Source organism: Diaphorobacter sp. JS3051 (genome assembly GCF_015832135.1).
Classification (GTDB): domain Bacteria; phylum Pseudomonadota; class Gammaproteobacteria; order Burkholderiales; family Burkholderiaceae_C; genus Diaphorobacter; species Diaphorobacter nitroreducens.
Map to the genome: position 1 here is coordinate 1180254 of NZ_CP065406.1, position 901294 is coordinate 2081547.

Sequence of the window (901294 nt, forward strand, 5' to 3'; positions counted from 1 at the left end):
TTGGCGGCCTGCATCAGAGTGGTGAAGCGGTCGAACAGGTAGGCAATGTCGTGCGGACCGGGTGACGCCTCGGGGTGCCCCTGGAAGCAGAAGGCCGGCTTGTCCTTGTGTTCCAGGCCCTGCAGAGTGCCGTCGAACAGGCTGATGTGCGTGGCGCGCAAGGTGGCCGGCAGCGATGCCATGTCCACCGCGAAACCGTGGTTCTGGCTGGTGATGCTTACCCGGCCGCTGTCCAAGTCCTTCACAGGGTGGTTTGCGCCATGGTGGCTGTTGTCCATCTTGAAAGTCCTGGCGCCACTGGCCAGCGCCATGATCTGGTGGCCCAGGCAGATGCCGAAGGTAGGTACGCCGCTGTCGATGATCTGCTTGACTGCCGTGATCGCGTAGTCGCAGGCCGCCGGGTCACCCGGGCCGTTGGACAGGAACACGCCATCGGGATTCATGGCCAGCACCTCTGCCGCCGGGGTCTGCGCGGGCACCACGGTGAGCCTGCAGCCGCGTTCGGCCAGCATGCGCAGGATGTTCAGCTTCACGCCATAGTCATAGGCCACGACGTGAAAGCGCGGGGCCGTCTGCGTGCCGTAGCCTTCGCCCAGCTTCCACTCAGTCTGGTCCCAGGCGTACGCGGCACGCGTGGTCACGACCTTGGCCAGATCCAGCCCGTTCATGTTGGGCGCCGCCTTCGCCGCGGCCACGGCTTCGTCGATGCGCGCCTGGGTCACGGCCTCGCCAGCCGCCAAGCCGACGATGGCGCCATTTTGCGCGCCCCGGGTGCGCAGCAGGCGGGTCAGTTTGCGGGTGTCGATGTTGGCGATGGCTACCGTCTTGGCACGCACGAGGTACTCGGGCAGCGTCTCGGTCATGCGGAAGTTGCTGGCCAGCAGCGGCAGGTCCTTGATGATGAGGCCTGCGGCGTGGACTTTTTCAGCCTCGATATCCTCTGCGTTGACGCCGTAGTTGCCGATGTGCGGATACGTCAGGGTGACGATCTGCTGGCAGTAGCTGGGGTCCGTGAGAATTTCCTGGTAGCCGGTGATGGCGGTATTGAAGACCACTTCGCCGACCGTGGTGCCGGCGGCACCGATCGAGTTACCGATAAAGACCGTGCCGTCTGCGAGCGCCAGGATGGCGGGCGGGAAGGTTCCCTTGAGAGACAAAAGCACTGGGTTCTCCGATGGTTTACGGGTCGCCCGGGAGCCGCAGGAACGGCGATGCTCCTGAAGGCTACTGCTTGTTGAAAATTGCTTTGGATGCGGCCGGGCGACTTGTTTGCGGGAAAGCCTCTCATTGTAGCGCGAGAGACGCATGCCCACTGCGCACAGGACATTGGTCCCGCCGAGGATCCAAACGCGCCAAAGAAGAAAGGGACCACCGTTAAAACGGTGGTCCCTTTGGCATAAATGGTCGGCGTGGCGGGATTCGAACTCGCGACCCCTTGCACCCCATGCAAGTGCGCTACCAGGCTGCGCTACACGCCGACAAGACTTGAATTCTATACCGAAAAATCAGGCCGTAAGAAGAAGTGCGCGAATTTCTTCCAATTCTTTTCGCAGGGTCGCCGCATTCAAAGGAACCGCCTGCGCGACGCTCATCCCCTCGTTCGCACCCTGTGCGGGTACAGCCGCTTCCAGGCCGTCCGCATGCGGCGCACCACCATCGCGCAGCGCCTTGTCCGCATGGGCCAGCTCTTGCAGCCGGTTGCGCGCACCGCTGATGGTGAAGCCTTGGTCATACAGCAGGTCGCGAATGCGGCGGATCATCAGCACCTCATGGTGCTGGTAATAGCGCCGGTTGCCGCGCCGCTTCATGGGGCGCAACTGCGTGAATTCCTGTTCCCAGTAGCGCAGGACATGGGGTTTGACGCCACAGAGCTCCGCCACTTCACCAATCGTGAAATAGCGCTTGGCCGGAATGGGTGGCAGCAAGGTGCTCATGGGAATGGCGCAAAAAACGGGCAGGACTGTGGAGCGTACTGCAGCCCCTTACCGGCGACCAGGATCTCTGGGCCAAAAACACCGGTTCGGGTCAACTACTTCAAGCCTTGTCCTGCCCCTGGATCTGTTCCTTGAGTTTGGTGCTGGCATGAAAGGTCACCACGCGTCGCGCCTTGATGGGGATGGCTTCCCCAGTGCGCGGGTTACGCCCCGGGCGCGGCGCCTTGGTGCGGATCTGGAAATTGCCAAACCCTGACAGCTTCACGTCCTGGCCGTCGACCAGGCTTTGCACGATCAGGTCGAAGAAGGCGTCCACCATGTCCTTGGACTCGCGCTTGTTCAGGCCGATGTGCTCGAACAGCAGATCCGCCAGCTGCGCTTTGGTCAGCGCAGGCGATTCCAGGCTTTCCACGGCGAACTCCACCGGTCCTGGCTCCATCCCCCGAGTCATCGCAACCTCGCTCCTGTGTGGGCACCCAGCGCCTGCAGCACCGATTGCACTGCGGCTTCGATCTCAGCGTCCGTCAACGCGGCGGCGTCGCTGCCCAGCGTCAGGCGAATGGCCAGGCTCTTCTCGCCCTGCGCCAGAGCACCCGCCGGCACGGCCTCGCCCGCACGCTGCGGCTGGGGCCGGAAAACATCGAACAGCACCGCGGAGCGCAGCAGATCGCCCGCCAGCGCACCGCCAATGGCACGCATCACCTCATCGTGCGAGACCCGCTCGGCCACAACCACGGCAATGTCCCGCTCCACCAACTGGCGCTTGGCCACGGGGCGAAAGCCCGGCACCTTGCGCTGCAGCACGGCGTCCAGCTCCAGTTCAAACATCATCGGCGCAGCCGGCAGGTCCCAGGACTGGCGCCATTGCGGATGCAATTCGCCCACAAAGCCGATGGGCTGGCCCTCCAGCAGCACGCGCGCGCAGCGGCCCGGGTGCAGTGCCGGATGCGCTGCTGGCTCGAACGTGGGGCGCAGCGGCGCGAGCAGCGCTTCCACATCACCCTTGGCATCGTAGAAGTCCACCGCCTTGTCCTTGCGGCCCCACTGCAGCGCATCGGCCGCACCATATGCCAGGCCCGCGACCCGCATCGGCTGCGCGAAGCCTTCCACCGTGCGGTCGGTGTTCTGCACGCTCGCATCACGCAGGAACACCCGCCCCAGCTCGAACACGCGCACGCGGCCGGCCTTGCGGTCCAGGTTGAACTTGAGCACCTGCAGCAAAGAGCCCAGCAGCGACGAGCGCATGACGCTCAGGTGGCTGGCGATGGGGTTGAGCAGCTTGATCGGCGCGGCGTTGCCGGCCAGTTCCTTTTCCCAATGCTCTTCGACAAAGCTGAAGTTGATGGTCTCCTGGTAGCCCAATGCCGCCAGTTCACGGCGCACCGCGAAGCTGCTGCGGCGCGATTCGGCGCGCAGCTTGGGCGTGATCGGCGCCAGCGGCGGGGTGGTGGGCAGGTTGTTGTAGCCCACCACGCGCGCCACCTCCTCGATCAGGTCTTCCTCCAGGCGCAGGTCGAAGCGGAACGACGGTGGCGTGACCGTCACGGCACCCTCTTCCTCCTGCAGCGGCAGGCCCAGGCGCCTCAGCGCATCCACGCACTGCGCCTGCGTGAGCGGCATGCCGATCACCTTGGCCGCACGCGCGATGCGCATGCGCACCGGTGTTTGCACGGGCATGTTGACGCGCTGATCATCAATGGGAGCGCATGCCGTCTCTGGCGTACCGCAAATGTCGACGATCAGCTGCGTGATGCGCTCGATGTGCTCCACGGTCAGCTCGGGATCCACGCCGCGCTCGAAGCGATGGCCGGCGTCGGTGGAGAAGTTGTAGCGGCGCGAGCGGCCGGCTACGGCCTCTGGCCACCAGAAGGCCGCCTCGACGTAGATGTTGCGCGTGTCATCCGACACAGCCGTGGCGTCACCACCCATGATGCCGGCGAGCGACTCCACCTCGCGCTCGTCGGCGATCACACCCACCTTCTCATCGACGGTGACGGTGTTGCCGTTGAGCAGCTTGAGTTGTTCGCCGGCCTTGCCCCAGCGCACTTCCAGGCCGCCATGGATCTTGTCCAGGTCGAAGATGTGCGACGGGCGGCCGAACTCGAACATCACGTAGTTGGAGATGTCCACCAGCGGCGAGACACTGCGCTGGCCGCAGCGCGCCAGGCGGTCCACCATCCACTGCGGTGTGGCGGCCTGGGTATTGACGTTGCGCACGACGCGGCCGGAGAAGCGCCCGCACAGGTCAGGCGCGCTCACGCGCACGGGCAAGCGGTCATCGATCGCGGTGGCCATGGTGGGGAACTGCGGCGCCTTCAGCGGCGCGCCCGTCAGCGCGGACACCTCGCGCGCGATGCCGTAGACACTCAGGCAATGCGCCAGGTTGGGTGTGAGCTTGAGCGTGAACAGCGTGTCGTCCAGGTTCAGGTACTGGCGGATGTTCTGGCCCAGCGGCGCGTCGGCCGGCAGTTCCAGCAGGCCGCCATGGTCCTCCGACAGTTTCAGCTCGCGCGCCGAGCACAGCATGCCAAAGCTCTCCACACCGCGCAGCTTGCCCACCTTGATGAGGAACGGCTTGCCATCCTCGCCGGGCGGCAGCTCCGCGCCCACCATGGCGCACGGCACCTTGATGCCCACGCGGGCATTGGGCGCGCCACAGACGATGGTCAGCGGCTCGCCCTGCCCCACATCCACCTGGCACACGCGCAGGCGGTCGGCATTGGGGTGCTGCTGGGCATCCTTGATCTCGCCGACGACGATCTTCGTGAACGGCGGCGCCACGGGCTGCAGCTCTTCGACCTCCAGCCCTGCCATCGTCAGGGTATCGGCCAGTTCTTGGGTGGTGAGCGGAGGGTTGCAGAACTCGCGCAACCAGGATTCGGGGAATTGCATAGTCAGACTTCTTTGGCGTGCTCTTGAAAAGAGAGCTGCTAGCGCTTGCTACCTATTGTTTTCCATATGAAAACATATTGAAGAGTAGGCTTAACAAGCGCTGGCAGCTCACTTTTTTGCATTACTGGAACTGCGACAGGAAACGGATGTCGCCGTCGAAGAACAGGCGCAGGTCGTTCACGCCGTAGCGCAGCATGGTCAGTCGGTCCGGCCCCATGCCGAAGGCAAAGCCGATGAAGCGCTCGGGGTCCAGCCCCATGTTGCGCACCACGTTGGGGTGCACCTGGCCGGAGCCCGCCACCTCCAGCCACTTGCCGGCCAACGGGCCCGACTGGAACTGGATATCGATCTCGGCGCTGGGCTCGGTGAAAGGGAAGAAGCTGGGGCGAAAGCGCAGCACCAGGTCGTCGCTTTCAAAGAAGGTCTTGCAGAAGTCCGTGAACACGACCTTCAGGTCCTTGAAGCTCACGTTCTCGCCGATCCACAGGCCTTCACATTGGTGGAACATGGGCGAGTGCGTGGCGTCGGAGTCCACGCGGTAGGTGCGGCCCGGAGCGATCACGCGGATCTCGGGCATGGCCTGGCCGGCGTCGATCAGGCCACGGTGTTTCTTCACATGCTGCACGGCGTAGCGCACCTGCATCGGGCTGGTGTGCGTGCGCAGCAGGTTGGGGGCTTCGGGTGTGCCGCCTTCCACGTAGAAGGTGTCGTGCATGGACCGGGCGGGGTGGTCCTCGGGCGTGTTCAGCGCCGTGAAGTTGAACCAGTCGGTCTCGATCTCGGGGCCGTCCGCCACCTCGAAGCCCATCGAACCGAAGATCCGCTCGATGCGCTCCAGCGTCAGCGACACGGGATGCAGGCCGCCGCGGCCGCGCTGGCGGCCCGGCAGCGTCACATCCAGCGCCTCGGCCTTGAGCTGTGCCTGCAGCTCGGCGTCCGCCAGCTCCTGGCGGCGTGCGGCGAGGGCTGCCTCCACGGCCTGCTTGGCCACGTTGATGGCGGCGCCGCGGGTTTTCTTCTCCTCGGGCGAGAGCTGCGCCATGCCCTTCATGAGCTCGGTCAGGCGGCCTGACTTGCCCAGGAACTGCGCCTTGGCGTTCTCCAGTTCGGCAGGGGTTGCGGAACGCGCGAACGACTCGCGCGCGCTCGTCACCAAGGAATCCAACTCGTTCATATCGACTCTTGAAAAAGAAACAAGGGCTAGTGCCTTTTCAAGCCCTAGCCCTTGTTGTTTGCGCGCTAGTAGCTATAGAATTTATAGCTACCAATCGTGAACTCAAGCAGCCAGCTTGGCCTTGACTTGCTCCACGATGCTGCCAAAGGCAGCCTTGTCATGCACCGCGAGGTCGGCCAGCATCTTGCGGTCGATCTCGATGGATGCCTTCTTCAGGCCGTTGGCGAACTGGCTGTAGGTCAGGCCCAGTTCACGGGCAGCGGCGTTGATACGGGCGATCCACAACTGGCGGAACACGCGCTTCTTGGTGCGGCGGTCACGGTAGGCATATTGCCCCGCCTTCATCACCGCCTGCTTGGCGATGCGGAAGACGTTACCGCGGCGACCACGGAAGCCCTTGGCAAGGGCGAGGACCTTCTTGTGACGGGCGCGGGCCGTTACACCACGTTTGACGCGAGGCATGTGTTTTCTCCTTGTTCGTCAGTTGATTACAGGCCAGCGGAGGGCAGCATCTTTGCGATGGAACCCATATCGCCTTCATGCACGTTCACAATGCCACGCAGGTGGCGCTTGTTCTTCGTGGTCTTCTTGGTCAGGATGTGGCGCTTGAAAGCTTGGCCACGCTTGACCGTACCGCCTGGACGAACGCGAAAACGCTTCTTCGCGCTGCTCTTGGTCTTCATCTTGGGCATGTGAATGCTCCTGTTGGTTGTGCTCGTGAGGCGTTTGCACACCGCTGTGCAACCTTGTTGGCCCCGAGCCACTTTTTCAAACGACGCGCCTTGCGGCTCGCCGTGCGGCGGCACTTGCATGCCGCCTATCGGCCGGCACCCTTTTTTAGAGGGCGCCCGCCAAATCTCCTTGCTTACGCAGCGTTGTCGCCAGCGGCGGGAGCGCTTTCGGCGGCAGGTTTACCTGCCGGCTTCTTGCGGGCCGGCGCGATCATCATGATCATTTGGCGACCTTCCAGCTTGGGAAACTGCTCCACCAAAATGGTGTCGCCCAGGTCATCCCTCAAGCGGTTGAGCAATGCCAGGCCCAGCTCCTGGTGCGTGATCTCGCGGCCACGGAAGCGCAGCGTGATCTTGCACTTATCGCCCTCCGCCAGAAAACGGCGGATGTTGCGCAGCTTGATGTTGTAGTCGCCATCGTCCGTACCAGGGCGGAACTTGACTTCCTTGATCTCGATGACCGTCTGCTTGGCCTTGGCCTCGGCCGCCTTCTTCTGCTCCTGATACTTGAACTTGCCATAGTCCATCAGGCGGCAGACCGGGGGATTAGCCGTGGCTGCAATTTCAACCAAGTCCACATCCAGCTCGCCCGCCATGCGCAGGGCCTCTTGCAGGCTGACGATGCCCAGGGGCTCGTTGTCCGGACCGGACAGGCGCACTTCAGGCGCCATGATTTCACGGTTCAGTCGATGCTTGCGCTCCTCGCGCTGGCGACGGTCACGAAATTCGGTAGCGATGGCTCTCACCTTCAATTAAAAAGCTACGAAAAGCGTAGCAGCTTACGCACCAGGGATGCGCCTCAAGCGATGATTCAGACTTTGGAGGCAATGTCCTGCGCGATCAGATCGACAAATGCGTCGAGGGACATCACGCCGAGGTCTTTGTTACCCCGGGCACGCACTGCCACAGCCCCTGCAGCCTTTTCCTTGTCGCCGGCGACGAGGATGTAGGGCAGCTTTTGCAGCGAATGCTCCCGTATTTTATACGTAATCTTCTCGTTACGCAGATCAGTCACCACCCTAAGGCCTTGATTCGGCAACGCTTTTTGCAGCTTTGCGGCGATTTCACGACAGTAATCCTGCTGCGCGTCGGTGATATTGAGCACTGCCACCTGTACGGGCGCAAGCCAAACGGGCAAGGCCCCAGCGTGTTCTTCGATCAGGATGCCGATGAAGCGCTCCAGGCTGCCCACGATGGCGCGGTGCAGCATCACCGGCCGATGGCGCCCGCCATCCTCGCCCACGTACTCTGCATCCAGCCGCTCGGGCATCGAGAAGTCCACCTGCATGGTGCCGCACTGCCACTGCCGTCCGATCGCGTCCTTGAGCGTGTACTCGATCTTCGGGCCATAGAAGGCGCCATCGCCGGGAGCGATCTCGAATTCGCAACCCGACGCGCGCAGGCTTTCCATCAGCGCATGCTCGGCCTTGTCCCAGCTCTCGTCGGAACCGATGCGTGCCTCGGGGCGCGTGGCCACCTTGTAGATGATGTTGTGGAAGCCGAAGTCCTTGTAGACCTTTTGCAGCAACGCTGTGTAAGCTGTGCATTCGGCCAGGATGTGGTCTTCCGTGCAGAAGATGTGACCATCGTCCTGCGTGAAACCGCGCACGCGCATGATGCCGTGCAGGCCACCCGTGGGCTCGTTGCGGTGGCACTGGCCGAACTCGCCGTAGCGCAGCGGCAGGTCGCGGTAGCTCTTGATGCCCTGCTTGAAGATCAGGATATGGCCCGGGCAGTTCATCGGCTTGAGAGCGTAGTCGCGCTTCTCACTCTCAGTGGTGAACATGTTGTCGCGGTACTTGTCCCAGTGTCCCGTTTTTTCCCACAGCGTCTTGTCCAGGATCTGCGGGCCCTTGACCTCCTGGTAGCCGTTGTCGCGGTATACGCGGCGCATGTACTGCTCCACCTCCTGCCACAGCGTCCAGCCCTTGGGGTGCCAGAACACGGTACCAGGCGAATGTTCGTCGATGTGGAACAGGTCAAGCTCACGGCCCAGCTTGCGATGGTCGCGCTTCTCGGCCTCTTCCAGCATGTGCAGGTACTGCTGCAGTTCTTCCTTCGTGGCCCATGCCGTGCCATAGATGCGCTGGAGCATCTCGTTGCGGTGGTCGCCGCGCCAATAGGCGCCCGCCACCTTCATGAGCTTGAAGAACTTGAGCTTGCCGGTGCTGGGTACGTGGGGGCCACGGCACAGGTCTTCAAAGCCGCCCTCGCGGTACAGGCTCACGTCCTCATTCGTCGGGATGCTGGCAATGATCTCGGCCTTGTAGTGTTCGCCCAGGCCCTTGAAGTACGCCACCGCCTCGTCCCGAGGCAATACACGGCGCACCACTGGTTCATCCTTCGCAGCCAGTTCCGCCATGCGCTTTTCAATGGCGGCCAAGTCTTCCGGCGTAAACGGACGCTTGTACGAGAAGTCGTAGTAGAAGCCGTTTTCGATCACCGGCCCGATGGTCACCTGCGCATCGGGAAACAGTTCCTTGACCGCATAGGCCAGCAGGTGGGCCGTGGAGTGGCGGATCACCTCCAGGCCGTCGGCATCCTTGGCCGTCACGATGGACAGCGGGCTGTCTTGCGTGATCTGGTAGCTGGTATCCACCACCTTGTCCCCGATCTTGCCGGCGAGCGCCGCTTTGGCCAGGCCCGAACCGATGGAGGCAGCCACCTCCGCCACAGTCACGGGACCAGCAAACTCTCGCTGGGAACCGTCGGGAAGCGTAATGTGAATCATGGAAATCCTTATCGAGTCTTTTTCGGTAGGTGAGCTGCGCTTGACTGGGGTTCAGAAAGCAAAAAGCGCGGTACAGGTCCGCGCTTGTAAGGGGGCGAGAGAAATCTCGTGCAGGCGCGAACGGCCAGCCTCAGCGGCTGGAACAGATCTCCGTCGTAGTTCGCGGTGTCATAACCAGACTGCCTTTCTCGCCCTTGTTGGTGAACAGATGTGGCATTTTACCCTGCAGCAATAGAAAAGCCCGAGGCGGGGGCCCCGGGCTTCTCGCATCAACCAAGAAGATCAGTGGAACTGCTCTTCTTCGGTGGAGCCGGTCAGCGCCTTCACGCTCGAAGAACCACCCTGGATCACGGTGGTCACGTCGTCGAAATAGCCTGCGCCCACCTCCTGCTGGTGCGACACGAAGGTGTAGCCCTGCTCACGTGCGGCGAACTCGGGCTCCTGCACCATGTTCACGTAGTGCTTCATGCCTTCGCCGCGGGCATAAGCATGGGCGAACTGGAACGTGTTGTACAGTCAGCCGATACCGTAAGTGCAAGATTTTTAACGGATTTTTGCGTTTTCCGGGTGTCTTTTCCTGGACCACCCACGCATGCCCCACTCGGTCACGGTATGCCTTTTCAAACTGACAAACCGTTGTGCGCTTTCCCTCGATTGAGATGTCCATTCACCCCCCACCATCCACCCAACCCACCGAAGTGGGCGTTGGATGGCGGGATGGGAGAGTTTTGGACCTGCTTAAATTTTAGTCAGGCTTGGGCTGCTCCGGGAGCCTGCCAGCTTGCGTCCACCACCCTGGCTGCTACATCCACCGCCGAGAACAAAGTTTCATCGGCCAAATGGCTGTAACGGGTGGTGGTCTTGATCTGAGAGTGTCCCAACAGCTTGCTGACCACATAGATGGACTGACCCGAGTTCACCAAGTTGCTGGCAAAGGTGTGGCGCAAGTCATGCATCCTCAAGTCATCCAGACCGACCTGCTTGCGAACCTTGTCCCAGGGGTGGTACAGATTGCCATAGGGCTTCTGTGTCTCCGGGTTCGGGATCACATACGGACATCCCTTCCAGCGTGGCAGGCTGTTCAACACCTCCAGGGCTCTGGCAGAAATGGGAATGTTGCGGGCCTTGCCATTCTTGGACATGGGGATGCGCCAGTTGCGCCGCTCCAGATCGAAGTGTTCCCACTGGGCATCCAGCAGCTCCCGCTTGCGGCATCCGAACATCAGCAACAGGGACACGATGTGCTTGAGCTGGGTGTTCTCGCTTTGGTCCAGGGCTTCATAAAGCCGTTGGGTTTCCGCAGCCGTGAGGTAACGTTCCTTGGCGTTGTTCGGGTGGAAAAGCACCACGCCATTGGCCGGGTTGGACTGAGATCCCGGAATCTCCTTCTTCTTGGCAAGGTTGAACATGATTTTGAACAGGACGGGCAGCTTATTCGCTTGGGCGAGCGCATAACCCTTGGCACGCAAATCGAGGTGGGCCTCGGTGAGCATGACGGTCGTGATTTCGTCCAAGTGCTTGGATCCGAAACGCGGCAGGATGTGATGGTTCAGAAAACTGATGGTCGATTGGAAATTCCTTCTGTGCAGGTGGATGTGGGGGATGTAGGTGTCGCGGACAAACTCGGCCAGGGTGGGCACCTGACGCAGAGCCTTGCGGTCTTCCTGGGGATTGCCGCCAAGTTCAACCTCGGATCGCAGGTACTGAGCCTTCTTTCGGGCCTTGTCGTGGCTGATGGCATCGGCGTCCCCAATCTTGTGTTGGCGCAGCTTGCCGTGGGCGTCCCGATAGCGAAGGTGAAATGTCTTGCCACCGGAGGGTCTGACCTCCAGGATGAAGCCTTTGATGGATGAGTCGTAGTAGTCCACCTTCCCTTTCTCGGGTGGACAGACCGCCTCTTTTACGAACTGGGCGCTGAGTGAGACAACGGGCATGTGAACCTCCTTGGGTGATGGTTGATGAACGTCCGGCGCACAAGGCGCAGGGCATGGATGGATGAAAGGCGCACGGATTCCAAACCTGTGGAGGTTTGGGTGTGCAGAAAAGCACGCGGGCAGCGGGCCTTTTGGGTAAGGCCATGCCCGGTATCGGAAAAGCCGCCCTACATGCAACGGCTTTGCAGGTCAGGGGACAAACAACTCAGAAATCCACGTCTGGAAATTCGTAGGGCACCGGGGCAGATCGGGCAATCGGCGTCGAACTGGCTTGAGCCACCGCAACCGCAGGGGCCGCAGGGGCCGCAGGGGCCGCAGGGGCCGCAGGGACGGTACCCTCCTTACGTGCATCCACTGATGCACTCGGAACGCCAAGGTAGCGCTTGAACACCTCCTCAAATTCGCGCACCTCATACCCCTTGGGTGTCGAAGCATCGCGCATACGAACCGTCTTGGAACGAATGCCATATGAACTGAGGTTCTTGGCCAATTGACGTGCGGTCAAAGGAAAACCCCGGTTGTAACTGTCCCACCCCATTTCGGAATCCTTGAACAGCAACTCAAGCAGCTTGGCCGAGGGGATGTACCGATCTCGATACGATGCCAACACTTCCCGTATGTCTGCCAACAGGTTATTGCTCATGGACTGCGGTTCTTCGGTTGATCCCTTAATGGACAAGGCCGCTTCACGCGCTTTCGCCAGCCAACGAGGCCCTGCACAACGGGCTACGGCAAACAAAGGCTCCCAGTTGTCTTGCTCCCGATCACTCAACTCGCTGGGCATGTCGGTGTGTCCCTCTCGCAAGCTTTGCTGCTGATCCGCAACAAAACGATGGATCTGTGAACGCAAGGTGGCAAACAGCCCTCGATCGGCAGAACGCAAGCGCTGCACAGTCTCACCTTGGACCTTTCGCCGCATTTGGACCCGAACACAGCGGCTCAATGTGGCATCTGCCAAGCGACGTTCCATGGCGATACCGGCAATGGCTTTGGGACCAAACACACGGTAAGGCACAGGCTGCAAGCGATCCCCAATCGTTTCCACCCGCACCACCACACCACGATGCTCATACCCCTTGTTCAAGATACCGGCCATTTCTGGATTGCTTTCCAGAAAGGTGTCAGCTTCATCGATCAGCACCGTGGGACCATACAGATGAATGATCCGAAACAGAGCCGCCACCGTGATGTTGGCCGTCTCAAATGAGCGATGCGCCAGGCGAGCAATCAATTCCAACGCCACTGACTTGCCACAGGCCCGCTCGGGAGCATTGATCAGCAACAGGGGCGAGTAATGAAATTGCCGAAAACTGTAGGTGTGGGTGATCCAAAGCACCATGGCCGTCACATAGCAATCATCAGCGATCACGTAAGTTCGTATGGTTTCATGCAGCGCATCCAACAACACTTCACCCGTTACAGGAGACATCCAGGGCGCTGGCGGGCTGAGATCGAGGAAATCTTCCAGATCATCGGAGGCAGATTTGGCCAAAGATTTTTTCGACATAACTATCCTTTCTGATTTTCAAAGAACGAGGAAGAGCAGGTTGGCCAACCTTGGTTTAGACGATTACGTTCGTCTAACCAGATTGAATTCTGCATATTCACCTCTCCCCAAGCAAATCCACCCGACGCAAAATTCATGATTCCTCGCCCTGCCGATTTTGTCCGCCGCACACATCCAATGAATATAAATATATAAAGCAGTAACCCAGGAAAATCCCTAGCCACAGCATTTAAATCAGTACCGCCGATTTCATCCAAGCCAAAGGCATTTAAACCTGTTCATTTTTCAGCGTGAACGAAAGCACTCACGCCTTATGCAGAAATTGCATCCAGGTTTATGTGCCATAACTCTGATGCCCGGAGCTTGAGGGTTGCTCCAAAAACCCAAAATCAAGAGCAAGATGCGTGACCGAAAATTTTTTTGATCATGTGTTGTAAATCTGCAAATCTCGGTCAAGAACCAGCCCGCCGCCGTCCGGCCCCACCCCCTCCCCGGGTGGCCGCAACATCCGCCACGTCTGCAACGGGGCCGCACCCCTCCGGGGCCTGCCTGCCCCTCCCCGGCCCTAGCCTCCGGGCCTGCCTGCGTGCCCCATGAATTCACCCAGCCGTTACCCCTTCATCACTGAAAGCCATCGCAAAAAAAGATGGGCCACCACCCCAACCATCCCCACTCACCTTCCGCAAACCATCAAGGATGGGTGCAGGAAAAGCTACTGGACATGGCCGGGGTTGGGTTCAGTGCAGGTGTGTGCAGCCCAAGGCATCGGAATCCAGGGCGCTGAGGTGAGCAGCTTCAGACACGATCACCAGGGGCAACAGGTCTTGAGGCAGGTCATCCCAGTCCAGGGCGCGTTGGGTGGCCAGAGAGAGGCTGTCTGTGTAGGTCATGGGAAATCCTTTCGGGTTTTGCGACGGTGGAGAAAGAAGAGCACCAGCAATCCCAGCAAGGCCAGGATCAGTGCGACGATGGGAAACAGGTAACAAAGCAAGGCGGTACAGGCCACACCCACCATGCGGGTGTTCGAGAACATCAGACCCAGCACGCCAGCAGCCATGAGGCCAGCAAGGATGTGGATGACCTGGGGTTTCAATCACGCCCTTTCGGCAAGGGACGTGGAAGCCGGGGCTTTCGGCCTGTGTGGGACTTGGAACCATGGGCGTCTGCTGTCGATGCCTTGCCGAATGCAGCCAAAGCCACTTGGGTGAAGTTCATGCCTTCCACATGCGCGTGATGGCGAGAGTTTTGGGGGTTCAGGCGGATCAGACCCAAGTCACGCAAGGCCGACATGACAAAACCCCCGGTGTTGATGGATTTGCCGGGGTGCAAGGCATGGAAGCTGCGGGATGTGAGTTCTTGACCACCAGCCACAAGGGCATCAATCCGAGCACCAGCAGCCCAATCCCCGCAGAACATGCCGCCGCCAGAGTTGGAGACGATGCGCAGGTGCAGGGATTGGTCCGGGTGACGACCTATGGCGTAGGTCAATGTGGATCGGCCCGATACGGAGGTGCATTCAGCCGTACAGAGGCATTCGATGATGGGCAGTGCTTCTTCCTGGGGTTCGGAGGTATCTAGGACTTCGGGCGTTTCCGTACTTTCGGATTCGGCCACTGCATTCACAGGATCAAGGGGTGTTGCAAGGTCAGACATGGGCGTCCTTTCAGGAGGGGTTGAACGGGATGGCAGGCTCAGGCTTGAGCCCTTTCACATAAGGTGCTGGGTTTTGCGCAATGGCAGTGGAGGGCCTTCACCGGTCAGATCCAGCAGGTCAAGGCTTCCTGGGGGTGAATGCGGACAACATCAAGCAAGGCCATGGCGTCGGCCAGATCCCGGCTTTGACCACCGTCGTACTAGCGGATGGCGGCCCTTTCCAGCCACAGCTCTTGCAGGTGTTCAGGCAGGCGCTTGACCATTGAGGCCACGACAGGATCAATGGGTGGGGTGCGGGTCAAATAGGTTTCCTTTCTGGACTTGGGTTGATCTGGGCAATAAAAAACCGCCTCAATGGGCGGTTTGCGGGGGTGCCACGGATGGCGGGTTTCGGGGTCTATGTGGCATGCGGCTTCTCCATGGCTGGGGCGGTGGTGACAGGGGTTTCTGCGAAGCGTTCACACAGGGCCAGCAAGGTGGCATCGGTGCAGGTTTTGGGCACATAGACCACCACGCCGAATCCATCGCTGGACAGCACAAAGGTGATCTCGTACCACTGGGCATGGGCTTCGCAGATTTCCCAACTGGGCACAAAAGCGGGATCGCTCAAATCAAGGCCATGTCCAGCTTCGTAATTCAGGCTTGGCAATGACAAAGCGATTTCCAAGCTTTGTGCTGTGTCTCCCGTTTCCATGACGATGACGTGCATCAGTTCAGATAAAGGGAACTCGTCCAGCAGATCGGACAAGGATTCGATCCTGGCTGACAGCAAATGCCGTAACTCAGCATCGGGGTGATGGGCGGCAGCGGTTTGGATGGATTCAGAGGTTTTGAAAATCTCCATAGGCAGAACTCCTTTCAGGTTGAAATGGGATGGGCAAAAGAAAAGCGCCCTGGGATTGCTCCGAGGGCGCCACTTTTCTGGAATATCAGGTTACTTCTCTTTTTTTGATAACTCTTCATTCAAACGATTCATGAGTCTTTTGCACTCATCAAATCCCATTTGATCGATTTCTGCAACAATCCACTCTCCATCTTTTTTAGCCAGCAGGGCTTGCTGATTTCCTGTGTAACCGCCCATGCTGTTCTTAGCATTGACAGTCATGCATGCAAATTTATCATCCAAGACAGCATGCTCGCCAAACTTGGCAGATTCGGGATCTTTGAGACTTCCTCTGACGGCCTTCTGAATCGCTGACTCTTGACCACAAGCCGTCAAAATCAAAGCTGTGGATAGGATTAGAAATTTTCCAGTAATTTTTCCCATCAATTCGCCTCAGTCGAACTTTTGTGAACAACGGACTGCATTTTCTCGTTTCTATCGAAAATGATGGAAACCCCCTTGCTCTTGACCTTTGTCAATCCTCCTTGCGAAGAAACCCAAATGACCGTCTTTCGTCCAAACGTATCTACGGATTCGCTGTACGGTTTACCCAGCTTTTCTTTTGCATCACTAAAAGTGGTGACACCCGGTTTAAATGCATCGACGTCAGACATATTGAAATCCTGACCCATTGATGCACAGCCAGCAATCAAAGCAGCTCCAGCCAACATACTGATGAAACGAACACTCATCGAATTACCTCCTTTAAAAATCAGTTGAAGAAATCAGGGCTTTTCCAATCGCTCAAGCAGCTTGTAAGCCAGCGCGACGGACAGAGAAACGTCATCCACAGGACGTGCTTTCTTGGCGGCCATCACGACCAGTAGCGCGCCGGGAAGCACCAAGGCTCCCACCGTGACCCAGGGGATGCCGAATACGAATGTGGAAATGGCTGTGGCAATACCGACGCCGGTTCCAGTGGCCACCAGGACGCCTGCAATGACCATCAAAGCACCCACACCACCCAGGCCAGTGGTGGACAGCAGTTCATAGATTTGCCGGAAGTTGCGTGAATCACCTGTCAGCAGGTCATTCATGGCTTTCAAGGTAGATGCGATGTCCTCCTTGTGGGTGTCGCCATGCAGATCAAGACACCGTTTGCCCCATACAGCCACCACACCCAGGGCTTGGTTCTTGAGGTCTTTACCTTTCACTCCCAACAGGGTCAGGCGGTCCAGATTGACGTTCAGTTCATCCCGTAAGACCTGTGCAGGGGGCAGGCCAGCGGCGTCCTGACGGATGTAATGCTGGGTACCCGCCTCATAGGTGAAGGCAGCCTTGGATGTGCCCACTACCTCGTTGACGGTGGCCAGAAAGTCCTTGCCGAATGCCTGCTTCAGGGCTTCTATGGCAGTGGCTCCGCTGGCCAGGGCTGTGGCGGCCTGTTCAAGGCGTTTGGATCCGTCTTTGCGGGTTCCCAATGCCTGGATCAACCTTTCGGCAGCGGGCTTGCCGAACAGGGTTGCCAGTGACAGTGCGAGTGACATGCTCCTCCCTTGAGTTGGTTTTCGAGTTCATGCAGATTCCTGAATGTCACGTTTAACGTGACGACAGATTATCGCCACGTCACGAGACTCGTGACATGGGGTTCGAGTCTGTCCAAGTCAACAACGTTGTCGGTCGCCGTATGCGCGCTCGACGCGAAGAGCTTGGGTGGTCTCAGGAGAAGGTGGGCGTGCTGATCGGCATTGATGAGTCGTCAAGCCGCGCGAGGATCAGCCGGTATGAGTTGGGCACGCATGAGCCACCAGTCAAGACTGCCAGACTGATTGCCGATGCCTTGAATGTGCCGCTGGCATACCTCTACTGTGAGGACGAAGACATTGCCACGCTGTTGCTGAAGCTCAGACAGCTACCCGAGGTTCTCAGGGGCCAGGTAGTTCGAGAATGGCAACTTCAACTTGTATAGACCCCGTTCGTCACCGCCATTACTCAGAAAACAAAAAGCCACCTGACACCGCAGCATCAGATGGCTTGATGGGAAAGCACCTTTTCAGGTGCTTTCAGAAGCAGATCAGTGGAACTGCTCTTCTTCGGTAGAGCCTGTCAGGGCCTTCACGCTCGAAGAACCACCCTGGATCACGGTGGTCACGTCGTCGAAATAGCCTGCGCCCACCTCCTGCTGGTGCGACACGAAGGTGTAGCCCTGCTCACGTGCGGCGAACTCGGGCTCCTGCACCATGTTCACGTAGTGCTTCATGCCTTCGCCGCGGGCATAAGCATGGGCGAACTGGAACGTGTTGTACCAGTTGATGTGGATGCCGGCCAGCGTGATGAACTGGTACTTGTAGCCGAGTGCCGACAGTTCGTCCTGGAACTTGGCGATGGTCTTCTCGTCCAGGTTTTTCTTCCAGTTGAAGGACGGCGAGCAGTTGTACGACAGCAGCTTGCCGGGGCACTTCGCATGCACGGCCTGGGCGAACTCGCGGGCAAAACCCAGGTCGGGCGTGCCGGTCTCGCACCACACCAGGTCGGCGTAGGGGGCGTAGGCCACACCGCGGCTGATGGCTTGCTCCAGACCATTCTTCACGCGATAGAAGCCTTCCTGCGTACGCTCGCCCGTCAAGAACGGCTTGTCGTTGGCGTCGTGGTCGCTGGTGATCAGGTTGGCGGCCTCGGCATCGGTGCGGGCCAGCACGATGGTGGGCACGCCCATCACGTCGGCAGCGAAGCGGGCAGCGATCAGCTTTTCGATGGCTTCCTGTGTAGGCACGAGGACCTTGCCGCCCATGTGCCCGCACTTCTTCACGGCAGCCAGTTGGTCTTCGAAGTGCACGCCGGCCGCGCCAGCGGCAATCATGTTCTTCATCAGTTCGAAGGCGTTCAGCACACCGCCGAAGCCGGCTTCGGCGTCGGCCACGATGGGCAGGAAGTAGTCGATGAATTCCTTGTCGCCGGGATTGATACCGCGGCCCCACTGGATCTCGTCGGCACGCTTGAAGGTGTTGTTGATGCGGCGCACCATCGTGGGCACCGAGTCATAGGCATACAGCGACTGGTCGGGGTACATGGTCTCGCTGGTGTTGCCGTCAGCGGCCACCTGCCAGCCCGACAGGTACACGGCTTCCAGGCCCGCCTTGGCTTGCTGCATGGCTTGGCCGGCGGTGATGGCACCGAAGGCATTCACATAGCCCTTCTTGGCGCCGCCATTGATCTTGTCCCACAGCTTCTCTGCGCCACGCTTGGCCAGCGTGTATTCGGGCTGGAGGCTGCCACGCAGACGCACCACGTCAGCTGCTGTGTAGCCGCGCTTCACGCTCTTCCAGCGGGGATTCTGGGCCCAGTCCTTTTCCAGGGCTGCGATTTGCTGCTCACGGCTCAGTTGTGCGTTCAGGGAATCTGGCATGTTGCTCTCCAAGAGATGAAGGAATGGGCGGGTACCGCTCCCGGGACCCTTGGACACAACTTTAAGTCTTCTATAAGACCACATCAATCTCTTATGTCTTATATAAGAGATAAATTTAAGCCATAAAAATCAATGGCTTATGCTCTATATATCTCTATATGAAAACTCATTTCTCGTATCGAGAAATTTTTCCGCAACGCAACAAACAAAATTTTCGCAATGAGAAATTAGACTTTCTCCATGCGAAATAGCAGGTCTGGTGAGTTCCTTTCCATGGGCTGCCCCGCGCTCATGCATGATGGAGCCTCCGTTCGGAATCTTCATCAGATGCCAAACCGCCCCACCGCATACCTTTGCCTGGCGCTCAGCATGATGCTGGTGGGTGCCTACGTGGCGCTCTCCAAGCCGCTGGCCGCGGCGTTCCCCGTGCTTTTGCTGGCGTGGTTGCGTTTCGGTATCGGCGCAATGGCCATGCTCGGATGGTTGAAGAAGCCGCACCAGGAGCCACCTCTGACGCGGCAGACCCAAGGCCTGCTTTTTCTGCAGTCGCTGCTGGGCAACTTTCTGTTCACCGTTTGCATGATCTACGGCGTGAGCCTGACCAGCGCCACCTCTGCCGGGGTGATCATGGCGACCATCCCCGCATGTGTGGCGGTCATGAGCTGGCTGTTCCTGCGTGAACAGGTGGCGACCCGCACCTGGGTGGCGGTGGCCTGCGCAGTGGCGGGTATTGTGCTGTTTGCGCTATCCAAACCAGAGCACTCCGCACACGCCAGCAATGCCCTACAGCCCGAAAATGCCCAAAACTTGCAATGGCTGGGCTATGCCCTGCTGCTGGCCGCATCGCTGTGCGAGGCCGCCTATTCCGTCATCGGCAAGAAGCTCACCGGCGCGCTGGGGCCACGGCGCATCACGGCGCTGATCAACCTGTGGGGCTTCATGCTCTCGATGCCTTTCGGGCTGTATTTCGCCCTGTACTTCGACTTCACGGCCGTACGCTGGCCCACTTGGTTGCTGCTGGTGTTCTACGCCATGGCAGCATGCATGTGGAGCGTGTGGCTGTGGATGACCGGCCTGAAGACCGTCCCCGCCGCGCAGAGCGGCGTATTCACCGTGCTGCTGCCGGTGAGCGCGGCGCTCGTGGGCGTGCTGGCGCTGGGCGAGCGCTTCACGACCATGCAGTTCATGGCCTTTGGCATCGCACTGGCCAGCGTCGTACTGGCCACGATGCCCGCACGGCTGCCGTGGCGCACCGGCCGCGATATGCGCGCCTGACCGGCGGCGTTACAGCGCGTGGTCGCTGATCACGATGCCGTCGGCATCCGCATACAGCCAGTCGCCCGGCCGCACCCACACGCCCTGTACCTGCACCGCCACGTCAGAAAGCCCTTCGCCCCGCTTTTCGGTGGGCAACGGCATGAGTGCGAGTGCGCGGATACCCACGCGCTCGGCATTCAGTTCTGCCACGTCGCGCACGCAACCATTCACGACGATACCGGCCCAGCCATTGCGCGCCGCGCTGGCTGCCAGATTGCCCCCCACCAGCGCGCGACGCAGCGAAGCTCCACCGTCCACCACCAGCACGCGCCCGTTGCCCGGCGAATCCACGGCCGCCTTGACCAGCGTGTTGTCCTCGAAGCATTTCACCGTGCTCACGGGACCGCTGAAAGCGGGGAGCGCTCCGTAGCTCTGGAACACGGGCGGCAGCACGCGGAACGCGCCACTGTCGTCACCCTTGTGGGCGTCGCAGAGATCGCAGGTGCTGATGGCCGGGGTCGGGTGTGCAGACATGGAAGGGAAGCCTTTCTGTGCATAAAGGGGGATGGTGCGCCGCAGCAAGCTGCGGTGGCGCATTCTCGCGCGTGACGGCGGTTGGCCGCCAGAGCAACAAATCGAGGCAAAAAAGAGGCAGCTCGCCTTGGAAACCGGTTTTTTTCCCAGTAGCATCACCGCTGCCAGTGGAGCTGCGGCGTTCGCTGGTGACATATTTCATTTCCAACAAGGAACAACCCAACATGGCAACTGCAAAGACCGCGTCCGCAGCACCCGCAAAGAAGCGCACCCCCAACGCCGCTTTCATGAAGCCCCTGACCCCCAGCCCCGCTCTGGCGGCCGTGGTCGGCGCCACCCCGCTGCCGCGCACGGAGATCATCAGCAAGCTGTGGGTGTACATCAAGGCGCACAACCTGCAGGACGCCTCCAACAAGCGCATGATCAACGCGGATGCCAAGCTCAAGGAAGTGTTCGGCAAGCCCCAGGTCTCGATGTTCGAAATGGCCGGGCTGATTGGCAAGCACGTCAAGTAATCTGCCCTGCCAGGCTCTCTGCGAGAGCCAGGCGAACAAAAACCGGCATGCGCATGCCGGTTTTTTTTCGCCTGCAAGGCACTCGGCAATGGTTTCTTACACGGCAGTGGGGTCAAGGACTGCAAATGCGATGAATTCGCATTTATAATCAGTTCATCGTCCATAGCCAGCCACGACTGCCTGCACCATGATCGTCTGTGTTTGCCACCGCGTTTCCGACCGGGAGATTGCACGCCACGCGCGCGCAGGTATGAGCTTCGATGAGATTCAGTTCGAGTTGGGCGTCGCCACCCAGTGCGGCCGCTGCGAAGACTGTGCCCGCGATGTCGTGGCGCAGTGCTGCGCATCGCAGCCGGTGGCCGCCCTGTACAAGGACACCGATCCCACAGCCGTCCAGCTTGCCACCCTCATCCCGGAAGGCAAGGCATGCAACTGTTCTACGCACTCGCAGGAAGTCTGATCATCGTCATATGCTCGGTCTGGTGGATCCTGCATAAATAGACCGCCTATTCAAGGCTTTTTGGCCTTTCGACCAAGCTGGACAAGCGCCAGCAGCTATCATTTTTATGTCCTCTGACCGATACGGCTCCCCCGGGGGCTTGAGCCGCAATGCCGTGATCGCAGGCTCCGTGGTGGTGCTGCACGTGGCCGGCCTGTGGGCCCTGCAATCGGGTCTGGTGCGCAAGACGGCAGAGATCATCATCCCTGCTGAGGTGTTGAGCGAATTCATCGCGCCTCCGGCCCCACCGGCCCCTCCCGCTCCGCCGCCGCCCAAACCAGCCCCGGCGCCGCCCAAACCCGTGGCGCCCAAGCCGCGCCCCGCTCCCATGCCCGTGGCGGTCCCCGACCCGACACCCGCCCCCGCCGCGCCCACGGGCGTCGTAGAGCCTCAGCCCCCGGCCCCGCCGGTTGCGGCCGCGCCCGTCGCCGCACCGGCGGCCCCCGCAGCTCCACCGGCGCCGGCCGCACCCAGCATCGAGTTGCCCTCCAGCGACGCGAGCTACCTGAACAACCCCAAGCCCGTCTACCCCGCCGTGAGCAAGCGGCTGGGAGAACAAGGCAAAGTGATGCTGCGCGTGCTCATCGGCACCGACGGACTGCCGCAGAAAGTGGAGGTCAAGCAGTCCAGCGGTTTCGAGCGCCTGGACCGCCAGGCCATCGACGCCGTCATGCGCTGGCGCTTCGTACCCGGCAAGCGCAACGGCGTGCCAGAAGCCATGTGGAATCTGGTCCCGATCAATTTCGTTCTCCAACAATAAGTCTCGCAGGAGTTTTCATGGAATCGCATTTCGGCATTGCCAATGTCTGGGTACAGGGCGACTTCGTCACCCGTGCCGTCGCTGTGCTGCTCATCGGCATGTCGCTGGCATCGTGGATCGTCATCATCATCAAGGCGCTGGACATCCTGAAGTTCAAGAAACACGCCCGCCAGGCACGCGACTTCTGGCACAGCGAAGACTTCGCCGCCGGCCTGACCAAGCTGGGCTCCGACCCGAGCAACCCCTTCCGCCACCTCGCCTTGGAAGGCCGCGAAGCCACGCAGCACCACCGCAACACGCAGGCCCATCTGCATGACAGCCTGGACGTGAGCGACTGGGTCACGCGCTGCCTGCGCAACTGCATCGACGAGTTCACGGCGCGCGTGCAATCGGGCCTGGCCATCCTGGCGTCCGTGGGCTCCACGGCGCCATTCATCGGCCTCTTCGGCACCGTGTGGGGTATCTACCATGCGCTGGTGGCCATTGGCGCCTCGGGCCAGTCGACCATCGACAAGGTGGCCGGCCCGATCGGCGAGGCGCTGATCATGACCGCGCTGGGCCTGGCCGTGGCCATTCCCGCCGTGCTGGGCTACAACGCCCTGGTGCGGGGCAACAAATCCATCCTGCACAGCCTCAACAGCTTTGCGCACGATCTGCACGCCTACTTCGTCACCGGCGCGCGCGTTTCGGTACACGGCGAGGCAGCCAAGGTGCTGCCCATCAAGAAAGGCTGATGCGCCATGGCTTTCGGAACCCAGGACGATGCCGACGAGGTGATGAACGAAATCAACATGACGCCGCTGGTGGACGTCATGCTGGTGCTGCTCATCATCTTCATCATCACCGTGCCGGTGATGAAGCACGCGGTGCCGGTAGACCTGCCGCGTGCGTCCAACGAGCGCGAAATCATCAAGCCCGAAACCATCCGCCTGTCGGTGACGGCCGACGGCAAGTACCACTGGAACGAGACCACGATCGGCGACGACGAGCTGGAGCCGCGCCTGCGGGCCGAGGCCCGCAAGGACCCGCAGCCGGACCTGCACATCCGCGGCGACAAGGACGTGCGCTACGAGCGCGTGGCGCAGGCGATGTCGGCGGCGCAACGCGCGGGCGTGCGCAAGATCGGCTTCGTGACCGACCCGGCGCCCTGACGCACCACGGCCGCGCCGGCGCGCCGGCCTTCACAGCAGCAGCCCCACGGGCGGCGCAGCAGCGTCGCCAGCGCCACCTGCGGGGGCTGCCTCTTGCATCTGGATACGAATCGACAGGAAATTTTCAGCCCCGGATGCTTGATCTTTAATTGAGAATGGTTATCATTTGACCACCGTAACGCACCGAGACTTCACCATGCATGCCAGCCTGACCGCACCGTCCGCACTGACCGCACCCCGCATGTTCGCGGTGCCCGCCGATTCCAGCCCGGCGTCCCACGCCGAAGGCGGCGCCGTCGACAGCAGCACCCTGCTGCGCGGCCAGAAGGCCGTGGCCATCGTGCACAACGGCGCCGTCTACCGGCTGCAGGCCACCAAGCTCGGCAAGCTGATCCTGACCAAATAAGTTTCATCGTGGGGCGACTCCAGGACCTCGGTCCGAAGGGTCGTATTGGCCAGCCAACGGGCATGCCCGCGTAGCCAGGCTTTTTTTCCCTGCACACCCATGAGAAAACCGGCCCACGCGCCGGTTTTTCTGTTGGAACCCAATATGTTTTTGGCCTCCAGCGCCCTTCCAACAAGCGCTAGCAGCTATCAAAACAATAGTAATCGCTCCCGATGAGCGCTTACAGCCCGATCGCCGCAATCCCCGCGCGCGCAATCTGCGCGTCCTCATGGGACTTCACGCCGCTCACACCCACGGCGCCCAGGCACTGGCCGTTCTTCATGATGGGTACGCCGCCTTCCAGCATGCCCTGCAGCGCAGGCGCGCTCAGGAAGGCCGTGCGGCCGCCGTTGATCACGTCTTCATAGCCCTTGCTCTCGCGGCGGCCCAAGGCGGCCGTGTGGGCCTTGGCCGGCGCGATGTGCGCGGACACCGCTGCGGCCCCGTCCAGGCGCTGCAGCCACAGCAGATGTCCGCCGTCGTCCACGATGGCGATGGTCACGGCCCACTGGTTCTTCAGGGCCTCGGCCTCGGCGGCGGCGGCGATCAGCTTGACGTCGGAGAGTTCAAGTTCGGGTTTGGTCTTCATGAGGCAGTCCTGCAGGAGGTGGGTGGATGCGCCCGGCCAGCCGGCAGGGCGCACAACGGAAAACGAAAAGCATAGTGCCAGCGGGCCCGCCCAGTGCCCCGCCGCAGGGCAAAAGAATGCAACCCATAAAGTACGGGATGGTGCGCGGGTATTGCATTCGGCGCCAAAAGCCACCACCTAGAATCATTCGGGTCTGCGCTGTGCAGGCCAATCAGGAGAGAAACCAGATGAACCCAGAAATCACCAGTGTCAGCTCCGCGGGCTATGGCATCTCGCAGGAGCAGCGCCACCGCGTACTGCGCAACACGTACTGGCTGCTGGCGCTCAGCCTGCTGCCCACCGTGCTGGGCGCCTGGATCGGCGTGGCCACGGGCATCACGCAGTCGCTGCGCGGCGGCCTGGGGCTGATCGTGTTCCTCGGCGGCGCCTTCGGCTTCATGTTCGCTATCGAGAAAACCAAGCGCTCGGCCGCGGGCGTGCCGGTGCTGCTGGCCTTCACCTTCTTCATGGGCCTGATGCTGTCGCGCCTGATCGGCATGGTGCTGGGCTTCAAGAACGGCACCGACCTCGTCATGACGGCCTTCGCCGGCACGGCGGGCGTGTTCTTCGTCATGGCCAGCCTGGCCAGCGTCATCAAGCGCGACCTGTCGGGCATGGGCAAGTGGCTGTTCGTGGGCGCGCTGGTGCTCATGGTGGGCGCCATCATCAACGTGTTCGTGGGCTCGTCGGCCGGCATGATGGCCATCTCGGTGGCAGCGATCGGCATCTTCAGTGCCTACATGCTGTACGACCTGAAGCAGATCCTGGACGGCGGCGAGACCAACTACATCAGCGCCACACTGGCGCTGTACCTGGACATCTTCAACGTGTTCCAGAGCCTGCTGGCCCTGCTGGGCATCATGGGCGGCGAGCGCGACTGAACGGCCTTCCCACCGCACAAGCGTCGCAAGGCCCCGATTTCCGGGGCCTTTTTCACGTCCGCCCTTGGCTGACAGCCTCAACTTGACGGCACGCCTGCCGATAACCCCTGTACATGCTGCCTCGCCACCACCCCCTCCTTGCCGCCGGCGCTCGCGCCGCCCTGATCGCTGCCGCGCTGCTGCCGCTGGCGGGTTGTGAGATTCCCGGCATGGGCCCGGACCCGCGCGTGGCCCAGCGTGAGGCCGAGGCCAAGGCCATCGGTGGCGCCTGCCGGCATGCGCTGCGCGGGCTGGAGGACTGCTTCACGCTGAACCCCAAGGCCCCCAAGGCCCAGGTGTTCGCGGGCTGGAAGGACATGGATCTGTACATGCGCGAGAACAAGATCGAGGGCACGGCCTCGGTACTCACGCAGTTGGAGAAAAAGCCCGCCAGTCGCCGCGCAAGCGACGAAGAGGCGGACCTGCAGACCGAGGACCGCACCTCCCGCAACCGCAGCTGATGCTATCCAAACGATAGCTGCTGGCGCTTGCTAGGCAAGCGCCCCTGGCCAAAAACGTCTTGAGCCACCGCGGGCGTCAGCCCCGCTCGAACACTGCCATGCTCTCCACATGGGCCGTGTGCGGAAACATGTTGACCACCCCCGCAGCCACACAGCGGTAGCCCGCCTGGTGCACCAGCAGGCCCGCGTCCCGCGCCAGCGTGGCCGGGTTGCAGCTCACGTAGACGATGCGCTGGGGGGGCTGCCAGCCTTCATGCCCAGCGGGCAGCGGCGGCGCGCCTTCGGCACCGATGCGCGCCTGGTGGATGTCCGCCAGCGCCTTGGACAATGCGAACGCCCCCTCGCGCGGCGGGTCCACCAGCCATTTGTCGGCGGCGCCATCGGCAATGAGCATCTCAGGCGTCATCTCGAACAGGTTGCGCGCTACAAAGCTGGTAGCTGCCAGCGCAGATCCATCCTGCCTTTGAGCCTGATTTGACTGATAATTCTCGCGCGAACGCGCCACCAGCGCCTCACTGCCCTCGATGCCCAGCACCTCGCGCGCCTGGGTGGCGATGGGCAGCGTGAAGTTGCCCAGGCCACAGAACCAGTCGATCACGCGCTCGTCCTTGCGCGCGTCCAGCAGGCGCAGCGCGCGCGTGACCAGCACGCGGTTGATGTGCGGGTTGACCTGCGTGAAGTCGGTGGGTTTGAAGGGCATGGTGATGCCGAAGTCGGGCAGCCCATAGGCAAGCGGCTCGCCGCCCTCGTCCAGCAGATGCACCGTGTCCGGCCCCTTGGGTTGCAGCCACCATTGCACGCCATGCACGGCGGCAAAGGCGCGCAACTTGTCTTTGTCCTCCGGGGACAGCGGCTCCAGGTGGCGCAGCACCAGCGCCGTGACCGTATCACCGCAGGCCAGCTCGATCTGCGGGCAGGTGTCGCGTGCGGCCATGCTGCCGATCAGGGCGCGCAGCGGCATCAGCATGGCGTCCACATGCGGCGGCAGGATCTTGCAGGTCTCCATGTCGGCGATGTAGCGGCTCTTGCGCTCGTGAAAGCCCACGAGCACCTTGTCCTTCTTGGGCACGTAGCGCACGGACAGGCGCGCGCGGTAGCGGTAGCCCCAGGCAGGGCCTTCAATGGGGCGCAGGATGGTCTCGGCCTTCACTTTCCCCAGGTGCCAGAGGTTGTCTTCCAGCACGCGCTGTTTCACGGCCACCTGTGCCGCCACGTGCAGATGCTGCATCTTGCAGCCGCCGCAGGCGCCCGCGTGCAGGCCGAAGTGCGGGCAGCCGGGCTGTACGCGCTGGCTGGACTGGCGGTGGACTTCCGTGAGGCTGGCCTGCTCCCAGTTGTTCTTCTTGCGGTGGGTGTTGGCGCTGACCAGCTCGGTGGGCAGTGCGCCGTCGATGAACACCACCTTGCCATCGGGCTTGCGCGCGACGCCTTGGGCGTCCATGTCCATGGCGGTGACTTCGAGCCAGCCGGGGGGAAGAACCGTGGAGGTGGGCGGTGGTGGGCTGAATTCTGTGGGGTCGCTCATGCCTCGATTGTCTCAGGCCAGCCCACCCCTGCCGCCGCGCGGGCGGCTTTCAGCTGCGGCTGGCGCGCGGCGCACGGGGCGCGGTGGGGGCGCCTGCAGCCGCATCCTTGCGGACCGCAGCCACATTGGAAGGCAGGCGGTTGACTTCCACCTCGCAGCCATAGTTGTCCAAGGAAAACACCAGCGTGCCGCCGGGCGCGACCAGGGGCAGGGTTTCGTGCAGGTTGCGCGACAGGTCCACAGGGGGGGTCTGCGAGCGGTAGATGACCTGCTGGTCTGCGCCATAGATCACGTAGCAAGTAGCCCACGCGCCCGGTGCAAACAGTCCGGCAATCATGGCGGCGGAGGCCGTGGCAAAGCGAATGGCTCGCATGAGGGTTCCCTTCCTTCTTGTGCTGTGAATGCGGCGCATTATTGCGGAGTTTGCGCCCGCCCCGGTAAGCGGCTGTTCCCGGCCCCGCCCCGTGTCGACGGTTTCATGGAACTTTTGCTGCGGCCCTGCGTTGAAAGAGGCAATGCGCCCCCTGAGCCACCTTGAAGAGAGCGACTGCATCGCCCGCGCCCAGCGCGGCGAGGTCGCGGCGTTCTCCGAACTGGTGGCCCGCTACCAGGACCGCATCTACCGTTTTTTGTTCCGCATGACGCGCTCGCAGGAGGATGCGCGCGAACTCGCCCAGGAGACTTTCTTGAACGCCTACCAGGCACTGCCCCGCTGGCAGCCGGACGCACAACTGTCCACCTGGCTGTTTCGCATCGCGCGCAACCAGGCGTTGGACCTGTTGCGCCGCGCGCAGCGTGTCGCGTTCGTGGAACTGGACGAGACCCTGTCCGAGCAGATGCCGGCGGACACCCCCACGCCCGAGGCTGCACTGCAGGCCCGCCAGCGCATCGAAGCGCTGGAAGGCGCGCTGCAGCGGCTCTCGGTGGAGCACCGCGAGATCCTGCTGCTGCGCGACATCGAAGACATGGCCTACGAGGACATCGCCGAGGTGCTGGGCATCAGCCTGGGCACCGTCAAATCCCGCATTGCCCGCGCACGCGCCGGGCTGCTGCAACTCATGCCACGCTGAACGCAAGGAGCCGCCATGAACTGCCCTCGCACCGAAGACCTTTCCGCTTTGATCGACCATGCGCTGCCCGCGCATGCGCAGGTCGCGCTGCAGCAGCACCTGCACGCCTGCCCCCTGTGCAGCCAGCACCTTGCCGCATTGCAGGCACAGCGCCAGCAATTGCTGGCCCTGCCCTCGCCCGCGCTGGGTTTCGACCTGGCGGCGCAATTGCAGGACCGCCTGGCGCAGGACCTGGCGCAACGCCCCACCCGGTCCCGGCGCACCGGCTGGAGCCTGCTGGGCTGGATGCCCACGGGCCTCGCCGCGGGGGCCGCGCTGGTGTCCGGCGTCTGGCTGGGGGGGCTGCTGCTGGGCACGGGCGCGGCCCTTCCGGCTGCCAGCCCTGCCATGGCGCGCGTGTTCGACCCTGTGCCGCCAGGCGGGCTGTGCGCCGCCGCCGAAATCTGCCGTTTGCCGAGAACCCTGCCATGAAAAACCCTGCCTGGATTCGCACCCTGCTGGCGATCTCGCTGGCGCTCAACCTGGGCGTGGTTGCCGCACTGGTGCTGCGCACTGCGCCGGACACGGTGCCCGAGGGCGGCGCGCCTCCCGTGGTCCACCTGCCCGAGTATCTGAAGCTCACCCCCGAACAGCGCGCGCGCTGGGAAGGAATGGAAACCCCCTTCCTCCATGACCTGTCGTCCAACTGGAGTGACATACGCCGCCACCGCGAAGCCCTGGTGCGCCACATCTTTGCTGACGCACCAGAGCGCACCGCCATTGACGCCGAGCAGGCCGCCATCGCCCGCCTGCAGGCCACGCAGCAACAGCGCGTGATTGACCAACTCTTGGCCGAGCGCGCCATGCTGAACGACGCCCAGCGCACGCGGCTGCTGCAATTGCTGCTGACCCGCTATGCAGAAGAAGCCACCGAGGAGGAAATGCTGCACCGCAAGTGAACGCCGAGATGAGAGAAGGAAAAAGGTGCAAATCAGATGGAACATTGAGGCACCCCCTTCGTTGAAGTAGGCAAGGCAGCCACACATTCCCTTGAGCGGCTGCCTTGATGGTTCAACTTTTCAACGGAGCATTCTCATGAACACCTTCACCGCACTGCTGCTGTCCGCCGCCCTGGCATCCCCGCTGGCCGTTTACGCCGCCGACGCACACAACCATGGCGGCAGTGCCGAAACCCACCAACTGCAGCTCAACGCCGGCAAGAAGTGGGAAACCGACGCGCCGCTACGCAAGGCCATGACGGCCGTGCGCGGATCGGTCACGCAGATCCTGCCCGCCGCCCACTCGGGCAAGGCCACTCCGGCCGATTACGACGCCTTCGCCAACACCGTCAACCAGCAGGTCGCCTACATGGTGGAGAACTGCAAGCTGCCGCCCGCCGCCGATGCACAGCTGCACATCATCGTGGCCGACCTGATGGCCGGTGCCGAGGCCGCGCAAGGCAAGCACGGCGAGGACAAGCGCGCCGAGGGCGTGGTCAAGGTGGCCCAGGCCTCCAATGCCTACGGCAAGTACTTCAGCCACAGCGGCTGGAAGGCCATCCCGCTGTCCCACTAAGGGGCAGACCGCAAGTACAGGAGGGGCGGCTGCACACCCCGGTGCATGCCAGCCCCCTTCCAAGCATTCATCTGCTGTGAGCGCCCCTTTGCGCCCCCCTGCGCAAGGGCGGGATATGCACGCTCCGGCAAACCAACACAGGATATTGAACATGACGGGTCGTCGACTTCCCCTTTTCTCCGTGATCGCAAGCGTGGCTGCCGTCGCAGCACTCGGTCTGCCAACGATGGCATCTGCCGGCTACTGGCACCCTGCCAACAACGAAGCGGGCGTGGTCGTTCACCCCGAGCACTTCAAGAGTGATCGGACCCGTGAGCAAGTCAGGGCAGAAACCGAGACCGCAGTGCGACAGGACCGCCTGTCCTATGGGGAAAGCAGCGTTCCGGAACCGGCACCCTCAACGACTTCGACCAGGACCCGCCAGCAGGTGATCGATGAGATGCGCAACGAAACATCGGCACAACACAGGCAACGCCCATCGCTGTACCCGGCGGGCTGATGGGAAACACAACGCCCGCACGACGCGGGCGTTGCGTCTTCCGTACCGAAGGGCTTCAACCCAGGTACAGGTGGTTGGAGTGCTTGACCTCTTCCATCACCGCGTAGGTGCGCGTCTCGCGCACGCCGGGCAACTGCCACAACACGGCGCCGGCGAACTGGCGGTAGGCATTCATATCGGCGCAGCGCGTCTTGAGCAGGTAGTCGAAACCGCCGGCCACCATGTGGCATTCCATGACCTCGGGATGCACCTGCACCGCGGCCTTGAACTGGTCGAACACGTTGGGCGTGGTGCGGTCCAGCAGCACCTCCACGAACACCAGCATGCCCGCGCCCAGCTTGAGGGGATTGAGCCGCGCCTCATACCCCAGGATGTAGCCTTCGCGCGTGAGCCGCTGCACCCGCGCGAGCACGGCAGTGGGCGACAGCGCCACGGTCTCTGCCAGCTTGAGGTTGGAGATGCGCCCATCGTCTTGCAGGATCTTCAATATCCTGCGATCGATGCGATCCAGATCAGTGGGAAATTGGCCGGTCATTGAGCAAAAATTCGGTGGTGCTTGCCGATTTTAGTGATTCATTCGCCATTCACCCAAGGATGATGCGACCCCATGACAAACGCCGCCCCCCACGCCGCCCACTTTTCCCCTCGCCCCCGCGACACCGACCCGCTGCGCCTGGCGGTCACCCAGGCTTGCCGTCCGCCCGAGCCTGAGGCACTGGCGCCGCTGCTGGCGCAGGCGCGCCTGCCCGCTGCCATGGCGCAGGACATCCAGGCGCGCGCCCTGCGCCTGGCGCAAGGGCTGCGCCAGCGCGAACATGCCAGCGGGCGGTCCGGCCTGGTACAGGGGCTGCTGCAGCAGTTCGCGCTGTCCTCGCAAGAAGGCGTGGCGCTGATGTGCCTGGCCGAAGCGCTGCTGCGCATTCCCGACGCGGCCACGCGCGACGCGCTGATCCGCGACAAGATCGGTACGGGCGACTGGGCCGCGCACCTGGGCAAGAGCCCGTCGCTGTTCGTCAATGCGGCCACCTGGGGCCTGCTGCTCACCGGACGGCTGGTGACCACGCACAGCGAAGGGGGCTTGAAGGATGCGCTACGCCGCATCACCGCACGCGGGGGAGAGCCGCTGATCCGCAAGGGCGTGGACGTCGCCATGCGCATGATGGGCGAGCAGTTCGTCACCGGCGAGACCATCGAACAGGCGCTGGGCAAGGCGCGCACCCTGGAGGCACGGGGCTTTCGCTATTCCTATGACATGCTGGGCGAGGCCGCGCTCACGGGGCACGACGCCGATCGCTACATGCAGTCCTATGTGGATGCCATCCACGCCATCGGCCGCGCCAGCGCGGGCCGCGGCGTGTACGAGGGGCCCGGCATTTCCATCAAGCTCAGCGCGCTGCACCCGCGCTACGCCCGCGCGCAGTGGCAGCGCGTGATGGACGAGCTGTACCCGCGCGTGCTGCAACTGGCGGAACTGGCGCGCGGCTACGACATCGGCCTGAACATCGACGCCGAAGAGGCCGACCGGCTGGAACTGTCGCTGGACCTGCTGGAGCGCCTGTGCCATGCGCCGTCCCTCGCGGGCTTCAAGGGCATCGGCTTCGTGATCCAGGCCTACCAAAAGCGCTGCCCGCGCGTGATCGACTACTGCATCGATCTGGCGCGCCGCAGCGGCCACCGCCTGATGATCCGGCTGGTCAAGGGCGCGTACTGGGACAGCGAGATCAAGCGCGCCCAGGTCGATGGCCTGGCGGACTACCCCGTGTACACGCGCAAGGCGCACACCGATATTTCCTACATCGCCTGCGCACGCAAGCTGCTGGGCGCACCCGACGCGGTGTACCCCCAGTTCGCCACGCACAACGCGCAGACGCTGGCCACCATCTATGAGCTGGCGGGCCCCGCGGACTATCGCCCCGGCCAGTACGAGTTCCAGTGCCTGCACGGCATGGGCGAGCCGCTGTACGAGCAGGTGGTGCCCGAGCGCCCCTGCCGCATCTACGCCCCGGTGGGTACGCATGAAACGCTGCTGGCGTACCTGGTGCGCCGCCTGCTGGAAAACGGCGCCAACACCTCGTTCGTGAACCGCGTGGCCGACGCCACGCTGCCGCTGGAGGCGCTGATCGACAACCCCGTGGACACGGTGGATGCCGAGGCCCGCGCCGAAGGCGGCGCCGGCCTGCCGCACCCGCGCATCGCGCTGCCCCCGCAGCTCTACGGCCCGGCGCGTGCCAATTCGCAGGGCCTGGACCTGGCGGCCGAGCCCACGCTGCAGTGCGTGGCCGACGCGCTGGCCGCCAGCGCCGCCACGCCGCTGGAAGCCACACCCCTCATCGCCGCCGGCGCTCCCGCCGGCCCGCGCGTCCCCGTGCGCAACCCTGCCGATGCCACCGATATGGTCGGGCAGGTGCAAGAAGCCACCACCGCCGATGTGGACGCCGCGCTGCGGGCTGCCGCCGCGGCGCAGCCCGCCTGGGCTGCCACGCCACCCGCAGAACGTGCACGGCTGCTGCGCGCCGCGGCCGATGGGCTGGAACGCGATATGCCTGCCCTGCTGGCCCTGCTGATGCGCGAAGCCGGCAAGACCTGCGCCAACGCCGTGGCCGAGGTGCGCGAGGCGGTGGACTTCCTGCGCTATTACGCGGCGCAGGTGGATGGGCACTTCGACAACGCCACCCACCCGCCGCTGGGGCCGGTCACCTGCATCAGCCCCTGGAACTTCCCGCTGGCCATCTTCATGGGGCAGGTGGCCGCCGCACTGGCCGCGGGCAACGTGGTGCTGGCCAAGCCGGCGGAGCAGACGCCCCTCATTGCCTGCCAGGCCGTGCGCCTGCTGCACCAGGCCGGCGTGCCCGCCGCCGCCGTGCAGCTGCTGCCCGGCCGCGGCGAGACGGTGGGCGCAGCGCTGGTGGGCGACGCGCGCGTGATGGGCGTGATGTTCACCGGCTCCACCGAGGTGGCGCGGCTGCTGCAGCGCAGCCTGGCCGCACGGCTGGACGCCAGCGGCCGGCCCATTCCGCTGATCGCAGAGACCGGTGGACAGAACGCATTGATCGTGGACTCCTCCGCCCTGCTGGAGCAGGTGGTCGCGGACGTGCTCACCTCGGCCTTCGACAGCGCGGGCCAGCGCTGCTCCGCCCTGCGCGTGCTGTGCGTGCAGCGCGACTGCGCGGACCGGCTGCTGGAGATGCTGCGCGGCGCCATGCAGGAACTGCGCATGGGCAACCCCACGCAACTGGCGGTGGACGTAGGCCCGGTGATCGACGAGGAGGCGCGCGCCACGATCGCGCGCCACATCGAGCGCCTGCGCGCCAGCGGCCGGCCGGTGTTCCAAAGCCATGCCGGTGGGCAGGGCACGGCGCATGGCACCTTCGTGCCGCCCACGCTGATCGAGCTGAACACCATCACCGAGCTGGAGCGCGAGGTCTTCGGCCCCGTGCTGCACGTGGTGCGCTACGAGCGCGGCGAGCTGGACGCGCTGCTCGCGCAGATCAGCGCCACGGGCTACGGCCTCACCCAGGGCCTGCACACCCGCATCGACGAAACCGTGGCCCAGGTGCTGGCCCACAGCACGGCCGGCAACGTCTATGTGAACCGCAACATGGTGGGCGCCGTGGTCGGCGTGCAACCTTTCGGCGGCGAGGGCCTGTCGGGCACGGGCCCCAAGGCAGGCGGCCCGCTGTATCTGTTGCGCCTGCTGTCGCGCCACCCGGCCAACGCCACGCACGGCGCGCTGGCGGCGACGGCCGTGCAGGTGCCCGACGCCAGCGCACAGCCCGCGCTGCTCGCTCCGCTGTCGGCGCTGGAGCACTGGGCCCAGGCGCAGGGCAACGCAGCGCTGGCACAGGCCTGCGCGGCCCAGGCGCAGGCCAGTTGCGCGGGCCTGGCCTGCACCCTGCCCGGCCCCACCGGCGAGCGCAACACCTATCGGCTGCTGCCGCGCGAACGCGTGCTGTGCCTGGCCGATACGGACGAGGCGCTGCTGCTGCAGTTGAGCGCGGTGCTGGCCGCGGGCGCGCTTGCGCTCTGGCCGCAGGACGCGCAGGCCCTGTGCGCCACGCTGCCGAGCGAGGTGCAGGCGCGCATCGCCCTGGTGTCCGACTGGCGCGGCGATGGCATGGGCTACGACGCCGTGCTGCACAGCGGCAGCCCGGAAACGCGCCGCGTGGAATGCCAGCGCGTGGCCCTGCGCCCCGGCCCCATCGTGGGCGTGACGGCGGTGGACGGCCCCGCCGACGCGCTGCAGGCAACCTTGCGCCTGTTGCTGGAGCGCGCGGTCAGCATCAACACCACGGCGGCAGGCGGCAATGCCAGCCTGATGACCATGGCGTGATGCCAGAGTAAATTGGCCTCTAGCGCCTATCCATCAAGCGCCAACAGCTATATAAACAATAGCAATCAATCCGCCAGCGGCCACTCGCCCAGCACCTCGTAAGGGCCGGGCGAGCCGCGCAGGTTGTGCAGCAGCACGAAGCGGCGCACCGTCCATTCCAGCGGCGGCACGGGTTGCTCAGGCACGGCCTGACGGCTGTAGCACAGCGTCATGTGCGGGGTGATGTGCGGTGCGTGGGGCACGCCGTCCAGCCCCCGCACCTGCGACCACAGCGCCGTGTGCAGCGCCTCATACAAGGCGATGAAACCCTGCTGCCCGTCGGCGGGGCCGCAGAGCACGCAGGGCCGCTTGGCCTGCGGCGCGCGGCGAAAGCTCAACACCCGATCGAACCGCAGCGAGAACGCCCTCGCCCGCACCTGCTGCGCCGCGTCGCGCGCCCACTGCAGATGCCGGGGCGACAGCGCAGGCTCCCACCCCAGCGACAGCAGCGTGGCGTGCAGGCGCTGCGCGCGCACCTGCGCCTGCAGGTCGTGCCGCGCAATCAGCGTCTGCGCCAGATCGGCCGCAGCCTGCGCCGCTCCGGGCTCGGGCAGCACGGCAAAGAAAAGATGGTGGTTGGGGCGTGGCGCATCGGGCTCCACGCCGGCGAGCGGCAGTTGGTGAGCGTCCATGCGCCCCACTGTAGCGCCGCCCCTGGCCCTTGTGGGTAACAGGCACTCCGCCGGCGCGGGCAATAACCGATATTTTTAATCGGAATGGCGGCAATTGAGGCATATCGCCTCACCGCCCATTCATCGGCAATTTTCGGATTTTGGTACCCAGGATGGCATTCGTATCCCCAAGCCCAGAAGGCTGACTTCCCGCGGGGCCCGGAACCCGCACGTATGGCCGTTTGCGGCCGCTCCACATTCCATACGCAATTGCTCGGGATTATTTAATATTTCATTAATTTTCAATTAATAAACTAAAAAAGTTTAACCAAAACAATCCAAGAAGAATATCAACAAAGTCATTTGACGTTAATCAAACAGATAATCAGGATGCGAGGAGAATAATGCATCTACGCAGTAAATATTCAAAGTATTTATGTCAAAAAGTCCCCCCTCCCCCACCGCCTGCGCCGCGCCGCAACCCGGCAAGCGCACCTTCCTGCAAGAACTCGTCGGCCTGGCCACCGCCTTTGGCCTGGCCGGCGCCAGCCAGGCCGCCACACCCTTCGCGCCGGGCCAGCCGCCGCGCCGCCCCGGCATGGAGGGCAAGCGCTTCGGCATGCTGGTGGATCTGCGCAAGTGCATCGGCTGCCAAGCCTGCACGGTGAGCTGCTCGGTGGAAAACCAGCCGCCCATCGGCCAGTTCCGCACCACGGTGCTGCAGTACGAGATCGACAAGGATGACGGCAGCGCGCCCGCCATGGTCAGCCTGCCGCGCCTGTGCAACCACTGCGACGAGCCGCCCTGCGTGCCCGTGTGCCCGGTGCAGGCCACCTTCCAGCGCACCGACGGCATCGTGCTGGTGGACAACGAGCGCTGCGTGGGCTGCGGCTACTGCGTGCAGGCCTGCCCGTACGACGCGCGCTTCATCAACCACGAGACGCAGACCGCCGACAAGTGCACCTTCTGCGAGCACCGCCTGGAGGCCGGCCTGCTGCCGGCCTGCGTGGAGAGCTGCGTGGGCGGCGCGCGCGTGATCGGCTCGCCTGGAGGCCGGCCTGCTGCCGGCCTGCGTGGAGAGCTGCGTGGGCGGCGCGCGCGTGATCGGCGACCTGAACGACCAGGGCAGCGAGATCAACCGCCGCATGGCTGAGCACAAGGAAGACCTCAAGGTGCTCAAGCCCGGCATGAACACCGCGCCGCGCGTGTACTACATCGGCCTGCCCGATGCGTTCGTCAACGGCGTGGACGGCCAGGCCAGCGTGCGCCTGCTGTCCGACCACTGAACCCCAAGGAGCGCACCATGCAAATCATCGAACTCCTGACCCCGCACTACGAGGCTGCCTGGCTGCCCTGGGCCGTGCAGTACTTCTTTCTGGTCGGCGTGGCCACCGGCGCCGCCATCCTGGCCGCGCTGTGCGCCTGGGGCAAAGACGGCGGCACGCTGCAGCGCCTGCTGCCCGCGGCCGTGCTGACGCTGGCCGTCAGCAGCATTGCGGCCCCCGTGTCGCTGCTGGCCGACCTGCACCAGCCCGCGCGCTTCTGGCACTTCTATGCGCACTTCACGCCCTGGTCGTGGATGTCGGTCGGCGCGCTGCTGCTGCCGGTGTTCGTCACGCTCAGCGTGGCCATGTGCGCCGCCTGGTGGCTGGGCAAGACCGGCTGGATGCGCCTGCTGGCGCCGCTGCTCGTGCTCTCGGCGCTCACCATTTCGGTCTATACCGGCGCCGAGATGATGGTGGTGCGCTCGCGCCCGCTGTGGAACACCCTGTGGGTGCCCGTCAACCTGGCACTGACAGGCTGGCTGGCCACCGTGGGCGCGGCCTTCGTGCTGGAGCGCTTCCTGCCCGCCGCGCTGCGCCCTGGCGCTGAAGCGCTGCAGACGCTGCGCGGCATGGGCCTGGCGCTGGCCGGCGCGCTGCTGGTGGTGGCGCTGGCCTGGGCCGCGAGCGGCTTGGGCGGCGACAGCCCCTCGTTCAACGCCGCGCTGCGTTTGTGGAACGACTTCCCCGTGTGGCGCCTGACGATGGTCGGCTCGGCCGTCGGTGGCGCCGCCGTGCTGGGGGCGCTGCTGCGCGGGCGCCACCGCCTGCATGCCAAGGGCTACACGCTGGTGCTGGGCCTGGGTCTGGCGGCCGCCGCCTGGGCTTTCCGCTGGGCGCTGTTCATGGGCGTGCAGGGCGTGCCCAAGTTCGGCGCCGGCCTGTACCTGTACCACATGCCTCTGGGCGGCGACGGGCTGCTGGGCATGGTGGGTGTGGCAGGCCTGTGCGTGGCACTGGTCGGGCTGGCGAGCTGGGCGCTGGAGCTGTTCCCGGCCCGCAAGGCACCCACGGCCACTGCCGCCTGAAATTCATAGACAAATCGGCCTTTAACGCAATATCAGCAAGCGCGAGCAGCTATCAATACTGAAGTGATACCCGCTGGCGCTGCCCTTGAAGGTACAGACCATGACTGACAAGAAACCGCATTCCTCTCCCGAGACCGAGGCCCACCCCGACGCCAACCGCCGCCGCCTGCTGCTGCGCGGCGGCGCGGTGGCCGGTGGCCTGGCGGCCTTTGCCGCCGGCTACGGCGAAACCGTGGCCAAGGGCGCCAAGGGGCTGGTGACCGGCACGTCCGGCACCGCCACCAAGAGCGCCACGCGCGGCAACTCGCTCACGCCCGAGTTCCGCATCGACCCCGTGACCGGCCAGCTCACCACCCAGCCGGGCCAGGTGGTCAGCCCCAGCAGCTGCCTGGGCTGCTGGACGCAGTGCGGCGTGCGCGTGCGCGTGGATACCGAGCACAACAAGATCATCCGCATCGCCGGCAACCCCTACCACCCGCTGGCCACCACGCACCACGCGCCCATGGAAACGCCCGTGCGCGAGGTGTACGCCCTGCTGGGCGGCGACAACGGCCTGGAAGGCCGCGCCACCAGCTGCGCACGTGGCTCTGCCATGCTGGAGCACCAGACCGCTGCCCACCGCGTGCTCACCCCGCTCAAGCGCGTGGGCCCGCGCGGCTCCGGCCAGTGGAAAAGCATCTCGCTGGAACAGCTGGTCAAGGAAATCTGCGAGGGCGGCGACCTGTTCGGCGAAGGCCACGTGGACGGCCTGGCCGCCATCCGCGACGTGCAAACGCTGATCGACCCCGAGAACCCCGAGTACGGCCCCAAGGCCAACCAGCTGCTGGTGACCGATGCCTCGAACGAAGGCCGCACGCCGCTCATCAACCGCTTTGCGCGCCAGTCCTTCGGCACGGTGAACGTGTCCAACCACGGCGCCTACTGCGGCCAGACCTACCGCGTGGGCACGGCGGCGGCCCTGGGCAACATCCCCGGCATGCCGCACGGCAAGCCGGATTGGAAGAACTCGCGCTTCGGCCTGTTCCTGGGCACGGCGCCGGCGCAGTCGGGCAACCCGTTCCAGCGCATGGGGCGCGAGCTGGCCGAGGCCCGCTCGCGCGACGACAACACCTACCGCTACGTGGTGGTGTCGCCCGTGCTGCCCATGTCGTCCAGCCACGCGGCCGGCGACAACAACCGCTGGCTGCCCATCAAGCCCGCCACCGACCTGGCGCTGGCCATGGCGCTGATCCGCTGGATCATCGACAACGAGCGCTACGACGCCAAGTACCTCACCCAGCCCGGCCCGGCCGCCATGGCCGCCGCGGGCGAGGCGAGCTGGAGCAACGCCACCCACCTGCTCATCAACGACCCCAAGCACCCGCGCTACGGCCAGTTCCTGCGCGGCGCCGACCTGGGCCTGCCCATGCCCGAGCCGGTGGACGAGAAAACCCCGGCCGAAGACGTGTACGTGGTGCAGGTGGCCGATGGCAAGGGCGGCTTCAAGCTGGTGCCCCACACCGTGGCCGAGCCGGCCGAGCTGGTGGTGGAGCGCGAATTCACGCCCCTGAAGGCCGCGGGCGCCACCGAGGAGCCCGCGCCGATCGCCGTGTGCACATCGTTCGTCAAGCTGCGCGAGGAAGCGCGCCGCAAGACGCTGCAGGAATACTCCGACCTGTGCGGCGTGCCGGTGAAAGAGATTGAAGACCTGGCGCGCGAATTCACCAGCCACGGCAAGCAGGCCGTGGCCAACTCGCACGGCGGCACCATGAGCGGCGCGGGCTTCTACACCGCCTACGCCATCGCCATGCTGAACAACCTGATCGGCAACCTGAACGTCAAGGGCGGCTGGGTGCTGGACGCTGGCCCGTTCGGCCCCTTCGGCCCCGGCCCGCGCTACAACTTCGCGCAGTTCGAGGGCGCGGTCAAAGCCACGGGCGTGGCGCTGTCGCGCACGCGCTTTCCGTACGAGAAGACCAGCGAGTTCAAGCGCAAGAAAGAAGCCGGCCAGAACCCCTACCCCGCCAAGGCACCGTGGTACCCGGCGCCCGGGGGCCTGAGTAGCGAAATGCTGGCCGCCGGCCTGCTGGGCTACCCCTACCCGGTGAAGGCGTGGATCAACCACATGAGCAACCCGGTGTATGCCATCTGCGGCTTTGAGAACACGCTGGTCAGCGCCCTCAAAGACCCGAAGAAGCTGCCGCTGTTCGTCTCGGTCGATCCGTTCATCAACGAGACCTCGGCCCTGGCCGACTACATCGTGCCCGACACCGTCACGTACGAAAGCTGGGGCATCGGCGCCCCCTGGGCCGATGTGATCGCCAAGAGCAGCACCGTGCGCTGGCCCACCGTGGAGGCCGCCACCGCCAAGACCGCCGACGGCAAGCCGGTGAGCTTTGAGAGCTTCGTCTTCGCCGTGGCCAAGCAGCTGCAGCTGCCCGGCTTTGGCAAGGGCGCGATGAGCACCAAGGACGGCGAGCCGCTCGACCTGGAAAGCGCCGAAGACTTCTACCTGCGCGGCATGTGCAACATCGCCTACCAGGCCGGCAAGCCCGTGCCCGAAGCCAGCGACGACGACATAGCCCTCACCGGCGTCACCCGCTGGATGCCCGAGGTGGAAAAGCGCCTCAAGCCCGAGGAAGTGCGCCGCGTGGCCATGGTGATGAGCCGCGGCGGGCGCTTCGACAAGATCGAAGACGCCTGGAAGGGCGAGCAGATCAAGGCCGCCTACAAGTTCCCCGTGCAGCTGTGGCACGAAGGCCTGGCCAAGATGCGCCACTCCATGACCGGCGAGCGCTACGTGGGCTGCCCCACCTGGTTCCCCACCCGCTTTGCCGACGGCAGCAGCATGCGCGAGCGCTTCACCGAGCAGGACTGGCCGCTGACCATGAGCAGCTACAAGTCCAACCTGATGAGCAGCATGTCGATTGCCGCCAGCCGTCTGCGCCAGGTGCACCCGCACAACCCCATCAGCCTGAACAAGGAGGATGCGGCCAAGCTCGGCATCGCCAACGGCGACCGCATCGAGGTCAGCACCCCCGGCGCCAAGCTGCAGGGCGTGGCCCTGGTGCGCAGCGGCATCGCCCAGGGCACCCTGGCCATCGAATACGGCTACGGCCACAAGCAGCTGGGCGCCGCAGTCCACACCGTGGACGGCAAGCCCATGCCCCACAACCCGCAGCACGGCAACGGCGTGAACCTGAACACGCTGGGCTTTGCCGACCCCACCCGGCCCGCCAAGGACAACGTGTGGGTCGACTGGGTGTCGGGGGCGGTGGTGCGGCAGGGGTTGCCGGTGAAGGTGCGGAAGGTGTGATGCCTGCCGGGTGCTGAGCACCGGGCGCTTGCGGGTGCGGGTGCGCTGAATGGAAAAGCCCATCGCAATTGCGATGGGTTTTTTTTTATCAGCGGCGGCTTTTGACCTATTGCAGACTTTCGCTTGGCCTCCATCGCACCGCTAAAGCAGTCGCTCAACGCTCAGGTTAAATGGCACCGGAGCTAGAGTCTAAGAGCATCCAAAATGGCCATAAAAATACCGAAGGCATGGTCAATTTTAGCGTCTGCGTTGAACCGAAAGTTAGCACTAGTGCCGTCTCTTGTTTCCCCTATGAAGTCGATGTTTTCCGCGCCGTTGTGGCTCAGCTTCGATTAATGTTGCAAACTTTTTCCCTACATCCAAAGCTTTGGCAATTCCGGGATTGATAATGAGAGAGCCTGTCGTTTTAACCTGAGGGGCGATGTTGTTTGCAGACCGCTCCCTGTAAGACCAATGGTAGTACGTTTCCCCGCTGCCTTCTACCGCCTCAGAATAGCCAATTACATTTACATCATAGAATAGCTGCAAAAGAGATTCGGCATCTCTTAGATATTCTGTTGCGTAAAATTTTTCGCCGTTAGCCCAACTCTTGAATTTTAGAAATGCTTCAGAGAATGCATCAAATTTAAAGCTTTGCTTACCGTTAAGGAACTGAAAAAATTTTAAATATTTTGGAAAATCCTCACTGTGCATGTAAAACGCAGTGTAGTTCCTAACCTCACCAAGTAAATAATCAGAAAACTCGCGACTAACGGCAGGGTCACCTGCTATTGACTCATGAAATTGAACTTGATCTTTAGATTTTCCGCGGCCTGAACTCTTTTTTGTGATCCTGATATATGTAAGTATATCCCGGGGCTTATGAAATGAAATTTTCAGCAGCCTTTTGAATATGTACCCCCGGTTTTGCGGAGTGAAGTAATAGTACTCCCAAGCTTCACTGGGCTCGACCTTAAATGATTGTTGCGCAGAAAAGTAGCGGCCACTCAGTTCAAATAGAGGGGATTCAGCATATTCCTTTTCTGTTGTGGCCCAATCAAGAAAAACGCAGTTATCTTGGAGGCGTGAGTTTGAGTTATAAAGGTTGAGGGCATGAAATACATCAGGTCGAATGAGCAGTACTATTTTAATTCTTCCCTTGCTATCCCGAATTCCGCTAAAAAATTCTGTGTTGAGTTGCCAAACCGCCTCACCCAGCCCCTTCACACATTCAATGTATTCTTGATATTGAATCGACTCGGGGCGGTAGTCAATTCCGTCAATGAATAGTATGTGATCATCAGATAATTTAAGGGACGAGAGTGCCTCTTTGAATGAATTTTCTGTTTCAAGCAGGTGATGCCTTAGGATAGATTTTTTTTCAGTTTTTTGATTTTTTAACCCCCCCGCAAATCCACCAACCTTCTCAGCTTCCAGTTTTGCATTAAGCGCCTCGCTGCTTACTGCCTCGAATGCGCTTTCAACCTCGGGATTGAGAGCATTCTTTGACCAGCGCTGTATCTCCTTCTCCACTTTACTGAATTTTCCGGTAAAAAAGTGAAGTGGGTTTTTCGATTTTTCGACTAGCATTCTCCCCACGACAAACAGCAGCATTGAGCGCCAAATGTTCGCATAGTCACTATATGCCAGCTTGCCCTGACGCTTTAACTCCACGAAACGCCGGTATTGCGTTTCCGTCATGGTTGTTAGTTTGCAACGATGATCGTTGGTCTTGTGGGTCTCTAGGTATGTGGCATATGCGGTTTTGCCTGATCCCTTTTCTCCCATAAGGAAAAATACTTGAGGCTCAAGTATTTTTGTTAGCGCATCGGTTTGTAGAAAAATTCTTTGAAAGAACTCTCGTTGCGTTCGACTGCGATAATTGACTGCGTCGTTATAAGGCTCGCGCAATTGAGAGAGTGGCAGCCAGTTCTTTTGTTGATTCATTAATGCTTCTCTTTTTAATGAAGACTAACGTATTGCAGGAAGATCGTTAACGATCCGCACACCTCGCCCACGACATCGCCAACGCCGGTAAACTGGAACCACCGTTGAACGGCCCCAGAATTGCCAAGCGGTCCTAAGCAGTCTTTAGATTCGACTTTTCATATGGCGTGGTGTCTTGGTCTTTGCACTTCGCGCCGAAGCCCTCAGCATGTGAGCCAGTGGCGTGCCTATCGGAATGATGTTTGCTGGTTTGGAGCGAGTATGGCGTACCCTGTAGAAGGAAATGATCCCAGTATTGGGGTACAGGCACTGGCGTTAACCCTGCATTGCACGAACGCCCGCCAGGGTCAACTCCATTTTCCCCAAGCGGGCTCTGGCAATGGACCGCTACTGGCCGCAAGCTGCCCCCACAGCCTTTGAAGCGCAGTCTTTGCTCAGTGCTTCCAGCGCATTTCACTGAAAAATCAGCCTTCCCTTCAAGCCGGCGCGGGGAATCAAATCCTCCGAATTTATCAGCTAAATTGGCCGCTACGGCGCTTTAGGCAAGCGCTAGCAGCTACCTCATTCATAGCATCCAGCGCGCTTCGGTATCACGGGCTCGCATGCTGCCCCCCATCCGAACCAAACCCCTCACCCCACCTGCCACCACTGTGGCAACAACGCGCGCACCTCTGCACGCTGAAAGCGGTCGTCCATCAGCACCACCACGCCCCGGTCCTGTTCGGTGCGGATCACGCGGCCGGCGGCCTGCACCACCTTGCGCAGGCCGGGGTACAGGTAGGTGCAGGCATAGCCCTGGCCGGGGCCCATCACCTCGTCCAGCGCACATTGCATGGCGTGGTTCACCGCGTTCACCTGCGGCAGGCCCAGCGTGGCGATGAAGGCGCCGATGAGGCGGGTGCCCGGCAGGTCCACGCCTTCGGCAAAGGCGCCGCCCAGCACGGCCAGGCCCACGCCCTGGCCGCCTTCGGTGAAGCGGGCGAGGAAGGCGGCGCGGCTGGCGTCGTCCATCTCGCGCGTTTGCTGCCATTGGGGCACCTGCGGGTGGCGCTGGGCGAGGGTGGCGGCCACGCGCTGCAGGTAGTCGAAGCTGCTGGCAAAGCACAGGTAGTTGCCGGGCTGGTGCGCGTACTGCGCGGCCACCAGATCGGCGATGGGGGCGAGCGAGGCCTCGCGGTCGCGCCAGCGGGTGGAGATGTGCGGGACCACGCGCACCTGCAGCTGGTGGGCGGCAAAGGGGGCGGCCACGTCCAGCCAGGCGGTGTCGGGCGGCAGGCCCAGCAGGTCGCGGTAGAACTGCGGCGGGCTGAGCGTGCCCGAGAACAGCACCGTGGCCTGCGCCGCCGCGTGGCGCGCGGCCAGGTGCGGTGCGGGCATGACGTTGCGGATGCACAGCGTGGTGGCGGGTGTGCGGGCCCGGCCGCTGCGGCTGCGGGGTGGCGTGGCGGTGTGCTGCAGGTCGAACAGCGCATGCGGGCCGAACTGCTCGGCCAGGGCCTGGAAGTGCAGCAGCGACCAATAGAACGCCAGCACCGCGTCGCCCGGCGGCAGGGGTTGGTCGGCCTGGGCCTCGGCCATGGCGCCCACGGCACGCTGCACCGCGCCCAGCAGCGCGGGCGGTACGGTGGCGTGGGCCTGGTAGGTGGGCGTGGCGGCGATGGGGCGCGCGGGTGCGGTGGCGCCGGTGTGCAGTACGCCGGGTGCGCCCGGCGTGTCAGCGTCTTCTACGCTCTGGCCCACGGTCTTGTTCAGCGCGTTCCACTGACGGTGCAGGGCGTCGAGCGCCTTCTTGACGGGACCGGTGGCGGCCTGCCGTGCGGCGGCCAGCTCGAAGGGCGAGAGCGGCGCGGTGTACATGCTGCGTGCGCGCTCCAGCAGGTTGTGGGCCTCGTCCACCAGCACGGCCACGCGCCAGCCCTGCTGCTGCGTGAGGGCGTAGAGCATGGCGGCGCTGTCGTAGTAGTAGTGGTAGTCGGCCACCACCACGTCGGCCCAGCGCACCAGCTCCTGCGACAGGTAGTAGGGGCAGATGCCGTGCTGCAGCGCCACGCCGCGCACGGCGGGCGCATCCCAAGGCGCGGGCTGCTGCACGGCGGCGGCGCGGGCGGCGGGCAGCCGGTCAAAGAAGCCGCGCGCCAGCGGGCAGGCATCGCCATGGCAGGCGCTGCCGGGGTGTTCGCAGGTCTTGTCGCGCGCGTGCAAATCCAGCACGCGCAGCGGCGTGCCGGGCGCGTGGGGTGCCAGCGCGCCCTGCAACTGGGCCAGCGCGTGCAGCGCCAAGCCGTGGCCCGTGCCCTTGGCGGTGAGGAAAAACAGCTTGTCCAGGCCGCTGGGCAAGCGTGGCGCGCTCTCTTTTTTGACGGTTTCAGTGTCCCCGTTGGGCACCGCATCGGCGGCGGCGCCGGATGCGGCAGCGGCCAGAGCCGGCCCGCCCTGCCCTGGCGTGGTGATCGCCGGGGGCACCGTGGCCGGGGGCGCCATAGCCGGGGGCGCCATAGCCTTGAGCAGCGGGAACAGCGTGCCCAGGGTCTTGCCGATGCCGGTGGGCGCCTGGGCCAGCAGGCAACGCCCGGCGGGGGCGCTGGCACCCTCTGCGTTGGGGTGTGCGGTGCGGTACACGGCCACGGCCAGCCCGCGCTGCCCGGCGCGAAACGCGGGCAGAGGAAAGCGCAGCCGCGCCAGGGCGGCGTTGCGCTGCTGGCGGTGCGCGGCCTCGCTGTGCGCCCAGGCCAGATAGCGCTGGCACTGCGTGGCAAAGAACGCCTGCAGCGCGGCGGCGGTGTGTTCCTGCACCAGCACGGTCTCGGCATGGGTGGTGGCGTGCACGTAGACCAGCGCGAGCTTGAGCCCCGCCAGCCCGCGCGCCTGGCACAGCAGGTGGCCGTACACCTGGGCCTGGGCCCAGTGCAGCGCGCGGTGGTGGGGGCGCACGCTGTCCAGCGTGCCGCGGTAGGTCTTGATTTCTTCGAGCTGCCCCAGCGCCGCGTTCCAGCCATCGGCACGGCCGCACACCGTCAGGTGGTCGTACGTGCCGGTCAGCGGCACCTCGGCCTCGTAGCCTGCGCCGCGGCGCTGCTGCACCGCGCGGTGGCCTTCCATGCCTTCGAGTGCGCTGGGGGCGGGGGTGAAGCGCAGGTCCAGGTCGCCCGTGCGGGCCGTGAACTCGCACAGCGCGCGCACGGCCACCACCTGGGGGCGCGGGGCGGCCGTCATGCCGGGTCGCACCACTGCACGTGGCACACCTGCACCGGAATGCCCTGCGCCACGCAGTACGCCAGCCAGCGGATCTGGTTGTCCTGCAGCTTGTCGCCGGGGGCCTTCACCTCCACCAGCGCATAGCGCTCGGCCCCGGGCGGGCGGCCAGGCCAGAAGCGCACCAGGTCGGGCAGGCCGGTGCGATTGGCCTGCACGTCGCACAGCAGCCGGGCAAACAGCCGCTCCAGGTGCGCGGGCGGAATGCAGTCCAGCGCCAGCGCCAGCAGTTCGGCGCTCAACGCGCCCCAGGCCACGAAGGGCGACTGGGTGCCGTGCTTCTCTTCAAAGCGCTGCAGGATGGTGGCGCGGTAGCGGCCGTCATGCAGCTCGGCCAGGCAGGCGTTGAACAAGGCCTGGCGGCGCGCCACGAAGTCGGGCGCGGCCAGGTCGGCCGGGCCACTCTGGAACGGGTGGAAGAACGCGCCCGGCAACGGCGCAAAGATGGCCGGCCAGCACAGCAGGCCGAACAGCGCGTTGACGAGCGTGTTCTCCACATAAAACACCGGCGCCTCGGCGCAATGCCAGCGCGCGCGCAGCGCGTGCTCCACCGACTGGGGCGGCGTGGGCGCGGGCAGTTCCACGTCCATGCGCAGCGCAGCCACGGCCGGGGCCAGTGCCGGCCGGCGCGGCCCGCCGCCCTGCCCCAGGCTGCGGCGCAGGCGCGGCAGCATGCGCGCCACGCGCTGGTGTTCTTCTTCACTTTCAGGAGCAGCCAGCGCTTGACTGGCAAGGGCTAGAGCCTGATCGGAGCATTGCATGCGCTCCAGCACGCGGATCTGGCGGTGGCGCGCACCGGGGGCGCGGCTGGCGGCGTAGGCCTGGGCGGCCAGCGGCCAGTCGCGCGCGCGCTCGCAGGCCTGGCCCACGCGCAGCAGGACCCGCGCGCGGCGCTGCTCCAGCCATGGCGTGGCGCTGTGCGCGGCGGCCAGTGCCTGCAGCAGCGCAGCGGCATCGGCGCCCTCCGCGTCCAGCGCCTGGCGGCAGGCGCTGAGGGCGAGGTAGGTGTCCACATCGGCCTGATGCTGGAAGGCGCGCGAGGCAGCGTCCAGCGGCACGGCCTCGTAGCGGAACACGCCCAGGTCGGCCAGCACGAACTCCGCCCAGCTCTGGTGCAGGTTGCCGAAGAACATGAGCCGCAGCCGCTCGCAGCGCGCGCCCACCGTCACCTGCCACACGGGCTCGTCGGCATGCGGGTGCCAGGCGGCGTAGGGCTGCCGCAGGTCAGCGCGGTCGGCCAGGGCCTGCAGCATCTCGGCCTTGCGCATGGTGGGGTGCAGCGCAGTGCCCTGCAAAATCTGTAGCAGCTCGCGCTTGGTGTGCAAGGCAAACAGCTCCAAAAGACCCAGGGGCGCATCGGCGCAAAGCCAGCCCCGCGACAGCAGCGGCGCGGCGGCGTCTCGCGTGTCAGGAATCTCGTCATAGGCCAGCTTGCTCGCGCGAAACCACGGCCCGCGCCGCATCACCATGCGCACCAGCAGGGCCTGTGCGGCCTGGGGCAGTTGCCGAAAGTCGGTGAGGAACTGCAGGTCGTCCACACCGAGCAGGTCGCCATAGCGCGTGTGCAGCCAGTCCAGCGCACGCTGGAAGTTGTGCAGGTAGTAAAAGCGGTGCGGTGCGGGCGCAGGGCCGGGCTGCGGCATACAAAAGACTGTGCGTTTATAAGGGGTATCTATTTAGCTCCAGTGACGTGAGAATAGCTGGATGGAAACCCAGATGCTAACGCCAACTCCTGGAGGGGACTACCCCCGCACCTGGAACGAATTTCTTGACTGGTTTGCCACCGAAGAGGCTTGCCAGGCGTTCCTGGAGAAGCTTCGGTGGCCCCAAGGCTTCGTCTGCCCGCGTTGCGGCAACGCTGGCGATGTGTACCGCGCCAGCCGCACCCGCCTGATGTGTCGGGCTTGCCAGTACCAGGGAACAGTGACCTCCGGGACCATCTTTGACAAGACCCGAACGCCACTGCGGGTGTGGTTGGCAGCTGCCTGGTATCTGACCAATCAGAAGCAAGGCGTGAGCGCTTTGGGGCTGCAGCGCGTTCTGGGCTTGGGCAGTTACCAGACAGCCTGGACCATGCTGCACCGGTTTCGACGCGCCATGGTTCGACCAGGCAGGGACAAGCTCAAGGGGCTTGTCGAGGTGGATGAAACCTACCTGTCCATCACGGACCGCAAAAAACCCATCACCCCTGTAGGGCGCAAGAGCAGCACCACCAAAGTGTTGGTGGCCATGGCAGTGGAGGTCGTGGAGCCCAAGGGGTTTGGACGCATCCGGCTGCGTCGCATAGCCCGAGACTCCGCCTCCTACGTCGTTCCCTTTGTTCAGGAGGTGGTCGAGCCCGGGGCCCATGTACGCACGGACGGCTCAGCAGCCTACCGCGCGCTGGAAGAGCTGGGATACACCCACCAGCGCACCGTCATGCTGGGTTCAGGTGTGCCAGCCCATGTGTCGATGGCGGGAGTGCATCGGGTGGCCTCGTTGGTGCAGCGCTGGGTGCTGGGGACGCATCACGGGTCCGTGCAGCCCGAGCACCTGGACGCCTATCTCGATGAATTCGTGTTCCGCTTTAACCGGCGAACCTCGAACTCGCGGGGGATGCTGTTTTATCGCTTGCTGCAGCAAGCGGTGGTCACGCCGCCGGTGACTTATGCGGATGTGGTGAGCAAGAAGACAGACGAGCGGGAGTCAGATACCATTGCTGGATAAAAACACAGCATCAGGGGTGACGCTGGAGCTAAGTGGATACCCCTTGCGTTTATACAGTCAATGATACCGGCGCAGCGGGTGCGCCGTTAATGTGGGGATAACGCGCCGTTCCTAGAATGCGGGCTTTTGCCAAGCGGGCCGCATGCACATCCTGATCGTCGAAGACAACGCGCTGGTGGCCAGCGGCATCCAGGCCGGGCTGGAGTTGCACGGCTTCACCAGCGACACCGCGGGCAGCGTGGCGCAGGCGCAGGCCCACATGACTAGTCGCCAGTTCGATGCCTGCGTGCTGGACTTAGGCCTGCCCGATGGCGACGGCATCAGCCTGCTGCGCCAGTGGCGCGGCAAGGGGTTGGCGCTGCCGGTGCTGATCCTTACCGCGCGCAGCACCATCGAGGACAAGGTGGCCGGCTTTCAGACCGGCACCGACGACTACCTGACCAAACCCTTCGACCTGCAGGAGCTGGTGCTGCGCCTGCGCGCCCTGCTGCGCCGCGCGGGCGGGCGCACCAGCGACCTGCTGGCGCTGGGCGACTGCCAGGTCAACATGGCCACCGGCGAAGTCACGCGCAACGGCGTGGCGATAGATATCTCGCGCCGCGAGTGGGCTTTGCTGCAGGCCCTGCTGCAGGCGCATGGGCGCGTGCTGAGCGCGGCGCAGCTGCATGACAGCCTGTACGGCCTGGACCAGGACGTGGGCAGCAACACCGTGAACGTGCATGTGCACCATCTGCGCAAGAAGCTGGGCGCCGATGTGATCGACACCGTGCGCGGCCTGGGCTTTCGGCTGGGCGCGCGCTACTGCGGCGGTGCGGCATGACGGCACGACCGGTGCAAAGCCTGCGGGTTCGGCTGGTGCTGGGCCTGAGCCTGACCATTTGCCTGGTCTGGAGCGGCGTGGCGATCTGGCAGTTCACCAACATGCAGCGCGAGCTGCGCACGCTGCTGGACGACCGTCTCATCGCATCGGCCCGGATGGTGGTGGGCATCGTGCAGCAGTTCCAGCAGGCCGAGCTGGCGGCAGCGCCGCGCGCCAGCAACGATGCGCTCCTGTCGGTCATTGGCCGCGATGGTGTGGCCTGCGAGGTGAGCCTGGTGCGCAGCGAAGTGGACATCCTGCCCATCGCGCGCACCAACAACATCCCGGACATGGCCTCTGCCGGCAACGCGGGCTTTGGCCAGATCACCAAGGGCGGCAAGCAGTGGCGCACCTATGTGCTGGAGGACAAGGGCGTGCGCGTGGCCACCGCCGACCGGCTGGATGTGCGTGACCAATTGGTGCAGACCTTCGTGCGCACGCTGGTGCTGCCCTTCGTGCTGGCGCTTGCCGTCATCCTGCTGCTGACCTGGTGGATGGGCACGCGCAGCCTGCGCCCGCTGCAGCGCCTGCGCGAGGAGCTGGTGCAGCGCCCACCCCACGACCCCACGCCCGTGCAGTCGGGCCGCGACGTCAAGGAACTGGCCCCGCTGGTGGACAGCCTGAACCAGTTGCTGGCGCGCATGGATGCCAGCATGGAACACGAGCGCCGCTGGACCGCCGACGCGGCGCATGAGCTGCGCACGCCGCTCACCGCCATCAAGACCCATGTGCAGGTGGCGCAGCTGACACTTGCCGCGGGCAACAACAACGCCAGCCCCGACAAGGCCGCCAACGCACTGCGCCAAGCGGGCGAAGGCATCGACCACATGCACGCCACGCTGGAGCAACTGCTGCAGCTTGCACGCGTGGAAAGCGCCAGCGCGGGAGAGGCGCGCGCCACCGTGGGCACCGGCATCGCGCAGGCCTTCCGCCTGGCCTGCAGCCAGTCCCTGCAGCGTGCCGAGAACGAGGGCATTCAGTTGCCCTCCCCACCGCTGGACGCGGCAGAAATACCCGCCGACCCGGCAGCCTGGCAGGCAATACAGCTACCGCTGCCCCCCGCGCTGCTGGCCTGCGCCATCACCAACCTGATCGACAACGCGCTGCGCCATCACCAGGGCCCCGCCCCTGTGAGTGCCACGCTGCGCTGGCAAGCCGATGATGCCGGCCCGGGCACGGTGGAAGTCTGTGTGCGCGACGAAGGCCCCGGCCTGACCCCTGCGGAGTGCGAGCAAGCGCTGCGGCGTTTCTGGCGCAAGTCCAGCACCTCGCCCGGCAGCGGCCTGGGCCTGACGATCGTGCGCCGCATCGCCGAAAGCGCCCATGGCACGCTGACGCTGGAACCGGCCGAGCCCGGCCTGCGGGCGCGGCTGTGCCTTCCGGCGCTGGCAGTGACCTCTTCGGCGGCAAGGGACTGACGCCGCCGTGGACCGCGTACTGCACCTGGGCCCACTGGTCCTGCCGTGGATGTTGCTGGTGCTCCTGGGCGCCTGGCAGTTGGGCACGATGGTGCATGAGCGACTGGCCGCACGGCGTGGCCTGACGGGCGGCCCGCATGGCTGGCGGCTGCCCCTGGTCGCACTGATCGCGGCGCGGCTGGGCTTTGTGCTGCGCTATGCGGATCTGTATGCCAGCGCGCCGGTGGCTGTGCTCGACATCCGCGACGGCGGGTGGTCGCCCTGGGCGGGCCTGGGCGCCGCGCTGCTCTATGTCGCGCTGCTGTGGCTGCGCCGCAGCCCATGGCGGCAGAGCGCCACGGCAGGGCTGGCCACATTCGCCGGAGTATGGCTGCTGGGTTGGGGCGTGCTGCAGGCTACGGCACCGCGCGAGCAGGCCGCCCTGCCCTCATGGCAAGGCGTGGCGCTGGATGCGCGCACGGTCGCCCTGCCAGAACTGAAGGGGCAGCCCGTGGTGGTGAACCTGTGGGCCAGTTGGTGCCCACCCTGCCGGCGCGAGATGCCCGTCATGCTGCAGGCGCGCGAGGCCCAGTCGCCCCAGTCACAGGTGCGTTTTCTGTGGGTGAACCAGGGGGAGCCTCCCGAGACAGTCGCCCGGTTTGCTGCGCAGCAGCGCCTGCCGGCCGCCGATGTGCTGCTGGACTCAGCGGGCCAGCTGGGTAGCGCGCTGGGCCACAAAGCCCTGCCCACCACCCTGTTCTATGACCGCCAGGGCCGTCTGGCCGCGGTGCGCGTGGGCGAGCTGTCGGCTGCCACGCTGGCCCAACACCTCGCGCTCATCAGCGGCCACTCCGCCCCTTAGCAACGCGGCCGCTGGCGCAAAGAGGTGCGCCGCCGGCATCACGACATGCCCTGCGGCGCGCCAGCCCCTTTCAGGAACGCATTGATGGGCAGCTGGATATAGGTACGCCCGTCGTCCTGCGCGGGCGGCAGCTTGCCGGCGCGCACATTGACCTGCACCGAAGGCAGGATGAGCGTGGGCATCGCCAGTGTGGCGTCCCGCGCGGTGCGCATCTGCACGAACGCGGCCTCGGTCACGCCCTCGTGCACATGGATGTTGCCGCTGCGTTGCTCTGCCACGGTGCTGACCCAGGCGGGTGCGCGGTTCTCGGGCGGATAGTCGTGGCACATGTGCAGTCGGGTGTGCGCGGGCAGCGCCAGCAGGCGCTGGATGGAGCGGTACAGCGTGGCGGCGTCACCGCCCGGGAAGTCCGCGCGGGCCGTACCCACGTCGGGCATGAACAGCGTGTCGCCCACGAACACGTCGTCGCCCACGCGGTAGGCCATGTCGGCAGGCGTGTGGCCCGGCACATGCAGCGCCGTCAGCTCCAGGCCGCCAACATGGAAGGTCTCGCCGACCTCGAACAGGTGGTCGAACTGGCTGCCGTCGGGCAGGAAGCTGCGCTCGAAATGGAACACGCTGCGAAAGAGCTGCTGCACCGCGCGGATGTGCGCGCCGATGGCGACCTTGCCGCCGAGGTGGTGGCGTATGTGCTGCGCGCCCGAGAGATGGTCGGCGTGTGCGTGGGTTTCCAGGATCCACTGCACCTGCCAGCCCTGGCGGCGCACGTATTCAATGATGCGGTCCGATGAGGCGCTGGTCAGCGTGCCGGACTTCGGCTCGAAATCCAGCACGGGGTCGATCACGGCCGCTTGGCCGGCGTCGGTGTCTGCGAGCACATAGCTCACGGTGCCCGTCACGGGGTCGAAGAAGGGCTCGATATGCATGGAGGCGTGGGGCATGAAGGTCCTTTCGCAATGAAGACGGAAGTGCCGAAGCAGCACCACCAGCCAACAACAATTTATTTTTTGATATATTATATGAAAACATATTGTTTTGCACCTCCATCATGATTGACGACGCCACGACCCTGGACCTGCCCGCCATGCGCGCCCATGCGGGCGAAGCCGTGACCATGCTCAAGCTGCTGGGCAACGAAGACCGGCTCATGCTGCTGTGCCAGCTGACCGAAGGCGAGCGCACCGTGGGCGAGCTGGAGCAGCTCACCGGCATCGGCCAGCCCACGCTGTCACAGCAGTTGGGCGTATTGCGCCGCGACGGGCTGGTGCAAACCCGCCGTGAAGGCAAATTCATCTGGTACCAACTGGCGGACGACCGCGCACTGCAGCTGATGCAGGCCATCCATCGCCTTTTCTGCAAGCAAGGAGCTTGATCCCATGACCATCCTCTGGAATTCGTTCACCCCCTGGTCATCGCTGGCCGGCGGCATGCTGATCGGCCTGGCCGCGGCGCTGCTGATCGTGCTGCTGGGGCGCATCGCCGGCATCAGCGGCATCGTGGGCGCGCTGCTGCAGCGCAGCAGCTGGGCCAGCGTTGCCAACTGGGGCTGGCGTGCGGCCTTCGTGATCGGCATGGTGGCGGCGCCATTGGTCTGGCAGCTCATCGCCCCCCTGCCCCCCATGGAGATGCCCAGCAACCCGCTGGTCATCGTGCTGGCCGGCCTGCTGGTCGGCTTTGGCACCCGGCTGGGATCGGGCTGTACCAGTGGGCACGGCGTGTGCGGACTTTCGCGCCTGTCGCTGCGCTCCCTGGCCGCCACCCTGACCTTCATCGGTGCCGGCGCCGCCACGGTGTTCGTGGTGCGTCACGTGCTGGCCTGACCCATCTCAAGGAGAAACACCATGGCTTCTGCCATCGCATCACTGATTGCCGGCCTGGTCTTCGGACTGGGCCTGATCCTGTCGGGCATGGGCAATCCCGCAAAAGTACAGAACTTCCTGGACTTCTTCGGCGCATGGGACCCTTCGCTCGCCTTCGTCATGGGGGGCGCCATTCTTGTGGGCCTGGTGGCGTTCACCTGGGCCCGCAAGCGCAAGACCTCGCTGCTGGGAGACCCCATGCAGCTGCCCTCCTCCACCGCGGTGGACAAACGCCTGCTGACCGGCGCGGCGCTGTTCGGCATTGGCTGGGGCCTGGCGGGGTTCTGCCCCGGCCCGGCCGTGATGAACCTGGGGACGCTGCGCGGCGAGGTCTGGCTGTTCGTGGCCGCCATGCTGGCGGGGATGCAGCTGCAACACTTCTGGGATCGCCGCACGCGCTCCTGAAAAAATAGCTGGCAGCGCTTGTCATTGGCTGAATTCATTGCAATAACGCATTGAAGACCAATACCAACAAGCGCTATAGGCTCCTTAATTCATAGCGATGCACGTGGACTCCCTGCTGTTTCTCCTCACCGCCGCACTGCCGTTGCTGTACCTTGTGCGGCACTCGGTGTGGGCACCTTCCGCCACACGCGCCCATACACGGTTGCGGCAGGAATGGTTTGCGGCCATTGCGCAGCACAAGGGCACCGAAGTGCTGGGGGTCCAGACGCTACGCAACTCGCTCATGTCCTGCACCATGACGGCGACCACCGCCACTCTGGCCTTCATGGGCGGGCTCACGCTCACCCAGGGCCACTGGCCGTCGCAGTGGTGGCACCACGGTTTTCCACCGTTGGGCACCGACCAGGGGTTGGCCTTCTGGAACGCGTTCGCCGTGCTGGTGCTGCTGGCACTGGCATTTCTGACCTCGATGCTGGCGGCGCGCAACTACCACCACGCTGGCTTCGTGGCGGGCATGCCGGTGGAGTCCGCGGCGCGCCGGTCATGGCAGTCCCTGGGCGAGCGCAGTCTGATGCGCGCGGGCCTGTACTACAGCCAGTCGCTGCGCCTCATGATCTGGGCGGTGCCGCTGGCGCTGTTCTACATCCACAGCCTGCTGGGCGCCGCCACTGCGGTGGCGCTGTTCGTGTCGATGTGGGGCTGGCTGGACGTGGACCGCTGATGCCCTATTTGCCGCCGCCCAGGCGGTCCATCAAGCCGCCGCGAGAGCTGTCGGGGTTGGCCACCTGGCCGCTGGCGGACTCCACGGCAGTGACAAAGTAGCTCATCGCCTCGACGGCCTTGCTGCGCTCCTCACCGCTGTTGAGCGTCTCATCCACGCTGCGCCCATCGGCGGTGTGAACCCGCACCCAGCTACGCGGCGTATAGGCGATCTGGTCCACCAGCCGCAAGGGCACATCGAACGCCGTGGCGGGGTAGCCCAGCGCAGCGGCCTCGGCGCGCGAACGCGACCGCACGCGCACCGCCTGCCCGCCCCCCAAATGGAAGTCCGCGCCCGTGACCTCCGCCGCCTGATGGGGCAGGCCCACGGTGAGCACCGCCTGCGCCGGCTTCGCCGCGCTCCACGCCGCCGCCAGCACGGGGCACTGGGGCCGGGAGCACGCGGCACTCGCGGGCGCCACCGTCACGGTCTTTTTCCCTTCAGATTCGCCTTGCTGAATCTGCGGCACCAGCGTTTGCTGGCTGGCACAGCCCGCCAACACCAACGCTCCAAACGCACCCGCCCGCCAGAATTTCATGGATTCACTCCCACATAGAAAACCGCATGGTGCCATGCCCGCGGGCGAGATGCGGCAACCCTCGGGATCCTTCATGGGCCCGCTCGCGGAATAAGGCATCCGTGCCGACCGGCTCCGGCGTCGCCATTGCACGCTCTGCACCAACGCGACGGCACGCGATGCGGCGCGCGGCTTTCACCGAGGCGCGCAGGAGGCGATCCGCCACCGCACTGCCGGGCATTACCGCCCCAGCAGGTCCGCCGACGGATTGCACGGCAGCCACCATGGCCGGGCTTACCACCAGTGCCCACCTTGCTGTCAGGGCCTGGATCGTTTGCTGGATAGCGCATCACCTGGCAGGCAACGCACTGAGGCCCGCCACCCCGCTCCGCGCATGGCCGCAAGCCGGCCGGCCAAGGAGTTGCGGGTCACGATGTGGGGGACGTCGCGTCCCTCATGGCTTTGGCGAGCCCATGGTTGCCGCGGGACTCCAGTCCTTGAATCGCGCCCTCGCGGTCTTGCTCGCCGTGGTGCTGGTTCAGCTTGCGCTTTCCTTCCAGTCGCCCGAGACGGATCTCGATGCCCACGATATGCCGCAGTTGCTCATCCAGGTAGTCTGTGGGCGCATCGCCCATCTTCCACGGCTGTGCCTGCCCCGCCTCATGCTGGCGCGTTAGCAAGGCGACCACCCTGCGAACGAATTTCACATCGTCGCGGACATGAATCGTTCCGTGGGCATGGACAACCTCGTAGTTCCAGGTAGGCACGCGCCGATGAGTCTCCTGTTTACCAGGATACCAGTTGGGAGAGATATAACCTTCGACGCCGCGGAAGACGACAAGCACTTGATCGCCGTCGCGTACCTCGCGCCAGATGGGATTGCCACGCGCCACATGCGCCAGCAGCATGTCGCCATCCAGAAAAAATGGAAGGTGGTTGGCCTCCAAACTGGCGGGAGTGTGTGTCACCAGCATGCCCAGCGCGTTCTCGCGGACGATGCGGTGAAGCTCCCCAATCCGGGACTCGGCGAATTGTGCAGGTAGGTACATAAAGCGCGTGGTGGAAAAAGTTGCCGGAAGCCTTTCAGCCAGGCGCCCGTTTGGCGCCTATCCAAACCCGCTGCGCAAAGGATGGACAGGCCCCCTAAGGCTAGCAGCCTCATCGTCAGCACTAACGTGATGGGCGCTTCAAATGTGCGAGCGCCTGTCCAAATCCAGCGACTACGGGGCTAGCTGCTCCCGCAAGGTTGCCAATATTTCTTCAGACAGCGCCGGGTCGCCTGCCGCCGTGGCGCGGGCGAGAACCAATGCCCCAACCATGCTGCTGAGGGTCGCGATAGTCCGGGCACGCTTGGCCCCGTCATTACCCGGGAGCACGCTCATAAAGCGCTGGATGTTGCGCTCCACCCCCTGCGCAAAAACCTTTGACATCTCAGGCCCCGCTCTTGCAGCATCCGCTGCCAATGCCGCAGCAGGGCAACCCTCTCCAGGGTGATCGCGGTGGTTCACAGAAAGGTAGCCATGCACCAGCGCACGGAGTCTGGTTTCAGGCGCACCTTCCGCCTCCCGAGGCTCCCATCCGTCTAGCGGCGTGATCGTCCACTCAAATGCACGCAGGCACGCCTCGCGCGCGAGCGCATCCTTGGACTCAAAGTGTCGGTACAGCCCGCCGTGCGTCAAGCCTGCATCGCGTGTGATCTCGGCCACGCCCACGCCATCCAGGCCCTTTTCCCGATAAAGGCGCGCAGCGGCTTCCACGATTCCTTCGCGATTCTCGGCGGCCTGTGCTTTGCTCACTTTCATGCATTAGATGATACCCATCATCAAAACTCACTTATGATGACAACGATCATCAATAAATCACGCTCAACGCTTCGCAGGAGCTGGATTTCACAGTGGAAGGTGCAGCATGGATCGTCGGGTCGTCATCACTGGCTTGGGCTTGGTATCTCCTTTGGGGTGCAATGTGGAAGTGGCCTGGCAACGCCTGCTGGCTGGCCAGTCTGGGATCCGCACCCTGGATGCAGCCGTGGGTGAAGGCACGGGTGTCTCCATCGCTGGACGGGTGCCAAGCCAGGAAGAGGATCCGCAAGCCGGGTGGAACGCCGAAGCTGTCGTCTCGGCGAAGGAGCTACGTCGCATGGACCGCTTCATCGCCTTTGCGTTGGGCGCGGCAGACCAAGCTCTGGCACACGCACGGTGGACCCATCCAAGCGTTGAGCAGCAAGAGCGTGCGGCGACCATCATCGGCTCCGGCGTGGGCGGCTTTAGCACCATCGCAGAAGCGGTGCGCACGACGGATGGCAAGGGGCCGCAGCGCTTGTCGCCTTTCACCGTACCCGCTTTCCTGGCCAATTTGGCGGCCGGACAGGTGTCGATCCGGCACCGGCTCAAGGGTCCGTTGGGTGCTCCGGTGACGGCCTGTGCGGCCAGCATTCAAGCCATTGGCGATGCAGCACGGCTGATCCGCAATGACGAAGCGGATATGGCGCTCTGCGGCGGCAGCGAAGCCACCATTGACCGGGTTGCGCTGGGCAGCTTTGCCGCCGCGAAAGCAGTAACGACCTACAGTGACGGCGATCCCGCAAAGGCTTCGCGCCCCTTTGACCTGGCTCGGAACGGCTTTGTCATGGCCGAGGGTGCGGGCCTGTTGGTGCTGGAGGTCCTGGATCATGCATTGGCGCGTGGTGCCACGCCGCTGGCCGAGATCGTGGGCTACGGCACCTCCGCTGATGCATACCATGTTACCTCCGGGCCGGAGGATGGCTCTGGCGCCGCACGATCAATGCGCGCCGCGTTGCGCCAGGCACAGCTGCAGCCTTGGGATATTCAACACCTGAATGCGCACGCGACCTCCACTCTCGTGGGCGACCGAGGCGAGTTGGCAGCCATTCGACAAGTGTTTGGAGCCTGCTCTGGCCCATCCATCACAGCCACCAAATCCGCCGTGGGTCACATGCTGGGAGCCGCTGGCGGCGCCGCTGCGATCTTTACCGTATTGGCATTGCGCGACCAAATGGCGCCATCTGTGCTCAACCTAGAACATCCAGATCCATTGGCCGACGGCCTGGATCTAATCGCTGGGAGTGCGCGTGCCCATGCCATAGAGCACGCCATGCTCAACGGATTTGGTTTTGGCGGTGTGAATGCGTCTCTGGTTCTGAAGAGATTTACAGCCTGACCCATATCTTGACCAGAAGCCTCAATAGACAACATCACACATGCCACGTCTATGAGGTTTTGCAGCACGTTGGGTAAGTGCCTCTCCGTCCCCGCGAGCAACGATTGCACTGAATCACCAAAGCCTGGGCTGGCACGCTGAACCCAGTGGCTTGAAGCGTTACCGGGCCGCTCTTCGCGGCCTTTTTTGCGCTTGCAGCGCGACAAGCGATCTGATGCACTGCCTGAGGACTCAAGGGCACGTCCCAAAGACTTCCCGCACATTGCGCAAAAAAAACCCGCGAGCATGCGCCGCCCTGCAGGCCCAGCGGTCCCTGTCCGAGGCCAAGGCGTGCGGATCTGGCTCAACCCACGCGATAGCCAGCCCTGGACGACGGGCGCCCAGATCCGCAAAACCTTCTGGCTGGCAGTCTGCACCCGCTCTGGCGTGGACTACCGCAAATCCGTACCAGGTACGGCACACCTACGCCTCCACCCTTCTGACGGACGGCCACAACCCCTGGTATGTTGCCGACCAACTTGGCCACGAGGACGTGGAGATGGTCTTTCGGACTTACGGGAAGTTCATCCGGGATGACTACCAGAAGCCCAAGCCGGAATTGCGCATTGTGGGAAGCAAATGATCCGTGCGATTTCGGTGCGAAATCGGTGCGAATTTCAGGACACCTCAGTACCCCAAAGGGCAAGAAAAAACCGCCACATCCTGGGTTCTCCAGAGTGTGGCGGTTTCTTGAGTGGTGGAGCTGGCGGGACTCAGAAGAGTGTCACACCAAATCCGCCAAAGTCCTTATAAATCAAGGACTTAGACGAAACACTACAAAGCTCCACTATGTCCGGTACACCGAGGGAGGTTGAAAAGTGTGCCCCCAGAGTGTGACCCGCAGTGTGACCCCTGTCAATCCACCTTGCCGGGGACAAAGTTGCGGACTCGGGTTCAATTCCGCATCCAGCCATACCACAGAATGCTAGACTAAAAATCCTAACGGAGCGAAACAATGATGCAAATTAGTTACCTGGACCCGAACTTCAATATATCAAGGAAAAGATATATTGGCACGATAATAGGGACATACCTAATAGCCTTGATTTTTATAGGCTTCATTTATTTCCTAATACAATTATATCCAGAATATTTAACGCCATTCAAGCTAGCTCCTATTTTTGCACTGATTGCAACAACAATATACATTCAAATTATTGCAGCAATTTCCAGAACCCGAGATATAGGCATATCACCGTTCTGGAATATTCTCTTCCTGCTGCCAATCGTCAATTTTTTATACGCCACTTTTCTAATTTTCAAAAAAGGCGTAACAGGTCATGCAAAATTAGATGAGAAAAAAGCATATGCACTAATTTCCGACGAAATTGATTCAGACACACGAAATAAAGGCCTTTGGTTAAAGGCCTATCAGCTATCAAAAGGAGACGATACAAAAACAAAAATAAAATATATTCAACTAAGAATGGAAGAGTTAAAAGAAATTGAGAATCAAAAAGCAGATGAAAAAAACAAATCTGAGAGTGCTAAAAAAATCACGGCAAACCTAATAACGGCACTCATAGTAATAGCTTTAATCTCAACTGCATTCATTGCAACGCTAACGCAAAGCATTGCTCAAAACGATGCTCATTCGGCAGACATCAATCCATTGCCGTTTTCATTTAAAAGCAGCTACGCAAAAATGGAATGCACTGGCACAGCATTTCCAAAAGAAGTAACCCTTGAAGACATTACCAATCGGATTAAAGAAAACAACAACATCAACGACCACGCACAGCTTGTTGAATACTATTTATATAGCGACAAGAAAGACTTCAAAAAAGCCCATGAAATCATGAATGACAGAATAGAAAAAAAGGCAAAGTGGCACTCATTCGATTTAAACCAAATGGGAAAGCTTTATGAATGCGGATACAGCGTCGAGAAAGACATAAATAAAGCAATTTCATATTACGAACAAGCAAAATCCTACATCAAAATATCCGAAATATATAGTTCAGGCAAAGACATACCAGCGAACGATGAAAAATCATTTGAGTATCTAAAAAAGCATAGTGAACTAATAAATGATGAAAGCATTTTAGCGGGACATTATTATTATGGGCTTGGTGTCGAGAAAAATCTCAGGAAATCATTTGAACTAGTAAAAAGAAAAATTGATGCCACCGAAGAGAAGAGCTCAACCGCACTAATAGACGACTACTTCAATATAGGGCTCATGTATTATTATGGATTTGGCACATTTAAAAATGACGCAAAAGCAGCCAAATATTTCAAAAAAGCCTCTCAAACGGTGAGCTCGGCAGATTATAGCGACTACATAAAAACGTCATCACAAGAATTTTTAAGGAAACTAGGGAAGTTCAATGAATGAAAAATCTGAACAAATGATTTTTCATGCTGACTCATTTTTTAACTCAGCACAAACTATACTACCTCTACCAATAAAAAATGGAATCCTTCCGCCATCAACTGTTCCATCTATAGTTTTAATATCATTTGCATGCGAAATTTATATTAAATCATTTCTACCATCAAAGACAAAATGGGGGAGAGATCATTCATTAGAAAAATATTTCAAAATGCTGGACGAAGCGCACCAGAAAGAAATCAAAGAAATACTTAGCGACGATACATTTGACAAAAAACTCTCAGATATAGCAAACGCCTTTAAAGATTGGAGGTATATCTATGAGCTTTCAGGAAATTTAAACACAATAAATTTAGGCTTTCTCTACAATTTCGCCGAAGCACTGAAACAAGCAGCACACAGAGCAATTCGATAAATATCAATCAAAGCAAATATCTTTACCCACCTCTGCAAATAGTCTTTCTTCTATCTGCTGCTCAGGCGTTATTGCTTGGCTCTGCCTAAATGCGTCATATTCATCGCAAAGCTTATTGACGATAGACCAGACCTTCTCAGCGTCTCCGCCCCTTGCCGCACGCAATATAAGCGCCAATCCAAACCTTGGATGGTCAATAGCGGTCGCCCTAAGGTGGTCACGAAGTGAATAGGTAATTTTTACCGGCTCGGGGGCGTTGGCGTTGTGCTCTATAAGCTCGCTTTGATGCTCTTCATCCTCCCATTCCGAACATGTAGGGATACCCAGCTTTGAAGCAATATCACCAGCATGGAAGCGCCTACGGCCTTGCAAGGCTTCAATAGCTCTGAGCCATTCGGCGGATGATTTTTTATCGCCTCGTGCTGCTCGGTCTAATAGCTGAACCAATGACAAACCCTTTTTGCGGGCTTGCTTGGTGTCGTGGCTTGACATTTCATGGGCTAAGTCATGCTTAGCCAAATAATCCGCCATAGCGTCTAATTTCAGGTCAAAGCCTCGTTCATTGCAATGCCCTCCTACCTGCTTGACGGCCCTCTCCCATTCCAGGCGAGCAGCCACTTCAAAGGCGGACATATCTACGCCTGAGGCATAGGTTAAAAGAACATGCAAATGCCCATGAATGCCGTTGTTTCCTATGGGTGCTTCCAGGCTTTTAAGTTTGCCTATGCTTCCTATTGCTTTATAGCGGCGTGACATATTTTTATCGAAGAGCTTATAGGCATCGTGCAGCCTATTGATTGATTCAGTCCAATCGCCCTCGTAGCTATGTGACATGGTAAAAGTCATCATGGCTGCGCTTAGGTGGTGGGCTTCTAAGGCAGGTATGAGTGCCGCTCTTATCCATGAACGTGCCTGGGCTACTCTATCGCGGGCGCAATGGTCACACGTCCACACATTCCTACATTTGAAATGGCCGTCCATCCTGGCGCCGTGCTCATCCACCTTGATTTCTGCGGTGGTTGAATCTCGTCCGTAGGCTTTCCACCTTCCGCACCCGATGACCGAAGAGCCTTTGAGATTCCGCTTATTTTGGTCGTAAAAGCCCGCCATGAGGCGTGATGCTATGGTTACGCGTATAGACCCACGGTTAGGGCTTTTAAGCGCCTTTAATTTAGCGTTTGACATTGTCGGCTTTCATGCCGACCTGTTGTTTACTTGACAATGAATGAATATTTAGTATCATTTGATTGTTGCCCCATATCGCAGCCCGGTCTGAAACAGATGCGATATAAAAGCCCGCCTTGTGCGGGCTTTTTCTTTGTGCAATCAAAATATCATCAGTTGCCCAATAAAGCAAGTTTAAGGCACCAATCTTAGACGCCTGATATCAGGTTGATACTTTTGTCGGAGTATTCCTATTCTTCCCAAGATTCTGTTTCTGGCCGTTATCAATCCCCACTGGCTACCACTGGTGTAGCATACGGCGAACAGTCAAAGGGTGGGGTCTTAGTAAGCCGTAATGTTTTAAACGCCAAGGATTAATTTCGTATTCAATTCCATAAAGGTCGGGGTTGAAGTCGCTTCGTTGCTCGTGATACTCCGTGTCAATCCATCCCTGTCGGGATTCAGAGAGCAGACGCTCCGAAAAGCGCGCAAGTTCTCCTAACCGATGGTCACGCAAATTGCGATTGGCTACTTTAATAGCATATTTAATGTGATTAGGGCAGGTAGGTGACCCAACATAAAGCCCCCGGCGCACAGGGTTCCCCTTGGCATTTTCTTCCCACCTAAAAGCAACGGGCCTACCCGACAAACGTATATTGAGGGAGGCCGCCTCTTTTGTGGTGAATAAGAAATCATAGTCATAACATAAATCAGAGTAGTGAAACTCCTTTAATCTAAGTATTGGCATTTTTTGCATCCTCAATATTTAACTTGATTATCTGTTTTATACCAAGGTGCCGCCATTTCTTTCGAGGAGTCGCGGGCAAACTTTTAATCAGTCTTCTTTAATATTAGTACGGCTTAGGTTCATCCGCTATGTAATATGGATGGTCTGAATAATCCAACTGTTGCTTATTTGCAACAATATTGTTACCTGGGTTAAATTTTGGAATCTGGGCAGTAGATTCAACAATTGCGTTTTTATACCTCTCATCCATCTGCCAGGCATAGAACATTTTCATATTCTCTTTGTCATTGGTAAGAGTTGCTAAGCGGTCTAGCTCTTTCTTTTTCTCGTGCCAGCTTTTGCTGAGACGCTGAATTTCATTCTTTCGCTCTGCAATTGTGTCAATAGGTGCAACGGAATTTAAGCCGAATTTAGATATCAAGTCGTGCATCTTGTGATAGACACTTTCGAAAATTGTCGGCTCCATTGCTCTGATGCTTTCAATTTCATTTTTAAGTGCATTCATATTCTTCTTAGTGGTCTCTGCGTCTTTACGGCTTTTGACAACTAGGTTATATCCATCGCGCACCCGATACGCCTCATTCAGAAAATTGAGCCTACGCTCAGCCGCTTCCGCCTTCTTCCGCTGGTCAAAGTCTTCTGGTTGCTCTTGCGAGACTCTGGACTTTGAAGTTTGAACAATGTGCGGCGGCAATTCTTGCGGGGCTGGTACATCAATTAATACCGCTGCATCCATCTCTGCTTTGACTTCTTTTAGTGCCGCTATCGCCTTTTGAACTGTCTCATATTCTTCCTGCATCTTTGAGACTTGGCTTCTTGCCTTTCTAATTTTTTCGTTATCGTCTTCTAAATCGTTTCGGTGTTCCTTGGATGCATTGATAGGAATATTTACAGTAGGGATATGATTTTCAATATGTTCGGCAAACGTTCCGCCCGTCACATAGAAGTCTGAACCATTTAACTTCGAATGCGTGTTAGTGATTTCTGCCACTCTCTCGCGTAGCTTTGAAATTTCCCCATTCTTCTTTCCTTCGTCTAGAACTCTTGTTTTGTTCAAAAATTCACCTGCGACAACCTCCCGAGTCGTAAAAAGAATGTGAACGTGATAGTTCCGCCCATCGTGCGGTTTGTGGATGGAATAGACACCCGCAACGCCATACGACTTTTTAAGCATGGCTATAAGGTCGTCACAATATTTCACGCGCTGTTCATCAGTCCACTCGAAATAAAGCGGAACCATAAGCTCTCTTGCCGTTCTTGAATTTTTCCGAGTGTCAGCAGCTTCCGCAGCGTTCCACAATTCTTCAATACTGAAATTGTGGTCACCGAATATCTTGGAAAGCACATGGCCACCTTTACGGGTGTAGTCATGCACCTTTTTATAAAGGGCATCGTGAAGTCTTGTACAAGCACGATAGGCCGCAGCGGCGACGGCGCTTTTACCGTCAGAGCGAGACAAAACGCTTAAAACGGGGGTGAACCATGTGGCAAGCGCAGCCATTAGACGCATCCCCCTGGTATATGTGAATCGTCGCCAGACGGTTCACGAAAGCTAAAAACTAATACACGCAAGGATGCGAAGCATCGGGGTGCAGGGGCGTAGCCCATGCCGAATGGGCAAACTTTAGTTTGCGTAAATGAGCCCTTGCAGGGGGCTATGCTATCTAACCATTCATATATACCAGTTTTACTCATAAATTCATATTATCAGAACTTTTCTAGAATTTGATAATATTTGATATTCAACTCTAAATCTGTATATTTGATATAAGGAGTTGAATTATGAGTATTAGTTACACTGAGCGTATAGAGAGACTTGAAAAGAGAGCAGAAGAAATCAAGGAGCAGGCTAAGGACCTGAAAAAACTCGCAGCAAAGCAAAACAGGAAGCTTATAGACAAGCGAAAGATTGTTATAGGCTCTCTACTTATTAGCCAGAGCAAAAAAGAAGTCTACGCAAGAAAGGCACTTATTAAGCTTGTCGAGTGCGCAGATGAAAAGGATAAAGAGCTGTTAAAGGTACTTCTAAATTTTGAAACGGAAGCACCTAAGGAACCGGAGGCTCTATGAAGAATGACAATGGACAATTGACAGGAAAATTTAATACGATACCAAAAGGCAAAAAGCCTCCGCTCTATTGCCAAGAATGCAATTGCTTCACCTACGGCAAAACCCATACAAAGGGGCATTTACTCATCGAAATCGTTCTATACCTATTTTTATTTTTCCCAGGGCTTATATATACAATATGGAGACACACAACACGCCAAAAGGTTTGCACCCAATGCAATGCCCCCGGATTATTGCCCTACACATCCACAAGAGCAAAGAAAGACTTAGGCATAGAGGATTACAACCAAAGCTTAGATGACTTTTTCAAGCGAAAGTAGAAAACACAAAGCCATATAACAAACCAAGGAAAACAAATGAAAGCAATTAAATATTTAATAGTCACACTCGCTTTATCAGCCACCGCCGCGATGGCGATTGACCAAAATCAGTATTGGAACATCACACGAGGAAAAGATGCATCAGAGGTCATGATGATTGCCGGAGCGCCAGACGTTCGTCATCGCCAGGAATACACAAGATGTAATAGTGGAAATGAGGGATGGCGAGAACTCTGGCAATATCGAGGGCATGGAAATTTAAGCGGAAAAACCATATCCGTAAAAATTTGCGGCGGCAAGGTTGAATCGGCAGATAAGAATTTTTGATTTGCCAAACAAAAAAGGGGCCTAAGCCCCTTTTTTAATTTTCGAACATCAACTGAGCGAGACACCCTCTTCTTGAAGTGCTTTAACCCAGTGTGGAGCCTTCTCCGGCTTACCGTTCCACTTTGTACCCTCGACCAAAAAATCTTTGTAAAGCTTCCCTTCTTGCTTCAACGCCACAAGCCATTTCGGAATCATTGGGCCTTTGCCATTCCACTCGGTACCGCTAGCAGGGTCGCGGAAAATAACGACGTTTACACGCGGCTTAGCGTCATCGTCTTTGGTTTTTTCTGGTGACTGCTTTTTAGGGGCACGTTCAAGAGCGGATTCAATTTCTTGCCTTGTAAATAGTTCGAGAGGAGACAGTCCAAAAAGCTTGATTTCTTCCTTTACCTTTACAACGCTAACGCTCTTAAATTCGTTCCGCGCCTCTTCAAGCTTCTGAGCAGCCTCGGCGGCTTTTTGTTCAAGCTTCTTAATCTCTTCAAACGTGTAAGCCATTATCCCCATCCTCTCATTAGTAAAAAATAAGCCCAATCGAATTGAGCGCCTTACTTCAACATAACTCGCCGTCTTTTGCCTGCCTCAATAGGCTGAAATTTAAAGAAGGTCACACCCTCGTAATTTAGCTTATCAATGACTCTTTTCATACTAGCGATTGAAAATTCTCCGGTGTAGGTGTCTGTATGGGCATCATATAGCCCTCGGCCTGCGGTGATGCTATGTGCAACTGAATGACCTACAATGCGCCTTAAAACCAATGCCTCTGGAATTCTCTCCTTGAGGACGGCATCCTCTGACAAACCAGAACCATCAATAATTGATTGTGCCAACGACGTAATAAATCTATGTCTGAATGAATGAAAAACGACTGACTTATCTTCGATGCCGATATATTTTCTTAGATATTTTTGATTGAACCACTCAGAAGGCACTTTCCCAAACTTATCGGCTTTTGCTTTATTGATATCAAAAAGGTTTGTCGCCTTAGCTTCCTTTTGAGATTTTATATAGTCAATAAAGCCCAGGTCAATCAGTTTTTGATGAACTGGAATGATGCGGCGGGATTCCTCATTCTTAATTGACTTGTCATCATCTTCATCAGAGGCTGTAATTTTGATAAACCAAATTCCATCCTTATCCTGGTCAACATCATCCGGGGTAAGTTGGGAAATTTCATTGACCCGTGCGCCTGTAAATGCGCCAAGGTGTGGCACCCAATATTGATAGGCACAGTTATAGGCAGCCTCCGAATAATAGGCGGACTCAAAGATTTTTTGCATTTCATCTTTGTTGAAGGCTCTGCGCTTGATGCCTTCCTTTGCCTTGCCCACTTTATTCGCAAACCCTTCCATTACGGTTGGGTTGATAGCAAATTGCTTTTTACAATACTCCAAGAAATTCGATACGGTCATCATATAGCCATCGACCGTTAAAGACGAAATCCGTTCGGCGGGTTGCCCTTTATTGTCCAAGAGAGTTTTGTTTTTTGACTTCTGAACAATCTGGTCAAAGGTCAATCCCGCTGCTGATGCAAGCTTATAGACGTTCTTGGGGTAGTAAACCAACATCTTGCGGTAGGCCTCAATGTCGGCAGGCGTCAGGCTCCCAATGTGGCGGGTGCCATAGGTATCAAGAAAGGGGCGCAGGCGTGTCCTAATCTGGGGAACCTTCTTGACCCCGATTTCTTGGTCAACCTCTCTTTGCTGTTCGTATTTCAAATACTCCGCAGCCATCCGGGTGACCCGCTTTTTTGCCACGGGCGCGAGCTTGCCGGGGTCGTTGATTTTTTCGTCGTGGGTCGTGTTCAACGCTATTTGAGATAGCGGCACTGAACGCGCTGCATGACGATCCATGGCTTCTAGGAAGTCGTCGATAGCGGGCACGTCCTCGGGTTTGACGTCTGTGAAGCGCCACTCCCCGTTGTCGTCTTTGTGCGCGTTAAAGGGGATGGGGAGCTGAGGCTTTCGGAAGGTCGTCATCTGAGCTTGTAAATATGCAACAAGTGATGACCGAGAGAGTACCCGAGAAGTCGCCCAGATTTGTTCTACCAGGACACGCAAAAGCCGCGAACGCGCTTTGGCGTCGCGTGGGTCTTTGGTAAGGGTTGAGACCCTGAATTCCCTGCTCTCAGAAGGGTTTCTAAGATGCTGAGGAACAACAAACCGGGCGTGATATACGCCGTTACGGGTCTGTACGAGGTAGGCGGATGAACGCACTATGAGGCTCCAAAGTGTGACCCTTGGTGTTACCCCATAGTGTGAGCGTTTCCCCTATCAAAAAGTCCTTAAGAATCAAGGACTTAGAAAAGTGGTGGAGCTGGCGGGAATTGAACCCGCGTCCGCAAGCCTTCTTCGGGCAGATCTACATGTTTAGTGCTCTGTTTTCATTCTTGCATCTCACGTCGCGCAGGCACACGCTACGCAAGATGCCAGCACCCTTGAATCTCGTGCCATGCCAAGGTGCCCGGCATGCCACCAGCTGATGTAAATTCCCTTGCAGCCGGGAGGCCTTGCGGCCCCCTTGCCCAGCCCATCAGCGTACTGTTGCAAGGCTCACCGGTATTTAAGCGGCGAGTGCGAAACGTTCGTCGTTTGCAGTTAGTTTAGTGAATGGAGATTTACGAGCGTCACTCAAGCTCGACATGCACCGCTCCGATTCCGAACCCACGTCGAAACCGGGACAGCCCCTTGGATGACTATTTTAGTCCAGGCCCATCAATTTCAAGAGGTCAAGGGGGGAATAAATCTCTGCATCCGCGCCCCACCTCTTCGGGGAGGCGCCCGAGCCAAGATAGCCGTACATGGCCACCACGGTTTTCATGCCTGCGGCTTGCCCTGCTTGAATATCTCTTTCGTCGTCACCGACGTAAATGCACTCGTGCGGCTCCAGCCCCAGGCGCCGTGCAGCCTCCCACAAAGGCTCTGGGTGAGGCTTGGAATACGCAGTGGTGTCTCCACTGACGATGGCCCCCGCGTTGGCGAAAAGCGCCACGCGCTGGGCGATGAGCGAGGTAAAACGCTCCACTTTATTGGTCACCACACCCCATTTCAACGGACGATGCTCAAGAGTAGCCACCAATTCCTGGATGCCAGGAAACAATGCCGTTTGATCGTGGATGCATTGCTCGTAGTTGGTGAAAAACTCTTCCCTCAAGCCGGGAAAGTCCGGATGGTCCGGCGTGATACCGAATGCCACCGACAACATACCCCTCGCGCCCGCGCCAGCCAGGGGGCGATAGGCCTCCAGCGGCAGCGAAGGGAGCCCGCGGACGGACCGCAACTGGTCCGCAGCAAAGCCCAGGTCAGGCGCACTGTCGATCAAGGTGCCATCTAGGTCGAACAACACCCCGCGCACCGCCGTGAAAGACAACTCGCTCATGCAGTGGGCCGCCTGGTAGCGAACAGGTAATTCACATCGGTGTCCCCGCTCAGCCAATAGCGGCCGGTTACGGGGTTGTACTGCATGCCGCGCGTATGCAACACATCAAGGCCCGCCTGGCGGCATGCGGATGCCAGCTCACTGGGGCGGATGAATTTGGCGTACTCGTGCGTTCCCTGGGGCAGCATCTTGAGCAGGTATTCCGCCCCCACGATCGCCAACGCAAAGGACTTCGCATTCCGGTTGATCGTAGAGAAGAACACCCATCCGCCTGGCTTGACTAGGCGCGCGCATGCGGCCACAACCGACTGGGGATCGGGCACATGCTCCAGCATCTCCATGCAGGTGACCGTGTCGAACGACCCAGGACACTCGTTTGCCAACTCTTCGACGCTGATCTCCCGGTACTGTACGCGCGGCGTTTCCGCCTCCAGGGCATGAAGCCGCGCCACGCGCAATGCCTTGGACGCCAGGTCGATCCCCGTGACCTCTGCCCCCTTGCGGGCCATGGAGTCCGACAGAATTCCCCCGCCGCAGCCCACGTCGAGAACCTTGCGCCCTTCCAGAGGCGAGAGTTGATTGATCCAATCCAGCCGCAACGGATTGATTTGGTGCAGCGGACGGAATTCGCTGTCGGGGTCCCACCAGCGATGGGCCAGTTCCGAAAACTTGGCCAACTCAGCGGGATCGGCGTTTACAGAAACAGTCATGTTTTCATTGTCCCATCTGCAACGAGCAAGGCATAAAAAAAGCCCCGTTGCCGGGGCTTTTTTGTGACCGATGGATCGATCAGTTGGCGCGGGTACCAACCACTTCGATTTCCACACGGCGGTTCTTGGCGCGACCTTCCTTGGTCTTGTTGTCCGCCACGGGCTGCTTTTCGCCCTTCCCTTCGGTGTAGACGCGGTTCTTTTCGATGCCCTTGGACACCAAGTAAGCCTTCACGGCTTCAGCGCGACGCACGGACAGCTTCTGGTTGTAGGCGTCGGTACCGATGGAGTCGGTGTGACCCACGGCAATGATCACTTCCAGGTTGATGCCCTTGACCTTGGAAACCAGGTCGTCCAACTTGGCCTTGCCTTCGGGCTTGAGGACGGACTTGTCGAAGTCGAAGAAAGCGTCGGCTGCATAGGTCACCTTGCTAGCGATAGCAGGTGCGGGGGCAGGAGCGGCAGGAGCTGCGGCTGCAGGAGCGGGTGCAGCTGCGGGAGCAGGAGCAGCAGCCTTCACCAGAGCGCCGTCGCAACCTTCAGCAGCGGTTGCGGGGGTCCAGTTGGCGTCGCGCCAGCACAGTTCATTCGTGCCGTTCTTCCAGACCAGCTCGCCCGAGCCGTTTTGCCAGTTATCGATGACCTTACCGCCGTCTGCCGCCTTCACTTGAGCAACAGCCGAGGTAGCAAGCACAGCAGAGGCCAACAACATCGCCACTTTGTTCAGTTTCTTCATGGTTCTCCTCTTGGGGAAAAAGCCGCAGCCGCGCTGCGAATCAGGGACGTCGTCAGTGACCATCACCAAAAACGTTGAAATGATTGTGCCATACGTAACAAGGCCGGGGCTGCTTTGACGAGGTGCAAACCGTAGGACAAAAGCGCAATCCCAGGGATGTGTTGCTCAGCTACTACAGGGCGTTGCACCTAAAATGGCCGCTTCCTGCCGCCACCCCTCCGTCGACATGACCCAGTTTGCCAAAGAAACCCTGCCCATCAGTCTCGAAGAGGAGATGCGGCGCAGTTACCTGGATTACGCGATGAGCGTGATCGTCGGGCGCGCCCTGCCCGACGCGCGGGATGGCCTGAAGCCTGTGCACCGGCGCGTGCTGTTTGCCATGCACGAGCTCAACAACGATTGGAACCGGCCTTATAAGAAGTCCGCCCGTATCGTCGGTGACGTGATCGGTAAGTACCACCCCCACGGCGACAGCGCGGTATACGACACGATCGTGCGCATGGCGCAAGACTTTTCTCTGCGCCACATGCTGGTGGACGGCCAGGGCAACTTCGGCTCGGTGGACGGCGACAGCGCCGCGGCAATGCGCTATACCGAAATCCGCCTGTCAAAAATAGCGCACGAGATGCTGGCGGACATCGACAAGGAAACGGTCGATTTCGGCCCGAACTACGACGGCAGCGAGAAGGAACCGCTGGTGCTGCCGAGCAAGCTGCCCAACCTGCTGGTCAACGGATCGGCCGGCATCGCGGTGGGTATGGCAACCAACATCCCGCCGCACAACCTCAATGAGGTGGTGGATGCCTGTTTGCACCTGCTGCGCCAGCCTGACGCGACGGTGGACGAACTCATGGAGATCATCCCCGCGCCCGACTTCCCCACGGCCGGCATCATCTACGGCATCAACGGGGTCAAGGAAGGCTACCGCACGGGCCGCGGCAAGGTGGTGATGCGCGCCAAGTGCCACTTCGAGGACATCGACAAGGGCCAGCGCCAGGCCATCATCGTTGACGAGCTGCCCTACCAGGTCAACAAGAAGACGCTACAGGAGCGCATGGCCGAGCTGGTGCACGAGAAGAAGCTCGAAGGCATCAGCCACATCCAGGACGAATCGGACAAGTCCGGCATGCGCCTGGTGATCGAACTCAAGCGCGGCGAAGTACCCGAGGTGGTGCTCAACAACCTGTACAAGCAGACCCAGCTGCAAGACACCTTTGGCATGAACATGGTGGCGCTGGTGGATGGCCAGCCCAAGCTGTGCAACCTGAAGGACCTGATCGAGGTCTTCCTGCAGCACCGCCGTGAAGTGGTCACGCGCCGCACGGTGTTCGAGCTGCGCAAGGCCCGCGAGCGCGGCCACGTGCTGGAAGGCCTGGCCGTGGCGCTGGCCAACATCGACGAGTTCATCCGCATCATCCGTGAGTCGCCCACGCCGCCCGTGGCCAAGGCCGAACTGATGGCGCGCTCCTGGGACAGCCAGTTGGTGCGCGAGATGCTCACGCGCACGCGTGCCGATGGCGGCGTGGTCAACGCGGATGACTACCGTCCCGAAGGGCTGGAACGCGAGTTCGGCATGCAGGAAGGCGGCCTGTACCGCCTGTCGGACACGCAGGCCCAGGAAATCCTGCAGATGCGCCTGCAGCGCCTGACGGGCCTGGAGCAGGACAAGATCGTGGCCGAGTACAAGGACGTCATGTCGGTCATCGAGGACCTGCTGGACATCCTGGCCAAGCCCGCGCGCGTGTCCACGATCATCGGCGAAGAGCTTTCCACGCTGCGCCAGGAGTTCGGCCAGTCCAAGGTGGGTGCGCGCCGCAGCACCATCGAGCACAGTGCCCAGGACCTGTCCACCGAGGACCTGATCACGCCCACCGACATGGTGGTCACGCTGTCGCACACCGGCTATATCAAGAGCCAGCCACTGTCCGAATACCGCGCGCAAAAGCGCGGCGGGCGCGGCAAGCAGGCGGCGGCGACCAAGGAAGACGACTGGATCGACCAGCTCTTCATTGCCAATACGCACGACTACATCTTGTGCTTCTCCAACCGCGGCCGGCTGTACTGGCTCAAGGTGTGGGAAGTGCCCTCCGGCTCGCGCAACTCGCGCGGGCGCCCCATCGTCAACATGTTCCCGCTGGCCGAGGGCGAAAAAATCAACGTCGTGCTGCCCCTGACGGGCGGCATGCGCACCTTCCCCGCCGACCACTATGTGTTCATGGCGACCAGCATGGGCACGGTGAAGAAGACCGCACTGGACGAGTTCAGCAACCCCCGCAAGGGCGGCATCATCGCGGTGAATCTGGATGATGGCGACTACCTGATCGGCGCGGCGCTGACCGACGGCCAGCACGACGTGATGCTGTTCTCCGACGGCGGCAAGGCCGTGCGCTTCGATGAGAACGACGTGCGTCCGCTGGGCCGCCAGGCGCGCGGCGTGCGCGGCATGATGCTGGAGGACGGCCAGAGCGTGATCGCCATGCTGGTGGCTGAGGATGAGAACCAGAGCGTGCTCACCGCCACCGAGAACGGCTACGGCAAGCGCACGAGCATCGTCGAGTACACCCGCCATGGGCGCGGCACCAAGGGCATGATCGCCATCCAGCAAAGCGAGCGCAACGGCAAGGTCGTGGCCGCCACGCTGGTGCATGCCGACGACGAGATCATGCTGATCACCGATACCGGCGTGCTGGTGCGCACCCGCGTGTCCGAGATCCGCGAACTGGGCCGCGCCACGCAGGGCGTGACGCTGATCTCGCTGGACGAAGGCGCCAAGCTCAGCGGACTGCAGCGCATCGTGGAGAACGACGCGAACGCCGCCGATCTCGATGCAGCCGACGCCCCGCCGCCTGCTGACGCCTGAAACCGCTTCCGAAACGATAGCTGCTAGCGCTTGACTGACAAGCGCTGGCAGCACATTTGACCCATGACCATGAATCGCCCTTACAACTTCTCGGCCGGTCCGGCCGCCATCCCTGAGGAAGTGCTGCAGCAGGCCGCCGCCGAGATGCTGGACTGGCACGGCAGCGGCATGGGCGTGATGGAGATGAGTCACCGCGGCAAGGAGTTCATCGCGATCTACGAGCAGGCCGAAGCCGACCTGCGCGAGCTGCTGGCGGTGCCACCAGAGTTCAAGATCCTGTTCATGCAGGGCGGTGGCCTGGCGGAGAACGCCATCGTGCCGCTGAACCTCTCGCGCGCAGCCACCGTGGACTTCGTGGTCACCGGCAGCTGGAGCCAGAAGTCGCGCAAGGAAGCGGCCAAATACGCCGCCGAGGTGCGCACCGCGGCCTCCGGCGAGGATGGCCAGTTCACCACCCTGCCCGACCCGGCCGGCTGGCAGCTGAGCCGCGGCGCCAGCTACGTGCACATCTGCAGCAACGAGACCATCCACGGCGTGGAATTCCAGGAGCTGCCCGACCTGCGCGCCCTGGGCAGCGATGCGCCACTGGTGATCGATTTCTCCTCTCACGTGGCGTCGCGCCCCGTCGACTGGAGCCGCGTGGGTCTGGCCTTCGGCGGCGCGCAGAAGAATCTGGGCCCGGCAGGCCTGACGCTGGTGGTGGTGCGCGAGGACCTGCTGGGCCACGCCCTGCCCGCCTGCCCCAGCGCCTTCGATTACAAGATCGTGGCCGAGAACCACTCCATGTTCAACACGCCCCCCACCTGGGGCATCTACATGGCCGGCCTCACCTTCCAGTGGCTCAAGCGTCAGCGCGAGGGCGCGGCCAGCGGCGTGGCCGCGATGGAGCAGCGCAACATCGCCAAGGCGCGGCTGCTGTACGACTTCATCGACCAGTCGCAGTTCTACGTGAACAAGGTGGCGGCCAACTGCCGCTCGCGCATGAACATCCCCTTCTTCCTGCGCGATGAGTCGCGCAACGACGCCTTCCTGGCCGGCGCCAAGGAGCGCGGCCTGCTGCAGCTCAAGGGCCACAAGTCCGTGGGCGGCATGCGCGCCAGCATCTACAACGCCATGCCTCTGGCGGGCGTGCAGGCGCTGGTGGACTATCTGCAGGACTTCGAACGCACCGCTGCCTGAAGCCACGGCACGGCCCTTTCATAAAAATGTGAGCTGTTCGCGCTTGATTTATCTGGGTTTGAGATAGTTTCTCCACTCAAACACAGAACAGACAAGCGCGGACAGCTATCAAATCCATGGCAGACAACGCTTCAAGCCCCACACCCCAGGCCAGCCCCGCGCTGGCCGATCTGCGCGTGCAGATCGATTCGCTGGACCACCAGCTGCTGCAGCTTCTCAACCAGCGCGCCCGCGTGGCCGAGCAGGTGGGCGAGCTGAAGAAGCGCGAGGGCACGCCCTACTTCCGCCCCGACCGCGTCGCCCAGGTAATCGAGAAGATCACCAACGCCAACCCCGGCCCGCTCAAGGGCGCACACGTGTCCGCCATCTGGCGCGAGATCATGTCGGCCTGCCTGGCGCTGGAATCGCCCCAGCGCGTGGCCGTGCTGGGCCCCGAGGGCACGTTCTGCGAGCAGGCAGCCATCGAGTACTTCGGCGGCGCGGCCGACCTGATGTACTGCAACAGCTTCGACGAGGTGTTTCACGCCACGGCCGCGGGCAGCGCGCAGTACGGCGTGGTGGGCGTGGAGAACTCCAACGAGGGCGTGGTCACGCGCTCGCTGGACATGTTCCTGCACACCCCCTGCCATGTGGTCGGCGAGGTCAGCCTGCTGGTGCGCCACAACCTGCTGCGCTCCACCAACAGCGCCGAGCACATCGAGGCCGTGTTGGCCCATCCCCAGGCGCTGGCACAGTGCCAGGGCTGGCTGTCCAAGCACCTGCCCCACGCCGAGCGCCGGCCCGTGTCCAGCAATGCCGAAGGCGCACGCCTGGCCGCCACCAACCCGGCGTGGGCCGGCATCTCCAGCGAGCGCGCCGCGCAGCAGTTCGGCCTGCATGTGGTGGCCCACGCCATCCAGGACGACGCCTACAACCGCACGCGCTTTGCCGTGATCTGCCTGCCGCACACGCTGGCCACGCCCGCGCCCACGGGGCGGGACTGCACCAGCCTCATCATCTCGGTGCCCAACCGCCCCGGCGCGGTGCACGACCTGCTGGTGCCCTTGAAGAAGCACGGCGTGTCCATGACGCGCTTTGAATCCCGCCCCGCGCGCACAGGACAGTGGGAGTACTACTTCTACATCGACATCGAAGGCCACCCCGCCCAGCCCAACGTGGCCGCCGCGCTGGCCGAGCTGCAGCAGCTGTGCGCCTTCTACAAGGTGCTGGGCACCTACCCCGTTCCGGCGTGAGGGGGCAGCATGTTTGAACAACTGGGACTGATCGGCTGCGGCCTCATGGGCGGCTCCTTCGCCCTGGCATTGAAGAAGGCGGGGCTGGTCAAGCGCGTCGTGGGCTACAGCAAGTCGCCCTCCACCACCGATCGGGCGCGCCAGCTCGGCGTGATCGACGTTGAGGCGCCCTCCGCGCTGCTGGCCGCCGCGGGTGCCGACATCGTGCTGCTGGCCGTTCCCGTGGCCGCGACCGAATCCACCCTGAAGGCCATCAAGCACCTGGTCACGCCGCAGATGCTGCTCATGGACGTGGGCTCCACCAAGGCCGACGTGGTGCAGGCCGCGCGCCGCGCGTTGCGTGACCAGATCGGCTCGTTCGTGCCGGCGCACCCGATCACGGGGCGCGAGGTGTCGGGCGTGGAACATGCCGACGTCGACCTGTACACCGGCCGCCAGGTGATCCTGACCCCCACCGAACGCACCCTCACCGCCCAGCTGCACCGCGCGGAGGAAGTGTGGCGCGCCCTGGGCTGCCACGTGAGCAGCATGTCACCCGAAGCACACGACGCCAGCTTCGCGGCCGTGAGCCATCTGCCGCACATGCTCGCGTTCGCCATGATCTCGGGCATCACCGCGCAGCCCAACGCGGACGAACTGCTCGCGCTGGCCGGACCCGGCTTTCGCGACTTCACCCGCATCGCCGCCAGCGATCCCAAGATGTGGCGTGACATCCTGCGCGCCAACCGCGACGAGGTGCTGGCCCAGTCGCGCGTGTTCAAGCAGGCACTGCAGACGCTGGAGGAGGCCATGCAGGCCGACAACGACCAGGCGCTGGAAGACCTCATCACGCTCGCCAGTCACACCCGCGCGCACTGGCGCATGGGCGCGCCCCGCAAGCACAAGGACCACTGATGTTCTCCACCGCGTTCCTCGACCTGCCGCCCCTGGCCAGCGTGCAGGGCAGCGTGCAGCTGCCGGGCTCCAAGAGCATCTCCAACCGCGTGCTGCTGCTGGCCGCGTTGAGCCAGGGCACGACCGAGGTGCGCGACCTGCTGGCCTCCGACGACACGCGCGTGATGCTGGATGCGTTGCGCCAGCTCGGCTGCACGGTCGACGAAGCCGGTGGCGGCACCGTGCGCATCACGGGTTTGGGATCGTCCACGCCGCCCTCGCCCACGCAGCTCTTCATGGGCAACGCCGGCACGGCCATGCGCCCGCTCACCGCGGCACTCGCGCTGCTGGGCGGCGAGTACGAACTGTCCGGCGTGCCGCGCATGCACGAGCGTCCCATTGGCGACCTGGTGGACGCCCTGCGCCAACTCGGCTGCCGCATCGACTACCTGGGCAACGAAGGCTTTCCACCGCTGCGCATCGCCCACGCGGGCGGCCTGCCGCCGCTGCAGCTGCAGGCGCCGATCCGCGTGCGCGGCGACGTGTCCAGCCAGTTCCTCACCGCGCTGCTGATGGCGCTGCCGCTGGTGGCCCGGCAGCAGGACGTGGTGATCGAAGTCGTGGGCGAGCTGATCTCCAAGCCCTACATCCACATCACGCTGGAGCTGCTGGCGCGCTTTGGCATCGCCGTGCGGCATGAGCAGTGGCAGCGCTTCACCATTCCCGCGGGCAGCCGCTACCAATCGCCGGGGCTGATCCATGTGGAGGCGGATGCATCATCTGCTAGCTATTTCATAGCTTCTGGCGCAATCGCCGCGGGCGCTAACGGCCAAAATGGCATCAAGATCCTGGGCGTCGGACTGGACTCGATCCAGGGCGACATCCGCTTCGTCGAGGCGGCGCAGGCCATGGGCGCACGCGTCACCGGCGGCCCCAATTGGCTGGAGGTGGCCCGCGACACATGGCCGCTCAAGTCGATCGACCTGGACTGCAATCACATCCCCGATGCAGCGATGACCCTCGCCGTCATGGCGCTGTATGCGCGGGGCACGACCGTATTGCGCAACATCGCAAGCTGGCGCGTCAAGGAAACCGACCGCATCGCCGCCATGACCTGCGAGCTGCGCAAGCTGGGCGCCACGGTGGAGGAAGGCGCGGACTACCTGTGCGTCACGCCACCCGCCCAGTCCGGCGACTGGCGCGCCGCCAGCATCCACACCTACGACGACCACCGCGTGGCCATGTGCTTTTCGCTGGCGGCCTTCAACCCGGCCGGGCTGCCCGTGCGCATCGAAGACCCCAAGTGCGTCGCCAAGACCTTCCCGGATTACTTCGAGGCCCTGTTCCAGGTGGCGCAGACCGACGCGGACCGCATCCCAGTGATCTGCATCGACGGCCCGACGGCCTCGGGCAAGGGCACGGTGGCCGCTGCCGTGGCGCGTGCGCTGGGCTACCACTTCCTGGATTCAGGGGCGCTGTACCGCGTCACCGCCCTCGCGGCGACCCGTGCGGGCCTGGAGATCAGCCCCGACAACGAGCCGCGCATCGCCGAACTGGCGCGGCAACTGCCCGTGCGCTTCGCGGGCGACCGCATCTGGCTGGGCGAGGAAGACGTTACCGACGCCATCCGCACCGAGCAGGCCGGCATGAACGCCTCGCGCGTGTCGGCGCTGCCGGCCGTGCGCGGCGCCCTGGTCGCGCTGCAGCATGGCTTTCGCCGCCTGCCGGGCCTGGTGGCCGACGGGCGCGACATGGGCACGGTGATCTTCCCGCAGGCACCGCTCAAGGTCTTCCTTACGGCCAGCGCCGCCTGCCGGGCCGAGCGCCGCTATAAGCAGTTGATTTCCAAGGGAATTTCGGCTAATATCGCCGACCTTCGCGCAGACTTGGAAGCGCGGGACGCGCGGGACGCAAACCGCAGTGCCTCGCCCCTGAAGCCCGCGCAGGACGCCCTGGTACTGGACAACTCCGAGCACACGATCGACGAGGCCGTGATGCAGGTGATTGACTGGTGGCAGGCTCGCCAGCCGTTCGGCGCGTAAGCGCTGGCGGCCGGTACATGGCCCACACGGCTCCCGCCGCGCCCTGACTGCGCACTGGCCGTGTGGTTCTTACAACCTCAACCCCGCGGTGTGATGCCGCACAACCTCCGCAGGCAGTCTTAGAAACGAAGGCAATGGTGCCGTCGGAAACCTGCATGCGGGCAAGGAACTACATGTCTGAATCTTTTGCCGCCCTTTTTGAAGAGTCGTTGACACGCACCGAAATGCGTCCCGGCGAAGTCATCACCGCTGAAGTCGTGCGCGTGGAGCACAACTTCGTCGTGGTGAACGCTGGCCTGAAGTCGGAAGCCTATGTGCCGATCGACGAATTCAAGAACGACCAGGGCGAGATCGAAGTCCAAGTGGGTGACTTCGTGTCCGTGGCCATCGGCTCGATCGAAAACGGCTACGGCGACACCATCCTGTCGCGCGACACCGCCAAGCGTCTGGCCTCCTGGCTGTCGCTGGAGAAGGCGCTGGAATCCGGCGAATTCGTGACCGGCACGACCTCCGGCAAGGTCAAGGGCGGCCTGACGGTGCTGGTCAACGGCATCCGCGCCTTCCTGCCCGGTTCGCTGATCGACACCCGTCCCGTCAAGGACCTGACTCCGTACGAAAACAAGACCCTGGAGTTCAAGGTCATCAAGCTGGACCGCAAGCGCAACAACGTGGTGCTGAGCCGCCGCGCCGTGGTGGAAGCATCCATGGGCGAAGAGCGCGCCAAGCTGATGGAAACCCTGAAGGAAGGCGCCATCGTCAACGGCGTGGTCAAGAACATCACCGAATACGGTGCGTTCGTGGACCTGGGCGGCATCGACGGCCTGCTGCACATCACCGACATGGCATGGCGCCGCGTGCGCCACCCCTCCGAGGTGGTCACCGCCGGCCAGGAAATCACGGCCAAGATCCTCAAGTTCGACACCGAGAAGAACCGCGTCTCGCTGGGCCTCAAGCAAATGGGCGACGACCCGTGGCTGGGCGTATCGCGCCGCTACCCCTCGGGCACGCGCCTGTTCGGCAAGGTCACGAACATCGCCGACTACGGTGCGTTCGTCGAGCTGGAGCCCGGCATCGAAGGCCTGGTGCACGTCTCCGAAATGGACTGGACCAACAAGAACGTGGCTCCTTCCAAGCTCGTGTCGCTGGGTGACGAAGTCGAAGTCATGGTCCTGGAGATCGACGAAGACAAGCGCCGCATCAGCCTGGGCATGAAGCAGTGCAAGGCCAACCCCTGGCAAGAATTCGCGCAGGACACCAAGCGCGGCGACCGCGTCAAGGGCCCGATCAAGTCGATCACCGACTTCGGCGTGTTCGTGGGCCTGGCTGCCGGCATCGACGGCCTGGTGCACCTGTCCGACCTGTCCTGGAACGAGCCCGGCGAATCCGCCGTGCGCAACTACAAGAAGGGCCAGGAAGTCGAGGCGATCGTGCTGGCCGTGGACGTGGACCGCGAGCGTATCTCCCTGGGCATCAAGCAGCTCGACGGCGACCCGTTCACCACCTTCGTGACGGTGAACGACAAGGGCCAGACGGTGACCGGCAAGGTCAAGACCGTGGACGCCCGTGGCGCCGAGATCGATCTGGGCGAAGACATCGTGGGCTACCTGCGCGCTTCGGAAATCTCCCGCGACCGCGTGGAAGATGCCCGCAACGTGCTGAAGGAAGGCGACGAGGTCACGGCCGTGGTGGTGAACGTGGATCGCAAGACCCGCAACATCCAGCTGTCCATCAAGCAAAAGGACATGGTTGACCAGCAGGAAGCCATGGCGCACCTGTCGGCCCAGTCCGCGAAGGAAAACGCCGGTACCACCAGCCTGGGCGCCCTGCTGCGCGCCAAGCTGGACAACTCCGACAAGTAATCCGTCGCGGCCTGCCCTGCAGGCGCCGGTGTGCCTCCACCTGCGGGTGGCGGCACACCACACACAGCGGGCGCTCTGGTAGCGCCCGCTGTCACATCAACCTCTGCCCGAATGCCGTCCCATGACCCGATCTGACCTCGTCGAAGAACTGGCTGCCCGCTTTGGGCAGCTCACCCAGCGCGACGCCGAATACGCCGTCAAGACCATTCTGGACGCCGTGAGCGATGCACTGGTGCGCGGGCACCGCATCGAGATCCGCGGCTTTGGCAGCTTCTCGGTCAACCGCCGCCCCCCGCGCATGGGCCGCAATCCGCGCAGCGGCGAGGCGGTGCATATCCCCGAAAAGCGCGTTCCCCACTTCAAGCCCGGCAAGGCCCTGCGCGAAACTGTGGACCAGCGCACCGCTGAACTGCAGGGCGTGCAGGCGCAATAAAACCATAGCTGTTCACGCTTGCTGGGCAGGCGCTAGAGCCGTTTTCGGCTTGAGGCCAACGGATGGCCTGCCGCTCAGGCCGCTACGCTGCCCGTAGAATCTCGCCACCACTGGGGAGATGCATGAAATACCTCCTGTGGCTGCTCAAGGCAGCCATTTTTTTTACCCTGTTCGCGTTCGCGCTGAACAACCAGCAGGACGCCACGGTGTACTTTTTCTTCGGCACGCAGTGGACGGCACCGGCCGTGCTGATCGTGCTGACGGCCTTCGCGCTTGGCGTGGCCGTAGGCGTGCTGGGCATGGTGCCGCGCTGGTGGCGCCACCGCAGCGCCGCGCGCCGCGCGCACCAGGCCTTGCCGCACCCCGCCGCGCCCGCCCCCGCGTCCTCTGCCGCATCTCCGGCGGCGGTCGACCCCGCCCTGCCGCAGCCACCCGTCCATGGAATTTGACCTGAGCTGGATCTTCCTGGGGCTGCCGCTGGCCTTCGGGCTGGGGTGGTTCGCCTCGCGTTTCGACCTGCGGCAGATGCGCGAGGAGAACCGCCGCGCACCCAAGGCTTACTTCAAGGGCCTGAACTACCTTCTCAACGAGCAGCAAGACCAGGCCATCGACGCCTTCATCGAGGCGGTGCAAAACGACCCCGACACCACCGAACTGCACTTCGCCCTGGGCAACCTGTTTCGCCGCCGCGGCGAGTACAACCGCGCCGTGCGGGTGCACGAGCACCTGCTGTCGCGCGGCGACCTGAGCCGCGCCGACCGCGAGCGCGCGCAGCATGCGCTGGCGCTGGACTTCCTCAAGGCAGGCCTGCTCGACCGCGCGGAAGACGCACTGCGCCGCCTGGAGGGCAGCGCCTTCGAGGGCCAGGCACGCATGGCCCTGCTGGCCATTTACGAGCGTTCGCGCGACTGGCCACAGGCGTCGGACATTGCACGGCGCATGCACGATGCGCAGCAGGGCGACTTCAGCACCCGGCTGGCGCACTACCTGTGCGAGCAGGCGCTGGCGCTGGCAGCCCATGGCAAACTGCCCGCCGCCCAGGCGCTGCTGGAGCAGGCCCTGGCCACGGCGCCCCAGGCGCCGCGCGCGCGCATCGAGCTGGCGCGGCTGCAGCAGCGCCAGGGCCAGCCCGAAGCGGCCTTCGACACCCTGCAAGCGCTCGCCCAGGCCGCACCCGCCGCGCTGCCGCTGGCCGCACCGCTGCTGGTGGAGACCGCCACCGCCACGGGACAAGCGCCGCAGGCCCAGGCGCTGCTGCAGCACCACTACGAGGACATGCCATCCCTGGATCTGCTGGAAGCCGTGGTGGCGCTGGAGGCTGCCAACGCGAACACTGCGGCCGTTGGGCGCGAGTGGTACGTGCGCCACCTGGAGCGCGAGCCCTCCCTGGTCGCCGCGACGAAGTGGCTGGCAGGCGAGACGCTGACCCATGAGCAGTTCCACCCGCAGATCCAGCGCGCGCTGGAGCAGGCGGCAAAGCCGCTCACGCGCTACCGCTGCGCAGCCTGCGGGTTCGAGGCACGCCAGCACTTCTGGCAATGCCCGGGCTGCCAGACCTGGGACAGTTATCCGGCACGGCGCGTCGAGGAGCTGTAGCCGTGCGCATGCCCCCGGCCCTGCGGCATGCGAGCGTAGCGCTCGTGCTGCTGCATGCCGCCGTCGCGCTGGCCGGCGTGGACGTGAACCACGCACGCGAAGCGGACCTGGATGGCGTCAGGGGCATTGGGCCGGCAATGTCGTCGCGCATCCTGGCAGAGCGGGCACGCGGGCCCTTCCAGGACTGGAGCGACCTGATCGCACGCGTGAAGGGCATCGGCCCCGCGGCCGCCGCCCGGCTGTCGGCGCAGGGGCTCACCGTCAATGGCGCCGCCTATCCAACCGTAGCAACGCCCGCGGGCGCGCCTGCAGCCTCCAGCGCGGGGGCCGGCGACAGCCCCTTCTCACGCTGACACACACCGGTAGCCGCGCGCCATAACGCGCTGGACGGCAGCGTAATCGCCGCCACTTGCTCGGGTTTTCATAGCACGCGGGAAAGGGCGACGCCCTAGAATCAGACGCAGATGCCTCTGACCCTCCTCATTCTTCTTCCCTTTGTGGGCAGCTTGCTGGCGGCCGTGCTGCCCGCAAATGCGCGCAATACCGAGTCCACGCTCGCGGGCCTGGTCGCGCTGTTTTGCACGGTGCAAACGGCGCTGTACTTCCCCCAGATCGCCGAAGCGGGCGTGTTGCGCGAGGAGATCACCTGGTTGCCTGCCCTGGGCCTGAACCTGGTCATCCGCATGGACGGGTTCGCCTGGATGTTCAGCATGCTGGTGTTCGGCATCGGTACGCTGGTGGTGCTGTATGCGCGCTACTACATGTCGCCGGCGGACCCGGTGCCGCGCTTTTTCTCGTTCTTTCTGGCTTTCATGGGCGCCATGGCCGGCGTGGTGCTGTCGGGCAACATCATCCAGCTGGTGTTCTTCTGGGAACTCACCAGCCTGTTCTCGTTCCTGCTCATCGGCTACTGGCACCACCGTGAAGACGCCCGCCGGGGCGCGCGCATGGCCCTCACCGTGACGGGCGCGGGCGGACTGTGCCTGCTGGCAGGCATGCTGGTGCTGGGCCACATCGTGGGCAGTTATGACCTGGACCGCGTGCTGGGCGCAGCCGAGCTGGTGCGCGACCACCCCATGTACCTCACGGCGCTGGTACTGGTGCTGCTGGGGGCGTTCACCAAGAGTGCGCAGTTTCCGTTCCACTTCTGGCTGCCCAACGCCATGGCTGCGCCCACGCCCGTGTCGTCGTACCTGCACTCGGCCACCATGGTGAAGGCGGGCGTCTTCCTGCTGGCACGGCTGTGGCCCGTCATGGGCGGCACCGAGCCGTGGTTCTGGCTGGTGGGCGGCGCGGGCCTGGCCACGCTGCTCATCGGCGGCTACGCGGCCATGTTTCAGAACGACCTCAAGGGCCTGCTGGCGTATTCCACGATCTCGCACCTGGGCCTGATCACGCTGCTGCTGGGCCTCAACAGCCCTCTGGCCGCCGTGGCCGCCGTGTTCCACATCATGAACCACGCCACGTTCAAGGCGTCGCTGTTCATGGCCGCGGGCATCATCGACCACGAAAGCGGCACGCGGGACATACGGCGCCTCTCGGGCCTGCGGCGCATGATGCCCGTCACCGCCACGCTGGCCACGGTCGCCAGCGCCGCCATGGCGGGCGTGCCGCTGCTCAACGGCTTCCTGTCCAAGGAGATGTTCTTCGCGGAGACGGTGTTCTTCGACGCTGCGCCGGCCGTGGCCCAGATACTGCCGATCGCGGCCACCGTCGCGGGCATGTTCAGCGTGGCCTATTCGCTGCGCTTCATCGTCGATGTGTTCTGGGGCCCCCCCGCCACCGATCTGCCGCATGAGCCCCATGAGCCGCCGCACTGGATGCGCGTGCCGGTGGAGCTGCTGGTCTGCGCCTGCCTGGTGGTGGGCGTGCTGCCCGCGTGGTCGATCGGCCAGTACCTGAATGCCGCGGCGCTGCCGGTGGTGGGGGGCGAACTGCCGGCCTTCAGCCTGGCGGTCTGGCACGGCTTCAACACGCCCTTCATGATGAGCCTGGTGGCACTGGTCGGCGGCACCGCCCTGTACATGGTGTTGCGCTGGGAGCGCAAGCAAGGCCGCATCAACGCCGCCCCACTGATGCACCGCGTCAGCGGACGCGGCGTGTTCGAGGCAGTGCTGGTGCAGATCACGCGCTGGGGGCACAGCGGGCGGCGCCTGCTGTCCACGCGCCGCCTGCAGTGGCAGATGCTGTGGCTGGTGCTCGTCACGCTCGTGGGCGCCGCCATGCCGCTGTACACGCGCGGCTTGCAGCTGGGAGACCGGGGCACGCTGCCGCTGTCGCCCGCTTTCGTGCTGATCTGGGCGTTGGGCATGGTCTGCGCCGTGGCCTCGGCCTGGCAGGCCAAGTACCACCGCCTGGCCGCGCTGACCCTCATGGGCGGTGCAGGGCTGTGCGTCTGCATCACCTTCCTGTGGTTCTCTGCGCCCGATCTCGCACTCACCCAGCTGGCCGTGGAACTGGTCACCACCATCCTGATCCTGCTGGGCCTGCGCTGGCTGCCCAAGCGCGACGAAAGCCTGCCCGCCTCGCCCGCCAGCGCCGCGCTGGCGCGCACGCGGCGCGTGCGCGACCTGTTGCTGGCCGTCGCCGCGGGCGGCGGCATGGCGTGGCTGGCATTTGCCATGATGAGCCGGCCCTTCGCGCAGAGCACCTCCACGTTCTTCCTGGAGCGCGCCCTCACCGAGGGCGGCGGCACCAACGTGGTCAACGTCATGCTGGTGGACTTCCGCGGGTTCGACACGTTCGGCGAGATCGTGGTGCTGGGCATCGTGGCGCTCACGGTGTATGCGCTGTTGCGGCGCTTTCGCCCCGCGGTGGAGACCATGGACCTGCCCGAGCAGCAGCGCTACCTGCCGGCCGATCTACAGACCGACCTGCTGAACCCGCGCAACGCCACCGACACGGCCGTCGGTTACCTGATGGTGCCCGCGGTGCTGGTGCGGCTGCTGCTGCCGTTCTCGGCCCTGGTGGCCTTCTACCTCTTCATGCGCGGGCACAACCAGCCGGGCGGCGGCTTCGTGGCGGGCCTGGTGTTCTCGGTGGGGCTGGTGCTGCAGTACATCATTTCGGGCACATCGTGGGTCGAGGCGCACCTGCCCCTGTATCCGCGGCGCTGGATTGCCTCCGGCCTGCTGCTGGCGCTGGGCACCGGACTGGGCGCCGTGGCGCTGGGCTATCCGTTCCTTACCAGCCACACCGCGCACCTGCACCTGCCGCTGATCGGGGACCTCCACGTGGCCAGCGCCATGTTCTTCGACATGGGCGTCTTCGCGCTCGTCGTCGGCTCCACGCTGCTCATCCTCACTGCCATCGCCCACCAGTCGGTGCGCAGCCACCGTTACCACGCCCGTCTCATGGAAGAAGAACAACAAGCGGCCAGCGAGCAAGCAGCCGTCCCGGCCACACAAGGAGTCGTCTGATGGAAATCGTGCTGGCTCTGTCCATCGGCGTGCTCACGGGCTCGGGCGTCTGGCTGCTGCTGCGCCCCCGCACCTTCCAGGTCATCATGGGCCTGTCGCTGCTGTCGTATGCCGTGAATCTGTTCATCTTCAGCATGGGTCGCCTGGGCCTGGCCGTGGGCAAGGAGCCCGTGCTCGTGCCCGGCGTGCCGCAGGATCTGCAGCATTACGCGGACCCCATGCCCCAGGCGCTGGTGCTCACCGCCATCGTGATCGGATTTGCCATGACCGCACTGTTCCTCGTCGTGCTGCTGGCTTCGCGGGGCATGTCGGGCACCGACCACGTGGACGGCTCGCACTCGCGTGAAACGCAGGAGATGCCATGAGCCGCATCGCGGAGCTGACCTCCCTGCTCATGCCGCACCTGATGCTGGCGCCCATCGGGCTGCCGATGCTCACGGCCGCTTTGCTGCTCACCATGAAGGAAGAGCAGCAGCGCCTGAAGCTGGGCCTGAACATCCTGTCCACCCTGCTCGGGCTGCTGGTGGCCTTGGCGCTGCTGCTGTGGTCGCACGAATCCGGAGCGCCCGCGACCATGGGTGTGTACCTGCCGGGCAACTGGCCGGCGCCGTTCGGCATCGTGCTGGTGCTGGACCGGCTCTCGGCCATGATGCTGCTGCTGACGGGCTTCGTGGCGCTGTGCTCCATTGTGTTCGCCGGTGCGCGCTGGCACCGCGCCGGCGTGCACTACCACACGCTGTTCCAGTTGCAGCTCATGGGGCTGGGGGGCGCCTTCCTCACGGGCGACCTGTTCAACCTGTTCGTCTTCTTCGAGATCCTGCTGGCAGCCTCGTACGGCCTGCTGCTGCACGGCGCCGGCCGCACGCGCGTGCAGGCCGGCCTGCACTACATCGCCATCAACCTGGCGGCGTCCTCGCTGTTCCTGATCGGCGCGTCCATGCTGTACGGCATCACGGGCACGCTCAACATGGCCGACCTGGCGCAGGCCATCCCGCAGGTGTCGGCCGCCGACCGGGGGTTGCTGCACTCGGCGGCCGCCATCCTGGCCACGGCGTTTCTCATCAAGGCGGCTGTGTGGCCTCTGAACTTCTGGCTGGTGCCGGCCTACAGCGCGGCCACGGCGCCCGTGGGTGCGCTGTTCGCCCTGATGACCAAGGTGGGCATCTACACGCTGCTGCGCCTGTGGACGCTGATGTTCAGCAGCGAGGCTGGTCCCTCCTCCCTGTTCGGCAGCCTGTGGCTGATCGGCGGTGGCATGGTCACCATGGCCTTCGGCGCCATCGGCATGATGGCCTCGCAGCGCCTCACCCACCTGGCCGGTCATGCGGCCGTGCTGTCGTCGGGCACGCTGCTGGCGGCAGCAGGCTTCGGGCAGAACGCGCTCACTGCCGGGCTGCTGTACTACCTGCCCAGCTCCACGCTGGCCGTGAGCGCGCTGTTCCTGCTGGCCGACCTGATCGACCGCTGGCGCAACGATGGCGCGTCGCTGGCGCCTTACGAACTGGACGACGTGGCCCCCTTCCTCACCCCCGAGCTGATGCCCACCACCGGCCTGAACCTGGACGAGGACGAGGAAGTGCTGGTCGGCCGCGTCATCCCCGCCGCGGCCGCGTTTCTGGGTCTGGCCTATATGGCCTGCACGCTGGTGATTGCGGGCCTACCGCCGCTGTCCGGCTTCATCGGCAAGTTCGCGATGCTGACGGCGCTGGTAAACCCGCTGGGGCTCGGCTCTTCGGCCGGCACACAGCCCGGCCTGCCGGGCTGGACGTTGATCGCGCTGATGATCGCCACGGGTCTGCTGGCGCTGTTGGCGCTCACGCGCTCGGGCATACGCCACTTCTGGGCCGCGCACGACCGCCCCACGCCCCAGTTGCGCGTGATGGAGGGGCTACCCATCGCCATACTGCTGGGGGCCTGCGTGGCGCTCACCCTGCAGGCCAACGGCGTGATGCGTTTCACCGAGGCAACGGCCAACGGGCTGCATGCGCCGGGCACGTATGTACGCGCCGTGATGACGGCCGCGCCCATTCCCGGCCCCACCACGACGCCGACGCCTGAGCGCGCGGAAAGCTCTGCCACCACGAAGGCCGCACCATGATGAAGAAGCTGCTGCCCGCCCCGCTGGTCTCCCTGGGTTTGTTTGTGATGTGGCTGCTGCTCAACCACACCACCAGCATCGGCCATGTCCTGCTGGCACTGGTACTCGCATGGGGCCTGCCGGTGCTGTTCAGCGAATTGCGCCCGCAGAAGGTGCGCGTGCGCCACCTCGGCACGATCATCCGGCTGTGCTTCACGGTGATGGTGGACACCACGCGGTCCAACCTTGCCGTGCTGCGCTTTCTGCTGCTGCCGTCACAGCGCCGCCACCCGCCGGACTTCGTCAAGATTCCGCTGGAACTGCGCGACCCCAACGCCCTCGCCGTACTGGCCATGATCGTGTGCATAACCCCTGGCACCTCCTGGGCCGAGCTGTCGTTGGACCGCAGCCTGCTGATGCTGCATGTGCTGGAGGTGGGCGATGCGCAGGCCATCATCGACCACGTCAAGGCGAGCTACGAGCGCCCGCTGATGGAGATTTTCGAATGACCGGTTCCGTACTGTCCTGGGCGCTGCCCATCGCCATGTTCCTGCTGGCCGCGGCCATGGTGCTGTGCCTGGTGCGCCTGCTCAAGGGCCCCGCCGCGCAGGACCGCGTGCTGGCGCTGGACTGCATGTACCTCAACGGCATGCTGCTCATGCTGGTACTGGGCATCTACTACGGCAGCACCAACTACTTCGAGGCCGCCATGCTGATCGCGCTGCTGGGCTTCGTCAGCTCCACGGCCATGGCCAAGTTCCTCTTGCGCGGCGAGGTGATCGAATGAGCGACGCACTGCCGCTGTGGCTGGACATCGTGCTGTCCGCGCTGGTGCTGTGCGGCGCGGCCATCGCGTTCATGGGGTCACTGGGGCTGCTGCGCCTGGCCACCTACTTCGAGCGCGTGCACGCACCGTCCATCATCGCCACCATGGGCTGCTGGTGCATCATGCATGCCACCCTGGTGTACTTCTCCGTGACGGGCAACGGCCTGGCGCTGCATGCGCTGCTGATTGCCCTGTTCATCGCCATCACCGTGCCCGTGACCAACATCTTCCTGATGCGCGCCGCGCTGTTTCGCGCGCGCCGCGCGGGCGAGAAGGTGCCGCCCAGCCTCAGCCGCGTGGCGGACAGCAGCACGCTCGACTCGTGATTTGCTATTGAAAATATAGCTACTAGCGCCTGACCAGAAAGCGCTAGAGCCTTATTTCACTCAAACCCACTCAGCGTCCACCAAAGCCACCACCGCCCGGCGTGTGGATCTCGAACACATCCCCCGCTTCCATTTGCGCCTGCCCGATGTGCTGCAGCGGCTCCGCCCGGCCGTCCGCACGCACGACGCGGTTGACGCCGGGCATGCCCGGCTGCCCACCCGCCATGCCGAAGGCGCCGTGCACCCGGCCGTTGGACAGAATGCTCGCGGTCATCGGCTCCAGGAAGCGGATGCGGCGCACGCCGCCGTCGCCGCCCTTCCAGCGGCCGCCGCCGCCCGAACCGGCGCGGATGGCGTAACTCTCCAGCCGCACGGGGAAGCGGAACTCCAGCACCTCCGGATCGGTCAGGCGTGAATTGGTCATGTGCGTTTGCACCACGCTCGTGCCATCAAAGCCCCCCACCAGCGCGCCCGCGTCGTCGAACTGGCCGCCCGCCCCGCTGCCGCCCGAGATGGTCTCGTAATACTGGTAGCGCGCGTTGCCGAAGGTGAAGTTGTTCATCGTGCACTGGCTGGCCGCCGACACGCCCAAGGCGCCCAGCAGCGCGTTGGTGATGCAGCTGGAGGTCTCCACGTTGCCCGCCACCACCGATGCCGGCGGGTTGGGGTTGAGCATGGAGCCCGGCGGAATGATGACCTGCAGGGGCTTGAGACACCCGGCGTTGAGCGGAATGTCGTCTTCAACCAGCGAGCGGAAGACGTAGAGCACCGCGGCCATGCACACCGCCGTGGGCGCATTGAAGTTGTTGGACTGCTGCGCACTGGTGCCGGTGAAGTCGATCACCGCACTGCGCGTGGCCGCGTCGATGCGCACGGCCACGGTGATCTGCGCGCCGTTGTCCAGCGGCAGGGTGAAATGCCCGTCCTGCACGCGCGCGGCCAACCGCGTGATGGCGCGGCGCACGGACTCCTCGGCGTTGTCCTGCACATGCTGCATATAGGCCTGCACCACGCTCAGGCCGAAGTGCTCCACCATGCGGCGCAGCTCCTGCACGCCCTTCTCGTTGGCGGCGATCTGCGCCTTCAGGTCGGCCAGGTTCTGCTGCGGGTTGCGGCTGGGGTACTCGCCACTCTCCAGCAGCGCAATCATCTCGGCCTCGCGCAGCACGCCGGCATCCACCAGCTTCACGTTGTCGATCTGCACGCCCTCTTCCTCGATGCGTGTGGAAAACGGCGGCATCGACCCCGGCGTGGTGCCCCCCACGTCCGCATGGTGGCCGCGGCTGCCCACGTAGAAGGTGGGCTCGGCCGCTTCACCGTGGTCGTCGCCGATGTAGACCGGCGTGATCACGGTGATGTCCGGCAGGTGCGTGCCGCCGTGGTATGGGTCGTTCAGCACGAACACGTCGCCGCGCCGCATGCGGCCACGGTTGCGCGCGATCACGGTGCGGATGCTCTCGCCCATGGATCCCAGGTGTACCGGCATGTGCGGCGCGTTGGCAATCAGCTGGCCCTCGGCGTCGAACAGCGCGCAGCTGAAGTCCAGCCGCTCCTTGATGTTCACCGAGTACGCGGTGTTCTGCAGCTGCAGCCCCATCTGCTCGGCAATGTTCATGAACAGGTTGTTGAACACCTCCAGCAGCACCGGGTCCACCTGCGTGCCCGCGGCATGGCGCTGGGCGCGCGGCAGGTGGCGGTGCAGCACCAGATGGTCCAGGGACGTGAGCCGTGCCTGCCAGCCCGGCTCTACCACCGTGGTAGCGTTCTTCTCGGCAATGATGGCCGGGCCCTGCAGCAGGTCGCCGGGGCGCATGTCTTCGCGCACCACCAGCGCGGCGTCGTGCCAGGCCGGTGTGCCGTCCGTGCCCACGGTGAACATGCGCACGGTGTCGCGCCGCGGCACTTCGCGCTCGGGCTGCAGGTCCTGCGCGTGCTCGACCGGCGCATCACCCGCCACCACGGCTTCCACCGACACCGCCTCCACCATCAGTGCCTTGCCCAGCATGAGGAAGGCAAACCGCTGGCGGTACGCGGCCTCGAAGCCCCGCGTGATCGCCTGCAGGTCGCCAAAGGGCACAGCCAGCGCTGAATCGGTACCCTCGTAGCGCACATGCACGCGCCGACGCACCACGATGTCGCCGCCCGAGAGGCGCTCTTGCGCCATCTCGGCCTCGGCGGCCTCGGCCAGTGCATCCAGCGTGGCGGTGATGCCGGGCAGCGCCTCGGGTGTGAGGCGTGCCTCCACTGCCTTCTCACGCATCACGTTCTGGTCGGCCAGCCCCATGCCGTAGGCCGACAGCACGCCCGCCAGCGGATGCACCAGCACCTGCTGCATGCCCAGCGCATCGGCCACCAGGCAGGCGTGCTGGCCGCCCGCGCCGCCAAAGCACTGCAGCGTGTAGCGCGTGACGTCGTAGCCGCGCGCCACGGAGATCTTCTTGATGGCGTTGGCCATCTGCTGCACCGCGATCTGGATGAAGCCATGCGCGCAGGCCTCGGGCGTCAGCGCGGCTGCGCCATCCGCCGCGCCTGCGGTCAGGCCCGCCAGCGCCGCAAAACGCTCACGCACCACGACCGCGTCCAGCGGCTCGTCGGCGCCATGGCCGAACACACGCGGGAAGTACGCGGGCTGGATCTTGCCCACCATCACGTTGGCATCGGTCACGGCCAGCGGGCCGCCGCGGCGGTAACTGGCGGGACCGGGGTTGGCGCCGGCGCTTTGGGGACCTACGCGGAAACGGGCGCCGTCGAACTCCAGGATGGAACCGCCGCCCGCGGCCACCGTGTGAATGCTCATCATGGGTGCACGCATGCGCACGCCCGCCACCTGGGTCTCGAACTCGCGCTCGAACTCACCCGCAAAATGGCTCACGTCGGTGGACGTGCCGCCCATGTCGAAACCGATCACGCGCACCGGCGGCTGCGTGGCGGCCGCACCGCCCCCTGGCGCTGCCTCGGCCTGCGCCGCAATCTGCGCCGTGCGCGCCATGCCCACGATGCCGCCGGCCGGCCCGGAGAGGATGGCGTCCTTGCCCTGGAAGCGGTGCGCATCCGTGAGCCCCCCCGAGGACTGCATGAAATACAGCGGCACGCCCGGCATCTCGGCCTCCACCTGCTGCACGTAGCGCCGCAGGATGGGCGACAGATACGCGTCCACCACGGTGGTGTCGCCCCGGCTCACGAACTTCATCAGCGGGCTGGTGCCGTGCGAAGTGCTGACCTGCGTGAACCCGGCAGCCAGCGCCAGGCGGGCGGCTGCTTCCTCATGCGCGGGATAGCGGTAGCCGTGCATGAACACGATGGCCACGCTGCGCAAGCCGGCGTCATAAGCGGCCCACAGGCGTTCCTTCAGGTGGTCTTCCTCCAGCGGCTGTACCACCTCGCCGTGCGCGCCCACGCGCTCCTGCGCCTCGATGACGCGGCTGTACAGCAGTTGCGGCAGCACGATGTGCCGGTCGAAGATGCGCGGGCGGTTCTGGTAGGCGATGCGCAGCGCGTCCTTGAAGCCACGCGTGGTAACCAGCAGCGTGGGTTCCCCCTTGCGCTCCAACAGCGCGTTGGTGGCCACGGTGGTGCCCATCTTCACGCACTCCACCAATTCAGGCGTCACGGCCTCGCCCGGCGCCAGCCCCAGCAGGTGGCGGATGCCCGCCACCGCCGCATCGCGGTACTGCTCGGGGTTCTCGGAGAGCAGCTTGTGCGTCACCAGGCTGCCGTCGGGGCGCCGGCCCACGATATCGGTGAACGTCCCCCCCCGATCCACCCAGAACTGCCAGAGTTTCTTTGCCATACCCGTTTCCTTTGTGTGCCGCGTGTGAAACATTGCGGAGAAAGAACCCACAATTTACCGATAATTTATCTGCAAGCCTGCATGATCCATACCGGATATTCACCACCCCGCCCACGCATATGACCCAACCGCCCGCCGCCACAGGTTCCCGGCTGCTTGACCTGCCACTGAAGCGCACGCTGCACGCCTGGGTACAGCGCTTTGGCGAGCCGCGCTGGCGCGGCTGCCACGTGGAAGGCTGGGTGTTCGAAAGCCAGGCCGCGCGCCTTGCTGCGGCGCAGCAGCTGGCAGCCGCAGGCGTGCATGCCCGCTTTCACAGTGCCTACAAGCCGCTGGTACAGCATTTCATGGACCACGTGGATTGCACCCAGGTGGTGCAGGCCCGCGTGCGCTACCCGCTGGCGGCGCACGGGCCTGCACAGCGCTTTCGGTTGGAGGCCTATCCGCTCGCCGCCCTGCTGGGGGGCGGCATCTTGCACATGGAGCCCCACGACGACGCCAGTGGCGGCTACCGCGTGGAACTGGAACTGCGCGACGGCACCCGCACCGTGCAGCACGTGCACGCACCCAACCGCGTACACACCGACATGACGGGCGCCACGGTGCTCTCGCCCACCGGCTGGCTGCGCGTGGGCACACAGGAAGGCGCTGCCGACCTGATCGACACCGCCGTATGCACCGACTACGAGCAGGCCTTCGCCGCGGCGGTGCAGGCGGTGCGCGGTCACGCGTGGCCGGACCATGAGCCGTACTTCGACCGCCTGCTGCTGCGCGTGGACCTGCCGGGCTACGAGCAGCCCGTGGGCGCCACCGGCGAGACCATAAGCACCCTGGAGGCGCTGCACGAGGACCTGTACTTCACGCTGCTGGAGTTCTTCCAACAGCACAGCGGCCGCCCCGTGGGCGACCGCCGGTTGCAGCCCGGGCAGATCGTGCCCGACGTGCGCGCGGGCGACGGCGCTCCGCACGTACAGGTGGACCTGCTGCCCTTCGCGGCGTGCGCCGACGACCTGCCAGCCCACCCAACGGCCCACGCCCCGGACAGTTTGGCGACGCTGGCCGAGTCCCCTGCCCCTGATCGCATCACCCAGACCCTGCACGCCTGGCCAGCGCAACGTTTCAGTGCCCGGTCACGTCAGGGACGCACCGTATGGGGGCAGTACCACGCGGGCACGCAGGCACCGGTGTTCATCAGTGCGGGCCAGCATGCCAACGAGACATCGGGCATCGTGGGCGCGCTGCGCGCCGCCGAAGTGCTGCAGGCGCAACCCGGCGCGCACTTCGCGCTGATCGCGCTGGAGAACCCCGACGGCTACGCTCTGCACCGCGCGCTGTGCGCCCGCCACCCGAGCCACATGCACCATGCCGCGCGCTACACCGCGCTGGGCGACGATGTGGAATACCGCGACCACGCGCCGCTCTACGAGCGCGAGGCCCGCCAGTCCGCGCTGGCGCTGTCGGGCGCGCAACTGCATGTGAACCTGCATGGCTACCCCGCGCATGAGTGGACGCGACCGCTGTCGGGCTATGTGCCGCGTGGATTCGAGCAGTGGATGCTGCCCAAGGGGTTCTTCCTCATCCTGCGCTACCACGCCGGCTGGCAGCAGCCCGCGCGTGCGCTGCTGGAGGCCGTGTGCGCGCGCCTGCGGCAAGTGCCGGGGCTGGCAGATTTCAACGCACGCCAGCGGGCCCTCTACGAGCACCACGCAGGCCCGCTGCCCTTCGAGGTGCTGGATGGCATCGCCTGCATGCAGTCGCAGACGTCACACGATGCGCCGGTGACGCTGATCACCGAGTTCCCCGACGAGACGGTGCACGGCGACGCCTTCCGCTTTGCGCACACGGTGCAGATGCACACCGCCCTGGCCGCCGTGCAGGCCTGGCAGGACATTGCCACGCATCTGCCATCGCCCGTCGGCACTTCAAGCCAAACAGGCCTCTAGCGCTTTACCGACAAGCGCTAACAGCTATCAAATAAATAGCATTTCTCACATGGACGCCGCGGCACGGGCCGCCTGGTCGTACATGCCGGACAGCACGCGCAGCAGGCGCGCCAGCTCGCCAATGTCGCGGTTCAGGCCGTCGTCGGCATTCAGCGCATCGATCAGGCAGCTCTCGCGGATCTCACGGTAGCGCTGCACATGGGCGCGCCCCGCCTCGGTGGCGGCGTAGGTCACGTCCTTGCCGTTCTTGCTGGAGGCCACCACGCCCAGCGCCAGCAGCTTCTTGAGCGAGTAGTTCACCACGTGCGTGTCTTCCACGTTCATGATGAAGCAGATGTCGGCCAGCCGCTTGTCGCGTGCGCGGTGCGTCACATGGTGCAGCACCACCACGTCCAGCGGCGTGAGGTCGCGCAGACCGGCCGCGGCCATGCAGTGCACCACCCAGCGGTGAAACGCATTGCCCGCGACGATGAGGCCGAACTCGAACTCGCTCATCTCCGCACTGCGGTCCGACACCAGATGCGCGGACGACACGATGGGCCCGCGCGCCTTGGCGGCCTTGCCCACCTTGGCAGTGGCAATGGCAGCGGGGGCTGGGGACTTGGGTCTGGCGGCTGCGGTCATGGTTTCACTCCGAGGACTGCGCCAAAAGCGACAGATGGCATTGGCATGGGATGTGCATGTCGATTGATTGTAGGGAGCAGCCCGATGATTTGCCGGCAATTTATCGACATTCAGGTGAATCACCTAGGCCGTTTCCCTGTGGCCCCCGCTACAGTGATCGCGCTGAGCCCCCTCTCTTCTCAACCCTTGCGGAGACCCCCGAGATGAAGCGTCGAAACCTTGCCGCCGTTGCACTGGCTGCCCTCACCGGCCTGTGCGCCCCCGCCCTGCATGCCCAGACCAAGTGGGACCTGGCCGCCGCCTACCCGGCCACCAATTTCCACACGGAGAACCTGGCGCAGTTCATCAGCGACGTGGACAAGGCGTCGGGAGGCAAGCTCAAGATCACGCTGCATGCCAACGCCGCACTGTTCAAGGCGCCCGAGATCAAGCGCGCCGTGCAGGGCGCGCAGGCGCAGCTCGGCGAGATCCTGCTCGCCAACTTCCAGAACGAATGGCAGATCTTCGGCGTGGACGGCCTGCCCTTCCTGGCCGACAGCTACGACGCGTCGATGAAGCTGTACAAGGCGCAAAAGCCGTTCCTGGAGAAGAAGCTGGCCGAGCAAGGCATGGTGCTGCTGTACGCCGTGGCCTGGCCGCCACAGGGCATCTACACCAAGAAGCCCGTGAACAACGCCGCCGATCTGAAGGGCATCAAGTGGCGCGCCTACAGCCCCGCCACCGCGCGCATCGCCGAGCTGGTGGGCGCGCAGCCGGTGACGGTGCAGGCCGCCGAGTTCTCGCAAGCGCTCGCCACCGGCGTGGTGGAGTCCACCATGACCTCGGGCGCGACGGGCGTGGACAGCAAGCTCTACGAGCACCTCAAGTATTACTACGACACCCAGGCCTGGCTGCCCAAGAACGCGCTCATCATGAACAAGAAGGCATTCGATGCGCTGGACAAGCCCGTGCAGGACGCCGTGCTCAAGGCCGCCGCCGACGCGGAGACCCGCGGCTGGGCCGCCAGCCGCCGCGTGAACGAGGACACGTTGGCCAAGCTCAAGGCCGAGGGCATGCAGGTAGTGCCGCCCAGCAGCCAGCTGAAGGCCGACATGGCCAAGGTGGGCGACACCATGCTCAAGGAATGGCTGGACAAGGCCGGGCCCGACGGCAAGGCGCTGATCGACGCCTACCGCAAGTAACACCTCCCCGCCCAGAGCCTCCACGCGCCAGACCACGATGCGACGCCTGTTGAACTTCCTCTATGACGGCGCCGCCGCGCTGGCGGCGCTGTGCATGGTGGCGCTTCTGTGCGCCGTGCTGCTGTCCATCGTGAGCCGGCAGCTCAGCTTCCATGTACCGGGCATCGACGCCTATGCGGGCTACCTCATGGCGGCTGCGGGCTTTCTGGCGCTGGCGCATACCCTCAAGCGCGGCGAGCACATCCGCGTGACGCTGGTGCTGAGCGCCCTCAAGGGGCGCGCGCACCAGGCGCTGGAGCTGTTCGCGCTGGCCCTGGGCACGCTGCTGGCCGTGCTGTTCGCGTACTACAGCGTGCGGCTGGCCTGGCAGTCGCATGCGTTCAACGACATCTCCACCAGCAGCGACGCCACGCCGCTGTGGCTGCCGCAGCTGTCCATGGGCGTAGGCGCGATGGTGATGGCGATAGCCTTCGTGGACGAACTGGTGCTGCAGCTCCTGGGCCGGCGGGCGGGCGCCACGCCGGGCGAAGCCCTGCGCAACGAATGACCGGAAGACGCCTTCATGAGTGACCTTGCCATCACCGGCCTGTTGATCCTGTCGCTGTTCCTGATCCTGGGCAGCGGCGTGTGGATCGGGCTCACGCTCTCGGGCGTGGCCTGGATCGGCATGCAATTGTTTTCCTCGCGCCCCGCGGGCGATGCCATGGCGGTGACCATCTGGGGCTCCTCGTCGAGCTGGACGCTCACCGCCCTGCCCCTCTTCATCTGGATGGGCGAGATCCTGTTTCGCACGCGGCTGTCGCAAGACATGTTCAAGGGCCTGGCCCCGTGGGTGCAGGGCCTGCCCGGGCGGCTGCTGCACACCAACGTGGTGGGCTGCACCATCTTTGCCGCCGTGTCGGGGTCCAGCGCCGCCACCTGCGCCACCATCGGCAAGATGACGCTGCCCGAGCTCACGCGCCGCGGCTACCCCGAGAAGATGGTCATCGGCACGCTGGCCGGCGCCAGCACGCTGGGCCTGCTGATCCCGCCCTCGATCATCATGATCGTCTACGGCGTGACGGCCGAGGTATCGATCTCCAAGCTGTTCATTGCCGGCATGCTGCCCGGGGTGCTGCTGGCCGCGCTGTTCTCGGGCTACATCATGTTCTGGGCATTGCGCCACCCCGACCAGGTCCCAGCGGCAGATCGGCAGATGGGCCTGCTGGACAAGCTGCGCGAATCGCGCGCGCTGATTCCCGTGGTGCTGCTCATCGCCGCGGTGCTGGGCTCCATCTACACGGGCATCGCCACCGCCACCGAGGCCGCCGCCGTGGGCGTGGTGGGCTCGCTGGCGCTGTCCGCGGCGCAGGGGTCGCTGAACTGGGCGAGCTTTCGCGACGCGCTCATGGGCGCCACGCGGCTGTACTGCATGATCGCGCTGATCCTCGCGGGCGCGGCCTTCCTCACGCTGGCCATGGGCTACATCGGCCTGCCGCGGCACTTGGCGGAATGGATCTCTTCGCTGGGGCTGAGCCAGGCGCAACTGGTGGTGGCGCTGGCCGTGTTTTACATCGTGCTGGGCTGCTTCCTGGACGGCATCTCCATGGTGGTGCTGACCATGGGCGTGCTGATGCCCACGGTGAGCGCAGCGGGCATCGACCCGATCTGGTTCGGCGTCTTCGTCGTGCTGGTGGTGGAGATGGCGCAGATCACCCCGCCCGTGGGCTTCAACCTGTTCGTGCTGCAGGGCATGACGGGCAAGCAGCTGCCGTGGATCGCCCGCGTGGCCGCTCCCATGTTCCTGCTGATGTGCGCGGCCGTCACGCTGATCTATGTGTTTCCGGGCATCGTGACCTGGCTCCCGCAGCAAATGACGGCGCGTTGACGAGGCCGCCGCCGCTCGGCAGCGCCTCCCTACAATGCGCCGATGTTCCACGTTCTTGCCATCTGCGCCGGTGCCTGCGCCGGCGCGCTCGCGCGCTGGCAGCTGGGCCTGTGGCTCAACACGCAGGGCGCGCTGCTGCCCTGGGGCACGCTCGCGGCCAACCTCATCGGCGGCTACCTCATCGGCCTGTGCCTGGCGCTGTTCCAGGCGCTGCCGCAGTTGGACCCGGTATGGCGCGCGCTGCTCATCACGGGCTTTTTGGGGGCGCTGACCACCTTCTCCACCTTCTCGGCCGAAGTGGTCGGGCTGCTGCAGCAGCAGCGCCTGTCCCAGGCCCTGGGCCTGTGTGCACTGCATGTGGCCGGCTCGCTGTGCATGACCTGGGCCGGGCTGCACAGCCTGCCCTGGCTATGGGCGGGCGCGCGGCAAGGCGTTTGATCACTATTAATTTAATAGCTGCTAGGGCTTGATACATAAGCGCTACAGGCCATTTTCATTAAAATCCCCTCGCTACACTGCGCACCCCGGCGACTGCCCCACAAACAGCCGCCTCCACTGAAAAATCATCCATGCAAGCCAATACCGATCTTCAAGACAGCCGCCTGGCGCATGCCTTGGCCGAGCTGCACAACTACGCCGTTGCCGGCAATCCACTGCACGCCGACGCCTACCGCCTCGCCTTCGCCGACCCCGAGTTCATGCTGCGCCGCGAGACGCGCGGCATCCGTTTTCAACTGGAACTGCTGAAGCCCGACCTGGGCCTGACGGCGCAGGGCATCGAGCACACCGTCGTGGTGTACGGCAGCGCACGCTTCATCTCGCCCGAAGCGGCCGAGCAGCAACTGGCCGATGCACGTGCCAGCGGCGATACCGAGCGCATTGCGCGCGCCGAGCGTGCGGTGAAGAACGCCTATTACTACGACCAGGCCCGCCAGTTCGCGCGCCTGGTGGCCGAGTACAGCGAGAGCCGCCCGCCCGCCGAGCGCCTGTACATCTGCACCGGCGGCGGCCCGGGCATCATGGAGGCGGCCAACCGCGGCGCGCACGACGCAGGGGCGCTCAACGTGGGCCTCAACATCTCGTTGCCGCACGAGCAAAGCGGCAACCGCTTCATCTCGCCCTCGCTGTCGTTCAAGTTCCACTATTTCGCTCTGCGCAAAATGCACTTCATGATGCGCGCCAAGGCCCTGGTGCTGTTCCCTGGCGGCTTCGGCACGCTGGACGAACTGTTCGAGGTGCTCACGCTGGTGCAGACCGGCAAGGCCAAGCCCGTGCCCATCGTGTTGTTCGGCGTGGCCTTCTGGAAGAAGCTGATCAACTTCGAGGCGCTCGTGGAGCAAGGCACGATCTCGCCCGAGGACCTCCAGCTGTTCCACTACACCGACGACCCAGCCGAGGCCTGGAGCATCATCCGCACGTTCTACGAACTCTGACCGCACACCAGCGGCGCACCGTGCGGACCGCCTTGCCTGTCCAGGCCTGTCAGGGATGCGGCGGAGGGGCCGGCGCCTCGCCGCGCAACCGCCAGGCCACGCGCGCACCCAGCCCCACAGTGGCGCCCACGGCCCAGAACAGGCCACTCAGCCCCACCAGCGCGCTCGCGGTGCCAAACAGCAGCGGCATCACCACGCTGGAGCCGTTGATCGCCATCAGCCGCAGACCCAGCGCCTCGCCATGGCGGTGCGCGGGCGTGAGTTGGTGCAGCATGCTCATGATCATGGGCTGCACCGAGCCCAGCGCGAACCCCAGCAGCACCGAGCACGCTCCCAGCGTCACGGCCGTCGGCAGCAGCGGATAGACCGCGAACAGCAGTGCCGTCGCCACCATGGCGCCGGTGACCACGGTGGATTCGCGCAGCCGGTCGGCCACCAGCGGCATGAGCACGCGGATCACCGCGGCGGCAATCGCGAACGCGCCGAGGATGGAGCCGATCACCGAGGCCGACAGCCCCCGCTCATGCCCCAGCAGCGGCACCACGAAGGTGTGCACGTCCCAGCACGACGACAGCAGCCAGTTCACGATGAGCAGCCGCCGAAAGCCGGGCTCGGCCAGCAGGTCCCAGGCCCGCGCGCGCGTGCCGTCCTCCGCGGCCACCACTGGCGGCATCTCCTGCGTGCCGCGCACCCAGAACCAGGTGGCCAACGGCAATACCGCCATGAGCGCGAAGGCCGCGCGAAAGCCCATGGTCGCGCCCGCCTGCGCACCCGCGTGATCGATCAGCAGCCCCGCGCAGAACGGGCCCAGGAAGTTGGACACCGCCGGCCCGATGGCCAGCCAGCTGAAGACCTGGCGCAGCTGCGTGCCGCCGTGCGCGGCGCGGCCCACGTGGCGTTGCAAGGCGATCGTGGCAGCCCCCGTGGCGCCACCGGTGAGCAGTGCCGCAACGCACAGCACCGCAAACGTCGGCCACACCAGCGCCGCGCCGGCACCCAGGACGGCCGCGACGACCGCGTGGCGCACCGGGCGCTTGAGCCCATGGCGGTCGGCATAGCGCCCCGCGGGCAGCGCCAGGAACACCTGCGTGAGCGCGAACAGCGCCAGCAACACGCCCACGGCCGCCGCGCTGTAGCCCTCGCGCAGCGCCAGCAGCGGCGCGGCCATGCGCATGCCCGCCATGCTGGCGTGGATGCAGATCTGGCCGGCGATCAGCCGCGCGAGCGCCAGGTTCAAGTCACTCGCCTTCGTCTTCGATCAGCAGGTCCGGCAAGGGTGCACCCTCTGCATCGCCCTGCCCCGCCGCCGGCTCCGGCGCGGGCAGCTCCTGCACGCCGCGCAGCTTGCGCTGGATGGCACGTGTGCGCACATCCACCTGCTCGAATTTCTTGGCCGCCGCGTCGATGGACTTGCGCGTGGCCTCCACCACGTCGCCGAACTTGGCGAACTCGGTCTTCACCTGGCCCAGCACGCTCCACACCTCGGACGAGCGCTTCTCGATGGCCAGCGTCTTGAAGCCCATCTGCAGGCTGCTGAGCATGGCCGCCAGATTGGCAGGCCCGGTGATCATCACGCGGCAGTCGTTCTGCACCGCCTCGACCAGCCCGGGGCGGCGCATGACTTCGGCAAACAGCCCTTCGGTGGGCAGGTAGAGCACCGCGAAGTCGGTGGTGTACGGAGGCGCCACGTATTTGCTGAAGATCTTCTTGGCTTCCAGGCGGATGGAGGATTCGAAGGCGTTGCCCGCCGCCGTGATCGCGAGCTTGTCCGCCGTGTCCTGCGCGTCCAGCAGGCGCTGGTAGTGCTCCACGGGGTACTTGGAGTCGATGGGCAGCCACACGGGCTGCTCGTCGCTCTTGCCCGGCAGGCGGATGGCAAACTCCACCAGATCGTCGCTGCCCGGCATGGTCTTGACGTTGCGGGCGAACTGCTCGGGCGTGAGCACGTTGTCGATGATCGCGCCCAGCTGCATTTCGCCCCAGGTGCCGCGCGTCTTCACGTTGGTCATCACGCGCTTCAGGTCGCCGACGCTGCCGGCCAGCGTCTGCATCTCGCCCAGGCCCTTGTGCACCTGCTCCAGCCGGTCGCTCACCAGCTTGAAGGACTCGCCCAGGCGCTGCTCCAGCGTGGCGTGCAGCTTTTCGTCCACGGTGCGGCGCATCTCCTCCAGCTTGGCCGCGTTGTCGCCCTGGATGGCGGCCAGGCGCTCGTTGAGCGCGCCGCGCAGGGCCTCGGCATTGTTCTGGCTGCTGGCGACCAGGCCGGACAGCTGCTGCCCCATGGACTCCTGCAGGGCCGAGAACTGGCTGCGCAACTGGTGCGTGGTGCCTTCGAGCTGGTCGCGCAGCGCGCCCGACATGGTGCCCAACTGGCCCTGGATGTCGCCCTTGAGCGAGTCCAGCGTGCCGCGCGTGGTGCCGCTCAGCGCCTCGAAGCGCTCCTGGATGCGCTGGCCGAAGAGCTGCGTGCTCTCGGCCATGGCGTCGCGCGACTTGAGGCTGTCGGCCGCCAGCGCCTGCGCCGTCTGGCTCAGCTCGGCACGAAAGGCGGCCAGCGCATCCGCCTGCTCCTTGCGGGCTACGGCCGCATCGGCGCGCCCCTGCGCCAGGTGTTGCTCCAGACGCGACTGCAGCGCGGCAAACGACGCCTGCAGCTCGCCGCGGCTGGTGCGCGACTCCTGCGCCGCCAGCGCCAGCCGCTCGTCCAGCAGGGCCTGCGTGGTCTGGGTGAACCCGCGCAGTTGCTGGGCCATGGCATCCAGCGCTCCGTCATTCTTGGCCACGGCCAGCTGCGTGGCCTGCACCGCAGATTCCAGCGACTGCAGGCGCGCCAGCCATTCGGGCGGCAGGTCCACGCGCGGGCGGCGCAGTAGCAGCACCGCCAGCAACACCACGGTGAGCACCAGCAACGCCAGTGCGGCGGTCATTTCGAATGTCATTCTTGAACTATCAAAACAATAGCTGTTAGCGCTTGTCCATCAAGCGCCAGAGGCCAATTTCATTCACACCTTGGCGGGCGTGTTCACGGGAGTGAGGGCACCGCGCCCGTCGAAGAACGCCACCAGGTTGTCCGCCGCCAGTTGCGCCATGGCGAGCCGCGTGGGCACGGTGGCGCTGGCGATGTGCGGGGTGAGCACCACGTTGGGCACCTCCAGCAACGCGGGGTGCACCGCGGGCTCGCCTTCGAACACGTCCAGCCCCGCGGCAGCGATGCGGCGCTCCTTGAGCGCCTGGGCCAGCGCCGCGTCATCAACGATGCCGCCGCGCGCGATGTTGATCAGCGTGGCCGTGGGCTTCATGCGCGCGATCTCGGCCGCGCCGATGGCGTGGTGCGACTCGGGCGTGTAGGGCAGCACCAGCACCAGGTGGTCGGCCTGGGCCAGCAGCTCGTCCTTGCCCACGTAACGCGCCTTGCATTCGGCCTCCAGCGCGGGCGACAGGCGCGAGCGGTTGTGGTAGATCACGTTCATGCCAAAGCCGTGCGCCCCACGCTTGGCAATGCCCTGTCCGATGCGGCCCATGCCCAGGATGCCCAGCGTGCTGCCATGCACCTCGCAGCCGGCGAACATGTCGTAGCTCCAGCGCGTCCACTGGCCGGCGCGCAGGTAATGCTCGCTCTCCGTGATGCGCCGCGCCGTGGCCATGAGCAGCGCAAAGCCGAAATCGGCCGTGGTCTCGGTCAGCACGTCGGGCGTGTTGGTGCCCTGCACGCCGGCGGCGGTCATCGCGGCGATGTCGAAGTTGTTGTAGCCCACCGTCATGTTGGCCGCTATGCGCAGCTGCGGGCAGGCGGCCAGCAGCTCGGCGTTCACCGGCTGGGTGCCGGTGAGCAATGCGCCGTCCTTGCCCTGCAGCCGCTCGATGAGCTCGGCCTGCGTCCACAGGTTGTCGTCCTGGTTGGCATACACCTCGAAATGCTGCGTCAGGCGCTCAATGACCTCGGGAAAGATCTTGCGCGCGACGAGGATGTGGGGCTTGGACATGGGAAGTGCTCCTTTCGGTCAGGTGTCGGCAGCCTGAACGCGGGGCCGTGCCGAGGCACCCCGCGGTTCAGGCCCGGGCTCATTGCAACCAGATGAAGGTCATCACGACGAACAGCGGCAACAGGATGCCGCACGACCACAGCATGTAGCCGAAGAAGCTGGGCATCTTCACGCCGCGGTCCTCCGCAATCGCCTTGACCATGAGGTTGGGCGCGTTGCCGATGTAGGTGTTGGCGCCCATGAACACGGCGCCCGCCGAGATGGCGGCCAGCGTGGCGGCATGCGTGGTCATCAGCGTGGCCGCTTCGCCGCCGGCCGTGTTGAAGAACACCAGGTAGGTGGGCGCGTTGTCCAGGAACGAGCTGAGCAGGCCGGTGGCCCAGAAGTACATCACCGGATCGGGCGAACCGTCGGGCCGCGTGACGGCGGAGACGATGGCGCCGAAAGGCCCATTCACGCCGGCCTTGAGCATGGCAATGACGGGAATGATGGTCAGGAAGATGCCCGCGAACAGCTTGGCCACCTCCTGCATCGGGCCCCAGCCGAACTGGTTGTCTGCATGCACTTGCCGCGGCGTCAGCGCCAGCGATGCCACGGTCACCGCGATCAGCCCCGCATCGCGCACCAGGCCGGGCAGGCCCAGCGGCGTGCCGGCGATCACCCATTCCACGGGCGACTTCCAAATGCCGCTGAGCAGCACCAGCCCCACCACGGCCAGCAGCAGCACGAAATTGATCTTGCCGTCAAAACCCAGCGCGGCCGGTGCCGAATCGGGGGTGGGGTCGGTGCGGCTGACTTCACCCGCCTGGCGGTAGTACCAGCTGTCCAGCGCATAGAACAGCACCAGCAGCACGCCAATCAGGAACAGCGTTTCCGGAAACACGTGCCGCGCCGTCCAGAAGAAATCCACGCCCTTGAGGAAGCCCAGGAACAGCGGCGGATCGCCCAGCGGCGTGAGCGAGCCGCCGGCGTTGGAGACGATGAAGATGAAGAACACCACCACGTGCGCCACATGCTTGCGGTTGTCGTTGGCGCGGATCAGCGGACGGATCAGCAGCATGGACGCGCCCGTGGTGCCCATGAAGCTGGCCAGCACCGCGCCCACGGCGAGAAAGCCGGCATTCAGGGCCGGGCTGCCGTGCAGATTGCCACGGATATAGATACCACCGGCCACGGTGAACAGCGCCGTGAGCAGGATCACGAAGGGCAGGTATTCCGCGACCAGCGCATGCGCGAAGCCCGCCGCCGCCACGCCGGGGCCAAAGACCACGGCAAACGGCACCAGAAACGCCAGCGCCCACGCAGCGGTGACCTTGCCGAAGTGGTGGTGCCAGAACAGCGGCGCCAGCAACGGCAGCAGCGCAATGCTCAACAGCACGCCGGCAAACGGGACACCCCACAGCACCGACAGCTGGCTGCCGTCGATCTCCGCCGCCCCCGCCAGCGCGGGTGCCAGGCACAGCAGCCCAAGGGCCAGGGTGCGGATGGGGTTCATGGACAGGTCTCCTCGGGTCATTCTTGGGAAAGTTGAAATGCCGCCGGCGGCGCCAGGCGCGCGCTCACTGCGGCGAGGGAATCTCGAACACCTGGCGCAGGTAAGCCAGGTATTTCTCGTCGTTGCACATGTTCTTGCCGGGTGCGTCCGACAGCTTGGCCACGGGCTGGCCGTTGCAGCGCGTCATCTTGATCACGATCTGCAGTGGCTCGTAGCCCAGGTCGTTGGTCAAGTTGGTGCCGATGCCGAACGCCAGCTCGCAGCGGCCATTGAAGCGCTGGTACAGCTCGATGATGCGCGGCACGGTCAGCGCGTCGCTGAAGATCAGCGTCTTGGTCAACGGGTCCACACGGTTGTCGCGGTAGTGCTGCAGCAGCCGCTCGCCCCATGCGAAGGGATCGCCGCTGTCGTGGCGCGCGCCATCGAACAGCTTGCAGAAGTACAGGTCGAAGTCGCGCAGGAAGGCGCTCATGCCGTACACGTCGGACAGCGCGATCCCCAGGTCGCCGCGGTATTCCTTGGCCCACATCTCGAAGCCGAACACCTGGCTGTCGCGCAGCCGCGGGCCGAGGGACTGGCAGGCCTGCAGGTATTCGTGCGCCATGGTGCCCAGCGGCGTCACGCCCAGCTTCATTGCGTACAACACGTTGCTCGTGCCCGCAAACTGCCCCGGCGCGCCGCGCCGGTCGTCAGAGCCCAGGCGCACGCACAGAACGCGCAGCACCTCCTCGTGCCAGGCGCGCGAAAAGCGCCGACGCGTGCCGTAGTCGGCAATCTTGAGACTGTCCAACCCCGGCTGCTGCAGCTGGCCGATCTTGGCTTCGAGCCGGCGGCGCCCCTCGGGAAAGTCGGGCACCTTCTGCGTGTTGCGGAAGTACACCTCGTTCACGATCGCCAGCACGGGGATCTCGAACAGGATGGTGTGCAGCCAGGGCCCGGTGATGGTGATGTCGATCTCGCCCGAGGGCAGCGCGCTCACGCGGATGTACTTCTCGTTGAGGCGAAACAGCCCCAGGAAGTCGACGAAATCGCTCTTGATGAAGCGCAGCGAGCGCAGGTAGGCCAGCTCCGCGTCCTGGAACTGCAGGCTGCACAACGCGCGGATCTCGTCGCGGATCTCGCTGACGAAGGGCGCCAGCTCCACACCCGGGTTGCGGCACTTGAAGCGGTACTCCACCTGCGCACCCGGAAACTGGTGCAGCACCACCTGCATCATGGTGAACTTGTACAGGTCGGTGTCGAGCAGGCTGGTGATGATCATGGATGCGCGCGGGGCAGACTGTCCCGCTACTGGACATGGCGATGGGGATCCGCCGCGCCGCCACACACGCGTGGCCGGGCCGGCGAGCCCCTGATTCTGGCATCAACCCACCCGGGCCGCCGCGAACCGGCGCGCAGCCCCGGCAGCCCTCAGGGAAAGCCGGCGCGCCGCGCCCGCGATCAACGCGCCACGCACAAGGGCTGCAGTGCCTGGCGCAGCCGATCGGGCAGCGCACGCGGACGGCGGTCGTCCCGTCCCACGTACACATGCACGAAGTGGCCGCAAGCCGCACTCATGGCCTCGCCCTGGGCGAACAGGCCGACCTCGTAGCGCACGCTCGTGTCACCCAGCCGCGCCACACGGATGCCGGCGTCGATGGTTTGCGGGAACGCCAGCGACGCGAAATAGTTGCACTGCGTCTCGATGACCAGCCCGATGGTGTCGCCGTGATGGATGTCCAGCGCGCCCTGCTCGATCAGGTAGGCGTTCACCGCGGTGTCGAACCAGCTGTAGTACACGACGTTGTTCACATGGCCATAGACGTCGTTGTCCATCCAGCGCGTACCGATGGAGCGAAACACCGCGTAGGCCTCGCGCGGCTGCGGCCGGGGCTGCGGGGCCGTGCCTGCAGCGCCTGCCGCACCTGAGGGAGAGAGGGACGTGTTCATGAGGCGCTGATTCTGCCAGCGGCCAGCGGCGGCCTCCCCTTGTCCCCTGTCTTCGTAATAGGCAGCGCGCAGTCCACCGCCGGTCCAGATGTAACCAACAGAACTTTGGGAGTTGCCCCTAAAAATGCTGCATTGCAACAAAAACGCTTGCACCTAACGACAGGATCCCTAAAATTCGGTTCATGCTGCACTGCAACATGACGCACAGGTCAGTCAGGGCAGATGTCTCAACCCGCCCATCCCGGGCATTCAATGGAGATATGACATGTCGCTGACCCCTGAGCAAATCCTCGCTTCCCACAAGGCCAACCTGGAGACCCTGTTCGGCCTGACGAACAAGGCCTTCGAGGGCGTGGAGAAGCTCGTCGAACTGAACGTGACCGCCTCGCGCGCCGCTCTGGCCGAAGCCGCCAGCCACACCCAGGCCGTGCTGTCCGCCAAGGACGCACAAGAGCTGCTCGCACTGCAAGCCAGCCTGTTCCAGCCCCTGGCCGAAAAGGCCGTGGCTTACAGCCGCCACCTGTACGACATCGCTTCCGGCACGGGCGCCGAATTCGGCAAGACCTTCGAAGCACAGGCCGCAGAAGTGCAGCGCAACTTCACCAACCTGGTGGACAGCGCCGCCAAGAACGCCCCCGCTGGTTCCGAGACCACCGTCGCCGTCTTCAAGAGCGCTGTGTCTGCCGCCAACAACGCCTTCGAGTCGGTGCAAAAGGCCGTGAAGCAGGCCAGCGATGTGGCCGAAGCCAACTTCAACGCCGTGGCCAGCTCTGCCGCCACCGCTGCCAAGACGGCGACCGCCGCAACCGTGGCTCCCCGCAAGCGTTGAGTGAATCGCTGCCACGTCGCTGGCAGATTTCAGGGTTTACCCCTATAATTCACCCACTGGCCCGGCGATCGGAATGAACGTCGCAGGGCCCTCCAGTTGTCTCCTTGGATCCTCTCGAAACTCTGGTTTCCTGGATCCCTTCAAGCCCAGTCCCTGACTGGGCTTTTTTTTGGGCGGATGACCGCCGCGGCCTACCGGCGCCTTCGGCAGCAGCCGAGGCCCCGGCAGCGCCCGTCAATCAGCGGCCTGGATGGCGCCCGCCTGCGTGAGGCGCTCGGCTACCAGCAGCTTGTGCATCTCCGCCTGGGTCATGATGCCCAGGTCCTCGGCCACCACGGCAATCGGCTTGCCCGTGGCAATGGCCGACTTGGCGATGGCGGCCGCCTTCTCGTAACCGATCAGCGGGTTGAGCGCGGTCACCAGCGTCACCGACGCGGCGATGCGTTCCGTCAGCAGCCCCTGGTTGGCCGCGATGCCCTCCACGCAGTTCACCTGCAGGGTGTGGCAGGCCCTGGCCAGGTGGTGCAGGCTCTTGTGCAGCGCCCAGCCCATCAGCGGCTCGAAGGCGTTGAGCTGCAGTTGGCCCGCTTCGGCAGCCATGGTGATGGCGGCGTCGTTGCCGATCACTTCGAAGCACACCTGGTTCATCACCTCGGGGATCACGGGGTTGACCTTGCCGGGCATGATGGACGAGCCCGCCTGGCGCGCGGGCAGCTGGATATCGCCCACGCCGGCCTGCGGGCCCGAGGACAGCAGGCGCAGGTCGTTGCTGATCTTGGAAAGCTTGGCGGCGATGCGCTTGAGCACGCCCGAGATGTCAACGAAGGCCCCCGTGTCCGACGTGGCGGCGATCAGGTTGGCCGCGGCCTTGACCGGCACGCCCGACAGCCGCGCCAGCTCAGGGATGACCACGTCCACGTAGCCGACGGGCGCGTTGATGCCGGTGCCGATGGCGGTGCCGCCCATGTTCACCTCGGTCATCAGGTAGGCAGACTCGCGCAGGCGGCGCTCATCGTCGGCAATCATGGCGGCGAAGGCGGCAAACTCCTGGCCCAGCGTCATGGGCACGGCATCCTGCAACTGGGTGCGGCCGATCTTCAGGATGCCCTTGAATTCCTCGGCCTTGGCCTCGAACGCGCCGCGCAGGGCCGACAGGGCCTTGAGCAGCGTCTCGATACCGAAATAGGTGGCGATCTTCAGCGCCGTGGGATAGGCATCGTTGGTGCTTTGCGATGCGTTGACGTGATCGTTCGGGTGGATCGTGTCATAGCGGCCTTTGGGCAATCCCAGGTGCTCCAGGGCACGGTTGGCGATCACCTCATTGGCGTTCATGTTCGTGGAGGTGCCGGCACCGCCCTGGATCACGTCCACGACGAACTGGTCGTGCAACTGTCCGGCGATCAGGTCGTCGCAGGCTTGGGCAATGGCGCGGGCTTGGGTTGCGTTGATCGCGCCCAGCTGCAGATTGGCGTGGGCGGCGGCCTTCTTGACGAAGGCAAAGGCCCGGATCAACTCGGGCATGTGGGCCACGGTGTGGCCGGTGATGGGAAAGTTTTCTACGGCACGAGCGGTGTGGACGCCCCAATACGCGTCCGGGGGAATGGTCTTGATACCGATGAAGTCATGTTCTTGACGCATGGTCGATCTGCTTTCTAGCGAAATGGAATAAACAAAAGGGGAACAAAGCCAGGCCCCAAGTGAAAACACCGCCTGAGGTGCAGGCGGTGCTTGGTGGGTGCAGCCGTGGAGCGCCCTGGAGCCGGGCGCGCACCTTGTGGGCGCAAGTGCCGTGCCAGACGTGGCAATGCCCCGGGCACCATGGCGCCCAGGGCATTGGGTGCGGATTATGGACCACTGCCTCGCACGCGCATGAGAACCTTAGCTTTGCGCATAACCATGCCCACGCGGCGGGCAGGCGCCGGCCACGAGCGCTCTACACTGCGGCCGTGCCATTTCCTTGCGACCCCACTTTTCCGCCCCTTTCCCCCTCAGGCGCACGGCGCCGCACGCTGCTGCAGGCGCTGGGCCTCGCCCTGGCGCCCGGCATGCCCGCGCTGGTCCGGGCGGGCACCGCCCAGCAATGGCCGCAGGCCCTGGCCGTGCCCGGGGGCGTGGCCCGGCTGTCGCTGGGCCCCGCGGCCGAGCGGCCGGTGGTGCACGCGGGCGACATCCCGGTGCTGGTGCTGGGCGATGCGATCGAGTGGACGGCCATCGTCGGCATCCCGCTGGCCGCGCCTACGGGCGAGGCCGAGGTGACGGTACAGGCCGCGCCGACCGCACCGGCGCGGCGCGTGGCTTACCGCGTGGCAGCCAAGCAGTACCGCGAGCAGCGCCTGACCGTGGCACCGCGCACGGTGGACCTGGCACCCGAAGACCTGGCCCGCCATGAGCGTGAGCGCGCGCACCAGCAGCACGTCATGGCCACCTTTTCAACGCCCCTGCCAGAGGGGCTGCAGATGCGCCAGCCCGTGCCGGGACGGCGCTCCAGCAGCTTCGGCCTGCGGCGCGTGTTCAACGGCCAGGCGCGCAATCCGCACAGCGGCATGGACATTGCCGCCGCCACGGGCACCCCTGTCGCCGCGCCGCTGGCGGGCCGGGTGATCGATGTGGGCGACTATTTCTTCAACGGCGGCACCGTGTGGCTGGACCATGGCGGCGGCCTGCTCAGCATGTACTGCCACCTCAGCCGCATGGACTGCCAGGTGGGTGACGTACTGCGCACGGGCGATGCGTTCTGCAGGGTAGGGGCCACCGGCCGCGTGACCGGCCCGCACCTGCACTGGGGCGTGATGCTCAACCGCACCATGGTGGACCCGGCCCTGTTCCTGCCCGCATGAGCACGCCCCCCGCCCCACAACCGCGCTTGGCGCTGCGCCGCCCCGCGGCCGCGGCCGCGCCGGCGCCCGCCCCCCAGCGCGCGGCGCGGCTGCTGCGCTTCAACAAGCCCTATGGCGTGCTGAGCCAATTCACGCCCGAGGGGCGCTGGCGCGGGCTCCAGGACTTCATCGACGTGCCCGGCGTCTATGTGGCGGGGCGGCTCGATGCCGACAGCGAGGGGCTGCTGCTACTCACCGACAACGGAGCGCTGCAGGCACGCATCAGCGATCCGCGCCACAAGATGGAGAAGACCTACTGGGTGCAGGTGGAGGGCATTCCTGACGAGGCCGCGCTGCAGGCCCTGCGCCAGGGCGTGCAGCTCGGCGACGGCCCCACCCTGCCCGCACGCGTGCGCCGGCTGGAGCCGCCCCCCGCCCTCTGGGAGCGCGATCCGCCCATCCGCGTGCGCCAGAACATTCCCGACTGCTGGATCGAACTCATCATCCGCGAAGGCCGCAACCGCCAGGTGCGCCGCATGACCGCCGCCGTGGGCCACCCCACGCTGCGGTTGGTGCGCGCGGCCATCGGCCCCTACGCCCTGGGCGGGCTGGAGCCGGGCTGCTGGCAGCCCGCCAGCCCGCCCTCGCCGGTGCCGCACCACCGCAAAAAGTAGAGCTACTGGCGCTTTCCTGCATTGGCTTTGCGCCGGGTTCTTCACCTACGCTCAGCACCCTCCACCCAGCAGCGACAATCGCGGCGGGAGGAACTGAACACCATGACCACAAACCCTGGCGACGGCCTGTCCCTCGCCCCGCTTGACCCCGCGCCCACGCAACCCGCGCCTGCTGCGGCCTCATCGCACGTCGCACGCACCTGCCCACGCTGCCACTACACGCGCCAGGCCAGCGACACCGCCCCCGCCTGGCAATGCCCGCGCTGCGCGGTGGTCTACGACAAGGCCACGCCGCGCCCACGCGCACGCGCGGGCCACGATGAAGAGGACGATACCCAGCCCGTCCCGCTGGACCCGCGCCGCGCCCGGGCCAGCGCGGGTCTGCCCTGGGCCTGGATCGCCCTGGGCAGCGCCGTGCTGGCCGGGGCCGCGCTGCTGGGCTGGAAGTGGAACGGCGAGCGCCAGCGCAGCGCCCAGCAGGAGCAACGCGCCGCCAGCGACAGCCGCGCCGCCGATGTCAGCCAGGCCCGCGCCGTGCAGGACGGGCGGGCGCGCATCGATGCACTGGAACACCAGTGGCGCATGGGCGAAGGCGCCCAGGCGCTGCCTGCCGTGCGCGCGCTGGCCGATGAGGGCGAGCCGCGGGCCATGGTGCTGCTGGGCTCCATGCTGCTGGGTGGCAGCAGCTACCGCAACGCCATCGGCCAGCTGCTGGACCCGGCCGAGGCGCTGCAATGGCTGGAGCGCGCCGCCCGCGCGGGCGATGCCACCGCCGCCGTGCGCCTGGGGGGTCTGTATGAGCGCGGGGAACATGTGCCGCGCCAGCCCTCACTGGCCGAGAACTGGTACCTGCGTGCCGCGCGCCAGGGCGACGGCGCGGGCCTGTACAGCCTGGGCATGCTCTACGCGCGGGGCGCCGATCCCGTAAGCCAACGCCCCGTCCCCGCGTGGATGCTGCTCACGCTGGCCGAACGCGCCTCGCGCGCCGCGCCGGTGCGCGACGCGCTGCTGACCGAGCAGCACTACCCGTCCAGCGCGCGTGCAGGCCTGGTCCGCCTCAAGGACAAGCTGCATCCCAGCGACATTGCCGAGGCCGAGCGTCTGGCCGACGCCTGGAAGCCCGGCCAGCCGCTGGGCTTCTAGCGCGGCACGCGCCCGCCAGCGCCACGGGCGGCCTGCACGGTGTGCAGTTGCGCCGCGCGGCGCTAGCGCTTGCGCCACCAGACGACCAGCGCGAGGAACACCACACCCGTGAGCAGCGGCACGGCGGACATGAGCAGCTCGACGAACGAGCTGCGCCGCATGCCGGACCACACCTCCACGCGCACGCCGTCCAGCCGCAGGTTGCTCGCGCCTGCGAACTCCAGCGCCGGCGCCACCTTGCGGTCCTCCTTGAAGCTCACCGGCCCGGCCGTGCCCGCCAGCTGCAGCACCTGGCCCGCGCGCGTGCCCGTCCCGAACGAAGCGCCCTGCACCATCGACAGGCGCGTGCCGTTGTCCGTGTCCCAGCCGGCCATCCAGCGCGTGAGGCCTTCGCCGTCGGCCTGGGCCACGCCTGCCACGTGCACCACCAGCGTGTAGGGGTTGCCGCTGGCGGGCAGGTCCAGCGCGCGCGGCGCCTTCCAGGCCACCGTTTCGGAGAAAAAGCCCGCGGGCTTGCTGCCGGCCGTCTTGTCCTGGTGGCGCGCCAGCCGCGCCAGGTCTTCGGGCGTCAATTCGAACGACTCCACCAGGCGCTTGCCCCAGGCGGTGGACGCGTCGCGCGCGCCCGCGGGCGTGGCGGGCAGCGCCAGCAGGCCAGCGGTGGCCAGGGCGAAGCACACGCCCGCCGCAGAAAAGGCGCGCAAACGCTGGCGCGGATGGGGCACGGTGGCGTGCATATAGGGGCTCCCTCGGGTGGCTGTGCGGCGCTGCGAATGGCACCGTTTGCATCGATTTTAATAGCTGCCAGCGCTTGATGGATGGGCGCTAGAGCGGCTTTTTGTCTTGAACCTGCACGGCCGGGCGGCGCAGGCGCAGTGCGCCGTCCAGCACCAGCAGCGCCACGGCGGCGAAGATGGGGCCATAGGTAGGCCACTGCGCCGCGCCGATGCTCTCGCCCAGCGCCAGCGCCACCAGCGCCAGCAGCACCGGCTCCACATAGCTCAAGAGACCAAACAACCCCAGCGGCAGCAGGCGGCTGGCGGCCATGTACAACGCCAGCGCCACGGCGCTGACCACGCCCAGGACGGGCACCATCGCCCACAGGTGCGCATGCTCCAGCACCAGCGGCAGGGACGACGGCGCGCGCACCACGAACCACAGCGCCGCGGGCACCAGCAGCAGCATGTCCAGCCAATGGCCGCCCAGGTGGTCGGTGCCCAGGCGCCGGCGCATCACGAAATACGCGGTGTAGCCCAGTGCGACCAGCCAAGTCTCCCACGACATGCCGCCGGCGCGCAGCACCTCGTGCAGCACACCCGCGCCCGCCAGTGCCGTGGCCAGCCACTGCAGGTGCGACAGCCGCTCGCGGTACAGCACCCGCCCGGCCAGCACCATCACCAACGGCAGCAGGAAGTAGCCCAGCGACACCGGCAGCGCCCGCCCGTGCAGCGGCGCCCATAAAAAAAGCCACAACTGCACGCCCAGCATGGCGGCGCTGGCCAGCAGCCCCAGCGCCAGCAGCGGCTGACGCCACGCGCGCGCGGCCAGCAGGCGCACGCGCGGCCACTGCCCGCGCGCCAGCAGCAGCGCCGTGGTGAACGGCAGCGTGCACAGCACGCGCCAGCCGAAGATCTGCTCGCCGTCCAGCGGCGCCAGCGCCGGTGCCAGGTAATACATGGCACCGAACAGAACGGACGCGACGAGGGACGCAACAAGACCTTGGATCACAACGGCAGCAGGTGGACAAGAAACGATGCGGGAAACCCGGCGACAACACGGGCTCGCCGCCGCGGGCAAGACACGACAGGCACGCATCCGGACGAGGACAGCAGGCAGGCGCCCGAACGAGGAAAGGGCAGGCCTTTGCCCGCGTGCGACCCGCGATTGTCGGCCATTGGCGCGCGCCCCGCCGCCGCACCACTTATGCCCACCGCCTGTGGGCGGCCCTGTGGACAACCGCCGGGACAACCCCGCGCAGGCCGCGCCGGCATTGGGCTGCAGCGCATCGCCCATTTTTTAGGCAATCGGCATGGGCAAGGCCGCGATGCCGCGCGGACCTGCAAGCGCGCATCCGACACGGTTATAGTGCGCGCCCTTGCGGCGTCACCGTGCGACAGCGGCGCGGCAGCAGTGGCCGCATGCCGACGCGCCACCGCCACCGCGCCGCGCTTTTATCCGCTCTTCACCTCTGCCCCACCCGTGTCCGCTGCCGCCCTCCTCTGCCTTGTGATTGCCATCAGCGATGGCGACACGCTCACCGTGCGTTGCGGCACGCCGGGGGCCTGGCGCCCGCAGCGCGTGCGCGTGGTGGCGATCGACGCGCCCGAGAGCCGCCAGGCCTTCGGCCAGCGCGCGCGCCAGAACCTGGCGCGCCTGTGCTTTCGCCAGCAGGCCGCCCTGCGCACGCTGGGCCGCGACGACTACGGCCGCACGCTGGCGCATGTGCGCTGCCAGGGGCAGGACGTGGGCACGGCCCAGGTGCGCGCCGGCCTGGCCTGGGTTTATGCACCGCAGGCCCAGCGCTACCCCCACCTGGTGGCGCTGCAGCGCCAGGCACGCGCCAGCCAGACTGGGCTGTGGTCGCAGCCGCGCCCGCAGGCGCCCTGGGACTACCGGCGCCGGCACCGGTAGGCGACTATCATTTCAATAGCTGTTCGCGCTTTTCCATCAAGCGCTACGGGCCATTTTGGCTAGGAACTCGCACCCGTTTCGTCGGCCTGGAACACACCTGACAGCAACTGCGCCAGCCGCTCGCCAGGCAGGCGAAAGCCGCAGGCCTGGGCATGGCCGCCACCGCCCATGCTCACGGCCAGGGGCGAGCAGTCGTAGCCGCGCTGCGAGCGCAGGCCCACCTTGACCTGCCCGTCCTTGCCCACCACCCACATCAGCGCGAAGGTGCCGCTCTGGCGCGACAGCAACTCGCCCACCAGGCTGTGGAAGGCGCCGGGCGCATTCACCATCAGTCCGGCCTCGCCGTTGAACACCAGCGGCTGTGCGCCGCCCGCCACGTCCTGCGCCAAATGGCGGAACTTCTCGTCCATGGCTTGCCCGCGTGCGACGAAGGCCGCCGTCTCGGCGGGCGTGAAGTCAGCGATCTGCTGCCAACGGGCGAAGTCGAACGGCTCCATGTCCAGCGCCGCCACATAGCCCGCGGTGTCGGGGTACTGCCAGGCCCACAGGTCGCGGTCTTCCACGTGGCGCACCAAGGCGGGCAGTGGTGCGTCACGGTGGAAAAACTCCCACGCCAGGCGCGCACCAGACTTGCCCATGTCGAAGTGCAGGCCACCGCAGCGGCAGGCAAAGCCCTCCAACTGCTCGGCCGCGCTCTTGTGGTGGTCCAGCAGCACCAGCCGGGCGGCACGCGCGTCGATGGCGGCGAGCAGGTCGGGCGCAAACGCAAAGTCCAGCACGTACACGGCCCGCCCTTGCAGCGGCGGCAGGTCGTCCACGGTGGCCACCTGCCCGTGGGTCAGCCCCAGGCATTCGACCTGACCGCCATAAAAGCGCCAGGCGGCCAACGCGGCGGCAAAACCGTCGGCGCAGCGGCCGTGGTACAGCACCAGCGGGTGCGGGTCGTCCCGCTGCGGCGCGGCCAGCAGCGACAGGGGCAGGAAGGTGGAGCGCGAAGACACAGTCATGGCGGGATTGTCGGTCAGCGCACGGCGCCGAACTGCCCACTTGTGAACGGGGCCTTTGTTGTACTGGCCTCCCCCACTGGCCACAATAACCCCGTCCGCCGCACCGTTTGCGCGGCGCAGCACCGGGAGCCAGTCACATGCCCATGGAACTTCTCCGTCAACTTGCGCAGCGGGACCAGTTTCCCGCCCCCGTCGTCGGTGAGGCAGAGGTGGACAAGTTGCGTGTCCTGCGCGCCGCGGGCATGGTGCAGGCTGAACTGCCCGGCGAAGGCGAATCCGTACGCTCCGCACGCGTCATCACCATCACCGGGCTGGGCCGGGCCACCCTGCGCGCCCAGGCGGCCCGCGAATTCATCGCCCGGCGCGACCGACTCCCCGGCACGCCCCTCTCCACCGCCAAGGCGTAGCGCGCCCGCGTCGCCTGCGGGGGCTCCTGGCCGCTGCAGCCCCCGCCACTGCTATCATGGCTGTACAAACATAAGGGGTATCTATTTAGCTCCAGTGACGTGAGAATAGCTGGATGGAAACCCAGATGCTAACGCCAACTCCTGGACGGGACTACCCCCGCACCTGGAACGAATTTCTTGACTGGTTTGCCACCGAAGAGGCTTGCCAGGCGTTCCTGGAGAAGCTTCGGTGGCCCCAAGGCTTCGTCTGCCCGCGTTGCGGCAACGCTGGCGATGTGTACCGCGCCAGCCGCACCCGCCTGATGTGCCGCTCATGCCAGTACCAAGGCACAGTGACATCTGGAACCATCTTTGACAAGACGCGCACACCGCTGCGTGTCTGGCTGGCTGCAGCTTGGTACCTGACCAATCAGAAACAAGGCGTGAGCGCCCTGGGGCTGCAGCGCGTATTGGGTTTGGGGAGCTACCAGACCGCCTGGACCATGCTGCACCGGTTTCGACGTGCCATGGTCCGCCCGGGCCGGGACAAGCTCAAGGGGCTTGTGGAGGTGGATGAAACGTACCTGTCCATCACGGATCGCAAGAATCCCGCCACCCCTGCAGGGCGCAAGAGCAGCACCACCAAAGTGTTGATGGTCATGGCGGTGGAGATCGTGGAGCCCAAGGGGTTTGGGCGCATCCGGTTACGCCGCATTGACCGAGACGCCGCCACCCACGTAATCCCCTTTGTGCAGGAGGTGGTCGAGCCTGGAGCCCAGGTACGCACGGATGGTTCGGCGGCATACCGCGCTCTGGGAGAACTGGGTTACACCCACCAGCGCACCGTCATGCTCGGCTCAGGCGTACCTGCCCATGTCTCCATGGCGGGAGTGCACCGGGTCGCCTCACTGGTACAGCGCTGGGTGCTGGGAACACATCATGGCTCTGTACAGCCAGACCACCTGGACGCCTATCTCGATGAATTCGTGTTCCGTTTCAACCGGCGCACATCCAGCTCACGCGGGATGCTGTTTTACCGCTTGCTGCAGCAAGCGGTGGTTACGCCGCCAGTGACGTATGGGGATGTCGTGAGCAAGAACACCGGGGAGAGCCAATCGGATACCATTGCTGGATGAAATCACAGTATCAATGGGGCTGCTGGAGCTAAATAGATACCCCTTACAAACATCCAGTTAACACCCTGCCACCACGCAACGGCCACATCACCATGGGACTTGACCAGATCGCCATCGCCCTGCTGGGTGCCACCGCCGCCTGGCTGTCGCAGGCGCGCAGAACGGCGCTGCGCCGCTGGGCCTGCATCTTCGGGCTGCTGGGGCAGCCGTTCTGGTTCTACGCCTCGTGGAAGGCCGAGCAGTGGGGCATCTTTGCCGTGTCCATCATCTACATGGGCGCGTGGCTGCGCGGCCTGTGGGTGTACTGGCTCACCTCGCAGCAGGACCCGCCCCATTCGGGCCTGAGCACCATCCAGCTCACCCCGGGGCGCAACCCCTGACGCCCGCGCACCCTCCGCTGCGCCTGCTGTGGCAGGACGCGCACATGGTGGCCGTTTTCAAGCCGGCGGGCTGGCTGGTGCACCGCACAGGACTGGATGCGGGCGAAACGCGCTTCGTGATGCAGGCGCTGCGCGACCAGATCGGCCAGCACGTCTACCCCGTGCACCGGCTGGACAAGGGCACCTGCGGCGTGCTCGTCATGGCCCTGCACCCCGCCGCCGCGCGGGCCCTGGCCGACGCCTTCGCCCGGCATGCCGTGCGCAAGCAATACTTGGCGCTGGTACGCGGCTGGGCGCCGGCGCAGGCCGAAGTGAACCACCCGCTGCGCCCCGACGACGCACCGCCCAATGCCCCCACCCAGCCCGCCCACACGCGCCTCACACGCCTGGCGCGGCTGGAGCTGCCCGAATGCAGCGACCCCCGCTTCGCCACCACGCGCGCATCGCTGGTGCGGGCCGAGCCGACCACGGGGCGCCGCCACCAGATCCGCCGCCACCTCAAGCATCTGGCCCACCCCATCCTGGGCGACGCCACCCACGGCAAGGGGCCGCTCAACCGTTGGTGGGCACAGCGCCTCGGCCTGCACCGCCTGTGGCTGCATGCGTGGCAGCTCAGCCTGCCCCACCCCGCAGACGGCCGCCTGGTCACGCTGCACAGTGGATTGCAGTGGCCCGCTGCCAGAACATCCACCACCGCCAGCGCACCCCCGCAGCCAAACGCGGACGCAGCGCCCGATTGGCAGCAACACATCTGGACCCTGCCCTGGCAGCAGGACATCGAAGACGCGCTACCAAAAGAGTAGCTTGTAGCGCTTACCTAGCAAGCGCTACCGGCCAATTTTTATCTAACGCCCTGCAGCTTTTCGGAGCATCCCGCCACCCGGCCGTGTCCTACCCGCAGGAGCGGCGGCCGCCGCTGCCCACCCCGGCCTGCGCGCTTCACACTGGCGGCCATGCACCGTGCAGCACCCCACGCTTTCCTCCCCGCTTTGCCCCTTTCTCGCCTGGTCTTCAGGCGTGGCACGCCATGACCGGCTGGTGGGCTGACGCGCTGGCCGTGGCCGCCCACGAGTTCTCGGACATTGGCGACCCCCAGCAAACCACGCGGGTGGTCTTGCGCATGGGCGTGGCCGCGCTGCTGGGCGGCCTGCTGGGGTGGGAGCGCGAGCAGGCCGGCAAGGCCGCGGGCATGCGCACCCATATGCTGGTGGCCATGGGCGCCGCGTTGTTCGTGCTCGTCGCGCAGCAGGCGGGCATTGCCCCGGCGGACAACAGCCGTGTGCTGCAAGGGGTGATCGCCGGCATCGGCTTCCTGGGCGCGGGCACCATCCTGAAGGGCGACGCGGAAGGCCAGGTCAAGGGCCTGACCACCGCGGCCGGCATCTGGCTCACGGCCGCCATCGGCGTGGCCGCGGGCCTGGGGCGTGAGAGCACGGCCATCCTGGGCACGCTGCTGGCAGTGGTGGTGCTGTGGGTGATTCCTCTGGCACAGCGCGCCGCACCGACGGACCCGGGCCAGCCTCCGGCTCGACGCAAACGCCTGCGGCGCAAAACGCGCGCTGGTCTGACAGCCGATACGCCGCAGGATGGCCTGTAATGCGGTAGGGGGCACCCGTCCCCCTTTTGACCGCAACGACCCAGGAGCACGCACATGCCCCAGCAAGCCACCATCCAAGGCCACGTCACCTACCGGGAAGGAGACGGCATGCCCATTGCCATTCCGGAAGGACCGGTGGAACTCACCTTCGCCACCGACAGCGTCACGCTGAGCTGGCGCGACGACAACAACACCGCAGGCCTCACCGCCCTGCCGCGCGACCAGTACGAGCTGTATGTCGCCGACGGCAAGATCGTGCTGTAGTCCCTCCCGCGTGCGGGCCCCGGTCGGCAAGGCCCCGCGCTGCCCGCCACAACGGCAGAACCCAGGCCCAGCCATGGCCCGTGGGGGCCCACGGGCCGCACATTGATGGCGCAGCGGTGTCGGCGCTACCATGCGCCACACAACCGTGCGCCTTTGCCATGCCCAGCCCCTCTTCATTCGTGCCTCCGCCTGCCAGCGCGGTCGAGCCGGCTCTGTCCGAAGAGCCCGGGCTGCCGGTGGACCACGGACTGTGCGCAGGCGATGCGATGGACGCGGCGCAACTGCGGCGGCTGCTCCAGGCGGCCCTGCCCGACAAGAGCCAGCACAAGGCAGCCGGCTGGTTCGGGCAGACGGACTTTCTGCTCACGCGCAGCCACGTGGATGAAGACCAGGACGCCTACCACGACGCCCTGTTCATCACTCTCTGGAAGCGCTGGGACTTCTGGCTCGCCCTGCCCCCGGCCGAGAGCGCACCTGCCCACGCGCTGGCGCAGGCCTGGGCGCGGTTGCGCTCTGGCATCCCGCCTCCGCCCCCCGGCGCGGACGGCCTGGTGCGCCAATACCGCGCCTACGACAGCGCCGGCCAGCCCGGCGCATGGCAGCCGCTCCCCGCACAGGCCGGGGCGGACGACGCAGCAGCCGGCGCGCTGGCCGCCTGCGGAGAGGGCTGGCGCGAGGTGCTGGCCTACTGGCGCCTGGCCGAGGGCCAGCGCCGCGCCGGCCGGCCGGTGCGCGAGCGGCTGCATGCCACGCTCACCCCCGCGCGCATCGAGGCGCTGACGCTGCTGCCCGTATTCACCACCCGCTACAACACATGGAGCGACCCCGAGCGCAACGGCTGGTGGGAGGGCGACGTGTGGATCGGCGCGCGCCAGCCCGGCCAGCAGGGGGGCCATTCATGGGGCCGGGCGCTCAAGTTCAGCTGGCGCAACGGCAGCGAGCGCGCTGGCGACCCCGAGGACGACGCACATGCCTGCTACCAGATCGACCTGACGCCCGGCGATGCCTTGCCGGAGGGCACGGCCCACCCGAACGGCCTGCGCATCACCTACAGCCAGCGCCAGAGCGATCCGCGCACGCCGCTGCCCAACCACGCCGTGCAGCACATGCAGCACCTGCTGGAGCTGTTCACCACGCTGGAGCAGCGCCTGCACGCCGCCCATGCACAAGAGCAACAGGCGCTGCACACCAGCGGCTTGTCCGGCGATGCCCCGCCTCTGCCCCGCCTGCCGCCCTTCGCGCCGCACGAGGCCGACCCCGAGGTGTTCGGGCCCGTCCTCATGGCGCTGTCGCACGACTGGCAGGCCCACGGCCGGGCCCACGCCGCCCGCGTGCGGGAGCACTGGCTGCGGCAGGCCGACGCCGCTGAGGCCGCGGCGGCCCTGGAGCACGGCACAGAACCCGCGGCGTCATCCGCTGAGGCGGCGGCCGCTGCCGTGGCGGCCGCTGCGGTAGGCGATGCTGTACCCGCCCATGGTGTGGCGCCCGGCGCCGCGGCAGCCGGCACGCCCCCGGTGACCGTACCGCCGCCCGCCCCTGTGCATTGCATGCCTGCGCAGCCCACCGACCCGCGTGGCCCCCAGGCTGGCGCCGTGCTGCAACTGGCACGCGCTGTACACGCGCTGGCCGACGGCGACCTGTCCGCACGCTTTCACCGGCGCTTTGCCTTCGCGCCCCATGTCTATGCCCACCACGCCGCACGCACCGGCCACGCCGTGGACGCCCTGCAGTGGCTGGAAGATGGCCGTCTGCTGGCCCGCACGGAGCCCGTGCATCCCACGCAAGCACCCGCGTGGTGGCGGGTCAGTGTCGGTGCGTGGGCGCTGAGCCCCACGGCCGCACCGCCAAACCTGCCTGCATCGTGCCCCGCCGCCACCGTCCATGGCCTGCGTGTGGAGGGCGACGCACAGGGCGATCTGCACGGCCTGGCCGAGGACGGTACGTCCCTCTGGCGCCACCACATCGGCGGCGCCATCCTGGCGATCGCCGCAGCGCCCGACGGCCACACCCTGGCCGTGGGCAGCGCCAGCGGCTACCTGGTGCTGCTGCGCAAGGGCAGCGGCACCGACCCGGCCCTGCTCAGCACGTCGCGCTATGCGGAGCTGCGGCGCTTCATCTTCTGGGCGGATGCATCCAGCCCGCTGGCCTGGTAGGGGCAGCGCGTGCATTGCTTCAATATCCATAGCTGCTCGCGCTTGACAGGCGGGCGCTAGAGGCATTTTTCATTCAAACAACCACCATGGCCACTTACCACGCCGAAATCACCTGGACGCGCGACGCCACGCCGCAGGACTTCCTCAAGAACCGCTACAGCCGCCGCCACCTGCTGCGCTTTGACGGTGGCGCGCAGTTGGCCGGCTCCTCGTCGCCCCACGTCGTGCCGCTGCCCTGGTCCGACGCGGCCGCCGTGGACCCGGAGGAAGCCTTCGTCGCCGCACTGTCGAGCTGCCACATGCTGTGGTTCCTCTCCATCGCCGCGCGGCAGGGTTTTTGCGTGGACGACTACCGCGACGCAGCCGAGGGCGTGATGGCCCGCAACGCCCAAGGCCGCATGGCCATGACCGTGGTCACGCTGCGCCCGGCGGTGCGCTTTGGCGGCGACCCGCAGCCCACGCACGAACAGTTGCACGCCCTGCACCATGAGGCGCATGAACAGTGCTTCATCGCCAACTCGGTCACCACCGAGGTGCGCTGCGATCCGGTGCTGGCCTAGGGCCTGTTCACACTATTTTTGCCAGTGCGAATGGCGTGAAAACCGCGCCAATCTAGGCGCGTGACGACGCCAAGGCCGGGGCCTTGGCTAGGAGGGCAACGACGAATGGCGCGGTTTTCACTCCGTTCCCTCCGGGTTGCGATCAAAAAGGGCCATTCGCGGCGTTGCCAAGCCTCGCTGGGGTAGCACCCCAGCTTCGTTTGGCGCCTTGCGCCTGGCCCTTTTTGATCGCAACGCATCTGGCAAAAATAGTGTGAACAGGCCCTAGTGTGGTGTCTCAAAAGTAATCATCAAATAATGGTACTCGCTGCCCGCGCCACAGATGCCAAGATGGTGTCCGCACTTTTATGCCACACGAACGGCTTGGGATCCTCGTTGTGACGATCAATGTATTCCCGTATGGATTGCTCCAGCTGAGCAACGCTGGTGTGGGCGCTGCGCTTGATCCACTGCTCGCTGATCTGGCTAAAGAAACGCTCGACCAGATTGAGCCAGGACGCTGAGGTGGGCGTGAAGTGAACGTGGTAGCGAGGATGGGCTGCTAGCCAGGCCCGCACTGCCTGCGTCTTGTGCGTGCCGTAGTTGTCCATGATCAGGTGGATGTCTTGTTCGCCAGGCACCGCTGCATCGATGGCTTTGAGGAACTGCAGGAATTCCACACTGCGGTGACGGCGCTTGAGCTGTCCTATGACTTTGCCAGTGGCCACATCCAGCGCTGCAAACAGCGACGTTGTGCCATGGCGCTTGTAATCGTGCGTGCGCGTGCTGGGTTTGCCAAACGTCAGTGGTAACCCTGGTTGGGTGCGATCCAGAGCCTGGATCTGGCTCTTCTCGTCCACGCACAGCACCAAGGCGCGATCGGGTGGTGCCATATACAGCCCCACCACATCCCGTACCTTGTCCACGAAATGGGGATCCGTCGATAGCTTGAAGGTTTCTTGCAGGTGCGGCTTCAGCCCAAAGGCATGCCAGATGCGCTGCACCGTCGCGGGCGATACGCCAGCGTGCCGACTCATCTGGCGCACGCTCCAGTGCGTGGCGTTGTCAGGCTTGCTCTGGCGAACCTTGTCCACAATGAGCTGAACCTGCTCGTCGCCCACACTGCGCGGGCGGCCAGCGCGCGGGGCATCGGTCAAACCCGCCAGACGATACGCCCGGTAGCGCCGCCGCCACTTGGAGACAGTTTGCACCGTCGTGCCCAAGCGTTGGGCAATCATGGTGCCCGACTCCCCATCTGCGCAGCCCAGCACGATTCGCATGCGCAGCTTCTCGTCCTCGGGCGCTTTGCGTACGCGCAGTCGCGCATGCAGCTCTGCGCGCTCGGCATCGGTGATCTGCAGCTTCGTGGCGGGGCGTCCAGGGTGGGCCATCAGCGTAGTCTCCTATAAGGAAGCTGATTCGACCAACACCGGTCAAAATAGTTCTATCTATTTTTGAGACACCACACTAGCAGGCCGTTGAAAAATCCCCCGCCGACGCCCGCGTTGGCCGCTACGATCTGAAGCCATCGGTGAACGACCCAGACGAGGACGATGAGAGGCAGTCAAGATTTCCAGGGGGCGATGTTCAGCTACATCAGCCTTGAAGAGCGCGTGCCGCAGGCACACCCGCTGCGCAAGTTGCGCGCGGTGGTTGATGCGCTGCTGGCAACCATGAACCGCGAGTTCGAAGCGGTGTACGCCCGCCGTGGCCGCCCATCGGTGCCACCGGAGATGCTGCTCAAGGCCTTGCTGCTGCAGATCCTGTTCTCCATCCGCAGCGAGCGCCAGTTGGTCGAAGCGATCAACTACAACCTGCTGTACCGCTGGTTCGTGGGCCTGAACATCGAAGACAAGGTCTGGGACCACTCCACTTTCAGCGCCAACCGCGAACGTCTGTTCAACGAAGACCTCGCCCGCGCCTTCTTCGAGCGCGTCAAGCTCAGTGCCCAGTGGGGCAAGCTCGCCAGCGACGAGCACTTCAGCGTGGACGGCACGCTCATTGACGCCTGGGCCTCGCACAAGAGCTTCAAGCGCAAAGACGACGACAGCGGCACGCCGCCTGGGCGCAACCCCGAGGTGGACTTCAAGGGGCAGGAGCGCTGCAACGACACCCACGAGAGCACCACGGACGCCGATGCCCGGCTGTTCAAGAAGAGCCAGGGCGACAAATCCCGCCTGTGCCACATGGGGCACATCCTCATGGAGAACCGCAACGGGCTGATCGTGGATGTCGAGATCACCCACGCCAGCGGCACGGCCGAGCGCGAGGCGGCGCTGGCCATGTTGGAGCGTCGGGGCAACAGGAACAAACGGGCCACGGTCGGTGCCGACAAGGGCTACGACAGCAAGGCCTTCATCAAAGGCTGCAGAAAGCTCAAAGTCACGCCCCACGTGGCGGCCAAGGACAAACACTCGGCGGTGGATGCGCGAGTGACACGGCACGAGGGCTACAAGACCAGCCTGAAGGTGCGCAAGCGCATCGAAGAGGCCTTTGGCTGGATCAAGACCGTCGGTGGTCTGGCAAAGACCAAGCTGATCGGTCAGGCCAAGCTCACGGGCCAGGCGCTGCTGTGCTTTGCCACCTACAACCTTGTGCGAATGGGCAGCATCGGCGGCTGGTGGGACGCGCATCATGCGTGAGCCCAGGGATACGTGCGCCCGAAATGGGCGGGAGGGCCTGCAAACCGGCCAGATGGGCCGTTGCAATCGCTGCGCAGACGCGTCTGGGCAGCTCGTGTCTTCGCACTCAGCGTCCCTGATGCGTTCGAAAAGCACTTTTTCAACGGCCTGCTAGTGTGGTGTCTCAAAAGTAATCATCAAATAATGGTACTCGCTGCCCGCGCCACAGATGCCAAGATGGTGTCCGCACTTTTATGCCACACGAACGGCTTGGGATCCTCGTTGTGACGATCAATGTATTCCCGTATGGATTGCTCCAGCTGAGCAACGCTGGTGTGGGCGCTGCGCTTGATCCACTGCTCGCTGATCTGGCTAAAGAAACGCTCGACCAGATTGAGCCAGGACGCTGAGGTGGGCGTGAAGTGAACGTGGTAGCGAGGATGGGCTGCTAGCCAGGCCCGCACTGCCTGCGTCTTGTGCGTGCCGTAGTTGTCCATGATCAGGTGGATGTCTTGTTCGCCAGGCACCGCTGCATCGATGGCTTTGAGGAACTGCAGGAATTCCACACTGCGGTGACGGCGCTTGAGCTGTCCTATGACTTTGCCAGTGGCCACATCCAGCGCTGCAAACAGCGACGTTGTGCCATGGCGCTTGTAATCGTGCGTGCGCGTGCTGGGTTTGCCAAACGTCAGTGGTAACCCTGGTTGGGTGCGATCCAGAGCCTGGATCTGGCTCTTCTCGTCCACGCACAGCACCAAGGCGCGATCGGGTGGTGCCATATACAGCCCCACCACATCCCGTACCTTGTCCACGAAATGGGGATCCGTCGATAGCTTGAAGGTTTCTTGCAGGTGCGGCTTCAGCCCAAAGGCATGCCAGATGCGCTGCACCGTCGCGGGCGATACGCCAGCGTGCCGACTCATCTGGCGCACGCTCCAGTGCGTGGCGTTGTCAGGCTTGCTCTGGCGAACCTTGTCCACAATGAGCTGAACCTGCTCGTCGCCCACACTGCGCGGGCGGCCAGCGCGCGGGGCATCGGTCAAACCCGCCAGACGATACGCCCGGTAGCGCCGCCGCCACTTGGAGACAGTTTGCACCGTCGTGCCCAAGCGTTGGGCAATCATGGTGCCCGACTCCCCATCTGCGCAGCCCAGCACGATTCGCATGCGCAGCTTCTCGTCCTCGGGCGCTTTGCGTACGCGCAGTCGCGCATGCAGCTCTGCGCGCTCGGCATCGGTGATCTGCAGCTTCGTGGCGGGGCGTCCAGGGTGGGCCATCAGCGTAGTCTCCTATAAGGAAGCTGATTCGACCAACACCGGTCAAAATAGTTCTATCTATTTTTGAGACACCACACTAGGGCCTGTGAACTGCGCAGATCCTGCGAGCAAACCTGGCCCTGATCAGTCCTCGTCCCGCGGGGCGTTGCGCGCGCGGCGCTCGTTGCGGCGCAGCTGCTCGGCCTTGCGCGCGGCGCGTTCCTTTTCCTGCACCTCGGCGGCGGCCAGCCAGGCCTCGAACTCGGCCGGCGTCTCCAGCGTCACACGGCCCAGCGCTGCGCTGCGCAGGTCGGTGAGCACGATCTCGGCGGCCTTTTGCAGGTTGAGGCGCCCGCCGCTCATCACCGCGCCGCGCTTCCTGGCAATCAGCTCCAGCAGCTCATCATCGTGCTTGGCGGCGATGGCCGCCGCGTCCAGCCCCAGCTTGTAGCGCGCGTCCAGCAGCGGTGCGTAGTGCTGCTTGAGGTAGGCCAACAGTTCCAGCGCCACTTCTTCCTCGTCGTACGCATTGCGGCCCACGGCGCCGCTGGCGGCGAGCTTGTAGCCGCTTTCGGGCACGGTGATGCGCGGCCACAGCATGCCGGGCGTGTCCCACAGGTAAAAGTCATCGTCCAGCACGATGCGTTGCTCCTGCTTGGTCACGCCGGCCTCGTCGCCCGTCTTGGCTTCGCGCTTGGCGGACAGGGTGTTGATCAGCGTGGACTTGCCCACATTGGGAATGCCGCAGATCAGTACCCGCATGGGCTTGGAGAGGCCGCGCCGGTTGGGCGCAAGCTGCCGGCACGCGTCGATGAGCCGACGCGCGGGCGCGGCGTCGGACGCATCCAGCGCAATCGCGCTCGTGCCGGGCCGCGCGTTGTACCAGGCCAGCCACGCCGGCGTGCGCGCCGGGTCGGCCACGTCCTGCTTGTTGAGCACCTTCAGCGCGGGCTTATGGCCCGTCAGCTCGGCCAGTAGCGGATTGCTGCTGGAGCCCGGCAAGCGCGCGTCTAGCAGCTCGATCACCACATCGATGTCCTTGATGCGCTCGCCGATCGCCTTGCGCGTCAGGTGCATGTGACCGGGAAACCACTGGATGGCCATGGACTGTGTACTTTCACGAATGGGGGCTTGCGAAGCCGCCAAGGATAATCGCCGCCATGCCCTCTTTCTCCCAGCGCAAACAAGATTCCGAGCTGCTGCTCAAGGGCGCGGTGTGCGCGCTCATTGGCGTGATCATCCTGCTGGCTCCCTACATTGCCCGCTCGCCCGACGTGCGCGAGATGATGGCCCAGGGCCACGTCGTGGGGTGGTTCGCGCTGGTGCTGGGCTGCGCCTTTCTGGCGCGCTACGGTTTGGTCCGTTGGCGCGGGCGCCGGTAAGGCCCCGCCACCTTCATGCTGCAAGCCACCCGCCAGCGCTTCGCCGCCCTGCAGGCGCAGGCCGCCCACGCCGGCGTAGCGCTGCGCCCACCGCCACCTGAGCCCACCACCTGCTGCGGAAGGGGGTGCAACGGGTGCGTGTGGGAGGGCTTTTATGCGGCGGCGCAGTGGTGGTGCGAAGATGCGCAGGGCGCGCTGGCGCAGCCCGGCGGGGGCCCCTCCTGACGCTGCACCGGGGCTGAACGTGTACCGCGGCCCGCGAGGCTCTTGCATGCCAGGAAGAGCCGCCTCTGCAGGTCAAGGCTCCAGCAGATCCCCCAGCGCCTTTGCGCCCACGGGCGGGGTCGCCGCCCAGGGAATCAGATAGAACCGGCCTTGCGCCAATGCTTGAACCCGCTCCATCTGCCGCCTCTCGCTGTTCAACCGGGCCTGAAGAAGGGGATCGCGGGTGTTGCTGGCCAACAGTGACTTGTTGACCACCCAGGCGAAGGTGCCGATCCGGGCCCGCTGCAGGTCCTCCTTCAGCGCGGCGGCCTGCGACACCGGAGTGGCCTCGGGCAACGTCACCAGAATGATCTTGGTGTAGTCAGGGTCCTGCAGCCGCATCAGGGGCGTGGTGATGCGCCCCGACGCCTTGCCTTCAAACTCCCGCACCATCTGGCGGTGGTAGGCGCCCGTGGCATCCATGAGCAGCAGCGAGTGGCCCGTGGGCGCGGTGTCGAGCACCACGAACGCACTGCGGGCCTGAGACACCACATGCGAGAACGCATGGAAGACCGCCACTTCCTCCGTGCATGGAGAACGCAGATCTTCCATCAACAGGTCCTTCTCCGCCGGGGTCATGCCGGCCGACTTGGCGGCAACGACCTTGTCCACGTATTTCTGAGTCTCTGCTTTGGGGTCAATGCGCCCGACGGTCAGGCCCGGGATCTCGCCGTCGAGCGTCACCGCCAGGTGGGCTGCGGGGTCCGTGGTGCTCAGGTGCACGGACTTGCCGAGCTTGACCAGTCCCAGGGCGATCGCCGCGGCAATGGTGGTCTTGCCCACGCCACCCTTGCCCATCACCATGATCAATCCACGCTCACCCCGCGCCAGCTCCGCCACCAGCGCGGACAGTTTCTGGTGCACGAAGTCTGGCGCGTCCAGGGCGGCCGCAGGCACCTCGGTCGGTGATGGCGACAGCAGCGCCCGCAGCGCCTGCAGCCCCACGGAATCGACGGGCCGCATGGGAATCACGTCGGCCGCCAGACGTTTCAGCGCCTGCGGCATCTCCCGCATGGCCTTCTGTCCCAGAGCCTCGATAGCCAGGGCGACGGCATCGCGAGGGTCTTGCGCCTTGAAAACCGCGTTGATCACCAGGCGCTGGTGGGAAAGGCCCAACTCACGCAGTTCGTCTGAAGACCTGGCGGCTTCGTTGAGCGCTCCCGCCTCAGCCCGCGCCACCAGAACAATGGTCGTGAGCGAAGCGTCGTTCAGGGATGCCAGCGCCCGGTTGAAAAGCTGCTCCTGCATCTTCAACCCCGAATGCGGCCCCAGGCAGGATGCTCCGCGGTCATTGCCCTTGAGGAACCCGCTCCATGCCTTGGGCAGGCTGAGAAGCCTCAAGGTATGGCCCGTGGGGGCGGTATCGAACACGACATGGTCGAAATCCCGCCCTCCTTCCGACAGAAGTTGAGAGAACTCATCGAAGGTGGCGATCTCGGTGGTGCAGGCACCCGAGAGTTGCTCGCGCACGAGGTCCACCTCCTCAGCCGTAGCCTGCGTGCCCATTTGTTCAATGACACGGGCACGGTAGTTCTGCGACGCGGCTTCCGGATCGATGTTCAGGACCATCAGGCCCGGAACCCCTGGCACAGGAACCGGATGGTTGCGCAGCGCAATGCCGAGCATTTCATCAAGGTTCGACGCCGCGTCGGTACTGACCAATAGAACTTTCTTGCCCGCGTCTGCCAAGGCGATGGAAACCGCTGTGGATACCGAGGTCTTGCCGACACCACCCTTGCCGGTGAAGAACAGGTACCTGGTGGGCGCGTCCAGAAGGGTGAAGTGAGATGGCATAAGCGTTCGTGGTCAATGCACCGAATGGTCGGGGATAAGGATTGCCTCAGGCATGCGCAATGTTGCACCGAAGAAATTTACAATAATTCCAATATCGTTGTATAGTTGTTTTATGCAAGAAATCGATGTCATCCGCTCCCTCGCAGCGTTGGCCCAAGAAGTACGCCTGCGGGTGTTTCGCGCACTGGTCGTGGCAGGCGCAGAGGGACTCACACCGGGCTCGTTGTGCGAGCAACTGGCGGTAGCACCCAACACCCTGTCCTTTCACCTCAAGGAGCTCGTGCACTCCGGCCTCGTCAGCCAGGAGCGTCAGGGGCGCAACCTGATCTACCGGGCCTCCTTCGACACGATGGACGATCTGCTCGGCTACCTCACGGAGAACTGCTGCCAGGGCGCGTCCTGCCTGGCGGAGACGGCAAAGAGCTGCGACTGCTGACCCACTTTTGAAGGAGAACCCCATGAAGCGATTCCATGTCCACCTGCATGTGGAAGACCTGGCCCAGAGCATCCGCTTTTACTCCCAGCTCTTCGCGGCTGAGCCCGCTCGCGTGGAGGCCGATTACGCGAAGTGGATGCTCGACGATCCGCGGGTCAACTTCGCGATCTCCACGCGGGGCACCTCCCCAGGCTTGGGTCACCTGGGCTTTCAGGTGGACGACGCCGCCGAACTGTCAGAACTGAAGGCCAGGGCCGCATCGGCCGACATGGCCCTGCTCGACGAAGGCGCCACCACCTGCTGCTATGCGCGCAGCGAGAAGCACTGGGTTACCGACCCGCAGGGCATCGCCTGGGAGCACTTTCACACGCTCGGCGACATTCCCATGTTCAACGAGTCCAGCCCAACGGCTGCCGCCGGCGCGTGCTGCGCGCCAAAGGCGCCTGCGGCCACGGCATCCAAGGCGCCCTGCTGCGGGCCCGCCACTTCCTCATCCACCTGCTGCTGATCCGCTGAAGGTTCTTCATGACAACGCCCTTGAACGTTCTTTTTCTCTGCACGCACAACTCCGCGCGCAGCATCCTGGCCGAGGCCTTGCTCAACGCCATGGCAGGCGGGCGCTTCAAGGCCTGGTCTGCCGGCAGCAGCCCGCGCGACAACCAGCAGCCGCATCCCCTGGGTCTGCAGGTCCTGCAAAAAGCAGGCGTCTCCACCGAGGGGTTGCGCAGCAAGAGCTGGGATGAGTTTGCCGCCCCAGGCGCTCCCACGATGGATCTGATCATCACCGTGTGCGACAACGCCGCGGGAGAGGTCTGCCCGATCTGGCCCGGGCACCCCGCAACGGCGCACTGGGGCTTCGCCGATCCTTCCGAAGGCGACGCGCCTGATTCAGAGAAGCTGGAAGCCTTCCGCCAGACGCTGCACCTGATCAAGCGCCGCCTGGACCTGCTGATCAACCTGCCCGCCGACAAGCTGGAGAAAGCGGTATTGCAGACCAGCGCCCGCGAACTCGCAGGGAAATGACATGAGTGCCCAGTGCGAAACCACCGCCCAACGCGCGGCAGGCGCTCCCATGAGCGTGTTCGAGCGCTATCTCACCGTGTGGGTGCTGCTGTGCATCGTGGTAGGCATCGGGCTGGGCCAGGCGTTTCCCGGTGCAGCGCGGACCATTGGGTCGTGGGAGGTGGCCCGCGTGAACCTGCCGGTGGGGCTGCTCATCTGGGTGATGATCATCCCGATGCTGCTCAAGGTGGACTTTTCCGCCCTGGGCGAGGTGCGGCACCACGTGCGCGGCATCGGGGTCACCCTGTTCGTGAACTGGCTGGTCAAGCCATTCTCCATGGCCTTTCTCGGGTGGCTGTTCATCCGCCAGTGGTTTGCCCCCTACCTGCCAGCGGACCAACTGGACAGCTACATCGCCGGCCTGATCCTGCTGGCCGCTGCCCCCTGCACGGCCATGGTGTTCGTGTGGAGCCGCCTGACCGGCGGCGACCCCCTGTTCACGCTGTCCCAGGTCGCGTTGAACGACAGCATCATGATCGTGGCGTTCGCGCCGCTGGTGGCTTTCCTGCTCGGCCTGTCGGCCATCACGGTGCCATGGGACACCCTGCTCACCTCGGTGGTGCTGTACATCGTCATTCCGGTGGTGCTGGCCCAGTGGTGGCGGCGCGCCTTGCTGGCACGGGGACAGGCCGCGTTCGATGCGGCACTCCAGCGCATCGGGCCGTGGTCCATTGCGGCGCTGCTGCTCACGCTGGTGCTGCTGTTCGCCTTCCAGGGCGAGGCCATCCTGCGCCAGCCCCTGGTCATCGCACTGCTGGCCGTGCCCATCCTGATCCAGGTGTTCTTCAACTCGGCGCTGGCCTACTGGCTCAACCGCGCGGCGGGTGAAAAGCACGCGGTCGCCTGCCCGTCCGCCCTGATTGGCGCATCCAACTTCTTTGAACTGGCCGTGGCCACCGCCATCAGCCTGTTTGGCTTCGAGTCGGGCGCGGCACTGGCCACGGTGGTGGGCGTGCTCATCGAAGTGCCGGTGATGCTGCTGGTCGTCAAAGTCGTGAATTCATCCAAGGGCTGGTACGACGCGGGTGCAAAGCGTGCAGCGTAGAACCACTACCACGCTGATGCTGGGCGTGGCCCAGACACTGGCGTGGGCGTCGTCGTACTACCTGCCGGCCGTGGTGGCCGAGCCGATGGGGCAAGACGTCGGCATGTCCTCGTCGGCGGTGTTTGGGGCGTTCTCGATGGCGCTGCTGGTTGCCGCAGCAACCGGCCCCTGGGCGGGGCGCGCCATTGACCGGGTCGGTGGGCGGCCGGTACTGGTCTTCAGCAACCTGGTGTTTGCCGCAGGGCTCGCGGCGCTCAGCCTGGCCTCACAGCCCGCCCATGTCTTTGCTGCCTGGGCCCTGATGGGCCTGGCCATGGGCAGCGGCCTCTACGAAGCCGCGTTCGCCACCGTGGTCCGCCTGCATGGCCAGGACGCCCGGCGGGCGATCACCGGCATCACCTTGCTGGCAGGCTTTGCAAGCACGATCGGCTGGCCATTGACGGCCTCCCTGGAGTCGGCGTTCGGCTGGCGGCAGGCCTGCCTGACATGGGCGGCGCTGCATCTGCTCATCGGCCTGCCGCTGAACGCGATGCTGCCCACGGCCGCGCCGGCCGCTTCGGCCGGTGCGCAGGCCGCTGCGGCAGGGAGTCCTCATCCACAGGCAGCGGCAAGCCCGGCACCGGCCCGGCGGCGTGCGGCCGTGCTCATGGCCTGCGTGTTTGCCATTGCGTGGTTCAACAGCACCGCAATGGCGGCGCATCTGCCGCAGGTCCTGCAGGCTTCGGGCGTGGCCTTGGCTGGCGCGATCGGCATTGCGGCGCTGGTGGGGCCGGCCCAGGTCGCGGGGCGATGGGTCGAATTCACCGTGCTCAAGCGGTCGCATCCGCTGTTGTCGGCGCGGCTGGCTACGCTGGCGCATCCGCTGGGCGTCGTACTGCTGATGCTGCTGGGCAGCTACGCGGCGCCCGCGTTCGCCGTGCTGCACGGGCTCGGCAACGGCATCCTGACCATTGCCATCGGCACCCTGCCGCTGCTGATCTTCGGCGCACAAGGCTATGGGCAGCGGCAGGGGTTCCTGATGGTGCCCGCGCGCATCGTGCAGGCCGGGGCGCCATTCCTGTTCGGGTTGGCCGTGGAGCGCTGGGGCGGCGCGGCGCTCTGGCTCTCCGCCACACTGGCGGTCCTGGCGTTCTTGGCACTGGCCGCCCTGGCCGCAGGCATGAACCGGTCCGGCGACGCTTGACCGCTATTGCCAGCGAAGGTGTCCGCCCGCAATGCGCACCATGCGCTCATCCACCAACGCGGCCCCGCTCCTGCTGGCCCGCCACCTCCCGCAGCCACGCCCTGATGGCCTTCACCCCCGCCGACTCTGCACGCGCCAGCGGCACCACGAGGTAGTACGCATCGCTGCTGGTCAGCACGCCACCGGGCAGCTCCACCAGCGCGCCGCTCGCCAATTCCTCCTCCATCAGAAACCGCGGCAGCAGGGCCACGCCCAGGCCGGAGATGGCGGCCTGGGCGATCATGGCGAACTGCTCGAAGCGCGGGCCGCGCAGGGCCTGGGGCGCGGGCACGCCCTCCTGCTCGAACCAGTCGGCCCACAGCATGGGGCGCGTGGTCTGGTGCAGCAGGGTCAGGCCGGCCACGTCGGCAGGGGTCTCGATGCGGTGACGGGTGCGCAGCGCGGGGCTGCACACCGGCACCACTTCTTCGTGCAGCAGGTAGTCGCACACGGCGCCGGCCCAGTGGGGCGCACCGTAGTGGATAGCGGCATCGAACGGTTCCTGGGCGAAGTCAAAAGGCTCGCCACGGGCAGAAAGATTCACCGTCAGCTCCGGGTGCAGCGCGGCAAACGCAGGCAGGCGCGGCACCAGCCAGCGCGCGCCCAACGTGGGCAGCACCGCCAGGTGCAGGAGTCCGCCGCCATCGGCCAGGGCCATGGCCTTCTGCGTGGCGGCACCGAGCTGCTGCAGCACGGCGCGTACGTCGGCGGCGTACAGGCGCCCCGCATCCGTCAACACCACGCGCTGGCGCACCCGGGTGAACAGGGCCTGACCGAGCTGTGCCTCCAGTTGGCGCACCTGGCGCGAGACGGCGCTTTGCGTGAGGTGCAGCTCCTCCGCCGCACGTGAGATGCTGGCGTGGCGCGCGGCGGCCTCAAAGGCGAGCAGGTCGGCCACGGGCGGCAGGAAAAGTTTGCGAAACATGGCGTTAATTCATGCAGTCAAAGAATGAACCCGACCAAGGCTTGTGGTAACGCATAAGGCGTCAGCGCTTGATCCATAAGCGCTGGCGGCAGGCAGGGCTGGGACGGGATATTGCCACTTGATGCGATTTAAGCAACAAGTCGTTCCGCTTTTTTGCTATGCAAGCGCGCATGGCTGGGCGATATTTGCAGCTTCGCCTTCTCTTGGACCTCCATGCCGCACACCGCTACCTCCACCGCCGCATCCCGCACGGGCGGGCAGATCCTCGTCCAGCAGCTCATCGTGCACGGCGTGCAGCAGCTCTTTTGCGTGCCGGGCGAGAGCTACCTGGCCGTGCTGGACGCCCTGCACGACGCCAATATCGCCGTCACCGTGTGCCGCCAGGAGGGCGGCGCGGCCATGATGGCCGAGGCGCAGGGCAAGCTGACCGGCCGCCCGGGCATCTGCTTCGTGACGCGCGGGCCGGGGGTCACCAACGCATCGGCGGGCATCCACATCGCGCACCAGGATTCGACGCCGTTGATCGTCTTCGTAGGCCAGGTGGCGCGCGGTGCGCTGGGGCGCGAGGCGTTCCAGGAGCTGGACTACGGCGCCGTGTTCGGCACCATGGCCAAGTGGGTGGTGCAGATCGACGATGCGCGGCGCGTGCCGGAGCTGGTCTCGCGCGCATTCCACGTCGCCACCTCGGGCCGCCCCGGCCCCGTGGTGGTGGCCCTGCCCGAGGACATGCTGACCGATGCCGTGCAGGTGGCCGATGCCCTGCCCTACTCCGTGCCCGAGACCTACCCCGGCGCGCCCGCACTGCAGGCACTGGCGGCGCGGCTGCAGGCGGCCGAGCGGCCGGTGGTCATCGTGGGCGGCAGCCGCTGGTCCGACCAGGCGGTGCGCGACATGCAGGCCTTTGCCAGCGCCTGGCGGCTGCCGGTGTATTGCTCGTTCCGCCGGCAGATGCTATTCCCGGCCAGCCACGCCAGCTACGCGGGCGACCTGGGCCTGGGCGTCAACCCCCAACTGCTGGCGCGCATCCGCGCGAGCGACCTGGTGCTGGTGCTGGGCGGGCGGCTGTCGGAGATCCCCTCGCAGGGCTACGAGCTGTTCGACATTCCCGTGCCGGCGCAGCCGCTGGTGCATGTGCATGCCGACGCCGACGAGCTCGGCCGGCTCTACCGCCCGGTGCAGGCCATCCACGCCACGCCGCAGGCCATGGCCGCCGCCCTGGCCGGCCTGCGCCCCGCGGCCGAGCCGCGCTGGACCGCGCACACCGAGGCTGCGCGCGCCGAGTACCTGGCCTGGAGCGACCCGGCGCCCATCCGCATCCCCGGCAAGCTGCAGATGGGCGAGGTGATGCAGCACCTGCGCGCGGTGCTGCCCGCCAACACCATCTTCTGCAACGGCGCGGGCAACTTCGCCACCTGGGTGCACCGCTTCTGGCCGTTCACCACCTATGCGAGCCAACTGGCCCCCACCAGCGGCTCGATGGGCTACGGCCTGCCGGCCGGCGTGGGCGCCAAGCGCCTGTGGCGCGAGCGCGAGGTGGTGGTGTTTGCGGGCGACGGCGACTTTCTGATGCACGGCCAGGAGTTCGCCACCGCCGTGCAGTACGGCCTGCCGCTGATAGTGGTGCTGTTGGACAACGCCATGTACGGCACCATCCGCATGCACCAGGAGCGCGAGTACCCTGGGCGCATTAGCGCCACACAGCTCAAGAACCCCGATTTCAAGGCCTATGCCCAGGCCTTCGGCGGGCACGGCGAGCGCGTGGAGCGCACCGAAGACTTCGCCCCGGCACTGGCACGCGCACGGGCGAGCGGGCTGCCCAGCGTGCTGCACTGCCTGATCGATCCGCAGGCGATCACACCCACGGGAACGCTGGATGGCATCCGGTCGGCGGCGATGGCGCGCAAGGGGTGATCTGAAGGGCTAGGGCCTGTTCACACTATTTTTGCCAGATGCGTTGCGATCAAAAAGGGCCAGGCGCAAGGCGCCAAACGAAGCTGGGGTGCTACCCCAGCGAGGCTTGGCAACGCCGCGAATGGCCCTTTTTGATCGCAACCCGGAGGGAACGGAGTGAAAACCGCGCCATTCGTCGTTGCCCTCCTAGCCAAGGCCCCGGCCTTGGCGTCGTCACGCGCCTAGATTGGCGCGGTTTTCACGCCATTCGCACTGGCAAAAATAGTGTGAACAGGCCCTAAATGGGGCTCTGCGCTTGTGGGGCAAGCGCGGACAGCTATCGTTTTTGAGTTTTTGCTGCCGAATGCTTGGGTGCCGACCGGGTTATGCGCCCCCGCGCAGCAACATCAAAAAGAATAGCTGGCGGCGCTTACGCCATAAGCGCCACCCTCAAAAAACTACCCCAACTGCTCGACCGCCATGAACCGCTCGCGCCACGCCTCGAACGGCAGGTCATCTGCCACTTCAATGGCCCGCTGCTCCTCCAGCGACCGCTCGGCCAGCGCCTGGTAGCGCGCCTGCTGCGACTCGCTCCAGGGCTGCCCCATCAGGATGTCCTGCGCCGACTGGGAATGCGCAAGTGCGAAGGCGATGAAGTCGTTGTCATGCTGCTGTTGCAGCTCGGCCAGCACGCGCGCGGACGGTGTGGAGTGCGGGGCCGCCAGTGTCGCCTGGGCCGCCGTCAGCGCGTGCGCATAAGCCTCGCCGCCGTGGGCGGCATCCAGCGTGGCGGCAATGGGCGCGCATTCGGCCAGTACCTCGGCGGCCCAATCGGTCAGCAGCACACGCTGGCCGCGGCGCATGAGCTGCAGGCCGGCCTCGCGCCCGCGCTCGGCCGCCAGGTGCTGGTTGTTCTTGAGTTCGGCGATCTCGGCCGGCGTGTCGGGCGGGCTGTCCGACAGCAGGCAGTGCAGCAGGAACACGTCCAGCAGGCGCATGGTGTCGGCGGTGATGCCCACGGGCACGAACGGGTCCAGGTCCATCAGGCGCACCTCGACATACTCCACGCCGCGCTCGCGCAGCGCGTGCAACGGGCGCTCGCCGCTGTGGACGGTGCGCTTGGGCCGGATGGTGCCGTAGAACTCGTTCTCGATCTGCAGCAGGCTGGTGCCCAGCTGGTTGTAGTCGCCGCCGGGGTTGCGCACGCCAATCGCCTCGTAGGCCGGATAAGGCCGCGTGAGCGCCTCGTGCAGCGAATCGGCATAGCCCTGCAAGCCGTTGTAGCTGACGGCCAGCGTGGCCTGGGCGTCGCTCTGGTAGCCCAGGCGCCCCATGCGCAGCGAGGTGGCATGCGGCAGGTACAGCGCGCGCTTGCCGTCGCCCAGCGGCTGCAGGCTGTGTTGTCGCCCTTCGACGAAGCACGGGCACAGCGCAGGCGATGCGCCAAACAGGTACAGAAGCACGAACGCGTGCCGGCGGAAGTTGCGGATCAGCGCAAAGTACTCGTCGCTGCCCACGCCGGGCAGCGACCAGTTGTAGTGAATGCCCGAGATGGTCTGCATGCGCCGGCCGTAGCGGTGGCCCAGGCCCATGCGGTACACGCTCTTGGCACGTCCCGGGTTGGACGAGCCGTAGCGCGCCAACGGAATGGTCTCGTCCGTAGGCAACATGCAGGGCATGCTGGACACCCAGAGCATCTCGCCGCCCGGCTGCTGCTGCAGCACGCGGTGCACGAACTGGTGGATCTCGGTCAGTTCATCCTGGCATTCCTGCACCGTGCGGTGGGCACCGGTGATGAGCTCGATCTGCGATTCGCTGTAGTCCGTGGTGATGCAGGGGTGCGTGAGGGCCGAGCCCAGCGCCACCGGATGGGGTGTGAGCGCCAGGGCGCCCGTGGGCAGCACGCGCAGCCCCTCCTTCTCGATGCCGCGGCGCATGCCTGCCAGCCGGTCGGCGGACAGGGCTGCGATTCGCTGTGGGAGTGTGCTCATGGTGGTGGTTGTTCCATCTTTTTTGAGGTGGGGCCGGAACTTAGCACGCCGCGCTGCGGCCTGCCCGCGCCCACGTCAAGCGCCGGCCTGACACCGGGGAATTGCCACCGCCCTCAGCACGGTCGCTCTTGGTACGGTAGCAGCGGGGCAGCACCGCCCCGGACAGGCCGTGTCAGCGGTGCGCAGCCAGGGCCTGCGCCACCTCGTTCGTCCCCTGTGCGGCGCCGCTTTGCGGTACCTGCTCACCCGCTCCGCGGGCCGTCACCTCGGCCAGGCGCGCGGCCAATTGCTCCGGCACATCGGCACCTTGTCCCAGGTGGATGCCCTGGGTGAGCGTAATGTGCGCGGCCTCGAATGTGCCCGCGCCTGCACACAGAATGGTGCGCGTGGGCGCGCTCTCATGCGCCAACACCAGCATGGCGGGTACCACCGCCTCGGGCTGGAGGGCAGCCAGCACGTCCTCGGGCATCAGGCCCTCGGTCATGCGGGTGGCGGCCGTGGGTGCCAAGGCGTTCACATGGATGCCGTACTTGGCCCCTTCGATCGCCAGCGTCTGCATCAACCCCACCTGCGCCAGCTTGGCCGCGCCGTAGTTGGCCTGGCCGAAGTTGCCGTACAGGCCCGTGGAGGACGTCGTCATCACGATGCGCCCATAGTTCTGCGCCTGCATGTGCGGCCACACCGCCTTGCAGCAATGGGCCGCGCCCATGAGGTGGACCTGGACCACGAGGGCAAAGTCCGCCATGTCCATCTTGGCAAACGACTTGTCGCGCAGGATGCCGGCGTTGTTGACCAGGATGTCCACGCGACCCCACGCGTCCATGGCCTGCTGCACCATGGCCTGTACAGCCGCGAAATCGGTCACCGACGCACCGTTGGCCAGCGCCTCGCCGCCTGCGGCGCGGATCTCATCCACCACGGCCTGCGCGGCGGACACCGAGCCGCCGCTGCCGTCCACGGCACCGCCAAGGTCATTGACCAGCACCTTGGCGCCACGCGCTGCCAGCGCCAAAGCATGCTGACGGCCCAGGCCGCCACCCGCACCCGTCACGATGGCCACACGGCCGTGGAAATCAAGGGACATGTTGAAGTCTTTGAACGAAGGATTGCCACCAGACACGCAGGCCCGCAACCACCGGTGGCCAGGCACGCGCGCAGCGAGAAGAAATAGCCCCGGCCGATGACCGGGGCGCTTCAAAGGATACAGGAAGCAACCAGGTTCAATGAGGGCCGCCTAGACCGCTTGTATGCCTTCCCCTCACCCTGAGTGCTTGCAGGGCACCAGGGCTATGCGTGGCGTTTTTCCCCAAGCGCCTTGATCGCCGGCCCGATGGACACGGCAGCCTCGTCATAGCCTGACCAGGGGCCGTTGCCGGTCTTCAAGCGCCGGTCCACGGTCTGCACCGTCCAGTGGGCGCCACCCGTGAGGGCGTCCAGTTCCTGCCAGGCGACGGGCACGGACACGCCCATGCCCGGCCGCGCGCGCGCCGTCCATGCACAGGCCGTGGTGGCGCCAAAGCCATTGCGCAGATAGTCCACAAAGATCTTTCCCACGCGGTTGCGGCGCCCGCTCTTGGCCACGAAACGCTGCGGCAGGGTGCGCGCCAGATGCTGCACCACGGCTTGACTGAAGTCTTTCACGGCATCCCAGCCGTGCAGTCGCTTGATGGGCACCACCACATGCAGTCCCTTGCCGCCGCTGGTCTTGAGGAACGATGGCAGGCCCAACTCGGTGAGCATCAAGCGCACGAGCGCTGCGCCCTCTTGCACGTGCGCCCACGGCACGCCCTCGCCCGGATCCAAGTCGAAGGTGATGCGGTTGGGCCGCTCGATCCGGTCCTTGCGAGCATTCCAGGTGTGAAACTCCACGGAGTTCATTTGCGCGGCCGACAGCAGGCCCTGCGCCGTGGCCACTTCCAGCAGCGGCGGGTGGCCAGGATCCAGGTCGGGTGACAGCGCACTCACCCCGTCCAATGCCCCCGTGTCCAGGTGCTTTTGAAAGAAAAGCTCGCCCTCCAGACCTTGCGGCGCCCGCAGCAGGGATACCGGCCGCCCCTGCAGGTGGGGCAGCATGAGGGGCGCTACCGTGGCGTAGTACCGCACCAGATCAAGCTTGGTGAACCCCGTGGAGGGATCCACCACGCGCGCCGGGCTTGTCACCTGCAGCCCCCCCACGCGCGCGGCGCGGCTGGGCGCAGCCCCCTGCAGGTGCGCAGGCTCCTCGTGGACGATGGCGGCGGCGGGCTTGTCGTCGCGCAACCCGCGGAACACGGCGTGGCGCACCTTGCCCTCTTTCGTCCATTCGGCGAAGGAAACCTCCGCCACCAGCGTGGGCCTCACCCAATGCACCTTGCGGGGGATGGAGCGCGGCTGGGCAAACGGGCTGTCCTGGGTGCGCAAAGCGCCCAGCCGCCGGGCCAGGTCCGCGAGGACGCGCTCGCTGAAACCCGTGCCCACATTGCCGGCATAGCGCAGGGCACCGCCCTCGTCATGCACGCCCAGCAGCAGTGAACCGATCCCTGTGCGTGAGCCCTGCGGGTCGGTGTATCCGCCGATGACGAACTCTTGCCGATGGCTGCACTTGAGCTTGATCCAGTCCGTGCTGCGGCGGGAGGCATACACGCTGTCCTTGCGCTTGCCGATCACCCCTTCAAATCCCAGCCGGCAGGCCGAGGCCACCAGGTCCGCCGGCCGGGCTTCGAACGATTCGCTGAACCGCACACGGTCTGAGGAGGCTGGCTGCAGCACGCTGCGCAGCAGCGCGCGCCGTTCAGTGAGGGGCATCTGCCTCAGATCGCGCCCGTGCGCATAAGGCAAGTCGAAGGCGTAAAAGACCAGCGCGTCGGTCGAACGCCCGTCAAACGCGTTCTGCAGCGCCTGGAAGTCGGGGACACCCTGGGCGTCCAGCACCAGCACCTCACCGTCGATCCATGCAGAGGACAGCGGCAAGGCGGCCAGCGCTTGCGCCAGGGCGGGCATCTTGGCGGTCCAGTCGTTGCCGTTACGGGTGTACAGCCGTGCCTTGTCGCGCTGAACCCGGGCCAGCATGCGATAACCGTCGAACTTGAGCTCCCACAGCCACTGCGAGAGGTCGGCCGGCGGTCCATCCACCAGCGTGGCGAGTTGCGGGGATAGCTGGTCAGGCAGCGGTGCCGTGGGTGCGGATGTCCACGGCACCGCCGCTGCCGTGGGAGGCTGAATCTGCGCGGGCCCAGCCCGCTGCGCGACTGCGCGCGTCGGTGGCGCAACGGGCGGCTGGTCTGCCACGGTGTCGGGCATCTCGTCGACCACGCTGAACTCCCCGGCCGCGCGCTCCAGCCCGTCGCGCTCCTTGATCAGCAGCCAGTGTGGCTGCTTATCGTCGTCTCGGCCATGCATACGCACCAGGGTCCAGTGGCCGTGCAACTTGTGTCCGTGGATCTCGAACTTGAGCTTCCCCTTGCGGTAGTCTTCGCGCGGATTGCCCTGCGGCACCCAATAGCCGCGGTCCCAGATGATGACCCGCCCCGCGCCGTATTGGCCCGGCGGGATCTGCCCTTCGAACTGGTTGTAGGAGATGGGGTGGTCTTCCACCTGCACGGCCATGCGTTTGTCCGCCGGGTCGTAACTGGGGCCCTTGGGTACGGCCCAGCTCTTCATGGTGCCGTCCAGTTCCAGGCGCAGGTCGTAGTGCAGGCGGCTGGCCCAGTGCTTCTGGATCACGTACTGCAGCGCCTGCGACTGCGCTCCGCCGTCCGCGGGCTCTGGCGTCACGGCAAAGTTGCGCTTATGCTTGTACGCCGCCAGCGGGTCTTTGCGGGGCATGGTCCGTCGCCTTGTCCGGCACCGCTATCCGTGCGCGCGGCGAGGCTTCTTGGCCGCAGCGGTCTTGGCAGGCGCCGCCTTGGCCGCCGTCTTGCGGGCCGGTGACTTTTTGGCGGCGGTGGATTTGGCCGCTGCCTTGCCCGACGGTGCAAGGCGTGTCACGGAGGCGGGCTTGTCCTTGCGCGGCGGGGTGGCCGAGGCGCCCTCCAGGCTGCGCTTGAGCAAGGCGGTGAGGTCCAGCACCTCCGCGCCCGCAGCCACCGCCGGTCCCTCGTCCGGCTGAGTGACATGGGCAATCTCTCCCGCGGAGGCCTTGGCCTCGACCAGCCTGTGGATCTCCTCAGAGAAAGAATTGCGGAAGCGGTCCGCGTTCCACTCCTGCGTCATGTCCTCGATGAGCTGCATGGCCATGGCCAGCTCCGCGTCCTTGATACCCGCGGCTTTCGCATCCAGCGGCGGCAGGGCCAGTTGCTCGAATGAGCGGATCTCCCCTCCCCAGCGCAGCAGGTTGAGGATCAGCGCTCGGCCGCACGGAATGAGCACGGCCAGGTGCTGCTTGGACTGGATCACCACTTTGGCCACGCCCACGCGGTTGCTCTGGCGCAGGGCCTCGCGCAGCAGCGCGTACACCTTTTCGCCACGCTTGAGAGGCGCCGTGTAATAGGGACGCTCCAGGTAGACAAAGGGGATCTCGTCGGCGTCAAGAAACGCCTCGATCTCGATCGTCTGCGTGACCTTGGGAAAGGCGGCCGCGATTTCCTCGGGCGTCAGAATGACGTAGCGGCCTTCTTCATACTCCACACCCTTGACGATATCGGCCGTGGCGATTTCCTTGCCCGTGATTTTGTTCACACGCTTGTACCCCACCGGCTCCATCGACCGACGGTCCAGCCAGTCAAAGTCGATGCCCGAGCTGACGGTCGCCGAGTACAAGCCCACGGGAATATGGACGAGGCCAAAGCTGATCGCCCCCTTCCAGAGGGTGCGCGTCGAGGTGGGGGCCTTGCCCTGCCCCTGCTTCGCGCCAGATGAGAGGGCGTCGCTCGCGGTGGGTTCCTTAGATCGCATGTGCAAACGCTATCCATGGCGCAGGGGCGCAGATGTAGGACGGCGGTTGCTTCTATCGTGGTGGAATCTCCGGTCATCCTGGGGCGTCGGACTATGTGCGGAGGCTTCTTGCCATCGGCCTGATGTGCGGACGCTGCCGCCCCCTCGCCGCGCCCCCGGTGCATCGCCCTGCACCGACAACTGCGCTGCCCGCACGCGGACCAGCGGCTCGCGCTGCTTGTTCAGGCAGCCTGGCAGGCACCAGCACTAAGCCACACGTTCACAGGCAGCCCCGTGTGCGCCCCGTTCGGCGCAATCCACGCCCTCTTCCCCAATGCAATCCATATTCACGCAAAAAGGCTGCAACCCCTACCTAGCAAGCACCAGAAGCTCCTATTTTTAGAGCAAAAAAACAACGCCCGGTGTTCAGACCGGGCGTTGTGCAAAAGTTGACGGGGTTACAGGAGCAGCACCTACTGCCTGCTAGACGCCGGTAAGCGTCACTCCCACTCGATGGTGGCAGGCGGCTTGCTCGACACGTCGTAGGTCACGCGGTTGATGCCGCGCACCTCATTGATGATGCGGCTGGAGACCTTCTTCAACAGCGCGTAGGGCAACTCCGCCCAGTCGGCTGTCATGAAGTCGCTGGTCTGCACCGCGCGCAGTGCCACCACATAGTCGTAGGTGCGGCCATCGCCCATCACGCCCACGCTCTTGACCGGCAGGAACACGGTGAAGGCCTGGCTGGTGAGGTCGTACCAGGTCTTGCCCGTGGCTTCGTCGGTGAAGTTGCGCAGCTCTTCGATGAAGATGGCATCGGCGCGGCGCAGCAGGTCGGCGTATTCCTTCTTCACCTCGCCCAGAATGCGCACGCCCAGGCCCGGGCCGGGGAACGGATGGCGGTAGACCATTTCGCGCGGCAGTCCCAGGGCCACGCCGAGCTCACGCACCTCGTCCTTGAACAGGTCGCGCAGCGGCTCCAGCAGTTTGAGGCCGAGTTGCTCGGGCAGCCCGCCCACGTTGTGGTGGCTCTTGATGGTGACGGCCTTCTTGCTCTTGGCACCGCCGGACTCGATCACGTCGGGGTAGATGGTGCCTTGCGCCAGGAAGGTCGCGCCCTTGTGGCCCTGGCCGCTGGCCTTGAGCTTTTCGGCTTCGGCCTTGAACACGTCCACGAACAGGCGGCCGATGATCTTGCGCTTTTGCTCGGGCTCGGACACACCGGCCAGCTCACCCAGGAACAGGTCCGAGGCATCCACGCGCACCACCTTCGCGTGCAGCTTGCCTGCGAACATGTCCATGACCATATCGCCTTCGTTGAGGCGCAGCAGGCCGTGGTCCACGAACACGCAGGTAAGCTGGTCGCCAATCGCACGGTGGATCAGGGCCGCAGCCACCGACGAATCCACACCGCCAGACAGGCCCAGGATCACTTCCTCGTCGCCCACCTGCTCGCGGATCTTCTGCACGGCTTCCTCGATGTGGTCGCGCATGATCCAGTCCGCCTGGGCGCCACAGATCTCGCGCACGAAGCGGTTGAGCAGCGCCGCGCCCTGCACCGTGTGCGTGACCTCGGGGTGGAATTGCACGGCGTAGAAGCGCCGCGTTTCGTCCGCCATGCCGGCGATGGGGCAGCTGCCGGTGGAGCACATCAGCTTGAAACCGGGAGGCAGCTCGGTGACCTTGTCGCCGTGGCTCATCCACACCTTCAGCATGCCGTGGCCCTCGGGCGTGGAGAAATCCTCGATGCCCTTGAGCAGCGCGGTATGGCCATGGGCGCGGACTTCGGCATAGCCGAACTCGCGGCTGTGCGAGCCCTCGACCTTGCCGCCCAGTTGCGCGGCCATGGTCTGCATGCCGTAGCAGATGCCCAACACGGGCACCCCCAACTCGAACACGGCGTCAGGGGCGCGGTCGTCCACTTCGTAGACGCTGGCGTGGCTGCCCGACAGGATCACACCCTTGAGCTCGCCGTCTGCGGCGAACTGGCGCACCCAGTCGCTGCTCACGTCGCAGGGGTGGACCTCGCAGTAGACATGCGTCTCGCGCACGCGGCGCGCGATGAGTTGGGTGACCTGGGAGCCGAAGTCGAGGATGAGGATCTTGTCGTGTTGCATGGAGAGCGACAGGGTCGGTAAAAGACAAAAGGCCCGAACACCTGGAGACGGGTTCGGGCCTGCGGAATGGCGAAGACTCAGTCCGCCCGGTAGTTGGGGGCTTCCTTGGTGATCTGCACATCGTGCACGTGCGACTCGCGGATGCCAGCCGCCGTGATCTCTACGAATTCGGCCTTGTTGTTCATCTCTTCGATGGTTGCGCAACCACAGTAGCCCATGGCCGCACGCACGCCGCCGGCCATCTGGAACACGATGGACACCATGGAGCCCTTGTAGGGCACGCGGCCTTCGATGCCTTCGGGCACCAGCTTGTCGGCGTTGGGATTGCCCGTGGTGGCTTCCTGGAAGTAGCGGTCGGCCGAGCCCTGCTGCATGGCGCCGATCGAGCCCATGCCACGGTAACTTTTGTAGGAGCGGCCCTGGTACAGGATCACTTCGCCCGGCGCTTCTTCGGTGCCAGCGAACATGCCGCCCATCATGATGGTCGACGCGCCCGCGGCCAGCGCCTTGGCAATATCCCCCGAGAAGCGGATGCCGCCATCGGCGATCAGCGGCACACCTGTGCCCTGAAGCGCGGTGGCGACGCTGTCGATGGCCATGATCTGGGGCACACCCACGCCAGCCACGATGCGTGTGGTGCAGATGGAGCCGGGACCGATGCCGACCTTGACCGCATCGGCGCCTGCCTCGGCCAGGGCCAGCGCGGCAGCGCCGGTGGCGATGTTGCCACCGATCACGTCCACCTGCGGGTAGTTCTGCTTGACCCAGCGCACGCGGTCGATCACACCTTTGCTGTGGCCGTGGGCTGTATCTACCACGATGGCATCCACACCGGCCTTGACCAGCAACGCCACGCGCTCTTCGGTGCCCGCGCCGACGCCCACGGCAGCGGCCACGCGCAGGCGGCCTGCCGCATCGCGCGCGGCGTTGGGGAACGTGGTCTGCTTGTTGATGTCCTTGACCGTGATGAGGCCCTTGAGCTCAAAGGCGTCGTTCACCACCAGCAGGCGCTCCAGCTTGTGGCGGTTGAGCAGTGCCTTGGCCTGGGCCGGAGTGGTGCCGTCTTTTTCGTTGACGGTGATCAGCTTCTCGCGCGGCGTCATGATCTCACGCACCTTGACGTCGTAGCGCGTCTCGAAGCGCACGTCGCGGCTGGTGACGATGCCCACCACCTTGCCACCATCACAGACCGGGAAGCCCGAGATGCCCAGGTTCTCGGACAGTTCCAGCACCTGCAGCACCGTGTGTTCGGGTGTGATGACCACGGGATCGTGCACCACGCCGGATTCATGCCGCTTGACCTTTGACACCTCGGCCGCCTGCTGCTCGGCCGTCATGTTCTTGTGAATGACGCCAATCCCCCCTTCTTGCGCGATGGCGATGGCCAGACGCGCTTCGGTCACGGTGTCCATGGCGGCGGACACGAGCGGGAGGTTCAGGGTGATGTTGCGCGTAAAGCGCGTGACGAGGGAGGTGTCCTTGGGCAGGACCTGGGAGTACGCCGGCACCAACAACACATCGTCGAAGGTGAGCGCTTTTCCAAGAAGGCGCATGTGAAAGCTCCAAAAAAAGGATTGTACCCGCCGCGCGACAAATCGCACACGTCCCGCGTGAACGCCCCTTGGTGGGTGCGGCCGCTCACCGCTACACTCGCCCGCATGAAACCGCACAAGCTTCTTCTGCTGGCGCTGGGCTGCTCCTGGGCCATGGGCGCATCGGCCCAATGGCAATGGGTGGACAAGGATGGGCGCAAGGTGTTCAGCGACCGCCCACCGCCACAGGACATTCCTGACAAGAGCATTCTCAAGCAACCGCAGCGCGCCCTGCCGCGTACCGCGATGGCAGCGCCCGCATCGCCAGCGTCGGCTCCCGCATCCGAAGCCGCCGCGCCTGCCAGCGGCAAGGACAAGCAGCTGGAGGAGAACAAGGCCAAGGCTGACGCCGCCGAAGCCGCCAAGAAGAAAGCGGAGGAAGACCGCGTGGCCAAGGCCCGTGCCGACAACTGCGCGCGCGCCAAACGCGCAAAGGAGCAGTTGGCGCCCGGCCAGTTGGTGAGCAATGTCAATGCCAAGGGGGAGCGGGGCTTCATGGACGACGCAACCCGCGCAGCAGAATTACGCCGAGCGGAAGCGACCATCGCTTCCGACTGCAAGTAGCAGCTACCCCATAAACGCGCCACCGGCCGCCCTTCTGCATGGATGAGGCGGCCGTTTTGTTTTCAGCGTATGCTGAGAAGCACTCTCAATAACCGGACTTAGCCCCCGGCCGGCGTTTGGCGAACAATCCCGCCGCACGAGCGCCCTGGCGCGCAAAGCGCTGGCGGCGCGCCAGCTTCGGGTCAACCCGCAAGGGGCGGCAGCCTTCCACGCGGTCACCATCGTGCAACAGGTCGTCCAGTCTGCCTTCCCTGCCCCAAATGCCCCAGACAAGCCCCTCAGCCTGTGCATCCAGTCCGCAGGCGCTCAGAGCATCGGCCACCGTAGCACCGGCCGGAAGCAGTAGCACCCACTCGTGCACATCGCCCGGTTGCCGCGAGATGGCCACCGCGATGCGCAGCCGCTCCGGCGGGGGCAAGGTTTCAGCCATAAACCTGCTCGGCCCGTTTGATGAAGGCATCGATGAACGTGGCGGCGATGCGGTCAAACACGGGGCCGACCAACGCCGCCAATGCCCGGTTGTCAAAGCCGTAGCTCAGCTGGAGTTCGACCTTGCATGCGCGCTGCGTACCGTCCCCCACAGGATGAAAGTGCCAGTCGCCGTCGAGCTGTGAAAAGGGGCCCTCCACCAGCTCCATCTTGACGCGGCGCCCGGGCTCATGCGTATTGCGCGTAACAAACGACTTGCGTATGCCGCCCAACGCAATGCCCACTTCCGCCTTCATGCCGTTTGCATGGGTTTCCAGGACGGTGGCGTGGTCGCACCACGGCAGGAACTGCGGATACTTGGCCACGTCCGTCACGAGGGCGAACATTTCTTCGGGGCTGTACCAGATGAGGACGGACTTGTTGACAGTTTTCATGCAGGCGAAGGCTGGATGGGCCTGGTGGCACAGCCGGCCTAGAATCGATGGTGCGAGACGACAACAATTGTAGGGAGACCCTTGATCTCCCGGTTTGCGCCGCATCTATTCACCATGGCCAAGAAACCTGACACATCGTCCCGCATCGCCGACAACAAGAAGGCGGCATACAACTATTTCTTTGAAGAGCGCTACGAGGCGGGGCTGGTGCTGCACGGCTGGGAGGTCAAGGCACTGCGCGAGGGCAAGGTGCAGCTTACCGACGGCTACGTGATCATCAAAGATGGTGAGCTGTTTCTCATCGGCTGCCAGATCAACCCGCTCAAGACCGCGTCCACGCACGTCAGCCCCGACGCGGCGCGCATCAAGAAGCTGCTGATGCACAAGGACGAGATCCGGCGCCTGATCGGCAAGGTCGAGCAAAAAGGCTACACCCTGGTGCCGCTGAATCTCCACTGGAAGGACGGCCGCGCCAAATGCGAGATTGCCTTGGCCAAGGGCAAGGCCGAGCACGACAAGCGCGACACCATCAAGGAGCGCGAAGGCAAGCGCGAGGTGGAACGCGTCATGAAGAGCCGCCACCGCTGATCTTTTTTTGGCGGAGGGTGGAATAAACGCACCGCCCCCGGTGTTCATGCCAGCGTCCGGCCACAATTCCTCTGGCCGGCACCCTTCCGGAGAACACCATGACCAAGCTCAGTTCCCTGCTCGCCGCGCTGGCACTCGCCGGCTGTTATTCCCTCGCGCCCGCGCAAGTCAGCACCCAGGACGGCGTGCTCGTCGGCCCGAACGGCATGACGCTCTACACCTTCGACAAGGACGTAGCGGGCGATGGCCAGTCGGCCTGCAACGGCGCCTGCGCCACCAACTGGCCACCCCTGACCGCCACCAGCGCCCCCGCGGGTGAAGGCTACAGTCTGATCCAGCGCGCCGACGGCAGCAAGCAGGTGGCCTACAAGGGCAAGCCGCTGTACTACTGGATCAAGGACGGCAAGCCCGGCGACAAGACGGGGGACGGCGTGAACAACCTGTGGCGCGCCGCCAAGCCATGAGCCCCACAATGCGTCCATGAACCGCGTCCAGATCGTGGAGCAACTGCCGGGGTTGCGCCGCTATGCGCGCGCGCTCACCGGCGACGCATGGGCAGCCGACGATCTGGTGCAGGACACGCTGGAGCGCGCCTGCCGCAAGTGGCTGCTGTGGCGCGGCGGCAGCAATCTGCGCGCCTGGCTTTTCACGCTGATGCACAACCTGTACCTCAACCAGCGCCGCGGCCTGGTGCCCGTGCAGGCGCTGGATGTGGATGCCCTGGCGGCCATCGCGGACGCGCCTGACGCCTCCCACGAAACAGCCATGGACCTGGACCGCTGCCTGCAACGCCTGCCCGTCGATCAACGGGCCGTGCTGCTCCTGGTGACACTGGAAGACATGGCCTATGCCGACGTGGCGCGTGTGCTGGGTATACCGGAAGGCACGGTGATGTCGCGGTTGTCCCGCGCTCGCGCACGCATGCGCGAATTGATGGAGCCCTCAGTCCACGCCCAGCCGTCATCCACCCCGACTGCCTTGCGCCGCATGAAATGAAGCGCCCTTTCCGCCCGTAGTGAGCCCGCCATGAAGCCCGACCCTTTCAGCCCTTCGGACGAGACGCATCTGCATGCTTTGGCGGACGACCGGCTGCCGCGCGCCCAGGCAGAGTCGCTGCACTCCCGCATGGACTCCTCGCAGAGGCAGCGTGCCGAAGCGTGGGCGCAACAGCGTGCGCAGCTGCAGACCCTGCACGCTGACTGGTTGCGGCAGCCTGTGCCCAATGTGCTGGTACAGGCGGCAGAGCGCCTGCAAGACGCACACGACACGCAACAGCACTGGGCCCGTTGGGGCGGCTTTGCCGCGGGCTGGGTGCTGGCGTTCGGGCTGGGCTGGAGCCTGCATGCGACGGACGGCAAACAAACCACACTGGCCACGGCCCCCCCGCAACGGTTCGTGCAGCAGGCGGCCGTGGCGCACGCGGTCTACCAACCCGAACAGCGCCATCCTGTGGAAGTGGCGGCCGCGCAGCAGGACCACCTGGTGCAGTGGCTGTCCAAGCGGCTGGCGCGCCCGCTCACCGTGCCGCGGCTGCAGGCCGAGGGGTTCGAATTGATGGGCGGGCGCCTGCTGCCCGGCGGCAGCGGGGCGCGCGCGCAATTCATGTACCAGAACGCCGCGGGCGCGCGAATCACGCTGTACCTGGGCGCACTCGACGGCCTACAGGCTGCGGCGGCACCGACCACCGCGTTCCAGTTCCACGACGAAGGGACCGTGTCCAGTTTCTACTGGGTGGACCAGGGTTTTGGCTACGCCCTCAGCGGCGAACTGCCGCGGCCCACGCTGCAGGCGCTGGCCACGGCGGTGTACCAGCAGATCAGCGCAGCGCCGCCAGCGGGTGCGCGTGCGCCGGCCAAGGGCTCTTGAAGAACGCTTGCACCAGCGCGGGCTCCACATCCTCCACGCGCGCGGGGTTCCAGCGCGGGCTGTGGTCCTTGTCCACCGCCAGGGCGCGAATGCCCTCCACCGTCTCGCTCTGGCCGGGACGCAGGTAGAAGCAGTGCCGAACCATGTCGCGCTCCATGCGCAAGTCGTCGGCCAGACCCATGCTGCGCGCACGGCGGACCTGCTCCAGCGCGACATGCAGCATCAGTGGAGAGCGCTTGCGCAACGTGGCAGCCGTGGCGCGTGCCCACTCGTCGTCAGACTGCTCCAGCGCAGCCACGATGGCCGCCGCATCATCCAACGCGAAGTAGTGATCAATTTGACCTCTAGCGCTTACAGCGCAAGCGCCAGCAGCTACAAATTTTGATGCAACCCACTGCTGAACGGCAGCGCCGTCGGCAAACGTCTGCAACGCCAGACCGTCCCACACCGCCGCTTGCTGGCCCGCCGGCAGGAAGCCGTCCGCCAGGCCGAAGTCAATGGCATCGGCTGCGCCGATGGCGTCGCCCGTCAGTGCCAGCCACTCGCCCACGCGGCCAGGGCAGCGCGAGAGGAAGTAGCCGCCGCCCACATCGGGGAACAGGCCGATCGCCGTCTCCGGCATGGCCATCTTGGTGCGCTCGGTCACGATGCGCAGCGTGCCGCCCTGGCTGATGCCCATGCCGCCCCCCATGACGATGCCGTCCATGAAGGCGATGTAGGGCTTGCCGAAGGTGTGGATCAGATGGTTGAGGGCGTATTCCTCGGTGAAGAAGTCCTCCAACTGCGGATTGCCCGTGCTGCCCGCGGCGTGCAAAAAGCGGATGTCGCCGCCCGCGCAGAAGGCGCCGAAGGGCCCTTCGCGGCCGTTGCCGCGGATCGCCACGGCCAGTACCTTGTCGTCATGCTGCCAGGCCAGCAGCGCCGCCATCAGGTCGCGCACCATGCCCAGCGACAAGGCATTCAGCGCCTTCGGGCGGTTCAGCGTGATGCAGCCGACCTGGCCGCGCACCTCGGTCACGACTTCCGCCGTCATCTCCGTCATTGTTGCTCCTTCCATCCAAGCAGTTCATTGAAAACGAGCGCGCCGATCACCAGCGCGCCTCCCATCAGCACGGCCGGGGCTGGGCGCTCTCCAGCGCCCACCCAGGCCAGCAGAATGCCAAAGATCACTTCCAGCAGGCCCAGCAGCGCAATCTCAGGCGCCTTGAGCACGCGCGCGCAGTACACCACCAGCACGCAGGGGATCGCCAATTGGACCAGACCCAGCAGGGCCAGAAGGGACAAATCACGCGCCGTGGCCTGGAACGGCCACGCAAGCGGCAGCGTGGCCAGGGCGGACAGCGCCGCCCCCAGCAGCACGGCGGGCACCAGGTCCACCGCATGGCCCTGGCGCTGCGAGTGCTGCACCACCACCCAGTTCACGGCCGCCGCGACCGGCACGCACAAGGCAACAAGCACGCCCACCACGGACAGGCCGGAGATGCCCGAGCCATACATCCACCCGATGCCTGCGCCCGCCAATGCAATCGCGCACCAGGTGCGCGGCGCGATGTGGTGGCCAATGAAGGCCCGCGCCAGCAATGCCGTGAGCAGCGGTCCGATGGCCATGGTGACCAATACGCTGGCCACGGGGATGAGCAATATGGCGATCATGAAGGCCGTGAACATCACGCTCCAGCACACGCCAGAGATCCACACCGCCCGCCCCCCGCGCCGCAGATTGGCCAGCAACGCCCTGCCCTGCAGCACCGGCAGGATCACGCACAGCGACAGCAGCATGAAGAAGCTGCGCCAGAAGGTCACTTCAAAGCTGCGCGCCTGGTCCAGATGGCGCGTGACGACGCCCGCGATGGACCACATGAAGGTGACGGCCACCATCAGCCAGACCGCCCGCGCGTGGCCGGGCAAGGCATTCGCGGTCATCGCTGTCTCCTCCCTGTGGATTTCTTGTGTCGTCGGCATGTGCTACCCACGCATGCCGTGAGGCCCGCATGTTAGCGGCTGGCGCCATACCGCGCTGCCTCAGATGCGCGAAGGGCGAACCCTCCTAGCGGATGGGCTCACCCTTCGTCGGCTCGCAGCGCCTTGGCTGCCGCAGCCAAGCCGGTTCAGGCAGAACAGGCCTTGCCGATCACGCGCCTTCGCGGCTGGCGCGCTTGCGCTCGTGCTCCTTAAGGTGGCGCTTGCGCAGGCGAATGCTCTTGGGCGTGATCTCCACCAGTTCATCGTCCTCGATGAACTCCACACCGTACTCCAGCGTGAGGTCGATCGGGGGCGTGATCTTGATCGCGTCTTCCTTGCCGCTCACGCGGAAGTTGGTGAGCTGCTTGGTACGCGTGGCGTTCACCACCAGGTCGTTGTCGCGGTTGTGCACGCCGACGATCATGCCTTCGTACACCGGGTCGCCTGCCTTCACGAACATGCGGCCACGGTCGTCGAGCTTGCCCAGGGCGTAGGTGAAAATTTCACCATCGTCCATGGAAATCAGAACGCCGTTCTTGCGGCCGCCAATGTCGCCCTTATGCGGCTCATAGCTGTCGAAGATGTTGCTGATGAGGCCCGAGCCGCGCGTCAGGTTCAGGAATTCGTTGGTGAAACCGATCAGGCCACGGGCCGGGATGCGGTACTCCAGGCGCACGCGGCCACGGCCGTCAGGCTCCATGTTCACCAGTTCACCCTTGCGCTCGCCGAGGGCCTGCATCACACCGCCTTGGTGCCCTTCCTCGATATCAGCGGTCACCAGTTCGATAGGCTCGCAGCGCTCGCCGTCGATGTCGCGGTACACCACACGCGGCTTGGAGACGGCCAACTCGTAGCCTTCACGGCGCATTTCTTCCAGCAGGATGGTCAGGTGCAGTTCGCCGCGGCCGGACACCTCGAAGATGCCGTCCTCGTCGGTTTCCTTGACGCGCAGGGCCACGTTGGAACGCAGCTCCTTCTGCAGACGGTCCCAGATCTGGCGGCTGGTCACGAACTTGCCTTCACGGCCCGCCAGCGGCGAGGTGTTCACGCAGAAGTTCATCGTCAGCGTGGGCTCGTCGATCTTCAGCATGGGCAGCGGCTGGGGGTTGGCGGGGTCGGTGAGGGTCTCGCCGATACCCACGTTCTCGATGCCGTTGATGAGCACGATCTCGCTGGGGCCGGCTTCGCTCACCTGCACGCGGTCCAGGCCCTGGAACTGGTGGATCTGGTTCACGCGGCCCTTGTAGCTGGCGCCATCGGGGCCAGCCATGACCAGCACGTCCTGCCCGGCCTTGAGCGTACCCTGGGTGATGCGACCCACGCCAATGCGGCCCACGAAGGTGGAATAGTCCAGCGCCGATACCTGCATCTGCAGGGGTGCCGTGGCGTCACCCTTCACGGACGGCACATGCTTGAGGATGGTCTCGAACAGCGCCGACATGTCGGGGCCCCATTGCTCGCCGGGGTTGCCCTGCTCCAGGGAGCTCCAGCCGTTGATGCCCGAGGCGTAGACCACGGGAAAGTCCAGTTGCTCGTCGGTGGCGCCCAGCTTGTCGAACAGATCGAAAGCGGCGTTCACCACGTAGTCGGGGCGCGCGCCGGGCTTGTCCACCTTGTTGACCACCACGATGGGCTTGAGGCCCAGCGCCAACGCCTTCTTGGTCACGAAGCGCGTCTGGGGCATGGGGCCTTCCTGCGCGTCGATCAGCAGCACCACGCCGTCCACCATCGACAGTGCACGCTCCACCTCGCCGCCGAAGTCCGCGTGGCCGGGCGTGTCCAGGATGTTGATGTGCGTGCCGTTCCAGCTCACGGCGCAGTTCTTCGCCAGGATGGTGATGCCGCGCTCGCGCTCGATGGCGTTGCTGTCCATCACGGTGTCCACGACCTTCTCGTGCTCGGCGAAGGTGCCGGACTGGCGCAGCAGTTGGTCCACCATCGTGGTCTTGCCATGGTCGACGTGGGCGATGATGGCGATGTTGCGGATTTGTTTGCTCATAGCGTAGTTGCTTCCAATGTGCCGCGTTCAGCCCGCGGCGAGCTCTCCAGAATCTGTTGAATTTCAAGGGGGCTGAGCAGCCGGTCTGGAATCAGCTCTCCTCCCCGCACATGCCCGACCCCCAGCAGCACGCGCGGGCGCGCCCCGAACACGGCCACGGCGGGCGCGTCGGGCCAGGGGCCGCGCCGGCGCATGCCCGAGAGGAAACGCCCGGCATTGTCATCGTCCAGCGTGACAGCCGTGTGCTGCGCCAGCAAGGTCTCCACCGGGTGCACACAGGCCATGCGCGCATCCTCGTCCATGGCCTGCAGTGCCTCCAGCGTCACGCAGCGCTCCACGCCGATACCGCCGGTGTCGGTACGGCGCAGGAACGTGAGATGCGCGCCGCAGCCCAGCGCCTGGCCGATATCTTCACCCAGGGTACGGATGTAGGTACCTTTGCTGCAGGTCACTACTATTTTAATAGCTGGTTGCGCTTGCTCCGTGTGCGTTAGCGCCAGTTTCAATGCATGAATCGTGACATCACGCGCCTCGCGCTCCACGGCAATGCCGGCACGCGCGTACTCGTACAGCGCCTTCCCGTCTTTCTTGAGCGCGCTGTGCATGGGCGGCACCTGGCGGATGGGGCCGGTGAACTGCGCCTGCACCGCCGCCAACCGCTCGGGCGTGAGCATGGCTGGATCGACCGCGCACTGCGCCAGCACCTGACCCTCGGCGTCACCGGTGGTTGTGGTGGTACCCAACAATGCGACGGCTTCATAGGTCTTGGGCGCTTCCAGCTGCAACTGGCTGAACTTGGTGGCGGCACCAAAGCACAGCGGCAGCACACCACTGGCCAGCGGGTCCAGCGTGCCCGTGTGGCCAGCCTTCTCGGCGCGCAGCAGCCACTTCACCTTCTGCAAGGCGTCATTGCTGGACAGGCCCAGGGGTTTGTCGAGCAGCAGCACTCCGTGCACCGGGCGCCGCTGCACCCGGATGCGGGGAGCGCGTTCGGTCATGCTGCGTCGTCGTCTTTGGAACGAGAGGCCACCGCGCGCGCGATCAGCGCATTCATGTCGGCCGCCTTCTCGGTGGTGCGGTCGTACACGAAGTGCAGCGTGGGCACGGTGTGGATGTGCAGGCGCTTGAACAGGCCGTTGCGTAGAAAGCCAGCCGCCTGGTTCAAGGCCTCCTCGGAGGCCTCACCATCACCGATGAGCACACTGAAGAACACCTTGGCGTGCGCATAGTCCGGCGTCACCTCGACCCCTTGCAGCGTCACCATGCCGATCCGCGGATCCTTGAGATCGCGGATCAGCTCGGTGAGGTCGCGCTGGATCTGATCCGCGACCTTGAAGCCGCGGTTGGGGGAAGAGGATTTCTTGGCAGCCATGTCGTGCGGACCTTACAGCGTGCGTGCGATTTCCTTGATCTCGAAGAACTCCAGCTGATCACCTTCCTTGATGTCGTTGTAGTTCTTGAGCTTGATACCGCACTCGAAGCCTTCCTTGACTTCCTTGACGTCATCCTTCATGCGGCGCACCGATTCCACATCGCCCGTGTAGATGACGATGTTGTCGCGCAGCAGGCGGAACTTGCAGTTGCGCGTGACCTGGCCCGACGTGATGTACGAACCCGCCACGGTACCGATCTTGGAGGCCACGAACACGGTACGGATCTCGGCCGTGCCGATGGCTTCCTCGCGCTGTTCGGGCGCCAGCATGCCGGACATCGCTGCCTTCACTTCATCCACGGCGTCGTAGATGATGTTGTAGTAGCGGATGTCCACGTCGTTGCCTTCGGCCGTCTTGCGGGCCTGCGCATCGGCGCGCACGTTGAAGCCAATGACGATGGCCTTGGAGGCGATCGCCAGGTTGACGTCCGACTCGCTGATGCCGCCCACGCCGGAGTACACGATCTGCACGCGGATCTCTTCGGTGGAGAGCTTGAGCAGCGAAGCCGCCAGCGCCTCCTGGGAGCCCTGCACGTCCGCCTTGATGATCAGCGGCAGGGTCTGCACCTCGCCCGCCCCCATCTCGGCAAACATGTTCTCCAGCTTGGCAGCTTGCTGCTTGGCCAGCTTGGTGTTGCGGAACTTGCCAGCGCGGTACGTCGCAATCTCGCGGGCGCGGCGTTCGTCCTGCAGCACCATGAAGTCGTCGCCCGCCTGGGGCACTTCGTTCAGGCCTTGGATCTCCACCGGGATCGACGGGCCGGCTTCCTTGGTTTGCTTGCCGTCTTCGTCCAGCATAGCGCGCACGCGGCCGAAAGTCTGGCCTGCCAGCACCACATCGCCCACCTTGAGCGTACCGGACTGCACCAGCACGGTGGCCACGGACCCGCGGCCCTTGTCCAACTGGGCCTCGATGACGATACCCTTGGCAGCCGCATCGACGGGAGCCTTGAGTTCCAGCACCTCGGCCTGGAGCAGCACCTGCTCCAGCAGAGCATCGATGCCCATGCCCGTCTTGGACGACACGGCCACGAATGGCGAATCGCCGCCGTATTCCTCAGGCACCACCTGCTCGCCCACCAGTTCCTGCTTGACGCGCTCGATGTTGGCCTCGGGCTTGTCTGCCTTGGTAAGCGCCACCACGATGGGAACACCAGCCGCCTTCGCGTGCTTGATGGCTTCCTTGGTCTGGGGCATCACGCCGTCGTCTGCCGCACACACCAGAATCACGATGTCGGTGGCCTGGGCGCCGCGTGCACGCATGGCCGTGAAAGCCTCGTGGCCCGGCGTGTCCAGGAACGTGACGATACCGCGTGGCGTCTCCACATGGTAGGCGCCGATGTGCTGGGTAATGCCGCCAGCTTCGCCAGAGGCTACCTTGCTGCGCCGGATGTAGTCCAGCAGCGAGGTCTTGCCGTGGTCCACGTGGCCCATCACCGTCACCACGGGGGCGCGGGACAGCTGTTCGGCATCCTGGCTGGACACTTCCTCGGCGGTGAAGGCTTCCGGATCATCCAGAGCGGCCACCTTCGCGGTGTGGCCCATTTCCTCCACCACGATCATGGCGGTGTCCTGGTCCAGCGGCTGGTTGATGGTGACCATCTGGCCCATCTTCATGAGCGACTTGATCACTTCGGAAGCCTTGATGGCCATCTTGTGCGCCAACTCGGCCACCGTGATGGTCTCGGGCACATAGACCTCGAGCACGCGGAACTCTGTGGCTGCCTGCTGCTGGCGCTGGTCGTCGCGGTCATTGCCGCGGCGGCCGCGGGGGCCGCCACGCCAGTTGTTGCGACCCACGCCGCCACTGCTGTCGCCGCGGGTCTTGATTTCCTTCTTCTTGGTCGTGTCGTTGGCCCAGCTGGACGACAGCTTGGCCGACTTGACCTCCTTGCCCGCCCCGCCTGGCGCCGATGGCGCAGCGGCGCGCGCGCCCGTGCCGGAACCGGTGGCGGGTTTGTGCAGCGTACCCTTCTTGGCATCCCCGGAAGCTCCCGCCTTGGCGGCAGGCTTGGGTTCCTCTGGCTTCTTCGCCACGAGCACCTTCTTGGGGGCAGCCATCATTGCGCGAATGGCCTCGGCCTCGGCAAGCGCCTTGCGGCGGCGCTCGTCCAGGTCGGCCGCACGCGCGGTTTCTTCCGCCGCGCGTGCCTTGGATTCTTCATCGGCCTTTGCCCGGGCATCGGCCTGCGCCTTCGCACGTTCTTCGGCCTCCACGGCAGCTTCGCGCTGCGCCTCGGCACGCTCCGCAGACTCCTGCGCCTTCTTTTCCGCCTGCTGGGCGGCATAGGCGGCAGCGCGTTCTTCGGCTTCGCGCTCGCGGCGCTCGCGCTCTTCACGCTCGCGGCGTGTCAAGGCCAACTCTTCCTCCTGGCGGCGAATCAGCTCTGCCTGACGGCGCGCCTCTTCCTCGCGGCGCACGAGCTCGAGATCCTCCGCCGAAGGAACGGATTCAGTCGCATCGGAAGGCGCGTCGACACTGTCGTCACGCTTGATGAAAGTACGCTTCTTACGCACTTCGACCTGGATCGTGCGTGCCTTGCCAGAAGCGTCGGCCTGCTTGATCTCGCTGGTGGACTTCTTGACCAGGGTGATCTTTTTGCGGTCACCCCCCGCAGTGCCATGACTGGCCTGCAGGTGGGCCAGCAGCTTTTGCTTGTCGGCTTCGTTTAGAACGTCCGACGGCGACGCCTTGACCACACCGGCGGACTTCAGCTGGTCCAGCAAGGTTTCAGGCGATTTCTTGAGCTCTGCAGCGAACTCAGCAACAGTGTTACTCGACATATTGTGTTCGAACCTCCCTGACCCTTACTCTTGCCCCGTGAACCAGTGCTCGCGCGCCTTCATGATCAAGGCGGTCGCATCTTCGGCAGACTGGCCGGTCAGCTCGGTCAGTTCGTCAATGGCCAAATCGGCCAGGTCGTCACGCGTATGCACGCCGCCTTCCGCCAACTTGGCGATCAGTTCGGGCGTTAAACCTTCGAGGTCACGCAGGTCTTGCGATACGCTTTCCACGCTTTCTTCACGAACGATTTCCATGGTGAGCAGCGCATCCTTGGCGCGTGCGCGCAGTTCGTTCACCGTGTCCTCGTCGAAGCTCTCGATCTCCAGCATTTCCTGCAGCGGCACATAGGCCACTTCCTCGAGGCTGGCAAAGCCCTCCTCGATCAGGATGTTGGCGATCTCCTCATCCACATCCAGCTTCTCCATGAACAGGCGACGCGCGGCATCGGTTTCATTGGCCTGCTTCTGCGCGGATTCGGCCGCATCCATGATGTTGATCTTCCAGCCCGTGAGGTCGGACGCCAGGCGCACGTTCTGGCCGCCGCGCCCGATGGCGATGGCGAGGTTTTCCTCATCCACCACGACGTCCATGGCATGCTTCTCTTCGTCGACCACGATGGAAGTCACGTTGGCCGGAGCAAGCGCGCCGATCACGAACTGCGCAGGGTCGTCGGACCACAGCACGATGTCCACGCGCTCCCCCGCCAGTTCGTTGGTCACGGCGTTCACACGCGTTCCGCGCACGCCCACGCAGGTGCCGATGGGGTCCACGCGCTTGTCATGGCTGAGCACAGCGATCTTCGCGCGGCTGCCGGGGTCACGGGCACAGCTTTTGATCTCCAGCAGGCCCTGCTCGATCTCGGGCACCTCGTTGCGGAACAACTCGATCATGAACTCCGGCGCGGAGCGCGAGAGGATGATGGGTGCTCCGCGCAGCGTGAGGTCCACATCCATGATCAGGGCGCGCACACGGTCTCCATTGCGCAGGTTTTCCTTCGGGATCATCTCGCCGCGACGCAGGCGCCCTTCCACCCGGCCGCTCTCGACGATGATGTCGCCCTTGTCCATGCGTTTCACCGTGCCGGTGAAAATTTTCTCGCCGCGTGACATGAAATCGTTGAGCAGCATCTCGCGTTCGACATCGCGGATCTTCTGCAGGATCACCTGCTTGGCCGCCATGGCCCCGATGCGGCCGATCGGCACCGACTCGACGGCTTCCTCGATGTACTCCCCCACCTCGATATCGGCCACCCGTTCGCGGGCATCCATCAGCAGCTCTTCGGCGTCGGGGTTCTGCAATCCGGCATCGTCGGGCACCACCAGCCAACGACGGAAAGTCTCGTATTCGCCGCTGTCGCGATCAATCGACACGCGGATGTCCACTTCACCCTGGTAGAGCTTCTTCGTGGCCTGTGCCAGAGCAGACTCCACAGCGCCCAGGACCACATCGCGCTCCACGTTCTTTTCGCGCGAAATGGCTTCTACCAACATCAACAACTCGCGATTCATGCGACGGCTCTCCTGTTTCTCAATTCCTGACGAACTGCCCGTTCAGAGGACAGTCCGGTTATGCAACCTTCAGCCCGGCTCTCCGGGCTTGATCCCTCGTCCTTTGAAATCCACGATCGGCGCAAGCCGCGCCTCGCGCAACTCATCCAAAGTGAAACCAAGGGCCTGCAAAGGCGCTGGCACGCGCTTCTTGCTGATGCGCTGCCCCGGCTTCACGGGCGGCTCATCGCTCCAGACAATCTGCCAACCGCCCGAATCGGCATGCTCGAGCGTTCCCCGGAATTTCTTGCGGTTGGCATGCACTTGCCCTCCCGCCGCAGCGCCCATGGGCTGCTTGAGGGTGATGTCGATCACCTCGCCCTCGAAACGCTTGAAGTCCGCCTCGTTGCGCAACAAGCGATCGATCCCAGGGGATGAGACTTCCAACCGCGTGTAGTCCACCCCCTCCACCTCCAGCGCGAACTGCAGCTGACGGGTGACCTTTTCACAATCCTCTACGGTAATGAATTGCTCGACGCCTACGGCAGCGGACACCTCATCCGTGGGCGGCACCCAAACCAGGTCAATGGTAATGCGCAGCAACCCTCCGGCGGAGCGCTCAATCTCCACCAGGTCATAACCCAGCCCGGCCACGGTTTGTTCAACGATTTGCTGCAATGCCACGTGCGTGCGCTCTATCCAATTCCAAGTGATGGCCCCGCCGGGGCCGGCAAGGCTGCAAAAACCAAAATCAAACGCCCAAAAAAAAAGGGCGGTAAGTACCCGCCCGTTTTGGTCGTGAAGCCAGTATTGTAGCCAATATGCGAGGCACCTGCAAAGATCAAAGGCACGTATCTTGCGTTCGGGCGGGAATCAACCCTGGCGGCTTGACCGTATTCTCTCAAAAAGGTCCTGCGCTGCGCTGTCCATCGTGGCTACTTGGGAAGCCTGCTGCATGCTTTGAAGCATGCGCCCCAACACTGTGGCCTGAGGCAATAGGGGTCCCAGAAACCGTGCAGCCCTGCCATCGGCAATCAAGACAGTAGGAAAAGTCTCTACATCCAGGTCGCCGACCACTTCTTCCTCATCCTCCACATCCACCCATTCAAAGCGCATTTGCGGCCAAGCGCGCGCAGTTTGGTCGAAGGCTTGACGGTATTCACGGCATACACCGCACCATTGTGCGCACAGGCACACAACCCACCACTGCGGCGTTGCGCTGGCATGTGAAGCAGCATCCGGCAAAAAGGCTTCGGAGTCCATGAGAAGTTCCTTAAGAATCACGCCCCTCACGGGTCCGATGGACATCGATCGTATCGACCCTGGAAGCCGCATTACCCCAGGCGTTACGAATATATGAAAGCACATCCGCCACTTCTGCGTCACTCAAACGCTGCAGGAATGGCGGCATGCCATGGGGTTGCGGATTACCGCCGGTGGCTGGCAGATACCCGCCCCGCAGCACCATATGCACCAGATTGACAGGATTTTCCAGCATCACCGCCCGATTGCCTGCCAGCGGAGGAAAGGCCTCAGGATCGCCCTGGCCCTCGCCTCCATGGCACTGCATGCATTGACGCTCGTACGTGGCCCGCCCACGCTGCATCGACGCAGGTGAAGGGGGCCGCCGAGGCGCGGCGACCTTGTCCGTTGGCGGCAGCGCTTGCAGATAGTCCGCCATCGCTTGCAGATCGGCATCGCTCAAATACTGAAGGCTGTGGTAGACCACCTCCGCCATGGGGCCGGATACCGCGGCCCGGGGTGAGCGCCCCGCCCCCAGAAGCATGACCACATCCTGCCTGGGCCATTCCGCCACACCTCCTTCATTCGAGGTGGTGAGCGCTGGGGCGTACCAGCCTGCCGCCATCCCCCCGCTCAAACGCCCGTCTGTAGATACCGCCCCCATCGCGTTGCGCGGCGAATGGCATGCAGCACAGTGCCCGAGCCCCTGCACGAGATAGGCGCCTCGATTCCATTCCGCAGAGCGGGACGGTACGGGCTCGAATACACCAGGCCGAAAATACAACGCTCGCCACACTGCCAATGCCGCTTGGGTATTGAACGGGAAGCGCATGCGCGACGGCACGCTGGGTTGCACCACCGGCGGCAAGCTTTGCAAGAAGGCAAAGATGGCATCCGAGTCTTCACGGGTGACGCGCGTATAGCTGGGATAAGGAAAGGCCGGCGAAAGCAGCCTGCCATCGCGCGAACGGCCATTGTGCAGGGCACGCCAGAATTCCGATGCAGACCACGCTCCGATACCCGTTTCCCGGTCGGGTGTCAGGTTGGGGGCGTAAATCACGCCAAAAGGCGTCTCTATCCCACGGCCCCCTGCGAATGCCACGCCTCCCTGCCGGGTGTGGCAGGCGAGGCAGTTACCAGCACGTGCCAAGTACCGGCCTCTGGCAATGTCGAGAGAGGCCGTGGTGGTCACGCGTTCGGCGTGCGGCAGCGGAGCCTCATCCAGCCGGTTCAATACCCAGATCCCTCCCGCAACCAACGCCACGGAAAGCCCCGCCGTCGCAAGCCTTTTGCGCCAAGCACTCATTGCACCTGCTCCGCGCCAGCCCGCAACGCCGGAGAATCCATGCCGCCACAGGGTATTGGCAGCGGCGCCTTGATTGCCGGCGCCGGTGTGAACCTTGAGGGAACAGGACGGGAGGACAGCCACGCCGCGATGGAACTTATATCGGCAGCGGTCAGTTTGCTGGCGATGCGCGCCATGCAATCTGGCGCATGGGCGCGCCGCAGACCGGTCTGCCAGGCCCCCAACTGGGCGCTCACATAATCGCGAGACAGCCCCAGCAACCCTGGAATGAAAGGCGCGACGCCCGCCAGAGCATCGCCATGGCACTGCACGCAGGCCGGCAATTGGCGGCTCGCATCCCCCCACCGCACAAGCCTCTCTCCCTGCGCCAGTGTGGCTGCTGATACAGCTGCAGCCACCGGTGGCGCATAGGGCAGGTCCAGTCTTGCGAAGTAGTCCGCCATCTCCCGTAGATAGTCGTCCGTCAGATGCTGCAGCAAGTACGCCATCTGCGGATAGCTGCGCCGGCCATCCCGGAAATTGAGCAGTTGGTTGTGCAGGTATCCCGCCGGTTTTCCCGCGATGCGAGGGAAATAACCGTCAGGAGTGGCACGCCCCTGCTTGCCGTGGCACGCGGTGCAGGCCTGCACACGCGGCGCCATATCCACGGCCGGCGCGGCGGCCACCGAGGCAGCGAGCAGCATGCACAGCGCCCCTACCGCGTGCAGCAAGGGGCGGATGAGTTTCTCAGCCACGCCCGACAAAAGGCATTTTGGTCGCCATGACGGTATGGAACAACACATTGGCCTCCAGCGGAAGATTGGCCATGTAAAGCACGGACTGCCCCACGATGTCCACGTCCATCAGAGGTTCGGCCGCAATCAGGCCATTGGCCTGTTGCACGCCCTGCGTCATGCGCTGGGCCAGCTCGGTCTGGGCGTTGCCGACATCGATTTGTCCCACCGCAATATCGTACTTGCGCCCATCGAGAGCCGCTGTCTTTGTCAGGCCCATCACCGCATGCTTGGTGGCGGTGTAGGCGATGGAGTTGGGCCGCGGGGCGTGCGCTGAAATCGAGCCGTTATTGATGATGCGCCCGCCCCGTGGCGACTGCGTCTTCATGACCCGAAAAGCGTTCTGCATGCAAAAGAACATGCCATTGAGGTTGACGTCGACCACCTGCCGCCACTGCTCCACCGCCAGATCCTCCAGCGGCACGGCGGGAGCACTCACGCCCGCATTGTTAAACAACAGATCCACGCGCCCGAACTGAAGCACAGCCCGGTCAAACAGCGTGCGCACCGCAGCGGGGTCGGATACATCGGTGGGAACGGCGAGCGCACGCACCCCACCCTCGGATTCGCCCACGACCTCCTGCAATAGCGACTCACGCCGCCCAGCGAGAACAACGCTCCATCCATCGCGCAGCAGCGCCAAAGCCGCCGCCTTGCCAATCCCTGACCCAGCCCCCGTAACGATGGCCACCTTCGATGCTTTAACCATATGCGACGCTTGTCTCCTGTCCTTCATACCCATCAATCTACTCAACCGCGGGATTTGCGGCCCTTAGCAGGCCGTTGAAAAAGTGCTTTTCGAACGCATCAGGGACGCTGAGTGCGAAGACACGAGCTGCCCAGACGCGTCTGCGCAGCGATTGCAACGGCCCATCTGGCCGGTTTGCAGGCCCTCCCGCCCATTTCGGGCGCACGTATCCCTGGGCTCACGCATGATGCGCGTCCCACCAGCCGCCGATGCTGCCCATTCGCACAAGGTTGTAGGTGGCAAAGCACAGCAGCGCCTGGCCCGTGAGCTTGGCCTGACCGATCAGCTTGGTCTTTGCCAGACCACCGACGGTCTTGATCCAGCCAAAGGCCTCTTCGATGCGCTTGCGCACCTTCAGGCTGGTCTTGTAGCCCTCGTGCCGTGTCACTCGCGCATCCACCGCCGAGTGTTTGTCCTTGGCCGCCACGTGGGGCGTGACTTTGAGCTTTCTGCAGCCTTTGATGAAGGCCTTGCTGTCGTAGCCCTTGTCGGCACCGACCGTGGCCCGTTTGTTCCTGTTGCCCCGACGCTCCAACATGGCCAGCGCCGCCTCGCGCTCGGCCGTGCCGCTGGCGTGGGTGATCTCGACATCCACGATCAGCCCGTTGCGGTTCTCCATGAGGATGTGCCCCATGTGGCACAGGCGGGATTTGTCGCCCTGGCTCTTCTTGAACAGCCGGGCATCGGCGTCCGTGGTGCTCTCGTGGGTGTCGTTGCAGCGCTCCTGCCCCTTGAAGTCCACCTCGGGGTTGCGCCCAGGCGGCGTGCCGCTGTCGTCGTCTTTGCGCTTGAAGCTCTTGTGCGAGGCCCAGGCGTCAATGAGCGTGCCGTCCACGCTGAAGTGCTCGTCGCTGGCGAGCTTGCCCCACTGGGCACTGAGCTTGACGCGCTCGAAGAAGGCGCGGGCGAGGTCTTCGTTGAACAGACGTTCGCGGTTGGCGCTGAAAGTGGAGTGGTCCCAGACCTTGTCTTCGATGTTCAGGCCCACGAACCAGCGGTACAGCAGGTTGTAGTTGATCGCTTCGACCAACTGGCGCTCGCTGCGGATGGAGAACAGGATCTGCAGCAGCAAGGCCTTGAGCAGCATCTCCGGTGGCACCGATGGGCGGCCACGGCGGGCGTACACCGCTTCGAACTCGCGGTTCATGGTTGCCAGCAGCGCATCAACCACCGCGCGCAACTTGCGCAGCGGGTGTGCCTGCGGCACGCGCTCTTCAAGGCTGATGTAGCTGAACATCGCCCCCTGGAAATCTTGACTGCCTCTCATCGTCCTCGTCTGGGTCGTTCACCGATGGCTTCAGATCGTAGCGGCCAACGCGGGCGTCGGCGGGGGATTTTTCAACGGCCTGTTAGAGGGGTTTTTGCCACCTGCCGCTTTTTTGCCGGCCAAGGGCTGCTTATGCGGGCGCCGCCGGCTCCCCTCCTCTCTGCTTTCCCGGGCCGCGGGCACCGAGGCGGATCGACCATCCATGGCCGCTGCCGAGGAACCGCGTTTCGCGCCATCCCTGGACTTAGGGCCTTTGGTGGAGAAACCGTCGCCGGCTTCGTGCACCAGCCGGAAGTCGATCTTGCGGCCATCGAGGTCGACGCGGCTGACCTGAACACGCACGCGTGCACCAATCGCATAGCGGATACCCGTGCGCTCCCCCCGCAGTTCTTGCCGCGCCTCATCGAACTTGAAGTACTCCCCACCCAGTTCCGTGATGTGCACCAACCCTTCCACATAGAGGGCATCAAGCGTCACGAAGATGCCGAAGCTCGTCACCGTGCTGACGACACCGCCGTACTCTTCACCCAGATGCTCACGCATGTACTGGCACTTGAGCCAGGCTTCCACGTCGCGACTGGCCTCGTCCGCACGGCGTTCGTTCGCACTGCAGTGCAGTCCCGCGGCCTCCCACGCCTGCGTCTCCCGGACGCTGATAACGCCACCCGTCTTGGAAGGGCGTGCAGAGGATTCACCCCCCTTGGAAGCCAGACGCTTGGCCAGCTTGAACTGAGCCTCCCCCGGCGTCGGCAGCGCGGGCAGCACATATTTGGTGCCGCTCAAGATGGACTTGATCACGCGATGCACCAGCAGATCCGGGTAGCGGCGAATAGGACTGGTGAAGTGTGTATAGGCTTCGAATGCCAAACCGAAGTGACCGCTGTTGACAGGCGTGTAGATCGCCTGCTGCATCGAACGCAGCAGCATGGTGTGGATCTGCTGCGCATCCACCCGGTCCTTGGTGGCCTCGGCAATCGCCTGGAATTCTGCCGGCCGCGGGTCGTCCCCGATCGACATGCCAACACCCATGGCTTTGAGATATGCACGCAGGATCTCTTGCTTCTCCGGCGTAGGCCCCTCATGAACGCGATACAGCCCCGCCCGGCCGGCATGACCGATGAAATCGGCGCTGCAGACGTTGGCGGCGAGCATCGCCTCCTCAATCAGGCGGTGCGCCTCGGTGCGTACACGCGGGACGATTTTCTCGATACGGCCATTGTCATCACAGACGATTTGCGTCTCGGTCGTCTCGAAGTCCACGGCGCCGCGCGCCTGCCGCGCCGCTAGCAATGCGCGGTAGACCTCGTAGAGGTTGAGCAGGTTGCCCACGCGCTCTTGATGCTTCAGCGCTTCCGGGCCGCGCGTATTGGCCAACACCGCAGCCACCTCGGTATAGGTAAGCCGCGCGTGGCTGAGCATGACCGCAGGATAGAACTGATAGGCGTGAATTTCACCTTTGGCGGTAACCATCATGTCGCACACCATGCACAGGCGCTCGACATGGGGGTTCAGCGAGCACAGCCCGTTGGAGAGCTTCTCTGGCAGCATGGGGATAACGCGCCGCGGGAAATAAACGCTGGTCGCCCGGTCATAGGCGTCAATATCGATGGCGTTGCCTGTCTCCACATAGTGGCTCACGTCCGCGATGGCCACGAGCAGGCGCCACCCCTTGGCGCGCCCGATCTTGGCGGGTTCGCAATACACCGCGTCGTCGAAGTCGCGCGCGTCTTCACCATCGATGGTGACCAGGGGGACATCTGTCAGATCAACGCGTCGACGCTTGTCCTGAGCGCGCACCTTGTCCGGCAGCGCCTTCGCCTGGTCAAGGCACGCTTCGGAGAATTCATGCGGAACCCCGTATTTGCGCACGGCAATTTCCACCTCCATCCCGGGGTCGTCTACCTCCCCCAGCACTTCGACCACCCGCCCCACGGGTTGCCCAAACAAAGCCGGCGGCTCGGTCAGCTCCACCACCACGACCTGTCCCGTCGCAGCAGCCCCCGTAGCACCCTTGGGAATCAGCACGTCCTGGCCGTACCGTTTGTCCTCAGGAGCGACCAGCCAGACACCGCTCTCCTGAAGAAGGCGCCCGATGATGGGTTGGGGCGGGCGCTCCAGAATCTCGACCACGCGGCCTTCAGGCCGGCCGCGCCGGTCCTGGCGCGCGATGCGCACGCGCACCCGGTCCTTGTGCAATACCGCCCGCATTTCATTGGCAGGAAGGTAGATGTCAGGCTGGCCGTCATCGCGCAGGACGAAGCCATGCCCGTCGCGGTGTCCCTGGACGGTGCCTTCGATCTCGTCCAGTGAAACTTTGGCGACGGATGATTCAGAGTGATTTTTTTTGATATACAATCTATGACTTTCCTGAAATGCCCAGGTGGCGGAATTGGTAGACGCACTAGTTTCAGGTACTAGCGAGTAACATCGTGGAGGTTCGAGTCCTCTCCTGGGCACCAAGTTTAACGAGAACCCGCCAGGGTTCTGACAGCAAAGGCCGCTTCATTTGAAGTGGCCTTTTTTGTTATCTGCGTCTCAACAATGTGGGCATGTTGGAGCAGCGCGAGGGATACATAAAATTTTTGGAAATGCCGTTCAGGCGATCAAAAAGGCTCCTATAATCTGAGCTTCCCTGAAATGCCCAGGTGGCGGAATTGGTAGACGCACTAGTTTCAGGTACTAGCGAGTAACATCGTGGAGGTTCGAGTCCTCTCCTGGGCACCAAAGACAAGCAAAAGCCGCTGATTTTTTCAGCGGCTTTTTTGTTTGTAACGCCCCTGCAGGCCCGAGATTCACTGCTGGCACAGCGAGCCGTACAAATAAACATTACCGGAGGAGAATCATGAAGCGACCCACTTTCGCCCTGCTGGGACTGATGCTCACACTGAGCGCTCCACATGCCCTGGCCCAAGATGCAGTGATCGGCCGGTATGGCCATCATGTGTATGTGATGGTGCCGACCGACAAGGCGGGCAACCGCGCCTATGTGCAGCGCGCCGCGGCGAATGCCTGCGAAGGCAAGAGCCTGTGCCATGCCTCCGTGTGGGCCGAGAGCCTGGACCGCCCCGAAGGCGCGCCGCCCCATCCGCGCTACGAAGAGAACAAGCTGGCGGCATTCCAACGCAACCGCAACGCCGGCGTGGAAGCAAGCCACTCAATCAATTGCCGGCTGTTCGCGCGCGACATCAATGTGCCCTGTCTCGCGGGCACTGAGTAGGCTCTCCCACCGATTCGCCCTACCGCCGGCGGACGTGCGGCCAGGGCCGTGAACGCCTCAGCCAGCCGAGTCGCGCGCCGCAGCGCTGGCATGGAGGCAGATGGCCGCGGCGGCCCCCACGTTGAGCGACTCCTCGCCCCCGGGCTGCGCAATGCGGATGTGGCGCCTCGCACGCTGCTGCAGGGCGGGCGAGACGCCCTGCCCTTCGTGGCCCATGATCCAGCCACACGGCCAGGGCAAGGCTGCGCGATGGAGGAAGTCGCCCTCGTGCGAGCTGGTTGCCAGCAACGGGACCTCCAGCCGGTCGATGTCTGCGGGCGCCAACCCCTCGACCAGCCGCAGGGCGAAATGGGCGCCCATGCCCGCGCGCAGCACCTTGCCACTCCAGAGCGCAGCGGTGCCTTTCAGCGCCGCCACTTGCGTGAACCCGAATGCCGATGCGCTGCGCAGGATGGAGCCCACGTTACCCGCATCCTGCAGGCGGTCGAGCACGACAGTCGGCATCCTGCCGTCCAACCCCTCCGCTTCAGGCAGCGGCAACACAAACCCCATGGGCGCCGGAGATTCCAGAGCGCTGATGTCACTCCAGAGCACATCAGCGATCACTACATTTTTCGTAGCTGCTCGCGCATATTCAGCGGGAGCTTGGGGCCAAAATGACTCCGAAAACACCGCTATCGCTGGCTTTTGTCCACGCGCCAGCGCGGCGCTGCACAGATGATCTCCCTCCAGCCACACACGGCCCTGCTTGCGGTATGCGGAACTGTCCTGCGACAGGCGGCGCAACTCCTTGAGCAGTGCGTTGTCGCGCGATTGGATGAAAGCAGGCGTGGCGTGCATAGGAAACGCAAAGGGGGATAGCGATCTGACTCAGGCGGCGACGGGCGCCTGCAAGGCGCGCGCCACCGGCGCGAACGAGCGCCGGTGCTGGGGACAGGCCCCATGCACTTCCAGCGCGGCCAGGTGCTCTGCCGTGCCGTAGCCCTTATGGCCGGCAAAGCCATACACCGGGTATTGCTGGTGCAATTGCGCGCACCAGCGGTCGCGCGTGACCTTGGCAAGGATGGAGGCGGCTGAGATCGACGCGACCAGCGCATCGCCCTTGACGATGGCCTCCGCCGGAACGTCCAGCGGCGGCAAGCGATTGCCATCCACCAACACCCGCACCGGCTTCAGCCGCAGCCCCAGCACCGCACGGCGCATGGCCAGCATCGTGGCTTGCAGGATGTTGTGTTGATCGATCTCCTCCACCGATGCTTCCGCAATGCTGCAGCACAGCGCCTTGGCGCGGATCTCGTCGTAGAGCTTCTCGCGCCGTGCGGCCGTAAGCACCTTGGAGTCGGCCAGGCCGGCGATGGGCTGCAGGTCGTCCAGGATCACCGCAGCCGCCACCACGGGGCCGGCCAAGGGCCCGCGCCCGGCCTCATCCACGCCGGCAACGAGGCCGGGCGGATGCCAGTCCAGGGCGGCCTGTTCAAGCAAGGAGGTTCTGGATCGCATGGGCAGCCAGTCGCGGGGTATCGCGCTGCAGATCGTCGTGCAATGCCGTGAAGCGCTGTTCCAGCCGTTGGATACGGCCCGGATCCTGCAACCGCGCGTCCAGCCAGTCCTGGACCGCGGTGGCCAGTGCGTCGGGCGTGGCGGCGTCCTGCAACAGCTCGGGCACCACGAACTCCCTGCACAGGATGTTGGGCAAGCCCACCCAGGGCTGCAACTGCTTGCGGCGCATGAGGCGCCAACTGATCGGATGCATGTGGTAGGAGATGACCATCGGCCGCTTGAACAGCGCGGCCTCCAGCGTGGCGGTGCCACTGGCAATCAGCGTCACGTCGCAGGCCGCGAGCACCGAGTGCGATTGGCCCGTGACGATGGTCAGCGCATCCAGCACCCCGCATTCGCGCGCGATCTGCTCGATACGAGCCCTCAGGGCAGGCACCGCGGGTACTACTATTTTTATAGCTGGTCGCGCTTTTTTGATAAGCGCTGCAGCCTGAAAGAACGGCTTGGCAATGTAGGCCACCTCCGCCGAGCGACTGCCCGGCAGGATGGCCAGCACTTCATCGTGTACCGCCAGGCCCAGCTGTGCGCGCGCAGCCGCCTTGTCGGGCACCCGGGGGATGACACTGGCCAATGGGTGGCCGACATAGGTGGCGGCGATGCCCTGGCGCGCGAGCAGTTCCGGTTCAAACGGAAAGATGCACAGGACATGGTCCGCGCTGGCACGAATCTTCTCGACCCGTTCGGCGCGCCACGCCCAGATCGAAGGGCAGACGAAGTGCACCGTCTTTATACCCGCGGCACGCAGATCCGCCTCCAATCCCAGGTTGAAATCGGGCGCATCCACGCCGATGAAGACGTCGGGCTTGTCCGCCAGCAATCTGGCACGCAGCTGCCAGCGGATCCGCAGAATGCCCAGCAGGCGCCGCACCAGCTCGACGCTGTAGCCGTGCACGGCCAGCCGTTCGCTGGGCCACCAGGCCTGAAAGCCCCGCTCCTGCATGCGCGGCCCGCCGATGCCCATACTGGCCACGGCGGGCCACCGCGCACGCAGGCCGTCCAGTAGCAGGCCGGCCAGCAGGTCGCCGGAGGTTTCGCCGGCCACCATTGCGACGCGGGGAGACTCAGCCACCATGGCGCCAGTGGCGTCTCAGCGCGCGATACCGCGCTGCGACGCGATCACGAAATCACGCAGCAGGGCGATATCGCCTTCCGCCTCGGGATGCGAATGCGGCACGTCGGCCATGGCCGACAGCGCGGCCTCCAGCGTGAGGCCCTGGCGGTACAGCAGGCGGTAGGCCTGCTTGATGCCCGCCATGCGCTGCGCGGAAAAACCCCTCCGGCGCAGCCCTTCCAGGTTCAGCCCGCGCACGGCCAGCGGATTGCCGTCCACCATCATGAAGGGCGGAACATCTTGCGAGATGCGGCTGGCAAAGCCCGCCATGACGTGGGCGCCGATGCGTGAAAACTGGTGCACTCCGGTCAAGCCGCCGATGATGGCCTGGTCACCCACCTGCACATGTCCGGCCAGCGTGGCGTTGTTGGCCAGGATGGTCTGGTTGCCCACCACGCAGTCGTGCGCGATGTGCACATAGGCCATGATCCAGTTGTCGTCCCCGATGGTGGTGACGCCCCGGTCCTGCACGGTGCCGACGTTGAAGGTGCAGAACTCCCGGATCGTATTGCGGTGGCCGATCTCCAAACGCGTGGGCTCGCCCGCGTATTTTTTGTCCTGCGGAGCTGCTCCCAGCGAACTGAACTGGAAGATGCGGTTGTCTTCGCCAATGCGCGTATGGCCCTCGATCACGCAGTGCGCGCCAATAGACGTGCGCGCGCCGATTTGCACGTGGGGGCCGATAACCGCATACGGCCCCACCGTAACAGTAGGGTCCAACTGCGCGGCCGCATCAACGAGGGCCGTGGAATGTATGTTGGGCGCCAAGCGAAATCCTCGGCCTGTCAGGCCACCGTGCGCATGGTGCACATGATCTCGGCCTCGCACGCGACGCTGTCGCCCACGCGCGCGACGCCCTTGAACTTGTAGATGCCGCCCTTGATGCGGTCCAGTTCCACGTCGAGGATGAGCTGATCGCCTGGCTCCACGGGGCGCTTGAAGCGCGCACCATCGATACCGACGAAGTAAAAGACCTTGTCGTCGCCCGGCGCCTCACCCATCATGTCGAACGACAGCAAGCCCGCCGCCTGCGCGAGTGCTTCGAGAATCAACACCCCCGGCATCACCGGGCGTGCGGGGAAGTGCCCCGTGAAAAACGGCTCGTTGATGGTCACGTTCTTGATGGCCAGGATGCGCTTGCCGCGTTCGAGCTCATTCACCCGATCCACCAGCAGGAACGGATAGCGGTGGGGCAGGAGTTTGAGAATTTGGTGGATATCCATCATTTTTCTGTGAGCGGCCTAGCCGTCTTTTCGTGTTTGTTCGAGAGCCTTGATGCGTTCACGCAGCCGGTACAGCTGCCGCAGCGTGGCCGCGTTCTTTTCCCACTTCGCATTGTCGTCCATGGGAAACACCCCGGTGTACTGCCCCGGTTGCGTGATCGAGTGCGTCACCACCGTGTTGGTGGAGATGTGCACATTGTCCGCCAACTGCAGGTGCCCCACGATGGACGCGGCCCCTGCAATCGTGCAGTGCGCGCCGATGCGGGTGCTGCCCGCCACCGCGGAACAGCCCGCCATGGCGGTGTGGCGGCCGATGTGCACGTTGTGCGCGATCTGGATCAGGTTGTCGAGCTTGACGCCGTCTTCGATGACCGTGTCGTCGAGCGCTCCGCGGTCGATGCAGGTGTTCGCACCGATCTCCACATCGTTGCCGATGCGCACCGCGCCCAGTTGCTCGATCTTGATCCATTCGCCGCGCTGCTGCGCAAAGCCGAAGCCGTCAGCCCCGATGACCACGCCAGGGTGCAGGATGCAGCGCTCGCCAACCGTGCAACGCTCGCCGACCGTCACCCGCGACTTGAGCACCGTGTGCGCTCCAATCACTGCGCCGCGCTCGACCACGCACAGGGGACCGATCGAGGCCGTCGGGGCCACCCGGGCTTGCGGATCGACTACGGCGCTGGGGTGGATGCCCGCAGGCGCACCTTGGCCATGCGCGCGCACCCACAGCTGCGTCACGTGTGCAAAGTACGTGTAGGGCTGCTCCACAACGATGCAAGCGCCGCGCTCCAAGGCTGCATTGCGCATCGCGGGGGCCACAATGACACAGGCCGCCTGGGAGGCGGCCAGTTGTGACTGGTAGCGCGGATTGCTCAGGAAGGACAGGTCACCCGGGCCGGAGGATTCCAGCGGGGCGATGCGGAGGATTTCGGTATCCCTGTCCCCTCCTTCCAGGCTGCCCCCAAGTGCATCGACGATCTGCCCGAGTCGCAAGCTCACGCGCTACTGCCTCGTGCCGGTGCTTTACTTGCCGCCGTTGGCAGCGTTCATCGCCTTGATCACCTTGTCGGTGATGTCGTGCTTGGGATTGATGTAGACGGCCTCCTGCAGGATCACGTCGTACTTCTCCTGCTCGGCCACCTGCTTGACGACGCGGTTCGCGCGCTCGAGCACCTGGCCCAGTTCCTCGTTCTTGCGCGCGCCCAGGTCCTCCTGGAATTCGCGGCGCTTGCGCTGGAATTCGCGGTCCTGGTCCACCAACTGGCGTTGCCGTGCGGTGCGCTGGCTCTCGGCCATCGTGGGCGCCTCACGCTCGAACTTCTCGGTGGCGGACTTGAGCGAATTGCCCATGTCCACCAGTTCTTTCTCCCGGCGGGAGAACTCCTGCTCCAGCTTGGCCTGCGCCGCCTTGGCGGTGTTGGCTTCGCGGAAGATGCGGTCGGTATTCACAAAGCCGGCCCTGAACTCCTGTGCCTGTGCAGGCACGGCGGCAGCCAGGGAGCCCAACAGGACGACCAGGGGAATGTGGCGGGAAAGGGATTTCATTAGAAAGACGTTCCGATCTGGAATTGCAGTTTCTGGATTTTATCGCCGGCGAACTTGCGCACCGGTTGCGCGATGGCGATACGTAGCGGGCCCAGCGGGGAAATCCAGCTCAGGCCCAGACCAGCCGAGACGCGCATGTCGCCCAGCTCCCAGCTCTCATCCTCGCCGTACACGTTGCCCGCGTCCACGAAAGTGAACCAGCGCAGCGTGCGGTCGTTGCCGGCGCCGGGGAACGGCGCGATGAGCTCGGCATTCAGCGTGATCTTCTTGGGGCCGCCCAGCGACGCACCGGTCACGTCCCGCGGACCCAGTGTGCCCTGGTCGAAGCCGCGCACCGAGCCCAGGCCGCCGGAGTAGAAATTCTTGAATACCGGGAAGGGACGGCCATTCATGCCCTTGCCTAAGCCCAACTCGCCGTTGAAGGCGATGGTGAACTGCTTGTTCAAGGGAATGTACTGCTGGTATTGGTAGTTGGCTCGCACATAGCGCGCATCGCCGGCCACGGACCATTCGGAGTTCAGGCGCTGGTACCGCCCGGAGTTCGGTGCCAACGCACTGTCACGGTCATCGCGCGACCAGCCAATGGTGAGCGGCACGGATAGGCTGGTTTCACCAAACTGCTGCGCATAGGCGAGGTAGGCGGCGGGGATATTGGTACCGGCCTTGATGCGCGTCTGCTCCACTCCCCCCCCGAAGAACACGGTGTCGGTCTCGCTGAAGGGTACGCCCAAGCGCACACTGGTGCCCGCGGTGACCAGCTCATAGTTGCCGCCCTGGTCTTCGTAGGGCTTGGCCGTGCGGTAGTACACGTCGAAGGTACGGGAGATGCCATCCTGCGTGAAGTACGGATCGGTGGTGGAGAACACCAGCGTGCGACGGTACTTGCTGGTGTTGACGTCCACGCCAAGGTAGTTGCCTGAACCGAAGACGTTCTCCTGCTTGATGGCAAACGACACCGAGACCTTCTCGGCGCTGGAAAAGCCCGCCCCCAGTTGCAGCGAGCCCGTAGGCTTCTCGGCCACGTTCACCACCAGGTCCACCTGGTCGGGCACGCCCGGCACCTCCTGGGTTTCCACATTCACCTCAGTGAAATAGCCCAGGCGGTCCACGCGGTCGCGCGACAGCTTGATCTTGTCGCCGTCGTACCAGGAGGCTTCAAACTGGCGGAATTCGCGGCGGATGACTTCGTCGCGGGTGCGGTTGTTGCCGCTCACGTTGATCCGGCGCACATAGGCGCGGCGCGAGGGCTCTGCACGCAGCACCAGGGCCACGCGGTTGTTCTCGCGGTCGATCTCGGGCACGGCCTCCACACGCGCGAAGGCGAAGCCGAAGTTCCCGAAGTGGTCAGTGAAAGCCTTGGTGGTTTCGGCCACCTTGTCGGCGTTGTAGGGCTCGCCAGGGCGGATGGTGATGAGCGACTTGAACTCGTCATCGCGGTCCAGGTAGTTGCCTTCCAACTTCACTCCTGAAACCACATAGCTCTGGCCTTCGTTCACGTTGACGGTGATCGAGATGTCCTGCTTGTCGGGCGAGATTGCCACCTGCGTGGACTCGATGCGGAACTCCAGGAAGCCGCGCGCCAGATAGTACGAGCGCAGCGTCTCCAGGTCTGCATTGAGCTTGGCGCGCGAATAGCGGTTGGATTTGGTGTACCAGCTCATCCAGCCGCCCGTGTCCTGGTCGAACAGCCCCTTGAGCGTGGATTCGCTGAAGGCCTTGTTGCCGACGATGCGGATTTCCTTGATCTTGGCGGGCTCGCCCTCGGTGACGGTGAAGGTGAGGTTGACGCGGTTGCGCTCGATCGGCGTGACGGTGGTCACCACCTCCGCGCCGTACAGGCTGCGGTTGATGTACTGGCGCTTGAGTTCCTGCTCGGCGCGGTCGGCCAGGGCCTTGTCGAAGGGGCGCCCCTCGGTCAAACCCACGTCGCGCATGGCCTTCTTGAGGGTGTCCTTGTCGAACTCCTTGGTGCCGGCGAAATCCACGTCGGCGATGGTCGGGCGCTCTTCCACCACCACCACCAGCACGTTGCCGGAAGCCTCCAGGCGCACGTCCTTGAACAGGCCAAGGGCAAACAGCGCGCGGATGGCTGCTGCACCCTTGTCGTCGTTGTACTCGTCACCCACGCGCAGCGGCAACGACGCGAAGATGGTGCCCGGCTCCACACGTTGCAGGCCTTCCACACGGATGTCCTGCACCTTGAACGGCGCCAGCGCCCATGCGGCTTGGGAGGCAAAAACCATGGCTGCGAGGGCGGATGCCGTACGCACGCCCAGGCGATTGATATGTTTTCTCATGGATGAAGCTGGAGCCGACAGTGCAGCGCAACGGCGGCGAAAAGGTTAGCCAAAAAGCCGGGTGAGGTCGTTGAACAGGGCGATGGACATCATGAGGAGAAGCACCGCGACGCCTGTGCGCTGCAGCCGCTCCATCCAGGCTTCGGACACGCCCCGTCCCGTCACCCCCTCCCAAAGATAATACATCAGGTGCCCCCCATCCAATACGGGCAGCGGAAGCAGGTTCAGCACTCCCAGGCTCACGCTGATGAGTGCGAGGAAGCTGAGGTACTGGGTCAGCCCCATGCTGGCGGAACGGCCTGCGTAATCGGCGATGGTCAGCGGCCCGCTGAGGTTCTTGAGCGAAGCCTCACCGATCACCATGCGGCCCATCATGCGCAGCGTGAGGACCGACACCTCCCATGTGCGCACCGTGCCTTTCCAGAGCCCTTCCAAGGGGCCGTAATGCACGTTCACCATCTCGGGCGGCGCGCCCACATAGGCGCCGACGCGTCCCACGGCGCCGCCCGCCTCCTGCGCCACTTCGGGCGTGACTTCCAGGTCGCGCGGCTGACCGTCGCGCTCGATGCGCCAGACCTGCGTGAGCGGCCGGCCCGCCTGCACGGACGCGCGTATCAGCTCGCGCAGTTGCACGCCATCCACCACCGCCGCATTGCCCAGGCGCAGAACCACATCGCCAGCGCGCAGCCCCGCACGCGCAGCCGCGCCGCCTGGCACGACCTCGCCCAGCACGGGACGCGTCCAGGGCGCGGTGATGCCGATGCGGCGATACAGCTGCACATCGGCCTCGCGCACGTCCAGCTGATCTATGCGCAACAGCACCTCGCGCGGCGTCGTTCCGCGCTCTGGCTGCAGCAGCAGCCGCACGTTCTGCCCGTCCAGCGCGCCGCGCGTGAGCGTCCAGCGCAGGTCTTCGAACGAGCGCACGGGCTCGAAATCGCCCTCGCCCAGCCCGGCGGACACCACCAGTTCGCCGCCGCGCAGGCCCGCCTGCTCGGCCACCGAGCCCGCTACAGGGCTGGCCAGGTAGGCCTTGGGCTCGTCCACGCCGCTCCAGTTGACGGCGGCATACAACAACACCGCCAGGAGCAGATTGGCCAGCGGCCCCGCGGCAACGATGGCGGCGCGCGAACGCAGGGGCTGGGTATTGAAGGCCAGGTGGCGTTCATGCGGCTCGACGGGCGCCTCGCGCTCGTCCAGCATGCGCACGTACCCTCCCAGCGGAAAGGCGCCGATGACGAATTCCGTGGGTGAGCCCTTGGGCTGCCAACGCAGCAAAGGCTTGCCAAAGCCGACCGAGAAGCGGAGGACCTTGACACCGCAGGCCACCGCCACGCGGTAATGGCCGTACTCGTGCACGGCGATCAGCACGCCCAACGCGACGATGAAGGCAACGACAGTCAACAGCATGCCTGGGGTTTCCTACAAAAATCAGAGCGCCTTGCGCTTATCCAGCAATGGTTTGAATATAAAACGCACCTGTAACCCTTGTGTGACAAGCGCAAAACGCTCACCTTTTAAGAGCATCCTCACAAGCGCGCCATCAACTCCGCGGACCGCGCACGCGTGCGCGCATCCAGCGCCAGCAGTGCGTCCAGCGAGTCCGGGTTGGACGGTTCGACGGCTTCCAAAGTTGCAAGGTTGAGCGCATGGATCTGGTCGAAACGTATGCGCTGCTCCAGGAAAGCCGCCACTGCCATCTCGTTGGCGGCATTGAGCACGGCCGTGGTGCCGGGCGCCGCGCGCAACGCCTGCCAGGACAGGTGCAGCCCGGGAAAGCGCGTGGCATCCGCTTCTTCGAAGGTCAGCGCCGCCAGTTGCGTGAAATCCAGGGGTGCCGCGCCGCTTTCCACCCGCTCGGGCCAGGCCAGGCCACAGGCGATGGGCACGCGCATATCGGGCGTGCCCAACTGGGCAATGATGGACGCGTCCACAAACTGCACCATGGAGTGGATGATCTGCTGCGGGTGGATGACCACCTTGATCTGCTCGGGCGCCAGGTTGAACAGCCAGCGCGCCTCGATCACCTCCAGCGCCTTGTTCATCATCGTGGCCGAGTCGATGGAAATCTTGCGGCCCATCGAGAAGTTGGGATGCGCGCAGGCCTGCGCCGGCGTCACGTCGCGCAGCGTGGCCGGGTCGCGCGTGCGAAACGGCCCGCCCGACGCGGTGAGCAGCACGTGGTCCACGCGCCGCGGCCAGGTGGCGGGGTCTTCGGGCAGGCTCTGGAAGATGGCGGAATGCTCGCTGTCGATGGGCAGCAGCGTGGCGCCGCCTTCGCGCACCGCGGCCATGAACACCTCGCCCCCGACGACCAGCGCCTCCTTGTTGGCCAGCAGCAGGCGCTTGCCCGCACGCGCGGCCGCCAGGCACGGCGCCAGGCCCGCCGCGCCCACGATGGCCGCCATGACCGCGTCCACCTCTTCGTGGGAGGCAATGGCTTGCAGCGCATCGGGTGTTTGCAGCACCTCGGTGGGCAAGCCACTCTGCTGCAGTTTGTCTGCCAGCTGGCGCGCATGCGCACTGCTGGCCATCACCGCATAGCGCGGACGGAACTGCGCGCACTGCGCCAGCATCAGGTCCACCTGCGTGGCCGCGCTCAGCGCAAAGACTTCGTAGCGATCGGGGTGGCGTGCCACCACGTCGAGGGTGCTGGTGCCGATGGATCCCGTGGAACCCAGCACCGTGAGACGTTGTTTCATGCGGATGCGAAATGAGAAAGCATCATGGCCAGGGGCAGCGTGGGCAGCAGCGCATCAATGCGGTCCAGTACGCCGCCGTGGCCGGGCAGCAGGCCGCTGCTGTCCTTGACACCGGCGCTGCGCTTGATGAGCGACTCCACCAGGTCGCCTACCACGCTCATGGCGGCCATGAACAATGCGCCAACGACCAGCAGCCATACGCCCTGGGCTGCCAGGCGTGAGTACAGGCTGGGCACGCTGGCCTGCCAGGCCCCATCGGCCGCGGTCCAGGCCGCGGCCAGCACCAGCACACCCAGCATGCCACCCCACACCCCTTCCCAGCTCTTGCCGGGGCTGATAGAGGGAGCCAGCTTGTTGCGCGTGAAGCGCAGGCCAAAAGCGCGGCCGGCAAAGTAGGCAAAGATGTCGGCCGCCCACACCAGGGTCAGAACCGACAGAAGGAAATTGACCCCCACCACGCGCGCCTGGGCTACGGCCAGCCAGGCCATCCACAGCGCCAGCACGCCGCCGGCCACGCGCAGCCCGCGCGGCAGCTGCGGCCAGCCGGCCACGCCCACGCGCAGCAAGGCGGCCCCACCCAGCACCCAGGCAGCGCCGCCCACCAGCCACAGCCAGGGCAGCGGCTGGTGCAGCCAGCCCGCGGCCCACCCGAGGCCGCACAGCACTACACACGCCGCCCCCAGGCCGATGCTGGCGCCGCCGCCGAGGCCGTTGAGCCGACCCCATTCCCACGCCGCCGCAGCCATCATGACCAGCGTCACCACGGCAAAGGGCACGAACGAGGGATAGAACAATGCCGGCAGCAGAATGGCCAGCAGGACCAACGCGGTGATGACACGTTGCTTGAGCATCCAGGCCCCTTCAGCGATGTGCGGTGGACGGAATCAGGCACGCAGCGAACCGGGCTGCTGCGCTTGTACCTGGTCGGAGGTTTGGCCAAAGCGGCGCTCGCGCGCCGCGAAGTCCGCGATGGCTTCATCCAGTGCGGCCTCGTCGAAATCGGGCCACAGGCGGTCACTGAAATACAGTTCGGTATAGGCGGCCTGCCACAGCAGGAAGTTGCTGATGCGCCGCTCGCCACCGGTTCGGATCAGCAGATCCGGATCGGGCACATGGGCCATGCCCATGGCGGCATGCAGGCTGGCCTCGGTGATGGGCTCGCCCCGCGCTGCAAGCGCAGCTGCGGCCTGCGTGATGTCCCAGCGGCCGCCGTAGTTGAAGCAGACATTGAGCACCAGGCGCTGGTTGCCTGCGGTGGCCGCCTCGGCACGCTGGAGCCCTTCGCGCACCTGCGCCGAAATGCCCGACTTTTCCCCCACGAAGTGCACCTGCACGCCATCCCGGGCCAGTTGCGGCACCTCACGTGTCAGCGCCTTGGCAAGCAGATCCATGAGACCGGACACCTCGTCCGCCGGACGGTTCCTGTTCTCGGAGGAAAACGCGAACACGGTAAGCACGCCCACGCCGCGTTGGACGCAGGCATGCACGCAGCGCCGCAGCGATTCCACGCCCTGCCGATGCCCCGCCAGGCGCGGCAGGAAGCGGCGCGTCGCCCAGCGGCCGTTGCCATCCATGACGATGGCAATGTGGTGGGGAATGGCTCCCTGCACGGTGGGCATGAATCCAGGATCGATCCGCAAAACCGGATCAGATCGCCATGATTTCCTGCTCCTTGGCCGCCACCAAGGCATCGATCTCTGCAATGTGCTTGTCGGTGGTTTTCTGCACATCGGCCTCGGCGCGCTTTTGGTCGTCCTCGGAGGCGAGCTTGTCCTTGACCAGCTTCTTGACGCCCTCATTGGCATCGCGGCGCAGGTTGCGGATGGCCACCTTGGCGCCCTCGCCTTCGCTGCGCGCCAGCTTGGTCATCTCCTTGCGGCGCTCTTCACTCATCGGCGGCATGGGCACGCGGATCAGGTCGCCCATGGAGGCCGGGTTCAGCCCCAGATCGCTTTCACGGATCGCCTTCTCGATCTTGGCACCCATGTTCTTTTCCCAGGGCTGCACACTGATGGTGCGCGCGTCGAGCAAGGCCACGTTGGCCACCTGGGACAACGGCACCATGGATCCGTAGTACTCGACATGGATCGTGTCAAGCAGCTGCGGGTTGGCGCGGCCGGTGCGGATCTTGGCCAGGTTGTTCTTGAAGGCGGTGATGGACTGGTCCATCTTCGCCTCGGTCGTCTTCTTGATGTCGGCAATCGTCATGTGTGGTTCCTCTGCAAGCGGGCAATCAGGCCAGGCGCGGCAAAGCCATCAAGCGTACACCAACGTGCCTTCGTCTTCGCCCATCACCACGCGCTTCAGCGCGCCATGTTTCACGATGGAGAACACGCGGATCGGCAGCTTCTGATCGCGGCACAGGGCAAAGGCCGTCGCGTCCAGGATGCCCAGGTTGCGGCTCATGGCCTCGTCGAACGTGAGCTTGGCATAGCGGGTGGCCGACGGGTCCTTCATCGGATCGGCCGTGTACACGCCGTCGACCTTGGTCGCCTTGAGCACCACCTCGGCGCCGATCTCGGCGCCGCGCAGCGCGGCGGCCGTGTCGGTGGTGAAGAAGGGGTTGCCGGTTCCGGCGGCGAACACCACCACTTTGCCCTCTTCGAGGTACTGCAGCGCCTTGGGACGCACGTAGGGCTCCACCACCTGCTCGATGCCAATGGCGGACATCACGCGGGCCGTCAGCCCCTGCTTGTCCATGGCGTCCGCCAGGGCCAGCGCGTTCATCACGGTGGCCAGCATGCCCATGTAGTCGGCCGTGGCGCGGTCCATGCCCACGGAACCGCCCGCCACACCGCGGAAGATGTTGCCCCCGCCGATCACCACCGCCACTTGCACGCCCAGGCGGGTGACCTCGGCGATCTCCTCGACCATGCGCACGATCGTGGCACGGTTGATGCCGAATGCGTCATCGCCCATCAGCGCCTCACCAGACAACTTGAGCAGGATGCGCTTGTGGGCTGGCGTGGCGGGGGTCATGGGCAATTCTCCGTAAGGCTGGACTGGGGGGATGAAGGGCGTGGGCGGCAGGCGCTATCAGGCGCCCGACTTGGCGGCAGCGACTTGCGCAGCCACCTCGGCGGCGAAATCGTCCACCTTCTTCTCGATGCCCTCGCCCACCACGTACAGGGTGAAGCCCTTCACCGTGGTGTTGGCGGCCTTGAGCATCTGGGCCACGGTCTGCTTGCCATCGGCGGCCTTCACGAAGACCTGGTCGGCCAGCGAGACTTCCTTGAGGTACTTCTGCACCGAGCCTTCGACCATCTTGGCGGCGATATCGGCCGGCTTGCCGGACTCGGCGGCCTTGCCCTCAGCCACGGCACGCTCCTTGGCGATCAGGTCGGCAGGCACGTCGGCGCTGGTCAGCGCCACGGGCTTCATGGCGGCCACATGCATGGCCACGTCCTTGGCGGCCACGGCATCGCCGTCGAACTCCACCACCACGCCGATGCGCGAGCCGTGCAGGTAGGCGGCCAGGTTGGAGCCGCTGAAACGCTTGAAACGACGGAAAGACATGTTCTCGCCGATCTTGCCGATCAGGCCCTTGCGCACATCTTCCAGGGTGGGGCCGAAGCCATCCTGCTCATAGGCCAATTGGCCCAGGGCTTCGATGTCCGCGGGGTTGTGCTCAGCGACCAGCTTGGCGGCGGCGTTGGCCATGGCGATGAAGCTGTCGTTCTTGGACACGAAGTCGGTTTCGCTGTTCACTTCGATCAGCGCACCCACGTTGCCGTTGATGAACGATGCCACCACGCCTTCGGCCGTCACGCGGGAAGCAGCCTTGCCGGCCTTGGTGCCCAGCTTGACGCGCAGCAGCTCTTCGGCCTTGGCCATATCGCCGTCGGCCTCGGTCAGGGCCTTCTTGCATTCCATCATGGGGGCATCGGTCTTGCCACGCAGTTCGGCAACCATGCTTGCGGTAATTGCAGCCATCGTGTTTCTCCAGTTTTTGAGTTCAGTTCGTTACAGGATCAGAAGCTAAAAAAAAGGGGGCTCACCAGGGGCCCCGCTTTTTTTGCGACGCATCGCGCGGCCCTTGACTTAGGCGGCGTTCTCGTCCACTTCCACGAATTCGTCGGAGCCTTCGGCAGCCACAGCCTTGGCCACTTCCGTCACGGCGTTGGCACGGCCGTCAAGGATAGCGTCGGCGATGCCGCGAGCGTACAGAGCCACAGCCTTGGCCGAGTCGTCGTTACCGGGGATCACGTAGTCAATGCCCTCGGGCGAGTGGTTGGAGTCCACCACGCCGATCAGCGGGATGCCCAGCTTCTTGGCTTCGGACACGGCGATCTTGTGGTAGCCCACGTCGATCACGAAGATGGCGTCGGGCAGCGCAGCCATGTCCTGAATGCCCCCGATGTCCTTCTCGAGCTTTTCCAACTCGCGCGAGAACATCAGCTGCTCCTTCTTGCTCATGGACTCCAGGCCGGCTTCCTGCTGTGCCTTCATGTCCTTCAGGCGCTTGATGGAGGTCTTGACGGTCTTGAAGTTGGTCAGCATGCCGCCCAGCCAGCGCTGGTCGACATAGGGCACGCCAGCGCGCTGGGCCTGCTCGGCCACCAGTTCGCGGGCCTGGCGCTTGGTGCCGACCATCAGGATCGTGCCGCGGTTGGCGGCCAACTGCTTGGCGAACTTCTGCGCCTCCTGGAACATCGGCAGCGACTTTTCCAGGTTGATGATGTGAATCTTGTTGCGATGGCCGAAGATGAAGGGGGCCATCTTGGGGTTCCAGAAGCGCGTTTGGTGGCCAAAGTGGACACCGGCTTCCAGCATTTCACGCATGGTGACGGACATGAGGTTTCTCCGAAGGTTGGGTCTAAAATCCAGCCTCAATACTTGCCCACTGAATCGCTCTTGCGTGGAACTTGCAGTCCCACGAGAGGGCAGAGGGCAACACCTTGAGAGGGCTGGTTTGCGATTAAGTTCTGCATGGTGCCTGGCAGCACGGCGGCGGCGCAGCTCTCAGCAAAACCCAAAGATTCTAGCATATCCCCATGTTGGCTGACCTCGTCTCCACCCGCAGCCACGTAGCTGCCGGGCACAGCAGCGCACGCGATGAAATCGAGCGCTGCATCGCCGCCGCCGAAGGGCCCACCTGCGCCCATGTGTTCCGCCAGACCAGCTACGGCCAGGCCCGCGCAGCAGCCGCGGTGCCCGGCGTGGAGCGTCTGCCGCTGGCGGGCCTTGCCGTCTCGGTCAAGGATCTGTTCGACATCCAGGGCATGACCACCGCCGCAGGCTCCACCGTGTTGCAGGATGCGCCGCCCGCGCCGGCCGACAGCCCGGCCGTGGCGCGCCTGCGCCGCGCGGGCGCAGCGTTCATCGGCCGCACGCACATGGTGGAGTTCGCCTTCTCCGGCGTAGGTGTGAATCCGCACTTCGGCACGCCCGCCGCATTTGACGCCCGCCACGGCGCGCTGCCCGGCCCCGCGCGGGTGTGCGGGGGCTCATCGTCGGGCGCCGGGGTGTCGGTGGCCACGGGCGCGGCCTTCATTGGCCTGGGCTCCGACACGGGCGGCTCGATCCGTATCCCGGCCGCGCTGAACGGCATCGTGGGCTTCAAGAACACCGCGCGCCTCGTGCCCACCGAAGGCGCTGTCCCCTTGTCCACCACGCTGGACACGGCCTGCGCACTCACCCGCACGGTGCGCGATGCCGTCGTGGCACACGAGATCCTGGCGGCACGGCGCGTCACGCGCAGCCCCGCACCGCTGTCGGCGTGGCGGCTGGCCGTACCCGCCACACTGTTCCTGGACGGACTGGACGCCACCGTGGTCCGCGCCTTCGACCGCACGCTGTCCCGCCTGCGCGCGGCCGGCGCGCAGATCACCGAGATTGCCCTGGCAGAAACCGCCCAGTTGGCCGATGTGAACGCCACCGGCGGGTTTTCCGCCGCCGAAAGCTACGCCTGGCACCGCACGCTGCTGGCACGGCACGGCAACGCCTACGATCCGCGCGTGAAGAGCCGCATCGAGCGCGGCGCTGGCATGTCCGCCGCCGACTACATCGATCTGCTGCACGCGCGGCGCGCCTGGATCGCACGCATGCAGACCGCCATGGCCGACTTCGACGCCCTGCTCTCGCCCACCGTCCCCATCGTGGCGCCCCCCATCGCATCGGTCGCGCCGGGCAGCGAGCGCGACGCGGAGTTCTTTCGCGTCAACGGATTGCTGCTGCGCAACACCAGCGTGGTCAACATGCTGGACGGCTGCGCCCTGTCCCTGCCCTGCCACGAAGCGGGCGAACTGCCCGTGGGCCTGATGGTGTGGCACGGCGCACTGCGCGACGACCCGGTGCTGAACATCGGCCTGCTGATCGAACAAGAACTACAAAAACAATAGCTACTAGCGCTTATCCTACGGGCGCTAGAGGCATATTTCGCTTCAATTTTCATGCACATCATCATCGTGGGCGCCGGCATCGTCGGCGCGGCCACTGCTTATGAACTGGCCGCGGACGGCCATCAGGTCACCGTGGTCGAGCAGCGCGGCGCCGCGGCAGAGGAGGCGAGCTTCGGCAGCTCCGGCCTGCTGGCGCCCTCGCTACTCATGCCGTGGGCGGCGCCGGGCCTGGGTGGGCCGCTCGGCCGCTGGCCTTGGAGCCGCGATGCCACGCTGCGCCTGGTACGCGGCGCCGGCATGGCAGGCCGGCGCTGGCGCTGGCGCTGGTCCCAGGCGGGTCGCCGGCCCGAGACGGCGGCGCGGCTGGCCGCGCTGGAAGGTCTGGGCCGCTACAGCCTGGCACGCACGCGCGAACTGATCCACCAATTGGACGTGGACCTGGAAACCAGCCGCGGCACTCTGGTGCTGCTGCGCCGCCCCGAAGATGTGGAGCGCCTGCAGCCCGCGCTGAAGGTGCTGCGCGACGCGGGCGTGGGTCTGCGCGATGTGGATGCCGACACCGCGCAGCTCATCGAGCCCGGCCTGTCCACCGACGTGCCGCTGGCGGGCGCCGTGCATGTACCGGATGGCGAGTCCGGCAACTGCCGGCTGTTTGCGCAGATCCTGCGCCACGCGGCGCAGGAGCGCGGCGCACAGTTCGTGTTCGGCGCGCATGTCCGCTCTCTCAGCGTATCGCCGCCCGGCGTCCACGTCGTAGGCGAAGCCGCCCCGCGTCAGGCCGACGCCGTGGTGCTGTGCGCCGGCGTGGCCAGCGCCGCGCTGCTGCGCCCGCTGGGGCGCCACCTGGCCCTGGAGGCCGTACATGGTTACACCGTCAGCGCGCCGGTGCGCGAGGACAGTCATGCACCCCAGGGCTCTGTGATCGATCCGCTGCACCGCATCACCATCACCCGCCAGGGTCAGCGCGTGCGTGTGTCCGGCGGCGCCGAGATCGGGCACAGCAACGGCAGCCACCACGCGCCCACGCTGCAGACGCTCTACCTCGCGCTGTCGGGCTGGTTCCCGGGCGGCGCGCTCACCTCGTCCCCGCAAGTGCAGGTCTGGCGCGGCGCGCGCCCCACGCTGACCGATGGCGCCCCCGCCATCGGCGCGAGCGGTGTGTCCGGCCTGTGGATCAACACCGGCCACGGCGCTTGCGGCTGGGCCCAGGCCTGTGGCAGTGCCCGCGCCCTGGCGGACCTGATCGCCCAGCGCACCCCCGCGATTGACCTGCAGCCCTTTGCGCCGCAGCGCTTCTAGCGCGCTTTGCACGGCCCCCACCCGGCGCCACAATGCCGGGCATGCAGCGCATCGCACCTGACCGGCCCCATCCCCTGTTCGACACCGCGGCCACGCGCCGCCTGGAGGCCTGCGCCGCCGCTGCCCTCGCGCCCCACACGCTGATGCAGCGCGCCGGCCAGGCCACGGCCCGGTTGGCGCTCGCGCTGGCTCCGCATGCGCGCACCTTCTGGTTCGCCTGCGGCGGCGGCAACAACGGCGGCGATGGGCTGGAGGCCGCCCTGCTGCTGCACCGCGGGGGCCACCCGGTCGTGGTGACCTGGCTGGGAACGCCCGAAACGGCGCCTGCCGACGCGCGCCAGTCCTGGCAGCGCGCACAAGAGGCCGGCGTGCCGTTCGCGGCTGAGCCGCCCTCCCTCGGTCCGCAGGACCTGTGCGTGGATGCGCTGCTGGGCATCGGCCTGCGCGCCGATCCTCGCCCCCGCAGGCCCGACGCGCGGCTGCTGCAATGGCTGGCCCGCATGCACGCCTGCGCGGCACCCACGCTGTGCGTGGACCTGCCCTCCGGCCTGGTAGCGGAATCAGGCCAGTACATCCCGGGGCTGGCGCCGGCCCATCCAGGTGCCACGGCGGCGCGCCACACGCTGAGCCTGCTCACGCTCAAGCCAGGCCTGTTCACCGGCCAGGGCCGCGACGCAGCGGGCAGCGTGTGGTTTGATGACCTGGGCGTGCCGGCATCAACCGAAACCCCTTGCGCCTGGCTCGCCGGCCCCCCCGCCCCGGCCGTACGCGCCCATGCCAGCCACAAGGGCAGCTACGGCGACGTGGCCGTCATCGGCGGCGAAGGCCTGCAGGCGCGCGGCATGGGCATGACGGGTGCGGCTCTTTTAGCCGCCAACGCGGCGTTGCACGCCGGCGCGGGCCGCGTGATGGTGGCGCTGCTGGACGCCGGCGCACTCCCCGCCCTGCCGCAGCAGCCTGAACTGATGCTGCGCCGTTGTGACGCGCTGACGCTGGACCACGCCACCGTGGTCTGCGGCTGTGGCGGCGGCGCAGCCGTGGCGGCCGTGCTGCCAGACGTCCTGCAGCAATCGACACGCCTGGTACTGGACGCGGACGCGCTGAACGCCGTGGCCGCCGACCCCCATCTGCAGCATCTGCTGCGCGAGCGTGGCCGGCAGGGCCGCCCCACCGTGCTGACTCCGCACCCCCTGGAGGCCGCGCGGCTGCTGGCCGGCACCACGGCCGCCGTGCAGGCCGACCGCCTGGCCGCCGCGCGCACGCTGGCCGATCAGTACGGCTGCACCGTGCTGCTCAAGGGCTCGGGCAGCGTGATTGCCGCACCGGGGCGCACGCCCCTCGTCAACCCCACGGGCAACGCACGCCTGGCCACGGGCGGCACCGGTGACGTGCTGGCCGGCCTGGTGGGGGCGCGCTTGGCCGCGGAGCCTGCACAGGCCGGTGCGGCATTTGCGGCGGCGGGCCGCGCCTGCTGGGAGCACGGCGCTACCGCCGACCGCTGGCCCACCGGGAGGTCCCTCACCGCGGGAGCGCTCGCACGCGCCCTGAACGCTGGGTGACCGCGCAGCATGCCGCGCGGTCCGGTCGCCGCACGATTGCATCCAACGGTAACGGTGGTTTCCAAGCTGCGCATATCTACCTTGTCTTACAGACGGTATGCGGACTGAAGCGCTTTAATCGCTCCATGTCCTGGTATGCATGCATACCGTGTGTTCCACCCACCTGAGGTACTGCCATGAAACGCCATTTCCGCCCCGGATCGCGCGCCTACGCGGCCTTTGTGGTCACCGTGGTCCTGGCCTTCGCGGCCAGCGTCATGACCCTGGTGCCCCACCAGACGACCCAGGTGGCCGACTCGCAGGTGCACAGCCAGCTGGAGCAACTCGTTCCCGCTGGCGTCTTCGACTGAGTAACCGTCTTCGAAGTCAAGCGCAATGAAGCGACTTGTCCCAAGGTTTTCCAGTGCGCACCATGGCGTTGAGCGTGGTGAGCAACTTGCGCATGCAAGCGACCAGGGCGACCTTGGGCAACTTGCCAGCGGCCTTCAGACGCTCGTAGAAGGCCTTGATGGCCGGGTTGTAGCGGGTGGCCGTGAGCGTTGCCATGTACAGCACGCGGCGGATCTCGAAGCGCCCGCCTTGTACGCGCCGCCTGCCCTTGCTGCCGCCGGAGTCATTGGCCATGGGCGCCACGCCCACCAATGCAGCGATCTCGCGCCGGTTCAGCCGGCCCAGCTCTGGCAGCTCGGCAATCATCGTGGCACTGGCCACCGGGCCGACTCCCGCAGCCGACTGCAGCAGCGTGTCTAGCTCCCCAAAGTGCTCGCGCACATGCGTGACCATCTGCTCTTCGATCTCATCGAGCTGCGCCTTGATCGCCGCCTCGATGGCCTCGATGCTGGCGTGCAGCTTCTTGGGCGTGATCTGCAGCCGTTGGCGCTCCGAATGGAGCATGGTCAGCAACTGGCGCCTGCGCGTGACCAGGGCCGCGAGCCACTGCTGGCGCTCATCGGCCAGGGGGCGCAAGAAGCGCTGCAGATCGTCGCGGCGCAGCAGCACCGCTGCCAGCTCGGCCAGCGTGCGCGCATCCACCGCGTCGGTCTTGGCCAGGCGTCCCATGGATTTGGCGAAGTCGCGCGCCTGGCGCGGGTTGATGACCGCCACGGGCAGGCCTGTGGCCTGCAGGGCACACGCTAACGCGGCCTCGTAGCCGCCGGTGGCCTCCATCACCACCAGACCCACGTCCAGGGGCTGCAGGGCAGCCGCCAGCGCCGAGTGGCCTTCGGCATCGTTGTCAAACCGCTGGGCGCTGCTCTTGGCACCCAGCACACAGACATCCACGTGCGCCTTGGCCACGTCGATGCCCACCGTCACTGAGGTAACAGACATGATCTTCAGATCCCTTGCTTGTGCATGCGCGCTCAATCAAGGCGCGCGTAACCGTTCGGGCTTCACGAAGACCAGCGCGGCGGCCATGCGTTCTGTACTCAGTCACGGGCTCTATCACCCCAGCGCCTACCAAACTGCACGGGCCGGTCTGGCCGCCTCAACGGCGTTCAGACTCTACCGCGCTGGTCTGGTTTAAAGATACAAGCTCCCTCTCACTCCCCCCCTCCAGCCGCCTTCGGGCGGCTTTTTTGCGGGCCGCCCGGGCCGGGCTTCAGGGCACGGCGCTGGCGGGTGCGCCGCCGCTTTCCACCACAGCGACGCGCCGCCGCAGCGCGGCCTCCAACGCGGTATCGCCCGCCGCACCCGCCCGTTCGGCGCGCAGCAGCAGCCAGGCCATCAACGGGCGGCGCCATCCCTGCGCCGAGGCGGTGTCGGTGGCCAGCACCATGACTTCCGGCGTAGCGCGCCCGGCGCGCACGGCCGCACCCGCTGCCACCAGGCGCGCCAAGGGGTCGGCAATCCCGGCAATGGACTGGGGGCTGGCTGCGGCGGCGCGTTGTGCCTCGGGCAGCAGCGCCGCCTGCGCGGGCGTGGCGCGGCCTGCGAGGTAGTCGGCATAGGCCTGCTCCGGCGGCGCCGCATCGGCGCGCAGCGGCTCGAAAGCCGTGCAAGGCTGCAGTTGCAGGCTGGCCACCTGCGCGGCGCAGCGCATCAGCTCCACGCGCGCCAGCAACTCGGGCCGGCCGGTGCGTGCCACCTCGGCGCGTGCACGGGTCCATTCCTGGTCGGCCACGCGGGTGTTGCCGGACAGGTAGGCCTCGGTCGCCCGCTCGGCCGCGCCGTGGGCATTCATCTGCCAGTCGGGCACCGGCGCCTTGCCGGCGCAGGCCGACAGCAACACGGCCAGCGCGGGTGCCAAGCCCCGCCACAAGAGAAGCTGCAGGGAGGTCATGGCAGTTTCAGCTCCGTTTCGCGGGCAAAGGGCCACTTGCGGTTGATCTCGTTCACCAGCGCATCCACCTTGCGCAGGCTGCCTTCCACCTCGGCGCGCAATGCGCCCAGGTCGGTCGTGGCCTCTCGCGCGTTGGCGCCCACGGCCTGGGCCTCGGCCAGCACGGCGTCCACCTTGGTGAGGCTCTGGCGCGCGTCGGCCAGCAAACCGTTGAGCTGCGCCACGGCGGCGCGTACCTCGGGCACCAGGCCGGGGTCGCCCTGTGCACCGAAGACCTGCCTGTCCGCCTTGGCGGCCATGCCGTCGATGCGCGCGAGCAACTGGTTGGTGCGCTCCAGCGTGGTGAGGATCTTCTTCGCGTCCGCCTCGTTGCCCATGAGCACGCCCAGGGCGCCGCCAGGCGCGTTGAGCCGCTCGGTGAGCGTGCGCACCTGGGCCATGGCGCCGCCCAGGGCGGACTCTGCGCCGGTCATGGCGTTCAGGTTGTCCAGCAGCTGGCGTGCCGATGACATGAGCTGCGGAATCTCCGCCGTGGCGTCGCCGCGCAGCACGGGTCGCTCGGCGCCGTCCTCCAGCGGCGGGTCGGCCAGCATGCCGCTGTAGGCCTTGATGGTGGTGCCGCCCACCAGCCCGCTGACCAGGGTGAACACGCTGGAGGTGCGCAGCCAGTGCGCGTCGCGCTGGGCCACGTCGATGAGGATACGCACGTTGCCGGTTTCGGCCAGTTCGATGCGCCGCACCCGGCCGATGGGAAAGCCCGAGAACGTCATGTCCATGCCCACGACCACACCCTCGGAATCTTCGGCCGTGAGCACCAGCCGCTGCGTGGGCTCGAACGCGCCGCGCGCGTACAGCAGGTACAGGCCGGCACCTAGCACGAGCACCAGCGTGAACAGCAGCAGCGCCGCGGCCTTGCGCTCCAGATGGGCCACGGGCCGCAGCAGCTCGACGGGCGCGTTCGCGGGCGGTTCGGACAGCGGGGGTTGGGGACGTTGCGGATCGGTCATCGCGTGGCCATGAAATCAGTAGTAATTGCCCATCAGCGAGATCACCTCGATGAGCAGCAGCACAGCGAACATGCGCGCCAAGCCGCCCAGCTCGGAGTCGGGCTGCTGGGCCTGGCGTGCGTCGCCGCTCTCGTAGAGCCCCGAAGCCATGGGAATCAGCGCCACGGCCAGGCTGAAGAACACGGTCTTGAGCACGAACACCAGCGTGATCTGCGGCGCGAACACATGGCCGAACATGCGCGTGTACACCGGCAGCCCCGCCGTGTTGAGCCCATACACGCCCAGGTAGGCCATGACCAGCGCCACTACGCACGACAGCGCCGCCAGCGTGATGCTGGCATACACGCCAGCCACCACGCGCGGCAGCAGCTCCATGCGCACGGGGTCGGCGCCGCGTTGGCGCAGAGCCTGAAGGTGGCCCGACTGGCGCATCAGCGCCAGCTGCGTGCCGTTGGGGATGGTGGCGCGCATCGCCACGAACAGCGCGGCGGTCAGCGGGATAAGCTCCAGCACCAGTACGCGGATCACCATCTCCAGCGCATAGCGCGACAGGCCGTAGCTGAGCGCCGTGACGACCACGATGCGCGTGATGACCAGACTGATGAGTGCCGCCAGCACCGTGAAGCCCAGCAGGATGGGCGCGGTGTCCTGGTACATGTGGCGCGCCAGCCGCCAGCGCGTGGCGCGGCCGTAGCTGGACGGCGAGAGCATCAGCACCATGACCACGGCGCCCAGGTAGATGATGCGCCACCACGCCACGGCCCAACGCCGCGCCTGGGCCCACAGGCGCCGGGGCACGATGGAAGGGTGCAGGCTGGCGTTCATGCGCGGATCATAGGCGAAGGCTGCATTCGATAAGTAACAAATTAGCCGCTAGCGCTTATGCAGCAAGCGCTAGCAGCTATTAACACCATAGCAACCTGTGCCATGGGCCTCATACATGCCTGCGGGCCGCCGGCCCTGCGGGCGGCACGGGATCGGCATCGGCGCGTGCGTGCAACGCCTCGATCACGTGGCACTGCCTTCCCGTGCCGTCGCAACGGCTGCGCAGCGACAGCAGTTCCTGCTCCAGCGTCGCCAGCTCGGCCATGCGCGTGCGCACGTGCGCCAGGTGCTCGTCCAGCGTGACGCAGGCGGCATGGCCGTCGGTGGTACTGCAGGCGTCCAATGCCAGCAGGCCGCGCACCTCCTGCAGCGACATGTCCATGGCGCGGCACAGCCGCACGAAGCGCATGCGGTGAACCTCCTCGTCGCTGTAGAGGCGGTAGCGGTTGTCCGCGCGGGTCTGCGCGGGCAGCAGGCCTTCCTTTTCGTAATAGCGGATGTTGGCCGGTGGCACGCCCGAGAGCCGGGCGGCATCACCGATACGGTGGCGGGGGCTTTGTCGCAGCATGGCTTGACCTTCGAGTGGCTTCAAGGTTTCCAATCATGGCATGAGCCAAAGCCATTCCTCCCATTCCGCGTCCCATTCCCATGGCCCGGGCGCGGCAAACCTGCCTCCTTCGCCTGCATCCGCATGCAGCGGCTGCGCCTGCAGCACATCGGCGGGCGACGGCCACGACCACGGCACCCTGCCCGGTTGGCCGCGCATCGCCGCGGCGCTGGCCCTGGCCACGGGCGCCGAGGTGGCGCACTGGATGCAGCAGGACTACGCCGGCATGGCCCTGGCCGTGGTGGCGATTGCACTGTCGGGCCTGGGCGTGTACCGGGTGGGCCTCAAAGACCTTGCGCGCCTGCGCCTGGGCATCCACGCGCTCATGGCCGTGGCGGTGACGGGCGCCTTCCTCATCGGCCAGTGGCCCGAGGCAGCGATGGTCATGGCGCTGTACGTGGCGGCCGAGCGCATCGAGGACGGCGCCATGGACCGCGCGCGCCATGCCATACGCCAGCTGCTGCAACTGGCGCCCGCCACGGCCGACGTGCTGCAGCCGAATGGCAGCACCCTGAGCCTGCCTGTGGACCAGGTGCCGCTGGGTGCCACCGTGCGCATCGCCCCGGGCGCGCATGTGCCGCTGGACGGCACCGTCACCCACGGCAGCAGCAGCGTGAACCAGGCCCCCATCACCGGCGAGAGCCAACTGGCCGACAAGGCCGCCGGCGACCCGCTGTACGCGGGCAGCGTGAACCAGCAGGGCGAGCTGCTGATGCAGGTGAACGCCCCGCCCGGCGACACGCTGATTGCGCGCATCGTGCGCGCGGTGGAGCAAGCGCAGGCCAGCAAGGCCCCCATCCAGCGCTTCGTGGACCGCTTTGCCGCCATCTACACGCCCGTCGTGTTCGCACTGGCCGTGCTGCTGGCGCTGCTGGCCCCCCCGCTGATGGGCTGGACCTGGACGCAGTCCACCTACCAGGCGCTGGCGCTGCTGGTCATCGCCTGCCCCTGCGCGCTGGTCATCTCCACGCCGGTCACGGTGGTCAGCGCGCTCACGGCCGCCGCGCGGCGCGGCATCCTCATCAAGGGCGGCAGCGCGCTGGAGGCCGCGCGCGGCCTGCGCGTGGTGGCGCTGGACAAGACCGGCACGCTGACCATCGGCAGCCCTGCCCTGGTGCAGTGGCGTGCCCTGAACGGCGCCGATGCCGACGCCGTGGCAGATGTGGCCTGGCAGCTGGCCAGCCGGTCTGAGCACCCGGTCTCGCGCGCCATCGCCGCCGGCCTGCCCGCGGCCACCCACAACGGCGTGCAGAACCTGCAGGCCCTGCCCGGTCGCGGCGTGCAGGCCGAGGTGGGCGGCCAGCGCTGGTGGCTGGGCAACCTGCGCCTGATGCGCGAACAAGGCCTGGCCGACGCTGCGCTCGAAGACGCCCTGGCCCAACAGGAGCGGCAGGGCCGCACCGTCACCTTGCTGGCCGACGCGCAAGCCGTGCGCGCGCTGTTCGCCGTGGCCGACCCGCTGCGCGGCCACGCGCGCCAGGCCATCGCCGAACTGCGCGCGCTGGGCGTGCACCCGGTGGTGTTGAGCGGCGACAACCCGGCCACCGCACAGGCCATCGCGGCCGAGGCGGGCATTACCGACGCGCAGGACGCGCTCGGCGGCCTGCTGCCGCAGGACAAGCTCGACACCCTGGCCGCGCTGCAGCGCACGCGCGGCCCCACCGCCATGGCGGGCGACGGCATCAACGATGCGCCCGCGCTGGCCCAGGCCGACGTGGGCTTCGCCATGGGCGGCGCACACAGCACCGGCATGGCCATGGAGACGGCCGACGTAGTACTCATGAACGACGACCTGCGCCGCATTCCCGACACCGTGCGGCTGGCACGCCGCGCACACGCCGTGCTGTGGCAGAACATCACCCTGGCGCTGGGCATCAAGGCCGCGTTCTTCACCCTGGCGCTGCTGGGCATGGCCAGCATGTGGATGGCCGTGGCAGCCGACATGGGCGTGAGCCTGCTGGTGGTGGCCAACGGGCTGCGCCTGCGCCGCGGTGCCTCTATCGCGGCGAAGGAGGCCGCATGACCATGACCCAATCACCACAAAGCCGCCAGCGCGCCGCCTACGACTACCTGCTGCAGCGCTGGCGCACCAGCGTGGATGCGCCCACCGAACAGCGTTGGCGCTACCTGGAGGCCGCCCATGTGGTGGGCCAGAACCGCCTCGGCCTGCACTGGCGCGCGCACTGGCAGATGCTGCGCTTTGCGCGCCAGTTGGGCGACGCGCCGGAGGCCCGGGGCCAATGGGCGCGGCTGGGCCTCACGCTGGTGGGCCACCTGGTGCGCCGGCTGCCGCAGGGCAACATCGGCCGTGCCAGCGTGCCCGCGCTGCGGCCCATGGTGCCCAGCGTGGCCGTGCGCGCATGCATCACCGAAGCCATGCAGGCCACCCAGCCCCCCGGCACGCCGGGCGCGCCAGAGATGAGTCAAATCGACCTCTAGCGCCCGCCTGATAAGCGCAAACAGCTCACTTTTTAGGAGCATCACACCACCCAGACACGGGAATTTGACCCAGCGCAAGACACAGCGACCGATGCCGTGGTGCAATCGCGCCCCCGCCGGTCACCACGGCGACTGCCGATCCCGCCCATGTCCACCACCACCGCCAACGCCGCTCCCGCCATGGTCCCGCACACCCGCACCGAAGACGCCGTGGCGATTGGCGTGGGCGTGACGCTGATCTCCGTGGGCGTGGCCTTCCTCGCCAGCGCCGGGCTGCTCACCGGCGGCATGGCGGGGCTGGCCTTCGTGCTGCACTACGCCACGGGCATCGGCTTCGGCAAGCTGTTCTTCGCGCTCAACCTGCCGTTCTACTGGCTGGCGCTGCGCAAGCTGGGCCTGGCCTTCACGCTCAAGACCTTCGCGGCCGTGGCGCTGCTGTCGGTGCTGTCGGAGCTGCAGTCGCAGTTCCTGCAGATCAGCGAACTGCAGCCGCTGTATGCGGCCATCACCGGCGGGCTGATCATGGGTATGGGCTTTTTGGTGCTGTTCCGCCACCGCTGCAGCCTGGGGGGCGTGGGCATCATGGCGCTGTACCTGCAGGACCGCTTCGGCTGGCGCGCCGGCAAGGTGCAGATGGCCGTGGACTGCTGCATCGTGCTGGCGGCGCTGGTCACAGTGGAGCCGCTGCGCGTGCTGTGGTCGGTCATCGGCGCCGTGGCGCTCAACCTGGTGCTGGCCATGAACCACCGGCCAGGGCGCTACATGGCGGTCTGACGGCACGCGGCCGGGCCATCGTCCGGCGCTCGCTCTGGCGGGAACTTCCTGCACCGCGCCGGTATCATTCGCTGCATGCGCCACGCCGTTGCCATGATCCTGGGTCTGCTGCTGGTCCTGCGGGGCCTGCTGGGCGACGCCATGGCCATGGGCGTTGCACCGGCCACGCCCGCGCAGCCAACCATCGCGGCAGCTGCTACCCACCACGCTATGGCAAGCGACACGCACGACCACGGTGGTCATGACGGCGACCATGCCAGCGCATCAGCACAGCCGCACTGCTGCGATACCGGCGGGGCGGTCCACGCGGAACACCCCGCCGGCTGTTCGGCCTGCGGCGCCTGCCATTCGGCCTTCTACGCGCCGGTCTGGGCGCCCGCCTTCCATGGACGGCACGACAGCACGTTGCGACCGCACCATGGCACCCACTTTGCCAGCGCCACGGCTGCGCAAGCCATCAAGCCACCCATCTCCTGAGCACTGACGCCCGAAGTGCGTCCGCAATCGGCGGCATGTCCCCCGACGGGGCCGCAGCCGAGTGTCGCGGACGCGGTTTTGTCATGTTTGACGGGAGACTCCCATGCGCTTCGCGCACCCCACCAGCCCTGCGGCCATGATGGCCCTGGCGGCCCTGGCCGGCATCGCACCGCCGACCTGGGCGCAGGTTGACAATGTTCCTGCCGCCCCATCGCAGACCGCCACCGCCGACTCGGCACAGGCCCCCAGTCTGCCCTTGCACCACCAGCCCCTGCCCCCCAGCGGCGACGTGGCTGAGGCCGACATCGGCTGGAAGGCCGCCAACACCGCCGTGGGCGCCTTTCCCGGTGGCCACTCCGACATCGTGCGCTGGGAAGCCGCGCAGGCACGCACCGCGCCGCCCAGCCCTGCCATGCCCACCCCGAAACACCACCACGGAGGCCGGCCATGAGGCGCCCTCCGCTTGCCCTGGCTGCGCTGGCCGCCGCACTGGTGTTGGCCGGCTGCGCCAACGTCGCCCCCGATGGGCTGCGCGGCGACGTGCAAAGCCATGTCCAGCCCCGCCTGCCCGACGGCGCGCAACTGCCCGCGCCCGATACGCAAAGCCGCAGCGACGCGCAGGCCCAGATCACCGAATGGCTGCGCCTTCCCGTGGATGCGGACACCGCCGTGCGCGTGGCGCTCTTGAACAGCCCCGCGCTGCAGGCCCGCCTGGCCAATCTGGCCGCGCAGGATGCGCAGCGCGCACAGGCGCTGACCCTGTTCAACCCCACGCTGACGCTGGGGCGATTCACCAGCGGGCATGAGCGCGAGATCGAGCGCCAGCTCGGCTTCAGCCTGGTCAACGTGATCACCCTGCCCTGGCGCACGCGCTGGCAAGGCTGGCAGATGGAGCAGGCCACGCTGGCCGCCGCACAGGACGTGCTGCGCCTGGCCGCAGACACACGCCGCGCCTGGCTGCGCGCCGTGGCCGCCCGGCAGGTGCTGGCCGCGCGCGAACGCATGTACGAGGCGGCCGAGGCCGGCGGCGAGTTGGCGCGGCGCATGGCGCGCGTGGGCAACTTCAGCCGTCTGCAGCAGGCACGCGAAATCGCCATCACACAGGACGCGGCAGCACAGCTGGCCCGCGCGCGGCTGAATGCCGCGCTGGAGCGCGAGCAACTGGCGCGGCTGATGGGGCTGTGGGGCGCGCAGGCCGACTTCACGCTGCCCGATGCGCTCCCCGCCTTGCCCGCGGCGGATGCACTGCGCAGCGGCGACGACGCCGAAGCCACGGCCCTGCGCGAGCGGCTGGACCTGCGCGCACTGCGCCGCGACCTGGACACCACCGCCGACCGCAGCGGCTGGGCCGGTGTTGGATCCGTGTTCGGCGACATCGGCCTGAGCTACAGCCGCAACACTGCCACCGAGCGCGCCTCCGGCCACCGCGAGACCACACGCGGCTGGGAGGTAGAGCTGCCTCTGCCGCTGTTCGACTGGGGCGGAGCTGCCACGGGCCGCGCGCGGGCCGAGTTGCAGCACAGCGCCGCGCAACTGCAGGATGCCGCCATCCGCGCGCGCAGCGAGGCACGCAGCCACTGGCTGCGCTACCGCACCGCCTGGGACCTGGCGCACCAGCAGCAGGCCGAGGCGCTGCCGCTGGCGCGCTTCATGCAGGACGAGGCCGTGCTGCGCTACAACGGCATGTTCATCAGCGTGTGGGAGCTGCTGGCCGAGGCGCGCCGCGCCAGCCAGGCCGTGGCTGCCGCCACCGAGGCGCAGCGCGACTTCTGGCTCGCCCAGACCGACCTGCAACTGGCTCTCACGGGCACATCGCCCGGCGCGCCCACCGGCCTGCCGTCCGCTCCCACCACCCCCAACGCCCCTTCGGAAGGCCACTGACATGCAGCGCCGCCATTTCTTCTCCGGCGCCGCCACGGCCGTGGTCGCAGCCTCCGCCGCATCGGTGAGCCGCGTGGCCTTGGCCGCACTGCCCGAGGCGCCCTCGCAATCCTCTGCCGACACGGCCGCGCCGCTAACCCCGTCCAGCGGCCGGCCCTACCAGCCCGTGGTCACGCTCAACGGCTGGACGCTGCCATGGCGCATGAACGCCGGCGTCAAGGAATTCCACCTGGTGGCCGAGCCGGTAGTGCGCGAGGTGGCGCCCGGCTTCATGGTCAACATGTGGGGCTACAACGGCCAGAGCCCGGGCCCGACCATCGAGGTGGTGGAAGGCGACCGCGTGCGCATCTTCGTCACCAACCGCCTGCCCGAGCACACCAGCGTGCACTGGCACGGCCAGCGCTTGCCGAGCGGCATGGACGGCGTGGCCGGGCTTACCCAGCCGCACATCCCCGCGGGCAAGACCTTTGTGTACGAGTTCACGGCGCGCCGCCCCGGCACCTTCATGTACCACCCGCATGCGGACGAAATGGTGCAGCTGGCCATGGGCATGATGGGCCTGTGGATCACGCACCCGAAGGCGCGCCACCCCCTGATCGCGGAGGTGCAACGTGACTACGCCTTCCTGCTCAGCGCCTACGACGTGGAGCCGGGCAGCCTCACGCCCAAGGTCAACACCATGACCGACTTCAACATCTGGACCTTCAACAGCCGGGTGTTCCCCGCCATCGACCCGCTGGTGGCACGACAGGGCGACCGCGTGCGCATTCGCGTGGGCAACCTGACCATGACCAACCACCCCATCCACATCCATGGGCATGAGTTCGAGATCACGGGCACCGACGGCGGGCCGACCCCGAAGGCCGCGCGCTGGCCCGAGGTGACCACCGACGTGGCCGTGGGCCAGATGCGGCAGCTGGAGTTCATCGCCGACGAGCCCGGCGACTGGGCGCTGCATTGCCACAAGAGCCACCACACCATGGGCGCCATGGGCCACGGCGTGCCCACCATGATCGGCGTGGACCATCGCGGCCTGGTCGGGAAGATCCAGAAGATCATTCCCGACTACATGGTCATGGGCGAGCGCGGCATGGCCGACATGGGCGCGATGGAAATGCCGCTGCCCGACAACACCTATCCCATGATGACCGGCACCGGCCCCTTCGGCCCGCTGGAGATGGGCGGCATGTTCACGACCCTGAAGGTCCGCCAGGGCCTGGCCGCCCAGGACTGGCGCGACCCGGGCTGGTACCAGCACCCGGCGGGCACGGTGGCGCACGAATGGGCCGGTGCGCCCTTGGACGCCACAGCCCCGCGCCAGATCCCGCCCGGCCGGGCCCCCGGCGCCCCCAGCGTGCGCAAGCCGGGTGCCAGCCACGAACACCATTGAACTCTCGGAGAAACCCATGAAATCTATCAAATTCATAGCTGCTTGCGCTTTATTGGCGGGCGCTACAGCCAGTTTTGGTCATGAGAACATGCACAACAGCCACCCTGCCGTCGCCCCGCAGCAGCAGGAATGGGGGATTGCGGGAGAGGCCAAGGGCGCAAAGCGCACCATCACCTTGCACATGACGGACGACATGCGCTTTACCCCGTCGCACTTCACCGTCAAACAGGGCGAGACCGTGCGCCTGCGCGTGGAGAACCAGGGCCAGGTCATGCATGAGGTGGTGCTGGGCACACAGGGCACGTTGGACCAGCATGCGGCCATGATGCGCCAGTACCCCGACATGGAGCATGCCGAACCCCACATGGCACACGTGGCCCCGCGCGCCAAGGAAGATCTGGTCTGGCACTTCAACCGGCCCGGCCGCTTCGACTTCGCCTGCCTGATCCCCGGCCACTACGAAGCAGGCATGCGCGGCACCTTCACCGTCACGCCCTGAACAACACCACCACCCGCATCATCAGGAGTCCACCATGCGAATCACGCAACCCACCCGCCGCCAATGGATGACGGCCCTCGCCGCCGGCTTGGCCGGCGCTGCCCTGCCCGCCCTGGCCCGTGCCGCCGCCCCGCAGACTGCCGTGGAGGTCTGGAAAGACCCCAACTGCGGCTGCTGCAAGGATTGGGTGAGCCACATGCAGGCCAACGGCTTCACGGTCACCGTGCACGAAATGGGCAACGCCGCCGTACGCGCCAAGCTCGGCCTGCCCACGCGCCTGGGCTCATGCCACACCGCGCTGGTGGGCGGCTACCTGCTCGAAGGCCATGTGCCCGCTGCCGACGTGCGCAAGCTGCTCAAGGACAAACCCAAGGCCCTGGGCCTCACCGTCCCGGGCATGCCGGTGGGCAGCCCCGGCATGGACGGGCCCGAGTACAACGGCCGCAAGGACCCGTACGACGTGCTGCTGGTCACCAAGAACCTGATGAACAGCGACGTCTCCACGCGCGTATTCACCAGCTACCGTTGATGCACACCATGAAAGGCCACGCCATGCCATCGCACACCCTGCCAGCGCGCGCGCCGCGCATCGCCCTCGCACCCGTGGCCGCTCTGGCACTGCTGGGCCTGCCCGGCAGCTGGGCACATGCCCAGGGCTCGGACCACGACGCCCATCACACCGAAACGCCCGCCGCGTCCGGCGACAGCACGCAGGATCTCAGCGAGGGCGAAGTCACGCGTTCGGATGCACGCAGCGGCAAGATCACGCTGCGCCACGGCGAGCTCAAGAACCTTGCCATGCCGCCCATGACCATGGTGTTCACGTTGCGCGACCCGGCACAGGCGGCCACCTTCAAGCCCGGCGACAAGGTGCGCTTTCGGGCCGAACGGGTGAAGAGCGTATTCGTCGTCACCCATATCGAACCATTGCGCTGACGCCCCACGGACCGGGCGGCAGTTGCCCGGCCCCTTGCCGCACCAAGGAGCCCTCATGCATTCCCACAGCACGCCGCCCGCAGCTGCCCCACACGGGCAGCACCGGCACCACAGCCCCCAAGTGCCCCGGCCATCGGCCGCTCCACCCGCCCCACCAACCGCCGACACGGTCTACACCTGCCCCATGCACCCGCAGGTGCGACAGAGCGGCCCCGGCCACTGCCCCAAGTGCGGCATGGCGCTGGAGCCGGTACTGCCCAGCCTGGACGCAGCCGATGACAACCCCGAACTGCGCGACTTCTCGCGCCGCTTCTGGTGGACGCTGCCGCTCACCATGGTCGTCACCACGCTGGCCATGGCCGGGCACCGGCTGGGTTGGGTCGGCATGGCCACGCAAAGCGGGGTGGAGCTGGTGCTGACGCTGCCCATCGTGCTGTGGGCCGGCGCACCGTTCTTCGTGCGCGGCTGGCAATCCGTGGTGCAGCGCAGCCCCAACATGTGGACTCTGATCAGTCTGGGCACGGGCGCGGCCTTCCTCTACAGCGTGGTGGCCACCGTGGCGCCGGGCGTGTTCCCGGCCTCGTTCCAGTCCATGGGCCGCGTGGGCGTGTACTTCGAGGCGGCCGCGGTCATCATTTCGCTGACGTTGCTGGGCCAGATGCTGGAGCTCAAGGCGCGCTCGCAGACCTCGGCCGCCATCCAGTCGCTGCTGGGCCTGGCGCCCAAGACCGCGCGCCGCATCGCCGCCGATGGCGGCGAGGAAGACGTGCCGCTAGCCCACGTGCATGTGGGCGACCTGCTGCGCGTGCGCCCCGGCGAGAAGGTGCCGGTGGACGGCGTGGTCGTCGAAGGCAGCAGCGCCGTGGACGAGTCCATGCTCACGGGCGAGCCGCTGCCAGTGAGCAAGCGCACGGGCGACAAGCTGATCGGCGCCACGCTCAACACCAGCGGGGCGCTGGTCATGCGCTCCGAACTCGTGGGTGCGGCCACGATGCTGTCGCAGATCGTGCAACTGGTGGCGCAGGCCCAGCGGTCGCGCGCGCCCATGCAGCGCATGGCCGACCGCGTTGCGGGCTGGTTCGTATTGGCCGTGGTCGGCGTGTCGGTGCTCACGCTGCTGGGCTGGGGACTGTTCGGGCCCGAGCCCAGGTGGGTCTACGGCCTGATCAACGCTGTGGCGGTTCTCATCATCGCCTGCCCCTGCGCGCTGGGCCTGGCTACGCCGATGTCCATCATGGTGGCCACAGGGCGCGGCGCCACGCAGGGCGTGCTGTTCCGCGATGCGGCCGCCATCGAGCATATGTGCCGCGTGGACACGTTGATCGTCGACAAGACCGGCACCCTGACCGAGGGCCGGCCACGCTTTGAGCGCACCGTGGCCGCGCCCGGCTGGCGCGAGGCAGAGGTGCTGCGCCTGGCCGCCAGCCTGGACCAGGGCAGCGAGCATCCGCTAGCGGCGGCCATCGTCGCTGCGGCACGCCAGCAGGGGCTGGCGCTGGACGCGGCCGAGCAGTTCGACTCGGCCTCGGGCATCGGCGTGCGCGGCCGGGTCGCGGGCCGCACCTTGGCGCTGGGTAACACGGTGCTGATGCAGCAGTCCAGCGTGAATACGGGACCGCTGGCGCAGGCCGCCGAGGCACTGCGCGGCGAAGGCGCCAGTGTGATGTTCCTGGCCGTGGATGGGCAACTGGCGGGCCTGCTGGCTGTCTCCGACCCCATCAAGGCCAGCACGCCCGACGCGCTGGCCGCCCTGCATGCGGCCGGCCTGCGCATCATCATGGCCACCGGCGATGGCCTGACCACGGCAGGTGCCGTGGGACGGCGCCTGGGCATCGACGAGGTGCACGGCGAGGTATTGCCCGCCGATAAGCTGGCCCTGGTCGAACGCCTGCAGGCCGAGGGACGCACCGTGGCCATGGCCGGCGACGGCATCAACGACGCGCCGGCACTGGCGCGCGCCGACGTGGGCATCGCCATGGGAACCGGGACGGACGTGGCCATGAACAGCGCCCAGCTCACCCTGGTCAAGGGCGACCTGCGCGGCATCGCCACGGCGCGCGCACTGTCGCAGGCCACGGTGGCCAACATGCGCCAAAACCTGGGCTTTGCCTTCGTCTACAACGCGCTGGGCGTGCCGCTGGCCGCCGGCCTGCTCTACCCGTTCACGGGCTGGCTGCTGTCGCCGATGATCGCGGCGCTGGCCATGAGCCTGAGCTCGGCCTCGGTGATCACGAATGCCCTGCGGCTGCGCCGCACCCGGCTTTGAGAGCACCCCGCAAGACGCGGGGACAGGTGCCGGCGCGGCACCATAATCGGCGCCCATGCAAGCTTGCTCCCTGCACAGCGCCTGCGGCGCCATCACCGACGTTGCCGGCATCGAGGTCGGCCACTTCACCGACCCACGCCGCCCCACCGGCTGCAGCGTGGTGATTGCGCGCGAGGGTGCCGTGGCAGGCGTGGATGTGCGCGGCGCCGCCCCCGGCACGCGCGAGACCGACCTGCTGGCCCCGGGCAACCTGGTGGAGCAGGTGCACGCCATCATGCTGGCGGGTGGCAGCGCCTGGGGGCTGGAGGCCGCCACGGGGGCCGTGCGCTGGCTGGAGGAGCACGGCGTAGGGCTGGACGTGGGCGTGGGCCGCCTGCCACTGGTGCCAGCGGCCGTGCTGTTCGACCTGCACGTGGGCGACATGAAGGTGCGGCCCGATGCGGCGGCCGGCTATGCGGCCTGCGCCGCCGCCACATGCGAGCCGCCAGCCGAGGGCAACGTAGGCGCCGGCGCTGGCGCCGTGGTGGGCAAGATGTTCGGCCTGCAGCACGCCATGAAGGGCGGCGTAGGCACAGCCTCGGTCACCGTCGCGGGCGTCACGGTGGGTGCGCTCATTGCCTGCAACGCCGTGGGCGACGTGGTCGACCCGGACACCGGGCGCCCACTGGCGGGCGCCCGCGCTGCCGACGGACTGACGCTGCGCGATACACGGCACGCGCTGCTGCGCGGCGAGCCCCCTCATCCCCTGCTGGCCGGCAGCAACACCACGATCGGCGTGATTGCCACCGACGCGCGGCTGACCAAGGTTCAGGCTCAGCGACTGGCCGTCGCCGGCCACGACGGCCTGGCCCGCAGCATCAACCCCGTGCACACCATGAGCGACGGAGACACGCTGTTCACGCTGGCGACGGGCCACGTGCCGCACCACCCCGGCATGATGGTGTTGGCCACGATGGCGGCCGAGGCGGTGGCCCGCGCCACCGTGCGCGCCGTGCTCGCCGCGCGCACCCTGCGCACGGCCGATGGCCTGGCACTTCCGTGCCATGCCGATCTATCTGCCGGGAGCTAACCATGGGACAGATGTCACGCCGCCTGCGCACGGCGCTGCTGTCGCTGCGCGACCTGTTGGTGTCTGCCGGGCCGCTGGCGCTACTGGGCGCGGGCCTGGTGCTCTTGGCCTATTGGTGGCTCAACCCCACGCCGCCGCGCACGGTGACGCTGGCCACCGGCCCCGCGCAGAGCGCCTACGAGGCCTTCGGCCAGCGCTATCGCGACGCACTGGCGGCAAGCGGGATCAACGTGGTCTTGCTGCCCAGCGATGGCTCGTCATCCAACCTGCAGTTGCTGCGCGATGGCCACGCCGACCTCGCCTTCGTGCAAGGTGGCACGGGTGAGTTGCGTCCCGAGGACAGTGATGAGCTGGTCTCGCTGGGCAGCCTCTTCGTGGAGCCCATCTGGCTGTTCTACCGCGGCGATGTGGCGCGCCGCATCCACCGATCGGCCCGGCTGGAGGGGCTGCACCAGCTGCGCGGGCTGCGCGTGAACGTCGGCTCGCCCGGCAGCGGCGTACCAACGCTCATGGAGCGCCTGCTGGACGCCAACCACATTCCGCTGGATGCCCTGACGCTCACCCGTCTGGAGCAGACGCCCGCCACGGTGGCGTTCCTGGCGGGGCGGTTGGACGCCCTGGTGTTTGCCTCCGCCCCCGAGTCATTGATGGTGCAGATGCTGCTGCAAACGCCCGGCGTGCAGCTCATGCACTTCCCGCAGAACGAGGCCTACAGCCGCCGTTTTCCGTTCCTCACGCCGGTAGTGCTGCCACGCGGCGTGGTGGACCTGGCGGCCAACGTACCTCCGCGCGACGTACGGTTGGTGGCATCCACCACATCCCTGCTGGCGCGTGAAGGTACCCACCCTGCCCTGCTGCAATTATTTGCCCAGAGCGCGCAGGGCATCCATGGCAATGCGGGCTGGTTCAACCGTGCGCGCGAATTCCCCAGCACCCGGCACGCGGAACTGCCCATTGCCAAGGAGGGCGAGCGCGCCATCAACGAACCGGCGCCGCTGATGCAGCGCTATCTGCCATTCTGGATCGCCAACCTCGTCGAGCGCATGTGGCTGGTACTGGGTATCTTGATTGCGGTCATGCTGCCGCTGTCGCGCGTGGTGCCGCCGCTGTACCAGTTCCGCGTGCGCTCGCGCGTGTTCCGCTGGTATGGGCATCTGCGCGACATCGAAGACGACATGGAACGAGGAGAGGCCACCCCCGACGCGCTGCGCGAACGGCTGGACCGCATGGAGGCGCAGGTGGAAAAAGTGAGCGTGCCACTGTCCTATGCCGACGAGCTCTACGCCCTGCGCAACCACATCCAACTGGTGCGCCGGCGCCTGCCACGCGCGGCAGGCTGAACGGCAGTCCCCGCGACCGGCGGAGCGCCCTAGCGCAGCTTGGCCGGCTTGGTGCGCACGGCGCGCAAAGCGCGGTCCACCACCGGCTGGTCGGAAATCAGGCGGAATGCCCCGTCGGAGGACAGTTTGTCGATCATGCGCCGCGTCATGGACTGCGTGCTCGCGTCGGCTCCGGTGAACAAAAAAAGTGTGTTGTGCGGGCTGCACCAGGTGAGCTGGGTTCGCACCGCACGCTGGTTGGTGATGATTTCCACCCACTGGCCGATGCGCAATGCGGGCTGAGCCACTGCTCCGGCCATCGACGGGTCCGCCGCGGCGGCCGTATCGGAGGACAGCACATCGTCAGCGCGGGTTTCAGGGCTGACCTCTTCCGCCGGCGTGTCGCCGAAGACGCTCGCCGCTGCGTAGTTCAGCGCTTCACCCTGAAGCTGCGCCAAGCGCTGCGTCACTTCGGCAATACGCTCGATCGGGTGGTCAATGCTCTCCAGCCCACGCACCAACACCGGCACCATGTCAGCAATGGCCTGGCCCAGGCGCTCCGGGTCCGAGCGCAACTGCTCCGGCTGCGCGCAGCACAGCAGCAGCGGCACCAACGCCAAATAGCCTCCGGGGTCTCCGCCGGTTTCCTGGGGCTGGCTGCTTTGCGCCTGCGCCACCACGTCCGCCCACGGGCCGGTCACGAAGGCCAGCAGGTCGGCCGGTACCTTGTCCGCATCGGGCAGGCGGCGGAAGTCGGCGGCAATCTTCTCGGCCAGCAATTCCCGCTGCTCCCGCTGGAGCAGTTCGCGCTGCTGCGCTTCATGGCGCTCAAGCTGGCGACGCTCCTGCGCGGTCCAGGCCTTTTCCAGCGCCTTGAGCACTTGGGCGAACGGTGCGGCATCCCGGATCTCAATGGAAGCCAGGTGGCCTACGGCTTCGTTCACCAGCCGCATGAAGCGGCTGAAGGCGGGCCCATCCTCGGCGTTGAATGCCAGGCTGCGCTGGGTCAACTCGTCCAGCAGGCGCCGGGCGGGGTGCTGCTCATCCGTGAAGAACCGCGTGTCGTGCTGCACCAACTCCTTCAGCGCGGGCTCCAGGCTTTGCACAGCACGCTGCATGGGGGGCAGCAGCCGCGAATCCTGCGCAATGTTGTCCATCATGCGGCTCACGACCTCATGCGCCGTCCGCGTGGGGGATGCCGCCACCGGCGCATGTGCAGAGGTGCCGTTCCAGCCCGTCACCGGGACCGCAGCCCCTCCCGACAGACGGCCCACGATGCGTTCCAGCTGCGCAATGTCTTCCATTGCTTCCGCCGCGGCCGGCGTGACGTACGCGTTGGCCGGAGTAGCTGCCGCATAGCCGCCGCGTGCATCGTAGGCGAAAGGGTCACCACCACCGGCCAGCATCTGGCGCAGGATACCCACCGTCAGCAGCGCTTCTTCGGCCTGCGGCGCCAAGGCCACGTTGCCCGATGCGCCTCCCCAGCCTGCCCCGTAACTTTGGCCATAGGCGCTCGCGGCACCATATTCGCTGGCCGGCGCACCATAGGCCGAGGGCGGCGCGTAGCCCACGCCCATCTGGGAACTGTGGGCATATCCACCACCATGACTGCTACGCACACCCGGGGCTCCCGCCACCGCGTAGCCCACGGGCTCGACGCCATGCTCGCGCAGGCTCTGGGCGGCGCGCTTATAGGCGCTTACCAGTTGCATGCCCAGCAGTTCGCGCATCTGGCTCATCCACAGCTGCCGCACTTCCCCACTTACACCGGTATCGCTCACCACTTGCTGCAGCGCGCGGATGTAGTTCTCAGGGCGAAAAGGGTTGCTCTCGGGTTGCACGCTGTGCAGGCCCTGCGCCGAACTGACGAGCGTGTTGAGTTCCGCCAGCGTTGCCTCTGTCGCCAGAGCGGCGATCTGCTGCGCCCGCGACAGCTCCACCTGGACCAGCACGTCGGCATCGTCCATGAGGGCGAGCTCGCCCAGGTCCATTCCGCCGGGCTGCCCGGCCCTCGTCTTCGCGGCCGAGGGGCCTTCGGCAAAAATCTCCAGCAAGGCCATGGGGTAGGCCTTGGGCAACGACGCCTCGTGCTGCTTGAGCAGGCGCAAGGCATCGCTGATCTGGGTACGCTTGTGAAGGTCGCGGGTGGAGGACTCCTGCGCCGTGAGCGCTTCGCGCGTACCAGTCACCAGCGCCTCCATCAGTGCCTCGCTGTCCCTGACGGCGTTGACAACGCAGGCGCGAAAAACCGTACGGGCGCGGGACGCGGAAAGGGACATGGTGGGGACGGACGAAGAATGGGCGGCGGTCCGCCCGATGCTACTACCTGTAAGTGCTTATTTGAGGGCCTTGTAGCGCATACGCTTCGGTTTCGCACCCTCTTCACCCAATCGTTTTTTCTTATCAGCTTCGTATTCTTGGTAATTGCCGTCAAAGAATACCCATTGGCTGTCGCCCTCGGCTGCCAGGATGTGCGTCGCGATACGGTCGAGGAACCAACGATCGTGGCTGATGACCAGCACGGTGCCAGCGTATTCCAGCAACGCGTCTTCCAGCGCACGCAGGGTTTCCACGTCCAGGTCGTTGGACGGTTCGTCCAGCAGCAGCACGTTGCCGCCCTGGATCAGCGTCTTGGCCAGGTGCAGGCGGCCGCGCTCGCCCCCGGACAGGTTGCCCACCTTCTTCTGCTGGTCCTGGCCGTTGAAGTTGAAGCGCCCGGCATAGGCGCGCGACGCCATTTGGAACTTGCCCACGTTGATGATGTCCAGCCCGCCGGAGATGTCCTCCCACACGGTCTTGTCATCGGCCAGTGCGTCGCGGTGCTGATCGACAAAGGCCATCTTCACGGTCTGACCGATTTCCACGGTACCGGAATCAGGTTGCTCCTTGCCCGCGATCAGCTTGAACAGGGTCGACTTGCCGGCACCGTTCGGGCCGATGATGCCGACGATGGCGCCGGCAGGGATGTTCATGCTCAGGTTGTCGATCAGCAGGCGGTCACCAAAGGCCTTGGAGACATTCTTGAATTCGATGACCTTAGAGCCCAGGCGATCCGCTACAGGAATGAAGATCTCCTGCGTTTCGTTGCGGCGCTGGTATTCGTAATCGCTCAGCTCTTCGAAGCGGGCAATACGTGCCTTGGACTTGGCCTGGCGGCCCTTGGCGTTCTGGCGCACCCACTCCAGTTCCTTCTTCAAAGCCTTGGCGCGAGCCTCCTCGCCTTTTTGCTCGGCTTCCAGACGGTTGCCCTTCTGGATCAGCCAGTCAGAGTAGTTGCCCTTGTAGGGGATGCCGTGGCCTCGGTCCAGTTCCAGAATCCACTCAGCGGCGTTGTCCAGGAAGTAGCGGTCGTGGGTGATCGCCACCACGGTACCGCTGAAGCGGTGCAGGAATTGCTCCAGCCAGTCCACGGATTCGGCGTCCAAGTGGTTGGTGGGTTCGTCCAGCAGCAGCATGTCGGGCTTGGACAGCAGCAGCTTGCACAGGGCCACGCGACGCTTTTCGCCACCCGATAGCTTGCCGATCACCGCATCCCACGCCGGCAGACGCAGCGCGTCGGCCGCAATTTCCAACTGGTGTTCGGAATCGGTACCGGCCGCGGCGATGATGGCCTCCAATTCACCCTGCTCTTTGGCCAGCGCGTCAAAGTCGGCATTCTCTTCCGCGTAAGCAGCGTATACCTCTTCCAGGCGGGCTTTGGCGTTGTTCACCTCGGCCATGGCTTCTTCCACAGCCTGGCGCACGGTGTGCTCGGGATTGAGTTGGGGCTCCTGGGGCAGGTAGCCGATCGACAGCCCGGGCATGGGCAGTGCCTCGCCTTCGAATTCCTTGTCCACGCCCGCCATGATCTTGAGCAGAGAGGACTTGCCGGAGCCGTTCAGGCCCAGCACGCCGATCTTGGCGCCCGGAAAGAAGCTAAGGGAAATGTCCTTCAAGATCTGCCGCTTGGGCGGCACGGTCTTGGTGACGTGGTTCATCGAGAAAACGTATTGGGCCATGGATTTATTCAGGAAACGGGCAGAAGAAGGCGCCAAAATTTTTTGCGCACAAACGCGGATTATCGGCGCATGCGACAATAGACCCCGTCTTGGGCTCCAGTTGCCCACGGCATCAGCCTAGACAAGCTGGGGACGAAGGAAGAATTTTCCGGGCTCCCACCCTTGCAATCATCTGCCTAACAAACTGGCTCGGCGGCCCGTAAAGTCGCCTGCGACAGGCCGATACCCAGCGCCCCGGATGGGCGCATCCAATTACATGACATTTGAAGAACTGAAGCTGGCGCCGGCCATTTTGCGGGCCGTGCAAGAACAAGGCTACGACAACCCGACCCCTATCCAGGCCCAGGCCATCCCAGCCGTCCTCGCTGGACACGACCTTCTCGCCGGCGCACAGACCGGCACCGGCAAGACCGCCGCGTTCACGCTGCCCATGCTGCACCGCCTGGCCGAAGGCCAAGCCCCACGCAGCCAGTTTGGCGGCAAGGGTGTGCGCGCCCTGGTGCTCACGCCCACGCGGGAGCTGGCAGCGCAGGTCGAAGAATCCGTGCGCGGCTACGGCAAATACCTGGATCTGAACTCCACTGTGATCTTCGGCGGCGTCGGTATGAACCCGCAGATCGAACGCATCAAGCGCGGCGTGGACGTGCTGGTGGCTACCCCTGGCCGCCTGCTGGACCTGCAGCAGCAAGGCTTCATGGACCTGTCCACCGTCGAGATCCTGGTGTTGGACGAAGCCGACCGCATGCTCGACATGGGCTTCATCCACGACGTGAAGAAGGTGCTGGCGCTGCTGCCCCAGTCCAAGCAAAGCCTGCTGTTCTCGGCCACGTTCAGCGACGACATCCGTGAACTGGCCAACTCACTGCTCAAGAACCCGCAGAGCATCCAGGTCACCCCGCGCAACACCACGGTGCAACGCATCAGCCAGGTGATCCACCCCGTGGGGCGCGGCAAGAAGAAGCAGGTGCTGCTGCACATCATCCAGGAGCACGACTGGAGCCAGGTGCTGGTGTTCACGCGCACCAAGTTCGGCGCCAACAACGTGGCCGAGTACCTGACCAAGAACGGCGTTTCGGCCATGGCGCTGCATGGCAACAAGAGCCAGAGCGCCCGCACCCAGGCGCTGGAGGGCTTCAAGACGGGCCAGATCCGTGCCCTGGTGGCTACCGACATCGCGGCACGCGGCATCGACATCGACGACCTGCCGCACGTCGTGAACTACGAAATCCCCAACGTGCCCGAGGACTATGTGCACCGCATCGGCCGCACGGGCCGCGCCGGCCGCGAGGGCCATGCCGTGAGCCTCGTCTGCATGGACGAGGAAGGTTTCATGATGGAGATCGAGCGCTTCACCAAGCAGGAAATCCCCGTGCAGGTGATCGACGGCTTTGGCCCGGACGAGGGAGAGAAGGCCGAGCCCATCGCCATGGGCCGCCAGACCATCTGGGGCGGCGCGGGCAAGCCGCCCAGCCGCGAAGTCATGCAGGCAGCGGCCAAGGCGGCACGCCAGGAGATGATGGAGCGCATCCGCACCAACAAGGCGGCCACTGGCGGCCAGCGCGGTTCGCGCCAAGGCGGTGGCCAGGGCGAAGGCCAGCAGCGCGCCGGGGGTCAGAACGGCAGCGGGGGCCGCGGCGGCAACGCAGGCAATGCAGGCCGTACTGCCGGTCCACGTGATCAGCAACGTCCGCAGAACACGGCCGGTGGCCGCCGCCGCGGCGGTCCCGCTGGTGCAGGCAATGGCGGGGGTAATGGCGGTAATGGCGGAAATCGCCGTTTCGACGACAGCCAGCCTCGCAGCGAGAACGCTCACCTGGGCACGCAGCTCGGCAACATTGGCATCGGCCCACGCCATGGCAGCGGCCGTGCCAGCCAGCCGGACCCCATGCGCACCAGCGTGGACAGCATGGCGGACCGCGGGCGTCGGGGCGGCTTCGGCCGTGGCAACGGCGGCGGCGGTGGTGGCCGCGGCCCACGCGGCGGCGGCTTCGGCCGCTGAGACCTTCACGACAACAGAAAGCCCGGCACAGCCGGGCTTTTTTCCATGGCCCCTGAGCCAACCACCCCGCCGCACGCGCAGGACATCAAAGCTGCCGGGTAACATCCGCCCCAGCACCACTTCCGCCACGCCCACCATGACGCCGAAGAATCTGCTCTCCCACACTTACGCGCTGCCAATCGCCGCAATCGCTGCACGGCACCGCGCTACCGCGCTGCTGGGCGCATTCCTGCTGTCCGCCTGCTCCAGCACGCCCCTGCCTCCGTGGCCCGCGCAGTCCTCCCCCCCCGCGCCCACTGGTCCGCAAACGTCCCGCGCCGTACCGCCGCCGCTGGGAACAGTGCAGCGTGGCGAAGTCGTGCCCAGCCCGGTCACGGTAACGCCCGTCGCCCCGGCCACCGAGCCGGCCTCCACCGCGCTCCCCTACAGCGCGGCTGTCGCGGCACGCTTTCCCGCGCCTTCCGTGCGGTACGAAACGCCGGGGCTCGCCGAGGGGCGCCAGGCTTTCACCACCAACGCCGAACTCACCCAATGGCTGCGTAATCTGGCCACGGCGCAGCGCGGCACGACCCGTGTGCAAATGCTGGACCTGGGGGTATCGCAGCGCGGCACACCCTTGCACGGCCTGGTGCTGACCCGCGCGGCTGGCACCAACGTGGCCGCGCTGGACGCCAGCCGCCGCCCCACGGTGCTGCTGCTTGGGCAGCAACATGGCGACGAACCCGCCGGCAGCGAGGCATTGCTCGTACTGGCGCGCGAACTGGCACAGGGTCTGCTGGAGCCCATGCTGGAGCGCATCAACGTGATCGTCGTTCCCCGCGCGAATCCCGACGGAGCCGAGGCCGGCACACGAGCCACGTCCAACGGCATCGACATGAACCGGGACCACCTGCTTTTGCAAACTCCGGAGGCCCAGGCACTCGCCAAACTGGTGCGCAACTATCGCCCGATCGCCATTTTCGATGCGCATGAATACACCGTCACCGGACGGTTCCTCGAGAAATTCCATGCCATCCAACGCTACGACGTGCTGCTGCAGCACGCAACGACGGCTAACCTGCCGGAATTCATGACCAAGGCAGCTCTGGAATGGTTCCACCACCCCATGATCAGGGCCCTGGAAGCGGAAGGCCTGAGCCAGGAGTGGTACTACACCACCTCGACCCGCGCCGAAGACCTTCGCCTGTCCATGGGAGGGACGCAACCCGATACCGGCCGCAACGTGAATGGTCTGAAGAACGCCGTCAGCATGCTCGTGGAAACGCGCGGCGTGGGCATTGGCCGCACCCACATCCAGCGGCGCGTGCACTCGCAGGTGACGGCCCTCACCAGTGCACTGCGCAGCACCGTGGACCGCGCCGCCGACTTGGAGCAGGTGCGCTCCTATGAAGCGCGGGACATTGCCTCCCAGGCATGCCGTGGCGAGATCGTGGTGGAAGCCACGCAAACCCCCGGCCAGCGCGACCTGGTCATGCTGGACCCACAGACCGGCGCAGACCGGACCCTGCGCGTGGATTGGAATTCCTCGCTGCAACTCAAGCCGGTCAAAAAACGCCACCGCCCCTGCGGCTATTGGTTGGCAAGCGGCGCAACGGATGCAGTGGAGCGCCTGAAGCTGCTGGGCATCCAGGTGATGCACGTCGCCGAGGCGGGCTCCGTACTGGCCGACATCTATGAGGAAACCAGCCGGGAGAGCTCCGAGCGAGAGGACGTGCGCGGAGCCATCCCTGGCGCCCGCCCGATCATCCGCGCCACCGTGACCCCCATGCGCAGCGCCATCGACGTGCCGGGAGGCAGCTACTACGTGTCTCTCAACCAGCCCTTGGCCAATCTGGCCGTGGCAGCGCTGGAGCCCGATACGCAGAACAGCTATTTCGCCAACCATGTCATCGGCCAGCTCGGCGATGTGGCACGGGTCATGGCACCTCCATCGCTGGTGTTTGAGGAGATGGACTGAAGAGCACGCCAGACTGCGGCCACTCTTTAAATGATAGCTGCTTGCGCTTGCTGGATAAGCGCTAAAGGCATATTTGGCATCATACACAGCACCCGCATGCCGTCTTCTATTTCATGGGCTGCGCAGGCTGGCGCGGAAGCGCTCCGGGCGCCTGTATGATCCTGCACTTCGAGCGCGCACATCACCGCTCGCACCGCATACCTGCATCATCTGCCCGTAGCTCAACCGGATAGAGCAATTGCCTTCTAAGCAATAGGTCGGGGGTTCGAGTCCCTCCGGGCAGGCCAAAACAGACCTCCACACAATCTCACGACCTTTTAGAGCCCGCATGCTTCCTAGCGTTGCGGGTTTTTTGTTGTCTCAAGCCGTTTCACCGCGTACCGTGACATACCAACAAAAAGTTGGTACTTTTGCCGGCATCTCCACATACTGTTGACCCAGCAGAAACTGCACAGGTCACAGGTCATGCCGCTAATGCGAATGCCTCAGCGGGGGTTCTCACGTTCAGCGCCTGGTGCGGGCGCCGGTGGTTGTAGAAATGGATCCAGTCCCCGATCAGGCGACTGGCATGCTGCAGCGAGTCGAAGCGATGCCGATGCACGCACTGCTCCTTGAGCATGCGGATCACCCGCTCGACCAGACCGTTCTGCTCAGGGCTGTGCCGCGTGATGAATTCTTGACGCAGTCCGCAGCTTCCCAGGGCCGTGAAGCTGCGGCTGGTGAAGACCAACCCATTGTCCGAACGCAGTAGGAACGGCTCGGGTACTCGGCCCAGCGTGGCGAAGCGCGCGATCAGGGCCTGCTCCAGCGCTGACTCGGCCGTCTTCGATTTCCCGCTGCGCGACAGGTGCGCAAGCTCTACTGGCCAGCCTGATCGAGAGGCTCTGCCGCAGGCGTTGCGGCCTGGAACGCAGTGACGGTGTCTGGCCGCGCCAACAAACCCTGCCCACCATGCCATATAGCCTGACGCCACGGCGAATCGTGCTGGGGAGGTGAGTTCACCAGATCGGTGGGATACCAACTGCCCGGCGTGCGCTGCAGCAGTTCCGGCACCACCGCTTGGCCTTCTTGCAGGCGCACCAGGTCAGGCGCCCTCAACTCCTTGCCCACCACCAGCACACCCGCCTGCTGCGCCACATGCACCACGGCCGCCAGGTTTTCCACACAGGGGGCATGGCCCATGGTCCATCCATCGGCCAACAGCCAGTAACGCGACCGCTCCATGCCGTCCAGCCCTGCGATGGTTTCCTCATAGACAAGACACAGTGGACCATCCGCACCCGGCCCTACCGGGGTCCCGTAGGCTTTCCAGACGGACAAATAGCGTTGCACGTCCGGCGCTTCCGCCTTGCGCGCCTGCAGCCAAGGTCCGTATCGGGAGGGGTGCTTGTAATGGTCTACAACCAAGTGCGGCGGCACATCCTCCCTGCCGTCCAACCAATCCCTGCGCAGATTCAAATAACCTGCCGCCCAATCCAGCAATGCCGGGGTCAGCTTGGGCTTGAGTTGCTCAGGCGACGAGCAATCGGCCATACCCAGCCCAGGCTTGGCCTGGGCGATAGCGGCGGGCACCAGGCGAATGATCTACTGCCGAGGCACGCCATGCGCCTCAAAGGCACGGATCAGGCGCTGAGCCGCGCGACGGGCCGGGTCGCGCCTGCCCCGCCACCAGTCCCAGCCCTTGCTGAGCACACCCCACAGGCCCGTGGCTTCGCCTACCCAAGACATGGTCAGGCGACCTCTTGCACCAGCGCCTCGGCCAGACGGGCCTGCACGGACTGACGTTCGGCCAAGCGCTGGCGCAGGTTGGCGCACAGGCGGCGCAGGGCGGTGACGCGGGTGACGATGCGGGATTGTTCGGCGAGTGGGGGAAGCGCAAGCACGTACCGATCAAGCGCCTGTCCAACAAAGTGCTTGATCGTGGCCCCTGTGAAGTGTTTGTCTAGGTTCCCAGCTCTTGAATCTGACTCCAAAGCAATTGCGATTAATTCCACCGCAATGCCACCTCGTGGACGGACCCGGTGCAGCGCCTTTTGAAAGTACATCTCGCGATCGGGGTCACGCCATATTGCACAGCGCCCAGGATACCCGCCTTCACAAATAAGCAAATCTCCTGGCATCAATCGATACTCAGCAAGCTCGCTGGCCTCCAGGCTGATCTCTTTGATGTCATCAAGATCGATGTGGTGCCACTGAACATTGGTGTTGCGCAGGTAGGGATAACGCCTTCCTGAGTTCTTCGCTTTGTCCAACATCTTGCCAAGTCGGCTGTCAGCGATATTTGCAAGTCGCACCCACTCCCACCCCACCGGCAACTCAAACGGCTTTTCCTCGTCAGTGATGGGGGGTAGGGGTTTGTCGCGCTTGATCTGGCCGGTGGCGATGAGGCGGTCTTTTTCGGTGCGGATTTTTTGCAGCAGGGTGCTGGCGGGTTCGTCGGTGGGGTCTTGGGGTACGAGCAGGCCGCGCACGGCCAGTTGCAGCAGGGTTTGCTCCAGGGCGTCGATGGCTTCGGGGCGGTCCAGCAGCAGGTCGAAGTGCTGGGCCACGCGCTGCCAGTTGGCGGCCAGCTCTTCGGGCGTGGTGCTGGCTGTGAGCGTGCCCAGCAGGGTGCTGACCAGTTGGGCGTGTTGCGCGGCCTCTAGTGTAGTGTTGCATTCTGTTTGGAACTTAATCGGCTATTGGCGCGGATGACCTTTTGCAGGATGTCGCGAGCGTTCTTGGTCCAGATGAACGGCTTGGGGTTGGTGTTGTGATGCGCGATGTACTCATCGATGGCCGAGACGAGTTCGGGCACGCTGGTGAACACCCCGCGGCGTAGCCGGTTCTCGGAGATGTCGCGAAAGAAGCGCTCGACCATGTTCAGCCACGATGCCGAGGTCGGCGTGAAGTGCATGTTGAATCTGGGGTGCTTGGCCAGCCACTCCTGCACAGCTGGATGCTTGTGCGTGGCGTAGTTGTCGGCGATCAGATGCAGCGTCTTGTCCTTGGGCGTCTCCCGATTGATTTGACGCAGGAACTTCAGCCACTCGATGTGGGTGTGGCGCTGCTGGCACTGGCCGATGACCTGACCGTTGAGCACGTTGAGCGCAGCGAACAAGGTGGTTGTGCCGTTGCGCTTGTAGTCGTGCGTCATGGTGGCCGCGCGCCCCTTCTTGAGCGGCAGCCCGGGCTGCGTTCGGTCCAGCGCCTGCACCTGGCTCTTTTCGTCGCAGCACAGCACCAGCGCATGCTCGGGCGGCGACATGTAAAGCCCCACGATGTCTTCGAGCTTTTGCACGAACTGCGGATCGCGCGAGACCTTGAAGCCGCGCACGATGTGAGGCTTGAGACCGTGGGCCTGCCAATGGCGCATCACGGTGCTGGCGCTGACGCCCAACTCAGCGGCCATCGTGCGCGTGCTCCAGTGCGTGGCCGCCTCGGGCTTGGTCTGTGTGGTTAGCTTCACAAGCTTGGCCACATCCACCTTCACCGGCGGTGCGCCGCGCGGCAAGTCGCGCTCGATACCTTGCAGCCCCAATTGCAGGTAGCGTTCACGCCAGCGCGCCACCTGCACGCGCCCAATGCCAAGCTGCTCGGCAATATCCTTGTTTTGCAGCCCCTGCGCGGCCAGCAGCACGATCTGGGCGCGCTGGGCCAATCTGACGCTGGTGCGCTTGGAGCGCGCCAGCCGGCTCAGCTCGCTTTCCTCTTCATCCGTCAACACAATCGTCGGGGCAACTCGCAATTTTTCACTCCAATGCAAACCGTAGTAGAGCATTGGAGCGTGGTTGCTCAATTAAGTTTCATTAAGAATCAAACACTACACTAGAAGCGCAGCGGAATGTCGGCAATGTCATCTAACATGTAGATTCAGACATTGCGGTGCGCGGGCACCCACGGAGCTTGCAGCATGGCAAACATCAAGCGCCTCATCGTCATGGTGCTGTTCGAGCACGTCTATCTGCTGGACGTGACCGGTCCGGCCGAGGTGTTCTCACTTCTTCAGCGCGAGATGGACGAGCCGACGGGCTACGAGGTGGTGTTGGCGGCTGCGACGCTTGCGCCCGTCATGACTTCGGCCGGTGTGCGTGTACTGCCCGATACGACATTCGCCGACCTCGCCCCCCGTAGGATCGACACCCTCGTGGTGCCGGGCGCGGTCGAGGTCGATGCGCAGCGACGCGTGCGCGCCGTCGTAGCGCCTTCGGTGGTGGTATCTGTGAGGGCGCTTGCAGGCCATACCCGACGCCTCGCGTCCGTGTGCGTGGGCGCGCATGTCCTGGCTGCGGCAGGCCTGCTCGAAGGCCGTCGTGTCACCACACATTGGTCCACCGCGCAACAACTCGCTGACGAGCACCCGGAGGTCAAGGTGGATGCCGACCCGATCTTCATCCGCGACCGTGATGTCTGGACCGGCGCCGGCCTGACCGCCTGTCTGGACCTGGCGTTGGCTTTGGTCGCCGATGACTTCGGCGAGCGGTTGGCGCTGCGCGTGGCGCGCCAACTGGTGATGTTCCTAAAGCGCCCGAGTGGGCAAAGCCAATTCAGTGCCTCGCTGGAACCGGCGTCCAAGACCCGGCGCATGGATGCGCTGCGCCACTACATCATGCGCTGCATCGGTAAGCCCATGAGCATCGCGGAACTGGCCGAACAGGCACATGTAAGCGATCGGCAACTGACCCGCATCTTCAAGACGGAATTGAACATGACGCCGGCCGCTTACATTGAATCGGTGCGCGTGGAGATGGCGCGCAATCGGTTGGAAACCACCGACGAACCGCTTGAACGGATTGCCACAACCTGCGGCTTCAATACCACTGACGCGCTCAACCGCGCATTCCGCAGGACCCTGGGCACCACGCCGGCCGAGTACCGCAGCCGGTTCAGGACAGTGTGCTGATCGCGCCCGCCTCGCCTGTCACTATCAGATCGTAACTGCAACCTGCAGCGCTCTGCGCTCGAACCGCTCGGTCGCCGGAGTGGCTTGTACGTAGGGCCGCTGGAGGTACGTCACGACCTCGTAGGGGCCGTCGGCGAGCGATCGCATACTGAGTCCCCATCCGTGAGCGCGCTCGATGCGCGATTGCGTAGAGATTCCCACGCCATAGCCTGCGGCGACCTTGAGCGCCAGCATCTCGAAGGAAGCCACGTACTGCGTGCTCTGCTGCCTCACCGCAGGAAGTGAAGACAACCGCTGATCCAGCAAAGGGCAACTCTCTGCCTGCCAGCGGAAGACAGGGTGATCCAGCAAATCGGCGATCGCGAGCTTGGCGTGATCCATCAAAGAGGATCGCAACGGCATAGCAACTGCCATGTGCTCGATCCACAAGGGTTGTGTATGGAGAGCCGAATCGGTCGCTCCTTGAAGCGACATCGCTGCGTCGTAATGGCCATCCTTCAGTCCCGCAAGAATCTCGTCACCTCTGACCTCAAGGAGCGCTATGGTGACCTCTGGCTCTTCGGCGCGTTGGAGCGCAAGCAGGTCCGAAAGCCTCGATGACGTTACGCCTGGCGCTATCGCAAGCCTGAGATGGGGAGGTTGGCTGATGACGGTGGGCATGTGAGCCTATAAAAGCGAAAAAGCAGATCAGGTTCAGCCAACATGAATTAATAGAGTGAAGTTTAACGTCTATAACTTTAACGTGGTTAATTTTTGCGGATTATTCGACGCTTCTGCTGATGCAGAAGCCCACTATTCAGCCAGGTCGTCCCGCTGGCACATCTACGTATGAGTCCGCTCCAGCAATGGCGTTTGGGCAGGCCGTACGCGCAGCGCGTGTCGCTCAAGCAATCGCTCAAGACGAGTTCGCAGCCCTGGCAGGGAGGGTGTGCAGAATTTTGTGTAAACGGACAATCCACCGCCGGCGTAAGCCGGCCTGTCCGTAAGCACAATGAACACCAAGAAACACGACGTACCCGAAGAACTGCTGTCTGGCCTGCTGGCCAACTACAAGAAGCCCGAAGACCTCATCGGCGAGAACGGTCTGCTCAAGCAACTTACCAAGCTGCTGGTCGAGCGAGCCCTGGACGCTGAGCTGACTGAGCACCTGGGCCATGAACGCAACGAGGCGGTGGCCAACCCCGCTGGCAACACCCGCAACGGCAAGAGCAAGAAGACCCTCAAGGGCGAGTTCGGCGAATTGCCCATCGAAGTGCCACGCGACCGCCATGGCAGCTTCGAGCCTCAGCTCATCCCCAAGCACCAGACCCGCTGGGCCGGCTTCGACGACAAAATCATCTCGCTGTACGCCCGTGGCATGACGGTGCGCGAGATACAGGCCCACCTCGAAGAGATGTACGGCACCGAGGTCTCACCCAGCCTGATTTCCTCGGTGACAGATGCCGTGGCCGACGAGGTCAAGGCCTGGCAGGCCCGACCGCTGGAGCCGATTTATCCCATCGTCTATCTGGACTGCATCCATGTGAAGGTGCGCGAGGGCGCGGTGCGGGTCAAGGCGGTGTACCTGGCCATCGGCATCACCATGACGGGCGACAAGGAGGTGCTGGGCCTGTGGCTGGCCCAGACCGAGGGCGCCAAGTTCTGGCTGCAGGTGGTCACCGAGTTGCGCAACCGGGGCGTGCAGGACATCTTCATCGCCTGCGTCGATGGGCTCAAGGGCTTCCCTGACGCCATTGAGGCCGTCTTTCCCAAGGCGGTGGTGCAACTATGCATCGTTCACATGGTGCGCCACAGCCTGAACTACGTCTCATGGAAGCGCCGCAAAGAGGTGGCTGCCGACCTGCGCCGCATCTACACGGCCGCCACCGCCGAGGAGGCCGAGCTGATGCTCGGGGAATTCGAGGAGCGCTGGGATGCCGAGTACCTGCCCATTGGCCAGTCCTGGCGCAGGAACTGGAGCCGACTCATCCCGTTCTTTGACTACCCGCCGGAAATCCGCAAGGTCATCTACACCACCAACGCCATCGAGTCGGTGAACATGGGCCTGAGGAAGCTGACCAAGAACCGGGGCTCATTCCCCAGCGATGAGGCGCTGAGCAAGCTGTTCTACCTGGCCCTGCGCAACATCAGCCAGAAGTGGACCATGCCCATCCGGGATTGGAAGGCTGCGCTGACCCGCTTTACCATTCAGTTCGGAGACCGCATCTCCGTCAACTGAAGTCCGAACCGTTTACACAAAAATTCGGACACGCCCCTGGCAGGCATTTCGCGCTCGCACATGGGCAAGATCGAGCGTGGCGAGCATGTACCCACGCTCCCCCTCATACTTAAAATTTCCATGGCGCTCAAGATCAGTGCGGCCGAATTGATCGCGGCAACGGAAAGCAATCTTCGCAATCCAACCGAGGCCTGAGATCGAGCGTTCCGAAGGGCAGCACCTTCCCTCAGTCACCCGAGTGTTCGCGCAGGCGCACGATAAATCGCTCCAGCGCCTCCGGCAAGTCGTCGCTATCGGGCCGAAGCAGATAGGTGGTGATCACCGCCGAATCAACGGCCAGGGGACGGACTACGACATCAGGACGCTGGCTGACTGCGATCCTGGCCGCGGTTGTGAAGCCGACACCATAGCCTGCGCCAACCAAGGTGAGCATCATGTCGAGCGAAGACACCTGCTCAGCGACGTTGGGTTCACGTTCCAGCGGCCGCAAGAGCCGGGCCAGTTCACGGCAGTAGCCTTCGCATACCTGTGGGTTGCACAGCACCAGAGGATGGCAGGCGAGTTCGTGCAGGGGAATCTTCTTGTGCGACAACAGCGGGTGCCTAGGAGGCATCGCGACCACCAATGGATCCTGCCAGATTGTTTCGGCCACGATGCCTTCGCCCACATCGGCAGCGTGCGCAAATCCGATGGTGAAGTCGCCTGATCGGAGTCCTCGCACTTGCTCGGCCAAGGGCACTTCGGACAGGCGAATCTCGATCTCCGGCTCTTCCTCGCGACAATGGGCCAGGAACGCCGACAGCCGAGGATCAATCGCGCCGTCGGATACGGCGATGCGCAGGCTCCCTTGTGAGCCCGCTGCTACCGCTTTGACGTTCTCCCGTGCTTGTTCCAATACGGTAAACAATCTGCGAACGTCCTGCAGAAAGGCGACGCCCGCGGAGGTCAGCAGAGTTCCACGTCGATTTCGATCGAAGAGCACCACTCCTAACTCATCCTCAAGTTCCTTGATGGCTCGGGACAGCGGGGGTTGCTCGATATGCAGGCGCTCCGCCGCTCGGGTGAAATGCAACTCTTCTGCTAGGGCTACAAAACAACGAAGGTGTCGCAATTCCATGGATCAGTGCCCCAAGATTGAATGCATGAATTGCTTAACCATTGTTCAGGTCACCCCTGACAGAGTGATGAGCAGATGATTATTTTCTTGTAAAGATCAATGCAATAGGAAGTCCTTGCCAGAGAGAAATGCTCCCGGCTTCTGCGCGGGCGGCTTGATCCCTCGCGTCCAGCAGGGCCTCGTCGTGAGGCCCTGCCGCGTTGCAACGTTAGCGTGGCTTACGCATCAGCAGGTAGGCAGCCGGAATCACGAACAGCGACAGCAACGGTGCGGTCACCATCCCGCCGAGCATCGGGGCTGCTATGCGGCTCATGACTTCAGAGCCCGTGCCGCTGCTCCAAACAATGGGTACCAGGCCCGCCAGGATGACCGCAACGGTCATCGCTTTTGGGCGCACGCGCAGCACCGCCCCTTCCCGGATCGCATCGAGCAGTTCTTCTCGCGTCGGTTCGCGTCCATCGGGGCAACGTTCCGCCAAGGCCTGCTTCAGATAGATGAGCATCACCACGCCGAACTCCGCCGCCACACCTGCCAGCGCGATGAATCCCACGCCGGTGGCGATGGACAGGTTGTAATTCAGCAGGTACAGGAACCAGATGCCCCCCGTGAGCGCGAAGGGCAAAGTCGCCATGATCAAGCCCGCTTCGTCCACACGCGCGAAGGTCAGGTACAACAGAACGAAGATGATCAACAGGGTGGCAGGCTCCACAACCTTCAGGCGTGCATTGGCCCGCTCCATGTATTCGAACTGCCCGGAGTAGGTGATGCTCACACCCGGCTCCAGCTTGACCTGCTGCCCGATGGCATCGCGCAGTTCATTGGCCACCGAGGCTAGATCACGGCCGCGCACATCGACATAGACCCAACCGGAGGGCCGTGCGTTCTCGCTCTTGAGCATGGGCGGCCCATCGGTGATCGCGATGCGTGCCACGGTCCCCAACGTAATCTGCTGACCCATCGGCGTGAAGATGGGGAGTTCTGCCAGCCGTTGTGGTGAATCACGCCATTCTCGCGCGTAGCGCAGATTGATCGGAAAGCGGGCAAGCCCCTCGACCGTCTCCGAGACGTTTTCGCCACCCACCGCGCCGGCGATGACCGCCTGGATATCGGCGATGTTCAGGCCGTAGCGACCGGCGGCTACGCGATCGATCTGAACATCCACGTAGCGCCCGCCCGTCAAGCGCTCCGCGAGTGATGACGTCACGCCGGGAATGCCCTTGGCGACCTGCTCGACCTCTGCAGCGATGCGATCGATCACGCCCAGGTCGTTGCCAGTCACCTTCACCCCGATCGGGCTCTTGATGCCGGTAGCCAGCATATCGATGCGATTGCGGATAGGGGGAATCCATATATTGGACAGGCCCGGGATCTTCACGGCACGATCCAGCTCTTCCACGAGCTTCTCGGGCGTCATGCCTGGACGCCATTGTTCCCTGGGCTTGAGCTTCACCGTGGTCTCGAACATCTCCAGGGGCGCCGGATCGGTCGCAGTTTCGGCCCGTCCTGCCTTGCCGAACACCTTGTCCACTTCAGGTACGGTCTTGATCATGCGGTTGCTCAGCTGCAGCAACTCCGTGGCGCGCTGCGCCGAGAGTCCCGGCAGGGCCGAGGGCATGTAGAGCAGGTCCCCTTCGTCCAACCTCGGCAGAAACTCACCGCCGAGCCGCGCCAAGGGCCAGGCCGTGGTCGCCAAGGCCAGCACGGCGATCAGCAGCGTCGCCTTGGGCCGGCGCAGTACCCACTCCAGTGCTGGCCGGTAGGCTGCAATCAGGATGCGGGTAATGGGGTTCTTCTGCTCATCTGGGATACGCCCGCGAATCCAGTAGCCCATGAGTACGGGAATCAGCGTCACCGACAGCCCTGCGGCCGCAGGCATCGCGTAGGTCTTGGTGAATGCCAGCGGGCCGAACAGCCGGCCTTCCTGCGCTTCTAGGGTGAAGACCGGGATGAACGAGAGCGTGATGATGAGCAGCGAGAAGAAGAGCGCAGGACCGACTTCCTCCGCGGCCTGTGTGATCACGTCCCACCGTTCCTTGCCCTGCAGTCGTTGATTCGGGTGCGCGTGCTGCCAAGCCTCCAGCTTCTTGTGGGCGTTCTCGATCATCACCACCGCTGCATCCACCATCGCCCCCACGGCGATGGCAATCCCCCCCAGCGACATGATGTTGGCGTTGATGCCCTGGTAGCGCATGACCAGGAACGCCGTCATCACGCCCAGAGGTAGCGAGATGATGGCCACCAGCGCAGAACGAAGATGCCAAAGGAACAGTGCGCAGACCAGCGCCACCACCAGAAACTCTTCGCCCAGCTTGGTCGTGAGATTGCGAATGGCCCGCTCGATCAGCGCGCTGCGGTCGTAGGTGGTGACGATCTCGACGCCCGGCGGCAGGCTGCCCTGCAGCTCCGCCAGCTTGGCCTTGACGGCAGCGATCGTCTCCTGGGCATTCTTGCCGGAGCGCAGCACCACCACGCCGCCGGCGACCTCGCCTTCTCCGTCGAGTTCCGCAATGCCACGCCGCATCTCCGGGCCTATCTGGAGCATCGCCACATCCCCCAGCCGCACCGGCACACCGCCGCGTGCCGTCAAGGGGATCTCCCGGAACTCGTCCAGGGTCTTGAGGTATCCGCTCGCGCGGACCATGTACTCCGCGCCTGACAATTCCAGGACGGAGCCGCCGGTCTCCTGGTTGGCCGCCATCAGGGCATCGCGGACTTGAGCCTGACTGAGGCCATAGGACGCCAACTTGATCGGGTCGAGCACGACCTGGTACTGCTTGACCATGCCCCCCACCGATGCCACCTCGGCCACGTTGGGCAGGCTCTTGAGTTCGAACTTCAGGAACCAGTCCTGCAACGCACGCAGTTGCGCCAGATCGTTCTTGCCCGTGCGATCCACGAGCGCGTACTGGAAGATCCAGCCGACGCCTGTGGCGTCCGGACCCAGGGCCGGCTTCGCCGTGGCGGGCAATCGGCCCTGGACCTGGTTCAGGTATTCCAGTACCCGTGAGCGGGCCCAGTACAGGTCGGTTCCGTCCTCGAACAAGACATAGACGAACGAGTCGCCAAAGAACGAGAAGCCGCGCACGGTCTTGGCCCCTGGCACCGACAGCATGGTGGTGGCCAACGGGTAGGTGACCTGGTTCTCGACGATCTGCGGCGCCTGTCCTGGGTAGTTGGTGCGAATGATGACCTGCACGTCTGACAAGTCCGGCAGCGCATCCACGGGCGTGCTGCGAACGCCCCACACGCCCCATGCCGTGAGCATGGCGGTGGCCAGCAGCACCAGGAAGCGATTGGCCACCGACCATCGAATCAGCTTGGCGATCATGGCTGCACCTTTTCGATGGCCGTGATCACGTAGTCCTCACCTTGCTTGGAGAAGGTGAATCGCACCTGCTGCCGAACCGAAAGACCCGCGGCGAGCTGCGGGCTGCTCAGCTTGAAGCCCATGGTCATGGCCGGCCATTGGAGGGCCGGCACGGCCTCGTGCGCCAGCGTCAGCTCGGTGGGCGACATCTCCTCGATTGTTAATTTCCACGCAAAACTGACCCGCCTCAAACCCGCTAGTGTAGTGTTTGATTCTTAATGAAACTTAATTGAGCAACCACGCTCCAATGCTCTACTACGGTTTGCATTGGAGTGAAAAATTGCGAGTTGCCCCGACGATTGTGTTGACGGATGAAGAGGAAAGCGAGCTGAGCCGGCTGGCGCGCTCCAAGCGCACCAGCGTCAGATTGGCCCAGCGCGCCCAGATCGTGCTGCTGGCCGCGCAGGGGCTGCAAAACAAGGATATTGCCGAGCAGCTTGGCATTGGGCGCGTGCAGGTGGCGCGCTGGCGTGAACGCTACCTGCAATTGGGGCTGCAAGGTATCGAGCGCGACTTGCCGCGCGGCGCACCGCCGGTGAAGGTGGATGTGGCCAAGCTTGTGAAGCTAACCACACAGACCAAGCCCGAGGCGGCCACGCACTGGAGCACGCGCACGATGGCCGCTGAGTTGGGCGTCAGCGCCAGCACCGTGATGCGCCATTGGCAGGCCCACGGTCTCAAGCCTCACATCGTGCGCGGCTTCAAGGTCTCGCGCGATCCGCAGTTCGTGCAAAAGCTCGAAGACATCGTGGGGCTTTACATGTCGCCGCCCGAGCATGCGCTGGTGCTGTGCTGCGACGAAAAGAGCCAGGTGCAGGCGCTGGACCGAACGCAGCCCGGGCTGCCGCTCAAGAAGGGGCGCGCGGCCACCATGACGCACGACTACAAGCGCAACGGCACAACCACCTTGTTCGCTGCGCTCAACGTGCTCAACGGTCAGGTCATCGGCCAGTGCCAGCAGCGCCACACCCACATCGAGTGGCTGAAGTTCCTGCGTCAAATCAATCGGGAGACGCCCAAGGACAAGACGCTGCATCTGATCGCCGACAACTACGCCACGCACAAGCATCCAGCTGTGCAGGAGTGGCTGGCCAAGCACCCCAGATTCAACATGCACTTCACGCCGACCTCGGCATCGTGGCTGAACATGGTCGAGCGCTTCTTTCGCGACATCTCCGAGAACCGGCTACGCCGCGGGGTGTTCACCAGCGTGCCCGAACTCGTCTCGGCCATCGATGAGTACATCGCGCATCACAACACCAACCCCAAGCCGTTCATCTGGACCAAGAACGCTCGCGACATCCTGCAAAAGGTCATCCGCGCCAATAGCCGATTAAGTTCCAAACAGAATGCAACACTACACTAGCAAAAACCTTCCGGCAGGGCCACCCCCGGTTACCCTGTTGCCAACGCCACACATCCCGTTAATCTTTGCGGCCTACGTCTCAGGCCCCCACCGGGGCCTGTTGATTTTTCAGACCGCTTTACCCAAAGTTGAAAGAGTCCTATGAGCATTCCGTTCCGCATGCACACCGTCGTTGCCGCACTGGGTCTGGCCGGTGCCGCTTTGTTCTCCACCGCGCATGCGCAAGTCAAGATCGCCATGGTGATGCCCACCACTGGCCCGCTGACGCAGTACGGTGACATGGTCAAGGAAGGCGTGACAACGGCCGTCGAGATGGCCAACGCCGCTGGCGGCGTGGGCGGCAAGAAGATCGAGCTGGTCTCCATCGACGATGCCTGCGAACCCAAGCAAGGCCCCGTGGCCGCCAACCGTGTGGTGAATGCCAAGATCGGCTACGTGATCGGCCCGGTGTGCTCGGGTGCCTCCATCGCTGCCGCTCCCATCTACAACAACGAGGGCGTGGTCGTCATCACCCCGTCGGCCACCTCCCCGGCGCTCACCGACGGCAAGAACTACCACTTCATCTTCCGCACCATCGGCCGTGACGACCAACAGGGCCCTGCCGCTGCCAAGTTCATCGCCGAAAAGGCCAAGCCCAAGAAGGTCGCCGTGCTGCACGACAAGCAGTCCTATGGCCAGGGCATCGCCTCCTCCGTGCGTGACGACCTGAAGAAGGCAGGCATCACCGTGGCGCTGTTCGAAGGCATCAACGCCGGCGACAGCGACTACTCCGCCGTCATCACCAAGCTCAAGAGCGCTGGCGTGGACTTCGTGTACTACGGCGGCTACCACCCCGAGATGGGCCTGCTGCTGCGCCAGGCCGGCGAGCAAGGCCTGAAGGTGCGCATGATGGGCCCCGAGGGCGTGGGCAACCCTGAGGTGAACGCCATTGCCGGTAACGCCGTGGAAGGCATGCTGGTGACGCTGCCGGCCGACTTCGCTGCCAACCCCAAGAACGCTGCCGTCGTGGCCGCCTTCAAGGACAAGAAGCGCAATGCGTCCGGCGCCTTCCAGCTGACCTCGTTCGCCGCCACCCAGGCACTGCTGGACAGCATCAAGGCCGTGGGTGACAACCCTGCCAAGGTGGCCGACCACCTGCACAAGAGCACCATCGAAACGGTGCTGGGCCCCGTGTCCTGGAACAAGCAGGGCGACCTGAACAGCTTCGACTTCCAGGTCTTCCAGTGGCACAAGGACGGCAGCAAGAGCCTGGCCGCCAAGTAAACCCACCTCCCCGTCCCAAGGGTGCGTTGCGCAAGCCACGCACCCTTGGTCCATTGCATTCGGCCCCTGGAGGGGCCTTTTCCTGTTGAGGGGTGGCATGCATGTCTGATCTCATACCCCAGCTGGTACAACAGCTGTTCAATGGTCTTTCGCTGGGCGCCATCTACGCGCTGATCGCGATCGGCTACACGATGGTCTACGGCATCATCGGAATGATCAACTTCGCCCATGGCGACATCTACATGATCGGCGCCTACATCGGCCTGGTCACGCTGTCGGCCGTCGGCGTGCAGAGTGGTCTGCCGGTGTGGGCGATCATCGCCCTGATGCTGGTGGTAGCGGTGGCCATCACGGGCGTCTACGGCTTCGTGGTGGAGCAGGTGGCCTATAAGCCGCTGCGCAGCAGCCCGCGCCTGGTGGCGCTGATCTCGGCCATCGGCATGTCCATCTTCCTGCAGAACTGGGTGGCGCTGGGCCAGGGCGCGCGCGACATGGCCGTGCCCTCGCTGATCCCCGGCGCGCTGCGCTTTGGCAGTGAAGGCGGCTTCGAGGTCTACGTGCCCTACTCGCGCATCCTCATCATCGCCGTGGCGGTGGTGCTGATGATTGCGCTCACGCTGTACATCCAGCACTCGCGCATGGGCCGCGCCTCGCGCGCCTGCTCGCAGGACATGCACATGGCCAACCTGCTGGGCATCGACACCAACCGCGTGATCTCGTTCACCTTCATCCTGGGCGCCATGCTGGCGGCCGTGGGCGGCGTGCTGATCGCACTCGCCGTGGGCAAGCTCAACCCCTTCATCGGGTTCATCGCAGGCATCAAGGCGTTCACGGCGGCCGTCCTCGGGGGCATCGGCTCCATTCCCGGCGCCATGCTGGGCGGGGTGATCCTGGGCGTGGCCGAGACCTTCGCCGCCGCCTACATCTCGTCGGAGTACAAGGACATCGTGGCCTTCGGCCTGCTGGTGCTCATCCTGCTGGTGCGCCCCACGGGCCTGCTGGGCAAGCCTGAAGTGGAGAAAGTCTGATGCACGCCACCGGTTTTTCTTCCCATCTCAAGAACGCGCTGATCGCCACCTTTCTGGCGGCCATCGTGGTACTGCCCATTTTCACGCTGCACCTGGAGCGCGCGGGCACGCGCACCATCATCGTGCCCGAGTGGCGCACGCTGCTGTGGGGGTGCCTCGCCGTGTTCGTGGTGCAGCTGCTGCGCCCGCTGCTGGGCGCGCGGCTGCCCAAGCTGTCGCTGCCCAGCCTGCCTCAGGCGGCGCCGGGCCAGCGCAAGGTGCTGATCTTCGTGGCGCTGATGATCGCGGCATCGTGGCCGTTCTTCGCCGGCCGCAACGCCGTGGACATCGCCACGCTGGCCATGATCTATGTGATGCTGGGCCTCGGCCTGAACATCGTGGTGGGCTTCGCCGGCCTGTTGGACCTGGGCTTCGTGGGCTTCTATGCCGTGGGTGCCTACACCTATGCGCTGCTGTTCCACTGGGCCGGCTGGAGCTTCTGGGAAGCCCTTCCCCTGGCCGGCGCGGCGGCGGCGCTGTTCGGCTTCGTGCTGGGCTTTCCAGTGCTGCGCCTGCGGGGTGACTATCTGGCCATCGTGACGCTGGGCTTTGGCGAAATCATCCGGCTGCTGCTGGTCAACCTGACCGACTGGACGGGCGGACCGGACGGCATCTCCAGCATTCCCAAGCCGTCCGTGCTGGGCCTGGAGATGACGCGCTCGCCCACCGTGGAGGGCGGCACCACCTTCCACCAGTTCTTCGGGATGGAGTTCAACTCCCTGCACATGGTGATCGCCCTGTACCTGATGGCGCTGCTGCTCGCGGTGGTCACGCTGTTCATCAGCAACCGCCTGATCCGCATGCCCATCGGCCGCGCCTGGGAGGCACTGCGCGAGGACGAGATCGCCTGCCGGTCGCTGGGCCTGAACCCCATGAAGATCAAGCTCTCGGCCTTCACGCTGGGCGCCATGTTCGCGGGCTTCGGCGGCGCGTTCTTCGCGGCGCGTCAGGGCATCGTGAACCCCGAGTCGTTCACCTTCATCGAGTCTGCGCTGATCCTGGCCATCGTGGTGCTGGGCGGCATGGGCTCGCAGCTGGGCGTGATCGTGGCGGCCATCATCCTTACCGTGTTGCCCGAACTGGCACGCGAATTCTCCGAGTACCGCATGCTGATCTTCGGCCTGGTCATGATTCTGATGATGGTGTGGCGCCCGCAGGGCCTGCTGCCCATGAAACGCCACCATGTGGAGGTGCCCGCATGAGCGCCCCCCTGCTTGAGGTCAAGGACCTGTGCATGCGCTTCGGCGGCCTGCTGGCGGTGGACCATGTGGCCTTCGACGTGAAACCGCAGGAGGTGTTTGCCATCATCGGCCCCAACGGTGCGGGCAAGACCACGGTGTTCAACTGCATCAGCGGCTTCTACCAGCCCAGCAGCGGCCAGATCGCGCTGCAGGGCCAGGCCATCGCGGGCTACACCAGCCACCAGGTCGCGCGTCAGGGCGTGGTGCGCACGTTCCAGAACGTGCGCCTGTTCAAGGGCATGACGGTGCTGGAGAACCTGCTGGTGGCCCAGCACCACCAGTCGCAGGCGCCGCTGCTGGCCGGCCTGTTCAACACCGCGCGCTACCGCCGGAGCGAGACCGAGAAGATCGATCAAGCCATGCACTGGCTGGACGTCATGGGCCTGCGCGAGTTCGTGAACCGCGAGGCCGGCAACCTGGCCTACGGGCACCAGCGCCGCCTGGAGATCGCGCGCTGCATGATCACCAAGCCGCGCCTGCTCATGCTGGACGAGCCCGCCGCGGGCCTGAACCCGCAGGAGAAGAAGGACCTGCAGGCGCTGATCGACCAATTGCGCCGCCAGTACGGCGTGACGGTGCTGCTCATCGAGCACGACATGGGGCTGGTGATGGGCGTTTCCGAGCGCATCCTGGTCATGGAATACGGCAAACCCATCGCCATGGGCACGCCCGACGCCATCCGCAACGACGAACGGGTCATCAAGGCCTATCTGGGGGAAGCGTGATGGCCCAGCCCATGCTGCAAGTAGAAAACCTGTCCACGCACTACGGCGCGATCTGCGCCGTGAATGGCGTGAGCCTGCACGTGAACCAGGGCGAAATCGTCTCGCTGATCGGCTCCAATGGCGCGGGCAAGACCTCGCTGCTCATGACCCTGTGCGGCACGCCGCGCGCCAGCGGCGGCACCGTGCGCTTCGAGGGCGAGGACATCACCCAGCAACCCACGCACCTCATCATGCGCAAGGGCATCGCCGTCTCGCCCGAGGGACGCCGCATCTTCTCGAACCTGACCGTGGTCGAGAACCTGAAGATGGGTGGCTTCTTCCAGGACGGCGCGGCCATTGAGGAGGGCATGGAACACGTGTTCAAGCTGTTTCCGCGCCTGAAGGACCGCGCAGCGCAGCGTGCCGGCACCATGTCGGGTGGCGAGCAGCAGATGCTGGCCATCGGCCGCGCGCTGATGAGCAAGCCCCGCCTGCTGCTGCTGGACGAGCCCACGCTGGGCCTGGCGCCGCTGATCATTGCGCAGATCTTCGAGATCATCCAGGCCATCCGTGCCGAGGGCGTGACCGTGTTTCTGGTGGAGCAGAACGCCAACCGCGCCCTGCAGATCGCCGACCGCGGCTACGTGCTGGAAAACGGCCGCGTGGTGCTGGAGGACACCGGCGCCGCCCTGCTCACCAATGCGGACGTGCGCAAGGCCTATCTGGGCGCTTGACGCAAAGCTGGTGCGACACGAAAGCGGCCTACAGGCCGCTTTTCTTTTGATAGCTGCTCGCGCTTACCCCATAACGCTTGGAATCATATTTCCTTCAGATTCCACCTGAACGACAAGCGCGCCCTGTTTTGCAACGCGTGCGGTGCTGAGGCCCCCCGCGTTTCCCGTGGCAAGTGCCGGGACTGCTCCACGTCGCAGCCCAAAGAATGGCCGCCGCAGTAGCGTGCCTCCTACCACGCAGGTAGGAAACCGCTGACCTGTTTCCCTGTACGCGACCATTTCAATGGATCTGCAGGCAATCCCGCCTGTCCACCTTTTTGGAGAACGACCATGGCACAGCAGGGCAACCAAACCCAGAATCAGCAACAACAAAACCAGCAAAACCAGCAAAACCAGCAAAACCAGCAAAACCAGCAAAACCAGCAGAACCAACAGAACCAACAGAACCAACAGAACCAACAGCAGGGCCAACAAGGCCAGCAGGATCCGACCCGGCAGCAGAACCTGAACCCGCAGGATCAGCGAGATCAGCAGAAATTGCAGAGCCAGCAGAGCCCCAACCAAATGGGCGGCAAGCAGAACCAGCAGGATCGCTGAACGTGATAATCCCAACGGTGCCTGGGCGCGCAAGCGCTTTCGGCACCTGCGGGCAGGCACCGCCGCTGCCGCCGTCTACCAATCTCCCGAACGGGTTTCCCGGCCCCAACAGCGTGGCCGACTACCGCCCGCCGCTGGCTTGGCACCCAGCGCACAGTTCCGCGGCACCCTCTTCATTCGCACCAAAGGCGCGGTGAGTGCGTTCAGGCACAACTGATGCGTGTGAACACCCTTCCCCATACAGCCATGCCGGCGCCCGCAGGGCGTGTCGTCCCCATGCGCGCTTGTCCGGCGCCTGCGCCGTGCGGCGGACTTCACGTAAGGGCATGGGCCGCTGCGGCGGCCCGCCGCCGTCAGGCCCTGACGGGGTAGCGGCTGGAGATGGCGATCCGGTTCCAGGCGTTGATGACCACCGCCAGCCATTCAACGGCGGCTATCTCCTCCTTGGACAAGACGCCTGCTGCTTGTGCGTAAACGGCATCGGGCACCTGCCCGTCCGCGACCAAGGTGACGGCTTCCACCCGTTCCAGAGCGGCGCGCTCCTTCGGGCTGAAGTAATCGGTCTCACGCCACGCGGGCAGCACCGCAATGCGGTCGCCGCTCTCCTGGCTGGCCAGCGCGTCCCGTGCGTGCAGCCTGACACAGAAGGCGCAACGGTTGAGCTGGGATGCCCGCAGGCGCAGGAGGTGCGTGAACCCCGTCGCGATGCCGGCCTGTGCCGCAGCCTCGGACGCCAACCGGTCCCACTCCACCACCGCCTGATACAGCGCGGGGGCGCTCTTTCCAAGATTCACCCGTTCACGCATACGGCTCCCGATGCCTGTCCGGCAGAAAAACCCGGCGCCAGCGATGGGCTACCGCGGGCTGGCCCGGCGTTCCGGCCAGCCCTGATCGTCGCAGATGCGCGGCAGAACACCCGGCCGACACGGTCGTAAGACCGCGTTGGCATGCAGGACAAAATGCGAATCGAATTTGTCTCTAAGCCTTGTGTATCAAGCGCAAGCAGCTCCTAAAAATGAAGCACAACCGGCATATCTACTCCCCCAGGCACACGTCGATCGCCCGCGCGATGGCGATCAGTTCATGGTCCAGCGGCACCTTGCGCTGGGTGTTGGCCACCTGGGCGATGGGGACACTGGCGATGCACCCGCCCTGTAGCGTGACCATGTGGCCGAACTGGCCATCGATCACCAGTTGCGCCGCCCGGTGACCGAAGCGCGTGGCCAGCACACGATCGAACGCGGTCGGGTCGCCCCCGCGCTGCACATGGCCCAGCACGGTGGTGCGCACCTCGCTTTGCAGGTGCGGCTGCAGCCGCTGCCGCAGCACATGGCCCACGCCACCCAGGCGCACGGGGTCGGGGCTGTGGGCCACCTGCTCGCGCACCGTGAGGCCGGCGCCGCGCTCCTTGGCGCCTTCGCCGATGCAGATGACGGTGTAACGCTGGCGCTGCTCGCGCCGACGGCAGCGCTCGATGATGGGCTGCAGGTCGTAGTCGATCTCGGGCAGCAGGATCACGTCGGCCGCGGCGGCAATGCCGCTTTCCAGGGCCAGCCAGCCCGCATGGCGGCCCATGGTCTCGACGATCATGACGCGGTGGTGGCTGTAAGCCGTGCTCTCGATGCGGCGCATCGCGTCGGTGGCCGTGGCCACGGCGGTGTCAAAGCCGAAGCTGCGCTCGCACAGCGCGATGTCGTTGTCGATGGTCTTGGGCACGCCCACGCATTGCAGCCCGATCCGCGCCAGGCCATGGGCCAGGCTCATGGTGCCGTCGCCGCCAATGGCCACCACCACGTCCAGGCCCAGCGCGCGCACGTTGCGCTCCACCTGGGCCAGCGTCGCTTCGTCCTTCAGCGGGTTGGCGCTGTTGCTCGTGCCCAGGATGGTGCCGCCCATGTGCACGATGCCCGAGACCTGGTCCCAGGTGAGCAGCCGCGCGCGCGACGCTTCGCCCCTCAGGCCCTCGAAGCCGTCTTCGATGCCCAGTACCTCGCAGTGTCCGTGGTGGATCAGCGACTTGGTGACCGCGCGGATCACCGCGTTCAGCCCCGGGCAGTCGCCCCCGCCGGTGAGTACGCCGACACGCATCGCCGCCACCCGTTTTAAGGCAGCAGGTCCAGCGCGTGCATGTACGCTGGCCGCACCATGAGGTCGTCCCACGGCTGGGGCAGTGTCTCGGGCAGCAGGGCCAGGCGGCGCGCCTCGCTCGCACCGCTGGCCTGCCAGCGGCCCGCGGCCTGCGCGGCGGCCAGGCCATCGATGAGTTCGTCCACCGCCGCGCCGCCGCCCAGGCTCTGGTTGCACAGCAGCACCAGGTCGCAGCCCGCATTGAGCGCGGCCACGCCGGCGTCGGTGTAGCTGACCACCTCGCCGTCCAGGCCGTTCAAACGACGGGCGCCCTCCATGCTCAGGTCGTCGCTGAAAACGGCGCCGTCAAAGCGCAGCCGTCCGCGCAGGATGTCCTGCAGCCACTTGGTGGAGAAGCCCGCCGGGCGGTTGTCCACCTTGGGGTAGATCACATGCGCGGGCATCACGCTGGTGAGCACCGTGGACAGCCACGGGTACGGGGCCGCGTCATCGGCCAGGATCGCCGTGAGACTGCGGCGGTCCACCGGAATCTCGGTGTGCGAGTCGGCCGCTACGAAGCCGTGGCCCGGGAAGTGCTTGCCGCAATTGGCCATGCCGGCCTGCAGCAGGCCCTGCATGAGCGCGCGCGCCAGCATGGCGACCACGCGCGGGTCGCGGGCAAAGGCCCGGTCGCCGATCACGCCGCTGGCGCCGTAGTCCAGGTCGAGCACCGGCGTGAAGGAGAAGTCCACGCCGCAGGCGCGCAGCTCGCTGCCCAGCACGTAGCCCGCCGCCGTGGCGGCGTCCATGGCGCGCAGGGCGCCGCTGCCTTCGCGGTGCTTGCTGCCCTTGCCGTCGTCCATCCACAGCTCGCCGAAGGCACGCATGGGCGGGATGTGCGTGAAGCCATCGGTCTTGAAGCGCTGCACGCGACCGCCCTCGTGGTCCACGCAGATCAGCAGGTCGCCCCGCACGGCCTTGATGGCGGCGGTGAGTTCCAGCAACTGCGCGCGGTGCTGCCAGTTGCGCGCGAACAGGATCACGCCGCCCACGAGCGGGTGGGCCAAGCGCTGGCGATCGGTGGCGGTGAGCTGCGTGCCGGCCACGTCGATGATGAGGGGTGCGTGTTCTGTCATGGGTTGCATGCTTTCATTTTGATAGCTACCAGCGCTTGCCACACAAGCGCTACGGGCTAATTTGGCTTCAATCTTTCTCGACCACGCAAAAGCTGGCGGCGTAGTCGCTCTCGTCGGTCACGCTCAGGTGGCAGCGCAGGCCGCGCGCGGCAAACCAGTCCTGCAGCGCGCCGTGCAGCACGATTGTGGGCTGGCCGCTGGGCAGGTTGGCCACCTCGCAGTGCCGCCAGGTCATGGGCATGTGCAGCCCCAAGCCGATGGCCTTGCTGAACGCCTCCTTGGCAGAAAAGCGCGTGGCCAGGTAGCGCACGCCGCGCTCGGGCCAGCGTGCCGAGCGCGCGCGCCAGGTGGCCAGCTCGCCATCGGCCAGCACCTTTTCGGCGAAGCGATCGCCATGGCGCGCCAGGCTGGCGCGGATGCGGCGCACGTCGCAGATGTCGGTACCGATGCCGTAGATCATGGGGTTACGATTCAAATAGGTCTCTAGCGCTTATCCAACAAGCGCCAGAAGCTATGGTTTCAGGAGTCCCCGCTCCGTCATGCCCTGGGCGATGCAGCGCTGGTAGGCGCGCACCGTGTCGCCGTAGCCCAACTCCAGCGCATCGGCGATCAGCGCATGGCCGATGGACACCTCCAGCACGCCAGGCACGTGGGCCAGGAAGTCCGCCAGGTTGTCGCGGCTGAGGTCGTGGCCCGCGTTCACCCCCAGGCCGACATCCAGCGCAGCCTGTGCGGCAGCACGGTAGCGCTCCAGTTGCGCTGCCTGCTGCGGCGTGCCCCAGGCGGCGGCGTAAGGCTCGGTGTACAGCTCCACGCGGTCGGCCCCCACGGCGCGCGCGGCGGCCATCTGCTCGGGCACGGGGTCCATGAACAGGCTCACGCGCACGCCCAACTGCCGGCATTCGGCAATCAGGGGCGCCAGGCGCTCGGCATCTTGCGGAAAGCTCCAGCCGTGGTCGCTGGTGAACTGGTCCTGGCTGTCGGGCACGAAGGTGGCCTGGTGCGGGCGCACCTGGCGGATGAACTCCATCAGGTTGTGCGTGGGGTTGCCCTCGATGTTGTACTCGGCCTGCGGCCATTGCTTGAGCAGCTCGGCCAGTTGGTACACATCGTGTGCACGAATGTGCCGCTCGTCGGGGCGCGGATGGACGGTGATGCCCTGCGCCCCCGCCTCCAGGCACAGCTGCGCGGCGCGCAGCACGCTGGGAATGCCCAGATGGCGCGTGTTGCGCACCAGCGCCACTTTGTTGACGTTCACGGAGAGGGCGGTGCGCGCGTGGGAGGTGGTCATGGGATGCGAAGCGGTGGCGTGAAGCTAGGCAATATAGCAATCTGCGACGGGGGCGGGGACGACGCTGCGCAAGGGCGCGGCGCGCGGCGGCGCGGGTTGCGGCCGCGCCGGGGCGCCTGCGCAACGCCGCCGGGCCACCTCAGTCCGTCTCGCGCACCGAGTAGCGCTCGCCGCCGATCACCAGGTCGTGCCAACGGGGCGGCTGGGTCTGGACGCCCTGCTCCACCCACTGCCCGGCCCGCGCGCCCTGCACATGCCGGAGGTTGCCCTGCAGACGCCCCACCGTCCGCCACTGCGCACCGTCCCGCGCGAACACCTGGCTCGCATAGCCGCTGAGCAGCACCTGCTCCGCCTGCCCGTCACCGTCCAGGTCGATGCGCAGCACGGGACAGGGCGCGGCCTCGGTGCAGGTCAGCGACAGCTGGTTCCCCCGCAGCTGGGTGAGCAGGAATTCAAGCCATGCGACATCGGGCGCCGCGTCGGCGGGAAACGGCTGCAACCGGGCGCGCAGGGTCTCGGCGGTCCAAACAGGCGTTCCACGGCCCCGCGCGTACCGGTGCGTGTCCTGCTGGGCCGCCTGGGCCTGCTCCCGGATCTGCGCGGCCTGGGGGTGGCTCTGCTCCTGCGCCAGCTGCTCCAACGCCGCGCGACCGGCCCGGCCCGCGTCCCAGCGCAGGTAGCGGAAGTCGAAGGCTTGCACGTCCACGCGCTGCGCCTGCAGGCGCGCCAGTTGGCTGGCGACAGCGATGCGCGCCGGGTCCAGCACGGGCGTACAGGTCAACAAGGCCAGCGCAACGGCCAGCCAGGCCGCCGCCACGTTCACCCGGCGCGCCAGCGCCATCCAGGGCGCACCGCCCCGCAGTGCGGCCACCGCATACCCGACGGCGTAGACCGCCATCAGGGCCACGGCCAGCGCGGCCCAGACGCGGTCCGCGCTCCAGCCGTACTGCGCCACCCGCAGTCCCAGCGCATAGGCGCACAGCGCGGCATACACGGGCATTGCCAGCAGGCCGGCCGCGCAAAAGCGCTGCAGCCCGGGGCCGAAGCGCTGGCTTTCCGCCCGGCCGTCGCTCCAGGCCACGTTGAACAGAAACACCAGCCACGCCATGAGCCCGAGCATGAGCGCCGTGGCGTGCCCGGTCTTCCACAGCGGTGCCAGGCCGCGCACCGGCAGCGCCACGAGGAACAGCACAGCGATCAGGCAGGCCAGCGGCAACAGCCAGCCCAGCACTTGGAGCATCGAACGCCAGAAACCCGCCAACGCTTCTTCCCGCGCCGCGTACAGCGACAACCCCATGCTGAACGCCATCGGGGTAGCCATGTAGACGAACGGGCGGCTGGTGAATGTGTCCATGAAGAGCGACACGCCCAGCACCTTGAACAGCCCGGCCAGCAGGAACAGCAGCGCCCAGAACAGCCCGGCGAACAGGCCCGCCAACAGCAACTGGAAGGCATGGCGCCAGGCCGTGGCGAAGAGCCGGGCGTAGTCGCGCGCCCAGGTGCCGCTGGCCAGGCGTTGCTCGGCAAAAGGCAGCAGCACGAACCAGCTGCAGGACAGCAGCACCCCCAGGGCCATGGCGGCGCGGCCGCGGTTCTCACCCAACGATGCATGGCCCGCATAAGCCGCGGCAGCGGCGAACACCATGGCCAGGGCCGCCGCGTGCACCCACAGCAGGCGGCGTGCACGGTGCGCGGCCAGCAGTTGCAGGGTCGGCGGCACCGCCAGCACCACGGCGTAGAGCGGCCAGAGCACAGCGGCGTCGCCCTTCGGCAGCAGCCCGTGCAACGCCCACAATGCGGCGCCCTGCGCGATCGCCCAGCCGATCATCCACCCTCTTGCCCTGCCATGCTCCATGCCCTGTTCCCTCCCGTCGTCTGTGTTTCAGAAGCTGCCCTCAAACCCATCGCGGAAGCGATTCTCGCGGACTGGCCCGTCTGCACGGCACATCGGGCGCCGACAGCGCGTGCCATTGGCAAGATATGTCACGGCGCCTGGGCACGGAGCTAAGACCACGCGCCGCGTGGAAAGCCTGAGGACAACTTCTCAGAGTTTCTGCAGATCCATCATCAGCTGGCGCGTGCGCAGCAAGGGGCTGCCGCAGTGGTATTGCAGCAGCGCACGCAACTGCGTCTTGAGATCGGCCGCCACCGGCGCCTCGGCTGTCGCGATGGCCCGCAGCGTGGCGGTGTAGCGCGCGGGCTCGTCCAGCGCGCCCTGCAGGGCCAGCCACTGGCCTCCCGAAAGCGCCGCCCGGTCGGCCGGCACGGCCGGGCGCAGGCCGGCTTCCGGCACGAGCGCGTAGCGGGCCGCCGCGTGCAGCGGGGCAAGCGTGGAGGTCTCCGCATCCAGGCCCGGCAGCAGGCCGATCTCGCGCAGCAGCAGCAGCTCGAAGCTGCGCAGCACGGGCTCCAGCGCATCGCCATGTTCCCCCTCGTGGTCCACGGTTGCCAGCACGCGCACCACGCCGGCATAGGTATCGAACAGCGGCGCGTGGGTGTCCTCACGCGCCAGCAGCCGCAGGAGCAGTTCGTTGAGGTACAGGCCCGATAGCAACGCATCGCCCGTCGGCATGACATGGCCACCCGCCCACTCCGCGCCCTTGAGCGCATGGATCTCGCCATGCCCCTCGCCGCCCAGCGTGTAGGTCACCCGCAGCGGCTGCAGCGGCAGCAGCACGGGCCGAAAGTTGGAGGTGGGCTTCTTCGCCCCTTTGGCGACCAGCGCCACGCGGCCGTAATGGCGCGTGAACGTCTCCAGGATCAGGCTGGATTCACTCCAGTCGTAGCTGTGGAGTACGTAGGCGGGCTCGTCGGCGATGCGGCGGGCGGCCATGAATTGCTATCTTTTAAATAGCGTCCAACGCTTGACAGATGGGCGCTGGAGGCTGATTTGCTTGAAAATCCGTGTGCAAGCATCCCCCGCGCCGCGTGACGTCGCCACTGCACCACCCGTCAGAGAGCAGCGAAACGGGCCACGCCAGAAGCCTGCGCGGAGCGAGCCTTGCCCAGCCACCGCGTCACCCCTGTGCCCGCGAAACGCAGCGCCGCGCGCAGGGGAAGACGGCACAGCCGTTCACGGGACGGTCCTATTCATAACCGAAGGAGCGCACGCGCGCTTCATCATCGGCCCAGCCGGAACGCACCTTGACCCAGACCTCCAGAAACACCTTGGCATCCATGAGCTTTTCAAGCTCCTGCCGTGCCTCGGTGCTGATGCGCTTCAGGCGCTCGCCCTTTTCGCCGATCACCATGGCCTTGTGGCCGTCGCGCTCCACCACGATGGTGGCCGCGATGCGGATGAAGCGCTTGTGCTGCTTGCTCTTTTCCTCATCGAACTTGTCGATGACCACCGTGGAGGTGTAGGGCAATTCGTCGCCCGTGAAGCGGAACAGCTTCTCGCGCACGGTTTCAGAGGCAAGGAATTTCTCGCTGCGGTCGGTCAACTCGTCCTCGGCATACCACCAGGGCTGCTCGGGCAGGTACTTTTCGCAGATGCCGTACAGGCGCTCGATATCGCCCTTGTTCTTGGCCGACATGGGCACGAACTCCGCGAACGGGTGGCGGCCCTGCATGTCCCGCAGCCACGGTGCGATCTCGGCGCGGCGATGCACGGTATCGAGCTTGTTGGCGATGAGCAGCGTGGGGATGCCCGGCTTGAACAGCGACAGCACCTTGGCGTCGGCCAGCGTGAAGCTGCCGGCCTCGACCACGAAGAGAATCAGGTCCACGTCGCCAATCGCGCCCATCACGGTCTTGTTGAGCGACTTGTTGAGCGCGGTGGAATGCCGGGTCTGAAAGCCCGGCGTGTCCACGAACACGAACTGCGTGGCGCCGCGCGTGCGGATGCCCGTGATACGGTGGCGCGTGGTCTGCGCCTTGCGACTGGTGATGGAAATCTTCTGCCCCACCAGCGCATTCATCAGCGTGGACTTGCCCACATTGGGTTTGCCCACGATGGCGATCAGCCCGCAGCGCTGCCCGCTGGCCTCGGCCGGGGCATCGCCGCCGGGGCGCGCGGCCGCCAGCATGGCTTCCAGGTCATTTTGGCCGCTAGCGCCCGAATCGTCTGCGCTACCAGCTACGGTTTCAGTAGCATTCATACGTTTTTCGCTTTCAACTGGGCCAGCATGGCGCTGGCGGCGGCCTGCTCAGCGGCGCGGCGCGATGCGCCGCTGCCGCGCTCCACGCGCTGCAACTCGACCACCTCGCACTCCACATGGAACACCTGGTTGTGCGCGGCGCCCGTGGTGGAGACGACCCGGTACTGAGGCAGATTCATTTTGCGGCCCTGCAGCCACTCCTGCAACGCGGTCTTGGCATCCTTCGCCGCCTCCTGCAAGCGCGGACTCAACTCCACGCCCTCGAACAGGCGGTGCACCAGCTGCTCGGCGCACTCATAGCCCGCATCCAGGTACACCGCACCGATGATCGCTTCCAATGCATCGGCCAGGATGGACGGGCGCAGCTTGCCGCCGGACTTGGCCTCGCCCTCCCCCAGGCGCAGCACCGGCGGCAACTGCAGCCGCACGGCGATCTGGTGCAGCGAGTCCTGCTTGACGAGCAGTGCACGCACGCGCGACAACTCCCCTTCGGGCAGGTCGCGCATGCGGCGAAACAGCAGGCTGGAGACCGCGAGGCTCAGCACCGAGTCGCCCAGGAATTCCAGCCGTTCGTTGTGGTCCGCGCTGAAGCTGCGGTGGGTGAGCGCGCGCTGCAGCAGCGACGCATCGGAGAACTGATGCTGCAGGCGTTGCTGCAATGTGGAGAGACTGGCCGGTTGCACTAAGACTAGTAATTCGGGGGTTGGATCGATTCCTGGAAGCGGTAGACCAGGAAGGCCGGTCCCGCCAGGGCAATTTCACGCGAATAGCTGAATGACACCACGATCTTGTCATTGTGCTTGGTGATTTCCAGGTCCTTGCCGGCAATGGAATGGATGTCGTCAATGGCTGCTGCCCGGTCGAACGCTGCGCGGATCTCGGGCACCGTCGAGCCGTCACGCGCCGCCTTCGCTGCGGCCTTCTTGATCGCGAAGTATTCCAGGAAGATGGGTACGGACTGCCCGCCGATCGCGAATGCGGCCACAGCGATCAGGCCCACGAAAATCACGCCGATGAACGACAGCCCCCGCTGACGCGAACGAGTGGTGGTGCGTTGTGCTCCCATGTCTGCTTCCCTCTCTGCCAATACTGGTTAGTTGAACGGTCCGATGCGCTTGAGATTACCGAAGTTCATCCACACGAAGAAGGCCTTGCCCACGATGTTCCCGTCCGGCACGAAACCCCAGTAGCGCGAATCGAGCGAATTATCGCGGTTGTCACCCATCATGAAGTAGTGCCCTTCAGGCACCTTGCAGGTCACGCCCTCGACGCTGTAGCGGCACTGATCGCGGAATTGGTAATTGCTCGCACCCTGCACGAACGCCGGAACTTCGGGGTTGTTGAGAAGACGGTGCGGGTGTGCCCCCAGGTGCTCCTCGAACTGCTTGAAATAGCGCATCGCATCCGGGTCGAAGAAGTCCGGTAGTGCCGTGGTGGGCACCGGCGTGCCATTCACCGTCAGGCGCTTGTTCAGGTAGGCCACCTCATCCCCTGGGATACCCACCACGCGCTTGATGTAGTCCATGTTGGGTTGCGGCGGGTAGCGGAACACCACCACGTCACCACGCTGCAGCGGATTGCCTTCAGTGATCTTGGTGTTGATCACGGGCAGGCGCAGGCCATAGGTGAACTTGTTCACCAGGATCAGGTCGCCCACGAGCAGCGTCGGGATCATCGAACCCGAGGGAATCTTGAAGGGCTCGAACAGGAACGAGCGCAGCAGAAAGACGATGGCGATCACGGGGAAGAGCCCCGCTGTCCAGTCCAGCCACCAGGGTTGCATGAGGATGCGCCCCTTGGCTTCCTGGAGGTCGTCCTGGTCCACCTTCTGGATGCCCATGCGATCCAACTCGGCGCGGCGCTGGGCCGCTGCAGCCTCCAGTGCCTGCGCGGCCTGGCGGCGCCGGGGCAGGAAGATGAAGCGCTCGGCCAGCCAGTACGCCCCAGTCACCACCGTGGCCAGGAACAGCAGCAGCGCGAAGTTGCCCTCAAGCGCGCCGAAATACCACGCGCCCACATAGCCCACGAATGCCGCGAGCACCGCGGCCGTGATGTATTGCATGACTTGCACAGCGATCAATCCTCAACCTGCAGGATCGCCAGGAAGGCCTCTTGCGGCACCTCCACCGACCCAATCTGCTTCATGCGTTTCTTGCCTGCCTTCTGCTTTTCCAGCAGCTTGCGCTTGCGGGTGATGTCGCCGCCGTAGCACTTGGCCAGCACGTTCTTGCGCAATGCCTTGATGGTCTCGCGCGCGATGATGTTGGCGCCGATGGCCGCCTGGATGGCCACGTCGAACATCTGGCGCGAGATGATCTCGCGCATCTTCGCCGCCACCGCGCGGCCGCGGTATTGCGACTGGCTGCGGTGGACGATGATGGACAGCGCGTCCACCTTTTCGCCGTTGAGCAGGATGTCCACCTTGACCACGTCGGAAGGGCGGTACTCCTTGAACTCATAGTCCATCGAGGCATAGCCGCGCGAGACGCTCTTGAGCTTGTCGAAGAAGTCCAGCACGATCTCGCCCAGCGGCAGTTCGTAGGTCAGCATGACCTGGCGGCCGTGGTACTGCATGTTCATCTGCACGCCGCGCTTCTGGTTGGCCAGCGTCATGACCGGGCCCACGTAGTCCTGCGGCATATACAGGTGCACGGTCACGATGGGCTCGCGGATCTCCTGAATCTTGCCCTGGTCGGGCATCTTGGACGGGTTCTCGACCATGATGACCTCGCCGTCGCCCTTGACCACCTCGTACACCACGCTGGGCGCGGTGGTGATCAGGTCCTGGTCGAATTCGCGCTCCAGGCGCTCCTGCACGATCTCCATGTGCAGCAGCCCCAGGAAGCCGCACCGGAAGCCGAAGCCCAGCGCCTGCGACACCTCGGGCTCGAAGTGCAGCGACGCATCGTTGAGCTGCAGCTTTTCCAGGGCGTCGCGCAGCGCGTCGTATTGGTTGGCTTCCGTCGGGTACAGGCCGGCAAACACCTGGGGCTGGATTTCCTTGAAGCCCGGCAGCGCCTCCGTGGCGGGGCCCAGGTTGTTGGGCAGCTTCTTTTCCAGCGTGATGGTGTCGCCCACCTTCGCTGCCTTCAGTTCCTTGATGCCGGCGATGATGTAGCCCACCTCGCCCGCCTCCAACGCATCGCGCGACTGCTGCGCGGGCGTGAACACACCGAGGTTGTTCGCCTCGTAGGCAGCGCCGCTGGCCATCATCTTGAAGCGTTCGCCCTTCTGCAGCCGGCCATCGACCACGCGCACCAGCATGACGACGCCCACGTAGGAGTCAAACCAACTGTCGATGATCATCGCGCGCAGCGGCGCGTCGGGCTTGCCGCGCGGTGCCGGCACCTTGGCGACGATCTGCTCGAGCACGTCGTCGATGCCCATGCCTGTCTTGGCCGAAATGGCAATGGCTTCGCTTGCGTCGATGCCAATCACATCCTCGATCTCGGCCTTGGCGGTGTCTGGATCGGCCTGGGGCAGATCCATCTTGTTGAGCACAGGCAGCACTTCCACACCCAGATCCAGCGCGGTGTAGCAGTTGGCCACGGTCTGCGCCTCGACGCCCTGCGATGCATCGACCACCAGCAATGCACCCTCACACGCCGAAAGCGAGCGCGACACCTCATATGAGAAGTCCACGTGGCCCGGCGTATCGATCAGGTTCAGGTTGTAGACCTTGCCATCACGCGCCTTGTATTGCAGTGCCGCGGTCTGCGCCTTGATGGTGATCCCGCGCTCCTTCTCGATGTCCATCGAGTCGAGCACCTGTGCTTCCATCTCCCGGTCGGCCAGTCCCCCGCAGCGTTGGATGATGCGGTCAGCAAGCGTGGACTTGCCGTGGTCAATGTGCGCAATGATCGAAAAATTTCTGATGTGGTTCATCAACGGGATACGACAAGTATTTGAACCGCAAGGCTCATGACAAGAAAAAAGGGCGCGTCAAACAAGCGACGCGCCCTGAACCAACAATCTTTGGCAACTGCGATAGTTGGAGCTTCATTGTAGGCAAAAAGGCCCCGACAAGGGGTGCGTCCTACAAGCGCCCGGGGTCGTTGCCGGGCTGCAACGAGGCACTTATCCACATCTTATTCAACCAACACATCTCAAATTGCTGAATAACAAGTGAACAAGCCATGGAAAACCTGTGCATGACTTAGCGCGTTTTCCGCATGGCGACGTTCAAGGTGGAGTTATATTGATTGGCGCCTTTGAAACACACTTATTCTATCAATAAGTACATAGCGCCCCGTTGATACCAACCCTGCGAAAGAGCGTTCCCCGCTACGGAATCGCAGGGCTCCAGCGAGCCCTGGCGACGCTGCCTAACGGCTGGGGCGGATCAGTGCATATTGCGCCCATTCGCCGCGACGGAAAAGCACGTTGATGGGTTTCCCCATGTCAGCCTTCGCTAGTACCGCTTCGAAATCCTTGAGGTTACGGACTTCGGTGTTAGCCAGCGCGATGATCACATCGTCTGCCCGCAGACCGGCACGCGCCGCCGCGTCGTTGGCAGAGACCACGCGCACCCCCCCCTTCACCTTCAGCTCTTTCGCCTGCGCAGCGGTCAGGTCGGCAACGACCAAGCCGATCTGCTGAGCCGCTGTCGAGGACTTGCCCTTGCCTTCTGCTTCGGCTGCCTTGGCTGCCACCTTTTCATCGGGCTCCACCTCGGCAATGGTGATCGACAGGTCGCGCAATGCGCCACGGCGGAACACCGTGATATGGGTCTTGGTTCCTGGCTTGGTGTTGCCCACCAGGCGGGGAAGGTCAGACACCTTCTCGACGGCCTTGCCGTCATAGCGCGTGATCACGTCGCCCGCCTCGATGCCAGCCTTCTCCGCGGGGGATCCAGTCTCCACGCCGCGCACCAGCGCGCCGTCGGTTTTGCCAAGCCCGATGGACTCCGCCACATCCTTGGGAACCGAGCCAATCTGAACACCAATGCGGCCACGGCTCACGCGACCGCTCACGCGCAGTTGCTCGCTCACGCGCATGGCCTCGTCAATGGGAATGGCGAACGAGATACCCATGAATCCGCCGGAGCGGGAGTAGATCTGGCTGTTGATGCCCACCACCTCGCCCCGCATGTTGATCAGAGGGCCGCCGGAGTTACCGGGGTTGATGGCCACGTCCGTCTGGATAAAGGGCAGATAGTCGCCCGTATCGCGCTGCTTGGCACTCACGATGCCGGCGGTCACGGTGTTTTCCAGGCCAAAGGGAGAGCCGATTGCCATGACCCATTCACCCGCCTTAAGACGGCCCACGTCACCCACCTTTACCGCGGGCAGTCCCGTGGCGTCGATCTTGACGACGGCAACGTCGGTGCGCTTGTCCGAGCCAATGATCTTGGCCTTGAACTCCCGCTTGTCCGTCAGCGTCACAATCACTTCGTCCGCCCCCTCCACCACGTGGGCGTTGGTCATGACATAGCCGTCAGGACTCAGAATGAACCCCGATCCCACGCCACGCGGCTGCTCTTCGGGCTGCGGACGCTGCGGCCCCTGCTGGCGTGGAATGTTGGGCACCGGGACACCAAAACGCCGGAAGAACTCCAGCATGTCTTCATCCATGCCCCCGATGGAGGGCCTCGCCGTCACCTTCTCGGTTGTGCGAATGTTCACCACGGACGGTCCCACCTGCTCGACCAGTTCGGTGAAGTCAGGCAGGCCACGCACCACGGCAGCAGGCTGGGCCTGCACCGAAGCGGGCGCCGCCACCAAGCCTGCGCCGCCCATTGCCAAGGCGATGGCCATAGCGCAGGGCCACCATGCGCGCTTTGCACGGAGTTTCGTCATCATCAGCCTTTCTTTTCCAGACAACCCGCAACAGCGGGAATAGCGGTTTGTGAGAAAGCCGCGCGCATTGGTTCCCGTACACCGGGAACGGCACGCATCACTCGTCCTTGCGTTGGACGGACTCGATGAACCGCTGGAGCGTGCGGGCAGGAACTTCCCCCACAGCGGTCACCCAGGCAGTTTTGTGCACCTGCCGGCCCACCACTTGTGTGGCGCCCATACTGGCACTGCGCACAGATGCAGCATGGCGTGCGGCATCGAACGGCTCCACGAAGACGGAAAGCGTGGCCAAGCCGTCTGAGTAAATGCACTGCAATAGCGGGCCGGACGCCATGGCCATCACGTCTTTGCGATAGCAGCCCTGGGAGACGAATCCGGCCACAGCCTTGCCCATGGTCCAGCCTTGCGCTTCGGCCGTCGTCCGCTGAAGAGGGACCTTCACGAGACGATACCCCTGCAAGTCCTCCATCATCTGTTCGATGCGCGACAGATCCGCCGGGACATCCAGATTCAGTTCCGAAAATGCCGCCTGCTCCAGGAGCCGACCTTCGCCGTCCAAGGTCTGCATCTTGACAACCAGTCCAGACACACGATCCACCCAGATCTGGTAGCCGAATCGCCAGGCATCACGGGGCTGGAATAAAAGCCGATCGGCATCCCTCCCGGCCACGCGCTCCTGCCCGAGGGCTCGCAGTGCGTAATGCTGCGAAGGATGGACACCCTTGGCATCGGCAACACGCGGAAAAGCACCGGGCACGTCGCGCAATTCGCTGCGTACCACACGGGCATGCGGAAGGAAGGTGCGGACCTCCTCTTCGCGCCGGAAGACCACCCGTGGTGTTCCGCTCAGCGCCTCGACCCGCTCAATTTGCCGCGCACCCTCGCAGGCATGCCAGATCCGGGAACTGACCATGGCCCCATTGGAAGAAAGAACCACGAACGTGCCACGGTAGCTGCGAAACAGCGAAGCATGGTGCATGCGCGCAACCCACTCCGCCACGTCGCGTGGTTCGCCAGGGGTCGTTGGTGCGGGGCCTGACATGCAGTTCGCCGCAGCCACGCCACAGAGCATCAAACCGCCACACACCAACCACCATGACCGCAACCTGCGGCAGCACTGCATTACTCGCCACCGAATCACGCGCCTGGACTCCCTAGCCTAGACATTCCAACGATGAGCCCGACCCTTTAGCGCGCAGGCGCTTCAAACGTGGCGTTCCGCAGGAAGCCTGCCGGCATCTGCAGTGCAGTCGTGCTGCCAAACTGCTTGTGCGCCGCGAGCAACTCATCCAGACGCGGATCACGCAACATGACCTGTTGCCCATCAGGGCCGGCGGCTGTGGCCAGCAGAGCGGGCGCCGGGGCCGTCATGGCTGGCTGGACCGCCGCCAACTGCGCGCCTGCCGCGCGGCCGTCACCTTCGGCGCCCAGATAAACACTCCATCCAACAGCCGCGACTGCGGCAAACGACGCGACCCCTGCCGCCACCTTCCAGCGGAACACTGCGGCGTTGGCTGCGTTGTCTTTCGTCCGCCCCGCCTTCATAGAGGCCACGTGACCTACTTCCACGGCCGCCAAGCGAGGCGCCGGTTCGCGCGCCAGTTGCGTGCGCAGGCGGTCTACGAGTTCAAGGTCTCCCATACCCGCTGCTTCAGAACTGCGCAGGGTGTCACCTATCAAATGGTAGAGCTGCCACGTCGCCCGCCCCTCGGCGTTCGCGGCATAGGTGAGCGCGTGCGCAAATTCTTCGCCCTGCAACTCCCCATCGGCCAAAGCCGACAGCTGTTCTCGCATCATCATGTCGTCGTTCATGGTGTTTACTCGCCAAACCGCGCCATTGCCATTCACACGCCTACCACCGCTTGCCGGAGCGCTTCTCCAGCAAAGGCTTGACCCGCGCGGAAATTGCCTCGCGCGCACGGAAGATCCGCGAGCGCACCGTACCGATGGGGCATTCCATGGCTACGGCAATTTCCTCGTAACTCAACCCCTCGATCTCCCGCAGAGTCACGGCCTGCCGCAAATCCTCGGGCAGTGCCTCCATGGCCGCATTGACAGCGGCAGCGATTTCCTGGGCCGCCAACACGGTTTCGGGGGTTTCGTCGCTGATTAGTTCACGATCCAGGAAGGAAGTTTCATCTTCGGAGTCGTTGCTGCCGCGAAGAGCGCTCTCCGTGACAACCGGATTGCGTTTCATGTCTACCAGCGCCTTCTTGGCGGTGTTCACGGCGATGCGGTAGAGCCAGGTATAGAACTGTGCCTCTCCACGGAACTGGTGCAAGGCTCGGTAGGCACGCAGAAAGGTTTCCTGCGTGATGTCGGCCACCAGATCGGTATCGCGCACCATACGCCCCACCAGGCGCTCAATGCGCCGCTGGTATTTGATGACCAGAAGTTCATAAGCGCGCTGGTCCCCCGCGACGGTGCGCTCGACCAATCGCAGATCACTGTCGGCGGGCTCTTGGGGCGCGGGCGGTGGGGTCGTCATGTCTTGTGGGATGCTCCGCCACCCTGCGGGGGTGGCATTCCGTCGGTTGTCTGCTTCGCGGGCGCGCCAGCGAGGGGGCCGCCACGGGCGCGCGAATATACCGCACGCCGCAGAGCCGGCCATTGGAGAGGGTCGCTCCTGCATTCCATCCACAGCCATTGCCGTGTGTGGGATGCCCCTTGCACGGAAAGCATCAGGATGGTCTGAAAGTCAAGATGCACCCTGAGAGACGGATCCACGGGCATACGCATGCCCGTTCGCCCAGTCTCCAACCACCACAGGCTGCCATCCCACACCAAAAAGCCTTCCGGCAGGCGGTGCCAGAAGCGCCAGGCCGCCGCCGCACCCAACACCCAGGCCACAGCACCAACCCAGGCGCGCATGGCCAGGTCGGGCTGACGTCCATGGGATAGCAACCAGACCGACAGACAGGCCATGCCGGCCAGCGCCAACACGACAAGGGTGCGGGCCACCACGAGCGAGCGGCCATAGAGGTAGCGAACGGCAGGAGCGTGCAAGGACTCACGCATGGTGGACGTTAGCCAAACACTGGGGAGGACGAGCCCGCCCGATGATCCAGAGACTCGCGGACGCGCCGGCCGCCGCGCCAGGCCCGATCAATCAGACGCGCCGAAACACCAGCGTTCCGTTGGTGCCACCAAAGCCAAAATTGTTCTTGACTGCGATGTCGATCTTCATGTCCCGCGCCGTGTTGGCACAGTAGTCCAGATCGCACTCCGGATCCTGCTCGAAGATATTCGTGGTAGGAGGCACCTTCTGCTGGTGCAAAGCGAGTACGGTGAACACACTCTCAATGCCTCCCGCTCCACCAAGCAAATGCCCGGTCATCGATTTGGTCGAACTCACCACCATCTTCTTGGCATGGTCACCCAGTGCCGCCTTGATGGCATTGGTTTCGTTGAGATCCCCCAGCGGCGTGGACGTGCCGTGCGCATTGAGGTAATCCACCTCGTCGGCATTCACGCCGGCATTGCGCAGTGCGGCAACCATGGCACGCCGCGGGCCATCCATATTGGGTGCCGTCATGTGCCCGGCGTCAGCGCTCATGCCATAGCCCAACACCTCGGCGTAGATGCGCGCGCCACGCGCCTTGGCGTGTTCGTACTCTTCCAGCACCAGAACCCCCGCGCCCTCGCCGAGAACGAAGCCATCGCGGTCCTTATCCCAGGGGCGTGACGCCGTCTGCGGATCATCGTTGCGCGTAGACAGGGCACGCATGGCTGCGAAGCCGCCCACACCCAGGGGCGAGACGGTGGACTCCGTACCGCCAGCGACGATCACGTCGGCGTCCCCGTATTCGATCTTGCGGGCCGCTTCGCCGATGCAGTGCAGGCCCGTGGTGCAGGCTGTGACCACCGACAGGTTCGGTCCCTTGAAGCCAAAGCGCATCGACACCTGGCCAGCCACCATGTTGATGATGGATGCAGGGACGAAAAACGGCGTGATGCGGCGCGGCCCCCGGTTGGTCAACTCCGCATGCGTGTTCTCGATCAGCGGCAGTCCGCCGATGCCGGAACCAATGATGCAGCCGATGCGGGTGGCCAATTCATCGTCCAGCGCCTCGCCCGTGGGCAGACCAGCGTCGCGCACTGCCTCTTCGGCCGCCGCGATACCGTAATGGATGAACGTATCCATCGTGCGCGCATCTTTGGCACTGATGAAGGAGTCCAGGTCAAAACCCTTGACCTCGCCAGCTATCTTGCAGGCAAAGTTCGTCGTATCGAACTTGGTGATGAGGTCTATGCCGGATTTCCCGGCGAGGATGTTGGCCCAGGCATCGGCCACCGTATTGCCAACGGGGGTGATGCAACCCAGGCCGGTCACGACAACGCGACGACGGCTCATGCGCTAAACCTTTGCTGATGGGATGCCGCGCCCCAGGGAGTGCGGGGCGGCAGCGCCTTAGGCCTTCTGGTGGGTATTGGCGTAGTCGATGGCGTTTTGCACCGTCGTGATCTTCTCTGCGTCTTCGTCAGGGATCTCGATGCCGAACTCGTCTTCCAACGCCATCACCAGTTCCACCGTGTCCAGCGAGTCGGCACCCAGATCTGCCACGAAGGCTTTTTCGTTGGTGACTTGGGATTCTTCCACGCCGAGTTGTTCGGCAATGATTTTTTTGACACGTGCTTCGATATCGCTCATGGTTTCCCTCAGGGGGTTGTGAATGAATCCGCGATTCTAGCCGCTCCGGGTAAAGCCCCGTAGCAGCCCGCCGTACGGACAAAACGGCGTCAACTGACTTTAATTACATGTACATGCCGCCATTGACATGCAACTCTTGTCCCGTCACATAACCTGCACCAGCCGATGCAAGGTAAGCCACGGCATGGGCGATGTCACTGGGCTGCCCCAATTCGCCCATGGCGATCTGGGATTTCAGCACTTTTTTCTGCTCTTCCGGCAGATCGGCAGTCATGTCGGTGGCAATGAAGCCCGGAGCCACGCAGTTCACCGTGATACCGCGGCTGCCCAGTTCACGCGCCAACGCGCGGGTCATACCAGCCACACCAGCCTTCGCGGCCGCGTAGTTGGCCTGTCCGGGGTTGCCCGATGCGCCCACCACGCTGGTGATACTGATGATGCGCCCAAAGCGCTGTTTCATCATGGGCCGAATAGCCGCACGACTAACGCGGAAAACGGCCTTGAGATTGGTGTCAAGCACGGCATCCCAGTCGTCGTCCTTCATGCGCATGGCCAGGGTGTCACGCGTGATGCCCGCGTTGTTCACCAGCACATGCAGGCCCCCATGCTCCTTGACGATGGCATCCACCAGCGCGTCCACGGCTGCGCCGTCGGTCACGTTCAGTTTGACGCCCTTGCCGCCGTAGGCCGCCAGGGCCTGGCCGATGCGCTGCGCGCCTTCATCCGTGGTGGCCGTACCAATCACGCGCAAGCCCCGCTGGCCGAGCTCGGCGGCAATGGCGGCTCCGATGCCGCGGGTGGCGCCGGTAACCAGCGCAATCTGGGGAGAGGCGGATTCACTCATGCCAGCAGTTCCTTGGTTTCGGCCAGCGTGGCCGGGTCAAACAGTGAGGCGCCGACCAGTTCGGGGTCGATGCGCTTGGTCATCCCGGCCAGCACCTTGCCGGGCCCGCATTCGATCACATGCGTCACGCCACGCGCCTTCAGCGCCTGCACACACTCCACCCAGCGCACCGGGCCGAAGGCCTGCCGATAGAGTGCATCGCGGATGGCATCTGCGTCTTGCTGCACCGCGACGTCCACATTGTTGACCACGGGAATGCGCGGAGCGCCCAATTCCAGTGCAGCGAGCGCGGCACGCAGTTTTTCTGCGGCGGGCTTCATCAGGCTGGAGTGGAAGGGCGCCGACACCGGCAGTGGCAGTGCGCGCTTTGCGCCCGCTGCCTTGAGCACTTCGCAGGCTTTCTCCACGCCCGCCCTGGTACCCGCAATCACGGTCTGAGCGGGATCGTTGAAATTCACGGCTTCCACCACATCGGTGGATCCAGCACCAAAGCTGGCCGTAGCCTCGGCGCAACCGGCGATCACCTTGGCTGACTCCAGCCCGAGGATGGCCGCCATGGCGCCAACCCCCACGGGCACGGCCTCCTGCATGGCAGCGGCACGCAGGCGCACCAGCGGGGCTGCCTGGGCCAGACTCAAAACACCCGAGGCCACCAACGCGGAGTATTCGCCCAGGGAGTGCCCGGCCACGGCAGCCGGCAGTGCCCCGCCCTCAGCGCACCACACGCGCCAAGCCGCAATCCCGGCCACCAGCATCACCGGCTGGGTGTTGGTGGTAAGGGCCAGCGCCTCCTTGGGCCCCGCATGAATCAACGCACCGACGTCTTCGCCGAGCGCCTCTGAAGCCTCGCGCAGCGTCTCGGCCACCACGGGATGGCCACCCCAAGCGTCCAGCATGCCCACCGACTGCGAGCCTTGGCCGGGGAACACAAATGCAAAAGTTTTCGACATGGTCAAACAGTTCAAGACAAAAAGCGGCTCCAGCGCTTGCACAGCAAGCGCCAGCAGCTACATTTTCAGGAGCACCGCACCCCAGGTGAAGCCGCCGCCCACCCCTTCCAGCAGCACCGTCTGGCCCGGCTGGACTTGGCCATTGCGCACGCCATGGTCCAGTGCCAAGGGAATGGAGGCGGCCGACGTATTGCCGTGCTGATCCACCGTGACCACCACCTTGTCCATGGACAGCTTCAGCTTACGCGCCGTGCTCTGCATGATGCGAATGTTGGCCTGGTGGGGAATCAGCCAGTCGATATCGGCGTCGGTCATGCCCGCCTTGTCCAGCGTGGCGCGCGCCGCTTTCTCCAGCACGCCGACGGCCAGCTTGAAGACGGCCTGGCCATCCATCTTGAGCAAAGGGTCGCCCAGAATCTGGCCGCCGTAGACGTTGCCCGGCACGCAGAGGATGCCGACATGGCTGCCATCGGCATGCAGGTCGCTCGCAAGGATGCCGGGCGCTTCCGAGGCCTCCAGCACCACTGCGCCGGCGCCGTCGCCGAACAGCACACAGGTGGTGCGGTCGTTGAAATCCAGAATGCGGCTGAAGACCTCGGACCCTACGACCAGCGCACGGCGCGCTCCTCCGGAGCGGATCATGGCGTCGGCCACCGTGAGTGCATAGACGAAGCCGCTGCATACGGCCTGCACGTCGAAGGCGGGGCAGCCATTGGCACCCAGCTTGTTTTGCAGAATGCAGGCGGTGGAGGGAAACACCATGTCCGGTGTGGACGTGGCGACGATGATCAGATCAAGATCTTGCGCCTGGCAACCGGCGGCCTCCAGCGCGCGGCGCGATGCCTCCAACGCCAGGTCGCTGCTGGTGACGTCCCGGTCGGCGAAATGGCGTGCGCGGATGCCCGTGCGCTCCACGATCCATTCATCGGAGGTCTCGATGCCCTGCTGCGCCAGCTGGGCCACCAGGTCATCATTGGTTACCCGGTGCGGCGGCAAATAGCTGCCGGTGCCGGTAATGCGTGAATAGCGTGTCATTGGGGGAGGCACGGCCGGTCAGGAAGCGGGCTGGGCGTCTGCGGCTGCCAGCAAAGGCGCCGCATGCGCAACCCGCGCGCGGACGCGGTCGAGCAGGTTGTTGCGGGCCGCATCATACGCCCGGATCAAAGCCTGCTCGAAAGCCAGCGCGTCGGCCGAACCGTGGCTCTTGAACACGAGCCCCCGCAGTCCGAGCAGGGCGGCTCCGTTGTAACGCCGGTGATCCATGCGCCTCATGATGGCAGATAACACTGGATAAGCGACGATGGCAGCCATTTTCGTGAAAAAGTTGCGCGAAAACTCCTGTTTGAGCGCTCCCGCAATCATCGATGCCACGCCCTCACTGGCCTTGAGTGCCACATTGCCAACGAAACCGTCACACACCACGATGTCCACAGTGCCCTTGAAGATGTCGTTACCTTCCACATTACCGTGAAAGTTCAGGTCGCCGGATTTGGCCGCAGAACGCAGCAGTTCACCGGCTTTTTTGATGACATCGTTGCCCTTGATGACCTCTTCGCCAATGTTCAGCAATCCTACGAGCGGTTCATCGCGGTCCTGCAGCACGGACACCAACGCAGATCCCATGACAGCGAATTGCAGCAAATGCTCGGCCGTGCAATCGACATTCGCCCCCAGGTCCAGCACGGTAGTGGCACCGCCTTGTGCATTGGGCATCTGGGTGGCGATGGCGGGGCGGTCGATGCCGTCCAGCGTCTTGAGCAGATAGCGCGCGATGGCCATCAGCGCGCCAGTGTTACCGGCGGAGATGGCCGCATGCGCCACGCCATCCTTGACTTGCTGGATGGCCACGCGCATGGAGGAGTCCTTCTTGCGACGCAGCGCGACCTCCACCGCATCGTCCATCGTGACCACCTCCGACGCCACGACATGCGTCACGCGCTCGTGTACCAGACCCTGCAGGCTATCCTGCCCACCCACTAGGATCAGGCGTGCGTCAGGGTGATGCTCCAAGAACTGTCGGCACGCGGGAAGCGTGACGCCGGGGCCATGATCGCCCCCCATGCAGTCAACAGCCAGTGTGATCATCGGCAAATCGTCAAGCCGTCAGGCGGCCGTTAAATAAAAGGGCCATTTTGGCGCATGCCAAAACGACAAAGGCCCGCGCTACTTTTTTCGTAGCAGCGGGCCCGGAGGGTGCGCAGCCTGGATCAGGCTTCGGATTTGTTCTTCAGTACCTGACGGCCGCGGTAGAAGCCGTTGGGGCTGATGTGGTGGCGCATATGGGTTTCGCCGGTCGTGGGCTCCACGGCGATGCCAGGCACCGTCAGGGCATTGTGCGAACGGTGCATGCCGCGCTTGGAGGGAGACTTCTTGTTTTGCTGAACAGCCATGATCGGCTCCTAGGGTCTTGAAAGGGTTGGTGAAAAACGCGATCAGCCCATTGAAGACACGAGGGGATTCGCGCGAAGCCCTCGATTATATCTCAAATGGTTTTTGATCGAAACCGCCGAACGGGCTGTTTCTCAGGCGTCCGGATTGTCCTTGCGAAGCCCTGCCAGGGCTGCGAACGGATTGGGCTTGTCGGCACTGGCCTGCTCGAAGTCCTCGTCGCTGGAGGCCAGCGTGACATCTGTCGGGCATTCCTCATGGCGCGGCACCACCGGCAGGGCCATGAGCAGTTCGTCTTCGATCAGCTCGCGCAAATCGAACTCGCGGCTCAATGCCAGCAGATCCTCATCGCTGTCGCCATCCAGTGCCTCAGCGGTGGCTTCATCGGCCACAAAGCGGAATTCGCGCTCCACCTCCAGGGGCACGTCCACGGAATGCAGGCAGCGCTGGCAGGTCATCGGCAAGGTGGCGCTGGCTTTCAGACGCAGCCAGACCTGGCCGCCTACGCCGTGCGTGGTGCGCACTTCGCCGTCCGCCGCCCAATCCACGCGCAGATCCGGGTGCAGCCCCTGCGCCTCCTCGGCCAGACGCTTGTATTTGAGCAGCGTGTCATGACCGGACAGGTGAGCGCCGGCCTGTGCAAAAGCCTTGACGTCCAGCCGGTCGGGGGAGTGTTCCTTGGTCATGCTGGGCAGTGTAAGAGAATCCAGGCATGCCGGATTTCTCCCCCCTGCCCCGCTCCCTGATATTGGCATCGACCTCGCGCTACCGGCGCGAACTCCTGGCCCGACTGGGCCTGCCCTTCGACGTGGCTGCCCCCGCGGTGGACGAGACACCGCGGCCGGACGAAGCCCCGCGCGCGCTGGCACTGCGCCTGGCGCTGGCCAAGGCGCGCGCCGTGGCCGGCCCGCATCCGCGGGCCATCGTGATCGGCTCCGACCAAGTGGCAGACCTGGACGGCGAGCCGCTGGGCAAGCCCGGCGACCACGAACGCGCCACCGTCCAGTTGCGCCGCATGCGCGGCAAGACCGTGGTGTTCCACACCGCCGTGGCGGTGGTCTGCCAGGACTGCGGCTTCGAGCAGGTGGACCTGGCGCCGGTGCGGGTGCGCTTTCGTGACCTTTCGGACGAGGAGATCGAGCGCTATCTGCGCGCCGAGCAGCCGTACGATTGCGCCGGAAGCGCCAAGAGCGAGGGCCTGGGCATCGCGTTACTCGACGCGATCGACAGCGACGACCCCACCGCCCTGATCGGGCTGCCCTTGATACGCACCTGCCGCATGCTGCGCGCCGCAGGGCTGGTGCTGCCATGAGCGAAAGCACTGCAACGGTTGGCCCGACCCCGGGTCGGGGCATCCTGTATCTGGTGCCCGCGCCGCTGGACTTCGGCTGCGAGAGCCAGGCACCCCTGACCGAAGCCCTACCGGAGGGCACGTTGCGCCAGGCCGCACGCCTCACCCATTGGATTTGCGAGAACGCCAAGAGCTGCCGCGCCTACCTCAAGCGTGTGGACGCGCTGCACCCGCTGGGGGCGCCGCTGCAGACGCAGCAGATCACCGAACTGCCACGCGAAGTGCACAAGAAGGGCGACCACGGCGCCCGGGGCCATGCATCGTTCGACGCACGTCCGCTGCTGGCGCCGGCATTGGCAGGGCACGACATGGGCCTGGTCAGCGAGGCGGGCATGCCCGCCGTCGCCGACCCCGGCAGCTCCGTGGTGCGCGCGGCGCATGACCTGGGGCTGCGCGTGGTACCGCTGGTGGGACCGGTGTCGCTATTGCTGGCACTGGCAGCCAGCGGACTCAACGGCCAGAACTTCGCCTTCGTGGGCTATCTGCCGCAGGACGCAGGCGAGCGCACCAAACGCCTGCGCGAGCTGGAAACTCTGGCCCACAAGCAGGGCCAGACACAGCTTTTCATCGAGACGCCTTACCGCAACGCCGCACTGTGGCAGGCGCTGCTGCAGGGGCTGCAGCCGCAGACCCGGCTGGCGCGCGCAAGCGGCCTGACGCTGGCCGATGCGCAAGTTGCCAGCCACACGGTGCGCGAATGGCGCCAACACACCGCCGGCACGCCGGACAACCGCGTACCCACGGTCTTCGCCATCGGTGCGTAGGCCGCACGTACGGCCCCGGTTGATTCAAAAATAATAGCTTGCAGCGCTTGATAGATAAGCGCTGGAGCCTGATTTAACCCAATATCAGCGCAGCTGCGGCAGCTGCAGCGCAGCCAGGCCCTTCACGGCGCCCATGCCTACCGCGGCGCCAAACTTCTTGGCCAGGCGCTCGGCCACGTTGTCACGGCGGGTGTAGTCGATCACGTCTTCGGCCTTGACCACCTCGCGCGCCACGTAGTCCAGGTTGCCCAGCTGGTCGGCCAGTCCCATCTCCACCGCCTGCTGGCCCGTCCAGAACAGGCCGCTGAAGGTTTCAGGCGTGACCTTGAGCCGGTCGCCCCGCCCCTGCTTCACCACGCCGATGAACTGCTGGTGGATCTGGTCGAGCATGGCCTGGGCGTATGCGCGCTGGGTTTCGGTCTGGGGGCTGAACGGATCGAGAAACCCCTTGTTCTCACCGGCGGTGAGCAGGCGGCGCTCCACCCCCAGCTTTTCCATGGCGCCGGTGAAGCCGAAGCCGTCCATCAGCACGCCGATGCTGCCCACGATGCTGGCCTTGTCCACGAAGATGCCGTCCGCCGCCGCGGCGATGTAGTAGGCCGCCGAGGCACAGGTTTCCTCGACCACGGCATAGACGGGCTTGTTGTACTTGGCCTTCAGCCGCACGATCTCGTCGTTGATGATGCCCGCCTGCACCGGACTGCCGCCCGGCGAGTTGATGAGCAGCACCACGGCCTGCGAACCCGCATCCTCGAATGCGCTGCGCATGGCGGCTACGACAAATTCGGCGCTGGCCTCGGCGCCCGCGGCGATCTCGCCCTTCACGTCCACCACGGCCGTATGCGGCGTGCTCTTGCTGGTGGCGGTCATTTCGCGCGAAAGCGCGGCCCAGATCACCGCGCCCGCCAACAGGACCCACGCCAGGCGCCAGAAGTTGCGCCAGCGGCGCGCCGCGCGCTGCTCGGCCAGGGTGCCGAGCACCAGCTTCTCCAGCGTCTCGCGCTCCCAGCCGGGGGCGGCTGCGGCCTTGCTCGCTTCATTTTTTGTGGCTTGTTGCGCCCACAGGTCGGGCGCTGCGGGCGGATTTCCCTCAAATCCCGTGGGTTCGGTGCGGTTGGGATCGGTCATGGAGTCAAAACTCTACGGTGTGCAGATGGAGGGCAGTATGCCAGCGCACCCGGCCCCCTTCCTCGGACAAGGAGATCTTCACCAGCCCGCCGCGGCACGGACCGCCAGCGCAGGCTCCCGTGTCGGGCTGGTAGGCCGCGCCATGCGTGGCACACAGCAGCCAGCGGCCGGTGTCGTCGAAAAACTGACCTTCCTGGTAGTCCATCTCCATCGGTACATGGGTACAGCGGTTCAGGTAGGCGTGCACGCGGCCCTGATAGCGGATGGCGAAAGCGCGGCAGATCTGGCCGCAGTAGCGCACGTCGAACGCCACGGCGCGGCCGCTATCCACCAGTGCCTCGCTGGGGCAGAGGTCGATGCGTTGCTCCACCGGAGTCGCCATTACGCGTGCTCCTGCAGCCAACGGTGCAGATCGGCCACGGACGAAGCCACGCACAGCGGCCCCAGTTCGGCAAAGCCCGCTGTGTCGTGCGCGCCATAGCCCACGCCCACGCTGGCACAGCCCGCGGCGCGGGCCATTGCGAGGTCGTGCGTGGTGTCGCCGATCATCAGCAGGCGCTCGGGCTCCACGCCGAACTCAGCCATCAGCTCCTGCAGCATCAGCGGGTGCGGTTTGCCGGCGGTTTCGTCCGCGGTGCGCGAACCGTCGAACATGCCACGCAACTGCACCTGGTGCAGCACCTGGTCCAGGCCGCGTCGGCTCTTGCCCGTGGCTACGGCCAGCAGGTGGCCGCGCGTGCGCAGGCCCTCCAGCATGGGCAGCACGCCGTCGAACAGGCTCAGGTCGTCCTGGTGCTGCAGGTAGTGGTAGCGGTAGCGGTTGCCCAACTCCGTATAGCGCTCGCGCGGCACGTCGGGGGCCGCATGGGCCAGGGCCTGCGGAAGCGCCATGCCGATCACCCAGGCGGCGGCTTCATCCGTAGGCACGGTGCCGCCCACATCGCGCACCGCATCCTGAATGCTGCGCACGATGATGGCGGTGGAGTCAAACAGCGTGCCATCCCAGTCGAAGGCAATGAGATCGAATCGGCGCGGGCGGAAATCATGCATGTGCGGGGTCGTCGGAAAGAAAAGCGGTCAGTTCGGGCGGCAATTCGGCGCGCAATTCCAGGCGCTCGCCGCTGGCCGGGTGGTCAAACTGTAGCCGCCATGCGTGAAGGAACATGCGCTTCAAGCCTTGCTTCTGCAGGCGCCGGTTCAGGTCGAAGTCCCCATACTTGTCGTCGCCCGCGATGGGGTGGCCCTGGGAGGACAGGTGCACGCGGATCTGGTGCGTGCGCCCGGTCTTGATGGTCACCTCCAGCAGGCTCATTGCCGGCAGGCCCTGCAAGGGGCGCGGCGCGAGCTGGCTGCGCACCTTGACCAGGGTGACGGAGCGCATGCCGTCCGGGTCGTCGGGCGTGGTCACGCGCACGCGGCGCTCGCCATCCTCCTGCAGGTATTTGTGCAGCGGCGTGTCGATGACCTTCTTGTTGGCGGGCCAGTGGCCGGTGACCAGCGCCAGATAGGTCTTGCCCGTCTCGCGCCCCCGGAACTGGTCCTGCAGATGTGTGAGCGCGGAGCGCTTCTTGGCCACCAGCAAAATGCCCGAGGTCTCCCGGTCCAGCCGGTGCACCAGTTCCAGGAAGCGCGCCTGCGGGCGCGCCTGGCGCAACTGTTCGATCACGCCAAAGCTCACGCCGCTGCCGCCGTGCACGGCCGTGCCGGCGGGCTTGTCGATGGCGATCAGGTGCTCGTCTTCCAGCAGGATGGGGAATTCGCGCGCGGGTGCGGGGCGCTCCGCCTTGTCCAGCACCTTGTCGGACACGCGCACGGGGGGCAGACGCACCAGGTCGCCCGGTGCCACGCGCGCGTCGGCGCTGGTGCGCCCCTTGTTCAGGCGAACCTCGCCGCTGCGGATGATGCGGTAGACGTGGGTCTTGGGCACGCCCTTCAGGTGGCGGATGAGGAAATTGTCGAGCCGCTGGCCCGCGGATTCGGCGTCGACCTCGACAATGCGGGCCGCCGGGGCTTCTGGCGGGGTGCGGCCTGCGGCCGGTTTGCCCCCTATAATGTGTTTCACCTGCGCGACGAATGTGTAAGTGGTTGATTTGTCTGGAGTTTAATGGACCCAGCCCGGCTCGGCGCGCAGCATGGTTGATGCCAACGGGCGTCATGCGCGCAGATTGCAGGCCGGTTGCCTGCGAAGGTCCGCATGCCGGCCGTGCAGGCTGACAAATCGAAACACTGAATCTACGGAATCCCAAGCTGGCCGCGCACCCCACCCGGGCACTGCGGCCAGCGGATCAAAGCGAAAATCATGTGGGTGTTGCTGGCATGGATGGTGTCATTGTGGCGAGGGCGTCAGCCTTTGCCACGTGCACGCAAATCGCCACCAACACCCGCCGGTCAAGCGCCAACGGCTACATTTTTAGTAGCACGCCTGCGCGCTGACCGGCTCGCCCCCATCCACGCGCCACCACCCCGCCTGCTGAGTTAGCCAACCCAGCAGTCGTGGTGCATCCCGGCAATTCCCTCGTTTCGATGCGTCAGTCCAGGCATTTCCGGCTCGTGTAGAGCCTGTTTGGTTTGGAACCGGCGGTACGCGCCGCTGCAGCCCTGAGAGAGCGCTGCGCGCGGGCCGCCACGACACAACGAAAAGGAATTGCATCATGAAGCGGATGCTCATCAATGCCACGCAGCCCGAGGAGCGGCGCCTGGCCATCGTGGACGGCCAGAAGCTGCTGGACTACGAGATCGAGATCGAAGGGCGCGAGCAGCGCAAGGGCAACATCTACAAAGCCGTCGTCACGCGCGTGGAACCGTCGCTGGAGGCCTGCTTCGTTGACTATGGCGAAGACCGCCACGGCTTCCTGCCGTTCAAGGAAATCTCCAAACAGTACTTCGCCGAGGGCGTATCACCCAGCCAGGCCAGGATCCAGGACGTGATCAAGGAAGGCCAGGAGCTGATCGTCCAGGTCGAGAAGGAAGAGCGCGGCAACAAGGGCGCGGCCCTGACCACCTTCATCAGCCTGGCCGGCCGCTATGTGGTACTGATGCCCAACAACCCGCGCGGCGGGGGCGTGTCGCGCCGCATTGAGGGCGAGGACCGCGCCGAGCTCAAGGAGGCGATGGACCAGCTGGAGTACCCCAAGGGCATGAGCATCATCGCGCGCACCGCCGGCATCGGCCGTTCCGCGCCCGAGTTGCAATGGGATCTGAACTACCTGCTCAAGCTGTGGACCGCCATCGACGGCGCCGCCAAGGCCGGCAAGGGCGCCTTCCTCATCTACCAGGAATCCAGCCTGGTGATCCGCGCCATCCGCGACTACTTCAACAGCGACATCGGTGACATCCTCATCGACACTGACGACATCTACGAGCAGGCGCACCAGTTCATGGCGCACGTCATGCCCGAGCATGCCGGCAAGGTCAAGCGCTACCGCGACGACGCACCGCTGTTCTCGCGCTTCCAGATCGAGCACCAGATCGAGTCCGCCTACGCGCGCACCGTGACCCTGCCCTCGGGCGGCGCCATCGTGATCGACCACACCGAAGCGCTGGTCAGCGTGGACGTGAACTCGGCCCGCGCCATCAAGGGCGGCGACATCGAGGAAACCGCCACGCGCACCAACTTGGAAGCCGCCGACGAAGTGGCCCGCCAGATGCGCCTGCGCGACCTGGGCGGCCTGATCGTGATCGACTTCATCGACATGGAGGAGAGCAAGAACCGCCGCGAAGTGGAAAACCGCCTGCGCGACGCACTGCGCCAGGACCGCGCCCGCGTGCAGTTCGGCACCATCAGCAAGTTCGGCCTCATGGAGATGAGCCGCCAGCGCCTGAAGCCGTCGCTGTCCGAAGGCGCGCACATCCGTTGCCCGCTGTGCGACGGCACCGGCCACGTGCGCGACACGGAAGGCTTCTCGCTGCAGATGCTGCGCATGATCCAGGAAGAGTCCATGAAGGACAGCACCGCCGCCGTGCACTGCCAGGTGCCGGTGGAGGTGGCCAGCTTCCTGCTCAACGAAAAGCGCACCGAGATCGCCAAGATCGAACTCAAGCAGCGCGTCTCCGTGGTGCTGATCCCCAACAAGTCGCTGGAAACGCCGCACTACAAGCTGGAGCGCCTCAAGCACGACGACCCGCGCCTGGAAAACCTGGACGCCAGCTACAAGCTGGCCGACGTGGAGGAAGACCAGACCAAGGTCACGCGCCGCTCGCAGGAGCCCACCAACAAGCAGACGCCCGTGATCAAGGGCGTGTTGCCCGACGCGCCGGCCCCTGTGGCCGAGCCGCGCCCCGAAGGCGCCGCCCGCGGCGCCACGCGCCCGCAGGGCCAGGGCCAGCAGCGCCCGGCAACGGCCCCCACGCCTGCGCCCCAGCGCCCGGCCGCCGCACCGGCGCCCGAGCAGGGCTTCTTCGCATGGATCAAGAGCCTGTTCGGCTTTGGCGCCGCACCCGCGCCCGCACCTGTGGCCGCCCCCGCGCAGACGCCCGCGGAACCCGGCGCACGCGGCGAAGGGCGTCGCGGTGAGCGCGGCGGTCGCCGTGGCGAACGCACTGGTGAACGCAGCGGCGAGCGTGGCGGTGAGCGCAACGGCAACCGCGAAGGCGGCGAAGGCCGCGGCCGCCGTGGCGAAGGCCGTGGCGGCGAGCGCAGCGCCGAGGGCCGCGAGAACCGCGAACCGCGTGAGCCACGCAATGGCCGCGACGGCGAACGCCGTGGCGATCGCGCGGAAGGCGAGAGCCGCCGCGAGCCGCGCGAAGGCCGTGGCGGCCGCGAGCGCGGTGAGCGCAACGCACAGCCGCCCGTGCAGTCTGCGGCCGACCTGGCCAACACCCCGGTCACGACCGATGCCGACGTGGCAGTGACCGAGGAGCGCACGGCACGCACCGGCGAGCGCGGTGAACGCCGCGAACGGGGTGAACGAGGCGAGCGCCGTGAGCGCGGTGGCGAACGCGGCGGCGAGCGCCGCGAACGCGGCCCGCGCACCATCGACGCCAACGCCCCCGCCGCTGGCGCCGACTTTGCCGACACTGCGCCCCTGGCCGCATTGCCGGACATGGACCTGTCCGGCGCTGAAGTCGGTACGTCCGGCGCCGAGGCCCCCGCCGGCGAGGAGCGCCGCGAGCGCCGTTCGCGCGACCGCTATGGACGCGACCGCCGCGAACGTGGCGAGCGCGGCCCGCGCAATGCCGAGGCCAGCGCCACCGGGCCCGATGCCGAAGCGCCTGCCGCGCCGCTGATGGACCTGGACCTCCCCGCTCCCGCTGCGGCGGCCGAGGAAGACTCCGCCCCCGCACGCCGCAGCTATTTCGCCTCCGCTCCGGCATCTGCCCCGGCGGCAGCGCCGCAAGCCGCGCCCGAAGCCACGGCCGCAGTGACGCCACCCCCGGCCGCCGTGCCAGTCCCCGCACCGGCGCCCGCGCCCGTTGCAGCGGCACCTGTGCCCGCACCGGCTCCGGCTGCCACCGCGGTAGCGCCGGCAACCGGCGGCATGCCGCGCGTGCAGGCATTCACGCTGCCCGTGGACACGCTGCAGCAGGTGGCGCAGGCTTCGGGCCTGCAATGGGTGAATTCCGACGCCCAGAAGATCGCCGCCGCGCAGGCCGCGATTGCGGCCGAGCCCAAGCCCGTCCACGTGCCGCGCGAGCGTGCGCCCGTGGTGGTGCTGGATGAAGGTCCGCTGGTGCTGGTGGAAACCCGCCGCGACCTGGGTGCGATGCAGCTGCCGTTCGACCAGGACAACGCGGCCGCCTAAGCCCGCGCCATGGCAGAACACCGGGGGCGTCATGCCCCCGGTGGCGTTTTACGCTATCGATAAATGAGCTGCTGGCGCTTGATGGATAAGCCTTAGAGGCATATTCAGCTGATAGCCACGGCAGCTCGCACATTGGGAGTAATGACCGTGCTGTTCCTGCTGTCGCCCGCCAAGTCGCTGGACTACGACACCCCCCTGCCCGCCGGCCTGCCGCACACGCTGCCCGCGTTCGTGCCCGACACACAGCGCCTGATCGCGGTGCTGCGCGAGAAGTCACCGCAGGAAGTGGCCGCGCTGATGTCGATCAGCGACCCGCTGGCCGCCCTCAACGTGGCGCGCTATGCGGCCTGGCAGCCGCGCTTCACGGCCACCAACGCGCGCCAGGCGGTGATGGCCTTCAACGGCGACGTGTACGAAGGGCTGCAGGCACAGTCGCTCTCCCTCGAAGACCTGCAGTGGGCGCAGCAGCATGTCGCCATCCTGAGCGGCCTGTACGGTGTGCTGCGGCCGCTGGACCGCATGCAGCCCTACCGCCTGGAGATGGGCACGCGCCTGGCGACCGATGCCGGCGCCAACCTCTACCAGTTCTGGGGCGCGCGCATCGCCGAACACCTGAACCAGCGCCTGGCCGCGGACGCCACGCCGGTGGTGGTGAACCTGGCTTCGCAGGAGTACTTCAAGTCCGTGGACCGCAAGGTGCTCAGGGCGCGCGTGATCGAATGCGTGTTCGAGGACCACAAGGCCGGCCAGTACAAGATCATCAGCTTCTACGCCAAGCGCGCGCGCGGCCTGATGGCGCGCTGGGCCATCCAGCAGCGCGCGGCCACCCCGCGGCGGCTGGAGGAATTCGACCTGGAAGGCTATGCTTTCCACCCGGCCTCGTCCCAGCCCGACCGGCTCGTGTTCCGCCGCCACGCCGCCGGCAGCTAGACGGGTTCCCCTCCTTTCCTGGACGCCCCCCATGAACCACGCCGTCAAAACCGCGCACTACCCCGCCACCCAAGCCGTCGACCAGCCCTTCGAGGCCACCGTGCGCGAAGGCTGGGGCGTGTGGATCACGTTCATGCGCGAAGAATTCCTGAAAGCCACCTTCACCCGGCGCGCCGATGCGGAGGCGTTTGCCGCCCAGCACACGCATGGCGGCCAGCGGGGCCAGGTGCGGCGCATGTGGCTGCTGGTGAACGAGACGGCCGGCGAGGCTTATGCGCTCGCGTCCGACGGCGTGCAGCCGCTGCAGGGTGTAGACCTGGACTTTCGCCACCACCAGCGCCTGCAGACGCTGCGCAGCGACGTGCTGTCGCGCTTGAGCGATGCCGAACTGCAGGTGCTGGGCCTCAAGCGCACCTGAAACCTTTGCCCCGACGAAAGCCCATGCCCGATCACAGCTTCGCCTCCTCCCAGTCCGTTACGCCCGAGCTGCGCCAGTGGATCCTCGACCAGTCCGGCGCCGGCATCGCCACGCCCGCACTGATCGAGGCCATGCGCAACGCGGGCTGGGCCGATAGCGTTGCCGTGCGCGCGGTGGAGGAGGTACTGCGTGCGCATCTGGACGGCGCGGTGCAGCCGCAAGGCCTGCCGCCCGCCGTGCCGGTGCCCGAGCCCGACATCGCCGACGCGCCGCTCTTCATCGACGTGGGCGACCGCCAGGTCGAGGTGCTGATGTCGATGGCCCACCCGCGCGTGGTGCTGTTCGGCAACCTGCTGTCGCCCGAGGAATGCCAGGCCATCATCGATGCCGCACGGCCGCGCATGGCGCGCTCGCTCACCGTGCAGACCACCACCGGCGGCGAAGAGGTGAACGCGGACCGCACCAGCGACGGCATGTTCTTTCAGCGCGGCGAGACGCCCGTGGTGCAGCGGCTGGAAGAGCGCATCGCCCGCCTGGTGCGCTGGCCCATCCAGAACGGCGAAGGCCTGCAGGTGCTGCACTACCGCCCCGGCGCGGAATACAAGCCGCACTACGACTACTTCGACCCCGACCAGCCCGGCACCTCCACCATCGTGCGCCGCGGCGGCCAGCGCGTGGCAACGCTGGTGATCTACCTGAACAACCCGCTCAAGGGCGGCGGCACCACCTTCCCCGACGTGCCCCTGGAGGTGGCGCCGCGCCAGGGCAATGCGGTGTTCTTCAGCTACGAACGGCCCCACCCCAGCTCGCGCACGCTGCACGGCGGCGCCTCGGTGATCGAGGGCGAGAAGTGGATCGCCACCAAATGGCTGCGCGAACGGGAATTCAAATGAAATGGGCCGCTAGCGCTTATTCGACAAGCGCCAGCAGCTATCCAATCCATAGCACACCATGAACACCCCGGAACACTCCCAGCTCGGCAAGGCCTCGGCCTATGCCGACCAGTACGACGCGTCGCTGCTGTTTCCCATCCCGCGCGCGGACAAGCGCGCCGAGATCGGCATCGACGGCAACGCCCCCTTCTTCGGCGCGGACCTGTGGACGGCGTTCGAGCTGTCCTGGCTCAACCTGCGCGGCAAGCCGCAGGTGGCCATCGCCCACATCACCGTTCCCTGCGAGACGCCCCACATCGTCGAGAGCAAGTCGTTCAAGCTGTACCTGAACAGCTTCAACAACACCCGCTTTGCCAGCGAGGCCGAAGTGCGTGCGCGCATCCGCGCCGACGTGAGCGAGGCCGTGTGGCGCGGCGCCGAGCATCCCGGCACCGTGGGCGTGACGCTGCTGCTGCCCGAGGCCTTCGACCGCGAGCCCATCCACGAGCTGGACGGCCTGCTGCTGGACCGCCTGGACGTGGAATGCACGCGCTACCAGCCCGCGCCCGAGCTGCTGGCCGCACACCATGACGAGGCCCCGGTGACCGAGACGCTGGTGAGCCACCTGCTCAAGAGCAACTGCCTGGTGACCGGCCAGCCCGACTGGGGCAGCGTGCAGATCACCTACAGCGGCGCGCAGATCGACCAGGCCGGCCTGTTGCAGTACCTGGTGAGCTTTCGCAACCACAACGAATTCCACGAGCAGTGCGTGGAGCGCATCTTCATGGACATCTGGACGCGCTGCCGCCCCATCAAGCTGGCCGTGTACGCGCGCTACACACGCCGCGGCGGGCTGGACATCAACCCCCTGCGCACCAGCCACCCGCAGCAGCTGCCACGCAACGTGCGCACCGCGCGGCAATAAAGCGGCCCTGGCAGGGCAGCAGCGCGCCCGTAGCAGCGCACGGCCCGGCACCGCCACGGCCCCCTGCAGCCGGTGGCCGCGCGTGCCTTTTCACCGAAAGCGCCACGCGCTGGACGGCCCGTCAGCCCAGGCGGAATACATCCACGCTGCGGCCCAACGAGGTCACGCCTGCGCGCAGCGCCTGGGCCGCGGCGGCCGACTCCTCCACCAACGCGGCGTTCTGCTGCGTCACGCTGTCGAGTTGGACGATGGCCTCGTTCACCTGGCCGATGCCTTCGGACTGCTCGCGCGTGGCGGTCGTGATCTCCCGCACCTGGGTGCTCACGCGCCGCACCGCATCCACCATCTCCTCAATGGTCCGGCCCGCCTGCGCCATGCGCCGGTTGCCATCGGCGATGCCGTCCACCGTCTGGCCGATCAGGCCGCTGATCTCCTTGGCGGCGGTGGCACTGCGCTGCGCCAGCGCGCGCACCTCGCCCGCCACCACGGCAAAGCCGCGGCCCTGCTCGCCCGCGCGCGCGGCTTCCACCGCGGCGTTGAGCGCCAGCAGGTTGGTCTGGAAGGCAATGCTCTCGATCACGCCGATGATCTCGCCCATGCGCGCCGACGAGCGGCGGATGTGCTCCATGGACTGCGCCACCTCGGCGATGGCGGCGCCGCCGCGGCTGGCCACGGCCATATTGCGCTCGCTCTCGCTCGCCATCTGCGCCGCCGCATCCGCCGTGTGGGCCACGGTGCTGGCCAGTTCCTCCATGGCGGCTGCAGTCTGCTGCAGGCTGCCGGCCTGCGCTTCGGTGCGCGCCGACAGTTCGCGTCCGCCCTGCGCCACCTGCGTGGCGGCGGCAGAAAAGCCCTGCACTTCGGTGCGCACATCGCCCACCACGGCGCGCAGGTTGATCTGGATCTGCACCAGACGGCGCATGAGCGCTCCCAGCGACGCCGAATAGTCGGTGCGCGCCGTGGTGGCCAGGTTGCAGCCCGCGATGTCGCCGGCAAACCGCTCGGCCTCCTCCAGCGCGGTCGAGAAGTGGCGGTGAAAGTAGTTCAGCATGACGCCCGCGCCCAGCCCCAGCGCGGCAGCCCGCCACGCCACGGCCGCCCAGCCCGCAAGGCCCAGCACGTCGGGCAACAGTACCGCGATGGACAGCACCGCCAACGTAAGGGCCATGCGGGCCGTAAGACCCAGGCGTACCAGACGCTCCACCCAGCCGCGTGCGCCGGCGTGCAGCAGCTCGCCCTCGCGCAGCACCAGCGTGACGCGGCCGGACTGTGCCTCGGCGCGCATGCGCGCATACAGAGCGTCGGCCGCGGCCACCTCGTCGGCCGATGGCTTCACCCGCACCGACATGTAGCCCACGGGCTTGCCGCGTTCCAGCACCGGCACCACGTTGGCGCGCACCCAGTAGTGGTCGCCGTTCTTGCGGCGGTTCTTGACCAGCCCCGTCCAGGGCTTGCCGCGGCCGATGGTGGACCACAGGTCCTTGAAGGCCGCCGGGGGCATGTCGGGATGGCGGACGAGGTTGTGCGGCTGGCCCATGAGTTCGTCATGGGAATAGCCGCTCACCCGCGCGAACGCGGGATTGCAGTGGGTGATTTCACCCCGGGTATTGGTGAGAGACACCAGCAACTCATCGGCGGGATAGTCATACCCGCGGCCCGTGACCGGGACGTTCAGACGCATGCAGAACCTCTGAAAGGACAAACGGCCCCTCTGCGGGGCTGTCAGGAATGTGAGTAAACGAGTGTAACTTTTATGAAATTCCCCCTAGATTTACGTCAAGCAAATTCGCACCAACATGGTGCGACATCCCGACCCCATCAGAACAACGGCGCGCTTTCGCCCCAACCCGCCGCCTGCTGGGCAACGGCTGCCTGGGGCAGCAGGTTGCCCACGCGCACGCCCAGCAGGCGCAGGCGCTTGGTCAAGGGCACGCGTTTGAGGCACAGGCCCGCCACGCGGCGGATGGTGGCCGCATCCTGGGTGAAGTCCGCCACTGTCTGATCGCGAGTGGCGATCTTGAAATCGTCGTAGCGCAGCTTGATGCCGATGGTGCGGCCGGCGTAGCCCTTAGCAATCAGGTCCCCCGCCACCTGCTCGCACAGTGCGGTGAAGATGCGGCCCAGTTCGGCGCGGTCGTGCACCGCGTGCAGGTCGCGCTCAAAGGTGGTTTCGCGGCTCATGGAGACGGGCTCGCTCTCGGTCACCACCGCGCGCTCGTCGCGCCCCCAGGCCGCGTCGTGCAGCCAGGCACCGTAGGAACGCCCGAACTGCTGCATCAGCCACGGCAGCGGCCGCTGGGCCAGTTCGCCAATGGTGCGGATGCCGTGGGCGAGCAGCCTGGCCTCGGCCTTGGGGCCCACGCCGTTGATCTTGCGGCAGTCCAGCGGCCAGATCAGGGGCTGCAGGTCGCCTGGCTGCACGATGGAGATGCCATTGGGCTTGTTGAACTCGCTCGCCATCTTGGCGATGAGCTTGTTGGGCGCCACGCCGATCGAGCAGGTCAGCCCCGTGGCGTCGAAGATGCTCTTCTGGATCAGCCGCGCCAGCACCCGCCCGCCGTCGCGCTGGCCGCCCGCTACTCGCGTAAAGTCGATGTACACCTCGTCCACGCCGCGGTCTTCCATGACCGGCGCGATGGAGAGGATTACCTCTTTGAAAAGCCTGGAGTAGCGACGGTAGGCAGCAAAGTCCACCGGCAGCAGCACGGCCTGCGGACACAGGCGCGCGGCCTTCATCAACCCCATGGCGGAGCCCACGCCGAACTGGCGCGCCGCATAGGTGGCGGTGGTGATCACACCGCGGCCCGCGTAGTCCTTCAGCAGCGCAAACGCCGCCACCGGAATATCCCCCGGCCGCCCGGCGTAGGCAGCGGCCAGCGCTTCGTCCTGCGGGCGGCGGCCGCCGCCGATCACCACGGGCAGCCCCTTGAGCTGCGGGTAGCGCAGCAGTTCGACGGATGCGTAGAACGCATCCATGTCGAGGTGGGCGATGCGGCGATCAGAGGCAGTAGCGGTCACGGCCGCAATTGTCGCGCGCTGCGCGAGTCGTGCCGCCTAGGAAACTGGCGCGCCCCCCGGCGTGGGCCACCGCGCAAGGGCCGCCCCGCCGCGCTGGTGGCGTCCCCCTGCCCGCATTGCGCGGCAATGCGAGAGCGGGGGGAAGGCGCGAAGCGACTCAGGGGATGTTTCTCTTCACACGCCCTGTAGGCAGGTCAGCACCAACCCCACCAGCATCAACGCCATGCCGATCTTCTCGGGCCGCGTGAAGGACTCGCTGAACAGGCGGCGCGATACCAGGTAGCTGAACACCACCTCCACCATGCCCAGCGTGCGCACGGCGCCCGTGGTCTGCATGGCGTAGGCGGTGAACCACGCCAGCGACGCGGCCGCACCCATGCTGCCCGCCACCAGCGACATGCGCCACGCCGGCCACAGCGGCGCCAGGCCCCGCTCGTTCTTGAGCGCCACCCAGGCGCCCAGGCCCAGCGTCTGCAGCGTCTGCGCGATCAGCACGCCCCAGGCGCCCGACAGCCACGGCGTCTCGGCCCCTAGCGCCAGCGCCCCGCCGCGAAAACCCACCGAGGCGATCGCAAAGCTGGCGCCGCAGGCCAGGCCATAGAGGGCCGGGCGGCTCAGCCAGGCCGCAGGCGACAGCAGCTGCCCGCGCGGGGGCAGCGACAGCAGCAGCACGCCCAGCGTGGCCACCACCATCGCCAGCAGCGCGAGCGGCGTGGGCAGTTCGTGCAGGAACACGCTGGCGAACAGCGCCACCTGCAGCACCTCGGTCTTGGACAGGGTCACGGCCACGGCGAAGTTGCGCTCGGCCATGGCCAGCAGCAGGAAGGCCGTGCCCGCGATCTGGAAGAACGCGCCCAGCGCGATCCAGCCCAGGTAGGCGGCGCTGAAATGCGGCACGGCCGGCGGCTGCGCGGGCCAGGCGTACAGCAACGCCAGCCACACGCCGGCAAACGGCAGGCCGTAGAGAAAGCGCACCAGCGTGGCGGGCAGCGTGCCCAGCTCGGCGGTCAGGGAGCGCTGCGCGGTGTTGCGCACGGTCTGCGCCAGCGCGGCAAACAGCACCACGGGCACCCAGAGCCAGGGTGCAACGGCGGTCAGGGAGGAGGTCATGCGCCGCCGAGCATAGCCAGCGCCATCGCCGCGCAGCCCCTGCGATTGGCGAGGGGCGCCTCAGCCCATGGCGATGGCCATCCTGAATACCCGACGCCAAATCGGCCGCCAGCGCTTATCTACCAAGCGCTAGCAGCTATTAAAACAATAGTACGCGTCAGCTCTGCGGCGCGGTGGGATAGGTGCCGGGCACGAGGATGGAGCGGTCCACGTTCTGGATGTTGGTGTGGCCGCAGAAGGCCATGGTCACGTCCAGCTCCTTGTGGATGATCTGCAGCGCCTTGGTCACGCCCGCCTCGCCGAATGCGCCCAGGCCGTACACCATGGCGCGGCCGATCATGGTGCCGCGCGCTCCCAGCGCCCAGGCCTTGAGCACGTCCTGGCCGCTGCGGATGCCGCCGTCCATCCACACTTCGGTCTGCGTGCCCACGGCATCCACGATGGCTGGCAGCGCATGGATGGCGGACGGCGCGCCGTCCAGCTGGCGCCCGCCGTGGTTGCTGACCACGATGGCGTCGGCGCCGTGCTGCACGGCCAGGCGCGCGTCCTCCTCGACCATGATGCCCTTGAGGATCAGCTTGCCGCCCCACTGCTCCTTCACCCAGGCCACGTCGGCCCAGGACAGGCGCGGGTCGAACTGCTCGTTGGTCCAGGCGGCCAGCGAACTCATGTCCGACACGCCCTTCACATGCCCCACCAGATTGCGGAAGGTGCGCCGGCGCGTGCCGGCCAGCCCCAAGCACCACTGGGGCTTGGTCATGAGGTTGATGATGTTGGCCAGCGTGGGCTTCGGCGGCGCGGTCAGGCCGTTCTTGATGTCCTTGTGGCGCTGGCCGATCACCTGCAGGTCCAATGTGAGCACCAGGGCACTGCACTTGGCGTCCTTGGCGCGCTGGATCATGCGGGCCATGGCATCGCGGTCGCGCATCATGTACAGCTGGAACCAGAACGGCGCGCTGGTGTTCTCGGCAATGTCCTCGATGGAGCAGATGCTCATCGTGGACAGCGTGAACGGAATGCCGAACTTCTCGGCCGCGCGCGCGGCGTGGATCTCGCCGTCGGCATGCTGCATGCCCGTGAGGCCCACGGGCGCGATGCACACGGGCATCTTGGCCTGCTGCCCCACCAGCGTGGTGGCCGTGGTACGCCCTTCCATGTTCACCGCCACGCGCTGGCGCAGCTTGATGGGGTGGAAGTCGTCTTCGTTGGCGCGGTAGGTGCTCTCGGTCCAGGAGCCCGAGTCGGCGTAGTCATAGAACATGCGCGGCACGCGGCGTTCAGCGACCACGCGCAGGTCTTCGATGCAGGTGATTTTGGACAGGTCGGCCACGGCAAATCCCTCGGGCTGTGCGAGCATGCCGCGCCTGGAGCGCCAGCGAATGGCCGGCGCCTTCCCAGTCCGGCAGGCTCTTGGTGAGTGCGTTGACGGAAAAGCGTGGATCGTAGTCCCAGCCCGGCGCCGCGTGCTTGAAGGATTTGAGCGCACTGTGAAAATTTTGCAGCGCGGGCGCGGGCGCCAGGCGCCGGGCTCGCACGTGCCGCTGCGTCAGCGCCGCGCGCGCACGCCCGCGCCGCGCACCTCGATCTGCACCTGGTCCAGTACCTTGCCCTGGGCGTCCACCAGCTCCACGCGGTGGCGGCCCGGCCAAGGCAGCCATGCCCACTGCGCGCCGCTGCCGGCCATCCGCCCGTCGATGCGCCAGCGCACCGCCGCGCGGCCCACACCGCCCGCCGTGAATTGCAGGCGCTGGTGCGCGGGCGGAATGTCCGGGTCCAGCGCCACCACGGTGCCCGACGCCGGCGCCAGGATGCGCGACGCTACCGCTTCAGGATTTGCATCATTTGTGCCTGTAGCGCCCGTCTCGCTTGCGCCACCAGCTTCGCTTTCGATAGCAAATAACGCTTGCTGCGTGCCGCCCATGAACCACTCCTGCCGCGCACTCTCCAGCGGCTGGCCGCCGTCGCCCGGCCCGAAGCGCACCGCCTGCCGCACCAGGCCCTGTGGCGGGCGCGGCGCGCGGCTGGGCGTGCTGCGGTGCAGCCAGCCCATGACCTCGGCCCAGATGGGCGCTGCGCCGCTGGTGCCGCTCACGTCATGCATGGCGGCGCCGCTGGCGTTGCCCACCCACACGCCCACGGTGTAGCGCTGCGACCAGCCCACGGCCCAGTTGTCGCGCATGTCCTTGCTGGTGCCGGTTTTCACCGCCGTCCAGAAGCGCGTGGCCAGCACGCTGTCGGTGCCGAAGGTGCGCACGCGCGCGTTGGCATCCGACAGGATGTCCCCCACGATGAAGGCCGCGCCGGCATCCAGCGCCGGCGTGAACACCGGGCGCTGCGCGGGCGCATAGGCCACGGGGCTCAGGCGCCCGCCGTTGGCCAGCGCACGGTAGGCATTGGTCAGGTGCAGCAGCGGCACCTCGCTGCTGCCCAGCGCCAGGCTGTAGCCGTAGTAGCCGCCCGACTCCGGCAGCGGCAGCCCCAGGCGCCGCAGTTGTTCGAAGAAGGCGTCGGGCGTCACCATCACCAGCGTGCGTACCGCCGGCACGTTCAGCGAGGCGGCCAGCGCGGTGCGCGCGGACACCCAGCCCTTGAACTGGCGGTCGTAGTTCTGCGGGATGTACAGCCCGCCGGCGGTGGCGATGTGCGCGGGCGAATCGTGCACCAGCGAGGCGGCCGTGAGCCGCCGCTGGGCAATCGCCTGCGCGTACAGGAAGGGCTTGAGCGTGGAGCCAGGCTGGCGCAGGGCCAGCACGCCATCCACCTCGGCCGCCTGGCTCAAGGGGCCGGACGAGCCCACCCAGGCCAGCACCTCGCCCGTGGCATTGTCCAGCACCACCAGCGCGGCGTCTTCCACGTTGCGCCCGCGCAGCTCGCGCAGGTGGCGCGTGAGCGTGTCCACCGCCATGCGCTGCAGCGGCGCGCTGAGCGTGGAGCGCACGCGCTGCTGCGCACTGCCCGACGGCATGCGCGCCCCCTGGCGCAGCAGCTGGCGCGCAAAGTGCGGCGCGATGCCCTGGCTGGCGTCGAACGCGCGGCGCTGCAACGCGGCGGTGTTGAACAGATCCAGCGCGTCGCAATCAGCCCCCTGCGTGCCGCTGCCACCCGCGCGGCGCATATCGCGCAGCACGCCGCAGGCGCGCCGGGCCACCAATGCGGGCCGCGCATTGGGCGCGCGCACCAGGGCCGCGGCCACGGCGGCCTCGCGCTCATCCAGGCCGTGCGCGGCCTTGCCGAACAGCGTGCGCGCCAGCGCGTCGATGCCCACGATCTCCCCGCGAAACGGCACCAGGTTCAGGTACGCCTCCAGGATCTGGTCCTTGCGCCAGCGTCGGTCCAGCACCTGTGCGGCCACGGCCTGCCCCAGCTTCTGCGGCACGCTGCGCCCACCGGGGCCCTGGCGCAAGAAATCGGCATCCGGGCCGTCGAGCAGCCCCGCCAGCTGCATGGTCAGCGTGCTGGCGCCGCGCGTGCGCTGGTTCCACAGGTTGCCCCAGGCGGCGGCCGACACCGCGGCCCAGTCCACGCCGCTGTGCTCGTAAAAGCGCCGGTCCTCGCTCAGCACCAGCGCCTGGCGCAGCGCGGGCGACACATCGGCCAGGCCCAGCCACTGGCCGCGGCGCACGGTGGCGTCGGTACGCAGGCGCTGCAGCACCTCGCCCTCGCGCGAAAGCACCAGGGTCTCGGACGAGCGGAAACTGGCGCGCACCTCATCGAACGTGGGCAGCGCCAGGCTGACGGTGCTGGCCAGCGCCAGACACGCCGCCGCGAGGGCGCGTCGCCACCTCACAGGCGCATCACCGCGTGGCGCGCAGTGCGGCCGCATCGCACCAGCGCTGCGCCACCTGCGGCGAGGTGGTGCATACCGCGTCGTGCGTGGCGGTGGTCACGGCGCGCTCCAGCAACTGGATGTCGGCCTCGTGCTGGCGCGCCACGTGCGGGTCCTCGAAGAAGATGGCGCGGTGGCAGCGCCGCTGCAGCACCCAGTCGGCAATCTGCGCGTCGCCGCCCAGCGGGCCGCTGTTGAAGCGCTGCACCCAGGGCGTATCGGCGGGCCAGCCGCGCGCCCAGGCCAGCTCGTTCAGGCGCTGGCCCGTGGTGCCCGTGGCCACGCGCTGGCGAAAGCGCGAGAGCAGCTCGAAGTTGCGCGCCGCAAAGTCCAGCATGGCGGACTTCATCGCATCGTGGGCGATCAGCGCCAGCGTCTGCGCGCTGTAGTCATGGAAGCGGTCGGCATTACGGTCGGCCGGCAGGCCGGCATGCATGCGCTCCATCTCCACCCAGTCGCGCGCGCTGGCCACGGTGGACAGGAACGGCTTGCCGTGGATCACGCACTGGCGCTTGAGCGCCAGCGCCTCCGGGAAGATGGACGACGGGTCCACCGGGTCGATGAGGTAGATGGCGCCGTCCAGCGTGCGGCCCGGCTCGGGCATGCCCACCACCTCGGCCACGAGCTTCATCAGCCCGCCCTCGCGCCCATAGGGGTAGCGCACCAGCGGCCGGTAGCCCTGCAGCATGCCGGCGGCGGCGATCGCATCATGGGTGCGGCCCACGGTGTGCAGGCCCAGCCGCAGTTCGCGTATGCCCGCCTCGCAGGCGCGCAGGAAGGCGAACAGCGCCCCGTCTTCGGTATGGTGGTGCAAACGGTTGGCGGCTAGACCCATCAGCATGTGCAAAGGCTTTCAGACGAAGAAGAGGGACAACTGCCGAGCATAGTCGCAGCCGCACACGCCACCGCTGCCGCGACCTTACCGACCACGCCACCAGGCGAAGAGCAGCACAGCCAGCAGCACCCACAGCATGATGATGATCGCCGCGGCCAGCCAGCTGCGCGGGCGCGCCAGCATGCGCGCGGCACGCTCGCGCGCGGCCAGCAGCACCGGCGGCGGCAGCAGGCGCAGCACCAGCGCCAGGCCCAGGGGCACGATGAGCAGGTCGTCCAGATAGCCCAGCATGGGAATGAAATCGGGCACCAGGTCAATGGGGCTCAGCGCATAGGCGGCCACGGCGAGCGCCAGCAGGCGCAGCGCCCAGGGGGTACGCGGGTCGCGCGCAGCCAGGTAGACGACGAGCACGTCGCGCTTGAGCGCACGCGCCCATTGCTTGGCGGTTTGCAGCAGTCCCATGGCGTGTTCAGGCGGGGTGATTCATCCAAAGGGCTGCATCGTACGAGCTGCCCCGCGCGGAAATGGCTTGATGTACATCAAAACCCTACCGGGGTCGGGTGACGACAGTGGCTGCTTCCCCTTGATAACTGCCCTGCCCCATGGCCAAGAAGTTTCCGCTGAACCCCGCACATCCCGAGCGCACGTGCTGGGGCTGCGACCGCTACTGCGCCGCCGATGCCATGCAGTGCGGCAACGGATCGGAACGCAGCCAGCATCCGGCGGAGCTGTTCGGCCCCGACTGGGCCGAGTGGGAGCCGCCTTCTGCCGGCGAGGCGCCTGCACAGCAGCAGCCCGCCGCATCACAGCCGGCCTGACCGCACGGTCACTCATTCCAGCACCAGCAGCACGGGCTGGTGGTCTGATGCCTGCGTCACGCCATCGACCCGCACCGCGCGCACCCGGCTCCTCAGCGAATCACTGACCCAGATGAAGTCGCAGGCCAGCGGCTGCGGCGCGTAGGTCTGGTCGAACACGCAGAAGGTGGGCGGCTGGGGCGTGCCGGGGTGCAGCAGTCGCCATGCGTCCCACAGCGGGGGTTGGCCCGCCTGACCCGCGGTCGCGCCCTCCTCGTCCGCCAGCGCAGCGGCCAGGGCGGCGTATTCGGGCTCGTGCGCCTGCAGGTTGAAGTCGCCGCACAGCACGGCATGGGGCGTGTGCGCCTTGGGCTGGAACGGCGATCCGTCGGCCAGACACTGCGGCGGCTGCGCAGCCTGCGCGCAGGCCTGCAGGTGCAGCGCACGCAGCGCCAGCGCCTGCGCCATGCGCTGGGGCTTGGAGTAGTACTCCAGGTGCGTGGTCATCACGCGCACCGGGCCCAGCGCGGGGTCCTGCACGGTGAGCACGCTGCACAGGCGCGGCATGCTGCGCACGCCGGCATCGGGCGGGTATGGCAACGGGTGGTGCTGCAGTTGCAGCACGGGCAGGCGCGTGGCGATCAGGTTGCCAAAGCGCTGGCGGCCCGCGGCGGTCCACTCATCCACCGCCGCGCCAAAGAACACCTGCCAGCCCGCCGGCAGCGCGGCCTGCACCTGGGCCACCTGATCGCCTGGCGCGCCCGCCAGGCCTGGATAGTTCACGGCGATTTCCTGCAGACACAGCACGTCCACATCACCCATGGCCAGTGCCTGTTGCACGATGCGCCGCGCATCCACGCGGCCATCCAGGCCGCAGTACCATTGGGTGTTCCAGCTGACGAGTTGCATGCCACGCTCCCACGCCGCCAGGAGCGGCAAAACATCAAAAACAATAGCTGCGTGCGATTTATGGCAGCGCCTTAGAACCTGTTCACGCTCTCCTGAGCAGCACGGCCAAAAAATGCTAAATGGATGAACTGCAAGTTGATATTGAGCCAGCGCTCGCAGTTCTTCCACAAGCGCCTATTCTTGTCCAACCAGGCAAAGCTGCGCTCAACAATCCAGCGCTTGGGCATGACCTTGAAGGTGTGCAGTTCGCTGCGCTTGGCGATTTACACATTCACATGCTTTCCTAGGATGTCCTGCACGCCCTGCGCAAAGGGCTGACCTGTGTAGCCGCTGTCGCATAGCAAGCTTTGCACTCGGCTCAGGTGGGACTTGCAGCGTGCCAACGCTTGAAGCGCTCCCTTGCAATCCGTCACCTCGGCCGTGGCCACGGCCACCGCGTGCGGCAGGCCTTGCGTGTCCACCGCGATGTGACGCTTGATGCCCGAGACTTTCTTGCCCGCGTCATGGCCCTTGAAACCCGCGGTGTCAGTGTTCTTGACGCTCTGTGCGTCCACGATCAAGAACGTGCTGCACGCGTTGCCGGCCTTGGGGTAGTGCGGCCCGATCACTTCGCACAGCGCCGCCCACGGCACGAAGGCATCCATCGTCTTGAGGAACTCCTCGCGCCGCGTGGACTTGCGGTATTGCCCGAATCCCGAATCCCGAGCCTCGGGTCCGATGCTGCTGCGAGTGTTCGCTGCTTCATGCCGCCCATCATCAGCCAGGGCTTTGGCTGTGAAAAGACGGATTTTTATGATGGGACTTGTTCAGCGTTGCCTTAGCGCGAGGGGCTATTGATGGCCTTGGGCACGTAGCCGATGGCGTCGATTTCCAGCGCGCAGTCAAACGGTGTCCTGCCTGCCTGGATCCGTGTGCGCGTGGGCATGGTCTCGTCGCTGCTGAAATAGCTGCGGTAGATTTTGTCGAACGCGCCCATCTGGTTCTGGTCCTTGAGCCACACCACGACTTTGAGCAGGCAGTCCATATTGGAGCCCGCCGCTTCCATCAGCCACTTGAGGTGATTCATCACGATGCAGATCTGGTCTTCCATTGGCAGGTCCGGCATCGCAGGGAGCGGTTGCCCGGTGCGCCGTGCTTCTCTCAGTTGCTGACAGAACTCCTCTTGGAAGGGCGGGAGGCCTGAGATGTAGATCATGTCCCTGTGGCGGATGGCCAGATTGAAGGGACCGCCGGTCTCTGGAACGAGGGGGCTGCGGATGATTTCTTTTTCCATGGGGTACTCCATTGGGGTTGCCGTTAATAAAAAAGGGGGTCAGTCGATCTTGGCGCCGGAGAATTTCACGATCTCTTCGTACTTCGTGTATTCCTTGTCCAGCCACTGGCCAAACTCCGCAGGTGTGCTGGCAATGATGCGCAGTCCCCTGCTGGAGAACTGCTGGCTGATCTTTGGCGAATGGAGGATGCCGGTCGTGAGTTCGTGGAGTCGGCGCACAATGGCTTCATCCGTGCCTGCCCGGACCATCAGCCCGTACCAGGAGTTGGATTCGAACCCCGGCACTCCGGACTCCTCCATGGTGGGCACCTGCGGAAGGCTGGGGTCGCGCGACGGCGCCGAAATGGCCAGGGCCTTGATCTTCTTGCTTTCGAGAAAGGGCAGCACATCGGGCAGGTTGGCGAACATCAAGTCCACTTCGCCCGCCATGAGCGCTTGTAGCGCGGGGGCCTGGCCTTTGTAAGGGATGTGCGTCAGATCGGCCTTGGAGATCTTTTTCAACGACTCGCCTGCAAGGTGTGGCGAAGTCCCATTGCCGATGGACGCGTAGTTGAGCCGGTCCTTGCGGGTGGTGGCCACTTGCAATGCCTCGGCGAGCGTATTGGCAGCAAGTTGCGGGCGGGCAATGAGTACATGCGGCGTGATGGTCAGGAGGGTGACGGGAACAAAGTCGCGCCGGCTCTCATAGGGCAGGCGGCTTTGCAGGCTGGGGTTGACGGTGAAGCTGTTCGCCATGATCAGCAGCGTATGGCCATCGGCAGGAGCAGAGGCAACGGCCGCCGTTCCGATCACCGTGCCGCCGCCAGGGCGGTTCTCCACGGTGAAGGCCTGGCCGGTGGCTGTCTGCAACTCGTTGGCCAATGCGCGGGCCACCAGGTCGATCCCTTGCCCGCCTGCGGGAAACGGCGCGATTATTTTGACCCCCCGGCTGGGATAGGACTGGGCTGAAGCGCCCGATGCAAAAACGATTGCGGTGGCTGCCAGCAGCAGTTGCCGTCTGACCTTAGTGACGTATTCCATGATTGCCTTTGTCTCCTGCTCGTTGAACTTTTTTTGGGTGAACTTCAGGGTGTTCAGGCCTCTTGGGTGATCGGGTTCGACAGTTGCCCGACTCCCTCAATCTCGATGTCGATCCGGTCGCCGGGCTGCATCCACACCGCGGGCGTGCGCGCATAGCCCACGCCCGCGGGGGTGCCCATGACGACGACATCGCCCGGCTCCAGGGTTAGAACCTCGGTGAGCAGCTGCAGCGCCTCGGCCACAGGAACGATCATGTTGGCGGTGTTGTCGCTCTGCATCACCTGCCCATTGAGCCGCGATTCGATCCGCAGTCCCCTGGCACCGTCGGGCAGCTCCGAGGCCGCGACCAGGTAGGGGCCGAAGGCGCCGGTGCCATCAAAGTTTTTGCCGATGGTCCACTGCGCCGTGCGGCGCTGATAGTCGCGCAAGGTGCCGTCGTTGAAGCAGGAGTAGCCCGCCACGGCAGTCAGCGCGTCCGCCGCCGTGAGGTGCCGCGCGCGGCGGCCAATGACCACGGCCAGCTCTGCCTCGAAGTCGAGCTTGTCGGACACTTTGGGCCGTACGAGAGGGGCCTGGTGGCCAATCAGCGAGGATGCCCCCCGCATGAAAAAGCTTGGGTACTCCGGTTGGCTGTTGCCCCCCTCCGCCGCATGTGCTGCATAGTTCAGCCCAAGGCAGATGATCTTGCCGGGCCTAGTGACGGGGGGGAGCCAGGTCACTGCCTCCGGATCCAGGCGCGGGGCCTCTTGCAGCATGCGGGCAGGGATCCCGTCGCGCACCAGGGACAGCAGGGCCTGGGGCTCGGCGCTTTCCGCTCCCGGCAGGTCTGGCAGGCCCAGCAATTCTTCACGATGGAGTGCGGCCCACTGGAGACGGCCTGACGTTACGATTCTGGCAATTTTGGTCATGATGTCGATATGGTTTGTTTGAAAGCTATTTTGTCGATAAAAAATTATCTTTTCTTTGTATGTCGATAAAAACAGGGTATACCCGCTGATGGATGCATTTCCGACCTTGACGCGCACAACCTATGACCGTTTGGGATGCCCTGAATAACTCGAATGCGTAAGTGCTACAAGGTCACCGGTTTCAGATAGTGCGATGGATGGCGTTTAGCCTGGGTCTTCGCACCACTTTCCACGCCCTTGCGGGCCATCTGCACCGCCTTTGCGGCCATTTGCCTGATTTCAGGGGCACTCATCCCTGCGCCTCCAGCAATTGATGGCGCACCATCCAAAGATTGGACAGCGCAAACAGCGTCTTGAGCTGCAACGTGTTCTTCTTCAATCCCCGGTAGCGCACCTTGGTGTATCCAAACTGTCGTTTGATCACCCTGAAGGGATGCTCCACCTTGGCACGGATGCTCGCCTTGATCTTCTCCACTTGGTCTATCAGCGCGTCAACGGGGTTGTTCTCTTTGTCCAGCGCTCTGCGTTTGCCTGGGCGCATCGCGATGTGCCACCGCACTGCCTCCTTGGCATCCGGGCGCTTGTCGATACCTTGGTAGCCCGCATCACCAAACCCGTCTGTCTCCTGCCCGTGCAGCAAGCTGTTGCCCTCTACAACGTCGGCCACGTTACCCGAGGTGCCTATGACGGTATGCACGAGTCCCGAGTCCGCATCCACGCCGATATGGGCCTTCATGCCAAAGTGCCATTCGTTGCCCTTTTGGCTCGAATGCATCTCTGGATCGCGCTTTCTGTCCTTGTTCTTGGTAGAGCTAGGCGCTGCGATCAGTGTGGCATCGACCGCAGTGCCTGCCTTGAGCAGCAAGCCCTGGGCTGCCAGAAGCTCGTTGACAGTGGCCAGAATCTGCTCGGCCAGCTTGTGTTTCTCCAGCCGATGACGAAACCTCAGGATGGTGCTCTCGTCAGGCACCCTCCCATGGGCATCAAGACTTGCAAACTCCCGGTAGATCGGGGTGTCAAAGAAGGCCTCTTCCATCGCCAGATCTGACAGGGTGAACCACTGCTGCATGCAGTGGATGCGCAGCATGGTCTCCAGGGCAAAGGGTGGGCGGCCGTTCTTGCCTTCGGGGTAATAGGGCGCAATGAGTTCGACCAGAGCAGCCCAGGGAACCACCAAATCCATCTGGATCAGCAGTTCTTGCTTGCGGGTCTTTTTGGTGCTCAGTTTCAGGTCAAGGCTGCTTTGCTTCATGGGCGGGGAGGATGCCATGACTTCCTGGCTTCTAGCAGACTGCGTTCGGGGTTTTGCAGGATTTCCTTTGCGCTCTGATTTGCTGTCTGGCGTGTGGGCGCCAGGCCGCAAGTTGCTGATGCATGAGTTGAGAGAGCGCTACCAGGTGGGGGCCAGTCCCTTGCGTGAGGCGTTGAACCGGCTGGCCAGCGAGGAGTGGGTCGTGCACAACGACCAGCGCGGCTTCTGTGTGGCACAGGTCAGTGCAGAGGGGTTGCGCGATCTGGTCCGTACGCGCATCGCGATGGAGTCCCTGGCACTGGAACAGGCGTTTGCCCTGCGGACGTCCGTCTGGGAAGAGGCGCTCGTTCTGGCATTTCATCGGCTCTCGCGCACGCCGCGGTCGGTGCAGCGCGACAGCTTTGAAGAAAATCCCGAGTGGGAACGCCATCACAGGGCGTTTCACTTCGCCGTGCTGAAGGGCTGTGAATCGCCCTTGCTACTGGGTTTCTGTGAGCAGCTTTACGACCAGGCCTATCGCTATCGCCAACTGGCCGCGCGCAAGGCCTATAAGCAGCGCAATGAACTCGATGAGCACCGGGTCATGTTCGATGCGGTGATGGACAACCGGCTGTCCGATGCACAGCGGCTGCTGGCGATGCACTATGAACGGACGGCGAGCATCTACACCGACGGCGCCTGAGCAGGAAAAGGCCCCCGAAAGGCGTGATGGCCTGCGCGGCAAGACTGCCTCGTGACGCTGGGGCCGCTTTCGCGCCCCCAGGCCGCATTGGTTGAGGCAAGCGGCCCCTTGCCAGCGGTGCCGCTGAGCCTGACCGGAAAACGGCACAGGCGCTGCAGCCCGATGGGGAGGCGGCCGTTGCCGGCCTTGGCGTAGTGCGGCTCTATCACTTCGCACAGCGCCGCCCACGGCACGATGGCATCCATCGTCTTGAGGAACTCCTCGCGCCGGGTGGACTTGCGATATTGCTGGAATCCCGAGCCTTGATCCGATGCTGCTGCGAGTGTTTGTTGTTTTATGCCGCCCATCATCAGCCGGAGCGCTGGCTGTGAAAAGACGGATTTTTACGACGGGACTTGCTCAGCATTGCCTTAGATGCCAATTCGAGCTCAAACCTCACTTGATGCCCGCACGCATGAAACTCTGCACGAACTGGCGCTGGAACAGGATGAAGCCGATGAGCAGCGGCGCCGTGGACATCAGCGTGGCCGCGGTGATGATGGACCATTCCACGCCCTGTTCCACCGACGAGAACACCTGCAGGCCCACGGTGAGCGGACGCGATTCCACGCTGTTGGTGATGATCAGCGGCCACAGGAAGTTGTTCCAGTGGAAGCTCACCGACACCAGCGCGAACGCGGTGTACACGGGCCGCGCCAGCGGCACATACACGCGCCACAGGATCTGCAGGGCGCTGGCCCCCTCCACGCGCGCGGCCTCGTCCAGTTCCTTGGGTATGCCCATGAAGGTCTGGCGCAGCAGGAAGATGGCGAAGGCCGACGCGAAGTACGGCAGCCCTATGGCCACGAGCGAGTCGACCAGGCCCAGGCGGCCCATGGTCTTGTAGTTCTCCACCAGCAGGATGTCCGGCATGATCATCAGCTGCACCAGCACCAGCGCGAAAGCCACGTTCCTGCCGCGAAACTCGTAGCGCGCGAACGCATAGGCCGCCAGCGTGGACAGCACCAGCTGCGCGGCCAGCACCATGGCCACCAGCAGCGTGGTGTTGAGGAAATAGCGCGCGAACGGCGCCGCCTCCCAGGCCTGGCGGAAGTTGGCCAGCGTCCACGGGGCCGACAGGTCGAAGCGCGTGGCGTACTCGCTGGGATGGAAGGCCGTCCAGAACGCATAGGCCAGCGGCAGTATCCACAGCAGGGCCAGCACCCAAGCGGCCAGCGTGTCGAGCCAGGTGGCGCCGTAGAGGTCGGGCCCGCGCGTGGCGGAGCGTTGCGATGCGGCTGCGAAGCCGGTCATTGGTAGTGCACCTTCTTGTCGAGCACGAAGAACTGCAGCAGCGCCACGCCGGCCAGCACCACCACCAGCACCACGGTGATGGCGGCGGCGTAGCCCGTGTCCCAGAACTTGAAGCCCACCTCGTACAGGTGGTACAGCAGCAGCGTGGTGGCGTTGTCGGGGCCGCCGCGCGTCAGGATGAAGATGTGGTCCACCAGGCGGAAGGCGTTGATGACGGCGTTGACCAGCACGAACAGCGTGGTGGGCATGAGCAGCGGCCACTGCACGCGGCGAAAGAAATACCAGCGCGAGGCGCCCTCGATCGCGGCCGCCTCCTTCAGGCTGGGATTCAGCGTCTGCAGCGCGGCCAGGTAGAAGATCATGAAGAAGCCGGCCTCCTTCCACACCGCCACCACGGTGACGCAGGCCAGCGCCGTGGCCGGGTCGCCCAGCCAGTTGCGTGACGGCAGGCCGAAAGCGCCGGTGATCTGCTCCAGCAGCCCGTACTGCGGCGTGTAGAAAAACAGCCAGATGTTGGCCACCGCGATCATCGGCAGCACGGTGGGCGTGAAGTACGCCATGCGCACCCACGTGCGCCCCGCCAGGCGTTCATTCACCCACAGCGCCATGACCAGTGCCAGGCCGATGGACAGCGGAATGGTCACCCCGGCAAACCACAGATTGTTGCGCACGGCCTGCCAGAAGACGGGGTCGTCCGCCATGGCCTCGTAGTTCTCCAGCCCCACCCACACGCCCGCCTGGCCGGCGCGGGGCGTGGAATGGAAGCTGTCGATCAGCGTGGCCAGCGTGGGCCAGTGCGTGAAGGCCACCAAAAGGACCAGGGCCGGAAGCAGCAGCAGCCAGGCGTGCATGGCACGCTGGCTGCTGCCCGCATCCGGCGTGCTGCGCATCACCGGCATGGGAGGCTCGCCCTTACTTGTAGCTGCGCAGGATGCGGTCGGCCTCGCGCTGGGCGTCCTTCATCGCTTGCGCCGAGGTCTTGGTGCCGTTCAGCGCGGCCTGGATGGCGTCGTTGAGCACCTTGGTCACGCGCTGGTTGTCGTGCGTGGAGAACTCGGCCACCGATACCGGCAGTTGGTCGCGCGCCACCAGCGCGGGCGGGAAGTCCTGGCCGTACTTCTTGAGTGCGGGTGTGTCATAGGCGGCCTGCGACACGGCCACGTAGCCGCTGTCCATGCTCCACTGCGCGGCGCGCTCGGGCTGGGTGATCCACTTGGCGAACTCGAACGCGGCCTGCTGCTGCTCTTGTGGCGCCTTCTTGAAGATGTAGAAGTTGCCGCCGCCCGTGGGCGAGCCCTTGCGCAGGTTGCCGGCAATCTGGGCCACGCCGAAGTCGAACTTGGCGTTGTTCTTCACGTTGGTCAGGTTGCCCGTGGTCGTGATGATGATCGCGGCCTTCTTCTCGAAGAAATCCTTGGGCGTCGTACCCCACTCCACCACGCCCTTGGGGTGCACGCCTTCCTTGGTCAGGTTGACCCAGAAGTCCAGCGCCTCGATGACCTTGGGGTGGTCGAAGGTGACCTGGGTGCCGGCCTCATTGGCCAGCAGCACGTCGTTGGGCGTGGTCAGCGTCTGCAGCATCCAGTAGGCAAAGCCGGTGGACGGGATCTGGATGCCGTACTGCGTCACGTTGCCGCTGGCATCCTTCTTGGTGAGCTTGTGCGCGGCTTCCTTCAGTTCCTTCCAGTTCTGGGGCGCCTTGTGGGGGTCCAGGCCGGCTTCCTTGAAGGCCTCCTTGTTGTAGTACATGACCACCGTGGAGCGCTGGAACGGCACGCCCCAGGTCTTGCCGCCCGTCTGGCTGTTGGCCATGAAGGCCGGGTAGAAGCCCTAGAGCCAGGCACGATCGGCGTCGGTCTTCACGAAGTCGTCGATGGGGGCGATGGCGTCCTCGTCGATCAGCGTGAACATGTCGGTGGACAGCAGCACCGAAGTGGCCGGCGCCTTGCCGGACTTGTGCGCGGTGAGCGCCTTGACGATGGTCTCCTGGTACGTGCCGGCATAGATGGGCACCACCTTGTACTGCGGATGCGCCTTGTTGAAGTCGGCCGCGTAGCCGTCGATCACCTTGGTGATGGGGCCGCCCACGGCCACGGGGTAGTAGAACGGCACTTCCACCGGGGCCTGCGCATGGGCGGTAACGGCACACAGCGCCATGGCCGCGAGGGCGGGCGCAGCCAAGGTCTTCAAAAACATCTTGCGTTGCATTGCGAAAGCTCCTGGGGTCTGGAAAGAGTGGGGAGAGGAAACGAAAGGCAGCGCCGTGCACGCGCATGCGGCGCAGGCTGCGTAAGAAGTGGCTCAAGCCGCCAGGCGCTGGCCCTGGGCGTCAAAGAAATGCTGGTCGTGCCCGCACCACCGCAGGCGCACACCCTGGCCGTCGGCTGCGGGGGCGTGCTGCCCCGGCGCGCGCACGGTGATGAATTCGGTGCCGATAGCGCAGCGCAGCACGGCATCCGCGCCCAGGTATTCCTGGCTGTGCACGGAGGCGGCCACGCCGCTCGACCCACCGCTGCCATCGTCCAGGGCCACGGCCTCGGGGCGCAGGCCGAGCCAGTGCGCCTGCGTGCGACCCACGGCGATGTCGGTGCCCGCGATGCGGCCCTGTTCCAGGCGCACCAGGTTCATGGCGGGCGTGCCGATGAAGCGCGCGGCAAAGGTGGAAGCGGGCGCGGCGTACACATCGCGCGGCGGCGCGCACTGCTCCACACGCCCCTGGTGCAGCAGCACCACCTGGTCGGCCATGCTCATGGCCTCGGCCTGGTCGTGCGTCACGTACACCACGGTAAGTCCCAGGCGCTGCTGCAGCTCGCGCAGCTCGGTGCGCATCTCCTGGCGCAATTGCGCATCCAGGTTGGACAGCGGCTCGTCCATCAGGCACACGCGGGCCTGGGCCACCAGGGCGCGGCCCAGCGCCACGCGCTGCTGCTGCCCGCCGGACAACTGTGCGGGCCGACGCTCCAGCAGCGGGGCCAGGCCGAGCAGCTCGGCGGCTTGCGCCACGCGCTGCGCGGCCTCGGCCTTGGGCACCTTGCGCACCGCCAGTCCAAAGCCGATATTCTGCGCCACGCTCAGGTGCGGAAACAGCGCATAGTTCTGAAACACCATCGCGATGCCGCGCCGCGCAGGCGGCAGCTGCGTGACGTCCTGCCCGTCGATGCGCACGCTGCCCGACGTGGGTGACTCCAGCCCGGCGATGATGCGCAGCGTGGTCGATTTGCCGCAGCCCGAGGGTCCCAGCAGCACGCAGAAAGAACCGGGCTCAATGCGCAGGTTCATGGACTGCAATGCCGTGGTGCTCCCCCAGGACTTGGCAACCGCATCAAGTTCGATCAGTGACATCGCGGCAGTGTAGGGACCGCTTGTGACGCTGGCGTTACGCACCCGCACGCCGCGGCGGGCCACCCGCCCACCCGCCACGGCCCGTCGATCGGTCCGACATCAAAACTGCCGCTAACGCCCGTCCATCAAGCGCCAGCAGCTATGCATTGAATAGTCACGGGCGCTGCACCACGTTCACCCGTGCATTGGGTGCCTCGCCGAACATCTCGGGCGCGTACAGTGCCTCGACGCGGCTGGGCGGCAGCGCAAAGTCGCCCGCATTGTTCAGGCGCACGGTGTACTGCATCGTCACCGTGCCCTTGGGCAGGTACTCGTAGTAGCTGCGGAAGGACTCGAAGCCGCGCTCCTCGAACGCGGGCCAGCCCCGGCCCTCGGTTTTTTCGCCCTGCGTGGCGATTTCGGAGTCGCGCCCCAGGCCGCTGCCCAGGATGGTCGCCCCTGCGGGGATGGGATCGGTGATCGCCACCCAGGTCATGTCGGCCGTACCGGTCACCTCCAGCGTCACGCGCAGCACGTCGCCGCGCGAGTAGCTGCCCGCGGGCAGTGCCTTGTCGGCCTGCTCAACCGGCGTGACCGTGCGCTTGAGGGTGTAGCCCGCGCTGAACGGCTGCTGGCGCGGCACGGCCGCCACCGACTGCAGCGTGAGCCACGGCTTGCCCGGCCCCTGGTGCGTGACCACGAGCGGCTGCGCCGCGCCAGCGCCCGTGCCCCACGGCAGGAACATGCCGTTGTTCTTGAGCATGCCGGGCGCCGCTGGCGCGCCGAACCAGCGGGTCTGGTGCGCAGCGCCCGTGGCGTCGCTGGCCTTGGCCGGCTCCACCTTGGCCCAGTCCACGCTGGCGCTGTGGCCGCCCAGCGTAGCGCGGGTGGTGCCGGCCACCGGCGTGGACTCGAAGCGGGCGCTGAACTTCTCCAGCGCCAGCCCGCCCCACAGGTTGGCCGTGGTGGTGTGCCATGCGCCGCCCTGCTGGCGCGCGATGAAGCCGCTGGCCAGGCGCCCCATGTCGTCCTTCCACGCGGGGTCGTCCAGCACGGCCAGCATCAGGCGCGCGGTGTTCACGTCGCCGTTCTGCATCAGCCACCACCAGTAGTCCTGCTGCTCGGTGCTGAACAGCAGCTTGGTGCCCTGGTAGGACAGGCGGCCCTTGAGGATCTGCGTCGCCTCGGCCAGGCGCTGCTCGCGCTGTGGCACGCCCTGCACCCGCTTGAGCACATTGATCCAGTCGATCACCGCATGCGTGGGCCACTGGTTGGGCGCGATGGTGATGCTCTCCAGCAGCCGCGCCGGGGCATGGCCCGTGCGCGACAGCGCCTCGATGGCCGCCAGCTTGCGCAGGTCCAGATCCTTGCGCGGACTCCAGAAGTCGCGCTGGATGCGTCCTTCCACGAAGGCCGTCAGCCCGCGCTCCATGGCCTCGCGCACTTCGACAGGCAGCGTGAACTCGGGGTACAGCGCGGCTGCTTCGTGCGTGGCGGCCAGCAGGTAGGCGGTGAGCGTGTCGCTGCCCCGGTTCGCGCTGCCTTCGCTCGGCGGAAAGTAGTAGGCCAGGCCATCGCCGTCCAGGTAGGTGGGCATCTGCGCGGCCACGCTGCGCCACAGTGCGGCATCGCGCAGGCCGATGGCCTTGCTGGCCTTTTGCTCCAGGCAGGCGAATGGGTAGTTGGCCCACCAGTCGCGCACGCCGGGCAGGCCCTCGGCCAGCCGGGGCTGCAGCGCCAGCTTGAGGCCGCCGCGCCCCTGCAGCGCATCGGCGGGCGGCGCCGCCTCCGTCTGGAAGCTGCCGTCCAGCTGTACCAGCGTGGCCTGCTGCACGGCCAGCGGCACGGCCGGCACCAGCCGCTGGGTCACCTTGAGCGCATCGCGCGCGCCGCTCACCGTATCGCGCGCCTCGATCTCCCACAGCAGCGCCTGGGCACGCGTCTGGGCCAGCTGCGCGGGCGCGGTGACGGACCACGCCACCTCGCGCGACTCGCCCGCGGGGATCTCCACGGTCTGCTGGTTCAGCTGCAGCAGCGTGGCACGCGGCGTGACCTCGACCTTCATCGCCGCCTTGGTGGTGTTGCGCAGCGTGAGCTGGGCGCGGAACTGGTCCTCCTCGCGCACCAGCGGTGGCAGGCCGCTGATGATCTGCAGGTCCTGCGTGGCGCGGATCTGCATGGCACCGGTGCCGAACAGGCCCGTTCCCGCATCCGCCACCGCTACCACCTTGAAGGTGGTGAGCGCGTCGTTGAGCGGCACGGTCACCTGCGCCCGGCCGTTCGCGTCCAGCTGAATGGCGGGCCGCCACAGCAGCAGCGTGTCCAGCAGCTCGCGCGTGGCCGTGTGGCCGCCGCCGCCGCCCGCAGGCACGGCCTTCTTGCCGTAGTGGCGCCGGCCGATGATCTCCATCTGCGCGGTGGAAGTCTCCACGCCCCACGCCCGGCGCTGCAGCATGGCCTCCAGCAGGTTCCAGCTGGTGTTGGGCATCAGTTCCAGCAGCGCCTGGTCCACGGCGGCCAGCGCCACCTCGGCGCCGGCAGCGGGCTTGCCGTCCGGCAGCGTGGCGGTGATGGTGACCTGCGCCTTGCCGCGCACCGGGTAGCTGTCCTTATCGGCCTTGACCTGCACCGCGATCTGGTGCGCGGCATGGCCCACACGCAGCTCGGCCACGCCCAGCCGGTAGGCGGGCTTGGACAGGTCCACCATGGCCGTGGGGGCGACGTACTCGCGGCCTTCGTACCAGAAGGCGTTCCACCATTCGCGCGGCGCCTTGAAGCCCCAGGTGAAGAAGCTGTACCAGGGCACCTCGCGCAGACGCCCGCGCAGCGCCAGCACGCTCACGTAGACGTTGGGGCTCCAGTCCTGCCCGATCTGGACCTGCACCGTGGGGTCCTGGCCATTGAGCTGCACCACGCGCGTGTCGATGATGCCCTCGCGTTCCACGCTGACCAGCGCAGTGGCATGGCGAAACGGCATGCGCACCTGCAGCCGCGCGGTCTCGCCGGGCTGGTAGCTCTTCTTCTCGGGCAGCACGTCGATGCGGTCATGGTCCTCGCCGCCAAACCACAGCTCGCCGCGCCGCGTAACCCAGACGGAGGACGCGGCCTGGGCCTCGTTGCCGTCCTTGTCGCGCGCGGTGACCACCAGCTCCACCTCGCCGGGCTCGTCCAGCTTGGCGTCGCACAGCAGCAGGCCGCGGCTGTCGCTTTTGCCGGTGCACACGGTGCCCAGGTCCTTGGTCTCGGTCTTGTTGTCGTAGCTGTAGAAGCCCCCCACCATGCGCTTGCGGCTGGTGGTGGTGACATGCGCGATGGCCTGCACGGCCAGTGGCACTCCGGCCTGGGGCTGGCCCTGCAGCGACAGCGCCAGCGCCTGGAAGCGCACGCGGCTCGCAGCCGATGCCCAGCCCTCGGTCTTCACGCCAGCCACCACGGCGGCCGGCCACAGCGTGTGCGTGCTGCGCACCGTCTGCACCTCGCCATTGGGGTCGGCATAGGTGGCCTCCAGCACCAGGTCCTGCGCCTGGCGGGCCGGGGGCAGTTCTTCGATGGTCACGCGACCCGCGCCGCTCTTGTCCAGCGTGAGCGCCAGCTTGTCGGCCACCACGCGCGCGTCCTGCCGCGCCGCGGGCTCCTCGTCGTCATCGCCCGCCTGCGCGCCGCGCTTGCGGGGCGGATGGAAGCTGAAGGCGTCGAAGTCGCCGAACTGCAGGAACTTGCCGCGCACCATGGCCGACACCCGCACCGGCAACTGGCCGGCAGGGCCGCCAGACACGTAGCCCACCCGCACGTCGGCCGGCACCGAGCGCACGCGCACCAGCGGCTTGCTGTCCGCGGGCGCGATACGCCCTTCCAGCACCGGCAGGCGGAACTCCTCCACGCGGAAGCTCCCGGACTCGAACGAGCGCTCGCCCCCATTGACGTCAGCGCCGCGCAGCTCCACCTGGTACAGGCCCAGCTTGGCCGCCGGCGGCACCGCGAACTCGCTGGTGGCCGACAGGCCGCCCGTGCGCGTCTTGCGCCACTGCAGCGGCTGGGTGAACTGCTGGCCGCTGCCGACGTGGGTGATCGCCAGTTCCGACGGCCGCTCCTGCGGCAGCGCAAAGCCCTGGCGGTTCTGCAGACGCAGCACGTGCTTCATGGACACGGTCTCGCCCGCGCGCAGCAGCGTGCGGTCGAAGATGGTGTGGGCCACGGTATCCGGGCGCGGGTCGCTGCTGGTGGGCAGGTTGAAGCGCCAGGGCTCGATGCCGCGCTGCCAGTCGCTCCAGGCAAAGGCCAGATCCTCCACCCCGTCCGCGCCGCGGTGGCGCGCGCTCACGAAGTAGGCCTGCGAGCCATCGCCGTAGTCGTCGTAGCCGTCTGCGTCGCCGCAGCGCGGCGGCTCGGGCGACAGTCCGTCAAAGCGCGCAATACCCTGCGCATCGGTCTGCGCCTGGGCCAGCAGGCGGCCCCGGCAATCGGACACGCGCACGCTCGCGCCCGGCACGGGCTGCCCCTTGTCCAGCGTGGTCACCCAGGCCAACGCGTTCTCGCGGCCCAGCTTGAAATGCACACCCAGGTTGGTCACCAGCGCCGCCGTGCGCACATACATGGTGCGGCCGGCGCCGTGGCGCTCGTCCAGCAACGCGCCGCCCAGCGCCTGCGACGCCACCTCCACCACATGGAAACCCGGCGCCAGCGGTATGCCCACGACCTCGAACGGCCGCGGGTCCGCTGCCGCGGCGCGGGGCAGCTCCAGCGCCTTGGCGCCGCTCTGGCCGGCCAGCAGCGACAGCATGCGGGTCTGCACGTACTCCTTGTTCTCCTGCCCCTGCAGCGGCTGGGGCAGGGTGCTCACGCCGTCCCTGCGGGCCTGCCCACGCTCCACCAGCGCGCCGTGGTAGCGGCGCACCTTGCGCATCCAGGCGATGATCTCCGCATCGCCGCCGGGCTGCAGCGTGCGCACCCGGCCTGCCGGCGCCTCGGGGGTGGACGCAGGTTGCAGGCCCTGCACGCGCAGCGCGGGTTCCACCTTGCGCAGCGTCACGGGCAGCAGCGCGGGCGGGTGGTCCTCGGCCGGGCCTTCGGCAAAGCGCTCGACGATGCCAAAAGGCGCCGCCGCAAACTTGGCCAGCGGCGGCATGCCGCCCGTGGCCACCTTGAGCGGGAAGCTCGCCGCATTGCGCGGCGCGCGCCCCGCGGCATCGCGAAAGTCCGCCGGCAGCTCCACCGTGAAGGACGTGCTCTCGGCCAGCGGCACGCCGAAGCGTACGGCGTTCACCAGCGTGTCGCCCGGCTGCGCGGCCGTGCCCTCCCCTTCGCCCTCAAAGCGCGGCAGCAGCGTCTCGTAGCTGGACTTCAGCCGTATGCCCGCCGCCATCTTGCGCGATACGGGTGCGTTGAACGACAGCACCATGGGGCGGATCGGCAGGCACGCGGCCTGGGCGTTCTCGCGCTCGCACTGGAACTCCACGGCAAAGGGCTCGCGCACCTGGAAGGCAAAGCGCCTTTCCACCGTGTTCGCCACGCCGCTGGGCGTGGCCACGCCCTTGCCGAAGACGAGCTGCATGCGCGTGCCCGAGGTCAGGCGGCGGTTGCATGCCAGCGTGGCGTATTGCAGCGGCGCCTGCGCGGCGCGCTTGTCCAGCCCCAGGGCCTTGAGGATGTCGCCGCGCTGCGCACCTTCGACCAGGCGCACAGGCACGCGCTCGCCCACGCCGTCCAGCGCGCACCAGGCATGGCTGCGCAGGCTGTCCTGCGTGGCCGCGCCGTTCAGCTGCAGCACGAACACCTGCTCCTCGTCGATGGACTGGTAGGTGCCGGGCAGGATGCGCTGGACAAACGGGCCGCCACTATTGAACTGATAGCTTTTCGCGCCCGACAGCTCTGCGCCAGAGGCCGATTTGAACCCCGACCTGGCGGTGGCCGTGCAGCGCACGCCCGGCGGCAGGTCGCGCGCGAAGTCGAACACCCATTCGCGCTCGCCCGTCCAGCGGCCCGTGCCCTTGGCCGCATCGGCGTCGCTGCACTGCACCGTGAAGGGAGCCGGCGCCTGTGGGTCGCCAAAGCGCACGGCAGCCGCGTCAAACCGCGCCACCACTTGGCGCACCTGCGCCACCTCGCCCTGGGGCGAAAAGCTGCTCACCTGCAGCGCCTGCGCGCCGCCCGCCAGCAGTGCGCCACCCGCGGCAACCCACCGTATCCATGTATTCAAGAGATCCCCCCCTGCAGTGCTTTGGCCGAGCGTATCAAAGCGCTCCATGCGCCACGCGGCTGTTGCATGCGCTTACAGGCTGGGCAGACCCCGTCCCGCGCGGTGGCGCATGACGACGCGCGAAGGGGCGCAAGTCCTACCCAGGCGCCGCAAAACCGCGCGAAACATGGCGGCTCGCCGCAGCGCGGCACCGTGCAACACCCACCGCCATTTCGCCCAAGGAGCGTCCATGCCACGCCCCCCCGCCACCAAGCAACCCCTACCCGCCCGCCAGGCCGCGGCCCATGCGGACAGCTACCGCGGCCATGCCGGAGAACTGCAGCAGCAGGCCGCCGGCCAGCACCCGGTGCTGACCACCCAGCAGGGCATTGCCGTGCCCGACAACCAGAACACCCTGCACCCCTCGCCGCATGGGCCAGCGCTGCTGGAAGACTTCATCCTGCGCGAGAAGATCACCCACTTCGACCACGAGCGCATTCCCGAGCGCGTGGTGCACGCGCGCGGCTCAGCGGCGCACGGTTTCTTCGAGCTCACGCACTCCCTCGCGGACTAGGGCCTGTTCACACTATTTTTGCCAGTGCGAATGGCGTGAAAACCGCGCCAATCTAGGCGCGTGACGACGCCAAGGCCGGGGCCTTGGCTAGGAGGGCAACGACGAATGGCGCGGTTTTCACTCCGTTCCCTCCGGGTTGCGATCAAAAAGGGCCATTCGCGGCGTTGCCAAGCCTCGCTGGGGTAGCACCCCAGCTTCGTTTGGCGCCTTGCGCCTGGCCCTTTTTGATCGCAACGCATCTGGCAAAAATAGTGTGAACAGGCCCTACACCACGGCACGGGTACTGACCGAAGTCGGCACGCGCACGCCCGTGTTCACGCGCTTTTCCACGGTGGCCGGTGGCGCCGGATCGGTGGACACGCCGCGCGACGTGCGGGGCTTTGCCGTGAAGTTCTACACGCCCGAGGGTAACTGGGACCTGGTGGGCAACAACATCCCGGTGTTCTTCATCCAGGACGCGATGAAGTTCCCCGACCTCGTGCACGCCGTGAAGATGGAGCCCGACCGCGCTTTCCCGCAGGCCGCCAGCGCGCACGACACGTTCTGGGACTTCATCTCGCTCATGCCCGAATCCATGCACATGGTGATGTGGATCATGAGCGACCGCACCATTCCGCGCAGCCTGCGCATGATCGAGGGCTTTGGCGTGCACAGCTTCCGGCTGGTGAATGCCGCGGGTGAGAGCACCTTCGTCAAGTTCCACTGGCGGCCCAAGCTGGGCATCCAGTCCACCGTGTGGGACGAGGCGATGAAGCTGCAGGCGGCGGACAACGACTTCCACCGCCGCGACCTGTTCGAGGCCATCGAGGCGGGCGACTACCCCGAGTGGGAGCTGTCCGTGCAGCTGTTCACCGAGGAAGAGGCCGGCTCGTTCCCCTTCGACCACCTGGACGCGACCAAGCTCATCCCCGAAGAGTTGGTGCCGCTGCGGCCCATCGGGCGCATGGTGCTCAACCGCTGGCCCGACAACTTCTTCGCCGAGACCGAGCAGGTCGCCTTCTGCCCGGCCAACCTGCCGCCGGGCATCGACTTCAGCAACGACCCGCTGCTGCAGGGGCGCCTGTTCAGCTACCTGGACACGCAACTGCTGCGCCTGGGCGGCCCCAACTTCGTGCAGATCCCCATCAACGCGCCCAAGTGCCCCTTCGCCCACAACCAGCGCGACGGCCACATGCAGATGCTCGTGCCGCAGGGCCGCGTGAACTACGAGCCCAGCAGCCTGCAGGCCGACTCGCCCCGCGCATCGCAGGCGGCAGGCTTTCGGCATGTGGCGCAGACCGACGAAGGCAGCGGCAAGGGGCGCATCCGCCCCGAGAGCTTTGCCGACCACTACAGCCAGGCGCGCATGTTCTACCGCAGCCAGAGCCCGCTGGAGCAGGCGCACCTGGCGTCGGCGCTGGTGTTCGAGCTGTCCAAGGTACAGACGCTGCACGTGCGCGAAGGCGTGGTGGGCCATCTGCTGCACATCGACCCGCAGCTGGCCCAGCGCGTGGCCGATGGCCTGGCGCTGCCGCAGCTGCCGCCCGCCCCCCCGCTGGCCGTGCCGGTGCAGGACCTGCCGCCCTCGCCCGCCCTGCGCATCATCGACCGCATGAAGCCCACGCTGCAGGGCCGCTGCGTGGGCATTCTGGTGGCAGACGGCTCCAACGGCACCACCGTGGCCAACCTGCGCAAGGCGCTGGAGAAGGCGGGCGCGCAGGTGAAGATCGTCGCGCCCAAGGTGGGTGGCGCGCTGCTCAAGGACGGCACGCAGTTGCCTGCCGACGGGCAGCTGGCGGGCACGCCCTCGGCGGTGTTCGACGCGGTGGCCTCGGTGCTGTCGCCGGAGATGGGCGCGCAGCTGGCGCGCGAGGCCGTGGCGGTGGACTGGTTCCGCGACGCCTTCGGCCACCTCAAGGCCATCGCTGCCTGCAAGGGCACGCAGGCCATCCTGCAGGCCGGCGGCATCGAACCCGACGCGGGCGTGGTGGACCCGGCCGACGCGCAGGGCTTCATCGCCGCCGCGCAGACGCGCCAGTGGGCGCGCGAGCCGCAGGTGCGCACGCTGGCGTGAACGCGGGCCTGCGCTGGCCTGCGGGGCAGGGGCCGGGGTGCGCCCCTACCGCGACCCTACCGCGCCCCTACCGCGCCCCTACCGCGCGGCTACTGCACGCCTACTGCGCCGTGAAGCCGCTGTTGCGGATGATGCGCGCCCAGGCTGCGGTGTAGGCCTTCTGGCGCGCGGCCAGTTGTGCGGGCGCCATGTGGCCCACGGTGAGGCCCAGGGTGGTGAGCTGCTCATGCACCGCGGGCTGCGCCAGCACCTGCGCCAGTGCGGCGGAGAACTGCGCGATGAAAGCGCCGGGCGTGCCGGCCGGCGCGTAGATGCCGTAGTACGGCAGGTCCTCGAAGCCCTTGAGGCCCAGTTCGTCGAACGTGGGCACATCGGGCAGCGCGGCCTGGCGCTGCGTGCCCAGCACGCCCACCACGCGCAGCTTGCCGCCGCGGTGGTGCTCGATGAAGTCCTGCACCGATCCCACGCCCGCCGCGATCTGGTTGCCCAGCATGTCGCCGATCATGGGCGCGCTGCCGCGGTAGGGCGCGGCCACCAGGTCCAGCCGGTACTTGCGGCCCAGCAGCTTGACCAGAAACTCCGGCGTGGACGCCGGCGCCGGCACGCCCACCGCGCCCTGGCCACCCCGCGCGGCCTGGAGCCACTGCACATACTCGTTGAACGAACGCGCGGGCGTGCCGCCCGAAACGGCGAACGCGTTCACGAAGGTGGCAAAGCCCGCCACGGGCACGAAGTCACTCACCGGGTCGAAGCCGGGGTTCTTCACCACCAGCGGCAGGATGGAGAGGGTGTGGTCGTGCGTGAGGAACAGCGTGGTCCCGTCGGCCGGCGCGGCCTTGAGCACCTGCGCCGCGATCTGCCCGCCCGCGCCGGGGCGGTTGTCCACCACCACGGGGACGCCCAGCACGTCCTTGAGCTTGTCGGCCAGCAGGCGGGCGATGGCATCCGAGCCGCCTCCGGGCGGAAAGCCCACCAGGATGCGCACCGGCTTGGTGCCGTCGGCCCAGGCGGGCAACGCCGGCAGCACGCTGGCGGCAAGGGCGCGGGCCAGCAGGTGGCGGCGGTGCAGGTTCATGGTGGCTCTCCTGGGGCGGCAGGGCGATACAAATTCAGGAGCTGTTCGCGCTTGCCAGCAAAGCGTTTCAGCATCAAAACATACTGAAAACCGCTTACATCAAGCGCTGCAAGCTCCTATTTTTGACGGGCAATCAGGCCGACAGCCGCGCACGGTGGCGCGCCAGCTGCGTGCACACCTGCGCGGGCGCGGTGCCGCCCAGGGTGTTGCGCGCGTTCAGCGAGCCCTGCAGGCTCAGGGCATCGAACACGTCCTTCTCGATCGCCGGGTGAAAGCCCTGCAGCACGGCCAGCGGCAGCTCCGACAGGTCCACGCTGTGCGACACCGCGGCCTTCACCGCGTGGGCCACGGTCTCGTGCGCGTCGCGGAACGGCAGGCCCTTCTTGACGAGGTAGTCAGCCAGGTCGGTCGCCGTGGCGTAGCCCTTGAGCGCCGCGGCGCGCATGGCCTCGGCGTTCACGGTGATGCCGCCGTCCTTGCAGCCGGTGGCGGGGTTCATCTGGCCGCCGATCATCTCGGCGAAGATGCGCAGCGTGTCTTTCAGCGTGTCCACCGTGTCGAACAGCGGCTCCTTGTCTTCCTGGTTGTCCTTGTTGTAGGCCAGGGGCTGGCCCTTCATCAGCGTGATCAGGCCCATCAGGTGGCCCACCACGCGGCCGGTCTTGCCGCGCGCCAGCTCCGGCACGTCGGGGTTCTTCTTCTGCGGCATGATCGACGAGCCGGTGGTGAAGCGGTCGGCGATGCGGATGAAGCCGAAGTTCTGGCTCATCCAGATGATGAGTTCTTCGGACAGGCGGCTCACGTGCACCATGCACAGGCTGGCGGCGGCCGTGAACTCGATGGCGAAGTCGCGGTCGCTCACGCCGTCCAGGCTGTTCTGGCACACGCCCTCCATGCCCAGCGTCTTGGCCACGCGCTCGCGGTCCAGCGGGTAGGTGGTGCCGGCCAGCGCGGCGGAGCCCAGCGGCAGCACGTTCACGCGGCGGCGCACGTCGCGCATGCGCTCGGCATCGCGTGCAAACATCTCCACGTAAGCCAGCAGGTGGTGCGCAAAGCTCACGGGCTGCGCCACCTGCAGGTGGGTGAAGCCGGGCAGGATCACCTCGACGTTCTGCTCGGCCACCTCGACCAGCGACAGCTGCAGCTCGCTCAGCAGGCCCTCGATCAGGTCGATCTCGCCGCGCAGCCACAGGCGCACGTCGGTGGCCACCTGGTCGTTGCGGCTGCGGCCGGTGTGCAGGCGCTTGCCGGCGTCGCCCACCAGCTGGGTCAGGCGCGCCTCGATGTTCAGGTGCACGTCCTCCAGGTCCAGCTTCCACTCGAACGCCCCGGACTCGATCTCCTGCGTGATCTGGGCCATGCCCTTCTGAATGTCGGCATGGTCCTGCGCGCTGATGATGCCTTGCGCGGCCAGCATCTCGGCATGGGCCAGGCTGCCCGCGATGTCGGCCTGCCACAGGCGCTTGTCGAAGAACACGCTCGACGTATAGCGCTTGACCAGATCGCTCATGGGCTCGGAGAACAAGGCCGACCAGGCCTGGGCCTTGGTGGCGAGCTGGTCGTGGGACGGTTGCGAGGCGGAAGAAGAGGACATGGGGGCAATAATCCGGGGGTTTCGACACCCGGAACGCCCGGATGCCGCAATGCAAGAGACGCAAATTTTATCGACCCGCCCCGCCGCCCTGCCCGAAGCCGCACCGCGCAGCGCGGTACGCGGCCGCGCGCTGGTGTTCGACGCCTGCCAGGTGGGCGTGGTGCTGCGCGCCGTGCTGTTCGTGGAACTGGTGCTGGGCGTGGGCGCCTTGTTCAGCGCGGGCAGCCTGGCCGAATGGCTGGCGCGCCTGGCGCTGCTCACGGGCGGCGCGCTGCCGGCCACCCTCGCCTGGCTGATCACGGCCTGCAGCCTCAAGACGGCGCTGCAGCGCCTGCAGGAGCCGTTGCAGTACGCCGCCGGCGTGCTGCTGGGCGCACTGGCCGGCCTGCTGGCCTGCGCCATGCTGGCCCTGGCCAGCGGCCCCGCGGGCGCCCCGCCGCCGTGGCTGGCCAGCGCCGCCAGCGGCGCGCTGCTGGCGGCGCTGCTGGTCACCGCGCTGAAAATGCGCGCACGCGCTCGCACGCCCGCCGCCACCACCGCGCGCCTGACCGAGTTGCAGGCGCGCATCCGCCCGCACTTCCTGTTCAACACGCTCAACAGCGCCATTGCCCTGGTGCGCGACGAACCCGCCAAGGCCGAGGCGCTGCTGGAAGACCTGAGCGACCTGTTCCGCCACGCCCTGGTGGAGCAGGGCGAGTCCGCCACGCTGGAGGAAGAGATCGTGCTGGCGCGCCGCTACCTGGACATCGAGCAGGTGCGCTTTGGCGAACGCATGCGCGTGCAATGGGTGCTGGATGCGCGCGCCAACGCCGCGCGCCTGCCGCCGCTCTTGCTGCAGCCGCTGGTGGAAAACGCGGTCAAGCACGGCGTGGAGCCCAGTGCGCGCGGGGGCAAGCTGCGCATCGCCACCGAGCGGCGCGGCGGCCGCGTGGTGCTGACCATCACCAACACCCTGCCCACCGATCGCCCCACGGCCGAGGACGCGCCGCGCGGCCACGGCATCGCCCAGGCAAACGTGCGCGACCGCCTGCGCCTGCTGCACGACGTGGACTGCGACTTCAGCGCCGGCGTACAGGGCGGCCTGTACCAGGTGCGCATCTCGCTGCCCGCGCCCTGAATCCCCGGGCCACGCCGCACGCCACATCCACTACAGTCGACGCCCCATGCACATCCTGATCGTGGACGACGAACTTCTGGCCCGCAGCCGCCTGCGCACGCTGCTGGCCGACTGCGACCCCCGCCACAGCGTGACGGAGGCCGCGCACGCCGCGGACGCACTGGCGCAGCTCGAGGCCAGCGGCGGCCGCGCGGTGGACGTGGTGCTGCTGGACATCCACATGCCCGGCCAGGACGGCCTGGGACTGGCGCACCACATCCAGCGCCTGCCGCACCCGCCGGCCATCGTGTTCGTGACCGCCCACGCGGACCATGCGCTGTCGGCCTTCGAACTGGATGCCGTGGACTACCTCACCAAGCCCGTACGCCTGCAGCGCCTGCAGCAGGCGCTGGCCAAGGCGCAGCGCGCCGCCGTCCCCAGCGCCGCTCCCACGCGCTCGCCGCTGCCGGCACCCAGCTGCGAGGTGCTGCTGATCCAGGAGCGCGGGCGCACCGAGCGCGTGCCGGTGGACGACGTGCTGTTCCTGCGCGCCGAGCAGAAATACGTGACGGTGCGCACCCTCACGCGCAGCTTCGTCATCGACAGCGCGCTGTCCGACCTGGAGGCGCGCCACGCGGGCCACTTTCTGCGCGTGCACCGCAGCACGCTGGTGGCCCGCCGCGCCATGCGCGCGCTGGAGCGCTATTACGACGCCGAGGAGGGCGAAGGCTGGGCCGTTCGCCTGCACGGGCTCACCGAACCCCTGCCGGTCTCGCGCCGCCAGGTGGCCGGGGTGCGCGAGGCGCTGGCCACGGGTTGATACGGCTGCGACGTTCACGGCGTTCCAGGCGCCCACACGCCCGCACCCTCTAAACGGCTGCACCCTCTGCGCGGCCGCCGGCCCTTGGACTGGCGCCGCGGTCCTCCCCGGGCAGGCAAGCGCGGTGCGCACACCAGCGAACGCCCTGCTGTGCTCAATGCGCGTGCGCCAGCCCGCTCACAAAGGTCACCACCGCGATGCCGGCCGCCAGCCAGGCGATCTGCGCCAGCGTCTGCGCGGCCGAGAGGCGTTTTTGCAGTTGCGGAATCAGGTCGGCCAGCGCCACGTACACGAAGCTGCTGGAGGCGATGGCCAGGAAATACGGCAGCCCGCCGTCCCACAGCCCCACCAGGTAGTAGCCCACCAGGCCGCCCAGCGCCGTCAGCGCGCCCGCCAGCGAGACCTTGAGCAGCGCCGCGTTGCGGTGGCGGATGCTGTGGCGCAGCACCACCAGGTCGCCAATGTGGTGCGGCACCTCGTGCGCCAGCACCGACAGCGCGGCCACCACGCCCAGCCGCATGTCCGCCATGAAGGCCGAGGCGATCAGCAAGCCGTCGCCAAAGCAGTGCACGCTGTCACCGGTCAGCAACGCCCAGCCGCCATGCCCGTGCTGGCCCGGGCCATGGTGGTGGTCGTGCGCGTGGTCAGGGTGGTGGTCGTGGTGGCCCTGGCCATGGATGTGCCGCTCGGACGGGCTGTGCTCATGGCCGTGGTGCCACAGCTCGGCCTTGTCCAGCAGGAAGAAGAACACCAGCCCCAGCAGCAGCGTGGCAAACAGGTCGTGCGCACTGGCCTGGCTCTCGAACGCCTCGGGCAGCAGATGCATGAAGGCGGTGGCCAGCAGCGCGCCCGCGGCCAGGCTCAGCAGATGCTGCGGCCCCACGCGCTGGCGCGTGCCCATGCCCAGGCGCAGCAGCGCCGCCGCCACCCACACACTGCCAATGCCCGCGGCCAACGTGGCCAGGATGATCGCTATCAATGTCATAGCTACTTGCGCTTTCTCTTATTGGCTCAGATGCCAATTTCATTCAAAACCAAACTCTCGCCGCGCCATCAAAAAAAGCCCCGAAGGGCTTGTGTGCGTGCTGGCTGCCGTGGCTCACGCCACGCCGTGCTGCTTGAACCAGGCCAGCGTGCGCTTCCAGCCGTCCTGCGCGGCTTCCTTGCGAAAGCTCGGGCGGTAGTCGGCATGGAAGGCATGCGGCGCGTCCGGGTAGACCACGAACCGCGAGGCTTTCGCTGCGGCAGACCCTTCTGACAGGGCGCTTTTCATCTTATCAATCGTGTCAAGAGGTATGCCGGCATCTTTTTCACCATACAGACCCAGCACGGGTGCCTTGAGGATGGGCGCCAGGTCCACGGGGTGCTTGGGATTCAGGGCGCTGGCCTGCCCCACCAGACGGCCATACCAGGCCACCCCGGCCTTCACCGGGCCATGCGCGGCGTAGAGCCAGGTGATGCGGCCGCCCCAGCAAAAGCCGGTGATGCCCACGCGCTGGAGGTCACCGCCATGGGCTCCGGCCCATTGCACGGCGCCATCCAGGTCGGCCATGACCTGGGCATCGGGCACCTTGGACACCAGCTCGCTCATGAGCTTGGCGACTTCACTGTAGGCGCGCGGGTCGCCCTGGCGCGCGAACAGGTCGGGGGCAACGGCAAGGTAGCCCTCGTGCGCCAAGCGGCGGCAAACGTCGGCAATGTACTCGTGCACGCCGAAGATCTCTGAAATCACCAGCACCACGGGCAGCCCCGTCTTGCCCTGCGGCGCCGCGCGGTAGGCCCGCACGTCAAAGCCGTTCACCGCAAAGTGCACCTCCCCCGCCGTGAGCCCGTCGGCCGGGGTGGAGACCGCTGTCTGCGCCATCACCGGCGCGGCCGCGGCGGCATAGCCGGCCCCCAGCATGACGCCCAGCGCGGTGCGGCGGCTGGCGCCCGCTGCCGTGCTACGGCCGGGGACGAGTGCATCGAAGTCGTTCTGGAGATCGCTGTGCATGACGGAGGCTCCTGGCAAGGGGTGGCAAGGGTTGGGGGACGGACGCCCCCCGGCGCTGGCCAGGAGGCATGGCGTGCCAATGTAGCGGCAATGGCCATTTTGCGCATGCGACCCGCCCGCGCCACCGGGCCAACGGGCTACAAGCGCTATCAGTGCGCCTTGTCCCAGTCGGGCCCTACGCCCACTTCGGCCAGCAGCGGTACCTGCAGCGCGGCCACGCCGGCCATCAGGCGCGGGATCTCACGGCGCAGCCAGTCCACCTCGCCCTCGGGCAGCTCGAACACCAGTTCGTCGTGCACCTGCATGATCATGAGCACCTCGGGCTTGCGCGCGTCCAGCTCGCCCTGCACGGCCACCATGGCCTTCTTGATGAGGTCGGCCGCCGTGCCCTGCATGGGCGCGTTGATGGCGGCGCGCTCGGCCGCGCCGCGGCGCGGGCCGTTGGGCGAGTTGATCTCCGGCAGGTACAGGCGCCGGCCGAACACGGTCTCCACGTAGCCGCGCGCCTTGGCCTGGGCCTTGGTCTCTTCCATGTACTGCTTCACGCCGGGGTAGCGCTGGAAGTAGCGGTCGATATAGGCGGCGGCGGCCTTGGTCTCGATGCCCAGGTTCTTGGCCAGGCCGAAACTGCTCATGCCGTAGATCAGGCCGAAGTTGATGACCTTGGCGTAGCGGCGCTGCTCGCTGCTCACCTGGTCCAGCGCCACGCCAAACACCTCGGCCGCCGTGGCGCGGTGCACGTCCAGGCCCTCGCGGAAGGCGTGCAGCAGCGCCTCGTCGCCGCTGATGTGCGCCATGATGCGCAGCTCGATCTGGCTGTAGTCGGCACTGGCAATCACGCGGCCCGCGGGTGCCACGAAGGCCTCGCGCACGCGCCGGCCCTCCGGCGTGCGAATGGGGATGTTCTGCAGGTTGGGCTCGTTGCTGGACAGCCGCCCGGTGACGGCCACGGCCTGCGCGTAGTGGGTGTGGACGCGGCCGGTGCGCGGGTCCGCCAGCGTGCTGAGTTTGTCGGTGTAGGTGCCCTTGAGCTTGCACAGGCTGCGGTGTTCCAGCAACTTGGCGGGCAGCGGGTAGTCCTCGGCCAGCTTCTCCAGCACCTCTTCGTCGGTGCTGCGCGCGCCGGTGGCGGTCTTCTTCACCACGGGCATGCCCAGCTTGTCGAAGAAGATTTCACCCAATTGCTTGGGCGAGCCCAGGTTGAAGGGCTGGCCGGCGATGGCGTACGCCTCCTGCTCCAGCTGCAGGATGCGCTGGCCCAGCGCGTGGCTCTGGGCGGCCAGCTTGCCCGCGTCGATCAGCACGCCATTGCGCTCGATGCGAAATAAGGTCTCGCTGCAGGCCATCTCCAGCTCGTAGATGCCGCGCAGCTTGTCGTCGGCCTGCAGCTGGGGCCATAGCACGCGGTGCACATCCAGCGTCTGGTCGGAGTCCTCGCACGAGTAGGCCGCAGCCTTGTCCACCGGGACCTGTGCAAACGGGATCTGCTTGGCCCCCTTGCCGCACAGGTCTTCGTAGCTGATGCCGGTGCGGCCCGTGTGGCGCTCGGCCAGGCTGGCCAGGCCATGGGGCTTGTGCACTTCCAGCACGTAGCTTTGCAGCATGGTGTCGTGCGCATAGCCGCGCACCTGGATGCCATGGTTGGCGAACACATGCCGGTCGTACTTCACGTGCTGGCCCAGCTTGGGGCAGGCCGGGTCTTCCAGCCAGGGGCGCAGGCGCTCCAGCACCTCGGCCAAGGGCAGCTGCGGCGGCGCGTCAGGGCCGTTGTGCGCCAGCGGGATGTAAGCGGCGGCTCCGGGCTCAACGCTGAAGGACACGCCCACGATCTCGGCGCGCAACTCGTCCAGCGACGTGGTCTCGGTGTCCAGCGCCGCCAGCGGCGCGGCCTTCAGGCGCGCGAGCCAGCCGTCGAGCTGCTCCCAGGTGAGGATGGTGTCGTAGGTCACCTCGCGCTGCTGCGCCTGCACGGCGACGGCGCTGGCGTCGGGCGTGGCGAAGAGGTCTCCGCTGGCGCCAGCATCCGGCACCACCGCGGACGGCAGCGCGCGTGCCAGGCTCTTGAAGCCATACTTTTGATAAAAATCGCGCAACGCGTCCGCCTGCTCAGCGCCAACAGCTATCGCATCGATAGCAGGCAGGCCATCGAGGTGGCCCGCCAGGTCGCAGTCGGTCTTGATGGTGACCAGCGTGCGCGCGGTGGGCAGCCAGTCCAGCGCCCCGCGCAGGTTCTCGCCGGCCACGCCCTTGATGGCGCCCGCGTTGGCCAGCAGCGCATCCAGCGAACCGTATTCCGTGAGCCATTTGGCGGCGGTCTTGGGGCCGACCTTGGGCACGCCGGGCACGTTGTCCACGGCATCGCCCACCAGGGCCTGGTAGTCCACCATGAGCGTCGGGGGCACGCCGAACTCGGCGGTCACGCCGGCTACGTCCCGCTTCTTGCCGTTCATGGTGTCGATGATGGTGATGTTTTCGTTCACCAGCTGGCTCAGGTCCTTGTCGCCGCTGGAGATCACCACCTGCATGCCCTGGCCGGCCGCGGTAGCAGCCAGCGTGCCGATCACGTCGTCGGCCTCCACGCCGGGGATACACAGCACCGGCCAGCCCAGCAGCCGCACCACCTCGTGGATGGGCTCGATCTGCGCACGCAGGTCATCGGGCATGGGCGCGCGGTGCTGCTTGTACTCGGGGTACAGCGCGTCGCGAAAAGTGGGGCCGCTGGCATCGAAAACGCAGGCGGCGTAGTCGGCCGGGACTTCTTTCTTGAGCGCCTGCAGCATGTTGATCATGCCGCGGATGGCCCCCGTGGGGGCGCTGGCGGGATCGCCCGGCACGGCGCGCAGGTCGGGCATGGCATGGAATGCGCGGTACAGGTAGCTGGAGCCATCCACCAGCACCAGGGTCTTGGGGCGTGTCATCGGTGAATTCTCCCACGCTCATCGGCCGTGGCCGCCATCGCAATCAGCACCCCGCGCACGGGCAGGCGCAGTGGAAAGCGGCACAATCCGTCGCCATGGCCCGGCGGTGCGCCGCGCCCTCCCCTCTCCCCAAGGCTGCCCCATGAAACACCACCTGCTCGCACTCGTCGCCTGCGCCACCACCACCCTGGCGTGGGCCAACCCGGACTTCAAGAACGTGCCGCCTTCGATGCAGAAGTCGCTGCACGGCATCAGTGCCGCACAGTTTGACGGCGGCGTGCTGCGCGCGCAGATGAACAAGCCCGAGGTCACCGAGCTGGTGTACAACACCTTCGTCTTCCACAACATCTGCGCGCAGCAGTGGCACGACCCTGCGCAGTTCGCGCGCCTGGGCCTCACGCGCGTGGAGCTGTTCAACGCCGCCGGCACGCAGGGCTTTGCCTTCGATGCGCGCGGCGATGTGTGCGAGGAGATGGGCAAGCTCGGCAAGAACTTCCGCACCTTCATCGGCAAGTACACGCAGGCCTGCAGCGCCAGCACCTGCCCGCCGCAGCGCTGAGCGCGCACGCCGGCGCACGGCGCCTACAATCGCGCCATGCGCGCTCTCCACTCCACCTTCCTGCTGCTGGCCCTGGCCAGTGCTCCCGCCCTGGCTCAGAATGCAAGCCAAAATGCCATTCAGCCCAGTACGGACGGGCGCGGCCAGCTATTGGAAAGAGAGCAGCAGGCTGAAGGGCGCCACAACCAGCGCGTAGAGCACATCGTGGTGGAGGACGCCGGCAGCCGCGTGCAAGAGCTGCGCGTGGGCGGGCAGACGCAGAGCATCACCGTGCAACCCAAGACCGGCACGCCGCTGCCCGCGTATGAAGTGCGCTCCAACGACGGAGCCCGCGCACGCCCCGGCAACTTCAACGAGTCGGACACCGTGACCGCACCGCGCGTGTGGAACTTGCGCAATTTCTGACCGCTGCCAACGCGGCATCCCTGGGCGGCCCGTATCGCCCGCTCCTTCCCCCGCTTTTTTCAGCACGCCGAGTGCACTGACGTACTGACCGATGGCCGTTTTCACCGAAGTCTCCACCAAAGAGGCGCGCGAATTGCTGCGCCGGCTGCAGCTGGGCAAGCTGCTCGAGCTGCGCGGCATCGAGGGCGGCATCGAGAACACCAACTACTTCGTCACCTGCGAGCAGGGCGAGTACGTACTCACGCTGTTCGAGCGCCTCACCGCAGAGCAGTTGCCTTTCTACCTGCACCTGATGAAGCATCTGGCGCACGCGGGCATCCCCGTGCCAGACCCGCAGGCCGACAAGCATGGCGAGATCCTGCACCAGGTGTGCGGCAAGCCCGCTGCGCTGGCCACCAAGCTGCGCGGCAAGAGCCAGCTCAGCCCCCAGGAAGCGCACTGCGCGGCCGTGGGCACCATGCTGGCGCGCATGCACCTGGCCGCAAGCGGCTATGAACGCCAGCAGCCCAACCTGCGCGGCCTGCCGTGGTGGAACGAGACCGTGCCGGTGGTACTGCCGCACATCGGCGCCGAGCCGGCGGCGCTGCTGCAGTCCGAACTGGCCTACCAGAACCATGTGGCGGCCTCCAGCGCCTACGCGGCGCTGCCGCGCGGCCCCATCCATGCCGATCTGTTCCGCGACAACGTGATGTTCGAAGGCGAGGAACTCACGGGCCTCTTCGACTTCTATTTCGCGGGCGTGGACCCCTTCCTCTTCGACCTGGCCGTGTGCCTGAACGACTGGTGCATCGACCTGCCCACCGGCGCGCACGCCGCACCGCGCGCCCAGGCCATGATCGACGCCTACCAGGCCGTGCGCCCGCTCACCGCGCATGAACGCGCCCTGCTGCCCGCCATGCTGCGCGCCGGGGCGCTGCGCTTCTGGATCTCGCGCCTGTGGGACTTCTACCTGCCGCGCGAGGCCGCCATGCTCAAGCCCCACGACCCCACACACTTTGAGCGCGTGCTGCGCCAGCGCGCGGCCCATCCGGTGACTCTGTAGCCACCATGGTGCGCCGCGCGCCGCGCAACAGCCACTCCACACATAACCGTTGGTTTCATCCACCGCTGCGGCCTGTGCAGCGGCAACTGGGGTAAATTCCTCCATGCGCCCGCACCGCTGCCGCGGCGCTCCACCTTCGATTTCCAATCCATGAAACTGCACATCGTCCCCGCGCGCGCGGGCCTGGAATGGGTACGCCTGGGCATTCGCGTGTTCTGGCGCCAGCCCATGGCGCTGGCCGCGCTGTTTTTCATGACCATGGCGGCGATGTCGCTGGCCACCATGCTGCCGCTGATCGGTCCCGCCGTGGCGCTGGGCCTGCTGCCCTCGGCCACGCTGGCCATGATGGTGGCCGCGGCCGAGGCCAGCCAGGACCGCGTGCCCACGCCCGCACTGCTGCTGGTGGCGTTTCGCACCGGCAAGCAGCGGCTGAACCACATGCTGACCCTGGGCGCGCTCTATGCCGTGGGCTTCCTCGGCCTGATGGGGCTGTCGGCCCTGGTGGACGGCGGGCAGTTCGCACGCGTGTACCTGGGCGGCGAGCCGCTGACGCGCGAGATGGCCGAGTCGGGCAGCTTCCAGGCGGCCATGTGGCTGTCGCTGCTGCTGTACGTGCCGCTGTCGCTGCTGTTCTGGCACGCGCCTGGCCTGGTGCACTGGCACAACGTGCCGCCCGTGAAGGCGCTGTTTTTCAGCATCGTCGCCTGCCTGCGCAACTTCGGGGCCTTCACGGTGTATGGGCTGTCGTGGATGGGCGTGTTCCTCGGCGCAGGCGTGGTCATCAGCCTGCTGGTCACGATGCTGAGCGCCATCGGCCTGGGCGCCGGCATGGCCGGCGGCATCATGGTGGCGACGGCGATGATGCTGGCCGCCATGTTCTTCTCGTCGGTGGTGTTCACGTTCCGCGACAGCTTCGACGCGCCCCACCACGACCACGGCGACTCACCCGCGGCAGCGTCACCCGAGCAGGATTCATAAAGCTGCGCCAGCGGAGTCGTCGGGGCGCTCCGCCCGGTCCCGTGCTTCCAGATAGTCCGACGGAGCGGGCCGAGTCCCCGCGCTTCGGCGCACCCGGGCGTGCCCCGAGCCAACCACTGCGCTTGGGGTGACTGCTCCTCAGCGAACAAGCTCCACCCGCGCCCTCGCCCTGAACAGGCAAGAAAAAACCCGCCAGAGGCGGGTTGGAAGTACCGCGGAGCCGTCCTGCGCGCAAGGCGAGAGACGGCTCCCGTGCAAGCCGGTTAGATACCGATCGTGCCGCCGTCCTTGCGCGTCACCACCACGGTGGCCGAGCGCGGACGCTTGAGGCCCTTGTGGCTGCTGGTGATCCCAGGCTGGTTGCCGGGCCAGTAGCTGGTGAAGGTGCTGGTGGCGAAGTTGGCCTTCTCAGCATCCTCGCCCGGGTGCTGCACGTTGAAGAACAGCGTCTTGCCGTCGGGCGTGACCACCACGCCCGTGATCTCGCAGTCGAACGGGCCGACCAGGAAGCGGCGCACCGTGGCCTCGGTAGGCTTGGAGCCCATGATCGTGGCCTGGCCCTCCTTGGTGGTGACCTTGCCGCCATCGCCGACCTTGCCGGGAATGGCGGCCAGCATCATGCAGTTGGTCACATCGGTGTAGGAACCGTCGTCGGTCTGGATCCACAGCAGGCCGCCGGCATTGGCGCTGCGCTGGTCGAAATGCAGGCCGTCGGGGCTGGAGAAATCGTTCACGGCGGTCAGGCCCGACAGGTTCTCGCTCTGCTTGTTGTCGCTGCGCGCACCGAACAGGTACACGTCCCACCGGAACTTGGTACCCGCCTGGCCGCCCTCTTCCTTCCAGCGGATGATGTGGCCATTGGTGTTGCCCACGCGCGGGTTGGCGGCGTTCAGCGTGGCGGCCGTGCGCTGCGAGTTGTTGGTCATGGTCATGTACACCTCGTTGTTCAACGGGTTCACGCCACCCCACTCGGGACGGTCCATCTTGGTCGCGCCGCGGGCGTCGGCCGCCAGGCGGCAGTGCATGACCACATCGGCCTGGTCGGCGAACGGGTACAGCGCGTTGGTGGCGTCGATGCCGTTCTTGCCGAACGTCAGTTCCAGCCACTCGCCGCTGCCATCGTTGTTGAACTTGGCGGCGTACAGCGTGCCCTTGTCCAGGTACTTGGCACCGGCAGCCACGCCGCCGTTGATGTCCTTCGGATCCCACTTGGCATCGGACACGAACTTGAACACGTACTCGTTGCGCGCATCGTCGCCAGAGTAGATGACGATCGGCTCGCCGGCCTTGGCGGGTGCTGGCCATGCCCCTTCATGGTTGAAGCGGCCCAGCGCCGTGCGCTTGACGGGCTTGCTGTCGGGGCGGAAGGGGTCGATCTCCACCACCCAGCCGAAGGTGTTGAAGATGTTGCGATAGTCCTCAGCGGCGCTGGCGGCGCTCACCTTGCTGTTCCAGCGCTGGTACTGCTCGCCCTCGGCGGTGTCCCAGAGGTAAGGGCTCTTGCGGTTCTCGGGCAAGCCATAGCGCTTCAGGGCCACGATTTCGGTGGCGGAGCGTTGGGCGTCGTCGCCGGCGGCACGGCCGATGACGTTCAGGAAGTTCTCCTCGCACGTCAGATAGGTGCCCCAGGGCGTATAGCCGTTGGCGCAGTTGTTGTTCATCCCGAAGGCTTGCTTGCCGTCCGGCGAGAGCTTGTTGAACAGCTTGGCGTTGCCGGCGGCGGGGCCGCCAAAGTCCATCGGCGTGGCCGAGGTGATGCGGCGGTTGTATTTGGAGCCGCGCACCATCTCCATCTCGTTGCTGCCGCTCTTGCGCTTGACTTCCACCACGCTGGCACCGTGGGCGCGGATTTCCTTGTCCACCTGCTCGGCCGGGCGCTTGCCGTCCACCGTGATGCGCCCCGTGGGATGCAGACCATAAGGCGCAACCACATACTCATGGTTCACGCACAACAGGCCGCGGTCGGAGCGGCTGGGGTCGAACTTGCCGTCGTCGGACATGCCGAAGTAGTACATGCCGTCGTGGCCGTCGCCGATGCGGCGGTCATAGGACTCGGCCGTCTCGGAGCCATCGTCCTTCCAGGACTCGTCGCCATAGTGGATCGGGTCGCCCAGGGCGTGCAGGATGCTGACCTGGTAGCCCTCGGGTACCGTTACCAGGTCGGCGTTGCTCTTGGCGACGGCATTGAAGTTGAGGCGGATCGGCTCGGGTGCGGGAGTTTCGTCATCGTCGCTGCCGCCGCCGCAGGCGCTCAGGCTCACGCCGCCCAGCAGAGCCGCAGTAGTGGCGCCGACACCGCCCTTGAGGGCGCTGCGACGGCTCAGGCGCGCGGCCAGGACGCTGTCGATGTGCTGGTTGGACGAATGGTTGACGATTTCATTGTCGTCGTACTCGGAAACGATCGTGGTGTTCATGGGTCGTTGGACTCGGTAGTGGCAATCAAGGTCCCGCGATCCTGGAGTACGTCTGTTGCGCCCGCATGACGTGTACATGACATCTTCAAGACATTGTTTCGCACGCCGGGCCCTCTGTGTACGCGCGAGGAACACACAGGCCCACAGCGCCTGAGCCACGCGCGGGCCCGGGTCCCATCCCCTACCGCACCGGCAATGCCCCGATCACGATCTGCACGCGCCGGTTGCGCTGGCGCCCATCAGGATCGTCCCGCCCATCCGGCGTGGTATTGGGCGCGACAGGCTGGCGTTTGCCCATGCCGCGCGTGGCGATCGGCCGCCCCGTGCGCGACTGCAGCGCGGCGGCAACGGCGGCGGCGCGGCGCTGCGACAAGGCGTCGTTGTAGGCATCGCCCCCCTTGCCGTCTGTGTGTCCCACCACGTCGATGGGCGCTTGGGGGTAGCTCTTGAGCAGCTCGGCCGCCTTGTCAAGCGAGCGCGCGGCATCGGCCCGCAACTCGGCCTTGTCAAAGTCAAACAACACATCGGCAGGCAGGTCGATGGAGATGGCCTGCTCGGGCGTGGGCTGGGCCTGCAGTTCCACCAGCAGCGCGCGGGTCTGCTCCAGCCGCTGCGGCGGCACCTCGGCCGCGCGCAGCAGCGTGGCCGGCCCTGCCGCCACCTGCAGCCGGGTTTCGGTCTCGCGCGGCACCAGGCCGCCGTGCGTCACGTGCGGCTGCAATTGGGTCAGCGGGGCAGCGTCCGCTGGTTGCAAATGGGTGGGCGTCGCCGCGAGCGACTGGCTGCTGCGCCGCACTTCCAATGGTTGCGCTGCTGAGGCCACAGCGGCGCAGCACGCGGCCCACAGGGCAGCCTGCCAGGCTGGCGAACACCGCACCGCCATCAGCCCGCCTGCAGCGGCAGGTCCATGGACAGCCCCGGCGCCACGATGTTGTCGCCATCGTTGCCGTCATTGAAGACCAGCTTGAGCGTGCGCGCGGTGGGCAGCACGCGGCCCAGGAAAACCAGTTGCCCATCCAGGGTCTGGCCTTCGCGGATGGTGATGTCCCGGTTGTGGTCCGGCCGCTTGACGTGCAGGCGCGCGCCGCTCTCGTCCTGCAGGTAGGTATCGGCCAGCGCCAGCATGGTGGAATCGGTGATGCGGTTGGCAAAGGAGATGCTCACATCCAGCACCGTGGCGTCCCCCCCGATCTGCACACTCTTGACGCGTACCGTCACCCCCGCCGGTGCCACGCCTTGCACGCCCAGCGGCAAGGTGCGTGGCGCGGCCGGAGCAGCACCAGGGGGAGCCGCAACCACCGCTGCTGCGGCAGGCGCCGCCGTGGTTGTTGCCGCCGGCGCCGCAGCCGTGGCGGAGGGTGGAGCCGTGGCCGGAGTCGGTGTGGAGGCCTGCACCGCCGCCGTGCCCGCCGGATCCTTGCAGCCCGCGAGCCACAACGTCGCCATGGCCACCGCCACCCAACCCAGGGTTCCTCTGTGTTCCATCCCCATCTCTACTCCTTGCGTGGTGTTTGACAGTGAACGCGCATCACAGGGGCGCTGGCGGCGTTCATTTCCAAGGAGCAATTTATTCGCGGCAATGCGTGCCAGCGGGGTTTCCTGTAATCAAAAGTTATCCTGAAAAATCGATGAGGGACATGCGCTGACCCCATACGTCTCAAGCCCCACGCGGCATTCCCTGGGCGTGAAGCCCGCGCTGCCTCCCGATGTCGGGGAAATTTCAAGTTACTTTTGAATAAGCAAGACAGAAGGCTGCGGTCTCTGGGCGAGCGCTTACTCGACGATGGTGAGCTTGGCCACCGACAGCGCCAGCCACTTGGTGCCGTGGCGCGGAAAGTGCACCTGCGCACGCGCGTCGGCGTCCACGCCTTCGATGGCCAGCACCTTGCCCTCGCCGAACTTGGTATGGAACACCACCAGCCCCACGCGCAAGCCATGCCCCGGCGCCGCCTTGACCGGGGGCACGGGGGGGCTGGCGAACACTTCGGCTTTGAAGCCAAATTGGCCTCTAGCGCCCGACTGGTAAGCGCGAGCAGCTCCTGAATCAGGAGCGAAAGATCCAAACCCTGCCTGGCGCGGTGTGATCCATTTGAGCGCCTCCTCGGGCAGCTCATCAAAGAAGCGGCTCTTGACGTTGTAGCGCGTCTGCCCGTGCAGCATGCGCGTCTGCGAATGGCTCAGGTACAGACGCTTGCGCGCGCGGGTGATGGCCACGTACATCAGGCGGCGTTCTTCCTCCAGGCCGTCGCGGTCGCTCATGGAGTTCTCATGCGGGAACAGCCCTTCCTCCATGCCGCCGATGAACACGCAGTCGAACTCCAACCCCTTGCTGGCATGCACGGTCATGAGCTGCACCGCATCCTGCCCCGCCTGGGCCTGGTTGTCACCCGCCTCCAATGCGGCGTGGGTCAGGAAGGCCGCCAGCGGCGACAGCGTTTCGCCGGTGTCGGCATCCACGTTGCCAGGGATATCCAGCATCGGCGCGTCGGGGTCCAGCCCCTGGCTGGCCGGGCTTTGCGTGAGGGCGTTGCCGTGCTCGTCCAGCGGCAGCGCGACCGCATCGCGGCCAAAGCCCTCCTGGGTGACGAAGCTCTCGGCCGCGTTGATGAGCTCGTCCAGGTTCTCCAGCCGGTCCGCGCCTTCCTTTTCGTGGCGGTAATGCTCCAGCAGGCCGCTGGATTCGAGCACCTGGCCGATGATGCCGCGCAGGTTCTGGCCCTGCGTCTGCTCGCGCAGCACTTGAACCAGGGCCACGAAGGCACCCAGGTTGGTGCCGGCCTTGCCAGGCACCGCGCTCACCGCGTCGTGCAGCGAGCAGCCACTGCTGCGCGCCGCATCCTGCAGCACCTCCAGCGTGCGCGCACCAATGCCGCGCGGCGGGAAGTTCACCACGCGCAGAAAGCTGGTGTCGTCGTGCGGGTTCTCCAGCAGGCGCAGGTAGGCCAGCGCATGCTTGATCTCGGCGCGCTCGAAAAAGCGCAGCCCGCCGTACACGCGGTAGGGCACGCTGGCGTTGAACAGGGCCGATTCGATCACGCGGCTCTGCGCATTGCTGCGGTAGAGCACAGCGATCTCCTTGCGCGGCATCTCGCCGTCCCGCACGAGCTGCTTGATCTCATCGACCATCCACTGCGCCTCGGCCAGGTCGCTGTTGGCCTCGTAGATGCGCACGGGCTCGCCCGGGCCCTGCGTGGTGCGCAGGTTTTTTCCCAAGCGCCGGCTGTTGTGGCTGATCAGCGCGTTGGCCGAGTCCAGGATGTTGCTGTAGCTGCGGTAGTTCTGCTCCAGCTTGATCTGGTGCTGCACGTCGAACTCGCGCACGAAGTCCTGCATGTTGCCCACGCGTGCCCCGCGAAAGGCGTAGATGCTCTGGTCGTCGTCACCCACGGCCAGCACGCTGCCCTGCGTGTGCAGGCGTCCGTCCACCACGTCGCCCGCCATCTGCTTGAGCCAGGCGTATTGCAGCTTGTTGGTGTCCTGGAACTCGTCCACCAAAATGTGCGCAAAGCGCCGCTGGTAATGCGCCCGCACGGGGTCGTTGTCGCGCAGCAGCTCAAAGCTGCGCAGCATCAGCTCGCCAAAGTCCACCACGCCCTCGCGCTGGCACTGCTCCTCGTACAACTGGTACAGCTCCACCTTCTTGCGCGTGTCGGCATCGTGCGCCGGCACGTCGCGCGGGCGCATGCCCTCTTCCTTGCAGCCTGCGATGAAGTAGGCCAGCTGCTTGGGTGGAAAGCGCTCCTCGTCCACATTGAACTGCTTGCACAGCCGCTTGATGGCCGAGAGCTGGTCCTGCGTGTCCAGGATCTGGAAGGCTTGCGGCAGGCCTGCCAGCTTGTGGTGCGCGCGCAGCAGGCGGTTGCACAGGCCGTGGAATGTGCCGATCCACATGCCCCGCACGTTGATGGGCAGCATGGCTGAGAGGCGCGTCAGCATCTCCTTGGCCGCCTTGTTGGTGAAGGTGACGGCCAGGATGCCGCCCGGAGTGGCCAGACCGTTCTGCAGCAGCCAGGCAATGCGCGTGGTAAGCACCCGGGTCTTGCCGGAGCCGGCGCCCGCCAGGATGAGCGCATGGCCGGCAGGCAGCGTCACGGCGGCCAGTTGCTCGGGGTTGAGGTTTTGCAGCAGCGGCTGCACCGCCTGGGACGAAACCCCGGTAGCGCCGGCACCATTGCCAGTGCCAAAAGGCGCTGGCGCGCCGGAAAACAGGTCGTGTGGGAGCATTCCGCCATTGTAGGAACGCGACCGGCGCATGCAGCCGCTCGGGCTTTGTGGAACCATGGCACCCATGCGCTATCCACTGCTCACCCTGCTTGCCTGTCTCGCCATGCCCCTGGCGATGGCGCAGCCGCGCGCCTCCTGCTCCAGCGACGCCCAGCCCAAGCCCACGGTGCTGGTGGAGCGCTTTCTCAACGCCGACTGCGCCAGCTGCTGGGCGGAGCCGCCGGCGGTCGCGGCTGCTGGCCGGGATGCGCTGGTACTCGACTGGATCGTGCCCGGCACGCAGGGCGAAGATGCCCCGCTGTCTGCCGCGACCACGCCCGATGCATTGGAACGCCTGCGGTCACTGGGACGCGAGGTGCCGCAGCGCAGCGACACCTTCGTGAGCAGCCTGCCCACGCTGCCCACCACCGCCCTGCTGCGCGTGGCCCACGGGCCCGCAGTGGCAGACTACTTGGGTGCGCATCTGCGCTTCATTCCCCCGCATGGCAAGACTCCGCGCCGCCTCCAGGTCACGCTGCTCATGCTGGAGGAAATACCCGCAGGCACCGAGGGCAGCCCGGTCACGCGCCACCTGGTGCGCAATGTCTTTCACGGCGTGTGGGACGCGCGCGGGCAGCGCCCCTCACAGGAGCGGGGCGGCTGGCTGGAGATACGCCCCATGCGCATACCCCACGGAGCGCAGCCCGAGCGCCTGCGCATGGCGGCCTGGGTGCAGGGCGATGGCGGCGACTGGGTAGGCGCCGCACACACCTACTGCGGCACGGGTCATTAACAGGCCGTTGAAAAAGTGCTTTTCGAACGCATCAGGGACGCTGAGTGCGAAGACACGAGCTGCCCAGACGCGTCTGCGCAGCGATTGCAACGGCCCATCTGGCCGGTTTGCAGGCCCTCCCGCCCATTTCGGGCGCACGTATCCCTGGGCTCACGCATGATGCGCGTCCCACCAGCCGCCGATGCTGCCCATTCGCACAAGGTTGTAGGTGGCAAAGCACAGCAGCGCCTGGCCCGTGAGCTTGGCCTGACCGATCAGCTTGGTCTTTGCCAGACCACCGACGGTCTTGATCCAGCCAAAGGCCTCTTCGATGCGCTTGCGCACCTTCAGGCTGGTCTTGTAGCCCTCGTGCCGTGTCACTCGCGCATCCACCGCCGAGTGTTTGTCCTTGGCCGCCACGTGGGGCGTGACTTTGAGCTTTCTGCAGCCTTTGATGAAGGCCTTGCTGTCGTAGCCCTTGTCGGCACCGACCGTGGCCCGTTTGTTCCTGTTGCCCCGACGCTCCAACATGGCCAGCGCCGCCTCGCGCTCGGCCGTGCCGCTGGCGTGGGTGATCTCGACATCCACGATCAGCCCGTTGCGGTTCTCCATGAGGATGTGCCCCATGTGGCACAGGCGGGATTTGTCGCCCTGGCTCTTCTTGAACAGCCGGGCATCGGCGTCCGTGGTGCTCTCGTGGGTGTCGTTGCAGCGCTCCTGCCCCTTGAAGTCCACCTCGGGGTTGCGCCCAGGCGGCGTGCCGCTGTCGTCGTCTTTGCGCTTGAAGCTCTTGTGCGAGGCCCAGGCGTCAATGAGCGTGCCGTCCACGCTGAAGTGCTCGTCGCTGGCGAGCTTGCCCCACTGGGCACTGAGCTTGACGCGCTCGAAGAAGGCGCGGGCGAGGTCTTCGTTGAACAGACGTTCGCGGTTGGCGCTGAAAGTGGAGTGGTCCCAGACCTTGTCTTCGATGTTCAGGCCCACGAACCAGCGGTACAGCAGGTTGTAGTTGATCGCTTCGACCAACTGGCGCTCGCTGCGGATGGAGAACAGGATCTGCAGCAGCAAGGCCTTGAGCAGCATCTCCGGTGGCACCGATGGGCGGCCACGGCGGGCGTACACCGCTTCGAACTCGCGGTTCATGGTTGCCAGCAGCGCATCAACCACCGCGCGCAACTTGCGCAGCGGGTGTGCCTGCGGCACGCGCTCTTCAAGGCTGATGTAGCTGAACATCGCCCCCTGGAAATCTTGACTGCCTCTCATCGTCCTCGTCTGGGTCGTTCACCGATGGCTTCAGATCGTAGCGGCCAACGCGGGCGTCGGCGGGGGATTTTTCAACGGCCTGTTAAAGCGAAGGCAGCGCGGCGGGTAGAATCAGTCACCGGGCCCAAGTTTCTTGCGCCCGGTTTTTTGTGCCTGCGCACTGCAGGGACCGGCCCGGCCACCACGCCTGCGGCCCGCAAAAGCCGGAAAGCAAGCCAAGCCGCCCCATCGCCCGCGAAATCCCTCGCGCGCGACCTCTACAGGAGCTTGGAACCTCATGGAAATCTTCGACTACGACAACATCCTGCTGCTGCCGCGCAAGTGCCGCGTGGAAAGCCGCTCGGAGTGCGACACCAGCGTGGAGCTGGGCGGGCGCCGCTTTCGCCTGCCCGTGGTGCCCGCCAACATGAAGACGGTGGTCGACGAGAAGATCTGCACCTGGCTGGCGCAGAACGGCTACTTCTACGTCATGCACCGCTTTGACCTGGACAACGTGCAATTCGTCAAGGACATGCATGCGCAAGGGTGCTTCGCATCGATCTCGCTCGGGGTGAAGCAGCCCGACTACGACACGGTGGACCGCTTTGTGGCCGAGGGCATCTGCCCCGAGTACATCACCATCGACATCGCGCACGGCCACGCCGACAGCGTGAAGAACATGATCACGTACCTGAAGGCCAAGATCCCCGCGGCCTTCGTGATCGCCGGCAACGTGGGCACGCCCGAGGCCGTGATCGACCTGGAGAACTGGGGCGCGGACGCGACCAAGGTAGGTATCGGCCCTGGCAAGGTGTGCATCACCAAGCTCAAGACCGGCTTCGGCACGGGCGGCTGGCAGTTGTCGGCGCTGAAGTGGTGCGCGCGCGTGGCCACCAAGCCCATCATTGCCGACGGCGGCATCCGCAGCCACGGCGATATTGCCAAAAGCGTGCGTTTTGGCGCCACGATGGTGATGGTGGGCTCGCTGTTCGCGGGCCACGAAGAATCGCCCGGCAAGACCGTGGAAGTGGACGGCGAGCTGTACAAGGAGTACTACGGCTCGGCATCCGACTTCAACAAGGGCGAGTACAAGCACGTCGAGGGCAAGCGCATCCTGGAGCCCATCAAGGGCAAGCTGGCGGACACCCTGACCGAGATGGAACAGGACATCCAGAGCTCCATCAGCTATTCGGGCGGAAAAAAGCTCATGGACATCCGCAAGGTGAATTACGTGATCCTGGGCGGCGACAACGCTGGCGAGCACCTGTTGATGTAAATTTTTCGGCCGACGTCGCAGCGAGGCGAAAAAAATGGTGCATAATCCATGGCTGTGCTGCAACGCGGCACCTCTGAAAAGAGAGGGCTCTTAGCTCAGTTGGTAGAGCAGCGGACTCTTAATCCGTTGGTCGAGTGTTCGAGTCACTCAGGGCCCACCAAAGACAGCCAAGCCGAATCCGCAGCGCGGATTCGGCTTTTTTCATGGCGATCTGGGCTCCACACCAGCCCGGCTCTCCCGCCCCTTCGCCCGCTTGATGCGGGCCTTCTCCTCCCCACCTATTCAGGCCCATCGCACCCCTGGCGCCCATCGCGGCCCCCGGGCGGCGCGGCGGACGCGCAACAGAGCGGCTTCAGAGAGGCGAGCAGCCTGTTGGGCGCGAACGCGCTGCTGCAGGGCTTGCCGGCGCCGGCATTGCAGGATCTGGCCCAGCATGCCCTCGCGCGCACGCACCCCGATGGGGAAACGCTGTTCCACGAAGGCGATGCCGCCTGCCACTGCCTGCTGGTGGCGCAAGGTGCCGTGGAAGTGCTGCGCTATGACGCCACGGGCGAGGAGCGCATGCTGCACTGTTTCACCCCCGGGCAGTGGGTGGCCGAGGCGGCCATGTTCATGCCGCACGGGCTCTATCCGATGACGGCGCGCGCGCAAGGCGCCACGCGGGTCTGGCGCATTCCCCGGCAGGCGTTGCGCACGGCGTGCGAGCGCCACCCGTCGCTGGCGCTGCGGCTGCTGGAATCGCTGAGCCTGCGCCTGTACCACTGCGTGAACGAGGTGGACTGGCTCACCAGCAGCAATGCGCAGCAGCGCCTGGCCGCCTACCTGGTGGCGCGGTGCAGCGAGGGCGGCGAGCCGGTCGAGCTGCCCACCAGCCAGCGGCACCTGGCGGCACGCCTGGGCATCCGCGCCGAGACGCTGAACCGCCTGCTTGCCCAGTGGCAGGCCAAAGGCTGGATCCGCGGCGAGCGGCGCACCTGGCGCCTGTGCGATGCACACCAGCTGCGTCAACTCGCCGCGCCCGGCACGCGCACGTTCTGACGCCCTGGCCACAGGGCCGCAACTTGGGTGGCTGGCGGCTGGCCGGCGCGCCCTCACCCACCGATAATGCGCCCACCATGCACATCCTGCGCAACGCCCGTCACCTGGCACGCCTGTTGTTGGCGTGCTTTGCCGTGTCGCTGGGCGTGGCGACGGCAGCGCCCTTCGTGCAGGCAGGCCATTTAGAGCGCGTCTGCACCGCCTCGGGCGAGGAGCGCTGGGTTGCCGCCGGCGGCAACAGCGCGGTGGGCACCAACGATGCCTCCCACCCAACGCATGCGCTGGACTGCGCCCTGTGCCTGCCGCCCCTGCTGCCCGCTCTGGATGCACCCCCGTGGCGCGGCCTGCAGCAGCTCTCGCATGTCCCATCTGCGGATGTGGTGCGCCAGACCCATGTACCGGCGCTCAGCCGCGCGCCTTTCCCTCCGCGCGCCCCGCCTGCGGCGCCACTCGCCCTCGCACCGTTTTGAAAACGGCGGGCACGGGCCCCCGTGCACCCGCACTCTTCTCGCATACCACGGCAGCGCTGACCGCCTGCCCCATCGTTTTTTCAAGGATTTTTCATGTTCTCCCAACCGCTCGTCTCCCGCATCGCCGTCGCCGCCACCCTGCTCGTGGCCGGCGCAGCCCACGCCCAGGTCACCGTGCAGGACGCCTGGGTGCGCGCCACGGTGCCGCAGCAGAAGGCCACCGGCGCCTTCATGCGCCTGACGGCCGCGCAGGATGCCCGCCTGGTCAGCGCCAGCAGCCCGGTGGCCGGCGTCACCGAAGTCCATGAAATGAAGCTCGTGGACAACGTGATGAAGATGCGCCCGCTGCCCGCGCTGGATCTGCCAGCCGGCCAGGCCGTGGAACTCAAGCCCGGCGGCTACCACATCATGCTGCTGGACCTGAAGCAGCCCGTCGCCCAAGGCTCGACCGTGCCCCTGACGCTGGTTTTCGAAGCCAAGGATGGCCAACGCACGACACAGGAGTTGCAGGCGCCCGTGCGCGCCGTCAGCGCCACGGCCGCGCCGGCCATGGGCCATGGCAAGCCGCACGGCGGCCATTGAGGCTCATCCAGTACGGCTGAAGGTTTTTTAGACCTCTAGCGCTTGCACAGCAAGCGCTGACAGCTATCAATAGCATAGCTTCCACACGCATCCATCGCGGGCGCGGACGAGGGGGTTGGCCGATAATGCGGCGCTTTGCACGGCGCCTGCGTTGCGCGCCCTCCCCCGATTTCCCACACCATGCACTCTGACGCGAAACACCTGTGGCGCGCGCCGCGCTGGGCACTGGCCATCCTGCTGGCTCTGCTGGGCATGGTGGGGCCGTTCGCCATCGACACGTACCTGCCCGCCTTCCCCGCCATCGCGGGCGCGCTGCAGGCCACACCGGTGCAGATGCAGCAGACGCTGTCGGCCTACCTGTTCGCGTTCGCCTTCATGACGTTGTTCCATGGCTCCCTGTCCGACAGCTTCGGGCGTCGGCCCGTGGTGCTGTGGGGCCTGGCCGTTTTCACGCTCGCTTCCCTGGGCTGCGCGCTGTCGCAGAGCATCGGACAGTTGGTAGCGTTCCGGGCGCTGCAGGGCCTGTCGGCCGGCGCGGGCATCGTGGTGTCGCGCGCCGTGATCCGCGACATGTTCCCGCCCACGCAGGCGCAGCGCGTCATGGCGCAGGTGACGATTTTCTTCGGCGTGGCGCCGGCCATCGCGCCCATCGTAGGGGGCTGGCTGTCGGTGCACCTGGGCTGGCACAGCGTGTTCTGGTTTTTGACGGGCGTGGGCGTGCTGCTGTGGGTGGCCAACTGGCGCCTGCTGCCCGAGTCGCTGCCCGTGTACAAGCGCCAGCCGATCCACATGGGCCACCTGCTGCGCGGCTACTGGGAACTGGGCACCAGCCCACGCTTCATCCTGCTGGCGCTGGCCAGTGGCGTGCCGTTCAACGGCATGTTCCTGTACGTGCTGTCGGCCCCGGCCTTCCTGGGCGAGCTGCTGGGCCTGGGGCCCACGGAGTTCTTCTGGTTCTTCGTGATCAACATCGCCGGCATCATGGGCGGCGCCTGGGCCAGCGGCCGGCTGGCCGGTCGCATCCCGCCCAAGCGCCAGATCCGCCACGGCTTCGTGATCATGCTGGCGATGGCGCTGCTCAACCTGGGCGCCAACCTGGCGCTGGCGCCGCATGTGTCGTGGGCGCTGTGGCCCATCGGCATTTTCTCGTTCGGCTGGGCCCTGATGGTGCCCGTGGTCACGCTGCTGGTGCTGGACCTGTACCCGCAGCGCCGGGGCATGGCCTCGTCGCTGCAGGCATTCGTGGGCGCCACGGCCAACGGCCTGGTGGCGGGCGTAGTGGCGCCGCTGGTCATGCATTCGGCCCTGGCGCTGGCGGCGGCCTCACTGCTGCTGATGCTGGTGGGGCTGGTGTCCTGGATCTACCTGCACCACCGCTGGCCGGACATCGGCCGCCACACCATGCACGTGGGCTGAGAGCGGCGCGCGGCCCCGTGTGCCGCGGCGACCGGCGCCCCTGGCGCCGCAGTCGTGCAGCTTCTGCGTCTACCTCCCCGGCCCTGGACCGGTGCACGGCCACGTCCAGCAACTCGTCCCTCAAGCCGCAATAGCCTGCCCTCCGAGAGTTCCACGGCCCCGGCCCGGACGAACGGGTTGTTGATCTCCTGCGAGGCCCCGGTGCGCTTCGCGGGGAGTTGGCGCGCAATAAAAAAGCCAGCCCTGGACGAGAGGGCTGGCTTGTCATGTGTTCCGCGCTGCCGGCTTAGCGGTCGTTGCGCGCCGGGCGCTTGCCGGCACCGTGGGGTACGAACGGCTTGCCCGCGCCCTGCGGCTTGGCAAACGCGGGCTTGCGGCCAAAGTCTGCGCGGGGTGCTGCAGCGTCACCGCGGCCACCACCATGGCGGCCGGCGTCACCAAACCGGGAGGCTTCGCCAAACCCGCTCTTGCGGCCATAGCCTTCACCGTCGCGGCGGCCGCCGAAGCTGTTGCCACGATCGCCACCGCGCGGTGCGCCATAGCCCTCGCCAGAGCGGGGGGCTGCGCCGCGCGGGCCGCGGTCGGCAAAGCCGCCACGGTCATTGAAGCCGCCACGGTCGCCGAAGCTGCCACGTGGGTCACGGTCGCCATAGCCACCACGATCACCAAAGCCGCGCTCGCTGCCGCCGCGGCCAAAGCGCTGCTCGCGCGGGCCACGGTGGCCATCACGCCCGCCACGACCGCCGAAGTCTGCGCGGCCGCCTTGCGGGAAGCGCTGGGTAGGCTCCAGGCCCGCGACCACCTCGGCCTTGAACTGCTGGCGGCTGTAGCCCTCGATGTCGAAGATCTTGCGGCGGTCGCGGAACTCGGCAAAGGTCACGGCCAAACCGTCGCGGCCGGCGCGGCCCGTACGGCCGATGCGGTGCGTGTAGTCCTCGGCCTTCATGGGCAGGCCGAAGTTGAAGACGTGGGTGATGGTCGGCACGTCGATGCCGCGCGCGGCCACGTCGGTCGCCACCAGGATCTGCACCTGGCCATTGCGCAGCGCCATCAGGCGGCGGTTGCGCAGGCCCTGGCTCAGGGCGCCGTGCAAAGCCACGGCACTGAAACCTTCCTGCTGCAGGTCATTGGCCAGACCATCGCACTCCACCTGGGTGCTGGCGAACACGATGGCCTGGTCGATGGAGGCATCGCGCAGCCAGTGGTCCAGCAGCTTGCGCTTGTGCTGCGCGTTGTCGGCCCAGTACAGCATCTGCTTGATGTTGGCGTGCTTTTCCTGCGGCGTGTCGATCTGGATCTTCTTCACCGACGCGCCGTTGTCGTGCATCACCCGCATGGCGAGCTGCTGGATGCGCGGCGCGAAGGTGGCGCTGAACATCATGGTCTGCTTGCGCTGGGCGGTGAGCTGGTTGATCTCGGCCAGGTCGTCGGAGAAGCCCAGATCCAGCATGCGGTCGGCCTCATCGACCACCAGGAACTGCACCTGGTCCAGCTTGATCTGCTGCGACCGCTGCAGGTCCAGCAGGCGGCCCGGCGTCGCCACCACCAGGTTGGCATTCTGCAGCTTGGCGATCTGCAACTGGTAGGGCATCCCACCCACCACGTTGGCGATGCGCAGGCCCTTGCAGTGCTTGACCAGATCGATGGCATCGTGCGCCACCTGTTGCGCCAGTTCGCGCGTGGGGCACAGCACCAGCGCACCGGGCGTCGCCGCCTTGAAGTTGCGCGCCTGCGTGGGGTTCTTGCGCTTGGGGCGCTTCGGGGGAGCCTCGCCACGCGCGGCCGCCTCGGCGGCGGCGCGCTCGAAGGCGGCGCGCTCGGCGACTTCGGCCTCGGCCTGTTGGCGGATCAGCGTGTGCAGCACGGGCAGCAGGAAGGCCGCAGTCTTGCCGCTGCCAGTCTGGCTGGAGACCATCAGATCGATGAAGCTCGCGTCATCGCCCGAGCCCATGGCCAAGGGAATCGCGCGAGTCTGCACCTGCGTGGGCTCGGTGTAGCCGAGGTCGGCCACAGCCTGCACCAGTTCGGGCGCAAGGCCCAGTTCGATGAAGCCGGCGGGCAGAGCGGGCGCGGCGGTGGTCGGAGAAACAGGCGCCTCAATCGAAGCGGCCATAGGGGATTGGGCAGGCGCGATCTCGCCCTGCACGTGCATGGTGTCTGTCATGTCGTATGTATGAAGCGCGCGGGTGCAACCCGCGGCGGCTTCGTCAGTGGTTCATCAAAACATCAACCATCCAACGAAACCTGCACCAGCAGTGAGAGCTGGGCGGGTGGGTCATTGACGCAGGCACTGGAACGCTGGAAACCGTTCAAGGCCCGCAACCCATTGTGAGAAGGGAGATGCGCAAGGGCTGCGCGATGCGGCCAAACCTTCAGTCGGGTTTGGGAGTCGTTTTCACGCAAGCCTGCAATTGTCGCACGATTCGGGTTTTCCCGCAAACGGGGATCAAACGGCCAGCAGATGCGTGCGGTAGTGCAGTAGTTCATCGATGGATTCGTGCACATCGGCCAGGGCCGTGTGGCGCTGCGCCTTCTTGAACGAGCTGTAGGCCTCGGGCTTCCAGCGCTTGGCCAGCTCCTTCAGCGTGCTCACGTCCACATTGCGGTAGTGGAAGAACGCCTCCAGCTTGGGCATGTACTTCACCAGGAAGCGCCGGTCCTGCCCAATGCTGTTGCCGCACATCGGCACCACGCCCTTGGGTACATAGCGCGACAGGAAGGCGAGCAGCTCGCGCTCGGCATCGGCCTCGGTGACCGTGGAGGCCCGCACCTTGTCGATGAGGCCGCTGCGGCCATGCGTGCCCTTGTTCCAGGCGTCCATGCCGTCCAGCACCGCGTCCGCCTGGTGGATGGCGAACACCGGCCCTTCGACGCGCAGCGTGAGGTCGGCACTGGTGACGACCACGGCGATCTCCAGCAGGCGTTCGGTTTCGGGGTTGAGGCCGCTCATTTCACAGTCCAGCCAGACGAGGTTCTGGTCGGACTTGGCAAGCGCGGGAACAGTAGGGTTGGCAGTGTCAGACATGCCGGGAATTGTCGCCGATGGCCTAAACTCGCGCGCAGATGCAGCCTCCTTCCGCCTCCCTCCTCTCGCCATCTCACCTGACCACACTGGTGTTCGCCGGACTGCTGCTCGCAGGCCTTGCCTTGCGCCTGTGGCTGGCCACACGCCAGATCCGCCACGTGGCGCAGCACCGCGGCGCCGTGCCCACGGCCTTCGCCCACCGCATTCCGCTCGCCGCGCACCAGAAGGCGGCCGACTACACCATTGCCAAGGCGCGCTTCGGCCTGCTGGAAATGGCGCTGGCTACCGCCGTGGTGCTGGGCTGGACGTTGCTGGGTGGGCTGGATGCGCTGAACCAGGCGCTGCTGTCCTGGCTGGGCGGTGGCATGCTGCAGCAGTTGGCGCTGCTGGCCTGCTTCGTGCTCATCGGGGGTGCCATCGACCTGCCCGTCGCGCTGTACCAGACCTTCGTGATCGAGCAGCGCTTCGGCTTCAACCAGATGACCCCGCGCCTGTGGCTGGCCGACCTGCTCAAGTCCACGCTGCTGGGCGCGGTGATCGGCCTGCCGATCGCGGCGCTGATCCTGTGGCTCATGGGTGCCGCCGGACCGCTGTGGTGGCTGTGGGCCTGGGGCACGTGGATGGGCTTCAATCTGCTGCTGATGGTGGTCTTCCCGCTGTTCATCGCGCCGCTGTTCAACAAGTTCCAGCCACTGGAGGACGAATCGCTCAAGGCGCGCGTCACCGCGCTGATGCAGCGCTGCGGCTTCGCAGCCAAGGGCCTGTTCGTGATGGACGGCAGCCGCCGCAGCGCGCACGCCAACGCCTATTTCACCGGTGTGGGCAAGGCCAAGCGCGTGGTGTTCTACGACACGCTGCTCAAACAGCTGTCGCCCGGCGAAGTGGAAGCCGTGCTCGCGCACGAACTCGGCCACTTCAAGCACAAGCACATCACGCGGCGCCTGGTCGGCATGTTCGCCATCAGCCTGGCGGGCTTTGCGCTGTTGGGCTGGCTGTCCACGCGCGCGTGGTTCTACACGGGCCTGGGCGTGCAACCCAACCTGATGCTGCCGGGCGTGCCCGGCGCCGCGCCCAACGACGCGCTGGCGCTGCTGCTGTTCCTGCTTGCAGCGCCCGTGTTCACGCTGTTCGTCACGCCCGTACTGGCACAGCTTTCGCGGCGCCATGAGTTCCAGGCCGACGCCTACGCCGCGGCCCAGAGCAGCGGCGACGACCTGGCGTCCGCACTGCTCAAGCTCTACGAAGACAACGCCTCCACGCTCACGCCCGATCCGGTGTTTGCGAAGTTCTACTACTCCCACCCTCCCGCCACGGAACGCCTGGCGCGTCTGCCCGTGGCCTTGCAGCCATGAATTCGATGTTCCCCAAGAAAGACTGGTCCACACAAACCAGGCGCGCGCTGAAAGCTACTGAAATAGTAGCAAAACTGGTCGATCTGCCGGGCTGGCAACTGTCCGGCGACGGCGCCGATGTCGCCATCGAGAAGACCTACCGCTTCGCCAATTACCATGAAACCATGGCCTTCGTGAATGCCGTGGCCTTCATTGCCCATGCGCAGGATCACCACCCCGATCTGTCGGTGCACTACGGCCGCTGCGTGGTGCGCCTGAATACGCATGATGTGGCCGGCATTTCGGCGACCGACATCGATTGCGCGACGCGCATCGATGCACTGCTCGCACCCTGAGCCCATGGCCCAAGCCCCTGCGCGCCTTGAAGGCCTGGTGGTCGCCAGCCACGGCCGCCATTGCGTGGTGGAGAGCGCAGGCGGCGAGCGCCGCATCTGCCATCCGCGCGGCAAGAAGAGCCAGGCCGTGGTGGGCGACCGCGTGCTGTGGCAGCCCGCCGCGCCCGGCCAGGGCCGCGGCCATGGCGACGAGGGCACCATCGAAAAGGTGCTGGAACGGCGCAACCTGCTGTACCGCCAGGACGAGGTGCGCACCAAGTCGTTCGCCGCCAATTTGGACCAGGTGCTGATCCTGATCGCGGCCGAGCCTGTGTTCTCCGAAAGCCAACTCGCGCGCGCCCTCATCGCCGCGGAAGCGGCGCACATCACGCCGCTGATCGCACTCAACAAGAGCGACCTGGTCGAGCCGTTCGCGCGCGCCTGGGAGCGCCTGTGGCCCTACCGCCATATGGGGGGCGAGCAGGACACGCAGCACCACTACCGCGTGCTGCCGCTGTCGCTCAGCGAATCGGGGGCGGTGGACCGCGACATGCTGATGCACCTGCTGGCCGGCAAGACCACGCTGGTGCTGGGCCCCTCGGGCGCCGGCAAGAGCACGCTGGTCAACCTGCTGGTGCCCGGCGCCTCGGCGCAGACGGGCGAGATCTCGCAGGCCCTCAATTCGGGCCGCCACACCACCACCACCACCACGCTGTACTGGATCGACCCGCAGCGCACTACGGCGCTCATCGATTCGCCCGGCTTTCAGGAATTTGGATTGCGCCACCTCGCGCCCACCGATCTGGCGCGCTACATGCCCGACATCGCAGCCCATGCCGAGGGTTGTCGCTTCTACAACTGCACCCACCTGCACGAGCCCGGGTGCGCGGTGCAGGCCCAGGTGCGTGACGAACAAGACGCGCAGGCCATCAGCCCCCAGCGCTACCGCATCTATGGCGAGTTGTTCGCGGAGTTGAGCGAGAGCCCCTACTGAGTTTGAAGCAAAAAATGGCTTTCGCGCTTATCCAGCATGCGCTGACAGCTATTAAATAAGGAGCATCACCCCAGCAGCCGCGCGAAGGTGAGCAAGGCCAGCAGCAGCATCCACACCACGACCGAGCGCCACACCAGCCCCACCACGCTGCGCAGGTGGCCTACCTCGGGCTCGCGGCCAGGAGTACTGTCGCTGTCGCCAATGTCGGCGTCCACCTCGAAGCCCGGCTGCACCTGCGCACCTGCGCGGCTGCGCAGCGCCTCGCCGCCCAGGCGCACATTGATGGCCCCGGCGGTTGCCGCCAGCACCACGCCATCGTTGTCGTTGGGGAAGCGCTGTGCGTGGAAGCGCCAGCCCTCGATGGCCTCCTCGAAGCTGCCCACCACGGCAAAAGACAACGCCGTCAGCCGTGCGGGAAGCCAGTCGATCACCGTCCATGCCTGGGCCGCGGCCTGCTGCAGCGACTCGCTGGGCGGCTGCGTCGCCTCGCGCGCACGCGCGCCCCAGTAGCGCGACACGAACTCCGCCAGGCGGTAGAGCACCGCCCCGGTCGGGCCCAACCCCAGCGCCGCAAGGATGGAGAACCACGCCAGCACGCCGAAAACATGGCGGTGCGCCGCAATCACCGAGTACTCGATCACGTGGCGCACGATCTCGCTGCGTGGCAGCTCGCTCACCTCCACCTGCTTCCACTGCGCCAGGCGCGCCCGCGCATCGACCGCGTCGCCCTCCTCCAGCGCGTCGCGCATCCCCGTGAAATGGTGGCTGAACTGGCGAAAACCCAGCGTCACGTAGAGCACGGCCACGTTCCAGACCAGGGCGAACGGCCACCCCAGCCAGTGCAGCAGCGCCAGGTGCACCGCCAACACCACCAGCGGCGGCACCAGCACGGCCAGTCCCCACGCCACCCATCCGTGGTGCGACTGCCCCGCGTCGAAGTTGCGGTTCACCGACACCGCCCAGGCACGCAGTCCTGCATGGATGGGATTGCTGCGCGCGAGCGGTCTCGCCTGCTCGATCAGCAATGCGAACAGGATGGCAAAGAAACTCATGCGGCAATCATACTGGCGCTTGTTACAAGGCCCAACACCGCGGGCGACAGCGCGGCAGCCTCGCTGCGGCGCCCCCCTTCAGGCCATCATGAAGCGGTAGAAGTTGCGCAGCATGCCAGCCGTGGCACCCCAGATGTAGCGCGTCGTCGCGCCGTCCTGGTAGGGCATGGCGAACCATTCGCGCTGCGCGCCTTGCCACTGCAGCCGATGGCGCTCGTGGTGCGCGGGGTTGAGCAGGAAGTCCAGCGGCACCTCGAACACGTCGGCCACCTCGTACGGGTTAGGCTGGAGCGCGAAGCCCGGCCGCACCAGCGCGACCACCGGCGTGACGAGGAACGAGGTGCCCGTCACATACATCGACAGGTTGCCCAGCACCTCGACCCAGTGCGGCTCCAGGCCCACCTCCTCCTGCGCCTCGCGCAGCGCGGTGGCGGCGGCATCGCGGTCTTCGGGATCGGTGCGCCCCCCCGGAAAGGCCACCTGGCCGGAATGCGTGGACAGGTGCGCCGTGCGCTCGGTGAGCAATACCGTGGGCCGCTCGCGCAGCACGATGGGCACGAGGACGGCGGCGTGCGCGGGCTCGCGTTCCGCGAACTTCTTCTCGCGCTGCACCTCAGGGGTCCAGGGCGGCGGCGCGGCAAAGCGCAGGCGCAGTGCCTCCGGCGTCTGTGCATGCGGGGGCACGGCGGGTAAATGGTCGTCCACCCCTACGAGCGGCACGGTGCGCGGATCGAAGTGAGGCAGCGAGGACAGCGAAGGCAGGGCCGCCGCAGAGGACGCGCCGACAGGACGATGAGAACTCACGGGGGTCAAAAAGAAAAAACCGCTACAGGCTTTCGCACTGTAGCGGTTTCGAGTCGCGCGGGAAGCGCAGCCGTATTTATGCGGCCACTGCAGCTGCCTTGACGCGCGAAGGCAGCTTTTCCTTGATACGCGCCGACTTGCCGCTGCGCTCGCGCAGGTAGTACAGCTTGGCGCGGCGCACGTCGCCGCGGCGCTTCACTTCGATGCTGGCGATCAGCGGGCTGTAGGTCTGGAACGTGCGCTCCACGCCTTCGCCGCTGGAGATCTTGCGCACGGTGAAGCCGCTGTTCAGGCCACGGTTGCGCTTGGCGATCACCACGCCTTCGTAGGCCTGCACGCGCTTGCGGGTGCCTTCCACCACGTTCACGTTCACGATGACGGTGTCGCCAGGCGCGAACGAGGGAATGGTCTTGTTCAAGCGGGCGATTTCTTCCTGCTCGAGGATCTGGATCAGGTTCATGGTTGGTTTCCGACGATCATGTCCGCGCCAGGATTGGCAGGGCGCCCCTATTGGCGCCTTTGTGGCTATGGTTCAGGCCCACAGCGGCCGGCCAGAGGATCGAGAACAGGCGATTATAGCAAGCTTGCGTTTTGCGCCAAGAGGGCCTCGTCCGCGCGCGTGAGCTGCCCGCGCTCGCGCGCGGCCTGCAGCAGGTCCGGGCGGTGGCGCGCGGTGATGAGCAGGCGCTGATCGCGCCGCCAGCGCTCGATTTGCGCATGGTGGCCGGACAGCAGCGGCGCGGGAACGGCGCGGCCGGCCCATTCCTCGGGGCGCGTGTAGTGCGGACAGTCCAGCAGCCCGTCCAGCGCGGGGTTGAAGCTGTCGAGCTGGTGGCTGCCCTCGTCGTGCAACACACCCGGCTGCAGGCGCGCCACGGCGTCCAGCAGCGCCATGGCCGCGATCTCCCCGCCCGAAAGCACGAAGTCGCCCAGGCTGATCTGCGCATCCACGTAGGCGTCGATGAAACGCTGGTCCACGCCCTCGTAGCGTCCGCACAGCAAGATGGCACCCGCGCCGGCGGACCAGTCCTGCACCGCGGCATGGTCCAGCCGGCGGCCAATGGGGGAGAACAGCACCAGGGGCGCCCGCGCCTGCTCGCCCTCGGCGCGATCGGCGCGTATGGCGGCCAGGCAGCGCGCCAGCGGCTCGGCCAGCATGACCATGCCGGGGCCGCCGCCAAAGGGCCGGTCATCCACGCGGCGGTAGTTGCCCTCCGCATGGTCGCGGGGGTTCCACAGCCGCACCTCTACCTGGCCCGATGCGTAGGCGCGCCGCGTCACGCCGCTGGCAAGAAACGGCTCGAACAGCTCGGGAAACAGGGTGATGACATCGAAACGCATGGCACGCGGACAACCGCCTCAATAGTCGGGTTGCCAGTCCACGGTGATGCAGCGCCCCGCCAGGTCCACTTTGTCCACATAGGCCGACACAAAGGGAATCATGCGCTCGTGCGGCTTGCCTTCGTGCTCGTAGGCTAGCACCAGCGTGGTCTGCGGCCCCGTGGGCAGCAGGTCGCGCACGGTGCCCAGCGCCACGCCCTCGCGGTTGACCACAGGCAGGCCGATCAGGTCCACCCAGTAGTACTCGTCATCGCCCGCCGCGGGGAAGTTGGCGCGGGGCACGAAGATGCGCGCGCCGCGCAGCGCCTCTGCTGCGTCACGGTCGTCCACACCCTGCGCCCAGGCGACCACGGAGTCCGAATGCGTGCGCGCCTGCCGGATGGGCAGCAGCACGGTGCCGGTGAAAAAACTCTTGGTTCCCTTTTCCGCCGGTTGCAACAGCCAGGACTTGGCGGCGAGCAGGGCCTCGGGGTTGCTGCTGTAGGGCAGCACCTTGAACCACCCTTTCACGCCCCAGGCATCGGTGATGCGGCCCACCTCCACAGCGTCGGAGGGCAGTTCGGCGGTTTCCAGGACAGGCAGCTGAGGCATGGCGGCGGGATGCGAGGGTGAGGCAAAGAAAAAAGGCGGGGTCCGTCAGTTGCACCAACGGAGCCCGCCCTTTTCGGGAGTGCGAACGATCAGGCGGCCTTCTGGGCGGCTTGCTTGATCAGACGGTCCACGGTGGGAGAGGGTTGTGCGCCCACGCCCTTCCAGTACGTCAGGCGGTCCTGGGCGATGCGCAGGCCTTCTTCGCCTTCCTTGGCGGAAGGGTTGTAGAAGCCCAGGCGCTCGATGAAGCGGCCGTCGCGGCGCACGCGCTTGTCGGCAACGACGATGTTGAAGAACGGACGGCCCTTGGAGCCGCCGCGGGAGAGTCGAATCACGACCATAATGAATCCTTCGGGTGGTTACACAGCAGTGGCTGCGCTCTGTTTTGCGGCGTTTGAGACACGCGACTTGGCCACCCGGCCAGCGACACGCTGCAAAGTCCGCGATTATATCCACAACACAGAAAAGATGCCCCTCATCCGCGCCAGCCGGGACGAAGACGTCGCCGCCATCACCGCCATCTACACCCACCACGTGCTGCACGGCACGGGCACCTTCGAGATCGACCCGCCCACGGCGCAGGACATGGCGGCGCGTCGCGCGGATGTGCTGGCCAAGGGCCTGCCCTACCTGGTGGCCGAAGAAGCAGGCCAGGTCCTGGGCTTTGCCTACTGCAACTGGTTCAAGCCCCGCCCTGCCTACCGTTTCTCGGCCGAGGATTCGATCTATGTCGCCGACGCGGCGCGCGGCCGGGGCCTGGGACGGCAGTTGCTGGAGGCCCTCGCCATGCAGGCCGAGGCCGCCGGCGTACGCAAGCTGCTGGCAGTGATCGGCGACTCGGCCAATGCGGGCTCCATCGGCGTGCACCGGGCCGCAGGTTTCACCGATGTGGGCGTGATGCGCTCCGTGGGCTGGAAGTTCGGCGCCTGGCGCGACATCGTGCTCATGGAAAAGCCCCTGGGCGCGGGCGATACCACCGCCCCCGAATGAAGGCGCGCCAATAATCGCGGCCATGAAGAACAAGACTGTTGCCGCGTGGCTGGCGTTCCTGGGCGGCCCGCTGGGGTTGCACCGCTTTTACCTGTACGGACTGGGCGACTGGATCGGCTGGCTGCTGCCGATCCCCACGGCCCTGGGCGTGTACGGCATCCAGCGCGTGCAGCAATGGGGGCAGGACGACCAACTGAGCTGGATGCTGATTCCGCTGCTGGGATTCACGATCGCAGGCTGCGCACTGCGCGCGATTCTCTACGGTCTGATGACGCCCGAGCGGTGGAACGCGCGCTTCAACCCCGCTGCGGCGCCCGACGCCGCGCCGGGGCGGACGCACTGGTTCACGGTGTTTGCCATTGCGACATCGCTGCTGGTGGGCACGGCCGTGCTGATGGCCAGCATTGCCTTCAGCTTCCAGCGCTACTTTGAATACCAGATCGAGGAAGCGCGCAAGATTTCACAATGAGATCAGGGTCCAGCGCTTGATGGACAAGCGCGAGCAGCTACTCAAACGATAGCAAAATCACTCCAGCCTGGCAGATCGCGGGCGCCGCGCACTGCGGCGCAAAGCTGGCGCCCACCGGCTCCGCCGCCCTGCCAGGGTCAATAGAGCTGCAGGCTCACCCAATAGGCGATCGCCGCCACGAAGGCGCTGGCGGGGATGGTCAGGATCCACGCCCAGACGATGTTGCCGGCCACACCCCAGCGCACGGCGCTGGCGCGCTGGGTGGAGCCCACGCCCACGATCGCGCCCGTGATGGTGTGGGTGGTGGACACGGGGATGCCCAGCGCAGTGGCGATGAACAGCGTCATCGCGCCGCCGGTCTCGGCGCAGAAGCCCCCCACGGGCTTGAGCTTGGTGATTTTCTGGCCCATGGTCTTCACGATGCGCCAGCCGCCGAACATGGTGCCCATGCCGATGGCCGCGTAGCACGAGATGATGACCCACATGGGGGGCGATGCATCGCCCGCCGAGGCGTAGCCCGTGGCGATCAGCAGCAGCCAGATGATGCCGATGGTCTTTTGCGCGTCGTTGCCGCCGTGGCCCAGGCTGTAGGCCCCGGCGGAGACGAGCTGCAGCCGGCGGAACCACTTGTCCACGCGGTTCGGACTGGTGCGACGGAAGACCCAGGCCACGATCAGCATCATCAACGAGCCCAGCAGGAAACCCAGCATGGGCGACACGAAGATAAAGGCCACGGTCTTGAAGATGCCGCTGGCCACCAGTGCGCCCGCGCCGGTCTTGGCGATCACCGCGCCCACGATGCCGCCGATCAGTGCATGCGATGAGCTGCTGGGGATGCCGTAGTACCAGGTGATGACGTTCCAGGTGATGGCCCCCACCAGCGCGCCGAAGATCACGTGGGTGTCCACCACGCTCGGGTCCACGATGCCCTTGCCGATGGTGGCCGCCACGCTCAGGTGGAACACGAAGATGGCGACGAAGTTGAAGAAGGCCGCGAAGACCACGGCCTGCGTGGGCTTGAGCACGCCCGTGGAGACCACGGTGGCGATGGAGTTGGCGGCGTCGTGGAACCCGTTCATGAAGTCGAACACGATGGCGAGCGCCACGAGCACGACCACGATCCACAGGGCGGTTTGTACTGTTTCCATGCTGGGAATGAGGGGGCGAGCCCTGCCAGGAATGCGAAGCGCAGGCCTGCGGCCGCGCCTCAGGAGTTCTCGAGGATGATGCCCTCGATGAGGTTGGCCACGTCTTCGCAGCGGTCGGTGATGGTCTCCAGCAGCTCGTAGATGGCCTTGAGCTTGATGACCTCGCGCACGTCCGGCTCCTCGCGGAACAGCTTGCTCATGGCGCTGCGCAGCACGCGGTCGGCGTCGCCCTCCAGGCGGTCGATTTCCTCGCAGGTCTTGAGCGCGGCCTCGGCCACGGCCGGATCGGCAATGCGCGACAGCAGCTTCACCGCGTCCTGCACGCGCTCGCAGCACTTGAGGCTGAGGTCCGTCAGGCGGCTGATCTCGTCCGTCATGTGGTGGATGTCGTACAGCGCCATGGTCTCGGCCGAGTCCTGGATCAGGTCGGCCACGTCGTCCATGGTGTTGATCAGCGAGTGGATCTGCTCACGGTCGATGGGCGTGATGAAGGTCTTGTGCAGCGTGCGGTTGACCTCGTGCGTCACGCGGTCGGCGGCGCGCTCGGCGTTGTCCACGTCCTGGTTGTACTGGTCGCGCAGGTGGGTGTCGCTGTAGTTCGCCACCAGTTGCGAGAACGCCCGCGCGGCCTCGACGATGCGGTCTGCATGCTGGTTGAACATCTCGAAAAAATTGCCCTCGCGGGGCAACAGCTTTCCAAACAACATGCCGACTCCTGATCGAACCTTCTGGCGGTATATGTGACGCAGAGATGACCAAGACGTGACAAATCTGCGAAAACCGCGAGTTTAACCGGCGCCAGACAGCCGCCCGGCGCACCAGGTCAAAGCGGATGCGCAGAGACCGGCGCCCCCCGGCAGGGCCTGCGCGGCTCGGCTCCTACGCGCTGCGGAAGATGAAATACACCGCCCCGACGAGGCACAGACCCGCCCAGAGGTAGTCCCATTTGAGCGGCTCGTTCAGGTAGAACACGGCGAAGGGCACGAACACCGTCAGCGTGATCACCTCCTGCATGATCTTGAGCTGCCCCACGCTGAACTGCGTATGCCCAATGCGGTTGGCCGGCACCTGCAACAGGTATTCGAACAGGGCGATGCCCCAGCTCACCAGCGCCGCCACGTACCACGGGGCGGTGGCCAGGTTCTTCAGGTGGCCGTACCAGGCCATGGTCATGAAGATGTTGCTGGCAACCAGCAGCAGGATGGTCTGGAGGGGGATGGGCAGGGATTGCAGGGCGTGCATGGCGCGGCGGATTTTACAAGCCAAATCACACTCTAGCGCATATCCATCAAGCGCTGGTAGCTATAAAAAACAAAGCACCGCCGCAGCGGTGCCTGCTCCAGCGGCCAGCGGCCGCCCTTTCACTCACCCAGGTAGGCGGCGCGCACGCGCGGATCGCTGAGCAGATCCCGTCCCCCGCCGGCCATGGTGATCAGGCCGGACTCCATCACGTAGCCGCGGTCGGCAATCGCCAGCGCGCGGCTGGCGTTCTGCTCCACCAGCACGATGGTCACGCCCAGGGCATACACGTCGCGCACCACCTCGAAGATCTTGTCCACCATGATGGGCGACAGGCCCATGGAGGGCTCATCCAGCAGCAGCACCTTGGGCTGGCTCATCAGCGCGCGGCCCATGGCCAGCATCTGCTGCTCGCCACCGGACATGGTGCCCGCCAGCTGGTCCTTGCGCTCGCGCAGGCGCGGGAAGATGGTGAACATCTTTTCGATGTCGGCGGCAATACCCGCCTTGTCGTCGCGCGTGTAGGCGCCCATGAGCAGGTTCTCGGTGATGGTCATGCGCGCGAACACGCCGCGCCCCTCGGGCACCATCACCAGCCCCTGCTTGACCAGGTCCCACGCGCCCTTGCCCTTGATGCTCTGGCCCAGGTACTCGATGTCGCCATTGTTCATGCCCAGTGTGCCGGTGATGGCCTTCATGGTGGTGGTCTTGCCCGCCCCGTTGGAGCCGATCAATGTGACCAGCTCGCCCTCGCGCACTTCGAAGTCCACCCCCTTGACGGCCTGGATGCCGCCGTAGGCCACCTTCAGGCCCTTGACCTGCAATAGAACTTTGTTGGATTTTTCGGCCATGTCTTGCGTCTTTCAGTGCCCGCCGGTGCCCAGGTAGGCCTCGATCACTTTTTCGTTCTTCTGCACGTCGGCAGGGGTTCCCTCGGCAATCTGCTTGCCGTAGTCCAGCACCGTGACACGGTCGCACAGGCCCATGACCAGCTTCACGTCGTGCTCGATGAGCAAGATGGTGCGGTTGTCGTTGCGGATGCGGTCGATCAGCTCGCGCAGTTGCACCTTCTCGGTGGCGTTCATGCCAGCGGCGGGTTCGTCCAGCGCGATCAGTTGCGGATCGGTGGCCAGGGCGCGCGCGATCTCCAGGCGGCGCTGGTCGCCGTACGACAGCGTGCGCGCCTTGAAATCGGCGTACTTGCCGATGCCCACGTAGTCCAGCAGCTCCTGCGCGCGCTTGGCGATGGCCGCCTCCTCCTCTTTGAAGCTCTTGGTGCGGAAGATGGCCCCGAAGAGCCCGGAATGCGTGCGGATGTGCCGCCCCACCATCACGTTCTCCAGCGCCGTCATGTCGGCGAACAGTCGGATGTTCTGGAAGGTGCGCGCAATGCCCGCCTTGGCCACCAGGTGCACGGCGCGGGGCTCGTAGGGCTGGCCCGCCAGTTCAAAACTGCCCGCATCGGGCGTGTACAGGCCGGTGATGACGTTGAAGAACGTCGTCTTGCCCGCGCCGTTGGGGCCGATCAGGCCATAGACCTGGCCGCGCTGGATGGTGATGCCCACGTCGGATAGCGCCTGCAGGCCGCCAAAACGCTTGGAGATGCCCGCGACCTTCAGCACCACTTCTTTCGATGTATCTGCCATGTTGTTGCTCTACCGGTGGTGTCAGGACTTCTGCGCAAGGCTCTTGCCATGCTCGGGCGCGGGCCACAGGCCCCGCGGGCGCAGCAGCATCACGATGATCATGGCCAAGGCGATCAACAGTTGGCGCAGGATGGACGAGTCCAGCCGCCCGTCGGTCATCGCCTGCAGCGGGCCGGCCACATAGCGCAGCACCTCGGGCAGCGCGGACAGCAGCACGGCACCCAGGATCACGCCGGGAATGTGGCCGATGCCGCCCAGCACCACCATGGCAACGATCATCACCGACTCCATCAGGCTGAACGACTCGGGCGAGACGAAGCCCTGGAACGCGCCGAACATGGCGCCGGCCACGCCGCCGAACGAAGCGCCCATGCCGAAGGCCAGCAGCTTCATGTTGCGCGTGTTGATACCCATCGCCTTGGCGGCGATCTCATCTTCGCGGATGGCCATCCACGCGCGCCCAATGCGCGAATCCTGCAGGCGATAGCACACCAAAATGGTGACCAGCACCAGGAACAGGAACAGGTAGTAGTACAGCGTGACGGAGTTGATGTCGTAGCCGAACAGCTCCAGCCGCTTGCCCAGGTCCAACCCGAAGATCTTCACCGAATCGATCTGCCCCAGGCCCTTGGGGCCGTTGGTGATGTTGACCGGGTGGTCCAGGTTGTTCATGAAGATGCGGATGATTTCGCCAAAGCCCAGCGTCACGATGGCCAGGTAGTCGCCGCGCAGCTTGAGCACCGGTATGCCCAGCAGCACGCCGGTGCATGCCGCCAGCACCAGGGCCAGCGGGATCACCATCCACAGCGACATGTGCAACCCGGTGGGGAATTGCGCGGCGAACCACGCGAAGTTGTCCGCCAGGTGCGGCGAGGCCAGCAGGCCGAACATGTAGGCGCCCACGGCATAGAAGGCCACGTACCCCAGGTCGAGCAGGCCGGCGTAACCCACCACGATGTTCAGGCCCAGCGCCAGCATCACGTACAGCAGGGCCAAATCAGCGATGCGCACCCAGGCGTTGCCGAAGTACTGCAGCACCAAAGGCAGAACCAGCAGCGCAATGCCGCCCAGGATCCATTGGATCTTGAGGTTTTTCATGGTCGTTGGCTCCTCAGGCGCGGTCGGCCACACGCTCACCCAGCAGGCCCGAGGGGCGCAGCGTCAGGATGATGATGAGCACGATAAAGGCGAAGATGTCGGTGTAGTGGCTGCCCAGCACGCCCCCGGTGAGGGTGCCGATGTAGCCGGAGCCGATGGCCTCGATGAGCCCCAGCAGAAGTCCTCCCACCACGGCGCCAGCCAGGTTGCCGATGCCGCCGAACACCGCCGCGGTGAACGCCTTCAGCCCCGGCAAGAAGCCCATGGTGTGCTGCGCCGTGCCGTAGTTGGAGGCCCACATGATGCCGGCGATGGCGGCCAGCACCGCGCCGATGATGAAGGTGGCCGAGATCACCATGTCGGGCTTCACGCCCATGAGCGCGGCCACGCGCGGGTTCTCCGCCGTGGCGCGCATGGCGCGGCCCAGCCGTGTGTAGTTGACCAGGTAGACCATGGAAGCCAGCGCCACCACCGTCACGCCCAGGATCAGCACCTGGGTGGTGGTGATCACCGCGCCGCCCACTTGGAACGGCTGGGTGGGCAGCAGCGTGGGGTACGGTTTGTAGTTAGGCTTCCAGATGATCATCGCCAGCGTCTGCAGCAGGATCGACATGCCGATGGCGGTGATCAAGGGGGCCAGGCGCGGGCTGTTGCGCAGCGGCCGGTAGGCGACTTTTTCGATGGTGAAATTGAGTACCGCCGCCACCACGCAGGCGATCAGCGTGGCCAGCAGCAGAATGAGCCAGCCGGGCGCGCCCGGCATGGCCTCCTGCATGAGGCCGATGCAGCTCCAACTGGTCAGCGCGCCGACCATGAGCACTTCCCCGTGCGCGAAGTTGATGAGCTGGATGATGCCGTACACCATGGTGTAGCCCAAGGCTATCAAGGCGTACATGCTGCCCAGAACCAGACCATTGATGATCTGCTGCAGCAAGATGTCCATATGTTGAGTCCTTTGTATCGACTATTGACGTGCACACCAGCCAAGCACCGCGAATCGATGCAGCCTTGTGGGCCCGTTCGCCATCTAGCAAAAAACCCGCCAGGCAAGGGTCTGCGCGGGTTTGTGAAGAAATTGTAGTCAGAGGAAACACGCCGTCCCTACCACGTTTGGACGGGGTTTTCCCTTGATTGGAGGGCCCATCAGGCGGGTGCCGCGCGCATTAGAAATATTGATGATTGCGACGCGATCAGGGAATGCGCTTATTCCCAACGGCCATGGATTGGGCTGAACAAAGCCGTGCAACGGGACCGTGGTCGGCCCGCCGCTAGCCCCTCACACAGCCACTCGAAGCCTAGGCGTCTGGGGGCATGGCGTCGGGGCCACCCTGCGCGGCCGCATTGCGCGCGCGCAGTTCATCGAGCTTCTGGCCGATCTTTATCTCCAGCCCGCGCGGCACCGGTGCGTAAAAGCCCGGCGGATCCATGCCATCGGGCAGGTAGTTCTCGCCCGCGGCAAAGCCGCCCTCTTCGTCGTGCGCGTAGCGATAGTCCTTGCCGTAGTCCAACTGCTTCATGAGTTGGGTGGGCGCATTGCGCAGGTGCAGCGGCACGGGGCGCGTGCCGTCTTGCTTCACGAAGGCGCGGGCCTTGTTGTAGGCCATGTAGCCCGCATTGCTCTTGGGCGCCACGGCGAGGTAGATGACGGCCTGCGCCAGCGCGAGCTCGCCCTCAGGGCTGCCCAGGCGTTCGTAGGTCTGCGCAGCGTCGTGCGCGATCTGCATGGCGCGCGGATCGGCCAGACCGATGTCCTCCCAGGCCATGCGCACGATGCGCCGCGCCATGTAGCGGGGGTCCGCCCCGCCGTCGAGCATGCGCACCAGCCAGTACAGCGCAGCATCGGGATCGGAGCCGCGCACCGACTTGTGCAGCGCGCTGATGGTGTCGTAGAACTGTTCGCCACCCTTGTCGTAGCGGCGCATGCGCTCGCCCAGCACCTGCAGCAGCCAGGCGTCTTCGATGCGCTCGATGCCCGCCTGGCTTGCGGTGACCTCCAGGGTTTCCAGCGTGTTGAGCAGGCGCCTCGCATCCCCGTCGGCATAGGCGATGAGACGCTCCAGTGCTGCATTTTCAATAGCTGGTAGCGCTTGCAGCGCCTGGGCCTTGGCCACAATTTGCTTCAAGTCGTCGCTGCCCAGAGGCTGCAGCACATAGACCGCGGCACGCGACAGCAGGGCCGAGTTGACCTCGAACGAAGGGTTCTCGGTCGTCGCCCCCACGAAAGTGAAAAGGCCGCTTTCCACATGCGGCAAGAACGCGTCCTGCTGGCTCTTGTTGAAGCGGTGCACCTCGTCCACGAAGACGATGGTGCGCTGCTGCATCAGCCCGTCGCGTGCGCTCTCGGCCAGCTGCACGGCATCGCGGATGTCCTTTACGCCGCCCAGCACGGCGCTGATGCTGATGAACTGCGCATCGAACGCCTCGGCCATCAGGCGCGCAATCGTGGTCTTGCCCACGCCGGGCGGCCCCCACAGGATGCAACTGTGCGGGCGGCCCGATTCAAACGCCAGCCGCAGCGGCATGCCCGGCCCCAGCACATGCTGCTGGCCAATGACCTCGGCCAGCGAACGCGGACGCAGGCGTTCGGCCAAGGGCTGGTGGGCCAGCGGGGAAGCGCGACTCATAGCGTATCGAGCGGGCTCAACACCCCGCGCCCGCCCTTGTTCAAGACATGGGTGTAGATCATGGTGGTACTCACATCCTTGTGACCCAGCAACTCCTGCACGGTGCGGATGTCGTAACCTGCCTGCAGCATGTGGGTGGCAAAAGAATGCCGCAGCACATGCGGTGTGCAGGGCTTGTCGATGCCCGCGCGGCGCGCTGCCAGCGCCACGGCCTTCTGCACCGACTGCTCCAGCAGGTGATGGCGCCGCTGCACGCCCGAGCGCGGATCCACCGAACGCACCGCGCTGGGGAATACGTACTGCCACCCCCAGGCCGTGGCTGCATTCGCGTACTTCACGGCCAACGCATCAGGCAACCATACGGCACCAAGACCCGCATCCAAGTCCTTGCGGTGCAGCGCACGGGCACGCTCCATCTGCTCGCGCAACGGTGTGATCAGATTCTCGGGCAGGACGGTCACACGATCCTTGTTCCCCTTGCCTTCGCGCACGATCAGTTCACGCCGTTCGAACTCCACATCCTTCACGCGCAGGCGCAGTGCCTCCAGAATGCGCATCCCCGTGCCGTACAGCAGCGAGGCAACCAGCCACTGCGTGCCCTGCAGGTGCATCAGCAGCTCGCGCACCTCGCGCTGTGTCAACACCACCGGCAGGCGGCGCGCCTTGCGGGCCGAAACAATCTCATCCAGCCAGGGCAAGTCGTGCTGCAGCACCTCTTTGTAGAGAAACAAAATGGCGGCCTTGGCTTGGTTCTGCGTAGAGGCGGACACATTGCGCTCAACAGCCAGGTGGGTCAGAAAAGCGGTGACCTCCGGTGCCCCCATCTCGCGCGGATGGCGCTTGTCATGGAACAAGATAAAACGGCGCGCCCAATCCACGTAAGCCTGCTCGGTGCGAATGGAATAGTGCAGCACCCGGATGCGCTCGCGCATCGACTCCAGCAGCCGGGGCGGCTGTCGCACGGCGGGTTGGCGTGAAACGGAATGCGCATCCATCCGTGAAATTTTAGGCGGTCTAAATTACCGCTGCCATGGGCGTTTATGGAGAGGCTTGACAGCCTGCTTGACTTAGGCCGCGGCGGGTCGATAGCATGCAGAGATCTAATTCTAGTTAGGCATTAATTGAGAGGCTCCCATGCTGAAGCAACTTCTTGATCGCGCATGGTCGGGCGGCACCAGTCCGCACGACTCCGAAATTTATGCCTTGATCCACAAAGAGCTTTCATCTGGAGGAATGGATGCCGGTCTGTGGACGAAAGCGATTGCCGTTTCTGATGGAAACAACGAAAAAGCAAAATCTCGTTATATCGAAATGCGAGCAAATGCTTTACGCAAAGCGCGCAAGCAAGTACAGGACTTTGCAAAACAGACTCAGCGCGAACAACGCGCGATTGAAAGGCAGAACGCGGAACAAGAGAGACTGCGCCAGGAGTTAAACTCTCTGAAACAAAGAGAAGCTTCTATTGACAGCAAATTGTGGCGTGAGTTTACATCTCCCGACGCAAAGAAAAGAAAACGAAAAAAACAACTTCGAAACACGGTGGTTTTTATCGCTTTGTCGTTGGGAATTTATTTCTTATCCACAGACGAAGGTCTCGCTATCGTTGCCATAACTTTCGCCTTCTTCTTCTGGATCTTAAGTCTCGCCACCTACGGAAAGTATGAATTAGAAAATGAACTAAAAAGCATCAGGTCTCGTATAGTCGGCCTTGGTGGGAATGCCTAACATTTCGTCGCAGCCGACCGGCTTCGCCGGCGGCTGAACTCAGGCGTTAGTACCACTGAAACCCATCTTTATTGCGCCCATGCTTTTTGAAATGGCATTCAATTTCTCAAGCGTTGTTCAGCGCTGGGTTTGCCGTTTCTCCGGGCTTCGCCTTCTGGCATTGCGTCGTTTTCCAGCCTTTTTGGCTTCTAGCCCTTGCGTAGCAAGCGCAAGCAGCTATCTTTTTTGCAGTGCTGTGCCGCCTCGGTGGCGCAGCGCTTTTTCGCAGTTAGCGCCCGTCGCCAAATCATGGCTACCCGTTTTGGCTTCTGGCTCTAACATTTCGGTCAAGCCGACCCGCATTCTGCGGTCGGCTTACCTCGCCCGTTAGTCCCTTCATATTCCGCTTTATGCAGGCCAGCATTTACTCCAGCGGTTCGCCTTTCTCACAGGTTTCTCCTTTGGGGTTTCGGCGCTGCGCCGGGCTTCGCCTGCATTCGCCGCGCAAGTTTCAAGCCTTTTTGGCCTCTAGCCCTTGTTCAGCAAGCGCTGCCAGCTATCATTCTTGCAGCGTTGCGCCGCTCCCGAGGCCCAGCGCTTTTTCCTGGGCCGCACCCGTCTTTAAGTTTGGGCGCTCCCTTCTGGCCTTCGGGTCTAACTATTCGTCGCAGCCGACCGCCTACGGCGGCGGCTGAACTCAGGGCGTTAGGCCCATCACCCGCTTTATGCAGGCCGCTATTTATTCCAGCGCTTCGCCTTTCTCAAAGGTTTCTCCTTTGGGGTTTAGGCCGTCCGCGGGGCTTCGCCTGCATGCGCTGCGCCAATTTGCAGCCTTTTTGGCCTCCAGCGCTTGCCAGTCAAGCGCTACCAGCTATCTTTATTGCAGCGCTGCGCCGCTTCCGTGGCGCAGCGCTTTTTCGTGGGCCGCGCCCTTCTTCAAGTCAGGGCGTTCCCTTTTGGCCTTCGGGTCTAACCCTGCGTTCAAGCCGACCCGCCTACGGCGGGCGGCTTACCTTGGCCGTTAGTCCCATCCCCCGCTTTATGCGCGCAGCCACTTGTTCCAGCGCTCGGCCCTGTTCCAAAGGCTTTCTAGCCTTTTTGGCCTCCAGCGCTTGCCAGCCAAGCGCCACCAGCTATCATTCTTGCAGCGCTGCGCCGCTTCCGTGGCCCAGCGCTTTTTCGTGGGCTGCGCCCTTGTTCAAGTCCGGGCGCTCCCTTTTGGCCTTCGGGTCTAACCCGGCGTTCAAGCCGACCCGCCTACGGCCGGCGGCTTACCTTGGGCGTTAGCTATCAGAGGCAAGATGAGAGATTTTTCAGAGTTCGGCGAATACCTTAGCGAAGAAGGGCACCAGTTTCTTTCCAAATGGGGCATCAAACTACTTGGCCTATATGAGGGAAGAATGGAACCAAGCCGCCCAAACGAACGGCAATTCGTCGATGCTTACAAAAGCGGTAAGCGCCCCGAAGGAACATCTGAAGTAATTTGGTTTAATATTATCGCCATCAACCAGCTAATAGAAAAGTGCGCATCCCTGGAGTCTCATCTTGAAAATGAAAAACTACGAATAAAAGGTCTTGTAGCGCGGATAAATAATCAAGAGAGCGAGATAGAGAAAAGAGTCGGCCCGCTTAATGTTGAAGTTGATAAATTAAAAGACAACCTTAAAACCTGCTGGGCCAAAATCGATCGATATGAAAAAGAACTAAATATTACAAAACCACAGCCCGTTTTAGATAGCAGAAAAATATGCCCAATCTGCCAAGGAACGGGAGCCATGGGCAACTGCTCACGGTGCGATGGGAATGGTTATATTTAGATTGCATGACATATCCATATTTCAATCTAACCATTCGTCGCAGCCGACCGCCTACGGCGGCGGCTGAACTTATTCGTTAGCCATTTCGACACGGAGCCACTATGAGCCGCACCATTGCACTCTTGATCGCTGTAGCCATCTCACAAACCGCGTGTACCAAGCCACCTGAACCAATTTGCCAGGAACTCGACACGACCATCGACAATAGCATTAGGCAGGTTGCGCTTACCCTTGCGGAGGGTGATGTGTTTGACAAAGGAGCGATGCAACAGGCCGCACGGTACATAGCCGCGAACAACCATCTTCAGGTTATACAGATTAGCCTGAATCTCCAGTCTCAACACAAGTGTCAAATTCGTAAGTCTGTGATTAACCCGCTGATATACAAGTCCGAAGCGCTCAAATGCCTCACTGCGACTATCGGCGAAAAGAAAGACAACGCAGCCGCACTGTGCGACATCAAAAACTGGAAGGGAGACTAAAGATGAGTGACACAAGCAACAGCACAGACAACGACAACAACAACCATCCGCCCTCGAAGAAGATCGAGAATTCAATCATTGGCGTCGCAATCGCCGGTGGTTCAGCCGCCTCGGCTGCGGGAGTTGTCGCAGCAGGTGCATCAGCGACTGGAACAATCAGCGCTGTTGGCGCTGCCATAGGCGGTGTCGCCGGGGGAGTTTTTGGTTCTGGTGTCGGCTTGGCAACCGGCGGCGTAGGTATGGCAGCCACAGTTCCATTCGCCACGGCTGGTGCAGCCATTGGTGGCTGGGCTGGCCCCGCGCTGGCAGTTCTGGGCATCGGTACAGCTCCAGCATGGGCGGTGCCCGCTGCAATTGGCGGTGGTGTAGTTGCGGCAGGCGGCATTGCCGTAGCTGCCTACAAGCTGGTCAAAGCTCGCGGAAAGAAAAATGGCTAACACTGCGCTCCAAGGGACGCGCCGCAAGCGGCGCGCCCCTGAGCTTGGACGTTAGCGCCTACTTCAACATTGGGAGGTATCACAGAAATGAAATTTCTAGCCATCACAACAATTCTCAGCTTGTCCGCGTTTTTGTCCGCATGCGCCACCTATCCACAAAGCCGCGAAGACCAAGCGACATACCATGCGAGCGAAGCAAGGTCAGCAATTTCGAAGGGTGACAGCACCAACGCAGCCAATCAAATCGATGTCGCCCTTACTCGACCAACAGGCGATGCAAAGATCAAGGAGTTGTTCGCCAGCTATCCAAAGGGTCGAGACTACTACTTGGCATATCTGGAAAAATCGATTGTTGAAGTTTCGAGCGCATATCAAGCGGCGGCTGCATTCGAAAAGCTATCAACTGTTAAATCCGCTGGAATTCTTCCCGAAGATCAAGTGCGCGAACTCTTTACAAAACTAATGAAAGTGGTCACCGACGGCAATACCACCGGCTCAGTGCCGTTTGATCTTGGTGACAAAATCGATCTTTTCCCGGAACTCAAATCCCCCGCGCACCAGCAGATCATAGTCAATCGATCAATCAAGAATCTTCAAGGCAATGGCTCTGGAAGTCGGCCAGTTTCAGCCTTGGTTGAGTACGTCCAGCGGATCGGAATAGATTCTGTGGAAGGGAAAAGAATTGAATCTCTACTACCCTCAATGAATATCCGACGCGATGAGCTTGATGCGGTAGCAAAAGTATTTCCAAAGTTTGCCGCAGCCAGAAAGGAAGAAATAACTGCGCGCGTCTTCTTACAAGTCAAGAATGGAGATCGCTTACTCAGTGAGGACCTTCTTCAGACATTGCGTAGCAGAGTTCGTGGAGTTGAATGGGTTCCGTCTGTCGGCCCTAAGATAACTACATTGGTTATCGAACGGTTGCGAAACGATGAGAAGACCTTGCCTGAACGATCACAAACCATCACCTATGCACAGCACGAGGTTAATCTTCTAAGCGCTGCACTCCTGATGCCGCGCAATGCTTCGTATCTCTATGAGGTCGTATCTGGGGGCGCAGAGATTGAGTACGGCTATGTGGTTTCTGCAGTCGCAGACGGCAAGACGATCTATGACGAAGTTATCCGCGGAAAGGTTGGCGGTGAATATCGCCGCTGCCAAAACGCGAGAATTCAAAATGTATTTGGTGGTGTCAGTTCAGCGGGCTTCGTCGCAAACGACGATATGCAACAGCGATGCGCCGGCCCCAGTTCGGCGTCAATAGATGAGCTTCGTAAAGAGATATTCTCAAAAGTGGTGGATGGTGTGTTGAAGGTTCCCCCAATCAAAGTTGCTCACGAGCTTAATTAGCCGACTTGTCTTGGCTCACGGCGCTAACAAATCATTCCACCGGACGCTGCGCGATAAAGCCGCGCAGCGCCGGTGAATTCAGACGTTAGCATGGAGGAAAAATGAGCGATCGACTGTTATTAACGGAAGATGAAAATTTTTTCTTTGTGATATCCCGATCCAGAGAGTTGGCTGCTCAATTCAACGAAACCGTAGATATTAAAAGAACAGATATGGGTTGGGCGATTTTCGTATCACTAAACGTCTACGAATCGATCAATTCTAATGAATATGACGAAAGTGATGATGACGCGTACTATGAAGATCCATATTCATACGAAGACCCCCACGAAGATGAGCGCAGGTTGCTGACAGAAGAACTAACAGAAGATCAAGAATCATGGGCAAGATCAGAAGAGGATGGATGGTACTATGAAGATTGACATGACCGATGAAGAACAACATAGAGAATATATGCAACTTATCGTAGATGCGGCAAATTGCAAGTTTGGCAAAAGCATTCATACGGAAGCCCAACTACAGGAGCGCCTAATCCAAATGATTAAAAACCATAATTCATACGCAAACCAAGCCATATCTCGATTTGTCAAATTAAACTCACCATCAAAATTCAAACGGAATACGATATGGGATGGACTCAATGACAACGACGTGGCGCAAGGGGTGGCCAAGCACTTCTGGGAAGTAGTTTCATAATTCGCTAACATGTCGTCGCAGCCGACCGCCTACGGCGGCGGCTGAACTCAGTGCGTTAGGCCCATCACCCGTTCTATGCGCGCAGCCACTTATTTCAGCGCTCGGCCCTGTTCCAAAGGCTTATCTGTCTTTTTGGCCTCCAGCGCTTGCCAGCCAAGCACCACCAGCTATCATTCCTGCAGTGCTGCGCCGCTTCCGTGGCCCAGCGGTTTTTCGTGGGCCGCGCCCTTCTTCAAGGCAGGGCGCTCCCTTTTGGCCTTCGGGTCTAACTCTGCGGTCAAGCGGACGGCTTCGCCGCCGCTTACCTTGGCTGTTAGGGGGCGCGAACATGCTTGTACGGTATTTACAGGAAACCCCAGGTAGTCACAAACAATCATGCTAATCGCGAACACGAAGTCAGATTCAGTTTTATCCCTTTTCTCGGGAGCCGGTGGCTTCTCTTATGGTTTTGCCAACGCAGGGCTACTGCCGATTTGCGGTGCAGAAATCAATAAGGATGCTTGCGCCACATACGAAGAAAATATCGGAAGCACTTGCCACAATGTTGATCTTTCGGCTGTTGAGCCAAATTTCTTCCGGGAACTCTTGGGTGCAAAGGAACCCTTCGCAGTGATTGGAGGCCCCCCATGCCAAGGATTTAGCACTGCTGGGGCGCGTGACGCACAAGACCCACGCAATCGATTGATCTTCAATTATCTTCGAATAGTCGCAGAAGTCCGCCCAAGGTGGTTTATTTTTGAGAATGTTGAGGGCCTACTCACTTCAGGTCATGGCGCGGATGTTTTTGCCTTAGTTCGTGAATTCTTGGCGCTTGGTTACTCGGTGCGAGTTCACAAGGCCAACCTTGCTGCCTATGGTGTTCCGCAGACGCGAAAGCGCGTGCTAATCATCGGCAATCGCTTGGGTGTGGATTTTAGCCTGCCCGACGAGACTTACTCGTACGACTCGGGCAAGTCTAAGAAACCGAGCACTAAGCCGTTCGCGCCCACACTTGATCAAGCGCTTGCAGGGCTTGGTGTCGCTGCACGATCACGCTCGGCGACAGTACCCTACTTAACTACAGATGCGGCTAATTCCTTCGACCAATTAATGCGTGCTGAAAACACCATCGGAAACGTCACAGAGCATTTTCATTCAACAGTCGCTAAAGATGAAGAACTGTACTCGTTGCTTAAACCAGGGCAGACCATGAAAGACTTGCCTGAAGAGTATCAACATGACAGCTTTAAGCGACGTGCGTTTCGTCGTGTCATGGATGGAACCCCTTCCGAGAAGCGAGGTGGCGCACCTTCAGGCATTAAGAGACTACATGGGAACTTACAGAGCCTCACTATCACTGGAGCGGCACCACGGGAATTTATTCACCCGCACGAACACAGACCTCTGACCATTCGTGAATGTGCGCGAATACAAACTTTTCCAGACCACTATCGATTCCATGGCAATGCTGCAAGTGTTACACAACAAATTGGAAATGCCGTGCCTCCTCTAGCGGCTACAGCAATTGCTAGGCATCTACAAGAAATTGATGGTGCATTTGGTTCCGGCATTCAAACACCATCTTGTAGATCAGAACCTCGTCTACTTGGTTTTGTGTTGACCGAAGCCACTGGCATGAGCGAAGCACTTCAGAAAACCGAACGCATGCTCAATAGCCTCCTGCAACAAGAACTGGACCTTGCATGAAAAATTCCCCTCCTAAACTCGATGCTGAGGAATCCAAACTCCTTACGAAGGTCATGACACTAGGAACTGCTACAAATCTTCCAGTGGTCATGACGCCAAGTGAATTGGTGAAATTAATTGGCGTTGTTTATCGCGACACTGGCAGGACTGAGCAACTTGATAAAGTATACCCAGGAACTTCCGCGAAAATCATGCCGCATCATGACTACTACTCAGTTCCAGATGATTGGTTCATAGAGCCTATTCAACTCGATGAGTTCGAGCATGTTGAACTTATGCGTCTTGGCGCTAAACAGATACCAGACTTCGTGACCTATCTTCGGTGTCTTTCGGAACTTCACAAGCGCCGACGCAAGTACGCAATGATCCTTTCTGCGCAGCCAATGCCGACGATGGTTCAAGTATCACCACGCGCACTGGTTGAGTATGGTCGTCTAAATACAGAGGCGCTCGCGTCATGGCTCACGTGGCGAAAATTCTTCTACGATCTTGATAATCGTTCTGCACAAGAAACTGGTTATCTTTTTGAACCCGTCCTTGCTGCTGCCATTGGCGGTGAGCCAAAGGGCGCTCGGGCCAAAGTTGTGAAGCGCACCGATGATCACAGTAAAGGGCGGCAGGTTGATTGTTGGAAAATCAGGCCTGACGGCAAACCACTTGCTTACGAATTCAAGCTTCGCGTGACTATTGCAGCAAGTGGGCAAGGCAGATTCGGTGAAGAACTTCAGTTTGCAGAGGACTGCGCTAACTCGGGAGCTATCCCTGTACTCGTTGTCCTTGATCCCACGCCAAACCCCAGACTTCGCGACCTGCAAGCTGAGTTCGAGGCAAAGGGTGGACATGCGTACATCGGCGATGCCGCATGGGCACATCTCGAAGAAGAAGCTGGCGGCATCATGGCAACATTCATCGAACGGTACGTTCGGACACCGATCTCTGCAATTTCTTCATTCGAAGTCGAGGTGGATGGAGACACAGATCGAAAGCGACTTAGGTTGCTTGACCTTGAGGCACGCATGGTTGAAGGCGATATCATCTTCAAAATCGGGGAGCACGAACGATTGATTGCGCGGGTTGAGGACGCAACTCTTTCGGATGATGGATCAACGCCGAATGACGAACAGTAGAGAATCGCACGCGTGTTTAATCGGTAAGCGCCCCCTAACAACGCGTTCAACGCGGACGCGCCAAAAGCGGCGCGCCGGTTAACGCGAACGTTAGTCATTACAGAAAGGAAAACATGGATACCAAAGCAGAAGCACCCAAGAAGAACAACGTCAACTCATTCCGTCCAAAAAAAGTTGCCGATCATGAAATTATTGATTCAGAAGGAAAAGTAGTCGGACATATCCGAGTGAAACCAAGCGGTGTACTTTGGTCACCGAAAAATGGCAAAGATTGGTTTGGTGTATCCCTTGCTGAGTTCGCGGCATTTCTTGAAAATAACGGGAAAAAGCAGAAAAAATAGGCTGTCTAACATTTCGGTCAAGCCGACCCGCCTACGGCGGTCGGCTTACCTCGCCCGTTAGGCATTAATTGAGAGGCTCCCATGCTGAAGCAACTTCTTGATCGCGCATGGTCGGGCGGCACCAGTCCGCACGACTCCGAAATTTATGCCTTGATCCACAAAGAGCTTTCATCTGGAGGAATGGATGCCGGTCTGTGGACGAAAGCGATTGCCGTTTCTGATGGAAACAACGAAAAAGCAAAATCTCGTTATATCGAAATGCGAGCAAATGCTTTACGCAAAGCGCGCAAGCAAGTACAGGACTTTGCAAAACAGACTCAGCGCGAACAACGCGCGATTGAAAGGCAGAACGCGGAACAAGAGAGACTGCGCCAGGAGTTAAACTCTCTGAAACAAAGAGAAGCTTCTATTGACAGCAAATTGTGGCGTGAGTTTACATCTCCCGACGCAAAGAAAAGAAAACGAAAAAAACAACTTCGAAACACGGTGGTTTTTATCGCTTTGTCGTTGGGAATTTATTTCTTATCCACAGACGAAGGTCTCGCTATCGTTGCCATAACTTTCGCCTTCTTCTTCTGGATCTTAAGTCTCGCCACCTACGGAAAGTATGAATTAGAAAATGAACTAAAAAGCATCAGGTCTCGTATAGTCGGCCTTGGTGGGAATGCCTAACATTTCGTCGCAGCCGACCGGCTTCGCCGGCGGCTGAACTCAGGCGTTAGCACCGAAGAAAAACAATTTATTTCGCCCATGCATCTGAGCTTTGATCAAGAGCCCGAATTACGAAACGCCTGGCTTTCCCGCTACGCAGCATTTACGACCTCTTCGGGCGTAGACCCTGCGAAGGCTCAGCTGGTGCGAGCAATAGGTGAGCGGCTGGAAATCCTGTCGCCGATGCAGGACGAAGAACTGATGCGCAAAGCCGGCTTCAAGCGCGTTTCCTTGTTCTACGCCGCTTTTACGTTCCGCGGGTGGGTAGCGTATGCCTAACAATTGGCATGGCTGGGGCTGCCTGACCAATTGGACAAGCCGACGCCGGCAAACTCCGCTTGCGGCTGCCCTCCGTGCTTCTCGATCCGGCGTGGCTTGCCGCGAGTGTTAGACGTTGGTTCGTGGCAGCAGTCGCGTGCATGCGCTACGCTAGCATGCGTTGCCGCCACTGTGCAGCGCGGCTGAGTTCAGGTGTTAGCTCTTCCTGTCGCCCGTATCTGTACCCACCATGCCCATCCGCATCGTCCGCCTCGGCACTCCCCGCGCACGCGATGAAGGCACGCGCATCGGCACCGTGCGCCGCCCGCCGCGCGGCGTGCCCAAGGAACAGTTCGCGGCGCAGGACTGGTATGACGTGTGGTACCCCAACCTCTCGCCCAGCCCCGAGACCGTCAAGCTCGCCCAGGCCGCGCAGACGCCCAAGGAATGGGCGGCCTTCACCCAGCAGTTCCGCCAGGAGATGGCCACGCCGGAGAACCGCCACACCATCGCGCTGCTGGCCGCGCTGTCGCAGCACAACAATTTCTCGGTGGGCTGTTACTGTGAGGACGAGGCGCGCTGCCACCGCTCGGTGTTGCGCGCGCTGCTGTCCGAAGCCGGCGCACGCATTGCGGACTGATGGCGAAGCCGCCGCGCAACGAATTGCCGGGTCATGCATTGCCACGCAACGGACTGCCGCGCGACGACACACGCCGCGACGAGCCGCTGGACGCGCTGCTGCGCCGCGTGCGCGCCTGCACGATCTGCGCCCCCTTCCTGCCGCTGGGCCCACACCCCGTGCTGCAGGCCGATGCACGCGCGCGCCTGCTGATCGTGGGGCAGGCACCGGGGCGCAAGGTGCATGCCTCGGGCATCCCCTTCGATGACGCGAGCGGCGAGCGCCTGCGCACGTGGCTGGGGCTGACACGCGAGACTTTCTATGACCCGGCGCGCGTGGCCATCGTGCCGATGGGCTTTTGCTATCCGGGCCGTGGCGCCTCGGGCGATGCACCGCCCCGTCCCGAATGCGCTCCCGCGTGGCGTGTGCCGCTGCTGGCGCGGCTGCCGAACATCGCGCTGACCGTGGCCGTGGGCCAATACGCGCTGGCCTGGCATCTGGCCGCGTGCCGCGGGCAGCCGCTGGGGGAAACCGTGCGCGGCACCTGCACCCTGCCGGATGCGCCCGTCCTGGCCCTGCCGCACCCCAGCCCGCGCAACAACGGTTGGCTCAAGCGCCACCCGTGGTTCGAGTCCGAGTTGCTGCCGCTGGTGCGGGCACGCGTGGCGACCGTGCTGGCGGTTTAGAGCAAAACAGGGCTCTAGCGCTTACCCTATAAGCGCTAGCAGCTATCGAAACAGAAGCATTTACTGCGAAAGCACATCCGCCCCCGCAGGCGGCTTGAACTGGAAGGTGCCTGCCGGCAGCGCCGGGTTGAGCTGCATGCCGGTGAAGCGGATCAGCGAGCGCTGCCCAAAGCTGTCCAGGATGTCCAGCGCCGCCAGTTGCTCCCCCGCGAAGCCCACGCGCACGCTCTTGAGCTGGCCGTCCTTGGCCTTGGGCGTAGCCAGCACCCACTGCAGGCCGTCCTGCTCGGGCGCCGACTCCAGCGCGAAGTCGGCGCGCAGCGCCGCCAGGTCGGGTGCGGACGCGAGCAGCGCCGCGGGGGTGCTGCCCAGCGCCTTGGATTGCGTGCGCTGGGTCACTTGGTTCAAGTCCGCGTCGTACAGCCACAGGGTCTGCCCATCGGCCACGATGAGCTGCTCGAACGGCTTGCGGTAATGGAATTTGAAGCGCCCTGGACGCTGGAACTCAAAACTGCCGCTGGAGGTCTTGGTGCGGCCCGCCTGGCCGTCCTTGGGCGGCGAGGTCACGGTCTGCGTGAACTCGGACCGGCCGCTCTGGGCGGTCTTCATGAAGGTTTCAAGGCTTTTCAGGCCGTCAGCCCAGGCGCAACCAGCGCCAGCAGCTATCAAAATCGCAGCAAATACTTTCTTCAACACCATTTCTCCATGCAAGCGGTTGCGTGGACAGCGGGCCAGGGAGCGTGCCCAGGCAGCTTTACTCGCTGCGCGCGGGCACCAGCACCTCGCGCTGGCCGCTGGCGGTGAGTGCGCTCACCAGGCCGGCCTTCTCCATGTCTTCGAGCAGGCGCGCGGAGCGGTTGTAGCCAATGCGCAGCTTGCGCTGCACGTAGGAGATGCTGGCCTTGCGGTCTTTCAGCACCACCTCCACGGCCTGGTCGTACATGGGGTCCTTCTCGCCGCCGCCTTCGCCGTCGCCCAGCCCGAAGCCGCTGTCGTCGCCCTCGACGGTACCGCCTTCCAACACCCCTTCGATGTAGTCCGGCTCCCCTTGTTCCTTCAAGTAGCTGACGACGCGGTGCACCTCGTCATCGGAGACGAAGGCGCCGTGCACGCGGATGGGCAGGCCCGTGCCGCTGGCCATGTAGAGCATGTCGCCCATGCCCAGCAAGGCCTCGGCGCCCATCTGGTCCAGGATGGTGCGGCTGTCGATCTTGCTGCTGACCTGGAAAGCGATACGCGTGGGGATGTTGGCCTTGATCAGGCCGGTGATCACGTCCACGCTGGGGCGCTGCGTGGCCAGAATCAAATGGATGCCGGCAGCGCGCGCCTTCTGCGCCAGGCGGGCGATGAGCTCCTCGATCTTCTTGCCCACGACCATCATCAGGTCGGCCAGCTCGTCGATCACCACCACGATGTGCGGCAGTCGCTCCAGCGGCTCCGGGCTCTCCGGTGTGAGGCTGAAGGGGTTGGGGATGTGCTCCTCGCGCGCCTTGGCGTCGTCTATTTTCGTGTTGTAGCCCGCGAGGTTGCGCACGCCCAGCTTGCTCATGAGCTTGTAGCGGCGCTCCATTTCGGCCACGCACCAGTTCAGCCCGTGGGCGGCCTGCTTCATGTCGGTGACCACCGGCGCGAGCAGGTGCGGAATGCCCTCGTAGACCGACATTTCCAGCATCTTGGGGTCGATCATCAGCAGGCGCACGTCGCGCGCCTCGGCCTTGTAGAGCAGCGAGAGGATCATGGCGTTGATCCCCACCGACTTGCCCGAGCCCGTCGTGCCCGCCACCAGCACGTGCGGCATCTTGGCCAGGTCCGCCACCACGGGCGCGCCCACGATGTCCTTGCCCAGGCCCATGGTCAGCAGGCTCTTGGCGTCGTGGTAGACCTGCGAGCCCAGGATCTCCGACAGGCGGATGGTCTGGCGTTTGGCGTTGGGCAGTTCCAGCGCCATGAAGTTCTTGCCAGGAATGGTCTCGATCACGCGGATGGACACCAGCGACAGCGAACGCGCCAGGTCCTTGGCCAGGTTCACGATCTGCGAGCCCTTCACGCCCGTGGCGGGCTCGATCTCGTAGCGCGTGATCACCGGGCCGGGCATGGCGGCCACCACGGTGACGTCCACGCCGAAGTCCTTGAGCTTCTTCTCGATCAGGCGGCTGGTCATCTCCAGCGTCTCGGGCGACACCGTCTCCTGGCGCGCCTGCGCGGCGTCCAGCAGGTCCACCTGCGGCAGGTTGCTGTCGGGCATCTCGCTGAACAGGGGTTTCTGGCGCTCCTTCACCACGCGGGTGCTCTGCACCACATCGGACAGCACGGGCTCGATGATGGTGACAGGCTGCGGGTGCTGCACCTCAATCTCGTGGCGCTCTTCCTGCACCACTTCCTCGCGCTCGCGCGCGGCGCGCCGTCCCACGGCCACGTCCTTGGCCTTCTCGCGCCGCGCCCGGCCGCGCTGCACCAGCGCATCGATGCGCCCACCCAGGCGCTCGGCCAGATGCCCCCAGGAGAAACGGAACACCAGCGCCGCGCCCAGCACGACCACCACCACGCCGGCCAGGCCCGAGCCCGTGAACCCGAGCCAGCGCACGGCCAGCGGCCCCGTCATATAGCCCAGCATGCCGCCCGCATGGCCGGGCAGCAGGGCTTCGAACCGGTACAGCCGCGACCATTCCAGTGCCGTGCTGGCGCACAGCAGCAGCGCCAGTCCGCCCCAGAATACGCCGCGGCGCTGCCACGGCGCGTGGCCTGCGGCGCCATCGCCGCGCATCCAGCGCGCCAGCGACGCAAACCAGGCGCGCACGCCCGCGGCGACGCACCACCAGACGGAAAAGCCCAGCACGAAGTAGCTGCCGTCGGCGAGCCACGCCCCGAGCCTGCCCACCCAATTGGACAGTGGCTGTCCATTGCCCGCACCCGATGTGGACCAGGCCGCATCCTGCGCGGAATAGCTCACGAGGGCCAGCAGCCAGAACACCAGGCCCAGCAGGCCCAGCACCAGGCCGATCTCATGGCCGAAGCGCGCCGCGCCGGTGCGTGGCGCCGACTTGCTGGAGGAAGAAGCGTTCAGGGTGTTGAGGGAGTACGTCATGGGATAAGAGCGCGCAAGCTTACCCCATGCCGACGACGCGTCTGTGCGCCGTGCGCTGCGTGCGGCAGCCCGCCCCAGGCCTGCCGGCTGCCCGCCTTTTTGTCACTGCGCTGCGCCAGCGCAAAGGCCGATACGCCCGCCCCGGCCGTGTTATTCATGGCTTCTTACAATGGCCGCGATTGAAAACCCGACCGCAGGCGCCCGCGCGGACCGGTTGATACTGGGGGGCCCGGCCCCAGGTTCTTACGGGGCACGCCGGTCGCCCGGCATAACAAAACCTTACTTTTCAGCCATGTCCACTACCCAACACGCCAAAGTCATGATCCTCGGCTCCGGCCCGGCGGGCTACACCGCCGCGGTGTACGCCGCGCGCGCCAACCTCAACCCCGTGCTCATCACGGGCCTGGCCCAGGGCGGCCAGCTCATGACCACGACCGAGGTGGACAACTGGCCCGCCGACGTGCACGGCGTGCAGGGCCCCGAGCTGATGCAGCGCTTCCAGGAACATGCCGAGCGCTTCAAGACGCAGATCGTGTTCGACCACATCAGCCAGGTGGACCTGTCCAAGCGCCCCTTCACCCTTACGGGCGACAGTGGCACCTACACCTGCGACTCCCTCATCATCGCCACGGGTGCATCGGCCAAGTACCTGGGCCTGCCCTCCGAGGAAGCCTTCATGGGCAAGGGCGTGTCCGCCTGCGCCACCTGCGACGGCTTCTTCTATCGCGAACAGGACGTGTGCGTGGTCGGCGGCGGCAACACCGCCGTGGAGGAAGCGCTGTACCTGTCCAACATCGCCCGCAAGGTGACGCTGGTACACCGCCGCGACAAGTTCCGCGCCGAGCCCATCCTGATCGACAAGCTCATGGAGAAGGTGGCGGCCGGCAAGATCGAGCTCAAGACCTTCTTCACGCTGGACGAGGTGCTGGGCGACGCCACCGGCGTGACCGGCATCCGCCTCAAGCACACCGAAGACGGCCACACCGAAGACATCGCGCTGCAAGGCTGCTTCATCGCCATCGGCCATGCGCCCAACACCGACATCTTCCAGGGCCAGCTGGCGATGGAAAACGGCTACATCGTGACCCAGGGCGGCCTCAAGGGCTTTGCCACGCAGACCAGCGTGCCGGGCGTGTTCGCCGCCGGCGACGTGCAGGACCATGTGTACCGCCAGGCCATCACCAGCGCCGGCACGGGCTGCATGGCCGCGCTGGACGCGCAGCGCTTCCTGGAACAACAGGAATAACGCACTAAGCCCTGCCCACCCGGCTCCTGCAGGTTTCGGCATGCAGGGGCTTTTTGATATTCGGGCTATAATGCGCGGCTTTGCCAAATCCTGCGCCTGCAAATTGCAGCGCAAAGGCTGCGGCGACCGGGTTACCGCCACCCGTTCAAACTGGCGAGGTGAGGCTGACCGGCACGCTCCTGCTCTCGCGGGACTTCAGCGCCGGCAGCCGTTGCAACTATCGGAGTGTCCTGATGGCACGCGTATGTGAAGTAACGGGCAAGAAGCCCATGGTGGGAAACAACGTCTCCCACGCCAACAACAAGACCAAGCGCCGTTTCCTGCCCAACCTGCAGTACCGCCGTTTCTGGGTGGAAAGCGAGAACCGTTGGGTGCGCCTGCGCGTGTCCAGCGCCGCTCTGCGCCTGATCGACAAGAACGGTATCGACTCCGTGCTCGCAGACATGCGTGCCCGTGGCCAAGCCTAATTTCCTCAAGGAGAACAACCATGGCTTCCAAAGGCGGACGCGAAAAGATCAAGCTGGTGTCCACGGCCGAAACCGGTCACTTCTACACCACCACCAAGAACAAGAAGACGATGCCTGAGAAGATGTCGATCATCAAGTTCGACCCCAAGGCTCGCAAGCACGTCGAGTACAAGGAAGCCAAGCTGAAGTAATTCGGCCCGGCTCCTGTCAAAAAGCCGCCCGGCGTTGCGCCCGGCGGCTTTTTTCATGTCCAGCGTGGGCATAAAAAACCGCGGCACCCTTTCGGGTCGCCGCGGTACTGCGGTCAGAAGAGCCAGCCGCCGCGTCGCTCAGGCGTGGGCCGCGCGCAGCTTCAGCGAAAACTCCTTGAGCGCCGCGATGCCGCTGGCCTCGGCCCGCTGGCACCAGGCTTGCAGGTCTGCGGTCAGCTGATCGCGCGACTGCGAGGTGTTGAGCCAGAGCTGGCGCAGCTCCTCGCGCATGGTGACCATCTTGTCGAGTACGGGGTGCGCCGCACGCACTTCGGCCAGCGTCGGCTGGGCCTGCGCAGGGACCTTCTCGGCGTCGCGGTGCAGCCAGCGCTTGGCGCGCTTGAGGGCCGACACGTCGGCCTTGCGCGCCTTGAGGGCAGCGATCTCGTCCTTGCAGGCCTGGCGCACGCCGCGTGCATAGCCAGCCATGACCTCGTAGCGGTTGGCGATGAGCGCCTCCAGCGTCTTTTCGTCGGCCACCGGCTTCACGGCACCCAGGCGCAGCTTGGGCGGCACCTTCTTGACCTTGGCCCAGCCCAGGCGCTGCAACGCGCTGATGTAGAGCCACCCCACGTCGAACTCGTACGGCTTGACCGAGAACTTCGCGGCCGTCGGATAGGTGTGGTGGTTGTTGTGCAGTTCTTCACCGCCGATCACAAGGCCCCAGGGCACGAGGTTGGTGGAGGCGTCCTGCGCCTCGAAGTTGCGGTAACCCCAATAGTGGCCCACGCCGTTGACCACGCCCGCGGCCCAGAACGGGATCCACGCCATCTGCACGGCCCACACGGCGGCGCCCACGGCGCCGAACAGCACCAGGTTGATGACCAGCATCAGCCCCACGCCCTGCCAGGTGAAGCGGCTGTAGACGTTGCGCTCCATCCAGTCGTCCGGCGTGCCATGGCCGAACTTCTTCAGCGTCTCGGCGTTGGCCGCCTCGGCACGGTACAGCTCGGCCCCGCGCCACATCACGGTGCGCAGGCCGCGCGTCTGCGGGCTGTGGGGGTCGTCGGGCGTCTCGCACTTGGCGTGGTGCTTGCGGTGGATGGCCACCCATTCCTTGGTGACCATGCCCGTGCCCAGCCACAGCCAGAAGCGGAAGAAATGCGCAGGCACAGGCCCCAGGTCCAGCGCACGGTGCGCCTGCGAGCGGTGCAGGAAGATCGTCACCGCCGCGATCGTGATGTGGGTGGTGGCCAGGGTGTAGAGCACGATCTGCCACCAGGCCAGGTCCCACACGCCATGCGCCAGCCAGTCGAGCGCGGTATTCCACGCGGCGCCATCAAACAACATACAAACCTCGATCCACTATCCAATACCGCCGCACAGCCGGCGGCGTTCCCCATTGTCGGGCGCCGTCCCCGCGGACCGGAACATGCCCGGCCGCCAGGATGGCTTCGCGTTGCGTGCCAGCGCGTAGGAAAGTTACGCGCGCCGGGTCCAGACGGCAGCGAAGAAACCGTCCGTCTGGTGCAGATGAGGCCACAGCCGCAGATATCCAGTACCGCTGGCGCCGCCATGGCACAGGCGTGCGGCATCGGGCACCTTCAGCTGCGTGAGCAGCGCGCCGGCGTCCTGCGGCTCGAAATCGGCATGCGCCGCGCCGAAGGCTTCGGCGATGGCCTCGTTTTCCTGCGGCAGCACACTGCACGTGGCATAGACCAGCCGCCCGCCAGGTTTGACCAGGCGCGCCGCGCTTTCCAGGATGGCGGTCTGCTTGCCGGCCAGCTCCCGCAGCGCCTCGGGCGATTGGCGCCACTTCAGGTCGGGGTTGCGGCGCAGCGTGCCCAGGCCCGAACAGGGGGCGTCCACCAGCACGCGGTCGATCTTGCCGGCCAGGCGTTTGACGCGCTCGTCGCGCTCGTGGGCGATGGCCGCGGGGTGCACGTTGGACAGGCCCGAGCGCGCCAGGCGGGGCTTGAGCGCCTCCAGCCGGTGGGCCGACACGTCGAAGGCGTACAGCCGCCCCGTGCTGCGCATGGCCGCGCCGATGGCCAGCGTCTTGCCGCCGGCACCGGCGCAGAAGTCCACCACCATCTCGCCGCGCTTGGCGTCCAGCAGCAGCGCGAGCAACTGCGAGCCCTCGTCCTGCACCTCGATGGCGCCGCGCGTGAACGCGTCCAGCTTGGTGAGCGCAGGCTTGCCGGCGATGCGCAGTCCCCAGGGAGAGTAAGGTGTCACTACCGATTTGATAGCTGCTTGCGCAAGCTCCTTCTGCACCTGGTCGCGTTTTTCCTTCAAGGCATTGACGCGCAGGTCCAATGGCGCCGGCTGCGCCAGGCTGTCGGCCAGGGCCCAGAAGCCGCTCTCGCCCAGCTGCTCCTTGAGCGGCGCCACCAGCCATTCGGGCAGGTTGTGGCGGTGCGGCGCCAGCAGGTCTTCAGGACGCACGGCGTCGCACTGGTCCAGCCAGGACTTTTCCTGCTCTGTCAGCGCGCTCTTGACGAAGTCGCGCGGGCCGTGAAAGCCCAGGATGGCCAGGCGCCGCTCCTTGGGGCCCGCGCCCGAGCGCGCGAGCTGCTCGAACAACAGCTTCTTGCGCAGGACGTTGTAGACGGTTTCGGCCAGCGTGGCGCGCTCACGCGGGCCCAGGCCGCGGTGCTCGCGGAAGTAGCGCGAGACCACGGCGTCGGCCGGGTGTTCAAAAGTAAGGACCAGCCTGACGAGTTCCGCGCAGGCGTCCACAAGGGCTTTGGGATGCATGGCGTGATTGTCCCATCTCGCGCCCGCATCATCCGCCGCCGCCTCAAGCCCCTCCGGGCCCGGCGTGCACGGGCTCAAACGCCTGGCGCTCGATGTCCTCCAGCGCCGCCGTGTCACCGGCCGCGAGCACCAGCAGCTGTCCCGGCAGTTCCAGCTCGCTCTCCAGACGGCGGCACAGGGCAAAGCGCGCCTGCGCATCCAGACCGCGCAATTGCACGAACAGCAGGTAGGTGCGCCGCTGGGGCATGGCGCGCAGTTGCTTGCACACCAGCCAGGCGCGCGCCACCGCGCGGTGCAGGGCCAATTCGGCCTGCAGCTCGCCGAGCTCGAACGCGCTCAGATCGTGGCGCGTCACGCGCTGGAAGAAGGGCGTGTCGTACAGCTCCTCCAGGGCGGCATCCTCCACCTCCTCCGCCTGGCGCACGCGCTCGCGCCAGCGCTTGAGGGCCTCGGCGTCATAGTCCCCACCGGCCTCGGTACGCTGCTCCAGCGCCTGCACCGCGCCCCGGGCCGCACCCCAGCGATGGGTGGGACTGCCGTCCCACAATGCCTCGCAACAGCGCAGGCGCGCCGCGGCGTCCTGTGGCGGCAGACTGTCGGCCAGCCCGAGCAGCGCGCCCACATGGGCGGGTTCGCGCGCCAGCACGCGCTCGTACAGCGGCTGCACGGCGGCCTGCGGGTCCAGCCGGCGCATCAACCGCGCCAGCTCCACGGTCTCGGTGGCGCTGTTGCCGGCCTGGGTGGACTGCAGGGTGCGCACGCGCTCCTGCGCCCGCTGCAGGCGGGCGTGGTGCTGCTTCCACACCGTGGCGTTGGCCTTGCACCACTGGTCATCGAAGTGCGCCATCCAGCCGCGCGCCTGCGCCCCCAGCAGCGACAGCGCCCCGCGCTGCGACCACGGCGGCAGCGTGGGGCGCCCACCTGTGAGCGCCTCCACCCGGTCGCGCAGCACGGGATGGGTGTCGTCCACGCCGCTCAGGCGCCGTACCGCTTCGCGCAGCGCCATCTGGGCGAAGGCCGGCTCCGGCGGCAGTGCCAGCAGGCGCTTCAGGGCGCCGTAGGGCCCGGCGGGCAGCGGTTGGGACAGCGCGCCCTGCCAGTGCTGGCGCCAGAACTGCTCGCCCAGCCAGGCGCCCTTGATCTCGACCTCGGTGAGCGCGGCGGCCACCTCATCCTGGCCCAGCAGGCGCGCGGCGATGCGGTCGGCCTCGTATTCGTCCTGGCGGGCCAGGGCGAAGGTCTTGGCGGCAAAGCGCGGCCAGTACCAGTCCAGAAACGCCCGCGTGGCCACGGCCGTGGGGCCGGCATCGTCCTGCATGCCCTCGTGCAGGCGGTGCCAGCTCAGGCGGGTGCGGTAGATCCAGGCCGCAAAGCGCCCGTGGTCGCCACGCAGGTGGCCGTACTCGTGGGCCAGCACCGCCAGCAGGCGCTTTTTGTCCAGCGCCATGAGCAGCGGCAGACCGACGGTGAGCTGATTGCGCGCACCGCCCAGCATGCCCCAGCGTGCCTCCTGGCGGATGCTGGCGTTGAAGTCGTCGTCCAGATACACCTCGTGGATGGGCGGCCCCTTGATCTTGCGGCGGATGCGCTCCAGCGCATCGAACAGCGCCGGCGCCTCACGCGCGGTGATCTGTACGCCCTGGGGCGGGCTGCGCGGCACCCACAGCGCACGCAGGCTCAGCCATAACAGGCCGCACGCGGCCATCACAATCCATACCCAGGCGAAGCGGAACTTGCCGTGGAGGAGTTGGGGCACCACCCACACCAGCATGCCCACGGCCAGCGCCAGGCAGCCCAGCACCCAGGCGTAGCCCAGCGCCGCAAAGGCGGCCACGCCGCGGCGGTAGGCACGGCTGTCGTCGGCGCTGGCCATCTCGCTCATGCGCACCATGTGTATGAAGTCCGCCTTCTCCATCAACCGCCCTCCCGTTGTGATGCGTATTTTTTCCACCGCGAATGCTATCCATGAACGATGAACTGCCACCCCTGGTTTGCACACCCCCCGGCCGCTATCGCCACTACAAAGGCGGGCTGTACGAGGTGCTCGGCACGGTACGCCACAGCGAGACGCTGGAGCCCATGACCCTGTACCGCGCGCTGTACGGCGAGCAGGGTCTGTGGGTGCGCCCGGCCGCCATGTTCAACGGGACGGTGGTGGTCGATGGCCGCGAGCAGCCGCGCTTCGCCGCGTGCGCGGGCACACCCGAGGATTGAAGACAAATACGGCCCTTGCGCTTGTCCATCAAGCGGCAGCAGCTCCTCTTTCAATAGCAAACACCACCTACTGGCTGCGCGCGCGGCCCGGCACCCCTGCCCTCCCTTGTCCTACGCCGGTGCCCAAAGGCGGGCACTACGGTGTAGTCAGGACGACAAGCGGCGGCGTGCGCAGGCGAGCCCCGTGCGCCGCGGAAAGGAGCCTTCCATGGACTATCTGCTGCAGGGAATGTTTGGCGAGCGGTCGCTGACCAAGGTGGCCGCCGTGTTCAACGACCGCGCCGACGCGCAGGCGATGGTGGCGCGGCTGCAAAGCCTGCCCGGTATGGCGCCCGGCCAGGTGCGCATGCTGGGGCCGGAGGATGCGCGGGAAGACCATGCCGAGCACTTCGGCCGCACGCTGGAGCCGGAGCAGCGCGGTATCTTCCGCACGATGATCCGCGCCCACGTGGTGACCGGTTTCGCGGGCGGCGTGGTCGGCCTGCTGCTGTACGCGTGGCTGCTGCGCTCGGGCACCCCGCTGATCGTCAGCAGCCCACTGCTGGCCTTCATCGCCGTGGTGGGCTTTTGCACCACCTTCGGCCTGTTGGCCGGCGGCCTCGTCACCATGCGCCCCGACCACGTGGGGCTGATCGCCGAGGTGCGCGAAGCCCTGGAGCAGGGCCGCTGGGCGGTGGTGGTGCACCCGACCGACACCGCGCAGACACGGCAGACGCGCGCGTTGCTGCAGGATGGCGGCGGCGCGCAGGTGGCGCGCACGCTGTGAGCGTGCCGCCCGGGCAGATTGCATTCAAATCATGCTCCAGCGCACGCCCCATCAGCGCTAACAGCTATCAATTTGCAAGCAAATGCGCCAGTACGGCGCGTGGATAGATCAGGTGTTCCTGCGTGAGCACGCGGGCGGCCAGCGCGTCGGCCGTGTCGCCCGGCAGCACGGGCACCACCGCCTGGTCCAGGATGGGGCCCACGTCCAGTTCTGCCGTGACCTCGTGCACCGTGCAGCCGGCGAACCTGCATCCGGCGTCGATGGCGCGCTGGTGCGTGTGCAGGCCCGTGAAGGCCGGCAGCAGCGAGGGGTGGATGTTGACCAGCCGGCCCGCGAAGTGGTCCACGAACCCCGGGGTGAGAATGCGCATGAAGCCAGCAAGCACCACCAGGGACGGCTCGTAAGCGTCGATGGCCTGGGCCAGCGCGGTGTCGAACGCCTCGCGCGAGGGATAGGCCTTGTGGTCCAGCACCTGGGTGGCAATGCCCTGCTCGCGCGCCAGCGCCAGGCCCTTGGCATCGGCCTTGTTGCTCAGCACTGCGGCCACACGGACGCCGTGGCGGCCCGCCCAGTCCTGCTGCTGCGCGGTGCGCACGATGGCCACCATGTTGGAGCCGCCGCCGGAGATCAAAATCACGATGTTCTTCATTTGCCGGAAATTATCCCCTGCCCATGCCCTTTGACGCCCGCACCCGCCCCCTGACCGCGCCGCAAGCGCGCGTGCTTGCCACGCTGCTGGAAAAGTCCCGCACCGTGCCCGACAGCTATCCCCTCACCCTCAACAGCCTGCTGGCCGGCTGCAACCAAAAGAGCAGCCGCGATCCGGTCATGCAACTCACCGAGAGCGAGGTGCAGCAGGCGCTGGATGAGCTGCGCCAGCAGACGCTGGTGCTGGAGATCGGCGGCGCGCGCGTGGCGCGCTGGGAGCACAACTTCACCCGCGGCGTGGGCGTGCCCGACCAGTCCGCCGCGCTGCTCGGCCTGCTGATGCTGCGCGGCCCGCAAACCGCGGGCGAGCTGCGCATCAACGCCGAGCGCTGGCACCGGTTTGCCGATATCTCCTCGGTCGAGGCCTTCCTGGACGAGCTGCAGTCGCGCTCCGATGACAAGGGCGGGCCGCTGGTCACGCTGCTGCCGCGCGCACCGGGCGCGCGCGAGCCGCGCTGGGCTCACCTGCTGTGCGGCCCTGTGGATGCCAGCCTCGTGCAGACAGCCAGCCTGCCCGCCACGCGCAATGAGGAAGACGGCGCACTGGCCCCGCGCGTACAGGCCCTGGAGGAAGAAGTCGCCACGCTGCGCGCCACGGTGCAGCGCCTGTGCGAGCAACTGGGCGTGGCCGAGCACTGACCTCGCCAAGACCCCGCCCCTGTCACGGTTCGGACAGGGTTGAAAAGCACGCCCGTGCTACAACGGCGGCTTCACAGGAGACAGCATATGGACCTTGCATTCACCCCCGAAGAGCAGGCATTCCGCGAGGAAATTCGCGCCTGGGTGCGCACCCACCTGCCCCAGGACATCGCACACAAGGTGCACAACGCCCTGCGCCTGTCCAAGGACGACATGCAGCGCTGGGCCAAGATCCTCGGCGCCAAGGGCTGGCTGGGCTACGGCTGGCCCCGGGAGTTCGGCGGACCCGGCTGGAACGCCGTGCAAAAGCACTTGTTCGAAGAGGAATGCGCCCTCGCCGGCGCGCCGCGCATCGTGCCCTTCGGGCCGGTGATGGTGGCGCCGGTGATCATGGCCTTTGGCAGCAAGGAGCAGCAGCAACGCTTCCTGCCCGGCATCGCCAGCGGCGAGGTGTGGTGGAGCCAGGGCTACAGCGAGCCGGGCTCGGGCTCGGACCTGGCCAGCCTCAAGACCCGCGCCGAGCGCGTGGGCGACAAGTACATCGTCAACGGCCAGAAGACCTGGACCACGCTCGGCCAGTACGGCGACTGGATGTTCAACCTGGTGCGCACCAGCACGGAAGGCAAGCCGCAGACGGGCATCAGCTTCCTGCTGCTGGACATGAAGTCGCCCGGCGTCACCGTGCGGCCCATCAAGCTGCTGGACGGCGAGTGCGAGGTCAACGAGGTGTTCTTCGACAACGTCGAGGTGCCTGCCGACCAGCTCATCGGCGAGGAGAACAAGGGCTGGACCTACGCCAAGCACCTGCTCAGCCATGAGCGCACCAACATCGCCGACGTGAACCGCGCCAAGCGCGAGCTCGAGCGCTTGAAGCGCATCGCCAAGGCCGAGGGCGTGTGGGACGACATGCGCTTTCGCGACCAGATCGCGCTGCTGGAGGTGGACATCGTCGCACTGGAGATGCTGGTGCTGCGCGTGCTGTCGATGGAAAAGAGCGGCAAGAACCCGCTGGACATCGCCGGCCTGCTGAAGATCCGCGGCAGCGAGATCCAGCAGCGCTATGCAGAGCTGATGATGCTGGCTGCCGGCCCGTTCGCCCTGCCCTTCATCGAGGAAGCCATGGAGGCCGGCTGGCAGGGCGACTTCCCTGGCGGCGTGGCCGCCAACGCCCCGCTCGCCTCCACCTACTTCAACCTGCGCAAGACCACCATCTACGGCGGCAGCAATGAAGTGCAACGCAATATCGTCGCTCAGACCGTGCTGGGTTAAGGAGACAAGACCATGGATTTCAACTTCTCCGACGACCAGCAGCAACTGCGCGACGCCGTACGCCGCTGGGTGGACAAGGGTTACGGTTTCGAGCGCCGCCGCGCCATCGTGGCCGCAGGTGGATTTGACCGCGCCGCTTACAACGAGTTGGCCGAGCTGGGCCTCACGGCCCTCACCGTGCCCGAGGCCCACAGCGGCTTGGGCCAGGGCGCCGTGGATGCCATGGTGGCCATGGAAGAGCTGGGCCGCGGCATCGTGATGGAACCGCTGGCGCATGCGTTCATTGCGGCCCGCGTGCTTAGCGAATGCGCCGACGACAACATGCAGTCCGCCTGGCTGCCGCGCATCGCCAGCGGCGAAGCCCTGGTGGTGCTGGCCCACCAGGAGCGCAAGGCCCGCTACCGCCTCGATGTTTGCGAGGCAAAAGCGGCTGCAGCGCCCGGTGGATATGCGCTCACAGCTATCAAAAGCGTAGTTCCGGCGGGCGACCAGGCGGACGCCTTCCTCGTGCCCGCACAGCTCGATGGCCGCATCGCGCTGTTCCTGGTGGAACGCAGCGCCGCCGGCGTGGCCACGCGCGGCTACCTCACGCAGGACGGCAGCCGCGCCGCCGAACTGTCGCTGACCCAGGCCCCCGCCACGCTGGCCACCGCCGACGGCCTGGCCGCGCTGGAGCTGGCCGTGGACACCGGCATTGCCGCCGCCTGCGCCTACGCCGTGGGCGCCATGGAGCAGACCCTGGCCATCACCGCCGACTACATGAACCAGCGCAAGCAGTTCGGCGTGCCCATCGCCAGCTTCCAGGCGCTGCGCCACCGCATCGCCGACATGAAGATGCAGCTGGAACTGGCGCGCTCCATGAGCTACTACGCCAGCCTGAAGCTGGGCGAGGAAGCCGGCGAGCGCCGCCGCGCCCTGGCCCGCGCCAAGGTGCAACTGGGCCAGTCCATGCGCTTCGTCGGCCAGCAGGCGGTGCAGTTGCACGGCGGCATCGGCGTGACGGACGAGTACATCATCAGCCACTACTTCAAGACGCTCACGCAGCTGGAGATGTCGTGGGGCGACACGCTGCACCACCTGGGCGAGGTGGGCGCGCGCATGCAGGACACGGCGGGGGTGTTTGCCTAAGGGCCCCAAGCAGCGCTTCTCGGAAGCATCTCCGCTGGCTTAGCGCTTGCGGGGATGCTGCTGTGTGCAGATGCTCTGCTTGCGCGCAGAGCGCTCTACGAACGCGTGCCTTGCACGGCACGAAGATCGCTGCCTTTCTGGACACCGCCGCCGAATCCAGTGCCTGGCGCGCAGTTTTTGGCTTGAACTAGGAAGCCGCACAGCGAATGGCCCACCTGCACTGCGCAGACGTGCAGGCGGCCGCATTCGCGTCGGCGAAACGCGCTTTACGCTCCGCCGCTGACGGGTTCCACGCTTCCCGGATAATGACGGGTTTTCCGTTTAGCGCCCTAACGCGCAGCACCTTTTTGCCATGAGCGCCACTGCCCCCCACGCTGACCCCATCCGCCAGTACCTCGAGACCGCCCGCACCCAGATCGCCAAAGGTGAACTCCGCCAGGCTGCCGAGACCCTGAACAAGGCCCAGAAGAAGTCGCCCAACGACGCGCGCGTCTTCATGCTGGCCGGCCTGATGGCGGAGAAGGCAGGCAACGTCAAGGGCGCCTTCGAAGCCCTGCGCAAGAGCGTCGCCCTGGCACCCACATGGGGCCCGGGCCTGCTGGAGCTGGCGCTGCTGCTGGCGCGACAGAACCAGTTCCAGGAAGCCGTGGAGACGGCCGAGAAGGTGGCCAAGCTGGAGCCCAAGAACCTGTTGGTGCTGGCCGGGGTGGTGGACATTGCGCACCGTGCGGGCCACGCTGAAATGGCCGTGCGCCATCTGCGCCGCGGTCTGGAGCTGGTGCCGGGCGACGTGCAGTTGCGCCGCCTCCTGGCCGCCGACCTGGAAGGCCTGGGGCAACACGCCGAAGCACTGGATGTATGGAACAGCTTGATCGCGCAGGATCCCAAGGACCAACAGGCGCTGCTGGGCCGCGTGAAGACCCTGCTGGCGGCAGGCAAGCCCGCCCAGGCCGCGGCCGATACCACCACGTTGCTTGAGTTGGCGCCCGGCGATTCCGTGTATGCCTATTACAGCGCGCTGGCCCATGGCGTTACCCCGCCGCACCAGCCTGTCGAGTTGAACCGCCATCTGTTTGATGGCCTGGCCGAGGTCTACGACCAGCACACGGTACGCGGTCTGCGGTACCAGTTGCCGAAAATCGTGGCCGACAAGATCCTGGCCCGCTACCCCGATAAGCACCTGAATGTGCTGGACCTGGGCTGCGGCACGGGGCTGCTGGGTGTGTGCCTGGGCCGCATCGACGGATTCCTGATCGGCGTGGATGTTTCCACCAAGATGATCGAGCAGGCCCATCGCCACCGCGTGTACGACCGGTTTCACACCGTCAACCTGCTGGATGCGCTGCGCGAGACGCCGGGCGACATCTATGAGGTAATCACGGCACTGGACGTCTTCATTTACACCGGCGAGCTGGAGGAAACCATTCCCAACGCGCACCGCATTCTGCTGCCGGCCGGGGACTTTTACTTCTCCTGCGAAGCCGCCCCGGAAGAAGGTACCGACCTCGTGCTGCAGTCCAATGGCCGCTATGCCCACAAGCGCAGCCATGTGCAGGCACTGTGCCGCCAAGCGGGCTTTGAATCGGTGGAGATCGAAGACCTGACGCTGCGCTACGAAGGCGGCGAGCCTGTGCAAGGCTTCCTGGTCAAGGCCCGCAAGGCGGCTGCTTAAGAAAGCCCAGCCGGCCTCATCAAAAAACGCGGCCTTGGCCGCGTTTTTTCTTACCCGCCAACGTCAGCTCAACAGCCGCGACGACTTGGGCACGTGGGCCATGAGGAACTCCATCTGGTCGGCCAGGATGCGCCGGTTGCGCAGGATGAAGTCTTCCCACAGGCTGGGTACGTAAGGCGTGTACAGCAGCGGCATATGCGCCTGCTCGGGCGTACGCGGGCCCTTGCGGTGGTTGCAGGGGCGGCACGAGGTGACCACGTTCATCCAGTGGTCCACGCCGTTCCTGGCAAACGGCACGATGTGCTCGCGGGTCAGGTCCTGTTCCTGGAAATGCCCTCCGCAGTAAGCGCACACGTTGCGGTCGCGTGCGAACAGCTTGGCGTTGGTGAGGCTGGGGTAGAGGTCGAAGGGGTTGATGTTCGGCACGCCACGCGTACCGATGATGCTGCTCACCGCGATCTGTGACTGCTCGCCGGTGATGGCGTTATGGCCACCGCGAAACAGCGCGACCTGCGCGCCGATCTCCCAGCGCACCTCGCCCGCGGCGTAATGGGTGACCGCCTGCTCCAGCGATATCCACGACTGCGGCAGCCCTTGGGCCGACAGCTTCAAGACCTTCACAACACGCCTCCTGCAATGCAACACAAGAATCGGAACGCTGATGTCTTCTCGCCGGTCGCACTGTGCAGCGCAGCCGGTAGCGCACAATATACTCTTTTTCATGACAAATTGGCGTCAAGCGCTTGATGGACTTGCGCCAGCCGCTATCAAAAGAAAAGCACTGCGATGAAGATCTTCCGCGGCTTCCATCACCCGGAGGTGGCACCGGCCTGCGCCCTCACCATCGGCAATTTCGACGGCGTGCACCGCGGCCACCAGGCCATGCTGGCCCTGCTGAACAGCGAGGCGCAGCACCGCGGCGTGCAAAGCTGCGTGCTGACCTTCGAGCCGCATCCGCGCGACTACTTCGCCGGGGTGCACAAGCGCCCGGATCTCGCGCCCGCGCGCATCGGCACGCTGCGCGACAAGCTGTCCGAGCTGGCGCGCTGCGGCGTGCAGCAGACCATCGTGCTGCCGTTCAACGAAAAGCTGGCACGCCAGGCACCCCAGGCCTTCATCGACGATGTGGTGGTGGGCGGCCTGGGTGCGCGCTACCTGCTGGTGGGCGACGATTTCCGCTTCGGCGCCCAGCGCGCGGGGGACTACGCCATGCTGGACACCGCCGGCCGCGAGCGCGGCTTCGAGGTGGCGCGCATGAACAGCTACGAGGTGCACGGGCTGCGTGTTTCCAGCTCCGCCGTGCGCGACGCCCTGGGCGCCGGCGACATGGAGGAAGCCACTCGCCTGCTGGGGCGCCCGTACGCGATCTCTGGCCACGTGGTGCATGGACGCAAGCTGGGCCGGTCGCTGGGCCGCTCAGCCGCCAGCGGGCCCCACCAGGACGGCTTTCGCACGCTGAACCTGCGCTTCGCGCACTGGAAACCCGCCGCCAGCGGCATCTTCGCGGTACTGGTGCACGGGCTGGACGCCGAGCCCCTGCCCGGTGTGGCCAACCTGGGCGTGCGCCCGTCGCTGGACCCGAGCGACGTGAACGGCGGGCGCGTGCTGCTGGAGACGCATTGCCTGCAGTGGCCCGCTCACCTGGGGGCCGAGGGGGCCTACGGTAAAATCGTGCGCGTGGAACTCCTGCACAAACTGCACGACGAGCTGAAGTACGACAGCCTGGGCGCCCTCACAACCGGCATCGCCAAGGACTGCGATGACGCCCGCGCGTACTTCGCATCCTCCCACGCAGAGACCCGTCGCCAGACCACCCGCGACCGAATTTGACGGGGCCGCCTTCGCCCCGCCAGCGCTTGGCGGGCCGCGCCAGCCCCGCCCTTGTCCTGCCCCCGTGTTTGCCTTTCGGGCCACGCCCGGAACGCCCTTGACCTGAAGGTTCCCATGTCCGACTCCAACCCCAAGAACGCCCCCGCCAGTGCCTACCGCGGCACGCTGAACATGCCCGACACGCCCTTCCCCATGCGCGGCGACCTGCCCAAGCGCGAGCCGGGCTGGGTCAAGGAATGGGACGACAAGGGCATCTACAAGAAGCTGCGCGACGCGCGAAGCGGCGCGCCGAAGTTCATCCTGCACGACGGCCCGCCGTACGCCAACGGCCAGCTGCACATCGGCCACGCGGTAAACAAGATCCTGAAGGACATGATCATCAAGGCGCGCCAGCTCGAGGGCTTTGACGCGATCTACGTGCCGGGCTGGGACTGCCACGGCCTGCCGATCGAGAACGCCATCGAAAAGCTGCACGGCCGCAACCTGCCGCGCGACGAGATGCAGGCCAAGGGCCGCGCGTTTGCCACCGAGCAGATCGCGCAGCAGATGGTGGACTTCAAGCGCCTGGGCGTGCTGGGCGACTGGGACAACCCGTACAAGACCATGAATTTTGCGAGCGAGGCCGGCGAGATCCGCGCGCTCAAGAAGGTCATGGAGCGCGGTTTCGTGTACCGTGGCTTGAAGCCCGTGTACTGGTGCTTCGACTGCGCCTCGTCGCTGGCGGAGTTCGAGATCGAATACCAGGACAAGAAGAGCCAGACGCTGGACGTGGCGTTCAAGGCACATGAGCCGGCCAAGCTGGCCGCTGCCTTCGGCCTGCCCGCCCTGTCCAAGGACGCCTTCGCGGTCATTTGGACCACCACCGCCTGGACCATTCCCGCCAACCAGGCACTGAACCTCAATCCCGAGCTGCCGTACGCACTGGTGGACACCGAGCGCGGCCTGTTCATCGTGGCCGAATCGCTGGTCGAGGCCTGCATGACGCGCTGGGGCCTCACGGGCCAGGTGCTGGCCGTGGTGCCCGGCGAAAAGCTCGCGGGCCTGGAGTTCGAGCATCCGCTGTACGACATGGACGCGGGCTACCGGCGTCTGTCGCCTGTGTACCTGGCCGACTACGCCACTGCCAGCGATGGCACGGGCCTGGTGCACTCCTCGCCCGCCTATGGCGTGGACGACTTCAACTCCTGCGTCGCCCACGGCATGGCCTACGACCAGATCCTGAACCCCGTGCAGGGCAACGGCACCTACGCGGCGGACTTTCCGCTGTTCGGCGGCCAGCACATCTGGAAGGCCGTGCCCGTCATCATCGACGCACTCAAGGTCGCCGGCCGTCTGCTGAACACCACCACCATCACCCACAGCTACCCGCACTGCTGGCGCCACAAGACGCCCGTGATCTACCGCGCCGCGGCGCAGTGGTTCGTGCGCATGGACGAGGGCGAGGGCGTATTCACCGACCCGGCGCAGAAACCCGCACAGACCCTGCGCCAGATCGCGCTGGAGGCCATCGAGCACACGGCCTTCTACCCGGACAACGGCAAGGCCCGCCTGCGCGACATGATTGCCGGACGGCCCGACTGGTGCATTTCGCGCCAGCGCAGCTGGGGCGTGCCGATCCCGTTCTTCCTGCACCAGGACTCGGGCGAGCTGCACCCGCGCACCATGGAGATCATCGACCAGGCCGCAGAGATCGTCGAGCAGGGCGGCATCGAAGCCTGGAGCCGTGTGACGGCCGAGGAGATCCTGGGCGCGGAGGACGCCAAGCACTACACCAAGAGCACCGACATCCTGGAAGTGTGGTTCGACTCCGGCTCCACCTTCTGGCATGTGATGCGCGGCACCCACCCCACCATGCACCATGACGAGGGTCCCGAGGCCGACCTGTACCTCGAAGGCCATGACCAGCACCGCGGCTGGTTCCACAGCTCGCTGCTGCTGGCCAGCGCCATCTTCGGGCGCGCACCCTACCGCGGCCTGCTCACGCACGGCTTCACGGTGGACGGCCAGGGCAAGAAGATGAGCAAGTCGCTGGGCAACACCGTCTCGCCGCAGGAGGTGAGCGGCAAGCTGGGCGCCGAAATCATCCGCCTGTGGTGTGCCGCCACCGACTACTCGGGCGACCTGGCGATCGACGACAAGATCCTGGCACGTGTGGTGGACGCCTACCGCCGCATCCGCAACACGCTGCGCTTCTTGCTCGCCAATGTGAGCGACTTCGACCCGGCCCAGGACGCCGTGCCGTTCGAGCAGCTGCTGGAGATCGACCGCTACGCCCTCTCGCGCGCGGCGCAGCTGCAGCAGGACATCCTGGCGCACTACAAGGTGTACGAGTTCCACCCCGTGGTCGCCAAGCTGCAGCTGTACTGCTCGGAAGACCTGGGGGGCTTTTACCTCGACGTGCTGAAGGACCGCCTGTACACCACGGCGCCCAAGAGCCTGGCGCGCCGCAGCGCGCAGACCGCCCTCTACCAGATCACCCACGCCATGCTGCGCTGGATGGCGCCGTTCCTGTCCTTCACGGCCGAAGAAGCGTGGAAGATGTTCGGCCAGTCCGAGACCATCTACCTGGAGACCTACCAGACCATTCCCACGGCCGACGAGGGCCTGGCCGCCAAGTGGGAACGCCTGCGTGAGATCCGCGACGCGGTGAACAAGGAGATCGAGACCGTGCGCGCTGCCGGAACCGTGGGCTCGTCGCTACAGGCTGTGGTCACGCTCACTGCCGCGCCCGAAGACCATGCGCTGCTGGCCAGCCTGGGCGACGACCTGAAGTTCGTGCTCATCGTTTCAGCTACACATTTGGTAGCTGGAAGCGCCCTGCAGATCAGCGTTGCGGCCAGTTCCGATGCCAAGTGCGAGCGCTGCTGGCACTACCGTGCCGACGTGGGCCAGAATCCCGAGCACCCCACGCTCTGCGGGCGCTGCGACAGCAACTTGCATGGCGCCGGTGAAAACCGGGTGCACGCCTGATGGCGCGCGCCGCCGTATCCCGCAGCGCCAGCCTGTGGCCCTGGTTGGCCTGGGCCGTGCTGCTCGTCATTGCCGACCAGTTCACCAAGACGCTGATCCTGGGCTACTACCGCCTGGGCGACGCGACCTACGTGACCAGCTTCTTCAACATCGTGCGGGCGCACAACACCGGGGCGGCGTTCTCCTTCCTGGCCGATGCCGGGGGATGGCAGCGCTGGCTGTTCACGGGCATTGCGCTGGCAACGGCGGTCTTCATCCTGTGGCAGCTGCGCGCCCACCCGGGGCAGAAGCTGTTCTGCTTCGCGTTGTCCAGCATCCTGGGCGGTGCCATCGGCAACGTGGTGGACCGCCTGCAGCATGGCTACGTCGTGGACTTCCTGGACTTTCACCTGCGCGGCTGGCACTTCCCCGCGTTCAACGTGGCCGACTGCGCCATCACCGTGGGCGCGGCCTGCCTGATCCTGGACGAGCTGCTGCGCGTGCGCCGCGAGCGCTGACATCCAATCCCCAGGGTTAACCCGGTCGGACCGCGTGTCATCGCGGCGTCATACTCGCGTGGTGCAATGAAATCGATTTCATCACCACGCCAATGCCCAAGGAACCCCTGAACATCCACAACGTCGCCACGCGCGCCGGCGTCTCGGCCGCGACCGTGTCCCGGGCGTTCAACTTTCCCGACAAGGTGGCGCCCGCCACGCGTGACCTGGTGGAGCGCGCAGCGCGCGAGCTCGGCTATCAGCCCAACGCCAGCGCCCGTACGCTGCGCACCCAGCGCAGCCGCGTGCTGGGTGTGGTGCTGCCCACCCTGCTCAACCCGGTCTTTGCCGAGTGCCTGCAGGGCATTTCCCAGGCGGCGGCGGCGAGCGGCTACGCCATCGTGCCCGTCATGACGAGCTACGAGGAAACGCAGGAGCAGCAGGCCGTCGCGCAGCTGCTGGCCGCCAACGTGGACGGCATGATCCTGGTCGTCTCCAGCCCGTCGGACTCGCGGGCGCTGGAGCGCCTGCGCGGCGCGGGCCTGCCGTACGTGCTGGCCTACAACGCCCACCCCGGCCATCCCTGCATTTCGGTGGACGGCGAGGCCGCATCGGCCGAGGCCGTGGCGCGGCTGGCGGCGCTGGGCCACCGGCGCATCGCCATGGTCAGCGGCACGCTGGCGGCCTCTGACCGTGCGCAGCAGCGCTACCGCGGCTACCTGCGCGGCATGGCCGCGGCGGGGCTGCAGGCGCCCCCCCTGGTGGAGGTGCCCTTCGTCGCCACCGCCGTCGAGGCGCTGTCGCGCTACCTGCAGACGCCCACGCGGCCCACCGCCCTGTTCTGCTCCAACGACCTGCTGGCCATCCGCAGCATGCGCGCCGCGCGCCTGACGGGGCTGTCCGTTCCGCAGGACCTGGCCGTCATGGGCTTCGACGGCATCGCCATCGGCCAGGACCTCACCCCGGCCCTGAGCACCATCGCCCAGCCCAACCACGACATCGGCCGCCATGGCGTGGAACTGCTCGTGCAGTCCATCGCCCGCGGCAACCCGCCCGGCGCCGGCGACAGCCTGTGCCTGCCTTACCGCTTCTGCGGCGGCGAGTCCTGCGCCGCCGCCGCGGGCCCCGCGGCTTGAAATCCCATCCACCCTCTGTCCAACCCAAGGAGAAACCCCATGACCTCGACCCTGCAACGCTTCGCCCGCATCGGCGTGCTGGCAGCCGCCGGCCTGGCAGCCACCGGCGCCTGGGCACAGACCGCCATCTGCTACAACTGCCCCACGGAATGGGCGGACTGGGGCACGCAGCTGCGCGCCATCAAGGCCAGAACCGGCATCACGGTGCCGGCCGACAACAAGAACTCGGGCCAGGCGCTGGCGCAGCTGGTGGCCGAGAAAGGCAGTCCGGTGGCCGACGTGACCTACCTGGGCGTCACCTTCGCCATCCAGGCGCAGAAGGACGGCGTGGTCGCCCCCTACCAGCCCGCGGGCTGGAAGGACATTCCCGACGGAATGAAGGACCCGGCCGGCAACTGGTTCAGCATCCACTCGGGCACGCTGGGCTTCATGGTCAACGTGGACGCGCTCAAGGGCAAGCCGGTGCCGAAGTCCTGGGCCGACCTGCTCAAGCCCGACTACAAGGGGCTGATCGGCTATCTCGACCCGGCCTCGGCCTTCGTCGGCTACGTGGGCGCGGTCGCAGTGAACGAGGCGCGCGGCGGCACGCTCGCCAACTTCGCGCCGGCCATCGACTACTTCAAGGCGCTGCAGAAGAACGAGCCCATCGTTCCCAAGCAGACCTCGTATGCGCGCGTGCTGTCGGGCGAGATCGCCATCCTGCTGGACTACGACTTCAACGCCTACCGCGCCAAGTACAAGGACCGCGCCAACGTGCAGTTCGTCATTCCCGCCGAAGGCACGGTGGTCGTGCCCTACGTGATGAGCCTGGTGAACAAAGCGCCCCATCCGGCCGAGGCCAGGAAGGTGCTGGACTTCGTGCTCTCCGACGAGGGCCAGGCCATCTGGGCCAAGGCCTATCTGCGCCCGGTGCGCGCCGGCGCCATGCCCAAGGAGGTGCAGGCCCAGTTCCTGCCGGCCTCGGAATACGCCCGCGCCAAGACCGTGGACTACGCCGGCATGGCCGCCGCGCAGCGCGACTTCTCCGACCGCTACCTGAAGGAAGTGCGTTGAGCCCGCGCCAGCGCCTGCTGCTCGCCGGCTGCGCGGCTCCGGCGAGCGCGTTCTTCCTGGCCTTCTGGCTGCTGCCGGTGCTGCGCCTGCTGGCGCTGCCGGCCGAGAAGGGCTGGGGCACCTATTTCGTGGTGCTGACCGACGGCCGCTACATGGAGAGCATGCTCAACACGGTGCTGCTGTCGGTAGCCGTGACGCTGGCCACCCTCGTGATCGGCGCCACGGTGGGCATCTACCTGGCGCGGCGCAGCTTCTTCGGCAAGCGCTTGCTGCTGGCGCTGCTGACGCTGCCGCTGTCGTTCCCCGGCGTGATCATCGGCTTCTTCGTGATCCTGCTGGGCGGGCGCCAGGGGCTGGTGGCGGACCTGTCCAGCCAGCTCTTCGGCGAGCGCATCACCTTCGCCTACGGGCTGCTGGGCCTGTTCCTGGCCTACCTGTACTTCTCGCTGCCGCGCGCCATCGCCACCTATGCGGCCGCGGCCGAGGCCATGGACCTGCAGCTCGAGGAGGCGGCGCGCTCGCTGGGCGCCTCGCGCCTGCGCATCGTGCGCGACGTGTGGCTGCCCGAGCTCGCACCCACCACCGTGGCCTGCGGCGCCATCCTGTTCGCCACGTCGATGGGCGCGTTCGGCACCGCCTTCACGCTGGCGAGCAAGTTCGAGGTGGTACCGATCACCATCTACAACGAGTTCACCAACTACGCCAATTTCGCGCTGGCCGCATCGCTGTCCATCGCCCTGGGGCTCGTCACCTGGCTGGCGCTGTTCCTGACGCGCCAGTTCGGCAGCGGCCAGGCCATGCGCTGAAAGCCGCACGAAAGGACCCCATCGCATGCGACAACCAACGCACAACCGCGCGCCGTTCCTGTTCGCGGTCACCGCGCTCACCAGCCTGTTCATGATCGCGCCCATGCTGCTGTCGGTACTGGCCGGGCTGGTGAACAACTACAGCGTGGGCATCAAGAGCGGCTTCACGCTACGCTGGCTGCAGGAGGTGTGGGACGTCTACGGCGGCACCGTCGGCTGGTCGCTGGGCATCGCCGCGGCCAGCGTGGCGGCCACGGCCGCCATCGGCGTGCCCTGCGCCTACGCGCTGGCGCGCAGCCGCTCGCGCCTGGCACGCGCCTTCGAGGAGCTGCTGACCCTGCCCGTGGCCGTGCCGGGCCTGGCGACGGCACTGGCGCTAATCCTGGCCTACGGCCAGATCGCGGCCTTCCGCCAGAGCTTTGCCTTCATCCTTGTGGGCCACATCGTCTTCACCCTGCCCTTCATGGTGCGCACCGTGGCCTCGGCCTTCCAGCGCAACGACCTGGTGGCGCTGGAAGAGGCCGCGCGCACGCTGGGCGCGAGCTTTCCCCAGCGCTTTCTCGGCGTGCTGGTGCCGGCCGTGTTCCCGGCCATCGTGGCGGGCGGCCTGATGGTGTTCACGCTCTCGGTCGGCGAGTTCAACCTGACCTGGATGCTGCACACGCCGCTCACCCGCACCCTGCCCGTGGGCCTGGCCGACAGCTATGCGTCCATGCGCATCGAGATCGGCTCGGCCTACACGCTGGTGTTCTTCATCGTCATTCTCCCGGTGCTGTGGGCCTTGCAGGCCCTGGCCCAGCTCATGCAAAAACGCTATGGAACTTGAACGCATCCCGGTCGAGATCGACCACTGCTCCAAAACCTACGCCGACGGCACGCGCGGCCTGCAGCCCACCAGCCTGCACGTCGAGCCCGGCGAGGTGCTCGCACTGCTGGGGCCCTCGGGCTGCGGCAAGACCACGCTGCTGCGCCTGATCGCCGGGCTGGAGACGCTGGACCCGGGCGGGCGCATCCTGTTCGGCGAGCAGGACGTGACCCACCGCCCCGTGGAGCAGCGCGGCGTGGGCATGGTGTTCCAGAGCTACGCACTGTTTCCGCAGATGAGCGTGGCCGCCAACATCGGCTACGGCCTGCGCATCCGCGGCGTATCGGCCGCCGAGGAGCGCCGCGCCGTGGGCGAGCTGGTCGAGCTCACGCGCCTCACCGGCCTCGAAGCCAAGCGCCCCGGCGAGCTCTCGGGCGGCCAGCGCCAGCGCGTGGCGCTGGCGCGCGCCGTGGCCGTGCGCCCGCGCGTTCTGCTGCTCGACGAGCCGCTCGCGGCCCTGGACGCCAAGCTCAAGGAGCAGTTGCGCGAGGAGCTGGCCGAGCTGCTGCGGCGGCTGCACATCACCGCCATCCACGTCACGCACGACCAGCAGGAAGCCATGGCCATCGCCGACCGGCTGGCCGTGATGCGCGCCGGCAGCATCGTGCAGGTGGGCCGCGGCGAGGACCTGTACCGCGCGCCCGCCCACCCCTTCGTGGCCGAGTTCCTCGGCCGGGTGAACCGCATCGAGCGCTCGCCCGAGTCGCTCGCACGTGGCGTGCTGACGATCGGCGGCGCGACGCTGACCTGCCCGCCGGCGCTCGACCAGAGCGCTCTGCTGGTGCGCCCGGAAGACATACAGATAGGCCCGCGCCAGGACGGCTGGGGCGTGGCGCGGGTCGAGCAGCGCAGCTTCCTCGGCGACCGGGTGCAGCTGCGCCTGAGCGCGGCCGGCGTGCCCGGCACGCTGCTGGCCGACGCGGCACGCGACACACCCTACCGCAGCGGCGACGAGGTGGGCATCCGCATCGATCCGCAACGCCTGATGAGTACCGCAGAGGCCAGCGCATGAACTCCACCCCCTACACCTTCCTGGTCCAGATCACAGACCTGCACATCCGCGAGCCCGGCCGCCTGGCCTACGGCCGCATCGACACCGCGCCCTACCTGCGGCGCACGGTGGACAGCGTGCTGGCCCTGCGCCAGAAGCCCGACGCGGTCGTCATCACCGGCGACCTGTCGGACTTCGGCCGCGAGGCCGAATACGCGCACCTGGCCGGGCTGCTGGCGCCGCTCGGCGATCTGCCCGTGTACCTGCTGCCCGGCAATCACGACGAGCGCGCGCAGCTGCGCCGCAGCTTCGCTCGGCACGCCTACCTGCAGGGCGGCGGCGAATTCGTGCAGTACAGCGTCCGCGTCGGTCCGCTGCGACTGATCGCGCTCGACACGGTGGAGCCCGGCCAGAGCCACGGCGCGCTGTGCGCCCAGCGCCTTGCGTGGCTGGAGCGCGAGCTCGCCGCCTGCCGGGACGAGCCCGTGGTCATCGCCATGCACCACCCGCCGTTTCGCACGCTCATCGGCCACATGGACAGGATCGGCCTGCTCGAAGGCGCCGCGCAGTTCGAGGCCATCGTGGCGCGCCACGCCAACGTGGAGCGCATCATCTGCGGACACCTGCACCGCGCCATCGACGTGCGCTTCGGCGGCACCATCGCCTCCACCTGCCCCGCGCCGGGGCACCAGGTGGCGCTGGACCTGCAGCCCGACGCGCCCTCGGCCTGGATGCTGGAGCCGCCTGCCTTTCGCGTCCATGCCTGGGACGGGCAGCGGCTGGTATCGCACCTTGCGGCTGCGGGAATCTTCGAAGGCCCCTATCCTTTCCATGAAAATGGCATGCTCATAGACTGATAGCACTGCACCACCGTCCTCCATGAAGCATCTGCTCAACCTGCTAGCCGCCATTGCCCTGCTCGTGTGGGGCACTCACCTCGTGCGGGTGGGCGTACTGCGGGTGTTCGGGGCCAACCTGCGCAGCCTGCTGGCGCGCAGCATGGGCAACCGCTTCACGGCGGCGCTGTCGGGTATCGGCGTGACGGCGTTGGTGCAGTCCAGCACCGCCACCTCGCTGATGACCGCCTCATTCGTCGGCCAGGGCCTGATCGCCCTGCCGGCCGCGCTGGCCGTGATGCGCGGCGCCGACATCGGCACCGCGCTCATGGCCGTGCTCTTCTCCACCGACCTGTCCTGGCTCTCGCCGCTGTTCATCTTCGTCGGCGTCGTCCTGTATCTGTCGCGGCAGGAGACCACCTCGGGCCGCGTGGGCCGGGTCCTCATCGGCCTGGGGCTGATGCTGCTGGCGCTCGAACGCGTCACCCAGGCCACCGAGCCGATGATGGCCTCCCCCATCACCCACGTGGTGCTGGAGTCGATGGGCTCGGACGTGTTCGCCGAGATCCTGATCGGCGCGGTGCTGGCCATCGTTTCCTACTCCAGCCTGGCCGTGGTGCTGCTCATCGCCGCCATGGCCGACACGAGCGTCGTGCCCCTGGACATGGCCCTCGGGATGGTGCTGGGCGCCAACCTGGGCAACGGCCTGACCGCCATGCTGACCATGGCCAAGTCCTCGGTGGAAGTGCGCCAGGTCACGGTGGGCAACATGGTGTTCAAGCTGATGGGCGTGGTGCTCATGGCGCCGTTCATCGACGGCTGGATCCGGTTCGTACAGCCCCACCTGCCCGCCACCTCGCACAGCGTCGTGCTGTTCCACCTGGCGTACAACATCATCATCAGCGTGGGCTTCATCGGCCTCACGCAATGGGTGGCGCACGTGATGACACGCCTGCTGCCTCCACTCGACCCGGCCAAGAACCCGCTGCGGCCGCACCACCTCGATCCCTCCGCGCTGGCCACGCCATCCCTGGCCATCTCCTGCGCCGCGCGCGAGGCGCTGCACCAGGCCGATCTGGTGGAGACCATGCTCAATGGCCTGAAGACCGTGTGGCAGACCGACGACCAGAAGCTGGGCCAGGAGCTGCGCGCCCTGGACGACCAGGTGGACAGCCTGTACTCGGCCATCAAGTACTACATGACCAAGATCTCGCGCTCCGAGCTGGACGAAGGCGAGGGGCGGCGCTGGACCGAAATCATCAGCTTCACCATCAACATGGAGCAGATCGGCGATCTGGTGGAGCGCGTGCTGCAGGACGTGGAGGACAAGAAGATCAAGAAGGGGCGCCAGTTCTCGCACGCCGGCCTGCAGGAAATCAATGAAATGCACGACCACTTGGTGGCCAACCTGCGCCTGGCCATGAGCGTGTTCCTGACCAGCAATGTGCGCGACGCGCAAAAGCTGCTGGAGGAAAAAAACCGTTTCCGCGAGCTGGAACTGGCCTACGCCGCAACCCACCTGAACCGGCTGGCGGAAAACACCATCCAGAGCATAGAAACCAGCTCGCTGCACATCGACATCATCAGCGACCTCAAGCGCATCAACTCGCTGCTGTGCTCGGTGGCCTATCCGGTGCTGGAAGCCAATGCCGCCATCCGCCCGCTGCATGCGAAGGCGGCAGGCGCCCCGGCGATGCCCGACGAGCGGCTGTAGTCAGGCGCGCCGGGCATAGCGCTGCGCCAGCACCGCGCACACCATGAGCTGCATCTGGTGGAACACCATCAGCGGCAGCACGATGGCGCCCGCGGCCTCTGAGGGGAACAGCACCTTGGCCATGGGTACGCCGCTCACCAAGCTCTTCTTGGAGCCGCAGAACACGATGGTGATCTCGTCCTCCTTGGAAAAACCCAGGCGCCGCGCCAGCCAGGTGGTGGCGGTGAGCGCCAGGCCCAAGATCACCGCGCACACCACCAGCAGGCCGGCCAGCGCGGGCAGCGGCAACTCGCGCCACAGGCCGCCCACCACGGCTGCGCTGAATGCGGTGTAGACCACCAGCAGCACCGAGCCCTGGTCCACGTACTTGAGCGTCGCCGCGTGGCGGCTGATGAAACCGCCGATCCACGGCCGCAGCAGGTGCCCCGCAACGAAGGGCAGCATCAGCTGCAGCATGATGCGACCGATGCTGCCCAGTACATCCTGCTGCACCGTGCCCGAGGCCTGCGGCAGCACCACGCCCACCAACAGCGGCGTGATCACAATACCCAGCAGGGTGGAGGCCGAGGCGCTGCAGATAGCCGCCGCCATGTTGCCGCGCGCCACTGCCGTGAACGCGATGGCCGACTGCACCGTGGCCGGCAGCACACACAGGAACAGCACGCCGGTGTACAGCTCTGGCGTCACCAGCGGCTGCAGCACCGGCCGCAGCACCAGGCCCAGCACCGGAAACAGCATGAAGGTGCTGGCCACCACCAGCAGGTGCAATCGCCAGTGGCCGATGCCTGCGATCACGGCCTCGCGCGACAGCTTGGCGCCGTGCATGAAGAACAGCAGCGCCACCACGCCCACGGTGGCCTTCTCGAAAAACGCGCCCACGGCGCCGGATGCGGGCAGCAGGCTGGCCAGCGTGACGGTGGCCACGAGGGCAAGGGTGAAGTTGTCGGGCAGCAGACGGGAACGGGCCATGGTGTGCGAGGAGCGGTGGAGAAAGCGTGCCGTAGTGCGGCGAGCCTGCCGGCGCAGGCATGAGGCCTGGATTGTCGGGCATGTGCCCCTATGGCGTCGGCGCGCCGCATGTTCTCCAGTCCGCTGCACAGGCAACCGCCGCGGCGGCGCTTCACTAACGAATGAAATCGCTGTCTAACGCCTGTCAATTATGCGGCGTCAGCTATTTTTTTAATAGCAAATCACCAACCGTAAAAACCGGCCAGCACCAGCGCCGCCTCCGGCGTGAACGCCCCTCGGGCCAGGCGGTCGTGCACCTCGCCATGGGTCAGGCATTCGAAGTGCGCCACTTCGCCATCCTGGTTCACCGGCACCACGCCCTCGGGCACGGTGGCGTGGAACCAGTCGATGCGCTCCACCATGTAGCCGGTGCCACCCGCCTCGCTGCTGGGCTGCGCAAACTGCACATGGCCGCCGGCTGCCAGGGCCTGCAGTTGCTCCAGGCGCAGCCCGGCCTCCTCCCATGTCTCGCGCGCCAGGGCTTCATGCAGGCTGTCGGCCGCGGACACCATGCCGCCCATCAGCGTGTCCCACTGGCCGGGGTTGTTGGGCTTGGTGAAGGAGCGCTGCTGCACCCACAGGGCGCCCCCCGCCGTGCAGCCCACCAGGTGCACGGCCTGCGTGGCCAAACCCAGCACGCGCACGGCCCCGCGCTCCACGGTCGCCAGGCGCCGGCCATCGGGCGCGCACACGGCCAGTTGCTCGTCGCGCCAGGGGCCGCAGCAGCCCGCCGCGCGCAGCGCATGGGCCAGCGCATTCAGCGCCGCCGTGGCCTCCTGCGCCGGCAGGGCCCAGGCGGGTTGCCCTTGATGCTCTATTTGTGATAGCTGCCAGCGCTTGTCCAGCAATCTCTGAATGCCAATCTGGTCAAAAACCGCGGCATCCACCGACCCCACGCACTCGCACCCCAACAGCAGTGGCACGCGCGGTGCGGCAGGCGGACACTGCGCCTGCCGGCGTGCGGCGGTCACCCAGGCGGGCGCCGGCTGGCTGGACGCCGTCATTCCAGCGTGAGGATGGTGGAGCCCGTGGTCTTGCGCGCCTCCAGGTCGCGGTGCGCCTGCTGCACGTCGCGCAGCGCATAGCGCTGGGCAATGTGGATCTTCACCTGGCCGCTGGCCACCACGGCGAACAGGTCGTCCGCCATGGCCTGCGTGGCCTCGCGCGTGGTGATGTGGCTGAACAGCGTCTGGCGCGTGACGTACAGCGAGCCCTTGGCGCCCAGCATGCCGGGTGCGAACGGCGCCACGGGGCCCGACGCGTTGCCGAAGCTGGCCATCAACCCGAAGGGACGCAGGCAATCCAGCGACTTGTCCCAGGTGTCCTTGCCCACGGAGTCGTACACCACCTTCACGCCGCGCCCGCCGGTGATCTCCTTGACCCGGGCGGCGAAGTCTTCCTTGGCATAGTTGATGGCATAGGCCGCGCCGTTGTCCAGCGCCAGCTGGCACTTGGCGTCCGATCCTGCGGTGCCGATGAGCTGCAGGCCCAGGGCCTTGGCCCACTGGCAGGCGATCAGGCCCACGCCCCCCGCGGCCGCGTGGAACAGCACGAAGTCGCCGGGCTCCAGCCCTTCGACGGGGCGGGTTTTCTTCAGCAGGTACTGGGCGGTCAGGCCCTTGAGCATCATGGCCGCACCGGTCTCGAAGCTGATCGCATCGGGCAGCTTGCACACGCACTTGGCGGGCATCACGCGCACTTCGCAGTAGCTGCCGGGCGGCTGGCTGGCGTAGGCCGCGCGGTCGCCAACACGCAGGTGCGTGACGCCCTCGCCCACCGCCTCGATCACACCCGCGCCCTCCATGCCGATGCTGGCCGGCATGTTCAAGGGGTACAGGCCGGTGCGGTGGTACACGTCGATGAAGTTCAGGCCCACCGCGCGGTGGCGGATGCGCACCTCGCCCGGGCCGGGCTCGCCGACCTGCACGTCAACGATCTGGAGTTCTTCGGGGCCACCGTGCTGGCGGATCTGAACGGCGAGGGTCATGGGAATGGGTCTCCTGGAATGATTGCAAGCGAACGCCGCAGATGCTGCCATGATTTGCCAGCCCTTGCCGTGCGCGGGACACACACGGGAGGACGCCGACTGTCACGTCTTTCGCTTACAGTTGCTGCCCCTATGACCCAACGACTCTCACCGGGCACGATTGCGATGCTCGTGGCCGCGCCGCTGCTATGGGCCGGCAATGCCGTGGTTGGCCGCGCGCTGAACACGCTGATCCCGCCCATCACCCTGAACTTCGTGCGCTGGCTGCTGGCGTTTGCGTTGCTGCTGCCGCTGGCCTGGCAGGTGCTGCGCCCCGGCAGCCCGCTGTGGCCGCACTGGCGCCGCTATGCGCTGCTGGGCCTGCTGGGCATCGGCAGCTACAACGCGCTGCAGTACCTGGCACTGCAGACCTCCACGCCGCTGAACGTGACGCTGGTGGGCTCGGGCATGCCGGTATGGATGCTCATCATCGGCGCGCTGTGCTTCGGCGTGCCGGCCTCGCGCAGGCAAATAGCGGGAGTGCTGCTGTCAGTGGCCGGCGTGGTGCTGGTGCTCAGCCGCGGCAGCTGGGAGCAGTTGCTGGCACTGCGCCTGGTGCCGGGCGACCTGTACATGGTGGCGGCCACCATCTCCTGGTCGTTCTACAGCTGGCTGCTGGTGCGCACCAGCGAGCCGCGCGAACTGCGCGGCGACTGGGCGGCCTTCCTCATGGCGCAGATGATCTTCGGACTGGGCTGGTCGGGCGCCTTTGCGGGCGTGGAATGGTCACTGGGCGCCACGCAGATCACCTGGGGCTGGCCGCTGGCTGCTGGCCTGGCCTTCATCGCCGTGGGCCCGGCCATCCTGGCCTATCGCTTTTGGGGCGTGGCGGCGCAACGCGCGGGGCCGGTGGTGGGGGGATTCTTCATCAACCTCACACCGCTGTTCGCGGCAGTGCTGTCCACGGTCTTCCTCGGAGAAGCGCCGCACCTGTACCACGCCCTGGCGTTCGCACTGATCGTCGGCGGCATCGTGGTGTCGTCGCGCAGGGCCTGATCGGCTAGGGCCGCGCACAGGCGTCAGTGCGCTGCTGCGGGCTGCGCCTGCGGCGCGTCGCCGAAGCGGGCCTGCAGCACCTCCACCGGCATGGGGTGCGCCAGCAAGTAGCCCTGGTACACGTCGCAGCCATGCAGCGCGAGAAAGCTGCGCTGCTCCTCTGTCTCTACCCCCTCGACCACCACTTCCAGCTCCAGGTTGCGCGCCATGCCCAGGATGGTCTGCACCACCACATCGTCGCTGCGACTCTCGCCCAGGTGGTGCACGAAAGTGCGGTCGATCTTCAGCCGATGCAATGGCAGCCGCGTGAGGTAGGCCAGTGAAGAGTAGCCCGTGCCGAAGTCGTCCACGGCGAAGCGCACGCCCTTGGTGCGCAACTGGTGCATCTTGGCGATGGAGTCCTCCACGTCCTCCAGCACCAGGGATTCGGTGAGCTCCAGCTCCAGCCGGTGGGCCGGTGCGCCGCTGTGCTGCAGGAGCTGCGCCAGCTGCTCCACGCAGTCGGGGCTGCGGAACTGGCGCGCGCTCACATTCACGCTCAGCGACAGCTCGCGCAGCCGCGGCGATGCCTGCCAGCGCGCCAGCAGCTCGCAGGCGCTGGCCAGCACCCAGCGGCCCAGGGGTACGATGAGCTCGCTGTCCTCCGCCACGCCGATGAAATCCGCCGGCAGCACCAGGCCGCGCTCCGGGTGCTGCCAGCGCAGCAGCGCCTCAACCCCCACCACGGCGCCGTCGCGCGTGAACTGGGGCTGCAGGTGCAGCAGGAACTGCCCTTCGCGCAGCGCAGCCTGCAGGTCCGACTCCAGCCGCGCACGCGCGCTCAGCGCCACCTGCATGCGAGGGTCGAAGAAGCACACCGCGTTGCCGCGCTGCGCCTTGACCTGGTACATGGCGATGTCCGCCTGCTTGAGTACTTCGGCCGCAGTCTGCAGTACGCTGCCGAACAGCGCGGCGCCCACGCTGCAGCTGCCGTGGTAGCTCTGTCCCGCGATCGGATAGGGCTGCGCCAGCAGTTGCACGACCTTCTCGGCCACAGCGCGCACCTGCTCGCGGGCGCGTTCCGCCTCGGTCGCCAGGCCGGCCAGCAGCACCACGAATTCGTCCCCGCCCAGGCGCGCCACGATGTCGCCCACGCGCACGCCGCTTTCCAGGCGGCGGGCCACCTGCTGCAACAGGTAGTCCCCGATCTCGTGGCCCAGGGTGTCGTTAACAGGCCGTTGAAAAATCCCCCGCCGACGCCCGCGTTGGCCGCTACGATCTGAAGCCATCGGTGAACGACCCAGACGAGGACGATGAGAGGCAGTCAAGATTTCCAGGGGGCGATGTTCAGCTACATCAGCCTTGAAGAGCGCGTGCCGCAGGCACACCCGCTGCGCAAGTTGCGCGCGGTGGTTGATGCGCTGCTGGCAACCATGAACCGCGAGTTCGAAGCGGTGTACGCCCGCCGTGGCCGCCCATCGGTGCCACCGGAGATGCTGCTCAAGGCCTTGCTGCTGCAGATCCTGTTCTCCATCCGCAGCGAGCGCCAGTTGGTCGAAGCGATCAACTACAACCTGCTGTACCGCTGGTTCGTGGGCCTGAACATCGAAGACAAGGTCTGGGACCACTCCACTTTCAGCGCCAACCGCGAACGTCTGTTCAACGAAGACCTCGCCCGCGCCTTCTTCGAGCGCGTCAAGCTCAGTGCCCAGTGGGGCAAGCTCGCCAGCGACGAGCACTTCAGCGTGGACGGCACGCTCATTGACGCCTGGGCCTCGCACAAGAGCTTCAAGCGCAAAGACGACGACAGCGGCACGCCGCCTGGGCGCAACCCCGAGGTGGACTTCAAGGGGCAGGAGCGCTGCAACGACACCCACGAGAGCACCACGGACGCCGATGCCCGGCTGTTCAAGAAGAGCCAGGGCGACAAATCCCGCCTGTGCCACATGGGGCACATCCTCATGGAGAACCGCAACGGGCTGATCGTGGATGTCGAGATCACCCACGCCAGCGGCACGGCCGAGCGCGAGGCGGCGCTGGCCATGTTGGAGCGTCGGGGCAACAGGAACAAACGGGCCACGGTCGGTGCCGACAAGGGCTACGACAGCAAGGCCTTCATCAAAGGCTGCAGAAAGCTCAAAGTCACGCCCCACGTGGCGGCCAAGGACAAACACTCGGCGGTGGATGCGCGAGTGACACGGCACGAGGGCTACAAGACCAGCCTGAAGGTGCGCAAGCGCATCGAAGAGGCCTTTGGCTGGATCAAGACCGTCGGTGGTCTGGCAAAGACCAAGCTGATCGGTCAGGCCAAGCTCACGGGCCAGGCGCTGCTGTGCTTTGCCACCTACAACCTTGTGCGAATGGGCAGCATCGGCGGCTGGTGGGACGCGCATCATGCGTGAGCCCAGGGATACGTGCGCCCGAAATGGGCGGGAGGGCCTGCAAACCGGCCAGATGGGCCGTTGCAATCGCTGCGCAGACGCGTCTGGGCAGCTCGTGTCTTCGCACTCAGCGTCCCTGATGCGTTCGAAAAGCACTTTTTCAACGGCCTGTTAAGGGTCTTGAAGTGGTCCAGGTCGATGAACAGCACCGCGCCATGCGTGCCCGTACGCACCGCCGATGCGCTGGCATCGCCCAGCTGATCCAGCAACAGGCGCCGGTTGGGCAGGCCGGTGAGCTGGTCGTAGAACGCCAGGTGTTCCACTTCGGCCGTGGCCAGCCGCAGGTCGGTCACGTCGTGGTAGATGATGACCACGCCGCCATCGGCCGTGGCGCGCTCGGTGATCTGCACGTAATGGCCATTGGGCAAAAGCTGCTCCACCCCGCCTCGCGGCGTGCACTGCTGCTGCAGGCGCTCCTCCACCCACGCGCGCTTTTCCTCCGCGCTCGCGCCGGGCAGGTGGTAGTGCACAGTCGTCTCCAGCACGCGGCGAAACGGCACGCCCTCCCCGATGGTGCTGACGAGCCAGGGGAACATCTCCTCGAAGCGCAGATTCCACTGCACCACGCAGCGCTGTGCGTCCAGCAACACGAAGCCGCTCACCATGGCTTCGAGCGCCTGGTCCAGCGTGGCCTTGGAGCGCGCCACCACCCGCCGCGCACTGTGCATGCGCCGCAGGTACAGGGCGACCACGCTTCCCGCGGCCACCACCGTGGCCGCAAACAGCAGCGCGCCGAACAGCACCGTCAGCGCCTCCTGCCGCCAGCCCGCCAGCGCCGCGTCGCGCGGCAGGCTGACGGTGGCCCACAGATCGGGGTAGATGAGCGGACGCGCCACCACCATGGCCGGTTTGCCCGACAGCCGCGCGCTGGCCTGCCATGCGTGCACGCCATCGTCCGCGCTGCCTTCCTGCAGGGCCGGCGCTGCGCGCTCCTGCCGCTCCACGGTCCCCTGTGGCGCCTCCACGCCCAGCAGCAGCACGCCTTGCGTGCGCTCCAGCGTCACTTCCATGTCGGGAACCTCCAGCCCCTGCATCAGCACCGCCACCAGTGCTTCCGTCGGCACCTGCGCGACGACCAGCAGCGGCGTGCCGTCGCCCATGCGCAACTGGCGCGCCATGTACAGCACCCGCTCGGAACTGGTAGGACTCACCACGGGTTGGCTGACGGACAGCGTGGCCACCGCGGGCGCGAGGGCGGCCGCCAGGAAGCCCTCGGGCAGCTCCACGCCGTCCAGTTCGCCGGTGGACGCCGAAGATGCCAGCACGGCGCCCCGCGCATCGAGCAGCGCCACGTAGCGCAGCAGGAGGTTCTGCCGCGCCACGCCGCGCAGCAGCGTGTCGGCCGCCGCCACGTCAAGGCCCGCACGGTCGCGTGCGCGCAGGGCCAGCAGCTCTTCCGTATGCGCCAACAGCACGTCGAAAGAGAGCAGCGTGCGGTTCATGCCCGCCTCCGCCCCCGCGGCAAAACGGGTGACGCGCGCCTCGGCAACGTCCAGCGCGTCCGCACGCGTATGCCACAGCAGCACGGCCACCGCCACCGCCAGCCCTGCGAGCAGCGCAGCCACCACCCCCCAGGTGATCAGGTGCAGGCGCCTGCCGGGCGTGGGCTTCATGGCTGCACCGGCGCACTCATGCGGCGCGCAGGACCGATGGTGCGATCCCAGATATCACGGCAGCGGGCTCCGCAGCGCCGGACCCAGCGCGGCAGCACCACGGTGTTGAAGATGGTCTCGCGCCGCGCCTCGTCCTGCGCGCGCACCGGCACCAGCGCCATGGCGCCCTGGCGCCCCGTGGTGCAGCTGGGGCTCCCGACATTGCAGGCCTGGCCCTGCTCGGTCTCGCCCTGGGCACTGAGCCACACGGCCGTCTCCAGCTTGGGCAGCTCGGCCTGCAGCAGCTGGCGCAGATCGGCGGGCAGCGCCTGCCAGGCCGCGCGATTGGCCGCAAACACCGCCATGCCCCAGCTGATGGGCATGGGGTAGAGATAGGCCGCATGTGCGTGCAGACCGAGGATGTTGCCCGACATGCTGGCGGTGACGGCGCATTCGCTGGCGCCCGTCTCCATGCTCTTGACCACTTGCGCGAAGGGCACGCGCTGGGGCTTGGCGCCCAGCGCCGCAAAAAAATCGCCCTGCGCGGCCGATGACACCCGCACATGCCGCCCGCGCAGGTCATCCAGGCCCAGCAGCGGGTCCTTGCAGAACAGCACCTGCGCCGGGTAAACGTAAACCGCCAGCAGCTCCACGCCATGCTCCTCGCGCAGGGCTTTCTCCAGGTACGGACGGAAGGCCGCGAGCGAAGCGCGCAGCGTCGCCAGGTCCGGATTCAGCCCCGGCAGGTCCACGGCGGTGTACTGGGGGTACTGTGCCGACAGGGAGCTCATGAGCACCGTGCCGAAGGGCACCACGCCCAGTTGCAAGAGGCGCAGCATCTCCATGCCCGGAACGCCGGCACGGTCGAAGGGCACGATATCGGCGCGGTAGCGGCCCTCGCTCAGGCGCGGCAAATCGCGCGTCCAGAAGGGCGCCTCCAGTTGCGTGTACTGCGTGACGCCGGCCAGCCCTCCCACCACGCGCAGGCGCAACGGCGCGGCATCGGCCGCGGGCGTGTCCGGCGCGCCGGCGTGCGCTGCCGCGTACAGCAGCGCCGCGCCCCACAAGGCCAGCCGCCCGCGCAGTGCGGGGCAGCGCATCCGTCGTCCCAGCAGTTGCATGCAACACCCTTTCGGCACCTGAGCCCTGCAGCCGCCCGCCCCCATCGCGGCGCGGGGCATGGCGGTCGGTCGGCGCGTTCTCGCCCGTTGTGGTCTGGCGCGTTCCTCAGAAGGTGCCGGGATAGGCACCGCCGTCGGCCAATACGTTCTGCCCCGTCATATAGCCCGCGTGCACGCTGCACAGGAAGGCGCAGATGGCGCCGAACTCCTGCGGCGTACCGAAACGGCGCGCCGGGATAGCGCCTTGCTGGGCGCGGCGCACTTCATCGAGGCTCTTGCCGGCCTTGCCGGCCGCGGCCTGGAGGGTGCCCGCGAGCCGGTCGGTATCGAACTTGCCCGGCAGCAGGTTGTTGATGGTGACGCCCTGCGCGGCAATGGCGCTGCGCGCCGCGCCGGCCACAAAGCCGGTCAAGCCGCTGCGCGCGCCATTGGACAGGCCCAGGATGTCGATGGGGGCCTTCACTGCGCTGGAGGTGATGTTGACGATGCGGCCAAAGCCCCGCTGCGCCATGCCGTCCACCGTGGCGCGGATCAGTTCGATGGGCGTGAGCATGTTGGCATCCACCGCGCGCATCCAGGCATCGCGGTCCCACTCGCGGAAATCGCCGGGCGGGGGGCCGCCGGCGTTGGTGACCACGATGTCGAAGTCCCGGCCCGGCCCGCCAGCTATGGAAAAAACGGCTGCGCGCCCCTCGGGCGTGGTGATGTCGGCCGCCACAGCCAGCACCTTGGGTTGGTTGCCATTTTGGCCTCTAACGCCCGACGTGTTTGCGCCAACAGCTATCAAATCAGAAGCGGTGCGCTGCAATTCGCCGGCATTGCGGGCGTTGATCACCACGTTCACGCCCTCGCGCACCAGCGCCTCGGCGCAGCCGCGGCCCAACCCCTTGCTGGCCCCGCAGACCAGCGCCCATTTACCCGCGATACCCAGATCCATACCTTGCTCCATCGCCGCCGGAGGCGGTTCCTGCAAAACAATTTGAAACGATCATAGTGGACACTGCCCACACCCGCATCAGGACCACCGCCCGCGTCGAACACCGCGCGGGGCACGAAAACCCGTCCTCCGTCCCAGGGAATGACCATCAACCGAACCGTCAGACGCGCGCGGCCATGACGGGTGTTGCATCGATCATGCTCCTGAGTGCCGCCATGCCAGGGCCCGTGTGCTGGAAGGCGATTCTCTGCGGTGCGCCTGAGCAGCGGCTGCAGCGCCGTCGGGTGCCGCCCAGGCAGCCGGCGCTGGCGTCCAGTACCTGCTCCTTCTGCGTTTTCACCCGATGCGTCGCCGCACCAGCCCGCCACTGTAGACGAGATACACCGCATCGCCCGCCAGGAAGACCGGCGACCGCGCCATCGCAGCGGGCGGCACCACGCGGCGGTTGTCGGCGCGACACGCGGCTGCGTAGCCGGCAGCCTCGTTGGAGGCAGGCCGGCATGCGCCCTCCCACCAAGCATCCCTCGCCCTTCCAGCGCTTGTCGTCCAAGCGCCACCAGCGCCCCTTTCAGGAGCATCTGCACCACTGCCCCGTTGCCGCCACGCATAAAAAAAGCGCCCCGGAAAGGGGCGCCTTGCGAGGGGTGCCCTGGCACATGCCAGGGCGGCCATCTGCGTCAGTCCTCGACGAACGCTTCCTCGCGCTTCTTGCTCACCGCGGGCAGCAGCACAATGACCAGCAGCAGGGCCGCGGCCGCCAGCAGGCCGGCAGAGATGGGGCGCGTGACGAACACGCTCCAGTCGCCACGCGACAGCAGCAGCGCACGGCGCAGGTTTTCTTCCATCATCGGGCCCAGGATGAAGCCCAGCAGCAAGGGAGCGGGTTCCACCCCCAGCTTGTAGAACAGGTAGCCGATGACACCGAATCCGCCCACCATCCACACGTCGAACGTGTTGTTGTTGGTGGAGTACACCCCCACCGCGCAGAACAGCACGATGGACGGGAACAGCCAGCGATAAGGCACGGAGAGCAGCTTGATCCACACGCCGATCAGCGGCAGGTTCAGGATCACCAGCATGGCGTTGCCGATCCACATCGAGGCGATCAGGCCCCAGAACAGCTCGGGGTTGCTGGTCATCACCTGCGGGCCGGGCTGGATGTTGTGGATGGTCATGGCACCCACCATCAGCGCCATCACGGCGTTGGGCGGAATGCCCAGCGTCAGCAGCGGGATGAAGGAGGTCTGCGAACCCGCGTTGTTGGCCGACTCGGGAGCCGCCACGCCGCGGATGTTGCCCTTGCCGAACGGAACCTCACCGGGATGGAGCTTGGTCTTCTTCTCGATCGTGTAGGCCGCAAAGGCCGACAGCAGCGCGCCGCCGCCGGGCAGGATGCCCAGGGACGACCCCAGGGCCGTGCCGCGCAGCATGGCGGGGAGCATGCGCTTGAAGTCCTGTGCCGTGGGGAACAGGCCGTGCACCTTGGCGGCAAACACTTCGCGCTCGTCGTCGGGCTTGGACAGGTTGGCGATGATTTCGCCGTAGCCGAACACGCCCATGGCGATCACGGTGAAACTGATGCCGTCGGTCAGCTCGGGGATGTCAAAGCTGTAGCGGGCCACGCCGGAGTTCACGTCCGTGCCCACCAGGCCCATCAACAGGCCCAGCACGATCATGGCGACGGCCTTGAGCAGCGAGCCCGAAGCCAGCACCACGGCACCGATCAGGCCCAGCACCATCAGCGAGAAGTACTCGGCGGGGCCGAACTTGAAGGCCACTTCCGTCAGCGGGGGCGCAAAGGCCGCCAGGATCAACGTACCCACGCAGCCCGCGAAGAACGAGCCAATGCCGGCAGCCGCCAGTGCCGGGCCTGCACGGCCCGCGCGCGCCATCTGGTAGCCGTCGATCACGGTCACCACGGAGGACGACTCGCCCGGCAGGTTCACCAGGATGGCGGTGGTGGAGCCGCCGTACTGCGCGCCGTAATAGATGCCAGCGAGCATGATCAGCGCGGCCACGGGCGGCAGCGCATAGGTGGCGGGCAGCAGCATGGCGATGGTGGCCACGGGGCCCACGCCGGGCAGCACGCCGATCAGCGTGCCCAGCAGACAGCCGATGAAGCAGTAGATCAGGTTCTGGAACGTAAACGCGACGCCAAAACCCATCGAGAGGTGTTCAAACAATTCCATGGTCTAGATCTCCGAATCAACCCACGATGAAGCTAGGCCAGACGGGGAACTGCAGAGCCAGCCCCCAGATGAATGCCACGTAGCTGCCCACGGCCAGGATGGTGGCCAGGATGAACACTTCCTTGAAGTGGAACTGGTTGCCCGCCAGGCTGGCCACGAAAGTCAGGCCGTAGATGGCAACGATCAGGCCCATGGCCGGCACGCCGAAGCTGGGCAGGCCCGCCAGCAGCACGCCGAACAACAGGTTGGCGGAAATGATGAAGAAGATCTGCTTCCACGCCCACTTGCCGATCTTGTCGCCGTCCACCGTCTCGACCACGGTGGCCTTGAACATGATGGCCGCGCCGATGATGCCCAGCAGAATGCCCAGCAGCAGGGGGAAGTAGCCCGGGCCCATGCGGGCGCCGGTTCCTACGCTGTAGGTGGTGGCGCCCCAGGCAAAACCACCGCCGACGACGAGGAACATGAGGCCGGAAAAGAAATCTTTCTGACTCTTGATTTTCACGAATGTCTCCCAAAAGGAACGCGACGGGCGATTGTGGAGTGTCGGGCAGCGTTTCTCGATGTGGATTCCACCTACCGGTAGATACAAGTTTTCCCTAGAGGCAACACCCCCGGAACTGCCCTTAGCACGGCACCGACCGCTGCGCGGCGTCGAAGGTGGCGCGAGGGCCCTGGTCAGGCCGGGCCTGCGCCGCAGGAGCGCGGACATACCGCCTTCCACCGCGTTGTGAAGGATGGGCGCGCGCCTGATGCATGCGGCGGAACGGCGCATCTGCTGCGCCGCGATGGCAGAGGTGTGGGTGCTACTCGAGCGGCGGGGTGGCGGCGATGACTTCCTCGAACGTGGTCACGCCTTCGGCCGCGCGCAGCGCGCCCGCCAGGCGCAGCGGGCGCATGCCGTCCTGCACGGCCTGGCGGCGCAGCGCGTCGATGGAGGGCGATTGGTTCACCTGGGTCTTGAGCGCCTCGCTCACGGTGAGCAGTTCATAAAGCCCCATGCGGCCGCGAAAGCCCGTCATGCGGCACTCCACGCACCCCACGGGCCTATAGGCGCGATAGCCCCCGTTGATCTTCCAGGGGCGGATCATGTCGGCCAGCGCCTCGGGGTCGGCCGCCTCGTCCACCTGCCGGCAGTGCCGGCACAGCGTGCGCACCAGGCGCTGCGCCAGCACCCCCAGCAGCGTGGCGTTGATGAGGTACGGCGGCACGCCCAGCTCCATGAGGCGCGTGACGGCGCTGGGCGCGTCGTTGGTGTGCAGGGTGGAGAACACCAGGTGGCCGGTGAGCGCGGCCTGCACGGCCATGTCGGCGGTGGCCAGGTCACGGATCTCGCCCACCATGATCACGTCCGGGTCCTGGCGCATGAGGGCACGCAGCCCTTCGGCGAAGGTGAAGTCCAGCTGCGGCTGCACCTGCGTCTGGTTGAAGCTGGGCTCGATCATCTCGATCGGGTCCTCCACCGTGCTCACGTTCACCTCCTCGGTGGCCACGCGCTTCAGGGTGGAGTACAGCGTGGTGGTCTTGCCCGAACCCGTGGGCCCGGTCACCAGGATGATGCCGTGCGGGCGCTTGACGAGCTGCTCCCAGCGCTGCGCATCGTGCGCGGTGAAACCCAGCGCGTCCAGGTCCTTCACGGCGTTGTCGGGGTCGAAGATGCGCATCACCATCTTCTCGCCGAAAGCGGTGGGCAGCGTGGACAGGCGCATTTCCACCTCGTCGCCACGCGGGTTGCGCGTCTTGATGCGGCCGTCCTGCGGGCGGCGCTTTTCCACCACGTCCATGCGGCCCAGCAGCTTCACGCGCGCCACCATGGCATTGAGCACGCCCATGGGCATCTGGTAGACGGCATGCAGCACGCCGTCGATGCGAAAGCGGATCACGCCCTGCTCGCGGCGCGGCTCCAGGTGGATGTCGCTCGCGCGCTGGTCGAAGGCGTACTGCCACAGCCAGTCCACCACGCGCACCACCCCCTGGTCGTTGGCGTCCAGTTGCTTGTTGGTCTTGCCCAGCTCCACGAGCTGCTCGAAGCTGCTGCCCGCGGCGCCGCCGCCGGCCTTCTGCGCCTCGCGCACCGACTTGGCCAGCGCGTAGAACTCCGCCGTGTAGCGCGTGATGTGCTGGGGGTTGGCCAGCACGCGCCGCACCGTGCGCCGGGACTGGCGCTCTACCTCGGCCACCCAGTCATGCAGGAAGGGCTCGGCCGTGGCCACCACCACCTCCTTGGAGGTCACCTGCACCGGCAGCACCTTGTGGCGCTCGGCGTAGCTGGCGCTCATGGCGTCGGCCACACGGCCCACGTCCACCTTCAGCGGGTCGATGCGCAGAAACGCCAGGCCGCAGCGCTGGGCCACGTATTCGGTGAGGATGTCCACGTCCAGCGGCTTGCCGTCGCTCGCGCGCAGCATGGCCACGTTGCCCAGCCGCACCAGCGGGTGCTGGCTGCTTTCGGCCTGCGAGCAGCGTGCGATGGTGCGCTGCGCCTGCTCGGCGGTGATCACGCCATCGGCACGCAGCCAATCGACGATGAGCCGCCACTGCAACGGGCCGGTGGGCCCGCCGGCGGCCGTGGGGGGGGATGCGGGCAATGCTTCGGCAGTCATGGTGCGAGTGGCGGCAGAGGTCAGGCGACCGGTTTGAATACGCGCAGCCACTTGGTGGCCGGCAGGTCCCAGCGGGCCTGCACGCTTTCGGCGCGGGCCAGCAGCTCGGCACGTTTAGGCCGCGTGGGCGTGCGCTGGGCCAGCACCACGGTATTGCCCTCGCGCGTGGGCTTGAAAGCCCAGAGCGCGTCGGCGCCAAAGGCCTCGGCGAGCTTGTCCAGGCTGCGCTCGTAGCTGGAGGCGCGGCCGAACAGGTTCACCGTGAGGCAGCCGTCCAGCGTCAGCAGCGCACGGCAGTCGGCATAGAACTCCGCGCTGTCCAGCACCGGCGCGGCGGCCTCATGGTCGTACAGGTCCACCGCCAGCGCGTCCACCGTGCCGTGCCATTCGGGCTTCTTGATTTCCTGGGCCGCGTCGGCCAGCACCACACGCTGCATGGGGCCGTCGGGCGGCAGCTTGAACCAGGCGCGGCAGACGGCCTCCACGCGCGGGTTCAGCTCGACCACGGTGCAGCACATGCGCAGCTTCTTGCGGCAGAACTTGGTGATGGCACCGGCCCCCAGGCCCAGTTGCATCGCGTGGCGCTTGGCCACGCTGGCGGGCTCCACGAACAGCAGCCAGGCCATCATGCGTTGCACGTATTCCAGTTCGATCTCGAACGGCTGCGCGATGCGCATGGAGCCCTGGATCCACGGCGTGCCCAGGTGCAGATGGCGCACTTCGCCATCGTCGGAGACGCTCACCTCGGGCAGTTCGGTGGCGGCGGTTTTCTTGCGGGTCAAATCGTTATACCAATCCAAAAGTCGCCAGGGCCTCGCCCCAGGCGTGCAGTTTTTTCTCGAAGCTCCACGACGCGTTGGCCGGGCTGGTGGATGGCAGGCGCAGCGATGGCATCGGCGCATCTGCCTTCAGCCCCAGGCTGGCGCGCACGGCCTTGGCGTGGCGGAAGCTTTCCCCGCCATTGTGGGCGATGGCGGCCAGCCCCGGCGCGCGGGCATGCAGGCCGGCGAAGTCGTTGACCTGCGCGTTGCGGATGCTGGTATCCAGGCTGCCCTCGCGCTCGCAGGCGGCATACACGTCCCACAGGCCCAGGCCGCGGGCCAGCAGCCAGTCGCAGCGCGCGGCGTACTGGTCGCGGCCCGGCAGCGGATGCTGCGGCCACAGCGCCGCCAGGATGCGCCAGAAGTGGTTCTGCGGATGGCCGTAATACTGCTGCGCGGCGAGCGACGCCACACCGGGGAAGCTGCCCAGCACCAGCACCCGCGTGCCGGAGCCCACCACGGGCGGCAGGCCGACCAGACGACCGGCAGACAGCACAACCGTTTTTTTCTGCGCAGCCACCGGCCCTCCATTACTATTGTTTGTATAGCTGCTAGCGCTTGCTGCATAAGCCTTTGAGCCCGAAAGCACTCAAACCTATGCCAACAGTTCAGCCAGCCGTGGCAACGCTGCGCAAGCGTTGGCGCGCGTGGCATGGGCCAGTTCTGTGCTGGAGATGCCGCGCAGCTGCGCCACCACCGCACCGATGCGCGGTAACTGTGCAGGCGTGTTGCGTGCGGGCGGGCGGCCAGCGGCGCGCTCGGCCGCGGTCACGTAGAGCCAGTGCGGCGGAATGTCGGGCGCATCGGTCTCCACCACCAGCGCGTCCAGCGGCAGTTCGGTGGCCAGGCGGCGCAACTGCAGCGCACGGTCGAAGGTGACCGCACCGCCAAAGCCCAGCTTGAAGCCCAGATCGATGAAGGCCTGCGCCTGCTGCAGGCTGCCATTGAAGGCATGGGCAATGCCGCCGCGCACCGGCAGCTCGCGCAGCGCCTTGAGCAACTGGTCCGCCGAGCGGCGCACATGCAGGATCACGGGCAGGTCGAACCGGCGCGCCAACTGCAGCTGCGCCCGGTAAAAGTGCTGCTGGCGTCCCAAATCCAGATGGGGCACGAAGAGGTCGAGCCCGATTTCGCCGACGGCCACCAGGCGCGGGTCATCCTGGTACTGCTCCAGCGCGCGCGCCAGGGCGGGCAAGTCTTCGTCGCCGGCGACGGGAGTGAACAGGGGATGGATGCCCAGCGCATAGCTGTCGCCGTGGCGGTGCGCCAGGTCCCGCACGGCCTGCAGATTGGCGAGTTCCACCGCGGGCAGCACGCAGTGGGCCACGCCGGCCTGCGCGGCGCGTGCACGCTCGGCATCTGCGAGCGCTGCGCCGCCGTGATCTGCAAATTCATCCAGGTGGCAATGGGTGTCGATCCAGACGTCCATGCGCCGGATCATGCCACCGCACGCCCCCAGCGCCGGTCCGCAGTGTCTCAGTGCGTTGCAGCGCCAATGTCCTGCGGATCGGTCGGCGGCGCATCGGCGCCGCCGGAGCTGCTGTGCCCCATCAGCCCTTCTTGCTCAGCGGGCAGGTGTTCATGCCCAGCAGCGAGTACGCAGGGCAGGTGCCCGCCAGGCCGGTCAGCAGTGGCACCACGCCCAGCCAGCCCCACCAGCCCACGGTGCCCGTGGCCGCCAGGCCGATGAGCACCAGACCCACCGCGATGCGCAGCCCGCGGTCCCAACCCCCAACGTTGTGTTTCATGACACTTCTCCTAGTTGACGAAAAAACGGTACCTCTGCGCAGCGACGCGGCCGCTCAGGGGCAGAAGATGTCCTTGAGCGCAGCCACGAGCTTTTCCGCCGCCGGGTCGGCAATGCGGTAGTACAGAGTCTGCGCGTCGCGGCGGAAGGTCACCAGCCCCTCATCGCGCATGCGCGCCAGGTGCTGCGACAGCGCGGACTGGCTCAGGCGCACCTGCTCCAGCAGCGTGCCCACGGAGGCCTCGCCCTGCTCGATCAGCAGGCACAGCACGAGCAACCGGTGCTCGTTGCCCACCGCGCGCAGCAGCGCAGCGGCGCGCGCGGCGCCCTGCTGCATGAATTCCAGGTCGGCGGTAGTGGCCACCTGCACTCCTTGTTGATAAATATCTAAATTAACGTATGCTAATTTAGTAGATACTAATAAACGTGTCAACAGCGCCGAGCTGGCGCATCCCTTTCACCACCAGGAGTTCCACCATGACCTCGTCCACCGACTACAAGGCCCTCACGCGCGAAATCTCTAGCAACGTCAGCGAGCTGCGCAACAGCGTTCCGCAGGTGATGCAAGGTTTCAACGCGCTGGGCAAGGCGGCTCTCGCGGGCGGCGCCATCGACGCCAAGACCAAGGAGCTGATCGCGCTGGGCATTGGCGTGGCTGCGCGCTGCGATGGTTGCATCGGCTTTCACACCCAGGCCCTGGCGCGCCTGGGCGCCACGCGCGCCGAGGTGCACGAGGTGCTGGGCATTGCGGTGTACATGGGCGGCGGCCCCGCGCTGATGTACGCAGCCAATGCCGTGGCCGCGTTCGACGAGTGCGCCCCCGCGCAAGCGCCCGCCGCGACGGCCTGATTTACTATTGAAAAGATAGCTGTCAGCGCTTACCCAACAAGCGCTGGAGGCCGTTTTAGCTCAAAACACCGGAGACCAAGCGCACGACGCGGTCGCACCGCGCGGCCAGCGATTCATCGTGCGTGACCATCACGAAGGCAGTGCCCTGCTCGCGCGCTAGCTGCAGCATGAGGGCGAACACGGCATCGGCGGTCGCGCGGTCCAGGTTGCCGGTGGGCTCGTCGGCCAGCACGCAGGCCGGCTGCGTGACCAGCGCCCGGGCAATGGCCACGCGCTGGCGCTCGCCACCCGACAGTTCCGCCGGGCGATGGTGCACACGCTCGCCCAGGCCCACGGCCTGGAGCATGCGCACCGCCCGCTCGATGCACTGCGCGTACGGCTCGCGGCGGATGCGCAGCGGCATGGCCACGTTGTCCTGGGCGCTGAACTCGGGCAACAGGTGGTGGAACTGGTAGATGAAGCCCAGGTGCGCATTGCGCAGGCGCCCCTGTTGCGCGGGCGATAGCGCCTGCAGCGCCTGCCCCTGGAGCGTGACGGTGCCGGCGCTGGGCGCGTCCAGCCCCCCCAGCAGATGCAGCAGCGTGCTCTTGCCCGAGCCCGACGCCCCAACGATGGCCAGCGTCTCGCCGGCGTGCACTGCCAGGTCCACGCCCTTGAGCACGGTGACGTCCAGCCGGCCCTCGGTAAAGCGCTTGGTCAGGCCTTGCGCCTGCAGCACCACTTGCCCATTACTCATAGCGCAGCGCCTCCGCGGGGTTCACGCGGCTGGCGCGCCAGCTCGGGTACAGGGTGGCCACGAAGGCCAGGATCAGGGAAATGACGGCAATGGGCGCGATGTCGCTGCTTTGCGGGTCGCTGGGCATCTTGCTGATGAGGTAGATGTCCTTGGGCAGGAAGCTGGCGTTCAGCGCCCGCTCGATGGCGGGCACGATCACGTCGATGTTGAAGGCCACGCCCAGGCCCAGCAGCAGGCCGGCCAACGTGCCGATCACGCCCACCATGGCGCCCTGCACCATGAACACGCCCATGATGCTGGCGGGGCTGGCGCCCAGCGTGCGCAGGATGGCGATGTCCGCGCGCTTGTCGGTCACGGTCATCACCAGCGTGGACACCAGGTTGAATGCCGCCACCGCAACGATCAGCGTGAGGATGATGAACATCATGCGCTTTTCCAGCTGCACGGCCGCGAACCAGGTGCGGTTCTGCTGCGTCCAGTCGCGGATCAACAGGTTGCCCGAGAGGCTGTGCGCCAGCTGCTGCGTGACTTCGGGTGCGTCGTGCAGGTTCTTGAGCTTCAGGCGCACGCCGGTCGGCCCTTCCAGGCGGAAGATGCGCTCGGCATCCTCGTGGTGCAGCATCACCAGCGCAGAGTCGTATTCATAGTGGCCCGAATTGAAGGTGCCCGCCACCGTCATCTGCTTGAGGCGCGGCACCACGCCCGCAGGCGTGACCTGGCCGGCCGGTGCGATCAGCGTGACCGCATCACCCGCGCGCACGCCCAGCTGGCGCGCCAGTTCGCTGCCCAGGATCACGCGGAACTCGCCCGGCACCAGGGCCTTCAGGCCCTCCAGATTCTCGGCGGCCAGGTCGGTCACCTCGGCCTCGTGCGCGGGGTCGATGCCGCGCACCAGCGCGCCCTTCATGTCCTCCCCACGCGCCAGCAGCGCCTGGGCGGCGACGAAGGGCGCGGCGCCCACCACGTTCGGATTGGCCCGCGCCTCGGCCAGCGTGCGCGGCATGTCGGGCAGCGCTGCACCGCCCGGCGCGAAGATCTCGATGTGCGAGACCACGCTGAGCATGCGGTCGCGCACCTCTTTCTGAAAGCCGTTCATCACGGACAGAACGATGATGAGTGCCGCCACCCCCAGCGAGATGCCCAGCATGGACACGCCCGAGATGAAGGAGATGAAGCCGTTGCGCCGCGTGGCCCGGCCTGCCCGGGTGTAGCGCCAGCCCAGGGCCAGTTCGTAGGGAATTTGCATGGAAGCGCGATTGTGTCATCGACCCGGGCCCGCGGCGCGGGCCCAGGGCAGCAACGCGCGGCGGCCTCAGCGCAAGCCGGGTGCCGCAGGGGCTGACGCGCCAAGGCCGCCTGCCCTGCGCGGCGCCGGCCCGCGGCTCAGCGGCCCGTTTCCGTCAGATAGGCCTTGCGCGCAGCCACCGCGGTGTCGGCGAAGTCGGAGAACACACCATCCACGCCCAGGCGGTAGAACTGCAGGTACTCGGCCTGGGGGTCGCCTTTGTAGTCGAAGGCCAGGCGGCGGTTTTCGTTGCGCATGGTCCAGGTGTGGACCATCAGGCCCAGCTTGTGTGCGTCGGCCACCAGGCTGGTGGGGGTGCTGCTGGAAGCGTCGGCGTAGTTGACCGCGCCATCCTTGTTCACGTCGACCATCTTGCCGTCGGCGCCAAAGGTGCCCTTGACCGGCACGATGTAGGGCTTCCAGGGACCCACGCCGTCGGCGTACTTGGCGATCTCGGCCAGGCCCGCCGGCGTGACCATGGAAGCGAACAGGTCCTTGCGGCCCGCGCGTGTCCAGTCGTAGGGACGGTCATATGGCGCCTCGAAGGTGACCGCGCCGGTCTTGAAGTCGTAGTCGTTGCCATCCACCAGCTGGATGAGGCGCACCTGCGTCTTGGTGCGCAGGTACTTGAGGTTGGCCGTCTCGAACGACTGCAGGATGACCGGCGAATCCTTCTTGGTGTAGCCGTACTCGGCCAGGATGGCCAGCAGGCGGTCTTCGAGCTTGAGGCCCGCATCTTCATGGTAGGTGGGGTGCTTGGTCTCGGGATAGACGCCGATCACGCGGCCCACCTTGCCGCCCTCGGTCTTGGCCAGGTCCAGCACCTCGCGCAGCGTGGGGATCTGGAACTTGCCGTTATAGGACTGGTCGCGCTCGGCCAGCGGCTGGATGGCGCGCAGGGTCTTCAGTTCCGCCAGCGTGAAGTCGGTGGCGAACCAGCCTTCTTCTTCCACGCCATCGACCATGCGCTTGGTCTTGCGGCTGGCGAACTCGGGGCGGCTGGCCACATCGGTGGTGCTGGTGATGTTGGGTTCATGGCGCGCCACCAGGTGGCCGTCCTTGGTGGCTACCAAATCGGGCTCGATGAAATCCGCCCCCATCTGGATGGCCAGTGCATAGCTCTCCAGCGTGTGGTCCGGGCGGTAGCCCGAGGCGCCGCGGTGCCCCACCACCAGCGGAGCCTGGCCGCTCAGCGTCGGCAGCGGTGCGGGGTCGTCGCCGCCGCCACAGGCGGTCGCCAGCAGGGAGGCACTCATCGCAATGATCAGGGGAAGACGGTGAGAAGACATGGGCATCCTTGGCCGTAAAAGTGAGCGATCCAGTCTCTGTTGCACTTGTGACGCTTGCATGACGCTGTGGGTTTTGCGCCCACCGTCATCGGGTGCATCCGGGACAATACACCCCTATGTCGGACATGCCCCATTTACTCATCCCGCTGGCCGCCAGCCCGGCCCAGGGATGCCAGCAGGCGCTTGAAGGCCTGGAACTGCCCCAGTTGGACCGGCTGTTGGCCCGCCTGTCCAGCACCGGCCTGGACGCCGGCGCCGAGACGGACTTCGCCCCGCCCCACGAACGCGCCCTGGCCCGCCACCACGGCCTGCCCGCCACCAGCGAGGGCACCACGCCCTGGGCCGCGTGGCACCAGCACCAGCAGGTCAGCGCTCCCCATGCGGCCACCAGCGCCTGGGCCTTCATCACCCCTTGCCACTGGCAGGTCGGTGCCGACCATGTCACGCTGGGCGACCCGGCGTGGCTGCAGCTGGACGAGGCCGCCTCGCGTGCGCTGCTGGCCATCGTGGCGCCCTGGTTTGCCGAGGACGGCATCACGCTCGCCTACGACCAGCCGACGCGCTGGGTCGCGCAAGGTGCAGTGTTCGACAACCTGCCCACCGCGTCGCTGGACCGCGTGATACAGCGCGACGTGCGCGCCTGGATGCCCGACCCCGCCCGCGCGCGCCTGCTGCACCGCCTGCACAGCGAGATGCAGATGCTGCTGTACACCCACCCCTTCAACGACACGCGCGCGACCCAGGGCCTGCCGCCGGTCAATGCCTTCTGGGTGCACGGCGCAGGCGCCCTGCCCCAGCCACCCGCCCCCGTGCCGGCGCCCGAGATGCCCACCACCCTGCTGGACGCTGCGCTGCGCGAGGACTGGCACGCCTGGCGCCAGGCCTGGGCCGCGCTGGACGCCGGCCCCGTGGCGCGCCTGGCCGCGCATGTGGCGGGCGGCGGCGCGGCGCGCCTCACGCTGTGCGGCGAACGCGGCGCACAGTCCTGGCATACGGCGCCGCGCAGCCTGGGCCAGCGCATTCAGAGTCTTTTCAAGCCCCAGCGCTTTTCCAGCGTGCGCGAGCAGCTATGAAAATAGTAGCAAGAGACATCCCACCGCGCGTGGTCTGGGCGCTGGAGCAGGCCGGCGTGCACCCGCTGCTGGCACGCCTGTACGCGGCGCGCGGCATCCGCGCCAAGGAGGAGCTGGACGACGCCCTCGCCCGCCTGCTGCCGCCGGACACCCTCATGGGCGTGCGGCAGGCCGCGGCGCTGCTGGCCGACGCCATCAGCCAGGACCGGCGCCTGCTCATCGTGGCCGACTACGACTGCGACGGCGCCACTGCGTGCGCAGTGGGGGTGCGCGGCCTGCGCCTGCTGGGCGCACGCCATGTTCAGTATTTGGTGCCCGACCGCGTGGTGGACGGCTACGGCCTCACCGCCTCCATCGCGCAGCGCGTGCACGAGCGCGGCGCCGACGTGCTCATCACCGTGGACAACGGCATCGCCAGCATCGAGGGCGTGGCGCGCGCCAAGGCGCTGGGGCTGACCGTGCTCATCACCGACCACCACCTGCCCGGCCCCGAACTTCCCGCGGCCGACGCCATCGTCAACCCCAACCAGCCGGGCTGCGGCTTCGAGAGCAAATCCATCGCCGGCGTGGGCGTGATGTTCTATGTACTGATGGCGCTGCGCGCCGAGCTGCGCGCGCGCGGCGTGTTCGACAAGGCCACGCAACCCAAGCTGGAGCCGCTGCTGCCGCTGGTGGCCCTGGGCACCGTGGCCGATGTGGTGCGCCTGGACAACAACAACCGACGCCTGGTGGCACAGGGCTTGAAACGCATCCGCGCCGGCCAGATGCAGCCCGGCATCCAGGCCCTGTTCGACGCCGCCGGGCGCAAGGCCCCCGCGGCCACCACCTTCGACTTCGGCTTTGCCCTTGGGCCCCGCATCAATGCCGCGGGGCGCCTGGCCGACATGACGCTGGGCATCGAATGCCTGCTGACCGACGACCCGGCGCGCGCCGCCGACCTGGCCCGGCAACTGGATGCCATCAACCGCGAGCGGCGCGAGCTGGAAGGGGGCATGCGCGAGCAGGCCCTGCTGCTGGCCGAGAGCCTGTTCGACGAAGGCGAGGAGCCGCCGCCCGCCATCAGCGTGTTCGACCCGGACTTTCACGAGGGCGTGGTGGGCATCGTGGCCTCGCGGCTCAAGGACAAGCTGCACCGCCCCACCTTCGTGTTCGCTGCCAGCAGCGCGCCGGGCAAGGAGCATGAGCTGAAGGGTTCGGGGCGGTCCATCCCCGGTTTTCACCTGCGCGACGCGCTGGACCTGGTAGCCAAGCGCCACCCCGGCGTGATCCTGAAGTTCGGCGGCCACGCCATGGCGGCCGGCTGCACCGTGGCCGAGGAGCATTTCGACCTCTTCGAGCAGGCCTTCGCCCAGGTCGCACAGGAATGGCTGGATGCCGCGACGCTCACGCGCCGGCTGGAAACCGACGGCCCGCTGGCCCCGGAATACTGTCGTGCGGAACTGGTGGACACGCTGCACCGGGAGGTCTGGGGCCAGGGCTTTGCGCCGCCTACCTTCAGCGAGGAAGTGCAGGTGCTGAGCCAGCGCCTGGTGGGCGAGGCGCGCAACCACCTGTCTATCAAGCTGCTGCACCAGGGCCAGCCCGTGGACGCCATCTGGTTCGGCCACACCGACCCGCTGCCCGAACGGGCGTTGCTGGCCTTCCGGCTGGACGTGAACGAGTGGCGGGGCGAGCGGCGGGTGCAGTTTCTGGTGGAGGGACTGGAGTCGCCTGCAATGTGAACGGGCGAGCAACTGTGGTCCGGGGAGGCAACAGCCTCGAGTGCAGAAAACAAGCGTTCAAGCGGTGGCTTGGTGGGCATGCTGGTGTCTGCGCTCATTGACCAGATTGTGGAAACCTTGTCAGACCGCAGCGTGCAGATCGCCGAGGTCGCAAACGGCCGACTGCTGTATGCCGGCCGTCCGGGAGGACTATTGCATGGGCCACGCTCTCCCAAGTACGGAGCAGACAGCAAGCCATGACCACGTAACGTCCTAAGCGGCGTTGGGATGGCCAAAGGCGCGGCACAGGCCGCGCTTTTTTTGTCCCGACTGGGGACGGGCCGTACCAATGACGCTATTTTTTAGAGCTTAGAAGCTCTCCCATTCGCCATCCGCATCCGATGCCGCAGGCGTCTTGGCCGGCGCGATCTGGGGGGCGGACACCTTGGCGGCAGCCTTTGTCGGTGTGGGCTTGGCCAGCGTCGCGCGCGCCGGCGTTGCGGCCGGTGTCTTGACCGGGGCGGGCGCTACCGCTGGCGGCGCCACGCGGGCCGGGCTGCGGGGCGCCGCGACGGCGCCATTGCCCACGTTGAACACGGCCACTACCTGCGCCAGGCGCTGCGCCTGTTCATGCATGGCGGCGGCGGCGGCGCTGGACTCTTCCACCAGCGCGGCATTTTGCTGCGTCATCTGGTCCAGGTTCGCCACGGCCTGGTTCACCTGGCCGATGCCGTCGCGCTGCTCGGTGGACGAAGCGGTGATCTCGCCGATCAGGTCGCTCACGCGGCGCACGCTGTGCACGATGTCCTGCATGCTCTGGCCGGCCTGCTCCACCTGGGCCGATCCCGATTGCACGTTGTCCACGCTGGTGGTGATGAGCTGCTTGATCTCCTTGGCGGCCTCGGCGCTGCGCTGCGCCAGGCTGCGCACTTCACCCGCCACCACGGCAAAGCCGCGGCCTTGTTCGCCCGCGCGTGCGGCTTCCACGGCGGCGTTCAGCGCCAGGATATTGGTCTGGAAGGCAATGCCATCGATCACGCCGATGATGTCGGCGATCTTGCGGCTGGATTCGGTGATCTGTTGCATGCTGGTGACCACCTGGCCCACCACTTCGCCGCCACGCTCTGCGGCCTGCGCGGCGTTGGCGGCGAGTTGGTTGGCCTGGCGCGCGGTGTCGGCCGACTGGGTGACGGTGGCGGTGAGCTCTTCCATGCTGGCGGCCGTCTCTTCGAGGTTGGCCGCGGTCTGCTCGGTTCGCGCAGACAGTTCGTGGTTGCCCGTGGCGATCTGGCTGGACGCCGCCGAGACCGATTCCACGCCCGAGCGCACTTCGCCCACCACGCCGCGCAGACGTGCTCCCATGGCCGACAGCGAGCGCAGCAGGTGGCCCAGTTCGTCACGACGGTCATCGTGCACGTCTTGCGTCAAGTCGCCACCGGCAATCGCGTTAGCCAGCCCCACGGCCCGCTCCAGGGGATGCGTGATGGAGCCCACGAGCAGATTCGCCAACACCAGGCCCAAGACCACCACCACCGCGGCGATGCCCGCGCCCATCCACATGGCGCGCTGGTGCAAGGCCTGGGCCTCTTGCTTGGCGGCGTCGCGCTGGCGTTCTTGCAGTTGGACATAGGCGTCCTGTTCGCCCACGTAGCGCTCCACGGCGGGCAGCAGTTTGCTGTCCACCAGGGTCTGCGTGCGGGCGAAGTCGCCTTCGGCCCGGGCCTTGGTGGCCTCCGCCAGCGCGTCCAGCATCACCTTGCGGGCGGCGGCCACGCGTTCCATCTGGGCCTTGTCCTCCGCAGAGAAGGCCACGGCCTCCACCTGTTTTTGCAGGGCATTGATGGCCTCGATCCCCTGCTTGGCTTTCTTCTGCAGGCCCGACGCCAGGGTCTCGTCGGCCGAGGCCAGCGCGCTCACGGACTGGTCCACGGCCAGCATGGTCAGCCCTTTCCAGCGCAGGGCCAGGCTGATGCGGTCTTCGTTGGCCTGCACGATGCGCGCCGCCTCATCATCGAGCTGGGCGGTGTAGGCCAACAGGCCCGCCAGCAAAAGCAGCATGGAGACCAGCAGCCCCAGGACGAGGCCCCACAGTTTGCGGGCGACGGGGAAATGGTTGAAGTTCATGTTCTACGCAATCAGGGGCGTCGTGGCGCCATAGCGGTGGAAGGAGGCACACGGAGGAGGCACACGGGCGCAACAACCCGGCAGCCTGGACAAAAAGAGGCTCATATTGTCGCATTTATGCGCATTTGATTACAAATATTCGTCGCTGCCTGCAGCCCGACCCGTTTGTCACTGTGTTGCAACCACCACGACAACATGCCCTGCGGGCTCCCCCTAAAATGAAATCGTGTCCATCCTCCTCAATGCCGACCTTCACTGCCACTCCGTGGTGTCTGACGGCACCCTCACCCCCGAAGCGCTGGCAGCCCGTGCGCATGCCAACGGTGTAGCGCTGTGGGCGCTGACGGATCATGACGAGATCGGCGGCCAGCACCGCGCCGCCGCCGCCGCGCACGCGCTGGGCATGGACTACCTCACGGGCACCGAGATCTCGGTCACCTTCGCCGACACCACGGTGCATATCGTGGGACTGGGGTTCGACCCGGACAATGCACAACTCGCCCAGGGCCTCGCGGCCACGCGCGGCGGGCGCGGCGAACGGGCACAGGAGATGGCGCAGCAACTGGCGCACGTGGGTATCCGCGGCGCATTCGAAGGGGCGTTGCGCTACGCGGGCAACCCTGAACTGGTCTCGCGCACGCACTTTGCCCGCTTCCTCGTGGAGACCGGCGTGTGCCATGACACCTCCGAAGTGTTCCGGCGCTTTCTCACCGAGGGCAACCCCGGCTACGTACCCCACCGCTGGGCCACGCTGGGCAATGCGGTGCGCTGGATCCGCGAGGCCGGCGGCATGGCCGTGATCGCCCATCCTGCACGCTACCGATTCACGGCGAATGAGGAATACGCCTTGTTTTCCGAGTTCAAGCAGCACGGCGGCCAGGGCGTGGAAGTGGTGACCGGCAGCCATACGCCATCCGAATATCCCGTGTACGCCGCCATGGCGCAGGAGTTCGGCATGGCCGCCTCGCGCGGCAGCGACTTCCACAGCCCGAACGAATCACACACCGATCTGGGCGCCCTGCCGGATTTGCCAGGCCAGCTCACCCCCGTGTGGGAGCTGTTGTCCGATCGCATCCTGCGCGCCCCCCGCACCACTGCCGGCTGACCGCCGCGCCCCTCCATGGCCCAATATTTCGAGATCTACGCCGACAACCCGCAGCCGCGCCTGCTCAAGCAGGCCGCCACGCTGCTGTCGAGCGGCGGCATCCTGGCCGTGCCCACCGACTCCAGCTACGCGCTGGTCTGCCGCCTGGACGACAAGGACGCCGTGGACCGGATTCGTCGTATTCGGCAGATCAACGACAAGCACCACCTCACCCTGCTGTGCCGCGACCTGTCGGAACTGGCCAATTACGCGCATGTGGACAACCGCCAATATCGCCTGCTGAAGTTGGCCACGCCGGGGCCTTACACCTTCATCCTGGACGCCACCAAGGAAGTGCCGCGCCGCGTGAGCCATCCGCAGCGCAAGACCATCGGTCTGCGCGTGCCCGACCGCAAGGGCCTGCAGATGCTGCTGGAGCTGCACGGCGCGCCGCTGCTGGCCACCACACTGATCCCAGCGGGCGAAAGCGAGCCGCTGAACGACCCGCAGGAGATCCGCGAGCGCTTTGAAAAGCAGCTCGATGGCATCCTCGATGCGGGCGGCTGCCCGCTGGAGCCCACTACGGTGCTGGACCTCACGCCCATGAATACCGGCGGCGACCCCATCGTGGTGCGCGAAGGTGGTGGCAGCCTGGCCAAGCTGGGGCTTTAAGGGCACGCGCCCGGGCTTGGTGCGTGCCACAGCGGCGCAATGCGCCGACGGAAGAATCAGAACGTTTCAGGCCTCTAGCGCCCATCCAGCAAGCGTCAATAGCTACCAAAACAGTAGCAATCAGTCACACCACCACCAGCCGGCGCAGCCATTGCAGCAGCACCTGCGGCAGTTCCTCGGGCCGCGGCAGCAGCGCGTAGTGATGGGCACCGAACACCATGGGCAGATAGCGGGCCGCCTGGCGATCGATGGTCAGGCAAAACGGCGCAATGCCTTGCAGCCGCGCCTCGGTCACGGCCTGGCGCATGTCCTCCAGTCCATAGCGGCCTTCATAGGCGTCGATGTCGTTGGGCTTGCCATCGGACAGCAGCAACAGCAGGCGGTGCGCGGCCGGCTGGCGCATCAGCGTGCTGGCGGCATGGCGCAGCGCGGCGCCGGCGCGCGTGTAGTGCTCGGGCTCCAGACCGGCGATGCGCAGCGCAGCGTCTCGCCCGTAGGGCTGGTCAAAACGCTTGACGTTGCGCACCACCACCCCCTGCGGCCCCTCACCGGAGAACGCCTGCACCGCAAACGGCGCGCCCATGCCGTCCAGCGCCATGCTCACCAGCAGCAGCGCCTCACGCGCTACGTCCACCACGCGCCGGCCCGGCGCCACCCAGGCGTCGGTGGAGCCGCTCACATCCATGAGCACCAGCACCGCCAGGTCGCGGTGCAGGCGGCGCTCGCTGCGGTACAGGCGCTGGGGCAGCGGCAGGCCCGCGGCAAAGTCTGCGCGCGCCTCGATGCAAGCCTCCAGATCGATCTCGTCGCCGTCGAGCTGGCGGCGCACGGCCACGCGGCGGCTGCGCAATAGCTCGAACCGCCTGCGCACGGCGTGCAGCATGGCCCGGCGCTCATGCAGCGTGGCTTCCAACCAATCGGGCGCGCCCGGGGCTGCGTCGTGCAACCACACGGCGGCGCCGGGGCGGCGGTAGCTGCCGCTGGCGCCGTCCCACTCGGGGTAGTACAGAACGTCGACGCCCGGCGCGGCGGCCGCACCACCGCCCGCCCGCGCCTGGCGCGCCAGATGCTCCGGCGGGTCATCGGACAGCAGCACCTCCTTCGGACGGCCGGGCGTGGCCACGAGGCGCGCCTCGGGCAGTTCGGACAGCGCATCGGCGAACTCCTCCGCCGCCGTGCTGGCGTCGCGGTCGCTCGGGCGCTGCATGCCCATGGGGTCCGCGGCCTGCTCGTGCGGCTGGGCGGTCTGCACCATCCATGCACCGGGACCGTTCGCGTCGTCCTCATCGGGAAGCGCCTGGCGCACCTGCGGACGGCGCGCCAGACGGGCAGCATGGGTCGTGCCAGAGGCATCCTCTGCGCCGTCCGCCGTGGCGTGCGCAGGCGCGGGGGTAGCCGGCGTGCGCAGCTCGCCCAGCCACGCGTCGACCATGCACCAGCGCTGCTGGCGCGCGGGGGCCGCGGCCGGGCGCAGGCGCGAAGCGAGGGCACGTGCATGCGCCAGCACCTGTGGCGCCGGGGCCGGCAGCGATGGCATCAGGCCGGGAGGCCCGGCGCCCGCGGGTGGGCCGGCCAGCAGGGCGTGCGCCAGCGACTCCAGCGGTTGCAGGTGCGGCGGCAGCGCTGCCACCGCCGGGCGCGCTGCCAGCATTGCCTGCCGTAGGCGCGCCAGTGGCGCGGCCATGCCCGGCAGGCGCAGGGCCAGCGCGTGATCGGCCGCGTGGGCTTCGAGCAGTGCGAACAAGGCCCGCTCGAAACCGTCCACTGCCTGGGCAGCGCATGCTGGCGCCCCCCGCATCGCACGCATGCCGTGCACCAGCGCGAGCGTGCGGTAGCGCTCGTCGGCGGGGAGCGCGCCTTCCTTCCCCGCTTGCGCGCCGGGTATGTCCGTCAGCGCGGGGGGCAGCCACAGGTTGGCGCCGTCGGTGGCGGGCACGGCGTCGCGCTGGCTGGGGGCCTCTGCACGCTGCATCCAGCGCGAGAGGAAGGTAGGCGGAGCAGGCGGTTGCGCCGCGCGCAGCTGCAGGCGGATGCCCAGCGCGGCGCTTACCAACAGGTCCAGGCGCGGCGCCACATCGGCCAGATGCAGCCGGGGTGGGCCGGCCGGCGGGGGGCGGTGGCGGCGCCACAGCGCCTGGGCATAGATCGTGGCATGTCGCGCCGCGTCGGTGATGACGTCCTCGGCCTCGGCCATGGTCAGACGAAGGTGGCGTCGACAAGGTCGCGCATGGCGCCCACCAGCGATGCCTCGTCCGACAACGGCGCCACGATGGCGTGCAGACAGGCGCGGCGCAGGTCCACGCCGCGCACCGCCAGCTGCGCGGCCGCCACCAGCAGCCGCGTGCTAGGCACCTCGGCCAAGCCACGGTCCTGCAGTGCGCGCAGCCGCGTGGCAAGCTGCACCAGCGCGCGCGCCTCGGGCTCGGCAATGCCGCTTTCCTGCGCGACGATGCGCGCCTCTGTCTCGGGCGCGGGAAAGCCGAAGTCCAGTGCCACGAAGCGCTGGCGCGTGCTGGGCTTCAGGTCCTTGAGCATGCGCTGGTAGCCGGGGTTGTATGACACGATGAGCCCGAAGCCGGGCGCGGCCTCGACCACCTCGCCCGTCTTGTCGATGGGCAGGATGCGCCGGTGGTCGGTGAGCGGGTGCAATACCACTACCGTGTCCTGCCGCGCCTCCACCACTTCGTCCAAGTAGCACAGCGCGCCCTCGCGCACGGCGCGGGTCAGCGGCCCGTCGTGCCACACGGTGCCGCTGCCCTGGATGAGGAAGCGGCCGATCAGGTCGCTGGCGCTCAGGTCGTCATGGCAGGCGATGGTGATGAGCGGGCGCTTCAGGCGCCAGGCCATGTGCTCTACGAAGCGCGTCTTGCCGCAACCTGTGGGTCCCTTGAGCATGACGGCCAGGCCCTGTGCGTGGCACTGCGCGAAGACCTCGATCTCGTCGCCGCTGGGCAGGTAATAGGGGGGCTCCGGCGCAGGGGACGTTGCCGGGCGGGCCATTCCCGCCCCGCCCTGTAGATCAAATCGCTGCAGCACGGTGCGTATCGAGGGGACGGTCCACCGGATCGCTGGCGTTGACCTCCAGCCGCAGCGGGTGGCGGAAGAAATCGATGATGAACAACGCAACGCCAATCGCGAAGATGGACGCAGTGATGACCAGCATGACAAAGTGCACCTGGATCTTGAGTTGCGCATCCAGGTAGCCCATGCCCATGATGCGCTCCAGGTACACCTGCCCAATGCCCGCGGTGGCGAACGACAGCGTCATGCCGAACATGCCCGCCAGCTGCATCCAGAACGACAGGTAGCCCATGGCGGTGCCTTCCTCGGGCCTGCGTGTGAGGGCCGGCTGCGCATAGCTGATCATGGCCATCACGATCATCGCGTAGGCTCCGTAGAACGCCGCGTGCCCGTGCATGGCGGTAATGAGGGTGCCGTGCGTCCACTTGTTCACGCTGGGGAAAGTGTGGGCCAGGCCCAGCAGGCCGGCACCGAACAGCGTGAACACGGCGCTGCCCACCGTCCAGTGCAGCGCCAGCTTGTTGGGGTGGGCCATGCCCGAGCGGCGCATGGCGAAGTAGGCATACATGGCCATGCCCACCAGGGCCACGGGCTCCAGTGCGCTGAAGAAGCCCCCGATGGGCAGCCAGTACTGCGGCACGCCCACCCAGTAATAGTGGTGCGCCGTACCCAGGATGCCGGCAATGAACACCAGCCCCACGATGACATAGAGCCACTTTTCCATCACCTCGCGGTCGGCGCCCGACAGGCGGATCAGCAGGTACGCGAGGAAGCCGCCCTGGATCATCTCCCACACGCCCTCCACCCACAGGTGAATGGTCCACCACCGGTAGAAGATGGCCACGGTGTAGTTGTGAAACTCCAGCAACGCCGGCAGGTACAGCACCGCCGCCAGGCCCAGGCCGCCCAGCAGCACACCCTCCGGTGTCGTGAAACGGCCGGACTTGCGGATCGTCATGCCGACGTTGTAGAGGAACATGAGCATCACGATCACGATCACGATCTTGGAGGGCAGCGGCTGCTCCAGCAGCTTGTTGCCCGTACCCCAGCGAAACAGGTAGCCCACTACCGTGGCCACGCCCATCACCGTCCACAGCACGAGCTGGATGTAGGCCAGCCGTGTGCTGTGCAGTTCGGTGCGCGACTCGTCGGGCACCATCCAGTACGTGGCCCCCATGAAGCCACACAACACCCAGACGATCAGGATGTTGGTATGGATCATCTTGGTCACGTCGAACGGCAGGATGTACAGCAACGGGTCCGGCCCCAGGTACTTGGTGGCCGACAGCAGGCCGAACACCAGCTGCAGCCCGAACAGGGCCACGGCCACGGCGAAGTACCAGTAGGCGACGGATTGGGACTTGTATCTCATGGCGGACTCCGGCGATGGCTGCGGGCGTGCTTACTTCATGGACATCAGGTAGGCCACGAGCTGGTCGATCTGCTCGGCCGTGAGGTCCTTGGCGTAGGTCGTGGGCATGAAAGAGGTCCCATCAGCCGAGTACATGGGCCCGGGCACCAGGTGCGCGCTGGGCGAAACGATGGACTCATGCAAGTAGGCCGCCACATCCTTGGCCTGGCCCTTGTAGTCGGCCGAGCCCAGCAGTGCCTCGGTGCGGCCCTTCACACCTGCGAGGGACGGCCCGGCCATGTTCACGCCGGGCGCGGTGGAGTGGCAGGCGGTGCAGGCGGGCGTGGCCGTGCGGAATACCCGCTCGCCCAGGGCAATCGGGTCCTCGTTGCCCGACAGCGGGCGCGCACCGGGGGGCGCAGCGATGCCGCCCCGTTCGATCTTCGCGTCGTCCGCCTGCTGCGCGGCGCTGCGGTCAGCCCCCGGCAGTGTGGAGCCCGTCACGAGGATGGGCCGCGGCGGCCATCCCTGGTTGTCCACGTTGCTGACCCAGTCGAAGAAGGCGATGAGCCCGGCAATGTCTTCGTCGCTCAGGTCTTGCTTGGGCATCAGGCGACGGTGGCGCTGCTCGTCGTAGAACTTGGAAGGATCCTTCAGGTAAGCCTTCAGATAAGCCTCGCCGCGCAGCTTGGTGATCTTGGTCAGATCGGGCGCGTAGTAGGCGCCTTCGCCAAAGATGGTGTGGCAGTTGATGCAGTTGTTCTTGTGCCAGACATCCTTGCCGTGCACGACCGCCGGAGTGATGGACTCGGCATTGGTCAGCGCATCGAACTTGCGGTGGCTGTCAAAAGTGAGGAGGAGGAACACCGCCGCCGAGATGCCCGTGGCGACGATGGCGAAAAGACGCGTCTGGCGCTTGTTCATGGGGCCCTCCCTTTCACACGCCGATGCCAGACCAGTACATGACGGCCATGGTGCCGGCGTAGGCCATGGCCACGACCATCAGCAGCACCACAACGAGCGCAAACACCTTCACAGGCAGATACCAGGCATGCATGGGGTGGCCTCCTCTAGCTTGTTGTTTGGCCGACGCGCCGTGGGAACGCGCGCCACTGCCGTGCATAGTGACCGCCTGTCCAGCATGCGAGTGTCGGACAACTGCCCGTGCGCTGTCAGACAGGAAGCCGCAGCGCGCATGGGCGACAATCGGCGGGTGCCCATGACCGACCTTATCCAGACCGTCCTCATCTACGCCCTGCCGGTGCTGTTTGCCATCACCGTGCACGAAGCCGCGCACGGCTATGCCGCCCGCCACTTTGGCGACAACACCGCGCTGATGATGGGCCGTATCACGCTCAACCCTCTCAAGCACATCGACCCGGTGGGCACCGTGCTCATGCCGCTGCTGCTGTATTTCGCCACCTCGGGGGCGTTTCTGTTTGGCTATGCCAAGCCCGTGCCGGTGAACTTCAGCCAATTGCGCCACCCCAAGCGCGACATGATCTGGGTGGCGCTGGCGGGTCCGGCATCCAACTTCATCCAGGCCATCGGCTGGGCGCTGCTGTTGGTCGCGCTGGTCGCCACCGGCACACAGGAGCGCTTCTTCCTGGAGATGGCGCGCGCCGGCATTGCCGTCAACCTCGTAATGTGGGCGTTCAACCTGTTTCCGCTGCCACCCCTGGACGGGGGGCGCATCCTCGTCGGCCTGCTGCCGTGGAAGCAAGCCCATTTTCTCTCGCGCATCGAACCCTACGGCTTCTTCATCGTGCTTGCACTGGTGGTGGCGGGCGTCGTGGGCGCGCTGTGGCTGCGCCCCCTGATGGCGCTGGGCTACAGCGCCATCAACCTCATGCTGTCGCCACTGGTCGCGCTGCTGCGCTGACCGGCTCCTTCTCTGATCCCCCTCATGCCAAAGACCATCCGCTTCCTCACCGGCATCACCCCCTCGGGCACGCCGCACCTGGGCAACTTCGTGGGCTCCATCCGCCCCTCCGTGGCCGCCAGCCGCAACGCAGGCGTAGAGAGCTTCTACTTCCTGGCCGACTACCACGCCCTCATCAAGTGCCAGGAGCCCGAGCGCGTGCACCGCTCCACGCTGGAAATCGCCGCCAGCTGGCTCGCCGCCGGACTGGACCCGCAGCAGGTCACCTTCTACCGTCAGTCCGACATCCCTGAAATTCCTGAGCTGCACTGGTTGCTGACCTGCGTGACCGGCAAGGGGTTGCTCAACCGCGCCCACGCCTACAAGGCCGCACAGGACAAGAACCAGGAAGCCGGCCGCGACCTGGACGACGGCGTGAGCGCAGGGCTGTTCATGTACCCCGTGCTGATGGCGGCCGACATCCTGATGTTCAACGCCCACAAGGTGCCCGTGGGCCGCGACCAGATCCAGCACATCGAAATGGCCCGCGACATGGGGGCCAGCTTCAACCACCTCTACGGCGAACACTTCACGCTGCCCGAGGCGGCCGTCGAGGACAACGTGGCGTTGCTGCTGGGCCTGGACGGGCGCAAGATGAGCAAGAGCTACGACAACACCATTCCGCTGTTCTCGACGGGCGAGCAGTTGAGGAAACTCATCGGCTCCATCGTCACCGACTCGCGCGCTCCTGGCGAGCCCAAGCAGGTGGAGGGCTCGGCTCTGTTCCAGATCTACCAGGCCTTCGCCACCCCCGAAGAGACCGCCGCCATGCGGCGCGCCTATGCGGACGGCATTGCCTGGGGCGACGCCAAGCAGATGCTGTTCGAGCGGATCGACCGCGAAATCGCGCCCATGCGCGCGCGCTATGACGACCTGATGGCCCATCCCGAGAAGGTGGAGGCTGCCCTGCAAATCGGCGCCAAGCGCGCCCGCGCCATCGCCGCCCCCTTCCTGCAGCGCCTGCGCGCCGCCGTAGGCCTGCGCAGCCTGAGCGCCGTCGCACACCCTGCACCGGCCACGCAGAAGACCAGCAAGGCCACCCTGCCCGCGTTCAAGCAATACCGCGAGGCCGACGGCAAGTTTTACTTCAAGCTGGTGGCTGCCGACGGCCGCTTGCTGCTGCAAAGCACGGGTTTCGACGCCCCGCGCGACGCCGGCCAGTCCATCGCTCGGCTGCAAAAGGAAGCCGGCGCACTGCAGGCCCTGGCCCCCCTGTTGACGCCGGTGGACGGCGTGCCAGCATCAGAGGTGGAGGCAGCGCTGCTGGCTCTGGCAGCTGCGCAGGAATGAATCCCGGCGCCCGTTGCTATTATTTAAATAGCTACTGGCGCTAGCTCAGCAAGGCCCCGGGGGCAAAATCGCTCGAAATTTGGTCACAAGAGCTGGCCCCAGAAGGGACGCACCAAGAAAAAAGCCTTGCAGGCGACTGGCTTGCAAGGCTTTTTAGTTTGGCGGAGAGGGTGTCACTGAATTTTTAGTCCGCCATTCTCCAAAACAGCTGCACATTCAATGAATTCAACGGGTTACGCCGAGGCGTTCGTCCGCCATTCTCCGCAGGATTCCGCGAGGTAGCAGCTGATTTTGATATGCGAGTTGATAGCTAAGGGGATTCATCAACCCTTCCTGACTCACAATTCCAGCATGGCTATCCACAAACTCACTGACCTCAAGATCAGAGCCAAGATCCGAGAGATCGAAGAACTCGCTTTCAGCACCCCCAAGAACGCACTGCTTGGCGATGGTCAGGGCCTAACCCTCGCGATTGCCAAGAATGGCAGCGCAAGTTGGCTTTTCAGGTACATGGATCATGGCAAGGCCAAGTCGGTAGGCCTCGGAGCCTACCCTGCAACTTCTCTCAAAACGGCCCGAGAGAAAGCCCAGGCCCTACGCGATGCCCGCGCGAACGGTACTGACCCAGCTGCAGCCAAGCGGCAGGAGGCCCGAGAGCAGCAACTTCAGCAAGCCAAGGCCAAGACATTTGAGACCTGCGCCACTGAGTTCATCGAGTTTTCCAGGCCTGCCTGGAAAAACGCCAAGCATGCCCAGCAGTGGACCAACACCCTGACGCAGTACGCCTACCCGGTGATCGGCCAGCGTGCCATCGGGGACGTGGACTCCGATCACATCGTTGAGATCCTCTCACCCATCTGGCAAAGCAAAACAGAAACTGCTACCCGGCTGCGCGGACGCATCGAGGCTGTACTCGACTGGGCAACAGTCAAAGGATGGCGCAAGGGCGACAACCCCGCGCGGCTCAAGGGCCACATGGAATATCTGTTGCCTAAGGTGCGTATCGGAACCAAGAACCACCACGCCTCGCTGCCCTATGAGGAACTACCGAGCTTCATGGAAAAGCTGCAAGGTGAGAGCGGCATGGCCCGCTACGCGCTGGAGTTCCTGATCTTGTGCGCCTCGCGGACCGGTGAAGTCGTCGGCGCGCGCTGGGATGAAATCGACTTCGCCAAAGCCATCTGGACCATCCCTGGCGAACGCATGAAGGCTGGCAAGGAACACCGGGTGCCGCTGGGCAAGCGCGCGCTGGAAATCCTCGCCACGGTCAAGCCCTTCTCAGGCAAACAGTTCATCTTCATCACCGGCAAAAAGGATGTGGCCATGTCTACCATGGCGATGTCGATGCTGCTGCGTCGGATGGACCATGGGGATGTCACGGTCCACGGCATGCGTTCGACATTCAGAACCTGGGCCGGCGAGCGTTCCGGCTATCCCTTCGAGGTGTGCGAGCACGCGCTGGCACATCGACTCTCTGATGCCGTCGCAGCGGCGTACCTGCGCTCGGACTTCTTCGCCAAGCGCACCCTGCTCATGGCCGATTGGGAGAAGTACTGCTTTTCTGCTTGCACGCAGGATTGACAGCTCTTGCGAGGCAGTAATTTGCCGCGCTAGAATCCAGCGACTTTCAAGAGGGCGCCGGTAGCAACTGGCGGGCACCGGCTGCGAGGCCGGAGTCGGTTCTGAGAAGGCATCAGCCTGATATTCCCCCAACTGTGCCTGTGACATGTCATGGGTTCACGGTGAGCCAAACGACTTCGTCGTTTGCCAGCAGAGCCCGGTCAATTTCCTGACCGTCTGACTGGTGCTAGCAGCGGCAGATGCTTGAGGTACGAGTACGAATTCAACGTTGCATGGAAGCCTGGCAAGGCTTCGATGCTTGTTCGCAGTTTCGTTTTTCGCACCCAAGGAGTCCCCTGTGAGAAATCTTCCTGAGGCAGAACGCCTCCAAGCCTATTTGCGCGCATTGCACCAGCCTTGCACGGTGCTGGTCAGCGCGTCGCACGCCAGCTTCTTCAAGCCCGCTCCCCGGGACGCACATGCCTACATCGTTCAAGATCCGGCACGGCCGTGGGTGCACCACTGGGTGCGGCACGATGGCACGCACGTCGTTCTGGACAAAAAGCAGTCGCAGCGTTGCCCTGGCTTCTCCGGCAAGGTCGCTGTGCACATCAAAGATCTGACCGGCAAGGCCAAGAAGAAGGCGCCACGCTATTCGACTTTGCTCACCGTGGGCGTTCCCATCGAACGCGAACCGGAGGATCCACCCGCCATTCGGCTTATCGGAATCGAGCGGGTCATGGCGATCGTGGGATTCCAGAAATCTTTCATCTACGCGCAGCTGGACTTCCCTGAGCCTGTGCGCTTGGGGTCTTCTCGTCGCTCAGCAGTCCGTTGGGTTGAAGCGGAGGTCCTGGCCTGGTGCGAAAAGCTCATTTCTCGCCGCAGTACAGCGGCTAAGCGTGTCCCCAGCCTATCGCAACTTTGATGAAAGAAATACAAATGACCTCGCCGAAAAATGAATGGAAGCAGATCTCCATGTACAACACCCACACTTGGGCCGAAGCGTCCAAATGGAAGCTTCGTGAGCGTCGATTCCTGATTCCTTACCTGATTCCGGAAGCTGAGACCATCTTGTTCTTGGCTGACCCTGACGTGGATGTGCAGACGTTTGCAAACCTGCTTGCGTTCAGAACCTCGCTGGGCTTGCCGGTGGAGCCGTTTACTTCGCCCAAGGCATCTCCTGTACTGGCCATTTATGGGCCCAGACAGGATCTTGAACAGGCAATGAAAACTCTGCACCGCATCGACAAGGCCTGTGCCTGCGCAAGCAGTGATGTATCCAACAAGGACGCGCTGGGGAACTTTCTTTTTTATCACGCAGAGGCAGAAGCAGACGAAGCAACTTACCTTGACACGTCTACCGGGCAGGCAGCGTTACTCGCATCCATCCCCAAGGGCTGCAAGCTCATCGTGATTACTGATCTCGCTACTTGCTTGTCACCGAACGTCAAGGACCGGGACAGCAGTCTGTCGGTACTGACAAAAAAGCTCAACAGTGCAGGAGTGGCCGTGGCCATCTTCGAGTCTGCTCTGCCTCGCACGAGCATCGGTGCTCAGTTTGTCACCAAGTCCAGTTGCATCGTTCGTCTCATGTATGACGAGGCGGCGCCGGCCGAGGTGGGCGGAGGTTTTCATCTCGTGCGTAAGAAATTCGACCCATACGACACCGCTGATGTGATCCCCACCCGGATTCAGTTCTGGTCGACCACTTTGGGTGGAAAACTCGAATGGGGTTGGACCTTCCGTGATGAGCAGAATCAGCAAAGCAGCAAGCAGGTGGCCATCATGGAGCGACGGATCAAGGTTGCAAACCTGCTGGCAGCCAAGAAGGAGCAGAAGGAAATCGCAGCTCTGTTGGATGTTCATGCGGCCACGATCTGCCGTGATGTTGCTGTAATTCAAGCCCAAGAGGGCACGTCGTTGGTGTCGCCTGTACCTGTTGAGGCACATCCAGTCGCAAATGATGGTGGCCTTTCAGCGTTGGAGGAGGAATGGGGCGCGCGCACTGGTCAGACGCTGGCCGTAGACCATGCGGGGCATGCCCCTTTGCCGGTTGAGAGAGAAGCTCCTCCGCTTCAGCGGCGTCAAACTAGACGAGGCGTTGGCATGGCGCCGATCAACCTCAAATGCGATGAAAGTATTGAGTCCGAGTTGACTGCGCGTGAGCATGACCAACCTCATCGGACGAGGGCAATTCAGCGTCCACGTCCTGCGCGGCTTGCCAATTCCGCACCGCCTTTTTTCGGAGCTAGGCCCTCGCGCCGTCGCCCGACCCGCGGCGTTGGCACAACTCCCATCAATCGCAATGGGGATGAGAGTTTGGACTCTGAATTGACATCGTCGGGTGCGCCGTTGCCCCAATCTGAAAGTCAGGTGCAAGGGGGAGAGGGCCATCAAACCTCCTCTAACGACTCTGAATAGAGAAGGGGAGATGCGTGCTTTGCAGGCCTGCAATTTTGCAATTCTGCAATCGGGGGTGAGGGCGCTGTTGGCTGGAGAGATGCCGGTTGCGGGGTGCACGAGTGAGGAGACCGTATAGCGCCTGTAAAGCTAGTCAGTCGCTATACGAGCCGACATTTGTTCGCAATTTGACAGCTCACCAATCAACCAGTCGCCCTGGACTGCTTTCACCATGAATCCCCAGCATCGCGTCAATACCATCATCCCATCAAAGAGCTTCGTAGCACAGAGCTTCAAACCGCCCACCTCCACATCGGAGGCTCAGGACCGCCCGCTTTGCAGCCCCCACTTTGATCGTATCGCCGTCTTCGGCGGACTGCATCACAAGCCAATTGGGGAACTGTTCTACAAGCTATATGAGGACGAGCCTGTTGCCGTGGGATCGGCTGCATTCAAGCCCAACCGCAGCCGCGCGCCGGATGACGTGTACATCCGTTCACGCGATATCGAGGGGCGCAGCAACCCCATGGCCAACAAGCTGGAGTTCAACTGTTGCCCACCGCAAATCCTTCAGGGGCACAACTTCTTCGGCCATAACTCACTGCAGGATTACGTGACGGCGATCTTCGAGCAGCAGGTCGACAAGTTCAACCTGCGCCCCAGCGCCGAGGAACGGCATCGCTGGCATTATGGTGATGTGGATCTCAGCCATGTGCACCTCTGCGCAAACTTCTGGTTTCCAGAAGGCTCGCAGCGCATGGCCATCGACGCGATAGATGCCAACAACGTCGAAGGCAAGCACCGGGACGACGAAACCTGCATCAGTCTGGGCTACAACGGTGATTCTCGCTCCGAGTACCGTTCCGTCACGGCGTATGACAAGCATGTTCTGCTGTCCAAGCTGTGGAAGAGGCCGGGGCACTACCAGTCCCGCATTTTGCGCACTTCCCGCCGCTCGTTTCGCGTCGAGATCAAGTTGTTTCGCCGCCTGCTCAAGGAACAGGGGCTTGCCAAGGTACGCGACTGGCGCAATCAGGACGTGTCCGCGCTGTACTTCAAGTATCTGGCGGCGTTCAATATTGCCAACTCGTTCCAGCCGCTGCTAACGCCAGATGAATGCACGGAGTTGAAGCGCGGGGCACTGCGGGCCTACACGCTCTGGCTCAACGGTGAAGACCTTTCGCGTCACTACGGGCGCACCACTGTTGCCAAGTACATCAAAGAAGTTCGGGGCACGATTGGCATTGACATGGCGGCCCATCGCCGACCCGAGAAGCTGCCGCCGCTGAACCTGGCTGAACTCCTGGTACCGGAGAACGTCGTGCCGGTGCCGCGTTGGGGCATAGAGAGTGGCCGTTACTGGTGGCCCGGTCGCGCCGAAGAGGAGTACGGCGCGCGCCTGTTGCTGCCTGACGAAGCTGCGCCCGAGCCACCACAAATCTGGACGCCCGACGCGGGGGACTTCGTGTACGACGAAGAGCTTGACCGGCTGGCACTCTGATCGCTTAGTCGCTGCTGAATCGGCACTGGATGACCTCCACGCAATTTGTTGATCGTCATTGGCTATCAACAACAAGGAGGTCCATCATGTCCGTTCGTCTATGTCGTTGGGGCAACTCAGTTGGCCTGCGGTTGCCCAAATCTTTGCTGCAAACGGCAGGGCTGGCCGCTGGGGGCTACGTCTCTTTGCGCGTCCTGGATAACGGGGATATTCGCGTGCGGTCGATGAACGGCAGTGTCCCAGCAGAGGCCATTGCTGAAACTCCCGCCCCGCAGGCGGCCGATGCTGGCGACGGCTGGGGTGACCAATGGTGAGGGTGTTGCTTCGCGTCTTCGACGAGCCCGGGGGCCGACTGTGGATCATCGGACAACCCGTCAACGTCGCCCTGCGTGACCTTGGGCATTTGCTTGTGCGGGCTACGTTGCTGTGTACCTGCGCAGCAATCGATTGACTATGGAGGACATACTGGATAATCCTCTATAGCGGCTACACAGGAGGAAGCGGAGTGGTGAAAATCGAGGGCCTTGATGAACTCACTCGTGATCTAGCGGATGCACAAAAGGCCTTGTCAGCCATAGACGGAGAGTTGGGCTCGGTTAGCTTCGATCCTCATGATCCTGGCAGCATCGATGCAGCCATTCAGGAGGTGGAGAGGCTTGTAGATGAGCAGTTGGGCGCCTATGCAGCCAACGCACTCGTTGGCCCTATTGCACAGAGCATGAAGGCGCAATATCGGCAAGCAATCATTGACCAGGCCGCAGCAGCACGAATTGGCGAGGACAAGTCAAGTGGGGATTGATTCCGGTATCTTCAAGCAGATCAACAATGCTGTGTTGGATCTTCAAGCATCAGATTTTCAATCTTACAAGCGGCCGATCAAAAACCTAGCGCGCCTACTTCGAGATCCATCACTTGCACAGATCAATGAGCAACTGACTACCGGGCTTGATCTAGCCCAGTTCATTGAGGATAGTGAAAAAACTCAAGGAAGCATGGTTGGCAGTGCTGACTTGCTCTGGCCTGATGAAGTGGAGCGCGTATTAGGACTGACATATCTGCTGATCTGCAGGTTCGGGGAAGATCCTGATTACCTATTCAACTTTGGGCACACCTTTTATTACGGTGGTTCGAAAGTGAACTCCAGCATTCAGAACGTCGTTCGGCAAATGATTATTCCGTTTGCCAGGGACTACAAGGATTACGTCATGAGCCACGGCGCCAGCCCTCAATCACACTTGCCCATGGCAACCACGAACAAAGTTTTCATTGTGCATGGGCACGATGGAGAGGCCCGAGAGGCTGTCGCGCGTTTTCTGGAGAAAATGGGGTTGCAGGCGATCATCCTGCATGAGCAGGCTAATCAGGGGCGCACTGTTATTGAGAAGGTCGAAGCGAACGGAGACGTTGGCTTTGCTGTGGTGCTGCTAACACCTGATGATGTTGGATGCACCAAAGGTGGTGAGCTGGGGCCTCGTGCTCGTCAAAACGTGCTCCTTGAACTGGGTTACTTCATCGGCCGCTTGGGACGCGCCAAAGTCTGCGCTCTCAAGCGTGGAACTCTTGAAATACCCAGTGACTTTGCCGGCGTTGTCTGGGAGAACATGGACGGTAGTGGCAGTTGGAAGCTGGCTCTGGCCCGTGAACTCAAAGCTGCAGGACATGACATTGATTTGAACAAAGCGTTCTGATCTCGGCTGAAACTTCAGCATCGCTGACTATCGACAAGTGCGTGTTATCGCTACGCAGCGATGTCAGTGACCAGTTAGGCAGCGCACAATTGCTGCACGTAAATACGGACCGACGAGTACCGGCAATGCAGCGGTTGGGGTCGACCAGGAAGTTGTTTGGAGCGTCCGCTCTTTGCCACAGGTCGAACCGTAAGCTCCCCCTCGGAGTCCCCAAGGAGCGTTCAACTCTCAATGTTTGATAACGTGAAATAAGGAGCCTCAACATCGAGGAAAGCCAGCAATCGAATAGGTTGCACTGACCAGAGCAAATACCGCCGGGCAAAGTCAGCGCTGTCCGATACGGGTGTCCCCAAAAAGGTGAGTCAACCCACGAGGCTGTGATCGCCAATAGGGTGGCGGAGCCTCAACTTCGGCGCCCAAGGTGGCCGCAGCGTGCCATGGCCAGCGAGGGTTGAACAAAATCGCTCTGGCCAATCCGACCAAATCTGCACGGCCTTCTGCGACGATATCTTCTGCCTGCTGAGCCTCCGTCACCAGTCCAACAGCGACGGTCGGCAAACCCGTGGCCTGGCGAATCCGTTCGGCCAGTCCAACTTGGTAATTAGGGCCGATAGGAATTTTCTGAAGCGGAGAAACCCCGCCGCTGGAGACATGCACAAACGCCACACCCCGCCGCTTCAGCTCGGAACAGAAGGCTACGCTCTGCTCGATGTCCCAACCACCGTCCACCCAATCGGTAGCGGAGATACGAACACCGACAGGTATAGAGGACGGTACTGCCGCTCGAACAGCTTCGAAAACGTCTAGCGGAAAACGCATTCGATTTTCCAGTTTCCCACCGTATTCATCTCGTCTGAAATTGGACAAAGGCGACAAGAATTGGTGCAACAGGTAACCGTGCGCGGCATGTACCTCGATGGCATTTATGCCAACACGGTACGCCCTTTCGGCGGCGTCTGCAAAGGCACAACGGATACGCTCCATGCCAGCCTTGTCCAGTTCGATGGGAGCTGGTTCCCCTTCGAGATGCGACACGGCAGAAGGCGCCAAGGGAGCCCAACCACCCTGATCTGTCGGTATCAGTTGCCCACCTTCCCAGGGGACATGACTTGAAGCCTTGCGGCCTGCATGCGACAACTGTATGGCAACAGGCATGGTTGAGAATTGGCGCGCTTTGGTGAGAGTTCGTTTCAACGAATCCTCATTAACTTCCGACCACAAGCCCAAATCCTGATGTGAGATACGACCCTCTCTCGTTACTGCTGTGGCCTCCAGAATCAACAAGCCAGCACCGGACAGCAACAGGTGCCCAAGGTGCACCAGATGCCAATCCCCAGCATTACCCTCGTGTGCGGAATACTGGCACATGGGGGCAATGACGATCCGGTTTTTGAGGCTTAGGGCCCCCAACGAATAAGGAGAGAACAGGTTGCTCATCGCATACCGCCTTCTTTAAATGATTCTCTTCAGGCTGTCCCTAAGCACAACCCGTGTCGACAACAGCGAATCCGACGCATCTGAAGATCCTTCGATCAAATTCACGATGCGGTGGGCTGCCAGTGATCCGATTTCGACCTTGGGCACATGCACAGTGGTCAGCTGTGGTTCAACTAAACTGGCCAACTCAATATCGTCGGAGCCTGTGATAGATAGATCTTCCGGTACATTGACCCCCTGATCTCTGCACTCAGCCATAGCGCCGATGGCGATCAAATCGTTGCCACAAATAAGGACTGTGGGCCTGACTTGAGTGGCCAAGACCAAACGCACTGCCTGCCGCCCCCCCTCAAAAGTAAAGGGCTGTTCAATGATTCGTTCCGGGCGCAGGGTCTGCCCCGCACCCTGCATCGCTGCCTGCGTGCCGGCAATACGGGCCCGGACCCGCTCATTGCGGTAGGACTGCCCGGGACAGATAGCAATTTCAGTATGACCGTGTTCCATCACTACCTGCGCCATCTTGAAAGCCGCGTCGTAGTAAGAGAAACCGACACATGGTCGGCGGTTGGCATCGTCCATCGACCATGTCAGTACATAAGGCAGCTTGTACTGACTCAATAACTCAAATACCGAGTCATCGTGATCGGTACCAACCAACACTACCGCATCCACCCCCCGCTCAACAAAGGATCGCAAAAGACCAAACTCCCGCTCAGGCTTGTATTCATGGCTGGCAACCAGGAGTTGGTAACCCAAGTCCCACAGTGTTTGCTGAAGGGACTGGATTGAAACAGCAAAGATGGGGTTATCAAGCGAAGGGTATATGGCCGCAATAGTACGGGTACGCCGAGAAGCCAAAGCCATTGCCGGACCATTGCGCACATACCCCAACTGATCAACTGCCCGACTCACACGTTCCAAGGTAGAAGGTTTTACCTGGTGGGGCACCGACAGCGCACGTGAGGCGCTGCCCAAGGAAACACCTGCAAGCCGAGCCACATCCTCTAGAGTGGGGCGAATACCAGTGATCATATGCTTCAGAAACGTAAATCAGTGGATATCAACGCCTACCCGGAGATTCCTGTAACGCCCTCAGGACAGGCGATCACCGAGAATCAAATCGGCGCCTTTTTCCGAGACCATTATGACGGCGCCCTGGATGTTGCCTGAGACCATCTTGGGCATCACTGAGGCGTCGACAATGCGCAGCCCATTCAGTCCCTTGACTTTCAGCCGAGGGTCGACAACCGCCCGGTCATCAGTGCCCATGCGACAGGTGCCTAACGGGTGGTAGATGGTCTGACCATCTTTGCGGGCAAACTCAAGCCAGTCAGCATCTGAGACAACCGAGGCACCTGGATTCATTTCATGCTCGATGAAATGTGCCATCGCGGGCTGCGACATGATGTGGCGCGCGAGTTTCATGCTGCTGACGATGCACTGTTGGTCCACCTCGCTGGCCAGGAAATTGGGCCGGATCGCTGGCTGATCAAACGGATCTGCGGACCGAACATGAATAGTGCCTTGGGACTCCGGGCGCAACTGCGTTACTCCTATCGTCATCCCCGGCGCACGGTCGAGGATACGCTCGGCGGCATTGGCGTAGCTCGCGTGCACCACGAAGTACTGTGCATCTGGCGAGGGCAGATCCGAGCGGGTTTTGACAAAGCCATGGACGAGGCCAGTTCCCAGAGTCAAGATACCTTTGCGTGTACTGAAATACTTGGCAACCTCGCGTACCAGGCGCCAACCTCGGGACATCTCGTTCAGGGTGACCGTGTTCTTAACGCGCCAGTTCATCCGCGTGGCGAAGTGGTCTATATAGTTCTCACCCACCCCAGGCAAAGCATGTCTCACCGGGATGCCAAGTGATTGCAACAACTCGGGACGACCAATGCCCGACAGCTCGAGAATCTGAGGGGTCTGAATAGCGCCTGCGGCCATGATGACCTCCGACGAGGCCGCCACCGTGAACTCGCGTCCCTCGCGACGGTAGGTCACTCCCGTGCATCGAGTGCCTTGCAGTTCAAGTCGCAGCACATGAGCCCCGGTTCGGATCACCAGATTCGACCGAGAACGCGCCGGCTTAAGGTAGGCGTCGTAGGCACTGCAGCGCTGTCCATTGAGCTGGTTGACCTGGTAGTAGCCAAAGCCTTCCTGGGTGGGCGAGTTGTAATCCTCGTTAAAGACTTGACCAGCTTGCTCCGCCGCCTTCAAGAATGCATCTGAGATGGGAAACCGTTCGCGTACCTGGTCCAACTGAAGTGGCCCCGACTTGCCACGCGTTTCACCGCCGAGCGAGTAGCTTTCCAGGCGCCGGAAATAGGGCTCTATGTCAGCGTAGCCCCAGCCGGTTGCTCCCGCAGCTGCCCAGGCGTCGTAATCGCCGGGCTGCCCACGCACATAAATCATGCCGTTGATCAGGCTGGATCCGCCCAGGCCCTTCCCACGTGGTACCGAGATGACCCGCCCATTGGTGTTTTCTTCAGGTGTGGTCTTGAACAGCCAGTTGTATTTTTTGTTTGTCAGCAGTTTGCTGAATCCGGCCGGGATGGCAATCCACGGGCTCGATGGCTCTCCTCCCGCTTCGATCAGCAGCACTCGGTGCTTGCCCGATGCGCTCAGGCGATCTGCGAGCACGCAGCCAGCCGTGCCACCTCCAACAATCACGTAATCGTAGGTTTCCATGTCCATTAGAACTTCATTAATGATTGATTCCACCGCGATCAACGGAGGGCGAGCACCTTGCCAGGGTTCAGGGTGTTCTGAGGATCGATGGCCTGCTTGATACGCCGTGCGATGTGCAATTCAAGCGGGGCTCGACACCGCACGAGTTCGTCTACCCGGTACTGACCGATGCCGTGTTCTGCCGAGATACTTCCGCCGAACTCGACCACGACGTCGTGCACCAGCCGGTTAAGTGCTGAGGCATCCAGCGACGCCGGGACAATCACGTTGTAGTGAAGGTTGCCGTCACCAGCATGACCGAACGTGTTGATGCGTGCTTCGGGAAAGGCGCACATTACCGCCTCATCGGCTGCCTTCAGAAAGTCCGGTATTGCCGAGATGGGCACGGATACGTCATGTTTGACCGAACGACCCTCTCGACCCTCAGCTTCCGTGATGGATTCGCGTAAGGCCCACAAATCCGCTTCCTGGCGCTCGGATTCCGCCACCACACCATCGGAGGCTATCTCTTGTTCGAGCACTTCGCCCAGGAAAGCCTCCGTGGCGTCCCGCAGCCCAGGCAAAGAGGAACTGGCCTCCAGAAGCACGTACCAAGCTGAATCGCCCAGAGGTACCTTGAGATGCTGGTGTCGGCTCACCCGCTCTAGAGATGCACCCGACATCAATTCAAACCCGGTCAGCGTCTCGCCTATCGCTGCCCGAGCGGCGCAGAGCACCCTCAAAGCATCGGCCGGAGACGGAACGGCCAGCAAAGCCGTAACACGGTAGCGCGGCTTGGGTGCCAGTTGCAACACAGCAGCAGTCACAATGCCCAGGGTACCTTCGGTGCCGATAAACCACTGTTTCCAGTCGTAGCCCGCGTTGTCTTTGCGCAAGCGTCGCAGTCCGTTGATCACCTGGCCGTCCGCGGTGACGACTTCCAGCCCCAGAATACGAGAACGCGCCATGCCGTAGCGCAGCACGTTCGTGCCACCCGCATTAGTCGAGACGATGCCACCGATGCGCGCCGAACCTTCTGCAGCAAGGGTAATAGGCAGCAATAGTCCCTTTTCATTCACAGCTTGCTGCGCCGTTTGGAGTACGCAACCGGCTTCGACTTCAATGGTCTCGCCTATCACATCAATGTCCCGAATGGCATTCATGCGGGCCAGCGACAGCACCACCTGTTGACCGCTGGCGTCGGGTGTTGCTCCACCCGACAAACCGGTATTTCCGCCGTACGGCACCACGGCCACACCGGCTTTCGAGCACAGGCGCACCACTTCCGCCACCTCCTGGGTTTTGCGCGGCAACACGGCACATAGTGGGCGCCCAACGAACATTTGTCGCCAGTCGTGACAAAAGGGGATCAGATCAGTCTCTTCGGTCACAACGCCACGCTCACCGACAACCTGACCCAGAGCTGCGAGTAAGGCGTCACTCTGCATGCTCTACTCCTTCGGTGTGCCCATGACGCATGAAGGCCGCCATCAGGGGAATCTGACTGGCGAGCATGGGCGCACCCATGTGAATGCGACACCCCCTGGCACGAGCTTCCTTGAGCAAGGCTGTTTCAGCGGGCTGCATGATGATTTCAGCCACTGTCTGTTCCGGGTGAAGGCGCGCAGTATCGAGCGGCAGGGCGTCATCACCGCGTAGGCCCAGCGACGTACCGTTCACTACCAGGTCGTGTCTGGAGGGATCGTCAGTCCCGACCAGCAACTCCACTCCAGGCGCCACCGTGCGGATACGCTCTATGAGCTGGCGTACTTTGTCGGTGGTGCGGTTGGCGATGGTCAGGCGGCTCACACCGGCACAGGCCAGGGCAAAAGCAATGGCGCTTGCGGCGCCGCCAGCCCCGGCCAGATAGGCACTTCGGCCCCTCGGCTCGATGCCTTCATGGCGCAGTCCCGCGACAAATCCCTCCCCGTCCAGCATGCTGCCGATCAGTCGCCCTTGTTCCGTCCGGTGGACCACGTTGACCGCCCCGATGAGCCGCGCATGGGCAGACACTTCGTCGCACAAATCGACCATGGCCGTCTTGTGAGGCACCGTGACCACAAAGCCGGCCAGGTTTTTCATGACCCGCAGCCCTTGCACAACTGCGGCCAGTTGATCCGTGCCGACATGGATGGGAACCATCACGCCATCGAAGCCCTCCGCCTCAAAGTGGCTGTTGATCCTCTGAGGTGTTTTGACGTGATGAATAGGGTCCGCGAGAATGCCAAAGACTTGGGTGTTTCCAGTGATGACTTGCATGGGTCAGGCCAGGGTGTAAGCAGTTTTGACTGAGGTGTAGAACTCGCGGGCATAAGTACCCTGTTCACGGGGACCATGGCTGGATCCTTTGCGGCCGCCAAACGGCGCGTGGTAGTCGACCCCGGCCGTCGGCACGTTGACCATCACCATGCCGGCGGTTGAGCGGCGTTTGAAATCCGTCGAGTGCTTCAGCGAAGTGGTGCAGATCCCAGAAGACAGACCGAAATCGGTGTCGTTGGCTGTTGCCACCGCCTCTTCGTAGTCCTTGACGCGGATGACGGACGCCACAGGACCGAAGACTTCTTCGCGGTTGATGCGCATGGTGTTCTGCGTCTCGGTGATCAGTGCTGGCGATAGGTAGAACCCCGGGGTCTCACGCACCAGCAGTTCTCCGCCGGCGACCAGGCGCCCACCTTCCTGACAGCCCAGTTCGATGTAGTGCATGTCCTGATCCAACTGGTCCTGGGAGGCGACTGGACCGATGTCTGTTCCTGGCTTGAGCGCGTGATTCACACTGAGTGCGGCCATCCGCTTTGCCATCGCGGCGATGAACGCATCGTGAATGCCATCTTCCACCACCAGCCGGCTGGAACCCGTACAGCGCTGCCCGGTGGAAAAGAACGACCCGTTGATCGCGACAGAAACAGCCTGTTCGAGATTCGCATCGTTGAGGATCACCAGCGGATTCTTGCCCCCCATTTCCAGCTGGACCTTGGCACCGCGCTCCATGCACGTCAAACCAATGGCGCGACCTGTCTGAACCGAGCCGGTGAAGGTGATGGCGCGTACCTTTCGGGAGGTTGCGAGCGTCTGCCCAACCTTGGAGCCCGGGCCCATCACAAGGTTGAAGACGCCGTCTGGCAACTTCCCGGCGCGGGCGATGATTTCAGACAGCGCCCAGGCACTACCTGGGACCAGATCGGCCGGCTTGAAGACCACGGCGTTGCCGTAGGCCAAGGCAGGCGCGATTTTCCAGGCTGGAATGGCGATAGGAAAGTTCCAAGGCGTGATGATGCCCACCACACCTTCGGGTTCTCGGCTGACCTCGACATCGACACCGGCGCGGATGGATGGCAGTTTTTCGCCGCCTAGACGCAAGGCTTCACCCGCAAAAAACTTGAATACGCGCCCCGCGCGCACCACTTCGCCCACCCCCTCAGCCAACGTCTTACCTTCTTCGCGCGACAACAAGGTGCCCAGTTCGTCCTGGCGGGCCAAGATTTCCGTCCCGATTCGGTCCAGCGCATCGGAACGCTGTTCTGCGGTGCAATTGGCCCATAGCTTTTGCGCTTCGTGGGCGGCATCGATGGCCTGTGCGGCCTGTGCGGCATCGGCGCGAGCGTATTCACCGATCACGTCGTTGGTGTCCGAAGGGTTAAGGTTCAAACCGACGGAGACTCCGTCGACCCACGCGCCAGCAATAAAGTTCTTGTGTAGCTTGGTACTCATAGTGTTTGTTCTGTTCAAAATGGGGGGTCAGGTCATGAGCCAGCCACCAGCCACATCGATAACCTGCCCGGTAATGAAGCTGGCGCGTTCGGAGGTCAGAAACAGGCAGGCATCAGCCACTTCCGTGGGTTTTCCAAGACGCCGCAGAGGCGTCACGTCGATCACCGCCTGATTGGCCTCAACAGGGGCGCCCGCGACCATGGGAGTGTCGATGCGTCCAGGTGCCAGAGCGTTGACGGTGATTCCGTGGGGACCCAGTTCGCCTGCGAGGTGCCGGGTCATACCGATCAGCGCCGCCTTTGTGGTGCTGTAGTGTGCGGCGACGATGTCCAGGTACGCCTTGCCCGCCACCGAGGACATGTTGACGATGCGGCCGAAGCGCCGCTCAACCATACCCGGAGCTAGCAAACGCGTGAAGTGAAAGACACTGTTCAAGTTGACGTCCATCACCTGGTGCCATTCCGCCGGATCCATCTGCCAGATGGGTGCAGGCAGGCCACCATGCTTGGGCGAAATTCCAGCATTGTTGATGACCGTATCGATTGGCCCCAACGCGGCTTCGATGCTGTGACACGCACGCTGACAGTCGTCAAACCGCCCCACGTCCGCGGCAACAACGTGGAGCCTGTGGCCTGCCGCCGTCAGCCGGGAGGCGAGGGCAACCGCTGCCTCGGCTGAGCGGTCAACAATGCCTACCGCGGCGCCTCGCAGAGCATATTGTTCGGCTATTGCCGAACCGATACCACCACCGCCACCGGTCACCAGGACCACCCGGCCTTGGTGTGTCTGTTCGTTGTCCATGTGATATTCCGTTTGAAGTGGTGGACTTCAATGACCCAGGTACGCGCGGCGTACGTGCGGGTTTTCCAGAAGCTCTTTCCCGGTGCCTGTCAGAGTGATAGCCCCGTTTTCAAGCACGTATCCCCGATCCGCGATCTGCAGCGTATGAAATACGTTCTGCTCCACGAGCAAGACGGTAGTGCCCTGCTCTGCAACGGTTCGAATCACGTTGAACATCTGGTCTACCAGCAGAGGAGAAAGTCCGAGTGACGGCTCATCAAAGATCAGTAGCCGCGGGTCGGCCATCATTCCGCGCGCAATGGCCACCATCTGCTGCTCGCCTCCCGACAACGAGCCGGCCAATTGCGCCAGACGCTCCTTGACGCGGGGAAAGATGGCCAGCACACGCTCCATGCGCTCTTGGTGGAACTTGCGGGCCGAAGGCTTGTAGGCCCCCATCAGCAGGTTGTCTTCCACGGTCAGGAACGGAAATAGCTGCCGCCCCTCGGGAATCATCGTGACCCCTAGCTCAACGATCTCATGAGGCGCATGAGAGGTCAGCTCAATGCCGTCGAACTCGATGCTGCCACTGCGTGCCTTTACGATGCCACAGAGCGTCTTGAGCGTGGTCGTCTTACCGGCGCCGTTTGCCCCGACAAGTGTGACCACCTCCCCAACCTGCACATCCAGCGACACACCTTGCAGCACCTCACTTTTGCCGTAGCCGGCCTTCACATCACGCAGTTTGAGCATGGGTGTATCCCTTTCCCAGATAGGCTTCGATGACAGCCGGGTCGTTGACCACATCGGCCGGTTTACCCTCACGCAGGACTTGCCCCACGTTGATGACCACTATTCGGTCGGACAACGCCATGGTGGCTTGCATCAAGTGCTCGATCATCAGCACCGATACACCTGCATCCCGTATGCGCCGGATCATGGTGATGGCCCGCGCCACATCGGACGGATTCAAACCAGCCAGCACCTCGTCAAGCAGCAGAATGCGTGGCCGGGTGGCTAGTGTAGTGTTTGATTCTTAATGAAACTTAATTGAGCAACCACGCTCCAATGCTCTACTACGGTTTGCATTGGAGTGAAAAATTGCGAGTTGCCCCGACGATTGTGTTGACGGATGAAGAGGAAAGCGAGCTGAGCCGGCTGGCGCGCTCCAAGCGCACCAGCGTCAGATTGGCCCAGCGCGCCCAGATCGTGCTGCTGGCCGCGCAGGGGCTGCAAAACAAGGATATTGCCGAGCAGCTTGGCATTGGGCGCGTGCAGGTGGCGCGCTGGCGTGAACGCTACCTGCAATTGGGGCTGCAAGGTATCGAGCGCGACTTGCCGCGCGGCGCACCGCCGGTGAAGGTGGATGTGGCCAAGCTTGTGAAGCTAACCACACAGACCAAGCCCGAGGCGGCCACGCACTGGAGCACGCGCACGATGGCCGCTGAGTTGGGCGTCAGCGCCAGCACCGTGATGCGCCATTGGCAGGCCCACGGTCTCAAGCCTCACATCGTGCGCGGCTTCAAGGTCTCGCGCGATCCGCAGTTCGTGCAAAAGCTCGAAGACATCGTGGGGCTTTACATGTCGCCGCCCGAGCATGCGCTGGTGCTGTGCTGCGACGAAAAGAGCCAGGTGCAGGCGCTGGACCGAACGCAGCCCGGGCTGCCGCTCAAGAAGGGGCGCGCGGCCACCATGACGCACGACTACAAGCGCAACGGCACAACCACCTTGTTCGCTGCGCTCAACGTGCTCAACGGTCAGGTCATCGGCCAGTGCCAGCAGCGCCACACCCACATCGAGTGGCTGAAGTTCCTGCGTCAAATCAATCGGGAGACGCCCAAGGACAAGACGCTGCATCTGATCGCCGACAACTACGCCACGCACAAGCATCCAGCTGTGCAGGAGTGGCTGGCCAAGCACCCCAGATTCAACATGCACTTCACGCCGACCTCGGCATCGTGGCTGAACATGGTCGAGCGCTTCTTTCGCGACATCTCCGAGAACCGGCTACGCCGCGGGGTGTTCACCAGCGTGCCCGAACTCGTCTCGGCCATCGATGAGTACATCGCGCATCACAACACCAACCCCAAGCCGTTCATCTGGACCAAGAACGCTCGCGACATCCTGCAAAAGGTCATCCGCGCCAATAGCCGATTAAGTTCCAAACAGAATGCAACACTACACTAGGGCCCGCGCTACTTCAAGGCGTTTCATGCCTCCCACGGTGAGGCTGCGGGCTTCGGTGTCCAGCAGTGGAGTCAGGTCGGTCAACTCGGCCACTTCCCGTGCAATGGCTTCGGCAGCGGCACGGTTGCGGGTGTGCATGAATGCACCCAGCATGATGTTTTCCATAACCGACAAACCGGCAAACGGCTGAACGATCTGGAACGTGCGACCAACACCTGCATGAGCAAACGTCTCGGGTGAACGTGGTGAGACCCAGCCGTTGTCTGTTAGCACACTCACAGTGCCTTGGTCGGGCCTGATGAAACCCGAGAGCTGGTTGAACACAGTGGTCTTGCCCGCACCGTTGGGACCAATCACACCCAGAATTTCACCTTGGTGCAATGTCAGCGAGACGTTATCAGTGGCCTTGAGACCGCCGAAGCGCTTATGCAGTCCCTCTGCACGCAAGATGGGTTGACCTTTGGTGGCTATCGGCGGCTTGATGGCAGCGGTGGGTAACACGACACTCCTGGCCTTGGCACCGTTGGGCAGGCGGTCGATCAGGCGCAGTACACGTTCGCTAAGGTGCCCCACCAGACCGCGCGGGAAGAACAACACGACAAAAATCAACAGCAGGCCGTACACGAACCCATGCGTTCCGTTCCCGAAGGCGCTCAACCATCCACGGGCCAACTCTGCCACTGGCAAGACCAACACGGTACCGATCACCGGGCCCGCCACGGTACCCAAGCCGCCGATCAAGGCGAACATTGCGATCTGGATTGACATCTCCAACGAGAAGGCTGACGACGGTTCCAGGAATGTCAGGTACATGCCATGAAAGCTGCCGATCAGGCTAGTGAGCACTGCAGAGATCACCGCCGCTGCAATCTTGGCCCGTACAGCGTTCACGCCAACGGCCCTGGCTGCGTCTTCGCGTTCGCGCACAGCAATCAGATAGAAGCCGAATCGCGATCGGCGGATCAGCCAGCTCACCAAGAGTGCGAGCAGGAAGAATCCAAACGCCACCAGAAGGTACGCCCACTTTTCCCGAAAGATCATCCAGGGCAGCCCAACCTGCAACGGCACGTTTAGCCCGGCAGAACCGCCGGTCCACCCCTCCTGGTGTACCGCCAGCAGACGGACGACTTCGAGAAAAGCGATCGTAGCCAGTGAAAAGAAAGGGCCACGAAGACGCAGCGTTGGGTACGCGATCATCAGCGCAACGACCGAGGAAATCGCAGCACCGGCAAACATACCAATCCAGGGAGATATCCCGAACATAGCGACAAGCAGGCCTGCCGAGTAGCTACCGATGCCGTAGAAGACGGCGTGGCCGAGAGACAGTTGCCCAGCAAAGCCGCCGACTATGTTCCAGGCAGTTGCCAGCCCGGCGAAGACACACACCTGAATAGCCAGGTGATATACAAATGGCGACTTGACTGCGAGAGGCACCAGAAGTATGGACAACAAGGCCAGCAGGCCAACGTAAACCCTGGGGTGCAAGATGGGGGGCATCATGGTGATGTCCTTTACTCAGATCCACGACCCAGACCAAACAGGCCGGTTGGTCGAACAATAAGGATGGCCAGGAACAGCAGGAAGTACACGACCTCCTTCAGCGCGGGGCCTACGTAATAGCCCGCCAGACTGTCGATCAGGCCGATGAGCAGCGATCCGATAACGGCTCCAGGCAAACTCCCCATACCACCCAGGACGACGATCACAAACGCCGTCAGCACGAAGTACTGCCCCACAGTTGGGAAGGCCGGATACTGCACGGCCAGCAAACCGGCCGCCAAGCCAACGAGGCCAGCCCCGATGCCAAATGCGAGCACGTAGGCTTTGTTTACGTCCACCCCCATGAGCGCCGCGGACATTCGGTTTTGAGCGAGAGCGCGAAAGGCGCGCCCCGTGTAGGTGTGCTTCAGGAACAGGTGCATACCCCCTGCGACGATCACCGCAAGCACGAATGTGATGATCTGACCGCTGACGAACGTGAAACTTCCCAGCGACATCGGCTCGGTGCCATACGAGACTTCCGCTTTGCGGATGTCTGCCCCAAACACCATCAGTGCCAGGTTCAGGAGGACCGTCGAAACACCCACCGTGGCAAAAATCTGGATATGGGCATCTGCCGACAGAAGCGGCTGAATAACAGTCCGCTGCATAAGTGCACCGATGCCAAAGAGCAGCACAGCCACCAACCCGGCCGAAGCGTACGGATGCAGACCGAGGTACTGAGCCAGTAACCACACGGCATACATGCCCACCATCAGAAACTCGCCGTGTGCGAAGTTGACCACGCGAACGACGCCGAAAATAAGTGTCAGGCCGATACTGATGATGGCGTAAGCACCACCCAGCAGCAGGCCATTGACCAGAAGTTGTATGAGAATGGACACAGCAGCCCCTCACACCATGCAAGGCTATGCCTTGCATGGCGCTAATGGATAAAGGGAAAGTCGCCTGACCGTTTATTTGGCAGCGATCGGCTTGGCAATCGCGACGGCGTCTGGATACACGGTGACAAGCTTGCCGCCTTGCCACTGCATCAGATTGGTCGATGCCAACTGGTTTTGTCCGTTGTCCGCAAACTGGAAGCCCCAGCCGGCAGCGTTGCCGCCCAACGGTTTGCGATAGGCTAAAACAGCTTCACGAATCTTGTCCTTGTCAGTGGACTTCGCTTGGGCAAGCGCATCCAGGAAGCCTTTCGCACCCACGTAGTTCACCAGGCTGTGGCCAGAGCGTGGCTGTATGCCATAGCGCTTTTCGTACGCAGTCACGAACTCTTTGAGACCTGGGGCCCCGGAGTCCTTCATGGTAATTTGAGGGAAATCGACGTTAAACACACCCTCAACCGCAGAGCCCAATGCCTGCGCTGTTTCCTGAAGGGAATAGCCACCGCCCGCGCCGATCACGGCCTTCGGCTTGTAGCCGGCGCTGGCGGACTGGCGGAAGAAAAGCAGTGTGTCGTTCTGGTACGAGGTCTGGAGTACCACGTCTGCGTTGGCCCCCTTGAGACGTAACACCAGAGATGACAGATCAACACTCTTCGCCGAGTAAGGCTGGCTTTCCACCACGTTCAGTCCCAGCCGTTTGGCTTCTTCCTTTTGGAAGTTGCCCACCAGGGTGCCGTACGAACCATCTTCGTGGATGATCGCGATCTTCAAGGACGCCGGATCCACCTTCAGCATGGGTGCGATCACCTTGACTACAGACTCAACACTGCGTTCCGCAAAGCTCTTGGCAGTAGCGTTGCTGCGGAAAACGTATTTGAAGCCGCGCGTGGTGATCGTATCGGCTACGGCCCCCAGTTCGAAGTAGGGCACGCCGGCCAGTTCGGTGACCTGCGTCGCAGCGGCAGAAATGCCTGAGGCGTAACTGCCGAAGATTGCAGAGACGCCCTCAACCGAGGTCAACCGGCGCGCCTCACCGACGGCCTGGTTCGCATCGACTGCGTCTGCCTTGACGAGAACAATCTTCTTGCCGTTGATACCTCCAGCTGCGTTACGTTCGTCAACCGCCATCTGGGTTCCGCGATAGCTCTCATCACCCAGTAGGGCTAGGCCACCACTAAATGGGTACAAAGCACCAAGCTTTATATCTTGCGCATACGCGGGCGCAGCGGCAATGACACACACGCAAGCCAACGCTTGAACGCAGTTTTTCAGACTCTTGATCACCAGCGGTCTCCTTGGTTGTTTCGAAAAATGAAGCGCTTCATATTTGAAGCATATAAATGCGCATCAAAACGCATCTCCCCGTGCAAGTCTAATATGAAGCGCTTCAAAGTTTGTTCAAAGGCAAAGACTTTTTATTGGTATTTACCCCACCCCGACAGATCAACTAGACCTTATCGGCCTGTCATCCTGGTGATAGTGCGAGCCACCAGACGGATCACGTCTAACGTGCAGCGCTGACAAGGTTGATCAACTCACCGATAGATCGCTTGTGGCGTGACCGCCCTCTTTGCATGGAGTCATGATCCATGCCTGATTGCACTGGACCTACGGGCACTCGTCATGCAGCAGCCTGTTAAGGCAAAAAAGCGGAGTGTGTAATTCTCTCAAGACATACGGCGAGCACACCTCGCCGCTGCGTTGAAGAAACCGGGATCCAGATGGATGTACCGCAGCCTGCACAAGGTGAACAACAAAGTGTCGCGCGCGCAAAGGACTCCTGCCGGACGCTCAACTGACTTACACGCTGGCATGCGACGAAGGACAGGTTTTTTACTCTGACGCCGAAACGACGATGGAACGTGGATGGTGGCTTTCAGCCTGTTTCGGCCAGTCCGTATGGAGGGTCGAGAGATATTTATGGCTGAGTAGTCAAAGCAAACTTGGCGTCCTCCTGCGCGCCAACGGTCTGATGTACTTCGCCAGGGTCGCGCTGGAGCGGTGCCCCGTTTGCTCCATGATGACGTGAGTGGTGACACCAATGCTGGCTGCCTCCGTGCAGTAACCTGCTCGCAAGCTGTGCCCAGCTACTGACTTCGCAGCCTCCTCGCTCTTGGCATGACGAGTCGCCCCCTTCAGCACCAGGGCCACTGATTGCGGCGTCAAGGCCTCGGTACCGACGATTCGGTCATGTCGGTTGATAGGCCGGAACAACGGCCCTTGCTCGATACCGCTGAGCGCCAACCATTTTTCCAGTGCCTTGACCGGACAGCGCGAGGACTTGGCGTAGGGAATGAACACCGTGTGCCCTTTCTCCTGCTGGGTCTTGGTGCGTCGGATGTGAATCTCGATGCCATGGTCGAAAGCAGTGATGTCCTCCTTGCGAATGCTGACCAACTCCGAGCGCCGAAAGGCCCCCGCGAAGCCCACCAGGATCAGCGCCGCATCGCGCGCCGCCTTCATCGGTTTCTGCTTCTCCGCCGTCAGAACCAGCTCGATGATGTCGTCCTTGACCAGCGCCTTGACACGCCGTTGGGCCGTGCCCTTCGTTCGCCGGATGCCCTGCATGGTGCGCTTGACCAGGGAGTCCATGGCGGGTGATGTGTGCCCAGCCTCCAAGTGCGCCCGGTGGATGGCGATCAGCCGGTGCTGCAAGGTGGCCACGGCCAAGGTATCCGCAAAGCTGGCGAGGTATTCGGCCAGTTTGATTGCCGTTGTAGGAATAGTGCCACCATGGGCGCGGAAGTGCGCCAGATCGGCCTTGTAGCTGCGGTGTGTGTTGTCGGCCAGTGCCGCCTGGGTGTAGTGGTTGACCTGGGCCGAGGGTGCTACACGTTCAGCCATGGCGCGCTCCGGTGAAGTCCACCGTCGCATGTCGACAGGGCGCCGCCAGCTCAACGCAAGCCGCTGCCGTATCCCCGAGTTCGGCCAGCAGCCACCCCAGGGCTTCAACCGTATCCTGGGCCAGTTCCCCGGTTTCCACCTGCACCGAGGCATGGGCCAGCAACTGCCCGATGGCAGAGATACCCAGTTGAAGAATACGTTGGAGTAGTTCGGCCGCCTCCGCAAGCTGCACCAGCACCGTGGCATCGCTGGCGTCGAAATCGGGTTCGTGCTGGGCACTGACTGCCAGCCGAGGCAGCAGCGTCATCAACACCCGCATGGGCCGTGGAGTATTGGGCGCCAACATTTCAATACTCCGAAGGCAGCAAGATGCAAGTGCTGTCCCGCCGCTCCGAGCCATCGTTCACAGCCTCGGTCATGACATACAGCCGAATGCCGTCCACGCGATAGACCGACAGCAAGCGGCCACCCGTCAACAAGGCGTGGTCATTGGCGGCCTTGTCCGCAGTGCAGAGCTCGCCGGGATCGCACCAGTCACCATGCTGATGGCGCTGCAATAGCTGCACCGGATGGCATTGGGCCGTGGTGAGGATGTTCAACGCGCCGGGTGTGGCAACCACGCGCCCCAGCCCAAACAGAGGCTTGCGGGCCTGTCTGCGAAGGTCAACGTCGCGGGGGCTGGAATAGGTGGGGGGATAGTCATGCATCGGGAGTTCTCCACAAAGAAGGAAAAAACTCCGGCGCACGCAGCCGCCAACGCTCGGGGCCAGTATGCAGCCCGATGTGGTCGGTGAAGGGGAAGAGAAGGAAGAAGCGATGGCGTGCGGCGGCACGCCGGAGAGAAGGGATGACGGGATGTGAGGTCTATCCCGTCATAGTCGCCGTGAACTGGCGGTGCAATGATTGTGTTGGCGTCCTATCGGCGACGGCAAGCCGCCGATAACTTTGCCGTCCCGTACCAGTGCGCGACGCTCAATTCACCGGAGCCTTGATCCAGCTAGCAATCTGGTCAACCGCTTCGCTCTCCATGCCGATGAAGCCATGCCAGTGCTGGCCCGCGCATACATCGCCGCTGGGGTTGGCACCTCCATCAACCAGCATCAGCTTTTTGATCGGAGCGTTGCTCAGTCCTTTGATGATGAAAGGTGTTTCGCTGGCTTGGCAGTGCTTGCAGGCATCTTTGGCATGGTGGTAGACCAGTACCGGAATCTTGATAGCCTTCAGGTCCTGGCGCGGGACAGCACCTGGAGTGGCGAAGCGAACCACGCTAGACGTCAGCACCAGCCCTGCGATGGCCGGATCATGGACGTTGATTGCCGTAGCGGTCGCGGAGACAGTGCCGCGACTGGTGCCAATGATCCACACGGGCAGATTGCTCTTTTGTTTCACGAACTCCAGCACCTTGGCAACGTCGGTCATGTGCTTGGGTTCAGTCCGCTCCGTCCAACCCAGCTCTTCCATATCGTTGGGGCGTCCGAAGATCGCGACGTTGAAGCCATTGACCAGGAAGTACGGCGCGGAGCGCACCAGGAAGTTGCCCCCGGTGACTTTGCCGTCCTCGAACTTACCGAAGCCACCGCCGCCTCCGGGGAACAGGAACACGGTAGCCTTGGCGTCGGGCGCTACCTCCCAGAACAGCGTTGTAGTGACGCCCTCACGAGTGGGCACTCGGAATAACGCGCCTTCCGCCTGGGCAGTGATGGCCGCTGCAACCAGCGCCAGCCCTGCAAGGATTCTGCGCCAGCGGATCATTTCAATTCCGCCAGTCTCTGCTGGTACGCCGTGGTCACGCATTCCGGTGTCGTACAAACATCGCGGACGGCACGCCGCCACTGGGCCTGATGCTGCTTGATCCCCTCTGGATTGCTGGACGCCGACAACGCCGCCTTGTAAGCCGCTACCGTCCGGGCATCGGCAGCCGCCAATTCCGGGCTGGAGCAGATCATCTTTTCGACGGACGTGGATGCCTTCGCGCAATCGAAGCTGGGGCCTGTGGGTGCGATGGCCTCCGCGCTTGAGGCCATTCCGCTACGTCCAGACACCTCCATGGGAACGGGATTCGTTGTGGCGGCAGGCGCTGCTGGCACGGCAAAGCGTGGGTAGGTCGCTGGTGCCGTCACGATTTCCACCGTGTTGAACGCAGGCATACCCGTAAAGTGCCACCCGCTCTCGGCCTTGCCCATACGGCCCGTGCCGCGGACTTTGATTGAGACAGGGGCTGCGTTCTGCCCCGCCTTGACGGCCTCATCGGCCTTGGCGCGCATGACCTGCAAGCGGGTCACGGCTTCCAGCGTCTCGCAGGGCATGATCTGAACCAGCCGAGCGTCCATCGCATTGAGCTGTTGCTCGGCCTGGGTGATGGCCGCGACATTTCCCGTGGCCTGGGCCTGTTCCAGTGCCATCTTGGCGGGCAGTTGCTGGCCTGCCAGATGCGACCATTCGGCGAACAGCTTTGCCGCAGCCTCTGCGCCACCCTTGATGCTCATCGTGTGGGTGAACGTCACGTCGTAGGACTTGCCGTTGGCGGCGCCATCGACCTTCTTCACCTCCGACAGTTCCAGGATGGGGCAGGCATAGGCTTCGGCCAGATCCTTTTGAATGTCGGCCGTCTCCGGCTGGGAAGAGCACCCAGCCAGGGCCACGGTGGTGGCCAGCACGGCAATCCGAAGGCTGAGGTATTTACGTGCAGTGCTAGGGCAAGTAGTACCAAGATTGAAATCAGCGGTCGCCATTCTGAATATCCAAGATAAACACTATCCGTTTGGTTAGTTTGTCAGTTTGCCATAAACAAACGGATAGTTTGTGGACTGATAAGGGGTGAGAAAACAGACTACCCGGCATGGTCCGGGTGCTCGTCAACAAGCCGCAACCGCTCGAAGCACGCTTCGTGCAGGAGCGCGACCGGGTGCAGGCTGTATTCGGCAGCAGGCTGCGGGAGTTCCGGATCGAGCGGCAGATGACGCTGGAAATGCTGGCCGAGAAGGCTGACCTGCACGCCAACTACGTCGGCGCTGTGGAACGGGGCGAGCGCAATCTGACCCTGTACAACATCTGGCGGATTGCTCAGGGGCTCGGCCTGACAGCGGACGAGCTGATGCAGGAACTGCCGACGCGCAAGGGCAAGCGTTAGCCAGCCCAATCCGCCTCTGCTGGCACGAGCTGCAGGCGGTTGTATTTAGCGATGCGGGACAGCCGCAGCCGCCTTCTGCCCGTGAACCGGAAATCCAATCGCCAATCGGCCGCGTCTTCGGTTTTGACCATTTGCGGCGCTTCGGCCAGAACCTCGCCCACCGGGCATGGCGCTGATACAACGTGGTGCGACCAATGCGCTCCCGCTGTGATCGGCAGCCAGTCCTCCAAGTCTTCTACTTCGCACAGGATGGCCCGAAATGGCAGGGCGGCGGTGATGTCGCCCCATTGGCCGAAGCTGCTGCCGTGGGGGTAGAGCAAGTACCGCACAGGGCAATAGCACAACAGGGCGTGGCGCTCGCATTGCAGGACGATGGCTCCGAAGTGCGTAGGCTTTGCCGAAGGGTTTGCAGCGGGATCGCATACGCGCAGGGCCGTGACCGTCTGGCCTTGCAGCGCGGGGAACAGGTACGGCCCACGCATAGTTCACTTCCCTGCGGTCTTCGCCATCTGCATGACACCGATGAACCAAGAGGGAGGCAGTCCATTCAATTCGGCGGTGCCTATACGCAGGTGCAGTTTGCTATCCGCATGCGGGTAGGGGTCAACCACGTAGGGCTGCGCTGTCTTGCCATCGCTGGAGGTGCCCCGGTGGTACAGCACGCAGCGCCCAACCTCCCAGTCGGCGTCGTAGTCCACCATCACGATGGCTACCTCTGGTAAGTCCTTGTAGCTGGAGCATTCTTTCCAGACCGTGGCGACGAGGCCGTTTCCTGCCAGCAACTTGGCGATCATGTCGCCATCGATCCATACATGAAAGGGGCCTATCTTCGGTAGGCCCAAACCCTCTGCCTGGCGGAAGATCGCATCCGTGGTCTTGCCGGTCAGCATGGAAATCACCGCAAAGGTGTCATCATGCCGACCTTGCTGGGCCACACGTCGAAAAGTGGGCTGGAACGAGTTTGGGTTCGGGGTTGTTGCCATATGGCGTGCTCCTGTGCAGAAATGAAAAGTGCACAGCAGTGCCGGCCTCTGCAGCGGGGGCCGCTTAGAGACTTGGCAATCAGCGAGGGGAATGGGGAAATAGCCCTGTCGACGAGGAGGCTGCTGTGCGAGTAGATGCCGTGCGCTACGCAATGACTTGGAGTGACGGCTTTTTAACCGTACCACGGGGCTCATTCACGGATCGAGCACTGAAAAACTTCGCAGCCCTGCACAGGCTGCGATGGCTCGCCGTCATGGCACTTGGAGCGCACCTGGAAAGACAAAAGCCGCAACGATTACTCGCTGCGGCTTTTGATATTTGCTTTGATAAATGCTGCCTGCTAAAATTTTAAATTCCCTTAGCAATCAAGCACTTACAAGCTTTGTATGGCGGAGAGGGTGGGATTCGAACCCACGGTAGTGTTGCCACTACGCCTGATTTCGAGTCAGGTACATTCGACCACTCTGCCACCTCTCCTGTGTGTCGAAGCCCGCGATTCTAGCAGGAAATTTCAGACCGGCAGCGTGGCTTGGCCGCCCATGTAGGGGCGCAGCACCTCGGGAATGGTCACGCTGCCGTCCTCGTTCTGGTAGTTCTCCAGCACCGCCACCAGCGTGCGGCCCACGGCCAGGCCAGACCCGTTGAGGGTGTGCACCAGCTCGTTCTTGCCCTGCGCGTTCTTGAAGCGCGCCTGCAGGCGGCGGGCCTGGAAGGCTTCGCAGTTGCTCACCGAACTGATCTCACGGTAGGTGTTCTGGGCGGGCAGCCACACTTCCAGGTCGTAGGTCTTGGCGGCGCCAAAGCCCATGTCGCCCGTACACAGGCTCATCACACGGTAGGGCAGGCCCAGCTTCTGCAGTACAGCCTCAGCATGGCGGGTCATTTCCTCCAGCGCCTCGTAGCTCTTGTCGGGATGCACGATCTGCACCATCTCGACCTTGTCGAACTGGTGCTGGCGGATCATGCCGCGCGTGTCACGGCCGTAGCTGCCGGCTTCCGACCGAAAGCAGGGCGTATGGGCCGTGAGCTTGAGCGGCAGCTGGGCCTCGGCCAAGACTTCGTCGCGCACGAAGTTGGTCAGGGGCACCTCGCTCGTGGGGATGAGGTACAGCTGCGCGTTGTCGGGTACGGGCTCAGCATCCTGACCGCCCTTCTGGGCCGCGAAGAGGTCGCCCTCGAACTTGGGCAATTGGCCCGTGCCCTTGAGCGAGTCTGCATTGACGACGTAGGGCACGTAGCACTCGGTGTAGCCGTGCTCCTGGGTCTGCACGTCCAGCATGAACTGCGCCAGGGCCCGGTGCAGGCGCGCGATGCCCCCCTTCATCACCGTGAAGCGCGATCCCGAGAGCTTCACGCCCATGTCGAAGTCCAGGCCCAGCGGCTCGCCCAGGTCCACATGGTCCTTGGGGGTGAAGCCCAGGCTGCGCGGCTGTTGGCCATCGGGGCTCCAGCGGCGCACCTCCACGTTGGCGCTCTCGTCCGAGCCCACGGGCACGCTCTCGTGCGGCAGATTCGGGACGGCGGCCAGCATCGTTTGCAGTTCGCCCTGGATCTGATCCAGCCGGGTGGCAGAACCGTCCAGTTCCGCCTTGATCGCGGCCACCTGGGCTTTCGCAGCCTCGGCGGCGTCCTTCTCACCCTTGCCCATGAGCATGCCGATCTGCTTGGACAGCTGGTTGCGCTGCGACTGCAACTCCTCGGTGCGCATCTGGATGGTCTTGCGCTCGGACTCCAGGGCCTGGAACGCCTCCACATTCAGGAAGGCCTGGGGCTTCTTGCGGGTTTCCAGCCGTGCGACGGCCGATGCGAGGTCTTTGCGAAGGAGGAGGATGTCTAGCATAGGCGGCGATTTTAGTGGCGCAGCCCGGCATGCTAAGAGCGTACTGGGGCGAAAGCCGCGGCGTTTCGCGCCGATAACATGGCAATGCACCATCAATGCGGGTGCATTGGCCAGGGGTCAGGAGGCAAAACCATGTTTTTCGTGTTCGGCCCTTCGGGGCAAATCTACCGGGGTGGACCGGACAAGCTGGCGCAGGTGGCGCCGGTGCGGCGCGTGCACCGCCCCCAGGCCCTGCGCACGCGCGCCCTGGACAGCGACGCGGCACCTGTTGCGACCGCAGCCCCTCCCGCCACGGCGCAGACGGCGACGCCCAAGCCCATGCGCCTGCTGGAGGCCGTATCGGCCTATGTACAGACCGAGCAGGGCCCCGCCCAGCCGCGTCAGCCGCTGTCGCGCGTGGGCGACGTGATGACCACGGGCGCGCTCACGGTGGCCCCCGATCAGCGCGTGAACGATGCGTGGCAGACGCTGGCCGAGCACGAAATCGCACAGGCCCCCGTGGTGAATGATCAGGGCCAAGTGGTGGGCCTGCTGCTGCGCGCCGACATGGCGCCCCTGGACCTGCTGCCCGAGCCCGGCGCGGTCAAGCAGGCCATTGAGCTCGCGCGCCGGCCGGTCTCCGAAGTGATGGTGAGTCCCGTGCCCACGGTGGCTGCGGACACGGAACTGCGCCGCGTGGCGGGCGTGCTGCTGGACACCGGCCTGCCCGGCCTGCCGGTGACGGATGAGCGCGGGTTGCTCGCGGGTTTCATCTCGCGCACCGACATCCTGCGCGCGGTGGCGGCGGACCCGCCGCTGGACCTGTGGAGTTGAGCCTCAGTCGCCGCTCGCGGGATCGGCGCTGGCCTCCTCATCGGGCAGGCGCGAGGCCAGCACCTTGTCGATGGTCTTGCCATCCATGTCCACCACCTCGAAGCGCCAGCGCTCCCATTGCACCGTGTCGGTGACCTTGGGCAGCTTGCCGGTCAGCAACATGACCATGCCGCTCAGGGTCTGGTAGCGGCCGCGGTCCTCTTCGGGAACGGTGGACAGTTGCAGGCGGTCCTTGAGTTCGGGCACGGGAATGTGGCCATCCAGCAGCCAGCTGCCGTCCTCGCGCTCCACGGCCCAAGAGGTTTCAGGGTCGCGCGGCTGGAACTCGCCCGTGATGGCCTCGATGATGTCCTGCACGGTCACGATGCCCTGCACCTCGCCGTACTCGTCAATGACGAAGGCCATCTGTACGTCGGACTGCCGGAAGTTGTCCAGCAGTTCCATGGCATTGATGGTCTCGGGCACGTACAGCGCCGTCTGCAGCGGCTGGGTCGTCAGGTCGCGCGCCTGGGCGTCGCGCACCGTGCGCGACAGCCACTGGCGCGCGTTGAGCACGCCCAGGATGTTCTCCATGCCGCCGCGCACCACCGGAAAGCGTGCATGGTCGGACTCCTCGATGCGCCGCAGGTTCTCCTCGAAGGGCTCCTCCACATCGAGGAACACCACGTCCGCGCGCGGCACCATGAGCGAGCCGATCTGCCGGTCGTCCAGGCGGAACACGTTGCGCACCATCTGGTGCTCGTGGGACTCGATCACGCCGGCACTCGTGCCCTCGGCCAGCACGGCGTGGATCTCGTCCTCCGTCACGGCACTGGCGGAATACTCCTTCACCCCCAGGGCGCGCAGCAGCCCCTCGGTGGAGATCGACAGCAGGCGCACGAAGGGCTTGGTGGCGAGCGCCAGCCAGTTGATGGGGCGCGCCACGACGCGCGCCACCGTCTCGGGGTAGCTCTGGCCCAGCCGCTTGGGTACCAGCTCGCCCACAACGATCGAGAAGTAGGTGATCAGCACCACCACCAGGCCCGTGGCCAGGTAGCCGGCCAGTTGCGGCTCCACCCCCAGGCCCAGCAGCCACTCGCGCAGCGGCTTGGCCAGGGCCGCCTCGCCCACGATGCCGTTGAGCACGCCGATCGAAGTGATGCCGATCTGGATGGTGGAGAGAAAGCGCGTGGGGTTCTCGCCCAGCTTGGCCGCGGCGATCGCCCCGCTATCGCCCTCATCGATCAGCTTCTGCAGGCGCGTCTTGCGCGCGGAGACCAAAGCCAGCTCGGACATGGCGAACACGCCATTGAGCAGGATGAGGGCGAACAGTATTGCTATTTCCATATGCAGGGGGCCCAGCGTGCCCCCACGGTGTGAAGAAGCGGAAATTGTAAAGAGGCCCACATTCTGCGGGGGATTGGCCATCCGGTGCCACATGCCCCACCCACGCCCAGGCATTGCAATATAGATGCCAAATATGCCCTTAGCGCTTATCCATCAAGCGCGAGCAGCTATCAATAATGAAGCAAAGCTGTCGCAGACAGGGTTTGTGCAGCCCCGCGACGCCCGGCTTTAGCGGGCGAAGAAGTGCGTTCAGTGTCCGCCCGGTCCGGTTTCGGGCGGGCGCTCGGTGATCTCCAGGCCCGTCGCAGTGTCCAGCTTCAGGCCCTTGGGCAGCGGGAATTTCACGGTTTCCTCGATGCCGTCCAGCTTGCGCACGGCCACCGCGCCCAGTTCCTTGATCCGCGTGATCACGGCCTGCACCAGCACCTCGGGTGCCGACGCACCGGCCGTGAGGCCCACGCGGGAGATGCCGTCAAACCACTCGTGGCGCAGCTCGTCCACGCTGTCGATCATGTAGGCCGGCGTGCCCAGGCGCGCTGCCAGCTCGCGCAGGCGGTTGCTGTTGGAGCTGGTGGGGCTGCCCACCACGACCACCAGGTCCACCTGCGGGCTGAGCAGCTTCACCGCGTCCTGGCGGTTCTGCGTGGCGTAGCAGATGTCCTGCTGCTTGGGCTCGCGGATGGAGGGAAAGCGCGCGCGCACGGCGGCGGTGATTTCGGCCGCGTCGTCCACGCTGAGCGTGGTCTGCGTGACCACGGCCAGCTTCTCGGTCTGCGCGGGCTGCACACGGGCCACGTCGGCCACGTCTTCCACCAGGTGGATGCCATGGTCCAACTGGCCCATGGTGCCCTCGACCTCGGGGTGCCCCTTGTGGCCGATCATGATGAACTCGTAGCCTTCCTTGGCCAGCTTGGCCACCTCGACATGCACCTTGGTCACCAGCGGACAGGTGGCGTCGAAGATGGTGAAACCCCGCGCGCGCGCCTCGTCCTGAACAGCGCGGCTCACGCCGTGGGCCGAGAAGATCAGCGTGGCGCCGGGTGGCACCTCGTCCAGGTCCTCGATGAAGATCGCGCCCTTGGCCTTCAGGTCGTTCACCACGTAGGTGTTGTGCACGATCTCGTGGCGCACGTAGATGGGCGCGCCGAACTTGGCGATGGCGCGCTCGACGATCTCGATGGCCCGGTCCACCCCCGCGCAAAAGCCGCGCGGCTCGGCCAGAACGATTTCCTGGGGTTTTTGCATGGCGGCGTCCCGTTCAGAGCACGCCGATGAGCAGCACTTCGAAGGTGACGGGCACGCCCGCCAGCGGGTGGTTGAAGTCAAAGCGCACGGCGCCGTCTTCGCGCACCTCCAGCACCACGCCGGCGTACTGGCCCGTGCCGTCGGGCGTGGGGAACTGCACCACGTCGCCCACGGTGTATTCCTCGTGGGGGTCGCCCAGCTCGTTCAGCAGCTTCTTGGCCACCCATTGCTGCATGTCGGGGTTGCGCTCGCCGAAAGCCTCGCCCGCGGCCAGCTCGAACGTGGCGCGCGCGCCCTCGGGCAGGTCGATCAGGCGCTGCTCCAGCGCGGGCGAAAGCTCGCCCGTGCCGACCGACAGCGTGGCGGGCTTGTCCTCGAAGGTATTGATCACGTCACCCGCCGGGCCGGCCAGGCGGTAGTGCAGCGTGAGGAACGAGCCCTGTTGCACTGTGGGCACGGAGGACGAGGATGCGAAGGCGTCTGCGGTCATGAAAGCTCTCGATAAACTGCCGGCATTGTAGAAAACCGGGCAAGCCCCCACGGCCGTATGCCGGGGCGGCGCCCACCGCGCCATGCCCCTCAAAGACCTGCCGCTGGATGCCCAGCCCCGCGAAAAGCTGCTCGCACGCGGCCCCGCAGCACTGTCCGACGCCGAACTGCTGGCCATCCTGCTGCGCACGGGCCTGGCGGGCAAGGGCGTGCTGCAGCTGGCCCAGGAGCTGCTGGATGATCCCGTGCGCGACCCCGCCACGGGCCGCAGCGCCGGCGGCGGCTTTGGCGGCATGGCCGGGCTGCTGCACGCCAGCAGCCAGGACCTGCAGCGCATCAAGGGCCTGGGCCCCGCCAAGCGCGCCGAGCTGATGGCCGTGCTGGAACTCGCCCGCCGCGCCCTGGCCCAGCAGCTGCGCGAGCGCGAGGTGTTCGACTCGCCGCAGGCCGTCCAGCACTACCTGCAGCTGCACCTGGCGGGGCGCACGCACGAGGTGTTCGCCGTGCTGTTCCTGGACAGCGGCAACCGCCTGATCGCCATGGAAGAGCTGTTCCGGGGCACGCTCACGCAGACCTCGGTCTACCCCCGTGAAGTGGTGCTGCGCGCCCTGCACCACCATGCCGCCGCCGTGGTGCTGGCGCACAACCACCCCAGCGGCAGCGTGCAGCCCAGCCGCGCCGACGAGGCGCTGACCCAGACCTTGAAGGCCGCGCTGGCGCTGGTGGACGTGCGCGTGCTCGACCATGTGATCGTGGCGCCAGGCGCGGCCCTGTCCATGGCCGAGCAAGGGCTGGTGTGAGCGCACCGGGGCGCGCGCGGCGCGTACTGGCCCAGGCGCTGCTGCTGGCCATGGCGGGCTGCGCCCCGCTGGCCACACGCCTGCCGCCCCCGCAGCCGCCGGCCCAGGCCCCGCTGCTGCGGCTCATCGGCACTGCCACCGTGCCGCCGCTCACCCGCTATGGCGGCACCACGGTGGGCGGCCTCTCCGGCATCGACTACAACGCCGCGCAAGACACCTACCTGCTCATCAGCGACGACCGCTCCAGCCATGACCCGGCGCGTATCTACACCGCCCGGCTGCGCTACGACGCCACCGCCCTCGCCCCGCCCGAATTCACCGGCGTGCATACGCTGCTGCATGCCGGCGGCCGGCCCTATGCGCCGTGGCTGAGGGCGCACCCCGGCATGGACGTGCCCGACGCGGAAGCCGTGCGCTGGCTGCCTGGCGGCGCGCAGTTCGTGTGGACCAGCGAGGGCGACTTCAGCCGCGGCTTCGGCCCGCAACTGCGCGTAAGCCGCGCCGACGGCGCGGCCGTGCGCGATGTCGCCCTGCCCGCCCGCTTCACGCCCCAGGCCAGCAGCGGACCGCGCAGCAACGGCACGCTGGAGGGCCTCGCCCTGGCGACCGATGGCCGCACCGCATGGCTGTCCATGGAACTGCCCTGGCGCCAGGACGGCCCCCCTGCTACGCTCGCATCGGGCGGTGCACCAGTGCGCATCACGGCCATCGACCTGGTCAGCGGCCAAGCGCTGCGCCAGATCGCCTACCCGCCCGACGCCGTGCCGCAGGCCCGCCGCCTGCCCTGGGGACCGCAGATGAACGGCGTGAGCGAGATCCTGGCCGACGGTGCGCACCACCTGCTGGTGCTGGAGCGCGCCTACAGCGCCGGCGCCGGGTTTGCCGCGCGGCTGTACCGCATCGACACACGCGCGGGCAGCGACACGCTGGCGCTGGATGCGCTCACCCCCGCCAACCACCACAGCCCCCCCAAGACCCTGGTGGCCGACTTCGCCGCCCTGGGCCTGGATGTGGACAACCTGGAGGGCATGACCTGGGGCCCGTCCCTGCCCGGCGGTGGCGCAGGCGGCAGCACGGCGGGCAGCTGCGTGCTGGTCTTCGTGAGCGACGACAACTTCAACCCCGCGCAGGTCACGCAGTTCATTGCCGCCGAATACCTGGACCCCCAGGGCGGACATGGACGATGCGGTACAACCACCGCCAGCCCATGAACGCCGCCCTCACCGCCCGTTCCTTCGCCGACCTCAAGCCCCTGCGCCGTGCACTGCAGGAGGCCGCGCAGCAGCGGGCCGAGCGCGAGCGCCTGCGCCGCGAGGCCGAGCGGCACGCGCGCGCCGAGCGCCACCTGTTCGCCGACGCAGTGGGCCCCGTGCAGCCGCTCAAGCGGGGACACGAGCGGCGCTGGTCCACGCCCGAGCCGCTGCCCGTGCAGCGCGCGCTGGACGAAGAGCGCGTGCTGCGCGAGTCGCTGAGCGACGAGTTCGACGTGACCACGCTGCTGGACGTGGACGACCAGCTCAGCTTTCGCCGCCCGGGCATCGGGCTGGACGTGACGCGCAAGCTGCGCGGAGGGCACTGGAGCATCCAGCGCCAGTTGGACCTGCACGGCCTGCGCACCGATGAGGCGCGCGAGGCGCTGGGCGATTTCATCCGCCTGGCGCACCGCACGGGCCTGCGCTGCGTGCGCGTGGTGCATGGCAAGGGGTTGGGGTCGCCGGGCCGCACACCGGTGCTCAAGGGCCGGGTGCAACGCTGGCTGGTGCAAAAGAAAGAGGTGCTGGCCTTCGTGCAGGCGCGGCCGCTGGACGGCGGCGCGGGCGCGCTGGTGGTGCTGCTGCAGCCCGGGCGGCGCAGGCCGGGCGGCTGACGACCAGCACTTCAAGCCAAAACAGCCTTCTGCGCTTATCCATCAAGCGCCAGCAGCTATTGTTTTAGAAGCAAAAGGCCCACGGGGGCGTGCACCACCGTGGGCCCGCCCCCGTGCGAGGGGACGCGCAGCGCTTACTTGGACAGGTCGATCTTGTACTTGGCCATGCCCTTGCCCGAGCCGTCATCGGCCGCGAGCAGCGACACGCCGGCCAGCCCCGCGGCCTGGGCCACGGGCAGCGCGTCCGCGCCGGAGCTGAACACCACGTCGCCCGCGGTCGTCACCTGGGTGAAGCGCCAGCTCTTGGCCGCTCCGTTGGCCACGCGCGTGACCTGCGGGTTCTTGCGCACGTACTCGATGACCACATCGCGGTTGGCATCCGGCGAGGCCCAGATGGTGGCCGAGCCGTCCAGCTTCGGGATGAAGCTCTTGCCGCTGGTGGCGCGGTAGTTGTTGGTGGCGATCACGAACTCCTGCGCCGGGTCGATGGGCTGGCCCTTGTAGGTCAGGCCCTTGATGCGGCTGCCCACGGGCTGCGTCACGTCGATCTCGTACTGCACGTCCGCGGTGGTGAACATGTCGAAGTTGTAGCCGGGGAAGGTGCTGATGAGCGCCTGCTCGCCGGCCTTGGCGGGGTCGATCTGGTTGAAGCGCTTGGCGGCGGCCTCCAGCCAGTCCTTGACGTCGGCGCCGTTCACCTTCACCGCGTACACGGTGTTGGGGTACAGGTACAGGTCGGCCGCGTTGTAGATGGCCAGCGGGCCGGCCGCGACGTCGGTGAAGTCCTTGCCGCCCTGGAAGCCCGACTTGAACGGCGCGCTCACCGACAGCACGGGCAGCTGCGCGTACTGCGGCAGGTTGGCCTGGATGTAGGCCGCCACGTAGGCCTGCTGCGCCTGGTTGACGATCTGGATCGCGCCGGGGTCGCCCACGTCGGCAAACAGCGTGCTCATGCGGAAGTCGGTGTTGCCGATCGGCGTCTTCACGTAGTTGATGGCGGCCTGGTGCTGGCTCTCGATCAGCGGTGCCACGGCGGGGTCGGCGGCCACGAATACGTTGGCGCCTGCGGCGTCCTTGGTCTGGATGTTGCGCAGCTCGCTCTTGCTGGCCGCCTTGTCCACGCTCCAGGCCTTGCCGTCCCACTTCAGCGCAAGCTGGATCACGCCCAGCGACTTGCCCCAGGAGCTGGCCATCACAGCAGGCACGCCATTGATGGTGCCGGCCTTGTTGTCCACGCCAGCCTGCGTGAAGGCGGGCTTGGCCGACAGGTCCGGGAACACGCTGTGCTGGTGGCCCATGACCATGGCGTCGATGCCCGGCACCTTGGACAGGTGCAGGCCCGGGTTCTCCATGGTGGGCGAATAGCTGCTGGCGTCCAGGCCGCCGTGCAGCAGCGCGACGACCAGCTGGGCACCCTTGGCACGCAGCTCGGGCACGTACTTTTGCGCGGCCTCGACGGCGCCTTCGGTGTAGACCTTGCCCTCCAGGAAGCGCTTGTCCCAGTTCATGATGCCCGGCGTGGTGAAACCGATCACGCCGATCTTGATGGGCAGCTGGACCTCCTTGCCGTCGCTGGACTTGGCCACCAGCGTGCGCTCCAGCACCGTGTAGGGCTGCACCAGGGGCTTCTTGGTCTTGCTGCTGTACACGTTGGCCAGCACGGCGGGATAGCCGTTGCCGGCACATTTCTTGGTGGCGTCCACGCCGTCCACCTCCAGGCCGCCGCCCAGCACCTGGTTCAGGAACGGCAGGCCGTAGTTGAACTCATGGTTGCCCAGCGTGCCCGCGTCAAAGCCTAAAGCGCCCATGGCCTTGTACATGGACAGCTGCTGCGTGCAGGGGGTGGGGCTGACCGTGGCCTCGTAGTCGGCCAGGGCCGTGCCCTGGATGGTGTCGCCGTTGTCCACCAGCAGGGTGTTGGCGAATTCCTTGCGCGCGGCGCGCACCAGCGTGGCCGTACGCTCGAAGCCGTAGGTCTTGTCCTCAGCCAGCTTGAAGTAGTCGAAGCTGCGCACGTTGAAGTGCAGATCGGTGGTTTCCAACACGGCCAGCGTGGCCGTGGCGGGCGTGGCGGCGGAGCTGTCGCCGTCGTCGTCGTTGCCGCCGCAGGCGGCCAGCAGCGCGGCACAGGCCAGCGCGCCCAGCGCATGGCGACGGGGGAAAACAAAGGCAAGGCGCACGGCAAATGGCTGGCCGCGCAAGAAAGTGTCCTGCATGGAAGACCCTGGTGGTGGATAAAACGCCAGAGTCTGTAGGGCGGGTTTGACAGGCATGTGACGCCGCGGTCCCACATGTCGCATCCGTCTTCATCGCGCTTGCCACAAGCGCCAATAGCTATTGAATCAATAGCTATTTCATCCGCCGCGGTTGCGCATCCAGTCGGCCGTGCCCATGAAGCTCTCGTTCAGGCGCGCGCGCAGGTCGTCGGGCACACCCACCTCGCCCATGGCCTGGTCCATGCAGGCGACCCACTGGTCCCGCTCCAGGATGCCGATGGAAAACGGCATGTGGCGCGCGCGCAGGCGCGGGTGGCCGAAGCGGCTCTGGTAATGGTCGGGCCCGCCCAGCCAACCGCAGAGGAACCAGAACAGCTTGTCGCGCGCGTCATCCAGCGTAGTGCCGTGGCTGGCACGCAGCTCGGCGTAGCCGGGCTCCAGGTCCATGAGGTCGTAGAAACGGTCCACCAGTTGGCGGATGCGCGGCTCGCCGCCGATCCGCTCGAACGGTGTGGCAGGCGTGGGGGCGGACGGCGCGGAATCAGGTGCTGACATACGCGCCATTGTAGAAAGCGGGCCGGCGCCGGCGCCGCTTCCTCAGGGCTGTCAACGCTCGCCGCGCGCCTCGGCCTTGGACTGGCAGGCAATGCAGCGCGCCGCCGCGGGCTGCGCCAGCAGGCGGGCCACGCCCACGGGCTGGCCGCAGTCGGTGCACTCGCCATAGCTGCCGTCGGCCAGGCGTGCGAGCGCAGCGCGCACCGCCACCAGCTCGTCGTGGTCGCGCGTGGCCTCGGCGTCGCGCACGGTGGCTTGCGCCATGCGGTCGGCCTGGTCCTTGCGGTCGTCCAGCCGCTCGGCATCGGCGCGGTTGGTGGCCACGGCCAGCGTGTCGCGCTGGGCCTCGCCCAGTTCGGCCAGCAATTGCTGCTTGCGCTGCTCCAGCGCGCCGCGCAGCTGTTCGCGTTGTGAATCGGAGAGAGGGGTGGTGTTCATGGTTTCAGCATGCCACTGGCGATACGGGGCATGTTGACACACATCAAGCACCACCCTCCGCGCCACGGCCCGCCGCCTGCCAATGGCGCCACAGCGCCACCGCATCCCATGCCCGGTCGGTGGCCACGTCCAGCACCTGTGCCTGCTCGTCGGGCGCCAGTGGCTCGGCGCTGTCCTGCTGGCGCGCGAGCACGGCCAAGCTAGCCTCCGACGGGTCGGTGCCGGCCGCGCTGCGGCGCAGCACGCGCTCGCGCAGTTGCTGTGGGTCCGCATGGCAATGCAGGATGGTGAACGGAACACCCAATTCGCTTGCCAGCGCGCGAAAGGCGTCGCGCTCGCGCCGGTGCAGGAAGGCCGCGTCCACGATCACCGGGTAGCCTGCCTGCAGCACGGCGCGCGCCTGCTGGCGCAGGTGCGCGAAGGTGCGCCGCGAGGCCTCGGGGGTATAGATGTCCACACCCCGCGCGGCGGAGCTGTCCAGCGCCGCCAGGCCATACAGGCGCTTGCGCTCTACATCCGAGCGCAGGCGCACGGCGCCTTGCTCCAGCAGCGCGGCGGCGACGGTGGACTTGCCAGACCCCGACAGTCCATAGGTGATCAGCAGGCAGGGGGCCAGCGGTGCGGCCAGGCGTTCAGCGCAAGCCAGATAGTCCGGCCCCGATGTCCCCGCCAGACCCTGCGCGGCACGCAGACGCGCGGCCATGGCCCGCACCAGCGCGCGGTAGATCTCGTAGGGGCGCAGCACGGCCAGGCCGGCATAGTCGCCCGTGACCGCCAGGTAGCCGTCCAGGAAGCGCCAGGCCAGGTCCGACCGGCCATGGGCATGCAGGTCCATGCTGAAGAAACCCGCGTCGGCCAGCGTGTCGATCCAGCGCAGCGGCGGGCTGAACTCGATGCAGTCGAAGGCGGTGAGCGCACCCGCCAGCAGCACCACGTTGCCCAGGTGCAGGTCCCCATGGCCTTCGCGCACATGGCCCGTGGCGTGGCGCACGGCCCAGCACTGGGCCAGCGTGGGCTGGCGCGCGCTGAACCACGTGCGCAGCGCCGCCAGCCGCGCGCGCTCGGCTTCGCCGAGCAGCGGCGCCAGCGTGTCCAGCACGCCGGTGATGGCCTGCTCCACCTGCACGGCCGTGCCCCAGCCGCCATCCGGCGGCGCCACCGGCGCGCCGACGTGAAAGCGCGCGAGATGCACGGCAAACGCGTCCACCTGCGCGGGCAGCAGCGCGCCGGCGCGCACCAGGGCGTCGGCCTCGCTGCCCTTGGGAAAGCGGCGCATGCGCAGCACCCAGTCGATAGCGTTGCCGGCCTCCCCCACGCTCCCCAGGCGCGGCGCCTTGGCGCTGCCCACCACCGGCAGTATGTCCCGGTAGAGCATGGGCGCCAGGCGCTGGTTCAGCCGCAGTTCCTCGCCGCAGAAATGGCGCCGCGCCTGCAGCGTGCGGAAATCGGCAAAGGGCAGGTGCAGCGGCTTTTTGAGCTTGTAGGCATGCGTAGGGGTCAGCAGCAGATGCGACAGGTGCGTCTGCACATGCTCCACCGGCCCCCCCTCGGCCACGCCCAGGGCCCGACACAGCGCGGCAGCCAGATCGGCACTCTCGTCTGCGTCAATAAGCAAATTGGCCTCCAGCGCAATACCAGCAAGCGCTGGCAGCTATCAAAATCATTGTTGACGATGGCGCAGCGAGGCGTCCCAGGCCGGGTTGGGCAGGCCCTGGCCGGCGTACTGCTGGTTGCGCGAGTTGGAGCGCCACACGCCGCCGCCCACGCCCACCTGCGGCTGCGTGCGGTACCAGTACCAGCGCCCGTCTTCGTCCTGCGCCAGCCAATCCCAGCCCTCGGGCGCCTGCGACCAGTCGGGTTCCCAATGCGGCGTGTCGTGTTGCGGCATGGCCCCTCCTCACTCCTGCGCTGCGCTGCGCAACGTCTGTACCACGGGGCGGCGCAGCACCTCGCGCAAACCCCACCAACCCGCCGCCAGCGCCAGCAGCGCACCCGCCAGCGCACCGGCGATCGGCACCCAGAACTGGGCCGTCCAGCTGAAGTCGAACACATAGCGCGCCAGCGCCCAGCCCACGGCCACGGCCACACAGCTGGCCAGGAAGCCCGCCAGCAGGCCCACGCCGGCCAATTCGGCACGCTGCACCTGTCGCAGCAGGCTGGCACGCGCGCCCACGGCACGCATGATGGCGAATTCGCGTGCGCGCTCCTCGCGCGTGGCGGTGACGGCCGCGAACAGCACCACCAGCCCAGCCGCCAGCGTGAAGGCAAACAGAAACTCCACCGCGCGGATCACCTGCGCCAGCACCCCTTGCACCTGGGCCAGCGTGGCGCTCATGTCCACGTTGGTGATGTTGGGGAAGGCATGCACCAGCGCGTTGTCAAAGCCCGGCTGCTGCGGTGCGCGGTAGGCGGCCAGGTAGGTGTAGGGCACGTCGGGCATCTGCGCCACCGGGTACATCACGAAGAAATTGGCACGCATGGAACTCCAGTCCACCTGGCGCAGGCTGGTGATGCGCGCCTCGCTCTGCACGCCGGCGATGTCAAAGCGCAGTCGATCGCCCAGCTTGAGGCCCAGCGTCTTGGCGATACCCTCCTCCACGCTCACGGCGCCGTGCTCGTCGGGGGTCCAGCGCCCGCCCACGATGGGGTTGTGCTCCGGCGCGTCGTGGGCGTTGGAGAGGTTGAACTCACGGTCCACGAGGCGCTTGGCGCGGTCGTCCTCATAGTCGTCCATGCCCACCGGGCGGTCGTTGATGGCCACCAGCCTGCCGCGGAACATGGGGTACCAGTCGTACTGCGCCACGCCAGCCCGCTGCAGCATCTGGCGAAAGGCCTCGGCCTGGTCCGGCAGGATGTTGATCACGAAACGGTTGGGCGCCGTGGCCGGCGTGGCACGCTGCCAGCTGGCGATGAGGTCCGTGCGCAGCAGCACCAGCAGCACCAGCGCCAGCAGCCCCACCGCCAGACTGCTGACCTGCACCACGGCATAGGCGGGGCGCGCGGCGATCTGGCGCGTGGCCAGCACCAGCCAGCGCGGCGCCGTGGTCTCGCGCACACTCTTGCGCAGCAGCCCCACGGCCGCCCAGGCCAGCGCGGCAAACAGCAGCGCGGCTGCGGCAAAACCACCCACGGCGATCGCGCCCAGCTTCCAGTCGCGGCTGACCACCAGCAGCAACGCCGCAAACCCCGCCACGCCCAAGCCCAGCACAGCCAGGGACGTGGGCCGCACATTCCCCAGGTCACGCCGGATCACGCGCAGCGGCGGCACCTGCGCCAGCTGCAGCACCGGCGGCAGGCCGAAGGCGCACATCAGCGTGAGGCCCACGCCCACGCCGAAGGCCACGGGCCAGAGGCTGGCCGCAGGCAGTGCCGATTCCACCAGCCCCGCAAGCAGCAGCACGAACACATGGTGCACCGCAAAGCCCAGCAGCACACCCAGCGCGCTGGCGAACAGGCCGACCAGCGCAAACTCCATCACGTAGGCGCCGGCGATCGTGCGCTGGCTCTGGCCCAGCACGCGCAGCAGCGCGGCGGCGTCCAGATGCTCGTTGGCGAAGCCGCGGGCGGCCAGCGCCACGGCCACGGCCGAGAGCAACGCCGCCAGCAACGCCACGAGGTTGAGGAACTTCTGCGCGCGGTCCAGCGTCTGGCGCATCTCAGGCCTGCCGCTGTCCAGCGACTCCACACGCACGCCGCGCATGCCCGGCTCGGCCGCCGCCGCACTGGCCCAGGCGGTGAAGCGCTTGACGGCGTCCGGTGTGCCGGCCACCGCAAAGCGGTAAGTGATGCGGCTGGCGGGCTGCACCAGCCCGGTAGCGGGCAGATCCATCGCATTGAGCATCACGCGCGGGGCAAAGTTCATGAAGCCCGCCCCGCGGTCGGGCTCCAGCGTGATGATGCGCGTGATGCGCAGTTGTGTGTCCCCCAGCAGCAGGAAGTCACCCAACTGGAGCGCCAACGACTCCAATAGCGGAGCGTCTACCCAGACCTCGCCCTGCGCCGGAATGCTCTGTGTGGGAATGCCGGGGCGCTGCGGGGCGTCCGCCACCTGCAGGCGGCCGCGCAACGGGTAGCCCGGCTCCACGCTCTTGAGCGCCACCAGCCGGCTGGCGCCGCCCTGCAGATCGGGCGCGCGCCCCATGGTGGGAAAGCTCAGGGTGGTCACGCCCGTCAAACCCAGCGCCCGTGCCTGCTCCACAAACGCGACGGGCGTGGGGTTGTCGCTGGCCACCACTGCGTCGCCTCCCAGCAGTTGCAGTGCGTCGCGCGCCAGGCCACCCTGAAGTCGATCCGCAAAGAAACCCACCGAGGTGAGCGCTGCCACGGCCAGCGTCACAGCGACCATAAGCAGGCGCAACTCGCCCGCGCGCAGATCACGCCAGAGCGTGCGCCAGCCCAGGCGAGCCCATGGCACAGCGATGCGGCCGGTTGGCGAGTCTTGCGAAGATGCGGAGGCGGGGGATGCGGGCATGGCGTGCATCATGCCACCGGCACTATGTGTGCCTCCGTGCCCGCCATTGGCCACATAGGGCCCCTTGCGCCGCTACGCAGCGGGTACAGGCGGCGCCTGTGCCAGCTCTGGCTGCAGCACCAGCCGATCCGCCCCGCTGTAGCACAGAAAGCGCCGATTGGTCGCACGTCCGATGGCGCACAGCCCCAGCTGGCTGGCCACGGCATGCCCCATTTGCGTCATGCCGCTGCGCGACACCACGATGGGCACCCCCATCTGGGCGGATTTGATGACCATCTCGCTCGTGAGGCGACCCGTGGTGTAGAACACTTTGTCGCTGCCCTGCATGGCCTCGGCAGGCTGCTGCATCCACATCCAGCCCGCAATGGTGTCAATGGCATTGTGGCGTCCCACGTCCTCCACAAAGACGAGCATCTGCGGCCCCTGGAACAGGGCGCAGCCGTGCACCGAGCCAGCGGACTTGTAGGTGGATTCCTGAAGTCGGATGGCGTTGACGATACCGTACAGCTCGGCCTGCGTCAGTTGCGCGGGAGGCAGGTGTATGCCGGCCACCTCGTCCATCAAGCCGCCGAACACGCTGCCCTGGCCACAGCCGGTGGTGACGACCTTGCGCGCGGTGCGCTCTTCGATGCGTGCGATGCCGCGGCGCGTGGCGACGGCGGCGGCGTTGACCTCCCAGTCCACGGTGATGGACTCGATCTCCTCCACGGAATCCACCAACCGCTGGTTGCGCAGGTATCCCAACACCAGCAGCTCGGGGTGTGCGCCCAGCGTCATCAGCGTGACCAGTTCGCGCCGATCCACGTACACCGTGAGCGGGCGTTCGGCGGGAATGTGCAGCTCTTCGCGCTCGCCTCTTTCGTTGATGGCTTGCACCGCATGGGTGAGCGGCGCAACCGCCTGCGTGAGCCGCGGCACACTGGCATGGCGAGAGAGGGTCTGTGGTTGGGACGTTGGCGTCATGGGTGCAGCGTACACGTAACGACGCCCCGGCGCGCAGAGCGCGGCGGGGCGTGCAGGACAGAGGCCACGGTCACCGGCCCACGGGCCTCCAGGCACCGCGGACTGGCGGCTCGGTCAGCTCTTGGGGGCCGACGCGGCGGCGGCCGGCACGGCCGTGTTGGGGGGGCTAGTGGCAGTGCCCGCAGGCGAGTGAGCACCCGCGGCCTCAAGCGGCTTGGCCTCCGGCGGCGTGTAGCTGAAAGGACCCGGATCAAGGCACGCGGGGGCAGGAACCGCAGGCGCGGGGTTCGGCGCGGTGCGGCGGTAGTGCGCCACCACGCGGTCCTGTGCCTGACACAGCTTATAGGCGTCCATCTTGCCGGACCATGCGGCCTTGGCGGCGGTCTCTGCCGCCTTGGCCTGTGCCTCGGGCGACAGGGGTGGTAGCTTGGCGGCTGCCACGCCGGCCAACGACGCCAGCGCCAGACCCGCTGTGCAGCGGCGCACGAGAGTTGCTGCAAAAATCATGAGGTTCCTCCTACGGCGGGGTGGGAAGGCGTGGTTTGCGCGGCGGTAGCCGCACCACTGCGCTGTGCGGGAATCTTGCCGCTGCGGACATCGTCGGCCCACAGCTCATGGTGCTCGCGCGCCCAGGCCTCGCTCACGTAACCGGTCTTCATGGCCTTGTAGGCCCCGCGCATGCCGATCGTGCCCATGTAGATGTGGCCCAGCAGCAGCGCCATCATCCAGAGGGCCAGCGTGGCGTGCACCATGTGGGCGATCTGCATCTCTCCGCGCAGCAGGCCCCAGCCGGGGATCAACTTGTCAAGCACCAGGCCCGACAGCACAACAAACACGCCGGGAATAGTGATGCCCCACCAGAACATGCCCTTCTCGCCTGCGTTGAAGCGGTGCGACGGCACTTCCTTGTTGGTGAACATGCCACCTGCCTTGGACAGCCAGACGAAGTCCGCGCGGTTGGCGATGTTGTCCTTGATGAAAGTGACGATGATCACCGTGAGCGACACGGCGAACAGCGGGCCCATGAAGTTGTGCACGTTCTTCGCCGCGTACGCCAGCCAGCCGAAGAGCTGTGCGCCCAGCACGGGCAGCAGGAAGAACTTGCCGAACGCCATCAGGATGCCCGTGATGGCCAGCGTGACGAACGCAATCGCATTGGACCAGTGCGCCGCGCGCTCGAAGGGCGTGAAGCGCTCGATCCGGCGACCGCCAGCCTCGGCATCCGCGTGGCCCAGGGTGCCCTTGGTCACAAAGAAGATGGCCAGCGCCAGCACGGTGATGCCCAGCAAGGCCGCGCCGTAGGGAATGATCCAGTTATTGCGCACCTCGCGCCACGCCTGGCCTGCCGTGGTGTAGCGCGAGCCGGGGTATTGCGCGAACGGCTGGATCAGGTTGCCGGCCTCAGGGGCCTGGCTCGCCGGCAGGCTGCTGTAGCCCGTCACCCCATCTCGCACCTGCCGCCACATGGGCGCGTTGTTGCCCGGCTGAACCTTGGCACGCTCACCGTTGGTCTGCTGGGCGTAGCCCGGCTCCTCACTGGCATCGGGCTTCACGTCGAAGATGTTCTGGCTTTTGACGGCACCAACCGCCGCCGGCACAGGGGCAGCGTCTGCCGCCGCGGGCGCTGCCGCGTCGCTGGCGGGCGCCGCCGGGGCCTGCGCCCACGCGGCACCGCTGGCAAGCAGCAATGCACACAAGAGGTGTTTCATGGCAGACCTCGCATCACCGCACGCGGTTGTATTCGTTTTGGCCGTATTGCATGCGGGCCTTGAGCTTTTGCTCCCAGCTGCCCGCATCGCCCGCCTTCCAGTCGGGAGAAGTGAAGTTGCTGCCCGTGCCTGCGTAGGGCGGTGCGTCGTACTTCACACCGCCGCCGGTCTGCGGTTTTTCGCCGCAGGCCGTCAGGGCCACGGCTGCGCCCAGGGCGCCCAGAACATGCCATGCACGCGTCTTCATGACTTTGCTCCCGCCGGCGGCTGGCCGGCCTGCTTGGAACCATAGGCCGTGCCCCAGCCCCAGACCTCGGCGCCCTTGCCGCGCTGGACCACGCGGGTGCGGAAGATGTCGGCGACCACGTCGCCGTCACCGGCCAGCAGCGCCTTGGTGGAGCACATTTCGGCACAGGCGGGCAGCTTGCCCTCGGCCAGGCGGTTGCGTCCGTACTTCTCGAACTCGGCCTGGCTGCCGTGCTCCTCGGGACCACCGGCACAGAAGGTGCACTTGTCCATCTTGCCGCGCACACCAAAAGTGCCCTGCGAGGGGAACTGCGGCGCACCGAACGGGCATGCATAGCTGCAATAGCCACAGCCGATGCAGACATCCTTATCGTGCAGCACCACACCTTCTTCGGTGCGGTAGAAGCAGTTCACGGGGCACACCGCCATGCAAGGCGCATCGCTGCAGTGCATGCAGGCGACCGAGATGGACTTTTCACCGGGCACGCCGTCATTCAGGGTCACCACGCGGCGGCGGTTCACACCCCAGGGCACTTCATGCTCGTTCTTGCACGCTGTCACGCAGCTGTTGCATTCGATGCAGCGCTCTGCATCACAGATAAATTTCATGCGGGCCATTGCGGTCTCCTCACGCAGCTTCCACGTTGCAGATCGTGGTCTTGGATTCTTGCATCATGGTCACGCTGTCGTAGCCATACGTTGTCGCGGTGTTCACGGCCTCGCCACGCACCAAAGGCGCTGCCCCCTTGGGGTAGTACGCCAGCATGTCAGCGCCTTGCCAGCGGCCGGAGAAGTGGAATGGCATCCACACGGTGTCGGGCGCTACGCGCTCGGTGACCAGGGCCTGCACATTCAGGCGTGCGCCGGTGGGCGAGCTGAGCCACACGCGGCTGCCGTTGCGAATGCCACGGTCGGCAGCGGTCTTGGGGTTGATTTCCACGAACGCTTCCTGCTGCAACTCGGCCAGCCAGGGGTTGGAGCGGGTTTCTTCACCACCGCCTTCGTACTCGACCAGGCGGCCCGACGTCAGGATGAGCGGGAACTTCTCGTACACCTTGTCGGCCACATTCTTGTCCTGCAGGCTCTTGTAGAGCGTGGGCAGGCGCCAGAAAGCCTTCTTGTCCTCGTGCGTGGGGTACTTGGCCACCAGATCGGGACGCGTGCCATAGATGGGCTCGCGGTGCTGGGGAATCGCATCGGGGAAGTTCCACACCACGGCCCGCGCCTTGGCGTTGCCAAAGGGATGGCAACCATGGTTCTTCATGACCACGCGGATGATGCCACCCGAGGGGTCGGTCTTCCAGTTCTTGCCTTCGGCCGCCGTCTTCTCGGCGTCGGTCAACTCGTCCCACCAGCCCAGCTTCTTGAGCAGCACGTGGTCAAACTCGGGGTAGCCGGTGGTGATGTCTGCGCCCAGTGAGTGCGATCCATCCTCGGCCAGCAGGTTCTCGCCATTGCGCTCCACGCCGAAGTTGGCGCGGAAGTTACCGCCACCGTCCATGACGTGCTTGGATGTGTCGTACAGGTTGGCCGTGCCTGGGTGCTTGAGCTCGGGCGTGCCATAGCAGGGCCACGGCAGACCAAAGTAGTCGCCAGCGAAGTCGTAACCGGTTTCCTTGTCCTTGCCACCCTTGGCCTTGAGGGTCTTCACGTCGAACACGTGCATGTTCTTCATGTGGGCCTTCAGGCGCTCAGGGCTTTGGCCCGTGTAGCCAATGGTCCAGACCGAGCGGTTGATTTCGCGCAGGATGTCTTCGACCATGGGTTCATCCATGCCCTTGACCTTCTGCATCTTGTAGTTCTTGACCAGTTCCTTGTCAAAGCCCAGCTTTTGCGCCAGCTGGTACATGATCATGTGGTCGGAACGGCTTTCCCACAGAGGCTCGATGACCTTCTCGCGCCACTGCAGCGAGCGGTTGGAAGCCGTGCAGGAACCGCTGGTTTCAAACTGCGTGGCTGCAGGCAGCAGGTACACCGCGCGGTTGGGGTTCAGGTCTTCGGGCTTGCCGGGCATGGCGGCCATGGCAGCGGTGGCCGATGGGTAGGGGTCCACCACCACCAGCAGGTCCAGCTTGTCCATGGCGCGCTTCATTTCGAGGCCACGGGTCTGCGAATTGGGGGCATGGCCCCAATAGAACACACCGCGCAGGTTGCTGTCCTGGTCGATCAGCTCGTTGTTCTCCAGCACGCCGTCAATCCAGCGCGAGACGGTGATGCCGTTCTTGGTCATCATCGCGGGCGTGGCGTACTGCTTCTTGATCCACTCGAAGTCCACACCCCACACGTTGGCAAAGTGCTTCCACGCGCCTTCGGCCAGGCCGTAGTAGCCGGGCAGCGAGTCAGGGTTGGGGCCAACGTCAGTCGCGCCTTGCACGTTGTCGTGGCCGCGGAAGATGTTGGTGCCGCCACCGCTCTTGCCCACGTTGCCCAGGGCCAGCTGCAAGATGCAGGAGGCACGCACCATAGCGTTGCCGATGGAGTGCTGCGTCTGGCCCATGCACCATACGATGGTGCCAGGGCGGCTGTCGGCCAGCATCTTGGCAACCTTGAACATCTGTTCTTCTTTGACGCCGCAGGCCTCTTCCACCTTGTCGGGTGTCCACTTGGCCATGACCTCGTCACGCACCTTTTCCATGCCGTAGACACGGTCGTGGATGTACTTCTTGTCTTCCCAGCCGTTCTTGAAGATGTGATAGACCAGACCGAACAGGAAGGGAATGTCGGTGCCCGAGCGGATGCGCACGTACTCGTCGGCCTTGGCAGCGGTGCGGGTGAAGCGTGGGTCTACCACGATCATCTTGCAGCCGGTTTCCTTGGCATGCAGCATGTGCAACATGCTCACGGGGTGGGCTTCAGCCGCGTTGGAGCCGATGTACAGAGCGACCTTGCTATTTTGCATGTCGTTGTACGAATTGGTCATGGCGCCGTAGCCCCAGGTGTTGGCCACACCCGCCACGGTGGTCGAGTGGCAAATGCGCGCCTGGTGATCGCAGTTGTTGGTGCCCCAGAAGCTCACGAACTTGCGCAGCAGGTAGGCCTGTTCGTTGCTGTGCTTGGAAGAGCCGATGAAGTACACGCTGTCAGGGCCACTGGCCTTGCGCAGTTCCAGCATCTTGGCGGAGATTTCGGTCAGGGCCGTATCCCAGCTGATGCGCTCGTACTTGCCGTTGACCAGCTTCATGGGGTAGCGTAGGCGGTACTCGCCGTGGCCGTGCTCGCGCACTGACGCCCCCTTGGCGCAGTGGGCGCCCAGGTTGATGGGCGAGTCAAACACCGGTTCCTGGCGCACCCAGATGCCGTTCTCGACCACGGCATCCACAGCACAGCCCACCGAGCAATGGGTGCACACGGTGCGGCGCACTTCGATCTTGCTGTCGCCCAGGCCCACCTTGGCGCCTTCAGCCGCTTGCGACTTCTTGACCAGGGTAAGTTGCGAGGCTGCAATGCCAACCCCCACCCCCAGGCCCGAGCGGCGCAGGAACGCGCGGCGGTCCATGGTGGGCAGCGCCTGCGAGAGTCCGCGCCGCAAGCTGTGCACGAAAGGGGAAGAGGCCTGTGCACCTTGCAGCGCATGGGAAGATTTTTTAGTCAGCAACATGGCGAACCCCGCTGTGCCGCATCAGATGCGGGTGGTGTTGTAGTAGTGGCGGACATGGTCCGACTCGTGGTAGCCGCCGCCCCGCTCGGGGGTAGGGCGCGGGGCCTGTTCCACCACAGCCTGCGGGGTGGTCACCATGCGCGCAAGCACGGCCACGGAAGCAGCTGCGGCACCGACGGTGGCAGCACCTGCAAAGAAACGACGACGGGAAGGGGTGGGCTGGCGGTCCTGCATTTTTGTCTCCAGGAATGCTGGCAAGAAAACGGAAAAAATCGCGGCGTATGAAGCCGCATTCATACAGTCTATGACATTGGTCACAATGCGGCAACGTCACCCGAGGACCGGGCTCGCCTTTGGCGATGGGCCTGCTGCACCGTTGCACGTTCCGCGCTAGGTGCGGCGCCGCTTACTCGAGCATGTCGAAGCCCTGCGCCTCCACAGCCACGAAGGCGCGCGTGAACCGCGCCAGGACGGCGTAAAAGCGCGCCCGCGGCTGTTGCTCCAGCACATCACACAACTGCAGCACCCAGGGCTGGATATGCGCGGCAAAGAAGGTGCGCTGCGACTCCAGGTGGCACACGCCCCCATCGTCACCAGCGATCAGGTAGCGCATCACCTCGCACAGGTAGGCGATGTGGTCCTCGGTATCGGGCATGTCCTCCGGGGCGGCCAGGCCCAGGCGCTGCAGGTCGGTGCGCAGCCGCGCCAGGGGCTTTTCGTTCAGAAAGCCGCTCAGGTAGTGCGAGCCGTACAGGAATACCTCGGGCTTGCCCACGCCACCAAAGAGCGCGTCGTACTCGTCGGCCACCGCGCCGTCCGTCAGCTCACGCGCCACGGCAACGAGCTGCTGCCAAGGCTCCTGCAGAAAGGCGCCGCTGGCGGGCGCCTCGGTCACGGCGACGCGCAACGCATCCAGCAGCGCCGGATCGGGCGAGGCGTAGTACAGCTGGGCCAACAGGCCGTACAACTCTGCGCGCGCGGTTTCCTCATCCAGCGCGGAGGTGGTGGCCGGGGCGGAGAGGTGGGCTGTGGTGGGACTGCTCACAGGTCGGTCACTTTCGCTTCGTTCTGGGCGGAGTACAGGTCAATCACGCGGCAGTCGCCGCACATCTTGAGGCGTTCCAGCGCCTCGCCCTGGAACATCGGGTGGTCGGCCAGCCTGCCCAGCATGGCCTCGATGGCCTGCAGCGTGCCGAAAGGCTTGCCGCAGCGGATGCAGCCATAGGGCTGGGTCTCGTTCAGCACGCGCGGCTGGCCGCGCTCCAGCGTGAGCAGCATGCGCGGCTGCAGCGCGATGGCGGTTTCGGGGCAAGTGCGCTCGCACAGGCCGCATTGCACGCAATTCTGCTCAGTGAAGCGCAGCTGCGGTGCCTGCGGATTGTCCTGCAGCGCGCCGGCGGGGCAGGCGCTCACGCAGCTCAGGCACAACGTACAGCGGTCCTTGTCCACGACCACCGTACCCCACGGAGATGGCCCTTTGGGTAGCGCAATGGCCTCGGGCAACTCGCGCGCGGGGGCATTGGTCACCAGATGATCCAGCGCCAGCTCCAGCGTGGCGCGCTTGTCATTGGTCGGCGTGAAGCGGGCGGCCTGCGCCGGTACGCTGCCACACGCGCCGCCGATCGCGCGCAGCCCCGCATCCAGATCGGTCGCGGAGCGCGCATGCACGCAATGCAGATGCGTGCCCGTATAGCCCAGGCCGTGCAACAACGCCTGCGCCACCGCCATCTGCGACTGCAGGCCTTCCACGTACTGCGGTGCCTCGTCCCCCGTGAACAGCACCGCCACCTGTGTCGCCCCCTGCGCGATGGCACTGAGCCACAGATCGATACCGACACTGGCTGTATGCCACAGCGCCACGGGGATCATGTGCGCGGGCACGCCCTGGGCCACGCCCAGTTGGGCCGCGCGCCCCAGTTCATGCACGAGCTGCTGCCCGCTCTCCTGGCTGTGCAGCAGCAGGCTGGGCTGGCGGCCGCCGGCCTGGGCATAAGTGGACAGCAGGGTACGGATGCGCGTGCCCATGTCCTGCGCGGACGGGTAGGCATAGCCCATGGCGCCCGTGGGGCAGACCGTGGTGCAGGCGCCGCAGCCCACGCACAGGTGTGGATTGACCACCACCTGCTGGCGCACGGGGTCGCTGCTGATGGCCTCGGCCGAGCAGATGTCCACGCAGGCATTGCAGCCCACCCCACGGTTGCGGCTGTGGGCGCAGAGCTTCTGGCGGTAGCTGAAAAACTTGGGCTTCTCGAATTCACCCACCAGGTCGCGCAGGCGCAGCAGCGCCTGCAGGTCCTGCCCGTCCCAGCGGAAGTACCCCTGCGGCAGCGCGTGCTGCAAAAAGGTGGGCCCGGCGCCGGCAGGGCGCAGGTCCAGCACCAGATCAAAGTCCTGCGACTGCACCTCGGCCTCGCGCTCGAAGCGGATGGCACCCGCCACCGCGCAGGCCTTCACGCAATCGCGGTGGCCGGTACAGGCCGTCATGTCGATCTGGTAATCGAGCCCGATGGCGTTCTCGGGGCAGGCGGTCACGCAGGCATTGCAGCGCGTGCACAGGTCCAGGTCGATGGGGTTGTCCGCCGTCCATTGCAGCGCAAATCGCCCCAGCCAACCCTTGAGTGACACAACGCGCCCGCCCAGCACGGGAAAGCGCCGCTCTTGCCGGCCACCGGCATCACCGGGGCCTTGCGCGAACAGCGTCACGTCCAGCACGTCGGCCAGCAGCGTGGCCGCACGCTCGGCGGCATCCAGCGCGCCGATGATCAGCAGACGTCCACCACTGCGAAAGCTCACGGTGGGCACAGGCTCGGGCTCTGGCAGATGGGCCGCCGCCAGCAACGCAGCGATCTTGGGGCCGGCCTGGCGCGCATCGCGGCTCCAGCCGCCGGTCTCGCGAATGTTGACGAAGCGCAGGGGCGAAGTGGCCCCTTCAGTCTGCTCGGCCAGTTCGGTGAACAGGCGTTGTTCCTGGGTGCAGGCGACAAGCACCGTCTCGCCGCTGCGCACGGCCTGCTGGAAGGCGCCGGCCTCGCGGCGGCACAGGGTGGAGTGGAGCGTCAGCTCCTCATGCAGAGCCGTTCCCAGTGCCCTGGGGTCCAGAGGCATGGTCCGGTTGCAATCGCATATCAGCGTCTTGGGCATCGGGTAGGTGGCTGGCGGGCGCGGTCTGCTGCGGTGCAGCATCCGGCGCCTGCGGGCTAGGAATGGCGTTGCATACGCCGGACTGTGCCACATCGAGGTCGCCGGCGGCCTGCGGCGCCGCGATCACCCCAGCACCCTGGCCGGCCTTTGCCGTGCTGGAGCGCTCCTGCGGCGCGTCCTCCTGCACCAGCCCCAGCACCTTGGCGCTGGCGAGCTGGCGCAGCGTGCTCAGCGGCAGCGGCGTGGGCTGGGTGTAGTCGTCGATATAGACATCCAGCCCATCCATCACATTGAAGTGCGGGTCGCTGAACAGCTTCTTCATGGCGGCGTTGCGAACCTCCGGCGCCACGCCGCGCGTCACGAAACTGGAGAAGTCGGACTCTGGCGTGAGCGCCTGCACGTCCTGCAGCGTGGGCAACGGCCGCGCTGCGGCTGCCGGTTGCGCTGCTGGCTGCGCGGTGAGTTGCTGCGCGGGTGCCACAGGTGCTTCACGCTGCGGCGGCAGATCGGGCGCCGCAGCAACCTCCACCTCGGTCTGGGAAGCGGTTTCGGGGTCTCGCGCCTCCTGCTTGCGCCGCGACCAGCGGCCCAGGAAGCCCTCAGCCATGACCGCCCTCGCCTTCTGCCGGCGCACCACCGCCACCGCCGCCTCCGCGCGTCTTGCCCGTGGAGATGGAAGCGGGGTTGCCGAACCGGTCGGTCAGTGGGCGGAAGCTCTCGGGCCGGCGGCGGCGCTTGGGCTCGGGCTGGTAGTGCTCCGTCACGAAGGCCTGAAGCCATTCGCGCACCGGGCCGGGCGCGGGCACCTGGTCCACGTTTTCCTGCGCATCCAGCCATCGGCCCGCATCGTGGTAGCTCAGGCTCACATCGACCGGGCGCGCCAGCTGGTGCCCGTCCGCGCCGGGCTCCTCGTCCATGCGCCAGTGCACGAACCAACAGGGCTCGGGCGCGCTCAGATTGAGGTGGTAGCCCTCGACATCGTCGCGGAACAGCTCCACGGCGAAGCCGGGGAACAGCCAGTGCTCCTCGGTTTCGCTCTGGCGCAACAGGCGGGGCACGGAGCCAAACACGTCTTCATGCGGCACGACCTCGCCCAGGGACCAGCGCCAGGGCTGCCAGCGGTTGTTCAGGTGCTCTCGGCGCATGACCACAGCAACGGAGATAAAGGGGCGAGACGACATGCGCGCCACTGTACGCCGGAGTCAGCCGCCCTGCCCCTGCGGCGGCGCAATGCCCCGCACGGCCACGGCGCAATACTTGAACTCGGGGATCTTCCCGAACGGGTCCAGCGCCGCATTGGTGAGCAGGTTGGCCGCCGCTTCCACATAGGCAAACGGCATGAACACCGCACCGCGCGGCGTGCCGTCGTCGCGGCGCACACGCACCTGTACGGCACCGCGGCGCGAGCGGATCGCCGCCCAGTCGCCCGGCGCCAGCCCTAGGCGCGCCAGTTCGTCGCCGTGCAGCGAGGCCGTGGCGTGCGGCTCGATGGCGTCCAGCACGGCCGATCGCCGCGTCATGCTGCCCGTGTGCCAGTGCTCCAGCTGGCGGCCCGTGATGAGCACCAGCGGGTAGTCGGCATCGGGCCGCTCGTCGGCCGGGATGATGTCGGCCGGCACCAGCGTCACACGGCCCATGGGGGTGGGAAAGCGCTCGGTGAATACGATGGGCTGGCCCGGATCCTCGGCCGAGAGGCAGGGGTAGGTCACGCTGGACTCGCGCTCCAGCCGGTCCCAACTGATACCCGCGATGGCGCCGGCCATGGCCTGGCGCATTTCCTCGTAGACGGCAGCCACGCCAGCTTCTGCGCCCTCGTAGTCCCAGGCCAGGCCCATGCCCTTCGCCATCTGCTGCACGATCCACAGGTCGGGCCGCGCCTCACCCGGTGGCGTGAGCGCGCGCCGGCCCAGCTGCACCATGCGGTCGGTGTTGCTCACGCTGCCGGTCTTCTCGGGCCAGGCGCTGGCGGGCAGCACCACGTCGGCCAGCCAGGCGGTTTCGGTCAGGAAGATGTCCTGCACCACGAGGTGCGACAGGCGCGCGAGCGCCTGGCGCGCATGGTTCAGGTCAGGGTCGCTCATGGCCGGGTTCTCGCCCATGATGTACATGCCGCGCACTTTGTGCGGGTCGGCCTCATCGGCCAGGGCCTTGTGCATGATCTCGACCACGGTGTAACCCGGCGCGTCGTCCAGCGGCAAGCCCCAGAACTGCTCGAACCACGCGCGCGCCTCGGCGTTGTCCACGCGCTGGTAGTTGGGGAACATCATCGGGATCAGGCCCGCGTCGCTTGCGCCCTGCACGTTGTTCTGGCCGCGCAGCGGATGCAAGCCCGTGCCGGGCCGGCCGATTTGCCCGGTGACGGTGGCGAGGGCAATCAGGCAGCGCACGTTGTCGGTGCCATGCACATGCTGGCTCACGCCCATGCCCCAGAGGATCATCGAAGCCTTGGCCGTGGCGAACGCGCGCGCCACCTCACGCAGCGTGTCCGCGGGAATGCCGCAGAGCGGCGCCATGGCCTCAGGGCTGTAGGCGCGCACGTTCTCTCGCAGGGCCTCGTAGTTGAGCGCACGGTCACGGATGAAGGCCTCGTCGGCCAGGCCCTCCTCGATCACCGTGTGAATCAGCGCGTTGAGCACGGCCACATCGGTGTCGGGCCGGAACTGCAGCACGCGCCAGGCGTGGCGCCCGATGTCGGTCACGCGCGGGTCGGCCAGCACGATCTTTGCACCCCGCCGGGCGGCATTCTTCATCCATGTGGCGGCCACGGGGTGGTTGGATGTGGGGTTGGAGCCGATCACCAGAATGACCTCGGCATGCGCCACGTCGCTCACCGGGTTGCTCACCGCGCCCGAGCCCACGCCCTCCAGCAGCGCCGCCACGCTGGAGGCGTGGCACAGGCGCGTGCAATGGTCCACGTTGTTGCTGCCAAAGCCGGTGCGCACCAGCTTCTGGAACAGGTAGGCCTCTTCGTTGCTGCCCTTGGCCGAGCCAAACCCCGCCAGCGCCTTGGGGCCGTGCGCATCGCGCAGCGCACGCAGTCCGCCTGTGGCGCGCTGCAGTGCCTCGTCCCAGGTCGCCTCGCGGAAGACCTCGCGCCAGTCCTCGGGCCTCACCGCGCCCTGCCAGTCCTTGGGGACGCCAGGTTTGCGCACCAGCGGCACCGTGAGGCGCTGCGGGTGGTGCGCGTAGTCAAAGCCAAAGCGCCCCTTCACGCACAGGCGGCCCCGGTTGGCCGGGCCGTCACGGCCGTCCACGCGCACGATTTTTTCGTCCTTCACGTGGTAGGTGACGAGGCAGCCCACGCCGCAGAACGGGCAGACCGAGTCCACCGTGCGGTCCACCTTCTGCGGGCCGATGTGGGTCTTGGGACTCAGCGCGCCCGTGGGGCAGGCCTGCACGCATTCGCCGCAGGCCACACAGGTGCTGGCGCCCATGGGGTCGTCCAGGTCGAAGACGATCTTGCTGTCGGCTCCGCGCAGCGCATAGCCGATCACGTCGTTGACCTGTTCCTCGCGGCAGGCGCGCACGCAGCGGTTGCACTGGATGCACGCGTCCAGGTGCACGGCCATGGCCGGGTGGCTCAGGTCGGGCGCGGGCTGCGCGCGGCGCAGTGCGGCCAGTGCGGGGCGCACGGCCACGCCCAGCGCATCGGCCCAGGCGCTCAACTCGCCATGCTGCCCCGGGGGCGTTGGTACTTGGTCAAATTGTGCTCCAGCGCTCTCCTGGCAAGCGCTATCAGCTATTGTTTTTGCAGCGTCGTTCCACTTGTAGCCGGTCTCTGGCATGTCGGACAGCAGCAGTTCCAGCACCATCTGCTGGCTCTTGAGCGCGCGGGGGCTCTGGGCGTGCACGCGCATGCCGGGCGTGGGCGCGCGGCAGCAGCTGGGCGCCAGCGTGCGCTCGCCTTCGATCTCCACCACGCAGGCGCGGCAGTTACCGTCGGGCCGCAGGCCATCGGTGTGGCACAGGTGGGGGATCTGCACGCCGTGGCGGCGCGCGGCCTGCCACAGGGTTTCGCCCGGAAGGGCCTGCAAGAGTTCGCCGTCGAGCTCGAACGGCACGGCGCCTGCGCCGGTGTGCGGTGCGGCGCTCATGGGCGATCCTCCGGCACTGCGGCGGGCGGGATGCGCTCGGTGCGCACGCCGCCGCGCGGCAGCGGCAGGTCGCCGGGCCAGGGGCCCTCGCCCACCTCATGCGCAAAGTACTTGTGGATGCAGCGGATCGGGTTGGGTGCCGCCTGCCCCAGCCCGCAGATGGAAGCGTCGGCCATCACCTGCGCCAGGTCGTCCAGCGTGTCCTCGTCCCACAGCGGCGCCTGCATGAGCTGCGCCGCCTTGGCCGTGCCCACGCGGCACGGCGTGCACTGGCCGCAGCTCTCGTGCGCAAAAAAACGCATCATGTTCAGCGCCGCATCGCGCGCGCGGTCGTGCTGGCTGAGCACGATCACGGCCGCCGATCCGATGAAGCAGCCGTGCGGCTGCAGCGTGTCGAAGTCCAGCGGCACATCGGCCAGCCGCGCCGGCAGGATGCCGCCCGACGCGCCACCGGGCAGGTAGGCATACAGCACGTGCCCGTCGGCCATGCCGCCGCAGTATTCATCCACCAGTTCACGCAGCGTGATGCCCGCGGGCGCCAGCTTCACGCCGGGTTCCTTCACCCGCCCGCTCACGCTGAAGCTGCGCAGCCCCCTGCGTCCATGGCGGCCGAAGCTGGCAAACCACTGGGGGCCCTTTTCCACGATGTCGCGCACCCAGTACAGCGTCTCGAAGTTGTGCTCCAGCGTGGGCCGGCCGAACAACCCCACCTGGGCGATATAGGGCGGGCGCATGCGCGGCTCGCCGCGTTTGCCTTCGATGCTCTCGATCATCGCGGACTCCTCGCCGCAGATGTAGGCGCCTGCCCCGCGGCGCAGCTTGATGCGCGGCAAGGCGCACGGCGGGTCGGCCTGCAGTTCGGTAATCGCTGTCTGCAGGAGGGCGCGGCAGCCGTGGTATTCGTCGCGCAGGTAGATGTACACCTCTGCGGTGCCCACCACCTGTGCAGCCACCAGCACACCCTCCAGGAAGCGGTGCGGGTCGCGCTCCAGGTAAGTGCGGTCCTTGAACGTGCCGGGCTCACCCTCGTCGATGTTCACCGCCATGAGGGCCACGCCCCCACGCTCCCCGGCTTCGCGTGGTCCGCTGCCCGCCGAGGGGGCCGCTGCCTCGCTCGGGGCGGCCTGGCGCCCGGCAAGGGCCGCCTGCTCGCGCACGATGCGCCACTTGCGCCCCGCCGGGAAACCCGCACCGCCCAGGCCGCGCAGGCCTGAGTTCTCCATGGCCGCAAGCACGCCGTCGGCTGGCACGTGCCCCTGCGCCAGGCCGGCGGCCAACGCATAGCCGCCGCGCGCCCGATAGGCGGCCAATCCCACCCACGGCGGCGCGACCGCCTCCGGCCCGCGCGTGATCGCCGTTTGCGGCAGCGCTTCAAAAACAGGAGCTGTCGGCGCTTGAGGGTGCTGGGCCTGAGCCCGATCCGGCATCAAATCGACCTGCTCCAGCACCGCCCCCAGCGTGGCACGCGGCACCGGGCACTGGTGCACCACGGCCACAGGCGCCTGCTCACAGCGGCCCACGCACGGCGCGGCCTGCACACGCACGTCGCCATGGCCCGCGGCGCTCAGCCGCCCGGGCAGTTCGGCCAGCAACGCGTCGGCCCCCGCCATGCAGCAGGACAGCCCGTTGCACACGCGCAGCACCAGGCGCGGCGGCCCGGCGGCGTCGCGCAGCACCTCGAAGTGGTGGTAGAAGCTTGCCACCTCGTACACCTCGGCCATGGGCAGGTTCATCAGGCGCGCCAGCGCCACCAGGTGCCGCTCGTACAGCGCGCCGTGGCGATCGTTGATCAGGTGCAGGTGCTCGATAAGCCGGTCGCGCGCATAGCCCTCGGGCGGGCGCGCGCCGATCAGCGCCTGCACCTCGGCCAGGGCAGAGGCCTCGGGCTGGCGGCCCTTGAGGTGGGCCTTGCGGCGCAGGCGCTCGCGCAGATCGTCTGCCGTGGCCACGGGCACGGCGGTGAATTCGGGTCGGGAGATCATGGAATCGCGGGGAAAAGGAAGCGCAGGCAGTGTGCGCCGCCCCCCCCGCGGCGTCAATGCACGCCGTCCCACCTGGCAGGACTGAGGCGGGGCCCTGCTGTCCGGCACACCGCCCGCCCTCGCTTGCAGGCACTTCGCATGCCCTTGGCACCTTGGCCCCATACCGCTCCCGCTGCATGGCATTTCATCCAGCCGTCCTGCCTCCTTGCAAAGGCCGGTAAGATTCGCGCCCTTCAAAGCCGCGCTCCGCTCCTGGCTCCCGCCCGGCCCTGAAGGCCCCCGCCGCCGCACCCCTGGATTGCGGCGCATGCGGGCCCTGCCCTACCACTCTTTCCGACGCTTTCTCGCTATGCAAACGACTTTCCGATCGCGTATCGCGCTGATCGCCGCCCCCGCGCTGGTCAGCCTCGGCCTGGCCGCACCCGCACTGGCCCAAGACATCACCCTGCGTGGCGCGGGCGCATCCTTTCCTGCCAAGGTGTATGCCCAGTGGGCCAGCCACTATGCGCAGGAGCGCGGCACCAAGGTCCAGTACGCAGCCGTCGGCTCTACCCAAGGCGTGCAGCAGATCAAGGCGCAGCAGGTCGACTTCGGCGCCACCGACATTCCCCTGTCGCAGCAGGAACTGGCCCAGCATCACCTGATCCAGTTCCCCACGCTGGTGGGCGGTGTGGTGCCAGTCGTGAACCTGCCGGGCGTAGCCAGCGGGCGGCTGCGCCTGGATGCGCACGTGCTGGCCGCCATCTTCGCCGCACGCATCGACCACTGGAACGACAAGGCGATTGCCGCGCTGAACCCTGAATTGAAGCTGCCCAACCTGCCGATCACGCGCGTCGTGCGGGCCGACGGCTCGGGCACCACGCAAGTGCTGCTCGCCTACCTGCGGCTGGCCGCGGCCGCGGACGACAGCGCCATCCCCCTCAAGGACGGACGTGCGAATTGGCCCGCCGGCGGCGCGATCCAGGCCGTGGAGGGTTCCAGCAAGATGGTGGCGGCGGTGCAGGCCACCGCCGGTGCCCTGGGCTACGTGTCATCGGACTATGTGGTGGGCGACGGTCCCGCCGCCGTCGCGCTGCGCAACCGGCGCGGCGAATGGGTGACCCCTTCGCTGGCGAGTTACCGCGCCGCCGTGCGCGGCGCCAACCTGTTTCGTGACGGCCTGAACGCGCCGCCGCTGGTGGACGTGGACAGCCCCATGGCCTGGCCCATCGTGTCGGCCACCTACATCGTGATCAACAGCAAGCCCGCCGCGCCCGAGCGCACGGCACGCGCGCTCAACTTCTTCTATCGCTCGTTCCTGATGGGCGACCGCGCGGTGGCCGGCACCGGCTTTGCGCCACTGCCCGCCGAGACGCAGGCCCGCGTGGTGGCGCTGCTGAGCACGGTGCGCGCACCGGACGGCAAGCCGCTGCCCGTGATGGGCGGAGCAGAGGAAGGCGCGGGCGCGCGGCTCGCGCTGCGCTGAGCCGCAACGCGCCCTGGCAGATCAGGTGTTCTTGCTGATCGAGATGGTGGGGAACTTGCTGGAGAAGTCCTTGGCCTGCTGCGCGATCTTCACGGCCACATCGCGCGCCACCTTCTTGTAGATCTGCGCGACCTCGCCGTCAGGGTCGGCCACCACGCTGGGCTTGCCGCTGTCGGCCTGCAGGCGGATGTGCATGTCCAGCGGCAGCGCGCCCAGGTAGTCCATGCCATAGTCGGCGGCCATCTTCTTGCCGCCGTCGGCGCCGAAGATGTGCTCCACATGGCCGCAGTTGCTGCACACGTGCACGGCCATGTTCTCCACGATGCCCAGGATGGGCACGCCCACCTTCTCGAACATCTTGATGCCCTTCTTGGCGTCCAGCAGCGCAATGTCCTGCGGCGTGGTGACGATCACCGCGCCGGTCATGGGCACGCGCTGGGAGAGCGTGAGCTGGATGTCGCCCGTACCCGGCGGCATGTCGATGATGAGGTAATCCAGGTCTTTCCAGTTGGTCTGGCGCAGCAGCTGCTCCAGCGCCTGCGTAGCCATGGGGCCGCGCCAGATCATGGCCTCGTCCTGGTCCACCAGGAAGCCGATGGACATGACCTGCACGCCGTAGTTCTCGAGCGGCTCCATGGTCTTGCCGTCCTCGCTCTCCGGGCGGCGGCTGATGCCCAGCATCATGGGCTGGCTGGGACCGTAGATGTCGGCATCCAGCACGCCCACGCGGGCGCCTTCAGCGGCCAGCGCCAGGGCCAGGTTGGCGGCCGTGGTGCTCTTGCCCACGCCGCCCTTGCCCGAGGCCACGGCGATGATGTTCTTCACCTGCGGTAGCAGCTGTACGCCCCGCTGCACCGCGTGCGCGATCACCTTGGTGTTGATGTTGACCGACACGTTCTCCACGCCCGCCACTGCCTTGGCAGCGGCGATGAACTGGCGGCGCAACTCGGGCACCAGGCTCTTGGCGGGGTAGCCCAGCTCCACGTCGAAGGCGACATCGCCGCCGTTGATCTGCACATTGCGCACCGCGCGCGTGCTCACGAAGTCCTTGCCCGTGTGCGGATCCTGGACGCCGGCGATCGCCGCCAACAATGCCTGTTCTGTGAGTGCCATGGTTGTGTGGTTTGCTGAAGAGAAAGCCGGAGTCTAGCCAAGCGGCCTTGGCACTGGCGCGCCTGTGCCTTTGTTTGCCTACAGCCCACGCAGCTGGCGCGCCACGCATGCGCAGCATGCCGATGAACGCCAGCAGCCAGGCCAGCAGCGCCACGGCAAAGAACAGCCGGGGCAGCGCATCCAGAAAGCCAAAGGCCATGGCCTGGTCCATCTGCCAGGTGCAGGCCGCGTACATGCCCAGCGGAAACACCGCGCCCCAGTACAGCGGGTCGTAGCGCAGCGGAAAGCGGCGCACGCCGTGGCGCCAGATGCCCAGCAGCACCAGCATGGGAATCCACCAGGTGCCCGCGGCCCAGTAGAACACCGTGAAGCCCTTGAGGAACGGCAGCAGCGACACCAGGAACGGCGCCTGCGGCGCGTTCAGGATCAGCAGCGAGCCGGCCAGCGTGGAAATGGCCATGGCCCCCATGTTGATCCAGTACGGCGGCGACAAGTCGCCCGGTGAGAAGGGAAAGAACAGGTAGCGGTAGAAGATCAGCGCCATCATCCAGATGTAGAGCATGCCGCCCCACAGCCACATGGACAGCGCCAGCAGGTTGAGTTCCAGCCGCAGCGGCTGGCCGATGCGCGCGGCCAGCAGGGCGCTGGACACGGCCAGCGCCTGCGTGGACACCACGGCCAGCAGCCAGGCACCGCTGATGCCCCGGTCCAGCGGGGGCTTGTCCCGGCGGATGGTGAAGGCCGTGAAGATGGTGTAGGTCAACACCAGCCACAGCAGCGCCGCCAGCGCCCATAGCGCGAAGCCCAGCGGCACATGGCCCAGCAGCACGATGCACTGGCTGGCCAGGATGCCCGTGGCAGCCACCATGGTGAAGTAGCCGGTCCCGCGCGCGTGGTCCACCATGTCGCCAAAGAAACGCCGGGGATAGCGCCAGGCCCGCAGTACATACAAGACCCACAGCACCACGTACTGCACGGCATTCAGGACCAGCAACGCGCGCGCCAGCAGGGGATGGCCCAGCATGTCCGCAGCCAGTGAAACGATGCCTGTGGCCATGACCAGGCCGAAGTAGGCCGGCGACAGCTCGCGCAATCCCCCCTGCCCCGCCGGAGTAGCCAGCTGCGGCGGCGACCCCGGCGGCGTGTTCAACGCAGCTCCAGCCGTGCCGGCCCCGCCTGCACGCTGCCGATCACCGCCGCCTGCGCGAAGCCCTCGCGCGCGAACACCGCGAGCACGTCCTGCACGCTGTCCGGCGCGCAGGCCACCAGCAGGCCACCCGAGGTCTGCGGGTCCGTCACCAGCGCCTGTGCGGTGGCTGGCAGGCCGGCGGACAGCGCCACGCCGTCGCCATAGCCGGCCCAGTTGCGGCCGCTGGCGCCGGTCACGAAGCCCGCCGCGGCCAGGTCCGCCACGCCGGGCAGCAGCGGCACGCGCGCCCAGTCGATCTGCACCGTAACGCCCGCGCCGCGCGCCACCTCCAGCGCATGGCCAGCCAGGCCGAAGCCCGTCACGTCGGTGATGGCGTGCACGCCGGGCAGCTCGGCCAGCAGCGGGCCGGGGGTGTTCAGGCGCGTGGTGGCGGCAATCATCTCGCGGTAGTGGGCGTCGGCCAGTTGCTCCTTCTTCAGCGCGGCCGAATACACGCCCACGCCCAGCGGTTTGCCTAGCACCAGCACGTCGCCCGGCTGGGCGCCGGCGTTGCGGCGCACCCGGTCCGGGTGCACCAGGCCCATGGCCACCAGGCCGTAGATGGGCTCGACCGAGTCGATGGTGTGGCCGCCCGCGATCGGGATGCCCGCCGCGCGGCACACGTCCTGCCCGCCGCGCACGATGGCGCCGATCACGTCCAGCGGCAGCGTGTTCACCGGCATGGCCACCAGCGCCAGCGCCATGATGGGCTTGCCCCCCATGGCGTACACGTCGGACAGTGCGTTGGTGGCAGCGATGCGGCCGAACTCGTATGGGTCGTCCACGATGGGCATGAAGAAGTCCGTGGTAGCCACCAGCGCCTGGCTCTCGTTCAGGCGGTACACGGCCGCGTCGTCCGAGGTCTCGATGCCCACCATCAACTCGGGCGGCATGACGGCGCCCGCGCCGCTTTGCTGCAGGATCTGCGACAGCACGCCCGGCGCGATCTTGCAGCCGCAGCCGCCGCCATGCGACAGCGAGGTCAGGCGCGGATGGGAAGGGGCGGCGGTGGGGGCGGAAGCATTCATGGCAAACAGGGAAAAAGCGCGGTGACGGACAATGGCGCCTGCCCCGACGCAAAAAAGTGTGCCGCGGGCGCGCCGCGCGCATCATCCCAGATTCGCACCTGCCCGGCTTTGTTCAGCACTGCATTCCCGTGTCCCACCACCGCCCCATCCGTCCCGAAGACCGCCACCAGTTCGACGCCCTCATCGACGCGCGCTCGCCCGCCGAATACGCCGAGGACCACATCCCCGGCGCGATCAACTGCCCGGTGCTGAACGACGAGGAGCGCGCCATCGTCGGCACCATCTACGTGCAGCAAAGCGCCTTCGAGGCGCGCCGCGTGGGCGGGGCCATGGTGGCGGCCAACCTGGCGCACCACCTGCGCACGCATTTCGCCGACAAGCCTGCGCACTGGCGCCCGCTGGTCTACTGCTGGCGCGGCGGCATGCGCAGCGGCTCCATGGTGCAGTGGATGCGCCTGGTGGGCTGGGACGCGCAGCAGCTCGCCGGCGGCTACAAGTCCTTTCGCCGCCATGTGATGACGCAGATCGAGACCCTGGTGCCGCAGCTGGAGCTGCGCGTGCTGGTGGGCGCCACCGGCAGCGCCAAGACGCGCGTGCTGCAGCAACTGGCCAGTATGGGCGCGCAGGTGCTGGACCTGGAGCACTGCGCCCGCCACAAGGGCTCACTGCTCGGCGCGCTGCCGGGCGTGCCCCAGCCGTCGCAAAAGAATTTCGAGACACAGATCGCCACCGCACTGGAGGCGCTGGACCTGTCCCGCCCCGTGTATGTGGAGGGTGAGAGCGCGCGCATCGGCCGCCTCACGGTACCCGTGCCGCTGGTGCAACGCCTGCGCGCCGCCGCGTGCATCGAGATCGAAGCCACGCCCGAAGAGCGCCTGGCCTACCTGCTGCGCGACTACGCTTACCTGGGCGACGACCCCGATGCACTGGCCAAGCGCCTGGGCACGCTCACCGAGCTGCAGGGCAAGGAAGTCGTGCAGCGCTGGCAGGCCTGGGCCCGGGCGGGGGAGCTGTCCGCGCTGTTCGCCGAGCTGATGCTGCTGCACTACGACCCGCACTACGGACGCTCGCAGGCGCGCAACTTCATGCACTGGGAGACACGCCAGCGCGTGGGCGCGCCGGACCTGTCGCCCGAGGGCATCGCCAGCGTGGCGCAGGCCGTACTGGCGCTGGAATAGTTTGGCATCAAATCAGGCTGCAGCGCTTTATGGATAAGCGCAAGCAGCTATCATTTTTGAAACCCTCTCGCGCACATGAAATCCCGGCGATTCGTACGGGAACACGCCGCCTTCGGCTAGGCTCAAACCCACCTCATTCCTCAAGGACTCCTTTGTGAAATTGAAGATGGCCCCGAACTCGGGCTTCGCAATCCTGCTGCGCTCGCCCTGGTGGGTGAGCTTTGCCATCGCCGCCGCCATCGTGCTCGTCTGCGGCGCACTGCTGCCGAGGGACATCGCCCCGTTCGCCGCCATGGGCGCGCTGCCGATCGCCGTGATCGGCTGCATCGCCGCGTGGCGCCAGTGGCGTGCCCCCAGCGCCGCGCGCGTTCAGGGCGCCCTGCAGGCCGCTGCCGCCATGCCGTGGAAGGATTTCGCCAACACGCTGGAGCGCGCATGGCGCACCGAGGGGCACGAGGTGCAGCGCCTGGCCGGCCTGCACGCGGACCTGCGCATCACGCAGGGTGACCGCGCGGTGCTGGTGGCCGCACGCCGCTGGAAGGCCGCCACGCATGGCGTGGAACCCCTGCGTGAACTGCACGCCCAAGCGCAGCAGCAAGGCGCGCAGGCCGTGTACGTGGCGCTGACCGGCACCGTGAGCGAGACCGCACGCAGCTTTGCGCGCGAGCATGGCGTGGTGCTGCTGGAGGGCGATGCCCTGGCTGCCCTGCTGCTCAAGGCCACGCCCGCAGGTTAAAAAAAGCGCAACCCAAGCCGCGTGGCTCCATGACCCACTCCCCTGCCCCTGCGCACACCGGCCTGGTGCTGATGGGCGGCGGCGCGCGTGCCGCCTACCAGGTGGGCGTGCTGCAGGCGATTGCCGACCTGCGGCTGGCTTGCGGCGAGCGGCGTGGGCCGGGGCCATTCGGCATCCTCACCGGCACCTCGGCCGGCGCCATCAACGCGGCGGCCATGGCCTGTGGCGCGGACCAGTTCGACCGCACGGTGCGGCGCCTGGCGCGCGTGTGGACCCAGTTCCATGCCCGACAGGTGTACCGCGCCGACTCCCTGAGCGTGATGCGCAGCGGCGCACGCTGGCTCACGCTGCTGTCGCTGGGCTGGGCCCTCACCCGCTGGAGCCGCATGCGCCCGCACTCGCTGCTGGACAACGCGCCGCTCGCGCAACTGCTGGACCAGTTGGTGCCACTGGCGCGCGTGCCGCGGCTGATCCGCGCGGGCCACCTGCGCGCCCTGGCGGTGACCGCGTCCAGCTACAGCTCGGGCCAGCACGTGGCGTTCTTTGACGCCGGAGACGCCCAGGAGCCCTGGGTACGCTCATTGCGCAAATCCGCGCGCGGCCCCATCACGCGCAACCACCTGCTGGCCTCGTCGGCCATTCCGTTCATGTTCCCGGCAGCGCCACTGGCCATCGACGGGCACACCGAATACTTCGGCGACGGCTCCATGCGCCAGACCGCGCCGCTGGCGCCCGCCATCCACCTGGGTGCGCGGCGCCTGCTGGTGGTGGGCACCAGCCGCACCTATGAGCCGCCGCGCCCCTGCATGGCTGGCACGCAGCAGCCCTACCCGGCGCTGGCCCAGGTGGCGGGCCACACGCTGTCCAACATCTTTCTGGATGCGCTGTCGGTGGATATCGAGCGCGCCCAGCGCATCAACCAGACGCTGGCGCTGATTCCGCCCGAGGCGCGCAGCCACAGCCCGCTGCGGCCGCTGGAGCTGCTGGTGTTCGCCCCCTCGCGCAACCTGGACGAGATGGCGGCGCGGCATGTGTGCGACCTGCCGGGGACCATCCGCACCCTGCTCAGCGCGCTGGGCGTGCGCGCCGACCGGCCTGACGCGGGCACCGGCGCGCTGGCCAGCTATTTGCTGTTCGAGCGGGGTTACACGCAAGAGCTCATGGCACTGGGCCACGGGGACGCGATGGCGCGGCGCAGCGAGATCTGCGCCTTCTTCGGCTGGCAGGACCACGGCAATCCCGTGCGGGCGCCGCGGAACTGACACGCCCTAAAATCGAGGGTTGCGCCTCGAAACCCGAGGCGACTGGAGAGCCGCCCCCGATGACCGCACGCAAGATCTTCGTCACCACCGCCCTGCCGTATGCCAACGGCAATTTCCACATCGGCCACATCATGGAGTACATCCAGGCCGACACCTGGGTGCGCGCGCAGCGCATGCAGGGCAACGCGGTCAATTTCGTCGGCGCGGACGACGCCCATGGCGCGCCCATCATGATTGCCGCCGAGAAGGCGGGCAAGACGCCCCAGCAGTTCGTGGCCGACATCGCCGCCGGGCGCAAGCAATACCTGGATGGCTTTCACATCGCCTTCGACAACTGGAGCAACACCGACAGCCCGGAGAACCACGAGCTGTCCCAGCAGATCTACCTGGACCTGAAGGCCGCCGGCTTCATCGAGACGCGCACCATCGAGCAGTTCTTCGACCCCGAGAAGAACATGTTCCTGCCCGACCGCTTCATCAAGGGCGAGTGCCCGCGCTGCCATGCCAAGGACCAGTACGGCGACAACTGCGAGGTCTGCAGCTCGGTCTACGCGCCCACCGACCTGATCAACCCCTACTCGGCGCTGTCGGGCGCCAAGCCGGTGCTCAAGACCTCCGAGCACTTCTTCTTCAAGCTCTCCGACCCGCGCGCGGTGGAGTTCCTGACCGAGTGGACGCAGAACGGCCAGCATGTGCAGCCCGAGGTGGCCGCCAAGATCAAGGAATGGTTCGGCACGCGCACCAATCCCGACGGCACGACCAGCGAAGGTCTGGACGACTGGGACATCTCCCGCGACGCCCCCTATTTCGGCATCGAGATCCCCGATGCGCCGGGCAAGTACTTCTACGTGTGGCTGGACGCCCCCGTGGGCTACCTGGCCTCGCTCAAGAACCTCTTGAACAAGCGCGGCGAGGACTACGACGCCTACATGGCCGACCCGCAGCTGGAGCAGTACCACTTCATCGGCAAGGACATCATCACCTTCCACACGCTGTTCTGGCCCGCCATGCTGAAGTTCAGCGGCCGCAAGACGCCCACGAAGATCTGCGTGCACGGCTTCATGACCGTGAACAACGGCGAGAAGATGAGCAAAAGCCGCGGCACGGGGCTGGACCCGCTCAAATACCTGGCCCTGGGCATGAACCCCGAGTGGCTGCGCTACTACCTGGGCGCCAAGCTCAACGGCAAGAACGAAGACATCGACTTCAACCCCGAAGACTTCATGGCCCGCGTGAATGCCGACCTGATCGGCAAGTACGTGAACATCGCCAGCCGTGCCGCGGGCTTCATCTTCAAGCGCTTCGGCGGCAAGCTGGGCGAAGTCAGCGCCGATGGCCAGGCGCTGCTGGCGCAGCTGCGCGAACAGGCCGGCCCCATCGTTGCGGCCTACGAGGCGCGCGACACGGCCCGCGCCGTGCGCGAGACCATGCTGCTGTGCGACCGCGTGAACAGCTACGTGGACGCCAACAAGCCCTGGGAGCTGGCCAAGCAGGAGGGCATGGAGGCGCGCCTGCAGGACGTCTGCACCACCTGCATCGAGGCCTTCCGCATCCTGACGATCTACCTCAAGCCCATCCTGCCGCAGGTGGCGGCCGAGGTGGCCCGCTTTCTCATCGTGCCGCCCGAGCAGTTTGCCGAAGTGGCCCAGCCCCTGGGCGCCGGCCACCAGATCGGCCAGTACCAGCACCTGATGCAGCGCGTGACGCAGGAGCAACTGGACGCGCTGTTCGAGCCGCCGGCTCCCGCAGTCGAAAAGGTCATCCCCGGCGGAGAGGAAATCGCCCCGACGATCACCATCGACGACTTTGCCAAGGTGGATCTGCGCATCGCGAAAATCGTGAAATGCGAGGCCGTGGAAGGCTCCACCAAGCTGCTGCGCCTGACACTGGATGTGGGCGAAGGGCAGACACGCAACGTCTTCAGCGGCATCGCCAGCATGTACAAGCCCGAGGACCTGCAGGGCAAGCTCACGGTGATGGTGGCCAATCTGGCGCCGCGCAAGATGAAGTTCGGCCTGAGCGAGGGCATGGTGCTGGCCGCCAGCCACGCCGACGAGAAGTCGCACCCCGGCATCTTCGTACTGGAGCCCTTCCCCGGTGCGCAGCCGGGCATGCGCATCCACTGATGCCCCAGCCTCGGCGATCGCGCCAGCCCCTGCGCCTTGCGGCTGCAGGGGTTTTTTTGTGCGCCTTGCTTTCGGGGTGCACGGTGGTGGCGGTGGGTGCAGCCGCCGTCAGTGTCACGGCGACCGCCGTGGGGCTGGCGGCCGACGCCGCCGTGGGCACGGCCAAGGTTGTCGGTAAAGGCGTGGGCAAGGCCTATGACGCGATGACCGAAGACGAAGAAGACCACAGCGGCATCACCATCCGCTACCGCGAAGGCGGCGCACCGCAGCCGCTGCCGGATGCCCCGCCGCAGGAGCAGGCGGCACCCACGCCTGAGGCGCTGCCGTAGCCGCTGCGCGCGTAGCCTGGCGGCACCCGCCACAGGACGGACACACGGTCACGCCGAGGGCTCGCCCGGTGGCCGCGCGGCCTGCCGCCACAGCCCCGGTGTGCAGCCTGTCCAGCGGCGAAAGGCCCGGTTGAACACGCTGGGCTCCGCGAACCCCAGCGACTGGCTGATCTCGCCCAGCGGGCGGTCCGCCTGCGCCAGCGCGTGCAGTGCGGCCTGGTGCCGCGCCGCGTCCAGTACGGCGGTGTAGCTCAAGCCCAGCGCCTGCATGCGTCGCGCCAGGGTGCGCTCGCTCAGTCCCAGCGCTGCCGCGGCCTGGGCGCGCTCGGGGGCCTTGCCGTGCAGCGGCGCTTGCAATTGATCGGCCATCCATGCGTGCAGCGCCTGTGCAAGGTCGGCCGGCGCTGACAGTGCCGCCAGCCGTGTCGTCGCATGTTCGCGGTGCAGGCGCGCGAGCTGCTCGTCGGCCTGGGGCAGCGGCGCGTCCAGCAGCGCGTTGTCCAGCAGCACGCCGCTGAAGGCCTGCTCGAATTCCACGGCGCAGCCGAAGGCCTCGCGGTAACCCGCCAGCGGCCCGATGCGTGCCTGGCTGAACTGCACCTGCCGCGGACGCACCACCTGTCCCGTGACCCACCGCGCAAACGCCACGACCGCGGCCAGCACCGCCTCGATCTGGTGCGGGCTGAATGCCAGCGCGCCCTGGCGCGGGTGGTACACCACCCAGCTGGCGGTTTCGCCCGCGATCATCTGGAAACGCCCGCCGTCGCTGATGAGGCGCTGGTACTGCTGCACCGCGGCAATGGCCGCGCGCAGGCTGGACGCGGACTGCAGCAGGTAGCTCACCACATTGAAACTGCCCGGCCCCACCTGTGCCCCCACCTTGAGGCCAAAACCCGAATCCTGCGTGCAGTGCACGGCTGCGCGCCACAGCCGCGTGATGTGGTCAATGGGCCAGCGCTCGTGCGCCAGCTCGGCCGGCACGATGCCCGCCTGCGCCAGCAGGCGCTCGCGCGCCACGCCCGCGCGCTCGGCGGCGGCCAGCACGGTGTTCACCCAACTCATCGAAACGCTGGCCTGCAAGGTCAATTTCTGTGGCCTCCAAAGTCTATGCCGCGCCATGATATGCCGCTATCTTGGCCGGCAGTGCGCCACACAGAGCGCGCAAGGAGACAGCCGCATGGCAACCCAACATTCCGACACCGTCGTCATTGGCGGCGGTCTGGCCGGCATCGTGGCCGCGCTGGAGCTGCTGCGCGCGGGCCAGCGCGTCACGCTGGTGGACCGCGACACGCCCGAACGCTTCGGCGGCCTGGCGCTGTGGGCCTTTGGCGGCATGGCCCTGGTGGGCACGCCGCTGCAGGCGAAGATGAAGATCCCCGACACGCCCGAGCGTGCGCTGGCCGACTGGCTGCGCTTTGGCGAGCTGGACGCTGACGACCACTGGCCCCGCGCCTGGGCGCGCCACTACGTGGAGCATTCGCGCGCGCAGGTGCACGACTGGCTGCTGCAGGAGGGCGTGAAGTTCATGCCCGCGGTGAACTGGGTGGAGCGTGGATTGAACGGCGAGGGCAACAGCCTGCCGCGTTACCACATCGTCTGGGGCACCTCGCGCGAACTCACGCGGTGCCTGATCGCGGCGCTGCGGCGTGCGGGTGAAGGCAGCAGGCTCACACTGCTGCACGGCCGCCGCGCCACGGCACTGGACCACCAGGACGGACGGATCGCCGGCGCCGTGGCGGTGAACGAAGCCACGGGCGAGGAAGTACGCCTGCACGCCCCGGTGGTGGTGCTGGCCATGGGCGGCATCAACGGCGGGCACGAGGAGACCCGTGCCAACTGGCCCCAAGGCCGGCCGCGCCCCGCCGCCATGCTCAACGGTGCGCACCCCTTCGCCGATGGCAAATTGCACCGCCACGCCGCCCGCCTGGGCGCGCAGATCACGCACGCGGGCGAGATGTGGAACTACGCGGCGGGCTTTCCACACCCGTTCCCGCATTTCGACGGGCACGGCCTGTCGGCCATTCCGTGCAAGTCGGCGCTGTGGCTGAACCACCGGGGCGAGCGCATCGGCCCCGCGCCGCTGGTCACCGGCTTCGACACGCACTGGCTGTGCCAGCGTGTGGCCGCGCAGGAAAAGCCCTGGACCTGGCACCTGCTCAACTGGCGCATCGCGGCCAAGGAGTTCGCCATCTCCGGCGCCGAGCACAACCAGCGCATCCGCGACAGGCAATTCCCGCAGTTCCTCAAGGAAACGCTGCTGGGCAACCACCGCCTAGTGCGCCAGATGCAGCGGCAAAGCCCGCATTTCCTGGTGGACGACACGCTGGCCGGGCTGGCCGCGAAGATGAACGCGCTGACCGCCTCGCTCGACGTGCGCCCGGATGTGCTGCAGGCCACGGCCGACGCGTTCGACGCCAACTTCGCCCACGGCGCCAAGCTGCACAACGACGACCAGATCCGCCGCATCCTGCACGCGCGCCAGTGGGGCCCCGACCGGCTGCGCACCTGCGCACCCGCGCCGCTGCAACAACCCGGCGCGGGGCCGTTCATCGCCATCCAGATGCAGCTCATTACGCGCAAAAGCCTGGGCGGGCTGCAAACGGACCTGCACAGCCGCGTTCTCGACGGCGCAGGCCAGCCCATCGACGGCCTGTACTGCGTGGGCGAGGCGGCAGGTTTTGGCGGCGGCGGTGCGAACGGCAAGCGCTCGCTGGAAGGCACCTTTTTGCCCGGCTGCATCCTCACCGCACGCGCAGCGGCGCGCGCCATCACCGGGAGGGCCGGCGCATGAGGGGCTACCCCGCATCGGTCGCCGACTGGCGCCGCCTCGCAGCGCAGCGCCTGCCGCGCTTTCTGTTCGACTACATCGACGGCGGCGCCAGCGGCGAGCGCACGCTGGCCGCCAACGTGCAGGACTTCGCCGCCCTGCGCCTGCGCCAGCGCGTGCTGGTGGACGTGGCCCAGGTGGACACCCGCGCCACCCTGGCCGGCCAGCCCTGCGCGCTGCCGCTGGCGCTGGCACCCATCGGCCTGGCGGGCATGGCCGCGCGCCGGGGCGAAGCGCAGGCCGCGCGCGCGGCACACGCGGCGGGCGTGCCATTCACGCTCTCCACCGTGGGCATCTGCCCCATCTCCGAGGTGGCGGCCGCAGCCGGCGCGCCGCCCTGGTTCCAGCTCTACATGCTGCGCGACCGCGGCGCCGTGCGCGCGCTGCTGGACGGTGCCTGGGCCGCCGGCTGCCGCACGCTGGTCTTCACCGTCGACCTACCCCTGCCCGGCATGCGGCTGCGCGACATCCGCCACGGCATGGCCGCGAGTGGCGCGCGCCCTGCGCTCATCCGCGCCGCACAGGTGCTGGCGCGCCCCGGCTGGGTGCGGGACGTCGCGCTGCGCGGCCAGCCGCTGCGCTTTGGCAACCTGACGGCGCAGGTGCCCGGCGCGCGCGACCTGGGCGCCTTCAAGGCCTGGGTGGACGCGCAGTTCGACCCCAGCGTGACGTGGCAGGACATCGACTGGCTGCGCGGCCAATGGAAGGGCCGCCTGCTGCTCAAGGGCATTCTGGACGTGCAGGACGCCCAGACCGCCGTGCAGGTGGGCGCGGACGGCATCGTCGTCTCCAACCACGGCGGGCGCCAGCTCGACAGCGTGGCCTCCACCGCCGCCAAGCTGCCCGCCATCGCCCAGGCCGTGGGCGCGCAGACTGAGGTGCTGGTGGACGGCGGCGTGCGCAGCGGCGTGGATGTGTTCAAGGCCCTGGCCCTGGGGGCGCGCGGTGTGCTCATCGGCCGCCCCTGGGTGTGGGCGCTGGCCGCGCAGGGCGAGGCGGGCGTGCGCACCCTGCTGGCCCAGTGGCAGCGCGAGCTGCTGCTGGCAATGACGCTGGCGGGCGTGACGCGCGTGGCCGACATCGGCCCCCAGCACCTCGACACGGATTGATGACAAAAAAACGGCTCCAGCGCTTACCCATCAAGCGCAAGCAGCTATGAATAAAGAAGCAAGGAGATTCCCATGAACGGCGCACAAGCCCTGCTGAAAACTCTGGCCGATGCCGGCATAGAGGTCTGCTTCACCAACCCTGGCACGAGCGAGATGCACTTCGTCGCCGCGCTGGACAGCGAGCCGCGCATGCGCGCCGTGCTGGCGCTGTTCGAGGGCGTGGCCACCGGCGCGGCCGATGGCTACGCGCGCATGGCCGGCAAGCCCGCCGCCACGCTCTTGCACCTGGGCTGCGGCCTGGGCAACGGCCTGGCCAACCTGCACAACGCACGCAAGGGCAAGGTGCCGGTGGTCAACATCGTGGGCGACCACGCCACGTACCACACGCAGTACGACGCGCAGCTGCAGTCGGACGTCGAGACCGTGGCGCGCAACGTCTCGCCCGGCTTCGTGCGCACAGCGCAAAGCACTGCGGCCCTGTGCCAGGACGCGGCAGACGCCATTGCTGCCGCGCGCGGCCTGCCGGGCCAGGTGGCCACGCTGGTCCTGCCCGCCGACGTGTCGTGGGGCGAGGGCGGCCAGCCCTGCCCGCCCCCGGCGTTGCCCGCGCCCGTCGCCGCCAGCGACGAGGCGGTGCAGGCCCTGGCTCAGACCCTCATGCAGGCCATCCGCGCGGGTGAGAAGACCGTGCTGCTGCTGGGCGGCCACGCGCTGCGCGAGGGGGCGCTGCGCAGCGCCGCGCGCATTGCGGCCCACAGCGGCGTGCAGTTGCTCGCCGAGGTGTTTCCCACCCGCATGGAGCGCGGCGCGGGCCTGCCCGCCGTAGAGCGCGTGGCCTACCTGGCCGAGCTGGCCGGCGTGCAACTGGCGGGCGCGCGGCACCTGGTGCTGGTCGATGCGAAGTCGCCCGTCTCGTTCTTCGCCTACCCCGGCAAGGCCAGCGACCTGGTGCCCACGGGCTGCACGGTGCACACCCTGTGCAGCCCGGCGCAGGACGCAGCGGCGAGCCTGGACAAGCTGGCCGCCGCGCTGGGCGCCAGCGCCACGCAGCCGCCCCTGGCCCTGGCGCAGCGCCCCGGCCGCCCGCGCGGGCCGCTCACCGCGCCCAAAGTGTGCAAGGCCGTGGGCCACCTGCTGCCCGAGAACGCCATCCTCATCGACGAGGCCATCACCTCCGGCCTGATGCTGGGCGTGATGACGGCGGGCTGCCCGCGCCACGACCTGATCACGCTGACCGGCGGCGCCATCGGCCAGGGCCTGCCCAATGCCGTGGGCGCGGCCATCGCCTGCCCCAACCGCCCGGTGATCGCACTGATCGGCGACGGCACGGCGATGTACACCCTCCAGGCGCTGTGGAGCATGGCGCGTGAGAACCTGCATGTGGTGTCGGTCATCTTCAACAACGCCAGCTACTCGGTGCTGAACGTGGAGCTGGAGCGCGTGGGCGCTGAGCAAGCGGGCCCCAAGGCCAAGTCGCAGCTCGATCTGAAGGGCCCGGTACTCAACTTCGCCCAGCTCGCGCAGGGCATGGGCGTGCATGCGGTGCGCGCCAGCACGGCCGAGGACTTCTGCCAGGCGCTGGAATACGCGCTGGCGCACCCCGGGCCGCACCTGATCGAAGCACTGGTGCCCGAGTCGCTCGCCGGCCCGAAGCGCAAGGTGCTGCCCTGGCTGCTGCGCGCCCTGCCCAGCCTGCCGCCGCAGGTGGCGCGCGCGCTCAAGCGCAAGATCGCGCCGTGAGGCGGCCGAGCCCCCACGCAAGAAAGCCCTGCACCGCAGGGCTTTCTTTATATGAATGATTTCGGACTCTAGCGCTTGCCAGACAAGCGCGAGCAGCTCACTTTTTCATATCAACGGCATCAACCGCCCTGGTAGCGTCCCGGCCGGTGGCTGACCCACAGGAACACGCACATCACCACCGTGGCGAGCACCGACCAGGCCACGCGCTGCCACGGCACCACGCACAGCGCCAGCAGCACCACGCAGCAGTCGATGCCCAACTGCACCTTGCCCGCGCGTATGCCGTGGCGCTGCTGCGCGTAAAGCGACACGATGGTCGCGCCGCCCAGGCTGGACTGGTGGCGCGCCAGGAACAGCACGCCCGTGCCCATCAGCAACCCTCCGGCCACCGCGGCAAACGCCGGGTGCAGGTAGTCGATGTGGAACACGTTCGGCGCCAGCACCATCACCAGCGACAGCATGGCCACGCAGACGAAGGTCTTGAGCGTGAAGGCGCGCCCCAGGTGGCGCCAGGCAAACCAGTAAAACGGCAGGTTGATGAGGAAGTACACCGCGCCGAACGACCAGCCCGTGGCGTAGTGCAGCACGAACGCCAGCCCCGCCGTGCTGCCCGTGAGCAGCCCGGCCTGGGCGTACATGAGCATGGCCAGCCCGACGAACAGCGAGCCGGCGAACAGCGCCTGGGCGTCCTCGAACGGGCCGTGGCGCAGGGTGGCGTTGGAAGAGGGAACGTGCGCCGCGCCAGCGGGCGCGAGTGCGGAAAGAGACGATTGGGCGTGCAAAGTGTGTGCGGTGCGGCTGGCCATGGTGTGGTTCCTGAGCATCCTGCGGGCGGCGCTGGTGGCGCCGGGGCGCAATCATCTCATGGAAAACCCTAGGTCTGCTGGGCGCCCGCGCCCGTCCCTCCCCGCTCGCGCATTTCAGGGCGGCTCCAAGGAGGCGGCCCAGGATCGGCTCAAGGACCGTCGTGCAGCTTCTCGGTGCTGGCCGCACGCAGCACGCGCCCGTCGGCGCCGAACACCACGGTGAACAGCTTCTCCTGCGCGGGGGCGTCGGTCCAGTGCCAGTCCCACTCGGTCTCCTGCTTGAGCTCATAGGTCACCTGCTTGCCGGGCTTGCCCAGCAGGCGGCGCACCTGCTCCTGCGTCATGCCGGGCTGCACCTTGGCGAAGTGGTGCGGCGCCAGCACCTGGCGCAGCGCGCTCATCTTGCCGTCGGTGCCGATGGTGATCATGTAGTTGCGCCGCCCGGCCGGCTGGCGGTTGTATTCCAGGGTGCGCGAGCCGTCGGCCTCCTGCCAGACCTGCTCGGGCTCGCCAAAGCGCGCACGCACGTCCTGCTCGGTGGAGACGCCTTCTTCCAGTTCGCGGATGCGCTGCTCGTCGCAGCCCGCCAGCAGGGTGAGCACGGCCAGCAGGGAGGCGCCCGCGCCCTTGAGCCAGTGGTGTAAAGCCATCGGTAGGTCCATCCTCATGGTGATCGGCCGCCCGGTCGCGGCGCACAGGCTGCACTGTAGAGCGTCCGCGGGCCTGCCGCACGGGCCGTCGCCCAGGGGCCGGGGCTAAAATGCGCGGTTACCAAGAGGCTCACGCACCGCACCATGTCCTTCTTTCGCCGCCCCGACTACGAATCCGACACCACCCAGTTCATCAAGCAGCTCAAGGCCCAGAAGCCCGAGCTGGATGCCCAGCAGCAGGCCGGCCGCGCCCTGCTGTGGGACAAGCAGGTGGACCACGATGCCTGGCAGGACTACAACGCCGGGCGCATCCCCCAGCAGCCCTACGTGTACCAGTCGCGCTCCTGAGCGCGCTACACATCAAATCAGGCTCCAGCGCCCATGCAGCAAGCGCTGGAAGCTATTGAATAAATAGTAAGCTCCATGGCCGCCCCGCGTTTCACCGCGACTGCCGCCGACGGTGCGCCGCCGGCCTCTGGCGACGGCCTGCCGCAGGTGGTGGACCAGGTGGCGCTGGCGCGCCTGTATGGCGAGCCCCTGTTCGCGCTGCCGCAGGACCTGTACATCCCCCCCGACGCGCTGGAGGTGTTCCTGGAGGCCTTCGAAGGCCCGCTGGATCTGCTGCTGTACCTGATCCGCAAGCAGAACTTCAACATCCTGGACATCCCCATGCTGGATGTCACGCGCCAGTACCTCGGCTACGTGGAGGAGATCCGCAGCCGCAACCTGGAGCTGGCGGCCGAGTACCTGCTGATGGCGGCGATGCTCATCGAGATCAAGTCGCGCATGCTGCTGCCGCCCAAGAAGCAGGAAGGCAGCGCCGAGCCCGAGGACCCGCGCGCCGAACTGGTACGCCGCCTGCTGGAGTACGAGCAGATCAAGCTGGCCGCCATGCGCCTGAACCAGGTGCCGCAGTACGGCCGCGACTTCCTCCGCGCGCAGGTCACCATCGAGCAGAGCCTGCAGCCGCGCTTTCCGGACGTGAGCCTGACCGACCTGCAGGAAGCCTGGCGCGACATCTTGAAGCGCGCCAAGCTGGTGCAGCACCACAAGATCACGCGCGAGGAACTCTCGGTGCGCGAATACATGAGCCATGTGCTCAAGGCGCTGCAGGGCCGGCGCTTCGTGGAATTCGAGGAACTGTTCCAGCCCGAGAAGGGCGGCACCGTGCTCGTGGTGACCTTCATCGCGCTGCTGGAGCTGGCCAAGGAAACCCTCATCGAGATCACCCAGGCCGAGGCGTTCGCACCCATCTACGTGCGCCTGGCCTATACGCCTGTCTGATCGCCCCCATCCCCCTCGCCACGGCCGGGTGGCTGCGGCGCACATTGCCATGACCTCACACGACTTCGACGTACTCATCGTAGGCAGCGGCCTCGCAGGGCTGACCGCCGCGCTAAAGCTGGCGCCCACCCACCGCGTGGCCGTCCTCACCAAGCGCCAGCTGGCCGACGGCGCCAGCGGCTGGGCCCAGGGCGGCATCGCCGCCGTGCTGGCGGAGGGCGACAGCTTCGAGTCGCACGTGCAGGACACGCTGGTGGCCGGCGCAGGCCTGTGCGACCTGGCGGCCACGCGCTTCGTGGTGGAGAACGCGCCGCAGGCCATCCGCTGGCTGCAGGGCCTGGGCGTGCCGTTCTCGCAGGAAGACGGCGCCCTGCACCTCACGCGCGAAGGCGGCCACAGCGCGCGGCGCATCGTGCACGCCACCGACGCCACGGGCGCGGCCGTGCAGCGCACGCTGATCGACGTGGTGCGCGCCACGCCCGGCATCACGCTGTTCGAACACCACACCCTGGTGGACCTGATCACCAGCGCCAAGCTGGGACTGGCTGGCGCGCAGCGCTGCCTGGGCCTGTACGCGCTGGACGAGGCCACCGACGAGGTGCTCACCTTTCGCGCACCGCACACCATCCTGGCCACGGGGGGCGCGGGCAAGGTGTACCTGTACACCACCAACCCCGACACGGCCACGGGCGACGGCATTGCCGCGGCCTGGCGCGCGGGCTGCCGCGTGTCCAACCTGGAGTTCATCCAGTTCCACCCCACGTGCCTGTACCACCCGCACGTCAAGAGCTTCCTCATCACCGAGGCCGTGCGTGGCGAGGGCGGGCAACTCAAGCTGCCGCCGCAGGCCGGCGGCACGCGCTTCATGCCCCAGCACGACGCGCGCGCCGAACTGGCGCCGCGCGACATCGTGGCGCGCGCCATCGACTTCGAGATGAAAAAGCACGGCCTGGACTGCGTGCACCTGGACATCTCGCACCAAAGCCCCGCGTTCCTGCAGGCGCACTTTCCCAACATCCTCGCGCGCTGCGCGGAGCTGGGCATCGACATCACGCGCGAGCCCATCCCCGTGGTGCCCGCCGCGCACTACACCTGCGGCGGCGTGCTGACCGACCTGGCGGGCCGCACCGACCTGCACGGCCTCTTCGCCATTGGCGAGACCGCCTGCACCGGCCTGCACGGCGCCAACCGCCTGGCCAGCAACTCGCTGCTGGAATGCATGGTGTTCGCGCGCGCCGCGGCCGCCCACATCCAGCAGGCGCAGCGCGCGGATCTGCCTCCGTTGCCCGCGTGGGACGACAGCCGCGTGACCGACGCCGACGAGTGCGTGGTCATCTCGCACAACTGGGACGAGCTGCGCCGCTTCATGTGGGACTACGTGGGCATCGTGCGCACGGACAAGCGCCTGGAGCGCGCGGCGCACCGCATCGCGCTGCTGCAGGGCGAGATCCAGGAGTTCTATGCCAACTTCCACGTCACGCGCGACCTGCTGGAACTGCGCAACCTGGTGCAGGTGGCCGACCTGATCGTGAAAAGCGCGCAGATGCGCCATGAAAGCCGCGGCCTGCACTTCAGCCGCGACTGGCCCGACATGGCCGCCCCCGCCGCGCCCACCATCCTGGTGCCGCCCGCACGCTGACCCCTTTTCACAATCCAAGGAGATTCCATGTACCGCACCCTGCTCAAATCCAAGATCCATCGCGTCAAGACCACGCACTGCGAGCTGCACTACGAGGGCTCGTGCGCCATCGACGAAGACCTGCTGGATGCCGCCAACATCTGCGAGAACGAGCAGGTGCACATCTGGAACGTGGACAACGGCGAGCGCTTCGTCACCTACGCCATCAAGGGCCAGCGCGGCAGCGGCATGGTCTCGGTGAACGGCTCGGCCGCGCGCCGCGCCGCCGTGGGCGACCTGCTCATCATCGCGGCCTTCGCCCAGGTGCACGAGGAACACGTGGCCGCGCACCAGCCGCAACTCGTGTTCGTGGACGAGCGCAACCGCCAGGTGGCGCTGCGCCACCACGTGCCCACGCAGTCGCTCTGAGCCCGCCCCATGACCGACACCCTCGCCGCGCGCAGCCTCGCCAGCGTCTGGCACCCCTGCACGCAGATGAAGCGCCACGAGGCCGAGCCGCCCGTGGCCATCGCGCGCGCCCAGGGGCCGTGGCTCCACGGCGCCGACGGCCGCCGGTACCTCGACGGCATCAGCTCCTGGTGGGTCAACCTGTTCGGCCACGGCCACCCGCACATCCAGGCGGCGCTCACCGACCAGCTCGCGCGGCTCGACCACGTGATGCTCGCGGGCTTCACGCACGCGCCCGTGGTGGAGCTGTCCGAGCGCCTGGCCGCGCTCACGGGCCTGGGCCATGCCTTCTACGGCAGCGACGGTGCCTCCGCCACCGAGATCGCGCTCAAGATGAGCGCGCACTACTGGCGCAACCAGGGCCGCCCGGCCAAGAGCCGCTTCGTGGGCCTGGCCGGCGGCTACCACGGCGAGACCGTGGGCGCGCTGGCCGTGACCGACATCGCCCTCTTCCGCGAGGCCTACGCGCCCCTCGTGCGCCTGGCCGCCACCGTGCAGAGCCCCGACGCGCGCAATGCGCGGCCCGGCGAATCAGCCCGCGATATGGCCCTGCGCGCCGCCGCCGCGCTCGAAGCCTGGCTGGCCGAGCACCATGCCACCACGGCCGCGCTGATCCTCGAACCCCTGGTGCAGTGCGCCGCCGGCATGGCCATGCACGACGCCGAATACCTGCGCCAGGCGCGCGCGCTGTGCGACCGCTACGAGGTGCATCTGGTCGCCGACGAAATCGCCGTGGGCTTCGGCCGCACGGGCAGCATGTTCGCGCACCAGCAGGCGGGCATCCGGCCCGACTTCCTCTGCCTGTCCAAGGGCCTCACGGGCGGCACGCTGCCGCTGTCGGCCGTGCTGACCACGGATGCGGTCTACGCCGCCTTCTACGACGACGACGTGGCACGCGGCTTCCTGCACTCGCACTCCTACACCGGCAACCCTCTGGCCTGCCGCGCGGCGCTGGCCACGCTGGAGCTGTTCGAGCAGACCGATGCGCTCGCGCGCAATGGGCAGCTCGCTCAAGCCATCGATGCGGCCTGCGCGCCGCTCACGACGCACCCACGCGTGCGCCACGCGCGCCGCCAGGGCATGGTCTGGGCCTGGGACGTGGAAACCACCCTGCCCGACTTCGCACGCCGCTACCACCGCCACGCCATGGCGCGCGGCCTGCTGCTGCGCCCCATCGGCACCACCGTCTACGCCATGCCGCCCTACGTGCTCGACGCCGAGGCGGTGCAGCACCTCGCAGTCAACGCCCTGTCCGCGCTCGACGCCACGCTGGCCGAGGAAGCCGGCACGCCCACCTCCACGGAGGAACGCCTGCCATGACCCTGGGCGTATTCGTCACCGGCACCGACACGGGCGTGGGCAAGAGCCTCGCCTCGGCCGCGCTCCTGCACGCGCTCGCGCGCCACCATGCTCGCGTGGTGGGCATGAAGCCCGTGGCCGCAGGCGCCGAATGGCACGGCGGCCAGTTGGCCAACGAGGATGCCGTCGCGCTGCGCGCCGCCTCCACCGTGGCCGTGCCTCCCGAACTCGACAACCCCGTGCTGCTGCCCGACCCGCTCTCGCCGCACATCGCAGCCGCGCGCGCCGGGGTACGCATTCACATCCCCGCCATCGTGCAAAGCTACCGCCAGCTCGCCGAGCGCGCCGATGCCGTGGTGGTCGAGGGCGCGGGCGGCTTCCACGTGCCGCTGTCCGACACCGAGACCGGCGCCGACCTGGCCCAGGCCCTGGCCCTGCCCGTGGTGCTGGTGGTGGGCCTGCGCCTGGGCTGCCTGAACCACGCCGCGCTCACGGCCGAGGCGATCCGCGCGCGCGGCCTCACGCTCGCGGGCTGGGTCGCCAACCGCGTGGACCCGCAAATGCTGGCCCCCGCAGACAACATCGCCTGGCTGCGCCAGCACCTGGGCGTGCCGCTGCTGGCCACGCTGCCGCACCAGCCCCGGCCCGATGCGCGCGCCCTCGCCGCGCTCTACCAATTGCCCCCTGACTGGACATGACCTCCTGGATCGACGAATTCCCCGCGCGCATCGCCGCGCTGGACGATGCCCACCTGCGCCGCAGGCGCCGCGCCGTGGCGCCCGCCGAGGGCGCCCACCTGCGGGTGGACGGCACCCCCATGCTGGCCTTCTGCAGCAACGACTACCTGGGCCTCGCAGCCCACCCTGCCCTGGCCGAAGCCGCCTGCGCGGGTACGCGCGAGTTCGGCGTGGGCTCGGGCGGCTCTCCCCTGGTCAGCGGCCACAGCGAGGCCAACGCCGCGCTGGAGCAAGACCTCGCGCACTTCGTGCAGCTGCCGCGCGCGCTCTACTTCTATGCGGGCTACGCCACCAACATCGGCATCGTGCCCGCGCTCGTGGGCGCGGGCGATGCGCTGTTCTCCGACGCGCTCAACCACGCCTGCCTGATCGACGGCGCGCGCCTGTCTCGCGCCACGGTGCACCGCTACCCGCATGCGGACCTCGCCGCGCTCGACGCCCTGCTCGCGGCCAGCCCCGCACGGCGCAAGCTCGTGATCAGCGATGCCGTGTTCAGCATGGACGGCGACGTGGCCGATGTGCGCGCGCTGCACGCGCTGTGCGAGCGGCATGACGCGCTGCTGCTGATCGACGACGCGCACGGCTTCGGCGTGCTCGGCCCCGAGGGGCGCGGCACGCTGGCCGAGGCGGGCCTCGTCGGCGCCCATGCCTCGCCGCGCGTGCTCTACATGGCCACGCTGGGCAAGGCTGCGGGCGTGGCGGGCGCCTTCGTCGCAGGGCCCGACGCGCTCGTCGAATGGCTGGTGCAGAAGACGCGCAGCTACATCTTCGCCACGGCCGCGCCCGCGCTGCTGGCACGCGCGCTGCAGGCCAGCCTGCGCGTGATCGCCGCCGAAGGCTGGCGGCGCGAGCACCTGGCGCAGCGCATCGCCCAGCTGCGCGACGGCCTGGCGCCGCTGCTGCAGGGCACGCACTGGCAGCTGGGCGACTCGCGCACGGCCGTGCAGGCTCTGGTGATCGGCGCCAACGACGAGGCCCTGGCCGTGATGGAAGGCCTGCGCGCGCGCGGCCTGTGGGTGCCCGCGATCCGCCCGCCCACGGTGCCCGAAGGCACGGCGCGGCTGCGCATCGCGCTGTCGGCCGCCCACACCGAGGCCGATGTGGCCCAATTGCTGGGCGCGCTGGCCGAACTCGCGCCGCGCACGGGGAAGGCCGTATGAGCGCCGCGCCGGGCCGCCCCAAGCAAGCTCGCACCGCAGTGCGCAGCACGGAGGTTATCCCATGAGCTACAGCGTCAAGGAAATCTTCTACACCCTGCAGGGCGAGGGCGGCCAGGCCGGCATGCCCGCCGTGTTCTGCCGCTTCGCGGGCTGCAACCTCTGGAGCGGCCGCGAGCAGGACCGCGCGAGTGCCATCTGCCGCTTCTGCGACACCGACTTCGTGGGCACCGACGGCACGCTGGGCGGCAAGTTCGCCGACGCGGGCGCACTGGCACACCAGATCGCGGCGCAATGGCCCGCGCAGGATCGCGCCCACCGCCTCGTGGTGCTCACGGGCGGCGAGCCGCTGCTGCAGGTCGACGCGCCGCTGATCGACGCGCTGCATGCCGAGGGCTTTCGCATCGCCGTGGAGAGCAACGGCACCATCGCGGCGCCGCCCGGCATCGACTGGCTGTGCATCAGCCCCAAGGCCGGTGCCGAGTGGGTGCAGCGCGAGGGCCAAGAGCTCAAGCTGGTCTGGCCCCAAAGCGGCCTGGACCTCGACGCGCTCGAAACCACGGGCCGTTTCACCCACCGTTTCCTGCAGCCCATGGACGGCCCCGACCAGGCGGCCCACATCGCGCTGTGCATCGATCTCTGCATGCAGCGCCCGGCGTGGCGCCTGAGCCTGCAGACCCACAAGCTCACCGGCATCCGCTGACGATGCCCCACCCCGCCATGCCGCAGCAATACACCGTCCACCAGCGCATCTTCTTCGACGCGGCCCACACCCTGCGCCGCGAGATCGAGGCCGAGGGCAGCCGCCGCATCCACGGCCACACGTACCACGCCGAGGTTTCGCTCACCGGGCCGCTCGACCCCGCCACGGGCATGGTCCAGGACCTGGGCTACCTGCGCCAGCGCCTGGCCGTGCTGCGCGAGCGGCTCGACCACCACCTGCTCGACGAGGTGCCGGGCCTGGGCATCCCCACGCTCGAGAACCTCTGCCGTTTCATCGCCGAGGCCCTGTCCGACATGCAGCCCCCGCCCAGCCGCGTGCGCGTGTGGCGCGACGCGCTCGGCGACGGCTGCACGCTCGACCTGTCCTGAACCCCTTTCCCCGAACCACCGAGACCTGCCATGCCCCACCTGATCGTTGAATACTCCCGCAACCTCGCCGGCTTCCCCGAGGCCCAGGCGCTCGCCGAACTCAACGCCGCCGTCTGCGCGAGCCCCGAGGTGGCCGACGAGGCCGACCTCAAGAGCCGCATCGCGCCCGTGCCGCAGTTCGAGATCGGTACCGCGCCCGCGAACCGCGGCTTCGTGCACGCGCAGCTGCGCCTGCTCTCAGGCCGCACGCCAGAGGCCAAGAAAGACCTCTCGGAGCGCGTGGCCGGCGTGCTGCGCCGCCTCACACCCCACCCCGCAGGCGTGATGGTGCAGCTCAGCGTGGAGATCGTGGACATGGACCGGCCGTCCTATGTGAAGGAACGGCTCTAACGTCGTTTTCAAGAAAATGGCCCGCAGCGTGCTTGCATAAAGCGCCTGCAGCTATTTTTCCGAGAGCGCGCCCGGTTCGCCGAGCCTGGCCTGCAGCCAGCCGCGCAGGCTGTTGACGAAGGCCCAGGCCTGCACGCGCGGCAGGTCCTGCACGCGCAGCAGCCCCTCCTGCACGCGGCCTTCGCGCAGGGCCACGGCACGGCCCACGCCGGGCAGCAGGCCGCAGGCGAGCGGCGGCGTGATCCAGCGGCCGTCGAGCAGCGCCGCGATGTTGCCGCGCGTGCATTCGGTGATCTCGCCCGCCTCGTTCCACAGCAGGGTGTCGAACACGCCGGGCTCCGTGGGCTCGAAGGCCGCGTAGTGCGCGCGCCGCGTGGTCTTGTGGCGCACGAATTCACTGTGCGCCTGCATGAACGCGCGCTGCGCCAGCACCAGGCGCACGGGCTCGGCCGTGGGCGCGAGCGCGAAGGCCTCGGCCCGGGGCAGGCCCGCCGCATCGAGCAGCAGGCGCACGCGCCACAGGCCCGCAGGGTGGGCGGCGCACAGGGCATCGAGGCAGGCCTGCATGCGCGCAGCGTCCCAGGGCACGCCGAAATGCGCGGCCCCGGCCGCCATGCGCGCCAGGTGCTCGGCGCGGTGGCGCAGCGCGCCCTCGTCGAGCGCCAGGGTTTCGAGCAGCTCGAACGGCGCGCTCGCGCGCTCCACGAAGGCGCGCTTGGCGCCCCACTCGCGCCACTCGGCCCCGGCCTCCGATCCCCAGGTGATGCCGCTGCCGATGCCGCATACGGCCTGCGTGCCGCGCAGCGCCACGGTACGGATCGGCACGTTGAAGGTGGCGGCCACGCCCCCCGCGCCGTCGGGCCGCACCACGCCCACGGCGCCGCAGTACACGCCACGCGGCGCGGCCTCCAGTTCCTGGATGAGCTGCATGGCGCGCACCTTGGGCGCGCCCGTAACCGAGCCGCAGGGGAACAGCGCACCGAATACGTCGGCCAGACGCGTGCCCGCACGCGTGCGCGCCACCACGTCGGAAGTCATCTGCCACACGGTGGGCAGCTGCTCGGTATGGAACAGGCGCGGCACGCGCACGCTGTGCGGCTCGGCCACGCGCGAAAGGTCGTTGCGCAGCAGGTCCACGATCATCACGTTCTCGGCCCGCTCCTTGGGGCTGGCGCGCAGCTGCGCGGCCTGGGCCGCGTCGTCCTCGGGCGTGGCGCCGCGCGGGGCCGTGCCCTTCATGGGCCGCGCGAGCAGGCTGCCGCCGCGCCAGTCGAAGAACAGCTCGGGCGAGACGGAGAGCGTCTTCTCATTGCCCATGTCGAGGAAGGCGCCATAGCCGCCCGGCTGCGCGCGGCGCAGCGCCGCGAACAGGGCCAGCGCATCGCCCTGCCAGTTCCCCGCGAGCGGTGCCGTGAAGTTGACCTGGTAGCACTCGCCCGCGCCGATGGCGCCACGGATGCGCGCAATGGCCGCATCGAACGCGGGCCGCGCGATCTCGCCCTGCCATGGCACCCGGGCCTCGCCAGGCGCCAGATTGCCATCCCAGGGCTGCGGCGCATCGAACACCGCGAACCAGGCCAGCGGGCCGTCGGCCGCGTGCGTGCGCAGGGCCTTGTCGAAGGCGGACGCCGCCTCGTAGCGCAACTGGCCCACCACCCAGGCGCCCGCGCGCGCGGCGTCCTCCACGGCGTCGAGCACGCCGCGCACCTCGTGCGGGGCCTGGGCCACGAGCGTGGCGCGCGGCACGCCAAAGGCATGGCGCAAGCGCGGCCCGGCGCTCGCGCGCGGGTCGGCGAAGTCGATCAGGGCGGTCAGAGTCAAATCGGCCTCCAGCGCTTATCCATCCAGCGCCAACAGCTATCAAAACAAAAGCGCTATGCCGCCCCGAAATGCGGCACCAGCGCACCGGCCGGCTGCCCGCTCTTGAGTGCGGCGGTGAAGGCGAGCATGCGGTCGATGGGCTGGCGTGCGCGCGGTATCAGCGCGGGCTCCACGTGGATGGCGTTCGCGCCTGTCTCCAGCACGCGGGCCACGTCGGCCAGGCCGTTCATGGCCATCCAGGGGCAGTGCGCGCAGCTCTTGCAGGTGGCGCTGTTGCCGGCCGTGGGGGCTTCATAGAAGGTCTTGCCGGGGTTCAGCGTGCGCAGCTTGTGCATCATGCCGTTGTCGGTGGCCACGATGAATTCGCGGGCATCCATCTCGCGCGCGGCCTTGAGGATGGCGCTGGTCGAGCCCACAGCGTCGGCCAGGGCCACGACCTCGGTCGGGCTCTCGGGGTGCACGAGGATCTTGGCCTCGGGGTGCTCCTTCTTGAGCAGCTCCAGCTCCAGCGCCTTGAATTCGTCGTGCACGATGCAGGCGCCGTTCCAGAACACCATGTCGGCGCCCGTCTCGCGCTCGATGTAGGCGCCCAGGTGCCGGTCGGGGGCCCACAGGATCTTGTGGCCCGCATCCTTGAGCGCACGCACGATGTCCAGCGCGCAGCTGGACGTGACCAGCCAGTCGGCACGCGCCTTCACGGCGGCGCTGGTGTTGGCGTAGACCACCACCGTGCGGTCGGGGTGCTGGTCGCAGAAAGCACTGAACTCGTCGATGGGGCAGCCCAGGTCCAGCGAGCAGGTCGCGTCCAGGTCGGGCATGAGCACGGTCTTCTCGGGACTGAGGATCTTGGCCGTCTCGCCCATAAAGCGCACGCCGCTCACCACCAGTGTCTGCGCCGCGTGGTCGCGGCCGAAGCGCGCCATCTCCAGCGAATCGCTGACGATGCCGCCGGTTTCCTCGGCCAGGTCCTGCAGGTCCGGGTGCACGTAGTAGTGCGACACCATCACCGCGTTCTTCTCTTTCAGCAGGCGGCGGATCCTGTCCTTGAGCGCCGCACGCTCGGCGGGCGATAACTCGGGCGGCACACGCGCCCAGGCGTGCTTGGTGGAGCAGGTGGCGCCGTCCGCGCCCGCGAGGGGCTGTTCGTACTCGACGTCCTTGATGGCGGTCGTATTCATGGCAATGCTCTCGCCGCCGGGACGCGACGGCTTCACGAGGGGGAATCGATTGTCGCGTCTTGGAAGACGCTACGCCATGTCAGGCCAAATCCTGCAGGCGCATGGAGAAATCCGTGGCCTTCACATCCTTGGTCAGCGTGCCGATGGAGATGCGGTCCACGCCCGTCTCGGCCAGCGCACGCAGGCCTTCCAGCGTGACGCCGCCCGAGATCTCCAGGATGGCGCCCCCGCCCGCATGCGCCGCGTTGATGCGCACGGCCTCGCGCAGTTGTGCCAGCGGCATGTTGTCCAGCAGCACCATCGTCGCGCCCGCATCGAGCGCCTCCTGCAGCTGCGCCAGCGTTTCCACCTCGATCTCGATGAATGCAGCCTGCGCAGCCACCGCCTGGGCGGCCCGCAGCACCGCCGTCACGCCGCCGGCGGCAGCGATGTGGTTTTCCTTGATGAGCACGGCATCGTGCAGGCCGATGCGATGGTTGGTGCCACCGCCCGTGCGCACGGCGTACTTCTGCGCCAGGCGCAGGCCCGGCAGCGTCTTGCGCGTGTCCACGATGTGGGCGCGGGTGCCGGCCACGGCATCCACATAGGTGCGCGTCTTGGTGGCCACGGCCGACAGCAGCTGCAGGAAGTTGAGCGCCGTGCGCTCGGCGCTCAGCAGCGCGCGCGCCTGGCCTTCGATCTCCAATACCACCTGGTCGGTAGCGCAGCGCGCGCCCTCGGCCACATGCCAGGTCAGCTTCACACCGGGGTCCAGCGCACGCAGCGCGGCCTCGACCCAAGGAGCGCCGCAGATCACGGCGGCTTCGCGCGCCAGGATGCGCGCACGCACGCGGCGCGCGGGGTCGATCAGGCCGGCCGTCAGGTCGCCGCTGCCCACGTCTTCCTGCAGGGCGCGGTCCACATCGGCACGGGCCAGCGCCGCGAGTGCGTCGGCGCCAAACAAGTCTCTCGTCGTCATGGGGCGAGCATAGCCGCATCGCATAGACTCGCCGCACTTTTGCAACCCGACGGATCCCAAGCGCCATGACCGACTCCCCCACCGCCGGCACGCCCTATGGCACGCTGCCGCCCGCGTCGCCGCTGCCCCAGAGACGCCCCGTGAGCCTGCCCCGCCTGGCGCAGATGCGCGAGGCGGGCGAGAAGATCACCATGCTCACCGCTTACGACGCCACCTTCGCAGCCGTGGCTGATGCGGCGGGTGTGGAGTGCATCCTGGTGGGCGATTCGCTGGGCATGGTCTGCCAGGGCCTGCCCAGCACCGTGGGCGTGACGCTGGAGCACATGGCCTACCACACGGCCAGCGTGGCACGCGGCCTGCACCGCGTACAGGGCACGGCCTGGCTGATCGCCGACCTGCCCTACGGCAGCTATGCCGAGAGCCGCGAGCAAGCGCTGCGCAGTGCCTGCCAGCTCATGCAGGCGGGCGCCCACATGGTCAAGCTCGAAGGCGGCGGCTGGACCGCGCCCACGGTGCAGTTCCTTGTGGAGCGCGGCGTGCCAGTGTGCGCCCACCTGGGCCTCACCCCTCAGACGGTGCACGCCCTGGGCGGCTACCGTGTGCAGGGCAAGGGCGACCAGGCCGCCCAGCAGCTGCGCCGCCAGGCACTGGAGCTGCAGGACGCCGGCGCCGCCATGCTGGTGCTGGAGATGGTGCCGACTCCCCTGGCACGCGACCTCACGCAGGCCCTGCCACGCTGCCACACCATCGGCATCGGCGCGGGCAGCGGCACGGCCGGCCAGGTGCTGGTGATGCACGACATGCTGGGCATCAACCTGGGCAAGAACCCGAAGTTCGTGCACGACTTCATGCGGGATGCGGGCAGCGTGCGCGGCGCCATCGAGGCTTATGTGCAGGCCGTCAAGCAAGGGCGCTTTCCCGACGACGCACTGCACGCCTGGAACTGACCAAACACCTTCACCCATGATCACCGTCCGCACCATTCCCGAACTGCGCGCCGCCATCGCCGCGCATCCCGGCGCAGGCCGCCCCGGCAAGCGCCCCGCCTTCGTGCCCACCATGGGCAATCTGCACGACGGCCACATCGCCCTGGTGCGCCAGGCCCGGCCGCTGGGCGACGTGCTGGTCGCCAGCATTTTTGTGAACCGCCTGCAATTCCTCCCGCACGAGGACTTCGACAGCTACCCCCGCACCTGGGAGGCCGATTGCGCCAAGCTGGAGGCCGCGGGCTGCGACATCGTCTTCGCGCCGCGCGAGAGCGATCTCTACCCCGAGCCCCAGACCTTCAAGCTGCAGCCCGACCCGCAACTGGCCGACATCCTGGAAGGGCATTTCCGCCCAGGCTTCTTCACGGGCGTGTGCACCGTGGTCATGAAGCTGTTTTCCGCAGTGTTCTTCGCCAGCGGCGGCGGCACGGCCGTGTTCGGCAAGAAGGACTACCAGCAGCTCATGGTGATCCGCCGCATGGTGCAGCAGTTCGCGCTGCCCGTAGAGGTGGTGGCAGGCGAGACGGCCCGCGCCGACGATGGGTTGGCCCTGAGCTCACGCAACGGCTACCTGAGCACCGCCGAGCGCGTCCAGGCCGTGCAACTGTCCGCGGCGCTGCGCGCGCTGGCCCAGGCGGCGCAGGCACCCGGCGCCCCCCCGCTGGCCGCCCTGGAACAACAGGCCCTGCAGACCCTGGCGCAGCAAGGGTGGGCGCCCGACTACCTCACCGTGCGCCAGCGCCACGATCTTCAGCCCCCCGCTGCAGGCGCAGCCGCCGGTACGCTGGTGGCGCTGGGCGCGGCACGCCTGGGCAGCACGCGGCTGATCGACAACCTGGAGTTCTGAGACCGCGCGCGGCGGCAGTCCGTGCGTAGGCGTAGGCGCACTCGCACAAGCACAGGACCGCGATGACCTACGCGGCGTGGCAGCCTGGACGGACATCGGGGCGTCTGGCCCATCGCTAAGGTGAAGGCATGTTTCAACCATCCCTATAGGAGGCGTACATGCCGATCATTCTTTGGCTTCTGGGTGTCCCGCTGAGTATCGTTTTGCTGCTGATGCTGTTCGGTGTCGTGTGACCCACGCACCCTGAACCGCGCACGACAAAAAGCGGCCTGCGGGCCGCTTTTTGCTGTTCACGGGAGATGTGTGCGCATCAATGGCGCTCGACGGTAGGCTCGCGCTCCATGAGCCGGGCCACCGCCTCGGCAGCGCGCAGTTCACCGTCGAGCAGCGCGACGACGCACTCCGCAATGGGCATCTCAACGCCCACCGCGCGCGCGCGCTGTACCACGGTGCGGGCGCTGTACACCCCCTCAGCCACATGGCCCAGCGACTCCACCGCCTGTGCCAAGGTCCGCCCCTCGGCCAGCAACAACCCCACACGGCGGTTGCGCGACAGGTCGCCCGTAGCAGTCAACACCAGATCCCCCAGGCCCGACAGGCCCATGAAGGTCTCGGGCCGCGCGCCCAGGGCAAGGCCTAAGCGGGTCATTTCCGCCAAACCGCGGGTAATCAATGCCGCACGCGCATTCAGCCCCAGTTGCAGCCCGTCGCACAGGCCGGTGGCAATCGCCAATACGTTCTTGACCGCACCGCCGACTTCCACGCCTACGATGTCCTCGCTGGCGTATACGCGCAATGCGGGCCCGTGGAAGGCCAGCACCAGCGCATCGCGCACCGTGGCACGGGGGCTGGCGGCCACCATGGCCGTGGGCTGGGCGGTGGCGACCTCCTGGGCGAAGCTGGGGCCGCTGAACACACCACTGTGCAGCCGCGGTGCGACCTGCGCGCACACTTCATGCGCCATCAGCCCCGTGCCGGCCTCGAAGCCCTTGCACAGCCACGCGATGGGCGCCGCGCAGCCGTCCAGCCGTTTCAGCATGCCGCGCAGCGCCGCCATGGGCGTGCCGACGACGACGAGGTCGGCGTCCGCGGCCAGCGCGCCCATGTCACCCGACGCCACGTGCAGGCCGGGCGGGAACGCAAGGCCGGGCAGGTAGCGCTGGTTCTGCCGCTTCGCCTGCATGGCCTGCGCCTGCTGTGCGTCACGGGCCCACAGCGTCACCTCATGGCAGGCTGCGTGCGCAGCCGCGCTCATGGCCAGGGCAGTGCCCCAGGCGCCTGCGCCAAGGACTACTATTTTCATAGCTACTCGCGCTTATCAGGCGGGCGCTAGAGCCTGAAACAGCTCTACCACCCGTTACGACCAAGAAGCCGTTTACTGGGCCGTGCTGGTGGCAGCCTCGGCGGCTGCGGCCTGTTGCTGCTCGTACATGGCCTGGAAGTTGATCTCGGCCAGGTGCACGGGCGGAAAGCCCGCACGCGTCACGGTGTCGGCCACGTTGCCGCGCAGGTAGGGGTAGATGATCTGGGGGCAGGCAATGCCGATGATGGCGCCCATCTGGTCCTCGGGCACGTTGCGGATCTCGAAGATGCCGGCCTGCTTGGCCTCCACCAGGAACACAGTCTTGTCCTTGATCTTGGTCTGCACGGTGGCGGTCACGGCCACTTCAAAGATGCCTTCGACCACGGGTGTGGCCTCGACCCCCAACTGGATGTCCACGCTGGGCTGCTCCTGCTCCAGCAGGATCGCGGGCGAATTGGGCTGCTCCAGCGACAGGTCCTTCAGGTACACGCGCTGAATCTGGAACACGGGGGTTTCTTCGGCCATGGTGGTCTCGGTCTTTCGGTCAAAACAAAGCCCGCCCGGGAGAGGCTCCCGCAGCGGGCAACATGGGGCGCATTATGCAACGCGCCAATGGCGGCAAAGGCTCAGGCGCCCAGCAGCGGCACCAGGCCGCCACGGCTGTCCAGGGCCACGAGGTCGTCGTGTCCACCGACGTGGGTGTCACCAATGAAGATCTGCGGCACGGTGCGCCGGCCGGTGATCTCCATCATGTGCTGGCGGGCGGCGGGGTCGGTGTCCACGCGGATTTCCTCGATCTGATCCACACCCTTCAGCTTCAGCAACTGCTTGGCGCGGATGCAGTAGGGGCACACGGCGGTGGTGTACATCTTCACGGCTTGCATGGACGGCGACCTTTCTGCGTAACGAACAATGCTGGTAGATGCGGGCGCCTCAGGCCTTTTCAACCGGCAGGTTGGCCTCGCGCCAAGCGGCCAGGCCGCCGGCCAGCGCCTGCGCCTTCTCGTAGCCCAGGCCCTTGGCGATGCCTGCAGCCCGCGAGGCGCGGGCGCCCTTGGCACAGACGAGGATGATGGGCACGGCCTTGTTCTTGACCACCTGCGGCAGGCGCTCCTGCAACTGCCCCAACGGGATGTTCTTGGCGCCACCCACGTGGCCCGCGGCGAACTCCTCAGGCTCGCACACGTCGATCACCACCGCCTTCTCACGGTTGATGAGCTGTACGGCCTGCGCCGTGCCCAGGGTACCGGCCCCGGCCCCCTTGAGGGCCGGCAGCAGCAGCATGACGCCCGAGGCCAGCGCGAGGAAGATCAAATACCAATTGTCGAGAACGAAATTCACGGGGTTCCTTGGGGTATGCAAACCGCGCAATTCTAGAATGTCGGGTTTTTGACCTGAAGCCCCAAGGGACACCATGCACAAACTCGTTCTGATCCGCCACGGCGAATCCACGTGGAATCTGGAAAACCGCTTCACCGGCTGGACCGATGTGGATCTGACCCCCACGGGCATCGAGCAGGCCAAGAATGCCGGCCGCCTGCTCAAGGCCGAGGGCTACGATTTTGACCTGGCCTACACCAGTGTGCTCAAGCGCGCCACGCGCACGCTGTGGCACTGCCTGGACGAGATGGACCGCACCTGGCTGCCCGTGGAGCACAGCTGGCGCCTGAACGAGCGCCACTACGGCGCTCTGCAGGGCCTGAACAAGGCCGACATGGCCAAGCAGTACGGCGACGCGCAGGTGCTGGTGTGGCGCCGCAGCTACGACACGCCGCCGCCGGCCCTGGAGCCCACCGACCCGCGCTGCGAGCGCGGCGACATCCGCTACGCGGGCCTGGCGCCCGAGCAGGTGCCGCTGACCGAGTGCCTCAAGGACACGGTGGCGCGCGTGCTGCCCTACTGGAACGAAGCCATCGCGCCAACGATCCGCTCGGGCAAGCGTGTGCTGATCGCCGCGCACGGCAACTCCATCCGCGCGCTGGTCAAGTACCTGGACAACATTTCCGACCAAGACATCGTGGGCCTGAACATTCCCAACGGCATTCCGCTGGTGTACGAGCTGGACGCGGAACTCAAGCCCCTGCGCAGCTACTACCTGGGCGACGCCGAGGCCGCCGCCAAGGCCGCCGCCGCCGTGGCCGCGCAGGGCAAGGCCTGAGCCGCCGCTTCTGGAAAGCGTAGCGCGGTCTTGCTTGAAAAATAGGCAGATCCTGAAGGAACTGCCCAGGCCGCAGCCCTTCCAAGGTGTATATTGAATCGGTAGAGGTGTTCTATGGGCCACAAACTCAAAATTGCTGGATGGATATCGGTGGGCGTGGTGGCCGGAGCGCTCACGACCGTCTCGCTGCAGACCGTGGCACGCGGCGCCATGACCCCGCTGCCACTGGAGGAAATCCAGCAGCTCTCGGCCGTGTTCGGCCTGATCAAGACCGACTATGTAGAGCCGGTCGATGACCGCAAGCTCATCACCGATGCCATCGGTGGCATGGTCGCCAGCCTCGACCCGCATTCGCAGTACTTCGACAAGAAGTCGTTCAAGGAATTCCGCGAAGGCACCACCGGCCGCTTCGTGGGCGTGGGCATCGAAATCACCCAGGAAGACGGCCTGATCAAGATCGTCTCGCCCATCGAGGGCTCCCCCGCCGACCGCGCGGGGCTCAAGACCAACGACCTCATCACGAAAATCGACGATACGGCCGTGAAGGGCCTGTCCCTCAACGACGCGGTCAAGCGCATGCGCGGCGAGCCGAACACGCAGGTGACGCTGACCATCCTGCGCCGCGACGAGAGCCGCAGCTTTCCCGTCACGATCACGCGCGAGGAGATCAAGACCCAATCGGTCAAGGGCAAGATCATCGAGCCGGGCTACGCCTGGATTCGCCTGTCGCAGTTCCAGGAACGCACGGTGGACGACTTCGTGCGCAAGGTCGAAGAGGTCTACAAGCAGGATCCCCGCCTCAAGGGGCTGGTGCTGGATCTGCGCAACGACCCCGGCGGCCTGCTGGATGCGGCCGTGGCCGTGTCGGCTGCCTTCCTGCCGGAGAACGTGACGGTGGTCTCCACCAACGGCCAGCTGGCCGAGAGCAAGGCCACCTTCAAGGCCTCGCCCGAGTTCTATCTGCGCCGCGGCAGCGGCGACCCGCTCAAGCGCCTGCCCGCCGCCATCAAGACCGTGCCCCTGGTGGTGCTGGTCAACGAAGGCTCGGCTTCGGCCAGCGAGATCGTCGCGGGGGCGCTGCAAGACCACAAGCGCGCTACCATCATGGGCAGCCAGACCTTCGGCAAGGGCTCGGTGCAAACCGTGCGGCCGCTGGGCCCCGACACGGGCATCAAGCTCACGACGGCGCGCTACTACACGCCGTCGGGCAAATCGATCCAGGCCAAGGGGATCGTGCCAGACGTCATGCTCGACGAGACCGCCGAGGGCGACATCTACGCATCGCTGCGCATGCGCGAAGCCGACCTGGAAAAGCACCTGACCAGCGGCCAGGGCGAGGAAGCGAAGGATGCCGGCCGCGAGAAGGCGCGCGAGGAGGCCCGCAAGCGCCTCGAGGAAGAGGCCAAGAAGCCCGTGTCCGAGCGCAAGCTGCCCGAGTACGGTTCGGACAAGGACTTCCAGCTCAGCCAGGCACTCAACCAGCTCAAGGGCCGCACCGTGCTGGCCAGCAAGACCCTCACGGAACGCAAGGAAGAGAAGAAGGACAACTGACGCTGTCTTTCTTGGCAACCAGGCCGGGACTCCCGCGGAGCCCGGCCTTTTTCACGCCCACCACCCCATGAACGACGATCAACTGCTGCGCTATTCCCGCCACATCCTGCTCGACGAGATCGGTATCGAGGGGCAGGAACGCATCCTGGCAGCCCACGTACTCGTCATCGGTGCCGGCGGTCTGGGCTCGCCGGCCGCGCTGTTTCTCGGCTCCGCAGGCGTGGGGACCCTGACGCTGGTGGACGACGACATGGTGGACCTCACGAACCTGCAGCGCCAGATCGCCCATACCACGGCGCGCGTCGGCACGCCCAAGGTCGACTCCGCGGCCCAGGCCGTGCAGACCATCAACCCCCTGGTTTCAGTGCGCACCGTGCGCCAGCGTGTGGACGCCGCCGCGCTGGATGGGCTGGTCAGCGCCGCAGACGTGGTGCTCGACTGCACGGACAACTACCAGACGCGCCAGGCCATCAACGCCGCGTGCGTACGCCAACGCAAGCCCCTGGTGGCAGGCGCGGCCATCCGCTTCGACGGGCAGATTTCCGTGTACGACCCCCGCCGGGATGACACGCCCTGCTATGCCTGCCTGTTCTCGCCCACCGCCGGTTTTGAGGAGGTGCAGTGCGCCACCATGGGCGTGTTCGCGCCCATGGTCGGCATCATCGGCACCATGCAGGCGGCCGAGGCGCTCAAGCTGCTTGTGGGGGTCGGAAGCTCGCTCGCAGGCCGGCTGCTGATGCTGGACGGGCGCGACATGCAGTGGACCGAAGTGCGCACCGAGCGCGACCCGGCCTGCCCCGTGTGCGGATCCCTGCACGCGCCAGCCGGGTAGGAATGCACCTACGGGCACTGCACCCGGCTGCTGGCAGAACCCGCCAGCCTGTTTTCATACAGTAGCGCCGATGCCCTATTTTTCGTTCCCGGCCGAACAGGAAGCACCGTGAAACTGCGCACGTACATCGTCGAAGACAACGCCACCATCCGCGAAAACCTGATCGGAACGCTCGAAGAACTGGCGGAGGTGGAAGCCGTCGGCATCGCCGAGACGGAGGACGAGGGCAAGGAGTGGCTTACCTCGCACACCTCCCAGTGGGACCTGGCGATCGTGGACCTGTTCCTGCGCCAAGGCAGCGGGCTGGGCGTGCTGGCTGCCTGCCGCAACCGCCTTTCAGCGCAGAAGATGGTGGTGCTGAGCAACTACGCAACACCCGACGTGCGCATGCGCTGTGCGCAGCTGGGGGTGGACGCCGTGTTTGACAAATCCAACGAGATCGAGGCGCTGGTGGACTATTGCATCGAACACAGCAACAGCACGCATCGGGCAGCCTCCAGCTCCGCAGCCACCAATTGAAGGAGGCGCTGCGCGGGCCCATCTGCACTTTGACACGCGCCCATCCTTACTCTCAAACCTCTGCACAAAGCACAAGGGCCAGTCAGTGACTGGCCCTTGTGCTTTGTGCGCTTTGCGTTCAATCGATGAGCTTGTTCTTGAGCGCGTAGTACGTCAGATCGCTGTTGGAGGACAGCCCCATCTTTTCCATGAGCCGCGTGCGGTAGGTGCTCACGGTTTTCACGCTCAGCGACAGCGACTTGGCGATGTCACCCGCCGTCTCGCCCTTGGCCAGCTTGAGGAACACCTGGAACTCGCGCTCCGACAGCTGCTCGTGGGGCGGCGCATCGTCCTTGCGGTTGAGCTGCTGGGCCAGCAGGTCGGCCACGGACGGGGTCAGGTAGCGGCGCCCCAGGGCGATGGTGCGGATGGCCTCGACGATCTCCTTGGGTTCGCATTCCTTGTTCAGATAGCCGCTCGCACCCTGGCGGATCAGATTGATCGCATAGTGCTCCTCGGGGTAGCCGCTGAGGATCAGGATGCCCATATCGGGTGCCTTGGCGCGCAGCATGGCCAACGCATCCAAGCCGCTCTGGCCGGGCATGGACAGGTCCATCACCAGCACGTCGATCTCGTGAACGCGCACCAGATCGATGGCTTCCCTGCCGTTGCTTGCCTCGCCAACGACCCGCAGGTCCACATGTTCCGAGAGAAATTGGCGCAGCCCGGCACGGACTATCGCATGGTCATCCACAATGCCAATCTTGATCATTGAGCCTTCTTTCAAGAGGAGAGCGCCTTGCTCCCCGGTAAGGTATGGTCTGAAGATCTGCCCATCTGCTCTGCATTGCACTAGCATGGCAGCGCAGGCCGATGATATGCATTTTCAACCGTGCCCTGCCAGTCCCCGTGGAGAAGCCCAAGCATGAGTTGGTCCCGTTTGCGCAAGATCGCCGTCAGTCTGCCGCTGGCATTGCTGGCTGTGGCCCTGCTGGTCGGCATCAACGAAACCGGGTACATGCGCTCGCACGCGGCCGTGGGCGACCTGGCCCGCTCGCACGCCACGCGCGCTGCGCTCGACCGGCTTCTGCAGAACATGCTCAACGCCGAGACAGGGCTGCGCGGCTACCTGCTCACCGGCGACGAGCGCTATCTGCAGCCCTACGAGCAGGCGGTCGCCACCATCAATACCAACCTTGATGAGCTGCGCCAGACCTACCGGCACGCACCGCAGGACCTGGACGACTTTTCCCAGCTGTCGCAGCAGATCACGCGCAAGCTTTCCGAACTCGACCTCAGCCTCAAGCTGCGCCGCCAGGACAACGACGACGCCTGGAAGTTCGTGCTCTCCACCGACGTGGGCAAGGAGAACATGGATGCCATCCGGGCGATCGCAGCGCGACTGGTGGCGCGCAGCGCCCAGCAAACGGAACACAGCACGCAGGAGATCCTGCATTCGCTGATGCTCTCGCGCATCGGCATCGCCGCCGTGGCGGTGGTGGGGCTGCTGGCGTTCTACCTGTACCTGCGCCAGACCAGCGCCTTGCAGGCTGCGCATGCGCGCGAGCAGGAGGTGTTGGCGCGCGAACGCGACCGACTGGAGCAGTTGGTACGTGAACGCACTGCCGCGCTCTCCGAGTTGGCCAGCCATCTGCAGCAAGTACGCGAGGAAGAGCGCGCACACCTGGCGCGCGAGCTGCACGACGAGCTGGGTGCTTTGCTCACGGCAGCCAAGCTGGACGTGGCGCGCCTGAAGTCGCGCATCGATTTGCACACCCCCGAGAACGCCGAGCGCGTGCAGCACCTCACCGAGACGCTCAACAGCGGCATCGCGCTCAAGCGGCGCATCATCGAGGACCTGCGCCCTTCGTCGCTCTCCAATCTCGGGCTCACCACGTCGCTGGAAATCCTCACGCGCGACTTCGCGCAGCGCAGCAACCTGCAGATAGACACCAGCCTGGAGTCCGCCAAGCTGTCCGACGCAGCGCAGCTCACCGTCTACCGGCTGGTGCAGGAGTCGCTGACCAACATCAGCAAGTACGCCAACGCGCGCAAGGTGCTGGTGTCGGTGCACAGCTATCCCAACCATGTATCGGTACAGGTGCGGGATGACGGCGACGGGTTCGACATCTCAAGCATCGCCCCCGACGCGCATGGTCTGTTCGGCATGCGCCACCGTGTCGAGGCGGCGGGCGGCAAGCTCACGGTCACGTCCACGCCCGGCGAGGGCACCCTGGTCAGCGCCGTGCTGCCGCACACGCTGACCTGACGCGTTCGCAGCCCTGCGTCCGGGCTGCTCATCTGATCGGTGGCGTCCTACAGCGGGGTGCGCCAGCCACCGGCACTCATGCAACGCCAGCCTCCCTACAGTCAAGCCATGTGCTCAGGCGCATTCGCAACCACCCGGCGCACCGCGCCGAAAACAAGGAGCTGGTTATGTTGCATTACGCAGTGGTATTCCTGGTCATCGCGTTGGTGGCCGCCCTGTTCGGATTTGGCGGCATCGCCGCCGGTGCCGTGGGCATCGCGAAGATCCTGTTCTTCGTGTTCGTGATCATGGCGGTTGTGACCTTCGTGCTCAGCTTGTTGAAGAGGGGCTGACGCCCCATCAACCTGGCCCGCCAGGCAGATGCCACCACAGAAAGGAAATCCCCCAATGACGATCCAAACCACCACCCAGAAGGCGGCAGAGACGGCGCACAACGTGGCCGAAGGCGTGTTCGACAAGGCGTCCGAAACACTGCAGTCCACCCGCCGGATGACCAATGAATCCATCGACAAGGCCGAGACCCGCATGCAGCGCATGCAAGAGGGCGTGGACCCGATGATCGACGACCTGGCCGCCAAGGCGCAGGACCTGGCCACGCGCGGCATTTCGTACTGCGCGCACACCGGCGAACGCGCGCGGCGCCAGTTCCACCAGGCTGCGGACGCCACGAACCGCTACGTCGCGGAACAACCCGGCAAGTCCCTGCTGATCGCCGCAGCCGCGGGCGCCGCCTTTGCCACTGCGTTGATGTGGACACGCCACCGCAGCGAGCGTTATTGAGACCACCGCAGGAACCGACCCGATGATGCACAGCGATACCCACGCCAGCGCGCTTCAGCTTGACGAAGCCGCGCTGCGCCAGGCAGCCACCGCGGATCTGGACGAAGGCGCCGTGACGCCCGCGTACGGCCCACACCGCGATGCCATCATTGCCCTGCTCAACGACGCTCTGGCGACCGAGTTGGTCTGCGTGCTGCGCTACAAGCGGCACTATTTCACGGCGGACGGCCGCGAGTCGCCGGCGATCGCGGCAGAGTTCCTGGTGCACGCCAACGAGGAGGCAGCCCATGCCGATCTGCTCGCCCAACGCATCGTGCAGTTGGGCGGATCGCCGGACTTCTCCCCTTCTACGCTGCTGTCGCGCAGCCATGCGCAATACGATGAGTCGTCCGATTTGCAAGACATGGTGCGCGCCAACCTGGTGGCGGAGCGCATCGCGGTGGAGGCCTATCGCCAGATGATCCAGCTGATCGGCGACAAGGATCCCACCACGCGGCGCATGCTCGAAGGCATCCTGGCCGACGAGGAGGAGCATGCGGATGAACTGAAGGACTGGCTGCACCGCTAGCCTCCCTTTCCCAACCGTTGAGGCCACCGGAGGGTGCAACAGGCCGCAGCGGGGTTATCCCAGCACCCGTGTTTTCAACCATAACCCAAGGACACAACCATGAAATACGCACGTGCCATCGCCTTTTCCCTGCTTGCAGGCGCCACCATCGTTTCCACCGGCTGCTCGGTAGCACGCAACCAGCAAACCGTGGGCTCCTACATGGACGACGCAGGTATCACCACCGCCGTGAAAGCCAAGATGGCAGAGGACAAGAGCGTCTCTGCCACCGCCATCAGCGTGGAGACGCTGAACGGCACCGTCCAGCTCTCGGGCTTTGCCAAGACCCAGGCCGAGAAGGACCGCGCCGAAGCCATCGCGCGCAACACCAAGCATGTGCGCGAGGTGCGCAACAGCATCGTCGTGCGCCCGTGACGCACACGACTGCGCAGGAACGCCGCCCTCTGGGCGGCGTTTTTTTTCACTGGCAGGTGACGCGCACTACCTGCGTCAGAATCCCTACGCATGCGACTGTTCCACTGCGGCCAATGCGGCTCCCTCGTGTTCTTCGAGAGCGTGCAATGCGTGCACTGCGGCTGCACGCTGGCGTTCTCTCCCGAAGACATGGCCATGTTGGCGCTCGCGCCTGCGGACGACGGCGACCACGCCCTGTCGCGCACCTGGCAGCGCGTTCCTACACGCGGCAGCGACGGTGCTGCGCCGCCGGCCCAGTACCAGCTATGCACCAACCGCACCACCTATGGCGCCTGCACCTTTGCGCTACCGGCCGCAGATGCCCAGGCGCATGGCGGGCTGTGCGCCGCCTGCCGCCGGACGCGCGTGCTACCGGACCTGTCCCTGCCCGACAACCTGCGCCGCTGGTCGCAGATAGAGAGCGCCAAGCGGCACCTGTTCTACACGCTGGCGCGCCTGGGACTGTTGAGCACGCAGCAGCCCGGGCCGGTGTATGAATTCCTGGCGGACGTGGCGGGCGCGCCGCCCGTGATGACGGGGCATGCCCAGGGTGTCGTGACCCTCAACGTGGCCGAGGCCGATGACGACGAGCGCGCGCGCCGGCGCCAGGCCATGCATGAGCCCTACCGCACGCTGCTGGGTCACCTGCGGCATGAATCCGGCCACTACTACTGGGAAGAGTTGGTGCTGCGCGCCGGGCATGTGGACGCCTTCCGCGCACTCTTCGGCGACGAGCGGCGCGACTACGCCCAGGCGCTGCAGGCGCACTACCAGCGTGCCCCCCTGCCCGCTGCGCAATGGCAGCCGCAGCACGTCAGCGCCTATGCCGCCGCGCACCCCTGGGAGGACTGGGCCGAGACGTGGGCGCATTACCTGCACCTGGTCGATCTGCTGGAGACGGCCGCCAGCTTTCAGACCCGCATGGCCATTCCCGGCACGACACCCGATCACGCGCAGCACTACGCCATGCCCGACCCGTTTGCACAGCCGGCGCCCGGTTTTGATGCCATGGTCTCGGCGTGGATGCCGCTGACGCTGCTACTCAACAGCCTGAACCGCAGCATGGGCCAGCGCGATGCCTATCCGTTTGCCCTGTCCACGGGCGCGCTGCGCAAGCTGCGCTTCGTGCACGACACCGTGGCGCGGCGCTGATCACGCCGCGGCGGTGCGGCCCAGCTTGTGCAAGAGGCGCTCGTGCACGCCGGGCGAGACAAACTGCGCCACGTCGCCGCCCAGCGTGCCGATCTCGCGCACCAGCGTGCTGCTGATGAACTGGCACTGGCTCGCGGGTGTGAGAAACACCGTCTCGACACCGGGCACCAGCGCGCGGTTCATGCCGGCAAGCTGGAACTCGTAGTCGAAGTCCGTGCCCGAGCGCAGCCCGCGCACCATGGCCGTGCCGCCGCGCGCGGCAGTGAACTCCGTCACCAGCCCCTCGAAGGACTCGACCTGCACCTGCGGACAGTCGGCAAGCGCCTGGCGCGCCATCTCCATGCGCTCGTCCAGGCTGAACAGGGTTTTCTTGTGGTGGGCAATGGCCACGGCCACGATCACGCGGTCGAACAGTCTTGCCGCGCGGCGCACCAGATCCTCATGCCCCAGCGTGATGGGGTCGAAGGTTCCGGGATAAACGGCGAGCACATGCGCCATGGCGTGGGGTCTCCTTGCAGTGGCGGAGCCCGCACGGGCTCCGTGGGGCGGATTATGCAGCGCACGCCTGTCCATGGGCCATTGAAGCCAAATCAGCCTCCAGCGCCCTACCAACAAGCGCGAGCAGCTCCTATATCAATAGCAATCAGGCTTTGTGGAGCAGGTGCGCATGCACGGCCCCGGCCTTCAGGTGCCGGTGCAGCGCCAGCCCCAGCGGGCCGAGCTGATCCTGCGTCCAGGCTGCGGGCGCCTCCAGGTAGATGAAGCCGTCGGGCGCCACGGCCTGTGCGGCGGCCTGCAGCGCAGGGGCGAACAGCTCGCCGCCAAACGGTGGGTCGATGAGCAGCAGGTGCATGCTGGCCGGCGCGCACTGGCGCAGCGCGGCCACGCCGTCGCCACGCTGTACGCGCACGGCGCTCGTCTGCAGGCGCTGGCGCAGCGTCTCCAGCTGCGCGGCCAGTGCGGCGTCGCCCTCCACCAGCAGCACGCTGGCCGCGCCGCGCGATGCGGCCTCGAAACCCAAGGCGCCGGTGCCGGCGAAGGCATCCAGGCAGCGCCAGCCCGTCAGGTCCTGGCCCAGCCAGTTGAAAAGTGTCTCGCGCACGCGATCGGGCGTGGGACGCAGGCCGGGCTTGTCCAGCACCGGCAGGCGCGTGCGTTTCCACTGCCCGCCGATGATGCGCACCTCGCCGGCGCCCTTGGCGGGCGCACGCACTGCAGTACGTGTGGCTATGCGCGGGGCGGCTGGCGCCGCGGCGCGCCCGTTCATGGCCGGGCCTTTGCCGTGGCGGCCGGCTGCGCGCCCACGATAACGGTCACCATGCGCTCGGGCTGCAGCTTGCGCTGCAGGGCGGCGCGGATGTCGGCCACGGTGAGGGCCTCCACGCGGTCGGTCCAGTGCTCCAGGTAGTCCAGCGGCAGGTCATTCCAGGCGATGTTGACCACGTTGGCCAGCAGCTTGCGGTTGCTGTCGATGCGCAGTGCAAAGCCACCGACAAGGTTGTCCTTGGCGGCGCGCAGCTCGGCCTCGGTGGGCCCTTCGGCCACAAAGCGGGCGAGCACGTCGCGCGTGACCTGCACGGCCTGGGCGGCCTGATCGGGCCGGGTCTGCAGGCCGACGACGAAGGCCCCGGCGTTCAAGCCAGGCGAGAAGCTGCTGCCCACGCTGTAGGAAAGGCCGCGCTTCTCGCGCACCTCATTGGTCAGGCGCGAGGTGAAGCCACTGCCACCCAGGATGTGGTTGCCCACCAGCAACGCGAGGAAGTCCGGATCCCGGCGCACAAAGCCCGGCTGGCCGATGAGCACATGGGCCTGTGCCGAAGCGAAGGGCACATCCACCTGCACGGCGCGTGCCAGCGGCTGCACCTCGGCCACGGCTGGCAACGGCGCGCAGGCCCCGGCCTGGGGCGCAGGCAGGCGCGACAGCAGCGTCTGCACCAACGTTTGCGCCTGGGAACGCGTGAGGGCTCCCACGATGCTCACCCGCGCACGGCAGGCCTGCAGGTACTGGGCATGGAAAGCCTGCAGATCGGCCGGCTGGATGTTGTTCAGTGTCTCGGCCGTGGCGCGCTGGCCGTAAGGGTGGCCGCCGAACACTGCGGCGTTGAAGGCCTTGCTGGCCACGGTGCCGGGGCGTGTGTCGGCCTCCTTGATGGCGGCGCTCCAGCGCGCCCGCTCGCGCTGCCACACGTCCGGTGCATAGCTGGGCTGGCCCAGCTGGCGCGCGGCCAGGCGCGCGGCACGGTCCAGCAAGTCGGGCTCGGTCAGCGATCGCAGCGAGAACGCCAGGCCGTCGCGCTCGGCGCCAGCCTCGAAGCTGGCGCCCAGGTCGGCCCAAGCCTCGCCCAGTTCGTTCTCGTCCATCGGGGGCTCGTTCGGCCCGCCCGCAGTCACGCCCTTGGAACTCATCAGGGCCGCCGCCGCAGCCAGGCCCGCCTGCGGCGCGGGATCACGGCGCGCGCCGGCATCGAAGTCGACCTGCACGTCCACCATCGGAATGGCCGGGCTTTCCACCAGCCACACGCGCGCGCCGCTGGGCTCGGTCCAGTGCTGGATGGGCAGCAGCGCCCACGCGGATTGGGTATAAAAAATGGCTCCAGCGCTTATCAGAAAGGCGCGAGCAGCTATCGTTTTAAGAGTTTTGTACATCGCTGACACCTTGGCTCAATGCACGCGGCCACCGGCAGCGTCGGGTGCTGGGGCGGCACGCTTGGTGCCTGCCGCCACGGGCTGGGGCAGCAGCGTGGCAACGGTGAGCTGATCGTCGCCGAAGTAACGCGCCGCCACGGATTGCACCTGCTGCGGCGTGACCGCGCGCAGCAGCTTGAGCATGCGCTCGTCGGCGTCCAGCGGCAGGCCCTGCACCCAGTTGCTGCCCAGATCGCTGGCCTGGCTGTAAAGCGAATCGCGCGCGTAGATGGTGGAGGCCGCCCACTGCGTCTTTACGCGCGAGAGCTCGGCCTCGCTCACGCCCTCGCGCGCCACGCGGGCCACCTCGGCGCGCAGCGCCTCCTCGACCTGGGCCGAAGTCTTGCCCGCGGCGGGCACGCCGGTCATGAGAAACAGCGCCGGTCCGCGCCCGAGGATGGACGCCTGGCTGTCCGCGCCGTCGGCCACACGGTCCGCACCCTGCGTGAGGGCTCGCTCCAGGCGCGCGCCGTCGTAGCCGCTGAGCACGGCCGACAGCACCAGCAGCGCCAGGCCGTCACGGTCGGCATCGGTCATGTCCTCCAGGCGCGTGACACCCGGCACGCGGAAGGCCAGCGCCACGTAGGCCTGCTCGGCCGGCGCCTTGAAGGCGATGCGGCGCAGGCCCTGCTGCGCCGGCTCGGTGCGCGGCTTGCGCGCCGGCAGGGCACGTGCGGGAATGGTGCCGTAGGTCTTCTCCGCCAGGGCCAGCACCTGCGCCGGGTCCACGTCACCCGCCACCACCACGGCGGCATTGCCGGGCACGTACCAGTCGCGGTAAAAGCGGCGCACGTCGTCGGGGGTCATGGAGTCCAGGTCGCTCATCCAGCCCACCACCGGGCGGCGGTAGGGCGAAGCGATGAAGGTGGAGGCGAACAGCTGCTCGATGAGCGCGGCGCGCGGCTGGTCCTCGGTACGCATGCGGCGCTCTTCCTTGACGACCTCGATCTCCTTGGTGAACTCCGCGTCGGGCCACTGGTTGTGGGCGAAGCGGTCGGATTCGAGCTGCATCACGTCGGCCAGCCGCCCGGCCGGGATCTGCTGGTAGTAGCCGGTGTAGTCGCGGCTGGTGAAGGCGTTCTCCTGCCCGCCCAGCGCCGCCACGCGGCGCGAGAACTCGCCCGGCGGCACGGCCTTCGAGCCCTTGAACATCATGTGCTCCAGCACATGCGCCACGCCCGAGGTGCCGTCCACCTCGTCCATGGCGCCTACGCGCAACCAGACCATGTGCACCGCCGTGGGCGCGCGCCGGTCGGGCTGCACGATGAGCTGCATGCCGTTCTTCAGGGTGAATTGCTGCGCACCGCTGGCCGTGGTGGCCTGGGCGTGCGCCGCCGCGGCAGACGCAGCAGGTGGGGATTCATGCGCTGGGTTTTGCGCCCAGGCGTGCAGACAGGCCAGCAGGCCCACAAGGGTGATAGCGCGTTTCATAGAATGGCTGCGATTCTAAGAACCCGCCAATGTTCAGTTTTTTCAAGAAGAAATCGCCCGCCCCCGCCGAACCCGCCCTTGCACCCGAGGACGTGGCCAGCCCTGCGGCGCCGCCCGCGGCCGACGCCCCCGCCAGTGGCGGAGCATTCGGCTGGCTGCGCAAGCCCTTTGGCGCAGGCGCCACCAGCGTGGCGGAGCCGGCTGCCCCTTCGGCCGGCGCCCCCGCAGCCATCGACGTGCCCCTTGCCGTCCCCGAGCCCACCCCGAAGCCCGGGGGCGCACGCCAGGGCTGGATGGACCGGCTGAAATCCGGCCTGCGCAAGACCGGCAGCAGCATCGCCACCGTCTTCACGGGCACGCAGATCAACGACGCGCTGTACGACGAGCTGGAGGAAGCCCTGCTCATGGCCGACACCGGGGTGAAAGCCACGCAGCACCTGCTGGAGGACCTCAAGCGCCGCGTGAAAGAAACCAAGACCACCGAGCCTGCTGCCGTAAAGGGACTGCTGGCCGATGCGCTGGCCGACCTGCTGCGGCCGCTGGAAAAGCCGCTGGTGATCGGCGAGCACACACCCACCGTGATCATGGTGGCCGGCGTGAACGGCGCGGGCAAGACCACCTCCATCGGCAAGCTCACCAAGCACCTGGCCGACCATGGCGAGAGCGTGCTGCTGGCCGCCGCCGATACCTTCCGCGCCGCGGCGCGCGAGCAGTTGGGTGTCTGGGCCACGCGCAACACGGTGGAGATCGTCAGCCAGGAAGGGGGCGACCCTGCCGCCGTGAGCTTTGACGCCGTTACCGCCGGCCGCGCGCGCGGCAAAGATGTGGTGCTGGTGGACACCGCCGGCCGCCTGCCTACGCAGCTGCACCTGATGGAAGAGCTGAAGAAGATCCGCCGCGTGGTCACCAAGGCCGATGCCAGCGCCCCGCACGAGGTGCTGCTGGTGATCGACGGCAACACCGGCCAGAACGCCCTGGCGCAGGTGCGCGCGTTCGACGACGCGCTTCAACTCACCGGCCTGATCGTCACCAAACTGGACGGCACGGCCAAGGGCGGCGTGCTGGCCGCCATCGCGCAGGAGCGGCCCGTGCCCGTGTACTTCATTGGCGTGGGCGAGAAGGTGGAAGACCTGGAGACCTTCAGCGCACGCGAATTCGCCCAGGCCCTGCTGACCTGAGATAGTTACCCCCTGTGGGCGGATGCAGGCGGCATCCGCCAGCCATTGCTTCAACGCGGCGCTTGACCAGGCCCGGCTATCGAGGCCGGGTCCACCTGCTGCGCCACCCACAGCACATAGTCCTGCTCTGCCTGCACGGCGTGGGTGAGCAGTTGCGGCACTTCGTAGGGGTGCTGGGCACGCAGCCAGTCCCGCAAGGCGGGCGCGGCAGACAACAGCGTCTTGCACACCAGCCGCCACTCTGCTTCCGCCTGCTGCACCCCCTGCCAGACATAGTGCGAGGTGATGGCCTCCACCTGCACGCAGGCGGCCAGGCGCGCCTGGACAGCGCCCCTGGCCAGTCGGTGTGCGGCGGCGGCGTCGCCCACGGTGGTGGTCACAACGGCGATCTGGGCGTCTGGGGAAGATGTCATGATTGAAGTCTGGCACAAGGCGTAACTGCACAACGGCCCTTGACGCGCGGGGAAGCAGCCGCACCTGCTGTCGATATGCGCTGAGTGTTGTACTGCCGAACTCGAGAAATCAACGACTTGGAACAACACCAAGGGCCTACCTTTGTACTTTTTATTCCTTCAGTGTTGTACTTTCCCGGGCGTTTCTCACTGAGTCTTGTATTTTTTCCAGTCGGGCCGTTCGGTACGCAGTCAGCTCGGGATCTTTCTACTCGGCGCCGCGCCTAAACGCTTGACGCGAAGGGCAGCGATTGGCCATGCGGCGGCTTCAGGCTGAATGCTGTCGGCCAACTCAGCATGGTCAATGACTGCTCCCACCCAAAGCTGTCATTGAATGGAGTCTTCCTTGCAGGTCCGCTCTACACCTCAAAGCTGTCACTGCAGGCTTACTCAAGCCGAGTGACTGCTTTTGCACGTGTTGAGGTGGCGCTGCCGACCCATTGCAGTCACCCAGCTACGGTTTGCGACATTCACTGCACTGGATTGGAGAAGGACCAGCCGAAGACGCGGGGCGTGCCTGAGATCGTAGTTGATGTGTGGGGCTCCAAGAAGGCCGCTTAGGTTCCCGGGCGAACCAAGACCTAAGGCGGGTTGCCAGTAGCTACCACCTGCTCAATTGCTGCGACGAGTTGCTCGATCCAGTCGACGTCTGCCGAAACTTCAGCTTGACCGACATCGTTGTACTGCAGCTTCTGCGGACGTGACGAGCGCTTGATGTCTCCCTCGTGAACGATCTGATTCCTCCGATGCACGAGTTGATTCAACCGCGTTTTAATGTCGCCCTGCTTTATGCCTAGAGCGTTGGCGGTTTTGGACCATCCTTTTTCGATTCCTGCAAGGGAAAGTGCAGTCCCGACTTGGTCATAGGATTGAAACGTCTCTGTCAGCAAACGTCGCTGAACGGCGTTCTTGACCTGTACCCAGGGACGCAGGTTGTGATCCTCTTGACGTGCCCTGAGTGTGGCATCTGCTAGAGATGCAAAGTCGGAGAACGGGATGTCGAGCTTTGCCAACACCTTGGGCAAATCCCCTTCACGCCGCACTGCAGAGATGCGACGATAGACCAGCCAGTGCATATAAGAGTCCACTGCGGTAACTGCGAGGACCAGCGCCGACCTACGCAGGTCCCCCCTGATCTGTGGATCGGGTAATTGGTTCTCGGCGAACGCCAGAAGCCTGCGAGCACGATGAACGCAAGCATTCGCGGCGTTTATGGGATGAAATGGCATGTCCCCTTTCTGTTCGCGCTAAGTTTGCGCAAAGTTGGTCGCTCAGTGCGTGACGCGTCCTTCTTGCAGCGCCTAGAACTTCTGCGCCTCTGCAGCACGTCTTGCACGCTGTGTCGCCAACTCGGCTTCCATGATCGCGTTGTCGGAAATCACAACGTAGGATTCATCGACCTTGCTCATGCGCTCATACATGTAGATCGAAAGTTTTTTGCCCTTCCAGCTCACGTCTGCAGCATTGAACTCCGCGCCAGCGTTCGTCTTGACCGTGTTGCTTTCGACGACGCTTGGGAGGCCGTAGCGGTCTTTGAACGCGGTTAGCAAGACGCTGAAGGCGGACTGATTCAAGTCGATCGTTATCTTGCTCACCACACCGCCGTTCGTGTGAACACTGGCCGCGTAGCCGATACCCAAAGACGGAAGGTTGTCGAGTTTGAAGGTGCCATTTTCGGGTTTTTGATACTTGTTTCGGGGGTCTGTGGCGTCCACGCAAACACCCTCAACGGACTTCATAGCCTCGTGGTCTAGAAACTCTGTCTTCACGTATTGCCCAACCGTCCTAGACGGGCATTTTTGAACGTTAAGAGGCTCATTGAACTTGATGCCCAGGAAAGCCTCCGGCTCCTTGTCCCAAACGTGTGCGGGGGGCTCAGGCGCAACAACTGGCGCTGCAGCCGCGGAGCGTGCGGCGGGCTTTTTGGTAGCTGTTTGTGCGCTGACAGTGCAGGCCGCGACGGCAGTAAGCGCGACGATAAAAGAACGCATAACACCTCCTTTGGATGCGTTCGATATTATCCGATTGGTTGCAAATCGTTACGGTGCACCGACAGCAAGCGACGAGACAGCAAGGGACGAGACGGTACTGGATTCAGGGGGCTATCTCCAAGATAGTCGGACGTCAGCTCCTGGCCGAGATGTTGAGTTCATGGCTATGCCAGGAAGCTGACAGTCATAGGGCTGTAGCAGCCGAGCATCACTAGTCGCTCTGGCGAGTCGAAGCCAGCGCATCCTGTGTGCCCCTCAACTCGATGGGAGACCATCATGGCATCCACAGGTAATACCGCTCATCGCGAGCCGTGGAACAAGGGCGAGATCGTCGGGCAGAAGGCTCCGTTCAAGCTGAAGGATATCTGGGCGCTGCGCGTAAGGCTTCAGATGGAAGGCCGGGTGCGCGAGCTTGCTCTCTTCAACTTGGGCATCGATAGCAAGCTGCGAGGATGCGACCTCGTCGCCCTCAAGGTTCGGGATGTATGCCACGGCGACCAGGTGGCATCGCGCGCGGTTGTCATGCAGCACAAGACTCAGCGTCCAGTGCAGTTCGAGATCACGCAGGCTGCCCGTGACGCCTTGCAAGCCTGGATCAAGCTGGCTGGGCTGAAATCAGAGGACTTCCTGTTTCCAAGCAGGCTGCACGAATCGCCACATCTGGGAACACGGCAGTACGCCCGAATCCTCGGTCACTGGGTTGACGAGCTAGGCCTGGACCGCATGGAGTACGGGACGCACTCGATGCGCAGGACAAAGGCGACACTGATCTACCGCCGCACAAAGAACCTGCGCGCTGTCCAGTTGTTGCTCGGCCACTCGAAGTTGGAGTCAACAGTGAGGTACCTGGGTATCGAAGTAGACGATGCCCTTGAGATCTCAGAACAGACGGAGATTTGAAGTTGTCGCTGGCGGCCACCCTGGAAGCTGCGGCAGGGTGGCCGTCCTCAACGGCCGCAATGTGGCGCTGGGCCAAACTGATACTTTCGGCCAGGAACTGTCGGTGGCTCCTAGTGTGGTGTCTCAAAAATAGATAGAACTATTTTGACCGGTGTTGGTCGAATCAGCTTCCTTATAGGAGACTACGCTGATGGCCCACCCTGGACGCCCCGCCACGAAGCTGCAGATCACCGATGCCGAGCGCGCAGAGCTGCATGCGCGACTGCGCGTACGCAAAGCGCCCGAGGACGAGAAGCTGCGCATGCGAATCGTGCTGGGCTGCGCAGATGGGGAGTCGGGCACCATGATTGCCCAACGCTTGGGCACGACGGTGCAAACTGTCTCCAAGTGGCGGCGGCGCTACCGGGCGTATCGTCTGGCGGGTTTGACCGATGCCCCGCGCGCTGGCCGCCCGCGCAGTGTGGGCGACGAGCAGGTTCAGCTCATTGTGGACAAGGTTCGCCAGAGCAAGCCTGACAACGCCACGCACTGGAGCGTGCGCCAGATGAGTCGGCACGCTGGCGTATCGCCCGCGACGGTGCAGCGCATCTGGCATGCCTTTGGGCTGAAGCCGCACCTGCAAGAAACCTTCAAGCTATCGACGGATCCCCATTTCGTGGACAAGGTACGGGATGTGGTGGGGCTGTATATGGCACCACCCGATCGCGCCTTGGTGCTGTGCGTGGACGAGAAGAGCCAGATCCAGGCTCTGGATCGGTAAGTGTCCGCCCAACCCCGTACTTGCTGACCGGCTCGCGGCCAGGCATCGTCACCTCCTGAATGGACAGGGGGTTTTTCGATGCAGACAGGGCTACCTTGGCACCGGCCGCCGCTCCGGCGCCCGTGGTCACACGTCCACGACGTGACGCAGCAGCGCGAAGGAAACTTTCCACAGCCCACCGTCGCCCGTGTCGATGCTGGCGGTGCGCTGGTTGATCCGGGTGATGACCCCGACTTGAGCGCGCAGGTGCTTATCTTCAAAGGACACCTTCTGCCCGCGCTGGAAGTCGTCGCGACTTGGCTTGGGCGCGGCCGGCGGCGGCATGGTCGCCGTGGCGCCTTGCGTGATGTCGGTCTCTGCGCAGGCGGGCGGTTCCACCGCCGCATAGGCCAGTCGCCAATGCCGCAGCGTGGCCTGGTCTTGCACCAGGATCTCCTTGTCCTTCATCTCGACCACCCGCGCCGGCCGCATCTGCCCGCTCTCCAGCTCGAAGTAGCGCACCGTCTGCCCCAGGTGAAGTTGTCGGCGGATCTCGATCACCCGTTTCGGATCGGTGATCATCCGCTGCAGGATGGCCTGCAGGCGGTACAGCTGCAGGCTGCTGGCCTGCCCGAGAGCATCGAGCAGCCGACGCTCCTGGTCCTCGATCATCATGCCGGCTTCCAGTGCATCGGCAGCAGTTGTTCCAGCTGGCTGAGGCGGCAGTCGTTGATGCGGCTGAACACGTCCTTCAGGTACGCGTACGGCTCCACGCCATTGAGTTTGGCCGTCTCGATCAGGCTGAGGGCCACCGCCGCGGCGTGGCCGCCGCGTTCGCTGCCCGCGAAGAGCCAGTTCTTTCGCGACAGGGCGATCGGCCGCATCGCCCGCTCGCTGGCATTGTTGTCCACCGCCAGCATCCCCTCATCGAGGAACGCCGTCAGCGCGGGCCAGTTGCTCAGGGTGTAGGCCACCGCCTTGCCAAGCGCCGATTGCGGCAGCAATGCTGCGACGTGCCCCAGCAGCCACTGGTGGAAGTCGGCCAGCAGCGGGCGACTGCGACGCTGACGCTGCAACCGCTTCTGATCAGGGTCGGATTCGGCGATCTCCCGCTCGATGTGATACATCTCCCCGATGAAGCGCAGGGCCTCATGGGCCACGCCAGGCGGCGCGCCGGGCGGTGCGGTCTTGACCACCTCCATGTACCGTCTGCGGGCATGGGCCCAGCATGCCGAGTGGATGACGTCGCCACCTTTGAAGAGGCTGTGATACCCGGCGTAGTCGTCGGCCTGCAGCCACCCCTTCCAGCCGGCGAGCATGCGCCGAGGGTGCGCGCCGGAGCGGTCGGTGGTGAAGTCGTACAGCGCCGCTGGCGCCACCGGCTGCCACTGGCCTGCTGCATCGCGTTTGTGCCCGCCGGCCAGGTAGCACCACAGCCGCGCCGTGATGGTCTTGCCGGCGCCGCTGCCGCGTGCGGCCTGCATCGCCAGGGTGGTGTCGTCCGTGAGGATCACCGGGCTGGCCAGCACGTGTGCCTTTAGCGGCGGCATCAGGCGGGCCAGCAATTCGCAGCCGTCCAGCGTCCAGTCGCACAGCGTCTGCCGCGGGGCGGCAAAGCCCAGGCGCGCAAAGCCACGCTCCTGGCGCGCCAGCGGGTTGTGATCGAGGTACTTGGCCACCAGCACGTGTGCCAGCAGGCCCGGCCCGGCATTGCTGCGGGGCAGCGGCGAGGTGATGGCGCTGGCGGTGCGCACGGTGCTGCTGCCCTGGTCGTCCTCGCAGCGGTACTTCAGCCGCGCGTGCTGCAGCACCAGCAGCTTGGCTGGCGTGTATTCGATCGTCTCGCTGACCTCCTCGCCGATGCGCTGGACCCGGGTGAACTGGGCCTTCTCCTGCTCGCTCAGATCGTGCTCGACGCGCACCCGCGGCAGGCTCGGATCGATCGCGGGGCGTCCACGGCGGCGGCGATGGTGCTCGCCCACGCGCTCGCGCGTCTCGGGCGGCACGGGCAGTTCGACCGTGTCGACCCACAGTTCGGTCTGGCCCACATGCAGCACCTCGCTGCTGCGGCCGAACATCCGGTGGCGCAAGGCAGCGAGCTGCTGGGCGAGATTGGCCATCTGGGCATCGGCCTGCTCGCGCACCGCCTGCAGCTGCTGCGCGAGCTGCACCACCAGGTCCTTCAAAGGCTCCACCGCGTCGGGCAACTGGGCGCGATCGAGGTAGGCGGTGGACATGGGTAATGATCTTCCCATGCACTTCGCGGCATGGCCATTCGGAGAATCGAGAATTGCTAGACACCATCGCGCTCGATCTACTATGCAACCATCGATGCTGTGACCGCCGGCAGGCGCTTCACGCGACTGAGGTCGATGCCGTCGAGCCAGGCCACCAGCTCGCTCATGGCGATGCCGTTGCCCGCCAAGCGCGCCGGATCGGCGAAGCGGCCGCGCTCCAGGCGCTTGTACAGAACCCAGAATCCGTGACGGTCCCACACCAGCAGCTTGGCCTTGTCGCGCCGGCGCGCGATGAACACGAACACGTGTCCCGACAACGGGTTCAAGCCCATGCTCATCGCGACGATCTGGCCGAGCGCATCGATCGACTTGCGCATGTCCACGGCTTCGGCGTAGACGTAGGCGCGGATCGCCGAGGACAGGATCACGCCAGTCGCTCCAGCACCCGGGCAAGCACACGCTCGGCGCTCGCACCCGCCAGACGCAGCGTGATGCCCCCGCACAGAGCGATCTCCACGTCGCTTGCAATCGACGGCACGCTTTGCGAGCCGATCGCGATGAAGGAGGCGGAGCCCTTCGCGGCCTCGGCCGCGGCCGGCATGGTGCCGATGGAGCGGCGATGCTTGGCCAGGCGATAGCGGTAGGTGGACAGAGCCAGGGCGTTGTCGTGGCAATACTGCCGCACGCTCATGCCTTGACTGAGACGGCGATCCTCGTGTGCGAGCCAGAAGGCGTCGTCGCGCTCGGCGCCGTCGCGAACCTGGCCGGATTCGACAGCGTCGCCGCGGGGCGAGTCACCAGCTGCCGGAAGATCTTGCTGCATCGTCGTTCTCCTGTTGGATGGAAGGCTCGACGATGCCTGGTGGCTACGAGTTCAGCAAGAACGGGGAAGAGCGGACAGATACCTGGATCGCACCCAACCAGGGTTACCACTGACGTTTGGCAAACCCAGCACGCGCACGCACGATTACAAGCGCCATGGCACAACGTCGCTGTTTGCAGCGCTGGATGTGGCCACTGGCAAAGTCATAGGACAGCTCAAGCGCCGTCACCGCAGTGTGGAATTCCTGCAGTTCCTCAAAGCCATCGATGCAGCGGTGCCTGGCGAACAAGACATCCACCTGATCATGGACAACTACGGCACGCACAAGACGCAGGCAGTGCGGGCCTGGCTAGCAGCCCATCCTCGCTACCACGTTCACTTCACGCCCACCTCAGCGTCCTGGCTCAATCTGGTCGAGCGTTTCTTTAGCCAGATCAGCGAGCAGTGGATCAAGCGCAGCGCCCACACCAGCGTTGCTCAGCTGGAGCAATCCATACGGGAATACATTGATCGTCACAACGAGGATCCCAAGCCGTTCGTGTGGCATAAAAGTGCGGACACCATCTTGGCATCTGTGGCGCGGGCAGCGAGTACCATTATTTGATGATTACTTTTGAGACACCACACTAGTGAAAACAGACGCTGGGATGCATTGCGACTGGGCCTCGCCTCGGCTAAGGGTCACGCCACGTCCGGAGGGGCGTCCCAATCTTGAATCGCCCCGGGTTTTGAGGAGGCTCAACACTCTGAGAGGATTGAGCCATGAGCAAGTCGAACAAGTTCTCACCCGAGGTGCGTGAGCGGGCGGTGAGGATGGTGCAGGAACACCGGGGGGAGTACCCGTCGCTGTGGGCGGCCATCGAGTCCATCGCGCCGAAGATTGGATGCGTGCCGCAGACGCTGTACGAATGGGTCAAACGCGTCGAGGTCGACACTGGCGTGCGTGAAGGCATCACGACCAGTGAGGCCCAGCGGATGAAGGAGCTGGAGCGCGAGGTCAAGGAGCTGCGCCGGGCCAACGAGATATTGAAGCTGGCCAGCGCGTTTTTCGCCCAGGCGGAGCTCGACCGCCGGCTCAAATCCTGAAGGATTTCATCGACAAGCATCGCGATGCCTTCGGGGTCGAGCCGCTCTGCAAGGTCTTGCAGGTCGCCCCGTCGGCATATCGAAGGCATGCGGCGCTGCTGCGTGAGCCTCACAAACGCTGCATCCGGGCTCAGCGCGATGATGTGCTGGTCCCGGAGATTCAGCGCGTCTGGCAGGCCAACATGCAGGTCTACGGCGCCGACAAGGTGTGGCGGCAACTGACTCGCGAAGGCGTGACCGTGGCCCGCTGCACGGTCGAGCGATTGATGCGCCGCCTGGGCCTGCGCGGCGTGATGCGCGGCAAGGTCGTGCGCACCACGATTGGCGATGCCAGGGCGCCATGTCCGCTGGACCGAGTGAATCGGCAGTTCCGTGCCGAGCGGCCGAACCAGTTGTGGGTCAGCGATTTCACGTACGTCTCGACCTGGCAGGGCTGGCTGTACGTGGCCTTCGTCATCGATGTGTTTGCCAGGCGCATCGTCGGCTGGCGAGTGAGCAGTTCGATGCGAACGGACTTCGTACTCGACGCGCTGGAGCAGGCTTTATATGCCCGGCAGCCGGAGCGCGATGGAAGCCTTGTTTGTCATTCGGACAGAGGGTCGCAGTACGTCAGCATTCGCTACACCGAACGACTGGCAGAAGCCGGCATCGAGCCGTCTGTGGGCAGCAAGGGCGACAGCTATGACAACGCCCTAGCCGAGACCATCAACGGCCTGTACAAGGCCGAGCTGATTCACCGCCGAGCGCCATGGAAAACCAAGGAGGCCGTGGAGTTCGCAACGCTCGAATGGGTGTCGTGGTTCAACCACCATCGCCTGCTCGAACCCATCGGGTATATCCCACCTGCAGAGGCTGAGGCAAACTACTACCGGCAACTCGCCAGTCAGAACACCGAGGTGGTGGCCTGACTTAAACCAAACAGCCTCCGCGAATCCCGGGGCGATTCATCTTGATCTGGCCTGAGAAGTTTCATCTCTTTGGCGATTGGAATCCACTTCTCACCGAGAAGGTCAGCAAATGCACCAACTAGGGCGCCGCACAGTTCGATTGACTGAGTCAGGTACTGGAAATCTGGAGTCAGTCGGGTACCTGGCAACGGTACTTGATCCAATCTTGCTTCTTTAACCTTTCGAAGGTAGACGTCATTGACGAGCCAATCATTGTGAACACCAAGATCGCGTCGCGCCTTTAGTTCGACGAAATTGGGCCAATGAATTTCGAGGGGCTGCCTCTCAATCGACAAAATTTTGCACAGCCCCACAAGGTAATCTAGGGGCTTTTCGTACATCAGTTCGTGCATAGTTGCAGTTGCTGCTCGGTCTACGAGCTCGTCAGTAGATGAGACAGCCAATATCTCTGTAAGCCGAAACGTATGGCTACCCATCTTTCCGGGGTAGAGACGCAGGGCGGCTGACACTGTGTTGGCGAAGAAATGCTCGACCTCAGAAACCAGAGCAATGTATCTGTCCGCTCTTCCCCGTTCTTGCTGAACTCGTAGCCACCAGGCATCGTCGAGCCTTCCATCCAACAGGAGAACGACGATGCAGCAAGATCTTCCGGCAGCTGGTGACTCGCCCCGCGGCGACGCTGTCGAATCCGGCCAGGTTCGCGACGGCGCCGAGCGCGACGACGCCTTCTGGCTCGCACACGAGGATCGCCGTCTCAGTCAAGGCATGAGCGTGCGGCAGTATTGCCACGACAACGCCCTGGCTCTGTCCACCTACCGCTATCGCCTGGCCAAGCATCGCCGCTCCATCGGCACCATGCCGGCCGCGGCCGAGGCCGCGAAGGGCTCCGCCTCCTTCATCGCGATCGGCTCGCAAAGCGTGCCGTCGATTGCAAGCGACGTGGAGATCGCTCTGTGCGGGGGCATCACGCTGCGTCTGGCGGGTGCGAGCGCCGAGCGTGTGCTTGCCCGGGTGCTGGAGCGACTGGCGTGATCCTGTCCTCGGCGATCCGCGCCTACGTCTACGCCGAAGCCGTGGACATGCGCAAGTCGATCGATGCGCTCGGCCAGATCGTCGCGATGAGCATGGGCTTGAACCCGTTGTCGGGACACGTGTTCGTGTTCATCGCGCGCCGGCGCGACAAGGCCAAGCTGCTGGTGTGGGACCGTCACGGATTCTGGGTTCTGTACAAGCGCCTGGAGCGCGGCCGCTTCGCCGATCCGGCGCGCTTGGCGGGCAACGGCATCGCCATGAGCGAGCTGGTGGCCTGGCTCGACGGCATCGACCTCAGTCGCGTGAAGCGCCTGCCGGCGGTCACAGCATCGATGGTTGCATAGTAGATCGAGCGCGATGGTGTCTAGCAATTCTCGATTCTCCGAATGGCCATGCCGCGAAGTGCATGGGAAGATCATTGCCCATGTCCACCGCCTACCTCGATCGCGCCCAGTTGCCCGACGCGGTGGAGCCTTTGAAGGACCTGGTGGTGCAGCTCGCGCAGCAGCTGCAGGCGGTGCGCGAGCAGGCCGATGCCCAGATGGCCAATCTCGCCCAGCAGCTCGCTGCCTTGCGCCACCGGATGTTCGGCCGCAGCAGCGAGGTGCTGCATGTGGGCCAGACCGAACTGTGGGTCGACACGGTCGAACTGCCCGTGCCGCCCGAGACGCGCGAGCGCGTGGGCGAGCACCATCGCCGCCGCCGTGGACGCCCCGCGATCGATCCGAGCCTGCCGCGGGTGCGCGTCGAGCACGATCTGAGCGAGCAGGAGAAGGCCCAGTTCACCCGGGTCCAGCGCATCGGCGAGGAGGTCAGCGAGACGATCGAATACACGCCAGCCAAGCTGCTGGTGCTGCAGCACGCGCGGCTGAAGTACCGCTGCGAGGACGACCAGGGCAGCAGCACCGTGCGCACCGCCAGCGCCATCACCTCGCCGCTGCCCCGCAGCAATGCCGGGCCGGGCCTGCTGGCACACGTGCTGGTGGCCAAGTACCTCGATCACAACCCGCTGGCGCGCCAGGAGCGTGGCTTTGCGCGCCTGGGCTTTGCCGCCCCGCGGCAGACGCTGTGCGACTGGACGCTGGACGGCTGCGAATTGCTGGCCCGCCTGATGCCGCCGCTAAAGGCACACGTGCTGGCCAGCCCGGTGATCCTCACGGACGACACCACCCTGGCGATGCAGGCCGCACGCGGCAGCGGCGCCGGCAAGACCATCACGGCGCGGCTGTGGTGCTACCTGGCCGGCGGGCACAAACGCGATGCAGCAGGCCAGTGGCAGCCGGTGGCGCCAGCGGCGCTGTACGACTTCACCACCGACCGCTCCGGCGCGCACCCTCGGCGCATGCTCGCCGGCTGGAAGGGGTGGCTGCAGGCCGACGACTACGCCGGGTATCACAGCCTCTTCAAAGGTGGCGACGTCATCCACTCGGCATGCTGGGCCCATGCCCGCAGACGGTACATGGAGGTGGTCAAGACCGCACCGCCCGGCGCGCCGCCTGGCGTGGCCCATGAGGCCCTGCGCTTCATCGGGGAGATGTATCACATCGAGCGGGAGATCGCCGAATCCGACCCTGATCAGAAGCGGTTGCAGCGTCAGCGTCGCAGTCGCCCGCTGCTGGCCGACTTCCACCAGTGGCTGCTGGGGCACGTCGCAGCATTGCTGCCGCAATCGGCGCTTGGCAAGGCGGTGGCCTACACCCTGAGCAACTGGCCCGCGCTGACGGCGTTCCTCGATGAGGGGATGCTGGCGGTGGACAACAATGCCAGCGAGCGGGCGATGCGGCCGATCGCCCTGTCGCGAAAGAACTGGCTCTTCGCGGGCAGCGAACGCGGCGGCCACGCCGCGGCGGTGGCCCTCAGCCTGATCGAGACGGCCAAACTCAATGGCGTGGAGCCGTACGCGTACCTGAAGGACGTGTTCAGCCGCATCAACGACTGCCGCCTCAGCCAGCTGGAACAACTGCTGCCGATGCACTGGAAGCCGGCATGATGATCGAGGACCAGGAGCGTCGGCTGCTCGATGCTCTCGGGCAGGCCAGCAGCCTGCAGCTGTACCGCCTGCAGGCCATCCTGCAGCGGATGATCACCGATCCGAAACGGGTGATCGAGATCCGCCGACAACTTCACCTGGGGCAGACGGTGCGCTACTTCGAGCTGGAGAGCGGGCAGATGCGGCCGGCGCGGGTGGTCGAGATGAAGGACAAGGAGATCCTGGTGCAAGACCAGGCCACGCTGCGGCATTGGCGACTGGCCTATGCGGCGGTGGAACCGCCCGCCTGCGCAGAGACCGACATCACGCAAGGCGCCACGGCGACCATGCCGCCGCCGGCCGCGCCCAAGCCAAGTCGCGACGACTTCCAGCGCGGGCAGAAGGTGTCCTTTGAAGATAAGCACCTGCGCGCTCAAGTCGGGGTCATCACCCGGATCAACCAGCGCACCGCCAGCATCGACACGGGCGACGGTGGGCTGTGGAAAGTTTCCTTCGCGCTGCTGCGTCACGTCGTGGACGTGTGACCACGGGCGCCGGAGCGGCGGCCGGTGCCAAGGTAGCCCTGTCTGCATCGAAAAACCCCCTGTCCATTCAGGAGGTGACGATGCCTGGCCGCGAGCCGGTCAGCAAGTACGGGGTTGGGCGGACACTTACCCGCCATCGGGGCGGGTGAGCACCGAGCACGTCATCAACGTGCTCGGCCGCCTGCAAGCGCAGCCCCTGCCCGAGACGGTTGCGACCAACCTGCAAGTGAGCCAGACACCCCTGGCCGACACGGCGCGCTATGACAGCCTGCGCGCTGGCAGCGACATGCAGGAGGCCGATCATGCGTGAGCTGGACAAGGAGTTCAAAGAGCTGCGCCTGTACGGCATGGCCGGGGCCTGGGAGGACCTGGTCAAGCAAGGCGGCCACGCCACGCTGGAGAGCTCGCGCTGGCTGCTGGAGCACCTGCTGCAAGCGGAAGTCACGGACAGGGCCATGCGCTCAGTGAGCTACCAGATGCACACGGCGAAGTTCCCCGTGCACCGCGACCTGGCGGGCTTCGACTTCGAATGCTCGCCCGTGGACAAAAAGCTCATCGAGCAGTTGGCCAGCATGGCGTTCACCGAGCAGGCGCACAACGTGGTGCTGGTGGGTGGCCCCGGCACGGGCAAGACGCATCTGGCCACGGCCATCGGCGTGGCGGGCATCACGCGCCATGGCTCACGCGTGCGGTTTTACTCCACGGTGGACCTGGTCAACGCACTGGAGCAGGAGAAGGGGTCTCCTCGTTTTCAGTGCAATAAGTGACGGTACGAAAAGCTAGCACTGGCGCGGAGGTGGTGTTGGTAGATCGTTGATTTCATTGACTTTCCTGTTCACTTTCAAATCTGCGATTCGTGGCGTCAAACCGTGGTCGGTTTCATCCATTGGTGCCAGTTATCGATGCATTTGGCCGCGAAGGCAGGATTTGGTCAGCATAGCGGTCAACCGGGAAGCGAAACACACCCCGCAAGTTGATGCTCTCCAGCCTGGTGGGCGCAATCTTCCCGATCAGTTCCGGTGGAATGACCTGGCGGCGGTTCGACCAGCGATCCAGGACCGCCTGCATCTGGTATCTGTCCGCTCTTCCCCGTTCTTGCTGAACTCGTAGCCACCAGGCATCGTCGAGCCTTCCATCCAACAGGAGAACGACGATGCAGCAAGATCTTCCGGCAGCTGGTGACTCGCCCCGCGGCGACGCTGTCGAATCCGGCCAGGTTCGCGACGGCGCCGAGCGCGACGACGCCTTCTGGCTCGCACACGAGGATCGCCGTCTCAGTCAAGGCATGAGCGTGCGGCAGTATTGCCACGACAACGCCCTGGCTCTGTCCACCTACCGCTATCGCCTGGCCAAGCATCGCCGCTCCATCGGCACCATGCCGGCCGCGGCCGAGGCCGCGAAGGGCTCCGCCTCCTTCATCGCGATCGGCTCGCAAAGCGTGCCGTCGATTGCAAGCGACGTGGAGATCGCTCTGTGCGGGGGCATCACGCTGCGTCTGGCGGGTGCGAGCGCCGAGCGTGTGCTTGCCCGGGTGCTGGAGCGACTGGCGTGATCCTGTCCTCGGCGATCCGCGCCTACGTCTACGCCGAAGCCGTGGACATGCGCAAGTCGATCGATGCGCTCGGCCAGATCGTCGCGATGAGCATGGGCTTGAACCCGTTGTCGGGACACGTGTTCGTGTTCATCGCGCGCCGGCGCGACAAGGCCAAGCTGCTGGTGTGGGACCGTCACGGATTCTGGGTTCTGTACAAGCGCCTGGAGCGCGGCCGCTTCGCCGATCCGGCGCGCTTGGCGGGCAACGGCATCGCCATGAGCGAGCTGGTGGCCTGGCTCGACGGCATCGACCTCAGTCGCGTGAAGCGCCTGCCGGCGGTCACAGCATCGATGGTTGCATAGTAGATCGAGCGCGATGGTGTCTAGCAATTCTCGATTCTCCGAATGGCCATGCCGCGAAGTGCATGGGAAGATCATTGCCCATGTCCACCGCCTACCTCGATCGCGCCCAGTTGCCCGACGCGGTGGAGCCTTTGAAGGACCTGGTGGTGCAGCTCGCGCAGCAGCTGCAGGCGGTGCGCGAGCAGGCCGATGCCCAGATGGCCAATCTCGCCCAGCAGCTCGCTGCCTTGCGCCACCGGATGTTCGGCCGCAGCAGCGAGGTGCTGCATGTGGGCCAGACCGAACTGTGGGTCGACACGGTCGAACTGCCCGTGCCGCCCGAGACGCGCGAGCGCGTGGGCGAGCACCATCGCCGCCGCCGTGGACGCCCCGCGATCGATCCGAGCCTGCCGCGGGTGCGCGTCGAGCACGATCTGAGCGAGCAGGAGAAGGCCCAGTTCACCCGGGTCCAGCGCATCGGCGAGGAGGTCAGCGAGACGATCGAATACACGCCAGCCAAGCTGCTGGTGCTGCAGCACGCGCGGCTGAAGTACCGCTGCGAGGACGACCAGGGCAGCAGCACCGTGCGCACCGCCAGCGCCATCACCTCGCCGCTGCCCCGCAGCAATGCCGGGCCGGGCCTGCTGGCACACGTGCTGGTGGCCAAGTACCTCGATCACAACCCGCTGGCGCGCCAGGAGCGTGGCTTTGCGCGCCTGGGCTTTGCCGCCCCGCGGCAGACGCTGTGCGACTGGACGCTGGACGGCTGCGAATTGCTGGCCCGCCTGATGCCGCCGCTAAAGGCACACGTGCTGGCCAGCCCGGTGATCCTCACGGACGACACCACCCTGGCGATGCAGGCCGCACGCGGCAGCGGCGCCGGCAAGACCATCACGGCGCGGCTGTGGTGCTACCTGGCCGGCGGGCACAAACGCGATGCAGCAGGCCAGTGGCAGCCGGTGGCGCCAGCGGCGCTGTACGACTTCACCACCGACCGCTCCGGCGCGCACCCTCGGCGCATGCTCGCCGGCTGGAAGGGGTGGCTGCAGGCCGACGACTACGCCGGGTATCACAGCCTCTTCAAAGGTGGCGACGTCATCCACTCGGCATGCTGGGCCCATGCCCGCAGACGGTACATGGAGGTGGTCAAGACCGCACCGCCCGGCGCGCCGCCTGGCGTGGCCCATGAGGCCCTGCGCTTCATCGGGGAGATGTATCACATCGAGCGGGAGATCGCCGAATCCGACCCTGATCAGAAGCGGTTGCAGCGTCAGCGTCGCAGTCGCCCGCTGCTGGCCGACTTCCACCAGTGGCTGCTGGGGCACGTCGCAGCATTGCTGCCGCAATCGGCGCTTGGCAAGGCGGTGGCCTACACCCTGAGCAACTGGCCCGCGCTGACGGCGTTCCTCGATGAGGGGATGCTGGCGGTGGACAACAATGCCAGCGAGCGGGCGATGCGGCCGATCGCCCTGTCGCGAAAGAACTGGCTCTTCGCGGGCAGCGAACGCGGCGGCCACGCCGCGGCGGTGGCCCTCAGCCTGATCGAGACGGCCAAACTCAATGGCGTGGAGCCGTACGCGTACCTGAAGGACGTGTTCAGCCGCATCAACGACTGCCGCCTCAGCCAGCTGGAACAACTGCTGCCGATGCACTGGAAGCCGGCATGATGATCGAGGACCAGGAGCGTCGGCTGCTCGATGCTCTCGGGCAGGCCAGCAGCCTGCAGCTGTACCGCCTGCAGGCCATCCTGCAGCGGATGATCACCGATCCGAAACGGGTGATCGAGATCCGCCGACAACTTCACCTGGGGCAGACGGTGCGCTACTTCGAGCTGGAGAGCGGGCAGATGCGGCCGGCGCGGGTGGTCGAGATGAAGGACAAGGAGATCCTGGTGCAAGACCAGGCCACGCTGCGGCATTGGCGACTGGCCTATGCGGCGGTGGAACCGCCCGCCTGCGCAGAGACCGACATCACGCAAGGCGCCACGGCGACCATGCCGCCGCCGGCCGCGCCCAAGCCAAGTCGCGACGACTTCCAGCGCGGGCAGAAGGTGTCCTTTGAAGATAAGCACCTGCGCGCTCAAGTCGGGGTCATCACCCGGATCAACCAGCGCACCGCCAGCATCGACACGGGCGACGGTGGGCTGTGGAAAGTTTCCTTCGCGCTGCTGCGTCACGTCGTGGACGTGTGACCACGGGCGCCGGAGCGGCGGCCGGTGCCAAGGTAGCCCTGTCTGCATCGAAAAACCCCCTGTCCATTCAGGAGGTGACGATGCCTGGCCGCGAGCCGGTCAGCAAGTACGGGGTTGGGCGGACACTTACTGCATCTGTGAGGTATTCCACGCCATCACGATGTTGGCCATCAGGCTCAACGCATCGGCCACAGCCTGCATTTCATCGACACGTTTGGCCTGCGCCGGGCTGATCCGGCCGGTATAAATGGCGCGCTTGAGGGCGTTAACAGCCTCGCCCCGATTGAGCACCCGGCGCAACTCGTTCCTGAAAGCGTCCTTGACAAAGTAGTCAGCCAAAAACGCCGTACGCAGCAACCGCCCCAATTGCACGCCAGCCTCATAGATTGGATCGCCCTGGGCGGCAGAACCGAACCGCGCAAGAGCTGCCACCGCACTGGCATGTCCGCTCATGACCGAGGCTGCCAGGTGCACCAGACTATCCCAATGCTTTTCGATCAAAGCGACGTCGACATTGGCTTCGCACACCGCAGCGATTTCTGCGGGCACTTTGGTGCCGCGTGGCACAAAGAGGTGGCGCTGTTTGAGTTCCTTCAACCGCGGGCAAAGATCAAAACCAAGCAAACGGGCATGTGACATGGCAAAGTCGGTGTAGCCATGGGTATCCACAGCAAGCTGGCTGGTCTCCAGCTTTTCTTGGCGGATGACACCTTCAATGGCCACGCCCGCCTGGCGCTCATTGAGCACAAAGGGCTGCGCATGGAAGATGCCCCACCGGTCTTTTACATGGGAGTAGATTCCAATGGAAGGTGTGTTGCGCCGAGGATCAAGCCGGGCTTGCCACACCCGTTTGGTGGTCTCCATGGTCATCATGTCAGAAGATGCCAAATCGGACCGCCCCCAGGTGGCGGCAATCGGGTGTCGCTGCATGAATTCCAGCACAGCCTGGCAGGCCTGGCTCAGACGCCGTTCGTCCCGCGCCCAGCGCATGGCCTGGCGAATGCTGGTGGCAGACAATTGCGGAATCATGCGCGCGCATTCGACCGCAGTCAGACTGGTGCCGTGGGCCATGATGCCGGCATAGACCATCAGCAGCTCGTCGGTAGAGCGCGGCTCACGTCCGAGCATGATCCAGCTAAAGCGCACCTGGGCGTCAACGGCCAGAATCACTTCCGGCAATTGAACCTCACCGATGCGGTGACCCAAAGCCGCGCGCAGCTTGGTCACTTCTGGGTCTTCGTCCTCTGCGGGCAATGGCGACAAATGGAGTTCATCATCCACGCGCAGTACGCCACTGCGGGCTGCAGCGGCCACCGCATCGACACCGGCAGTTACTCTGGCCAGCAAAGGCTTCAAGAAAGTGGCAGCCTTGCTGGGTAACGATAGACGGGCATAGTGTTTCTTGGACTCTGCCTGCCAACGCTCGTCCGTGAAGAACAAGCGCGCACGACCCCGAAAGCTCAGGCTGTGCTCAATCCAGACCGAGCCATTGCGCACCGCGCGGCGCAGGGCAAACAGGGTGGCCACCTCCAACGCCTGAAACGCCCGTTCCCGGTCTGGGCTGGAGATCGAAACCTGCCAGATCATTCCCAGACTTGGTGCCACCACTTCAACTGGCAGCTTTCTGGATCCTTTGAGATATAAAGCTTGCAGCTTGGCAAGGTACTCGATGGCAGGATGCTCGCCGGTGGCCTGCCAGGGCAGCTTTGCAATGGCGACGAGCAACGACCGCACGGGGCGAATTCCATCAATCAATCCCTCGCGGACCAGGGAGGCCCTGCTCGGTGGTTTGCGTTTCTGGGTTTCGGTGATCAAGGCTTCAAGACGGGCACGCAACTCAGCATCTGGCACCGCACCTTGCGCGCTCAAGGCAACAAGTTCGCCGAGCAGCGTTTTGTACATTGCGGCCCAATTGACGGTAGCGGGGACATCGGCGGCAGCCTGACGCCACAGATCGGCGATCCGGCGCTGCACCATAAGGATCAACTGGTCTGTGGTGGTGAACAGGCAATACCGAAGAAAGCATGCGACCTCCACGGTGCGCGCTGGCTCTTTGATCTTGGCTCCGGCTGAGGGCGGCCTGGAGACAAGTCGGCGCGCGTAGCGGCGCAAGATGAGATCGGGGATGTCTGCCAGGTGCTTATGAACGTCCAGCGTGTAAAGCAGGTCGATGCGCTCCAGTACCTCGCTGATTTGGCGGGTTGAGTGTTTCGCCGGTGCAGCCCATAGCCAACTCTGCTGGGTTTGTCCATCTGGGCGCAGCTCTGAAACTGAGGCTCGCCAGCGATCAAGTGTTGCTGGATCAACGCTGGCGGCGATGGCGGTGCCTGTTTCAACTTCAAGCTGGGCAAGTGCCGCCGCAATCAGTGTCCGAATTGCCCGCTCGTGCACGATCACCAGCTTGTTCTTGTACAGCCATTGACGCGCCCGCACGAGTAGCTGATCGCGGTCGGCGCAGCGCGCCACTTCGTCGCGCAGTTCACGTACCAGTGAGCGGCGCTGGTGCTCGCTCATCCACTGGAATCCAAGGACCGTGCAGGCTACTTGTTGGTGATCGAATAGCGTGCGCCCGCGTTCATACATGGCTCTCAGCGAGGCGACTTCTGGTGCTGCAATGCCAAGCTCGTTGCCAAGGTGGCGCCACAAGGCTACTGGAATTACCCGAAAGGCACCGAGCAAACGCCCACTCATGCGCAGGAAACCAATATGGAGCGCCAGACCAAGCTTGTGGGAATCACCTCGGCGTGCATTGATTGCGTCGCGCTCGGCACCATCGAAGGTGAAAAATGCCTTCATCTCGAAGTCGCTGATATCGCGGGGGAGCCCACGCATCCCCAAAAACGTTGTGTGCCAACCCTGCATCGTGAACCTCAAAAGTGGGAGGCCACCATACCCGTTTACAAAGCGAACAGGAAAGTCAATGAAATCAACGGTCTACCCAGACCACCCCCGCGCCAGTGCTAGCTTTGCGTACCGTCACTTATTGCACTGAAAACGAGGAGACCCCGACATACCGGCCGTCGCCACGCCGTAGCGCTCGGCATGCACTGACGCTGCGATATCGCAGTCAGGAGAGAGCGCAACACCGGCGCTGCGCCGTCTGGTGCGGTGACTCTCCGAAGCGTTGCCGGTAGTAGGCGGCGAATCGGCCGAGGTGGCCGAATCCGTAGAACAGGGCTGTCTCGGTGATGTTGGCACTCGGGTGCTCGGATAGCCACGCATGGACAGCATCCAGGCGCATGTCTCGTAGCAACTCCATGGGGCTCATCTGCCGGTGACGTTGACAGGTCTGCTGCAGGACCCGGGCGCTGACGCCGGCCGCACCTGATAGGTCTGCCAGTCCGATAGGCGCCCCAAGGCGCTCACGCATATAGTCTTCCATGGCCTGAAGCCGGGCGATGGGGTCGCGCGCAACGAAGTTCCGATCGCTCGACTCGCGCGGCAAACTACAGGAACTGGCCGCGCGCAGCAGCGAAGCCAAGCCCTGCTCGATATGCTCCACCCACGCGGCGGGCTCTCCCGCGCAGGTCGGTGCGGACGACGCGCCCAGCAACACCTGGACCAGCAGCAGCCACTGCGTATCCAGCCCTACTGGCAAAGTCGCAAGTGGTGCCATCGGTGCGATACCACCCGCCTCGATCATGTCGCGCGGAATTTTCAGGATGAGTTGCTCACACCCCGCCTCCCAGCGCATGCGCCAATTTCGCCGTGGGGCCATCCAGCCGGTGCGCCCTTGGGGCAATACCATATGCTGGCCGTCAACGCTCAATTCTGCGGCGCCTCTGATCGAATGATGCACCACGATGAACTCCTCGCTCGGTCTTGGTGCAATTTCGACCTCTGCACCATAGCGAAAGGAGAACAGGGTTAGGCGCCGCGCGCGTGCCTTGTACAAAGCCGCATCGACGTTGCCCGAACGCCATGTCAGGCTATGGTCGGCCAACTCTCGCGCTGCCGCGTCATGCATGCGCACGGCCTGATGGGACTGGAATACACGTTGTCGGTAAAGGGCGTCGAAATTCCTCGGAGGAGAGTAGGACAGATGCGCCATCGCAACCTCGTGGTGGTGGTGGTGTTGTTGTGTTCACTCCGCCCGGCTGTGCGGCTGGAGTGGCCAACGCCTGGGGCGTCAACTTGTATCAAAAGAAAATTCCATGCCAACCTCCTCAAGCGGAAGGCGGGCGTCCGTGGTACGCATCGCGCAGCAATGCAAGCAATGCGTCTCGATCCAGTTCCCGCGGATTGGGATAGCGGTCCTGCAATGCCAGGTCGCCAACATGCTCAATATCCTCCTCGCGCATTCCGAGATCGCGCAAGGCCACGGGTGCGCCATTGTCGCGAGCCAATTCGTACAAGGCCGTGGGTGGATCGTCATGCCCCAGGGCAATGCGCAGCACACGCATTGCGTCTGGCACCGCGCGCGCGTTATAGGCCAGCGCGTGGGGCAGCACGACCGTATGGGTCTGGGCATGAGGGAGATCGAGCGTTCCTCCCAGCGTGTGGCACAGCTTGTGGTGCAATGCCATACTGACGTTGCCAAGCACGCTCGCGCAGAGCCAAGCGCCATAAAGCGCGTCGCCGCGAGCCTGAAGATCTCTTGGTGATTGATACATTCTGGAAATCGCGCGTACCGTCGCTGCGATTCCTTCCTGGGCCATGATGGTAAGCAGCGGCGTGGCATCTGGCGCATACAGGCCTTCAACTGCATGGGCTATTGCATTGATCGCGCTGGTCACGCTGATGCTAAGGGGTAGCTCTAGGGTCAGCCGGGGCTCGTAGATAACTGCACGGGGCATGACACGCGCGTCGCGGCCGGTTTTCTTGACGCCACCCTCTGTGATACCGAAGATGGACGTCATCTCGCTACCTGCATATGTCGTGGGCACAGCGACGATGGGCAACTCTGTACGGAGCGCCACGATCTTAGCGAGTCCGATAGTAGATCCCCCACCAATCGCAATGACGCCATTAGCCTCACTCGTGCGCGCAATCTTGCAGGCCTCCTCAGCCACCAAAGCGGGTACATGCATGGTCGCACCATCGTAGAAGGCTGCCACGTGGCCGATGACCGGCTCGGCTACTTGCCGTCCCAGGGGCGCCTGCTCAGGCGTGGTCAACACGAGCGCCCGGTCAATGCCGAGACGTTCCAGTTCCTGCGGCAATCGGGCGAGGCTGTCGGGTCCAAAAATCACCCGCGGGGAACGATAGTCGTGAATGAAATTCATGGCTTCTTGCTCTGCAAGGGCGCCAGGAAATCCAGTGTACGTTCGTTGGCCAACGCCGCGGCACTCGCCACATAGCCCGAACTGCTCGTCCTGGCGAACGAGTGTCCGGCCTCTTCGTACCAGTGCACTTGCAGCAATGGATTGGCACCGAAGCCTTCAGTAATCAGCTGGCGGCTTGGCGCGGGCACGAAGTGGTCTTGGCCGCCCATGTGAAACAACGCCGGATGCTTGACTTCCGGGACCTTGTTGAGCTGCTTCTCCAGTCCAACACCGTAGTAGCCTACGGCGCGATCCACGTATCCTTTGGCGGCCACTAGAAAGGCAAGCGCACCGCCCAGGCAATACCCCACCAATCCCACCTTGCCGTTGCTGTAGGGTTGGTGTCGCGCATAGCGGATAGCAGCCTCCAGATCGCCCACGCCGGCCTCCATGTCGAAGGCCTGCCAGAGCTTGTAGGCTTGCTCTCTCTGCGCCTCATCCTGCGGATCGAGTGCTGTACCTGGCGCCTGGCGCGCGTACAGATCAGGGCAAACTGCCGCATACCCCTGGTCGACCAGCCATGACACCGTTTCTCGCATGAACGCGTTCACACCAAATATTTCTTGAGCGATCACAATCACGGGAGCGGGCGCTTTGGCCGGCGAGCCCACGAGCGCGCCGAATGTATGCCCGTCATACGATTGAATCGATATCCCTTCAGTCAACATCTTCATCTCTCCGATTACAGTTCATTGGGTGTTGAGTCGATGGTGGACGATCAACTGGCCCCATCGGTCGATCTCGTTGTCCCATAAGACGCCCAGAGCTTGCGATGTTCCCCCCTGCGCTGAAGCGCCGATATCCGCCAGCGCCTTTTGTACCTCCGGGGTCTTCAGTGCTTCATTCATTGCTGTGTTGAGCACCTTGACGATGTCCGGCGAGGTACGTGACGGCACAAATAAGCCATACCATGACAGGACCTCGAACTTCGGTTGGTCGGCTGCTTGCGCCAGGGGAGGAATCCCAGGCAATGAGGGCGCGGGTTGCAAGCTGGTGACACCCAGCGCACGCACCCGTCCAGATTTGATAAACTTCTGCTGTGCGGCGATCGAATCGACCATCATGGAGACTCGCCCCGCGATCAGGTCGGCGGCAGCTGGCGTGCCCCCTTTGTAGGGCACGTGGAGCAGGTCAACCCCGGCCTGAGCGGCCAGCAGAGCGGCCGCCAGATGGATCGACGTCCCCATGCCTGCAGAGGCGAATGACACCTTACCGGGGTTGGCCTTTGCGTACGCTAGTAGGCTCCTGGCATCCTTGTATGGGGAATCAGCCGGCACCACTAGAACGCTGGGGATAGTTGCCAACAGCGCCACGGGGGCAAATGCTTTCCGAGCATCGTAGGCGACGTTCGGATAAAATCACTTGTCCACTGCCAGCCCTGTCGAGTTCACCAGCAGCGTATAACCGTCAGCCGGGGAGCGCGCGACCTCCGCGCTGCCGATGATCCCGCCCGAGCCCGGACGATTCTCCACTGTCACCGGCTGCCCCAGCGTTTGCGACACGCGCTGGGCCAAGACACGAGAAACCATGTCGATTGCACCGCCCGGCGGGAATGGAACGATCCATCGAATGGGCTTGCTCGGGTAGTCTGCAGCACTCGCCGTTACTGCCAGCAAGCTCAAGCCTACGCAGCCTAGCCAGACGACCAAACGAATTGATAAACGAGACAACATGGTGATTTTCCCCTAACTGACTTCAATCAACCCGCGCGGGTGAAGTGGCGCAGCTTGTCCGGATCGATATCAACACCCAACCCAGGACCCGAGGGCAACCGAATCTCGAAGTCCTTGATCTCGAGTTGGGTCTGCGTAAGCGTGTCGGCTAACACCCAGGGCCCTAGCAGTTCACATCCGAAGGGCATCGTCGGCAATGTGGCATACACATGGAGAGCAGCAGCGGTGCCGATTGATGAATCCAACATGGTGCCCCCATAGGACGCAATGCCCGAGGCTTCCGCGATCGCAGCGACCTTGAGGGTATTTGCCACCCCGCCCATGTTGCACAGCTTCAGCGAGAAGGCGTCGACGCAATGATGGCGCGCCAGTTCGAAGGCGGACGCCAGCGAGCTCAGGCTTTCATCGGCCAGGATGGCCACCCCGTTGTCGGCCGACAGGCGCCGAAGCGCATCGAAGTTGCTGCGTGCCACCGGCTGTTCGACCAGTTCGACACCGGCCGCCTCCAGGCGCGGAATCCACACCGATGCCGTGTTCTCATCCCAGGCCTGGTTGATATCGACCCGCACCGCAGCACGGTCACCGACGCGCTCGATAATCTTCTCGATATGGCGCAAATCATCTGCCGGGGAGCGCACGCCAAGCTTGATCTTGAACCGGTTGTGCCGGCGCCGCTCGATCATTTCCTCGGCGATTGCGATGTCCCGCTGCGTGTCGCCGCTCGCCAGGGTCCAGGCAATGGGGATGCCCTGCTGGATCGCGCCGCCGATCAAATCGCTCAGCGGCAGGTTCAGAGAGCGTGCCTTCAGATCATGCAGCGCAACGTCGATGGCCGCCTTGGCCGAATAGTTTCCGGTTACGGCGCGCTCCATTAAGTGCTGGAGCTCTCGCAGATTTGTCGCGTCCTTGCCGATCAGGAGCGGCGCCAAGTACGTTTCGATGATGACCTTGATGGTTTCAGCGCATTCGGAACTCCAAGTCGGCCCACCTACGCTGCTGCCCTCGCCGATGCCGACAAGCCCGCCCGCACGGATCTGCACGATCGCATAGCTCTGCTTCTGCACCGTGGTAAACGACATCTGGATGGGACGCGAAGCTGGGACGTCCACCAGCGTCACATCGATCGCTTCGATCTTCATGCCACTGTCTCCGTAGCCGACTTGCGTTGCTCGGCCTGCTCACGCTCGATTACGAAGTCCAGGGTCATGACCCGCACCCCGTCCTCGATCGTCTCGGGCGTAATCAGGTCGGGGGTGACGCCGTGACAGCAGTCATCGTCCACCCATTTGCCCCCTTCGAAGTAGTATTGCGTGGTCAACGGTTCGAAACCGTCCTTGCGCACCTTGAAGTGCACGTGCGCCGGACGCCAGGTATGGCTGCCCAGGTGGCCCAGCAGACGCCCAGTCGGCCCCTCGTAGGGGATCTGGTATGGCACTGGCATCGTGGTGCGCACGCGAAAGTTGCCCTGGGAATCCGTCACGAGTTTTCCGCGGTAGTAGTCCATGGGGATGTTGTCGTGGATCCCGCTGTACAAGCCATCAGGCGTCGAGTGCCACACGTCGATGACAGCGCCAGCGAGCAACTCGCCCGTGTCCGAGCGCACCGTACCGCGAATGATCAGCGGTTTGTGGTCGTCGGTATCGTAGGTCTTGAGGACGCCTTCAACTACAGGAGCACCTTCCAGGAAGTACGGCCCCTGCATCCCAGGCGCAGAGGTCCGCGAGCGCTGCGCCTTGCCTTCGATGATGGTGCTGTTCAGGAAAGCGTCCAGAAGCACCGCGGTTTCCCGCGTCTGTGCGACCTCGGTGAGATAGTCGACACCCGCGCGGTATTCGGCTTCCGTGACGCGCTTGTCCAGCAAAATTTTGCGTACTGCCTCGACGATCGCGCCTGCGACCTCGGCAACTCGTTTATCCATGACTCGTCTCCTTTCAAGATCTGATGGTTGAAACACCGATGAGTTGGTGCTTCAAACATGAATGCTAAGATTCGCGTGTCATGCGGTCCAATACCTTTTTTTAGCCTTTGCAATACGGGATCGGTATGGCTTAGCGGTGTCCACCCCTAGGGAAAACCAGAGGTCTTAAATGGAATTTCGGCAGCTTCGCTATTTCATCGCGGTCGCAGAAGAGGGAAATATCGGTGCTGCGGCAAGACGCCTGCATATTTCCCAGCCGCCCATTACCCGCCAAATACAGGCCCTGGAACAGGATCTCGGCGTGGTGCTGTTTGAACGCACGCACCGCGGCGTCGAATTGACGGCAGCGGGTACAACATTTTTAGAGGATGCCAGGCGCCTACTGCACGTTACCGAGATCTCAAGGGTGAGATCACGTGCAGCATCGCGCGGTGAAATCGGGGAATTGCGCGTCGCCTATTTCGGAACCGTCGTTTTGCATACGCTACCGCTACTGCTGCGGCAACTCTTGTCGGTTGCTCCCTCGGCAACTGTGTCCTTGACGCAGATGAGCAAGAACCGCCAGATTGAAGCGCTGGACGCTGGCACCATCGATATCGGGTTCGGGCGTTTCTACCCCTATCAGGAGGGTGTAGTTGTCCGAAACGTAACCAATGAGAGGCTATTTCTGGGTGCGCAAAAGTCGCGCGCTCGCTCGTTTGGTGAGCAAGTTCATTGCAGCGCGCTTCGTAACGAGCCCTTGATCCTGTTCCCGCGAGAAGGACGCCCCAGTTTCGCAGACGAAGTCATCGGCGTATTCAAAAACGCGCGAGTGGAGCCAAAGGTTGTCGCCATAGTTGAAGACGTCAATGCAGCCATGGCTCTGGCGTTGGCCGGCGTCGGCGTGACAATTGTTCCCGAGACAGTAGCCATGATTTCGTGGCCTGACTTCGGCTTCACTGAACTCGTGGGCTCCAAGGCCACTGTACCGGTCAGTTGTATCTACCGTCACGATCACATTGCGCCGATTCTGAAAACATTCTTGAACTTGCTACCTATTCGAGAATCGCAATAGATGCCAATCGTTAGGTTGTCGAGCCCGCAATTCGGCATAACACTGGCCGTAAAGCGGGCATCAATCGCTGTACTCCAACTCTTACTGCGACATGGCTCACGCTAAAAGGAAGGCACGCGCAGCGAGGGCAATGCCCGACGCAATCAGCGCCGGGCCACCGCTATCAGTACTCCGAAGCCGACCAGCCGCCCGCCGAAGGCACGGTCGATCCAATGGCGGAAAGCCAGCAGACGATCGCGCACGGCACCGGCAGAGAAGCATAAGGCCACCAGGCTAAACCAGCCCATGTGCGCCGCAGCGATGAAAGCGCCATAGCCAATCTGCACTGCCAGCGGAGTGTCGGGCCGCACCACCTGCATAAACAGGCTGACGATGAATACCGTGGCTTTGGGGTTCAGCGTATTGGTCAGGAAACCGGTACGCAGCGCAGCGCCATCCGAGAGCGGCGCCATACGCTTTTCGGTCAGTGCGCCGCCAGCTTTCGTGCACAGCATTTTTATGCCGAGATAAATTAGATAGGCAGCACCGACCAGTTGATGGTGTTAAACAACCAAAGCGATTGCTGGATTAGCAGGCCCACGCCGATCAACGTATAGGTGATATGTACCAGTATGCCTAAGCCTATGCCCAATGCGGTCAGCACGCCCGCGCGGCGCGACAGCATCAAGCTATTGCGCGTAACCGTTGCAAAGTCCGGCCCAGGGCTGATGACGGCCAGCAAGGTGATTGTGACGACAGCTATTAATTCGGTCATTGGCGTATCCGGTCGGAAACAATGAAATTAAGGCAGATGATATTCAAAATCAACGTGAAGGAATATCGATCTTTCCGGCCAATAATGGAGAACTGAATTCGACATCTTCCGGTACGCGTCAGCCTTCCTAGCGGGTGCTACGCTGTTTCGAGGCTGCCGCCCACTTGGAGAATTCAGCCGTGCGATGGTCGAGTCGCATCTAACCCACGGCGCAGTCAACCGCGTGGCACGTTCACTCGAAAACGCATCGCGGTAGCGTGAGCAGCGTAGCCGGCGCGTATTCCTGACCAATCCAGTCCTCAAGAGCGCGTCCACTATGCAGCACTCGCCCTTGCGACCTGCAACGCTCTTCGCTCGAATCGCTCCACAACGGAACTGGTTGGCTCCTGGGGCCGCTGCAGGTGTGTCACGATCTCGTAGGGGCCATCGATGAGCGGCCGCATCGTGATCCCCCATCTGTGAGCGTGCTCGATGCGCGATTGCGCGGACACCCCGACGCCGTAGCCGGCCGCGACCCACGTGGCCAACAGGCCAAACGAAGTGACGTACCGGATGTTCTGTCGACCTGTCGGCAGGGGCGTGGAAAGCCGCTCATCCAACTTGGAACAGATTTCCGCCTGCCAGCGATACAGGGCGAAGTCCAGCAGATCGGCGATCGTGAGTGTCGCCTGATCAAGCAATGGAAATCGTAGCGGCATGGCGACGGCCATGCACTCGGCCCACAACGGCTGCGCTTTAAGCGCCGCGTCGCTCGATACCTGAATTGAAACCCCCGCGTCGTAACGGCCGTCATGTAGTCCCGCATGCAGATCGCGACCTGAAACCTCAAAGAAGGCGAGAGCGACATCGGGCTCTTCCGCGCGTTGCAGCGCCAGCAGTGCCGACAACTGTGGCGACGGCGCGCCTGGCGCTATGGCGAGCCTGAGACGGGGGGACTGGCCGGTAGCGTTGTGCATAAGGGCACCGCAGAGGCGGCTAATCAGGTCAAGGAGGAGCCCATATGATAAGCAAGAGTGAACTTTAACGTCTATAAATTTAACGTGGTTAATTTCAGAGGTTTGTCCGACGCTTCTGCAAATGCAGAAGCCCACTATTCAGCCAGGCCGCCCCGCTGGCACATCGACGTATGAATCCGAACCAGCGTTGGCCTTCGGACAGGCCGTGCGCGTTGCGCGCGTCGCTCAAGGTATTGCTCAAGACGAATTTGCATCCCGGGCAGGCATCTCGCGCTCGCACATGGGCAAGATCGAGCGCGGGGAGCACGTGCCCACGCTTCCTGTCATATTGAAAATTGCCATGGCGCTCAGAATAAGCGCCGCTGACCTGATGGCTGCAACGGAGCACTACCTTGGCATCGGCGCCCGGACCGATTCTTGAAGCTGAACGTCCGTGGTTGGCTCTGTCAGCCACCTAGATTCTCACGTAGGCGGACGAGATCACGCAGACGAACGATGAAGGTATCTGTCCGCTCTTCCCCGTTCTTGCTGAACTCGTAGCCACCAGGCATCGTCGAGCCTTCCATCCAACAGGAGAACGACGATGCAGCAAGATCTTCCGGCAGCTGGTGACTCGCCCCGCGGCGACGCTGTCGAATCCGGCCAGGTTCGCGACGGCGCCGAGCGCGACGACGCCTTCTGGCTCGCACACGAGGATCGCCGTCTCAGTCAAGGCATGAGCGTGCGGCAGTATTGCCACGACAACGCCCTGGCTCTGTCCACCTACCGCTATCGCCTGGCCAAGCATCGCCGCTCCATCGGCACCATGCCGGCCGCGGCCGAGGCCGCGAAGGGCTCCGCCTCCTTCATCGCGATCGGCTCGCAAAGCGTGCCGTCGATTGCAAGCGACGTGGAGATCGCTCTGTGCGGGGGCATCACGCTGCGTCTGGCGGGTGCGAGCGCCGAGCGTGTGCTTGCCCGGGTGCTGGAGCGACTGGCGTGATCCTGTCCTCGGCGATCCGCGCCTACGTCTACGCCGAAGCCGTGGACATGCGCAAGTCGATCGATGCGCTCGGCCAGATCGTCGCGATGAGCATGGGCTTGAACCCGTTGTCGGGACACGTGTTCGTGTTCATCGCGCGCCGGCGCGACAAGGCCAAGCTGCTGGTGTGGGACCGTCACGGATTCTGGGTTCTGTACAAGCGCCTGGAGCGCGGCCGCTTCGCCGATCCGGCGCGCTTGGCGGGCAACGGCATCGCCATGAGCGAGCTGGTGGCCTGGCTCGACGGCATCGACCTCAGTCGCGTGAAGCGCCTGCCGGCGGTCACAGCATCGATGGTTGCATAGTAGATCGAGCGCGATGGTGTCTAGCAATTCTCGATTCTCCGAATGGCCATGCCGCGAAGTGCATGGGAAGATCATTGCCCATGTCCACCGCCTACCTCGATCGCGCCCAGTTGCCCGACGCGGTGGAGCCTTTGAAGGACCTGGTGGTGCAGCTCGCGCAGCAGCTGCAGGCGGTGCGCGAGCAGGCCGATGCCCAGATGGCCAATCTCGCCCAGCAGCTCGCTGCCTTGCGCCACCGGATGTTCGGCCGCAGCAGCGAGGTGCTGCATGTGGGCCAGACCGAACTGTGGGTCGACACGGTCGAACTGCCCGTGCCGCCCGAGACGCGCGAGCGCGTGGGCGAGCACCATCGCCGCCGCCGTGGACGCCCCGCGATCGATCCGAGCCTGCCGCGGGTGCGCGTCGAGCACGATCTGAGCGAGCAGGAGAAGGCCCAGTTCACCCGGGTCCAGCGCATCGGCGAGGAGGTCAGCGAGACGATCGAATACACGCCAGCCAAGCTGCTGGTGCTGCAGCACGCGCGGCTGAAGTACCGCTGCGAGGACGACCAGGGCAGCAGCACCGTGCGCACCGCCAGCGCCATCACCTCGCCGCTGCCCCGCAGCAATGCCGGGCCGGGCCTGCTGGCACACGTGCTGGTGGCCAAGTACCTCGATCACAACCCGCTGGCGCGCCAGGAGCGTGGCTTTGCGCGCCTGGGCTTTGCCGCCCCGCGGCAGACGCTGTGCGACTGGACGCTGGACGGCTGCGAATTGCTGGCCCGCCTGATGCCGCCGCTAAAGGCACACGTGCTGGCCAGCCCGGTGATCCTCACGGACGACACCACCCTGGCGATGCAGGCCGCACGCGGCAGCGGCGCCGGCAAGACCATCACGGCGCGGCTGTGGTGCTACCTGGCCGGCGGGCACAAACGCGATGCAGCAGGCCAGTGGCAGCCGGTGGCGCCAGCGGCGCTGTACGACTTCACCACCGACCGCTCCGGCGCGCACCCTCGGCGCATGCTCGCCGGCTGGAAGGGGTGGCTGCAGGCCGACGACTACGCCGGGTATCACAGCCTCTTCAAAGGTGGCGACGTCATCCACTCGGCATGCTGGGCCCATGCCCGCAGACGGTACATGGAGGTGGTCAAGACCGCACCGCCCGGCGCGCCGCCTGGCGTGGCCCATGAGGCCCTGCGCTTCATCGGGGAGATGTATCACATCGAGCGGGAGATCGCCGAATCCGACCCTGATCAGAAGCGGTTGCAGCGTCAGCGTCGCAGTCGCCCGCTGCTGGCCGACTTCCACCAGTGGCTGCTGGGGCACGTCGCAGCATTGCTGCCGCAATCGGCGCTTGGCAAGGCGGTGGCCTACACCCTGAGCAACTGGCCCGCGCTGACGGCGTTCCTCGATGAGGGGATGCTGGCGGTGGACAACAATGCCAGCGAGCGGGCGATGCGGCCGATCGCCCTGTCGCGAAAGAACTGGCTCTTCGCGGGCAGCGAACGCGGCGGCCACGCCGCGGCGGTGGCCCTCAGCCTGATCGAGACGGCCAAACTCAATGGCGTGGAGCCGTACGCGTACCTGAAGGACGTGTTCAGCCGCATCAACGACTGCCGCCTCAGCCAGCTGGAACAACTGCTGCCGATGCACTGGAAGCCGGCATGATGATCGAGGACCAGGAGCGTCGGCTGCTCGATGCTCTCGGGCAGGCCAGCAGCCTGCAGCTGTACCGCCTGCAGGCCATCCTGCAGCGGATGATCACCGATCCGAAACGGGTGATCGAGATCCGCCGACAACTTCACCTGGGGCAGACGGTGCGCTACTTCGAGCTGGAGAGCGGGCAGATGCGGCCGGCGCGGGTGGTCGAGATGAAGGACAAGGAGATCCTGGTGCAAGACCAGGCCACGCTGCGGCATTGGCGACTGGCCTATGCGGCGGTGGAACCGCCCGCCTGCGCAGAGACCGACATCACGCAAGGCGCCACGGCGACCATGCCGCCGCCGGCCGCGCCCAAGCCAAGTCGCGACGACTTCCAGCGCGGGCAGAAGGTGTCCTTTGAAGATAAGCACCTGCGCGCTCAAGTCGGGGTCATCACCCGGATCAACCAGCGCACCGCCAGCATCGACACGGGCGACGGTGGGCTGTGGAAAGTTTCCTTCGCGCTGCTGCGTCACGTCGTGGACGTGTGACCACGGGCGCCGGAGCGGCGGCCGGTGCCAAGGTAGCCCTGTCTGCATCGAAAAACCCCCTGTCCATTCAGGAGGTGACGATGCCTGGCCGCGAGCCGGTCAGCAAGTACGGGGTTGGGCGGACACTTACAGAGCAATCACATGCGTTGAAGCAAAGAACGTCTCAAAGTACAAACCTGCTTGTTTGGCCTCTTTGGACAAGTTCATGCCTTCAAGAATAGGCTGTAGGCGAGGGTTGCCAGCAAGCGCTTCACGCTGCGCCACAACAAGAAAGTTCAACGCTCGGCGTAATGAGACCTGCCCCTGCAGGAACCGTATGTATGGTGGAACAACGATCGCCAAAGGGGTGCCGCGAAAGATGTTGGCCCAATACTTCGGATCAGATTGAAGATCCTTATCTGACGAGGCGCCTTTTGGGTCTTCAGAGGTATGCATAGCGGGGATGTTTGATGGCATAACACTTTGCTAGCTGACAAAGTATGCACAAGTCTGGAGGGTACCAGCGCAGACCATCAAAATCGCGAGCCACCAACTTCACGCGCAACTCTCCCGAGACAATTGTCAAACTGCCAACCTGCCGGCCGTTACCCAGCGGCTCCTTTGAGGAAAGGCGCCTACCGTCGGCTTCGGGTCGCAAGCTCCTGTTCACACTACCTGACAGCAGACATCCAGTGACCTATCTGCCTGCACTTGATGGTCGCTGTCCGCTGCACACCTGAAACCCGTCATTGGGCTGTCCCCCGCGTCAATGCTCGGATGGCCGGTATGGGACGGTGACCGTTAGGCAGCGTTGCGGCTACGAGCAGCGGCAATCGCTGCAGAGCCGACCTCGAGCATGGGAGCTCCCCCACTCTTAGGCCCTTGCCACCGGAACATCCTCCCACCGCGTCGTGTACTGCGGCGTGCGCCTCTCCTGCTTCATCCCCCAGTCCTTGCCCCTGTTGGTGCCGCCCGTGGCACCTGAATGCACAGTGCCCTTGCCGTAGCGCTGGTTGAGCGCATCCAAAGCCACCATCAGCTGGGTGCGATCCCGGCGGTCTTCATCCTCCAGATCCAGCTCACCCTGCAGCACGTTGCCCGGCACTAGGTCCAGCAGCATCACCCCGGCCTTGGCCATCTTGTAGCCAGGCTCGTACATCCGGCGCATGCCCGCTGTGGCCGCCCACACCAGCTTGCCGGTGTCGGCCGTAGGCCGGCGCAGGGGCACCACCACCGACTTGTTGAAGCGCGGGCCGGGGCGGAACGGCGAGGTGTGGCAGAACACCAGCAACTGGCTGGCCAGACTGCCTTGCTTGCGTAGCTTCTCGGCCGCGCGGCTGGCGAACTCGCTCACGGCCTCCACCAGCGGCGGCAGCTCGGTCACCGCCTGACCGAATGACCGGGTGCAGGCGATCTCTCTCTTGGGCTCTGGTGCGTCATCCAGCTCAATACACTGCATCCCCTGCAGCTCCCGCACGGTGCGCTCCAGCACCACGCTCCAGCGCCTGCGCACCATGGCTGGGTCCAGCCGGGCCAGGTCCAGGACCGTATGCACTCCGCACTGATGCAGCTGCGCGCCGATCTTGCGGCCCACGCCCCAGACTTCCTCTACCAGCGTGCTGGCCAACACATCGTCCAGGTCCTGGGCCGGCAAGGTGGTCAGGTTGCACACCTGGGCCAGCTCGGCCGGGTAGCTCCCCGGTTTGCGCTCGGCCGTCTTGGCGATGTGGTTGGCCAGCTTTGCCAGTGTCTTCGTATGACCGATCCCGATGCCACAGGGGATGCCCACCCACTGGTGGATGCGCGCACGGATGGCGTGGCTGCGTGTGATCAGATCGCCCCGCAGCCCCTGCAGGCTGATGAACGACTCATCGATGCTGTAGATCTCCTGCGAGGGGCCCAGGCCCGCCGCCAGGCTCATCATCCGGTTGCTCATGTCACCGTACAGGGTGAAGTTGGCGCTCAAGGCCACCAGGCCGTGGGTCTCTTCCATGTGCCGGATCTGGAACCACGGCGCCCCCATCTTGATGCCCAGGGCCTTGGCCTCATTGCTGCGGGCAATCGCGCAGCCATCGTTGTTGCTCAACACCACCACCGGGCGGCCGTTCAGGCTGGGGCGGAACACCCGCTCGCAGCTCACGTAAAAGTTGTTGCCATCCACCAGCGCATACATGCTGGCCTCCGTCCATCAGATCAGGTGAGAAACAGCTTCACGCACCCACTCACCACGCCCCAGACCTCAATGGTCAGGCTGTCGCGGGGGATGATGTCGGGATAGGTGGGATTGGCCGCGCGCAGCTTGATCCGGCCGGCACGCTGGTGCAGATACTTCACGGTGCATTCGCCGTCCACAATGGCCACGACGATGCTGTTGTGCTTGGGCTTGATCGCCCGGTCCACCGCGATGATGCTGCCGTCCTCAATGCCAGCGTCCCTCATCGAGTCGCCCCGCACGCGCCAGAAGTAGGTGGCCTGGGGGTGCTTCACCAGCAGCTTCATGATGTCCAGTCGCTCCACCACGAAGTCGTCAGCTGGCGATGGAAACCCCGCGCACACGCTCACCCCACACAGGGGCAAGGCCAGCGACTGCGCCGCTGTGTCGTACGGCACCGGTAGCGGGGAGTTCCAAAAACTGTACATATTTAAGGGGTATCCATTTAGCTCCAGCAATGTCAGAATAACTGGATGGAAACCCAGATAATAGCGCCCACTCCCGGCCAGGACTACCCCCGCACCTGGAACGAATTTCTTGACTGGTTTGCCACCGAAGAAGCCTGCCTGACCTTCCTGGAGAAGCTGCGCTGGCCCCATGGCTTCATCTGTCCGCGCTGTGGCAATGTGGGGGATGTGTACCGAGCCAGCCGCACCCGCTTGATGTGTCGGGCTTGCCAGTACCAGGGAACAGTGACCTCCGGGACCATCTTTGACAAGACCCGAACGCCACTGCGGGTGTGGTTGGCAGCTGCCTGGTATCTGACCAATCAGAAGCAAGGCGTGAGCGCTTTGGGGCTGCAGCGCGTTCTGGGCTTGGGCAGTTACCAGACAGCCTGGACCATGCTGCACCGGTTTCGACGCGCCATGGTTCGACCAGGCAGGGACAAGCTCAAGGGGCTTGTCGAGGTGGATGAAACCTACCTGTCCATCACGGACCGCAAAAAACCCATCACCCCTGTAGGGCGCAAGAGCAGCACCACCAAAGTGTTGGTGGCCATGGCAGTGGAGGTCGTGGAGCCCAAGGGGTTTGGACGCATCCGGCTGCGTCGCATAGCCCGAGACTCCGCCTCCTACGTCGTTCCCTTTGTTCAGGAGGTGGTCGAGCCCGGGGCCCATGTACGCACGGACGGCTCAGCAGCCTACCGCGCGCTGGAAGAGCTGGGATACACCCACCAGCGCACCGTCATGCTGGGTTCAGGTGTGCCAGCCCATGTGTCGATGGCGGGAGTGCATCGGGTGGCCTCGTTGGTGCAGCGCTGGGTGCTGGGGACGCATCACGGGTCCGTGCAGCCCGAGCACCTGGACGCCTATCTCGATGAATTCGTGTTCCGCTTTAACCGGCGAACCTCGAACTCGCGGGGGATGCTGTTTTATCGCTTGCTGCAGCAAGCGGTGGTCACGCCGCCGGTGACTTATGCGGATGTGGTGAGCAAGAAGACAGACGAGCGGGAGTCAGATACCATTGCTGGATAAAAACACAGCATCAGGGGTGACGCTGGAGCTAAGTGGATACCCCTTACATATTTACAGTATAGCTCCCTGCTGCCAGAATGTTGCCATGTGTACCTACTACGAGGTCCCGGGCCGTGAGCAGCTGGTGCTGCACTTCGATGACGTGCCCGAGGAAGAGTGGCGCGACAAGATGAGCCCGCTGTACCGGGGGCCGTTCCTGCGGGCCAAGGGCGAACCCGGGCGCGAGCTGGTGGTGGGCCAGTGGGGCATGATCGCCGCCGCACTCCAAGACACACATCCCTACAGGCAAGGATGGCAAACGCCTGAGCACCGTCAACGCCCGGCGCGAAGGCATGGCTAAGTCATGGACCTACGGCGGCCCCTGGCGCAAGGGGCAGCGCTGCATCATCCCGGCGCAGTTGTACGTCGAACCCTACTGGGGCACTGGCAAGCACATACCCTGGCAGTTCGAGCGCGCCGACGGCCAGGGTTTGGCGAAATTCGAAGACGTTCACGGCAGTTCCATGCAAAATTGGCTCGATAGCGCAACCAAATGTTGCATTTATCGTAGCTTGGAACTATCCCACAAAAATACGCGCGCGCAGTCACCGTGAACTCATGGTGCCCTCGTCAGAAAAACGCCGGTGTTTGGGCTCTACAAGGGCTACGAAGCCTCAATAGAGATCAGCCCCCCTGTGCTTCCAGCCCTTGCGCACGTGGGGCAGGAGCATCGTTTGCACGCAACATAGCCGTGGACACCATGCTCAAAGCCCCTCAGACACCGCGCTATGCGCAGCGGCGTACCCACCGCACCTACCCCGCAATACAAGGCCGAGTGGTGGCTGTCACCATAACCCACTGCATGGTAAAGCGGCTGATGCTCAGCATGGGGCTGCCCTCTTTGCGAGCCCAGCGTCGTGAGCAGTTGCTGCCGAGGGTGCCGGAACGTGGTGCACGCGAACGTCGTGTTGACCCGGATGTATTCGCCATGAGATTTTTGAATATCCCATGTCTCGTTTCTGGGGCCGGTCGTTCATGGGGGCCCCCTGAAGTTCGTGGTCGAAGAGCGGGCACTCAAGGCGCCTCGTCGTACCAGGCGTCCCGCAGTGGGCCGACCTTGATCTCGGCGAGATCCGGCCATCGCCCGAGCCAGCTCTCGAAGGCGGCGCGATCAGCGTCCGTGACGCTCCCGCGACGCGCGGCCACGAAGCCGCAATTGACCCCTCCGCCTAGACTCAGCGCTCGGGGCGCGACGAGGTTCTCGAGTAACTGATCGATGAACTGATCCTGCACATCGATCGACGGTGCCACCCGCCAAGTCAGCTCGTAGTCGAATCCCAGCACTTGGAACTCGCCGATGTGCAGCTTCTTGCGAAGGCGCCGGGAGCGAGATCGTTTAGGTGGTGGCAGCACGAGTAGGTCAGTCACGGGTATTTCATGTGGGGGGTGGGATAGGCCGTACGTTGTGGCGGGATGTCGCACGACAGGTATAGCCCGGGCTCAATCATCCGAAAGGAAATCGGACACTTCTCCTTGGCGATTTCAGACGGTATCGGGTTGGTCGGATTGCAGGGTGCCATCACCCACTGTCCACTGCAGCTCATCCACCGCCCTGCGCATGATCCACACACACTGCGCATCGGTGCACCATCGCTTGGCCACCAAGCCTTTCAACGTAGCCTTGACAGTCGCGTCTTGATTACCTTCGTAGGTCGCCAGCTTTCTCTGGCAGTACGGGACCATCTGCGACACCAGGTCGTCACACATCTGGAAGGCCGCCAGAACCTCGCCCGGCGACGTGCCCGGTGCATAGAACCTGCCACCTTCCTCGACCAGGTTCATCTTGGGCTGGGCGCCAGAAACAGCTGACACGGTTGCTATCACAGGGAAGTCTTCTGGCACCCCTGGATAGTTGGTTCGGCCCATCGTCATATCGGCTCCATATTGACTGTTGCACCCTCTAAGATCCCAATGCCCACGTCGAGCTGCTGCAGGGCATACTCTCTTCAGGGGACTGTTGGCCCTTTGGGGCGGCGCCAGCCGATTGGTTTGTGCCCCCTGGCCAATGGCGCAAAGCCGTTGCGCCGCACTCGCCCCGAGAACAGCCGCCCCTTCCACACGGGCCCCGGCGTCTTGCTGACGACGACCCCTTTTGGCTTGCCTCGGGCGGCGACACTCTTGATGAGGGAGAAGTACACCCGGGTTCCGACCTTCCTATGACGGTCGTTCCACTGGGACCACAACGGCGTTTGACAGCTTTTTGATTCAGAGGCATATCTGTCCTTGTGCGATTTTTCCGAATGGTTCGTCAGCACGATGGAGCGGAAAGCATGGGTAGTCTCATGTGGAGATTACCCAGGGGTGGTTGGGGTTGAATGGCTGCGCAGCAGCTGTTCTTTGAGCTCCCGCTGGATACTGGGATCGGACAGACCCTTCGTGCCGTCGCAGGCGATCAGGTGGTGCCGATACGCCGCTGGCCAGCCTTCGAGGTCGTCATCGAGCGCGATCCAGTGGCGCGGCTTTCTGCGCTGGGCATCCTGCTGGATTTGTACCCCCCGGGGTGTCCCACGAAACATGGCTTGATTCCAGGGATCTACGCCATGCACCCGCTTGTGGTACGTCCCGCCTATGAAGCGCGAGCGCAAGGATGTCGGTAGGCGTTTGAGTGTGGCGCTGTACCCGGGGCGGATACACCAAGTGCTGCTGAGCACCAGGGCCACCGCCGGGTAGGGTTCCAGGGCCTGTTCCAGGATGGGAAGCCATTCGAACAAGGTGCGCCCTGCGGCTTCGTAAGGGCTCATGTAGATGCCCTTGCGGGGATGCCAGAGCACTTTCTCGTGGTGGACCACGCCATCGAGGTCCAGGTAGAGGATCACGTCGGCACTGCGGGGCGTAGATGCCGGAACGTAGATTGGGTGGTGCTCGGAGGGCATGACTGGTTCGCCGAATGAAAAAGTGCCAGCGCTTACGAGAATGTGCCGGACTGAGCCTGCAAGAGCAGGCCGCGCGGCAAGTCCAGGTCGACGCCCAGCCTCACTTTCACTAGCGGCGACGGAACGGCTCTCCTGGTGATGAGTTGTGACGCTCATCGGCGATCTCAAATAGGCACTGCATATAAGGCTGCACTTCCGCCCAGAGCGCTCTGTCATCATAGAGTTGGGACAGCATCCGCGTGGCTTCTACGGCATCGGGCCATTTCTCAGCAACGCTCACGTGGGTCATCGCTTCGCGGCTATCTTGGTCGTCATGCAGGTGACCGTCCTGAGCTCCGTAGGTGTGAAATTCCACGATGCGCCGGGGCCGAGGCCACGCGGCGTCTTGGCAAGTACCGCCGGGTGGCGAGGCCTCGCGGGTAGCATGGGCTGCCGCGAAGGAGTCTTGGACGGTATGCAAGACCGAGCCAAAAGCAACATGGTGCAGGTAAGGCAGCAGCTTGTCCTGTCGTCCAAGGATGTAGAGATCTGAGACACGCCACTGTGTGCAGCCAAAGTGCTCCTGGAGCGTTGGGTTGTCCAGATCGCGCAGGAAGGTATCGGGTTTAATTTCTCTCGACGCAACCTTCCATGCGAACTCCAACCAATCCAATACCTTGGCACGGGTGGCACCGGGATGTACGCCCTCCTCGCTGGCCATGGCATGCAAAAACTGCAGATCACCAAAATGCGAGCGGGTCATCAAGTTACCGCGCTGGGTGCCAGCAACTTTTCTGCAGCCCACGATGGGCTTGGTCTGGGCTTTCTTTTCTGCATCCTTGAAGAGACAGTACCAGCACAGGGGTTGTGTCGAGAAGCGGATGGTTTCTGACACCTTGCAGGACTTGCCGAGATAGGTGCAATTGCCTTCCTCAGGGGCCAGCTTGAAGGGCGGCAAGTCGTTCCATCGGACCCCGTAGATAACATAGGGTGTTGCGAATGGAAGATCACGAGCGCTACAGACAGGGTCTTGAGCGAGGCCAGCCGGCTCCACCGGGCAACCCATGGCAATCTGGGTGATCTCCTCGTGCACACGCCCTTTGATCAGGACTCCCAAACGACCTGCGACCGTAGCTAGCGAGTCTTCAGTCTCGTTGGTGAGTTTGGATTCAAATGCTGAGCCCATGGGGGCGATTTGAAAAGCGGCGGCTGCACTGCAGAGGGTCAAGATACCTGCGCCCAAAGCCAATGCGCGAACGCCATTGAATGCCAGCTGCAGTGAAGACTGGCGATGGCGAATTTTGGTGTGGTCTGTGCCTTGCATGTCTCTCCTCCCGAACCATAACTTTAGGCAGATCTAGGATTTGGGCAAGAAATATAGGAACAGGAGGAAAGCACCCCACGTGCAACACTGTTGTGGGCAATGTGCGGAGCATGGCACTCATGTCGGGTCTCGGCTTTAGGCTGGGTGCCGTCATCCAGAATTCGCGACCGAACGTCCGCAACTGGCGGCACCGGTCATCGCACGGTTCGCGGGCTGAGCGACTGCTGGACCACCAGGACCGGCCATTCGCCGACGCGAGCTCTTGGGTCGACCATACCCGGCGCACTGGGCGGGTATGCGCTGCACCGAATCGGGTGATCTGTCCGTCATGACGCGCATAGGCTCGAATGCCCCGCACCAATCGCATGGAGATTGACCGGAGCCATCAGAGTCGTCGTCTACATGCTCCCTCCATCAGGTAACAGATGAGAGAAGCCTCAAGTATTTGACGGAATTAGGCCACCACGCTTTTTAGTTTCCATTGTTTGACCAGGCCGTAGATCGCCGGAATCACCGCCAGCGTGAGCACGGTCGAAGAAATCATCCCGCCCACCATCGGGGCAGCGATACGACTCATCACTTCCGAGCCGGTGCCGGTCCCCCACAGGATGGGCAGCAGGCCCGCCATGATGGCGACCACGGTCATCATCTTGGGGCGCACCCGCTCGACCGCGCCTTCCATGATGGCTTCGTAGAGATCGGCCACGCCAGGCTCCTTGTTTTCCGATCGGCGCCGGGCCTGAATCTCTTCCCAGGCATGGTCGAGGTAGATCAGCATGATGACGCCCGTCTCTGCTGCCACCCCGGCCAGTGCGATGAAGCCCACCGCGACAGCCACCGACATGTTGTAGCCCAGCCACCACATAAGCCAGATGCCCCCCACAAGGGCAAACGGCACCGACAGCATGACGATCAAGGTTTCGGTCAGGCGCTTGAAGTTCAGGTACAGCAGCAGGAAGATGATGAGCAAGGTGACCGGGATGACGACCTTCATCTTCTGCACCGCGCGCTCCATGGATTCGAACTGGCCGCTCCAGGTGGCGTAGTAGCCGGGCGGGAACTGAACTTGCTCGTTCACGGCCTTGCGCGCGTCGGCCACATAACCGCCGATGTCGCGGTCCCGGATGTCGACAAAGATATAGGCCGACAGCAGCGCGTTTTCGGTACGGATGCCGGGTGCCCCCTTGGCGACTTCCACGCGCGCCACCTGTCCCAGCGGGACCATGGCGCCGTCCATGGTGGGCACCAGCACTTCACGGGCGATCTGCTGCGGGTCGGCGCGCAGCTCGCGCGGGTAGCGCACCGTCACGCCAAAGCGCTCGCGGCCTTCCACCGTGGTGGTCACCATTTCGCCGCCCAAGGCCGTGCCAATGACGTCCTGCAGCTCTCCTACCCCCAGGCCGTAGCGTGCCAGCTGCGCCCGGTCGGGTTCAATATTGAGGTAAAAGCCCCCTGTGATGCGTTCCGCGAACGCCGAGGTCGTTCCGGGCACCTGCTTGACCACGGTCTCGATCTCGCGCGCCAGGCGCTCCATCTCGCCCAGGTCCTTGCCGAAGACCTTGATCCCGATGGGCGTGCGGATGCCGGTGGAAAGCATGTCGATGCGGGCCTTGATGGGCATGGTCCAGGCGTTGGACACGCCAGGAAACTGCAGTGCCTGGTCCAACTCCGCGATCAGCTTGTCGATCGTCATGCCCGTGCGCCACTCGGACTCCGGCTTGAGGTTGATGACGGTTTCGAACATCTCGGTCGGTGCCGGGTCCGTGGCCGTGTTGGCGCGCCCGGCTTTGCCGTACACCGACGCCACCTCGGGGAAGCTCTTGATGATCTTGTTCTGCGTCTGCATCAGCTCGGCCGCCTTGGTGATGGACATCCCGGGCAGCGACGCGGGCATGTACAGCAGCGTGCCTTCGTTGAGCGTGGGCATGAACTCCGAGCCGAGCTGGCTGGCGGGGTAGAACGACACGCCCAGCACGATGATCGACGTGGCAATCGTCAGTTTCTTCCACCGCATCACGGCGGCGATGATGGGACGGTAGATCCAGATGAGGAACCGGTTCACCGGGTTGCGTGCCTCCGGCATGATGCGCCCACGGATGAACAGCATCATCAGCACGGGCACCAGCGTCACCGACAGTAGCGCGGCACCGGCCATGGCAAAGGTTTTGGTATAGGCCAGTGGCGAGAACAGGCGGCCTTCCTGCGACTCCAGCGTGAACACCGGCAGGAAGGACACGGTGATGATGAGCAGCGAGAAGAACAAAGCCGGGCCCACCTCCTTGCAGGCGGCAATCATGGCTTCCACGCGATCGGTGTTGGTGTGCTCCTCGGACAGGCGCTCCAGGTGCTTGTGGGCGTTCTCGATCATGACGATGGCCGCGTCCACCATGGCACCGATGGCAATGGCGATGCCCCCCAGGCTCATCAGGTTGGAGTTCATGCCCAACAGGCGCATGGAAATGAAGGCGATCAGCACCCCCACCGGGAGCATCAGGATCGCCACCAAGGCTGAGCGCACATGCATCAGGAAGACCACGCAGACCAGCGCGACGATCAGGCTTTCTTCGATCAGTGTGCGCTTGAGCGTTTCAATCGCGCGGTGAATCAGGTCGGAGCGGTCGTACACCGCCTCGATGGTGACGCCCTGCGGCAGGCCGGTCGACACCTCGGCGATCTTCTCCTTCAGGTTGTGAATCACTTCCAGCGCGTTCTGGCCGTAGCGCGCCATGGCAATGCCCGAGACCACCTCGCCCTCGCCATTGAGTTCCGTCAGACCCCGGCGCTCGTCGGGCGCCAACTCCACGCGGGCGATGTCACGGATGAGAACCGGCGTGCCCTTGTCGGCCTTGACCACCAGGTTCTCGATGTCGCCAACGCCCCGCAGGTAGCCCTTGCCGCGCACCATGTACTCGGTCTCGGCCATCTCCACCACGCGGCCACCCACGTCGCGGTTGGAGTCGCGCACCACCTGCGACACCTTGGCCAAGGGAATACCGTAGGCGCGCAGCTTCACCGGATCGACGGTGATCTGGTAGGTCTGCACGAAGCCGCCGATGGATGCCACCTCGGCCACGCCATGGGCCTTGGTGAGCTGGTAGCGCAGGTACCAATCCTGCAGCGTGCGCAGCTCGGCCAGGGTCTTGTCCTTGGCCAGCAGCGCATACTGGTAGACCCAGCCCACGCCGGTGGCGTCTGGCCCGATCTGCGGCGTCACGCCCTTGGGCATGCGCCCGGCGGCGAAGTTGAGGTATTCGAGCACACGCGAGCGGGCCCAGTAGATGTCGGTGCCGTCCTCGAAGATGATGTAGACGAACGAGGCGCCGAAGAAGGAGAAGCCGCGCACCACCTTGGACTTGGGGACCGACAGCATGGAGGTGGTCAGCGGGTACGTGACCTGGTCCTCGACCACCTGCGGGGCCTGGCCCGGGTATTCGGTGTAGACAATAACCTGTACGTCCGACAGGTCCGGCAGAGCGTCCAGCGGCGTCTTGAGCACGGCATAGACCCCACCCACGACGACGAACAGGGTCGCCAGCAGCACCAGGAAACGGTTTCTCCCAGACCAGTCAATGATCTTCGCAAGCATGGTGTCTCCCAAGGATCAGTTGTGGCCGGCGTGCGGATTGGCCGTGGTTTTGCCCCGGGGCTTGGCGGCGGTGATCACCCACTCGCCCTGGCCGCGTTCGACGAATTCGAACGCCACCGCCGCGCCCGGTTGGAGATCCTTCAGCAAGGCACTGTTCGCCACCTTGAACTCCATGGACATGGCCGGCCATTTGAGGCTGGCCACCGGGCCATGCGCCAGGGTGACCGTGGAGGTTTTGGTGTCAACCTCCTCCACCGTGCCTTCGGCTTGGTGGCCCACGCCGGTGACGGCCTTGGTATTGGTGGAACCCTCCGTGGGGATTTGCGCACCGTGTCCTGCATGTCCCAGGCTCCCGACGGCAGCCTTGAGATTGCTTTCCGCATCAATGAGGAAGTTGGCGGCCACCACCACCATCTCGCCATCCCGCACGCCCTCGATGATTTCGATGCGGTCCTCGCTGCGGGCACCGACCTTCACGTCACGGGGCTCGAAACGGCCCTCCTGGAGTTGCACCAGCACGATCTGGCGCGTGCCGCTGTCGATGACGGCCGACGTCGGCACCGTCAGGACGGCCCCCTTCGAGGTGGCGGGCAGTTCCACCTGGGCAAACATGCCCGGCTTCAGCAGTCCGCCTGGATTGGCCAATTCAACCCGCACGGGCACGGTGCGGGTTTCCGCCGTGAGCGTGGGATAGACGTAGGTGATGGAGCCGGTGAACACCTTGTCGGGGTAGGCATTGATGCGAACCGATGCCTTCGTGCCGGGCTTGACCAGGCCGATGTCCTGTTCGAACACATCGGCGATCACCCACACGGACGATAGATTGGTGACCTGGTAGAGCGCGTCGCCCGGCATGAAGCGCATGCCTTGCACGGCCTTCTTTTCGGTCACGATACCCGCCACCGGCGAGCGGAACGTGAGCGTGCGGCGCGCCGCGCTCGACTGGGCCAGCGCCTTCACCTGTTCGTCCGAAATATCCCAGTTGCGCAGGCGCGCCAGGCTGGATTCGGCGAGCTGGCGCATGCCGTTCTGCGTTTCCTCGCTGGCGCCTTTCAAGGCATCGACCCCCTGGGCGGCGATGACGTATTCGCGCTGCGCCGACACCAGCTCCGGGCTGTAGACCTCGAACAAGGGCTGACCCTTGCCCACGGCCTGTCCGGTGGCATTGACATGCAGGCGTTCGACGTAGCCTTCGAACTTGGGCGTGATGGCGTAGGTCAGGCGCTCGTCGGGCTCCACGCGGCCTGCGGCGCGCAGCATCTTGTCCAGGGAGCGCAAACTGGCGGCCTCGACACGAACCCCGAGCTTCTGGACCTTGTCGGTGCTGATCTTGATCTGATTGGTGCTCCCAGCATCCGGCTCTTGCTCGCCTTCGTAGACCGCGATGTAGTCCATCCCCATCGGGTCCTTCTTGGGCGTGGGTGAGGTATCGGGCAACCCCATCGGATTGCGGTAATACAGAACCTTGCGCTCCTTTTTGTCGCTTGCCGAACCCACTGTCGAAACCGCTTGCGCCGACCCTTGCGCGGCGGATTGCCGCTGACCGTACCAGTAGCCACCGCCCGCAGCCAGTGCCGTGGCCGCCAGCACGAGCGCGCCTACCTTGAGATTTGTTGTCATAGTTCTTCTCCAACGATGCGCTCGATGTCTGCCAGCCGCGTTTGCGCGGCCACACCTGCCTTGACCTGGTTGAGCTTGGCCTGGCGGATTTGCCTCTGGGCATCCAGCAGCGTGGCGAAGTCCACCTTGCCGGATTCATAGCCTGCCAACGCGGACCGGTAGGTCAGTTCCGACTGGGGCAGCAGGCTCTCCGTGGTCAATGCCAGCGTGCGGCGCGCTGCCTCCAGGCCAGCGACGTTTTCATATAGATCGGCGAGCACCTGGTTGGTGGCGATTTCGCGGCGCGAGCGCGCGGCCTCCAGCATGGCCTGCGCCTCCCGCTCCTGCGCGCGCCGGGTATCCTGCTGCAGCGGAATGGTGACCTCGACCATCAATTCCCATTCCCGGACCGACTTGCCGTACTGAATGGGCGACACCCCCACCGCGAAGTCCGGATAGCGGTTCTTGTAGGTGAGTTCGCGGTTTTTTTCCGCCGCCCGGATCTGTGATTCCTCGGTTCTCAACAGCGGATTGCTGGCCCGCGCGCGCTGCTCCAGGACATCAAAGCGCATGCTCTCGGATGCAGGAAGCGTGCGAATGCGCTCCGGCGTGGCCAACGCCTCGCTGGCGGGACGCCCCACGAGCGCTTTCAACCGCGCCTGCAGCTGGCTACGTTCCGCTTCGAGGGCAATCAATTCATTGCGCATGCTGGTCTGCTCCAACTGCGCGCGGATCACGTCCTGCTGCGCCGCCAGTCCGCTGGCATAGCGCACCTGGGCCACCTTCTCCAGGCGTGCCATCAGATCCAGGATCTCCCGGGTGAGCCGTTCATTCTGGTCAAGGTAGTAAAGCTGAGCGTAGGCCGTCTTGATCTTGGCGGCCAATTCGCTCCAGGTACCCGCCACCCGTCCCCGCGCTGCCTCTGCCTGCAGTTCAGCGGCTTCACGCTTGAGACCCCGTTTCCCAAACCATGGCAGCTCCTGCGTGAAGATGTAGCGTGTGCTGCCGACCCGCCCTGGCAGCAGCGTCGGATTGCGCTCGCCCATCCGGGTGATGTCGCGCAGCTCCATGCTGAACTTTGGGTCGGGCAAGGCCCCGGCGGGCAGCACCCGCTCTGCGGCGGCATCGGCTTCGAACTGCATGCTGGCGAATTCTGGATTGCCCTCCCGCGCCGCAACCAACAGCCCTTCCAGATGGGCGCCAAGTCGCCCCTCCTGACTGAAACTGGTCTGGCTGAAAACGAGTGCCAGCACAGCGGCGCCGACGGATAGTCTCAAGCGGATCGCGGGCATCACTTACCTTCCGATCCACGCAAGGCAGTGTTCAATTGGTCAACGACCTCCGCCCAATCCGCATCCAGCAATATTTCATCCCGCAGCAGGGACGATTGCGCTTCGCTCCAGAAAGGGGCGTTTTCCAGCCGGATGGATGGGTGGAGTGGGCTGTGGCGCGCCAGGAATTCCTGGATGCTCCGGGTGTCAGAGGCCAGCCCCAGTTGTTGAAATAGCTCGGTGAACCGATGGTAGGTCGAATCCATGGTGTTGATTCCCTCAGTGTTCTTGCCGGCGCGTCGGATCAGGAGCGCCATCCCATGCGGCCATTCTCGACAGGCGGGCCTGATAGAAGGATGAGCCTCAGATTACTTTTCTGTTATCTGCGGCTGGCGGCTAACTGCAGCAACTGCGCTGCAGCTGTACCGGCGGGCAAGGCATGGATCCGAACGAGCAAAACACGCAGCAATCCCCCGGGCGAGGTCGCAGAAGTGCCTTGCACTGGCGGCATTCGTAGAAATACTGGCAGGCATTCGTGGGCATCGATTCCTGCCGTGCGAAGCCGCAGTGCGGGCAGGTCAGCACGGATTCGAGAAGAGCGGCATTCATGGTTTTTGCGGGGAGGTGCCTACACCATCAATGGCCACGGCGCAGTCGCAGAGCATTGAAAATCACCGACGCCGAACTGAGGCTCATCGCCAATGCCGCGATCAGAGGGGACAGAAGCCACCCGGTGAACGGATACAGCACGCCAGCGGCAATCGGCACGCCGATGCCGTTGTAGACAAAAGCGAAGAGCAGGTTCTGGCGCATGTTCCGGACGGTGTCGACGGAAATGTCCCGTGCTGCCGTGATACCGCGCAAGTCGCCCTTGACCAGCGTGATCTGGCCGCTGTTCATGGCCACGTCGGTGCCGGTGCCCATGGCCACGCCGACGTCGGCCTTGGCCAACGCGGGGGCATCGTTGATGCCATCGCCGGCCATGGCGACGATATGGCCGCCTCTCTGAAGCTTGTCCACAAGCGCCAGCTTGTCGACTGGCTTGACCTCTCCATGCACTTCGTCGATGCCGAGCCTCGCGCCCACGGCCTTGGCCGTGGTCAGGCCGTCGCCGGTCGCCATCACGATGCGCAGGCCGCTGGCATGGAGCGTCCGGATCGCATCCGGTGTGGTGGACTTGATGGGGTCGGTCACGGCCAGAATGCCGGCCAGCTGTGTCTGGCCTGAATTGGGAGGTGGCGGACTTTCAGGAACTGGCGAAGATTGTGGCCGTTATAGCAGTCGGTCAGGTCGTACATGCCGCGCGGATCCTGGATCAGCTTGAGAAAAATGCACCAGCGATTTCGATTCCGCAATTAAACGAGGCTGCGTGTGAACAACTAACCATCAAGTCGGGCCTGAATCCAGAGCAAGAAAAAGCGGCGCGCGCCCACCGTGACGGTTTTCTCTTCGAGTGCATTTCTTGGATCGCAACACGCCAAGGAGCAAACGACCGAATCTTCCAGAAAGATCCCCTCATAAGTGCTACTTCGCAAGGTCTCGACGGATTGGTAGTTGAGCTTGAACCGATGAAGGCACAAATCAAGACGGTGACGATCTGCGAAGACAAGTGCACGGACTACCCACGGAATAAATTTCGGGACGAGGTGATGCCTACATTCACGGAGCACCACGGAAACCAGGTGCGTGGACGCGAGTTGCTCGCGACGGCGGTGGACATCATCAAGTCCAAGTTCACCAACGACACGGAGGCATTGATTGCAGCCCAAAGAGTAATGGAGCTAGGCCGCCGCCGCTACCGTGCAGCCTTGACAGTGGACGCCACCATCGTTACCCCGGCAAAGCGGGCCAAGCTGTTTAAGGACTACAACGGACTGGCAGGTATCGAGCAGTCTCAGCGAATAGGTGCCACCTTCGTAATGAGCGGGGACCGACGAAACCCTCAAGAAGATTGCCCATGAGCTGACCGAGAACCTGCGCCAGAACCTGACGGTGGATTGGTCAGAACGTGAGAGCGTCAGGGCCAAGCTGCGACTGATGGTCAAGCGGGTCTTGCGCAAGTACAAGTACCCGCCAGTCTTGCAGGAAGAGGCGGTGGACTTGGTGCTGCGGCAGGCGCAGGTGTTTGGGGAGAGCTGGGGCGGCGGTTAGCCTGACTCCGGGGCGATGGGATTCAGCCTGGTGCCGTGGAAGCCGGTGATTGAGCAGCGGCTGGGACAGCAGATCGCCGCGACGGTGCGCGGCGGTGGGGTGTCATGGGAAATTGGACGGCGGCCTGGGCTGTCCCGAGGTTAGTCAGGCCGACGCCAGCGATCCCACAGAATGGATTCAACGTGCTCTGCTGGAGCACCAACTGGGGGCTATCAACCCCGGGAGTAGAGACGCAGACGCGCGGAGCGTTCGGCAGGTGACTCGCTCAGCAGTTCGTTGATTACTTGCTCACGCGTCTTGCCAGAACTTACATCAGGTGTGCGGATGGGGTAGTTGCTCTCACCATAAGAAAGGCGGCCTTGCCGCATCGCAGCCTCGGTCTCCGCCTTGACTTGGGCGCGGGTTTTCTCGCTCTTGAAGTGTTCCGGGTGAACGATTACGCCCTTTTCATTGTTGGCAGGATGCTCGTAGGCTGCCGAAGCCATCCCTGGAAGGCCCAGAGCAACCACTGCGGTTGCGGCTGCGATCATGGAAGAAAGGGAGAGGCGTTGTTGGGTCATGGTTGAAGCTCCTAAGGAAGGTGGATGAAACTTGCATCTCTCATGCCTTGGTCGGGCGTTGAGGAGATGTGTTCATCGTAGGGAGCGCACCCCAACAGAATCCGGACAGCCAGATGAGATTGTTGTCAGCTTGATGGCTGTGAGCCACGGTGAGGAAACATCAAGGTGAAGCAGGTTCGCCCGTCGCCCGACGTCGCCGTGACGCTACCGCCGTGGGCCTCAGCGATGGCACGTGTGATGGCCAGGCCCAGCCCGGAGCCATCGGAGTCCGGATGGGCCCTGGAAGCATCGGCTCGGTAGAAGCGGTCGAACAGCCGGGGCAGGATCTTGGCATCGATGTCGGTTCCAGTGTTCTCCACGGCCACTGTCGTCGTTTGTGCCGTGCTGGTGATACGGATGGTGATGTCGCCGGCCTCGGGCGTGTAACGCAGGGCATTGGACAGCAGGTTGCTCACCGCACGGCGGAACATCAGGCGATCGCCTTCGACCTCGCCGTCTCCTTTCAACTGGAGCCGGATGCGTTTTTCCTCGGCCACGGCCTCGTAGAACTCCAGCAGCGCCAGCGCGTCCTGGCGGGCGGAAAACCGCTCCTTGTGCGGCAGATCCACGCCGCGCTCGGTCTTGGCTAGGAACAGCATGTCGGACACCATGCGTGCCAAACGCTGAAATTCCTCGGCATTGGAGGCCAGGATGTCGCGGTACGTCGCGGCATCGCGCTTGGTCGTCAGCGCCACCTGCGTCTGCGTCAGCAGGTTGCTGATGGGGGTGCGCAGCTCGTGCGCGAGGTCCGACGCGAAATCGGTAAGGCGCTGGAAGTCCTCCTGCAGGCGGTCCAGCATGCGGTTCAGCTCTTGCGCCAGATCGGCCATTTCCACCGGCACGGCCTCAACTGGCATGCGCTCGGACAATTTCTGACCTGTGACCACGGCTGCGCGTGACTTCATTTCACGCAGAGGCGCCAGTCCTTGACGCGCCGCGAGCCACGACAGTAGCCCACACACGATGATGGCCGCGATCACGTAGAACGCCAGACTGCTGCGCAGCTCAGTGAGGAATTGGGTGTGGTGTTTTGTATCCGCTGCGATCAACACCTGCAACGCTGATGCGGAGTAAGCCGGGGCAGTTCCAAAGCTCAATGTGTGGAACTCGGTATCGTGGTGACGCCAAACCCCGAAAACACTCGTCTCCTCGGTACTCAGGGCATCGCCGCTTTGCACATTGAGGTTGGATGTTGACGATTGAAAAATGCGCTCTCCCTGGGGGTTCTGCACCAGGACATAGAGATCATGGTGATAGTTCAAAGCTTCGCTCAAGCGCAAGCTTGCGTCGTCCACTGAATTGGCATTGCCAAGAATTTCCTCGATCAAATGCCGCTTTTCCTGCAGAGCCATCCGGTCCAGTTCGACGAAATGCTGCTCAATTTCCACCAGAAAAAGACCTCCCAACCCAAGCACCACAGCAGCTGCCACCACGGTGAAGAACAGGGTGAGGCGACGGGTCAGCGAAAGCTTGCCCAAACGCAGTTTCGACTCCACCTATTCTTCCTCTGGCACGTCCAGCACATAGCCCATACCGCGCACGGTCTGGATGAGCTTGAGGGGTTGGCCTTCATCGATCTTCATGCGCAGGCGGCGCATCGCCACTTCGATGACGTTGGTGTCGCTGTCAAAGTTCATGTCCCACACCTGCGAGGCGATCAGGGACCGTGGCAGCACTTCACCGTGTCGGCGCATCAGTAGCTCCAGCAGGCCGAATTCCTTGGCCGTCAGATCGATACGCTTGCCGTTGCGGGATACCCTGCGGCGCAGCAAATCCAGTTCCAGGTCTGCCACTCGCAGCGTGGTGCTCTCGTTGCCTGCATGGCCGCGCCGCAGGATGATGCGTACCCGGGCCAGTAACTCGGCAAACGAGAACGGCTTGACAAGGTAGTCGTCGGCCCCGAGTTCCAGTCCTTTGACACGATCTTCCACTTGATCGCGGGCAGTCAGGAACAGGACGGGCATTCCGATCCCCCGGTCACGCAGGGCTTGCAGCACTTGCCAGCCATTCAGGCCAGGCAGCATGACATCCAGGATCAGCAGGTCATATTCGCCCTGCAGGGCCATATGCAGGCCATCCGCGCCGTTGGGCACGAGGTCGGAAATGTATCCAGCTTCTGTCAAACCCTGACGCAGGTACTCACCCGTTTTGGGCTCGTCTTCGACGATCAATATTTTCACGTGTGCGCTTCCGTTCAATGCTTTGGCGAGAGTTTGCCAAGTTTGAGGCGTTCTGACAGGTAGATAACAACAATGTAATTTTCAGGACATCTGAATGAAAGGGTGGTCTCTCCAGAATCTCCACATCATGAGATCAAAGATTCTTTTAGAGGAGACCATGCTCACTTCCAGTTACCTGCCGCCCTTCAGGGCTCTGTTGCCTTCGACACTGGTGTTGTTTGCGGGGGCAGCTTTCGCACAAGCTCCAGCAGATACCGAGACTCCCAAGCCTGCACCGCTGGCAACGTTGCAATACGCTTCCCCTATCGGGGCTTATCAGGGCTATGCGGATCAACCGGTGCAATCCTGGCGCGAAGCCAATGATCGTGTGGGCCAGATTGGCGGCTGGCGCGCCTATGCTAAGGAAATCAAGTCGGGCGAGCCCGCGTCCGCCAAGGATGCTGCTCCTGCTAGCGATCCCCACACGGGCCATCACGGGGGAGGAAAACCATGATGCCTTTGCGTGCCACTCATGCCAAATTGGCTCTGTCCGCACTCGGATTGGCAGTGCTGACGGGATGTGCCAGCGTCAGCCTGGATCAGAACATCAATCGCGTCAACGACGAAGCTGGCAGTTTTACCGGGGGCAAGCTCGCGTTGGCTCGTACCCTGGATGAACGCGACCAGCGTGCGCAGGCCGCTCAAGCCTTGCTGGCGCAGCCTTTGGAGCAGAAAGATGCTGTCCAGTTGGCCTTGGTGAACAGCCCATCCCTGCAGACCCTTCTGGCGCAGGGTTGGGCAGAGTCTGCGGATGCCGCGCAGGCCGGGCGGATTGCCAACCCCATTTTCAGTTTTGAGCGCATGGTCGCAGGCGATGAGCTGGAGTTTGGGCGCGCTTTGTCCTTCGGCTTGCTGGATCTTTTGACGCTTCCCGCACGGCACGGCGGCGCTACCCGGCGCATTGAGCAAGCGCAATTGCGTCTGACCAGTGATGTGGTGGATCAGATCACCCGTGTGCGCCAGTCCTGGGTGCGGGCCGTGGCCGCGCAACAAACGCTCAAATATGCCAAGCAGGTCTATGACAGCGCGGAAGCAGGAGCGGAACTGGCCAAGCGCATGCAGGCGGCGGGCAACTTCAACCGGATTACCCGTGCACGGGAGCAAGCTTTCTACGCCGATGCCGCCACCCGGCTGAGCGCAGCGCAGCACCAGGCTACGGCCAGCCGCGAAGAACTGGTGCGACTGCTGGGGCTAGATGAGGCGCAGGAACAAACGCTTAAGCTGCCGGAGCGATTGCCGGAGCTACCTAAACAGCCAATGGAGCCGCAGACGGTCGCCTTGCAAGCAACCCAGGCGCGTCTGGATATCCGCTTGGCCCAATCCGCGCTCAATGAGGCCGTCAAGGCCCAGGGTCTGAACATGGTGACCAGCTTCACCGATATCGAACTCACCGGGCGTCGCAACACGACCTTTGACAACGCTGAGGGCACTCGTTCTACTGCGCGCGGCTGGGAAATCGCCGTACGCCTTCCGATCTTCGATTGGGGCGGGATACAGCGTGATGCGATGAACGCACGGACCTTGGCCGCAGCCAACCAGCTCGAAGCCACCGTGCGCGCAGCAGGCTCCAGCCTGCGGGAAAGCTACTCGGCCTACCGCACGGCCTACGACGTGGCCCGTCACCACCGCGATGAAGTCGTGCCGCTGCGCAAGGTGATCTCGGAGGAAAACCAGCTTCGCTACAACGGCATGCTGATCAGCGTTTTCGAGCTGCTGGCCGATGCGCGCGATCAGGTCAGCGCCGTCTCCGCTGCCATCGACGCACAGCAGCAGTTCTGGCTGGCCGACGCCGCCATGCAGGCGTCCGTGATCGGACGCCCCACGAGCACCAGCCTGTCCGTCGCATCCAGTGCACCCGGCGGCGGCGACGCCGGCCATTGAAGCAAAGAACATCATCATGACATCCAGACGAGATTTTTTTAAGTTTGCCGGCATCGCAGGTGGCGCTGTTGCGGCGAGCTCGGTCAGCCGTGTGGCCATGGCGGCATTGCCCGAGCCGGTGATCCAGACCAGCCCGAACACCATGGCGCCGCTGGTGCCCAACTCGGGGCGGCCCTACAACCCGGTGGTCACACTTAACGGCTGGACACTGCCGTGGCGGATGAATCAGGGCGTCAAGGAGTTTCACCTGGTCGCCGAGCCTGTGGTGCGCGAGATGGCGCCTGGCTTCAAGGCCCATTTGTGGGGCTACAACGGCCAGAGTCCCGGGCCCACCATCGAAGTGGTGGAAGGCGATCGCGTTCGCATTTTTGTGACCAACAAGCTGCCCGAGCACACCAGCATCCACTGGCATGGACAGCGTTTGCCCAATGGCATGGACGGTGTGGCGGGATTGAACCAGCCCGCAATCCAGTCGGGCAAGACCTTCGTCTACGAGTTCGTCGCACGCCGGCCAGGCACGTTCATGTACCACCCGCATGCGGACGAGATGGTGCAGATGGCCATGGGCATGATGGGCTTCTGGGTCACGCACCCGAAGGACAAGCATCCCTTGATCGACGTGGTGCAGAGAGACTTCTGCTTCCTGCTGAGCGCCTACGACATCGAGCCTGGCGCTGCGACCCCCAAGGTTGCAGAGATGACGAACTTCAATCTGTGGACATGGAACAGCCGTGTCTTTCCTGGCATCGACTCCTTGAACGTCCGGCTCAACGACAAGGTGCGTATTCGCATCGGCAACCTCACCATGACCAACCACCCGATGCACTTGCACGGTCACGAGTTTTTGGTCACCGGCACGGATGGTGGTCCTACACCCAAGAGCACCCGTCTCTATGAAGTGACCACCGACGTGGCCGTGGGCCAGATGCGCCAGATCGAGTTCCTCGCGGACGAAGAAGGTGACTGGGCATTCCACTGCCACAAAAGCCACCACACCATGAACGCAATGGGTCACGACATTCCCACCATGATTGGCGTAGACCACCGGGGCGTGGCCAAGAAGATCAACAACCTGATTCCCGACTACATGGTCATGGGCGAACGGGGCATGGCGGACATGACCGAGATGGAGATGCCCATTCCGGACAACACCGTCCCCATGATGACCGGGGAAGGCCCCTTCGGCTCGGTGGAGATGGGTGGCATGTTCAGTGTCCTGAAGGTGCGCCGCGACCAGAAGCCAGGCGACTACAAGAACCCGGGTTGGTACAAAAACCCGGAGGGCACGGTGGCGTATGAGTACACCGGTCCGATGGCGGAGCCCGCGCGATTCAGCGCAGAGGGCGGCCAGTCCATGCCGCGCGTTCGCAAGCCTGCAACGCCGACCGAAGTCAAGGTGCGCAAGCCTACATCGCATGGCGCGCATTGATTTTTTCCTTCAATTTTCAACCTGAGACCATCCATGAAATTCACGCGCTCCACTATTTCTCAACTCTTCGCCATGGCTGCACTGGCCGCATCGGGGGCAGCCTTCGCTGCCGGCAACCATGCAGGTGGCCACGGTGACGAGGGTGAGACAGCCATTGGCAAACCCGGCGTCGCCGCCAAGGCCCGTCGCACCATCACCATCGAAATGAGCGACAACATGCGCTACACGCCGTCGAACATTCAGGTCAAACAGGGCGAAACCGTGCGCTTCGTTGTCAAGAACGTCGGACAGGTCAAGCACGAACTCAGCCTGGGCACCGAGAAGGAGCTACTGGAGCACCTGGAACAGATGAAGAAGTTCCCGGACATGGAGCACGACGAACCCGGCAAGGTGACGCTGCAGCCTGGCAAGCAAGGCGAAATCGTCTGGCAGTTCACCAAGGCCGGAGTCGTGAACTTTGCCTGTCTGATGCCTGGCCACTACGAGGCCGGCATGAAGGGCACTGTCCAGGTTGGCAAGAAGTAATACGCCACCGTAGAGCCTGGAACAAGAAGTCCGCGTCATGTTCAAGAAAAAGCCCCGAGCGCTGGGACTGGCAGTGCCCGCCATGCCGATGGGCTTACCGGGCACGAATGGGCCGGCTTACAGCGGTCGGCGCACCCCCTTCAAGCGCTGCTGATTCAGAAAGATGGATTAGCAGAAATTTTCAACATGTATTCGTAAGGTCATCATGAACACCATCAAACAAATTCTTGCCATTTCCGCCGTGGCCGTGGGTATAGCGCTGCCCATGAGCAGCTTTGCCCAGGCAAGCATGGAGCCTGGCAAGACAGAAGCGGCACAGTCGGCGTCCCTGACCGATGGCGAGATCAAGAAAGTTGATCTGGACAACGGCAAGGTCACCATCAAGCACGGTGAAATCAAGCACATGGACATGCCCGGTATGACCATGGTATTCACCGCGAAGGACAAGAGCCTGTTGTCCAACGTGAAGCCTGGCGACAAGGTCAAGTTCATGGTCGTCAACGAGGGCGGGAAGATGGTTGTCACAGACATTCAGCCCGCTCAGTGAGAACAAGCTGCTTTAGCGTGCTGTGTCGTCGCGGATGGATTTATTGATTGCTGACTGCGACGGTTTTGTAATCTGGAGAAGGAGAGCACTATGTCAAAAATTCACCATACCCTGATCGGGGTCTGTGTCGCTGCGGCCTCACTGAGCGTGATGGCGCAAGCCGCCGATGAGCACAAGGCCCATCACCCTGCAGGTAGCACGCAGCCCGCGTCCACCCAAATGAAGACTTCCGCAAAGCCAATGGGTACGGGGCCGATGGCTGGAATGGCCAAGATGGACGAGCATATGAAGTCCATGCAAGCGATGCACGAAAAGATGATGGCGGCCAAAACGCCGGAGGAGCGGCAGGCACTCATGGACGAGCACATGAAGCTCATGCAGGACGGCATGGGGATGATGCAGCAGATGGGCGCAGGCATGCAGGGCATGGGTGGCATGCAAGGTGGAAAGGGCATGTCCTCCAACATGGCCGAGCGTCATCAGATGATGGAAAAGCGCATGGAAATGATGCAGTCCATGATGCAAATGATGATGGACCGCCTGCCTGCCACGCCGACCAAGTAACGCACCCACCTGATTGCGAGTCACCATGAGCCATCAACACGACGGACACGAGTCGCCCCCCAGTTTCTGGAGTTCTCGATACGCCATCGGCTACGTGGCGATTGGTGCCGTGGCGGCGTATTTTTTGTTGACAGAACACCTCGCGCATGTCGTCGGGGCGCTACCTTTTCTCCTGCTCCTCGCCTGCCCGCTGATGCATGTTTTCATGCACGGCAGCCACGGTGGGCATGGTCACCATGGCCAGAGCAAGCCTGATGTGTCGAAGACTGCCGAATCGCGCAAAGAAGGAGATCCCCAGTGAACCACACCGAATCTGCTTATGGCCTGTGGTCGTTGGTCATCATCAATTCAGCGATCTTCATCATGTTTGCGTTCAGCTTTTTCAAGCCTGCAACGGCCCGTGACTGGAGGACGTTTGGCGCATTCGCAGCCTTCATAGTTGCCTTGTTCGTAGAGATGTATGGCTTCCCGCTGACGATTTATCTGATATCGGGCTGGCTTCAAACCAAGTTCCCTAATCTGGATCTGCTCTCCCACACCTCGGGTCACTTGTGGTCCACCCTGTTGGGCGAAAAGGGCGACCCGCATTTCGGCGTACTGCACATCGCCAGCTACGTTTTTCTGGGCTTTGGTTTCTACCTGTTGTCCACAGCGTGGAATGTGCTCTACCACGCTCAGCGTGGCCAATCGCTTGCAACAACAGGCCCCTACGCGCGCATTCGCCATCCGCAGTACGTGGCTTTTGTGATGATTCTGCTGGGCTTCCTGCTGCAGTGGCCCACCTTGCTGACCTTGGCCATGTTCCCTGTCTTGCTCCTGATGTACGGACGTCTGGCAATCACCGAAGAGAACGAAATGCACAAACAGTTCGGTGCAACTTACGACACATACGCCCAGCGCACACCCCGGTTTATCCCTCGCATGGGCAAGGCCCAGTCGACGACTGACTCGGTGTCAAAAAGATGATCTGGAATATTTCCCCGGCGGTATACGTTTCAATTTTTAGGAGTTTGATATATGAAAACGATTGATCTGCAAGTCGAGGGCATGAGCTGCGGCTCATGCGTCAAGCACGTCACGCACGCATTGCAACCGCTGCCGGGTGTCAGTGGGGTGGAGGTCGATCTCCAGTCTGGGCATGTCCGGGTGAGCGGGGAACTGGCGCAGGGCAGCGCCCCATTGTTGATGGCATTGACGGATGCGGGTTACCCCGCAAAGCTGGCCACAGACGCGCCCATTCCCGCTGCGACCTCGCAGCCTAACAGGCCGTTGAAAAATCCCCCGCCGACGCCCGCGTTGGCCGCTACGATCTGAAGCCATCGGTGAACGACCCAGACGAGGACGATGAGAGGCAGTCAAGATTTCCAGGGGGCGATGTTCAGCTACATCAGCCTTGAAGAGCGCGTGCCGCAGGCACACCCGCTGCGCAAGTTGCGCGCGGTGGTTGATGCGCTGCTGGCAACCATGAACCGCGAGTTCGAAGCGGTGTACGCCCGCCGTGGCCGCCCATCGGTGCCACCGGAGATGCTGCTCAAGGCCTTGCTGCTGCAGATCCTGTTCTCCATCCGCAGCGAGCGCCAGTTGGTCGAAGCGATCAACTACAACCTGCTGTACCGCTGGTTCGTGGGCCTGAACATCGAAGACAAGGTCTGGGACCACTCCACTTTCAGCGCCAACCGCGAACGTCTGTTCAACGAAGACCTCGCCCGCGCCTTCTTCGAGCGCGTCAAGCTCAGTGCCCAGTGGGGCAAGCTCGCCAGCGACGAGCACTTCAGCGTGGACGGCACGCTCATTGACGCCTGGGCCTCGCACAAGAGCTTCAAGCGCAAAGACGACGACAGCGGCACGCCGCCTGGGCGCAACCCCGAGGTGGACTTCAAGGGGCAGGAGCGCTGCAACGACACCCACGAGAGCACCACGGACGCCGATGCCCGGCTGTTCAAGAAGAGCCAGGGCGACAAATCCCGCCTGTGCCACATGGGGCACATCCTCATGGAGAACCGCAACGGGCTGATCGTGGATGTCGAGATCACCCACGCCAGCGGCACGGCCGAGCGCGAGGCGGCGCTGGCCATGTTGGAGCGTCGGGGCAACAGGAACAAACGGGCCACGGTCGGTGCCGACAAGGGCTACGACAGCAAGGCCTTCATCAAAGGCTGCAGAAAGCTCAAAGTCACGCCCCACGTGGCGGCCAAGGACAAACACTCGGCGGTGGATGCGCGAGTGACACGGCACGAGGGCTACAAGACCAGCCTGAAGGTGCGCAAGCGCATCGAAGAGGCCTTTGGCTGGATCAAGACCGTCGGTGGTCTGGCAAAGACCAAGCTGATCGGTCAGGCCAAGCTCACGGGCCAGGCGCTGCTGTGCTTTGCCACCTACAACCTTGTGCGAATGGGCAGCATCGGCGGCTGGTGGGACGCGCATCATGCGTGAGCCCAGGGATACGTGCGCCCGAAATGGGCGGGAGGGCCTGCAAACCGGCCAGATGGGCCGTTGCAATCGCTGCGCAGACGCGTCTGGGCAGCTCGTGTCTTCGCACTCAGCGTCCCTGATGCGTTCGAAAAGCACTTTTTCAACGGCCTGCTAAAGCCTCGGGCTGCCACAGCGGCGGTGCGGGGGGCTGTGGTTGCCGATGACGGCCACGGTATTTGATTCAGGGTCGACCGGCTGGGCGCGTCCGCGCCCGCACCTTTTGCTGGCAACTTTGAAGGAGCAACGCCATGGATCAGCCTGACAACGACTCCCATGCGCCATCGTTCTGGCGCCGCCCAGCCGGCATGGCGCTGGCAACGGCTGCCGTGATCGCTGGTTTTTATCTGCTGCGAGAGCACTGGGGCCATGTTCTGGGTTATTGGCCCTACCTGCTGCTGCTCGCCTGTCCGCTAATGCACCTGATGCACGGCCACGGCGGCCATGGTGGGCACGGCAACCATGCGCAGACGCCCCGGCGCACCAACAACGACAAGGAATAAGCAATGGACATGCATGCACACCACCATCACGGCAGTCACCCCCCTGCCGAGCCAGCCTCGCCAAAGGATCTAAAGGATCCGGTGTGCGGCATGACCGTTACGGAGCAGTCTGAACACAAATTGACGCACGAAGGGCGGCCCTACTATTTCTGTAGCGCCAAGTGCCAAGGCAAGTTCGCAGCGAACCCACTGCAATACCTTGTATCTACTGCACCCGAGGACACCGCGCCAGAGCCGGCCGGCACCATCTACACCTGCCCTATGCACCCCGAGGTGCGGCAGGATCATCCTGGAGTCTGTCCCAAGTGCGGCATGACATTGGAGCCCATCATTCCACTGGACGAGGAAGACAACCATGAGTTGAAGGATTTTCAGCATCGCTTCTGGTGGACGCTGCCATTCACAGTCATTGTCACCGTTCTTGCAATGTTCGGCCATCGTCTTGGATGGTTTGACATGAAGGTGCAAACCTGGGTTGAGCTGGTGCTTTCCTTACCCGTCGTGTTGTGGACGGGGTGGCCCTTCTTCGTACGCGGCTGGCAGTCTCTCGTCCTCCGCAGCCCCAACATGTGGACCTTGATCGGTTTGGGTACGGGCGCGGCCTTTCTCTACAGCCTCGTGGCTACCGTGGCGCCGGGCGTGTTCCCGGATTCATTCATTTCCATGGGGCGCGTGGCGGTCTACTACGAGGCGGCAGTGGTCATCATCTCGCTGACCATGCTGGGCCAGATCATCGAGTTGAAGGCCCGTTCGCAAACTTCTGCGGCCATCAAGGCGCTGCTCGGTTTGGCACCCAAGACGGCACGTCGGATCAATGCGGATGGCAACGAAGAAGACGTACCGCTGAACCATGTTCACGTCGGTGACCTGTTGCGCATCCGCCCCGGCGAGAAAGTGCCGGTCGACGGCGTTGTGACTGAAGGCAGCAGTGCGGTCGATGAATCCATGCTGACCGGTGAGCCTGTGCCGGTGACCAAACGCCTTGGTGACAAGGTGATTGGCGCCACGATGAACACCAGTGGCGCCCTGGTAATGCGCGCCGAGAAGGTCGGTGCGGCCACCATGCTGTCGCAGATTGTTCAGATGGTGGCCAATGCCCAGCGCTCGAAGGCGCCCATGCAGCGCATGGCGGACGTGGTCGCAGGCCAATTCGTGGTCGTGGTGGTGCTCATCGCCATTGCCACCTTCTTTGTCTGGGGTTGGTTCGGTCCGGAACCTAGCTGGGTGTTTGGCTTGATTAACGCAGTGGCCGTCCTGATCATCGCTTGCCCCTGTGCGCTGGGGCTGGCCACGCCGATGTCGGTGATGGTGGCCACAGGGCGTGCCGCGACACAGGGGGTGCTGTTCCGTGATGCTGGCGCCATCGAAAAAATGCGCGAGGTCGACACGCTGATTGTGGACAAGACAGGAACACTGACCGAAGGTAAACCCGCTTTCGACACCGCAGTTGCCGCACCTGGCTATACAGCGGACGAAGTTCTGCGCCTTGCTGCCAGTTTAGACCAAGGCAGCGAGCATCCTTTGGCAGAGGCCATCGTCAGTGCAGCACGCGCCAAGGGCCTGGAACTGATCAAACCGCTAGATTTCGAATCTGGCAGCGGTATTGGCGTGCGCGGCATGGTCGATGGGAAGCATCTGGTGCTGGGCAACACCGCATTGATGCAGCAGGAGGGCGTGGCCACTGATGCGCTCAAGATCGATGGCGAGCGTCTGCGCAGTGAAGGCGCCAGCGTGATGCATCTGGCCGTGGACAGACAACTGGCTGGCATCCTGGCTGTGACCGATCCCATCAAGGCCACCACGCTGGAAGCCATTAGGACTTTGCACGCCAGCGGCTTGCGCATCGTGATGGCAACTGGCGATGGTCTGACCACCGCCAAGGCAGTGGGTGCAAAACTTGGCATCGACGAGGTGCATGGCGAAGTCAAGCCCGCAGACAAGCTGGCGCTCGTGGAACGGCTCCAGAAAGAGGGCCACATTGTCGCGATGGCCGGCGATGGTATCAACGATGCGCCTGCGTTGGCCAAGGCCGATGTCGGCGTGGCCATGGGCACGGGAACCGATGTGGCTATGAACAGTGGGCAGGTCACGCTAGTCAAAGGCGACTTGCGCGGAATCACTGCGGCGCGTGATATCTCCACTGACACTGTCCGAAACATGCGCCAGAACCTCCTGTTCGCATTCGTTTACAACGGCATTGGGGTGCCGATTGCGGCAGGCGTGCTGTACCCGTTCACTGGGTGGTTGTTGTCCCCGCTGATCGCGGCACTGGCCATGAGCCTGAGCTCGGCCTCGGTGATATTCAATGCGCTGCGTTTGCGGCGCGGAAAAAGATGACCCCGTAGTTCGGAGGAATGATGAAAACCCCCACGTCACCACAAAAACCTCGGACCTCTCAACGCACCACGGCGGGGGGTAAGGAAGCAGCGGTGCAAGGGACGCACCGCCAGGCAGAGGATCTACCACCGACCGTCTTGGATCATTCCGAGGAGTTGTTGAAGCCTGCGCCACAGGATGCGTCTAGTGGCATGAAAAGAGCAGCTGAAGCACCTTCGGCGCAGGACTATTTCGATTACCAGCGCGACTTCTTCGAACGCACCATTCTGTTCTGGGACACGCTTCGCCAGCGCGCGAACAACATGCTGGAGCACGAGCGAGCCGGATTGCCGCCGCTTCTGGACTTCAAGTATGAAACGCTGTTGGACGCGCGCAGCTTCGAACGGTCCGTCAACTATGCACTGCTGCGCATCACGGAAATCGACGGGCATTGCTGGGACGACTGCGTCGATCCTGACAAACCTCCGGTCATTGTTGTCGATCCACGCGCCGGCCATGGCCCTGGGATCGGCGGCTTCAAGCGCGACTCTGAAGTCGGAATGGCGATGCGCGAGGGCCATCCGGTTTATTTCGTGATCTTCTTTCCCGAGCCGACTCTGGGGCAGACCCTGGCAGACGTGTTGCATGTGCTGCGGCGTTTCGCCGAAGAAGTTGCGCAACGCCATCCTGGCAATCCTCCTGTGCTTTATGGCAACTGCCAGGCCGGGTGGGCGCTGACGCTGCTGTCCGCAGACTGCGCCGGTCTGATCGGACCGGTGGTGCTCAATGGCTCACCCTTGTCATATTGGGCTGGCGAGTCCGGTGTCAATCCGATGCGTCTTTCCGGAGGGCTCCTTGGCGGCAGCTGGTTGGCGCATCTGACGGCCGACCTGGGCAATGGCCGCTTCGATGGAGCCTGGCTGGCGCAGAATTTCGAGAACCTCAAGCCCGAAAAGGCTGTTTGGGAGAAGTACGCCCAACTCTTCACCAACGTCGACAGTGAGCAGGCGCGTTTTCTGGAGTTCGAGCGTTGGTGGAACGGTTTTTATTTCCTGAGTCGGGAAGAGATCCTTGCGATTGTTGAAAACCTGTTCATCGGCAACCAGCTTGAACAGGGTCTTTTCCAGATTTGCCAGGGTTGCACTGCTGACCTCAGGCGGATCAGGAATCCAATCGTCATCTTTGCGTCCTACGGCGACAACATTACGCCACCACACCAGGCGCTCGGATGGATTCCGGCAGTCTACAAAGACACCGAGGATCTCAAGCAGGCCGGACAGCGCATCGTCTACCTCACGAACCCGCACGTCGGCCATCTCGGCATTTTTGTCTCCGCCGGGGTGGCGCGTCTGGAGCACCGGGCGATCCTGGAGAGCCTGGCTGAGATTGAGGCGCTGGCCCCGGGCCTCTATGAAATGAAGATCGACAACCCGTCGGGTGACCCGGACTGCCATAAGCCCACCTACAGCATCCGCTTTGAACCCCGTCAGGTTGAAGACCTGAAAACGGATTACCCGCAGGAAGCTTTTGAGCGGGTGAAACAGGTCTCGACATTCAACGAGGCGCTTTACCGGGCATTCGTCAGTCCTTGGGCGCAAGCGCTGTCCACACCCTGGACAGCCCAAATGCTCAAGTGGCTCCATCCGATGCGCACCAGTCGGTATTTGCTCTCGGAAACGTTCAGTCCGTGGATGCGCGGCGTTGCCTTGCTGGCCGAGCCGCTTGGCAAGAACCGCCAGCCGCTTGCGCCGCATCACCCGTTGATCGAGCGTGAGCGTGAAGCTGCAGGGGAAGTGACCCATGCGCTGGGAAGGCTGCGCGAAGGCCGAGACGCTGCGAGCGAGCAGGCGTTTCGCCTGATGTTTCAAAACCCTGTCTTGTTCGCAGGCGTCCTGGGGATGGTGGGTAAAGAGGGTGGCAACGGTAATTCAGTGCGCCCCAACGCCGACTGAGCCCTGATAGAAGTTTTATTTTCCAACCAAGAGAGATCATGATGACAAGAAAAAACAACTGGCTTTTGACAGCGGTGCAGATGGGCCTATTGGCCTGGTCCGGCGCCACCTTGGCCGCCGACAAGGTGTATGTGGCCAACGAGGGGGCTGACACGGTGAGCGTGCTCGATGCTGCGTCGTTCAAGACACTGGCAAGCGTGCGCGTCGGCAAGGCACCGCACAACGTGCAGGTATCGCCCGACGGCAAGGTCGTATGGGTGACCAATAACGGGGAGCCTGCTCAAACGGCCGACGCGTCGGAGCACAAGGAGATGGCCCAAGGCAGCCACGATGCGATGGGAAAGCCCGGCGCGGTTTGGGCCATCGATACCGCGACTAACGCAGTCGTCGCCAAGGTGCCGGTTGGCATGCACCCGGCCCATGTGGTGGTGTCGCCCGACGGCCGCTTCGCCTACATCACCAACGGCGGCGACAACACGGTCAGTGTGATCGACACAGCGGCGCGGAGCCTCGTGGCGACGATTCCGGTCGGCAAGTTTCCCCACGGTCTTCGCATCAGTCCGGACGGCAAGCAGGCCTACGTCGCCAACCTCAAGGGCGGAACGGTGTCGGTCATCGATACCGCCAGCCAGAAGGAGATCGCGCAAGTTCCTGCAGGCAAGGGGCCGGCTCAAGTGGGCTTCACGCCGGACGGGAGTCTTGTCTTGGTGTCGCTGTCGGAGGAAAACGCGGTCGCCGTGATCGACCCGGCTACGCGCAAGGTGATTCGCAAGGTTGCCGTCGGAACAGTCCCCATCCAGCTGTATGTCACGCCGGATTCGCGCACGCTGCTGGTGGCCAATCAGGGCACGCCCAAGAAGCCTGGCAAAACCGTCAGCCTGATTGAGCTGGAGAGTTTCAAGGTTGCCAAGACCGTCGTGACCGGCGCCGGTGCTCATGGCGTGGTTGTCGACCGTGAAGGCCGGTACGCCTACGTTACCAACATGTACGCCAATTCGGTTTCCGTGCTTGATGTGAAGGATCGCAAGGTTGTGAAGACCGTTCCGGTAGGCAAGACTCCCAACGGCATCAGCATTACGCCTTGACGGTTTGTCCGTCGCTTGCAGCTGTCCGGCAAGGTGCAAAAAAAGTAAAACAAGACAACCTGGGCGTTTACAGAAATGACGGTCATCGATATTCGCATTCAACGAATCACGCAGCTTTACGATTCATTGGACCCTTCGCCGCTCCATGAGAAAACACTGAGCCGTGCTGTGGAAAACTATATCGTTGACTGTGCGGGCGAGTATGGTTTAGATGAATCGCTTCGTCTCATTGTTCATGTCCCGACGTCGATCAGAGAGTACGAGGTGGAAATTGCAGGAGCGATCCATGCGCACTTTCAAGCGCAATATGCGCAGTGCAGGCGCCGGTATCGACGAAGGATGCGACAGGGCACTTCCTGTTAAGGATGCCCTGAATAACTCGAATGCGTAAGTGCTACAAGGTCACCGGTTTCAGATAGTGCGATGGATGGCGTTTAGCCTGGGTCTTCGCACCACTTTCCACGCCCTTGCGGGCCATCTGCACCGCCTTTGCGGCCATTTGCCTGATTTCAGGGGCACTCATCCCTGCGCCTCCAGCAATTGATGGCGCACCATCCAAAGATTGGACAGCGCAAACAGCGTCTTGAGCTGCAACGTGTTCTTCTTCAATCCCCGGTAGCGCACCTTGGTGTATCCAAACTGTCGTTTGATCACCCTGAAGGGATGCTCCACCTTGGCACGGATGCTCGCCTTGATCTTCTCCACTTGGTCTATCAGCGCGTCAACGGGGTTGTTCTCTTTGTCCAGCGCTCTGCGTTTGCCTGGGCGCATCGCGATGTGCCACCGCACTGCCTCCTTGGCATCCGGGCGCTTGTCGATACCTTGGTAGCCCGCATCACCAAACCCGTCTGTCTCCTGCCCGTGCAGCAAGCTGTTGCCCTCTACAACGTCGGCCACGTTACCCGAGGTGCCTATGACGGTATGCACGAGTCCCGAGTCCGCATCCACGCCGATATGGGCCTTCATGCCAAAGTGCCATTCGTTGCCCTTTTGGCTCGAATGCATCTCTGGATCGCGCTTTCTGTCCTTGTTCTTGGTAGAGCTAGGCGCTGCGATCAGTGTGGCATCGACCGCAGTGCCTGCCTTGAGCAGCAAGCCCTGGGCTGCCAGAAGCTCGTTGACAGTGGCCAGAATCTGCTCGGCCAGCTTGTGTTTCTCCAGCCGATGACGAAACCTCAGGATGGTGCTCTCGTCAGGCACCCTCCCATGGGCATCAAGACTTGCAAACTCCCGGTAGATCGGGGTGTCAAAGAAGGCCTCTTCCATCGCCAGATCTGACAGGGTGAACCACTGCTGCATGCAGTGGATGCGCAGCATGGTCTCCAGGGCAAAGGGTGGGCGGCCGTTCTTGCCTTCGGGGTAATAGGGCGCAATGAGTTCGACCAGAGCAGCCCAGGGAACCACCAAATCCATCTGGATCAGCAGTTCTTGCTTGCGGGTCTTTTTGGTGCTCAGTTTCAGGTCAAGGCTGCTTTGCTTCATGGGCGGGGAGGATGCCATGACTTCCTGGCTTCTAGCAGACTGCGTTCGGGGTTTTGCAGGATTTCCTTAACGGGACTCGCCGTTCTGGGTACGACGCTGCTTGTACGGGCCTTATTGGGTAATGCTGGCAACAGCCAGGTGCTTACGGCCATCAGCAAAGGGCTGTTGATTGTTGGCTGGGTGGCGATGTGGCGCCCGATCGAAGTACTCTTGTTTGAATGTGTGGAAAATCACCAAAACATGGCGCTTTTTGATCGTCTTTCCCACATCGAAGTGGGGTTCGCCCTAGAGGAGACCGAGTTTGACCATGATGCAAAAAGTGGGCAGATAGGGGATCTGCGGGCACTCAGCGATTCGCCTGCGCGGAGCCCGAATGCGCGCGACGAATCTTTTTTTACGATAGCGCGTGCGCCATTCTATCGGTCGATGACCGCAGGCGTGGCGTCGGAGAATTTGAAATGAAATTGAGACCACTTGTCCTTGGCGTGGGAGGGGGATTGGTCTTGCTCGTGGTGGCTGGAATCCTCTATTTCTTCTTGAGTGCCGGTGGCAGGCGGGAGGCAGCGTTGACGCATACCTTGCGTCCTGATGATCCTCAGGTCTTGCAAGTAGGCGCTCGCATATACGCTCAGAACTGGGCGTGTCCGAATTTTTGTGTAAACGGTTCGGACTTCAGTTGACGGAGATGCGGTCTCCGAACTGAATGGTAAAGCGGGTCAGCGCAGCCTTCCAATCCCGGATGGGCATGGTCCACTTCTGGCTGATGTTGCGCAGGGCCAGGTAGAACAGCTTGCTCAGCGCCTCATCGCTGGGGAATGAGCCCCGGTTCTTGGTCAGCTTCCTCAGGCCCATGTTCACCGACTCGATGGCATTGGTGGTGTAGATGACCTTGCGGATTTCCGGCGGGTAGTCAAAGAACGGGGTCAAGCGGCTCCAGTTCCTGCGCCAGGACTGGCCGATGGGCAGGTACTCGGCATCCCATCGGGCCTCGAACTCTGCGAGCATCAGTTCGGCCTCCTCGGCGGTGGCGGCCGTGTAGATACGGCGCAGGTCGGCCGCCACTTCCTTGCGGCGCTTCCATGAGACGTAGTTCAGGCTGTGACGCACCATGTGAACGATGCACAGTTGCACCACCGCCTTGGGGAAGACTGCCTCGATGGCGTCAGGGAAGCCCTTGAGCCCATCGACGCAGGCGATGAAGATGTCCTGCACGCCCCGGTTGCGCAACTCGGTGACCACCTGCAGCCAGAACTTGGCGCCCTCGGTCTGGGCCAGCCACAGGCCCAGCACCTCCTTGTCGCCCGTCATGGTGATGCCGATGGCCAGGTACACCGCCTTGACCCGCACCGCGCCCTCGCGCACCTTCACATGGATGCAGTCCAGATAGACGATGGGATAAATCGGCTCCAGCGGTCGGGCCTGCCAGGCCTTGACCTCGTCGGCCACGGCATCTGTCACCGAGGAAATCAGGCTGGGTGAGACCTCGGTGCCGTACATCTCTTCGAGGTGGGCCTGTATCTCGCGCACCGTCATGCCACGGGCGTACAGCGAGATGATTTTGTCGTCGAAGCCGGCCCAGCGGGTCTGGTGCTTGGGGATGAGCTGAGGCTCGAAGCTGCCATGGCGGTCGCGTGGCACTTCGATGGGCAATTCGCCGAACTCGCCCTTGAGGGTCTTCTTGCTCTTGCCGTTGCGGGTGTTGCCAGCGGGGTTGGCCACTGAACCGCCCCGGCTTTCGAGGAGGCCGATTGGTTTAAGTTGACACTTCTGTCGAGGTGTCGCTGGCGGCGAGTTGCCTCCAGTAGTTTGCCTCAGCTTCTGCCGGAGGGATGCCCCCAATCGGCGTGAGCAGTCGGACGTGGTTGAACCAGTGCACCCATTGCAGGGTGGCCAGTTCCACGGATTCCCTGGTCTTCCAAGGTCCCCGGCGGTGAATCAACTCGGCCTTGTACAGACCGTTGATGGTCTCGGCCAGCGCGTTGTCATAGCTGTCTCCCCTGCTGCCCACCGAAGGTTGTATGCCCGCCTGGTCCAAGCGTTCGGTGTAGCGGATGCTGACGTACTGACTGCCCCTGTCGGAATGGTGCGTCAAGACATGGGCCGCTGGCTGGCGTTCGTACAGAGCCTGCTCCAGGGCATCGAGCACGAAGTCCGTCTGCATGCTGCGACTGACGCGCCAGCCCACGATGCGCCGAGCGTACACATCCACCACAAAGGCCACATACAACCAGCCTTGCCAGGTGGAGACATAGGTGAAGTCCGACACCCATAGCTCGTTGGGACGGCTGGCATGGAAGTGCCGGTTGACGTGGTCCAGCGGGCACGGGGCCGAGGTATCCGGCGTGGTGGTGCGCACCGCCCTGCCACGGCGTGCCCCTTGCAAGCCCATGGCACGCATCAGACGCTCGACCGTGCAGCGCGCCACCACGATGCCCTCGCGGTTCATCTGCAGCCAGACCTTGTCGGCTCCGTAGACCTGCCAGTTGGCGTGCCACACGCGCTGAATGTCGGCCTTCAAACCCTCGTCACGCTGGGCGCGTGCACTGCGCAGTTGCGCGTTGCGTTGCCGGGCTGCGTGGCGCCAGTAACACGACGGGGCCATCTGCAGCGCCCGGCAGATGGGCTCGACCCCGTAGTCATCACGGTGGCGGTCGATGTAGGCCTTCACGACTTGAGTCGGCGGTCGAGCTCCGCCTGCGCGAAAAACGCGCTGGCCGTCTTCAGGATGTCGTTGGCCCGGCGCAATTCTTTGACCTCACGCTCCAGTTCCTTGATGCGCTGCGCATCCGAGGTGGTGGTGCCGGGGCGCTGGCCGCTGTCGACCTCGGCCTTCTTGACCCAGTCGTTCAAGGTCTGTGGCACGCAGCCAATCTTGGGGGCAATCGATTCAATCGCTGCCCACAGCGACGGGTAGTCGGCTCGGTGCTCCTGCACCATGCGCACGGCGCGCTCGCGCACTTCCGGGGAGAACTTCGGTGACTTGTTCATAGCTCCATCTTCTCAAGTGTTGGAGCCTCCTCAAAACCCGGGGCGGTTCAGCAGCGGGCGCACCGAACAAGCCGCTCTTGCGCAAGTGGTCGAAATGCGTGGCCGGGTTCGGCACGTAGGTGAGCCCCCACAGGTCCATGACCCAGCGGTATCGGTTCATCACGAACCATGGCTGCCCCGCTTTCTCCTGCACCGCGATATAGGAGCCGAAGGTCTCGTCCTGACCTGCAATGGGCGGTTCGCACTGATGACCACGCAGCGGGCATGTTGCCCAGCCCGGAAAAGCCGGAGGGCTGTCGCTGGTGTAGAAATGCTTGGGACTCGACTTGAAGAAGCTGGGTGACTTGATGCCCAGCTGACCGAGCTTGCGATGTTGCCTGCGGTAACGAGGCATGCGCCGCAACAGTTCCCAGGCCAGTCGCAGGTAGTCGTCGCGCGTGTAGCTGTCCAGCGGCTTGAGCGCCGGATACTGGTCCTGCTTGCGCCAGTTGGCGCCGGGTGCAAACAGCTCGTGCGACTCTTCATCACCCGCCTCGAAGCGCAGCCACTTGGGGCGGTCTGCGGGGCTTGAAGGCGTGCGGGGCATGGGTCCAATTGTCTTATGAATGGTAGGCCGTGTTGGACTTGAACCAACGACCAAAGGATTCAGGTTTGCATGAGTTTCCTCATTCCCTGGACTATCTCACCACCCTCGCCGCGAACTGCTTCGCGCGTTAGGGTGCCGGGCGCTCTTGGGGTGCTTATCGGATTGGCTCCTCACACCCTAGTCTCTGCACCTTCTCGCCTACCGGTCCTTCGACCTGCCTTCGGCGAGCTTGGCTCAGGATTGCCGGGCCATTGACTGGCTGACGGTTTCCCTGAGTTCACCCGGTTTTTCCATTGCCGCTTTCACGGCAAGGTCACCATTTCGATGAGTCCTCTGCTCTAACCAACTGAGCTAACGGCCCATTCATAAAACAACTTCAACTCTCCGCGTTTTCAGCGACCCCAAAGGCCGCCGAAAAACGCCATTTCTCCCTCAGTAGCAAGAACGTAGCAAGCGCCTACCCGCCAACTTCCTCGGTAGCAATCCGGCGAAATCGCCAGACCGCTGTAAGTGCTTGATTTCAAAGTGTTGGAATCAAGCAACCAGTCCGAAAAAAATGACGGTTAATCGCTCTGGCCTCTTGATTATGAGTCCTCTGCTCTAACCAACTGAGCTAACGTCCCAGGGTGCACTGCCCTGCCTCGTAGGCGGCGCAGCGGCGCGTATTGTAGGGGCTACTTCCGGTGACTCAGGGCGTTGGAGACCAGCTTGGAGGTGATGTCCACGATCTGGATCATGCGGTCATAGGACATGCGCGTGGGGCCGATCACGCCCAGGGTGCCCACCACCTGACCGTCGACCTCATAGGGTGCACTCACCACGGACAGCTCTTCAAATGGCACCACCTGGCTCTCTCCACCAATGAAGATGCGCACCCCTTCTGCCCGGCTGGAAATGTCCAGCAGGCGCAGAATCTGGGTCTTTTGCTCGAACAGGTCGAACGCACGGCGCAAGTGGCTCATGTCGCTGGAAAAATCGCTCACGGACAGCAGGTTGCGCTCGCCCGAGAACACCACCTCGTCCTGCGACCCGGACATGGCCTCCGAGCCCACGCTCACCGCGGCCTGCATCAGCGCCGCGATTTCTCCGCGCAGCTTGTCCACCTCCAGCTTCAGGCGCTCGCGCACCTGCTCCATGGTGAGGCCCGCGTAGTTGGCGTTGAGGAAGTTGGCGGCCTCCACCAGTTGCGACTGGGAGTAATCGACCTCGGTAAAGGTCACGCGGTTCTGCACATCACCGTCGGGCGAGACGATGATCACCAAAAAACGCTTCTCGGACAGCCGCAGGAATTCAATGTGGCGAAACACCGAGGCGCGCCGCGGCGCCATCACCACACCCACGAACTGCGACAGGCTCGACAACAGGTGGGCGGCGTTGGCGATCACCTTCTGCGGCTGCTCGGGCATGAGCTGGACTGTCGGCAACTGCTCCTGCTGCACGGTGAGCATGGTGTCGACGAACAGGCGATAGCCCTTGGCGGTGGGCACACGGCCCGCGGAGGTGTGGGGGCTGGCAATAAGCCCCAGGTCCTCCAGGTCTGCCATCACATTGCGTATGGTGGCGGGCGACAATTCAAGCCCTGATGCCCGCGACAAGGTTCTGGAGCCGACTGGCTGCCCCTCGGCTATGTAGCGTTCCACCAAGGCCTTGAGTAACAACTTGGAGCGGTCATCAAGCATTGAATCATTTTAATGATGTAATTTCTGCATGAAGCCCATCTTCCGCCGCGTTGCAGTCATAGGCAAATACCCGGGGCCTGGCGCCGTTTCAGCGTCCGACAGCGCACGGCAGATCATCGAGAGCATTGCCCAGTTCGTCACCCAGCAGGACTGCGAGTTGACGCTGGAGGCCGAAACCGCCGCCCACACGGGCCTCACGCAATACCACACGCTGGATGTGGAGGGGATCGGCCGGCAATGCGACCTGTGCCTGGTCGTAGGCGGCGACGGCACCATGCTGGGCGTGGGCAGGCGGCTGGCCGGCTACGGCACGCCGCTGGTGGGCATCAACCAGGGGCGGCTGGGCTTCATTACCGACATTCCGCTGGAGGGCTACCAGGACGCGCTCACGCCCATCCTGCACGGAGACTACGAAGAAGACGTGCGCCCGTTGATGCAGGCCTGCGTGATGCGCGGTGGCGAGTGCGTGTTCGAGGCGCTGGCCCTCAACGACGTGGTGGTCAACCGCGGCTCCACCTCCGGCATGGTGGAGCTGCGCGTGGAGGTGGACGGCGTATTCGTTTCCAACCAGCGCGCCGACGGCCTGATCGTCGCGTCGCCCACCGGCTCCACGGCGTATGCCCTGTCTGCAGGCGGCCCGATGCTGCACCCATCGATCCCCGGCTGGGTGCTGGTGCCGATCGCGCCGCACACCCTGTCCAACCGGCCGATCGTGCTTTCCGACGCGACCGAGGTGGCCATTGAGGTGGCCGGCGGGCGCGACATCAGCGCCAACTTCGACATGCAGTCGCTCGCATCGCTGCAACATGGCGACCGCATACTGGTGCGCCGTTCCGCGCACCGGGTGTGCTTTCTGCACCCGCGCGGCTGGAGTTACTTTGCCACCCTGCGCAAGAAGCTGGGCTGGTACGAGGGAGGTTCCTGACCATGGCCCTGAGGCGGATCGCCCTGAGCGATTTCGTGATCGTGCGATCGCTCGAGCTGGACCTGCATGCCGGCTTCACCGTGCTCACCGGTGAAACCGGTGCCGGCAAGTCCATCCTGATCGACGCGTTGCAACTGGTGCTGGGCGCGCGTGCCGACTCCGGTGTGATCCGCGAAGGCGCGCAGCGCACCGACGTCTGCGCCGAATTCGACGGTGGCACCGTCGCGCTGGCAGCCTGGCTGGACGAGGCGGGTTTTCCGCGCGACGACACGCTGCTGCTGCGCCGCACCGTCGATGTGCAAGGCAAGAGCCGCGCCTGGATCAACGGCATCCCCGCCACGGCAGCGCAGATGCGTGCCGTGGGCGAGCATCTGCTGGACATTCATGGGCAGCACGCCTGGCAGCGCCTGACGCGGCCCGACGCCGTGCGCGGCCTGCTGGACGCCTATGCCGGCGTGCAGGTGCAACCCTTGGCCGCGCTGTGGACGAGTTGGCGCGACGCGCAGCAGGCGCTGACCCACGCCCGCGCTGCCCAAGACACGCTGCAACAGGAACGCGAGCGCCTGCAGTGGCAGATCGGCGAAGTGGACAAGCTGGCGCCGCGCGATGGCGAATGGGAGGAGCTCAATGCCGAGCATGCGCGACTGTCCAACGCCCAGTCGCTGCTGGACAACGCCCAGGCCGCCCTGACTGTGCTGGAGGACGAAGACGCAGGCGGCGCGCTGCGGGCCCTGGCGCAGGCACAGCACCTGCTGCAGGACTACGAGCATGTGGACCCGTCGTTTCGCACCATGAATGAGGTGCTGACCTCCTGCATCGCCCAGGCGGGCGATGTGGCGCACTCTCTGCAAAGCTACCTGCGCCACGCGGAGCCCGACCCGGATCGGCTGCAGCAGCTGGACGCCCGCGTATCGCAGTGGATGCAGCTCGCGCGCCGCTACAAGCGCACCCCACCCGAACTACCCGCGCTGCTGCAAGACTGGAAGGACACGCTGCACCGTTTGGACAGCGCCACTGACCTGGCCGCATTGCAGGCTGCCGAGCAAGCCCATGGCGCCGCTTACCAGAAGGCCGCACGCGCCCTGTCGCAAAAGCGCGCCAAGGCTGCGCCGCTACTGGCGCAGGCCATCACCCGCGCCATGCAGGGCCTGGGCATGGCGGGCGGGCGCTTCGAGGTGCAACTGGACAAGGCCGAGCCTGGGCCGCACGGCATCGACCAAGTGGCTTTCCTGGTCAGCAGCCACCCGGGCATGACGCCGCGGCCCATCGGCAAGGTGGCGTCGGGGGGCGAGCTGTCGCGCATGGCGCTGGCGATCTCGGTCACCACCAGCGAGCTGGGCGAGGCGCCCACGCTGATCTTTGACGAGGTGGACTCGGGCGTGGGCGGCGCCGTGGCGCAGACCGTGGGCCGTCTGATGCAGCAGCTCGGGACGGCCCGGCAGGTACTGGCCGTCACCCACCTGCCCCAGGTGGCCGCGTGCGCGGACCATCACCTTGTGGTGGCCAAACACAAGCACGCCGAGGGCACCACCAGCAGCGTGGCCGCCGCCAACGAGGAGGCGCGCGTGGCCGAGATTGCGCGCATGCTGGGCGGCGAGCGTCTGTCCCCTACCACCCTGGCGCATGCACGCGAGATGCTGCAGGGCGCCGCCAAACCCACACCCTGAGCCATGGATCTGGAAGTCGTCGTCATCACCGGTATGTCCGGCTCGGGCAAGTCCGTCGCGCTGCATGCGCTCGAAGACGCGGGCTACTACTGCGTGGACAACCTGCCGCCGGAACTTTTGACCTCCTTCGTGGAGCTGGAGCACGCACACCACGGCCACCGCGTTGCCGTGGCCATGGACGTGCGCAGCGCCACCGCCCTGCCCCTGGTGCCGCAGCAGTTGGCCGGCCTGCGCGAGCAGGGCGTGCAGGTGCGCCAACTGTTCCTGGACGCCACCGACGACGTGCTGGTGCGGCGTTTTTCAGAAACCCGGCGCCGCCACCCTCTGTCCCAGGCCGAGATGCGCGAAGGTCCGCGCCCGCTTTTGCACACCATGCGGTTGGAGCGCGAGCTACTGGCCCCGCTGCGCGAGCAGGCACACGTCATCGACACCAGCACCCTGCGGTCCGCGCAATTGCTGAGCTATGTGAAGGACCTGCTGTCGGTGCCGCCGAGTCGGCTGACCCTGGTGTTCCAGTCGTTTGCGTTCAAGCGCGGCATCTCCATGGATGCCGACTATGTGTTCGACGTGCGCATGCTGCCCAATCCCCACTACGAGCCGCTCTTGCGCGCCCTCACGGGCAAGGACGCGCCGGTCATCGACTACCTGCGTCAGCAGCCCGAAGTAGCGCTGATGCTGGCGCACATTGGCGACTTCCTGGACCACTGGCTGGACGCGCTGGCCCACAACCACCGCAGCTACGTGACCGTGGCCATCGGTTGCACGGGAGGACAGCACCGCTCCGTCTACCTGGTGGAGCAGCTGGCGGCGCGCTTCGAGGGCCGCTGGAATACGCTGCGCCGCCACCGCGAGCTCGACGGCATCTAGCATGCACCGCTAGGTGACAGCTATTGTTTTAGTAGCTGCTAGCGCTTGCTATTGAACGACTTGCAATAGTTTTCTACCGGAAGTCGCCTATCTACGGTCGCTGCCAGCTCTCATTTTTGACAGCCGTCCCCAAGGGAGGCGAGCAGCTTGCGCACGGGCGCGGGCAGCCCCAGCGCCGGCCATTGCGCCGGAGCGAACCACCCCGACTGCTGCTCAGCGCAATGCGCGTTCGGCTGCGGCGTTGCATCTCGCGCCAGCACCGGATGCAGGTGCAGGTCGCGGTGCGTCAGCACGTGGGTGAAGGCCGGCAGATCCTGCGCATCGCAGCTGGCGTGCAGCTGCAGCGCCTCGTCCAGCGCCGCGCGGCTGTCATAGACCGGCGGACAGTACAGCCCCGCCCAGATGCCGGTGGGCGGACGCCGCTCCAGCCACAGCCGGCCCGCACCATCCTGGCGCAGCAGCAGCCACCAGGCCTGCGCGCTGCGCTTGAGCTTGCGCGTGCGCACCGGGTAGTCCTGCGGGTTGCCGTCGCGGCGCGCCACGCAGGCCTCTTGCAAGGGGCACAGCAGGCAGTTGGGGTTGCGGGGCAGGCAGATGCCGGCACCCAGGTCCATCAGGCCCTGCGTGTAGCGCGGCATGGCATGGGACAGGTCCTGCCGTGGCAGCAGCGCCTCGGCCTGCTGCCATAGCGCGCGCTCGTTCTTCGCCTCGGCCAGGTCGGCGCCGAACCCCAGCACCCGCGTGAGCACGCGTCGCACGTTGGCATCCAGGATCGGCGCCCGTACGCCGAAGCAGAAAGCGGCTATCGCCCCTGCCGTGGAGCGGCCGATGCCCGGCAGGGCCGCCAGCTCATCCACCGTGCGGGGGAATTCCCCGCCGTGCTGGTGCACGACGATCTGGGCGCAGCGGTGCAGGTTGCGCGCGCGGCTGTAGTAACCCAGGCCGCTCCACAACGCCAGTACCTCGTCCTGTGGCGCAGCAGCCAGTTCGCGCACGTCGGGAAAGCGCGCCAGAAAGCGCGTGTAGTACTCCAGCACCGTGGCCACCTGGGTCTGCTGCAGCATGATCTCCGACAGCCACACGCGGTATGCATCGCGCGTGTTCTGCCAAGGCAGGTGGTTGCGCCCATGCGCTTCCTGCCAGCGCACCACCTGGGCCGCCAGCTCTGCGGACGGACCGCTCATGACGCCGCGAGCGGCTGGGGTTCGGTAAGGGGTATGTCGATGTCCACGCCCTCAGGCGCTTGCGGCTGCCGCACGAGGTCGGAGGTCAGCTCCGTCAGCCGCTGCTCCAGTTCGGCGAGGTGCTGCTCGGCCTCTTCGATCTCGGCGATGCGGTCCACCAGCCCGTTGGCGGCCTGCTGGATGCGGTTCACCGCCTCGATACGCCGCGAGAAGCTGCGTTTGCGCTCACGCAGTTGCGCGTCCAACTGCGCCGTGGCCGTCTTGCTCCACAGCTCCAGCTCGTTGGCCGCGGACTCGAACACGGTGCGCAGGCGCAGGCCCATGGCCCGTAACAAGCGCTGCGCGAACTCTGGCTGCGCCAGGCGCAGCGTGTTGCCCATGCCCACGTATTGCAGGTGCCGCTGCTCGATGGCCACGATCTCCTGCACATAGTTACCCAATTGGGGCGCCGCAGGTACTTGCAACGAGAAGCCGAACTCCGTGTTGAGCTGACGGAAGGTGCCGCCCAGCATGGCCTGGATCTCGATGCCCGTGGACTGCGCGGCCTCCATGATGGTGCGCACCTTGGCGAAGGTGTCGCCGTATACCTTGCGCACGCCCAGCTTGAGCCCTTTGGGCTGCAGCGCCTCGGTGAGCTCCACCAGTTGCGCCTTGAGCGAACGCGGCCCAAGCTGGTGGAACACCTCGCGCAGCATCTTCAGATGCACTGCTCGCACGGCCTGGATCTTGGCCGTGCTGGCTTCAAACTCTTGCTGCTCCTGCTCGATGCGCCCGCGCATGGCGTCGATCACCGAGGCATTCTTGCCGCGCAGGCTGCGCAACTCCAGCATCTGATCATCCAGATCGCGCCGGCGGATGTTGATCACCCGCCGCGTCTCGGACTGCAGGCTTGCCACGCCGCTGGCCACCGTGGCCCGCAGGATGGCCTGGCGCCGGCCCATGATGCCCTCGGCCAGCGCTTCCTCCAGCAGCGGCAGCCCACTGGACTCCAGCAGGATGTCGTCACAGTTGATCTTGGCCACCAGGCCCTTCTGGGCCGACACGGGCACGACATGGCTGAGCGGCACGCCCAGCAATTCGGCCGATGTCTGGCGCTGGCGCTCCAGCTGTGCTTGCACTTGCGACGGGGAACTGAGCGTGTCCCACAGCGTGTCGATCTTGTTGAGCACCACCAGCCGCGCATCGGTCGCGTCTTCAGCCGTGCCCAGGTGGTCGCGCCAGATGGTCAGGTCCGAGCGCGTCACGCCCGTGTCCGCGCCCAGGATGAACACCACGGCGTGGGCCTGCGGGATGAGGTTGATGGTGAGCTCGGGCTCCGCGCCCACGGCGTTCAGGCCCGGCGTATCCAGTATCACGAGCCCCTGCTTGAGCAGCGGATGCGGAATGTTGATGACCGCGTGCCGCCACATTGGCACCTCGACCATGCCCGCAGCGTCCAGCACGGGGTTCTCGTCGGCGGCCTCATCGCTCCAGAAACCCAGCGCACGCGCCTCATCCACGGACACGCGGCGCACTTCCGATACTTTTTCAAGCGCCTGGGCGAGTTGGGCCGGGTCGTCCATGTCCAGCGGCACCTTCACCCAGCGGTCTGCCTTCAGGCGCCACTCGGCCAGCCCCAGGGACTGCATGCGCGTGTCGATAGGCAGCAGGCGCAGGCTGGGGGCGGTGCCGTTTTCATAGCCCAGCTCGGTCGGACACATGGTGGTGCGCCCCGCACTGGCCGGCATGATGCGCCGGCCATAGCCGGCGAAGAAGATCGCATTGATGAGCTCGGACTTGCCGCGCGAAAACTCCGCCACAAAAGCGACAGTCACCTTGTCGCTGCGCACCTGCTCTTCCAGCCGCTGCAGACGCTCCTCCACAGCCGCGTCCATGAGGTCGTGCGAACCCATCCATTGCCCCAGGCGCTTGAGTTGCTGGGCGAAAGCACGCCTCCATGCGCCGTGCTGGTCAAACTGTTCGTTGAATGAAGGTCCCACTTTGCTCCCGGATATCAATGCAAGCGCCCGCGTGGGCGGGAGATGGCGCAATATAGCATCGCCATTGCGCCGGTCCGCCGCCACGCAGCCCGGTCAGGCGCGCTGGCAGTGCGGACAGAAATAGGTGCTGCGCTGCCCCTGGCGCAACAGACGCACGGGCGTGCCGCACTGGCGACACGGCAGGCCCGCGCGGCCATAGACATTGGCCTCCAATTGGAAATGCCCGGCGCTGCCGTCGGCGCTGGAGAAATCACGCAGCGTGCTGCCGCCCCGCTCCACCGCGCGCGCCAGCACCTCGCGGATTGCGCCGTGCAGGCGCCGGGCTCGCTGGGGTCCGATCGCGCAAGCGCGGGTGGTTGGCCGGATGCCTGCGAGAAACAGCACTTCGCAGGCATAGATATTGCCCACGCCCACGACCACCGTGCCCGCGAGCAGCAGTTGCTTGATGGGCGAGCGTTTGGCGCGCAGCCCCGCGTGGAAGGACTCGAAGGCGAAGTCCTCGCCCAGCGGCTCCAATCCCCACCCATCGAGCAGCTTGCGTGCACGGGGATCGGACTCACCCGCCGCCCAGACCACGGCGCCGAAGCGCCGCGGGTCGTGCAGCCGCAGCGTGCCCTGGTCCGTTATCAGTTCGAAATGGTCGTGGGCGCCGCGCGCGGGCAGATCGCGTGCAAAGCGCAAGCTGCCCGACATGCCCAGGTGAATGAGCAGCAGCCCTTCATCCAGATCCAGCAACAGGTATTTGCCGCGCCGGCGCACACCGCACACCCGCCGTCCGACCAATACTGCGGGCTCCGTGCCCAGCGGCCAGCGCAAGGGCTTGCCCACCGCAATGCCGCGGACAGTTGCGCCCTCGATCGCGCCCGCGAAGCTGCGCCTCGTGACTTCCACCTCCGGCAGCTCAGGCATCGCAATACTCGTCAAGAAGTTCAAGAGCCATGGATTATTATGGGCCGATGGTGCAATCTCTTCGTTTCAGGGCCGTCGCACTGGCATGTTGGGCTGCGGCGAGCATGCTGCCGGCCATGGCCCAGACGCCTGCCCAGTCCACCGTCCCCGCCCCCCCAGCCGAGCTGGAAGATACCGATGCGGCTGCCAGCGACGATGCAGCCGCCTTGAATGCCGAGCTGTTCTACGAATTGCTGCTGGGCGAGATGACCACCAGCCGGGGCGACCCCGGCACCGGTTATGCCCTGATGCTGGACGCTGCACGTCGCAGCGGCGACCCACAGTTGTACCGCCGCGCCACCGAGATCGCCCTGCAGTCGCGCTCGGGCGAATACGCCTTGATGGCCGCGCGAGCGTGGAAGGAGGCCCTGCCGCAGTCGCGCGATGCCAATCGCTACATGTTGCGCATCCTGGTCGCCCTCAATCGCATCGGCGATAGCGCCGACCCCTTGAAGCAGGAACTGAGCACCGCGCCGACGCGCGACAAGATATCCACCATCCGCGCGCTGCCTCAGCTCTACGGCCGTGCCAGCGACAAGGCACTGGCCGCGCAGGTGGTGCGCCAGGCCCTGCAGGCAGAACTGAACCACCCGGCCATCGGTCCCATTGCATGGACCACCGTGGGGCGCATGGACCTGGCAGCCAGCGACAAGGCGGGCGCCCTGGAGGCGGCGAGCCAGGCCCATGCACAAGACCCCGCCGACGATGGCGCCGCCATGCTGGCGCTCGAGTTGCTCGCAGAGGGCGTCACGCAGGCGGAGCCGCTGCTCGCGGGTTACCTGGCCGGCAAGCCCCTGCCCGAAGTCCGCATGGCCTACGCACGCCTGCTGCTGGAGTCTCAGCGCCTGGCCGACGCACAGTTCCAGCTGGATGCAGTCAATCGCGAACAGGCCGACATGCCCGAAGCCTGGTTGTTGCAGGCGTCGCTACACCTGCAAGGCGGACGGCTGGAGCAGGCGGAGGAAGCACTGCGGCGTTTTACCGGCTTGCTCGAAGACCTGCCCGCCACGCCCCAACGCAAGCGCGCGCTCACCCAGGCATATCTGATGCACGCGCAAGTAGCGGAGAAGCGTGGCGACTACGCCGGGGCCGAGGGTTGGCTTTCGCGCATTGAAGATGCCGCCGAACTGCTCACGGCTCAAAGCCGCCGCGCTGCACTGCTCGCACGCCAGGGCAAATTGGAAGAGGCGCGTGCATTGATCCGCGCCGTGCCCGCAAGCACCCCGGATCAGGAACGCCTCAAGTTGCAGGCCGAAGCCCAGTTGCTGCGCGAAGCAAAACAATATGCACAGGCCTACACGGTCCTCGGCAAGGCCGTAGCGCTGGCGCCCGCGGACAACGACCTCGCCTACGACCAAGCCATGCTGGCGGAAAAGGCGGGCCGCCTCGACGACATGGAACGCCTCTTGCGCGCCATCATCGCCCGCCAACCCGACTACCACCACGCACTCAATGCCCTGGGTTTTTCCCTCGCAGAGCGGGGCGTACGTCTGGAAGAAGCCAAGGCGCTCATCGTCAAAGCGCTGGAGTTTGCACCGAACGATCCGTTCATCACCGACAGTCTGGGCTGGGTGGAATTCCGCCTGGGCAACCGCCAGGAAGCGCTGACCATCCTGAAACGCGCTTACGAAACACAACCGGACGCAGAGATAGCGGCCCACATCGGGGAAGTTCTGTGGTCTCTGGGAGAACATGATCGCGCGCGTGACATTTGGCGCGAGGGCCTGCGTATCAACAAAGACAACGACACACTCAAGGGCACGCTCGACCGGCTGGGAGTGCGTCTGTGAGCCAACCGCAACTGGCGGCTGACCCCCGCCCTCTGCGCGGCCGGCTGGTGCTCGGGATCGTCGCAGCTGCAACCCTGGTCGCCTGCGCGCAGCCGCCACGCCCTGCGGATGCCAGCCCGGACCACTGGTCGGGCCGGCTGGCCGTTCAGGTGGAAGACGATGCAGGCCAATCCTTCAGTGCCGGTTTTGAATTGAAGGGCCACCCCTCTGCGGGAGAGCTCACTCTCATCAACCCGCTGGGCAACATCATCGCGCGTGTGGAATGGACTCCGCATCGCGCCGTGCTGGTCCAGGGGCAGGAGCGCAGGGAGGCTGCCTCGCTGCAGACCCTGGTACATGACCTGACCGGCAGCGACCTACCCATTTACGCGCTTTTCAGCTGGCTGAAGGGCGAAGCCCTCCAGGTCGCCGGCTGGCGCACCAACCTCGATGCCCTGCAGCAGGGGCGCTTGTCGGCCACGCGCGAGCAGCCGCTGCCTCGCACTACGCTGCGCATTGTCTTGAGCCTCTGACCGCTTTCCATGCAAGCCCTGTACGACGTGCCGGCGCCGGCCAAACTGAACCTGTTTCTGCATGTCACGGGTCGCAGGCCCGATGGCTATCACCTGCTGCAGTCGGTCTTCATGTTGATCGATTGGTGCGATGTTTTGCATTTCGAGGTGCGCGGCACTGGGACCGTCACACGTGAAGACCTTACCAGCGCCCTGCCTGCGGACGATCTGGTCGTGCGCGCCGCACGTGCGCTGCAAAAGGCCACCGGTTGCCCGCAAGGGGTACATATCGGCGTCTCTAAACACATCCCCGCACAAGCCGGCTTGGGTGGCGGATCTTCGGACGCGGCCAGCACACTGCTGGCGCTCAACCGCTTGTGGAAGTTGAAACTGTCTCGGCAGCAGTTGCACTCGATCGCCCTGACGCTGGGCGCCGATGTTCCGTTTTTTTTGTGCGGCGCAAGCGCCTGGGTCGAGGGAATTGGTGACATAATTCGCCCTCTTGAGTTGGAGCACCAACTTCCGCCTGCGGCTTTCGCGGTGGTCAAGCCCGAAGCGGGGCTGGATACGAGAATGATTTTTTCGCATCCCTCCCTTAAACGTGATTCGAGTTGTGCTACAATTTCAGGCTTTGCTGCAACACACTACCAATTTGGAAGTAATGACCTGCAGCCAGTCGCACAAGCCTTGTGCCCCGAGATCACGCAAGCCATCAATTGGCTTGAATCAAAAGGGTTGCGAGGACGCATGACAGGCTCTGGAAGTGCGGTGTTTGCACAAATCACACACGCTGTCGATCTGCACGATGCACCCGCTGCTTGGCATGTCAAAGTGTGTGAAAATCTAAAGTCTCATCCGCTAGCGGATTGGGTTTTTGGATGAAAAAATACTGGGTGAGCTGACGCAAGACAGCTGACCTGCGTAGGGGAGTCGCCAAGTTGGTTAAGGCACCGGATTTTGATTCCGGCATGCGAGGGTTCGAGTCCTTCCTCCCCTGCCAAAGATTATTTCCCACACGGGATTTAAATTCAGACGGCTGAGTCGCTCATGCAAACCAATCCCCCCGACTTCGTGGTTTTCACGGGCAATGCCAACCCTGGATTGGCTGCCGAGATCGCTCAAAATCTTGGCACCACTCTCGGCGCCATTGATGTGGGCCGGTTCTCCGACGGCGAAGTCACCGTCGAAATCAAGCAAAACGTCCGCGCCCGCGATGTATTCGTGGTGCAGTCGACCTGCGCGCCGACCAACGAGAACCTGATGGAACTGCTGATCATGGTCGACGCGCTCAAGCGCGCCTCGGCCGAACGCATCAGCGCCGTGATTCCCTACTTTGGTTACGCTCGCCAGGACCGCCGTCCGCGTTCCACACGCGTTCCGATCTCCGCCAAGGTGGTGGCTAACATGCTGCAGGCAGTGGGCGTCGCCCGCGTGCTGACCATGGACCTGCATGCCGATCAGATCCAAGGTTTCTTCGACATTCCGGTGGACAACATCTACGCGTCGCCGGTGCTGCTGGGTGACCTGAACCAGAAGAAGTACGAGAACCTGATCGTGGTGAGCCCGGACGTGGGCGGCGTGGTGCGTGCACGCGCCCTGGCCAAGCAGCTCGGCACCGATCTGGCCATCATCGACAAGCGCCGCCCCAAGGCGAACGTGTCGGAAGTCATGCACGTGATCGGCGACATCGAAGGCCGCAACTGCGTGATCATGGACGACATGATCGACACCGCCGGCACGCTGGTGAAGGCCGCCGAAGTGCTCAAGGAACGCGGCGCCAAGAACGTTTACGCCTATTGCACGCATCCCATTTTCTCGGGCCCGGCCATCGAGCGCATCGCGCAAGGCACGGCCCTCGATGAAGTGGTGGTGACCAACACGATCCCCCTGAGCGATGCCGCCAAGGGGTGTTCCAAGATTCGCCAGCTCTCCGTGGCGCCGCTGATCGCCGAAACGATCCAGCGCATTGCCAAGGGTGAGTCGGTGATGAGCCTGTTCTCCGACCAGGCTTGATGATCGCTCCGCCGCTGGCGGAGGTGTCACAGCCCCAAGCCTCCTTCGGGAGGCTTGCTTGTTCGGAGACAGCGCGGGCCCATGCCATGGTGGCGTGCGGTCTTTATCAACAGGGCCAGGCTGGTCGCGGCCGGCCCCTTCAGGAGTTCAAACATGCAATTCGTCGCTTTTGAGCGCGCCAAGCAAGGTACGGGTGCGAGCCGCCGTCTGCGCATTTCGGGCAAGGCCCCCGGCATCGTCTATGGCGGCTCCGCCGAGCCCCAGCTGATCGAGATCGATCACAACGCCCTGTGGCACGCCCTCAAGAAGGAAGCGTTCCACTCCAGCATCCTGGACATGGAGCTGAACGGCCAAGTCACCAAGGTGCTGCTGCGTGACGTGCAGTACCACCCCTTCAAGCAGCAAGTGCTGCACGTGGACTTCCAACGCGTGGACGAGAAGACCCGCGTGCACCTGAAGGTGCCGCTGCACTTCGAAGGCGTCGAAGGCTCGCAGGCCGTAAAGGTGGAAGGTTGCACGGTGACCCCGCTGATCCATGAACTGGACGTGATGTGCATGCCCGCGCAACTGCCCGAGTTCATCAAGGTGGACCTGAGCGGCCTGACCTCCAAGTCCACCATGGGCCTGCAGTCCGTGAAGCTGCCCCATGGCGTGAAGGCCGTGGTGCGTGGTTCCAACAAGAACCCCGCCCTGGTGTCGATCAAGCTGCCCGAAGTGGTGGCCGACGCGACCGCAGCCGCAGCACCCGCAGCCGCACCCGCCAAGAAGGGCAAGAAGTAAGCACTTCTGCCGGGCCGTCGCCCTCAGGGGCGGCCTCTTGCGTCTCAACGGCCCACCTCGCGTGGGCCGTTGGCGTTTTGTGGCCCCCTGCAAGCGCACGTCGCGCCGCTTCAGGCGCGCCGGATAATCGCAACATGATCAAACTGTTTGTGGGCCTGGGCAACCCCGGCCCGGAGTACGAGGCCACACGCCACAACGCGGGGTTCTGGTGGATCGACGCGCTGGCGCGCGAACTCAAGGTCACCCTGCTCCCCGAGCGCAGCTACCACGGCCTGGTCGCGCGCGCCAGCGTTGCCGGCCATAGCGTCTGGCTGCTGCAGCCGCAGACCTTCATGAACCTCTCAGGCAAGTCGGTGGCGGCCCTTGCGCGCTTCTTCAAGATTCCGCCGGAGGAAATCCTCGTCGCACACGACGAATTGGACATTCCGCCCGGACAGGCCAAGCTCAAGCGCGGCGGCAGCCACGCAGGCCACAACGGGCTGCGTGACATCCACGCGCAACTGGGCACCAGCGACTACTGGCGGCTGCGCATCGGCATCGGCCACCCCGGCGTAAAGGCGGAGGTGGTGAACTGGGTGCTCAAGAAGCCCGCGCCCGACCAGCGCACGCTGATCGAGGACAGCATCCTGCATTCGCTCAAGGCCTACCCCGCCCTGCTGGCCGGTGACATGGACAAGGCCACGCTTCTCGTGCACACCACCAAGCCGCCCCGCCCAAAGCCCACACGCCCCGCCCAGGCGCAGGCCGCACCACAAGCGGGTCCAGATTAACTATTATTTTGATAGCTGGTAGCGCTTACCAGATAAGCACTAGCGGCCCAAAAGCCTCCACATTCAAGCCACTTTCGGTGGCTTCAGGCGCTGGAACTTCTGCCACAGCGTCTCGCGGCTTTCCTGGTGGGCCGGGTGGACCGGAATGCAGGCCACGGGACAGATGGCCACGCACTGGGGCTCATCGAAATGGCCCACGCATTCGGTGCACTTGGAGGGTTCGATCTCGTAATGCTCCTGGCCCAGGAAGATGGCCTCGTTGGGGCATTCGGGCTCGCACACGTCGCAGTTGATGCACTCGTCCGTGATCATCAACGCCATGGCGCAACTCCCTTGCTGCACATGGCGCAATGCGGTGACAGGCGGGCGGTGAACAGCATCCTGCAATTATCCGCCCACCCCTGTGCCCCCGTGGGGATGGCCGCCATGCGCCCGCGGTTTTTGTCCTATGCTCGGTCCACCACCGCCCCGGCCGCGCGCCGCGGCCTTCACTCCCATGGCCCTGTTCTTCCTCCAACGCCTCGCCACTTTGATCGCCACGCTGCTGGGCGCGTCGGCCGTGGTGTTCGTGGTGCTGGAGGTCCTGCCGGGCAACGCGGCCGAAGTGCTGCTGGGGCCTGACGCCGCACCCGAGGCCGTGGCCGAGCTCGCCGCCCGGCTGGGCCTGGACCAACCCGCGCTCGTGCGTTATGGGCAGTGGCTGGGTGGACTGCTCACGGGCCAGTTAGGGGACAGCCATGCCTACAGCGCGCCCGTGGCCGACCTGATCGGCGAGCGCCTGGCGCTGACCATTCCGCTGGCCCTGCTGGCCATGCTGCTGACCACCGCGCTGGCGCTGGCCGCTGGCGTGTATGCGGCATCGCGCCACAACCGCCTGGGCGACTGGGGAGTGATGGGGCTGGCGCAACTGGGCATTGCCATTCCCAACTTCTGGTTTGCCATCCTGCTGATCCTGCTGTTTTCGGTACAGCTGCAATGGTTCTCGGCCGGGGGCTTTCCCGGCTGGAGCGCCGAAGCCGGCGGCGGCGTGCTGCCCGCGCTGCAGGCCCTGCTGCTGCCCGCCGTGGCCCTGGCCGTGGTGCAGGCCGCCATCCTGGCGCGCATCACGCGCTCCGCCGTGCTGGACGTGCTGCGCGAAGACTTCGTGCGCACGGCGCGCGCCAAGGGGCTTTCGCAACGCGCGGCGCTGTGGGGCCATGTGCTGCGCAACGCCATGATCCCCGTGGTGACGGTGATGGGCCTGCAGTTCGCCAACCTGCTGGCCGGCACCATCGTGGTGGAGAACGTGTTCTACCTGCCCGGGCTGGGCCGGCTGATCTTCCAGTCCATCGCCAACCGCGACCTGGTGGTGGTGCGCAACTGCGTGATGCTGCTGGCGGCCATGGTGGTGGTGGTGAACTTCGTGGTGGACCTGCTGTACGCGGCCATCGACCCGCGCGTAAAGGCCCGCGGCCTATGAGCGCGCTGCCGACCTTCCCCGCGCCCAGCCCCCACACGCCGGCGTTCTGGCGCCGCGCGCTGCGCCACCCCAGCTGCGCGATCGGTGCCGTACTCACGCTGGCGCTGGTGCTCTCCGCCCTGCTCTCCTTCGTCTGGACGCCATGGCCGCCTTATGAGATGGCGATGGATGCCGCCCTGCAGCCCCCCGGCGCGCAGCACTGGCTGGGCACCGACGCCTACGGGCGCGACGTGGCCTCGCAACTGCTCGTGGGCGCGCGCGCGTCCATCGCGGTGGGCGTGATCGCCGTGGGCATCGGCCTGGCGCTGGGCGCCGCGCTCGGGCTGCTGGCAGCGGCGCGCGGCGGCTGGGTGGAGGAAGCCGTCATGCGCCTGGCGGACTTCACCTTCGCGTTCCCCGCGCTGCTGCTGGCCATCATGCTCACGGCCGTGTTCGGCCCCGGCATGGTGAACGCCATCATCGCCATCGGCATCTTCTACATACCGACCTTTGCCCGTGTCACGCGCGCATCGGCCAAGGCGGTGTGGGCGCGTGAATACATCCTGGCAGCGCGCGCCTGCGGCAAGGGCCCATGGCGCATCACCTTCGAGCATGTGTTGCCCAACATCGCTTCCGTGCTCATCGTGCAGGCCACGATCCAGTTCGCGCTGGCGATCCTCGCCGAGGCCGCGCTTTCGTACCTGGGCCTGGGCACGCAGCCCCCGCAACCGTCGTGGGGACGCATGCTGGCCGAGGCCCAGACCCTCATGTTCCAGGCGCCGCTGCTGGCCGTGTGGCCGGGCGTGGCGATTGCGCTGGCGGTGCTGGGCCTGAACCTGCTGGGCGACGGGCTGCGCGACCTGCTGGACCCCCGACTGTCCCGCCAGCGATGACACCAGCGCATGCACCTCCCTCCCCTGCGCCATTGCTGGACGTGCAGCAACTGGCCATCACGCTGCGCACGCCGCGCGGCCCGGTGCGCGCCGTGCATGACGTGGACTTCGCCCTGCAGCCCGGCGCCACGCTGGGGCTGATCGGCGAATCGGGCTGCGGCAAGTCCCTTACCGCGCTCGCGCTCATGGGCCTGCTGCCTGAAGGCGCGCGCGTGCAGGGCCGCATCCGCCTGGACGGGCAGGAACTGCTGCCGATGACCGAGCCCCAGTGGTGCCGGCTGCGCGGCGACCGCATCGGCATGGTGTTCCAGGAACCCATGACCGCGCTCAACCCCGTGCACACCATCGGGCGGCAGGTGGCCGAGCCGCTGCGCCTGCACCGCGGCCTGTCCGCCCGGCAGGCGCGCGCCGAGGCCGTTGCGTTGCTGGAACGTGTGGGCATCGCACAGGCCGCGCAGCGGCTGGACGCCTACCCGCACCAGTTCTCGGGCGGGCAGCGCCAGCGCATCACCATCGCCATGGCGCTGGCCTGCGGGCCGCAGCTCCTGATTGCCGACGAGCCCACCACGGCGCTGGACGTGACGCTGCAACGCCAGATCCTGGAGTTGATCCAGGGTCTGGTGGCCGAGCGCGGCATGGCGCTGATCCTCATCTCGCACGACCTGGGCGTGATCGCGCAGAACGTGCAGCGCACGCTGGTGATGTATGGCGGCACGGTGGTCGAGGCCGGCCCCACGCGCGAAGTCTTCCGCACGCAGGCCCATCCCTACACCCGCGGCCTGTTCGCCGCACGCCCGCAGTGGGGCTCCGCACGCGTGCCCGGTGCACGCCTGCCCACGATCGCTGGCACCGTGCCCGACCTGGCCGATCTGCCGCCGGGTTGCCCCTTCGCCGGACGCTGCCCGCTCACCGTGCCCGACTGCCACGCCGCCCTGCCGCCCACCACGGCGCTGGGCCCGGACCACATGGCGCGCTGCATACGGCTGGGGGAGAGCGCGTGAACACTATCAATTCAATAGCTGCTAGCGCTTTCCCTACAAGCGCTACAGGCCATTTCGACCCAAATGCACCCCTTTTGCGCGTACGCGGCCTGCAGCGGGACTATCCGCTGCCCCGCACACGGCCGTGGGGGCCGCGCGCGCAGGTGCAGGCGCTGCGGGGTGTGGACCTGGACATCACCACCGGCCGCAGCCTGGGCGTGGTGGGCGAATCGGGCTCGGGCAAGTCCACGCTGGCGCGCCTGGTGATGGCGCTGGACACGCCCAGCGCCGGCAGCGTGCACCTGCTGGGGCGCGACCTGCACCGGTTGCCCGCGCACGCGCTGCGCGCCGCACGGCGCGACTTCCAGATGGTGTTCCAGGACCCCTACGGCTCGCTGGACCCGCGCCAGACGGTGGAGCGCATCGTCACCGAGCCGCTGCAGGCCCTGGGAAGCGCCACACGCGCCGAACTGCGCGAGCAGGCCGCCGCCGTGCTGCAGCAGGTGGGCCTGCGCGCGGGCGATGCCCACAAGTACCCGCACGAATTCTCGGGCGGCCAGCGCCAGCGCATCGCCATCGCGCGCGCGCTCATCACGCGGCCGCGCCTCATCGTGGCCGACGAGCCCGTGAGCGCGCTGGACGTGTCCGTGCAGGCCCAGGTGCTGAACCTGCTGCAGGACCTGCAGGAGCGCCTGGGCGTCACCTACCTGCTCATCAGCCACGACCTGGCCGTGGTGCAGCACCTGTGCGACGAGGTGCTGGTGCTGTACGAGGGGCGCGTGGTGGAGCGCGGTGCGCCGCACACGCTGTTCAGCACGCCGCAACACCCCTACACGCAGGCGCTGGTGGCCGCGGTGCCGCGCATCGCGCTCTAGCCGCACGGCGCCCGCGCGCCACGCCCGGCCGCGCCCTGTAGTAAAAAGCAGAGCACAGCCCGCCGCACGCATTCCACCCGTCCAAGGAGATCCCGCCCATGTTCACCCGCCGCACCGCCCTCGCCTCCGGCGCCCTGGCCACCGCCGCGCTGGCCACGCCGCTGCACGCGCTGGCGCAGGGCAAGAAGGACGCCGTGACCCTGGCCCTCGCCCTGGAGCCGCCGGGGCTGGACCCCACGGCCGGCGCGGCGTCCTCGATTGCCGAGGTCACGCTCTACAACATTTACGAGACGCTCACCAAGATCAACCCGGACGGCAGCGTCTCGCCGCTGCTGGCCGAGAGCTGGGAGGTCTCGCCCGACCTCAAGACCTACACCTTCCGCCTGCGCAAGGGCGTCACGTTTCACAACGGCGAGCCGCTCAATGCCGCGGCCGTGAAGTTCTCCTTCGACCGCGCGGGCGGCGACAAGAGCACCAACAAGGACAAGCGCAGCTTTGCCAACCTGAGCACGCAGGCGGTGGACGAGTACACCGTGGTGGTGCTCAACAAGGACATCGACCCCGACCTGCTGTTCGTGCTGGGCCAGGCCACGGCCATCATCGTGGAACCCAAGAGCGCCGCCACCAACGCCACCAAGCCTGTGGGCACGGGGCCCTACAAGCTCGCCGGCTGGAGCCGCGGCGCCTCCATCACGCTGGCCGCATGGCCGGGGTGGCGCCAGCCGTCCAGCATCCGCATCCGCCGCGCCACGTTCCGCTTCATTCCCGATGCGGCGGCGCAGGTGGCCGCGCTGCTGGCGGGCGACGTGGACGCCTTCCCGCGCGTCACGCCGCGCAGCATGGCGCAGTTCAAGAACAACCCGCGCTTTCAGGTCATCGTGAGCGGCTCGCGCGCCAAGACCATCCTCGCGATCAACAACGCGCGCAAGCCCTTGAACGACGTGCGCGTGCGCCGCGCCATCGCCGCAGCGATCGACCGCAAGGCCATCATCCAGGGCGCGGCCGACGGCCTGGGTGTGCCCATCGGCAGCCACTACGTGCCCGGCGCCTTCGGCTACGTGGACACCACGGGCATCAACCCGCATGACGTGGAGAAGGCCAAGCGCCTGCTGGCCGAGGCCGGCGTGAAGACACCCCTCACCCTCACCATGACGCTGCCGCCGGCGCCCTACGCACGCCAGGGCGGCGAGCTGATTGCCTCACAGCTCGCCAAGGTGGGCATCGTTGCCAAGCTGCAGAACGTAGAGTGGGCCCAATGGCTCAGCGGCACCTACGGCAACAAGAACTACGACCTGACGCTGATCTCACACGTGGAGCCGTTCGACCTGGGCAATTTCGCCAAGCCGGACTACTACTGGGGCTACCACTCGGAAAAATTCGACCAGCTGTACGAGCAGATCAAGACCGCCACCCGCCCGGCCGACCGCGCCCGCCTTCTGGGCGACGCGCAGCGCCTGCTGGCCGAGGACGCGGTGCACGCCTTCCTGTACCAGCCGCAATGGGTCACCGTGGCCCACAAGCAATTGCGCGGTCTGTGGAAGGACATGCCGGTGTTCGTCAACGACCTGTCGGCATTGCACTGGGCATAAGGAGCTGGCGCGTGGTAGCGCCAGCCCCTCGGCACGGCCACTTCCGCCCGGGTGGAACAGCCGTTCTCTCCACACCGCCTCCGCGATGACACAAGGATCGCCATGACGCAATTGCACGAGCTGTCCGCCAGCGAACTGCTCGCCGGCTACCGCAGCCGCCAGATCTCTCCGGTGGACGCGTTGCTCGACGTGCTCAGCCATGTCGCGCGGTGGGAGCCCCACCTGCAGGCCACCTACCTGCTGCGCCCCGAGGCTGCGCTGGCCCAGGCCCGCCAGAGCGAGGCCCGCTGGCTGCGCGGCGCCCCCTGCGGCCCGCTGGACGGCGTGCCGGTCACCCTCAAGGACAACATCGCCACGCAGGGCGATCCCACACCGCTGGGCACCGCGGCGCTGCCGCTGGTGCCCGCCGCGGCCGACGCACCGCCTGCGGCCCGTCTGCGCGAGGCGGGCGCCGTACTGCTGGCCAAGACCACCATGCCCGACTACGGCATGCTGTCCTCGGGGCTGTCGAGCTTCCATGCGCTGGCGCGCAACCCCTGGGACCTGTCCAAGGGCCCGGGCGGCTCCAGCGCCGGTGCGGGCGCGGCGGCGGCGGCGGGCTACGGGCCGCTGCACGTGGGCACGGACATCGGCGGCTCGCTGCGCCTGCCGGCCAGCTGGTGCGGCATCTTCACGCTCAAGCCCAGCCTGGGCCGCATTCCCATCGATCCGCCCTACACCGGCCGCGCGGCCGGCCCCATGACGCGCGGCGTGGAGGACGCCGCGCTGATGATGCAGGTGCTGTCGCAGCCCGACGCGCGCGACAGCATGAGCCTGCCAGCACAGCCCATCGACTGGCTGCGGCTCGCGCCCGGCACGCAGCGCCTGCGCGGCCTGCGCCTGGGGCTGCTGCTGGACGCGGGCTGCGGCCTGGCTACCGATCCCGAGGTGCGCGCCGCCGTGCAGGCCGCCGCGCAGCGCCTGGCCGACGCGGGCGCCATCGTCGAGCCCATGGAGCCGTTCCTCACGCGCGCCATGCTGGACGGCATGGACCACTTCTGGCGCATGCGCTCGCACATGGACATGCGCACGCTCACCGTCGAGCAGCGGGGCAAGGTGCTGCCCTACATCCGCGCCTGGGCGGATAGCGCCGCCACGCTCAGCGCGGCCCAGGTGTACGAGGCCAGCCAGCAGTTCCATGCCACGCGCGTAGCCACGGTGCGCGCCTGCGCGGGGTACGACTACGTGCTTTCGCCCGTGGCGCCCATCACCGCCTTCGCGGCCGAGCTTCCCTCGCCCACCGACGACCCGCTGCGGCCGCTGGAGCACATTGCCTTCACCGTGCCGTTCAACATGTCGGAGCAGCCGGCCGCGTCGGTCAACTGCGGCTACAGCGCCAGCGGCCTGCCCATCGGGCTGCAGATTGCCGGACAGCGCTTTGACGACCTGGGCGTACTGCAACTGGCCCACGCCTTCGAGCAGTTGCGCGGCGCGCAGCGGCCCTGGCCCGCGCCGCCCGCGCCTTGAAGGCACAAGCCAAAATGGCCTCCAGCGCTTGATAGACAAGCGCTAGCAGCTATAAAAAGTGGAGTATCAGCGCTCGGCTGTGGCCAGCCGCACGGCCAGGCCCAGGAACACCAGGCCCGCCACGCGGTTGAGCATGCGCTGCGCGCGCGCCGAGCGCTGCAGCAGCGCGCCGAACGCCCCGCTGAAGCATGCGATGACCCCGAACACCAGGAACGTGGCCAGCATGAACACCACCCCCAGCACCAGGATCTGCCGCGCCATGCCGCCGCGCGCGGGGTCGGCAAACTGCGGCAGGAAGGCCAGGAAGAAGATCAGCACCTTGGGGTTGGTCAGGTTCATCACCACACCGCGCCCCACCATGCGCAGTGCACCACCGGGCACGCGGGCGCCCGGCGCCATCGCCGCGCCCGTGGCGGGCGCCTCCTCGGGCACGCTGGCCGGCGCCCGCAACGCCCCCCAGGCCAGATAGGCCAAATAGGCGGCGCCGCAGAACTTGAGCACCGTGAACGCCACGGCCGACGCGGCAAACACGGCCGCCAGTCCCAGCGCCACGGCCGTGGTGTGCCCCACCAGCCCCAGGCACAGCCCCAGCACCACGCACATGCCCGCGCGCCAGCCGCGCTGAGCCGACTGCAGCAGCACGAAGAGGTTGTCGGGCCCTGGCGTAAGCGCCAGCAGCACGGAAACACCAAAGAACGCGACAAGGGTTTCGATCGAGGGCATGGGACGGTCTGAGGGTGGGACAGAGAACCGCCGGAGCGGCGGCGCACCATTCTGCACCGCGCACACGGCCGCCGCGTCCGCAGGCACGACAATCGACGGTTTCGCCCGCTTTTCACGGACTTGTCTGCCATGGACCTTTTATTCGTGGTGGCCCTCGCGGCCACCGGCGCCTACATGCTCAACACCCAGCAGCAGCGCCGGCGCATCGTGCTGCTGGCGCAGCATCTGCAGCCCTACCAGATCGAACGGCTCATGGAGACACTGACCCAGGGCTACCTGCGCGCCATGGGCGAGCAGGACCCCGAGCGCCGCCAGCAGGTGCTGAACCTGCTGGCCAGCAGTGAGGCACAGTTGAGCGAACAGTTTGAACGCTTTGCCGCCGACTTCCGCCGCGTGCCCGCACCGCTGGCGCGCGCGAGCCGCCTGGCGCTGGGCCTGCCGTTTGCCACGCAGTTGCTGCCCGCCGCCACCTTCGACATGCGCGAGGCCATTGACGTGCACGCGCGCGGCATCGCCCGCGTGGCGCGCAACGACGCCGGCCTGTCGCCGCGCGACAAGGCCTTCACCATGACGGCCGAGCTGCTGCTGATGCAGCACACCTGCCACTGGTTCTGCAAGTCCAAGACCGTGGCATCGGCCCGCACGCTGGCGCGCCACCAGACGCCGCACGCCCAGTTGGTGGCTGCGGTTTCGCCGGAAACGCGCGCCGCCTACCTCGCCCTGACCGGCCCAGTGCGCTGAAGCGCGGCGGCGCGGCAACTCGCGCCCCCGTCCTACCCTGCCGGCGCCGGCGCCCGGTTCCAATCAGCCAGCCCATGAATACCCTCCCCACCGACAACGATCCCGTCCAGGCCTGGATGGCGCTGGGCGTGCAAAGCGCCATCCTTGCGCGCACCATGCCCGCCGTGCGGCACGACCTGGCGGGGCCGCTGTCGGCCATGCGCATGGCGGCCACCGTGCTCAAACGCCGGCTCGGCACGGGCGAGTTACCGGCCGCACAGGCAGTGGAGCGGGTGGAGCAGTTCGAAGGCCACCTGACCCGCCTGGCCGACAGTGCCAAGCGCCTGCGCCATTGGGACCTGCCCGCGCAGGACAGCGCTCAGCCCCTGGCGGCCGTGGCCGCCCAGGCGGTTCAGCTGGCCCGGCCAATGCTGGCCATGCGCGGCTCCGACCTGCAAGCGCCCGGCCCGTTGCCCGAAACGCCCGTCGCAGCACACACCACCCTGTGCCTGCTGCTGGGCGCCCTCTATCACCTGGCGGAAACGGGCTCCCCGCCTCCCGCACGCATCACGCTGCAGGCCGTGCAAGGCCGCAGCGGCCTGCGGGTGCAGGCGGACGGACAGGCGGACGCCGGCCTGGCGGCATTCGCGTCCCAGCCAGTCCCGCCCCTGGATGCCGCTGCGCTGCTCTGCCTGGCACGGCATGGCGGCGCGCATGTGCAATGCGGCGCAGGCTGGGTGGAGCTGGACGCGGCACCTGCACGACCAGACGTTACGCCGTGACGATCCAGCCCTCCAGCGGGTCCATGTCGGGCGGCAGGCCGTAGCGCAGGTCGCCCTGCTGCCGGCAGCGCCATGCCCATGCGGCCTGCAGCAGGCACAGCACCGCATCCAGGCGGTCGCCGCTGCCGTCGTCCAGCAGTGCCGCGCGCTGCGCGGCATCCACTGTCAGGCGCAGGCCCAGGCGGGTGTCGCCGCACTCCAGGCGGCGCAGCAGCTCCGTGCGCGCCGCGTGCCGGTCGGCCGTCTGGCGCGCACGCGCGTCGCTCTTGTAGCTGCGCCGCCCGATCAGCTCGCGCGCCAGCAGGCCGGGGTAGGCCTCCAGCGCCACGCGCCGCGGGTCCCCGGCATGCAGGCCAGGCAGGTGCACGCCGGCCTCCAGCAGCAGCGGCACGCCCGCGTGCAGCATGTAGGCCACGGGTGGGTTCACCCATTTCATCGACGGGCTGGAGCCCGCGGGACGGTCCGTGGCGCGGTGGGCCAGCTTGGCGCCGGCAGGGCGCGCGGCGCAGAACGCGGCAAAGGTTTCACGCACTTGCGCGCGCGTGAGGCCGCGGTAGTGCGCGATGCTGCTCGCCCATTCGAGCGGCCAGCCGAGTCCGGTGAGGAGTTCGCGGGGCAGGCCGAAGGGCAGATCGAAGCCGCCCACCCACGCGCGCGGCGCGGCCAGCCATCGGCCGAAGGCGGCGAGCGTATCCAGCGGCTGCAGGTCTTGCAGCACCACGCTGCCGCCCTGCAGCGCGCCCAGCGCCAGCACGATGGGCTTGCGCCGGCTGGGACTGCTGGAAAAATCGCACCCTACCAGCAGCATTGCAGCCAGAGCCTGTTCACACTGTTTTTGCCAGTGCGAAGGGCGTGAAAACCGCGCCAATCTAGGCGCGTGACGACGCCAAGGCCGGGGCCTTGGCTAGGAGGGCAAGGACGCGTGGCGCGGTTCTCACTCCGGTCCCTTCGGGTTGCGATCAAAACGGGACATTCGCGGCGTTGCCAAGCCGCGCTGGGGTCACACCCCAGCTTCGTTTGGCGCCTTGCGCCTGGCCCCTTTTGATCGCAACGCATCTGGCAAAAACAGTGTGAACAGTCCCTAGCCCAGCGCCAGCGCCACCACGCCGGCGGCAATCAGCAGCGCCCCCGCCAGGCGCGCGGCGCGGTCGCCCTCGTCCAGCAGGTGCCCGCCGATGAGCGCCGCGAACAGCATGGAGACCTCGCGCGCCGGCGCCACGTGGGCCATGGGCGCCTCCTGCATGGCAAACAGCACCAGCACGTAGGCGATCGGGCTCACCACGGCCACCAGCAGCGCAAAGCGCCACTGCCCGGCCCACAGGCGCGCCGTCTCGGCGCGGTTGCGCAGGGCCACGGGGGCGAGCACTGCCACGCGCACGAAGTTGCCCATGTAGGGCCTGTTCACACTATTTTTGCCAGTGCGAATGGCGTGAAAACCGCGCCAATCTAGGCGCGTGACGACGCCAAGGCCGGGGCCTTGGCTAGGAGGGCAACGACGAATGGCGCGGTTTTCACTCCGTTCCCTCCGGGTTGCGATCAAAAAGGGCCATTCGCGGCGTTGCCAAGCCTCGCTGGGGTAGCACCCCAGCTTCGTTTGGCGCCTTGCGCCTGGCCCTTTTTGATCGCAACGCATCTGGCAAAAATAGTGTGAACAGGCCCTAGTCCACCAGCACGGGCGACAGCAGCATGGCCTTGACGGCGTAGCCGTCCACCACGGTATAGCTGGCGATGAAGATGCCGGTCAGCACGCCGTAGCGCAGGCCCGCGCGCACACGCAGGCGCGCCTGGGGGTCGTGCGCCGCGCGCAACAGCCCGGGGCCGCCCGCAATCAGAAAAACGCCGCCCACCACCGCCACGATGCCCAGCACGCCCCAGGCGGACAGCCGCTCGCCCAGCAGCGTGACGGCCACCAGCGCGGTCAGCAGCGGCCCCGTGCCCCGCGCCAGGGGGTAGACCACGGTGAGGTCGGCCTTGCGGTAGCCGCGCAGCAGGATCACGTAGTACAGCACGTGCAGCACGCCGCTCAGGGCCACGATGGCCCACTCGCGCGCGCCCCACAGCGGCACGGCGTCGCGCCCAAGCCACCAGCCCAGCGGTGCCCACACCAGCATCATGAGCACCGAGGTGAAGAAGGCGAAACGCGCATCGCCGCCGGCCTTCTTGGCGGCGATGTTCCAGCCGGCGTGGATCAGGCCGGCGAGGAGGATGAGTGCGAAGGCGTTGAGCGACATGAAGGGCCCGCCGCCGCAGCGCCTCGCGGCCGGCTGCGGCGTTCAGGAGGTGGTCGGCGGCATCAGTGCGCCACGGCGGCACCGGCATGCGCCAGACGGGAGCCGCCCAGCAAGTGCCTGGACCGGCCCCACCGCCCCGCCATACTGACGGCGCCCCCGTCCCGCACGTCGCGCGGGAGTCGGGGACAGCGGCGCAAGCCGCTCAGGGGGCGGCCCACCCTCAGGCCCGGCCGATGATGCTGGCCGTGGCCATGAGTTCTTCGAGCAGCGCGAACGACACCTTGCCCGAGGCTGCATAGGGGTCGAACTCGGGCCGCTCGGAATACTTGAGCACGATGGAGTGGTTGAGCTTGGTCAGGTTGACCTGGCCATGGTCCAGCCGCCAAAGCGGCGCTCGGTGATTTCCTCGAAGGCCAGCAATTCCACGTCCTTGTGGCGCGGGTCGCGCTGGATGTGGCCGTACAGGTCGCTGACGGCCGAGCGGCCGCCTTCGATGGCCTGCAGGAAGATGCCGCCGCCGTAGCACAGCACGCCCGTGATGCCACTGGCGGGGTTGTGCTGGCGCGACTGGGTGAGGATGGCCTCGATGGCCTCGGGCGAGGTATCGACGGCACGGCTGACGTAGAGAAGACGGACCAGCATGGGTCAGCTCCTTCGGGGAATGAGGGCCAGGAATTCGCGGCGCAGCGTGGGGTTGGTGAGGAACACCCCGCGCATCACCGAGTTGATCATCTTGCTGTCCATCTCGCGCACACCGCGCCAGGACATGCAGAAGTGGCTGGCCTCCATGACGATGGCCAGCCCGTCGGGCTGGGTCTTTTCCATGATGAGGTCGGCCAGCTGCACCACGGCCTCCTCCTGGATCTGGGGACGCCCCATGACCCAGTCCACGAGGCGCGCGTACTTGGACAGACCGATCACGTTGGTGTGCTCGTTGGGCAGCACGCCGATCCAGATCTTGCCGATCACCGGGCAGAAGTGGTGGCTGCAGGCGCTGCGCACGGTGACGGGGCCGACGATCATCAGCTCGTTCAGGTGCTCGGCGTTGGGAAACTCGGTGATCGCCGGCGGCTGCACGTAGCGGCCCTTGAAGACCTCGTTGAGGTACATCTTGGCCACCCGGCGCGCCGTGGCCTGCGTGTTGTGGTCGCCCGCTGTGTCGATCACCATGCTGTCGAGGACGCCCTGCATCTTGGCCTCGACCTCGTCCAGCAGGCGCTCCAGCTCGCCGGGCTGGATGAACTCCGCGATGTTGTCGTTGGCATGGAAGCGCCGGCGCGCCGCGTTCAGCCGTTCGCGAATCTTGACGGAGACGGGCGTGCCCTCGTCGGGCGCGGCGCCGCTCAGGGGTGCTGGGGGTTCTGAAGACATGGCGGCATGGTACCAGCGAATGCCGATCCAGGCTTTATAAGCCTTTTATGCCTCTAGCGCTTATGGGGCAAGCGCGAGCAGCTATCCAAACAATAGCAATATTTTCCCACCGGCAGGGGCGCGGCATTCAGTAGCGGTTGCCCGTCACCCACAGGGCCGCGCGCATGATGCCGAAGGCGATGCGGTCCAGCGCGCGCTCGCGCCAGGGGCGTTCGGCGTAGCGCTGCGGGTCAAGCCGGCGGCCCTCGTGGGCCATGGCGTGGCGCAGCCGCTCGCGCAGGTCCTGGGCAAAGGGGGCGTCGCGCACGATCACATTGGCCTCGCGCGCCAGCAGCAGCGACAGCGGGTCCAGGTTGGACGAGCCCACCGTGGCCCAGGCGCGGCGGCTGTCCGCGTCGATCACCGCCACCTTGGCGTGCAGGAAGCTGGGCGCGTATTCATGAATCTCCACGCCCGCCGCCAGCAGCGTGCCGTACACCGGCCGCGCTGCGTGGTATTGCATGAAGTATTCGTACCGCCCCTGCAGCAGCAGCTGTACGCGCACGCCGCGCCGCGCCGCCAGCACCAGCGCGCGGCGCAGCTTGCCACCGGGCACGAAGTAGGCGTTGGCGATGATGACCTCATGCCGCGCGCGGGCAATGGCGCGCAGGTAGGCGCGCTCGATGCGTGCACGGTTGCGCACGTTGTCGCGCAGCACCAGCTCGGCGCGCATGCCCCGCGCACGGCTCTCGGCGCGCCGCGCCGCCAGGCGTGCGGCGCTGGCGGCGCGCAGGTCGGCCAGCGCCAGCGACAGGCGGCGCTGGCGTACGTCGCGCACCGCGCGCATGCGCCACCACAGTTGCTCCATGGTCTCGCTGGCCTGCTGCACCAGGCTGCCCTCGGCGCGCACGGCAAAGTCAAAGCGCGGCGCGGTGAGCGCGCCGTGGTTGGGGTCGTGGAAGTCGTCCAGCACGTTGATGCCGCCGCAGAACAGCACGCAGCCATCCACCACGCACAGCTTGCGGTGCAGCCGGCGCCAGCGCATCGGCAGCAGCAGGCCCAGCGGGCCGAGCGGCGAATACACCTGCACGTGCACGCCGGCCTGCACCATGCGGGTGCGCCAGGGCTCGGGCAGCCGCCCCGTGCCCACGCCGTCCAGCGCCAGGTGCACGCGCACGCCGCGCCGGGCTGCGCGCATCAGCGCCTCGGCCACGTCGGCGCCCGCGCCGGTGCAGTCAAAGATGTAGGTCTCGAACTGGATATCGGACAGCGCCGCATCCATCTCGGCGATCAGCGCCGGGAACAACTCCTGCGTGCCCTGCAGCAGCTGGATCTGGTGGTCTCGGCCGGTAGCGTGCGCGCGCGTGGGGGCGACCATGGAGTCAGAGCTTGAACTCTGCGATCAGCGGCAAATGGTCCGACATGCGCCACCAGATCCGCCCACGTGGCACCTGCAGCCCCAGCGGGGTGAGGCCCCGCACGTACACATGGTCCAGCTGCACCATGGGCAGGCGGGCGGGGTAGGTGAAGGCCTGGGGCGCATCGTCGTACTCGAAGAGCCCGAAGCCCGCAAGCATGCGCTTGATCTGCAGCCCCCAGTCGTTGAAGTCGCCCGCAACGACCAGCGGGGCATCCTCGGGCACCTCGCGCGCGATGAAGCGCTGCAGCTGCGCCACCTGGCGGATGCGGCTGCCGGGCACCAGGCCCAGGTGCACCACGATGGCATGCACCCGGCGGCCCTGTATCTCCACCTCCACATGCAGCAGGCCGCGCTGCTCGAAGCGATGGTCGGAGATGTCCTCGTGCTGGTGGCCGATCACCGGCCAGCGCGTGAGCAGCGCGTTGCCGTGCTCTCCGTGGCGCGTGAAGGCATTGGTGCGGTAGATGGCTTCGTAACCTTCGGGGGCCAGGTACTCGGCCTGCGGCACATGGGGCCAACGCTCGAAGTAGCTGGCCTCCTTGCGGTTCATCCTGCGCACCTCCTGCAGGCAGACGATGTCTGCATCGAGCTGCTCGACCGCCAGGCCCAGATTGTGGATCTCCAGCCGGCGCGCGGGGCCCAGCCCCTGCACACCCTTGTGGATGTTGTAGGTCGCTACGCGCAGGATGCCGGAATGCTCGGCAGGCAGTTCGATCGGTGTTGCGGTCATCGTCCAGCGAATCGTGGCAGCCAGAGTATGGCCTCGGCATTGGAAGGCGAGTAGCAGCGGTCCGCGGCTTCGCGCCAGCCCATCCAAGCATATGCCGTGTGTTCACGCGGATTCAAGGCCACTGACGTTTGCGCCGGCACGCACAGGCCGAAGACACGCTCGGTATTCAGGCAAACACCCGGCGCGTAGCGGTGCCGCCACTGCGGGTAGATGGTGTAGATGTTCTCCATGCCCCAGTCGCGCAGCGCGCAGCCCGCAGCGGCCGCCTGGATGCCGGTTTCCTCCGCCACCTCGCGCGCGGCGGTGACGGCCCAGTCCTCGCCCGCAAAATCCTTGCTGCCGGTGACCGATTGCCAGAAATCTTCGGCCGAGTCGGCACGGCGCAGCAGCAGCACGTCCAGCGCAAGCGTGTGCACCACCACCAGCACGGATTCGGGAATTTTGTACATGGCGCCGTCCCTGTGCACGCGCGCTGCGCTAGCGGCTCGGCACCGGCGGCGGCAGGGGCTTGGCTTGCAGCGCCCGCACCTGCTCCACCAGGGCGTTGTGCGTATCCAGGAAGGCGGCGGCAACCACCTTGGCTTCGTTGGTGTTGCTCCAACCTGCCCCGGATGCACCCCCCAGCCGCCCGATCATGATGCCGCCGATGCCCAGATCGGTGGTGCGGGCCGCGCCCGTGGCGGCAGCCACCTGTTCGGTGGTTTCGTTATCCGACAGCAGTAGCGCCGTCTGCGCCTCCTTGAACTTCACCTGCTCGGCCAGGCCGATCAGGCCGGCCAGGTCGCGCAGCACCGGAATCATGCCCATGATGCCCGCCAGGCCGCGCCCGGCATCGCTTTCGCTGAAGGTCAGGCTGGGAGTGAGCGTGTACTGCGCCTCATAGCCGCGCCCCTTGGCCACGGTCGAGTTGGGGCGCAGCACGCCCGATTCACGCAATTCGCTCTCCTGTACCGTACCACGCAGCCCCGCGCCACGATCCATCACGCGAAAGCAGCCGCTTTGTTGCACCATGAGCTTGATCAGGGGCACGGGCGAGGTGGGCAGGTTGTAACCACCCGTGGCATAGCCGTGGGGACTCTCGGCCAGCGCCACGGTGGCCACGGGGCTGTCGCAGCGCAGCAGCTCGCGCGCGGCGTTGCGCGGGCCCTGGGGCCCGGCCGAGCCAGCGACCACCGAACCGCCTTCGCCCAGCTCGGTTTTCTTCTCGCCGCAAGCCGATACCCCCAGCGCCACGCACAGCAGCAAACCGGTATGGGACAGCCGTCGAAACAGCATGCGCATGGTCTCCCTCCAAGAGCCTGTGGACACGTTATGGCAAACAAAAACGGCAGGCACGTGAACGCGCCTGCCGCTTAGGTGTCGGAGCCCGCGCGCTCCTCAGTGGGCTGCAGGCAGCGGGTTGCGCAGGCGGATGTGCAGTTCGCGCAGCTGCTTTTCGTCCACAGGCGAAGGGGCCTGGGTCAGCAGATCCTGGGCGCGCTGGGTCTTGGGGAAGGCGATCACGTCGCGGATGGACTCGGCTCCCGTCATCAGCGTGATCAGGCGGTCCAGGCCGAAGGCCAGGCCGCCGTGCGGAGGCGCGCCGTACTGCAACGCGTCCAGCAGGTAGCCGAACTTGGCGCGCTGGTCTTCCGGGCCGATATTGAGCGCCGCAAACACCTTGGCCTGCACATCAGCGCGGTGGATACGCACCGAGCCGCCGCCCAGCTCCCAGCCGTTCAGCACCATGTCGTAGGCCTTCGCAATGCACTTGCCGGGGTCGGTGTCCATGAGGTTCTCATGGCCGTCCTTCGGCGACGTGAAGGGGTGGTGCACGGCCACCCAGCGGTCTTCTTCCTCGTCATGCTCGAACATGGGAAAGTCCACCACCCACAGCGGCGCCCAGCGGTTCTCGAACAGACCATTCTTCTTGCCGAATTCGCTGTGGCCGACCTTCAGGCGCAGTGCGCCGATGGCGTCGTTGACGATCTTTTCCTTGTCGGCGCCAAAGAACAGCAGGTCGCCGTCCTGCGCGCCCGTGCGCTGGAGCACTTCGGCCAGTGCGGCGTCATGGATGTTCTTGACGATGGGCGACTGCAGGCCGTCACGGCCCTTGGCCTTGTCGTTGACCTTGATGTAAGCCAGACCCTTGGCGCCGTAGATCTTCACGAACTCGGTATAGCCGTCGATCTCGCCGCGCGACAGGCCGCCCTCTTCACGGGCGCCACCGGGCACGCGCAGGGCCACCACACGGCCGCCCTTCATGTTGGCGGCGCCGGAGAAGACCTTGAAGTCCACGTCCTTCATGACATCGGTCAGCTCGGTGAATTCGAGCTTCACGCGCAGGTCAGGCTTGTCGGAGCCGAAACGGTGCGCTGCTTCCTGGTAGGTCATGGTGGGGAATTCGCCCAGGTCCACGCCCAATTGCTGCTGGAACACTTCCTTGATCATGCGCTGGAAGATGGCGCGGATCTCTTCCTCATTCAGGAACGAGGTCTCGCAGTCGATCTGCGTGAACTCGGGCTGGCGGTCGGCGCGCAGATCCTCGTCGCGGAAGCACTTGGTGATCTGGTAGTAGCGGTCGTAGCCGGCCACCATCAGCATCTGCTTGTAGAGCTGGGGCGACTGCGGCAGCGCGAAGAACTGACCGTCGTGCACGCGGCTGGGCACGAGGTAGTCGCGCGCTCCCTCGGGCGTGCTCTTGCCCAGCATGGGTGTTTCGATGTCGATGAAGCCTTCCTTGTCCAGGAAGTTACGCACCTGGATGGCCGTCTTGTAGCGCAGCATCATGTTGCGCTGCATGTACGGGCGGCGCAGGTCCATCACGCGGTGCGTGAGGCGCGTGGTTTCCGACAGGTTGTCGTCGTCCATCTGGAAGGGCGGCGTCACGGACGGGTTCAGGACGTTGAGCTCCTGGCACAACACCTCGATCTTGCCGCTCTTGAGGCTGTCGTTGGTCGTGCCTTCGGGACGCGCGCGCACCAACCCCTTGACCTGCACGCAGAACTCGTTGCGGACGTCCTCGGCCACCTTGAACATCTCGGGACGATCAGGGTCGCAGACCACCTGCACATAGCCTTCGCGGTCGCGCAGGTCGATGAAGATCACGCCGCCATGGTCGCGGCGACGGTTCACCCAGCCCGACAGGGTGACGGTTTGGCCCAGGAGGGCTTCGGTCACAAGACCGCAGTAGTGGGAGCGCATGGCCATGGATCAGTCTTCCTGCGTCCTCGTGGGACGCGACGATGGTTGTTCTTTCCACCCACTCGGCGCACAGGCACGGGCGGGCGACGACGGTTTTCTTATGGAGCGGGTTCCGTGGCAACGGGGTCGGGTGGCGACACCACCCCCATCGACACAATGTACTTGAGGGCCGCATCGATGCTCATGTCCAGCTCGATGCAGTCGCTCCTGCGCATGAGCACGAAGTACCCGCCCGTGGGATTGGGCGTGGTGGGCACGTAAACGCTCACATACTCGTCACGCAGGTAAGCCGCCACCTCGCCGCTGGGCGCGCCGGTGATGAAGGCCACCGTCCACACCCCCTCGCGCGGCCACTGCACCAGCACGGCGGTGCGAAAGGCGTTGCCGCTTTCAGAGAACAGCGTGTCGGAAACCTGCTTGACACTGGAGTAGATCGAACGCACCACGGGAATGCGGCTGACCAGACGGTCGCCCCACTCCACCAGCTTGCGCCCCGCAAAGTTGCTCGCCAAGGCCCCCACTACCAGCAGGATGCTGAGCGTGAGCAACACCCCGAAGCCCGGGATGTGAAAGCCCAGCAGTTTGTCCGGCTGCCAGGAGCCCGGCAGGATGGCGAGGGTCTGATCCAGGGTGCTCACGATCCAGCTCAACACCCATGCGGTGATGACGCCGGGCACGATGACCAGCAGACCCGTGAACAGCCACTTGCGCAAGGCAGCCATGCGAGTTATCCGAGGTTAAAAGTCAGAAGTGGCCGCAGCGCTTGCTGGAGCAGCGCTGGCAGCTTCTGTTTTAGGAGCGTCCGATGCCGCAGCAGGCGCACTGGCACGGCCGCTGAAATCGGTGGCATACCAGCCCGTGCCCTTGAGTTGAAAGCCCGCGGCCGTCAGCTGCTTGGAAAAAGCCGGCGCACCGCAGGACGGGCAGACGGTGAGCGGCGCGTCGGAGATTTTTTGCAGCACGTCCTTGGCCTGGCCGCAGGAACCGCATCGATAGGCGTAAATAGGCATTACGAAGAAGTGCGAAGAATGTGCAAAACCTTCAATTATAGGCATGCACCCCAGGCCGCACCGCGCGCCCGTGCGTCACTCCACCCCCACCACCCGGTGGTGCGGCGCATGCGAATTGCGCACCACCTGCGGTGCAAGCGAACCGGCCACCATGCCGACCATGGCGGCCAGCAGGCCGGCGAGTTGCTGGGGGAACGCCTCATGCAGCGCGGGGGTGACCATGAACACCAGCCACACGCCAATGCCCAGCGCCACCGCGCACAGCGCGCCTTGCGTGTTGGCACGCTTCCAATACAGGCCGAATACCAGCGGCACGAACGCCCCCACCAGCGGCACTTGGTAGGCGCTGGACACCAGCTCGTAAATGGGCGTGCCTTCCATCTTGATGGAATAGGCCAGCACACCCACCGCGAACACCAGCACACTGATGCGCATGGCCAGCAGGTTCTCGCGGTCGCTGATCTTTTCAGGGCGGAACTGCCGCCAGATGTTCTCGGTGAACGTGACGCTGGGCGCCAGCAGTGTGGCCGAGGCGCAGGACTTGATGGCCGACAAGAGCGCGCCAAAGAACAGCACCTGCATGACCATGGGCATCTTGTCCATCACCAGCGTGGGCAGCACCTTCTGGGGATCGTCCTTGAGCAGCTCCGCGGTCTCCTGCGGCATGATGAGCAGCGCGCTCGCCACTAGGAACATGGGAACGAAGGCAAAGAGGATATAGGCCGTTCCGCCAATCACCGTGCCATGCGTGGCTGCACGCTCGGAATTGGCGGACATCACACGCTGGAAAACGTCCTGCTGCGGGATGGAGCCCAGCATCATGGTGATGGCCGCACCGAAGAAGAAAATGATTTCGTGCCAGGTCGGTTCCGGCCAGAACTGGAACAGATCGCGGCTCGTCGCCAGTTCGATCACCTTGCCCGCGCCCCCCGCCATGTCGCTGGCAAACCAGGCCAGCACCACCAGGCCGACCACCAGAATGATCATCTGGATGAAATCGGTCACCGCCACCGACCACATGCCACCCCACAGCGTGTAGACCAGGATGGACAGCACGCCGATGGCCATGCCCATGGGGATGCTCACCGCACCGCCGGACAGCAGGTTGAACACCAGCCCCAGCGCCGTGACCTGCGCCGACACCCAGCCCAGGTAGCTGAGCATGATGATGAGCGAGCAGATCACCTCCACTGCGCGGCCGTAGCGCTCGCGGTAGTAGTCGCTGATGGTCAGCAGTGTCATGCGGTAGAGCTTGGCCGCGAAGAACAACCCCACCAGAATCAAGCACATGCCGGCGCCAAACGGGTCTTCCACCACGGCCTTGAGCCCCCCTTCGATGAACTTGGCGGGCACGCCCAGCACGATCTCGGAGCCGAACCACGTGGCGAACGTGGTGGTGATGATCATGTACATGGGCAGGTGGCGCCCGGCAATCGCGAAATCAGCCGTGTTCTTCACCCGTTGGGCAGCCCACAAGCCAATGCCGATGGTGACAAACAGGTAGGCAATCACCATGAAGAGCAACACGCTGGTACTCCTGAGGAATGAGAGAGGGAAGGAAGTTAGAAGATGCGCACGCGCACGAAGAGCTGCATGACCAGCAGCCCCAGCACGAAGCCCAGGCCGCCATAGATGATGCTTTGCAGCAGCCGGTTGGTGCGCTTCTGGGTGGCCAGCAGTTCCTGCAGATCGCCCCGGTTGTCATGGGGCCGCTGGCGCAGGAAGTCGTGGAGCAGGCGTGGCAGGTCGGGCAGGATCTTGGCGTAGTGCGGCGCCTCGGCACGCAGCTCGCGCCACAGGCGTTGGGGACCCAGCTGATCGAGCATCCACTTCTCCAGGAAGGGCTTGGCCGTGCTCCACAGGTCCAGGTCGGGGTCCAACTGCCGGCCCAACCCTTCGATGTTGAGCAAGGTTTTTTGCAGCAGCACCAGCTGCGGCTGGATCTCCACCTGGAAGCGCCGCGAGGTCTGGAACAGCCGCAGCAGCACCATGCCCAAAGAGATTTCCTTGAGCGGCCGGTCGAAATACGGCTCGCACACGGTGCGGATAGCGGCTTCCAGTTCGTTCACGCGGGTATGGGCGGGAACCCAACCGCTTTCGATGTGCAGTTCGGCCACGCGCTTGTAGTCGCGCCTGAAAAAAGCCGTGAAGTTCTGCGCAAGGTATTCCTTGTCGAACTCGGTCAGCGTCCCGACGATGCCAAAGTCCAGCGAGATGTAGCGGCCGAAGGTCTCGGGCGCCAGGCTCACCTGGATGTTGCCGGGATGCATGTCGGCATGAAAGAACCCGTCGCGGAACACCTGGGTGAAGAAGATGGTCACGCCGTCGCGGGCCAGCTTGGGAATGTCCACACCCGCGCTGCGCAGGCGCTCCACCTGGTTGATGGGCACGCCCTTCATGCGCTCCATCACCAACACTTCGGCATGGCAGAAATCCCAGAACACCTCCGGGATGAGCACCAGATCCAGCCCCTGCATGTTGCGGCGCAGCTGCGCCGCGTTGGCCGCCTCGCGCACCAGGTCGAGTTCGTCGTGCAGGTAGTTGTCGAACTCGGCCACGACCTCGCGGGGCTTGAGGCGCTTGCCGTCGGCGGACAGGCTTTCCACCCACCCGGCCATCATGCGCATGAGCGCCAAATCCTTGTCGATCACCGGCAGCATCCCGGGGCGCAGCACCTTCACGGCGACTTCACGCGCGTGCCCTTGGCGGTCACGGATCACCGCGAAGTGCACCTGCGCGATGGACGCGCTGGCCACGGGCTGCCGGTCGAACGAGACGAACACCTCGCCGATCGGGCGGCGAAATGCGCGCTCGATGGTGGCGATCGCCACATCAGGGTCGAACGGCGGCACACGATCCTGCAGCAGCGCCAGCTCGTCCGCAATGTCCGGCGGCATGAGGTCGCGGCGCGTGGACAGGACCTGCCCGAACTTCACGAAAATCGGACCCAGGCTCTCCAAGGCCTCGCGCAGCCGCTGGCCGCGCGGCGCGTCCAGCTTGCGGCCGAAGGTGATGACCCGCGTGACGGCGCGCAGCCACGGCTGCCGGAAGGTCGACAGCACCAGTTCGTCGAGTCCATAGCGCAGCACCACCCAGACGATGGTGATGCCGCGGGCAAAGCGGCTCATGGCGGGGAGCGATCCGGCAACTCGCCCGCTGCGGGCGCGGGCGCCTGGCCGCCGGGCACGCGTGCGCCCACGAAGCTGCGCAACGCCTGCACGGCGCGTCCCACGACGGATGCCACAGCGCGGGCCGGGGCATCGCCGATCACGCGCGCCATGTCTTCCTCGACATCCCAGCGCACATGGTCCACCAGCCAATTGATCTCGGCCGCGAACTGCACGTCGCCTTCGATGCGGATGGTGGGCTTGTCGCCGCGCAGCGCACTGCCGGCCAGCGACAGCGGGGAGGTCTCGGACACTTCCAGCCGGAGGTCGGCCACGGCCTCTGCAGGCGCGAGATCGAACAGCCCGGCGGGCGTCACCTGCAGCGCCATCGAGAAGATGCGCCACTGCACGCGCGCGACGCGGCCGCGCTGGCGTGCCAGACGGTCCATGGCTTCCCGCTCCTGCATCAGCACATGGTTGAGGAACAGCACCGTGCGGTGCTGCACCTCATGCACCAGCCACGCGGGCGGCAGGGGGCCAGACATGACGCGTTCGAAGAGCCCGTCCAGGAAAGAAAAAGGGGACCGTGTTGCCATAGTCCCCGATTATTCCCCGAACTGGGCGCAGCGCAGCAGGCTTTTTCGCCGTGCGCCGCCCGGTTCCAGCGGCGCCATGCTTACTGCAGCGCCTGCACGCCCGCAACCAGCCAGCCGCTGGCGCCGTTCTTGGGCTTGGTCATGTTCCAGACCTCGCGGAACGGGCTCGGGCCGGCGGAAGGCTCCTCGCGGATCATGCCGGAGAACTCCACGCTGGCCATGTAGCCGTCGCCCAGGTCCTCGATGCCCAGCAGTTGCGCCTCGAGCATGATCACATCGGTCTGGTTGGGCTGCTGGTCGCCGCGGTGCGATTCGCGCTCGTTGAGCTGCGTGCGGACCTCGTCAACCATGCTGTCGGTCATCATGGAGCGCAGCGTGGCGACGTCCGAGCGGTCCCAGGCGGCCTGCAGCGTGGTGAAGTTGCGCTTGGCGGCCGACAGGAAGCCTTCGGTGTCGAAGCCGGCCGGCACGCCCCAGTTCTGCGAACCCGACAGCGCCGAGCCGATGATCCCGCCGGTAGCGGCAGCGGCCGGCGCCTGGAAGGCCATGCCGCCGCGCTCCCACGGGCGGGCGGACGCGTCGTTACCCACCTTGTCCGGGCTGTACTGGCGCGGCATGCGCGCATCTGCAGCGGGCGCGGAACCCGCGCCCTGGAAGGCGAAGGGCGAGGCGTTCACCGGTGCGCCCGCGGATTTGCGCGCACGCATGACCATGCCGACCACCACCATGACCACCAGTGCCAGCAGGGCGATCAGCAGGAACTGGCCGAACTCTGCGCCCAGGCCCAGCGAACTGGCCAGCCAGGCCAGGCCCAGGCCCGCGGCCAGGCCGCCCAGCATGGCGCCCCAGGGCTTCCTGGGGGCAGCTGCGGCGGTATTGGGCGCCGCGGCGGGCTTGGCCGCAGCGGTACTCGTCGTCGCATTCTGCGTGGGTGCAGCAGGAGCGGCGGGGGGCGTCGCAGCGTCGCGCTGGGTCACGTTGCTGGACTGCTTGCCGATGGATTTGCCGCCCCCGAGACGGCGCGCATCCGCATCCAGATGCACGACCGCCAACATGGCGACCAAGACCACTGACCACAGTTTCATCATGGCTTCTCCGAAATATCGATAGTTTTCAATGAACTCTTTCAGCACTTGATTCCAACATGCAAGGCGACGATGCCGCCAGTCATGTTGTGATAGTCCACATGCCCAAAGCCACTTTGCTGCATGAGGGATTTGAGCTCTTCCTGGCCCGGGTGCATGCGGATGGACTCGGCCAGGTAGCGGTAGCTCGAATCGTCGCCCGCCACCAGCTTGCCCAGCCGCGGCAACACCTGGAACGAATACCAGTCATAGGCCTTTTCCAGCGGCTTGGCCACGCGGGAAAACTCCAGCACCAGCAGCCGGCCGCGCGGCTTGAGCACGCGGCACATCTCGCGCAGCGCAGCGTCCTTGTGCGTCATGTTGCGCAGGCCGAAGGCCACGCTCACCAGGTCGAAGTGGTTGTCAGGAAACGGCAGGTGCTCGGCATCGCACACCGTCGTGGGCAGCACCACGCCTTCGTTGATCAACCGGTCGCGTCCCACGCGCAGCATGGCCTCATTGATGTCGGTATGCACGACGCGGCCCGTGGCGCCCACTTTCTTGGAAAAGGCCAGCGACAGATCGCCCGTGCCGCCCGCGATGTCCAGCACCTGGTCGCCCTCGCGCAGGTTGGCCACCATGACGGTGTAGGCCTTCCAGGCGCGGTGCAACCCGGCCGACATCAGGTCGTTCATCAGGTCGTACTTGGGCGCGACAGAATCGAACACGCCGCGCACGTGGCGCGCCTTGTCCTCTTCCTGAACCGACTGGAATCCGAAATGCGTGGTACTCATACCACGATGCTAAGCGCCCACTGACCATGCGTACAGCGGCAACCCCGCATGCGCCTAGGTCATCTGTCGCTATTTAGGCTAAAGCGTGGCGCGGCGCGGCCGCGCGGGCGGGCCGTGCTGCGCCTCAATGCCCGCCGCAGCCGTGGCCGCCGGCCTTGGGCGCCATGGGTGCATCACGGTCCACGCCGGCGGCGGCCAGCCGCTCGGCATAGTCTGCCCACAGCGCCTGCTCGTCGCGGCCCAGTTCGTACAGGTAATCCCACGAGAAGATGCCGCTGTCGTGCCCGTCGGAGAAGGTGGGCTGCACGGCGTAGTTGCCTACCGGCTCCAGCCGCGTCAACGTGACGTCGCGTTTGCCGGTCTGCAGCACCTGCTGGTCCGGCCCATGGCCCTGCACTTCGGCCGAGGGGGAATACACGCGCATCAGCTCGAACGGGATGCGAAAGTGTGCGCCGTCGGAAAACGTCACCTCCAGCACGCGCGACTGCTCGTGCACCGTGATGGATTGGGGCATGGGCGCGCCCGCCGTCAGACCTGCCATGGATTTCACCTGCGCAATGAAAAGGAATGAACACCGGCGGCGGAGACCGCGCACCGCCGCCCTGCCGCTATTGTCCGCCGCCGGAGCCAAGGCGGCGCGATGCGAGCCAAATCAGCCTCCAGCGCCCAAGGGTAAAGCGCTGGCAGCTATCAATTAATGAGCATTACTCTGCAGCCCGATCGGCCCAGCGCTCCAGGCGCTCGCGCATCAGCGCGTGCAGTGCGGGCAAGCGCTCGGCCACCAGCGTCTCGCGCGCGGTGTCGCACTCGCGCTGGGGGTGCGCCCAGACGGGTGCAGGGAAGTGGCTGTCCCACTCGTAGCGCGCGATCACGTGCCAGTGCAGGTGCGGCACCACGTTGCCCAGGCTGGCCAGGTTGATCTTGGCCGGCGCCAGTTGCTCGCGCAGCGCCTGCTCCACCAGCGTCACGGCCTCCATGCAGTGCTGGCGGTCGGCGGGGGAGAGGTCGGAGAACTCCGCCACATGGTCCGCCCAGATCACGCGGTAGAAGGCCGGAAAGCCGGCCTCCTGCGCATGGATCACGCGCAGCTTGGCGCCGCGCCAGACCAACGCACCCGCGTCGGAGTCACACAGGGGGCACGCGCCAGCACCACCCGTGGAAGGCGCGGACATGCCGGGCATGGCGGCCTGGCTCATACCAGCACCCGCTCGATGCCGCCGGCGTTGGCGCGTTGCACGTACTCGGGCAGCCAGTTCTCGCCCAGGATCTGCTTGGCCATCTCGATGACGATGTAATCGGCTTCCAGCAGGCCGGTGGACAGGTCGTCCTGGTAGCGCGAGATGCCCTGCAGGCAGCTGGGGCAGCTGGTCAGGATCTTGATGTTGTCCTGCGCGCCCACCGCGCCGCTGGAACGCAAGGCCGCCTCGCCCTTGCGGATTTCCTCGGTCTTGCGAAAGCGCACCTGGGTGGAAACATCGGGGCGCGTCACGCCCAGCGTGCCCGACTCGCCGCAGCAGCGGTCGCTCTTGAGCACCTTGTCGCCTACCAGGGCGCGCACGGTCTTCATCGAGTCGCCCTGCTTCATGGGGTTGTGGCAGGGCTCGTGGTACAGGTAGCCGCCCTGCCCCGCGGGCAGGGTTATGCCCTTTTCCAGCAGGTATTCGTGGATGTCGATGATGCGGCTGCCGGGGAAGATCTTGTCGAACTGGTAGCCCTGCAGCTGGTCGTAGCAGGTGCCGCACGAGACCACCACCGTCTTGATGTCCAGGTAGTTCAGCGTGGTGGCCACGCGGTGGAACAGCACCCGGTTGTCGGTGATCATCTTCTCGGCCTTGTCGAACTGGCCGCTGCCGCGCTGCGGATAGCCGCAGCACAGGTAGCCCGGCGGCAGCACGGTCTGCACGCCGGCGTGCCAGAGCATGGCCTGCGTGGCCAGCCCCACCTGGCTGAACAGACGTTCCGACCCGCAGCCGGGGAAGTAGAACACCGCCTCCGTGTCGGCCGACGTGGCGGCCGGGTTACGGATGATGGGCACGTAGTCCTTGTCCTCGATGTCCAGCAGCGCGCGCGCCGTCTTGGTGGGCAGGCCACCGGGCAGCTTCTTGTTCACGAAGTGGATCACCTGCTCCTTGACCGGCGCCGTGCCCACGGTGGCGGGCGGGTGCGCGGTCTGCTTGCGGCTCACGCTGCGCAGCACGTCCACGGCCATGCGCTGGGCCTTGAAGCCTACGTTGACCATGCCCGCGCGCAGCAGCTTGATGGTGTCGGGGTTGGTGGCGTTGAGCATCGCCATGGCCATCTTGTTGCCGGGGCGGAAGCTTTTCTTGCCCATCTTGCGCAGCAGGTTGCGCATGTTCATGGTCACGTCGCCAAAGTCGATCTTGACCGGGCACGGCGAGTAGCACTTGTGGCACACGGTGCAGTGGTCGGCCACGTCCTCGAATTCCTGCCAGTGGCGGATGGACACGCCGCGGCGCGTCTGCTCTTCGTACAGGAACGCCTCTGCCAGCAGCGAGGTGGCCAGGATCTTGTTGCGCGGGCTGTACAGCAGGTTGGCACGCGGCACGTGCGTGGAGCACACGGGCTTGCACTTGCCGCAGCGCAGGCAGTCCTTCACGCTGGCAACGATGTCGCCGATGTCGCTCTGCTGCATGATCAGCGACTCGTGCCCCATCAGCCCGAAGCTGGGCGTGTAGGCGTTGGTCAGGTCCGCGAACATCAGCGAGGTGCGCGAGCCTTTATGCGCCAGATGGGCCTGCAGTGCTTGCCCGTCCTGCGCGAGCAGCTCCTGATTGCGTAGCAGCTTGCCGCGGTTGAAGCGGCCTTGCGGGTCCACCTTGCGCTTGTACTCGGCGAACGGCGCCAGTTCCTCGTCGGTCAAAAACTCCAGCTTGGTGATGCCAATGCCGTGCTCGCCCGAGATCACGCCACCCAGGCTGCGCGCCAGCACCATGATGCGCGCCACCGCCTCGTGTGCGGTCTGCAGCATGGCGTAGTTGTCGCTGTGCACGGGGATGTTGGTGTGCACGTTGCCGTCGCCGGCGTGCATGTGCAGCGCCACCCACACCCGGCCCTTGAGCACGCGCTTTTGCACATCGCCCAGCGCCTGCATCAGCGGCTCGAAGTCGCTGCCGGTGAAGATGTTGCGCAGCGGATCGCGGATCTGCGCCTTCCAGCTGGCGCGCAGGCGGTGGTCCTGCAGCTGGGGGAACAGTTCTTCCACGCGCTGCAGCCAGTCCTGCCAGAGCGCGCGCGTCTCGCGCACCAGGGCCAGGGCCAGGGCCAGCTTTTCCTCCAGCAGCTCGGGCGAAGGCGGCTCGCCGCCCGCCTCGGGCTTGCCCAGCGGCAGGTTGCCGCGCGCGAGGAACTCCTCCAGCGCGTCGGCCAGCTCGATCTTGTTGCGCAGGCTGAGTTCGATGTTGATGCGCTCGATGCCGTCGGTGTACTCGGCCATGCGCGGCAGCGGGATCACCACGTCTTCGTTGATCTTGAAGGCGTTGGTGTGGCGGCTGATGGCGGCCGTCTTCTTGCGGTCGGCCCAGAACTTCTTGCGGGCCTCGGCGCTCACCGCCGTGAAGCCCTCGCCGCTGCGGCTGTTGGCGATGCGCACCACCTCGGCGGTGGCGCGGGCCACGGCATCAGGGTCGTCGCCCACGATGTCGCCCACCAGCAGCATCTTGGGCAGGCCGCCGCGCTTGGACTTGGTGGTGTAGCCCACGGCGCGCAGGTAGCGGTCGTCCAGGTGCTCCAGGCCCGCCAGCAGCACGCCGCTGCGCTTTTGCTCGGCGAACATGAAGTCCTTGATCTCCACGATGCTGGGCACGGCGTCCTTGGCGTTGCCAAAGAACTCCAGGCACACGGTGCGCGTGTGCTCGGGCATACGGTGCACGATCCAGCGCGCGCTGGTGATCAGGCCGTCGGTGCCTTCCTTTTGCACACCGGGCAGGCCGCTGAGGAACTTGTCCGTCACGTCCTTGCCCAGGCCCTCCTTGCGGAAGGTCTTGCCCGGGATGTCCAGGCGCTCGGTGCGGATCGGCGTCTTGCCGTCGGCCTGGAAGTACTGCAGCTCGAAGCTGGCCACGTCGGCGTCGTGGATCTTGCCCAGGTTGTGCCCCACGCGGGTGACCTCCAGCCACTGCCCTTCAGGCGTCACCATGCGCCAGCTGGCCAGGTTGTCCAGCGCCGTGCCCCACAGCACGGCCTTCTTGCCGCCCGCGTTCATGGCGATGTTGCCGCCGACGCACGAAGCCTCGGCGCTGGTCGGGTCCACGGCGAACACGAAACCGGCGGCCTCGGCCGCGTCGGCCACGCGCTGGGTGACCACGCCGGCCTCGGTCCAGATGGTGGCCACCTCGGCGTCCAGGCCCGGCAGGCGGCGCATCTGCACCTCGGTCATGGCCTCGAGCTTTTCGGTGTTGATGACGGCGCTGCGCCAGGTAAGCGGGATCGCGCCCCCCGTGTAGCCGGTGCCGCCCCCACGCGGGATGATGGTCAGCTCCAGCTCGATGCAGGCCTTGACCAGCGCGGCCATCTCGGCCTCGGTGTCGGGCGTGAGCACCACGAACGGGTATTCCACGCGCCAGTCGGTCGCATCGGTCACGTGCGACACGCGCGACAGGCCGTCGAACTTGATGTTGTCCTTGGCGGTGTGGCGTCCCAGGCGGCGCGCCACCTTCTTGCGCAGGTCGCTGGCCTCGACCAGCGTGGCGTCGAACTCGTCGATGGCGCGGCGCGCTGCGTCCACCAACACGCCCACGCGGCGGTCGCGCTCGGCGTCTTCCTGCGGCAGGCGGCGCTTTTCGATCTCGGCCATGCGGTGCTGCAGCGCATCCACCAGCAGCTTGCGCCGGGCGGGGTTGTGCAGCAGGTCGTCTTGCAGGTAGGGGTTGCGCTGCACGGCCCAGATGTCGCCCAGCACTTCGTACAGCATGCGGGCGGATCGGCCCGTGCGGCGCTCGCGGCGCAACTGGTCCAGCACATCCCAGGCGGAGGCGCCCAGCAGGCGGATCACGATTTCCCGGTCGGAAAACGAGGTGTAGTTGTACGGAATTTCGCGCAAACGGGCAGGCTCGGCGCCTTGCGTCTGCAGGGCGGCCAGCGCAATCGGAACATTCATGGGATCAACCTGGGTTGGGCGTGCAGGGCGCCCTCGTGCCTCGGGGTCGGGATTTTAAGCCAGTGCCCGTTACCGCACTGTCCTGCCCGCAGAGCCCCGCCGCTGGCGCGGGGCGGCCAAGGACGGGCAATAGCCAAATCAGGCTCCAGCGCCCGTCCATTCAGCGCAAGCAGCTATTAAAACAATAGCTATTTAATACAGCACGCGGCTGCGGATGGTGCCGGGCACCTGGGCCAGCTTCTCCAGCGCCAGGTCGGACGAGCGCGCGTCGAGGTCGATCACCACATAGCCAATCTTCTCGTTGGTCTGCAGGTACTGCGCCGCGATGTTGATGTGGTTGTCCGACAGGATGCTGTTGATCTGCGAGAGCACGCCCGGCACGTTGTGGTGCACGTGCAGCAGGCGGTGCTTGCCCGCATGCTCGGGCAGCGCCACCTCGGGGAAGTTGACCGACGAAGTGCTGGTGCCGTTGTCGCTGTACCTGACGAGCTTTTCCGCCACCTCCAGGCCGATGTTGGCCTGCGCCTCCATGGTGGAGCCGCCGATGTGGGGCGTGAGGAGGGCGTTGTCCAGCCCGCGCAGCGGCGAGACGAACTCGTCCTTGTTGCTCTTGGGCTCCACCGGGAACACGTCCACGGCCGCGCCCAGCAAGTTGCCGCCCTTCAGCGCCTGGGCCAGGGGGTCGATCTCCACCACCGTGCCGCGCGAGGCGTTGATGAGGATGCCGCCCGGCTTCATGGCCGCGATCTCGGCGGCGCCAATCATCCACTGGGTGGAAGGCAGCTCAGGCACGTGCAGGGTCACGATGTCGGCCTGGCCCAGCAGCTCGTGCAGCGAACCCACCTGGCGCGCATTGCCCAGCGGCAGCTTGTGCACCACGTCGTGGAAGATCACGTGCATGCCCAGCGCCTCGGCCAGCACCGACAGCTGGGTGCCGATGGAGCCGTAGCCCACGATGCCCAGCGTCTTGCCGCGGATCTCGTAGGCGTTCGTGGCGCTCTTGAGCCAGCCGCCGCGGTGGGCCGCAGCGTTCTTCTCGGGCACGCCGCGCAGCAGCAGGATGGCCTCGGCCAGCACCAGCTCGGCCACGGAGCGGGTGTTGGAATACGGCGCATTGAACACGGCGATGCCGCGCTCGCGCGCAGCGTTCAGGTCTACCTGGTTGGTGCCGATGCAAAAGCACCCCACGGCCACGAGCTTGTGCGCATGCGCGAACACGTCCGCCGTGAGCTGCGTGCGCGAGCGGATGCCAATGAAGTGCACGTCGGCGATCTTGCGGCGCAGTTCCTCGCCCTCCAGCGCCCCGGCCAGCACCTCGACCTGCGTATACCCCGCGGACCGCAACACTTCCACCGCAGAGGGATGGATGCCCTCCAGCAACAGGAACTTGATCTTGCTTTTATCCAGGGAAGTCTTGGCCATGGCGTGCAAATTGAGAGGAGATGAAAACACCCAGGCGGCGCGCGCCGCTGGACAGGAGAGGGGATCATTGTGCAATGCACAAATCCCTGTCGGCTTCCATGCGATTGCCCGCGGCGGCCCATGCATGCCCCCAGCGCGGCCGGATGTTTGTCACAACACCGTCATGCCAGTGACACAATTCGTCACCCAAGCGCCGCGGGGTTTACCCCGTTGCTGCGCTTTTTGCAGTGTGCGAGAACGACACATTCCTGTCACGGAACGCGACCACCATCGCCGCTTTCCTGCCTATCGTCTATCAACGAGGAGTATTCATGCAGATCAAACACTTGGCGCTGGCCGCCGCAGTGGCCGCCACCAGCCTGGCCGCACAAGCTCAAACAGAGATCCAGTGGTGGCACTCCATGACGGCTGTCAACAACGAGTGGGTCAATGACCTGGCCAAGCAGTTCAACGAGAGCCAGAAGGAGTACAAGGTCATCCCTACCTTCAAGGGGACGTATGACGAAAGCATGACGGCCGCGATCGCCGCGTTCCGCTCGGGCAATGCACCGCACGTCCTGCAGGTGTTCGAGGTGGGTACGGCCACGATGATGGCCAGCAAGGGCGCCACGGTACCCGTGGGCAAGGTGATGAAGGACGCGGGCGCTGCCTTCGACCCCAGCGCCTACATCCCCGCCGTGGCTGCGTACTACACCGACCCAACGGCCAGATGCTGAGCTTCCCGTTCAACAGCTCCACCACCATCTTCTATTACAACAAGGACGCCTTCAAGAAGGCCGGCCTGAACCCCGACAAGGCTCCCGCCACCTGGCCCGAAGTGTTCGAGGCTGCCAAGAAGCTCAAGGCCAGCGGCCACAGCTGCCCCATGACGCTGGCCTGGATGGGCTGGACGCAGCTCGAATCGTTCTCCGCCTGGCACAACGTGGAGTTCGCCACCGAGAAGAACGGCCTGTCGCCCAACGGCTACAAGGCCCGCATGAAGATCAATTCGCCGCTGCACGTGCGCCACATCGACAACCTGTCGCAGGCCGCCAAGGCGGGCGAGTTCGTCTACAAGGGCCGCGGCTCGGCGGCCCAGGCGTCGTTCACCTCGGGTGAGTGCGCCATGATCCAGACGTCGTCGGGCTTCTACGGCGATGTGGCCAAGAACGCCAAGTTCGCCTACGGCCTGGCGCCCCTGCCCTACTACCCCGACGTGAAGGGTGCACCGCAGAACACCGTGATCGGCGGCGCATCGCTGTGGGTCATGGCCGGCAAGAAGCCCGCCGAATACAAGGGCGTGGCCAAGTTCTTCGAGTTCCTGTCCGACACCAAGGTGCAGGCCGCCAGCCACCAGCGCACGGGCTACCTGCCCATCACCATGGGCGCGTATGAGCTGACCGAAAAGTCCGGTTTCTACGCCAAGCACCCCGGCACCGACACGGCCGTGAACCAGATGGTGCGCAAGGTGACCGACAACTCGCGCGGCATCCGCCTGGGCAACTACGTGCAGATCCGCACCATCGAGGACGAAGAACTCGAACAGGTGTGGGCCGGCAAGAAGACGGCCAAGGAAGCCCTGGACTCCATCGTGAGCCGCGGCAACGAACTGCTGGCGCGCTTCGAGCGCTCGTACAAGAAGTAAGCCCTGTCATCCGTGACGGGCGAGGCGTTCCCATGAACGCCCCTTCGGTCAGCGGCCCCTGCCTGGGGGCCGCTTTTCCTTTTCCCGCTGGTGCAGCCTTGCGCCAGCGGTTTTCTCGTTTGTGAACGTCATGGAAAAACGCGTACTTTTCCGCTCGGCGTGGCTGCCCTGGGTGTTGATCGCCCCGCAGTTGCTCATCATCGGCATCTTCTTCTTCCTGCCCGCGGGCCAGGCCATCCTGCAGTCCTTCCAGATGGAAGACGCGTTTGGCATGAGCACCGAGTGGGTGGGGCTGGACAATTTCAAGCAGCTTTTCGACGATCCGTCCTATCTGGAATCCTTCCAGCGCACGGCGTTGTTCTCGGTGCTGGTGGCGGGCATCGGCATCGTGGTGTCGCTGGCGCTGGCCATCTTCGCGGACCGCATCGTGCGCTTTGCCATGGTCTACAAGACCCTGCTCATCGTGCCCTATGCCGTGGCCCCGGTGATCGCGGGCGTGCTGTGGGTGTTCCTGTTCTCGCCCTCCATCGGCGTGGTGACCTACTACCTGGGTGAGCTGGGCTACGGCTGGAACCACATGATGAACGACAACCAGGCCATGACGCTGATCGTCATCGCCTCGGTGTGGAAGCAGATCTCCTACAACTTCCTGTTCTTCCTGGCGGGCCTGCAGTCGATTCCGAAGGCGCTGATCGAGGCGGCCTCCATCGACGGCGCGGGTGCATGGCGGCGCTTCTGGAACATCCAGCTGCCGCTCTTGTCGCCCACCACGTTCTTCCTGCTGGTGATCAACATCGTGTACGCCTTCTTTGACACCTTCGGCATCATCGACGCGGCCACGCAGGGCGGGCCGGGGCAGTCCACGTCCATCCTCGTCTACAAGGTGTACCAGGACGGCTTCAAGGCGCTGGACCTCGGCGGCTCGGCGGCGCAGTCCGTGATCCTGATGCTGATCGTCATCGCGCTCACCGTGGTGCAGTTCCGCTACGTCGAGAAGAAAGTGCAGTACTGACCATGATCGACCGTAACCCCTGGCTCAATTTCATTTCGCACGCCGTGCTGGTCCTCGGCGTGGCCATCGTGGCCTTCCCGCTGTACCTGGCGCTGGTGGCCTCCACCCACACGGCGGATGCCATCGTGCAGTCGCCCATGCCGCTGCTGCCGGGCAGCCATCTGTGGGAGAACTACCAGGCCGCGCTGTTCGGCTCGGGCAAGCTGGGCTCCAACACCAACGTGGTGCACATGATGTGGGTGAGCTTCGTGGTGGCCATGGTCATCACCGTGGGCAAGATCGCCATCTCGCTGCTGTCGGCGTTCGCCATCGTGTACTTCCGCTTCCCGTTCAAGATGCTGTGCTTCTGGGCCATCTTCGTGACGCTGATGCTGCCGGTGGAAGTGCGCATCCTGCCCACCTACAAGGTGGTGGCAGACCTGGGCCTGCTCAACAGCTACGCCGGCCTCACGCTGCCGCTGATCGCCTCGGCCACCGCCACGTTCCTGTTCCGCCAGTTCTTCCTGACGGTGCCCGACGAACTGGTGGAGGCCGCGCGCATCGACGGCGCCGGGCCCATGCGCTTTTTCAAGGACGTGCTGGTGCCGCTGTCACGCACCTCGATCGCTGCGCTGTTCGTGATCCAGTTCATCTACGGCTGGAACCAGTACCTGTGGCCGCTGCTGATGACCACGTCCGAAGACATGTACCCGGTGGTGATCGGCATCAAGCGCATGCTGGCCGGCGGCGAGGCCGCCGTGGACTGGAACATCGTGATGGCCACCGCCATCGTCGCCATGCTGCCGCCCACGGCCGTGGTGATCCTGATGCAGAAGTGGTTCGTCAAGGGCCTGGTCGACACCGAGAAATAAACATCAAAACCGGCTGTAGCGCCCACCCATCAAGCGCAAACAGCTATTGATTAAATAGCACATATGGCATCCCTTACCCTCACCAACGTCGTCAAGCACTACGGCAGCGGCAAGCAGATCGTGCCCGTGATCCACGGCGTCAACGCCGAGATCCGGGACGGCGAGTTCATCGTCATCGTCGGCCCCTCGGGCTGCGGCAAATCCACCCTGCTGCGCATGGTGGCCGGCCTGGAGGAAATCACCGGCGGCACCATCGCCATCGGCGAGCGCGTGGTCAACAACCTGGAGCCCGCCAGGCGCGACATCGCCATGGTGTTCCAGAACTACGCCCTGTACCCGCACATGAGCGTGTTCGACAACATGGCCTACGGCCTGAAGATCGCCAAGGTGGCCAAGGACGAGATCAAGGCGCGCGTGGACAAGGCCGCCAATATCCTGGAACTGGGTCATCTGCTGGAGCGCAAGCCGCGCCAGCTCTCGGGCGGCCAGCGCCAGCGCGTGGCCATGGGCCGCGCCATCGTGCGCCAGCCGCAGGTATTTTTGTTCGACGAGCCACTGTCCAACCTGGACGCCAAGCTGCGCGCGCAAACCCGTATCGAAATCCAGAAGCTGCACCGCGAACTGGGCATCACCAGCCTGTTCGTGACCCATGACCAGGTGGAGGCCATGACGCTCGCGCAGCGCATGATCGTCATGAACGCCGGCAACATGGAGCAGTTCGGCACGCCCGAGGAGGTCTACCACACACCGGCCTCCACCTTCGTGGCCAGCTTCATCGGCTCGCCGCCGATGAACCTGCTCAACCACGCGCCGGGCGCCCAGCCCGGCACCACGTTGGGCATCCGCCCCGAGCACCTGGACATCACCGCCGACGGCGGCTGGGCCGTGCAGGTAGAGACGGTGGAGCTGCTGGGCGCCGAGCGCCTGGTGTATGGCCGCGTGGGCGACGAGCAGCTCATCGTGCGCATCGAGGAAGGCGCCCCCGCGCCACAGCCGGGCGACACCATCCACGTCACGCCGCGCGCCCACCGCCTGCACACCTTCGATGCCGGCACCGGCAAGCGCCTGTAGCACCCGACCGCCTGGAGCACCGCGCATGACGACACCTTCCGCCTGGCCCTACCCCCGCTGGATCGCCCACCGCGGCGCCGGCAAGCTGGCGCCCGAGAACACGCTGGCCGCCTTCCGCCTGGGCGCGCAGCACGGCTACCGCATGTTCGAATGCGACGCCAAGCTGAGCAGCGACGGCGTGGCCTTCCTGCTGCACGACGCCACGCTGGAGCGCACCACCAACGGCCACGGCACCGCTGGCGATCAGCCCTGGGGCACGCTGGCCCAGCTGGACGCCGGCGCTTGGCATTCGCGCACGTACGCGGGCGAGCCGCTGCCCACGCTGGAGCACCTGGCGCGCTGGTGCATCGCCAACGGCCATTTCCTCAACATCGAGATCAAGCCCACGCCCGACACCGAAGCCGAAACCGGCCGCGCCGTGGCCGTGCTGGCGGCACGCCTGTGGCACGGCCAGAGCGTGCCACCGCTGCTCACCTCGTTCAAACCGCAGGCGCTGGCCGGCGCGCGCGAGACCGCGCCGCATCTGCCCCGCGGCCTGCTGCTGGACCAACTGCATGACGGCTGGCTGGACACCGCGCGCCAGTGGGGCTGCGTGGCCGTGGTCTGCAACCATGCGCTGTGGAGCGCCGCCACCGTGGCCGAGGTACACCTGGCCGGCATGCGCGCCCTGAGCTACACCGTGAACGACGACTGGGCCGCCCAGCGGCTGCTGGCGCTGCACACCGACGGCATCATCACCGACCGCGTGGACCTGTTCAGCCCCGCCGGGGCCTGACGCGGCGCCACCCGTCCACGCCGGCGGGGCGTGCCGGGCACGCCGCTCGCGCTGCCGTCTGGCAAGGCCAGGGCCGCTCGACAGCGGACAATGCGCGCATGCATCGCCTTTCCCGCACCGGCGCGCGCCCGCTGCGCCGCCGTCTCCCCCCGCAGAGCGCACGCCACCTTTGGCAGTGGTTGGTACTGGCCTGCTGCCTGTGGCTGGGCGGCACGCCCGCCCTTGCCCAGACCCGGCCCGCTGCGGCCCCCGCCTCCGCCGCGGCCAGCGCGGTGGACACGCTAGGTGAGGACAACGCCCCCCTGCCCTCGGTGGATGAACTGCGCAAGCAGCTCGACGCCATTCCCGCAAAGCTCGGCGAGGAGGACGACGGCCGCAAGCTGCTGACCGAGCTGGCCGCCATCGGCACCGCGGCCGAGCGCGTGGTCGCCCAGCGCACCAGAGACCTGGCGGACCTGGACCGCCGCCTGGAAGGCCTGGGCCCCACGCCCGAAAAGGGCGCACCCGCGGATGCGCCCGACGTGGCCGAGCAGCGCACCGCGCTGAACAAGCAGCGCGGCGTGATCGATGCGGAACTCAAGCTCGCCCGCCTGGTGGCCGTGGATGCCGAGCAGCGCAGCGCGGAGATCGGGCGCCAGCGGCGAGCGCTATTCCAGGCGGCCCTCACAACGCGCGTCGATTCGCCACTGGCCCCCGCCTTCTGGCGCAGCCTGCGCTACGCCGCGCCCGGCGACAGTGCGCGGCTGCAGGCGCTGGGCGCCAACCTGCGCCGCGCCGTGCAGGCCACGCTGGACTCGCCGCGCCGCGGCACCTTCCTGGGTTACCTGGCCCTGGCCGTCGCCCTGGCCGTGGGGGGCACCTGGCTGGCGGAGCGTGTGCTGGTGCGCGCGCTGCCCGCGCGGCTGCCGGCCACCCGGCTGCGGCGCACGCTGCTGGCGGCGGCGGCGGTGGTGGCGAACGTGCTGATCGTCAGCGCTGCGCTGCAACTCGCGTGGAGCGGGGTCAAGCTCGGCGGCGTGCTGGACGAGGACGTGCGCGCCGTGCAGCAGGCCAGCCTGCGTGCCGCGGCCTACGCCACCTTCGTTATCACGCTGGGGCACGCACTGCTGTCGCGCCGGCGCAGTTCCTGGCGGCTGCTGCCCATCTCCGACGCGCTCGCCCGCCGGCTCAGCCCCTTCCCGTGGTGGATCGCGGCACTGTCGGCGCTGGGCGGACTGGTCACGCAGGTCAACGCCATCGTGGGCGCCAGCCTGGCGGCCGAAGTGCTGGTGCACGCCGTGTCCGCGGTGTTGCTGTCGGTGACGGTGGCCGTCGCGCTGGGCCGGCTGCGGGCAACGCCCCAGGCAGCGGACGCGGCCGATAGCGCCACCGACGCGGCGCCCGCGGAGAAGGCGGGCCGCCCCCTCTGGGTGGGGCTGATCCTGGCCAGCGCGGGCCTTGCCGCGGCCGCGGCCGCGCTGGCCGTGGTGCTGGGCTTCGTGGCGCTGGGCGGCACGCTGGCGCGGCAGATGGTGTGGTCGGGCGTGGTGTTTGCCACCACCTATCTGCTGATGCAGTTGGTGGACGACCTGTGCGACGCGTTGCTCTCCTCCCACGGCGGCCTGGGCGCGCGCATCCACGCCGCGTTGGCCATCGACGCCCAGTTGCTGGACCAGGCCGCGGTGCTGCTGGCCGGCGTGCTGCGTGTGGCGCTGTTCTTCTACATGGCGATCGCGCTGATGGCGCCGCTGGGCACCAACCCGGACGAGCTGTTCCGCCGCGGCAGCAAGCTGGACCACAGCCTGCAGATCGGCGACTTCACGCTGGCGCCCCAGGCACTGCTCACGGCGCTGGCGGTGATCTGCGCGGGCTTCCTGGCGATACGCATCGTCAAGCGCTGGCTCAGCGACCGCTACTTCCCCCACACATCGCTGGAGCCGGGCATGCGCAGCTCCATCGTCACGCTGCTGGGCTACGTGGGCGGCGTGGTGGTGATCGCCGTGGCGCTGGCGGGCTTAGCAGGCCGTTGAAAAATCCCCCGCCGACGCCCGCGTTGGCCGCTACGATCTGAAGCCATCGGTGAACGACCCAGACGAGGACGATGAGAGGCAGTCAAGATTTCCAGGGGGCGATGTTCAGCTACATCAGCCTTGAAGAGCGCGTGCCGCAGGCACACCCGCTGCGCAAGTTGCGCGCGGTGGTTGATGCGCTGCTGGCAACCATGAACCGCGAGTTCGAAGCGGTGTACGCCCGCCGTGGCCGCCCATCGGTGCCACCGGAGATGCTGCTCAAGGCCTTGCTGCTGCAGATCCTGTTCTCCATCCGCAGCGAGCGCCAGTTGGTCGAAGCGATCAACTACAACCTGCTGTACCGCTGGTTCGTGGGCCTGAACATCGAAGACAAGGTCTGGGACCACTCCACTTTCAGCGCCAACCGCGAACGTCTGTTCAACGAAGACCTCGCCCGCGCCTTCTTCGAGCGCGTCAAGCTCAGTGCCCAGTGGGGCAAGCTCGCCAGCGACGAGCACTTCAGCGTGGACGGCACGCTCATTGACGCCTGGGCCTCGCACAAGAGCTTCAAGCGCAAAGACGACGACAGCGGCACGCCGCCTGGGCGCAACCCCGAGGTGGACTTCAAGGGGCAGGAGCGCTGCAACGACACCCACGAGAGCACCACGGACGCCGATGCCCGGCTGTTCAAGAAGAGCCAGGGCGACAAATCCCGCCTGTGCCACATGGGGCACATCCTCATGGAGAACCGCAACGGGCTGATCGTGGATGTCGAGATCACCCACGCCAGCGGCACGGCCGAGCGCGAGGCGGCGCTGGCCATGTTGGAGCGTCGGGGCAACAGGAACAAACGGGCCACGGTCGGTGCCGACAAGGGCTACGACAGCAAGGCCTTCATCAAAGGCTGCAGAAAGCTCAAAGTCACGCCCCACGTGGCGGCCAAGGACAAACACTCGGCGGTGGATGCGCGAGTGACACGGCACGAGGGCTACAAGACCAGCCTGAAGGTGCGCAAGCGCATCGAAGAGGCCTTTGGCTGGATCAAGACCGTCGGTGGTCTGGCAAAGACCAAGCTGATCGGTCAGGCCAAGCTCACGGGCCAGGCGCTGCTGTGCTTTGCCACCTACAACCTTGTGCGAATGGGCAGCATCGGCGGCTGGTGGGACGCGCATCATGCGTGAGCCCAGGGATACGTGCGCCCGAAATGGGCGGGAGGGCCTGCAAACCGGCCAGATGGGCCGTTGCAATCGCTGCGCAGACGCGTCTGGGCAGCTCGTGTCTTCGCACTCAGCGTCCCTGATGCGTTCGAAAAGCACTTTTTCAACGGCCTGTTAGGGATAAGCGTGGAGCGCATCGCCTGGGTGGCGAGCGCGCTGTCGGTGGGGATCGGCTTCGGCCTGCAGGCCATCGTGCAGAACTTCATCTCGGGCCTGATCCTGCTGGCCGAACGGCCGGTGAAGGTGGGCGACTGGGTGGTGCTGGGCGACACCGAGGGCGACGTGCGCCGCGTGAACGTGCGCGCCACCGAGATCCAGCTGGGCGACCGCTCCACGGTGATCGTGCCCAACTCGGAATTCATCACCAAGACCGTGCGCAACATGACGCTGGGCAGCGCCCAGGGCCGGGTGCTGCTGCGCCTGCCCGCACCGCTGGACACCGACGCGCGGCGCATGCGCGAGCTGATCCTGCAGGCCTTTCATGCGCACGAGGACATCCTGGAGAGCCCCGCGCCATCGGTGACGCTGGAAGGCATCCAGAGCGGCACGCTCACCTTCCTGGCGATCGGCTACGTGAGCAGCCCGCGCAACGCGGGAGGCGTGCGCAGCGACGTGCTGTTCGCCATCCTGGAGGCGCTGCGCGATGCGGGCCTGTCGCTGTCGCCTCCAGCCACCACCTCGGTGGCGCAGGCGCCGCGCGACGCCGCCCAGGAAGCGCCGCCGCTGTCGGAGCGCGTCTGAACGGAGCCCGATTCGCTCCTGTTTCAATAGCTGCTAGCGCTTATCAGACAAGCGCTACAGGCCAATTTTGCTTCAAACCGACAGCTGCGACCGCACATAGCCCGCCACCACTCCCAGCAACTGGTCCAGGTGCTGCTGCAGCGGTGCAAAGCCGGCGTTGGGCGCACGCGTGTCCTCGTCCATGTACACCGGGCGGCGGATCTCGATCTGCAGGCTGTGGCGCCCCAGGTGCGGCTGGCCGATGCGGCCGATCAGCTCCACGCCCTTGTAGGGCTCGTTCAGCGCCACGCTGTAGCCGAAGCCGCGCAGCTGCTCGGCGATCAGGTGCACAAAGTCGCTTGCGCAGGTGGTGCCATCGCGGTCGCCCAGCACAAAGTCAGCCAGCGGCGGCGCGTCTGTGCGGGCCAGGCGCCGGTACACGTCATTGGGCATCGAATGCAAATTCAGGTGCCACACGCGGCCAAAGCGCTGCACGCTCGCGTCGATCGCCTGCTGCAGCTGCGCATGGTAGGGGCGCCAGTAGCCCTCGATGCGCCGCTGCACCTCGGCCACCGTGCGCGCACGCGCATACAGCGGCGTGGCCACGCCGTCCTTGCTGATCTGCTGCCAGACCAGGCCCAGGCCCTGGCGCGTCTTGGGGCCGGGGGCGAGCGGCACGGGCCACGCGCCGTCGATCTGCGCGGGGTCCAGGTCCGTGTCGGCCCGGTTCACGTCGATGTAGGTGCGCGGGAAGGTCGCGGCGATCAGCGTGGCACCGTGCGCGGGCGCGGTATGCCAGAGGCGGTGCACGTGCGTGTCCTCGCCGCGGCGCAGCAGCGCCAGCGGCACGGCGTGGCCGAAATCGTCGGGGTAGGCCGTGCCGCTGTGGGGCGAGTCGCACACCAGCGGCAGCGGCTGCCCCGTGGGGTGCCAGACCTCGACCGGGCGGTCCGGCCGAGGGCTCAGGTCGTCATGCAACGCTGTCAAAGGCGCACCATCAATCGAGCTTGATGTTGGCGCGCTTGGCCACGGCGGTGTAGCGCGCAATGGCAGCGTCGATCTGCTTGGCAAACTGCTCGGGCGTGTTGGCCATGGATTCGCCGGAGATGCTCTTTTGCTTCTCCAGGTAGTCGGGCTGGGCCATGGCCTTGTGCGCGGCGGCGTTCAGCTTGGCGATGATCTCCTTGGGCGTGCCCGCGGGCGCCACCAGGCCGAACCATCCGCCGTCACCCATGCCGGCGTAGCCCAGCTCGGTGTAGGTGGGCACGTCGGGCAGCACGGGGCTGCGCTTCAGGGCCAGCACGGCCAGCGGGCGCAGCTTGCCCGACTGGATGTTGGCCAGCGTGGAGGGTAGGTTGTCCGTCATCGCGTTGACCTGGCCGGCCAGTGCATCGGTCGCGGCCTGGCCCGCGCCCTTGTAGGGGATGTGCAGCAGGTCGATGCCCGCCAGGTTCATGAAGTTCTCGATGTTGGCATGCCCCAGCGAGCCCGTGCCTGGCGAGGCGAAGGTGTACTTGCCGGGGTTGGCCTTGGCCAGCGCCACGAACTCCTGCATGGTCTTGGCGGGCACGCTGGGGTGCACCACGAAGACGCTGGGCACGCTCATCACGTTGGTGATGGGGGCGAAGTCCTTCACCGCGTCATACGGCAGCTTGGCGTAGATGGCGGGGTTGGCGCCGTGGGTGCTCACCGTGGCCATGCCGATGGTGTAGCCGTCCGGTGCCGCCTTGGCGATGGCGTCTGCGCCGATGGAGCCGCCGGCTCCGCCCTTGTTGTCCACCACCACGGCCTTGCCCAGGATGGGGCCCATTTTGTCGGCCAGCAGGCGGGCCACCATGTCGGTGGAGCCGCCGGGCGCGAACGGCACGATCAGCTTGATGGGGCGGTTGGGGTAGTCGCCCGCCTGGGCGTGCGCCAGGGGTGCGAAGGCCGCAGCGGCGGCGCAGGCGGCCAGGGTGGACAGCAGGGTACGGCGCAGTGCCATGGGGATCTCCTCGGTATTTGAATGAATGGGGGCAGGCCCATTCTTGAGCGCCCCCGCGTTGACGAAAAGCGACAAAATGGCGGCAATCCATTACCAACACTCATCCATCAGCCATCCATGCGCATCCACTCGCCGTCGCTGCCCGAACTGCACGCCTTTGCCGTCGCGGCGCGGCTGGGCAGCTTCTCGCAGGCGGCCGATGAACTCAGCGTGACCCAGGGCGCCATCAGCCGCGCCATCGCCCGGCTGGAGGAGCACCTGGGCGTGGCGCTGTTCGCGCGCGAGGGCCGGCGCAGCGTGCTCACGCGCGCGGGGGCCGACTACCTGCAGGCCGTGGGCCCGTCGATCGCCACCATCGAATCCGCCACGCTGGCCGTGCGCACGCGGCGCAACCCGCGCCAGTTGCGCCTGTCGGTGGCGCCCACGCTGTTCAGCCACTGGCTGATCCCGCGTCTGCCCGATTTCCACGCGCGCCACCCCGGCATCGCACTGTCGTTCGCACCCTACCGGCGCGACGACCCTCTGAGCGCACCTGAGATCGATGCCTGGATCCGTGTGGGCCGCGCCGACTGGCCTGCGGGCATCGCGGCCGACTACCTGGTGGGGCGCGAGCTGGTACCCATCTGCCGCCCGGCCGATCTGCAGGGGCCCCAGGCCATCCGCGCACCGGCCGACCTGCTCGCGCGGCCGCTGCTGTTCCACACGAACTACCCGGACAACTGGGCGCACTGGTTCGCCGGTGTGGGCTGTGTCCACGGGCCGCTCACGCCGGCGGCGGACTTCGAGTTGGTGTCGCTGCTGGTGCAGGCGGTGATCGCCGGCCTGGGCGTGGCGGTGGTGCAGCGCGCGCTGGTGGAGCCGGAGCTGGCCGCCGGGCGCATCGCCATCGCCATCGACCACCCCGTGCTGCTGGACCGCGGCTACCACCTGTGCATTCCGACGGGGCGCGCGCCCAATCCGGCCCTGGACGACCTGCGCGGCTGGCTGCTGGCGCAGGCGTGCGGACAGGGCGGGAGTTGAATCAGCCGCGCCAGGCGCGCAGCAGCAACCACTGACTGGTGGCGCAGGCCGCCGCCAAGCCGGCGTAGGTGGCCATGCGGCCGTCGCGCCCCAGCAGCACCAACCCCGCCACGAGGACGCAACACCCCACTACAAAGTTGATAGCTATTGGCGCAATCCAGCCGTGCGCTCTGGCCAGTTTTCGCATAAAGACGTGGCTGCATGCCACCAGCAGCACGGCGACCGCCAGCGCGGGTGCGGTGAAGTTCAGCAGATGGTTGAGGGCGAGCAGCAGGTCCATGGAGTCATGATGCAGATCAAGCCATTGGCGCGGTGGCCTGCCTGAGTGCGCGGCGGATTTTATAATCCCACCCCATGGCAGTCTGGGCCCTCGGCATCAACCACCACACCGCTCCGCTCGATCTGCGGGGCCGGTTCGCGTTCGCCCTGGACCAGATCGCGCCCACGCTGCACGGGCTGCGCGATTCGCTGTCCAGCGCCTCGGGCCGCCACCCGGGCGTGGAGACAGCCATCATCTCCACCTGCAATCGCACCGAGATCTACTGCGCAGCCGAGGCCCCGGCGCTGGACCACACGCTGGACTGGCTGGCCCACAGCGGCGGCGTGAGCCCCGCACTGCTGCGTTCGCACTCCTACAGCCTGGAAAACAGCCTCGTCGCCCGCCACGCCTTCCGCGTGGCCAGCGGGCTTGATTCCATGGTGCTGGGCGAGGCTCAGATCCTCGGCCAGATGAAGGACGCCGTGCGCGCCGCTGAAGGCGCAGGAGCGCTCGGCACCACGCTCAACCAGCTCTTTCAGCGCAGCTTTGCCGTGGCCAAGGAGGTGCGTACCAGCACCGACATCGGCGCACACAGCATCAGCATGGCCGCCGCGGCCGTGCGGCTGGCCGGCCAGTTGTTCGAAGACCTGACGAAGATCCGCGTGCTGTTCGTGGGCGCGGGCGAGATGATCGAGCTGTGCACCACGCACTTCGCGGCCAAGACGCCCCAGCAGATCACGATCGCCAACCGCACGCTGGAGCGCGGAGAAAAGCTCGCCACGCGCTTTGGCGGCGAGGTCATGCGCCTGGCCGACCTGCCCGACCACCTGCACGAGTTCGACGCGGTCATCAGCTGCACCGCGAGCACGCTGCCCATCATTGGCCTGGGCGCCGTGGAGCGCGCGCTGAAAAAGCGCCGCCACCGCCCCATCTTCATGGTGGACCTGGCCGTGCCGCGCGACATCGAGCCCGAGGTCAAGCAGCTCGAAGACGTGTACCTGTACACCGTGGACGACCTGGCCAGCGTGGTACAGACGGCACAGGCGCATCGCCAGGCCGCCGTGGCGCAGGCCGAGGCCATCATCGACGCGGGCGTGCAGAGCTTCGTGCACTGGATGGAGCTGCGCAGCCCCGCCACGCAGAACGGCGGCGTGGTGCCGCTGATCCAGCAACTCAACTCCCAGGCCGACGAATGGCGCGCCCTGGAGATCGCCCGCGCCAAGAAGCGCCTGGCCAAGGGCGAGGACATCGAGACCGTGCTTGAGGCGCTGTCGCGCGGCCTCACGCAAAAGATGCTGCACGGCACCATGGCCGAGCTGCGCGCGGGCGATGCCGAAGCGCGCGCCCAGACCGCACAGGCCGTCTCGCGCCTGTTCCTGCGCTCGCACAGCAAAAACGGGCTGTAGCGGCGCTCGCCGCGCACCCCTGATTTCATAAGCCCCATCGGCCTACCGCGCTTACCAGACAAGCGCAAGCAGCTACCAGACTGGTAGCAAAACCCTTCTTTCACACCCCTTGATGAAACCCTTTCTCCGCAGCCAGCTGGAACGCTACGCGCAACGCCTGCAGGAACTCGACTTCCTGCTCTCGCGCGAAGACATCATGGCGGACATGCAGCAGTACCGCAGCATCTCGCGCGAGCACGCCGAGGTCACCCAGGTCGCGGGCCGCTACGCCCGCTACCAGCAGCGCGAGGCCGACCTGGCCGGCGCGCGCGAGATGCTCGAAGACCCCGACATGGCCGAGATGGCGCAGGAGGAAATCCACGCCGCAGAGACCGAACTCGTGCAGTTGGAGGACGAGCTGCAGCGCCTGCTGCTGCCCAAAGACCCCGACGACGAGCGCAACGCCTTCATCGAAATCCGCGCCGGCACGGGCGGCGACGAATCCGCCCTGTTCGCGGGCGACCTGGCGCGCATGTACACGCGCTACGCCGCCACCGTGGGCTGGAAGGTCGAGGTCATGAGCGCCAACGAGAGCGAGATCGGCGGCTACAAGGAAGTGGTGCTGCGCATCGAGGGCCAGCCCGGGACGGGCCCCTCCGGTAGCGGTGTGTACGGCGCGCTCAAGTTCGAATCCGGAGGCCACCGCGTGCAGCGCGTGCCCGCCACCGAGACGCAGGGCCGCATCCACACCAGCGCCTGCACCGTGGCGGTGATGCCCGAGCCCGACGAGCAGCAGGCCATCACGCTGAACCCGGCGGACCTGCGCATCGACACCTTCCGCGCCAGCGGCGCGGGCGGCCAGCACATCAACAAGACCGACTCGGCCGTGCGCGTGGTGCACTTGCCCACCGGCATCGTGGCCGAGTGCCAGGACGGGCGCAGCCAGCACAGCAACAAGGCCAAGGCGCTGCAGGTGCTGCAGGCGCGCATCCAGGAAAAGGAACGCAGCGAGCGCGCCGCCAAGGAGGCCGCGCTGCGCAAGGGGCTGATCGGCAGCGGCGACCGCAGCGACCGCATCCGTACCTACAACTTTCCGCAGGGGCGCCTCACCGACCACCGCATCAACCTCACGCTGTACAAGCTGCTGGCCATCATGGAAGGTGACCTGGGCGAGGTGCTGCAGGCCCTGCAGCATGCGCGCGAGGCCGAGCTGCTGGCCGAACTGGGTTTGGAGTGATTTTGGCCTCTAGCGCCCACGCAGCAAGCGCCAACAGCTATCCATAGAGAAGCACCCATGCCTTCACCCACGCTGGCCCAGGCGTTGACCCAGGCCCAAGCCGAAGGGCTGGGGCGCATCGACGCGCAGATGCTGCTGCTGCATGTGCTGGGGCGCGCGCCGGCCGACCGCGCCTGGCTGCTGGCGCACGACGGCGACACGCTGCCCGCGGCGGCCATGGAACAGTACGCCGCGCTGTGCGCGCGCCGGGCCAAGGGAGAACCCGTGGCCTACCTCCTTGGGCGCAAAGAGTTCTGGGGCCTGCCGCTGTCCGTGGACGCGCGCGTGCTGGACCCGCGCCCGGACACCGAGACACTGGTGGCCTGGGCGCTGGACGTGCTGGCCACGCGCGCCGCGCCGCGCGTGGCCGATCTGGGCACGGGCAGCGGGGCCATCGCCCTGGCCCTGCAGCATGAGCGCCCCGATGCCCAGGTGCTGGCCGTGGACGCCAGCGCCGGCGCGCTGGCCGTCGCCCGCGCCAATGCCGGGCAGTTGGGCCTGCCCGTGCGCTTCATCCAAGGCAACTGGCTGCACGGGGTGGACGGTCCGTTCGACGCCATCGTCAGCAACCCGCCCTACATCCCCGCGCAGGACCCGCACCTGGCCGCGCTCACCCATGAGCCGCTGTCCGCGCTGGCCAGCGGCGCCGACGGCCTGGAGGACATCCGCACCATCGTGGCGCAGGCGCCCGCGCGGCTGGCACCTGGCGGCTGGCTGCTGCTGGAGCATGGCTGGGACCAGGCCGAGGCCGTGCAAGCACTGCTGCGCGACGCAGGCTTTGACCAGGTGCAAAGCCGCAACGATCTGGCCGGCATAGCCCGATGCTCCGGCGGGTCAATGCCCGGCGGCGCCCCGCAGTGAAATAATCCCCCCATCGCCGCCCTGCCCCAGGGCGCCCCCCTTCAGGAGAACCCCATGAGCGACGTCCAGCAACGCATCGACCAACTGGTCAAGACCAACGACATCCTGCTGTTCATGAAAGGCAACGCCAGCTTTCCGATGTGCGGCTTCTCGGGCCGCGCCGTGCAGATCCTCAAGGCCTGCGGCGTGGACCCCAAGAACATCGCCACCGTGAACGTGCTGGACGACCAGGAGATCCGCCAGGGCATCAAGGACTACAGCCACTGGCCCACCATCCCCCAGCTCTACGTGAAGGGCGAGTTCATCGGTGGCTCGGACATCATGATGGAGATGTACGAGTCCGGCGAACTGCAGCAGGTGCTGGGCACCGGCGACGCCGCCTGAAGCGCCGCGTCCTGCCGCCAATGGACCAACCGCCCTCTTCGGGCGGTTTTTTGTCCGCCGGCGCGCAGCGCCCCGCCACGCGGGCCCGCTACACTTGGCGGCACCTGTGGCCCCGTGTCTGCGTGCTTGGCACACCCCGCTGCACGACAGGCGCGCGGCATTGCATCCTCGCTCCATGCCTTTGTCCGAAAGCCTGATCGTCATCACCGCCCTCATCGGGGCCAGTGCCTTCTTCTCGCTGGCCGAGATTTCCCTTGCGGCATCGCGCCGCCTGCGGCTGCGCCAGCTGGCCGACGAGGGGGACCACCGCGCCGACCGCGTGCTGCGGCTGCAGGAAAACCCGGGCGACTATTTCACCGCCGTGCAGATCGGTCAGAACGCCGTGGCCGTGCTGGGCGGCATCGTGGGCGAAGGCACCTTGAGCCCGCACTTCTCCGGCTTCTTCGGTATGTGGCTGGGCGCATCGCATGCGCAGACGGCGGGTTTCCTGCTGTCATTCACCGTCATCACGTCGCTGTTCATCCTGTTTGCCGACCTGTTCCCCAAGCGCATGGGCATGGCGGAGCCCGAGCGCCTGGCGCTGCGCGTGGTGGCGCCCATGCAGGCCACCATGGCGCTGTTGCGGCCCGTGGTATGGCTGTACAGCCGCTGCGCGGACCTGCTGTTCCGCGTGCTGGGCATGAACGCGCTGCGCGACGACCGCGTCACCTCCGATGACATCCTGGCCATGATGGAAGCTGGCGCACGCGCCGGTGTGCTGGCCGCGCGCGAGCAGCAGGTGATCGAGAATGTGTTCGAGCTGGACACGCGCAGTGTGGCGAGCAGCATGTCGCCGCGCGACCGCGTGGCTTATTTCCTGCGCGACGATCCCGACACGGTGATCCGCGCGCGCATTGCGGCCGAGCCGTTTTCCACCTACCCCGTGTGCGAAGGCGACATCGACCACGTGGTCGGCTACGTGGACGCCAAGGACCTGTTCCAGCGCGTGCTGAACAACCAGCCCATCTCGCTGGCCGACGAAGGCCTGGTACGCAAGGTGCTCATCGTGCCGGACCGGCTGTCGCTGGCCGAAGTGCTGGAGCAGTTCCGCCAGGTGCATGAGGACTTCGCCGTCATCGTCAACGAATACAGCCTGGTCGTGGGCGTGGTCACACTCAACGATGTGATGAGCACGGTGATGGGTGACCTGGTGGGCCCGGCAGACGAGGAGCAGATCGTGCGCCGCGACGAGAATTCCTGGCTCATCGACGGCACCACGCCCGTGTCCGACGTGCTGCACGCCCTGGGCCTGGACGAGCTGCCGCACGCCGATGAGTACGAGACCCTGGCGGGCTTTCTGATGGTGATGCTGCGCCGGGTGCCGCGCCGCACCGACAGCGTGACCTTCGGGGGCTACAAGTTCGAAGTGCTGGACGTGGACAGCTATCGCATCGACCAGGTGATGGTGTCAAGGCTGGAAGGCGCGTCCAAACCAGTGCTGCCCGTTGAATAAGGGGCGGCGCTGCTGACAAGGGCAGCACCTGCCGGCGTGTGTGGCCATCCGCAAGACGCGGTATGGCCCCGCTGGTCGACGGTAGATCAGGCGTCCGAAGTACGCTCCTGGAAGAACCAGTTGCGCTGCGCTGCGAACACGGCGCTCGGATACGGCGCCTTGCCCCGGCTGCCGTTGTAGCGGCCCAGCGCCATGTACAGGTCGCCCCGCTCGCGGTCGAGGTAGTGGCGCAGGATCACGCAGCCAAAGCGCAGGTTGGTCTGCATGTGGAACAGCTTGCCCGGGTCGCCATCACCGATCACGCGGGTCCAGAATGGCATCACCTGCATATAGCCGCGCGCACCCACCGGAGAGACGGCGAACTTGCGGAACGCGCTCTCCACCTGGATCAGGCCCATGACCAGCGACACATCCAGCCCCGAGCGCTTGGACTCGTACCACACCGTCTGCAGGAAGTCGCGGCGCACTTCCCATTCGGGCTTGCGCCGGCGCAGGCGGTCGCTCATGGTGCCAAGCCAGCGCAGATACAGCAGGCGTGCCTCGGTGGAGGCAAACAGCGGCTCGGGCGGTGCCAGGTCTGCCACGGCGGAGCTGAGCGCGGTGCGCACGGAATCGATCAACGGCTCCTCCAGCTGGCTCCCCGCATGCGCAGGTGCAGCCACGCCCAGCCATGCAGCCGGCCCCGCCGCCAGCGAAGCCAGGCAGGCGCGGCGCGACAGCCGGCCCTGCCGTTCGTCGGTCATTGGACCACCTCCCGCCGCGTTCATGCTGCCAGCCGTTCCTTCACATGCGCCAGGATGTCCGCCACGCCCACTTTGGTGGCAGATGCATCGCGGCGGTGCTGGTATTCGACCTGCCCTTCCTTGAGGCTCTTGTCGCCAATGGTCACGCGATGGGGCACGCCGATCAGTTCCCAATCGGCAAACATGGCGCCCGGGCGCTCGCCACGGTCGTCCAGGATCACGTCAACCCCGGCGGCTAGCAGGTCGGCGTACAGCGACTCGGCCTGTGCCTTGACGGCTTCGCTGCGGTCCATGCCCACGGGGCAGATGACCACGGTGAACGGGGCGATGGCGTCGGGCCAGATGATGCCGCGCTCGTCATGGTTCTGCTCAATGGCTGCTGCCGGCAGGCGCGTGACGCCAATGCCGTAGCAGCCCATCTCGAAGAAGGCGGGCTTGCCGTCTTCGCCGAGGAAGGTGGCATTCATGGCTTTGGAATACTTGGTGCCGAGGTAGAACACGTGGCCGACTTCGATGCCGCGCTCGATGGCAAGTTCCCCCTGGCCGTCCGGCGACAGGTCGCCAGCCACCACATTGCGCAGGTCGGCCACCATGTCGGGCTCCGGCAGGTCGCGGCCCCAGTTCACGCCGGTGAGGTGGTGACCTTCCTGGTTGGCTCCGCAGATCCAGTCGGCCATCACGGCCACGTCGCGGTCCACCACCAGCTTCACCGGCTTCTGCAGGTTCAGCGGGCCCAGGTAGCCCGGCTTGCAGCCAAAGTGGTCCACGATCTCGGCCACGGTGGCAAAGCGGAAACCCGCGTCCAGGCCCGGCACCTTGGCCACCTTGATCTCGTTCATGTCGTGGTCGCCGCGCAGCAGCAGCAGCCAGACCTGGCTGCGGATGATCTCGCCCGCCGCGTCGGTTTCGTCCGTGGCCAGCACCAGCGACTTCACCGTGGTGCTCAGCGGCACGCTCAGCAGTTCGGCCACGTCCGCGCAGGTGCTCTTGCCGGGCGTGGGTGTCACCGTCAGCGGCTGCTTGGCCGCGGGACGCGCGCCCGCGGGGGCCAGCGCTTCGGCTTTTTCCATGTTGGCCGCGTAATCGCTGGCGGGGCAGTAGACGATCGCGTCCTCACCCGTGGCGGCGATCACCTGGAACTCTTCGCTCAAGTCGCCGCCGATGGCGCCCGAATCCGCCGCCACGGCGCGGTAGCGCAGGCCGAAGCGGTCGAAGATGCGGCGATAGGCCTGGGCCATCACCTGGTAGCTCGCCTTGGCGCCGGCCTGGTCCCGGTCGAAGCTGTAGGCGTCCTTCATGATGAATTCGCGCCCGCGCATCAGTCCGAAGCGCGGGCGGCGTTCATCGCGGAACTTGGTCTGGATCTGGTAGAGGTTCTTGGGCAGCTGCTTGTAGCTGCGCAGCTCCTGGCGTGCGATGTCAGTGACCACTTCCTCGCTGGTGGGCTGGATCACGAAGTCACGCCCATGGCGGTCGTGAATACGCAGCAACTCGGGGCCCATCTTGTCGAAGCGCCCAGTCTCCTGCCACAGCTCGGCGGGCTGCACCACGGGCATGGTGCATTCCACGGCACCTGCGCGGTTCATCTCCTCGCGCACGATGGCTTCCACCTTGCGGATCACGCGCAGGCCCATGGGCATGTAGTTGTAAATCCCGGCACCCAACTTCTTGATGAGGCCTGCGCGCATCATGAGTTGGTGACTGACAACCTCGGCGTCGGCAGGCGCCTCTTTCAAGGTGGAAATGAAAAATTGGGAAGCTTTCATCGAACGGGCTTGACAACTGGGGCGGGTGCGCTTGCCGCACGCGAGGTAGCGTGCATAATGACCGCAGTTTTAAAAATTTGGGGTTAGATTATGCTCGACCGGGACGGATTCCGCCCAAATGTCGGCATCATCCTGCTCAACCAGAGAAACCAGGTATTCTGGGGCAAGCGCATACGCACCCATAGCTGGCAGTTCCCTCAAGGCGGCATCGACCGCGGAGAAACCCCCGAGCAGGCCATGTTCCGGGAACTGCACGAAGAGGTAGGACTGCTGCCGCCCCAGGTGCGTGTGATTGCCCGTACGCGGGACTGGTTGCGCTACGAGGTGCCAGACCGGTTCATCCGCCGCGATGCACGCGGACACTACAAGGGTCAGAAACAGATCTGGTACCTGCTGCAATTGCTGGGGCACGATTGGGACCTGAACCTGCGCGCCACCAACCATCCAGAGTTCGATGCCTGGCGCTGGAACGACTACTGGGTTCCGCTGGACGTGGTGGTCGAGTTCAAGCGAGGCGTATATGAGATGGCGCTGACTGAACTGGCGCGTTTTCTGCCGCGCCATGAACAGCGCAACCGCTATTTGCGCAGCGGCATGCGTACGCGCGAGCACGAGAGCAGCGGCCAAGCCTCGCTGCCCCGTACCAGTTCACTGTTGGTCAAGCCCGGTATGGAACTGCCTCCGGGCGCCAGCTTCGACCCTGACCCGCAAAACAGCGTGCCAGCGCCGTTGGAGGCGCTGCCTACCCTGCCCGTCCCCAAGAAACCACTGGACGCCTAGCGTGTGTAAGAAGGCACGCGTCCGCAAGACGCACCCTTCTTAAGCGTCATCGCGCGCCGAGCACCACCATGTTGTCGCGGTGAACCATCTCCGGTTCGGCCGCGTACCCCAGCAGGCGCTCAAACTCTGCGGAAGGCTTGCGGCACAGCAGGCGCGCCTCGGCGCTCGCATAGTTGGCGAGACCGCGGGCAATCTCTGTGCCGCCGGCGTCGCGCACCGCGATCACATCGCCGCGCACGAAGTCGCCCTCCACCGCCACCATGCCGATCGGCAGCAGGCTCTTGCCGTCTTCGCGCAGCTTGGCCGCCGCGCCGGCATCCACCGTCACGGAGCCGCGCAGTTGCAGGTGGTCCACCATCCACTGCTTGCGCGCCTGGTTCTTCTGCGTCTGCGCCACGAGCAACGTGCCGATCGATTCGCCCCGGGCCAGCCGCAGCAGCACGTCCGGCTCCCGCCCCCATGCGATGACGGTGGAAGCACCCGAGCCCGCCGCACGTTTGGCCGCGAGAATCTTGGTGATCATCCCGCCCTTGCCGATGCTGGAGCCCGCGCCGCCGGCCATCGCCTCCAGCGCCGCATCGCCAGCCTGTGCCTCGTGGACGAACTGCGCCTGCGGGTCGCGCCGCGGATCGGCGGTGTACAGCCCCTTCTGGTCGGTCAGGATCACCAGCGCGTCGGCTTCGACGAGGTTGGCGACGAGAGCCCCCAGAGTATCGTTGTCACCAAACTTGATCTCATCGGTGACTACGGTGTCGTTCTCATTGATCACCGGCACCACGCCCAGGCGCAGCAGCGTCAGCAGGGTGGAGCGGGCATTCAGGTAGCGCTCGCGGTCCGCCAAGTCGGCATGGGTCAGCAGCACCTGCGCACTGCCCATGGATTGCTCGCGCAGCTTGGTCTCGTACATCTGCGCCAGCCCCATCTGTCCCACGGCGGCAGCGGCCTGCAGTTCGTGGATCTCGCCGGGGCGGCTGCTCCAGCCCAGGCGCTTCATGCCTTCGGCGATCGCTCCGCTGGAGACCATGATGACCTCGCGCGGCTCGCCCCCCTGCCCCCGCACCAGCGCTGCCAGTTGGCGGCACCACTCCCCAATGGCCACCTCGTCCAGCCCCCGTCCCTCATTCGTGACGAGACTGGACCCTACCTTGACCACGATGCGACGCGCGTCGCGCAATACACTGGACACCATTTTTATAAGAAATTAGGCCCTAGCGCTTGTCAGGCAAGCGCCAACAGCTATAAATTAAATAGCAATCCTCGCATCACCCACGCGGTGGCTCACCTGCGAAGCGCGGGTCCACCTCAGCCGGCGCATTCTGCGCCAGCTGCTGGGCGTGCACGTGCTGGAAGATGGACTGCACCAGGGGCTCGCAGCCTTCGCGCGTCAGCGCGGAGATTTCGAACACGGGGCCCTTCCATTTGAAGCGCTTCACGAAGTCCTTCACCCGCGCAGCGCGCTCTTCGGATGGCACCATGTCCAGCTTGTTGAGGACCAGCCAGCGGGGCTTCTCGTACAGCTGGGTGTCGTATTTCTTGAGCTCGGCCACGATGGCCTTGGCCTGCGCCACGGGATCGACGGATTCGTCGAACGGCGCCATGTCCACCACGTGCAGCAGCAGCCGCGTGCGCTGCAGGTGGCGCAGGAACTGGTGGCCCAGGCCCGCGCCCTCGGATGCGCCCTCGATCAGGCCGGGGATGTCGGCCACCACGAAGCTCTGCTCCGGCCCCACGCGCACCACGCCCAGGTTGGGGTGCAGCGTGGTGAACGGATAGTCGGCGATTTTCGGGCGCGCGTTGGAGACCGCGGCGATGAAGGTGGATTTGCCGGCATTGGGCATGCCCAGCAGCCCCACGTCCGCCAGCACCTTGAGCTCCAGCTTCAGGCTCTTGCGCTCCCCGGGCCAGCCCGGCGTCTTCTGGCGCGGCGCGCGGTTGATGGCGCTCTTGAAGCGCAGGTTGCCGAAGCCGCCGTCCCCGCCCTTGGCGATCGTGACCACCTCGCCCGGCGTGAGCAGCTCGTACAGCAGCTCGCCGGTATCCGCGTCGCTGATGATGGTGCCCACGGGCATCTTGAGCGTGATGTCGGCGCCTGCCGCGCCGAACATGTCGGAGCCCATGCCGTGCTCGCCACGCTTGGCCTCGTGCCGGCGTGAATAGCGGAAGTCGACCAGGGTGTTGAGATTGGGGTCGGCCACGGCGAACACGTGGCCGCCACGCCCGCCGTCGCCGCCGTTGGGCCCCCCGAACTCCTTGTACTTCTCGTGCCTGAACGAGACACAGCCGTTGCCGCCGTCACCTGCGGCAACGTCGATAAAGGCTTCGTCGACGAACTTCATGGGTATCCAGTTTACAAAAAGCGCACCTGGGCGCTGGAGGGTGCGCAAAAGGGTGCCATCACGCATGCGCGCGGCTGCGCCAGGCGCTGAAAACAACAAAGCCCCGACGGGTCGGGGCTTTGTTGTCGCTTCAGCGGCGAAGGGCCTTAAGCAGGCGTCACGCTGACCGTATGCTTGGACAACGCGCCCTTCGTGCCGAAGGAAACATGGCCATCCACCAGGGCGAACAGCGTGTGGTCCTTGCCCACGCCGACGTTCACGCCGGGGTGGATGCGCGTGCCGCGCTGGCGCACGATGATGGAGCCGGCGCTGATCAGCTCACCACCGTAAGCCTTCACGCCCAGCATCTTGGGCTTGGAATCGCGCCCGTTTCGCGTAGAGCCGCCGCCTTTTTTCTGTGCCATGAGATCAGCTCCCTGATTTAAGCGGCGATCGCCTGGATCTGCAGCTCGGTGAACTGCTGGCGATGGCCTTGACGTTTCTGATAGTGCTTGCGACGGCGCAGCTTGAAGATGCGCACCTTGTCGTGCTTGCCGTGGGCCACGACCGTAGCCTTCACCGTTGCGCCGGACACCAGGGGCGTGCCGACCTTGAGTTCAGCGCCGTTGCCGACTGCCAGAACCTGGTCGATCACGATCTCCTGGCCTACTTCCGCAGCAATCTGTTCTACCTTGATTTTTTCGCCAGCGGCAACGCGATACTGCTTGCCGCCGGTTTTTATGACCGCGTACATGTAAACCTCGAATCTGAAATTGGAGTTCTGCGGACGGATTTCCACAGAACCGAAGATTCTATCACAAGCACCCGAAACCGATCCAGGCAACGCGACACAGCGCCCCAGGGGTCCCCAGGCCCCCTGGGGCGCTTCCTATAATTGCCGCTTCACTTCACCACCACCGATCACCTTGGCCGCCAACTCCCCCAGCACCGCCGCCACCCTCGCCCTGATTGCCGACGACATGCGGGAGGTGGACAAGGTCATTGCAGCGCGGCTGCAATCGTCCGTCCCGCTTGTGGGCAGCGTGGCCCAGTACATCATCTCGGCGGGCGGCAAGCGCCTGCGCCCGGCGCTGCTGCTGCTGACCTGCGGCGCGCTCGAATACAAGGGGGAGCAGCGATTCAACCTCGCGGCGGTAGTGGAATTCATCCACACGGCCACCCTGCTGCACGACGACGTGGTGGACGAATCCACCCTGCGCCGCGGCCGGCCCACCGCCAACGAGACCTTCGGCAACCCGGCGAGCGTGCTGGTGGGCGACTTCCTGCACACACGCTCCTTCCAGATGATGGTGGAGGCAGGCAGCATGCGCATCCTGCAAGTGCTGGCCGACGCGACCAACGTGATCGCCGAGGGGGAAGTCCAACAGCTCATGAACACCCATGACGCGTCCCTGGACGAGGCCGGATACCTCCACGTCATCCGCTCCAAGACCGCCAAGCTGTTCGAGGCCAGCGCCCGGCTCGCCGCCATCCTGGCCGGCAGCACGCCCGACATCGAACAGGCCTGCGCCGACTACGGCCAGGCGCTGGGCACGGCCTTCCAGGTCATCGACGACGTGCTGGACTACGACGGCGACGCGCAGGAGATGGGCAAGAACCTCGGCGACGATCTGCGCGAGGGCAAGGTCACGCTCCCCCTCATCATCGCCATGCAGCGCGGCAGCCAGGCGCAGCGCGAGTTGCTGCGCAACGTCATCGAAACAGGCAGCGCCGACGAACTCCAGCCCGTCATCGCCATCATCCGCGAGACAGGCGCCCTGACCGCCACCCGCGACGCGGCCGCCGCTCAGGCCCGGCTGGCGATGGATGCCGCCGCCAAGCTTCCCGCCAATCCATACACCAAAGGTTTGCTACAATTAGCGGCTCAGCTACTTGAACGCCGGACTTGAATTCCGGGCGGTTCGGGGACGCGATCGGGGTGTAGCTTAGCCTGGTAGAGCGCTACGTTCGGGACGTAGAGGCCGGAGGTTCGAATCCTCTCACCCCGACCAGGAAACCACAGAAAAAGCCCATGTGAATCAATCACTTGGGCTTTTTGCTTTGAATCGTCATTCATGCCGATTGAGAGTAAATTTGTCCCATCGTTGTCCCAAATTTGTCCCAATGCTCTCCATGCTTGCGACACCGACGGGCGTTCTCGACGTGAAAGATACTTGACGACCACGCGGGTGTGCCCTTACCGTACTGTCATTCATAGTCATTGACAGCAGCATCTACGTGAAGCTCTACCGCAAGCAGCCTCCCGCGATCGAGATCGCCGCATTTTGGGTGATTGCGGTGTCCTGTGCGGTTGGTCTGCTGGGCCATTGCGCTGTTTTTTCGGCCGAGCATATTCAAGCGCTATCTTGGCTCGGCCCAATCGCTGGCAAGTTGATGATGCTTGCATTGGTCTGCGCGCTGCTAATCTTGGCAGGGGCGCCTTTCTATGCGTTTCCTTGGCTCACGCTACGAATTGTCTTGCAGGGTGAGCGGCATCTCCCGTCGCCGCCTTCGCACAATCTGATCGATTTCAAGCCGAGCACCGACACGCCTCCTCCTCGGCCTCACCTTCACTGACCCCAGGTGCCGCGCGCATAGCGCGTGGCGTTCGGCGGCCACGCCGCTGACGACCAGTGAAGAGTGATAAATGTTCGAAGCATCTCATGCAGCTGCAGAAGGCCAGCTGCCCAAAATACTTTTCGTCGAGCAGCTGTCAGCGCTGCTCGGAAAGACAACAAACACGATCCGTACATGCGCGACCAATCGCAAGTACGCTCATTTGATCCCAAGGCCATTCAAGTTGCCGCACAGCCGACGGCTCTGCTGGTACGAGCATGAAGTTTTGGAATGGATTGAGTCCAATCGTCCAGCACTCCCCCCTCCAACCAAAAGGTCACGAGGGCGGCCAACCAAGATTGAGCAACTTTCGCGAGCGCGCTGGGAGCAGCGAAACGCACCGATCCGAAATCGTGCAGGGGGTCAAAAGTGAAGGCCCACACATCGCACGACAAACTGCTTGCGAGCAGCGAACTGATCCGTGCCACCCCACCCGTTGGCGATGACCTAGCCTTCCACTATTCGCTGTTGTGCTCGCTTGGATTTCCTCGACGCCACGTCCCAAGTCGCGAATTTCTGCGACAAGCCGGGGAAGGATGGCTGCACGTGCAGGCAGGAGTCCTTGACGTAGGCGATGGCCCGGTTCTACAGCCTGTACCTTACGGAAGCATGCCGCGTCTTGCGCTCATCTGGATTTCTACTATCGCTAGACGCTCCAACTCCCGCGAAATATTCCTCGGCCGTAGCGCAGCTGAATTTTTGGGAATGCTCGGCTTCGACCAGCAAGGGCGCCGGTACTGCACACTGCGACAGCAGCTGCACGCGCTGGCTGCTTGCAGGATACAGCTGGGCTTTCGTGGACGCACAATCAACGAATCGGTGATCAAACGCATCGATGCTTGGCTCCCGTCTGCCCACAACCAACGCGCGACATGGCCGGGCACTCTCGTGCTCGAAACCGAGTTCTTTGACGAGCTTGTGCAGCATTCAGTCCCCTTGGATGCGCGCGCATTGCACGTCCTGCGCGGATCAGCGTTGGCGATTGATGTGTATGCCTGGTTGGCACATCGTCTTTACCGGCTCAACCATCGGCCACTGTGGCTGCCGTGGCATACGCTCAAAGACCAGTTCGGTCACGAATACGTCGGTAAGCATGGCCTCGGGGACTTCTGCACCAGCTTCAAGACTGCCCTGGACAAGGTGTTGATGGTTTATCCCACTGCAAGGGCCTGCATTCAACGCGGTGGCATCGAACTGCGCCAGTCACCACCACCCGTCCCCACCAGGACCTGGCTGCCGATGAAAGCTACTTCACCAATCACAAAGGAAGCGGCATGAACGATCTGCTCAAAAAACTGCAGGAATTGGAAAAACGCTGCCGAGCGATCCTGGATGCCATGTTCTCACGAGATGCGCGGGAGCCCCGAAGTGCCTCGCCCAAAACCGAGATGGAGTATGAGCGACAAGCTCAGCAGCTCCTTCGGCGTGCCCGACACGTCGAAGGCGGCCTGTTCTATGTGGTTCAGTCAACAACTAGTGTTGCGACATTTCGAAAGCGCCTGGCGGCTCTACAGCATTTCCTTTGCACGCAGCAGCAACAGCTGACGCAGCAGTTGAATGCGCCGGTGGTAAAAGCGGCAGAAATCTTGCACATAAGGCTGCTTTTGCAACTGAAGAACCTGCAAACGCTGCAACGCTTGCGACAGGAAGGCATGACAGGCCAACGCGCCAAACGTCGCAGCAAACGCCAGGCCCTGGCTGGACTGCCGACCAACTGGCGCACCACCCTGTGCAAGCAAGCAGCAGGCGGTCGGTATCTGTTTCCCCTCATCCTGCTGAGCTTGACGGGATGCCGTCCGAGTGAGCTGGTGAATGGCATTCACGTTTGGCGTACCAAGGAGGCAGCCAGTGGCAGATCGCTGATCCATTTCAGCATTGCGGGAGCAAAAGTCAAAGCCTCGCAGGGCCAGCCGGTTCGGACAATCACCTACGACGCGAAAGACCCTCACCCCTTCATCGTTGTCGTCAACGGACTGCTGGATGCTCAGCCAGAGCCACAGGTTTTCGCTCAGATCAGCAGCGCTGTCAATTTGACTGTGGAGATACGCCGTCTGGCCCGTAGTCTGTGGCCCAAACACAAGCAGCCGATTACGGCCTACTGCTTCCGCCACCAATTTGCCGCAGACATGAAGGCCAATGGTGACGACGAGGCTACAAGCCGCAGCTTGGGACACATCAGCGCCGAAACCCGGCGTGCGTACGGCACTGCTGGTCAAGCCAGCAAAGGAGAGCGCGTTCGTCCTGCGCGCATTGACTCACAGCGCCCAGTGAAACCACGTCGTCGAGGGCCATGCACAAAGCGGCGTGGCGACCTGGCACCGTAAGACCTGACTACCCGCCTGGGCGGCGCGTCGCGCCGCAGACGAAGGATCGTCGCTTATCGGGGTAATTTCCACGAAAATTCCCTCGATTTTCGGTACTATTACCTCAATTCATCGTATCCAAATGCTTCTGCATGCACTCGCTCTCGCCCGAATACATCGCCAAGCTGCGCTTCAATGCACGGCAACTGGCGATGCTGCGCACCCTGGGTGAGCAGCGAGGCAGGCAACCGCTCCATATAGCTCAGTTGCCCGAGGTCTTGAATGACGTGCGTCGCGTGGCCATCGCCGACTCCATCGAATCGTCCACCCGACTCAATGGTGTCACTGTGGCCGGGCACCGACTCAAGTCCCTCGCACTGGAAAAGGTGACGCCGCAGAATCGTGCAGAGCAAGAAATAGCGGGCTATCGCGATGCCCTGAAATTGATATGTGACGGCGGTGATCGGATGCCTCTTTCAGAGAGTATCGTCCTCCAACTCCATGCCACTTTGCACCGCTACATGCGACAGCCAGGCGGGCAGTGGAGGACTGCCGACAGCGACATCATCGAGGGCCTCTCCGGCTACAGTTTTCACCCGGTCGCTGCACACCTCACGCCCGTGACAATGGAAAGCTTGGTAGCACGCTACCGTACGGCGCTCGATCAGCAACTGGCCGACCCGTTGGTACTGGTCCCACTGGTCATCTTCGACTTCCTCTGTATCCATCCATTCCCGGACAACAACTGCCGCATGGCCAGGCTACTGAGCTTGCAGTTGCTTTGCCACTTCGACTATGCCGTGGGCCGCTTCATCAGCCTGGAACGCATTTTCGAGAACTCTAAAGAGGACTACTGCACAGCGGTAGGTGCCAGTTTGCAAGGCTGGCATGAGGGTATCCACAACATTACCCCCTGGTTCGATTACTTCTGGGGAACATTAGTGTGGTGTCTCAAAAATAGATAGAACTATTTTGACCGGTGTTGGTCGAATCAGCTTCCTTATAGGAGACTACGCTGATGGCCCACCCTGGACGCCCCGCCACGAAGCTGCAGATCACCGATGCCGAGCGCGCAGAGCTGCATGCGCGACTGCGCGTACGCAAAGCGCCCGAGGACGAGAAGCTGCGCATGCGAATCGTGCTGGGCTGCGCAGATGGGGAGTCGGGCACCATGATTGCCCAACGCTTGGGCACGACGGTGCAAACTGTCTCCAAGTGGCGGCGGCGCTACCGGGCGTATCGTCTGGCGGGTTTGACCGATGCCCCGCGCGCTGGCCGCCCGCGCAGTGTGGGCGACGAGCAGGTTCAGCTCATTGTGGACAAGGTTCGCCAGAGCAAGCCTGACAACGCCACGCACTGGAGCGTGCGCCAGATGAGTCGGCACGCTGGCGTATCGCCCGCGACGGTGCAGCGCATCTGGCATGCCTTTGGGCTGAAGCCGCACCTGCAAGAAACCTTCAAGCTATCGACGGATCCCCATTTCGTGGACAAGGTACGGGATGTGGTGGGGCTGTATATGGCACCACCCGATCGCGCCTTGGTGCTGTGCGTGGACGAGAAGAGCCAGATCCAGGCTCTGGATCGCACCCAACCAGGGTTACCACTGACGTTTGGCAAACCCAGCACGCGCACGCACGATTACAAGCGCCATGGCACAACGTCGCTGTTTGCAGCGCTGGATGTGGCCACTGGCAAAGTCATAGGACAGCTCAAGCGCCGTCACCGCAGTGTGGAATTCCTGCAGTTCCTCAAAGCCATCGATGCAGCGGTGCCTGGCGAACAAGACATCCACCTGATCATGGACAACTACGGCACGCACAAGACGCAGGCAGTGCGGGCCTGGCTAGCAGCCCATCCTCGCTACCACGTTCACTTCACGCCCACCTCAGCGTCCTGGCTCAATCTGGTCGAGCGTTTCTTTAGCCAGATCAGCGAGCAGTGGATCAAGCGCAGCGCCCACACCAGCGTTGCTCAGCTGGAGCAATCCATACGGGAATACATTGATCGTCACAACGAGGATCCCAAGCCGTTCGTGTGGCATAAAAGTGCGGACACCATCTTGGCATCTGTGGCGCGGGCAGCGAGTACCATTATTTGATGATTACTTTTGAGACACCACATTAGCGCGCGCCTACGAGGAATTCGAGGATCGGATAGGCACTATCGAACGAGGGCGCGGCGCCAAAGGCGACCGAGTGCGCACAGAGATCCTGAAACACCGATTGCCTTTTTCCATCTCGGAGATCGAGAAGGCTTGTCCCGGCGTAAGCCGCGACATGGTGCGTTTGACTTTGCGCACCATGAAAGCCGAGGGACTGATAGAGCCGACAGGCAAAGGCAGAAATGCCAAGTGGCAGCACACGCAGAACAGGTAAGAAAGGGTTGCACCGTGGATGACGTTTTTCAGTTTCGCAATCAATTAGTCGAGCGCTACAGCAACTTCTCACGCAGCTTTGTCCGCATTGCCGCTCCCGACATTCAACGAGAAGTCGAGAGCCAGTACCAAGATGGCCGCTACTGGCCAGAGCCTCTCGTACAGATCAACCCCAACTACCAACGCAAAGGCACGGTGCAAACGCTGGCAACCGAGGGCGTGCTTCATCCCGTTTGCGCCGACGTATTCCAGGCTGGCAAGCCGGAGGGAAACCCGCAACCCCTGCACCTCTATGCCCATCAGTTGCAGGCACTCGCCAAAGGCCAGTCAGGGCAAAGCTATGTCGTGACCACCGGGACCGGCTCCGGCAAATCGCTGTCATTCTTCATTCCGATCATCGACCGAATCATCAAGGCCAAGGCAGAAGGCGGTAAACAACGCACCCGAGCCATCGTCATCTACCCGATGAACGCCTTGGCCAACAGCCAGCTGGAAGAGCTGGACAAATTCCTGCACGGCTATGCCCCCGATCAGCGGCCCTTCACCGTCGCCCGCTACACCGGGCAAGAAAGCAACCCTGAGCGCGATGCCATAGCCGACAACCCGCCGGACATTCTGCTCACCAACTTCATGATGCTGGAGTACATACTCACCCGCTTTGACGATGTGGATCGCAAGGTGGTGGACCATTGCGAAGGGCTGGAGTTTCTGGTGCTCGACGAGCTCCACACCTACCGAGGCCGCCAGGGGGCGGATGTGGCCTTGCTCGTACGCCGCCTGCGTGAGCGGCTCAAGGCCGACAAGCTGGTGTGCATTGGCACCTCAGCCACCATGTCCAGCGCAGGCACCGAGGCGGATCGCAATCGCACCGTCGCAGAAGTTGCCTCCAAACTCTTTGGCGCATGCATCAGCGAGCATGACGTGATTGGGGAGACCCTTGAGCGCGTCACCGACCCGCTCAAGGACGTTTCAGCCATCGCAGCCGAACTGCCTGCCGCCATCGCACGAGAAACCCACCAATGGCCTGACTTCCAAACCTTCCAGCGCGACCCTCTGGCCATCTGGGTGGAACTCAACCTGGGCATCGAGCTACCCGACGACGAACCACCGCGCCGCGCCAAGCCAAAAACCATCCAGACCGCCAGCGAAGATTTGGCACGAGATGCCCAATGCTCTGTCTCTCAGGCCCGCATGGCCCTGCAGCGTTTTCTGGTGGCCGCGCATGACGTTCGCACACCCCAAGGTCGTCCGCCTTTCGCCTTCAAGCTACACCAGTTCATCAGCGGCCCCGGCAAGGTGCTCACCACGCTGGAGCCGACGGGCCAGCGCCACATCACCCTGGATGCGCAGCGCTTTGCCCCAGGGCGTCAGGCCGAGGGCGTGCACCTCTACCCCGCCCACTTTTGCCGAGACTGTGGGCAGGAGTACCTGCCAATTTGGCAGTCTGGGCAGCATCCCACCATCTACTTGCCGCGAGAAATCGACGACGTCAGTGCCGACGACAGTGAGGATGCCAGCTACGGTTTTCTGTGCCCAGTCAACCCAAAGCAGCCATACACCGGGCAGCTTGAAGACCTGCCTGAGACTTGGCTGGATCTGAGTCGCAATGAGCCCAAGATCAAACCCGCTTACAAAAAGGCGATCCCTTACCATGTGGCCGTTGATCCCCAGGGGCACGAAGGTGCCGGAGAAGCCTTCTGGTTTATCCCCGGCAAATTCCGCTTTTGCTTGAGTTGCGGCACGGTGCATGAGGCACACGGCAAAGACGCCAACCGTCTGTCCAGCCTCTCTGGAGAGGGTCGATCATCGGCCACAACGATGATCGCGCTCAGTGCCCTGCAGCAGCTCTTTGCACTACCCAATCCCGCACATGGCCAACCCGATCCCCGCAAGTTGCTGGGTTTCACGGATAACAGACAGGATGCCGCCCTGCAAGCCGGTCACTTCAACGACTTCATTTTTCTACTCACTCTGCGTGCGGGCCTCATCGGCGCATTGCAGGACAACTCTGGCGTACTCGATGAAGAACAATTGGCCGAAGCCGTTTTCAAGGCGCTAGGCTTTGGCCAAGTCGATCAGGGCACGCTGGTCGAATACCTCCGATCACCCAAGCTCATGGGACCGGCACGACAGCAGGCGCAGCGCACACTACGCTTCATCATCGCCTATCGATTGCTGCGCGACCTGCGCCGTGGCTGGCGCTACAACAACCCGAATCTTGACCAGTTGGGGCTGTTGTCCATTCGCTATCGTGGCCTGGACGAATTCTGCGCAGACACTGGTGCATTCGCAAAAAACAAAGTGCTTGCCAAGCTCAAACCGGCTGACCGTGCCCGCTTGTGCAACCTGCTTTTTGACCACCTGCGCAGCCACCTGTGCCTCGAAACCCGTTATCTCGATCCCGTCGAGCACGACAAAGCCCGTACCAGCGGCCACACCTACCTCACCGAACGCTGGGCATTTGCTCCTGATGAAAAACTGGAAACGGGCCGCTATCTCATCCTTGGCAAGCGCCCTGAATACAAAGGTAAACCGCGTGCTGACTTGGTCACCGGAGGCCCTCGCTCACGCCTTCTGCGCCTCGTCAAAACATCCAGCCTTTGGCAAGACTCGGTCTTCGCCACCGAAACCAAACACTGGAAAGATACCGAGTGGGTAGAACTGGTCCAAGACTTGCTGCACGCTGCGAGTAACTGCTATGTGCAAAAGTACGCCATCGATACGGACCTCGCCGGCTGGCGCCTCAACGCCGCCGCATTGGATTGGTGCCTGACGGCAGAACAGCCCCAGGACGAAAACAGCCGGATCAACACGTTCTTCCGTGAGCTCTACCTCAGCATCGCTGACCTGCTGCGCTTGCCATCGCACCCCCTGTTCGAGTTCGAAGCACAGGAACATACCGCGCAAGTGGATGCGCCGCGCAGACAACTACTGGAACAGCGCTTTCGCTACACCGACAAAGACCGCAACGACTGGGCACAAAACCCAGCACACGAAGCACCGCTGGAGCGCCTGCCCGTAATGTTCTGCTCGCCCACCATGGAACTGGGCGTGGACATTTCCGCGCTCAACACCGTGTACCTGCGCAACATGCCGCCCACCCCCGCCAACTACGCGCAGCGCAGCGGGCGTGCCGGGCGCTCAGGCCAGCAAGCCCTGGTGGTGACCTATTGCGCGGCACTCAGCCCGCACGACCAATGGTTCTTCCACCACGCCAACGACATGGTGCATGGCGTGGTGCGTGCGCCGACCCTGGACTTGGCCAATCGCGACCTCGTGGAAAGCCACCTGCAGGCGGTCTGGCTGGCCAGCACCCAGATGAAGTTGGACCCCAGCATTGCCCCCATGCTCGATCTCGATCAGGAAGGCAAACCACTGAAGCCGGCGTACCTGGACGCCTTCACGACTCCCGACGTGCGGGCCCGTGCACTGTCCAGCGCCCACGGCGTGATTGAACAACTACAGGCAGAACTCAACGACAGCCACTGGTATACACCCGAGTACGTGCAACAGGTCATTGACCGCGCTCCCCAGCAATTCTCGGGAGCCCTGGAGCGCTGGCGCGTGCTATTTGACGCGACCCGCCAACAAATGGACATGGCCGACCACATCGTCAAAAGCCATACCGCCTCGCACGCCGAGCGCCAAAACGCCCAACGCCGCTATGGCGATGCTGCGCGCCAATATGCGGTGCTGCTTAAGTCAGGCAATGGCCAGAACACCGACTTCTACACCTACCGCTACCTCGCCAGCCAGGGTTTTCTGCCCGGCTACAACTTCCCCCGCCTGCCCCTCATGGCCTGGATTCCCGCGCGCGGCGGGCAAACCACCAGTGGCAAGGACGACGAAGGCAGCATGGTCAGCCGCCCGCGCTTTTTGGCACTCTCCGAATTCGGCCCACGCAGCCTCATCTACCACCAGGGTCGAATGTACCGCGTGGTGCGCGCCAAGCTCAACGTCGGCAATGCCGACCACATCTCCGGCAACAGCCAGCTATCCACCATCACATCCCTGGTGTGCAGCCAATGCGGCTACGGCCACCTGGGAGAGCAGGGTGGCAGCCAACCCTTGGTCAACCGCTGTGAAAACTGCGACGCCCTGCTGACCGAAACCGACTGGGTGCGCGATCTCTATCGCATCGAAACCGTGGAAACCGTGCCGGTCGAGCGCATCTCCATCAACGACGAAGAGCGCCAGCGCCAAGGCTTCGAGCTGCAAACCACCTACCGCTTCCTGCCCGGGCCCGATGGACAGATTCAAAAACAGAAAGCCGATGTGCTGCAGGCAGAGCAGATCCTCGCCGAACTCACCTACGCGCCCGCCGCACGCATCTGGCGCATCAACCGGGGTTGGCGCCGCCGCAAAGACAAGGAACAACTGGGCTTCTACATCAACCCCATCACCGGCACCTGGAGCAAGCAGGACGCCCCCGATGCGAGCGACGACACAAGCAACGACGACGCACTCTTGGACAAAGTGCCCAACCAGCGCATCGTGCCCTTCGTGGAAGACCATCGCAATTTGTTGATCCTTGCCCCGGTGCATGCACTCCCGCTGGAGGCCATGGCCACGCTACAAGCCGCCCTCAAGCGCGGCATCGAGATGTCCTTCCAGATCGAAGAGTCCGAGCTGGTGGCCGAGCCCTTGCCCAAGCAGGCGGAGCGCCGCGCATTGCTGTTCTACGAAGCCGCCGAAGGCGGTGCGGGCGTACTCACCCGCCTGGCCAATGACCCCGCCAGCCTTGCTCAAGTGGCCAGCAACGCCCTGCAACTCATCCATTACCGCCCCCCTGCCGACGGCACCTGGCGACTGGAAGACTTGCCCTCCCAAGAAGCCACCGACGCCCTGGGCAACCACATTTGCGAAGCAGGCTGCTACCAATGCCTGCTGTCGTATTTCAACCAGCCAGACCACGAACACATCAACCGCCGCAACCCCGAGGCGCTCGCTCTGTTGGTGGCACTGGCCAACGCCCAGGTGAAGCCCCGCCTCCTTGAAGATGGTGAGCAGGCGGCCGCCAATGGCACCCAGGCAGCCATAGCTGGCGACTCACTGGAATCACGCTGGTTAGCAGCCCTGAACCAGGCGGGCCTCGCCCCACCCGATGCACTGAATCTTCCCGTCAACCAGGGCACAGCCACCGCCGCAGCCCAGTACAAGGCAGCCCGCGCACTGGTTTTTCTCACTCCGGTCGATGCAGGTATCACAGCAACCTTGCAGGACAAAGGCTGGCAGGTGCTGGACTTTTCCGAGCCCGAGCATTGGGCCGCGCGCTTTGCTGAACACCATGCCGTGTTTGGCGCCACCTGCTGACGTACCTCCATCACGCATTCCATGACCACACTTGCCCACGACTTCCTGCCTGGCAACCTGGTTCGCGCCCGAGGCCGCGAATGGGTTGTGCAGACCGAATCGCGCCGCGACTGGCTGCGCCTGCGGCCCCTCGGAGGTGTGGAGGACGAGACCATCGCCCTCATACCAGAACTCGAACTGCTGCCCGTAGAGCACGCTACCTTCGAAGCACCCGATCCCGCACGCGCCGGCAACCATGCCGCCGCCCTCCTGCTGCGCGATGCCCTGCGCCTGACCCTGCGCGCCGGTGCGGGCCCCTTCCGTTCATTCGGCAACATCGCCGTAGAGCCGCGCGGCTACCAGTTGGTGCCTCTGCTAATGGCGCTGCGCCTGTCCACCGTGCGCCTTCTGATCGCCGACGACGTGGGCATTGGCAAAACCATCGAGGCCGGCCTCATTGCCCGTGAATTGATGGACCGAGGCGAAGTCACCCGCCTGGCCGTGCTTTGCCCGCCGCACCTGGTGGAGCAATGGCAATCCGAGTTGGAAGAACGCTTCAACCTGCACGCCGTGGCCCTCACCGCCGCCTCGGCCGCGCGGGTGGAGCGCGAACTGCCCCACGGCGTACCCCTGTTCGACCACCACCCCGTCGTGGTGGTGAGCCTGGACTACATCAAGAGCGAGCGTCACCGCGAGCAATTCATCGCCACCGCGCCCGAATGCATCATCGTGGACGAAGCCCACACCTGCGCCAGCAGCGGCGCGGGCAAGCAACTGCGCTTCGAGCTGTTGCAACGCTTGGCCAGCAACGCGCACCGCCACCTCATCCTGCTCACCGCCACGCCCCACTCGGGCGATGAAGCAGCGTTCTACAACCTGCTGTCCCTGCTGGACACACGCTTTGCGGCCCTGCAAGGCCGCATGTCCGCCAGCGACTCGCTACGCCAGGAACTGGCCCGCCACTTCGTACAGCGCCGCCGCAAGGACATTGCCGAATGGCAGGCCGAAACAGAAGACGGTCGCGGCTTCGCCCGGCGCATGAAAACCGAGCTGACCTACCAACTCAGCGGCGACTGGGGCAACTTCTTCGACGCCGTGCAGGACTACTGCCGCGAACTCGCAGAAACCGCCGAACGCCAAGGCACCGCAGGCGGCACCAGCCTGATGTGGTACGCCACCCTGGCCCTGCTGCGCTGCGTGGCCTCGTCCCCGGCGGCGGCCGTCAAGGCACTCACCACCCGACTGGAAGGCAGCGAGACCGCAGAAGACCTGTTGACCGACGAACGCCTGCACGATGGTGAAGCCGACGACCTCTCCAGCAGCGACCTGGAACCCCCCGCACAGGTACAAGACGCATCCCGCCTGCAAGCGCTGATTGCCTCGGCCCAACGCCTCTCGGGCCAGAAGGGCGACCCCAAGCTCACCGCACTCATCCAGCACGTAGACCAGTTGCTCAAGGACGGATACCACCCCGTCGTGTTCTGCCGCTACATCGCCACGGCGCACTACGTGGCCGAACACCTCAAAACCGCATTTCCTCAGGCCACCATCGACGCCATCACCGGCGAGCTCACACCCGAAGAGCGCCGCGAGCGAGTCGAAGACATGGCCGAAGCCGACAGCCGCATCCTGGTGGCCACCGATTGCCTTTCTGAAGGCATCAACCTCCAGCACCTTTTCACCGCCGTCGTCCACTACGACCTGGCCTGGAACCCCACGCGCCACGAACAGCGCGAAGGCCGGGTGGATCGCTTCGGCCAGCAGGCCCCCGAGGTGCGCTGCACCATGCTCTACGGCCAGGACAACCCCATCGACGGCTTCGTGCTCAAAGTCATCCTGCGCAAGGGCGAGGCTATCCAGAAAGAGCTGGGCGTGATGGTGCCCCTGCCCGAAGACGACGCCCGCATCAACCAGGCCCTGGTCAAGGCCGCATTGATGCGCCGCGAACACCGGGCTCAAGCCCCCATGCGGCAAGAATCCTTCGACTTTGGCGAACCCGAGCGCCTGCTCGCCCCCCTGCAGGCTCAATGGCAAGACGCCCTCGAAAAAGCCAAAGCCAACCGCACCGTCTTCGCGCAGCGCCGCATCCGCCCCAACGAAGTACTGCCCGAATGGCACAAACAGCAGCAGGCCCTGGGCACCCTGGCAGACGTGCAGCGCTTTCTGCAAAGCGCCTGCGTGCGCCTGGGCGCGCCGCTGGAGGGCACACGCCGCCCCCACCAGATGCGCCTGCTGCCCCAGCACATGCCCGAAGCCTTGCGCCTGCGCCTGTCCGACGAAGGGCTGGCCGCGCCTCAACTGATTGACTGGAGCGAACTGCACCGCAGCCACCCCCTCGTCGGCCTCTTCGCTCAGCACCTGCTGGAAGACGCCCTGGGCGCGGCGCACCCCCTGGCTGCCCGCTGCGCCGCCACACTCACCAACGACGTGGACGTGGCCACCACGCTGTACCTACTGCGTCTGCGCCACCAGCTCAGCTACGTGCGCCGGCGCGAGCCCTTCCAGATGATGGCCGAGGAAACCGTGGCCCTGGCCGTGCGCGGCCGCACCCAGCCCGAATGGCTGGTGAATGACCAGGCCACCCGCCTGCTCGAATGCACGCCCAGCGGCAACCTGCCCCCGGACGCCGTGCAGCGCGAAGTACGCCAGGCCATCGCCTTCCTGGCCGCGCACCCCGAGCAATTGCAGGCACTGGCCCAACGGCGCGCCGACAACTTGCTGGCCGACCACCATCGCGTGCGCGAGGCCGCGCGCGACGTGGGCCAATACAGCGTCAGCCCCTGCCTGCCTGTGGACGTGATGGGCGTGTACGTGCTGCTGCCGGATGCGTTGTGATGAACGCCCCCAGCGCCATGGAAACCGAAACCAGGGAGTTCAAAAAATCCCTGGCGGAACTCAAACAGGGCCTGGTCTCGCTGGCCGCCATGCTCAACAAGCACGGCCAGGCCGAGCTGTGGTTCGGCATCGCGCCCAATGGCAAGGCCGTGGGCCTGGACGTGAACGAGAAAACCCTGCGCGACGTCTCTCAAGCCATTGCCGCGCACATCGAACCGGCCATCTACCCGCACATCAGCCGCCAGGTGGTGGACGGCAAGCCCTGCCTGAAAGTCGAGACCGAAGGCTGGCAGTCACCGTATTTCGCTTACGGACGCGCTTACATCCGCGTGGCCGATGAAGACAAGAAACTCAGCGCCAGCGAACTCCAAAGCCTCATCCTGGAACGCAACCGCGACGCGCTGCGCTGGGAAAACGAACCCAGCGGCCTGACGCTGGAACAACTGGCACCCGAAAAAATCAGCCACTTCCTCACCTTGGCCAACCTGCCAGAAAGCGCCCCAGCCAGCGCCCTGGAAAAACTCGATCTGTTACGCCAAGGCACACCCGTCAACGCAGCCAAGCTGTTCTTTGCCCGCGCCCCCGTCCAATTGCGCTGCGCCGTATTTGCCACCCACACCAGCTCCACCATCATCGATCGTCATGATTTCGACGGCGACATCCTCGAACTGATCGAGGAGGCCGAGAAGTACATCCTGAAAAACATCCACATCGGCATGAGGCTGGAAGGCTTGCGCCGCGTGGACGTACCCGAAATCTCCCTCAAGGCCATCCGCGAATCGCTGGTCAATGCCTTCTGCCACCGCGACTGGCGCGACCCGGATTTCGTGCAGGTCGCCGTGTTCAAGGATCGGCTGGAAATCCGCAGCCCTGGCAGCCTCTACGGCAACCTGACCTTTGACGAAATACGCCAGGGCAACGTCTCCCGCCGCCGCAACCCGAAAATCGCCGAACTGCTGCGCCGCATTCATCTGGTGGAAGCCTGGGGCCGGGGGGTGCCGCTGATTCTGGAAAACGCACCGGATGCCAGCTTCATCGAAATCGGCGGCCTGTTCATCACCCGCTTCAAGCGACCATCGGCGCTGGAGGCCGTGGCGCAAGCCGACGCAAAGAAGACTCACCCAAACACTGGGACAGAAACACCGGCCACCACCCCAAAGACTGGCCTAAAGACTGGACCAAAAACCAGCCCAAAGACTGGCCTGGAACACTCGGACAACGCCAAAGAAACACCAAGAAAACACCAGCAAACCCTGCTTCAACTCCTGCGGCAGCGCCCTACGGCCAGCGTGCCTGAGCTGATGCAGACCACTGGTCTGAGCACCAACGGCGTCAAGTACCACCTGAACCAGCTCAAGCGCACCGGCAAGCTGCGCCGCCATGGCCCCACCAAGGGCGGCCATTGGGAAGTCATCGACGAGGCCACCGAATAAGCATGAAACGCATCCGCCACCACCGGCAGCAAGCCACGCTCAACCTGCCTACCCTGCAGCTTGAAGGCAGCCTCTTCCTGCCCGACCAGCTCGAAAAAGCCGCCCAGGGCCGCGCGCAAGACCAAGCAGACACCGACTACGGCATCCCCAAAGGCGTCAAGCTCAAGGACGAATACAGCCGCGCCTTCCAGATCGCCTGCGCCCAGTGGCAGCACTTTGCCGCCCAAAGCGAGCGCGCCGACGTGGACGACCACGCGCTCACCCAAAGCTATGTGGCCGAACTGCTGCGCGATGCCCTGGGCTACGCCGCCGCGCAGTCCACGGCCACGGTGCAGGCCGGGGCCTTCGCCTACCCCGTCAGCTTCATGGCCGGGCCAGCCACCGCCAGCGTGCCCGTGCTGGTGGCCCCCCACTCCCTCGCGCTGGACGAAGCCGACCCGCGCTTTGCCGTGGCTGGCAGCGGCAGCCGTAAAAAGTCGGCCTTCCAGGCCATGCAGGAGCTGCTCAACGCCAGCCCTGACCACACCTGGGGCATTGTCAGCAACGGCCGCCAACTGCGCCTGCTGCGCGACGCCGCAAGCCTCACCCGCCCCGCCTACCTCGAATGCGACCTGGCCGACCTGCTGGGCGGCCAGCGTTATGCCGAGTTCGCCAACATCTGGCGCCTGTTGCACGCCAGCCGCGCGCCGCACACCGGCGGCGCGTGCATTTGGGAGCGCTGGCGCGAAGCTGGCAAGGCCGAGGGCACCCGCGTGCGCGACGGCCTGCGCCACGGCGTGGAACAGGCCCTGCTCACCTTCGGCGAAGGCTTCTTGCAGCACCCCGCCAACGACGCGCTGCGCGCCGCACTGCACGAAGGGCAGCTCAGCCAGGACGCCTACTTCCAGCAACTGCTGCGCCTCATCTACCGCCTCATCTTCGTCTTCACCGTCGAAGAACGCGGTGTGCTGCACCCGCAGGACGACAGTGCCGATGCCCTGGCCGCCCGCAAAGCCTACGCCGAAGGCTATGCCCTGGCCCGCCTGCGCCAGCTCTGCCTCAAGCGCCGCGCCCGCAACCGCTTCGACGACCACTGGCAGGCCATTCGCATCGTCTGGCGCGGCCTGGCCCAGGGCGAGCCCCGCCTGGCCCTGCCCGCGCTGGGCGGCCTGTTCGTGCCCAGCCAGTGCCCGCACCTGGACGCGGCCAGCCTGCACAACACCCACCTGCTGGCCGCCTTGCAGCACCTGCGCTGGGCCGTCACCACCCAGGGCAAAGCCAGCAGCCTCACCCCCATCGACTACCGCAACATGGGGCCGGAAGAGCTGGGCAGCGTGTACGAAAGCCTGCTCGAACTCGTGCCCACCATCGACCTGCCCGCGCGCCGCTTCGGCTTCGTCGGCCTGACTGAAGAAGGCAGCACCGCCGGCAACGCGCGCAAGCTCACCGGCAGCTACTACACCCCCGACAGCCTGGTGCAGCAGCTCATCCACAGCGCGCTCGACCCAGTGATCGCGCAGCGCCTGGCCGCCAACCCCGCCCAGCCGGTGGAAGCGCTGCTCTCCATCCGCGTCATCGACCCCGCCTGCGGCAGCGGCCACTTTCTGCTGGCCGCCGCGCGCCGCCTGGCTGAAAAGCTGGCCCAACTGCGCGCGCCCGAGGGCGCCGTGACGCCCCAGGCCTACCGCCACGCCCTGCGCGAAGTGGTGGGCCGCTGCATCTTTGGTGTGGACCGCAACCCCATGGCCATCGAACTGGCCCGCATGGCGCTGTGGCTGGAAGGCTTTGAAGAAGGTCGCCCCCTGGGCTTTCTGGACCACCACCTGCAATGCGGCGACGCCCTGCTGGGCCTGACCAACCTGGAGGCCCTCAAACAAGGCATTGCCAAGGACGCCTTCAAACCCCTGAGCGGCGACGACAAAGAGGTGTGCAAACAGCTTGCCAAACGCAACAGCGCAGGCCTCAAGCAACTGGCCAAAGACGTGCAGAGCGGCCAGCACCTGCTGGCCTTTGCCGCCGATACCGGCCTGCAGGCCCTGCAGGCGCTCGAAGCCCTGGGCGCCGACACTGCTGAAGACGTGGCCGCGCAAGAACGTGCGTACTATCAAATTTGTGAGCAGCTAGCACACAGCCCGCTTGCGCTGGCGGCCGATTTGGCTATCAGTGCCTACCTGCTACCCAAAACGCCAGACACCGCTGCACAGGTGCCCACCAGCGAAACCCTGCACACCGCCCTCACGGCCCCGCAGCTTCTGGCCGACCCTGGCTCAGACCAGGCCGCCACCGTAGCCGCCGCCCGGGCTGCTTGCCAGCAGGCCCGTGTGTTGCACTGGCCGCTGGCCTTTCCGCAGGTCTATGCCGCGGGCGGGTTTGACTGTGTGCTGGGCAACCCGCCGTGGGAGCGCATCAAGCTGCAAGAAGAAGAATTCTTTGCCACACGCCACCCCGCCGTGGCCGCCGCGCAAAACAAGGCCGAGCGCACCCGCTACATCAACGCACTCAGCCAAGGCCAGTTGGCGCATCTGCTGGCCAGCGCAGGCACCGGCACGCCCCTGCCCGAAGGCGGTAGCGCCGCTGAAAAGCGCCTGTACGCCGAATTCATCGCCGCCCGCCGCGTGGCCGAAGCCACCAGCGTCTTCATGCACGTGGATGGCAGCGATGGCGGGCGCTACCCGCTGACCGGCGTGGGCGATGTGAACACCTACGCCCTGTTCGCCGAAACCATCCTGCAAATCACCGCACCCACGGGCCGGGCAGGGTTCATCGTCCCCACGGGCATTGCTACCGACGACAGCACCAAAGCCTACTTTGGTCACATCAGCCAAACGGGGCGGCTGGTCAGCTTGCTTGACATTGAGAATCGCTCCAAGCTTTTCGCTGCGGTGGACAGCCGCATGAAGTTCTGCCTCATCACACTGGGCCAAGCCGAGGCTGCAGAGTTTGTGTGCTTTGCGGAGCAAGTCGAGCAACTGGCCGACCCGCGCCGCCGCTTCACCCTCACGCCCGACGAATTCCGCCTCATCAACCCCAACACGCTCACCTGCCCGGTGTTCCGCAGCAGCGCCGACGCCGCGCTTACCAAAAAGATCTACCGCGCCGCCCCCGTGCTCATCCGCGAAGCCGTGTGGGCCGGTGAAGGCAAGCAGGCCAAGCTGGTGGAACCCGAGGCCAACCCTTGGGGGATTTCGTTCTCGACCATGTTCCACATGTCGAACGACAGCGGCCTTTTCCTGAACGCCCCCGCCGAGGGCCGCCTGCCCCTGTACGAAGCCAAGCTCATCCACCAGTTCGACCACCGCTGGGCCACCTACACCCCCGATGGCGACAGCCGCGACCTGCTGCTTGCCGAAAAGCAAGACCCAGCCACCACCGTCACCCCACGCTACTGGGTGCAGGCGCGCGAAGTCTGGCTGCGCGTGGCCCGCCTGCCCCAGGACCTGCACAAGGCCCTGAAAGACGGCAACCCAGACGCCACTGTGCTGTGCGCCACCCAACTGCTGTTCGGCTGGTGGCTGCAGGAGGCCCGCCGCCGCGACCCCGCCGTGGGCACCTACACCACTTGGCAGGCCTTTGTGAGCCAGCACCCCTACGCCCGCGAAGTGGCACCCGTCAGCCTGGGCCTGTGCGGCAACAACCCGGCCAGCATCCAGCCCTTGAACGACAACTACCTGCCTGCCGAGGGCACGGTGGAGGTCTTCATGTCCAACGAGCGCCACGGCACTGCCTGGTACGCCGTGGATGCGCAGGCCGAGCAAACCGTGCTCGACTTCACTGCCGACCACCGCCACCTTCCCGCACCCAGCGGCCCCTTGCACGACCGCGACGCCGTGCTGGCCCTGGCCGAGCGCTGGTTGCAAGCGGCTTGCCCGCAGTGGTTGATGGGGTGGCGAGACATTTGCCGAGCGACTGACGAGCGCACGGTGATTGCGTCGGTAGTGCCGCTGGCTGGGGTGGGGCACACCATGCCGCTGTTTTTCACGTCGCAGACGGCCGCACACAACGCCGCCTTGCTGGGCAATCTGGGGGCTTTGGTGCTGGACTTCTGCGCACGGGTCAAAGTGGGCGGCACCCACTTGACCTATGGGTATCTCAAGCAGTTTCCCGTGCTACCTCCTGACCGCTACACCGAAGCCGATCTGGCCTATATCGTCCCGCGCGTACTTGAACTGACCTACACCGCACACGACCTGGCTGGCTGGGCCAAAGACCTGGGCTACAACGGACCACCTTTTGCCTTCAATCCTGAGCGCCGTGCCGCCCTGCGCGCTGAACTCGACACCTACTACGCCCGCCTTTACGGCCTTACCAACGACGAGCAGCGCTACATCCTCGACCCTGCTGCTGTCATGGGTGAGGACTATCCCAGCGAAACCTTCCGTGTGCTCAAGAACAAGGAGCTGCGCGAGTTTGGCGAGTACCGCACACAAAGGCTGGTGTTAGCGGCGTGGGATGCGCTGCAGGCACAACCCGCTGTCGCCATTCCTGCACCCCAACCAGCACGGCGCACCGCGCCGCTTCCCATCTATGCGCAAGGCGGCACACCGGCTTCCGCAGCCGAGGATTGGCTGGCGGGCCTGGTGTGCGATGTACTCCTGCAGGTCGGCCCGTGCGACGACAACCGCCTGCGGCGCATCCTCTTGGCCCCGTTACCTGAAAGCACTCCTTCCATCGAGGCGCTGCCTTCTTGGCTGGCACCCGTGAACACGGAGCGCTGGGCGCATATCCGTGGCTGGCTGCACGGCCTGCTGGGCGTTCCCGTGACGGCACCACTGTCCATCCGCAATCCGGAGGCGCTGGCCGACGTGATCGGAGATCACCGCACCCAATCACTGGCTGCCGCATTGATCCAGGCCCACGATCAACAGGAGGCGGCGCTGAAAGAAGTACTGGCCGGTGCTGCATCGGTCGTGCAGTCCAACGAATTACGCAAACAAGGGTAATCCGATGAGCGACGTCAGCATCTCCGCACCCAACCCCGTCCTCCAGCCCCGTTTGTGGGTGGAAACGCTGTGGCTGCTGGATTCGCTCACGGCCACCCAACCCCTGCGCGAAATCCCCTTGCAACGCGGGCTAAACCTGATCGTGTCGCCGCCGGGTACGGGCAGCTCTGGGCACGGCGTGGGCAAAACCGCGTTCTGTCAGTTGCTGCGCTTTGCGCTGGATGATCCGCTCTGGTCCGATGGCTCCACCTTGCGCGACGAACTGCTGCACAGCCGTGAGTTGAAAGAGGGCGCCGTCGCCGCGCGCGTGCACGTGGGTGGTGAAACCTGGACAGTGCTGAAGCCCTGGCTGCACCAGAAGCAATACCGTGCATCGCGCACGGCGGACTGGAAGCAACTGGCAGCCAACGAGGCTGAGAATGAATTCGCCGCCTACCAGGCCGCGCTGCGGCGGCATCTGGTGGAGATACTGCCCGTGCAAAAGCTGCCGGGGTCCGAGCAGTCCATCGAATGGCATCAGATTCTGGCCTGGTGCTCGCGCGACCAGAATGCCCGATACCACAACTACTACCAGTGGCGTGCGGACGGCTCAGGCTTCAGTTGGCCCGCCAAATCACCTGCCGCGCTGATGCAGATCGTGCTGGGCCTGCTGCCCGATGGCACCACCTTGCGCGAGCTGGACGGCACGGCCAAAGCGCTGGAGAAGCACAAAGCGGATTTGCAAGCGCTGCGCGAGGAGCCCGCCCGCTTGCTGAAACACGTGCGCCGCCAACTGGCCCGCCACCTGAACGTCTCCACCAAAACACCGTTCCGGCAAGATGGCTTGCTTGAACACCCCAACCTGATCGGTTTTGCCAAGCAACGGCATGAGGCCTATCAACAGGAACTGGTGGCCATCAATGCCGAACGGCAAGAGCTGGCAGCACAGCGCCAAGCATGGATGGAAAAGCGTGCGCCGCTGAAAGCGGGCATCGATCTTCTGACCAACCGAATCCAGCAAAACGAAGCACTTGCCGCTGGTGATATGCAGGCGGTCAAGCGGCTGCAAAACGAAGCCTCGTCGTTGCAGCAGTTGCTGCCCACGCGCTGCGATGCAGGAAGCCGCTTGCTCAAGGAATGCGATCACGTGATGGAACGAATCGAGCAGACGCAGATTGACCGAAGGCAGCGCATTACACAGCACCAGCGCTCCAAAGAAACGCTTGAAAACGAACTGCTGCCCCTGCGCCGCCGACTGGCCGAGCTGGAGGCCGAAACGGCTCCCATGAATGAGCAACTGACAGCCATTGATCAGCAGGATGCCGCGCTGACGACAAGGCATGCACAGTCCCTGTCCGCCGACCAGCTTCTCAGCGATGCCATAGAGGACTATGAACTGTATGAAGACATTGCCACAGGCAAGTCAACCTCACCGGAGATCGGGAAGCTGGAGCGTCAACTGGAATCGACCCAGCGCCGCCATGGTCAGCTTCAAATCCAGCTCGTCAAAGAGCGCGATGCAGTGGCGGGGCGCCGCCAGGTCATCAGTGCCACGATGCAGTCTGTCGCCAAGTCACTACCCTCATTTCACTGGGGCGTGCTCAGCGATGACGACAAGTACCGCAACCGCCCGTTCCAGATGGGGCCCAGGCACTCGACGACCTTCAAGGTGCTCGAAATTCTGGCCGGAGACATTGCTTGCCTGATGGACAGCACCTCTCCTGAAAGCTTTCATCCAGGCTTTCTTCTGCATGACTCGCCCCGAGAGGCGGAGATGAGCGAATCCATGCTGTGGGCACTGCTGGGCCACGTGGCGTCGAGCGAAAGCGATGCATTTCAGTACATCGTCACCACCTCAACAGAGCCAGCAGAAGCGTTCAAGCGCTTTGAGCGTCTCAAACTTTCTTCGGACAGTGAAGATGGCCTTCTGCTACGTCGCCGCGTGGGTGCGGAGCAGAGGCCATTAGCGTGAAGAATGAGGGCATGGACAGATTCACACAGATATTGATGACGTGCGATAAATAGAAATCCGGAGAATTGCCTCAATGCTTACCCACCTGCACATCAAAAATTTCAAGGCTTGGAAAGATACCGGGCCTATTCGCTTGGCTCCGCTCACCGTGCTCTTTGGCGCCAATAGCGCGGGTAAGAGCAGCCTAGGCCACCTGCTGCTGGCATTGCAGCAAACTGCACGCTCCACCGATCGCAAGCGCGCGCTGCATCTGGGTGACACCTCATCGCTGATCGATCTGGGCACGTTCACCGATTGCCTCCATGGGCACGATTTGACGCAATCACTTTCCTTTGAACTGGGTTGGACTCTGCCCAAAGCAATGGATGTGCGTGACCCGCTGCAAACCGAAGCCCGCTATCAGGGCAATCACATGCGACTGGATGTGGCACTCGCCGCCAACAAGGCACAGCAACCGGAAGTTCAGACGTTGCGATATGGCTTATTTACAGGTGAGAAAGAGGTGCTTGATGTTGTGCTTGAGCGCGACGAGAAGCGCAAGCTCCATCTGACATCTGAGCTCTACGGCTTCAAGATGGCCGATGGACGCAAGTGGCCGTTGGAAGAGCCCGAGAAGTTTTACCGTCTCTCGGACACCAGCATGGCTCGATACAAGAACGCAGGCTTTCTGGCGGACTTCGCCCTGGCCACCGAAAGCATGCTGGAGCGTATCTCCTACCTGGGGCCCCTGCGCAGTCATCCTCAGCGTATTTACCAATGGTCGGGCGATACACCTGCCAGCGTCGGGCAGATGGGCGAGTACACCATCGCTGCCATTCTGGCGGCGCAAGGCGAAGGCCGACGGCTCAATCGGCAGGTCGGGCACCACACCAAGGGTTTTGCCGAGTTCATTGCTGCGTGGCTCAAAGACTTGGGTGTCATTCACGACTTTGCGGTGCGCCCCGTGGCCGCAGGGCGTAAGGAATACGAAGTGCTGGTGAAAACACACGCCAAGGCACCAGAAGTCAAGATTACCGATGTTGGCTTCGGAATTTCTCAGGTGCTGCCGGCGTTGGTGCAAGCGTTTTACTGCCCACCGCATTCCACCATATGGATGGAACAACCCGAGATTCATCTGCACCCGCAAGTTCAGGCCGAGTTGGCCGATGTCTTCATTTCCGCGACTCAGGCCCGCGAGGGCGGGAGGCCTCGTGACGTGCAGTTGATTGTGGAGAGCCACTCCGAGCATTTCTTGAACCGCTTGCAGCGCCGGGTTGCAGAGGGCGTTGTCAAGCCTGAAGACGTGGCGGTGTACTTTTGCCGTCGCGCGGATTCAGCCACGGAGTTGGAGCCATTGAAGCTCAACATGTTTGGTGAAATCGAGAACTGGCCACCGAATTTTTTCGGTGACGAGATGGCCGACATTGCGGGGCGTACCTTAGCGGCCATGAGGCGGAAAAAGGAGATCAACCAACAAGGTGGTGCGCTGTGAAGGCAGTGATTGATACCAATGTGCTACTGGTCGCTAACGGTCAGCATGCGGATGTTTCGGAGGATTGTGTGATCGCATGTGTGACTCGCCTGCAGTCAATCCAACAATCAGGCGTTGTGGTCATTGATGATGGCTACCGGCTTGTGGGTGAGTACCACCACAAAACCAGCCTGACACCTCCAAAGGGTGTCGGAGACAAGTTCCTGAAATGGATCCTGCAACACACCGGAACGTCAAGGGTAGAGCAAGTCAATCTAAACGAAACCGTTCCAGACTGTTTCATCGAATTCCCCGATCCAGCGCTCGAACCACTATTCGACGCGCCAGATCGCAAATTTGCTGCTGTGGCCCATGCCCACCCGGACAAACCCAAGATCTTGCAAGCGGCAGATTGCAAATGGCTGGACTGGTGGCCAGCGCTCCGCGCCAAAGGTGTCGAAGTCGATTTCCTATGCCCAGCTGATGCCTGCTCGTTCTACAACAAGAAATTTCCGAAATACCCCGCCCCCCAGCTGCCGGATTGAACGCCATGGGTAAGGATTTCTTCCGTTTCCCCACCACTTCGCACCTCGCCTGGCTGGCCAAGGACGGCATGCCACGTGACGACAAGGTGTTGTCGCCCGCCGAAGCGCAGGCGCTGCTGTCTGGCAACGTAGTGGTGGAAGAAAAGCTTGACGGTGCGAACCTGGGTCTTTCTCTGTCGCCAGATAGCGCACTACGCGCCCAAAATCGTGGCCAGTATCTGAGCGATCCCCATACGGGGCAGTTCGCGCGCCTGCCCGCTTGGCTGACGCAACATGAACCCGGCTTGCGTACCGTACTCCGCCCGGAGTTAATGCTGTTTGGCGAATGGTGTGCCGCTCGCCATTCACTGGGCTACGACGCGCTGCCCGACTGGTTCTTGCTGTTCGATGTATATGACCGCAGCATTGGACGTTTCTGGAGCACTTCCCGGCGCAACGCGCTGGCCGCAGAGGCCGGGCTGTCCACGGTGCCGCTGGTATCGAGTGGCCTCACCACCCTGGCAGCGCTGAAGCAGTTGCTAGTGGATACGCCTAGCCGCTATCGCGCCGGGCTGCCGCTGGAAGGCGTGGTGGTGCGGCGCGAATCGGGCGAGTGGTGCGAAGCACGTGCCAAGCTGGTGCGACCCGATTTCACCCAGGCCATCGACACCCATTGGCGCAAGCGCACCATCGACTGGAACCGGGTGGATTGGACTCGCGTAGAGACGCATTGACATGGTGTTGTCCATTTCTAAGTGCGATTTCCCCACCGTTGATGTCAGCAGCGACCAACCCTCTCCTGAACTGGCCGGGGCGTCGTTTCGAGGCGTATCGGATCAAATCGGATGAATTCGGATGTCCCATCCAATATCACAGCGTCGCCCATGAACCCGCTGCAACGCGCGCTCGTTGAAAAAACCGGCCACGACCATGGTTTTGAGCATGTGCTGACCAGTGACCTGGAAGGCGTGACGCTGGCCTCGGCACTGCATGCGGCACGCGCGTCGGTCTCGGTGCTACCCGAGGGCGGCTACCTGCTGCGACTGCAAGCAACCACCCCAGCGTTGTTGCCCGAGATGCTGCGCTCGTTTGCCCAGGTGCTGCGTGCTGACGGTTTTGCGGCCAGCAGTGAAGCTGCGCTGGCAGCGCTTCTGGGCCGCAGCGCCAGTTTGGCACGGGCCTTGCCCAGCCAAGCGGCACAGGACTTTGAGGCTGCCGTGTCCAGCCAGTTGGCCCAGTTGCCTGCTGGGCTGGGCGGCACCGAGGTGGAGCGCTTGGTACGTCAGCGGGTCGGCCAGCAAAAGTTCCGCGAGGCTATGCTGGACTACTGGGGCGGCACCTGCACTGTAACCGGCGTGACCCTGTCCGAAGTTTTGCGAGCGAGCCACGCCAAGCCCTGGGCAGAGTGTGCAAACGATGCCGAGCGGTTGGACGTGTTCAACGGTTTCTTGCTGGTCGCCAATCTGGACGCGCTGTTCGACCGTTTTTTAATTAGCTTTGACAACACGGGGCGGTTGTTGGTGTCTTCCGCCCTGCACGTTGATGATCAGCATCGCTTGGGGTTGCAACCGGGCATGAAACTGCGCTGGCTCGGTGAAGCCCATCGGGGCTATCTGGCTTGGCATCGAAAGCAGTGGGAAGAAGGGACCGGGTACTGGCGATAGGCAAAGACCGGGCAATCAACCATCGCAGCCCCATTGCAGCCCTTGGCAGCATGCATCCGGCACCGTAGCAGCACACATCCGACGCTTGGCAGCACGAAGTTGGCTCGCTGATGGCGCGCCCATGGCACACACGGGGGTCAAGTAACAATCTTCGCCAGTTGCCTTCTTGGCACCATGGCGGCATGCAATGAGCACCCGCATGGCTCCATGACAACACGTATGACCGCATCTGCGGCACCAATCGCATAGGCGGCACCTCCATGGAGCCAATGCGGTACGCTGGCTACACGCTGGCGGCTCCATCGTGACGTCTTCGCAGCACGCTCATTGGACGCAGCTAACCCAAAGAGCCCCTGTCCCCAGTGCAAAAAACCCATTCTTTGTGCTATGGCATGCAGCACAAAGAATGGGGCCGCTGGGTCAGATTTTGGAAGAAATCAGACACGGCGGCATCCTGGGGACAAAGCCACCCACTCCTGCGTCCAAACCAACGCCTCCATTTGCGGCCATTTGCCGCGTTGCCGCCACTCGCGGTCTTGGTGCCTAAAGCGACGGTGTTTCCTTGGTGCCGGCCATCCGCCTCAGCAGTTTCGACCTTGTAGGCGCAGGGCAAGTCATGCGCTCCTTTACCGCCGGCGCCCTGCACGTGCGTGGTCAAACGTCCCCGGCCGAATGCAGCTGCCGTTCATATCGGTCACCCCGCAAAACCCCACGCCAAAGGCCGCAAACCCCAGCCGCGCCCGATCACGGCTGTAGTCCAGACAGTCATGGTGGTGGCCGTGGAACGCCTTGCCCACCCGCAGGCTGCGCGCCAATTCGTCAATGGCCTCAAAGCCATGCGGATGGGCGCTGGGTGCCTCGTGTGTCACCAGAATGTCGGCGTGCTGTGAAACCAGGCAAAAGTAATCCTCCGGAAAGATGGAACTGCGGTGCTTGCGCGGCAGCCCATCGCGCCAGCGATTACCCCTGCCGCAGCGCGCAGTGAACTCCTTGGAGCTCTCGTACAGCCAATCCACCGGCGGCGTCCATACCTGCCCACGAAACACACCGCCCAGCCCTGCAATGCGCACTCCATCGACCAGGGCAACGCGCCCATGCAAGTTCCTGTCTGCCAAGGCCGAGCCAAACAGGTGGTCGTAGTCGGCATCGGAATCCGTGTCATGGTTGCCATGGATGAACCAGACTTCGGTCATTCCCAGGATGGATTCCAACTCGGCATCCAACGGGCGCTGTGCCTGCAAGTCGCCCAGGAAGACGATGGCTGCCGGGCGATCTCTGGAGACGATCTCCAGCACATGCCGGAAGTGGCCGTGGGTGTCGCCAAAGAAGTAAATCATTGCGCACCCCTTGGCGGGGCAACGTCTAAGTTGACCAGCACTTCTTGCCAGGTCAATGCCCGAGGCAGAGCCTGGCCCGCGTGCAGCAGCAGAGCGGCGATTTCCCCCGATGGCCAGTCCAAATTCCCCCACCTGTGGCCACCCCAAATTCCCCAGGCAAGACCGGTTGGATTATGACGACTCAGTGCCGATGGCGATGCGTGCGGCGGCCTCTTTGAGCCGGTAGCTCTTGCCCTCGAATTCCAGCATCGTGCAGCGGTGCATGAGGCGGTCCAGGATGGTGGTCGCCATTGTGGCGTCGCCCAGATAGCGACCCCAGTCCTGCACCACGCGGTTGGAGGTCACCACGATGGCGCGGCGCAGCTTGTAGCGCTGATGCACGATGGCCTGCAGGACCTCGGCGGCGTGCTCGCTGATACGCCTGGCCAGGAACAGATCGTCCAAGATGATCAGGTCAGGCTCCACCCACTCCTTGAGCAGGCCGATGCGCTCGGTGGCACTTGCCAGCGCGTAGCGGGCGAATTCGGCGTCGGCCTCGAGGTAACGCACATCGTGGCCGCCCAGCGTGGCCTGGTAGGCGATGGCCTTGGCAATGTGAGACTTGCCGGTGCCGGGTTTACCGACGATGAGCGCGTTGGAACCCTCGGCGATGAACTTCAGGGTGTGCAGCTCAAAGCAGGCCGCGCGGGGCAGCTTGGGGTTGAAACGCCAGTCGAAGTCGGCCAGGCTGACCTTCTCGTCCAGACCCGAGCGCTTGTAGCGGCGCTCTGTCAGGCGCGATCGGCGCCGGTCGAGCTCATCCTGAAGCATGGCGGCGAAGGTCTGCAGAAATGGCTCCTGGGCGACCTGGGCCTGCATCACGCGGGTCGACAGGGTCTCGGCAATACCCGACAGGCGCAGCTGGCGCAGCGCGCGCTCGATCTCGACCATGTTCATGGCTGGCTCCCAACTGCGGCGGTGGCCGCAGCGTGGGCAAACAGGTCACCGTATTCATCGGCATCGCGGATCAGCTCGTGCTGCTGGGTCAGGGTCGCCGTGGTGGGCGTTACATGCTCGCCACCGGCCTGGGTCTCGATGGCTTCAAGCGCATCGGCAAAGAGCGCCTCTGTCAATGCCTGGACGCGCTTGAAGCTGTAGATGCCCTGCTCCAGAGCCTGGGCGCAAGCGGCGTTGACACAATGCGCCGGATATCGGCGCACCAGGCCGACGATGCCCCAGAGCTTGCGCTGGCCCACCCGGCCCTCGATGGCAAAGAGCAACTGGCACAGCCGGGCGGCGTGTTCGCCAATCTGGCCGGCCTGGCGCAGGATCAGGCGGGTCTCACGCGAGGGGTTGAACACCCGCTCATCCTGGGGCAGCACCACGGTGCCGGGGCGTTCAGCCTTGGGGTGACTGCGCAGCAAGGTGCCGGTTTGCAGATCAAAGATCTGGATGCGCTGGGCGAAGATGCGCACCCGCACCTTCGATCCGATGACCGCCGGGCGCGCGGCGTAGCTGCTGTGCTCCACCCGCACACAGCTGTCGTCGCACACCGTGCGCTGGACCTCTTCGAAATACTGCATGCCCAGCAGTGGCAAAGCTTTGAGGTGGGGGCGTTCTTCCGCGAACATGGCCTGCACCTGGCGCCGCTCGGTGCCGTGGATGCGCTTGGCTGCCCAATTCTTCTCCCATTGCGCCAGGAAGGTGTTCTGCTCTTCGATGGACTCAAAGCGCCGGCCCTTCAAGGCCGTGGCCTGGGTGTGGCCGATGGCGTGCTCTACCGTACCCTTGCGGTTGGGGTCACGCACCCGGGCCGGGTCGGCCACCACGCCGTAGTGCGCCAGGGTGGCGGCATAGACCGGGTTGAGTTCGGGCTCATACAGGTCGGGTTTGATGACGCCCTCTTTGAGGTTGTCCAGCACCACGTACTGCGGGCAGCCACCGAAGTGGCGAAACGCGCGCTCGTGCAGCTCGGCCCAGACCTGCTGGCTGGACTTCCAGACCACGTGCCGAAAGCTGGCCCGCGAGTAGCGCAGCGTGGCCACGAACAGGCGCGGTTTGCGGTACCGGTTGCTGCCCGGCACCCGGGTGGGTGCACCCTCACCGTAGTCCACCTGCATCTCCTCTGCGGGCAGGAAGGACAGGCGGTCGAATTGTTCGGGCTCCTTGTGACGCAGCCGGGCCACGAAGCGTTTGACCGAGTTGTACTGGCCGGCAAAGCCGTGGACATCGACCAGGTCCTGGTAGATGGCCGTGGCGTTGCGCTTGAGACGCAGTTGGGCCTCGATGAAGTCGCGGTACGGCTCGCATAGGGAGGCGGCCACTGACGTGGGAGCCGGTGGCCAGGGTGGGGGAATTTGCGCGGCCACGTGAGCGGCCATGGCATCAGGGCCGGTGGCCACCCCGGGGGAATTTGACTGCTCGGCCTGCCGGCGACGTTGGTAACTCCTGACGGTCTTGCGGTCGATTCCGGTGATGCGCGCGATCTCGCGCTGGGTGCTGCCACGCTCGAGCAGCGTGTAGACGGTGGCCCGTTGGTTGGGTTTCAAGACATTCACTCCTTGGCCTCCCCTCGGGGAAGACCAGAACTACTGTCCTGCCAACAGGTGCCAGCGGCGCCGGCGTTTACCCCCTGTCCCCGATCAACTCAGGTGGGGGAGTTTGAGGTGGCCATCAGTGGGGGAGTTTGGGTGGCCGCCGGGGGCGATTTCATCCTGGCGCGCCATCTTCTGTGCGGGCGACCATTGGCTGGCATAGCCCATCTTGAGCAGCAGCGCCCACTCCTCACACAGGGCGTCTGCCTGCCTTTGGCTCATCGGCTGGGCATCGTTGGCTGTCATGTTGATCTCCGGCCAGGGATTGTTGTCACAAGCACGAGCTTGCATGGAGCGGCAATTTCATGGATAGTTAGTTTAACTAGTGTTGTTAATTAAACAAGCATGGCACGTCCACGAACCGGCAGGCGGTCGTCCGCCGAATACCAACGTCGCTACCGCGAGCGCAAGAAGGCCCAGGGTGCCATGGCGCAAACCAACTGGATGCTGGACGTGCGCCTGACGGATGCGATCCGGCACGAGGCCAAAGCTCGGGGCCTGCGCGAATCTGAACTCGCCACGGAAATCCTGGGCGAGTGGTACGAGGCCCGGTTTGGCGGCCGATTACCACCGGCGCAGGCCGTTCCGCCCCAAGACACCGCTGCGCCTCCCCCACCACCGACGCCCATCAACGCCACGGTCGAACTGTTGCTGGGCAAGCTGGAGGAGCTGGGTTTCGTCATTCCGCTGCAGGGCATGGCTACGCAGTGCCTGCATGGGGACGAACGCAATGGCCTGTGGGCCACGGTCTCCCTCAACGGGCTGGATGCCATCGAGTTCGGCCTGGTCGAGCGCACCGACAGCGTGGCGCAGAACATCCTGCATTGCGTAGTGGACACGGTGACACGCCATGCCTGGCTGACTAGTGACGTCTATGGCGAGCTGAACCAGGACAGGGACATCGGCACCAAGATCAACACAAAAGGCCTACAGGCGCTCGACGATGCATTTATGCAACTACGCGAGTTCATCATGGCCAAGCGCAAGCCACTGCACTATGAAGAAACGCTGGCCGCTCTGCCGGGCTATCTGGACCAGGAGCCGTCACGCTCGCTGCTGGCTCTGGCATTTCAGCGGGTGGGTCTGGAGCTGGTGCATGTGCCCTCTACCGATCTGGTGATTTCTGCGGCAGAGCCGCCGCAGAACATTGCGCTGCATGACCTGGAAGCACTGGCGCAGTACGTGCGGCAGGAGTTTTTGTGCATGGGGCGAACGATCTACACCGTCCCCCTCTGGGATGGCGGAGAACTCATCGCCTACGCACCCGAGGCCCGCGCCACCGTGTATGCAGGACTACGGATGCTCCCCTGATGCAGAGAAAGGACAGCCATGAACACCACCGAGGCCGCTGATCTGGCTGCCGAGCTGCGCAAAGCAGCGCAAGACCTGCTGCTGTGTGTCAACGCCATCGTGGGGCAGGAGCAATCCCTGGCCACTGATTTGCTGAGGCATTTTCCGGGACGATTGGAGTTGTTGGCCTTGCGTATCGCGCCACGCCCACAGGCCGATATGCCACCTGATTGGCCACAGTGGAATGCATCCGGTGAAGACCATTTTCAGGCCCTGCTGGAGCGCCAGCGGTGGCGGTTGCAATGTCGTTCGGAAAGGCGCGCTCTGTGAATCGGAATCTTCGCACCCTGCGCCACTGGATTGCTTGCGGCCTGGCCTTGTCTGGCGTTGGCCTCGCGTGTGCACAAATGCCCGTGCCGCTGCTCGATACCGCTGCCGCACCAGCCACAGTGCAGCAGCTCGAAGCCTTGCTTCAATGCAAGGCCGGAACGGTGTTGACGACCGATGAAGTGGAATCCAAGCTCCGCGCCATCGGCCTCATCAAAGGGGCGGATGGCTTCTTGATGCCTTCACAGAAAGGCCCTCTGCCATCGCTGTTCGGAGACGAGGTGGTGGCAGCGCTGGTCACAGCCGCTGACGGTGAAAACAGGGCAACCGTCTATCTGAAACGCCTGGCAGGCAAGCAGCTGGCCAAGCGGCTGGGCGTCAGCCAGATCGACGAACAGGCGGACACTAACGAGCCGTCGTACTTCAAGCAAACCAGCAAAAAGACGACCTTGCTGGTCGGCGCGGCATCTGAGGTTTTTGTGGGCATCGACGGCGTCGGGTACCAATCGGCGGTGGCTTGTCAGCAGGTCCGATGAACATCAACACGCACATATTGGATGCATAGACACTTCGGATTCCTCGCTCATTGGCTTAGTTTGCTAAAACGCAGATCAGGATCGACAGCCAGGGTCTTTCTGGATACCGAATTCACCGGGCTCGACTGGCGCTATCCACGTCGCCTGATTTCGATCGGACTGGTGGCCAGCGAGGAGAGTCTGGGCGAATGGTATGCAGAGGTCGATGGCTGGTCAGTGGAGGATGGCCCTGCCCGAAGTCTTGCGCGCGAGCCACGCCAAACCCTGGGCAGAGTGCGCCAACGATGCCGAGCGGCTGGACGTGTTCAACGGCTTCTTGCTGGTCGCCAATCTGGATGCGCTGTTCGACCGTTTTTTGATCAACTTTGACGACACGGGTCGGTTGGACGGCTTTCAAGAAGCCACCGTGAAACTGGCGCTGCAGCTCCGGCAAATGGGCAGATCTTTCCGCGAATACCTCAAGGGCCTGGTGTTGTAACACTGCGGCACCCTGCCGCGACACAGTCTGTCGCGGCTCACCAGACAATCCCCTCATTCAGCCCAAACAGGCTCTTGCGCGTGCCCCAAAAAGCGCAAGCAGCTATCAAGAGAGGAGTATTCATGCCCACAGGCGCGTTGCCCGACCCGCTATACCACCTGGCACGCCAGCACTTGCTATTCTCGGGAGACACCCGCATCTCGTCTTTACAGCGGTGGCTGCGCATAGGATACGAACACGCCCGTGCCCTACGTGAGGCTCTGCGAGGCGACGCATTGGACTACCACGCAGACACCGACACCTGGCATATCCATCCCAACGCCGACCGACAGACCGACTATCTGTTGGCCGACAAACTCCAACGCGCCGCACACTTGCTGCAAGGCTCCAGCGCGCTGATGATCGCTACCGGCGAGGGCATGGCTGCCGACAGCGGCCTGCCAGACTTGCGCGACGCAGCCACCTTTTCGCACACCTGGCCAGCGCTTGCCAGACAGGGGCTCGGCTTTGAAAAAATGACCTCGCCTCAAGCCTTCGATGAACACCCCGCCACGGCGTGGGGCATGTATGGCCAGCGGCTGAACCTGTGTCGCACCACAGAGCCCCACGCCGGATACACCCTGCTGCGCCAGTGGGGTCAGCGCATGCCGCACGGCTGCTTCGTGTTCACCAGCAACGCCGACGGGCACTTTCACAAAGCCGGTTTCCCGGCCGCCCGCATCTACGAATGCCTCGGCTCTATCCACCGGCTGCAATGCACAACGGCCTGCGGTGCCCACCCATGGCAGACCGGCCGCCTGCACCCACAGGTGGACAGCGCCACCTTGGAGTGGCAAGGCGATTTGCCTCACTGCCCCCGCTGCGGCGCTCTGGCACGGCCCAACCTGTTGATGATCGATGACGGGCAATGGAACCCCATCCGCAGCACCCAGCAACGGATGCTGCTGGACATGTGGCTCGACAGCACCCCCTCCCCGCTGGTGTTGGAGATAGGTGCCAGCCGTGCCGTTGCCACCGTACGCAACTTCACCCGGCGCATGCAGCGGCGCGGCAGCCCTCTGATTCGCATCAACCTGCACGAGGCGAACATCCACAACCCCGGCGACATCGAGCTGGCGCTGGAGGCCAAGGAGGCACTGGAAGCGATTGCGACGCACCTTCCTCAGGGCGGCTGAGCATGCCCCCAGACATTTTTCTGCAAAGCGTTCGGGCATTCACTCGGGCAGAACCGCCACCGATTCCTGCACCGGCCGTCACCACGATTCGATACGCTGCTGGATCAGCATCACATCCGTCCAAATTTTTCCAATGCCCAAGAGCGCGCCCCAGTCGTAGCCCAGAACATGATCGCAAAGGTCATGGAAAAGCCAGCAGTGGTATTCACCCTGCAAGGGGAGGCCATCCCATTGCGGGTATTCGTTCCAGTTGCGCCGGGGGTTGCCTTCGTCCAGGCAAGTCACCCACGAAAAGCGACACATTTTGTCGCAGCCACGCCGGATGATGCAGCCATACAAGGAGTTGAACCATGCCCCAACTGTTCCACACCATCGACCACATCGCCCGCACCTAACAGCGTAGCGTGCTGATGCTCTCGTTCCACGACCGCGCACTCAAGGAGCGCCATCCGCCAGCTAATCATCAGCTGGCTGAACGCCAAGGGCATTGCCTGGCAGCCCTGCGCGCCTTTCATGTCAAGCGGGGTGATGATGTGCGGCTACATGGGGGATATTTACCTTGACATTCCTTACGACAAGGATTTACCGCTATACCAAGAGTTGGAAGCATATTTGCAATACTCGGACGACCGCATGCGCTTCGACAATGTGATGTTCCGCTACATACCTCTGGAACTGGCAATGGAAAACGCCGAGCAGGATGAACCAGGCTTCCTTGACAATATGTGAAAGAAAGAAAAATGAGAAACCCCGAACGAATTCCTGCAATCCTTCATACGCTCCGAGAATTTTGGGAGAAACATCCTGACTGGCGGCTTGGCCAACTACTGGTCAACATCGCAAAACCCTCTGAGCCATGCCCTCAGATTTTCTACCTTGAGGATGACGTCTTCTTGGAGCGGCTCCAAGAAATGTCAAAATCTGATGACAGCAAATCCAAACTTTGAGACATGGGCCACATCCTATTCGGGCTGCGACGGCGGGGACATTGGCAATCCTGAACGGCGCGCCATATGGCTATGCGGCATCGAGTGGGGCGGTGCCTGCACCGCCGAGCAACTCCAGAACGAAATGCGGCGCGGCGAGCCCTGTCCGCCCAGAGGCTATGGCGATGCCTCGGAAAACCTGACTTACATTTTCAACCGGCAAGCCATGAAGATACTCGCTGCCATTCATGGCCGCCCCGTGTCTGAATACCGCGATTTTTGCCAACAGGCCAAACCATTTACCCAAGGTTCATCGGGTTACTTCAAGATTAATCTCTACCCCATCGCCTTTAAGGACACGAACCAGGCCCGGTGGCATTCCAATTTTGCAGAAGCGACCGGCTTGGAGAACAAATCCGACTATCTCGATTGGTGCAGAAAGCACCGTTTCCCACGCATGCGCCAGTGGGCTGCAACGGCACGGCCCAAGCTTATCCTGTGCCTTGGCAAGAGCTACCGAGATGACTTTCAAAAGGCGTTCCATGACAAAAACTCAACTTTCACTCACGAACCACCCATCGACGGTCGCGACCTGTGGTGGGGCGTCAATGCCGAGAGCACCCTGGTCGCTGTCATTCCTTTCATGGTCAACCGCTATGGGCTGACCCGCAACGACAGCATCCAAAAATTCGGCTACCGGATTGCACAACTGATGCAGCAGCATGGCTGCCGACAGGCGCAAATACCTGAACTCAATACATCAACGATCCTATGACCCCAGCACTTGACGCGCTTCTGTGCCAGCGGTACCCGCAGCTATTCCAGCACCGTCACGCCGAGCCGCAGACCTGCGCCATGAGCTGGGGCCTGCAATGCGGTGATGGCTGGTTCGACCTGATCGACATCCTGTGTGAAAGCCTGCAACAGGAAACCGAGCACGGCGACGCACCACAAGCGGTCGCCATGCAGGTCAAGCAAAAATGGGGACGGCTGCGCTTTTCCGTGGAATCCGCCTCCGAACGCCAGCAAGCCATGATCGACCTGGCCGAAGCGCTGTCCGCACGCCTGTGCGAGCAGTGCGGCAAGCCCGGCAAGATGCAATCCATCAAAGGTTTCCGCACTGTGCGCTGCGAAGAACATGCGTCGACTCAACCATGACGGGCGGGAGCTCACCCACTCGAGGGACCAATTGCAATCGTTCCCATGTATGAGCGTGATGGCCGACTGCTCCACGTTAGTCTTGAGGACGTTCCCCAGCCGGAGCTGTATCAGTTTTGGACGGCGCTGCGCGATCGCAGCGCAGTAGATGATGAGCCCATCACCACACCAGCCACACAATCTGCCATGCGCGTGCTGTCCAAATCCAAGCTATTGGCTTTTCGCCAATGCCCCAAGCGCCTGTGGCTCGAAATCCACCAGCCTGAGCGGCGCAAGGACTCCGGCGCCGCCTGGCCAGCTACGCCACGGGCCACCAGGTGGGGGACATTGCACGGCGGCTGTACAACCCGTTCGAGCAGGGTCAGTTAATCGACCCGCAGGCCGAAGGCTTCGATGCAGCTTTTGCCCGCACTCAGGTACTGCTGCGGTTCGCACAGCCCATCTTCGAGGCAGGTTTTCGTGCCGAAGGCGCACTGGCCTTTGCCGATGTGCTGCTGCCCACCGCCAAGGGCTGGCGCATGGTGGAGGTCAAGTCCAGCGCGAGCGTGAAGGACTACCACCGCGACGATGCCGCCGCGCAGTCCTTCCTGGCCCGTGCCAGTGGAGTGCCGCTCCAATCCATCGCTGTCGCACATATCGACAGCGGCTGGAGCTACCCTGGCGGCGGCGACTACCGGGGCCTGCTGATGGAGGTGGATGTGACTGCAGATGCGTTGGGCCGCGACCATGAAGTGCGCAGCTGGATCGCCAGCGCACAGGCCTTAATGGCTCTCGAGCAAGCCCCACCCATCGCCACCGGCGGCCAGTGCCATGCGCCCTATGAATGCGGTTTCATCACTCACTGCCAAAGCCAGGAGCCATTGGCAGAACACCCCATCCACTGGCTGCCGCGCCCCAGCAACACGCTCAAGACATACGTCGCGGAGCACGGCATCCGCGAACTGCGCGATGTGCCCGACGGCCTGCTCAACCCCACGCAGCAACGCGTGAAGGCTGCTTCCTTGTCGGGCCAGGCGTATTTCGATCGGGGCGCTGCCGCGCAGGCACTGGCGACACACAGACTGCCGGGTTATTTCATCGACTTCGAGACCATCCAGTTCTCTGTGCCGATCTGGGAAGGCACCAGGCCCTACCAGCAAATCCCCTTTCAGTTCAGCGTCCATCGCCTGGGGCGCACGGGACGGGCCACGCACCATGCGTTCCTCGACCTCTCTGGCGGCAACCCCGGACGTGCTTTTTCCCAAGCCCTCATCACCGCCTGCGGCGAATGCGGCCCTGTGTTCGTCTACAACGCCGCGTTCGAAACCACCCGCATCCGCGAACTGGCCGACCGCTACCCAAGCCTGGCCCCTGCCCTGCACGCCATCAACGACCGCGTGGTCGATCTGCTGCCCGTGGCACGCCAGCACTACTACCATCCCAGCCAGCAGGGCAGCTGGAGCATCAAGGCCGTTCTGCCCGCCCTATGCCCTGATCTGGGTTACGACCAACTCGATGGCGTGCAGGACGGCGGCATGGCCCAGCAGGCCTACCTAGAGGCTATCGCTCCGGCCACCAGCGCGGGGCGCAAGGCCGAGCTGGAGCGCCAGTTGCTCGCCTACTGCTGCCTCGACACATGGGCCATGGTGCGCCTGTGGGCAGCCTTCACCAACATCCACTTGAAAGGCTGACACCCTCCATGGCCAAGCGACCCGACACCCTGGACACCGCACTGCTCATGGTGGAGCTACTGCGCCGCATACCGCGCGGGCGCAAGATCACCACGGGAGAGCTGCACCAGCAGTTGCAGAGCGCAGGTTTTGAGCGCGACCTGCGCACCATCCAGCGCCAGGTCGAAACCCTGAGCGAGCATTTTGACATCGAGCGCGACGACCGCAGCAAACCCTACGGTTACCGCTGGCGCGAGCGCGCCCAGGGCCTGGCCGTGCCCCAACTGACTCCCCAGGAATCGCTGCTGCTGCAACTGGCCGAAGAACACCTCAAACATCTGCTGCCAGCGCGGCTGATGCAGTCCATGGACGGCTTTTTCAGCCAGGCCCGGCGCAACCTGGGTGACAGCCACAACCAGCGCAGCGACACAGCGGCTCTGGAGCGTGAATGGCCACGCAAGGTGCGGGTTGTGGCCACAAGCCAGCCGCTGCTGCCGCCGGCCATCGCCCCTGGCGTGCTGGAAGCCGTGAGCGATGCGCTGTACGCCAACCGCTGGCTGCATATCGACTATCAAAACGCTGCAGGCAAGCACCGCCAGGCAAAGGTCATGCCCCTGGGCCTGGCCCAACAAGGCCCGCGCCTGTATTTGGTGTGCCGCTACGAGGGTTTTGCCAACGAGCGCAGCCTTGCACTTCACCGCATTAACCAGGCCGAGGCATCCACTCTGGCTTTCGAGCGCCCTGCGGAATTTGATCTACAGAAGTACGACGAGGATGGGCGATTCGGCTTTGGCGAGGGGCAGAGGGTGCGGCTCACGTTCTGCATTGATAACGACGCCGGTTTCCATCTGCGGGAAACACCGCTGTCAAAAGACCAGCAGGTGCATGACCAGGAGGATGGCTGGATGAAAATTACCGCGACGGTGGTGGACAGTGCGATGCTGGACTGGTGGCTGCGCGGGTTTGGGCAAGCATTACGCGACGTGCAGAAAACGCCATTGACGACCAAGGAACAATGACCCGATGAGCTACAAACTCGAATACCGAACCATCTGCTTTGGTGTTGATTCAGCAAGCCGCCTGCCCACCCAGGGCATAGAGGGAACCTTCTTCATCCCCTCCTACCAACGCGGCTATCGCTGGACTGCGGACGAAGTCACCAAGCTGCTGGACGACATCTGGGAGAGCGCAGGCCAGCGCTACAGCCTGCAGCCCATCGTCGTGAAAAGCCTGGGCACCGGCGCATGGGAGCTGATCGACGGCCAGCAGCGCCTGACGACCCTGTGGCTGCTGCTGCGCTTCATGAACAAGGGCGAGCCCCGCTATCACCTGGAATACCAGACCAGGGCGGGCAGCCAGGCGTACCTGAGAGAACTTGATGCCGCGCAAGCTGAAGAGAACATCGACTACCACCACATGCACCAGGCCTATGCAACGATTGCTGGCTGGTTCGCAAACAAGATGGGGCTGCAGTACCAGCAATTTTTGATCGATGAGATGTTCCGTTTTCTCTCGACCTCGGTGCGCGTCATCTGGTACGAAGTCCCCGCAAGCGAAGAGCCTATCCCTTTGTTCACCCGCTTGAACCAGGGCCGCATTCCGTTGACCGATGCGGAGCTGCTCAAGGCGGTCCTGCTGTCGAAAGTGCAGGAAAAGCACCCTGGCCGCGAGACCGAGATCGCCGCGCAGTGGGACGGGATTGAGCGTGATTTGCAACGGCCGGATGTCTGGGCCTTCGTCACAGGCCAGGCAGCTGCACAGGGCCGCGTCACCCTGCAGCACGGCACGCGCATCGACCTGTTGTTCGATACCCTGGCAAAGAAGCCCGCCACGGGCGCGCCGGCGTATCACACCTTTGACCAATTGCGCCCTCAGGCCGAGGGCGATTCACTGGCCTTCTGGGCGAAAGTGGAAGCACTGCACGCGCAAATCCTGGGTTGGTTCGAAGAGCCGCTCTGGCACAACAAAATCGGTTTCCTGGTGACCTGTGGATTGTCCCTGCAGGCCATTTTCGACCTGGCCCAGGGGCAAGGCAAGAAGGCCTTCGACAATGCCCTTACCTCACGCATCAAGGCCACACTGAATACCCGCGCCGACGATCTCGACGGCACCCTGCACTACGAGAACAGCAGCCATAAAGTCACATTGCAGCGTCTGCTGCTATTGTTCAACATCGAGGTCCGCCGTGACCGCTTTCCATTCAAGGAGCACGTCGGCGCCACATGGTCCCTGGAGCATATCCATGCGCAGAACGCCCAGGACTTGATCCGCGCAGAGCAATGGGAGACGTGGCTTGCAGAGCATCGCCAGGCCTTGAGCGACATCCGGGCAACAGGCAACATGGCCGCTATTGACCCGTTGCTGGCCGACATCAACGCAGCTACTCCGCACCTGCATACCAAGCAGTTTGGTCTGGAAGAATTCAAGGCGCTGGCAGGGAGGGTTCTCGTGGAACTCAATGACGGCGTGGAAGAAGAGGCGGACCACAGCATTGCCAACCTGGCATTGCTATCCCTCGGCGCCAACGCCGCGCTGAGCAATGCAGTTTTTGAAGTCAAACGCAGCAAAGTGCTGGCGATGGACAGGCGCGGCGACTACATCCCGGCCGCCACGCGCAACGTGTTCCTGAAGTACTACGCGCCTGCAGACCGGCTGCAACCTCATTTCTGGGGAGACGCCGACAAAGACGCCTATCTCCGAGAAATCAAGAAAAAACTGGCCGCATACCTGCAATGACCGATACCCCCATGACCACACCGCCAGCACAAGGCGACGGCACCCTTACCAGTCTGGCACAACTGTTTTCCCGGCCCATCAATGGCACGCAAGTGCAAGCCATCGAGATCCCACTGTTCCAGCGCGACTACGCCCAAGGCCGCAAGAACGAGCAGGCACGCCAAGTGCGCGAACGCTTCATTGCCGACCTGTGTGCCGCGCTGGACAGCGATGGCAAGAGCCTTCACCTCGACTTCGTCTTTGGCGACGTAGTGAACAAGGAGGTCGGCGGCAAGCAAATACCTACGCTGTACCCGCTGGACGGCCAGCAGCGCCTGACGACCCTCTTTCTGCTGCACTGCTATCTGGCCTGGCACCAGCCACAGAGCAGCGCAAGCGCGCAGCCGTGGCACGCATTCCAATACGCCACGCGCCCCGGCGCGCGGGCGTTCTGCCAGTTCCTGACCCAATGCAGGCCCCGCATGGATGCTCAGCCGGTTTCAGCATGGCTGTGCGACCAGGCCAACTACCTGCCCACCTGGAAGCACGACCCCACCATCCAGGGCATGCTGGTGGTGCTGGATGCTCTGCACCGGCACTACCAAGATCAACCCAGCGAACTCCTGCATGCCGCCTGGCTACGGCTGACCGACCCTGTAAACCCGGCGATCCGCTTCCTGCTGCTGCCCGTGGCCGCGCAAAAGCTCGACAACACGTTGTACGTGAAGATGAATTCACGCGGCAGGCCCTTGACCGGGTTCGAGAACTTCAAGGCCGACCTGGAAGCCCTGCTGCACAAGAACCCGGCACTGCTGGAAGCGGACGGCGCAGCCGTGAAGGCGTTCTCGCACAAGATCGACACAGACTGGGCCGACCTGTTCTGGCCCTACCGGGGCGACAACCACCTGATCGACGAAGAATGCGTGCGCTACCTGCGCTTTCTCTTCGAGGTGCGGGCGTGGAAACAAGGCCTGTCCGTGCAGACGAGCCTGGGCGACCTCAGCGCCCTTTCAGTTCTTTCGAAAGCTCTGCTGGGCAACCAGGCGTCAGCAGCCCACGACAACCTCGATTGGATTGCACGCGCACTCGATGTCTGGCTCACCGTGCAATCCGCTGGGTTGTCTGGCCCCCAAGCCATTGCCCCGCTGTTTACCAGCCTTTTTACCCGAGATACCGAGAGCATCGCTTCAACGCCCCTGCGCATCTTCAACTTCCGCGACTTCGGGGACGCCCCGGTGGGCGTGAACATGTTCCATGCCTGCTGCCGCCTGTATGGCACGCGCCCCTGGTCGCTGGCGCACACCGTGCTGCTGTATGGCGTGCTGCACGGCCTGATGCAGGGCACGCCGCTGGCAGACATGCACCACCGGTTGCGCATTCTGCGTAACCTGATCGAAGCCTCGCGCAGCGAAATCCGCGCCGACTCCACCCGCAACAATATGCCCGCTTTGCTCGCGGAGGTGGAAACCATCATGGCGGGCGGGCCGCTACATGCCGTGGAAACCTTCAATCAGGTTCAGGTTCGCAACGAGCAGGCCAAGCAAGCCCTGGTAGGGGCCCACCCCACGCTGCACGAATCCGTGTGCCAGCTCGAAGACCATGAACTGCTGCGCGGGGGATTGACAGTGTTCGACCTCAGCCCCGCACAGGATCCTCGCGCCTTTGCCAGCCGCGCAAGGCAGTTTTTCACGTTGTTCAAGCACCCTTACCACCAGGTCAGCGCCGCCCTTCTGGCCAAGGGCCATACAGGCAGAAGCCGCCAGCGCAGCTCGGGCCATCGCCTGACCTATATCGGAGCCCCGCGGCAGCGGCAGGCAGGGCTGTGGGAAAACCACTGGCGTATTCGCTACAACGAAGCCATCCACCCCAGCGCCGCTGCCCTGCAAGGCCTGCTGGACGACCTGGCCTTCGGACAAACACCGCAAGCCGTCATCGACACGTTCGTGCAAGCCCCTTCCACGCCAAAAGACTGGCGCTACTACATCGCCAAATACGAGGTAATGCGCGGTGCGAGCCTGGATTTCGCTGGCAACTACGTTCTGGGGCCCGGCCCAGGCTACGCCATCTGTATGCCCTTGAGCGACTCCTGCGACAACCGCAGCAACCACCATGACGCCTATTTGCTGGCTCTGGCCAACGAAGCGGGACTGCCCACATCAGACATTGGCAACCACGGTTGGCCGCGTTGCTTTCCAGGCCACGAAACCAATGAACGCCATCTAATACTACGACGCAGCGGGCTCAAGATCCGCTGTGTGGAAAACGGCTGGGCACTGAGCGATATCCCCAGCGAACCGGCACTGCGCAACGCCTTCGATACCGTGGCAAGCAAGTACGCCATTCAGGATGGCTTATTTGCCGTGCCGCAAACCCAGGGCATAGACATTGAAGACCGCATCATCCTAGGCGCGCAGTTACTGCATGAGTTGATCGAAGCCGGACTTTGAGACTTGGCTTGCGCCCGAGAATACCCACCGACATGGCAAGCGCTACCAGCAAAAATTAAAGGAATGCTATAGGAACACCCTATGTATGCGCGCGGCGAACCCATCTTGCGCATGACCGGTGTTGATGGTCAGCACGCCAGCGCAGGGTTTGCGCTGCCATAGACTCTCGGTGAGCCGCCCCTGTCAGGCGGTCAAGATTTGTACCGACGATGAGTTCCAAGCAGACCATTCTGGATCGCGAGTTGTTCACGCAGGCACTTCGCCACATGGGTGAGGAAGACCTGCTCTACCTCAACCGGATGGTGGTCGAGCGTTTGAACCTGCTGGCCCAGGCCAGGAGCACGGTGGAGCTGGCACAGTTCGCCGAGGGTGACCTGGTCCACTTCACGGCCACCGATGGCAGCGTCAAGCACGGCGTTGTGCTGCGCCTGAACAAGAAGACCGCCAGCGTGCGCACCGACGAAGGCCAGAACTGGAAGGTCTCCCCGGGCCTGCTGCGCAAGACGGCCACCCGATGAACAAGCGCCAAGCGCGCAGTGTCTGGGTCAGACAGCCGGCTGCCAGCGGTGCGGCAAGAGCTCCTCGATGCGGCTGGCCTTGTGCGTGGGCAGCCGGATGAGCACGTCCTTGAGGTAGGCATACGGGTCGTGCCCGTTCATGCGCGCTGACTGGATCAGGCTCATGACGGCCGCCGCTCGCTGACCCGCGCGCAGGCTGCCGGCGAACAACCAGTTCGAGCGCCCCAGGGCAATGGGCCTGATTCGATTCTCGATCCAGTTGTTGTCAGGCGGCAATTGCGGGTCATCGACGAAGCGCGTGAGCGCGGTCCATCTCTTGAGACTGTAGTCCAGGGCCTTGGCCGTGGCCGAGTTGCCCGCCACCTGCTGGCGTTGCAGCACCATCCACTGGTGCAAGGCGTCCAGTATCGGGCGGCTGTGCTGCTGGCGCACCTGCAGCCGTTGCGGTGCCGTCAGGGCTTGGACTTCCCGTTCGATCTCATAGACCCGGGCGAACTGTGCCAGGGCGAACTCGGCGATCTGGCTCTTGTTGGCCGCGTGCAGGTCGAAGAACTTGCGCCGGGCGTGTGCCAGGCAGCCGGCTTCTGTCACGCCCTGGCTGAAGCTGGCTTTGTACCCGGCGTAGTCGTCGCAAATCAGACTGCCGCGCCAGTCGCCCAGGAAGGCGCGGGCGTGCTCGCCGGCGCGGGACTCGCAGAAGTCGTACACCACGGCGCGCGTGGCTTCAAATGCCCCTGGGGCATAAGCCCACAGATAGGCCCGGTGCGTCTTGCCGTTGCCCGGCTTGAGCATGGCCACCGGCGTCTCATCACCGTGCAACACCCGGTGCCTGAGGATCTCGGTCTTGAGGGCATCGACCAGCGGCTGCAAACGCGCGCCGCAGGTACCCACCCATTGCGCCAGGGTCGAGCGAGGGATCGCCAGACCGGCGCGACCAAAGATGTTCTCCTGGCGGTACAAGGGCTGGTGATCGGCGTACTTGGCCACCAGCACCTGTGCCAGCAGGCCCGCTGTCGGGATGCCTTTGTCGATGACGTGGGCGGCCACCGGTGCTTGTGTGAGGGTCTGGCACTTCGCGCAGGCCCACTTGCCCCGGATGTGGCGCTCCACTGTGAAGACGCCGGGCACGTAGTCCAGCTTCTCGGCCACATCCTCGCCAATGCGCTTGAGTTGGCAACCGCACTGGCATGTCGTGGACGTGGGTTCGTGGCGGATCTCGTGTCGTGGCAGATTGGCCGGCAGCGGCGTGCGCTTGGGCTGCTGCTTGTCGGTGACCGGTTGCGTCGGGCGCAGTTGCTCAATCTCGTGCTCAACGGCCGCCAGATCGCTGTCGAGTTCTTCTTCCAGCAGGTTGCGCTGCTCGGCGCTGTGGCGCTCGGATTTGGCCGCGAACTTCAGCCGCTTGAGCAGTGCGCATTCATAGGCGAGCTTCTCGTTCAGAGCCCGCTGGTGACGCAGTTCGGCCAGCAGGCGCTGGCTGACCTGGCGCAGTTGCTCTGCATCCAGTTCGCTCAGGGCTTGCTCGTCGATCACCATGGACAGCAGTGTGCCCGCGCGTGCCGTGCAAGGCCATTGGCACATCTCCCAATTGCAGCGACGACTCCCTCACAGGGAAGATTCAGATCACGGTGATGGCGCCTTGCGAGCCCATGCGCTGCCAGGGCAGACCCAGCACCAGCGCGTTGAGCTGGGTGTGTTCCAACGCCACGTTCGGACTGCCCGGCGGCGCCCAGACGAACTTACCCTGGTGCAACCGGCGCGCAGCCAGCCACAGACCCACGCCGTCGTGCACCAGGATCTTCAGACGGTTGGCGCGCTGGTTGGCAAAGACGTAGGCATGGTGCGGGTGGGCAGCGCCAAAGGTGGCGATCACCCGGGCCAGGGCGGTGTCGGTACCCGCGCGCATGTCCAGCGGAGCGGTGGCCAGCCAGGCCGCATCGATACGGATCACCGCAACAGCTCGCGCAGCATCTGGGCGCACTGCGCCGCGGCCGACACTGGCCATTGCATCGTGACGGTCGCTCCAGCGCGCTGGATCTCCACCCGGATGAGGTCCTGGCTGGGGCTGGCCTGCGTGGGCGCGGGTGTGACCGGGGATGCGACCGGCCCCGGTGCCACGGTAGGCGCCAATGGCAACGCCACGAAGGCTGGTGTTCTCAGCGAATCCTGTTCACGACTCAGGCTCTGCTCCCGCAGCCAGCGATGCACCATGTTCGGATGCAGGCCATGGCTCAAGGCCACGCCAGCCACTGAGGCCCCTGGCTCACGGGTTCGTGCCAGAACCGACGCCTTGAAAGCGGCGCTGTACTCGCGCCGCAGCCGGCGCTCTCCATCGATCAATCGTTCCATCGTCTCCACGATCTCCTTCGTGGGGACGATCCTCGATTACTGCCCTCGATTCAAGATGGGTTCTCCGGACGCATACCACCCTATAGGTATAGAGAAGGGGTAATCTAACGAACCGACAAGGGGCGATCTAACGAACCCCGCCCCAGCACGCAATCAGGGGCGATGTATCGAACCATCAAGGGGCGATGTAACGAGGACAACCCGAGCAGAACACAGCCTTGTCCACAGCCCAAGCAGCCGATCTACCCCAGCTTTTTCGCCAGGTCTTCGGCACGGGGATGGTAGTAACGCTTGAGCATGCGCAAATCCTTGTGACCTGTCACGGCAGACAACTCCAAGACGTTGCTCAGCTTTTCCGACAAACGAGACGCGGCTTCGTGGCGAGTGTCATGGAAATGGACATCCTCCAGAAAGCCGCGAACAGGCCGCTTTCCGGCTGCTCGGCAATCTTCCTTGTACTGCTGCTGGGCGCGTTCCAAAGCACGCTTGAATCCTTTGCGCAAAGCCATGGCCGTCGTGGGAAACACCGGCCCTTCAAGAACATCGCCTACACCAGCCAAAGTTTGCAGCTCCTGCAGGATAGCCACCGCCTTGCGTGACAAAGGCACCATGCGCGAATCGCCATTCTTGGTGTCTGGCAAAAAAGCTGTCTGCCGAGCCAGATTCACACACTCCCAGCGCAAGGCCAACAGCTCCCCCCGGCGCATCGCCGTCTCCACGGCTAATTCGACCAGGGGTTGCAACCATGGGTTGCGCGCCCCCTTGCTGAACGTGCCATCGGCCAGGCGCTCACCGCCCGTCAAGGCTGCGAGCAAATACACCATCTCCTCATCCGTAAAGCGCCTGTCCCTGGCTTTGGCCTTCTCCGGGCGGCGCACCAGGGGTACGGGGTTCTCGATATGGATGCCCCACTCACGCCGCGCGTGGTTGATTGCCGCCGACAGAACGTCGATTTCGCGGTTGACCGTCGCCCCACTGACCTGCTTGAGGCGACGGTCACGCCAAGCAGCGACAATCGAGCTGTTCAAAGCCGAAATCTTGATCTGGGTTAGAGCGGCATCCTTGAGCAAGACCTTGATCTTGGTGGACTCGATCACGGCTGACTTTTTCTGCGGCGTGACTTCCTGCTGGTACCGCAAGAGGATGTCGGCCAATGTGTTGCGTTCGGCCTCCCGACGGTCGATGAAGCCGGTTGTCTCCAGCTCTCGCTCCATCGCGCGAACCCAGCGTTCGGCATCCTCCTTGTAGGAGAAGGTTCTTGACTGAGCAGGGAAGCCACGGCGCCTGACCTTGGCTTGCCACTGCAGTTCTCCGCGTTTTGTGATCGTACCCACCGGCCCGTGTCCCCGAAGTGTCCCAAATAATGGATTTCATCATACAACCCATTGATTTCATTGGCAACGCAAAGGCGTTCGGGACGTAGAGGCCGGAGGTTCGAATCCTCTCACCCCGACCAGTTATTTTCATGCCCAAGCCCTGCATCGCGGGGCTTTTTTGCATCTGGACGCCGTCCGGGTGCCAAGGAACCGCAAATCTTTAATGCGGTTGCCCTCGCACAGCCCATGCTGCCCTTGAGCCGCCGGCTGGGGCAAATGTCACTCACACAACGCTTGCGCCATTAAGCCTGTACACACCTTGGGCGATCGGCGATGATTGAAGAGTTTCCCTTCCTTCCATAAGAATCCGCTAGTTACATGGCTGCTATCGACACACAGAAAGAAGCTCAACCCATTGCCTTACCCGGACTGGCGCGCGCGTTGATGTCTGTGGGCAAATTGGATCAAAAAGCGGCGGAAGAGATTTACAAAAAGTCACAAAATAGCCGCAGTAGCTTTATTGCAGAGCTCACGGAATCGAAAATCATCACGCCAAGTGATCTAGCCCATACGGTATCCACCGTATTTGGTGCCCCCTTGCTAGATGTCGATGCGATCGACCGGCAGCGCATCCCCAAAGATCTGTTGGACGTCAAACTGTGCCAGTCCTACAAAGTCATCGCTCTCAGTAAGCGCAATAACCGGCTCATAGTCGCCACCGCGGATCCGACATTTCAAGAGGCCGCAGAAAAGATCAAGTTCACCACACAAATGGGGGTGGACTGGATCATCGCGGAATATGACAAACTGCTCCGCTTGATTGAGGCGAGCACAAAGAGCGGTACAGAAACGCTCGACGGCATTAACAGTAGTAATGATTTTGAGTTCGGCGACATTCCCGTTGATGAAGCTCCGGACGAGGATGCCGACAATCCCGCGGAAGTCGAGGATGCTCCCGTTGTCAAATTTCTGCACAAGATGCTGCTGGATGCCTTCAATATGCGTGCATCCGATCTGCATTTTGAGCCCTACGAGCACCATTACCGTGTCCGCTTCCGCATAGATGGCGAATTGCGCGAAATCGCATCGCCGCCAATTGCCATCAAGGAGAAGCTGGCCTCGCGCATCAAGGTGATCTCCCGCCTGGATATTTCGGAAAAACGCGTGCCCCAGGATGGCCGCATGAAGCTCAAGGTTGGGCCGGACCGGGTTATCGATTTCCGCGTCAGCACCCTGCCTACGCTCTTTGGCGAGAAGATCGTGATCCGTATTCTCGATCCGAGCAGCGCCAAGCTGGGTATTGACGCACTGGGATATGAGCCCGAGGAAAAGGAGCGTTTGCTGCAGGCCATCAACCGCCCTTATGGAATGATCCTGGTGACCGGACCCACGGGCTCCGGGAAGACCGTGTCGCTCTACACATGTCTCAATTTGTTGAACAAGCCCGGCGTCAATATTGCGACCGCTGAGGATCCCTCGGAAATCAACCTCCCGGGTGTGAACCAAGTCAACGTCAACGAAAAAGCCGGCCTCACGTTTGCCGTCGCGCTCAAGTCATTCCTTCGCCAAGATCCGGACATCATCATGGTGGGTGAAATCCGGGATCTGGAAACGGCAGACATTTCGATCAAAGCCGCGCAGACGGGTCACTTGGTGCTGTCCACCCTGCACACCAATGACGCCCCCACGACATTGACGCGCATGCGCAATATGGGTATCGCGCCCTTCAATATCGCATCCAGCGTGATTCTTATTACGGCGCAGCGACTGGCGCGTCGCTTGTGCCCCAATTGCAAGGCGCCCGTGGACATTCCACATGAGACGCTGCTGGAGGCCGGCTACCGGGACGAGGAGATCGACGGCTCATGGGTCACCTACCGACCGGTGGGCTGCTCCGCCTGCAATAACGGATACAAGGGGCGCGTGGGCATTTACCAGGTCATGCCGGTGTCCGAAGAAATCCAGCGCATCATCCTGCGCGATGGAAGCGCACTGGAAATCGCCGAACAGGCACGCCTGGAAGGCGTCCGTTCTCTGCGTGAATCCGGGCTTCACAAGGCAAAAATGGGATTGACCTCCTTGGAAGAGGTCTTGGCTGTCACCAACGAATAAACAATCGAGAGAGAAAACAATGGCGACCGTTGCATCGAGGGGCATCAAGGACTTTGTCTTCGAGTGGGAGGGCAAGGATCGTAGCGGCAAGATCGTACGCGGCGAAGTACGCGCCGCGGGAGAGAATCAGGTCAAGGCGACGCTGCGGCGGCAGGGCGTTCTGCCAACGAAGATCAAGAAGCGCCGGATGAGCGCGGGCAAAAAGATCAAGCCCAAAGACATCGCGCTGTTCACGCGCCAGATGGCCACGATGATGAAGGCCGGCGTTCCACTGCTTCAGGCATTTGATATCGTGGGCCGGGGTAATACCAATCCCAGTGTGACCAAGCTGCTCAACGATATCCGCGGCGATGTGGAGACAGGAACGTCCCTGAATGCCGCGTTCCGTAAATATCCGATGTACTTCGACAGCCTCTACTGCAACCTCGTAGAGGCCGGCGAAGCCGCCGGTATTCTGGAAGCGTTGCTCGACCGGCTGGCCCTGTACATGGAGAAGACCGAGGCCATCAAATCCAAGATCCGGTCGGCGCTGATGTATCCGATCTCAGTGATCATCGTTGCGTTTGTCGTGGTGACGATCATCATGATTTTCGTGATTCCCGCGTTCAAAGAGGTTTTCACCTCGTTCGGAGCCGACCTGCCCGCCCCTACCCTGTTCGTGATGGCCATCAGCGAATTCTTCGTGGCTTACTGGTGGCTGATATTCGGCGTCATCGGCGGGGGGTTCTACTTCTTCATGCAGGCCTGGAAGCGCAGCGAAAAAATGCAGCGTTTCATGGACCGTTTCCTGCTGAAAATGCCCATCTTCGGTGCATTGATCGACAAGTCCTGTGTTGCCCGTTGGACCCGCACCCTGTCGACCATGTTCGCTGCCGGTGTGCCATTGGTGGAGGCACTGGACTCGGTGGGCGGTGCATCGGGCAACTCGGTCTACGCCATCGCGACGGAGAAGATTCAGCAGGAAGTCTCCACAGGTACCAGCCTGACGGCCGCCATGGGGAATGCCAACGTATTCCCCTCCATGGTGCTGCAGATGTGTGCGATCGGCGAGGAATCCGGCTCCATCGACCACATGCTGGGCAAAGCCGCCGATTTTTACGAAGCCGAAGTGGATGAAATGGTGGCCGGCCTGTCCAGCCTGATGGAGCCCATCATCATCGTGTTCCTGGGCACGCTGATCGGTGGCATCGTGGTGTCGATGTACCTTCCGATCTTCAAGCTCGGGCAAGTGGTTTGATGACAGGCTCGCTAGCAGTGGACGCCGTGCTGGTGGGCGTCCTGGGGATGCTGATCGGAAGCTTTCTCAACGTCGTGATCCATCGCCTTCCGCGCATGATGGAACGGCAATGGGCCGCAGAATGCCGGCAGTACGGGCAGGATGTAGGGCTGCTTTCCTCGGCAGCGCCTCCTGAGACCGACAACGAGCCCCTCAGCCTGTCCAAGCCGCGTTCACGCTGCCCCTCCTGCGGCCACGCGATCCGCTGGTACGAGAACATTCCGGTCCTGAGCTATTTAGCCCTGCGAGGCCGGTGCGCGGGTTGCGGCACGCGCATCAGCCCCCGGTATCCGCTGGTAGAGCTGGCGACGGGTGCCTTGTTCTATGCATGCGCGCTCCGCTGGGGCTGGAGCCTCACGACCGCCGCGTGGTGCGGTTTCTCGGCCGCGCTGGTCACGCTGGCATGCATCGACTGGGACACCACGCTTCTACCCGACGACATCACGTTGCCGTTGCTGTGGGCGGGCCTGCTTGCGGCCGTCTTGCGCTGGATTGAAGTGCAGCCCGTGGATGCCGTCATCGGCGCCGCGGCGGGCTACCTGTCCCTCTGGTCCGTGTACTGGGGGTTCAAGCTGGCCACAGGCAAGGAAGGCATGGGCTATGGCGACTTCAAACTGTTTGCCGCGCTGGGCGCCTGGTTTGGCTGGCAGGCGCTCGTGCCGATCATTCTGCTGGCCTCGGTCATCGGCGCCATCGTCGGTATCGCCATGAAGCTGGCCAGCACCCTGCGCGAAGGCAAGTACGTCCCCTTCGGCCCGTTCCTGGTGGGAGGAGGCATGGCCGCCATGCTGTGGGGCCCCGGGCGCATCATGCAGGCCGTCTTTTCCGTGCTGGGGCTCTAAGGTGGGCTCTCGGCAGGCCGGTCCCCGCTCGGTGAAACTGGGCGTGACGGGCGGCATCGGCAGCGGCAAAAGCACGGTGGCCGGCATGCTGCGACAGAACGGCGCGGCACTGATCGACGCCGATGCCATCGCCCGCTCGGTGACCGAGGCGGAAGGCGCCGCCATCGCGGCCCTGCGCGAAGAGTTCGGGCCCGACTACATCACCGACGGCGCGCTGGACCGGGCACGCATGCGCACCCTCGTTTTCAGCGATCCCACGGCGAAGCAGCGCCTGGAAGCCATCGTTCACCCCTTCGTGGGACGCGAGATCGCACACGCTGCAGCACAGGCGCACCGCGCGGGCCACGCACTCATCGTGTTCGACATTCCGCTGCTGACGGAGTCGCCCCGTTGGGCCCGGCAGCTGGACACCGTCCTGGTCGTGGACTGCCGGGAGGAGACGCAGATCCAGCGTGTGCAGATGCGCAGCGGTCTGACCGCCGATGCCGTGCGCGCCATCATGGCCACACAGAGCCCACGCGCCACGCGCCGCGCGGCCGCCGACCTGGTGATCTACAACGACGGGTTGGCGCTGTCAGATTTGCAAACAAAGGCACGCGAGATCGCCGTATTCTTCGGGCTATGATGTGTTCGCACCGGCGTGGTGTGCAATGGTCTGCCGCAGCGCAGCGCTCGCACCCCGCCCCACACCGTGCGCACTCAGGAACCCCGTAGCGTGATCCTTTACGAATACCCTTTCAACGAACGCCTGAGAACCTATCTGCGGCTTGAGCAGCTGTTTCGCCGGCTGGGCGAGCTCATCGCGCGCCCGCATCCCCTGGACCATCACTATGCCCTCGTGACCATGTTCGAGGTCATGGACGTGGCGGCCCGGGCCGACCTCAAAGCCGACGTGCTCAAGGATCTGGAAAAGCACAAGCACCAGCTGGATGCCTATCGCGGCAACCCCTCCATCTCCGAGGAAGCCCTGGACGGCGTGATCGCCCAGCTCGACCAGTGCTTTGCCGCACTCAACGCGCAAAACGGCAAGGCCGGCCAGGCGTTGACCGAGAACGATTGGCTCATGAGCATTCGCAGCCGCGTGGGCATCCCCGGGGGCACCTGCGGCTTTGATCTGCCCGCCTACTACGCGTGGCAGCACCGTCCGCCCCAGGACCGCCAGCACGACCTGCACCACTGGGCCGCCACGCTGGGGCCGTTGGCAGAGTCCGTCTACGTGCTGCTGCGCCTGCTGCGTGATTCGGGGCTGCCGCAGAAAGTGGCGGCCGAGCGCGGGCAGTTCCAGCAGAACCTGCCCCAGGGCCGCACCTTCCAGCTGCTGCGCTTGGCAATCGACCCTGCACTGCAACTCATCCCGGAGATCAGCGGCAACCGCCTCATCGTTTCGGTGCGGCTGATGCGCCAGGAAGAAGGCGGCCGCCTGGTTCCCAGCACCGAGGACGCGGCATTTGAACTGACCCTGTGCGCCTGACACGACATGACCGGCACACCCTCCCGCTCCGACACACCTGCGCCCCAAGGCAAGCGAGTGCCTTGCCCGACCTGCGGCGGCCCGAGCCTGTACAGCCCGGCCAACCGCTTCCGCCCGTTTTGCAGCGAACGCTGCAAGCAGATCGATCTGGGGGCCTGGGCAGCCGAAGATTTCCGCATGCCGGCCGAGGCGCCGCCGGAGGATGCGGAGTTCGGCGATCCCAAGCGCCAGCCGTGATATTTGAAGAAAAGGCTGCTAACGCTTATCCAGCAAGCGCAAGCAGCTATGTATTTTGAAGCAACATCTCACGCCAGCAGCGAAGCGTCGAACACCTCGCCACGCTCCTCGGCCAGCCACTGCAGCACGGGGTAGGCGCCCGGCAGCACCGGCTTGACCTGCAGCGGCCAGTGCTGCCAGGCCATGGTCTGGCCCTCGCGCATTTCGAACGCACCGCTCCATTCGCGCACCTTGCACCAGTGCAGGCGCACGAGGGCATGCGGGTAGTCATGCTCGGTCACCTTCCAGGCCTCCACCGGGCCGATGGTCACGCCCAGTTCCTCGATGAGTTCGCGGCGCAGCGCCTGCTCCACGGTTTCCCCGGCTTCGATCTTGCCGCCCGGGAACTCCCAGTAGCCCGCATAGGGCTTGCCCGGGGGGCGAGTGGACAGCAGCATCGCCCCGTCCTCCCGCAGCAGAATGCCCACGGCGACCTCGGTGTGCTTGCGCTGTGGCGTGCTGGTCGATTCGCTCATGCGCCCTCGCCCTCCCGCCCTGCGAAATCCCGGGCAAATTGATAGGCCACGCGGCCGCTGCGCGAGCCGCGCTCGAGCGCCCACACCAGCGCCTGCGGGCGCGCGGCCTCGATGGCTTGGGCGGGTACGCCCAGCGCAGCCAGCCACTGCGCCACGATGGCCAGGTACTCGTCCTGGCTGAACGGGTAGAAGCTCACCCACAGGCCGAAGCGCTCGGACAGGGAGATTTTTTCCTCCACCGCCTCGCCCGGATGGACCTCGCCATCGTCGGTGTGGGTGTAGCCCAGGTTCTCCTTCATGTATTCCGGGAGCAGGTGGCGCCGGTTGCTGGTGGCATACACCAGTACATTGGGCGTGGCCGCGGCGACCGAGCCGTCCAGGATCGACTTGAGGGCCTTGTACCCGGCCTCTCCATCCTCAAAGCTCAAGTCATCGCAGTAAACGATGAACTTCTCGGGCCGGCCGGAGACCACGTCCACAATGTCGGGCAGATCCGTCAGGTCCGCCTTGTCCACCTCGATCAGACGCAGGCCCTGGGGTGCATAGCTGTTCAGGCACGCCTTGATGAGCGAGGACTTGCCCGTGCCGCGCGCACCGGTCAGCAGCACGTTGTTGGCGGGCTTGCCTTCGACGAACTGCTGGGTGTTGCGCTGGATCTTTTCTTTCTGCGCATCGATCTCCTTGAGATCGGACAGCTGCATGGCGGCCACATGGCGCACCGGCTCCAGCACACCATGGCCGCCGCTGCGTTTGCGGTAACGCCAGGCGATGGAGGCCGCCCAGTCCGGCGCCGACAATGGCTGCGGCAAGACCGCCTCGATACGGGAGATGAGCTGCTCCGCACGCGCGATCAGCTGGTCAAATTTATCAGTCATTTTCGGCTCTAGCGCTTATCTAGCAAGCGCTGACAGCTATCAAAAGGAAAGCATTCAAGAGCGGTAATCCGCGTTGATGGTCACGTAGTCGTGGCTCAGGTCGCAGGTCCACACCGTGTCCACCGCCGCACCGCGGCCCAGCACCACGCGCACGGTGATCTCGCTTTGCTTCATCACGCGCTGGCCGTCTTCCTCGCGGTAGGCCGGATTGCGCCCGCCCTGCACGGCCACATGCACGTCGTCCAGAAACAGGTCGATCTTGGTCTGGTCCAGGTCCGCAATGCCTGCGTAGCCCACGGCTGCCAGGATGCGGCCCAGGTTCGGGTCGCTGGCAAAGAAGGCCGTCTTGACCAGCGGCGAATGCGCGATGGCATAGGCCACCTGCCGGCACTCTTCGCCCGTCTGGCCGCCCTCCACGCGCACCGTGATGAACTTGGTCGCGCCCTCTCCATCGCGCACGATGGCCTGTGCCAGCTTTTGCGCCACTTCCAGCAACGCGGCCTTGAGCACACGGCCCTCGGCGCTGTCGAGCGAGGTGATGGGTGCGTGCCGCGCCTTGTGCGTGGCCATCAGCACGAACGAGTCGTTGGTGCTGGTGTCGCCGTCAATGGTCACGCGGTTGAAGGACTGGTCCGCCAGCTCGCGCACGAGCGGGCGCAGCAACTCGGGCGCGATGCAGGCATCCGTGGCCAGGAAGCCCAACATGGTCGCCATGTTGGGGCGGATCATGCCCGCGCCCTTGGAGATGCCGGTAATGGTCACTGTTGCACCGCCCAACTGCACCTGCGTGCTGAACGCCTTGGGCAGCGTGTCGGTGGTCATGATGCCTTCGGCCGCGCGCGCCCAGTGGCCGGGCTGTGCATCGGCCAGCGCGGCGGGCAGCGCGGCTGCAATGCGCTCGTGCGGCAGCGGCTCCATGATGACGCCGGTGGAAAACGGCAGCACCTGGCTGGCCGCCAGACCCAGGTGGCCGGCCAGTGCCTCGCAGGTGGCGCGCGCACGCGCGAGGCCGTCCGCGCCCGTACCGGCGTTGGCGTTGCCCGTGTTCACCACCATGGCGCGAATCGCCTGGCCGCCGTCCAGGTGCTCACGGCACACCTGTACCGGCGCGGCGCAGAAACGGTTCTGCGTGAACACGCCCGCGACGGTGGTGCCTTCGTCCAGCAGGAACACGGTCAGGTCTTTGCGCTGCGCCTTGCGCACACCGGCTTCGGTCACGCCGATGCGCACACCGGCCACGGGGTGCAAATCCGATGCAAGAGGAGCGGAGAGATTCACGGGCATGCGTCGTATTCCTTCAGAAAGAGACGTCGGGGAAACAGGAGAAAAGGCACTGCCAAAGTGCGAACACGGGCCGCAGCCCGTGTTCTTCATTGTGCCGGCATCACGCCAGCTTGCCGTGGCACTGCTTGTACTTTTTGCCGCTGCCGCAGGGGCAGGGGTCGTTGCGGCCCACGCGCACGCCGGCGGCGGCAGGCTGCGCGGCGGTGGCGGCATCGGCCACCGTCTCCACTTCGCCGGTCTCGGTGGGCGAGCTGTAGGTAACGTTGCTGATGCCCTCACCCCGGTCTTCCATGGCCTGCGTGGCCTCGTCCAGCTGGGCGCTGGATTGCACCTGCACGGTCATCATGAGGCGCGTGACTTCGTTCTTGACCTGGTCGATCAGCTGGCGGAAGAGCTCGAACGCCTCGCGCTTGTATTCCTGCTTGGGCTGCTTCTGCGCATAGCCGCGCAGGTGGATGCCCTGGCGCAAATAATCCAGCGCGGAGAGGTGATCGCGCCAGTTGGTGTCGAAGCTCTGCAGCAGCACCATGCGCTCGAACTGCGTGAAGTTCTCCGCACCCACCTGCCCCACCTTGGCCTGGAAGGCCTCGCGGGCGGCCTGCTGCACCTTCTCCAGAATCTCTTCGTCGGTGATGGCGTCCGAGCCTTCCACCTCTTTCTGCAGCGCCAACGACACTTGCCAGTCGCTGGCCAGCGCCTTTTCCAGGCCTGCGAGGTCCCACTGTTCTTCCACGGACTCGGCAGGCACGTACTGGCGCACCACGTCGGCCATGCAATCGTCGCGCATGGCGTCGATCAACACGCCCAGGTCGGGGGCGTCCAGGATCTCGTTGCGCTGCTGGTAGATCACCTTGCGCTGGTCGTTGGCGACGTCGTCGTACTCCAGCAGCTGTTTGCGGATGTCGAAGTTGCGCGCCTCAACCTTGCGCTGCGCCGACTCGATGCTGCGCGTGACGATACCCGCCTCGATCGCTTCGCCGTCGGGCATCTTCAACCGGTCCATGATGGCCTTGACGCGGTCGCCCGCGAAGATGCGCATCAATTGGTCATCCAGACTCAGATAGAAGCGCGAAGAGCCCGGATCGCCCTGACGGCCCGAGCGGCCGCGCAGCTGGTTGTCGATACGGCGGGATTCATGGCGCTCGGTCGCGATGATGCGCAGGCCGCCGAGTGCCGTCACCTTCTCGTGGTCGAGCTTCCACTGCGCGCGCAGTTCCTGCACACGCGCGGCTCGCTCGGCTTCTGACAGCGACTCATCGGCCTCCAGCGCGGCGATCGCCTTTTCCACGTTGCCGCCCAGAACGATGTCGGTACCGCGGCCCGCCATATTGGTGGCGATGGTGATCATGCCGGGGCGTCCCGCCTGGGCCACGATATCGGCCTCGCGCGCGTGCTGCTTGGCGTTGAGTACCTGGTGCGGCAGGCCTGCCTTGTTCAGCAACTCGGCGATGATTTCCGAGTTCTCGATGGAAGTGGTACCCACCAGCACCGGCTGGCCACGCTCGTGGCATTCGCGGATGTCGGCAATCGCGGCCTCGTACTTCTCGCGCGTCGTCTTGTACACGCGGTCGAGCTGGTCGTCGCGCTTGCTGGGCCGGTTGGGCGGGATCACCACGGTTTCCAGGCCGTAGATTTCCTGGAACTCATAGGCCTCGGTATCGGCCGTACCGGTCATGCCCGAGAGCTTGTTATAGAGGCGGAAGTAGTTCTGGAAGGTGATGGAGGCCAGCGTCTGGTTCTCGGCCTGGATGTTCACGCCTTCCTTGGCTTCGACGGCCTGGTGCAGGCCTTCGCTCCAGCGGCGGCCGGCCATCAGGCGGCCCGTGAACTCGTCCACGATCACGATCTCGCCGTTCTGCACGACGTAGTGCTGGTCGCGGTGGTAGAGATGGTTGGCGCGCAGCGCCGCGTACAAATGATGCACCAGCGTGATGTTGGCCGGATCGTAGAGCGACGCCCCTTCCGGAATCAGACCCTGGCTGGCCAGGATGCGCTCTGCATTCTCGTGGCCCTGCTCCGTCAGGAACACCTGGTGCGTCTTTTCGTCGAGGGTGAAATCCCCCGGTTTGGTCACGCCCTCGCCCGTACGCGGGTCGGCCTCACCCTCCTGGCGCACCAGCAGGGGCACCACCTTGTTCATGGCCACATACAGCGCCGTGTGGTCCTCTGCCTGGCCGCTGATGATCAGGGGGGTACGCGCCTCATCGATCAGGATGGAGTCCACCTCATCGACGATGGCGTAGTTGAGGCCGCGCTGCACGCGCTCGCGCGCGTCGTACACCATGTTGTCGCGCAGGTAGTCGAACCCGTACTCGTTGTTCGTTCCGTAGGTGATGTCCGCCTGGTAGGCGGCCTGCTTTTCTTCGCGGGGCATTTGAGGCAGGTTGATACCCACCGTGAGGCCCAGGAAGTTGTACAGCCGCCCCATCCATTGCGCGTCACGGCCCGCAAGATAGTCGTTCACTGTCACCACGTGCACGCCCTGGCCCGACAAGGCATTCAGGTAAACGGGCAGCGTCGCCGTCAGCGTCTTGCCCTCGCCCGTGCGCATCTCGGCGATCTTGCCGTAATGCAGCGCCATGCCACCCACCAGCTGCACGTCGAAGTGGCGCATTTTCATGATGCGCTTGGAACCCTCGCGCACCACGGCAAAGGCTTCGGGTAGCAGAGCGTCCAACGATTCGCCCTGTGCAATGCGATCCTTGAATTCCTGCGTCTTGCCCCGCAGCGCCTCGTCACTCAGCTTCTCATAGTCGGGCTCCATCGCATTGATGCGAGCAACCGTCTTGCGATACTGCTTGAGCAGGCGGTCATTGCGACTGCCGAATATTTTGGTGAGGAAGTTGGTGGCCATGCGAACACGACCGCACTACACGCCAACGAGCGGCAGAGCGACCGGAATCCCTGTGATGATGTGAATCCAGATGGAGACCCCCGTCCACCATTGCAAGTGCCTGCAATCCGAGGTGGCGGGCCTGATCGAAAGATTCTACCTGTGCGCCAGGTGCCCCATGGCAGCGCGCCCCGTGGGGGCGTGTGGCATCGGTGCGGGCTCTCCCGCGAAGAGGAATTTCTGCGGATCCTGCGGCACGCCTTGCACCCACACTTCGAAATGCAAATGCGGCCCCGTGGAGCGGCCCGTACTCCCCACTTCCGCGATTTTCTGTCCCCGGCGCACGATGTCTCCCGCCTTCACCAGGGTTTTGAAGGCGTGGGCGTAGCGGGTGACGAGTTGGCTTCCGTGGTCTATCTCCACCATGTTGCCATAGGCGGGGTGGCACTCCTGGGCGATCACCACGCCGCCGGCCGCGGCCACGATGGGCGTGCCGGTTCCGGCCGAGAAGTCCAGCCCGGTATGCAACGCGGACTGGCCGGTAAAAGGATCAATGCGCCAGCCGAACGGCGAACCAACAGCCGTGTCGCGCACGGGAACCTGGGTCGGGACCAAGTGCTTGCGGATGTGCTGGTCAAAGAGGCGTGACTCTGCCACCGTCATCAAATCCGTCCGCCGGCCGGTGATGGCGACCAGGTCGTCCAAGGCCGCATTCAGTTCGTCGAGCCCCAGCGAGCGCCCAGCCACCAGCATGCCTCCACGGCCCGGCAGGCTCTGCACCTCGGAAGCAGGCAGCCCGGCCAGGCCTCGCACACGCTCACCCAGCGATTCCAGTTGGAGTACACGGGCTTGCATGTCTCCCAGCTTGCGCGCCATCGCATCGATGTTGGCGCGCATGAACCGCTCGCGCTGGGCTTGCTCATCCTGCACAGCCAGTCGTGCCATGGAGCCCACTACGGGCCAGCCCTCGCGCACGCCATGCATCAGCACCCAGTGGTACGCCATCACGGTCATGAACAGCAGTGCCAAGAAAATCCCAGCTAGAGCGCAGATCAGTTGCACACCACTGAGGTGTATGGCGCGGCTTCGCGCGAGCCACGCATCCGTAATAATCACCTGCACGTTTTTCCCTCGTCGCTGGTTGGACCAGTCTCTGTATGAATCGTCGTCACCACGCCATCTCACTCCAGCAAGCCACGCAGGAGTCGCCGACGTTGGCGAAGCTGACCGCGCTCACCCAGGAGTCCAGTGCCCGGCTGAAAGCCATCGAGGGCTTGATACCCCCGATGCTGCGCCCCGCCATTCAGGCAGGGCCGATTGAAGGCGCTTGTTGGTGCCTGCTGGTCCGCAGCAATGCCGCCGCCGCAAAAGTCCGGCAATTGCTGCCCGCATTCGAGGCACATCTGCGCAGTCGGGGATGGGAGGTTAACTCCATACGCCTGAAAGTTCAAACCTGAGCACTCAGGCGAAAGACGCCAGCTATGCCGCAGGCATGGCGTCGTAAAGAAAAGGCCGCACGCAAAAGAAAAGCCGCATGTCCCTGCGAACATGCGGCCTGTGCAATGGTGCCGATTGTCGGATTCGAACTGACGACCTACCGCTTACAAGGCGGGTGCTCTACCAACTGAGCTAAATCGGCGAACTCCAGATTCTAGCGTTCAAAACGCACGGCTCAAATTGATGCACCTTGAAAGATGCCTCATTTGATGCGCTTGAGCGAAGGACGCCCTGCGCCTCCTGTGGGCGGAGGCGGTCGCGGCGCCTCCTCGTGCGCATCGCTCAAAGAGCCGTCAACCGATTGCAACTGAACAGGTCCACGCTCGGAAACCGCGGAGCCAGGGACACCCGGTCCAGCGTCCAAGTCCTCGGATGACACTACAGCAGCGGCCGGCGGCACGGACACTTCTTCTTCCAACGGGAAGGCCATACCCTGTCCGTTTTCACGGGCGTAGATGGCGACGACCCGGCGCACCGGGACCATGATGTCGTGCGGCCTGCCGCCGAAGCGTGCCTTGAACTCGATGAAATCGTTGCCCAGTTGCAGCCCGCTCGTCGCGTCGTAGCTTGCGTTCAGGACAATCTCGCCGTTGTTGACGTACTCACGCGGTACCTGAACGGATTCGTTCACACGCACCACCAGATAGGGCGTGAAGCCGTTGTCCGTGCACCACTCATACAGAGCACGAATGAGATAGGGGCGCGTGGAGGGAAATTCCTGGGGCTTCATCGTACGCAAGCAAAAGAAAAAGGCGCAGCAGCTTATTTGCGCATGACTTTCTCGGAAGGCGTCAGCGCCTCGATATATGCCGGGCGGGAGAAAATGCGCTCGGCATATTTGAGCAATGGTGCAGCGTTCTTGCTCAACTCGATGCCGTAATAGTCCAGGCGCCACAACAAGGGTGCAATGGCCACATCAAGCATGGAAAAACCCTCGCCCAACATGTATTTGTTCTTCAAGAACACCGGAGCGAGCTGCGTCAGCCGGTCGCGGATGTGCGTGCGCGCCTTCTCCAATGCCTTTTCATTCCCCTTCGTGGCGCGCGACTCCAGCGCGTTCACGTGAACGAACAATTCCTTCTCGAAGTTCAGCAGGAACAGGCGCACGCGTGCGCGGTCCACCGGATCACCCGGCATCAGTTGCGGGTGGGGGAAGCGCTCATCAATGTACTCGTTGATGATGTTGGACTCGTACAGGATCAAGTCGCGCTCGACCAGGATGGGAACCTGACCATAGGGATTCATCACGCTGATGTCTTCGGGCTTGTTGTACAGGTCCACATCGCGGATCTCGAAATCCATGCCTTTTTCGAAGAGGACGAAACGGCAGCGATGGGAAAAGGGGCAGGTCGTACCCGAATAAAGCACCATCATGGTGAGCAGCTCCTAAAAATCAAAAGAGTGGGTGCCAGGGCACCCACTCTGTACATGCTCGGCAGCGCAGAAATGCGCGGCAAAGAACCTAGCGTTTACTTAACGTCTTTCCAGAAGGCGGCGTTGAGCCTCCATGCGATGAACGTGAACACGCCGAGGAAGATCAACACCCATACGCCAATGCGAACACGTGTATTTTGCGCTGGCTCGCCCATCCACTGCAGATAATTCACGAGATCACCTACAGCTTGGTCGTATTGCAACGGCGTCATGCTGCCTGCAGTAACCTGCTCCCAGCCCTTGAGCACATGCTCGGTCTTGCCGTGGCTTTCACGCTCTTCGAAGATCGGGCGGCGCTCGCCTTGCAGTTGCCACAAGGCATGGGGCATGCCCACATTGGGGAACGCGAGATTATTCCAGCCCGTGGCCTTGGTGTCGTCCCGATAGAAGGTGCGCAGGAAGGTGTAGAGATAGTCGGCGCCCGTTCCGCCAGCGCCTGCACGCGAACGTGCAATCACCGTGAGATCAGGCGGGTTGGCGCCGAACCACACCTTGGCCTGCTTGGGATCGATGGCGGACTTCATGGTCTCGCCCACCTTATCGGTCGTGAACAGCAGGTTGTCCTTGATCTGCTGGTCCGTGAGACCGATGTCCTTCAAGCGATTGAAACGCATGAAGGCAGCCGAGTGGCAGTTGAGGCAATAGTTGACGAAGAGCTTCGCACCGTTCTGCAAGGACGCCGTGTCGCTGGTATTGACAGGCGCCTTGTCCCAGGCCATGCCACCACCGGCGGCATGCGCCCCAGCCACCAGACCCAGAGCTGCAACCAACGTGAGGATGAGTTTTTTCATTGTTGTCGTCTCCAGCTCAGTGCGCAGCAAAAGTCACGCGGTCCGGCACAGGCTTGGGTGTACCCAAGCGGCTCCACCAGGGCATGAGCAGGAAGAAACCAAAGTAGAACAGCGTACCCACTTGCGAAACCCGCTCGCCGATGGGCGATGGCGGTTGCACGCCCAGGTAGGCCAGGATGACGAACACAACCACGAATACTGCGTACAGGTACTTGTGCCAGGTCGGGCGATAGCGGATCGAGCGTGCAGGGCTCTGGTCCAGCCAGGGCAGGAAGAACAGAATGATCACGGCACCACCCATCACCACCACGCCCCAAAACTTGGCATCAATAGCCAGCATGAGGGCGATGGCGACGGCGGCTGCCAGCGCTACGCCACCCTTGATGAGCGCAGGCAAACGGGCCTTGAATACACCGAAGCCCGCACCCAGCACCACACATGCGATCAACACGTACATCATCTCGGTGGTGATGGCGCGCAGCATGGAATAGAAGGGCGTGAAGTACCACACCGGGGCGATGTGGGCAGGCGTCTGCAGCGGATCGGCCGGGATGAAGTTGTTGTACTCCAGGAAGTAGCCACCCAGTTCCGGAGCAAAGAACACCACCGCCGAGAAGATGAACAGGAACACGCCCACGCCCAGGATGTCGTGCACCGTGTAGTAAGGGTGGAAAGGTACGCCGTCCAGCGGGTGGCCATGCTCATCCACCGGCTTGCCGGGGCCCTTGATTTCGATGCCATCAGGGTTGTTGGAGCCCACGTCATGCAGCGCCAGCAAGTGCGCAACCACCAGGCCCAGCAGCACCAGCGGCACAGCGATCACGTGGAAGCTGAAGAAGCGGTTCAGCGTCGCATCGCTCACCACATAGTCGCCACGGATCAGCAGCGCCAGATCGGGGCCGATGAAGGGAATGGCGGAGAACAGGTTCACGATCACCTGTGCGCCCCAGTAGGACATCTGGCCCCAGGGCAGCAGATAGCCCATGAACGCCTCGGCCATCAGCGCCAGGAAGATCGCGCATCCGAAGATCCACACCAGTTCGCGTGGCTTGCGGTAGGAGCCGTACAGCAGGCCGCGGAACATGTGCAGGTACACGACCACGAAGAAAGCCGACGCACCGGTCGAGTGCATGTAGCGGATCAGCCAGCCCCACGGCACATCGCGCATGATGTACTCGACAGACTCGAACGCCTTGGCAGCGTCGGGCTTGTAGTGCATCACGAGGAAGATGCCGGTGACGATCTGGATCACCAGTACCAGCAGCGCCAGCGAGCCGAAGATGTACCAGAAGTTGAAGTTCTTCGGAGCGTAGTACTCCGACATGTGCACCTTGTAGGCATCGAAAGCCGTGGGGAAACGGTTTTCCAGCCAGTTGGTGACCTTCACGCGCGCGGACGCGTTGGGCGAGACTTCCTTGAATTCGCGATAAGCAGCCATTTGTCAGTGCCTCCCTCAGGCCTTCTTGTCTTCACCGATCAGGAGCTTGGTCTCCGACAGGTACATGTGCGGCGGCACTTCGAGATTGTCAGGCGCAGGCTTGTTCTTGAACACACGGCCCGCCATGTCGAATGTGGAGCCATGGCAAGGGCACAGGAAACCGCCCTTCCAGTCGTCAGGCAGGGAAGGCTGCGGACCCGGCGCGAACTTCTCCGTGGGAGAGCAGCCAAGGTGGGAGCAGATACCCACGGCCACGAACACCTCGGGTTTGATGGAGCGCCATTCGTTGCGCGCATATTCCGGCGTGAGCTCCGCAGGGTTGCGCGCCGATTTGGGATCGGCAAGCTGCGCATCCAGCTTGGGCAGCTCGGCAAGCTGCTCGGGCGTGCGCTTGACAATCCAAACAGGCTTTCCACGCCATTCCACGGTGATTTTTTCGCCGGGCTTGAGACCCGAGATATCCACCTCGACGGCAGCACCTGCTGCCTTGGCCTTTTCAGACGGTTGGAAAGTGCTCACAAAAGGAACGGCAGTCGCCACGCCGCCCACCGCACCAGCGCAGCCGGACGCAATCAGCCACGTCCGCTTGCTGGAGTCGATCGGAGTTTCACTCATGGGGATCCTCGGTATGCTTCGCTAAGGGGTCAACCGCAAATTGTAGCGGAGTGAAAATGGTTATTCCAACGCTGCTGTTGGACTTAAGCTAGGCAATAGTTCAGTGTTTTCATCTATATCAAAGGATCAAAGGAGAAACGAAATGGGCATTGCCAAAGAGTTTCGGGAGTTTGCCGTTAAGGGCAACGTCATTGACCTCGCGGTCGGCGTGATCATCGGTGGTGCCTTCGGCAAGATCGTCGACTCCGTCGTCAGCGACCTCATCATGCCGGTCGTGGGCTTGGTGTTCGGCAAGCTGGACTTCTCCAACCTGTTCATCGTGCTGGGCAGCGTGCCGGAGGGCACGCCCTATACGCTGGAGGCGATTCGCAAAGCGGGCGTGCCGGTACTGGCTTACGGCAATTTCATCACCGTCGCGGTCAATTTCGTGATCCTCGCGTTCATCATCTTCGTGATGGTCAAACAGATCAACCGGCTCAAGCGTGAGACACCCGTCGAGCCGCCAGCCCCGCCCGCCACTCCCGAGGACATCCAGCTGCTGCGCGAGATCCGCGACAGCCTCAAGCGCTGACAGCACGCAGAGGGCGCGTAAAAAGGCCCACCGCCCTTCCCGGGGCGGCGGGCCTTTGCATTTCAGGGAGACGTTCAGGGCCGCGCCAACTGCCGCGCCATGCGCACGGCTTCGATCAGGCTCTCCGCATCCGCCGTCCCCTGCCCCGCGATGTCGAAGGCCGTGCCGTGGTCGGGGCTGGTGCGCACGAGCGGCAACCCGAGCGTGACGTTCACCCCCTTGTCCACGCCCAAGTACTTCACCGGGATCAGGCCCTGGTCGTGGTACATGGCCAGCACCACGTCAAACTCGCCGGCGCGCTGCGGCGTGGAGCGGGCGCGCATAAAAATGGTGTCGGGTGCAAACGGGCCGTGGGCATCGATCCCCTCACTGCGCGCCTGCGTCACGGCCGGCGCGATGATTTCGAGCTCCTCGCGGCCGAACAAGCCCCCCTCGCCCGCATGCGGATTGAGCCCCGCCACGCCAATGCGCGGAGCGCGCCCCAGGCTGCGCGAGAGCGCAGCATGGGTGATCCGCAGCGTCTGCAGCACGCTGTCCTGCGTCACCGCGGTAATGGCATCGCGCAGCGCGACGTGGATGCTGACGAGCACGGTGCGCAGCTCGTCATTCGCGAGCATCATGCGCACGGGCATCTGCTGCAAGGACACGCCCGCATGGAGCGCTGCCTCGGCTTGCAGCAGTTCCGTGTGACCGGGATGGTGCACGCCCGCGGCCGCGAGCGCCTCCTTGTGCAAAGGCGCCGTCACCAGCGCCGCAACCTCGCCACGCAATGCAGCACGCGCAGCCCACACCACGCACGCCGCCGCGGCACGCCCGGCTTCGGCGCTCACCCGCCCCCAGGGCGCAGGGGCCACGCCCTCCAATTCCGGCAGTTGCCATACGGGCAGGCAGCGCGGCGGAATGTCGGCCAGGTCGACCGGCGCACGGTGCGCATCCAGCCGCGCCACGGGCAAACTGGGCTGGCCCGGCCGCATGATGCAGGACGCCGCGCGGCGCATGGTCGGCAGGTCTCCCACCACGAAGCAGCCGCGCAGCACCTGTGGCGCATCGCGAAACGCCTTGGCCACGATTTCCGGACCGATGCCTGCGGGATCCCCCTGGGTGATGGCAAGCGCGGGAAGTGCATTCATGAATAAGCCTATAGATCAAATAGGGCTCTAGCGCTCTACCATAAAGCGCAAGCAGCTATATTTTTAATAGCAAAAACTCAAGCAGGATTGTCGATATCGATGAAACGGTGCTCCAACCCCAACCGCTGCGCGACATGGGCCGCGAGCGCCGGCGCACCGTAGCGTTCGGTGGCATGGTGGCCGGCTGCGATGAAGGCCACGCCCGTCTCGCGCGCGAGGTGGGTCTGCTGTTCGGAGATCTCGCCGGTGATGAAGGCATCCGCCCCCGCGGCGATGGCGGACTCGAAGAACCCTTGCGCGCCGCCCGTGCACCACGCCACGCGGCGGATGTGGCGTACCTGCTCCGGCACCACCACCGTGGCCGCACGGCCCAGCGCCGCTTGCACGTGCGCGGCCAGCGCACCCACATCTGCGAAGTCCGCCGGCGCGGCAAAGCCCAGGTCCTGCTCGCCAAAACGCTGGTCGGGCTGCCAGCCCAGCACGCGCCCCAGTTGTGCGTTGTTACCCCACTGCGCATGCGCGTCCAGTGGCAAGTGGTAGGCAAACAGATTGATGTCGTGTGCCAGCAGGCGCTGCAGGCGCTGCTTCATCCAGCCGGTCACGCGGCCGTCCATGCCCCGCCAGAACAAGCCGTGGTGCACGAAGATGGCGTCGGCCCGCGCGGCAATGGCGGCATCGATCAGCGCGCGGCTGGCCGTGACTCCGCTGACGATGCGCGCGATCTCGCGCCTGCCTTCCACCTGCAGCCCATTGGGCCCGTAATCCTTGAAGCGTTCGGGCTGCAGTTCGGCATCAAAGGCCGCCAGCAGCGCGTCCCGGTCGGTATGCGAAGGATGAGACATGCGGCAATTGTCCGCGATGTGCCCCTGCGCTGACCCACATCAAACGTGTTTACCCATGCTTCACACTGCTTAAAAAATCCCGCGCAAACGCGCTCCTAGACTGCCTGGCAAACCACCATGACAACCAACAGGGAACTGGGATGAAACGCATCACGTGGGCCTTCTGGGCCTTCTTGCTCGGCCTCACCGCGCTGTGGCTGATGGCCGACACGCTATGGCCCGCGCAGCCGGGCTACTTCGCGCTGCGCACCGTCTGGGTGCAATACAGCGGCGTGCTGGTGATGGGCGCGATGTCGCTCGCCATGCTGCTGGCCGTGCGCCCCGTGTGGCTGGAGCGGCATTTGGACGGGCTGGACAAGATGTACCGTCTGCACAAGTGGCTGGGCATCGCCGCGCTGGCGATCGGCACTGTGCACTGGCTCTGGGCCAAGGGCACCAAATGGGCCGTGGGATGGGGTTGGCTCACCCGGCCGCCGCGCGGGCCGCGCCCGCCTGCCGAGAGCCTGGGCCTTGCAGAGGCCACGCTGCGCGATTGGCGCGGCCTCGCCGAAGGCGTGGGCGAGTGGGCGTTCTACGCAGCGGTACTGCTCATCGTGCTGGCGCTGGTCAAGCGCTTTCCGTACCGGCTGTTCGCCAAGACGCACCAGTTGCTGGCCGTGGCTTACCTGGCGCTGGTCTTCCACACCGTGGTGCTGGTGCAGTGGAGCTACTGGTCGCAGCCGATCGGCTGGCTGCTGGCCCTGCTGGTGGCCGCCGGCACGGTATCAGCCGTGCTGGTACTGACCCGCCGCGTGGGCGGGCGCCGCACCGTTCAGGGTCGCATCGTTTCATTGCAGCCGTATCCCGCGCTGCGCGTGCTGGAAACGCGCATCCGTCTCGACGGCCTCTGGCCGGGGCACCGCGCGGGGCAATTCGCCTTCGTCACCTCCGACCCCAAGGAAGGCGCGCACCCCTACACCATCGCATCGGCGTGGATGCCACAAGACCCGTGCGTCACTTTCATCACCAAGGCCCTCGGCGACCACACCAGCCGCCTGCCCGACCGCCTGCGCGTGGGCGACCACGTGACGGTGGAGGGGCCGTACGGCTGCTTCACATTCGACGACGCGCGTCCACGCCAGATCTGGATCGGCGCCGGCATCGGCATTACGCCGTTCGTCGCACGCATGAAACAACTCGCGCACGGGGGCTCCCACTCCGCCCGGCCCATCGACCTGTTCCACACCACCGCCGACCACGACCCGGTGGCGCTGGACAAGCTGCGTGTCGATGCGCAGGCCGCCGGCGTGCGCCTGCACCTGTTCGTGGATGCACAGGACGGGCGCCTGGACGGCGAGCGTCTGCGAGCGCTGGTGCCCGAATGGCGAAACGCCAGCGTCTGGTTCTGCGGCCCGATACCGTTCGCCTCTGCCCTGCGGGCAGACCTGGCCGCGCACGGCCTGCCCACGCAGGCCTTCCACCAGGAACTGTTCCAGATGCGCTGATGCGACGCGAGGCAGGCCCCTCGCAACGCCAGGCCCGCCACTGCGTCTGCGGGGACTCGCCCCGCGCCGTCCCACGCCCCAAAACCGGGGCACACGCCTACAATTTGCGCTCGCCTTCCAACCGCATCACGCCCCATGAAACGCCTCTGGCTCCTGCTCTCCCAATCCGTCACCGTGCTGCTGGCTGCGTACTTCGTGGTGGCCACCCTGCAGCCCGACTGGCTGCAGCGCGGCGCCACACGCAGCGGCGCTGGCATATCGCTCATCCAGGCGCCCTCCTCCACGTCCGCCCAGCCCGCGGCGGGCAGCTTCAGTGGGGCGGCGCGCAAGGCGGCGCCAGCGGTGGTCAGCATCAACACCAGCAAGGCCGTGCGCCACCCGCGCAGCAACGACCCGTGGTTCCAGTTCTTCTTTGGAGACCAGGGCACCCAGGCGCAAACCGGCCTGGGCAGCGGCGTGATCATCAGCCCCGACGGCTACATCCTCACCAATAACCACGTGGTCGAGAGCGCTGACGAGATCGAGGTCACGCTCACGGACAGCCGGCGCGCACGCGCCACCGTGATCGGCACCGACCCTGAAACCGACCTGGCCGTGCTGAAGGTGGATCTCGACAAGCTGCCCGTCATCGTGCTGGGCGATTCCGACCAGCTCGCCGTGGGCGATCAGGTGCTGGCCATCGGCAACCCCTTTGGCGTGGGCCAGACGGTCACCAGCGGCATCGTGTCGGCCCTGGGTCGCAGCCAACTGGGCATCAACACTTTCGAGAACTTCATTCAGACCGACGCGGCCATCAACCCCGGCAACTCCGGCGGCGCGCTGGTGGACGTGAATGGCAACCTGATGGGCATCAACAACGCCATCTACTCCCGCTCAGGCGGCAGCATGGGCATCGGCTTTGCCATTCCCGTGTCGACGGCCAAGCTGGTGCTGGACGGTATCGTGCGCGACGGGCAGGTCACGCGCGGCTGGATCGGCGTGGAGCCCAACGAACTGTCCCCGGAACTGGCGCAGACCTTTGGCGTGAAGGCCACGGAGGGCGTGATCATCACCGGCGTGCTGCAGGGCGGTCCCGCGGCAGTGGCGGGGGTGCGGCCGGGCGACGTGATCCTGAGCGTGGAGGACAAAGCCACCAACAATGTGTCGCAACTGCTCACGGCGGTGGCGTCCCTCAAGCCCGGCTCCGCGGCCAGCTTTGCGCTGCAGCGCGGCGACGCGCGGCTGGAGGTATCGGTCGTGCCGGGCACGCGGCCCCGCGTGCAGCAGCGCCGCTGAACGGTATTACTATCAAAAAAATAGCTTCCCGCGGTTGTCTACAAAGCGCGGGAAGCTATTTTTGTTTCCACTCCTGAACGGTGCACCACCGGGCGCCGGCGGCCCCCCGCAGCGCGGCGGTGGCTCAGTGCACGCTCACGGCGCGGATTCCTGCGGATCTTCGGGTGCCTTGGTATGGCGGATGAACAGCTGCGCCGCCCAGATGCCCAACTCGTAGAGCAGGCACATGGGAATCGCCAGCGCCAGTTGCGACACCACGTCCGGCGGCGTAACGATGGCGGCGATCACGAACGCGACCACGATGAAGTAGCCGCGGAAGCTCTTGAGCTTTTCCACGCTCACGACGTTCAGGCGCGCCAGCACCACCACGGCGATCGGCACCTCGAAGGCCAGGCCGAAGGCGAGGAACATGGTCATCACGAAGCCCAGGTAGGCCTCGATGTCCGGCGCGGCGGTGATGCTCTTGGGGGCAAAACCCTGGATGAAGCTGAACACCTGCCCAAACACGAAGAAGTAGCAGAACGCCACGCCGATGAAGAACAGCACCGTGCTGGAAACCACCAGCGGCAGCACCAGGCGCTTCTCGTGCGAATACAGCCCCGGTGCCACGAAGGCCCACACCTGCCACAGCACGAAAGGCAGCGCCACAAGGAACGCCGACATCAGCAGGATCTTGAGCGGCACCATGAAGGGCGAGATCACCGAGGTGGCAATCATGGTCGCCCCCTGCGGCAAGTGGGCCACCAAGGGCGCGGCCAGGAAGTCGTACAGCTGGCCGGGACCGGGGTAGAAGAACAGGGCGGCCGCGACGACCCCCACCGCGATCATGGCCTTCACGAGGCGGTCGCGCAGCTCCATCAGGTGCTGCACGAAAGGCTGCTCGGTACCGGCGAGCTCGTCTTCTTGGTTCGGTGTTTCGGACATGGTGGGGGTGGGGGCGGGATCATGGCCCGCGCGGGCTGCGCAGGGCGCAGCCCATCAGGGGATCAATGGAATTTCTGGGGGCGGAACCGTGCCACGCGCGCCGCGCCTGACTGCACCCGCGTGCGCACGCCCGCGCGCGCCTTGTACCACTGGGGCATGGCACCGCGCTTGAGGCGCCAGTTCTTGGCTGGGTGCTTGTACGCCGGGACCACGGTGGACAGGCCTTGGTCCACCCCGTAGGTGCTGCCGGAAGCAGAGGCGTCGCCCAGGCTGTGCTCCATGTCCTTCTGGAAATCGCTGGCGCTGGTGTGGATGGTCTGCTCCACGTCGCGCGCCGCGTTCTCCACGGTGTCTTTCATCTTGCGCAGCTCGTCCAGCTCCATGGAGCGGTTAACCTCCGCCTTGACGTCGGCCACGTAACGCTGCGCCTTGCCCAGCAAGGTGCCCACCGTGCGCGCGACGCGCGGCAGCTTCTCGGGGCCGATGACGATGAGGGCCACGGCGCCAATCAGCGCCATCTTGGACAGGCCAATGTCGATCATGAGGAACGCTCAGGCAGGAAAGGCGTGGGCGTTCAGCTCTTGTGCTTGGCTTCGACGTCGATGGTGGTCTTGTCGGCAGCCGTGCTGTTGTTGGTCACCTGGCCCGCGGGCGCGCTGGTGGTGGCCGAGTCATCGGTGCTGGCGCCATCCTTCATGCCGTCCTTAAAACCCTTGACCGCGCCGCCCAGGTCGGAGCCGATGTTCTTGAGCTTCTTGGTGCCGAACACCATCACGACGATCAGCAGCACGATGAGCCAGTGCCAAATGGAAAACGAACCCATGAAAATCTCCTAACGAATACGGCCCATTCTAGACGGCGGATATGTCGGGCCCCTCATATCCCTAGCAACTTCACGGCGGCTGCAGGCGTGCCGACTTACCCCTTGAGCCAGGGACGGGGACCGCCGATCACGTGCATGTGCAGGTGGTGGATCTCCTGGCCGCCCTCGGAACCGGTATTTACCACGATGCGGAATCCTCCGTCCGGATAAGGGTTGCAGCCCTGCTCCTGCGCCAGCTTGGGCGCCAGCGTCATCATGTGCCCCAGCAGGTCCGCGTGCTCGGGCGTGACCGCCGCCATGGAGTGCAGATGGACCTTGGGCACCACGAGAAAATGCACCGGCGCCCAGGGGTGGATGTCATGGAAGGCAAACACCCGCTCGTCCTCGTACACCTTCTTCGAGGGGATCTGGCCGGCGATGATCTTGCAGAAGAGGCAGTTCGGGTCGTGCTGCATGGCGGAGGGCGAAAAGGCGGTCAACAGGCAGTGGAAAGGTCACGCATTGTCGGCGATGTTGACCGTGGTGCGCACGCCCACGTCCGCCCGGTGGGCCTGCAGCCAATCCTGGCCGGCCGCCCTGCCCAGGTCGAACAAGCGGCGCACGAAGGCCAGGTCCGCCCGCAGCTTGCTGGCAGCTCCGAACGGCTCGAGCACCGCGCCACCATCGATGCGGTGCATGCGCACGCTCTTGTAGCGGCGCGCGTCCAGCTTGCCTTCGGCCAGCAGCCGCCGCACGAACTCGATGGCGCGCAGCTCGGACAGCAGGGCGGCGTTGAACGTGATCTCGTTCATGCGCTCCATGATCTCGCTGGCACTGTCGGGCACGCCCTGGTGCTCGATGGGGTTGATCTGCACCAGCAGCACATCGGCACAGTCGGTCTTGTAGATCAGCGGGTGCAGCGCGGGGTTGCCGGAATAGCCACCGTCCCAGTAATGCTCGCCGTCAATCTCCACCGCCTTGAACAGCAGCGGCAGGCAGGCCGAAGCCATGACGGCATCGGCGCTGAGCCGCTTGGCGGTGAAAATCTCCCCGCGCCCGGTGCGCACATTGGTCGCGCACACGAACACCTGCGGCACAGTGGTGGACTGCGGCACACGCGCAGAAGCCAGGGCCTCGAAGTCCACCTCGCGCTCCAGCACCCTCCGCAGGGGGTTGATGTCCAGCGGATTGGTCTGGTAGGGCGACAGCCAGTGGGACATCATGCCCAGCAGCGGCCCGGCCCCGGGCAAGGGGATGCCCCAGGTCAGGCTGCCGAGTGTGCCCACGCCTTCCCACAGCCGCGCCAGCGTGGCGCGCGCCAGTTCGCAGCCGGCGCGGTGCGCCTCCAGCGGGTCTTTGTGTTCCCGCGCGGCCTGGGCGAATCCGTGGGCCAGCGCAACGGCATTCATGGCACCGGCGCTGGTGCCGCTCACGCCGTCGATGAGGAACTGGCCGTCTTCGAGCAACGCATCCAGCACGCCCCAGGTCAGCGCGCCATGCGAGCCGCCGCCCTGCAGCGCGAGGTTGAGCCGCCGCGGCGCGCCCTGCTCAGGCATCGATGGCCTGCCCCTTGTTCATGGCCACCATGCCGCGCACGATGCGGTAGAGGAACCAGATGGAGATCAGGCCCCAGGCGACCCAACCCGGGAAAAAGAAAACCAGCCACAGCGGCGCAGTGACCGCGTACAGCACGCCGGCCCAGATCACGGTGCGCACGCGCCAGGAGAAATGGCTGGCCTGCCAGGTACCCGCGGCATCGCTTTTCTTCACCAGGTCGATCACCAGCGCGACGATGAGGAGTGCGGCGCTAGGCTGCGCGCCCGGCAGCACCGCCGCCACGGCCACGATCAGGTGCAGGATGTAGCTGACCCATCCGACCGTCTTGAGGGATTCGGCCCGCTCGCTGGGCTCCACGTCGACGATATCGTTGTTCATCACGCACCTCCTTCTTCGCTGCTGCGGGCTGCGGCCTTGCGCAGGGCCTTTTCCTCGATGCCGCTGATGCCCTCGCGGCGCTCCAGCTCGGCAATCACGTCGGCGGGGGCAAGCCCGTAATGCGCCAGCGCGATCATCGAGTGGAACCACAGGTCGGCCACCTCGTACACCAGCTTGGCCTTGTCGGCGCCATGGTCCAAGTCCTTGGCCGCCATGACCACCTCGGTCGCCTCCTCGCCCACCTTCTTGAGGAAGGCGTCAGGCCCCTTGTGCAGCAGCCGCGCGACGTAGCTCTTGTCAGGGTCGCCGCCGTTGGCGGGCTTGCGGCTTTCGATGACGCCGGCCAGCCGCGCAAGCGCGTCCTGCGACAGAGGGGCATGGGTATCGGTGCGGGTCATGGCTTCTTATTTGTAGATGGATTCGGGGTCTTTCAAGACCGGATCGACAGCCTGCCACGCGCCATTCTGGAGGGCGTTGAAGAAGCAGCTGTGACGACCCGTGTGGCAGGCAATGCCGGGCTCGTGGCCCAGCTGCGTCACCTTCAGCAGCACCACGTCGCTGTCGCAGTCCAGGCGAATGTCGTGCACCTGCTGCACATGGCCCGACTCCTCGCCCTTGAACCACAGCTTGCCGCGCGAGCGGCTGTAGTACACGGCGCGGCCCAGCTCGGCGGTCTTGGCCAGCGCCTCGCGGTTCATCCAGGCAAACATCAGCACGTCGCCCGTGGCGGCCTCCTGCGCAATCACGGGCACCAGGCCCTGCGCATCCCATTTCACTTGATCAAGCCAGTTCATGGTGTCCATTGTCGGTCATCGGCAGCTACAACGCCGATGTATGCTGCTTTTTTTATAGCTTATAGCGCTTGCTGGAAGCGCGCTACAGGCCTTATCGGCATCCATTCGCGGCATCAGAGCCGCACGGGGATGCCGCGCTCGCGCATGCGCTCCTTGGCCTGGCGCACGGTGAACTCGCCGTAGTGGAAGATGCTGGCCGCCAGCACCGCATCCGCGCCGCCCTGCTGCACGCCATCGGCCAGATGGTCCAGGTTGCCCACGCCGCCCGAGGCGATCACGGGCACGCCCACGGCGTCGCTCACCGCACGGGTGAGTTGCAGATCAAACCCGCTCTTGGTGCCGTCGCGGTCCATGCTGGTCAGCAGGATCTCGCCCGCACCGCGGCGCGCCATCTCCACGGCCCACTGCACGGCGTCCAGGCCGGTGTTCTTGCGCCCGCCATGGCTGTAGACATCCCAGCCCTCGCCACGCTCGGCCACTTCCGCGCCCTGGCGGCGCTTGGCATCGATGGCCACGACGATGCACTGCGCGCCGTACTTGGCCGAGGCCTGGCTGATGACGTCGGGGTTGGCGATCGCGGCGGAGTTGAAGCTGGTCTTGTCCGCGCCCGCATTGAGCAGGCGGCGCACGTCTTCCACGGTGCGCACGCCGCCGCCTACGGTCAGGGGGATGAAAACCTGGCTGGCCACGGCCTCGATGATGGGCAGGATCAGGTCGCGCTCGTCGCTGGTGGCGGTGATGTCCAGGAAGGTGAGCTCGTCGGCGCCCTGCGCGTTGTAGCGCGCGGCGATCTCCACCGGATCGCCCGCGTCGCGCAGCTCGACAAAGTTGACACCCTTGACGACACGGCCACCGGTCACGTCAAGGCAGGGAATGATGCGTTTGGCAAGCATGCGCCAGCACTCCGGCTTTTGAAGAAGAAGGGCCGCAAGATACCATGGGCGGCGCCGTGCTCAGCTATTGAATCAATAGCTTTTCGCGCCCGTCGGATTTGGTTTCCAAACCATTTCCCCCATCAATTCGTTGACTGACAAGCGCGACCAGCTATCAATCAAGGAGCATCACCCAGTCGGCGCGCCTCACCGTCCTGCCAGCGCCAGGCATCCCGGCACATGGCCTGCAGGTCGCGCCGCGCGCGCCAGCCCAGCAGGCGCTCGGCCAGGGCTGGGTCGGCCCAGCAGGCGGCCACATCGCCGGGGCGGCGCGCCACCACCTGGTAGGGCACGGCACGGCCGCTGGCCTGCTCGAAGCCGCGCACCATCTCCAGCACCGACACCGGCCGTCCCGTGCCGAGGTTCACCGTGAGCAGCCCCGGATGCGCGCGCAGGTAGCGCAGCGCGGCCACGTGGCCCTCGGCCAGATCGCACACGTGGATGTAGTCGCGCACGCCCGTGCCGTCGGGCGTGGGGTAGTCGCCGCCGTACACGCTCAGCACCTCGCGCTGGCCGCAGGCCACCTGCGCCACGTAGGGCATGAGGTTGTTGGGCACGCCCTGCGGGTCCTCGCCGATCAGGCCGCTCTCGTGCGCGCCCACGGGGTTGAAGTAGCGCAGCCGCGCGATGCGCCACTGGCCGGGCTCGGCGTGGTCCACGTCGGCCAGCACCTGCTCCATCATCAGCTTGCTCCAGCCGTAAGGGTTGGTGGCCGACAGCGGAAAGTCCTCGCGGATGGGCAGGCTCGCCGGATCGCCATACACCGTGGCCGAGGAGGAAAACACCAGCGTGCGCACGCCGGCCGCCTGCATGGCGCGCAGCAGGCTCACCGTCCCCGCCACGTTGTTTTCGTAGTAGCGCAGCGGCTCGCGCACCGATTCGCCCACGGCCTTGAGCGCGGCGAAGTGGATCACGCCCTCGATGGGGTGGGACGCAAACAGTTGCCGCAGCAACTGCGCGTCGCGCACGTCGCCCTCGACGCACGCCACCGGCTTGCCGGTGATGCGCGCCAGGCGGTCCAGCACGCTGCGGCGGCTGTTGCTGAAGTTGTCGAGCAGCAAGGTGGGAATGCCTGCATCGGCAAGGGCCGCGCAGGTGTGGGTGCCGATGAAACCCGCGCCCCCGGTTACAAGAATCATGTCCTCTCGCCCTCGAAAATACGCAAAGGCATGAATGTACCGCCGGGCTTCATTCAACCGCGCGAGGCCGGGGCGCGTTGTAATCGGGTAAACTTGGCTTGCGCCCCACATGGCCGCCGGCGCTCTTCCCGCAGGGCGGGCGCGCGCGGATGGGCGTGGGTTATTGGCCGCTATCCACCCTCTTTTTGCTGATCAACCGCCTGTGCCGACGGCGCGCGGTGCGTTCCGTTCCGAATGACTGTATCGCCCTCTTCCGCCACGCCCCCCGCCGAATCCATGGTCGTGCTGCGGCCCTCGGGACAACCGGTTCCGGCACAGCCCCAGGCCCAGGTCTTCGATTCCTGGGACGCCTTCACGCGGTCGTCCGTGCAGCCCCTCGGCTTTTACCTGGAGGAGTGGGATGCTCCCGCCGCGGACGATCTGATTCTCCAGTTGCGCCGCAGCCCCTGGTGGGACCGCCTGGCCGTGGTGGCCCCCGGCGAGGGCAAGGCCTCCGTGCTGGCCGACACCGCCGCACCCTATGCCGACGCGGTGGCCCGCGCGGAGCGCAGCCTGGCCGTACGCCGCAGCCTGCGCCTGGCCCTGACGGACATGCGCCTGGAAGAGCGCGTGCTGTACTTCCTGTACGTGCGCGACGCGATGGAGCTGGCGCCGCAGTGCACGCTCACGCACCCCATGCTCTACCACTATCCCGTGGTGGACGCCCTGGCGCAGCGGGGCGAGGATCCCGGTGCCTGCCTCGCGACCCTGGTGCGCCGCAAGCTCTTGGAGCCCGCCCAGCTGGTGGACCGCACGCGCCACTGCCGCACCTGCGGCAGCGCTCACATCCACTACATCGATGTCTGCCCGCACTGCTCCAGCCTGCAGATCCGCAAGGAAGCCTCGCTGCACTGCTTCTCCTGCGGGCATGTGGCGCCCGAGAGCGACTTCCACCACGACGGCGGTCTCTCCTGCCCCCAGTGCAGCGCGGCGCTGCGCCACATTGGTGTGGACTATGACCGCCCGCTGACGCAGTACGCCTGCGGCAGCTGCCATCACGTGTTCGTGGAGACCACGACGCAGGCACGCTGCCTGGCCTGCCGCACCAGCTGCGCGCCCAGTGCCCTGGATGTACGCGAAGTCGCCAGCCTGCGCCTGGGCGCACACGGCCGCACCGCGCTGCGCGCAGGGCAGATCCAGGAGTCGTTTGCGGCGCTCGACACCGCCAACTACGTTGAGGCGCCCCATTTCCGGCGCATGCTCGACTGGGCACTGGCCGTGACCACGCGCCATCCGGAGATGCGGTTCGGGCTCATGCTGATCGAGTTCACCAACGCCACGGAACTCATCGAGGAGCTGGGGGCCGCGCGCGTCTTCCTGCTGCTGGACGAGTTCGCGCGCCGCCTGCACGAATTGCTGCGCACGTCAGACATCACCACCCGCACGCAGGAGGACAAGCTCTGGCTGTTCCTGCCGTTCTCCGACCCCGCAGGCCTGTCCGCGCGACTGCAGCGCGCGCTGTCCGACCAGACGGTGGCGGCTGCCCCATCGGCGCTGCAGGCGCGCATCCGCCATCTTCAGATGCCGCAGGACCTGCGTGCCGGAGACAGCGCAGCGGCGCTGATGGAACGGCTGCTCGACCAGGCCTGACGCCGCATGTGGGACACCGCCGTCTTTGCCTTCGCGACGCTGTTCGCCAGCTCCAGCCAGCAGAACTGGGTGGAGCTGGCGCTCAAGTTCTTTCCGTTCGTCGTGTTCCTGGAGGCGCCCTTCTTCCTGCTGGTCACCGCAGGCATGGTGAAGTACGGATTGCGTGAGCACCGCCCGCTGCGCCAGCGCGAAGCCTATCCGCGCGTGTCGTGCGTCATCACCTGCTATTCCGAGGGGGAGGACGTGGGCAAGACCATCGGGTCGCTGGCGCAACAGCTGTACCCCGGCTTCATCGAGATCATCGCCGTGATCGACGGCGCGCTGCAAAACGGCCCCACGCTGCGCGCCGCGCGGCGCGCGCAGTCGCTGCTGGCAGGCACCCAGCGCCGCAGCCTGGTGGTGCTGCCCAAGTGGCAGCGCGGGGGACGCGTGTCGTCGCTGAACGCGGGCCTGTCCATTGCCACGGGCGAGGTGGTGATGGCACTGGACGGCGACACCTCTTTCGATAACGACATGGTGCGCAACGCCACGCGCCACTTCGATGACCCAGGCGTCGTGGGCGTGGCGGGTAACCTGCGCGTGCGCAACGCCAAGCGCTCGCTGGTCACGCGGCTGCAGGCACTGGAATACATGCTCTCCATCGGAGCGGGCAAGACCGGACTGTCGGAGTTCAACATCGTCAACAACATCTCCGGCGCGTTCGGCGTCTTCCGCACCCGGTTCCTGCGCAACCTGGGCGGGTGGGACGCCGGCACCGCCGAAGACCTGGACATGACGATGCGCATCAAGCAGTACTTCGGCCGGCACCCGGACCTGCGCATCGTGTTCGACCCGCACGCCGTCGGGCACACGGACGCCCCGGACACCTGGCGTGTCTTCTTTCGCCAGCGCCTGCGCTGGGATGGAGACATGTTCTACATCTTCATCCGCAAGTTCCGCTTCAACCTGCGCCCGCGCCTGCTGGGCTGGCGCAACTTCCTGTTCGTCATCGTGAACGGCCTGCTGATGCAACTCGTGCTGCCGTTCCTGATCGTGGCGTACACCGGCACCATGCTCTTCACCATGCCCTTGGGGGTGGTGATGGGCGTGCTGGCCTTCATCTACCTCGCCTACCTGGCCGCGCTGCTGTTTTACTTCCTGCTGTACGTCGTGGCCGTGTCCGAACGACCGCGGGACGACGTGTGGTACCTGGGCTTCCTGCCGCTGTTTCCCCTCTTTGCCTTCGTCAACCGCATCCACTGCTCGTTCTCCATCATGGCCGAGATGTTCATGAAGTCCCACCTGGACTCGTCCATGGCGCCCTGGTGGGTGCTGCGCAAGACCAAGTTCTGACATGTTCCAGCGCAGCCCCCGTCACACCCTGATCGCTCTGCTGGCCTGCATCTGCGCGGGCCCGCAGGGCGCCGCGGCCCACGCCAGCCCGCCGGTCTCCCTCACGCAGCTGGAGGACCGCGCCCGCGCCTTCGCCCCATCGGCCCGGCTGGCGCAGGCGGACGTTACCGTGGCCGAGCAGCGCAGCGCCGCCCTGCAGGCGGGCAGTGGTGCCCAGCTGTTTGGCGGCGCGGGCGTGGACAACGCGCGCGAGGCGGTGACCGATACCCTCAGCCGCGACTACCAGCGCACCCAGATGCACCTGGGGGTGCGCTGGCCCCTGCTGGGCACGCGCGCGGCGCAGCAACGCACGGTGGACGATGCCCAGCATGCCGTGGAGCAAAGCCGACTGCGCCGCCTGCAGATGGAAAACGAGGCCGTGCTTGCCGTGCGCCGCGCCTATGTGCGCCACCTGCGCAGTGTGGAGCGCATCCGCCTGGCGGACGCCTTCCTGCGGGTGCGCGCCGAGGCGCAGGAGCAATTGGCGAGCCGCCACGCCGCTGGCGTGCTGCTGGAGGCCGACCGGCTGGACCTCGGCGGCCTGTTCAACATCGTGCAGGCGACGCATGACAGCCAGAGTGCCGCGCGGGATCTGGCCCGCGCCGAGATCGAGCGCCTGACGGGACAGCCCGCCGCAGCGGTGCAGACGCAGGAACCCGCCTGGCCCCAGACCTGCCTGGCCCCCAGCGCAGCGGCACAGGACCGATCCCCTGCCGTCACGCTGGCACAACAGGAAGTGGACGCAGCCCTGCAGCGCCAGCAGCATGCGCGCCTGGAAGGGGTGCAAGCCAGTGTCTCGCTGGCGCAGTCGTTCAGCCGTGACATCGGCGGCCCCACGGGCCACAGCACGCGCGTGGGCGTGGACTTCTCTCTGCCGCTGCAGTGGCGCAGCCAGCGCGACGCGGCCCTGGCCCAGGCGCAGGGCGAGATCGACCGCGCCCAGGCGCTGCTGGCCTTGCGCCGCAGCGAACTGGAGGCCGCGGCCCAGCAGGCCCTGGCCGCCTATCGGCTGCGCGACAAGGAAATGGCAGGCCACCGGCACCGCCAGCAGGCCGCGGCCGAGGCGCTTCGGATCGCGCAGTTGCGCCTGAACGCCTTCGACGGCGACGGCTATTCCAAGCTGCTCACCACGCGCTATGCGCTGTACCAGGCCGCCGTGCAGGTGGTGGACGGCGCCGAGCGGCGCGACCTGGCCGCCCTGGACGTGCTGGCCCTGGGCGATGGATGCACGCTGGCCTGGCACGACGCCCCCGCGGCACCCGATCCCTGGGCAGCGACGGTCGCCGCGCTGGCCGGGGGCACGGCACCGGCCTCCGCCAAGGCGGCGCCCGGCGAGACCGGCCTGGGCTGGTATGTGTGGCAGGGGCAAGCCCTGCTGGACCAGCCCGCGCAACTGGACGAACTGCCCCCTCGCAGCCGCCGCCTGCTGCTGTCGTTCACGGCGGCGCAGTTGCAGGCCCTGGCACGGCCCGACGGCCGGGCGCAGTGGATGGCCCTGCGCGCGCAGGCGCAGGCACGACAGTTGACGCTCGAACTGCTGCTGGGTGAGCCCACCTGGGTGTTGCCCCACGAGCGCGCGCGACTGCTGGCCCTGGTGGAGTCCTTGCGCGACCTGCCCGCCGACGCGCTGCACCTGGACCTGGAGCGCAGCCAGCTCCCCGCCGCCCAGCAGCGCGACTGGAGCCGCCACCTCATCGACACGCTGCAGGCGGTGCGCGCCGCGGCTCCCTGGCCCCTGGCCCTGACGACACACTACCGTGAACTGCAGCAACCCGGTTTTGCCGCACGCGTACACGCAGCCGGGGTCAGCGAAGTGGTGGCGATGCTCTACGTGAACAACCCCGAGCGCACCGCCACCCTCGCCCGGCCGTTGTTGTCAGCAGCGCCAGCGGGGTTGCGCATCGCGGTCGCGCAAAGCATCGAATCCGCGCTGCCGGCGCAAGAGAGCAGCTTCGCGTTGGGCAAGGCCCGGTCCCTGCAGCGCTGGGATGCGCTGGCACACCAATTGGCCGGCCTGCCGGGCTTTGGGGGCGTCGTGGTGCAGTCGTGGGAAGACTATAGGGAGGCTCGGCCTTGAAGATCAATTTTGACGCGCCGCCCACCTCGGCGCAGGAAACCAACGGCCTGGAAGTGCGCTATGCAGCCGCCAAGCGCCGCGTGCCGCGCTGGCACTGGTATTTGCTGCTCGCCATGGTGCTGGTGGCCCCCGCCTACCTGCTGGTCCGCTTCGGCATCGCCTACTGGTGGGAGAGTACGCCGGCCCAGGTCGTGCTGGAGCAGGCCACCCTGCGCGCACCGGCCGCCGGCCGCGTGGCATTCGTGGCGGCGCCCGGCGCACCGCTGGAACCCGGCCAGCCCGTGATGGCGCTGGAGCGCACGCCGACGGACACCCCCGCACCGCCTGCCGCCACGCCAAGCCCCACGCCGCATGCGCAGGAACCCGCCCAGGCGCAGGCCCACACCGCCAGGCTGGCGCTGCTGACCGAGGCCGAGCGCCTGGCCAGCCGCCGGCTGGCGATCCAGCAGGAGAGGCTGCAGACCATGCAGGGCTTGCGCGAGCAGGGGGCCGCCACACGCCAGGAAGTGGACAACCTGCGCTTTCAGGTCCTGCAGGCCGAGGCGGACCTCAGCCGCGCCCGCGCCGATGTGCGCGAGCAGCGCATGCTGGTGGCGCGCGCGCCAACTATCGTGCCGGCCCCGGCGGCGCCTGCAACGCCATCGGCCCCCGCGGAAGAAGCTGCGCCCGCGCAGCCCGGCACCGCCCTTGCGCCCTTTGCCGCCACCGCGGTGCAGGCCCTGGTGCGCCCGGGGGACTGGGTAGCCCAGGGCACGGAGGTCGCCGTACTGCAGCGGCGCGGGGAACCGCTGGTGCATGCCTACCTGCCGCCCGACAAGGCGCGCTACGCGCAAGTCGGCCGCATGGCCACGCTGCATTTCATGGACGGGGGCAAGGTGCGCGCGAAAGTGGTGGGGCTCATGATGGAGGCGCAAAGCCCGCCGGCCGACCGCGTGTCGCCGCTGACCCCGCGCACGCCGTCCATCGTGGTGAAACTCCAGGCGCTGGAGCCGTTGCCCGCGCCCTACCACATCCACCAATTGCCGCTGGATGTGCGTTTCGACTGGGTGGCCAGCCGCTGGTTCTGACCCGGCCGCATACGCCGCCGGGTGAAAGCACCGGGGCCGCCCGGTCTCAGGCCAGGCTCAGCTCGTCGGCGCGATGCTGCGCGGCTGTGAAATCCAGGTCGCCGGAATAGATCGCGCGCCCGCAGATGACGCCTTCCACGCCTTCGCTTTCGACTTCGCAGAGCTTCTCGATGTCCGCGATGCCGGCCAGGCCGCCCGAGGCGATCACGGGGATGGTGAGGGCCTGGGCCAGCTTCACCGTAGCCTCGATATTGATGCCCGAGAGCATGCCGTCGCGGCCGATGTCGGTGTAGATGATGGATTCCACGCCCCAGTCCTGGAACTTGCGCGCCAGATCGACCACCTCGTGGCCGGTGAGCTTGCTCCAGCCGTCGGTGGCCACCTTGCCGTCCTTGGCGTCCAGGCCCACGATGATGTGGCCGCCGAACGCGCTGCACGCATCCTTGAGAAAGCCGGGGTTCTTCACCGCGGCCGTGCCGATGATGACGTACCGCAGCCCGGCGTCGATGTAGCGCTCGATGGTGTCCAGGTCGCGGATGCCGCCGCCCAGCTGCACCGGAATGTCGGCGCCCACCTCGGCCAGGATGGCCTTGATGGCCGCCTTGTTCTTGGGCTGGCCGGCAAACGCGCCGTTCAGGTCCACCAGGTGCAGGCGGCGCGCGCCCGCATCCGCCCACTTGCGGGCCATGGCGGCGGGATCTTCGCCAAAGGTGGTCGATTGGTCCATGTCACCTTGCTTGAGGCGTACGCAGTGGCCGTCCTTGAGGTCGATGGCGGGGATGAGCAGCATGATGGTGAGCGGGGAATGGGGCGAGCCGCACAAGGCCCGGCCCTGCCGGGTTGAAGAATCAGGGCTTCCAGTGCAAGAAGTTGCGGTACAGCGCCAGGCCGTGCTCGGCGCTTTTCTCCGGGTGGAACTGGGTAGCAAAAATATTATCGCGTGCGATGGCCGCAGCAAAGGGGCCGCCGTAGTCAGCCTCGCCGGCGCAGTGCAGCGGGTTGGCCGGGCGCGCGTAGAAGCTGTGCACAAAGTAGAAGTAGCTGTCGTCGGGCACGCCCGCCCATACCGGGTGCGCCACGCCGCCGTGGCGTGCCTGGCGCACGCGGTTCCAGCCCATCTGGGGGACCTTGTAGCGGCTGCCGTCGGGCTGGGTGCGCCCGGTCAGGTCGAACTTGAGCACCTCGCCCGGGATCAGGCCCAGCCCGGGGGTGTCGCCCTCGGCGCTGTGGTCCAGCAGCATCTGCATGCCCACACATACGCCAAACAGCGGCTTGGACGCGGCAGCCTCCAGCACGGATTCGAGCAGACCCGACTCCCGCAACTCGCGCATGCAGTCCGGCATGGCGCCCTGGCCGGGCAACACCACACGGTCGGCCGCGCGCACCTCATCGGGGTGCGCGGTGACCATTACCCGGAAACCGCTGCCCTGCGCCGCGACCTGCACGGCCTGCGAGACGGAGCGCAGGTTGCCCATGCCGTAGTCCACGACCGCGACGGTTTTTGCTTCACTATTCATAGCTGCTTGCGCTTGATGGATAAGCGTTACAGGCCAATTTGGCTTGAATTTTACAGGGAACCCTTGGTGGACGGGATCACGCCTGCGGCGCGCGGGTCGCGCTCCAGCGCGGCGCGCAGCGCGCGCGCGAAGGCCTTGAACACCGTCTCGCACTGGTGGTGGGCGTTGATGCCCTTCAGGTTGTCGATGTGCAGCGTCACGCCCGCATGGTTCACGAAGCCCTGGAAGAATTCGTAGGTGAGCTGCGTGTCGAAACCGCCAATGCTCCCGGCGGTGAACGGAATGTGCAGGTGCAGCCCCGGGCGGCCCGAGAAATCCACCACCACCCGTGACAGGGCTTCATCGAGCGGCACGTAGGCATGGCCGTAGCGGCGGATGCCCTTCTTGTCGCCCACGGCCCGCGCGAAAGCCTGGCCCAGCGTGATGCCCACATCTTCCACCGTGTGGTGGCCGTCGATGTGCAGGTCGCCGTCGCAGTCGATCTGCAGGTCGATCAGCCCATGGCGCGCGATCTGGTCGAGCATGTGGTCGAAGAAGCCGATGCCGGTGTGCAGGCTGGCCGCGCCGGTGCCGTCGAGATTCACGCGCACGGTGATGCGCGTCTCGGCCGTCGTGCGGCTGACCTCGGCCGTGCGGTCGGGGCAGAGTTCTGCGGAAGAAGGAACGAGTGCGGAGGAAGTCATAGGGATGCCTGGAGCGCTGTGAGCATCTGGGCGTTGTCGGCACTGCTGCCCACCGTCAGACGCAGGCAGCCTGCCAGCAATGGATGCATTGTAGAAACGTTCTTGACGAGCACCTTGCGGGCCTTCATGCCCTCATAGGCGCGGGCGGCATCGGGCACACGCACCAGCACCATGTTGGCCTGGCTGTCCCACACGCGCTCAATGCCGGGCATGGCGCGCAGCGCGGCCAGCAGCTCGGTGCGCGCGGCACGCAGCTCGTCGGCCTGGGCGGCGAACACGTCGGCATGTTCCAGCGCGAACAGGGCGGCCTCGGTGTTCAGCACACTCACGTTGTAGGGCGGGCGCACCTTGTCGACCTCGGCCACCAGCGCGGCGGGGCCGATCATGTAGCCCAGGCGCACGCCGGCCAGGCCGAACTTGGAGAGCGTGCGCATCAGCAGCACATGGCCGTTGCGCTCTGGCTGCGCGCGCATGCGCTCGATCCAGCTGCGGCTGGCAAAGGGCTGGTAGGCCTCGTCCATGACCACGATGCCGCCCTGCGCACCGGCGGCGTCGATGATGTGCTGCACCACGGCCTCGTCCCACAGCGTGGCCGTGGGGTTGTTGGGATAGGCCAGGAAGGTGATGGCCGGCCGGTGCTGGGCGATCGCGGCCAGCATCGCGGCCTCGTCCAGCTCGAAGTCCGCCGTCAACGGCACGCCCACGAAGCCCAAGCCCTGCAGCTGCGCGCTCATCGCATACATCACGAAGCCCGGCACGGGCGCCAGCACGGTCGCCTGCGCACGCGCGCAGGCCAGCGCCACGAGGGAAATGAGCTCGTCGGAACCATTGCCCAGCAGCACGGCCGAGCCTGCCGGCGCCCCGGCGTAGGCTGCCAGCGCAGCCTTCAGGTCGTTCTGGCGCGTACCGGGGTAGCGGTTGAGCGCGAGTTGCCCCAGGCGCTGCCCCAGCGCGGCCTGCAGCGCGGGCGGCAGGCCGAAGGGGTTCTCCATCGCGTCCATCTTCAGGTAGCCGGTCGCATCGGCCACGACGTAGGCCTGCATGGCGCGCACGTCGTCGCGGATGCGCGCCAGCGCGGGCAGTTCGGCAGAGGGGGTTGTCATGCGTTCTTCACTCCATTCGATCGGGCGGCGCCGCCACATCAAGGGACAGCCAACGCGCAATGCAGCGGGTGCAGCACCTCCACACCGCCATACTGCGCGCCCTGCGGCAGACTCAGCGACAACAGACTCGCGCAGCCGCTGTGCTGCGCGGCGGCCAGCGCCAGGCAGTCGCCCCAGGCCAGTTGGTGCCGCGCCTCCAGCGCCCAGGCGGTCTCCAGCGTGGCAGCATCGATCTGCCAGGGCGTCCAGCTGTGGTAGCGGCGGATGGCCGCGCGTGCATCGCCGTGCGGCATGGGCGCGCTGGCGGCGCGCGTCACGGTGTCGTAGAACTCGGCCAGCACCTGGCTGCTGACACGCCCCAGGCGCTCGCGCCACAGCAAGTCCAGACAGGCCAGCACCGGGGCTTGCAGGGCGGCATCGGCGCCGTCCTCGGCGGCGACCAGCACGGCCGTGTCCACAAACACGGGTTGCGCCAGGCTGCGCTGCAGCGGCTGCGGCGCCTCACCCACGTGGGCAGGACTGCGCTCGAAGCCGTGGATACGCCGCGCCGCGGCGCCCGCGCGCCAGGTGCGCTCGTCCGTGCGCCAGGCGAGGTAGGCACGCTCGTAGGCATCCTCGCGGCGCTGCATTTCGCCTAGAAAGTCCCCCACCATGCGCGACACGCTGGTGCCGCGCCGCGCCGCCTCGATCCGGGCCCATTCGAGCACCGGATCGTCCACGGTGATGGTGACGTTCTTCATGCGTTCATCGTACACGAATTTCGTGTCACACGAAATTCGTGTACATCCAGTTTTATGTGTTTTTCGCTTCTAAGGCTTGTTCATTCAGCGCCAAGCGCTCTCATTTTTGAAAAGACAAAGCCACCTCGCAAGGTGGCTTGGTAGGCGTACAGGCTGTCGGAGTGGTCAGGACTTGAGCCGCATCTCCGCCGCCCGTGCATGCCCCTGCAGCCCCTCGCCATGCGCCAGCACGCTGGCGATGCGGCCCAGGCTCTGCGCGCCCTGCTCGCTCACCTCGATGATGCTGCTGCGCTTTTGAAAGTCGTACACGCCCAGCGGCGACGAAAAGCGTGCCGTGCCGCTGGTGGGCAGCACGTGGTTGGGCCCGGCGCAATAGTCGCCCAGCGATTCGCTGGTGTAGGCGCCCAGGAAGATCGCGCCCGCGTGGCGCAGCAGCGGCTCCCAGCGGTGCGGCTCGCGGCTGCTCACCTCCAGGTGCTCGGGAGCGATACGGTTGCTGATCTCACACGCCTCTTCCATGCTGCGCGTGTGGATGAGCGCGCCGCGCCCGGTGAGGCTCTTGGCGATGATCTCGGCGCGCGGCATCTGGGGCAGCAGGCGGTCGATGGCGGACTGGACCTGGTCGATGTAGGCCGCATCGGGGCACAGCAGGATGGACTGCGCCAGCTCGTCGTGCTCGGCCTGCGAGAAGAGATCCATCGCCACCCATTCCGCCGGCGTGCTGCCGTCGGCCAGCACCAGAATCTCGCTGGGGCCGGCGATCATGTCGATGCCCACGGCGCCGAACACATGCTTCTTGGCGCTGGCCACGTAGGCGTTGCCGGGGCCGGTGATCTTGTCCACCTTGGGAATAGTCTGCGTGCCATAGGCCAGCGCCGCCACGGCCTGCGCGCCGCCGATGGTGAAGGCGCGCGTGACGCCCGCCACATGCGCCGCGGCCAGCACCAGCGGGTTTTTGGTGCCCTGGGGCGTGGGCACGACCATGATGATGTCCTGCACGCCCGCCACGTGCGCGGGAATGGCGTTCATGAGCACGCTGCTCGGGTACGCGGCCTTGCCGCCCGGCACGTAGATGCCCACGCGGTCCAGCGGCGTGACTTTCTGGCCCAGCAGGGTGCCGTCGTCGTCGCGGTAGCTCCAGCTTTCGCCATTGGCCTTTTTCTGCGCCTCGTGGTAGCGGCGCACGCGGGCAGCGGCGGCCGTCAGCGCGTCGCGCTGCGCCGCGGGCAGGCCGTCGAAGGCGGCTTGCAGTTCGCTGGCCTTGAGCTCCAGCGACGGCAAGCCCTGCGCATGCAGGCCATCGAAGCGCTGCGTGTACTCCAGCACTGCGGCGTCGCCGCGCTCGCGCACGTCGGCCAGGATGCCCGCCACGCGCTGCTCGATGGCCGCATCCGTGTCCGCCGACCAGTGCAGGCGTGCGGAAAACTCCACCTCGAAAGTGTCGTCAGCGGTGGACAGGCGGACGGGAGCAGCTACGAATTGCATAGTGGACCTACTCAGAATGTACGAAAGGAATCGGCGCGCCGTTGCGGTAGCCGAGGGGTGCCCGGCCACGATGTTCTCACCATAACGCGGGCTACGGCGCGCGGTTGCAACGCCGGGCGATGGACGCGGAACCAAAGCGGCGCAGACGCAGCCCTGCGCACCCCTCAGCCCTGCGGCACGGCGGAGGCGAATGCGTCGATGATGCGGCGCAGCGGCGCCTGCTTCAGCTTCAGCGCGGCCTGGTTCACCACCAGGTGCGAACTGATGTCCATGATCTGCTCGACCTCCACCAGGTTGTTGGCCTTGAGCGTGTTGCCAGTGGAGACCAAGTCCACGATGGCATCGGCCAGGCCGGTGAGCGGCGCCAGTTCCATGCTGCCGTAGAGCTTGATGAGGTCCACGTGCACGCCCTTGCTGGCGAAGAAATCGCGCGCGATGCTGGTGTATTTGGTGGCCACCTTCAGGCGCGAGCCCTGGGTGACGGCCTCGCGGTAGTCGAAATCGGCGCGCACGGCCACGCTCACGCGGCACTTGGCAATCTTCAGATCCAGCGGGCGGAACAGCCCCTGGCCGCCGTGCTCGATGAGCGAGTCCTTGCCGGCCACACCCAGATCGGCGCCGCCGTATTGCACGTAGGTCGGCACGTCGGTGGCACGCACCAGCACCACGCGCACCTCGGGGCGGCTGGTGGGCAGGATGAGCTTGCGCGACTTCTCCGGGTCTTCCAGCACCTCGATGCCGGCAGCGGCCAGCAGAGGCAGGGTTTCTTCGAAGATGCGGCCCTTGGACAGGGCGAGTGTGATCTGCTGCGTCATTGAATTCTCTCGATGTCGGCCCCCAGGCCGCGCAGTTTGGCTTCCATGCAGTCGTAGCCGCGGTCCAGATGGTAGATGCGGTCCACCAGCGTTTCCCCGTCGGCCACCAGCCCTGCGATCACCAGGCTGGCCGAGGCGCGCAGGTCGGTGGCCATGACGGTGGCGCCCGATAGCCGCGCGCCCGCAGGCGCCGCGCCGCCCAGCCCCTCGATCACCGCTACGCGGCCATCCGTGGTCTGGATTTTCGCGCCAAGGCGCAGCAGTTCGTTGACGTGCATGAAACGGTTCTCGAAGATCGTCTCGGCCACCGTGGCGGTGCCCTGGGCCACCACGTTCAGCGCCATGAACTGCGCCTGCATGTCGGTGGGAAAGCCCGGGTACTCAGTGGTGCGAAAGCCCTGCGCCTTGAGCTGCGCCGCGCCAGGGCTGCGCACGCGGATGCCACCCTCTTCCGGTGCCACCTGCACGCCCGCGTCGCGCAGTTTGTCGATCACGGCGTCCAGGTGGTCGGCACGCCCGTGGCGCAGCAGCGCATCGCCGCCCGTGGCGGCCACGGCGCACAGGAAGGTGCCGGCCTCGATGCGGTCGGCCACGACGGCGTGCTCGCAGCCGTGCAGCCGCTCGACACCCTGGATGCGAATGCGGCTGGTGCCATGGCCCTGGATACGCGCGCCCATCTTGATGAGCATCTCGGCCAGGTCCGCCACCTCGGGTTCCTGCGCGGCGTTCTCCAGCACGGTCTCCCCCTCAGCCAGCGTGGCGGCCATGAGCAGATTCTCGGTGCCGGTCACCGTGACCATGTCGGTGGTGATGCGCGCCCCCTTGAGTCGCGTGCACCCCTGCGGCAGCCTGGCGATCATGTAGCCGTGCTCGACCACGATCTGCGCGCCCATGGCCTGCAGCCCCTTGATGTGCTGGTCCACCGGACGCGATCCGATGGCGCAGCCGCCCGGCAGCGACACCGTGGCCTCGCCGAAACGCGCCATCAGCGGCCCCAGCGCCAGTACCGAGGCGCGCATGGTCTTGACCAGATCGTAGGGCGCCTCGGGCGTGGACAGGCCGCCCGCGTCCAGGCGCACTATGCCGGCCGCATCGGCCACGGAGCAGTCGGGGTTGGCGATGCGGTCCACCTGCACGCCCATGTTCCGGATGAGCCGCAGCATGGTGGCTACGTCCTGCAGGCGCGGCACATTGTGCAGGGTGACCGGGTCGGCCGTGAGCAGCGCGGCGCACAGCTCGGGCAGCGCGGCGTTCTTGGCGCCGGAAATCGGCACCTCGCCCACCAGGGGGCGGCCACCGCGAATCAGGAGTTTGTCCATGGGTTTGCCGGTTGCTGCATTCAGTGCCAAAAATGGCTCCAGCGCTTATCCATCAAGCGGTAGCAGCTATTAAAAGAATAGTGCGCGACTTCTTTGGGGGAACGCCGCGCGACGGTGTATGCGCCCATCCACCGCCAAGGACCGGGGCATGACGCCCATGCCGCCCCCGCGCCGGGGCACGGTCCCGGCCGCACGGCCATCTTGCGAAGGACGGGGCCGTATCAGTCGCCCGCCTGGGCCTGCGCCCACTCGGCGGGGGTGAAGGTCTTCATGGACAACGCATGCACCTCGTCCGACTGCATGCGTGCGCCCAGTGTGGCGTAGACACGCTGGTGGCGCTGGATGGAGCGCTTGCCCTCGAACTCGGACGACACGATGGTGGCGTACCAGTGGCGGCCGTCGCCCTCCAGCGTGATGTGGTCGCAGGCCATGCCCGCGCTGATGATGTCCTTGAGTTGGTCTGCAGTCATGTCAGTTCCTGATTTTGTAGCCCGTGCGCAGCAGGTGCAGCGCCAACAAGCTGACCAGCGCCCATGCCAGGCCGACGACGCCCAGGCTGAGCCAGGGGGAGACGTCGCTCACGCCGAAGAAGCCGTAGCGGAAGCCGTCGATCATGTAGAAGAACGGGTTCAGGTGGCTTGCGCCCTGCCAGAACGGCGGCAGCGATTGCACCGAATAGAACACGCCCGACAGGAAGGTCATGGGCACGATGATGAAGTTCTGGAATGCCGCCATCTGGTCGAACTTGTCGGCCCACAGTCCCGCGATGACCCCCAGCGTGGCCAGCAGCGCCGCGCCCAGCAGTGCGAACGCAAGAATCCACAGCGGCGCGGCGAACTGCGGCGTGGCGAACGCCAGCGTGACGATGAACACACCCAGGCCCACCACCAGGCCGCGCACCATGGACGAGCCCACGTAGGCCGCGAACCAGGCACGGTGCGACAGCGGCGTGAGCAGCACGAACACCAGACTGCCCATGATCTTGCTCTGGATCAGGCTGGACGAGCTGTTGGCAAAGGCGTTCTGCAGCACGCTCATCATCACCAGGCCGGGCACCAGGAAGGCGGTGTAGCTCAGCCGGTCATAGACCTTGACATGGTCTTCGAGCACATGGCCGAAGATCAGCAGGTACAGCACCGCCGTGAGCACCGGCGCCGCCACGGTCTGGAAGCCCACCTTCCAAAAGCGCAGCACTTCCTTGTAGAACAGGGTCTGCCAGCCGATCATGCGTGCTCCTCCTGCTCGGCCGCCATGACGTTGAGGAACACATCCTCCAGGTCGGCCTTGCGGATCTCCACATCCTCCACGCGCACGCCGGCGGCGCGCAGCCGGGCCAGCAACTGCTCGATCTCCTGCGCGTCCTGCGCGGGCAACTGGGCCACGCGGCCGGTCACGCGCGCCAGCGCTGCCAGGTCGGCCGGCAGCGTATCGTCGGTCTTGAACCGCAGGACGTTGGTGGAGGCCGCCTGCAGCAGCTCGGACGTGCGCGCCAAGGCCACGACGCGCCCGCGCTTGAGCATGGCCAGCCGCGTGCACAGCGCCTCGGCCTCTTCAAGGTAATGGGTGGTCAGCAGCACCGTGTGGCCCTGCTTGTTGAGGCGCGCCACAAACTGCCACAGCGTCTGGCGCAGTTCCACGTCCACACCGGCCGTAGGCTCGTCCAGCACGATGATGGGCGGTTTGTGCACCAGCGCCTGGGCCACGAGCACGCGGCGCTTCATGCCGCCCGAGAGCTGGCGCATGTTGGCCGTGGCCTTGTCGGCCAGCCCCAGGTTTTCCAGCAGCTCATCGATCCAGGCGTCGTTGTTCTTCACACCGAAGTAGCCGGACTGGATGCGCAACGTCTCGCGCACGTTGAAGAACGGGTCGAACACCAGTTCCTGCGGCACCACGCCCAGCAGCCTGCGCGCGTCGGCAAACTGGGTTTGCACGTCATGGCCCAGCACGTTGACGCGGCCGCTGGTGGCGCGCGCCAGCCCGGCGAGGATGCTGATCAGCGTGGTCTTGCCGGCGCCGTTGGGGCCCAGCAGGCCGAAGAACTCGCCCTCCTCGATGTCCAGACTGACATCCTGCAGCGCCTGGAAAGGCCCTCGGGGAGTGGAAAAGCTCTTGAAAATGGATTGGAAGGAGACGGCGGGCATGGAAGAGCGGCATTCTAAAGGGGGGCTCTTGCGCGCGTGTCCGCAGGGGTTTGGCCGGCAGGCAACCCGCAGGTGTGGGCAGCCCCCAGGCCGCCGCTACAGGGCGGGCAGCAGTTCCTGCACCCCGTACAGCCCCGCCAGGCTGGACAGCGCCGGCGGCAGGGCCTTGACCACGAAACCCCGGTTCTCGAACACCGCTGCGCGGCGGCACTCCAGCAGCACCGCGAGTGCGGAGGAGTCGAAGGCCGTCAGCGCACCGGCATCCACCACCACCAGCGATTCGTCCTGGGCCTTGAGCCCTTGCAGCAGCATGCGCAGGGTGGCGCCAGCGTGGCGGTGGGTGAGTTCAGCGGGCAGCACCAGCATGCACAGGCCTTTCGGTTCTTTCTGTTCTGGTTACTTGGCGCTGGAGGCGGCGTTGGCCTTGTTGCGCGCCACCAGCGCGTCGATCAGGCCATCCACGCCCTTGGCGTTGATCTCCTGCGCGAACTGGCTGCGGTAGGTTTCCACCAGCCACACACCCATAACGTTGAGGTTGTAGATTTTCCAGCCCGCACCCTCGCCCGGCGTCTTCTCCAGGCGGTAGTCCAGTTGTATCGGGTCGCCCCGGCCGCGGATTTCGGTGCGCACGAGCACGTCCTTGTCTTCGGCGGCTGCGCGCAGCGGCTTCACAACGATGCTCTGGTCCGTGACCTGGCTGAGCGCGCCCGCGTAAGTGCGCACCAGCAGTGTCTTGAACTCGTCCTGCAGGCGCGCCTGCTGCTCCGGCGTAGCCTTGCGCCAGCCCGGCCCGACGGACGCTGCCGTCATGCGGCGGAAGTTCACGTGGGGCAGGATGGTCTTGTCCACCAGTGCCATGATGCGGTCCACGTCGCCGGCCTTGATGGATTTGTCTTTGCGCAGCGTCTCCAGCACATCGACCGAGAGGCGCTTGACGAGGGCATCCGGCGCCTCGTCGGCCGCCAGCGCGGCCTGGGGCACGGCCACCCACGTGGCCACCGCCATCGCGGCGGCGGCATGGATCAGGGTACGGCGGTTCATCATGGTGAGGCTCCTTGCGTGCAGCGCCACGCCGTGCGCTGCCATGTCTGGTTTCGTTGGGTAGATTGTGGAGGGCGCCCCGCGCTGCACATGCGTCGCCCCCGTGCAGGGATGCAAGCAACTGCAACCGCGCCTGTCAGCCAGGGGCCCGAGTGCTTGTCAGGCCGGCCTTTGCGGGTTTTCAGTACTCGTCGTCAGGCAGCTTGCCCCCGTTTTCCTCATAGGCGCCCTCGTCGCGTGCGCCTGACACGCCACTACGCACCTTGAGGTACACGTCGCGCGTGAAGCTGTAGGGGTCCAGGGCCGCCGTATCCAGCACCGAGCCCGCGCGCAGCAAGCTAGCGCGCTTATCGACAAGGCGCAGGCCGTACAGGGAATTGCGGACCTCCACCGGGTCGAGCTGGCCCAGCGGGTTGCCCCAACTGTCTACCGGCAAAGCGGCCGTGTCGCGCACGGTGGACGGCCCCAGCAGCGGCAGCACGAGATACGGCCCCGTGGGCACGCCCCAGCGGCCCAGCGTCAGGCCAAAGTCCTGCTTGTGCCGCTCGATGCCTGCCTCGCTGGCAATGTCCAGTACGCCGCCCAGCCCGAAGAAGGTGTTGGTGGTGAAGCGCACGAGGCTCTCGTAAGCCTCCAGCCCGCGGAACTGCAGCAGGTTGTTGACGAACGACCAGGCATCGCCCAGGTTGCCAAAGAAGTTGCTCACGCCCGTACGCACCGGCTGCGGCGTCACGTCGCGGTAAACGGTGGCGACGGGTTTGAGCACCGCCTTGTCCACACTGTCGTTGAACGAATGCACGCCGCGGTTGAAGGGTTCGAACGGATCTGCGGGGTTGGCGTTGGGGCCCGTGGCGCAGCCGCTCATGAGGGCCGCGCCGAGCAACAGCGCCGCCCAGCGGGCAGTCCAGCCCGTGAAGCGAGGTTGATTTGTCATTTCTTGGTACCTCCATTGGACGAAGCACCTTCTTCGGCCTTGCCATACAGGAACTGGCCGATCAGGTTTTCCAGCACTACCGCGGATTGGGTGGCGGTCACCATGTCGCCCTCGGCCAGGTTGTTCTCGTCGGCACCCGGCTCGATGCCGATGTACTGGTCGCCCAACAGGCCGCTGGTCAGGATCTTGAGCGAACTGTCCTTGGGGAACACATAGCGCTTTTCCAGCTCCAGTGTCACGCGCGCCTGGTAGGTCGTGACGTCGAAGCCAATGGACTGCACGCGCCCCACCACCACGCCGGCGCTGCGCACCGCGGCCTTGGGCTTGAGCCCGCCGATGTTGTCGAAACGCGCCGTCACGGTATAGCCCGAGCGGAAGTTCAGGTTCAACAGGTTGGCCGACTGCAGGGCCAGGAAGACCAGCGCCGCGCCGCCCAGCAGGACGAACAGCCCCACCCAGAAATCGTTTTTGGAATGCTGCATGGTGAATTTCCTCAAGACAGACGCATGGTCGCCGTCAGATACTGAACATCAAGGCGGTGAGGACGAAGTCCAGCCCCAGCACGGACAGCGACGCCATCACCACCGTGCGCGTGGTGGCGCGCGAGACGCCTTCCGGCGTCGGCTTGGCCACGAAGCCCTGCAGCACCGCGATGAAGGTGACGGCCACGCCGAACGCGAGGCTCTTGACGATGCCGTTGCCCACGTCCTTCCAGACGTCGACACCGCTTTGCATCTGGCCCCAGAACGCCCCGCCGTCCACGCCGATGAGCACCACGCCGACCAGCCAGCCACCGATCACACCCACCGCGTTGAACACCAGTGCCAGCAGCGGCATGGCGATCACGCCGCCCCAAAAGCGCGGCGCCAGGATGCGGCGCACCGGGTCCACGGCCATCATTTCCATGGCCGACAGCTGTTCGCCGGCGCGCATCAAACCGATCTCGGCCGTGAGCGACGTGCCCGCGCGTCCGGCAAACAGCAACGCCGTGACCACCGGCCCCAGCTCGCGCACCAGGCCCAACGTGACCACCAGGCCCAGTGAGTTGGCCGAGCCATAGAGCTGCAGCACGTTGTAGCCCTGCAGCGCAAGCACGAAGCCCACAAACAGGCCCGACATGGCGATGATGGACAGCGAATAGTTGCCCAGGAAGTGCACCTGGTCACGCACCAGGCCAGGGCGGCGCATCACATCGCCGAACAGCCCCAGCAGCCGCGCGAACAGGCGCGCGCCCATGCCCACATCGGCCAGCTTCGTGCGCACGGCGTAGCCTACGTGCGTGGGACGCCACCAGCTCATGGGGTACCTCCGCTGGCGTGGGCGTCCACGCTGGGCGAGCGCAAGGGGCCGAAATCGTCGGCCACGCTGGGGCCGGGGTAGTGGAACGGCACCGGCCCGGTAGGCAGCGCGTGCACGAACTGGTGCACCAGCGGATCCGTGCTGGCGCGCACCTCTTCGGGCGTGCCCTGGGCGGCCACCGTGCCGGGCCCCAGGATGATGACGTGGTCCGCCAGGCGGAAGGTCTCTTCCAGATCGTGCGAGACGACGATGGTGGTCAGCCCCATGGCATCGTTGAGTTGGCGAATGAGTTGCGCAGCAGTACCCAGCGAGATCGGGTCAAGCCCGGCGAACGGCTCGTCGTACATGATGAGCTCGGGGTCCAGGGCAATGGCCCGTGCCAGGGCAACCCGCCGCGCCATGCCGCCGGAGATCTGGCTGGGCATCAAGTCCCGCGCGCCACGCAAGCCCACGGCATGCAGCTTCATGAGCACGATGTCGCGGATCAGGTCCTCGGGCAGATCGGTGTGCTCGCGCAGCGGAAAGGCCACGTTCTCGTACACGCTCATGTCGGTGAACAATGCGCCGAATTGGAACAGCATGCCCATGCGTCGGCGCGCGGCATACAACTGTGCGGTATCCATGCGCCCTACGTCCTGGCCGCCCACCAGCACCTCGCCCTGCTGGGCGCGCTGCTGGCCGCCAATGAGGCGCAGCACCGTCGTCTTGCCCCCGCCCGAAGCACCCATCAGCGCCGTGACCTTGCCACGCGGCACGGCCAGCGACAGGTCGCGCAGGATCATCCGCTCGCCGTACCCGAAGGTGACGTTGCGCAGTTCCACGAGGGCGTCGCCCGGCGATGAAAGTGGGGAGGACATGGTGTATGCAGATACGCCCAGCTCTACGACAGAGCGCGAGGCGAACCCGACATTATAGGGGAAACCCCTCTGCTCGGCTGCGCCTCTCATTAAAACCTGTGGTTTGCATATGACGTTTGGCTATACTTGCCGGTTCTTAAGAAATGTCCCGCCCGACCCTCCGGGCGGATTGCTTGTCAGCGTTGCTGCATGGGCGTCATCGACGCACAACGGAACGAAGGCGCGGCAATGTGCCTGCGACATTCCCTTTTCTTCCGTTGCGCGTCTGCCTCCCGGCAGCGTGCTGGTCGGTACCCGGCGGACGGCGTCCGACCGCGGCGCCGTTTCCTGCCACCCCCGCAGAAAGAGAAAAGGCTCCAGATAATGAAGAATCTCCAGTCCGTCGTTCCCATCCCGGCTCCTGTCCCCCAGCGCCAGGCCACGGGCCTGCACCTGATCGGCGACCTGTATGGCTGTCTCTGCGACAGCCGCCTGATGTTGGACGCCGCGCACCTGGAATCGTTCTGCAGGGAGCGCGTGGCCGCCGCCGGGCTGACCACCGTGGGCAGCCTGTTCCACAGCTTTGGCGAAGGCGGCGGCGTCACCGGCGTGGTGGTGTTGGCCGAGTCGCACCTGTCCATCCACACCTGGCCCGAGGCGGGCTACGTCACGCTGGACGTGTACGTGTGCAACTACACCGAGAACAACCGCCCCAAGGCGCAGAAGCTCTTCGACGACCTGCAGGCCGCCTTCAACCCGGCCGATCCGCACCTGCACCGCGTCGACCGCGCCTGATGAGCGGCGCCCCCACCGCGCAGGCCACGCGCTACGTGGCCGAGCGCCTGAACGCCGACTTCGGCTTTTACCTCAGCGACCGCCGCCTACTGGCCGAACGCCAGTCGGCCTGGCAGCACATCGAGGTCTTCGACAACCCGCAGTTCGGCCGCGTGATGCGCATCGACGGCTGCTTCATGACCAGCGAGCGCGACGAATTCTTCTACCACGAGCCGATGGTGCACCTGCCGGCCATCGCCCACCCCGGCGTGCGCCGTGCGCTGGTCGTGGGCGGGGGGGACGGCGGCGCCGCCGAGGAGTTGCTGAAGCTGCCCGGCATCGAGCAGGTGGTGCTGGCCGAGCTGGATGGCGAGGTGATTGCCATGGCCCGCGATTGGCTGGGCCAGATCCACCGTGGCGCCTTTGACGACCCGCGCCTGGAGGTGCGCCTGGGCGACGCGCGCGCCTTCATCGGCCAGACCGAGGAGCGCTTCGACCAGATCGTCCTGGACCTGACCGACCCCTTCGGCCCCGCCGTGGAGCTGTACACCGTGGAGTTCTACGCCGCCTGCCGCCGCGCGCTGAACCCGGGCGGCGTGCTTTCGCTGCACCTGGGCTCGCCCGTGCACCTGCCCGAGAGCCTGGGGCGCATCGCCGCCTCGGTGCGCGCGGTGTTTCCCATCTTCCGCCCCTATCTGCAGTACGTGCCGCTGTACGGCACGTTGTGGTGCATGGGCATGGCATCGGACAGCACCGACCCCGCCCGGCTCAGCGCCGACGAGGTGGACGCACGCATCGCCGCGCGCGGCCTGGGCGATCTGCAGCTGTACAACGGGGCCGTGCACCATGCGCTACTGGCACAGCCGAACTTCGTGCGTGCGCTACTGGATCGGCCTGCGCTGCCGCTGCACAGCGGGGATGTGCTGGAAGAAGTGCGGGACCCAGCAGAGTTGCCGGAGGTGGTGGTGTCCGCTGCCGCGTAATGTCTAGCACAATCGCCGCCTAGCGCTTGCTGGGCGAGCGCTGGCAGCTATCTTTTTTAAGCCCCTGCGCAGGGTTGGATGTCGCTGGCCGAGGCCGTCCCCGCCAGTGACACAGAACCCCATTAGCTACCAAAAGCATAGCTCCCAGCGCTTATCCCATAACCGCTAGAGCCCAATTCGGCGCTAGACCTTCAAAGCATGTGCTGCAGGAACGCCCGCGCCCGCTCATGCCCGGGATCGGCAAAGAACTCCCCGGCCGGACGCGCCGCGATGAGTTCACCCTGGTCCATGAAGGCCACGGTATTCGCCACCTCGCGCGCAAAACCCATCTCGTGCGTGACGACCAGCATGGTCATGCGCTCCTCGGCCAGCTCGCGCATGGTGCGCAGCACCTCGCCCGTGAGTTCGGGGTCCAGCGCCGAGGTGGGCTCGTCGAACAGCATGATGTCGGGCTCCATGCACAGCGCACGCGCGATCGCCACGCGTTGCTTCTGGCCGCCCGACAGGCGCGAGGGATAGTTGTCCCGCTTCTGCGCCAAGCCCACCTTGTCCAGCAGGGCCTCGGCGCGGGCGATGGCCGCGTCGCGCGCCAGGCCCTGCACCACCATGGGCGCCTCGATCAGGTTCTCCAGCACCGTGAGGTGCGGGAACAGGTTGAAATGCTGGAACACCATGCCGGTCTTGGCGCCGATGCGGCGCACCTCGGCATCGGACACGTAGGCGCAGCGCCCCTGCGCGTCGGTCGTGGCCAGGGTTTCGCCTTCGATGGCGATGTGGCCGCTGTCGATGGTTTCCAGGTGGTTCAGGCAGCGCAGAAAGGTGCTCTTGCCGGAGCCCGAGGGACCGATCACCGCCACCACCTCGCCACGGTGCACCGACAGCGACACGCCGCGCAACACCTGCACATGGCCGAAGGCCTTGCGCACGTCGCGCGCCTCAATCATCTGCGTGGCGTCACTGGTCAAACTTGGCATAGCGTTTCTCCAGGCGCTGGAAGCCCCAGGTGAGCACCAGGGTCATGACGAGATAGAAGGCGGCGGCGACGATGAAGGGCGTGGTCGTGAAGTCGCGCTGCACGATGCCGCGCGCGGCGCGCAGCAGGTCGTTCAGGGCCAGCACGTAGATGAGGGACGTGTCCTTGACCAGGGTGATGGTCTCATTGCTCATGGGCGGCAGGATGCTGCGCACCATCTGCGGCAGCACGATGCGGCGCATGGTCTGGCCATAGCTCATGCCCAGCACCTTGGCGGCCTCGTACTGGCCACGGTCCACCGACTGGATGCCGGCGCGGAAGATCTCGGCGAAATAGGCCGCGTAGTTCAGCGCGAAGGCTGCCACGGCCGCGGGGAAGTCCGGCAGGCGCACGCCGATCACCGGCACGAAGGGCAGCGCGAAGTAGATGAACAGCATCTGCAGCATGAGCGGCGTGCCGCGCATGAGCCAGATGTAGCCGTTCACCGCGCCCGACAGGGCCTTCCAGCGCGACAGCCGCATGAGCGCCAGCGCCAGGCCCAGCGGCACGGCCAGCACCAGCGTGATGAAGAACAGCTTCAGGGTGACGGTGGCGCCCTGCGCCAGCGGCCCCAGGAGGGAGAGTAGGTAGTCCATGGGGTCACGAGAATTCAGTGCCTTGCACAGCACGCAACCGTCGAAACTGGCGCGCCCCAGGCCAGCGGACGCCGCGCAAGGGCCGCCCCGCCGCGCTGGCGTCGTCCCCCTTCCCGAATTGCGCAGCAATTCGAGAGAAGGGGGAAGGAGCGAAGCGACACAGGGGGTTGTTCGCTATTACTTGATGATGTTCTTGCCGAACCACTGCTCGGCAATCTTGGCGGCGCTGCCGTCCTGCTTCATGTCGGCCAGCGCCTTGTCCAGCTTGCCGTGCAGTTCGGTGTCGTCCTTGCGCACGCCCACGCCGTACTCTTCGGTGCCGAAGTTGTCGTCCAGCACGGCGTACTGGTCAGGCTTCTTGGCCACGTAGTAGCGGCCCACCACTTCGTCCACCACCACGGCTTCCAGGCGGCCGGTGGTGAGATCCATCAGGGCGGTCACGTTGTCGCCGAAGGTCTTGAGTTCCTTGAACGACTTGAAGACAGCCTCTTCCTTCTTGATGGCGTCCACGGCGCTGGAGCCTTCCTGCGCACCGACGACCTTGCCGGCCAGATCGGCCTTGGCCTTGATGGCGGAGCCTGCGGGCACCACGATGATCTGGTGGTTCTCCATGTAGGGCGCGGTGAACAGGATGTTCTGCTTGCGCTCCTCGGTGATGGTCAGGCCGTTCCACAGCGCATCCACGCGCTTGCCGGACAGCTCGGCTTCCTTGGCGCTCCAGTCGATGGGCTTGAACTCCACCTCCACGCCCAGGCGCTTGGCGGCTTCCTTGGCCATGTCGATGTCAAAGCCCACCAGCTCGTTCTTCTCGTCGCGGAAGCCCATGGGCGGGAAGTTGTCGTCCAGGCCCACGACGATCTTCGTGACGGCGGCCGGGGCGGGTGCAGGCGCGGCTGCGGGGGCGGCGGGTTCCTGCTTGGAGCAACCCACCAGCACGGCGCCCAGGGTCAGCAGGGCAACGGCGGCAAACTTCTTCATGGTGTAGCGATTCTTGAAAAGAACAGTCGGAACGAACAAACGGCCCGGGCACGCCGCTCGACCAGGAAGGTCGCGCAGCAAGCCCATGACCGGGCAAACCCTGAATTGTCCCACCGATGCGGAGACTGCGCCCACTCGCAGCGCTGGAACGGGGGATTTGATGCCAACAACTGCCGCAGCGCCCGTCCAGCAAGCGCGAGCAGCTATCAAAAAATAAGCACAACGGCGCCCAGGGCGCCGTTGTGCGGGTAGACGGGTAAGCAGACTGCGGCTGCGACCGCCTTCTGTAATTGGCCGATACCGAGGGATTCCCGCCTCAGCGCGGCAGACTGCTTTCCCCCATCAGGAATTCATCCACCGCACGCGCGGCCTGGCGGCCTTCGCGGATGGCCCAGACCACCAGCGACTGGCCGCGGCGCATGTCGCCGGCGGCGAACACCTTGGGCGCGCTGGTCGCATAGCCGCCGGTGAAGTCCGTCGTGGCCTGGGCATTGCCCCGCGCATCCTTGTCCACTCCGAAGGCGTCCAGCACGGCAGCCACCGGGCTCACGAAACCCATGGCCAGCAGCACCAGGTCGGCCTGGTATTCCTTCTCGGTGCCGGGGACCTCGATGAACTTGCCATCCTTGAACTCCACCTGCACGGTTTTGAGGCCCGTGACCTTCTTGCCGTCGCCGATGAACTCCTTGGTGGCGATGGCGAACGCGCGCTCGCAGCCCTCCTCGTGGCTGGAGCTGGTACGCAGCTTGTACGGCCAATAGGGCCACACCAGGGGCTTGTTCTCTTGGCTTGGCGGCATGGGCATCAGCTCGAACTGCGTGACGCTGGCCGCGCCATGGCGGTTGCTGGTGCCCACACAGTCGCTGCCCGTGTCGCCGCCGCCGATGACGATGACGTGCTTGCCGTCCGCGCGGATCTGGCCCTTGAGCTTGTCGCCCGCGTTGACCTTGTTCTGCTGCGGCAGGAACTCCATCGCGAAGTGAATGCCGTCCAGTTCGCGCCCCGGCACGGGCAGGTCGCGCGACTGCTCGGCGCCACCCGTCAGCAGCACGGCGTCGAAGTCCTTGCGCAGCTGCTCGGGCGTGATGGTTTCCTTGGACCAGTTGGTGACCTTGCTGCCTTTGCCCAGACCGTCCTTGGCCGCGCCGATGAAGACGCCGGTACGGATCGTCACGCCCTCGGCCACCAGTTGCTCCACGCGGCGGTCGATGTGCCACTTCTCCAGCTTGAAGTCGGGAATGCCGTAGCGCAGCAGGCCGCCCACGCGGTCGTTCTTCTCGAACAGGGTCACGTCATGGCCCGCGCGGGCGAGCTGCTGCGACGCGGCCAGACCGGCGGGGCCGGAGCCCACCACGGCGACCTTCTTGCCGGTCTTGTGCTTGGCCGGCAGAGGCTGCACCCAGCCGTGCTCCCAGGCGCGATCGATGATCGCGTGCTCGATGCTCTTGATGCCCACCGCGTCGTCGTTGATGTTCAGCGTGCAGGCGGCCTCGCAGGGTGCGGGGCAGATGCGGCCGGTGAACTCGGGGAAGTTGTTGGTGCTGTGCAGCACCGCGATCGCGCTCTTCCAGTCCTGGTGGTAAACGAGGTCGTTGAAGTCCGGGATGATGTTGTTCACCGGGCAGCCGTTGTTGCAGAACGGCGTGCCGCAATCCATGCATCGGGCGCCCTGCAGCTTGGCCTGGGCGTCATCAAGGCCGATGACGAATTCCTTGTAGTGCTTGAGGCGCTCGCCAACGGGCTTGTAGCCCTCCTCGATGCGCTCGTATTCCATGAAACCTGTGGTCTTGCCCATGATCGTGGTGTCCTGTCTTTGTGCATGCTGCCGCAGCGGGGCCCCAGGCCCCGCCCGCGCGGGTTACTTGGCGGCTACCGCTTCCGTTTTAGGAGCTGCTACCGCAGGTGTAGCCTGCTCTTCCAGCACTTTTCTTTCATAGATTTCCGACAGGGCACGCTTGTACTCGGTCGGGAAGACCTTGACGAACTTGCTGCGCGACGCGGCCCAGTTGTCCAGGATCTCCCGCGCACGCTGGCTGCCGGTCCAACGGCTGTGGTCCTCCAGCAGCTTCTTGAGCTGGGCCTCATCGGTCTGGCCGTTGTGCCAAGTCGCTGGACTGACCGTGGCCGCCTGCTCGCCCGAGGGCAGGATGCGCTCGAGCGTCACCATCGACAGGTTGCAACGCGAGTCGAAGCGTCCGTCCTCGTCATACACGTAGGCCACGCCGCCGCTCATGCCAGCGGCGAAATTGCGGCCCGTCTTGCCGAGCACGACCACCGTGCCGCCCGTCATGTACTCGCAGCCGTGGTCGCCCACGCCCTCGACCACCGCAGTGGCGCCCGACAGGCGCACCGCGAAGCGCTCGCCAGCCACGCCGGCGAAGAACGCCTCGCCGCTTGTGGCGCCGAACATCACCGTGTTGCCGACGATGGTGTTGGATGCGGACTCGCCGCGGAACTCGTGGCTCGGGCGCACGATCACGCGGCCGCCCGACAGGCCCTTGCCCGTGTAGTCGTTGGCCTCGCCGGTCAGGTTCAGCGTGATGCCCTTGCACAGGAACGCGCCGAACGACTGCCCACCCGTGCCCTCGAAGTGGATGCGGATCGTGTCATCCGGCAGCCCTTCGGGATGCACCTTGGTCACGGCACCCGAGAGCATGGCGCCCACGGAGCGGTTGACGTTCTTGGCCACTTCCATGATGCGCACGCTCTCGCCGCGCTCGATGGCGGGGCGGCAGCGCTCGATGAGCTTCACATCCAGCGCCTTGTCCAGCTTGTGGTCCTGCGTTTCCACGTGGTAGCGCGGCACATCGGCAGGCACTTGCGGCTGGGCGAACAGGCGCGAGAAGTCGAGACCCTGAGCCTTCCAGTGCGCGATGCCCTTACGGGTGTCGAGCAGGTCCGTGCGGCCGATCAGCTCGTCGAACTTGCGGATGCCCAGCTGGGCCATGATCTGGCGCACTTCCTCGGCGACGAAGAAGAAGTAGTTCACCACGTGCTCGGGCTTGCCGGTGAACTTCTTGCGCAGCTCCGGGTCCTGCGTGGCCACGCCCACGGGGCAGGTGTTGAGGTGGCACTTGCGCATCATCACGCAGCCTTCCACCACCAGCGGTGCGGTGGCGAAGCCGAATTCGTCGGCGCCCAGCAGCGCACCGATGACCACGTCGCGGCCGGTCTTCATCTGGCCGTCGGCCTGCACGCGGATGCGGCCGCGCAGGCGGTTGAGCACCAGGGTCTGCTGGGTCTCGGCCAGGCCGATTTCCCAGGGCGAGCCGGCATGCTTGATGGACGACCAGGGCGAGGCGCCCGTGCCGCCGTCGTGCCCGGCGATCACCACGTGGTCGCTCTTGCACTTGGCCACGCCGGCCGCGATGGTGCCCACGCCGACTTCGGACACCAGCTTGACCGAGATGTCGGCATGCGGCGCCACGTTCTTCAGGTCGTGGATGAGCTGCGCCAGGTCTTCGATGGAGTAGATGTCGTGGTGCGGCGGCGGGCTGATGAGGCCCACGCCGGGCACGCTGTGGCGCAGCGCGCCGATGTAGTCGGACACCTTGCCGCCCGGCAGCTGGCCACCCTCGCCGGGCTTGGCGCCCTGGGCCATCTTGATCTGGATCTGGTCGGACGAGGCCAGGTACTCCGCCGTCACGCCGAAGCGGCCCGATGCCACCTGCTTGATCTTGGAGCGCAGCGAGTCGCCATTGAGCAGAGGGATGTCGGCCTGCACCTTGTCGCTGCCGATGATGGACGACAGCGTCTCGCCCTGCTGGATCGGAATGCCCTTGAGCTCGTTGCGGTAGCGCTTGGGGTCCTCGCCGCCCTCGCCAGTGTTGCTCTTGCCGCCAATGCGGTTCATGGCAACGGCCAGCGTGGCATGCGCCTCGGTGGAGATGGAGCCCAGCGACATGGCACCGGTGGCGAAGCGCTTGACGATGTCCTTGGCGGGTTCGACCTCTTCCACCGGGATCGCCTTGGCCGGATCGAACTTGAACTCGAACAGGCCGCGCAGCGTCATGTGGCGCTTGGCCTGGTCATTGATGATCTGCGCGTATTCCTTGTACGTGCTGAAGTTGTTCGCACGCGTGGAGTGCTGCAGCTTGGCGATGGCGTCGGGCGTCCACATGTGCTCCTCGCCGCGCGCACGCCAGGCATATTCGCCGCCGGCGTCCAGCATGGTCTCCAGCACCGGGTCGTCGCTGAACGCGGCCAGGTGGGTGCGGATGGCTTCCTCGGCGATCTCGAACACGCCGATGCCTTCCACGCGGCTGGCCGTGCCCGTGAAGTACTTCTGCACCGTGTCGCTGTTCAGGCCCACGGCTTCGAACAGCTGCGCGCCGCAGTAGCTCATGTAGGTGGACACGCCCATCTTGGACATGATCTTGGACAGACCTTTGCCCACCGCCTTGACGTAGTTGTAGATGGCCTTGTCGGCAGACAGATCGCCGCTGAGTTCCTGGTGCATGTCCACCAGCGTCTCCAGCGCCAGGTAGGGGTGCACGGCCTCGGCGCCATAGCCCGCGAGCACGGCGAAGTGGTGCACTTCGCGCGCCGTGCCGGTCTCCACCACCAGGCCGGCCGTGGTGCGCAGGCCCTCGCGCACCAGGTGCTGGTGGATGGCCGACAGCGCCAGCAGCGCAGGGATCGCCACCTGCGTAGCGCTCAGGTTGCGGTCGCTGATGATGAGGATGTTGGCGCCGCCCTTGATCTCATCGACGGCCTGCGCGCACAGCGAGGCCAGCTTGGCCTCCACGCCCTGCTTGCCCCAGGCCAGCGGGTAGGTGATGTCGATGGTGGCGCTCTTGAACTTGCCGTGCGTGTGCTGCTCGATCTGGCGCAGCTTGGCCATGCCCTCGAAGTCGAGGATGGGCTGGTGCAGCTCCAGGCGCATCGGCGGGTTCACCTGGTTGATGTCCAGCAGGTTGGGCTTGGGGCCTACGAAGGACACCAGGCTCATCACGATGGCCTCGCGGATCGGATCGATCGGCGGGTTGGTCACCTGCGCGAACATCTGGCGGAAGTAGTTGTACAGCGGCTTGTTCTTGTCCGAGAGCACGGCCAGCGGGCTGTCGTTGCCCATGGAGCCCACGCCCTCCTCGCCGTTCTTGGCCATGGGCGCCAGCAGGAACTTGATGTCCTCCTGCGTGAAACCAAACGCCTGCTGGCGGTCCAGCAGCGGCAGCGCGGACGCGGCCGGATGCACGGCCGATTCGCCCACCTTCACGTCATCGAGCTTGATGCGCAGGTTCTCGATCCACTGCTTGTAGGGCTTGGTGTTGACGATGTTGGCCTTGAGCTCGTCGTCCTCGATCAGGCGGCCCTGCTCCAGGTCGATCAGCAACATCTTGCCGGGCTGGAGGCGCCACTTGCGCACGATCTTGCCGTCCGGCACGGGCAGCACGCCGGCTTCGGAGGCCAGGATCACCAGATCGTCGTCGGTCACCACGTAGCGCGAGGGGCGCAGGCCGTTGCGGTCCAGCGTGGCGCCGATCTGGCGGCCGTCGGTGAACACGATGGAGGCCGGGCCGTCCCAGGGCTCCATCATCGCGGCGTGGTACTCGTAGAAGGCGCGGCGGCGCTCGTCCATGGACTCGTGCTGCTCCCAGGGCTCGGGAATCATCATCATCACGGCCTGGCTGATGGGATAGCCGGCCATGGTCAGCAGTTCCAGGCAGTTGTCGAAGGTGGCGGTGTCGGACTGGCCGGCGAAGCTGATGGGGTACAGCTTCTTCAGGTCTTCGCCCAGCACGGGCGAGGCCATCACGCCTTCGCGCGCCAGCATCCAGTTGTAGTTGCCGCGCACGGTGTTGATCTCGCCGTTGTGCGCCACATAGCGATAGGGGTGGGCCAGCGGCCACTCGGGGAAGGTGTTGGTGGAAAAGCGCTGGTGCACCAGGCCGATGGCCGAGACGCAGCGCTCGTCGGCCAGGTCCTTGTAGTACACGCCCACCTGATCGGCCAGCAGCAGGCCCTTGTAGACCACGGTGCGGCTGCTCATGCTAGGCACGTAATATTCTTTGCTGTGCTTGAGCTTCAGGCCCTGGATGGCGGCGCTGGCCGTCTTGCGGATCACGTAGAGCTTGCGCTCCAGCGCGTCCTGCACGATCACGTCGGAGCCGCGGCCGATGAATACCTGGCGCAGGATGGGCTCCTTCTCGCGCACGGTGGGCGACATCGGCATGTCCAGATTCACCGGAACATCGCGCCAGCCCAGCAGCACCTGGCCCTCGGCCTTGATGGCGCGCTCCATCTCCTGCTCGCAGGCCAGGCGGCTGGCGTGCTCCTTGGGCAGGAAGATCATGCCCACGCCGTATTCACCGGCGGGGGGCAACTCCACGCCCTGACGCGCCATTTCCTCGCGGTAGAGCTGGTCGGGAATCTGGATCAGGATGCCCGCGCCGTCGCCCATGAGCTTGTCGGCCCCCACGGCGCCGCGGTGGTCCAGGTTCTCCAGAATCTTGAGCGCGCCGGTCACGATGTCGTGCCGCTTCACGCCCTTGATATGGGCCACGAAGCCCAGGCCACAGGCGTCGTGTTCATTGCTGGATGCATACAGGCCGTGCTGTTGCAGATGCTGGATTTCGGCAGCCTTGGTCATGGCGCGCTTCCTCAAAGATTCGCAGGGAACGCAAGCGTAGTGCAACGCAACATGGCCACGCAAGCATTTTAATTGGGGTCAGATACCAAAAAGTTGACGCACTTTATTGGTGCATTTTTATTAGGGACATATCAAGTTCAGGAGCAGAAAACCCAGTCATTACAAAGGAAGTGCAGGCCAATTACGGTTTGGGTGGAACCACGGAAGCGGGACGCCCCGCGCGTGCTCGGGTGAGCCGACGGGGGGTCAGCTGTTGCAGAGCCTGCACAAACCCGTCATCCCCCAGGGCCCAACCGTTCAGGCCCGACTGCGTCAGTGCCGCCTGTTCGCTGGCGGAAATCCCCGCCTGCACGAGTGCGGCATAGGCCGCTTCGCGGGCAAAGGGGGTGTTGCCCAAGGCCCAGTAGAGGGCATGCGGCGTGATGAGACGATCACTGCGCAGGCCGATGTAGTGGCCGTGGCTGGACCACCGGAAGTCCGCCGCCGCTACGCACAGGCCCGCGCGCACGGGGTTGAGATCCAGATATGCCATGCAGGGCAGCAGATAGCGCTCGGCCTGCAATACGGCGCTGCGGTAGCGCCCTTCCCATAGCGTGCCCGAACGCCCATGGCGCTGGTTGAAGCGCCGCACATAGCTGCGCCCCACGGCTTGCATCATCAGAGGCAGCGATTTGCCCTCCTGCGGCGTGGCCAGCAGGTGGAAATGGTTGTCCATGAGCACATAGGCGTGCACCGCCACCTGCTGCTGCCGCGCATGCTCGACCAGCAACGACCACATGAGCTCCCGGTCCGCGGCATCCAGGAAAATCGGCTGGCGGTTGTTGCCGCGCTGGATGATGTGGTGCGGGTAGCCAGCGAGGGCGAGGCGGGGAAGGCGGGCCATGAAACCGTCTTGGGACCGTTCAATTGCTCTTAAATCTATAGCTTCTAGCGCTTTATTGGCGGGCGCTAGAGGCTTAAATTGCTCATACCGCCACCGACCCGGCGTCATCCAGACCGAAGCGCGACCCCAGGGCTTGCGCCAACCCGAACTCTTCGAGTATGGCCGCCAGCCGCTCACGCGCGCTGCGCTTCTTTTGGCCGGTGTAGCGCGCCAGGATCAGCTCGTTCTTCATGCTGTGCTCCCAGCCCACCAACTCCGTCACCGTGACCTGGTAGCCGCTGGCTTCCAGATGCAGGCACCGCAACACATTGGTGATCTGGCTGCCCATCTCGCGCGTGTGGATCGGGTGGCGCCACAACTCGGCCAGCGGCGTGCGCGACAGGCTCAGCGCCTTGGTGCCGCGCAGGCAGGCCGCCACCTCGGCTTGGCAACAAGGCACCAGCACCATGGCACGCGCCTGCTTGCGCAGGCCGAAGGCAATCGCATCATCAGTCGCCGTGTCGCAGGCATGCAGCGCAGTCACGATGTCAAAGCGCTCGGGCAGCTCTGCCGCGCCCGCAGCATCCGCCACCGCCATGTCCAGGAAGTGCATGCGTGCGAACCCCAAGCGCTGCGCCAATTCACGTGAACGCTGCACCAATTCCGCGCGCCACTCGATACCGTAAATCTCGCCACGGCCGAGCTGCTTGAAGAACAGGTCGTAGAGAATGAAACCCAGGTAGGACTTGCCCGCGCCATGGTCGGCCAGCAGTGGCGCGTGGCCGTCGGCGGACAGCTCGGCGAGCAGTGGCTCGATGAACTGGTAGAGGTGATAGACCTGCTTGAGCTTGCGGCGCGAGTCCTGGTTGAGCCGTCCCTCGCGCGTGAGGATGTGCAGTTCCTTGAGCAACTCCACGGATTGGCCTGGCCGCAGTTCGGCCAGCACCGCAGCGTCGGCGGCGCCCGTCTGCTGCGTGCCCGACTTGGCACGCGCACTGCGGTGCGGTTGCCCGGTGGTGGTGGAGCGGCTCATACTTGCGGAGCACCCTTCGCAGCCGCGCCCTCTGGCCAGTGGGGCCCCACGTCCAGATCGGCCCATCCGGCCGCGCCCAGGCGCTCCAGCAATTCAATGTTGCGCTCGAAGATCTCTTGCGCCTCGGGAAACACTTCCACCGCGCGGTCGATGCTTTCCTCGCGCAGCAAATGCAGCGTGGGATAAGGCGCGCGGTTGGTGCAGTTGGTCACATCGTCAGCGAGGGTGCCCTCGAACTGGAAGTGCGGGTGGAACGACGCAACCTGCAGGATGCCCGCCAGGTCCATGGATTCGACGAGCTCGTCGGCCAACTCCAGGAAGTCGTTGAAATCCAGAAAGTCCGGCATGGCCAGCGGCGCGATAAGCAGCGTGGTGTCCCGCTTTTCGGGAGAGGCTTCGGCCAGCGCCTCCAACTCGGCAGCCAGGTCTTGCAACAGTTCACGCGCATCCGTGGCATGGCTCACCACGTAGTGGATCTGGTCCTTCACATGCACGCTTTTGGCGAACGGGCACAGGTTGAGTCCGATGACGGCACGCTCGAGCCAGCGCACCATGTCCGCCACCACCACGTTGTCATCGCAGGCGGCTGCATCCTCGCGGGGCTGGTCGGGCATAGGGCTAGTGGTCATGGCAGGCGTGGTCTGAAGAGGGCTCGCATTGTATGTCTCTGCCCTGGCGCACAGGCGGACCGGGGCTGGCGCGTCAGGCCAGCAAGCGCTGACCGGTCAAGCGTTCGTGCTCTCGGGCGGCGAACCGGTCGGTCATGCCTGCGATGAAATCCGCCACCGTGCGCGCACGGCGTGCATCGTCGCCATCCAACGCCCAGCCGGCCTGCGCCGGTGGCATTTGCCGCGGGTCCGCCTGGTAGATGGCGAACAGGTCGCGCACCACCTGGCGGGCACGGTCCGTGGTCTGCATGACCTGGTGATGGCGGTACAGCGACTGGAACAGGAACCGTTTGAGCACCTGCGACTGCGCGCGCATGGCCTGCGAGAAGCCGACCAGGGCCGGCTGCCGGCGCACCGCTTCCACGTCAGAGGGCGCATGCTCTGCCAGCGCTGCGCGCGTGGCATCGATCACGTCGTACACCTGCTCGCTGAGCATGCGGCGGATGGCCTCGCTCAGCAATCGGCGCCGCCCTTCGGACTGCGCGAGATGCGGGTAGTCGTTCTGCGCTTGCGCGCGGTAGCGGTCGAACAGCGGTACGTCGCGCAACTGCTCCAGCGTAATCAGGCCCGAGCGCACACCATCGTCGATGTCGTGGGCGTTGTAGGCAATCTCATCGGCCAGGTTGCACAGCTGCGCCTCCAGACTCGGCTGCTGGCCGAGGAGGAAACGCCGCCCCACACCGCCGGGTTCGCGCGCCTCCAATTGCTCGGCGTTGCGCCGCGAGCAGTGCTTGAGGATGCCCTCGCGCGTCTCGTAGGTCAGGTTGATGCCATCGTAGGCGGGGTAGCGGTCTTCCAGCGTGTCCACCACACGCAGGCTCTGCAGGTTGTGCTCGAAGCCTCCATGGTCCGCCATGCACTCGTTGAGCGCATCCTGCCCTGCATGGCCGAAGGGCGTATGTCCCAGGTCATGCGCCAGGCAAATGGCCTCGACAAGGTCTTCGTTCAGCCTCAGCGACCGCGCGATGGAGCGCCCCAACTGCGCAACCTCCAGCGAATGCGTGAGCCGCGTACGGAACAGATCGCCCTCATGGTTGAGGAATACCTGGGTCTTGTAGACCAGCCGCCGGAACGCGGTGGAATGCACGATGCGGTCGCGGTCCCGCTGGTATTCCGTACGCGTAGGCGCCGGCGCCTCGGGATGGCGCCTGCCCTGGGTGCGCGCCGAGTGACAGGCATACGACGCCAAATGCGTCTCAAGCACCAAACAGCCCCATAACGCCCACCAGACAAGCGCAATAAGCTATTATTTTTACAGCAAACATTAGGACGCACAGCACTGGTCGACGACTTCGCGCACCAGCACATCCGGCGCGGCGCGCATGACGGCTTTGCCGGGTCCGTCGATCAGCACGAAGCGGATCTCACCGCCTTCTGCCTTCTTGTCCACGCGCATGAGTTCCAGATAGCGCCCCGCATTGTCCTGCGCGTCAAGCACCGGCCCCCGTGTGGGCAGACCGGCGCGCTCGATCAGGCGCGTCAGGCGTTCAACGAAAGAGCCGTCCACCAAACCCAGCCGCTGCGATAGATGCGCGGCCATCACCATGCCTGCGGCAACCCCTTCGCCATGCAGCCACACGCCGTAGCCCATGCCCGCCTCGATGGCATGGCCAAAGGTATGGCCGAAATTCAAAATGGCACGCAGCCCGGCTTCGCGTTCATCCGCGCCTACCACCGCCGCCTTGATCTCGCAGCTGCGCTTGACCACATGGGCCAGCGCGCCGCGCTCCCGCGCGACGAGCGCGTCCATGTGGGCCTCGAGCCAGGCAAACAACTCCATGTCTGCGATTGGCCCGTACTTGATCACCTCGGCCAGGCCCGCCGCCAACTCGCGCGCCGGCAAAGTGTCCAACGTGTCCAGATCACATACCACCAACTGAGGCTGATAGAACGCGCCGATCATGTTCTTACCCAGCGGATGGTTGATGGCAGTCTTGCCGCCCACCGACGAATCCACTTGCGCCAGCAATGTGGTGGGCACTTGCACGAAGGGCACGCCGCGCATATAGCACGCCGCAGCGAAACCGGTCATGTCACCGATGACGCCGCCGCCCAGCGCGAATAAAACCGTCCTACGGTCGCAGCCGTGCTTCAGCAGACCGTCAAAGATCAGATTCAGCGTATGCCAATCCTTGTGTGATTCGCCATCTGGCAAGACAACTTCGTGCAGCTGCGCATATTGCATCCGCAGGGCATTCCGCAATCTCTGCGCATACAACGGTGCAACCGAGGTATTGCTGACAATGAGCGCGGCGTACGCTGCGGGCAAGCCCTTGTAGGTGCCTGCATTCTCCAGCAGACCGTTGCCGATATAGATGGCGTAGCCCCGATCCCCTAGTTCGATCTGTACCGTAGCCATCTTTGCCATACATGCCACTCCATCTACCCAATAAAAACAGGGGGTGAACCACCCCCTGTCGAACCAACTGAACACGTGCCTCAGCGTACCGGCCCGCGATCTGTGATGACCTTCGGAGTAATAAACACCAGCATCTCCCGCTTGGTGGACTCCTTCGTTCTATTTTTGAATAGATTCCCGACCACGGGAACGTCACCCAAGACAGGTATTTTGTTCTCTTGGTTGGTCTCTTCCATCTCAAAAATACCCCCGATCACGACGGTGCCGCCGTTCTCGATCAACACTTGGGTCTTGACGTGCTTAGTATCGATGGCCACCCCCTGCGTGGTGGTCTCTCCTCGACTGTCCTTGTTGACGTCCAGATCAAGAATGATGTTGCCCTCAGGGGTGATCTGAGGCGTCACTTCCAGTTTCAATACGGCTTTCTTGAAGGCGATGGTTGTCGCACCGTTCGGAGCGGTAACCGAATAAGGATATTCCGTCCCCTGTTCGATAAGCGCCTTGGTCTGATCAGCCGTAATTAAACGCGGACTGGAAACGATCTTGCCCTGTCCATCCGCTTCCATCGCAGATAACTCCAGAGAGAGGAAGCGACTGGCGTTGGAATTGAAGATCGACAATGCGAATGATCCAACAGTGGAGACCCCTGATAAAGATGCAGGCAGGCTAACGAACGGTGACATGCCACTCCCCCCGGTGGGGCCGGCCACATTATCGTAGGTACCGCCAACTGCACTTCCGCCCGTGCGCGACCCTCCTCCCAGTCGCACCCCCAAGGAACGACCAAACGTATCCCGCGCTTCCACGATACGCGCCTCGATCATCACCTGCCGCACCGGTACATCAAGCGTCGCCAACAACTGGCGAACTTCTTCAAGTTTGGCCGAAGTATCCGTAACAAATAGCTGATTGGTGCGCGGCTCCGAGATTGCACTCCCGCGATCCGACAGGAATCGATTGGAGTAACCGCTCGTGGACGATCCACCCTGACTGCTCATGGTCAGTTGGGTGACCATGTCGGCGGCTTTTGCATAATTCAATTGGAAAGCCTGGGTTCGCAAAGGCTCCAGTTTCTGAATCGCTAAAGCGGCTTCGTAATCCTTCTTCGTGCGCTCGTCTATTTCGTCTTTGGGCGCGATCCACAGTACCGTGCCAGACTTGCGCATACCAAGCCCCTTTGCGTCCATGATGATCTGGAGAGCCTGATCCCAGGGAACATCCTTCAGCCGCAAGGTCAAAGCACCAGTAACAGTGTCCGATGTGACAATATTGAAATTAGTAAAATCCGCAATCACTTGCAGCAACGAACGAACTTCAATATTTTGAAAATTCAGAGAGAGTTTCTCTCCAGAATATGCAGGACCTTGTGTCAATTTAGTCAAATCAACCTTCTTCGGCCGCACCTCGACTACAAACTGATTATCACTTTGATAAGCGCTATGCTCCCATTCACCAACAGGGTCAATTGTCAGACGCACACGCTCACCCTGTTGTGATGCAGTAATGGTTTGCACGGGTGTACCGAAGTCAGAAACGTCCAATTTGCGGCGCAGGCCTTCGGGCAATGATGAACGCAGGAAATCAACAATCAGCCCCTTACCCTGCTGCTGCAAATCGACGCCCACCTGATTGTTAGGCAACCCAACAACAATACGACCGGCCCCATCTGCTCCACGTCGAAAATCAAGATCCTTCAGCGGCAAATTGTCAATATTTTGACTTTCTGCGAATGTCGTCACCTGAGGAGGAGGCATCTTTACAGCCGAGGACGCAGCATCCAACAGCACCAGGACTGTCTTGCCTTGCAACTCTGCGCGGTAAGAAGTGGGCTGCTTGAGATTCAAAACTACACGTGCCCGCGCTCCTGCTTGCACAATGTTGGCAGACTTGATATTCCCCTGATTGATATCTATTGATGAGCGCCCGGTCCCATTGCTCACTCCAGGAAAGTCCAGTGCAATGCGCGCAGGGTTTTGGATAGAAAACCCAGTGGGCAATTCTGCTTGCGGCTCAGAAAATTCAATCCGCAGAACTTCGGCACCACCTTGCAAAAAAACAGAGATGGAATCAATAGATCCGCGAGCTTGCGCCACAGACACCGTCAGCGCAGCCACAACTGCGGCTCCCAACATCCGCCAGTACGCGTGTAAACGAAGCTTCTCTTGAATCATTTCTTCACCTCATTCCCCTCTTGCAGATCCAGTGTTGTCATACGCTCTACCCAATCGCCCGTCGGATCTTGGACAATCTCTCGCAGGCGCATATTGGTCTCGGTAATACCGACGATTTTCCCGTAGTTTTGTCCTAGATAGTTACCCGCCCGGACTTGATACAGCAACTTATCGACACTGATCAATGCGGTAGGTATACCTGCCTTATTCATGCTCCCCACCATCCGGATTGCATCGAGCGGATATGCCTCCAACGGCTCCTTCCGCCTTGCCATCTCCGGGGCAATCAGGGAAGCATTAGCCGCTGATTCCGCCGAGTCCCGCCGCAAAGCCAATGTCAGTTTCATTGAATTGAACGGATCAATACCACTATCCGAAACATAATCTTGAGGAAAGAATTGCTTAGGCTCTTTCAGCGGGGTAATACGCGGCTTGGTTGTTGCGCGCAATTCCGACATCCACTGACGAAGCTCTTCTTCCCCGCTGGGTCCGCATCCCGCCAGCGCAAAGACAGCACTCAAGGCAATCAGGGCAGTAATCCGCTTCATTTCTTACCCCCCTTAGCCGCCTTCTGCGCCTGTATTTCCTCAGGATCCAGATAACGGAACGTTCTTGCTGTCGCCTCAAGCGTCAAATTGCCGGCTGCATCCTTTGAAATAGGAGTAATTGCCAAATTGTTCAAAGTAACAATGCGGGATAAGTTGGCCACATCTGAGGCAAAAGCACCCATGTCGTGGTACTTCCCTGCCACGCGAATAGCAATAGGCAGCTCAGCGTAATAGTCCTTGACCACTATTTGCCCGGGCCTAAACAATTCAAATTGCAGACTCCGCCCAAGCCCCGCCTGGTTGATATCAGAGAGCAGAGCAGACATTTCCGCCTTGCTAGGCAGTTGCTTTTCCAATTGAATCACATACTGCTGAATCTGTTCTCGTTGTTTTTTTAACGCTTCCAGACTGACCGCCTTAACCAGTTTTTTCTGGTAATCCTCCCGAAGCGTCTGCTCAGTATTCCGCTCGGCCGTCAGTTCTTGCTCATACTCAGTCAACTTAAAGAACCAAAGAAAGGTGGCGACGCCCGCAGCGATGAGTGCACAAAGCAATGCACGGGGCAACACTGGCCATAAAGAAGGATCTTTAGGATCTAAGTTGTGAAACTGCCGTTGCAGATCACCCTGCAGCTTTGCGAAATCAAGTTTTGGCTTATTCTTTTTTGCCATGTTACTTCCTCGCAGCCACGGCACTGGCGGCCTCCATCGCCTTCTGCGCTTCGGCGCTTCGCACCAGCCGGAAACGCAGATTAAAAGAGGCAACCCGACGCTGGTCCTTTGGAGTTAAGGCAACATTTGCTGCGACGATTTCCACCAATTCAGGCTTCGAAAACCATGGGGTATTGTTGGCAAGATTGCGCAGCATTTCAGAGACGCGCTCATTAGACTGAGCCATACCCTGCATAGTTACAGTTTGATCTATTTGCTTCAAACTGGTGATATAGACACCATCAGGTAATTGCGCCACCAATTCATTGAGGAGGTGCACAGGCAAATTTCGATCAGATTGCAAGTCCTCTACTGCTTTCTGCCGCGCTTGTAGAGCTGCAATTTCTTCTTCAATAGTCGCGATTTCCTTGATTTGTCCCTCAAGGACTCCGATTTCGCTTCGAAGAAAATTATTACGATCCTGCTGATCGGTAATCATCGCTTGAAACCACCAATAAATAGCCGCAGCAATGGCAAGCCCCACCAATGCAGAAGCGAGCATGACGGCTTGAAACGCCTCCCGCCTGCGTTTACGAGCAGCCTCCCGATGCGGGAGTAGGTTGATAAGAATCACTGCAGGAACCTCCGCATTGCCAGCCCACAGGAGGTCAAGTAAGACGGGGCCTCGCGCACCATCTTTTTGAGGCGGACACCCCTACCTACTTCCATGCCATCAAAGGGGTTGATGACGCTGCACGCAAACCCCGTGTTCTGAATGACAGACTCCGTCAAGCCGGGCAGAGGGGCAGATCCGCCTGCGAGCATGATGTGATCCACGCGGTTGTATGGTGTACTCGTAAAGAAGAACTGCAGCGCGCGGCTGATTTCCTGAGCGAGACTGTCCACGAAGGGGCGCAGGACAGCAGATTGATAGTCTTCAGGCAAGTCGCCATTGCGCTTCTTGCCCTCTGCTTCTTCTTGTGAAAACCCATATTGGCGCACGATCAACTGGGTCAACTGCGCACCACCAAAAGCTTGGTCGCGTTCATACAAGACATCGTCATTCCGAATGACCTGCATGCTCGTCGTCATTGCCCCCACCTCAAAGAGGGCAACGACCGCATCGACGCCCCGATTGGGCAACCCTTCAATCAGCCGCCCTGCTGCCAAGCGTGCCGCATGCGACTCAATGTCGACGACCACGGGCTTCAGTCCAGCCGCCTCCGCGAGGCCTTGACGATCTTGCACCTTCTCTTTGCGCGAGGCCGCAATCAGCACGTCGACATCGCCTGGCGCGCTCTTGCTGGGGCCCACCACGCAGAAGTCGAGGCTCACCTCGTCCAGCGAAAAAGGAATGTACTGGTTGGCTTCGGATTCCACCTGCACTTCCAGTTCCTGCTCGGACATCCCGCCGGGCAGCGTGATGCGCTTGGTGATCACAGCAGAGGATGGCAATGCAAGGGCGACATTCTTGGTTTTGGTCCCGCTCTTCTTCACAACGCGACGCAACGCCTCGGCGACTTCATCGAACTTTTCGATGTTGCCATCCGTGATCCACCCACGCTCCAGTTGCTCGATTGCACAGCACTCGAGAACCAGCGCCCCTCCCTTATCTCGTCCCAACTCCACCAGCTTGACGCTGGAAGAGCTGATGTCCACACCCAGCAATGGGGCAGACTGACGACTGAACAACGACCCCATTGAGATCAAGGTGCCCCTCCGCTACTTATATCTATATGACGCAACAAAACTTAACACTTCACATGAATGCTATCAGTAAGGTTCTTCACCAGCCAAGAGTTTTACCTTTCTCACACAAAAGCGGCGTTGTCAAAAGCAGACGATTTTCAGGTGCTATCGCTGAATCGTCGGTCCTATTTTTCGCGCGGTGACCAAGGCAAGGCGTCCCAGCCAAGCCGAAACGCCAAGATTTTTATAATGACGGGTTGCCTCGTATCGAGACCCTATGCCACAGCCTCCCGACAGAACATCTTCCCCGCCCACATCCTCAATGCCACGCGCCGTGCGCTGGCTTCTGCTGGGGTTCACGTGGATCCTTGGCCTGGGCGTCGCCGCAACGTTGACCGGTGCTCTCGCCATCGGACTGGGCCTTGCGGTGGCATATCCCAATCTGCCTGATGTGTCCGATCTGGCGGACTACCGCCCTAAGCTACCCCTGCGGGTGTACTCCGCAGAAGGCGCATTGCTGGGAGAGTTCGGTGAGGAGCGGCGCAACTTGACGCCCATCCAGGACATCCCCCCTGTGATGACCAATGCAGTGTTGGCGATCGAAGACGCACGCTTCTTCCAGCACGGTGGCGTGGACTACAAAGGGGTGTTGCGCGCTGCGCTGGCCAATCTAGGACGCGTAAAAAGCCAGGGTGCTTCCACTATTACCATGCAAGTGGCGCGAAATGTTTATCTTTCCTCCGAAAAAACATTTACCAGAAAAATTTACGAAATATTACTCACATTTAAGCTCGAGCATCTGTTAACAAAAAACCAGATTCTCGAGATCTACATGAACCAAATTTATTTGGGGAATCGCGCCTATGGATTTGCAGCAGCCGCAGAAACCTATTTTGGCAAGCCGCTGAAGTCCATATCCATTGCCGAAGCAGCCATGCTTGCTGGCCTTCCGAAGGCCCCGTCCGCTTACAACCCCATCTCCAACCCCAAGCGCGCAAGGATCCGGCAGCTGTACATCATTGATCGCATGCTGGAAAACGGCTTCATCACTGCCGAGGAAGCCACTGCTGCAAAGCAAGAAGATCTCAAGCTGCGCTCGTCGACGGACTCGACCCGCATCCATGCGGAGTACGTGGCCGAGATGGCGCGTCAACTCATCTACGCGCAGTACGGCCCCGAGGCATACACGCGCGGATTGAATGTGTACACCACGCTGAATGCCGGCGAGCAGGAGACAGCCTACACCGCGTTGCGCAAGGGCATCATGGACTACGAGCGCCGACAGCATTACCGCGGGCCTGAGCGGTTTGTCAGCCTACCCTCCGCGTCTGAGGAGACCGAAGACGCCATCGACGACGCTCTGGCCAACCACCCGGATAACGGCAATGTGCTCGCCGCGGTCGTGCTGGAGGTCAACGCCAAGAGGATTCTGGCGGCCCGCGCCGATGGCGAACAGATCGAGATCACGGGCGAAGGCCTCAAGCCCGCGCAGTCCGGACTCAGCGAGAAAGCCCCGCCCAACATCAAACTGCGCCGGGGCGCGGTCATCAGGGTCGTACAAACACCCAAGAAGACTTGGGAAATCACCCAGCTTCCTGAGGTGGAAGGTGCTTTCGTGGCCATCGATCCGCGTTCCGGTGCCATCCGTGCCCTGGTGGGCGGCTTTGACTTCGACAAGAACAAGTTCAACCATGTCACCCAGGCCTGGCGCCAGCCAGGTTCGGCGTTCAAGCCGTTCATCTACTCCGCCGCTCTGGAAAAGGGCTTCACACCTGCCACGGTGATCAACGACGCTCCCCTGTTCTTCAGTGCGGGCGTGACAGGCGGGCAACCCTGGGAGCCCAAGAACTACGATGGCAAGTACGACGGTCCCATGACCATGCGCGCAGGGCTTGCCCGCTCCAAGAACGTCGTTTCCATTCGCATCCTGCAGGCTGTCGGCCCCAAGAACGGGCAGGACTGGGTGACCCGTTTCGGATTCGAAGCCGACAAGCATCCCCCCTATCTGACGATGGCGCTGGGCGCAGGCTCTGTCACCCCGATGCAGCTTGCTTCGGCCTACGCGGTGTTTGCCAACGGCGGCTACCGCATCAACCCCTATCTCATCACCCGTGTCACGGACCACAAGGGACGCATCCTGTCGGATTTCCAACCTCCCGCCGTCACAGACAACCCCCGCGCCATTGAGCCACGCAACGCGTTCATCATGAACAGCATGCTTCAGGAAGTCGCGCGCTCCGGCACGGCGGCACGTGCACAGGCCACGCTCAAACGCCCCGATATCTATGGCAAGACAGGAACGACCAATGACGCAGTCGATGCGTGGTTTGCGGGCTTCCAGCCCACGCTGGCGGCTGTGACGTGGATCGGTTACGACACGCCGCGCAACCTCGGAAGCCGTGAGACCGGTGGCGGACTCAGTCTGCCGGTCTGGATCAGCTTCATGGAAAAAGCGCTTAAGGGCGTCCCTGTGGCAGAGCCCACCGTGCCCGCTGGCGTCGTGAACGTGAGTGGCGAATGGTTCTACGAAGAATATGCACGCAACGCGGGCGTCGCCAGTGTGGGTATGGAGAGCGCCACTCCCACCGACGGTGCGCCGGCTCCGGGAACACCGCCTCCACCCGAAGAGCGCAACCGCATCCTCGACCTATTCCGTAATTAATGAAGAGGCGGGCCTGTGCGCCCGCGCAATCATTTGCGCAGCCCTTCGCTTGTGGATCGAGCCGCGCTGTCGCCGCTAATCGGTGAACTGGAGCGCTTCCCCCGATTGCAAAGTGGCGTTGTGGCTGAGCGCTGCAAAGAACTCACCGGCACCCTTGGTATCCATCCACGACGTCCCGTCATGGCGGAAGTGATATCCGCCGGATTGCGCCGCCATCCATATCTCGTGCAGCGGCTTTTGAAGGTTGATCACGATCTGGCTGCGGTTGCGGAAAGTGATGGTCACCATGCCCCCCGTACGCTGGCCATCCAGATCAGCGTCGGTGGTGTCGTTGATACGGTCGCAGCTTTGTTCCACCGCCAGCAGCAGCTTTTCTGCACGGTCCATGAATTCGAGGTCGGTCATTACAATTTGCGTATGTTCAGAGCTCGTCAAATTCTAGTCAGGACGATTGTCCTTGCTGTGAGCACGGCAGCCTTCGCGGCCTGTGGCCAACGGGGTCCGCTTTACCTGCCCACGGACCCGGCTGCCGCGCAGCGCGCCACACTGCCTGAAACCCTCAACCCCGCCGCCTCGCGGGCTCCCGCCTCGTCGCCAGTCGATTCCGCTTCCACCACCCGTCCATGACCCATCCCGTTCTGCCCGGCCACCCCCACTTGCACTACCACGACCAAGCGCTTCAGTTGGAGGGCCTTCGCCTTGCCGACCTGGCCCGGGAGTTCGGCACGCCCCTCTACGTCTATTCCCAGGCAGCCATGCTGGACGCCCTGGGGGCCTACCAGCGCGGGTTCGCTGGGCGCAAGGTGCAGATCTGCTATGCCATGAAAGCGAACTCGTCGCTCGCTGTCCTGCAGCTTTTCGCACGCCATGGCTGCGGCTTCGACATCGTTTCTGCCGGCGAACTGCAACGCGTGATTGCAGCCGGCGGCGACCCGGCGAAGGTGATCTTTTCCGGCGTAGGCAAGACGCGCGCAGAAATGCGCCAGGCGCTGGAGGTCGGCATTGGCTGCTTCAACGTGGAGAGCGAGGCAGAACTCGACGTGCTGAGCGAAGTGGCCCAATCCATGGGATTGCGCGCGCCGATCAGCATTCGTGTCAATCCCAACGTGGACGCCAAGACGCACCCCTACATTTCCACGGGCCTCAAGGGCAACAAGTTCGGTATCGCCCATGAACGCACGGTCGCCACCTACCAGCGCGCAGCCGCCCTGCCCGGCTTGCGCGTGGTGGGCATCGATTGCCACATCGGCTCCCAGATCACGGAAGAGAGCCCGTATCTGGACGCCATGGATCGCATGCTGGACCTCGTGCAAGCCATCGAGGCCGCAGGCATCGCGATCCACCACATCGATTTTGGCGGTGGTCTGGGCATCGATTACAACGGCGACACGCCACCACGGGCCGACGCGCTGTGGGCCAAGCTGTTGGCCAAGCTGGACGCGCGCGGCTACGGCGACCGCCAATTGATGATCGAGCCCGGTCGCTCCTTGGTGGGCAACGCCGGTGTTTGCCTGACGGAGGTGCTCTACCTCAAGCCCGGCGAGCAAAAGAACTTCTGCGTCGTCGATGCGGCCATGAACGATTTGCCGCGGCCGGCGATGTACCAGGCCTACCACGCCATCGTGCCCCTGCAGGCGGCCACCCCGACGGCCGTGTCGCACGTGTATGACGTCGTCGGACCGATCTGCGAAAGCGGGGACTGGATCGGCCGTGACCGCAACCTGGCGGTGGCAGCGGGCGATATGCTGGCGGTGCTGTCCGCCGGGGCGTACTGCAGTTCCATGGGGAGCACCTACAACACCCGCCCCCGCCCCGCCGAGGTGCTGGTGGACGGAGCGCAAGCCCACCTCATCCGCACGCGCGAAAGCGTGAACGACATCTTCCGCAGCGAAAAGCTGGTACCGCAGGGCAAACCTTGATAACTATCAAGGAATAACCATTTCGCTCTGAGTACTATTGCACTTTCATTGCGGAGTCACGTGCATGCCTCAGGAACCTCTTGAACTCTACCGGGACAAGAACCACACTTGTCTGATGTTCTCGGACCTTGTCGAGGAGGATGGGCAGGCGGTTCAGGCCAACCAGTTCCTGATCGTGGACGACGACACGGGCGCCATCATCGACCCGGGCGGCAATCTGGCGTTCAACGAGTTGTTCATGGGCATGTCCAAGCACTTTCCGCCCCACAAGCTGTCCTATCTGATTGCGTCGCACGCCGACCCCGACATCATCGCCTCGCTGGACCGCTGGTTGAGCAGCACCAAGGCGACGCTGGTCATCTCACGCATCTGGGAGCGCTTCGCGCCGCACTTCACCAAGCTCGGCAAAACCGAGAACCGCATCATCGGGGTGCCCGACAGCGGCGGCCGCCTGCCGCTGGGCCGGCACGAACTGGTGCTGCTGCCGGCGCATTTCATGCATTCCGAAGGCAACTTCCACTTCTACGACCCGGTCAGCCGCATCCTGTTCACGGGCGACCTGGGCGTGTCCATGACCTCGGGCGCCGACGCACGCGTGCCGGTGACCCATCTGGCACCGCACATTCCACGCATGGAAGGCTTTCACCGCCGCTACATGGTCTCCAACAAGATCCTGCGCCTGTGGACGCGCATGGCGCGGCAACTCGACATCGCCATGGTGGTTCCGCAGCACGGCGCGCCCATCATGGGCAAGCCGGCCATCGACGACTTCTTCCAATGGCTCGACAGCCTGATGTGTGGCATCGACCTGTTTGATGACCGCGCCTACCAGATCCCCACGGGTCACATCGATCCCGTCACCCGCCAGGTGCGCCCTGCGCTGCAGGCCGTGCGCGCCTGAAGGTTTGATAGAAAATCGGCTCTAGCGCTTACCCAGAAAGCGCTAGCAGCTATCTAAATAATAGCAATCAGTCCGCACGGCGGCGCCGGCGCAACCAAGGCCGAGCGAGCAGCAACGCCGCCAGGATGGCGGCATAGACCGCCACCTCGACAAAGTCGTTCTTGCCCGACCGCATCCAGAAAAAGTGCAGGATCGCCAGCCCCGCGGCCAGGTACACGCCGCGGTGCAGTTGCTGCCAGCGCCGCCCGCCCATCCAGCGCATGGCCCGGTTGAACGACGTGGCCGCCAGCGCCAGGAGCACCGCAAAGCAGCCCATGCCCACCAGGATGAAGGGGCGCTGGAGCACGTCACGAAGGATTTCCGGCACATCCAGCCCCATGTCGAACCAGCCGTAGCACAGCAAGTGGAGTGCCGCGTAGGCGAAGGTGTACAGCCCCAGCATGCGCCGAAAGCGTGCCAGCGGCGGCTGGGCCAGCGCCAGCCTCAGGGGTGTGACTGCCAGGGTGAGGCACAGCATGCGCAGCGTCCAGTCGCCCGTGGAGCGGATCAGGGCTTCGGCAGGGTTGGCGCCCAGGCGATCCGCGGCCGCCCCATGCACCAGCCAGGCCAGTGGTAGCAGGCACAGCACAAACAGCACCGGCTTGGCTGCCGGGTGCAACAACACGCGCGCGCGCCAGCCGCGACCCGCCAGCGCGGGAGTACTGCCCGAAAGGCGTGCATGCACCATCAGTAGAACTTGCGCAGATCCATGCCCGCGTAGAGCTGCCCCACCTGGGCCTCGTAGCCATTGAAAAGCAGGGTCTTGCGCTTCTTGGCGAACAGTCCGCCCTCGCCGATACGCCGTTCGGTGGCCTGGCTCCAGCGCGGGTGGTCCACATCTGGATTCACATTGGAATAGAAGCCGTACTCCCGCCGTGCAGCCTTGTTCCACGCGGTACCAGGCTCCTTCTCGACGAAGCGGATCTTGACAATGCTCTTGGCGCTCTTGAAGCCATACTTCCACGGCACGACGATGCGCACCGGTGCGCCATTCTGATTGGGCAGCACCTCGCCATACATGCCGAAGGCGAGCAGCGTGAGCGGATGCATGGCCTCGTCCAAGCGCAGGCCTTCGGTGTAAGGCCAGTCCAGCACACGCGAGCCCACATAAGGCATGGTGGCTTTGTCCGCCAGCGTGACGAACTCGACGTACCTGGCACTGCCCTGCGGCTCCACCCGCTTGATCAACTCTGCCAACGAGTACCCCACCCAGGGGATCACCATGGACCAGCCCTCGACGCAGCGCAGGCGGTAGATGCGCTCCTCCTGCGCGCTGAGCTTGAGCAGCTCGTCGATATCGAAGCGCCGTGGCTTGTTGACCAAGCCTTCCACTTCCACGGTCCAGGGGTGGGTTTTCAGGGTATGGGCATTGCGCGCGGGGTCGCTCTTGTCCGTGCCGAATTCGTAGAAATTGTTGTACGTGGTGGCATCTTGGTACTCGGTGACCTTCTCCATGGTCACCGCGCCCGGCACGGCGGACGGCGCACCCGGCAGGGGTGCGAGCCGCCCCGGGCGGCGGACTTGGTCAGCGAGGGCGACACGCCCTGCCCAGCCGGCCATCGCCGCGCCACCCGCACCCGCTGCCAGCAGGCGGAGCATGGCGCGTCGCTGCTCATAGACGGCGCGCGGCGTGATCTCGCCGGCGCAAGGGGGGATATAACCGTTGTCTCGGGTAGGAATCAACATGGGGGTCCTTCTGGCAGCCGCATCTGCCACAGTCTGCATGGGACACAGACTGCCCGCAGGGCCCGCAGGTTCCCCCCTTGGACGCCGAGGGTTACAAGGTTCCGTAGCTGTGCAGCCCGCTCAGGAACATGTTCACGCCCAGAAAGGCGAAGGTGGTCACCGCCAGGCCCACCAGCGCCCACCACGCCGACATGGTGCCGCGCAAACCCTTCATCAGCCGCATGTGCAGCCATGCCGCGTAGTTGAGCCACACGATCAGCGCCCAGGTTTCCTTGGGGTCCCAGCTCCAGTAACCGCCCCAGGCCTCCGCGGCCCACAGCGCTCCCAGGACCGTGGCGATGGTAAAGAACGCAAAGCCCACGGCGATGGACTTGTACATCACATCGTCCAGGATCTCGAAGGACGGCAACCGCTCGGCAATGCGCCGGCGCGCCAGCAAGATGCCCGCCACGATCAGCGCAGAAACGCCGAAATACACCATCCAGTAGCCACCGCCGTTGTCGGCCGCGCCCTGGCGAAAGACGATGGGCTCAAAGCACAGCACCACGCCCAACAGCCACAGCGGTGCCAGTTTCCACCAGCGCGTTTCGCTCGCCTGCTGTTTGATCAGGTAAGCAAAGGCCACCATGGCTGACAGCGCGAAGGTGCCGTAGCCGATGAAGTTGGCCGGCACATGCAGCTTCATCCACCAGCTCTTGAGCGCGGGCACCAGCGGCTGGATCTCATGCGCCTCGCGCACGACCGTGTACCACAGCAGAAAGCCCACGGCGGCGCTCACCACCAGCATCACGAAGCCGCCCAGCGCGCGGGTTTCGTACTGCTCCTCGTAGTACAGGTAGAACACGGCCGTCATCCAGCAGAACATGACGAACACCTCGTAGAGGTTGCTCACCGGGATGTGGCCGATATCCGGGCCGATCTGGTAGCTTTCGTACCAGCGCACCATGGTGCCGATCAATGCCAGCGCCACGGCCACCCACGCAATGCGCGAGCCGATGCGCATCATCGTCTGCCCTTGACCGCGCGAGAGCATGCCCACCCAATAGAACGCGGTGCTCATGAAGAACAGCATGCTCATCCACAGGATGGCCGACTGGCTCGACAGAAAGTACTTGAGTCCGAAGACCGTGTCCGCGCGCGCCAGGTCGCCCGCGCCATTGTTCTGGTACAGCCCGATGGCCAGCAGCGAGCACGCGGCCACCATCAGCATCAGTGTGCTCAGCGGGCGCCAGAACCAGCCCAGCCAGATCACGCTGGGAATGGAGCCCAGCAAAATGGCCTTCTCATACACATCCATGTACGCCGCATAGCGCTGCAGCGCGAACACGCCCCCCGCGACCACCAACAACGCAAACAGCCAGTCCCACCAGCTGCGGCGTGCGAAATACCCTTCGCTCAACGTGAGCGTGGTCGTGGCTGTATTCATGAGGCACCTCCGTGCGGGGATGTTCCGATCAATTGGGTGGTGAGCTGCGCGAATTCACGATCCGCATCCAGCGTCTTGCGGTTGGTGGACAGCGCCATCGTCGCGCGAGCGCCAGTCTCATGGGGTGCCAGCCATACCCATACGCGGCGTTCACGCACGTAGAGCATGGCAAACACGCCGATGATCAGCAGCGCGCAGCCCAGGTACACCACGTTCTTGCCCGGCGCGCGCGCCACCTGGAACACGCTGGCCTGCACCTGCTTGAAGTCACGCAGCTCGAACGCCAGGGGCACCGGATAGGCCTGTGCATCGCTCAGGCTCAACACCGCCTGCGTCATGAACGCCTGCGTTGCGCCATTCTGTGGCAAGGGGGCAAGGCCTGCACGTTCGCGGGTGATCTGTGCCAGTTCGAACAAGGCGCCGTTGAGGATGCGCACCAACACCTCGCTGGCGCGGTTGCGCTCGTCTTCGGGCACATTGGCCTCCATGAAGTCCGAGATCGCCTGCAGCCCGCCACGCGGCCGGCCGGCCGCCGCCGCAGGCTCGTCGATCGCACCGGCGAACAGCGCGAGCGCGCGCCCCGCCGACTGCGCGAGTTGCTCGGCCAGCTCGGGGCGCGCCCCATCCACGGCCGCTGCCGCGTAGCGACGCACCGCCAGCTCGCGCATCTGCGGATCGGCCAGTGCCAGGCGCATGCGCAAGAAGCCGTCCATGCCACCCTCGGCATCCACCGGCACGCGCAGATAGCGGAAGGGCTCCGCGGGGGTCTCACGCACACCCAGCAAATACATGGGCTGACCGTCGCCCGTGTCCACGGGCAGCATGAAATTGTGGAACTCCCGCGCCTGGCCCGCTGCATCGCGCAGCTTGTAGGTGATGCTGGGGCCTACGTTGCGCAGTTCGCGCTTGCTCACGGTTTTGTTGCCGGCACCCAGGCGCGATTCGATCGATTCGCGCAGATCCACCTTGCGCACGTCAGCGCCCGAACCGCTGGCGCCGGTATCGCCGAAGTTCTCCACATTGAGCACCCGCAGCCCCGTGAACTCCAGCGTCATGCCTTCGCCCGAGCCCGAGTGCGTGAGGCGCGTGGAGCCGCCGATCACGCCTTGCACATCGAAGGGCTCCGCGCCCGGCGCCATGGGACGCGCACGCAGGTGCACTTCGGAGCCGCCATCGTCAAAGCTGGATTGGTAGATTTCGATGCCCCGGTAGCTCACGGGATGGTTGACCTCCACGCGCGCCGGCGTGGCCTCGCCCGTGGCGCGGTCGTGGATCACGATCTCGCTGGCGAACAGCTTGGGCATACCGGTGGAGTAATGCTCCACGATGAACTTCTTGAGCTCGACGGCAAACGGCAGCTCCTGCAGCAGTACGCCGTCGGACTGGCTCAGGATGGCGGTGCCGGACTGCGTGCCCTCGGCCACCACAAGATTGCCGCGGAACGTGGGATTGCGCTCGGACAGCCGGTGTTCGGGCTTGACCTCGGAGATCAGGCCAGAGCCCGCATAGGGCGTCTTGCCACCAAACCACATCTGTGCCCGCACGACGAGATCGCCGTCGAGCAGGCCGCCCAGGCACACCAGCACGATGGCGCTGTGCGCGGCGATATAGCCCAGCTTGTTGGCGGCACCGGCCTTGGCGGCCACCATCCAGCCGTCACCTGCCGGGGTCTGGCGCTGCTGCAGGCGCACCTTCCAGCCTTTGGCAACCAGTTGCTGGCCCACGCGGCGCGCGGCCGCCTCGGGCGTTTCGGCCGCCAGCTCCGCGCTGGCCTTGTGGTGGAACGCCTGCAGGCTCTTCTCGCGGATGTCTTCCTTGTAGGTACGCAGATCCGCCAGATACTTGGGCGCATGCCGGGCAATGCACAGCGAGGTGCTGACCACCAGAAAGCCCAGGATCACGAGGAACCACCAGGCGCTGTAGACCGCGTTCAGCTTGAGCGCCAGGAACACCTCCGCCCAGAACGGGCCGAACTGGTTCACATAGTTGACGGCCGGCTCGTGCTGCTTGAGCACCGTGCCGATCACCGAGGCAATGCAGATCACGGTCAGCAACGCGATCGCGAAGCGCATGGACGCCAGCAGCTCGGTCATCGACCGCATGGCGTGCGTCCGGGGGGCGCTGCTAGGACCGAAAGTGGTGTCAGACATGAAAGACGCGAAGGCCGGGAGGAATCCACCTACGCCAGTCAACCCTGCGTGCGTAGGCCCATGAGAAAGGGCGGGCCATCCGTTCAGATGAGCCCGCCCGTCTTGGGTGCGATTATCGGCGGTAGGTTCCAAAGGCGCATCGGAGCACCCCTGGAAATTTGACGTGAATCAACGCAAACCGGCAATGTAGTCAGCCACGGCCTTGATCTCGCGGTCGTTGAGCTTGGCGGCCACGTCGCGCATCTGCACGTTGTTGCCACGCTTGCCGTCGCGGAAGTCCACCAGCTGCTTGACCGTGTAGTCGGCATGCTGGCCCGACAGGCGCGGGTACTGGGCAGGAATGCCGGAACCGTTGGGGCTGTGGCAGCCGGCGCAGGCGGCAATGTTGCGGTCCTGGATGCCGCCGCGGTAGATGCGTTCGCCCATGACGACCAGATCCTTGTCCTTGGCAAAGCCTTCCTTGGCTTGCTTGGAGGCCAGCCACCACGACACGTTGCGCATGTCGTCCTCGGAGAGGATGGCGGCCATGCCTTGCATGATGGGGTCAGCGCGCTTGCCGGCCTTGAACTCCTGCAGCTGCTTGACCAGGTATTCCGGGTGCTGCTGCGCCAGCTTGGGGTTGGCTGCGATGGTGGAATTGCCGTCGGCGGCGTGGCAGGCGGCGCACACGGCGGCGTAGCTGGCCTCGCCCTTCACGAGATCAGGCTTCGCTGCCTTTTGCGGCGCCGGGGTTTCGCCTGCGGCAAGGGCCGAGGCAGCGGGGACTGCCAGTGCGGCAGCCATCAGCAGGGAGGCGAGCAACTTCATATCGGGGGATCTTGTGTTATGAGCGCAAAACCCCGCGATTCTACAATGCCCCCTGTTTCGCCCTATCCCTTGGAAAACCCATATATGCCGACCACATCACATGCGCCAGTTGCTGGCTCCCTCCCGCCAGCGCCGGACGCCAAGGTCGCCATGGGGTGGATGCACACCGCGCGCTTCCTGACGACGGCCGCGCAGTTGCACCATTTGCCCGCCATCGAGGTGCCCGAGATCGCCTTCGTGGGCCGCTCCAACGCAGGCAAATCCACCTGCATCAACACCCTCACCCAGCAGGGCCAACTGGCGTTTGCATCCAAGAAGCCCGGGCGCACCCAGCACATCAACCTGTTCGCGCTGGGCAAGCAGGGCGCAACGGACGCGGTGCTGGCCGACCTGCCGGGCTACGGCTACGCGGCCGTGTCGCGCTCGGACAAGCTGCGCTGGCAGCAAGTGATGCTGAGCTACCTGGTGAGCCGCGAAAGTCTCACCGCCATCGTGCTGCTGTGCGACCCGCGCCTGGGCCTGACCGAGCTGGACGAGGCGCTGCTGAACGCCGTGCGGCCGCGCGTGGAGGCAGGGCTCAAGTTCCTGGTGCTGCTCACCAAGGCCGACAAGCTCACGCGCGCCGAGCAGGCCAAGGCACTGTCCATCACGCGACTGCAGGCCGGCGGCGGTGAGGTCAGGATGTTCTCCGCGCTCAAGAAGCAGGGCGTGGACGAAGTGGCGCAACTGCTGTGGCAGTGGGCCCACCCCGTCCAAAAAGAGGATGCGGCCGTGGAAGCCCTGCCGCCATCTGAAGACCAAAACTGACGCCAGCGCCCGTCCATCAAGCGCTGGCAGCTATGAAAGGCGTAGCGTATGGCGGAGACGATCACCCACACACTGCCGCACGGCATCACGCTGCACTGCCGCGTGGCCGGCATGCCGGGGCGCCCGGTGCTGCTGTTCCTGCACGGCTTTCCCGAAGGCGCGTTCATCTGGGATGCGCTGCTGGGCCATTTCGCCGATCCGGCACACGGCGGCTACCGCTGCGTGGCGCCCTGGCTGCGCGGCTATGCACCTTCCAGCGCGCCGGCTGCAATAGAGGCCTACCGCCCCAAACATCTGGTGCAGGACATCGCCGCGCTGATCGCCCAGGAAGCCGGTGCCGGCACGCCGCTGGCGGCGCTGGTGGCACACGACTGGGGCGGGGCCGTGGCCTGGAACCTGGCCAACCAGCATCCTGGACTGCTCAAGCGCCTGATGGTTATCAACGCGCCTCACCCTGGCGCCTTCTTGCGCGAACTGCAGAGTAGTGCCGCGCAGCAGGAGGCCAGTGCGTACATGCACTTCCTGTGCCGCCCGGACGCCGAGTCGCTGCTGGCCGAGAACGATTTCGCGCGCCTGTTCGGCTTCTTTCGCCGCGCCGATGGCAGCGCGCCCGGCTGGCTCACCCCTGCACTGCGCGCGCACTACCGCGCGCAGTGGGCTGCGGGGCTTGCCGGGCCTTGCAACTACTACCGTGCCAGTCCGCTGCGGCCGCCGCTGCCCTCGTCTTCCCAGGACGACGGAACGCCGGACATCCGCTCCCTCACGCTGCCCGCCGACATGCTGGAGGTGCCCGTACCCACGCAAGTGCTGTGGGGCATGGACGACCCCGCGTTGCTGCCCGGTCTGCTGCAGGGGCTCCAAGCCTGGGTGCCACGCCTGCAGGTGCAGCAGGTGCCGGGCGCCACGCACTGGGTGGTGCACGAGCAGCCGGGGCTGGTGCGCGACAACCTGGCGGATCTTCTTCGCCAGGCACTATGATTTTCGTAGCTGCTAGCGCCTACCAGATAAGCGCCAGAGCCATTTTTACTGATACACCGAATCCTGCCCCTCCGGGCGGGTCTTGAAGCGCTTGTGCACCCAGTAGTACTGCGCGGGCATGGTGCGGATGGCGGCTTCCAGCTCGCGGTTCATGCGCGCCGTGTCGGCCACATGGTCCTCGGTGGGAAAGTGGTCCCAGGCGGGGGTCAGCTCGGCCACGTAGCCCTCGGGCGTCATGCGGCTGTACAGCGCCACCACCTTGGCGCGCCCCAGGCGCGCAAAGCGCGACAGTGACGGGATGGTGGCCGCGTCCGGCATGGCGAAGAAGGGCACGAACACCGAGTCGTTCCTGCCGTAGTCCATGTCGGGCAGCAGGTACAGCAGCCCGCCCTTGCGCAGGCACGAGATGATGGGTTTCACGCCGTCGGCGCGGTTGAGCATGCGCACATTGCCAAAGCGCTGGCGGCCCGCCATGAACCATGCGTCCAGCACCGGGTCGGGGTTGGTGGCGAAGATCGAGGTGAACTCGCGCCGTGTGTTCAGCGGCAAGGCGAGGCCGCCTGCGTCCATGCTGTAGAAGTGCGGCGCGAAGACGATGGTTGGCGTGTCGCCTTCCAGCTCGTGCAGCGCGCCCACCAGCTTCACGCGACTGCGCACCAGCGCCTCGGAGCCCGACCACAACCAGCCGCGGTCCAGGAAGGTCTGGCAGAACACCACGAAGGACTCGCGCGCCCACGCGCGGCGCTGCGACTCGGGCACCTCCGGGAAGCACAGGGCCAGGTTGCGCAGCGCCACCCTGCGCCGCGGCACGGCCAGCACGAACAGCACCCGGCCGATGAACCGCCCCAGCGCACGCAGCGCCGGCAGCGGCAGGCGACCCAGCAAATTCAGCAGCGCGATGCCCGCGCGCGCCATCATGCGCGGCCCTCCGGCGGTGCATCGGCCCCGGCAGAGGTATGCATCTCCGCGCGGGGCTGCTTGTAGCGGGCGTAGCCCCACAGGTATTGGTCGGGGCTTTGGCGGATGAGGTATTCCATGGCTTGGTTGAGCTGCAGCACGGCCGCGTCGAGTGTAGGCGCCAGCGGCTGGGACAAATCCTCCAGGTGCAGCACATAGCCGCGCCCGCGTGGCAGGCGCTCGCACCGCGCCAGGATCACCGCCGCACCGGTCTGCTGCACCAGGCGCGCAGCCAGCGTCATGGTGTAGGCCGGGCGGCCGAAGAACGGCGACCACACCCCCAGCCCCTGCGGCGGCACCTGGTCAGGCAGCAGGCCCACCGCCTCGCCGCGCCGCAGCGCCTTGATCATCTGGCGCACGCCCTGCAACGTGGTGGGCACGGCCTGGATGCCGGGGCGGTTGCGCGCGGTCTGCATCACCTCGGCCAGCCAGCGCTGGCGCGCGGGCCGGTACAGGATGGTGATGGGGCCGTGCTCCGGCGACCAGCGCCGCGCCGCCGCCTGCACCGACAACTCGAAACAGCCAATGTGCGGCGTGAGGAACACGATGCCGCGGCCTTGGCCCCAGGCCCGTTGCACGCATTCGGCCCCGCGTATCTCGCAGGCCGGCGGCTCGGGTCGCAGCCACAGACGCGGCGCCTCAGCCACCATGCGCCCTGCGTGCGCTATGGCCGCACGCACGTCACGCAAGGCATAACCCGCGCGCGCGGCGTTGTCGATGAAGCGGCGGCGGTAGGTGGGCGATGCGCAAAACGCCACCCAGCCAAGCGCCGCGCCAATGACATGCAGCAACCACAAGGGCAGCGCGGAAACGAGCCGAAAGAGGGATGACATTACAATGACGGTCGTCGCCGAGTTAAATGAGCAACTTGCAGGGCGACGTTAAACACAACTGCTAAGGAAATCCTGCAAAACCCCGAACGCAGTCTGCTAGAAGCCAGGAAGTCATGGCATCCTCCCCGCCCATGAAGCAAAGCAGCCTTGACCTGAAACTGAGCACCAAAAAGACCCGCAAGCAAGAACTGCTGATCCAGATGGATTTGGTGGTTCCCTGGGCTGCTCTGGTCGAACTCATTGCGCCCTATTACCCCGAAGGCAAGAACGGCCGCCCACCCTTTGCCCTGGAGACCATGCTGCGCATCCACTGCATGCAGCAGTGGTTCACCCTGTCAGATCTGGCGATGGAAGAGGCCTTCTTTGACACCCCGATCTACCGGGAGTTTGCAGGTCTTGATGTCCATGGGAGGGTGCCTGACGAGAGCACCATCCTGAGGTTTCGTCATCGGCTGGAGAAACACAAGCTGGCCGAGCAGATTCTGGCCACTGTCAACGAGCTTCTGGCAGCCCAGGGCTTGCTGCTCAAGGCAGGCACTGCGGTCGATGCCACACTGATCGCAGCGCCTAGCTCTACCAAGAACAAGGACAGAAAGCGCGATCCAGAGATGCATTCGAGCCAAAAGGGCAACGAATGGCACTTTGGCATGAAGGCCCATATCGGCGTGGATGCGGACTCGGGACTCGTGCATACCGTCATAGGCACCTCGGGTAACGTGGCCGACGTTGTAGAGGGCAACAGCTTGCTGCACGGGCAGGAGACAGACGGGTTTGGTGATGCGGGCTACCAAGGTATCGACAAGCGCCCGGATGCCAAGGAGGCAGTGCGGTGGCACATCGCGATGCGCCCAGGCAAACGCAGAGCGCTGGACAAAGAGAACAACCCCGTTGACGCGCTGATAGACCAAGTGGAGAAGATCAAGGCGAGCATCCGTGCCAAGGTGGAGCATCCCTTCAGGGTGATCAAACGACAGTTTGGATACACCAAGGTGCGCTACCGGGGATTGAAGAAGAACACGTTGCAGCTCAAGACGCTGTTTGCGCTGTCCAATCTTTGGATGGTGCGCCATCAATTGCTGGAGGCGCAGGGATGAGTGCCCCTGAAATCAGGCAAATGGCCGCAAAGGCGGTGCAGATGGCCCGCAAGGGCGTGGAAAGTGGTGCGAAGACCCAGGCTAAACGCCATCCATCGCACTATCTGAAACCGGTGACCTTGTAGCACTTACGCATTCGAGTTATTCAGGGCATCCCTAAAGCGTTCGCCGAGGCTCCATGAGGCTCTGGGCAACGCCCAGATGCTGACAACACGGAGTTTATTCAAATGGCGAACGATTTCCTCTTCACGTCCGAATCGGTCTCTGAGGGCCACCCCGACAAGGTGGCGGACCAGATCTCCGACGCCATCCTGGACGCGATCTTCACGCAAGACCCCCGCAGCCGCGTGGCAGCCGAGACGCTGACCAACACCGGCCTGGTGGTACTGGCCGGCGAGATCACCACCAACGCACACGTGGACTACATCCAGGTGGCGCGCGACACCATCCAGCGCATCGGCTACGACAACACCGAGTACGGCATCGACTACAAGGGCTGCGCAGTGCTCGTGGCCTACGACAAGCAGTCCAACGACATCGCCCAGGGCGTGGACCACGCCAGCGACGACCACCTGAATACCGGCGCGGGCGACCAGGGCTTGATGTTCGGCTACGCCTGTGACGAAACGCCCGAGCTGATGCCCGCGCCCATCTACTACGCGCACCGCCTGGTCGAGCGCCAGGCCCAGTTGCGCAAGGACGGCCGCCTGCCCTTCCTGCGCCCGGACGCCAAGAGCCAGGTGACCATGCGCTACGTGGACGGCAAGCCCCACAGCATCGACACCGTGGTGCTCTCCACCCAGCACAGCCCCGACCAGAGCGAGACGGCTACCAAGATGAAGGCCAGCTTCACTGAGGCCATCATCGAGGAGATCATCAAGCCGGTGCTGCCCAAGGAATGGCTGCAGGACACCAAGTACCTCATCAACCCCACGGGCCGCTTCGTCATCGGCGGGCCGCAGGGCGACTGCGGCCTGACGGGCCGCAAGATCATCGTGGACACCTACGGCGGCGCCTGCCCGCACGGCGGCGGTGCGTTCAGCGGCAAGGATCCGACGAAGGTGGACCGCAGCGCCGCCTACGCTGCGCGCTACGTGGCCAAGAACATCGTGGCCGCCGGCCTGGCGCGCCAGTGCCAGATCCAGGTGGCTTATGCCATCGGCGTGGCGCGCCCGATGAACATCACCGTGTACACCGAGGGCACCGGCGTGATCCCCGACGACCAGGTCGCCCAGCTGGTGCAGGAGCACTTCGACCTGCGCCCCAAGGGCATCATCCAGATGCTGGACTTGCTGCGCCCCATCTACGCGAAGACCGCCGCCTACGGCCACTTTGGCCGCGAGGAACCCGAGTTCACCTGGGAGAGGACGGACAAGGCTGCCGCGCTGCGTGCATCGGCCGGGCTGTAAGGCACGGCGACCCCCACCAGCGGGTGCGGCAGCCTTGCGGCACAAAGCCCAGGCGCTGCGCGCAGCGGCGGGGCTATGAACCCCACGTCTGCGTCCAGGCAATCACTGAGCTTGGGGGCAGAGTTCATATCGCGCCGCGTTGCGAACGCAGACCAGTACGCCGCCGCGTGGCGCTAAGCGGCCGGCTTGTAATCCTGTGCAGGCGCGCGTGTCAACGCCGCGCGCGCTGCTGGCCGCTGGAGGCGCGCCGGCCACGGTGGCGCAGGAACTGGGCTTTTAGGACCAGCGCCACTTCCACAACGCGTTGCGCGAAGGCGTGGCTACTGCGCCGGGAGATTCTCGGCGCTAAGGGCGGCGGCCTGCTGCAGGGCCGCAGCGATGCCCTGCTGGGCAAGGCCGCGCATGTATGCCCTTGCAGACGCCATTTTTTCCAATACACCCCCGGCCCCCGCGTCCAGGCTGCCTGAGAATGCGCTGTTCACGCCCACCTGTTCCTGCTGCTGGCGGGCACACCGCGTGTGCTGCAGCGGCTGTACAGCGCCTGGACGGTTGCCGTCATGCTGGGATGGGTTCTGCGGATGGCCGCCACAGAACGCACGTGCGCCGTGCTGCTGCCGATCGCCGGCGGCGTGGCGCTGCATGCGCTGCGATAACCGGCAGCACTGTCAACACCCTCCTACACGCTGCGGTTTCGCCAGATGACGGAGCGCCTGCGCCAGCGCCTCTACTCTGGTGCCCAGCCGCCGCACCCGCCGGCGGCCCATCCCAAGGAGGCCTATCCCCATGCTCAAGTACGCGATCATCTTCGCCATCATTTCGCTCATTGCCGGCGCGCTCGGGTTCACCGGCGTGGCCGCTGGCTCGGCCGCCATCGCCAAGGTGCTGTTCGTGGTGTTCCTGGTATTGGCCGTGCTGTTCGTGGTGCTCGCGCTGCTGGGTATCGGGGCCGCGCGCAAAGCCATCAAATAGCGGTGCCGGCCGGATGCGGCCCCGCAGTTGCCTACACTGCAGGCCCTGCACGCTCGCATCCGCGCCATGACCCGCACCGTCCACCTGCTCGCCATTGATCCTCAGAACGACTTCTGCGATCTGCCCGCCGCGTGGCACTCGCGCGATCCCCATAGCGGCGCGGTAACCGCCCCGGCGCTGCCCGTTCCCGGCGCGCATGCGGACATGCAGCGCCTGGCAGCGTTCATCCGCGCGCAGGGGGCAGGTATCGACCACATCACTGTCACCCTCGACTCGCACCAGCGGTACGACGTGGCGCACCCTGCCTACTGGCAGCGCAGCGACGGGGGCGCGGTGGCGCCCTTCACCGCCATCACCGCTGCGCAGGTCCGCGCGGGTGCGTTTGCGCCGCGTGACCCTGCCGCGCTGGCGCGCACACTGGACTACCTGGACACGTTGGAAACCCAGGGCCGTTACACCCTCATGGTCTGGCCCGTGCATTGCGAAATCGGCAGCTGGGGCCATGGCGTGCATACCGACGTGCTGGCCGCGTGCAGCGACTGGCAGGCGCATCGCGTGCGCGCCGTGCAGTCCGTCTTCAAGGGCATGAGCCCCTGGACCGAGCACTACAGCGCCGTGCAGGCCGAAGTACCCGACGCGGCCGACCCGCACACCACCCTGAACACCCAGCTGCTGGACCAATTGGCCAGCGCAGACCTGCTGCTCATCGCAGGCGAGGCCAGCAGCCACTGCGTGCGCGCCACCACCGAGCACATCATCCAGCACCTGGCCCGCCTGCACCCCGGGTGGAGCCCGCGGCGCCTGGTGCTGCTTACCGATTGCATGAGCCCCGTGGCCGGCTTCGAGGCGCAGCATGAGGCCTTCCTGGAGGCGATGCACGCCCAGGGTGCACGGCTGGCGACTTCAAGCGAAATTTGCCTCTAGCGCTTATCCATCAAGCGCGAGCAGCTCACTTTTTTGAGAACACACGAATCGCCGCATGTACGACACCGCCATCCTCATCGGCCGCTTCGAGCCCGTCCACACCGGCCATCTCGCCCTGCTGCGCGAAGCGCTGGTGCAGGCGCGGCAGGTCATCGTCATCGTCGGCTCGGCCTTCCAGGCGCGCACACCCAAGAACCCGTTCACCTGGCACGAACGCGAAGCCATGCTGCGCGGTGCTCTGCCCGAGGGCGACCGCACGCGCCTCACCGTGCTGCCGGTGCGCGACTACTACAACGAGGCGGTGTGGGTGGAAGCCGTGCGCAACGCGGTGGCGCGCCACAGCCCGCCGCAGGCGCGCGTGGGGCTGGTCGGCCATTTCAAGGACGCCACGAGCAGCTACCTCAGCGCCTTTCCGGGCTGGGAATTGATACGCATGGAGCGCCAGGGCCGCATCGACGCGACCGCCATCCGCGACGCCTACTTCGGCGCCACACCCGCCACCGTGGCCCACGCGCTGCAGCCGCTGGCGCCCATGCTGCCGCCCGCCACGCAAGCGCTGTTGGAGCAATTCGCCCACACGCCGCACTTCGCCACACTGCAGCAGGAATGGCAGATGCTGCGCGGTTACCGCGCCGCCTGGGCAACGGCGCCCTACCCGCCCGTGTTCGTGACCGTGGACGCAGTACTGCGCTGCCAGGACCACGTGCTGCTCATCCGCCGCGCCCACGCACCAGGGCGTGGCCTGCTGGCGGTGCCCGGCGGCTTCATCGAACAACGCGAGACGCTGTGGCAGTCCTGCCTGCGTGAACTGGCAGAGGAAACGAATTGCGCCCTGCCCGAGGCCACGCTGCGCGCGGCGCTGCGCAGCGTGACGGTGTTCGACCACCCCGACCGCAGCCAACGCGGCCGCACCATCACCCACGCGCACTACTTCGACCTGCAGGACGCGCCGCTGCCCCCGGTGCAGGCGGCTGACGACGCGGCGCATGCCGAGTGGGTGGCCATCGACCGGCTCGCGGGCATGGAAGAAGCGTTCTTTGAAGACCACTTTCACATGCTGGACCACTTCTTGCGCCTCACAGTCCACTGAGGCGGACGGAGAAGTGCGGCTGCCCTCCGCACTTCCGCACCTTGATCGCAGGCCCTGCCGACACTGCGGCCTTGAAACTGTCACGAATGCCTCTATCATTAGCACTCGAAACAGACGAGTGCTAACAACACCGCTGTGTCAGTTCCCTGCGTCCGCGTTGCGGGCGCGTTGTTTGATGTCGCAATCCTTTTTGTTATCAGGAGAGATGCAATGAATCTTCGCCCCCTGCACGATCGCGTGATCGTCAAACGTATCGAAAGCGAAACCACGACCGCCTCGGGCATCGTGATCCCCGACAACGCTGCGGAAAAGCCCGATCAAGGCGAAGTGCTGGCCGTTGGCCCTGGCAAGAAGAACGACAAGGGCGAGCTGATCGCCCTGAACGTGAAGGTCGGCGACCGCGTGCTGTTCGGCAAATACAGCGGCCAGACCGTGAAGGTCAATGGCGACGAGCTGCTGGTGATGAAGGAAGACGACCTGTTCGCGGTCGTCGAGAAGTAATCCCTTCTGGTCAACTCATTTTTCATAGCTGCCTGCGCTTGATAGACCAGCGTTGGCAGCCCATTTGATTCAAATTTGTAGGAGCCAAAAATGGCAGCAAAAGACGTAGTGTTCGGCGGCGAAGCCCGCGCCCGCATGGTTGAAGGCGTGAACATCCTGGCCAACGCGGTCAAGGTGACCCTGGGCCCCAAGGGCCGCAACGTGGTACTGGAGCGCTCGTTCGGCGCCCCCACGGTGACCAAGGACGGCGTGTCCGTGGCCAAGGAAATCGAACTGAAAGACAAGTTGCAGAACATGGGCGCGCAGCTCGTGAAGGAAGTGGCTTCCAAGACCAACGACATCGCTGGTGACGGCACCACCACCGCCACCGTGCTGGCCCAGGCCATCGTGCGCGAAGGCTCCAAGTACGTGGCCGCCGGCCTGAACCCCATGGACCTCAAGCGCGGCATCGACAAGGCCGTGGTGGCCCTGGTGGAAGAGTTGAAGAAGGCCTCCAAGGCCACGACCACCTCCAAGGAAATCGCCCAGGTGGGTTCGATCTCCGCCAACTCCGACGAGTCCGTGGGCAAGATCATTGCTGACGCCATGGACAAGGTGGGCAAGGAAGGCGTGATCACCGTGGAAGACGGCAAGAGCCTGGAAAACGAGCTGGAAGTCGTGGAAGGCATGCAGTTCGACCGCGGCTACCTGTCGCCCTACTTCATCAACAACCCCGAGAAGCAGTCCGCGATCCTGGACAACCCCTTCGTGCTGCTGTTCGACAAGAAGATCAGCAACATCCGTGACCTGCTGCCCACGCTGGAGCAAGTGGCCAAGGCTGGCCGTCCTCTGCTGATCATTGCTGAAGATGTCGAAGGCGAAGCCCTGGCAACTTTGGTGGTGAACACCATCCGCGGCATCCTGAAGGTCGTGGCCGTGAAGGCGCCCGGCTTCGGCGACCGCCGCAAGGCCATGCTGGAAGACATCGCCATCCTGACGGGCGGCAAGGTGATCGCCGAGGAAGTGGGCCTGACGCTGGAGAAGGTGACGCTGGCCGACCTGGGCCAGGCCAAGCGCATCGAAGTGGGCAAGGAAAACACCACCATCATCGACGGTGCTGGTGCCGCTGCCGACATCGAAGCCCGCGTGAAGCAGATCCGCATCCAGATCGAGGAAGCCACCAGCGACTACGACCGTGAGAAGCTGCAAGAGCGCGTGGCCAAGCTGGCCGGCGGCGTGGCCGTGATCAAGGTGGGCGCTGCCACCGAAGTCGAGATGAAGGAAAAGAAGGCCCGCGTGGAAGACGCCCTGCACGCCACCCGCGCTGCCGTGGAAGAAGGCATCGTGGCCGGCGGCGGCGTGGCACTGCTGCGCGCCAAGCAGGCCGTGGGCAACCTGTCCACCGGCAACCCTGAGCAGGACGCCGGCATCAAGCTGGTGCTGAAGGCTGTCGAAGCCCCCCTGCGCGAGATCGTGGCCAACGCCGGTGGCGAACCGTCGGTGGTCGTGAACGAAGTGCTGAACGGCAAGGGCAACTACGGCTTCAACGCAGCCAACGACACCTACGGCGACATGCTGGAAATGGGCATCCTCGACCCCACCAAGGTGACCCGCACGGCCCTGCAGAACGCCGCTTCCGTGGCCTCGCTGCTGCTGACGACCGAAGCCATGGTGGCCGAGGCGCCGAAGGACGAGTCCGCAGCCCCCGCCATGCCCGGCGGCATGGGTGACATGGGCATGTAATTGCCTGGGCCCCGCCTGCGCCCTGATGGCGCAGGCAGCACCCAACCCGCAAGCAGTGCTTGCGGGTTTTTTTTCGCCTGCGTGTGTGGCGGGTGACCTTCCGCGGCGCACCGCGCGCGGATCTGGCCTGCCGTCCCCCAATACCCCTACGCAAAAGCAAGCTTTGCGCTCCTCGCATAATTGTATTTATATGTAAATATTAGTAATTCATTGCTAGCGGTTCACTCTGGCCGTACCGCCATCGCACGGCCCTTCGCAGGAGCCTCCGCCATGCACACGACCCCTCGCCGTCTCTTTCCCCGCCTCCTCTCCCGCGACCCCTACCGGCGTGTGCGCGTCGGCATGGCGCTGCTCGCGCTGCTGCTGATGAGCTCCAGCGCCCTGGTGATGCTGTTGCTGCACCACCCCAGCGCAAACCACCACCTGGACGCTGTGCGGTGGTGGGCGGCGCTTTCGGTGGGGGGGCTCGCAGTCATCACGCTGCTGATCCGCACCGGCTGGTCCGAGCGGCTGCGCGATCCGTCCCTGACCCTGGTGCAAATGGCGTGGACCATCACCAGCGGCGCCGTGGCTTACGTGCTGGCAGGGGAAGGCCGCGGCGTGGTGCCCTCCGTGCTGGCCATGATCCTGTTCTTCGGTGCGCTCTGGGCCTGTCGCCGCGCCAGGTCGTGGGCATTGGGCTCTACGCGATGGCGGCGTTCTCGGTGGCGGTGGTCGTCTCGCCGCGTTTCTACGCAACAACATTCGACGTCATGGATGGCGCCTACGCAGCCATGATCCTGATCGTGCTGGCCGGGTGCATGGTGGTGAACCTGCGCGTGCAGCAGATGCGCCAGCGCCTGGACCGGCAACGTGAGGCGCTGGCCGAAGCCCTCGCGGAAAACCGGGCGCTGGCCATGCGCGACGAGCTCACGGGCCTGTACAACCGCCGCGCCATGGTCGAGCTGATCCAGCTGGAGTGCCGGCGCCGCCGCCGGGGGCAGGGCGCGTTGTTGTTCGCCATGATCGATGTGGACCATTTCAAGCGCGTCAACGACCACCACGGCCACGCCATGGGCGACCATGTGCTGCGGGTGTTCGCCGACGCCCTGCGCGCCAATGTGCGCGAAACCGATGTGCTGGCGCGCTGGGGCGGCGACGAGTTCCTGCTGCTGCTCAGCGACATCGAACCACGCAGCGCCCAGACCCTGCTGGAGCGCACGCGCGAAGCCATCGCTGCCCTGCCCGTGCCCAACGCACCGCCGGGCCTGCGCCTGAGCATGTCCGCCGGCCTGGCGCTGCACCTGCCCCATTCGTCACCCCAGGAAACGCTGGAGCGTGCCGACCAGGCGCTCTACGCCGCCAAGGACCAGGGCCGCAACCGGGTGGCCCTGGCTCCAGAACTCCAGCCGGCGCCTGTAGATGATGCGCCGGCCATGCCCCAGGCAGCGCGCGCCTGAGCCCCGTCAGAGCAGGAAGCGCACCCCGTTTCAGGCCGCCAGACGGCGCAACAGCCCCGCGCTGGACGGGTCCAGCCCCTGCACATCCCCCGTGGCCAGACGCGGCTCCAGATCCTTGGCGATGCCTTTGCCCAGTTCCACACCCCACTGATCGAAGCTGTTGATGCCCCAAAGCGCCCCGCTGGTGAACACGCGGTGCTCGTACAGCGCGATCAGCGCGCCCAGCGACGCCGGGTCCAGACGCTCCAGCACCAGAAATGTGCTCGGCCGGTTGCCGCTGAAGCGCCGGTGGCCGTCGGCCTCTTCGGGCCGTCCCATCATCAGCGCCCGTGCCTGGGCCAAAGCGTTGGCCACCAGACGCGGGTGCTGGTCCGGCAAATCACGCCCCGGCTCGCGCAGCGCGATGAACTCCACGGGCACGGTGTCGGGCCCCTGGTGGATCATCTGAAAGAACGCATGCTGCCCATTGGTGCCCGGCTCGCCCCAAACCACGGCAGAAGTGGCATAGGGCAGCGACTGGCCGTGCGCATCCACCCCCTTGCCGTTGCTCTCCATCTCCAATTGCTGCAGGTACGCCGGCAGGCGGCGCAGGCCATGGCTATAAGGTGCCATGCTGCGGCTGGAGAAGCCGTGGAAATTGCGGTACCACAGGTCCAGCAGCGCCAGCCGCACGGGCAGGTTGGATTCCAACGGCGCGGTGCGGAAATGCTCGTCCATCGCATATGCACCCGCCAGCAGTGCGCGAAACTGCGGCGCACCCACGGCAATGGCAATCGGCAGCCCGATGGCGGACCACAGCGAATAGCGTCCGCCCACCCAGTCCCAGAAGCCCAGCGTGGTGGTGATGCCGAACTGCGCCGCCGCTTCCAGGTTGGTCGTCAGTGCATAGAAATGGCGCGCCAGCGGCAGCCGCGCCCGCGCGTCCTCGCTGCCGCCCTGGTCCAGGAACCATGCACGCGCCGCCTGTGCGTTGGACATGGTCTCGGCGGTGGTGAAGGTCTTCGACGCAATGAGGAACAGCGTGCTTTCGGGCCGCAGCTGGCGCAACAGGCTGCCCAGCTCCATGCCGTCCACGTTGGAGATGAAGTGCAGGCGCTTGCCCGGGTGGCGCAGGTCGTCCAGTGCCTTGACCACCATCGCCGGCCCCAGGTCCGAGCCGCCGATGCCGATGTTCACGATGTCGGTGATGCCATCGTCAGCGCGCACGCGCTCGGCGAGGGCCAGCATGTCCTCCAGCGTGGCGTGCACGTCGTGCAAGGCAGAGGCGATTTCAGGCGCTACTGTATCGATAGCTACTCGCGCTTGACCTGTATGCCCTGGAGCCGGTTTTCGCAACAACCAATGCATCACCGCGCGCTGCTCGGTGTTGTTGATCGGCAGGCCCTCGAACATCGCATCGCGGTAGGCCACCACGCCGCATTCACGCGCCAGCTGCAGCAGCAGCGCTTCGGTGGGCGCGTCGATCAGGTTCTTGGACAGGTCCGCAAACACATGCGGAGCGTCCTGGCTGAAGCGCTCGAAACGCTGCGCATCCTGCGCAAATGCGGCGCGCAGGTCGAAGCTGCGGCCGGCGCTTTCGTAATGGGCACGCAGGCGCTGCCACGCATTCGTGTGGTCGCAGCGGGTGCGGGGATCGTCAAAATTCATGCAGCGGCTTGCATCAGTTGTTCCAGCTTGGCCGCGTCCGCCGCAAATGCGCGGATGCCTTCGGCCAGCTTCTCGGTGGCCATGGCGTCGGCATTGAGCGCATAGCGAAAGCCCGCCTCGTCGTACTGCACGGGTTGCAGCGCAACGCGGCGTGCCGCCTCGGGGTCGAGCACGCGTGCCACCGGCGCATCGCTGGCGGCCAGCTGGGCCAGCAGCTCAGGGGCAATGGTCAGCAGGTCGCAGCCCGCCAGCGCGACGATCTGCCCGGTGTTGCGAAAACTGGCACCCATGACCTCGGTGCCGATGCCGAAGTGCTTGTAATGGTTGTAGATGGCGCGCAAGGACTGCACGCCCGGGTCATTGGCGCCGGCCATGGCGGCCTCGTCCCAGTTTGCGCCGGCCTGCTTCTTGTACCAGTCGTAAATGCGTCCGACGAAAGGCGAAATGAGCTGCACCTTCGCCTGACCACAGGCCACCGCCTGTGCAAACGAAAACAGCAGCGTAAGGTTGGTGTGGATGCCGCGCTGCTCCAGTTGGCGCGCGGCCTGGATGCCCTCCCACGTGGCGGCGATCTTGATGAGCACGCGGTCGATGTGCAGCCCTTCGGCCTGGTACAGCTCCACGATGCGCTCCGCACGCGCCACGGTCGCCGCGGTATCGAACGACAGGCGTGCATCCACCTCGGTGGACACGCGCCCAGGGATGATCGACAGGATCTCGCAACCGAAACGCACGATCAGGCGGTCCATCAGCTCGTCGATGGCGCGGCCATGCCAGCGCGTCACGCAGTCCTTGAGCAGCGGCGCGTACTCGGGCTTTTGCACGGCCTTGAGGATCAGCGAAGGGTTGGTGGTGGCGTCTTGCGGCTGGAACTGGGCCAGCTGCTTGAAATCGCCGGTGTCGGCCACCACGGTGGTGTACTGCTTGAGCGCGTCGAGTTGGTTCATGGCGTGTTGTCCAGGGAGAAAGGCGCGGGGAGCCCAGCCCCGGCGCGTAACCGGCAAGTGTATGCGCGGCCACGGCCCGTCCCGTATCGGTCAATGCCGACCATGAAACTCGATAACATCGTGCACTGGATACGGACCACATGCGGGCACCGTTTTCCCATCGATCAACCCTCTACACATCACCGCAGCTGGCTCATGAGCTTTGATCTGGTCCTCTTCGGCGGCACGGGCGACCTCGCCTGGCGCAAGCTGCTGCCTGCCTTGTTCCAGGCTTTTCGCCACGGGTCGCTGCCGCCGCAGGGGCGCATCATCGGCGTGGCGCGCGACGCGCTGAGCGACGGCGACTACCGCGCGCTGATTGCCCGGCGCTTTGCCGATGTGGAGGGAGAAAAACGCCCCAGCGACGAAGAATTCGAACGCTTTGCCGCGCTGTTGCAGTACCAGCGCATGGATCTGTCCCAGCCAGAGGATTACGCCCTGCTGGCGCAGCGCCTGCGCGAGCGCCATGCCGACACGGTGGTGATGTACCTGGCCACCGCGCCCGCGCTGTTCACCACCGTCTGCGAGCAGCTCGGCGCTGCCGGCCTGGCGACGCCCGCCACCCGCGTGGTGCTGGAAAAGCCCCTGGGGCACGATTTGGCTTCCAACCGTGCCATCAACGCCGCGGTGCGCAGCGTGTTCGACGAACGGCAGATCTTCCGCATCGACCACTACCTGGGCAAGCCCTCGGTGCAGAACCTGCTGGCGCTGCGCTTTGGCAACGCGCTGTTCGAACCCCTGTGGCGGCGCGAGACCGTGGCCAGCATCGAGATCACCATGGCCGAGCAGCTGGGCGTGGAGCAGCGTGGCGCCTTCTACGACCAGACTGGCGCGTTGCGCGACATGGTGCAGAACCACGCGCTGCAGCTGCTGTGCGCGATCGCCATGGAGCCGCCCATCAACGCCCATGCCGATGCCATCCGCGATGAGAAGCTCAAGGTGCTGCGTTCGCTGAGTACGTGGACACCCGCCACGCTGCTGCGGGACGTGGTGCGCGGCCAGTATTCCACCGGCACCACGGCCTGCGAGGGCGTGCGCGCCTATGCCGACGAGGACGGCGTGGCGCCCGGCAGCACCACCGAAACCTTCGTCGCCCTGCGCACCGAGATCGCCAATTGGCGCTGGGCGGGCGTGCCGTTCTACATCCGCACCGGCAAGCGCCTGGCCGCGCGCGAGGCACACATCGCCATCAACTTCCGCCCCACACCCCACGCCATCTACCGCACGCCGCTGGGCGCGGCCAACCGGCTGGTGATCCACCTGCAGCCGCGCGACGGCTTGGCGCTGCACCTGTTTGCCGCGGGGCAGGAAAAGCGCGGCATGCGCATTTCCGAAGCCCAGGCGCTGGCGCCCGTGCAGCTGGACCTGGACTTCGACCAGCGCTTTGGCAGCCAGCGCGTGGGAGCGTACGAGCGGCTGCTGCTGGACGTGATCGCCGGGCGCCTGAATCTGTTCGTGCGCGCCGACGAACAGGAAGCCGCCTGGCATTGGGTGGAACCCATCATGCAGGCCTGGGCCGAGCAGGACGCCCGTGGCGAAGGCCCGCGCCCGTATGCCGCTGGCAGCTGGGGCCCCAGCGCCGCCAGCGCGCTGGTGGCCCGCGAAGGACACACCTGGATGGAAGAATGCTAGACCGCATCACCGCTTCCCTGCCCTCGCTCGCCCCCGCCGAGCAGCGCGTGGCCCAACTCGTGCTGGACGACCCGCGCGCCTTTGCCCACCTGCCGGTGCGCGAGCTGGCCGCGCGCGCGCGCGTCAGCAAGCCGACAGTGGTGCGCTTTTGCCGCAGCATGGGCTATGACGGCCTGGCGGACTTCAAGCTCAAGCTGGCCGGCAGTGTGAGCGAGGGCGTGCCCTTCATCCACCGCAGCGTGGACGCCGACGACAAGACCAACGACGTGCTGGTGAAGGTGGTGGACAACGCCGTGGCCGCCTTCCTGCAGTACCGCAGCGCCGCCAGTACCAATGCGCTGGAGCGTGCGGCCGAGGCCATCGCCAGCACCTGGCAGACGGGGCGGCGCATCGAGTTCTACGGCGCGGGCAACTCCGGCATCGTGGCGCAGGACGCGCAGCACAAGTTCTTTCGCCTAGGCATCACCAGCATCTCCACCAGCGACGGCCACATGCAGGTGATGAGCGCCACGCTGCTGGGCCCGGGCGACTGCGCGGTGATCATCAGCAACTCGGGCCGCACGCGCGACCTGATGGACGCAGCCGACATCGCGCGCAAGAACGGCGCAACCACCATCGCCATCACCGCCAGCGGCTCGCCGCTGGCACACACCTGCCGCATCCACCTGGCGGCCGACCACCCCGAGGGCTACGACCGCTACAGCCCCATGGTCTCGCGCCTGCTGCACCTGCTCATCATCGACGTGGTCGCCACCTGCGTGGCGCTGCGCATCGGCGAGCCGCTGCAGCCGGTGCTGCAGCAGATGAAGAACAACCTGCGGGCCAAGCGGTATACCTGAGGGCACCCCCCTGAGCGGCTGCGCCGCTTCCCCCTCTCTCTACGCGCTGCGCTACGGGAGGGGGGACACCGCCAGCGCCCGGGCCAAGCCCGCTGCGCGGCGGTTGCTGGGTTGGGGCGCGCCAGTTCCATGCCGGGCGCGCTATGGCGAAGTACAAAAACAATAGCTGCTACCGCCTGCCCCGCTTGGACTTCAGAAACAAAAGCATCTGAAATCAAGCAATAACAAGCGGTAGCAGCTCTCTTTTTCAGAGCGCCGCTTCAGCGCCCGTAGGTGGCGGTGAAGCTCGCCTTGGCCAGGGTGTGGGCGTTCACCATGAAGCCGGCGAGCGCGGCGGGGGCGTCGTCGGGCACATCGATACGCTCCACCGACAGCGCATGCACCGTGAAGATGTAGCGGTGCGGCTTGTCGCCCGGTGGCGGGCACATGCCGCCCCAGGCGTACTGCCCGTAGTCGTTGCGGATCTGGCGCGCGCCAGCCGGCAGGTGGGCGCCGCCCTTGGCGCCGGCGTTGGCGGGCAGCTCACTCACCGAAGCCGGCAGATCGATCACATACCAGTGCCAGAAGCCCGAGCCCGTGGGCGCGTCGGGGTCGTACACGTTCACGGCAAAGCCCTTCGTGCCCTCGGGCGCACCGCTCCAGCGCAGCACGGGCGACTGGTTCCGACCGCTGCAGCCAAAGCCGTCGAACTCGAAGCTCTGTGCAATGGTGCTGCCGTCGGCGATGTCGGGACTGGTGAGGGTGAAGGCGGTCATGCGCGGTACTCCTGGGGTTCGTTGACGGGAAACCGTCAGTATGCCCGCGCATTCCCGCCGTTCACTTCACGGGTCCCGTCACTGCCCCGCGAAGCTCTTGGTGCTGTAGAGCTCGTGCGGCAGCCGGTTCAGCACGGGCAGGCCGGTGGCGGCGTCGCGCGGCTGCTTGTCGATGTAGCTGAAGAAGACATCGGCATCCAGCACGCCGATGTCCAGGCGCCGCGCCGCGGGCACGGCCGCCAACGTCTTGTAGCCGTCGCCGCCCGTGGCGTTGAAGCTCAACACGAAGAGCCTGTAGGTCTTGGCCGGATCGATCGGCCCCCAGGTGCCGGTGGCGGCGTTGCGCACTTCGAGACCGGAGGCGCGCTGGCCGAAGGCGGCCGAGGCGTTCACATCGAAGCGCAGGCCGCCGGTATAGGGATAGGGCCCGGTCGATCCGCCCGCCTTGAACACGGCCTCCAGGCCGTCTTCGAGCATGGATTTGACCTCTGCACCGGTCACGTCCAGACGAAACAGCATGTTGCCGAAGGGCAGCACCTGGATCACCTGCGCTGCTGTCACCGTGCCGTCCAGCGCAATGCGCACACCGCCGCCGCTTTGCAGCGAGATGTCGGCGCCGCCGTACTTGGCATTGCCCTCGTCCACGTAGGCCTGCGCCACCAGCTGCTGGATGTCGCCGCCGCGCAGATGCACGCTGCCCTCGGAGTTGCATGTGGGGCTGGAGCCGCCCGAGCCGGGATTGCCCGGCACGCGGCGGAAGCACAACTCCTTCGGCACCACCGCCACGTTGGTCTTGTTGAAGACGGCCACGCGGTCCTTGAACGGCTGCAGCGCCGTGGTGGCGGCGGCGGCTGGTTGCGTCACGCGCAGAAAGCCCTTGGCTGCCACGTCCGCATCGATGGCCTTCTTCTCGGCATCGGTCGGGGGCAATTTGTTGATGGTGAAGTCGCCACCGATCAGCACATGCGGCGTGCCACTGCACTGCGTGACCTCGCCCTTGCCGTCAAAACGCACCTTCAACTCGCCCACCACCTGCGCGTATTCCCAGGCCTGCACCACGCAGACGTTCTTGCCGTCCTTGTCGGTCACGCGCGTGGGATAGGCGCCACTGGGCGTGCCCACGCCCGTGGTCTTGAGCGCGTCGGGGCCCAGCAGCGTGTGCGAATCGCCGCCCACGATCACGTCCACGCCGCTGAGCTTGGCGGCGATTTCCTTGTCGTAGCCATAGCCCACGTGGCTCATGACGATGATCTTGTTGATGCTCTGGGCACGCAGCTTGTCGATCTCACGCTGCGCCGCCGTGACTTCGTCCTCGAAGGTGGTGTCCGCGTCGGGGCTGGACGAGGCCTTGGTCTTGCCCGCAATCGTCAGGCCGACGATGCCGATCTTCTGGCCGCTGCGCTCCACCACGGTGGAAGGCTGCACGTAACCGGGTGCCTTGGTGGCGTTGAGCGCCGAGCCGGCACCGAACTTCACGTTGGCGCTGAGCACCGCCGTCTTGCAGGACCCTTTCTTGAGCAGGTCCAGGAATCCCTTGAGGCCCGCGTCACCCTTGTCGAACTCGTGGTTGCCCAGCGTGAAGGCGTCGAAGCACACGGTGTTCATCAGCGCGGCATCGGCCTCGCCGTCCGCGCCTGCGCGGTTGAAGTACAGCGTGCCGGTGAGCGCGTCGCCCGCATGCAGCTTGAGCACGTTGGCGCCCGCGGCCTTGGCCAGGCTGTCGAAGGCCGCGGTGACGCGCGCAAAGCCACCGGCTTCGACGGCCACGTCCACAGGCGCGGCGCCGCCCGTGGACAGCTTCAGCGTCTTGGACTTGGCGTCCAGCGTGGAGTGGTGGTCGTTGATGTGCAGGACGGTCAGTTCCAGCGGCTGGGCCTCGTCGTCATCGTTGCCACCGCATGCCGCCAGCACGCCACACGCCGCCAGCGCCACCGCGCCCATCCGCACCCGCCGCCCGTAGGGCTTGTTGGCCCATTGCATCCACGAACCCATGTTCTCGCTCCCTGTTGAATCGTTACAGAGTGGAGATGGTGGGAAGCAAGGATGACAGCGCCGTGAAAGCCCCACACGCGCGCCCGTGAAACAGGGGCCGCGCGGCCCCTTTTTGCTCACATAAAAAGAGCATTTACCGCTTGCTGCACAAGCGTTAGGGCCGTTTTTCTATCGAACCCTCATACCGCCAACTCCACCAACGGGATGCGTTTTTCCTGCACGCCGTGGCAGGCCACGCGCGTGCCGCCGTCGTCGATGAGCTGGGGGCGCTCGGTGCGGCAGCGGTCGTTGGCGTAGGGGCAGCGTGGGTTGAACGCGCAGCCCGGCGGCGGGTTGAGCGGGTTGGGCACCTCCCCTTGCACGGGCGTGCGCGCGCGGCCGGTGTCGTGCATCTTGGGGATGGCCTCCAGCAACATGCGCGTGTAAGGGTGGCGCGGGTTCTCGAACAGCACCTTCTTGTCGGCCAGCTCCACCAGCCGGCCCAGGTACATCACGCCCACCTGGTCGCTCACGTGGCGCACCACGGCCAGGTTGTGGCTGATGAACAGGTAGGTGAGCTGCCGCTGGCGCTGCAGGTCCTTCATGATGTTGAGCACCTGCGCCTGCACGGACACGTCCAGCGCGCTGGTGGGTTCGTCGCACACCAGGAACTCGGGCTCGGTGGCCAGGGCACGCGCAATCGAGATGCGCTGGCGCTGCCCGCCCGAGAACTGGTGCGGGTACTTGGCCATGTCCAGCGGCGACAGGCCCACGGACTGCAGCAGTTCGCCCACGCGCTTCTTGAGCTGTGCAGCGTCGGTGATGAGACCATGCTCGCGCAGGGGCTCGCCGATGATGTCCTCCACCAGCCAGCGCGGGTTCAGGCTGGCATAGGGGTCCTGGAAGATCATCTGGATGCGCCGGCGCATGGCGCGCGCATCCTTGCCCTTGAAAGCGGCGTGCGCGTCCTGCCCGTCGAAGGTGAGGCCGCCGCGCGTGGGCTCGTACAGCCCCACCAGCAGGCGCGCCACGGTGCTCTTGCCGCAGCCGGACTCGCCCACCAGGGCCAGCGTCTTGCCGCGCTCGATCGTGAATCCCACGCCGTCCACCGCATGCAGCAGCGCGCGCGGCTTGCGCTCGATGACGCGGTTGAGCCAGGGCGCGGAGACGTCGAACGTCTTGGCGAGGTCATGCGCCTGCACCAGCGGTGCGGTGGTGGTCGTCGTGGAGCTCATGCGGCCACCTCGCTCGTCACGTCGTGCAGCCAGCATGCGGCCTGCGTAGCGCCGGCGGGCATGAGGTCGGGGCGCGCCTGGCGGCAGCGGTCGAAGGCGCGCGGGCAGCGCGGATTGAAGGCGCAGCCCTCGGGAATGGCGTTCAGGCGGGGCATGGCTCCGTCGATCTGGTTGAGGCGCTCGCGGTCCTGCTCCATGTCGGGAATGGACGCCATGAGGCCGGCGGTGTAGGGGTGGGCGGGCTGGTTGATGACCTCGTGCACGGGGCCGATTTCGGCCACGCGGCCGGCGTACATCACGGCCACGCGGTCGCAGGTCTCGGCGATCACGCCCATGTCGTGGGTGATCAGCATCACGGCCGCGCCGCGCGTCTTGCAGATGCTCTTGAGCAACTGGATGATCTGCGCCTGGATGGACACGTCCAGCGCCGTGGTGGGCTCGTCCGCCACGATGAGCTGCGGCTCGGCCGCCAGCGCCAGGGCAATCACCACGCGCTGGCGCATGCCGCCCGAGAACTGGTGCGGGTAGTGGTCGATACGCTGCTCGGCCGCGGGAATGCCGGTGTCCTTGAGCAGGTCGATGGCCCGCTGGCGCGCCTGCGCGGCGCTCATGGGCAGGTGGGTGAGGATGGTCTCCACCAGTTGCTGGCCCACGGTGTACAGCGGGTTGAGCGAAGTCAGCGGGTCCTGGAAGATCGCGCCGATCTTGCGCCCGCGGATGTGGCGCATCTGCTCGTGCGGCAGGTTGTCGATGCGCTGGCCCTGCAGCACGATCTGGCCCGAGGCCACGCGCCCCGGCGGCTCCAGCAGACCGATGATGGACGCGCCCGTGAGCGACTTGCCCGCGCCGGACTCGCCCACCACACCCAGGATCTCGCCCGGTGCGATGGAGAACGACACGTTGTCCAGCGCGCGCAGCGTGCCGCGGCGGCCAGGGAATTCGACGACGAGGTTGTGGACTTCGAGAAGTGACATATCAGTTATCCAGTGCGGTGCGCGCCGCCCGCATCGCATGAAACGGGCGCCCCCATAACGAGGGCAGCCGAGCAAGGGTCCGGGCCGGCCGCGCCGCAGCGAGGGCTGCGCCCCCCTGCCCGCATGGCGCAGCCATGCGAGAGCGGGGAGAAGGCGCAAAGCGACTCAGGAGGTGTTCCATTTCAGCGCAGGCGCGGGTTGAGTGCATCGCGCAGCCAGTCGCCCAGCAGGTTCACGGACAGCGCGATCAGCACCAGCATCACGCCGGGGAAGACAGTGATCCACCACTCGCCGGAGAACAGGTAGTCGTTGCCGATGCGGATCAGCGTGCCCAGCGAGGGCGACGTGGGCGGCGCGCCCACTCCCAGGAAGGACAGCGTGGCTTCGGTAATGATGGCAGTGGCCACCTGGATGGTGGCCAGCACCATGACCGGCCCCAGCACATTGGGCAGCACATGCTTGCGCATGATGCGCAGCGGCGAAACGCCGGTGACGCGCGCGGCCTGCACGTATTCCTTGTTGCGCTCCACCAGCGTGGAGCCGCGCACGGTGCGCGCGTACTGCACCCAGCCCGTGAGCGAGATCGACAGGATCAGCACGCCGAAGGCCAGCGAATCGGGCGCGTTGGGGAACACCGCACGCCCCACGCCGGCAATCAGCAGCGCGATCAGGATGGCGGGAAACGACAGCATCACGTCGCACAGGCGCATGAGCACGCCGTCCACCCATCCGCCGCGAAAGCCCGCCACCAACCCCAGCGCCACGCCCACGACGACCGACAGCGCCACGGAGGCCAGGCCCACCACCAGCGAAATGCGCGCGCCGTAGATCAGCGCCGAAAGGATGTCGCGGCCCTGGTCATCGGTGCCCAGGGCGTACTTCCAGGTGCCTTCGGCCTGCCACACGGGCGGCAAGCGCGCGTCCGACAGCTCCAGCGTGCTCAAGTCGAACGGGTTGTGTGGCGCCACCCAGCCGGCAAAGATGGAGCAGAACACGCACACGGCGGCAATCAGCGCCGCGATGATGGCCACGGGCGAGGTGCGAAAGCTGTGGGCCACGTCGCTGTCGTACCAGCGCAAGAGCGTTTGTTTCATGGGCGAAGGGTCAGGGCAAAAAAGGGGGAAGGCGGCAAGGTCGTACGGTCAGGGGCCCACGCCCATCCACTTGAAAGGCATGGTGTTGTCGGTCATCTGCACCAGGCGGATCTTCTTGGACACGCCCCAGGCCAAGGCCTGCTGGTGCAGCGGGATGTAGGCAATGTCGGCGGCCTGCAGCAGCAAAGCCTCGCGCAGCAGCGCATCGCGCCGGGTCTTGTCGGTCTGCGTCTGGACCTGCAGCAGCAGCGCATCCAGCCGCGGGTTGCAATAGCCCCCCAGGTTGAAGTGGCCCGCGCCCTCGCCGCGCGGGCAGGCTGCCAGCGCGTTCAGCGCTCCGTGTGCGTCGTAGGTGGAGGGCGTCCAGCCCATCAGGTAGAAGCCCGCGTCGCGTCGCAGGATGCGCGGGTAGTACTGCGCCTTGGGCTCCGCGCGCACGGTCACGCGCACCTGCAGGGTCGCCAGCTGTGCAGCGATGGCGGTGCACAGCGCCGCGTCGTTCACATAGCGGTCGCTGGGGCAGTCCAGCGTGAGCGCGAAGCCCTCGCCATAGCCGGCCTGCGCCATGAGCGCGCGCGCGGCCGCCACGTCGTGCGGCAGCCGCTTGACGTCGGGCTGAAAGCCATTGACGCCCGGTCCCACGATGAGCGCGGCGGGCGTGGCGGCGCCGCGCATCACGTTCTTGATGAGCGCATCAATGTCGATGGCCTGGTAGAAAGCCTGGCGCACGCGCCGGTCCTTGAAGGGGTTGGCGCCGCGCACGCTGGCGTACGGCAGCTCGTCGCTGTGCTGGTCCATGCCCAGGAACAGCGTGCGCAACTCGGGCCCCGTGACCACGCGCACCAGTCCGGCGGCGCTCACGCGTTCGATGTCCTGCACAGGCACGGGCTCCATCACGTCCACGCGGCCGGCCAGCAGCGCGGCCACGCGCGCCTCGTTGTCCGGAATGGGCAGGAAGACGATCTGGCGTGCGTTGCTCTCGATGGTGCCCCAGTAGCGCATGTTGCGCTCGAACACGGTGCGCTGCTGCGGGCGACGCTCGGCCAGGCGGAACGGCCCCGTGCCGTTGGCGCGCAGCGCGGCGGCCTGCCCCGCGGCTCCGCGCGCGTCGCCTACCTGCGCGATGCCCTGCGCCTCGCTCCAGCGCTGGCTCATCATGTAGACGTGCGACAGCAGGGCCGGCAGCAGCGGCGTGGGCTCGCGGGTTTCGATCTCGATGGTGTGCGCGTCCAGCTTGCGCACCTCGCGCACGCCGCTCAGGTAACTGCGCATGTCCGAGCCGTCGGACTGCGCGCGCCGCAGCGAAAACACCGCATCGTCGGCCGTGAAAAGCGCACCGTCGTGGAAGGACACGCCGCGGCGCAACTCGAAGCGCCATACGGTGGGGGTGGTCGCACGCCAGGCCAGCGCCAACGCAGGCACCAGGCTCAGATCCTTGTTGCGTCCCACCAGAGGCTCGTACACATTGCCGGTCAGGCTGAGCTGCAGCGATTCATTGAGCGCATGTGGGTCCATCGACAGCGCATCGCCCTGGTTGGCCACACGGATGGTTTGCGCATTAGCTACCAAAAATATAGCCGCCAGCGCTTGCAGTACAAGCGCCAGGGCCATATTTCGCATCCAGATCGTGCTCCGCATCATGCTGCTGTACCGTGCGGTCTCACTGCGCTTGCCCCAGGGGCATGGCCTGCTCGACCAGGCCGGCATGCAGGGCCGCGCCCAGGGGCAGCACGTCGTCATTGAAGTCGTAGCGGCTGTTGTGCAAGGTGCTGTTGCCAGCGCCCATGCCCTGCCCCAGGCGCAGGTAGGCGCCGGGGCGGGCCTGCAGCATGAAGGAGAAGTCCTCCGCGCCCATGCTCGGCTCCAGGTCGCGGTCCACGTTTTCTTCGCCCACCAACGACGCAGCCACGTCGCCTGCGAAGCGCGCATCGCTCTCGGTGTTGATGGTGGCAGGGTAGATGCGCTCGTAGCGAACGGTGGCGGTAGCGCCAAAGCCCAGTGCGATGGCGTTGCACAGCTCCTTGATGCGGCGCTCCACCATCTCCTGCACGGCAGGGTCGAACGTGCGCACCGTACCCACCAGCGTGGCCGTGCCCGGCAGCACGCTGAACGCGCCCAGGTCGCCCGCCTGCACCGCGCACAGGCTGATGACTGCGCTCTCCAGCGGCCGCACGTTGCGCGAGACGATCCCCTGCACGGCGGTGACGATGTGCGCGGCTACCAGCACCACGTCCACCGTCTGGTACGCATGCGCACCGTGGCCGCCGCGCCCGGTCACTTCGATCGTGACGCGGTCGGCCGCCGCCATCATGGCGCCGCTGTTGATACCCACGGTGCCGGGCCGCATGGCCGGCCAGTTGTGCATGGCGTACACCGACTGCACGGGAAAGCGCTCGAAGAGCCCGTCCTCGATCATCACGCGCGCACCGCCCAGGCCTTCCTCGCCGGGCTGGAAGATCAGCACCGCCGTGCCGTCGAAATGGCGCGTGGCCGCCAGGTAGCGCGCTGCACCCACGAGCATGGCCGTGTGCCCATCATGGCCGCAGCCATGCATCAGGCCGCTCTTGCAGGACTTCCAGGCGAAATCGTTGTGCTCGGCCATGGGCAGCGCGTCCATGTCGGCCCGCAGACCGATCATGCTGCCGCTGCTGCGGCCCTGGCCGTGGATGATGCCCACCACGCCGGTACGGCCGATGCCTTCGTGCACCTCGTCCACGCCTGCGTGCCGCAGCGCCTCGCGCACACGGGCGCTGGTGTAGACCTCTTCAAAGCCCAGCTCGGGGTGGGCATGCAGGTCGCGGCGGAATGCGGTGAGCTCCGGGTGGTACTGCGCGATGTGCGCGAAAGCGCGTCCGCCTGCCTTCAAGCGCTGCTGTACGGCCTGCATGTCAGTGCCCTCCCGCCTTGCCGCCCACGCGCAGGCGCGGGTCCACGGCGAAGTACAGCAGGTCCACCACCAGGTTGATGACCACGAAGATCAGCGCGATCAGGCAGAGGTAAGCGGCCATCACGGGAATGTCGGCAAAGGTCACGGCCTGGATGAACAGCAGGCCCATGCCGGGCCACTGGAACACCGTCTCGGTGATGATGGCAAACGCAATCAGGCCGCCCAGTTGCAGGCCGGTGATGGTCATCACCGGCACCAGCGTGTTCTTGAGCGCATGGCCAAAGTGGATGGCGCGGTCGGTCAGGCCACGCGCACGGGCGAACTTGATGTAGTCGGTGCGCAGCACTTCCAGCATCTCGGCGCGCACCAGGCGCATGATCAGCGTGAGCTGGAAGATGGCGAGCGTGATGGCCGGCAGCGTGATGTGGTGCCAACCCTTGGCCGTGAGCAAACCCGTGCTCCACCAGCCCAGCTGCGTGACATCACCGCGCCCGAAACTGGGGAACCATCCCAGCGTGACCGAGAACACCAGGATCAGCAAAATGCCGATCAGGAACGTAGGCAGCGACACACCCAGCAACGACAGCGTCATGAACACCTGGCTGGTGAAGGTGCCGCGCTTGAGCGCCGCATACACCCCCATGGGCATGCCCACCGCGAGGGCGATGAAGGCGGCCACCAGCGCCAGCTCCAGCGTGGCCGGGAAGCGCTCGGCGATCAGCCGCGAGACCTTGGCCCCCTGGCGCAGGGACAGCCCGAATTCGCCCTGCGCCGCATTCACCAGAAAGTGCCAGAACTGCACGATGAATGGCTGGTCCAACCCCAGGGCAGCACGCATCTCGGTGATCTGCTCGGGCGTGGCGTCCTGCCCCAGCAGGAAGACCACGGGGTCGCCCACGAACTGGAACAGCATGAACGAGATGAAGGCCACGGCGACCATGACGATCACGGCCTGGATAAGTCGGCGCAGGATGAAGGCAAGCATTCTCGGGCTATTGCAAGATGTCGGGCCATGCTAGCAGGCATCGGGGCGCAGCCAAGGCTCGTCCCCGCAGCGGCCGGGTGCTTAGCCTGGCCGTGGTTCGCCTGCGCGGGGGCTTTCCGCACGCAGGCGATACTTTATGGCACGGCCGCTCACTGGACCTTGACGGTGCGCATGTCGATGCGGTTGTCGGCGCGATGCACCAGCTCCACATTCTTCTTCATGGCCCATGGGATGACCTGGTCGTACAGCGGCAGATGCGAGACCGTGTCGTTGGAGAGCTGCAGCGCCTCGGTCAGCATGCGCGCGCGCACCGGAGCGTCCGTCTCGGCCTTGATGCGGTCCACCAGGTAGTCCATGCGCTCATTGCGGTAGCGGCCCACGTTGTAGTTGCCATCGCCACCAGTGCCCACGCTGCGCACCAGCGATTGCAGGCTGTACAGCGCGTCAAAGGTCGGCACGCCCCAACCCAGCATGTAGATGCTCGCTTCGCTGCGCTGGATCATGGGAAAGTAGGTCACCAGCGGCAGCGTACGCAGCTTGGCTTTCACACCGATGCGCGCCCACATGGCGGTGACCGCCTGGCAGATGGCCTCGTCGTTGATGTAGCGGTTGTTGGGGCAGGCGAAGTCCACCTCGAAACCGTCGGCATAGCCGGCCTCGGCCAGCAGCTTCTTCGCGGCCTCGACGTCGTAGGGCATGCGCTTGCCCACGGCCTCCGACCAGCCTGCGACCTGCGGCGCCACCAGGGTACCCGTCGGCTTGCCCAGGCCGCGCAGGATGTTGCGCGTGAGGGCATTGGCGTCGATGGACTGGTACAGCGCCTTGCGCACGCGCAGGTCCTTCAAGGGGTTCTTGCCCTTGATGTTGGAGCCCACGAGTTCATCCCGGAACTGGTCCATGCCCAGGAAGATGGTACGGTTCTCCAGCCCGTCCACCACCTTGATGGTGCCCGACGAGCGCAGGCGGGGCAGATCCTGCGGTGATGGGTCCAGCACCAGGTCCACCTCACCCGACAGCAGGGCGGCAATGCGCGTGGCGGCCGACTTGATGGGGGTGTAGACGATCTCGGTCACGTTGCCTTCCATCTGGCCCCACCAGTTCGGATTGCGCTTGAAGACCATCTTCACGTCGGGTTGCCATGTCTCCAGCGTATAGGGACCCGTGCCCATGGCGTTGCGATGGGCGAAGTTCTCATCGGTGCCCTTGATGTCCTTCGGCTCCACCGATCGGTTCTTCTCGGCCCAGGCCTTGCTCATCATGCGCAGCTCGGTCATCTGGCGCAGCAGCACGGGGTTGGGCGACTTGAGGAAGATGTCGATGGTCTGCGCATCCACCTTCACCACCTTGTCGATGCCTTGCACATACGGCGTGTAGTTCGAGGTCTTGGACATGGCGCGCTGCAGCGAGTACACGGCGTCATCGGCGGTGAAGGCGGAACCATCGTGGAACTTCACGCCCTGGCGCAGCGTGAAACGCACTTGTGTGGGGCTGACCTCTCGCCACGCCGTCGCCAGCATGGGCTCGACCTCGAAGGTACGGCTGTTGTAGTAGACCAGGCTTTCGTACACATACGAATGGATGGCGTTTTGCAGCGCGTTGTTTTGGGAGTGGATATCCCAGGTGGCGATTTCGCCCTGGCTGGCCCACTTGAAGGTCTTGGCATGCGCCGCTGGAACCACAGCCGCCGCGCAGACCGCCGCAAGAGAAAGGATCAAGGCATTGATTCGCATGGGAACCCTCTTTTATAGAAAGGAGCGACTATGGCAGCGTGGCCGTGGCCACTGGCAAAGGGAAATCCCTGAAATGGTGCATCGTAGATGCGCCGCCATTCATCCGCAGTGCTGATGCAAAACCAATGCCCGGACTGCGTATCTACGCTCGGCGGGGCAAAAACCGTACTTCGGGAAAAAAACAACCTCCCGAAGGAGGTTGTTTGAAATCGGGGCGGGCCCACAAGGACCCTTCCCCTCCCCACTCAATGCGCGTTAGAAGCGATGGCGGACACCCACGGTGATGCCGGTACGGCTGCGTGCGCCGCTCGCCGCATCCAGCACGACCGCGCTGCCGCCGCTGATGCTGGTGTGGTCCACGCCGAAATAGGCATCGGTGCGCTTGCTGAAGGCATAGTCCGCCACGGCCACGTAGAAGTTGGCGTTGCCGTTGGAAGCACCCGTGGCCGAGCCCGACTGCTTACCGCGGAAGTAGTGCGCGCCCAGGTTGAGCTGAGGCGTCAACTGATAGCCCACGCCCACCTTGAACAGCTGCCGCTTGTTGGCGTCGCCCGGCTGGAAGCCGCCATTGGTCTGGCCGGCCCAGAATTGCCCCAGGATCGCTCCGTCTACGAGGTTACGGAAACCCTGGATCGGGTTGGTCACCGTAGCGTATTTCGCCTTGTTCAGGCCATAGCCTGCACTGAAGTACCACGGACCCGTGCGGTACGAACCGCCCAGAGTCCAGGCGTCTACGTCGGTGCCGCCTGGCAGCGTCGTGCGCATGTAGCCGCCGCCGACGGCAAACCCGCTCGCGGAGTAGCGCAGGTAGCCGCCAGCCGTCTTCCAGGCGCCACCACCCAGGGTGCCTGCAACGTAGGCAGGCACTTGCGCCGCCGAGGCAGGCAGGCCAGCTTCCAATGCCTTGGTGTCGTTGTTCTCGTCAAATGAATATTGCAGCGAGCCTACGAAGCTGCGGTCCGGCGTTGCGAAGGTGTACTTCAGCATGTTGCTGGTACGCGCGCCCATGGCCATTCCCAACTCAGGCTTGTAGGCTTCCATGTAGGGGGAGTACGGGAACGAAGCGTAGGTGCTGGTCACCACGTCGAACAGGACATTCCACTGACGTCCGGCAGTCAGGCGGCCATAAGGGCCTTGCAGACCCAGATAGGACCGTTGGAAGAAGGGGGTGGAAACACTGCCGTCATCGGCATTGAGACGGTTTTCCAGCACCACCAGGGCCTTGGACCCGCCACCCAGGTCCTCCTCCACATTGATACCCCAGCGGCTTTGCGACATGCCGCCACCGATCATCTTCGTCAGGCCATCCTTGCCGGCACCTTCGTTGTTGGTGTGGCGCACGGCGGCATCCACGATACCCCACAGCTCACCTTGCTGGTACCGGCGGACTGGGCCATTGCCACGCCCGCGCCGCACAGCGCCAGGGCAGCCACAATTTTCTTTTGCATACAACAGACTCCTCTTGGATTGATAACCGGCTCACGATTCGCAGCCACGCCTTGATGAACTCGCTCACTGGACGTGCGCCACTCCCTTCACAACACTCGACTTCTCCTCCACCAGGGGCCCTGCGGCCAAATCGTGTTCTTGGCAGGAAGCGAGGAGGCTTCATTGTTGAAAACCCGCCGAGCAGGGGCAAGGGCCCATCGCTTTACAGCCACAGGGGTTAACCCGAAAAATCGTCGCACAAGAGACACCAAACCGCAGACGAAAAAAAACCGCTGCCCGAAGGCAGCGGTTTTGTCTTCTTTATCCAAGCTGGCCTCACGCCAGCCCGAGATTAGAAGGAGTGGCGGATACCCACTTGCACGCCAGTCTGGTTGTCGCCAACGGCGATGCCGGTGTTGCCCAGACCCTTGGCAACCAGACCCAGGCTGGAAGCGTCCTTGTTATTGATGTATGCCACGGTGCCGTACAGCGAGGTGCGCTTGGACAGGTTGTGGATATAGCCCAGGCTGATCTGGTGAGCCTTGGAGTCGATGACCTTCTGGTCGTACAGAGCGTACTGCAGCTTGACTTCGCCAGCGCCCACGGGAGCGGATGCGCCCAGCATGTAGGCGTTGTTCTTGCCCTTGGACAGGCCAGGACGGTCATCCTTGGTCTGCTGTGCAATACCGACCAGCTTCACAACGTTCAGGTTGTAGGAAGCGCCCAGCGTCAGGACATTACGATCCACGCCCTTCAGGCCATTCACGGTCAGGGCGCTCTTCTCGTCATAGGCCAGGGTCACGCTCAGAGGGCCATTGTCATAGGCCACGAAGCCGCCAACGTAACGGCCCTTCTTGTCGTTGTCCGCGTCAGACTTCTCGTCAAAGCCATAGCCCAGGCCGGCGGTGAAGCCGCTGAAGTTAGGCGTGTAGTAGCTGACCATGTTGCTCGAACGCGCGCCGTTGGCGTCGTTGTTGCCGTTGGCGGCCGTCTGGTTGCTGCCGCCCCAGGCGCTCCAGCCCATGAACTGGCCAATGCCGGCCTGGTTGAACAGGTCGTACGAGCTAGCCTTGGAGTAGGTGGGAACCTCGTCACGGCCCAGGCGCACTTCACCGAAGCTGCCGGCCAGTTGCACCGTGCTGCGACGCTTGAAGTTGAAGCCGGACGCATTGCCGTCGTCGCCGAAGATTTCGCCTTCCAGCCAGAAGCCGGCCTTCAGACCGCCACCCAGGTCTTCCACGCCGCGGAAGCCCAGACGGCTCGTAGAAGCGCCGCTGGTGCCCAGGCCATACTTGTTGGTGTCGCCGCCGCCAGCGGTGGCGACGTTGTTCACGTAACCGACGTTCGTGTCGATGATACCGAACAGCGTCACGGAGGATTGGGCCATTGCGGCGCCGGAAGCAGCCAGCACTGCCAGGGCAATCAGGGATTTTTTCATTGCGAGTTACTCCAAGGTTAAACAGAGGGCCCCGGATCGTAGAGGACTTGGATGTGCGGCTCACGCACAGCCCCGCCGGTTCCCCGGGCCAACCTCCTGGTGGGGAAGTTGGCCCTATTGCAACAGAGCCCGCCAGGTTTCGCAAAGGAAATCCCTCAGAATCGGGCCAAAAGCGGGTTTTCGTTGCTGTACCGCAACATGGCCAAAACGGCAGCAAAACCGTCTTATTGTTGCTCCGAGTAAGCACTTACCGTACGGTTTTTGCGTTACCTGCGCCATTACGTGCGCGTAAACAACGTTTTTGTTACCCATGGACACACTCCTCATCGCCGCAGATAGTGCCCTGCGAACCTTGTTCGCTCGTCCAAGAGCGGGAGAACCCTCACCGGCACGCTCCCTGCCTGCGGTGGACCTGTCCGTCGAGCAAAGGCGTCTCTCCAGCGCGTTGATGCGCGTCAACCATGTCGGGGAGGTGTGTGCCCAGGGCTTGTACATGGCCCAGTCGTGCGTGACCCGCGCCCCCCAGCTGCGCAGCGATCTCCTGGCCGCGGCGCGCGAGGAGACCGACCACCTGGCCTGGACCCGCGAGCGGCTCGACGCCCTGGGGAGCCGGCCCAGTCTCCTCAACCCCTTGTGGTTCGCTGGCGCCTTCGCCATCGGTCTGGTGGCGGCCCGGGTCAGCGACCAGGCCAGTCTGGGTTTTGTGGTGGAGACGGAGCGGCAGGTATCCGCCCATCTGCAAGGGCACCTGCGCCGCCTGCCGGAGGCGGACCTGCCCTCGCGCGCCATCGTCGACCGCATGCAGCGGGATGAGGAACGCCACGCGGCCCAGGCGCAGGCGGCGGGCGCACTTCCTCTACCGCCCCCGGCGCGTTGGCTGATGAAAGCCGCCGCCAAGATCATGACGACGACTGCACATCACATCTAGTACGTCCCGCCGCGCCTCAGGCCTCGACGATCTCAAAGCCCGTCGTGATCTGCGCGGTCTTGCCCAGCATGATGCTGGCCGAGCAGTATTTCTCATGGCTCATGGCGATGGCACGCTCCACGGCCGCCGGCGGAATGCCGCGCCCGGTCACCGTGAACTGCATGTGAATCTTGGTGAACACCTTGGGATCGACCTGCGCCCGCTCGGAGGTGAGCTTCACGCTACAGCCGCGCACATCGTGCCGCCCGCGCTTGAGGATCAGCACCACGTCGTAGGCCGTGCAGCCGCCCGTGCCGGCCAGCACGGTCTCCATGGGACGCGGGGCCAGGTTCTGGCCGCCGTTCTCGGGACGGTCGGCGTCGGGCGCCCCGTCCATGGCCAGCACATGGCCGCTGCCGGTCTCCGCAACAAAGCCCATGCCGGAGCGCGTGCCGGCGTTGCCGGTCCAGCTGACGGTGCATTCCATGTTGTTTTTCTCCAAAAATCAGGGTGAATCTGTAGCAAATGATGAACGCAGGTGCGATTTTGCTGCAACGCAACAACCGCAGCGCTACAATTCGCCCATGCGTTACCCGCTTCGCACTGTTCGCACAGCGGGGTTCGCACCGATTGTCTCCTCCATCTCCTCAAAGGATGGATTCAGCCCCAGGCTTTACCGCTTGGGGCTTTTTTTTGCCCTGCGGTGAGCCGTCCCTAACCCTGCGGGCGCGCCGTCCTATGATGTGCGCCCGGCTGAGCGCGCCCTGGACGCCCCGTCCGCACGGCAGCGCCGCCCGCCGGTTTGCACCATGACCCAGCCTCTCACCCCGTTCGATTACCTCACAAAGATCCTCACCGCGCGTGTCTATGACGTGGCGGTGGAGTCCGACCTGCAGCCCGCCCGCGCCCTGTCGCGGCGGCTGCACAACAAGGTGCTGCTCAAGCGCGAGGACCAGCAGCCCGTCTTCAGCTTCAAGCTGCGCGGCGCCTACAACAAGATGGCGCAGCTCTCGCCCGAGCAGCTGGCGCGCGGCGTGATCTGCGCCTCGGCCGGCAACCACGCGCAGGGCGTGGCGATGAGCGCCAGCAAGCTGGGCACGCGCGCCGTGATCGTGATGCCCACCACCACGCCGCAGCTCAAGATCGATGCGGTGAAGACGCTGGGCGGCGAAGTGGTGCTGAGCGGCGAGAGCTATTCCGACGCCTACGAACGCGCCGCGCAGCTGCAAAAGGAAGAAGGCCTGACCTTCGTGCACCCCTTCGACGACCCGGACGTGATCGCCGGCCAGGGCACGATCGCCATGGAGATCCTGCGGCAGGTGCAGCAGCTGGGCGGCAAGCTGGATGCCGTGTTCGTCGCCATCGGCGGGGGGGGGCTGATCGCTGGCGTGTCCAACTACATCAAGGCCGTGTGCCCTGGCATCAAGGTCATCGGCGTGCAGATGAACGACTCGGACGCCATGGCGCAATCGGTCAAGGCGCATCAGCGCGTCACGCTGCCGGACGTGGGCCTGTTCTCCGACGGCACGGCCGTGAAACTGGTGGGCGAGGAAACCTTCCGCGTCGCGCAGAACCTGGTGGACGACTACGTGATCGTCGACACCGATGCCGTCTGCGCCGCGATCAAGGACATCTTCGTGGACACGCGCAGCATCGTGGAGCCCGCGGGCGCCCTGGCCGTGGCCGCCATCAAGCAGTACGTGGCCAAGCACAAGACCAAGGGCGAAACCTACGCCGCCATCCTGTGCGGCGCCAACATGAACTTCGACCGGCTGCGCTTCGTGGCCGAGCGCGCCGAGGTGGGCGAGGAACGCGAAGCCCTGTTCGCCGTCACCATCCCCGAGGAGCGCGGCAGCTTCAAGCGCTTTTGCGAGGTGGTGGGGGCCCTGCCCGGCGGACCGCGCAACGTGACCGAGTTCAACTACCGCATCAGCCACGAGCGGCGCGCCCATGTGTTCGTGGGCCTGTCCACCACGGGCCGCGGCGAGTCCGAGAAGATCGCGCGCAACTTCCACAAGCATGGCTTCGACGCGCTGGACCTCACGCACGACGAACTGGCCAAGGAGCACCTGCGCCACCTCGTCGGCGGCCATTCGGCGCTGGCGCGCGACGAGCGGCTGATGCGCTTCACCTTCCCCGAGCGCCCCGGCGCGCTGTTCAAGTTCCTGAGCCTGATGCAGCCCACCTGGAACATCTCGCTGTTCCACTACCGCAACCAGGGCGCGGACTATGGGCGCATCCTCGTGGGCATGCAGGTGCCGGCCGACGACGCAGCGCAGTTCGATGCCTTCCTGCAGACGCTGGGCTACCCCTATGTCGAGGAAACGCAGAACCCGGCCTACCGCCTGTTCCTGCAGGCCAACGGCGCCTGATGCAAGCCATTTTGGCCTCCAGCGCCCGCGCATCAAGCGCTAGCAGCTATTGATTCGATAGTATTCATGCAGACCCTGCGCCACTATCTGCTGGCCGTGCAGTTCTTCACGCGCATCCCCGTCACGGGCCGGCTGGCCACGTGGGTGGGCTACAGCCCTGCGATGCTGCGCGCCAGCAGCGCACATTTCCCCGGTGTGGGCTGGCTGGTGGCCGCCGTGGCGGTGGGCAGCTATGCGGCACTGTGGCTGGGGCTGGGCGGCGCGGGCTTTGCACCGCTGGCGGCGGCGGTGGGCTGCACCATCGCCACGGTGCTGGTGACCGGGGGCTTCCACGAGGACGGCCTGGCCGACGTAGCCGACGGACTGGGCGGCGCCTACCAGCCCGAGCGCGCGCTGGAGATCATGAAGGACTCGCGCATCGGCGCCTTCGGGGCCATGGCGCTGGTGCTGGCGCTGCTGGCCAAGGTGGCCCTGCTGGCGCAGCTCGGCCACCTCGGCTTGTCCAGTGCGCTGGCGGCATTGGCGGGGGGGCATGTGCTGTCGCGCCTGTGGCCGCTCGTCATCGTGCGCGCGCTGCCGCATGTGGGCGATACGGCCACGTCCAAGAGCAAGCCGCTGGCGGACCAGATCTCCGTACGTGCGCTGGCGGCCGCGGCCTTGTGGTGTTTTCCGGCGCTAGCGCTTGTATATCAAGCGCTGGGCGCTTCGGTATTGATAGCAAGCCTGCTGACCAGCGCCGCCGGTGCGGCCTGGATGCTGTGGCGCTTTGCGCGTCGACTGCAGGGCTTTACCGGCGACTGCCTAGGCGCCACGCAGCAGGTGGGCGAGATCGGCTTCTATCTGGGCGCGGCCATCGCGCTGGCGCAACGGGCGGCATGAGCGCGCCGCGCCTGTGGCTGGTGCGCCATGCGCGCCCCAAGGTAGCGCCCGGCCTGTGCTACGGCCGCCTGGACGTTGCCGCCGACGTGCGCCATAGCCGCGAGAGCGCACGCCTGCTGGCACAGGCGCTGCCACCCCGTCTGGCCGCCCTGCACCACTCTCCGCTACAAAGATGTGAGCTGCTTGCGCAGGACCTGCTTGCCCTGCGGGCCGATTTGGCTTCAAAGGCTGAGCCCCGCATCACCGAGATGGACTTCGGCCAGTGGGAGGGCCGCGCGTGGACCGACATCGCCCGTGCGGACATCGACGCCTGGACCACGCGCTTCGGCCACCATGCGCCCGGCGGCGGCGAGCCCCTGGCGGCCATGCTCACGCGCGTGTCCGCCGCGCTGGACGAGGCCGCGGCCCAGGCGCACGCCGGCGGTGGCGATGTGGTCTGGATCACGCATGCCGGGGTGGCCCGCTGCGTGCACTGGCTGCTGACGCACGGCGCCGCACGCATGCCGCTGTCCCATGAATGGCCGCAATCGGCTCCGGGCTACGGCGCCTGGACCACGGTACTTCTGCCACTGAAGGGCCAACCGCAGGCAGCACCGGCGCGCGGTTAGGTTATGGGCGCTCCCGTCGGATATGCAGTCCCCCGCCGGCGCGGGATCCCCGCCAGGTCAGGGCCGCTTGCGCGGCATCTCCAGCGCCAGCGTCGTGGCGCCGTCCATCGACGCCCCCAGCCGCGCAGCGCCCTTGCCCAGGGACTGCAGCACCAGCCCCGGCTCCACATTCGCGCCCACGCGGTAGGGCTTGGCCGGCTTGCCGTCCACCGCGATCAGCGCGGCGCCGCCGCCGCTGGCCGTGCCGGCCAGCACGCCCATGAGCACGAAGCGGCTGGCTGCGGAGGGTGCCGCCTCGGCGGCCGCCAGCACCGGGCTGGCCCCGAGCAGGCGCGCGAGCGCCTGCGTGTCGGTCACCACCGGCTCGGGCGCCGCGGCCGCCGGCGCCGTGCCGGCCGGGCTTGCGGACAGCTTCAACCCCCAATAGACAGCAGTCGCGCCCGCCAGCGCCCAGAGCAGCAGCGTGGCCAGGCGCGGGGCCCAGCGGCCGTATGTGTTTGTCACCATTGCACGATTATGATTGACCGGATATGTCCATTCCGAGTCGCCGCTTCGAGATGCAGCCCAGCCCCTCCTCCCTCGCGCACCGCGCCCGCCGTCGCCTGTCCGCGGGCTTCACCCTGATCGAGCTCATGGTGGTGCTGGTCATCATCGGCGTGCTGGCCGCGCTGATCGTGCCCAACGTGCTGGACCGCGCCGACGACGCCCGCAGCACGGCCGCGCGCACCGACGTCACCAACATCATGCAGGCGCTCAAGCTCTATCGCCTGGACAACCAGCGCTATCCCACAGCCGAACAGGGCCTGCAGGCGCTGATCGCCAAACCGGGCGCCGGCCCGGTGCCGAACAACTGGCGCCCCTACCTGGAGAAGCTGCCCAACGACCCCTGGGGCCGCCCTTACCAGTACCTGAGCCCCGGCATCAAGGGCGAGGTGGACGTGATGTCCTTCGGCGCCGATGGCCAGTCCGGCGGCGAGGGCAAGGATGCCGACATCGGCAGCTGGCAGTAAGCCGCAGGGCCCGGCGCCGGCGCCATCCTACGCATGACACGGGTACACCCCAGCCCAGCGGACGCCGCGCAGGGGCCTCGGCCGGCCGCGCCACTACGCCGCGCCGGCTTCTCCCCCCGTCCCTTGCGCAGCAGGCGAGACAGGCAAAGCCGCGCAGCCGTCGCCCAGCGGGGTTTTACGATCCTTGAATTGCTGGTGGTCATTTCCATCATCGCCCTGGCGACCGCCGGCGTGGGCCTGGCACTGCGCGACAGCGGCGCCACCCAACTGCAGCGCGAAGGCGAGCGGCTGGCAGCGCTGCTGGAGTCGGCGCGCGCGCAATCGCGCGCCTCCGGCGCGGCGGTGCGCTGGCGTGCCGATGCCCAGGGCTTTCGCTTCGAGGGCGTGCCGCCCGACACATTGCCCAACCGCTGGCTGGACAGCGCCACCGGCGTGCAGGGCCCTGCGGAACTGTGGCTGGGGCCGGAACCCCTCATCGGCCCGCAACAAGTGGTGATCGTGAGCGGCGCGCACCCCGACCGCGCGGTGCGCGTGGCCACCGACGGGCTGCGCCCGTTTGCCGTGCAGGCGCTGCCATGAGCCACCGCGCGCGAACGGGCACGGGGGCGCGGCGCCGGCGCGGCGCGGCGCGCGGCTTCACGCTGGTGGAGGTGCTGGTGGCACTGGGCATCGTCGCCATCGCCCTCATGGCAGGGCTGCAGGCCACCTCCGCCCTCACGCGCAACGCCGCGCGCCAGACCGACGTGGTGCTGGCCCACCTGTGCGCCGAGAACGAACTGAGCCGGGTACGCCTGTCGTCGCAGATGCCGTCCATCGGCGACACGCGCGTGGCCTGCGAGCAGGCGGGTCGGCGCTACGACGTGGCGGTGACGGTTTCGCCCACGCCCAATCCACAGTTCCGTCGCGTGGACGCGCAGGTCTTCGAGGCCGCGCTGCCCGTGCTGCGGCTGTCCACCATCGTGGGGCGGTATTGATATGCAACAACCCCCTGAGCGGCCACGCCGCTTCCCCCTTCTCTCGCGCTACGCGCGGGAAGTGGGACGCAGCCGGTGGCCGGGCCAAGCCCGCTCCACGGCTGCTGCTGAGCTGGGTAGCGCCCGTTGCGTAGCATGCGCCCTATGCGACAGACAGCACACGGCTAAGGTGCGCCACCGTACGCTGCGCGGCTTCACGCTGGTGGAGCTGCTCGTGGCCATCGCGGTAATGGCGCTGCTCGCCATCGCCAGCTGGCGCGGGCTGGATGGCATGGCGCGCTCGCAACAGCTCACGCGCGAGCGCACCGACGAGCTGCTGGTGCTGCAGACCGTGCTGGCCCAGTGGGCGGCCGACCTGGATGCCCTGCAGGCCATCGACCATACCGAACCCATCGCCTGGGACGGCCAGGTGCTGCGCCTCACGCGGCGCGGCACGCGCCAGCCCGACGAGGGTGCGCTGGTCGTCGCCTGGGCGCGGCGCAGCGTGGACGGCACCGCCCGCTGGCTGCGCTGGCAGTCCCCCCCGGTGCGCACCCGCGCGGAATGGAATGCCGCCTGGCAGCGCGCAGCCCAGTGGGCGCGCACACCCGGCGAGGCCGAGCGCCGGCAGGAAACCGTGCTGATGCCGCTGGCCAATTGGCAGCTGTACTACTACCGCAGCGGCGCCTGGGCCAATGCGCTGTCCACCGATACCAGCGCCAGCGCACCGCGCACGGTCGGCGGGCTGAGCAGCGCCGCCGCCAGCATCCCCGAGGGGGTGCGCCTGCAGCTCACGCTGCCGCCGGGTGGCGCACTCTCGGGCGTGGTCACGCGGGACTGGGCCAATCCGCTGCTGGGTGGAGGCAAGTCGTGACCGATTCCTGCCCGCTATCCGCCGCCCTGCCCGCCGCCTCCGACACACGCGACTGGCGCGCACCGGGCGAGGGCCGCCGTGTCAGGGTCGTCCCGACGCACTGGTGCCGCCGCCCCGCCCGCGTAACGGGAGCGGTGGGTGGACGCAAAGCCCCTCGGGGTGTTTTTCATCAAGCCGGCGCCGCGCTGCTGGCCGCCATGCTCACCGTGACGCTGGTCGCCACGTTCGCGGCCGCGGCCATGTGGCAGCAGTGGCGCGCCATCGCAGTCGAAACCGCCGAGCGCGCACGTATCCAGTCGGCGTGGATCCTGATCGGTGCGCTGGACTGGTCCCGCCTGATCCTGCGCGAAGACTCCATTGCCCGCAGCGGCGACGGCACCGACAACCTCTCCGAACCCTGGTCGGTGCCGCTGGAAGAAGCGCGCCTGTCCACGTTCCTCGCGGCCGACCGCAACGTGGCCCAGGTGGAAGACGCGAGCACCGACACCACCAACGCCTTCCTGTCGGGCCAGATCACCGACCTGCAGGCCCTGCTGAACCTGCGCAACCTGGCCAACGAGGGGCAGGTGGACGCCACGGCGCTGCGGCAATTCCAGCGGCTCTTCGAATACCTCGGGCTGCCGCGCGCACAGCTGGACATGCTGGCGCGGCAGATGCTGCGCGCCGAGGCCAAGGACAGTGACACCGCGAGCGCCGCGCCGCTGCTGCCGCAAAGCGTGGCGCAACTGGGGTGGTGGGGCCTGCCGCAGCGCAGCGTGGATGCGCTCGCGCCCTACGTCACGCTGCTGCCCGTGCGCACCAAGGTCAACCTCAACACCGCCAGCGCCGTGGTGCTGTGGGCCAGCGCCGACGGGCTGGACATGGCCGAGGCGCAGCGCCTGGTGCAGGCACGCGACTCCAACCACTTCCGCAGCGAGGCCGACGCCGCCAAGCTGCTGGGCAACTCCAGCCGCATCTCGGCCACGGTGCATACGGTGTCGTCCAGCTACTTCGAAGTGCGCGGGCGACTGCGCCTGGACATGGCCGTGGTCGAAGAGCGCTCGCTGGTCTACAAACAGCGCGGGGACGTGCGCACGCTGTGGCGCGAACGCGGCGGCCTCGTGCGCACGACGGCTCCCGGCACTGCGGCCGCTGGTGCGCGCTGACCGGCCGCCTTGGCACGAAGCGTCACATCACGCCCCTAAAATGGTCTGTTAACCCATTCATGAGCACCCTTGTCCTAACCCTGCCCCTGGGAACGCCGGGGCCCGCCGCCGAATACAGCTACACGCTCACGGCCGACGGCCACACCGCCACCCGCCACGCCAGCACCACCGCCGCCTTGCTGCCCGACCCGGGCCGCGCCGGCGAGATCGTGGCCGTGGTGCCTGCGCGCGCGCTGTCATGGCAGCAGGTAACGCTGCCGCAGGGCGCAACGGCCCAGGCCGGCCGGCTGCGCGCGGTCCTGGAAGGACTGCTCGAAGAACACCTGCTCGACGACCCCGCGCAACTGCACTTCGCGCTGCAGCCCGGCGCCCAGCCGGGCAGCCCTGCCTGGGTGGCCGTGTGCGACCGCGCCTGGCTGCGCGGCGCCCTGCAGGCGCTGGAAGCCGCGGGGCGGCCGGTGGACCGCGTGGTGCCCGAGTTCGCTCCCGGCCCCACCGCCAGCGGGCAAGAGGAATGCGACGTGCTCGGCACTCCCGAGGACGCCCAGCTGGTGCTGACCGGCCACGGGCCGCAACAGGCCGTGGCCGTGCTGCCGCTGGCCGCGGCCGCCGCGCTGGCGGCGCGCCCCGCCGATGATGCGCCGCCCGCCGTGCGCGCCGAACCCGCCGTGGCCGCCCTGGCCGAGCGGCTGCTGAACCGCCCGGTGCAGCTGCACACCGCCAGCCAGCGCGCGCTGGTGGCCGCGCGTGGCGACTGGGACCTGGCGCAGTTCGACCTGGCCAGCACCGGCCACACGCGCGCGCTGCGCAAGCTGGGCAGCGGCGCCAGCGCCTTTGCGCGCGCACCCCAATGGCGGGCCGCGCGCTGGGCACTGGCCGTGGCCGTGGTGGTGCAGGTCGTGGGGCTCAATCTCTGGGCGTGGCAGGACCGCCAGGCGCTGGCGGCCAAACAGGCCGGCGTGCGCAACGCGCTGACCCAGACCTTCCCGCACGTCAAGGTCGTCGTGGATGCACCGGTGCAGATGGAGCGCGAACTGGCGCAGCTGCGCCAGGCCGCCGGCAGCGTGTCGCGGCGCGACCTGGAGCCGCTCATGGCCGCCGCAGGTGCCGCGCTGCCCCCGCCGCGCGTGCCCACGCAGATCGAATATGCCAATGGCGAGCTGCGCCTGCGCGGCCTGGAGCTGGCACCCGAGGAACTCACCGCCATGAACCAGCGCCTGGCCGCGGAAAGCCTGAGCGCGCAGCCGCGCGATGGCGCCCTGCTGGTGCGCGCCGAGGACCGCCCATGAACACCCGCCCCGCTTCGACCTCGCCCGCGCCGGTTCCCCCTGCGCTGGCCGCGCTGCGCGCCCACTGGGGCCGCATGGCGCCGCGCGAACAGTCCCTGGTGCTGGCCGCCGCGGCCGTGGTGGGGCTGGCCCTGCTGTGGTGGGTGCTGCTGGCGCCCGCACTGCAGCAGTTGCGCGGTTCGGGCGCGCGCCACGCAGCCGTGGACGCGCAACTGCAGCGCATGCAGGCCTTGCAGGCCGAAGCGCTGCAGCTCAAGGACGCGCCCCGCCCACCCGGCGGCGAGGCCCTGCGCACGCTGCAGACCACGCTGGCGCAGCAATTGGGCGCAGCCGCGCAGATGAACGTCGCGGGCGACCGCGCCACCGTCACCTTCAAGGGCGCCCCCGCCGAGGCCCTTGCCCAGTGGCTGAACCAGGCGCGCAGCACCGCGCGCGCCGTGCCGCTGGAAGCCCGCCTGGTGCAAAGCGCCGCGCCCGCCAACGCCGCCGCGGCCGCCGTCCGCTGGGACGGCACGCTGGTGCTGGCGCTGCCCCCGCAATAGTCCACGCCCCCTGCCCGTGCCACGCTCCCCGCGCCCGACCCCTTCGCTGACACTGCCGCGCGCGCCCTGGCGCTGGGCCGTGGCCGGCGTGTGCCTGGGCGCGCTGCCCGCGCTGGTGCTGTGGGCCCCGGCGCGCTGGCTGGCCACAGGCGTGCAGCAGGCCAGCGGCGGGCAACTGCAGCTGCAGCAGGCACGCGGCACCGTCTGGAACGGCTCGGCCCGCCTGGTACTGACCGGTGGCGCCGACAGCCAGGACCAGGCCGCCCTGCCCGGCCGGCTGCAGTGGCAGCTGCGCCCCGCGTGGAACGGGCTCAGCGCCCGCCTGACGGCCGACTGCTGCATTCCCGCCACCGCGCCGCTGCAGGTGCAGGTGGCGCTGGGCCTGGGTGCCGTGCGCGCCCAGGTGGCCGATGGCCAGAGCCAGTGGCCGGCTGCGGCGCTCGCGGGCCTGGGCACCCCCTGGAACACCGTGCAGCCGCAGGGCCGCCTGCAGCTGCGCACCCAGGCGTTCGCGCTGCAATGGGCCGCAGGGCGCCTGCAGATGCAGGGCCAGGTGCAGCTGGATGCGCTGGGCCTGTCCTCGCGCCTGTCCACGCTGCGGCCCATGGGCAGCTACCGGCTGCAGGTGCAGGGCGGCGGCGCGCCCACGCTGCAGCTGTCCACCCTGGAGGGCGCGCTGCTGCTGTCGGGCAGCGGCCAGTGGGTGGGCAAACGCCTGCGCTTCACGGGCGAGGCCAGCGCCGCGCCCGGGCGGGAGGCGGCCCTGGCGAATCTACTGAATATCATCGGGCGGCGCAGTGGCGCGCGCTCCATCATCACCGTGGGTTGACCCTATGACCAACTTGCCCCGCCACCCCCTGCGGTTCACTCTTCATTTGATAGCTGCCAGCGCTTTATTGACGGGCGTTAGCAGCCAAATTCATGCACAAACCTCCGGGCAGCGCGCCGGCAGCGTGCGGCCCAGCGAGCCGGTGACGCTGAACTTTGCCAACGCCGACATCGAGGCCGTGGCGCGCACCATGGCCACCATCACCGGCAAGAACGTGGTGGTGGACCCGCGCGTGAAGGGCCAGATCACGCTGGTGACCGAGAACGCGGTGCAGCCCAACGCGGCCTTCCAGCAGTTCCTGGCCGCGCTGCGGCTGCAGGGCTTCACGGTGGTCGAGTCGGCGGGCCTGTACAAGGTCGTGCCCGAGGCCGATGCCAAGCTGCAGACCGGCAACGTGAGCGTGTCCCAGGGCGGCGCGGGCGGCACGCCCGCGGGCGGGCAGATCGTCACGCAGATCTTCAAGCTCAACTTCGAGAACGCGGCCAACCTGGTGCCGGTGCTGCGCCCGCTGATCAGCCCCAACAACACCATCAACGTGAACCCCGGCAACAACGCGCTGGTGATCACCGACTACGCCGACAACCTGCAGCGCCTGGCGCGCATCGTGGCGGCCATGGACGTCTCCAACGCCAGCGACGTGGAGGTGATCCCGCTGCAGCACGCCATCGCCACCGACCTGGCGCCGCTGGTGTCGCGCCTGATCGAGGGCGGCAGCGCCACTGCCACAGGCACTGCGCAGGGCGTGGCCCAGGGGCAGACCGACAATTCGTTCAAGACCACGCTGCTGGCCGAGCCGCGCAGCAATGCGCTGATCGTGCGCGCGGCCAACCCGGCGCGCGTGGCGCTGGTGCGCTCACTGGTGGCCAAGCTGGACCAACCGGCCGCGCCGGGCAGCTCCGCTGCCAGCGGCAACATCCACGTGGTGTACCTGAAGAACGCCGACGCCGTGAAGCTGGCCACCACCCTGCGCGCAGCGCTGGGCAGCGCGGGGGGCAGCGGTACCAGCAGCGGCGGCGGCACGGGAACCGGCAACCTGTCGGGCGGCCTCACGCGGACCGGCGCATCGGGCCTGGGCCAGACCAGCGGCCTGGGCAACAGCACCAATGCCAGCGGCAATGCCGGGGGCCTGGGCAGTTCGGGCCTGGGAACGGGCCAGGGCAGCAGCGGCAGCAGCGACGCCAACCAGCCGTCCACCGGCGGCATCATCCAGGCCGACCCGACGACCAACTCGCTCATCATCAGCGCGCCCGAGCCGCTGTACCGCCAGATCCGCGCCGTGATCGACAAGCTGGACGGCCGCCGCGCGCAGGTGCTGATCGAGAGCCTGATCGTGGAGGTGAGCGCCAACAAGGTGGCCGAGTTCGGCATCCAGTGGCAGGGCGTGCTGGGCAATTACGGCAGCACGCTGGGCGTGCTGGGCAACAACTCCAGCGTGGCCGGGCGCAACATCCTGGATCTGGCGCTGGCGGCGGCCACCGGCAACGTGACCTCCATCGCCAATGCCAAGCCGGCCGCCGGCATGAACCTGGCCGTCGCGCCGCGCATCAACGGCAAGTACTACCTGGGGGCGCTGGCCAACTTCCTGGAAAACACGGGCGACGCCAACGTGCTGTCCACCCCCAACCTGCTCACGCTGGACAACGAGGAGGCGCAGATCATCATCGGCAACAACGTGCCGTTCGTGACGGGCTCCTACGCCAACACCGGCGGCAGCGGCGGCGCGGTCAACCCGTTCACCACCGTGGAGCGCAAGGACGTGGGCCTGATGCTGCGCGTGCGCCCACAGATCAACGAGAACGGCACCGTCAAGCTCACGATGTACCAGGAGGTCTCCAAGGTTGCGGAGAGCACGCTGTCCAATGCCAACGGCCCCTCCACGAGCAAGCGCTCCATCGAGTCCACGGTGCTGGTGGATGACGGCAGCGTGATCGTGATCGGCGGCCTGCTGGAAGACAGCTATGCGCTGGGCCAGGACAAGGTGCCCGTGATGGGCGACCTGCCCGTGGTGGGCGGGCTGTTCCGCAATGAAAAGCGCACGCGCCAGAAGACCAACCTGATGGTCTTCCTGCGCCCCATGGTGATCCGCGACAGCGCCACCAGCGACGCGCTGATGGTGGACCGCTACGAGGCCATTCGCGCGCTGCAGCAAAGCACGCAGCCCGCGCCCAGCACGATGATGAGCGGTGTGTCCGAGGCGCCGGTGCTGCCGCCCCTGCCCACCCCCGCCTCGTCCGCCGCGCCCGTGCAGCCCGCGGCCGCACCTGCGCCGCTGGCGCCGCTCGCACCCCAGCCGCCCGCGCGCACCGCCACGCCGCCCAGCATGGGCCAGTCGCCCTACAGCCCGCAGTAAGGGGCCCGCCGCATGCGCCACCCCCTGCCCTACGCATTTGCGCGCAGCAGCCAGCTGCTGCTGGAAGATGACGGCCAGCAGCTCGTGCTGTGGCACGGCCCGCAGCCGGACGCTGGCGCGCTGTCCGAAGTGCTGCGCAAGCATGCCGTGCACCAGTTCATGCCGCTGGACGCCCCCACGCTGGCGCAGCGCATCAGCGCGGCGTATTCGCAAAGCGAGTCCAGCGCGGCCACGGTGGTGAGCGAGGTGGAGGAAGGCGCCGACCTCTCGCGCATGATGCAGGAGCTGCCCGCCGTGGAAGACCTGCTGGAGTCCGCGGGCGACGCGCCCATCATCCGCATGCTCAACGCCCTGCTCACGCAGGCCGTGCGCGACGGCGCGAGCGACATCCACATCGAGCCCTACGAGCGCCACTCCAGCGTGCGCTTTCGCGTGGACGGCACGCTGCGCGAGGTGGTGCAGCCCAACCGCGCGCTGCACGCCGCGCTGATCAGCCGCCTGAAGATCATGGCGGACCTGGACATCTCCGAAAAGCGCCTGCCGCAGGACGGGCGCATCAGCCTGCGCCTGGGCACCCGCGCCGTCGACGTGCGCGTATCCACGCTGCCCAACGCCCATGGCGAGCGCGCCGTGCTGCGCCTCTTGGACAAGAGCGAGAGCAAGCTGAACCTGGAGGCCGTGGGCATGCAGGGCGAGGTGCTGGCGCGGCTCGCGCACCTGATCCAGCAGCCGCACGGCATCATCCTCGTGACCGGCCCCACGGGCTCGGGCAAGACCACCACGCTGTACGCGGCGCTGGCGCGGCTGGACGCCGCGCGCAGCAACATCATGACGGTGGAAGACCCCATCGAGTACGAGCTGCCCGGGGTGGGCCAGACGCAGGTCAACGCCAAGATCGACCTGACGTTTGCCAAGGCCCTGCGCGCCATCCTGCGCCAGGACCCCGATGTGATCATGATCGGCGAGATCCGCGACTTCGAGACCGCGCAGATCGCCATCCAGGCCTCGCTCACCGGCCACTTGGTGCTGGCCACGCTGCACACCAACGACGCGGCCAGCGCCATCACGCGCCTGACCGACATGGGAGTGGAGCCGTTCCTGCTGTCCTCGTCGCTGCTGGGGGTGCTGGCGCAGCGCCTGGTGCGCAAATATTGCGGCGAGTGCCACGGCGCAGGCTGCGACCACTGCGGCCATACCGGCTACGCGGGGCGCACCGGCGTGTTCGAGCTGCTGGTGGTGGACGACGCCATCCGCGCGCAGATCCACAACCAGGCCCCGGAGGCCGAGGTGCGTACCCAGGCCCTGGCCGGCGGCATGACGCTGATGCGCGACGATGGCGAGCGGCTGATCCACGCCGGCATCACCAGCCGCGAAGAAGTGCTGCGTGTAACGCGCGACTGAGCGGACAGGCCGCAGCGGCGCCTTTCAAAAACAGGAGCGCGGCGCGCTTGCCAAGTCTGGGTTTTCAATACGAATTGCATTGAAAACCATTACAGACAAGCGCCAATAGCTCCTATATCAATAGCGCATTTCAGCGTTCACCTGCGGCCATCGGCTGGGGAGGACGCTTCCCGTGGTCCAGCCCGCGCTGCAGCTCCTTGAGCAGCAGCACCACCTGGCGCGACGCATGCTGGCAGCTCTTGAACGCCTGATCGGCCCGCAATTGATCGCCCTGCGCCAGATGCGTCAGCAGCACAGCCGCCTGGTGGTGAAAGTACTGGTGGCGGCGCATCAGCATGTCGAAAGCAGGAAAGTGCCCCAGCGCCACGCGCCCGCTGCCGTGCAGCCAGCGGCCCAGCTCGGAACAGGTGTCGTCCACCACCGTTTCGGGACGCAGCTGTTCGTCGCGCGCGCCCGCCAGCGCTTGGGCCAGCCAGGGCAGCCAGCGCTCGTGCATGACGATGGCAGCCTCGATGTCGAACGCCGCCAGGAGCCGCGAAGCCTCTTCGTCGTACAGCACCAGCGCGCTGGCCTCGCTCGCAGGCAGCGAAGTCCAGTCCTCAGGCGCGGCCAGGCCGTCGGCACGCGGCTGAAACAAACGGCTGAAGAACCCCATAGACACCCCCCGCACGCCCCGTGCATCACTTCCTGGCAGCGTCGCACAGGACGCCAAAAGTGACAATATGTTTCGTGTGTTGATTTAAAACAAATTCAGTATATCAATAGCAAAACGCTATGCACCATGCGGGAACCTCTGCCCACCATACCCACGGCGCAGCACGGATTTCACCCGCCGCCCACAATCGGTGCCATGACCACACATTCCCTGCCTTTACTTTCCATGCTTGATCTCGTGGCCGTGCGCGAGGGCGGCACCGTGGCCCAGGCACTGCAGATCGCCGTGCAGACGGCGCAGCATGTGGAGGCGCTGGGCTTCAAGCGCTACTGGCTGGCCGAGCACCACAACATGCCGGGCATCGCCAGCTCTGCCACGGCCGTGCTGGTCGGCCACGTGGCCGGGGCCACGCGGTCCATCCGCGTGGGCTCGGGCGGCATCATGCTGCCCAACCATGCGCCGCTGGTGGTGGCCGAGGCCTTCGGCACGCTGGCCGAGCTCTACCCCGGCCGTATCGACCTGGGGCTGGGCCGCGCACCCGGCACCGACGGCGCCACCATGCGCGCCCTGCGCCGCGACCGCGTGGAGACCGAGGCCGACTTCCCCCGCGACGTGGCCGAGCTGCAGCAGCTCTTGGCGCCCGCGCAGCCGGGCCAGCGCATCACCGCCGTGCCGGGCGCCGGCACGCAGGTGCCCCTCTGGCTGCTGGGCTCCAGCCTGTTCTCGGCGCAGCTGGCGGCGCAGATGGGCCTGCCCTATGCCTTCGCCTCGCACTTCGCGCCGCGCATGCTGCACGCGGCCATCGACATCTACCGCCGGCTGTTCCGCCCCTCGCCAGCCTGTGCCAAGCCCTACGTGGTGATCGGCGTGCCCGTGATCGCCGCACCCACCGATGACGAGGCGCAGTACCTGGCCAGCAGCACCTACCAGCGCGTGCTGGGCATTCTCACCGGCCAGCGCGGACTGCTGCAGCCGCCCGTAGAGGGTTATCTGCAGAGCCTCGCGCCGCAGGAGCGCGCCGCCGTGGCCGACTTCCTCGCGGTCGGCGTGGTCGGTGGCCCGCAGACCGTGCGCGCGGGCCTGCAGGCGCTGGTGGCCGCCACGCAGGCCGACGAATTCATGCTGGTGAGCGACGTGTACGACCCGGCGCTGCGCCTGCGCTCGCTGGACATCACCGCCCAGGCGCACGCGGCACTGTCACCCGCAGCGGCTACCATGGCGGGCTGAACGGGTCGACTGCGGCCCGCCCAGTTTGCCCCTGCTCGCCCACCGCCGCTGACTTTCCCGCATGCCCGCCTATTCCTTCGAAGCCCTGGACGCCCAAGGCCATGTGCGCCGCGGCACCCTGGAGGCCGACAGCCCCAAGGCCGCCCGCAGCCTGCTGCGCGCCCAGGCCCTGGTGCCCCTGGATGTGGAGGCGCTGGCCGCTGGCACCGCCCCCGGAACACCCCCCACGCTGGCGCAGCGGCTGTTCACGCGGCCGGTGTTCAACGCCACGGGGCTGGGCGTGTGGACGCGCCAGCTCGCCGGGCTGGTGGGCTCGGGCCTGCCGCTGGAGCGTGCGCTGACCGCGCTCGCCGAAGAGGCGGACGACGAGCGCCAGCGCCACCTGCTGGCCGCGCTGCGCGCCGAGGTCAACGCCGGCTCCACCTTCGCGCGCGCGCTGGCGCAGCACCCGCGCGAGTTCTCCGACATCTACTGCGCCGTGATCGGCGCGGGCGAGTCCAGCGGCGGCCTGGCCGAAGTGCTGGACAGCCTGGCGGACGATCTGGAGCAGCGCCAGGCCTTGCGCGCCAAGCTCATCGGCGCCGCGCTGTACCCGGCCATCGTCACCGTGATCGCGATCGTCATCGTGCTGTTCCTGGTGGGTTATGTGGTGCCGCAGGTGGCCAGCGTATTCGCGGGCACCAAGCGCGCCCTGCCCTTCCTCACGGTGGCCATGCTGGCCTTGAGCGACGTGGTGCGCAACTACGGCTGGGCGTTGCTGGGCGGGCTGGTCCTGCTGGCGTTCGGCGCCCGCGCCGCGCTGGCCCAGCCGCGGCTGCGCGAGAAGTTCGACGCCGCCTGGTTGCGCCTGCCGCTCGTCGGCAAGCTGGCGCGCGGCTACAACGCGGCGCGTTTCGCCGGCACATTGGCCATGCTGGCAGGCGCGGGCGTGCCCATTCTCAAGGCGCTGCAGGCCGCGGCCGAGACGCTGAACAACCGCGCCCTGCGCGCGGACGCACTCGACGCGCTGGTGCTGGTGCGCGAGGGCGCGCCGCTGGCCTCGGCCCTGGCGCAGAAAAAGCGGTTCCCCGGCCTGGTGGCCATGTTCGCGCGGCTGGGCGAACAGACGGGCCAGTTGCCCACCATGCTGCAGCGCGCCGCCACGCAATTGGGCACCGAGGTGCAGCGCCGCGCCATGCAACTGGCCACGGTGCTGGAGCCGCTGCTCATCGTGGCCATGGGCGGCATCGTGATGCTGATCGTGCTGGCGGTGCTCATGCCGATCATCCAGCTCAACCAGTTCGTCAAATGAGCGCCACTCTGCAGGACAAGCTCGTCGTCGCGATCTCCTCGCGCGCGCTGTTCGACTTCGAGGAAGAAAATCGCCTGTTCGAGGCCGGCGACGAGCAAGCCTACATGCGCCGCCAGCTGGAGCTGGTGCATGAGCCCGCGCGCCCCGGCATTGCCTTCCCTCTGGTGAGAAAGCTGCTGGCGTTCAACACGCCCGATGCCGCGCGCGTCGAGGTGGTCATGTTGTCGCGCAACGACCCTGCCAGCGGCATGCGCGTGTTCGCCTCGGCCAAGGCGGCGGGCATGCGCATCGAGCGCGGCGTGTTCACGCGCGGGCGCAACCCGTTTTCCTATCTGCGGCCATTGGGCGCGCACCTCTTCCTTTCAGCCAACGAGACGGATGTGCGCGAGGCGCTGTCCATCGGCTTTCCCGCCGCGCGGGTGATGATCGACTCCACGCCCGCCGGGGACCGCTATCCGCGCGAAGTGCGCATCGCCTTCGACGGCGACGCGGTGCTGTTCTCCGACGAGGCCGAGCGCGTGTACCAGCAGGGCGGCCTGCCGGCCTTCCTGCAGCACGAGGTGTCCCATGCCGCCACGCCGCTGGCCGAAGGGCCGTTCAAGCCGCTGCTGGCCGCGCTGCACCGGCTGCAGCAGCAGGCGGACGCCTCGCAGATGCGCATCCGCACCGCGCTGGTCACCGCGCGCAGCGCACCGGCGCACGAGCGCGCGATCCGCACGCTGCTCGACTGGGGCATCACCGTGGACGAGGCCATGTTCCTCGGCGGGCTGGAAAAAGGCCCCTTCCTGCGCGAGTTCGAGCCCGACTTCTTCTTCGATGACCAGACGGGCCACGTGGCGTCCGCCGCACGCCATGTTCCGGCGGGGCATGTCAGCAGCGGCATCGCCAACACAGCGGCCGCGCTACAGGGTGATACAGCCCGCCCCCCGCGGCGTTGAACCAGTGGCGGCGCGCCGGCTCTACTCCTGAATGTTGCCTTCACGCTCCTTCCGCCCCTTTACACGCCTGCTGACGGCCCCGACAGCCTGCGCGTGGCTCATGGCCTGCGCGCTGGCGGCTCCGCTGGCCGCTCAGGCGCAGGGCGTGGCCCATGCCACCGCGCCCCGGCACAGCGCCAGTGCGCCCCTGACCAAGGGCGAGATCAAGGCGATCCGCCAGTTCGAGATGCTGGATTTCAACGGCGACGGCAAGCTCAGCCGTGCTGAAGTGGCCATCGTGCCCAAGGTGGCTGCGGCGTTCGATGATGCGGACACCAACCGCGACAACTACGTGACGCTGGACGAGGTGCGCGCCTTCGCCATCAAGTACCGCGCCGAGCGGGACGGCGCCCGCGCGGCGGCGCGCTGAGAGCGCCGGCGGACCCAAAAATACCAGTCCAATTGGCCTCCAGCGCTTTACCAATAAGCGCTAACAGCTACTTATCTGATAGCAACCGTCGTGACACCACTCACAAGCCACCCGTGCGCTTGACCTTGGGATCGGAGTACGTGAGCGACTGACGGTCCTGCACCTGCTGGGCCAGTCGCTCCTGGAGGGTGTTCTTGTTGATGTCTTGCGCCAGCTCCACCGCACTGCCGCTGGCACGCCACATCGACTGGATGAATTCCAGCAGTTGCTTGTAGATGGGCTCCTTGGGCGGCTCCTCGGGCTCCTTCGGGGCTTCCTTCTTGGCCTCGGCCAGGGTCCAGTCGCGGTTGTTTTCGTCGGGCGCCGAGGGCTTGGTGGGCTCGCGCAGGCTGGCCCCCTCGCCCAGGCGGTCCGTGGACTCGACAGGATTGGCAGCGTTCACGGGCCGCACCGCCACGGCCCCCGAAGCGCCCGTGGAATACAAGTCCGCGCCCGTGGTACGCCACTGGGCGGGCGATCGGTCTACAGGTGGCAGTTGCATGGCATGGGTCCCCTCGTGAATGCGGCCGGCGGCAGTCGCAACTACCACCTCGTCGTACATTCATTACGGCAAACAAAAGGGGAAATTGAGGCCTTATTAGCCTTTTGTCACAAATTCATGCGGCAACCATGTCTGATTGACGTGGGCTATGACAGGGACAAACGGGCACAGGCCGCGCCAGGCAAGCGCCAGACGCTATAAAAAACGCTCCAGCAACTTGCGCGATGCACGGTCCAGCGCCGTGACATCCGGCACATGGAACTGCAACCCGTCGCTGGCCGCGATGAGCAGCTTGGTGCGCCCCTCCAGCCGGCGGATGTCTTCCTCGCCCTTGAGCACCAACTGCGTGGCGCCGCGGTCGGTGTCCACCTCCCAGGTACTGGGGGTGGAAAAGCTCGACACGGAGCGGATGCGCGTGATGGTGGGCACAAACTCACGCGCAGCCAGTTCCTCCTCGACCAGCGCACGCACGGCGGGCGCCAGCTGTTCCAGGCGGGGCACCCAGGCCAGTTCATGGCCGTCCGGCCCGACCAGCGACAGGCCTTCGCCGGGAGCGGCAATGGGAAAGGCGCGCACGGGCGTCACGCCCACATGCGCGGTGCCGTCGGCCGCGCGCAGCACCAGCCGGCCATGGGGATTACGGTGCAGGTCCCAGCCTGCCGCGAGTGCCGAAGCGGTAGAGGGGAATGTGTGAAGGGTCATCGCGTGTCTTTCTCGCTCAGGTGTTGCCCGCGGGGTGAGCGGAGTGCTCGCGCACTTCGATGCGCACGCCCGCGGCCTGGGCGTCTTCCTCGGCACGGCGCGCCTGCGCCTCGTACAGGCGCCAGTAGGCACCCTGCTTCTCCATCAGTTCGTCGTGCGGCCCCACTTCGACGACCTCGCCCCGGTCCATGACCACCAGGCGGTCGGCCTTGCGCAGCGTAGACAGGCGGTGGGCGATGGCGATGGTCGTGCGGCCCTGCACCAGGTTGTCCAGCGCCTTCTGGATTTCCTTTTCGGTTTCGGTGTCCACGGCGGAGGTCGCCTCGTCGAGGATCAGGATGCGCGGGTCGATGAGCAGCGCGCGCGCAATGGAGATGCGCTGGCGCTCGCCGCCCGACAGGCCCTGGCCGCGCTCGCCCACCAGGCTGTCGTAGCCATGCGGCAGGCGCAGGATGAACTCGTGCGCATGCGCGGCGCGCGCGGCGGCGACGATCTCCTCGCGCGTGGCGTCGGGCTTGCCGTAAGCAATGTTCTCGGCAATGGTGCCGAAGAACAGGAAAGGCTCCTGCAGCACCAGGCCGATGTGGCGGCGAAAATCCGCCACCGCCATGCGGCGGATGTCCACGTCGTCCACGAGGATGGCGCCGTCGCTCACGTCGTAGAAGCGGCTGATGAGGTTGACCAAGGTGCTCTTGCCGGAGCCGCTGTGGCCCACCAGGCCGATCATCTCGCCGGGGCGGATGGTGAGCGACAGGTTCTTGATGACCGTGCGGCTGCCGTAGCGAAAGCCCACATCGCGCATCTCGATGGCGCCCTGCACGCGGTCCACCTTCACCGGGTTGACGGGGTCGGGCACGTTGCTCACATGGTCCAGGATGTCGAAGATGCGCTTGGCGCCGGCTGCCGCCTTTTGCGTGACGGAAACGATGCGGCTCATCGAATCCAGCCGTATGTAGAAGCGCCCGATGTAGGCGATGAAGGCCGCCAGCACGCCCACGGTGATCTGGTTGCGCGCCACCAGCCAGATGCCGAAGCCCCAGACCACCAGCAGCCCCACCTCCGTCATCAGCGAGACGGTGGGCGAGAACAGGCTCCAGGTCTTGTTGAGCTTGTCGTTCACCTCCAGGTTGTGCTGGTTGGCGGCACGGAAGCGGTCCGCCTCGCGCTTTTCCTGGGCGAAGGCCTTCACCACGCGGATGCCGGGGATGGTGTCGGCCAGCACGTTGGTCACTTCGGACCACACGCGGTCGATCTTCTCGAAGCCGGTGCGCAGCTTGTCGCGCACGGTGTGGATCAGCCAGGCGATGAAGGGCAGCGGCACCAGCGTGACCAGCGCCAGCCACGGGTTGATGGAGAACAGGATCGCCGCCGTCATCACGATCATCAGCACGTCGGTGGCGAAATCCAGCGCGTTGAGCGACAGAAAGACGTTGATGCGGTCGGTTTCGGAGCCGATGCGCGCCATCAGGTCTCCCGTGCGCTTGCTGCCGAAATAGTCCAGCGACAGGCGCATCAGGTGCTCGTAGGTGGTGGTGCGCAGGTCGGCGCCGATACGCTCGGACACCAGGGCCAGGATGTAAGTGCGCGCCCATCCCAGCGCCCAGGCCAGCAGCGCTGCCAACAGCAACCCCCCCAGGTAGAGCAGCACCATGCCGGTGGGGATCTGCTGGCCGCTCTGGTAGGGAATGAGGATATCGTCCATGAGCGGGATGGTCATGTACGGCGGCACCAGCGAGGCGGCGGTGGAGGCCAGCGTGAGCGCGAAGCCCGCGGCCAGCTGCTTTTTGTAAGGCCGTGCGAAACGCCACAGGCGCAACAGCACCCAGGTGGAGGTCTGCGGCGCCTGCTGGCGCGCGCAGGCCGTGCACTCGTCGCTGTCGGGCGGCAGCGGCGTGCCGCACACGGCGCAGCGCGGCACGTCTTGCGCTTCGGGCGCGATGGCGCCTTGCAGGCTGTCCAGGCGCTGCACCTGGGCGTCCAGCCGCTGCTGCAGGTGCAGCGCCTGGGGATGGCGCCCCAACGTGAAGCGCCACAGCGCCAGGCGCCGGTCGGCATCGTGCAGCTCCACCGTGCCCACGCCGCCATGGTCCAGCAGCCGCAGCGCCATGCCGGGCGCCAGCGGCCATTCCTGCGCCGGCGCGTCACCGGCGCGCGCCAGTAGGCGCCGCTCGGTCAGCACCAGCAGGCCGGGGGCAAAGCGCAGGTCGGGCGTCAGGTCAACCTCGAAGGCGGCCTGCACGTTTTCGTCAGGAGCGAGCACTGCCCGCATCTCGGCCCCCCAGGGGCCAGACAAGACACCCGAGGCGTCCACAGAATGGTGATGTTGCATTTGGTTTTGTATGTCCACCCCCGCACGGACGGGGCGTTGGCGGGCCAGTCCGCGCCCATGGGGGGCATTGTCGGCCACCGGGCCCCAGGCCCTTGCGCCGCCGCGGTATCCCCTCGTAACGCACATCATCAGCCCGCGGCTGACACCCGCCAGTGCTGAGCTGCGCCAGTATCGGCGCACAATCTCTGCCCATGGGCATCGCCACATCCGCCGCAACCCGGCAGATATCCGAATCTTCCACGCTGCACTTCATGGCCAAATTCAACGATATCCAACTCCTGCGCACCACCTATCTGCGCGGCCCCAGTGTCTGGACCTACCGCCCGGTCCTCGAAGTCTGGCTGGACCTGGGGGAGCTGGAAGACTACCCCTCTAACAAGATTCCCGGCCTCAACGAGCGCCTGACCACCTGGCTGCCGGATCTGGTGGAGCACCACTGTGGCGTGGGTGAGCGCGGCGGCTTCCTGCTGCGCCTGAAGGAAGGCACCTGGATGGGGCACGTGCTGGAGCACGTGGTCATCGAGCTGCTCAACCTCTCGGGCATGCCGGCCGAGTTCGGCCAGACGCGCGAGATCTCCCGGCGCGGCGTGTACCGCATGGTGTTCCGCTGCCCCGAAGAGGCCGTGGCCCGCGTGGCGCTGGAGCATGGCCACCGTCTGCTGATGGCCGCCATCAATGACGAGGCATTCGACCTCAAGGCCGCCATCCACGCCATCAAGACCGCCATCAACGACCGCTACCTGGGCCCCAGCACCGGCTGCATCGTGGACGCCGCCAGCGCCCGGCGCATTCCGCACATCCGCCTGAACGACGGCAACCTGGTGCAACTGGGCTACGGCGCCGCGCAGCGCCGCATCTGGACCGCCGAGAGCGACCAGACCAGCGCCATCGCCGAGGGCATCGCCCAGGACAAGGATTTCACCAAGCGGCTGCTCGCCTCCTGCGGCGTGCCCGTGCCCGAGGGCCAGATCGTCCGTAACGCCGATGAGGCCTGGGAAGTGGCGCAGGAGATCGGCCTCCCCGTTACGGTGAAGCCCTCGGACGGCAACCACGCGCGCGGCGTGACGCTGGAGCTCTCGCGCGAGGCCGATATCAAGGCCGCCTTCGCGCTGGCCGAGCCCGAGGGCTCGGATGTCATCGTCGAGAAGTTCATCGACGGCGTGGAGCACCGCCTGCTGGTGGTGGGCGGCAAGGTGGTCGCCGCCACCAAGGGCGAGACGGTCAGCGTGCACGGCAATGGCCAGTCCACGCTGCGCGAGCTGGTGGCCGTGCTCAACGAAGACCCGCGCCGCGGCCCCGAGCAGGAGTACCCGCTGGACTGGATCGACGTGGAAAAAGGCGCCGTGCAGCTGGAGCTCAAGCGCCAGGGCGTGACGCCCGACACCGTGGTGCCGTCGGGCCAGGCCATCTTGCTGCAGCGCAACGGCAACATGGCCATCGACTGCACCGACGACGTGCACCCCGACGTGGCCTACTACGCCCAGTTGGCCGCGAAAATCGTGGGCCTGGACATCGCCGGCATGGACATGATCCTGCAGGATGTCTCCAAGCCCATGAAGGAACAGGGCGGCGCCATCCTCGAGGTGAACGCCGGCCCCGGCCTGCTGATGCACCTCAAGCCCACCAGCGGTGCGCCCCGCCCCGTGGGCCAGGCCATCGTGGAACACCTGTTCCCGGTCACCGACGAAGGCGCCGGCAGGGGCACGGGCGCGGGCCGCATTCCCATCGTGGGCATTGCGGGCACGCGCCACAACGCGTTCACCGCGCGCTTCGTGGGCTGGCTGCTGCAGCTGTCGGGCAAGCTCACGGGCGTGGCCAGCAGCGAAGGCATGTTCCTCAACAACCGCCGCACACAAAAGAGCGCCACCGCCCACTGGGCCGGCGCGCATCGCCTGCTGACCAACCGACTGGCACAGGCCGCCGTGATCCAGACCACCGCCCGCTCCATCCTGGAGGAAGGCCTTGCCTATGACCGCTGCCTGGTCGGCGTGGTGACCGACATGGACGGTTTCGAGACCCTGGCCGACCATGACGTGCTGGAGCAGGCCCAGATGACGCGCGTGCTGCGCACCCAGATCGATGTGGTGCTGGACGAGGGCGCAGGCGTGCTCAATGCCGACATCGAGCAGGTGGCCGACCTGGCGCGCCTGTGTGATGGCGAGGTCCTTCTGTATTCCCTGTCGCCAGACAACCCCTTCGTCGCCGCGCATCGGGCCGAGGGCGAAGGCCGCGCCGTGTTCGTGCGCGGCGAGCAGGTGGTGCTGGCCACGGGCGCCAGCGAACGCGTGCTGGGCACGCTGGACGCCCTGAGCCTGCCCGGCGGCCACCGCCCCGACACGGCCGCGATGCTGGCCGCGATTGCCGCGGCCTGGTCCATGGACATCGGGCCGGACCTGATCGCCGCGGGCATCAAGACCTTCGACTATGCCGCGTGACGCCGCCGTTGCTTTCAAAAGCATAGCTGCCACCGCTTATCCCACAAGCGCTACAGGCCAATTTGACTGAAAAATCGGGCTGAAAGAAAACACCATGCAGATCACCCGCATCCGCGCCCTGCGCGGCCCCAACCTCTGGAGCCGCAACACCGCCATCGAAGCCGTTGTGCACTGCGAGCCACAAGAGTGCGGCTACGCAGACATCGCGGGTTTTGAAGACCGCCTGCGCGCGCGCTTTCCCAAGATCGGCGCCCTGCAGCCCCATGGCGCCGAGCAGCGCTTGTCGCTGGCCCACGTGCTCGAAGTGGCCGCCCTGTCGCTGCAGGCCCAGGCCGGGTGCCCCGTGACCTTCAGCCGCACCCACGCCACGCTGGAAGAAGGCACCTACCAGGTGGTGGTGGAGTACACCGAGGAGGCCGTGGGTCGACTGGCCATGGAGCACGCCGGCGCCCTGCTGCAGTCCGCGCTGGCCGATACCCCCTTCGACGCCGACGCCGTGGTCGCCGAGCTGCGCGAGCTGGACGAGGACGAGCGCATCGGCCCGTCCACCGGCTCCATCGTCGACGCCGCCGTGGCGCGCGGCATCCCGTTCCGGCGCCTGACCAGCGGCTCGCTGGTACAGCTGGGCTGGGGCTCCAAGGCGCGCCGCATCCAGGCCGCCGAACTGGACACCACCAGCGCCGTGGCCGAATCCATCGCCCAGGACAAGGACCTGACCAAGCGCCTGCTGCACGCCGCCGGCGTGCCCGTGCCGCTGGGGCGCCCGGTGGTCGACGTGGAGGACGCCTGGGTGGTGGCCCAGGAAGTGGGCCTGCCCGTGGTCGTGAAGCCCCAGGACGGCAACCAGGGCAAGGGCGTGGTGGTCAACATCACCACCCGCGAAGGGCTGGAGGCCGCCTACAAGACCGCCCGCGAATTCGGCGACGAGATCATGGTCGAACGCTTCCTGCCCGGCCACGACTTCCGCCTGCTGGTGGTGGGCCACCAGCTCGTGGCCGCCGCGCGCCGCGAGCCGCCCCAGGTGCTGGGCGACGGCCAGCACACCATTCGCGAGCTGGTGGACATCGTCAACCAGGACCCGCGCCGCGGCTCGGGCCACGGCACGGCGCTGACCAAGGTGCGCCTGGACGACATCGCCATCGCGCGCATCGCCTCCGAGGGCCTCACGCCCGACTCCGTGCCCGTGCAGGGCCAGCGCGTGGTGCTGCGCAACAACGCCAACCTGTCCACCGGCGGCAGTGCCACCGATGTGACCGACGACGTGCACCCCGAGATCGCCGCGCGCGCCATCGAGGCCGCGCAGACCATCGGCCTGCACATCTGCGGCGTGGACGTGGTCTGCGAAACCATGCTCAAGCCCCTGGAAGAGCAGAACGGCGGCATCGTCGAGGTGAACGCCGCGCCGGGCCTGCGCATGCACCTGGCCCCGTCGTTCGGCAAGCCGCGCAACGTGGGCGTGCCGATGGTGGACGAGCTGTTCGCGCCCGGCCAGGACGGGCGCATCCCGCTGGTGGCCGTCACTGGGACCAATGGCAAGACCACCACCACGCGCCTGATCGGCCAGCTGTTCGCAGCGCACGGCCTGCGCGTGGGCATGACCAACACCGACGGCGTGTACGTGAACGGCCGCCAGATCGACAGCGGCGACTGCTCGGGCCCCAAGAGCGCGCGCAACGTGCTGTTCCACCCCGAGGTGGACGCGGCCGTGCTCGAATGCGCGCGCGGCGGCATCCTGCGCGAAGGCCTGGGCTTTGACCGCTGCCAGGTGGCCGTGGTCACCAACGTCGGCGCGGGCGACCACCTGGGGCTGAACTTCATCACCACCGTGGAAGACGTGGCCGTGCTCAAGCGCGTGATCGTGCAGAACGTGGCCGCCGATGGCTACGGCGTGCTCAACGCCGCCGACCCGCACGTGGCCGCCATGGCCAGCGTATGCCCGGGCAAGGTGATCTTCTTCGCCGCCGACCGCCACCACCCCGTCATGGCCACGCACCGCGCCCAGGGCAACCGAGTGGTCTACGTGGATGGGGACTCCATCGTGGCGGCCGAGGGCTCGTGGCGCGAGACCATCTCCTTGCGCGAGATCCCGATCACGCGCGGCGGCACCATCGGCTTCCAGGTCGAGAACGTCATGGCCGCGATCGGCGCGGCCTGGGGCGTGGGCCTGCCCTGGCAGACCATCCGCCGCGGCCTGGCCGGCTTCATGAACGACAGCGACAACGCGCCCGGCCGCTTCAACGTGATGGACTACCGCGGCGCCACCGTGATCGCCGACTATGGCCACAACCCTGACGCCATGCGCGCGCTGGTGCAGGCCGTGCAGGCCATGCCGGCCCAGCAGCGCAGCGTGGTGATCAGCGGTGCGGGCGACCGGCGCGACCAGGACATCGTCGAGCAGACCCAGATCCTGGGCCAGTCCTTTGACGACGTGGTGCTGTACCAGGACGCCTGCCAGCGCGGCCGTGCCGACGGCGAGGTGCTGGCGCTGCTGCGCCAGGGCCTGCAGGGCGCGCCGCGCACGCGCTACGTGACCGAGATCCACGGCGAGTTCCTCGCCATCGACCATGCGCTGGAGCGCCTGCAACCGGGCGACCTGTGCCTGGTGCTGGTGGACCAGGTGGAGGAAGCCCTGGCCCACCTGGCGCAGCGCTGCAGCGAAGCCTCGGCGGTTGCGCCATGAATGCGCGCGGCGGCCTGCGCGCGGGCATGGCAAGCCTGGCCCTGCTGGCATGCGCCCTGGGCTTGGCTGCCGGGCCGGCCGCGGCCCAGGCCGAGAAGATCGGCACCGTGGACACCGCCTTCCAGTGGATCGGCCGCGACCACGACATCATCGTGGAGGCCTATGACGACCCCGCCGTGCAGGGCGTGACCTGCTATGTGTCGCGTGCGCGCACCGGCGGCATCAAAGGCACGCTGGGCCTGGCCGAGGACCGCGCCGAGGCCTCCATCGCCTGCCGCCAGGTCGGGCCCATCACCTTCGTGCAGCCGCTCAAGGCGCAGCAGGAAGTGTTCAGCGAACGCATGTCCATCCTGTTCAAGCGCCTGCGCGTGGTGCGCATGGTGGACGCCAAGCGCAACACGCTGGTGTACCTGACCTACTCCGAGAAGCTCATCGACGGCTCGCCGCAAAACAGCGTGACGGCCGTGCCCGTGGACCGGGGCACGCCGATCCCGCTGCGCTGACAGGTTTCAAGCCAAAACAGGCTGCAGCGCTTGATGGGCAAGCGCTACCAGCTATCAATAAAAGAGCATCAAGCCTGCTGTGCGATCTGCCGCAGCGCCTGCTCGAACACCTCGACCGGCTGGCCGCCCTGGATCAAATGGCGGTCGTTGATGATCACCGCCGGCACCGAATGGATGCCGTGACCCTGGTAGAAGGCCTCGCGCTCGCGCACCGCCTCGGCATATTCCTGGGACGCCAGCACGGCGCGGGCGCGCGCCTCGTCCAGCCCCAGCTGCGCCACCAGCCGCAACAGCACGCCGTGGTCGCCAGGGTTCTCGCCCTGCGTGAAATACGCGGTGAACAGCGCATGCTTGAGCGCGCCCTGCTGCTCCGGCGTGCCCTCTTCCTCCAGCCAGTGCAGCAGGCGGTGCGCGTCGAAAGTGTTGTAGATGCGGCCGCGCCGGTCCATGTTGAAGGTAAAGCCCAACTGCGCGCCGCGCGCGGCGATGGCCTCGCGGTTTTGCTGTGATTGCTCCGGCGTGGCGCCGTACTTTTGCTGCAGGTGTTCGCCGATGTCCTGGCCCTCGGGGCCCATCTGCGGGTTCAGCTCGAAGGGCTGAAAGTGCAGATCCAGCGCCACCTCGCCGTCGAGCCGCTTCGCGGCCTGCTCCAGCGCGTGCAGGCCGATGGCGCACCAGGGGCAGGACACGTCGGAGACGAAGTCGATCTTGAGGGAGACGGGTTGGTTCATGGCAAGGGCTCCAGCCGGGGCAAAGCGCCCATGGTAGGGGCGGCGCAATGTCCGCGCCGGCCCCGGGTTTGTTACGCCCCGCGCCCCGCCCCTTCGGCCTGCAGCCATGCGCGCAATTCGGTCTTGAGTACCTTGCCATAGCTGTTCTTGGGCAGGGCCGGCACCCAGCGGTAGGCCTTGGGGCGCTTGAAGCGCGCGATGTGGTCCAGGCACAAAGCGTCAAGTTCCGCGTCAAGTTCCGCGTCGAGCTTCGCATGCAGCGCGGCATCGTCCACGGCGCCGCCCTCGCCCGCCACCAGGAAGGCCACCACCACCTCGCCCCAGTCGGCGTCGTGCTGGCCCACCACGGCCACCTCGCTCACGCGCGGGTGCAGCAGCAGCACCTCCTCCACCTCGCGCGGGTAGATGTTGGAGCCGCCCGAGATGATCACGTCCTTGCTGCGGTCGCGCAGGGTCAGGAACCCGTGCGCGTCCAGGCTGCCGACATCGCCCGTGTGCAACCAGCCGCCGCGCAGCGTCTGCGCCGTCGCCTCGGGATTGCGCCAGTAGCCGGCCATCACGGTGTCGCCGCGCACCACCACTTCGCCCAGTTCGCCCGTGGGCACGGGTCGGTCCTCGTCATCCACCACCCGCACCTGTACGCACGCATGCGCCACGCCGACCGAGGCGATGCGCTCGGCCCAGCGCGGGTGCGCCGTGTCGGCCAGGTGCTCGCGCGCCAGCGCGGTGATAGTCATGGGGCTTTCGCCCTGGCCATAGATCTGCACGAACTTCTGGCCCATGGTGTCGATGGCGCGGCGCAGGTCGTCCACATACATGGGACCGCCGCCGTAAACGATGGTCTTGAAGCCGTCCACATTGGCGCCCGTGCGGCGCACGTGCTCCACCAGCCGGTGCACCATGGTTGGCGCGGCAAACAGCGACAGGCGGCCCACGTCCGCGGCTAATTGCACCAGCTCGGCCGGGTCGAACCCACCGGACGCGGGCACCACGTGGCGCGCGCCGCGCAGCATGTGGGCGTAGTTGTACAAGCCCGCGCCATGCGACATGGGCGCGGCATAGACCATGGCGTCGCCGGGCTGCACGTCGTCCACGTCGGTGAAGTAGGCCATGGTCATGGCCAGCAGGTTGCGGTGCGTCTGCATCACCCCCTTGGGCCGCCCGGTGGTGCCCGAGGTGTAGAACAGCGAGGCCACGTCGTCGGGAGCGCGCTCCTGCAGCGCCAGCGGCGCGCCCTGCGCCGCCTGCTCCCAGGCGGATGCCCCCAACACCTGCACCGCCGCGGCGTCGGCGCCCGCAGCCAGCGCCGCATCGTGCAGCGCCGCAGACACGCACACCACGCGCGCGCCGCTGTCGGCAAGCACGTAAGCCAGCTCGCGCGCATGCAGCTTGTAGTTGACGGGCACCGAGATGGCGCCGCACCAGTGGATGGCGTGCAGCGCCTCCAGGTACTGCGGACCATTGGCCGAGAAGATGGCCACGCATTCGCCCGGCTGCACGCCGCAATGCGCGCGCAGGTGTGCGGCCAGCGCGGCCACGCGCGCGGCAAGGGTACGGTAGTCGTGCAGCAGGCATGTGCCGGCCAGCAGCGCGGGCCGCTCGCCATGCACCAGCGCGCTGCGCTGCAACAGGTGGGCAATGTTCATGGGGTTGTCGCGTTGTCTCCTGGTGCGACTATAGGCAAGCGCCGGCAGCGCGCACAGTCGCAGAAATACACAAGGGAAATCCCTGGCGGGGGATGAGCACCGACCAAACGATTGCTCCTTTATCAGTAGCACATTGCGCTGGATGGTTAAGCGCTGGGGGACCTTTTGGCTCACACTACGGGCATGCCATCTGCGCCCTCCGACGACCTGTTTGCCGACGACCCCGCGGAGCCATCCACGCTGGCGCTGGGCATGCAGGCCGTGCTGCTGCGCGGCTTCGCGCTGGCACAGGCACCCCAGTTGCTGGAAGAAGTGCGACAGGTGGTGCGCCAAGCGCCGTGGCGCCACATGCAGACCCCTGGAGGCAAGGCGATGTCGGTAGCCACCACAGGCTGCGGGCCGTTGTCGTGGGTGAGTGACCGGCGCGGTTACCGCTACGCTGCGCTGGACCCGCTGACCGGCAAGCCCTGGCCCGCCCTGCCCGCGGACTTCGCGCAGCTGGCACATGCCGCAGCGCAGGAGGCCGGCTTTGCCGCTTTCGTGCCCGACGCCTGCCTGATCAACCGCTACGCCCCCGGCACGCGCCTGTCGCTGCACCAGGACCGCGACGAGCAGGACCTGGCAGCGCCCATCGTGTCCATCTCGCTGGGTCTGCCCGCCACCTTCTTGTGGGGTGGCGCCACACGTGGCGAGCGCGCCTTGCGCGTGCCGCTGCGCCATGGCGACACGGTGGTCTGGGGCGGGGTGGACCGACTGCGCTTTCACGGCGTGCTGCCGGTGGCGCCGGGCCAGCACCCGGCAACGGGCGAATGCCGCATCAACCTCACGCTGCGCAAGGCCACCTGATGCTACATGTTTGATAGCTGCTTGCGCTTACTGGGCGGATCTTGTAGCCATTTTTAACGATAATTTCGCAGAACGGCACATTGTCTTACACCGGCGTAAGACGTTCCCCGCACAATGCCCCTTTGCCCTGCGGCAGAGCCCGCATCCCAAGGACCTCACTTGCGCATCCTCTACGTCGAAGACAACTGCGAACTGCGAGACACCATCGGCCTGCTGATGGAGGGAGAAGGCCGCACCGTCGTCACCTGCGCCACGGCCGAGGAGGCCTTGCAGCGCGATGCGGCCCAGCCGCACGACGTGGTGGTTTCCGACGTGAGCCTGCCCGGCATGAGCGGGCTGGATCTGTGCCGCCACCTGCTGGCAAGCAACCCCCAGCGCTGGGTGGTGCTGTGCTCGGGCTATCCGCTGGAGCACGGGGTGGGCACGCTGGGCCCGCATGTGCGGTCGCTGCTCAAGCCGTTCGAGCTGGAAGAGCTGGAGGAGTTGCTGGACGTGATCGCCAGCCACCTGCAAAGCGCCAGCCCCGCTTGAGGCGGCACGCGCCGGGCCGCTGAAGGCCCGGCATCCCCCCGCCCCCGTCCTGTCAAGCCGCCACCGCGCGCCGCGGCAGCGTCACCGTGAAGCAGGTGCGCCCCGCCTGCGAGGCGGCGTCGATCGTCCCGCCATGGGCCTGCACGATCTGGTGCACGATAAACAACCCCAGCCCCAACCCCTGGTGTTGACCGGCCCGGTTGCGCCGGCCGGTGAATGGCGCGAAAAGCCGGGGCAGCAGTTCGGCGTCAATCCCGCCGCCATTGCTCACGCGCAGCACCACGGTATCGGCGGCGGCGCCGTCCAGTGACAACTCCACCGGCTGGTCGGGAGTGCCGTGGTGCATGGCGTTGCCCAGCAGGTTCGCCAGCATCTGGCCCAGGCGCTCTTCGTCCCACTCGCCGCGCAGATCCCCTTGCTGCTCAAGCCGCAGGTGGCGCTCGGGGTGGCCGGCACGGACTTCCTGCACCACGCGCTGCGCCTGCGGCCCCAGGTCCATGGGTGCAGGCTCGATGGCCAGCCCGCCATGCTGGCGGGCGCGCGTCACATCCAACAGGTCCTCGATCATGCGGCCCATGCGCCGCCCGGCCTGCTGCACGTTGCACGCCAGAGCCTGCACCTTGGCGGGCTCGGGAGCGCGCTGCAGCGCACTGGCCACGGCCATGATGGCGCTGAGCGGGCTGCGCAGATCGTGGCTGAGCACGGCCATGAACATCTCGTTGATGTACAACGCCTCGGTGCGCTCCTGCAGCTCGCGTGCCAGCGCATGCCGCTGGCGCTGCAGGTCGAAGAACACCCGGGCCTTGTTGACCAGCATGTGGGGGTCGACGGGTTTGTAGAGGAAGTCCACCGCACCTTTTTCGTAGCCGCGGAACTGCCAGCCCTGGTCCCGCGAGCCGGCGGTGATGAAGATGAGCGGAATGTGCCGCGTGCGCTCGCTGCCGCGGATCAACTCCGCCAGTTCGAAACCGTTCATCTCGGGCATTTGCACGTCCAGCAGCGCCAGCGCCACGTCGTTGTGGGCCAGCAGCAGTTCCAGTGCCTGGGCGCCGGAGCCGGCCATGAGGATCTCGACGTCCTCATCCTTCAAGAGCGCCTGCAATGCGACGAGGTTTTCAGGAACGTCATCCACGATGAGGCATTTCACGCACGCGCCGGTTCGATGACTCGCGGCCTGTGCAGCCGGTGGGGCAAAAATCACGAAAGTCCCTCCTTATGCAAGGTGGTCAACAGCGCGGCGATGCGTGCCGGGGGAAGCACCTGATCGGGTTGGATCAGGGCCAGCGCCGCCTGCGGCATGGCCATGGACGAAGCGCTGTCGGGCGACTGCACCACCGTGGCGCCGCCAGCGGCCTGCACTGCGCGCAAGCCACGCGCTCCGTCACTGTTCGCGCCCGACAGGAGCACGGCCATGAGCCGCGGCCCGTATTCATCAGCGGCGGATTCGAACAACACGTCGATCGACGGGCGCGAGAAATTCAGCGGTGCATCCACGGACAGGGACAGCCTCGGCCCCGAGTCCACCAGCAAATGATAGTCAGGCGGCGCGAAATACACCGTGCCCGGCTCCACGGGCTCCTTGTCCTGGGCCTCGCGCACCGGCAGGGCGCAGCGCTGGCGGAAGATGTTGCACAGCAGGCTGGGCCGCTCGCGCGGCAGGTGCAGCACGACCAGCAGGGCCGCATGGAAACCCGCAGGCAGCGCGGGAAGCACCACACCCAGCGCTTCGATGCTGCCGGCCGACCCGCCAATGGCGATGGCGTCCAGGCGCGCGCGTGGCAAAGCCGCCTGCCTCATGCGTCACCTCTCTTCTGAAAGATGCGCTCGGGCGCCACGAAGTCTTCGAATGCCGGCGCGTGCGAGGAAAAGCGCAGGGATTCCTTGGCCCCCAGGCCCAGGAATCCACGCCGGCACAGCGCCTCGCGGAACAGGCCCAGGGCGCGGTCCTGCAGCGTACGGTCGAAGTAGATCAGCACGTTGCGGCAGGAGATGAGGTGCACCTCGGCAAATACACTGTCGGTCGCCAGACTGTGGTCGGAGAAAACGATATGCCGGCGCAGGCTCTTGTCGAACACCACGCGGCCGTAGGCGGCGCTGTAGTGGTCGGACAGCGAGGAACGCCCGCCCGAGCGCGCATGGTTTTCGGTGAAGCCGGGCACGCGCTCAATGTCGTACACGCCCGCCTCGGCACGCTGCAGTGCCGTGCTGTTGATGTCGGTGGCGTAAATCAACGAGCGTTCCAGCAACCCCTCCTCACGCAGCAGGATGGCGAGCGAATACGCCTCCTCTCCCGTGCTGCAGCCTGCGACCCAGATCTTGAGCGAGGGGTAGGTGCGCAACAGCGGCACCACCTTTTCGCGCAGCGCGCGAAAGTACTCCGGGTCGCGAAACACATCGCTGACCTGCACGGTGAGGTAGTCCAGCAGCGCAGGAAACACCCCGCGCTCGTGCAGCAGCCGATGCTGCAGTTGGGACAGCGTCTCGCAATCGAACCGCGTGAGCGCGGCCTGGAGCCGGCGCTTGAGCGACGACTGCGCATACCCGCGGAAGTCGTAGTGGTAGCGCAGGTAAATGGCCTCGATCAGCAGCTGCTGCTCGATCTCTGCGGTCTTGCGTTGGTGCGGCAAGTGTTGGCTCCGATATCGTGGGTCCTCGCGCTGGCGCACGCTCACTTGGGCATCCACACCCTCACCAGCGACAGGAGTTTCTCCACGTCCAGCGGCTTGGCGATGTAATCGTTGGCGCCGGCGGCCAGGCATTTCTCCTGATCGTCCTTCATGGCCTTGGCGGTCAGGGCGATGATCGGCAGACGACGCCACTCGGGGCGCCGGCGGATTTCCGCCATGGCGGCGAAGCCGTCCATCTCGGGCATCATGATGTCCATCAGCACCAGGTCCACAGTGCTCTCGCCGGCGGCGTTGGAGCGCTCCAGCACCTCCAGGGCCTCGCGTCCGTTGCGCGCGATCTCCACGCGCGCCCCCGTGGGCTCCAGCACGCTGGACAGCGCGAACACGTTGCGCACGTCGTCCTCCACCACCAAAATGGTGCGCCCCTCGAAAGTGGACTCACGGTCGCGCGCCAGCTGCAGCATGCGGCGCCGGTCGTCCGGCAAGGTGGACTCCACCTGGTGCAGGAACAGCGTGACCTCGTCCAGCAGGCGCTCGGGCGAGCGCGCGTCCTTGATGATGATGGACTTGGAGAAGCGTCGCAGTTGCTGTTCCTCGTCGCGCGACAAGTTGTGCCCGGTATAGACGATGACGGGCGGAAAGGACACCTCTTCCTGCTCGGCCATCTGCTGCAGCAGCTCGTACCCGTTCAGGTCGGGCAGGTGCAGGTCCATCACCACGCAGTCGAACGTGCTGCCCTTGAGCAGGTCCAATGCCTGCCGCGCGGTGGCGGCGCCCACGATCTCCACGCCGTCGGTTGCCAGCAGATGGTGCACGCTCTCACGCTGGCGCGCGTCGTCCTCCACCACCAGCACGCGACGCATGCTCTGGGTGAACTTGGCCTGCATGTGGCGCAGCGCCTGCTCCAGTTCCTCGCGCTTGACGGGCTTGAGCGCATAGCCGATGGCGCCGCGCTCCATGGCCTCCTGCATGTAGTCGGCCACCGAGACCACGTGCACGGGAATATGGCGCGTGGCCGGGTTGCGCTTGAGCTGGTCCAACACGCCCAGGCCGGAGAAATCCGGCAGGTTCATGTCCAGCACCACCGCGCTGGGGCCGTATTCCTGCGCAGCCGCCAGGCCGTCGCTGCCCGTCGAGGCGATGACGCACTGAAAACCCATCTCATGCGCGAGGTCGCAAAGGATGCGCGCAAACCGCGGGTCGTCCTCGATGACCAGGATGGTGTAACGCCCCTGTTCCAACTGCTCCCGGTCATCCGGCACGACGTGCACGGGGGCGCATGGTTTTGCCGCCGGGGCCTCTGGCTGGCTCGCATGCGGTGGTTCGGCAGCGCGTGTGGCAAGCGCCGGCGCCACTGGCAGCTTTGCAGGACGCTCGCCCGGATCGCCGACAAGGGGCGCCGTGACGGGCAGGGTCAGCGTGAAGACGCTGCCTTCGCCCGGCGCACTCTGCACCGCGATGCTGCCGCCGAGCAACTGCGCCAGATCCCGGGAGATCGACAGGCCCAAGCCCGTGCCGCCGTATTTGCGATGGGTACTGCCATCGGCCTGGTGGAAGGCATCGAAGATGCGCTCTTGCTGGTCGGGTGCGATGCCGATGCCCGTATCCCGCACGGCAAAGCACAGCGTGTCGTTGTCTCCTGCGAAGACACGCATGGTCACTTCGCCGCGCGCGGTGAACTTGAGCGCATTGGAAAGCAGGTTTTTGAGAATCTGCGCCAGGCGCTGCGCGTCGGAGGTTATGAATGCCGGCACGCCCGGCTCCACCACCGCGTTGAATTGCAGGCCTTTGTCCTGCGCCTGGGCCCGCAGCGGCTCCATCACGCCCGCCACCACTTTGGCCACCGTCACCGGGCCAATCTCGACAGAGGTCTGCCCCGCCTCGATCTTTGACAGATCGAGGATGTCGTTGATGAGGTTCAGCAGATCGGTGCCAGCGTTGTGGATGGTCTGCGCATAGCGGACCTGTTCCGCCGTCAGGTTCTGCTGCTTGTTGTCGGCCAGCAGCTTGGCCAGGATCAGGCTGGAATTCAGCGGTGTGCGCAATTCATGGCTCATGTTGGCCAGAAACTCACTCTTGTACTGACTGGCCTGCGCCAAATCGCGCGCCTTGGCCTCCAGGGCGTCCTGTGCAGTCAGCAGGCGCTGCTTTTGGTACTGCAGCTGCTCGGTCTGCGCTTCCAGCTGGGCGTTGCTGTGCTCCAACTCCGCCTGCTGCGCCTGCATCAGGTTTTGGGACTCCTGCAGCATGCGGCTTTGCTGCTCCAGTTCCTCATTGTTGACGCGCAGCTCTTCCTGCTGCGCCTGCAACTCCTCCGCCTGGCGCTGCGTCTCGTCCAGCAGACTCTCCAGGCGCGAGCGATCCAATGCGCCCCGAACAGCCTGGGCCAACTGCTCCCCGGCGCGCACAAGGAAGTCAACTTCGTGCGGAGCAACCGCGCGGAACCACCCCATTTCGACGACCGCGAGCGCTACGCCATTGAGCACGATGGGCATCATCACCAATTCGGCGGGCGTGGCCTGGCCCGTGCCGGAGGTCACGGGCAGATACCCGCTGGGCACGTGGCGCACATGCTGAAGAGTGCGGCTCTGCAACGCCTGGCCCAGCAGGCCCTCTCCCGCCCGCACGGCCCCAGGGCCGGTGTCGGGCGCCAGCGCATAGCCGCCCATGCGCTCGAAGATGCCGTGGCCTTGCGTCACGTAGATGGCCCCTACCCTGGCATCCAACTCCGTCGCCAGATAGCCGATGACAGCACCCGCCATGTCATGGATGCGCTGCTCACCTTGCAGCCGCGTGCCCAGCCCTACAAGGTTGCCTTTGATCCAGTTCTCGACCTCGCGGCTACGGTACTCGGCCATGGTCATCACCGCAGACGCACAGGTCAGCAGCAACAGCACGGCGGCACTGCCCCACGTCAGGTAGGCCGAGATGGCAAACGCTCCTTCCCACACCTCCCGCTGGGCCTGCAGTTGCTGCTGTTCGGTGTTGAGCATCTCGCGCACCAGCGTGCGGGTGGTTTCCATGGTGGCTTGACCGTCGCCGCGCATGGCCTCCAGGGCCTCTTCGCGCCGGCCCTCGCGCTGTAGCGCAACGATGTGCGCAAGTTCGGTCATGCGCTTCGTGGCCAACCCCTGCAATTGGTCGAAGCGCTGCTGCTCCAAGAGACTCCCGCGCGTCATCCCGCGCAGCTTTTCCAGGGCCACCGGCACGGCGGCCTGGGCTACGGTGAACAAGCCCAGCGTCTGCTCCTGCCCTGACAGCAGGTAGCCCCGTTTGGCGGATTCAGCGTCCTTCAAATGCGACCAGACCATCTGGATCTGCGTGATCCGTTCGACCGTCGCGTTGAGATTGTCCACGGCTTTCGCGCGCTCGTCGTTGGACCGGTAGGTGACCACGGCGATCAACAGGGCGGCAAATGCCGCCAAAGCAAATCCCACCATCAGGCGGACGGGCATGCCCCCTCGGATGGCCGCACGGGGCCGAGCATCGGAACTGGAGACAGTCATGTGTGACGTGGAGTAAACATTGCCGCGCGATGACAGGAGCAACGGGTCCCTTGCTCCTGTAGGGCAACGTCTTCACCGCAGCGTATCCCTCTGGCGATCTTATGTCGCACCTGCCAGCAGGGCCAATCCACCACTGGTCAGCAAGGTTTATGTAATTGTCCTAAACTCCCATCCTTTCCCGCGTTACGCGCGCCCGGGGGAGCAGATCCCCGCAGCGGCAAGCGCCGGCTTCCCACCCCTTCCCTCGGTGATCCGCCGCACTGTGCGTTCTACAGCGCGCTTACGGCCCTTCATTTCACTGCCGCAGGTGGCAACGCGCCAGCGCAGCAAAAGACGGGCAATACCTCGTCTATCGCGCCGGACGGCCGGCGCGTTCCGCAGCCTGTGCTCTCACAGGCCCCCAGGCAAGGGCATGCCCATGCTGGCTCTTGCCGTTGATCTCAAAGGAGTTCCGTGTCCAATAAAGAGCAGTTGATTGAAATGCAAGGCAAGGTAGACGAAGTGCTGCCGGATTCCCGTTTTCGCGTGGTCCTCGAGAACGGACACACCCTCATCGCCTATTCGGGCGGAAAGATGCGCAAGCACCGCATTCGAGTGCTTGCGGGCGACACCGTGTCTCTGGAGATGTCCCCCTACGACCTCACCAAGGGCCGTATCACCTTCCGCCACCTGGAGCCGCGTGCCGGCGGCGCACCGCGCCGCCCCTCGCCCCATCGCCGCTAGGCCCCGGCTGATTCGGCCAGCGTGGCAATATCGATGACGAAGCGGTATTGCACGTCGCCCTTCAACATGCGTTCATAGGCGGTATTGATCTCATCGGCGCGGATCAACTCGATATCCGCCACGATGCCATGCTCCGCGCAGAAATCGAGCATCTCCTGGGTCTCGGGAATGCCGCCGATCAAGGAGCCAGCCAGCGTGCGCCGCTTCATGATGAGGTTGAACACGTTGGGCGACGGATGGGGCGACGCTGGCGCACCCACCAGCGTCATCGCACCGTCGCGCCGCAGCAGGCGCAGGAAGGCATCCAGGTCGTGCGGCGCCGCCACCGTGTTGAGGATGAAGTCGAGACTGTTGGCATGCGCGGCCATCTCCTGCGGATGACGGGAAACCACCACCTCGTGCGCACCTAACGAGAGCGCCGCAGCGCGCTTGGATTCAGAGGTGGTGAATGCCACCACATGCGCCCCCATTGCGTGCGCCAGCTTGATGCCCAGGTGGCCCAGCCCGCCGATGCCGACCACACCCACGCGATGCCCCGGACCCACCTTCCAATGGCGCAATGGCGAGTAGGTGGTAATGCCCGCGCACAGCAGCGGAGCAACCGCGGCCAACTGCCCTTGCGGATGGCGCACCCGCAGCACATAGCGCTCATGTACGACGATCTGTTGCGAGTATCCGCCCAGCGTGTGGCCGGGCGCGTCCTCGGTCGGGCCGTTGTAGGTGCCGACCATGTGGCCGCAATAGTTCTCCAGCCCTTCGTCGCAATCCTGGCAATGCCGGCAGCTGTCGACAATGCAGCCCACGCCGACCAGGTCGCCCGCCTGGAACGCCGACACCTGCGCGCCCACGGCCACTACGCGCCCGACGATTTCATGCCCCGGCACGCACGGATACAGCGTGCCCGCCCATTCCGAACGCACCTGGTGCAGGTCGGAATGGCACACACCGCAATAGGCAATGCCAATCTGCACGTCGTGCGCGCCCGGCGCGCGCCGTGCGATCTCCAGGGGCTGCAATGGACGGTCGCTCGCGTGGGCGCCGTAGGCTTTGACGGTCATGGGGTTCTCCTGTGAATGGCTCACGCCCCTGTTGTACAGGTTCGGTCCGATGCGTTTCGGAACAGAATCCTATCGGTACTTCCGGCCTGAGGCAGGGCCTGCCTTCCTTCGGGCGTCGCTGGAAGGCAGGGCGTTGCTGGAGTAGAACCGCGTCAACGGCCCCTCAGCCTGGCCATGCCCCCAGACCAAGGAGTTGACATGAAGGACACGATGACACCCCCACACCGTGCGGTGGTGAAACGGCTGCTTGCCCACCTCCGCACCGGCCCGGTGGCGTGAAACCGTGACGTCTATGCCAGCCTACTCGGGGTCGGCATCCCACAGCGCTCGCGTCCATATAGGTCGCCGCTGGACATGCCATGCGTCGTCGTTTGGGCCCGCTGACGATGCAACAAGCCACCACCCAGGCGCTGAAGGCGCCGTTGCCAGGAGCAGACATGAAAACAGCACAACGTGATGTCCTTGGCCAGACGCTGAAAAAGCGGTTCGAGAGCCACATGCACCGGCACCCCACCGTCGCCTGGGCCGATGTCCATGCACGCTTGAATGCCAACAAACTGGAGGCGCTGCAGGACATGGAGGCAACGGGCGGCGAGCCCGACATCGTCGGCAGTGCCACCGCGGACGGAACCTACCTTTTCTGCGATTGCACGGCGGAGAGCCCGAGCGGGCGCAGGAGCCTGTGCTACGACGCACAGGCCCTGCATGCCCGCAAGCTGCACAAGCCGCAGAACAGCGCCATCGAAGCGGCCGCGGCCATGGGCGTCACCCTGCTGACAGAGGCGCAGTACCGCGCACTACAGGAGGTAGAGGATTTCGACCAGAAGACTTCGAGTTGGATTTGGACCCCTGCATCAAGCCCTCCGGAGCATTTCGCCCTTCAAAAGCTCGACGAAGGCGCGCGCCGCAGGTGCAATGGCTGTGCCGGGCGGATACACGGCATAGACGCCTCCTTTGCGCAATGTCCATTCCGGGAGCAGCCGAACCAGCGTTCCACTGCGGATGTCACTCTCCAAGTGAAGCAAACTGCCAACCGAAACGCCTGCGCCATTGAGCAGCAAGGCGCGCAAGGCGACAGCGGAATCGGTGCGCAGCTTGGGCGCCATGCGCACCGTGATGTCCTTTGTCCCGTTGGTGAATGACCATGTGAGGGGCGCCGGCAGCAAGGTCAGCGCGATCCACCGGTGATGCGCCAGGTCCTCGGGAGCCTCCGGACGCGGACAGCGGGCCAGATACTCGGGTGACGCCAGGGCCGCCTGCCCAAATTCCCCCAGTTTCGCAACCCGCGCGCTTGAATTGCGCAACCACCCCACACGGATGCTCACGTCGATGCCCTCGCCAACGAGGTCTTGCACCTTGTCACTGACCACAAGTTCCAAACTGACCTCGGGATGGCGGACAGCGAACTCCGCCACCACCGGCGACATGACCTGAACGGCATATTCAACAGGCGCACTGACACGCAAGCGGCCACGCAGACCCGATCCACGCGATCCGGCGTGTTGCAGCACTTGCTCAAGCCCCTGCATGAGAGGCGCGCTTTCTTCGAACAACCGTTGCCCGGCATCGGTGAGCGTAACCGTGCGCGTCGTACGGTGGAACAGGGCCGCGCCAAGCACGTTCTCCAGACGGCGAATCTGAAGACTCACCTGCGGACGCGCAATGTGCAGACGTTCGGCGGCGGCCGTGAAGCTGCGCGCATCGGCGACGGCCAGGAAAGCGCGCAACAGGTTGAGATCGCCCACGGGGGATGGCATGATTGGTTCGAATTAGATACCAGTATTGTTCTTTTTGTCCTCTTTTTCTGACGATGCGGCAAGAGGATCATTGACCCCGCACCCCGAATCCGCGGGTCAAAGAAAGGAGCATTCCATGCGTATCGCACTGATCGGCGCCACTGGCTTTATCGGCTCCGCCATCCGCCAAGAGGCGCTCTCGCGCGGTCATCACGTGACCGCCATCGTGTCCAACCCCGCAAGACTCCCCGCCGCGCAGGGCCTTGAGGTTCAGGGCGCAGATGCCCTGGACTCTCAGCAATTGCGAGCGGTTCTCCGTGGGCACGACGTGGTGATCAGCGCATTCAGTGGCCATGCCAACTCCGACGTATATGGCTATTACCTCAAAGGAATGCACTCCATCATCGATGCAGCGCGTGCCACGGGCGTCCGCCTGCTGGTCGTCGGCGGGGAGGGCAGTCTGGAGGTCGAGCCCGGCGTGCAATTGCTCGACACACCGTCGTTCCCTGAACAATGGAAAGCGACGGCCGAGGGTGCCCGAGCAGCCCTGAAACTGCTGCGCGAAACACCCGATGTGGATTGGACGGTGCTGAGCCCCCCGCCCATGATCCACCCGGGAACCCGCACCGGACAGTACCGGACCGCGAACGATGCCGTGATCATGGGCGATAGCGGGCCCAGCGACATCTCGCTGGAGGACTATGCGGTCGCCATGGTGGATGAAGCAGAGTCCGCGAAACACCGCGGCCGGCGCTTCACTGTGGCGCACTGAGAACGAACCGAAAGCCCCGTGCCGGTTCGCGCCCGACCCGGGGCGATCCCCTGCCCCGACTTTCGCTGTACCAATGAATCACCGATGCCGGCGATAGGCATCGTTGGAATACCGCAACCGGGCGGCGGCAACCACCATGCCGCCGGTGTGCTTGGCCTTACTCCACCGTGACGCTCTTGGCCAGGTTACGGGGCTTGTCTACATCCGTTCCGCGCGCGCAGGCCGTGTGGTAGGCCAGCAGTTGCAGCGGCACCACGTGCAGCAGCGGCGACAGGGCGCCGTAGTGCTCTGGCATGCGGATGACGTGCAGACCTTCGCTGCTGTCGATATGGGTATCGGCATCAGCCAACACGTAGAGCACGCCGCCACGGGCGCGCACTTCTTCCATGTTGCTCTTGAGCTTCTCCAGCAGCGCATCGTTGGGCGCCACGGTCACCACCGGCATGCTGCTGGTGACGAGAGCCAGCGGGCCGTGCTTGAGTTCACCCGCGGGGTACGCCTCGGCGTGGATGTAGCTGATCTCCTTGAGCTTGAGGGCACCCTCCAGTGCAATGGGGTAGTGCAGTCCGCGGCCCAGGAACAGGGCGTTCTCCTTCTTCGCGAAGTCCTCGGACCAGCTGATGATCTGCGGCTCCAGCGCCAGCACGGCCTGCAGTGCGGCGGGCAGGTGGCGCATGGCTTTCAGGTAGTTGCCCTCGGCCTCCTCGGTCAGGCGCCCGCGCGACTGCGCCAGCGCCAGGGTCAACAGGAACAGTCCCGCCAGCTGCGCGGTGAAGGCTTTGGTCGACGCCACGCCAATCTCCACGCCGGCGCGGGTGACGTAGGCCAGCTCGCACTCGCGCACCATGGCGCTGGTGGCCACGTTGCAGATGGTGAGCGTGTGGCGCATGCCCAGGCTCTGCGCATGGCGCAGTGCGGCCAGGGTGTCGGCGGTTTCGCCGGATTGGCTGATGGTCACCACCAGCGTGCGCGGGTTGGGCACGCTGGTGCGGTAGCGGTATTCGCTGGCCACTTCCACCTGGGTGGGAATGCCCGCGATGCCCTCCAGCCAGTACTTGGCGGTGCAGCCGCTGTAGTAGCTGGTCCCGCAGGCGAGGATGAGCACGGAGTCGATCTCCTTGAACACACGCCAGGCTGCCGCGCCCTGCTGTCCGGGCTGGCCCACGCCGTCGAACAGCTCGGGCACGATGCCCTGCAGGCCGTGCAACGTGTCGGCAATGGCGCGCGGCTGTTCAAAGATTTCCTTTTGCATGTAGTGGCGATAGGGCCCCAGCTCCACCGCACCACTGTGTGCGTGCACGGTGCGCACGGGGCGGCTGCCGGCGTCCAGCGGCTGGCCATCGGCCGTGGTGATCCAGTAACGGCCCAATTGCAGGTCCACCAGGTCGCCCTCTTCCAGGTACACGATCTGGTCGGTCACACCGGCCAGGGCCATGGCATCGCTGGCCAGGAAGTGCTCACCCTCACCGACACCCAGCACCAGGGGCGAGCCCGCGCGCGCACCCACCACGCGGTGCGGCTCGTCCTTGTGGATCACGGCAATGGCGAACGCGCCGTGCAGCCGCGCAGTCGCGGCGCGCACGGCCTGGAACAGGTCGCCGTCGTACAGGCTGTCCACCAGATGCGCGATGACCTCGGTATCGGTCTGGCTGGAGAACACGTAGCCGCGCGCCTGCAACTCGGCGCGCAACTCCTCGTGGTTCTCGATGATGCCGTTGTGCACCAAGGCCACGCGGCCGGGGCGCTCTGCCTGCGCCGGCGCGGCACCGGGTCCGTGGCTGAAGTGGGGATGGGCGTTGTGCACGACGGGGGCGCCGTGCGTGGCCCAGCGGGTGTGGGCGATGCCCGTGGCGCCTTGGAGGTGTTCATGGTTCACCTGCGCCAGCAGTTCGGCCACGCGGGCAGTGCTGCGCGCACGGTGCAGGCCACCCGCGGGCATTTCGCCCAGGCTCGCCTCGTGCACGGCGACGCCGCAGGAGTCATAGCCGCGGTACTCCAGCCGCTGCAGGCCTTGCACCAGGATGGGAACGATATTGCGGGTGGATACCGCGCCGACGATGCCGCACATAAATACTGCTCCGATGAAAGAATGGGCGAGATGCTAGGCGGCCTCTCAAGAAATTTTTGATCTGATTTTCATTACATATGAACAAAAATTTCTTCCGCCATAATCTAAGAAATATTTCTTCATAAAACACACTTTAATGGAATCTGATTCCTCGCTGGATGCCGTGGATTTGCAATTGCTGGACCTGCTGCAGCGCGACGCCTCCCTCAGCAACCAAGCTATGGCAGAACAAGTGCATGTCTCCCCACCCACCTGCCTGCGCCGCGTGCGGCGGCTGCACACCCTGGGCCTGATCGAGCGGCAGGTGGCGCTGTTGCAGCCCGACCGCCTGGCCGCGCTGCAGGGCCACGGGCTGGCTGCGATCGTCGAGGTTGCACTGGACCGCCAGGGTGCCGAGCACCTGGACGCGTTCGAGGCCCGCGCCGTCGCCGAAGACGAGGTCCAGCAATGCTGGCGCGTCTCGCCGGGGCCGGACTTCGTGCTCATCGTGCACACGCGCGACATGCCGGGCTACCTGGCCCTGTCGCAGCGGCTGTTCACGCAGGACGCCAATGTGCGCAACGTGAAGGCGTTCTTCTCGGTCCACCGTGCAAAGTTTGAAACAAAAGTACCTCTAGCGCTTATATAGCAAGCGTCAACAGCTATTTAATTTATAGCAATCCTGCACGACCTCTTGACCTTCCGGGACATCGACTCCACTCTGTGAACCTCAAGGCCGCGCCCACTGCGGGCCGGCCATGCATGGAGGGACGCATGGAGTTCAAGGACTACTACCAGATCCTCGGCGTGGCACGCGACGCCACTGCCGCCGACATCAAGAAGGCCTACCGCAAGCTCGCGCGCCGGTACCACCCCGACGTGAGCAAGGAGGCCGATGCCGCGGCCCGCATGGCCGAGGTGAATGAGGCCAATACCGTGTTATCGGACCCGGAGAAGCGCGCCGCCTACGACGCGCTGGGCCGCGAGGCACCGCACCGCGCGGGGCAGGACTTCCGCCCGCCGCCGAACTGGGACGCAGGGTTCGAGTTCACCGGCACGCCCGGCGCCGAGGGCATGGACGCGGCGCAGTTCAGCGACTTTTTCGAGCAGCTCTTCGGCCGCGCCGCCCGCGCCCAGCGCAGCCGGCACGCGGGCCCGTCGGCCCATGATGGAAGCGGCAGAACCTCACCACAGCGCGGGCGCGACCACCACGCCAGCATCGAGCTGGACCTGCGCGATGCCTACCTGGGCGCCGAGCGCACGCTGACGCTGCGCGGCGCGCGGGTGGACGACAGCGGCCACCTGGTCAATGAAGAACGCCAGTTGCAGGTGAACATCCCCAAGGGGGTGCGGGAGGGCCAACTCATCCGCCTGGGCGGCCAGGGCGGCCCGGGCCTGGGCGGCGCGCCCGCGGGCGACCTGTTCCTGGAGGTGCATTTCAAGCCCGACGCACGCTGGCGCGCCGAAGACCGCGACGTGTACCAGTCCGTCACCCTCGCGCCCTGGGAGGCCGAACTGGGCGGCCCCGTCGAGGTGCAGACACCCGGCGGCGCCACCGTGGAAGTGACCGTGCCGCCGCGCTGGAAACCCGGCCGCAAGCTGCGCCTGAAGGAGCGCGGCATTCCCGCCGCCACGCCCGGCGACCTGTACCTGGAACTGCACGTGGCCCTGCCCCCCGCCACCAACGAGGCCCAGCAGCAGGCCTACCGCGCGTTCGCGCAGGCCTTCCCGCAATTCCAGCCCCGCAAGCCCTCTACGCAAGGAGCCTGAGCATGCCCACGCCCCCATTTGTTGATCATGCCCTGGCCGAGCTGCTCGACGAACAGGCCCGCCTCACGCTGGACGACCTTGCGCGCTCGTGCTGCATGGCGCCCGGCTGGGTGATCGAACGGCTGGAGGCCGGCCTGCTGCACGGCGAACAGGCGGGCGGCCACTGGCAATTCACCAGCGCCACCGTGGTACGCGCGCGCCGCCTGGCGCGGCTGGAATCGACCTTCGACGCCGACCCCGAGCTGGCCGCGCTCACGGCCGACCTGATCGAAGAGGTGACGGCGCTGCGCCAGCGCCTGCGGCAATTGGAAGGGCGGCTGTAGCCCCTTCAAACAGCACCGGGTGGCATGAATGCCCCGGTGCTGCAGACAGGAGGATTGCTGGCAATGCGGTAGCCCACCCTATGAGGCATTCAGCGCACTGAACACCAGCCGGAAAAGCTCGGTACCTTGATTGGTGGAACCGAAGGCACCCTTCTCCTTTGCCATTTGTTCGTTTTTAGGCAGGTTTCCGCCTGCTGAATAAAAGATGAGCGGCAACTTGATGCTCGCATTGCGCATCTGCTCCAGCAGTTCATACCCCGCCCGCGGTTCGTCGTGGCGCCCCATATCGCTAATGACCAAGTCGAATCTTTCATGCGTCAGACGCTCTATGGCTTGTTCGGTGGTTTCAGCCAGACGGATCGTCATACCCAGGGCCTGCAAGGACTGTTGCAACTGCTGGTTGTTCTTCGGGCGATCGTCCACCCACAGGATCTTGGTCTTGCTGGCGCGCTTGACTGCCCGGGTGGTAAGCATCTCGGTGACAACCTCCACGGCCTCCTGTGCCGCCTTGCTCGGCGGCAAATGCCCCTGCGCATCGGGTGCAGCAGCATTGGCCGCGAGTCCTGCTGCAGTCTGAAGTTGCGCTCTGTTGAACGATGCCTCCATGCCCGCGCCTTTGAGGGTGAGCCCCCCAATATCTTTGATAAACGTCTTTATAGATTCGCCAAAGTACCATACCACCCATAGCAATACCAGCGGCCATGCGATAGCGCCCAACAAATCGGCGACTGAATGAATAGTCTTTGAAATTTCTTCCAACGGCATGTGTCAGAGCATCATTGGAATCAATTAGAGCCAAACAACAACGGGGGCATAAATTCCCCCGCGTTACTAGAAATTCAAGATGAAAATCAAAGATCAGTCAGACACGTCTTGGGACGAATTGTTGCAGCAATATCCGTCTTGCAGGTCCATTCAGACTTGTTTGTGTCATAGACCAGTGTCCATTCAAACTTTTTACCAGACAATTTCGCATTTACACCCGAAGTTGCGAACGTCGAAGTAACAGTGCAACCGCCAGTATCAGCAGCAGTACCTGCCGTAGTAACAGAAGCGACATATTTACCCTTAATCGTGTCAGCCTTCCCAATACTTCCTACGGCAGCCGAGGCATTGGCTGGGCATACTTTATCTTGAGGAAAGCTGAGTTCAATATCCTTTTTCACTCCATCAGCAAGAGTAACGGCCTCAGAAGCCTGGGCTTTAGCCGTGTAATCTTGATAGGCAGGCAACGCCACAGCCGCCAAAATACCAATGATCGCCACGACGATCATCAGTTCGATCAGGGTAAAACCGGCCTGGGCGCGGCGCATGGCAGTGGATTTCATGAAATTCCTCCAGTTGGGTAATGGGCCGGCAATTACCGGTCGCATTACACTCAGCAACAGTCATGCCAACTGGTTTCCATTGGTTTCCACGTGTTTCAGGCCGGTTTGATACCCGAACCATCATCCCAATGGTTTTTGACACGGCTTTTGCCGTGTCATGGCATGCCGCCACGCATGCCAAATCAGGTTTGCCGGTGCGAAATAGAATGACCGGCCATAGGAGAAGAAAGACATGGACACCATCAGCCTGGACGCGTCGGTCGCGATTACCGGCATCAGCCGCAGCACGCTATGGCGCCGCGTGACGGACGGCACGATCGGCCGGGGCGGCAAGGACGGGCGCAGTCGCGCCATGCTGGCGCTGGGCGACGTGCTAGGCCTGGTGAGCGTGCCCCTGGGTGCCGATGACATTGCCGTGCTGCTGCGCGCCGACGCGGGCGATGCCGATGCGCAGGCCGACATGGGCGCGCTGTTCTACGTGGCGGGCGCGCACAAGGCGGCGCTGTACTGGCTGGGCGAAGCCGCCGCGCAAGGCAATGCCGAGGCCATGCAGTGGCTGGGGACGGCCTACGCCGCGCGGGGGGGCAACATTATACACAAAGATGCCAACCTTGCAATCATGTGGCTTGCCAAGGCTGCCGCGCTGGGGCATCCCATCGCGCAGTACCAGATGGAGCGGCTGCGCGATGGGCGCGAATGAGGCCCAGCGGCTGCAATGACAAAAACAGCCTCTTTCCCTTTACAGTAAAGCGCTGGAAGCTATCAAATAGAGAGCTTTCGCCCGGCTTTTCCGAAGCCGGCGCCGCTTTCAGGCGCCCGGCCAGTCGAGCCGGATGCTGCAGCCCGCGCCGGGCGCGGCCGCCGCGGTGATCGTGGCGCCATGGCGCTGCGCTATCGCCGCGCACAGCGCCAGGCCGGCGCCCACGCCCTCGAAGTCGGCCTCGCGGTGCATGCGCTGGAACACGCCGAACAGCTGCTGCGCGCGCGCGCCGTCGAAGCCCGCGCCGTTGTCCTGCACGGTGATGCGCACACCGCCCTGCGCCGCAGGCTCAGCCTGCACCTGCACGCGGGGCTGCGCCACGCCGCGCGAGAACTTCACCGCATTGCCCAGCAGTTGCACCAGCAACTGGGCCAGCAGCTCGGCATCGGCCTGCACGACGGGCAGATCCGGCGCAATGTTCCATGCCGCGCCTTCGGCCGCCGCACCCAAAGCCTGCCGAGCCTCCTGCACAGCCGCGGTCAGCGCAACGGCCCGGGGCCGCAGCGCAGCGCTGCGTGCGCGGGCGATGGCCTGCAGCCCGTCGATCATCTGCGCCATGCGGCGCGCGGACTGCTCCATCGTGGCCAGGAAACCCAGCGCCTCGTCCACCTGCGGCGGCTGCTCCTGCAGTACCTCGCGCACCAGCGCGCCATAGGAGGTGACGTGGCGCAGCGGCGCGCGCAGGTCGTGCGACACACCCCGTAGAAAGTCCTCCTGCGCCGCCGCCATATCGCTGATCTGCTGGCGCGCCTGGGCCAGTTCGCTGCGCAGCTGCGCCAGCGTGTCCGCCGGTGGAATGCCCTCGCCGGTCATGGCCTCAACCCTTGGCCTGTTTGGCGGGGCGCTTCCAGTTCGCGATGCTCACCTGCCGGCCACGCGCCACGCTCAACACACCCGGTGGCGTGTCCTTGGTGATGGTGGAGCCGCCACCCACCGTGCCACCCGCCCCAATGGTGACGGGCGCCACCAGCACGCAGTTGCTGCCGATGTGCACGTCGGCCTCGATCACCGTGCGGTGCTTGTTGGCACCGTCGTAATTGGCGGTGATGCTGCCGGCGCCGTAGTTCACGCGCTCGCCCACGCTGGCGTCGCCCAGGTAGGCCAGGTGGTTGGCCTTGGCGCCGTCGGCCAGCGTGCTGTTCTTCACCTCCACGAAGTTGCCAATGTGCACCTCGCGCCCCAGTTGCGCGCCGGGGCGCAGGCGCGCGAAGGGACCAATCAGTGCGCCTTCGCCCACATGGGCGCCGGCCTTCTCGCCATCGATGTGGGTAAAGGGGTGGACCACAGCGCCCGCGGCGATGGTGGCGTTGCTGATGTGGCAGTAGGCGCCGATGCGCGCGCCCTCGCCCAGTTCCACGCGGCCGGTGAAGATGCAGCCCACGTCGATCTCCACATCCTGCGCACAGAGGATTTCGCCGCGCGCGCCGCTGCGCGCATCGTCGCGCAGGTCAAAGCGCGCGGGGTCGGCCAGGCGAACGCCCTGCTCCATGAGTGCCGCGGCCTGGGCGCGCTGGTGCGCGCGCTCCAGCTCGGCCAGTTGCGCGGGGCTGTTCACGCCCGCCACCTGCAGCGCATCGCCAATGCAGTGGGCCGCCACGGGCACGCCGTCCGCCACGGCCATGGACACGATGTCGGTCAGGTAGTACTCGCCCTGCGCGTTGTCGTTGGTCAGACGCGCCAGCCAGCCCGCCAGGCGCTGCGCGGGCACGGCCATGATGCCGCTGTAGACCTCGTCGATGGCGCGCTCGGCATCGTTCGCGTCCTTGTGCTCCACGATGCGCTGCACCGTTCCGCCCTCGCCGCGCACGATGCGGCCGTACCCTGTGGGATCGGGCAGGCGCACGGTGAGCAGCGCTAGGCGCTCGCCCGCCCCGGCCTCGACCAGCGCGCGCAGCGTCGCGGCCTGGGTCAACGGCACGTCGCCCGACAGCACCACCACCGTGCCATCGCCCGCCAGCGCGGGCGTGGCCTGCTGCACCGCGTGGCCCGTGCCCAACTGCGGCTCCTGGCGCACGAATTTCAAGTCAAAAGTGCCTCCAGCGCCCGCCAATCCTGCGCAAGCAGCTTCTACTTCTGTAGCGCCATGGCCCGTTACCACCACCACGCGGCGCGCCTGCAGGCTGGCGGCCTGGCCCAGCACATGGTGCAGCAGGGGCCGGCCGGCCAGGCGCTGCAAGACCTTGGGAATGCGGCTTTTCATGCGCGTGCCCTTGCCCGCGGCCATGATGATGATGTCCAGTGCTGTCATGAAGGTGTGGAGAGTGGAAGGTCGTCGTGTCCTGCCAGCCCAGGCCGGCAGCCCGCCGCCATTATCCCGCCGCCCATGCGCTGCCCCTCTGCGGCGCGGCTGCACCACCGCCCCTGATTGCTCCTAAAAAAATAGCTGCTAGCGCCCGTCATTCGGGCGCTAGCAGCCAGTTTGATGCGATAGCCGGACGGTCAGGCGCGGCAGACATCGCCCCGGGGGGAGGCGTACTGCGTTGACGGTGCGCGCACCGCGGCGGCGCTGCGCCACTGGAACTGCAGCGGCTCGCGGCCCATCGGCTCGACCACGGCGTGCTGGCCGGAGGCCACGCACACGCTCTGGCCCGCGTGCAGCATGAGGTCCCCCGAATCCTCGCGCCAGCCATGGGGGCCGTCGCTCAAGGTCACCCAGGCCAGGCCGCTGACCACGCGCAGTTGCATCGGCGCGCGGGGGTGCAGGCTGCGCGCCGCGCCCTGGGGAATGGTGCACAGTTCCGGTCCGGCAACGCCGGCGGGAACGCTGGAGGCTTGCGAATGCAGAACTTGCGAGGTGGTCACGGTCATCTCCTGGTAAACCCTTTGAAGTGACGCCAGTGTGCGACTGCGACCCGGGCACCGTCCAATGAAAACGGAAGGCCTCATCGATTACGGAACGGCATCAATCACTGTATCACCCCATGCCCCGGGGGACGGCAACCGCCAGCGGTGCACCTGCTGCCTGAGCAGCCTGCTGCGCGATCGATGAAAAAGCGCTAGCATTTTGATTCCCAATGGTCATCAATCTGCCATGAACTCCCCTCTCTTGCCCGCCAGCGCTCCTCCCATCGCGCATCTGCGCACCCGGCCCGTGGCCGTAGGTCATTGGCGCGCATTTCTGGCCGTGGCGCGGCATTTGAACTTCCGCGCCGCGGCCGAGGAACTGGCCCTGACCCAGTCGGCGGTGAGCCGCCAGATCCAGGCGCTGGAGGACGAAGTGGGCGTACCCCTGTTTCTGCGCCACACACGCGCCGTGGAGCTCACCAGCGCCGGCGGCCAGCTGCAGCGCGCCGTGGCGCCCGCGCTGGAGCGCATGGACGCGGCCGTGCGCCTGGTGCGCCAGACGGCGGGGCGCAAGAGCGTGGCCATCACCACCTGGGCCAGCTTTGCGTCCATGTGGCTGATCCCGCGCATGGAGGAATTCCAGCGCGACAACCCCGACATCGACATCCGCATCGACGCAACCGACACCATCGTGGACCTGGAGACGGCCGACGTGGACCTGGCCCTGCGCTCCAGCGTGCCCGGCACGCAGGCCGCGGGCGCGCAGCGGCTGTTTGGCGAGCAACTGGCGGTGGTGGCCAGCCCCTGGCTCCTCAACAGCATGCCGCCCATCCGCACGCCGGCCGACGTGGCGCAGTTCACGCTCATCGAGGCAGGCGACGCGCACCGCATGCCCTATTTCGAGTGGATCACCTGGCGGCGCTGGTTCGAACTGCACGGCCTGGGGCGGCTGCAGCCCAAGCGCTGGCTGTACTTCAACTACGCGCAGCAGATCGTGCAGGCCGCGCTGGCCGGCCAGGGCCTGGCGCTGGCGCGCATGCCGCTGATCGCGGAAAGCCTCGCCTCGGGCGACCTGCAGGAGGTGCTGCCGGGCCACCGGCTGGACTCTCCGCTGGTGTACTGGCTGGTCGTCGGCCCGCGCAGCGGCCAGCGCCCCGAAATCCAGGCGTTCAGCGCCTGGCTGCTGCTGCAGGCCGAAGCCACGCGCCAAGCCGTCGGCGAAGTGCCGGACACGGACCTGAACGACGACATCTCCTGAGCGCGGCACGATCGCTCCTCTATTTATAGCGCCTAGCGCGCGATGGGCGGGCGCGTTTGGCTTTTTGCACAGGAATGCGTGGCAAACCGCTCACGCAGCCGGGCGCTTCGTCTGACGAAGATCAAGGCCCATGCAAATCCATGCGAATGACATGGTCTTCCCCTATGGGTTGTCACGCAAAGGTCTGCGACCGTCGGCAGGCTATGCCCCGCCCCCGACAACACCAATGGACAGAAGAGAAGACCCTGTATGCCTTTCATGCCCTGGACCGCGGAACTGGAACTTGGCCTGCCCGAAATCGACGACCAGCACCGTCAACTGGTCGCGCTGACCAACGCCCTGCACGATGAACTGAGCGCGGCGAGCCCGCGCCGCAGCGCCGTGGGCGAAATTTTGGAAGGCTTGGTGGACTACACGCACAACCACTTCATCGTGGAGGAGGTGCTGTTTCAGCAGCACGACTACGCCGAGACTCCCGCCCGTAAGGCCGAGCATGACGGCTTCACGCGCAAGGCCATGGATCTGCTGACGCGCTTCGACGGTGGGCAGGAGGTCTCGCTGGAGGCGCTGGAATTCCTCAAGCGATGGCTGGTGCACCACATCTGCAAGGTGGACCGCGCCTACCTGCCGTTCATGCGCGAGGCGCTGCAGGCGCAACGCACCGCCGCCCTGGCCTGAACGGGCATGAAAAAAGCCACTGCGCGCAGTGGCTTGGCAAAGCGGGAGCGCGGTCGCGCCCCGCCGGGCATCAGGCCAGGGTGACGCGCGCGAACTTGCGCTTGCCGACCTGCACCACGTAGCTGCCCGCTTCCAGCTTCAGGCCCTTGTCGCTGACCACGCCGCCGTCCACGCGCACGCCGCCGCCGTCGATGAGGCGGTTGGCCTCGCTGGTCGAGGGCGCAAGGTTGGCCTGCTTGAGCAGCGCACCGATGCCCAGGGGCGCGCCCGCCAGGCGGACTTCGGGAATGTCGTCGGGGATGCCGCCCTTGCTGCGGTTGACGAAATCCTGCTCGGCCGCGTCGGCCAGTGCGGCGCTGTGAAAGCGCGCGGTGATCTCCTTGGCCAGCATCACCTTGGCATCCTTGGGATTGCGGCCTGCCGCCACCTCGGCCTTGAGCGCGGCGATTTCGTCCAGGCTCCTGAACGACAGCAGCGTGTACCAGTCCCACATCAGGGTGTCCGAGATGGAGAGCACCTTGGCGAACATGGAGTTGGCGTCCTCCGTGATGCCGATGTAGTTGTTCTTGGACTTGGACATCTTGTCCACGCCATCCAGCCCCACCAGCAGCGGCATGGTGAGCACACACTGCGGCTCCTGCCCCCATTCTTGCTGCAGATGGCGTCCCATGAGCAGGTTGAACTTCTGGTCGGTGCCGCCCAGCTCCAGGTCGCTCCTGAGCGCTACCGAGTCATAGCCCTGCAGTAGCGGGTAGAGGAACTCGTGCAGGCTGATGGAGCTGCCGTCGGTGAAGCGCTGGTGGAAATCGTTGCGCTCCATCATGCGTGCCACGGTGTACTTGGCCGACAGCTGAATCATGCCGCGCGCACCCAACTGGTCGCACCACTCGCTGTTGTAGCGGATCTCGGTACGCGCTGGGTCCAGCACCTTGGCCGCCTGGGTGTAGTAGGTTTTGGCGTTGACCTTGATCTGCTCGGCCGTCAGGGGCGGGCGCGTGCTGTTGCGGCCCGACGGGTCGCCGATCAGCGTGGTGAAGTCGCCGATCAGGAAGATGACCTGGTGGCCCAGGTCCTGCAATTGGCGCATCTTGTTGAGCACCACCGTATGGCCCAGGTGGATGTCCGGCGCCGTGGGGTCCAGCCCGAGCTTGATGCGCAGCGGCTGGCCCGTGGCCTCCGAACGCGCCAGTTTCTGGGTCCATTCTTCTTGGGGCAGAAGCTCGTCGACCCCGCGCAGGGAGACTTCAAGCGCCCGTCCTACACCATCGGTCACCGAGAATGTTGTAACAGCAGATTGATTCATAAGGGTTTTTTGGGGTGCCGCCAGGGCCCCAACGACTATACTTCCGGGCACTTTCCAGCCGTGGATTCTAGTGGGCCACCCGTACGCCCGGCGTTCGCTCCCTTCCACAGCACTACGACATTGACAGTGCCTCCCGCCCTTTAAGACCCTGGCCCGGGGCCTGGAAGCACACAGACGCCTGGGGTAAGACTCTTGAACAACGGCTTGACGACCGCCTGCCTGGTATTGCTCAACCAACTGAAGCAGTCCGTTCAGAAACATCCAAAACGCATCACTGCCGCCGTGGCCACCCTGCTGCTCACCGGCGGCGGCGGTGCCTTCGCAGTGGCTTCCTTCGCTCCCGACCCGGCCGACCTGCCCGTGCGCACCGTCACGCAGGCCGTGCAGTCGCTGGCGGCAGACGAACCGCTATCGTCGCTGGTGGACATCCCGCAGTACGCGCTGTACCGCTCCGACGTCACCCGCAGCGCCGATACCGCCGAGAGCATCCTGCAGCGCCTGGGCGTGGCAGACCCCGCCGCTTCGGCCTTCCTGCGCAGTGACGCCAACGTGCGGCAGAACCTGCTGGGACGCACCGGCCGCTCGATGTCCGCCGAGACGACCGACGACCACCGCCTCACCCGCCTGACGGCGCGCTGGGCCCCCGACGACAGCGAGAGCTTCAAGCGCCTGGTGGTCGAGCGCCAGCAGGACGGCAGCTTCGCCTCGCGCATCGAGACGGCGCCGCTGACGGTGGGCAGCCGCCTGGCGGGCGGCATCATCCGCAGCTCGCTGTTTGCAGCAACGGATGCCGCCAACATTCCCGACGCCGTCGCCGTGCAGCTGGCAGAGGTGTTCTCCGGTGACATCGACTTCCGGCGCGCCCTGCGCAAGGAAGACCGCTTCTCGGTGGTGTATGAAACCCTGGAGGCAGATGGCGAGCCCCTGCGCAGCGGCCGCGTGCTGAGCGCCGAGTTCCACAATGGCGACAAGACCCACAGCGCCGTCTGGTTCCAGGAGCCGGGAGCCACCAAGGGCTCGTACTACACGCTGGACGGCGAGAGCATGCGCCGCGCCTACCTGTCGTCGCCGGTCGAGTTCTCCCGCGTCTCCAGCGGCTTTGCGATGCGGTTCCACCCCATTCACAAGACCTGGCGCGCGCACCTGGGTACCGATTTCGCGGCGCCGACCGGTACTTCCGTACGCACGGTAGGCGACGGCGTGGTGGATTTCGCCGGCGTGCAGAACGGCTACGGCAACGTGGTGTACATCAAGCACCGCAACCAGCACGTCACCGTCTACGCGCACCTGAGCCGCATCGACGTGCGCAAGGGCGAAAGCGTGGAGCAGGGCCAGAAGATTGGCGCCGTGGGCTCCACCGGCTGGGCCACGGGCCCGCACCTGCACTTCGAATTCCGCGTCGCGGGCGAGCACAAGGACCCGATGGTTATTGCGCGCCAGAGCGAGGCAGCCCAGCCGGTCTCGGCCGCCGCACGTCCGGCATTCGACCGCCTGGCCGGCAACATGCGCGTGCAGCTGTCCTCCGCCGCACAGATCCTGCAAGCCAGCGCCGAGTAACGCCCTTCGCCCATGGATACGCCGCCACGGTGGTTCATCGGGCTGATGTCGGGCACGTCGCTGGACGGCGTGGATGGTGTGCTCGCGCATTTTTCAGGCCAAAAATGCGCTGTAGCCCAGCATGCATCAGCGCCACTAGCTCCTGATTTAAGAGCAGAATTCCTCGCTCTCAACAGTACCGGCCACGACGAACTGCACCGCGCGGCGCTCGCCGCGAATGCGCTGGCGCGTACCTATGCGAAGGTAGTCCACCGTCTGCTGGACCAAGCGGGCCTCACGGCGGCCGCGGTGCAGGCCCTGGGCGCGCATGGGCAGACGGTGCGCCACCGGCCGCAGGCGTTCGATGGCACGGGCTACACGCTGCAACTCAACCAGCCCGCCTTGCTGGCCGAAATCACCGGCATCACCGTCGTGGCCGACTTCCGCAGCCGGGACGTGGCGGCGGGCGGCCAGGGCGCGCCGCTGGTGCCCGCCTTCCACCGCGGCGTGTTCGGCCAAGCCGGACGCACCGTGGCGGTGCTGAACCTGGGGGGCATTTCCAACCTGAGCATCCTGCGGGCCGACGGGACCACCGTGGGGTTTGACTGCGGCCCGGCCAACGCCCTTATGGATCACTGGTGCGAGCGGCATACGGGGCAGCCCTACGACCACGAAGGCGCCTGGGCACGCAGCGGCCATGTCCTGCCCGCCCTGCTGGAGGCGATGCTGGACGAGCCATTCCTCGCCCTTGCGCCCCCCAAGAGCACGGGGCGTGACCTGTTCCATCCGCAATGGCTGGCCACACGCCTTGCGGCCAGCGCCGTGGGCGCCGCGCCCCAGGATGTCCAGGCCACCCTTGCCGAGTACACGGCCCTTACGTGCGTCCAGGAGTTGTCACGGCACGCACGCGACTGCCGGCTGTTGATCGTCTGCGGCGGCGGGGCACTGAACCGCTATCTGATGGAGCGCCTGCAGCAATTGGCACCGACGGTTCGTGTCGAAAGCTCGGATCACCACGGGCTGCCTCCCCTGCAGGTCGAAGCGGCTGCCTTCGCGTGGCTGGCGCATCAATGCGTCAGCGGCCAGACAGCCAGCTTGCCCGCGGTCACGGGCGCCCGCGGGGAGCGCATCCTCGGCGCCATCTACCCCGCCTGAGCAATCTGCCACGCAGCCATAAAAAAGCCGCCCGTAGGCGGCGGATTCTCATGGGCTGTGCGTCAGTGGTCTTCCACGGAGAAGCTGGAGCCGCAGCCGCATGTCGAAGCGGCATTCGGGTTCTTGATGACGAACTGCGCACCCTGCAGGTCTTCCTTGTAGTCGATCTCTGCACCCACCAAGTATTGGTAGCTCATGGCATCGATGAGCAGTGACACACCGTTCTTGGTCATGGTGGTGTCGTCTTCGTTCGTGATTTCATCAAATGTGAAACCATACTGGAAGCCCGAGCATCCCCCGCCCTGCACGAAGACCCGCAGCTTGAGGTCAGGATTGCCTTCTTCGGCAATCAACTCGGCCACCTTGGCGGCGGCGCTGTCGGTGAAAAGGATGGGGGCGGGCATCTCGGTCGTGGTGTTCTCGGCAACGGCGCTCATGAAGGGCTCCTTGGGTCAGTCTTTGTTTCGATGGTAAGGCATAGCCCCCCAGCGCTCCGTTCACTGTGCGTTTGACGCCAGTTTCAGTGTGGGCTTTTCTTCCAGCAGCAGCGGCGCGGCCGGGCAGAGCTGCCCGGCAATCACCGCGCCCTGGTGCATTTCAAGGGCCTTGTAATGCACGTTACCGGTGATCCGCGCCTTGGGCTGAACCTCCAGCAGCTCCGTGGCATGTACGGGCCCCTCCACCGTTCCGTTGACGATGACATGGGCGGCATGCACCGCACCTTCCACCTTTGCTGATTCGGACACCACCACAATGCTGGGTTCAGCCGAAGACCGCAGGTCGCCGATCACTTCGCCATCCACCCGCAATCCGTCCGCGAACAGTACATCGCCCTGCACGCGCGTTCCTTGCGCAATCAGGCTCTTGATCGGGGGTGGCTTCTTGCGCGAAAACATGTGGTATTCCCTCGGGGTGTAGTAGTCGTTGCCATGCGGGTCCGCAGCCGGGCCCTATGGCTCCAGTGAAAAAGTCTGGGCCGCGCGCAACGAGGTTCCATCCATCAGGCGCGCGGTCACGGTTTTTACCATGGCGCCCGGCGGCAGGGCCGCCACGCCCTGAACCCGCCGGTACTGCCGGAACTGAAGCGGCTGGATGACCGCTGGAGACGTGGAGGACCACTCCGCCCCGTTCAGCGTGCCCGCCAGCAGCAGTTCCAGCCGGCCCTTGAATTCCGGCGCATTGCGCATGGGCTGCATGGCCAGCACCTGCCAGCGCAACTGCCCACCTCCCTCCAAGGTCTCGGCATGCAGCCCGCGGATGGTCAGGTTGCCAGGCTTGCCGGTGGGGGTCAGCTTCTCGAAGAAGCCCAGGTCCTCCCGCAGGCTACGGTTGTCGGCTTCGAGTTGCCGCAGTTGCTCCAGCAGACGATCCATGGCCGCCTGCTCGGCTATGCGCAGGCTGCCCGCGGCTTCCTGCTTTTCGTGCTGGAGACGGTTGTGCTCGCGCAACTGCGACACCTCTGCACGAAGGCGCTGCAATTCCTCCCGGCTGCCCGCGTCCAGCCCGGCGATCCGTTTGCCCAGGTCGAAGGCCCACAGCGTCATGGCCGCGCACAGGCCCAGGACGATGGCCACGGCCGCCCAGCGCAGCGGCCACGGAAGCGCGCTGCGCACGGTGACGCGCGGAGCGGAGATCGTGAGGCGGCGGCGCAGCAGTCGGTAACGCATGGGCAGTGCACGTTTCTTTCAGTGGGATGGTCGCCGCCCGCGGCAACGCCCAAAAACAAAAAAACCGCCCCGAAGGGCGGTTTCTGCAGTCTGCAGCACGCCGAGGGGCGCTGCAGCATAACGCAAGGCAGTGGCCGAGGCTTAGCGCTTCGAGAACTGCTTGGCGCGGCGTGCGGAGTGCAGACCGACCTTCTTACGTTCGACTTCACGGGCATCACGCGTCACGAAGCCGGCTTGGCTCAGTGCGGGCTTCAGCGTCGCGTCGTAGTCGATCAGAGCGCGGGTGATGCCGTGGCGGGCAGCGCCAGCCTGGCCGGATTCACCACCGCCGTGCACGTTGATCTGGATGTCGAAGGTTTCGACATGGTTGGTCAACGCCAGGGGTTGCTTGGCAATCATGATCGAGGTTTCGCGGCCGAAGTACTGCTGAATGTCTTTGCCATTCACAGTGATCTTGCCGGAACCCTTCTTCAGAAACACGCGGGCGACGCTGGACTTGCGACGGCCGGTGCCATTGTTCCATTCACCAATCATTCAAGGCTCCTTAGATTTCCAGCGCTTTAGGCTGCTGAGCGGTGTGCGGATGTTCCGCGCCGCCGTACACCTTGAGCTTCTTGATCATGGCGTAGCCGAGCGGGCCCTTGGGCAGCATGCCCTTGACGGCCTTTTCCAGCGCGCGGCCGGGGTGCTTGGCTTGCAGATCGCGGAAGTTCGTGGCCGTGATACCGCCGGGATAACCCGAGTGGCGGTAGTACACCTTGTCCAGGGACTTGGTGCCGGTGACCTTGAGCTTGGAGGCGTTGATGATGACGATGTAGTCGCCGGTATCAACGTGAGGCGTGTAAATGGCTTTGTGTTTGCCGCGCAGACGGAGGGCAACTTCGCTGGCTACCCGGCCGAGCACCTTGTCGGTGGCGTCAATCACAAACCACTCGTGCACGACCTCAGCGGGCTTTGCGCTGAATGTGGACATGAGTTTCTCTTTTCTAGAGGTGGTTTGGCGGTCCTTTTCCACGGTCGGTGCTTTTCTGATGAAAGCCTCTTAGGTGGGATGTCGCGCTTCGCCGCGGGACCTAAAAATCGCTGCGAAGCCGGCCATTATACAAAATCGACCGCTGCGCAGTGCCCTACTGCGAGTAAAGCTGTCGCCTGCGCTCCTCGGCTTCCTGCCGGCGGCGGTTTTCCACGCAAATGGGATGGTTGGCCAGCCCCGGCTTCTGGCATTGCTCGTGAATGCACAACGGGCGAGCAAAGAAACTGGATGCCTCGCAGGCCTCGTCAGGCCCGGGCACCCTTGCGGGCACCGCAGGGCGTGACGGCGCAGGGGGAGGTGGCGCCGGCTCGGGAGCCGGAACCACAGGGGCGGGCGCTGGGGCAGGCGCGGTCGCCTCGGCAGCCTTGCGCGCAAGCCGGGGTTTGGAGACGGCCGCAGGCCGGGCCTCAGCCACCGACGCAGCCTCTGGCTGCATTGCCATTGCCGCCGACGCGGGGTCCGCCGCCTCATGCGACACCATCACCACCTCTGCCGGCTCCGGTGCTGGCGCTGGTGACGCAAGTTCCGTGATGATCTCGTTTTCGGGGGTATACCGCGGCGCGCTCTCCCGGCCTCCCCACCACGGACTGCTGGCGATGACCAGCAGCGCCAGGGAGGCAGCCATACCCCACACCAGCCGTGCCCGTCCGCCATGACCTGCTCTGGCAACACGGGGGGCTGATGCATGGCGTGCAGCCTTCTGGGGGCGGGGTGTGCGCGCGTGCGTCTGTTGGCGTGTACCGGTCGGCGCGTCATGTTGCGGCATCTCGCGCGTATCTGCGAAGGCCTGCGTGTCGCCCGCATCGGCAACGGTTTCCGCAAACACGGTCGCAGGCTCCACGGGTGACGCCATGAGGTCTGCCGGCGCGCTAGCCGACGCCGCCACAACGGTGGCGGCCTGCGGCCGGGAATTCTGCGGCTGCGACATCGCCGTGAGGTCGATCATCGGGACTGCCACGCCCTGCGCATCCTTGCTCGAGGGCTCCACCCAGATGGAGCCCAGTTCGGCACGGAAGTCGAACCCGTCCAGTCCCGCGGGCGCAGCCGTCATGCCCATCGTCTGCAGGAACGCGTCGATGGATTGTGGACGGTCCTGCGGCTGCAGCGCCAGGCACTGCGACACCGCATCGACGAACGGACGCGAGTATTCCACGCCGAACTGCTTGCGCACCGTGCGTGCTACGCGGGAGAACGACACCATGCGGTCGCGTATGGCGCGCAAGGTGGCGGGCAACGGCGTGTCGTTGCACAGACAGCCATGCACGACGGCGCCCAGCGAATACAGGTCGCTCCACGGCCCTTGGTGCAGGTGCGATGCCGCGTCCGTGTACTGCTCTATGGGCGCGTAGTTGACTTTGAGCACGGCCGTGTGCTTCTGGTCCCGGTCGCTGATCGCATGCCGCGCGGCGCCGAGGTCCAGCAGCACTGGTGGGCCATGGTCCTGCAGGAAGATGTTGTCCGGCGAGATGTCGCGGTGCAGCGTCTGTCCTTCGTGCAGCACCCGCAACGCGCTGGTGACCGACCACAACACCTTGCGCAGCCATTCCTCGGGGGGCGGCGTGCGCATGTGCGCGCGCGCCTGCTTGAGGGTCAAGCCGCTGTACAGGGGCATGACCATGTAGGCCGTGTGATTGGCTTCCCAGAACCGGAAGACCTTCACCAGCGAGGGATGGTCGAACTGCGCCAGCAGGCGCGCCTCGTCCACGAACGAGGCCAGGCCCGCCTGGAAAGACTGCTCGTCCGACGAGGAACGCACCCAGAGCGAATGCCCGTCCGCGCGGCCCGCCAAGGCGGCAGGCATGTACTCCTTGATCGCGACGAAACGCAGCAGGGAATGGTCGAACGCCTGGTACACCATGCCGAAGCCACCCACGCCCAGCAGCGCCACGATCTCGAACTCTCCCAACCGGGTGCCCGCCGGGAGGGCGTCGACGTGGTGCGCGACGCTGGCGGGCGTGAAGCGGGGGGGGAGCGAAGACATGGAGGGCGTTGCGGACAAGGGATGCGGATCAGCGAGTGCAGCGAAGTCTAACGAGGAAGCGGAGGAAGCACCGCGGCACGCCGCAGCGGACGCCATGATGCGCCAGGCAGCCAGGCCGACGCGCAACAAAGCGCATCCTGTCTGCCAAAAACATCACTTCCCGTACCAGGCGGACCCGCATTGTGCCCGCGATGGCGCTGGTTACCATTGGGTGCATGTTCAGTTACCGCCACGCCTTCCACGCAGGCAACCACGCCGATGTGCTCAAGCACACGGTGCTCCTTGCCACCTTGCAACACCTTCTACAGAAAGACGCGGCCCTGACCGTTCTGGACACCCACGCCGGCGCGGGCCTGTACCGGCTCGACGGAGACTATGCCTCCACCAGCGCCGAATCCGCGGACGGCATTTTGCGCCTCGTGCCGCCAGCGGCTCTTCCCGCCCTGGCACCCGCGCTGCAGGACTACGTGGACATGGTGCGCGCCTTCAACCAGGGCGATGCCACGCGCGTCTACCCCGGCTCGCCCTTCATCACGCAGCGCCTCTTGCGCGCCCAGGACAAGCTCAAACTGTTCGAGCTGCACCCCACCGACGCCCGCTCCCTCGCAGGCAACATAGCCCAGCTTGAAGCAGGCAGGCAGGTGGCCGTGCTGCAGGAGGACGGTTTTGAGGGCGTCAAGAAGTTCATCCCCCCACCGGCCCGCCGCGCGCTTGTACTGTGCGATCCCAGCTATGAAATCAAGAGCGACTACCTGCGCGTGCAGGCGCTGTTGCAGGATGCGCTGAAGCGCTTTGCGACCGGCGTGTATGCCGTCTGGTACCCCATCATTCCGCGGGCGGAGGCGCACGATCTGCCGCGCCGGCTCAAGACGCTGGCCCAGAAGGCGGGCAAGCCCTGGCTGCATGCGACGCTGACCGTGAAATCCAGCAAACTGGCCTCCCCTGCGGCCGGCGAAGGCGCGCGCCGGCCCGGCCTGCCGGCCAGCGGCATGTTCGTGGTCAACCCTCCCTTCACGCTGCAGGGCGTGCTGCGCGAGGCGTTGCCGCAGATGGCGCAATTGCTGGCCCAGGACCGCAACGCGTCCCACACGCTGGAGGTGGGTTAAGCCCCGGGGCAGCGGCGCCCGCACGATCCCTGGGATGCCGTGGTTTAGCGCCGCCGGGCCCGGCTCTTGCGGGGAGTAGTGCGCGCAGCGCCCTGATTTGTGCGCGCTTGCGCGGCGCCCGCTGGAGCAGCGGCCGGCGAGGCTGCGGGCGTGGACGACGGGTCCAGCTCCGGCAGATCTTCGGGGCAGCTGTCGTCGTCCGGCCCCATGTGCCAGATCTCCACGGGCTTGATGCCCAGGCCCACCATGCCCAGTTCCTGCGCCGCGGCCTGGCTCAGGTCGATGACCCGGCCTGGCGCGAACGGTCCGCGATCATTGACGCGCACCACCACCACCTTGCCGTTGACCAGGCTGCGCACGCACACCCGCGCCCCGAAAGGCAACGTGCGGTGCGCGGCGGTGAGTTCCCCATGGTCAAAACGCTCGCCGCTGGCCGTGCGCCGGCCATGCAGGCTGCCGCCGTACCAGGAGGCCAGCCCGCGCCCGAGCAGCACGCCGCTTTCTTCCTCGTCTTCGCGGCCGCGCTCGATGGCGGTATCGGCTTCACGCGGAGAAGACGGTGCCGAGCGCACCCTGCCCTCCTTGCGAGCCCGCGGCGGGGCCGATACACCGGAGTCCGGTGGGCTGTCCGCCTGCGCGCCCGCCGGTCCCGGCAGTGCCTGCGACGGGCCATGTGCTATTACAGGGGGCGCATCGGCGGGTGGCGCCGCGCAACCCGCCAGCACGGCCGCCAACAGCACGCCGGCCAACCACCGTCCCATGCGGCCGGGATGCAAAGGGTCAGAAGTCGCCGCAGCGGGTGATGACGTTGGTCTCAAAACGGCGCAGATCATTGCGTTCACCCGGTGTCAGGTCGGTGCGCGCTCTCTTGGCGGCCAGGATGCGCTTGGACTCCGCGCATTGCAGCGCCTTGCGGCTTTCCTGCTCCTCCTGCGCCAGTTGGGCTTGTTCCTCGCGCTCGCGCTCTGTGCGGCGCTGGCTGCGTGCCTCGCGGCGCTCGCGGTAGTAGCGCGAGGCGGCATCGCTCTCCTCGTCGCTGCAGTCGCGCCGGTATTCGCGCTGCATGCCTGCGATGACGTCGTAGCTGGAGCCGTTGGCCGATGCCCCGCGGATGCTGTTTTGCAGCGTGCGGCAGCGCCCGCTCATGTAGCTCTCGTATTCCGGCACCTCGCGCATCGCACTGCTGCGCCGGGACGGGGTGGGCGCGTAGCTGCGGGGCTCGACGCGTGGCTCCACCGGCCCCGCCGAGACGGCGGTGGTCACCATGCCCTTGGGGCAGGGGCGCGCCAGGGTGTAGACGGCGCCCTGCTCGTCGCGGCAGGAATAGCGCGTCTGCGCCGACGCGGGCGATGCCATCGCAAGCGACAGCGTGGTGAACAGCAGGAAGGCAATGACGGGACTCATACCGCAAACGCGCAGGGGATAGGAGGAAGAGGACGGGAAAAAGCTGCCGATATTACCCATCCCCGCCGCTTCAGAGCCCCAGGCGGTCGCAGATTTCCAACGTGGCCGCGCTCTGGTTCATGGTGTAGAAGTGCAGGCCCGGCACGCCCTCGCGGCGCAGTTGCTCGCACAGGTGCGTGACGACATCCAGGCCGAAGGCGCGAATGCTCGCCACATCGTCACCATAGCCCTGCAGGCGCAGGCGGATCCAGCGCGGGATCTCGGCGCCGCAGGCGTCCGAAAAGCGCAGCAGCTGCGACGCGCCCATGATCGGCATGATGCCCGGCACCACGGGCACGTCCAGCCCCAGGCGGCGCACGTCCTGCACGAAGCGCAGGTAGGCGTCGGCATTGAAGAAGTACTGTGTGATGGCCGAGTCGGCGCCCGCGCGCACCTTGGTGGCAAAGGCCTGCAGGTCGGCATCCGACGAACGGGCCTGGGGATGGACCTCGGGGTAGGCCGCCACCTCGATGTGGAAGTCGCGCCCCGTCTCGGCGCGGATGAACGCCACCAGATCGCTCGCGTAATGGAACTCGCCCCCGATGCCGTAGCCGCTGGGCAGGTCGCCGCGCAGCGCAACCAGGCGCTTCACGCCCATGGCTTTCAGCTCGGCGAGCTGCGCGCGCACGCTGTCCTTGGTGGCGCCGATGCACGAGAAGTGCGAGGCCGCGCTCACGCCCTCGGCGAGGATCTCGCGCACCGTGCCGAAGGTGCCCGCCTGCGTGGAGCCCCCCGCGCCGTAGGTGACGGAGCAGAACTCGGGCCGGCGCGCATACAGCTGCTGGCGCACGGCGCGCAGTTTGTCGGCGCCCTCGGGCGTCTTGGGCGGGAAGAATTCAAAGCTGACCGGAAAGGCCGTGGAAAGGCTCATGCCTTCCTCCTTGCATGGATGAAGAACTCGCGGTTGCCGTCGCCCCCCTCGATGGGGCTATCGATCCAGGCCACCACGTGCAGCCCCAGCTCCGTGCAGCAGTCACGGATGCGCTGCTCCACCTGCGGATACAGCTGTGCATCGCGCACGATGCCGCCCTTGCCCACTTGGCCGGGTTGCAACTCAAACTGCGGCTTGACCAGCATCAGCAGCTGGCCCTGCTCTTTCAACAGCGGCACCAGCGCAGGCAGCACCAGCGTGAGCGAGATGAAGGACAGGTCGCCGGTGACGAGATCGAACGCCGGCGTGATGTCCACGTCCTCGCACCCGGGACGGCGGCGGCGCTGCACGGGCAATGAGCCATCGGCGCGTGCCTTGGCCTTGGCGGCGCGCTCAGCCTTGAAGCTCTCGATCTCATGCTCCTTGGCGTCGTCGCTGTCGTCGTACTCATCGTCCACCATGCCGCCGTTGCGCATCCAGGCGTAGGGGGCCTGGGGCTGGGTGTCGTTGTCTTCCGCGTCCTCGATGACTTCGGACAGCGCCACGTCGCAGGCGTCCTGCAACGCCTCGGGCGTGAGGGCCCGGGCATTCACGCCTTCCACGCAGACCACCCGCGGGTCGGCGCGCAGCCGCTCGTGCAACTGGCCGTGGCCCACGTCCACGCCAATCACCTGGGCAGCGCCATGTGCCAGCAGGCAGTCGGTGAAACCGCCGGTGCTCTGCCCCACGTCCAGGCAGCGCAGGCCAGCCACTTGCATGCCCGTGGCCGCCAGCGCGCCTTCAAGCTTGAGGCCGCCGCGCGAGAGGTACTTGGCCTCCGCAGCGTCCAGCAGCTGCACCTCAACCCCCGCAGGAATGTCGTCGCCGTTCTTGGCCACCTTCTGCCACGGCAGCGTGGGCGCCAGGCGCCACTGCACGCCGGCGGCAATCAACCGCTGGGCCTGCGACCGGGTGGCCGCGTAGCCGCCTTCCACCAGAAATACGTCCGCGCGCATCGCGCTATCCTCTCATATCGATAGCTGGCAGCGCTTGCAGCGAGCCACTTTCAGCAATTTTTCATGCTGAAAACAGCCACTGGCAAGCGCAAGCAGCTATGCTTTTTAACAATCAATAGCGGTAGGTGTCGGGCTTGTAGGGGCCCTGCTTCGGCACGCCGATGTAGGCGGCCTGCTCGTCGCTCAGCTCGGTCAGCATGGCGCCCACCTTCTTCAGGTGCAGGCGCGCCACCTTCTCGTCGAGGTGCTTGGGCAGCACGTAGACCTTGCCCACGTCGTAGCCCTCGGGGTGGGTGAACAACTCGATCTGCGCGATGGTCTGGTTGGCGAACGAGTTGGACATCACGAAGCTGGGGTGGCCCGTGCCGCAGCCCAGGTTCACCAGGCGGCCCTTGGCCAGCAGGATGATGCGCTTGCCGTCCGGGAAGATCACATGGTCGACCTGGGGCTTTATTTCTTCCCACTGGCAGTGCTCTTCGAGCTTGGCGACCTGGATCTCGTTATCGAAGTGGCCGATGTTGCAGACGATGGCCTGGTCCTTCATCGCCTTCATGTGCTCGAAGGTAATGACGTCGCGGTTGCCCGTGGTGGTGACGAAGATGTCGGCCTTGTCGGCGGCCCACTCCATGGTCACGACCTTGAAGCCTTCCATGGCAGCCTGCAGGGCATTGATGGGGTCGATCTCGGTCACCCACACCTGGGCGCTCAGGGCGCGCAGCGCCTGGGCCGAGCCCTTGCCCACGTCGCCATAGCCCGCCACCACGGCCACCTTGCCGGCAATCATCACGTCGGTGGCGCGCTTGATGCCGTCCACCAGCGACTCGCGGCAGCCGTACAGGTTGTCGAATTTGGACTTGGTCACCGAATCGTTCACGTTGATCGCACGGAACAGCAGCGTGCCCTTGGCCGACATTTCCTTGAGGCGGTGCACGCCGGTGGTGGTCTCTTCGGTCACGCCGATGATCTGGGCGCTCTTGCGGCTGTACCAGGTGCTGTCCTCGGCCAGCTTGGCCTTGATGGCGGCGTACAGGATGCGCTCTTCCTCGCTGCCGGGGTTGGCCAGCACGGAGGCGTCCTTTTCAGCGCGCTTGCCCAGGTGCATCAGCAGCGTGGCGTCACCGCCGTCGTCCAGGATCATGTTTGGGCCTTCGCCCTCGCTGCCCTTGGGGCCGAAGTCGAAGATGCGGTGGGTGTAGTCCCAGTAGTCCACCAGGGTTTCGCCCTTGATGGCGAACACCGGCGTGCCGGTGGCGGCAATCGCGGCGGCGGCGTGGTCCTGGGTAGAGAAGATGTTGCACGAGGCCCAGCGCACGTCGGCGCCCAGGGCCTTGAGCGTCTCGATCAGCACGGCCGTCTGGATGGTCATGTGCAGCGAGCCCGTGATGCGCGCGCCCTTCAGGGGCTGCTTGGCCGCGAATTCCTCGCGGATGGCCATCAGGCCGGGCATCTCGGTTTCGGCGATGCGGATCTCCTTGCGGCCCCAGTCGGCCAGGGAGATATCGGCAATCGCGGAGTCGGCTGGGGACTTGAGAACAGCGCTCATGGTGGTTTCCTTGATGGGTATCTGAAAAAACCGCGCCTGGGGGATGGGGCTCACCGCACCGCAAGGCGTGGGTGAGCGTCGTTGCTGGGTATGACTTCCGAGCCTCGCGCCCCGCCGTGCTGGGGACGCTGCAACGCTCCTCGGAAAGTGCAAGATTATACCGGCGCCCCCGCACCACGCGCCGCGCCGTAGAATCCCCGCCCAATGCCAGGGCGCTCCCGCAGGGTGCGCCCGCCTCTTCTCGCACCGGCCGCAGCGCACCGCGCGGCCCTCACCCAGAATCACTGTGTCGTACGCCCCAGAAACCCGGCGCCGCCGGACTTTTGCCATCATCTCCCACCCCGACGCCGGCAAGACCACGCTGACGGAAAAGCTGCTGCTGTTCTCCGGCGCCATCCAGATCGCCGGCGCCGTGAAGGGCCGCAAGGCCAGCCGCCACGCCACGTCCGACTGGATGGAGATCGAGAAGCAGCGCGGCATCTCGGTGGCGTCGAGCGTGATGCAGATGAGCTACCGCGACCATGTCATCAACCTGCTGGACACGCCGGGCCACAAGGACTTCTCGGAAGACACCTACCGCGTGCTCACGGCCGTCGATTCGGCCCTGATGGTGATCGACGCGGCCAACGGCGTGGAGGCGCAGACGCGCCGCCTGATCGAGGTCTGCCGCCAGCGCGACACGCCCATCATCACCTTCGTCAACAAGATGGACCGCGAAGTGCGCGACCCGCTGGACATCCTGGACGAGGTGGAGCGCGAGCTGGGCATGCCCTGCTGCCCCATCACCTGGCCGGTGGGCCAGGGCAAGTCGTTCGGCGGCATCATCAACCTGCGCACGCAGACCATGACGGTGTTCGCCCCCGGCAGCGAAAAGCGCCCGCAGGACTTCGAGGTCATTCCGCTGGCCGATGCCGACAAGCTGCGCGCGCGCTTCGGTCAGGCCTTTGACGACGCACTGGAAAGCATGGAGCTGGCGCAAGGTGCCTCGGCGCCCTGGGACCATGAAGCCTTCCTGGCTGGCAAGCTCACACCGGTGTTCTTCGGCTCGGGCGTGAACAACTTCGGTGTGATGGAAGTGCTGGATGCGGTGGTGGACATGTCGCCCCCGCCCGGCCCGCGCAAGAGCTCGCTCGTCGTCAACAAGCAGACCGTCGAGAAGACCATCCTGCCCGAAGACAAAGGCTTTTCGGGCGTGGTGTTCAAGGTGCAGGCCAACATGGACGCCAACCACCGCGACCGCATCGCCTTCGTGCGCGTGGCCAGCGGCAAGTACACGCCCGGCATGAAGCTCAAGGTCCAGCGCACCGCCAAGGAACTGCGCCCCACCAGCGTGGTCACCTTCATGAGCCAGCGCCGCGAGGCGGTGGAAGAGGCCTACGCCGGCGACATCATCGGCTTCACCACGCACGGCGGCGTGCAGCTGGGCGACACCATCACCGACGGTGCCAACCTGCAGTTCACCGGCCTGCCGTTCTTCGCCCCCGAAATGTTCATGACCGTGGTGCTGAAGAACCCGCTGCGCACCAAGCAACTGCAGCAGGGCCTGATGCAACTGGGCGAGGAAGGCGCCATCCAGGTCTTCAAGCCCGAGGCCGGCGGCAACATGCTGCTGGGTGCCGTGGGCCAGCTGCAGTTCGAAGTGGTGCAGCACCGTCTGAACACCGAATACGACTGCGACATCCGTCTGGAAGCCTGCCAGTACACGGGAGCCCGCTGGATCACCGCCGACACGCCGGCCGAACTGCGCGAGTTCGAGAACGCCTACCCCATGCGCATGGCGCGCGATGCGGCGGACACGCTGGCCTATCTGTGCACGAGCCCATATGACGTACGGCTGGCGCAGGAGCGGTTCCCGAAGATTCACTTCCATCCGCTGCGGGAGCATGCGGGGTTGGCGTTGCAGAACAGTTGACGCGACCCCCATCCGCCATGCACCCTCTTGCCTCATGGGACGAGTTGGCGCGCACGTGCATCACCGGCGTGCTCACCGACATCGACGACACCCTGACCACCGATGGCGCCATCACCGCCGATGCCCTGCAGGCGCTGGCCGACCTGAAAGCCTCAGGGCTGCACGTCATTCCGATCACGGGCCGGCCGGTGGGCTGGAGCGAGCCTTTTGCCGCTGCCTGGCCGGTGGACAGCATCGTTGCTGAGAACGGTGCGGTGGCGCTGCTGCGGGCGTCCCGAAATTTTGCCCCAAATGGCCTACAGTCCCCGTGCGATAAGCGCGAGCAGCTATTAAAGTTGTATCAACAGGACGCCGCCACGCGCGCCTCCAACTTCGCGCGCATGCAACAGGTGCTGGCCGAGATTGAAGCCGCCGTGCCCGGCGCCCGGCGCGCCACCGACTCGCCGGGGCGCGAGACGGACATCGCCATCGACCACAGTGAATTCACGCACCTGCCCCAGGCGGCCATCGACCAGGCTGTCGCCCTGATGCATGCCGCGGGCATGAACGCCACCGTGAGCAGCATCCACATCAACGGCTGGTTTGGCGCGCACAACAAGCTGGAGGGTGCGCGATGGATCGTGCGCGAGCTGTTCGGGCGCGATCTGGACGCCGAGCTGGAGCGCTGGGTCTACATCGGTGACTCCACCAATGACCAGCTCATGTTTGCGCACTTCCCGCACAGCGTGGGTGTGGCCAATATTGCGCGTTTCGTGCCCCAACTGCAGCATCTGCCGCGCTATGTGACGCAGGGCGAGCGCGGGGCAGGGTTTGCAGAACTTGCGCAATCCTTGCTTGCCATCAACGATCGCTGACATCGACCGTCCAGGTGCGCGTTGCACTACCAAAACGCCACCGGGGCTTCACAACTCGCCTTCTAAAATGACCCTTTTCACAAAAAGGGTTACACCATGGCAAGGCGCATTCCCGCAATGCTGGCGCTGGCGTTGTTCGCCGGGCTGGCGTGGCAACCCGCGGCGATGGCCCAGGCCGGCCGCAGCAAGGTGGACATCGACACGCGCTTGCAGCAAGCCATGGCGGACCCCAAGCTGGCCGACGAGCTCTACAAGGTGGGCCGCAAGGTCTCGGCGGTGTGCGCCAACTGCCATGGCGACGGAGGCAACAGCACCAAACCCTCGGTACCCAACCTCGCGGGCCAGAACCCGGCCTATCTGTTGGAGCAGGTGCGGCAGTTCGCAGACGGGCGCCGCCGCTACGAGTTCATGGAAGGCATGATCCGCGCGATGAACAGCGACGAGAAGATCGGCATGGTGCTCTTCTACGCCGCGCAGCCCGTCACTCCCAAACCCGTGGCGGACGCAGCGCTGCTGGCCAAGGGGCAGGAGATCTTCGGCAAGAACTGTTTTCGCTGCCATGGCGACATGGGCCGGGGCAACGACCAGATCGCACGCATTGCCGGCCAGCAGACCGACTACCTGCGCAGCACTCTCAAGCGTTACCGCGACGGCCCAAACACGCGCGCCCATTCGATCATGACGCCCAACACCAAGCTCCTCACGGACGCCGACATCGAGTCGCTGGTGGCGTACGTCTCGTCGATGCAGTGAAGCACCGCCCGCTCGGGCGGGTCGATCACAGCTTGTACGTGGACAGCAGGATGCTGGTTTCGGTGCGCGCGATGCCCGGCGTGAGCCGAATGCGCGTGAGCGCCAGGTCGAATTCCTCCAGGCTCTGCGCGTGCAGTTCGGCCACGATGTCCCAGCGGCCGTTGGTACTGTGCAGCGCGCCGACCAGCGGCTCTCCACGCAGGGCGCGAATCACGTCAGGCGCCGCGTTCCCTTCCACTGCAATACTCATCCAGGCGCGGATCCGGTGGGGCTCCGACTCGGGGCGCAGCCGCACGGTGTAGCCGACGATGACGCCCTCTTCCTCCAGCCGGCGCAGGCGGTTCTGAACGGTGCCGCG

Annotated in this window: 845 protein-coding genes, 9 tRNA genes, 1 other RNA gene, 36 pseudogenes, 1 riboswitch and 2 other annotated features (2 of these 894 only partly in view); of the genes and pseudogenes, 415 read left to right on the plus strand and 476 right to left on the minus strand. The window is 65.4% G+C overall.

What is annotated here, in order from left to right; all coding sequences use genetic code 11:
- The 20 genes and pseudogenes from carA to I3K84_RS05640 all read right to left on the minus strand — a co-directional run.
- Positions 1-1163, minus strand: partial view of a glutamine-hydrolyzing carbamoyl-phosphate synthase small subunit gene (gene carA / locus I3K84_RS05545; RefSeq protein WP_162844556.1) — the 5' portion only. The gene continues 10 nt to the left of window position 1, outside the view; only the first 1163 of its 1173 coding nucleotides appear in the window; the start codon lies at positions 1161-1163; its stop codon lies beyond the left edge, outside the window.
- Between the two features lie 238 nt (positions 1164-1401).
- Positions 1402-1478: transfer RNA gene (locus I3K84_RS05550), tRNA-Pro, on the minus strand.
- Between the two features lie 27 nt (positions 1479-1505).
- Positions 1506-1934 carry a MerR family transcriptional regulator gene (locus tag I3K84_RS05555; RefSeq protein WP_196995664.1) on the minus strand — a complete coding sequence of 143 codons (429 nt, stop codon included), beginning with the start codon at positions 1932-1934 and terminating at the stop codon, positions 1506-1508.
- A 100-nt stretch (positions 1935-2034) separates the two neighbouring features.
- Positions 2035-2385, minus strand: a complete 351-nt coding sequence (locus tag I3K84_RS05560) for an integration host factor subunit alpha (protein ID WP_103737589.1) — start codon at positions 2383-2385, stop codon at positions 2035-2037.
- Positions 2382-4826, minus strand: coding sequence for a phenylalanine--tRNA ligase subunit beta (pheT, locus tag I3K84_RS05565; protein WP_196995665.1), 2445 nt, complete (start codon positions 4824-4826; stop codon positions 2382-2384). The genes I3K84_RS05560 and pheT overlap by 4 nt, the downstream gene beginning before the upstream one ends.
- A 121-nt stretch (positions 4827-4947) precedes the next feature.
- On the minus strand, positions 4948-6000 hold the full coding sequence (gene pheS, locus I3K84_RS05570; protein ID WP_011805602.1) for a phenylalanine--tRNA ligase subunit alpha: 1053 nt from the start codon (positions 5998-6000) through the stop codon (positions 4948-4950).
- Positions 6001-6102: 102 nt separating this feature from the next.
- Positions 6103-6462 (minus strand): 50S ribosomal protein L20, encoded by a 360-nt coding sequence (gene rplT, locus I3K84_RS05575; protein WP_005795139.1) that lies wholly within the window; start codon positions 6460-6462, stop codon positions 6103-6105.
- A gap of 26 nt (positions 6463-6488) precedes the next feature.
- Positions 6489-6692 carry a 50S ribosomal protein L35 gene (gene rpmI / locus I3K84_RS05580; protein ID WP_011805603.1) on the minus strand — a complete coding sequence of 68 codons (204 nt, stop codon included), beginning with the start codon at positions 6690-6692 and terminating at the stop codon, positions 6489-6491.
- 173 nt (positions 6693-6865) lie between these two features.
- Positions 6866-7477, minus strand: a complete 612-nt coding sequence (gene infC, locus I3K84_RS05585) for a translation initiation factor IF-3 (protein ID WP_083766753.1) — start codon at positions 7475-7477, stop codon at positions 6866-6868.
- 65 nt (positions 7478-7542) lie between these two features.
- Complete coding sequence (thrS, locus tag I3K84_RS05590; RefSeq protein ID WP_196995666.1) at positions 7543-9462, minus strand: threonine--tRNA ligase; 1920 nt, start codon at positions 9460-9462, stop codon at positions 7543-7545.
- 282 nt (positions 9463-9744) lie between these two features.
- Positions 9745-9975: pseudogene (locus I3K84_RS05595) on the minus strand (isocitrate lyase); the annotation flags it as partial.
- 236 nt (positions 9976-10211) lie between these two features.
- Entirely contained in the window at positions 10212-11396 is a 1185-nt protein-coding gene (locus I3K84_RS05600; RefSeq protein WP_196995667.1) for a site-specific integrase, read from the minus strand.
- 205 nt (positions 11397-11601) lie between these two features.
- Positions 11602-12903 carry a DUF3631 domain-containing protein gene (locus I3K84_RS05605; RefSeq protein ID WP_196995668.1) on the minus strand — a complete coding sequence of 434 codons (1302 nt, stop codon included), beginning with the start codon at positions 12901-12903 and terminating at the stop codon, positions 11602-11604.
- A 737-nt stretch (positions 12904-13640) separates the two neighbouring features.
- Positions 13641-13793 (minus strand): hypothetical protein, encoded by a 153-nt coding sequence (locus tag I3K84_RS05610; RefSeq protein WP_196995669.1) that lies wholly within the window; start codon positions 13791-13793, stop codon positions 13641-13643.
- Positions 13790-13996, minus strand: coding sequence for a hypothetical protein (locus tag I3K84_RS05615; protein ID WP_044399176.1), 207 nt, complete (start codon positions 13994-13996; stop codon positions 13790-13792). Before I3K84_RS05615 ends, I3K84_RS05610 begins: the two co-directional genes overlap by 4 nt.
- Positions 13993-14556: a hypothetical protein gene (locus tag I3K84_RS05620; RefSeq protein WP_196995670.1), complete on the minus strand. Its 564-nt coding sequence runs from the start codon at positions 14554-14556 to the stop codon at positions 13993-13995. The genes I3K84_RS05615 and I3K84_RS05620 overlap by 4 nt, the downstream gene beginning before the upstream one ends.
- 397 nt (positions 14557-14953) lie before the next feature.
- The gene (locus I3K84_RS05625; protein ID WP_196995671.1) at positions 14954-15400 is read right to left on the minus strand and encodes a hypothetical protein; all 447 of its coding nucleotides are present in this window, start codon (positions 15398-15400) and stop codon (positions 14954-14956) included.
- 90 nt (positions 15401-15490) lie between these two features.
- Entirely contained in the window at positions 15491-15823 is a 333-nt protein-coding gene (locus tag I3K84_RS05630; protein WP_196995672.1) for a hypothetical protein, read from the minus strand.
- Positions 15823-16131 (minus strand): hypothetical protein, encoded by a 309-nt coding sequence (locus tag I3K84_RS05635; protein ID WP_196995673.1) that lies wholly within the window; start codon positions 16129-16131, stop codon positions 15823-15825. Before I3K84_RS05635 ends, I3K84_RS05630 begins: the two co-directional genes overlap by 1 nt.
- A gap of 33 nt (positions 16132-16164) precedes the next feature.
- Positions 16165-16926, minus strand: a complete 762-nt coding sequence (locus I3K84_RS05640) for a hypothetical protein (protein ID WP_196995674.1) — start codon at positions 16924-16926, stop codon at positions 16165-16167.
- A gap of 95 nt (positions 16927-17021) precedes the next feature.
- Between I3K84_RS05640 and I3K84_RS05645 the strand changes: the two genes are divergently transcribed.
- Positions 17022-17348: a helix-turn-helix domain-containing protein gene (locus I3K84_RS05645; protein ID WP_196995675.1), complete on the plus strand. Its 327-nt coding sequence runs from the start codon at positions 17022-17024 to the stop codon at positions 17346-17348.
- 105 nt (positions 17349-17453) lie between these two features.
- Here the strand turns inward: I3K84_RS05645 and aceA are convergent, their stop codons facing one another.
- Positions 17454-18785 (minus strand): isocitrate lyase, encoded by a 1332-nt coding sequence (gene aceA / locus I3K84_RS05650; protein WP_103737648.1) that lies wholly within the window; start codon positions 18783-18785, stop codon positions 17454-17456.
- 327 nt (positions 18786-19112) lie between these two features.
- Between aceA and I3K84_RS05655 the strand changes: the two genes are divergently transcribed.
- The gene (locus I3K84_RS05655; RefSeq protein ID WP_041836013.1) at positions 19113-20060 is read left to right on the plus strand and encodes a DMT family transporter; all 948 of its coding nucleotides are present in this window, start codon (positions 19113-19115) and stop codon (positions 20058-20060) included.
- A gap of 9 nt (positions 20061-20069) precedes the next feature.
- On the opposite strand, the gene rraA is transcribed toward I3K84_RS05655, so the two are convergent.
- Entirely contained in the window at positions 20070-20576 is a 507-nt protein-coding gene (gene rraA / locus I3K84_RS05660; protein WP_103737647.1) for a ribonuclease E activity regulator RraA, read from the minus strand.
- Between the two features lie 224 nt (positions 20577-20800).
- Here rraA and I3K84_RS05665 point away from each other — a divergent pair, with 224 nt between their 5' ends.
- From I3K84_RS05665 to hemP, 6 genes are all read left to right on the plus strand, one after another.
- Positions 20801-21091, plus strand: a complete 291-nt coding sequence (locus I3K84_RS05665) for an SWIB/MDM2 domain-containing protein (protein WP_011805609.1) — start codon at positions 20801-20803, stop codon at positions 21089-21091.
- Between the two features lie 187 nt (positions 21092-21278).
- On the plus strand, positions 21279-21551 hold the full coding sequence (locus I3K84_RS05670) for a bacterioferritin-associated ferredoxin (protein WP_015913041.1): 273 nt from the start codon (positions 21279-21281) through the stop codon (positions 21549-21551).
- Between the two features lie 106 nt (positions 21552-21657).
- Positions 21658-22350 (plus strand): energy transducer TonB, encoded by a 693-nt coding sequence (locus I3K84_RS05675; RefSeq protein ID WP_196995676.1) that lies wholly within the window; start codon positions 21658-21660, stop codon positions 22348-22350.
- Positions 22351-22367: 17 nt separating this feature from the next.
- Positions 22368-23084 (plus strand): MotA/TolQ/ExbB proton channel family protein, encoded by a 717-nt coding sequence (locus I3K84_RS05680; RefSeq protein WP_011805612.1) that lies wholly within the window; start codon positions 22368-22370, stop codon positions 23082-23084.
- A gap of 6 nt (positions 23085-23090) precedes the next feature.
- Positions 23091-23501: a biopolymer transporter ExbD gene (locus I3K84_RS05685; protein ID WP_196995677.1), complete on the plus strand. Its 411-nt coding sequence runs from the start codon at positions 23091-23093 to the stop codon at positions 23499-23501.
- Between the two features lie 196 nt (positions 23502-23697).
- Complete coding sequence (gene hemP / locus I3K84_RS05690) at positions 23698-23907, plus strand: hemin uptake protein HemP (RefSeq protein ID WP_015913038.1); 210 nt, start codon at positions 23698-23700, stop codon at positions 23905-23907.
- Between the two features lie 220 nt (positions 23908-24127).
- Here the strand turns inward: hemP and I3K84_RS05695 are convergent, their stop codons facing one another.
- On the minus strand, positions 24128-24535 hold the full coding sequence (locus tag I3K84_RS05695; RefSeq protein WP_011805615.1) for a heme-binding protein: 408 nt from the start codon (positions 24533-24535) through the stop codon (positions 24128-24130).
- 227 nt (positions 24536-24762) lie between these two features.
- Between I3K84_RS05695 and I3K84_RS05700 the strand changes: the two genes are divergently transcribed.
- Positions 24763-25455, plus strand: coding sequence for a Bax inhibitor-1/YccA family protein (locus I3K84_RS05700; RefSeq protein ID WP_196995678.1), 693 nt, complete (start codon positions 24763-24765; stop codon positions 25453-25455).
- A gap of 113 nt (positions 25456-25568) precedes the next feature.
- A complete protein-coding gene (locus I3K84_RS05705) occupies positions 25569-25955 on the plus strand; it encodes a hypothetical protein (protein WP_103737582.1) in 387 nt (128 codons plus the stop codon).
- 76 nt (positions 25956-26031) lie between these two features.
- Here I3K84_RS05705 and rlmD read toward each other — a convergent pair whose 3' ends face one another.
- A complete protein-coding gene (gene rlmD, locus I3K84_RS05710; RefSeq protein ID WP_196995679.1) occupies positions 26032-27480 on the minus strand; it encodes a 23S rRNA (uracil(1939)-C(5))-methyltransferase RlmD in 1449 nt (482 codons plus the stop codon).
- 49 nt (positions 27481-27529) lie between these two features.
- Positions 27530-27853: a hypothetical protein gene (locus tag I3K84_RS05715; RefSeq protein WP_172206689.1), complete on the minus strand. Its 324-nt coding sequence runs from the start codon at positions 27851-27853 to the stop codon at positions 27530-27532.
- A 142-nt stretch (positions 27854-27995) separates the two neighbouring features.
- Here I3K84_RS05715 and I3K84_RS05720 point away from each other — a divergent pair, with 142 nt between their 5' ends.
- The 5 genes from I3K84_RS05720 to I3K84_RS05740 all read left to right on the plus strand — a co-directional run bounded on the left by I3K84_RS05720 (position 27996) and on the right by I3K84_RS05740 (position 30603).
- On the plus strand, positions 27996-28550 hold the full coding sequence (locus I3K84_RS05720; protein ID WP_041836014.1) for a sigma-70 family RNA polymerase sigma factor: 555 nt from the start codon (positions 27996-27998) through the stop codon (positions 28548-28550).
- A 15-nt stretch (positions 28551-28565) separates the two neighbouring features.
- A complete protein-coding gene (locus I3K84_RS05725) occupies positions 28566-29021 on the plus strand; it encodes an anti-sigma factor (RefSeq protein WP_196995680.1) in 456 nt (151 codons plus the stop codon).
- Positions 29018-29488: a Spy/CpxP family protein refolding chaperone gene (locus I3K84_RS05730; RefSeq protein WP_041836016.1), complete on the plus strand. Its 471-nt coding sequence runs from the start codon at positions 29018-29020 to the stop codon at positions 29486-29488. Before I3K84_RS05725 ends, I3K84_RS05730 begins: the two co-directional genes overlap by 4 nt.
- Positions 29489-29624: 136 nt before the next feature.
- Positions 29625-30104 (plus strand): hypothetical protein, encoded by a 480-nt coding sequence (locus I3K84_RS05735; RefSeq protein WP_011805622.1) that lies wholly within the window; start codon positions 29625-29627, stop codon positions 30102-30104.
- 151 nt (positions 30105-30255) lie between these two features.
- On the plus strand, positions 30256-30603 hold the full coding sequence (locus I3K84_RS05740) for a DUF4148 domain-containing protein (protein WP_172206684.1): 348 nt from the start codon (positions 30256-30258) through the stop codon (positions 30601-30603).
- 55 nt (positions 30604-30658) lie between these two features.
- Here I3K84_RS05740 and I3K84_RS05745 read toward each other — a convergent pair whose 3' ends face one another.
- Positions 30659-31138 carry an Lrp/AsnC ligand binding domain-containing protein gene (locus I3K84_RS05745; protein ID WP_011805624.1) on the minus strand — a complete coding sequence of 160 codons (480 nt, stop codon included), beginning with the start codon at positions 31136-31138 and terminating at the stop codon, positions 30659-30661.
- A 72-nt stretch (positions 31139-31210) separates the two neighbouring features.
- Between I3K84_RS05745 and putA the strand changes: the two genes are divergently transcribed.
- A complete protein-coding gene (gene putA, locus I3K84_RS05750; protein WP_196995681.1) occupies positions 31211-34933 on the plus strand; it encodes a trifunctional transcriptional regulator/proline dehydrogenase/L-glutamate gamma-semialdehyde dehydrogenase in 3723 nt (1240 codons plus the stop codon).
- Positions 34934-34998: 65 nt separating this feature from the next.
- Here the strand turns inward: putA and I3K84_RS05755 are convergent, their stop codons facing one another.
- Entirely contained in the window at positions 34999-35604 is a 606-nt protein-coding gene (locus I3K84_RS05755; protein WP_196995682.1) for a 2'-5' RNA ligase family protein, read from the minus strand.
- Positions 35605-36019: 415 nt separating this feature from the next.
- On the opposite strand from I3K84_RS05755, the pseudogene I3K84_RS05760 reads away from it, so the two are divergent.
- The 3 genes and pseudogenes from I3K84_RS05760 (at position 36020) to I3K84_RS05770 (ending at position 41228) form a co-directional block, all read left to right on the plus strand.
- Positions 36020-36869, plus strand: a pseudogene (locus I3K84_RS05760) (4Fe-4S dicluster domain-containing protein).
- A gap of 17 nt (positions 36870-36886) precedes the next feature.
- A complete protein-coding gene (gene nrfD / locus I3K84_RS05765; RefSeq protein WP_196995683.1) occupies positions 36887-37933 on the plus strand; it encodes an NrfD/PsrC family molybdoenzyme membrane anchor subunit in 1047 nt (348 codons plus the stop codon).
- 100 nt (positions 37934-38033) lie between these two features.
- On the plus strand, positions 38034-41228 hold the full coding sequence (locus I3K84_RS05770; protein ID WP_196995684.1) for a tetrathionate reductase subunit A: 3195 nt from the start codon (positions 38034-38036) through the stop codon (positions 41226-41228).
- 267 nt (positions 41229-41495) lie between these two features.
- Here the strand turns inward: I3K84_RS05770 and I3K84_RS05775 are convergent, their stop codons facing one another.
- From I3K84_RS05775 to I3K84_RS05785, 3 genes are all read right to left on the minus strand, one after another.
- Positions 41496-43154, minus strand: a complete 1659-nt coding sequence (locus I3K84_RS05775) for a P-loop ATPase, Sll1717 family (RefSeq protein WP_196995685.1) — start codon at positions 43152-43154, stop codon at positions 41496-41498.
- Positions 43155-43784: 630 nt separating this feature from the next.
- Complete coding sequence (locus I3K84_RS05780; protein ID WP_196995686.1) at positions 43785-46367, minus strand: helicase C-terminal domain-containing protein; 2583 nt, start codon at positions 46365-46367, stop codon at positions 43785-43787.
- The gene (locus I3K84_RS05785) at positions 46364-48049 is read right to left on the minus strand and encodes a VRR-NUC domain-containing protein (RefSeq protein ID WP_196995687.1); all 1686 of its coding nucleotides are present in this window, start codon (positions 48047-48049) and stop codon (positions 46364-46366) included. Before I3K84_RS05785 ends, I3K84_RS05780 begins: the two co-directional genes overlap by 4 nt.
- A 61-nt stretch (positions 48050-48110) precedes the next feature.
- Here I3K84_RS05785 and I3K84_RS05790 point away from each other — a divergent pair, with 61 nt between their 5' ends.
- The 4 genes from I3K84_RS05790 to I3K84_RS05805 all read left to right on the plus strand — a co-directional run bounded on the left by I3K84_RS05790 (position 48111) and on the right by I3K84_RS05805 (position 52230).
- On the plus strand, positions 48111-49112 hold the full coding sequence (locus tag I3K84_RS05790; RefSeq protein WP_196995252.1) for an IS1595 family transposase: 1002 nt from the start codon (positions 48111-48113) through the stop codon (positions 49110-49112).
- A 142-nt stretch (positions 49113-49254) separates the two neighbouring features.
- Complete coding sequence (locus tag I3K84_RS05795; RefSeq protein ID WP_103737567.1) at positions 49255-49932, plus strand: response regulator; 678 nt, start codon at positions 49255-49257, stop codon at positions 49930-49932.
- A complete protein-coding gene (locus tag I3K84_RS05800) occupies positions 49929-51389 on the plus strand; it encodes an ATP-binding protein (protein ID WP_196995688.1) in 1461 nt (486 codons plus the stop codon). The genes I3K84_RS05795 and I3K84_RS05800 overlap by 4 nt, the downstream gene beginning before the upstream one ends.
- 7 nt (positions 51390-51396) lie before the next feature.
- The gene (locus tag I3K84_RS05805) at positions 51397-52230 is read left to right on the plus strand and encodes a TlpA disulfide reductase family protein (protein WP_011805638.1); all 834 of its coding nucleotides are present in this window, start codon (positions 51397-51399) and stop codon (positions 52228-52230) included.
- Positions 52231-52268: 38 nt separating this feature from the next.
- On the opposite strand, the gene I3K84_RS05810 is transcribed toward I3K84_RS05805, so the two are convergent.
- Positions 52269-53171 carry an MBL fold metallo-hydrolase gene (locus tag I3K84_RS05810; RefSeq protein ID WP_172206672.1) on the minus strand — a complete coding sequence of 301 codons (903 nt, stop codon included), beginning with the start codon at positions 53169-53171 and terminating at the stop codon, positions 52269-52271.
- Between the two features lie 107 nt (positions 53172-53278).
- On the opposite strand from I3K84_RS05810, the gene I3K84_RS05815 reads away from it, so the two are divergent.
- From I3K84_RS05815 to I3K84_RS05830, 4 genes are all read left to right on the plus strand, one after another.
- Positions 53279-53602 (plus strand): metalloregulator ArsR/SmtB family transcription factor, encoded by a 324-nt coding sequence (locus I3K84_RS05815; protein ID WP_047349308.1) that lies wholly within the window; start codon positions 53279-53281, stop codon positions 53600-53602.
- A 4-nt stretch (positions 53603-53606) separates the two neighbouring features.
- Positions 53607-54050, plus strand: a complete 444-nt coding sequence (locus I3K84_RS05820; RefSeq protein ID WP_011805641.1) for a YeeE/YedE family protein — start codon at positions 53607-53609, stop codon at positions 54048-54050.
- Positions 54051-54071: 21 nt separating this feature from the next.
- Positions 54072-54494, plus strand: coding sequence for a YeeE/YedE family protein (locus I3K84_RS05825; RefSeq protein WP_196995689.1), 423 nt, complete (start codon positions 54072-54074; stop codon positions 54492-54494).
- A 97-nt stretch (positions 54495-54591) separates the two neighbouring features.
- A complete protein-coding gene (locus tag I3K84_RS05830; protein ID WP_196995690.1) occupies positions 54592-55215 on the plus strand; it encodes a DUF599 family protein in 624 nt (207 codons plus the stop codon).
- A gap of 4 nt (positions 55216-55219) precedes the next feature.
- Here I3K84_RS05830 and I3K84_RS05835 read toward each other — a convergent pair whose 3' ends face one another.
- From I3K84_RS05835 to I3K84_RS05845, 3 genes are all read right to left on the minus strand, one after another.
- Positions 55220-55792 (minus strand): hypothetical protein, encoded by a 573-nt coding sequence (locus I3K84_RS05835; RefSeq protein ID WP_015913012.1) that lies wholly within the window; start codon positions 55790-55792, stop codon positions 55220-55222.
- Positions 55793-56199: 407 nt separating this feature from the next.
- Positions 56200-56820 carry an FMN-binding negative transcriptional regulator gene (locus tag I3K84_RS05840; protein WP_196995691.1) on the minus strand — a complete coding sequence of 207 codons (621 nt, stop codon included), beginning with the start codon at positions 56818-56820 and terminating at the stop codon, positions 56200-56202.
- Positions 56821-56991: 171 nt separating this feature from the next.
- A complete protein-coding gene (locus tag I3K84_RS05845; protein WP_196995692.1) occupies positions 56992-57573 on the minus strand; it encodes a TetR/AcrR family transcriptional regulator in 582 nt (193 codons plus the stop codon).
- A 106-nt stretch (positions 57574-57679) separates the two neighbouring features.
- Here I3K84_RS05845 and I3K84_RS05850 point away from each other — a divergent pair, with 106 nt between their 5' ends.
- From I3K84_RS05850 to I3K84_RS05860, 3 genes are all read left to right on the plus strand, one after another.
- Positions 57680-58951, plus strand: a complete 1272-nt coding sequence (locus I3K84_RS05850) for a beta-ketoacyl-[acyl-carrier-protein] synthase II (protein WP_196995693.1) — start codon at positions 57680-57682, stop codon at positions 58949-58951.
- Positions 58952-59945: 994 nt separating this feature from the next.
- Positions 59946-61328 carry a DUF805 domain-containing protein gene (locus I3K84_RS05855; protein ID WP_196995694.1) on the plus strand — a complete coding sequence of 461 codons (1383 nt, stop codon included), beginning with the start codon at positions 59946-59948 and terminating at the stop codon, positions 61326-61328.
- On the plus strand, positions 61321-61740 hold the full coding sequence (locus I3K84_RS05860; RefSeq protein ID WP_196995695.1) for a hypothetical protein: 420 nt from the start codon (positions 61321-61323) through the stop codon (positions 61738-61740). The genes I3K84_RS05855 and I3K84_RS05860 overlap by 8 nt, the downstream gene beginning before the upstream one ends.
- Positions 61741-61743: 3 nt before the next feature.
- Here I3K84_RS05860 and I3K84_RS05865 read toward each other — a convergent pair whose 3' ends face one another.
- A complete protein-coding gene (locus tag I3K84_RS05865; protein ID WP_196995696.1) occupies positions 61744-62589 on the minus strand; it encodes a hypothetical protein in 846 nt (281 codons plus the stop codon).
- Positions 62590-63755: 1166 nt separating this feature from the next.
- Positions 63756-65153: a MobA/MobL family protein gene (locus I3K84_RS05870; protein ID WP_196995697.1), complete on the minus strand. Its 1398-nt coding sequence runs from the start codon at positions 65151-65153 to the stop codon at positions 63756-63758.
- A gap of 281 nt (positions 65154-65434) precedes the next feature.
- Here I3K84_RS05870 and I3K84_RS05875 point away from each other — a divergent pair, with 281 nt between their 5' ends.
- Together I3K84_RS05875 and I3K84_RS05880 are read left to right on the plus strand one after the other, a co-directional pair.
- Positions 65435-65722, plus strand: a complete 288-nt coding sequence (locus I3K84_RS05875; RefSeq protein WP_196995698.1) for a hypothetical protein — start codon at positions 65435-65437, stop codon at positions 65720-65722.
- 356 nt (positions 65723-66078) lie between these two features.
- On the plus strand, positions 66079-66369 hold the full coding sequence (locus tag I3K84_RS05880) for a hypothetical protein (protein ID WP_196995699.1): 291 nt from the start codon (positions 66079-66081) through the stop codon (positions 66367-66369).
- Between the two features lie 48 nt (positions 66370-66417).
- On the opposite strand, the gene I3K84_RS05885 is transcribed toward I3K84_RS05880, so the two are convergent.
- From I3K84_RS05885 to ompA, 6 genes are all read right to left on the minus strand, one after another.
- A complete protein-coding gene (locus I3K84_RS05885; protein ID WP_196995700.1) occupies positions 66418-66867 on the minus strand; it encodes an H-NS family nucleoid-associated regulatory protein in 450 nt (149 codons plus the stop codon).
- 50 nt (positions 66868-66917) lie between these two features.
- A complete protein-coding gene (locus I3K84_RS05890) occupies positions 66918-68585 on the minus strand; it encodes a site-specific integrase (RefSeq protein WP_196995701.1) in 1668 nt (555 codons plus the stop codon).
- A 92-nt stretch (positions 68586-68677) separates the two neighbouring features.
- Positions 68678-69056: a transfer-messenger RNA gene (ssrA, locus tag I3K84_RS05895) on the minus strand.
- 13 nt (positions 69057-69069) lie between these two features.
- Positions 69070-69747 (minus strand): HAD family hydrolase, encoded by a 678-nt coding sequence (locus I3K84_RS05900; protein ID WP_135149736.1) that lies wholly within the window; start codon positions 69745-69747, stop codon positions 69070-69072.
- Positions 69744-70457 carry a bifunctional 2-polyprenyl-6-hydroxyphenol methylase/3-demethylubiquinol 3-O-methyltransferase UbiG gene (gene ubiG, locus I3K84_RS05905; RefSeq protein WP_172206662.1) on the minus strand — a complete coding sequence of 238 codons (714 nt, stop codon included), beginning with the start codon at positions 70455-70457 and terminating at the stop codon, positions 69744-69746. Before ubiG ends, I3K84_RS05900 begins: the two co-directional genes overlap by 4 nt.
- 79 nt (positions 70458-70536) lie before the next feature.
- Complete coding sequence (ompA, locus tag I3K84_RS05910; protein ID WP_011805663.1) at positions 70537-71193, minus strand: outer membrane protein OmpA; 657 nt, start codon at positions 71191-71193, stop codon at positions 70537-70539.
- 226 nt (positions 71194-71419) lie between these two features.
- On the opposite strand from ompA, the gene gyrA reads away from it, so the two are divergent.
- The 16 genes from gyrA (at position 71420) to I3K84_RS05990 (ending at position 89915) form a co-directional block, all read left to right on the plus strand.
- Entirely contained in the window at positions 71420-74053 is a 2634-nt protein-coding gene (gyrA, locus tag I3K84_RS05915; protein ID WP_123676470.1) for a DNA gyrase subunit A, read from the plus strand.
- A gap of 69 nt (positions 74054-74122) precedes the next feature.
- The gene (serC, locus tag I3K84_RS05920) at positions 74123-75232 is read left to right on the plus strand and encodes a 3-phosphoserine/phosphohydroxythreonine transaminase (protein ID WP_135149741.1); all 1110 of its coding nucleotides are present in this window, start codon (positions 74123-74125) and stop codon (positions 75230-75232) included.
- Positions 75233-75348: 116 nt separating this feature from the next.
- On the plus strand, positions 75349-76464 hold the full coding sequence (gene pheA, locus I3K84_RS05925) for a prephenate dehydratase (RefSeq protein WP_011805666.1): 1116 nt from the start codon (positions 75349-75351) through the stop codon (positions 76462-76464).
- A 9-nt stretch (positions 76465-76473) separates the two neighbouring features.
- Positions 76474-77358: a prephenate dehydrogenase/arogenate dehydrogenase family protein gene (locus I3K84_RS05930; RefSeq protein ID WP_011805667.1), complete on the plus strand. Its 885-nt coding sequence runs from the start codon at positions 76474-76476 to the stop codon at positions 77356-77358.
- Positions 77358-79379: a bifunctional 3-phosphoshikimate 1-carboxyvinyltransferase/cytidylate kinase gene (locus tag I3K84_RS05935; RefSeq protein ID WP_196995702.1), complete on the plus strand. Its 2022-nt coding sequence runs from the start codon at positions 77358-77360 to the stop codon at positions 79377-79379. The genes I3K84_RS05930 and I3K84_RS05935 overlap by 1 nt, the downstream gene beginning before the upstream one ends.
- A 155-nt stretch (positions 79380-79534) precedes the next feature.
- On the plus strand, positions 79535-81238 hold the full coding sequence (gene rpsA / locus I3K84_RS05940; RefSeq protein WP_094766865.1) for a 30S ribosomal protein S1: 1704 nt from the start codon (positions 79535-79537) through the stop codon (positions 81236-81238).
- A 121-nt stretch (positions 81239-81359) separates the two neighbouring features.
- Entirely contained in the window at positions 81360-81671 is a 312-nt protein-coding gene (locus I3K84_RS05945; protein WP_011805670.1) for an integration host factor subunit beta, read from the plus strand.
- A 122-nt stretch (positions 81672-81793) separates the two neighbouring features.
- Positions 81794-82120: a lipopolysaccharide assembly LapA domain-containing protein gene (locus I3K84_RS05950; protein ID WP_196995703.1), complete on the plus strand. Its 327-nt coding sequence runs from the start codon at positions 81794-81796 to the stop codon at positions 82118-82120.
- Positions 82110-83267, plus strand: a complete 1158-nt coding sequence (lapB, locus tag I3K84_RS05955) for a lipopolysaccharide assembly protein LapB (protein ID WP_172206658.1) — start codon at positions 82110-82112, stop codon at positions 83265-83267. The genes I3K84_RS05950 and lapB overlap by 11 nt, the downstream gene beginning before the upstream one ends.
- Positions 83268-83275: 8 nt before the next feature.
- A complete protein-coding gene (locus I3K84_RS05960) occupies positions 83276-83620 on the plus strand; it encodes a helix-hairpin-helix domain-containing protein (RefSeq protein WP_011805673.1) in 345 nt (114 codons plus the stop codon).
- 111 nt (positions 83621-83731) lie between these two features.
- Complete coding sequence (locus I3K84_RS05965) at positions 83732-86686, plus strand: monovalent cation/H+ antiporter subunit A (protein WP_172206657.1); 2955 nt, start codon at positions 83732-83734, stop codon at positions 86684-86686.
- A complete protein-coding gene (locus I3K84_RS05970) occupies positions 86686-87051 on the plus strand; it encodes a Na+/H+ antiporter subunit C (protein WP_047349161.1) in 366 nt (121 codons plus the stop codon). Before I3K84_RS05965 ends, I3K84_RS05970 begins: the two co-directional genes overlap by 1 nt.
- Positions 87048-88784: a monovalent cation/H+ antiporter subunit D gene (locus I3K84_RS05975; RefSeq protein ID WP_196995704.1), complete on the plus strand. Its 1737-nt coding sequence runs from the start codon at positions 87048-87050 to the stop codon at positions 88782-88784. The genes I3K84_RS05970 and I3K84_RS05975 overlap by 4 nt, the downstream gene beginning before the upstream one ends.
- Positions 88781-89272, plus strand: a complete 492-nt coding sequence (locus I3K84_RS05980) for a Na+/H+ antiporter subunit E (protein WP_047349163.1) — start codon at positions 88781-88783, stop codon at positions 89270-89272. Before I3K84_RS05975 ends, I3K84_RS05980 begins: the two co-directional genes overlap by 4 nt.
- Positions 89269-89550 carry a K+/H+ antiporter subunit F gene (locus tag I3K84_RS05985; RefSeq protein ID WP_011805678.1) on the plus strand — a complete coding sequence of 94 codons (282 nt, stop codon included), beginning with the start codon at positions 89269-89271 and terminating at the stop codon, positions 89548-89550. The genes I3K84_RS05980 and I3K84_RS05985 overlap by 4 nt, the downstream gene beginning before the upstream one ends.
- Complete coding sequence (locus tag I3K84_RS05990) at positions 89547-89915, plus strand: monovalent cation/H(+) antiporter subunit G (RefSeq protein WP_011805679.1); 369 nt, start codon at positions 89547-89549, stop codon at positions 89913-89915. The genes I3K84_RS05985 and I3K84_RS05990 overlap by 4 nt, the downstream gene beginning before the upstream one ends.
- Before the next feature lie 70 nt (positions 89916-89985).
- Here I3K84_RS05990 and I3K84_RS05995 read toward each other — a convergent pair whose 3' ends face one another.
- Complete coding sequence (locus I3K84_RS05995; protein WP_196995705.1) at positions 89986-93705, minus strand: hydantoinase B/oxoprolinase family protein; 3720 nt, start codon at positions 93703-93705, stop codon at positions 89986-89988.
- A 119-nt stretch (positions 93706-93824) separates the two neighbouring features.
- Between I3K84_RS05995 and I3K84_RS06000 the strand changes: the two genes are divergently transcribed.
- Entirely contained in the window at positions 93825-95648 is a 1824-nt protein-coding gene (locus tag I3K84_RS06000) for a peptidase M14 (protein WP_196995706.1), read from the plus strand.
- Positions 95649-95693: 45 nt separating this feature from the next.
- On the opposite strand, the gene I3K84_RS06005 is transcribed toward I3K84_RS06000, so the two are convergent.
- Positions 95694-96272 (minus strand): winged helix DNA-binding protein, encoded by a 579-nt coding sequence (locus I3K84_RS06005; RefSeq protein WP_047349166.1) that lies wholly within the window; start codon positions 96270-96272, stop codon positions 95694-95696.
- A 203-nt stretch (positions 96273-96475) separates the two neighbouring features.
- Between I3K84_RS06005 and I3K84_RS06010 the strand changes: the two genes are divergently transcribed.
- The 5 genes from I3K84_RS06010 to I3K84_RS06030 all read left to right on the plus strand — a co-directional run bounded on the left by I3K84_RS06010 (position 96476) and on the right by I3K84_RS06030 (position 100753).
- The gene (locus tag I3K84_RS06010) at positions 96476-97453 is read left to right on the plus strand and encodes a TRAP transporter substrate-binding protein (protein WP_196995707.1); all 978 of its coding nucleotides are present in this window, start codon (positions 96476-96478) and stop codon (positions 97451-97453) included.
- A 37-nt stretch (positions 97454-97490) separates the two neighbouring features.
- A complete protein-coding gene (locus I3K84_RS06015; RefSeq protein WP_015912993.1) occupies positions 97491-98000 on the plus strand; it encodes a TRAP transporter small permease in 510 nt (169 codons plus the stop codon).
- A 15-nt stretch (positions 98001-98015) separates the two neighbouring features.
- Positions 98016-99320 carry a TRAP transporter large permease gene (locus I3K84_RS06020; protein ID WP_196995708.1) on the plus strand — a complete coding sequence of 435 codons (1305 nt, stop codon included), beginning with the start codon at positions 98016-98018 and terminating at the stop codon, positions 99318-99320.
- 42 nt (positions 99321-99362) lie between these two features.
- Positions 99363-99758 (plus strand): fluoride efflux transporter CrcB, encoded by a 396-nt coding sequence (gene crcB / locus I3K84_RS06025; RefSeq protein WP_196995709.1) that lies wholly within the window; start codon positions 99363-99365, stop codon positions 99756-99758.
- Between the two features lie 131 nt (positions 99759-99889).
- Positions 99890-100753 carry a TIGR00730 family Rossman fold protein gene (locus I3K84_RS06030; RefSeq protein ID WP_196995710.1) on the plus strand — a complete coding sequence of 288 codons (864 nt, stop codon included), beginning with the start codon at positions 99890-99892 and terminating at the stop codon, positions 100751-100753.
- Positions 100754-100802: 49 nt separating this feature from the next.
- Here I3K84_RS06030 and I3K84_RS06035 read toward each other — a convergent pair whose 3' ends face one another.
- From I3K84_RS06035 to I3K84_RS06060, 6 genes are all read right to left on the minus strand, one after another.
- Entirely contained in the window at positions 100803-101990 is a 1188-nt protein-coding gene (locus I3K84_RS06035) for an MFS transporter (RefSeq protein ID WP_172206651.1), read from the minus strand.
- 1 nt (position 101991) lies between these two features.
- On the minus strand, positions 101992-103692 hold the full coding sequence (gene rmuC / locus I3K84_RS06040) for a DNA recombination protein RmuC (RefSeq protein ID WP_196995711.1): 1701 nt from the start codon (positions 103690-103692) through the stop codon (positions 101992-101994).
- 63 nt (positions 103693-103755) lie between these two features.
- The gene (locus I3K84_RS06045) at positions 103756-104736 is read right to left on the minus strand and encodes a D-glycerate dehydrogenase (RefSeq protein ID WP_011805690.1); all 981 of its coding nucleotides are present in this window, start codon (positions 104734-104736) and stop codon (positions 103756-103758) included.
- 79 nt (positions 104737-104815) lie between these two features.
- On the minus strand, positions 104816-106231 hold the full coding sequence (locus I3K84_RS06050; protein ID WP_196995712.1) for a sodium:proton antiporter: 1416 nt from the start codon (positions 106229-106231) through the stop codon (positions 104816-104818).
- Positions 106232-106295: 64 nt separating this feature from the next.
- A complete protein-coding gene (gene pncB / locus I3K84_RS06055) occupies positions 106296-107492 on the minus strand; it encodes a nicotinate phosphoribosyltransferase (RefSeq protein ID WP_196995713.1) in 1197 nt (398 codons plus the stop codon).
- Between the two features lie 179 nt (positions 107493-107671).
- Positions 107672-108160, minus strand: coding sequence for a thioesterase family protein (locus tag I3K84_RS06060; protein ID WP_196995714.1), 489 nt, complete (start codon positions 108158-108160; stop codon positions 107672-107674).
- 265 nt (positions 108161-108425) lie between these two features.
- On the opposite strand from I3K84_RS06060, the gene I3K84_RS06065 reads away from it, so the two are divergent.
- A complete protein-coding gene (locus I3K84_RS06065; RefSeq protein ID WP_196995715.1) occupies positions 108426-108989 on the plus strand; it encodes a phasin family protein in 564 nt (187 codons plus the stop codon).
- 234 nt (positions 108990-109223) lie between these two features.
- Here I3K84_RS06065 and I3K84_RS06070 read toward each other — a convergent pair whose 3' ends face one another.
- On the minus strand, positions 109224-110627 hold the full coding sequence (locus I3K84_RS06070; protein ID WP_196995716.1) for an aspartate ammonia-lyase: 1404 nt from the start codon (positions 110625-110627) through the stop codon (positions 109224-109226).
- A 407-nt stretch (positions 110628-111034) separates the two neighbouring features.
- Here I3K84_RS06070 and I3K84_RS06075 point away from each other — a divergent pair, with 407 nt between their 5' ends.
- The 3 genes from I3K84_RS06075 to I3K84_RS06085 all read left to right on the plus strand — a co-directional run bounded on the left by I3K84_RS06075 (position 111035) and on the right by I3K84_RS06085 (position 113622).
- The gene (locus tag I3K84_RS06075; RefSeq protein WP_370567827.1) at positions 111035-111826 is read left to right on the plus strand and encodes a peptidoglycan DD-metalloendopeptidase family protein; all 792 of its coding nucleotides are present in this window, start codon (positions 111035-111037) and stop codon (positions 111824-111826) included.
- Positions 111823-112479 (plus strand): pseudouridine synthase, encoded by a 657-nt coding sequence (locus I3K84_RS06080; RefSeq protein WP_196995717.1) that lies wholly within the window; start codon positions 111823-111825, stop codon positions 112477-112479. Before I3K84_RS06075 ends, I3K84_RS06080 begins: the two co-directional genes overlap by 4 nt.
- Positions 112480-112581: 102 nt before the next feature.
- Positions 112582-113622: a tetratricopeptide repeat protein gene (locus I3K84_RS06085; RefSeq protein ID WP_196995718.1), complete on the plus strand. Its 1041-nt coding sequence runs from the start codon at positions 112582-112584 to the stop codon at positions 113620-113622.
- A 62-nt stretch (positions 113623-113684) separates the two neighbouring features.
- On the opposite strand, the gene I3K84_RS06090 is transcribed toward I3K84_RS06085, so the two are convergent.
- Positions 113685-114359 carry a hypothetical protein gene (locus I3K84_RS06090; RefSeq protein WP_196995719.1) on the minus strand — a complete coding sequence of 225 codons (675 nt, stop codon included), beginning with the start codon at positions 114357-114359 and terminating at the stop codon, positions 113685-113687.
- Positions 114360-114447: 88 nt separating this feature from the next.
- Entirely contained in the window at positions 114448-115350 is a 903-nt protein-coding gene (gene rarD / locus I3K84_RS06095) for an EamA family transporter RarD (RefSeq protein ID WP_196995720.1), read from the minus strand.
- Positions 115351-115821: 471 nt separating this feature from the next.
- Here rarD and I3K84_RS06100 point away from each other — a divergent pair, with 471 nt between their 5' ends.
- The gene (locus I3K84_RS06100; protein ID WP_196995721.1) at positions 115822-116253 is read left to right on the plus strand and encodes a thermonuclease family protein; all 432 of its coding nucleotides are present in this window, start codon (positions 115822-115824) and stop codon (positions 116251-116253) included.
- Between the two features lie 59 nt (positions 116254-116312).
- Here I3K84_RS06100 and I3K84_RS06105 read toward each other — a convergent pair whose 3' ends face one another.
- Entirely contained in the window at positions 116313-117260 is a 948-nt protein-coding gene (locus I3K84_RS06105; protein WP_047351103.1) for a DHH family phosphoesterase, read from the minus strand.
- Between the two features lie 143 nt (positions 117261-117403).
- Between I3K84_RS06105 and I3K84_RS06110 the strand changes: the two genes are divergently transcribed.
- The 8 genes from I3K84_RS06110 (at position 117404) to I3K84_RS06145 (ending at position 123736) form a co-directional block, all read left to right on the plus strand.
- Positions 117404-117667 (plus strand): hypothetical protein, encoded by a 264-nt coding sequence (locus tag I3K84_RS06110; protein ID WP_231403416.1) that lies wholly within the window; start codon positions 117404-117406, stop codon positions 117665-117667.
- Between the two features lie 113 nt (positions 117668-117780).
- Entirely contained in the window at positions 117781-118782 is a 1002-nt protein-coding gene (locus I3K84_RS06115) for an IS1595-like element ISCsp2 family transposase (RefSeq protein WP_011805960.1), read from the plus strand.
- A 92-nt stretch (positions 118783-118874) separates the two neighbouring features.
- Positions 118875-119162, plus strand: coding sequence for a hypothetical protein (locus tag I3K84_RS06120; protein WP_011805703.1), 288 nt, complete (start codon positions 118875-118877; stop codon positions 119160-119162).
- Positions 119163-119206: 44 nt separating this feature from the next.
- The gene (locus tag I3K84_RS06125) at positions 119207-119965 is read left to right on the plus strand and encodes a pseudouridine synthase (RefSeq protein ID WP_231403417.1); all 759 of its coding nucleotides are present in this window, start codon (positions 119207-119209) and stop codon (positions 119963-119965) included.
- 224 nt (positions 119966-120189) lie between these two features.
- A complete protein-coding gene (locus I3K84_RS06130; RefSeq protein ID WP_196995722.1) occupies positions 120190-120759 on the plus strand; it encodes an MgtC/SapB family protein in 570 nt (189 codons plus the stop codon).
- A 54-nt stretch (positions 120760-120813) separates the two neighbouring features.
- Positions 120814-121023: a hypothetical protein gene (locus tag I3K84_RS06135; RefSeq protein ID WP_011805706.1), complete on the plus strand. Its 210-nt coding sequence runs from the start codon at positions 120814-120816 to the stop codon at positions 121021-121023.
- 158 nt (positions 121024-121181) lie between these two features.
- Positions 121182-123176 carry a hypothetical protein gene (locus tag I3K84_RS06140; protein ID WP_196995723.1) on the plus strand — a complete coding sequence of 665 codons (1995 nt, stop codon included), beginning with the start codon at positions 121182-121184 and terminating at the stop codon, positions 123174-123176.
- 86 nt (positions 123177-123262) lie between these two features.
- Entirely contained in the window at positions 123263-123736 is a 474-nt protein-coding gene (locus I3K84_RS06145) for an OsmC family protein (RefSeq protein ID WP_047350591.1), read from the plus strand.
- A gap of 290 nt (positions 123737-124026) precedes the next feature.
- Here the strand turns inward: I3K84_RS06145 and I3K84_RS06150 are convergent, their stop codons facing one another.
- On the minus strand, positions 124027-125106 hold the full coding sequence (locus I3K84_RS06150) for an IS630 family transposase (protein WP_005801445.1): 1080 nt from the start codon (positions 125104-125106) through the stop codon (positions 124027-124029).
- A gap of 162 nt (positions 125107-125268) precedes the next feature.
- Between I3K84_RS06150 and I3K84_RS06155 the strand changes: the two genes are divergently transcribed.
- On the plus strand, positions 125269-126357 hold the full coding sequence (locus tag I3K84_RS06155) for an IS5-like element ISDisp1 family transposase (protein ID WP_011803559.1): 1089 nt from the start codon (positions 125269-125271) through the stop codon (positions 126355-126357).
- A gap of 176 nt (positions 126358-126533) precedes the next feature.
- Here I3K84_RS06155 and I3K84_RS06160 read toward each other — a convergent pair whose 3' ends face one another.
- Both I3K84_RS06160 and ylqF read right to left on the minus strand, forming a co-directional pair.
- A complete protein-coding gene (locus I3K84_RS06160; RefSeq protein ID WP_005801445.1) occupies positions 126534-127613 on the minus strand; it encodes an IS630 family transposase in 1080 nt (359 codons plus the stop codon).
- Positions 127614-127736: 123 nt separating this feature from the next.
- Positions 127737-128696, minus strand: coding sequence for a ribosome biogenesis GTPase YlqF (gene ylqF / locus I3K84_RS06165; protein ID WP_011805709.1), 960 nt, complete (start codon positions 128694-128696; stop codon positions 127737-127739).
- A 56-nt stretch (positions 128697-128752) separates the two neighbouring features.
- Here ylqF and I3K84_RS06170 point away from each other — a divergent pair, with 56 nt between their 5' ends.
- On the plus strand, positions 128753-128974 hold the full coding sequence (locus I3K84_RS06170) for a hypothetical protein (protein ID WP_103737529.1): 222 nt from the start codon (positions 128753-128755) through the stop codon (positions 128972-128974).
- A 15-nt stretch (positions 128975-128989) separates the two neighbouring features.
- On the plus strand, positions 128990-129199 hold the full coding sequence (locus I3K84_RS06175; RefSeq protein WP_011805711.1) for an oxidoreductase-like domain-containing protein: 210 nt from the start codon (positions 128990-128992) through the stop codon (positions 129197-129199).
- A 72-nt stretch (positions 129200-129271) separates the two neighbouring features.
- Here I3K84_RS06175 and arsA read toward each other — a convergent pair whose 3' ends face one another.
- On the minus strand, positions 129272-131032 hold the full coding sequence (gene arsA, locus I3K84_RS06180) for an arsenical pump-driving ATPase (RefSeq protein WP_196995724.1): 1761 nt from the start codon (positions 131030-131032) through the stop codon (positions 129272-129274).
- A gap of 112 nt (positions 131033-131144) precedes the next feature.
- Between arsA and I3K84_RS06185 the strand changes: the two genes are divergently transcribed.
- Genes I3K84_RS06185 through I3K84_RS06205 form a run of 5 tightly spaced genes read left to right on the plus strand, consistent with a single transcriptional unit; the run spans position 131145 to position 134758 of the window.
- Entirely contained in the window at positions 131145-131468 is a 324-nt protein-coding gene (locus tag I3K84_RS06185) for a helix-turn-helix transcriptional regulator (RefSeq protein WP_015912969.1), read from the plus strand.
- 22 nt (positions 131469-131490) lie between these two features.
- Positions 131491-131976, plus strand: a complete 486-nt coding sequence (locus tag I3K84_RS06190; protein WP_196995725.1) for an ArsI/CadI family heavy metal resistance metalloenzyme — start codon at positions 131491-131493, stop codon at positions 131974-131976.
- Positions 131977-131993: 17 nt separating this feature from the next.
- Positions 131994-132491, plus strand: a complete 498-nt coding sequence (locus I3K84_RS06195; RefSeq protein ID WP_015912967.1) for an arsenate reductase ArsC — start codon at positions 131994-131996, stop codon at positions 132489-132491.
- A gap of 1 nt (position 132492) precedes the next feature.
- Positions 132493-133575 (plus strand): ACR3 family arsenite efflux transporter, encoded by a 1083-nt coding sequence (gene arsB, locus I3K84_RS06200; RefSeq protein WP_088887050.1) that lies wholly within the window; start codon positions 132493-132495, stop codon positions 133573-133575.
- Between the two features lie 16 nt (positions 133576-133591).
- On the plus strand, positions 133592-134758 hold the full coding sequence (locus I3K84_RS06205) for an MFS transporter (protein WP_196996072.1): 1167 nt from the start codon (positions 133592-133594) through the stop codon (positions 134756-134758).
- Positions 134759-134804: 46 nt separating this feature from the next.
- Here the strand turns inward: I3K84_RS06205 and I3K84_RS06210 are convergent, their stop codons facing one another.
- Positions 134805-135722 carry a LysR family transcriptional regulator gene (locus I3K84_RS06210; protein WP_172206639.1) on the minus strand — a complete coding sequence of 306 codons (918 nt, stop codon included), beginning with the start codon at positions 135720-135722 and terminating at the stop codon, positions 134805-134807.
- Positions 135723-135935: 213 nt separating this feature from the next.
- On the opposite strand from I3K84_RS06210, the gene I3K84_RS06215 reads away from it, so the two are divergent.
- A complete protein-coding gene (locus tag I3K84_RS06215) occupies positions 135936-137633 on the plus strand; it encodes a thiamine pyrophosphate-binding protein (protein WP_103737523.1) in 1698 nt (565 codons plus the stop codon).
- Positions 137634-138070: 437 nt separating this feature from the next.
- Here the strand turns inward: I3K84_RS06215 and gshA are convergent, their stop codons facing one another.
- The 6 genes from gshA to guaB form a co-directional block, all read right to left on the minus strand.
- The gene (gene gshA / locus I3K84_RS06220; protein ID WP_103737522.1) at positions 138071-139603 is read right to left on the minus strand and encodes a glutamate--cysteine ligase; all 1533 of its coding nucleotides are present in this window, start codon (positions 139601-139603) and stop codon (positions 138071-138073) included.
- 172 nt (positions 139604-139775) lie between these two features.
- Positions 139776-140687: an SDR family NAD(P)-dependent oxidoreductase gene (locus tag I3K84_RS06225; protein ID WP_015912961.1), complete on the minus strand. Its 912-nt coding sequence runs from the start codon at positions 140685-140687 to the stop codon at positions 139776-139778.
- Between the two features lie 203 nt (positions 140688-140890).
- Entirely contained in the window at positions 140891-143407 is a 2517-nt protein-coding gene (gene ligD / locus I3K84_RS06230) for a DNA ligase D (protein WP_196995726.1), read from the minus strand.
- Between the two features lie 24 nt (positions 143408-143431).
- Positions 143432-144475 carry a Ku protein gene (locus I3K84_RS06235; RefSeq protein WP_196995727.1) on the minus strand — a complete coding sequence of 348 codons (1044 nt, stop codon included), beginning with the start codon at positions 144473-144475 and terminating at the stop codon, positions 143432-143434.
- 479 nt (positions 144476-144954) lie between these two features.
- Positions 144955-146571 carry a glutamine-hydrolyzing GMP synthase gene (gene guaA, locus I3K84_RS06240; protein WP_196995728.1) on the minus strand — a complete coding sequence of 539 codons (1617 nt, stop codon included), beginning with the start codon at positions 146569-146571 and terminating at the stop codon, positions 144955-144957.
- Positions 146572-146648: 77 nt separating this feature from the next.
- On the minus strand, positions 146649-148124 hold the full coding sequence (gene guaB / locus I3K84_RS06245; RefSeq protein ID WP_011805743.1) for an IMP dehydrogenase: 1476 nt from the start codon (positions 148122-148124) through the stop codon (positions 146649-146651).
- Positions 148125-148229: 105 nt separating this feature from the next.
- On the opposite strand from guaB, the gene I3K84_RS06250 reads away from it, so the two are divergent.
- Positions 148230-148727 carry a DUF4124 domain-containing protein gene (locus I3K84_RS06250; RefSeq protein ID WP_041836325.1) on the plus strand — a complete coding sequence of 166 codons (498 nt, stop codon included), beginning with the start codon at positions 148230-148232 and terminating at the stop codon, positions 148725-148727.
- Positions 148728-148812: 85 nt separating this feature from the next.
- Here I3K84_RS06250 and I3K84_RS06255 read toward each other — a convergent pair whose 3' ends face one another.
- Positions 148813-149157 carry an RnfH family protein gene (locus tag I3K84_RS06255; RefSeq protein WP_011805745.1) on the minus strand — a complete coding sequence of 115 codons (345 nt, stop codon included), beginning with the start codon at positions 149155-149157 and terminating at the stop codon, positions 148813-148815.
- Positions 149150-149590 carry a type II toxin-antitoxin system RatA family toxin gene (locus tag I3K84_RS06260; RefSeq protein ID WP_011805746.1) on the minus strand — a complete coding sequence of 147 codons (441 nt, stop codon included), beginning with the start codon at positions 149588-149590 and terminating at the stop codon, positions 149150-149152. Before I3K84_RS06260 ends, I3K84_RS06255 begins: the two co-directional genes overlap by 8 nt.
- Positions 149591-149704: 114 nt before the next feature.
- On the opposite strand from I3K84_RS06260, the gene smpB reads away from it, so the two are divergent.
- From smpB to I3K84_RS06280, 4 genes are all read left to right on the plus strand, one after another.
- Positions 149705-150178 (plus strand): SsrA-binding protein SmpB, encoded by a 474-nt coding sequence (gene smpB / locus I3K84_RS06265; protein WP_011805747.1) that lies wholly within the window; start codon positions 149705-149707, stop codon positions 150176-150178.
- A 98-nt stretch (positions 150179-150276) separates the two neighbouring features.
- A complete protein-coding gene (locus I3K84_RS06270; RefSeq protein ID WP_011805748.1) occupies positions 150277-150642 on the plus strand; it encodes a hypothetical protein in 366 nt (121 codons plus the stop codon).
- A 16-nt stretch (positions 150643-150658) separates the two neighbouring features.
- Positions 150659-151174: an RNA polymerase sigma factor gene (locus tag I3K84_RS06275; RefSeq protein ID WP_047350564.1), complete on the plus strand. Its 516-nt coding sequence runs from the start codon at positions 150659-150661 to the stop codon at positions 151172-151174.
- A gap of 30 nt (positions 151175-151204) precedes the next feature.
- A complete protein-coding gene (locus I3K84_RS06280) occupies positions 151205-152044 on the plus strand; it encodes an anti-sigma factor (RefSeq protein WP_011805750.1) in 840 nt (279 codons plus the stop codon).
- Here I3K84_RS06280 and I3K84_RS06285 read toward each other — a convergent pair.
- The 14 genes from I3K84_RS06285 to rnr all read right to left on the minus strand — a co-directional run bounded on the left by I3K84_RS06285 (position 151995) and on the right by rnr (position 169400).
- Entirely contained in the window at positions 151995-153086 is a 1092-nt protein-coding gene (locus I3K84_RS06285; RefSeq protein WP_172206633.1) for an enoyl-CoA hydratase/isomerase family protein, read from the minus strand. The two genes, I3K84_RS06280 and I3K84_RS06285, sit on opposite strands and share 50 nt — an antisense overlap.
- Complete coding sequence (locus tag I3K84_RS06290; RefSeq protein ID WP_088887079.1) at positions 153083-153967, minus strand: DMT family transporter; 885 nt, start codon at positions 153965-153967, stop codon at positions 153083-153085. Before I3K84_RS06290 ends, I3K84_RS06285 begins: the two co-directional genes overlap by 4 nt.
- 208 nt (positions 153968-154175) lie before the next feature.
- Positions 154176-156005, minus strand: a complete 1830-nt coding sequence (gene typA / locus I3K84_RS06295) for a translational GTPase TypA (protein ID WP_011805753.1) — start codon at positions 156003-156005, stop codon at positions 154176-154178.
- A complete protein-coding gene (truB, locus tag I3K84_RS06300; RefSeq protein WP_196995729.1) occupies positions 156002-157003 on the minus strand; it encodes a tRNA pseudouridine(55) synthase TruB in 1002 nt (333 codons plus the stop codon). Before truB ends, typA begins: the two co-directional genes overlap by 4 nt.
- The gene (rbfA, locus tag I3K84_RS06305) at positions 157000-157377 is read right to left on the minus strand and encodes a 30S ribosome-binding factor RbfA (RefSeq protein ID WP_011805755.1); all 378 of its coding nucleotides are present in this window, start codon (positions 157375-157377) and stop codon (positions 157000-157002) included. Before rbfA ends, truB begins: the two co-directional genes overlap by 4 nt.
- Positions 157378-157389: 12 nt before the next feature.
- Positions 157390-160221 carry a translation initiation factor IF-2 gene (gene infB / locus I3K84_RS06310; RefSeq protein WP_196995730.1) on the minus strand — a complete coding sequence of 944 codons (2832 nt, stop codon included), beginning with the start codon at positions 160219-160221 and terminating at the stop codon, positions 157390-157392.
- 24 nt (positions 160222-160245) lie between these two features.
- Positions 160246-161730, minus strand: coding sequence for a transcription termination factor NusA (gene nusA / locus I3K84_RS06315; protein WP_196995731.1), 1485 nt, complete (start codon positions 161728-161730; stop codon positions 160246-160248).
- A gap of 69 nt (positions 161731-161799) precedes the next feature.
- Positions 161800-162393, minus strand: a complete 594-nt coding sequence (rimP, locus tag I3K84_RS06320; RefSeq protein ID WP_047350597.1) for a ribosome maturation factor RimP — start codon at positions 162391-162393, stop codon at positions 161800-161802.
- A 189-nt stretch (positions 162394-162582) separates the two neighbouring features.
- Positions 162583-162972: a thioredoxin domain-containing protein gene (locus I3K84_RS06325; RefSeq protein WP_047350596.1), complete on the minus strand. Its 390-nt coding sequence runs from the start codon at positions 162970-162972 to the stop codon at positions 162583-162585.
- 10 nt (positions 162973-162982) lie between these two features.
- Positions 162983-164257: a cytochrome c gene (locus I3K84_RS06330; protein ID WP_172206629.1), complete on the minus strand. Its 1275-nt coding sequence runs from the start codon at positions 164255-164257 to the stop codon at positions 162983-162985.
- Positions 164254-164940 carry a cytochrome c4 gene (locus tag I3K84_RS06335; protein ID WP_196995732.1) on the minus strand — a complete coding sequence of 229 codons (687 nt, stop codon included), beginning with the start codon at positions 164938-164940 and terminating at the stop codon, positions 164254-164256. The genes I3K84_RS06330 and I3K84_RS06335 overlap by 4 nt, the downstream gene beginning before the upstream one ends.
- A 43-nt stretch (positions 164941-164983) precedes the next feature.
- A complete protein-coding gene (locus I3K84_RS06340; RefSeq protein WP_196996073.1) occupies positions 164984-165739 on the minus strand; it encodes an SDR family oxidoreductase in 756 nt (251 codons plus the stop codon).
- A gap of 217 nt (positions 165740-165956) precedes the next feature.
- Positions 165957-167045: an IS5-like element ISDisp1 family transposase gene (locus I3K84_RS06345; protein ID WP_011803559.1), complete on the minus strand. Its 1089-nt coding sequence runs from the start codon at positions 167043-167045 to the stop codon at positions 165957-165959.
- Between the two features lie 30 nt (positions 167046-167075).
- A complete protein-coding gene (gene rnr, locus I3K84_RS06350; protein WP_196995733.1) occupies positions 167076-169400 on the minus strand; it encodes a ribonuclease R in 2325 nt (774 codons plus the stop codon).
- 19 nt (positions 169401-169419) lie between these two features.
- Between rnr and I3K84_RS06355 the strand changes: the two genes are divergently transcribed.
- The 3 genes from I3K84_RS06355 (at position 169420) to I3K84_RS06365 (ending at position 170262) form a co-directional block, all read left to right on the plus strand.
- Positions 169420-169504, plus strand: a tRNA-Leu gene (locus I3K84_RS06355).
- Positions 169505-169684: 180 nt separating this feature from the next.
- Positions 169685-169769: transfer RNA gene (locus tag I3K84_RS06360), tRNA-Leu, on the plus strand.
- 118 nt (positions 169770-169887) lie between these two features.
- The gene (locus I3K84_RS06365; protein WP_011805764.1) at positions 169888-170262 is read left to right on the plus strand and encodes a hypothetical protein; all 375 of its coding nucleotides are present in this window, start codon (positions 169888-169890) and stop codon (positions 170260-170262) included.
- A gap of 57 nt (positions 170263-170319) precedes the next feature.
- Here I3K84_RS06365 and I3K84_RS06370 read toward each other — a convergent pair whose 3' ends face one another.
- From I3K84_RS06370 to rpsB, 16 genes are all read right to left on the minus strand, one after another.
- A complete protein-coding gene (locus I3K84_RS06370) occupies positions 170320-171102 on the minus strand; it encodes an RNA methyltransferase (protein ID WP_196995734.1) in 783 nt (260 codons plus the stop codon).
- Positions 171103-171132: 30 nt separating this feature from the next.
- Positions 171133-171762 (minus strand): ribonuclease HII, encoded by a 630-nt coding sequence (gene rnhB / locus I3K84_RS06375; RefSeq protein WP_011805766.1) that lies wholly within the window; start codon positions 171760-171762, stop codon positions 171133-171135.
- On the minus strand, positions 171737-172894 hold the full coding sequence (gene lpxB / locus I3K84_RS06380; RefSeq protein WP_196995735.1) for a lipid-A-disaccharide synthase: 1158 nt from the start codon (positions 172892-172894) through the stop codon (positions 171737-171739). The genes rnhB and lpxB overlap by 26 nt, the downstream gene beginning before the upstream one ends.
- 15 nt (positions 172895-172909) lie before the next feature.
- Complete coding sequence (lpxA, locus tag I3K84_RS06385) at positions 172910-173701, minus strand: acyl-ACP--UDP-N-acetylglucosamine O-acyltransferase (RefSeq protein ID WP_011805768.1); 792 nt, start codon at positions 173699-173701, stop codon at positions 172910-172912.
- 17 nt (positions 173702-173718) lie between these two features.
- The gene (gene fabZ / locus I3K84_RS06390) at positions 173719-174159 is read right to left on the minus strand and encodes a 3-hydroxyacyl-ACP dehydratase FabZ (protein WP_011805769.1); all 441 of its coding nucleotides are present in this window, start codon (positions 174157-174159) and stop codon (positions 173719-173721) included.
- A gap of 15 nt (positions 174160-174174) precedes the next feature.
- Entirely contained in the window at positions 174175-175155 is a 981-nt protein-coding gene (gene lpxD / locus I3K84_RS06395; RefSeq protein WP_172206625.1) for a UDP-3-O-(3-hydroxymyristoyl)glucosamine N-acyltransferase, read from the minus strand.
- Positions 175156-175179: 24 nt separating this feature from the next.
- A complete protein-coding gene (locus I3K84_RS06400) occupies positions 175180-175701 on the minus strand; it encodes an OmpH family outer membrane protein (RefSeq protein ID WP_015912870.1) in 522 nt (173 codons plus the stop codon).
- Complete coding sequence (bamA, locus tag I3K84_RS06405) at positions 175701-177998, minus strand: outer membrane protein assembly factor BamA (RefSeq protein WP_196995736.1); 2298 nt, start codon at positions 177996-177998, stop codon at positions 175701-175703. Before bamA ends, I3K84_RS06400 begins: the two co-directional genes overlap by 1 nt.
- A 45-nt stretch (positions 177999-178043) precedes the next feature.
- Positions 178044-179408 (minus strand): RIP metalloprotease RseP, encoded by a 1365-nt coding sequence (rseP, locus tag I3K84_RS06410; RefSeq protein WP_196995737.1) that lies wholly within the window; start codon positions 179406-179408, stop codon positions 178044-178046.
- A 119-nt stretch (positions 179409-179527) separates the two neighbouring features.
- Positions 179528-180700, minus strand: a complete 1173-nt coding sequence (ispC, locus tag I3K84_RS06415; RefSeq protein ID WP_196995738.1) for a 1-deoxy-D-xylulose-5-phosphate reductoisomerase — start codon at positions 180698-180700, stop codon at positions 179528-179530.
- The gene (locus I3K84_RS06420) at positions 180697-181551 is read right to left on the minus strand and encodes a phosphatidate cytidylyltransferase (RefSeq protein WP_103738359.1); all 855 of its coding nucleotides are present in this window, start codon (positions 181549-181551) and stop codon (positions 180697-180699) included. The genes ispC and I3K84_RS06420 overlap by 4 nt, the downstream gene beginning before the upstream one ends.
- A gap of 33 nt (positions 181552-181584) precedes the next feature.
- Complete coding sequence (uppS, locus tag I3K84_RS06425; protein ID WP_196995739.1) at positions 181585-182319, minus strand: polyprenyl diphosphate synthase; 735 nt, start codon at positions 182317-182319, stop codon at positions 181585-181587.
- A gap of 28 nt (positions 182320-182347) precedes the next feature.
- Complete coding sequence (frr, locus tag I3K84_RS06430; RefSeq protein ID WP_196995740.1) at positions 182348-182908, minus strand: ribosome recycling factor; 561 nt, start codon at positions 182906-182908, stop codon at positions 182348-182350.
- A 48-nt stretch (positions 182909-182956) separates the two neighbouring features.
- On the minus strand, positions 182957-183679 hold the full coding sequence (gene pyrH, locus I3K84_RS06435) for a UMP kinase (RefSeq protein WP_196995741.1): 723 nt from the start codon (positions 183677-183679) through the stop codon (positions 182957-182959).
- Positions 183680-183736: 57 nt separating this feature from the next.
- A complete protein-coding gene (gene tsf, locus I3K84_RS06440; protein ID WP_011805779.1) occupies positions 183737-184633 on the minus strand; it encodes a translation elongation factor Ts in 897 nt (298 codons plus the stop codon).
- A gap of 108 nt (positions 184634-184741) precedes the next feature.
- Complete coding sequence (gene rpsB, locus I3K84_RS06445; RefSeq protein WP_015912864.1) at positions 184742-185494, minus strand: 30S ribosomal protein S2; 753 nt, start codon at positions 185492-185494, stop codon at positions 184742-184744.
- 200 nt (positions 185495-185694) lie between these two features.
- On the opposite strand from rpsB, the gene I3K84_RS06450 reads away from it, so the two are divergent.
- The 4 genes from I3K84_RS06450 to I3K84_RS06465 all read left to right on the plus strand — a co-directional run bounded on the left by I3K84_RS06450 (position 185695) and on the right by I3K84_RS06465 (position 190249).
- The gene (locus I3K84_RS06450) at positions 185695-187041 is read left to right on the plus strand and encodes an amidase (protein WP_196995742.1); all 1347 of its coding nucleotides are present in this window, start codon (positions 185695-185697) and stop codon (positions 187039-187041) included.
- A 51-nt stretch (positions 187042-187092) separates the two neighbouring features.
- Positions 187093-188340: an FAD-dependent oxidoreductase gene (locus I3K84_RS06455; RefSeq protein ID WP_196995743.1), complete on the plus strand. Its 1248-nt coding sequence runs from the start codon at positions 187093-187095 to the stop codon at positions 188338-188340.
- Positions 188341-188381: 41 nt separating this feature from the next.
- Positions 188382-189899 (plus strand): NAD(P)H-hydrate dehydratase, encoded by a 1518-nt coding sequence (locus tag I3K84_RS06460; protein ID WP_196995744.1) that lies wholly within the window; start codon positions 188382-188384, stop codon positions 189897-189899.
- Between the two features lie 176 nt (positions 189900-190075).
- Positions 190076-190249: a hypothetical protein gene (locus I3K84_RS06465; protein ID WP_011805784.1), complete on the plus strand. Its 174-nt coding sequence runs from the start codon at positions 190076-190078 to the stop codon at positions 190247-190249.
- Positions 190250-190265: 16 nt separating this feature from the next.
- On the opposite strand, the gene I3K84_RS06470 is transcribed toward I3K84_RS06465, so the two are convergent.
- The 5 genes from I3K84_RS06470 to I3K84_RS06490 form a co-directional block, all read right to left on the minus strand.
- Positions 190266-191228 carry an IS110 family transposase gene (locus tag I3K84_RS06470; RefSeq protein ID WP_011804582.1) on the minus strand — a complete coding sequence of 321 codons (963 nt, stop codon included), beginning with the start codon at positions 191226-191228 and terminating at the stop codon, positions 190266-190268.
- Positions 191229-191499: 271 nt separating this feature from the next.
- The gene (locus I3K84_RS06475) at positions 191500-192180 is read right to left on the minus strand and encodes a hypothetical protein (protein WP_196995745.1); all 681 of its coding nucleotides are present in this window, start codon (positions 192178-192180) and stop codon (positions 191500-191502) included.
- Complete coding sequence (locus tag I3K84_RS06480; RefSeq protein WP_196995746.1) at positions 192177-193187, minus strand: MlaD family protein; 1011 nt, start codon at positions 193185-193187, stop codon at positions 192177-192179. The genes I3K84_RS06475 and I3K84_RS06480 overlap by 4 nt, the downstream gene beginning before the upstream one ends.
- Before the next feature lie 15 nt (positions 193188-193202).
- A complete protein-coding gene (locus I3K84_RS06485) occupies positions 193203-194012 on the minus strand; it encodes an ABC transporter permease (protein WP_011805787.1) in 810 nt (269 codons plus the stop codon).
- Between the two features lie 109 nt (positions 194013-194121).
- The gene (locus I3K84_RS06490) at positions 194122-194580 is read right to left on the minus strand and encodes a MerR family transcriptional regulator (protein ID WP_088887098.1); all 459 of its coding nucleotides are present in this window, start codon (positions 194578-194580) and stop codon (positions 194122-194124) included.
- Positions 194581-194620: 40 nt separating this feature from the next.
- Between I3K84_RS06490 and I3K84_RS06495 the strand changes: the two genes are divergently transcribed.
- The 13 genes from I3K84_RS06495 to I3K84_RS06555 all read left to right on the plus strand — a co-directional run bounded on the left by I3K84_RS06495 (position 194621) and on the right by I3K84_RS06555 (position 207690).
- Positions 194621-196642: a cation-translocating P-type ATPase gene (locus I3K84_RS06495; RefSeq protein ID WP_196995747.1), complete on the plus strand. Its 2022-nt coding sequence runs from the start codon at positions 194621-194623 to the stop codon at positions 196640-196642.
- Positions 196643-196644: 2 nt separating this feature from the next.
- The gene (locus I3K84_RS06500; protein WP_370567793.1) at positions 196645-197058 is read left to right on the plus strand and encodes a DUF3703 domain-containing protein; all 414 of its coding nucleotides are present in this window, start codon (positions 196645-196647) and stop codon (positions 197056-197058) included.
- A 147-nt stretch (positions 197059-197205) separates the two neighbouring features.
- Positions 197206-197832 (plus strand): YitT family protein, encoded by a 627-nt coding sequence (locus I3K84_RS06505; RefSeq protein WP_011805791.1) that lies wholly within the window; start codon positions 197206-197208, stop codon positions 197830-197832.
- 75 nt (positions 197833-197907) lie between these two features.
- A complete protein-coding gene (locus tag I3K84_RS06510; protein ID WP_196995748.1) occupies positions 197908-198309 on the plus strand; it encodes a hypothetical protein in 402 nt (133 codons plus the stop codon).
- 103 nt (positions 198310-198412) lie between these two features.
- Complete coding sequence (locus tag I3K84_RS06515; RefSeq protein ID WP_196995749.1) at positions 198413-198760, plus strand: hypothetical protein; 348 nt, start codon at positions 198413-198415, stop codon at positions 198758-198760.
- Positions 198757-200190, plus strand: a complete 1434-nt coding sequence (locus I3K84_RS06520; protein ID WP_196995750.1) for a TolC family protein — start codon at positions 198757-198759, stop codon at positions 200188-200190. Before I3K84_RS06515 ends, I3K84_RS06520 begins: the two co-directional genes overlap by 4 nt.
- Position 200191: 1 nt before the next feature.
- Positions 200192-201580 (plus strand): multicopper oxidase family protein, encoded by a 1389-nt coding sequence (locus I3K84_RS06525; RefSeq protein ID WP_123676551.1) that lies wholly within the window; start codon positions 200192-200194, stop codon positions 201578-201580.
- Between the two features lie 16 nt (positions 201581-201596).
- Positions 201597-202079 carry a plastocyanin/azurin family copper-binding protein gene (locus I3K84_RS06530; RefSeq protein ID WP_088887105.1) on the plus strand — a complete coding sequence of 161 codons (483 nt, stop codon included), beginning with the start codon at positions 201597-201599 and terminating at the stop codon, positions 202077-202079.
- Positions 202080-202146: 67 nt separating this feature from the next.
- Positions 202147-202608, plus strand: coding sequence for a DUF411 domain-containing protein (locus I3K84_RS06535; RefSeq protein ID WP_196996074.1), 462 nt, complete (start codon positions 202147-202149; stop codon positions 202606-202608).
- Between the two features lie 23 nt (positions 202609-202631).
- The gene (locus I3K84_RS06540; RefSeq protein ID WP_231403418.1) at positions 202632-203015 is read left to right on the plus strand and encodes a copper-binding protein; all 384 of its coding nucleotides are present in this window, start codon (positions 202632-202634) and stop codon (positions 203013-203015) included.
- A 55-nt stretch (positions 203016-203070) separates the two neighbouring features.
- Positions 203071-205281 (plus strand): copper-translocating P-type ATPase, encoded by a 2211-nt coding sequence (locus I3K84_RS06545; RefSeq protein ID WP_196995752.1) that lies wholly within the window; start codon positions 203071-203073, stop codon positions 205279-205281.
- Positions 205282-205336: 55 nt separating this feature from the next.
- Positions 205337-206350, plus strand: a complete 1014-nt coding sequence (locus tag I3K84_RS06550) for a P1 family peptidase (protein ID WP_196995753.1) — start codon at positions 205337-205339, stop codon at positions 206348-206350.
- 2 nt (positions 206351-206352) lie between these two features.
- A complete protein-coding gene (locus I3K84_RS06555; protein WP_123676556.1) occupies positions 206353-207690 on the plus strand; it encodes a TAXI family TRAP transporter solute-binding subunit in 1338 nt (445 codons plus the stop codon).
- A 29-nt stretch (positions 207691-207719) separates the two neighbouring features.
- On the opposite strand, the gene I3K84_RS06560 is transcribed toward I3K84_RS06555, so the two are convergent.
- Together I3K84_RS06560 and ettA are read right to left on the minus strand one after the other, a co-directional pair.
- Positions 207720-209948 carry a DUF1631 family protein gene (locus I3K84_RS06560; protein ID WP_196995754.1) on the minus strand — a complete coding sequence of 743 codons (2229 nt, stop codon included), beginning with the start codon at positions 209946-209948 and terminating at the stop codon, positions 207720-207722.
- Between the two features lie 57 nt (positions 209949-210005).
- Positions 210006-211667 carry an energy-dependent translational throttle protein EttA gene (gene ettA, locus I3K84_RS06565; protein ID WP_015912846.1) on the minus strand — a complete coding sequence of 554 codons (1662 nt, stop codon included), beginning with the start codon at positions 211665-211667 and terminating at the stop codon, positions 210006-210008.
- A 256-nt stretch (positions 211668-211923) separates the two neighbouring features.
- Here ettA and I3K84_RS06570 point away from each other — a divergent pair, with 256 nt between their 5' ends.
- The 3 genes from I3K84_RS06570 to I3K84_RS06580 all read left to right on the plus strand — a co-directional run bounded on the left by I3K84_RS06570 (position 211924) and on the right by I3K84_RS06580 (position 215910).
- Positions 211924-213666 carry a DEAD/DEAH box helicase gene (locus I3K84_RS06570; RefSeq protein ID WP_172206610.1) on the plus strand — a complete coding sequence of 581 codons (1743 nt, stop codon included), beginning with the start codon at positions 211924-211926 and terminating at the stop codon, positions 213664-213666.
- Positions 213667-213802: 136 nt separating this feature from the next.
- On the plus strand, positions 213803-215623 hold the full coding sequence (locus tag I3K84_RS06575) for a M14 family zinc carboxypeptidase (protein ID WP_196995755.1): 1821 nt from the start codon (positions 213803-213805) through the stop codon (positions 215621-215623).
- A 210-nt stretch (positions 215624-215833) separates the two neighbouring features.
- Positions 215834-215910 (plus strand) — tRNA-Arg (locus tag I3K84_RS06580).
- A 176-nt stretch (positions 215911-216086) separates the two neighbouring features.
- Here I3K84_RS06580 and I3K84_RS06585 read toward each other — a convergent pair.
- From I3K84_RS06585 to I3K84_RS06605, 5 genes are all read right to left on the minus strand, one after another.
- Positions 216087-216353 (minus strand): integrase core domain-containing protein, encoded by a 267-nt coding sequence (locus tag I3K84_RS06585; RefSeq protein WP_231403419.1) that lies wholly within the window; start codon positions 216351-216353, stop codon positions 216087-216089.
- A 128-nt stretch (positions 216354-216481) separates the two neighbouring features.
- On the minus strand, positions 216482-217195 hold the full coding sequence (locus I3K84_RS06590; protein ID WP_196996148.1) for a hypothetical protein: 714 nt from the start codon (positions 217193-217195) through the stop codon (positions 216482-216484).
- 12 nt (positions 217196-217207) lie between these two features.
- A complete protein-coding gene (locus I3K84_RS06595) occupies positions 217208-217351 on the minus strand; it encodes a hypothetical protein (RefSeq protein WP_172206607.1) in 144 nt (47 codons plus the stop codon).
- Positions 217352-217353: 2 nt separating this feature from the next.
- Positions 217354-218172, minus strand: coding sequence for a restriction endonuclease subunit S (locus I3K84_RS06600; protein ID WP_196995756.1), 819 nt, complete (start codon positions 218170-218172; stop codon positions 217354-217356).
- A gap of 92 nt (positions 218173-218264) precedes the next feature.
- Complete coding sequence (locus I3K84_RS06605) at positions 218265-219383, minus strand: IS630 family transposase (RefSeq protein WP_231403305.1); 1119 nt, start codon at positions 219381-219383, stop codon at positions 218265-218267.
- Between the two features lie 132 nt (positions 219384-219515).
- Here I3K84_RS06605 and I3K84_RS06610 point away from each other — a divergent pair, with 132 nt between their 5' ends.
- Positions 219516-220505, plus strand: a complete 990-nt coding sequence (locus I3K84_RS06610; RefSeq protein ID WP_009516242.1) for a GlxA family transcriptional regulator — start codon at positions 219516-219518, stop codon at positions 220503-220505.
- 24 nt (positions 220506-220529) lie between these two features.
- Here the strand turns inward: I3K84_RS06610 and I3K84_RS06615 are convergent, their stop codons facing one another.
- Positions 220530-221165, minus strand: a complete 636-nt coding sequence (locus I3K84_RS06615; RefSeq protein WP_035624309.1) for a LysR substrate-binding domain-containing protein — start codon at positions 221163-221165, stop codon at positions 220530-220532.
- A 119-nt stretch (positions 221166-221284) separates the two neighbouring features.
- Here I3K84_RS06615 and I3K84_RS22215 point away from each other — a divergent pair.
- From I3K84_RS22215 to I3K84_RS06625, 3 genes and pseudogenes are all read left to right on the plus strand, one after another.
- Positions 221285-221428, plus strand: a pseudogene (locus I3K84_RS22215) (transcriptional regulator); the annotation flags it as partial.
- Between the two features lie 68 nt (positions 221429-221496).
- Positions 221497-222723 (plus strand): IS256 family transposase, encoded by a 1227-nt coding sequence (locus I3K84_RS06620; RefSeq protein WP_103738104.1) that lies wholly within the window; start codon positions 221497-221499, stop codon positions 222721-222723.
- Between the two features lie 39 nt (positions 222724-222762).
- Positions 222763-222918 (plus strand): annotated as a pseudogene (locus I3K84_RS06625) (helix-turn-helix domain-containing protein); the annotation flags it as partial.
- A 31-nt stretch (positions 222919-222949) separates the two neighbouring features.
- On the opposite strand, the gene I3K84_RS06630 reads toward I3K84_RS06625, so the two are convergent.
- The 3 genes and pseudogenes from I3K84_RS06630 to I3K84_RS06640 form a co-directional block, all read right to left on the minus strand.
- Positions 222950-223840, minus strand: a complete 891-nt coding sequence (locus I3K84_RS06630) for a LysR family transcriptional regulator (RefSeq protein WP_196995157.1) — start codon at positions 223838-223840, stop codon at positions 222950-222952.
- Between the two features lie 208 nt (positions 223841-224048).
- A complete protein-coding gene (locus I3K84_RS06635) occupies positions 224049-227168 on the minus strand; it encodes an efflux RND transporter permease subunit (RefSeq protein ID WP_011804653.1) in 3120 nt (1039 codons plus the stop codon).
- A pseudogene (locus I3K84_RS06640) lies at positions 227165-227368 on the minus strand (copper-binding protein); the annotation flags it as partial. The gene I3K84_RS06635 and the pseudogene I3K84_RS06640, both read right to left, overlap by 4 nt.
- Positions 227369-227454: 86 nt before the next feature.
- On the opposite strand from I3K84_RS06640, the gene I3K84_RS06645 reads away from it, so the two are divergent.
- The 7 genes from I3K84_RS06645 to I3K84_RS06675 all read left to right on the plus strand — a co-directional run bounded on the left by I3K84_RS06645 (position 227455) and on the right by I3K84_RS06675 (position 234179).
- A complete protein-coding gene (locus tag I3K84_RS06645; protein ID WP_231403305.1) occupies positions 227455-228573 on the plus strand; it encodes an IS630 family transposase in 1119 nt (372 codons plus the stop codon).
- Positions 228574-228714: 141 nt separating this feature from the next.
- Positions 228715-229836, plus strand: a complete 1122-nt coding sequence (locus I3K84_RS06650) for a branched-chain amino acid ABC transporter substrate-binding protein (RefSeq protein ID WP_011806374.1) — start codon at positions 228715-228717, stop codon at positions 229834-229836.
- Positions 229837-229937: 101 nt separating this feature from the next.
- Entirely contained in the window at positions 229938-230864 is a 927-nt protein-coding gene (gene livH / locus I3K84_RS06655; protein WP_011806375.1) for a high-affinity branched-chain amino acid ABC transporter permease LivH, read from the plus strand.
- Positions 230864-232105 carry a high-affinity branched-chain amino acid ABC transporter permease LivM gene (locus I3K84_RS06660; RefSeq protein WP_011806376.1) on the plus strand — a complete coding sequence of 414 codons (1242 nt, stop codon included), beginning with the start codon at positions 230864-230866 and terminating at the stop codon, positions 232103-232105. The genes livH and I3K84_RS06660 overlap by 1 nt, the downstream gene beginning before the upstream one ends.
- Positions 232102-232869 carry a high-affinity branched-chain amino acid ABC transporter ATP-binding protein LivG gene (livG, locus tag I3K84_RS06665; protein ID WP_011806377.1) on the plus strand — a complete coding sequence of 256 codons (768 nt, stop codon included), beginning with the start codon at positions 232102-232104 and terminating at the stop codon, positions 232867-232869. The genes I3K84_RS06660 and livG overlap by 4 nt, the downstream gene beginning before the upstream one ends.
- Positions 232869-233582, plus strand: a complete 714-nt coding sequence (locus I3K84_RS06670) for an ABC transporter ATP-binding protein (RefSeq protein WP_011806378.1) — start codon at positions 232869-232871, stop codon at positions 233580-233582. The genes livG and I3K84_RS06670 overlap by 1 nt, the downstream gene beginning before the upstream one ends.
- A 330-nt stretch (positions 233583-233912) precedes the next feature.
- Positions 233913-234179, plus strand: coding sequence for a hypothetical protein (locus tag I3K84_RS06675; RefSeq protein WP_196995757.1), 267 nt, complete (start codon positions 233913-233915; stop codon positions 234177-234179).
- A gap of 353 nt (positions 234180-234532) precedes the next feature.
- On the opposite strand, the gene I3K84_RS06680 is transcribed toward I3K84_RS06675, so the two are convergent.
- The 25 genes from I3K84_RS06680 to I3K84_RS06800 all read right to left on the minus strand — a co-directional run bounded on the left by I3K84_RS06680 (position 234533) and on the right by I3K84_RS06800 (position 258090).
- Positions 234533-234985 (minus strand): carboxymuconolactone decarboxylase family protein, encoded by a 453-nt coding sequence (locus I3K84_RS06680; protein ID WP_196995758.1) that lies wholly within the window; start codon positions 234983-234985, stop codon positions 234533-234535.
- A gap of 229 nt (positions 234986-235214) precedes the next feature.
- Entirely contained in the window at positions 235215-236267 is a 1053-nt protein-coding gene (locus tag I3K84_RS06685) for a 6-phosphofructokinase (RefSeq protein WP_196995759.1), read from the minus strand.
- A 14-nt stretch (positions 236268-236281) separates the two neighbouring features.
- Positions 236282-237382, minus strand: a complete 1101-nt coding sequence (gene nagZ, locus I3K84_RS06690; RefSeq protein WP_196995760.1) for a beta-N-acetylhexosaminidase — start codon at positions 237380-237382, stop codon at positions 236282-236284.
- 67 nt (positions 237383-237449) lie between these two features.
- A complete protein-coding gene (gene acpS, locus I3K84_RS06695; RefSeq protein ID WP_011806383.1) occupies positions 237450-237842 on the minus strand; it encodes a holo-ACP synthase in 393 nt (130 codons plus the stop codon).
- 51 nt (positions 237843-237893) lie between these two features.
- On the minus strand, positions 237894-238673 hold the full coding sequence (locus I3K84_RS06700) for a pyridoxine 5'-phosphate synthase (RefSeq protein ID WP_103737430.1): 780 nt from the start codon (positions 238671-238673) through the stop codon (positions 237894-237896).
- 139 nt (positions 238674-238812) lie between these two features.
- Complete coding sequence (locus tag I3K84_RS06705) at positions 238813-240501, minus strand: DUF4153 domain-containing protein (RefSeq protein WP_231403420.1); 1689 nt, start codon at positions 240499-240501, stop codon at positions 238813-238815.
- Positions 240502-240717: 216 nt separating this feature from the next.
- Positions 240718-241506, minus strand: coding sequence for a DNA repair protein RecO (gene recO, locus I3K84_RS06710; protein ID WP_011806386.1), 789 nt, complete (start codon positions 241504-241506; stop codon positions 240718-240720).
- A gap of 253 nt (positions 241507-241759) precedes the next feature.
- Positions 241760-242773, minus strand: a complete 1014-nt coding sequence (gene era, locus I3K84_RS06715) for a GTPase Era (protein WP_011806387.1) — start codon at positions 242771-242773, stop codon at positions 241760-241762.
- On the minus strand, positions 242770-243456 hold the full coding sequence (gene rnc, locus I3K84_RS06720) for a ribonuclease III (RefSeq protein ID WP_103737428.1): 687 nt from the start codon (positions 243454-243456) through the stop codon (positions 242770-242772). The genes era and rnc overlap by 4 nt, the downstream gene beginning before the upstream one ends.
- Before the next feature lie 5 nt (positions 243457-243461).
- Positions 243462-243839 (minus strand): DUF4845 domain-containing protein, encoded by a 378-nt coding sequence (locus tag I3K84_RS06725; protein WP_011806389.1) that lies wholly within the window; start codon positions 243837-243839, stop codon positions 243462-243464.
- Positions 243840-243866: 27 nt separating this feature from the next.
- Positions 243867-244844, minus strand: a complete 978-nt coding sequence (lepB, locus tag I3K84_RS06730) for a signal peptidase I (protein ID WP_041836392.1) — start codon at positions 244842-244844, stop codon at positions 243867-243869.
- A gap of 5 nt (positions 244845-244849) precedes the next feature.
- A complete protein-coding gene (lepA, locus tag I3K84_RS06735) occupies positions 244850-246658 on the minus strand; it encodes a translation elongation factor 4 (RefSeq protein WP_015913971.1) in 1809 nt (602 codons plus the stop codon).
- Between the two features lie 440 nt (positions 246659-247098).
- Positions 247099-248529 carry a DegQ family serine endoprotease gene (locus I3K84_RS06740; RefSeq protein ID WP_370567828.1) on the minus strand — a complete coding sequence of 477 codons (1431 nt, stop codon included), beginning with the start codon at positions 248527-248529 and terminating at the stop codon, positions 247099-247101.
- 139 nt (positions 248530-248668) lie between these two features.
- Positions 248669-249694 (minus strand): MucB/RseB C-terminal domain-containing protein, encoded by a 1026-nt coding sequence (locus tag I3K84_RS06745; protein WP_172208002.1) that lies wholly within the window; start codon positions 249692-249694, stop codon positions 248669-248671.
- A gap of 65 nt (positions 249695-249759) precedes the next feature.
- Positions 249760-250383: a sigma-E factor negative regulatory protein gene (locus I3K84_RS06750; RefSeq protein WP_172208004.1), complete on the minus strand. Its 624-nt coding sequence runs from the start codon at positions 250381-250383 to the stop codon at positions 249760-249762.
- Between the two features lie 40 nt (positions 250384-250423).
- Positions 250424-251059, minus strand: coding sequence for an RNA polymerase sigma factor RpoE (rpoE, locus tag I3K84_RS06755; protein WP_172208006.1), 636 nt, complete (start codon positions 251057-251059; stop codon positions 250424-250426).
- On the minus strand, positions 251056-251589 hold the full coding sequence (locus I3K84_RS06760; protein ID WP_196995762.1) for a hypothetical protein: 534 nt from the start codon (positions 251587-251589) through the stop codon (positions 251056-251058). Before I3K84_RS06760 ends, rpoE begins: the two co-directional genes overlap by 4 nt.
- A gap of 91 nt (positions 251590-251680) precedes the next feature.
- Entirely contained in the window at positions 251681-252925 is a 1245-nt protein-coding gene (gene fabF / locus I3K84_RS06765; RefSeq protein ID WP_015913977.1) for a beta-ketoacyl-ACP synthase II, read from the minus strand.
- Between the two features lie 57 nt (positions 252926-252982).
- Positions 252983-253222 (minus strand): acyl carrier protein, encoded by a 240-nt coding sequence (gene acpP / locus I3K84_RS06770; protein WP_003058049.1) that lies wholly within the window; start codon positions 253220-253222, stop codon positions 252983-252985.
- Positions 253223-253325: 103 nt separating this feature from the next.
- Positions 253326-254066: a 3-oxoacyl-ACP reductase FabG gene (gene fabG / locus I3K84_RS06775; RefSeq protein ID WP_196995763.1), complete on the minus strand. Its 741-nt coding sequence runs from the start codon at positions 254064-254066 to the stop codon at positions 253326-253328.
- Positions 254063-255016 (minus strand): ACP S-malonyltransferase, encoded by a 954-nt coding sequence (fabD, locus tag I3K84_RS06780; protein ID WP_196995764.1) that lies wholly within the window; start codon positions 255014-255016, stop codon positions 254063-254065. Before fabD ends, fabG begins: the two co-directional genes overlap by 4 nt.
- Positions 255017-255073: 57 nt before the next feature.
- Positions 255074-256051 carry a beta-ketoacyl-ACP synthase III gene (locus I3K84_RS06785; protein ID WP_011806400.1) on the minus strand — a complete coding sequence of 326 codons (978 nt, stop codon included), beginning with the start codon at positions 256049-256051 and terminating at the stop codon, positions 255074-255076.
- A gap of 18 nt (positions 256052-256069) precedes the next feature.
- Positions 256070-257101, minus strand: coding sequence for a phosphate acyltransferase PlsX (plsX, locus tag I3K84_RS06790; RefSeq protein ID WP_196995765.1), 1032 nt, complete (start codon positions 257099-257101; stop codon positions 256070-256072).
- A gap of 122 nt (positions 257102-257223) precedes the next feature.
- A complete protein-coding gene (gene rpmF / locus I3K84_RS06795) occupies positions 257224-257406 on the minus strand; it encodes a 50S ribosomal protein L32 (RefSeq protein ID WP_011806402.1) in 183 nt (60 codons plus the stop codon).
- A 132-nt stretch (positions 257407-257538) separates the two neighbouring features.
- On the minus strand, positions 257539-258090 hold the full coding sequence (locus I3K84_RS06800) for a DUF177 domain-containing protein (RefSeq protein WP_015913981.1): 552 nt from the start codon (positions 258088-258090) through the stop codon (positions 257539-257541).
- Between the two features lie 26 nt (positions 258091-258116).
- Here I3K84_RS06800 and I3K84_RS06805 point away from each other — a divergent pair, with 26 nt between their 5' ends.
- Positions 258117-258716 carry a Maf family nucleotide pyrophosphatase gene (locus I3K84_RS06805; protein ID WP_011806404.1) on the plus strand — a complete coding sequence of 200 codons (600 nt, stop codon included), beginning with the start codon at positions 258117-258119 and terminating at the stop codon, positions 258714-258716.
- Positions 258713-259519, plus strand: coding sequence for an SAM-dependent methyltransferase (locus I3K84_RS06810; RefSeq protein ID WP_088886225.1), 807 nt, complete (start codon positions 258713-258715; stop codon positions 259517-259519). The genes I3K84_RS06805 and I3K84_RS06810 overlap by 4 nt, the downstream gene beginning before the upstream one ends.
- Positions 259520-259603: 84 nt before the next feature.
- Here the strand turns inward: I3K84_RS06810 and I3K84_RS06815 are convergent, their stop codons facing one another.
- Genes I3K84_RS06815 through I3K84_RS06830 form a run of 4 tightly spaced genes read right to left on the minus strand, consistent with a single transcriptional unit; the run spans position 259604 to position 262709 of the window.
- On the minus strand, positions 259604-260647 hold the full coding sequence (locus tag I3K84_RS06815) for a S49 family peptidase (protein ID WP_196995766.1): 1044 nt from the start codon (positions 260645-260647) through the stop codon (positions 259604-259606).
- Between the two features lie 4 nt (positions 260648-260651).
- On the minus strand, positions 260652-261029 hold the full coding sequence (locus I3K84_RS06820; RefSeq protein WP_196995767.1) for a Rieske 2Fe-2S domain-containing protein: 378 nt from the start codon (positions 261027-261029) through the stop codon (positions 260652-260654).
- Positions 261029-261697 carry an HAD family hydrolase gene (locus tag I3K84_RS06825; protein WP_011806408.1) on the minus strand — a complete coding sequence of 223 codons (669 nt, stop codon included), beginning with the start codon at positions 261695-261697 and terminating at the stop codon, positions 261029-261031. Before I3K84_RS06825 ends, I3K84_RS06820 begins: the two co-directional genes overlap by 1 nt.
- Complete coding sequence (locus I3K84_RS06830; RefSeq protein ID WP_015913985.1) at positions 261690-262709, minus strand: RluA family pseudouridine synthase; 1020 nt, start codon at positions 262707-262709, stop codon at positions 261690-261692. The genes I3K84_RS06825 and I3K84_RS06830 overlap by 8 nt, the downstream gene beginning before the upstream one ends.
- Positions 262710-263298: 589 nt before the next feature.
- On the opposite strand from I3K84_RS06830, the gene I3K84_RS06835 reads away from it, so the two are divergent.
- The 5 genes from I3K84_RS06835 (at position 263299) to queF (ending at position 269533) form a co-directional block, all read left to right on the plus strand.
- Entirely contained in the window at positions 263299-266388 is a 3090-nt protein-coding gene (locus tag I3K84_RS06835) for an Rne/Rng family ribonuclease (protein ID WP_196995768.1), read from the plus strand.
- Positions 266389-266535: 147 nt separating this feature from the next.
- The gene (gene yaaA / locus I3K84_RS06840; RefSeq protein ID WP_196996075.1) at positions 266536-267318 is read left to right on the plus strand and encodes a peroxide stress protein YaaA; all 783 of its coding nucleotides are present in this window, start codon (positions 266536-266538) and stop codon (positions 267316-267318) included.
- A gap of 31 nt (positions 267319-267349) precedes the next feature.
- Entirely contained in the window at positions 267350-267736 is a 387-nt protein-coding gene (locus I3K84_RS06845) for a hypothetical protein (protein ID WP_172208038.1), read from the plus strand.
- Between the two features lie 23 nt (positions 267737-267759).
- Positions 267760-268629: a 2OG-Fe(II) oxygenase gene (locus I3K84_RS06850; protein WP_196995769.1), complete on the plus strand. Its 870-nt coding sequence runs from the start codon at positions 267760-267762 to the stop codon at positions 268627-268629.
- Positions 268630-268687: 58 nt separating this feature from the next.
- Positions 268688-269533, plus strand: coding sequence for an NADPH-dependent 7-cyano-7-deazaguanine reductase QueF (gene queF, locus I3K84_RS06855; protein WP_123675885.1), 846 nt, complete (start codon positions 268688-268690; stop codon positions 269531-269533).
- Between the two features lie 121 nt (positions 269534-269654).
- On the opposite strand, the gene I3K84_RS06860 is transcribed toward queF, so the two are convergent.
- The 7 genes from I3K84_RS06860 to I3K84_RS06890 form a co-directional block, all read right to left on the minus strand.
- The gene (locus I3K84_RS06860; protein ID WP_196995770.1) at positions 269655-271214 is read right to left on the minus strand and encodes a PAS domain-containing methyl-accepting chemotaxis protein; all 1560 of its coding nucleotides are present in this window, start codon (positions 271212-271214) and stop codon (positions 269655-269657) included.
- 137 nt (positions 271215-271351) lie between these two features.
- Positions 271352-272509, minus strand: a complete 1158-nt coding sequence (locus I3K84_RS06865; protein WP_083766775.1) for a DNA polymerase IV — start codon at positions 272507-272509, stop codon at positions 271352-271354.
- Between the two features lie 216 nt (positions 272510-272725).
- Positions 272726-273661 (minus strand): DMT family transporter, encoded by a 936-nt coding sequence (locus I3K84_RS06870; protein ID WP_196995771.1) that lies wholly within the window; start codon positions 273659-273661, stop codon positions 272726-272728.
- Between the two features lie 157 nt (positions 273662-273818).
- Complete coding sequence (locus I3K84_RS06875) at positions 273819-275018, minus strand: alpha-hydroxy acid oxidase (protein WP_304511178.1); 1200 nt, start codon at positions 275016-275018, stop codon at positions 273819-273821.
- Between the two features lie 189 nt (positions 275019-275207).
- Positions 275208-277484 carry a penicillin-binding protein 1C gene (gene pbpC, locus I3K84_RS06880; RefSeq protein WP_196995772.1) on the minus strand — a complete coding sequence of 759 codons (2277 nt, stop codon included), beginning with the start codon at positions 277482-277484 and terminating at the stop codon, positions 275208-275210.
- Positions 277456-278328, minus strand: a complete 873-nt coding sequence (locus I3K84_RS06885) for a methylglyoxal synthase (protein ID WP_172208048.1) — start codon at positions 278326-278328, stop codon at positions 277456-277458. Before I3K84_RS06885 ends, pbpC begins: the two co-directional genes overlap by 29 nt.
- Before the next feature lie 78 nt (positions 278329-278406).
- Positions 278407-278784 carry a YkvA family protein gene (locus I3K84_RS06890; RefSeq protein ID WP_172208050.1) on the minus strand — a complete coding sequence of 126 codons (378 nt, stop codon included), beginning with the start codon at positions 278782-278784 and terminating at the stop codon, positions 278407-278409.
- A 140-nt stretch (positions 278785-278924) separates the two neighbouring features.
- Between I3K84_RS06890 and I3K84_RS06895 the strand changes: the two genes are divergently transcribed.
- Positions 278925-279140, plus strand: a complete 216-nt coding sequence (locus I3K84_RS06895; protein ID WP_011806421.1) for a DUF3079 domain-containing protein — start codon at positions 278925-278927, stop codon at positions 279138-279140.
- A 12-nt stretch (positions 279141-279152) separates the two neighbouring features.
- On the opposite strand, the gene I3K84_RS06900 is transcribed toward I3K84_RS06895, so the two are convergent.
- From I3K84_RS06900 to I3K84_RS06930, 7 genes and pseudogenes are all read right to left on the minus strand, one after another.
- Positions 279153-280028, minus strand: coding sequence for an endonuclease/exonuclease/phosphatase family protein (locus I3K84_RS06900; protein WP_196995773.1), 876 nt, complete (start codon positions 280026-280028; stop codon positions 279153-279155).
- A gap of 82 nt (positions 280029-280110) precedes the next feature.
- Positions 280111-280612 (minus strand): annotated as a pseudogene (locus I3K84_RS06905) (IS5 family transposase); the annotation flags it as partial.
- A gap of 233 nt (positions 280613-280845) precedes the next feature.
- On the minus strand, positions 280846-281301 hold the full coding sequence (locus tag I3K84_RS06915; RefSeq protein ID WP_196995774.1) for a RidA family protein: 456 nt from the start codon (positions 281299-281301) through the stop codon (positions 280846-280848).
- 39 nt (positions 281302-281340) lie between these two features.
- Positions 281341-282321: a tripartite tricarboxylate transporter substrate binding protein gene (locus I3K84_RS06920; protein ID WP_196995775.1), complete on the minus strand. Its 981-nt coding sequence runs from the start codon at positions 282319-282321 to the stop codon at positions 281341-281343.
- A 53-nt stretch (positions 282322-282374) separates the two neighbouring features.
- Positions 282375-283229 carry a fumarylacetoacetate hydrolase family protein gene (locus I3K84_RS06925; protein ID WP_196995776.1) on the minus strand — a complete coding sequence of 285 codons (855 nt, stop codon included), beginning with the start codon at positions 283227-283229 and terminating at the stop codon, positions 282375-282377.
- Between the two features lie 164 nt (positions 283230-283393).
- Positions 283394-283522, minus strand: a complete 129-nt coding sequence (locus I3K84_RS22430) for a hypothetical protein (protein WP_255352815.1) — start codon at positions 283520-283522, stop codon at positions 283394-283396.
- Entirely contained in the window at positions 283519-284481 is a 963-nt protein-coding gene (locus tag I3K84_RS06930) for an IS5 family transposase (protein WP_011806097.1), read from the minus strand. The genes I3K84_RS22430 and I3K84_RS06930 overlap by 4 nt, the downstream gene beginning before the upstream one ends.
- Before the next feature lie 16 nt (positions 284482-284497).
- Between I3K84_RS06930 and I3K84_RS06935 the strand changes: the two genes are divergently transcribed.
- Complete coding sequence (locus I3K84_RS06935) at positions 284498-285163, plus strand: GntR family transcriptional regulator (RefSeq protein ID WP_231403422.1); 666 nt, start codon at positions 284498-284500, stop codon at positions 285161-285163.
- A gap of 140 nt (positions 285164-285303) precedes the next feature.
- On the opposite strand, the pseudogene I3K84_RS06940 reads toward I3K84_RS06935, so the two are convergent.
- The 6 genes and pseudogenes from I3K84_RS06940 to I3K84_RS06965 all read right to left on the minus strand — a co-directional run.
- Positions 285304-285501, minus strand: a pseudogene (locus I3K84_RS06940) (IS5/IS1182 family transposase); the annotation flags it as partial.
- 97 nt (positions 285502-285598) lie between these two features.
- Positions 285599-286456, minus strand: coding sequence for a carbohydrate ABC transporter permease (locus I3K84_RS06945; RefSeq protein ID WP_231403423.1), 858 nt, complete (start codon positions 286454-286456; stop codon positions 285599-285601).
- Positions 286453-287355: a carbohydrate ABC transporter permease gene (locus I3K84_RS06950; protein ID WP_196995777.1), complete on the minus strand. Its 903-nt coding sequence runs from the start codon at positions 287353-287355 to the stop codon at positions 286453-286455. Before I3K84_RS06950 ends, I3K84_RS06945 begins: the two co-directional genes overlap by 4 nt.
- A gap of 13 nt (positions 287356-287368) precedes the next feature.
- A pseudogene (locus I3K84_RS06955) lies at positions 287369-288664 on the minus strand (ABC transporter substrate-binding protein).
- A gap of 93 nt (positions 288665-288757) precedes the next feature.
- Positions 288758-289798: an ABC transporter ATP-binding protein gene (locus I3K84_RS06960; protein WP_047351599.1), complete on the minus strand. Its 1041-nt coding sequence runs from the start codon at positions 289796-289798 to the stop codon at positions 288758-288760.
- A 154-nt stretch (positions 289799-289952) separates the two neighbouring features.
- Entirely contained in the window at positions 289953-296021 is a 6069-nt protein-coding gene (locus I3K84_RS06965; RefSeq protein ID WP_231403424.1) for an alpha-2-macroglobulin, read from the minus strand.
- Between the two features lie 181 nt (positions 296022-296202).
- On the opposite strand from I3K84_RS06965, the pseudogene I3K84_RS06970 reads away from it, so the two are divergent.
- Positions 296203-296517, plus strand: a pseudogene (locus tag I3K84_RS06970) (catalase); the annotation flags it as partial.
- 274 nt (positions 296518-296791) lie between these two features.
- A pseudogene (locus I3K84_RS06975) lies at positions 296792-298579 on the plus strand (catalase); the annotation flags it as partial.
- Positions 298580-298679: 100 nt separating this feature from the next.
- Here I3K84_RS06975 and I3K84_RS06980 read toward each other — a convergent pair.
- Together I3K84_RS06980 and argH are read right to left on the minus strand one after the other, a co-directional pair.
- On the minus strand, positions 298680-299654 hold the full coding sequence (locus I3K84_RS06980; protein ID WP_196995779.1) for a Bug family tripartite tricarboxylate transporter substrate binding protein: 975 nt from the start codon (positions 299652-299654) through the stop codon (positions 298680-298682).
- 133 nt (positions 299655-299787) lie between these two features.
- Positions 299788-301248 (minus strand): argininosuccinate lyase, encoded by a 1461-nt coding sequence (gene argH / locus I3K84_RS06985; protein ID WP_196995780.1) that lies wholly within the window; start codon positions 301246-301248, stop codon positions 299788-299790.
- A 49-nt stretch (positions 301249-301297) separates the two neighbouring features.
- On the opposite strand from argH, the gene I3K84_RS06990 reads away from it, so the two are divergent.
- Positions 301298-302365 carry a sensor histidine kinase gene (locus I3K84_RS06990; protein WP_196995781.1) on the plus strand — a complete coding sequence of 356 codons (1068 nt, stop codon included), beginning with the start codon at positions 301298-301300 and terminating at the stop codon, positions 302363-302365.
- Between the two features lie 46 nt (positions 302366-302411).
- Positions 302412-303164, plus strand: a complete 753-nt coding sequence (locus I3K84_RS06995; RefSeq protein ID WP_196995782.1) for a LytTR family DNA-binding domain-containing protein — start codon at positions 302412-302414, stop codon at positions 303162-303164.
- A 154-nt stretch (positions 303165-303318) separates the two neighbouring features.
- On the opposite strand, the gene I3K84_RS07000 is transcribed toward I3K84_RS06995, so the two are convergent.
- From I3K84_RS07000 to polA, 3 genes are all read right to left on the minus strand, one after another.
- Positions 303319-304149 (minus strand): ZIP family metal transporter, encoded by an 831-nt coding sequence (locus I3K84_RS07000; RefSeq protein WP_172208068.1) that lies wholly within the window; start codon positions 304147-304149, stop codon positions 303319-303321.
- 114 nt (positions 304150-304263) lie between these two features.
- Positions 304264-305157 carry a dienelactone hydrolase family protein gene (locus I3K84_RS07005; RefSeq protein ID WP_011806435.1) on the minus strand — a complete coding sequence of 298 codons (894 nt, stop codon included), beginning with the start codon at positions 305155-305157 and terminating at the stop codon, positions 304264-304266.
- A gap of 149 nt (positions 305158-305306) precedes the next feature.
- A complete protein-coding gene (polA, locus tag I3K84_RS07010) occupies positions 305307-308075 on the minus strand; it encodes a DNA polymerase I (protein ID WP_047351589.1) in 2769 nt (922 codons plus the stop codon).
- A 142-nt stretch (positions 308076-308217) separates the two neighbouring features.
- Between polA and I3K84_RS07015 the strand changes: the two genes are divergently transcribed.
- The 4 genes from I3K84_RS07015 to I3K84_RS07030 all read left to right on the plus strand — a co-directional run bounded on the left by I3K84_RS07015 (position 308218) and on the right by I3K84_RS07030 (position 311059).
- The gene (locus I3K84_RS07015; RefSeq protein WP_088886204.1) at positions 308218-308634 is read left to right on the plus strand and encodes a hypothetical protein; all 417 of its coding nucleotides are present in this window, start codon (positions 308218-308220) and stop codon (positions 308632-308634) included.
- A 36-nt stretch (positions 308635-308670) separates the two neighbouring features.
- Entirely contained in the window at positions 308671-309039 is a 369-nt protein-coding gene (locus tag I3K84_RS07020; protein ID WP_011806438.1) for a hypothetical protein, read from the plus strand.
- A 91-nt stretch (positions 309040-309130) separates the two neighbouring features.
- Complete coding sequence (locus tag I3K84_RS07025; RefSeq protein WP_172208072.1) at positions 309131-310081, plus strand: homoserine kinase; 951 nt, start codon at positions 309131-309133, stop codon at positions 310079-310081.
- A gap of 150 nt (positions 310082-310231) precedes the next feature.
- Positions 310232-311059: a BPSS1780 family membrane protein gene (locus I3K84_RS07030; protein WP_088886201.1), complete on the plus strand. Its 828-nt coding sequence runs from the start codon at positions 310232-310234 to the stop codon at positions 311057-311059.
- A gap of 263 nt (positions 311060-311322) precedes the next feature.
- On the opposite strand, the gene I3K84_RS07035 is transcribed toward I3K84_RS07030, so the two are convergent.
- The 4 genes from I3K84_RS07035 to I3K84_RS07050 form a co-directional block, all read right to left on the minus strand.
- Complete coding sequence (locus I3K84_RS07035) at positions 311323-313473, minus strand: PhoX family phosphatase (RefSeq protein WP_196995783.1); 2151 nt, start codon at positions 313471-313473, stop codon at positions 311323-311325.
- A 181-nt stretch (positions 313474-313654) separates the two neighbouring features.
- Positions 313655-314269: an OmpA family protein gene (locus I3K84_RS07040; protein WP_231403467.1), complete on the minus strand. Its 615-nt coding sequence runs from the start codon at positions 314267-314269 to the stop codon at positions 313655-313657.
- Between the two features lie 86 nt (positions 314270-314355).
- Positions 314356-314958, minus strand: coding sequence for a hypothetical protein (locus I3K84_RS07045; RefSeq protein ID WP_231403425.1), 603 nt, complete (start codon positions 314956-314958; stop codon positions 314356-314358).
- A gap of 288 nt (positions 314959-315246) precedes the next feature.
- Positions 315247-317697 carry a UvrD-helicase domain-containing protein gene (locus tag I3K84_RS07050; protein ID WP_196995785.1) on the minus strand — a complete coding sequence of 817 codons (2451 nt, stop codon included), beginning with the start codon at positions 317695-317697 and terminating at the stop codon, positions 315247-315249.
- Positions 317698-317761: 64 nt separating this feature from the next.
- On the opposite strand from I3K84_RS07050, the gene I3K84_RS07055 reads away from it, so the two are divergent.
- Entirely contained in the window at positions 317762-318469 is a 708-nt protein-coding gene (locus I3K84_RS07055; RefSeq protein WP_370567794.1) for a hypothetical protein, read from the plus strand.
- A 150-nt stretch (positions 318470-318619) separates the two neighbouring features.
- Here the strand turns inward: I3K84_RS07055 and I3K84_RS07060 are convergent, their stop codons facing one another.
- The gene (locus I3K84_RS07060; RefSeq protein WP_011803559.1) at positions 318620-319708 is read right to left on the minus strand and encodes an IS5-like element ISDisp1 family transposase; all 1089 of its coding nucleotides are present in this window, start codon (positions 319706-319708) and stop codon (positions 318620-318622) included.
- A 277-nt stretch (positions 319709-319985) separates the two neighbouring features.
- Here I3K84_RS07060 and I3K84_RS07065 point away from each other — a divergent pair, with 277 nt between their 5' ends.
- The 6 genes from I3K84_RS07065 (at position 319986) to I3K84_RS07090 (ending at position 324469) form a co-directional block, all read left to right on the plus strand.
- Positions 319986-320963 carry a GMP reductase gene (locus I3K84_RS07065; RefSeq protein WP_015914016.1) on the plus strand — a complete coding sequence of 326 codons (978 nt, stop codon included), beginning with the start codon at positions 319986-319988 and terminating at the stop codon, positions 320961-320963.
- An 84-nt stretch (positions 320964-321047) separates the two neighbouring features.
- Positions 321048-321123, plus strand: a tRNA-Lys gene (locus I3K84_RS07070).
- A 212-nt stretch (positions 321124-321335) separates the two neighbouring features.
- A complete protein-coding gene (locus tag I3K84_RS07075) occupies positions 321336-322001 on the plus strand; it encodes a Crp/Fnr family transcriptional regulator (RefSeq protein ID WP_196995787.1) in 666 nt (221 codons plus the stop codon).
- A gap of 77 nt (positions 322002-322078) precedes the next feature.
- Positions 322079-322471: a DUF2946 family protein gene (locus I3K84_RS07080; protein ID WP_041836083.1), complete on the plus strand. Its 393-nt coding sequence runs from the start codon at positions 322079-322081 to the stop codon at positions 322469-322471.
- A gap of 93 nt (positions 322472-322564) precedes the next feature.
- Positions 322565-323053 carry a copper chaperone PCu(A)C gene (locus tag I3K84_RS07085; RefSeq protein ID WP_011806461.1) on the plus strand — a complete coding sequence of 163 codons (489 nt, stop codon included), beginning with the start codon at positions 322565-322567 and terminating at the stop codon, positions 323051-323053.
- 180 nt (positions 323054-323233) lie between these two features.
- The gene (locus I3K84_RS07090; protein ID WP_196995788.1) at positions 323234-324469 is read left to right on the plus strand and encodes a multidrug effflux MFS transporter; all 1236 of its coding nucleotides are present in this window, start codon (positions 323234-323236) and stop codon (positions 324467-324469) included.
- Positions 324470-324755: 286 nt separating this feature from the next.
- On the opposite strand, the gene I3K84_RS07095 is transcribed toward I3K84_RS07090, so the two are convergent.
- A complete protein-coding gene (locus I3K84_RS07095) occupies positions 324756-326633 on the minus strand; it encodes a DEAD/DEAH box helicase (RefSeq protein WP_088886187.1) in 1878 nt (625 codons plus the stop codon).
- 282 nt (positions 326634-326915) lie between these two features.
- A complete protein-coding gene (gene orn / locus I3K84_RS07100; RefSeq protein WP_011806464.1) occupies positions 326916-327494 on the minus strand; it encodes an oligoribonuclease in 579 nt (192 codons plus the stop codon).
- Between the two features lie 38 nt (positions 327495-327532).
- Here orn and I3K84_RS07105 point away from each other — a divergent pair, with 38 nt between their 5' ends.
- The 3 genes from I3K84_RS07105 to rsgA are packed head-to-tail and all read left to right on the plus strand — an operon-like array spanning position 327533 to position 330154.
- Complete coding sequence (locus tag I3K84_RS07105) at positions 327533-328846, plus strand: M48 family metallopeptidase (protein ID WP_015914032.1); 1314 nt, start codon at positions 327533-327535, stop codon at positions 328844-328846.
- Positions 328843-329181, plus strand: coding sequence for a 4a-hydroxytetrahydrobiopterin dehydratase (locus tag I3K84_RS07110; RefSeq protein WP_015914033.1), 339 nt, complete (start codon positions 328843-328845; stop codon positions 329179-329181). The genes I3K84_RS07105 and I3K84_RS07110 overlap by 4 nt, the downstream gene beginning before the upstream one ends.
- Positions 329182-329185: 4 nt before the next feature.
- Positions 329186-330154 carry a ribosome small subunit-dependent GTPase A gene (gene rsgA, locus I3K84_RS07115; protein WP_011806467.1) on the plus strand — a complete coding sequence of 323 codons (969 nt, stop codon included), beginning with the start codon at positions 329186-329188 and terminating at the stop codon, positions 330152-330154.
- A gap of 65 nt (positions 330155-330219) precedes the next feature.
- Here rsgA and I3K84_RS07120 read toward each other — a convergent pair whose 3' ends face one another.
- The 6 genes from I3K84_RS07120 to rpsP all read right to left on the minus strand — a co-directional run bounded on the left by I3K84_RS07120 (position 330220) and on the right by rpsP (position 334283).
- Positions 330220-331206 (minus strand): CobD/CbiB family protein, encoded by a 987-nt coding sequence (locus I3K84_RS07120; protein WP_011806468.1) that lies wholly within the window; start codon positions 331204-331206, stop codon positions 330220-330222.
- 78 nt (positions 331207-331284) lie between these two features.
- Entirely contained in the window at positions 331285-331968 is a 684-nt protein-coding gene (locus tag I3K84_RS07125; protein ID WP_103737507.1) for a CoA pyrophosphatase, read from the minus strand.
- 118 nt (positions 331969-332086) lie between these two features.
- Positions 332087-332470 carry a 50S ribosomal protein L19 gene (gene rplS, locus I3K84_RS07130; RefSeq protein WP_011806470.1) on the minus strand — a complete coding sequence of 128 codons (384 nt, stop codon included), beginning with the start codon at positions 332468-332470 and terminating at the stop codon, positions 332087-332089.
- 113 nt (positions 332471-332583) lie between these two features.
- Positions 332584-333351: a tRNA (guanosine(37)-N1)-methyltransferase TrmD gene (gene trmD / locus I3K84_RS07135; RefSeq protein WP_196995789.1), complete on the minus strand. Its 768-nt coding sequence runs from the start codon at positions 333349-333351 to the stop codon at positions 332584-332586.
- 18 nt (positions 333352-333369) lie between these two features.
- Complete coding sequence (gene rimM, locus I3K84_RS07140; protein WP_088886182.1) at positions 333370-333942, minus strand: ribosome maturation factor RimM; 573 nt, start codon at positions 333940-333942, stop codon at positions 333370-333372.
- An 89-nt stretch (positions 333943-334031) separates the two neighbouring features.
- Entirely contained in the window at positions 334032-334283 is a 252-nt protein-coding gene (gene rpsP / locus I3K84_RS07145; protein ID WP_011806473.1) for a 30S ribosomal protein S16, read from the minus strand.
- A gap of 127 nt (positions 334284-334410) precedes the next feature.
- Here rpsP and I3K84_RS07150 point away from each other — a divergent pair, with 127 nt between their 5' ends.
- Positions 334411-334932, plus strand: a complete 522-nt coding sequence (locus tag I3K84_RS07150; protein ID WP_088886181.1) for a GNAT family N-acetyltransferase — start codon at positions 334411-334413, stop codon at positions 334930-334932.
- A 22-nt stretch (positions 334933-334954) separates the two neighbouring features.
- Complete coding sequence (locus I3K84_RS07155) at positions 334955-335401, plus strand: NINE protein (protein ID WP_011806475.1); 447 nt, start codon at positions 334955-334957, stop codon at positions 335399-335401.
- Between the two features lie 137 nt (positions 335402-335538).
- On the opposite strand, the gene I3K84_RS07160 is transcribed toward I3K84_RS07155, so the two are convergent.
- The 9 genes from I3K84_RS07160 to I3K84_RS07200 all read right to left on the minus strand — a co-directional run bounded on the left by I3K84_RS07160 (position 335539) and on the right by I3K84_RS07200 (position 344151).
- Positions 335539-336549 carry an inorganic phosphate transporter gene (locus tag I3K84_RS07160; RefSeq protein WP_011806476.1) on the minus strand — a complete coding sequence of 337 codons (1011 nt, stop codon included), beginning with the start codon at positions 336547-336549 and terminating at the stop codon, positions 335539-335541.
- Between the two features lie 59 nt (positions 336550-336608).
- A complete protein-coding gene (locus tag I3K84_RS07165) occupies positions 336609-337256 on the minus strand; it encodes a DUF47 domain-containing protein (RefSeq protein ID WP_135148180.1) in 648 nt (215 codons plus the stop codon).
- Positions 337257-337428: 172 nt separating this feature from the next.
- Positions 337429-337791: a DMT family protein gene (locus I3K84_RS07170; protein WP_011806478.1), complete on the minus strand. Its 363-nt coding sequence runs from the start codon at positions 337789-337791 to the stop codon at positions 337429-337431.
- Positions 337792-337910: 119 nt separating this feature from the next.
- A complete protein-coding gene (locus tag I3K84_RS07175; RefSeq protein ID WP_047349847.1) occupies positions 337911-338639 on the minus strand; it encodes an ABC transporter ATP-binding protein in 729 nt (242 codons plus the stop codon).
- 12 nt (positions 338640-338651) lie between these two features.
- Positions 338652-339434, minus strand: coding sequence for an ABC transporter ATP-binding protein (locus I3K84_RS07180; RefSeq protein ID WP_011806480.1), 783 nt, complete (start codon positions 339432-339434; stop codon positions 338652-338654).
- A 21-nt stretch (positions 339435-339455) separates the two neighbouring features.
- A complete protein-coding gene (locus I3K84_RS07185) occupies positions 339456-340532 on the minus strand; it encodes an ABC transporter ATP-binding protein (RefSeq protein ID WP_196995790.1) in 1077 nt (358 codons plus the stop codon).
- Between the two features lie 13 nt (positions 340533-340545).
- Positions 340546-341475 (minus strand): branched-chain amino acid ABC transporter permease, encoded by a 930-nt coding sequence (locus I3K84_RS07190; RefSeq protein ID WP_011806482.1) that lies wholly within the window; start codon positions 341473-341475, stop codon positions 340546-340548.
- Positions 341476-341827: 352 nt separating this feature from the next.
- The gene (locus I3K84_RS07195; RefSeq protein WP_047349849.1) at positions 341828-343156 is read right to left on the minus strand and encodes a replication-associated recombination protein A; all 1329 of its coding nucleotides are present in this window, start codon (positions 343154-343156) and stop codon (positions 341828-341830) included.
- Positions 343153-344151: an integron integrase gene (locus I3K84_RS07200; RefSeq protein WP_196995791.1), complete on the minus strand. Its 999-nt coding sequence runs from the start codon at positions 344149-344151 to the stop codon at positions 343153-343155. The genes I3K84_RS07195 and I3K84_RS07200 overlap by 4 nt, the downstream gene beginning before the upstream one ends.
- 139 nt (positions 344152-344290) lie before the next feature.
- On the opposite strand from I3K84_RS07200, the gene I3K84_RS07205 reads away from it, so the two are divergent.
- The 19 genes from I3K84_RS07205 (at position 344291) to I3K84_RS07295 (ending at position 355070) form a co-directional block, all read left to right on the plus strand.
- The gene (locus tag I3K84_RS07205; RefSeq protein WP_011807064.1) at positions 344291-344881 is read left to right on the plus strand and encodes a hypothetical protein; all 591 of its coding nucleotides are present in this window, start codon (positions 344291-344293) and stop codon (positions 344879-344881) included.
- 91 nt (positions 344882-344972) lie between these two features.
- Positions 344973-345251, plus strand: a complete 279-nt coding sequence (locus tag I3K84_RS07210) for a DUF1010 domain-containing protein (protein WP_231403468.1) — start codon at positions 344973-344975, stop codon at positions 345249-345251.
- A gap of 19 nt (positions 345252-345270) precedes the next feature.
- Positions 345271-345555 carry a DUF1010 domain-containing protein gene (locus I3K84_RS07215; protein ID WP_125958935.1) on the plus strand — a complete coding sequence of 95 codons (285 nt, stop codon included), beginning with the start codon at positions 345271-345273 and terminating at the stop codon, positions 345553-345555.
- Between the two features lie 30 nt (positions 345556-345585).
- Positions 345586-345885 (plus strand): DUF1010 domain-containing protein, encoded by a 300-nt coding sequence (locus tag I3K84_RS07220; protein WP_172208902.1) that lies wholly within the window; start codon positions 345586-345588, stop codon positions 345883-345885.
- Positions 345886-345901: 16 nt separating this feature from the next.
- Entirely contained in the window at positions 345902-346147 is a 246-nt protein-coding gene (locus I3K84_RS07225) for a DUF1010 domain-containing protein (protein ID WP_196995793.1), read from the plus strand.
- Between the two features lie 14 nt (positions 346148-346161).
- Positions 346162-346677, plus strand: a complete 516-nt coding sequence (gene maoP / locus I3K84_RS07230; protein ID WP_196995794.1) for a DUF413 domain-containing protein — start codon at positions 346162-346164, stop codon at positions 346675-346677.
- 101 nt (positions 346678-346778) lie between these two features.
- The gene (locus I3K84_RS07235; RefSeq protein WP_196995795.1) at positions 346779-347159 is read left to right on the plus strand and encodes a hypothetical protein; all 381 of its coding nucleotides are present in this window, start codon (positions 346779-346781) and stop codon (positions 347157-347159) included.
- A gap of 2 nt (positions 347160-347161) precedes the next feature.
- Positions 347162-347596 (plus strand): hypothetical protein, encoded by a 435-nt coding sequence (locus tag I3K84_RS07240; RefSeq protein WP_196995796.1) that lies wholly within the window; start codon positions 347162-347164, stop codon positions 347594-347596.
- A gap of 87 nt (positions 347597-347683) precedes the next feature.
- A complete protein-coding gene (locus I3K84_RS07245) occupies positions 347684-348946 on the plus strand; it encodes a hypothetical protein (protein ID WP_196995797.1) in 1263 nt (420 codons plus the stop codon).
- Positions 348947-349047: 101 nt separating this feature from the next.
- Complete coding sequence (locus I3K84_RS07250) at positions 349048-349368, plus strand: hypothetical protein (RefSeq protein WP_196995798.1); 321 nt, start codon at positions 349048-349050, stop codon at positions 349366-349368.
- A 1-nt stretch (position 349369) separates the two neighbouring features.
- Positions 349370-349642, plus strand: coding sequence for a hypothetical protein (locus I3K84_RS07255; protein ID WP_196995799.1), 273 nt, complete (start codon positions 349370-349372; stop codon positions 349640-349642).
- A gap of 75 nt (positions 349643-349717) precedes the next feature.
- Positions 349718-350005 carry a DUF1010 domain-containing protein gene (locus tag I3K84_RS07260; RefSeq protein ID WP_231403426.1) on the plus strand — a complete coding sequence of 96 codons (288 nt, stop codon included), beginning with the start codon at positions 349718-349720 and terminating at the stop codon, positions 350003-350005.
- Between the two features lie 12 nt (positions 350006-350017).
- A complete protein-coding gene (locus tag I3K84_RS07265; protein ID WP_196995800.1) occupies positions 350018-351328 on the plus strand; it encodes a DNA cytosine methyltransferase in 1311 nt (436 codons plus the stop codon).
- Positions 351325-352455: a hypothetical protein gene (locus tag I3K84_RS07270; protein ID WP_196995801.1), complete on the plus strand. Its 1131-nt coding sequence runs from the start codon at positions 351325-351327 to the stop codon at positions 352453-352455. The genes I3K84_RS07265 and I3K84_RS07270 overlap by 4 nt, the downstream gene beginning before the upstream one ends.
- 113 nt (positions 352456-352568) lie before the next feature.
- Positions 352569-352796 (plus strand): hypothetical protein, encoded by a 228-nt coding sequence (locus I3K84_RS07275; protein ID WP_196994815.1) that lies wholly within the window; start codon positions 352569-352571, stop codon positions 352794-352796.
- Positions 352797-352877: 81 nt separating this feature from the next.
- Complete coding sequence (locus I3K84_RS07280; protein ID WP_011807064.1) at positions 352878-353468, plus strand: hypothetical protein; 591 nt, start codon at positions 352878-352880, stop codon at positions 353466-353468.
- Positions 353469-353546: 78 nt separating this feature from the next.
- The gene (locus tag I3K84_RS07285; RefSeq protein WP_135147903.1) at positions 353547-353786 is read left to right on the plus strand and encodes a hypothetical protein; all 240 of its coding nucleotides are present in this window, start codon (positions 353547-353549) and stop codon (positions 353784-353786) included.
- A gap of 229 nt (positions 353787-354015) precedes the next feature.
- Positions 354016-354405 (plus strand): DUF488 domain-containing protein, encoded by a 390-nt coding sequence (locus I3K84_RS07290; RefSeq protein ID WP_135147904.1) that lies wholly within the window; start codon positions 354016-354018, stop codon positions 354403-354405.
- Positions 354405-355070 carry a uracil-DNA glycosylase family protein gene (locus I3K84_RS07295; RefSeq protein WP_196995802.1) on the plus strand — a complete coding sequence of 222 codons (666 nt, stop codon included), beginning with the start codon at positions 354405-354407 and terminating at the stop codon, positions 355068-355070. Before I3K84_RS07290 ends, I3K84_RS07295 begins: the two co-directional genes overlap by 1 nt.
- Before the next feature lie 60 nt (positions 355071-355130).
- On the opposite strand, the gene lolA is transcribed toward I3K84_RS07295, so the two are convergent.
- Both lolA and I3K84_RS07305 read right to left on the minus strand, forming a co-directional pair.
- A complete protein-coding gene (gene lolA / locus I3K84_RS07300; protein ID WP_370567798.1) occupies positions 355131-355769 on the minus strand; it encodes an outer membrane lipoprotein chaperone LolA in 639 nt (212 codons plus the stop codon).
- A gap of 55 nt (positions 355770-355824) precedes the next feature.
- Positions 355825-358155 (minus strand): DNA translocase FtsK, encoded by a 2331-nt coding sequence (locus I3K84_RS07305; RefSeq protein WP_196995804.1) that lies wholly within the window; start codon positions 358153-358155, stop codon positions 355825-355827.
- Between the two features lie 292 nt (positions 358156-358447).
- On the opposite strand from I3K84_RS07305, the gene trxB reads away from it, so the two are divergent.
- The 3 genes from trxB (at position 358448) to rpmG (ending at position 360059) form a co-directional block, all read left to right on the plus strand.
- Positions 358448-359401 (plus strand): thioredoxin-disulfide reductase, encoded by a 954-nt coding sequence (trxB, locus tag I3K84_RS07310; RefSeq protein ID WP_011806494.1) that lies wholly within the window; start codon positions 358448-358450, stop codon positions 359399-359401.
- A gap of 233 nt (positions 359402-359634) precedes the next feature.
- Positions 359635-359868: a 50S ribosomal protein L28 gene (gene rpmB / locus I3K84_RS07315; RefSeq protein WP_003058229.1), complete on the plus strand. Its 234-nt coding sequence runs from the start codon at positions 359635-359637 to the stop codon at positions 359866-359868.
- A 20-nt stretch (positions 359869-359888) separates the two neighbouring features.
- Positions 359889-360059 carry a 50S ribosomal protein L33 gene (gene rpmG / locus I3K84_RS07320; RefSeq protein ID WP_011806495.1) on the plus strand — a complete coding sequence of 57 codons (171 nt, stop codon included), beginning with the start codon at positions 359889-359891 and terminating at the stop codon, positions 360057-360059.
- 138 nt (positions 360060-360197) lie between these two features.
- Here the strand turns inward: rpmG and I3K84_RS07325 are convergent, their stop codons facing one another.
- From I3K84_RS07325 to I3K84_RS07335, 3 genes are all read right to left on the minus strand, one after another.
- The gene (locus I3K84_RS07325; RefSeq protein ID WP_011806496.1) at positions 360198-361409 is read right to left on the minus strand and encodes a fatty acid desaturase; all 1212 of its coding nucleotides are present in this window, start codon (positions 361407-361409) and stop codon (positions 360198-360200) included.
- A 132-nt stretch (positions 361410-361541) separates the two neighbouring features.
- On the minus strand, positions 361542-362819 hold the full coding sequence (locus tag I3K84_RS07330; protein WP_015914051.1) for an RsmB/NOP family class I SAM-dependent RNA methyltransferase: 1278 nt from the start codon (positions 362817-362819) through the stop codon (positions 361542-361544).
- A gap of 43 nt (positions 362820-362862) precedes the next feature.
- On the minus strand, positions 362863-364734 hold the full coding sequence (locus tag I3K84_RS07335) for a M48 family metallopeptidase (RefSeq protein ID WP_196995805.1): 1872 nt from the start codon (positions 364732-364734) through the stop codon (positions 362863-362865).
- A gap of 50 nt (positions 364735-364784) precedes the next feature.
- Between I3K84_RS07335 and I3K84_RS07340 the strand changes: the two genes are divergently transcribed.
- A complete protein-coding gene (locus tag I3K84_RS07340; protein ID WP_041836404.1) occupies positions 364785-365033 on the plus strand; it encodes a DUF1653 domain-containing protein in 249 nt (82 codons plus the stop codon).
- A gap of 208 nt (positions 365034-365241) precedes the next feature.
- On the plus strand, positions 365242-365799 hold the full coding sequence (locus tag I3K84_RS07345; protein WP_196995806.1) for a hypothetical protein: 558 nt from the start codon (positions 365242-365244) through the stop codon (positions 365797-365799).
- Positions 365800-365866: 67 nt separating this feature from the next.
- Here the strand turns inward: I3K84_RS07345 and purN are convergent, their stop codons facing one another.
- Positions 365867-366448, minus strand: a complete 582-nt coding sequence (purN, locus tag I3K84_RS07350) for a phosphoribosylglycinamide formyltransferase (protein ID WP_196995807.1) — start codon at positions 366446-366448, stop codon at positions 365867-365869.
- A 23-nt stretch (positions 366449-366471) separates the two neighbouring features.
- On the opposite strand from purN, the gene I3K84_RS07355 reads away from it, so the two are divergent.
- The 4 genes from I3K84_RS07355 to I3K84_RS07370 all read left to right on the plus strand — a co-directional run bounded on the left by I3K84_RS07355 (position 366472) and on the right by I3K84_RS07370 (position 371215).
- Complete coding sequence (locus tag I3K84_RS07355) at positions 366472-367146, plus strand: YceH family protein (RefSeq protein WP_196995808.1); 675 nt, start codon at positions 366472-366474, stop codon at positions 367144-367146.
- Positions 367147-367233: 87 nt separating this feature from the next.
- On the plus strand, positions 367234-368415 hold the full coding sequence (locus I3K84_RS07360) for an acyl-CoA dehydrogenase family protein (RefSeq protein ID WP_135149639.1): 1182 nt from the start codon (positions 367234-367236) through the stop codon (positions 368413-368415).
- Positions 368416-368427: 12 nt separating this feature from the next.
- A complete protein-coding gene (locus I3K84_RS07365; protein WP_196995809.1) occupies positions 368428-369543 on the plus strand; it encodes an acyl-CoA dehydrogenase family protein in 1116 nt (371 codons plus the stop codon).
- Positions 369544-369895: 352 nt separating this feature from the next.
- On the plus strand, positions 369896-371215 hold the full coding sequence (locus tag I3K84_RS07370) for a tetratricopeptide repeat protein (protein WP_196995810.1): 1320 nt from the start codon (positions 369896-369898) through the stop codon (positions 371213-371215).
- A gap of 63 nt (positions 371216-371278) precedes the next feature.
- On the opposite strand, the gene I3K84_RS07375 is transcribed toward I3K84_RS07370, so the two are convergent.
- Complete coding sequence (locus tag I3K84_RS07375) at positions 371279-371836, minus strand: HNH endonuclease (protein WP_196995811.1); 558 nt, start codon at positions 371834-371836, stop codon at positions 371279-371281.
- Positions 371837-372001: 165 nt separating this feature from the next.
- Here I3K84_RS07375 and I3K84_RS07380 point away from each other — a divergent pair, with 165 nt between their 5' ends.
- From I3K84_RS07380 to I3K84_RS07425, 10 genes are all read left to right on the plus strand, one after another.
- Entirely contained in the window at positions 372002-373045 is a 1044-nt protein-coding gene (locus tag I3K84_RS07380) for a bifunctional riboflavin kinase/FAD synthetase (protein ID WP_011806508.1), read from the plus strand.
- Between the two features lie 114 nt (positions 373046-373159).
- Positions 373160-376015, plus strand: a complete 2856-nt coding sequence (gene ileS / locus I3K84_RS07385) for an isoleucine--tRNA ligase (protein ID WP_196995812.1) — start codon at positions 373160-373162, stop codon at positions 376013-376015.
- The gene (gene lspA, locus I3K84_RS07390; RefSeq protein ID WP_196995813.1) at positions 376015-376512 is read left to right on the plus strand and encodes a signal peptidase II; all 498 of its coding nucleotides are present in this window, start codon (positions 376015-376017) and stop codon (positions 376510-376512) included. The genes ileS and lspA overlap by 1 nt, the downstream gene beginning before the upstream one ends.
- A 107-nt stretch (positions 376513-376619) precedes the next feature.
- Positions 376620-377627, plus strand: a complete 1008-nt coding sequence (locus I3K84_RS07395; protein WP_196996079.1) for a LacI family DNA-binding transcriptional regulator — start codon at positions 376620-376622, stop codon at positions 377625-377627.
- Positions 377628-377666: 39 nt separating this feature from the next.
- A complete protein-coding gene (locus I3K84_RS07400) occupies positions 377667-378680 on the plus strand; it encodes an ABC transporter substrate-binding protein (protein WP_013518055.1) in 1014 nt (337 codons plus the stop codon).
- Complete coding sequence (locus I3K84_RS07405; protein WP_013518054.1) at positions 378677-379486, plus strand: iron ABC transporter permease; 810 nt, start codon at positions 378677-378679, stop codon at positions 379484-379486. The genes I3K84_RS07400 and I3K84_RS07405 overlap by 4 nt, the downstream gene beginning before the upstream one ends.
- Before the next feature lie 25 nt (positions 379487-379511).
- On the plus strand, positions 379512-380312 hold the full coding sequence (locus I3K84_RS07410; RefSeq protein WP_013518053.1) for an ABC transporter permease: 801 nt from the start codon (positions 379512-379514) through the stop codon (positions 380310-380312).
- Positions 380302-381363, plus strand: a complete 1062-nt coding sequence (locus I3K84_RS07415) for an ABC transporter ATP-binding protein (protein WP_196995814.1) — start codon at positions 380302-380304, stop codon at positions 381361-381363. The genes I3K84_RS07410 and I3K84_RS07415 overlap by 11 nt, the downstream gene beginning before the upstream one ends.
- Entirely contained in the window at positions 381360-382199 is an 840-nt protein-coding gene (locus tag I3K84_RS07420; protein ID WP_196995815.1) for a phosphodiesterase, read from the plus strand. Before I3K84_RS07415 ends, I3K84_RS07420 begins: the two co-directional genes overlap by 4 nt.
- Positions 382200-382221: 22 nt before the next feature.
- A complete protein-coding gene (locus I3K84_RS07425; protein WP_196995816.1) occupies positions 382222-383892 on the plus strand; it encodes a Na/Pi cotransporter family protein in 1671 nt (556 codons plus the stop codon).
- Here I3K84_RS07425 and I3K84_RS07430 read toward each other — a convergent pair whose 3' ends face one another.
- The 3 genes from I3K84_RS07430 to I3K84_RS07440 all read right to left on the minus strand — a co-directional run bounded on the left by I3K84_RS07430 (position 383893) and on the right by I3K84_RS07440 (position 386887).
- A complete protein-coding gene (locus I3K84_RS07430; protein ID WP_196995817.1) occupies positions 383893-384861 on the minus strand; it encodes a bile acid:sodium symporter family protein in 969 nt (322 codons plus the stop codon).
- A 221-nt stretch (positions 384862-385082) separates the two neighbouring features.
- Complete coding sequence (locus I3K84_RS07435; RefSeq protein WP_196995818.1) at positions 385083-385904, minus strand: NUDIX domain-containing protein; 822 nt, start codon at positions 385902-385904, stop codon at positions 385083-385085.
- Positions 385901-386887: a quinone oxidoreductase gene (locus I3K84_RS07440; protein WP_103737068.1), complete on the minus strand. Its 987-nt coding sequence runs from the start codon at positions 386885-386887 to the stop codon at positions 385901-385903. Before I3K84_RS07440 ends, I3K84_RS07435 begins: the two co-directional genes overlap by 4 nt.
- 132 nt (positions 386888-387019) lie before the next feature.
- On the opposite strand from I3K84_RS07440, the gene I3K84_RS07445 reads away from it, so the two are divergent.
- The gene (locus tag I3K84_RS07445; protein WP_041838882.1) at positions 387020-387922 is read left to right on the plus strand and encodes a DMT family transporter; all 903 of its coding nucleotides are present in this window, start codon (positions 387020-387022) and stop codon (positions 387920-387922) included.
- Between the two features lie 23 nt (positions 387923-387945).
- Here I3K84_RS07445 and I3K84_RS07450 read toward each other — a convergent pair.
- A pseudogene (locus I3K84_RS07450) lies at positions 387946-389208 on the minus strand (putative bifunctional diguanylate cyclase/phosphodiesterase); the annotation flags it as partial.
- A gap of 6 nt (positions 389209-389214) precedes the next feature.
- On the opposite strand from I3K84_RS07450, the gene I3K84_RS07455 reads away from it, so the two are divergent.
- Positions 389215-390303, plus strand: coding sequence for an IS5-like element ISDisp1 family transposase (locus tag I3K84_RS07455; protein ID WP_011803559.1), 1089 nt, complete (start codon positions 389215-389217; stop codon positions 390301-390303).
- Here I3K84_RS07455 and I3K84_RS07460 read toward each other — a convergent pair.
- The 12 genes from I3K84_RS07460 to I3K84_RS07515 all read right to left on the minus strand — a co-directional run bounded on the left by I3K84_RS07460 (position 390294) and on the right by I3K84_RS07515 (position 401689).
- Positions 390294-391955 (minus strand): PAS-domain containing protein, encoded by a 1662-nt coding sequence (locus tag I3K84_RS07460; RefSeq protein WP_370567799.1) that lies wholly within the window; start codon positions 391953-391955, stop codon positions 390294-390296. The genes I3K84_RS07455 and I3K84_RS07460 overlap by 10 nt on opposite strands.
- Positions 391952-393034, minus strand: a complete 1083-nt coding sequence (locus I3K84_RS07465; protein WP_196996080.1) for a TRAP transporter substrate-binding protein — start codon at positions 393032-393034, stop codon at positions 391952-391954. The genes I3K84_RS07460 and I3K84_RS07465 overlap by 4 nt, the downstream gene beginning before the upstream one ends.
- A 127-nt stretch (positions 393035-393161) precedes the next feature.
- The gene (locus tag I3K84_RS07470; protein ID WP_196995819.1) at positions 393162-393992 is read right to left on the minus strand and encodes an SDR family oxidoreductase; all 831 of its coding nucleotides are present in this window, start codon (positions 393990-393992) and stop codon (positions 393162-393164) included.
- Between the two features lie 160 nt (positions 393993-394152).
- Entirely contained in the window at positions 394153-394332 is a 180-nt protein-coding gene (locus I3K84_RS07475) for a hypothetical protein (RefSeq protein ID WP_196995820.1), read from the minus strand.
- A gap of 337 nt (positions 394333-394669) precedes the next feature.
- Positions 394670-396181 carry a tripartite tricarboxylate transporter permease gene (locus tag I3K84_RS07480; protein WP_196995821.1) on the minus strand — a complete coding sequence of 504 codons (1512 nt, stop codon included), beginning with the start codon at positions 396179-396181 and terminating at the stop codon, positions 394670-394672.
- A gap of 16 nt (positions 396182-396197) precedes the next feature.
- Entirely contained in the window at positions 396198-396686 is a 489-nt protein-coding gene (locus tag I3K84_RS07485; RefSeq protein WP_088888468.1) for a tripartite tricarboxylate transporter TctB family protein, read from the minus strand.
- A gap of 301 nt (positions 396687-396987) precedes the next feature.
- Positions 396988-398784 (minus strand): GspE/PulE family protein, encoded by a 1797-nt coding sequence (locus I3K84_RS07490; RefSeq protein ID WP_047349871.1) that lies wholly within the window; start codon positions 398782-398784, stop codon positions 396988-396990.
- A gap of 20 nt (positions 398785-398804) precedes the next feature.
- Complete coding sequence (locus I3K84_RS07495; RefSeq protein WP_011806519.1) at positions 398805-399566, minus strand: hypothetical protein; 762 nt, start codon at positions 399564-399566, stop codon at positions 398805-398807.
- 4 nt (positions 399567-399570) lie between these two features.
- A complete protein-coding gene (locus I3K84_RS07500) occupies positions 399571-400101 on the minus strand; it encodes a DNA-deoxyinosine glycosylase (protein ID WP_103737203.1) in 531 nt (176 codons plus the stop codon).
- A gap of 99 nt (positions 400102-400200) precedes the next feature.
- Positions 400201-401034: a TatD family hydrolase gene (locus tag I3K84_RS07505; RefSeq protein WP_196995822.1), complete on the minus strand. Its 834-nt coding sequence runs from the start codon at positions 401032-401034 to the stop codon at positions 400201-400203.
- Positions 401035-401155: 121 nt separating this feature from the next.
- The gene (locus tag I3K84_RS07510; RefSeq protein WP_011806522.1) at positions 401156-401353 is read right to left on the minus strand and encodes a DUF2892 domain-containing protein; all 198 of its coding nucleotides are present in this window, start codon (positions 401351-401353) and stop codon (positions 401156-401158) included.
- A gap of 54 nt (positions 401354-401407) precedes the next feature.
- Entirely contained in the window at positions 401408-401689 is a 282-nt protein-coding gene (locus tag I3K84_RS07515; protein WP_172209352.1) for a helix-turn-helix transcriptional regulator, read from the minus strand.
- Between the two features lie 140 nt (positions 401690-401829).
- Here I3K84_RS07515 and I3K84_RS07520 point away from each other — a divergent pair, with 140 nt between their 5' ends.
- Entirely contained in the window at positions 401830-402201 is a 372-nt protein-coding gene (locus I3K84_RS07520; RefSeq protein ID WP_011806524.1) for a carboxymuconolactone decarboxylase family protein, read from the plus strand.
- A gap of 55 nt (positions 402202-402256) precedes the next feature.
- On the opposite strand, the gene lolD is transcribed toward I3K84_RS07520, so the two are convergent.
- The 3 genes from lolD to I3K84_RS07535 all read right to left on the minus strand — a co-directional run bounded on the left by lolD (position 402257) and on the right by I3K84_RS07535 (position 405511).
- Positions 402257-402937: a lipoprotein-releasing ABC transporter ATP-binding protein LolD gene (gene lolD, locus I3K84_RS07525; protein ID WP_011806525.1), complete on the minus strand. Its 681-nt coding sequence runs from the start codon at positions 402935-402937 to the stop codon at positions 402257-402259.
- On the minus strand, positions 402930-404183 hold the full coding sequence (locus tag I3K84_RS07530) for a lipoprotein-releasing ABC transporter permease subunit (protein WP_011806526.1): 1254 nt from the start codon (positions 404181-404183) through the stop codon (positions 402930-402932). The genes lolD and I3K84_RS07530 overlap by 8 nt, the downstream gene beginning before the upstream one ends.
- A gap of 137 nt (positions 404184-404320) precedes the next feature.
- Positions 404321-405511 (minus strand): glycerophosphodiester phosphodiesterase, encoded by a 1191-nt coding sequence (locus tag I3K84_RS07535; RefSeq protein WP_011806527.1) that lies wholly within the window; start codon positions 405509-405511, stop codon positions 404321-404323.
- A 116-nt stretch (positions 405512-405627) separates the two neighbouring features.
- On the opposite strand from I3K84_RS07535, the gene I3K84_RS07540 reads away from it, so the two are divergent.
- The 3 genes from I3K84_RS07540 to I3K84_RS07550 are packed head-to-tail and all read left to right on the plus strand — an operon-like array spanning position 405628 to position 408545.
- Entirely contained in the window at positions 405628-406584 is a 957-nt protein-coding gene (locus I3K84_RS07540; RefSeq protein WP_196995823.1) for a phosphoglycerate mutase, read from the plus strand.
- Positions 406581-408305, plus strand: a complete 1725-nt coding sequence (gene recJ / locus I3K84_RS07545) for a single-stranded-DNA-specific exonuclease RecJ (RefSeq protein WP_196995824.1) — start codon at positions 406581-406583, stop codon at positions 408303-408305. Before I3K84_RS07540 ends, recJ begins: the two co-directional genes overlap by 4 nt.
- A gap of 12 nt (positions 408306-408317) precedes the next feature.
- Positions 408318-408545: a GNA1162 family protein gene (locus tag I3K84_RS07550; RefSeq protein ID WP_231403469.1), complete on the plus strand. Its 228-nt coding sequence runs from the start codon at positions 408318-408320 to the stop codon at positions 408543-408545.
- A gap of 108 nt (positions 408546-408653) precedes the next feature.
- On the opposite strand, the gene I3K84_RS07555 is transcribed toward I3K84_RS07550, so the two are convergent.
- Positions 408654-410408 (minus strand): methyl-accepting chemotaxis protein, encoded by a 1755-nt coding sequence (locus I3K84_RS07555; protein WP_196995825.1) that lies wholly within the window; start codon positions 410406-410408, stop codon positions 408654-408656.
- A 226-nt stretch (positions 410409-410634) separates the two neighbouring features.
- Here I3K84_RS07555 and I3K84_RS07560 point away from each other — a divergent pair, with 226 nt between their 5' ends.
- Both I3K84_RS07560 and I3K84_RS07565 read left to right on the plus strand, forming a co-directional pair.
- The gene (locus I3K84_RS07560; protein ID WP_047349830.1) at positions 410635-411513 is read left to right on the plus strand and encodes a 3',5'-nucleoside bisphosphate phosphatase; all 879 of its coding nucleotides are present in this window, start codon (positions 410635-410637) and stop codon (positions 411511-411513) included.
- Between the two features lie 15 nt (positions 411514-411528).
- Positions 411529-412164 carry an L-threonylcarbamoyladenylate synthase gene (locus I3K84_RS07565; RefSeq protein ID WP_015914083.1) on the plus strand — a complete coding sequence of 212 codons (636 nt, stop codon included), beginning with the start codon at positions 411529-411531 and terminating at the stop codon, positions 412162-412164.
- A gap of 124 nt (positions 412165-412288) precedes the next feature.
- Here I3K84_RS07565 and I3K84_RS07570 read toward each other — a convergent pair whose 3' ends face one another.
- From I3K84_RS07570 to I3K84_RS07585, 4 genes are read right to left on the minus strand one after another with little or no spacing between them, the layout of a single operon-like run.
- On the minus strand, positions 412289-414358 hold the full coding sequence (locus tag I3K84_RS07570) for a nitric oxide reductase activation protein NorD (protein ID WP_196995826.1): 2070 nt from the start codon (positions 414356-414358) through the stop codon (positions 412289-412291).
- Positions 414359-414360: 2 nt separating this feature from the next.
- On the minus strand, positions 414361-415164 hold the full coding sequence (locus I3K84_RS07575) for a CbbQ/NirQ/NorQ/GpvN family protein (protein ID WP_196996081.1): 804 nt from the start codon (positions 415162-415164) through the stop codon (positions 414361-414363).
- Positions 415165-415183: 19 nt separating this feature from the next.
- Entirely contained in the window at positions 415184-416557 is a 1374-nt protein-coding gene (locus tag I3K84_RS07580) for a cbb3-type cytochrome c oxidase subunit I (protein ID WP_103737081.1), read from the minus strand.
- Between the two features lie 30 nt (positions 416558-416587).
- Positions 416588-417460, minus strand: a complete 873-nt coding sequence (locus I3K84_RS07585; protein ID WP_015914087.1) for a c-type cytochrome — start codon at positions 417458-417460, stop codon at positions 416588-416590.
- 271 nt (positions 417461-417731) lie between these two features.
- Here I3K84_RS07585 and I3K84_RS07590 point away from each other — a divergent pair, with 271 nt between their 5' ends.
- The 9 genes from I3K84_RS07590 to I3K84_RS07630 all read left to right on the plus strand — a co-directional run bounded on the left by I3K84_RS07590 (position 417732) and on the right by I3K84_RS07630 (position 426899).
- Positions 417732-418418 carry a site-2 protease family protein gene (locus I3K84_RS07590; RefSeq protein ID WP_015914089.1) on the plus strand — a complete coding sequence of 229 codons (687 nt, stop codon included), beginning with the start codon at positions 417732-417734 and terminating at the stop codon, positions 418416-418418.
- A gap of 24 nt (positions 418419-418442) precedes the next feature.
- On the plus strand, positions 418443-419747 hold the full coding sequence (locus I3K84_RS07595) for a tryptophan--tRNA ligase (protein WP_196995827.1): 1305 nt from the start codon (positions 418443-418445) through the stop codon (positions 419745-419747).
- A 351-nt stretch (positions 419748-420098) separates the two neighbouring features.
- Positions 420099-421328: a site-specific integrase gene (locus tag I3K84_RS07600; RefSeq protein WP_196995828.1), complete on the plus strand. Its 1230-nt coding sequence runs from the start codon at positions 420099-420101 to the stop codon at positions 421326-421328.
- 337 nt (positions 421329-421665) lie between these two features.
- Positions 421666-422235, plus strand: coding sequence for an AlpA family transcriptional regulator (locus I3K84_RS22220; RefSeq protein WP_231403427.1), 570 nt, complete (start codon positions 421666-421668; stop codon positions 422233-422235).
- Between the two features lie 14 nt (positions 422236-422249).
- Positions 422250-423731, plus strand: coding sequence for a hypothetical protein (locus I3K84_RS07610; RefSeq protein WP_196995829.1), 1482 nt, complete (start codon positions 422250-422252; stop codon positions 423729-423731).
- A gap of 211 nt (positions 423732-423942) precedes the next feature.
- Positions 423943-425211 (plus strand): phage/plasmid replication protein, encoded by a 1269-nt coding sequence (locus tag I3K84_RS07615; protein ID WP_196995830.1) that lies wholly within the window; start codon positions 423943-423945, stop codon positions 425209-425211.
- Between the two features lie 86 nt (positions 425212-425297).
- Positions 425298-425525, plus strand: coding sequence for an AbrB/MazE/SpoVT family DNA-binding domain-containing protein (locus I3K84_RS07620; protein WP_196995831.1), 228 nt, complete (start codon positions 425298-425300; stop codon positions 425523-425525).
- Between the two features lie 191 nt (positions 425526-425716).
- A complete protein-coding gene (locus I3K84_RS07625) occupies positions 425717-426010 on the plus strand; it encodes a hypothetical protein (protein WP_196995832.1) in 294 nt (97 codons plus the stop codon).
- Positions 426000-426899 (plus strand): TIR domain-containing protein, encoded by a 900-nt coding sequence (locus I3K84_RS07630; protein ID WP_231403428.1) that lies wholly within the window; start codon positions 426000-426002, stop codon positions 426897-426899. Before I3K84_RS07625 ends, I3K84_RS07630 begins: the two co-directional genes overlap by 11 nt.
- A 324-nt stretch (positions 426900-427223) precedes the next feature.
- Here the strand turns inward: I3K84_RS07630 and I3K84_RS07635 are convergent, their stop codons facing one another.
- The 9 genes and pseudogenes from I3K84_RS07635 to I3K84_RS07675 form a co-directional block, all read right to left on the minus strand.
- Positions 427224-428336 carry an NADH:flavin oxidoreductase/NADH oxidase gene (locus I3K84_RS07635; protein ID WP_196995833.1) on the minus strand — a complete coding sequence of 371 codons (1113 nt, stop codon included), beginning with the start codon at positions 428334-428336 and terminating at the stop codon, positions 427224-427226.
- 15 nt (positions 428337-428351) lie between these two features.
- Complete coding sequence (locus I3K84_RS07640; RefSeq protein ID WP_231403429.1) at positions 428352-429368, minus strand: substrate-binding domain-containing protein; 1017 nt, start codon at positions 429366-429368, stop codon at positions 428352-428354.
- Between the two features lie 60 nt (positions 429369-429428).
- The gene (locus tag I3K84_RS07645; protein WP_196995834.1) at positions 429429-431024 is read right to left on the minus strand and encodes a GMC family oxidoreductase; all 1596 of its coding nucleotides are present in this window, start codon (positions 431022-431024) and stop codon (positions 429429-429431) included.
- Positions 431025-431062: 38 nt separating this feature from the next.
- The gene (locus I3K84_RS07650) at positions 431063-432451 is read right to left on the minus strand and encodes an FAD-binding oxidoreductase (RefSeq protein ID WP_196995835.1); all 1389 of its coding nucleotides are present in this window, start codon (positions 432449-432451) and stop codon (positions 431063-431065) included.
- Positions 432441-433262: a shikimate dehydrogenase gene (locus I3K84_RS07655; RefSeq protein WP_196995836.1), complete on the minus strand. Its 822-nt coding sequence runs from the start codon at positions 433260-433262 to the stop codon at positions 432441-432443. Before I3K84_RS07655 ends, I3K84_RS07650 begins: the two co-directional genes overlap by 11 nt.
- A 3-nt stretch (positions 433263-433265) precedes the next feature.
- Complete coding sequence (locus tag I3K84_RS07660; protein ID WP_196995837.1) at positions 433266-434711, minus strand: aldehyde dehydrogenase family protein; 1446 nt, start codon at positions 434709-434711, stop codon at positions 433266-433268.
- A gap of 27 nt (positions 434712-434738) precedes the next feature.
- A complete protein-coding gene (locus I3K84_RS07665; RefSeq protein WP_196995838.1) occupies positions 434739-435512 on the minus strand; it encodes an SDR family NAD(P)-dependent oxidoreductase in 774 nt (257 codons plus the stop codon).
- A gap of 27 nt (positions 435513-435539) precedes the next feature.
- Entirely contained in the window at positions 435540-436244 is a 705-nt protein-coding gene (locus tag I3K84_RS07670; protein ID WP_196995839.1) for an ABC transporter ATP-binding protein, read from the minus strand.
- Positions 436228-436512 (minus strand): annotated as a pseudogene (locus tag I3K84_RS07675) (branched-chain amino acid ABC transporter ATP-binding protein); the annotation flags it as partial. The pseudogene I3K84_RS07675 and the gene I3K84_RS07670, both read right to left, overlap by 17 nt.
- 47 nt (positions 436513-436559) lie before the next feature.
- Between I3K84_RS07675 and I3K84_RS07680 the strand changes: the two are divergent.
- The gene (locus I3K84_RS07680; protein ID WP_231403305.1) at positions 436560-437678 is read left to right on the plus strand and encodes an IS630 family transposase; all 1119 of its coding nucleotides are present in this window, start codon (positions 436560-436562) and stop codon (positions 437676-437678) included.
- Here the strand turns inward: I3K84_RS07680 and I3K84_RS07685 are convergent.
- The 8 genes from I3K84_RS07685 to I3K84_RS07720 all read right to left on the minus strand — a co-directional run bounded on the left by I3K84_RS07685 (position 437670) and on the right by I3K84_RS07720 (position 445635).
- Complete coding sequence (locus I3K84_RS07685) at positions 437670-439178, minus strand: ATP-binding cassette domain-containing protein (RefSeq protein WP_196995840.1); 1509 nt, start codon at positions 439176-439178, stop codon at positions 437670-437672. The genes I3K84_RS07680 and I3K84_RS07685 overlap by 9 nt on opposite strands.
- Before the next feature lie 11 nt (positions 439179-439189).
- A complete protein-coding gene (locus I3K84_RS07690) occupies positions 439190-440062 on the minus strand; it encodes a branched-chain amino acid ABC transporter permease (protein WP_196995841.1) in 873 nt (290 codons plus the stop codon).
- A 72-nt stretch (positions 440063-440134) separates the two neighbouring features.
- The gene (locus I3K84_RS07695; RefSeq protein WP_196996086.1) at positions 440135-441340 is read right to left on the minus strand and encodes an ABC transporter substrate-binding protein; all 1206 of its coding nucleotides are present in this window, start codon (positions 441338-441340) and stop codon (positions 440135-440137) included.
- Positions 441341-441991: 651 nt separating this feature from the next.
- Entirely contained in the window at positions 441992-442903 is a 912-nt protein-coding gene (locus I3K84_RS07700; protein WP_196995842.1) for a site-specific integrase, read from the minus strand.
- Positions 442896-443222 (minus strand): hypothetical protein, encoded by a 327-nt coding sequence (locus I3K84_RS07705; RefSeq protein ID WP_196995843.1) that lies wholly within the window; start codon positions 443220-443222, stop codon positions 442896-442898. Before I3K84_RS07705 ends, I3K84_RS07700 begins: the two co-directional genes overlap by 8 nt.
- Before the next feature lie 28 nt (positions 443223-443250).
- Positions 443251-443610 (minus strand): type I restriction endonuclease subunit M, encoded by a 360-nt coding sequence (locus tag I3K84_RS07710; protein ID WP_196995844.1) that lies wholly within the window; start codon positions 443608-443610, stop codon positions 443251-443253.
- 265 nt (positions 443611-443875) lie between these two features.
- Positions 443876-444655 (minus strand): alpha/beta hydrolase, encoded by a 780-nt coding sequence (locus I3K84_RS07715; RefSeq protein ID WP_196995845.1) that lies wholly within the window; start codon positions 444653-444655, stop codon positions 443876-443878.
- On the minus strand, positions 444652-445635 hold the full coding sequence (locus I3K84_RS07720) for a lysozyme inhibitor LprI family protein (protein WP_196995846.1): 984 nt from the start codon (positions 445633-445635) through the stop codon (positions 444652-444654). The genes I3K84_RS07715 and I3K84_RS07720 overlap by 4 nt, the downstream gene beginning before the upstream one ends.
- A 107-nt stretch (positions 445636-445742) precedes the next feature.
- On the opposite strand from I3K84_RS07720, the gene I3K84_RS07725 reads away from it, so the two are divergent.
- Entirely contained in the window at positions 445743-446033 is a 291-nt protein-coding gene (locus I3K84_RS07725) for a helix-turn-helix domain-containing protein (protein ID WP_196995847.1), read from the plus strand.
- Here I3K84_RS07725 and I3K84_RS07730 read toward each other — a convergent pair.
- The 4 genes from I3K84_RS07730 to serS all read right to left on the minus strand — a co-directional run bounded on the left by I3K84_RS07730 (position 446030) and on the right by serS (position 448857).
- Complete coding sequence (locus tag I3K84_RS07730; RefSeq protein ID WP_196995848.1) at positions 446030-446353, minus strand: hypothetical protein; 324 nt, start codon at positions 446351-446353, stop codon at positions 446030-446032. The two genes, I3K84_RS07725 and I3K84_RS07730, sit on opposite strands and share 4 nt — an antisense overlap.
- Before the next feature lie 165 nt (positions 446354-446518).
- Positions 446519-447016, minus strand: coding sequence for a hypothetical protein (locus tag I3K84_RS07735; RefSeq protein WP_196995849.1), 498 nt, complete (start codon positions 447014-447016; stop codon positions 446519-446521).
- 388 nt (positions 447017-447404) lie between these two features.
- Positions 447405-447494 (minus strand) — tRNA-Ser (locus I3K84_RS07740).
- 34 nt (positions 447495-447528) lie between these two features.
- Complete coding sequence (serS, locus tag I3K84_RS07745; RefSeq protein ID WP_088888457.1) at positions 447529-448857, minus strand: serine--tRNA ligase; 1329 nt, start codon at positions 448855-448857, stop codon at positions 447529-447531.
- A 132-nt stretch (positions 448858-448989) separates the two neighbouring features.
- Between serS and I3K84_RS07750 the strand changes: the two genes are divergently transcribed.
- Positions 448990-449670 (plus strand): HPP family protein, encoded by a 681-nt coding sequence (locus tag I3K84_RS07750; RefSeq protein WP_196995850.1) that lies wholly within the window; start codon positions 448990-448992, stop codon positions 449668-449670.
- Positions 449671-449673: 3 nt separating this feature from the next.
- Here the strand turns inward: I3K84_RS07750 and I3K84_RS07755 are convergent, their stop codons facing one another.
- From I3K84_RS07755 to I3K84_RS07765, 3 genes are all read right to left on the minus strand, one after another.
- Positions 449674-450996, minus strand: coding sequence for a hemolysin family protein (locus tag I3K84_RS07755; RefSeq protein ID WP_196995851.1), 1323 nt, complete (start codon positions 450994-450996; stop codon positions 449674-449676).
- Positions 450997-451245: 249 nt separating this feature from the next.
- Positions 451246-452241: a 4-hydroxy-3-methylbut-2-enyl diphosphate reductase gene (ispH, locus tag I3K84_RS07760; protein WP_011806548.1), complete on the minus strand. Its 996-nt coding sequence runs from the start codon at positions 452239-452241 to the stop codon at positions 451246-451248.
- Positions 452242-452254: 13 nt separating this feature from the next.
- Positions 452255-452731: a peptidylprolyl isomerase gene (locus tag I3K84_RS07765; RefSeq protein WP_015914095.1), complete on the minus strand. Its 477-nt coding sequence runs from the start codon at positions 452729-452731 to the stop codon at positions 452255-452257.
- Between the two features lie 82 nt (positions 452732-452813).
- Between I3K84_RS07765 and radC the strand changes: the two genes are divergently transcribed.
- From radC to I3K84_RS07780, 3 genes are read left to right on the plus strand one after another with little or no spacing between them, the layout of a single operon-like run.
- Positions 452814-453530: a DNA repair protein RadC gene (radC, locus tag I3K84_RS07770; protein ID WP_196995852.1), complete on the plus strand. Its 717-nt coding sequence runs from the start codon at positions 452814-452816 to the stop codon at positions 453528-453530.
- Complete coding sequence (locus I3K84_RS07775) at positions 453527-454741, plus strand: esterase-like activity of phytase family protein (RefSeq protein WP_196995853.1); 1215 nt, start codon at positions 453527-453529, stop codon at positions 454739-454741. Before radC ends, I3K84_RS07775 begins: the two co-directional genes overlap by 4 nt.
- Positions 454738-455397 (plus strand): Smr/MutS family protein, encoded by a 660-nt coding sequence (locus I3K84_RS07780; protein WP_231403432.1) that lies wholly within the window; start codon positions 454738-454740, stop codon positions 455395-455397. The genes I3K84_RS07775 and I3K84_RS07780 overlap by 4 nt, the downstream gene beginning before the upstream one ends.
- A gap of 134 nt (positions 455398-455531) precedes the next feature.
- Here the strand turns inward: I3K84_RS07780 and I3K84_RS07785 are convergent, their stop codons facing one another.
- From I3K84_RS07785 to I3K84_RS07875, 19 genes are all read right to left on the minus strand, one after another.
- A complete protein-coding gene (locus I3K84_RS07785) occupies positions 455532-457613 on the minus strand; it encodes a bifunctional 2',3'-cyclic-nucleotide 2'-phosphodiesterase/3'-nucleotidase (protein ID WP_196995855.1) in 2082 nt (693 codons plus the stop codon).
- A 138-nt stretch (positions 457614-457751) separates the two neighbouring features.
- The gene (locus I3K84_RS07790) at positions 457752-458177 is read right to left on the minus strand and encodes a group II truncated hemoglobin (protein ID WP_196995856.1); all 426 of its coding nucleotides are present in this window, start codon (positions 458175-458177) and stop codon (positions 457752-457754) included.
- A gap of 42 nt (positions 458178-458219) precedes the next feature.
- Complete coding sequence (locus I3K84_RS07795; protein WP_015914101.1) at positions 458220-458606, minus strand: TraR/DksA family transcriptional regulator; 387 nt, start codon at positions 458604-458606, stop codon at positions 458220-458222.
- A gap of 43 nt (positions 458607-458649) precedes the next feature.
- Positions 458650-460221, minus strand: coding sequence for a bifunctional aminoglycoside phosphotransferase/ATP-binding protein (locus tag I3K84_RS07800; protein ID WP_196995857.1), 1572 nt, complete (start codon positions 460219-460221; stop codon positions 458650-458652).
- A gap of 45 nt (positions 460222-460266) precedes the next feature.
- Positions 460267-460494, minus strand: a complete 228-nt coding sequence (locus I3K84_RS07805; protein WP_015914103.1) for a hypothetical protein — start codon at positions 460492-460494, stop codon at positions 460267-460269.
- Positions 460495-460503: 9 nt separating this feature from the next.
- Positions 460504-463077, minus strand: coding sequence for an ABC transporter permease (locus I3K84_RS07810; RefSeq protein WP_231403433.1), 2574 nt, complete (start codon positions 463075-463077; stop codon positions 460504-460506).
- Positions 463078-463149: 72 nt separating this feature from the next.
- A complete protein-coding gene (locus I3K84_RS07815) occupies positions 463150-464040 on the minus strand; it encodes a formate dehydrogenase accessory sulfurtransferase FdhD (RefSeq protein WP_011806559.1) in 891 nt (296 codons plus the stop codon).
- Positions 464041-464154: 114 nt separating this feature from the next.
- A complete protein-coding gene (locus tag I3K84_RS07820; protein ID WP_011806560.1) occupies positions 464155-464547 on the minus strand; it encodes a hypothetical protein in 393 nt (130 codons plus the stop codon).
- The gene (locus tag I3K84_RS07825; protein ID WP_011806561.1) at positions 464544-465749 is read right to left on the minus strand and encodes a formate dehydrogenase subunit gamma; all 1206 of its coding nucleotides are present in this window, start codon (positions 465747-465749) and stop codon (positions 464544-464546) included. Before I3K84_RS07825 ends, I3K84_RS07820 begins: the two co-directional genes overlap by 4 nt.
- A 13-nt stretch (positions 465750-465762) precedes the next feature.
- Complete coding sequence (locus tag I3K84_RS07830) at positions 465763-465996, minus strand: hypothetical protein (RefSeq protein WP_011806562.1); 234 nt, start codon at positions 465994-465996, stop codon at positions 465763-465765.
- Complete coding sequence (gene fdh3B / locus I3K84_RS07835; RefSeq protein WP_011806563.1) at positions 465993-466613, minus strand: formate dehydrogenase FDH3 subunit beta; 621 nt, start codon at positions 466611-466613, stop codon at positions 465993-465995. Before fdh3B ends, I3K84_RS07830 begins: the two co-directional genes overlap by 4 nt.
- Positions 466614-466623: 10 nt before the next feature.
- On the minus strand, positions 466624-469593 hold the full coding sequence (locus tag I3K84_RS07840) for a formate dehydrogenase subunit alpha (RefSeq protein ID WP_196995858.1): 2970 nt from the start codon (positions 469591-469593) through the stop codon (positions 466624-466626).
- Between the two features lie 21 nt (positions 469594-469614).
- The gene (locus tag I3K84_RS07845) at positions 469615-469827 is read right to left on the minus strand and encodes a formate dehydrogenase (RefSeq protein ID WP_172208232.1); all 213 of its coding nucleotides are present in this window, start codon (positions 469825-469827) and stop codon (positions 469615-469617) included.
- A 172-nt stretch (positions 469828-469999) separates the two neighbouring features.
- Complete coding sequence (locus I3K84_RS07850) at positions 470000-470638, minus strand: molecular chaperone (RefSeq protein WP_196995859.1); 639 nt, start codon at positions 470636-470638, stop codon at positions 470000-470002.
- On the minus strand, positions 470635-472698 hold the full coding sequence (locus I3K84_RS07855) for a 4Fe-4S dicluster domain-containing protein (RefSeq protein ID WP_196995860.1): 2064 nt from the start codon (positions 472696-472698) through the stop codon (positions 470635-470637). The genes I3K84_RS07850 and I3K84_RS07855 overlap by 4 nt, the downstream gene beginning before the upstream one ends.
- Positions 472658-473341 (minus strand): DUF3306 domain-containing protein, encoded by a 684-nt coding sequence (locus I3K84_RS07860; protein WP_196995861.1) that lies wholly within the window; start codon positions 473339-473341, stop codon positions 472658-472660. Before I3K84_RS07860 ends, I3K84_RS07855 begins: the two co-directional genes overlap by 41 nt.
- Positions 473334-473915, minus strand: coding sequence for a DUF3305 domain-containing protein (locus I3K84_RS07865; RefSeq protein WP_196995862.1), 582 nt, complete (start codon positions 473913-473915; stop codon positions 473334-473336). The genes I3K84_RS07860 and I3K84_RS07865 overlap by 8 nt, the downstream gene beginning before the upstream one ends.
- A gap of 21 nt (positions 473916-473936) precedes the next feature.
- Positions 473937-476828, minus strand: coding sequence for a formate dehydrogenase subunit alpha (gene fdhF / locus I3K84_RS07870; protein WP_196995863.1), 2892 nt, complete (start codon positions 476826-476828; stop codon positions 473937-473939).
- Positions 476825-478810 carry an NADH-ubiquinone oxidoreductase-F iron-sulfur binding region domain-containing protein gene (locus I3K84_RS07875; protein WP_196995864.1) on the minus strand — a complete coding sequence of 662 codons (1986 nt, stop codon included), beginning with the start codon at positions 478808-478810 and terminating at the stop codon, positions 476825-476827. Before I3K84_RS07875 ends, fdhF begins: the two co-directional genes overlap by 4 nt.
- Positions 478811-479159: 349 nt before the next feature.
- On the opposite strand from I3K84_RS07875, the gene pstS reads away from it, so the two are divergent.
- The gene (gene pstS / locus I3K84_RS07880) at positions 479160-480275 is read left to right on the plus strand and encodes a phosphate ABC transporter substrate-binding protein PstS (protein ID WP_135149076.1); all 1116 of its coding nucleotides are present in this window, start codon (positions 479160-479162) and stop codon (positions 480273-480275) included.
- Between the two features lie 21 nt (positions 480276-480296).
- Here the strand turns inward: pstS and apbC are convergent, their stop codons facing one another.
- The 3 genes and pseudogenes from apbC to selD form a co-directional block, all read right to left on the minus strand.
- On the minus strand, positions 480297-481388 hold the full coding sequence (gene apbC, locus I3K84_RS07885; RefSeq protein WP_196995865.1) for an iron-sulfur cluster carrier protein ApbC: 1092 nt from the start codon (positions 481386-481388) through the stop codon (positions 480297-480299).
- Between the two features lie 100 nt (positions 481389-481488).
- A pseudogene (locus I3K84_RS07890) lies at positions 481489-482538 on the minus strand (tellurite resistance/C4-dicarboxylate transporter family protein); the annotation flags it as partial.
- On the minus strand, positions 482535-483605 hold the full coding sequence (selD, locus tag I3K84_RS07895) for a selenide, water dikinase SelD (RefSeq protein WP_172208246.1): 1071 nt from the start codon (positions 483603-483605) through the stop codon (positions 482535-482537). The gene selD and the pseudogene I3K84_RS07890, both read right to left, overlap by 4 nt.
- A 128-nt stretch (positions 483606-483733) precedes the next feature.
- Between selD and mnmH the strand changes: the two genes are divergently transcribed.
- The 5 genes from mnmH to I3K84_RS07920 all read left to right on the plus strand — a co-directional run bounded on the left by mnmH (position 483734) and on the right by I3K84_RS07920 (position 489236).
- A complete protein-coding gene (mnmH, locus tag I3K84_RS07900; RefSeq protein ID WP_196995866.1) occupies positions 483734-484783 on the plus strand; it encodes a tRNA 2-selenouridine(34) synthase MnmH in 1050 nt (349 codons plus the stop codon).
- A gap of 166 nt (positions 484784-484949) precedes the next feature.
- Entirely contained in the window at positions 484950-485519 is a 570-nt protein-coding gene (locus I3K84_RS07905; RefSeq protein ID WP_015914120.1) for a restriction endonuclease, read from the plus strand.
- Between the two features lie 29 nt (positions 485520-485548).
- Complete coding sequence (locus I3K84_RS07910; protein WP_196995867.1) at positions 485549-486781, plus strand: patatin-like phospholipase family protein; 1233 nt, start codon at positions 485549-485551, stop codon at positions 486779-486781.
- Between the two features lie 59 nt (positions 486782-486840).
- Positions 486841-488907, plus strand: coding sequence for a methionine--tRNA ligase (metG, locus tag I3K84_RS07915; RefSeq protein ID WP_196995868.1), 2067 nt, complete (start codon positions 486841-486843; stop codon positions 488905-488907).
- Positions 488908-488963: 56 nt separating this feature from the next.
- Entirely contained in the window at positions 488964-489236 is a 273-nt protein-coding gene (locus I3K84_RS07920; protein WP_231403434.1) for a hypothetical protein, read from the plus strand.
- Positions 489237-489284: 48 nt separating this feature from the next.
- On the opposite strand, the gene I3K84_RS07925 is transcribed toward I3K84_RS07920, so the two are convergent.
- Complete coding sequence (locus tag I3K84_RS07925) at positions 489285-490298, minus strand: AraC family transcriptional regulator (protein ID WP_231403435.1); 1014 nt, start codon at positions 490296-490298, stop codon at positions 489285-489287.
- A gap of 115 nt (positions 490299-490413) precedes the next feature.
- Between I3K84_RS07925 and I3K84_RS07930 the strand changes: the two genes are divergently transcribed.
- The 3 genes from I3K84_RS07930 to I3K84_RS07940 all read left to right on the plus strand — a co-directional run bounded on the left by I3K84_RS07930 (position 490414) and on the right by I3K84_RS07940 (position 494912).
- The gene (locus tag I3K84_RS07930) at positions 490414-492027 is read left to right on the plus strand and encodes an FAD-dependent oxidoreductase (protein WP_196995870.1); all 1614 of its coding nucleotides are present in this window, start codon (positions 490414-490416) and stop codon (positions 492025-492027) included.
- Entirely contained in the window at positions 492024-493172 is a 1149-nt protein-coding gene (locus tag I3K84_RS07935; RefSeq protein WP_196995871.1) for an L-lactate dehydrogenase, read from the plus strand. The genes I3K84_RS07930 and I3K84_RS07935 overlap by 4 nt, the downstream gene beginning before the upstream one ends.
- 72 nt (positions 493173-493244) lie before the next feature.
- Positions 493245-494912: an acetolactate synthase large subunit gene (locus I3K84_RS07940; protein WP_196995872.1), complete on the plus strand. Its 1668-nt coding sequence runs from the start codon at positions 493245-493247 to the stop codon at positions 494910-494912.
- A gap of 119 nt (positions 494913-495031) precedes the next feature.
- Here the strand turns inward: I3K84_RS07940 and I3K84_RS07945 are convergent, their stop codons facing one another.
- Both I3K84_RS07945 and bamE read right to left on the minus strand, forming a co-directional pair.
- The gene (locus I3K84_RS07945; protein ID WP_011806587.1) at positions 495032-495718 is read right to left on the minus strand and encodes a YitT family protein; all 687 of its coding nucleotides are present in this window, start codon (positions 495716-495718) and stop codon (positions 495032-495034) included.
- A gap of 149 nt (positions 495719-495867) precedes the next feature.
- On the minus strand, positions 495868-496368 hold the full coding sequence (bamE, locus tag I3K84_RS07950; protein ID WP_011806588.1) for an outer membrane protein assembly factor BamE: 501 nt from the start codon (positions 496366-496368) through the stop codon (positions 495868-495870).
- A gap of 144 nt (positions 496369-496512) precedes the next feature.
- Here bamE and I3K84_RS07955 point away from each other — a divergent pair, with 144 nt between their 5' ends.
- The 10 genes from I3K84_RS07955 to I3K84_RS08000 all read left to right on the plus strand — a co-directional run bounded on the left by I3K84_RS07955 (position 496513) and on the right by I3K84_RS08000 (position 504413).
- The gene (locus I3K84_RS07955; protein WP_015914130.1) at positions 496513-496716 is read left to right on the plus strand and encodes a DUF3460 family protein; all 204 of its coding nucleotides are present in this window, start codon (positions 496513-496515) and stop codon (positions 496714-496716) included.
- Positions 496717-496791: 75 nt separating this feature from the next.
- The gene (locus tag I3K84_RS07960; RefSeq protein WP_172208288.1) at positions 496792-497652 is read left to right on the plus strand and encodes a ScpA family protein; all 861 of its coding nucleotides are present in this window, start codon (positions 496792-496794) and stop codon (positions 497650-497652) included.
- Positions 497653-497701: 49 nt separating this feature from the next.
- Positions 497702-499291, plus strand: a complete 1590-nt coding sequence (gene nadB / locus I3K84_RS07965) for an L-aspartate oxidase (RefSeq protein WP_196995873.1) — start codon at positions 497702-497704, stop codon at positions 499289-499291.
- A 27-nt stretch (positions 499292-499318) separates the two neighbouring features.
- Complete coding sequence (panD, locus tag I3K84_RS07970; protein ID WP_196995874.1) at positions 499319-499699, plus strand: aspartate 1-decarboxylase; 381 nt, start codon at positions 499319-499321, stop codon at positions 499697-499699.
- Between the two features lie 9 nt (positions 499700-499708).
- Positions 499709-501058, plus strand: coding sequence for an adenosylmethionine--8-amino-7-oxononanoate transaminase (gene bioA / locus I3K84_RS07975; protein ID WP_172208294.1), 1350 nt, complete (start codon positions 499709-499711; stop codon positions 501056-501058).
- Positions 501055-501735: a dethiobiotin synthase gene (bioD, locus tag I3K84_RS07980; RefSeq protein WP_172208296.1), complete on the plus strand. Its 681-nt coding sequence runs from the start codon at positions 501055-501057 to the stop codon at positions 501733-501735. Before bioA ends, bioD begins: the two co-directional genes overlap by 4 nt.
- Positions 501732-502934 (plus strand): 8-amino-7-oxononanoate synthase, encoded by a 1203-nt coding sequence (gene bioF / locus I3K84_RS07985; RefSeq protein ID WP_172208298.1) that lies wholly within the window; start codon positions 501732-501734, stop codon positions 502932-502934. The genes bioD and bioF overlap by 4 nt, the downstream gene beginning before the upstream one ends.
- 61 nt (positions 502935-502995) lie before the next feature.
- Positions 502996-503634, plus strand: a complete 639-nt coding sequence (gene queE / locus I3K84_RS07990) for a 7-carboxy-7-deazaguanine synthase (RefSeq protein WP_172208300.1) — start codon at positions 502996-502998, stop codon at positions 503632-503634.
- A gap of 2 nt (positions 503635-503636) precedes the next feature.
- Positions 503637-504023 carry a 6-carboxytetrahydropterin synthase gene (locus I3K84_RS07995; RefSeq protein WP_231403436.1) on the plus strand — a complete coding sequence of 129 codons (387 nt, stop codon included), beginning with the start codon at positions 503637-503639 and terminating at the stop codon, positions 504021-504023.
- A 30-nt stretch (positions 504024-504053) separates the two neighbouring features.
- The gene (locus I3K84_RS08000) at positions 504054-504413 is read left to right on the plus strand and encodes a 5-carboxymethyl-2-hydroxymuconate Delta-isomerase (protein WP_172208302.1); all 360 of its coding nucleotides are present in this window, start codon (positions 504054-504056) and stop codon (positions 504411-504413) included.
- Positions 504414-504464: 51 nt separating this feature from the next.
- Here I3K84_RS08000 and pabB read toward each other — a convergent pair whose 3' ends face one another.
- The 3 genes from pabB to nadC form a co-directional block, all read right to left on the minus strand.
- A complete protein-coding gene (gene pabB, locus I3K84_RS08005; protein ID WP_172208304.1) occupies positions 504465-506234 on the minus strand; it encodes an aminodeoxychorismate synthase component I in 1770 nt (589 codons plus the stop codon).
- A 53-nt stretch (positions 506235-506287) separates the two neighbouring features.
- A complete protein-coding gene (nadA, locus tag I3K84_RS08010; protein ID WP_196995875.1) occupies positions 506288-507412 on the minus strand; it encodes a quinolinate synthase NadA in 1125 nt (374 codons plus the stop codon).
- 79 nt (positions 507413-507491) lie between these two features.
- Positions 507492-508370, minus strand: coding sequence for a carboxylating nicotinate-nucleotide diphosphorylase (gene nadC / locus I3K84_RS08015; RefSeq protein WP_172208308.1), 879 nt, complete (start codon positions 508368-508370; stop codon positions 507492-507494).
- Between the two features lie 65 nt (positions 508371-508435).
- On the opposite strand from nadC, the gene panB reads away from it, so the two are divergent.
- Positions 508436-509317: a 3-methyl-2-oxobutanoate hydroxymethyltransferase gene (gene panB / locus I3K84_RS08020; protein ID WP_011806597.1), complete on the plus strand. Its 882-nt coding sequence runs from the start codon at positions 508436-508438 to the stop codon at positions 509315-509317.
- Between the two features lie 16 nt (positions 509318-509333).
- A complete protein-coding gene (gene panC, locus I3K84_RS08025) occupies positions 509334-510203 on the plus strand; it encodes a pantoate--beta-alanine ligase (RefSeq protein ID WP_011806598.1) in 870 nt (289 codons plus the stop codon).
- Positions 510204-510513: 310 nt separating this feature from the next.
- Here the strand turns inward: panC and I3K84_RS08030 are convergent, their stop codons facing one another.
- The 4 genes from I3K84_RS08030 to I3K84_RS08045 all read right to left on the minus strand — a co-directional run bounded on the left by I3K84_RS08030 (position 510514) and on the right by I3K84_RS08045 (position 512847).
- Positions 510514-511506, minus strand: coding sequence for an NAD(P)H-dependent glycerol-3-phosphate dehydrogenase (locus I3K84_RS08030; RefSeq protein ID WP_196995876.1), 993 nt, complete (start codon positions 511504-511506; stop codon positions 510514-510516).
- A gap of 72 nt (positions 511507-511578) precedes the next feature.
- A complete protein-coding gene (gene secB / locus I3K84_RS08035; RefSeq protein WP_011806600.1) occupies positions 511579-512031 on the minus strand; it encodes a protein-export chaperone SecB in 453 nt (150 codons plus the stop codon).
- Between the two features lie 101 nt (positions 512032-512132).
- Complete coding sequence (gene grxC / locus I3K84_RS08040; RefSeq protein WP_196995877.1) at positions 512133-512390, minus strand: glutaredoxin 3; 258 nt, start codon at positions 512388-512390, stop codon at positions 512133-512135.
- Positions 512391-512439: 49 nt separating this feature from the next.
- Positions 512440-512847 carry a rhodanese-like domain-containing protein gene (locus I3K84_RS08045; RefSeq protein ID WP_172208314.1) on the minus strand — a complete coding sequence of 136 codons (408 nt, stop codon included), beginning with the start codon at positions 512845-512847 and terminating at the stop codon, positions 512440-512442.
- A gap of 73 nt (positions 512848-512920) precedes the next feature.
- Here I3K84_RS08045 and gpmA point away from each other — a divergent pair, with 73 nt between their 5' ends.
- The 4 genes from gpmA to I3K84_RS08065 all read left to right on the plus strand — a co-directional run bounded on the left by gpmA (position 512921) and on the right by I3K84_RS08065 (position 516566).
- Positions 512921-513664, plus strand: a complete 744-nt coding sequence (gene gpmA, locus I3K84_RS08050; protein WP_172208316.1) for a 2,3-diphosphoglycerate-dependent phosphoglycerate mutase — start codon at positions 512921-512923, stop codon at positions 513662-513664.
- 114 nt (positions 513665-513778) lie between these two features.
- On the plus strand, positions 513779-515215 hold the full coding sequence (locus tag I3K84_RS08055; protein ID WP_015914140.1) for a S41 family peptidase: 1437 nt from the start codon (positions 513779-513781) through the stop codon (positions 515213-515215).
- A gap of 67 nt (positions 515216-515282) precedes the next feature.
- Positions 515283-516047 carry a molybdopterin-synthase adenylyltransferase MoeB gene (locus I3K84_RS08060; RefSeq protein ID WP_196995878.1) on the plus strand — a complete coding sequence of 255 codons (765 nt, stop codon included), beginning with the start codon at positions 515283-515285 and terminating at the stop codon, positions 516045-516047.
- Between the two features lie 108 nt (positions 516048-516155).
- Complete coding sequence (locus I3K84_RS08065) at positions 516156-516566, plus strand: response regulator (protein ID WP_011806606.1); 411 nt, start codon at positions 516156-516158, stop codon at positions 516564-516566.
- A gap of 118 nt (positions 516567-516684) precedes the next feature.
- Here I3K84_RS08065 and I3K84_RS08070 read toward each other — a convergent pair whose 3' ends face one another.
- Positions 516685-517317: a response regulator transcription factor gene (locus tag I3K84_RS08070; protein WP_015914143.1), complete on the minus strand. Its 633-nt coding sequence runs from the start codon at positions 517315-517317 to the stop codon at positions 516685-516687.
- 153 nt (positions 517318-517470) lie between these two features.
- Here I3K84_RS08070 and I3K84_RS08075 point away from each other — a divergent pair, with 153 nt between their 5' ends.
- From I3K84_RS08075 to I3K84_RS08100, 6 genes are all read left to right on the plus strand, one after another.
- Positions 517471-518814: a CHASE3 domain-containing protein gene (locus I3K84_RS08075; protein WP_015914144.1), complete on the plus strand. Its 1344-nt coding sequence runs from the start codon at positions 517471-517473 to the stop codon at positions 518812-518814.
- A 167-nt stretch (positions 518815-518981) separates the two neighbouring features.
- Positions 518982-519146 carry a DUF1328 domain-containing protein gene (locus I3K84_RS08080; protein WP_011806609.1) on the plus strand — a complete coding sequence of 55 codons (165 nt, stop codon included), beginning with the start codon at positions 518982-518984 and terminating at the stop codon, positions 519144-519146.
- A 55-nt stretch (positions 519147-519201) separates the two neighbouring features.
- The gene (locus tag I3K84_RS08085; RefSeq protein ID WP_011806610.1) at positions 519202-519594 is read left to right on the plus strand and encodes a hypothetical protein; all 393 of its coding nucleotides are present in this window, start codon (positions 519202-519204) and stop codon (positions 519592-519594) included.
- 22 nt (positions 519595-519616) lie between these two features.
- The gene (locus I3K84_RS08090) at positions 519617-520162 is read left to right on the plus strand and encodes a bacterioferritin (protein ID WP_011806611.1); all 546 of its coding nucleotides are present in this window, start codon (positions 519617-519619) and stop codon (positions 520160-520162) included.
- A gap of 99 nt (positions 520163-520261) precedes the next feature.
- A complete protein-coding gene (locus tag I3K84_RS08095) occupies positions 520262-520576 on the plus strand; it encodes a BON domain-containing protein (protein ID WP_015914146.1) in 315 nt (104 codons plus the stop codon).
- Positions 520577-520666: 90 nt separating this feature from the next.
- Positions 520667-521767 carry a putative zinc-binding metallopeptidase gene (locus tag I3K84_RS08100; protein ID WP_196995879.1) on the plus strand — a complete coding sequence of 367 codons (1101 nt, stop codon included), beginning with the start codon at positions 520667-520669 and terminating at the stop codon, positions 521765-521767.
- On the opposite strand, the gene coaD is transcribed toward I3K84_RS08100, so the two are convergent.
- The 4 genes from coaD to I3K84_RS08120 form a co-directional block, all read right to left on the minus strand.
- The gene (gene coaD, locus I3K84_RS08105; RefSeq protein ID WP_196995880.1) at positions 521768-522265 is read right to left on the minus strand and encodes a pantetheine-phosphate adenylyltransferase; all 498 of its coding nucleotides are present in this window, start codon (positions 522263-522265) and stop codon (positions 521768-521770) included.
- Positions 522266-522410: 145 nt separating this feature from the next.
- Positions 522411-523034 carry a 16S rRNA (guanine(966)-N(2))-methyltransferase RsmD gene (gene rsmD / locus I3K84_RS08110; RefSeq protein ID WP_196995881.1) on the minus strand — a complete coding sequence of 208 codons (624 nt, stop codon included), beginning with the start codon at positions 523032-523034 and terminating at the stop codon, positions 522411-522413.
- Positions 523031-524413 carry a pitrilysin family protein gene (locus I3K84_RS08115; protein WP_196995882.1) on the minus strand — a complete coding sequence of 461 codons (1383 nt, stop codon included), beginning with the start codon at positions 524411-524413 and terminating at the stop codon, positions 523031-523033. The genes rsmD and I3K84_RS08115 overlap by 4 nt, the downstream gene beginning before the upstream one ends.
- Before the next feature lie 15 nt (positions 524414-524428).
- A complete protein-coding gene (locus I3K84_RS08120; RefSeq protein ID WP_103737127.1) occupies positions 524429-525883 on the minus strand; it encodes a pitrilysin family protein in 1455 nt (484 codons plus the stop codon).
- Positions 525884-525912: 29 nt separating this feature from the next.
- On the opposite strand from I3K84_RS08120, the gene ftsY reads away from it, so the two are divergent.
- Positions 525913-527061: a signal recognition particle-docking protein FtsY gene (ftsY, locus tag I3K84_RS08125; protein ID WP_196995883.1), complete on the plus strand. Its 1149-nt coding sequence runs from the start codon at positions 525913-525915 to the stop codon at positions 527059-527061.
- 50 nt (positions 527062-527111) lie between these two features.
- Here the strand turns inward: ftsY and cutA are convergent, their stop codons facing one another.
- From cutA to I3K84_RS08140, 3 genes are all read right to left on the minus strand, one after another.
- The gene (cutA, locus tag I3K84_RS08130; protein ID WP_011806619.1) at positions 527112-527474 is read right to left on the minus strand and encodes a divalent-cation tolerance protein CutA; all 363 of its coding nucleotides are present in this window, start codon (positions 527472-527474) and stop codon (positions 527112-527114) included.
- Positions 527475-528094: 620 nt separating this feature from the next.
- Positions 528095-528742, minus strand: a complete 648-nt coding sequence (locus I3K84_RS08135; protein WP_196995884.1) for a HEPN domain-containing protein — start codon at positions 528740-528742, stop codon at positions 528095-528097.
- A 72-nt stretch (positions 528743-528814) separates the two neighbouring features.
- Positions 528815-529504 carry a hypothetical protein gene (locus I3K84_RS08140; protein WP_196995885.1) on the minus strand — a complete coding sequence of 230 codons (690 nt, stop codon included), beginning with the start codon at positions 529502-529504 and terminating at the stop codon, positions 528815-528817.
- 276 nt (positions 529505-529780) lie between these two features.
- Here I3K84_RS08140 and I3K84_RS08145 point away from each other — a divergent pair, with 276 nt between their 5' ends.
- Both I3K84_RS08145 and I3K84_RS08150 read left to right on the plus strand, forming a co-directional pair.
- Complete coding sequence (locus tag I3K84_RS08145) at positions 529781-530404, plus strand: tyrosine-type recombinase/integrase (protein WP_196995886.1); 624 nt, start codon at positions 529781-529783, stop codon at positions 530402-530404.
- Positions 530405-530594: 190 nt separating this feature from the next.
- Positions 530595-531161, plus strand: a pseudogene (locus I3K84_RS08150) (IS630 family transposase); the annotation flags it as partial.
- Between the two features lie 129 nt (positions 531162-531290).
- On the opposite strand, the gene I3K84_RS08155 reads toward I3K84_RS08150, so the two are convergent.
- The 4 genes from I3K84_RS08155 to I3K84_RS08170 form a co-directional block, all read right to left on the minus strand.
- Positions 531291-531818, minus strand: a complete 528-nt coding sequence (locus I3K84_RS08155; protein WP_196994973.1) for a hypothetical protein — start codon at positions 531816-531818, stop codon at positions 531291-531293.
- Complete coding sequence (locus I3K84_RS08160; RefSeq protein ID WP_196994974.1) at positions 531815-533380, minus strand: IS66 family transposase; 1566 nt, start codon at positions 533378-533380, stop codon at positions 531815-531817. Before I3K84_RS08160 ends, I3K84_RS08155 begins: the two co-directional genes overlap by 4 nt.
- Positions 533381-533460: 80 nt before the next feature.
- A complete protein-coding gene (gene tnpB, locus I3K84_RS08165; protein ID WP_196994975.1) occupies positions 533461-533808 on the minus strand; it encodes an IS66 family insertion sequence element accessory protein TnpB in 348 nt (115 codons plus the stop codon).
- Positions 533805-534203, minus strand: coding sequence for a hypothetical protein (locus I3K84_RS08170; protein WP_196994976.1), 399 nt, complete (start codon positions 534201-534203; stop codon positions 533805-533807). The genes tnpB (I3K84_RS08165) and I3K84_RS08170 overlap by 4 nt, the downstream gene beginning before the upstream one ends.
- 82 nt (positions 534204-534285) lie before the next feature.
- Here I3K84_RS08170 and I3K84_RS08175 point away from each other — a divergent pair.
- Positions 534286-534807 (plus strand): annotated as a pseudogene (locus tag I3K84_RS08175) (IS630 family transposase); the annotation flags it as partial.
- A gap of 158 nt (positions 534808-534965) precedes the next feature.
- A protein-coding gene (locus tag I3K84_RS08180) for an IS3 family transposase (RefSeq protein WP_370567802.1) occupies positions 534966-536197 on the plus strand; the annotation gives its coding sequence in 2 pieces (ribosomal slippage) (positions 534966-535257 and positions 535257-536197; 1233 coding nt in all).
- Positions 535244-535360 (plus strand) — a sequence feature (AL1L pseudoknot). Its footprint overlaps the gene before it by 117 nt.
- Here the strand turns inward: I3K84_RS08180 and I3K84_RS08185 are convergent.
- The gene (locus I3K84_RS08185; protein WP_196995888.1) at positions 536173-536589 is read right to left on the minus strand and encodes a hypothetical protein; all 417 of its coding nucleotides are present in this window, start codon (positions 536587-536589) and stop codon (positions 536173-536175) included. The two genes, I3K84_RS08180 and I3K84_RS08185, sit on opposite strands and share 25 nt — an antisense overlap.
- Before the next feature lie 241 nt (positions 536590-536830).
- Here I3K84_RS08185 and I3K84_RS08190 point away from each other — a divergent pair, with 241 nt between their 5' ends.
- The 6 genes and pseudogenes from I3K84_RS08190 to I3K84_RS08215 all read left to right on the plus strand — a co-directional run.
- A complete protein-coding gene (locus tag I3K84_RS08190) occupies positions 536831-537229 on the plus strand; it encodes a hypothetical protein (protein ID WP_196994976.1) in 399 nt (132 codons plus the stop codon).
- Positions 537226-537573: an IS66 family insertion sequence element accessory protein TnpB gene (tnpB, locus tag I3K84_RS08195; protein WP_196994975.1), complete on the plus strand. Its 348-nt coding sequence runs from the start codon at positions 537226-537228 to the stop codon at positions 537571-537573. The genes I3K84_RS08190 and tnpB (I3K84_RS08195) overlap by 4 nt, the downstream gene beginning before the upstream one ends.
- Positions 537574-537653: 80 nt before the next feature.
- Positions 537654-539219 (plus strand): IS66 family transposase, encoded by a 1566-nt coding sequence (locus tag I3K84_RS08200; protein ID WP_196994974.1) that lies wholly within the window; start codon positions 537654-537656, stop codon positions 539217-539219.
- Positions 539216-539743 carry a hypothetical protein gene (locus tag I3K84_RS08205; RefSeq protein WP_196994973.1) on the plus strand — a complete coding sequence of 176 codons (528 nt, stop codon included), beginning with the start codon at positions 539216-539218 and terminating at the stop codon, positions 539741-539743. Before I3K84_RS08200 ends, I3K84_RS08205 begins: the two co-directional genes overlap by 4 nt.
- 133 nt (positions 539744-539876) lie before the next feature.
- Positions 539877-540053, plus strand: a pseudogene (locus I3K84_RS08210) (IS21 family transposase); the annotation flags it as partial.
- Positions 540046-540480 (plus strand): annotated as a pseudogene (locus I3K84_RS08215) (ATP-binding protein); the annotation flags it as partial. The pseudogenes I3K84_RS08210 and I3K84_RS08215, both read left to right, overlap by 8 nt.
- Before the next feature lie 142 nt (positions 540481-540622).
- Here I3K84_RS08215 and I3K84_RS22530 read toward each other — a convergent pair.
- Positions 540623-540814, minus strand: a pseudogene (locus tag I3K84_RS22530) (hypothetical protein); the annotation flags it as partial.
- A gap of 82 nt (positions 540815-540896) precedes the next feature.
- On the opposite strand from I3K84_RS22530, the gene I3K84_RS08220 reads away from it, so the two are divergent.
- From I3K84_RS08220 to I3K84_RS08235, 4 genes are all read left to right on the plus strand, one after another.
- On the plus strand, positions 540897-541295 hold the full coding sequence (locus I3K84_RS08220; protein ID WP_196994976.1) for a hypothetical protein: 399 nt from the start codon (positions 540897-540899) through the stop codon (positions 541293-541295).
- Positions 541292-541639, plus strand: coding sequence for an IS66 family insertion sequence element accessory protein TnpB (tnpB, locus tag I3K84_RS08225; RefSeq protein ID WP_196994975.1), 348 nt, complete (start codon positions 541292-541294; stop codon positions 541637-541639). The genes I3K84_RS08220 and tnpB (I3K84_RS08225) overlap by 4 nt, the downstream gene beginning before the upstream one ends.
- A gap of 80 nt (positions 541640-541719) precedes the next feature.
- Positions 541720-543285: an IS66 family transposase gene (locus I3K84_RS08230; RefSeq protein WP_196994974.1), complete on the plus strand. Its 1566-nt coding sequence runs from the start codon at positions 541720-541722 to the stop codon at positions 543283-543285.
- A complete protein-coding gene (locus tag I3K84_RS08235) occupies positions 543282-543809 on the plus strand; it encodes a hypothetical protein (protein ID WP_196994973.1) in 528 nt (175 codons plus the stop codon). Before I3K84_RS08230 ends, I3K84_RS08235 begins: the two co-directional genes overlap by 4 nt.
- A gap of 129 nt (positions 543810-543938) precedes the next feature.
- Here I3K84_RS08235 and I3K84_RS08240 read toward each other — a convergent pair.
- The 7 genes and pseudogenes from I3K84_RS08240 to I3K84_RS08270 all read right to left on the minus strand — a co-directional run.
- Positions 543939-546671, minus strand: a pseudogene (locus I3K84_RS08240) (Tn3-like element IS1071 family transposase); the annotation flags it as partial.
- 205 nt (positions 546672-546876) lie between these two features.
- On the minus strand, positions 546877-547860 hold the full coding sequence (locus tag I3K84_RS08245; protein ID WP_196995889.1) for an AraC family transcriptional regulator: 984 nt from the start codon (positions 547858-547860) through the stop codon (positions 546877-546879).
- A 115-nt stretch (positions 547861-547975) separates the two neighbouring features.
- Positions 547976-549034, minus strand: a complete 1059-nt coding sequence (locus I3K84_RS08250; protein ID WP_011489357.1) for a maleylacetate reductase — start codon at positions 549032-549034, stop codon at positions 547976-547978.
- Entirely contained in the window at positions 549031-549747 is a 717-nt protein-coding gene (locus I3K84_RS08255; protein ID WP_021224467.1) for a dienelactone hydrolase family protein, read from the minus strand. The genes I3K84_RS08250 and I3K84_RS08255 overlap by 4 nt, the downstream gene beginning before the upstream one ends.
- Before the next feature lie 15 nt (positions 549748-549762).
- Positions 549763-550746: pseudogene (locus I3K84_RS08260) on the minus strand (Bug family tripartite tricarboxylate transporter substrate binding protein).
- Between the two features lie 26 nt (positions 550747-550772).
- On the minus strand, positions 550773-551885 hold the full coding sequence (locus tag I3K84_RS08265; protein ID WP_011489354.1) for a muconate cycloisomerase family protein: 1113 nt from the start codon (positions 551883-551885) through the stop codon (positions 550773-550775).
- Entirely contained in the window at positions 551882-552664 is a 783-nt protein-coding gene (locus I3K84_RS08270; RefSeq protein ID WP_196995890.1) for a chlorocatechol 1,2-dioxygenase, read from the minus strand. Before I3K84_RS08270 ends, I3K84_RS08265 begins: the two co-directional genes overlap by 4 nt.
- 169 nt (positions 552665-552833) lie before the next feature.
- Here I3K84_RS08270 and I3K84_RS08275 point away from each other — a divergent pair, with 169 nt between their 5' ends.
- The gene (locus tag I3K84_RS08275; protein WP_012248462.1) at positions 552834-553718 is read left to right on the plus strand and encodes a LysR substrate-binding domain-containing protein; all 885 of its coding nucleotides are present in this window, start codon (positions 552834-552836) and stop codon (positions 553716-553718) included.
- 143 nt (positions 553719-553861) lie between these two features.
- On the opposite strand, the pseudogene I3K84_RS08280 reads toward I3K84_RS08275, so the two are convergent.
- Together I3K84_RS08280 and I3K84_RS08285 are read right to left on the minus strand one after the other, a co-directional pair.
- A pseudogene (locus I3K84_RS08280) lies at positions 553862-554472 on the minus strand (LysE family translocator).
- A gap of 314 nt (positions 554473-554786) precedes the next feature.
- The gene (locus I3K84_RS08285) at positions 554787-555428 is read right to left on the minus strand and encodes a substrate-binding domain-containing protein (RefSeq protein WP_011489351.1); all 642 of its coding nucleotides are present in this window, start codon (positions 555426-555428) and stop codon (positions 554787-554789) included.
- 121 nt (positions 555429-555549) lie between these two features.
- Here I3K84_RS08285 and I3K84_RS08290 point away from each other — a divergent pair, with 121 nt between their 5' ends.
- From I3K84_RS08290 to I3K84_RS08310, 5 genes are all read left to right on the plus strand, one after another.
- Positions 555550-555849, plus strand: a complete 300-nt coding sequence (locus tag I3K84_RS08290; RefSeq protein ID WP_011489350.1) for a helix-turn-helix domain-containing protein — start codon at positions 555550-555552, stop codon at positions 555847-555849.
- A gap of 162 nt (positions 555850-556011) precedes the next feature.
- Complete coding sequence (locus I3K84_RS08295) at positions 556012-556410, plus strand: hypothetical protein (protein WP_196994976.1); 399 nt, start codon at positions 556012-556014, stop codon at positions 556408-556410.
- Positions 556407-556754: an IS66 family insertion sequence element accessory protein TnpB gene (gene tnpB / locus I3K84_RS08300; protein WP_196994975.1), complete on the plus strand. Its 348-nt coding sequence runs from the start codon at positions 556407-556409 to the stop codon at positions 556752-556754. Before I3K84_RS08295 ends, tnpB (I3K84_RS08300) begins: the two co-directional genes overlap by 4 nt.
- A gap of 80 nt (positions 556755-556834) precedes the next feature.
- On the plus strand, positions 556835-558400 hold the full coding sequence (locus I3K84_RS08305) for an IS66 family transposase (protein ID WP_196994974.1): 1566 nt from the start codon (positions 556835-556837) through the stop codon (positions 558398-558400).
- The gene (locus tag I3K84_RS08310; protein ID WP_196994973.1) at positions 558397-558924 is read left to right on the plus strand and encodes a hypothetical protein; all 528 of its coding nucleotides are present in this window, start codon (positions 558397-558399) and stop codon (positions 558922-558924) included. The genes I3K84_RS08305 and I3K84_RS08310 overlap by 4 nt, the downstream gene beginning before the upstream one ends.
- Positions 558925-559050: 126 nt before the next feature.
- Here I3K84_RS08310 and I3K84_RS08315 read toward each other — a convergent pair whose 3' ends face one another.
- The 3 genes from I3K84_RS08315 to I3K84_RS08325 form a co-directional block, all read right to left on the minus strand.
- On the minus strand, positions 559051-559359 hold the full coding sequence (locus I3K84_RS08315) for a hypothetical protein (RefSeq protein WP_196995891.1): 309 nt from the start codon (positions 559357-559359) through the stop codon (positions 559051-559053).
- 418 nt (positions 559360-559777) lie between these two features.
- On the minus strand, positions 559778-561076 hold the full coding sequence (locus I3K84_RS08320) for a Y-family DNA polymerase (protein ID WP_020228515.1): 1299 nt from the start codon (positions 561074-561076) through the stop codon (positions 559778-559780).
- 20 nt (positions 561077-561096) lie between these two features.
- Positions 561097-561543 carry a LexA family transcriptional regulator gene (locus tag I3K84_RS08325; protein WP_049696900.1) on the minus strand — a complete coding sequence of 149 codons (447 nt, stop codon included), beginning with the start codon at positions 561541-561543 and terminating at the stop codon, positions 561097-561099.
- A gap of 45 nt (positions 561544-561588) precedes the next feature.
- Between I3K84_RS08325 and I3K84_RS08330 the strand changes: the two genes are divergently transcribed.
- The 3 genes from I3K84_RS08330 (at position 561589) to I3K84_RS22225 (ending at position 563183) form a co-directional block, all read left to right on the plus strand.
- The gene (locus tag I3K84_RS08330) at positions 561589-562590 is read left to right on the plus strand and encodes an IS1595 family transposase (RefSeq protein ID WP_196995892.1); all 1002 of its coding nucleotides are present in this window, start codon (positions 561589-561591) and stop codon (positions 562588-562590) included.
- Between the two features lie 85 nt (positions 562591-562675).
- Complete coding sequence (locus I3K84_RS08335; protein ID WP_231403437.1) at positions 562676-562930, plus strand: hypothetical protein; 255 nt, start codon at positions 562676-562678, stop codon at positions 562928-562930.
- Entirely contained in the window at positions 562923-563183 is a 261-nt protein-coding gene (locus tag I3K84_RS22225) for a hypothetical protein (RefSeq protein WP_231403438.1), read from the plus strand. Before I3K84_RS08335 ends, I3K84_RS22225 begins: the two co-directional genes overlap by 8 nt.
- Positions 563184-563643: 460 nt before the next feature.
- Here the strand turns inward: I3K84_RS22225 and I3K84_RS08340 are convergent, their stop codons facing one another.
- The 10 genes and pseudogenes from I3K84_RS08340 to I3K84_RS08380 all read right to left on the minus strand — a co-directional run.
- Positions 563644-563997 (minus strand): 50S ribosome-binding protein YggL, encoded by a 354-nt coding sequence (locus I3K84_RS08340; protein ID WP_024001387.1) that lies wholly within the window; start codon positions 563995-563997, stop codon positions 563644-563646.
- Between the two features lie 114 nt (positions 563998-564111).
- Positions 564112-564441, minus strand: a complete 330-nt coding sequence (locus tag I3K84_RS08345; protein WP_231403439.1) for a hypothetical protein — start codon at positions 564439-564441, stop codon at positions 564112-564114.
- Between the two features lie 479 nt (positions 564442-564920).
- Positions 564921-565502 (minus strand): HAD domain-containing protein, encoded by a 582-nt coding sequence (locus I3K84_RS08350; protein ID WP_020228510.1) that lies wholly within the window; start codon positions 565500-565502, stop codon positions 564921-564923.
- Positions 565503-565611: 109 nt separating this feature from the next.
- Positions 565612-566805, minus strand: a complete 1194-nt coding sequence (locus tag I3K84_RS08355) for a hypothetical protein (protein ID WP_024001382.1) — start codon at positions 566803-566805, stop codon at positions 565612-565614.
- Between the two features lie 454 nt (positions 566806-567259).
- Positions 567260-570391 carry an efflux RND transporter permease subunit gene (locus I3K84_RS08360; protein ID WP_196995893.1) on the minus strand — a complete coding sequence of 1044 codons (3132 nt, stop codon included), beginning with the start codon at positions 570389-570391 and terminating at the stop codon, positions 567260-567262.
- Positions 570392-570406: 15 nt separating this feature from the next.
- Complete coding sequence (locus I3K84_RS08365) at positions 570407-572011, minus strand: efflux RND transporter periplasmic adaptor subunit (protein WP_196995894.1); 1605 nt, start codon at positions 572009-572011, stop codon at positions 570407-570409.
- On the minus strand, positions 572008-573132 hold the full coding sequence (locus I3K84_RS08370) for a TolC family protein (protein ID WP_370567803.1): 1125 nt from the start codon (positions 573130-573132) through the stop codon (positions 572008-572010). The genes I3K84_RS08365 and I3K84_RS08370 overlap by 4 nt, the downstream gene beginning before the upstream one ends.
- Before the next feature lie 149 nt (positions 573133-573281).
- Entirely contained in the window at positions 573282-573527 is a 246-nt protein-coding gene (locus I3K84_RS08375; protein WP_196995896.1) for a DUF2789 domain-containing protein, read from the minus strand.
- A 130-nt stretch (positions 573528-573657) separates the two neighbouring features.
- Positions 573658-573870 carry a GDCCVxC domain-containing (seleno)protein gene (locus I3K84_RS22230; protein ID WP_231403441.1) on the minus strand — a complete coding sequence of 71 codons (213 nt, stop codon included), beginning with the start codon at positions 573868-573870 and terminating at the stop codon, positions 573658-573660.
- A 27-nt stretch (positions 573871-573897) separates the two neighbouring features.
- Positions 573898-574476: pseudogene (locus I3K84_RS08380) on the minus strand (HAD-IC family P-type ATPase); the annotation flags it as partial.
- On the opposite strand from I3K84_RS08380, the gene I3K84_RS08385 reads away from it, so the two are divergent.
- The 3 genes and pseudogenes from I3K84_RS08385 to I3K84_RS08395 form a co-directional block, all read left to right on the plus strand.
- Positions 574476-575222 (plus strand): hypothetical protein, encoded by a 747-nt coding sequence (locus I3K84_RS08385; RefSeq protein WP_196995897.1) that lies wholly within the window; start codon positions 574476-574478, stop codon positions 575220-575222. The pseudogene I3K84_RS08380 and the gene I3K84_RS08385 overlap by 1 nt on opposite strands.
- Positions 575191-575412, plus strand: a pseudogene (locus tag I3K84_RS08390) (type I restriction enzyme endonuclease domain-containing protein); the annotation flags it as partial. The gene I3K84_RS08385 and the pseudogene I3K84_RS08390, both read left to right, overlap by 32 nt.
- 15 nt (positions 575413-575427) lie before the next feature.
- Positions 575428-575556, plus strand: a pseudogene (locus tag I3K84_RS08395) (DUF3363 domain-containing protein); the annotation flags it as partial.
- Positions 575557-575624: 68 nt separating this feature from the next.
- On the opposite strand, the gene I3K84_RS08400 reads toward I3K84_RS08395, so the two are convergent.
- The 3 genes from I3K84_RS08400 to I3K84_RS08410 all read right to left on the minus strand — a co-directional run bounded on the left by I3K84_RS08400 (position 575625) and on the right by I3K84_RS08410 (position 578191).
- Positions 575625-575972 carry a DUF4148 domain-containing protein gene (locus tag I3K84_RS08400; protein WP_196995898.1) on the minus strand — a complete coding sequence of 116 codons (348 nt, stop codon included), beginning with the start codon at positions 575970-575972 and terminating at the stop codon, positions 575625-575627.
- A gap of 125 nt (positions 575973-576097) precedes the next feature.
- Positions 576098-577507, minus strand: coding sequence for a heavy metal sensor histidine kinase (locus I3K84_RS08405; RefSeq protein ID WP_182121143.1), 1410 nt, complete (start codon positions 577505-577507; stop codon positions 576098-576100).
- Positions 577508-578191, minus strand: coding sequence for a heavy metal response regulator transcription factor (locus I3K84_RS08410; RefSeq protein WP_111868794.1), 684 nt, complete (start codon positions 578189-578191; stop codon positions 577508-577510).
- A gap of 157 nt (positions 578192-578348) precedes the next feature.
- Between I3K84_RS08410 and I3K84_RS08415 the strand changes: the two genes are divergently transcribed.
- The 15 genes from I3K84_RS08415 to I3K84_RS08485 all read left to right on the plus strand — a co-directional run bounded on the left by I3K84_RS08415 (position 578349) and on the right by I3K84_RS08485 (position 591501).
- The gene (locus I3K84_RS08415) at positions 578349-578684 is read left to right on the plus strand and encodes a hypothetical protein (protein ID WP_231403443.1); all 336 of its coding nucleotides are present in this window, start codon (positions 578349-578351) and stop codon (positions 578682-578684) included.
- Positions 578681-580111: a TolC family protein gene (locus I3K84_RS08420; RefSeq protein WP_196995899.1), complete on the plus strand. Its 1431-nt coding sequence runs from the start codon at positions 578681-578683 to the stop codon at positions 580109-580111. Before I3K84_RS08415 ends, I3K84_RS08420 begins: the two co-directional genes overlap by 4 nt.
- A gap of 16 nt (positions 580112-580127) precedes the next feature.
- On the plus strand, positions 580128-581540 hold the full coding sequence (locus I3K84_RS08425) for a multicopper oxidase family protein (RefSeq protein WP_111868795.1): 1413 nt from the start codon (positions 580128-580130) through the stop codon (positions 581538-581540).
- A 33-nt stretch (positions 581541-581573) separates the two neighbouring features.
- Positions 581574-582065, plus strand: coding sequence for a plastocyanin/azurin family copper-binding protein (locus tag I3K84_RS08430; protein ID WP_196995900.1), 492 nt, complete (start codon positions 581574-581576; stop codon positions 582063-582065).
- Positions 582066-582102: 37 nt separating this feature from the next.
- Positions 582103-582219: a DUF411 domain-containing protein gene (locus I3K84_RS08435; protein WP_119558842.1), complete on the plus strand. Its 117-nt coding sequence runs from the start codon at positions 582103-582105 to the stop codon at positions 582217-582219.
- A gap of 51 nt (positions 582220-582270) precedes the next feature.
- On the plus strand, positions 582271-582612 hold the full coding sequence (locus tag I3K84_RS08440; RefSeq protein WP_066691662.1) for a copper-binding protein: 342 nt from the start codon (positions 582271-582273) through the stop codon (positions 582610-582612).
- 90 nt (positions 582613-582702) lie between these two features.
- Positions 582703-583176, plus strand: a complete 474-nt coding sequence (locus I3K84_RS08445; protein WP_066691664.1) for a hypothetical protein — start codon at positions 582703-582705, stop codon at positions 583174-583176.
- A 25-nt stretch (positions 583177-583201) separates the two neighbouring features.
- Positions 583202-583477: a DUF2933 domain-containing protein gene (locus tag I3K84_RS08450; RefSeq protein WP_066691667.1), complete on the plus strand. Its 276-nt coding sequence runs from the start codon at positions 583202-583204 to the stop codon at positions 583475-583477.
- A complete protein-coding gene (locus I3K84_RS08455; protein ID WP_119558837.1) occupies positions 583474-584142 on the plus strand; it encodes an isoprenylcysteine carboxylmethyltransferase family protein in 669 nt (222 codons plus the stop codon). Before I3K84_RS08450 ends, I3K84_RS08455 begins: the two co-directional genes overlap by 4 nt.
- 51 nt (positions 584143-584193) lie before the next feature.
- Positions 584194-584490, plus strand: coding sequence for a heavy-metal-associated domain-containing protein (locus I3K84_RS08460; protein WP_196995901.1), 297 nt, complete (start codon positions 584194-584196; stop codon positions 584488-584490).
- Positions 584491-584520: 30 nt separating this feature from the next.
- Positions 584521-585609 (plus strand): IS5-like element ISDisp1 family transposase, encoded by a 1089-nt coding sequence (locus I3K84_RS08465; RefSeq protein WP_011803559.1) that lies wholly within the window; start codon positions 584521-584523, stop codon positions 585607-585609.
- A gap of 287 nt (positions 585610-585896) precedes the next feature.
- Positions 585897-586148: a DUF2933 domain-containing protein gene (locus tag I3K84_RS08470; protein WP_059401319.1), complete on the plus strand. Its 252-nt coding sequence runs from the start codon at positions 585897-585899 to the stop codon at positions 586146-586148.
- Positions 586149-586151: 3 nt separating this feature from the next.
- Entirely contained in the window at positions 586152-588485 is a 2334-nt protein-coding gene (locus I3K84_RS08475; RefSeq protein ID WP_196995902.1) for a heavy metal translocating P-type ATPase, read from the plus strand.
- A gap of 20 nt (positions 588486-588505) precedes the next feature.
- Positions 588506-590416: a DUF3141 domain-containing protein gene (locus I3K84_RS08480; protein WP_196996090.1), complete on the plus strand. Its 1911-nt coding sequence runs from the start codon at positions 588506-588508 to the stop codon at positions 590414-590416.
- 38 nt (positions 590417-590454) lie between these two features.
- On the plus strand, positions 590455-591501 hold the full coding sequence (locus I3K84_RS08485; protein WP_196995903.1) for a cytochrome D1 domain-containing protein: 1047 nt from the start codon (positions 590455-590457) through the stop codon (positions 591499-591501).
- 394 nt (positions 591502-591895) lie between these two features.
- On the opposite strand, the gene I3K84_RS22435 is transcribed toward I3K84_RS08485, so the two are convergent.
- Together I3K84_RS22435 and I3K84_RS08490 are read right to left on the minus strand one after the other, a co-directional pair.
- Positions 591896-592024 (minus strand): hypothetical protein, encoded by a 129-nt coding sequence (locus tag I3K84_RS22435; RefSeq protein ID WP_255352815.1) that lies wholly within the window; start codon positions 592022-592024, stop codon positions 591896-591898.
- Positions 592021-592983 carry an IS5 family transposase gene (locus I3K84_RS08490; RefSeq protein ID WP_011806097.1) on the minus strand — a complete coding sequence of 321 codons (963 nt, stop codon included), beginning with the start codon at positions 592981-592983 and terminating at the stop codon, positions 592021-592023. The genes I3K84_RS22435 and I3K84_RS08490 overlap by 4 nt, the downstream gene beginning before the upstream one ends.
- A 138-nt stretch (positions 592984-593121) precedes the next feature.
- On the opposite strand from I3K84_RS08490, the gene I3K84_RS08495 reads away from it, so the two are divergent.
- The gene (locus I3K84_RS08495) at positions 593122-593445 is read left to right on the plus strand and encodes a hypothetical protein (RefSeq protein WP_196995904.1); all 324 of its coding nucleotides are present in this window, start codon (positions 593122-593124) and stop codon (positions 593443-593445) included.
- Positions 593446-593655: 210 nt separating this feature from the next.
- On the opposite strand, the pseudogene I3K84_RS08500 reads toward I3K84_RS08495, so the two are convergent.
- The 4 genes and pseudogenes from I3K84_RS08500 to hrcA all read right to left on the minus strand — a co-directional run.
- A pseudogene (locus I3K84_RS08500) lies at positions 593656-594702 on the minus strand (IS256 family transposase); the annotation flags it as partial.
- Between the two features lie 34 nt (positions 594703-594736).
- Positions 594737-595971, minus strand: a protein-coding gene (locus I3K84_RS08505; protein ID WP_085947515.1) for an IS3 family transposase whose coding sequence is annotated in 2 segments (ribosomal slippage) — positions 594737-595683 and positions 595683-595971 — 1236 coding nt in all. Because the reading frame shifts where the segments join, the coding sequence is not laid out codon by codon here.
- Positions 595577-595693 (minus strand) — a sequence feature (AL1L pseudoknot). It overlaps the preceding gene by 117 nt.
- Positions 595871-596557, minus strand: coding sequence for a hypothetical protein (locus I3K84_RS08510; RefSeq protein WP_196995905.1), 687 nt, complete (start codon positions 596555-596557; stop codon positions 595871-595873). Before I3K84_RS08510 ends, I3K84_RS08505 begins: the two co-directional genes overlap by 101 nt.
- A 674-nt stretch (positions 596558-597231) precedes the next feature.
- Positions 597232-598236 carry a heat-inducible transcriptional repressor HrcA gene (hrcA, locus tag I3K84_RS08515; protein WP_196995906.1) on the minus strand — a complete coding sequence of 335 codons (1005 nt, stop codon included), beginning with the start codon at positions 598234-598236 and terminating at the stop codon, positions 597232-597234.
- A 28-nt stretch (positions 598237-598264) separates the two neighbouring features.
- Here hrcA and I3K84_RS08520 point away from each other — a divergent pair, with 28 nt between their 5' ends.
- Genes I3K84_RS08520 through rapZ form a run of 3 tightly spaced genes read left to right on the plus strand, consistent with a single transcriptional unit; the run spans position 598265 to position 601695 of the window.
- Positions 598265-599161, plus strand: coding sequence for an NAD kinase (locus I3K84_RS08520; RefSeq protein ID WP_012655803.1), 897 nt, complete (start codon positions 598265-598267; stop codon positions 599159-599161).
- Positions 599162-599163: 2 nt separating this feature from the next.
- Positions 599164-600828, plus strand: coding sequence for a DNA repair protein RecN (gene recN, locus I3K84_RS08525; RefSeq protein ID WP_196995907.1), 1665 nt, complete (start codon positions 599164-599166; stop codon positions 600826-600828).
- 3 nt (positions 600829-600831) lie between these two features.
- The gene (gene rapZ, locus I3K84_RS08530) at positions 600832-601695 is read left to right on the plus strand and encodes an RNase adapter RapZ (RefSeq protein WP_011804346.1); all 864 of its coding nucleotides are present in this window, start codon (positions 600832-600834) and stop codon (positions 601693-601695) included.
- A gap of 110 nt (positions 601696-601805) precedes the next feature.
- Here rapZ and mutY read toward each other — a convergent pair whose 3' ends face one another.
- From mutY to mutM, 3 genes are all read right to left on the minus strand, one after another.
- On the minus strand, positions 601806-602879 hold the full coding sequence (gene mutY, locus I3K84_RS08535) for an A/G-specific adenine glycosylase (protein ID WP_196995908.1): 1074 nt from the start codon (positions 602877-602879) through the stop codon (positions 601806-601808).
- Positions 602876-604858, minus strand: coding sequence for a dynamin family protein (locus I3K84_RS08540; protein ID WP_012655799.1), 1983 nt, complete (start codon positions 604856-604858; stop codon positions 602876-602878). Before I3K84_RS08540 ends, mutY begins: the two co-directional genes overlap by 4 nt.
- A gap of 93 nt (positions 604859-604951) precedes the next feature.
- On the minus strand, positions 604952-605767 hold the full coding sequence (gene mutM, locus I3K84_RS08545; RefSeq protein WP_196995909.1) for a bifunctional DNA-formamidopyrimidine glycosylase/DNA-(apurinic or apyrimidinic site) lyase: 816 nt from the start codon (positions 605765-605767) through the stop codon (positions 604952-604954).
- Positions 605768-605796: 29 nt separating this feature from the next.
- On the opposite strand from mutM, the gene I3K84_RS08550 reads away from it, so the two are divergent.
- From I3K84_RS08550 to pth, 7 genes are all read left to right on the plus strand, one after another.
- Positions 605797-607596 carry a tetratricopeptide repeat protein gene (locus tag I3K84_RS08550; protein WP_172206397.1) on the plus strand — a complete coding sequence of 600 codons (1800 nt, stop codon included), beginning with the start codon at positions 605797-605799 and terminating at the stop codon, positions 607594-607596.
- The gene (locus I3K84_RS08555; RefSeq protein ID WP_172206395.1) at positions 607593-608108 is read left to right on the plus strand and encodes a lipoprotein insertase outer membrane protein LolB; all 516 of its coding nucleotides are present in this window, start codon (positions 607593-607595) and stop codon (positions 608106-608108) included. Before I3K84_RS08550 ends, I3K84_RS08555 begins: the two co-directional genes overlap by 4 nt.
- A gap of 9 nt (positions 608109-608117) precedes the next feature.
- The gene (gene ispE, locus I3K84_RS08560; RefSeq protein WP_196995910.1) at positions 608118-608969 is read left to right on the plus strand and encodes a 4-(cytidine 5'-diphospho)-2-C-methyl-D-erythritol kinase; all 852 of its coding nucleotides are present in this window, start codon (positions 608118-608120) and stop codon (positions 608967-608969) included.
- A 41-nt stretch (positions 608970-609010) separates the two neighbouring features.
- Positions 609011-609087, plus strand: a tRNA-Gln gene (locus I3K84_RS08565).
- A gap of 47 nt (positions 609088-609134) precedes the next feature.
- Positions 609135-610100, plus strand: coding sequence for a ribose-phosphate pyrophosphokinase (locus tag I3K84_RS08570; RefSeq protein WP_011804339.1), 966 nt, complete (start codon positions 609135-609137; stop codon positions 610098-610100).
- Between the two features lie 153 nt (positions 610101-610253).
- Entirely contained in the window at positions 610254-610880 is a 627-nt protein-coding gene (locus tag I3K84_RS08575) for a 50S ribosomal protein L25/general stress protein Ctc (protein WP_011804338.1), read from the plus strand.
- A 134-nt stretch (positions 610881-611014) separates the two neighbouring features.
- Positions 611015-611650 (plus strand): aminoacyl-tRNA hydrolase, encoded by a 636-nt coding sequence (gene pth / locus I3K84_RS08580; protein WP_047349997.1) that lies wholly within the window; start codon positions 611015-611017, stop codon positions 611648-611650.
- A gap of 63 nt (positions 611651-611713) precedes the next feature.
- Here the strand turns inward: pth and I3K84_RS08585 are convergent, their stop codons facing one another.
- Positions 611714-611971, minus strand: coding sequence for a YfhL family 4Fe-4S dicluster ferredoxin (locus tag I3K84_RS08585; protein ID WP_011804336.1), 258 nt, complete (start codon positions 611969-611971; stop codon positions 611714-611716).
- A 175-nt stretch (positions 611972-612146) separates the two neighbouring features.
- Between I3K84_RS08585 and I3K84_RS08590 the strand changes: the two genes are divergently transcribed.
- The 6 genes from I3K84_RS08590 (at position 612147) to I3K84_RS08615 (ending at position 618931) form a co-directional block, all read left to right on the plus strand.
- The gene (locus tag I3K84_RS08590) at positions 612147-613109 is read left to right on the plus strand and encodes an ABC transporter permease (RefSeq protein ID WP_012655792.1); all 963 of its coding nucleotides are present in this window, start codon (positions 612147-612149) and stop codon (positions 613107-613109) included.
- Positions 613106-613981, plus strand: a complete 876-nt coding sequence (locus tag I3K84_RS08595; protein ID WP_011804334.1) for an ABC transporter permease — start codon at positions 613106-613108, stop codon at positions 613979-613981. Before I3K84_RS08590 ends, I3K84_RS08595 begins: the two co-directional genes overlap by 4 nt.
- Positions 613978-614982 carry an ABC transporter ATP-binding protein gene (locus tag I3K84_RS08600; protein WP_196995911.1) on the plus strand — a complete coding sequence of 335 codons (1005 nt, stop codon included), beginning with the start codon at positions 613978-613980 and terminating at the stop codon, positions 614980-614982. The genes I3K84_RS08595 and I3K84_RS08600 overlap by 4 nt, the downstream gene beginning before the upstream one ends.
- Positions 614979-615836 (plus strand): ATP-binding cassette domain-containing protein, encoded by an 858-nt coding sequence (locus tag I3K84_RS08605; protein WP_196995912.1) that lies wholly within the window; start codon positions 614979-614981, stop codon positions 615834-615836. The genes I3K84_RS08600 and I3K84_RS08605 overlap by 4 nt, the downstream gene beginning before the upstream one ends.
- A gap of 98 nt (positions 615837-615934) precedes the next feature.
- The gene (locus tag I3K84_RS08610) at positions 615935-617425 is read left to right on the plus strand and encodes an ABC transporter substrate-binding protein (protein ID WP_103737769.1); all 1491 of its coding nucleotides are present in this window, start codon (positions 615935-615937) and stop codon (positions 617423-617425) included.
- Positions 617426-617527: 102 nt separating this feature from the next.
- Complete coding sequence (locus I3K84_RS08615) at positions 617528-618931, plus strand: amidase (protein ID WP_196995913.1); 1404 nt, start codon at positions 617528-617530, stop codon at positions 618929-618931.
- Positions 618932-618997: 66 nt separating this feature from the next.
- On the opposite strand, the gene I3K84_RS08620 is transcribed toward I3K84_RS08615, so the two are convergent.
- A complete protein-coding gene (locus I3K84_RS08620; RefSeq protein ID WP_196995914.1) occupies positions 618998-619654 on the minus strand; it encodes a LysE family translocator in 657 nt (218 codons plus the stop codon).
- 129 nt (positions 619655-619783) lie between these two features.
- Between I3K84_RS08620 and I3K84_RS08625 the strand changes: the two genes are divergently transcribed.
- Both I3K84_RS08625 and I3K84_RS08630 read left to right on the plus strand, forming a co-directional pair.
- Complete coding sequence (locus I3K84_RS08625; RefSeq protein ID WP_047349991.1) at positions 619784-620395, plus strand: hypothetical protein; 612 nt, start codon at positions 619784-619786, stop codon at positions 620393-620395.
- A gap of 74 nt (positions 620396-620469) precedes the next feature.
- Positions 620470-621156: a hypothetical protein gene (locus I3K84_RS08630; protein ID WP_196995915.1), complete on the plus strand. Its 687-nt coding sequence runs from the start codon at positions 620470-620472 to the stop codon at positions 621154-621156.
- Here the strand turns inward: I3K84_RS08630 and I3K84_RS08635 are convergent.
- From I3K84_RS08635 to serA, 21 genes and pseudogenes are all read right to left on the minus strand, one after another.
- Positions 621146-621964, minus strand: a complete 819-nt coding sequence (locus I3K84_RS08635; RefSeq protein ID WP_172206381.1) for a DUF429 domain-containing protein — start codon at positions 621962-621964, stop codon at positions 621146-621148. The two genes, I3K84_RS08630 and I3K84_RS08635, sit on opposite strands and share 11 nt — an antisense overlap.
- 273 nt (positions 621965-622237) lie before the next feature.
- A pseudogene (locus I3K84_RS08640) lies at positions 622238-622549 on the minus strand (EamA family transporter); the annotation flags it as partial.
- 268 nt (positions 622550-622817) lie between these two features.
- Positions 622818-623387 (minus strand): annotated as a pseudogene (locus tag I3K84_RS08645) (SMR family transporter); the annotation flags it as partial.
- A gap of 220 nt (positions 623388-623607) precedes the next feature.
- Positions 623608-624029: pseudogene (locus tag I3K84_RS08650) on the minus strand (BLUF domain-containing protein).
- Between the two features lie 3 nt (positions 624030-624032).
- Positions 624033-624758, minus strand: coding sequence for a GTP cyclohydrolase I (gene folE / locus I3K84_RS08655; protein ID WP_011804323.1), 726 nt, complete (start codon positions 624756-624758; stop codon positions 624033-624035).
- Between the two features lie 127 nt (positions 624759-624885).
- Complete coding sequence (gene clsB / locus I3K84_RS08660; RefSeq protein ID WP_196995916.1) at positions 624886-626115, minus strand: cardiolipin synthase ClsB; 1230 nt, start codon at positions 626113-626115, stop codon at positions 624886-624888.
- A 4-nt stretch (positions 626116-626119) separates the two neighbouring features.
- Entirely contained in the window at positions 626120-626887 is a 768-nt protein-coding gene (locus I3K84_RS08665; protein ID WP_011804321.1) for an endonuclease/exonuclease/phosphatase family protein, read from the minus strand.
- Positions 626884-627336: a dihydroneopterin triphosphate diphosphatase gene (gene nudB / locus I3K84_RS08670; protein ID WP_196995917.1), complete on the minus strand. Its 453-nt coding sequence runs from the start codon at positions 627334-627336 to the stop codon at positions 626884-626886. Before nudB ends, I3K84_RS08665 begins: the two co-directional genes overlap by 4 nt.
- A gap of 28 nt (positions 627337-627364) precedes the next feature.
- Positions 627365-628168: a curli production assembly/transport component CsgG gene (locus tag I3K84_RS08675; RefSeq protein WP_172206377.1), complete on the minus strand. Its 804-nt coding sequence runs from the start codon at positions 628166-628168 to the stop codon at positions 627365-627367.
- 96 nt (positions 628169-628264) lie between these two features.
- On the minus strand, positions 628265-630076 hold the full coding sequence (gene aspS, locus I3K84_RS08680) for an aspartate--tRNA ligase (RefSeq protein WP_011804318.1): 1812 nt from the start codon (positions 630074-630076) through the stop codon (positions 628265-628267).
- 92 nt (positions 630077-630168) lie between these two features.
- A complete protein-coding gene (locus I3K84_RS08685; RefSeq protein ID WP_011804317.1) occupies positions 630169-630792 on the minus strand; it encodes a DUF502 domain-containing protein in 624 nt (207 codons plus the stop codon).
- Positions 630793-630807: 15 nt separating this feature from the next.
- The gene (locus tag I3K84_RS08690; RefSeq protein WP_172206375.1) at positions 630808-631080 is read right to left on the minus strand and encodes an FmdB family zinc ribbon protein; all 273 of its coding nucleotides are present in this window, start codon (positions 631078-631080) and stop codon (positions 630808-630810) included.
- A 75-nt stretch (positions 631081-631155) separates the two neighbouring features.
- A complete protein-coding gene (locus tag I3K84_RS08695; protein WP_196995918.1) occupies positions 631156-632607 on the minus strand; it encodes a sodium:solute symporter family protein in 1452 nt (483 codons plus the stop codon).
- Between the two features lie 35 nt (positions 632608-632642).
- Positions 632643-634208 (minus strand): ubiquinone biosynthesis regulatory protein kinase UbiB, encoded by a 1566-nt coding sequence (gene ubiB, locus I3K84_RS08700; protein ID WP_012655778.1) that lies wholly within the window; start codon positions 634206-634208, stop codon positions 632643-632645.
- The gene (locus I3K84_RS08705; protein WP_012655777.1) at positions 634205-634783 is read right to left on the minus strand and encodes a hypothetical protein; all 579 of its coding nucleotides are present in this window, start codon (positions 634781-634783) and stop codon (positions 634205-634207) included. The genes ubiB and I3K84_RS08705 overlap by 4 nt, the downstream gene beginning before the upstream one ends.
- An 80-nt stretch (positions 634784-634863) precedes the next feature.
- On the minus strand, positions 634864-635871 hold the full coding sequence (locus I3K84_RS08710; RefSeq protein ID WP_196995919.1) for a Tim44 domain-containing protein: 1008 nt from the start codon (positions 635869-635871) through the stop codon (positions 634864-634866).
- A 38-nt stretch (positions 635872-635909) separates the two neighbouring features.
- Positions 635910-636641: a bifunctional demethylmenaquinone methyltransferase/2-methoxy-6-polyprenyl-1,4-benzoquinol methylase UbiE gene (gene ubiE, locus I3K84_RS08715; RefSeq protein ID WP_012655775.1), complete on the minus strand. Its 732-nt coding sequence runs from the start codon at positions 636639-636641 to the stop codon at positions 635910-635912.
- A gap of 124 nt (positions 636642-636765) precedes the next feature.
- Positions 636766-637182 (minus strand): gamma-butyrobetaine hydroxylase-like domain-containing protein, encoded by a 417-nt coding sequence (locus I3K84_RS08720; protein ID WP_172206369.1) that lies wholly within the window; start codon positions 637180-637182, stop codon positions 636766-636768.
- Positions 637183-637345: 163 nt separating this feature from the next.
- A complete protein-coding gene (locus I3K84_RS08725; RefSeq protein ID WP_231403444.1) occupies positions 637346-637837 on the minus strand; it encodes an HIT family protein in 492 nt (163 codons plus the stop codon).
- Entirely contained in the window at positions 637834-641757 is a 3924-nt protein-coding gene (locus tag I3K84_RS08730) for an FAD/FMN-binding oxidoreductase (RefSeq protein ID WP_172206367.1), read from the minus strand. The genes I3K84_RS08725 and I3K84_RS08730 overlap by 4 nt, the downstream gene beginning before the upstream one ends.
- Before the next feature lie 192 nt (positions 641758-641949).
- Complete coding sequence (gene serA / locus I3K84_RS08735) at positions 641950-643179, minus strand: phosphoglycerate dehydrogenase (RefSeq protein WP_041835901.1); 1230 nt, start codon at positions 643177-643179, stop codon at positions 641950-641952.
- A gap of 311 nt (positions 643180-643490) precedes the next feature.
- On the opposite strand from serA, the pseudogene ugpB reads away from it, so the two are divergent.
- From ugpB to I3K84_RS08775, 8 genes and pseudogenes are all read left to right on the plus strand, one after another.
- Positions 643491-644803 (plus strand): annotated as a pseudogene (gene ugpB, locus I3K84_RS08740) (sn-glycerol-3-phosphate ABC transporter substrate-binding protein UgpB).
- Positions 644804-644933: 130 nt separating this feature from the next.
- Positions 644934-645815, plus strand: coding sequence for a sn-glycerol-3-phosphate ABC transporter permease UgpA (gene ugpA / locus I3K84_RS08745; RefSeq protein ID WP_012655769.1), 882 nt, complete (start codon positions 644934-644936; stop codon positions 645813-645815).
- 2 nt (positions 645816-645817) lie between these two features.
- On the plus strand, positions 645818-646666 hold the full coding sequence (gene ugpE, locus I3K84_RS08750) for a sn-glycerol-3-phosphate ABC transporter permease UgpE (protein WP_011804304.1): 849 nt from the start codon (positions 645818-645820) through the stop codon (positions 646664-646666).
- A gap of 63 nt (positions 646667-646729) precedes the next feature.
- A complete protein-coding gene (locus I3K84_RS08755) occupies positions 646730-647737 on the plus strand; it encodes a sn-glycerol-3-phosphate import ATP-binding protein UgpC (protein WP_196995920.1) in 1008 nt (335 codons plus the stop codon).
- A 25-nt stretch (positions 647738-647762) separates the two neighbouring features.
- On the plus strand, positions 647763-648512 hold the full coding sequence (gene ugpQ, locus I3K84_RS08760; RefSeq protein WP_196995921.1) for a glycerophosphodiester phosphodiesterase: 750 nt from the start codon (positions 647763-647765) through the stop codon (positions 648510-648512).
- A gap of 98 nt (positions 648513-648610) precedes the next feature.
- Positions 648611-650509: pseudogene (locus I3K84_RS08765) on the plus strand (DUF3772 domain-containing protein); the annotation flags it as partial.
- 83 nt (positions 650510-650592) lie between these two features.
- The gene (locus I3K84_RS08770; protein WP_011803559.1) at positions 650593-651681 is read left to right on the plus strand and encodes an IS5-like element ISDisp1 family transposase; all 1089 of its coding nucleotides are present in this window, start codon (positions 650593-650595) and stop codon (positions 651679-651681) included.
- 150 nt (positions 651682-651831) lie between these two features.
- A pseudogene (locus I3K84_RS08775) lies at positions 651832-652458 on the plus strand (mechanosensitive ion channel family protein); the annotation flags it as partial.
- A 72-nt stretch (positions 652459-652530) separates the two neighbouring features.
- Here I3K84_RS08775 and I3K84_RS08780 read toward each other — a convergent pair.
- A complete protein-coding gene (locus I3K84_RS08780) occupies positions 652531-653424 on the minus strand; it encodes an N-formylglutamate amidohydrolase (protein ID WP_196995922.1) in 894 nt (297 codons plus the stop codon).
- Between the two features lie 10 nt (positions 653425-653434).
- Positions 653435-654421 (minus strand): tripartite tricarboxylate transporter substrate binding protein BugE, encoded by a 987-nt coding sequence (locus I3K84_RS08785; RefSeq protein WP_041835900.1) that lies wholly within the window; start codon positions 654419-654421, stop codon positions 653435-653437.
- A 117-nt stretch (positions 654422-654538) separates the two neighbouring features.
- Here I3K84_RS08785 and I3K84_RS08790 point away from each other — a divergent pair, with 117 nt between their 5' ends.
- Entirely contained in the window at positions 654539-655441 is a 903-nt protein-coding gene (locus I3K84_RS08790) for a LysR substrate-binding domain-containing protein (RefSeq protein ID WP_123675060.1), read from the plus strand.
- 1 nt (position 655442) lies between these two features.
- Here I3K84_RS08790 and I3K84_RS08795 read toward each other — a convergent pair whose 3' ends face one another.
- Positions 655443-655721: a hypothetical protein gene (locus I3K84_RS08795; RefSeq protein WP_012655762.1), complete on the minus strand. Its 279-nt coding sequence runs from the start codon at positions 655719-655721 to the stop codon at positions 655443-655445.
- Positions 655722-655795: 74 nt separating this feature from the next.
- On the opposite strand from I3K84_RS08795, the gene hemA reads away from it, so the two are divergent.
- The 5 genes from hemA (at position 655796) to I3K84_RS08820 (ending at position 661098) form a co-directional block, all read left to right on the plus strand.
- Positions 655796-657106, plus strand: coding sequence for a glutamyl-tRNA reductase (gene hemA / locus I3K84_RS08800; protein WP_196995923.1), 1311 nt, complete (start codon positions 655796-655798; stop codon positions 657104-657106).
- Between the two features lie 112 nt (positions 657107-657218).
- The gene (gene prfA / locus I3K84_RS08805) at positions 657219-658322 is read left to right on the plus strand and encodes a peptide chain release factor 1 (RefSeq protein WP_196995924.1); all 1104 of its coding nucleotides are present in this window, start codon (positions 657219-657221) and stop codon (positions 658320-658322) included.
- 57 nt (positions 658323-658379) lie between these two features.
- On the plus strand, positions 658380-659222 hold the full coding sequence (gene prmC, locus I3K84_RS08810; protein WP_196995925.1) for a peptide chain release factor N(5)-glutamine methyltransferase: 843 nt from the start codon (positions 658380-658382) through the stop codon (positions 659220-659222).
- 54 nt (positions 659223-659276) lie between these two features.
- Positions 659277-659606 (plus strand): Grx4 family monothiol glutaredoxin, encoded by a 330-nt coding sequence (grxD, locus tag I3K84_RS08815; RefSeq protein WP_011804293.1) that lies wholly within the window; start codon positions 659277-659279, stop codon positions 659604-659606.
- A 175-nt stretch (positions 659607-659781) separates the two neighbouring features.
- Positions 659782-661098 (plus strand): hemolysin family protein, encoded by a 1317-nt coding sequence (locus tag I3K84_RS08820; protein ID WP_047349970.1) that lies wholly within the window; start codon positions 659782-659784, stop codon positions 661096-661098.
- An 86-nt stretch (positions 661099-661184) separates the two neighbouring features.
- On the opposite strand, the gene I3K84_RS08825 is transcribed toward I3K84_RS08820, so the two are convergent.
- Together I3K84_RS08825 and I3K84_RS08830 are read right to left on the minus strand one after the other, a co-directional pair.
- Positions 661185-661865, minus strand: a complete 681-nt coding sequence (locus I3K84_RS08825) for a lytic transglycosylase domain-containing protein (RefSeq protein ID WP_047349969.1) — start codon at positions 661863-661865, stop codon at positions 661185-661187.
- The gene (locus I3K84_RS08830) at positions 661862-663607 is read right to left on the minus strand and encodes a proline--tRNA ligase (protein WP_047349968.1); all 1746 of its coding nucleotides are present in this window, start codon (positions 663605-663607) and stop codon (positions 661862-661864) included. Before I3K84_RS08830 ends, I3K84_RS08825 begins: the two co-directional genes overlap by 4 nt.
- A 90-nt stretch (positions 663608-663697) precedes the next feature.
- Here I3K84_RS08830 and I3K84_RS08835 point away from each other — a divergent pair, with 90 nt between their 5' ends.
- Positions 663698-664387, plus strand: a complete 690-nt coding sequence (locus I3K84_RS08835) for an RNA pyrophosphohydrolase (protein WP_011804289.1) — start codon at positions 663698-663700, stop codon at positions 664385-664387.
- A 46-nt stretch (positions 664388-664433) separates the two neighbouring features.
- Here the strand turns inward: I3K84_RS08835 and proB are convergent, their stop codons facing one another.
- The 4 genes from proB to rplU all read right to left on the minus strand — a co-directional run bounded on the left by proB (position 664434) and on the right by rplU (position 667456).
- Entirely contained in the window at positions 664434-665576 is a 1143-nt protein-coding gene (gene proB, locus I3K84_RS08840) for a glutamate 5-kinase (protein ID WP_012655755.1), read from the minus strand.
- A 73-nt stretch (positions 665577-665649) separates the two neighbouring features.
- The gene (gene cgtA / locus I3K84_RS08845) at positions 665650-666723 is read right to left on the minus strand and encodes an Obg family GTPase CgtA (RefSeq protein ID WP_172206347.1); all 1074 of its coding nucleotides are present in this window, start codon (positions 666721-666723) and stop codon (positions 665650-665652) included.
- 146 nt (positions 666724-666869) lie between these two features.
- On the minus strand, positions 666870-667127 hold the full coding sequence (gene rpmA, locus I3K84_RS08850; RefSeq protein WP_011804286.1) for a 50S ribosomal protein L27: 258 nt from the start codon (positions 667125-667127) through the stop codon (positions 666870-666872).
- Positions 667128-667144: 17 nt separating this feature from the next.
- Positions 667145-667456: a 50S ribosomal protein L21 gene (gene rplU, locus I3K84_RS08855; protein ID WP_011804285.1), complete on the minus strand. Its 312-nt coding sequence runs from the start codon at positions 667454-667456 to the stop codon at positions 667145-667147.
- A gap of 172 nt (positions 667457-667628) precedes the next feature.
- Here rplU and I3K84_RS08860 point away from each other — a divergent pair, with 172 nt between their 5' ends.
- From I3K84_RS08860 to I3K84_RS08935, 17 genes and pseudogenes are all read left to right on the plus strand, one after another.
- Positions 667629-668612: a polyprenyl synthetase family protein gene (locus I3K84_RS08860; protein ID WP_011804284.1), complete on the plus strand. Its 984-nt coding sequence runs from the start codon at positions 667629-667631 to the stop codon at positions 668610-668612.
- 25 nt (positions 668613-668637) lie between these two features.
- Positions 668638-668714 (plus strand) — tRNA-Pro (locus I3K84_RS08865).
- 226 nt (positions 668715-668940) lie between these two features.
- Positions 668941-669279 carry a hypothetical protein gene (locus I3K84_RS08870; RefSeq protein ID WP_011804283.1) on the plus strand — a complete coding sequence of 113 codons (339 nt, stop codon included), beginning with the start codon at positions 668941-668943 and terminating at the stop codon, positions 669277-669279.
- Positions 669280-669927: 648 nt separating this feature from the next.
- Positions 669928-670596: a replication protein RepA gene (locus I3K84_RS08875; RefSeq protein WP_231403470.1), complete on the plus strand. Its 669-nt coding sequence runs from the start codon at positions 669928-669930 to the stop codon at positions 670594-670596.
- Positions 670593-671642 carry an integrase gene (locus I3K84_RS08880; protein ID WP_196995926.1) on the plus strand — a complete coding sequence of 350 codons (1050 nt, stop codon included), beginning with the start codon at positions 670593-670595 and terminating at the stop codon, positions 671640-671642. The genes I3K84_RS08875 and I3K84_RS08880 overlap by 4 nt, the downstream gene beginning before the upstream one ends.
- Before the next feature lie 131 nt (positions 671643-671773).
- Positions 671774-672565 (plus strand): annotated as a pseudogene (locus I3K84_RS08885) (Fic family protein); the annotation flags it as partial.
- A 74-nt stretch (positions 672566-672639) separates the two neighbouring features.
- Positions 672640-673719 (plus strand): IS630 family transposase, encoded by a 1080-nt coding sequence (locus tag I3K84_RS08890; protein WP_005801445.1) that lies wholly within the window; start codon positions 672640-672642, stop codon positions 673717-673719.
- A gap of 22 nt (positions 673720-673741) precedes the next feature.
- Positions 673742-673996 (plus strand): annotated as a pseudogene (locus tag I3K84_RS22235) (cell filamentation protein Fic); the annotation flags it as partial.
- A 14-nt stretch (positions 673997-674010) separates the two neighbouring features.
- A complete protein-coding gene (locus tag I3K84_RS08895; RefSeq protein ID WP_011804277.1) occupies positions 674011-679308 on the plus strand; it encodes a DEAD/DEAH box helicase in 5298 nt (1765 codons plus the stop codon).
- Between the two features lie 21 nt (positions 679309-679329).
- Positions 679330-682122: a helicase-related protein gene (locus I3K84_RS08900; protein WP_196995928.1), complete on the plus strand. Its 2793-nt coding sequence runs from the start codon at positions 679330-679332 to the stop codon at positions 682120-682122.
- 17 nt (positions 682123-682139) lie between these two features.
- Positions 682140-683555 (plus strand): ATP-binding protein, encoded by a 1416-nt coding sequence (locus tag I3K84_RS08905; protein ID WP_196995929.1) that lies wholly within the window; start codon positions 682140-682142, stop codon positions 683553-683555.
- Positions 683556-683557: 2 nt separating this feature from the next.
- The gene (locus I3K84_RS08910; protein ID WP_196995930.1) at positions 683558-688474 is read left to right on the plus strand and encodes an N-6 DNA methylase; all 4917 of its coding nucleotides are present in this window, start codon (positions 683558-683560) and stop codon (positions 688472-688474) included.
- A 4-nt stretch (positions 688475-688478) separates the two neighbouring features.
- Entirely contained in the window at positions 688479-690425 is a 1947-nt protein-coding gene (locus tag I3K84_RS08915) for a chromosome partitioning protein ParA (RefSeq protein ID WP_196995931.1), read from the plus strand.
- A gap of 73 nt (positions 690426-690498) precedes the next feature.
- Complete coding sequence (locus I3K84_RS08920) at positions 690499-691896, plus strand: DUF3696 domain-containing protein (protein ID WP_011804274.1); 1398 nt, start codon at positions 690499-690501, stop codon at positions 691894-691896.
- A complete protein-coding gene (locus tag I3K84_RS08925) occupies positions 691893-692420 on the plus strand; it encodes a hypothetical protein (RefSeq protein ID WP_011804273.1) in 528 nt (175 codons plus the stop codon). Before I3K84_RS08920 ends, I3K84_RS08925 begins: the two co-directional genes overlap by 4 nt.
- 5 nt (positions 692421-692425) lie before the next feature.
- Complete coding sequence (locus tag I3K84_RS08930) at positions 692426-693133, plus strand: RNA ligase family protein (protein ID WP_196995932.1); 708 nt, start codon at positions 692426-692428, stop codon at positions 693131-693133.
- A 150-nt stretch (positions 693134-693283) separates the two neighbouring features.
- Complete coding sequence (locus tag I3K84_RS08935) at positions 693284-694063, plus strand: HNH endonuclease (protein WP_231403445.1); 780 nt, start codon at positions 693284-693286, stop codon at positions 694061-694063.
- Positions 694064-694689: 626 nt separating this feature from the next.
- Here I3K84_RS08935 and I3K84_RS08940 read toward each other — a convergent pair.
- The 4 genes from I3K84_RS08940 to I3K84_RS08955 all read right to left on the minus strand — a co-directional run bounded on the left by I3K84_RS08940 (position 694690) and on the right by I3K84_RS08955 (position 698264).
- Positions 694690-695400 carry a metallophosphoesterase gene (locus tag I3K84_RS08940; protein ID WP_011804269.1) on the minus strand — a complete coding sequence of 237 codons (711 nt, stop codon included), beginning with the start codon at positions 695398-695400 and terminating at the stop codon, positions 694690-694692.
- A 171-nt stretch (positions 695401-695571) separates the two neighbouring features.
- A complete protein-coding gene (gene istB, locus I3K84_RS08945; RefSeq protein ID WP_011804279.1) occupies positions 695572-696336 on the minus strand; it encodes an IS21-like element helper ATPase IstB in 765 nt (254 codons plus the stop codon).
- Entirely contained in the window at positions 696333-697937 is a 1605-nt protein-coding gene (gene istA, locus I3K84_RS08950; protein WP_034303860.1) for an IS21 family transposase, read from the minus strand. The genes istB and istA overlap by 4 nt, the downstream gene beginning before the upstream one ends.
- Before the next feature lie 84 nt (positions 697938-698021).
- The gene (locus tag I3K84_RS08955) at positions 698022-698264 is read right to left on the minus strand and encodes a hypothetical protein (protein ID WP_196995934.1); all 243 of its coding nucleotides are present in this window, start codon (positions 698262-698264) and stop codon (positions 698022-698024) included.
- 54 nt (positions 698265-698318) lie between these two features.
- On the opposite strand from I3K84_RS08955, the gene I3K84_RS08960 reads away from it, so the two are divergent.
- The 5 genes from I3K84_RS08960 (at position 698319) to I3K84_RS08980 (ending at position 701779) form a co-directional block, all read left to right on the plus strand.
- Positions 698319-699284 (plus strand): hypothetical protein, encoded by a 966-nt coding sequence (locus I3K84_RS08960; protein ID WP_011804267.1) that lies wholly within the window; start codon positions 698319-698321, stop codon positions 699282-699284.
- An 18-nt stretch (positions 699285-699302) separates the two neighbouring features.
- Entirely contained in the window at positions 699303-699593 is a 291-nt protein-coding gene (locus I3K84_RS08965; RefSeq protein ID WP_041835896.1) for a hypothetical protein, read from the plus strand.
- A 77-nt stretch (positions 699594-699670) separates the two neighbouring features.
- Positions 699671-700126 (plus strand): hypothetical protein, encoded by a 456-nt coding sequence (locus I3K84_RS08970; protein WP_231403446.1) that lies wholly within the window; start codon positions 699671-699673, stop codon positions 700124-700126.
- A 223-nt stretch (positions 700127-700349) separates the two neighbouring features.
- Positions 700350-700604: an HNH endonuclease gene (locus I3K84_RS08975; protein ID WP_041835894.1), complete on the plus strand. Its 255-nt coding sequence runs from the start codon at positions 700350-700352 to the stop codon at positions 700602-700604.
- Between the two features lie 275 nt (positions 700605-700879).
- On the plus strand, positions 700880-701779 hold the full coding sequence (locus I3K84_RS08980) for a Sir2 family NAD-dependent protein deacetylase (RefSeq protein WP_049756452.1): 900 nt from the start codon (positions 700880-700882) through the stop codon (positions 701777-701779).
- A gap of 78 nt (positions 701780-701857) precedes the next feature.
- Here the strand turns inward: I3K84_RS08980 and I3K84_RS08985 are convergent, their stop codons facing one another.
- Positions 701858-702064, minus strand: a complete 207-nt coding sequence (locus I3K84_RS08985; RefSeq protein ID WP_196995937.1) for a hypothetical protein — start codon at positions 702062-702064, stop codon at positions 701858-701860.
- Between the two features lie 228 nt (positions 702065-702292).
- On the opposite strand from I3K84_RS08985, the gene I3K84_RS08990 reads away from it, so the two are divergent.
- The 8 genes from I3K84_RS08990 to I3K84_RS09030 all read left to right on the plus strand — a co-directional run bounded on the left by I3K84_RS08990 (position 702293) and on the right by I3K84_RS09030 (position 711192).
- The gene (locus I3K84_RS08990) at positions 702293-702508 is read left to right on the plus strand and encodes a hypothetical protein (RefSeq protein ID WP_049756451.1); all 216 of its coding nucleotides are present in this window, start codon (positions 702293-702295) and stop codon (positions 702506-702508) included.
- A gap of 195 nt (positions 702509-702703) precedes the next feature.
- Positions 702704-703480 (plus strand): hypothetical protein, encoded by a 777-nt coding sequence (locus I3K84_RS09000; RefSeq protein WP_172734532.1) that lies wholly within the window; start codon positions 702704-702706, stop codon positions 703478-703480.
- An 80-nt stretch (positions 703481-703560) separates the two neighbouring features.
- On the plus strand, positions 703561-703863 hold the full coding sequence (locus tag I3K84_RS09005; protein WP_196995938.1) for a hypothetical protein: 303 nt from the start codon (positions 703561-703563) through the stop codon (positions 703861-703863).
- A gap of 317 nt (positions 703864-704180) precedes the next feature.
- The gene (locus I3K84_RS09010) at positions 704181-705533 is read left to right on the plus strand and encodes a DUF2779 domain-containing protein (RefSeq protein ID WP_231403447.1); all 1353 of its coding nucleotides are present in this window, start codon (positions 704181-704183) and stop codon (positions 705531-705533) included.
- 8 nt (positions 705534-705541) lie between these two features.
- Positions 705542-706531 (plus strand): YafY family protein, encoded by a 990-nt coding sequence (locus I3K84_RS09015; RefSeq protein WP_196995939.1) that lies wholly within the window; start codon positions 705542-705544, stop codon positions 706529-706531.
- 4 nt (positions 706532-706535) lie between these two features.
- A complete protein-coding gene (locus tag I3K84_RS09020; RefSeq protein WP_196995940.1) occupies positions 706536-708248 on the plus strand; it encodes a DUF262 domain-containing protein in 1713 nt (570 codons plus the stop codon).
- Positions 708245-710674 carry a DUF262 domain-containing protein gene (locus I3K84_RS09025; protein ID WP_196995941.1) on the plus strand — a complete coding sequence of 810 codons (2430 nt, stop codon included), beginning with the start codon at positions 708245-708247 and terminating at the stop codon, positions 710672-710674. The genes I3K84_RS09020 and I3K84_RS09025 overlap by 4 nt, the downstream gene beginning before the upstream one ends.
- A 209-nt stretch (positions 710675-710883) precedes the next feature.
- Complete coding sequence (locus I3K84_RS09030; RefSeq protein WP_196995942.1) at positions 710884-711192, plus strand: hypothetical protein; 309 nt, start codon at positions 710884-710886, stop codon at positions 711190-711192.
- A gap of 27 nt (positions 711193-711219) precedes the next feature.
- Here the strand turns inward: I3K84_RS09030 and I3K84_RS09035 are convergent, their stop codons facing one another.
- From I3K84_RS09035 to I3K84_RS09050, 4 genes are all read right to left on the minus strand, one after another.
- Positions 711220-712728, minus strand: coding sequence for an IS66 family transposase (locus tag I3K84_RS09035; RefSeq protein WP_196996092.1), 1509 nt, complete (start codon positions 712726-712728; stop codon positions 711220-711222).
- Positions 712729-712810: 82 nt separating this feature from the next.
- The gene (gene tnpB, locus I3K84_RS09040; protein ID WP_044397668.1) at positions 712811-713143 is read right to left on the minus strand and encodes an IS66 family insertion sequence element accessory protein TnpB; all 333 of its coding nucleotides are present in this window, start codon (positions 713141-713143) and stop codon (positions 712811-712813) included.
- On the minus strand, positions 713140-713541 hold the full coding sequence (locus tag I3K84_RS09045; protein WP_044397671.1) for a transposase: 402 nt from the start codon (positions 713539-713541) through the stop codon (positions 713140-713142). The genes tnpB (I3K84_RS09040) and I3K84_RS09045 overlap by 4 nt, the downstream gene beginning before the upstream one ends.
- 242 nt (positions 713542-713783) lie before the next feature.
- On the minus strand, positions 713784-714875 hold the full coding sequence (locus I3K84_RS09050) for a site-specific integrase (protein WP_196995943.1): 1092 nt from the start codon (positions 714873-714875) through the stop codon (positions 713784-713786).
- A 360-nt stretch (positions 714876-715235) separates the two neighbouring features.
- Between I3K84_RS09050 and pilB the strand changes: the two genes are divergently transcribed.
- From pilB to I3K84_RS09080, 6 genes are all read left to right on the plus strand, one after another.
- Positions 715236-716969, plus strand: a complete 1734-nt coding sequence (gene pilB, locus I3K84_RS09055) for a type IV-A pilus assembly ATPase PilB (protein ID WP_012655751.1) — start codon at positions 715236-715238, stop codon at positions 716967-716969.
- Between the two features lie 19 nt (positions 716970-716988).
- Positions 716989-718206 carry a type II secretion system F family protein gene (locus tag I3K84_RS09060; RefSeq protein ID WP_088887536.1) on the plus strand — a complete coding sequence of 406 codons (1218 nt, stop codon included), beginning with the start codon at positions 716989-716991 and terminating at the stop codon, positions 718204-718206.
- Positions 718206-719087, plus strand: coding sequence for an A24 family peptidase (locus I3K84_RS09065; protein ID WP_196995944.1), 882 nt, complete (start codon positions 718206-718208; stop codon positions 719085-719087). The genes I3K84_RS09060 and I3K84_RS09065 overlap by 1 nt, the downstream gene beginning before the upstream one ends.
- Positions 719088-719118: 31 nt before the next feature.
- A complete protein-coding gene (gene coaE, locus I3K84_RS09070; RefSeq protein WP_231403448.1) occupies positions 719119-719712 on the plus strand; it encodes a dephospho-CoA kinase in 594 nt (197 codons plus the stop codon).
- Positions 719713-719802: 90 nt separating this feature from the next.
- A complete protein-coding gene (gene zapD, locus I3K84_RS09075) occupies positions 719803-720558 on the plus strand; it encodes a cell division protein ZapD (RefSeq protein ID WP_011804250.1) in 756 nt (251 codons plus the stop codon).
- Positions 720559-720564: 6 nt separating this feature from the next.
- A complete protein-coding gene (locus I3K84_RS09080; RefSeq protein WP_011804249.1) occupies positions 720565-720795 on the plus strand; it encodes a DNA gyrase inhibitor YacG in 231 nt (76 codons plus the stop codon).
- A gap of 68 nt (positions 720796-720863) precedes the next feature.
- Here the strand turns inward: I3K84_RS09080 and I3K84_RS09085 are convergent, their stop codons facing one another.
- From I3K84_RS09085 to I3K84_RS09105, 5 genes are all read right to left on the minus strand, one after another.
- Positions 720864-721310, minus strand: coding sequence for an NUDIX domain-containing protein (locus I3K84_RS09085; RefSeq protein WP_011804248.1), 447 nt, complete (start codon positions 721308-721310; stop codon positions 720864-720866).
- Positions 721307-722185 (minus strand): ATP-binding protein, encoded by an 879-nt coding sequence (locus tag I3K84_RS09090; protein ID WP_011804247.1) that lies wholly within the window; start codon positions 722183-722185, stop codon positions 721307-721309. Before I3K84_RS09090 ends, I3K84_RS09085 begins: the two co-directional genes overlap by 4 nt.
- A 54-nt stretch (positions 722186-722239) precedes the next feature.
- The gene (argJ, locus tag I3K84_RS09095; RefSeq protein WP_103737797.1) at positions 722240-723469 is read right to left on the minus strand and encodes a bifunctional glutamate N-acetyltransferase/amino-acid acetyltransferase ArgJ; all 1230 of its coding nucleotides are present in this window, start codon (positions 723467-723469) and stop codon (positions 722240-722242) included.
- Positions 723470-723569: 100 nt separating this feature from the next.
- Positions 723570-726323: a preprotein translocase subunit SecA gene (secA, locus tag I3K84_RS09100; RefSeq protein ID WP_172206338.1), complete on the minus strand. Its 2754-nt coding sequence runs from the start codon at positions 726321-726323 to the stop codon at positions 723570-723572.
- A gap of 135 nt (positions 726324-726458) precedes the next feature.
- Positions 726459-727424: a M23 family metallopeptidase gene (locus I3K84_RS09105; RefSeq protein ID WP_196995946.1), complete on the minus strand. Its 966-nt coding sequence runs from the start codon at positions 727422-727424 to the stop codon at positions 726459-726461.
- Positions 727425-727459: 35 nt separating this feature from the next.
- Between I3K84_RS09105 and I3K84_RS09110 the strand changes: the two genes are divergently transcribed.
- Entirely contained in the window at positions 727460-727759 is a 300-nt protein-coding gene (locus tag I3K84_RS09110) for a hypothetical protein (RefSeq protein ID WP_135148434.1), read from the plus strand.
- A 106-nt stretch (positions 727760-727865) separates the two neighbouring features.
- On the opposite strand, the gene I3K84_RS09115 is transcribed toward I3K84_RS09110, so the two are convergent.
- From I3K84_RS09115 to petA, 6 genes are all read right to left on the minus strand, one after another.
- Positions 727866-727941: transfer RNA gene (locus I3K84_RS09115), tRNA-Thr, on the minus strand.
- Between the two features lie 60 nt (positions 727942-728001).
- Positions 728002-728529 carry a ClpXP protease specificity-enhancing factor gene (locus I3K84_RS09120; RefSeq protein ID WP_041835890.1) on the minus strand — a complete coding sequence of 176 codons (528 nt, stop codon included), beginning with the start codon at positions 728527-728529 and terminating at the stop codon, positions 728002-728004.
- A gap of 32 nt (positions 728530-728561) precedes the next feature.
- The gene (locus I3K84_RS09125) at positions 728562-729173 is read right to left on the minus strand and encodes a glutathione S-transferase N-terminal domain-containing protein (RefSeq protein ID WP_011804241.1); all 612 of its coding nucleotides are present in this window, start codon (positions 729171-729173) and stop codon (positions 728562-728564) included.
- A gap of 95 nt (positions 729174-729268) precedes the next feature.
- Complete coding sequence (locus I3K84_RS09130) at positions 729269-730024, minus strand: cytochrome c1 (RefSeq protein WP_103737801.1); 756 nt, start codon at positions 730022-730024, stop codon at positions 729269-729271.
- Between the two features lie 16 nt (positions 730025-730040).
- Positions 730041-731462: a cytochrome bc complex cytochrome b subunit gene (locus tag I3K84_RS09135; protein ID WP_011804239.1), complete on the minus strand. Its 1422-nt coding sequence runs from the start codon at positions 731460-731462 to the stop codon at positions 730041-730043.
- Between the two features lie 15 nt (positions 731463-731477).
- A complete protein-coding gene (gene petA / locus I3K84_RS09140; protein WP_011804238.1) occupies positions 731478-732077 on the minus strand; it encodes a ubiquinol-cytochrome c reductase iron-sulfur subunit in 600 nt (199 codons plus the stop codon).
- Between the two features lie 142 nt (positions 732078-732219).
- Here petA and mscL point away from each other — a divergent pair, with 142 nt between their 5' ends.
- Positions 732220-732648, plus strand: coding sequence for a large conductance mechanosensitive channel protein MscL (gene mscL / locus I3K84_RS09145; RefSeq protein WP_011804237.1), 429 nt, complete (start codon positions 732220-732222; stop codon positions 732646-732648).
- Positions 732649-732722: 74 nt separating this feature from the next.
- On the opposite strand, the gene pdxA is transcribed toward mscL, so the two are convergent.
- Both pdxA and I3K84_RS09155 read right to left on the minus strand, forming a co-directional pair.
- Positions 732723-733778: a 4-hydroxythreonine-4-phosphate dehydrogenase PdxA gene (gene pdxA / locus I3K84_RS09150; RefSeq protein WP_011804236.1), complete on the minus strand. Its 1056-nt coding sequence runs from the start codon at positions 733776-733778 to the stop codon at positions 732723-732725.
- 77 nt (positions 733779-733855) lie between these two features.
- Positions 733856-734620 (minus strand): Nif3-like dinuclear metal center hexameric protein, encoded by a 765-nt coding sequence (locus tag I3K84_RS09155; RefSeq protein ID WP_088887545.1) that lies wholly within the window; start codon positions 734618-734620, stop codon positions 733856-733858.
- 140 nt (positions 734621-734760) lie between these two features.
- Between I3K84_RS09155 and I3K84_RS09160 the strand changes: the two genes are divergently transcribed.
- Positions 734761-736104 carry a ferric reductase-like transmembrane domain-containing protein gene (locus tag I3K84_RS09160; protein WP_172206319.1) on the plus strand — a complete coding sequence of 448 codons (1344 nt, stop codon included), beginning with the start codon at positions 734761-734763 and terminating at the stop codon, positions 736102-736104.
- A gap of 135 nt (positions 736105-736239) precedes the next feature.
- Complete coding sequence (locus I3K84_RS09165) at positions 736240-737379, plus strand: trypsin-like peptidase domain-containing protein (protein ID WP_196995947.1); 1140 nt, start codon at positions 736240-736242, stop codon at positions 737377-737379.
- 135 nt (positions 737380-737514) lie between these two features.
- On the opposite strand, the gene tatC is transcribed toward I3K84_RS09165, so the two are convergent.
- The 10 genes from tatC to galE all read right to left on the minus strand — a co-directional run bounded on the left by tatC (position 737515) and on the right by galE (position 743905).
- Complete coding sequence (tatC, locus tag I3K84_RS09170; RefSeq protein ID WP_047349954.1) at positions 737515-738303, minus strand: twin-arginine translocase subunit TatC; 789 nt, start codon at positions 738301-738303, stop codon at positions 737515-737517.
- Positions 738304-738365: 62 nt separating this feature from the next.
- Positions 738366-738845 carry a Sec-independent protein translocase protein TatB gene (gene tatB, locus I3K84_RS09175; RefSeq protein WP_012655731.1) on the minus strand — a complete coding sequence of 160 codons (480 nt, stop codon included), beginning with the start codon at positions 738843-738845 and terminating at the stop codon, positions 738366-738368.
- Between the two features lie 32 nt (positions 738846-738877).
- Positions 738878-739126, minus strand: a complete 249-nt coding sequence (gene tatA, locus I3K84_RS09180) for a Sec-independent protein translocase subunit TatA (RefSeq protein WP_011804230.1) — start codon at positions 739124-739126, stop codon at positions 738878-738880.
- 95 nt (positions 739127-739221) lie between these two features.
- Positions 739222-739581: a histidine triad nucleotide-binding protein gene (locus I3K84_RS09185; RefSeq protein WP_012655729.1), complete on the minus strand. Its 360-nt coding sequence runs from the start codon at positions 739579-739581 to the stop codon at positions 739222-739224.
- 39 nt (positions 739582-739620) lie between these two features.
- Positions 739621-740661 carry a patatin-like phospholipase family protein gene (locus tag I3K84_RS09190; RefSeq protein WP_196995948.1) on the minus strand — a complete coding sequence of 347 codons (1041 nt, stop codon included), beginning with the start codon at positions 740659-740661 and terminating at the stop codon, positions 739621-739623.
- Complete coding sequence (locus I3K84_RS09195; protein WP_011804227.1) at positions 740654-741040, minus strand: membrane protein; 387 nt, start codon at positions 741038-741040, stop codon at positions 740654-740656. Before I3K84_RS09195 ends, I3K84_RS09190 begins: the two co-directional genes overlap by 8 nt.
- Complete coding sequence (locus I3K84_RS09200; protein ID WP_011804226.1) at positions 741040-741438, minus strand: phosphoribosyl-ATP diphosphatase; 399 nt, start codon at positions 741436-741438, stop codon at positions 741040-741042. The genes I3K84_RS09195 and I3K84_RS09200 overlap by 1 nt, the downstream gene beginning before the upstream one ends.
- Before the next feature lie 6 nt (positions 741439-741444).
- A complete protein-coding gene (hisI, locus tag I3K84_RS09205) occupies positions 741445-741843 on the minus strand; it encodes a phosphoribosyl-AMP cyclohydrolase (protein ID WP_011804225.1) in 399 nt (132 codons plus the stop codon).
- A gap of 104 nt (positions 741844-741947) precedes the next feature.
- Positions 741948-742727, minus strand: coding sequence for an imidazole glycerol phosphate synthase subunit HisF (gene hisF, locus I3K84_RS09210; RefSeq protein WP_011804224.1), 780 nt, complete (start codon positions 742725-742727; stop codon positions 741948-741950).
- 158 nt (positions 742728-742885) lie between these two features.
- Complete coding sequence (gene galE / locus I3K84_RS09215) at positions 742886-743905, minus strand: UDP-glucose 4-epimerase GalE (protein ID WP_196995949.1); 1020 nt, start codon at positions 743903-743905, stop codon at positions 742886-742888.
- A gap of 234 nt (positions 743906-744139) precedes the next feature.
- Between galE and I3K84_RS09220 the strand changes: the two genes are divergently transcribed.
- The 4 genes from I3K84_RS09220 to I3K84_RS09235 are packed head-to-tail and all read left to right on the plus strand — an operon-like array spanning position 744140 to position 750049.
- Positions 744140-745534: a diguanylate cyclase domain-containing protein gene (locus tag I3K84_RS09220; protein ID WP_196995950.1), complete on the plus strand. Its 1395-nt coding sequence runs from the start codon at positions 744140-744142 to the stop codon at positions 745532-745534.
- A 6-nt stretch (positions 745535-745540) separates the two neighbouring features.
- Complete coding sequence (locus tag I3K84_RS09225; RefSeq protein WP_012655723.1) at positions 745541-746866, plus strand: glycosyltransferase; 1326 nt, start codon at positions 745541-745543, stop codon at positions 746864-746866.
- Between the two features lies 1 nt (position 746867).
- Positions 746868-748982, plus strand: a complete 2115-nt coding sequence (locus I3K84_RS09230; protein WP_196995951.1) for a TolC family protein — start codon at positions 746868-746870, stop codon at positions 748980-748982.
- The gene (locus tag I3K84_RS09235; RefSeq protein ID WP_196995952.1) at positions 748979-750049 is read left to right on the plus strand and encodes an HlyD family efflux transporter periplasmic adaptor subunit; all 1071 of its coding nucleotides are present in this window, start codon (positions 748979-748981) and stop codon (positions 750047-750049) included. Before I3K84_RS09230 ends, I3K84_RS09235 begins: the two co-directional genes overlap by 4 nt.
- A 46-nt stretch (positions 750050-750095) precedes the next feature.
- On the opposite strand, the gene hisA is transcribed toward I3K84_RS09235, so the two are convergent.
- From hisA to I3K84_RS09320, 18 genes and pseudogenes are all read right to left on the minus strand, one after another.
- Positions 750096-750839, minus strand: a complete 744-nt coding sequence (gene hisA / locus I3K84_RS09240) for a 1-(5-phosphoribosyl)-5-[(5-phosphoribosylamino)methylideneamino]imidazole-4-carboxamide isomerase (protein WP_196995953.1) — start codon at positions 750837-750839, stop codon at positions 750096-750098.
- Between the two features lie 58 nt (positions 750840-750897).
- A complete protein-coding gene (gene hisH, locus I3K84_RS09245) occupies positions 750898-751566 on the minus strand; it encodes an imidazole glycerol phosphate synthase subunit HisH (RefSeq protein ID WP_047349915.1) in 669 nt (222 codons plus the stop codon).
- Positions 751567-751616: 50 nt separating this feature from the next.
- The gene (gene hisB, locus I3K84_RS09250) at positions 751617-752249 is read right to left on the minus strand and encodes an imidazoleglycerol-phosphate dehydratase HisB (protein ID WP_011804212.1); all 633 of its coding nucleotides are present in this window, start codon (positions 752247-752249) and stop codon (positions 751617-751619) included.
- The gene (hisC, locus tag I3K84_RS09255; protein WP_196995954.1) at positions 752246-753352 is read right to left on the minus strand and encodes a histidinol-phosphate transaminase; all 1107 of its coding nucleotides are present in this window, start codon (positions 753350-753352) and stop codon (positions 752246-752248) included. Before hisC ends, hisB begins: the two co-directional genes overlap by 4 nt.
- A gap of 38 nt (positions 753353-753390) precedes the next feature.
- The gene (locus I3K84_RS09260) at positions 753391-753861 is read right to left on the minus strand and encodes a PIN domain-containing protein (RefSeq protein WP_231403472.1); all 471 of its coding nucleotides are present in this window, start codon (positions 753859-753861) and stop codon (positions 753391-753393) included.
- Between the two features lie 45 nt (positions 753862-753906).
- Positions 753907-754092: pseudogene (locus I3K84_RS22535) on the minus strand (hypothetical protein); the annotation flags it as partial.
- 165 nt (positions 754093-754257) lie between these two features.
- On the minus strand, positions 754258-755577 hold the full coding sequence (gene hisD / locus I3K84_RS09265; protein ID WP_196995955.1) for a histidinol dehydrogenase: 1320 nt from the start codon (positions 755575-755577) through the stop codon (positions 754258-754260).
- Between the two features lie 164 nt (positions 755578-755741).
- Entirely contained in the window at positions 755742-756392 is a 651-nt protein-coding gene (gene hisG / locus I3K84_RS09270; protein ID WP_011804208.1) for an ATP phosphoribosyltransferase, read from the minus strand.
- Entirely contained in the window at positions 756389-757711 is a 1323-nt protein-coding gene (murA, locus tag I3K84_RS09275; protein ID WP_196995956.1) for a UDP-N-acetylglucosamine 1-carboxyvinyltransferase, read from the minus strand. The genes hisG and murA overlap by 4 nt, the downstream gene beginning before the upstream one ends.
- Before the next feature lie 221 nt (positions 757712-757932).
- Positions 757933-758181: a BolA family protein gene (locus I3K84_RS09280; RefSeq protein ID WP_011804206.1), complete on the minus strand. Its 249-nt coding sequence runs from the start codon at positions 758179-758181 to the stop codon at positions 757933-757935.
- 1 nt (position 758182) lies between these two features.
- Positions 758183-758938 (minus strand): ABC transporter permease, encoded by a 756-nt coding sequence (locus tag I3K84_RS09285; RefSeq protein ID WP_012655715.1) that lies wholly within the window; start codon positions 758936-758938, stop codon positions 758183-758185.
- On the minus strand, positions 758935-759852 hold the full coding sequence (locus I3K84_RS09290; RefSeq protein WP_196995957.1) for an ABC transporter ATP-binding protein: 918 nt from the start codon (positions 759850-759852) through the stop codon (positions 758935-758937). Before I3K84_RS09290 ends, I3K84_RS09285 begins: the two co-directional genes overlap by 4 nt.
- 96 nt (positions 759853-759948) lie before the next feature.
- Complete coding sequence (locus I3K84_RS09295) at positions 759949-760218, minus strand: lipid asymmetry maintenance protein MlaB (protein ID WP_011804203.1); 270 nt, start codon at positions 760216-760218, stop codon at positions 759949-759951.
- A gap of 30 nt (positions 760219-760248) precedes the next feature.
- Positions 760249-760896 (minus strand): phospholipid-binding protein MlaC, encoded by a 648-nt coding sequence (locus I3K84_RS09300; RefSeq protein ID WP_196995958.1) that lies wholly within the window; start codon positions 760894-760896, stop codon positions 760249-760251.
- Between the two features lie 178 nt (positions 760897-761074).
- Complete coding sequence (locus I3K84_RS09305; RefSeq protein ID WP_011804201.1) at positions 761075-761827, minus strand: VacJ family lipoprotein; 753 nt, start codon at positions 761825-761827, stop codon at positions 761075-761077.
- Positions 761824-762309 carry an outer membrane lipid asymmetry maintenance protein MlaD gene (mlaD, locus tag I3K84_RS09310; RefSeq protein WP_011804200.1) on the minus strand — a complete coding sequence of 162 codons (486 nt, stop codon included), beginning with the start codon at positions 762307-762309 and terminating at the stop codon, positions 761824-761826. Before mlaD ends, I3K84_RS09305 begins: the two co-directional genes overlap by 4 nt.
- Positions 762310-762343: 34 nt before the next feature.
- Positions 762344-763126, minus strand: coding sequence for a lipid asymmetry maintenance ABC transporter permease subunit MlaE (gene mlaE / locus I3K84_RS09315; protein ID WP_011804199.1), 783 nt, complete (start codon positions 763124-763126; stop codon positions 762344-762346).
- Positions 763123-763983: an ABC transporter ATP-binding protein gene (locus tag I3K84_RS09320; protein WP_196995959.1), complete on the minus strand. Its 861-nt coding sequence runs from the start codon at positions 763981-763983 to the stop codon at positions 763123-763125. Before I3K84_RS09320 ends, mlaE begins: the two co-directional genes overlap by 4 nt.
- A 363-nt stretch (positions 763984-764346) precedes the next feature.
- Here I3K84_RS09320 and speD point away from each other — a divergent pair, with 363 nt between their 5' ends.
- Positions 764347-764757, plus strand: coding sequence for an adenosylmethionine decarboxylase (gene speD / locus I3K84_RS09325; RefSeq protein WP_103737813.1), 411 nt, complete (start codon positions 764347-764349; stop codon positions 764755-764757).
- Positions 764757-765719, plus strand: a complete 963-nt coding sequence (speE, locus tag I3K84_RS09330) for a polyamine aminopropyltransferase (protein WP_011804196.1) — start codon at positions 764757-764759, stop codon at positions 765717-765719. Before speD ends, speE begins: the two co-directional genes overlap by 1 nt.
- Before the next feature lie 191 nt (positions 765720-765910).
- Here speE and I3K84_RS09335 read toward each other — a convergent pair whose 3' ends face one another.
- The 15 genes from I3K84_RS09335 to I3K84_RS09405 form a co-directional block, all read right to left on the minus strand.
- The gene (locus I3K84_RS09335; RefSeq protein ID WP_011804195.1) at positions 765911-766693 is read right to left on the minus strand and encodes an amino acid ABC transporter ATP-binding protein; all 783 of its coding nucleotides are present in this window, start codon (positions 766691-766693) and stop codon (positions 765911-765913) included.
- Positions 766674-767327 carry an amino acid ABC transporter permease gene (locus I3K84_RS09340; RefSeq protein ID WP_011804194.1) on the minus strand — a complete coding sequence of 218 codons (654 nt, stop codon included), beginning with the start codon at positions 767325-767327 and terminating at the stop codon, positions 766674-766676. The genes I3K84_RS09335 and I3K84_RS09340 overlap by 20 nt, the downstream gene beginning before the upstream one ends.
- Before the next feature lie 177 nt (positions 767328-767504).
- Entirely contained in the window at positions 767505-768305 is an 801-nt protein-coding gene (locus I3K84_RS09345; protein WP_041835888.1) for an amino acid ABC transporter substrate-binding protein, read from the minus strand.
- Between the two features lie 316 nt (positions 768306-768621).
- Positions 768622-770100: a glutamate synthase subunit beta gene (locus tag I3K84_RS09350; protein ID WP_196995960.1), complete on the minus strand. Its 1479-nt coding sequence runs from the start codon at positions 770098-770100 to the stop codon at positions 768622-768624.
- Positions 770101-770163: 63 nt separating this feature from the next.
- Positions 770164-774897 (minus strand): glutamate synthase-related protein, encoded by a 4734-nt coding sequence (locus tag I3K84_RS09355; protein WP_196995961.1) that lies wholly within the window; start codon positions 774895-774897, stop codon positions 770164-770166.
- A gap of 181 nt (positions 774898-775078) precedes the next feature.
- On the minus strand, positions 775079-775780 hold the full coding sequence (locus I3K84_RS09360) for a transposase (protein ID WP_172206254.1): 702 nt from the start codon (positions 775778-775780) through the stop codon (positions 775079-775081).
- A gap of 82 nt (positions 775781-775862) precedes the next feature.
- Positions 775863-776792, minus strand: coding sequence for an SAM-dependent methyltransferase (locus I3K84_RS09365; RefSeq protein ID WP_012655703.1), 930 nt, complete (start codon positions 776790-776792; stop codon positions 775863-775865).
- The gene (locus tag I3K84_RS09370) at positions 776789-777421 is read right to left on the minus strand and encodes a DUF1415 domain-containing protein (protein WP_103737820.1); all 633 of its coding nucleotides are present in this window, start codon (positions 777419-777421) and stop codon (positions 776789-776791) included. Before I3K84_RS09370 ends, I3K84_RS09365 begins: the two co-directional genes overlap by 4 nt.
- A gap of 73 nt (positions 777422-777494) precedes the next feature.
- Positions 777495-778667: a deoxyguanosinetriphosphate triphosphohydrolase gene (locus tag I3K84_RS09375; protein WP_370567810.1), complete on the minus strand. Its 1173-nt coding sequence runs from the start codon at positions 778665-778667 to the stop codon at positions 777495-777497.
- Positions 778668-778724: 57 nt separating this feature from the next.
- Positions 778725-779828 (minus strand): 3-dehydroquinate synthase, encoded by a 1104-nt coding sequence (gene aroB, locus I3K84_RS09380; RefSeq protein ID WP_196995963.1) that lies wholly within the window; start codon positions 779826-779828, stop codon positions 778725-778727.
- 71 nt (positions 779829-779899) lie between these two features.
- Positions 779900-781990 (minus strand): type IV pilus secretin PilQ, encoded by a 2091-nt coding sequence (gene pilQ / locus I3K84_RS09385; protein WP_011804185.1) that lies wholly within the window; start codon positions 781988-781990, stop codon positions 779900-779902.
- Entirely contained in the window at positions 781987-782538 is a 552-nt protein-coding gene (locus tag I3K84_RS09390) for a pilus assembly protein PilP (RefSeq protein ID WP_011804184.1), read from the minus strand. Before I3K84_RS09390 ends, pilQ begins: the two co-directional genes overlap by 4 nt.
- Positions 782535-783209, minus strand: a complete 675-nt coding sequence (locus I3K84_RS09395; protein ID WP_011804183.1) for a type 4a pilus biogenesis protein PilO — start codon at positions 783207-783209, stop codon at positions 782535-782537. The genes I3K84_RS09390 and I3K84_RS09395 overlap by 4 nt, the downstream gene beginning before the upstream one ends.
- 1 nt (position 783210) lies before the next feature.
- Complete coding sequence (locus I3K84_RS09400; protein WP_135149653.1) at positions 783211-783822, minus strand: PilN domain-containing protein; 612 nt, start codon at positions 783820-783822, stop codon at positions 783211-783213.
- Positions 783819-784898, minus strand: a complete 1080-nt coding sequence (locus I3K84_RS09405; protein ID WP_370567811.1) for a pilus assembly protein PilM — start codon at positions 784896-784898, stop codon at positions 783819-783821. The genes I3K84_RS09400 and I3K84_RS09405 overlap by 4 nt, the downstream gene beginning before the upstream one ends.
- Before the next feature lie 301 nt (positions 784899-785199).
- Here I3K84_RS09405 and I3K84_RS09410 point away from each other — a divergent pair, with 301 nt between their 5' ends.
- Positions 785200-787539, plus strand: coding sequence for a penicillin-binding protein 1A (locus tag I3K84_RS09410; RefSeq protein WP_370567812.1), 2340 nt, complete (start codon positions 785200-785202; stop codon positions 787537-787539).
- 75 nt (positions 787540-787614) lie between these two features.
- On the opposite strand, the gene cyaY is transcribed toward I3K84_RS09410, so the two are convergent.
- Positions 787615-787944: an iron donor protein CyaY gene (gene cyaY / locus I3K84_RS09415; RefSeq protein ID WP_172206246.1), complete on the minus strand. Its 330-nt coding sequence runs from the start codon at positions 787942-787944 to the stop codon at positions 787615-787617.
- Between the two features lie 12 nt (positions 787945-787956).
- Between cyaY and I3K84_RS09420 the strand changes: the two genes are divergently transcribed.
- From I3K84_RS09420 to I3K84_RS09430, 3 genes are all read left to right on the plus strand, one after another.
- The gene (locus I3K84_RS09420; RefSeq protein ID WP_084002063.1) at positions 787957-788166 is read left to right on the plus strand and encodes a lipoprotein; all 210 of its coding nucleotides are present in this window, start codon (positions 787957-787959) and stop codon (positions 788164-788166) included.
- A complete protein-coding gene (gene lysA / locus I3K84_RS09425) occupies positions 788163-789458 on the plus strand; it encodes a diaminopimelate decarboxylase (RefSeq protein ID WP_196995964.1) in 1296 nt (431 codons plus the stop codon). Before I3K84_RS09420 ends, lysA begins: the two co-directional genes overlap by 4 nt.
- A gap of 64 nt (positions 789459-789522) precedes the next feature.
- Positions 789523-790359 carry an MBL fold metallo-hydrolase gene (locus I3K84_RS09430; protein ID WP_172206242.1) on the plus strand — a complete coding sequence of 279 codons (837 nt, stop codon included), beginning with the start codon at positions 789523-789525 and terminating at the stop codon, positions 790357-790359.
- Positions 790360-790426: 67 nt separating this feature from the next.
- Here the strand turns inward: I3K84_RS09430 and I3K84_RS09435 are convergent, their stop codons facing one another.
- The 5 genes from I3K84_RS09435 to I3K84_RS09455 form a co-directional block, all read right to left on the minus strand.
- Positions 790427-791086, minus strand: a complete 660-nt coding sequence (locus I3K84_RS09435) for a sulfite oxidase heme-binding subunit YedZ (RefSeq protein ID WP_196995965.1) — start codon at positions 791084-791086, stop codon at positions 790427-790429.
- Complete coding sequence (gene msrP / locus I3K84_RS09440) at positions 791086-792084, minus strand: protein-methionine-sulfoxide reductase catalytic subunit MsrP (protein WP_196995966.1); 999 nt, start codon at positions 792082-792084, stop codon at positions 791086-791088. Before msrP ends, I3K84_RS09435 begins: the two co-directional genes overlap by 1 nt.
- 91 nt (positions 792085-792175) lie before the next feature.
- Positions 792176-793510: a c-type cytochrome biogenesis protein CcsB gene (gene ccsB / locus I3K84_RS09445; RefSeq protein ID WP_011804163.1), complete on the minus strand. Its 1335-nt coding sequence runs from the start codon at positions 793508-793510 to the stop codon at positions 792176-792178.
- On the minus strand, positions 793507-795660 hold the full coding sequence (locus I3K84_RS09450; protein WP_196995967.1) for a cytochrome c biogenesis protein ResB: 2154 nt from the start codon (positions 795658-795660) through the stop codon (positions 793507-793509). Before I3K84_RS09450 ends, ccsB begins: the two co-directional genes overlap by 4 nt.
- A 168-nt stretch (positions 795661-795828) precedes the next feature.
- Complete coding sequence (locus I3K84_RS09455; protein ID WP_196995968.1) at positions 795829-796467, minus strand: c-type cytochrome; 639 nt, start codon at positions 796465-796467, stop codon at positions 795829-795831.
- Positions 796468-796551: 84 nt separating this feature from the next.
- On the opposite strand from I3K84_RS09455, the gene yihA reads away from it, so the two are divergent.
- Both yihA and I3K84_RS09465 read left to right on the plus strand, forming a co-directional pair.
- On the plus strand, positions 796552-797274 hold the full coding sequence (gene yihA, locus I3K84_RS09460) for a ribosome biogenesis GTP-binding protein YihA/YsxC (protein WP_049756449.1): 723 nt from the start codon (positions 796552-796554) through the stop codon (positions 797272-797274).
- A gap of 48 nt (positions 797275-797322) precedes the next feature.
- Positions 797323-798252: an alpha/beta fold hydrolase gene (locus I3K84_RS09465; protein ID WP_196995969.1), complete on the plus strand. Its 930-nt coding sequence runs from the start codon at positions 797323-797325 to the stop codon at positions 798250-798252.
- Positions 798253-798297: 45 nt separating this feature from the next.
- Here I3K84_RS09465 and I3K84_RS09470 read toward each other — a convergent pair whose 3' ends face one another.
- Both I3K84_RS09470 and I3K84_RS09475 read right to left on the minus strand, forming a co-directional pair.
- Positions 798298-799170 carry a lysophospholipid acyltransferase family protein gene (locus I3K84_RS09470; protein WP_011804158.1) on the minus strand — a complete coding sequence of 291 codons (873 nt, stop codon included), beginning with the start codon at positions 799168-799170 and terminating at the stop codon, positions 798298-798300.
- Entirely contained in the window at positions 799167-800042 is an 876-nt protein-coding gene (locus I3K84_RS09475; protein ID WP_196995970.1) for a lysophospholipid acyltransferase family protein, read from the minus strand. The genes I3K84_RS09470 and I3K84_RS09475 overlap by 4 nt, the downstream gene beginning before the upstream one ends.
- 131 nt (positions 800043-800173) lie before the next feature.
- On the opposite strand from I3K84_RS09475, the gene I3K84_RS09480 reads away from it, so the two are divergent.
- The 3 genes from I3K84_RS09480 to metK all read left to right on the plus strand — a co-directional run bounded on the left by I3K84_RS09480 (position 800174) and on the right by metK (position 802545).
- On the plus strand, positions 800174-801136 hold the full coding sequence (locus I3K84_RS09480) for an IS5 family transposase (RefSeq protein WP_196995386.1): 963 nt from the start codon (positions 800174-800176) through the stop codon (positions 801134-801136).
- Positions 801133-801261, plus strand: a complete 129-nt coding sequence (locus I3K84_RS22440; protein ID WP_255352815.1) for a hypothetical protein — start codon at positions 801133-801135, stop codon at positions 801259-801261. The genes I3K84_RS09480 and I3K84_RS22440 overlap by 4 nt, the downstream gene beginning before the upstream one ends.
- A 102-nt stretch (positions 801262-801363) precedes the next feature.
- Entirely contained in the window at positions 801364-802545 is a 1182-nt protein-coding gene (metK, locus tag I3K84_RS09485) for a methionine adenosyltransferase (protein ID WP_196995971.1), read from the plus strand.
- 320 nt (positions 802546-802865) lie between these two features.
- Here metK and I3K84_RS09490 read toward each other — a convergent pair whose 3' ends face one another.
- Entirely contained in the window at positions 802866-803186 is a 321-nt protein-coding gene (locus tag I3K84_RS09490; protein WP_196995972.1) for a hypothetical protein, read from the minus strand.
- A gap of 142 nt (positions 803187-803328) precedes the next feature.
- On the opposite strand from I3K84_RS09490, the gene I3K84_RS09495 reads away from it, so the two are divergent.
- The 7 genes from I3K84_RS09495 (at position 803329) to I3K84_RS22250 (ending at position 809190) form a co-directional block, all read left to right on the plus strand.
- Positions 803329-803514 (plus strand): DUF1328 domain-containing protein, encoded by a 186-nt coding sequence (locus I3K84_RS09495; RefSeq protein ID WP_011804154.1) that lies wholly within the window; start codon positions 803329-803331, stop codon positions 803512-803514.
- A gap of 66 nt (positions 803515-803580) precedes the next feature.
- On the plus strand, positions 803581-804438 hold the full coding sequence (locus tag I3K84_RS09500) for a cysteine hydrolase (protein ID WP_196995973.1): 858 nt from the start codon (positions 803581-803583) through the stop codon (positions 804436-804438).
- Positions 804439-804493: 55 nt separating this feature from the next.
- Positions 804494-805528 carry a bifunctional nicotinamide-nucleotide adenylyltransferase/Nudix hydroxylase gene (locus tag I3K84_RS09505; protein WP_012655679.1) on the plus strand — a complete coding sequence of 345 codons (1035 nt, stop codon included), beginning with the start codon at positions 804494-804496 and terminating at the stop codon, positions 805526-805528.
- 210 nt (positions 805529-805738) lie between these two features.
- A complete protein-coding gene (locus I3K84_RS09510; RefSeq protein WP_011804151.1) occupies positions 805739-806029 on the plus strand; it encodes a co-chaperone GroES in 291 nt (96 codons plus the stop codon).
- 90 nt (positions 806030-806119) lie between these two features.
- Positions 806120-807751: a chaperonin GroEL gene (groL, locus tag I3K84_RS09515; RefSeq protein ID WP_196995974.1), complete on the plus strand. Its 1632-nt coding sequence runs from the start codon at positions 806120-806122 to the stop codon at positions 807749-807751.
- Positions 807752-808021: 270 nt separating this feature from the next.
- Positions 808022-808528, plus strand: a complete 507-nt coding sequence (locus I3K84_RS22245; protein ID WP_231403449.1) for a hypothetical protein — start codon at positions 808022-808024, stop codon at positions 808526-808528.
- A complete protein-coding gene (locus tag I3K84_RS22250; RefSeq protein ID WP_231403450.1) occupies positions 808504-809190 on the plus strand; it encodes a GGDEF domain-containing protein in 687 nt (228 codons plus the stop codon). Before I3K84_RS22245 ends, I3K84_RS22250 begins: the two co-directional genes overlap by 25 nt.
- A 30-nt stretch (positions 809191-809220) precedes the next feature.
- Here the strand turns inward: I3K84_RS22250 and pgi are convergent, their stop codons facing one another.
- Entirely contained in the window at positions 809221-810837 is a 1617-nt protein-coding gene (pgi, locus tag I3K84_RS09525; RefSeq protein ID WP_196995975.1) for a glucose-6-phosphate isomerase, read from the minus strand.
- Positions 810834-811784: a transaldolase gene (tal, locus tag I3K84_RS09530; protein WP_196995976.1), complete on the minus strand. Its 951-nt coding sequence runs from the start codon at positions 811782-811784 to the stop codon at positions 810834-810836. Before tal ends, pgi begins: the two co-directional genes overlap by 4 nt.
- Before the next feature lie 195 nt (positions 811785-811979).
- Between tal and zwf the strand changes: the two genes are divergently transcribed.
- Together zwf and I3K84_RS09540 are read left to right on the plus strand one after the other, a co-directional pair.
- Entirely contained in the window at positions 811980-813455 is a 1476-nt protein-coding gene (gene zwf / locus I3K84_RS09535; RefSeq protein WP_196996095.1) for a glucose-6-phosphate dehydrogenase, read from the plus strand.
- Entirely contained in the window at positions 813449-814294 is an 846-nt protein-coding gene (locus tag I3K84_RS09540) for a MurR/RpiR family transcriptional regulator (RefSeq protein WP_012655673.1), read from the plus strand. The genes zwf and I3K84_RS09540 overlap by 7 nt, the downstream gene beginning before the upstream one ends.
- A 260-nt stretch (positions 814295-814554) precedes the next feature.
- Here the strand turns inward: I3K84_RS09540 and I3K84_RS09545 are convergent, their stop codons facing one another.
- From I3K84_RS09545 to I3K84_RS09595, 11 genes and pseudogenes are all read right to left on the minus strand, one after another.
- The gene (locus I3K84_RS09545; protein ID WP_011804144.1) at positions 814555-815049 is read right to left on the minus strand and encodes a YbhB/YbcL family Raf kinase inhibitor-like protein; all 495 of its coding nucleotides are present in this window, start codon (positions 815047-815049) and stop codon (positions 814555-814557) included.
- A gap of 78 nt (positions 815050-815127) precedes the next feature.
- The gene (locus I3K84_RS09550; protein ID WP_196995977.1) at positions 815128-817041 is read right to left on the minus strand and encodes a bifunctional UDP-sugar hydrolase/5'-nucleotidase; all 1914 of its coding nucleotides are present in this window, start codon (positions 817039-817041) and stop codon (positions 815128-815130) included.
- 179 nt (positions 817042-817220) lie between these two features.
- Positions 817221-818255 carry an ABC transporter ATP-binding protein gene (locus tag I3K84_RS09555; RefSeq protein WP_196995978.1) on the minus strand — a complete coding sequence of 345 codons (1035 nt, stop codon included), beginning with the start codon at positions 818253-818255 and terminating at the stop codon, positions 817221-817223.
- Positions 818252-819229, minus strand: coding sequence for an ABC transporter ATP-binding protein (locus I3K84_RS09560; RefSeq protein WP_012655671.1), 978 nt, complete (start codon positions 819227-819229; stop codon positions 818252-818254). Before I3K84_RS09560 ends, I3K84_RS09555 begins: the two co-directional genes overlap by 4 nt.
- Positions 819230-819411: 182 nt before the next feature.
- A complete protein-coding gene (locus I3K84_RS09565) occupies positions 819412-820323 on the minus strand; it encodes an ABC transporter permease (RefSeq protein ID WP_011804140.1) in 912 nt (303 codons plus the stop codon).
- 48 nt (positions 820324-820371) lie between these two features.
- Positions 820372-821943, minus strand: coding sequence for an ABC transporter substrate-binding protein (locus I3K84_RS09570; protein WP_196995979.1), 1572 nt, complete (start codon positions 821941-821943; stop codon positions 820372-820374).
- Between the two features lie 40 nt (positions 821944-821983).
- Positions 821984-823210 carry a M20 aminoacylase family protein gene (locus I3K84_RS09575; RefSeq protein WP_088887584.1) on the minus strand — a complete coding sequence of 409 codons (1227 nt, stop codon included), beginning with the start codon at positions 823208-823210 and terminating at the stop codon, positions 821984-821986.
- Between the two features lies 1 nt (position 823211).
- Positions 823212-824195: an ABC transporter permease gene (locus tag I3K84_RS09580; protein WP_012655668.1), complete on the minus strand. Its 984-nt coding sequence runs from the start codon at positions 824193-824195 to the stop codon at positions 823212-823214.
- A 149-nt stretch (positions 824196-824344) separates the two neighbouring features.
- Positions 824345-825925, minus strand: coding sequence for an ABC transporter substrate-binding protein (locus I3K84_RS09585; RefSeq protein WP_103738133.1), 1581 nt, complete (start codon positions 825923-825925; stop codon positions 824345-824347).
- 255 nt (positions 825926-826180) lie between these two features.
- Positions 826181-827322: pseudogene (locus I3K84_RS09590) on the minus strand (porin).
- A 383-nt stretch (positions 827323-827705) separates the two neighbouring features.
- The gene (locus I3K84_RS09595; RefSeq protein ID WP_196995980.1) at positions 827706-828791 is read right to left on the minus strand and encodes a porin; all 1086 of its coding nucleotides are present in this window, start codon (positions 828789-828791) and stop codon (positions 827706-827708) included.
- Between the two features lie 310 nt (positions 828792-829101).
- Here I3K84_RS09595 and coq7 point away from each other — a divergent pair, with 310 nt between their 5' ends.
- A complete protein-coding gene (gene coq7 / locus I3K84_RS09600; RefSeq protein ID WP_196995981.1) occupies positions 829102-829719 on the plus strand; it encodes a 2-polyprenyl-3-methyl-6-methoxy-1,4-benzoquinone monooxygenase in 618 nt (205 codons plus the stop codon).
- Positions 829720-829735: 16 nt separating this feature from the next.
- Here coq7 and I3K84_RS09605 read toward each other — a convergent pair whose 3' ends face one another.
- On the minus strand, positions 829736-830185 hold the full coding sequence (locus I3K84_RS09605) for an OsmC family protein (RefSeq protein WP_011804132.1): 450 nt from the start codon (positions 830183-830185) through the stop codon (positions 829736-829738).
- Here I3K84_RS09605 and I3K84_RS09610 point away from each other — a divergent pair.
- From I3K84_RS09610 to I3K84_RS09625, 4 genes are all read left to right on the plus strand, one after another.
- Complete coding sequence (locus I3K84_RS09610; RefSeq protein ID WP_196995982.1) at positions 830184-830405, plus strand: hypothetical protein; 222 nt, start codon at positions 830184-830186, stop codon at positions 830403-830405. The genes I3K84_RS09605 and I3K84_RS09610 overlap by 2 nt on opposite strands.
- Before the next feature lie 102 nt (positions 830406-830507).
- Entirely contained in the window at positions 830508-832070 is a 1563-nt protein-coding gene (gene ilvA, locus I3K84_RS09615) for a threonine ammonia-lyase, biosynthetic (protein ID WP_196995983.1), read from the plus strand.
- 66 nt (positions 832071-832136) lie between these two features.
- Entirely contained in the window at positions 832137-832949 is an 813-nt protein-coding gene (locus I3K84_RS09620; protein ID WP_196995984.1) for an adenosylcobinamide-GDP ribazoletransferase, read from the plus strand.
- Positions 832946-833557: a histidine phosphatase family protein gene (locus I3K84_RS09625; RefSeq protein ID WP_196995985.1), complete on the plus strand. Its 612-nt coding sequence runs from the start codon at positions 832946-832948 to the stop codon at positions 833555-833557. Before I3K84_RS09620 ends, I3K84_RS09625 begins: the two co-directional genes overlap by 4 nt.
- Before the next feature lie 57 nt (positions 833558-833614).
- Here I3K84_RS09625 and I3K84_RS09630 read toward each other — a convergent pair whose 3' ends face one another.
- Positions 833615-834064 carry a type II secretion system protein N gene (locus I3K84_RS09630; RefSeq protein WP_011804128.1) on the minus strand — a complete coding sequence of 150 codons (450 nt, stop codon included), beginning with the start codon at positions 834062-834064 and terminating at the stop codon, positions 833615-833617.
- Between the two features lie 50 nt (positions 834065-834114).
- Here I3K84_RS09630 and gspG point away from each other — a divergent pair, with 50 nt between their 5' ends.
- The 10 genes from gspG (at position 834115) to I3K84_RS09680 (ending at position 843950) form a co-directional block, all read left to right on the plus strand.
- Positions 834115-834567: a type II secretion system major pseudopilin GspG gene (gspG, locus tag I3K84_RS09635; protein ID WP_172209150.1), complete on the plus strand. Its 453-nt coding sequence runs from the start codon at positions 834115-834117 to the stop codon at positions 834565-834567.
- 33 nt (positions 834568-834600) lie between these two features.
- Complete coding sequence (locus I3K84_RS09640; protein WP_196995986.1) at positions 834601-835146, plus strand: Tfp pilus assembly protein FimT/FimU; 546 nt, start codon at positions 834601-834603, stop codon at positions 835144-835146.
- Positions 835143-835541 carry a type II secretion system minor pseudopilin GspI gene (gene gspI / locus I3K84_RS09645; RefSeq protein WP_196995987.1) on the plus strand — a complete coding sequence of 133 codons (399 nt, stop codon included), beginning with the start codon at positions 835143-835145 and terminating at the stop codon, positions 835539-835541. The genes I3K84_RS09640 and gspI overlap by 4 nt, the downstream gene beginning before the upstream one ends.
- A 169-nt stretch (positions 835542-835710) precedes the next feature.
- Positions 835711-836394 carry a type II secretion system protein J gene (locus I3K84_RS09650; protein WP_196995988.1) on the plus strand — a complete coding sequence of 228 codons (684 nt, stop codon included), beginning with the start codon at positions 835711-835713 and terminating at the stop codon, positions 836392-836394.
- 197 nt (positions 836395-836591) lie between these two features.
- Positions 836592-837539 carry a type II secretion system minor pseudopilin GspK gene (gene gspK, locus I3K84_RS09655; RefSeq protein WP_231403474.1) on the plus strand — a complete coding sequence of 316 codons (948 nt, stop codon included), beginning with the start codon at positions 836592-836594 and terminating at the stop codon, positions 837537-837539.
- Between the two features lie 59 nt (positions 837540-837598).
- Positions 837599-838828, plus strand: a complete 1230-nt coding sequence (gspL, locus tag I3K84_RS09660; protein WP_047349125.1) for a type II secretion system protein GspL — start codon at positions 837599-837601, stop codon at positions 838826-838828.
- Complete coding sequence (gene gspM / locus I3K84_RS09665; protein ID WP_196995990.1) at positions 838825-839370, plus strand: type II secretion system protein GspM; 546 nt, start codon at positions 838825-838827, stop codon at positions 839368-839370. The genes gspL and gspM overlap by 4 nt, the downstream gene beginning before the upstream one ends.
- Before the next feature lie 16 nt (positions 839371-839386).
- Positions 839387-840199: a type II secretion system protein N gene (gene gspN, locus I3K84_RS09670; protein WP_196995991.1), complete on the plus strand. Its 813-nt coding sequence runs from the start codon at positions 839387-839389 to the stop codon at positions 840197-840199.
- Between the two features lie 4 nt (positions 840200-840203).
- Positions 840204-842549 carry a type II secretion system secretin GspD gene (gene gspD, locus I3K84_RS09675; RefSeq protein WP_196995992.1) on the plus strand — a complete coding sequence of 782 codons (2346 nt, stop codon included), beginning with the start codon at positions 840204-840206 and terminating at the stop codon, positions 842547-842549.
- A 12-nt stretch (positions 842550-842561) separates the two neighbouring features.
- The gene (locus tag I3K84_RS09680) at positions 842562-843950 is read left to right on the plus strand and encodes a GspE/PulE family protein (RefSeq protein ID WP_047349121.1); all 1389 of its coding nucleotides are present in this window, start codon (positions 842562-842564) and stop codon (positions 843948-843950) included.
- A gap of 130 nt (positions 843951-844080) precedes the next feature.
- Here I3K84_RS09680 and I3K84_RS09685 read toward each other — a convergent pair whose 3' ends face one another.
- On the minus strand, positions 844081-844605 hold the full coding sequence (locus tag I3K84_RS09685; protein WP_011804117.1) for a CZB domain-containing protein: 525 nt from the start codon (positions 844603-844605) through the stop codon (positions 844081-844083).
- Between the two features lie 195 nt (positions 844606-844800).
- Here I3K84_RS09685 and I3K84_RS09690 point away from each other — a divergent pair, with 195 nt between their 5' ends.
- From I3K84_RS09690 to I3K84_RS09705, 4 genes are all read left to right on the plus strand, one after another.
- Positions 844801-845832: an LLM class flavin-dependent oxidoreductase gene (locus I3K84_RS09690; RefSeq protein ID WP_196995993.1), complete on the plus strand. Its 1032-nt coding sequence runs from the start codon at positions 844801-844803 to the stop codon at positions 845830-845832.
- A gap of 61 nt (positions 845833-845893) precedes the next feature.
- Positions 845894-847123, plus strand: a complete 1230-nt coding sequence (gene gspF / locus I3K84_RS09695; RefSeq protein ID WP_011804115.1) for a type II secretion system inner membrane protein GspF — start codon at positions 845894-845896, stop codon at positions 847121-847123.
- The gene (locus tag I3K84_RS09700) at positions 847120-848061 is read left to right on the plus strand and encodes a 5'-nucleotidase (RefSeq protein ID WP_011804114.1); all 942 of its coding nucleotides are present in this window, start codon (positions 847120-847122) and stop codon (positions 848059-848061) included. The genes gspF and I3K84_RS09700 overlap by 4 nt, the downstream gene beginning before the upstream one ends.
- 31 nt (positions 848062-848092) lie before the next feature.
- Positions 848093-848470: an EF-hand domain-containing protein gene (locus tag I3K84_RS09705; RefSeq protein WP_196995994.1), complete on the plus strand. Its 378-nt coding sequence runs from the start codon at positions 848093-848095 to the stop codon at positions 848468-848470.
- Between the two features lie 100 nt (positions 848471-848570).
- On the opposite strand, the gene I3K84_RS09710 is transcribed toward I3K84_RS09705, so the two are convergent.
- The 3 genes from I3K84_RS09710 to I3K84_RS09720 form a co-directional block, all read right to left on the minus strand.
- Entirely contained in the window at positions 848571-849011 is a 441-nt protein-coding gene (locus I3K84_RS09710; protein WP_012655649.1) for a hypothetical protein, read from the minus strand.
- Positions 849012-849206: 195 nt separating this feature from the next.
- On the minus strand, positions 849207-849713 hold the full coding sequence (locus I3K84_RS09715) for a DUF1854 domain-containing protein (RefSeq protein WP_011804111.1): 507 nt from the start codon (positions 849711-849713) through the stop codon (positions 849207-849209).
- 16 nt (positions 849714-849729) lie between these two features.
- Positions 849730-852042 carry an ABC transporter ATP-binding protein gene (locus I3K84_RS09720; RefSeq protein WP_196995995.1) on the minus strand — a complete coding sequence of 771 codons (2313 nt, stop codon included), beginning with the start codon at positions 852040-852042 and terminating at the stop codon, positions 849730-849732.
- Positions 852043-852293: 251 nt separating this feature from the next.
- Between I3K84_RS09720 and cphA (I3K84_RS09725) the strand changes: the two genes are divergently transcribed.
- From cphA (I3K84_RS09725) to I3K84_RS09735, 3 genes are all read left to right on the plus strand, one after another.
- A complete protein-coding gene (cphA, locus tag I3K84_RS09725) occupies positions 852294-854477 on the plus strand; it encodes a cyanophycin synthetase (protein WP_135147760.1) in 2184 nt (727 codons plus the stop codon).
- 94 nt (positions 854478-854571) lie between these two features.
- Positions 854572-857157 (plus strand): cyanophycin synthetase, encoded by a 2586-nt coding sequence (gene cphA, locus I3K84_RS09730; RefSeq protein WP_103738114.1) that lies wholly within the window; start codon positions 854572-854574, stop codon positions 857155-857157.
- Positions 857154-857660 carry a CreA family protein gene (locus tag I3K84_RS09735; protein ID WP_011804107.1) on the plus strand — a complete coding sequence of 169 codons (507 nt, stop codon included), beginning with the start codon at positions 857154-857156 and terminating at the stop codon, positions 857658-857660. The genes cphA (I3K84_RS09730) and I3K84_RS09735 overlap by 4 nt, the downstream gene beginning before the upstream one ends.
- Before the next feature lie 68 nt (positions 857661-857728).
- On the opposite strand, the gene I3K84_RS09740 is transcribed toward I3K84_RS09735, so the two are convergent.
- Together I3K84_RS09740 and I3K84_RS09745 are read right to left on the minus strand one after the other, a co-directional pair.
- Positions 857729-858391 (minus strand): DsbA family oxidoreductase, encoded by a 663-nt coding sequence (locus I3K84_RS09740; protein WP_103738113.1) that lies wholly within the window; start codon positions 858389-858391, stop codon positions 857729-857731.
- A 71-nt stretch (positions 858392-858462) separates the two neighbouring features.
- Positions 858463-860037, minus strand: coding sequence for an AMP-binding protein (locus I3K84_RS09745; protein WP_196995996.1), 1575 nt, complete (start codon positions 860035-860037; stop codon positions 858463-858465).
- Between the two features lie 183 nt (positions 860038-860220).
- Between I3K84_RS09745 and alkB the strand changes: the two genes are divergently transcribed.
- Together alkB and I3K84_RS09755 are read left to right on the plus strand one after the other, a co-directional pair.
- The gene (gene alkB / locus I3K84_RS09750) at positions 860221-860883 is read left to right on the plus strand and encodes a DNA oxidative demethylase AlkB (protein WP_012655641.1); all 663 of its coding nucleotides are present in this window, start codon (positions 860221-860223) and stop codon (positions 860881-860883) included.
- Between the two features lie 159 nt (positions 860884-861042).
- Positions 861043-861414: a response regulator gene (locus I3K84_RS09755; protein WP_012655640.1), complete on the plus strand. Its 372-nt coding sequence runs from the start codon at positions 861043-861045 to the stop codon at positions 861412-861414.
- 52 nt (positions 861415-861466) lie between these two features.
- Here I3K84_RS09755 and I3K84_RS09760 read toward each other — a convergent pair whose 3' ends face one another.
- From I3K84_RS09760 to I3K84_RS09775, 4 genes are read right to left on the minus strand one after another with little or no spacing between them, the layout of a single operon-like run.
- The gene (locus I3K84_RS09760) at positions 861467-862615 is read right to left on the minus strand and encodes a hybrid sensor histidine kinase/response regulator (RefSeq protein WP_196995997.1); all 1149 of its coding nucleotides are present in this window, start codon (positions 862613-862615) and stop codon (positions 861467-861469) included.
- The gene (locus I3K84_RS09765; RefSeq protein WP_012655638.1) at positions 862612-863211 is read right to left on the minus strand and encodes a chemotaxis protein CheB; all 600 of its coding nucleotides are present in this window, start codon (positions 863209-863211) and stop codon (positions 862612-862614) included. Before I3K84_RS09765 ends, I3K84_RS09760 begins: the two co-directional genes overlap by 4 nt.
- Complete coding sequence (locus I3K84_RS09770) at positions 863208-864041, minus strand: protein-glutamate O-methyltransferase CheR (protein WP_012655637.1); 834 nt, start codon at positions 864039-864041, stop codon at positions 863208-863210. Before I3K84_RS09770 ends, I3K84_RS09765 begins: the two co-directional genes overlap by 4 nt.
- Positions 864042-864082: 41 nt before the next feature.
- On the minus strand, positions 864083-867496 hold the full coding sequence (locus I3K84_RS09775) for a response regulator (RefSeq protein WP_196996096.1): 3414 nt from the start codon (positions 867494-867496) through the stop codon (positions 864083-864085).
- 504 nt (positions 867497-868000) lie between these two features.
- Here I3K84_RS09775 and infA point away from each other — a divergent pair.
- Positions 868001-868270 carry a translation initiation factor IF-1 gene (gene infA, locus I3K84_RS09780; RefSeq protein ID WP_011804098.1) on the plus strand — a complete coding sequence of 90 codons (270 nt, stop codon included), beginning with the start codon at positions 868001-868003 and terminating at the stop codon, positions 868268-868270.
- Here the strand turns inward: infA and I3K84_RS09785 are convergent.
- The gene (locus tag I3K84_RS09785; protein ID WP_196995998.1) at positions 868267-869328 is read right to left on the minus strand and encodes an NAD(P)-dependent alcohol dehydrogenase; all 1062 of its coding nucleotides are present in this window, start codon (positions 869326-869328) and stop codon (positions 868267-868269) included. The two genes, infA and I3K84_RS09785, sit on opposite strands and share 4 nt — an antisense overlap.
- 497 nt (positions 869329-869825) lie before the next feature.
- Between I3K84_RS09785 and I3K84_RS22255 the strand changes: the two are divergent.
- Positions 869826-870122 (plus strand): annotated as a pseudogene (locus I3K84_RS22255) (DUF4256 domain-containing protein); the annotation flags it as partial.
- A 60-nt stretch (positions 870123-870182) separates the two neighbouring features.
- Here I3K84_RS22255 and I3K84_RS09795 read toward each other — a convergent pair.
- The gene (locus I3K84_RS09795; RefSeq protein ID WP_172206167.1) at positions 870183-871085 is read right to left on the minus strand and encodes a LysR family transcriptional regulator; all 903 of its coding nucleotides are present in this window, start codon (positions 871083-871085) and stop codon (positions 870183-870185) included.
- Between the two features lie 115 nt (positions 871086-871200).
- On the opposite strand from I3K84_RS09795, the gene I3K84_RS09800 reads away from it, so the two are divergent.
- Entirely contained in the window at positions 871201-871836 is a 636-nt protein-coding gene (locus I3K84_RS09800) for an NAD(P)-dependent oxidoreductase (RefSeq protein WP_196995999.1), read from the plus strand.
- Between the two features lie 157 nt (positions 871837-871993).
- On the opposite strand, the gene glmS is transcribed toward I3K84_RS09800, so the two are convergent.
- On the minus strand, positions 871994-873904 hold the full coding sequence (gene glmS, locus I3K84_RS09805; RefSeq protein WP_135149103.1) for a glutamine--fructose-6-phosphate transaminase (isomerizing): 1911 nt from the start codon (positions 873902-873904) through the stop codon (positions 871994-871996).
- Between the two features lie 136 nt (positions 873905-874040).
- On the opposite strand from glmS, the gene I3K84_RS09810 reads away from it, so the two are divergent.
- The 3 genes from I3K84_RS09810 to I3K84_RS09820 all read left to right on the plus strand — a co-directional run bounded on the left by I3K84_RS09810 (position 874041) and on the right by I3K84_RS09820 (position 875976).
- On the plus strand, positions 874041-874532 hold the full coding sequence (locus I3K84_RS09810) for an Lrp/AsnC family transcriptional regulator (RefSeq protein ID WP_196996000.1): 492 nt from the start codon (positions 874041-874043) through the stop codon (positions 874530-874532).
- A gap of 125 nt (positions 874533-874657) precedes the next feature.
- The gene (locus I3K84_RS09815; RefSeq protein ID WP_103738610.1) at positions 874658-875653 is read left to right on the plus strand and encodes a DnaJ C-terminal domain-containing protein; all 996 of its coding nucleotides are present in this window, start codon (positions 874658-874660) and stop codon (positions 875651-875653) included.
- A gap of 2 nt (positions 875654-875655) precedes the next feature.
- On the plus strand, positions 875656-875976 hold the full coding sequence (locus I3K84_RS09820) for a chaperone modulator CbpM (protein WP_196996001.1): 321 nt from the start codon (positions 875656-875658) through the stop codon (positions 875974-875976).
- Between the two features lie 78 nt (positions 875977-876054).
- Here the strand turns inward: I3K84_RS09820 and I3K84_RS09825 are convergent, their stop codons facing one another.
- Positions 876055-876741, minus strand: coding sequence for a response regulator (locus tag I3K84_RS09825; protein WP_196996002.1), 687 nt, complete (start codon positions 876739-876741; stop codon positions 876055-876057).
- Positions 876742-876827: 86 nt separating this feature from the next.
- Positions 876828-877304, minus strand: coding sequence for a pilin (locus I3K84_RS09830; protein WP_304511183.1), 477 nt, complete (start codon positions 877302-877304; stop codon positions 876828-876830).
- A 232-nt stretch (positions 877305-877536) separates the two neighbouring features.
- On the opposite strand from I3K84_RS09830, the gene I3K84_RS09835 reads away from it, so the two are divergent.
- Entirely contained in the window at positions 877537-878004 is a 468-nt protein-coding gene (locus I3K84_RS09835) for a sel1 repeat family protein (protein ID WP_196996003.1), read from the plus strand.
- Between the two features lie 108 nt (positions 878005-878112).
- On the opposite strand, the gene I3K84_RS09840 is transcribed toward I3K84_RS09835, so the two are convergent.
- The 3 genes from I3K84_RS09840 to I3K84_RS09850 form a co-directional block, all read right to left on the minus strand.
- Positions 878113-878877, minus strand: a complete 765-nt coding sequence (locus tag I3K84_RS09840) for an ATP-binding protein (protein ID WP_196996004.1) — start codon at positions 878875-878877, stop codon at positions 878113-878115.
- Between the two features lie 4 nt (positions 878878-878881).
- Complete coding sequence (gene glmU / locus I3K84_RS09845) at positions 878882-880312, minus strand: bifunctional UDP-N-acetylglucosamine diphosphorylase/glucosamine-1-phosphate N-acetyltransferase GlmU (protein ID WP_196996005.1); 1431 nt, start codon at positions 880310-880312, stop codon at positions 878882-878884.
- 191 nt (positions 880313-880503) lie between these two features.
- Complete coding sequence (locus I3K84_RS09850; RefSeq protein WP_231403451.1) at positions 880504-880872, minus strand: DUF2917 domain-containing protein; 369 nt, start codon at positions 880870-880872, stop codon at positions 880504-880506.
- 223 nt (positions 880873-881095) lie between these two features.
- Here I3K84_RS09850 and I3K84_RS09855 point away from each other — a divergent pair, with 223 nt between their 5' ends.
- Positions 881096-882106 carry a LysR substrate-binding domain-containing protein gene (locus I3K84_RS09855; RefSeq protein WP_011804087.1) on the plus strand — a complete coding sequence of 337 codons (1011 nt, stop codon included), beginning with the start codon at positions 881096-881098 and terminating at the stop codon, positions 882104-882106.
- Positions 882107-882364: 258 nt separating this feature from the next.
- Positions 882365-882784 (plus strand): bacteriohemerythrin, encoded by a 420-nt coding sequence (locus I3K84_RS09860; RefSeq protein WP_231403452.1) that lies wholly within the window; start codon positions 882365-882367, stop codon positions 882782-882784.
- Positions 882785-882854: 70 nt separating this feature from the next.
- Here I3K84_RS09860 and tyrS read toward each other — a convergent pair whose 3' ends face one another.
- Positions 882855-884087 carry a tyrosine--tRNA ligase gene (tyrS, locus tag I3K84_RS09865; protein ID WP_196996008.1) on the minus strand — a complete coding sequence of 411 codons (1233 nt, stop codon included), beginning with the start codon at positions 884085-884087 and terminating at the stop codon, positions 882855-882857.
- Positions 884088-884279: 192 nt separating this feature from the next.
- Between tyrS and I3K84_RS09870 the strand changes: the two genes are divergently transcribed.
- Together I3K84_RS09870 and I3K84_RS09875 are read left to right on the plus strand one after the other, a co-directional pair.
- A complete protein-coding gene (locus I3K84_RS09870) occupies positions 884280-885644 on the plus strand; it encodes a M23 family metallopeptidase (protein ID WP_047349095.1) in 1365 nt (454 codons plus the stop codon).
- 12 nt (positions 885645-885656) lie between these two features.
- Positions 885657-886778 carry an anhydro-N-acetylmuramic acid kinase gene (locus I3K84_RS09875; RefSeq protein ID WP_196996009.1) on the plus strand — a complete coding sequence of 374 codons (1122 nt, stop codon included), beginning with the start codon at positions 885657-885659 and terminating at the stop codon, positions 886776-886778.
- Between the two features lie 62 nt (positions 886779-886840).
- Here I3K84_RS09875 and erpA read toward each other — a convergent pair whose 3' ends face one another.
- The 6 genes from erpA to I3K84_RS09905 all read right to left on the minus strand — a co-directional run bounded on the left by erpA (position 886841) and on the right by I3K84_RS09905 (position 891459).
- Positions 886841-887215: an iron-sulfur cluster insertion protein ErpA gene (gene erpA, locus I3K84_RS09880; protein WP_011804082.1), complete on the minus strand. Its 375-nt coding sequence runs from the start codon at positions 887213-887215 to the stop codon at positions 886841-886843.
- 60 nt (positions 887216-887275) lie between these two features.
- Positions 887276-887674, minus strand: coding sequence for a polymer-forming cytoskeletal protein (locus I3K84_RS09885; RefSeq protein WP_011804081.1), 399 nt, complete (start codon positions 887672-887674; stop codon positions 887276-887278).
- A 54-nt stretch (positions 887675-887728) separates the two neighbouring features.
- The gene (locus I3K84_RS09890) at positions 887729-888445 is read right to left on the minus strand and encodes a DUF6776 family protein (protein ID WP_012655620.1); all 717 of its coding nucleotides are present in this window, start codon (positions 888443-888445) and stop codon (positions 887729-887731) included.
- A gap of 141 nt (positions 888446-888586) precedes the next feature.
- The gene (gene rpsI, locus I3K84_RS09895; RefSeq protein WP_011804080.1) at positions 888587-888979 is read right to left on the minus strand and encodes a 30S ribosomal protein S9; all 393 of its coding nucleotides are present in this window, start codon (positions 888977-888979) and stop codon (positions 888587-888589) included.
- A 10-nt stretch (positions 888980-888989) separates the two neighbouring features.
- Positions 888990-889418, minus strand: coding sequence for a 50S ribosomal protein L13 (rplM, locus tag I3K84_RS09900; protein ID WP_011804079.1), 429 nt, complete (start codon positions 889416-889418; stop codon positions 888990-888992).
- 154 nt (positions 889419-889572) lie between these two features.
- Positions 889573-891459: a serine/threonine-protein kinase gene (locus I3K84_RS09905; protein ID WP_196996010.1), complete on the minus strand. Its 1887-nt coding sequence runs from the start codon at positions 891457-891459 to the stop codon at positions 889573-889575.
- 215 nt (positions 891460-891674) lie between these two features.
- Between I3K84_RS09905 and I3K84_RS09910 the strand changes: the two genes are divergently transcribed.
- Positions 891675-892565 (plus strand): 23S rRNA (adenine(2030)-N(6))-methyltransferase RlmJ, encoded by an 891-nt coding sequence (locus I3K84_RS09910; RefSeq protein WP_196996011.1) that lies wholly within the window; start codon positions 891675-891677, stop codon positions 892563-892565.
- Positions 892566-892609: 44 nt separating this feature from the next.
- Here the strand turns inward: I3K84_RS09910 and I3K84_RS09915 are convergent, their stop codons facing one another.
- From I3K84_RS09915 to ahcY, 5 genes are all read right to left on the minus strand, one after another.
- On the minus strand, positions 892610-893326 hold the full coding sequence (locus I3K84_RS09915) for a septal ring lytic transglycosylase RlpA family protein (protein WP_231403453.1): 717 nt from the start codon (positions 893324-893326) through the stop codon (positions 892610-892612).
- Between the two features lie 19 nt (positions 893327-893345).
- Positions 893346-893969 carry a DUF4124 domain-containing protein gene (locus I3K84_RS09920; protein ID WP_231403454.1) on the minus strand — a complete coding sequence of 208 codons (624 nt, stop codon included), beginning with the start codon at positions 893967-893969 and terminating at the stop codon, positions 893346-893348.
- A 70-nt stretch (positions 893970-894039) separates the two neighbouring features.
- Positions 894040-894879, minus strand: a complete 840-nt coding sequence (gene metF, locus I3K84_RS09925; protein WP_103738621.1) for a methylenetetrahydrofolate reductase [NAD(P)H] — start codon at positions 894877-894879, stop codon at positions 894040-894042.
- Positions 894876-895874: a TlyA family RNA methyltransferase gene (locus I3K84_RS09930; RefSeq protein ID WP_196996012.1), complete on the minus strand. Its 999-nt coding sequence runs from the start codon at positions 895872-895874 to the stop codon at positions 894876-894878. Before I3K84_RS09930 ends, metF begins: the two co-directional genes overlap by 4 nt.
- Positions 895875-895986: 112 nt before the next feature.
- Positions 895987-897417: an adenosylhomocysteinase gene (gene ahcY, locus I3K84_RS09935; protein ID WP_103738640.1), complete on the minus strand. Its 1431-nt coding sequence runs from the start codon at positions 897415-897417 to the stop codon at positions 895987-895989.
- Between the two features lie 66 nt (positions 897418-897483).
- Positions 897484-897565: riboswitch (S-adenosyl-L-homocysteine riboswitch) on the minus strand.
- 138 nt (positions 897566-897703) lie between these two features.
- Here ahcY and I3K84_RS09940 point away from each other — a divergent pair.
- The 3 genes from I3K84_RS09940 (at position 897704) to I3K84_RS09950 (ending at position 900936) form a co-directional block, all read left to right on the plus strand.
- Positions 897704-899329 (plus strand): peptide chain release factor 3, encoded by a 1626-nt coding sequence (locus tag I3K84_RS09940; RefSeq protein WP_172206130.1) that lies wholly within the window; start codon positions 897704-897706, stop codon positions 899327-899329.
- A gap of 17 nt (positions 899330-899346) precedes the next feature.
- Complete coding sequence (locus I3K84_RS09945) at positions 899347-900183, plus strand: HAD-IIB family hydrolase (protein WP_103738624.1); 837 nt, start codon at positions 899347-899349, stop codon at positions 900181-900183.
- Positions 900184-900279: 96 nt separating this feature from the next.
- Positions 900280-900936, plus strand: a complete 657-nt coding sequence (locus tag I3K84_RS09950; RefSeq protein ID WP_135148817.1) for a c-type cytochrome — start codon at positions 900280-900282, stop codon at positions 900934-900936.
- 25 nt (positions 900937-900961) lie between these two features.
- On the opposite strand, the gene I3K84_RS09955 is transcribed toward I3K84_RS09950, so the two are convergent.
- Positions 900962-901294, minus strand: the 3' portion of a protein-coding gene (locus I3K84_RS09955; protein ID WP_088887658.1) for an Lrp/AsnC family transcriptional regulator. Its footprint extends 99 nt past the window's final position; only the last 333 of its 432 coding nucleotides appear in the window; its start codon lies off the right edge, out of view; it ends in the stop codon at positions 900962-900964.

Excerpts from the sequence above, each read along its gene's own strand:
- I3K84_RS05555 (WP_196995664.1), bottom strand. The coding sequence starts at position 1,934 with ATGAGCACCTTGCTGCCACCCATTCCGGCCAAGCGCTATTTCACGATT.
- I3K84_RS05560 (WP_103737589.1), bottom strand. The coding sequence starts at position 2,385 with ATGACTCGGGGGATGGAGCCAGGACCGGTGGAGTTCGCCGTGGAAAGC.
- pheT (WP_196995665.1), bottom strand. The coding sequence starts at position 4,826 with ATGCAATTCCCCGAATCCTGGTTGCGCGAGTTCTGCAACCCTCCGCTC.
- pheS (WP_011805602.1), bottom strand. The coding sequence starts at position 6,000 with ATGAACGAGTTGGATTCCTTGGTGACGAGCGCGCGCGAGTCGTTCGCG.
- rplT (WP_005795139.1), bottom strand. The coding sequence starts at position 6,462 with ATGCCTCGCGTCAAACGTGGTGTAACGGCCCGCGCCCGTCACAAGAAG.
- rpmI (WP_011805603.1), bottom strand. The coding sequence starts at position 6,692 with ATGCCCAAGATGAAGACCAAGAGCAGCGCGAAGAAGCGTTTTCGCGTT.
- thrS (WP_196995666.1), bottom strand. The coding sequence starts at position 9,462 with ATGATTCACATTACGCTTCCCGACGGTTCCCAGCGAGAGTTTGCTGGT.
- I3K84_RS05600 (WP_196995667.1), bottom strand. The coding sequence starts at position 11,396 with ATGCCCGTTGTCTCACTCAGCGCCCAGTTCGTAAAAGAGGCGGTCTGT.
- I3K84_RS05605 (WP_196995668.1), bottom strand. The coding sequence starts at position 12,903 with ATGTCGAAAAAATCTTTGGCCAAATCTGCCTCCGATGATCTGGAAGAT.
- I3K84_RS05610 (WP_196995669.1), bottom strand. The coding sequence starts at position 13,793 with ATGACCTACACAGACAGCCTCTCTCTGGCCACCCAACGCGCCCTGGAC.
- I3K84_RS05620 (WP_196995670.1), bottom strand. The coding sequence starts at position 14,556 with ATGTCTGACCTTGCAACACCCCTTGATCCTGTGAATGCAGTGGCCGAA.
- I3K84_RS05625 (WP_196995671.1), bottom strand. The coding sequence starts at position 15,400 with ATGGAGATTTTCAAAACCTCTGAATCCATCCAAACCGCTGCCGCCCAT.
- I3K84_RS05630 (WP_196995672.1), bottom strand. The coding sequence starts at position 15,823 with ATGGGAAAAATTACTGGAAAATTTCTAATCCTATCCACAGCTTTGATT.
- I3K84_RS05635 (WP_196995673.1), bottom strand. The coding sequence starts at position 16,131 with ATGAGTGTTCGTTTCATCAGTATGTTGGCTGGAGCTGCTTTGATTGCT.
- I3K84_RS05640 (WP_196995674.1), bottom strand. The coding sequence starts at position 16,926 with ATGTCACTCGCACTGTCACTGGCAACCCTGTTCGGCAAGCCCGCTGCC.
- I3K84_RS05645 (WP_196995675.1), top strand. The coding sequence starts at position 17,022 with ATGGGGTTCGAGTCTGTCCAAGTCAACAACGTTGTCGGTCGCCGTATG.
- aceA (WP_103737648.1), bottom strand. The coding sequence starts at position 18,785 with ATGCCAGATTCCCTGAACGCACAACTGAGCCGTGAGCAGCAAATCGCA.
- I3K84_RS05655 (WP_041836013.1), top strand. The coding sequence starts at position 19,113 with ATGCCAAACCGCCCCACCGCATACCTTTGCCTGGCGCTCAGCATGATG.
- rraA (WP_103737647.1), bottom strand. The coding sequence starts at position 20,576 with ATGTCTGCACACCCGACCCCGGCCATCAGCACCTGCGATCTCTGCGAC.
- I3K84_RS05665 (WP_011805609.1), top strand. The coding sequence starts at position 20,801 with ATGGCAACTGCAAAGACCGCGTCCGCAGCACCCGCAAAGAAGCGCACC.
- I3K84_RS05670 (WP_015913041.1), top strand. The coding sequence starts at position 21,279 with ATGATCGTCTGTGTTTGCCACCGCGTTTCCGACCGGGAGATTGCACGC.
- I3K84_RS05675 (WP_196995676.1), top strand. The coding sequence starts at position 21,658 with ATGTCCTCTGACCGATACGGCTCCCCCGGGGGCTTGAGCCGCAATGCC.
- I3K84_RS05680 (WP_011805612.1), top strand. The coding sequence starts at position 22,368 with ATGGAATCGCATTTCGGCATTGCCAATGTCTGGGTACAGGGCGACTTC.
- I3K84_RS05685 (WP_196995677.1), top strand. The coding sequence starts at position 23,091 with ATGGCTTTCGGAACCCAGGACGATGCCGACGAGGTGATGAACGAAATC.
- hemP (WP_015913038.1), top strand. The coding sequence starts at position 23,698 with ATGCATGCCAGCCTGACCGCACCGTCCGCACTGACCGCACCCCGCATG.
- I3K84_RS05695 (WP_011805615.1), bottom strand. The coding sequence starts at position 24,535 with ATGAAGACCAAACCCGAACTTGAACTCTCCGACGTCAAGCTGATCGCC.
- I3K84_RS05700 (WP_196995678.1), top strand. The coding sequence starts at position 24,763 with ATGAACCCAGAAATCACCAGTGTCAGCTCCGCGGGCTATGGCATCTCG.
- I3K84_RS05705 (WP_103737582.1), top strand. The coding sequence starts at position 25,569 with ATGCTGCCTCGCCACCACCCCCTCCTTGCCGCCGGCGCTCGCGCCGCC.
- rlmD (WP_196995679.1), bottom strand. The coding sequence starts at position 27,480 with ATGAGCGACCCCACAGAATTCAGCCCACCACCGCCCACCTCCACGGTT.
- I3K84_RS05715 (WP_172206689.1), bottom strand. The coding sequence starts at position 27,853 with ATGCGAGCCATTCGCTTTGCCACGGCCTCCGCCGCCATGATTGCCGGA.
- I3K84_RS05720 (WP_041836014.1), top strand. The coding sequence starts at position 27,996 with ATGCGCCCCCTGAGCCACCTTGAAGAGAGCGACTGCATCGCCCGCGCC.
- I3K84_RS05725 (WP_196995680.1), top strand. The coding sequence starts at position 28,566 with ATGAACTGCCCTCGCACCGAAGACCTTTCCGCTTTGATCGACCATGCG.
- I3K84_RS05730 (WP_041836016.1), top strand. The coding sequence starts at position 29,018 with ATGAAAAACCCTGCCTGGATTCGCACCCTGCTGGCGATCTCGCTGGCG.
- I3K84_RS05735 (WP_011805622.1), top strand. The coding sequence starts at position 29,625 with ATGAACACCTTCACCGCACTGCTGCTGTCCGCCGCCCTGGCATCCCCG.
- I3K84_RS05740 (WP_172206684.1), top strand. The coding sequence starts at position 30,256 with ATGACGGGTCGTCGACTTCCCCTTTTCTCCGTGATCGCAAGCGTGGCT.
- I3K84_RS05745 (WP_011805624.1), bottom strand. The coding sequence starts at position 31,138 with ATGACCGGCCAATTTCCCACTGATCTGGATCGCATCGATCGCAGGATA.
- putA (WP_196995681.1), top strand. The coding sequence starts at position 31,211 with ATGACAAACGCCGCCCCCCACGCCGCCCACTTTTCCCCTCGCCCCCGC.
- I3K84_RS05755 (WP_196995682.1), bottom strand. The coding sequence starts at position 35,604 with ATGGACGCTCACCAACTGCCGCTCGCCGGCGTGGAGCCCGATGCGCCA.
- nrfD (WP_196995683.1), top strand. The coding sequence starts at position 36,887 with ATGCAAATCATCGAACTCCTGACCCCGCACTACGAGGCTGCCTGGCTG.
- I3K84_RS05770 (WP_196995684.1), top strand. The coding sequence starts at position 38,034 with ATGACTGACAAGAAACCGCATTCCTCTCCCGAGACCGAGGCCCACCCC.
- I3K84_RS05775 (WP_196995685.1), bottom strand. The coding sequence starts at position 43,154 with ATGAATCAACAAAAGAACTGGCTGCCACTCTCTCAATTGCGCGAGCCT.
- I3K84_RS05780 (WP_196995686.1), bottom strand. The coding sequence starts at position 46,367 with ATGACGGCCGCCCCGCGCCCCCAGGTGGTGGCCGTGCGCGCGCTGTGC.
- I3K84_RS05785 (WP_196995687.1), bottom strand. The coding sequence starts at position 48,049 with ATGCCGCAGCCCGGCCCTGCGCCCGCACCGCACCGCTTTTACTACCTG.
- I3K84_RS05790 (WP_196995252.1), top strand. The coding sequence starts at position 48,111 with ATGGAAACCCAGATGCTAACGCCAACTCCTGGAGGGGACTACCCCCGC.
- I3K84_RS05795 (WP_103737567.1), top strand. The coding sequence starts at position 49,255 with ATGCACATCCTGATCGTCGAAGACAACGCGCTGGTGGCCAGCGGCATC.
- I3K84_RS05800 (WP_196995688.1), top strand. The coding sequence starts at position 49,929 with ATGACGGCACGACCGGTGCAAAGCCTGCGGGTTCGGCTGGTGCTGGGC.
- I3K84_RS05810 (WP_172206672.1), bottom strand. The coding sequence starts at position 53,171 with ATGCCCCACGCCTCCATGCATATCGAGCCCTTCTTCGACCCCGTGACG.
- I3K84_RS05815 (WP_047349308.1), top strand. The coding sequence starts at position 53,279 with ATGATTGACGACGCCACGACCCTGGACCTGCCCGCCATGCGCGCCCAT.
- I3K84_RS05820 (WP_011805641.1), top strand. The coding sequence starts at position 53,607 with ATGACCATCCTCTGGAATTCGTTCACCCCCTGGTCATCGCTGGCCGGC.
- I3K84_RS05825 (WP_196995689.1), top strand. The coding sequence starts at position 54,072 with ATGGCTTCTGCCATCGCATCACTGATTGCCGGCCTGGTCTTCGGACTG.
- I3K84_RS05830 (WP_196995690.1), top strand. The coding sequence starts at position 54,592 with ATGCACGTGGACTCCCTGCTGTTTCTCCTCACCGCCGCACTGCCGTTG.
- I3K84_RS05835 (WP_015913012.1), bottom strand. The coding sequence starts at position 55,792 with ATGAAATTCTGGCGGGCGGGTGCGTTTGGAGCGTTGGTGTTGGCGGGC.
- I3K84_RS05840 (WP_196995691.1), bottom strand. The coding sequence starts at position 56,820 with ATGTACCTACCTGCACAATTCGCCGAGTCCCGGATTGGGGAGCTTCAC.
- I3K84_RS05845 (WP_196995692.1), bottom strand. The coding sequence starts at position 57,573 with ATGAAAGTGAGCAAAGCACAGGCCGCCGAGAATCGCGAAGGAATCGTG.
- I3K84_RS05850 (WP_196995693.1), top strand. The coding sequence starts at position 57,680 with ATGGATCGTCGGGTCGTCATCACTGGCTTGGGCTTGGTATCTCCTTTG.
- I3K84_RS05855 (WP_196995694.1), top strand. The coding sequence starts at position 59,946 with ATGATGCAAATTAGTTACCTGGACCCGAACTTCAATATATCAAGGAAA.
- I3K84_RS05860 (WP_196995695.1), top strand. The coding sequence starts at position 61,321 with ATGAATGAAAAATCTGAACAAATGATTTTTCATGCTGACTCATTTTTT.
- I3K84_RS05865 (WP_196995696.1), bottom strand. The coding sequence starts at position 62,589 with ATGATGACTTTTACCATGTCACATAGCTACGAGGGCGATTGGACTGAA.
- I3K84_RS05870 (WP_196995697.1), bottom strand. The coding sequence starts at position 65,153 with ATGGCTGCGCTTGCCACATGGTTCACCCCCGTTTTAAGCGTTTTGTCT.
- I3K84_RS05875 (WP_196995698.1), top strand. The coding sequence starts at position 65,435 with ATGAGTATTAGTTACACTGAGCGTATAGAGAGACTTGAAAAGAGAGCA.
- I3K84_RS05880 (WP_196995699.1), top strand. The coding sequence starts at position 66,079 with ATGAAAGCAATTAAATATTTAATAGTCACACTCGCTTTATCAGCCACC.
- I3K84_RS05885 (WP_196995700.1), bottom strand. The coding sequence starts at position 66,867 with ATGGCTTACACGTTTGAAGAGATTAAGAAGCTTGAACAAAAAGCCGCC.
- I3K84_RS05900 (WP_135149736.1), bottom strand. The coding sequence starts at position 69,747 with ATGAGCGAGTTGTCTTTCACGGCGGTGCGCGGGGTGTTGTTCGACCTA.
- ubiG (WP_172206662.1), bottom strand. The coding sequence starts at position 70,457 with ATGACTGTTTCTGTAAACGCCGATCCCGCTGAGTTGGCCAAGTTTTCG.
- ompA (WP_011805663.1), bottom strand. The coding sequence starts at position 71,193 with ATGAAGAAACTGAACAAAGTGGCGATGTTGTTGGCCTCTGCTGTGCTT.
- gyrA (WP_123676470.1), top strand. The coding sequence starts at position 71,420 with ATGACCCAGTTTGCCAAAGAAACCCTGCCCATCAGTCTCGAAGAGGAG.
- serC (WP_135149741.1), top strand. The coding sequence starts at position 74,123 with ATGAATCGCCCTTACAACTTCTCGGCCGGTCCGGCCGCCATCCCTGAG.
- pheA (WP_011805666.1), top strand. The coding sequence starts at position 75,349 with ATGGCAGACAACGCTTCAAGCCCCACACCCCAGGCCAGCCCCGCGCTG.
- I3K84_RS05930 (WP_011805667.1), top strand. The coding sequence starts at position 76,474 with ATGTTTGAACAACTGGGACTGATCGGCTGCGGCCTCATGGGCGGCTCC.
- I3K84_RS05935 (WP_196995702.1), top strand. The coding sequence starts at position 77,358 with ATGTTCTCCACCGCGTTCCTCGACCTGCCGCCCCTGGCCAGCGTGCAG.
- rpsA (WP_094766865.1), top strand. The coding sequence starts at position 79,535 with ATGCGGGCAAGGAACTACATGTCTGAATCTTTTGCCGCCCTTTTTGAA.
- I3K84_RS05945 (WP_011805670.1), top strand. The coding sequence starts at position 81,360 with ATGACCCGATCTGACCTCGTCGAAGAACTGGCTGCCCGCTTTGGGCAG.
- I3K84_RS05950 (WP_196995703.1), top strand. The coding sequence starts at position 81,794 with ATGAAATACCTCCTGTGGCTGCTCAAGGCAGCCATTTTTTTTACCCTG.
- lapB (WP_172206658.1), top strand. The coding sequence starts at position 82,110 with ATGGAATTTGACCTGAGCTGGATCTTCCTGGGGCTGCCGCTGGCCTTC.
- I3K84_RS05960 (WP_011805673.1), top strand. The coding sequence starts at position 83,276 with ATGCCCCCGGCCCTGCGGCATGCGAGCGTAGCGCTCGTGCTGCTGCAT.
- I3K84_RS05965 (WP_172206657.1), top strand. The coding sequence starts at position 83,732 with ATGCCTCTGACCCTCCTCATTCTTCTTCCCTTTGTGGGCAGCTTGCTG.
- I3K84_RS05970 (WP_047349161.1), top strand. The coding sequence starts at position 86,686 with ATGGAAATCGTGCTGGCTCTGTCCATCGGCGTGCTCACGGGCTCGGGC.
- I3K84_RS05975 (WP_196995704.1), top strand. The coding sequence starts at position 87,048 with ATGAGCCGCATCGCGGAGCTGACCTCCCTGCTCATGCCGCACCTGATG.
- I3K84_RS05980 (WP_047349163.1), top strand. The coding sequence starts at position 88,781 with ATGATGAAGAAGCTGCTGCCCGCCCCGCTGGTCTCCCTGGGTTTGTTT.
- I3K84_RS05985 (WP_011805678.1), top strand. The coding sequence starts at position 89,269 with ATGACCGGTTCCGTACTGTCCTGGGCGCTGCCCATCGCCATGTTCCTG.
- I3K84_RS05990 (WP_011805679.1), top strand. The coding sequence starts at position 89,547 with ATGAGCGACGCACTGCCGCTGTGGCTGGACATCGTGCTGTCCGCGCTG.
- I3K84_RS05995 (WP_196995705.1), bottom strand. The coding sequence starts at position 93,705 with ATGGCAAAGAAACTCTGGCAGTTCTGGGTGGATCGGGGGGGGACGTTC.
- I3K84_RS06000 (WP_196995706.1), top strand. The coding sequence starts at position 93,825 with ATGACCCAACCGCCCGCCGCCACAGGTTCCCGGCTGCTTGACCTGCCA.
- I3K84_RS06005 (WP_047349166.1), bottom strand. The coding sequence starts at position 96,272 with ATGACCGCAGCCGCCAGACCCAAGTCCCCAGCCCCCGCTGCCATTGCC.
- I3K84_RS06010 (WP_196995707.1), top strand. The coding sequence starts at position 96,476 with ATGAAGCGTCGAAACCTTGCCGCCGTTGCACTGGCTGCCCTCACCGGC.
- I3K84_RS06015 (WP_015912993.1), top strand. The coding sequence starts at position 97,491 with ATGCGACGCCTGTTGAACTTCCTCTATGACGGCGCCGCCGCGCTGGCG.
- I3K84_RS06020 (WP_196995708.1), top strand. The coding sequence starts at position 98,016 with ATGAGTGACCTTGCCATCACCGGCCTGTTGATCCTGTCGCTGTTCCTG.
- crcB (WP_196995709.1), top strand. The coding sequence starts at position 99,363 with ATGTTCCACGTTCTTGCCATCTGCGCCGGTGCCTGCGCCGGCGCGCTC.
- I3K84_RS06030 (WP_196995710.1), top strand. The coding sequence starts at position 99,890 with ATGCAAGCCAATACCGATCTTCAAGACAGCCGCCTGGCGCATGCCTTG.
- rmuC (WP_196995711.1), bottom strand. The coding sequence starts at position 103,692 with ATGACATTCGAAATGACCGCCGCACTGGCGTTGCTGGTGCTCACCGTG.
- I3K84_RS06045 (WP_011805690.1), bottom strand. The coding sequence starts at position 104,736 with ATGTCCAAGCCCCACATCCTCGTCGCGCGCAAGATCTTTCCCGAGGTC.
- I3K84_RS06050 (WP_196995712.1), bottom strand. The coding sequence starts at position 106,231 with ATGAACCCCATCCGCACCCTGGCCCTTGGGCTGCTGTGCCTGGCACCC.
- pncB (WP_196995713.1), bottom strand. The coding sequence starts at position 107,492 with ATGATCATCACCAGCCTGCTCGACACCGACCTGTACAAGTTCACCATG.
- I3K84_RS06060 (WP_196995714.1), bottom strand. The coding sequence starts at position 108,160 with ATGAACACGTCCCTCTCTCCCTCAGGTGCGGCAGGCGCTGCAGGCACG.
- I3K84_RS06065 (WP_196995715.1), top strand. The coding sequence starts at position 108,426 with ATGTCGCTGACCCCTGAGCAAATCCTCGCTTCCCACAAGGCCAACCTG.
- I3K84_RS06070 (WP_196995716.1), bottom strand. The coding sequence starts at position 110,627 with ATGCGTCAAGAACATGACTTCATCGGTATCAAGACCATTCCCCCGGAC.
- I3K84_RS06075 (WP_370567827.1), top strand. The coding sequence starts at position 111,035 with ATGCCCGCGCTGGTCCGGGCGGGCACCGCCCAGCAATGGCCGCAGGCC.
- I3K84_RS06080 (WP_196995717.1), top strand. The coding sequence starts at position 111,823 with ATGAGCACGCCCCCCGCCCCACAACCGCGCTTGGCGCTGCGCCGCCCC.
- I3K84_RS06085 (WP_196995718.1), top strand. The coding sequence starts at position 112,582 with ATGACCACAAACCCTGGCGACGGCCTGTCCCTCGCCCCGCTTGACCCC.
- I3K84_RS06090 (WP_196995719.1), bottom strand. The coding sequence starts at position 114,359 with ATGCACGCCACCGTGCCCCATCCGCGCCAGCGTTTGCGCGCCTTTTCT.
- I3K84_RS06105 (WP_047351103.1), bottom strand. The coding sequence starts at position 117,260 with ATGACTGTGTCTTCGCGCTCCACCTTCCTGCCCCTGTCGCTGCTGGCC.
- I3K84_RS06110 (WP_231403416.1), top strand. The coding sequence starts at position 117,404 with ATGGAACTTCTCCGTCAACTTGCGCAGCGGGACCAGTTTCCCGCCCCC.
- I3K84_RS06115 (WP_011805960.1), top strand. The coding sequence starts at position 117,781 with ATGGAAACCCAGATGCTAACGCCAACTCCTGGACGGGACTACCCCCGC.
- I3K84_RS06120 (WP_011805703.1), top strand. The coding sequence starts at position 118,875 with ATGGGACTTGACCAGATCGCCATCGCCCTGCTGGGTGCCACCGCCGCC.
- I3K84_RS06125 (WP_231403417.1), top strand. The coding sequence starts at position 119,207 with ATGGTGGCCGTTTTCAAGCCGGCGGGCTGGCTGGTGCACCGCACAGGA.
- I3K84_RS06130 (WP_196995722.1), top strand. The coding sequence starts at position 120,190 with ATGACCGGCTGGTGGGCTGACGCGCTGGCCGTGGCCGCCCACGAGTTC.
- I3K84_RS06135 (WP_011805706.1), top strand. The coding sequence starts at position 120,814 with ATGCCCCAGCAAGCCACCATCCAAGGCCACGTCACCTACCGGGAAGGA.
- I3K84_RS06140 (WP_196995723.1), top strand. The coding sequence starts at position 121,182 with ATGCCCAGCCCCTCTTCATTCGTGCCTCCGCCTGCCAGCGCGGTCGAG.
- I3K84_RS06145 (WP_047350591.1), top strand. The coding sequence starts at position 123,263 with ATGGCCACTTACCACGCCGAAATCACCTGGACGCGCGACGCCACGCCG.
- I3K84_RS06150 (WP_005801445.1), bottom strand. The coding sequence starts at position 125,106 with ATGGCCCACCCTGGACGCCCCGCCACGAAGCTGCAGATCACCGATGCC.
- I3K84_RS06155 (WP_011803559.1), top strand. The coding sequence starts at position 125,269 with ATGAGAGGCAGTCAAGATTTCCAGGGGGCGATGTTCAGCTACATCAGC.
- I3K84_RS06160 (WP_005801445.1), bottom strand. The coding sequence starts at position 127,613 with ATGGCCCACCCTGGACGCCCCGCCACGAAGCTGCAGATCACCGATGCC.
- ylqF (WP_011805709.1), bottom strand. The coding sequence starts at position 128,696 with ATGGCCATCCAGTGGTTTCCCGGTCACATGCACCTGACGCGCAAGGCG.
- I3K84_RS06170 (WP_103737529.1), top strand. The coding sequence starts at position 128,753 with ATGCCCTCTTTCTCCCAGCGCAAACAAGATTCCGAGCTGCTGCTCAAG.
- I3K84_RS06175 (WP_011805711.1), top strand. The coding sequence starts at position 128,990 with ATGCTGCAAGCCACCCGCCAGCGCTTCGCCGCCCTGCAGGCGCAGGCC.
- arsA (WP_196995724.1), bottom strand. The coding sequence starts at position 131,032 with ATGCCATCTCACTTCACCCTTCTGGACGCGCCCACCAGGTACCTGTTC.
- I3K84_RS06185 (WP_015912969.1), top strand. The coding sequence starts at position 131,145 with ATGCAAGAAATCGATGTCATCCGCTCCCTCGCAGCGTTGGCCCAAGAA.
- I3K84_RS06190 (WP_196995725.1), top strand. The coding sequence starts at position 131,491 with ATGAAGCGATTCCATGTCCACCTGCATGTGGAAGACCTGGCCCAGAGC.
- I3K84_RS06195 (WP_015912967.1), top strand. The coding sequence starts at position 131,994 with ATGACAACGCCCTTGAACGTTCTTTTTCTCTGCACGCACAACTCCGCG.
- arsB (WP_088887050.1), top strand. The coding sequence starts at position 132,493 with ATGAGTGCCCAGTGCGAAACCACCGCCCAACGCGCGGCAGGCGCTCCC.
- I3K84_RS06205 (WP_196996072.1), top strand. The coding sequence starts at position 133,592 with ATGCTGGGCGTGGCCCAGACACTGGCGTGGGCGTCGTCGTACTACCTG.
- I3K84_RS06210 (WP_172206639.1), bottom strand. The coding sequence starts at position 135,722 with ATGTTTCGCAAACTTTTCCTGCCGCCCGTGGCCGACCTGCTCGCCTTT.
- I3K84_RS06215 (WP_103737523.1), top strand. The coding sequence starts at position 135,936 with ATGCCGCACACCGCTACCTCCACCGCCGCATCCCGCACGGGCGGGCAG.
- gshA (WP_103737522.1), bottom strand. The coding sequence starts at position 139,603 with ATGAGCACACTCCCACAGCGAATCGCAGCCCTGTCCGCCGACCGGCTG.
- I3K84_RS06225 (WP_015912961.1), bottom strand. The coding sequence starts at position 140,687 with ATGTCCCTTGATTTCCACGGCCGTGTGGCCATCGTGACGGGTGCGGGT.
- ligD (WP_196995726.1), bottom strand. The coding sequence starts at position 143,407 with ATGCCCCGCAAAGACCCGCTGGCGGCGTACAAGCATAAGCGCAACTTT.
- I3K84_RS06235 (WP_196995727.1), bottom strand. The coding sequence starts at position 144,475 with ATGCGATCTAAGGAACCCACCGCGAGCGACGCCCTCTCATCTGGCGCG.
- guaA (WP_196995728.1), bottom strand. The coding sequence starts at position 146,571 with ATGCAACACGACAAGATCCTCATCCTCGACTTCGGCTCCCAGGTCACC.
- guaB (WP_011805743.1), bottom strand. The coding sequence starts at position 148,124 with ATGCGCCTTCTTGGAAAAGCGCTCACCTTCGACGATGTGTTGTTGGTG.
- I3K84_RS06250 (WP_041836325.1), top strand. The coding sequence starts at position 148,230 with ATGAAACCGCACAAGCTTCTTCTGCTGGCGCTGGGCTGCTCCTGGGCC.
- I3K84_RS06255 (WP_011805745.1), bottom strand. The coding sequence starts at position 149,157 with ATGGCTGAAACCTTGCCCCCGCCGGAGCGGCTGCGCATCGCGGTGGCC.
- I3K84_RS06260 (WP_011805746.1), bottom strand. The coding sequence starts at position 149,590 with ATGAAAACTGTCAACAAGTCCGTCCTCATCTGGTACAGCCCCGAAGAA.
- smpB (WP_011805747.1), top strand. The coding sequence starts at position 149,705 with ATGGCCAAGAAACCTGACACATCGTCCCGCATCGCCGACAACAAGAAG.
- I3K84_RS06270 (WP_011805748.1), top strand. The coding sequence starts at position 150,277 with ATGACCAAGCTCAGTTCCCTGCTCGCCGCGCTGGCACTCGCCGGCTGT.
- I3K84_RS06275 (WP_047350564.1), top strand. The coding sequence starts at position 150,659 with ATGAACCGCGTCCAGATCGTGGAGCAACTGCCGGGGTTGCGCCGCTAT.
- I3K84_RS06280 (WP_011805750.1), top strand. The coding sequence starts at position 151,205 with ATGAAGCCCGACCCTTTCAGCCCTTCGGACGAGACGCATCTGCATGCT.
- I3K84_RS06285 (WP_172206633.1), bottom strand. The coding sequence starts at position 153,086 with ATGACGGAGATGACGGCGGAAGTCGTGACCGAGGTGCGCGGCCAGGTC.
- I3K84_RS06290 (WP_088887079.1), bottom strand. The coding sequence starts at position 153,967 with ATGACCGCGAATGCCTTGCCCGGCCACGCGCGGGCGGTCTGGCTGATG.
- typA (WP_011805753.1), bottom strand. The coding sequence starts at position 156,005 with ATGAGCAAACAAATCCGCAACATCGCCATCATCGCCCACGTCGACCAT.
- truB (WP_196995729.1), bottom strand. The coding sequence starts at position 157,003 with ATGACCGAACGCGCTCCCCGCATCCGGGTGCAGCGGCGCCCGGTGCAC.
- rbfA (WP_011805755.1), bottom strand. The coding sequence starts at position 157,377 with ATGGCTGCCAAGAAATCCTCTTCCCCCAACCGCGGCTTCAAGGTCGCG.
- infB (WP_196995730.1), bottom strand. The coding sequence starts at position 160,221 with ATGTCGAGTAACACTGTTGCTGAGTTCGCTGCAGAGCTCAAGAAATCG.
- nusA (WP_196995731.1), bottom strand. The coding sequence starts at position 161,730 with ATGAATCGCGAGTTGTTGATGTTGGTAGAAGCCATTTCGCGCGAAAAG.
- I3K84_RS06325 (WP_047350596.1), bottom strand. The coding sequence starts at position 162,972 with ATGGACTCCGAAGCCTTTTTGCCGGATGCTGCTTCACATGCCAGCGCA.
- I3K84_RS06330 (WP_172206629.1), bottom strand. The coding sequence starts at position 164,257 with ATGAGTGCTTGGCGCAAAAGGCTTGCGACGGCGGGGCTTTCCGTGGCG.
- I3K84_RS06335 (WP_196995732.1), bottom strand. The coding sequence starts at position 164,940 with ATGCTGCTCGCTGCCTCGGTGGCCGCCGCGCCGGCCGTGGATATGGCG.
- I3K84_RS06340 (WP_196996073.1), bottom strand. The coding sequence starts at position 165,739 with ATGGTTAAAGCATCGAAGGTGGCCATCGTTACGGGGGCTGGGTCAGGG.
- I3K84_RS06345 (WP_011803559.1), bottom strand. The coding sequence starts at position 167,045 with ATGAGAGGCAGTCAAGATTTCCAGGGGGCGATGTTCAGCTACATCAGC.
- I3K84_RS06365 (WP_011805764.1), top strand. The coding sequence starts at position 169,888 with ATGAAGCGACCCACTTTCGCCCTGCTGGGACTGATGCTCACACTGAGC.
- I3K84_RS06370 (WP_196995734.1), bottom strand. The coding sequence starts at position 171,102 with ATGCACGCCACGCCTGCTTTCATCCAATCGCGCGACAACGCACTGCTC.
- rnhB (WP_011805766.1), bottom strand. The coding sequence starts at position 171,762 with ATGCGATCCAGAACCTCCTTGCTTGAACAGGCCGCCCTGGACTGGCAT.
- lpxB (WP_196995735.1), bottom strand. The coding sequence starts at position 172,894 with ATGGTGGCTGAGTCTCCCCGCGTCGCAATGGTGGCCGGCGAAACCTCC.
- fabZ (WP_011805769.1), bottom strand. The coding sequence starts at position 174,159 with ATGATGGATATCCACCAAATTCTCAAACTCCTGCCCCACCGCTATCCG.
- I3K84_RS06400 (WP_015912870.1), bottom strand. The coding sequence starts at position 175,701 with ATGAAATCCCTTTCCCGCCACATTCCCCTGGTCGTCCTGTTGGGCTCC.
- bamA (WP_196995736.1), bottom strand. The coding sequence starts at position 177,998 with ATGAGAAAACATATCAATCGCCTGGGCGTGCGTACGGCATCCGCCCTC.
- rseP (WP_196995737.1), bottom strand. The coding sequence starts at position 179,408 with ATGCTGTTGACTGTCGTTGCCTTCATCGTCGCGTTGGGCGTGCTGATC.
- ispC (WP_196995738.1), bottom strand. The coding sequence starts at position 180,700 with ATGAAACAACGTCTCACGGTGCTGGGTTCCACGGGATCCATCGGCACC.
- I3K84_RS06420 (WP_103738359.1), bottom strand. The coding sequence starts at position 181,551 with ATGCTCAAGCAACGTGTCATCACCGCGTTGGTCCTGCTGGCCATTCTG.
- uppS (WP_196995739.1), bottom strand. The coding sequence starts at position 182,319 with ATGCCCACCGTGCAGGGAGCCATTCCCCACCACATTGCCATCGTCATG.
- frr (WP_196995740.1), bottom strand. The coding sequence starts at position 182,908 with ATGACGATTGCCGACATCAAGAAGACGACCGAGGCGAAGATGGACCAG.
- pyrH (WP_196995741.1), bottom strand. The coding sequence starts at position 183,679 with ATGACCCCCGCCACGCCAGCCCACAAGCGCATCCTGCTCAAGTTGTCT.
- tsf (WP_011805779.1), bottom strand. The coding sequence starts at position 184,633 with ATGGCTGCAATTACCGCAAGCATGGTTGCCGAACTGCGTGGCAAGACC.
- rpsB (WP_015912864.1), bottom strand. The coding sequence starts at position 185,494 with ATGTCCGTCACCATGCGTGAAATGCTGGAAGCCGGTGTCCACTTTGGC.
- I3K84_RS06450 (WP_196995742.1), top strand. The coding sequence starts at position 185,695 with ATGTTGGCTGACCTCGTCTCCACCCGCAGCCACGTAGCTGCCGGGCAC.
- I3K84_RS06455 (WP_196995743.1), top strand. The coding sequence starts at position 187,093 with ATGCACATCATCATCGTGGGCGCCGGCATCGTCGGCGCGGCCACTGCT.
- I3K84_RS06460 (WP_196995744.1), top strand. The coding sequence starts at position 188,382 with ATGCAGCGCATCGCACCTGACCGGCCCCATCCCCTGTTCGACACCGCG.
- I3K84_RS06465 (WP_011805784.1), top strand. The coding sequence starts at position 190,076 with ATGAAACGCCATTTCCGCCCCGGATCGCGCGCCTACGCGGCCTTTGTG.
- I3K84_RS06470 (WP_011804582.1), bottom strand. The coding sequence starts at position 191,228 with ATGTCTGTTACCTCAGTGACGGTGGGCATCGACGTGGCCAAGGCGCAC.
- I3K84_RS06475 (WP_196995745.1), bottom strand. The coding sequence starts at position 192,180 with ATGACCTCCCTGCAGCTTCTCTTGTGGCGGGGCTTGGCACCCGCGCTG.
- I3K84_RS06480 (WP_196995746.1), bottom strand. The coding sequence starts at position 193,187 with ATGACCGATCCGCAACGTCCCCAACCCCCGCTGTCCGAACCGCCCGCG.
- I3K84_RS06485 (WP_011805787.1), bottom strand. The coding sequence starts at position 194,012 with ATGAACGCCAGCCTGCACCCTTCCATCGTGCCCCGGCGCCTGTGGGCC.
- I3K84_RS06490 (WP_088887098.1), bottom strand. The coding sequence starts at position 194,580 with ATGCTGCGACAAAGCCCCCGCCACCGTATCGGTGATGCCGCCCGGCTC.
- I3K84_RS06495 (WP_196995747.1), top strand. The coding sequence starts at position 194,621 with ATGAGCCAAAGCCATTCCTCCCATTCCGCGTCCCATTCCCATGGCCCG.
- I3K84_RS06500 (WP_370567793.1), top strand. The coding sequence starts at position 196,645 with ATGACCCAATCACCACAAAGCCGCCAGCGCGCCGCCTACGACTACCTG.
- I3K84_RS06505 (WP_011805791.1), top strand. The coding sequence starts at position 197,206 with ATGTCCACCACCACCGCCAACGCCGCTCCCGCCATGGTCCCGCACACC.
- I3K84_RS06510 (WP_196995748.1), top strand. The coding sequence starts at position 197,908 with ATGCGCCACGCCGTTGCCATGATCCTGGGTCTGCTGCTGGTCCTGCGG.
- I3K84_RS06515 (WP_196995749.1), top strand. The coding sequence starts at position 198,413 with ATGCGCTTCGCGCACCCCACCAGCCCTGCGGCCATGATGGCCCTGGCG.
- I3K84_RS06520 (WP_196995750.1), top strand. The coding sequence starts at position 198,757 with ATGAGGCGCCCTCCGCTTGCCCTGGCTGCGCTGGCCGCCGCACTGGTG.
- I3K84_RS06525 (WP_123676551.1), top strand. The coding sequence starts at position 200,192 with ATGCAGCGCCGCCATTTCTTCTCCGGCGCCGCCACGGCCGTGGTCGCA.
- I3K84_RS06530 (WP_088887105.1), top strand. The coding sequence starts at position 201,597 with ATGAAATCTATCAAATTCATAGCTGCTTGCGCTTTATTGGCGGGCGCT.
- I3K84_RS06535 (WP_196996074.1), top strand. The coding sequence starts at position 202,147 with ATGACGGCCCTCGCCGCCGGCTTGGCCGGCGCTGCCCTGCCCGCCCTG.
- I3K84_RS06540 (WP_231403418.1), top strand. The coding sequence starts at position 202,632 with ATGCCATCGCACACCCTGCCAGCGCGCGCGCCGCGCATCGCCCTCGCA.
- I3K84_RS06545 (WP_196995752.1), top strand. The coding sequence starts at position 203,071 with ATGCATTCCCACAGCACGCCGCCCGCAGCTGCCCCACACGGGCAGCAC.
- I3K84_RS06550 (WP_196995753.1), top strand. The coding sequence starts at position 205,337 with ATGCAAGCTTGCTCCCTGCACAGCGCCTGCGGCGCCATCACCGACGTT.
- I3K84_RS06555 (WP_123676556.1), top strand. The coding sequence starts at position 206,353 with ATGGGACAGATGTCACGCCGCCTGCGCACGGCGCTGCTGTCGCTGCGC.
- I3K84_RS06560 (WP_196995754.1), bottom strand. The coding sequence starts at position 209,948 with ATGTCCCTTTCCGCGTCCCGCGCCCGTACGGTTTTTCGCGCCTGCGTT.
- ettA (WP_015912846.1), bottom strand. The coding sequence starts at position 211,667 with ATGGCCCAATACGTTTTCTCGATGAACCACGTCACCAAGACCGTGCCG.
- I3K84_RS06570 (WP_172206610.1), top strand. The coding sequence starts at position 211,924 with ATGACATTTGAAGAACTGAAGCTGGCGCCGGCCATTTTGCGGGCCGTG.
- I3K84_RS06575 (WP_196995755.1), top strand. The coding sequence starts at position 213,803 with ATGACGCCGAAGAATCTGCTCTCCCACACTTACGCGCTGCCAATCGCC.
- I3K84_RS06595 (WP_172206607.1), bottom strand. The coding sequence starts at position 217,351 with ATGTCTTGGGTAGGCGAAGCCACGGGCCTGTGGGGTGTGCTCAGCAAG.
- I3K84_RS06605 (WP_231403305.1), bottom strand. The coding sequence starts at position 219,383 with ATGCTCTACTACGGTTTGCATTGGAGTGAAAAATTGCGAGTTGCCCCG.
- I3K84_RS06610 (WP_009516242.1), top strand. The coding sequence starts at position 219,516 with ATGGCAAACATCAAGCGCCTCATCGTCATGGTGCTGTTCGAGCACGTC.
- I3K84_RS06615 (WP_035624309.1), bottom strand. The coding sequence starts at position 221,165 with ATGCCCACCGTCATCAGCCAACCTCCCCATCTCAGGCTTGCGATAGCG.
- I3K84_RS06620 (WP_103738104.1), top strand. The coding sequence starts at position 221,497 with ATGAACACCAAGAAACACGACGTACCCGAAGAACTGCTGTCTGGCCTG.
- I3K84_RS06630 (WP_196995157.1), bottom strand. The coding sequence starts at position 223,840 with ATGGAATTGCGACACCTTCGTTGTTTTGTAGCCCTAGCAGAAGAGTTG.
- I3K84_RS06635 (WP_011804653.1), bottom strand. The coding sequence starts at position 227,168 with ATGATCGCCAAGCTGATTCGATGGTCGGTGGCCAATCGCTTCCTGGTG.
- I3K84_RS06645 (WP_231403305.1), top strand. The coding sequence starts at position 227,455 with ATGCTCTACTACGGTTTGCATTGGAGTGAAAAATTGCGAGTTGCCCCG.
- I3K84_RS06650 (WP_011806374.1), top strand. The coding sequence starts at position 228,715 with ATGAGCATTCCGTTCCGCATGCACACCGTCGTTGCCGCACTGGGTCTG.
- livH (WP_011806375.1), top strand. The coding sequence starts at position 229,938 with ATGTCTGATCTCATACCCCAGCTGGTACAACAGCTGTTCAATGGTCTT.
- I3K84_RS06660 (WP_011806376.1), top strand. The coding sequence starts at position 230,864 with ATGCACGCCACCGGTTTTTCTTCCCATCTCAAGAACGCGCTGATCGCC.
- livG (WP_011806377.1), top strand. The coding sequence starts at position 232,102 with ATGAGCGCCCCCCTGCTTGAGGTCAAGGACCTGTGCATGCGCTTCGGC.
- I3K84_RS06670 (WP_011806378.1), top strand. The coding sequence starts at position 232,869 with ATGGCCCAGCCCATGCTGCAAGTAGAAAACCTGTCCACGCACTACGGC.
- I3K84_RS06675 (WP_196995757.1), top strand. The coding sequence starts at position 233,913 with ATGGCACAGCAGGGCAACCAAACCCAGAATCAGCAACAACAAAACCAG.
- I3K84_RS06680 (WP_196995758.1), bottom strand. The coding sequence starts at position 234,985 with ATGCGTGAACGGGTGAATCTTGGAAAGAGCGCCCCCGCGCTGTATCAG.
- I3K84_RS06685 (WP_196995759.1), bottom strand. The coding sequence starts at position 236,267 with ATGCGTGTCGGCGTACTCACCGGCGGGGGCGACTGCCCGGGGCTGAAC.
- nagZ (WP_196995760.1), bottom strand. The coding sequence starts at position 237,382 with ATGACAGAACACGCACCCCTCATCATCGACGTGGCCGGCACGCAGCTC.
- acpS (WP_011806383.1), bottom strand. The coding sequence starts at position 237,842 with ATGATCTACGGCATCGGTACCGACATCTGCGACGTGCGCCGCATCCGC.
- I3K84_RS06700 (WP_103737430.1), bottom strand. The coding sequence starts at position 238,673 with ATGACCACCTCCCACGCGCGCACCGCCCTCTCCGTGAACGTCAACAAA.
- I3K84_RS06705 (WP_231403420.1), bottom strand. The coding sequence starts at position 240,501 with ATGATCGGCTGGGCGATCGCGCAGGGCGCCGCATTGTGGGCGTTGCAC.
- recO (WP_011806386.1), bottom strand. The coding sequence starts at position 241,506 with ATGGCCGCCCGCCGCATCGCCGACGAGCCCGCCTACGTACTCCACAGC.
- era (WP_011806387.1), bottom strand. The coding sequence starts at position 242,773 with ATGAATGCTACTGAAACCGTAGCTGGTAGCGCAGACGATTCGGGCGCT.
- I3K84_RS06725 (WP_011806389.1), bottom strand. The coding sequence starts at position 243,839 with ATGGGAGCACAACGCACCACCACTCGTTCGCGTCAGCGGGGGCTGTCG.
- lepA (WP_015913971.1), bottom strand. The coding sequence starts at position 246,658 with ATGAACCACATCAGAAATTTTTCGATCATTGCGCACATTGACCACGGC.
- I3K84_RS06740 (WP_370567828.1), bottom strand. The coding sequence starts at position 248,529 with ATGGCCATCGCCTTGGCAATGGGCGGCGCAGGCTTGGTGGCGGCGCCC.
- I3K84_RS06745 (WP_172208002.1), bottom strand. The coding sequence starts at position 249,694 with ATGCAGTGCTGCCGCAGGTTGCGGTCATGGTGGTTGGTGTGTGGCGGT.
- I3K84_RS06750 (WP_172208004.1), bottom strand. The coding sequence starts at position 250,383 with ATGAACGACGACATGATGATGCGAGAACAGCTGTCGGCTTTGGCCGAT.
- rpoE (WP_172208006.1), bottom strand. The coding sequence starts at position 251,059 with ATGACGACCCCACCGCCCGCGCCCCAAGAGCCCGCCGACAGTGATCTG.
- I3K84_RS06760 (WP_196995762.1), bottom strand. The coding sequence starts at position 251,589 with ATGCGTGAGTCCTTGCACGCTCCTGCCGTTCGCTACCTCTATGGCCGC.
- fabF (WP_015913977.1), bottom strand. The coding sequence starts at position 252,925 with ATGAGCCGTCGTCGCGTTGTCGTGACCGGCCTGGGTTGCATCACCCCC.
- acpP (WP_003058049.1), bottom strand. The coding sequence starts at position 253,222 with ATGAGCGATATCGAAGCACGTGTCAAAAAAATCATTGCCGAACAACTC.
- fabG (WP_196995763.1), bottom strand. The coding sequence starts at position 254,066 with ATGAGTGAATCCGCCTCTCCCCAGATTGCGCTGGTTACCGGCGCCACC.
- fabD (WP_196995764.1), bottom strand. The coding sequence starts at position 255,016 with ATGTCGAAAACTTTTGCATTTGTGTTCCCCGGCCAAGGCTCGCAGTCG.
- I3K84_RS06785 (WP_011806400.1), bottom strand. The coding sequence starts at position 256,051 with ATGACACGCTATTCACGCATTACCGGCACCGGCAGCTATTTGCCGCCG.
- plsX (WP_196995765.1), bottom strand. The coding sequence starts at position 257,101 with ATGATCACACTGGCTGTTGACTGCATGGGGGGCGATCATGGCCCCGGC.
- rpmF (WP_011806402.1), bottom strand. The coding sequence starts at position 257,406 with ATGGCTGTTCAGCAAAACAAGAAGTCTCCCTCCAAGCGCGGCATGCAC.
- I3K84_RS06800 (WP_015913981.1), bottom strand. The coding sequence starts at position 258,090 with ATGACCAAGGAACACTCCCCCGACCGGCTGGACGTCAAGGCTTTTGCA.
- I3K84_RS06805 (WP_011806404.1), top strand. The coding sequence starts at position 258,117 with ATGCCGGATTTCTCCCCCCTGCCCCGCTCCCTGATATTGGCATCGACC.
- I3K84_RS06810 (WP_088886225.1), top strand. The coding sequence starts at position 258,713 with ATGAGCGAAAGCACTGCAACGGTTGGCCCGACCCCGGGTCGGGGCATC.
- I3K84_RS06815 (WP_196995766.1), bottom strand. The coding sequence starts at position 260,647 with ATGACCGATCCCAACCGCACCGAACCCACGGGATTTGAGGGAAATCCG.
- I3K84_RS06820 (WP_196995767.1), bottom strand. The coding sequence starts at position 261,029 with ATGGCGACTCCGGTGGAGCAACGCATCGACCTCTGCCCCAGCGAGGCA.
- I3K84_RS06825 (WP_011806408.1), bottom strand. The coding sequence starts at position 261,697 with ATGCATGATTTCCGCCCGCGCCGATTCGATCTCATTGCCTTCGACTGG.
- I3K84_RS06835 (WP_196995768.1), top strand. The coding sequence starts at position 263,299 with ATGAAGCGGATGCTCATCAATGCCACGCAGCCCGAGGAGCGGCGCCTG.
- I3K84_RS06845 (WP_172208038.1), top strand. The coding sequence starts at position 267,350 with ATGAACCACGCCGTCAAAACCGCGCACTACCCCGCCACCCAAGCCGTC.
- I3K84_RS06850 (WP_196995769.1), top strand. The coding sequence starts at position 267,760 with ATGCCCGATCACAGCTTCGCCTCCTCCCAGTCCGTTACGCCCGAGCTG.
- queF (WP_123675885.1), top strand. The coding sequence starts at position 268,688 with ATGAACACCCCGGAACACTCCCAGCTCGGCAAGGCCTCGGCCTATGCC.
- I3K84_RS06860 (WP_196995770.1), bottom strand. The coding sequence starts at position 271,214 with ATGCGTCTGAACGTCCCGGTCACGGGCCGCGGGTATGACTATCCCGCC.
- I3K84_RS06865 (WP_083766775.1), bottom strand. The coding sequence starts at position 272,509 with ATGGATGCGTTCTACGCATCCGTCGAACTGCTGCGCTACCCGCAGCTC.
- I3K84_RS06870 (WP_196995771.1), bottom strand. The coding sequence starts at position 273,661 with ATGACCTCCTCCCTGACCGCCGTTGCACCCTGGCTCTGGGTGCCCGTG.
- I3K84_RS06875 (WP_304511178.1), bottom strand. The coding sequence starts at position 275,018 with ATGCTCGCACAGCCCGAGGGATTTGCCGTGGCCGACCTGTCCAAAATC.
- pbpC (WP_196995772.1), bottom strand. The coding sequence starts at position 277,484 with ATGCGGCCGCACTGCGCGCCACGCGGTGATGCGCCTGTGAGGTGGCGA.
- I3K84_RS06885 (WP_172208048.1), bottom strand. The coding sequence starts at position 278,328 with ATGCTGATGGGTCTAGCCGCCAACCGTTTGCACCACCATACCGAAGAC.
- I3K84_RS06890 (WP_172208050.1), bottom strand. The coding sequence starts at position 278,784 with ATGGGACTGCTGCAAACCGCCAAGCAATGGGCGCGTGCGCTCAAGCGC.
- I3K84_RS06895 (WP_011806421.1), top strand. The coding sequence starts at position 278,925 with ATGGCCAAGAAGTTTCCGCTGAACCCCGCACATCCCGAGCGCACGTGC.
- I3K84_RS06900 (WP_196995773.1), bottom strand. The coding sequence starts at position 280,028 with ATGCAACTCGTCAGCTGGAACACCCAATGGTACTGCGGCCTGGATGGC.
- I3K84_RS06915 (WP_196995774.1), bottom strand. The coding sequence starts at position 281,301 with ATGGAAAAAGAAATCATCCGCAGCCCCCTCGTTCCAGAGACCGGCGGT.
- I3K84_RS06920 (WP_196995775.1), bottom strand. The coding sequence starts at position 282,321 with ATGGAATACGTCACTAAGGTCAGACGGCAACTGCTGCTGGCAGCCACC.
- I3K84_RS06925 (WP_196995776.1), bottom strand. The coding sequence starts at position 283,229 with ATGACCAAAATTGCCAGAATCGTAACGTCAGGCCGTCTCCAGTGGGCC.
- I3K84_RS22430 (WP_255352815.1), bottom strand. The coding sequence starts at position 283,522 with ATGAGTGCCCCTGAAATCAGGCAAATGGCCGCAAAGGCGGTGCAGATG.
- I3K84_RS06930 (WP_011806097.1), bottom strand. The coding sequence starts at position 284,481 with ATGAAGCAAAGCAGCCTTGACCTGAAACTGAGCACCAAAAAGACCCGC.
- I3K84_RS06935 (WP_231403422.1), top strand. The coding sequence starts at position 284,498 with ATGACTTCCTGGCTTCTAGCAGACTGCGTTCGGGGTTTTGCAGGATTT.
- I3K84_RS06945 (WP_231403423.1), bottom strand. The coding sequence starts at position 286,456 with ATGACCGGCTTCGCAGCCGCATCGCAACGCTCCGCCACGCGCGGGCCC.
- I3K84_RS06950 (WP_196995777.1), bottom strand. The coding sequence starts at position 287,355 with ATGCCGGTGATGCGCAGCACGCCGGATGCGGGCAGCAGCCAGCGTGCC.
- I3K84_RS06960 (WP_047351599.1), bottom strand. The coding sequence starts at position 289,798 with ATGTCACTGATCGAACTTGATGCGGTTGCCAAGTCCTGGGGGAGCACC.
- I3K84_RS06965 (WP_231403424.1), bottom strand. The coding sequence starts at position 296,021 with ATGGAGCGCTTTGATACGCTCGGCCAAAGCACTGCAGGGGGGGATCTC.
- I3K84_RS06980 (WP_196995779.1), bottom strand. The coding sequence starts at position 299,654 with ATGAACCTGCACCGCCGCCACCTGCTGGCCCGCGCCCTTGCCGCCAGC.
- argH (WP_196995780.1), bottom strand. The coding sequence starts at position 301,248 with ATGTCCTCTTCTTCCGCCTCGCAACCGTCCCACGACCAGCTCGCCACC.
- I3K84_RS06990 (WP_196995781.1), top strand. The coding sequence starts at position 301,298 with ATGCAAGAGACGCAAATTTTATCGACCCGCCCCGCCGCCCTGCCCGAA.
- I3K84_RS06995 (WP_196995782.1), top strand. The coding sequence starts at position 302,412 with ATGCACATCCTGATCGTGGACGACGAACTTCTGGCCCGCAGCCGCCTG.
- I3K84_RS07000 (WP_172208068.1), bottom strand. The coding sequence starts at position 304,149 with ATGACATTGATAGCGATCATCCTGGCCACGTTGGCCGCGGGCATTGGC.
- I3K84_RS07005 (WP_011806435.1), bottom strand. The coding sequence starts at position 305,157 with ATGCACAGCGATCTCCAGAACGACTTCGATGCACTCGTCCCCGGCCGT.
- polA (WP_047351589.1), bottom strand. The coding sequence starts at position 308,075 with ATGACACGCCCCAAGACCCTGGTGCTGGTGGATGGCTCCAGCTACCTG.
- I3K84_RS07015 (WP_088886204.1), top strand. The coding sequence starts at position 308,218 with ATGAAACACCACCTGCTCGCACTCGTCGCCTGCGCCACCACCACCCTG.
- I3K84_RS07020 (WP_011806438.1), top strand. The coding sequence starts at position 308,671 with ATGCGCGCTCTCCACTCCACCTTCCTGCTGCTGGCCCTGGCCAGTGCT.
- I3K84_RS07025 (WP_172208072.1), top strand. The coding sequence starts at position 309,131 with ATGGCCGTTTTCACCGAAGTCTCCACCAAAGAGGCGCGCGAATTGCTG.
- I3K84_RS07030 (WP_088886201.1), top strand. The coding sequence starts at position 310,232 with ATGAAACTGCACATCGTCCCCGCGCGCGCGGGCCTGGAATGGGTACGC.
- I3K84_RS07035 (WP_196995783.1), bottom strand. The coding sequence starts at position 313,473 with ATGAACACCACGATCGTTTCCGAGTACGACGACAATGAAATCGTCAAC.
- I3K84_RS07045 (WP_231403425.1), bottom strand. The coding sequence starts at position 314,958 with ATGGAACACAGAGGAACCCTGGGTTGGGTGGCGGTGGCCATGGCGACG.
- I3K84_RS07050 (WP_196995785.1), bottom strand. The coding sequence starts at position 317,697 with ATGCTCCCACACGACCTGTTTTCCGGCGCGCCAGCGCCTTTTGGCACT.
- I3K84_RS07055 (WP_370567794.1), top strand. The coding sequence starts at position 317,762 with ATGCGCTATCCACTGCTCACCCTGCTTGCCTGTCTCGCCATGCCCCTG.
- I3K84_RS07060 (WP_011803559.1), bottom strand. The coding sequence starts at position 319,708 with ATGAGAGGCAGTCAAGATTTCCAGGGGGCGATGTTCAGCTACATCAGC.
- I3K84_RS07065 (WP_015914016.1), top strand. The coding sequence starts at position 319,986 with ATGGAAATCTTCGACTACGACAACATCCTGCTGCTGCCGCGCAAGTGC.
- I3K84_RS07080 (WP_041836083.1), top strand. The coding sequence starts at position 322,079 with ATGCACATCCTGCGCAACGCCCGTCACCTGGCACGCCTGTTGTTGGCG.
- I3K84_RS07085 (WP_011806461.1), top strand. The coding sequence starts at position 322,565 with ATGTTCTCCCAACCGCTCGTCTCCCGCATCGCCGTCGCCGCCACCCTG.
- I3K84_RS07090 (WP_196995788.1), top strand. The coding sequence starts at position 323,234 with ATGCACTCTGACGCGAAACACCTGTGGCGCGCGCCGCGCTGGGCACTG.
- I3K84_RS07095 (WP_088886187.1), bottom strand. The coding sequence starts at position 326,633 with ATGACAGACACCATGCACGTGCAGGGCGAGATCGCGCCTGCCCAATCC.
- orn (WP_011806464.1), bottom strand. The coding sequence starts at position 327,494 with ATGTCTGACACTGCCAACCCTACTGTTCCCGCGCTTGCCAAGTCCGAC.
- I3K84_RS07105 (WP_015914032.1), top strand. The coding sequence starts at position 327,533 with ATGCAGCCTCCTTCCGCCTCCCTCCTCTCGCCATCTCACCTGACCACA.
- I3K84_RS07110 (WP_015914033.1), top strand. The coding sequence starts at position 328,843 with ATGAATTCGATGTTCCCCAAGAAAGACTGGTCCACACAAACCAGGCGC.
- rsgA (WP_011806467.1), top strand. The coding sequence starts at position 329,186 with ATGGCCCAAGCCCCTGCGCGCCTTGAAGGCCTGGTGGTCGCCAGCCAC.
- I3K84_RS07120 (WP_011806468.1), bottom strand. The coding sequence starts at position 331,206 with ATGAGTTTCTTTGCCATCCTGTTCGCATTGCTGATCGAGCAGGCGAGA.
- rplS (WP_011806470.1), bottom strand. The coding sequence starts at position 332,470 with ATGAACCTGATCCAGATCCTCGAGCAGGAAGAAATCGCCCGCTTGAAC.
- trmD (WP_196995789.1), bottom strand. The coding sequence starts at position 333,351 with ATGCGTTTCGATGTCATCACCCTGTTTCCCGAGCTGTTCGAGCCGTTT.
- rimM (WP_088886182.1), bottom strand. The coding sequence starts at position 333,942 with ATGCCTCAGCTGCCTGTCCTGGAAACCGCCGAACTGCCCTCCGACGCT.
- rpsP (WP_011806473.1), bottom strand. The coding sequence starts at position 334,283 with ATGGTCGTGATTCGACTCTCCCGCGGCGGCTCCAAGGGCCGTCCGTTC.
- I3K84_RS07150 (WP_088886181.1), top strand. The coding sequence starts at position 334,411 with ATGCCCCTCATCCGCGCCAGCCGGGACGAAGACGTCGCCGCCATCACC.
- I3K84_RS07155 (WP_011806475.1), top strand. The coding sequence starts at position 334,955 with ATGAAGAACAAGACTGTTGCCGCGTGGCTGGCGTTCCTGGGCGGCCCG.
- I3K84_RS07160 (WP_011806476.1), bottom strand. The coding sequence starts at position 336,549 with ATGGAAACAGTACAAACCGCCCTGTGGATCGTGGTCGTGCTCGTGGCG.
- I3K84_RS07165 (WP_135148180.1), bottom strand. The coding sequence starts at position 337,256 with ATGTTGTTTGGAAAGCTGTTGCCCCGCGAGGGCAATTTTTTCGAGATG.
- I3K84_RS07170 (WP_011806478.1), bottom strand. The coding sequence starts at position 337,791 with ATGCACGCCCTGCAATCCCTGCCCATCCCCCTCCAGACCATCCTGCTG.
- I3K84_RS07175 (WP_047349847.1), bottom strand. The coding sequence starts at position 338,639 with ATGGCCGAAAAATCCAACAAAGTTCTATTGCAGGTCAAGGGCCTGAAG.
- I3K84_RS07180 (WP_011806480.1), bottom strand. The coding sequence starts at position 339,434 with ATGGCAGATACATCGAAAGAAGTGGTGCTGAAGGTCGCGGGCATCTCC.
- I3K84_RS07185 (WP_196995790.1), bottom strand. The coding sequence starts at position 340,532 with ATGAAAAACCTCAAGATCCAATGGATCCTGGGCGGCATTGCGCTGCTG.
- I3K84_RS07190 (WP_011806482.1), bottom strand. The coding sequence starts at position 341,475 with ATGGACATCTTGCTGCAGCAGATCATCAATGGTCTGGTTCTGGGCAGC.
- I3K84_RS07195 (WP_047349849.1), bottom strand. The coding sequence starts at position 343,156 with ATGAGTCGCGCTTCCCCGCTGGCCCACCAGCCCTTGGCCGAACGCCTG.
- I3K84_RS07200 (WP_196995791.1), bottom strand. The coding sequence starts at position 344,151 with ATGGATGCGCATTCCGTTTCACGCCAACCCGCCGTGCGACAGCCGCCC.
- I3K84_RS07205 (WP_011807064.1), top strand. The coding sequence starts at position 344,291 with ATGCTGAAGCAACTTCTTGATCGCGCATGGTCGGGCGGCACCAGTCCG.
- I3K84_RS07210 (WP_231403468.1), top strand. The coding sequence starts at position 344,973 with ATGGCATTCAATTTCTCAAGCGTTGTTCAGCGCTGGGTTTGCCGTTTC.
- I3K84_RS07215 (WP_125958935.1), top strand. The coding sequence starts at position 345,271 with ATGCAGGCCAGCATTTACTCCAGCGGTTCGCCTTTCTCACAGGTTTCT.
- I3K84_RS07220 (WP_172208902.1), top strand. The coding sequence starts at position 345,586 with ATGCAGGCCGCTATTTATTCCAGCGCTTCGCCTTTCTCAAAGGTTTCT.
- I3K84_RS07225 (WP_196995793.1), top strand. The coding sequence starts at position 345,902 with ATGCGCGCAGCCACTTGTTCCAGCGCTCGGCCCTGTTCCAAAGGCTTT.
- maoP (WP_196995794.1), top strand. The coding sequence starts at position 346,162 with ATGAGAGATTTTTCAGAGTTCGGCGAATACCTTAGCGAAGAAGGGCAC.
- I3K84_RS07235 (WP_196995795.1), top strand. The coding sequence starts at position 346,779 with ATGAGCCGCACCATTGCACTCTTGATCGCTGTAGCCATCTCACAAACC.
- I3K84_RS07240 (WP_196995796.1), top strand. The coding sequence starts at position 347,162 with ATGAGTGACACAAGCAACAGCACAGACAACGACAACAACAACCATCCG.
- I3K84_RS07245 (WP_196995797.1), top strand. The coding sequence starts at position 347,684 with ATGAAATTTCTAGCCATCACAACAATTCTCAGCTTGTCCGCGTTTTTG.
- I3K84_RS07250 (WP_196995798.1), top strand. The coding sequence starts at position 349,048 with ATGAGCGATCGACTGTTATTAACGGAAGATGAAAATTTTTTCTTTGTG.
- I3K84_RS07255 (WP_196995799.1), top strand. The coding sequence starts at position 349,370 with ATGACCGATGAAGAACAACATAGAGAATATATGCAACTTATCGTAGAT.
- I3K84_RS07260 (WP_231403426.1), top strand. The coding sequence starts at position 349,718 with ATGCGCGCAGCCACTTATTTCAGCGCTCGGCCCTGTTCCAAAGGCTTA.
- I3K84_RS07265 (WP_196995800.1), top strand. The coding sequence starts at position 350,018 with ATGCTAATCGCGAACACGAAGTCAGATTCAGTTTTATCCCTTTTCTCG.
- I3K84_RS07270 (WP_196995801.1), top strand. The coding sequence starts at position 351,325 with ATGAAAAATTCCCCTCCTAAACTCGATGCTGAGGAATCCAAACTCCTT.
- I3K84_RS07275 (WP_196994815.1), top strand. The coding sequence starts at position 352,569 with ATGGATACCAAAGCAGAAGCACCCAAGAAGAACAACGTCAACTCATTC.
- I3K84_RS07280 (WP_011807064.1), top strand. The coding sequence starts at position 352,878 with ATGCTGAAGCAACTTCTTGATCGCGCATGGTCGGGCGGCACCAGTCCG.
- I3K84_RS07285 (WP_135147903.1), top strand. The coding sequence starts at position 353,547 with ATGCATCTGAGCTTTGATCAAGAGCCCGAATTACGAAACGCCTGGCTT.
- I3K84_RS07290 (WP_135147904.1), top strand. The coding sequence starts at position 354,016 with ATGCCCATCCGCATCGTCCGCCTCGGCACTCCCCGCGCACGCGATGAA.
- I3K84_RS07295 (WP_196995802.1), top strand. The coding sequence starts at position 354,405 with ATGGCGAAGCCGCCGCGCAACGAATTGCCGGGTCATGCATTGCCACGC.
- lolA (WP_370567798.1), bottom strand. The coding sequence starts at position 355,769 with ATGGTGTTGAAGAAAGTATTTGCTGCGATTTTGATAGCTGCTGGCGCT.
- I3K84_RS07305 (WP_196995804.1), bottom strand. The coding sequence starts at position 358,155 with ATGACGTACTCCCTCAACACCCTGAACGCTTCTTCCTCCAGCAAGTCG.
- trxB (WP_011806494.1), top strand. The coding sequence starts at position 358,448 with ATGTCCACTACCCAACACGCCAAAGTCATGATCCTCGGCTCCGGCCCG.
- rpmB (WP_003058229.1), top strand. The coding sequence starts at position 359,635 with ATGGCACGCGTATGTGAAGTAACGGGCAAGAAGCCCATGGTGGGAAAC.
- rpmG (WP_011806495.1), top strand. The coding sequence starts at position 359,889 with ATGGCTTCCAAAGGCGGACGCGAAAAGATCAAGCTGGTGTCCACGGCC.
- I3K84_RS07325 (WP_011806496.1), bottom strand. The coding sequence starts at position 361,409 with ATGTTGTTTGATGGCGCCGCGTGGAATACCGCGCTCGACTGGCTGGCG.
- I3K84_RS07330 (WP_015914051.1), bottom strand. The coding sequence starts at position 362,819 with ATGCATCCCAAAGCCCTTGTGGACGCCTGCGCGGAACTCGTCAGGCTG.
- I3K84_RS07335 (WP_196995805.1), bottom strand. The coding sequence starts at position 364,734 with ATGGAGAAGGCGGACTTCATACACATGGTGCGCATGAGCGAGATGGCC.
- I3K84_RS07340 (WP_041836404.1), top strand. The coding sequence starts at position 364,785 with ATGAACGATGAACTGCCACCCCTGGTTTGCACACCCCCCGGCCGCTAT.
- I3K84_RS07345 (WP_196995806.1), top strand. The coding sequence starts at position 365,242 with ATGGACTATCTGCTGCAGGGAATGTTTGGCGAGCGGTCGCTGACCAAG.
- purN (WP_196995807.1), bottom strand. The coding sequence starts at position 366,448 with ATGAAGAACATCGTGATTTTGATCTCCGGCGGCGGCTCCAACATGGTG.
- I3K84_RS07355 (WP_196995808.1), top strand. The coding sequence starts at position 366,472 with ATGCCCTTTGACGCCCGCACCCGCCCCCTGACCGCGCCGCAAGCGCGC.
- I3K84_RS07360 (WP_135149639.1), top strand. The coding sequence starts at position 367,234 with ATGGACCTTGCATTCACCCCCGAAGAGCAGGCATTCCGCGAGGAAATT.
- I3K84_RS07365 (WP_196995809.1), top strand. The coding sequence starts at position 368,428 with ATGGATTTCAACTTCTCCGACGACCAGCAGCAACTGCGCGACGCCGTA.
- I3K84_RS07370 (WP_196995810.1), top strand. The coding sequence starts at position 369,896 with ATGAGCGCCACTGCCCCCCACGCTGACCCCATCCGCCAGTACCTCGAG.
- I3K84_RS07380 (WP_011806508.1), top strand. The coding sequence starts at position 372,002 with ATGAAGATCTTCCGCGGCTTCCATCACCCGGAGGTGGCACCGGCCTGC.
- ileS (WP_196995812.1), top strand. The coding sequence starts at position 373,160 with ATGTCCGACTCCAACCCCAAGAACGCCCCCGCCAGTGCCTACCGCGGC.
- lspA (WP_196995813.1), top strand. The coding sequence starts at position 376,015 with ATGGCGCGCGCCGCCGTATCCCGCAGCGCCAGCCTGTGGCCCTGGTTG.
- I3K84_RS07400 (WP_013518055.1), top strand. The coding sequence starts at position 377,667 with ATGACCTCGACCCTGCAACGCTTCGCCCGCATCGGCGTGCTGGCAGCC.
- I3K84_RS07410 (WP_013518053.1), top strand. The coding sequence starts at position 379,512 with ATGCGACAACCAACGCACAACCGCGCGCCGTTCCTGTTCGCGGTCACC.
- I3K84_RS07415 (WP_196995814.1), top strand. The coding sequence starts at position 380,302 with ATGGAACTTGAACGCATCCCGGTCGAGATCGACCACTGCTCCAAAACC.
- I3K84_RS07420 (WP_196995815.1), top strand. The coding sequence starts at position 381,360 with ATGAACTCCACCCCCTACACCTTCCTGGTCCAGATCACAGACCTGCAC.
- I3K84_RS07425 (WP_196995816.1), top strand. The coding sequence starts at position 382,222 with ATGAAGCATCTGCTCAACCTGCTAGCCGCCATTGCCCTGCTCGTGTGG.
- I3K84_RS07430 (WP_196995817.1), bottom strand. The coding sequence starts at position 384,861 with ATGGCCCGTTCCCGTCTGCTGCCCGACAACTTCACCCTTGCCCTCGTG.
- I3K84_RS07435 (WP_196995818.1), bottom strand. The coding sequence starts at position 385,904 with ATGACGGCGTCCAGCCAGCCGGCGCCCGCCTGGGTGACCGCCGCACGC.
- I3K84_RS07440 (WP_103737068.1), bottom strand. The coding sequence starts at position 386,887 with ATGACCCTCGCCGTTCAGATCCGCCAGCACGGTGGCCCCGAAGAACTC.
- I3K84_RS07445 (WP_041838882.1), top strand. The coding sequence starts at position 387,020 with ATGACCCAACGACTCTCACCGGGCACGATTGCGATGCTCGTGGCCGCG.
- I3K84_RS07455 (WP_011803559.1), top strand. The coding sequence starts at position 389,215 with ATGAGAGGCAGTCAAGATTTCCAGGGGGCGATGTTCAGCTACATCAGC.
- I3K84_RS07460 (WP_370567799.1), bottom strand. The coding sequence starts at position 391,955 with ATGAAGCCCACGCCCGGCAGGCGCCTGCACCTGATCACCTGGGGGGTG.
- I3K84_RS07465 (WP_196996080.1), bottom strand. The coding sequence starts at position 393,034 with ATGCGCTGCCCCGCACTGCGCGGGCGGCTGGCCTTGTGGGGCGCGGCG.
- I3K84_RS07470 (WP_196995819.1), bottom strand. The coding sequence starts at position 393,992 with ATGGATCTGGGTATCGCGGGTAAATGGGCGCTGGTCTGCGGGGCCAGC.
- I3K84_RS07480 (WP_196995821.1), bottom strand. The coding sequence starts at position 396,181 with ATGGAATTGTTTGAACACCTCTCGATGGGTTTTGGCGTCGCGTTTACG.
- I3K84_RS07490 (WP_047349871.1), bottom strand. The coding sequence starts at position 398,784 with ATGACTGCCGAAGCATTGCCCGCATCCCCCCCCACGGCCGCCGGCGGG.
- I3K84_RS07505 (WP_196995822.1), bottom strand. The coding sequence starts at position 401,034 with ATGGACGTCTGGATCGACACCCATTGCCACCTGGATGAATTTGCAGAT.
- I3K84_RS07510 (WP_011806522.1), bottom strand. The coding sequence starts at position 401,353 with ATGAAACACAACGTTGGGGGTTGGGACCGCGGGCTGCGCATCGCGGTG.
- I3K84_RS07515 (WP_172209352.1), bottom strand. The coding sequence starts at position 401,689 with ATGCAGCAGGGCGCCGCGCGCGCCGCTGCGCTGCTGCGCGCGGTGGGC.
- I3K84_RS07520 (WP_011806524.1), top strand. The coding sequence starts at position 401,830 with ATGACCTCGTCCACCGACTACAAGGCCCTCACGCGCGAAATCTCTAGC.
- lolD (WP_011806525.1), bottom strand. The coding sequence starts at position 402,937 with ATGAGTAATGGGCAAGTGGTGCTGCAGGCGCAAGGCCTGACCAAGCGC.
- I3K84_RS07530 (WP_011806526.1), bottom strand. The coding sequence starts at position 404,183 with ATGCAAATTCCCTACGAACTGGCCCTGGGCTGGCGCTACACCCGGGCA.
- I3K84_RS07535 (WP_011806527.1), bottom strand. The coding sequence starts at position 405,511 with ATGTCTTCTCACCGTCTTCCCCTGATCATTGCGATGAGTGCCTCCCTG.
- I3K84_RS07540 (WP_196995823.1), top strand. The coding sequence starts at position 405,628 with ATGTCGGACATGCCCCATTTACTCATCCCGCTGGCCGCCAGCCCGGCC.
- recJ (WP_196995824.1), top strand. The coding sequence starts at position 406,581 with ATGAAAATAGTAGCAAGAGACATCCCACCGCGCGTGGTCTGGGCGCTG.
- I3K84_RS07555 (WP_196995825.1), bottom strand. The coding sequence starts at position 410,408 with ATGAACTTCAACCATTTCCCCGTCGCCCGCAAACTGTGGGGCCTCGTC.
- I3K84_RS07565 (WP_015914083.1), top strand. The coding sequence starts at position 411,529 with ATGGCCCAATATTTCGAGATCTACGCCGACAACCCGCAGCCGCGCCTG.
- I3K84_RS07570 (WP_196995826.1), bottom strand. The coding sequence starts at position 414,358 with ATGGCCGAGGCCGAGGACGTCATCACCGACGCGGCGCGACATGCCACG.
- I3K84_RS07575 (WP_196996081.1), bottom strand. The coding sequence starts at position 415,164 with ATGGCCCGCCCGGCAACGTCCCCTGCGCCGGAGCCCCCCTATTACCTG.
- I3K84_RS07580 (WP_103737081.1), bottom strand. The coding sequence starts at position 416,557 with ATGAGATACAAGTCCCAATCCGTCGCCTACTGGTACTTCGCCGTGGCC.
- I3K84_RS07585 (WP_015914087.1), bottom strand. The coding sequence starts at position 417,460 with ATGAACAAGCGCCAGACGCGTCTTTTCGCCATCGTCGCCACGGGCATC.
- I3K84_RS07590 (WP_015914089.1), top strand. The coding sequence starts at position 417,732 with ATGGGCGACAATCGGCGGGTGCCCATGACCGACCTTATCCAGACCGTC.
- I3K84_RS07595 (WP_196995827.1), top strand. The coding sequence starts at position 418,443 with ATGCCAAAGACCATCCGCTTCCTCACCGGCATCACCCCCTCGGGCACG.
- I3K84_RS07600 (WP_196995828.1), top strand. The coding sequence starts at position 420,099 with ATGGCTATCCACAAACTCACTGACCTCAAGATCAGAGCCAAGATCCGA.
- I3K84_RS07610 (WP_196995829.1), top strand. The coding sequence starts at position 422,250 with ATGACCTCGCCGAAAAATGAATGGAAGCAGATCTCCATGTACAACACC.
- I3K84_RS07615 (WP_196995830.1), top strand. The coding sequence starts at position 423,943 with ATGAATCCCCAGCATCGCGTCAATACCATCATCCCATCAAAGAGCTTC.
- I3K84_RS07620 (WP_196995831.1), top strand. The coding sequence starts at position 425,298 with ATGTCCGTTCGTCTATGTCGTTGGGGCAACTCAGTTGGCCTGCGGTTG.
- I3K84_RS07635 (WP_196995833.1), bottom strand. The coding sequence starts at position 428,336 with ATGAGCAACCTGTTCTCTCCTTATTCGTTGGGGGCCCTAAGCCTCAAA.
- I3K84_RS07640 (WP_231403429.1), bottom strand. The coding sequence starts at position 429,368 with ATGATCACTGGTATTCGCCCCACTCTAGAGGATGTGGCTCGGCTTGCA.
- I3K84_RS07645 (WP_196995834.1), bottom strand. The coding sequence starts at position 431,024 with ATGGAAACCTACGATTACGTGATTGTTGGAGGTGGCACGGCTGGCTGC.
- I3K84_RS07650 (WP_196995835.1), bottom strand. The coding sequence starts at position 432,451 with ATGCAGAGTGACGCCTTACTCGCAGCTCTGGGTCAGGTTGTCGGTGAG.
- I3K84_RS07655 (WP_196995836.1), bottom strand. The coding sequence starts at position 433,262 with ATGCAAGTCATCACTGGAAACACCCAAGTCTTTGGCATTCTCGCGGAC.
- I3K84_RS07660 (WP_196995837.1), bottom strand. The coding sequence starts at position 434,711 with ATGAGTACCAAGCTACACAAGAACTTTATTGCTGGCGCGTGGGTCGAC.
- I3K84_RS07665 (WP_196995838.1), bottom strand. The coding sequence starts at position 435,512 with ATGGACAACGAACAGACACACCAAGGCCGGGTGGTCCTGGTGACCGGT.
- I3K84_RS07670 (WP_196995839.1), bottom strand. The coding sequence starts at position 436,244 with ATGCTCAAACTGCGTGATGTGAAGGCCGGCTACGGCAAAAGTGAGGTG.
- I3K84_RS07680 (WP_231403305.1), top strand. The coding sequence starts at position 436,560 with ATGCTCTACTACGGTTTGCATTGGAGTGAAAAATTGCGAGTTGCCCCG.
- I3K84_RS07685 (WP_196995840.1), bottom strand. The coding sequence starts at position 439,178 with ATGATGCCCCCCATCTTGCACCCCAGGGTTTACGTTGGCCTGCTGGCC.
- I3K84_RS07700 (WP_196995842.1), bottom strand. The coding sequence starts at position 442,903 with ATGGCTGAACGTGTAGCACCCTCGGCCCAGGTCAACCACTACACCCAG.
- I3K84_RS07705 (WP_196995843.1), bottom strand. The coding sequence starts at position 443,222 with ATGCGGGTGTTGATGACGCTGCTGCCTCGGCTGGCAGTCAGTGCCCAG.
- I3K84_RS07710 (WP_196995844.1), bottom strand. The coding sequence starts at position 443,610 with ATGCATGACTATCCCCCCACCTATTCCAGCCCCCGCGACGTTGACCTT.
- I3K84_RS07715 (WP_196995845.1), bottom strand. The coding sequence starts at position 444,655 with ATGATCCGCTGGCGCAGAATCCTTGCAGGGCTGGCGCTGGTTGCAGCG.
- I3K84_RS07720 (WP_196995846.1), bottom strand. The coding sequence starts at position 445,635 with ATGGCGACCGCTGATTTCAATCTTGGTACTACTTGCCCTAGCACTGCA.
- I3K84_RS07725 (WP_196995847.1), top strand. The coding sequence starts at position 445,743 with ATGGTCCGGGTGCTCGTCAACAAGCCGCAACCGCTCGAAGCACGCTTC.
- I3K84_RS07735 (WP_196995849.1), bottom strand. The coding sequence starts at position 447,016 with ATGGCAACAACCCCGAACCCAAACTCGTTCCAGCCCACTTTTCGACGT.
- serS (WP_088888457.1), bottom strand. The coding sequence starts at position 448,857 with ATGCTAGACATCCTCCTCCTTCGCAAAGACCTCGCATCGGCCGTCGCA.
- I3K84_RS07750 (WP_196995850.1), top strand. The coding sequence starts at position 448,990 with ATGTTTTTCGTGTTCGGCCCTTCGGGGCAAATCTACCGGGGTGGACCG.
- I3K84_RS07755 (WP_196995851.1), bottom strand. The coding sequence starts at position 450,996 with ATGGAAATAGCAATACTGTTCGCCCTCATCCTGCTCAATGGCGTGTTC.
- ispH (WP_011806548.1), bottom strand. The coding sequence starts at position 452,241 with ATGCAAAAACCCCAGGAAATCGTTCTGGCCGAGCCGCGCGGCTTTTGC.
- I3K84_RS07765 (WP_015914095.1), bottom strand. The coding sequence starts at position 452,731 with ATGACCGCAGACGCCTTCGCATCCTCGTCCTCCGTGCCCACAGTGCAA.
- radC (WP_196995852.1), top strand. The coding sequence starts at position 452,814 with ATGCCCCTCAAAGACCTGCCGCTGGATGCCCAGCCCCGCGAAAAGCTG.
- I3K84_RS07780 (WP_231403432.1), top strand. The coding sequence starts at position 454,738 with ATGAACGCCGCCCTCACCGCCCGTTCCTTCGCCGACCTCAAGCCCCTG.
- I3K84_RS07785 (WP_196995855.1), bottom strand. The coding sequence starts at position 457,613 with ATGCAGGACACTTTCTTGCGCGGCCAGCCATTTGCCGTGCGCCTTGCC.
- I3K84_RS07790 (WP_196995856.1), bottom strand. The coding sequence starts at position 458,177 with ATGGCGCGTATGTCAGCACCTGATTCCGCGCCGTCCGCCCCCACGCCT.
- I3K84_RS07795 (WP_015914101.1), bottom strand. The coding sequence starts at position 458,606 with ATGAACACCACCCCTCTCTCCGATTCACAACGCGAACAGCTGCGCGGC.
- I3K84_RS07805 (WP_015914103.1), bottom strand. The coding sequence starts at position 460,494 with ATGCCGCAACACGACACGCCGCATTGGGAACCCGACTGGTCGCAGGCG.
- I3K84_RS07810 (WP_231403433.1), bottom strand. The coding sequence starts at position 463,077 with ATGCCCGCATCCCCCGCCTCCGCATCTTCGCAAGACTCGCCAACCGGC.
- I3K84_RS07815 (WP_011806559.1), bottom strand. The coding sequence starts at position 464,040 with ATGACGCCAACGTCCCAACCACAGACCCTCTCTCGCCATGCCAGTGTG.
- I3K84_RS07820 (WP_011806560.1), bottom strand. The coding sequence starts at position 464,547 with ATGATTTTTGCAGCAACTCTCGTGCGCCGCTGCACAGCGGGTCTGGCG.
- I3K84_RS07825 (WP_011806561.1), bottom strand. The coding sequence starts at position 465,749 with ATGAAACACCTCTTGTGTGCATTGCTGCTTGCCAGCGGTGCCGCGTGG.
- I3K84_RS07830 (WP_011806562.1), bottom strand. The coding sequence starts at position 465,996 with ATGAAGACGCGTGCATGGCATGTTCTGGGCGCCCTGGGCGCAGCCGTG.
- fdh3B (WP_011806563.1), bottom strand. The coding sequence starts at position 466,613 with ATGGCCCGCATGAAATTTATCTGTGATGCAGAGCGCTGCATCGAATGC.
- I3K84_RS07840 (WP_196995858.1), bottom strand. The coding sequence starts at position 469,593 with ATGTTGCTGACTAAAAAATCTTCCCATGCGCTGCAAGGTGCACAGGCC.
- I3K84_RS07845 (WP_172208232.1), bottom strand. The coding sequence starts at position 469,827 with ATGCAGGACCGCCAGCCCACCCCTTCCCGTCGTCGTTTCTTTGCAGGT.
- I3K84_RS07855 (WP_196995860.1), bottom strand. The coding sequence starts at position 472,698 with ATGCCTCTGGACCCCAGGGCACTGGGAACGGCTCTGCATGAGGAGCTG.
- I3K84_RS07860 (WP_196995861.1), bottom strand. The coding sequence starts at position 473,341 with ATGGCTGAGGGCTTCCTGGGCCGCTGGTCGCGGCGCAAGCAGGAGGCG.
- I3K84_RS07865 (WP_196995862.1), bottom strand. The coding sequence starts at position 473,915 with ATGTCGTCTCGCCCCTTTATCTCCGTTGCTGTGGTCATGCGCCGAGAG.
- fdhF (WP_196995863.1), bottom strand. The coding sequence starts at position 476,828 with ATGAGCGCCGCACCGCACACCGGCGCAGGCGCCGTGCCGTTCGAGCTC.
- I3K84_RS07875 (WP_196995864.1), bottom strand. The coding sequence starts at position 478,810 with ATGATCTCCCGACCCGAATTCACCGCCGTGCCCGTGGCCACGGCAGAC.
- pstS (WP_135149076.1), top strand. The coding sequence starts at position 479,160 with ATGCAAACGACTTTCCGATCGCGTATCGCGCTGATCGCCGCCCCCGCG.
- apbC (WP_196995865.1), bottom strand. The coding sequence starts at position 481,388 with ATGGCACTCACAGAACAGGCATTGTTGGCGGCGATCGCCGGCGTCCAG.
- selD (WP_172208246.1), bottom strand. The coding sequence starts at position 483,605 with ATGAATGCTTCCGCCCCCACCGCCGCCCCTTCCCATCCGCGCCTGACC.
- I3K84_RS07905 (WP_015914120.1), top strand. The coding sequence starts at position 484,950 with ATGGCCCCGAACTCGGGCTTCGCAATCCTGCTGCGCTCGCCCTGGTGG.
- I3K84_RS07910 (WP_196995867.1), top strand. The coding sequence starts at position 485,549 with ATGACCCACTCCCCTGCCCCTGCGCACACCGGCCTGGTGCTGATGGGC.
- metG (WP_196995868.1), top strand. The coding sequence starts at position 486,841 with ATGACCGCACGCAAGATCTTCGTCACCACCGCCCTGCCGTATGCCAAC.
- I3K84_RS07925 (WP_231403435.1), bottom strand. The coding sequence starts at position 490,298 with ATGAGTTGGGTGAACACCGTGCTGGCCGCCGCCGAGCGCGCGGGCGTG.
- I3K84_RS07930 (WP_196995870.1), top strand. The coding sequence starts at position 490,414 with ATGGCAACCCAACATTCCGACACCGTCGTCATTGGCGGCGGTCTGGCC.
- I3K84_RS07935 (WP_196995871.1), top strand. The coding sequence starts at position 492,024 with ATGAGGGGCTACCCCGCATCGGTCGCCGACTGGCGCCGCCTCGCAGCG.
- I3K84_RS07940 (WP_196995872.1), top strand. The coding sequence starts at position 493,245 with ATGAACGGCGCACAAGCCCTGCTGAAAACTCTGGCCGATGCCGGCATA.
- I3K84_RS07945 (WP_011806587.1), bottom strand. The coding sequence starts at position 495,718 with ATGGCCAGCCGCACCGCACACACTTTGCACGCCCAATCGTCTCTTTCC.
- bamE (WP_011806588.1), bottom strand. The coding sequence starts at position 496,368 with ATGGCTTTACACCACTGGCTCAAGGGCGCGGGCGCCTCCCTGCTGGCC.
- I3K84_RS07955 (WP_015914130.1), top strand. The coding sequence starts at position 496,513 with ATGTCCTTCTTTCGCCGCCCCGACTACGAATCCGACACCACCCAGTTC.
- I3K84_RS07960 (WP_172208288.1), top strand. The coding sequence starts at position 496,792 with ATGGCCGCCCCGCGTTTCACCGCGACTGCCGCCGACGGTGCGCCGCCG.
- nadB (WP_196995873.1), top strand. The coding sequence starts at position 497,702 with ATGACCTCACACGACTTCGACGTACTCATCGTAGGCAGCGGCCTCGCA.
- panD (WP_196995874.1), top strand. The coding sequence starts at position 499,319 with ATGTACCGCACCCTGCTCAAATCCAAGATCCATCGCGTCAAGACCACG.
- bioA (WP_172208294.1), top strand. The coding sequence starts at position 499,709 with ATGACCGACACCCTCGCCGCGCGCAGCCTCGCCAGCGTCTGGCACCCC.
- bioD (WP_172208296.1), top strand. The coding sequence starts at position 501,055 with ATGACCCTGGGCGTATTCGTCACCGGCACCGACACGGGCGTGGGCAAG.
- bioF (WP_172208298.1), top strand. The coding sequence starts at position 501,732 with ATGACCTCCTGGATCGACGAATTCCCCGCGCGCATCGCCGCGCTGGAC.
- queE (WP_172208300.1), top strand. The coding sequence starts at position 502,996 with ATGAGCTACAGCGTCAAGGAAATCTTCTACACCCTGCAGGGCGAGGGC.
- I3K84_RS07995 (WP_231403436.1), top strand. The coding sequence starts at position 503,637 with ATGCCCCACCCCGCCATGCCGCAGCAATACACCGTCCACCAGCGCATC.
- I3K84_RS08000 (WP_172208302.1), top strand. The coding sequence starts at position 504,054 with ATGCCCCACCTGATCGTTGAATACTCCCGCAACCTCGCCGGCTTCCCC.
- nadA (WP_196995875.1), bottom strand. The coding sequence starts at position 507,412 with ATGAATACGACCGCCATCAAGGACGTCGAGTACGAACAGCCCCTCGCG.
- nadC (WP_172208308.1), bottom strand. The coding sequence starts at position 508,370 with ATGACGACGAGAGACTTGTTTGGCGCCGACGCACTCGCGGCGCTGGCC.
- panB (WP_011806597.1), top strand. The coding sequence starts at position 508,436 with ATGACCGACTCCCCCACCGCCGGCACGCCCTATGGCACGCTGCCGCCC.
- panC (WP_011806598.1), top strand. The coding sequence starts at position 509,334 with ATGATCACCGTCCGCACCATTCCCGAACTGCGCGCCGCCATCGCCGCG.
- I3K84_RS08030 (WP_196995876.1), bottom strand. The coding sequence starts at position 511,506 with ATGAAAATAGTAGTCCTTGGCGCAGGCGCCTGGGGCACTGCCCTGGCC.
- secB (WP_011806600.1), bottom strand. The coding sequence starts at position 512,031 with ATGGCCGAAGAAACCCCCGTGTTCCAGATTCAGCGCGTGTACCTGAAG.
- grxC (WP_196995877.1), bottom strand. The coding sequence starts at position 512,390 with ATGCAAGCCGTGAAGATGTACACCACCGCCGTGTGCCCCTACTGCATC.
- gpmA (WP_172208316.1), top strand. The coding sequence starts at position 512,921 with ATGCACAAACTCGTTCTGATCCGCCACGGCGAATCCACGTGGAATCTG.
- I3K84_RS08055 (WP_015914140.1), top strand. The coding sequence starts at position 513,779 with ATGGGCCACAAACTCAAAATTGCTGGATGGATATCGGTGGGCGTGGTG.
- I3K84_RS08060 (WP_196995878.1), top strand. The coding sequence starts at position 515,283 with ATGAACGACGATCAACTGCTGCGCTATTCCCGCCACATCCTGCTCGAC.
- I3K84_RS08070 (WP_015914143.1), bottom strand. The coding sequence starts at position 517,317 with ATGATCAAGATTGGCATTGTGGATGACCATGCGATAGTCCGTGCCGGG.
- I3K84_RS08075 (WP_015914144.1), top strand. The coding sequence starts at position 517,471 with ATGAGTTGGTCCCGTTTGCGCAAGATCGCCGTCAGTCTGCCGCTGGCA.
- I3K84_RS08080 (WP_011806609.1), top strand. The coding sequence starts at position 518,982 with ATGTTGCATTACGCAGTGGTATTCCTGGTCATCGCGTTGGTGGCCGCC.
- I3K84_RS08085 (WP_011806610.1), top strand. The coding sequence starts at position 519,202 with ATGACGATCCAAACCACCACCCAGAAGGCGGCAGAGACGGCGCACAAC.
- I3K84_RS08090 (WP_011806611.1), top strand. The coding sequence starts at position 519,617 with ATGATGCACAGCGATACCCACGCCAGCGCGCTTCAGCTTGACGAAGCC.
- I3K84_RS08095 (WP_015914146.1), top strand. The coding sequence starts at position 520,262 with ATGAAATACGCACGTGCCATCGCCTTTTCCCTGCTTGCAGGCGCCACC.
- I3K84_RS08100 (WP_196995879.1), top strand. The coding sequence starts at position 520,667 with ATGCGACTGTTCCACTGCGGCCAATGCGGCTCCCTCGTGTTCTTCGAG.
- coaD (WP_196995880.1), bottom strand. The coding sequence starts at position 522,265 with ATGGCGCATGTGCTCGCCGTTTATCCCGGAACCTTCGACCCCATCACG.
- rsmD (WP_196995881.1), bottom strand. The coding sequence starts at position 523,034 with ATGAACGGGCGCGCCGCGGCGCCAGCCGCCCCGCGCATAGCCACACGT.
- I3K84_RS08115 (WP_196995882.1), bottom strand. The coding sequence starts at position 524,413 with ATGTACAAAACTCTTAAAACGATAGCTGCTCGCGCCTTTCTGATAAGC.
- I3K84_RS08120 (WP_103737127.1), bottom strand. The coding sequence starts at position 525,883 with ATGAAACGCGCTATCACCCTTGTGGGCCTGCTGGCCTGTCTGCACGCC.
- ftsY (WP_196995883.1), top strand. The coding sequence starts at position 525,913 with ATGTTCAGTTTTTTCAAGAAGAAATCGCCCGCCCCCGCCGAACCCGCC.
- cutA (WP_011806619.1), bottom strand. The coding sequence starts at position 527,474 with ATGACATCTTCCCCAGACGCCCAGATCGCCGTTGTGACCACCACCGTG.
- I3K84_RS08135 (WP_196995884.1), bottom strand. The coding sequence starts at position 528,742 with ATGCCATTTCATCCCATAAACGCCGCGAATGCTTGCGTTCATCGTGCT.
- I3K84_RS08140 (WP_196995885.1), bottom strand. The coding sequence starts at position 529,504 with ATGCGTTCTTTTATCGTCGCGCTTACTGCCGTCGCGGCCTGCACTGTC.
- I3K84_RS08145 (WP_196995886.1), top strand. The coding sequence starts at position 529,781 with ATGGCATCCACAGGTAATACCGCTCATCGCGAGCCGTGGAACAAGGGC.
- I3K84_RS08155 (WP_196994973.1), bottom strand. The coding sequence starts at position 531,818 with ATGATGATCGAGGACCAGGAGCGTCGGCTGCTCGATGCTCTCGGGCAG.
- I3K84_RS08160 (WP_196994974.1), bottom strand. The coding sequence starts at position 533,380 with ATGTCCACCGCCTACCTCGATCGCGCCCAGTTGCCCGACGCGGTGGAG.
- I3K84_RS08170 (WP_196994976.1), bottom strand. The coding sequence starts at position 534,203 with ATGCAGCAAGATCTTCCGGCAGCTGGTGACTCGCCCCGCGGCGACGCT.
- I3K84_RS08185 (WP_196995888.1), bottom strand. The coding sequence starts at position 536,589 with ATGCACGAACTGATGTACGAAAAGCCCCTAGATTACCTTGTGGGGCTG.
- I3K84_RS08190 (WP_196994976.1), top strand. The coding sequence starts at position 536,831 with ATGCAGCAAGATCTTCCGGCAGCTGGTGACTCGCCCCGCGGCGACGCT.
- I3K84_RS08200 (WP_196994974.1), top strand. The coding sequence starts at position 537,654 with ATGTCCACCGCCTACCTCGATCGCGCCCAGTTGCCCGACGCGGTGGAG.
- I3K84_RS08205 (WP_196994973.1), top strand. The coding sequence starts at position 539,216 with ATGATGATCGAGGACCAGGAGCGTCGGCTGCTCGATGCTCTCGGGCAG.
- I3K84_RS08220 (WP_196994976.1), top strand. The coding sequence starts at position 540,897 with ATGCAGCAAGATCTTCCGGCAGCTGGTGACTCGCCCCGCGGCGACGCT.
- I3K84_RS08230 (WP_196994974.1), top strand. The coding sequence starts at position 541,720 with ATGTCCACCGCCTACCTCGATCGCGCCCAGTTGCCCGACGCGGTGGAG.
- I3K84_RS08235 (WP_196994973.1), top strand. The coding sequence starts at position 543,282 with ATGATGATCGAGGACCAGGAGCGTCGGCTGCTCGATGCTCTCGGGCAG.
- I3K84_RS08245 (WP_196995889.1), bottom strand. The coding sequence starts at position 547,860 with ATGGCGCATCTGTCCTACTCTCCTCCGAGGAATTTCGACGCCCTTTAC.
- I3K84_RS08250 (WP_011489357.1), bottom strand. The coding sequence starts at position 549,034 with ATGAATTTCATTCACGACTATCGTTCCCCGCGGGTGATTTTTGGACCC.
- I3K84_RS08255 (WP_021224467.1), bottom strand. The coding sequence starts at position 549,747 with ATGAAGATGTTGACTGAAGGGATATCGATTCAATCGTATGACGGGCAT.
- I3K84_RS08265 (WP_011489354.1), bottom strand. The coding sequence starts at position 551,885 with ATGAAGATCGAAGCGATCGATGTGACGCTGGTGGACGTCCCAGCTTCG.
- I3K84_RS08270 (WP_196995890.1), bottom strand. The coding sequence starts at position 552,664 with ATGGATAAACGAGTTGCCGAGGTCGCAGGCGCGATCGTCGAGGCAGTA.
- I3K84_RS08275 (WP_012248462.1), top strand. The coding sequence starts at position 552,834 with ATGGAATTTCGGCAGCTTCGCTATTTCATCGCGGTCGCAGAAGAGGGA.
- I3K84_RS08285 (WP_011489351.1), bottom strand. The coding sequence starts at position 555,428 with ATGCACAACGCTACCGGCCAGTCCCCCCGTCTCAGGCTCGCCATAGCG.
- I3K84_RS08290 (WP_011489350.1), top strand. The coding sequence starts at position 555,550 with ATGCAGAAGCCCACTATTCAGCCAGGCCGCCCCGCTGGCACATCGACG.
- I3K84_RS08295 (WP_196994976.1), top strand. The coding sequence starts at position 556,012 with ATGCAGCAAGATCTTCCGGCAGCTGGTGACTCGCCCCGCGGCGACGCT.
- I3K84_RS08305 (WP_196994974.1), top strand. The coding sequence starts at position 556,835 with ATGTCCACCGCCTACCTCGATCGCGCCCAGTTGCCCGACGCGGTGGAG.
- I3K84_RS08310 (WP_196994973.1), top strand. The coding sequence starts at position 558,397 with ATGATGATCGAGGACCAGGAGCGTCGGCTGCTCGATGCTCTCGGGCAG.
- I3K84_RS08315 (WP_196995891.1), bottom strand. The coding sequence starts at position 559,359 with ATGCATACCTCTGAAGACCCAAAAGGCGCCTCGTCAGATAAGGATCTT.
- I3K84_RS08320 (WP_020228515.1), bottom strand. The coding sequence starts at position 561,076 with ATGTATGCGCTGGTGGATGGCAACAACTTTTACGTGAGCTGCGAGCGG.
- I3K84_RS08325 (WP_049696900.1), bottom strand. The coding sequence starts at position 561,543 with ATGTACAGTTTTTGGAACTCCCCGCTACCGGTGCCGTACGACACAGCG.
- I3K84_RS08330 (WP_196995892.1), top strand. The coding sequence starts at position 561,589 with ATGGAAACCCAGATAATAGCGCCCACTCCCGGCCAGGACTACCCCCGC.
- I3K84_RS08335 (WP_231403437.1), top strand. The coding sequence starts at position 562,676 with ATGTGTACCTACTACGAGGTCCCGGGCCGTGAGCAGCTGGTGCTGCAC.
- I3K84_RS22225 (WP_231403438.1), top strand. The coding sequence starts at position 562,923 with ATGGCTAAGTCATGGACCTACGGCGGCCCCTGGCGCAAGGGGCAGCGC.
- I3K84_RS08350 (WP_020228510.1), bottom strand. The coding sequence starts at position 565,502 with ATGCCCTCCGAGCACCACCCAATCTACGTTCCGGCATCTACGCCCCGC.
- I3K84_RS08355 (WP_024001382.1), bottom strand. The coding sequence starts at position 566,805 with ATGCAAGGCACAGACCACACCAAAATTCGCCATCGCCAGTCTTCACTG.
- I3K84_RS08360 (WP_196995893.1), bottom strand. The coding sequence starts at position 570,391 with ATGCTTGCGAAGATCATTGACTGGTCTGGGAGAAACCGTTTCCTGGTG.
- I3K84_RS08365 (WP_196995894.1), bottom strand. The coding sequence starts at position 572,011 with ATGACAACAAATCTCAAGGTAGGCGCGCTCGTGCTGGCGGCCACGGCA.
- I3K84_RS08370 (WP_370567803.1), bottom strand. The coding sequence starts at position 573,132 with ATGCAGTTCGAAGCCGATGCCGCCGCAGAGCGGGTGCTGCCCGCCGGG.
- I3K84_RS08375 (WP_196995896.1), bottom strand. The coding sequence starts at position 573,527 with ATGGATTCGACCTACCATCGGTTCACCGAGCTATTTCAACAACTGGGG.
- I3K84_RS22230 (WP_231403441.1), bottom strand. The coding sequence starts at position 573,870 with ATGAATGCCGCTCTTCTCGAATCCGTGCTGACCTGCCCGCACTGCGGC.
- I3K84_RS08400 (WP_196995898.1), bottom strand. The coding sequence starts at position 575,972 with ATGACCCAACAACGCCTCTCCCTTTCTTCCATGATCGCAGCCGCAACC.
- I3K84_RS08415 (WP_231403443.1), top strand. The coding sequence starts at position 578,349 with ATGCTCACTTCCAGTTACCTGCCGCCCTTCAGGGCTCTGTTGCCTTCG.
- I3K84_RS08420 (WP_196995899.1), top strand. The coding sequence starts at position 578,681 with ATGATGCCTTTGCGTGCCACTCATGCCAAATTGGCTCTGTCCGCACTC.
- I3K84_RS08425 (WP_111868795.1), top strand. The coding sequence starts at position 580,128 with ATGACATCCAGACGAGATTTTTTTAAGTTTGCCGGCATCGCAGGTGGC.
- I3K84_RS08430 (WP_196995900.1), top strand. The coding sequence starts at position 581,574 with ATGAAATTCACGCGCTCCACTATTTCTCAACTCTTCGCCATGGCTGCA.
- I3K84_RS08435 (WP_119558842.1), top strand. The coding sequence starts at position 582,103 with ATGTTCAAGAAAAAGCCCCGAGCGCTGGGACTGGCAGTGCCCGCCATG.
- I3K84_RS08440 (WP_066691662.1), top strand. The coding sequence starts at position 582,271 with ATGAACACCATCAAACAAATTCTTGCCATTTCCGCCGTGGCCGTGGGT.
- I3K84_RS08445 (WP_066691664.1), top strand. The coding sequence starts at position 582,703 with ATGTCAAAAATTCACCATACCCTGATCGGGGTCTGTGTCGCTGCGGCC.
- I3K84_RS08450 (WP_066691667.1), top strand. The coding sequence starts at position 583,202 with ATGAGCCATCAACACGACGGACACGAGTCGCCCCCCAGTTTCTGGAGT.
- I3K84_RS08460 (WP_196995901.1), top strand. The coding sequence starts at position 584,194 with ATGAAAACGATTGATCTGCAAGTCGAGGGCATGAGCTGCGGCTCATGC.
- I3K84_RS08465 (WP_011803559.1), top strand. The coding sequence starts at position 584,521 with ATGAGAGGCAGTCAAGATTTCCAGGGGGCGATGTTCAGCTACATCAGC.
- I3K84_RS08470 (WP_059401319.1), top strand. The coding sequence starts at position 585,897 with ATGGATCAGCCTGACAACGACTCCCATGCGCCATCGTTCTGGCGCCGC.
- I3K84_RS08475 (WP_196995902.1), top strand. The coding sequence starts at position 586,152 with ATGGACATGCATGCACACCACCATCACGGCAGTCACCCCCCTGCCGAG.
- I3K84_RS08480 (WP_196996090.1), top strand. The coding sequence starts at position 588,506 with ATGAAAACCCCCACGTCACCACAAAAACCTCGGACCTCTCAACGCACC.
- I3K84_RS08485 (WP_196995903.1), top strand. The coding sequence starts at position 590,455 with ATGATGACAAGAAAAAACAACTGGCTTTTGACAGCGGTGCAGATGGGC.
- I3K84_RS22435 (WP_255352815.1), bottom strand. The coding sequence starts at position 592,024 with ATGAGTGCCCCTGAAATCAGGCAAATGGCCGCAAAGGCGGTGCAGATG.
- I3K84_RS08490 (WP_011806097.1), bottom strand. The coding sequence starts at position 592,983 with ATGAAGCAAAGCAGCCTTGACCTGAAACTGAGCACCAAAAAGACCCGC.
- I3K84_RS08510 (WP_196995905.1), bottom strand. The coding sequence starts at position 596,557 with ATGCCCCGCACGCCTTCAAGCCCCGCAGACCGCCCCAAGTGGCTGCGC.
- hrcA (WP_196995906.1), bottom strand. The coding sequence starts at position 598,236 with ATGCTTGATGACCGCTCCAAGTTGTTACTCAAGGCCTTGGTGGAACGC.
- I3K84_RS08520 (WP_012655803.1), top strand. The coding sequence starts at position 598,265 with ATGAAGCCCATCTTCCGCCGCGTTGCAGTCATAGGCAAATACCCGGGG.
- recN (WP_196995907.1), top strand. The coding sequence starts at position 599,164 with ATGGCCCTGAGGCGGATCGCCCTGAGCGATTTCGTGATCGTGCGATCG.
- rapZ (WP_011804346.1), top strand. The coding sequence starts at position 600,832 with ATGGATCTGGAAGTCGTCGTCATCACCGGTATGTCCGGCTCGGGCAAG.
- mutY (WP_196995908.1), bottom strand. The coding sequence starts at position 602,879 with ATGAGCGGTCCGTCCGCAGAGCTGGCGGCCCAGGTGGTGCGCTGGCAG.
- mutM (WP_196995909.1), bottom strand. The coding sequence starts at position 605,767 with ATGCCTGAGCTGCCGGAGGTGGAAGTCACGAGGCGCAGCTTCGCGGGC.
- I3K84_RS08550 (WP_172206397.1), top strand. The coding sequence starts at position 605,797 with ATGGATTATTATGGGCCGATGGTGCAATCTCTTCGTTTCAGGGCCGTC.
- ispE (WP_196995910.1), top strand. The coding sequence starts at position 608,118 with ATGCAAGCCCTGTACGACGTGCCGGCGCCGGCCAAACTGAACCTGTTT.
- I3K84_RS08570 (WP_011804339.1), top strand. The coding sequence starts at position 609,135 with ATGCAAACCAATCCCCCCGACTTCGTGGTTTTCACGGGCAATGCCAAC.
- I3K84_RS08575 (WP_011804338.1), top strand. The coding sequence starts at position 610,254 with ATGCAATTCGTCGCTTTTGAGCGCGCCAAGCAAGGTACGGGTGCGAGC.
- pth (WP_047349997.1), top strand. The coding sequence starts at position 611,015 with ATGATCAAACTGTTTGTGGGCCTGGGCAACCCCGGCCCGGAGTACGAG.
- I3K84_RS08585 (WP_011804336.1), bottom strand. The coding sequence starts at position 611,971 with ATGGCGTTGATGATCACGGACGAGTGCATCAACTGCGACGTGTGCGAG.
- I3K84_RS08590 (WP_012655792.1), top strand. The coding sequence starts at position 612,147 with ATGGCCCTGTTCTTCCTCCAACGCCTCGCCACTTTGATCGCCACGCTG.
- I3K84_RS08595 (WP_011804334.1), top strand. The coding sequence starts at position 613,106 with ATGAGCGCGCTGCCGACCTTCCCCGCGCCCAGCCCCCACACGCCGGCG.
- I3K84_RS08600 (WP_196995911.1), top strand. The coding sequence starts at position 613,978 with ATGACACCAGCGCATGCACCTCCCTCCCCTGCGCCATTGCTGGACGTG.
- I3K84_RS08610 (WP_103737769.1), top strand. The coding sequence starts at position 615,935 with ATGTTCACCCGCCGCACCGCCCTCGCCTCCGGCGCCCTGGCCACCGCC.
- I3K84_RS08615 (WP_196995913.1), top strand. The coding sequence starts at position 617,528 with ATGACGCAATTGCACGAGCTGTCCGCCAGCGAACTGCTCGCCGGCTAC.
- I3K84_RS08620 (WP_196995914.1), bottom strand. The coding sequence starts at position 619,654 with ATGCCCTCGATCGAAACCCTTGTCGCGTTCTTTGGTGTTTCCGTGCTG.
- I3K84_RS08625 (WP_047349991.1), top strand. The coding sequence starts at position 619,784 with ATGGACCTTTTATTCGTGGTGGCCCTCGCGGCCACCGGCGCCTACATG.
- I3K84_RS08630 (WP_196995915.1), top strand. The coding sequence starts at position 620,470 with ATGAATACCCTCCCCACCGACAACGATCCCGTCCAGGCCTGGATGGCG.
- I3K84_RS08635 (WP_172206381.1), bottom strand. The coding sequence starts at position 621,964 with ATGCTGCTGGTAGGGTGCGATTTTTCCAGCAGTCCCAGCCGGCGCAAG.
- folE (WP_011804323.1), bottom strand. The coding sequence starts at position 624,758 with ATGTCTTCAGAACCCCCAGCACCCCTGAGCGGCGCCGCGCCCGACGAG.
- clsB (WP_196995916.1), bottom strand. The coding sequence starts at position 626,115 with ATGGTCGCCCCCACGCGCGCGCACGCTACCGGCCGAGACCACCAGATC.
- I3K84_RS08665 (WP_011804321.1), bottom strand. The coding sequence starts at position 626,887 with ATGACCGCAACACCGATCGAACTGCCTGCCGAGCATTCCGGCATCCTG.
- nudB (WP_196995917.1), bottom strand. The coding sequence starts at position 627,336 with ATGTACAAAATTCCCGAATCCGTGCTGGTGGTGGTGCACACGCTTGCG.
- I3K84_RS08675 (WP_172206377.1), bottom strand. The coding sequence starts at position 628,168 with ATGCGCATGCTGTTTCGACGGCTGTCCCATACCGGTTTGCTGCTGTGC.
- aspS (WP_011804318.1), bottom strand. The coding sequence starts at position 630,076 with ATGGCCATGCGCTCCCACTACTGCGGTCTTGTGACCGAAGCCCTCCTG.
- I3K84_RS08685 (WP_011804317.1), bottom strand. The coding sequence starts at position 630,792 with ATGGCTGCCTTGCGCAAGTGGCTGTTCACGGGTCTGCTGGTCATCGTG.
- I3K84_RS08690 (WP_172206375.1), bottom strand. The coding sequence starts at position 631,080 with ATGCCTATTTACGCCTATCGATGCGGTTCCTGCGGCCAGGCCAAGGAC.
- ubiB (WP_012655778.1), bottom strand. The coding sequence starts at position 634,208 with ATGAGCCGCTTTGCCCGCGGCATCACCATCGTCTGGGTGGTGCTGCGC.
- I3K84_RS08705 (WP_012655777.1), bottom strand. The coding sequence starts at position 634,783 with ATGGCAACACGGTCCCCTTTTTCTTTCCTGGACGGGCTCTTCGAACGC.
- I3K84_RS08710 (WP_196995919.1), bottom strand. The coding sequence starts at position 635,871 with ATGATGAAACTGTGGTCAGTGGTCTTGGTCGCCATGTTGGCGGTCGTG.
- ubiE (WP_012655775.1), bottom strand. The coding sequence starts at position 636,641 with ATGAGTACCACGCATTTCGGATTCCAGTCGGTTCAGGAAGAGGACAAG.
- I3K84_RS08720 (WP_172206369.1), bottom strand. The coding sequence starts at position 637,182 with ATGGCAGGTCTGACGGCGGGCGCGCCCATGCCCCAATCCATCACGGTG.
- I3K84_RS08725 (WP_231403444.1), bottom strand. The coding sequence starts at position 637,837 with ATGAGCCAGGCCGCCATGCCCGGCATGTCCGCGCCTTCCACGGGTGGT.
- I3K84_RS08730 (WP_172206367.1), bottom strand. The coding sequence starts at position 641,757 with ATGAATGTTCCGATTGCGCTGGCCGCCCTGCAGACGCAAGGCGCCGAG.
- serA (WP_041835901.1), bottom strand. The coding sequence starts at position 643,179 with ATGGCCAAGACTTCCCTGGATAAAAGCAAGATCAAGTTCCTGTTGCTG.
- ugpA (WP_012655769.1), top strand. The coding sequence starts at position 644,934 with ATGGAAAAACGCGTACTTTTCCGCTCGGCGTGGCTGCCCTGGGTGTTG.
- ugpE (WP_011804304.1), top strand. The coding sequence starts at position 645,818 with ATGATCGACCGTAACCCCTGGCTCAATTTCATTTCGCACGCCGTGCTG.
- I3K84_RS08755 (WP_196995920.1), top strand. The coding sequence starts at position 646,730 with ATGGCATCCCTTACCCTCACCAACGTCGTCAAGCACTACGGCAGCGGC.
- ugpQ (WP_196995921.1), top strand. The coding sequence starts at position 647,763 with ATGACGACACCTTCCGCCTGGCCCTACCCCCGCTGGATCGCCCACCGC.
- I3K84_RS08770 (WP_011803559.1), top strand. The coding sequence starts at position 650,593 with ATGAGAGGCAGTCAAGATTTCCAGGGGGCGATGTTCAGCTACATCAGC.
- I3K84_RS08785 (WP_041835900.1), bottom strand. The coding sequence starts at position 654,421 with ATGGCACTGCGCCGTACCCTGCTGTCCACCCTGGCCGCCTGCGCCGCC.
- I3K84_RS08790 (WP_123675060.1), top strand. The coding sequence starts at position 654,539 with ATGCGCATCCACTCGCCGTCGCTGCCCGAACTGCACGCCTTTGCCGTC.
- I3K84_RS08795 (WP_012655762.1), bottom strand. The coding sequence starts at position 655,721 with ATGGACCTGCTGCTCGCCCTCAACCATCTGCTGAACTTCACCGCACCC.
- hemA (WP_196995923.1), top strand. The coding sequence starts at position 655,796 with ATGGCAGTCTGGGCCCTCGGCATCAACCACCACACCGCTCCGCTCGAT.
- prfA (WP_196995924.1), top strand. The coding sequence starts at position 657,219 with ATGAAACCCTTTCTCCGCAGCCAGCTGGAACGCTACGCGCAACGCCTG.
- prmC (WP_196995925.1), top strand. The coding sequence starts at position 658,380 with ATGCCTTCACCCACGCTGGCCCAGGCGTTGACCCAGGCCCAAGCCGAA.
- grxD (WP_011804293.1), top strand. The coding sequence starts at position 659,277 with ATGAGCGACGTCCAGCAACGCATCGACCAACTGGTCAAGACCAACGAC.
- I3K84_RS08820 (WP_047349970.1), top strand. The coding sequence starts at position 659,782 with ATGCCTTTGTCCGAAAGCCTGATCGTCATCACCGCCCTCATCGGGGCC.
- I3K84_RS08825 (WP_047349969.1), bottom strand. The coding sequence starts at position 661,865 with ATGAACGCGGCGGGAGGTGGTCCAATGACCGACGAACGGCAGGGCCGG.
- I3K84_RS08830 (WP_047349968.1), bottom strand. The coding sequence starts at position 663,607 with ATGAAAGCTTCCCAATTTTTCATTTCCACCTTGAAAGAGGCGCCTGCC.
- I3K84_RS08835 (WP_011804289.1), top strand. The coding sequence starts at position 663,698 with ATGCTCGACCGGGACGGATTCCGCCCAAATGTCGGCATCATCCTGCTC.
- proB (WP_012655755.1), bottom strand. The coding sequence starts at position 665,576 with ATGGTGTCCAGTGTATTGCGCGACGCGCGTCGCATCGTGGTCAAGGTA.
- cgtA (WP_172206347.1), bottom strand. The coding sequence starts at position 666,723 with ATGAAGTTCGTCGACGAAGCCTTTATCGACGTTGCCGCAGGTGACGGC.
- rpmA (WP_011804286.1), bottom strand. The coding sequence starts at position 667,127 with ATGGCACAGAAAAAAGGCGGCGGCTCTACGCGAAACGGGCGCGATTCC.
- rplU (WP_011804285.1), bottom strand. The coding sequence starts at position 667,456 with ATGTACGCGGTCATAAAAACCGGCGGCAAGCAGTATCGCGTTGCCGCT.
- I3K84_RS08875 (WP_231403470.1), top strand. The coding sequence starts at position 669,928 with ATGCCGCGTCTTGCGCTCATCTGGATTTCTACTATCGCTAGACGCTCC.
- I3K84_RS08880 (WP_196995926.1), top strand. The coding sequence starts at position 670,593 with ATGAACGATCTGCTCAAAAAACTGCAGGAATTGGAAAAACGCTGCCGA.
- I3K84_RS08890 (WP_005801445.1), top strand. The coding sequence starts at position 672,640 with ATGGCCCACCCTGGACGCCCCGCCACGAAGCTGCAGATCACCGATGCC.
- I3K84_RS08900 (WP_196995928.1), top strand. The coding sequence starts at position 679,330 with ATGACCACACTTGCCCACGACTTCCTGCCTGGCAACCTGGTTCGCGCC.
- I3K84_RS08905 (WP_196995929.1), top strand. The coding sequence starts at position 682,140 with ATGGAAACCGAAACCAGGGAGTTCAAAAAATCCCTGGCGGAACTCAAA.
- I3K84_RS08910 (WP_196995930.1), top strand. The coding sequence starts at position 683,558 with ATGAAACGCATCCGCCACCACCGGCAGCAAGCCACGCTCAACCTGCCT.
- I3K84_RS08915 (WP_196995931.1), top strand. The coding sequence starts at position 688,479 with ATGAGCGACGTCAGCATCTCCGCACCCAACCCCGTCCTCCAGCCCCGT.
- I3K84_RS08920 (WP_011804274.1), top strand. The coding sequence starts at position 690,499 with ATGCTTACCCACCTGCACATCAAAAATTTCAAGGCTTGGAAAGATACC.
- I3K84_RS08930 (WP_196995932.1), top strand. The coding sequence starts at position 692,426 with ATGGGTAAGGATTTCTTCCGTTTCCCCACCACTTCGCACCTCGCCTGG.
- I3K84_RS08935 (WP_231403445.1), top strand. The coding sequence starts at position 693,284 with ATGAACCCGCTGCAACGCGCGCTCGTTGAAAAAACCGGCCACGACCAT.
- I3K84_RS08940 (WP_011804269.1), bottom strand. The coding sequence starts at position 695,400 with ATGATTTACTTCTTTGGCGACACCCACGGCCACTTCCGGCATGTGCTG.
- istB (WP_011804279.1), bottom strand. The coding sequence starts at position 696,336 with ATGAACATGGTCGAGATCGAGCGCGCGCTGCGCCAGCTGCGCCTGTCG.
- I3K84_RS08955 (WP_196995934.1), bottom strand. The coding sequence starts at position 698,264 with ATGCAAGCTCGTGCTTGTGACAACAATCCCTGGCCGGAGATCAACATG.
- I3K84_RS08960 (WP_011804267.1), top strand. The coding sequence starts at position 698,319 with ATGGCACGTCCACGAACCGGCAGGCGGTCGTCCGCCGAATACCAACGT.
- I3K84_RS08965 (WP_041835896.1), top strand. The coding sequence starts at position 699,303 with ATGAACACCACCGAGGCCGCTGATCTGGCTGCCGAGCTGCGCAAAGCA.
- I3K84_RS08970 (WP_231403446.1), top strand. The coding sequence starts at position 699,671 with ATGCCCGTGCCGCTGCTCGATACCGCTGCCGCACCAGCCACAGTGCAG.
- I3K84_RS08975 (WP_041835894.1), top strand. The coding sequence starts at position 700,350 with ATGGCCCTGCCCGAAGTCTTGCGCGCGAGCCACGCCAAACCCTGGGCA.
- I3K84_RS08990 (WP_049756451.1), top strand. The coding sequence starts at position 702,293 with ATGTCAAGCGGGGTGATGATGTGCGGCTACATGGGGGATATTTACCTT.
- I3K84_RS09000 (WP_172734532.1), top strand. The coding sequence starts at position 702,704 with ATGACAGCAAATCCAAACTTTGAGACATGGGCCACATCCTATTCGGGC.
- I3K84_RS09005 (WP_196995938.1), top strand. The coding sequence starts at position 703,561 with ATGAGCTGGGGCCTGCAATGCGGTGATGGCTGGTTCGACCTGATCGAC.
- I3K84_RS09015 (WP_196995939.1), top strand. The coding sequence starts at position 705,542 with ATGGCCAAGCGACCCGACACCCTGGACACCGCACTGCTCATGGTGGAG.
- I3K84_RS09020 (WP_196995940.1), top strand. The coding sequence starts at position 706,536 with ATGAGCTACAAACTCGAATACCGAACCATCTGCTTTGGTGTTGATTCA.
- I3K84_RS09025 (WP_196995941.1), top strand. The coding sequence starts at position 708,245 with ATGACCGATACCCCCATGACCACACCGCCAGCACAAGGCGACGGCACC.
- I3K84_RS09030 (WP_196995942.1), top strand. The coding sequence starts at position 710,884 with ATGAGTTCCAAGCAGACCATTCTGGATCGCGAGTTGTTCACGCAGGCA.
- I3K84_RS09035 (WP_196996092.1), bottom strand. The coding sequence starts at position 712,728 with ATGGTGATCGACGAGCAAGCCCTGAGCGAACTGGATGCAGAGCAACTG.
- I3K84_RS09045 (WP_044397671.1), bottom strand. The coding sequence starts at position 713,541 with ATGGAACGATTGATCGATGGAGAGCGCCGGCTGCGGCGCGAGTACAGC.
- pilB (WP_012655751.1), top strand. The coding sequence starts at position 715,236 with ATGGCTGCTATCGACACACAGAAAGAAGCTCAACCCATTGCCTTACCC.
- I3K84_RS09060 (WP_088887536.1), top strand. The coding sequence starts at position 716,989 with ATGGCGACCGTTGCATCGAGGGGCATCAAGGACTTTGTCTTCGAGTGG.
- I3K84_RS09065 (WP_196995944.1), top strand. The coding sequence starts at position 718,206 with ATGACAGGCTCGCTAGCAGTGGACGCCGTGCTGGTGGGCGTCCTGGGG.
- I3K84_RS09080 (WP_011804249.1), top strand. The coding sequence starts at position 720,565 with ATGACCGGCACACCCTCCCGCTCCGACACACCTGCGCCCCAAGGCAAG.
- I3K84_RS09085 (WP_011804248.1), bottom strand. The coding sequence starts at position 721,310 with ATGAGCGAATCGACCAGCACGCCACAGCGCAAGCACACCGAGGTCGCC.
- I3K84_RS09090 (WP_011804247.1), bottom strand. The coding sequence starts at position 722,185 with ATGACTGATAAATTTGACCAGCTGATCGCGCGTGCGGAGCAGCTCATC.
- argJ (WP_103737797.1), bottom strand. The coding sequence starts at position 723,469 with ATGCCCGTGAATCTCTCCGCTCCTCTTGCATCGGATTTGCACCCCGTG.
- secA (WP_172206338.1), bottom strand. The coding sequence starts at position 726,323 with ATGGCCACCAACTTCCTCACCAAAATATTCGGCAGTCGCAATGACCGC.
- I3K84_RS09110 (WP_135148434.1), top strand. The coding sequence starts at position 727,460 with ATGAATCGTCGTCACCACGCCATCTCACTCCAGCAAGCCACGCAGGAG.
- I3K84_RS09120 (WP_041835890.1), bottom strand. The coding sequence starts at position 728,529 with ATGAAGCCCCAGGAATTTCCCTCCACGCGCCCCTATCTCATTCGTGCT.
- I3K84_RS09125 (WP_011804241.1), bottom strand. The coding sequence starts at position 729,173 with ATGATGGTGCTTTATTCGGGTACGACCTGCCCCTTTTCCCATCGCTGC.
- I3K84_RS09130 (WP_103737801.1), bottom strand. The coding sequence starts at position 730,024 with ATGAAAAAACTCATCCTCACGTTGGTTGCAGCTCTGGGTCTGGTGGCT.
- I3K84_RS09135 (WP_011804239.1), bottom strand. The coding sequence starts at position 731,462 with ATGGCTGCTTATCGCGAATTCAAGGAAGTCTCGCCCAACGCGTCCGCG.
- petA (WP_011804238.1), bottom strand. The coding sequence starts at position 732,077 with ATGAGTGAAACTCCGATCGACTCCAGCAAGCGGACGTGGCTGATTGCG.
- mscL (WP_011804237.1), top strand. The coding sequence starts at position 732,220 with ATGGGCATTGCCAAAGAGTTTCGGGAGTTTGCCGTTAAGGGCAACGTC.
- pdxA (WP_011804236.1), bottom strand. The coding sequence starts at position 733,778 with ATGAATGCACTTCCCGCGCTTGCCATCACCCAGGGGGATCCCGCAGGC.
- I3K84_RS09155 (WP_088887545.1), bottom strand. The coding sequence starts at position 734,620 with ATGTCTCATCCTTCGCATACCGACCGGGACGCGCTGCTGGCGGCCTTT.
- I3K84_RS09160 (WP_172206319.1), top strand. The coding sequence starts at position 734,761 with ATGAAACGCATCACGTGGGCCTTCTGGGCCTTCTTGCTCGGCCTCACC.
- I3K84_RS09165 (WP_196995947.1), top strand. The coding sequence starts at position 736,240 with ATGAAACGCCTCTGGCTCCTGCTCTCCCAATCCGTCACCGTGCTGCTG.
- tatC (WP_047349954.1), bottom strand. The coding sequence starts at position 738,303 with ATGTCCGAAACACCGAACCAAGAAGACGAGCTCGCCGGTACCGAGCAG.
- tatB (WP_012655731.1), bottom strand. The coding sequence starts at position 738,845 with ATGATCGACATTGGCCTGTCCAAGATGGCGCTGATTGGCGCCGTGGCC.
- tatA (WP_011804230.1), bottom strand. The coding sequence starts at position 739,126 with ATGGGTTCGTTTTCCATTTGGCACTGGCTCATCGTGCTGCTGATCGTC.
- I3K84_RS09185 (WP_012655729.1), bottom strand. The coding sequence starts at position 739,581 with ATGCAGCACGACCCGAACTGCCTCTTCTGCAAGATCATCGCCGGCCAG.
- I3K84_RS09190 (WP_196995948.1), bottom strand. The coding sequence starts at position 740,661 with ATGCCTGAGCAGGGCGCGCCGCGGCGGCTCAACCTCGCGCTGCAGGGC.
- I3K84_RS09195 (WP_011804227.1), bottom strand. The coding sequence starts at position 741,040 with ATGAACAACGATATCGTCGACGTGGAGCCCAGCGAGCGGGCCGAATCC.
- I3K84_RS09200 (WP_011804226.1), bottom strand. The coding sequence starts at position 741,438 with ATGACCCGCACCGATACCCATGCCCCTCTGTCGCAGGACGCGCTTGCG.
- hisI (WP_011804225.1), bottom strand. The coding sequence starts at position 741,843 with ATGGACACCATGAACTGGCTTGATCAAGTGAAATGGGATGCGCAGGGC.
- hisF (WP_011804224.1), bottom strand. The coding sequence starts at position 742,727 with ATGCTTGCCAAACGCATCATTCCCTGCCTTGACGTGACCGGTGGCCGT.
- galE (WP_196995949.1), bottom strand. The coding sequence starts at position 743,905 with ATGATTCTTGTAACCGGGGGCGCGGGTTTCATCGGCACCCACACCTGC.
- I3K84_RS09220 (WP_196995950.1), top strand. The coding sequence starts at position 744,140 with ATGACTGTATCGCCCTCTTCCGCCACGCCCCCCGCCGAATCCATGGTC.
- I3K84_RS09225 (WP_012655723.1), top strand. The coding sequence starts at position 745,541 with ATGTGGGACACCGCCGTCTTTGCCTTCGCGACGCTGTTCGCCAGCTCC.
- I3K84_RS09230 (WP_196995951.1), top strand. The coding sequence starts at position 746,868 with ATGTTCCAGCGCAGCCCCCGTCACACCCTGATCGCTCTGCTGGCCTGC.
- hisA (WP_196995953.1), bottom strand. The coding sequence starts at position 750,839 with ATGCTGCTCATCCCCGCCATCGACCTCAAGGACGGCCACTGCGTACGC.
- hisH (WP_047349915.1), bottom strand. The coding sequence starts at position 751,566 with ATGAATAGTGAAGCAAAAACCGTCGCGGTCGTGGACTACGGCATGGGC.
- hisB (WP_011804212.1), bottom strand. The coding sequence starts at position 752,249 with ATGACTTCCTCCGCACTCGTTCCTTCTTCCGCAGAACTCTGCCCCGAC.
- hisC (WP_196995954.1), bottom strand. The coding sequence starts at position 753,352 with ATGACAACCCCCTCTGCCGAACTGCCCGCGCTGGCGCGCATCCGCGAC.
- hisD (WP_196995955.1), bottom strand. The coding sequence starts at position 755,577 with ATGCAATTCGTAGCTGCTCCCGTCCGCCTGTCCACCGCTGACGACACT.
- hisG (WP_011804208.1), bottom strand. The coding sequence starts at position 756,392 with ATGACGCAGCAGATCACACTCGCCCTGTCCAAGGGCCGCATCTTCGAA.
- murA (WP_196995956.1), bottom strand. The coding sequence starts at position 757,711 with ATGGACAAACTCCTGATTCGCGGTGGCCGCCCCCTGGTGGGCGAGGTG.
- I3K84_RS09280 (WP_011804206.1), bottom strand. The coding sequence starts at position 758,181 with ATGACTGCAGACCAACTCAAGGACATCATCAGCGCGGGCATGGCCTGC.
- I3K84_RS09285 (WP_012655715.1), bottom strand. The coding sequence starts at position 758,938 with ATGATCGGCTGGCAGACCCTGTTCTACAAGGAAGTGCTGCGCTTTTGG.
- I3K84_RS09290 (WP_196995957.1), bottom strand. The coding sequence starts at position 759,852 with ATGCCCGCCGTCTCCTTCCAATCCATTTTCAAGAGCTTTTCCACTCCC.
- I3K84_RS09295 (WP_011804203.1), bottom strand. The coding sequence starts at position 760,218 with ATGCTGGTGCTGCCCGCTGAACTCACCCACCGCCACGCTGGCGCCACC.
- I3K84_RS09300 (WP_196995958.1), bottom strand. The coding sequence starts at position 760,896 with ATGATGAACCGCCGTACCCTGATCCATGCCGCCGCCGCGATGGCGGTG.
- I3K84_RS09305 (WP_011804201.1), bottom strand. The coding sequence starts at position 761,827 with ATGACAAATCAACCTCGCTTCACGGGCTGGACTGCCCGCTGGGCGGCG.
- mlaD (WP_011804200.1), bottom strand. The coding sequence starts at position 762,309 with ATGCAGCATTCCAAAAACGATTTCTGGGTGGGGCTGTTCGTCCTGCTG.
- mlaE (WP_011804199.1), bottom strand. The coding sequence starts at position 763,126 with ATGAGCTGGTGGCGTCCCACGCACGTAGGCTACGCCGTGCGCACGAAG.
- I3K84_RS09320 (WP_196995959.1), bottom strand. The coding sequence starts at position 763,983 with ATGTCCTCCCCACTTTCATCGCCGGGCGACGCCCTCGTGGAACTGCGC.
- speD (WP_103737813.1), top strand. The coding sequence starts at position 764,347 with ATGAAGAATCTCCAGTCCGTCGTTCCCATCCCGGCTCCTGTCCCCCAG.
- speE (WP_011804196.1), top strand. The coding sequence starts at position 764,757 with ATGAGCGGCGCCCCCACCGCGCAGGCCACGCGCTACGTGGCCGAGCGC.
- I3K84_RS09335 (WP_011804195.1), bottom strand. The coding sequence starts at position 766,693 with ATGCCAAGTTTGACCAGTGACGCCACGCAGATGATTGAGGCGCGCGAC.
- I3K84_RS09340 (WP_011804194.1), bottom strand. The coding sequence starts at position 767,327 with ATGGACTACCTACTCTCCCTCCTGGGGCCGCTGGCGCAGGGCGCCACC.
- I3K84_RS09345 (WP_041835888.1), bottom strand. The coding sequence starts at position 768,305 with ATGAAGAAGTTTGCCGCCGTTGCCCTGCTGACCCTGGGCGCCGTGCTG.
- I3K84_RS09350 (WP_196995960.1), bottom strand. The coding sequence starts at position 770,100 with ATGGGCAAGACCACAGGTTTCATGGAATACGAGCGCATCGAGGAGGGC.
- I3K84_RS09355 (WP_196995961.1), bottom strand. The coding sequence starts at position 774,897 with ATGACCAAGGCTGCCGAAATCCAGCATCTGCAACAGCACGGCCTGTAT.
- I3K84_RS09360 (WP_172206254.1), bottom strand. The coding sequence starts at position 775,780 with ATGGCCCGCCTTCCCCGCCTCGCCCTCGCTGGCTACCCGCACCACATC.
- I3K84_RS09365 (WP_012655703.1), bottom strand. The coding sequence starts at position 776,792 with ATGAGCCGCTCCACCACCACCGGGCAACCGCACCGCAGTGCGCGTGCC.
- I3K84_RS09370 (WP_103737820.1), bottom strand. The coding sequence starts at position 777,421 with ATGACCACTAGCCCTATGCCCGACCAGCCCCGCGAGGATGCAGCCGCC.
- aroB (WP_196995963.1), bottom strand. The coding sequence starts at position 779,828 with ATGGCAAAGATGGCTACGGTACAGATCGAACTAGGGGATCGGGGCTAC.
- pilQ (WP_011804185.1), bottom strand. The coding sequence starts at position 781,990 with ATGATTCAAGAGAAGCTTCGTTTACACGCGTACTGGCGGATGTTGGGA.
- I3K84_RS09390 (WP_011804184.1), bottom strand. The coding sequence starts at position 782,538 with ATGAAGCGGATTACTGCCCTGATTGCCTTGAGTGCTGTCTTTGCGCTG.
- I3K84_RS09395 (WP_011804183.1), bottom strand. The coding sequence starts at position 783,209 with ATGGCAAAAAAGAATAAGCCAAAACTTGATTTCGCAAAGCTGCAGGGT.
- I3K84_RS09410 (WP_370567812.1), top strand. The coding sequence starts at position 785,200 with ATGCCACGCGCCGTGCGCTGGCTTCTGCTGGGGTTCACGTGGATCCTT.
- cyaY (WP_172206246.1), bottom strand. The coding sequence starts at position 787,944 with ATGACCGACCTCGAATTCATGGACCGTGCAGAAAAGCTGCTGCTGGCG.
- I3K84_RS09420 (WP_084002063.1), top strand. The coding sequence starts at position 787,957 with ATGTTCAGAGCTCGTCAAATTCTAGTCAGGACGATTGTCCTTGCTGTG.
- lysA (WP_196995964.1), top strand. The coding sequence starts at position 788,163 with ATGACCCATCCCGTTCTGCCCGGCCACCCCCACTTGCACTACCACGAC.
- I3K84_RS09430 (WP_172206242.1), top strand. The coding sequence starts at position 789,523 with ATGCCTCAGGAACCTCTTGAACTCTACCGGGACAAGAACCACACTTGT.
- I3K84_RS09435 (WP_196995965.1), bottom strand. The coding sequence starts at position 791,086 with ATGGTGCATGCACGCCTTTCGGGCAGTACTCCCGCGCTGGCGGGTCGC.
- msrP (WP_196995966.1), bottom strand. The coding sequence starts at position 792,084 with ATGTTGATTCCTACCCGAGACAACGGTTATATCCCCCCTTGCGCCGGC.
- ccsB (WP_011804163.1), bottom strand. The coding sequence starts at position 793,510 with ATGAATACAGCCACGACCACGCTCACGTTGAGCGAAGGGTATTTCGCA.
- I3K84_RS09450 (WP_196995967.1), bottom strand. The coding sequence starts at position 795,660 with ATGTCTGACACCACTTTCGGTCCTAGCAGCGCCCCCCGGACGCACGCC.
- I3K84_RS09455 (WP_196995968.1), bottom strand. The coding sequence starts at position 796,467 with ATGAAGTTGCTCGCCTCCCTGCTGATGGCTGCCGCACTGGCAGTCCCC.
- yihA (WP_049756449.1), top strand. The coding sequence starts at position 796,552 with ATGCCGACCACATCACATGCGCCAGTTGCTGGCTCCCTCCCGCCAGCG.
- I3K84_RS09465 (WP_196995969.1), top strand. The coding sequence starts at position 797,323 with ATGGCGGAGACGATCACCCACACACTGCCGCACGGCATCACGCTGCAC.
- I3K84_RS09470 (WP_011804158.1), bottom strand. The coding sequence starts at position 799,170 with ATGATGGCGCGCGCGGGCATCGCGCTGCTGAATTTGCTGGGTCGCCTG.
- I3K84_RS09475 (WP_196995970.1), bottom strand. The coding sequence starts at position 800,042 with ATGTCATCCCTCTTTCGGCTCGTTTCCGCGCTGCCCTTGTGGTTGCTG.
- I3K84_RS09480 (WP_196995386.1), top strand. The coding sequence starts at position 800,174 with ATGAAGCAAAGCAGCCTTGACCTGAAACTGAGCACCAAAAAGACCCGC.
- I3K84_RS22440 (WP_255352815.1), top strand. The coding sequence starts at position 801,133 with ATGAGTGCCCCTGAAATCAGGCAAATGGCCGCAAAGGCGGTGCAGATG.
- metK (WP_196995971.1), top strand. The coding sequence starts at position 801,364 with ATGGCGAACGATTTCCTCTTCACGTCCGAATCGGTCTCTGAGGGCCAC.
- I3K84_RS09490 (WP_196995972.1), bottom strand. The coding sequence starts at position 803,186 with ATGCAGCGCCACGCCGCCGGCGATCGGCAGCAGCACGGCGCACGTGCG.
- I3K84_RS09495 (WP_011804154.1), top strand. The coding sequence starts at position 803,329 with ATGCTCAAGTACGCGATCATCTTCGCCATCATTTCGCTCATTGCCGGC.
- I3K84_RS09500 (WP_196995973.1), top strand. The coding sequence starts at position 803,581 with ATGACCCGCACCGTCCACCTGCTCGCCATTGATCCTCAGAACGACTTC.
- I3K84_RS09505 (WP_012655679.1), top strand. The coding sequence starts at position 804,494 with ATGTACGACACCGCCATCCTCATCGGCCGCTTCGAGCCCGTCCACACC.
- I3K84_RS09510 (WP_011804151.1), top strand. The coding sequence starts at position 805,739 with ATGAATCTTCGCCCCCTGCACGATCGCGTGATCGTCAAACGTATCGAA.
- groL (WP_196995974.1), top strand. The coding sequence starts at position 806,120 with ATGGCAGCAAAAGACGTAGTGTTCGGCGGCGAAGCCCGCGCCCGCATG.
- I3K84_RS22245 (WP_231403449.1), top strand. The coding sequence starts at position 808,022 with ATGCACACGACCCCTCGCCGTCTCTTTCCCCGCCTCCTCTCCCGCGAC.
- I3K84_RS22250 (WP_231403450.1), top strand. The coding sequence starts at position 808,504 with ATGGATGGCGCCTACGCAGCCATGATCCTGATCGTGCTGGCCGGGTGC.
- pgi (WP_196995975.1), bottom strand. The coding sequence starts at position 810,837 with ATGAATTTTGACGATCCCCGCACCCGCTGCGACCACACGAATGCGTGG.
- tal (WP_196995976.1), bottom strand. The coding sequence starts at position 811,784 with ATGAACCAACTCGACGCGCTCAAGCAGTACACCACCGTGGTGGCCGAC.
- zwf (WP_196996095.1), top strand. The coding sequence starts at position 811,980 with ATGAGCTTTGATCTGGTCCTCTTCGGCGGCACGGGCGACCTCGCCTGG.
- I3K84_RS09540 (WP_012655673.1), top strand. The coding sequence starts at position 813,449 with ATGCTAGACCGCATCACCGCTTCCCTGCCCTCGCTCGCCCCCGCCGAG.
- I3K84_RS09545 (WP_011804144.1), bottom strand. The coding sequence starts at position 815,049 with ATGACCGCCTTCACCCTCACCAGTCCCGACATCGCCGACGGCAGCACC.
- I3K84_RS09550 (WP_196995977.1), bottom strand. The coding sequence starts at position 817,041 with ATGGGTTCGTGGATGCAATGGGCCAACAAGCCCTACGGGCGGCGGGTG.
- I3K84_RS09555 (WP_196995978.1), bottom strand. The coding sequence starts at position 818,255 with ATGAGCTCCACGACGACCACCACCGCACCGCTGGTGCAGGCGCATGAC.
- I3K84_RS09560 (WP_012655671.1), bottom strand. The coding sequence starts at position 819,229 with ATGTCACTTCTCGAAGTCCACAACCTCGTCGTCGAATTCCCTGGCCGC.
- I3K84_RS09565 (WP_011804140.1), bottom strand. The coding sequence starts at position 820,323 with ATGAAACAAACGCTCTTGCGCTGGTACGACAGCGACGTGGCCCACAGC.
- I3K84_RS09570 (WP_196995979.1), bottom strand. The coding sequence starts at position 821,943 with ATGCGAAATATGGCCCTGGCGCTTGTACTGCAAGCGCTGGCGGCTATA.
- I3K84_RS09575 (WP_088887584.1), bottom strand. The coding sequence starts at position 823,210 with ATGCAGGCCGTACAGCAGCGCTTGAAGGCAGGCGGACGCGCTTTCGCG.
- I3K84_RS09580 (WP_012655668.1), bottom strand. The coding sequence starts at position 824,195 with ATGCTTGCCTTCATCCTGCGCCGACTTATCCAGGCCGTGATCGTCATG.
- I3K84_RS09585 (WP_103738133.1), bottom strand. The coding sequence starts at position 825,925 with ATGCGAATCAATGCCTTGATCCTTTCTCTTGCGGCGGTCTGCGCGGCG.
- I3K84_RS09595 (WP_196995980.1), bottom strand. The coding sequence starts at position 828,791 with ATGAAAAAATCCCTGATTGCCCTGGCAGTGCTGGCTGCTTCCGGCGCC.
- coq7 (WP_196995981.1), top strand. The coding sequence starts at position 829,102 with ATGGACACACTCCTCATCGCCGCAGATAGTGCCCTGCGAACCTTGTTC.
- I3K84_RS09610 (WP_196995982.1), top strand. The coding sequence starts at position 830,184 with ATGTTGTTTTTCTCCAAAAATCAGGGTGAATCTGTAGCAAATGATGAA.
- I3K84_RS09605 (WP_011804132.1), bottom strand. The coding sequence starts at position 830,185 with ATGGAATGCACCGTCAGCTGGACCGGCAACGCCGGCACGCGCTCCGGC.
- ilvA (WP_196995983.1), top strand. The coding sequence starts at position 830,508 with ATGACCCAGCCTCTCACCCCGTTCGATTACCTCACAAAGATCCTCACC.
- I3K84_RS09620 (WP_196995984.1), top strand. The coding sequence starts at position 832,137 with ATGCAGACCCTGCGCCACTATCTGCTGGCCGTGCAGTTCTTCACGCGC.
- I3K84_RS09625 (WP_196995985.1), top strand. The coding sequence starts at position 832,946 with ATGAGCGCGCCGCGCCTGTGGCTGGTGCGCCATGCGCGCCCCAAGGTA.
- I3K84_RS09630 (WP_011804128.1), bottom strand. The coding sequence starts at position 834,064 with ATGGTGACAAACACATACGGCCGCTGGGCCCCGCGCCTGGCCACGCTG.
- gspG (WP_172209150.1), top strand. The coding sequence starts at position 834,115 with ATGCAGCCCAGCCCCTCCTCCCTCGCGCACCGCGCCCGCCGTCGCCTG.
- I3K84_RS09640 (WP_196995986.1), top strand. The coding sequence starts at position 834,601 with ATGACACGGGTACACCCCAGCCCAGCGGACGCCGCGCAGGGGCCTCGG.
- gspI (WP_196995987.1), top strand. The coding sequence starts at position 835,143 with ATGAGCCACCGCGCGCGAACGGGCACGGGGGCGCGGCGCCGGCGCGGC.
- gspK (WP_231403474.1), top strand. The coding sequence starts at position 836,592 with ATGCTCACCGTGACGCTGGTCGCCACGTTCGCGGCCGCGGCCATGTGG.
- gspL (WP_047349125.1), top strand. The coding sequence starts at position 837,599 with ATGAGCACCCTTGTCCTAACCCTGCCCCTGGGAACGCCGGGGCCCGCC.
- gspM (WP_196995990.1), top strand. The coding sequence starts at position 838,825 with ATGAACACCCGCCCCGCTTCGACCTCGCCCGCGCCGGTTCCCCCTGCG.
- gspD (WP_196995992.1), top strand. The coding sequence starts at position 840,204 with ATGACCAACTTGCCCCGCCACCCCCTGCGGTTCACTCTTCATTTGATA.
- I3K84_RS09680 (WP_047349121.1), top strand. The coding sequence starts at position 842,562 with ATGCGCCACCCCCTGCCCTACGCATTTGCGCGCAGCAGCCAGCTGCTG.
- I3K84_RS09685 (WP_011804117.1), bottom strand. The coding sequence starts at position 844,605 with ATGGGGTTCTTCAGCCGTTTGTTTCAGCCGCGTGCCGACGGCCTGGCC.
- I3K84_RS09690 (WP_196995993.1), top strand. The coding sequence starts at position 844,801 with ATGACCACACATTCCCTGCCTTTACTTTCCATGCTTGATCTCGTGGCC.
- gspF (WP_011804115.1), top strand. The coding sequence starts at position 845,894 with ATGCCCGCCTATTCCTTCGAAGCCCTGGACGCCCAAGGCCATGTGCGC.
- I3K84_RS09700 (WP_011804114.1), top strand. The coding sequence starts at position 847,120 with ATGAGCGCCACTCTGCAGGACAAGCTCGTCGTCGCGATCTCCTCGCGC.
- I3K84_RS09705 (WP_196995994.1), top strand. The coding sequence starts at position 848,093 with ATGTTGCCTTCACGCTCCTTCCGCCCCTTTACACGCCTGCTGACGGCC.
- I3K84_RS09710 (WP_012655649.1), bottom strand. The coding sequence starts at position 849,011 with ATGCAACTGCCACCTGTAGACCGATCGCCCGCCCAGTGGCGTACCACG.
- I3K84_RS09715 (WP_011804111.1), bottom strand. The coding sequence starts at position 849,713 with ATGACCCTTCACACATTCCCCTCTACCGCTTCGGCACTCGCGGCAGGC.
- I3K84_RS09720 (WP_196995995.1), bottom strand. The coding sequence starts at position 852,042 with ATGCAACATCACCATTCTGTGGACGCCTCGGGTGTCTTGTCTGGCCCC.
- cphA (WP_135147760.1), top strand. The coding sequence starts at position 852,294 with ATGGCCAAATTCAACGATATCCAACTCCTGCGCACCACCTATCTGCGC.
- cphA (WP_103738114.1), top strand. The coding sequence starts at position 854,572 with ATGCAGATCACCCGCATCCGCGCCCTGCGCGGCCCCAACCTCTGGAGC.
- I3K84_RS09735 (WP_011804107.1), top strand. The coding sequence starts at position 857,154 with ATGAATGCGCGCGGCGGCCTGCGCGCGGGCATGGCAAGCCTGGCCCTG.
- I3K84_RS09740 (WP_103738113.1), bottom strand. The coding sequence starts at position 858,391 with ATGAACCAACCCGTCTCCCTCAAGATCGACTTCGTCTCCGACGTGTCC.
- I3K84_RS09745 (WP_196995996.1), bottom strand. The coding sequence starts at position 860,037 with ATGAACATTGCCCACCTGTTGCAGCGCAGCGCGCTGGTGCATGGCGAG.
- alkB (WP_012655641.1), top strand. The coding sequence starts at position 860,221 with ATGCCATCTGCGCCCTCCGACGACCTGTTTGCCGACGACCCCGCGGAG.
- I3K84_RS09765 (WP_012655638.1), bottom strand. The coding sequence starts at position 863,211 with ATGAGGCAGGCGGCTTTGCCACGCGCGCGCCTGGACGCCATCGCCATT.
- I3K84_RS09775 (WP_196996096.1), bottom strand. The coding sequence starts at position 867,496 with ATGCCCGTCCGCCTGATGGTGGGATTTGCTTTGGCGGCATTTGCCGCC.
- I3K84_RS09785 (WP_196995998.1), bottom strand. The coding sequence starts at position 869,328 with ATGACCGTCAAAGCCTACGGCGCCCACGCGAGCGACCGTCCATTGCAG.
- I3K84_RS09795 (WP_172206167.1), bottom strand. The coding sequence starts at position 871,085 with ATGCCATCCCCCGTGGGCGATCTCAACCTGTTGCGCGCTTTCCTGGCC.
- I3K84_RS09800 (WP_196995999.1), top strand. The coding sequence starts at position 871,201 with ATGCGTATCGCACTGATCGGCGCCACTGGCTTTATCGGCTCCGCCATC.
- glmS (WP_135149103.1), bottom strand. The coding sequence starts at position 873,904 with ATGTGCGGCATCGTCGGCGCGGTATCCACCCGCAATATCGTTCCCATC.
- I3K84_RS09810 (WP_196996000.1), top strand. The coding sequence starts at position 874,041 with ATGGAATCTGATTCCTCGCTGGATGCCGTGGATTTGCAATTGCTGGAC.
- I3K84_RS09815 (WP_103738610.1), top strand. The coding sequence starts at position 874,658 with ATGGAGTTCAAGGACTACTACCAGATCCTCGGCGTGGCACGCGACGCC.
- I3K84_RS09820 (WP_196996001.1), top strand. The coding sequence starts at position 875,656 with ATGCCCACGCCCCCATTTGTTGATCATGCCCTGGCCGAGCTGCTCGAC.
- I3K84_RS09825 (WP_196996002.1), bottom strand. The coding sequence starts at position 876,741 with ATGCCGTTGGAAGAAATTTCAAAGACTATTCATTCAGTCGCCGATTTG.
- I3K84_RS09830 (WP_304511183.1), bottom strand. The coding sequence starts at position 877,304 with ATGAAATCCACTGCCATGCGCCGCGCCCAGGCCGGTTTTACCCTGATC.
- I3K84_RS09835 (WP_196996003.1), top strand. The coding sequence starts at position 877,537 with ATGGACACCATCAGCCTGGACGCGTCGGTCGCGATTACCGGCATCAGC.
- I3K84_RS09840 (WP_196996004.1), bottom strand. The coding sequence starts at position 878,877 with ATGACCGGCGAGGGCATTCCACCGGCGGACACGCTGGCGCAGCTGCGC.
- glmU (WP_196996005.1), bottom strand. The coding sequence starts at position 880,312 with ATGACAGCACTGGACATCATCATCATGGCCGCGGGCAAGGGCACGCGC.
- I3K84_RS09850 (WP_231403451.1), bottom strand. The coding sequence starts at position 880,872 with ATGACCGTGACCACCTCGCAAGTTCTGCATTCGCAAGCCTCCAGCGTT.
- I3K84_RS09855 (WP_011804087.1), top strand. The coding sequence starts at position 881,096 with ATGAACTCCCCTCTCTTGCCCGCCAGCGCTCCTCCCATCGCGCATCTG.
- I3K84_RS09860 (WP_231403452.1), top strand. The coding sequence starts at position 882,365 with ATGCCCTGGACCGCGGAACTGGAACTTGGCCTGCCCGAAATCGACGAC.
- tyrS (WP_196996008.1), bottom strand. The coding sequence starts at position 884,087 with ATGAATCAATCTGCTGTTACAACATTCTCGGTGACCGATGGTGTAGGA.
- I3K84_RS09875 (WP_196996009.1), top strand. The coding sequence starts at position 885,657 with ATGGATACGCCGCCACGGTGGTTCATCGGGCTGATGTCGGGCACGTCG.
- erpA (WP_011804082.1), bottom strand. The coding sequence starts at position 887,215 with ATGAGCGCCGTTGCCGAGAACACCACGACCGAGATGCCCGCCCCCATC.
- I3K84_RS09885 (WP_011804081.1), bottom strand. The coding sequence starts at position 887,674 with ATGTTTTCGCGCAAGAAGCCACCCCCGATCAAGAGCCTGATTGCGCAA.
- I3K84_RS09890 (WP_012655620.1), bottom strand. The coding sequence starts at position 888,445 with ATGCGTTACCGACTGCTGCGCCGCCGCCTCACGATCTCCGCTCCGCGC.
- rpsI (WP_011804080.1), bottom strand. The coding sequence starts at position 888,979 with ATGATTGGTGAATGGAACAATGGCACCGGCCGTCGCAAGTCCAGCGTC.
- rplM (WP_011804079.1), bottom strand. The coding sequence starts at position 889,418 with ATGTCCACATTCAGCGCAAAGCCCGCTGAGGTCGTGCACGAGTGGTTT.
- I3K84_RS09905 (WP_196996010.1), bottom strand. The coding sequence starts at position 891,459 with ATGTCTTCGCTCCCCCCCCGCTTCACGCCCGCCAGCGTCGCGCACCAC.
- I3K84_RS09910 (WP_196996011.1), top strand. The coding sequence starts at position 891,675 with ATGTTCAGTTACCGCCACGCCTTCCACGCAGGCAACCACGCCGATGTG.
- I3K84_RS09915 (WP_231403453.1), bottom strand. The coding sequence starts at position 893,326 with ATGGGACGGTGGTTGGCCGGCGTGCTGTTGGCGGCCGTGCTGGCGGGT.
- I3K84_RS09920 (WP_231403454.1), bottom strand. The coding sequence starts at position 893,969 with ATGAGTCCCGTCATTGCCTTCCTGCTGTTCACCACGCTGTCGCTTGCG.
- metF (WP_103738621.1), bottom strand. The coding sequence starts at position 894,879 with ATGAGCCTTTCCACGGCCTTTCCGGTCAGCTTTGAATTCTTCCCGCCC.
- I3K84_RS09930 (WP_196996012.1), bottom strand. The coding sequence starts at position 895,874 with ATGCGCGCGGACGTATTTCTGGTGGAAGGCGGCTACGCGGCCACCCGG.
- ahcY (WP_103738640.1), bottom strand. The coding sequence starts at position 897,417 with ATGAGCGCTGTTCTCAAGTCCCCAGCCGACTCCGCGATTGCCGATATC.
- I3K84_RS09945 (WP_103738624.1), top strand. The coding sequence starts at position 899,347 with ATGCACCCTCTTGCCTCATGGGACGAGTTGGCGCGCACGTGCATCACC.
- I3K84_RS09950 (WP_135148817.1), top strand. The coding sequence starts at position 900,280 with ATGGCAAGGCGCATTCCCGCAATGCTGGCGCTGGCGTTGTTCGCCGGG.